Annotated in this window: 830 protein-coding genes, 9 pseudogenes, 3 riboswitches and 2 other annotated features (2 of these 844 running past the window's edge); of the genes and pseudogenes, 309 read left to right on the top strand and 530 right to left on the bottom strand. The window is 42.8% G+C overall.

Translation table 11 applies throughout. From position 1 onward, the window contains the following. Positions 1-1661 carry the 3' portion of a thiamine pyrophosphate-dependent enzyme gene (locus MHH46_RS17985; protein ID WP_076128294.1) on the top strand. It extends 646 nt beyond the left edge of the window, so only the last 1661 of its 2307 coding nucleotides appear in the window; its start codon lies off the left edge, out of view; its stop codon occupies positions 1659-1661. A gap of 304 nt (positions 1662-1965) precedes the next feature. On the opposite strand, the gene MHH46_RS17980 is transcribed toward MHH46_RS17985, so the two are convergent. The 5 genes from MHH46_RS17980 to MHH46_RS17960 form a co-directional block, all read right to left on the bottom strand. Beyond that, positions 1966-2784 (bottom strand): ABC transporter permease, encoded by an 819-nt coding sequence (locus MHH46_RS17980; protein WP_076194696.1) that lies wholly within the window; start codon positions 2782-2784, stop codon positions 1966-1968. After that, on the bottom strand, positions 2781-3800 hold the full coding sequence (locus MHH46_RS17975; protein WP_217696558.1) for an ABC transporter ATP-binding protein: 1020 nt from the start codon (positions 3798-3800) through the stop codon (positions 2781-2783). Before MHH46_RS17975 ends, MHH46_RS17980 begins: the two co-directional genes overlap by 4 nt. A 21-nt stretch (positions 3801-3821) precedes the next feature. Beyond that, complete coding sequence (locus MHH46_RS17970) at positions 3822-4619, bottom strand: ABC transporter permease (RefSeq protein ID WP_076194698.1); 798 nt, start codon at positions 4617-4619, stop codon at positions 3822-3824. 24 nt (positions 4620-4643) lie between these two features. Continuing rightward, positions 4644-5681, bottom strand: a complete 1038-nt coding sequence (locus MHH46_RS17965) for a metalloregulator ArsR/SmtB family transcription factor (RefSeq protein ID WP_081387969.1) — start codon at positions 5679-5681, stop codon at positions 4644-4646. Between the two features lie 503 nt (positions 5682-6184). Beyond that, positions 6185-6703, bottom strand: a complete 519-nt coding sequence (locus tag MHH46_RS17960) for a molybdenum cofactor biosynthesis protein B (RefSeq protein WP_076128304.1) — start codon at positions 6701-6703, stop codon at positions 6185-6187. A gap of 165 nt (positions 6704-6868) precedes the next feature. On the opposite strand from MHH46_RS17960, the gene MHH46_RS17955 reads away from it, so the two are divergent. The 5 genes from MHH46_RS17955 (at position 6869) to MHH46_RS17935 (ending at position 10761) form a co-directional block, all read left to right on the top strand. Continuing rightward, the gene (locus MHH46_RS17955; RefSeq protein WP_076194703.1) at positions 6869-7888 is read left to right on the top strand and encodes a GTP-binding protein; all 1020 of its coding nucleotides are present in this window, start codon (positions 6869-6871) and stop codon (positions 7886-7888) included. A gap of 91 nt (positions 7889-7979) precedes the next feature. Then, complete coding sequence (locus MHH46_RS17950) at positions 7980-8327, top strand: four-helix bundle copper-binding protein (RefSeq protein ID WP_036688030.1); 348 nt, start codon at positions 7980-7982, stop codon at positions 8325-8327. Positions 8328-8579: 252 nt separating this feature from the next. Continuing rightward, positions 8580-9524, top strand: a complete 945-nt coding sequence (locus tag MHH46_RS17945; protein ID WP_076194706.1) for an ATP-binding cassette domain-containing protein — start codon at positions 8580-8582, stop codon at positions 9522-9524. Positions 9525-9538: 14 nt separating this feature from the next. Further along, positions 9539-10252 carry a hypothetical protein gene (locus MHH46_RS17940; RefSeq protein ID WP_076194708.1) on the top strand — a complete coding sequence of 238 codons (714 nt, stop codon included), beginning with the start codon at positions 9539-9541 and terminating at the stop codon, positions 10250-10252. 44 nt (positions 10253-10296) lie between these two features. Further along, a complete protein-coding gene (locus MHH46_RS17935) occupies positions 10297-10761 on the top strand; it encodes a hypothetical protein (RefSeq protein ID WP_038571625.1) in 465 nt (154 codons plus the stop codon). On the opposite strand, the gene MHH46_RS17930 is transcribed toward MHH46_RS17935, so the two are convergent. The 3 genes from MHH46_RS17930 to MHH46_RS17920 form a co-directional block, all read right to left on the bottom strand. Beyond that, positions 10753-11991 (bottom strand): winged helix-turn-helix domain-containing protein, encoded by a 1239-nt coding sequence (locus tag MHH46_RS17930; protein ID WP_076194710.1) that lies wholly within the window; start codon positions 11989-11991, stop codon positions 10753-10755. The two genes, MHH46_RS17935 and MHH46_RS17930, sit on opposite strands and share 9 nt — an antisense overlap. Before the next feature lie 108 nt (positions 11992-12099). Continuing rightward, a complete protein-coding gene (locus MHH46_RS17925) occupies positions 12100-14187 on the bottom strand; it encodes an ABC transporter ATP-binding protein (protein ID WP_076194713.1) in 2088 nt (695 codons plus the stop codon). Between the two features lie 58 nt (positions 14188-14245). Continuing rightward, positions 14246-15994 (bottom strand): ABC transporter ATP-binding protein, encoded by a 1749-nt coding sequence (locus MHH46_RS17920; RefSeq protein ID WP_076194716.1) that lies wholly within the window; start codon positions 15992-15994, stop codon positions 14246-14248. 493 nt (positions 15995-16487) lie between these two features. Between MHH46_RS17920 and MHH46_RS17915 the strand changes: the two genes are divergently transcribed. Continuing rightward, a complete protein-coding gene (locus MHH46_RS17915) occupies positions 16488-16805 on the top strand; it encodes a HesB/YadR/YfhF family protein (RefSeq protein WP_036688019.1) in 318 nt (105 codons plus the stop codon). Positions 16806-16917: 112 nt separating this feature from the next. Here the strand turns inward: MHH46_RS17915 and MHH46_RS17910 are convergent, their stop codons facing one another. After that, positions 16918-17433: an ADP-heptose synthase gene (locus MHH46_RS17910; RefSeq protein WP_076194718.1), complete on the bottom strand. Its 516-nt coding sequence runs from the start codon at positions 17431-17433 to the stop codon at positions 16918-16920. 122 nt (positions 17434-17555) lie between these two features. On the opposite strand from MHH46_RS17910, the gene MHH46_RS17905 reads away from it, so the two are divergent. The 3 genes from MHH46_RS17905 (at position 17556) to MHH46_RS17895 (ending at position 20941) form a co-directional block, all read left to right on the top strand. Continuing rightward, positions 17556-19304 carry an ABC transporter ATP-binding protein gene (locus MHH46_RS17905; protein WP_076194721.1) on the top strand — a complete coding sequence of 583 codons (1749 nt, stop codon included), beginning with the start codon at positions 17556-17558 and terminating at the stop codon, positions 19302-19304. Positions 19305-19494: 190 nt separating this feature from the next. Continuing rightward, complete coding sequence (locus MHH46_RS17900; protein ID WP_076128340.1) at positions 19495-20013, top strand: sigma-70 family RNA polymerase sigma factor; 519 nt, start codon at positions 19495-19497, stop codon at positions 20011-20013. Next, on the top strand, positions 20006-20941 hold the full coding sequence (locus MHH46_RS17895; RefSeq protein ID WP_076128342.1) for a DUF4179 domain-containing protein: 936 nt from the start codon (positions 20006-20008) through the stop codon (positions 20939-20941). The genes MHH46_RS17900 and MHH46_RS17895 overlap by 8 nt, the downstream gene beginning before the upstream one ends. Before the next feature lie 70 nt (positions 20942-21011). Here the strand turns inward: MHH46_RS17895 and MHH46_RS17890 are convergent, their stop codons facing one another. Further along, on the bottom strand, positions 21012-21455 hold the full coding sequence (locus MHH46_RS17890) for a DUF441 domain-containing protein (RefSeq protein ID WP_036688009.1): 444 nt from the start codon (positions 21453-21455) through the stop codon (positions 21012-21014). A gap of 1 nt (position 21456) precedes the next feature. Then, positions 21457-22461, bottom strand: coding sequence for a YpdA family putative bacillithiol disulfide reductase (locus MHH46_RS17885; protein ID WP_036688007.1), 1005 nt, complete (start codon positions 22459-22461; stop codon positions 21457-21459). Between the two features lie 179 nt (positions 22462-22640). Here MHH46_RS17885 and MHH46_RS17880 point away from each other — a divergent pair, with 179 nt between their 5' ends. The 4 genes from MHH46_RS17880 (at position 22641) to rsgA (ending at position 26118) form a co-directional block, all read left to right on the top strand. After that, a complete protein-coding gene (locus tag MHH46_RS17880) occupies positions 22641-23237 on the top strand; it encodes a metalloregulator ArsR/SmtB family transcription factor (protein ID WP_036688006.1) in 597 nt (198 codons plus the stop codon). 120 nt (positions 23238-23357) lie between these two features. Further along, entirely contained in the window at positions 23358-23813 is a 456-nt protein-coding gene (locus MHH46_RS17875) for a DUF3939 domain-containing protein (RefSeq protein ID WP_036688004.1), read from the top strand. Positions 23814-23973: 160 nt separating this feature from the next. After that, positions 23974-24645, top strand: coding sequence for an HAD family hydrolase (locus MHH46_RS17870; protein ID WP_076194722.1), 672 nt, complete (start codon positions 23974-23976; stop codon positions 24643-24645). Between the two features lie 381 nt (positions 24646-25026). Further along, positions 25027-26118, top strand: a complete 1092-nt coding sequence (gene rsgA, locus MHH46_RS17865) for a ribosome small subunit-dependent GTPase A (RefSeq protein ID WP_076194724.1) — start codon at positions 25027-25029, stop codon at positions 26116-26118. A 103-nt stretch (positions 26119-26221) separates the two neighbouring features. Here the strand turns inward: rsgA and MHH46_RS17860 are convergent, their stop codons facing one another. After that, positions 26222-26848: an FMN-dependent NADH-azoreductase gene (locus MHH46_RS17860; protein ID WP_076128352.1), complete on the bottom strand. Its 627-nt coding sequence runs from the start codon at positions 26846-26848 to the stop codon at positions 26222-26224. Between the two features lie 211 nt (positions 26849-27059). Between MHH46_RS17860 and MHH46_RS17855 the strand changes: the two genes are divergently transcribed. Further along, entirely contained in the window at positions 27060-27197 is a 138-nt protein-coding gene (locus MHH46_RS17855) for a hypothetical protein (RefSeq protein WP_179086332.1), read from the top strand. A 1818-nt stretch (positions 27198-29015) separates the two neighbouring features. On the opposite strand, the gene MHH46_RS17850 is transcribed toward MHH46_RS17855, so the two are convergent. Beyond that, positions 29016-29255, bottom strand: a complete 240-nt coding sequence (locus tag MHH46_RS17850) for a hypothetical protein (RefSeq protein ID WP_036687997.1) — start codon at positions 29253-29255, stop codon at positions 29016-29018. Between the two features lie 469 nt (positions 29256-29724). Between MHH46_RS17850 and MHH46_RS17845 the strand changes: the two genes are divergently transcribed. Further along, positions 29725-30078, top strand: a complete 354-nt coding sequence (locus tag MHH46_RS17845) for a hypothetical protein (RefSeq protein ID WP_139331022.1) — start codon at positions 29725-29727, stop codon at positions 30076-30078. Here MHH46_RS17845 and MHH46_RS17840 read toward each other — a convergent pair. After that, positions 30065-31768, bottom strand: coding sequence for an alpha-amylase family glycosyl hydrolase (locus tag MHH46_RS17840; protein ID WP_076190178.1), 1704 nt, complete (start codon positions 31766-31768; stop codon positions 30065-30067). The genes MHH46_RS17845 and MHH46_RS17840 overlap by 14 nt on opposite strands. A 271-nt stretch (positions 31769-32039) precedes the next feature. Here MHH46_RS17840 and MHH46_RS17835 point away from each other — a divergent pair, with 271 nt between their 5' ends. From MHH46_RS17835 to MHH46_RS17805, 7 genes are all read left to right on the top strand, one after another. Beyond that, positions 32040-33062: an ABC transporter substrate-binding protein gene (locus tag MHH46_RS17835; RefSeq protein ID WP_076190179.1), complete on the top strand. Its 1023-nt coding sequence runs from the start codon at positions 32040-32042 to the stop codon at positions 33060-33062. Between the two features lie 50 nt (positions 33063-33112). Next, on the top strand, positions 33113-33889 hold the full coding sequence (locus tag MHH46_RS17830) for an ABC transporter ATP-binding protein (RefSeq protein ID WP_076142119.1): 777 nt from the start codon (positions 33113-33115) through the stop codon (positions 33887-33889). Continuing rightward, positions 33889-34725, top strand: coding sequence for an ABC transporter permease (locus MHH46_RS17825; protein WP_076128364.1), 837 nt, complete (start codon positions 33889-33891; stop codon positions 34723-34725). Before MHH46_RS17830 ends, MHH46_RS17825 begins: the two co-directional genes overlap by 1 nt. Positions 34726-34818: 93 nt before the next feature. Beyond that, entirely contained in the window at positions 34819-35805 is a 987-nt protein-coding gene (locus tag MHH46_RS17820) for an aromatic acid exporter family protein (protein ID WP_076190180.1), read from the top strand. Between the two features lie 164 nt (positions 35806-35969). Further along, complete coding sequence (locus MHH46_RS17815) at positions 35970-36992, top strand: HD-GYP domain-containing protein (protein WP_051491532.1); 1023 nt, start codon at positions 35970-35972, stop codon at positions 36990-36992. 226 nt (positions 36993-37218) lie between these two features. Continuing rightward, positions 37219-37776, top strand: coding sequence for an outer spore coat protein CotE (locus tag MHH46_RS17810; RefSeq protein WP_036687755.1), 558 nt, complete (start codon positions 37219-37221; stop codon positions 37774-37776). Between the two features lie 468 nt (positions 37777-38244). Further along, positions 38245-39237 carry a putative amidoligase domain-containing protein gene (locus tag MHH46_RS17805; RefSeq protein WP_256717174.1) on the top strand — a complete coding sequence of 331 codons (993 nt, stop codon included), beginning with the start codon at positions 38245-38247 and terminating at the stop codon, positions 39235-39237. Positions 39238-39251: 14 nt separating this feature from the next. Here MHH46_RS17805 and MHH46_RS17800 read toward each other — a convergent pair whose 3' ends face one another. Further along, complete coding sequence (locus MHH46_RS17800) at positions 39252-40049, bottom strand: GNAT family N-acetyltransferase (protein ID WP_076190182.1); 798 nt, start codon at positions 40047-40049, stop codon at positions 39252-39254. Positions 40050-40256: 207 nt separating this feature from the next. On the opposite strand from MHH46_RS17800, the gene mutS reads away from it, so the two are divergent. From mutS to glnA, 13 genes are all read left to right on the top strand, one after another. Next, entirely contained in the window at positions 40257-42986 is a 2730-nt protein-coding gene (gene mutS / locus MHH46_RS17795; protein WP_076184448.1) for a DNA mismatch repair protein MutS, read from the top strand. Between the two features lie 42 nt (positions 42987-43028). Continuing rightward, positions 43029-45014, top strand: coding sequence for a DNA mismatch repair endonuclease MutL (gene mutL / locus MHH46_RS17790; RefSeq protein ID WP_076190183.1), 1986 nt, complete (start codon positions 43029-43031; stop codon positions 45012-45014). 11 nt (positions 45015-45025) lie between these two features. Next, a complete protein-coding gene (locus MHH46_RS17785; RefSeq protein WP_305953964.1) occupies positions 45026-45838 on the top strand; it encodes a class I SAM-dependent methyltransferase in 813 nt (270 codons plus the stop codon). Beyond that, on the top strand, positions 45828-46808 hold the full coding sequence (gene miaA / locus MHH46_RS17780; RefSeq protein ID WP_175619957.1) for a tRNA (adenosine(37)-N6)-dimethylallyltransferase MiaA: 981 nt from the start codon (positions 45828-45830) through the stop codon (positions 46806-46808). The genes MHH46_RS17785 and miaA overlap by 11 nt, the downstream gene beginning before the upstream one ends. A gap of 19 nt (positions 46809-46827) precedes the next feature. Beyond that, positions 46828-47067 carry an RNA chaperone Hfq gene (gene hfq / locus MHH46_RS17775; protein WP_036687741.1) on the top strand — a complete coding sequence of 80 codons (240 nt, stop codon included), beginning with the start codon at positions 46828-46830 and terminating at the stop codon, positions 47065-47067. A 139-nt stretch (positions 47068-47206) separates the two neighbouring features. Beyond that, positions 47207-49765 (top strand): transglycosylase domain-containing protein, encoded by a 2559-nt coding sequence (locus tag MHH46_RS17770; RefSeq protein WP_076190184.1) that lies wholly within the window; start codon positions 47207-47209, stop codon positions 49763-49765. 186 nt (positions 49766-49951) lie between these two features. After that, on the top strand, positions 49952-50506 hold the full coding sequence (locus MHH46_RS17765) for a DUF402 domain-containing protein (RefSeq protein WP_076190185.1): 555 nt from the start codon (positions 49952-49954) through the stop codon (positions 50504-50506). A gap of 2 nt (positions 50507-50508) precedes the next feature. Continuing rightward, entirely contained in the window at positions 50509-51165 is a 657-nt protein-coding gene (locus MHH46_RS17760; RefSeq protein ID WP_076128385.1) for a YdcF family protein, read from the top strand. A gap of 317 nt (positions 51166-51482) precedes the next feature. After that, the gene (locus tag MHH46_RS17755) at positions 51483-52457 is read left to right on the top strand and encodes an AAA family ATPase (RefSeq protein WP_076098759.1); all 975 of its coding nucleotides are present in this window, start codon (positions 51483-51485) and stop codon (positions 52455-52457) included. Positions 52458-52711: 254 nt separating this feature from the next. Continuing rightward, on the top strand, positions 52712-54001 hold the full coding sequence (gene hflX, locus MHH46_RS17750) for a GTPase HflX (RefSeq protein WP_076128387.1): 1290 nt from the start codon (positions 52712-52714) through the stop codon (positions 53999-54001). 133 nt (positions 54002-54134) lie between these two features. Further along, complete coding sequence (locus MHH46_RS17745; RefSeq protein ID WP_036687732.1) at positions 54135-55409, top strand: methionine gamma-lyase family protein; 1275 nt, start codon at positions 54135-54137, stop codon at positions 55407-55409. A 62-nt stretch (positions 55410-55471) separates the two neighbouring features. Then, positions 55472-55882, top strand: coding sequence for a MerR family transcriptional regulator (locus MHH46_RS17740; protein ID WP_019910684.1), 411 nt, complete (start codon positions 55472-55474; stop codon positions 55880-55882). A gap of 33 nt (positions 55883-55915) precedes the next feature. Further along, positions 55916-57244 (top strand): type I glutamate--ammonia ligase, encoded by a 1329-nt coding sequence (gene glnA / locus MHH46_RS17735; RefSeq protein ID WP_036687730.1) that lies wholly within the window; start codon positions 55916-55918, stop codon positions 57242-57244. Positions 57245-57358: 114 nt separating this feature from the next. Here glnA and MHH46_RS17730 read toward each other — a convergent pair. Beyond that, positions 57359-57802 (bottom strand): annotated as a pseudogene (locus MHH46_RS17730) (site-specific integrase); the annotation flags it as partial. A 14-nt stretch (positions 57803-57816) separates the two neighbouring features. After that, a pseudogene (locus tag MHH46_RS17725) lies at positions 57817-57996 on the bottom strand (YHYH domain-containing protein); the annotation flags it as partial. Positions 57997-58182: 186 nt separating this feature from the next. On the opposite strand from MHH46_RS17725, the gene MHH46_RS17720 reads away from it, so the two are divergent. The 6 genes from MHH46_RS17720 (at position 58183) to MHH46_RS17695 (ending at position 63372) form a co-directional block, all read left to right on the top strand. Beyond that, positions 58183-58950 (top strand): nucleotidyltransferase domain-containing protein, encoded by a 768-nt coding sequence (locus MHH46_RS17720; protein WP_076128393.1) that lies wholly within the window; start codon positions 58183-58185, stop codon positions 58948-58950. Between the two features lie 284 nt (positions 58951-59234). Beyond that, positions 59235-60017: an SDR family oxidoreductase gene (locus MHH46_RS17715; RefSeq protein ID WP_076190186.1), complete on the top strand. Its 783-nt coding sequence runs from the start codon at positions 59235-59237 to the stop codon at positions 60015-60017. Between the two features lie 728 nt (positions 60018-60745). After that, the gene (locus MHH46_RS17710) at positions 60746-61435 is read left to right on the top strand and encodes a hypothetical protein (protein ID WP_076128397.1); all 690 of its coding nucleotides are present in this window, start codon (positions 60746-60748) and stop codon (positions 61433-61435) included. A gap of 426 nt (positions 61436-61861) precedes the next feature. Next, the gene (locus MHH46_RS17705) at positions 61862-62065 is read left to right on the top strand and encodes a DUF5316 domain-containing protein (protein ID WP_076190187.1); all 204 of its coding nucleotides are present in this window, start codon (positions 61862-61864) and stop codon (positions 62063-62065) included. 32 nt (positions 62066-62097) lie between these two features. Further along, the gene (locus tag MHH46_RS17700; RefSeq protein WP_076128399.1) at positions 62098-62589 is read left to right on the top strand and encodes a cupin domain-containing protein; all 492 of its coding nucleotides are present in this window, start codon (positions 62098-62100) and stop codon (positions 62587-62589) included. Continuing rightward, positions 62590-63372 (top strand): MBL fold metallo-hydrolase, encoded by a 783-nt coding sequence (locus MHH46_RS17695; RefSeq protein ID WP_076128401.1) that lies wholly within the window; start codon positions 62590-62592, stop codon positions 63370-63372. A 105-nt stretch (positions 63373-63477) separates the two neighbouring features. Here MHH46_RS17695 and MHH46_RS17690 read toward each other — a convergent pair whose 3' ends face one another. From MHH46_RS17690 to lexA, 4 genes are all read right to left on the bottom strand, one after another. After that, positions 63478-64056: a hypothetical protein gene (locus MHH46_RS17690; RefSeq protein ID WP_076128403.1), complete on the bottom strand. Its 579-nt coding sequence runs from the start codon at positions 64054-64056 to the stop codon at positions 63478-63480. A gap of 222 nt (positions 64057-64278) precedes the next feature. Continuing rightward, positions 64279-64659, bottom strand: a complete 381-nt coding sequence (locus MHH46_RS17685; protein ID WP_139329870.1) for a hypothetical protein — start codon at positions 64657-64659, stop codon at positions 64279-64281. Positions 64660-64809: 150 nt separating this feature from the next. Beyond that, a complete protein-coding gene (locus MHH46_RS17680; protein WP_076128407.1) occupies positions 64810-65148 on the bottom strand; it encodes a L,D-transpeptidase in 339 nt (112 codons plus the stop codon). Between the two features lie 178 nt (positions 65149-65326). Beyond that, a complete protein-coding gene (gene lexA / locus MHH46_RS17675) occupies positions 65327-65953 on the bottom strand; it encodes a transcriptional repressor LexA (RefSeq protein WP_036687720.1) in 627 nt (208 codons plus the stop codon). Between the two features lie 251 nt (positions 65954-66204). On the opposite strand from lexA, the gene MHH46_RS17670 reads away from it, so the two are divergent. The 18 genes from MHH46_RS17670 (at position 66205) to MHH46_RS17585 (ending at position 84194) form a co-directional block, all read left to right on the top strand. Further along, positions 66205-66618: a LysM peptidoglycan-binding domain-containing protein gene (locus MHH46_RS17670; protein ID WP_076128409.1), complete on the top strand. Its 414-nt coding sequence runs from the start codon at positions 66205-66207 to the stop codon at positions 66616-66618. 109 nt (positions 66619-66727) lie between these two features. Then, on the top strand, positions 66728-66937 hold the full coding sequence (locus MHH46_RS17665) for a DUF896 domain-containing protein (RefSeq protein WP_036687717.1): 210 nt from the start codon (positions 66728-66730) through the stop codon (positions 66935-66937). Between the two features lie 49 nt (positions 66938-66986). Further along, complete coding sequence (locus MHH46_RS17660) at positions 66987-67508, top strand: hypothetical protein (RefSeq protein ID WP_076128411.1); 522 nt, start codon at positions 66987-66989, stop codon at positions 67506-67508. A 34-nt stretch (positions 67509-67542) separates the two neighbouring features. Then, entirely contained in the window at positions 67543-68328 is a 786-nt protein-coding gene (locus MHH46_RS17655) for an HAD family hydrolase (RefSeq protein ID WP_036687714.1), read from the top strand. 262 nt (positions 68329-68590) lie between these two features. Continuing rightward, a complete protein-coding gene (locus MHH46_RS17650) occupies positions 68591-69016 on the top strand; it encodes a FixH family protein (protein ID WP_038571571.1) in 426 nt (141 codons plus the stop codon). 179 nt (positions 69017-69195) lie between these two features. After that, positions 69196-72573, top strand: coding sequence for a methionine synthase (gene metH, locus MHH46_RS17645; protein ID WP_370511261.1), 3378 nt, complete (start codon positions 69196-69198; stop codon positions 72571-72573). A gap of 143 nt (positions 72574-72716) precedes the next feature. Then, complete coding sequence (rnz, locus tag MHH46_RS17640) at positions 72717-73655, top strand: ribonuclease Z (protein WP_076190188.1); 939 nt, start codon at positions 72717-72719, stop codon at positions 73653-73655. Between the two features lie 293 nt (positions 73656-73948). Then, on the top strand, positions 73949-74737 hold the full coding sequence (locus MHH46_RS17635; protein ID WP_076128417.1) for a TIGR01457 family HAD-type hydrolase: 789 nt from the start codon (positions 73949-73951) through the stop codon (positions 74735-74737). 46 nt (positions 74738-74783) lie between these two features. Next, entirely contained in the window at positions 74784-75599 is an 816-nt protein-coding gene (locus MHH46_RS17630) for an Fpg/Nei family DNA glycosylase (RefSeq protein ID WP_076128419.1), read from the top strand. Beyond that, positions 75589-76452, top strand: coding sequence for a deoxyribonuclease IV (locus tag MHH46_RS17625; protein ID WP_076128421.1), 864 nt, complete (start codon positions 75589-75591; stop codon positions 76450-76452). The genes MHH46_RS17630 and MHH46_RS17625 overlap by 11 nt, the downstream gene beginning before the upstream one ends. Then, positions 76449-76793 (top strand): cyclic-phosphate processing receiver domain-containing protein, encoded by a 345-nt coding sequence (locus MHH46_RS17620; protein ID WP_076128423.1) that lies wholly within the window; start codon positions 76449-76451, stop codon positions 76791-76793. Before MHH46_RS17625 ends, MHH46_RS17620 begins: the two co-directional genes overlap by 4 nt. Next, on the top strand, positions 76790-77113 hold the full coding sequence (locus tag MHH46_RS17615) for a co-chaperone YbbN (protein ID WP_076128425.1): 324 nt from the start codon (positions 76790-76792) through the stop codon (positions 77111-77113). Before MHH46_RS17620 ends, MHH46_RS17615 begins: the two co-directional genes overlap by 4 nt. Continuing rightward, a complete protein-coding gene (locus tag MHH46_RS17610) occupies positions 77110-77895 on the top strand; it encodes an ABC transporter ATP-binding protein (protein ID WP_282579836.1) in 786 nt (261 codons plus the stop codon). Before MHH46_RS17615 ends, MHH46_RS17610 begins: the two co-directional genes overlap by 4 nt. 47 nt (positions 77896-77942) lie before the next feature. Further along, a complete protein-coding gene (locus MHH46_RS17605; protein WP_076128443.1) occupies positions 77943-78959 on the top strand; it encodes an SAM-dependent methyltransferase in 1017 nt (338 codons plus the stop codon). A gap of 123 nt (positions 78960-79082) precedes the next feature. After that, the gene (locus MHH46_RS17600) at positions 79083-80576 is read left to right on the top strand and encodes a serine/threonine-protein kinase (RefSeq protein WP_175618920.1); all 1494 of its coding nucleotides are present in this window, start codon (positions 79083-79085) and stop codon (positions 80574-80576) included. A gap of 114 nt (positions 80577-80690) precedes the next feature. Then, on the top strand, positions 80691-82244 hold the full coding sequence (locus tag MHH46_RS17595; RefSeq protein WP_036687697.1) for an ABC-F family ATP-binding cassette domain-containing protein: 1554 nt from the start codon (positions 80691-80693) through the stop codon (positions 82242-82244). 73 nt (positions 82245-82317) lie between these two features. Then, positions 82318-83358 carry a ThiF family adenylyltransferase gene (locus tag MHH46_RS17590; RefSeq protein WP_076128429.1) on the top strand — a complete coding sequence of 347 codons (1041 nt, stop codon included), beginning with the start codon at positions 82318-82320 and terminating at the stop codon, positions 83356-83358. Between the two features lie 116 nt (positions 83359-83474). Beyond that, positions 83475-84194: a response regulator transcription factor gene (locus MHH46_RS17585; RefSeq protein ID WP_076128431.1), complete on the top strand. Its 720-nt coding sequence runs from the start codon at positions 83475-83477 to the stop codon at positions 84192-84194. Positions 84195-84239: 45 nt separating this feature from the next. Here MHH46_RS17585 and MHH46_RS17580 read toward each other — a convergent pair whose 3' ends face one another. After that, positions 84240-84740, bottom strand: a complete 501-nt coding sequence (locus MHH46_RS17580; protein WP_076128433.1) for a C40 family peptidase — start codon at positions 84738-84740, stop codon at positions 84240-84242. 294 nt (positions 84741-85034) lie between these two features. Beyond that, positions 85035-85676 (bottom strand): thiamine diphosphokinase, encoded by a 642-nt coding sequence (locus MHH46_RS17575; RefSeq protein ID WP_036687693.1) that lies wholly within the window; start codon positions 85674-85676, stop codon positions 85035-85037. Between the two features lie 165 nt (positions 85677-85841). Between MHH46_RS17575 and MHH46_RS17570 the strand changes: the two genes are divergently transcribed. Then, positions 85842-86306 carry a low molecular weight protein-tyrosine-phosphatase gene (locus MHH46_RS17570; protein ID WP_076184504.1) on the top strand — a complete coding sequence of 155 codons (465 nt, stop codon included), beginning with the start codon at positions 85842-85844 and terminating at the stop codon, positions 86304-86306. A gap of 137 nt (positions 86307-86443) precedes the next feature. Here MHH46_RS17570 and MHH46_RS17565 read toward each other — a convergent pair whose 3' ends face one another. Continuing rightward, entirely contained in the window at positions 86444-87175 is a 732-nt protein-coding gene (locus MHH46_RS17565; RefSeq protein WP_076190189.1) for an esterase family protein, read from the bottom strand. A gap of 265 nt (positions 87176-87440) precedes the next feature. Here MHH46_RS17565 and pdhA point away from each other — a divergent pair, with 265 nt between their 5' ends. The 9 genes from pdhA (at position 87441) to MHH46_RS17520 (ending at position 99326) form a co-directional block, all read left to right on the top strand. After that, positions 87441-88508 (top strand): pyruvate dehydrogenase (acetyl-transferring) E1 component subunit alpha, encoded by a 1068-nt coding sequence (gene pdhA / locus MHH46_RS17560; protein WP_076190190.1) that lies wholly within the window; start codon positions 87441-87443, stop codon positions 88506-88508. 15 nt (positions 88509-88523) lie between these two features. Further along, positions 88524-89501 carry an alpha-ketoacid dehydrogenase subunit beta gene (locus MHH46_RS17555; protein WP_038571553.1) on the top strand — a complete coding sequence of 326 codons (978 nt, stop codon included), beginning with the start codon at positions 88524-88526 and terminating at the stop codon, positions 89499-89501. Positions 89502-89607: 106 nt separating this feature from the next. Next, positions 89608-91254, top strand: coding sequence for a 2-oxo acid dehydrogenase subunit E2 (locus MHH46_RS17550; protein WP_076184428.1), 1647 nt, complete (start codon positions 89608-89610; stop codon positions 91252-91254). A gap of 2 nt (positions 91255-91256) precedes the next feature. Then, positions 91257-92669, top strand: a complete 1413-nt coding sequence (gene lpdA / locus MHH46_RS17545) for a dihydrolipoyl dehydrogenase (protein ID WP_036687684.1) — start codon at positions 91257-91259, stop codon at positions 92667-92669. A gap of 152 nt (positions 92670-92821) precedes the next feature. After that, entirely contained in the window at positions 92822-93796 is a 975-nt protein-coding gene (locus MHH46_RS17540; RefSeq protein WP_076130025.1) for a S66 peptidase family protein, read from the top strand. Between the two features lie 141 nt (positions 93797-93937). Continuing rightward, the gene (locus MHH46_RS17535; protein ID WP_076190191.1) at positions 93938-94918 is read left to right on the top strand and encodes a thymidylate synthase; all 981 of its coding nucleotides are present in this window, start codon (positions 93938-93940) and stop codon (positions 94916-94918) included. Positions 94919-94999: 81 nt separating this feature from the next. Then, positions 95000-95491 carry a dihydrofolate reductase gene (locus tag MHH46_RS17530; RefSeq protein ID WP_076130027.1) on the top strand — a complete coding sequence of 164 codons (492 nt, stop codon included), beginning with the start codon at positions 95000-95002 and terminating at the stop codon, positions 95489-95491. A gap of 235 nt (positions 95492-95726) precedes the next feature. Beyond that, positions 95727-97214: a glutamate synthase subunit beta gene (locus MHH46_RS17525; RefSeq protein ID WP_076130028.1), complete on the top strand. Its 1488-nt coding sequence runs from the start codon at positions 95727-95729 to the stop codon at positions 97212-97214. Positions 97215-97613: 399 nt separating this feature from the next. Further along, positions 97614-99326, top strand: coding sequence for a proline--tRNA ligase (locus MHH46_RS17520; RefSeq protein WP_076130029.1), 1713 nt, complete (start codon positions 97614-97616; stop codon positions 99324-99326). 15 nt (positions 99327-99341) lie between these two features. Here MHH46_RS17520 and MHH46_RS17515 read toward each other — a convergent pair whose 3' ends face one another. Beyond that, positions 99342-100205 (bottom strand): pentapeptide repeat-containing protein, encoded by an 864-nt coding sequence (locus tag MHH46_RS17515; RefSeq protein WP_076130030.1) that lies wholly within the window; start codon positions 100203-100205, stop codon positions 99342-99344. A gap of 164 nt (positions 100206-100369) precedes the next feature. Here MHH46_RS17515 and MHH46_RS17510 point away from each other — a divergent pair, with 164 nt between their 5' ends. The 13 genes from MHH46_RS17510 to MHH46_RS17450 all read left to right on the top strand — a co-directional run bounded on the left by MHH46_RS17510 (position 100370) and on the right by MHH46_RS17450 (position 116034). Beyond that, positions 100370-102625 carry a type IA DNA topoisomerase gene (locus MHH46_RS17510; protein ID WP_076130057.1) on the top strand — a complete coding sequence of 752 codons (2256 nt, stop codon included), beginning with the start codon at positions 100370-100372 and terminating at the stop codon, positions 102623-102625. 510 nt (positions 102626-103135) lie between these two features. Then, entirely contained in the window at positions 103136-103624 is a 489-nt protein-coding gene (locus tag MHH46_RS17505) for a YfbM family protein (RefSeq protein ID WP_076190192.1), read from the top strand. A 158-nt stretch (positions 103625-103782) separates the two neighbouring features. Continuing rightward, positions 103783-104238, top strand: coding sequence for a DinB family protein (locus MHH46_RS17500; protein WP_076190193.1), 456 nt, complete (start codon positions 103783-103785; stop codon positions 104236-104238). Between the two features lie 524 nt (positions 104239-104762). Next, positions 104763-105755: a helix-turn-helix transcriptional regulator gene (locus MHH46_RS17495; RefSeq protein ID WP_076190194.1), complete on the top strand. Its 993-nt coding sequence runs from the start codon at positions 104763-104765 to the stop codon at positions 105753-105755. 196 nt (positions 105756-105951) lie between these two features. Beyond that, positions 105952-106186 (top strand) — a binding site (T-box leader). Positions 106187-106316: 130 nt separating this feature from the next. Then, complete coding sequence (locus MHH46_RS17490) at positions 106317-107183, top strand: GNAT family N-acetyltransferase (RefSeq protein ID WP_076190195.1); 867 nt, start codon at positions 106317-106319, stop codon at positions 107181-107183. A 200-nt stretch (positions 107184-107383) separates the two neighbouring features. Beyond that, positions 107384-107950: a MarR family winged helix-turn-helix transcriptional regulator gene (locus MHH46_RS17485; RefSeq protein WP_036687664.1), complete on the top strand. Its 567-nt coding sequence runs from the start codon at positions 107384-107386 to the stop codon at positions 107948-107950. Positions 107951-108059: 109 nt separating this feature from the next. Continuing rightward, positions 108060-108569 (top strand): hypothetical protein, encoded by a 510-nt coding sequence (locus tag MHH46_RS17480; RefSeq protein ID WP_076190196.1) that lies wholly within the window; start codon positions 108060-108062, stop codon positions 108567-108569. Beyond that, positions 108566-109432: an SDR family oxidoreductase gene (locus tag MHH46_RS17475; protein ID WP_076190197.1), complete on the top strand. Its 867-nt coding sequence runs from the start codon at positions 108566-108568 to the stop codon at positions 109430-109432. The genes MHH46_RS17480 and MHH46_RS17475 overlap by 4 nt, the downstream gene beginning before the upstream one ends. A gap of 549 nt (positions 109433-109981) precedes the next feature. Further along, positions 109982-112123, top strand: a complete 2142-nt coding sequence (locus tag MHH46_RS17470; protein ID WP_076190198.1) for a peptide ABC transporter substrate-binding protein — start codon at positions 109982-109984, stop codon at positions 112121-112123. Positions 112124-112198: 75 nt separating this feature from the next. Further along, a complete protein-coding gene (locus MHH46_RS17465; protein ID WP_036687660.1) occupies positions 112199-113161 on the top strand; it encodes an ABC transporter permease in 963 nt (320 codons plus the stop codon). Between the two features lie 36 nt (positions 113162-113197). Then, positions 113198-114100, top strand: coding sequence for an ABC transporter permease (locus tag MHH46_RS17460; protein WP_081387748.1), 903 nt, complete (start codon positions 113198-113200; stop codon positions 114098-114100). Position 114101: 1 nt separating this feature from the next. Beyond that, positions 114102-115088 carry an ABC transporter ATP-binding protein gene (locus MHH46_RS17455; RefSeq protein ID WP_036687658.1) on the top strand — a complete coding sequence of 329 codons (987 nt, stop codon included), beginning with the start codon at positions 114102-114104 and terminating at the stop codon, positions 115086-115088. Beyond that, positions 115078-116034: an ABC transporter ATP-binding protein gene (locus MHH46_RS17450; RefSeq protein ID WP_076184417.1), complete on the top strand. Its 957-nt coding sequence runs from the start codon at positions 115078-115080 to the stop codon at positions 116032-116034. Before MHH46_RS17455 ends, MHH46_RS17450 begins: the two co-directional genes overlap by 11 nt. Positions 116035-116176: 142 nt before the next feature. Here the strand turns inward: MHH46_RS17450 and MHH46_RS17445 are convergent, their stop codons facing one another. The 3 genes from MHH46_RS17445 to MHH46_RS17435 form a co-directional block, all read right to left on the bottom strand. Next, positions 116177-116884 (bottom strand): DsbA family protein, encoded by a 708-nt coding sequence (locus MHH46_RS17445; RefSeq protein WP_036687653.1) that lies wholly within the window; start codon positions 116882-116884, stop codon positions 116177-116179. 109 nt (positions 116885-116993) lie between these two features. Then, positions 116994-117740 carry an HAD family hydrolase gene (locus MHH46_RS17440; RefSeq protein WP_076098782.1) on the bottom strand — a complete coding sequence of 249 codons (747 nt, stop codon included), beginning with the start codon at positions 117738-117740 and terminating at the stop codon, positions 116994-116996. A gap of 36 nt (positions 117741-117776) precedes the next feature. Beyond that, the gene (locus tag MHH46_RS17435) at positions 117777-118694 is read right to left on the bottom strand and encodes a helix-turn-helix transcriptional regulator (RefSeq protein ID WP_036687649.1); all 918 of its coding nucleotides are present in this window, start codon (positions 118692-118694) and stop codon (positions 117777-117779) included. 178 nt (positions 118695-118872) lie between these two features. On the opposite strand from MHH46_RS17435, the gene MHH46_RS17430 reads away from it, so the two are divergent. From MHH46_RS17430 to MHH46_RS17405, 6 genes are all read left to right on the top strand, one after another. After that, positions 118873-120009, top strand: a complete 1137-nt coding sequence (locus tag MHH46_RS17430; RefSeq protein WP_341004285.1) for an MFS transporter — start codon at positions 118873-118875, stop codon at positions 120007-120009. 90 nt (positions 120010-120099) lie between these two features. Continuing rightward, positions 120100-120825: a phosphonate ABC transporter ATP-binding protein gene (locus tag MHH46_RS17425; RefSeq protein WP_036687647.1), complete on the top strand. Its 726-nt coding sequence runs from the start codon at positions 120100-120102 to the stop codon at positions 120823-120825. Between the two features lie 34 nt (positions 120826-120859). Beyond that, entirely contained in the window at positions 120860-122140 is a 1281-nt protein-coding gene (locus MHH46_RS17420; protein WP_254847685.1) for a hypothetical protein, read from the top strand. Next, entirely contained in the window at positions 122133-122831 is a 699-nt protein-coding gene (locus tag MHH46_RS17415) for a response regulator transcription factor (RefSeq protein WP_036687642.1), read from the top strand. Before MHH46_RS17420 ends, MHH46_RS17415 begins: the two co-directional genes overlap by 8 nt. After that, positions 122828-124294, top strand: a complete 1467-nt coding sequence (locus MHH46_RS17410) for a HAMP domain-containing sensor histidine kinase (RefSeq protein WP_051491526.1) — start codon at positions 122828-122830, stop codon at positions 124292-124294. The genes MHH46_RS17415 and MHH46_RS17410 overlap by 4 nt, the downstream gene beginning before the upstream one ends. Positions 124295-124300: 6 nt before the next feature. Next, positions 124301-125359, top strand: coding sequence for a GNAT family N-acetyltransferase (locus MHH46_RS17405; protein ID WP_081387749.1), 1059 nt, complete (start codon positions 124301-124303; stop codon positions 125357-125359). A gap of 100 nt (positions 125360-125459) precedes the next feature. On the opposite strand, the gene MHH46_RS17400 is transcribed toward MHH46_RS17405, so the two are convergent. Then, on the bottom strand, positions 125460-126683 hold the full coding sequence (locus MHH46_RS17400; RefSeq protein ID WP_076130041.1) for a glucose-1-phosphate adenylyltransferase: 1224 nt from the start codon (positions 126681-126683) through the stop codon (positions 125460-125462). A gap of 216 nt (positions 126684-126899) precedes the next feature. Here MHH46_RS17400 and glgB point away from each other — a divergent pair, with 216 nt between their 5' ends. The 6 genes from glgB (at position 126900) to MHH46_RS17370 (ending at position 134633) form a co-directional block, all read left to right on the top strand. Continuing rightward, on the top strand, positions 126900-128837 hold the full coding sequence (gene glgB, locus MHH46_RS17395) for a 1,4-alpha-glucan branching protein GlgB (RefSeq protein ID WP_076190199.1): 1938 nt from the start codon (positions 126900-126902) through the stop codon (positions 128835-128837). 47 nt (positions 128838-128884) lie between these two features. Then, positions 128885-130309, top strand: a complete 1425-nt coding sequence (gene glgA / locus MHH46_RS17390; RefSeq protein ID WP_036687636.1) for a glycogen synthase GlgA — start codon at positions 128885-128887, stop codon at positions 130307-130309. Positions 130310-130635: 326 nt separating this feature from the next. After that, complete coding sequence (locus MHH46_RS17385; protein WP_036687634.1) at positions 130636-131454, top strand: transporter substrate-binding domain-containing protein; 819 nt, start codon at positions 130636-130638, stop codon at positions 131452-131454. Between the two features lie 112 nt (positions 131455-131566). Next, positions 131567-132232, top strand: a complete 666-nt coding sequence (locus tag MHH46_RS17380) for an amino acid ABC transporter permease (protein ID WP_232061382.1) — start codon at positions 131567-131569, stop codon at positions 132230-132232. Next, complete coding sequence (locus tag MHH46_RS17375; RefSeq protein ID WP_076130044.1) at positions 132219-132941, top strand: amino acid ABC transporter ATP-binding protein; 723 nt, start codon at positions 132219-132221, stop codon at positions 132939-132941. The genes MHH46_RS17380 and MHH46_RS17375 overlap by 14 nt, the downstream gene beginning before the upstream one ends. Positions 132942-133103: 162 nt before the next feature. Beyond that, positions 133104-134633 carry a Ppx/GppA phosphatase family protein gene (locus MHH46_RS17370; protein ID WP_076190200.1) on the top strand — a complete coding sequence of 510 codons (1530 nt, stop codon included), beginning with the start codon at positions 133104-133106 and terminating at the stop codon, positions 134631-134633. Here the strand turns inward: MHH46_RS17370 and ppk1 are convergent. Continuing rightward, a complete protein-coding gene (gene ppk1 / locus MHH46_RS17365) occupies positions 134581-136695 on the bottom strand; it encodes a polyphosphate kinase 1 (protein ID WP_076190201.1) in 2115 nt (704 codons plus the stop codon). The two genes, MHH46_RS17370 and ppk1, sit on opposite strands and share 53 nt — an antisense overlap. A gap of 400 nt (positions 136696-137095) precedes the next feature. On the opposite strand from ppk1, the gene MHH46_RS17360 reads away from it, so the two are divergent. Further along, a complete protein-coding gene (locus MHH46_RS17360; RefSeq protein WP_076130047.1) occupies positions 137096-137752 on the top strand; it encodes a 3D domain-containing protein in 657 nt (218 codons plus the stop codon). 88 nt (positions 137753-137840) lie between these two features. Here MHH46_RS17360 and MHH46_RS17355 read toward each other — a convergent pair whose 3' ends face one another. After that, positions 137841-138722 carry a polysaccharide deacetylase family protein gene (locus MHH46_RS17355; protein ID WP_076184412.1) on the bottom strand — a complete coding sequence of 294 codons (882 nt, stop codon included), beginning with the start codon at positions 138720-138722 and terminating at the stop codon, positions 137841-137843. Between the two features lie 187 nt (positions 138723-138909). On the opposite strand from MHH46_RS17355, the gene MHH46_RS17350 reads away from it, so the two are divergent. The 8 genes from MHH46_RS17350 (at position 138910) to glp (ending at position 145243) form a co-directional block, all read left to right on the top strand. Further along, positions 138910-139944 carry an NADH:flavin oxidoreductase/NADH oxidase gene (locus tag MHH46_RS17350; protein WP_076190202.1) on the top strand — a complete coding sequence of 345 codons (1035 nt, stop codon included), beginning with the start codon at positions 138910-138912 and terminating at the stop codon, positions 139942-139944. Between the two features lie 87 nt (positions 139945-140031). Next, positions 140032-140736, top strand: coding sequence for a dihydroorotate dehydrogenase electron transfer subunit (locus tag MHH46_RS17345; RefSeq protein ID WP_076190203.1), 705 nt, complete (start codon positions 140032-140034; stop codon positions 140734-140736). Continuing rightward, positions 140729-141661 carry a dihydroorotate dehydrogenase gene (locus tag MHH46_RS17340; protein ID WP_076098788.1) on the top strand — a complete coding sequence of 311 codons (933 nt, stop codon included), beginning with the start codon at positions 140729-140731 and terminating at the stop codon, positions 141659-141661. Before MHH46_RS17345 ends, MHH46_RS17340 begins: the two co-directional genes overlap by 8 nt. A 24-nt stretch (positions 141662-141685) precedes the next feature. Further along, positions 141686-142024: a hypothetical protein gene (locus tag MHH46_RS17335; RefSeq protein ID WP_076190204.1), complete on the top strand. Its 339-nt coding sequence runs from the start codon at positions 141686-141688 to the stop codon at positions 142022-142024. A gap of 70 nt (positions 142025-142094) precedes the next feature. Beyond that, the gene (locus tag MHH46_RS17330) at positions 142095-142763 is read left to right on the top strand and encodes a PspA/IM30 family protein (RefSeq protein WP_076190205.1); all 669 of its coding nucleotides are present in this window, start codon (positions 142095-142097) and stop codon (positions 142761-142763) included. A 123-nt stretch (positions 142764-142886) separates the two neighbouring features. Next, entirely contained in the window at positions 142887-143291 is a 405-nt protein-coding gene (locus tag MHH46_RS17325; RefSeq protein ID WP_036687618.1) for a DUF350 domain-containing protein, read from the top strand. A 14-nt stretch (positions 143292-143305) separates the two neighbouring features. Next, positions 143306-143812, top strand: coding sequence for a DUF4178 domain-containing protein (locus MHH46_RS17320; RefSeq protein WP_076190206.1), 507 nt, complete (start codon positions 143306-143308; stop codon positions 143810-143812). A gap of 168 nt (positions 143813-143980) precedes the next feature. Then, positions 143981-145243, top strand: a complete 1263-nt coding sequence (gene glp / locus MHH46_RS17315) for a gephyrin-like molybdotransferase Glp (RefSeq protein ID WP_076190207.1) — start codon at positions 143981-143983, stop codon at positions 145241-145243. A gap of 670 nt (positions 145244-145913) precedes the next feature. Here the strand turns inward: glp and xerS are convergent. Continuing rightward, entirely contained in the window at positions 145914-146996 is a 1083-nt protein-coding gene (gene xerS, locus MHH46_RS17310) for a tyrosine recombinase XerS (protein WP_076190208.1), read from the bottom strand. Positions 146997-148027: 1031 nt separating this feature from the next. Here xerS and MHH46_RS17305 point away from each other — a divergent pair. The 10 genes from MHH46_RS17305 to MHH46_RS17260 all read left to right on the top strand — a co-directional run bounded on the left by MHH46_RS17305 (position 148028) and on the right by MHH46_RS17260 (position 156862). Further along, a complete protein-coding gene (locus tag MHH46_RS17305) occupies positions 148028-148603 on the top strand; it encodes a hypothetical protein (protein WP_076190209.1) in 576 nt (191 codons plus the stop codon). 770 nt (positions 148604-149373) lie between these two features. Next, complete coding sequence (locus tag MHH46_RS17300; RefSeq protein WP_076190210.1) at positions 149374-150489, top strand: site-specific integrase; 1116 nt, start codon at positions 149374-149376, stop codon at positions 150487-150489. 120 nt (positions 150490-150609) lie between these two features. After that, on the top strand, positions 150610-151119 hold the full coding sequence (locus tag MHH46_RS17295) for a GNAT family N-acetyltransferase (RefSeq protein WP_076190211.1): 510 nt from the start codon (positions 150610-150612) through the stop codon (positions 151117-151119). 363 nt (positions 151120-151482) lie between these two features. Beyond that, positions 151483-151584 carry a sporulation protein YjcZ gene (locus MHH46_RS17290; RefSeq protein WP_197069683.1) on the top strand — a complete coding sequence of 34 codons (102 nt, stop codon included), beginning with the start codon at positions 151483-151485 and terminating at the stop codon, positions 151582-151584. 183 nt (positions 151585-151767) lie between these two features. Further along, positions 151768-152391 carry a TetR/AcrR family transcriptional regulator gene (locus MHH46_RS17285; protein ID WP_076190212.1) on the top strand — a complete coding sequence of 208 codons (624 nt, stop codon included), beginning with the start codon at positions 151768-151770 and terminating at the stop codon, positions 152389-152391. Between the two features lie 61 nt (positions 152392-152452). Beyond that, positions 152453-153304, top strand: coding sequence for a hypothetical protein (locus tag MHH46_RS17280; protein ID WP_081387750.1), 852 nt, complete (start codon positions 152453-152455; stop codon positions 153302-153304). Between the two features lie 31 nt (positions 153305-153335). Continuing rightward, entirely contained in the window at positions 153336-153815 is a 480-nt protein-coding gene (locus tag MHH46_RS17275) for a flavodoxin domain-containing protein (RefSeq protein ID WP_076190213.1), read from the top strand. Positions 153816-154056: 241 nt separating this feature from the next. Next, the gene (locus MHH46_RS17270; RefSeq protein ID WP_076190214.1) at positions 154057-154929 is read left to right on the top strand and encodes an AraC family transcriptional regulator; all 873 of its coding nucleotides are present in this window, start codon (positions 154057-154059) and stop codon (positions 154927-154929) included. Between the two features lie 54 nt (positions 154930-154983). Next, positions 154984-155943, top strand: coding sequence for a phosphotransferase enzyme family protein (locus MHH46_RS17265; protein WP_081387773.1), 960 nt, complete (start codon positions 154984-154986; stop codon positions 155941-155943). Between the two features lie 178 nt (positions 155944-156121). Next, a complete protein-coding gene (locus MHH46_RS17260) occupies positions 156122-156862 on the top strand; it encodes a class I SAM-dependent methyltransferase (RefSeq protein ID WP_081387751.1) in 741 nt (246 codons plus the stop codon). Positions 156863-157033: 171 nt separating this feature from the next. Here the strand turns inward: MHH46_RS17260 and map are convergent, their stop codons facing one another. Together map and MHH46_RS17250 are read right to left on the bottom strand one after the other, a co-directional pair. Further along, positions 157034-157780: a type I methionyl aminopeptidase gene (map, locus tag MHH46_RS17255; protein ID WP_076184402.1), complete on the bottom strand. Its 747-nt coding sequence runs from the start codon at positions 157778-157780 to the stop codon at positions 157034-157036. A gap of 7 nt (positions 157781-157787) precedes the next feature. After that, positions 157788-158333, bottom strand: coding sequence for a TetR/AcrR family transcriptional regulator (locus tag MHH46_RS17250; protein WP_339168078.1), 546 nt, complete (start codon positions 158331-158333; stop codon positions 157788-157790). Positions 158334-158912: 579 nt separating this feature from the next. Between MHH46_RS17250 and MHH46_RS17245 the strand changes: the two genes are divergently transcribed. The 4 genes from MHH46_RS17245 (at position 158913) to MHH46_RS17230 (ending at position 162600) form a co-directional block, all read left to right on the top strand. Continuing rightward, complete coding sequence (locus MHH46_RS17245) at positions 158913-159725, top strand: hypothetical protein (RefSeq protein WP_076190217.1); 813 nt, start codon at positions 158913-158915, stop codon at positions 159723-159725. Positions 159726-160263: 538 nt separating this feature from the next. After that, a complete protein-coding gene (locus MHH46_RS17240) occupies positions 160264-161226 on the top strand; it encodes a YafY family protein (protein WP_076190218.1) in 963 nt (320 codons plus the stop codon). A 107-nt stretch (positions 161227-161333) separates the two neighbouring features. After that, complete coding sequence (locus MHH46_RS17235) at positions 161334-161960, top strand: type 1 glutamine amidotransferase family protein (RefSeq protein WP_076126738.1); 627 nt, start codon at positions 161334-161336, stop codon at positions 161958-161960. Between the two features lie 229 nt (positions 161961-162189). Beyond that, positions 162190-162600: a DUF3889 domain-containing protein gene (locus MHH46_RS17230; RefSeq protein ID WP_405132501.1), complete on the top strand. Its 411-nt coding sequence runs from the start codon at positions 162190-162192 to the stop codon at positions 162598-162600. A gap of 355 nt (positions 162601-162955) precedes the next feature. Here MHH46_RS17230 and MHH46_RS17225 read toward each other — a convergent pair whose 3' ends face one another. Further along, positions 162956-163891, bottom strand: coding sequence for a Gfo/Idh/MocA family protein (locus MHH46_RS17225; RefSeq protein WP_076190219.1), 936 nt, complete (start codon positions 163889-163891; stop codon positions 162956-162958). Between the two features lie 111 nt (positions 163892-164002). Between MHH46_RS17225 and MHH46_RS17220 the strand changes: the two genes are divergently transcribed. After that, on the top strand, positions 164003-164959 hold the full coding sequence (locus MHH46_RS17220) for a YafY family protein (RefSeq protein ID WP_076190220.1): 957 nt from the start codon (positions 164003-164005) through the stop codon (positions 164957-164959). Between the two features lie 163 nt (positions 164960-165122). Here MHH46_RS17220 and MHH46_RS17215 read toward each other — a convergent pair whose 3' ends face one another. Beyond that, a complete protein-coding gene (locus tag MHH46_RS17215; RefSeq protein WP_076126732.1) occupies positions 165123-166367 on the bottom strand; it encodes an MFS transporter in 1245 nt (414 codons plus the stop codon). A 143-nt stretch (positions 166368-166510) separates the two neighbouring features. On the opposite strand from MHH46_RS17215, the gene MHH46_RS17210 reads away from it, so the two are divergent. The 3 genes from MHH46_RS17210 (at position 166511) to MHH46_RS17200 (ending at position 169910) form a co-directional block, all read left to right on the top strand. Then, on the top strand, positions 166511-168283 hold the full coding sequence (locus MHH46_RS17210; protein ID WP_076190221.1) for an ABC transporter substrate-binding protein: 1773 nt from the start codon (positions 166511-166513) through the stop codon (positions 168281-168283). 255 nt (positions 168284-168538) lie between these two features. Beyond that, entirely contained in the window at positions 168539-169462 is a 924-nt protein-coding gene (locus MHH46_RS17205) for a ketopantoate reductase family protein (RefSeq protein WP_076190222.1), read from the top strand. 34 nt (positions 169463-169496) lie between these two features. Continuing rightward, entirely contained in the window at positions 169497-169910 is a 414-nt protein-coding gene (locus tag MHH46_RS17200) for a VOC family protein (RefSeq protein WP_076190223.1), read from the top strand. 127 nt (positions 169911-170037) lie between these two features. Here MHH46_RS17200 and MHH46_RS17195 read toward each other — a convergent pair whose 3' ends face one another. Then, complete coding sequence (locus MHH46_RS17195) at positions 170038-170598, bottom strand: TetR/AcrR family transcriptional regulator (protein ID WP_076190224.1); 561 nt, start codon at positions 170596-170598, stop codon at positions 170038-170040. 153 nt (positions 170599-170751) lie between these two features. Here MHH46_RS17195 and MHH46_RS17190 point away from each other — a divergent pair, with 153 nt between their 5' ends. Then, a complete protein-coding gene (locus MHH46_RS17190) occupies positions 170752-171432 on the top strand; it encodes an SDR family oxidoreductase (protein WP_076184391.1) in 681 nt (226 codons plus the stop codon). Positions 171433-171544: 112 nt separating this feature from the next. Here MHH46_RS17190 and MHH46_RS17185 read toward each other — a convergent pair whose 3' ends face one another. Then, complete coding sequence (locus tag MHH46_RS17185; protein WP_076190225.1) at positions 171545-171937, bottom strand: hypothetical protein; 393 nt, start codon at positions 171935-171937, stop codon at positions 171545-171547. Positions 171938-172123: 186 nt separating this feature from the next. On the opposite strand from MHH46_RS17185, the gene MHH46_RS17180 reads away from it, so the two are divergent. Next, complete coding sequence (locus tag MHH46_RS17180) at positions 172124-172996, top strand: N-acetyltransferase (RefSeq protein ID WP_081387774.1); 873 nt, start codon at positions 172124-172126, stop codon at positions 172994-172996. Between the two features lie 121 nt (positions 172997-173117). Here MHH46_RS17180 and MHH46_RS17175 read toward each other — a convergent pair whose 3' ends face one another. After that, a complete protein-coding gene (locus MHH46_RS17175; RefSeq protein WP_169744777.1) occupies positions 173118-173285 on the bottom strand; it encodes a hypothetical protein in 168 nt (55 codons plus the stop codon). A gap of 220 nt (positions 173286-173505) precedes the next feature. Continuing rightward, positions 173506-173964, bottom strand: coding sequence for an Hsp20/alpha crystallin family protein (locus MHH46_RS17170; protein WP_076126722.1), 459 nt, complete (start codon positions 173962-173964; stop codon positions 173506-173508). A gap of 114 nt (positions 173965-174078) precedes the next feature. Here MHH46_RS17170 and MHH46_RS17165 point away from each other — a divergent pair, with 114 nt between their 5' ends. From MHH46_RS17165 to MHH46_RS17145, 5 genes are read left to right on the top strand one after another with little or no spacing between them, the layout of a single operon-like run. Beyond that, a complete protein-coding gene (locus MHH46_RS17165) occupies positions 174079-174303 on the top strand; it encodes a spore germination protein (protein ID WP_036687577.1) in 225 nt (74 codons plus the stop codon). A 13-nt stretch (positions 174304-174316) separates the two neighbouring features. Further along, positions 174317-174553, top strand: coding sequence for a spore germination protein GerPB (locus tag MHH46_RS17160; RefSeq protein WP_076190226.1), 237 nt, complete (start codon positions 174317-174319; stop codon positions 174551-174553). A 42-nt stretch (positions 174554-174595) separates the two neighbouring features. Further along, complete coding sequence (gerPC, locus tag MHH46_RS17155; protein ID WP_076126719.1) at positions 174596-175210, top strand: spore germination protein GerPC; 615 nt, start codon at positions 174596-174598, stop codon at positions 175208-175210. Then, positions 175188-175364 (top strand): spore gernimation protein GerPD, encoded by a 177-nt coding sequence (locus MHH46_RS17150; RefSeq protein ID WP_143762710.1) that lies wholly within the window; start codon positions 175188-175190, stop codon positions 175362-175364. Before gerPC ends, MHH46_RS17150 begins: the two co-directional genes overlap by 23 nt. A gap of 3 nt (positions 175365-175367) precedes the next feature. Further along, positions 175368-175751 (top strand): hypothetical protein, encoded by a 384-nt coding sequence (locus MHH46_RS17145; RefSeq protein WP_076126717.1) that lies wholly within the window; start codon positions 175368-175370, stop codon positions 175749-175751. A 6-nt stretch (positions 175752-175757) separates the two neighbouring features. Here MHH46_RS17145 and MHH46_RS17140 read toward each other — a convergent pair whose 3' ends face one another. The 3 genes from MHH46_RS17140 to MHH46_RS17130 form a co-directional block, all read right to left on the bottom strand. Beyond that, entirely contained in the window at positions 175758-177071 is a 1314-nt protein-coding gene (locus tag MHH46_RS17140) for a PQQ-binding-like beta-propeller repeat protein (RefSeq protein WP_076190227.1), read from the bottom strand. A gap of 189 nt (positions 177072-177260) precedes the next feature. Then, positions 177261-178217 carry an alpha/beta hydrolase gene (locus MHH46_RS17135; protein WP_076190228.1) on the bottom strand — a complete coding sequence of 319 codons (957 nt, stop codon included), beginning with the start codon at positions 178215-178217 and terminating at the stop codon, positions 177261-177263. A gap of 198 nt (positions 178218-178415) precedes the next feature. Beyond that, the gene (locus tag MHH46_RS17130; protein WP_076190229.1) at positions 178416-179738 is read right to left on the bottom strand and encodes an APC family permease; all 1323 of its coding nucleotides are present in this window, start codon (positions 179736-179738) and stop codon (positions 178416-178418) included. 128 nt (positions 179739-179866) lie between these two features. Between MHH46_RS17130 and MHH46_RS17125 the strand changes: the two genes are divergently transcribed. The 3 genes from MHH46_RS17125 to MHH46_RS17115 all read left to right on the top strand — a co-directional run bounded on the left by MHH46_RS17125 (position 179867) and on the right by MHH46_RS17115 (position 182786). Beyond that, positions 179867-180769, top strand: a complete 903-nt coding sequence (locus MHH46_RS17125) for a LysR family transcriptional regulator (protein ID WP_076133707.1) — start codon at positions 179867-179869, stop codon at positions 180767-180769. Positions 180770-180797: 28 nt separating this feature from the next. After that, a complete protein-coding gene (locus MHH46_RS17120; protein ID WP_076106781.1) occupies positions 180798-181703 on the top strand; it encodes a tyrosine-type recombinase/integrase in 906 nt (301 codons plus the stop codon). Between the two features lie 111 nt (positions 181704-181814). Next, a complete protein-coding gene (locus MHH46_RS17115; RefSeq protein ID WP_248548697.1) occupies positions 181815-182786 on the top strand; it encodes a glycoside hydrolase family 113 in 972 nt (323 codons plus the stop codon). Between the two features lie 191 nt (positions 182787-182977). On the opposite strand, the gene MHH46_RS17110 is transcribed toward MHH46_RS17115, so the two are convergent. Next, positions 182978-183901 carry an L-lactate dehydrogenase gene (locus tag MHH46_RS17110; RefSeq protein ID WP_036687562.1) on the bottom strand — a complete coding sequence of 308 codons (924 nt, stop codon included), beginning with the start codon at positions 183899-183901 and terminating at the stop codon, positions 182978-182980. A gap of 172 nt (positions 183902-184073) precedes the next feature. Here MHH46_RS17110 and MHH46_RS17105 point away from each other — a divergent pair, with 172 nt between their 5' ends. The 15 genes from MHH46_RS17105 (at position 184074) to murB (ending at position 200283) form a co-directional block, all read left to right on the top strand. Continuing rightward, entirely contained in the window at positions 184074-185456 is a 1383-nt protein-coding gene (locus tag MHH46_RS17105; protein ID WP_076190230.1) for an amino acid permease, read from the top strand. A gap of 30 nt (positions 185457-185486) precedes the next feature. After that, entirely contained in the window at positions 185487-186776 is a 1290-nt protein-coding gene (locus tag MHH46_RS17100) for a hypothetical protein (protein ID WP_081387753.1), read from the top strand. Between the two features lie 223 nt (positions 186777-186999). Next, on the top strand, positions 187000-187176 hold the full coding sequence (locus tag MHH46_RS17095) for a hypothetical protein (RefSeq protein ID WP_169744776.1): 177 nt from the start codon (positions 187000-187002) through the stop codon (positions 187174-187176). A 194-nt stretch (positions 187177-187370) separates the two neighbouring features. Further along, positions 187371-187763, top strand: a complete 393-nt coding sequence (locus MHH46_RS17090; RefSeq protein WP_076190442.1) for a DUF2500 domain-containing protein — start codon at positions 187371-187373, stop codon at positions 187761-187763. Between the two features lie 737 nt (positions 187764-188500). Further along, positions 188501-188932, top strand: coding sequence for a cell wall hydrolase (locus MHH46_RS17085; RefSeq protein WP_076126705.1), 432 nt, complete (start codon positions 188501-188503; stop codon positions 188930-188932). A gap of 144 nt (positions 188933-189076) precedes the next feature. Further along, positions 189077-189541, top strand: coding sequence for a spore coat protein GerQ (gene gerQ, locus MHH46_RS17080; RefSeq protein WP_036687556.1), 465 nt, complete (start codon positions 189077-189079; stop codon positions 189539-189541). A gap of 314 nt (positions 189542-189855) precedes the next feature. After that, entirely contained in the window at positions 189856-191172 is a 1317-nt protein-coding gene (locus MHH46_RS17075; protein WP_036687555.1) for a hemolysin family protein, read from the top strand. Positions 191173-191370: 198 nt separating this feature from the next. Further along, the gene (locus tag MHH46_RS17070) at positions 191371-192087 is read left to right on the top strand and encodes a DsbA family protein (RefSeq protein ID WP_076190444.1); all 717 of its coding nucleotides are present in this window, start codon (positions 191371-191373) and stop codon (positions 192085-192087) included. Further along, positions 192084-192548 carry a disulfide oxidoreductase gene (locus MHH46_RS17065; RefSeq protein WP_076126701.1) on the top strand — a complete coding sequence of 155 codons (465 nt, stop codon included), beginning with the start codon at positions 192084-192086 and terminating at the stop codon, positions 192546-192548. Before MHH46_RS17070 ends, MHH46_RS17065 begins: the two co-directional genes overlap by 4 nt. A 194-nt stretch (positions 192549-192742) precedes the next feature. Beyond that, positions 192743-192902, top strand: a riboswitch (cyclic di-AMP (ydaO/yuaA leader). Between the two features lie 124 nt (positions 192903-193026). Continuing rightward, positions 193027-194844, top strand: coding sequence for an APC family permease (locus tag MHH46_RS17060; protein WP_076190231.1), 1818 nt, complete (start codon positions 193027-193029; stop codon positions 194842-194844). Positions 194845-195047: 203 nt separating this feature from the next. Then, positions 195048-196055, top strand: a complete 1008-nt coding sequence (locus tag MHH46_RS17055; protein WP_081387755.1) for an iron-hydroxamate ABC transporter substrate-binding protein — start codon at positions 195048-195050, stop codon at positions 196053-196055. Between the two features lie 220 nt (positions 196056-196275). Further along, positions 196276-197331, top strand: coding sequence for an iron ABC transporter permease (locus MHH46_RS17050; protein WP_076126697.1), 1056 nt, complete (start codon positions 196276-196278; stop codon positions 197329-197331). After that, complete coding sequence (locus tag MHH46_RS17045; protein WP_076126695.1) at positions 197331-198365, top strand: iron ABC transporter permease; 1035 nt, start codon at positions 197331-197333, stop codon at positions 198363-198365. Before MHH46_RS17050 ends, MHH46_RS17045 begins: the two co-directional genes overlap by 1 nt. Before the next feature lie 55 nt (positions 198366-198420). Beyond that, complete coding sequence (locus tag MHH46_RS17040) at positions 198421-199221, top strand: ABC transporter ATP-binding protein (protein ID WP_036687549.1); 801 nt, start codon at positions 198421-198423, stop codon at positions 199219-199221. Between the two features lie 150 nt (positions 199222-199371). After that, positions 199372-200283: a UDP-N-acetylmuramate dehydrogenase gene (gene murB / locus MHH46_RS17035; protein WP_036687548.1), complete on the top strand. Its 912-nt coding sequence runs from the start codon at positions 199372-199374 to the stop codon at positions 200281-200283. 64 nt (positions 200284-200347) lie between these two features. Here murB and MHH46_RS17030 read toward each other — a convergent pair whose 3' ends face one another. Continuing rightward, positions 200348-200683, bottom strand: coding sequence for a hypothetical protein (locus MHH46_RS17030; RefSeq protein ID WP_036687547.1), 336 nt, complete (start codon positions 200681-200683; stop codon positions 200348-200350). Between the two features lie 312 nt (positions 200684-200995). Then, positions 200996-201039: riboswitch (PreQ1 riboswitch) on the top strand. Positions 201040-201202: 163 nt separating this feature from the next. Here MHH46_RS17030 and queF point away from each other — a divergent pair. The 15 genes from queF to MHH46_RS16955 all read left to right on the top strand — a co-directional run bounded on the left by queF (position 201203) and on the right by MHH46_RS16955 (position 216443). After that, entirely contained in the window at positions 201203-201676 is a 474-nt protein-coding gene (gene queF, locus MHH46_RS17025; RefSeq protein WP_036687775.1) for a preQ(1) synthase, read from the top strand. Positions 201677-201705: 29 nt separating this feature from the next. Continuing rightward, the gene (gene queC / locus MHH46_RS17020) at positions 201706-202368 is read left to right on the top strand and encodes a 7-cyano-7-deazaguanine synthase QueC (RefSeq protein WP_076138738.1); all 663 of its coding nucleotides are present in this window, start codon (positions 201706-201708) and stop codon (positions 202366-202368) included. Further along, entirely contained in the window at positions 202368-202850 is a 483-nt protein-coding gene (locus MHH46_RS17015) for a 6-carboxytetrahydropterin synthase (RefSeq protein ID WP_036687544.1), read from the top strand. The genes queC and MHH46_RS17015 overlap by 1 nt, the downstream gene beginning before the upstream one ends. Beyond that, a complete protein-coding gene (queE, locus tag MHH46_RS17010; RefSeq protein ID WP_076190232.1) occupies positions 202843-203565 on the top strand; it encodes a 7-carboxy-7-deazaguanine synthase QueE in 723 nt (240 codons plus the stop codon). Before MHH46_RS17015 ends, queE begins: the two co-directional genes overlap by 8 nt. Positions 203566-203700: 135 nt before the next feature. Next, complete coding sequence (locus tag MHH46_RS17005; RefSeq protein WP_076190233.1) at positions 203701-204222, top strand: cysteine hydrolase family protein; 522 nt, start codon at positions 203701-203703, stop codon at positions 204220-204222. Continuing rightward, positions 204223-205041 (top strand): VanW family protein, encoded by an 819-nt coding sequence (locus tag MHH46_RS17000; protein WP_076190234.1) that lies wholly within the window; start codon positions 204223-204225, stop codon positions 205039-205041. Positions 205042-205122: 81 nt separating this feature from the next. Further along, positions 205123-206259 carry a zinc-dependent alcohol dehydrogenase gene (locus tag MHH46_RS16995; RefSeq protein WP_076190235.1) on the top strand — a complete coding sequence of 379 codons (1137 nt, stop codon included), beginning with the start codon at positions 205123-205125 and terminating at the stop codon, positions 206257-206259. Positions 206260-206401: 142 nt separating this feature from the next. Continuing rightward, positions 206402-207316 carry a DMT family transporter gene (locus MHH46_RS16990; protein ID WP_179086258.1) on the top strand — a complete coding sequence of 305 codons (915 nt, stop codon included), beginning with the start codon at positions 206402-206404 and terminating at the stop codon, positions 207314-207316. Positions 207317-207348: 32 nt separating this feature from the next. Further along, positions 207349-208194, top strand: a complete 846-nt coding sequence (locus MHH46_RS16985) for a class I SAM-dependent methyltransferase (RefSeq protein WP_076126683.1) — start codon at positions 207349-207351, stop codon at positions 208192-208194. 225 nt (positions 208195-208419) lie between these two features. Beyond that, positions 208420-209919, top strand: a complete 1500-nt coding sequence (locus MHH46_RS16980) for a sugar ABC transporter ATP-binding protein (RefSeq protein ID WP_076126682.1) — start codon at positions 208420-208422, stop codon at positions 209917-209919. Between the two features lie 32 nt (positions 209920-209951). Next, the gene (locus tag MHH46_RS16975) at positions 209952-210944 is read left to right on the top strand and encodes an ABC transporter permease (RefSeq protein WP_076126680.1); all 993 of its coding nucleotides are present in this window, start codon (positions 209952-209954) and stop codon (positions 210942-210944) included. 60 nt (positions 210945-211004) lie between these two features. Next, on the top strand, positions 211005-211985 hold the full coding sequence (locus tag MHH46_RS16970) for an ABC transporter substrate-binding protein (RefSeq protein WP_076126678.1): 981 nt from the start codon (positions 211005-211007) through the stop codon (positions 211983-211985). A gap of 80 nt (positions 211986-212065) precedes the next feature. After that, entirely contained in the window at positions 212066-213676 is a 1611-nt protein-coding gene (locus MHH46_RS16965; RefSeq protein WP_076126677.1) for a response regulator, read from the top strand. After that, positions 213673-215457 (top strand): sensor histidine kinase, encoded by a 1785-nt coding sequence (locus MHH46_RS16960; RefSeq protein ID WP_076126675.1) that lies wholly within the window; start codon positions 213673-213675, stop codon positions 215455-215457. Before MHH46_RS16965 ends, MHH46_RS16960 begins: the two co-directional genes overlap by 4 nt. After that, positions 215454-216443, top strand: coding sequence for a substrate-binding domain-containing protein (locus tag MHH46_RS16955; RefSeq protein WP_076126673.1), 990 nt, complete (start codon positions 215454-215456; stop codon positions 216441-216443). Before MHH46_RS16960 ends, MHH46_RS16955 begins: the two co-directional genes overlap by 4 nt. Positions 216444-216497: 54 nt before the next feature. Here MHH46_RS16955 and MHH46_RS16950 read toward each other — a convergent pair whose 3' ends face one another. After that, positions 216498-217388, bottom strand: a complete 891-nt coding sequence (locus tag MHH46_RS16950) for a LysR family transcriptional regulator (RefSeq protein WP_076126672.1) — start codon at positions 217386-217388, stop codon at positions 216498-216500. 328 nt (positions 217389-217716) lie between these two features. On the opposite strand from MHH46_RS16950, the gene MHH46_RS16945 reads away from it, so the two are divergent. The 10 genes from MHH46_RS16945 (at position 217717) to MHH46_RS16900 (ending at position 226532) form a co-directional block, all read left to right on the top strand. Then, the gene (locus MHH46_RS16945) at positions 217717-218652 is read left to right on the top strand and encodes a phosphate ABC transporter substrate-binding protein PstS family protein (protein WP_076126671.1); all 936 of its coding nucleotides are present in this window, start codon (positions 217717-217719) and stop codon (positions 218650-218652) included. A 90-nt stretch (positions 218653-218742) separates the two neighbouring features. Beyond that, positions 218743-219645 (top strand): phosphate ABC transporter permease subunit PstC, encoded by a 903-nt coding sequence (pstC, locus tag MHH46_RS16940; RefSeq protein WP_036687519.1) that lies wholly within the window; start codon positions 218743-218745, stop codon positions 219643-219645. Continuing rightward, on the top strand, positions 219642-220538 hold the full coding sequence (pstA, locus tag MHH46_RS16935; RefSeq protein ID WP_036687518.1) for a phosphate ABC transporter permease PstA: 897 nt from the start codon (positions 219642-219644) through the stop codon (positions 220536-220538). The genes pstC and pstA overlap by 4 nt, the downstream gene beginning before the upstream one ends. A 38-nt stretch (positions 220539-220576) precedes the next feature. Then, positions 220577-221353, top strand: a complete 777-nt coding sequence (gene pstB, locus MHH46_RS16930) for a phosphate ABC transporter ATP-binding protein PstB (RefSeq protein ID WP_036687516.1) — start codon at positions 220577-220579, stop codon at positions 221351-221353. A gap of 223 nt (positions 221354-221576) precedes the next feature. Then, a complete protein-coding gene (locus MHH46_RS16925) occupies positions 221577-222179 on the top strand; it encodes a nitroreductase (RefSeq protein WP_076099095.1) in 603 nt (200 codons plus the stop codon). Positions 222180-223705: 1526 nt separating this feature from the next. After that, on the top strand, positions 223706-223909 hold the full coding sequence (locus tag MHH46_RS16920) for a helix-turn-helix transcriptional regulator (RefSeq protein WP_036676881.1): 204 nt from the start codon (positions 223706-223708) through the stop codon (positions 223907-223909). A gap of 2 nt (positions 223910-223911) precedes the next feature. Beyond that, on the top strand, positions 223912-224379 hold the full coding sequence (locus tag MHH46_RS16915) for a DUF6773 family protein (RefSeq protein ID WP_076126667.1): 468 nt from the start codon (positions 223912-223914) through the stop codon (positions 224377-224379). 140 nt (positions 224380-224519) lie between these two features. Further along, positions 224520-225236, top strand: coding sequence for an MBL fold metallo-hydrolase (locus tag MHH46_RS16910; protein ID WP_076190236.1), 717 nt, complete (start codon positions 224520-224522; stop codon positions 225234-225236). Continuing rightward, complete coding sequence (locus tag MHH46_RS16905; RefSeq protein WP_076190237.1) at positions 225237-225809, top strand: TetR/AcrR family transcriptional regulator; 573 nt, start codon at positions 225237-225239, stop codon at positions 225807-225809. Between the two features lie 30 nt (positions 225810-225839). Next, positions 225840-226532: a hypothetical protein gene (locus MHH46_RS16900; RefSeq protein ID WP_076190238.1), complete on the top strand. Its 693-nt coding sequence runs from the start codon at positions 225840-225842 to the stop codon at positions 226530-226532. A gap of 74 nt (positions 226533-226606) precedes the next feature. On the opposite strand, the gene MHH46_RS16895 is transcribed toward MHH46_RS16900, so the two are convergent. From MHH46_RS16895 to MHH46_RS16885, 3 genes are all read right to left on the bottom strand, one after another. Further along, positions 226607-226789 (bottom strand): hypothetical protein, encoded by a 183-nt coding sequence (locus MHH46_RS16895; protein ID WP_076126661.1) that lies wholly within the window; start codon positions 226787-226789, stop codon positions 226607-226609. A 227-nt stretch (positions 226790-227016) separates the two neighbouring features. Then, positions 227017-228246, bottom strand: coding sequence for an aminopeptidase (locus MHH46_RS16890; RefSeq protein ID WP_076126659.1), 1230 nt, complete (start codon positions 228244-228246; stop codon positions 227017-227019). Between the two features lie 44 nt (positions 228247-228290). Continuing rightward, positions 228291-229523 carry an aminopeptidase gene (locus MHH46_RS16885; protein ID WP_076126657.1) on the bottom strand — a complete coding sequence of 411 codons (1233 nt, stop codon included), beginning with the start codon at positions 229521-229523 and terminating at the stop codon, positions 228291-228293. 177 nt (positions 229524-229700) lie between these two features. On the opposite strand from MHH46_RS16885, the gene MHH46_RS16880 reads away from it, so the two are divergent. Then, on the top strand, positions 229701-229979 hold the full coding sequence (locus MHH46_RS16880; RefSeq protein WP_076126655.1) for a hypothetical protein: 279 nt from the start codon (positions 229701-229703) through the stop codon (positions 229977-229979). A gap of 54 nt (positions 229980-230033) precedes the next feature. Here the strand turns inward: MHH46_RS16880 and MHH46_RS16875 are convergent, their stop codons facing one another. Then, positions 230034-231350, bottom strand: a complete 1317-nt coding sequence (locus MHH46_RS16875) for a TrkH family potassium uptake protein (protein ID WP_076190448.1) — start codon at positions 231348-231350, stop codon at positions 230034-230036. A gap of 191 nt (positions 231351-231541) precedes the next feature. On the opposite strand from MHH46_RS16875, the gene MHH46_RS16870 reads away from it, so the two are divergent. The 3 genes from MHH46_RS16870 to MHH46_RS16860 are packed head-to-tail and all read left to right on the top strand — an operon-like array spanning position 231542 to position 232907. Continuing rightward, entirely contained in the window at positions 231542-231895 is a 354-nt protein-coding gene (locus MHH46_RS16870) for a VOC family protein (protein WP_076190451.1), read from the top strand. Between the two features lie 25 nt (positions 231896-231920). After that, entirely contained in the window at positions 231921-232349 is a 429-nt protein-coding gene (locus tag MHH46_RS16865; RefSeq protein ID WP_076184843.1) for a GNAT family N-acetyltransferase, read from the top strand. A 24-nt stretch (positions 232350-232373) separates the two neighbouring features. Further along, positions 232374-232907, top strand: coding sequence for a GNAT family N-acetyltransferase (locus tag MHH46_RS16860; protein WP_081387757.1), 534 nt, complete (start codon positions 232374-232376; stop codon positions 232905-232907). A 50-nt stretch (positions 232908-232957) separates the two neighbouring features. On the opposite strand, the gene MHH46_RS16855 is transcribed toward MHH46_RS16860, so the two are convergent. Further along, entirely contained in the window at positions 232958-234268 is a 1311-nt protein-coding gene (locus tag MHH46_RS16855) for a hemolysin family protein (RefSeq protein WP_076126650.1), read from the bottom strand. Positions 234269-234382: 114 nt separating this feature from the next. Here MHH46_RS16855 and MHH46_RS16850 point away from each other — a divergent pair, with 114 nt between their 5' ends. The 8 genes from MHH46_RS16850 to MHH46_RS16815 all read left to right on the top strand — a co-directional run bounded on the left by MHH46_RS16850 (position 234383) and on the right by MHH46_RS16815 (position 245882). Beyond that, on the top strand, positions 234383-235150 hold the full coding sequence (locus MHH46_RS16850) for a DUF1836 domain-containing protein (RefSeq protein WP_076190239.1): 768 nt from the start codon (positions 234383-234385) through the stop codon (positions 235148-235150). Between the two features lie 90 nt (positions 235151-235240). After that, the gene (locus tag MHH46_RS16845; RefSeq protein ID WP_076190456.1) at positions 235241-236443 is read left to right on the top strand and encodes an MFS transporter; all 1203 of its coding nucleotides are present in this window, start codon (positions 235241-235243) and stop codon (positions 236441-236443) included. A 185-nt stretch (positions 236444-236628) separates the two neighbouring features. Next, the gene (locus tag MHH46_RS16840) at positions 236629-238185 is read left to right on the top strand and encodes a TerB N-terminal domain-containing protein (protein WP_076190240.1); all 1557 of its coding nucleotides are present in this window, start codon (positions 236629-236631) and stop codon (positions 238183-238185) included. Positions 238186-238200: 15 nt separating this feature from the next. Continuing rightward, positions 238201-239520, top strand: a complete 1320-nt coding sequence (locus tag MHH46_RS16835; protein WP_076184846.1) for an ATP-binding protein — start codon at positions 238201-238203, stop codon at positions 239518-239520. After that, a complete protein-coding gene (locus MHH46_RS16830) occupies positions 239517-241715 on the top strand; it encodes a DEAD/DEAH box helicase (RefSeq protein ID WP_076190241.1) in 2199 nt (732 codons plus the stop codon). The genes MHH46_RS16835 and MHH46_RS16830 overlap by 4 nt, the downstream gene beginning before the upstream one ends. A 172-nt stretch (positions 241716-241887) precedes the next feature. Then, positions 241888-243558, top strand: coding sequence for a spore germination protein (locus MHH46_RS16825; protein ID WP_076126801.1), 1671 nt, complete (start codon positions 241888-241890; stop codon positions 243556-243558). Positions 243559-243595: 37 nt separating this feature from the next. Next, a complete protein-coding gene (locus MHH46_RS16820; RefSeq protein WP_076184847.1) occupies positions 243596-244699 on the top strand; it encodes a GerAB/ArcD/ProY family transporter in 1104 nt (367 codons plus the stop codon). Further along, positions 244692-245882, top strand: coding sequence for a Ger(x)C family spore germination protein (locus tag MHH46_RS16815; protein ID WP_076126641.1), 1191 nt, complete (start codon positions 244692-244694; stop codon positions 245880-245882). Before MHH46_RS16820 ends, MHH46_RS16815 begins: the two co-directional genes overlap by 8 nt. Positions 245883-245957: 75 nt before the next feature. Here MHH46_RS16815 and MHH46_RS16810 read toward each other — a convergent pair whose 3' ends face one another. Next, entirely contained in the window at positions 245958-246266 is a 309-nt protein-coding gene (locus MHH46_RS16810; protein WP_036676925.1) for a DUF4190 domain-containing protein, read from the bottom strand. Positions 246267-246290: 24 nt separating this feature from the next. Beyond that, complete coding sequence (locus MHH46_RS16805) at positions 246291-246977, bottom strand: GNAT family N-acetyltransferase (protein WP_175620034.1); 687 nt, start codon at positions 246975-246977, stop codon at positions 246291-246293. Between the two features lie 281 nt (positions 246978-247258). Between MHH46_RS16805 and MHH46_RS16800 the strand changes: the two genes are divergently transcribed. Both MHH46_RS16800 and MHH46_RS16795 read left to right on the top strand, forming a co-directional pair. After that, positions 247259-248479, top strand: coding sequence for an MFS transporter (locus tag MHH46_RS16800; RefSeq protein WP_076190242.1), 1221 nt, complete (start codon positions 247259-247261; stop codon positions 248477-248479). Between the two features lie 39 nt (positions 248480-248518). After that, positions 248519-249049 carry a GrpB family protein gene (locus MHH46_RS16795; RefSeq protein ID WP_370510713.1) on the top strand — a complete coding sequence of 177 codons (531 nt, stop codon included), beginning with the start codon at positions 248519-248521 and terminating at the stop codon, positions 249047-249049. A 10-nt stretch (positions 249050-249059) separates the two neighbouring features. On the opposite strand, the gene MHH46_RS16790 is transcribed toward MHH46_RS16795, so the two are convergent. Beyond that, positions 249060-249923, bottom strand: a complete 864-nt coding sequence (locus tag MHH46_RS16790; RefSeq protein ID WP_076190243.1) for an AraC family transcriptional regulator — start codon at positions 249921-249923, stop codon at positions 249060-249062. A gap of 257 nt (positions 249924-250180) precedes the next feature. On the opposite strand from MHH46_RS16790, the gene MHH46_RS16785 reads away from it, so the two are divergent. The 12 genes from MHH46_RS16785 (at position 250181) to MHH46_RS16730 (ending at position 260867) form a co-directional block, all read left to right on the top strand. Then, positions 250181-251479, top strand: a complete 1299-nt coding sequence (locus tag MHH46_RS16785; RefSeq protein ID WP_076190244.1) for an alpha-glucosidase/alpha-galactosidase — start codon at positions 250181-250183, stop codon at positions 251477-251479. Between the two features lie 180 nt (positions 251480-251659). Beyond that, the gene (locus tag MHH46_RS16780; protein WP_076126632.1) at positions 251660-252337 is read left to right on the top strand and encodes a succinylglutamate desuccinylase/aspartoacylase family protein; all 678 of its coding nucleotides are present in this window, start codon (positions 251660-251662) and stop codon (positions 252335-252337) included. Positions 252338-252493: 156 nt separating this feature from the next. Continuing rightward, entirely contained in the window at positions 252494-252874 is a 381-nt protein-coding gene (locus MHH46_RS16775; protein WP_076126630.1) for a GntR family transcriptional regulator, read from the top strand. Beyond that, positions 252871-253740, top strand: coding sequence for an ABC transporter ATP-binding protein (locus MHH46_RS16770; RefSeq protein ID WP_076190245.1), 870 nt, complete (start codon positions 252871-252873; stop codon positions 253738-253740). The genes MHH46_RS16775 and MHH46_RS16770 overlap by 4 nt, the downstream gene beginning before the upstream one ends. Continuing rightward, positions 253733-254368: an ABC-2 transporter permease gene (locus MHH46_RS16765; protein ID WP_076126627.1), complete on the top strand. Its 636-nt coding sequence runs from the start codon at positions 253733-253735 to the stop codon at positions 254366-254368. The genes MHH46_RS16770 and MHH46_RS16765 overlap by 8 nt, the downstream gene beginning before the upstream one ends. 17 nt (positions 254369-254385) lie before the next feature. Further along, positions 254386-255024: an ABC-2 transporter permease gene (locus MHH46_RS16760; RefSeq protein ID WP_076190246.1), complete on the top strand. Its 639-nt coding sequence runs from the start codon at positions 254386-254388 to the stop codon at positions 255022-255024. An 81-nt stretch (positions 255025-255105) separates the two neighbouring features. Further along, a complete protein-coding gene (locus MHH46_RS16755) occupies positions 255106-256200 on the top strand; it encodes a HAMP domain-containing sensor histidine kinase (protein WP_036676951.1) in 1095 nt (364 codons plus the stop codon). Positions 256201-256389: 189 nt separating this feature from the next. Beyond that, the gene (locus tag MHH46_RS16750; protein WP_248548678.1) at positions 256390-256806 is read left to right on the top strand and encodes a MarR family winged helix-turn-helix transcriptional regulator; all 417 of its coding nucleotides are present in this window, start codon (positions 256390-256392) and stop codon (positions 256804-256806) included. 62 nt (positions 256807-256868) lie between these two features. After that, entirely contained in the window at positions 256869-257081 is a 213-nt protein-coding gene (locus MHH46_RS16745; protein WP_036676956.1) for a DUF896 domain-containing protein, read from the top strand. Positions 257082-257359: 278 nt separating this feature from the next. Next, positions 257360-258298, top strand: a complete 939-nt coding sequence (locus MHH46_RS16740) for an alpha/beta fold hydrolase (protein WP_076190247.1) — start codon at positions 257360-257362, stop codon at positions 258296-258298. 148 nt (positions 258299-258446) lie between these two features. Further along, positions 258447-260324 carry an asparagine synthase (glutamine-hydrolyzing) gene (gene asnB, locus MHH46_RS16735; RefSeq protein ID WP_076190248.1) on the top strand — a complete coding sequence of 626 codons (1878 nt, stop codon included), beginning with the start codon at positions 258447-258449 and terminating at the stop codon, positions 260322-260324. Positions 260325-260339: 15 nt separating this feature from the next. Further along, positions 260340-260867, top strand: coding sequence for a putative immunity protein (locus tag MHH46_RS16730; RefSeq protein WP_076190249.1), 528 nt, complete (start codon positions 260340-260342; stop codon positions 260865-260867). Positions 260868-261962: 1095 nt separating this feature from the next. Here the strand turns inward: MHH46_RS16730 and MHH46_RS16725 are convergent. The 3 genes from MHH46_RS16725 to MHH46_RS16715 all read right to left on the bottom strand — a co-directional run bounded on the left by MHH46_RS16725 (position 261963) and on the right by MHH46_RS16715 (position 265746). Then, positions 261963-263234: a cell wall metabolism sensor histidine kinase WalK gene (locus MHH46_RS16725; RefSeq protein ID WP_076126610.1), complete on the bottom strand. Its 1272-nt coding sequence runs from the start codon at positions 263232-263234 to the stop codon at positions 261963-261965. Between the two features lie 19 nt (positions 263235-263253). Beyond that, entirely contained in the window at positions 263254-264999 is a 1746-nt protein-coding gene (locus MHH46_RS16720; RefSeq protein ID WP_076126608.1) for a DUF885 family protein, read from the bottom strand. 69 nt (positions 265000-265068) lie between these two features. Next, the gene (locus MHH46_RS16715) at positions 265069-265746 is read right to left on the bottom strand and encodes a response regulator transcription factor (RefSeq protein ID WP_076126794.1); all 678 of its coding nucleotides are present in this window, start codon (positions 265744-265746) and stop codon (positions 265069-265071) included. Positions 265747-267025: 1279 nt separating this feature from the next. On the opposite strand from MHH46_RS16715, the gene MHH46_RS16710 reads away from it, so the two are divergent. After that, a complete protein-coding gene (locus MHH46_RS16710; RefSeq protein WP_076126607.1) occupies positions 267026-267427 on the top strand; it encodes a hypothetical protein in 402 nt (133 codons plus the stop codon). Positions 267428-269202: 1775 nt separating this feature from the next. Next, entirely contained in the window at positions 269203-270222 is a 1020-nt protein-coding gene (locus MHH46_RS16705; RefSeq protein ID WP_305953679.1) for a hypothetical protein, read from the top strand. A 791-nt stretch (positions 270223-271013) separates the two neighbouring features. Here MHH46_RS16705 and MHH46_RS16700 read toward each other — a convergent pair. Then, positions 271014-271460: a hypothetical protein gene (locus MHH46_RS16700; RefSeq protein WP_076126604.1), complete on the bottom strand. Its 447-nt coding sequence runs from the start codon at positions 271458-271460 to the stop codon at positions 271014-271016. Positions 271461-271691: 231 nt separating this feature from the next. On the opposite strand from MHH46_RS16700, the gene MHH46_RS16695 reads away from it, so the two are divergent. Both MHH46_RS16695 and MHH46_RS16690 read left to right on the top strand, forming a co-directional pair. Then, positions 271692-272012 carry a hypothetical protein gene (locus tag MHH46_RS16695; protein WP_143762384.1) on the top strand — a complete coding sequence of 107 codons (321 nt, stop codon included), beginning with the start codon at positions 271692-271694 and terminating at the stop codon, positions 272010-272012. 68 nt (positions 272013-272080) lie between these two features. Continuing rightward, positions 272081-272353: a hypothetical protein gene (locus MHH46_RS16690; protein WP_179088131.1), complete on the top strand. Its 273-nt coding sequence runs from the start codon at positions 272081-272083 to the stop codon at positions 272351-272353. A 117-nt stretch (positions 272354-272470) separates the two neighbouring features. Here MHH46_RS16690 and MHH46_RS16685 read toward each other — a convergent pair whose 3' ends face one another. Then, positions 272471-272704: a transcriptional regulator gene (locus MHH46_RS16685; RefSeq protein WP_076106729.1), complete on the bottom strand. Its 234-nt coding sequence runs from the start codon at positions 272702-272704 to the stop codon at positions 272471-272473. Positions 272705-273112: 408 nt separating this feature from the next. Then, positions 273113-273664: a TetR/AcrR family transcriptional regulator gene (locus tag MHH46_RS16680; RefSeq protein ID WP_076190250.1), complete on the bottom strand. Its 552-nt coding sequence runs from the start codon at positions 273662-273664 to the stop codon at positions 273113-273115. Positions 273665-273812: 148 nt separating this feature from the next. On the opposite strand from MHH46_RS16680, the gene MHH46_RS16675 reads away from it, so the two are divergent. The 4 genes from MHH46_RS16675 (at position 273813) to MHH46_RS16660 (ending at position 276312) form a co-directional block, all read left to right on the top strand. Further along, positions 273813-274736 carry a ketopantoate reductase family protein gene (locus tag MHH46_RS16675; RefSeq protein WP_076126600.1) on the top strand — a complete coding sequence of 308 codons (924 nt, stop codon included), beginning with the start codon at positions 273813-273815 and terminating at the stop codon, positions 274734-274736. A gap of 134 nt (positions 274737-274870) precedes the next feature. Beyond that, complete coding sequence (locus MHH46_RS16670; RefSeq protein WP_076190251.1) at positions 274871-275440, top strand: MFS transporter; 570 nt, start codon at positions 274871-274873, stop codon at positions 275438-275440. A gap of 292 nt (positions 275441-275732) precedes the next feature. After that, positions 275733-275972 carry a helix-turn-helix transcriptional regulator gene (locus MHH46_RS16665; protein ID WP_036677000.1) on the top strand — a complete coding sequence of 80 codons (240 nt, stop codon included), beginning with the start codon at positions 275733-275735 and terminating at the stop codon, positions 275970-275972. After that, positions 275962-276312 carry a DUF2178 domain-containing protein gene (locus MHH46_RS16660; protein WP_076190252.1) on the top strand — a complete coding sequence of 117 codons (351 nt, stop codon included), beginning with the start codon at positions 275962-275964 and terminating at the stop codon, positions 276310-276312. The genes MHH46_RS16665 and MHH46_RS16660 overlap by 11 nt, the downstream gene beginning before the upstream one ends. Positions 276313-276528: 216 nt before the next feature. Here the strand turns inward: MHH46_RS16660 and MHH46_RS16655 are convergent, their stop codons facing one another. Beyond that, positions 276529-278001 carry a serine hydrolase gene (locus MHH46_RS16655; RefSeq protein ID WP_076190253.1) on the bottom strand — a complete coding sequence of 491 codons (1473 nt, stop codon included), beginning with the start codon at positions 277999-278001 and terminating at the stop codon, positions 276529-276531. Positions 278002-278367: 366 nt separating this feature from the next. Next, positions 278368-279861: an SMI1/KNR4 family protein gene (locus MHH46_RS16650; RefSeq protein WP_076184870.1), complete on the bottom strand. Its 1494-nt coding sequence runs from the start codon at positions 279859-279861 to the stop codon at positions 278368-278370. A gap of 346 nt (positions 279862-280207) precedes the next feature. Between MHH46_RS16650 and MHH46_RS16645 the strand changes: the two genes are divergently transcribed. Next, positions 280208-280525: a hypothetical protein gene (locus MHH46_RS16645; RefSeq protein ID WP_076302981.1), complete on the top strand. Its 318-nt coding sequence runs from the start codon at positions 280208-280210 to the stop codon at positions 280523-280525. 20 nt (positions 280526-280545) lie between these two features. Here the strand turns inward: MHH46_RS16645 and MHH46_RS16640 are convergent, their stop codons facing one another. The 3 genes from MHH46_RS16640 to MHH46_RS16630 all read right to left on the bottom strand — a co-directional run bounded on the left by MHH46_RS16640 (position 280546) and on the right by MHH46_RS16630 (position 282468). After that, the gene (locus MHH46_RS16640) at positions 280546-280734 is read right to left on the bottom strand and encodes an alpha/beta fold hydrolase (RefSeq protein ID WP_053781983.1); all 189 of its coding nucleotides are present in this window, start codon (positions 280732-280734) and stop codon (positions 280546-280548) included. A 226-nt stretch (positions 280735-280960) separates the two neighbouring features. Continuing rightward, positions 280961-281599 carry a YdeI family protein gene (locus tag MHH46_RS16635; RefSeq protein WP_405132500.1) on the bottom strand — a complete coding sequence of 213 codons (639 nt, stop codon included), beginning with the start codon at positions 281597-281599 and terminating at the stop codon, positions 280961-280963. Next, positions 281527-282468: an alpha/beta fold hydrolase gene (locus tag MHH46_RS16630; protein WP_076179403.1), complete on the bottom strand. Its 942-nt coding sequence runs from the start codon at positions 282466-282468 to the stop codon at positions 281527-281529. The genes MHH46_RS16635 and MHH46_RS16630 overlap by 73 nt, the downstream gene beginning before the upstream one ends. A gap of 99 nt (positions 282469-282567) precedes the next feature. Here MHH46_RS16630 and MHH46_RS16625 point away from each other — a divergent pair, with 99 nt between their 5' ends. Next, positions 282568-283479: a YafY family protein gene (locus MHH46_RS16625; RefSeq protein ID WP_076126589.1), complete on the top strand. Its 912-nt coding sequence runs from the start codon at positions 282568-282570 to the stop codon at positions 283477-283479. A gap of 419 nt (positions 283480-283898) precedes the next feature. On the opposite strand, the gene MHH46_RS16620 is transcribed toward MHH46_RS16625, so the two are convergent. The 33 genes from MHH46_RS16620 to MHH46_RS16460 form a co-directional block, all read right to left on the bottom strand. Then, entirely contained in the window at positions 283899-284027 is a 129-nt protein-coding gene (locus MHH46_RS16620) for a hypothetical protein (RefSeq protein ID WP_256717167.1), read from the bottom strand. Next, entirely contained in the window at positions 284024-284881 is an 858-nt protein-coding gene (locus MHH46_RS16615; protein WP_076190254.1) for an ABC transporter ATP-binding protein, read from the bottom strand. Before MHH46_RS16615 ends, MHH46_RS16620 begins: the two co-directional genes overlap by 4 nt. A 9-nt stretch (positions 284882-284890) precedes the next feature. After that, complete coding sequence (locus tag MHH46_RS16610) at positions 284891-285904, bottom strand: iron ABC transporter permease (protein ID WP_076190255.1); 1014 nt, start codon at positions 285902-285904, stop codon at positions 284891-284893. After that, positions 285901-286926, bottom strand: coding sequence for an iron ABC transporter permease (locus MHH46_RS16605; protein WP_076190256.1), 1026 nt, complete (start codon positions 286924-286926; stop codon positions 285901-285903). Before MHH46_RS16605 ends, MHH46_RS16610 begins: the two co-directional genes overlap by 4 nt. Positions 286927-287000: 74 nt before the next feature. Next, positions 287001-288956 carry an AraC family transcriptional regulator gene (locus tag MHH46_RS16600; RefSeq protein ID WP_076126581.1) on the bottom strand — a complete coding sequence of 652 codons (1956 nt, stop codon included), beginning with the start codon at positions 288954-288956 and terminating at the stop codon, positions 287001-287003. Between the two features lie 261 nt (positions 288957-289217). Then, positions 289218-289493, bottom strand: a complete 276-nt coding sequence (locus MHH46_RS16595; RefSeq protein ID WP_076126580.1) for a hypothetical protein — start codon at positions 289491-289493, stop codon at positions 289218-289220. 59 nt (positions 289494-289552) lie between these two features. Continuing rightward, positions 289553-290104, bottom strand: coding sequence for an NADAR family protein (locus tag MHH46_RS16590; protein ID WP_076190257.1), 552 nt, complete (start codon positions 290102-290104; stop codon positions 289553-289555). Between the two features lie 2 nt (positions 290105-290106). Then, on the bottom strand, positions 290107-290994 hold the full coding sequence (locus MHH46_RS16585; RefSeq protein ID WP_076190258.1) for an NrtR DNA-binding winged helix domain-containing protein: 888 nt from the start codon (positions 290992-290994) through the stop codon (positions 290107-290109). A 26-nt stretch (positions 290995-291020) separates the two neighbouring features. Further along, positions 291021-292031, bottom strand: coding sequence for an AAA family ATPase (locus MHH46_RS16580; protein WP_076179408.1), 1011 nt, complete (start codon positions 292029-292031; stop codon positions 291021-291023). Continuing rightward, a complete protein-coding gene (pnuC, locus tag MHH46_RS16575) occupies positions 292028-292708 on the bottom strand; it encodes a nicotinamide riboside transporter PnuC (protein WP_076179409.1) in 681 nt (226 codons plus the stop codon). The genes MHH46_RS16580 and pnuC overlap by 4 nt, the downstream gene beginning before the upstream one ends. 227 nt (positions 292709-292935) lie before the next feature. Continuing rightward, complete coding sequence (locus MHH46_RS16570) at positions 292936-293070, bottom strand: hypothetical protein (protein WP_256717169.1); 135 nt, start codon at positions 293068-293070, stop codon at positions 292936-292938. A 33-nt stretch (positions 293071-293103) separates the two neighbouring features. Further along, positions 293104-293313 (bottom strand): hypothetical protein, encoded by a 210-nt coding sequence (locus MHH46_RS16565; RefSeq protein ID WP_341171580.1) that lies wholly within the window; start codon positions 293311-293313, stop codon positions 293104-293106. Continuing rightward, complete coding sequence (locus MHH46_RS16560; RefSeq protein WP_076190259.1) at positions 293310-294959, bottom strand: DUF6138 family protein; 1650 nt, start codon at positions 294957-294959, stop codon at positions 293310-293312. The genes MHH46_RS16565 and MHH46_RS16560 overlap by 4 nt, the downstream gene beginning before the upstream one ends. Positions 294960-295003: 44 nt before the next feature. Then, positions 295004-295930, bottom strand: a complete 927-nt coding sequence (locus MHH46_RS16555) for an ADP-ribosylglycohydrolase family protein (protein ID WP_076190260.1) — start codon at positions 295928-295930, stop codon at positions 295004-295006. 305 nt (positions 295931-296235) lie between these two features. Next, on the bottom strand, positions 296236-297177 hold the full coding sequence (locus MHH46_RS16550) for an alpha/beta hydrolase (RefSeq protein ID WP_076190261.1): 942 nt from the start codon (positions 297175-297177) through the stop codon (positions 296236-296238). Positions 297178-297237: 60 nt separating this feature from the next. After that, positions 297238-298290 carry an LLM class flavin-dependent oxidoreductase gene (locus MHH46_RS16545; protein ID WP_076190262.1) on the bottom strand — a complete coding sequence of 351 codons (1053 nt, stop codon included), beginning with the start codon at positions 298288-298290 and terminating at the stop codon, positions 297238-297240. 63 nt (positions 298291-298353) lie between these two features. After that, positions 298354-299223 (bottom strand): NAD(P)-dependent oxidoreductase, encoded by an 870-nt coding sequence (locus MHH46_RS16540; protein WP_076190263.1) that lies wholly within the window; start codon positions 299221-299223, stop codon positions 298354-298356. 158 nt (positions 299224-299381) lie between these two features. Further along, positions 299382-299966: a TetR/AcrR family transcriptional regulator gene (locus tag MHH46_RS16535; protein WP_249267693.1), complete on the bottom strand. Its 585-nt coding sequence runs from the start codon at positions 299964-299966 to the stop codon at positions 299382-299384. A 190-nt stretch (positions 299967-300156) separates the two neighbouring features. Further along, complete coding sequence (locus MHH46_RS16530) at positions 300157-300915, bottom strand: ABC transporter permease (RefSeq protein ID WP_076190264.1); 759 nt, start codon at positions 300913-300915, stop codon at positions 300157-300159. Next, complete coding sequence (locus MHH46_RS16525; RefSeq protein ID WP_076190265.1) at positions 300912-301685, bottom strand: ABC transporter permease; 774 nt, start codon at positions 301683-301685, stop codon at positions 300912-300914. Before MHH46_RS16525 ends, MHH46_RS16530 begins: the two co-directional genes overlap by 4 nt. Further along, positions 301682-302395, bottom strand: a complete 714-nt coding sequence (locus tag MHH46_RS16520; protein WP_076126561.1) for an ABC transporter ATP-binding protein — start codon at positions 302393-302395, stop codon at positions 301682-301684. Before MHH46_RS16520 ends, MHH46_RS16525 begins: the two co-directional genes overlap by 4 nt. 92 nt (positions 302396-302487) lie before the next feature. Next, on the bottom strand, positions 302488-303495 hold the full coding sequence (locus MHH46_RS16515; protein WP_076190266.1) for a sensor histidine kinase KdpD: 1008 nt from the start codon (positions 303493-303495) through the stop codon (positions 302488-302490). After that, positions 303492-304169 carry a response regulator transcription factor gene (locus MHH46_RS16510; RefSeq protein WP_076190267.1) on the bottom strand — a complete coding sequence of 226 codons (678 nt, stop codon included), beginning with the start codon at positions 304167-304169 and terminating at the stop codon, positions 303492-303494. Before MHH46_RS16510 ends, MHH46_RS16515 begins: the two co-directional genes overlap by 4 nt. 207 nt (positions 304170-304376) lie before the next feature. Continuing rightward, positions 304377-311174, bottom strand: coding sequence for a stalk domain-containing protein (locus MHH46_RS16505; protein ID WP_076190268.1), 6798 nt, complete (start codon positions 311172-311174; stop codon positions 304377-304379). 108 nt (positions 311175-311282) lie between these two features. Continuing rightward, the gene (locus MHH46_RS16500) at positions 311283-312224 is read right to left on the bottom strand and encodes a hypothetical protein (protein WP_076190269.1); all 942 of its coding nucleotides are present in this window, start codon (positions 312222-312224) and stop codon (positions 311283-311285) included. A 341-nt stretch (positions 312225-312565) separates the two neighbouring features. Next, positions 312566-318172 (bottom strand): hypothetical protein, encoded by a 5607-nt coding sequence (locus tag MHH46_RS16495; protein ID WP_076190270.1) that lies wholly within the window; start codon positions 318170-318172, stop codon positions 312566-312568. Between the two features lie 296 nt (positions 318173-318468). Further along, positions 318469-319677, bottom strand: coding sequence for an SGNH/GDSL hydrolase family protein (locus tag MHH46_RS16490; RefSeq protein WP_076190271.1), 1209 nt, complete (start codon positions 319675-319677; stop codon positions 318469-318471). 17 nt (positions 319678-319694) lie between these two features. Then, the gene (locus MHH46_RS16485) at positions 319695-321926 is read right to left on the bottom strand and encodes an FAD-dependent oxidoreductase (RefSeq protein WP_076190272.1); all 2232 of its coding nucleotides are present in this window, start codon (positions 321924-321926) and stop codon (positions 319695-319697) included. 84 nt (positions 321927-322010) lie between these two features. Then, positions 322011-323630, bottom strand: coding sequence for a response regulator (locus MHH46_RS16480; protein WP_256717170.1), 1620 nt, complete (start codon positions 323628-323630; stop codon positions 322011-322013). Positions 323631-323632: 2 nt separating this feature from the next. Then, on the bottom strand, positions 323633-325300 hold the full coding sequence (locus MHH46_RS16475; protein ID WP_405132499.1) for a histidine kinase: 1668 nt from the start codon (positions 325298-325300) through the stop codon (positions 323633-323635). 262 nt (positions 325301-325562) lie between these two features. Further along, positions 325563-327149: an extracellular solute-binding protein gene (locus MHH46_RS16470; protein WP_076190275.1), complete on the bottom strand. Its 1587-nt coding sequence runs from the start codon at positions 327147-327149 to the stop codon at positions 325563-325565. A 66-nt stretch (positions 327150-327215) separates the two neighbouring features. Continuing rightward, positions 327216-328085 carry a carbohydrate ABC transporter permease gene (locus MHH46_RS16465; RefSeq protein ID WP_036677077.1) on the bottom strand — a complete coding sequence of 290 codons (870 nt, stop codon included), beginning with the start codon at positions 328083-328085 and terminating at the stop codon, positions 327216-327218. A 13-nt stretch (positions 328086-328098) separates the two neighbouring features. Beyond that, on the bottom strand, positions 328099-329046 hold the full coding sequence (locus MHH46_RS16460) for a sugar ABC transporter permease (RefSeq protein WP_036677080.1): 948 nt from the start codon (positions 329044-329046) through the stop codon (positions 328099-328101). Between the two features lie 265 nt (positions 329047-329311). Between MHH46_RS16460 and MHH46_RS16455 the strand changes: the two genes are divergently transcribed. Further along, on the top strand, positions 329312-329440 hold the full coding sequence (locus MHH46_RS16455; protein WP_405132498.1) for a hypothetical protein: 129 nt from the start codon (positions 329312-329314) through the stop codon (positions 329438-329440). A 67-nt stretch (positions 329441-329507) separates the two neighbouring features. On the opposite strand, the gene MHH46_RS16450 is transcribed toward MHH46_RS16455, so the two are convergent. Together MHH46_RS16450 and MHH46_RS16445 are read right to left on the bottom strand one after the other, a co-directional pair. Further along, the gene (locus MHH46_RS16450) at positions 329508-330089 is read right to left on the bottom strand and encodes a TetR/AcrR family transcriptional regulator (protein WP_076126541.1); all 582 of its coding nucleotides are present in this window, start codon (positions 330087-330089) and stop codon (positions 329508-329510) included. 91 nt (positions 330090-330180) lie between these two features. Then, a complete protein-coding gene (locus tag MHH46_RS16445) occupies positions 330181-331191 on the bottom strand; it encodes a fumarylacetoacetate hydrolase family protein (protein WP_076190276.1) in 1011 nt (336 codons plus the stop codon). Positions 331192-331356: 165 nt separating this feature from the next. On the opposite strand from MHH46_RS16445, the gene MHH46_RS16440 reads away from it, so the two are divergent. Next, the gene (locus tag MHH46_RS16440) at positions 331357-332379 is read left to right on the top strand and encodes an MBL fold metallo-hydrolase (RefSeq protein ID WP_076190277.1); all 1023 of its coding nucleotides are present in this window, start codon (positions 331357-331359) and stop codon (positions 332377-332379) included. 202 nt (positions 332380-332581) lie between these two features. On the opposite strand, the gene MHH46_RS16435 is transcribed toward MHH46_RS16440, so the two are convergent. From MHH46_RS16435 to MHH46_RS16420, 4 genes are all read right to left on the bottom strand, one after another. Beyond that, positions 332582-333406 (bottom strand): hypothetical protein, encoded by an 825-nt coding sequence (locus MHH46_RS16435; protein WP_076190278.1) that lies wholly within the window; start codon positions 333404-333406, stop codon positions 332582-332584. A gap of 85 nt (positions 333407-333491) precedes the next feature. After that, positions 333492-334085, bottom strand: coding sequence for an RNA polymerase sigma factor (locus MHH46_RS16430; protein ID WP_076190279.1), 594 nt, complete (start codon positions 334083-334085; stop codon positions 333492-333494). Positions 334086-334309: 224 nt separating this feature from the next. Further along, on the bottom strand, positions 334310-335185 hold the full coding sequence (locus MHH46_RS16425) for a stalk domain-containing protein (protein WP_076190280.1): 876 nt from the start codon (positions 335183-335185) through the stop codon (positions 334310-334312). Between the two features lie 397 nt (positions 335186-335582). Further along, positions 335583-336464, bottom strand: a complete 882-nt coding sequence (locus MHH46_RS16420) for an AraC family transcriptional regulator (RefSeq protein WP_076126531.1) — start codon at positions 336462-336464, stop codon at positions 335583-335585. Between the two features lie 117 nt (positions 336465-336581). Between MHH46_RS16420 and MHH46_RS16415 the strand changes: the two genes are divergently transcribed. The 3 genes from MHH46_RS16415 to MHH46_RS16405 all read left to right on the top strand — a co-directional run bounded on the left by MHH46_RS16415 (position 336582) and on the right by MHH46_RS16405 (position 341191). Next, positions 336582-337271 carry a hypothetical protein gene (locus tag MHH46_RS16415; RefSeq protein ID WP_179086260.1) on the top strand — a complete coding sequence of 230 codons (690 nt, stop codon included), beginning with the start codon at positions 336582-336584 and terminating at the stop codon, positions 337269-337271. Positions 337272-337310: 39 nt separating this feature from the next. Next, a complete protein-coding gene (locus MHH46_RS16410; RefSeq protein WP_081387760.1) occupies positions 337311-338591 on the top strand; it encodes a DUF5054 domain-containing protein in 1281 nt (426 codons plus the stop codon). Between the two features lie 152 nt (positions 338592-338743). After that, the gene (locus tag MHH46_RS16405; protein ID WP_076190281.1) at positions 338744-341191 is read left to right on the top strand and encodes a hypothetical protein; all 2448 of its coding nucleotides are present in this window, start codon (positions 338744-338746) and stop codon (positions 341189-341191) included. 445 nt (positions 341192-341636) lie between these two features. Here the strand turns inward: MHH46_RS16405 and cydC are convergent, their stop codons facing one another. The 5 genes from cydC to MHH46_RS16380 form a co-directional block, all read right to left on the bottom strand. Further along, positions 341637-343364, bottom strand: a complete 1728-nt coding sequence (gene cydC / locus MHH46_RS16400; RefSeq protein WP_076190282.1) for a thiol reductant ABC exporter subunit CydC — start codon at positions 343362-343364, stop codon at positions 341637-341639. Further along, positions 343361-345205, bottom strand: a complete 1845-nt coding sequence (gene cydD, locus MHH46_RS16395; RefSeq protein WP_076190283.1) for a thiol reductant ABC exporter subunit CydD — start codon at positions 345203-345205, stop codon at positions 343361-343363. Before cydD ends, cydC begins: the two co-directional genes overlap by 4 nt. Positions 345206-345273: 68 nt before the next feature. Beyond that, positions 345274-346290, bottom strand: a complete 1017-nt coding sequence (locus tag MHH46_RS16390; protein WP_076190284.1) for a cytochrome d ubiquinol oxidase subunit II — start codon at positions 346288-346290, stop codon at positions 345274-345276. Further along, on the bottom strand, positions 346287-347651 hold the full coding sequence (locus tag MHH46_RS16385) for a cytochrome ubiquinol oxidase subunit I (protein ID WP_076190285.1): 1365 nt from the start codon (positions 347649-347651) through the stop codon (positions 346287-346289). Before MHH46_RS16385 ends, MHH46_RS16390 begins: the two co-directional genes overlap by 4 nt. A gap of 551 nt (positions 347652-348202) precedes the next feature. Then, a complete protein-coding gene (locus tag MHH46_RS16380; protein WP_076190286.1) occupies positions 348203-350050 on the bottom strand; it encodes a hypothetical protein in 1848 nt (615 codons plus the stop codon). Between the two features lie 80 nt (positions 350051-350130). Between MHH46_RS16380 and MHH46_RS16375 the strand changes: the two genes are divergently transcribed. After that, positions 350131-350766, top strand: a complete 636-nt coding sequence (locus tag MHH46_RS16375) for a TetR/AcrR family transcriptional regulator (protein WP_218642199.1) — start codon at positions 350131-350133, stop codon at positions 350764-350766. An 82-nt stretch (positions 350767-350848) separates the two neighbouring features. On the opposite strand, the gene MHH46_RS16370 is transcribed toward MHH46_RS16375, so the two are convergent. The 8 genes from MHH46_RS16370 to nikB form a co-directional block, all read right to left on the bottom strand. Beyond that, entirely contained in the window at positions 350849-351838 is a 990-nt protein-coding gene (locus MHH46_RS16370) for an alpha/beta fold hydrolase (RefSeq protein WP_076190287.1), read from the bottom strand. Positions 351839-352094: 256 nt separating this feature from the next. Further along, positions 352095-352844, bottom strand: coding sequence for a class I SAM-dependent methyltransferase (locus MHH46_RS16365; protein ID WP_076190288.1), 750 nt, complete (start codon positions 352842-352844; stop codon positions 352095-352097). A 7-nt stretch (positions 352845-352851) separates the two neighbouring features. Continuing rightward, the gene (locus MHH46_RS16360) at positions 352852-353604 is read right to left on the bottom strand and encodes a class I SAM-dependent methyltransferase (protein WP_076184908.1); all 753 of its coding nucleotides are present in this window, start codon (positions 353602-353604) and stop codon (positions 352852-352854) included. Next, positions 353604-355226: a nickel ABC transporter substrate-binding protein gene (locus MHH46_RS16355; RefSeq protein WP_405132497.1), complete on the bottom strand. Its 1623-nt coding sequence runs from the start codon at positions 355224-355226 to the stop codon at positions 353604-353606. Before MHH46_RS16355 ends, MHH46_RS16360 begins: the two co-directional genes overlap by 1 nt. Before the next feature lie 69 nt (positions 355227-355295). Further along, positions 355296-356144, bottom strand: coding sequence for an ATP-binding cassette domain-containing protein (locus MHH46_RS16350; protein WP_076190290.1), 849 nt, complete (start codon positions 356142-356144; stop codon positions 355296-355298). A gap of 37 nt (positions 356145-356181) precedes the next feature. Continuing rightward, positions 356182-356967 (bottom strand): ABC transporter ATP-binding protein, encoded by a 786-nt coding sequence (locus MHH46_RS16345; RefSeq protein WP_076126508.1) that lies wholly within the window; start codon positions 356965-356967, stop codon positions 356182-356184. Continuing rightward, positions 356964-357809, bottom strand: coding sequence for a nickel transporter permease (gene nikC / locus MHH46_RS16340; protein ID WP_076184910.1), 846 nt, complete (start codon positions 357807-357809; stop codon positions 356964-356966). The genes MHH46_RS16345 and nikC overlap by 4 nt, the downstream gene beginning before the upstream one ends. Positions 357810-357832: 23 nt before the next feature. Beyond that, the gene (nikB, locus tag MHH46_RS16335; protein ID WP_256717171.1) at positions 357833-358777 is read right to left on the bottom strand and encodes a nickel ABC transporter permease; all 945 of its coding nucleotides are present in this window, start codon (positions 358775-358777) and stop codon (positions 357833-357835) included. A gap of 233 nt (positions 358778-359010) precedes the next feature. Between nikB and MHH46_RS16330 the strand changes: the two genes are divergently transcribed. Continuing rightward, the gene (locus tag MHH46_RS16330; RefSeq protein WP_081387761.1) at positions 359011-359691 is read left to right on the top strand and encodes a hypothetical protein; all 681 of its coding nucleotides are present in this window, start codon (positions 359011-359013) and stop codon (positions 359689-359691) included. A 137-nt stretch (positions 359692-359828) separates the two neighbouring features. Here MHH46_RS16330 and MHH46_RS16325 read toward each other — a convergent pair whose 3' ends face one another. The 9 genes and pseudogenes from MHH46_RS16325 to MHH46_RS16285 all read right to left on the bottom strand — a co-directional run bounded on the left by MHH46_RS16325 (position 359829) and on the right by MHH46_RS16285 (position 372062). Beyond that, entirely contained in the window at positions 359829-363125 is a 3297-nt protein-coding gene (locus MHH46_RS16325) for a chitinase N-terminal domain-containing protein (protein ID WP_076190291.1), read from the bottom strand. 273 nt (positions 363126-363398) lie between these two features. Continuing rightward, positions 363399-365318: an AraC family transcriptional regulator gene (locus MHH46_RS16320; RefSeq protein ID WP_076190292.1), complete on the bottom strand. Its 1920-nt coding sequence runs from the start codon at positions 365316-365318 to the stop codon at positions 363399-363401. Between the two features lie 133 nt (positions 365319-365451). After that, complete coding sequence (locus tag MHH46_RS16315; RefSeq protein ID WP_076190293.1) at positions 365452-366399, bottom strand: ABC transporter substrate-binding protein; 948 nt, start codon at positions 366397-366399, stop codon at positions 365452-365454. A gap of 25 nt (positions 366400-366424) precedes the next feature. Further along, positions 366425-367475 (bottom strand): annotated as a pseudogene (locus MHH46_RS16310) (NAD(P)/FAD-dependent oxidoreductase). Positions 367476-367500: 25 nt separating this feature from the next. Next, positions 367501-368811, bottom strand: a complete 1311-nt coding sequence (locus MHH46_RS16305; RefSeq protein ID WP_076190294.1) for an NtaA/DmoA family FMN-dependent monooxygenase — start codon at positions 368809-368811, stop codon at positions 367501-367503. Positions 368812-369019: 208 nt separating this feature from the next. Further along, on the bottom strand, positions 369020-369817 hold the full coding sequence (locus MHH46_RS16300) for an AraC family transcriptional regulator (RefSeq protein ID WP_256716470.1): 798 nt from the start codon (positions 369815-369817) through the stop codon (positions 369020-369022). 155 nt (positions 369818-369972) lie between these two features. Next, positions 369973-370257 (bottom strand): HesB/YadR/YfhF family protein, encoded by a 285-nt coding sequence (locus MHH46_RS16295; protein WP_076099150.1) that lies wholly within the window; start codon positions 370255-370257, stop codon positions 369973-369975. Positions 370258-370280: 23 nt separating this feature from the next. After that, positions 370281-370640 carry an iron-sulfur cluster assembly accessory protein gene (locus MHH46_RS16290; RefSeq protein WP_076184918.1) on the bottom strand — a complete coding sequence of 120 codons (360 nt, stop codon included), beginning with the start codon at positions 370638-370640 and terminating at the stop codon, positions 370281-370283. A gap of 18 nt (positions 370641-370658) precedes the next feature. Continuing rightward, on the bottom strand, positions 370659-372062 hold the full coding sequence (locus MHH46_RS16285) for an MFS transporter (RefSeq protein ID WP_076184920.1): 1404 nt from the start codon (positions 372060-372062) through the stop codon (positions 370659-370661). Positions 372063-372228: 166 nt separating this feature from the next. Between MHH46_RS16285 and MHH46_RS16280 the strand changes: the two genes are divergently transcribed. Then, complete coding sequence (locus MHH46_RS16280; RefSeq protein WP_076130513.1) at positions 372229-372879, top strand: metalloregulator ArsR/SmtB family transcription factor; 651 nt, start codon at positions 372229-372231, stop codon at positions 372877-372879. 195 nt (positions 372880-373074) lie between these two features. On the opposite strand, the gene MHH46_RS16275 is transcribed toward MHH46_RS16280, so the two are convergent. From MHH46_RS16275 to MHH46_RS16260, 4 genes are all read right to left on the bottom strand, one after another. Next, positions 373075-373590: a nuclear transport factor 2 family protein gene (locus tag MHH46_RS16275; RefSeq protein WP_076130512.1), complete on the bottom strand. Its 516-nt coding sequence runs from the start codon at positions 373588-373590 to the stop codon at positions 373075-373077. Between the two features lie 65 nt (positions 373591-373655). Beyond that, positions 373656-374666, bottom strand: coding sequence for an LLM class flavin-dependent oxidoreductase (locus MHH46_RS16270; protein ID WP_076190296.1), 1011 nt, complete (start codon positions 374664-374666; stop codon positions 373656-373658). A 241-nt stretch (positions 374667-374907) separates the two neighbouring features. Continuing rightward, positions 374908-375048: a hypothetical protein gene (locus tag MHH46_RS16265; RefSeq protein ID WP_179086262.1), complete on the bottom strand. Its 141-nt coding sequence runs from the start codon at positions 375046-375048 to the stop codon at positions 374908-374910. A 207-nt stretch (positions 375049-375255) separates the two neighbouring features. After that, positions 375256-375891: a TetR/AcrR family transcriptional regulator gene (locus MHH46_RS16260; protein WP_076184924.1), complete on the bottom strand. Its 636-nt coding sequence runs from the start codon at positions 375889-375891 to the stop codon at positions 375256-375258. 563 nt (positions 375892-376454) lie between these two features. Here MHH46_RS16260 and MHH46_RS16255 point away from each other — a divergent pair. Next, positions 376455-376982 (top strand): DUF1036 domain-containing protein, encoded by a 528-nt coding sequence (locus tag MHH46_RS16255; protein ID WP_076130509.1) that lies wholly within the window; start codon positions 376455-376457, stop codon positions 376980-376982. A gap of 134 nt (positions 376983-377116) precedes the next feature. Here MHH46_RS16255 and MHH46_RS16250 read toward each other — a convergent pair whose 3' ends face one another. Together MHH46_RS16250 and MHH46_RS16245 are read right to left on the bottom strand one after the other, a co-directional pair. After that, entirely contained in the window at positions 377117-377266 is a 150-nt protein-coding gene (locus tag MHH46_RS16250; RefSeq protein ID WP_179088133.1) for a hypothetical protein, read from the bottom strand. Positions 377267-377380: 114 nt separating this feature from the next. Next, positions 377381-378646: a YncE family protein gene (locus MHH46_RS16245; protein WP_076190297.1), complete on the bottom strand. Its 1266-nt coding sequence runs from the start codon at positions 378644-378646 to the stop codon at positions 377381-377383. Positions 378647-379089: 443 nt separating this feature from the next. Here MHH46_RS16245 and MHH46_RS16240 point away from each other — a divergent pair, with 443 nt between their 5' ends. Beyond that, positions 379090-379902 carry a class I SAM-dependent methyltransferase gene (locus MHH46_RS16240; RefSeq protein ID WP_076130506.1) on the top strand — a complete coding sequence of 271 codons (813 nt, stop codon included), beginning with the start codon at positions 379090-379092 and terminating at the stop codon, positions 379900-379902. A 92-nt stretch (positions 379903-379994) separates the two neighbouring features. Here the strand turns inward: MHH46_RS16240 and MHH46_RS16235 are convergent, their stop codons facing one another. From MHH46_RS16235 to MHH46_RS16160, 16 genes are all read right to left on the bottom strand, one after another. Further along, positions 379995-380186, bottom strand: a complete 192-nt coding sequence (locus tag MHH46_RS16235; protein ID WP_076130505.1) for a hypothetical protein — start codon at positions 380184-380186, stop codon at positions 379995-379997. Between the two features lie 128 nt (positions 380187-380314). Continuing rightward, a complete protein-coding gene (locus MHH46_RS16230) occupies positions 380315-380578 on the bottom strand; it encodes a hypothetical protein (protein WP_076190298.1) in 264 nt (87 codons plus the stop codon). A 154-nt stretch (positions 380579-380732) separates the two neighbouring features. Beyond that, positions 380733-381320: a DUF1349 domain-containing protein gene (locus MHH46_RS16225; protein WP_076130504.1), complete on the bottom strand. Its 588-nt coding sequence runs from the start codon at positions 381318-381320 to the stop codon at positions 380733-380735. 137 nt (positions 381321-381457) lie between these two features. Further along, on the bottom strand, positions 381458-382468 hold the full coding sequence (locus tag MHH46_RS16220) for a phosphotransferase enzyme family protein (RefSeq protein WP_076190299.1): 1011 nt from the start codon (positions 382466-382468) through the stop codon (positions 381458-381460). Between the two features lie 161 nt (positions 382469-382629). Continuing rightward, positions 382630-384459 carry a fibronectin type III domain-containing protein gene (locus tag MHH46_RS16215; protein ID WP_076190300.1) on the bottom strand — a complete coding sequence of 610 codons (1830 nt, stop codon included), beginning with the start codon at positions 384457-384459 and terminating at the stop codon, positions 382630-382632. Positions 384460-384512: 53 nt separating this feature from the next. Then, positions 384513-386639 carry an exosporium glycoprotein BclB-related protein gene (locus tag MHH46_RS16210; protein ID WP_076190301.1) on the bottom strand — a complete coding sequence of 709 codons (2127 nt, stop codon included), beginning with the start codon at positions 386637-386639 and terminating at the stop codon, positions 384513-384515. Positions 386640-386658: 19 nt separating this feature from the next. Then, positions 386659-388476: a glycosyltransferase gene (locus MHH46_RS16205; protein WP_081387762.1), complete on the bottom strand. Its 1818-nt coding sequence runs from the start codon at positions 388474-388476 to the stop codon at positions 386659-386661. A gap of 545 nt (positions 388477-389021) precedes the next feature. Further along, positions 389022-389741: a trehalose operon repressor gene (treR, locus tag MHH46_RS16200; protein WP_036677129.1), complete on the bottom strand. Its 720-nt coding sequence runs from the start codon at positions 389739-389741 to the stop codon at positions 389022-389024. A gap of 164 nt (positions 389742-389905) precedes the next feature. Next, the gene (gene treP, locus MHH46_RS16195; protein ID WP_076130501.1) at positions 389906-391876 is read right to left on the bottom strand and encodes a PTS system trehalose-specific EIIBC component; all 1971 of its coding nucleotides are present in this window, start codon (positions 391874-391876) and stop codon (positions 389906-389908) included. Between the two features lie 50 nt (positions 391877-391926). Next, the gene (gene treC, locus MHH46_RS16190; RefSeq protein WP_256717172.1) at positions 391927-393630 is read right to left on the bottom strand and encodes an alpha,alpha-phosphotrehalase; all 1704 of its coding nucleotides are present in this window, start codon (positions 393628-393630) and stop codon (positions 391927-391929) included. A 386-nt stretch (positions 393631-394016) separates the two neighbouring features. After that, positions 394017-395204 (bottom strand): phosphopentomutase, encoded by a 1188-nt coding sequence (gene deoB / locus MHH46_RS16185; RefSeq protein ID WP_076190302.1) that lies wholly within the window; start codon positions 395202-395204, stop codon positions 394017-394019. A gap of 20 nt (positions 395205-395224) precedes the next feature. Beyond that, positions 395225-396406, bottom strand: a complete 1182-nt coding sequence (locus MHH46_RS16180; protein WP_036677141.1) for a NupC/NupG family nucleoside CNT transporter — start codon at positions 396404-396406, stop codon at positions 395225-395227. A gap of 15 nt (positions 396407-396421) precedes the next feature. Then, positions 396422-397726 (bottom strand): purine/pyrimidine permease, encoded by a 1305-nt coding sequence (locus MHH46_RS16175; RefSeq protein WP_076190303.1) that lies wholly within the window; start codon positions 397724-397726, stop codon positions 396422-396424. A 47-nt stretch (positions 397727-397773) separates the two neighbouring features. Next, a complete protein-coding gene (gene deoD, locus MHH46_RS16170) occupies positions 397774-398481 on the bottom strand; it encodes a purine-nucleoside phosphorylase (RefSeq protein ID WP_076130497.1) in 708 nt (235 codons plus the stop codon). A 161-nt stretch (positions 398482-398642) separates the two neighbouring features. Further along, complete coding sequence (locus MHH46_RS16165; RefSeq protein WP_076184941.1) at positions 398643-400076, bottom strand: helix-turn-helix domain-containing protein; 1434 nt, start codon at positions 400074-400076, stop codon at positions 398643-398645. Between the two features lie 119 nt (positions 400077-400195). Beyond that, positions 400196-400747 (bottom strand): biotin transporter BioY, encoded by a 552-nt coding sequence (locus MHH46_RS16160; RefSeq protein ID WP_076190304.1) that lies wholly within the window; start codon positions 400745-400747, stop codon positions 400196-400198. Positions 400748-400994: 247 nt separating this feature from the next. Between MHH46_RS16160 and MHH46_RS16155 the strand changes: the two genes are divergently transcribed. Next, entirely contained in the window at positions 400995-401972 is a 978-nt protein-coding gene (locus tag MHH46_RS16155; protein ID WP_076190305.1) for a biotin--[acetyl-CoA-carboxylase] ligase, read from the top strand. A gap of 129 nt (positions 401973-402101) precedes the next feature. On the opposite strand, the gene MHH46_RS16150 is transcribed toward MHH46_RS16155, so the two are convergent. The 4 genes from MHH46_RS16150 to MHH46_RS16135 all read right to left on the bottom strand — a co-directional run bounded on the left by MHH46_RS16150 (position 402102) and on the right by MHH46_RS16135 (position 406408). Then, the gene (locus MHH46_RS16150; protein ID WP_076130493.1) at positions 402102-403454 is read right to left on the bottom strand and encodes an MATE family efflux transporter; all 1353 of its coding nucleotides are present in this window, start codon (positions 403452-403454) and stop codon (positions 402102-402104) included. Positions 403455-403688: 234 nt separating this feature from the next. Further along, positions 403689-404372 (bottom strand): MarR family winged helix-turn-helix transcriptional regulator, encoded by a 684-nt coding sequence (locus MHH46_RS16145; protein WP_076190306.1) that lies wholly within the window; start codon positions 404370-404372, stop codon positions 403689-403691. A 296-nt stretch (positions 404373-404668) separates the two neighbouring features. After that, positions 404669-405451, bottom strand: a complete 783-nt coding sequence (locus MHH46_RS16140) for an ABC transporter ATP-binding protein (protein WP_076130491.1) — start codon at positions 405449-405451, stop codon at positions 404669-404671. 114 nt (positions 405452-405565) lie between these two features. Then, on the bottom strand, positions 405566-406408 hold the full coding sequence (locus tag MHH46_RS16135) for a helix-turn-helix transcriptional regulator (RefSeq protein ID WP_076190307.1): 843 nt from the start codon (positions 406406-406408) through the stop codon (positions 405566-405568). A 149-nt stretch (positions 406409-406557) separates the two neighbouring features. Here MHH46_RS16135 and MHH46_RS16130 point away from each other — a divergent pair, with 149 nt between their 5' ends. After that, complete coding sequence (locus tag MHH46_RS16130; protein WP_076190308.1) at positions 406558-408267, top strand: glycoside hydrolase family 2 protein; 1710 nt, start codon at positions 406558-406560, stop codon at positions 408265-408267. Between the two features lie 221 nt (positions 408268-408488). Here the strand turns inward: MHH46_RS16130 and MHH46_RS16125 are convergent, their stop codons facing one another. The 3 genes from MHH46_RS16125 to MHH46_RS16115 form a co-directional block, all read right to left on the bottom strand. Next, on the bottom strand, positions 408489-409061 hold the full coding sequence (locus MHH46_RS16125; RefSeq protein ID WP_076130488.1) for a TetR/AcrR family transcriptional regulator: 573 nt from the start codon (positions 409059-409061) through the stop codon (positions 408489-408491). A 284-nt stretch (positions 409062-409345) separates the two neighbouring features. Further along, positions 409346-410098, bottom strand: coding sequence for an SDR family oxidoreductase (locus MHH46_RS16120; RefSeq protein ID WP_076190309.1), 753 nt, complete (start codon positions 410096-410098; stop codon positions 409346-409348). Between the two features lie 232 nt (positions 410099-410330). Next, the gene (locus tag MHH46_RS16115; RefSeq protein WP_143762712.1) at positions 410331-411332 is read right to left on the bottom strand and encodes an NADP-dependent oxidoreductase; all 1002 of its coding nucleotides are present in this window, start codon (positions 411330-411332) and stop codon (positions 410331-410333) included. Between the two features lie 184 nt (positions 411333-411516). On the opposite strand from MHH46_RS16115, the gene MHH46_RS16110 reads away from it, so the two are divergent. Further along, complete coding sequence (locus tag MHH46_RS16110; protein WP_076190311.1) at positions 411517-412065, top strand: TetR/AcrR family transcriptional regulator; 549 nt, start codon at positions 411517-411519, stop codon at positions 412063-412065. A gap of 98 nt (positions 412066-412163) precedes the next feature. Here MHH46_RS16110 and MHH46_RS16105 read toward each other — a convergent pair whose 3' ends face one another. From MHH46_RS16105 to MHH46_RS16075, 7 genes are all read right to left on the bottom strand, one after another. Further along, positions 412164-413492 carry an amidohydrolase family protein gene (locus tag MHH46_RS16105; protein ID WP_076190312.1) on the bottom strand — a complete coding sequence of 443 codons (1329 nt, stop codon included), beginning with the start codon at positions 413490-413492 and terminating at the stop codon, positions 412164-412166. Positions 413493-413664: 172 nt separating this feature from the next. After that, a complete protein-coding gene (locus MHH46_RS16100; RefSeq protein ID WP_076190313.1) occupies positions 413665-414273 on the bottom strand; it encodes a TetR/AcrR family transcriptional regulator in 609 nt (202 codons plus the stop codon). Positions 414274-414365: 92 nt separating this feature from the next. Next, positions 414366-416981 carry a phosphoenolpyruvate synthase gene (ppsA, locus tag MHH46_RS16095; RefSeq protein WP_076190314.1) on the bottom strand — a complete coding sequence of 872 codons (2616 nt, stop codon included), beginning with the start codon at positions 416979-416981 and terminating at the stop codon, positions 414366-414368. 285 nt (positions 416982-417266) lie between these two features. After that, the gene (locus tag MHH46_RS16090; RefSeq protein WP_076190315.1) at positions 417267-419918 is read right to left on the bottom strand and encodes an endo-beta-N-acetylglucosaminidase; all 2652 of its coding nucleotides are present in this window, start codon (positions 419916-419918) and stop codon (positions 417267-417269) included. A 227-nt stretch (positions 419919-420145) separates the two neighbouring features. Then, the gene (locus tag MHH46_RS16085; RefSeq protein WP_076130612.1) at positions 420146-421069 is read right to left on the bottom strand and encodes a phosphotransferase family protein; all 924 of its coding nucleotides are present in this window, start codon (positions 421067-421069) and stop codon (positions 420146-420148) included. 71 nt (positions 421070-421140) lie between these two features. Next, a complete protein-coding gene (locus tag MHH46_RS16080; protein WP_179086265.1) occupies positions 421141-422160 on the bottom strand; it encodes a phosphotransferase enzyme family protein in 1020 nt (339 codons plus the stop codon). A 154-nt stretch (positions 422161-422314) separates the two neighbouring features. Continuing rightward, positions 422315-423229 carry a transcriptional regulator gene (locus MHH46_RS16075; RefSeq protein ID WP_076130610.1) on the bottom strand — a complete coding sequence of 305 codons (915 nt, stop codon included), beginning with the start codon at positions 423227-423229 and terminating at the stop codon, positions 422315-422317. A 174-nt stretch (positions 423230-423403) separates the two neighbouring features. On the opposite strand from MHH46_RS16075, the gene MHH46_RS16070 reads away from it, so the two are divergent. After that, entirely contained in the window at positions 423404-424900 is a 1497-nt protein-coding gene (locus tag MHH46_RS16070; RefSeq protein ID WP_076190317.1) for a glycoside hydrolase family 43 protein, read from the top strand. A 116-nt stretch (positions 424901-425016) separates the two neighbouring features. Here the strand turns inward: MHH46_RS16070 and MHH46_RS16065 are convergent, their stop codons facing one another. Both MHH46_RS16065 and MHH46_RS16060 read right to left on the bottom strand, forming a co-directional pair. Then, the gene (locus MHH46_RS16065; RefSeq protein WP_076130608.1) at positions 425017-425868 is read right to left on the bottom strand and encodes an aldo/keto reductase; all 852 of its coding nucleotides are present in this window, start codon (positions 425866-425868) and stop codon (positions 425017-425019) included. Between the two features lie 36 nt (positions 425869-425904). Next, entirely contained in the window at positions 425905-426870 is a 966-nt protein-coding gene (locus MHH46_RS16060; RefSeq protein ID WP_076190318.1) for an aldo/keto reductase, read from the bottom strand. A gap of 325 nt (positions 426871-427195) precedes the next feature. On the opposite strand from MHH46_RS16060, the gene MHH46_RS16055 reads away from it, so the two are divergent. The 4 genes from MHH46_RS16055 (at position 427196) to MHH46_RS16040 (ending at position 432553) form a co-directional block, all read left to right on the top strand. Then, positions 427196-427870 carry a response regulator transcription factor gene (locus MHH46_RS16055; protein WP_076184972.1) on the top strand — a complete coding sequence of 225 codons (675 nt, stop codon included), beginning with the start codon at positions 427196-427198 and terminating at the stop codon, positions 427868-427870. After that, the gene (locus MHH46_RS16050) at positions 427867-428922 is read left to right on the top strand and encodes a HAMP domain-containing sensor histidine kinase (RefSeq protein ID WP_081386330.1); all 1056 of its coding nucleotides are present in this window, start codon (positions 427867-427869) and stop codon (positions 428920-428922) included. Before MHH46_RS16055 ends, MHH46_RS16050 begins: the two co-directional genes overlap by 4 nt. A gap of 119 nt (positions 428923-429041) precedes the next feature. Beyond that, positions 429042-430793 (top strand): ABC transporter ATP-binding protein, encoded by a 1752-nt coding sequence (locus MHH46_RS16045; RefSeq protein ID WP_076190319.1) that lies wholly within the window; start codon positions 429042-429044, stop codon positions 430791-430793. Continuing rightward, entirely contained in the window at positions 430793-432553 is a 1761-nt protein-coding gene (locus MHH46_RS16040; protein WP_036677200.1) for an ABC transporter ATP-binding protein, read from the top strand. The genes MHH46_RS16045 and MHH46_RS16040 overlap by 1 nt, the downstream gene beginning before the upstream one ends. 102 nt (positions 432554-432655) lie before the next feature. On the opposite strand, the gene MHH46_RS16035 is transcribed toward MHH46_RS16040, so the two are convergent. The 11 genes from MHH46_RS16035 to MHH46_RS15985 all read right to left on the bottom strand — a co-directional run bounded on the left by MHH46_RS16035 (position 432656) and on the right by MHH46_RS15985 (position 449346). Then, the gene (locus tag MHH46_RS16035) at positions 432656-434218 is read right to left on the bottom strand and encodes an ABC transporter substrate-binding protein (protein WP_076130604.1); all 1563 of its coding nucleotides are present in this window, start codon (positions 434216-434218) and stop codon (positions 432656-432658) included. Between the two features lie 90 nt (positions 434219-434308). Continuing rightward, positions 434309-435244 carry a carbohydrate ABC transporter permease gene (locus tag MHH46_RS16030; RefSeq protein ID WP_081383287.1) on the bottom strand — a complete coding sequence of 312 codons (936 nt, stop codon included), beginning with the start codon at positions 435242-435244 and terminating at the stop codon, positions 434309-434311. A 13-nt stretch (positions 435245-435257) separates the two neighbouring features. Further along, positions 435258-436163 carry a sugar ABC transporter permease gene (locus MHH46_RS16025; protein ID WP_305953568.1) on the bottom strand — a complete coding sequence of 302 codons (906 nt, stop codon included), beginning with the start codon at positions 436161-436163 and terminating at the stop codon, positions 435258-435260. A gap of 175 nt (positions 436164-436338) precedes the next feature. Beyond that, positions 436339-439689, bottom strand: a complete 3351-nt coding sequence (locus tag MHH46_RS16020; protein WP_076190320.1) for a glycoside hydrolase family 9 protein — start codon at positions 439687-439689, stop codon at positions 436339-436341. A gap of 227 nt (positions 439690-439916) precedes the next feature. Further along, on the bottom strand, positions 439917-441659 hold the full coding sequence (locus MHH46_RS16015) for an extracellular solute-binding protein (protein WP_076190321.1): 1743 nt from the start codon (positions 441657-441659) through the stop codon (positions 439917-439919). Then, on the bottom strand, positions 441656-443332 hold the full coding sequence (locus MHH46_RS16010; RefSeq protein ID WP_081387763.1) for a response regulator: 1677 nt from the start codon (positions 443330-443332) through the stop codon (positions 441656-441658). Before MHH46_RS16010 ends, MHH46_RS16015 begins: the two co-directional genes overlap by 4 nt. Then, complete coding sequence (locus tag MHH46_RS16005) at positions 443248-444990, bottom strand: histidine kinase (RefSeq protein WP_076190323.1); 1743 nt, start codon at positions 444988-444990, stop codon at positions 443248-443250. The genes MHH46_RS16010 and MHH46_RS16005 overlap by 85 nt, the downstream gene beginning before the upstream one ends. Positions 444991-445131: 141 nt before the next feature. Continuing rightward, positions 445132-446343, bottom strand: coding sequence for an FAD-dependent monooxygenase (locus MHH46_RS16000; protein WP_076190324.1), 1212 nt, complete (start codon positions 446341-446343; stop codon positions 445132-445134). Between the two features lie 5 nt (positions 446344-446348). Continuing rightward, entirely contained in the window at positions 446349-447536 is a 1188-nt protein-coding gene (locus tag MHH46_RS15995; protein ID WP_254848961.1) for an MFS transporter, read from the bottom strand. A gap of 73 nt (positions 447537-447609) precedes the next feature. Then, on the bottom strand, positions 447610-448173 hold the full coding sequence (locus tag MHH46_RS15990) for a TetR/AcrR family transcriptional regulator (protein ID WP_076190325.1): 564 nt from the start codon (positions 448171-448173) through the stop codon (positions 447610-447612). A 594-nt stretch (positions 448174-448767) separates the two neighbouring features. After that, positions 448768-449346, bottom strand: a complete 579-nt coding sequence (locus MHH46_RS15985; protein ID WP_076190326.1) for a TetR/AcrR family transcriptional regulator — start codon at positions 449344-449346, stop codon at positions 448768-448770. A 161-nt stretch (positions 449347-449507) separates the two neighbouring features. Here MHH46_RS15985 and MHH46_RS15980 point away from each other — a divergent pair, with 161 nt between their 5' ends. Beyond that, a complete protein-coding gene (locus MHH46_RS15980; protein WP_076190327.1) occupies positions 449508-450404 on the top strand; it encodes a ketopantoate reductase family protein in 897 nt (298 codons plus the stop codon). A 68-nt stretch (positions 450405-450472) separates the two neighbouring features. Then, a complete protein-coding gene (locus tag MHH46_RS15975) occupies positions 450473-453214 on the top strand; it encodes a hypothetical protein (RefSeq protein ID WP_076190328.1) in 2742 nt (913 codons plus the stop codon). 117 nt (positions 453215-453331) lie between these two features. On the opposite strand, the gene MHH46_RS15970 is transcribed toward MHH46_RS15975, so the two are convergent. The 5 genes from MHH46_RS15970 to MHH46_RS15950 all read right to left on the bottom strand — a co-directional run bounded on the left by MHH46_RS15970 (position 453332) and on the right by MHH46_RS15950 (position 464372). Further along, entirely contained in the window at positions 453332-453472 is a 141-nt protein-coding gene (locus MHH46_RS15970; protein WP_179086266.1) for a hypothetical protein, read from the bottom strand. 30 nt (positions 453473-453502) lie between these two features. Beyond that, positions 453503-458428: an S-layer homology domain-containing protein gene (locus MHH46_RS15965; protein WP_076190329.1), complete on the bottom strand. Its 4926-nt coding sequence runs from the start codon at positions 458426-458428 to the stop codon at positions 453503-453505. A gap of 25 nt (positions 458429-458453) precedes the next feature. Further along, positions 458454-459551: a hypothetical protein gene (locus tag MHH46_RS15960; RefSeq protein ID WP_076190330.1), complete on the bottom strand. Its 1098-nt coding sequence runs from the start codon at positions 459549-459551 to the stop codon at positions 458454-458456. Positions 459552-459968: 417 nt separating this feature from the next. Next, positions 459969-462134 carry a GH92 family glycosyl hydrolase gene (locus MHH46_RS15955; RefSeq protein ID WP_076190331.1) on the bottom strand — a complete coding sequence of 722 codons (2166 nt, stop codon included), beginning with the start codon at positions 462132-462134 and terminating at the stop codon, positions 459969-459971. Positions 462135-462197: 63 nt separating this feature from the next. Next, on the bottom strand, positions 462198-464372 hold the full coding sequence (locus MHH46_RS15950) for an alpha-amylase family protein (RefSeq protein WP_076190332.1): 2175 nt from the start codon (positions 464370-464372) through the stop codon (positions 462198-462200). A 40-nt stretch (positions 464373-464412) separates the two neighbouring features. Here MHH46_RS15950 and MHH46_RS15945 point away from each other — a divergent pair, with 40 nt between their 5' ends. Genes MHH46_RS15945 through MHH46_RS15935 form a run of 3 tightly spaced genes read left to right on the top strand, consistent with a single transcriptional unit; the run spans position 464413 to position 467685 of the window. Beyond that, entirely contained in the window at positions 464413-464625 is a 213-nt protein-coding gene (locus tag MHH46_RS15945) for a hypothetical protein (protein ID WP_405132622.1), read from the top strand. A 17-nt stretch (positions 464626-464642) separates the two neighbouring features. Further along, on the top strand, positions 464643-465926 hold the full coding sequence (locus MHH46_RS15940) for a response regulator (RefSeq protein ID WP_076125525.1): 1284 nt from the start codon (positions 464643-464645) through the stop codon (positions 465924-465926). Then, positions 465919-467685: a histidine kinase gene (locus MHH46_RS15935; RefSeq protein WP_405132621.1), complete on the top strand. Its 1767-nt coding sequence runs from the start codon at positions 465919-465921 to the stop codon at positions 467683-467685. The genes MHH46_RS15940 and MHH46_RS15935 overlap by 8 nt, the downstream gene beginning before the upstream one ends. Before the next feature lie 370 nt (positions 467686-468055). Here the strand turns inward: MHH46_RS15935 and MHH46_RS15930 are convergent, their stop codons facing one another. From MHH46_RS15930 to MHH46_RS15815, 24 genes are all read right to left on the bottom strand, one after another. Further along, positions 468056-469096: a cache domain-containing protein gene (locus MHH46_RS15930; protein WP_076125529.1), complete on the bottom strand. Its 1041-nt coding sequence runs from the start codon at positions 469094-469096 to the stop codon at positions 468056-468058. Positions 469097-469156: 60 nt separating this feature from the next. Continuing rightward, positions 469157-471619: a family 78 glycoside hydrolase catalytic domain gene (locus MHH46_RS15925; RefSeq protein ID WP_076125530.1), complete on the bottom strand. Its 2463-nt coding sequence runs from the start codon at positions 471617-471619 to the stop codon at positions 469157-469159. Between the two features lie 101 nt (positions 471620-471720). Further along, entirely contained in the window at positions 471721-473151 is a 1431-nt protein-coding gene (locus tag MHH46_RS15920; RefSeq protein ID WP_081387768.1) for an ABC transporter substrate-binding protein, read from the bottom strand. A 142-nt stretch (positions 473152-473293) separates the two neighbouring features. After that, the gene (locus tag MHH46_RS15915; protein ID WP_051490964.1) at positions 473294-474178 is read right to left on the bottom strand and encodes a carbohydrate ABC transporter permease; all 885 of its coding nucleotides are present in this window, start codon (positions 474176-474178) and stop codon (positions 473294-473296) included. A gap of 5 nt (positions 474179-474183) precedes the next feature. Further along, complete coding sequence (locus MHH46_RS15910; RefSeq protein WP_218642200.1) at positions 474184-475116, bottom strand: carbohydrate ABC transporter permease; 933 nt, start codon at positions 475114-475116, stop codon at positions 474184-474186. Positions 475117-475326: 210 nt separating this feature from the next. Next, positions 475327-477432, bottom strand: a complete 2106-nt coding sequence (locus MHH46_RS15905) for a hypothetical protein (protein ID WP_076190333.1) — start codon at positions 477430-477432, stop codon at positions 475327-475329. After that, complete coding sequence (locus MHH46_RS15900; protein WP_076190334.1) at positions 477425-480073, bottom strand: glycoside hydrolase family 2 protein; 2649 nt, start codon at positions 480071-480073, stop codon at positions 477425-477427. The genes MHH46_RS15905 and MHH46_RS15900 overlap by 8 nt, the downstream gene beginning before the upstream one ends. Positions 480074-480913: 840 nt before the next feature. Further along, entirely contained in the window at positions 480914-483721 is a 2808-nt protein-coding gene (locus MHH46_RS15895) for a glycoside hydrolase family 2 TIM barrel-domain containing protein (RefSeq protein ID WP_076190335.1), read from the bottom strand. Positions 483722-483731: 10 nt separating this feature from the next. After that, positions 483732-485336, bottom strand: coding sequence for a response regulator (locus MHH46_RS15890; protein WP_076190336.1), 1605 nt, complete (start codon positions 485334-485336; stop codon positions 483732-483734). Continuing rightward, positions 485336-487126, bottom strand: coding sequence for a sensor histidine kinase (locus tag MHH46_RS15885; RefSeq protein WP_076190337.1), 1791 nt, complete (start codon positions 487124-487126; stop codon positions 485336-485338). Before MHH46_RS15885 ends, MHH46_RS15890 begins: the two co-directional genes overlap by 1 nt. A gap of 102 nt (positions 487127-487228) precedes the next feature. Further along, a complete protein-coding gene (locus tag MHH46_RS15880) occupies positions 487229-488914 on the bottom strand; it encodes a hypothetical protein (protein ID WP_076190338.1) in 1686 nt (561 codons plus the stop codon). Positions 488915-488944: 30 nt separating this feature from the next. Beyond that, positions 488945-489841 carry a carbohydrate ABC transporter permease gene (locus tag MHH46_RS15875; protein ID WP_036677267.1) on the bottom strand — a complete coding sequence of 299 codons (897 nt, stop codon included), beginning with the start codon at positions 489839-489841 and terminating at the stop codon, positions 488945-488947. Positions 489842-489847: 6 nt separating this feature from the next. Continuing rightward, positions 489848-490741, bottom strand: coding sequence for a sugar ABC transporter permease (locus MHH46_RS15870; protein ID WP_081387769.1), 894 nt, complete (start codon positions 490739-490741; stop codon positions 489848-489850). Between the two features lie 207 nt (positions 490742-490948). Beyond that, a complete protein-coding gene (locus tag MHH46_RS15865; RefSeq protein WP_076125544.1) occupies positions 490949-492295 on the bottom strand; it encodes an LLM class flavin-dependent oxidoreductase in 1347 nt (448 codons plus the stop codon). 75 nt (positions 492296-492370) lie between these two features. After that, positions 492371-492850: a DinB family protein gene (locus MHH46_RS15860; RefSeq protein WP_076190340.1), complete on the bottom strand. Its 480-nt coding sequence runs from the start codon at positions 492848-492850 to the stop codon at positions 492371-492373. Beyond that, positions 492850-494022: an N-methyl-L-tryptophan oxidase gene (gene solA, locus MHH46_RS15855; protein WP_076190341.1), complete on the bottom strand. Its 1173-nt coding sequence runs from the start codon at positions 494020-494022 to the stop codon at positions 492850-492852. The genes MHH46_RS15860 and solA overlap by 1 nt, the downstream gene beginning before the upstream one ends. Then, on the bottom strand, positions 494019-495200 hold the full coding sequence (locus MHH46_RS15850; RefSeq protein WP_076190342.1) for an amidohydrolase: 1182 nt from the start codon (positions 495198-495200) through the stop codon (positions 494019-494021). The genes solA and MHH46_RS15850 overlap by 4 nt, the downstream gene beginning before the upstream one ends. Before the next feature lie 53 nt (positions 495201-495253). Next, positions 495254-496270 (bottom strand): LLM class flavin-dependent oxidoreductase, encoded by a 1017-nt coding sequence (locus MHH46_RS15845; RefSeq protein ID WP_076125550.1) that lies wholly within the window; start codon positions 496268-496270, stop codon positions 495254-495256. A gap of 11 nt (positions 496271-496281) precedes the next feature. Next, positions 496282-497034 (bottom strand): amino acid ABC transporter ATP-binding protein, encoded by a 753-nt coding sequence (locus MHH46_RS15840; protein ID WP_076125552.1) that lies wholly within the window; start codon positions 497032-497034, stop codon positions 496282-496284. Continuing rightward, a complete protein-coding gene (locus MHH46_RS15835) occupies positions 497031-497741 on the bottom strand; it encodes an amino acid ABC transporter permease (protein ID WP_076125553.1) in 711 nt (236 codons plus the stop codon). The genes MHH46_RS15840 and MHH46_RS15835 overlap by 4 nt, the downstream gene beginning before the upstream one ends. Beyond that, a complete protein-coding gene (locus MHH46_RS15830; RefSeq protein WP_076190343.1) occupies positions 497738-498523 on the bottom strand; it encodes an amino acid ABC transporter permease in 786 nt (261 codons plus the stop codon). Before MHH46_RS15830 ends, MHH46_RS15835 begins: the two co-directional genes overlap by 4 nt. Positions 498524-498558: 35 nt before the next feature. Beyond that, positions 498559-499416 carry a transporter substrate-binding domain-containing protein gene (locus MHH46_RS15825; protein ID WP_076190344.1) on the bottom strand — a complete coding sequence of 286 codons (858 nt, stop codon included), beginning with the start codon at positions 499414-499416 and terminating at the stop codon, positions 498559-498561. A gap of 13 nt (positions 499417-499429) precedes the next feature. Then, positions 499430-499936 carry a GNAT family N-acetyltransferase gene (locus MHH46_RS15820; RefSeq protein ID WP_076133225.1) on the bottom strand — a complete coding sequence of 169 codons (507 nt, stop codon included), beginning with the start codon at positions 499934-499936 and terminating at the stop codon, positions 499430-499432. 119 nt (positions 499937-500055) lie between these two features. Beyond that, entirely contained in the window at positions 500056-500949 is an 894-nt protein-coding gene (locus MHH46_RS15815; protein ID WP_076190345.1) for a LysR family transcriptional regulator, read from the bottom strand. 294 nt (positions 500950-501243) lie between these two features. Here MHH46_RS15815 and MHH46_RS15810 point away from each other — a divergent pair, with 294 nt between their 5' ends. Then, positions 501244-501783 (top strand): GNAT family N-acetyltransferase, encoded by a 540-nt coding sequence (locus tag MHH46_RS15810; protein ID WP_076190346.1) that lies wholly within the window; start codon positions 501244-501246, stop codon positions 501781-501783. Positions 501784-501887: 104 nt separating this feature from the next. Here MHH46_RS15810 and MHH46_RS15805 read toward each other — a convergent pair whose 3' ends face one another. From MHH46_RS15805 to MHH46_RS15770, 8 genes are all read right to left on the bottom strand, one after another. Further along, positions 501888-503825, bottom strand: a complete 1938-nt coding sequence (locus MHH46_RS15805) for a hypothetical protein (RefSeq protein ID WP_076190347.1) — start codon at positions 503823-503825, stop codon at positions 501888-501890. A gap of 213 nt (positions 503826-504038) precedes the next feature. After that, positions 504039-505055 carry a sugar kinase gene (locus MHH46_RS15800; protein ID WP_076190348.1) on the bottom strand — a complete coding sequence of 339 codons (1017 nt, stop codon included), beginning with the start codon at positions 505053-505055 and terminating at the stop codon, positions 504039-504041. After that, positions 505048-505803 (bottom strand): 2-dehydro-3-deoxy-phosphogluconate aldolase, encoded by a 756-nt coding sequence (locus tag MHH46_RS15795; RefSeq protein ID WP_076190349.1) that lies wholly within the window; start codon positions 505801-505803, stop codon positions 505048-505050. Before MHH46_RS15795 ends, MHH46_RS15800 begins: the two co-directional genes overlap by 8 nt. Next, positions 505796-506848 carry a DgaE family pyridoxal phosphate-dependent ammonia lyase gene (locus MHH46_RS15790; protein WP_376747833.1) on the bottom strand — a complete coding sequence of 351 codons (1053 nt, stop codon included), beginning with the start codon at positions 506846-506848 and terminating at the stop codon, positions 505796-505798. The genes MHH46_RS15795 and MHH46_RS15790 overlap by 8 nt, the downstream gene beginning before the upstream one ends. A gap of 13 nt (positions 506849-506861) precedes the next feature. Then, entirely contained in the window at positions 506862-507995 is a 1134-nt protein-coding gene (locus MHH46_RS15785; RefSeq protein WP_076190351.1) for an amidohydrolase/deacetylase family metallohydrolase, read from the bottom strand. Between the two features lie 144 nt (positions 507996-508139). Next, positions 508140-509033, bottom strand: coding sequence for a sugar phosphate isomerase/epimerase (locus MHH46_RS15780; protein WP_036677301.1), 894 nt, complete (start codon positions 509031-509033; stop codon positions 508140-508142). Between the two features lie 24 nt (positions 509034-509057). After that, positions 509058-509915, bottom strand: coding sequence for a sugar phosphate isomerase/epimerase (locus tag MHH46_RS15775; RefSeq protein WP_076125572.1), 858 nt, complete (start codon positions 509913-509915; stop codon positions 509058-509060). Next, positions 509912-510970: a Gfo/Idh/MocA family protein gene (locus MHH46_RS15770; protein WP_076125574.1), complete on the bottom strand. Its 1059-nt coding sequence runs from the start codon at positions 510968-510970 to the stop codon at positions 509912-509914. Before MHH46_RS15770 ends, MHH46_RS15775 begins: the two co-directional genes overlap by 4 nt. A gap of 123 nt (positions 510971-511093) precedes the next feature. Here MHH46_RS15770 and MHH46_RS15765 point away from each other — a divergent pair, with 123 nt between their 5' ends. Further along, positions 511094-511963 carry an AraC family transcriptional regulator gene (locus MHH46_RS15765; protein ID WP_036677307.1) on the top strand — a complete coding sequence of 290 codons (870 nt, stop codon included), beginning with the start codon at positions 511094-511096 and terminating at the stop codon, positions 511961-511963. Positions 511964-512033: 70 nt separating this feature from the next. Here MHH46_RS15765 and MHH46_RS15760 read toward each other — a convergent pair whose 3' ends face one another. Continuing rightward, entirely contained in the window at positions 512034-512537 is a 504-nt protein-coding gene (locus MHH46_RS15760; protein ID WP_036677310.1) for a DUF1572 family protein, read from the bottom strand. A 252-nt stretch (positions 512538-512789) separates the two neighbouring features. Here MHH46_RS15760 and MHH46_RS15755 point away from each other — a divergent pair, with 252 nt between their 5' ends. From MHH46_RS15755 to MHH46_RS15740, 4 genes are all read left to right on the top strand, one after another. After that, positions 512790-514874 (top strand): subtype B tannase, encoded by a 2085-nt coding sequence (locus MHH46_RS15755; protein ID WP_218642201.1) that lies wholly within the window; start codon positions 512790-512792, stop codon positions 514872-514874. 165 nt (positions 514875-515039) lie between these two features. After that, the gene (locus MHH46_RS15750) at positions 515040-515732 is read left to right on the top strand and encodes a response regulator transcription factor (RefSeq protein WP_076184620.1); all 693 of its coding nucleotides are present in this window, start codon (positions 515040-515042) and stop codon (positions 515730-515732) included. After that, entirely contained in the window at positions 515729-516976 is a 1248-nt protein-coding gene (locus tag MHH46_RS15745; RefSeq protein ID WP_076190352.1) for a cell wall metabolism sensor histidine kinase WalK, read from the top strand. The genes MHH46_RS15750 and MHH46_RS15745 overlap by 4 nt, the downstream gene beginning before the upstream one ends. A 142-nt stretch (positions 516977-517118) precedes the next feature. Next, the gene (locus MHH46_RS15740; RefSeq protein WP_076125581.1) at positions 517119-517688 is read left to right on the top strand and encodes a hypothetical protein; all 570 of its coding nucleotides are present in this window, start codon (positions 517119-517121) and stop codon (positions 517686-517688) included. A gap of 23 nt (positions 517689-517711) precedes the next feature. On the opposite strand, the gene MHH46_RS15735 is transcribed toward MHH46_RS15740, so the two are convergent. Then, positions 517712-518701 carry a zinc-binding dehydrogenase gene (locus tag MHH46_RS15735; protein WP_076190477.1) on the bottom strand — a complete coding sequence of 330 codons (990 nt, stop codon included), beginning with the start codon at positions 518699-518701 and terminating at the stop codon, positions 517712-517714. 131 nt (positions 518702-518832) lie between these two features. Here MHH46_RS15735 and MHH46_RS15730 point away from each other — a divergent pair, with 131 nt between their 5' ends. Beyond that, positions 518833-519687, top strand: a complete 855-nt coding sequence (locus tag MHH46_RS15730; RefSeq protein WP_076190480.1) for a LysR family transcriptional regulator — start codon at positions 518833-518835, stop codon at positions 519685-519687. Positions 519688-519791: 104 nt separating this feature from the next. On the opposite strand, the gene MHH46_RS15725 is transcribed toward MHH46_RS15730, so the two are convergent. The 3 genes from MHH46_RS15725 to MHH46_RS15715 form a co-directional block, all read right to left on the bottom strand. After that, positions 519792-520619 carry an SUMF1/EgtB/PvdO family nonheme iron enzyme gene (locus tag MHH46_RS15725; RefSeq protein ID WP_076125583.1) on the bottom strand — a complete coding sequence of 276 codons (828 nt, stop codon included), beginning with the start codon at positions 520617-520619 and terminating at the stop codon, positions 519792-519794. Between the two features lie 153 nt (positions 520620-520772). Beyond that, entirely contained in the window at positions 520773-521408 is a 636-nt protein-coding gene (locus MHH46_RS15720) for a glycoside hydrolase family 11 protein (protein ID WP_076190353.1), read from the bottom strand. Between the two features lie 252 nt (positions 521409-521660). Next, entirely contained in the window at positions 521661-522542 is an 882-nt protein-coding gene (locus MHH46_RS15715) for an alpha/beta fold hydrolase (protein ID WP_076190482.1), read from the bottom strand. A 157-nt stretch (positions 522543-522699) separates the two neighbouring features. Here MHH46_RS15715 and MHH46_RS15710 point away from each other — a divergent pair, with 157 nt between their 5' ends. Continuing rightward, on the top strand, positions 522700-523413 hold the full coding sequence (locus MHH46_RS15710; protein WP_076125585.1) for a MerR family DNA-binding transcriptional regulator: 714 nt from the start codon (positions 522700-522702) through the stop codon (positions 523411-523413). A gap of 47 nt (positions 523414-523460) precedes the next feature. On the opposite strand, the gene MHH46_RS15705 is transcribed toward MHH46_RS15710, so the two are convergent. From MHH46_RS15705 to MHH46_RS15685, 5 genes are all read right to left on the bottom strand, one after another. Further along, the gene (locus MHH46_RS15705; protein WP_076190354.1) at positions 523461-524270 is read right to left on the bottom strand and encodes a GNAT family N-acetyltransferase; all 810 of its coding nucleotides are present in this window, start codon (positions 524268-524270) and stop codon (positions 523461-523463) included. A 47-nt stretch (positions 524271-524317) separates the two neighbouring features. Further along, positions 524318-524558, bottom strand: a binding site (T-box leader). Between the two features lie 103 nt (positions 524559-524661). Beyond that, positions 524662-525111 carry a DUF1569 domain-containing protein gene (locus MHH46_RS15700; RefSeq protein WP_076125859.1) on the bottom strand — a complete coding sequence of 150 codons (450 nt, stop codon included), beginning with the start codon at positions 525109-525111 and terminating at the stop codon, positions 524662-524664. Positions 525112-525361: 250 nt separating this feature from the next. Beyond that, positions 525362-526243 (bottom strand): aminoglycoside phosphotransferase family protein, encoded by an 882-nt coding sequence (locus tag MHH46_RS15695; protein WP_076190355.1) that lies wholly within the window; start codon positions 526241-526243, stop codon positions 525362-525364. Between the two features lie 98 nt (positions 526244-526341). Next, positions 526342-526953 (bottom strand): hypothetical protein, encoded by a 612-nt coding sequence (locus tag MHH46_RS15690; protein ID WP_076184613.1) that lies wholly within the window; start codon positions 526951-526953, stop codon positions 526342-526344. A gap of 300 nt (positions 526954-527253) precedes the next feature. Beyond that, the gene (locus MHH46_RS15685; protein WP_076190357.1) at positions 527254-527601 is read right to left on the bottom strand and encodes a VOC family protein; all 348 of its coding nucleotides are present in this window, start codon (positions 527599-527601) and stop codon (positions 527254-527256) included. A gap of 821 nt (positions 527602-528422) precedes the next feature. Between MHH46_RS15685 and MHH46_RS15680 the strand changes: the two genes are divergently transcribed. After that, positions 528423-531482 carry an ATP-binding protein gene (locus MHH46_RS15680; protein ID WP_305954150.1) on the top strand — a complete coding sequence of 1020 codons (3060 nt, stop codon included), beginning with the start codon at positions 528423-528425 and terminating at the stop codon, positions 531480-531482. Between the two features lie 45 nt (positions 531483-531527). Here MHH46_RS15680 and MHH46_RS15675 read toward each other — a convergent pair whose 3' ends face one another. The 5 genes from MHH46_RS15675 to MHH46_RS15655 form a co-directional block, all read right to left on the bottom strand. Next, positions 531528-532322: an SDR family NAD(P)-dependent oxidoreductase gene (locus MHH46_RS15675; protein ID WP_076125594.1), complete on the bottom strand. Its 795-nt coding sequence runs from the start codon at positions 532320-532322 to the stop codon at positions 531528-531530. Between the two features lie 166 nt (positions 532323-532488). Further along, complete coding sequence (locus tag MHH46_RS15670; protein WP_076190359.1) at positions 532489-533514, bottom strand: AraC family transcriptional regulator; 1026 nt, start codon at positions 533512-533514, stop codon at positions 532489-532491. Positions 533515-533532: 18 nt separating this feature from the next. After that, a complete protein-coding gene (locus MHH46_RS15665; protein ID WP_076190360.1) occupies positions 533533-534480 on the bottom strand; it encodes an LLM class flavin-dependent oxidoreductase in 948 nt (315 codons plus the stop codon). Then, positions 534461-534823: a hypothetical protein gene (locus tag MHH46_RS15660; RefSeq protein WP_076184608.1), complete on the bottom strand. Its 363-nt coding sequence runs from the start codon at positions 534821-534823 to the stop codon at positions 534461-534463. Before MHH46_RS15660 ends, MHH46_RS15665 begins: the two co-directional genes overlap by 20 nt. 37 nt (positions 534824-534860) lie before the next feature. Then, positions 534861-535310 carry an OsmC family protein gene (locus MHH46_RS15655; protein ID WP_038571065.1) on the bottom strand — a complete coding sequence of 150 codons (450 nt, stop codon included), beginning with the start codon at positions 535308-535310 and terminating at the stop codon, positions 534861-534863. Between the two features lie 151 nt (positions 535311-535461). Between MHH46_RS15655 and MHH46_RS15650 the strand changes: the two genes are divergently transcribed. Continuing rightward, complete coding sequence (locus MHH46_RS15650; protein ID WP_076190361.1) at positions 535462-535947, top strand: nucleoside deaminase; 486 nt, start codon at positions 535462-535464, stop codon at positions 535945-535947. A gap of 123 nt (positions 535948-536070) precedes the next feature. On the opposite strand, the gene MHH46_RS15645 is transcribed toward MHH46_RS15650, so the two are convergent. Continuing rightward, the gene (locus MHH46_RS15645) at positions 536071-536970 is read right to left on the bottom strand and encodes a glycerophosphodiester phosphodiesterase (RefSeq protein ID WP_052097044.1); all 900 of its coding nucleotides are present in this window, start codon (positions 536968-536970) and stop codon (positions 536071-536073) included. Between the two features lie 327 nt (positions 536971-537297). On the opposite strand from MHH46_RS15645, the gene MHH46_RS15640 reads away from it, so the two are divergent. After that, entirely contained in the window at positions 537298-538272 is a 975-nt protein-coding gene (locus MHH46_RS15640; protein ID WP_076190362.1) for a glycoside hydrolase family 43 protein, read from the top strand. Positions 538273-538321: 49 nt separating this feature from the next. Further along, positions 538322-539464: a glycosyl hydrolase family 8 gene (locus MHH46_RS15635; protein WP_076190363.1), complete on the top strand. Its 1143-nt coding sequence runs from the start codon at positions 538322-538324 to the stop codon at positions 539462-539464. 82 nt (positions 539465-539546) lie between these two features. Here the strand turns inward: MHH46_RS15635 and araA are convergent, their stop codons facing one another. Genes araA through MHH46_RS15620 form a run of 3 tightly spaced genes read right to left on the bottom strand, consistent with a single transcriptional unit; the run spans position 539547 to position 543323 of the window. After that, complete coding sequence (gene araA / locus MHH46_RS15630) at positions 539547-540971, bottom strand: L-arabinose isomerase (protein WP_038571054.1); 1425 nt, start codon at positions 540969-540971, stop codon at positions 539547-539549. 32 nt (positions 540972-541003) lie between these two features. Then, positions 541004-541699 carry an L-ribulose-5-phosphate 4-epimerase gene (locus MHH46_RS15625; RefSeq protein ID WP_036677359.1) on the bottom strand — a complete coding sequence of 232 codons (696 nt, stop codon included), beginning with the start codon at positions 541697-541699 and terminating at the stop codon, positions 541004-541006. A gap of 16 nt (positions 541700-541715) precedes the next feature. Next, positions 541716-543323 carry a xylulokinase gene (locus MHH46_RS15620; protein WP_076190364.1) on the bottom strand — a complete coding sequence of 536 codons (1608 nt, stop codon included), beginning with the start codon at positions 543321-543323 and terminating at the stop codon, positions 541716-541718. A 307-nt stretch (positions 543324-543630) separates the two neighbouring features. Here MHH46_RS15620 and MHH46_RS15615 point away from each other — a divergent pair, with 307 nt between their 5' ends. After that, positions 543631-544713: a GntR family transcriptional regulator gene (locus tag MHH46_RS15615; protein ID WP_076125610.1), complete on the top strand. Its 1083-nt coding sequence runs from the start codon at positions 543631-543633 to the stop codon at positions 544711-544713. A 99-nt stretch (positions 544714-544812) separates the two neighbouring features. On the opposite strand, the gene MHH46_RS15610 is transcribed toward MHH46_RS15615, so the two are convergent. From MHH46_RS15610 to MHH46_RS15580, 7 genes and pseudogenes are all read right to left on the bottom strand, one after another. Then, positions 544813-545823 carry a helix-turn-helix transcriptional regulator gene (locus MHH46_RS15610; protein ID WP_076190365.1) on the bottom strand — a complete coding sequence of 337 codons (1011 nt, stop codon included), beginning with the start codon at positions 545821-545823 and terminating at the stop codon, positions 544813-544815. Positions 545824-545933: 110 nt separating this feature from the next. Further along, positions 545934-546528 (bottom strand): annotated as a pseudogene (locus MHH46_RS15605) (chloramphenicol phosphotransferase CPT family protein). 68 nt (positions 546529-546596) lie between these two features. After that, complete coding sequence (locus MHH46_RS15600) at positions 546597-547586, bottom strand: ABC transporter substrate-binding protein (RefSeq protein WP_076141218.1); 990 nt, start codon at positions 547584-547586, stop codon at positions 546597-546599. Between the two features lie 130 nt (positions 547587-547716). Further along, positions 547717-548691: an AraC family transcriptional regulator gene (locus MHH46_RS15595; RefSeq protein WP_076125617.1), complete on the bottom strand. Its 975-nt coding sequence runs from the start codon at positions 548689-548691 to the stop codon at positions 547717-547719. Positions 548692-548867: 176 nt separating this feature from the next. Beyond that, positions 548868-549773 (bottom strand): hypothetical protein, encoded by a 906-nt coding sequence (locus tag MHH46_RS15590; RefSeq protein WP_249267687.1) that lies wholly within the window; start codon positions 549771-549773, stop codon positions 548868-548870. Further along, positions 549770-550426: an RNA polymerase sigma factor gene (locus MHH46_RS15585; protein ID WP_249267686.1), complete on the bottom strand. Its 657-nt coding sequence runs from the start codon at positions 550424-550426 to the stop codon at positions 549770-549772. Before MHH46_RS15585 ends, MHH46_RS15590 begins: the two co-directional genes overlap by 4 nt. Positions 550427-550500: 74 nt before the next feature. After that, positions 550501-551202 carry a hypothetical protein gene (locus tag MHH46_RS15580; RefSeq protein ID WP_076190366.1) on the bottom strand — a complete coding sequence of 234 codons (702 nt, stop codon included), beginning with the start codon at positions 551200-551202 and terminating at the stop codon, positions 550501-550503. Positions 551203-551351: 149 nt separating this feature from the next. Between MHH46_RS15580 and MHH46_RS15575 the strand changes: the two genes are divergently transcribed. After that, complete coding sequence (locus MHH46_RS15575) at positions 551352-552131, top strand: GNAT family N-acetyltransferase (protein WP_076125864.1); 780 nt, start codon at positions 551352-551354, stop codon at positions 552129-552131. 69 nt (positions 552132-552200) lie between these two features. Here MHH46_RS15575 and dhaK read toward each other — a convergent pair whose 3' ends face one another. Together dhaK and MHH46_RS15565 are read right to left on the bottom strand one after the other, a co-directional pair. Further along, a complete protein-coding gene (gene dhaK, locus MHH46_RS15570) occupies positions 552201-553961 on the bottom strand; it encodes a dihydroxyacetone kinase subunit DhaK (protein ID WP_076190367.1) in 1761 nt (586 codons plus the stop codon). Between the two features lies 1 nt (position 553962). Continuing rightward, positions 553963-555099 (bottom strand): glycerol dehydrogenase, encoded by a 1137-nt coding sequence (locus tag MHH46_RS15565; protein WP_076099237.1) that lies wholly within the window; start codon positions 555097-555099, stop codon positions 553963-553965. Between the two features lie 203 nt (positions 555100-555302). Between MHH46_RS15565 and MHH46_RS15560 the strand changes: the two genes are divergently transcribed. Then, positions 555303-556361, top strand: coding sequence for a PocR ligand-binding domain-containing protein (locus MHH46_RS15560; RefSeq protein ID WP_076190368.1), 1059 nt, complete (start codon positions 555303-555305; stop codon positions 556359-556361). Positions 556362-556385: 24 nt separating this feature from the next. Here MHH46_RS15560 and MHH46_RS15555 read toward each other — a convergent pair whose 3' ends face one another. The 3 genes from MHH46_RS15555 to MHH46_RS15545 form a co-directional block, all read right to left on the bottom strand. Continuing rightward, on the bottom strand, positions 556386-557312 hold the full coding sequence (locus MHH46_RS15555) for a VanZ family protein (RefSeq protein WP_076190369.1): 927 nt from the start codon (positions 557310-557312) through the stop codon (positions 556386-556388). Between the two features lie 158 nt (positions 557313-557470). After that, positions 557471-559429 (bottom strand): RICIN domain-containing protein, encoded by a 1959-nt coding sequence (locus MHH46_RS15550; RefSeq protein ID WP_076190370.1) that lies wholly within the window; start codon positions 559427-559429, stop codon positions 557471-557473. Between the two features lie 208 nt (positions 559430-559637). Continuing rightward, positions 559638-560063: a MerR family transcriptional regulator gene (locus MHH46_RS15545; protein WP_076190371.1), complete on the bottom strand. Its 426-nt coding sequence runs from the start codon at positions 560061-560063 to the stop codon at positions 559638-559640. 169 nt (positions 560064-560232) lie between these two features. Here MHH46_RS15545 and MHH46_RS15540 point away from each other — a divergent pair, with 169 nt between their 5' ends. Both MHH46_RS15540 and MHH46_RS15535 read left to right on the top strand, forming a co-directional pair. Continuing rightward, positions 560233-560553, top strand: a complete 321-nt coding sequence (locus MHH46_RS15540; RefSeq protein WP_076190372.1) for a carboxymuconolactone decarboxylase family protein — start codon at positions 560233-560235, stop codon at positions 560551-560553. 21 nt (positions 560554-560574) lie between these two features. After that, entirely contained in the window at positions 560575-560970 is a 396-nt protein-coding gene (locus tag MHH46_RS15535; RefSeq protein WP_076184592.1) for a cupin domain-containing protein, read from the top strand. Positions 560971-561038: 68 nt separating this feature from the next. Here MHH46_RS15535 and MHH46_RS15530 read toward each other — a convergent pair whose 3' ends face one another. The 25 genes from MHH46_RS15530 to MHH46_RS15410 all read right to left on the bottom strand — a co-directional run bounded on the left by MHH46_RS15530 (position 561039) and on the right by MHH46_RS15410 (position 593267). Beyond that, complete coding sequence (locus MHH46_RS15530) at positions 561039-564203, bottom strand: ATP-binding cassette domain-containing protein (protein ID WP_076190373.1); 3165 nt, start codon at positions 564201-564203, stop codon at positions 561039-561041. 103 nt (positions 564204-564306) lie between these two features. Then, complete coding sequence (locus MHH46_RS15525; protein WP_076184590.1) at positions 564307-564723, bottom strand: SRPBCC domain-containing protein; 417 nt, start codon at positions 564721-564723, stop codon at positions 564307-564309. A gap of 2 nt (positions 564724-564725) precedes the next feature. Next, entirely contained in the window at positions 564726-565046 is a 321-nt protein-coding gene (locus MHH46_RS15520; protein WP_038571021.1) for a helix-turn-helix transcriptional regulator, read from the bottom strand. A 216-nt stretch (positions 565047-565262) separates the two neighbouring features. After that, positions 565263-566768 (bottom strand): glycoside hydrolase family 1 protein, encoded by a 1506-nt coding sequence (locus tag MHH46_RS15515; protein WP_076105687.1) that lies wholly within the window; start codon positions 566766-566768, stop codon positions 565263-565265. A 41-nt stretch (positions 566769-566809) separates the two neighbouring features. Continuing rightward, a complete protein-coding gene (gene celB, locus MHH46_RS15510) occupies positions 566810-568123 on the bottom strand; it encodes a PTS cellobiose transporter subunit IIC (RefSeq protein ID WP_076133308.1) in 1314 nt (437 codons plus the stop codon). Between the two features lie 51 nt (positions 568124-568174). Continuing rightward, on the bottom strand, positions 568175-568498 hold the full coding sequence (locus MHH46_RS15505) for a PTS lactose/cellobiose transporter subunit IIA (RefSeq protein ID WP_076105685.1): 324 nt from the start codon (positions 568496-568498) through the stop codon (positions 568175-568177). A 41-nt stretch (positions 568499-568539) separates the two neighbouring features. Further along, positions 568540-568857 (bottom strand): PTS sugar transporter subunit IIB, encoded by a 318-nt coding sequence (locus tag MHH46_RS15500; protein ID WP_076190374.1) that lies wholly within the window; start codon positions 568855-568857, stop codon positions 568540-568542. A 135-nt stretch (positions 568858-568992) separates the two neighbouring features. Beyond that, positions 568993-570915: a BglG family transcription antiterminator gene (locus MHH46_RS15495; protein WP_256716024.1), complete on the bottom strand. Its 1923-nt coding sequence runs from the start codon at positions 570913-570915 to the stop codon at positions 568993-568995. A gap of 221 nt (positions 570916-571136) precedes the next feature. Further along, the gene (locus MHH46_RS15490) at positions 571137-572027 is read right to left on the bottom strand and encodes a hypothetical protein (protein WP_036677862.1); all 891 of its coding nucleotides are present in this window, start codon (positions 572025-572027) and stop codon (positions 571137-571139) included. Positions 572028-572240: 213 nt separating this feature from the next. After that, complete coding sequence (locus MHH46_RS15485) at positions 572241-573161, bottom strand: metal ABC transporter substrate-binding protein (RefSeq protein WP_076099247.1); 921 nt, start codon at positions 573159-573161, stop codon at positions 572241-572243. Then, a complete protein-coding gene (locus MHH46_RS15480; protein WP_036677866.1) occupies positions 573158-574000 on the bottom strand; it encodes a metal ABC transporter permease in 843 nt (280 codons plus the stop codon). Before MHH46_RS15480 ends, MHH46_RS15485 begins: the two co-directional genes overlap by 4 nt. After that, positions 573993-574736, bottom strand: a complete 744-nt coding sequence (locus MHH46_RS15475) for a metal ABC transporter ATP-binding protein (protein WP_305953683.1) — start codon at positions 574734-574736, stop codon at positions 573993-573995. The genes MHH46_RS15480 and MHH46_RS15475 overlap by 8 nt, the downstream gene beginning before the upstream one ends. Before the next feature lie 238 nt (positions 574737-574974). Further along, positions 574975-576777: an alpha-L-fucosidase gene (locus MHH46_RS15470; RefSeq protein WP_076190377.1), complete on the bottom strand. Its 1803-nt coding sequence runs from the start codon at positions 576775-576777 to the stop codon at positions 574975-574977. Beyond that, complete coding sequence (locus MHH46_RS15465) at positions 576771-577937, bottom strand: glycoside hydrolase family 88 protein (protein ID WP_076190378.1); 1167 nt, start codon at positions 577935-577937, stop codon at positions 576771-576773. Before MHH46_RS15465 ends, MHH46_RS15470 begins: the two co-directional genes overlap by 7 nt. Before the next feature lie 47 nt (positions 577938-577984). Beyond that, entirely contained in the window at positions 577985-579016 is a 1032-nt protein-coding gene (locus MHH46_RS15460) for a glycoside hydrolase family protein (protein WP_179086267.1), read from the bottom strand. Positions 579017-579032: 16 nt separating this feature from the next. Beyond that, on the bottom strand, positions 579033-580232 hold the full coding sequence (locus tag MHH46_RS15455) for a glucuronate isomerase (RefSeq protein WP_076190379.1): 1200 nt from the start codon (positions 580230-580232) through the stop codon (positions 579033-579035). 59 nt (positions 580233-580291) lie between these two features. Then, complete coding sequence (locus MHH46_RS15450) at positions 580292-581854, bottom strand: extracellular solute-binding protein (protein ID WP_076190380.1); 1563 nt, start codon at positions 581852-581854, stop codon at positions 580292-580294. A 210-nt stretch (positions 581855-582064) separates the two neighbouring features. Beyond that, a complete protein-coding gene (locus MHH46_RS15445; protein ID WP_076190381.1) occupies positions 582065-583891 on the bottom strand; it encodes a sensor histidine kinase in 1827 nt (608 codons plus the stop codon). Beyond that, a complete protein-coding gene (locus MHH46_RS15440; RefSeq protein ID WP_076125647.1) occupies positions 583891-584916 on the bottom strand; it encodes a response regulator in 1026 nt (341 codons plus the stop codon). The genes MHH46_RS15445 and MHH46_RS15440 overlap by 1 nt, the downstream gene beginning before the upstream one ends. Before the next feature lie 171 nt (positions 584917-585087). Continuing rightward, complete coding sequence (locus tag MHH46_RS15435) at positions 585088-585951, bottom strand: carbohydrate ABC transporter permease (RefSeq protein ID WP_076125649.1); 864 nt, start codon at positions 585949-585951, stop codon at positions 585088-585090. 18 nt (positions 585952-585969) lie between these two features. Beyond that, a complete protein-coding gene (locus MHH46_RS15430) occupies positions 585970-586863 on the bottom strand; it encodes a sugar ABC transporter permease (RefSeq protein WP_076190487.1) in 894 nt (297 codons plus the stop codon). Positions 586864-587042: 179 nt separating this feature from the next. After that, a complete protein-coding gene (locus MHH46_RS15425) occupies positions 587043-589403 on the bottom strand; it encodes a glycosyl hydrolase family 95 catalytic domain-containing protein (RefSeq protein WP_081387770.1) in 2361 nt (786 codons plus the stop codon). A gap of 170 nt (positions 589404-589573) precedes the next feature. Beyond that, the gene (locus MHH46_RS15420) at positions 589574-591388 is read right to left on the bottom strand and encodes a hypothetical protein (protein ID WP_076303766.1); all 1815 of its coding nucleotides are present in this window, start codon (positions 591386-591388) and stop codon (positions 589574-589576) included. 289 nt (positions 591389-591677) lie between these two features. Then, on the bottom strand, positions 591678-592661 hold the full coding sequence (locus MHH46_RS15415) for an aldo/keto reductase (RefSeq protein WP_076190383.1): 984 nt from the start codon (positions 592659-592661) through the stop codon (positions 591678-591680). 15 nt (positions 592662-592676) lie between these two features. Continuing rightward, positions 592677-593267 carry an SDR family oxidoreductase gene (locus MHH46_RS15410; protein WP_076190384.1) on the bottom strand — a complete coding sequence of 197 codons (591 nt, stop codon included), beginning with the start codon at positions 593265-593267 and terminating at the stop codon, positions 592677-592679. Positions 593268-593423: 156 nt separating this feature from the next. Here MHH46_RS15410 and MHH46_RS15405 point away from each other — a divergent pair, with 156 nt between their 5' ends. After that, a complete protein-coding gene (locus MHH46_RS15405) occupies positions 593424-594332 on the top strand; it encodes an AraC family transcriptional regulator (protein WP_076190385.1) in 909 nt (302 codons plus the stop codon). 512 nt (positions 594333-594844) lie between these two features. Here the strand turns inward: MHH46_RS15405 and MHH46_RS15400 are convergent. Further along, positions 594845-596341 (bottom strand): glycoside hydrolase family 43 protein, encoded by a 1497-nt coding sequence (locus MHH46_RS15400; RefSeq protein ID WP_076125667.1) that lies wholly within the window; start codon positions 596339-596341, stop codon positions 594845-594847. A 143-nt stretch (positions 596342-596484) separates the two neighbouring features. Here MHH46_RS15400 and MHH46_RS15395 point away from each other — a divergent pair, with 143 nt between their 5' ends. Beyond that, positions 596485-597348 carry an AraC family transcriptional regulator gene (locus MHH46_RS15395; RefSeq protein WP_076125669.1) on the top strand — a complete coding sequence of 288 codons (864 nt, stop codon included), beginning with the start codon at positions 596485-596487 and terminating at the stop codon, positions 597346-597348. A 460-nt stretch (positions 597349-597808) separates the two neighbouring features. Here the strand turns inward: MHH46_RS15395 and MHH46_RS15390 are convergent, their stop codons facing one another. Next, complete coding sequence (locus MHH46_RS15390; RefSeq protein WP_076125870.1) at positions 597809-598789, bottom strand: aldo/keto reductase; 981 nt, start codon at positions 598787-598789, stop codon at positions 597809-597811. Positions 598790-599141: 352 nt separating this feature from the next. Here MHH46_RS15390 and MHH46_RS15385 point away from each other — a divergent pair, with 352 nt between their 5' ends. Next, the gene (locus tag MHH46_RS15385; RefSeq protein ID WP_081383280.1) at positions 599142-600272 is read left to right on the top strand and encodes a DUF563 domain-containing protein; all 1131 of its coding nucleotides are present in this window, start codon (positions 599142-599144) and stop codon (positions 600270-600272) included. Positions 600273-600348: 76 nt separating this feature from the next. Here MHH46_RS15385 and MHH46_RS15380 read toward each other — a convergent pair whose 3' ends face one another. Beyond that, entirely contained in the window at positions 600349-600576 is a 228-nt protein-coding gene (locus MHH46_RS15380) for a dihydrofolate reductase family protein (protein ID WP_051490997.1), read from the bottom strand. Positions 600577-600696: 120 nt separating this feature from the next. On the opposite strand from MHH46_RS15380, the pseudogene MHH46_RS15375 reads away from it, so the two are divergent. Then, positions 600697-600918, top strand: a pseudogene (locus MHH46_RS15375) (TetR-like C-terminal domain-containing protein); the annotation flags it as partial. 318 nt (positions 600919-601236) lie between these two features. On the opposite strand, the gene MHH46_RS15370 reads toward MHH46_RS15375, so the two are convergent. From MHH46_RS15370 to MHH46_RS15320, 11 genes and pseudogenes are all read right to left on the bottom strand, one after another. After that, positions 601237-603096 (bottom strand): ABC transporter ATP-binding protein, encoded by a 1860-nt coding sequence (locus tag MHH46_RS15370; RefSeq protein WP_076125678.1) that lies wholly within the window; start codon positions 603094-603096, stop codon positions 601237-601239. Then, the gene (locus MHH46_RS15365) at positions 603083-604822 is read right to left on the bottom strand and encodes an ABC transporter ATP-binding protein (protein ID WP_076125680.1); all 1740 of its coding nucleotides are present in this window, start codon (positions 604820-604822) and stop codon (positions 603083-603085) included. Before MHH46_RS15365 ends, MHH46_RS15370 begins: the two co-directional genes overlap by 14 nt. A gap of 18 nt (positions 604823-604840) precedes the next feature. After that, positions 604841-605326 (bottom strand): nitroreductase, encoded by a 486-nt coding sequence (locus MHH46_RS15360; RefSeq protein WP_076125682.1) that lies wholly within the window; start codon positions 605324-605326, stop codon positions 604841-604843. Next, a complete protein-coding gene (locus tag MHH46_RS15355) occupies positions 605313-605705 on the bottom strand; it encodes a hypothetical protein (RefSeq protein ID WP_076125684.1) in 393 nt (130 codons plus the stop codon). The genes MHH46_RS15360 and MHH46_RS15355 overlap by 14 nt, the downstream gene beginning before the upstream one ends. A gap of 201 nt (positions 605706-605906) precedes the next feature. Next, positions 605907-607511, bottom strand: coding sequence for a response regulator (locus tag MHH46_RS15350; protein WP_076125686.1), 1605 nt, complete (start codon positions 607509-607511; stop codon positions 605907-605909). Further along, on the bottom strand, positions 607501-609267 hold the full coding sequence (locus tag MHH46_RS15345; protein ID WP_076190387.1) for a sensor histidine kinase: 1767 nt from the start codon (positions 609265-609267) through the stop codon (positions 607501-607503). Before MHH46_RS15345 ends, MHH46_RS15350 begins: the two co-directional genes overlap by 11 nt. Positions 609268-609370: 103 nt before the next feature. Further along, positions 609371-610210 carry a carbohydrate ABC transporter permease gene (locus MHH46_RS15340; protein ID WP_076190388.1) on the bottom strand — a complete coding sequence of 280 codons (840 nt, stop codon included), beginning with the start codon at positions 610208-610210 and terminating at the stop codon, positions 609371-609373. Then, positions 610210-611109 carry a carbohydrate ABC transporter permease gene (locus tag MHH46_RS15335; protein ID WP_076125692.1) on the bottom strand — a complete coding sequence of 300 codons (900 nt, stop codon included), beginning with the start codon at positions 611107-611109 and terminating at the stop codon, positions 610210-610212. The genes MHH46_RS15340 and MHH46_RS15335 overlap by 1 nt, the downstream gene beginning before the upstream one ends. 57 nt (positions 611110-611166) lie before the next feature. After that, the gene (locus MHH46_RS15330) at positions 611167-612522 is read right to left on the bottom strand and encodes an ABC transporter substrate-binding protein (protein WP_076125694.1); all 1356 of its coding nucleotides are present in this window, start codon (positions 612520-612522) and stop codon (positions 611167-611169) included. Between the two features lie 218 nt (positions 612523-612740). Beyond that, positions 612741-613070, bottom strand: coding sequence for a 2-keto-3-deoxygluconate kinase (locus tag MHH46_RS15325; protein WP_254848956.1), 330 nt, complete (start codon positions 613068-613070; stop codon positions 612741-612743). A 113-nt stretch (positions 613071-613183) separates the two neighbouring features. Further along, positions 613184-613390: pseudogene (locus MHH46_RS15320) on the bottom strand (formylglycine-generating enzyme family protein); the annotation flags it as partial. Positions 613391-613544: 154 nt separating this feature from the next. Here MHH46_RS15320 and MHH46_RS15315 point away from each other — a divergent pair. Then, positions 613545-613991 (top strand): OsmC family protein, encoded by a 447-nt coding sequence (locus MHH46_RS15315; RefSeq protein WP_076125698.1) that lies wholly within the window; start codon positions 613545-613547, stop codon positions 613989-613991. Between the two features lie 134 nt (positions 613992-614125). After that, positions 614126-616018, top strand: coding sequence for a squalene--hopene cyclase (gene shc, locus MHH46_RS15310; protein WP_076125700.1), 1893 nt, complete (start codon positions 614126-614128; stop codon positions 616016-616018). Between the two features lie 1236 nt (positions 616019-617254). Here the strand turns inward: shc and spoVB are convergent. Beyond that, positions 617255-618811, bottom strand: a complete 1557-nt coding sequence (gene spoVB / locus MHH46_RS15305; protein ID WP_076190389.1) for a stage V sporulation protein B — start codon at positions 618809-618811, stop codon at positions 617255-617257. Positions 618812-619287: 476 nt separating this feature from the next. Here spoVB and MHH46_RS15300 point away from each other — a divergent pair, with 476 nt between their 5' ends. From MHH46_RS15300 to MHH46_RS15280, 5 genes are all read left to right on the top strand, one after another. Further along, entirely contained in the window at positions 619288-622767 is a 3480-nt protein-coding gene (locus MHH46_RS15300; protein WP_076190390.1) for a glycoside hydrolase family 2, read from the top strand. A gap of 493 nt (positions 622768-623260) precedes the next feature. Further along, complete coding sequence (locus MHH46_RS15295; RefSeq protein WP_076190391.1) at positions 623261-623947, top strand: response regulator transcription factor; 687 nt, start codon at positions 623261-623263, stop codon at positions 623945-623947. A gap of 49 nt (positions 623948-623996) precedes the next feature. Then, on the top strand, positions 623997-624923 hold the full coding sequence (locus tag MHH46_RS15290; protein ID WP_405132620.1) for a sensor histidine kinase: 927 nt from the start codon (positions 623997-623999) through the stop codon (positions 624921-624923). Positions 624924-625005: 82 nt separating this feature from the next. Beyond that, positions 625006-625692 (top strand): ABC transporter ATP-binding protein, encoded by a 687-nt coding sequence (locus tag MHH46_RS15285; RefSeq protein ID WP_076125710.1) that lies wholly within the window; start codon positions 625006-625008, stop codon positions 625690-625692. After that, positions 625689-628277 carry an ABC transporter permease gene (locus MHH46_RS15280; protein WP_076190393.1) on the top strand — a complete coding sequence of 863 codons (2589 nt, stop codon included), beginning with the start codon at positions 625689-625691 and terminating at the stop codon, positions 628275-628277. The genes MHH46_RS15285 and MHH46_RS15280 overlap by 4 nt, the downstream gene beginning before the upstream one ends. A 229-nt stretch (positions 628278-628506) precedes the next feature. Here the strand turns inward: MHH46_RS15280 and MHH46_RS15275 are convergent, their stop codons facing one another. The 8 genes from MHH46_RS15275 to MHH46_RS15240 all read right to left on the bottom strand — a co-directional run bounded on the left by MHH46_RS15275 (position 628507) and on the right by MHH46_RS15240 (position 639698). Beyond that, positions 628507-631296 (bottom strand): glycoside hydrolase family 3 C-terminal domain-containing protein, encoded by a 2790-nt coding sequence (locus MHH46_RS15275; protein WP_076190394.1) that lies wholly within the window; start codon positions 631294-631296, stop codon positions 628507-628509. A gap of 180 nt (positions 631297-631476) precedes the next feature. Further along, complete coding sequence (locus MHH46_RS15270) at positions 631477-632958, bottom strand: Lsa family ABC-F type ribosomal protection protein (RefSeq protein WP_076125716.1); 1482 nt, start codon at positions 632956-632958, stop codon at positions 631477-631479. A gap of 301 nt (positions 632959-633259) precedes the next feature. Further along, entirely contained in the window at positions 633260-634168 is a 909-nt protein-coding gene (locus MHH46_RS15265; protein WP_076190395.1) for an NAD(P)/FAD-dependent oxidoreductase, read from the bottom strand. 280 nt (positions 634169-634448) lie between these two features. Beyond that, positions 634449-634961 (bottom strand): DinB family protein, encoded by a 513-nt coding sequence (locus MHH46_RS15260; RefSeq protein ID WP_076125721.1) that lies wholly within the window; start codon positions 634959-634961, stop codon positions 634449-634451. A gap of 413 nt (positions 634962-635374) precedes the next feature. Further along, positions 635375-635920: a CueP family metal-binding protein gene (locus MHH46_RS15255; protein WP_076190396.1), complete on the bottom strand. Its 546-nt coding sequence runs from the start codon at positions 635918-635920 to the stop codon at positions 635375-635377. Positions 635921-636132: 212 nt separating this feature from the next. Further along, positions 636133-636999 carry an SDR family oxidoreductase gene (locus MHH46_RS15250; protein ID WP_076184560.1) on the bottom strand — a complete coding sequence of 289 codons (867 nt, stop codon included), beginning with the start codon at positions 636997-636999 and terminating at the stop codon, positions 636133-636135. 195 nt (positions 637000-637194) lie between these two features. Next, the gene (locus MHH46_RS15245; protein ID WP_076190397.1) at positions 637195-638946 is read right to left on the bottom strand and encodes a sensor histidine kinase KdpD; all 1752 of its coding nucleotides are present in this window, start codon (positions 638944-638946) and stop codon (positions 637195-637197) included. Beyond that, positions 638943-639698: a response regulator transcription factor gene (locus MHH46_RS15240; RefSeq protein ID WP_076125728.1), complete on the bottom strand. Its 756-nt coding sequence runs from the start codon at positions 639696-639698 to the stop codon at positions 638943-638945. The genes MHH46_RS15245 and MHH46_RS15240 overlap by 4 nt, the downstream gene beginning before the upstream one ends. Before the next feature lie 191 nt (positions 639699-639889). On the opposite strand from MHH46_RS15240, the gene MHH46_RS15235 reads away from it, so the two are divergent. Together MHH46_RS15235 and MHH46_RS15230 are read left to right on the top strand one after the other, a co-directional pair. Continuing rightward, positions 639890-640921, top strand: a complete 1032-nt coding sequence (locus tag MHH46_RS15235; protein WP_076190398.1) for a M23 family metallopeptidase — start codon at positions 639890-639892, stop codon at positions 640919-640921. Between the two features lie 200 nt (positions 640922-641121). Further along, a complete protein-coding gene (locus MHH46_RS15230; protein ID WP_076190399.1) occupies positions 641122-641997 on the top strand; it encodes a deoxyribonuclease IV in 876 nt (291 codons plus the stop codon). Positions 641998-642041: 44 nt separating this feature from the next. Here the strand turns inward: MHH46_RS15230 and MHH46_RS15225 are convergent, their stop codons facing one another. From MHH46_RS15225 to MHH46_RS15180, 10 genes are all read right to left on the bottom strand, one after another. Next, the gene (locus tag MHH46_RS15225; protein WP_076190400.1) at positions 642042-642365 is read right to left on the bottom strand and encodes a hypothetical protein; all 324 of its coding nucleotides are present in this window, start codon (positions 642363-642365) and stop codon (positions 642042-642044) included. Between the two features lie 84 nt (positions 642366-642449). After that, positions 642450-643670, bottom strand: coding sequence for an enhanced intracellular survival protein Eis (eis, locus tag MHH46_RS15220; protein WP_076190401.1), 1221 nt, complete (start codon positions 643668-643670; stop codon positions 642450-642452). A 94-nt stretch (positions 643671-643764) separates the two neighbouring features. Continuing rightward, positions 643765-645132, bottom strand: a complete 1368-nt coding sequence (gene nhaC, locus MHH46_RS15215) for a Na+/H+ antiporter NhaC (protein WP_076190402.1) — start codon at positions 645130-645132, stop codon at positions 643765-643767. A 223-nt stretch (positions 645133-645355) separates the two neighbouring features. After that, a complete protein-coding gene (locus tag MHH46_RS15210) occupies positions 645356-645982 on the bottom strand; it encodes an HAD family hydrolase (RefSeq protein WP_076190403.1) in 627 nt (208 codons plus the stop codon). A gap of 58 nt (positions 645983-646040) precedes the next feature. Further along, a complete protein-coding gene (locus tag MHH46_RS15205; protein WP_076190404.1) occupies positions 646041-647522 on the bottom strand; it encodes a DUF4179 domain-containing protein in 1482 nt (493 codons plus the stop codon). A gap of 17 nt (positions 647523-647539) precedes the next feature. Continuing rightward, a complete protein-coding gene (locus MHH46_RS15200; RefSeq protein ID WP_076190492.1) occupies positions 647540-648037 on the bottom strand; it encodes an RNA polymerase sigma factor in 498 nt (165 codons plus the stop codon). A 166-nt stretch (positions 648038-648203) separates the two neighbouring features. After that, positions 648204-650588 (bottom strand): polyprenyl synthetase family protein, encoded by a 2385-nt coding sequence (locus tag MHH46_RS15195; protein ID WP_076190405.1) that lies wholly within the window; start codon positions 650586-650588, stop codon positions 648204-648206. 76 nt (positions 650589-650664) lie between these two features. Beyond that, entirely contained in the window at positions 650665-651435 is a 771-nt protein-coding gene (locus tag MHH46_RS15190; protein ID WP_076184551.1) for a flavodoxin family protein, read from the bottom strand. A gap of 165 nt (positions 651436-651600) precedes the next feature. Then, on the bottom strand, positions 651601-652167 hold the full coding sequence (cysC, locus tag MHH46_RS15185; RefSeq protein ID WP_076190406.1) for an adenylyl-sulfate kinase: 567 nt from the start codon (positions 652165-652167) through the stop codon (positions 651601-651603). 35 nt (positions 652168-652202) lie between these two features. Next, complete coding sequence (locus MHH46_RS15180) at positions 652203-653282, bottom strand: saccharopine dehydrogenase family protein (protein WP_076125756.1); 1080 nt, start codon at positions 653280-653282, stop codon at positions 652203-652205. A gap of 128 nt (positions 653283-653410) precedes the next feature. Here MHH46_RS15180 and MHH46_RS15175 point away from each other — a divergent pair, with 128 nt between their 5' ends. After that, positions 653411-654496 (top strand): helix-turn-helix transcriptional regulator, encoded by a 1086-nt coding sequence (locus MHH46_RS15175; RefSeq protein WP_076190407.1) that lies wholly within the window; start codon positions 653411-653413, stop codon positions 654494-654496. A 79-nt stretch (positions 654497-654575) separates the two neighbouring features. Here MHH46_RS15175 and MHH46_RS15170 read toward each other — a convergent pair whose 3' ends face one another. Further along, positions 654576-656099, bottom strand: coding sequence for an MDR family MFS transporter (locus MHH46_RS15170; RefSeq protein WP_076125763.1), 1524 nt, complete (start codon positions 656097-656099; stop codon positions 654576-654578). A gap of 276 nt (positions 656100-656375) precedes the next feature. Between MHH46_RS15170 and MHH46_RS15165 the strand changes: the two genes are divergently transcribed. After that, a complete protein-coding gene (locus tag MHH46_RS15165) occupies positions 656376-656798 on the top strand; it encodes a MarR family winged helix-turn-helix transcriptional regulator (RefSeq protein ID WP_248548335.1) in 423 nt (140 codons plus the stop codon). An 80-nt stretch (positions 656799-656878) separates the two neighbouring features. On the opposite strand, the gene MHH46_RS15160 is transcribed toward MHH46_RS15165, so the two are convergent. The 6 genes from MHH46_RS15160 to MHH46_RS15135 form a co-directional block, all read right to left on the bottom strand. Then, the gene (locus MHH46_RS15160) at positions 656879-657220 is read right to left on the bottom strand and encodes a DUF1801 domain-containing protein (protein WP_076125767.1); all 342 of its coding nucleotides are present in this window, start codon (positions 657218-657220) and stop codon (positions 656879-656881) included. A 292-nt stretch (positions 657221-657512) separates the two neighbouring features. Continuing rightward, positions 657513-661025, bottom strand: a complete 3513-nt coding sequence (locus MHH46_RS15155; RefSeq protein ID WP_076190409.1) for a discoidin domain-containing protein — start codon at positions 661023-661025, stop codon at positions 657513-657515. Positions 661026-661315: 290 nt separating this feature from the next. Further along, positions 661316-661675 (bottom strand): multidrug efflux SMR transporter, encoded by a 360-nt coding sequence (locus tag MHH46_RS15150; protein WP_076125771.1) that lies wholly within the window; start codon positions 661673-661675, stop codon positions 661316-661318. A 17-nt stretch (positions 661676-661692) separates the two neighbouring features. Next, positions 661693-662019, bottom strand: a complete 327-nt coding sequence (locus MHH46_RS15145) for a multidrug efflux SMR transporter (RefSeq protein WP_036677974.1) — start codon at positions 662017-662019, stop codon at positions 661693-661695. Positions 662020-662032: 13 nt separating this feature from the next. After that, positions 662033-662566: a TetR/AcrR family transcriptional regulator gene (locus MHH46_RS15140; protein WP_143762713.1), complete on the bottom strand. Its 534-nt coding sequence runs from the start codon at positions 662564-662566 to the stop codon at positions 662033-662035. Between the two features lie 117 nt (positions 662567-662683). Then, entirely contained in the window at positions 662684-663160 is a 477-nt protein-coding gene (locus MHH46_RS15135; RefSeq protein WP_076184542.1) for a GNAT family N-acetyltransferase, read from the bottom strand. Positions 663161-663283: 123 nt separating this feature from the next. On the opposite strand from MHH46_RS15135, the gene MHH46_RS15130 reads away from it, so the two are divergent. The 3 genes from MHH46_RS15130 to MHH46_RS15120 all read left to right on the top strand — a co-directional run bounded on the left by MHH46_RS15130 (position 663284) and on the right by MHH46_RS15120 (position 666232). Next, entirely contained in the window at positions 663284-664951 is a 1668-nt protein-coding gene (locus MHH46_RS15130; protein WP_254848955.1) for a ribonuclease J, read from the top strand. 231 nt (positions 664952-665182) lie between these two features. Beyond that, on the top strand, positions 665183-666049 hold the full coding sequence (locus MHH46_RS15125; RefSeq protein WP_076190411.1) for a helix-turn-helix domain-containing protein: 867 nt from the start codon (positions 665183-665185) through the stop codon (positions 666047-666049). A gap of 54 nt (positions 666050-666103) precedes the next feature. Continuing rightward, positions 666104-666232, top strand: coding sequence for a hypothetical protein (locus tag MHH46_RS15120; protein WP_340034513.1), 129 nt, complete (start codon positions 666104-666106; stop codon positions 666230-666232). A gap of 92 nt (positions 666233-666324) precedes the next feature. Here MHH46_RS15120 and MHH46_RS15115 read toward each other — a convergent pair whose 3' ends face one another. Further along, complete coding sequence (locus tag MHH46_RS15115) at positions 666325-667881, bottom strand: ABC-F family ATP-binding cassette domain-containing protein (RefSeq protein ID WP_036677991.1); 1557 nt, start codon at positions 667879-667881, stop codon at positions 666325-666327. 231 nt (positions 667882-668112) lie between these two features. Between MHH46_RS15115 and MHH46_RS15110 the strand changes: the two genes are divergently transcribed. Beyond that, a complete protein-coding gene (locus tag MHH46_RS15110; RefSeq protein WP_076190412.1) occupies positions 668113-668697 on the top strand; it encodes an AAA family ATPase in 585 nt (194 codons plus the stop codon). A gap of 342 nt (positions 668698-669039) precedes the next feature. On the opposite strand, the gene MHH46_RS15105 is transcribed toward MHH46_RS15110, so the two are convergent. The 7 genes from MHH46_RS15105 to MHH46_RS15075 form a co-directional block, all read right to left on the bottom strand. Beyond that, on the bottom strand, positions 669040-669927 hold the full coding sequence (locus MHH46_RS15105) for an RsiV family protein (protein ID WP_076190413.1): 888 nt from the start codon (positions 669925-669927) through the stop codon (positions 669040-669042). A gap of 1 nt (position 669928) precedes the next feature. Then, entirely contained in the window at positions 669929-670435 is a 507-nt protein-coding gene (locus tag MHH46_RS15100) for an RNA polymerase sigma factor (RefSeq protein WP_076190414.1), read from the bottom strand. Between the two features lie 90 nt (positions 670436-670525). Beyond that, positions 670526-672412 carry an acyltransferase family protein gene (locus MHH46_RS15095; RefSeq protein WP_076190415.1) on the bottom strand — a complete coding sequence of 629 codons (1887 nt, stop codon included), beginning with the start codon at positions 672410-672412 and terminating at the stop codon, positions 670526-670528. A gap of 171 nt (positions 672413-672583) precedes the next feature. Continuing rightward, positions 672584-673654 (bottom strand): stalk domain-containing protein, encoded by a 1071-nt coding sequence (locus MHH46_RS15090; protein WP_076190416.1) that lies wholly within the window; start codon positions 673652-673654, stop codon positions 672584-672586. 72 nt (positions 673655-673726) lie between these two features. Then, complete coding sequence (locus tag MHH46_RS15085; RefSeq protein WP_076125878.1) at positions 673727-674188, bottom strand: NUDIX hydrolase; 462 nt, start codon at positions 674186-674188, stop codon at positions 673727-673729. Positions 674189-674224: 36 nt separating this feature from the next. Then, positions 674225-676024 carry a DUF2201 family putative metallopeptidase gene (locus tag MHH46_RS15080; protein WP_076190417.1) on the bottom strand — a complete coding sequence of 600 codons (1800 nt, stop codon included), beginning with the start codon at positions 676022-676024 and terminating at the stop codon, positions 674225-674227. 2 nt (positions 676025-676026) lie between these two features. After that, complete coding sequence (locus MHH46_RS15075) at positions 676027-677088, bottom strand: AAA family ATPase (RefSeq protein WP_076190418.1); 1062 nt, start codon at positions 677086-677088, stop codon at positions 676027-676029. A gap of 268 nt (positions 677089-677356) precedes the next feature. Here MHH46_RS15075 and MHH46_RS15070 point away from each other — a divergent pair, with 268 nt between their 5' ends. Continuing rightward, complete coding sequence (locus MHH46_RS15070) at positions 677357-677785, top strand: MarR family winged helix-turn-helix transcriptional regulator (protein WP_143762714.1); 429 nt, start codon at positions 677357-677359, stop codon at positions 677783-677785. A 29-nt stretch (positions 677786-677814) separates the two neighbouring features. Then, on the top strand, positions 677815-679449 hold the full coding sequence (locus MHH46_RS15065; RefSeq protein ID WP_076125795.1) for an MDR family MFS transporter: 1635 nt from the start codon (positions 677815-677817) through the stop codon (positions 679447-679449). 91 nt (positions 679450-679540) lie between these two features. On the opposite strand, the gene MHH46_RS15060 is transcribed toward MHH46_RS15065, so the two are convergent. Continuing rightward, entirely contained in the window at positions 679541-680092 is a 552-nt protein-coding gene (locus tag MHH46_RS15060) for a YdhK family protein (protein ID WP_076125797.1), read from the bottom strand. Between the two features lie 175 nt (positions 680093-680267). Here MHH46_RS15060 and sleB point away from each other — a divergent pair, with 175 nt between their 5' ends. Then, complete coding sequence (gene sleB / locus MHH46_RS15055; protein ID WP_076125799.1) at positions 680268-680909, top strand: spore cortex-lytic enzyme; 642 nt, start codon at positions 680268-680270, stop codon at positions 680907-680909. Between the two features lie 190 nt (positions 680910-681099). Here sleB and MHH46_RS15050 read toward each other — a convergent pair whose 3' ends face one another. Continuing rightward, positions 681100-681651 carry a GNAT family N-acetyltransferase gene (locus MHH46_RS15050; RefSeq protein ID WP_076125801.1) on the bottom strand — a complete coding sequence of 184 codons (552 nt, stop codon included), beginning with the start codon at positions 681649-681651 and terminating at the stop codon, positions 681100-681102. 325 nt (positions 681652-681976) lie between these two features. Here MHH46_RS15050 and MHH46_RS15045 point away from each other — a divergent pair. Beyond that, positions 681977-682617, top strand: a pseudogene (locus tag MHH46_RS15045) (DUF2935 domain-containing protein). 192 nt (positions 682618-682809) lie between these two features. Here the strand turns inward: MHH46_RS15045 and MHH46_RS15040 are convergent. From MHH46_RS15040 to MHH46_RS15005, 8 genes are all read right to left on the bottom strand, one after another. Beyond that, positions 682810-683076, bottom strand: coding sequence for a CD3324 family protein (locus MHH46_RS15040; RefSeq protein ID WP_038570858.1), 267 nt, complete (start codon positions 683074-683076; stop codon positions 682810-682812). Between the two features lie 187 nt (positions 683077-683263). Then, the gene (locus MHH46_RS15035; protein ID WP_076190419.1) at positions 683264-684658 is read right to left on the bottom strand and encodes a protoporphyrinogen oxidase; all 1395 of its coding nucleotides are present in this window, start codon (positions 684656-684658) and stop codon (positions 683264-683266) included. Between the two features lie 143 nt (positions 684659-684801). Next, complete coding sequence (locus MHH46_RS15030) at positions 684802-687405, bottom strand: ABC transporter permease (RefSeq protein ID WP_076190420.1); 2604 nt, start codon at positions 687403-687405, stop codon at positions 684802-684804. Beyond that, complete coding sequence (locus MHH46_RS15025) at positions 687402-688085, bottom strand: ABC transporter ATP-binding protein (protein WP_076125806.1); 684 nt, start codon at positions 688083-688085, stop codon at positions 687402-687404. Before MHH46_RS15025 ends, MHH46_RS15030 begins: the two co-directional genes overlap by 4 nt. A 95-nt stretch (positions 688086-688180) precedes the next feature. Beyond that, positions 688181-689182: a sensor histidine kinase KdpD gene (locus tag MHH46_RS15020; protein ID WP_076125808.1), complete on the bottom strand. Its 1002-nt coding sequence runs from the start codon at positions 689180-689182 to the stop codon at positions 688181-688183. Further along, entirely contained in the window at positions 689183-689866 is a 684-nt protein-coding gene (locus MHH46_RS15015) for a response regulator transcription factor (protein WP_076125811.1), read from the bottom strand. A gap of 35 nt (positions 689867-689901) precedes the next feature. Then, complete coding sequence (locus MHH46_RS15010) at positions 689902-690744, bottom strand: GNAT family N-acetyltransferase (protein ID WP_405132619.1); 843 nt, start codon at positions 690742-690744, stop codon at positions 689902-689904. A 169-nt stretch (positions 690745-690913) separates the two neighbouring features. Further along, a complete protein-coding gene (locus MHH46_RS15005) occupies positions 690914-691681 on the bottom strand; it encodes an SDR family NAD(P)-dependent oxidoreductase (protein ID WP_076190422.1) in 768 nt (255 codons plus the stop codon). Positions 691682-691938: 257 nt separating this feature from the next. Between MHH46_RS15005 and MHH46_RS15000 the strand changes: the two genes are divergently transcribed. Further along, positions 691939-692547 (top strand): TetR/AcrR family transcriptional regulator, encoded by a 609-nt coding sequence (locus MHH46_RS15000; RefSeq protein WP_076190423.1) that lies wholly within the window; start codon positions 691939-691941, stop codon positions 692545-692547. A gap of 99 nt (positions 692548-692646) precedes the next feature. Here the strand turns inward: MHH46_RS15000 and MHH46_RS14995 are convergent, their stop codons facing one another. The 4 genes from MHH46_RS14995 to MHH46_RS14980 all read right to left on the bottom strand — a co-directional run bounded on the left by MHH46_RS14995 (position 692647) and on the right by MHH46_RS14980 (position 694593). Beyond that, the gene (locus MHH46_RS14995) at positions 692647-692964 is read right to left on the bottom strand and encodes an iron-sulfur cluster biosynthesis family protein (protein ID WP_076125818.1); all 318 of its coding nucleotides are present in this window, start codon (positions 692962-692964) and stop codon (positions 692647-692649) included. A gap of 121 nt (positions 692965-693085) precedes the next feature. Then, a complete protein-coding gene (locus MHH46_RS14990; protein WP_076125820.1) occupies positions 693086-693544 on the bottom strand; it encodes a DMT family transporter in 459 nt (152 codons plus the stop codon). Positions 693545-693575: 31 nt separating this feature from the next. Then, complete coding sequence (locus MHH46_RS14985; RefSeq protein WP_076190424.1) at positions 693576-694001, bottom strand: DMT family transporter; 426 nt, start codon at positions 693999-694001, stop codon at positions 693576-693578. 190 nt (positions 694002-694191) lie between these two features. After that, positions 694192-694593: an NUDIX domain-containing protein gene (locus MHH46_RS14980; protein WP_076125824.1), complete on the bottom strand. Its 402-nt coding sequence runs from the start codon at positions 694591-694593 to the stop codon at positions 694192-694194. A gap of 367 nt (positions 694594-694960) precedes the next feature. On the opposite strand from MHH46_RS14980, the gene MHH46_RS14975 reads away from it, so the two are divergent. Beyond that, positions 694961-695761: a polysaccharide deacetylase family protein gene (locus tag MHH46_RS14975; protein ID WP_076125834.1), complete on the top strand. Its 801-nt coding sequence runs from the start codon at positions 694961-694963 to the stop codon at positions 695759-695761. 74 nt (positions 695762-695835) lie between these two features. Here MHH46_RS14975 and MHH46_RS14970 read toward each other — a convergent pair whose 3' ends face one another. The 16 genes from MHH46_RS14970 to MHH46_RS14895 all read right to left on the bottom strand — a co-directional run bounded on the left by MHH46_RS14970 (position 695836) and on the right by MHH46_RS14895 (position 716306). After that, positions 695836-696978, bottom strand: a complete 1143-nt coding sequence (locus MHH46_RS14970; protein WP_076190425.1) for a copper amine oxidase N-terminal domain-containing protein — start codon at positions 696976-696978, stop codon at positions 695836-695838. Between the two features lie 68 nt (positions 696979-697046). Beyond that, entirely contained in the window at positions 697047-698207 is a 1161-nt protein-coding gene (locus MHH46_RS14965; RefSeq protein WP_076190426.1) for a DHHA1 domain-containing protein, read from the bottom strand. A gap of 129 nt (positions 698208-698336) precedes the next feature. After that, the gene (locus MHH46_RS14960; protein ID WP_076190427.1) at positions 698337-698564 is read right to left on the bottom strand and encodes a hypothetical protein; all 228 of its coding nucleotides are present in this window, start codon (positions 698562-698564) and stop codon (positions 698337-698339) included. Between the two features lie 89 nt (positions 698565-698653). Beyond that, on the bottom strand, positions 698654-700279 hold the full coding sequence (locus tag MHH46_RS14955; RefSeq protein WP_076125839.1) for a DUF4179 domain-containing protein: 1626 nt from the start codon (positions 700277-700279) through the stop codon (positions 698654-698656). Beyond that, positions 700257-700847, bottom strand: a complete 591-nt coding sequence (locus tag MHH46_RS14950) for an RNA polymerase sigma factor (protein WP_076125840.1) — start codon at positions 700845-700847, stop codon at positions 700257-700259. Before MHH46_RS14950 ends, MHH46_RS14955 begins: the two co-directional genes overlap by 23 nt. A gap of 169 nt (positions 700848-701016) precedes the next feature. Next, positions 701017-702306: an amidase gene (locus MHH46_RS14945; RefSeq protein WP_076190428.1), complete on the bottom strand. Its 1290-nt coding sequence runs from the start codon at positions 702304-702306 to the stop codon at positions 701017-701019. Positions 702307-702401: 95 nt separating this feature from the next. Then, complete coding sequence (locus tag MHH46_RS14940) at positions 702402-703967, bottom strand: ABC-F family ATP-binding cassette domain-containing protein (protein WP_076190429.1); 1566 nt, start codon at positions 703965-703967, stop codon at positions 702402-702404. A gap of 445 nt (positions 703968-704412) precedes the next feature. Then, positions 704413-705723 carry a voltage-gated chloride channel family protein gene (locus MHH46_RS14935; RefSeq protein ID WP_076125845.1) on the bottom strand — a complete coding sequence of 437 codons (1311 nt, stop codon included), beginning with the start codon at positions 705721-705723 and terminating at the stop codon, positions 704413-704415. Positions 705724-705790: 67 nt separating this feature from the next. Beyond that, positions 705791-705853: riboswitch (Fluoride riboswitch) on the bottom strand. A gap of 7 nt (positions 705854-705860) precedes the next feature. Then, the gene (locus MHH46_RS14930) at positions 705861-706583 is read right to left on the bottom strand and encodes a YebC/PmpR family DNA-binding transcriptional regulator (protein WP_036678376.1); all 723 of its coding nucleotides are present in this window, start codon (positions 706581-706583) and stop codon (positions 705861-705863) included. 163 nt (positions 706584-706746) lie between these two features. Then, the gene (locus MHH46_RS14925; protein WP_076190430.1) at positions 706747-707874 is read right to left on the bottom strand and encodes a 5-methyltetrahydropteroyltriglutamate--homocysteine S-methyltransferase; all 1128 of its coding nucleotides are present in this window, start codon (positions 707872-707874) and stop codon (positions 706747-706749) included. Positions 707875-708013: 139 nt separating this feature from the next. Beyond that, positions 708014-709129, bottom strand: a complete 1116-nt coding sequence (locus MHH46_RS14920; protein WP_076125848.1) for a 5-methyltetrahydropteroyltriglutamate--homocysteine S-methyltransferase — start codon at positions 709127-709129, stop codon at positions 708014-708016. Positions 709130-709145: 16 nt separating this feature from the next. Then, positions 709146-710078: a LysR family transcriptional regulator gene (locus MHH46_RS14915; RefSeq protein ID WP_076105621.1), complete on the bottom strand. Its 933-nt coding sequence runs from the start codon at positions 710076-710078 to the stop codon at positions 709146-709148. Positions 710079-710198: 120 nt separating this feature from the next. After that, on the bottom strand, positions 710199-711326 hold the full coding sequence (locus MHH46_RS14910) for a phosphodiester glycosidase family protein (protein ID WP_076125850.1): 1128 nt from the start codon (positions 711324-711326) through the stop codon (positions 710199-710201). 174 nt (positions 711327-711500) lie between these two features. After that, positions 711501-713027, bottom strand: coding sequence for a TPM domain-containing protein (locus tag MHH46_RS14905; RefSeq protein WP_076125852.1), 1527 nt, complete (start codon positions 713025-713027; stop codon positions 711501-711503). Positions 713028-714238: 1211 nt separating this feature from the next. Further along, positions 714239-715171: a cysteine synthase A gene (gene cysK / locus MHH46_RS14900; protein WP_076129370.1), complete on the bottom strand. Its 933-nt coding sequence runs from the start codon at positions 715169-715171 to the stop codon at positions 714239-714241. 112 nt (positions 715172-715283) lie between these two features. After that, complete coding sequence (locus MHH46_RS14895; protein ID WP_076194230.1) at positions 715284-716306, bottom strand: LacI family DNA-binding transcriptional regulator; 1023 nt, start codon at positions 716304-716306, stop codon at positions 715284-715286. A gap of 315 nt (positions 716307-716621) precedes the next feature. On the opposite strand from MHH46_RS14895, the gene MHH46_RS14890 reads away from it, so the two are divergent. Beyond that, a complete protein-coding gene (locus MHH46_RS14890) occupies positions 716622-717674 on the top strand; it encodes a 2,3-butanediol dehydrogenase (RefSeq protein WP_076129368.1) in 1053 nt (350 codons plus the stop codon). 688 nt (positions 717675-718362) lie between these two features. Here the strand turns inward: MHH46_RS14890 and MHH46_RS14885 are convergent. Then, positions 718363-718959: a GNAT family N-acetyltransferase gene (locus MHH46_RS14885; RefSeq protein WP_076194234.1), complete on the bottom strand. Its 597-nt coding sequence runs from the start codon at positions 718957-718959 to the stop codon at positions 718363-718365. Further along, on the bottom strand, positions 718956-719636 hold the full coding sequence (locus MHH46_RS14880; RefSeq protein WP_076185867.1) for an HAD family hydrolase: 681 nt from the start codon (positions 719634-719636) through the stop codon (positions 718956-718958). Before MHH46_RS14880 ends, MHH46_RS14885 begins: the two co-directional genes overlap by 4 nt. 129 nt (positions 719637-719765) lie before the next feature. On the opposite strand from MHH46_RS14880, the gene MHH46_RS14875 reads away from it, so the two are divergent. Continuing rightward, positions 719766-720260, top strand: coding sequence for a DUF6803 family protein (locus MHH46_RS14875; protein WP_076194236.1), 495 nt, complete (start codon positions 719766-719768; stop codon positions 720258-720260). 77 nt (positions 720261-720337) lie between these two features. Here MHH46_RS14875 and MHH46_RS14870 read toward each other — a convergent pair whose 3' ends face one another. Then, the gene (locus MHH46_RS14870; RefSeq protein WP_076194239.1) at positions 720338-721786 is read right to left on the bottom strand and encodes an MDR family MFS transporter; all 1449 of its coding nucleotides are present in this window, start codon (positions 721784-721786) and stop codon (positions 720338-720340) included. 153 nt (positions 721787-721939) lie between these two features. Between MHH46_RS14870 and MHH46_RS14865 the strand changes: the two genes are divergently transcribed. Next, positions 721940-722488 (top strand): PadR family transcriptional regulator, encoded by a 549-nt coding sequence (locus tag MHH46_RS14865; RefSeq protein WP_076185873.1) that lies wholly within the window; start codon positions 721940-721942, stop codon positions 722486-722488. Positions 722489-722548: 60 nt separating this feature from the next. Here MHH46_RS14865 and MHH46_RS14860 read toward each other — a convergent pair whose 3' ends face one another. The 4 genes from MHH46_RS14860 to msrA all read right to left on the bottom strand — a co-directional run bounded on the left by MHH46_RS14860 (position 722549) and on the right by msrA (position 726620). After that, the gene (locus MHH46_RS14860) at positions 722549-723946 is read right to left on the bottom strand and encodes a cell wall metabolism sensor histidine kinase WalK (protein ID WP_076194242.1); all 1398 of its coding nucleotides are present in this window, start codon (positions 723944-723946) and stop codon (positions 722549-722551) included. Next, a complete protein-coding gene (locus MHH46_RS14855; RefSeq protein WP_179086327.1) occupies positions 723943-724650 on the bottom strand; it encodes a response regulator transcription factor in 708 nt (235 codons plus the stop codon). Before MHH46_RS14855 ends, MHH46_RS14860 begins: the two co-directional genes overlap by 4 nt. Positions 724651-724747: 97 nt before the next feature. Then, positions 724748-725938: an ArsR family transcriptional regulator gene (locus tag MHH46_RS14850; protein ID WP_076194245.1), complete on the bottom strand. Its 1191-nt coding sequence runs from the start codon at positions 725936-725938 to the stop codon at positions 724748-724750. A gap of 169 nt (positions 725939-726107) precedes the next feature. Beyond that, positions 726108-726620, bottom strand: coding sequence for a peptide-methionine (S)-S-oxide reductase MsrA (msrA, locus tag MHH46_RS14845; protein ID WP_076194248.1), 513 nt, complete (start codon positions 726618-726620; stop codon positions 726108-726110). 161 nt (positions 726621-726781) lie between these two features. Here msrA and MHH46_RS14840 point away from each other — a divergent pair, with 161 nt between their 5' ends. Further along, positions 726782-727690, top strand: coding sequence for an aldo/keto reductase (locus MHH46_RS14840; RefSeq protein WP_076194250.1), 909 nt, complete (start codon positions 726782-726784; stop codon positions 727688-727690). 336 nt (positions 727691-728026) lie between these two features. Here the strand turns inward: MHH46_RS14840 and MHH46_RS14835 are convergent, their stop codons facing one another. The 22 genes from MHH46_RS14835 to MHH46_RS14730 form a co-directional block, all read right to left on the bottom strand. Continuing rightward, positions 728027-728719 carry a class I SAM-dependent methyltransferase gene (locus tag MHH46_RS14835; protein ID WP_076194252.1) on the bottom strand — a complete coding sequence of 231 codons (693 nt, stop codon included), beginning with the start codon at positions 728717-728719 and terminating at the stop codon, positions 728027-728029. Positions 728720-728827: 108 nt separating this feature from the next. After that, positions 728828-729226, bottom strand: coding sequence for an Rrf2 family transcriptional regulator (locus MHH46_RS14830; RefSeq protein ID WP_036678138.1), 399 nt, complete (start codon positions 729224-729226; stop codon positions 728828-728830). A gap of 89 nt (positions 729227-729315) precedes the next feature. Then, positions 729316-729498: a hypothetical protein gene (locus MHH46_RS14825; RefSeq protein WP_076194255.1), complete on the bottom strand. Its 183-nt coding sequence runs from the start codon at positions 729496-729498 to the stop codon at positions 729316-729318. 19 nt (positions 729499-729517) lie between these two features. Beyond that, complete coding sequence (locus tag MHH46_RS14820; protein ID WP_256717244.1) at positions 729518-730600, bottom strand: CHAP domain-containing protein; 1083 nt, start codon at positions 730598-730600, stop codon at positions 729518-729520. 76 nt (positions 730601-730676) lie between these two features. Continuing rightward, positions 730677-731366, bottom strand: coding sequence for a hypothetical protein (locus MHH46_RS14815; RefSeq protein WP_076194257.1), 690 nt, complete (start codon positions 731364-731366; stop codon positions 730677-730679). A 1-nt stretch (position 731367) separates the two neighbouring features. Continuing rightward, positions 731368-732756: a serine hydrolase gene (locus MHH46_RS14810; protein ID WP_076194260.1), complete on the bottom strand. Its 1389-nt coding sequence runs from the start codon at positions 732754-732756 to the stop codon at positions 731368-731370. A gap of 117 nt (positions 732757-732873) precedes the next feature. Next, positions 732874-733110, bottom strand: a complete 237-nt coding sequence (locus tag MHH46_RS14805) for a DUF3977 family protein (protein ID WP_076194262.1) — start codon at positions 733108-733110, stop codon at positions 732874-732876. 30 nt (positions 733111-733140) lie between these two features. Beyond that, a complete protein-coding gene (locus tag MHH46_RS14800; protein ID WP_076129354.1) occupies positions 733141-733656 on the bottom strand; it encodes a GNAT family N-acetyltransferase in 516 nt (171 codons plus the stop codon). A 150-nt stretch (positions 733657-733806) separates the two neighbouring features. Continuing rightward, positions 733807-734463, bottom strand: coding sequence for a CatB-related O-acetyltransferase (locus MHH46_RS14795; protein WP_076129353.1), 657 nt, complete (start codon positions 734461-734463; stop codon positions 733807-733809). A 184-nt stretch (positions 734464-734647) separates the two neighbouring features. Next, complete coding sequence (locus MHH46_RS14790) at positions 734648-735424, bottom strand: DUF817 domain-containing protein (protein WP_076194264.1); 777 nt, start codon at positions 735422-735424, stop codon at positions 734648-734650. Between the two features lie 2 nt (positions 735425-735426). Continuing rightward, positions 735427-735642 (bottom strand): helix-turn-helix transcriptional regulator, encoded by a 216-nt coding sequence (locus MHH46_RS14785; RefSeq protein WP_076129351.1) that lies wholly within the window; start codon positions 735640-735642, stop codon positions 735427-735429. Positions 735643-735652: 10 nt separating this feature from the next. Next, the gene (locus MHH46_RS14780) at positions 735653-736135 is read right to left on the bottom strand and encodes a DUF2975 domain-containing protein (protein ID WP_038570783.1); all 483 of its coding nucleotides are present in this window, start codon (positions 736133-736135) and stop codon (positions 735653-735655) included. Between the two features lie 208 nt (positions 736136-736343). Next, the gene (locus tag MHH46_RS14775; protein WP_076194266.1) at positions 736344-737558 is read right to left on the bottom strand and encodes a hypothetical protein; all 1215 of its coding nucleotides are present in this window, start codon (positions 737556-737558) and stop codon (positions 736344-736346) included. Between the two features lie 24 nt (positions 737559-737582). Continuing rightward, positions 737583-738428, bottom strand: coding sequence for a hypothetical protein (locus MHH46_RS14770; RefSeq protein WP_076194268.1), 846 nt, complete (start codon positions 738426-738428; stop codon positions 737583-737585). Further along, the gene (locus MHH46_RS14765; protein WP_076194270.1) at positions 738425-739111 is read right to left on the bottom strand and encodes an ABC transporter ATP-binding protein; all 687 of its coding nucleotides are present in this window, start codon (positions 739109-739111) and stop codon (positions 738425-738427) included. Before MHH46_RS14765 ends, MHH46_RS14770 begins: the two co-directional genes overlap by 4 nt. Then, complete coding sequence (locus tag MHH46_RS14760) at positions 739108-739524, bottom strand: GntR family transcriptional regulator (protein ID WP_076129346.1); 417 nt, start codon at positions 739522-739524, stop codon at positions 739108-739110. The genes MHH46_RS14765 and MHH46_RS14760 overlap by 4 nt, the downstream gene beginning before the upstream one ends. A 138-nt stretch (positions 739525-739662) precedes the next feature. Continuing rightward, entirely contained in the window at positions 739663-741171 is a 1509-nt protein-coding gene (locus MHH46_RS14755) for a malate:quinone oxidoreductase (protein ID WP_076129345.1), read from the bottom strand. Positions 741172-741387: 216 nt separating this feature from the next. Beyond that, positions 741388-742428 (bottom strand): hypothetical protein, encoded by a 1041-nt coding sequence (locus tag MHH46_RS14750; protein ID WP_076194272.1) that lies wholly within the window; start codon positions 742426-742428, stop codon positions 741388-741390. Positions 742429-742664: 236 nt separating this feature from the next. Beyond that, complete coding sequence (locus MHH46_RS14745; protein ID WP_076194274.1) at positions 742665-743666, bottom strand: Gfo/Idh/MocA family protein; 1002 nt, start codon at positions 743664-743666, stop codon at positions 742665-742667. 30 nt (positions 743667-743696) lie between these two features. Next, positions 743697-744785 (bottom strand): Gfo/Idh/MocA family protein, encoded by a 1089-nt coding sequence (locus MHH46_RS14740; RefSeq protein WP_076129342.1) that lies wholly within the window; start codon positions 744783-744785, stop codon positions 743697-743699. 32 nt (positions 744786-744817) lie between these two features. Further along, complete coding sequence (locus MHH46_RS14735; RefSeq protein WP_076129341.1) at positions 744818-745579, bottom strand: sugar phosphate isomerase/epimerase; 762 nt, start codon at positions 745577-745579, stop codon at positions 744818-744820. Between the two features lie 25 nt (positions 745580-745604). Then, on the bottom strand, positions 745605-746768 hold the full coding sequence (locus tag MHH46_RS14730; protein WP_076129340.1) for a Gfo/Idh/MocA family protein: 1164 nt from the start codon (positions 746766-746768) through the stop codon (positions 745605-745607). 157 nt (positions 746769-746925) lie between these two features. Between MHH46_RS14730 and MHH46_RS14725 the strand changes: the two genes are divergently transcribed. The 4 genes from MHH46_RS14725 to MHH46_RS14710 are packed head-to-tail and all read left to right on the top strand — an operon-like array spanning position 746926 to position 750067. Then, positions 746926-747759, top strand: a complete 834-nt coding sequence (locus tag MHH46_RS14725) for an AraC family transcriptional regulator (protein ID WP_076129339.1) — start codon at positions 746926-746928, stop codon at positions 747757-747759. Positions 747760-747788: 29 nt separating this feature from the next. Then, on the top strand, positions 747789-748265 hold the full coding sequence (locus tag MHH46_RS14720) for a GNAT family N-acetyltransferase (protein ID WP_076129380.1): 477 nt from the start codon (positions 747789-747791) through the stop codon (positions 748263-748265). A 34-nt stretch (positions 748266-748299) separates the two neighbouring features. Then, positions 748300-749154 carry an SDR family oxidoreductase gene (locus tag MHH46_RS14715; protein ID WP_076194276.1) on the top strand — a complete coding sequence of 285 codons (855 nt, stop codon included), beginning with the start codon at positions 748300-748302 and terminating at the stop codon, positions 749152-749154. A gap of 22 nt (positions 749155-749176) precedes the next feature. After that, complete coding sequence (locus tag MHH46_RS14710; protein ID WP_036678189.1) at positions 749177-750067, top strand: LysR family transcriptional regulator; 891 nt, start codon at positions 749177-749179, stop codon at positions 750065-750067. Positions 750068-750091: 24 nt separating this feature from the next. On the opposite strand, the gene MHH46_RS14705 is transcribed toward MHH46_RS14710, so the two are convergent. From MHH46_RS14705 to MHH46_RS14665, 9 genes are all read right to left on the bottom strand, one after another. Continuing rightward, positions 750092-750775 carry an ABC transporter ATP-binding protein gene (locus MHH46_RS14705; RefSeq protein WP_076129337.1) on the bottom strand — a complete coding sequence of 228 codons (684 nt, stop codon included), beginning with the start codon at positions 750773-750775 and terminating at the stop codon, positions 750092-750094. Beyond that, positions 750772-751836, bottom strand: coding sequence for an ABC transporter permease (locus tag MHH46_RS14700; RefSeq protein ID WP_340034474.1), 1065 nt, complete (start codon positions 751834-751836; stop codon positions 750772-750774). The genes MHH46_RS14705 and MHH46_RS14700 overlap by 4 nt, the downstream gene beginning before the upstream one ends. 123 nt (positions 751837-751959) lie before the next feature. Next, positions 751960-753336, bottom strand: a complete 1377-nt coding sequence (locus MHH46_RS14695) for a cell wall metabolism sensor histidine kinase WalK (protein ID WP_076194281.1) — start codon at positions 753334-753336, stop codon at positions 751960-751962. After that, positions 753333-754010, bottom strand: a complete 678-nt coding sequence (locus MHH46_RS14690; protein WP_076129334.1) for a response regulator transcription factor — start codon at positions 754008-754010, stop codon at positions 753333-753335. The genes MHH46_RS14695 and MHH46_RS14690 overlap by 4 nt, the downstream gene beginning before the upstream one ends. A 71-nt stretch (positions 754011-754081) precedes the next feature. Beyond that, a complete protein-coding gene (locus MHH46_RS14685) occupies positions 754082-754888 on the bottom strand; it encodes an NmrA family NAD(P)-binding protein (RefSeq protein WP_076194283.1) in 807 nt (268 codons plus the stop codon). A 17-nt stretch (positions 754889-754905) separates the two neighbouring features. After that, positions 754906-755355: a MarR family winged helix-turn-helix transcriptional regulator gene (locus tag MHH46_RS14680; protein WP_076129332.1), complete on the bottom strand. Its 450-nt coding sequence runs from the start codon at positions 755353-755355 to the stop codon at positions 754906-754908. 139 nt (positions 755356-755494) lie between these two features. Further along, entirely contained in the window at positions 755495-756688 is a 1194-nt protein-coding gene (locus MHH46_RS14675; RefSeq protein WP_076194285.1) for a metallophosphoesterase, read from the bottom strand. Between the two features lie 152 nt (positions 756689-756840). Further along, a complete protein-coding gene (locus MHH46_RS14670; RefSeq protein WP_051491008.1) occupies positions 756841-757251 on the bottom strand; it encodes a bacteriohemerythrin in 411 nt (136 codons plus the stop codon). Positions 757252-757386: 135 nt separating this feature from the next. Beyond that, positions 757387-758256 (bottom strand): cation diffusion facilitator family transporter, encoded by an 870-nt coding sequence (locus tag MHH46_RS14665; protein WP_076129330.1) that lies wholly within the window; start codon positions 758254-758256, stop codon positions 757387-757389. A 222-nt stretch (positions 758257-758478) separates the two neighbouring features. Between MHH46_RS14665 and MHH46_RS14660 the strand changes: the two genes are divergently transcribed. Further along, complete coding sequence (locus MHH46_RS14660; RefSeq protein WP_405132618.1) at positions 758479-759864, top strand: PQQ-binding-like beta-propeller repeat protein; 1386 nt, start codon at positions 758479-758481, stop codon at positions 759862-759864. A gap of 37 nt (positions 759865-759901) precedes the next feature. Here MHH46_RS14660 and MHH46_RS14655 read toward each other — a convergent pair whose 3' ends face one another. Continuing rightward, entirely contained in the window at positions 759902-760405 is a 504-nt protein-coding gene (locus MHH46_RS14655) for a ferritin (RefSeq protein WP_076129328.1), read from the bottom strand. A gap of 127 nt (positions 760406-760532) precedes the next feature. On the opposite strand from MHH46_RS14655, the gene nagZ reads away from it, so the two are divergent. Beyond that, entirely contained in the window at positions 760533-761831 is a 1299-nt protein-coding gene (nagZ, locus tag MHH46_RS14650) for a beta-N-acetylhexosaminidase (protein WP_076194290.1), read from the top strand. Positions 761832-761850: 19 nt separating this feature from the next. Here the strand turns inward: nagZ and MHH46_RS14645 are convergent, their stop codons facing one another. The 12 genes and pseudogenes from MHH46_RS14645 to MHH46_RS14590 all read right to left on the bottom strand — a co-directional run bounded on the left by MHH46_RS14645 (position 761851) and on the right by MHH46_RS14590 (position 778310). Next, positions 761851-762939, bottom strand: coding sequence for an efflux RND transporter periplasmic adaptor subunit (locus tag MHH46_RS14645; RefSeq protein ID WP_076194292.1), 1089 nt, complete (start codon positions 762937-762939; stop codon positions 761851-761853). A 30-nt stretch (positions 762940-762969) separates the two neighbouring features. Beyond that, positions 762970-764358: an ABC transporter permease gene (locus MHH46_RS14640; protein WP_175623537.1), complete on the bottom strand. Its 1389-nt coding sequence runs from the start codon at positions 764356-764358 to the stop codon at positions 762970-762972. Continuing rightward, the gene (locus MHH46_RS14635) at positions 764348-765067 is read right to left on the bottom strand and encodes an ABC transporter ATP-binding protein (RefSeq protein WP_076129325.1); all 720 of its coding nucleotides are present in this window, start codon (positions 765065-765067) and stop codon (positions 764348-764350) included. The genes MHH46_RS14640 and MHH46_RS14635 overlap by 11 nt, the downstream gene beginning before the upstream one ends. A gap of 39 nt (positions 765068-765106) precedes the next feature. Then, positions 765107-767704 (bottom strand): hypothetical protein, encoded by a 2598-nt coding sequence (locus tag MHH46_RS14630; RefSeq protein ID WP_081387951.1) that lies wholly within the window; start codon positions 767702-767704, stop codon positions 765107-765109. A gap of 132 nt (positions 767705-767836) precedes the next feature. Continuing rightward, positions 767837-769165, bottom strand: coding sequence for a hypothetical protein (locus tag MHH46_RS14625; RefSeq protein ID WP_076194294.1), 1329 nt, complete (start codon positions 769163-769165; stop codon positions 767837-767839). Then, entirely contained in the window at positions 769162-770250 is a 1089-nt protein-coding gene (locus tag MHH46_RS14620) for a DUF58 domain-containing protein (RefSeq protein ID WP_076194297.1), read from the bottom strand. The genes MHH46_RS14625 and MHH46_RS14620 overlap by 4 nt, the downstream gene beginning before the upstream one ends. Positions 770251-770253: 3 nt before the next feature. Continuing rightward, on the bottom strand, positions 770254-771231 hold the full coding sequence (locus MHH46_RS14615; protein WP_076194299.1) for a MoxR family ATPase: 978 nt from the start codon (positions 771229-771231) through the stop codon (positions 770254-770256). Between the two features lie 132 nt (positions 771232-771363). After that, positions 771364-772452, bottom strand: coding sequence for a GerAB/ArcD/ProY family transporter (locus tag MHH46_RS14610; protein ID WP_076194301.1), 1089 nt, complete (start codon positions 772450-772452; stop codon positions 771364-771366). A 21-nt stretch (positions 772453-772473) separates the two neighbouring features. Beyond that, the gene (locus MHH46_RS14605; protein ID WP_076185953.1) at positions 772474-773625 is read right to left on the bottom strand and encodes a Ger(x)C family spore germination protein; all 1152 of its coding nucleotides are present in this window, start codon (positions 773623-773625) and stop codon (positions 772474-772476) included. Next, entirely contained in the window at positions 773622-775064 is a 1443-nt protein-coding gene (locus tag MHH46_RS14600; protein ID WP_076194303.1) for a spore germination protein, read from the bottom strand. The genes MHH46_RS14605 and MHH46_RS14600 overlap by 4 nt, the downstream gene beginning before the upstream one ends. Positions 775065-775263: 199 nt before the next feature. After that, positions 775264-776442, bottom strand: a pseudogene (locus MHH46_RS14595) (right-handed parallel beta-helix repeat-containing protein); the annotation flags it as partial. A 1007-nt stretch (positions 776443-777449) separates the two neighbouring features. Further along, on the bottom strand, positions 777450-778310 hold the full coding sequence (locus MHH46_RS14590; protein WP_076129318.1) for a DUF421 domain-containing protein: 861 nt from the start codon (positions 778308-778310) through the stop codon (positions 777450-777452). Between the two features lie 208 nt (positions 778311-778518). Here MHH46_RS14590 and MHH46_RS14585 point away from each other — a divergent pair, with 208 nt between their 5' ends. Further along, positions 778519-778725 carry a DUF1657 domain-containing protein gene (locus MHH46_RS14585; protein ID WP_036678243.1) on the top strand — a complete coding sequence of 69 codons (207 nt, stop codon included), beginning with the start codon at positions 778519-778521 and terminating at the stop codon, positions 778723-778725. 37 nt (positions 778726-778762) lie between these two features. Here the strand turns inward: MHH46_RS14585 and MHH46_RS14580 are convergent, their stop codons facing one another. From MHH46_RS14580 to MHH46_RS14540, 9 genes are all read right to left on the bottom strand, one after another. Further along, the gene (locus tag MHH46_RS14580) at positions 778763-780556 is read right to left on the bottom strand and encodes a sensor histidine kinase (protein WP_076194305.1); all 1794 of its coding nucleotides are present in this window, start codon (positions 780554-780556) and stop codon (positions 778763-778765) included. Positions 780557-780572: 16 nt separating this feature from the next. Beyond that, positions 780573-782153, bottom strand: coding sequence for a response regulator (locus MHH46_RS14575; RefSeq protein WP_076194307.1), 1581 nt, complete (start codon positions 782151-782153; stop codon positions 780573-780575). A gap of 171 nt (positions 782154-782324) precedes the next feature. After that, the gene (locus MHH46_RS14570; protein ID WP_175618981.1) at positions 782325-784010 is read right to left on the bottom strand and encodes an extracellular solute-binding protein; all 1686 of its coding nucleotides are present in this window, start codon (positions 784008-784010) and stop codon (positions 782325-782327) included. Between the two features lie 72 nt (positions 784011-784082). Beyond that, on the bottom strand, positions 784083-784979 hold the full coding sequence (locus MHH46_RS14565; RefSeq protein ID WP_036678249.1) for a carbohydrate ABC transporter permease: 897 nt from the start codon (positions 784977-784979) through the stop codon (positions 784083-784085). 29 nt (positions 784980-785008) lie between these two features. Further along, complete coding sequence (locus MHH46_RS14560; RefSeq protein WP_076129315.1) at positions 785009-785977, bottom strand: sugar ABC transporter permease; 969 nt, start codon at positions 785975-785977, stop codon at positions 785009-785011. Between the two features lie 244 nt (positions 785978-786221). Beyond that, the gene (locus MHH46_RS14555; RefSeq protein ID WP_076194309.1) at positions 786222-787442 is read right to left on the bottom strand and encodes an FAD-dependent oxidoreductase; all 1221 of its coding nucleotides are present in this window, start codon (positions 787440-787442) and stop codon (positions 786222-786224) included. 84 nt (positions 787443-787526) lie between these two features. Beyond that, positions 787527-788087 (bottom strand): YeeE/YedE thiosulfate transporter family protein, encoded by a 561-nt coding sequence (locus tag MHH46_RS14550; protein ID WP_232061338.1) that lies wholly within the window; start codon positions 788085-788087, stop codon positions 787527-787529. A 22-nt stretch (positions 788088-788109) separates the two neighbouring features. Then, the gene (locus MHH46_RS14545) at positions 788110-788337 is read right to left on the bottom strand and encodes a sulfurtransferase TusA family protein (RefSeq protein WP_076129313.1); all 228 of its coding nucleotides are present in this window, start codon (positions 788335-788337) and stop codon (positions 788110-788112) included. Between the two features lie 66 nt (positions 788338-788403). Continuing rightward, positions 788404-789093, bottom strand: coding sequence for a YeeE/YedE thiosulfate transporter family protein (locus tag MHH46_RS14540; protein ID WP_076129312.1), 690 nt, complete (start codon positions 789091-789093; stop codon positions 788404-788406). A gap of 173 nt (positions 789094-789266) precedes the next feature. Here MHH46_RS14540 and MHH46_RS14535 point away from each other — a divergent pair, with 173 nt between their 5' ends. Next, the gene (locus tag MHH46_RS14535; protein WP_076129311.1) at positions 789267-790151 is read left to right on the top strand and encodes a LysR family transcriptional regulator; all 885 of its coding nucleotides are present in this window, start codon (positions 789267-789269) and stop codon (positions 790149-790151) included. A 2-nt stretch (positions 790152-790153) separates the two neighbouring features. On the opposite strand, the gene MHH46_RS14530 is transcribed toward MHH46_RS14535, so the two are convergent. From MHH46_RS14530 to MHH46_RS14495, 8 genes and pseudogenes are all read right to left on the bottom strand, one after another. Beyond that, a complete protein-coding gene (locus tag MHH46_RS14530; RefSeq protein ID WP_076129310.1) occupies positions 790154-790369 on the bottom strand; it encodes a sulfurtransferase TusA family protein in 216 nt (71 codons plus the stop codon). A 14-nt stretch (positions 790370-790383) separates the two neighbouring features. Continuing rightward, positions 790384-790710: pseudogene (locus MHH46_RS14525) on the bottom strand (PhzF family phenazine biosynthesis protein); the annotation flags it as partial. 43 nt (positions 790711-790753) lie between these two features. Continuing rightward, complete coding sequence (locus MHH46_RS14520; protein ID WP_076194311.1) at positions 790754-791485, bottom strand: DUF5071 domain-containing protein; 732 nt, start codon at positions 791483-791485, stop codon at positions 790754-790756. Between the two features lie 44 nt (positions 791486-791529). Then, positions 791530-791970 (bottom strand): hypothetical protein, encoded by a 441-nt coding sequence (locus MHH46_RS14515; protein WP_179086328.1) that lies wholly within the window; start codon positions 791968-791970, stop codon positions 791530-791532. 332 nt (positions 791971-792302) lie between these two features. After that, positions 792303-792806 (bottom strand): GNAT family N-acetyltransferase, encoded by a 504-nt coding sequence (locus MHH46_RS14510; RefSeq protein WP_076194313.1) that lies wholly within the window; start codon positions 792804-792806, stop codon positions 792303-792305. Between the two features lie 10 nt (positions 792807-792816). Next, positions 792817-793332 (bottom strand): TlpA disulfide reductase family protein, encoded by a 516-nt coding sequence (locus MHH46_RS14505; RefSeq protein ID WP_076194316.1) that lies wholly within the window; start codon positions 793330-793332, stop codon positions 792817-792819. 15 nt (positions 793333-793347) lie between these two features. Further along, positions 793348-793875: a ClbS/DfsB family four-helix bundle protein gene (locus tag MHH46_RS14500; protein ID WP_076194318.1), complete on the bottom strand. Its 528-nt coding sequence runs from the start codon at positions 793873-793875 to the stop codon at positions 793348-793350. Positions 793876-793996: 121 nt separating this feature from the next. Beyond that, positions 793997-794863, bottom strand: a complete 867-nt coding sequence (locus MHH46_RS14495; RefSeq protein WP_076194360.1) for a S66 peptidase family protein — start codon at positions 794861-794863, stop codon at positions 793997-793999. Between the two features lie 170 nt (positions 794864-795033). On the opposite strand from MHH46_RS14495, the gene MHH46_RS14490 reads away from it, so the two are divergent. Then, positions 795034-795528 carry a hypothetical protein gene (locus tag MHH46_RS14490; RefSeq protein WP_076129305.1) on the top strand — a complete coding sequence of 165 codons (495 nt, stop codon included), beginning with the start codon at positions 795034-795036 and terminating at the stop codon, positions 795526-795528. A gap of 62 nt (positions 795529-795590) precedes the next feature. Here MHH46_RS14490 and MHH46_RS14485 read toward each other — a convergent pair whose 3' ends face one another. Genes MHH46_RS14485 through MHH46_RS14475 form a run of 3 tightly spaced genes read right to left on the bottom strand, consistent with a single transcriptional unit; the run spans position 795591 to position 798043 of the window. Continuing rightward, positions 795591-796064, bottom strand: a complete 474-nt coding sequence (locus tag MHH46_RS14485) for a GNAT family N-acetyltransferase (protein ID WP_076194362.1) — start codon at positions 796062-796064, stop codon at positions 795591-795593. Positions 796065-796105: 41 nt separating this feature from the next. Continuing rightward, positions 796106-797137: a Gfo/Idh/MocA family protein gene (locus tag MHH46_RS14480; RefSeq protein WP_076194320.1), complete on the bottom strand. Its 1032-nt coding sequence runs from the start codon at positions 797135-797137 to the stop codon at positions 796106-796108. Positions 797138-797155: 18 nt separating this feature from the next. Continuing rightward, positions 797156-798043 carry a sugar phosphate isomerase/epimerase gene (locus tag MHH46_RS14475; protein ID WP_076129303.1) on the bottom strand — a complete coding sequence of 296 codons (888 nt, stop codon included), beginning with the start codon at positions 798041-798043 and terminating at the stop codon, positions 797156-797158. A 124-nt stretch (positions 798044-798167) separates the two neighbouring features. Between MHH46_RS14475 and MHH46_RS14470 the strand changes: the two genes are divergently transcribed. Further along, on the top strand, positions 798168-799052 hold the full coding sequence (locus tag MHH46_RS14470; RefSeq protein ID WP_076185982.1) for an AraC family transcriptional regulator: 885 nt from the start codon (positions 798168-798170) through the stop codon (positions 799050-799052). A 28-nt stretch (positions 799053-799080) separates the two neighbouring features. Continuing rightward, positions 799081-799902, top strand: a complete 822-nt coding sequence (locus tag MHH46_RS14465; protein ID WP_076194322.1) for a DUF2785 domain-containing protein — start codon at positions 799081-799083, stop codon at positions 799900-799902. A gap of 89 nt (positions 799903-799991) precedes the next feature. Here the strand turns inward: MHH46_RS14465 and MHH46_RS14460 are convergent, their stop codons facing one another. The 7 genes from MHH46_RS14460 to MHH46_RS14430 form a co-directional block, all read right to left on the bottom strand. Continuing rightward, the gene (locus tag MHH46_RS14460; protein ID WP_076185986.1) at positions 799992-800786 is read right to left on the bottom strand and encodes a hypothetical protein; all 795 of its coding nucleotides are present in this window, start codon (positions 800784-800786) and stop codon (positions 799992-799994) included. Positions 800787-800861: 75 nt separating this feature from the next. Beyond that, the gene (locus MHH46_RS14455) at positions 800862-801965 is read right to left on the bottom strand and encodes a Gfo/Idh/MocA family protein (RefSeq protein WP_076194324.1); all 1104 of its coding nucleotides are present in this window, start codon (positions 801963-801965) and stop codon (positions 800862-800864) included. Between the two features lie 20 nt (positions 801966-801985). Beyond that, positions 801986-802708 carry a ThuA domain-containing protein gene (locus tag MHH46_RS14450; RefSeq protein ID WP_076194326.1) on the bottom strand — a complete coding sequence of 241 codons (723 nt, stop codon included), beginning with the start codon at positions 802706-802708 and terminating at the stop codon, positions 801986-801988. A gap of 25 nt (positions 802709-802733) precedes the next feature. Next, a complete protein-coding gene (locus MHH46_RS14445; protein ID WP_076194328.1) occupies positions 802734-803894 on the bottom strand; it encodes a Gfo/Idh/MocA family protein in 1161 nt (386 codons plus the stop codon). A 10-nt stretch (positions 803895-803904) separates the two neighbouring features. Further along, the gene (locus MHH46_RS14440; RefSeq protein WP_076194330.1) at positions 803905-804948 is read right to left on the bottom strand and encodes a LacI family DNA-binding transcriptional regulator; all 1044 of its coding nucleotides are present in this window, start codon (positions 804946-804948) and stop codon (positions 803905-803907) included. A gap of 189 nt (positions 804949-805137) precedes the next feature. Further along, entirely contained in the window at positions 805138-805887 is a 750-nt protein-coding gene (locus tag MHH46_RS14435; protein WP_076194333.1) for a sulfite exporter TauE/SafE family protein, read from the bottom strand. Between the two features lie 359 nt (positions 805888-806246). Beyond that, positions 806247-807122 carry a LysR family transcriptional regulator gene (locus tag MHH46_RS14430; protein WP_076185996.1) on the bottom strand — a complete coding sequence of 292 codons (876 nt, stop codon included), beginning with the start codon at positions 807120-807122 and terminating at the stop codon, positions 806247-806249. A 127-nt stretch (positions 807123-807249) separates the two neighbouring features. Here MHH46_RS14430 and MHH46_RS14425 point away from each other — a divergent pair, with 127 nt between their 5' ends. Continuing rightward, positions 807250-808143 carry a DMT family transporter gene (locus MHH46_RS14425; protein ID WP_076129293.1) on the top strand — a complete coding sequence of 298 codons (894 nt, stop codon included), beginning with the start codon at positions 807250-807252 and terminating at the stop codon, positions 808141-808143. A gap of 71 nt (positions 808144-808214) precedes the next feature. On the opposite strand, the gene MHH46_RS14420 is transcribed toward MHH46_RS14425, so the two are convergent. From MHH46_RS14420 to MHH46_RS14395, 6 genes are all read right to left on the bottom strand, one after another. Next, positions 808215-809714 (bottom strand): MDR family MFS transporter, encoded by a 1500-nt coding sequence (locus tag MHH46_RS14420; protein ID WP_076194336.1) that lies wholly within the window; start codon positions 809712-809714, stop codon positions 808215-808217. A gap of 247 nt (positions 809715-809961) precedes the next feature. After that, positions 809962-810702, bottom strand: a complete 741-nt coding sequence (locus MHH46_RS14415) for a copper amine oxidase N-terminal domain-containing protein (RefSeq protein ID WP_076194338.1) — start codon at positions 810700-810702, stop codon at positions 809962-809964. Positions 810703-810832: 130 nt separating this feature from the next. Beyond that, positions 810833-811552 (bottom strand): M15 family metallopeptidase, encoded by a 720-nt coding sequence (locus MHH46_RS14410; RefSeq protein WP_248548183.1) that lies wholly within the window; start codon positions 811550-811552, stop codon positions 810833-810835. Between the two features lie 59 nt (positions 811553-811611). Further along, positions 811612-812523 carry a hypothetical protein gene (locus tag MHH46_RS14405; protein WP_076194340.1) on the bottom strand — a complete coding sequence of 304 codons (912 nt, stop codon included), beginning with the start codon at positions 812521-812523 and terminating at the stop codon, positions 811612-811614. Between the two features lie 59 nt (positions 812524-812582). Next, positions 812583-813908: an FtsW/RodA/SpoVE family cell cycle protein gene (locus tag MHH46_RS14400; protein WP_076194343.1), complete on the bottom strand. Its 1326-nt coding sequence runs from the start codon at positions 813906-813908 to the stop codon at positions 812583-812585. Then, positions 813905-814237: a PadR family transcriptional regulator gene (locus tag MHH46_RS14395; RefSeq protein ID WP_076186012.1), complete on the bottom strand. Its 333-nt coding sequence runs from the start codon at positions 814235-814237 to the stop codon at positions 813905-813907. Before MHH46_RS14395 ends, MHH46_RS14400 begins: the two co-directional genes overlap by 4 nt. A gap of 81 nt (positions 814238-814318) precedes the next feature. Here MHH46_RS14395 and MHH46_RS14390 point away from each other — a divergent pair, with 81 nt between their 5' ends. The 3 genes from MHH46_RS14390 to MHH46_RS14380 all read left to right on the top strand — a co-directional run bounded on the left by MHH46_RS14390 (position 814319) and on the right by MHH46_RS14380 (position 816250). After that, on the top strand, positions 814319-815104 hold the full coding sequence (locus MHH46_RS14390; protein WP_405132617.1) for a hypothetical protein: 786 nt from the start codon (positions 814319-814321) through the stop codon (positions 815102-815104). A gap of 154 nt (positions 815105-815258) precedes the next feature. After that, positions 815259-815753, top strand: coding sequence for a hypothetical protein (locus tag MHH46_RS14385; RefSeq protein ID WP_076130924.1), 495 nt, complete (start codon positions 815259-815261; stop codon positions 815751-815753). 74 nt (positions 815754-815827) lie between these two features. Beyond that, on the top strand, positions 815828-816250 hold the full coding sequence (locus tag MHH46_RS14380; RefSeq protein WP_076130926.1) for an SDR family NAD(P)-dependent oxidoreductase: 423 nt from the start codon (positions 815828-815830) through the stop codon (positions 816248-816250). A gap of 194 nt (positions 816251-816444) precedes the next feature. On the opposite strand, the gene MHH46_RS14375 is transcribed toward MHH46_RS14380, so the two are convergent. Together MHH46_RS14375 and MHH46_RS14370 are read right to left on the bottom strand one after the other, a co-directional pair. Next, on the bottom strand, positions 816445-817899 hold the full coding sequence (locus MHH46_RS14375) for a DHA2 family efflux MFS transporter permease subunit (protein WP_076194367.1): 1455 nt from the start codon (positions 817897-817899) through the stop codon (positions 816445-816447). A 50-nt stretch (positions 817900-817949) separates the two neighbouring features. Next, on the bottom strand, positions 817950-818519 hold the full coding sequence (locus MHH46_RS14370) for a TetR/AcrR family transcriptional regulator (protein WP_076186025.1): 570 nt from the start codon (positions 818517-818519) through the stop codon (positions 817950-817952). A 1557-nt stretch (positions 818520-820076) separates the two neighbouring features. On the opposite strand from MHH46_RS14370, the gene MHH46_RS14365 reads away from it, so the two are divergent. Then, a complete protein-coding gene (locus MHH46_RS14365; protein ID WP_076126204.1) occupies positions 820077-820511 on the top strand; it encodes a DUF4395 domain-containing protein in 435 nt (144 codons plus the stop codon). Positions 820512-820522: 11 nt separating this feature from the next. Here MHH46_RS14365 and MHH46_RS14360 read toward each other — a convergent pair whose 3' ends face one another. The 16 genes from MHH46_RS14360 to mraY all read right to left on the bottom strand — a co-directional run bounded on the left by MHH46_RS14360 (position 820523) and on the right by mraY (position 833836). Next, a complete protein-coding gene (locus MHH46_RS14360) occupies positions 820523-821056 on the bottom strand; it encodes a hypothetical protein (RefSeq protein WP_076190055.1) in 534 nt (177 codons plus the stop codon). A gap of 64 nt (positions 821057-821120) precedes the next feature. After that, positions 821121-821561, bottom strand: a complete 441-nt coding sequence (locus MHH46_RS14355) for an NUDIX domain-containing protein (RefSeq protein WP_076190054.1) — start codon at positions 821559-821561, stop codon at positions 821121-821123. A gap of 26 nt (positions 821562-821587) precedes the next feature. Further along, on the bottom strand, positions 821588-822463 hold the full coding sequence (locus tag MHH46_RS14350) for a serine/threonine protein kinase (protein ID WP_076190053.1): 876 nt from the start codon (positions 822461-822463) through the stop codon (positions 821588-821590). A gap of 46 nt (positions 822464-822509) precedes the next feature. After that, a complete protein-coding gene (locus MHH46_RS14345; protein WP_076190052.1) occupies positions 822510-822779 on the bottom strand; it encodes a PQ-loop domain-containing transporter in 270 nt (89 codons plus the stop codon). Positions 822780-822858: 79 nt separating this feature from the next. After that, positions 822859-823848 (bottom strand): ROK family protein, encoded by a 990-nt coding sequence (locus MHH46_RS14340; RefSeq protein ID WP_076190051.1) that lies wholly within the window; start codon positions 823846-823848, stop codon positions 822859-822861. Positions 823849-823884: 36 nt separating this feature from the next. Next, positions 823885-825384 (bottom strand): PLP-dependent aminotransferase family protein, encoded by a 1500-nt coding sequence (locus MHH46_RS14335; RefSeq protein ID WP_076190050.1) that lies wholly within the window; start codon positions 825382-825384, stop codon positions 823885-823887. Positions 825385-825415: 31 nt separating this feature from the next. Beyond that, positions 825416-825727 (bottom strand): AzlD domain-containing protein, encoded by a 312-nt coding sequence (locus MHH46_RS14330; RefSeq protein ID WP_076190049.1) that lies wholly within the window; start codon positions 825725-825727, stop codon positions 825416-825418. After that, positions 825724-826440, bottom strand: a complete 717-nt coding sequence (locus MHH46_RS14325) for an AzlC family ABC transporter permease (RefSeq protein ID WP_076190048.1) — start codon at positions 826438-826440, stop codon at positions 825724-825726. Before MHH46_RS14325 ends, MHH46_RS14330 begins: the two co-directional genes overlap by 4 nt. Before the next feature lie 148 nt (positions 826441-826588). Then, positions 826589-827692 (bottom strand): PRK06851 family protein, encoded by a 1104-nt coding sequence (locus tag MHH46_RS14320; RefSeq protein ID WP_076190047.1) that lies wholly within the window; start codon positions 827690-827692, stop codon positions 826589-826591. 135 nt (positions 827693-827827) lie between these two features. Then, on the bottom strand, positions 827828-829360 hold the full coding sequence (locus tag MHH46_RS14315; RefSeq protein WP_076190046.1) for a M56 family metallopeptidase: 1533 nt from the start codon (positions 829358-829360) through the stop codon (positions 827828-827830). Positions 829361-829371: 11 nt separating this feature from the next. Beyond that, complete coding sequence (locus tag MHH46_RS14310) at positions 829372-829731, bottom strand: BlaI/MecI/CopY family transcriptional regulator (RefSeq protein WP_076126183.1); 360 nt, start codon at positions 829729-829731, stop codon at positions 829372-829374. A 201-nt stretch (positions 829732-829932) separates the two neighbouring features. Then, complete coding sequence (locus MHH46_RS14305) at positions 829933-830373, bottom strand: NUDIX hydrolase (protein WP_076126240.1); 441 nt, start codon at positions 830371-830373, stop codon at positions 829933-829935. A 67-nt stretch (positions 830374-830440) separates the two neighbouring features. Next, positions 830441-831061 (bottom strand): thermonuclease family protein, encoded by a 621-nt coding sequence (locus tag MHH46_RS14300; protein WP_076126181.1) that lies wholly within the window; start codon positions 831059-831061, stop codon positions 830441-830443. 152 nt (positions 831062-831213) lie between these two features. Beyond that, complete coding sequence (locus MHH46_RS14295) at positions 831214-832383, bottom strand: MFS transporter (protein WP_076190045.1); 1170 nt, start codon at positions 832381-832383, stop codon at positions 831214-831216. Positions 832384-832464: 81 nt separating this feature from the next. Beyond that, a complete protein-coding gene (locus MHH46_RS14290; protein WP_076190171.1) occupies positions 832465-832776 on the bottom strand; it encodes a helix-turn-helix transcriptional regulator in 312 nt (103 codons plus the stop codon). A 106-nt stretch (positions 832777-832882) separates the two neighbouring features. Further along, a complete protein-coding gene (gene mraY / locus MHH46_RS14285; RefSeq protein WP_076190044.1) occupies positions 832883-833836 on the bottom strand; it encodes a phospho-N-acetylmuramoyl-pentapeptide-transferase in 954 nt (317 codons plus the stop codon). A gap of 296 nt (positions 833837-834132) precedes the next feature. On the opposite strand from mraY, the gene MHH46_RS14280 reads away from it, so the two are divergent. Both MHH46_RS14280 and MHH46_RS14275 read left to right on the top strand, forming a co-directional pair. After that, positions 834133-834753, top strand: coding sequence for a TetR/AcrR family transcriptional regulator (locus MHH46_RS14280; RefSeq protein WP_076126175.1), 621 nt, complete (start codon positions 834133-834135; stop codon positions 834751-834753). Positions 834754-834896: 143 nt separating this feature from the next. Then, entirely contained in the window at positions 834897-837104 is a 2208-nt protein-coding gene (locus tag MHH46_RS14275) for an MMPL family transporter (RefSeq protein ID WP_405132616.1), read from the top strand. Between the two features lie 112 nt (positions 837105-837216). Here the strand turns inward: MHH46_RS14275 and MHH46_RS14270 are convergent, their stop codons facing one another. The 6 genes from MHH46_RS14270 to MHH46_RS14245 form a co-directional block, all read right to left on the bottom strand. Further along, positions 837217-838350, bottom strand: coding sequence for a GNAT family N-acetyltransferase (locus MHH46_RS14270; protein WP_256717158.1), 1134 nt, complete (start codon positions 838348-838350; stop codon positions 837217-837219). Positions 838351-838387: 37 nt separating this feature from the next. Then, entirely contained in the window at positions 838388-839017 is a 630-nt protein-coding gene (locus tag MHH46_RS14265; protein WP_076190042.1) for a hypothetical protein, read from the bottom strand. Positions 839018-839131: 114 nt separating this feature from the next. After that, a complete protein-coding gene (locus MHH46_RS14260) occupies positions 839132-839917 on the bottom strand; it encodes an ABC transporter permease (protein ID WP_076190041.1) in 786 nt (261 codons plus the stop codon). 6 nt (positions 839918-839923) lie between these two features. Then, complete coding sequence (locus tag MHH46_RS14255; RefSeq protein WP_051491475.1) at positions 839924-840673, bottom strand: ABC-2 family transporter protein; 750 nt, start codon at positions 840671-840673, stop codon at positions 839924-839926. Between the two features lie 127 nt (positions 840674-840800). After that, positions 840801-841856, bottom strand: coding sequence for an ATP-binding cassette domain-containing protein (locus MHH46_RS14250; protein ID WP_076126169.1), 1056 nt, complete (start codon positions 841854-841856; stop codon positions 840801-840803). A 78-nt stretch (positions 841857-841934) separates the two neighbouring features. Beyond that, positions 841935-842717 carry a GTP cyclohydrolase II gene (locus MHH46_RS14245; protein ID WP_076183786.1) on the bottom strand — a complete coding sequence of 261 codons (783 nt, stop codon included), beginning with the start codon at positions 842715-842717 and terminating at the stop codon, positions 841935-841937. 194 nt (positions 842718-842911) lie between these two features. Here MHH46_RS14245 and MHH46_RS14240 point away from each other — a divergent pair, with 194 nt between their 5' ends. Next, positions 842912-843238, top strand: coding sequence for a helix-turn-helix domain-containing protein (locus MHH46_RS14240; RefSeq protein WP_036686688.1), 327 nt, complete (start codon positions 842912-842914; stop codon positions 843236-843238). A gap of 77 nt (positions 843239-843315) precedes the next feature. Here the strand turns inward: MHH46_RS14240 and MHH46_RS14235 are convergent, their stop codons facing one another. The 12 genes from MHH46_RS14235 to MHH46_RS14180 form a co-directional block, all read right to left on the bottom strand. Further along, a complete protein-coding gene (locus tag MHH46_RS14235) occupies positions 843316-844200 on the bottom strand; it encodes an ABC transporter permease (RefSeq protein ID WP_076126165.1) in 885 nt (294 codons plus the stop codon). Beyond that, positions 844197-845189 carry an ABC transporter ATP-binding protein gene (locus tag MHH46_RS14230; RefSeq protein WP_076126163.1) on the bottom strand — a complete coding sequence of 331 codons (993 nt, stop codon included), beginning with the start codon at positions 845187-845189 and terminating at the stop codon, positions 844197-844199. The genes MHH46_RS14235 and MHH46_RS14230 overlap by 4 nt, the downstream gene beginning before the upstream one ends. Next, entirely contained in the window at positions 845189-846274 is a 1086-nt protein-coding gene (locus tag MHH46_RS14225; protein WP_076126161.1) for a DUF4179 domain-containing protein, read from the bottom strand. The genes MHH46_RS14230 and MHH46_RS14225 overlap by 1 nt, the downstream gene beginning before the upstream one ends. 44 nt (positions 846275-846318) lie before the next feature. Then, positions 846319-846837 (bottom strand): sigma-70 family RNA polymerase sigma factor, encoded by a 519-nt coding sequence (locus MHH46_RS14220; RefSeq protein ID WP_076126160.1) that lies wholly within the window; start codon positions 846835-846837, stop codon positions 846319-846321. Between the two features lie 119 nt (positions 846838-846956). Next, positions 846957-847274, bottom strand: coding sequence for a hypothetical protein (locus tag MHH46_RS14215; protein WP_036686678.1), 318 nt, complete (start codon positions 847272-847274; stop codon positions 846957-846959). A 143-nt stretch (positions 847275-847417) separates the two neighbouring features. Next, positions 847418-848872 (bottom strand): N-acetylglucosamine-specific PTS transporter subunit IIBC, encoded by a 1455-nt coding sequence (gene nagE / locus MHH46_RS14210; protein ID WP_036686675.1) that lies wholly within the window; start codon positions 848870-848872, stop codon positions 847418-847420. Between the two features lie 47 nt (positions 848873-848919). Further along, on the bottom strand, positions 848920-849426 hold the full coding sequence (locus tag MHH46_RS14205; RefSeq protein ID WP_076126158.1) for a PTS glucose transporter subunit IIA: 507 nt from the start codon (positions 849424-849426) through the stop codon (positions 848920-848922). A 22-nt stretch (positions 849427-849448) separates the two neighbouring features. Continuing rightward, positions 849449-850321 carry a PRD domain-containing protein gene (locus MHH46_RS14200; protein ID WP_076126156.1) on the bottom strand — a complete coding sequence of 291 codons (873 nt, stop codon included), beginning with the start codon at positions 850319-850321 and terminating at the stop codon, positions 849449-849451. Between the two features lie 213 nt (positions 850322-850534). Further along, positions 850535-850918: a DivIVA domain-containing protein gene (locus tag MHH46_RS14195; RefSeq protein ID WP_036686669.1), complete on the bottom strand. Its 384-nt coding sequence runs from the start codon at positions 850916-850918 to the stop codon at positions 850535-850537. Between the two features lie 93 nt (positions 850919-851011). Further along, the gene (locus MHH46_RS14190; protein ID WP_036686667.1) at positions 851012-851371 is read right to left on the bottom strand and encodes a helix-turn-helix transcriptional regulator; all 360 of its coding nucleotides are present in this window, start codon (positions 851369-851371) and stop codon (positions 851012-851014) included. A gap of 624 nt (positions 851372-851995) precedes the next feature. Next, on the bottom strand, positions 851996-852172 hold the full coding sequence (locus tag MHH46_RS14185; RefSeq protein WP_179086250.1) for a hypothetical protein: 177 nt from the start codon (positions 852170-852172) through the stop codon (positions 851996-851998). Between the two features lie 410 nt (positions 852173-852582). Continuing rightward, positions 852583-852942 (bottom strand): GNAT family N-acetyltransferase, encoded by a 360-nt coding sequence (locus tag MHH46_RS14180; RefSeq protein WP_256715774.1) that lies wholly within the window; start codon positions 852940-852942, stop codon positions 852583-852585. Positions 852943-853193: 251 nt separating this feature from the next. Between MHH46_RS14180 and MHH46_RS14175 the strand changes: the two genes are divergently transcribed. Next, positions 853194-854084 carry a GNAT family N-acetyltransferase gene (locus MHH46_RS14175; protein WP_076126155.1) on the top strand — a complete coding sequence of 297 codons (891 nt, stop codon included), beginning with the start codon at positions 853194-853196 and terminating at the stop codon, positions 854082-854084. A 35-nt stretch (positions 854085-854119) separates the two neighbouring features. Here MHH46_RS14175 and MHH46_RS14170 read toward each other — a convergent pair whose 3' ends face one another. From MHH46_RS14170 to aroC, 8 genes are all read right to left on the bottom strand, one after another. Next, positions 854120-855058, bottom strand: a complete 939-nt coding sequence (locus MHH46_RS14170) for an N-acetyltransferase (protein ID WP_076126153.1) — start codon at positions 855056-855058, stop codon at positions 854120-854122. A gap of 102 nt (positions 855059-855160) precedes the next feature. After that, on the bottom strand, positions 855161-855613 hold the full coding sequence (locus MHH46_RS14165) for a hypothetical protein (RefSeq protein WP_175619023.1): 453 nt from the start codon (positions 855611-855613) through the stop codon (positions 855161-855163). Beyond that, the gene (locus tag MHH46_RS14160) at positions 855597-855806 is read right to left on the bottom strand and encodes a hypothetical protein (protein WP_076126149.1); all 210 of its coding nucleotides are present in this window, start codon (positions 855804-855806) and stop codon (positions 855597-855599) included. The genes MHH46_RS14165 and MHH46_RS14160 overlap by 17 nt, the downstream gene beginning before the upstream one ends. A gap of 7 nt (positions 855807-855813) precedes the next feature. Continuing rightward, positions 855814-856047 carry a hypothetical protein gene (locus MHH46_RS14155; RefSeq protein WP_076126148.1) on the bottom strand — a complete coding sequence of 78 codons (234 nt, stop codon included), beginning with the start codon at positions 856045-856047 and terminating at the stop codon, positions 855814-855816. Then, positions 856022-856474: a hypothetical protein gene (locus MHH46_RS14150; RefSeq protein ID WP_076126146.1), complete on the bottom strand. Its 453-nt coding sequence runs from the start codon at positions 856472-856474 to the stop codon at positions 856022-856024. The genes MHH46_RS14155 and MHH46_RS14150 overlap by 26 nt, the downstream gene beginning before the upstream one ends. 322 nt (positions 856475-856796) lie before the next feature. Further along, complete coding sequence (locus MHH46_RS14145; RefSeq protein ID WP_076126143.1) at positions 856797-856991, bottom strand: hypothetical protein; 195 nt, start codon at positions 856989-856991, stop codon at positions 856797-856799. Positions 856992-857024: 33 nt separating this feature from the next. Next, a complete protein-coding gene (locus MHH46_RS14140; RefSeq protein WP_076126141.1) occupies positions 857025-857882 on the bottom strand; it encodes an NAD(P)-dependent oxidoreductase in 858 nt (285 codons plus the stop codon). Between the two features lie 161 nt (positions 857883-858043). After that, positions 858044-859099, bottom strand: coding sequence for a chorismate synthase (gene aroC / locus MHH46_RS14135; RefSeq protein WP_076126139.1), 1056 nt, complete (start codon positions 859097-859099; stop codon positions 858044-858046). A gap of 71 nt (positions 859100-859170) precedes the next feature. Here aroC and MHH46_RS14130 point away from each other — a divergent pair, with 71 nt between their 5' ends. Next, positions 859171-860103, top strand: a complete 933-nt coding sequence (locus MHH46_RS14130) for a LysR family transcriptional regulator (protein WP_076126137.1) — start codon at positions 859171-859173, stop codon at positions 860101-860103. A gap of 830 nt (positions 860104-860933) precedes the next feature. Here MHH46_RS14130 and MHH46_RS14125 read toward each other — a convergent pair. Both MHH46_RS14125 and hrpB read right to left on the bottom strand, forming a co-directional pair. After that, the gene (locus tag MHH46_RS14125) at positions 860934-861518 is read right to left on the bottom strand and encodes a general stress protein (protein ID WP_076126136.1); all 585 of its coding nucleotides are present in this window, start codon (positions 861516-861518) and stop codon (positions 860934-860936) included. A gap of 98 nt (positions 861519-861616) precedes the next feature. Then, the gene (hrpB, locus tag MHH46_RS14120; protein WP_076126134.1) at positions 861617-864109 is read right to left on the bottom strand and encodes an ATP-dependent helicase HrpB; all 2493 of its coding nucleotides are present in this window, start codon (positions 864107-864109) and stop codon (positions 861617-861619) included. A 139-nt stretch (positions 864110-864248) separates the two neighbouring features. Between hrpB and MHH46_RS14115 the strand changes: the two genes are divergently transcribed. Further along, positions 864249-864671 (top strand): GNAT family N-acetyltransferase, encoded by a 423-nt coding sequence (locus tag MHH46_RS14115; protein ID WP_076126132.1) that lies wholly within the window; start codon positions 864249-864251, stop codon positions 864669-864671. 138 nt (positions 864672-864809) lie between these two features. Here the strand turns inward: MHH46_RS14115 and MHH46_RS14110 are convergent, their stop codons facing one another. The 3 genes from MHH46_RS14110 to MHH46_RS14100 form a co-directional block, all read right to left on the bottom strand. Continuing rightward, positions 864810-865208, bottom strand: coding sequence for a DnaJ family domain-containing protein (locus tag MHH46_RS14110; RefSeq protein WP_076126130.1), 399 nt, complete (start codon positions 865206-865208; stop codon positions 864810-864812). Positions 865209-866302: 1094 nt separating this feature from the next. Continuing rightward, on the bottom strand, positions 866303-866452 hold the full coding sequence (locus MHH46_RS14105) for a hypothetical protein (RefSeq protein WP_175617296.1): 150 nt from the start codon (positions 866450-866452) through the stop codon (positions 866303-866305). Between the two features lie 416 nt (positions 866453-866868). Continuing rightward, positions 866869-867018, bottom strand: coding sequence for a hypothetical protein (locus MHH46_RS14100; protein WP_179086249.1), 150 nt, complete (start codon positions 867016-867018; stop codon positions 866869-866871). A gap of 860 nt (positions 867019-867878) precedes the next feature. On the opposite strand from MHH46_RS14100, the gene MHH46_RS14095 reads away from it, so the two are divergent. Further along, a complete protein-coding gene (locus tag MHH46_RS14095; protein WP_076126128.1) occupies positions 867879-868355 on the top strand; it encodes an SRPBCC family protein in 477 nt (158 codons plus the stop codon). Here MHH46_RS14095 and MHH46_RS14090 read toward each other — a convergent pair. The 4 genes from MHH46_RS14090 to MHH46_RS14075 all read right to left on the bottom strand — a co-directional run bounded on the left by MHH46_RS14090 (position 868347) and on the right by MHH46_RS14075 (position 872724). Next, the gene (locus MHH46_RS14090; RefSeq protein WP_036686506.1) at positions 868347-869156 is read right to left on the bottom strand and encodes an SDR family NAD(P)-dependent oxidoreductase; all 810 of its coding nucleotides are present in this window, start codon (positions 869154-869156) and stop codon (positions 868347-868349) included. The two genes, MHH46_RS14095 and MHH46_RS14090, sit on opposite strands and share 9 nt — an antisense overlap. A 212-nt stretch (positions 869157-869368) precedes the next feature. After that, a complete protein-coding gene (locus MHH46_RS14085) occupies positions 869369-870235 on the bottom strand; it encodes a transglutaminase family protein (protein WP_076183745.1) in 867 nt (288 codons plus the stop codon). Beyond that, positions 870232-871185, bottom strand: a complete 954-nt coding sequence (locus tag MHH46_RS14080) for an alpha-E domain-containing protein (RefSeq protein ID WP_076190040.1) — start codon at positions 871183-871185, stop codon at positions 870232-870234. The genes MHH46_RS14085 and MHH46_RS14080 overlap by 4 nt, the downstream gene beginning before the upstream one ends. A 75-nt stretch (positions 871186-871260) precedes the next feature. Further along, entirely contained in the window at positions 871261-872724 is a 1464-nt protein-coding gene (locus MHH46_RS14075; protein ID WP_036686502.1) for a circularly permuted type 2 ATP-grasp protein, read from the bottom strand. 354 nt (positions 872725-873078) lie between these two features. Between MHH46_RS14075 and MHH46_RS14070 the strand changes: the two genes are divergently transcribed. Beyond that, entirely contained in the window at positions 873079-873957 is an 879-nt protein-coding gene (locus MHH46_RS14070; protein WP_076190039.1) for a DUF1835 domain-containing protein, read from the top strand. A gap of 124 nt (positions 873958-874081) precedes the next feature. Here MHH46_RS14070 and ftsY read toward each other — a convergent pair whose 3' ends face one another. The 12 genes from ftsY to MHH46_RS14010 form a co-directional block, all read right to left on the bottom strand. Then, on the bottom strand, positions 874082-875089 hold the full coding sequence (ftsY, locus tag MHH46_RS14065; protein ID WP_076183732.1) for a signal recognition particle-docking protein FtsY: 1008 nt from the start codon (positions 875087-875089) through the stop codon (positions 874082-874084). A 36-nt stretch (positions 875090-875125) separates the two neighbouring features. Beyond that, positions 875126-878695: a chromosome segregation protein SMC gene (smc, locus tag MHH46_RS14060; protein ID WP_076190038.1), complete on the bottom strand. Its 3570-nt coding sequence runs from the start codon at positions 878693-878695 to the stop codon at positions 875126-875128. 197 nt (positions 878696-878892) lie between these two features. Next, positions 878893-879597: a ribonuclease III gene (gene rnc / locus MHH46_RS14055; RefSeq protein ID WP_038570606.1), complete on the bottom strand. Its 705-nt coding sequence runs from the start codon at positions 879595-879597 to the stop codon at positions 878893-878895. 15 nt (positions 879598-879612) lie between these two features. After that, on the bottom strand, positions 879613-880848 hold the full coding sequence (gene fabF, locus MHH46_RS14050; protein WP_076101782.1) for a beta-ketoacyl-ACP synthase II: 1236 nt from the start codon (positions 880846-880848) through the stop codon (positions 879613-879615). A 218-nt stretch (positions 880849-881066) separates the two neighbouring features. Beyond that, on the bottom strand, positions 881067-881300 hold the full coding sequence (locus MHH46_RS14045; RefSeq protein ID WP_036686493.1) for an acyl carrier protein: 234 nt from the start codon (positions 881298-881300) through the stop codon (positions 881067-881069). 125 nt (positions 881301-881425) lie between these two features. Beyond that, positions 881426-882175 carry a 3-oxoacyl-[acyl-carrier-protein] reductase gene (gene fabG / locus MHH46_RS14040; protein ID WP_036686492.1) on the bottom strand — a complete coding sequence of 250 codons (750 nt, stop codon included), beginning with the start codon at positions 882173-882175 and terminating at the stop codon, positions 881426-881428. 54 nt (positions 882176-882229) lie between these two features. Then, on the bottom strand, positions 882230-883153 hold the full coding sequence (fabD, locus tag MHH46_RS14035; protein ID WP_076190037.1) for an ACP S-malonyltransferase: 924 nt from the start codon (positions 883151-883153) through the stop codon (positions 882230-882232). Between the two features lie 21 nt (positions 883154-883174). Further along, the gene (locus MHH46_RS14030; RefSeq protein WP_139329841.1) at positions 883175-884164 is read right to left on the bottom strand and encodes a beta-ketoacyl-ACP synthase III; all 990 of its coding nucleotides are present in this window, start codon (positions 884162-884164) and stop codon (positions 883175-883177) included. Positions 884165-884172: 8 nt separating this feature from the next. Next, entirely contained in the window at positions 884173-885162 is a 990-nt protein-coding gene (plsX, locus tag MHH46_RS14025) for a phosphate acyltransferase PlsX (protein ID WP_038570599.1), read from the bottom strand. Then, positions 885146-885742, bottom strand: a complete 597-nt coding sequence (gene fapR / locus MHH46_RS14020) for a transcription factor FapR (RefSeq protein ID WP_036686484.1) — start codon at positions 885740-885742, stop codon at positions 885146-885148. The genes plsX and fapR overlap by 17 nt, the downstream gene beginning before the upstream one ends. A 358-nt stretch (positions 885743-886100) precedes the next feature. Next, positions 886101-886274, bottom strand: coding sequence for a 50S ribosomal protein L32 (rpmF, locus tag MHH46_RS14015; protein WP_019911234.1), 174 nt, complete (start codon positions 886272-886274; stop codon positions 886101-886103). A 69-nt stretch (positions 886275-886343) separates the two neighbouring features. Then, positions 886344-886856 carry a DUF177 domain-containing protein gene (locus tag MHH46_RS14010; protein WP_076190036.1) on the bottom strand — a complete coding sequence of 171 codons (513 nt, stop codon included), beginning with the start codon at positions 886854-886856 and terminating at the stop codon, positions 886344-886346. Positions 886857-887065: 209 nt separating this feature from the next. Here MHH46_RS14010 and MHH46_RS14005 point away from each other — a divergent pair, with 209 nt between their 5' ends. After that, on the top strand, positions 887066-888304 hold the full coding sequence (locus tag MHH46_RS14005) for a nucleotidyltransferase (RefSeq protein WP_076190035.1): 1239 nt from the start codon (positions 887066-887068) through the stop codon (positions 888302-888304). On the opposite strand, the gene MHH46_RS14000 is transcribed toward MHH46_RS14005, so the two are convergent. Next, entirely contained in the window at positions 888294-889331 is a 1038-nt protein-coding gene (locus tag MHH46_RS14000) for a SepM family pheromone-processing serine protease (RefSeq protein ID WP_076190034.1), read from the bottom strand. The genes MHH46_RS14005 and MHH46_RS14000 overlap by 11 nt on opposite strands. Positions 889332-889483: 152 nt before the next feature. Between MHH46_RS14000 and MHH46_RS13995 the strand changes: the two genes are divergently transcribed. Continuing rightward, positions 889484-890710 (top strand): nucleoside recognition domain-containing protein, encoded by a 1227-nt coding sequence (locus tag MHH46_RS13995; RefSeq protein ID WP_076126112.1) that lies wholly within the window; start codon positions 889484-889486, stop codon positions 890708-890710. Here MHH46_RS13995 and coaD read toward each other — a convergent pair. The 3 genes from coaD to MHH46_RS13980 form a co-directional block, all read right to left on the bottom strand. Continuing rightward, positions 890688-891200, bottom strand: a complete 513-nt coding sequence (coaD, locus tag MHH46_RS13990; protein ID WP_076126111.1) for a pantetheine-phosphate adenylyltransferase — start codon at positions 891198-891200, stop codon at positions 890688-890690. The genes MHH46_RS13995 and coaD overlap by 23 nt on opposite strands. Next, positions 891184-891792, bottom strand: a complete 609-nt coding sequence (gene rsmD, locus MHH46_RS13985) for a 16S rRNA (guanine(966)-N(2))-methyltransferase RsmD (protein ID WP_076190033.1) — start codon at positions 891790-891792, stop codon at positions 891184-891186. The genes coaD and rsmD overlap by 17 nt, the downstream gene beginning before the upstream one ends. A 410-nt stretch (positions 891793-892202) precedes the next feature. Further along, positions 892203-892442, bottom strand: a complete 240-nt coding sequence (locus tag MHH46_RS13980; RefSeq protein ID WP_076190032.1) for a hypothetical protein — start codon at positions 892440-892442, stop codon at positions 892203-892205. A gap of 241 nt (positions 892443-892683) precedes the next feature. On the opposite strand from MHH46_RS13980, the gene MHH46_RS13975 reads away from it, so the two are divergent. Further along, positions 892684-892917 carry a helix-turn-helix domain-containing protein gene (locus MHH46_RS13975; RefSeq protein WP_076190031.1) on the top strand — a complete coding sequence of 78 codons (234 nt, stop codon included), beginning with the start codon at positions 892684-892686 and terminating at the stop codon, positions 892915-892917. A 211-nt stretch (positions 892918-893128) separates the two neighbouring features. Here MHH46_RS13975 and MHH46_RS13970 read toward each other — a convergent pair whose 3' ends face one another. From MHH46_RS13970 to MHH46_RS13955, 4 genes are read right to left on the bottom strand one after another with little or no spacing between them, the layout of a single operon-like run. After that, positions 893129-893527 (bottom strand): LytTR family transcriptional regulator DNA-binding domain-containing protein, encoded by a 399-nt coding sequence (locus MHH46_RS13970; RefSeq protein ID WP_076190169.1) that lies wholly within the window; start codon positions 893525-893527, stop codon positions 893129-893131. A 17-nt stretch (positions 893528-893544) separates the two neighbouring features. Then, positions 893545-893688 (bottom strand): cyclic lactone autoinducer peptide, encoded by a 144-nt coding sequence (locus tag MHH46_RS13965; protein ID WP_081387725.1) that lies wholly within the window; start codon positions 893686-893688, stop codon positions 893545-893547. Next, on the bottom strand, positions 893685-894212 hold the full coding sequence (locus MHH46_RS13960; RefSeq protein WP_076190030.1) for an accessory gene regulator ArgB-like protein: 528 nt from the start codon (positions 894210-894212) through the stop codon (positions 893685-893687). Before MHH46_RS13960 ends, MHH46_RS13965 begins: the two co-directional genes overlap by 4 nt. Continuing rightward, entirely contained in the window at positions 894209-894745 is a 537-nt protein-coding gene (locus MHH46_RS13955) for a hypothetical protein (protein ID WP_405132615.1), read from the bottom strand. The genes MHH46_RS13960 and MHH46_RS13955 overlap by 4 nt, the downstream gene beginning before the upstream one ends. Before the next feature lie 862 nt (positions 894746-895607). On the opposite strand from MHH46_RS13955, the gene MHH46_RS13950 reads away from it, so the two are divergent. After that, positions 895608-895832 (top strand): helix-turn-helix transcriptional regulator, encoded by a 225-nt coding sequence (locus MHH46_RS13950; RefSeq protein WP_076190027.1) that lies wholly within the window; start codon positions 895608-895610, stop codon positions 895830-895832. A 43-nt stretch (positions 895833-895875) separates the two neighbouring features. On the opposite strand, the gene MHH46_RS13945 is transcribed toward MHH46_RS13950, so the two are convergent. Together MHH46_RS13945 and MHH46_RS13940 are read right to left on the bottom strand one after the other, a co-directional pair. Beyond that, positions 895876-896211 carry a YolD-like family protein gene (locus MHH46_RS13945; RefSeq protein WP_076190026.1) on the bottom strand — a complete coding sequence of 112 codons (336 nt, stop codon included), beginning with the start codon at positions 896209-896211 and terminating at the stop codon, positions 895876-895878. Positions 896212-896222: 11 nt separating this feature from the next. Beyond that, complete coding sequence (locus tag MHH46_RS13940; RefSeq protein ID WP_076190025.1) at positions 896223-896426, bottom strand: hypothetical protein; 204 nt, start codon at positions 896424-896426, stop codon at positions 896223-896225. A 492-nt stretch (positions 896427-896918) separates the two neighbouring features. On the opposite strand from MHH46_RS13940, the gene MHH46_RS13935 reads away from it, so the two are divergent. From MHH46_RS13935 to MHH46_RS13920, 4 genes are all read left to right on the top strand, one after another. Further along, entirely contained in the window at positions 896919-897140 is a 222-nt protein-coding gene (locus MHH46_RS13935) for a hypothetical protein (RefSeq protein WP_076190024.1), read from the top strand. Next, positions 897137-897526 carry a TIR domain-containing protein gene (locus MHH46_RS13930; RefSeq protein ID WP_179086247.1) on the top strand — a complete coding sequence of 130 codons (390 nt, stop codon included), beginning with the start codon at positions 897137-897139 and terminating at the stop codon, positions 897524-897526. Before MHH46_RS13935 ends, MHH46_RS13930 begins: the two co-directional genes overlap by 4 nt. Before the next feature lie 276 nt (positions 897527-897802). Beyond that, the gene (locus MHH46_RS13925) at positions 897803-897982 is read left to right on the top strand and encodes a hypothetical protein (protein WP_076190022.1); all 180 of its coding nucleotides are present in this window, start codon (positions 897803-897805) and stop codon (positions 897980-897982) included. Between the two features lie 197 nt (positions 897983-898179). Then, the gene (locus tag MHH46_RS13920; RefSeq protein WP_076190021.1) at positions 898180-898644 is read left to right on the top strand and encodes a hypothetical protein; all 465 of its coding nucleotides are present in this window, start codon (positions 898180-898182) and stop codon (positions 898642-898644) included. A gap of 89 nt (positions 898645-898733) precedes the next feature. On the opposite strand, the gene MHH46_RS13915 is transcribed toward MHH46_RS13920, so the two are convergent. From MHH46_RS13915 to MHH46_RS13795, 25 genes are all read right to left on the bottom strand, one after another. Next, a complete protein-coding gene (locus MHH46_RS13915) occupies positions 898734-898976 on the bottom strand; it encodes a hypothetical protein (protein WP_076190020.1) in 243 nt (80 codons plus the stop codon). 208 nt (positions 898977-899184) lie between these two features. After that, the gene (locus tag MHH46_RS13910; protein ID WP_076190019.1) at positions 899185-899655 is read right to left on the bottom strand and encodes a MerR family transcriptional regulator; all 471 of its coding nucleotides are present in this window, start codon (positions 899653-899655) and stop codon (positions 899185-899187) included. Between the two features lie 173 nt (positions 899656-899828). Continuing rightward, the gene (locus MHH46_RS13905; protein ID WP_076190018.1) at positions 899829-900173 is read right to left on the bottom strand and encodes a YolD-like family protein; all 345 of its coding nucleotides are present in this window, start codon (positions 900171-900173) and stop codon (positions 899829-899831) included. Continuing rightward, positions 900154-900399 carry a LexA family transcriptional regulator gene (locus MHH46_RS13900; protein WP_076190017.1) on the bottom strand — a complete coding sequence of 82 codons (246 nt, stop codon included), beginning with the start codon at positions 900397-900399 and terminating at the stop codon, positions 900154-900156. Before MHH46_RS13900 ends, MHH46_RS13905 begins: the two co-directional genes overlap by 20 nt. After that, the gene (locus MHH46_RS13895) at positions 900396-900593 is read right to left on the bottom strand and encodes a hypothetical protein (protein WP_076190016.1); all 198 of its coding nucleotides are present in this window, start codon (positions 900591-900593) and stop codon (positions 900396-900398) included. The genes MHH46_RS13900 and MHH46_RS13895 overlap by 4 nt, the downstream gene beginning before the upstream one ends. Before the next feature lie 293 nt (positions 900594-900886). Next, complete coding sequence (locus MHH46_RS13890; RefSeq protein WP_076190015.1) at positions 900887-901498, bottom strand: hypothetical protein; 612 nt, start codon at positions 901496-901498, stop codon at positions 900887-900889. 758 nt (positions 901499-902256) lie between these two features. Next, entirely contained in the window at positions 902257-902793 is a 537-nt protein-coding gene (locus MHH46_RS13885) for a general stress protein (RefSeq protein WP_076190012.1), read from the bottom strand. Positions 902794-903027: 234 nt separating this feature from the next. Then, the gene (locus MHH46_RS13880) at positions 903028-903363 is read right to left on the bottom strand and encodes a hypothetical protein (protein WP_076190011.1); all 336 of its coding nucleotides are present in this window, start codon (positions 903361-903363) and stop codon (positions 903028-903030) included. A gap of 14 nt (positions 903364-903377) precedes the next feature. Beyond that, on the bottom strand, positions 903378-905252 hold the full coding sequence (locus MHH46_RS13875) for a DEAD/DEAH box helicase (protein WP_076190010.1): 1875 nt from the start codon (positions 905250-905252) through the stop codon (positions 903378-903380). Between the two features lie 296 nt (positions 905253-905548). Further along, positions 905549-905671, bottom strand: coding sequence for a sporulation protein YjcZ (locus MHH46_RS13870; protein ID WP_218640949.1), 123 nt, complete (start codon positions 905669-905671; stop codon positions 905549-905551). Positions 905672-905802: 131 nt separating this feature from the next. Then, positions 905803-906504, bottom strand: a complete 702-nt coding sequence (locus MHH46_RS13865) for a M15 family metallopeptidase (RefSeq protein ID WP_076190009.1) — start codon at positions 906502-906504, stop codon at positions 905803-905805. Further along, on the bottom strand, positions 906504-906962 hold the full coding sequence (locus MHH46_RS13860) for a phage holin family protein (RefSeq protein ID WP_076190008.1): 459 nt from the start codon (positions 906960-906962) through the stop codon (positions 906504-906506). Before MHH46_RS13860 ends, MHH46_RS13865 begins: the two co-directional genes overlap by 1 nt. A 17-nt stretch (positions 906963-906979) precedes the next feature. Next, complete coding sequence (locus tag MHH46_RS13855; RefSeq protein WP_076190007.1) at positions 906980-907192, bottom strand: hypothetical protein; 213 nt, start codon at positions 907190-907192, stop codon at positions 906980-906982. Positions 907193-907242: 50 nt separating this feature from the next. After that, positions 907243-908007, bottom strand: coding sequence for a phage antirepressor KilAC domain-containing protein (locus tag MHH46_RS13850; protein ID WP_081387723.1), 765 nt, complete (start codon positions 908005-908007; stop codon positions 907243-907245). 252 nt (positions 908008-908259) lie between these two features. Beyond that, complete coding sequence (locus MHH46_RS13845; RefSeq protein WP_076190006.1) at positions 908260-908793, bottom strand: hypothetical protein; 534 nt, start codon at positions 908791-908793, stop codon at positions 908260-908262. 68 nt (positions 908794-908861) lie between these two features. Continuing rightward, the gene (locus MHH46_RS13840) at positions 908862-911048 is read right to left on the bottom strand and encodes a phage tail protein (RefSeq protein WP_256717157.1); all 2187 of its coding nucleotides are present in this window, start codon (positions 911046-911048) and stop codon (positions 908862-908864) included. Positions 911049-911135: 87 nt separating this feature from the next. Further along, positions 911136-911243 carry a CD1375 family protein gene (locus MHH46_RS13835; protein ID WP_341121365.1) on the bottom strand — a complete coding sequence of 36 codons (108 nt, stop codon included), beginning with the start codon at positions 911241-911243 and terminating at the stop codon, positions 911136-911138. A gap of 1 nt (position 911244) precedes the next feature. Beyond that, positions 911245-911835 carry a hypothetical protein gene (locus MHH46_RS13830; protein ID WP_076190005.1) on the bottom strand — a complete coding sequence of 197 codons (591 nt, stop codon included), beginning with the start codon at positions 911833-911835 and terminating at the stop codon, positions 911245-911247. Positions 911836-911849: 14 nt separating this feature from the next. Then, the gene (locus tag MHH46_RS13825; RefSeq protein WP_076190004.1) at positions 911850-915020 is read right to left on the bottom strand and encodes a hypothetical protein; all 3171 of its coding nucleotides are present in this window, start codon (positions 915018-915020) and stop codon (positions 911850-911852) included. Positions 915021-915036: 16 nt separating this feature from the next. Further along, entirely contained in the window at positions 915037-915840 is an 804-nt protein-coding gene (locus MHH46_RS13820; RefSeq protein ID WP_076190003.1) for a phage tail domain-containing protein, read from the bottom strand. Continuing rightward, positions 915841-921048, bottom strand: a complete 5208-nt coding sequence (locus MHH46_RS13815; protein WP_179086246.1) for a phage tail tape measure protein — start codon at positions 921046-921048, stop codon at positions 915841-915843. 95 nt (positions 921049-921143) lie between these two features. Then, positions 921144-921491: a hypothetical protein gene (locus MHH46_RS13810; RefSeq protein WP_143762702.1), complete on the bottom strand. Its 348-nt coding sequence runs from the start codon at positions 921489-921491 to the stop codon at positions 921144-921146. Further along, the gene (locus MHH46_RS13805) at positions 921421-921753 is read right to left on the bottom strand and encodes a hypothetical protein (protein WP_256717156.1); all 333 of its coding nucleotides are present in this window, start codon (positions 921751-921753) and stop codon (positions 921421-921423) included. The genes MHH46_RS13810 and MHH46_RS13805 overlap by 71 nt, the downstream gene beginning before the upstream one ends. A gap of 70 nt (positions 921754-921823) precedes the next feature. After that, a complete protein-coding gene (locus MHH46_RS13800; RefSeq protein WP_076138798.1) occupies positions 921824-922606 on the bottom strand; it encodes a hypothetical protein in 783 nt (260 codons plus the stop codon). A gap of 42 nt (positions 922607-922648) precedes the next feature. Then, positions 922649-922746 carry the 3' portion of a hypothetical protein gene (locus MHH46_RS13795; protein WP_076190000.1) on the bottom strand. The gene runs 91 nt beyond the window's last position, so only the last 98 of its 189 coding nucleotides appear in the window; its start codon lies off the right edge, out of view; it ends in the stop codon at positions 922649-922651.

Raw genomic sequence — 922746 nt, 5'->3', positions numbered from 1 at the left:
ATACTTTAGACCGCAATAATCCGGTAACGGTTGGTCCTTATATGAACGAACCTGACTATATTAACAACCGCTATCAGCAGTCCGTAGCTATGTACAATGCGGGTGAAGTTTTTGAAGAAATTGCGAAGGAATTTGCTGAGTTAACCGGACGTCATTATCCAATGATCGAGGAATATCGGATGGAAGATGCTGAAGTAGCCGTATTCTTGATGAATTCTGCCTCTGAGATTATTAAGGATGTTGTGGATCAGCTTCGGTTGCAAGGGATCAAAGCCGGTGCAATCTCGCCGAATATGATCCGTCCTTTCCCGCAGAAGCAAATTGCTGAAGCACTGAAAAATGTTAAAGCAATCACCGTTGGTGACCGCGCAGATTCTGTAGGCGGACATGGTGGTAACATGGTCAATGAAATCAAGGCAGCGCTGTTCACATATGGCAACACTACGACTAAAGTAATTAGCCGTATCTATGGTTTGGGTGGTAAGGACTTCTACGCAGAAGATGGTCATGCCTTTTTCCAATTAGCAATAGATGCTGTTGCTGCAGATCGAGTAGACATACCATTTGATTATTATGGCCACAATCCGGGTACACCAGATAAAGCTCCGCAACGTCTTCTGAAGCCAATGGACTTTGACTCACTGAAGACAGGCTTAATCACTGTGAAACAGGATGAAGCAACAGGCAAATTAAGCGTACGGATTCCGCCACTGCGCAGCTTAACGAAGAAACCTAAACGGCTCTCCCCAGGGCATGGTGCGTGTCCAGGTTGCGGGATTTTCTCAGGACTGGAGACTTTCTTCAAAGGGATTGAAGGGGATATCGTCGCACTTTATCATACAGGCTGTGCCATGGTAACGACTACGGGGTATCCGTATTCCTCCCATAAATCAACGTTTATCCATAATCTTTTCCAAAATGGAGCGGCTACCTTGTCCGGTGTCGTAGAGATGTTCTGGGAACGCAAACGTCGCGGTGAGCTGGATGGACTAGGGCTTAAAGAGGACTTTACGTTTGTTATGGTAACCGGAGATGGCGGTATGGACATCGGGATGGGACCGGCAATTGGAGCTGCACTGCGTGGTCACAAAATGATTATTGTAGAGTACGATAACGAGGGTTACATGAATACTGGAGCACAGCAGTCCTATTCGACACCACTGGGTCACCGTACTTCAACCTCCAGTATCGGCAAGCAGCAGCAAGGTAAAGTTACTCAGCATAAAGATACAGCACAAATTATGGCGGCTACTAACATTCCTTATGTCTTCACGGGTTCGGAGGCTTATCCGCAGGATCTGGTGAAAAAAGCGGCAAAAGCACAGTGGTACGCACAAAACGAAGGTTTGGTGTATGGTAAAATCCTGATCGCATGTCCGCTAAACTGGATGTCTGATGATAAGGAAGGCACGAACATCGTATCATTAGCTGTTGAGTCTTGCTTCTTCCCGTTATATGAAGTAGAGCATGGTTCTACGAATATCACATATAATCCTGAAGATAAGGGCAAACGTGTTGAGCTCTCAGCATGGCTGAAGACAATGGGTAAAACTCGTCATTTGTTGAAACCTGAGAATGAGCCAGCTTTACACAGCTTCGAAGAAGAAGTTGAGCGCCGTTGGAATCGTCTCAAGGCAAAACACGAACATCCTGACTTATAAGCTGTGTCTATCTCCAGTATATAAAATATGAAAAAACCCGGCAGATTTGTCTGCCGGGTTTTTTTGTGATTAGGGAGCATTTGCGCGTAAGAAGCAGCTTTCGGATACCACTGACCTTAAACACAGCTTTCTTTCCCGTTTGGAATTCTAACGGACTCCATAGCAGTTATCGGCCCTAAAACTCCCAAAATGAACCCTTTTTGAAGGAATAGTGTCACTGGAGTCCGCGAAACTTCTGAAAAAGCTAAAAACCAGCAAATAACGTCTCTTAGGTCCTATGTGTTAAAGACTTGGTCATTTACAGTTAGAATAAAGTCCAGTTTCCTTTTACTCTTGCATGTTGTTCTGCTCTAACCAGAAGATAGCGGGTACAAATGACAAGACAAGCACTACCTACGATTAAAGCGCCGAGAGCCCACCACCAGCTAATACCGATATTATCGTATAACGCCCCGCGCACAAGAACCAGACTATATGTGAGTGGAAACAGAAGGGATAAACCCGTTGCCCATGCTGGGAATACTGCTGGTGGAATACGAACCCCGCCAAACAGCTCCATTGGTGCTTGAAAGATGTAATAGAGTAGCCCTGAATCCCTTGAGAAGAGAGATATCGCACACAGCAAAGCTCCCCATATAACCGCTGATATCATGATAAGTATTAATACAGGTAATAAGGCGCCCCAGTTAACAGTCGTTACGTCCGCAAGAAAAATGAAAGTCAGAATGGAGAAGCAAGCGAACATCCATATTCCGTGAAATAGTGAATATACGGAACGTCCATACAGGAAGGCCATTTTTGACGCTGGCGTTAGGAACACTACCTCAAGTGTGCCCCCTTTGCGTTCTTGTTCGAATAACCATGCGGCTTGCACAACCGTCCAGTATAACTGAAAGACGAGATATCCGCTCAGCAGAAAAAGGGGAATCCGTCCATCTGGTATTACTTTTGAGAGTGCTGATCCTGCTCCGGTTCTAAAGGGCTGCATAGTAAAGTAGGTGGTTAAAAAGGTGAGCGCCGGCCAGAGTAGAAGTGAAAAAAACACTGCGCGTCCCTTAACTCTATTTCGATGCTGCTTAGTGATCTCCGCGCTAAGGGTAAACCATAAGCTATGTAAGTTCATGATACCCTTCCTTCCGAAAGGAGGATAATCGCATCCTCCAAAGTAGGTTTTTCGGATGCGAAGCTTTTAATGCTAAGCCCCTGCTCAGTAGTCCATGGCAGCAGCTCTGTAATGATTCTATCAGCCGAAGGTGTTTTTACAGAAATGCGCTGCAGTCCATCATTTTGAAGTTCTAGTTTTTCTGTTGCGCAGACACCCATTAATTCCGCAGGCTGAGTAAATGTTCGTAGATGCTCTAGTAGCTTGGGACGAAGTGATTCATGCCAGCCTGTAACCTCTAAATGAGCAGTTTGCGAGCCTGCAACCTGATGGACAATCCGCTCAGGTTTGTCACAGAGCAGAAGCTCGCCTCGATTCAGTACATAAACTCGGTCACAAAGTTCTTCGACCTCCTGTAAATAATGGCTGGTCAGAAGGATACCCTTTCCACTGTCCAGTGCAAGCTTTCTTATCGTACTGCGAAGCTGCCTGGCAATAGGGGCATCAAGACCAAGTGTGGGTTCATCTAGAAATAAGTATTGTGGATCGTTGATAAGTCCGCGGGCGATTTGCAGCCGTTGCTTCATCCCTTTAGAATATTGTTCAACGGGTTGGTCAGCAGCTTGGGTCAAACCTACTTCCTCCAGAAGACGTCCTGCTTCTCTAGCGATGTGAGGGCTGTTCATTCCATAGAGTTTACCGAAGTATTGAAGATTCTCTCTACCAGTGAGCCGCCAGTACAACATTCGTTCTCCTCCGGCGATCATATTTACTTTTTGCTGAATGGCCTGTCGATTTTTGTGTAGTGACATTCCATCGACTTCAATCCTGCCGGAGGTTGGCTCTAGGAGAGTAGAAAGCATACGTATTGTAGTGGTTTTTCCAGCGCCATTTAGACCGAGAAGACCTACGATTTCCCCCGCAGCGATATCTAAAGATAGTGATTTCACTGCTGTCACTGATCTTTTTTCCGAACGGAACCAGCTCAGTTTATGTTTGCTCTCGTAAATCTTAGTAACTTCATGCATATTAATCAATGGTTTCACCCCTCCAAGGTTTTAGAATCGTTCGAATAACCCGCGCTCTATGCGCCGGTTTGTCCATTGACCAACCGTTATGTATACAACACTAAGCAGTATGATTGGCCATATGTCAGGTAATCGTATTGCTTCTCCAGTTAGCAGCGAGCCTCGAAGGAGTTGTAGCGCATTGGTCAATGGGAAAATCTCACCTATAGCCTGCAAGTAGTCAGGCAAGTATTGCCTTGGAAACTGAAATCCACACAGTAGAGCAGTTAGCGTAAATAGAGTATTTTGCACAATGAAGGTGTCCCTTGTATAAAGCATAATGCTTCCTAGCACCAGCGCCATCGCATAACACGATAGTAAAAATAGCAAAATTCCCACGAGGACAGATATGAAGTGAACAGAGGGGAGTCGAAGTCCTGCCAAAAGGCCAAAGAAGAGAACCACCAGCAATTCCGCCCCACTTCGATACAACTGCTGGACAGCGTTTCCTAGAAAATAACCGCTCCGGCTTGAAGGGGAGAGCAACAGTGCCTCAAGTGTACCTTCCCTCCATTCGGTAATAAGTGCCCTGGATACATTCATCATCATACTGACGGAAAATATACTGAGCATACCTCCAATAATTACATAGGTCAGATAGTCCTCACTGCCACTATAGATAGCAAATTTTGAATCTATATCCCCTTTGATTAGATACACATAAGAAAAATAAGAGATGATGACTAGATAAACTCCATCAATAATGTGCCCGAATGTAAAGGTCCAGGGAAAGGCTCTAAGATTAGATTTTTGGTTTCTTTTTAGGGTTGCGATAACGATATGCCACATATGTACTCACACCTTTCATTAACCTCATTGTTCAAGGTACTGCCTTTGCAGGATGAGCAGATTATCAAAGACTTCTTTGTTCACTGAATAAAATAAATAATTCCCTTTTCGCTGTGATTGGGTAAATCCTACTTCACTTAGTTGTTTTAGCTGTTTAGAGACCGCAGCTTCAGAAATACCCAATATTGGCGCAAGCTGCTTGGTACAATGCGGCCCTTTCCACAGCAGTTTCAGAATTCGCATCCGCGTATCATCACTTAAAGCTTTGAGTTGGCGCAACAGGTCACTCGGCGGTCCCTCACTAAAGGCAAGACCGGGAACATCCACCGTGAGAGGCAAAAATAAAGTGTCTTCGAACCAGCCAACAAGCAGATGCGGAAATATGAATGTAGAAGGAAAAACGTACACTTGTCCAAGCTGGTCATAAGGAAAGTAATACGTTACAGCCTTTTGTACTGTCAGAGTCCCGTTCTCTGAGAGGAGGCGTGGGTGGAGCGTATTTAGTGCCTTTTCCGGGGAACGACTGGCTAAGTCTTGAAACTGAGCGGCTGAGATGTTCATAAATGGTTCAATATAGTCCCATTCCTGCCCGAAATAATCATGTTCGTATGTAATTAATGTTGAGATTAACAGCTTGCGAACACTAGCCAGATTGTTTATCAGGTACTTCACGTTTCCACTCAACTTCATCAGCGAACGTTTGCTTTCCGATTCATTCAGCCATTCGACTATGGTACTTAGTGCAATTTCTTGATTCATAAATAGATACACTAGCTCTGCATCCGGAAGTTTTTTGAGTAGGGTGATTCCTTGATTGCAAGAAATAGGGATACCCATACGGTCCGGTAAATCTAGCAGAGCGATCCAACGTTCTGACAACTGCCCAAGTGTGTGGATGTTCTCCTGTAGAGCAAGAGGCATTCTTTTCTTGAGCTCCAAAGCCCATTGTAATCTTGTTGGATGGTGTTCTGGTTGATGGAAGACATGCAGACTGCATAATAACTCATGAAAAGGACTGACGACCGTTTTGATCTTTCGATTTAAAGTTTGGAGTGAGCTCATCTCTTTCCTTTCCGATTAACTGTTTGGTTAATCAAAAACCACTTTCGCGTAAAGTGTTCAAAATTATAGGGGGAATGGTCAGGATTGTCAAATCTTTTATGCAGAAAAAAGCGAGAGCACATCTCCATGTGTTGGACATGGATGTTTCTCTCACTTATAGGATTCTTTTAATAGAGTTATGAAGTAGAGTTTTATCTTCTGCCTCTAGGCATCATGGAGTTATCGCACATGATATCTTTAACAGAATAGGTGTAGCAATGGCGAGGAACTGGGACACAGTGATGGCGTCTAACGATTTCTACCGGGTGAATAACATTCACAACTTGAGGGTGGTAATAATCTTGATAAACCACCTTAGGTGGGTCAGTGACAGTTTGGGCCGGACATTTTGGACATTCTTCTGACATTTCCTTCAGCTCCTTTGTGTGTGAACTTACCGTATTATACGCACAGAACAAAGGTATGCTTGGTTATTTGTCTAGTTTATAAAAAAATGGGTGGGATTATTGTTTGTATATCTCTCGCATTACATGACGAAGCTCCGGGATAATTAGCCGTTCCATAGCCAATTTAACGGCTCCAGTGGAGCCGGGCATAGAAAAAATAGCTGTGTTGCCAATCGTACCTGCAATTGCTCGACTAAGGATTGCCGCCGAACCTATATCTTCTGTGTAGCTTAACATTCGAAAAATCTCACCGAAGCCCGGCAGCGTTTTATCCAGCAAGGATGAAACTGCTTCGTAGGTGGTATCACGGGGAGAAATTCCTGTTCCACCCGTGAGCAGTACGGCTTCAACTCCAGTGTGATCAGCGTTTTTATAGAGTAGTTCACGAATGTCTTGATAGTTGTCTTTGATAATGGTACGGCCTATAACTTCATAACCGGCAGCCTCAAGCATGGATTGGATTAAAGCTCCACCGGTATCTGTTTCAGTAGTTCTGGTGTCTGAGACGGTAATGATATAGCAGGACACGGACTGTGGTGCTTCCTTCCGATGTTCTTCAACGGATGACAATGAGATCAGCTCCTAAATTAGAGATGTTCTCATGATAGGGTATGGGGGAAGCAAAGACAAGTTTCGTTATCCAGCGCTAATCTTTTGAGGTTATAGGGATGCCGCTTGCGTGCTTTGGCATCATGTAGTAAACTCGCTACCATACCCGTAATTTTCAAGGAGCGATGAATCATGGAACAGGTTGTACCTGTGTATATATTGTCAGGATTTCTGGGAAGCGGCAAAACTACCCTGCTGCAGCGCCTGCTGGAACATTGGAAAGATCAGGGCTTACGCCCGGCAGTAGTGATGAATGAGCTGGGTGAAGTGAATCTGGATGGGCTGCTGGTTGAGCAAACCGTTCCTATGGCAGAGCTGCTCGGCGGCTGTATCTGCTGTTCTATTCGAGGGGATCTCAGCACAGAGCTAACAACTCTTATCAAGAAGGAATCACCTGATGTTGTTGTTATTGAGGCCACAGGTGCGGCGAACCCGCTGGAAATTGTAGATGGCGTAACCGAAACTTCACTGTATCAAAAAGTAGAGCTGAAAAGCTTGATCACCGTCGTTGACGCCGCGCATCTGCTCGAATTGTACCGTGCACAGCAGGGCGCAACCTATCGACTGATGCAGGAGCAAATTCGCTGCGCCTCTGTTTTGATTCTGAATAAAACTGACCGTGTCACAGTAGATGAAGCGGAAGAGATCACAACCGTTCTGCGAAAATGGAATTCTTATGCACCGATTATGCCAGCGGAGCGTTGTGAGATCGACACAGAGGAGCTTCTGCGTAGCGCAGGTGGAGTTCTTACGGATACACAGCTTGAAGAGAGCGATAGCGAAAGCCATGTGCATGAGGAAGCTCTGCAATCTTCAGGAGGCACACATGCTTCCCACGATCACGTGATGGCATACACACATTACTTCAAACGACCTGTCAACAGCGAGACCTTTGAACAGTTCGTCAAGGAGCTTCCGCGTGATGTTTACAGGGCTAAAGGCATTGTGACCTTTAATGACACCTCCAGTCGTTTTCTTTTTCAATATGCTTACCGTGAAGCTGATTTTATGAAAATCACACCTCAAGGCGAAGTGCCAGACGTAGCTGTATTTATCGGGGAACATTTCTCATCCAGTGAGTTACGCACGAAGCTGCTGGAGATGGAAGGACGTATTTTAGTTCGGCCTGGAACGATCAAAAGAAGCCTGTAATCCGTTCTGCTTCAGAAGAAGCTGTGGTTCATTCCTAATCTTGTAGGTTAATAGTAAGGCATACCATTAAAAATGCAGGAGGTTGAAGGCTATGACCCGAATTCAATATCAGGAGTGCATTGACGCTTGTCTCGAAAGTATGAATGCCTGTAACTACAGCTATGTCTCAAGCCTAAAAGAATATGATCTTGCATCTCTTCGTGAGAGCATGCGACTCGATCGTGAATGTGCGGATATTTGTTCTTATGCCATTCAAGCAATGACCCGTCAAAGTCCGTTTGTATCTGGAATTCTAAAACTATGTGCAGAAATATGTGAAGCATGCGCGGATGAGAGCAGCAAGCATATACATAATCACTGCCAAGAATGTATTAATGCCTGCCGTAAAGCTGCAGAGGCATGCCGTTTGATTAGCGATGCTGTTGAGGTATACGCGTAAGATCGTATAACTTAACTCTCATATATGAACTGATAGCCAGATTGTTGCTGTAGAAATATAGCAATAGTCTGGTTTTTTATATCCAGGTCTGTTTGATTCATGCTATTGGTAGAAAAAAAGAGGAGAAATACTGGATTGAAAGTAAATTTTAGAAAGGGCTGCTATGGCAGTTCTTTCTTTTTTTTGATTCCTAGAAGAGGAAATTCGTAGGGAACCGGAGAATTAACAGTAGATATGAAGGGAGAATGTTAAGTGGCGAACTTAGTAGATCGTAACTTTGCCGGCGGTAGTATAGGTGTTGCTACTTCCCTAATTGAATTAGAGCAGATCAGTAAACAGTATGGACGCCGACCCGTATTGGAGGATGTATCGTTCACTATTGAAAAGGGAACTGTAACAGCTCTGATCGGACGAAACGGATCCGGCAAAAGTACCCTGTTGTCAATCTTAGCTGGACTTGTCCACATTTCCTCAGGAAAGCTGAGTTGTAAGGATCCAAATCTGAGAATTGGTTATGCACCTGAGATGTTTCCAGGGTTGAAGTTGACCCCAGAACAGTACTTGCGAAGTATGGGTCAGATTAGCGGCCTTGCGCCAGTCCTGATCGAACAGGAGCTAACAACGTTATTTCAACTTTTTAAACTGGAGCACTTTCGCAAGCAGTCGATGCTAAATTTCTCCAAAGGAATGCTGCAAAAAATTAATTTGATTCAAAGCTTGTTGGGAAGTCCCTCGTTGCTGCTTCTTGATGAACCTATGTCGGGCCTTGATCTCCCCTCAATGAATAAGTTATCTGATCTTCTCATCGTTTTGAGAAATAAGGGGACTGCTATAGTCTTCTCTGTACATGAACCCCAATGGATTGAATTGCTAGCGGATCAGGTTCATGTGATACATGAAGGGAAAATTGTAAAGTCAATTCAGGGGTCAGAGAAGCTAAACATAAAACCCTCTACATACATACTATTGTCTAATCTGTCGATTCAGAAACTGCAGCAATTGAAGGAAATGGCAGGTTTCATTTCAATAAATACGTTTAAGGATAGTTGTAACATAGAACGTACGGCGTTGACAGTAACAAGTTCAGAATCAGATACTTTTTTGCGGGTTATCTTGGAGTCGGGTGGTTCAATACAATCGGTAGAACCTCGCGGAGGATCGCATGACTTAGAAAAATGGATGAATCCTAGGAGTTGAACAGGGGGTCTTACGTGTATCCGTTTATCGTTTACATGCTGCGAAGTTATACTCGATCTCAGCGTTATTTCGGCCCGTTAGCAGGGATTGTGATTGCAGTCTTGATATTGTATTCTTATAAGCCCAATCCAGTTATGAATAGCTATGCCGCTACAGCAGTAATGCTCTTTATAAGCTGCGCTTGGATGAGTCTTAGTTTTTTGAATCATGAGCACGCTGTTCATCGGCAGATTGCAGTTGTTCACATGCGAAGTGCGGCTAAACATAGTGCAGGTGGTATCTTAACGCTTGCATTTCTAACGCTGCTGCTAGATCTATTGATTGTCCTTTATCCTTGGGTAACGGGTCATTTTGCAGAATCACCCGGGGTATATCGGTTAATTCTCGCGCTCATAGGACATGGATTATTGGGTATGCTTGGTGTGGCTATTGCCCTATTCTTTCAATCTTCTTGGGTTCAAAAAGGCAGTCATGCGACAGGTATGTTGTTAGCTATCGTTATACTATCACTGGGCGGAGCACAAATCAGCGAAAGTTTGCCTGGTATATTTCATTTTTTGATCTGGTTGTTGCCGCCAGTAACTCCTGTAATGGAGGCCATGATGAAAGCTGATACATTGTCATTAGCGGAGTTGTTAGGTTCCTTTGCACAAGCATTAGTATATATAACACTGCTTATCGGTTTTTATTTGTACAGATCAAGACAGAGGGATTACAACAAAACATAACTTGTATAGATAAAAGGAACAAGGATACAGAAGTGGGGGAAAAGATGAAGGATACATATGTACCTGAGAGTGAACAATCAAAAGAGTTATTCGCCTATTTTGGACTGGCAGTTTATTATGGACAGGCCCTCGAGCAGCAGCTTACCAACTTGCTATTGCTTACTAAGCTATCACAAGGAAAAACGCCAACAGAAGCAGATCTGACAGACCTTTATCAGCGAAAACTCAGCAATTCACTCGGCCAACTCATCAAAGAAATCCAACATCATTTTCCTTTCTCGGAGCAAGAAACCGCTCAGTTGGAGGAAGTGTGGAAACAACGTAATTACATCGTTCATGATTACTTTAAAGAGCGTATACAGGAAACCTTTACGCCTGCCGGAAGGGCTAAAATGATTCGGGAGCTGAAACGTTTTAAAAATAAAGCAAGTAGACTTGAAGTTAAACTGCAAGGCTACTGCACAGAGATGTTCACGAAACTTGGATTAGAGGAGGAAAACTTATTGTAATAATCCTTCTAATCCGCAAGCTGTTACAACCTCTGGTCTAAAATGAACCGAAGAAGCTCTAACACAGCGAGAGAGTGCAGTTAAAGCTTCGCCTAATGCCGGAATCATCTCCGGTGTTAGGCTTTCTCCAGGTTCCCACCACCAATTGTTAATATTCAATGTTTGGCTCTTCTTATCCATCACCGGTTCAAATCTGCCAACAAAACGATCATTATATAATATAGGCAGTACATAGTAACCATATTCTCGTTCTATTGCCGGCTTATAGACCTCCCAGCGGTAATGAAATCCGAATAATTGCCGAACCAGCTCACGTTCCCACAACAAATTATCCAGCGGAGCCAAAACGGCCGCAAATGAATCACGTGGTTGAAGCCCAATCTCTTCAGATTCTTGCAGTATCACAGACTCCAAGGTTGGAGCATCTATACTGCGGATATAAAGCGGAACCTTAATCCCCTCGACCCAAACTTTTCTGAGACTATCCTTCTCCAGCAATCTCTGAATCGCCGCCGCACGCTCTTTGCTCTTCAGTCCGGATATGCCCAGCCATCCGTCTCCAGATTTATTCCATAACAAGCCGATACTTCCTATTCTACGTAACACATACCAATCATGAAATTGTTCTTCCGTGACATTTGGATCGGCTGAACTCAGCAGCTCTGAGGGTAACAAACGTTCAGCGAAATCATAATATCGCCGGGTATGTACACGATGGTGGACAACAATCTCTCCCCAAAAGTACATGCTTTCCATTGCAGCTCGTGATAATCTTGTCGGAGCCCAAGCCCAATCTACTTTTTCCTTTCCGTCTAAATCCAGAGAGGAGAGGGGGCCACGCTTCTGAAGCTCTTCACGAACCTGTGCTACAGCGACCATTACAGGCTCATTAGCCTGATGGTGGGAGGCAGCAGCTGTTCTTCTCCGCTTAAAATAAGGCCAATCCTCTGTACAATAAATTGACATGTTCTTGTCCCAGCCATCAACGAGCAGTCTGTCTTCATACAGAAGCTCTTGGACCAGTTCTGGCGTAAATCCCGGAATCCGTGCCTGGAGGACCAGCTCATGATTATGGCCAGCGATATTAAGGGGGTCATATTGGATGCAGCCTACGTGACGAACATAGTCATAAATACTAAGTTTTCCAGAAGGGATAGCTCCAGCAGTTAACTTTTGATGAGATAGCAGAAAAAGCCTGGCTTGTTTCTTAGTCAAATTATAAGTAAGCATCGTTTGCTCCTCCAAGGTTATGTATTAATTTCCATAATACAGAACATCTGTTCTAAGATCAAGCAGGAAAAAACCCTGAATCACAATGAAGTGACTCAGGGTTGTAAATTACATTTTCTCAAGAGAGGGTTGCAAGTTTCCGAGTGCTGGACGGTTGCTTGCGCCAGCGTTATCGTCAGAGCTGTTAGCAGCAGCACCTACTTGCAGCTGGTACATACGGAAGTATCTTCCGCCAAGCGCCATCAGTTCATCATGGCTGCCGCGTTCTACGATCTCTCCGTGATGCAGGACTAGAATCTGATCTGCACTGCGAATCGTGGATAAGCGGTGAGCGATGATGAAAGTGGTGCGTCCTTTTTTGAGAACTTCCAGCGCATCCTGAATGACGCTTTCCGTTTCTGTATCGATGTTGGAGGTAGCTTCATCTAGAATGAGAATAGCTGGGTCAAAGGAGAGAGCTCTCGCAAAAGAAATCAATTGCCGCTGACCCGCAGATAAAGTACTTCCTTTTTCGATGACAGGTTCATCAAATCCTTGTGGAAGATGAGCGAGTAACTTATCCGCACCAACCTCACGCAAAGCACGTTCTACCCGTTCACGGGAAATTCGTTCATCCCCTAGGCTGACGTTCGAAGCAATGGTGCCCGTGAAGAGGTACGGATCCTGCAGCACGATGCCCATGTGATTCCGCAGCCACTGCTTCGGAATATCCGTAACCTTTTGACCGTCAATCGTAATATCGCCTTTTTGTGGATCATAGAACCGGAACAGCAGATTGATGATTGAGCTTTTGCCGGAACCCGTATGACCTACAAGAGCGACAGTTTCACCCGGGCGTGCTTCAAAGGAGATATCGCGCAGGACGTAGTCTTTTTTATAAGCAAAAGATACATTCTTAAATTCCACTTTCCCTTTGTAGCGTGGCATGGAGCCGTCCGTAACATTCTCTCCAGGTTCATCCATAAGCGTAAACACACGTCCCGCAGATACCATAGAAGTATCCAGGTTCGCCAACTGGTTCACCATACCTGTGATAGGCTGGAACAAACGTCCGAGCACATCGACAAAGGCATACAGAACGCCTAAGGATACAAAGGTTGAACCAGTAATACTGCCATGTCCGAAATACCAAAGCACCATCACAAAAGAGAGACTGCGAAGTGAGTTCACCAGATTGTGGGACGTGAAAGCATTCAGATTTAACATTTTATTCTGATATTTCAAGTAATCATCGTTCAGGTTCTCAAATTCTGCACTAAGCTGCTTCTGACGGCGGAATATCCGGACGATTGACATCCCCTGAATCGATTCATTAATAATGGCGTTAATTTCACTTAGACGTGAGCGAATGATCGTATTGTATTTGGTCGCAATTTTGCGATAGAGCACGATCCACAGCACAAGAATAGGTACAATGAACAAGCTGATCAGACCCAGACGGACATCAAGTAAGAACAGAGCGATATACACGCCAGTTATATTGATAATACCGGTGCTGAAATTGGAGAGGACCGCAATGAATAGATCCTTAATCGCCTCGGTATCATTTGTAACCCGCGACACTACCTTACCAGCAGGCAAATTGTCAAAAAAATGAACGGGTAGTCGCTGGATATGCGCGTATACATCTGTCCGCAGCTTCCGGATTACCTGATTCGCCGAAGATTGCAGCCAGTAGGTTTTTCCGAATTCAGCAAAGATGGAGATTACAAGAAAAATAGCATACATTCCGACCAACTGATAGATCCCAGGAAGCTCGGGTTTGTAAAAAGCGAACAGCTCATCGGCCGACAGCTTAACCGCGGGATAGATAACTTCGTTATCACCACGGGTGATATGCATCTCTCCATCGATGAACTTTCGTTCACCGTCAGGCTGTGTTACAGCTTCGTTAATAAAATAGAAACTTTTCCCTGCTTGAAGAACACGAATTTCTTGGCCTTTAGTTTCACCGGGCTCAAAGCGATCGCCGCGTTTGTATAAACTATTGTTATATTCAGCCGCCTTATCGGGAGACGTGGTGCTGAAATAGGGCTTCTCGATGGCCAGCATGTGATTGTCGATCATGCTTTTGGCTATAAATGGACCTGCCAGCTCTGCCGCTACCCCGATTGAAAGCAGCAGAAGGGCTGCGATAAAGGTTTTCTTTGCGGTCAATGCATATTCCAGCAGGCGTTTGCCTGTACTTTGTGTCAACCGTGACACCTCCTAAAATGTTTTGCGTAGTCGTAGCTCGTTTATTTATGGTTGTAGTTTAATCATTCGATAAGTTATTTTCGACTTGCTGCCGATCATATTGCTCACGGTACCAGCCATTCAAATCCAATAGTTCCTGATGTGTACCTCGCTCAACGATTTGTCCGTTATCCAGTACAACAATCATATCGGCATGTTGGACGGCGGAGAGACGGTGAGTAGAGATTAATGTGGTTTTTCCGGCACGTTCATTCCGGATGTTGTCGATAATCTGAGCTTCCGTACGAGCGTCAACGGCTGATAAGGCATCGTCCAGAATAAGAATATCTGGATTAGCGATAAAAGCTCTGGACAGAGAGACACGTTGCTTTTGTCCACCGGAGAGGGAAACACCACGTTCACCCACCAGAGTATCCAGACCATCGGGCAATGTGCCCAGGTCGTTCTGGAAAGCGGCAGCTGTAATGGCTTGCATAATCGTATCGTCATCGGCGTTGTCTAGACCAAACTGAATGTTTTGCCGAACGGATTTGGAGAAAAGGATTTGCTCTTGTGGAACATAACCCATCCAGCTATGCAGCTGATCCAGGGAAATCTGTTGAATAGGCACACCAGAGATAAGGATTTCTCCATTACCTGTCGGATATTCGCGGAGCAATTGTTTGAGCAGTGTTGATTTCCCGCTTCCTGTACGCCCGACTACACCTAATGTCTGCCCTTGGTTCAGGGTTAAGTTTACATGGGTTAGATTGTCTATCGTCGAAGAAGGATAACGGAAAGTCACATCGTTAAGCTCGATTCGAGTAGGGTGGGGAACTTGTACGGGATGGGCAGCATTTTGAACATCGGGTTTGGAGTTTAACGTCTCGTCGATACGTTCGAGGGAAGCTCCACCACGCTGCATAATGTTGATCAATTCTCCAATAGCGAACATCGGCCATACAATCATACCGAGGTACATATTAAAGGAGACTAGATCACCCAGTGTGATCTGATTGCGGAATACAAGGTAAATCCCATAAGTAAGACCAATAATGTAGCTGAGTCCGACACAGAAGCGGATGGTTGGTTCGAAGAAAGCATCGACACGAGCTACGGCCATATTTTTGTTGTAAACATCTTCAGTAATATCCGAGAAACGTTTTTCATCAAGACGCTCTTGGACATAAGCACGGATTACGCGCACACCAGAGACAGATTCGAGCACTTGGTCATTCATATCTCCGAACGCATCCTGCGCTAAGCTGTACCGATCATGAATAGCTTTACCATAAAAAATCATAGCTATTGCAATTAGAGGTAATGGTAATACTGCTGCAAGGGTCAGCTTCCAACTTACGAGAAAGCCCATCGCAAACAGCACAACCGTAAGGTAGATTGTAGAATCCACCAGTGTAAGCATCCCGAATCCTACGGTAGCTGAGACGGCTCTGATATCATTGGTTGCCCGGGCCATGAGGTCACCAGTTCTATTTTTTTCGAAGAACGAAGGTGTCATAGTCATAAGATGATTCATAAATCGGGAGCGCAGCAGGCGCTCAACAAGGTTGGAACCTCCGAAAAGTTTGTGCATCCATATGTAGGTAATCCAATAAATAACTAGCAGCAAAATGAAGATCATGCCGATATATTTGGCAAGCGAAGCTGTAGTAATCGAACCGCGTACTATGTCGTCAATGGCATTGCCTAGCAGACGTGGAGGGAGTAATTCAAGAACGCCCACACCTATGAGTAATATGAGTCCAATCAGGTAACGCCTTTTTTCTCGGCGAAAAAACCAGCCGAGATCGCGAAGAACAGAGAACAAGTAAATCCCTTCCTTTCAGGTTGTAATGATTGCTTGTGATGCTGATAAAAGCGCAAGTGATTATCTCTTCAGCAAACAAAAAAGGCATATCATCCGAAAACGGACGATATGCCTGTAATTTACAGCTATCATGCGCACGGTGCGTTACAGCACCAAGCATGTGAGAGACCTTCAAGAACTAAAGTTATACGGTCCATAAGACTCGCAAAAACTTCAGGATGGCTTAATCACTTGGGCTGCTTCGGTATTCGGTTGAGTAAAAATTCCAACAATAGTAAAATAATATGGCTGTAACTTCGTAAACACCGCGCTCACCCCTTTCATTAATTTGGTAATAACTAGAAGACGTTTAGTTATGTTCAGAGTTTATCATCCGGTTCGCGAATTTGTCAAACTTAATTTTAAATGGATTGGGAAATCATTAATTGCATAAAGTTGTTTGAATATCGACTTATTTTCGTTATGATTAGAATATACAAAGGAGCTGAGAGAAATGAACATGGAAATTAGTCAAGCAGCGGCAGCTTGGTTTAAGAGAGAATTGGACCTTAAGAATGGAGACTATATTCGTTTATTTCCCCGTTATAGCTCGGGAGGTGGACTTCACCCCGGTTTTTCGCTGGGCATTGCTACAGAAGCACCTGGGCGTCCAGCTATTCAGGTCAAACAGGATGATATTGTGTTCTACATGGAGGAGCAGGACTTGTGGTATATGGAAGGTTATGACCTATCTATCGTATACTCTGAGTCAGAGGATGACATTGAATATAAGTACGAACCAAAGCCGGTATCCGGCGAAGTGCAGGTATAGTTGTCTTAATGATTGTTTATTTTAATCAGGAAAAGCCCTTGCCAAAAGGCAGGGGCTTTTCAAATGCTGTCTTTAAAATGAGGGTATTCCAGTTGGAGATACATAGGTGTTATCAGTGCAAATTGCGAGAGGTTTCTTCCTCCAGAGCGAAGTCGAAGTCGTCAATATCGTACACCTGAACTGGAACTCCACCCTCGATGATCCGTTGAATCAATTCAAATTGATCCGTTAGGATAGGTACTTTCTCACGTTGTGAGGACAGCAGAAGCTCTGTTTCGATGGGATCGAAGATCTCACCGTAGGCAGCGGTATCCATACTGTTAATGATGGTGATTTTGGATTGCCCGCCAAGGAGAATACCTGAGCTTTTCGCCCAAGGCACAGCTAAACAGCGGTTGATCTTCTTCGCGTTGAGCGGTTCTTCAAAATAAGCAATGAGCTCACTTATCTTCAACTTAACATGCTTGTCGTCGTCCGGACGGTTCATCAACGGATCATCGCTGTCTCGCAGTTCGTATAGTTCCATCACGGTAGTATAAGGCACTATATATTCTACAGGGCTGCTCGATACGAGAAGCTGGCCGTAAATCGCCATCATGACGGCTTCCGTCACAAATTGTCTAGACATCGTTATCCTCCTGAAGTTCGGTACTGCAATTGTACTTATGATCTAAAATTATAAAAACACTGTAGAGAGCAAAAGTCAACTGTACTTAGCAACTCACTAAAGAGAAGGGACAGAATATTCCTGTGAAGCAATGGAAATCATATTTTACTTTTGTACGACCTTATATGAAATTGATTGTGTTTACGCTGTTTATCGGCATGATCAAATTCAGTATTCCGCTAACACTGCCAATGATTCTGAAATACGTGGTCGATGACCTCCTAATGAACCCGAGCATGGGGATTGAGGAACGGGTATCACATTTGATGCTTATTTTGGGTGGTGCCTTAATTTTATTTGTTATCGTAAGAGGGCCCGTAGAGTATTATCGCCAATACTTTGCTCAGCTTATCACAAGTAAAGTGTTGTTCGATATGCGAAATAAGCTTTACAGTCATTTACAGCGGCTGTCACTGCGGTATTATCAGAATACCAAGGTGGGAGAAGCCATCTCCAGATTTATTAACGATGTTGAGCAGACCAAAAATTTGGTCGAAGTCGGCATGATGAATGTATGGCTCGACACGTTTACACTAGTTTTTGCTTTGGGATTTATGTTTTATTTAAATCCGGTGCTGGCGCTCGTGTCTATCTCGGTATTACCTTTTTACGCAATTGCAGTTAACAAATTGTATAAGCGGCTTAAGCTGTTAACGAAAGATCGTTCCCAAGCTCTGGCTGGCATTCAAGGTTATCTCCATGAACGGATTCAAGGGATATCAATCATCCGCAGCTTTACGATGGAAAAAGTGGATCAGAAGCAGTTTGAGGACATCAACGGTAACTTTCTTAAAAAAGCGATGGCGCAAACCCGCTGGAATGCTATGACCTTCGCAATTATTAATACATTAACGGATATAGCACCTCTTTTGGTCATCGGATATGGTGGTTATCAGGTCATTCATGGCAATTTGACAGTAGGTACCTTTGTAGCTTTCTTTGGCTATCTGGACCGGATGTATTCCCCGCTACGGAGATTGATTAATTCCTCGACGGTGCTTACGCAAGCCTCTGCTTCTCTTGAACGGGTGCTTGAGCTGCTGAATGAGCCTTATGATATTGTAGACAAGCCGGGAGCAAAAGTGCTAAAGGATTCACGTGGTGAGATTGCTTTTGAGAATGTATGGTTTAAATATAACGAAGAGAATGATTGGGTCTTAAAAGATATTAATCTGAGTATTCAGCCCGGACAGACCATTGCGTTCGTCGGAATGAGCGGTGGAGGAAAGTCCTCCCTTATAAGCTTGATCCCGAGATTCTATGACATCAGTAAAGGCAGCCTCCAAATGGATGGTTATGATATACAGGAATTAACACAGGAAAGCTTGCGTAGGTCTGTCGGCATGGTCCTGCAAGATAATTTCTTATTCAGCGGATCTGTGCGTGAGAATATTTTGTTCGGTAATCCTAATGCCACGGAAGAAGAGGTCATTTCAGCAGCAAAAGCTGCCAATGCGCATGATTTTATTGAGCAGCTGCCAATGGGTTATGAGACAGAAGTGGGAGAACGTGGTGTTAAGCTATCCGGAGGACAGAAGCAGCGGGTTGCTATCGCAAGGGTATTTCTCAAGGATCCGAAGGTTCTTATATTAGACGAAGCTACTTCGGCGCTGGATCTGGAATCGGAGCATTTAATTCAACAAGCGCTGCAGTCTCTTTCTTCGGAACGTACTACACTAATTGTAGCGCATAGACTGTCAACGATTACACATGCGGATCAGATTGTCGTACTTGAGAATGGTGAAATTACTGAACGGGGTACGCATGAACAGCTGATGGCGATAGAGGGTAGTTATGCGCGATTATTTAACGTACAGCATTTAGACGCTTAATATTTTTTTGGAAAAATACTTGAACACGTTAGTGGTCCTCTCGAAAGAGAAGGCCACTTTTTTTGAATTCCAATCAGGGTGGCGGCACACAGTAACTTATACTATGGCAAAAATTCTAAACGGAATCTGAGTCTTTTCGGAGATCATGTGCGTCTAAAGCTTATAAACATCATGAAAGGAAGTGAGGAACGTGAATAAAACCACGCTTGAGGAAAAGGCGATAGCAGGTGATGAAGACAGCTTTACTGCGCTTATTGACGGCATGCAGGAGCGTTTATACCGAATGGCCTACTCCTATGTGCGGAATCAAGAGGATGCGCTGGAGATTGTGCAGGAGACCGTCTTCAAAGCCTATATCTCCATTCATAAATTGAAGCAACCGCAATATTTTAAAACTTGGCTCACCAAGATCGCTGTCAACTGTGCGCTGGACTTTATCCGTAAATCTAAAAAAATCGTGTATATAGATCAAGAGCTGGGAGGCAGCTATGCTCCGAAATCTAGGGAAGAAGTTATGGACTTGCATGAAGCGCTCAGCGGCCTTGATGAAAAATCAAGAATGGTGATTGTGATGAGATATTTGGAGGACTTGCCCATAAAGGAAATTGCAGAAGTTCTCGATATGCCCCTGAGCAGTGTCAAAACCGTTATTTATAGAGGTTTGGAAAAATTAAAAATAAGTATGGAGGAGAGTGAGTACTTTGGATAAGCAACTAGAACGTCTACAGCAAGCCTATAATGAGATTGAAATTCCTAAAGAACTATCATTCGCTTCTCGTAAAGGAATTGAAAGAGGGAAAATCTATAAACAGAAAAATAGTTCTTCAAAACGTGCCTTGAAATGGACAGGATCAGTAGCTGCGGCTGTATTGATTTCTTTTACGGTGGGTGTAAATACGGTTCCTGCTTTTGCGAGTAGTATGGATCAAATACCGGTTCTAGGTAAGCTGGTCAGTGTTCTGCAATTTACGGAAGGAAGTGCAGGTGGTGGAACCATTCAGGATGGAGTAGATGTGAACTTTATTTCGGTGAAACAATTGAAGAATAGCGATCAATTGATTTTGAATTTTGCAAATCCAGATGAAACACAACAGTTAGCAAGCTCATATAACGTAAAGTTTACGGAAAATCCGGCAACAATGACGATTACAGTAAGTGGGGCGAGAAAATTCTCAGCAGTCAAAGATCTGGAGACATTAAAACAAAGCCGATATGTCCAGGATGCTTATCCACTAATTACGCTAGATGATTCGGCTATTCGGTTCAATGTTACGCTTACGGACTCGGTTGCTTATGAGGTAAAGGAATATAAAGAGCCAGCACAGGTAGTGATTACGTTAAAAGAGAAAGGAGACGAAGTAAAAGGGGGCTCTGTATATTCGTTAAGAACGGTCTCACAGCCTTCTGGTGAGGCGCTGGGTATGGCTGAAGAAATGTTATATGGGTTAGAGGATGTGCGGATGTTAAAGGATGAGAAGGGCTTATATCTCGTGGAAGCAGGATATTTTAATACAGAAGAAGAGGCTTTGAAGCAGTTGCAGAAAATTAAGACAGAGTATGGCGTTGAAGATTTATTAGTCGTTGAAAAAAGAGCGGTGCAGCAAATTCCGCAGTCCATTTCTCAGGTGGAGGAATAGTGATGTAGTGGCTTCTATAAAAGGCACAATAAAAAAGACCGCCAAAAGCGGTCTTTTTTGTGCTGTTCTATTACATTTTGCCGATCATAAGTGATAAAATGCCGGCTGCGATCAGCGGTCCGACCGGAACGCCTTTAAATAACGCAACCCCAATCACCGTGCCAATCAGCAGACCTGCAACAACTGTGGGTTGGTTGGTCATGAGCGTAGCACCGCGGCCTCCAAGAAAAGCGACGAGAATGCCAATAGCGATAGCAAGTAAGGACTTCCAGTGCAAGAAGGATTGACCGACTGTCTGCAGCGATATTTTGCCGCTGGCTAATGGGGTCATGACCCCGATGGTCAGGATGATAATCCCGATGGTTAAACCGTATTTTTCTAGCCAAGGAAAAGTTTGCTGTAAGCCAAGTACTCTTAGCAGTAATAGGACGACCATTGCTATTGTTACAGGGGAATTGCTGCTGATAATTCCAAGCGCTGCAAGTCCAAGCAAAAGCAAAGAGGTCATGTCCATCTTAATGTTTCAACTCCTTAGGATTAGAACTTTCTTTTGACACAATGTGATCTGCAATAAGCTTACCATGCCCTCTTCCGGTCTCAATAAACACTTCGTTAGCATTGCGGCCGGAGGCGATTACTCCAGCAACATACAACCCTGGAACATTACTTTCCATGGTAGAGGTGTTAAAAGCAGGCTTATCCATGTCGTCATCCATGATCACACCCGCTGAAGTGAGGAGGGTACGGCTCGGACGGAAGCCAGTCAAGGCAAGAACGAAATCATTATCCAATGCTTTCTTGTCCCCCTTATGATCCGTAACAATTACTGAGCTTGCAGTAATTTCAGTGACACGCGAGCCTAAGTGCAGAGTGATTTTCCCTTTTTGCACCATGCCTTCAAAGATTGGCCGAACCCAAGGTTTAATATTCTCTGAGATGCTTTCACCACGATATACCATATCTACCGTAGCTCCTACACGCATAAGCTCCAGTGCTGCATCTACTGCGGAATTACTGCCGCCAATTACAGTTACCTTCATTCCCGTGTAAGGATGGGCTTCACCGAAATAATGAGTAACTTTAGGTAGTTCTTCACCTGGAATGCCAATCATATTCGGCTGATCAAAATAACCTGTTGCTATAACTACATTTGCAGTGATACGTTTCTGATGCTCACCACGCATATTTGACGTATGTACGGCAAAGGTTCCATCTTCAAGCGGTTCAATGGATAATGCTTCTTCATAAGCGGCGATCTCTAGACCATATTGCTCGGCGGCTCGGCGATAATAGACAAGCGCTTCATGACGGTAAGGCTTGTCGTTGGTCGAAGTGAAAGGAACATCCCCGATTTCTAATAACTGAGCCGTACTGAAAAATTGCATATTTGTTGGATACAAATAAATGGAGTGCACAATAAAGCTTTTTTCAATGATAAGGCTGGACAGACCTTGGCGTTGGCATTCAATAGCTGCCGAGAGGCCGCAAGGACCTGCACCGATAATAATGACATCTTTCATAAAGCGGGTTACCTCCTGATTGTTACTATCTTTTCTTTAAATCCTACCCTAAATTCATGAATTTTTCCATAAGAGCAGATTGAGTATAATAACCATTGCAAGAACAATGTTGATTATTATATAATTAGATATATATCTAATGTATCAATGTATTGTGAAATTCTAGGAGCGTGAACCCAGTGCAGTTGGAGAAAATCGTGAGTTATCATAAAGCTTTAGCTGATCCAACGCGTCTTCGCTTATTGTTGCTTCTGTCCCAAGGAGAAATGCACGGGCAAGCGCTGGCTGAGAAGTTGAATTTATCGCAGCCTACAGTCACTCATCATGCGGCTAAATTACGTGAAGCGGCCCTAATAAAGGAAAGACGCGACAAAAATACAGTTTACTTTAAGTTGAATCCGGAGTTTATCAATAATGGGGCTGAAGCTTCACTGCAATTTATTTTTTCGAAAGGAGCTGAGAATATGGAAGAGCAATTGCCTGAGAATAGTCTTCAGGATACTGTAATTCGTAATTTTTTCTCTAAAGATGGCCGGCTGCGGCAAATTCCCGCACAATACAAGAAGAAATTGATAGCGCTTCAATACATGGTTGAGAAGCTGGAGCCAGGTGTTGTTTATACGGAAAAGGAAATCAATGAGTTTATTAAGCAGTTTCATGAAGATTTTGCCACTATTCGTCGTGAATTCATCATGCATCAGTTTATGTATCGTGAGAAGGACAAGTATGAACTAAATCCTCGAGAAGTATGGACTCGGTGGGAATATGTCAAATAATGATCTTTTAAATATTAACATTCTGTGTCGATTTGAAATGTACTGATTAATTATTCGAATTTCGAATAAAATGGAATTGTAAGCGTTATCTGAGACATATTTAGAAAGGAGACTTTCGTTATGTTATTTAAACGCACAAAAAAGCAACCCAAATCAGATCATGTAACCGTCACATTACCTCAAGTGAAACAGGCGATTCGAAAGTTCGAAGAAGATATGCCTGGACCTATTAATAGAACAGCATTAATCTTAGAGGACAAAAGAATCGATATGAGTCGTCTGAAACGTTATTTGGGTGGAATACCCGAACGGAATTTCTATATGTCTCGAGAGACCTATGAAATTTTCGAGGAAGAAGACAAGTTAGTACCGTATTATCTTGATTTAGTTCAGGCTGCTGTAGACAGTTATATTAGTGATACAGGCAAGCTACCACTGCTTGAAGACACCTGGTTGCCAGAGGTTCATTATCGGTTGTTATCTACAGAAAGTTATCTAAAAGAAACACCTCCTTTTCCGTTGTATATTACGGATGAAGAAATGATGCTGACCCATCGGGCAGAGCATTTCGAGTAAAGGAATGACGCAGATATGAATCTTCACAAAGACTGTTCAGTAAAAGGGAAGCCACAAATCCTTTTTGTTGAATAGTCTTTTCTTTGTCTCTAAAGGCATAGTACAATTACATTCTGTAGGTTAGGTTTGAAAATTAACAGCATGTAAGGGGAATTGCTTGATGAAGGAAGTACAAGCTATTTTATTTGATCTGGACAATACTTTAATGGATCGCGACTATACATTTCGCAGCTTTAGCACTCAGTTCGTGCAGGATTTTCTTGGGCATCTTGAACCTGCGGAAGCGCAGGCCGTGATCGAGGATATGATCCACAGAGACGCTGATGGCTACCGTGATAAAGACGGATTTTTCTTAGAACTTAGTGAGATCCTGCCTTGGGAAAAGCCTGTGACGGCTGAACATATCCGAGCGTATTATGATGCGAGCTACATCAATCATGGTGCAGCCATGGAGCATGCTTTGGAGGTTCTGGAGTATTGCGTGGAGCGTGGATATACTTTGGGGCTGGTCACCAACGGTAAAAAAGAAATCCAGAACACCAAAATTGATATTCTCGGCCTGCGAGAGTACTTCAAGGCTATTGTTATATCTGGAGAAGTTGGCATTGCGAAGCCTGATCCTGCGATTTATCAATTAGCTTTAGACAGGTTGGGTGCCTCTGCGGATCAAACCTTGTTTATAGGGGATCATCCGATAAATGATATCTGGGGTGCAGGTAAGGCTGGCCTTGAAGGGATATGGCTGCAAAGGAAACATCCTTGGGACGATCAGTTGGACATCCAACCTTGGAAAATGATCCGTGAGCTGAAAGAATTAAAGGCTATTTTGTAATCTGGAAAATTTGGGGTTGACATTTTACTGCTGCACCAATTATGATAACAGCATCTTAAATTTCGGAAGGAGACGATGTTTTATGACAGTTTTAAATGTAATGAACTCAACTGTTGTGGATACGTGTCTTCCGGGAACAGCTGCTGCCGAATAATTGATTCGTGCAGTTTAGCAGGTAAGCTCAATTACGCTTATTAGAGCCACCGGGAACCGTATAGGGTCCGGTGGCTTTTTTGCGTGTGTAGAAAGATTGGATTTGGTGTAATAAATCCACATGTCTATATACCGCCGCCGGAGTCTTTATTTCCGGCGGCTTTTTGTGTTCTCGGAAAACGCCAAGGGGCAAGAAAAAACATAAACATATCTTTTAGGAGGAAATGAATGAATAGCATAAAGCAATATGGTTGGAATGAAAACTGGAGTACAAAATGGAATGAAAAGTGGAGTCATGCAGAGGATAAACAATTTATTCCCGGGAGAATCGTTGGTGACTTTGGCAGTAAGTACAAGGTGTTAACTGATGTAGGAGAGACGTGGGGAGAGCTTGCCGGGAAGCTGAGACACACATTTGTAGCCTCGGGTGATTTTCCTGCCATTGGAGACTGGGTAGCATTGGCGATGCAAGATGGCGGCGAGCATGGAATCATACATGGCGTATTGCCTCGGCAGAGTGTGATCTCACGCAAGGTCGCAGGAAATACACAAGATGAGCAAATTGTTGCCTCCAATGTAGACACATTATTTCTGGTCAGCGCGTTGAATGATGACTTTAATGTTCGCCGGATGGAGAGATATCTGATCATGGCTTGGAATAGTGGGGCAAATCCAGTTATTCTACTCACTAAAGCGGATCTTTGTCCTGATGCAGACAGTAAAATCGCTGAAATGGAGAGCGCGGCTCCCGGAGTATCAGTACATGCTGTTAGTGCAATACAAGATGAAGGACGCGAGAAGCTGCTGCCTTACATTGGTGAGGGTCAAACAGTAGCTCTTACGGGCTCTTCCGGTTGTGGGAAGTCGACAATGATCAACTGGCTATGCGGGAAGAACCTTCAGATTACGCAGGATGTTAGAGAAGGGGATAGCCGCGGACGTCATACTACTACCCACCGTGAACTGTTTGTTTTGCCGGATGGGGGGATTATCGTAGATACACCGGGGATGCGGGAGCTGCAGCTCTGGGAAGATGAAGGTGGTCTTGATCTAGCGTTTAGTGATATCAGCGGTCTAGCTTCTAAGTGCCGGTTTAGTAACTGTAGACATGAACGCGAAGAGGGCTGTGCTGTACTGGAAGCAGTCCAAACAGGTGAACTGGAAGAGAAGAGACTATTCAACTACCGAAAAACACAACGAGAAGTATTGTACCAAAATAATAAAGAAGCCAAGCTTAAGAGAAAAAGCGCAGCTTCCACTAAAGTGAGTTCATCCAGAACCAGAGGATACGGATGGCGTAAAGAGCTGGATGAATATTAAAAAGAATTGATATAACGGCATAGACATTGAAAAAGGGCGCCCCTTAGCTTTTGACAGCTAAGGGGCGCCCCTCATTATTGAATTGAATCTAAACGGTTATGGTTTAGAAGGATGCAGCAGTTTCCTTAGCCAGTTGCAATCCGTTTTCAATGATTTCAGCGGATTGTGCTGGAAGTTGGTTGTGGCCTTCGATGATTACTTGTGTAATATCTTTAATTCCCCACAGGTTAAGGTTACCAACGATGAAGTTTACTGCCATTTCAGCACTTGCAGCAGGACCTTCAGAGTAGATACCGCCTCTTGCATTCAGAACGATTGCTTTTTTACCTGTCAAAAGACCAACTGGACCTTCAGCAGTGTAAGAGAATGTTTTACCAGCTTGGCAAAGGTAATCTACATAAGTGTGCAATACAGCAGGTACAGTCATGTTCCACAGTGGGAAACCGAATACTACCTTATCTGCAGCGATGAACTGATTAAGATATTTATTAACGATAGCGGCACCAGCTGCTTCCTCAGGTGTTGCTTCGTATCCTTGAGCGGCTTTATACATACCAGTGATCAGGGTATTGTCGTAGTATGGAAGTTGCTCTGCGAACAGATCAAGCTCAGTGATTTCATCTTCTGGGTGGTTGAGTTTGTAGCTCTCCAAGAATTCATTGTAAAGCTTAACACTTACGGATTGTTCTGCTGGACGGTTGTTTGCTTTAATAAATAGAACTTTAGACATTATGATTTCTCCCTTGCATGTGTGTATTTAATATTAACTATATTTAATATAGCATGTAATCTTTTGTTTGTAAATTATTTTTTTGTTCTTGAAATTTGTTTGCGCTTAAGGAGTTTGAAAAAATGAAAAAAAGGTTAATAGGTGATACAAAGAACAGGAAATAATTTCCTGCCTCTATAAGTTCCAGAATGATCTAAAAGGAGCGATTGACATGTCCATCGATCGGTTTATCATTAAAAAATTGGACAACTGTCACGAAGAGCATACGCGTCAGAATTTAGTGAAGCTATTTAGACTTCGAATCCAGAAAGCTGAAAAAGCAGAGCAGAAGAATTACAAGATCAGCTGATAATTGCTTAGCTCTTCCTAATAGTAGATTTTTCGCTGAATGAGACAGAGTCCTTGGGTTAAAAAAGTCCGTAAATATAGCAGAGCAGTGATCCTCCCGTTAAGGGGGGATCACTGCTCTGCGTTTTTTAGTCCTGGCAGATTGCTTCAGCATAAAGGGGCAGCAAATGAAAGCCAACCTACGACAAACGTCACTTTTGGCAGGTGACATAGTAGGGTCAGGCCACCCACTACATCTAATCTGCTAACCAATGCAAAGTCATTTGTTGAGTAACATACCAAGTCAACTGCTAAGTTACACACTGAGTCAGTCACACGCCGAGTTAACGGCTAAGTTACTAACTGAGTCACATAACTAGTAACGTGTAGGTCACTAACTGAGTCACACATTAAGTCAACCGCTAAACGACTTACTAAGGCACACAACAAATTCTCCCGCTGAGTTACCCACTGAGTCACACACCAAGTTAACGGCTAAGTCACCTCACTGACTAACACAACTAATCACCCGCCGAGTAACCCACTGAGCTACACACAAAGTAACACCAAGTCACCCGCTGATTAACCCACTGAGCTACACACCAAGTTAACGGCTAAGTCAGACAACAAATCACTCGCTAAGTGACCTTCCAAGTATCCTCAGCGGCCAACGGACTCAGATGACGCTATATGCGAATTTTCAGTTATTAGAGCAGAGTTTCGGACCCCAGTGAAGCTATTCAGCTTTTTGAGGTCGATAATTAGTGTTTTTCGCGCCAATAGTGACTCTGGGGTCCGATAGAATTACAAATGAGCCCAAAATTTATGTTTAAGGTCAGCTGAGTCCGATAGAATTGTACTATGAGTTCGAAAGTATTGGCTATGAGTTCAAAAGCAGCGACTAAAGCTCCGACAGTAGCAACTATGTACACGATAATAGCAACTAAAGCAAACTGAGTTTCGAATTTAGATTACTGCGGACTCAGATGACGCTATATGCGAATTTATGAGCATTAGAGCAGAGTTTCGGACCCCAGCGCAGCTATTCAGCTTTTTGAGGTCGATAATTAGTGTTTTTCGCGCCAATAGTGACTCTGGGGTCCGATAGAATTACAAATGAGCCCAAAAGTTACGATTAAGGTCATCTGAGTCCGAAAGCAGTGGCTATGAGTTCAAAAGCAGCGACTAAAGCTACAACAGTAGCAACTATGTACACGATAGTAACAACTATGTACGCGACAGTAGCAACTATGTACACGACAATAGCAACTATGTAAACGACAATAGCAACTAAAGCAAACTCAGTTTCGAATTTAGATTACCGCGGACTCAGATGACGCTATATGCGAATTTATGAACATTAGAGCAGAGTTTCGGACTCCAGCGCAGCTATTTAGCTTTTTGAGGACGATAATTAGTGTTTTTCGAGCCAATAGTGACCCTGGGGTCCGTTAGAATTCCAAATGAGCCCAAAAGTTACGATTAAGGTCATCTGAGTCCGATAGCAGCCGACTATGGGGATGGCCGGCAAGCAGAAATCCAAACGTGCCATGAAATAGCACAAAATCAGTACAAAGTAGCACCAAGCAGAACCTAGCAGAACCAAGCAGAACCTAGCAGAACCAAGCAGAACCAGCGAACCAAGGTCCCTGACTTTGAGAGTTGAAGCTATATATGCCTATGTATGCGCAAATAGTATCTAAATCAAACGGAGTGTCATTTTGGATCAAGTTTAGCTTCAAAAAGACAACGAGTCCAAGCAGCACCTCTTGGCTACTTAGGACGTTCCTTATTAGAAAGCTGAGGACAGCAATGTTGTGACAAAAAAACTACCCCTCCATTAATAGAGGGATAGCGCCAATGAATCATTTTCACTGTAACTGTGCAATATAGCTTCAGAGCCTTTAATTTCGATACTAATCAGAGAATTGAGGCATTTCTGGAGGGCACTTTTGCCCTTTTGAATTTTGAGCTCCAGCGTACTGTTAAGTAATCTAAGTACTTTTTGAGTGGGCTGTTTATTTTCTGTTGTGAAATACACAGGTACAAGTTTGTTCTGAAATGTGATGAGCATTCTCATTTTGAAATCACCTCGCTACAAGTATTTCATGTTAATGATCATACCCCTTGTTTCTTAATTTTACCTTAAAATTAGCTTATGATAACATAAAGATTGCTAGTTTAATATACATTTATATGTAATACAGGAAGGATACAATAATGTGAATGAGAAAGAACGAACGGATTTAACGGATTTAACGGAATTTTTATTTCCAGATCGGGTAACCGACCAAGTAGTTTTAAATGAATTGTTAAATACTGCGTCTACAGCAGAAAGGATAGGTAGATTCAAATATAGAGAGAAGGAGAAAACTAAAGATCTGTGTTTACAAATACATAAGGATAAAATACTAGCCTACTGCAATAATACACCGGACTCTCCTCCGTGTGTGCTGAAGAACAGAGAGGAAACAGAGAGCTTTTGTCTCGAGTTGTTCGAATGTGAGAGAGCAATGGAGCCCTTTGCTCACGGGATTCCGGCGTTACTAATGTCAAAAAAAAGGTTCGAGGAGCTGAAAAAAGGCTCTGATTCCTCTACGGTTCACAGACTCTCAGAGTGTTTAGCTGCAGAGACAGGAGATGATGTCCATTCCAACCATCTTGCACAAGTGATGAAATGCTTCGACGCAGAGGGAGAATTGCGACTCTGTATTTCTAGTGAAAATGGCTGGAAGTTTCAGTATGCTAGCTTCATAAGCGATCATTCAAGTGGCTGGTTGCTGCGAATGAGCAGCGATCCTTCCCAAGACTGGATTGTAGCTCTTCCTATATCGAAAGCACAATTATGTGGTTCTGTGGCAGAGTGGGTGTTTCATTCCTCCTCTTTTCCTAGTCCACAATAACCGTTGAATAGGGAGGAAGAGTAAGCTGATCTGAATTTAAGGTCACTTTGTCAGCAGTTGTCTTTTGGATCTTGGTGTAAGAGATACCCTCAACATTTGGATGAAGCGTAATGATTTGTTCATCTCCAGTTAGGTTATGAACAACGAGGACTTGATCCTCTGTTGTTATACGTTCGTAGGCCATTACCCCTGCATTGCCAGAAGTGTAGTCTCGAATTCCGCCATCACGGAGCGCAGGGACTTCGTTTCTTAACGCAATGAGTTCGCGGTATCTTTTAAGCAGTGAGCTGCTGTCGTTAGTCTGGCTTTCGACATTAATGCTAACATCATCAGCGTTATTGCTGCCGACCTCCCAAGTAGTCTGCCCCTCACCCTGATCCGCTGTCATCCATCTCATGGGCTCACGAATTCCTTCATCTGGTTTTACACCAAGCATTCCTATTTCTTCACCATAATAAATAAAAGGATTTCCAGGCAAGGTTAACAGCAGGGCTGCTGCCATTTTTGCATGATCCAGATTGCTGTCTAATTGACTCATGACTCTGTTTTGATCATGGTTTGTCAAAAAAATTGCATCGGTAAAATGGCTATCAGATATTTTGGAGTACAAATTATACGTACGTTCCAGCGTAAAGGCAGTCCCGCTGTCTTTTTCAGTTTTCACGGAATTAATAAGGGTCTCGGCTAACCCAAAGTTAAAGCTAGAGTCGAAAGCTTGATCCAAATAAGCCCCTACGGTGACTGCAGAATTCTCCCATACTTCGCCGACAATATAAGCTTGAGGATTCACTTCATTCATCGCTTTGCGGAAATCCTGCCACCAAGATACATTTTTATTGGTTGTGGCTTGGCTTTTGTCGCTTAGAAGGTCTTCGTATATATGTTTAGCAGCGTCTAAACGGAATCCATCAACCCCTTGTTCCAGCCAAAACTTGCCGATATCTTTCATTTCATTACGAACTTCCGTTTGATCAAAATTTAGATCAGGCATGCCTTCCCAAAAGCCACCTAGATAATGACTACCCAGTAAAGAGTGCCATGCACTGCCACTACCAGCGGCACTAGCTCCATTGGCAGGGCGTCCTTGATCTTCAGCCCATATGTACCAGTCGCGATATTTACTGTCCTTATTTTTAGCGGAATCTACGAACCAAGGATGTTCTATGGAGGTATGATTCACGACCAAATCCATAATTACTTTAATCCCACGTTTATGTGCCTCCGTAACGAGCTCTTGTAAATCCTCCATCGTCCCATAATCTGGATTGATTGCACGATAATCTGTCACATCGTAACCATGATAGCTTGGTGAAGGGTTGATAGGCATAAGCCAAATCCCACCGATCCCCAGATCGTCTGTGGTGTCAGGATTTCCGTCATTTAAGTAATCTAATTTCTTGGTAATCCCTTTGAGGTCACCGATGCCATCCCCGTCAGAGTCATAGAATGAACGAACAAAAATCTCATAATAAACCGTTGAGGGCTGTTCGTCAGTGGTAATCGTTTTTGCAGCGGGAGGTGTTGTAGTATTCTGAGCTGTATTTGCTTTTGGCGATGGAGAAGGGGAGGCAGAGGAAGGAATATTGTTATTATTTCCTGAACAACCGGATAGCAGAACGGCAGTTAAGCTAAGAGTCAAAAGTCCGTTTATTGTGTGTTTTTTGGCGATAGATGTTGCTCGTTTATCCATATAAAATAACCCCTTCTGCTGCAATTTTCCTATAAAGGAAATGGTAAGCGCTTTAATTCTTATGGTACTGTAATCAAATCCTCAGGTAAAACGTTTGCACAGATATAAAAACAGCAAATCCAGTGATATTTATCCATAAAATCAATAAAAACCGCTGATATCATGGATATTCTTTTAATTCCCCACGATATTCGGGATTTTAACCTTTCAGTAGGCATGTGCATATGCTTTAAGCAAGGGCGAAGGACCCGGTAAGAAAGGAGAATGAAGAATGAAGATTCGGAAAAAGCTGTCATTGTCGCTCATGATCATTACTTTATGCTTTTCAGTACTTGCCGGTTGCGGCGGAAAGTCAGAGACGGTAAAGGTGAAGATTGGGGAGGTTACCCGCTCTGTCTTTTATGCACCCGAGTATGTTGCCTTGACTCAAGGTTTCTTCAAAGATGAAGGGCTGGATGTAGAACTGCAGACGATTCCCGGTGGAGATAAAACCATGACTGCATTGCTCTCAGGAGCTATTGATGTGGCGTTGGTTGGTTCAGAAACCTCCATTTACGTGTATCAGCAGGGCTCGGATGATCCGATCATTAATTTTGCACAGCTGACTCAAAGGGATGGAACATTCCTGTTCGCCCGGAAGGCTGATGGAGATTTTAATTGGGATAAAGTGAAGGGCTCTACCTTCCTTGGTCAAAGAAAAGGCGGAATGCCACAAATGGCAGGCGCGTTTACTTTATCTAAAAAGGGAATTGATCCTGCGAAGGATATTACCTTGATCCAAAATATCGATTTTGCTAATATTGCCGGTGCATTTGCTTCAGGTACTGGGGATTATGTGCAGCTGTTTGAGCCGCAGGCCTCTATCTTCGAACGAGAAGACCGGGGAGCTGTAGTGGCATCGTTTGGGGTGGAGAGCGGTTATTTACCTTATACGGTATTCATGTCAAAAAACAGCTACATTAGGAAAAATGGAGATACCGTGCAAAAGTTCACTAATGCCATCCAGCGTGCTCAGCTTTGGGTGAAGGAACATAGTCCTGAAGAAATTACGGATGCCATAATAACTTATTTTGATAAAACGGATCGTGACATTGTGATTTCTGCTGTAAAACGTTACAAGGAGCAGGACACCTACGCCATTAATCCGGTTGTTGATAATGAGGAATGGAATAATCTACTAGATGTTATGGACAACGCAGGTGAACTTAAAGAACGTGTTCCAGCAGAAAAAATCGTGAACAATACTTTTGCTGAAAAAGCTGAAAAGACCATAAAGAGCAGTGGCTCTAAATAAGAGAGATAAGATCCTAAATGGATTTTGTTAACTATAAGGAGGGGATGACCTTGCTTCCAGTAGTGCAATTAAAGGGAGTAACGCATGCCTATCTCGGCGATCGGGAAGCTTCACTGGCCGTTGAGGATCTAAATCTTAATGTCGAGCAAGGAGAATTCGTCAGCTTAGTAGGCCCAAGTGGCTGTGGTAAGACGACTCTCCTATCGATTATTGCCGGACTGCTGCAGCCCTCTGAGGGAGAAGTATTCGTAAATGGCCAACCCATTCTAGGCCCTTCACCTGAGGTTGGATATATGCTGCAGCAGGATTATCTTTTTCCTTGGCGGAGTATTCTTGACAATGCCGTGCTTGGACTGGAGCTTACCGGAAGCTTAAACGAAGAAAGTCATAAACGGACTTTGGAGCTGCTGCGCGAGATGGGATTAGAAGGGAAAGAACAGGCCTATCCTTCTCAGCTATCCGGAGGGATGCGGCAACGGGTGGCTCTTGTACGAACATTAGCTACCAATCCAGGACTGCTGCTGTTAGACGAGCCGTTCTCGGCACTTGATTATCAGATCAAACTTCAGCTGGAAGATTTAGTCTCAGAGACCTTACGCAGCCGGGGAACCACGGCTATTTTGGTCACGCATGATCTGTCAGAAGCGATTGCGGTCAGCAGTAGGGTTATTTTATTGCAGCGAAATCCAGGGAAGATTCGTAAAGTTTTTCCTGTTCCGGAGCTAATCCGCTCAGCCCCACCGCTGTATGCGCGTGATCAGCCAGGGTTTGCGGAGCTTTTTCATGAAGTATGGACAGAGATGGAGATCGCAGGGAGGGAAAGCTAATGAAACGAACAGAGCAAGCGGGTGTCTTAGCTTCCCGTGAACTGTGGCTGCAGCAAATGCATGTGGATTTCAAAAAAACTAAACAGCGCCGGCGTAATCAGGTTATTGCTGTAAGAAGCAGTCTGTTGCTGCTGTTCTTTGTGTTGTGGGAAGCGGGAGCAAGAATGGGCTGGATTGATGAGTTATTGTTCAGCTACCCGACAAAAATCTTCAAACAGATTTGGCAGGATATGATCAGTGGAAGCTTGTGGCCTCATTTGGGGATGACGGTAGGAGAGACTGCGGTAGGCTTTGTTCTGGGAACCTTGTTAGGAACGCTGCTGGCAGTGATTATTTGGTGGTCTCCGTTTTTATCAGCGGTGCTTGATCCGTTTATGGTTGTCTTTAACAGTATGCCGAAGGTGGCCTTGGGGCCGATTTTTATCGTAATGTTCGGGGCGGGTTTCACCGCTATCGTTGTGACAACCTTATCGATTACGGTGATTATTACTACACTTGTTGTTTACAATAGCTTTTGCAGTGTGGATCCTAATCTGGTGAAGGTGGTCCGCTCTTTTGGAGCTTCTAAAGTTCAGGTGTTTTTTAAAGTGATTCTTCCGGCATCTTTTCCAACGGTGGTCTCTACCCTAAAGGTGAATGTGGGAATGTCATGGGTCGGGGTTATCGTAGGAGAGTTTCTAGTAGCAAAATCCGGTCTTGGGTACCTGATCATATATGGATTCCAGGTGTTTAATTTCACGCTTGTGATGTCCAGTCTGCTGATTATTGCAGCCGTAGCAACGGCAATGTATCAACTGGTAGTGTATCTGGAGAAGCGCTTGTTATACCGTCGGTAAGTCTAATGTAACGTTGTGTCCATTCACAAAATCTTGTAACATGTCTATATCTTTACCTATTAACGGTTAGTGCTTTTAAGGAGAGATAGGGTTATGGGATTTCGTGTGATTAAAACAGCTGCTGCGACGTTAATGTCCGTTCTTCTCGCGTCTGCAGTAGGCATACCCAATGCACAAAGTGCAGGGCTTTTAGCCATTCTGGGTGTGGAGGTTACCTTGAAAAGGAGTTTCCGGACGATAACGGCGCGTTTTTTGGCCTCGCTCGTGGGACTCTTTTTTGGGTGTATTTTATTTTGGATATTAGGGTTTCATTACTGGGTACTTGGACTGTACGTTCTTGTTGGCTTTCCAATGATTGTGAAGTCCGGCTACAAGGAAGGGATTGTCACTAGCTCTGTTATTGTGTTTCGTGTGTTTGGACAAGCTGAGTTATCGCTACATGTGTTGTTGCAGCAAGTAGAGCTACTGGCCATAGGTCTCGGTTCAGCGGGGGTGGTCAACTTAATTTACATGCCACAGACTGGGGGAGTTATTTATGGAATCCGCAAGGAAGTGGATCGATACTTTTCAGTTATTTTTACTCAGATGGCCCGTACTTTGCGTGAGCCTGCGTATATGTGGGATGGCAAAGAATTAATTGAAGCGGATAATGCAGTGCAGCGGGGACTGACAGCAGCTACTCGCGAGATGGAGAATCATGTAATTCATCCTGATGAAGCTTGGAATGTCTATTTCTATATGCGTAAGGAGCAGCTGGAATCGATACAAAGCATGATGCAGCTGATTTCTCAAGTATATCGCCATTTACCGCATGGAGAGATGGTAGCTGAATTGTTCGACCAGCTTAGCGGAGATGTTTTGGCTGAAGAATATACAGGCCGCACGGAACATTTGCTGGAAGAGCTTGAACATGAGTTTGAAAGCATGGATTTGCCAGAGACACGTGAGGAATTTGAAGTGCGATCAGCGATTCTGCAGCTTTGCAGAGAATTGGCACTGTATTTAAAAATTGCGAAACGCCATAAAATACCGGTCAGCTATAAGCCTGAGAAACGTTTACTCACCCGGAAAAAAGCTTAAAATTAGGCTTTAATAAAGTGAAGTATTAACATTCGCCCCTGAAATCACGATAAAATATGTATGAACTAAAAGTTGATCTTCGAAAGAGATTAACAATTATAGGGTGAGTTCAAATTCAAGCAGGAAATTCATATACGGATTTTCCGCATTGGCAGGTGAGGCGTATGGACAAAGATATGGAATCATTTATCGGAAAACAACTTGTAGCTAACCTCTTTAATGACAAAGGAGTATTTGTTTTACCCGCATTGACTTTATTGAGTGCTGAACATATTAGATTAATTCGTCAACATAAGATCACTCTGGAATCTCATGACGTCGTCCAGCTGGATAGCGCGGAATTTTTCCAGCTTGCAATTGATGATTGTACAGCTGCGATTGAGAATATTTTTGAACAGATTCGTCATAACAAAAATAAAAGAATTCCTATGCTGGAAGTTAGAAATGAAGTGATTCCGTTTATCCAGCAGGTAAGCGAAAAGAATGACTTCTACGGAGTATTGGCTGCTTTGCAGACCAAAGATGATTATACATACAGACATAATGTAGCTGTGGGCATAATATCTACCCTGCTAGGCAAATGGCTGAAGCTAAAGTCTGAGGATTTGAGCATGTTGACCATTGCAGCGACTCTTCACGATATCGGCAAAATGAGAATCCCGGATGACATATTAACCAAGCCCGGTCCATTATCCGACGAAGAGTTTCAGCTGATGAAAAAGCATACGACCTTTGGGTATGAGATGATCAGGGATACGGTAGGCACAAACCATACCCAAGCGCTAGTAGCCTTACAGCATCATGAAAGAATGGACGGCAGTGGTTATCCATTTGGTGTGCTTGGGAACCGGATTACTGATTTCAGTAAAATCGTTGCTGTGGCTGATGTGTTTCACGCGATGACCTCCGACCGATTTTATCGTAAAGCGGCTCCTTTATACGAAGTATTACTGCAAATGGAGGAGAGCGTGTTCGGTAAGCTCGACCCTTATATTTGCAGAGTATTTATTAATAAGTTAATGCAGTCAATGCTAGGGAACGAAGTGGAATTGACAGATGGGCGAAAAGGAAAAATTGTTATGATTCTTGCTACAGACCCTTTGCGGCCACTGGTGAATATTGATGAGGATTTTATTGACTTAAGCAAACATAGATCACTTGGAATTGTGCGGGTAATCCCGCAATAGCTGGTGTTTTAAGGTTTTATGAGGGGGTAGGAATGGCTCCGGAACAGGTTGGACCATTTTTGGAATCTACTCATATATGTACAAAATTTGAAATAAAATGAACTATGAGTCTCCTGAAAAAGCCTTCTTGAGGGCTTACTCAAATTTATTTATAGTCTAACAATCAACAAATGCCTAGAACCTGCATACACTTGATAGTGAATGATTGTATGGAGGAGGTTCAAAGATGTCATTAAGCCATAAACGTCAAACAAGGGAGATCATTACGAAGGCAATTTGCGGCAAAGGTCGTAAGTTCTCTACAGCAACCCATACCGTGACTCCGCCACATCATCCGACTAGTATTTTGGGGGCTTGGATTATCAACCACCAATACGAAGCGGTTGCCGCCGGGAACGGAATCGAAGTAATTGGTACTTATGATGTAAACATCTGGTACTCGTACGACAAGAACAAGCAGACCGAGGTAGCAAAGGAAACAGTCTCTTATGTGGAGCTCATTCCGCTTTCCTACCTGGACACGAGACACCGCACTTCAACAGTTGAGGTCTCTGCGGAGGCAACGCAGGAACCCAACTGTGTAGAGGCGGGCGTATCGCCAGGCGGAGGCAGTGTGACACTTCGCGTAGAGCGCGAATTCGAAGTGGAGTTGGTGGCTGAGACCAAAGTCCGTGTGTATGTCACTGAGCAAAGTGATGATCCAGAAGACAAGGATTATGATTTTGAAGGTGATAGCTTCGATTACGATGATCTGGACCCTGACAATCTGGATGATGAGCTGTAAGGAAGGATACGCCGCCGTTAACTGAGTATCAATGGGTTATGGTCCATTATATGTAGGGAGTGCGGCGGCGTAGAGGGCGAATGCCCTCCTTTTTTTTATTTATTTTTAGGATGAAAAAAGGTTCACGCTCGGATGGAGGCGCTAAAGAGTATGAATGAAGGTCTTAAGGTGTATTCAGAATTGTCTGTGGCAGAGAGAGAGTCCAGATTGCTTAGAAGCGGGGTTGAAGCAACGCTGACGCCCTCTGGAAAACGGTTTGTCGATACATATGCTTCACATGCTACTGAGAAGGGCCACAGGCAGTGTTATAAGATATTGGTTTATCATTTGACTGTCCTCCACATCTCTTTGCTTGGAGCAGGTCTTGGAATGCGTGCGGCCGCCGATAATTACAGCGAAGCTGTGAGGATTGCTAATGCCGAGAGCAATACCACGGGAGGCCGAGTGCGGGGAGAGCTTCGCGGGGTGATGAAATTGCTCCAGCGGATTGCTGTCCGCACGCTGTATAGCTTGGGGCTGGATAGCGGTGAGGTCCTGCTGAGGGCAATGGGGAACCGGAGGTATGTGGTGGAGGGGGTCACTCCACTAGTAAAGACCTCCGGGCAACGATTGCCCGAGCCTTATCGGTCCGCAGCGTTAGCGCTGGAACGAAAGCTGGCTCTGGAGCAGCCGGGCCGCAGCGGCCTGCTGATGGGCATGGACCCGGAGTTTATCATCCTCCGGGAATCCACCGGCCGCGTCGTGCCTGCGTCGCGGTACCTGCCCACGGACGGCGTCGCTGGCTGCGACGCCGGACCTCCGGGAACGCGCGGCGCGTTCCCGGTCGCCGAGCTGCGCCCTCAGCCGCGCGGGGAACCGCGCGCACTGCTGGCGCAGCTGATGTCCGCCGCGGCGCTGGCGGACCGGCTCATCGCCGACCGCTCGCTGCGCTGGCGGGCGGGAGGCATGCCGCTGACGGGCTGGGCCCTCGGCGGCCATCTGCACTTCAGCGGCGTGACGCTGACGGCGCCGCTGCTGCGCGCGCTCGATAACTATCTCGCGCTGCCCATGCTTCTGCTCGAAGACGTCCGCGCAGGGGCGCGTCGTCCCCGATACGGCGTGCTCGGCGATTTCCGGACTCAGCCGCATGGCGGCTTCGAGTACCGGACCTTGCCGAGCTTCCTGGTATCCCCGGTCATCGCTAAAGGCGCGGTCTATCTGGCTCACCTAATCGTGAGCCATTATGAGGACCTGACACAACGCCCGCTCGACCGGGAAGACCTGCATATCGCCTACTACAGCGGCGATAAATCTCCGCTGCGCGCCGCAATCCCCCCATTGCTGGCGCAGCTGCGTTCCCTAGGCGGCTACGAGATTGCCGCCCCCTATATCGAGCCTTTATTCGAATATATTGCCGCTGAACGGACGTGGGATGAATCACGGGATATACGTGAGTTATGGTGCAGCAAAGTAAAAGTGTGATTTTACTATTTGGTCTACATGTTAACAATGGTCCATGAACCGATATCTTGAAAACCAAGTCGTTTATAAATAACTCCGGCATGTGGGTTGTCATAAAAGAGGCACAATGACTTTCCTTCATGGAGCAGGTCTGCACATAGCTGTGCCATTACGCGCGAAGCAAGGCCTTGCTCTCTGAATGCTTGATGTGTGGCAACCCCTACAATCATCGCTGACATGGAATTTTCCGCTGAAGTTGAAGCGGTGACAATGACCTTATCTTCCCGTTCTATATAATAGGTGCGGCCGGTGTTGCTTTCCAGCGTTTTACGCAGGCTGGTTCTTGAACCATTCCGGCTGCTTTCAAATTCTTCAATGGTATCCGTGAGTGCGCAAATCGCTTCTACATCCTGAACCGTAGCTTTTTTAATAGGCTCAGCTGAAGAGAAGGACTCACTTATTTTATTGTTCATTTCTTTTAATTCAGCAAAATACAGCTGTTTTACTTGTTTGAAATTAATTTCACCGTCAAAAGCCTTCACCACCTCTGAGGCTCCGGAGATCATATGTATGTCATTATCCTTTCGGATAATCTCAGCGAACCCCTCGACATCAAAAGGGCCATCTGCATAAGGAAGGTAACTTCTATAGAAGCGCAGCAGAGCGGCTTTTATCCGCCCGTCGGCTGGGTCAATCTCTCCCCATAAATCCATGAAATCCTGCTCAAACCCAAAATTCTCCACATCGCCAATGATAAATAAATTAAGCGCCGGCTCTTTCCACAGCAATGCCATCAGCAGCTCTTGATCATCCTTCGTTAGCTTTCGTATCATATTGTATTCTCCTTTGATTTTTATATGGGCTGACGCTCTGTGTTAAGATTTTACAATATTTAAAAGCAGAAGAATATACCTCAAGTAAGTGTTTGTCTGATAAGTATTCTAGTCTTTCGTTGTACTAATGTGAGGTTTCAGGGTAACTTTGTCCATCAATTTTCTGTTATAATGGGGGACAGCATTAAATAGGCATGGAGGTTGACCATGGCACAATATACGCCGATGATAGAGCAATATTTAAAGGTAAAGGAAGGGGCTAAGGATGCCTTCCTATTTTTTAGACTGGGCGATTTCTATGAAATGTTCTTTGAAGATGCCATTTTGGCTTCCAAGGAGCTTGAGATTACGTTGACAGGCCGCGAAGGCGGGGGCGAGGAGAAAATCCCTATGTGTGGAGTGCCTTACCACGCCGCCGAGGGATATATTCAACGCCTGATAGAAAAAGGATATAAAGTCGCCATTTGTGAGCAGTTAGAGGATGCTTCAGTCACTAAAGGCATGGTGAAGCGGGATATTGTACGCGTCGTGACACCAGGAACCGTGATGGATGGAAAAATCATTGCTGACAAGAGCAATAACTACCTCGTTTGCGTCACCGAAAGTGACGGAATGATGGCATTAGCTGCCTGCGATTTAACAACTGGTGAGCTGTATGTTACTTCGGTATTATCTGGAGCCGAATGGCTGCGTGATGAGATTGGCATTTATGAACCGGCTGAGATCATCGGAGACGCTGCACTTTTGGAGATCCTGCGAAGCGAAACGCCGCTGTTAGCCAAACCTGTAGTTTACACCCCTTGGGAGAAACGCGAGGAGGAGCTGGCACGTCGTCAGTTCGGTGAAGCGGCATGGGTACGTCTAGAGAAGGAACGTGGACAATGTCTGGCGCTTCTGATCTCTTATCTGAATGAGACCCAGCGACGTTCGTTAGGGCAGCTTAGTCAGATTTCTCCTTATGAACCAGGCAATTATATGATTCTAGATCCATTTACACGCCGGAATCTTGAACTAACCGAGACGGTTCGCGAACGCTCCAAAAAAGGATCCCTGCTCTGGCTGCTGGATCGAACGGAAACGTCGATGGGCGCCCGTCTGTTGCGTCGCAGAATTGATAAGCCGCTATTGCAGCGAGCTCCGATCGAACGGCGCCTAGAGGCTGTCGATTATTTGTACAATCAGTTTATCGTTCGCGAGGACCTGCGTTTAGCGCTTAAAGAAATTTATGATTTGGAGCGTTTGGTGGGTCGTATTGCTTTTGGCAGTGCCAATGGCCGTGATATGAATGCTCTGAAATTATCGCTGGCACAAATTCCTGCATTGAAGGATTTATGTATGACCTCCGGTTCAGCTACTTTACGAGAGATCGGTGCAAGTATGGATGAATGCGCTGAGCTGCGAGAGGATATTGACCGCGCAATCGTCGAGGATGCCCCGGTGTCTGTGCGCGACGGTGGAATTATCCGTTCCGGTTATCATGAACGTTTGGACGAGCTTAGGGAAGCTAGCAGTAACGGTAAACGTTGGATCGCTGAACTGGAAGCTAAGGAAAGACAGGCCACTGGCATTAAGTCACTGAAGATCGGCTATAACAAAATCTTCGGGTATTTCATAGAGATCACCAAATCCAATCTGGCTGCACTGCCGGAAGGAAGATATGAACGTAAGCAGACGCTTGCCAACGCAGAGCGTTTTGTCACTCCTGAGCTTAAGGAGAAGGAAGCACTCATCCTTGAAGCTCAGGATAAAATGACGGATTTGGAATACAGCCTCTTTACCGAACTGCGTGATCGCATCAGCGGGCAAATTCCCCGCCTGCAAAATCTTGCGGAAAAGGTTGCCGAGATTGATGTGTATCAATGCTTGGCGGCAGTTAGTGCCGAACATCGTTTTGTGAAGCCAGTCCTTTCGGATGGTTATGATCTTCGGCTTGAAGGGGGCCGTCATCCCGTTGTGGAGGCGGTGCTTAAAGATTCTGCTTTTATTGCAAATGGAAGCACGCTGAGTAAGGAAGAAGGTAATATTCTTCTAATTACAGGTCCTAATATGGCGGGAAAAAGTACTTACATGCGTCAGGTGGCGCTGATCTGCATCATGGCTCAGATTGGATGTTTTGTACCAGCAAACAGTGCTGAAGTTCCGCTTATAGACCGGATTTTCACTCGTATTGGAGCAGCTGATGATTTGATCGGTGGACAAAGTACATTTATGGTGGAAATGGCTGATATCCAGGTTATGACAGAGAAAGCAACAGCTCGTAGCTTGATTATTATTGATGAGCTGGGAAGAGGTACCTCGACCAGTGAAGGTATGGCCATCGCTCAGGCGGTTATTGAATATGTACATGATGTTATTTCTTGCAAAGCTCTAGTTTCGACGCATTTTCATGAATTGGCTCATTTGGAAGGAAGTCTTAAAGGACTGCGGAATTACTCTATGGCTGTTCAAGAGAGCGGTGATAAAGTTAACTTCCTGCGCAAGCTAGTTCCTGGAGCGGCTGACAGCAGCTATGGCATCTATTGTGCACGTCTTGCGGGTCTTCCTGAAGGGATTATTGACCGAGCTTATGGTCTCTTGCAGAGCATTGAGCAGGCAGCCCATCCTGGTGGTTCTGAACTTCATTACGGGGGAAGCCTCGAAAGACAGGCGGCTGTAAGAGAAGTTGCTAGCGCATCCTCGATAGCGCAAGCCGTAAGTGTCATCACTGAGGCACCTGTAGAAAATGAGGTTGTTCAGTTGTCTATCTTTGGTGAGGAAGAACCACGCAAGAATCGCAAAGGTAGTGCACATCAAGTTGCGGTAACCGAAATCCAAGAGAATCCTGCGCTAAAAGAGTTCATTTCTTCTGTGCGTGACGCTGATCTTATGAATATGACGCCGCTGCAGGCGATGAGTCTGTTGAACGAGCTGAAGATGAAGGTTAAGGATCTGCAATAAAGATTTTATAATAATTGATTGCCTAAATAAGAGGTGAATGAAATGGCCAAAATTCATATATTGGACGAGCATATTGCCAACCAGATAGCTGCGGGTGAAGTAGTAGAGCGGCCAGCTTCTGTTGTAAAGGAGCTTGTCGAGAATGCAATTGACGCTGGCAGTACAAGAATTGAGGTATCGGTAGAAGAGGGGGGCTTGCAGAGCATCCGCGTTAAAGATAATGGCTCCGGGATTGATCCTGAAGATTGCGAGACCGCCTTTTACCGTCATGCTACAAGTAAAATTCTGAATGGCCGCGATCTATTTCAAATCACAAGCTTAGGCTTCCGCGGAGAGGCACTTCCCAGTATTGCCGCGGTCTCCAAGGTATCGCTTCTAACTGCAACTGCCGATGACGGCAAAGGGCGGCTAGTAGACATTGAGGGTGGCAATCTCATGCGAAATGAGGACGCTCCATCCGGCCGGGGAAGTGATCTTGCCGTTCGTGAATTGTTTTTTAATACGCCGGCAAGGCTGAAATATATGAAGAGTATTCAGACGGAGCTGGGACATATCTCAGATGCCATGTACCGCATGGCGCTGGCTCATCCGGGGATCTCTTTTACCTTGCATCATAATGGCAATCAGCTGCTGCATACGCTCGGAAATGGTGATCTGCTGCAGGTCATCGCAGCTGTTTACGGAACCAATGCCGCCAAAGCAATGCTGCCGATTACGGCAGAAGACTTGGATTACCGGATTTCCGGATATATTAGTCGTCCAGAATGGACACGTTCCAATCGAAATGCAATCACTACTATTGTCGGTGGACGTTATATTCGCAGTAATGGACTGAACGCAGCCATCATGCGTGCTTATCACACCTTGCTTCCGATTAACCGTTATCCGTTATTAGTTCTTGAACTGGATATGCACCCCTCTTTGGTAGATGTCAATGTACATCCAGCAAAACTCGAGGTTAGATTCAGTAAAGAGAATGAGCTTTACACCTTTGTTGAGCAGGAGATCCGCAAAATACTGCTGGGGCAAAGTCTGATTCCACGTCCAAGCAAGGAAACAATCGGACCCAAGGGCAGCAGCTCCTTTATCCAGGAGCAATTTGCTTTTTCCAAAGGAGCTGTTCCGCCGTCATCTTCGAATGGTGATGAGAAGGATACAGCCCCTACGGGATCTGCCAGCTTCTTAAGTGGACTACAGTCATCGAACCTTGACCGTAATTCCCGTGATTTTAGCAAGGAAGGTCAGGCAGATCATCAGGTGGCTCGCGAGGTAGCTCCAGCTTACGGGTCAGGCTATCCGTCTTCATCTTCGCAGGGGCGCCAAACTAATGCGAATACTAGTTATTCCAATAGCTATCGCCCGCAAGAAACGTCAATGGCGCAGAAGCAGCTCCCTTCGGTTGAGAAGCTATGGGCTCCACCACAACAAGAAGAGCCTGGACTTCCAGCCTTTCCTGAGCTTAATTATATAGGCCAGCATCATGGGACCTATATCATAGCCCAGAATGATGGAGGACTCTATTTAATCGATCAGCATGCGGCACATGAACGTATTAATTACGAATACTTCTATGAGAAATTTGGTCGGCCGGAGGATGCCTCACAGGAGCTGTTACTGCCGATTACACTGGAGTTCACGCCTTCTGAAAGTCGTCAGCTTAGTGAACGTCTACATTGGTTTCAGCAGGCCGGGGTATACCTTGAGCACTTTGGCGGACAGACCTTTCTTGTTCGTTCTTTGCCCTATTGGTTTCCTGAAGGGGATGAGAAGGCGGTCGTTGAAGAAATGGCGGAGTGGGTCTTAAGCGAGCGTATGATTGATCTTGCGAAGCTACGAGAAAAGTCATCGATTCTGTGTTCATGTAAAGCCTCGATTAAGGCCAACCATAAACTAACAGAACAGGAAGTGGAGGCTCTGTTGTCCCGACTGGCAGAGTGCAAACAACCGTATACTTGCCCACATGGACGGCCGATTGTGATCTCTTTTTCATCCTATGATTTAGAGAAATTGTTCAAGCGGGTTATGTAATTATACATTTTTTGAAATTTGTTAAGAGCAAGACTGGAGGCACCATGATTATAACTACGGGGTATAGCCCGATAATGGAAATAGTAGAACGCGCGCAAAGCCTTGCGGAGAGAACGGGTTGTAGTTATGCTCCACGTGAGAAGCTCTCCATTACAAGGATGGTTGAACATTACGGAGATGAGGATATTCTGATTCTATCTCAGGACGCTGTTCGACTACACCGCTTAGGAATGGAGCCTATGGAGTTTCATCCGAGCATGGGCTTCGTTCGCGCTAAACGAATTCTAAAGGGTGAGATCGAGCCGATGCTTGTTGCGGCTCGAATGCTTCCCGGAGATAGCGTATTGGATTGTACAGCTGGATTAGGAGCTGACTCCTTACTGTTTGCTGTACATGGTGGTGAGTCCTCAGAGGTTACCGCTTTGGAGAGCTCATTACCGCTGTACGCACTGCTCAGTGAAGGGATGTCTCATTACACCTCTGGGCAAGTAAAGGTCAATGAGGCTTTACGCAGAGTTAATGTCGTGCATAGTGAACATTTGGATTATTTACGGTCTCAACCAGATCGAAGTGTGGATATTGTTTACTTTGATCCTATGTTTCGCGTGCCTCTGACGGGTTCTGCCTCGATTTCCCCGCTGCGGCAATTCGCTAACCGTGCAGCCTTATCGACAGAGAGTGTAGCCGAAGCGGTTAGGGTCGCCCGTAAGACTGTTCTTTTAAAAGAAAAGGCTTTGAGTGGCGAATTTGAACGTCTAGGGTTTACTGAGCTGCTCCGAAGCAACTCCAAAACATCGTACGGGGTGATACACATTGACAACTAAAGAAAGGCATAAGGTTCTAGTGCTGTTAGGACCAACTGCCGTAGGCAAAACCCGGTTAAGTCTGGAGCTGGCAGCGGCTTATAACGCTGAGATTATTTCCGGCGATTCGATGCAGGTTTATCGTGGTATGGATATTGGTACAGCTAAGATTACACCCGCCGAAATGAACGGCATTCCCCATCACCTGATCGATATTCATGATCCGCAGGATGCGTATTCTGCCGCTGAATTTCAAGAGCAGGGCACTAGACTCATCGAGGAGATAAGCGCTAGAGGGAAGCTTCCCTTTATCGTAGGGGGGACTGGACTGTATATTGAGTCTTTATGTTACGGCTTTCAGTTCTCGGAAGCAGTGGCTGATGAAGCTTTCCGTAAAGAGCAGGATCAATTTGCGGAAGAACATGGAGCGCTTGCACTGCATGCCAGACTCGAGGCGGTTGATCCAGTCAGCGCAGCCAAACTTCATCCTAACGACCGTCGCAGAATTATCCGTGCACTGGAAATTCAACACCAGACAAACACTACACTTTCCGCTTCTCATGCTGCTCAAAAGAAGGAATCTCCCTATGACTTATGTCTCATAGGTTTGACAATGGACCGGAAAATACTATATAAACGTATTGAGGACCGAATTGATAGCATGCTGGCGGATGGTCTCGTTGCTGAGGTGAAGGGACTGCTGGATAACGGTTACAGCAGAAGCCTTGTGTCCATGCAGGGATTGGGTTACAAGGAAATTGCCGCTTACCTGGCGGGAGAGCTGACGCTGGAAGAAGCTGTGATACTGCTTAAACGCGATACTCGCCGATTCGCCAAAAGACAGTTGTCATGGTTTCGCCACATGAAGGAAATCGAGTGGATCGATGTCGAAGGTGAACAAAACTTTTCTGAGAATTTCTCAAAAATACGTGGTATAATAGCAGGAAAGTTTCTCTCAGGTCTTGAATATACTTCTGAACAATCTAATTGAACCATTGGGGGTACGTCATATGAACAAGTCCATTAACATCCAAGATACATTCTTGAACCAACTACGCAAAGAAAATATCCCTGCTACGGTATATCTGACCAACGGTTTTCAAATCCGGGGAATAATTAAAGCATTCGACAATTTTACAATCGTCATTGACAGTGATGGACGCCAGCAAATGGTGTATAAACACGCAATTTCCACGTTCACACCACAACGTAGTGTATCACTGATGCAAGACAGCAGTAGTGAAGAATAACATTTATCAAAAATGAATTGAAACCTTTCTTGTTTATAAATCGTTTGAATAGAGTGTGAGAGAGCAACCTGTGAAGGTTGTTCTTTTCATTCATGGCAGACCATTTATGTTTATTTCCGAAAGGGAGTCAGGAGGCATTATGTCTAGAGACGATACATCCAGGACGAATCACAATAGAGATAGAGGATCGTCCAGTTCCAAATCAAAACCAAAATCAAAACCAAAAAAGAAAAAGAAATTTTTGACGAAGAAGCGTGTGCTGTGGAGCTTGTTCTTCGCTACGGCATTGGCCATTTTCTGTGCATTAGGTGGATATCTGTTCATTATGCTAAATGGTCAAAAGCTTCTGCTTGAGAACCAGGATAAGCTAACAGTGAATGAAACGACTAAGGTATATGACCGCAATGCTAATTTAATCGGCGAATTATCACTGGAGAAAAGTGATCCAGTAGAGTATGAAGAAATTCCACCGTTATTGGTTAACGCTTTTGTAGCCACAGAGGATAAACGTTTCTTCGAACATTCTGGTGTGGATTTATGGTCGATTGGCCGGGCAGCAGTAAAGGATATAGCCGCACGAAGTATGGTAGAGGGCGGTAGTACCATTACTCAACAGCTCGCCAAAAACATCTTCCTGACACGGGACAAGACGTTTTTCCGTAAAGCAACTGAGGTGTCGATTGCCGTAGCCCTGGAGAATCAGAAATCTAAAGAAGAGATTATTACCATGTATCTGAACCGGATTAACTTCGGGGGTACAATTTACGGAATTAAAGCAGCATCAGTAAGATATTTTGGTAAAAGTGATTTGAGTCAGCTTAAGGTTTGGGAAATCGCGACATTGGCGGCCATGCCAAAAGGCCCGTCTCGTTACAACCCGCTGCGTAACCCTGATCTTTCGAAGGAACGCCGGGCAGTAGTGCTTCAGCTTATGTATGAGCAAGGGTACATTACGGAGCAGGAAAGAGACGAAGCAAAAGCCGTAGATTATAACTATAAGCCGCCAGAAAAGAAACAGCGTTATCAAGCATTTATTGATTTTGCAGTAGATGAGGCGGAAGAAAAATTTGGATTGTCAGAAGATGATCTGAATATCGGCGGATACAAAATTTACACTACCATGGATAAGCATGCTCAAGAAACGGTTGAAGATGCTTTTGCAGATAGTGATAATTTTGAAAAGAGTGTAGATGAAGAGCTGGTACAAGGCTCAATGACGATTGTGAATCAGGAGAATGGCAGCATTGTCGCACTCCTTGGCGGACGGAATTATGAGAAAAAAGGCTACAGTCGTGTAACTGGCAGCCGTCGTTCTCCAGGTTCTGCTTTCAAACCAATTGTCTCTTATGCTCCAGCGCTGGAAACTGGGAAATTCACCATGAATTCAACGCTAAGCAACGAGAAGCAATGTTTCGCGAACTATTGTCCAACCAACCTGCACGGATATTCTAAGAGCATCAACATGAGTGATGCCATTCAGAAATCAGAGAATATTCCGGCTGTTTGGCTGCTCAATGAAATTGGTGTGAATACCGGATTTAAATTTGCCAAGAAACTAGGCATTGGATTGGAAGATGAGGATAAGAACCTATCGCTGGCTCTTGGAGGCATGAGCAAAGGGACCAATACGCTGGAAATGGCGCAAGCCTACAGCGCTTTTGCAAATGGCGGCGAACTAAGAGAGGCTTATTCCATTAAATCCATCTCTGATAGCAGTGGTGAGACGGTCTACAAAGCGAATACAACGCCTGAGCGAGTGATGAGTAAGGAAACAGCTTATCAAATGACTGAGATGATGCAGAAGGTCGTGGAGAGCGGTACGGGTAGAAAAGCTAGGATTGACCGTCCTGTTGCCGGTAAGACCGGTACGACGCAAAGTGGATATTCTGGAATCAGCTCGAACCGTGATGTATGGTTTGTAGGCTATACGCCAGAATGGACTGCAGCAGTCTGGATGGGTTACGACAAGCCAAGTAAAAAGCATCTGCTTAAGAACAGCAGTCCGCTTGCCGCTGCTTTCTGGGGTAAGGTCATGGAGGAAGCACTGAAGGATGTTCCTAAGAAATCCTTCCCGCAGCTCGATAACGAGATTGCTCCTGAGCCTACTGAAACACCAGAAACAGCTCAGACCGTTACTGGACTATCAGCAGCATATGATCCTTCTACGATGACTGTAAATCTCAATTGGGAGGCAGTTCCTGTTGCCGGCGTTGAGTATCGTATTTATCGTAGAGAGACATCGGAAGCTGAATTTGGCTCACTGTTAAATACAGTGACTACCAGCGCAGGCGATTTTAGTGCACTGCCTGGTTTGGTTTACGAGTATTATGTAACTTCTTATGACCCTGCGCTAAAAGTGGAGAGCGAGCCCTCCAATGTGGTTAGTGTATCCGTGCAGGATGAAATGCCGACCCCTGAACCCACCATAGATCCTAATCTTCCGACCCCGACCCCAGAGGACGGTGGCAACAACGGAGAGAATGGAAATGGTGGCAATAACGGAGGCGGCAATGAGGGAGGCGGAAATGACGGCGGTACTACAATCCCTGAAATCACCCCGCCACCGCCAACACCAATGCCGACCCCAACTCCAGAACCCACTATCGGTGGAGAGGGTTCCGGCGATGAGAGTGGGAATGTATCCACAAACCCTGATCCAGAGACAGGTTTTGTGAACGGGGATTCTTCCACTCAATAAAACGAATTTGAATTTCGAACAATAGCTTTATCCATGGCAGTCCAGCTTTGCTTTATTTATAGAGCGAAGCTGGACTGCCGTTTTTATTAGGTTTAGAAGAAAAATTTCTTGTATTTTGCGGGATATTTTGAGTGTATCCTCTAAATGTGTTAAGCTGAATAGACCATACTGGAGAGGGTAATTTCTATGAAACGTAAATTCGGAGACCGGGCCAACTGGCGCCGGATTACGCGTCGCCATTTTGCCTGCCGCTATGTGGAGAGCCGGGAATTCAGCGGATATATTACGCTTTATACCATCTACGGGCTGAAAGAACCACTGTGGAAGAGCTATGGACGACATACATATCGTATTGCAGATAAAGGTTATTCCTGGCTGCAATATTTTCCGAAAGATAGTCACTATATTGTGACGGCTATGTTCGACGAAAAACAAAATATTGTTCAATGGTACATAGACACCTGTAAAGTGCAAGGCGTTACTGACCAAGGTGTGCCTTGGTTTGACGATTTGTATCTGGACGTGGTAGTACTTTGGAACGGCGAGGTGTTTTTGCTCGATGAGGATGAACTGGAGGAAGCACTGGAGAGGCAAGACATCTCAGAAAACGATTATAAGCTAGCCTGGGAGACTGCCCATACTATTTTACGTGGCATCGATGCTCATGCTTTCCCTTATTTCTCACTCTCTTTGAAACATCGTGCCGAATTATTTCATCATGGAGAATTCAGGAGGAAATAAAGATGGAATGGTACGTTTATGGAAGAGACTCTTCCCCGATTCGGATTGTTCGCAAAAAACGCCGAATTTGGTCTAAACGAACGTTGCTTATTGCTTTAATGGTTATTGTTGTAGTTGGTTTGTTGTGGTGTGCGTACGCATTGAGGAATATCAATAAAGCTGCAACGACAGATCCTATGCTCAAAGCCGATACAGGGATCATTCTTGGCATGTCGATGTGGGGAGATGAACCTAGCCCGGGATTGAAGGAACGATTGGATTACGGGCTTAAGCTTTACCAAGAGGGGATGTTCCCGCATTTCATAGTTTCTGGAGGTTTGGATAAACCTGATCTTAAATATACCGAAGGTCAAGGCATGCGCAATTATTTAGTAGCTCATGGAGTTCCGGATAGCGCCATTTCTGTTGAAAATAAAGCTACCAGCACTTACGAGAATCTTCTGTATAGCAAAGCAATTATGACAAGTGAGGGATTATCCTCAGCAATTATTATTACGCATACATATCATGGATGGCGTTCACACGAAATCGCGGACGAGCTCGGTTATGTGAATTCTGAACTAGGGCTTACTGAATCCACTGTTCTGTCGATGACAAGGCATAAGTCGCGTGAAATTCTAGCCTATACGAAATGGAAAATCCAGCAGTTGTTCCTGTAATTGTTCCCAAATATCAGAATCTTCTAATAATGCTTCCTATTCCGGAAGAGACTTGATTAGAAAAGCCAGCCCCCAAATGGACTAAACTCTAAATGGGGGCTATTTGTTATTTGTAGATCAAAAATAATGGGGTTGTGAAATGATAAAAAAATAAATGTCTGCTTATGACTTTTATGCATTTCGGTCATTCTATCCTCGTGTACCATCGTAGAAGATGCGAGAGATAGCAGGGAATCCAATGTCGAAACCCCATTCTTTAAAACAAGTGCATGATGTCATTCAGTTATTGCATATAATGCTCTAACGAGGTGATTACAATGGGTGAAGAAAATTTAAGAAAGATAACCATTAATGATTCCAGAATGAATATAACTTTCAAAAATCAAGACCCAACAAATATTACGAATGAAACATTGGAGAGCGCGCTGGCTCAAAATAATCATTTAGAATCTACAAAAGAAATCCTGCAAGAGCTTCATGAGCTTATCGGTCTTGAAAAGGTGAAGGATCTCATATATGAAATTCATGCGCTTATCCAAGTGGAAAAAATGAGACAAGAACTGGGGTTAAATGTAGTTAATCAGGTTTATCATATGTTGTTTAAAGGCAACCCCGGGACTGGAAAGACAACTGTAGCAAGAATCGTTGCCAAGCTGTTAAAGAATATGGGCATATTAAGTAAAGGTCAATTAATCGAAGTAGAGAGAGCGGATTTAGTGGGGGAATACATAGGGCATACAGCTCAAAAGACCAGAGACCTTGTTAAGAAGGCTATGGGTGGCGTATTATTCATTGACGAGGCTTATAGCTTGGCTAGAGGCGGAGATAAGGATTTTGGAAAAGAGGCAATCGACTGTCTTGTAAAGGTTATGGAGGACAGGAATGATGATCTCATCATTATCTTAGCGGGTTATCCAAATGAAATGGAGATGTTCATGGAGGCTAATACCGGGCTTCCCTCACGATTTCCAATTCAACTCGATTTTCAGGACTACACAACAGATGAACTGATATTGATTGCACATAAAATGGCTGCTGAAAGAGACTATATAATTACTCCAGAAACAAACGGGAAACTAAAAGAGTTAATCCTTAATGAGAAAATTATTGAAGAAAACTTTAGTAATGCCCGGTATGTACGCAATATCCTCGAACAGGCAATCCGCCATCAAGCGGTTAGATTAATAAGCAGGCATGTCAAAATATCTAAACAATCTTTGATGGAGATCTTACCGAGAGACCTTGTTCTTCCGGTCGATGATTATTCAAAAGGGGAGAGTATAATTTCTTAAATAAATTGACACCAGCTAAGTTTATACGTGCTTAGTCGGTTTATCTTTTATAAAAGATTGAAGATTATCATAATGAAAATGCGGACAGAATGGTGAGCCGTTCCATTATCAGCCTATATTACCAATGAAACTTATGATAAAATGTTTTGAAGCGCTGTGAATGAACAGGTTCAGCTGTATAACATCAGCAAGAAGTGAAAAACTGATTAAATGGTACACAAAGATTCTATTACCGTCATAAGGAGCATGAATAAATGGCAATAACTACGCATGATACAGAAACGGATATTCAAGATCGGGCGATATTGGTCACTCTCGTCACAGATAAAATTAAACGTACCGGTATTGACCCAGAGCTTTCTCTGCAGGAATTAGTACAATTAGCAGAAACAGCAGGTGTTGAAGTCCTGGATGTGTTGCGTCAGAATAAGGAAACACCGGATTCAAAATGGTTTATCGGGAAAGGTAAAGTAGAAGAGCTTCGCATGGCCGCTGATGGTCTTGGAGCTAATACGGCTATTTTTGATCAGGAATTATCTGGAGCGCAGGTACGGAACCTTGAAGAGTCTCTGGATCTGAAAATTATTGATCGGACGCAGCTCATTTTGGATATTTTTGCTGGGCGGGCCAAAACACGAGAGGGTATTATTCAAGTAGAGCTGGCACAGCTGTCCTATCTTTTGCCGCGGTTATCCGGTCAAGGCAAAAACTTATCCAGATTAGGCGGGGGTATAGGAACCAGAGGGCCAGGTGAAAGTAAGCTTGAGACCGATCGCCGTCATATTCGCGGTCGGATTACGGAGTTGAAACGCCAGTTGGATGAGGTAGTTAAAACCCGTGAATTGCACCGTGAACGCCGCCGTAAGGCAGGGGCAGTGCAGGTTGCTCTAGTCGGCTACACGAATGCTGGTAAATCGACGCTGCTTAAGCAGCTTACGGATGCGGATGTTTATATTGAGAATCAATTGTTTGCTACGCTTGACCCTACTTCACGTGTGCTTCAACTAACGGGTGGCAAAGAGGTAGTGCTTACGGATACTGTAGGCTTCATTCAGAATCTTCCGCATGATCTTGTAGCATCTTTCCGCGCAACGCTGGAGGAAGTCAATGAGGCCAATCTGGTGTTGCATGTAGTGGATGCCTCATCTCCAATGCGTGAGGAGCAGATGGAGATTGTGCAAACTATTTTGCAGGACTTAGGGGCAGCTAGCAAACCGCAAATAGTACTTTTTAATAAAATCGATCTATGTGAGCCTGAGCAACTGGAAATGCTGCCAACAGGCACAGGGTTTTTGAAAATCAGTGCGTTTAACCCGGAGGATTTAACCCGGATTATTGAAATTATCTCTGATGAGTTGGCTGGAGATACGCTGAATTTTCGCATTCCTGGAGACCGAGGCGATATTTCTTCCCTGCTTTACAGAGTAGGTGAGGTTCTGGAAACCACCTATGATGAGAACGATGTTATCTATAACGTCCGTCTTAATAAAGAGGATTATGATAAATGGGGTTACATGCTTGCTGATTTTGTGGACCAGCCGTAATCTTCTTTGTTCCCCTAAAGTGGAAATGCTTGTTGTATAGGTATAAAATAATAGCTAATGACAGAAAGCGTCAGGCAACTGTCGCTTTCTGTCATTATGATGGCAAGTAAATGTAAGGAGCGAATAAGAACTAATGGCAGTTTTTGCAGAAGATATTTTAGGAGCGGCAGAGTCCGCAGAAGTTGAAATCGAAGGTGCAGTCAAAGCTCTTGATCGAATTGTCGATAAGAATCAATGGAAGGTTATTGAAGCGTTTCAACGTCATCAGGTCAGTGATTATCATTTTGCGGGTTCAACGGGGTATGCTTACAACGACCGTGGACGCGAAGTGCTGGATCTTGTCTATGCTGACGTTTTTGGTGCGGAATCAGCTTTGGTGCGCCCGCATTTTGCTTCAGGAACACATACCATTTCAACAGCCCTCTTTGGTGTGCTGCGACCAGGAGACGAGCTTTTATACATCACAGGTCGTCCGTACGATACCTTACACAAGGTGATTGGCCAAGCAGGAGATGGGACAGGCTCACTCGCAGACTTCGGAATTACATATCGGGAAGTTGCCCTTACAGCAGAGGGTAAGATTGATTGGGAAGAGGTAACTCTCTCTATCAATGAGAAAACTAAAGTAATTGGAATCCAAAGATCGCGTGGTTATGATTGGCGTGCTTCCTTCACAGTAGCCGAAATAGGTGACATGACAGCGAGAGTGAAGTCATTGAAACCGGATGTTATTGTGTTCGTTGATAATTGCTATGGTGAGTTTACTGAAGAGCTTGAGCCTCCACAGGTTGGTGTGGATCTAGTAGCGGGTTCATTAATTAAAAATCCTGGTGGTGGAATTGCTGAGACGGGTGGATACATCTGTGGGCGCAGAGATCTAGTAGAGCTTACAGCGTACCGTCTTACAGCTCCTGGTATCGGTGGCGAGGTAGGCGCAATGTTAGGAACTACCCGCGGGTTATACCAAGGCCTATTCATGGCTCCGCATACAGTTGGACAAGCCCTTAAAGGCAGTATTTTTGCGGCAGCTGTATTTCAGCGCTGCGGGTTTGAGACGAAACCAGCGTGGAATGAACCTCGTACAGATTTGATTCAGGCGGTTTCCTTTGATGGACCGGATCACTTGATTGCCTTCGTGCAGGGAATTCAACGTGCTGCGGCGGTAGACAGCCATGTAGTTCCAGAACCATGGGATATGCCGGGATATGAACATCCTGTCATCATGGCGGCAGGTACGTTTATACAAGGTGGTAGCTTAGAGTTATCGGCAGATGCGCCTATCCGTGCGCCTTATATTGGCTATATGCAAGGGGGATTAACCTACTCCCATGTCAAATATGGCGTTTTGATGGCACTCCAAAGTATGCGTGATCGAAAATTACTGTCAGAAAATCTTACACACCATTGACACGCTGTATTAGGAAATGTACAATGAGATCAGAAAAAGATCATTGGAAGGTTGGATGAGTCATGGGTGATGAAATCCGCAGAAATATGGCATTATTTCCTATTGGAATTGTAATGAAGTTAACTGATTTATCTGCAAGACAAATTCGTTATTATGAACAGCATAGTCTAATCGTACCTGCACGTACCTCTGGGAATCAACGTTTGTTCTCTTTTAATGATGTTGAGCGCCTATTAGAAATTAAGGCCTTGATTGAAAAGGGTGTTAACATTGCTGGCATCAAGCAAGTAATGAACCCAGTCTCGAAGGAATCCGAAGAAGCTACTGTGATTACCCCTGACACAGAGGTTAGACGTAGAGAGCTATCAGATTCGCAGCTTCACCGTTTGCTGAAGCAAGAACTAGTTTCCGGTAAAAGACCGGGACAGGTATCGCTTATTCAAGGTGAGTTATCCCGGTTTTTTAATAAATAATAATATACAGAGTTTTGAAAGGGAGAGGATCACGTGAGCTTTTCTAAAGAGGATATTTTACGCATTGCCAAGGAAGAGAATGTTCGTTTCATTCGTCTGCAATTTACAGATCTGTTAGGTACTATCAAGAATGTAGAGATTCCGGTTAGCCAATTGGAAAAAGCACTCGACAACAAAATGATGTTTGATGGTTCCTCCATCGAAGGTTATGTACGGATTGAAGAATCCGATATGTATCTCTTCCCAGACCTTGATACTTGGGTAATCTTCCCTTGGGTGACTGATAGCCGTGTTGCACGTCTGATTTGTGACGTGTATATGCCGGATGGTACTCCATTTGCTGGAGACCCACGTGGTATCCTGAAGCGTTGTCTGAAGGAAGCCGAAGAAATGGGCTTTACAGCGATGAATGTTGGACCTGAACCTGAATTCTTCTTGTTCAAAACAGACGAAAGAGGTAACCCAACTACAGAATTGAATGACCAAGGTGGTTATTTCGACTTAGCTCCTACAGACTTAGGGGAAAACTGCCGTCGTGAAATCGTATTGACCCTTGAAGAAATGGGCTTTGAAATCGAAGCTTCCCACCATGAAGTGGCTTCCGGCCAGCATGAAATTGATTTCAAATATGCAGACGCGATCACTTCTGCTGACCAAATTCAAACCTTTAAGCTCGTTGTGAAGACGGTTGCCCGTCAACATGGCTTGCATGCAACTTTTATGCCTAAACCATTGTTTGGTATTAACGGATCTGGTATGCACGCTCACCAATCCTTGTTTAATGGCAAAGAAAACATGTTCTACGATGAAAGTGACAAGCTAGGTCTGAGCAAAACTGCACGTTATTATATGGCTGGTATTTTGAAGCATGCTCGTGCTTTTGCAGCGATTACTAACCCAACAGTGAACTCTTACAAACGCCTTGTTCCTGGTTATGAAGCACCTTGTTACGTAGCTTGGTCTGCAAGTAACCGTAGCCCGATGATTCGTATCCCAGCTTCGAGAGGGCTTAGCACACGTGTTGAAGTTCGTAACCCGGACCCGGCAGCTAACCCATACCTCGCACTTGCTGTTATGTTGAAAGCAGGGCTAGACGGAATTAAGCGTAAGCTTGATCTTCCAGCTCCAATTGACCGTAACATCTATGTGATGTCTGAGGAAGAGCGTATTGAAGAAGGCATCCCAAGCTTGCCATCCGATTTGAAAGAAGCGCTAAGCGAAATGATCCGCAGCCATGTAATTACCGAAGCTCTCGGCGAACATGCGCTGGCTCACTTCTACGAACTGAAAGAAATCGAATGGGATATCTACCGGACACAAGTTCATGAGTGGGAAAGAAACCAATACATGACACTTTACTAGTTACATCAACCCTTGGCGCTCTAAGCGTTGAGGGTTTTTTTCTGTGGGGGTAAGGATAGGAGATATTGCACAGGTATATGAACGCCCCCGTAATGCCCCCAAAAAATGTAGTGATCATTCGAGGATACTTCTCATATGAGCTTCAAATTTATCCATGCTGCTTTCATTTATTTTCTTTGAAATATGTGTGTATATGTTCGCTGTGATTCTCATACTACCGTGACCTAAACGTTCTTGTACATACTTCATATCGTTACCAGCCTCAAGTAAAAGAACAGCATGAGTGTGACGAAGAGAATGAATCGGCATCGCCGGGAGACCAATACGTTTCAAAATTCGCGAAAAAGAATTGAATAAAGAAGACTTTGGCATGAAGTTTCCATCATCTCTATAGGAACCCTTCCAAGCTAATTTATTTTGGTTCTGATATTTAATGTGTTGCTTTAGATCGCTAATGATAGATTGACTAATTTTTATCGTTCGTTGCGAATTAAACGTTTTTGTATCTCCGAATAGAGTTGCTTCATCCTCAGCTGAAAAATCTAACGTCTTACAAATGTGGCAGCCGGTTTAGAATCTGAACCTCCACCGTTGTGGTAATGGTATTCTCCGTTTTCCAGTCCCCACTTTGCGCAATTTGTGCGGCAATAATGACCCCCATTTGCATCTGTGCGTCCTGGATGTGCCTCAGCAAGTACAGGCATCAATAATAAGACAAGTGACATGAAGATTGGAACAATAATTCTTTTCATAAAAAATAAATACCCCAATGTTTGATTCTTGGAGTAGTCTATCAGAATACATTTTCACTTATCCCTTATTAAGCTAACGGGGCAGGATAGTTGAATGATTTCGCGAATAACTTAAGTCATGACGAATTTACGAAGTTCGCAAAAAGGCGTTAGCCGAAAGAAGTTCTTAGTTTAGGAGGAGTCTATATGATATTAGAAAAAGTTATAAATAGAATTGAAATACAAAGTGAATATAAGGATTTTGTTGATAAGTATATAGATAATATACTTACCGAATTCAAAGGTAAGATTCATAGCATTTATATGTGTGGCTCGATTCCAAAAGGAACTGCTAAACCTTTTAAGTCAGATGCAGACTTTACTATTGTATGTGTAAATCCCAAAGATATTGATTACGAAAGATTGTCAAATATTAAAGACAGGCTTTTGGAAGAATATCCAATAGTAACTAAGATTGATACGATAATTTGCTCGATTGACGATGTATTAAGTAAACCAAATGAGTGGGGTTTTTGGGTAAAGATAATTTGTGTTTGCATATATGGTCATGACGTTGGTGAAAAAGTACCACCGATAAATATTTCTCCAGAGTTCATTTTAGACTTAAATACAGAGACCAAGGAGGAAGTAGATCGTATACATAGGTTACTTTCTAATGCTAATGATAACACAATGAAAACTAGATATATTAAAGGTTACTCTAAGAGATTAATTCGTGCATTATACTCTTTGGTTTTAGAAGATACAGGTGTATGGCAAGATGACATTATTAAGATGAAGAATGCCATATTAAACTATTGTGACATTGACTCCGCTTTAGTTGATTATCTGTATGCTTGTTACTTGGATAGTAATGTACTTGTTGAAAAGTTTCTGGGAATTGCAGATGAAGTATATAGCTATTTTGAGAACGCCTTAAATACAATGGCTGCTTCCAGAACTTCCTTCGGCTAACACCATATTGACGCTCCGGGTCACTCTGAGAAGCGAGTGACCACATCCAGCCCCCTAAGCCCGTCGGGACGTCACTGCGTTAGGTGTTCGGCAAGTCTCACAACTATAAGCAGCGACTCTAATTAAAACATAAGACTATTGAGCTAACGGGAACTTTAGTTGAATAATACACATTAATGAGCAGGCGCTACGGTAGCCTGCTGTTTTCATTGAAGTAACGGGCAGATTTGCACAATAGTCACCGCAGTTTAATGCGACTTCAAAATAAAAAGGAGAAAAGACCCATGAATACTACACTTGGCAGATTAACAGGTCGAATCGCAATAGTAACAGGTGCAAGTCGCAGCACAGGAATCGGTGCTGCAGTGTGCAAAGAGTTGGCCTATCCAGGCGCTGATGTATTTTTTACACACTGGGTTAGTTACGATCAACAGATGCCCTGGGGTAGCAATAACGAGGAGCAAAAGCAACTTTGTGAGGAAATACGTTCCATGGGCGTTCGTTGCGAACACCTAATGATGGATCTTTCTGTACCTGAAAGCTTTGTGGATTTATTAAATAACGTTGAGCAGAAGCTAGGAGAACCTTCCATTCTTGTTAACAATGCTTGTTATTCGGTTAACGATGACTTAACCACGATTACCCCAGAGTCTTTGGATGCACACTACGCAATTAATGTTAGGGCGGTAACTATGCTTAGTGTGGAATTCGCTAGACGGTTTACGCAATCGGCAGGTGGTCGAGTTATTAATATGACATCGGGCCAATCACTAGGCCCTATGGCTGGTGAAATCTCTTATGCCACAACGAAAGGGGCAATAGATGCTTTCACACGAACTTTTGCAGCAGAGGTGGGTCCGAAAGGCATCACCGTAAATGCGATAAATCCTGGACCCACAGACACCGGCTGGATGACTCCTGACCTACGACAGCAGTTATCTAAGCAATTTGTAACAGGTAGAGTAGGATTGCCTAAGGATGCAGCTCGTCTGGTTGCATTCTTAGCCACCGATGATGGGGAGTGGATTACCGGCCAAGTTTTACATTCCACGGGTGGATTCAACTAACGGAGAACGATAGCTCAATGAGACACCTAGCTAATACGATGTGAAAATCGCCTCGTCAGTGATAATGCTGACGAGGCATTATAATTTGATGGGTCTTATATCAAATTCAGCCAGTCCTGGTGGCAGTGATTCGAAGTCGACTTCTTCGAGGGCTTCTGGTTAAATAATTATTAGTAACGGTTCATATATGTCAATCAACGCACCTATACGTTCGCTGATACCAATAAAAGTACCAATAGCTACAATACTTCCGCACCTTCCACCAAATCCGCTATCGTGATTGTCACAGATATGCACGGACTGGCACAATCTGAGTTACAGATCATTAAGAATGGCGATTTACAGAACCCCCCCGCGGTTGGCTGTGAGTCGCTATTTAATTTTTTTCTGAAAATGTGTTAATTAAAGTGTTTTGTGGAATTTGTTTTACTTAATTGTTTTATCGTCTACCTTGCTCTTGCTCAGTCCAATTAACCTTAAAAAACCGAGAAGAACTAAGATCTCATGGGTCACTTTATGGAATCTGGTGGCATTAATTAAGATAGTTGGTGCCCGAATCGTCCGGGAACAATTTGAATTTCGAGCACAACTCCATAGCTGTAAATAAGAACGAGTCGATTGTTTGAAATTTTTCAATCCGTAGCAATAAAATTGAGAAAAGGTTTGAAGAATAAGAGGACACGTCACTCATGTGGGTAATAACTAATATAGTAATAAGGAGGTGCGTAATGAAAAAAATATTATTAACTACAGTTACTAGTATTCTTCTGTCTTCCTCAATTCTCGGTGCATGTAGTAACAATAAAACAACAGACGAGGCAAAACCTACAGCGTCAAGTGCAGCGACAATGCCAGTTGTTGAAGCTACAAGCACTCCTGAACCTTCTGCTACTCCTTCTATGGAGGCGCAGGAGTCCGCCAGTCCGGAGGCCACTGATCCTCTAACATCCGATCGGCCAAAGACCAAAGCATTTGGTGAACAGGAGGGAGGGGTCTCAGGGCAAGAAGGTACACTTGGGAAAGGTGATGGATATTCCCTGTATGTTTTTCAGGGTTTCACACTAGACTCACAGTCTGGTCGTTTATCATTAACTGAGGATCCAACCTATTATGCCGAAATTAAACACTTACCTGCCGATTACGATCTCACAGCTTTGAAGCAGCAGGGACAAACCGAGCTTTCTGCAATTGGCAAAGCCAACGACCATAGCGGGGAACTAATTGAACATCCTCTAGGTTTTGCTGAACTATATCTGCAGGCAACCGGTGATAAAGGGATAGAAGATTATATGGTCTGGAAGAATCAGGCGGGGGAAGCTTTTCTTTTTCGGATACACAATCCTAAGGGGGATTCGTCGAATAAGTTTGCACCTTGGGTGATGGTTTCACTGGCAACACTTGAACTTGAAAGGAATTAAGTGTGATCAGAGCCGAAGGAGTTGTGCGGAGTAGAAGGGGTGTGCCATAACCATAATCAAAAAAATGGTTGTTGGCACACTTCTTCTTCTTTTTGGTACCTTACTTCATTCGAACGCCAATTTTCGTTTGCTGAGGTTGCAAATTTCGCGTATGAGCCTGCTATAGGATCCAGCAGACCTTATACGAAGCTTTACCCTACATTTGGGATAATAAAGGACTCCATAGTCGCAATTGGCAATAAAAAGACCTAATATGAGCTTCTTTTTTAGGAATAACGTCACTGGAGTCCGAAACCATGCTCCAAAGGCTGAAAATTAGCAAATAGCGTCATCTGGGTCCGAAAGTCAGGGCACGTAGTAGAGGGATTTAATGTTAAAATATCTTATATATAGATAACTAATTCTTTCCTGGGAAGGAGTAAGTTCATGCAAATTTTTATTTACATAGGATTGGGCTTCTTTATAATTTCAGGTATATGTGTTGGAGCCTTCACGACAGGTACACAACAAAGAGGTAACTTTTATTCGGAATCTAAGCAAGACCGTAAAGCTAAAAAAAAAGTAGCGAATTGGTCCGCTTTAGGTGGTCTTATTTCATTAGCTGTAGCTGGGATTCTTTATTTGTTGTAAATGAACGCACAACATAAGGAGGAGTGTTGCAGATGGTGAAGATTTTTAATGAAAATACGGTCTCTTTTACACAAAAACAGTCCCCGATCCCAGAGTTTGCTTGGCATACGAGTGAAAGGTTAGCTGAAATGGTGGGCTCCAAGCATTTAGTTTTTGATATCAGATCTTTAGATCCTGATAAATATTCTTTTCCTTATCATTTTCATAGAAATGCTGAAGAAATATTTGTGATTTTAACGGGAAAAGCGATGTTAAGAACACCCGAGGGTTTTACGGAGGTTACTGAAGGGGATGTAATATTTTTTGAAATGGGACCGGAAGGGGCGCACCAGCTTTATAATCATTCCGATGCACCATGCAGGTATCTGGATCTCCGAACGAATCAGGGAATAGATGTTTGCGAATATCCAGACTCAGGCAAAATCAACATTTTGCCCTATCAAGAAATCTATCAAGCAGATGAACAGGCGGATTATTGTAAGGGAGAAGAGCATGTAAGGGGAAAATGGAATGGGGGAGCGTAATTGAGTAAAGATCGTTGGTTTACAGTAACGGAAATTGATCCGACCACCTATGCAATCAGTGAATATGGACATTGGGAAAAGGTGCATTCTTTTTTACTCTTGGGGCAAAAACAAGCCGCGTTAATTGATACGGGATTAGGTATTGATAATATAAAAAGAATAACGGATCAGTTAACGGATTTACCTATCGCTGTCATAACTACGCATGTGCATGCAGATCATATTGGCAGTCATGGGCAATTCGAGACAATCTATGTTCATAAAGCGGATGAGGATTGGCTGATTAACGGAATAAAAGGCTTGTCCCTTGCCCAGATTCGAAAAGATATGAGCCGGGACATCACCCTTCCTGTTCCTGAAACCTTTGATCCTAACACCTACATACCTTTTCAAGGGAAGCCAACAGCTCTTTTACAAGAAGGGGATGTGCTCGACATAGGCGGGCGTAAAATAGAAATATACCATACACCAGGTCATTCGCCAGGTCATATCAGCCTTTTTGATCATGCCAACGGATATCTGTTTACAGGTGATTTATTGTATGACGTTACGCCAATCTATGCCTTTTACCCTTCGACTAGTCCGGTTGATTTAGTGGCATCCTTAGAAAAGATTACGGAAATTCCAGGAGTTACCCAAGTATTCGGTTCTCATAATACACTGGGTTTAGATCCATCTATTTTACAAGAGGTCAAAAAGGCGGTTCGTGAGTTACGTGAGCAAAAGGTAGTAGCACATGGTACGGGCATTCACCAGTTTGATGGGTTTAGTGTGCAATTTTAGATTTTTCTATGTCGAAAACAAATGAGGGTATGGCGATATGGTGTCTACATCAAAGGCTTTTGCGAAAAATAATTCACACATCTTATTGCGCAAAAAACAACTTAATTATTCAGATACGATTGACCTGAACAGTGCATGCAATTGTTGTACTTGGGAGTAAGCTTCCTTGTACTGGTTGTCGGATTGTTGAATAGGCAATAAACCCGGCAAGAAGGAGATACAATACACAGGCGTTTCTTTGCTGTTCATATATATTTTAAGCGTAAGCTCTTCTATCACATTAGCTTCTTCATCGGTGTCCTTAAGGACATTAATATCTGCACTTGTTGCAGTAGTTTTGCTGTTTTGATGTCTTTTGGATACTTTTGAAAGGGTAAGTGCGTTAACCACAATCTCGGATCCCATTACATTATCAAATGAGTATAGCTTTGCTACTGCTTTTTTGTTACTCTTCGGATTTTTGGTGCCAATTGCTAATTTTTTATTAGGCTCGTTAAGTGCGATCAAGTGAGATTGATTGGGGGGAATGAATGTTTTGGTGAAGCTGATGTTAAAAGATGAGGTCGCATTAACTAGCTTAGAAATTTCAGATGAAGCAGATAGCGTTTTCAATTTTATAATGGCGGCACTTAGAATTAAAACAACTCCTAAAATAGCAAATAAGTACATCAAGATAATCAGCATATAATCACACCTCCTAGTTATCTCATTAGACTCAAATTGTTGCTTATTGAAAGATATGCCTGAATGATCTCCACTAGTATCTTTTAAAAGGGAAATTCGTGGAATTATAGGATCGACTTCACGATTAACCCAAAAAAAGCACCCAGAGAAACCTTCCGATTCTGCAAATGATGCAAAATTTGGGGTTGCTGCAAGAGTGCTTTTTAAGGTGATTATGTAAACCTATAGAAAATTGAAGGCAGTGATATGATCGGTATAAACAATCAGCTGTTTGTATTCGATCGGAGTCCCATAACTAGCATAAGGTCTTACAGTAACGTCATTGAGGACAACAAAGTTATAGCTGAAATTTTTATCAGGGTGTTCTGCTCCCAAATAAGATATGTATTCGTCTACAATTACATCATCCATCAAAGATTTTAAATCAAATACATCCTCTTTGTTGGAGACGGTTGGAGAGACGATTCCCTGAATGCTGCCAAAAGAGGTGAGCAAATTCACTTTTTTTCCACTAGCTTGTTCATCATTTAAAAGTAAACCGGACAGCTTACCCAGTGCATCGACTTTAAAATCGACGAGGGTTCTAATTTTTGAATTATTCAAACTAAACACATCCTTTTCAATTTGCAATCCTGTTAACAATATTCGACATATAATCACCAAACTCCTAGTATGCTAATGAAAAAATACTTACTTATGTAATGACCCCCATTTTTTAATGTGATTTGGGGGTTGCCGAGCCTCCATTCGAATTTAATTTCTTATCGTTACTCGTGTGCCTATAGGGACAATAGCAGCGAGTGCTAACACATCCTCGTTGTACATCCGGATGCAGCCGTGGGACACCTCTTTCCCAATGGAGGAAGGGTCATTGTTTCCATGAATTCCGTAGTGTGGTTTAGACAGTCCCATCCAAAACACACCGAAGGGACCCCCTGGGTCGGGTTGTTTGTTAATAATAGTGAATTCACCCACTGGGGATTGGGTTAACATCTTACCGATGCCGACAGGGAAACCTCTAATCACAATATCATTGTCCAGAAGATATAACATTCGTTGGGTCAGATCTACAATAATTCGGTAGTTGGGCATTATACGCAACACTCCTTTCTAATTAGGATATGAGCAGAACGCCTAAAGGGTTATTCATAGAAAATGGCCATTTTAGCCATTGGGAACAAATGTTCGTAAGTGGTTGGAAAAGCAAAAAAACGTAGAAAAAAGGCTGTTCCGCATATGCGGACCAGCCTTTTATGTTAGAAGTGCATACTTAGTGGATATCTCGAAACAATCCGATGACTCTTCCGAGAATAGTTACGCGATTAAGGCGAAGCGGCTCATAAGCTGGATTCTCCGGCTGAAGCCGTATATGATCACGTTCCTTGTAAAAGGTCTTAACGGTTGCTTCATCTTCTTCGGTCATGGCTACAACGATATCTCCGTTGTCCGCTGTTTGTTGTTGGCGAACAATCACATAGTCACCATTCATAATGCCTGCGTCCACCATACTATCACCCATGACAGACAGCATAAATACTTTGTTGTCACCTACATAGTGAGTAGGAAGTGGGAAGTAGTCTTCGATATTCTCTGTAGCAGTGATAGGTACCCCGGCGGTAACTTTACCTACGACAGGAATCCGTGAGATGGTCTGCGCGAATTGGTGAACATTCTCTGAATCCTCTTGGCCTAGTAATTCTATTGCACGTGGCTTCGTTGGATCTCGACGAATAAGTCCCTTCTTCTCAAGCCGGTCCAAATGACCGTGAACTGTGGAGCTGGAAGCAAGGCCAACAGCTTCTCCAATTTCCCGGACGGAAGGTGGATAACCCTTGCTGCGGACTTCGCTTCGTATAAATTCCAGGATCGCCAGCTGGCGACTTGAAATCTTTGACATTGGAATCAACCCCATATAGTAATGTTTGGGAAAATTATAACATAGAACTACCGTTCGCACAAACATAAGTTCTAACTATTATAAATATTAATCTGCTAGAGTTAAAAAATGGTAGACAAATGATAATAAAATGAACCGCTTGAGTCTCTCGAAAAAAAGAGAACAATTGTTCTGAAATAGTATTGAACAAAACACATGTTCGTGTTATTATAAATTCGAAAGTAAGAACAAGTGTTTGGAGGATGATGATTATGCTAAAATACAGTACATACCGCAGCATCTACGATAAGGCCCCAGTGGTTGAATCTATAGGACATAATGACGTTGCCCGTAATTCCGCTAAGGTGAAAGAGATAACGGAACGTTTGCTTGGAGGGATGATTTCGTTGTTCCGTCAAGATTTCTTTATTAAGTTAATATTGATTTTCGTGCTAGTATTATCTGGCCTAACAGTAGTGGGAAATGTATTTGCAGGATCGACGACTATAATGAAGGAAGAGAAGCGGATTGTGGTTGAACGTGGAGATACACTATGGAGTATTGCCCTTAAGAATAAACCAGCTGATATGAAGACAGTTGTTTATATAGAAGGAATTAAACGTTCAAGTGGGATTAAGAGTAGTCAAATTAACGCTGGAGACATACTTACTTTACCTATTTATTAATTTTCTGAGAACATAATAGAATGACCAGTAGAGCTTGCAGGGAGTAGACCTTGACAAGCTCTTTTTCTCATGGCAGAGTTAGAATTAATTTATAGGGGGAGGGAAAGTATTGAATATTGATGAGTTGGTCGCGCGAATTAACGAATTGGCACGCAAACAGAAGAGCGTAGGCCTTAATCAAGAGGAAGTGGCGGAACGCGCCAAGCTTCGTGAAATTTACCTGGGGAATATCCGCAATAACTTCCGAGCACAATTAAATACTATTGAAGTGGTAGATAACGATGAGCATGAACAAGGTAACAAGGGGCTTAAACATTAGCTCGCTGTTCCTTTTCATAGATATTTCAGGATGACTAGGGGGAACGCACATGGCCCGTTCTTGGGAAAGAATGGTTCAACGCAACACACAGCAAATCAACAAGCAAAGAAAGAAGCAAGGCAAGGATACGATTTATGCCTCTAAATCTCCTACCCAGAATGCCGAAGTCTTTAAAGGTCGCAACATTGCATTTCCGGTAGTGTTAGTGATACTTGGCACTATGTTTTGGGTAGTTGGTTCTATTGATCAGGCCAAAGGTAATGGCATGCTGGCTAATTGGCTGGGAGTAGTACTGTACTATTTGCTGGCAGCGCTATTGTTCTTCCGTCGTCCGTACTTGAAGGTGGAAAAAGCAAGACTGTCCACTATTAAATTCAATCGCGAACGCGGACTTCCAGCTGCAGATATTGAGAAAATCACCCTTTCGCGTGGAGCTGTAGTCATTAAGCATAAAGGGAAACGTACGAAATGGATTTTCACAAAACTTATGAATCGCTATGATACTAATGCGATGAGTACACGATTAGAAGCATTTGCTAAAGCTCACAACATTGAAGTAGTTCACGAATAGAACTAGACCAGTTAAAGGGAGAGGGAGACCTGTAATGCCAATTTCTGCTGTACTATTTGACCTTGATGATACATTGCTGTGGGATGATCGGAGCGTCGAAGAAGCATTTCGTTCTGCTTGTGAAGCCGCCGGGGATACGATCGATCCACAAGAACTAGAAGTTGCAGTTCGTAAGGAAGCAAGTAGCTTATATGAATCTTATGAGACGTTCCCATTTACAAAGATGATCGGAATTAATCCATATGAAGCACTCTGGGCTAACTTTACGGCAGGTGAACAGCCAGAATTCCGTCAATTGGAGCAGCTTGCACCGGTATATCGTAAAGAGTCTTGGCGTCGCGGACTTGCAGCGTTAGGGGTGGAAGACGAAGCACTAGCTGAGACCTTGGCAACTAAATTCGCAGCAGAGCGCAGAAAACGTCCATACATCTATGAAGAAACAATGCATGTACTGGAGCAGTTACGGGGTCAAGTGAAGCTTCTGCTACTTACGAACGGCTGTCCTGCACTGCAACAAGAGAAACTAGATGGTGTGCCCGAGTTAATTCCTTTCTTTGATCATATTGTGATTTCCGGAAGCTTTGGTAAAGGCAAACCGGATAAGGAAATTTTCCTGCATGCTTTAGAGCTTCTTGATGTAACGCCTGAGCAAGCGGTTATGGTCGGCGATAAGCTGACAACGGATATCCGTGGGGGGCTGGCAGCAGGGTTGACCACGGTCTGGATTAATAGAAAAGGTAGAGCACCTAGTCTTGATATTCATCCGGATCATGAAATCAATCACCTTGAGGAACTTCTTCCACTAGTTCAATCCTTGTAAGATATACAGAGCTATTAGCTCCAATATAAAGACTTTATAAAAGCAGCGAGTTTCTGAGATCCTAAGAAACTCGCTGCTTTTCTGTACATACATACTAACATAAGGATTTCATTAGATTTTTAAGTAAATGATTTAAGTCACAAGACTAATGCGGAATTGATGCAAAATACTGAAAAACCAATAATAATGTGTATAATAGATGGAGATGTATAACATGAATTGGTAGATTTTTATTATTCGATAATGATTGGGAGGGCTCCAAATGATGAGATCGAAGAAATTAGTCGCTGTATTATTAGGTGCAACACTTCTAGTACTAGGTGGATGTTCTTCAAATGGAACCAAGCATTCAGAAATACATAACATGAATATGAACATGTCTATGGAACCTATCAAAGTCGAACTACAATGGAGTCCTGAAGAAGTTGTTGTAAATCAAAAGGTAACCTTTGAAGCTGTGGTGACCCAAGATAACGAGGCAGTAGATGATGCAAAAGAGGTTCTGTTCGAAATTGTGAATAAAAATGATGAGGGACAGAAAATAGAGCTTAAGGGAAAGCTAATTGGTAAAGGAGTCTATCAAGCAGAAGGGACCCTTGAAAAGGAAGGACAATATAATGTCACTTCACATGTGACAGCCCGGACACAGCACTCTATGCCTAGCAAAGAGCTGTCTGTGAAACCATGATTCAAAGGTTCGCAAAGGTTACTGAGCAATAACAGATAAAGCAGAGTGGAAAGGAAGGCTTTTCGAAATCCCTTTATTCTGCTAAACTTACTCTAATGTTTTACTGGGGGGACTATTAGTTGGCTAAATATACACTTGAGGAAAGCTTACAACAAAGGATTTTGATCCTTGATGGCGCAATGGGCACGATGATCCAACAGGTGCCTCTTACTGGAGAAGATTTTGGAGGCGATGAGCTGGACGGCTGTAATGAAATGCTGGTATTAACACGTCCAGAAGTCATTCAGACGATTCATGAGCAGTACCTCGAAGCAGGGGCTGATCTCATTGAGACTAACACATTTGGTGCAACCTCTGTTGTGCTAGCTGAATATGATATTCCTCAGCGGGCACGTGAGATCAATCTAGCGGCAGCAGAGTTGGCTCGCAGAGCAGTAGACAAATATGACACACCTGACCGTCCGCGATACGTCGTGGGGGCTATGGGTCCAACAACAAAAACGCTCTCAGTAACTGGAGGCGTTACTTTCCAAGAGTTAGTTGATAGCTATGAGGAACAAGCAGTGGCATTGATCGACGGTAAAGTAGATGTTTTGCTGCTGGAGACCTCTCAAGATACACTTAACGTTAAAGCTGGAAGTATTGGTATTCGTAATGCTTTTGAAAAGACTGGCATCACGTTGCCGGTTATGATTTCCGGAACAATTGAACCAATGGGTACTACATTGGCGGGTCAGAATATTGAAGCATTTTATATCTCATTAGAACATCTGAAGCCTATCTCTATGGGCCTCAACTGTGCGACTGGTCCTGAGTTCATGCGGGATCACATTCGTTCGCTTTCGGAGATCTCCTCCGCAGCCGTGAGCTGTTATCCAAACGCAGGATTGCCGGATGAGAACGGACATTATCATGAATCTCCAGATTCTTTAGCTCGCAAGATTGCAGCCTTTGCCGAAAAAGGCTGGCTGAACATTGCGGGGGGGTGCTGTGGAACGACACCAGAGCATATCCGTGCGATGAAGGAAGCACTTTCTGAATATCCTCCACGCCCGCTGACAGGTAATCATCCGCCTGCACTTTCAGGCATCGAGCCTATCTATATTGAGAACGACAACCGTCCATACATGGTTGGTGAACGTACGAATGTACTTGGCTCTCGTAAATTTAAACGTCTTATCGTCGAAGGTAAATATGAGGAAGCCTCAGAAATTGCCCGTGCTCAGGTGAAGAGTGGGGCACAGGTTATTGACGTGTGTGTACAAGACCCTGACCGTGATGAGATTGAAGATATTAAGCTTTTCTTAGAACTGGTTGTGAAAAAGGTTAAAGTACCCCTGATGATCGATACTACCGATCCTAAGGTTATCGATTTGGCTTTGCAGTACTGTCAAGGTAAGGCGATAATTAACTCCATTAACCTTGAAGATGGTGAAGAAAAATTCGAGCTGGTGACGCCGATCATTCATAAATATGGTGCAGCTATTGTTGTGGGTACCATCGATGAGACGGGACAAGCCATTAAGGCGACAGATAAACTGGAAGTGGCTAAACGCTCCTATGACTTGCTAGTGAATAAGTACGGTTTAGCAGGAGAAGATCTTATTTTTGACACGTTGGTGTTCCCTGTAGGAACCGGAGATGAACAATATATCGGTTCAGCAAAAGAAACGATTGACGGCATTCGTTTGATCAAGGAAGCACTTCCAGGTGTTCATACGATCTTGGGCATTAGCAACGTCTCCTTTGGATTGCCGGAAGCGGGACGTGAAGTGTTGAACTCCGTATTCCTTTATGAATGTACAAAAGCTGGGTTGGATTATGCGATCGTAAATACAGAAAAAGTGGAGCGGTATGCTTCCATTCCTGCTGAAGAACGTCATCTTGCTGAGGAACTGATTTATAATACGAATGATGAGACGCTTTCTGCTTTTGTAGCTGCTTTCCGTGGTAAAAAAGTAGAGAAAAAAGAGAAGATTTCCAACCTGTCACTTGAAGAACGTTTAGCTTCCTATGTGGTTGAAGGTACGAAGGAAGGACTCATTCCTGACCTTAATGAAGCATTGACTAAATCTGGTCCGCTGGAGATCATCAATGGACCGCTGATGGCAGGGATGTCGGAAGTCGGCCGGTTATTTAATAATAATGAATTGATCGTTGCTGAGGTGCTGCAAAGCGCTGAAGTGATGAAGGCTTCTGTCAATCATCTAGAGCAGTTTATGCAGAAGGATGAGACAGCGGTTAAAGGAAAAATTATGCTGGCAACCGTAAAAGGGGACGTGCATGATATTGGTAAGAATCTAGTGGAGATCATCCTCTCCAATAATGGTTATCAGATCATTAATTTGGGTATAAAAGTACCACCAGAGACCATTATCGAAGCCTTCCGTCGAGAAAAAGCTGATGCGATAGGATTGTCCGGGTTGCTTGTGAAATCTGCTCAGCAGATGGTCCTCACCGCTCAGGATCTACGTACAGCAGGGATCGATGTTCCGATTATGGTTGGCGGCGCAGCTTTGACCCGTAAATTTACGAAGACCCGTATTCGTCCAGAATATGACGGTCTAGTATTGTATGCTAAGGACGCTATGGACGGGCTGGATATTGCCAATCGGCTTATGAACCCTGAAGAACGGGAGAAGATTGCCGAGGAAATTCGTGTGGAGGCAGAAGCAGCGGTTGCGGTGGCGCCTAAGCAAGAACTGCCGAAACTAACCAGAGCAGTGCGTTCCAAAATATCTCCAGATGCACCTGTATTTGTTCCACCGGATTTAGAACGCCACGTACTGCGTAACTATCCATTGGGGCATATTATCCCCTATGTGAATATGCAAATGCTGCTGGGTCATCATTTGGGGTTACGGGGTTCTGTAGAAGCCCAATTAGCTGCTGGAGATCAGCGGACTGTTGAACTGAAGGGTACCGTAGACGATATTCTCCATCAAGCGATGCTAGAGGGTACCATTACTCCACATGCTATGTATCAATTCTTCCCTGCACAATCGCAAGGGAATGATATTATAGTGTATAATCCACAGAATACGTCCGAGATCCTGCATACCTTTACTTTCCCGAGACAAGGGGTAGAGCCTCATCTGTGCTTGGCGGACTTTTTGAAACCTGTTGACAGTGGTATTATGGACTATGTTGGATTCCTAGTTGTAACAGCAGGTCACGGTGTACGTGAATTGTCTACTCAGCTGAAAGAAAGCGGAGATTATCTGCGTTCACACGCCTTGCAGTCGGTTGCACTTGAAGTGGCAGAAGGACTGGCGGAACGCGTCCATCATATGATGCGCGATACTTGGGGTTTCCCGGATCCGGCGGATATGACGATGAAGCAAAGACATGGGGCAAGATACCAAGGAATCCGTGTTTCATTTGGTTATCCTGCATGCCCGGATTTAGAAGATCAAGGTCCACTGTTTAAGTTGTTATCTCCGGAGGATATCGGTGTTCACCTTACAGAAGGCTTTATGATGGAGCCCGAAGCTTCCGTTTCGGCTATGGTATTTGCCCATCCAGAAGCGCAGTATTTTAATGTAGAGAAGCTGTAATTCTTTCATTTATATACCTGGTCTGTAGGGGATTGTATCCCTTTCAGCGGAACCTCCCGTAACTGGGGGGTTTTTTGCTGGAAGAAGGTCGTTTAGAATTGAAAAGAGATGGTTGAGCCAATAAGCAGAAGGGAGGAAAAAGAATGGATTTATATTTTTTAGGTACTAATGCAGGTGTGCCAACGCTACAACGCAATGTAACGTCCGTTACATTAAGACTGCTGGAAGAACGTCGCAGTATTTGGATGTTCGATTGTGGGGAAGGTACACAACATCAGGTTCTTCGTTCACCGATTCGGCTAGGAAAGCTGGAAAAGCTATTCATTACCCACTTGCATGGTGATCACCTATTTGGTCTTCCAGGTCTATTATCAAGTCGTGGTTATCAGGGAGGGACAGCGCCGTTAACGGTGTACGGACCCCCTGGATTAAAAGCTTACTTAGAGATCTCCTTAGCTGTGAGCCAATCCCGAATTCCTTATAAGATTGAGATTGTTGAGCATACAGGAGGAATTATATTCGAGGATGATAGCTTTAAAGTTGAGGCTGCATTACTTGAGCACCGGATTGACAGCTATGGCTACCGGGTAACGGAAAAGGATAGTCCCGGAAGCCTCAATACGGAATTGCTTAAGAGTTATGGTTTAAAACCGGGACCGATTTATGGGAAATTAAAAAAAGGTGAAGATGTTGTTACGGATGAAGGTGTACGAATCTGTGCTGCTGATGTTGTCAGGGAACCCAAACGAGGACGTATTGTTACTATCCTTGGAGATACAAGACCTTGTTCGGGAGCCTTAGAACTCTCTCTTAATGCAGAGCTTATCGTTCATGAAGCAACCTTCGCCCATGATCTGGCTGACATGGCGTATCAATATCATCATAGTACAGCCCGTCAGGCTGCAGAGTTAGCAAAAGAAGCCAAAGCAGGACAGCTGTTGCTGACTCATTTCAGTTCTCGTTACAGCTCGCATGAAGAGTTAATTCCTTTGCTTGAGGAAGCTGAACTCCTATTCCCAGAGACATTATTAGCTGAGGAATTTAATGCATATCCGGTACCTCGCAGACTAAATGGGCAATAGGGGGAATGATTATTTTCCGGGAAAGCGCAGGAAATGACAGTGCTATGCTAAAAAATGCTGGATGGGACGGTTGTTCGATTTCATTCGACGAAGTGTGTTAGATTTAAAGTAATCACGGAGTAAAAGACGAACGAATGGCTGGACATATTGCCGAAAATCAGTAGGTGATATCTTCCACCTAAAGGGATTGAGTTTTTCTGTAAATCCAAGCAGGGCAAAGGCTACAAGTTTGTTAATACTATTATTTATTTATTATATTAATTAAATTTATTGTGGAAACTGAGGGGTTAGTGATGGAACAAATTGAAGGATTATTGATTGATCTAGATGGTACATTGTACCATGGGCATAAAATGATTCCCGGTGCTGATCTGCTGATAAAAGCTCTTCGTGAAGCGGATATCCCTTTTTTATTTGTTACTAATAACTCATCGCGTACGGCAGCTAACGTTGCTGCCCACTTAAGTGGAATGGGAATTGAGGCGAAAGCTGAGGAGGTATGTACCTCTTCTATGGCAGCCGCACGTTACATAGCTGAGGAATCACCTGGGGCTACAGTGGCGATACTTGGAGAAGAGGGACTGCGTATGGCTTGCATTGAGGCAGGGCTCCAAATCGTCACAGAATCCCCTGATTATGTGGTGCAAGGTATCGATCGTTCTTTTAATTATGCTTCGTTAGCTCAAGCTTCGCGTTGGATTTTGAGCGGGGCAAAGTTTGTGCTCACCAATCCAGATTTAATGTTACCATCAGATGATGGGGTTATGCCGGGTGCGGGTACGATTGGTGCTGCAATTGAGGCTGCAAGTGGAGTGAAGCCAGTAGTGATCGGTAAACCTGAATCCCACCTGATCAAATATGCGACAGATCTTCTGAACATTCAACCTGAACATGCTGCTGTTGTTGGGGATAATATGCGTACGGATATCGCTGCGGGTGTTAATGCGGGCTGTCGTACAATCCTTGTTCTTACCGGTTTAACCACTACAGAGAATCTGGAGCACTATAAAAGCATCACAGGGATCACTCCCGATGAAATATGTGCCGATTTAGCTGAACTTAAAATGTTTCTCGGTGTATAATAGCTAGGGTCTTATTTACTTCACCAACTTAGAGGGGACGATGAGTATGCCAGAATTGCCGGAAATGGAGAATTATAGACAGCTGCTTAGCCAGCGTATTATAAATGTTCCGATAACTAATGTAATTGTGAACAGAGAAAAAACAATTAACATGGAAACAGAAGCTTTCATTAATGCCTTGATCGGTGCGCGTGTTGTTTTTGTAGAGCGGCGCGCCAAGTATATTTTGTTTCATCTCCATGATGGACGAAGATTACTATTGCATTTAATGCTGGGTGGATTGCTTTTTTATGGTTCAGAAGAAGAACGGCCGGATCGTAATACGCAAGTAGAAATCGCATTTGGTGATCAGATCCTTTATTTTATGGGCCTGCGGTTAGGGTTCTTACATTTAGTATCCGTGAAGGAAAGCGAAGCAACGATGGGTAAGCTTGGACCTGAGCTGCTGGATCGACGGATGACGCCGGAACGTTTTGCAGGAATATTAAAAGGGCGGCGTGGTGCGTTAAAAAGTCTGTTAGTGAATCAGCATGTAATGGCGGGTATTGGAAATTGTTATGCGGATGAGATTGCTTTTGACGCAGGGCTTCTGCCTTCAGTTTTAGTGCAGAATTTATCACCGGAAGCCATTTCCCGCCTGTATCAAAGCATTCAAAAAGTATTGACTGATGCGACAGAGATTGGCGGATACATGGAAATGCCTTTTAAGACCGGTGATACGGTTACGGGTTCTTATAATGACCAATGTAAAGTCTATGACCGTGAGGGTGAACCCTGCCTACGCGATGGGGGAACGATTATCAAAACAGAGCTGTCTGGACGCAAAGTATTTTATTGCCCAGACTGTCAGCATGAAGCCTAAACCCAAAATAGGGGCTCATGTCAGCATTCGTGGTGGATATGGGAGAGCTGCCCGATTTGCTTGGGAGAGCGGTGCAACAAGTTTTCAATATTTTCCGAAAAATCCGCGCAGTCTGAAGTTAAAGACGGTTGATATTCGAGATACAAGGGATTGTGCACTCTTTTGCCAAGAAAAAGGGATCACCTCTATCGCCCACACCCCTTATGCAATCAATATGGCTGCGAATAGGGATGACGCTACCCCTCGAAAGGTGTATGTAGACTCCCTACTTAATGATCTGGAAATTGCTGAAGCCTGCGGTTCCTTAGGTATTGTTGTTCATTTTGGACATTTTGCTGGAATGGAGCCGTTACAAGGCTATCAAAATATTATACAATGTATGAATGAGACGCTGGAGTCCTGGGAAGGTAACGCCAAGCTGCTAATCGAGAATCAAGCGGGCAACCATGGTACTGAAGGGATTACACTTGAAGAATTGGTGAAGGTTCGTGAGCTTAGCCAGTTTCCCGAGAAGATTGGATTTTGTCTGGATACCTGTCATGCTTTTGCAGCGGGAATTTGGAATCCTGAGCATACGGAAGACTTGCTTGAACGAGGAAACCAGCTTGGATTTTGGCCGCATCTTGTAGCTGTTCATCTAAATGATTCTAAGTTTCCCTTTGATTCGAGACGGGACCGGCATGCTGGAATAGGAAAAGGTTATATCGGCGAAGAGGGTCTTAAGCGCTTAATAACTTCTGATCCATTACGTAAAAAATCTGTTGTTTTGGAAACTGAAAAGGGTCCAGATGGCAGTCATCGGAATGAAATAGCTACTGTTCGCAGTTGGTTTGAAGCGGGGGCTAGAAAGTGATTCATATCTATATGGACGATCTCCGTAAAGGTCCGCTTGGATTTGCTTTAGCCAGGACAACAGAAGAATGTCTTCTGATGCTGCGTGAGTGTGAGGTTGGTATTTTATCGTTAGATTATGATATGGGACCGGATGATTATTCTGGTGGGGAAGTGGCCAGACGGATTGTTCTGGAAGGACTGTACCCCCGTGAAATCTATCTACACACCTCCAGTGTTTTAGGGAGAAAAGAAATGTATGAAATCTTATACGCGGCTAAACCTGAGGGGATGATCTTGTTTAATGGTCCCCTAAGTTCTGATAAGCTTTATGATATCGCTGGGGAGACGGATCTGAAATGAAGGAAATGAATGAAGCGGATTTACTGGAGATACTCACGAGACCTGGAGAACCGCTGGTAGTATTTTTGCATACTCCGCTGTGTGGTACCTGTAAGGCTACAGAACGCATGTTGGAAGTAGCGGCACATCTATTGCCTGCTGAACTCCAAATGGTTGCCGGAAATGTGAACATGTTGCCTAATCTGGTCCAACAATACCGGATTACCAGTGTCCCTGCTCTACTTGTGGCTTCTGCTGACCGGATAGAGAATCCGCATATTTATTATTCAATGGTTTCAGTTGAGCGGATTCTGGAATACATAAGGAGTGTTATATCATGATCATTTCATTACAACATTTATCTCTGCGCAGAGAAGAAAGCCTAATCTTGGACGATGTATCGTTAGAAGTGAAGGAAGGCGAAAACTGGGTCATTTTGGGACGAAATGGTTCGGGCAAAACAACAATTTTGGAGATTATGACAGGTTATTTATTCCCTAGCAAAGGAACTGTTGAGGTATTGGGGAATAAATATGGTCAATGTGATTTACGCGAGGTGCGTAAAGAGATTGGTTATATTGGTCCTTCCTTAATGGAGAAAATGTCTTTAAATGATCCGGTGTGGGAGGTTGTAGCTACAGGAGCTTACGCTTATTTGCGTTTCTACGAGAGCATTCCACACGAAGTGAAGGAGAAGGCAATCCGCTTGCTAGAGGATATGAATCTGGGCAATATGGCACTTCATCCTTTTGGAACCTTGTCACAGGGAGAGCGAAAAAAAGCAATGCTGGCAAGATGTCTTATGGCTGACCCCAAACTACTGATTATGGACGAGCCTTGTGCAGGTCTTGATCTGTACGAAAGAGAAAAAATGCTGGCTGAAGTAGACAAGCTGAGACAACGTAATGTCTCCGTTGTATATGTAACTCATCATGTGGAAGAAATTGTCCCGCTTTTTACACATGTTGCTTTAATTCGCGACGGTAAGCTAGCTGGTTCCGGACCGAAAGAAGAAGTATTAACCAAAGAAATGATCTTGGCCACCTATGATATTCCTGTTGATGTAGAATGGGATAGCGGTCGTCCCTGGATTAAAATTAGACCTGGAGGCAAAACGATTTGAACGAATTAAGACATGATAACGAAGAGCAGACCACTGCTCCGGAAGAAATGGTGTACTCCCGATATATTTGTACAGCTAATCACGGCTTTGCGCCATATGCTCAGGAAGAGCTTCGGCGCTTGTTCGGCGCAGTGAAGAGTACGCTGCTGCTGCCGGGAGAAATCTTTCTAGCCACCTTGCAGTCTGAACCCGAGGAAGTATCACGATTGCTCACACAGAATCTGCCCATTTTCCTTCGTCATATACAGCCTGTGCAGTTTCAGGATGAAGGAACCATGGATGCGCTGCAGCGTTTGGCTGTTTATTTAAGCCGCCGCAGTGAACTAGAGGGGGAGAAAGTATCCTTAAATGTTCGTAAAGGGGATCCTTCCTTCTGGCAGGAAAGTCCGGGCGAACTTCGTGAATGGCTGCAGGAGCAATTGCAGAGCTTGGGTGCAGAATTTACAGTACAAGATCCGGCATGGGTCATTTCTGTCTACGCAGACGGGAATGCCTTATATGCAGGAGTGTCCAGACCAGAAGAGAATCTATCCGGTTGGAATGGCGGTGCAATCCGTTTCCGCAAGGAAGACGGACAAATCTCACGTGCTAAGTTCAAGCTGATGGAAGCGGAGAAGGAGTTCGGTATTCCTTTTTACAGCTTCCGTAATGCGCTTGATATCGGTGCCTCTCCAGGGGGCTGGACTTCTTTCTTGCTGGAACGTGGAATGAAGGTAACAGCGGTTGACCCTGCTTTGATGCATGAATCGCTGCGTAATTACCCGGGTCTGAAGATCCTGCGCAAAAATGCCGGAGAAGTGAAATTCCGCGATAATGAATTTGATCTGCTTGTATGTGATATGAGCTGGAGTCCTAAGCTGATGGCGAAGCTTGTAACCGGGCTGCTGCACAGCCTGTCCCCAGGCGGAACAGCGATTGTGACCGTAAAGCTGATGCATAAGAAACCTCTAGCGATGATCAAAGAGATCATCGCAATGTTTGAGGGCGAACGTATGCAGATTCAACGGGCCAAGCAGCTGTTTCATAATCGTGACGAAATAACACTTTATATGATTAAATACTAAGTTAGATCCTAATTTAAAATCTTAAGGGAAAGCATCCCGTTATTAACGTTATCGTAATCTGCGGTAACAACGTTAATGGCGGAAGCTTTCTCTTTTTTTTATGTGAAAAAGGGGGAAGTTCAGGTGGATTTTGCATCGAAGCTTGGGGTAGGGCAGATAATGGACGCCAGATACAGAATTATTGATCAGATTGGAACAGGTGGAATGAGTATTGTTTATCTTGCGGAGGATCTGCGTTTAAAGGGGAAACGTTGGGCTGTAAAAGAAAGTGTAAGCTCAGATGAGATGCCTTCAGACATTAAAGCTGAAGCGGAGATGCTAATGTGTCTGGATCACCCGCGGCTTCCACGTATTGTTGATTACTATCTTTCGGATCAAGAAGGGTATTCTTATTTAGTTATGGATTATATTGAAGGGATAACTTTAAGTCAGCTGATGAAGGATAATCCCGGACCTTTACCTTGTGAGTTCATCCTACAAATAGCTAAACAGCTTTTAGAAGTTCTGCAATATTTGCATGGTCATCATCCGCCCATTGTTTATCGTGATTTAAAGCCCTCCAATCTTATGTTAACTAAGCAAAAAGAATTGATGTTAATCGACTTCGGAATCGCTCGAAATTATAGAAAAGGAATCGATGAAGATACGGTGAAGCTTGGTACAGTAGGATTTGCGGCTCCTGAGCAGTATGGGAATGGGCAGAGTCAGCCGGTTTCTGATTTATATGGTCTTGGTGCATTACTTTTGTATATGGCTACCGGAGGCTTATGCAGCCACTGGGAGTCTGGAATGGAAAATAAGTTGCGTGACCATGTTCCCGGAGCTTTTATTCCTATAATTAGACGTTTATTACGGCCTCATCCGGAGGAAAGATATCAGGAGGCAACAGCTGTTATTCAAGCGCTGGTTCGTGTGGAAAATGATATGGATGAAGGTAATCCTTTAGCAGTGTCTGTGCCCCTAGCGGTTGATAAACGGAAGGCTATAGTGATCGCCTTACTTGGAGTAAGGCCGGGACTTGGAACAACACATACTTCATTTGCGATTAGCAGTTATTTGGGACAGATCGGTTCAACAGCTTGGGTTGATCTATCTCCAGATTCATCTGTTTATGATCGCATGCACAGTATGCTTGACGCGCAGAGCGCTTCAGTTCCTGCTAAGAGCCCTGAGCTTGCATTTTCCTGGAGGAAGGTTCATTACTGGAAGCGACCTCTCCATGGGAATGTAGCAGAGCTTATGAGAGGGGGTTATCAATTTGTTGTCTTAGATCTGGGAACGGGTGGATTTGATGGAGCGCTGGAAGAAATCAAGCATAGCGATATTCCCATTCTGATTGCTTCTGGCGCCGATTGGCGATTGGAGGAAACTTTATTATGGATTAAACGGAGTGGGCTGCAGCCTGAACGGGAATGGAGAGTGGGGTTACCACTTGCTGAATACCAATCTGTTGAAGTATTGCGAAATTCTTTAGGTATAAATAGAGTTTATAATCTACCGTGTCAGCAAGATCCATTTTTACAAAAAGGGAAGTTGGCAGATGTAATTGCTGAGCTGTTAGGGGACATTAAGGGCGAGCGAAACGTTGGAAAACGCCGTGGTTTTTTCTTAAGATAGGCTATTGGGACTAACATTTAATTCAGTGTTCCGCTAAAGTATGATAAAATATATATTTATACGTGATTTGATTTACGCATTATTTAAGTATAGACAGGAGCTTGCGGAGAATTTATGAGTTTACTTACTGTAGAAGACGTTTCCCACAATTTTGGGGATCGGACATTGTTCAAGAACGTGTCTTTCCGGTTGTTACCAGGAGAACATGTTGGAATTGTTGGAGCAAATGGCGTTGGTAAATCGACGCTAATGAATATTTTGACAGGAAAGCTTTTGAAGGATAATGGTAAAGTAGAGTGGACCCCTCGGGTGCGTTACGGTTATTTGGACCAACATACGATTCTTACACCGGGCAAAACGATTCGCGATGTTCTAAAGGACGCTTTTTTGCCATTGCTTGAGTTGGAGCAGGAAATGCTGAAGATCACAGAGCAGATGGGTGATGCTTCGCCTGAGGAACTAGAAGTACTACTGGAGCAGATGGGAGACATTCAGGAACAACTGGATATCGGAGATTTCTATCTGATTGATGTAAAAGTAGAGGAAATGGCCAATGGTTTAGGCCTGTCCGTGATTGGGCTAGATCGTGATGTTGCTTCTCTCAGCGGTGGTCAAAGAACCAAAGTGCTGCTGGCGAAGCTGCTACTGGAGAAACCCAATGTACTATTGCTTGATGAGCCTACCAACTATTTGGATGTTGAGCATATCGATTGGCTGACCAACTATTTGAAACAGTACCCATATGCATTTATATTGATTTCCCATGACACTGAGTTTATGAATAAAGTCGTTAATGTCGTTTATCACTTAGAGTTCGGTAAATTGACCCGTTACACGGCGAACTATGAGAAATTCCTCGATATGGCGGAGATGAACAAAAACCAGCATATCGATGCCTATGAGAAGCAACAAGATTTTATCAAAAAACAAGAGGACTTCATCCAGCGGAATAAAGCGCGTGCTTCAACTTCAGGCCGGGCAAAAAGCCGTGAGAAGCAGCTTGATCGTATGGACCGAATTGATCGTCCTGAAGAAGCTGCTAAGCCGACCTTTAAGTTTAAAGAGAGCCGGGCAAGCGGGAAAACTGTCTTCGAGGGAATTGATTTCGAGATCGGTTATGATCGTCCGCTGCTGCCACAGCTAAATATGGTCATTGAACGTGGAGAGAAGATTGCTATTGTTGGCTGCAATGGTGTGGGTAAATCGACACTGCTGAAGACAATTCTGGGAGTGATCCCAACATACAGCGGCAAAACCTATCTTGGGGATTATCTGAACCCTGCATATTTCCAACAAGAAGTGAAAGCAGCTAGTCTTACACCCATTGAGGATGTCTGGAATGAATTCTCCAGTTTAACTCAGAACGAAGTTCGTGGACATCTGGCACGCTGTGGCCTAAAAAATGAACATATTACACGTCCGCTTAGTATGCTGAGTGGTGGGGAGCAAGCGAAAGTGCGACTTTGTAAGCTTTTGATGCGCGAAAGCAACTGGGTACTGTTCGATGAACCTACCAATCACCTTGACGTTATCGCTAAAGCAGAGTTGAAGCGCGCTTTGCAAGAATATAAAGGCACAGTCCTGCTTGTATCTCATGAACCTGATTTTTATGAAGATTGGGTTACGAAAATTTGGGATGTTGAGCAGTGGTCAGCTGTACAAGTATAGAATAATCATAAATCCGGAGAATAGCAGACATCCTGCTGTTCTCCGCTTTTTGGATATGGGGAGGAGATAATGCATGTTTCATAACGCTGGGCGAGAAGATCGATACTCACGGCAGATACGTTTCACGCCATTTGGTACTGAAGGACAGCAGGGTCTCGCAAAATCAAAAGTGCTTGTAGTTGGTGCGGGTGCGTTAGGTACAGGGATTGCAGAGACATTAGTCCGCTGTGGGGTTGGGCATGTTCTCATCGTTGACCGCGATTATGTAGAGTGGAGTAACCTGCAGCGCCAACAGCTGTATACCGAGATGGATGCGCAGGAGCGAGCTCCAAAAGCCATTGCAGCCCAGAACAGACTGCAGCAGATTAATTCTGAGGTTGTCATAGAAGCGCATGTTATGGATGTGCGGAAGGAAGAGCTGGAAGGACTCATCTCAGGGGTGGACCTGATTATGGATGGGACTGATAATTTCGATACACGTCTCATCATTAATGATATTGCCCAAAAGAATAATATCCCTTGGATTTATGGAGCTTGTGTAGGAAGCTATGGAATTACATATACGATTTTGCCTGGAGAAACGCCATGTCTTCATTGTCTTTTAGGTACAGTTCCACTAGGGGGAGATACCTGTGATACAGCGGGTATTCTTCCCCAGGCCGTGCAATTGGTTACTGCAAATGCTACAGCTGAGGCGTTAAAGCTTCTCGGTAACCGTAAGGACCAATTAAGGAATAAACTGCTGACTTTCGATGTATGGCGTAATGAACATCAAGAAATTGGCGTGAAAAGTGCTAAAAAGGAGAATTGTCCTTCTTGTGGGACTCATCCGATCTACCCTTATCTAACAGCCTTAAATACGGAACGAAGTGATGTGCTTTGTGGCAGGGATACCGTACAGATCCGCCCTGCCCGGCCGCAGAAACTTAACTTGCAGGAAACAGCCAGTCGTCTGTCTCGTTTAGGAGACGGTGAGGTAGAGAGCAATCCTTATCTGATTTCCTTTAAGGAAGGTCCTTACCGGATGGTGATCTTCGCAGATGGCCGGGCATTGATCCATGGAACGAAGGATATTGCCGCTGCCCGTAGCTTTTATCATCGATATTTTGGATAAAAAGCATAATAAACAGATCTTCAGGCCATTTCATAGGAATGGTCTCTTTGTTTTCCGGGGATTCTATATCTATTAATGGGATGCTGATGCATGTCTGATGGATACGGGGGATCTTCGTGAGTGAGCAAATGATATGGTACATGTCTGCGGGAAACGGAAGAGGAGAGGAAGAACTAGACGCTATTGCGAAAGTGTTTAATGATATCGGTCTGCAAATAACAAAAAGCGAAGATCCCGAAGATCTTCGCTTATCCATTTCTGAAGTAGAACCGGTATTACTGCTTGCTGATTTAGGCGAGGTGGGAACATGGGAAGGATGGAAAATCATTTCCGCAGTAAGAGATGAGGGAATGATTCTTCCGGTCATGGTGATTTCCGAAGAATTATCTGGTAACGGAGCAGTTGCGGCCTTTTTAGCCGGAGGGAATGATTTCATGACAAAACCACTACATACCGGTGAATTTAAATGTAGAATTCTAAATTTATTAACCCTCACGGGTCGGCGTCGAAATTTAAAACATCTGTTAAAGGTAGATGGTTTAATGCTCGATCCCAGCCGCAGGCTGGTCACCCGTGAAGGGATCGAGCTTAAGATGACGCATAAAGAATTCGATCTTCTATATTATCTCGCTGCGAATCGAGGGATTATATGTTCCCGCGAGGAAATACTCAAACAAGTATGGGGATATCAATTCCATGCAGATACCAATGTTGTAGATGTATACATCAGGCATATCCGCTTAAAAATTGATAAAGGGTACCGGAACAAGTTGATTCATACTGTTCGCGGAACAGGATATGTAATGAGGGTGCCCGAAGGCAGCACCACATCCTGAGACTAATTCTCTTTTATAGAAAAGACTCTACTATAGAGCTGTTGTTTACAGTACGCGGCGAGCCTTTAGATAAGTCTTTTTCCATGTACCAGAATTAAGATCAGAAACCGTAACACCTGGTTTACCATAAGTGTGCAGAATTTTACCGTTCCCAGCGTAAACAGCTACGTGAGTTACATTTTTACCAGTTGCTCTGCTGCCGCTGGAGAAGAATACAAGATCGCCGACACGAAGGTTAGCTTTGGATACAGCAGTTCCTACTTTTGATTGAGCCGCAGCTGTGCGGGGTAATGATACATTATATTTATTAAAGATATGTTTCATAAAGGAAGAGCAGTCAAAAACCTTAGTAGTAGAAGTAGAGGCTCCGAATTTGTATGGAGTTCCCATAAAGTTTTTTCCGAAATTGACGACGCTTTGTCCTTTGGACACCGTAGCGGCTTCAACTTTAGTTGCACCTACACCAGTTGCCATCATTGTTCCTAAGCCCATTGTAGTAACCATTCCTATAACAATCGCTTTTTTTATCCATTGTTGTTTATTCATGTTGTAAGTACCTCCAAAGTTAGTATATCAATCTGTCTTGCTTGGCTTGTCTTGCTTGCCTGATTCGTAGTATAGCAGGTTATCTATGTCATAAAATTTGGTAGAGCAGCAATAAAGTGAGGCTGGGCCTGGGTTGTAAGCGTTTTATTAAAAATTCATTAAAAGTTACAAAAAATTAATAACTTGATATTTTGAGCAATAAAATAAGCCGCAAACCCCTTGATATATAAAGGATTTAACGGCTTTTTAATTTTGAAACAAAAGTTACAAGGATGTTTCTATATCACTATGTATTTAGTCTTTGCTCTGGATAATCAGCAATAATCCACTACGTATTCTAACTGTTCCAGTGGAGGAAATCAGTTTGTTGCTTACACCTAGAGATTGCCCTAGCTTTAAAGTAGCATCATTCAAAGGATATTGAAATCCTTCTAATGTAATCCCTGTTACTTCAGGAGTTAATGGAAGCAAAGATACATAGGTGTAGCCCAAATCTTCAATGACTGTTTGGGATCCGGTAAGTGTCACATAGTTATTAGAATCCATCACGTAGCAATTGATTTGCCGTTGCAGAGCCCTTGTCATCATTTGAATGCTGGCTAAGGAGTGATCAATTCGAGTGCCTGTAACTCCTAATAGTAAAATAGAATCAGGTTGCTGATTCATTGCAATATCGAGTGCCATCTCACTGTCGGTTAAATCCTTGTTCACGGCGTCACAAGTGATTGTTTTTTTACTTTTGGATTGAATATCCTGAAAAGCCTCAGGCGATACAGAATCAAAATCACCTACCGCAATATCGGGTATATATCCATGTGAGATGAGGAATAATGCACCCCGGTCCGCACCGATAATAAAATCTTCTTCATCTAATAGAGCGAAATAATCCGGAGATAGTTCTCCACCGGCAAAAATAACAACTCGTTTGGATGGCATAACATCCATTCCTCCTCTAAAACTCTAGTTGGTTATCCTGTCCCAGTATAATGCAGATCGAAAAGTTGCACAATTGACCAAGACAACGCTAAAATGATAGTGTGCGATTTTTTATGTGCATAAATTCATATTTACTAATGTTTTAACAATTGGGAGGTGAATGAAATCGTAAACGTGCTATTTGTCTGTCTGGGTAATATTTGTCGCTCACCAATGGCGGAGGCCGTTCTGCGCCATAAGATTGATGAACGAGAGCTTTCACATAAGATTCTGGTTGACTCTGCAGGAACTGGAGATTGGCATATAGGTAAGGAACCGCATGAAGGGACTAGACGTATACTTGATCAAAACAAGATTAGCTATGCAAATATGGCAGCGCGTTTGGTCAGTAGCGAGGATTTTCAGAAGTTTGATTATATCGTCTGCATGGACAAGTCTAATGGAGAGAATGTTCGAAAGGTTCCTGGTGGAGAAGAGGCTAAGCTTTTGTTCTTCATGGATTTATTGCCTGAGGAAGAATTGAGAGAAGTACCAGACCCTTATTTTACAGGTAATTTTGAACAGGTATATGATTTGATCAATGCAGGCTGTGACGTGTTGCTAGAAATGGTGATAAGAGAAAAGCTGTAACCCGGTTGGGTTCCAGCCTCTCTGATTAGTATTAAAGTAAATTAAGGAAATTTGCTGGATTAAACTGTAAGCGTAAACACGGCTGAAATCTACATACGTTCTTTAGATGTTCATTTTTTGCTTCTATCAATAAGGCATTATGTGTTTAAAAAATAGAGTAGAGATTCAGGGAGTTCCTTTTGCCAAAAACCCCAGAGATGACGACCGTCTTTCTCCCGGTAGGATACGGTAGCTCCACGTGCTTCAAGCAATGCTTTTGTTTCTCTGTTCATCTGAACAAAATCATAGGTCCCTGTATCAGTCTGGTAATCTGTTTCCTGCAGTCCAACGACCATATTAATGTTGAGCCAGGAGAGATCTTCTTCTTTAGCCAGCATGGCTTGTGATTCGGGATAGAATGCACCGGATAGGCTGATGATACGTGTGAAGATAGCTGGATAAGCAAGAGCGAGATGGAGGGAGACGCTGCCTCCAAGGGAATCACCGGCTAAGATTCGTTCGTCGGGTGTACGGCGTACGGGATAATTTTTTTCAATGAAGGGAATAATCTCTTCGGAAAAGCAAGATAGGTACTCGTTGAATCGGCTGCCGAACGGAGCGTATTCTTGAGTCCGAACAGCGACGTTAACTTCTACACCAACGATAATGAAGGGCTCGACATCTTCTTCTATAATAAGTTGTCCAGCAAGTGTAGCAATGCGTCCAAAGTTGAAAAATTCTTCTCCGTCTTGGCAGTACACCACGGGGTAACTCAGAACTTCATTGTAGCCTGGGGGCAGATAGATACGTAATTTACGTTCCTCCTGCAGATGTTCACTCCAAAGCGTTTCTTTTACAATTGTGCGTTTCAGAAAAACAGAATCGCTCATCGTTGTCACGTCACCTTTCTTGTCGAATTTTGCAATACACACAGGGTTACGCTAAAATTATTAAATGTGTAACTGTGTTATTAATCATTTACTTGTTGGAAAAGTGTTAAACTGTTATATAAAATTTCCTCACCTGTTATACATACAAAATTTGAAGGAATATAAATTTTATAAGTATTTCTTTGACGAAAGTAACTAAACAGGTGTATAATAATATTATAACAGAGGCAGCTGATATTCAAATTTTTTTATTGAGGTGAAGATAATGAGTAAAGTTCCTTATGAAGTGTATACAGAGGACGTCGAGGCTCTATCGGTACTTTCCCCGGATGGAGAAATTATCAATAAGGATAAGATGCCCGATTTAACCGACGATCAACTGAAAGAAATTATGTATCGTATGGTATTTACCCGTACTTGGGATGATCGTGCAGTAAACCTTGGCCGTCAAGGTCGCCTTGGTTTCTACGCACCGGTATCCGGTCAAGAAGCTACCATGATTGGTAGTGAGTTCTCTTTGGAGAAAGAAGACTTCTTATGCCCAGGCTACCGTGATATTCCGCAGCTAGTATGGCACGGACTTCCATTGTACCAAGCTTTCTTATATTCCCGCGGTCACCAACATGGTGGAGCTATTCCTGACGGGGTTAATGTATTGATGCCACAAATTATCATCGGTGCGCAAATCCTGCACGCTACTGGTATTGCTATGGGCTTCAAATTGAAAAAACAAAAGAATGTTGCAATTACTTACACTGGTGATGGCGGTTCTTCAGAAGGTGACTTCTACGAAGGCTTGAACTTTGCTGGTCGTTTTAAACTGCCTGTAATCTTCTTTGTTCAAAACAACGGTTATGCGATTACGACTCCGTTCGCTAAACAAACGGCTTCCAAATCGATCGCTCACAAAGCGGTTGCAGCTGGTATTCCAGGGATTAAGGTTGACGGTATGGACATCTTTGCAGTAATCAGTGCTGTACGTGATGCTGCAGAACGTGCACGTAACGGCGAAGGTGCTACATTGATCGAAGCTGTAACTTACCGTTTCCGTCCACACTCCCTTTCTGACGATGCAAGTAAATATCGTTCGAAAGAAGAAGAAGGACAATGGAGTGAAAAGGATCCAATCGCCCGTCTTGCCAAGTATTTGGAGAAGAAAGGTCTTTGGACTGAAGAAGATACACTGCGCGTGAAAGATGAAGCGAAAGCTACTGTTAACGAGCAGATCAAAAAAGCTGAACAAACCGAAAAAATGACAATACCTGGCTTGATCGACAGCATGTTCGAAGTAACACCTAAACATCTGGAAGAGCAAAAAGCCGATTTTGAATAAGGGGGATATCAGGCAATGGCACAAATGAATATGAAAGAAGCGATTCGCGACGCGATGCGCGTTGAACTGAATCGTGACCCTAACGTTCTTATCTTCGGAGAGGATGTTGGTAATGTAGGCGGCGTTTTCCGTGTAACTGAAGGTCTGCAAAAGGAATTTGGCGAAGATCGTATTTTTGATACACCACTAGCTGAGTCCGCTATCGGCGGTCTGGCATTTGGTCTTGGTGTACAAGGCTTCCGTCCGATTGCTGAAATTCAATTCGTAGGTTTTATCTTTGAAGCACTGGATCAAATCGTTGTTCAAGCAGCGCGTTTGCGCTGGCGTTCTGGCGGTAAATATAACGCTCCAGTAGTATTCCGTACTCCTTTTGGTGGCGGAGTTAAGGCTGCTGAGCTTCACACTGACTCACTCGAAGGTTTGATCGCACAAAGCCCAGGGATTAAAGTTGTAATTCCTTCAAACCCATATGATGCTAAGGGACTTCTAATCGCGTCTATTCGCGACAATGACCCTGTATTCTTCATGGAGCACTTGAACCTTTATCATGCATTCCGTGCTGAAGTGCCAGAAGGTGAATATACAGTTGAACTTGGTAAAGCGAACGTAGTACGTGAAGGTTCTGACGTTTCGATCATTACTTACGGGCTGATGGTACATACAGCTACCAAAGCAGCCGAGCAACTCGAAAAAGAAGGCGTTAATGTTGAAATTATCGACCTTCGTACTGTAAGTCCAATCGACATCGATACTATTGTAGCGTCTGTGAAGAAGACTAACCGTGCTATCGTGGTGCAAGAAGCACAAAAGAGTGCGGGTGTAGCTGCTGAAGTTATCGCACAAATCAATGAAAAAGCACTACTGCACTTGGAAGCACCTGTGCTTCGTATCGCAGGTCCTGATACTGTGTATCCATTCGCACAAATAGAAGATACATGGCTTCCAAACCCTGCACGTATTATTGCAGGCGTGAAGAAAGTTTTGGAATTCTAAATATTTTTACGAGAAACAGTTGTCATCCATATGGATGACAACGTTGTTTCATCTTATAAAGTTTAAATCATAAGGTTAGTCCCAATTTCACGAGGAGGTTTTCAAAGTGGCAAAGTTTGAATACCGATTTCCTGAACTAGGTGAAGGTCTGCATGAAGGTGAAATCATCAAAATGCATATCAAAGCCGGTGACAAGGTAACGGATGATGATATCGTAATGGAAGTTCAAAATGACAAGGCGGTAGTTGAGGTGCCTTGCCCAGTAAACGGTACTGTATTGGAAGTTCTGACAAAAGACGGTCAAGTATGCCGTGTCGGTGAAGTAGTGGCTATTATCGAAGCAGAAGGTGACGTGCCTGATCAAGAGGGTGCTGCTACTGAAGCTCCTGCTGCTCAAGCGCCAGCTGCACCAGCTGCTCCAGCATCTAACAAAGCATCGAATTTTGAATATCGCTTCCCTGAGCTGGGTGAAGGTCTGCATGAAGGTGAAATCATCAAAATGCATATCAAAGCCGGTGACAAGGTAACGGATGATGACATCATCATGGAAGTTCAAAATGACAAGGCGGTAGTTGAGGTTCCATGTCCAGTGAATGGTACTGTATTGGAAGTTCTGACTAAAGATGGCCAAGTTTGCCGCGTAGGCGAAGTTGTAGCTATTATCGCTGCTGAAGGCGACGTTCCTGAACAAGAAGGTCATGCATCTGCTGAAGCCGATGCAGCAAAAGGAAGTGCAAACACTACTTCTTCCCCTGCAGCAACAAGCCCTGCTGATGCTAAAGAAGGCGGATCTGCAAGTGTAACACCAGCTCCTGACCGCGATGTTTTGGCTACACCAAGCGTTCGCAAATTTGCTCGTGAGCAAAAAGTGGATATTTCCAAAGTGAACGGAACTGGTAAAGGTGGTAAAATCACTCGTGAAGACGTAGAAGCCTTCTTGAAAGGTGGTTCTACACCAGCAGCTCCTGCAGCAGCAGCGTCGTCTGAAGCTCCTAAGGCTGCTAAGACCGAAGCTAAAGCAGCACCTGCAGCAGCTAGCGGTAACGTTAGTCTTGAAGAAGAACGTGTACCATTCAAGGGTATTCGTAAGGCGATCTCCAACGCAATGGTTAAATCGGCTTACACTGCTCCACACGTAACCATCATGGATGAAGTAGATGTTACTGAACTGGTAGCATTCCGTACACGTATGAAACCTATTGCTGAGAAAAAAGGCGTTAAGGTTACTTACCTTCCATTCATCGTTAAGGCACTTGTTGCAGCTTCCCGTCAATTCCCAGCACTCAATGCTATGATTGATGAAGAAGCAGGCGAAATTGTCTACAAGAAATACTACAATATCGGTATCGCTACTGATACACCAAACGGTTTGATCGTTCCAGTTATCAAAGACGCTGACCGTAAGAGCATTTGGATGATTGCTAGCAGCATCACTGACTTGGCCGTTCGTGGCCGTGACGGTAAATTGTCTGCTAACGAAATGAAGGGCAGCACGATCTCCATCAGTAACATCGGTTCTGCTGGCGGTATGTTCTTTACTCCAATCATCAACTTCCCTGAAGTGGCTATCCTCGGAACTGGCCGTATCAGTGAAAAAGCAGTTGTGAAAAATGGTGAAATCGTAGTTGCTCCAGTAATGGCGTTGTCACTCAGCTTTGACCACCGTATTATCGATGGTGCGACTGCTCAAAACTTTATGAACTACATTAAATCGCTGCTCAATAATCCTGAGCTGCTGGTTATGGAGGTATAATTATGGTAGTAGGAGACGCTTCACTAGATATTGATACATTGGTCATCGGTGCAGGTCCTGGTGGGTATGTGGCGGCAATTCGTGCCGCCCAGCTCGGCCAAAAAGTCCTCATCGTGGATAAATCGGAACTCGGCGGTGTATGTTTGAACCGTGGATGTATTCCTTCTAAAGCCTTGATCGCTGCTGCGCATCAATTTGAATCCGCACAGCATGGTGAAGTTTTCGGCGTTACAGCTGAGAATGTTAAAGTGGATTTTGCCAAAACTCAAGAATTCAAGAACAGCGTAGTTAAAAAAATGACTAGCGGCGTGACTAGCTTGATGAAGGGCAACAAAATTGAAGTATTTAACGGTGAGTGCATGTTTATCAGCGACACAGAAGCACGTGTGTTCAATGATCATGAATCTCCACGTTACCGCTTCAAACACTGCATCATTGCTACAGGTTCCCGTCCAATTGAACTTAAACCTTTCCCATTCGGCGGACGTATTCTGTCTTCGACTGAAGCTCTGGAACTTCCAGAAATTCCGAAGAGCATGATCGTAATCGGTGGTGGATACATCGGTGCCGAGCTTGGTCAAATGTACTCTAAATTTGGCACTAAAGTAACAATCATCGAAGGTTTGGATACTGTACTTCCAGGCTTCGATAAAGATATGACTCGTCTTGTTGCGAAAAACATGGCTAAAACTGGCATCGAAATCGTAACTAACGCTAAAGCTGAAAGTGCTGTTCAGAACGACAAAGAAGTAACCGTGAAATACTCTGTTGGTGGCGAGTCCAAAGAAGTTACAGCAGATTACTTGCTTGTAACTGTAGGTCGTCGTCCTAACACTGACGGTGAACTTGGTCTGGATCTGATCGGTCTTGAGCTCGACGAGCGCGGATTGATCAAAGTTGATCACCAAGGACGCACAAGCATTCCTACCATCTTCGCTATCGGCGACGTTGTTCCAGGTCTTGCTTTGGCTCACAAGGCTTCTTACGAAGGTAAAATCGCTGCTGAAGCAATTGCAGGACTTACATCTGTTGTTGACTACAAAGTCATCCCAGCTGTTGTATTTACAGATCCTGAGTGTTCAAGCGTTGGTTTGACTGAAAAAGAAGCAAAAGACAAAGGCTACAAAGTGAAAAGCGGCAAATTCCCATTCGCAGGAAATGGTCGCGCAGTATCTTTGAACAGCCCAGAAGGCTTCATCAAAATTGTTGCTAACTCCGAGAACAATTTGGTACTGGGAGCTCAAATCGTTGGTATCGAAGCTTCTAACTTGATCGCTGAACTTGGTTTGGCAATCGAAATGGGCGCAACGCTTGAAGATATCGCTTTGACTATTCATGCGCATCCAACCCTTGGCGAAATCGTCATGGAAGCTGCTGAATTGGTTGAAGGTCACCCAATTCATGTAATGAAATAATTTTTCTCCAAAAATTGCTCTAGCAGGCAACAGAAAGGCGGACGCAAATGCGTTCCGCCTTTTTTTGTGTTTTCCACTTTTTTGAAAAGAGATATACTGGGAGGAAGAGCAATTACTTAATCTGTATTTTATAAATATAGGGAGGTTCAATGATGAGAGCTGATAAATTAAAGCCTGGAGATGAGCTGCGTATTATCTCTCCTTCCAGAAGTTTGTCATTAATCGATGCTCAGCAAAGAAAAATCGCTAAAGAGCAGCTTGAACGGTTAGGTTTTCGGATATCCATTTCAACAAATTCTTTTGAGATGGATGATTTTGTTTCCTCTTCTATTGATTCAAGAATTGAGGATTTGCACGAAGCCTTTTTAGACCCCAAAGTGAAAGGAATATTAACGACCATTGGGGGCTTCAATAGTAACCAGCTGCTGCGTTATATCGATTATTCAATCATTGCAGAGAATCCAAAGCGTTTATGTGGTTATTCGGATATTACTGCACTAAGTAATGCGATTTATGCTCAAACAGGATTAGTTACATACTCCGGACCGCATTTTTCCACATTTGCGATGCTCCACGATAATGAATATACTATCGAATATTTCCGCAAGCTGATGATGGACAATAAAGAAATTCTAGTGCAGCCTTCCAGGCATTGGAGTGATGATGAGTGGTATCTGGATCAGGAAAACCGGATATTTATTAAAAATGAAGGTCCGTTCATTATCAATGATGGGGAAGCGAGAGGAACGATTATTGGTGGCAATTTATGCACTTTAAATCTTTTACAGGGAACAGAGTATATGCCAAGTTTAAAAAATTCTATCTTGTTCATTGAGGATGATTATGAGTCAGCACCTGCAACCTTTGATCGAGATCTGCAATCCCTAATTCATCAGCCTGAGTTTGAAGAGGTCAAAGGGTTGGTGATCGGCAGGTTCCAAAAAGAATCGCGTATGTCAAAGAAGCTGCTGACCACAATTATCCGCTCAAAAGAAGAATTATCCGATATTCCTGTGATTGCAGACGTGGACTTTGGACATACATCGCCGATGATTACCTTTCCTGTGGGTGGACAAGCAAGCCTTCGGGCTTATGGGGCAAGAGTGGAGCTTAGGATAGCGGAGTAGAGATACAATTGCTGAATCAATCCTTTATAATTGAATAGGTAACCCGATTATTAAATATATTTAAAAATTATCTTACCTTCTACAAAAATCGGATTTTTCAGATATAATATATGAGGTGAAATATTACGGAGGTGCAATACTTTGACGAATGAGTTAGAACAAACCTATTTGAATTTTTTACAATATATTTTGGATCATGGTGTGAAAAAAGAAGATCGTACAGGAACTGGTACAATTAGTGTATTTGGTTATCAGATGCGATTTGATTTATCAAAAGGCTTCCCGCTGTTTACAACAAAACGTACACCGTTTCGCTTAATTGCAAGTGAGTTATTGTGGTTTATTAAAGGCGATACCAACATTCGTTATTTATTGAAAAATAATAATCATATTTGGGATGAATGGGCTTTTAAAAGATGGGTTGAATCGGACGAATATGCAGGCACGGATATGACAGACTTCGGGAATCGTTGTTTAGTTGATGAAGATTTTAATCAATTATATCAAGCAGAGATGAAATCATTCTGTGATCGTGTCTTAGAAGATGATGCGTTTGCTGCGAAATATGGCGAGCTAGGAAACGTTTACGGTAAGCAATGGCGGAATTGGACATCTTCAACTGGCGAATCAATTGACCAATTACAAGACGTTATTCATCAGATCAAAACAAATCCTGATTCTCGGCGTTTAATTGTCAGCGCATGGAACCCGGAAGATGTTATAAATGCTGGGACGAAAGGAAGCAAAGCAGCGTTACCGCCCTGCCACGTTATGTTCCAGTTCTACGTTGCAAATGGTAAACTAAGCTGTCACTTGCTGCAACGCAGTGCGGACTCTTTTCTCGGGGCAAACTTCAATATTCCATCTTACTCCTTACTTACACATTTAATCGCATACGAATGTGGGCTAGAAGTAGGCGAGTTTGTATACAGCATTAGTGATGCGCATATCTATTCAAACCATGTTGAGCAAGTGAAAGAGCAATTATCAAGAGAATTAAGAGCATTGCCTACACTGGTTATTAATTCACAGAAGAAATCAATTTTTGATATTGAACTGGAAGATCTGGTCATTGAGGGGTACAATCCGCATCCTTCGATAAAAGCGCCGATCGCAGTATAACGTAATTGTAAATGAAGATTCGCAAATATAATTTTTGGCAATATAGTTTTTTACTTTAGTATGGAGGAAGGAGAGAACTTCATGAGTATTAGCTTAATATGGGCAATGGGTGCCAATCATGTCATAGGAAAAGATAACGATATGCCTTGGCATTTGCCGCTGGATTTTGCTTATTTCAAAGCAGAAACATTGGGCAAAAGAATGCTAATGGGCCGCAAAACATGGGATTCGCTCGGAGGCAAGCCCTTGAAGGGCAGAACGAGCCTAATTCTAACTAGGGATACTGATTATTCAGCTGAAGGTGCAGAGGTTCTACACACGCTTGAAGAGGCTCTCAGCGAGGGTAGAAAAGAAGATGAGCTGATGGTAATCGGTGGTGCGGAAATTTACCGGTTGATGTTGCCGTATGCTGACAAGTTGATGTTGACGCAGATCGAACAGGATTTTGAAGGAGATACCCGGTTTCCTGAGATTGACTGGAGGATGTGGAAAGAGGTCTCCAATATCAAGGGAATTCGTGATGAGAAGAATCCGTATGATTACCGTTTCCTTGTTTATGAACGTACGGAATAGCAATAAAACGTTTTCTCTGACATAACATGTGAAATAGTACAAATAATCAGTAGATTTATCCATTACTGTGCAAAAGTGATGAATGTTACTATAATTAAAATTAGAAATGATTATGTATAGGTATAGAATAGAATGTGCAGGTACTTCATTGCGTTGCTGACAACCATACGAAGCCGCAATATGCTACAATGTACTATACTTCAACACGAAGAGAACGGATGGGGGAAACGTAAACATGTCTACACCTACAGGTTTTATGGAGTATAAACGGCAGCTCCCAGGTGATCGGGATCCTGAGCAGCGGGTAAAGGACTGGGAAGAATTCCACCATCATTTATCCGAGGACGAGCTTCGGACACAGGGCGCACGTTGTATGGATTGCGGAACCCCCTATTGCCATACAGGTATTGATATGGCTGGCGGGACCTCAGGTTGTCCAGTACACAATTTAATTCCGGAATGGAATAACTTGGTGTATCGTGGACTCTGGAAAGAAGCACTGGAACGTCTGCATAAGACAAACAACTTTCCTGAATTCACAGGCAGTATTTGTCCCGCTCCCTGTGAAGGCTCTTGCACAGTGGGCCTGATCGGACAGCCGGTAACCATCAAAACAATTGAACTTGCGATCGTTGATAAGGGTTTTGAAGAGGGCTGGGTTGTACCTAATCCTCCGGAGAAACGGACTGGCAAAAAAATTGCAATCGTAGGCTCTGGACCTGCTGGACTTGCCGCAGCAGCACAGCTTAACAAGGCTGGACATTCTGTAACTGTATTTGAGCGCAGTGACCGCATTGGCGGACTGCTGACATATGGAATACCTACTATGAAGCTTGATAAAAAAGTTGTACAACGTCGTGTAGATTTGCTGGCTGCTGAAGGGATTAACTTCGTAGTGAACACTGAGATTGGTAAAGACATTCCGGCTCAGCAGCTTGTTGATGAGTATGATGCGGTCGTTCTGTGTGGTGGAGCTACTAAAGCACGCCGTTTCAACATTGAAGGCAGTGAGCTTAAGGGCGTTATGTATGCCATGGATTATTTAAATGGCACGATCAAGAGTTACTTGAATTCCAATCTGGAGGATGGTAACTATGTATCCGCTGAAGGTAAAGATGTAATCGTCTTGGGTGGCGGGGATACAGGATCTGACTGTGTTGCCACAGCGCTTCGTCATGGCTGCGGCAGTATCACTCAATTTGGTACACATGAAAAAGCGCCTCTGCAACGGGATCCGATTGCTAATCCTTGGCCACAATTTCCGAATGTGTACAGCTTGGATTATGCGCAAGAAGAAGCGAAAGCTATTTTTGGCGATGATCCGCGTGAATTCTCTATCATGACCACTAAATTTGTTGGGGATGAAGAGGGGAACTTGAAGGAGCTTCATACGGTGCAGATCCGCCGGATCGTGGATGAGACAGGTCGTAAAATCTACCAGCCCGTTCCTGGAACGGAAGCTGTATATCCTGCTCAACTCGCTCTCATCGCTATTGGTTTCGATGGACCGGAGCAAGATATTGTTGAGGAGCTTAACCTGGAGACTGATCGTCGTACCAATGTGAAAGCACGTTACGGCAAATTCAATACGAACGTGGATAAAGTGTTTGCTGCTGGCGATATGCGTCGTGGTCAAAGCTTGGTGGTCTGGGCCATCAATGAAGGTCGCGAAGCTGCACGTGAAGTGGATAAATACCTGATGGGCTCAAGCGTTCTTGTCTAGGCATTAATTCAAGAAGCCGTTTCAAAAGCAGTTTACCTGCTGGAGAAGCGGCTTTTTTTGGAGCTGACGCTTGACGGAAATATTATTTTCATATAGATTTAATACAATATTTAAATGACAAAAGCATTGACCAAGGACTTACGATCCTAGTAGCGTTAGAACAGAGAGGGAACTCACCGGCTGAAAGGTTCCTCAAATACGTGTGGATGGTATCCTGCCTGGGTAGCTGCAGCGTATAACCGCTGCCGGAATCGGCCGTTATTCGATCGAGGATCGCCAAATCAAGTGTAGACTATGTACGGGCTGGCGGTTAAATAAGGGTGGTATCACGACACATTCGTCCCTGACGAATGTGTCTTTTTGCGTTTAGAGCGTTCATTTTTTAGGGAGGGTACAAATATGCGTCAAAGTAATCTTTTATTAACAACTCTGCGTGAGGCACCTTCAGAGGCGGAGACAAGCAGTCATCAGCTACTGCTGCGTGCGGGATATATCCGCCAATTAGCAGCGGGTGTGTATACTTATTTACCGCTTGGCAGACGAGTTTTACGGAAAATAGAAGCGATTGTGCGGCATGAGATGGATGTCTCTGGGGCTCAGGAGGTATTGATGCCATCTATGCAGCCTGCGGAGCTCTGGAAAGAATCAGGCCGGTATGAGGTATACGGTAAGGAGCTGATGACGCTGCGGGATCGTCATGAGCGGGAATTCATACTAGGTCCTACACATGAGGAAGTAGTAACCACACTCGTACGGAATGAGATCAGCTCCTATCGAAAGCTTCCTATTACCGTATATCAGATTCAGACCAAGTTCCGAGATGAACGCCGACCACGTTTTGGACTGCTGAGAGGCAGAGAGTTTTTGATGAAGGATGCTTACTCTTTTGACACAAACCTGGAAGGTCTAGATAAATCATATATCCAAATGTTCGAGGCTTATCACCGGATATTTGAGCGATGTGGATTGAAATTCCGTGCTGTCCATGCGGATTCCGGTGCGATTGGAGGCGAGGGCGGCAGTCATGAATTTATGGCGCTGGCTGATATTGGGGAGGATACGATTGCTGCATGCACCGTTTGTGATTATGCGGCCAATCTGGAACAGGCAGAGTCCGTGCGGCCTGTAAAAAATGAAGTTGTCATACAAGTACCGGAGATAGAGAAATTCCTCACTCCTGATTTGCGCACAATTGAGCAACTAGAGCAGGAGCTAGATATCCGGCCAGACCAGATTATCAAAACATTAATCTATGAAGGTGACGGACAGATTTTTGCTGTACTGGTCCGGGGTGATCATGAAGTCAATGAAATAAAGGTAAGTAAATATTTAGGAACGAATGAGATTAAGCTTGCTGACTACGAGTCTGTGAAATCCTTAGCGGGCGTTGAAAGTGGATTTGTAGGACCTGTAGGCTTAACGCTTACTGTCCTAGCAGATGCGGCAGTAGCTGATATGACTCAAGGGATTACAGGGGCGGGAGAAAAAGATTATCACTTCCGTAATGTCGTACCCGGCAGAGATTTTTCGCCTTGGCATGTGGGGGATTTTCGGAATGTAGCAGAAGGTGAAGTTTGTCCGCATTGTTTGGAGGGTATTTTGCATTTTCATCAAGGGATTGAAGTGGGTCATGTCTTCAAATTAGGTACTAAATACAGTGAAAAGCTAGGCGCTTCTTACTTAGATTCTTCAGGCAAAAGTCAACCTATGATTATGGGCTGTTACGGAATTGGTATCTCACGGCTTTTATCCGCTATTGCTGAACAGCATCATGATGAGGATGGATTAATGTGGCCAGCAGCATTGGCACCTTATCAGGTTCATATCTTGATAATGTCCGTCAAGGATAGTGAGCAGCGGACGGTTGCCGAAGGTCTCTATGATCAACTAACCAAGCTTGGCATAGAGACGCTGATTGATGATAGGGATGAACGCGCTGGCGTGAAATTTAAAGATTCAAGCTTGATCGGGATACCTCTATCAATAGTTGTGGGCAAGGAAGCATCACAGGGAAGAGTAGAGTATCTGAACCGAAACACAGCGGGGAAAGAAGTCTTAGAAATTATGGAAGCTGTGTCTCGGATCAAACAATTCTATTCACCGCTGATATAAATGATCTTTTTTCATTTAATGGGAATGCCAATGATCAGGGCAGGAGAGTGTTGCTGGTAATTTTGTGAGAGTATTGCCTTTTGCCGCATTGATCTGTGCCTGAGTGAGAAAGAGAGCTTCTGCTAAATTAGCACCTCTGAGGTCAGTATCGCGAAAGTCTGCCCCAATAAGGTCTGCACCTCTGAGATCAGCGTCCCTAAGGTCTGCGGCTATTAAATAGGCTCCTCTCAAATTGGCGCCTCTGAGATCGGCTCCTTTGAGCTTAGCTCCCATAAGGTCGGCACCTCGACTGAAATTCTTCGCTGATTTTTTTAGTTTACGGCGAGCCTCAGTTCGTACAAGCTCACTGACCTGCAACAGTAACATATTGATTTTTGCTCGATGAGCGGCAACATCCACTTTTGCAAGTGCTTCAGGATTAAGTAAAGTGAGCTGTTCCGTTTCATCGAGAGCTGTTTGCAGCTCCGTATGGATTGTACGGGTTATTTCTAAGTTTAAAGATTCATGTAAATACCAGAGCAGCTCGTGCAAATGCCACATGATCGGAAATACCTCGAACATTTGCTTCGCAGTTTTCGGATTTTTCCTCCAGTCTTCTCCAGCATAAGTGACTTGAGAAATCTTTTGCCCAGCTCCAAAACAGTCATAGACCGTGCAACCACGGTAGCCTAATTCTCTTAGCTCTGTATGTACACCACAGCGAAAGTCCGACTGTAGATTGTGACATGGCTGTCCAGCGTCTTTGTCTCTAGCGAAATCTATGGAAGCAGCAAAAGGCAATGCGGCACAACACAAGCCAAAGCACTGCTCACAATCCGCCTTCAGGGCAGAGAGCCTTCGATCAGAAAAAGGTTCAGTAAATCTGTGATTCTCATACAAGGTTTGTTTCCCTCCGATATATGAATACGCTTATACCAACTTATTTTAAATCAAACGAAAGATTATGAAAAGTCCGGTCGATTAAAAAAAACTGAGGTTAATGTTATAATAGAGTACTGGACCTATTTTGGACTTAAGAACGAGAAGGTAAGGAGCGAATGTTTTTGAAGACACTTATTATTGCGGAGAAACCGGACATGGGGCGGAATATCGCCGCCGCAATAGAACCAAAGGCTAAAAATTACCGTTCCTATCTTGAAGGGGAGCAGTACATTATTACATGGGCAATAGGGCATCTAATCGGATTGGCTGAGCCGGATGCATATGATGTGAAATACAAAAAATGGAATATTAATGATCTTCCCATTATTCCGGACCCATTCAAGCTAGTTCCTAATGCGCGCACCATTGATCAGCTGAAGGTAATCGGAGAGCTGGCTAAACGAAGCGATCTGCTAGTAAATTCTTGTGATGCCGGGCGAGAAGGCCAGCATATATTTTCGCTCATTCAGCGGCATTTGAAGCTTGAACATCCTGTGAAGCGGCTGTGGATTTCCGATTTGACACCAGAGACAATCCGCAAAGGCTTTCAAGAGCTAAAGGATGGGGCGGAGTACGAGAATCTAACCAAAGCAGCAAAAGCGCGCAGTGAAGCCGATTGGTTAATCGGTATGAACGGATCACGTGCATTTACTACGAAACATAATGTGCTGCTGTCGGTGGGGAGAGTTCAGACCCCAGTACTTGCACTTATTTATGATCGCCAGAAGACGATTGAGGCGTTCTCATCCCTTAAGTTTTTTGAGGTGGAGGGCCATTTTACACAAAATGAAATGACCTATAAAGGCATGTGGCAGGGTGACCGGCTGACTGATGGTGAGAAGGCGGAGGCGCTGGCTGCCAAGGTCAAAGGAAAACCGGGACGTATTGAATCTTATGAGGTTAAGGAAACGAAAGAGTACCCGAATAAACTGTATGATTTAACGCTGTTGCAGCGGGAGGCGAATGGGAAGTACGCTTTTTCCGCTAAAAAAACACTCGATATCGCACAAGCCTTATATGAAAAGCATAAGGTGATATCCTATCCGCGGACGAATTCTAACTATGTTACAGAACAAAATATTCCGGAGATGCATAAGACTTTATCTGCGCTCCAAGGGACGGCTTATGATGAATGGGTGAAGGGCGCGAATCGTAATCTCGTTCATAAAGGAAACAAATTTATCTGCAATCCCTCCAAGGTAGAGGATCACCATGCGATTTTACCTACATATCGGAAAGCAACAGGGCTTAGTGCGGATGAGGGAAAGCTGTATGATTTGATTGTGCGGCGCTTTTTGTCACAGTTCTATCCGGCTGCGGAATATAAAGTGCATACGGTTATGACTGATGTAGAGGACGAAAAGTTCAAAACTACTGTTAAGGAATTATTAAGTCTCGGTTGGAAGGTCATTTACGCGGACCAGAAAAAAGATAAAGCGAAGTCGTCCAAGGGAAAAAACAAGGATGATGAGGAAGACGAAGAGATTGAAGTGAATGAACCGTTCGCAATCGCTCCGGCAGATGAGGTGATCTGTAGTGACGCAATCGTTAAAGAGAAAGATACACAGCCGCCAAAACACTATACGGAAGGCACGCTGCTTAGAGCGATGGAAAGTGCCGGAAAGCAGATTGAAGACGAAGAGCTTCGGGATGCTATGAAGGATTCAGGGCTGGGTACTCCAGCCACACGAGCAGCAACCATTGAACGGCTTAAGAATGTCGGATACATTGAAATGCAAGGCAAAAAAATCGCCATCACGCAAAAAGGACGAACGGCTATTGAACTGATACGTGGAGCGGGCATCGAGCTGTTGACTTCACCTGAAATGACCGGCCAGTGGGAACGTCGCTTGAACGAAATATCAAGAGGAACGGCGTCGGACGGACAATTTATGGAGAATGTAAAAAGATTTGCCTGCATGATCGTGGACAAGGTTCGTGTGCAGTCTCGGGCGTCCAAAACTTCTTTTGAAGGGGAAACTCCTTCTGTGAATACAGGGGCTAAAGGTCGGAGTGGTGGAGGTACATCTCGTAAAACCAGCGATAAACCTGCCGCGCCAAGAAAACGTAAACCAGCTAACGAAGAAGAATCAGCAAATTCAGGTCCGAAAATTATCGGAAACTGCCCGCGTCCTGGCTGTGGCGGGATGATTTTTATGGGTAAAAAAGGCTACGGCTGCTCTCATTACAAAGAAGGCTGCAAGTTCGTGATCTGGAAAGAGAACCACGGGCGTACCCTTACAGATACACAAGTAAAGGCATTGATTGAAAAGGGCCGTACGGGTAAGCTGAAGCTTGCGAGCGAAGACGGCACCCCGCTGGAAGGCAAACTTGTGCTTAATAATATGGATACGGGTCAATTAACAGTGGAGTCATAGTCTGACTGGAAGTTTATATGGAACACGGGTGATTACATCACATTTGCATGTACGAAGCCGCTAGCGGACACAGATGACCCAAAACGCGGGAATACGTCCTTTTTGGACTGCTATCGGACCGCATAGTCGTTATTGGCATGAAAAGGGCTATATATGCACCGCTTGCGGGAGAATAGCAGCACTGGAGTCCGCAAACTTGCTCCAACGGCAATAAATTCGCCAATAGCTTCAGCTGGGTCCGTAGTCAAGACTATTAGTCGGACTCGCCGTATATGGGATATGGTTTCGGTGACAGCTGTGCTTGACCATATCTTTTCCACATAAAATTCATTAGTTAAAGAGTGTAGGACATACCTATCTTAAACGGGATGTAGTAACTTGTGCGCACAAGATATTATGATTACGTAGGGGGCTGATCTTCACTCTTTTTCTATCTTGCGGGATAAATCCAGAGGTTACATTTTGATAGGGCAGTATAGTCACTACTAGAATGGAAAGAAGGATGACAACATGGGAATACGTGGATATTACTTTGCTATGGATGACAACCTAGTGCAACAAATTGTTACAGGCGACATTGCATTGAATAGCTTGAAAATAGACGATTATCCCGGACTGGACATTGATAGATCCTGGGAGGCGATTCACTACTTGCTTTGTGGAGTTATTTCCGATGGAGATGCCCCTCTTAGTTATGTTGTTCCGCTGACATCAGACAAAGGCATCGATTTTGGCTCATTCGGGGCGTTTTCCTTACGTGCCAAGCAAGTTGCAGAAGCGCATCAGGTTATTTCTGAGCTGGATGAAGCGCAGCTCCGCTTGCGGTATGATTTCCCGGCCATGGTTAAGGAAGAAGTATATCCTCTTGAACCTGATATTGTTTCAGACGAGGATAAGGATGCGTTCTTTGCCTACCTGCTACAGCATTTTAACGAAATCCGGCGTTTCTACAGCCAAACTGTAGCCGAGGGCAAAGGTCTCATCTTTTATATTTTCTGATTCTAACCAAAAGACGACACACGTCTCCTGATTCCATTGAGCGCGATAAAAAATAGAACCTTTGACTGATGAAGATTATGATGATTTGTGAAATAAATGACCAATTACGGGAAACGGTAGGTTCAATTAATCAATGAGACGAAGAGGGGGAAACGAAAATGAAGACGATCAAGTGTATGATGGACCACCTGTACTGGGCGGACGCACAAATCTTAGAAGCGCTCGAGGAGAGTGAGATGAAGAACAAGGACCTTCTGAAGCTGGTTCGGCATGTTGCGGTTGCGGAACGAGTCTGGCTGTCCCGATTGCAGGGCAAGGGTAGTGCGCAATATTCGTTGTGGGAGGAAGCAGAGGACCTGACGGCGATCCGAACGATGTTCGAAGAAAACGCCGAGCAATATCGTGTGTATATCGAAGGGCTCGAGGAATCTGATTTGGACGTGAGGGTCGATTATGCGAACCAGAACGGAGTCCCGTTCCAAACGTCCGTCCGGGATATCTTGTCGCAGGTCATTTTACATGGGCAATATCACCGGGGACAGATCAACCGGGCACTTCGGATGGAATTGGCAGAACCTGTCCAAGTCGATTACATCACGTTCGCCAGACTCTAACAGGGCCTAATCATCACCATTACCCGGAATGAGATGGGCATTGAACTCCTCCAAAATGATTTAGTTTACTCATGCAGGCTCATGAATTCGTAGGATTTTACCTTTAGCTAAATGTGAGATAAGAAGGAAATTGAAGAGGCGGTGGCTTGGAACAACTGTAAGGGCATGTGATTTTCACTCCCATGTCTCAACGGGTCCGAGCCCTTTTGTTTAATGCCTCCCGATACTCCATGCTTCTTGTCCATCCTGCGAATGCATGACACGCTTAAGCTGCTTGCGGAAATAACTTTGACAGAACGATAGGGTTATACACCGACCACTAAATGCAAAGAGGAAATCTGAGATTCAATATGTATTCCTTAACGATACAAACGAAATAGTGGTACCGTTTCATGATGAGATTCCGAAATAGTAGGACCAAAACGTTTGAATTGTCATCTCTTTTCCGCAAGTAGAATCAAGCAATGCAAATTCCATTACTCTACAATGACTATAGAGTGGTTGAAACGAGGTGAACAGACCAATTGTACGAGTGGCACAAGCAAATCCAAATAATCGTTAATGAAATTGACGAGTGTATTAAGAATCGTAACAGTGAAGCAATAACGCTACGATTTCTTTCTCACAAGTTAGGTTATTCCGAATTTCATACTACGAGAAAATTTAAGGAAATATCGGGAATGCAATTTAGGGATTATCTACGGCATAGAAAATTAGCCTTTGCACTAAAAGAGGTTCGGGATAGTGAAAAGAGCATTTTGGATATTGCTTTTGATTATGGTTTTTCATCACATGAAGCTTTTACCAGGGCTTTCAAGGGAACATATGGTGTAACTCCAAGTGAATACCGGAAAAAGCCTCTGCCTGTCGCCCTTCGTACAAAAATAAACTCTTTCGACCGCTACTTTTTCGGATTTGGAGAGATTGGTATGATGAAATCTACAGATGATCTTAACATTTATTTTGTAACCATTCCCACTCACAAATTTTTGCACATTAAAAACTATGAGAGTAATGGGTATTGGGATTTTTGGCAAAAGCAAAATCTTATTACAGGACAGGACTGCGAAACAATTTGCGGCTTACTCGATAGTATCAAGGGCAAATTGGATGACGATGGCGGGAGTGAATCTAACGGTGGCAGCGGTCAGATTATGGCTTACATTAATGACCCGGATGGCAGACTCTGCGATTGGGGTATTCCACGTACAGAGTGTTTTGGTGTACGTCTTCCTTTTGATTATAAAGGTGAAGTACCTCCACAAATGCTTATGATTGATGTTCTCGAAGCCGAGTATATTGTTTTTGAACATGGACCATTCAATTATGAGCAGGAAAATCGTAGTGTAGAGGAAAAGATGGAAAGGGCAATGGCAACTTTTAATTTTGCAGACACTGGTTACTGCTTTGATACTTCCCCTGGGAGAATCATTTACGTTTATCACGATCCGGAGCGGTTTTTGAAGTATATCAGGCCAGTAGTGAAGTTGACCTCTAAGCTAATCGAAACAGATTAAGCAGGTAAGTAAAAGGTTGGTGCTATGTGCTGATGAAGAAAATAAGCAGACCGGAGTGTAGTCTCCGCATTCATATCGTCGCATGATTAGTTAGATTATCTGCTTTAGAAGCAATATAAGTTTAAAGGTCCTTATTGTTGTTTGAATTATTGACAGAAAATTCCTATTGTCTTATATTAAACTTAATTAATAATTACCAAATGCGATGAAGAGGACAAGTAGATCTGGAAAAGCCGTTCAGAGAACTGCCGGTTGGTGCGAGGCAGCGGATATCCGAATCCAAAAATCACCTCAGAGCAGTCCCCCGAATTATAGTAGATGGGACCGGGATTCTACCGTTACAAAGAAGCATCGTTGTTGGACGATGGCAAAGAGGGCGTTTATTATAAACGTCAATCAGGGTGGTAACGCGGAGCAACTCCGTCCCTAATGGGATGGGGTTTTTTGCGTCTTCATAAATTAATTATTAAATTGGCAGGCGAAAAATGAACAAACCGTAAGAAGAACGATTAGTTCGAAAAATCCGGAAAAACGTTGACCAGATGAAAGGGGGATATTGCAATGCAATTCAAGTTGTATACGGATGTGTATGAGTTTTACAATGATACCTATGGTATGTTGATGCGTCATGAAGCACAAAATTTGATTCCTCTTGGCAATATCATAATTGGACATGAAGGAAAAGACAAAACAGACTGGCGTGACCCTGTAAATTGGCTTATGGTAACGATTTCAGATGCTAGGGGCATACAACTTACCGCCATAATGACACCGCCACACAATATTACGCTTTATGCAACAGACAACATAATTAACCCAGAAGCTATAAACTGTCTGGTAGATGGGCTGAAAGACCGTGAAATTCCAGGTGTGATGACCGAAAAAACCTTGGCAGAGTATTTTGCCAAAGAATATACTTTGCGCAAGGGAACAACCTTTAAAACAATCATGACCCAACGTATATATGAACTTACGGCAGTAAACCCAGACATTCAAAAGGTTGGTATCGTTCGATTACTAGATAAAAAAGATATTCACTTTTTCCCTTACTGGGCTGAAGCATTTTATGCAGCGGGGAGTTATGGTAAAACAGAAATGTCCATCCCGCAAGATGCAGACCCTTACCTCTACCGAATAGCATCGAAAAAACTATATATTTTAGAGGACAACGGGATACCCGTTTCTATGGCAGGATATACAAGGGAGATGCAGACGGCTATTGGCGTGGCATTTGTATATACCCCTCCATATGAGCGCGGAAAGGGTTACGCAACTTCAATTGTGGCGCAAATAAGCCAACTTGCATTGGATAAAGGGTTTACTAGATGCGTCTTATATACCGACTTAGCAAATCCCACATCTAATAGCATTTATCAAAAGATAGGCTATATGCCAATCTGTGATTCGCTTCAGTTAAAATTTGAATAGTAGAATGATGCGGACAGAACTTCTACTACTTTTGAAAATAAGAGCAGAATATTCACTACGGATTGAAGATCTTGAAGGTCGATTGATCAAGCTTTGGGAGAAATATAGAGTTACAACCCAATGCAACTGTTTAACTCCGGGGTTGACGAGGTATAAAAAAATGAGTTGACATAAAAGTAGTTAGGGACCATACTACATATATGAACAACAATAATAAAAAAATAAACGACATTGAGGCTATTCCCTCGCTTGTACAATCCAAGCGTCAGATTGATCGCTATAACCTAGACATAGACGCACAGGCTATACTCGTCGCGTCTAGGCTAATGGCAGCGGGAGCCATGCTTGGACACGCCTCGGAGATTCATTTCTCTAGATTCGGTTTATCAACAGGGCGTTATCGTTTATTGGCAGATCTTGAAGATAACGAAGGAGAAGAGTTGCCTTCGCAATTAGCGGAGCATCTAGGAGTTACACGTGCTACAGTGACTGGTCTTATCGACATTCTTGAACGAGATGGGCTAGTATCTCGGCGATTAAGCTCAGACGATGGCCGTCAGAAATCAGTTGTTTTAACGGAAGAAGGAGCGAAGAAGCTCCGTGAAATGGCTCCTGAGCATTTCGCTCGGCTGGAAGCAATGGTGGGGTTGCTCAACATCGAAGAACGGAGCGTATTTCTCGACTTGCTAGGTCGAGTTACACAAGGCATTTCAGCACTTACGGGCGAATTAGGCTCGAAACCAAAGGGAAACATCAGTAATGAGTAGAATTGGGCTAGTGAAGCTAGCCTATTTTTACTCTTATATAGTTAGGTGCCTAATTATAATTCGCTGAAATCAATCGTTGAACTATTTCAAAGAAGAAGGGAGCAAGTAAATGAACCAGATAAAATACCCGAATCAGACAGATGATGTTTACAGCATCAAGGCTGTTGGTTCCAAGAAAAAGACTTTTGTACTATGGCGTGAAGTTGTAATGGCCTATGCTGCTCCTGCCATTATGGCAGGTATCGGGGGATTGGTTACTGTAGATAGTGGGCTTCAAATAGCGGCATTGACCACTATTGGCGGTGCATCGGCCTTGATGGCCTTGATGATTGGCCTTTTGTTGCGCAGCCGAGTGGGCCATTTGCGATGGGTCATCGGTGCACCTCACTTGGTTGTAGTAGGGGTATTCGCAATGGCCGGGTCCACATTTGGACTATACGCTGCATGGGTGACATCTGTTTTTGTAGAATTTATGATTCCGAGTAATCACTTGGCCTGGGTAAATCGTGTCTGGATCGATTTCCCGTTGTCTGGATTCATAGCGAGCACGATAGTGACATGGCGGTGGCGACTTGCCGTCACAACTAATTTTTCGTCCAAAAGGAGAAGAAAAAAATGATTGTTATTATGGGAGCAACAGGTACGATTGGAAGTGCGCTTTTGGAACGTTTGGTTGATCTTGGTGTACCTGTCAGGGCGCTGAGCAGAGAGCCAGAGAAGTTGCGTGATCAAATCGGAGAAAAAAGCCGATCAATTATCGAGGTCGCTTTTGTGGATGCTTCTGACCCTACATCGGTGCGCCGCGCGTTTACAGGTGCTAGCCAGCTCTTCCTTGCCATGTCCAACAGTCCAAGACAAATCGAATTGGAAACCTCAATCATTCAGATTGCCACCGAATCTGGAATCAAACATATCGTAAAAATATCCAGTCCAGCCTTTGAGCAGAGCGCTCCAGTGGCAGTGGCGGGCTGGCATCAAGAAATTGAGAACACGTTGAGGGAATCGGGTATCACCCATACCGTATTGCGCCCTTATGCGTTCATGCAAAATTTAATGCGCTTTGCACCAACGATCACAACCCAAAATGTTTTCTTCGGCTCTATGGGCGTTTCACCGTGTAACTTTATTGACTGTCGTGATATTGCAGACGTTGCCGCAGAAGTTCTGATCAACGACAAGATATCAGGCCATATATATACGCTTACTGGTTCGGAGATTTTCAGTTATCCCCAGATTGCGAGTCGACTATCTGCCCTGCTTAATCGGCCGATAAGTTACATCAACATGGACCCTCAAGTACTACTCCGTAATCTTATTGAGCATGGGAATCTGCCTCCTTGGCTCGCGAACCACGTTGTGGAAATTCAAACCATGTCTAGGATGGTGCCAGAAAGTCCAAATGACACTGTGAAGCGTTTACTCGGCAGAGACCCACGCACACTAGACGCCTTTCTACATGAGTGTGTAGATAATTTCCGGTAGAGGCGGAGTCCACCTATTCTGATATTTGTATCGATAACAGTATTTTATTCCGATTCCCATATCTAAATGGTTCAGAGTGTATCCCAAAGGTCATAAAATGACTGCCGGGATGCACTCTTTTTATTATGTCCTAAGGAACTCAACTCATAGAACTAGTTCTTCTATAGCATTTATATCAGCATTACAAGAAATAAGCTAAAATTCGTCAATAAGTTAGTGTTATTTACGAAATAACACTAAAAAAGCTAATAAAAAATTAACGAAAAATTCATATTATAAGATTAAGTTATATTAATAATAACTAGTTATGCTAACTAACGTAACATTTTTTCTTGACAATCTTTGTGGAAAATTTTAGAATGTAAGCGATTACTCTTAGTTTCCTGAGTGATATTCAAAAGAAGATATTCGTAAGTTCACCAACAAACATCGGAGTTTAAATTTAGGGGGGCAAAGCATGAAAAGGTGAAGGATAACATCATAGATAACAAGATAATAAAATGTTAGTTTTTTTGTTTCATGACTATGTATGAGGGGGTTCACTTGAGGATGAAAAAAAAGAACGCGTTCTTAGCTCTACTTCTGTCATTTTCTTTGTTATCTGTGACTGCTTGCAGTAATTCCTCTAATAGTGCCAATGAGAACGGTAAAAATGCTGCAGGTAATAGCAATACTTCGGTAAAAGCAACCAGTGATGTGGGTCAAACGGCAGTTAAGAATGAGGGCGCTTCTGATCTTGAAATTAAAGCGGGAAGTTCGGTAACCGTTTTCAATCCAAAGATCCCGACGCTCGATCCTACACAATGGCAAGGACAAATTCTGGTAGGGCAAGGAACTTTGCTCGAAGGGCTTTATGGCTACAATCAGGATAATGAAATCGTTCCGAAAATTGCGACAGGTTATACCGTTTCCGATGACAAAAAAACTTGGACATTTACCCTCCGTAAAGATGCCAAATGGTCAAACGGCGATCCAGTAACCGCCCATGATTTTTATTTTTCTTATATGTATCAATTGGATCCAGCTAACACAACCGCACAACTTTGGCTAAGCGTACTTAATTTTGTGAAGAACGGATATGCATACCATGCCGGATCTGTAAGTAAAGAAGAAGTTGGTCTAAAAGTAGTTGATGATTACACGCTGGAAATTACGACCACGCTGCCTCACGCTATTCTGGGGGATATGGTTCTTTCCGGGTCGATGCCTATGAATCCTAAAGCGGTCGAAGCGAACCCTGGTAAGTGGTTTGAACCGGGGAATTTTGTGAGCAACGGCCCTTACATGGTTAAATCTTTTACACCTAACGGTGAACTCGTCATGGTGAGCAATCCGAATTATATAGGCGCAGCCGGCCAGCTTAATCACGGCAATGTAGAGACCATCCATGTTCTTCCGGCGACAACCGTGCCGGTGGAGGATTATATGTCCGGCCATGCAGATGTCGTTCTAATCCAAAGCGCGTCTGATTTACAATACGTGAAGAAAACGGAGGAGCTAAAGTCCCAGCTGTATACTGCAGCGACTTATGCGATCAAATATTTGCTCTGGAGCAACCCGACAACGGAATCTCCATATGACAAAAAAGAGGTGCGCCAGGCTATCGCCAAAGCGATCCAGCGTAAACCGATCGTAGAATCGGTGCTGAACGGCATGGGCGGGGCGACCAATATCTTTGCTTCACCAGGTTGGCCAACGGAAAAACTGGAGCAAGGACTTCCGGAAGATCTCGAGGCAGCCAAACAATTATTGAAGGATGCTGGTTATGAAGGCGGTAAAGGTCTGCCAACCCTATCGTTGTATGTTGGGGTCAAGCAAGTAGATGCTCAGGGTGAACAAATCGCTTTGGCGTTAGGTCAATTACTGCAACAAAATCTTGGTATTAAAACAGAGCTAGTTCAGCTCAATGAGGCGCAGTTTAACGCTTATCAGTACAGCGGACCTCAGGGCGATGCAAAACCAGGCTTTATTCTGGCGTCGGGCGCAACCAACTGGAGTGAACCAGGAAGTTTGGACATGGGTTCAACGCAGCAACTATATTCCATAGGAACACTGGATGCCCCGCTAGAAGCTACGAAACAATTCGTGGATTGGACCAAGGAAACTTATTATAAACCGGCCATTGAAAAATATGGGGATCCGGATAATAAGAACGCCGGTGTGGAATGGAGCGACTGGGCAGCATTAGAAAAAGCTGCTAAAGAGGATATCGCCTTTTTGGATAAATGGACAGCAGAGCAGCCTGCAGATTGGCAGCCTTATTTGAAACAACCGGGGCTTCCAACGGCCGCTGAACAATGGCAACAGATTGTAGACCTTTGGAAAAATGCTAAAAATAACGATGAAAAACATGCCGCCTTTGTAACCGCTTGGACCTTCGTAGCACCAAACGCGCCAGGTGGCAAGTTGAATCAAAATGCACTTGATGTACAGGTATATTACAACAGTTATCAATCTGATACCTTAAGAGATTTGAGAATGTGGCAAGCGCAATTCGTAAATGCGCTGACCGTCGAAGACGCTGCTCCTATCGCGGCTAAGGTAGTTAATAACCTGCTCGAAGAAGCTTATGCTGTTCCGTTGTATTATCAACAGCAATACTTCTTGGTAAAACCCGGAATTACAGGAGTGCAATCAAATCCTTGGGCATGGGGCAACTTCTATGGGCTGCATCTTTTATCTGTAGAATAATCCTAAATGGGTTGAATAATTACCAATCGCGGGCGCCAATTATGGTGCCCGTGAATCGGTAAAGGAGGGTCGGATTTGACCATATTGAAATTTATTTCAAAGCGCATTTTACAAATTATTATCACTTTAATCTTGGTCATTTCAGTTAGCTATACCATGATGTATTATTCACCTGGCGGTTTCATGAATACGAATACCATGGCTACGGCACTGGCTCCGCTGCAAGGGCAAAACCCTGTTCTCTATCAACAAGTCATGGACCAGTTTCAAAGCCGGTATGGTTTGAATTTACCGCTGTGGCAACAAATCATGAAGTATATATGGCATCAATTAACCTTCGATTTCGGTAATTCGATGCAGAATCCGTCTTTGCAAATTGCGACTCAACTGAAGCAGGCTTTGCCGATCAGTACACTTTTGGCCTTTGGATCTGTTGTTCTTTCGGTAATTATCGGGGTTCCGCTTGGCATTATTGCAGCACTCAAACGTAACACTTGGATTGATTATGTGGTAAGCACCATCTCATTGACGGGTCAGGCCATTCCGGCATTTGTTCTCGCGGTGATTATGGTTTTGTTATTTGGTGTTGTGTTTCAAGGAATTCTGCCTGTAACGGGATGGGGTCACTGGAGGCAAGCAATTTTGCCGATTATTTGTTTATCTGCGGCGAATGTCGGTGTTGTTGCCAGATATATGCGGGGCAGTCTGATCGAAACCATGAGGTCGGATTTTATGCGAACCGCAAAAGCTAAGGGTGTCAAATATTGGCCGATGATTTTTAAGCATGGTGTCAAAAACTCGCTGACTGCGATGATAACCGTCATCGGACCTCAATTTGCTTTTACCGTGATGGGCACGATCTGGGTGGAGCAAATTTTCGCCATTCCAGCGCTTGGTCAGGTGATGCAGACGGCATTTACCAGTTTCGACTATCCGCTCGCCATCACATCTGTATTTCTGCTGGGATCCATGATTATGATTATGAATTTACTCGTTGACATTATTTATGCCTTTATTGATCCGCGTGTCAGATTATAAGCGGCACAGACTATACGAACCTAGGAGGGGGAGCAATTGGCTGGCACAGTTGCAGCAACTCAATCGGATGTAGCTTTGAAGAGAAAAAAGAATCTTCAGAGATCCCAGTTTTATCAAGGTTGGAAGCGATTTAAAAGACATCGTCTTGCCGTTATTGGTTTGGTCTGGGTTATCCTTTTTTTGATCGCGGGGATCATTGGACCTTGGGTGGCCCCATATGACTATCGCACGGGAGATTTTTTGGCTATCAATCAAGGGCCGACCTGGCAGCATATTTTTGGTACGGATAATGTGGGGCATGACATGTTCAGCCAGATTCTGTTCAGTGTTCGAAGCGCTCTGATTATTGCTTTTGGCGCGACTTTGGTCAGCTTCATTATCGGGATCATATTGGGCTTGTGGGCCGGATTGCGCGGCGGAATCGCCGATATGATTATTATGCGTGCTGTGGATTTTATGATGACCTTGCCGGGATTTTTGTTCGCCTTGATATTAGTCATTATGCTGGGACGTGGGTATTTATCTTTGATTCTAGCAATTGGAATTCCGGGTTGGGCGGGGTATGCACGCTTGATCCGAAGTCTGGTCCTAAGTATGCGGGACGGGGAGATGGTGGAAGCGGCAAGAGCGTTAGGCGCATCTCAGGCGCATATTGCCAGACAGTATATGTTACCGAATGTTATCGGCAGTATGGGTGTCTCTCTCGCCTTCGGGATTCCCGGTGATCTCATCCAGATTGCAGGCTTAAGTATTTTTGGCATGGGGCTTCGGCCGCCAATCCCTTCATTTGGGAGTATGATTGCTCAAGCCAGTGAGAATATTCTCGGCTTTCCATGGCTGCTGTATTTTCCGGCAGGTATCTTTGCAATAACCTTGCTTTCGTTTCTGTTTGTAGCAGACGGTCTCCAGGAAGCATTCAGTCCGAAAGGAGGCAATTAATATGGGTGAACCGCTACTTTCTATTGATGACCTTCATGTGAAGTTCTCCCGCAGTGAAGATGAAGTTTATGCCGTAAACGGCGTCAGTTTTTCGATCAATGAAAATGAATCCTTGGGGATTGTTGGTGAAAGTGGCTCCGGTAAGTCCGTTACATTGATGTCATCAATTGGGCTCATCCGTGAAAATGGAAAAATAACATCGGGGACAGCTCAGTTTAATGGTAAGGACTTACTTAAAATGCGTCCCAAACAATTAGAAGATATTCGTGGACGTGACATCGGCGTTGTTTTTCAAGATCCGATGACCAGCTTGAACCCGATCATGCGTATCGGGGATCAAATAATGGAAGCCATGCTAACACATCAATATGCAAACCGGAAGGAAGCTTTTGACCGCACCATTCAGCTCTTGCATGAAATGGGGATTCCGGATCCTAAATCACGATTTAAAAGTTATCCTCACGAATTTTCCGGTGGTATGCGCCAACGTATCATGATTGCTATTGCTTTGGCATGTGAACCGCAATTATTGATTGCCGATGAGCCAACAACCGCGCTTGATGTCACTGTGCAGATGCAGATTCTTGCACTATTGCAGGAATTGCGCAGAAAACATGGGATGAGCGTAGTGATGGTAACGCATGATTTTGGCCTTGCGACCAACTTTTGTGACAAAATCATTGTGATGTACGGGGGCCAAATCATGGAGAAAGCCACTACGGACAAGTTCATAAGTGAGGCGGCGCATCCCTATTCACTTGGATTGAAACGCTCCATTATCGAAGTGGGCCACAAGGGAAAAGAAATAATGCCTATTCCAAAGACGGCAAAGACACTTACACAGACATTGACCGGCTGTCCATTTGCCGATCGTTGCTTCTATACAACTGAACGGTGTCAGAATGAAGTTCCCAAGCTTCGTGATTTTAGCACCGATCATCAGATCGCCTGCCATCATGCTGAGGAGGTCGCTTCCTATGCCCAATAATCCGCTCTTGCGCGTAGAAAATGTCTCGAAAACTTTTCGGGTACAAGGAAAAAAGCTGCATGCCATCGAGAATGTTTCTTTTACCCTGGAAGCGGGGAAAACACTGGGGCTTGTTGGGGAAAGTGGCTCAGGAAAATCAACCTTAGGGCGAATGGTTCTGCGTCTACTCGAATCTGACAAAGGAAAAATATTTTTTGAGGACGTGGAGCTCTCAAAGGCAAATAAAGAGAAGCTGCGGGCGATGCGCCGGGATATGCAAATTATTTTCCAGGATCCCAAGGCGAGCCTCAGTCCGAGAATGACGGTAGGAGACGCTATTGAAGATGCAATGGCTATCCACAAAATCGGAACTAAAGTAAGCCGGCATGAGCGTGTGATCGAACTACTTGAGCGGGTCGGTTTGCCTTCTGAAGTCCAATACGCTTATCCGCATGAACTGTCAGGTGGACAATTGCAGCGGGTTGGGATTGCTAGAGCGTTGTCACTGAATCCCAAATTGCTCATTTGCGATGAACCGGTGTCCGCATTGGATGTATCTATTCAGGTTCAAGTCATTCAACTACTAAAGGATTTGCAGAAGGAGTTTAACCTGACTTATATCTTTATTTCGCATAATTTGGCAGTAGTGGAGTATTTGAGTGATGATATCGCGGTTCTTTATTTAGGAGAGGTAGTTGAGCAGGCTCCGGCGGATGAATTGTTCAAGAAACCTACGCATCCTTACACGCAGGTCCTGCTAAATTCGATTTTGAAGATTCCGGATAGTGTGGAGCAGAAGCAGCAGATGGTATCGATTCAAGGCGAGGTGCCATCACCGCTTAATCCACCAAGTGGCTGCACTTTTCATCCGCGGTGTTCTTATGCCTCGGATGTATGTATGGCTGTCAAGCCTGAACGGAAAATCGTGTCAGAAGGCCATAGTGCCGTGTGTCATTTGGTAGAATAAAAAGTGGCTTAATTAAGTAATCAGCAGATGACTTCTGTATATCACAGGAGTCATCTTTTTTAATTCATACACACAAAAAAGCCCTGTAAGAAGGTCACTTTTTTCAAAGGGAACAGCTTATAGGGCGCAGTTTAAAGACTGATTACTGCTTGTCAATCGCTGCTGCTAACCCTTCATACGAAGAATCCTGAAGCAGCACTCCGTTCACCATAAATTTAGGAGTACCGTTCACTCCGTAGGAACCAGCGATCTTAAAGTCTTCTTTTACATCGAACATGTAGGTATGATTCTTGAGATCTGTTTCAAATTGGGCGTAATCAATGCCCTCGATGTTATTCTTAACGAATTTTAAAATGAATTTCTGAGTGGCCCAAATTTCGCTCTCATCGCCTTGATTAGCGTACAGCTTATGAAGGTATTCCCAGAACTTCTCGTTGCTTTGCTTATAGATGGCTTCGCCGGCGCTAGCAGCAAGATAAGAGTCCCGGTCCAAAAATGCAAAGTTCATGAAGAAAAGTTCCACTTTTCCGGTATCTACGTAGTCTTTAATAAAAGTATCCAGATACTTTTCAGTCCACATTTTGCAGGCGGGACATTTGAAATCTGCGAATTCGATAACTTTAACTTTGGCATCAGGACTTCCAAGATGAGGTTGCTTCTCATATTTCAGCCCATCAACAACAATGCTTCCCTTTACGTCGGTGTAGTTGGGTAGATCTGCTGTATCATCAGTCTTATTGCTTAAGATGAAAACAATTACAGCGAGAAGGATTACAACAACGACACCTAATATCATGGGAAGCAAAGGTCTTTTGGTCTGAGATTGTTTAGCTGACACTTTCTTATTCATATCTCACCTCCTAGACAATATAGGAATACTATAAAAATAGTATAATCATCCAGTTGGTAGTGTAGATATGTCATTTGTAACAATGCTACGTAACGTTGCAGCTAGATTATTAGTTTTTGAATTTAGCGGCTGAGCGAATGACAGGGGGCACCTCGTGGATGGACGAAATAGTCATCACGGCTTGCTGCATCTCTTGCTCCAGCTCGATAAGGTTATAGCTCCATTCATTTTGCTGCTTCAGGTAAATACTGTTGATGCCTGCGGTAACTGCGGGAAGTACATCTGTACGTAACGAGTTGCCAATCATCCAGGTACGTTTGCGGTCAAAGCTTTGGGTAGCCAAAATATTTTCAAGCGCCTCAACATTTTTATGCTTCCGAATATAGATACGATCGTCAAAATAAGCATCCAGCTTCATTTGTTCAATTTTACGTTGCTGAATGGTGTCGTCCCCGCCAGTATACAAGAATAAATGGTGACCCTCTTGCTTCAGCGTATCGAGTGTTTCAACCATGCCAGGGTAAGCTTCAATTTCTTGGTCATAAACGCTTAGGCCGAGCTTGTGTAATTGCTGCTCTTGAAAGCGATCTGTCGGACGGTTATATTTGGCGCAGAAATAACGGTAGGTGGCGATTAAGGATTTGGGAAAGTTGTCGCTGGCCAGGCCACTTGTGTTGACGGTATCAACATCAATTTCTATTTGCTTGCTGCGTAATTCACTGGTGCTTGGGCCAAATTCATTAAACCAATCAGTCATGAGCTCGAAATATTGCCCTAAAATTAAATCGAAATATTTGTTGCAATGAACCAGCGTATCATCTAGATCGAAAATTACTTGTTGAGTTGTGTATTTCATATCTCTCACTCCTTGGATCTGTATCTGTATAGTGTTCTATAGGTGAATATAAGATTCTAGAAACATTTGAAGCTCAGAAGCGCCGTCTGGACGGATACTGAAGCGCTCGTCTTGTTCCCCGCGAAGATGGATACGGAGTAAACCAGCTACGCGTAGGATCATTAGGTGATGCATAAGCATTTCTCTGGATTGATTTAGATCGGACTGCATCTCCCATAGAGATTTGGGTTCATGGGCGACATACCGAAGCAATCGGAGTCTGGTTGGATCTGACAGCGCCTTGGTCATGCGCAATAGCACCATCGGTGGTTCATTTTCATCTTCCAATGGCACATCTACAGGATACTGTACAATCACCATAGTTTTGTAGAAGCAGTAGGTGTTAATTGGTCGATTATGAACGGTAGGCAATAATACTATAGTCTTAAGATCCCGTATATCCTCGAAAACTACACCACCGGATGCATATTCAATTAAAGAAATAGGGTCCATTTTGCTTTCCAGCATTTTTTTCTCAGAGGCATCTTCAATTAATAACGGTAAAATCTTGTGTTCTACATGACGAAAATATTGCTCATACCAGAGTCTAAGAAGCGGACTATAGCTGCTCTTGATCCGGGAAGCTTCATCTATGGTGAAATCATGAATTAACGGTGCGATCTGCTGATAACACTCTTCTATAGAAGCTGAATCCAGATCATCCAGGAAATGCAGCACTGATGTTGCGGGCCCTCGGCTGTAAACCCAAGCATATAACACATCATAATCTGTAAATGGCCACTCGGCAGCTTGCATGAGAGCTGTTACTTTATGAGGAGTAATGCGATCTTCCACATCACTAACCCAGTGGGGACCGAGGTCTAAATTGGAGATCCATTTTCTGGTTACATATATCATAAAACTGTCCAACAGTTCATAAACCGGCGATACGTCGATTTTTAATTCGTAATCCATGTAACATGCACCCCCAGAAATCCGTAACTTCTACATATTATCTCTTGTTTTGAAGAGGGTTGTCCACTATAATGTTTGGTGTTTGCCAATTGGCGTTAGATCACATCATTGTTTTTATTATAGGGGGATATCATCCGTGTCAGACCGGCTTAAAGTATCTATACGAAGTAATAGCAAAATGACTTTCATGATTCTTATTACCGCTACTATAGCCGCAGGGCTTAGCCAAGGGCTGTTGCTGCCCATTCTATCCATTCTTTTGGAGCAAAAAGGAGTGTCCTCGTCACTGAACGGACTGAATGCTGCCGCCCTATACATAGGATCATTTGGGATGACCTTGATTGCTGAACGTGTTCTTGGAGCGGTTGGATTTAAAAAATTGATAGCTGGTGGGATTAGTTTAGTCTTAGTAAGCTTGCTCATGTTTCCCTTTTTTACAGGGATCAAGGTATGGTTTGTATTGCGTCTGCTTGTGGGTGTGGGCGATGCTGCGATTAATTACGGGGCCCAGCTTTGGGTTCTGCTTATGACACCTGCCGAGCATCGCGGACGTAATCTTTCACTATATGGCATGTCCTATGGTCTGGGTTTTAGCTTAGGACCACTTGGGATAAGTCTGCTGCGTTATGGACAGGCCGTGCCTTTTATTGTTCTCGCATTTCTATTTTTGTTAGTCTTAATCCTTGTGACTACAATTCTGCCGGATTCCCGGCCAGATAAAGCGGAGAGTGGTGAAAGCCAGGTTCGCCGTTTCGGTCGTTGTTACAGCTTAGCCTGGTTCGCTTTAATTCCAGCCCTTTTATATGGCTTTATGGAAGCCAGCTTAAATAGCAGCTTTCCGGTATATGGTCTGCGTATCGGTTACAGCACAGATCAAATTGCAGCGTTATTGCCTTTTGCGGGGATTGGAGGACTGCTTCTGCAGTTTCCATTAGGTCTGTGGAGCGACCGGTTTGGCCGCAAGCGGGTACTGATTATTGCCGGGATCGGAGGCGGGATCGCCTTTGCGATGTTGCCGCTGGCAGGTGATCATTTTACATTGACAATGGTGCTTCTGATGATCGCAGGAGGACTAGTAGGTTCCTTTTTCTCTTTAGGTCTAAGTCTGGCTGCGGATATTTTACCAAGACATCTACTGCCTGCTGCCAATGTGGTTGCTTCTTTCCATTTTAGTATTGGCAGTATTATCGGCCCCGGCATTGGTGGTTTGTTGCTGCAAGTGGGCTTAAGCGGCGGTATTTTCGCCCTGATGGGTGGTTTATATATCGTGTTCGGCTTGCTGGGGTTATTATTCTCGCCACAACCTAGAAATTGAGGTAAGATAAGAACGAGTGCTCGCATGGAAATTGAACTCACATTCAGAGTACACTATAGATTATAGATGAAGACAGGGAGAGGCTGAACTATGATCACAGTTGAACACTTAGCCAAGGCAGTTGGGGAAGACAAAAATCCGGTCCTGCAGGATATAGGATTTCAATTAGAGCCGGGTGAACTCGTAGCCATACTTGGAGCGAGTGGGAGCGGTAAGACCACTTTATTACGCTGTTTAGCGCTGCGAGAGAAGTGGGACAGAGGGAATTTTAGAGTGGACGGTACGGATATTATGGCGAGTGCCTTTTCCGGAAAAAGAAAAATTCGACGGGAGTGGGCTTACCTGGAGCAGAATGCAGAGCTCAATCCTAACCGCACAGCGCTGAAAAACGTGCTGATCGGCCAGTCCGCACAGACGCCAATGTGGCGTATGGTTACAGGGATGGTTCGTTCAGATGATTATATGGGTGCGATGGATGAATTAGATGCCCTTGGACTTCTAGACAAAGCGAAGATGAAGACTAGCCAGCTAAGCGGTGGAGAACGTCAGCGTGTAGCGATTGCTAGAGCATTAACTCATGGTGCCAAAGTAATTCTAGCGGATGAACCGGTTACGGGTCTGGACCCCAAATCCGCAGAAAGTGTATTGGAAACTTTGCGCAGACTGTGTAAAGAGACGGGTCTTACCGTAGTGACGGTGCTGCCTATTGAACTGGCTGAACGTTTCGCTTCACGTATATGGGTACTAGAAGATGGACGAATTAAGCATGATATAAAGGGACGTAGATTAACGTCTCAGGAACGCGCAAATTTGTAAAGTTCGGACACGGATAAGGAAAAGAGTGATGAGGTTGAGTATAAAAAGTCTTAGGTGCCTGGCAGCTGCAACACTGTCGTTATCCGTACTTTCGGGTTGTACTTTCATCAGTGATCCTGTTTCGAAGATGAAAGCTCCGCAGCTGTCTGCTGACAAAGCAACACTTATGGCTGCTATTAATTCACATATTCCAGCGGGTACGGAGTTGATCCGCCCGGTTAATGATGAGAGCTCAATTTTCACAGAGGATCTCAATAACGATGGAATTATGGAGTCGTTGGTGTTCTATAGAACGCCAAGCGAAGCTGTAGAGATTCACGGGATGATCTTAGAGAAGCAAGGAGATGCCTGGGTCAAAAAGCTTGTTTTTGATGGGGATGGAACTATGCTGGAGTCCGTCGATCTGAAAGATATGACAGGTGACGGGAAGCTGAATATCATTACAGGTTATTCACGCGGGGAAGAAAAAGGCCTCGTCGTGTATAGCTATTCCAGCGGATCATTGGAAGAAGTGCTTTCACTTCCTTACACCAAATATATGCTTGATGATCTTAACAAGGATGGAATTGAAGACATCACCGTTGTTTATTTTAAAAGAAATGAATTTGCAACCATTTCGATCTATCAGTACAATGATGGCTTTAAGGTGCTCGATAAGATCGAGGATATCGATCCGTATTTTTCTAATTATTACAATATTGTCGCAGGAAAGATTGCTAAGGATAAAGAAGGAATCGTATTAGACGCTTCGGTGGATTTCCAATCCGCCTACAGCTTAATGGTTCTTATGGAGCATAACAAGCTGCGTGTGGTTTTGCCAGGTGATACGAGGACTTACAAAGATCGTCTGATTGCAAGCGAAGATATCGATCATGATGGCATTATTGAAGTTGGATTGCTTGAAGCGCCAAAAGGATGGGAGTATTTCGACCCCGCAGATATTCCTTATTTCACCTCCTATTATAAATGGGATGGAAAAGATGGTCTAACCTTTGCAGTCCAGCTATATCGTGATCCATCGGATCGCTTTACTATTAATTTTGATCCAGAGCTGCATGGAAAGGTAAGTATTGATACGAAATCTGTTCTGGATAAAAACCTTAAGTTCATCATGACTGATACCGGAGAGACTTTTGCTGAGGTTTCCTTCTTTTCTCCTTCGGAATGGGATAAGGCTAAGAATGAAGGCTGGGAGCTGCTTGGACGGGATTTAGATAAAGTCATCGGCTACCGTGGTGAGCTAGAACAAAGTACAACTAAAGAAGGAAGCAATAAGATTGCCTCCCCTATTGAAAGGAAGGGAATAGATGAGTAAAGTTCTGATATTGGAAGATGAAGAGTCCATTCGCAGTTTCATAGTCATTAATTTGAAGCGTAATGGTTTCGAAGTGCTGGAGGCTGCTGACGGGAATGAAGCATTGCATAAATTAACCACTATACCTGATATTGATATTGCGTTATTGGATGTTATGGTTCCCGGCATTGATGGATTTGAAGTTTGTAGACGGATTAGGGAGACTAATGAACGCTTGGGAATTATTTTTCTTACCGCCAAGGTTCAGGAGCAGGATAAAGTTTACGCTTTGTCCGTAGGTGCAGATGATCATGTTAGTAAGCCATTTAGCCCAACGGAGCTAATTGCGCGTATTCAATCTTTGCTGCGCCGTGTAAATGTGCATCGTGAACAGTCGGCCAAGGTTTCTTTTCATTCGGGGCCTTTCAGCTTGGATCTTATTACCAAACAATTCAAACGTGATAATGTAGCCATTGAACTGACGCCCACGGAGTTCTCTCTGATTCAATTCTTTCTTGAAAAAGAAAACACTCCACTTAGCCGCGATCTTCTGTTGGATCATGTGTGGGGCAAGGAGTATATGGGTGATCCCAAAATTGTAGATGTAAATATCCGGCGCTTACGCCAGAAGATTGAGAACAATCCTTCGGAGCCGGAATTTTTGCAGACTGTATGGGGGCACGGATATAGATGGAAAGGCCAAGGACAATGATTAAGAAGGGGATGCGCAGACAGATTGTTCTGCACTACATTCTTGTAGTTTTTTTGGCGCTTCTCCTCGTAGAAGTTATCTTCCTGCTGGCCATCAGAACATATTATTATGACAGTGTATACAGCAAGATTAAAAATCACATTTCTGTTTCAGAGTCGTTTTTTCAAAAGAACATGATACCCAGCGATAATAGCATCTATCTGCTACAAGAAGTACTGGAGAGGTTCTCATTGAGCAAGACGGAGCTGGAAATCTTATCGCTAAATGGGGATATCATCACTAGTTCCACTGGCTTTCAGCCGGATCGGACCATTACGACCAGTGATGTACCAGAAGCCGTTGGCGGCAGCGTTGGGCGCTGGGTAGGGCGTCAGGCAGGCACGAATGAGAGCGTGATGGCGGTTTCCAAAATGCTGCAGATTCATGGACAGGATAAGTATGTCCTAAGGTATATTACTTCACTAGAAGAAATCAATAATGATTTGCTTAATCTAACTTTATTGTCCACTGCTATTGCTGCAGCTGTTATGGCTGTAGTTGTTGGGTTTAGCTTCGGACTGGCCAACTCGATTGTGAAGCCGCTGAATAATATTACGGCAGTTTCAGCTCAGATGGCGAAGGGGAGATTCAACGTACGGATTAAGGGAGACTATAAATTTGAGATTGGTGATTTGGCTTCAACGCTGAATTATATGGCTCAGGAAATTGTACGCAGTAATCAGATTAAGGATGATTTTATCTCGTCCATTTCTCACGAGCTGCGGACACCTCTTACAAGTATCAAGGGCTGGAGCGAAACCTTGGTTTCCGGTGGGTATGATCCGGAGGAGACAAAACTTGGAGTCAGCATCATCTCCAAAGAAAGTGAACGTCTGATTGGGCTGGTGGAGGAAATTCTCGACTTTTCTAAGCTGCAGCAGAACCAAATGAAGCTGTCGATTGGGGTTGTAGATGTAAAGGTGCTGCTACAAGAGACCATACTGAATGTTTGGGCTAAAGCGGAAAAGAAACGAATTCATCTGCTGCTGGAATGTGAAGACGCGATCTTTGTTAAAGGGGATGCCAATCGATTAAAACAGGTATTCTTGAACTTGGTAGACAATGCAGTAAAATTCTCACATGAAGATTCCAGTATTGAATTGTCAGCAAAGAGGCTGTCTGCTACAGAAACAGCGATTATGGTACGAGACAGCGGGATAGGGATTAGTGAAGCGCATATCTCCAGAGTTAAGGACCGTTTCTTTCAAGTGGATGCACTTAATGGAGGAACAGGCTTGGGGTTAGCGATCTCACAGCAGATTGTAGAACTTCATAATGGGACACTTGATATGGCAAGTGAGCTTGGAAAGGGAACGGAAGTAACCGTCATCTTGCCTCTTACTGAACCACAGCCGGAAGTTAACTCAGATGAGGTAACTCAAATTACAGCTACCTTTCCTGAATTAGATGATTGGGAGACGTGACCTGAGATGGGGATAACGAAGAATTCGATCCGTATAGTTCGTGGAGAGCCTGATCGGGTTAACGACATCTTGAGGCTGTTGCAAGAAGCGGCAGGATGGATGGAGCGTAACGGGATTAACCAATGGACACCCGGACAATTTAATGAGACCGATATTGCAGGATATTTCGCTGACAGACATGTTTATTTAGCCCTTGACGATGGGGCTGTAGTTGGCATGTTCACGTTGCAATTCAGTGATCCACAGTACTGGGGCCGTAAAAATGATGAGTCCTACGCTTATTTGCACCGATTGGCTGTGAAAGACTCCCACCGCGGCCGAGGACTTGGACAGCAAATGCTTAAATATGCAGTAGTTCTAGCCAAAGATCTAGGCTGTAAGAGTCTTAGGTTTGACACTGTGGCACATAACATTAAGCTTAATCGTTATTATCAGAGCATGGGTTTTCACTACATGGGCACTAACGATATGGGAAATGGTCGTTTAGTGAACTTATATGAACATTTTGAGGAAGGTGCTGAGTCAGACCGTCTGATCCTAAGGTTTATATCGGAATCTGATTTTGAACACTTAAAGCGCTGGAGTGTTTCTCCAGAGTATCTGAAGCAGTGGGCAGGACCTTCGTTAACTTATCCTTTAGATGATGAGCAGCTTGTTAAATACTTAAAGGATGCTAATCATCCAGGCTTATCCGATCGCCTTATCTTCTGTGCAATTCAAGAAGCTACGCAGCAGGTAGTGGGCCATATTAGCTTTTCAGTCATTGACCGGGTTAATCGTTCTGCACGTATCGGCAGGGTAGTGGTAGATCCTGAGTTTCAAGGTAAAGGCATTGGCAAACGTATGATGCAAGAAATGCTTCGAATCGGATTTGATGGTCTGGACCTGCATCGTCTGTCTCTGGGTGCTTTCGATTTCAATACGGCTGCCCTGAAAGCTTATGAAGCTGTTGGCTTTAAGCGGGAGGGTGTTCAACGTGAGTCTGCTTTATTCGGTGAGCAATATGTAGATTGTGTGGAAATGAGCATATTAGACAGAGAATGGACGGCTAGCCGTAATTCATAAAATCACTAATTCTTTACAACCGAAGGGGCTGTTGCTCTGGTCATGATCGACCAGGACAACAGCCCCTTTTTATATAAAGTATTTTTCTATATAATGGTTGTTATGAAGGAAGAACTTCACGCAAACGTCCTGTCTTCTCATACACATCCTGAAACAGACGGGAAGGTTGGTTTCGGACCGCCGGCTTGGCAGCCACAGTCTCATGTGGTCCAACGACAACGATATTATTTATGCTTCCCTTGATGACTGCTCCATCCTTAATGATTGCCCCTTCACCAATAATGGCATTCTCAATCAGCACTCCACGGCCAATGCGAACTCCAGGCATAATAACACTTTGTTTGATCTGGCTCATCTTACCGATTTCTACCCCATTAAAGACTACAGAACGTTGTAGACTACCTTCTTGGGAGCAGGATTCATTCACGAGAGAGTCCGTTGCTGGGTTCTGTACACGTGGTTTATGAACTGCAAGCTTAGTCCGGCGAACCCGACTATACATAGGCCAATGAGTCTTGTCTAACTTCATGCCATTGTCTTTTTGCAGAAGGTCCATATGTGCTTCCCAGAGACTGCCGACTGTACCTACATCTCTCCAGTAACCCTTGAAACGGTAAGCGAATAAATCATCGTTCTGATCCAGCATGGTAGGAATTACGTCTTTACCAAAGTCATGACTGGAATTAGGATTAGCTGCATCCCGCAACAAGTGCTCCTTCAGATAAGCCCACTCGAACAGGTAGATACCCATTGAAGCAAGATTACTTTTTGGTACTTTAGGTTTTTCCGCAAATTCGGAAATTTTCAGATCATCGTTTACGTTCATTACTCCAAAACGACTAGCCTCATCCCAAGGAACCTCCATTACGGAGATGGTTGCTTTTGCTCCTTTTTCAATATGATAATTCAGCATCTTACGGTAATTCATATGGTAAATATGGTCACCGGATAGAATGAGCACATGTTCTGGGTTGCGGCTATCAATAAAGTCAATGTTTTTATAAATCGCATCAGCAGTCCCTGTATAACTGTCTCTGCCTTCAACACCTGAAGGAAGCAGTGTGACACCTTTATCCTTTTGACTAACTAAGCCCCAAGGCTCACCTTCACCGATATGATTATGCAAAGAGTCAGCTTCGTATTGTGTCAGAACACCTACTGTATCAATGTTCGAATTTACACAGTTACTTAGCGGGAAATCAATAATTTTATACTGTCCACCGAAAGGGACTGCAGGCTTAGCCATACTGGAAGTCAAGGGAGCCAATCTGCGGCCTTCCCCTCCTGCCAATAACATGGCGATACAATCTTTTTTGTTGTTCATTTGTTATCCCTCCCATTATTTTGTCAATGCTTGTAATATAAACTTACGACAAGCGCTTGAAACGACATAGGTGAAATATATTGCTTTGTAAACAGAAAAATTACAATTAATATTTCTTTATCAGAAAATCTTTTCTTTTAACATCAAAACATTTTCAAAATGGTAATATTCGGGTAAGGTAATAGGTACAAGCACATTGAAAAAGGTGGTGTAGAATTGGCTGAAAAAGCAAAAATCGAGACCCTTCCGTCAGCTGCTGATATCTATCTGTTCCATGAGGGCACCAATTATCGCAGCTATTCTATGCTGGGTGCACACACTGCCGCTGAAGAAGGCGTTACCGGTGTGCGCTTTACCGTGTGGGCTCCTCATGCGACATATGTAGGACTAGCTGGTGATCATAATGATTGGGACGGAACACAGGGCGTGGACTCGTTATATAAGATACCCGATTCAGGATTTTGGAGTCGTTTTTTTCCGGGAATACAGCCGGGAACTTTTTACAAATACAGGATTCTTGCCTCAGATGGATCAAGTTTCCTTAAAGCGGATCCTTTTGCTTTCAAAGCTGAGGTTCGACCGGCAACGGCTTCGGTAGTAACAGAACTGGATGGCTACCGCTGGGGAGATGCAGCATGGCGTAGGAAAAGCAAAGCTCCATATCAACAGCCAATGAACATTTATGAAATGCACTTCGGTACCTGGCGTCAAAAAGAGGATGGTGAGTTCTATACCTACCGGGAAATGAGCGAGCTGTTAATTCCTTATTTGGTGGAGATGAACTATACACACGTGGAATTTATGCCGTTGGCAGAACATCCATATGATCTATCCTGGGGTTATCAAGGGACGGGGTATTTTGCGGCAACCAGCCGTTATGGCGAACCCCATGAGTTGATGTATTTGATCGATCAGCTGCATCAGGCAGGTATCGGTGTGATTTTAGATTGGGTTCCAGCTCACTTTGCCAAAGACGCACACGGATTACGTATGTTTGATGGAGCGCCACTTTATGAATATGCCGATCCAATGTTAGCTGAAAAACCAGGCTGGGGGACACTTTCGTTTGATTTCAGTAAGCCGGAGATTTCTTCATTTCTTATTTCTAATGCGCTGTTTTGGTTCGAGTATTATCATATCGACGGAATGCGTGTAGATGCGGTTACGAGTATGCTTCGACTAGATTTCGAAAAGCGGGATCATCAATATCGGCGGAATGTTAATGGTGGATTGGAGAATCTGGAGGCCATCAAATTTATCCAGAATCTGAACAAGGCTATCTTTCATTATTTCCCAAAAGCATTGATGATGGCGGAGGAGTCCAGTGCTTGGCCAGGGGTTACTGCACCAGTGCATGAAGGGGGCCTTGGCTTCAATTACAAATGGAATATGGGTTGGATGAATGATACGCTAGGCTACATAGAACATGATTTTGGTGGGCGCCCTTATCATCATAATTTACTTACGTTCCCAATATGTTATGCTTATGCCGAAAATTACGCATTGCCGCTATCGCATGATGAGGTTGTTCACGGCAAGAAGTCTTTGTTAGACAAAATGCCGGGTACTTATGAACAAAAGTTCGCAGGCCTCAGGCAGCTGCTGGGATATCAGATCTCTCATCCCGGTAAAAAGCTTCTGTTTATGGGTGGGGAATTCGGTCAGTTTATCGAGTGGAAGGATCAGGAGCAGCTGGACTGGCTGCTGTTGGATTATGAGAGCCATCGTCGTATGCTTGCCTACACGGCTGCACTTAATAAACTGTATCGCTCCGAAAAAGCGTTGTGGGAGCTGGATCATTCTCAAGAGGGTTATCAGTGGATTGATGCGGATGACAATGATCAAAGTGTGATTTCGTATATACGCCGAGGGAAGAAACCAGGAGATACGCTGCTTATAGTCATCAATTTTCAACCGGTAGAACGGCACAATTATCGTATAGGCGTGCCACGGGCCGGGACTTATGAAGAGCTCTTTAGCTCAGAAAATGTAGAGTATGGTGGCTCCGGATTGCACAATGTCCCTCAAAAGAGCGTTAAGCTGGAATGGCACAATCAGGTGAACAGCATAGAGCTGACTCTTCCGCCCCTTAGCTTTCTGGTGTTTAAAAAAACGTCACGAATGGGTAAGAATAAAGAGGCAAAAGAGTTATAGATCTAAGTACGAATAGAGAATCCGTACAGTTTAAGGGGGAAATAATCATGAAGGTTTTATTTGCCGCAGCTGAAGCCCATCCTTTTGTCAAAACGGGTGGTTTGGCCGATGTCATTGGAGCATTACCTAAAGCGCTGAAGGCTGCCGGGGTAGATGTACGAGTGATTTTGCCTAAATATCGTGGGATTCCTGACAAGTTCACCGCTCAAATGGAGCATTTAACGGAAGTGTATGTTCCAATTGGCTGGCGAAAACAATACTGTGGAATTGAACGCATTATCTATGAGGGTATCCCCGTTTATTTTATCGACAACGAGTATTATTTTGGCCGTGATGGAATTTATGGTTATATGGACGATGGTGAACGGTTTGCGTTCTATAATCGTGCAGTGCTGGAGTGTCTGCCAGCCATTGATTTCCAGCCTGATGTACTGCATTGCCATGATTGGCACGCGGCCGTAATTCCAATGCTGCTACAGGGGCATTATCGCCACAATCCATTTTACAGTGAAATGCGGAGTGTATTTACAATACATAACCTGTTGTATCAGGGAGTGTTTCCTTATGAGGTACTTGGAGAGCTGTTAGGTCTGGATAGCAGCTATTTTGGTAGTGTGGAGTACTATGGTAATGTGAATTTCTTAAAAGGCGGGATTGTATTCAGTGATCGGGTCACGACCGTCAGTCCGACTTATTCAGAAGAAATTCGCACACCTTATTATGGTTACGGTTTGGATGGTTTGTTGAACGCACGGTCAGATGTTTTAAGTGGGATTGTGAATGGCATTGATACTAAAAGTTATAATCCAGCGACAGATTCGAGCCTTGTTACCCGTTATCGTTCTAATTTGACCAAGAAGACGGAGAACAAAGTAGCCTTGCAGGAAGAGCTGGGATTACCTGTGGATGCTAATATCCCAATGGTAGCCATGGTCACGCGTCTCGTGGACTCCAAAGGTTTAGATCTGCTTACCCGAGTGCTGGATGAGTTGCTATATCACGATGATATTCAATTTGTGCTGCTTGGAACAGGTGATGAATCCTACGAGCGTTGGTTCAAGGAAGCGGCATGGCGGTATCCGACCAAGCTGTCTTCACAGATCTTATTTAATGATGCACTCTCACGAAAAATATATGCTGCCAGCGATATCTTCCTTATGCCGTCTAAGTTTGAGCCCTGTGGCATCAGTCAGCTGCTCGCTTTACGGTATGGTAGCATACCCGTTGTCCGTGAGACAGGTGGCCTAAATGATACTGTGCACGCTTATAATGAAGAAACCGGTGAAGGCAATGGCTTTACGTTCAGCAATTATAATGCACACGATATGATGTTTACGCTGCGCCGGGCGCTTTCTTTTTACAAGCAGCCTGAACATTGGAAAAAGATCACAAAAAATGCTTTCGCGGGAGATTATAGCTGGAATGTATCCGCTCAGCAGTACATGGATATCTACGATGATATAACCAGATAAAGTTTAACGAATTCTGTAATGGGTTAATAAGGGATTGCACCTGGGAGTATGGTAAATACTCTGGGAGCAGTCCTTTTTTTATGAAATTAGGAATAAACAGTCGAATGATTTAGCCAGTATAGGGGATAGTAAAAATGTATAAATTTAGCTTCAACGTGAATAAAAGTGATTTTTTAGCTGCGTATTATAGAATTCCCCTCATAGAAATCCATTAAAAGGAAGTTATTGTCACAATTATGCCTTTGCATATTCATGCGTTCTGATTTATAATAAGTCAGTCATTGGGTCAACTTAGATTTTTTCATATGAATAGGGGAGATATAGAAATGAACAAATGGGGTAAACTTAGTTTAGGAATGGTATTAGCGGTAGGTCTGCTTTCAGGCTGCGGTCAAAATAAAAATGATAATGATACCGCTGCTAGTGGTAATGCAAATTCCGGTGCAGTTACTAAAAAGCTGATTATGGGAACAAGTGCAGATTTTCCTCCGTACGAATTCCATAAAGTAGTGGACGGAAAAGATACCATCGTAGGTTTTGATATCGACATCGCTAAGGAAATTGCTGCCGACATGGGCGCTGAGCTTGAAGTTAAGGATCTGCCTTTTGATTCACTGCTTAACGAATTGTCCAGTGGACGCGTAGATATGGTGATTTCCGGTCTTAGCCCGACTGAAGAACGCAAAAAAGCGGTTGAACTTTCAGATATTTATTACAAAGCAGAACAAGCTATTGTAGTACGCGAAGCAGATAAAGATAAATACGCTACTATGGACGCGGTGAAGGGTACCAAAATTGGTGTACAGACAGGCTCTATTCAAGAAGAAATCGCCAAAGAGATTGAAGGCGCAAAGATCACTTCTCTTGGTAAAATCTCCGAGATCGTTCTGCAATTGCAATCTAACCGTATCGATACAGCAATTATTGAAGGACCTGTAGCCAAATCTTTTGTTAAGAATTTAGCGGGTCTTGTAATTACCGATGCTAAGCCTGAAGTAGAAGATGATGGATACGCAATTGGGATTAAAAAAGGCAATACAGAGCTTCTGGATAAAGTAAATGCTACACTTAAACGTCTAGAATCAGAAGGTAAGATTGATGAATATGTAGCGGCTGCCAGCGAGCTTGCTGAAAGCACGAAGTAAGGAATGGAATGTATATTGCTCTTTAGGTCTGCTGAAGTAAAATGTATGTGTATTACAGAAAATAGCGGAACTTTGCTATTTTCTATTTTTTTGGAGATAGGAGGATAAGATATTGGATATTACTTTATTTAGAATGGCTTATGATTATCGTGATCTTTTCTTGACTGGACTACAATATACCTTGCTACTTGCTGTTCTTGGTGTATTATTTGGCTTCATTCTTGGGATTATCGTCTCTCTACTACGGATGTCAAAATGGAGAGTGTTACGTTTCTTAGCCACAGCTTGGGTTGAATTTTTGCGGGGCACTCCAATGCTTGTGCAATTGTTTCTCATCCATTACGGGCTGGCGACATTTGGGATTGAGTTTACTCCGATTCAGTCCGGGGCGATTACACTCTCCATTAACAGTTCTGCTTATCTGGCAGAAATTTTTCGTGCCGGGATTCAGGGTGTCGATCGTGGACAAACGGAGGCCGCACGTTCACTTGGAATGAAACAAGGGATGACCATGCGTCATATTGTACTTCCTCAGGCACTTAAAAGTGTTCTTCCGGCAATCGGTAATGAGTTCATTACCATTATCAAGGAATCATCGATTATTTCATTTATCGGAGTAACGGATTTGATGTTTCAAGCTCGTACAGTTACAACGATTTCGTATGATGGCATGACACCACTCGTGATTGCTGCATTTATGTATTTTGTTCTAACATTTACGCTTTCCAAGATCCTAGGTAGACTCGAAAGGAGGCTGAATACCGATGATCGCCGTTAAGAACCTGCAGAAGCATTACGGAAAGCTGGAGATTCTCAAAGGAATCGATTTGGAGATTAAAAAGGGTGAGGTTGTCGTTGTAATCGGGCCCAGTGGTTCGGGAAAAAGTACCTTTCTGCGCTGCTTGAATTTATTGGAGCAGCCTACAGGTGGCGAGATCACTTTTGAAGGGGAATCGATCACCTCAAAGAAGCATGATATCAATGCAACGCGTGAGAAGATGGGGATGGTTTTTCAGCAGTTCAACCTTTTTCCGCACAAAACCGTTCTGCAAAACATTACGCTCGCACCGATTAAAGTAAGAAAACAGCAGCAGGCTGTGGCCGATAAATTCGCAATGGAGCTCCTCAAGACTGTAGGCCTTGAAGATAAAAAGGATGTTTATCCAGCTCAATTGTCCGGTGGACAAAAGCAGCGGATCGCGATTGCTCGTGCATTAGCCATGCAGCCGCATGTGATGCTTTTTGATGAGCCTACCTCAGCGCTTGATCCGGAAATGGTAGGAGAGGTACTTGAGGTTATGAAAAAGCTTGCCGAAGACGGAATGACAATGGTTATTGTTACACATGAGATGGGCTTTGCCCGTGAAGTGGGTGACCGCATACTGTTTATGGATGGCGGGTTCATCGTTGAACAGGGTACTCCTGAACAAGTATTTGGTAATCCTACACATGCTCGGACTAAGGATTTTTTAAGTAAAGTATTATAAAGAATTCGTCAAAACGGCCCTGGACAAGTATCCGGTGGCCGTTTTGTTATAGGGTCCTGAGGGTAATGTGGGAATATATCGCTGGGGGCTGAGTTCATTTATTTATGTAAACCATGTATAATAGATGGTCAGTCAATCAACAGGAAAAGGAGTACATACATAATGAGAGATGATCTACGCCGGATAGGCATTATTGATATTGGTTCGAACTCCATTCGTCTTGTAATTTATGATACAACGCGCGAAGGAGGCTATAAGATCATCAAGGAGTGTAAGTACTCCGCTCGCCTTAGTGAGAAGATTACGAAGGAGAATAGACTGGAACAAAAGGACATGGAAACGATTGTTCCGGTCTTGCGGCAGTTTAAGGAAATCTGCAATGCTTTTGCAGTGGAAACCATTCGTGCGGGTGCAACGGCAGCCATTCGTAATGCGGCTAACTCAAGTGAAATAATAAGCTTTTTGTCACAATCCTCTTCCATTCCGATTGAGGTGATCAGTGGCCACCAGGAGGCATATTATGGCTTCTTGGGTGTTATTAATGCCTTTAATGTAGAGGATGGTTATGTCATTGATATTGGTGGCGGGAGTACTGAAATCACTCTTTTTTGTGAGCGGCGTTATCAACACAGCATTTCTTTCCCGTTCGGGGCAGTAAATACCAACCTAATGTTCGGTCAAGGTGGGAATTGGAGCGATGAGCAGATTCACAAGCTGCAGACCTTTGTCCTGGGCAGACTGGTTGAGCATGATTGGCTAAATGCCAAAGCTGGACTTCCTTTATTCGGTTTAGGAGGGACGGTTCGTTCCTTAGGGAAGCTGGATCAGAAGTCACGAGCATACTCATTGCCTAACTCCCATGGCTATACGATGACCAGTGAGACGATCGAGCACTTTATGAACACCCTACCTTCAATGCCTTACGAAAAACGTAAGGATTTAGATGGATTATCTAAGAGTCGGGCGGATATCATTGTATCCGGGTTGATTATTTTCCATACGGTGTATCAGTATATTGGGGCGAGTGAGGCGGTAATCAGCGGGGAAGGGCTCAGAGAAGGCTTGCTGCATGATCTGCTGGAGCCGGAGCAGCCAGTGCGTGATAGTGCATTGGAATATAGCTTAAACACGATCATTCGCTTTGATATTCATACTTCTAAACGGTATTTAGATCATATCAACAAGCTAGCACTCAGCCTGTTTGACGCATTTAAAGATGAATCGAATAGAGCAGAGCACGAGATGTTAATTTACGTGTCCATCATGCTGCATCGTACGGGAACGAATATTAACTATTACCAATCTAAAAGACATACTTTGTATTGGTTGATGAATTCACCGATTCGTGGACTTACCCACCGTCAGCTTATTCTTTGCGCTATGATTGCCTCATACAGCACAAAAAGCCGGAAGCAGAAATTGTCCCAACAACATAAGGACATTTTGCTGCCATCCGACGAAGAGTGGATTCATAAGCTCGGATCGCTTGTCCAGCTTAGCATTGCGCTGGACAGCACGGAGATTGGAATTGTAAGCGGCCTGAAGGCCAATCTGCACGGCAATACGCTTCATCTGGACTTAGAGGGCGCATCGTCACTGCTAATTGGCCTAGAGGACATTGAGAACGCGATAAAAGCATTTAAGAATGCTTGGGCGGTGAAGGTAAAACTCGGCTTCCCTTCCAACGTGTAACATCCATCGCAGCAAACTGGCTCCGGAAAGGGGCCTTTTTGTCGTCTGGTTGTTCGTAATATCCATTAGCCTGCAAGAAGCTGGCTTTAACATTATCTTTTAGAGACAACTCTAGAATTTTGACGATCTGTTTACGGATGCCGCTGTCTCTGACAGGACACATCAGCTCAATCCGGCGGGTTAGGTTTCTAGTCATCCAGTCGGCACTGGATAAATACACCTCAGGTTTGCCGCCATTTTCGAAATAATAGATCCGGGAGTGCTCCAGAAAACGGTCTACAATACTGCGTACGGTAATGTTTTCGCTTAAGCCCTCTATTCCCGGACGTAGGCAGCAAACCCCTCGCACGATTAAGTCAATGGAGACACCGGCTTGGGCTGCGCTATATAAATCGTCTATTACTTGCTGATTAGAGAGCGAGTTCATCTTGGCGATTATGCGAGCGGGTCTGTCTGCCCGTGCATGTTCAGCTTCACGCATCATTAGCTTTTGCAGGGATAAGCTCATATTCGTCGGCGCAACAATGAAGGAATGCCAGTCAAAATTAGCCGAATATCCAGTCATTTGATTAAACAGCTCAGAAGCGTCCAGTCCGATATCGCTTTGGGCGGTGAATAGACTGAGATCTGTGTAGGCCTTGGCTGTACTGTCATTATAGTTTCCTGTGCCTACATGCACGTAACGGCGCAGTTCAGGGCCTTCCTGGCGGACAATCAAGGTCACTTTGGCATGCGTTTTGAGTCCGATCAGACCATAAACGACATGACAGCCTGATTTTTCAAGCTGGCGTGCCCAAGCGATGTTCCGTTCCTCATCAAATCGAGCTTTTAACTCTACAACCACTGTAACTTGCTTACCAGACTCCGCAGCATTGGCTAGTGCAGTAATAAGTGGAGAATTTCCACTGACACGGTATAAGGTCATTTTAATCGCCATCACTTGCTCATCCTCTGAAGCTTGAATGATAAAGTCTGTCATTGCATCAAAAGACTCGTAAGGGTGGTAGACTAATACATCCCGTTCACGCAGCACCTCGAAGAAATCCTCATTTTCTTGAAATTCAGCAGGATAAACCGGCTCAATAGGTGGATAGTTCATGTAACCAAAACCTTTTAAGCTTCCGGCAAAATTACGAAGAAAGCCTAGATCAAGCGGACCTTCAATTTCAAATACGAAGTCCTCCAGCTCAAATTCCGCTTGCAGCTGCTCAAGAGCATAGGGATGGATACCTTTTTGTACTTCCAAACGGGCTGGCACCCCGCGACGACGCTTGCGCAGCTCTTTTTCGATCTCTTCCAGCAGATCCTCTGCACCTTCCTCATCGATCGTAAGATCTGAGTTACGAGTCAAACGAAACTCACTAACCGCAACAGGTTCGTAACCGCTGAATAAGGTTTGAATGTGATGGCGAATCACATCTTCAATAAATACAAATTGTCTTTTCTTACTATTAGAGCGGTGGGGAAGAGGGATACATCTTGGCAGATTCGAAGGAATTTGCAGGATAGCAAAATAAGGCTCCTCTTCAAGACCATTCTTACGAGTAAGAACAACAGCTAGGTAGATAAACTGGCTGTGCACGAGTGGAAACGGCCGGCTCTGATCAACAGCCATTGGCGTAAGTACAGGATAGATGATATCCCGGTAATACTGTTCTATGGACTGCTCTTGGGCATGGGTAAGATCCTCATAATCCACGAATACGATGCCTTCTTTATGCAAACTCCGCGAAATATCACGGAACGTCCGGTATTGATCGGCAATGATTTTGGTTACGCGTTTGATGAGGCGTTTATACAGCCCGGAAGGGGTGTAGCCTGTGAAATCTTTTTTAGTATAGCCCGCCCGGATCTGATCCTGAATTCCCGCCACACGAACGCTTATGAATTCATCCAGATTGCTCGAGACGATCGCCAGAAATCTGGCACGTTCCATTAAAGGGTTATCAGGGTCCTGCGCCTCCTTGAGTACGCGGCGGTTAAATTCGATCCAGCTCAAATCCCTATTGAGGTAAGCAGTGGCTGGACTGCTCTGATTGTTTTTAATCTCTTCTGTATTCATGGGACCTCCAAATATGCTTCGATGTCTATATCTCAAATCTATTTATCATATTCTATCATTTTACTATTGGATGAGGCACGAAATGTTAAATCTATGTAAAATCTCAAAGAATATTATTTAATTATCTTATATAATAGGATGTGATTGTCGCTTTTTAGTTAACATAATCAAAATTACGTTAACTTCTTAATGGACAAAAGACAATAATTAAACATGTTATTTCAGAATGGTAACAATTACATACGCATAGGTTACAAAATTGTGATATATTAAGTCCTGTCAGTTTTACAAATGACAACAATACATCAGGACATCACACAAGATGTACATAAGTACAGGAAATGTACACGAGCGTATACGGAAGTCATACCGCTTACGCCCATCTAAAGAGGAGGCATTTATGAAGAACAAGTTCAGAACCATTAAAACCCTTGCTGCAGTTATGGGAATTAGTGCATTGCTGCACACCGCTCCTGCTTTTGCAGACAGCGTTCATATTGCAAAGGAAGGCAATACTTTCTATACTCTATCTCAGCAATACAATGTCGGTGTTAATGATTTAATGAAAGCTAATCCAAACGTTGCTGCTCTTAATATTTACGATGGACTTAAAATAACGATCCCAAGTAAAATGCAAGCAGAGTCTGTGGCTACGACAGAAACTCCAGTGCTTACACCAAGCCTGAATGTTACTCCAGAATCAAAAACAGTTGAAGCATGGGGCAAGTCCTTTAACTACGAGAAATCGATACAAGTTAAGGCTTCTGCTTATTCCTCAGCGGCTAGTGAGAATGGAGGCTGGGGTGCCGTTGATTATTTCGGGAACCCACTCAAGCTAGGAACCATCGCAGTTGATCCAAGTGTAATTCCTCTCGGAACAAAAGTATTGGTTACCGGACATTCACACGCAGGATTGCCTAAAGAAGCTTTTCTGGCTACTGCAACCGATATGGGAAGTGCCATTAAAGGTAACCGGATCGATATCTTTATCCCAGGCAGCCAAAGCTTTGTAGCCGATTTTGGTTATCAATATGTACAATTATACATTGTTAAATAGCTAGATAAAAATATAGAGATATGAAATGGTTTTAAATAGGTTAAACAAGAAACGGAGGGAGTCCTTAGCGGCTGCCTCCGTTTCTTGTTTATTTATTTTTAGAGACCTGCAGCAATTGAGGAACGGTAACGAAGGAATAGCCACGTTTACGCATAATCGTGATAACCTCAGGTAAAGCCTGAATCGTTCCGCGAAGATCACTACCCGGCCCACCTCCACCATGCTGAAGGATAATTGCTCCTTTTCCAGCATTAGCTAAGATGTTATTTCTAACTTGAGTTTTGGAAAGTCCCTTCCAGTCCAACGAATCCACATTCCAATTTACAAGCTTATAACCATGATTTTTTGCCCATCTCAACTGTTGCTCAGAGATATCTCCATAGGGTGGACGAATCAAGCGTGGTTTATATCCGGCTAAGGTTTGAATAATGTTCTCGGTCTCAATGATCTGTGATCTGAAATCATGCATCTTTAGCTTCACAAACTGAGGATGATCATAAGAGTGATTTCCAATAGCATGTCCTTCTCTAATCATCCTCTTCACTAGAGCGGGATGTTTCTCAGCTCGGCTTCCCACCACGAAGAAGGTAGCTTTGACATGATATTTCTTAAGAACATCTAGCAATTGGGGTGTAAACCTTGGGTCAGGCACATCATCAAAAGTTAAGGCGATGACTTTATTCCGAGGACCGCTGGTCTTAAAGGTCTCGGGATATTTGTGTAATAGCTGACTCAGAGACAAGCCCTTAGTGTTCTTATTGTTGCTGCTCGTTGAATTATTTGTAGTAGAAGTTCCCGCAGATATCGCCTTGTCTTCGTCAGTGGTTTGCGTGCTTTTAATTTGATCCTGTGAGGATTTCTGACTCTGAGCTGGGGCTGAAGCAACCTCTGCTGAAGAGGTTGGAAATAGCAGGACAATGATTGATCCTAATACTACTAGCAGTTTCTGGACTCTCCGTTGATCATACATCCCCATATGCCTCCTTTACTACCTGATCATCACCATATTCTTCATTGTTATCTCCATTGAAGGATGAATTTATGCCGTTTCTTCAAGGGCTCTGGTAAAGATTTCTTGCACACCCTAATGCGTGTATACTAAATAGAACGGGATATTCCCGGGCCAATTATAGACAGGTGGAAGGATGGGGACAAGGATGTCAGAATTGTTTGCACCTTATGAATTGAAGGGTTTAACGCTGAAAAATCGTATTGTTATGCCGCCTATGTGCCAGTATTCGGTGGATAAAGAGGATGGCATTCCCAATGATTGGCATTTTGTTCATTATGTAAGCCGTGCTATTGGAGGTACTGGTCTAATTATTGTTGAGATGACTGGAGTCCATCCGGACGGTAGAATAACGAACCGGGATACAGGGATTTGGAGTGATACACATATAGAGGCTTATCGTAAGCTCACAGATAGTGTACATGCCTATGGGGCAAAAATAGCCATTCAACTAGGTCATGCTGGACGTAAAGCAGTCGATGCTGAACCGCCGGTTGCCCCTTCTGCAATTCCATTTGATGCTCGTTCTAAGCAGCCACAGGCGCTTTCTAAGGAAGGCATCCTTGAGATGATAGAAGCCTTTCGTGCTGCCGCTCGTAGAGCTGTGGAGGCAGGATTTGATACTGTGGAGATTCATGGTGCGCATGGCTACTTAATTCACCAGTTTCATTCACCTCTGACCAACATCAGATTGGATGAATATGGACAAGATCCAGCACTTTTTGGAGTACAAGTAGTTACAGCAATCCGAGAAGTAGTGCCAGTAGATATGCCCTTGATCATGAGGGTTTCCGCGAAAGAATATGTTGATGGTGGATATGATGCTGACTATGCCCTGGCGTTTTGCCGCCGATATAAGGATGCTGGAGTGGATATGTTCCATGTGTCTTCAGGTGGTGAAGGTCCCATTGGCTCTAATGGTGGACCTAATGCGGGCCCAGCCTACCAAGCAGATCTGGCAGAATATATTCGCAGTGGATTACAAGTGCCAGTAATTGCGGTAGGACGGCTTGAAGCCTATTCTGAGGCACAGTCCATCATTGCAGAAAAAAGGGCGGAGCTTGTAGCTATTGGCCGTGGGATGTTAAGTAATCCTTATTGGGCTTTACATGCTGAAGAAGCGCTTGGTGGCGTACATGATGTACCTAAACCTTATGAACGTGGGATTTGGAAAAGAGGCTAGACCATTTTCGGTGTGAAGTTTGTCACAGATTTTATGCTCCTTCTAAGGCAATCTTAATAAAGATAAAATTTGAAGGAGCTTGATAACGTGGGGACGGTTCTAAGTAACGAACGGCTGACAGATGGTGTGTATCACCTTAAGGTAGAGACGAATAGTGGCGGAGCAATGGGTCAATTCTACATGTTACGGGCATGGGGAGCTTACCCCATCCTATCCAGACCCTTAAGTATACATGAAGTACACGAGGATAGTGTTGAATTTCTGTATCACGTAGTTGGGGAAGGTACGGAGATATTCTCACGACTGGGTTCAGGTGATTCGGTAGAGCTTGAGGGCCCTTTTGGAAATGGATTTCCACAGGTCGAAGGGAAGGTTGCACTCATCGGCGGTGGGATCGGAATTGCACCGCTTTATTATTGTGCGAAGCAGCATCCGGGGAGTGATATTTTTTTGGGCTTTAGCCGTGAAGCTTACCGGACAGAAGCGTTTCGCCCACTTGCAAGTGAGCTTGTAGTCGATGTTGGCGGTTTAATTTTGGATAGTGTGGATTTCAGCCAATATGATCATGTCTTTGTCTGCGGCCCACACCCTATGCTTAAAGCTGCTCAACGTAAAGGCATTGCTGCTGAAGAAGCAGGCAGTAGAACGAAAGTATACCTTTCTCTAGAGAACCGAATGGCTTGTGGGATTGGAGCCTGTCTGGTCTGCAGTGTATCCTGCCGTGATGGTCAAAAGAAGGCCTGTGCAGACGGACCTGTGTTTCTTTCTGAGGAGGTGCTTTTCCATGACTAAGTTGAACACAACAATTGCTGGCGTTCATTTTAAAAATCCAATTATAATGGCCTCTGGAACGTTTGGTTTTGGCCGTGAATATGGCAAGCTGTATGATGTGTCTCTGCTGGGCGGAATCTCTGGCAAGGGGTTAACCCTCAATCCGAAAGCGGGGAATCCCGGCACTCGTGTATACGAGACAGCTTCTGGTATGCTGAATAGTGTGGGACTCGAGAATCCGGGTGTAGCTGCATTTTTAGATAAAGAATGCCCTTATTGGGAAACACTCGACACCGCTCGTTTGGTCAACCTGGGTGGAGGCACACTTGAAGATTATGTTCTTGGAGCTGAGATGATTCAGCGGGATGCAGATGCTCGTGCGAGTGCAGGTAAGACAGCAGTAGACATGATTGAATTGAATATTTCTTGTCCAAATGTTAAAGAGGGCGGCATTGCGTTTGGGATCCAAACTTCAGAAGCTCAAAAAGTAGTACAGGCTGTTAGACGCGCAACTAAACTGCCCCTCGCTGTAAAGCTGTCGCCGGGAGCCGAAAATATCGTTGAAATGGCACAAATGTGTCAGGAGGAGGGTGCAGACGCTGTCTCGCTCATCAACACTATCTCAGGAATGAAGATTGATGTTCGCCGTAGAAGCAGTGTATTCAATAACTTATATGCTGGATTGTCTGGACCTGCGATTAAGCCTGTCGCTCTGCGTATGGTGCATCAAGTCGCACAAAACGTAACGATTCCCGTGATCGGAATGGGTGGCATCACTTCAGCAACGGATATCATCGAGTTTATTATGGCAGGTGCTGCAGTTATCCAAGTGGGAACTTATAATTTCATGAACTTGCGTGCAGGTAGTCAGCTAGTTGCAGAGCTTGAGCAATTTATGGTTGAAGAAAATATTCAATCACTAGAGGAAATACGGGGCATTATATAAAGTGAAGTAGTGAGGGGAATACTAATGACTACTAACCAGATTGATCCTGAGGATATTGAGCTGAAGGCGACGGCTGTCGGATGTGATCTCTTGCTCTTAATTAGTGGAGGTGTTCGGCATATTGGTGCGACGAGTACTGCTTATCTGGAGGGGGAGCAGGTTAAAGTACTGACTTCAGCGGTTCCTCATCATAAAGAGTACACGATAAGCGAGCCCATTGCGATCAGAGTAGCTGAAGCGCTGAACAAGACGGTCACAGTAGTGATGGGGATTCATTACGACAATCTCACGAAAGAAGGTATTATGGAAGTCGTGGAAATTGTGAATTTAAAAGTAAATCAATATTTAGCGCAACAAATATGAAACGGTAGTGGCAATTCTACGTAAAAGATAGCATGTGAGGAATTAAATTATCTTTTGGAGGAATGAAACCATGTCTATATTTAAAAGATTGCGCGATTTAACCATGTCTAATGTGAACGCGATTATTGACAAAGCAGAAGACCCGATTAAAATGACAGATCAATACATTCGTGATATGACCGAAGATTTAGAAGATGCAGAAAAAGCTGTAGCGGCGCAAATCGCCATTGAGAAGAAATTCAAACAGCTGTATGAAGAACAAGAAGCGCTTGTTAACAAACGTACCCAACAGGCTCATGCAGCAGCTCAAGTGGGTAATGTTGACCTTGCTCGCCGCGCTCTGGAAGAGAAAAATGCTGCTGAAGCTAAACTGGTAGAATACAAAGCCAGCTTTGATCAGAACAAAGCCTCTGCGGATAACCTTCGTGGCAAGCTTGAAGAGATGCGCAAACAGCTTACCCAAATGAAGAACAAACGTGAGACATTGGTTGCACGTTATAACGCTGCCAAAGCTCAAACCGAGATCAACAAAGCAATGAGCGGATTTAGTTCCGATTCAGCGTCTGCAGGACTCAAACGTATGGAAGATAAAATGCTGCAAGCAGAAGCTCAGGCTGAAGCCAGCAATGAGATGAGTTCAGGCAATAAATCTCTGGATGATGAATTCGAGAAGCTGAACAAAGATCAAGCGGTTGAAGATGAACTGGCGGCTCTGATGAAACAATACGAGAAGCAATAACATTTGATCTTTAGCCGGTTCACGGCTGGTGTTCACAGGCGAAGGGGAGACAGAAATTCGTTTCTTCTTCGCTTTATCTATGCTTATGAAAGGCATGCAAAATGATTAAGCGGGGGCTATAGAATGGATCTCCATATTCTGGTGTCCATGGTCGTGTGGACGGTGAGCGGCGCTGTGTTGCTGTTTGTACTGATGTATATAGATTCACTTTTTACTCGTTATAACGATATAGAAGAGTTAAAGGCTGGAAATATGGCGGTGACTACACGGTTTGTAATGAAGCTTTTAGCTCAGGCCTTCATTTTATCTTCATCGATAGCGGCTTCTAATAGTTTGTTAGATGCGTTGCTGATTTCGTTGGTATCATTTTTGCTTTTATTAATTTTAGAAAGAACGGTTCGACTTCTACTAGCAAATTGGGGGAAGCTGGATCTGGATCATGGTACACAGCTTGGTAAAATCGGATATGGCCTGCTATCAGGTTCACTGCAAATTACGGGTGCTTTAATTATTACTGCCTTTATGTAGGAGGAACGATCAAGTTGAGTATGTGGAAACGTATAGGTAACCTTTTCTCTAAGCCAGCGCCTCAGGAAGTTCAAAAAAATATGCTTAATTTGTCTCCCGGAGACATTTGTGAAGTATCACTTGTCACCTATGAAGTTACTGGCCGGACACATAATCGGGGCCGTAATGCTGTTGTTCTGACCCTTAGAGATGGAAGCCAGATAGCTTATCTTCATATAGAAGAGCGGGAACAGCTGCAATATGGATTGTACAGACCAATCGATGGGCGGTTAGATAATCCTGCTGAGGTTCCAGCAACGCTTGAGCTCGATGGCTATACATTTTTCCTGGAGGAAGAATATGAAGGTTTTGTTGCTGTTGCAGGTCAAACTCCATTTATGAACGGTGGAGAGCAGCATGTGTGGCAATATCAATCAGATGATTCACGTCTACTGCGTGTAGAGTGGCAACATGGACGGTTTATGCTTTATGAAGGGGAGAAAATAATCCCTGGGGATGTAAAGGTAATTAGAGCATCCTAGACTAGTAGAGAAGTAACGGATTACTATACCGGAAAAAATATTGTAGAAAAGGCTGCTGCCCATAAACATGGATGGTGGCCTTTTGTGTTTATAATTTTACTTCAAGAGGTCTCATGTTAAAATAATACCTATTACTGCAAACATCGACGATTCAGAGCGGAGGTCTTTATGAAGGATAATAAATTTCAGCGTGAAGCACTGCAAGTAAAAGAAGCTCAGGCCAAAATAATCAAATATGCCAATCCGCTAGAATCAGAAGACGTATCGCTGGATGAGTGTTGTGGACGTTATTTGGCTGAAAAAGTGATTGCTCCACACCCATTTCCTGCGTTTAATCGTTCGAGTATGGATGGATATGCGATTATCGCGGGGGATACCCATAACTGTGTTAATGGACAAGTGGTATGGTTAGAAATTGTGGATAATATTCCGTGTGGCGCAGTGCCTGCGGTAGATATAACTCCGGGAACAGCCGCAAGAATTATGACGGGTGCACAAGTACCGGTAGGGGCAGATGCTGTGGTGATGCTGGAGGTCACGGAGAGACGTGAAGAGGAAGGAAAGACTTACGTTGGTATTCGAAAAAAACTAGAAGCAAACAGCAATATCACACCTCAAGGTTTCGAATTAAGCCAAGGTGATCTTGTATTGCCTACAGGAAGGTTAATCTCTGCGGGGGATATAGCTGTTCTTGCAGCGTTTGGATTACATACCGTGAAAGTCTATCGTCGTCCCAAGGTAGCCATCTTTGCCACAGGAACAGAGCTGCTGGAAGTGCATGAGCCGCTGGAGCCTGGCAAAATCCGCAATAGTAACTCCCCTATGCTAGAAGCTCTAGTCAAAGAAACAGGGGGGGTTCCAGTAATGTTAGGCGCTATTGTGGATGATCTGGAGCTGGCTAGAAGTAAAGTACAGATGGCGCTGGAAACTTATGATTTTGTGATTACAACGGGTGGCGTTTCTGTGGGCGATTATGATATCATGGGCGACTTGGTTCGCGAACAAAGTGGTAATATGTTGTTCAACAAAGTGACGATGCGTCCGGGAAGCGTAACTACTGCTGCGGTTAGAGGGGGTAAGCTGCTGTTAGCTTTATCAGGAAATCCGGGGGCTTGTTTCGTTGGGTTTCAACTGTTTGCACGACCTGTGATTTCACTGATGCAAAGTTCTTCTAAGCCTTTTTTACCGGAATGGAGCGCTACACTCGGCACAGATTATAAAAGAGTGAATAATTTTACTAGATTTGTGCGAGCTCGGTTAGAAATTAATGACGGCAGCCTGTTTGCTTATCCGGCACTCATTGATGAATCTTCCGTAACGGTCACGATCAAGGATAGCGACTGTTTGATAGTTGTACCCCCAGAAGAAAAGGGGCTATCTGCCGGAGATAAGGTAACAGTGATCAAGCTGCCAGGAGAGATTCGGGGCTAGATGTGGAGGGTACTCTGGCCATCGATGATTAAAAGGTATTTGATATCCACGCACGCACAGAAATCGCCATATAATTGCTGGGTCAACGTTATTATTGCCAACATTTCAACATATGAAAAATTCACAATAGATAAACAAAAAACAGTTTTCGCGCTAACCCAATAGTCGCTTACAACCGGTTTAAAGGGAGATTTTACCCCAGAAACTAGAATAAGAAAACCCACTTGCGTACCGTAAGTGGGTTTTTAGTGCAACAATAAAAGGGTTAGGGGTGCCCGCCGGTTGTACTCAAATTTGAAAAAAAGCGAGAATGAAATGCCCGGGTAGGCAACACTATCATAGCAATTCTCCTATCGGAAGAGTCGCTGCTCTGCTGGTTGGAGTTATTAGCCTGCACCACTGCCGAGATTAATCCCCCGCGGATGCTTAAGGACTCAGATGATCTTATTTGTTTATTTATCACCTTTTAAGCGGGGTTTCGGACCTCAGCGTCGCTATTTCATAGAATGGAGCTCATATTTACGTATTTCAGGCCAATAGCGACCTTGGGGGTCCGTTAGCCACCCAAATGTGAGATAATCCTGCATTTAAGGTCCGCTGAGACCGATAACAACTCTGCACTAGCGAAGAGCGGCTACTCATCCGAAGTATAAGCTCCCCTTGGTGATGATTAATTATCGGTACGCCGCTCGATCGCCTCGGACATCGTTTTATCCGTTAGATGAGCGTAGATCTCAGTTGTTTCGGTGGATGCGTGCCCGAGCTGTTCCTTCGTTTTATAAATATCATTTTGCAGATAATAATCTGTTGCAAAAGAATGACGCAGCTTATGAACCGTAAGATACGGTTTACCAAAGCGTTTAGCGTACTTAATAATCATTTCTTGAATCGCACGTTTGGTCATACGTTTGCCTTCTTGACGCCCGTTAGGGAGAGAGATAAACAAGGCTTTTTCTCTCTTGGGTGTTTTGTAGCGAGATTGGCGCAGACTAAGATAAAGAGCTAGATCATCTTTAGCTTGCTCTCGAAAATAGACAGGTGTCTTGAACGTTTCGTCATTATTCCCTTTGCGGGTGACATATAGCAGCTTGTTGTTAACATCCAAATCGTCTACGTTTAGATTGACTACCTCAGACACACGCAGGCCAGAGTTCAGAATTAAGCTGGCAATACAGGCGTCGCGCTCATGATTTAATTGAAACGAATAATAAGCCTGTTTGTTACCTTCCACATCCCGTCCATAACCTTCATAAATGTACCCCACAAACTCCAGTAATTCCTCATCTTCCAAAATCTTACCCTTTAACTTAGCGGCAGTATCCTTTGGCTTATGTGTTCGTTTGACCTCAACCTTAGCCATAATGTTGCGTTTAAGCAATGGATAAAAGTTCTCATCCTCGGCGATTTGACTTAAATAATGAAATAAGGAGCGTAATGCAGATAACTTACGGGATACAGTAACTCGAGTGTTCGTTCCCTCGGCGCGAGTAGTTAGATGCAACCGATATCCGACAATACTGTCCATATGTAGGGTTTCCAATTCTAGAAGTGTGATCTCGGTATTTGAGCCGGCTTGAGATAAGCCCTCTGCACGCAACCAGCCGAAAAAAGATTCATAATCCCGGATATACTCCAGCAGTGTGGAAGGGGAGAGATCAGGGCGTTTATAATCAATAAACTGCTGAACGAACCAGGGCATGAGGGGTAGCTTTTGATCAAGTTTTTTACGGTCATCGTTCTTTTGAACGCTCATGTGATTCACCTTTTTCCATAGATTGCATAAAATCTCTTCCTTCTATCTTAACATGTTTTGTCCCAGATTGGACTTCGAATGAATGGGAAACTAGGTCCGAGCCTTGCTCCTGATGCCGCTAAGCTTTATGATGTGAAGTAAAAATCATATGGGCTATTTTTAGCCTTCTGAAAAAGCCTTGAAAACACTGAGAAAGCTTACTGTTAAAGGGTTAGTGACGAAATTGTATTTACTGACTTGTACTGATAAATGACTGGAAATAAGTCGTTTTGACTGCTTTTTGTGACCTGTTTGTGATTTCTAAACCGAGTCAAAGCATGTGACAATGTTTACCCTAAAAGGGAAAACAGAAACTCATATATAATTCACCGTTCAAATCACGGATTTTCTGTAAATAGGATTAATACTAATGAACTCTTGAACCGTTAGGGGATGTAGCCACCGGAAAATTTCCGATTGTCGGGATTCACGATAATTGACAGACATCTACCGTTTTGGGAACCCCAAAGCAAGTAAAGGGGGGATGTTGAACATACATTGTCTAACCTGTCCGTCAAATTTGACGGAGCGCTATGGTGATACGAAATAACTAACATTACGCAAAATTTTGCTGAACGATGGGGTGTATTGAACTTATGTAACAGCAAAGGGGGACGAAATTTCATCCTCCCTACAAAAGTTGGTCAGGTGTTTCTTTTATGTTTATAACAGTAAAATTGTATAATTAAGGATAATGTTACTGTTAGCTAGTTGTTTTCTATCAATTACACAAGTGTAAATGATTCAAATAACTAATAAAATAATTAATTAGGGGATTTTAATGTAAAACAATATCCACGTAAATTACAATATAAGGTAAATGATGTGTGGAAAAATATTAAAAATTGTCGATTGAAAACAAAAATTGTAGAAGATATGATACTTATAAACAGATTAGTAATTATAGTAATAAGATACTATAAACAAATAAGGGTAATAATGGTATAATAACAATGTAATCCAAATTAATATATCTCTGGGAGGCGATTTATTTGATTAAACTACTAGAACTAGGCTTAGCAACATCTCTTCTGTTGACTCCTGCTGCTTCTGCAACAAGTTTTGGAGATTCAACGACGACGCAAAATTCTACAGTATCTACAGTAACTCCAGTGTCTGAAGTTTCTACAGTATCTCCATTCTCTGAAAATACTGATGTAATTCATTTTGGTGAATATACTTTTGAAAATAATATTATTGAAGGGCCAGGTACGAGGTTACAGGTTGGAAATGGGATTGAACCACCATTAGTTTCACTTTTCTCAGAGGCGTATAAGATAATCCCTGTTTCTCATACAGGTGGAGCTTTTAATGATTCATTTACTTGTACAGCTTCTGATGGTGTTAACTTAAATATTTGGATGAAGAATAAGAGCAGTAATCCAGTTCAATTTCAAATAAAATTGAATGGTAGCGTGTTTACAGATGTTAAGATTGCTGCTGGTGAGCAGAAAACAATCTCATTTAAGGATATGTTAGGTGGCGGAATAACTGATACTTTTGGAGTATATATCTACAGTACCACTGGACATGCGCTTAATGTTGATGTAAGTGCAAGACAATTCTAAAGATTTAATCTATAGAACATAAATATTTAATGCCCTGCCAGTCGAACATTTTGGTAGGGCATTTTTGTGTTGCAATTTAAAATATGATTGGAGATGGTAACAATTAACATATCTTCATGCAACTAAAGTGATCACTACCCACATAGAAGTCTGAAATATGAGAGTAATCAAACAAATCGTAGCTTAGAATTGATGTGAGAGGAATAGTTAAACTCAACATAACCATAATCAACTTGAGGACAGCCAATGCAGTTGGATGGCTACGGAATACTACTTGCGTCTTGTGCAAGTTTTATGACGGTGTACTTGACCTTGCACTTTAGTTATTGTTCATAGTTCAAGTTAAAATCAGGATGCTAATACCAACTCTATTATATTTCCAGCACTGGCAAGCAGTACTGTCAAAATAATAGACCTGCCGCACCATCCTCTTGCCTACGGCAATTCACCTTCACGGCTCGTTATGGATTGCTTACACTTTCATAATTGGATGGGGTAGGAAATCAGGAAAACGGGGCTAAATCATGGATAAACCTTATATATAAAGAAACTCCACAATTTGGCGCAAATATCACTTCAATACTACTCGTAATTGGTCGAAGATACTTAGTGCATGAAGAAGTTTTTGATAAGTGGCTAAGAGAAGGAAAGTGATTAATATGATTAATAATACATATAGTTAACATTATATAGGAGTCAAAATCATGTGATATAATATAAGATAGTCACATGCTTTGACTCCTATTCTATTAGAGTGGGAGAGTGTTGAAATGGCAGTTCCTAAATACGATGAAAAAACCAAGACTTGGAGATTTATATTTGATTATCAGGATGAAACTGGTGAAAGAAAACAAATAAGAAGAAAGGGGTTTAAGTCTAAGCGTGAAGCTGATGAAAAAATGCTTGAACTCAAAAACGAGGTCAACGCTGGACAATACTCTTCTCCAAACACATTAACTGTTGCTAATTTCTTTGAGGATTGGTTCAAGACTGATAGAATTCTACAGGTTAATGAGACAACTTATTATCATAATTATTTGGCTTTTAAAAATCATATTAAACCTAAACTCGGTAACATAAGACTTCAGAAACTTACCCCAATGCAATGTCAAAAATTCGTTACAGGTATGCATGAAGAGGGTTATGCAAGAAATTCAATTGATAGAGTCGTAACAGTTGTAAAGAAGGCACTAGACAAAGCCATAATGTATAAAATTATCAAAGACAATCCAATGCGAAAAGTAACACTTCCCAAGTATGTGAAACTCGAAATGAAAATATGGACTCTTGAACAAACTATGGAATTTTTAAAAGTAGCAAAAGATTATAGATTTTATTGTGCTTATGCACTAGCTCTATATTGCGGACTTAGAAAAGGTGAAATATGTGCACTAAGATGGCAGGATATCGACTTTGAGAAAAAAGAGCTTGCAGTCAATCAGACATTGGTTAACTTCGGAAAGACCATTAAACAAGGCGCAAAAACATCGTCTGGTGTCCGTAGAGTATCTATACCAAACGCACTTATTGAGATCCTAAAGGAACAGCGAAAAAAGTATTTAGAATTTAAGTTGCGGCTAGGATCAAGATTCATTGATATGGATTTGATTATTTTTAATTATAAAAATGGGAAGAATATCTTTCCAGACGCTCTTACTACAGCATATAAAAAAGATTTGATAAAAGCCAATATGCCACACATCCCGTTCCATAGCTTACGTCATACCCATGCTACGATTCTGATAAAGGAAAACATTAATGTGAAGATCCTTTCAGAACGAATGGGACATTCTAAAGTCGGCATAACGTTGGATACTTACAGTCATGTGATCCCATCTATGCAGCAAGAAGTTGCAGACACGTTAGACAGGGTAATGAGTCTTTAGTAAAAAAAATGTGACCTATTTGTGATTTTGACCTGATGGAGAAGAGAAAACCCTTGGTACTAAAGGGATTTTTGGTTGAAACATGATGTGAAGTAAACATAAATGTCAGAGGTGCACATAATGAAACTTGAAATTGAGCTGGTTCCCAAAGAACGTAAGCATACTATAAGCAGATTAATGCAGTTCTACCTATATGATTTCACCAGTTATTTAGAATTTGATGTCAATCAAGACGGGGTATTTCCGGCCTATCCGGGACTAGAAGCTTATTGGAGTAGCGGAAATAATAAATTCGCATATTTGTTTAAGGTGGACGGGCATATTGCTGGTTTTGCTTTGGTGGACAGGTTATTGCGTAATCCTGAAGGCCAGTTTTATATGACTGAGTTTTTTGTGATGCAAAAATACCGCCGAAGTGGTGTAGGTACATGGGCTGCGCATAAGCTCTTTGATATGTACTCTGGGGAATGGAAGGTTTCACAAGTCCGTGCGAATACACCTGCTCGTGATTTCTGGCATAAAGTGATCGGGGACTATACCCATGGAGAGTTTCAAGAGCGCTTTAATCCACAGCAAGGCAACCCCAGCCAATACTTCAACACATTAACTATTAATAGGATTAAGAAATAAAAACCGTTATATTGCTGGTTTCTTTTAGCTATGGAGCTTGTTACTAACGGCAAATGGATTGAAAAAGGGGCTAAGCGAGTGAGCGCTAGACAGTAGAGAATGACAAAGAGAGCGTCAAGACGGAAGGTCAGGAAATTGTGATTTTTTATAAAACTGGCTAGCTATTAAGAACATATACGAATTGTGATGTAGGGAGCATCTTATGCTCTCTATTGAAGTTAACATAACATTAATTATGTTAACCTATTAAACCATTCACCATAAAAAAGGTCGTTGGTTTATTTTTTGTGTTCAAAATACCCAGTCAGTGAGGGCAATATTGCATATCTTATGATGTACTCAATTACAAAGGAGGAGTCAACAATGGGCGAATTTGCAGGAGGATACGGTGGTTTCACTTCCACAGGAGCTATTCTGGTTCTGTTTATCCTGTTGGTTATCATTACTAAAACCCTCTGTCTGTAATCCTTTAACTTCACAAATTAAAGGTTCCGTCAGTCTAAATGACTGGCGGATTTTTTATGTCCGATATGTACATTGGGGGAGGAGAATACATGTGACTAAGGAGATTGACATAAAATAATTCAAAATATATATTGAACAATGTTCAAATATTAAACGGTGTTCAATCCACAAGGAGACGAATTTATGACTAAAGAACAACGAAAAGTACGTGAGCGTGAAGAAATGAGAAATCTGATCCTGCAAAATGCAGCTTTATTGATTGCCGAAGAGGGAATAGAGAAGCTGTCTATCCGAAAAATCGCTGAGAAAATCGAATATTCACCGGGAATTATTTATCATTATTTTAAAGGCAAAGAAGAGATTATCGAGAACTATTTGCAACAAAAATATACGGATATGCTTTCTGAGCTTCAGTCTGTGCAACAAGAGGTACAGCAGGAATTACCTCCAGATACACTTTTAAAACGATCATTGGAGAAGTTCATCAGGATGTCTCTTTCTATGGGTGTAGAATACCGGAATGTCATGCTAAACGATGCACCGGCTGTTCTTAGTTACACGGCTGTTCTATTTAGAGGAGCTGCACAGGAACGTAAAGCGATTGGGATGCTCTGCCAGGGTCTGCTCAGATTTGAAGCACAAAAAAACCGTGGAAAAGCTTTCGTAGAACTCACAGCTCAGGTGATATGGAGTGCAGCATTCGGTTTAATTATGCGTTTGCTTGTCGAAAAGGATCTGCCTGATGATCAGGTCGAAGCTCTGATTTCATGTCATTTGGATTCAATGGTTGCTATTGCTTCCAGGTGAAATCTAAATATTTTTATGAAGGGATGGGGCGGTTGTTATAAAACATATAAGGAAAGTCGTAGTGCTGTCGGTGATGATTTCGGTTATTGCAGTGTTTGCAACAGCGGTTGGGTTGTTTTCAGATGGGATAAGTGATAGAACAAAATATACTTTCACGTCAATATGGGGCGAGGATGTAAAGCTTCAGGGGTCAGGAGTGTACAGCCATGATTCTGTCTCTGCGGCGGCACAAGCTAAAGCACAGGATGGAGTTACATTATTTCTTGCCATACCTTTACTGCTCAACTCGCTCATCATGACAATTAAAGGCTCGATAAAGGGGAGGATGCTCCTTACGGGCACTCTGGGGTACTTTTTATATACTTACGCATCCTACAGCTTTCTGACGATGTACAATTCATTGTTTTTAGTTTATGTGCTGTTGTTTTCCTTAAGTTTTTTCGCATTCATCCTAGCCTTATTTTCCTTTGATAAAGAATCCATACATACTTACTTTAAAAACAGTTTACCTTCTAAAGGAATCGGCTTTTCCCTAATGGTTATTGCTTTTATGATTTTATTGCTCTGGTTAGGGAAAATACTGAATTCACTACTGGGGGGAACACCGCCACAAGGGCTAGAGCACTATAGTACATTGGTAATTCAAGTTTTGGATCTTGCGATCTTAGTCCCATTAGCAATTGTAACGGGGATTATGGTCATTCGTAGACAACCTTTTGGGTACCTACTGGCAACTGTCGTTGTTTTTAAAGGAGTTACATTACTGCTAGCAATTACGGCAATGCTGGTGGCAATGATCTATAGCGGTGTGGCTGTGTCTATAGCCGAGTGTGTAATTTTTCCGACGATGACTGTAGCTATTGCTGCTTGTATGGTTATTTTGTTAAAGCATGTACGTGAACCCTTAAGATAATAAGTGACCAGCGCGGCAGGGAGTGATTAGAATGAAGACAATAATTATGTATACCTCGAAATATGGGTGTGCGGAAAAAGCGGCTTATTTATTAAAATCTCAACTGTGCGAAGAAACCGAAGTAGTTAATTTGATGCATGTTAAAGAGCTGACACTAGAACGATATGATACGGTCATCTTGGGAGGATCTATTTATTATGGAAAAATCCAAAAACAAATGACTGATTTTACAACAAAATATCAAAATGAACTAGGGAAAAAACGAGTAGGATTGTTTGTTTGTGCAGGAGCAACAGGTGAACAGGCCTCACAAGAATTGAAATCTGCGTTTCCAGAAGTGTTATATGACCAATCGGTGACGAAAGAAGTTTTTGGAGATGAAATCTATGAAGAGAAGCTAACTTTGCTAGACCGGTTTGTACTGCGGATGGTAAAAGGAAAAAATAAGAACGTAAATGGGTTGTCAAAAGAGACGATCGAGCGTTTTGCTCTTGCTATGAAAAGGTTGTGAAAGTGAGTGGACGATCGAGCTTCTGAACGCACTTCGGATTATAGTTAACATAATTATTATTATGTTAACTATAATTTTGACAATCAAAAAAAGTAGTCCTTCTTGTGAGAAGAGAGTAACTTCCTCGTATTGAGTCTCTGTTCATCGAAACATGAAAAAACCCTACAGAATCGTGCAGATAAAGTCGGGAAGATAAAAACCATCTCTGATAACCTTATAATTAACGAGGGGAGGCAACGTCATGGATACGCTGGTACAACTGAACAAAGCAATAAGCTATATTGAGGAGAACCTAACAAATCCCATTGATTATCAGGAGGTTGTGAAAATAGCCTGCTGTTCGGAATATCATTTTACTCGTATGTTCTCCTTCCTAGCAGGCATTACTCTGTCGGAATACATCCGGCGTCGACGTCTAACTTTGGCAGCACTCGAGCTTTCACAAAGTAATATCAAAATTATCGATGCTGCTCTGAAGTATGGTTATAATTCGCCGGATTCCTTTTCTAGGGCTTTCCATAGCATACATGGGGTTAGTCCTTCGGAAGCTCGGGTCCATGGACATTCCCTTAAGGCGTTCCCTCGGATGTCGTTTCAGCTGACTATCAAAGGAGGAAATGAAATGAATTATCGTATTGAAAAAAAAGAATCTTTTCGCATCGTGGGTATAAAAAAACGGGTTCCAATCATTTTCCAAGGGGTTAATCCGGAGATTGCATCGATGTATGAAGGGTTGACGCCGGAAATGATTGATGAGATGAAGAGATTTTCTGATGTTGAGCCCTCAGGATTTATAAGCGCCTCTACAAATTTCTCTGAAGGACGTATGGAGGAAAAAGGAGAGTTCGATCATTATATTGGCGTTGCCACTACGAAAGACGCATGGAATGGCTTGGATCAGCTGGAAGTGGAGGCCTCTATGTGGGCTGTATTCACAGTCGTCGGCTCTTTTCCGAGTGCGCTACAAGAGATCTGGGGGCGAATATATTCGGAATGGGCTCTGTCATCGGGATATGAGCTAATTAAAGGGCCTGAAATTCTATGGAATGAGCACAAAGATATCACATCGCCAAATTTTAAAAGTGAAATATGGGTGCCTATCACTAAGAAATAAAAGAGTTTGGTTGGACTATTGAAACTGAGCGCTGAATATCCTTTCACAACGAGGCTGCCGCGAAAAACATTCCGGCAGCTTCGTCAAGCTATAGGCAGGATATTTCGAAAATGTTGTAGAAGTACAACCTATCGTGTTAATGACAGAACGGGAAAATCATATTTACTCCGCATTCATGAACCTTTTATAGAGGACATGAAAGGTCTGCAACATACATACAGCGGCATTCTTGGAGAATTGCAAATGCTTGAGAAGCTGGGAAGCTGGAGCACCAACGAAATACAGACTCCCGTAAGAAACAATGAGGGTGAACTTATTACGATCAGTGAATACGAAGGTGAACTGCTAAACTGCTCCGTCCTCACCTGGTTGGATGGAAGAGACATGAATATGAATGATGTTAACAATCTTGAACTGGTAAAAGAACTGGGATCTCAAATAGCAGAACTGCATACTTTTTTTCGGCAGTACGAACATTCAGGTATGGAGATTCGCCCGAGTCAAGGCAAAGCTTATAATGAACGGATGATCCGTGTGATTCATTCGGGTGTGAAAAACAATTTATTTACGCCTTCTGATGCTAATGTCATTGAACAAACGCTGCAATTGATCAACTCCCGGTTAGATGACCATGGCGGAGAGGCTGGCCCGGACCTTATTCATGGGGATTTGTGTATGGGTAATATCATCATCACAACCGAAGGAAAGGTGCGTTTTATCGATTTTGGCTTTTTCGGAAAAGGTTATGCTTTACTTGATGTAGCCATGGGAGCTATGATGCTACCAACCGATCGAAGAGATACTTTCCTAAAGGGTTATTACAGAGAGTGTGAAAATACAGCGAAAGATCTACAGCAGTTGGAAGGTTTAATGTTGGTCGCTATTATTGGGTATTACGTCTTCCAGATAGAGAATGTACATGTTCATGACTGGATGCGTGAAAGAATGCCCAAATTATGCGCTGAGTATTGTCGCCCCTTCCTCAATGGTGAAAGTATATTTTATAAAATATGAAATGGAACGTTCAGGGTTGAACTAACTAGGACTGGTATGTTTGATGAAAATTGATTATAACCGTTTATCACCAAACGTGTTATCAAAAAAATAGTAAAATAATACTGTTAAGCGCGATGGCTGTCGATTAGCATTTATTTCGATTATATTCTAACAAGGAATGAAAGGGGGAATGGTGTTGATTGAACATAGCAATCTTGAAGAATTTCAAGATCCGGTAAATTACGATCTTGAATTTAACGGTGAAATGGACAAATATCAGTTCTATCTTGAGCTTGCCAGATCGAGTCCTGGGGAAGTGTTAGAACTTGCTTGTGGTACAGGCTTAACAACGATCCCCCTCTCGAAAGCCGGTATAACAATGACCGGTGTAGATATCTCTTCAGCGATGATTGCGTATGCGCGGTTGAAGGCGAAAGGGCTGACTGTTACTTTTATGGAAGGTGATGCCCGTACCTTCGAATCGGACAAGCGATTTTCGATGATTTATTTGACTGGTAATGCTTTTCAGGCATTTTTAAGTGATCAAGATCAAAGCGATTTGCTCACGACCGTTCACAAACATTTACAACCTCATGGAATCTTTGCATTTGAGACCCGAAATCCGGAGGGAACGGATTTATCCGATCAAGAGGAGACAGAATGGGGATCATTTATTGATAAGGATGGAAATAACGTCAAGGTATCAGGCACCCAATGTTACGATGCTGGCCAGCATATCATGCATTGGGTCACGATGCGTGATTGGGGGTATAAGCGAACGACCTCCCGAATTGCTTGTCGGTTCACGGATCCGAATACGCTACATTCTTTATTAACTCGTCACGGCTTTTGCGTCGAACATCAATATGCTGACTGGGATAAAACGCCGTTTTCTCTGTCATCTTCATCTATCATTAGTGTTTGTAGGAAATGTTAGGAGAAACGTAATGCATTGCGATAGACCCCCCCTCAGATTGAGGGGGATTTTGTTGTTTCTAAGTTTAGCATCCTTTTCGCATTAAGAATTCAATCGGTCCGCGGGCCATTCGTTTTCTGCTCAGTAAATAAAAAAGAAGTCGACCCTCTCGTTGGTCGGCTTCTAATTGTTCTATTGCGCGGTCAGGATTTGTGGTCCTTCAGCGGTGATGGCGATCGTATGCTCGTATTGGGCGGCGAGCTTGCGGTCCAGCGTCCGGGCGGTCCAGCCGTCCTGATCAATTGTCATGTTGTAGGTGCCTTCAGTGATCATGGGCTCGATCGTGAATACCATGCCTTCCTTGATGCGGGGGCCTTTGCCGGGCTTGCCGACATGCATATAGGTCGGCTCCTCGTGAAGGTCACGACCGATGCCATGAGCGAGAAGGTCGCGCACGACACCGAAGTTGTTCGATTCGGCATGCCGCTGGATTGCGCTCGTCACGTCTCCGAGCCGATTGCCGGGCTGTGCCTGCGCGATGCCGAGGTCAAGGCACTCCTTCGTGATGCGCATCAGCTTCTCAGCCGTCGGTGAGATCTTCCCGACCGCATAGCTCCAGGCTGAATCGCCGAGCCAGCCGTCGAGCTCCGCTACCGTGTCGATCGTCACGATATCGCCTTCCTCAAGTGGCTTATTTGTAGGGAAGCCATGTGCAATTACGTCGTTGACGGAGGCACAGGTCGCATATTGATAGCCATTGTAGCCCTTCGTATAGGGTTTGGCGCCGTGCTTCAAAATAATATCTTCGAATATGCGCTCAATCTCGTTCGTTGTGATGCCCGGTTTGATGAGCGGGGCAATTGTGCGATGGCATTCGGCCACAACCTGGCATGCCTTGCGGATGGCTTCGATTTCATACTTGCTTTTTAAGATAACCATGTTTGTATTAGGACTCCTTTGTAATGGCTTGCATCGCGAGTTGGGCGATTCGATCGACGTCCAGCTCGGAAGTGTTCGCATAGTAGTGCAGACCGCAGCAGCTGACCAACACGGCAAGCATAAGGTCGACGCTGTCGTCTTCGCGCTGGATGATCGATTGGAGTGGAACATACAGTCTTTCCGTGAATCGTCTTTTGGCAGGATGCCGATCCTTCTCTGGCAAGCCTGTAAAATGTTCCGCTGCCATTTTGTAGACGAGATATGCGCGGGCATCAGACTGCCACAACCGGAGTAACGTCTTGCAATACGTTAACAACTGCCTGTCGTCAGGGGTGTCCCGGCTGATGTTCGCCCATTGAGTCAGGGTTTGCTCACATCGCTCGAAGCCGCTGCTCAGCACATCTTCTATTAGTAAATGCCGGTTGGGGTAATAATGGTATACCGTGCCATAACCGAGACCAGCCTCGCGGGCGACGTCGCGAATATCAAAGCTTCCGCCCGTACGGAAGTAGGTGCGCGCGGCGAAGTCCAGGATTTGTTCCCTGCGCTGCATGCGTATGAGCTCATTTTGTTCTTTGGTACGGGGGCACATGGGCGCGTTAACCTCCTTTTTTATAGACCTGCAAATTTGTCAATATAAAGAGTGTAACGTATGAGGCGGAGAAATGCAATTATCTGTTGGCGTTCGATGAAAACAACAAGGACACCATCGTTGCGTCCTTAAAACGAAAGAAGAAGAAGCTCGAAGAAGAAAATAAAAAGTTGCGAGAACAACTTAAGTTTTCCTATGCGGATGTCTATCAAAGGATTCGAGGGAATGAATGTTAACTTATTCACTTACGGGCAGCTTAGTTTAAGATCAGACTCGGTGAACCGTATCATAAATAGGGGCAAGTTTAACCTTTGAAACCAGTGAGCTAGGATCAATTTCGTTTCGAGTTAATGTAAATAATAGCCGTTATTTTAAAATATGCGACAAGAATTGCATTTAAGGAAACATTATTGTATGATTTTGGTGTGTTAAAAATTGGAAAATTTAATCGTCATTGTGTGGACAGTACGGAAACTACTTCAGCAGTTAATTATGGCGTAACCAAAGTTTCTTATACTCATTAACTAAGGAGAAGTAGCCTTGCGTAAGAGAAAATATGTTAGCATAGCCTCAATTACATTGATTGTGATGATGGTCGTTCTATTCTTCAGTATGAAAAATGTTCTTTTCGACGGCTCTTCTAACAAATCAGAGGAACAGGCCGCCACAACAACCCGTGAGATGATTAACGAGACAGAGAAACCAGCTGGCACAATAACGAATAAGGGAACCAATGAAAAGAAGAGCGTAACCGCGATGGAGGCACTGCGCCTTGGGTACTCAGAGGCGAAGAAGCTGACGGAAGAAGAGCCATTACTTATTAACATAACAAGCACGGATGACACTTCTGTTTCCCAGGAACGAACCGATGGTTCGGATGGAACAAGAGATGCTTGGAATCTCGAATTTGGCAGCAAGAAAGGGAATGTTTTTATTTATATCAAGATCGATAATGGAATGGCCATTAAGACTGATGTGAAAAAGCACGATAAGAATTTACTTGTAAAAGGACAGTATGCGATATCTGATATTCAAATTGATTCTTCCGATGCAGTTAAACAAGCTGTTGAGAGACTGGGGATGAAACCAGGAAATCCTGCTATAGCAGATGACTGGATCAAGGGGTATCATTTTACTATCAGCGGGTATAATACTGATCCTAACTCCTCCAAAACACGTCTGCTGCTAAGAGTTATGGGTATCTCACCGAATTCTCCTAATCGTGAGAATGATAGTTTGAGAATGAGCGCTTTCTTTGATGTCAAAACAGGCGAATTGATGAGCGCTACCGAGATGACAGGCTTCGACAAGGAAGGGAATACCATGTGGAAGAATAGTGAGCTTAAATACTGATGACGGCATAAATAAATGAAGAAGGAAGATATTTTCATAAAAATACAACATATTACCAAATAAAGAGTTATTATTGATGGAACTTACCGTGCGTTACTGCTCATGAGCAGACGCATGGTAAGTTTGTTTTTGTGTAAAGGCGTTATTAACTGTCTACTTGGTAAAGGCTATACGCATCACTCAAGTTTATTGAAACTGGAAATATCCATTCTTCCAGGTGATGTATATGCTGTGTATATTCTTTAGTCCCCTGAACGGCGGTTAGGGCAATTGGAACCTAGCGGATCAAAGAAAGAGCATTCTGCAAAGGATGGCCCAAAAACTTACCGTTACAAACAGCGCGGTGAACTGTATCACAAGTTGTGGTAAAGTAGATTGTTGGGTTGAGCTAAGAGCAGCAATGTTAAAAATTGCAGATTGTTGTTTATAGATTGCTAAGTGAGGATTGAAAGGCTGAAAGATTGATGAATAAAGGGATGCAGGCGATTCGCAAAGCAAATAATTTAGTGCGATCCTAATAAAAGATGAGGTATATGTAATGCCAAAAAACGATAATATGCTGGCAATCCTATGGATGCTGAATTCGGGTGTTAAAATGACCGCAAAACAAATATCCGAAAAGTTAGAAATAAATATAAGGACAGTCTATCGGTATATTGATGCGCTAAGTGCCAGTGGAGTGCCTATAATATCGGACACTGGTCATAATGGCGGGTATAGCTTACTGAATAATTTTATCAGAGCACCTCTGCTATTTGATATTGAAGAAAAAAAAGCACTTCTTCATGCTGCTGTTTTTGCAAAAGAAGCGGGATACCCTTTGAGTGAGGCTTTAGGTAATGCGACATCCAAATTGAAAATGTATTCGAATCAGGAACAGGAAAGTGTTCTCAGCCATCATTTAGCCGGATTTGAAGTTATAAACCGTAGGGGAGACCCTTCTATTCAGCCAGTATTGGCGGAATTGGAGCAAGCTGTAGCAAACGAATTCTCTGTAGAAATTGATTATCACACACGCCGTGATGATCAACCCAAGACTAGGGTGATAGATCCCTATGGAATGGTGTACTGGAACAATAAATGGTATATTGTTGCATTTTGCCACCTGAGAAATGAGATCCGCAGCTTTCGGGTAGAACGGATTTTACAAATCAAGCGGACTCAAAACATATTTAAACGTTCCGAAGCTTTTTTGGCTCGGGAATTTTTTTTGCGAAATCTATTACCTGATTTAGTCGGCAAGGACGGGTTAATTGCTTTAATTATCGAAGGTAGGTCAGAGGCGTTGGATGACTTATGCCTGCATTGGTTTTTGGGGCATCATCTGAAAGAGCGTACATCAAATCAAGCAATCTTTTTACTTGAGGAAAAATCAATTCATACCTATGTTCCTAATTTTCTCTTATCCTACGGGAAATCCATTCAAGTAATCGAACCACAGAGTTTGAAGGAAAAACTTGTTGGTGTTGTGTCGGAGTTAATGGAATATTATCAACTTTAAAAACTTCACTGACAGCGGATGTCAGTGAAGTCATTTTATAATGATGATAATCATTGATTACCTGGTTGGTATCACTTGATGAATTGTAAAATAGGGAGAACTTGCAAATGAATAATACGGTATATCTTTATGTGTTTGACACAATGGCAGACTGGGAAATAGGTTACTTAACTGCCGAACTGAACTCGGGAAGATATTATAAAAAGGGGCTGGCCCCATCAAAAATAGTTACCGTGGGAATTGATAAGACTCCAGTAACTACAATGGGCGGATTAAAAATATTACCTGACATCAAATTGGATGATTGCAGTATTGAAAGATCCGATCTATTGATTTTACCCGGTGGAGATACATGGACAGAAACCATTCACCACCCCCTCTTAAAAATCGCTGAAAGGTGTTTAAGGGAAGGTATATGGGTTGCAGCGATTTGTGGTGCTACAATGGGACTTGCCCAGACAGGATTGCTGAATTCACGTGGGCATACAAGCAATGATCTGGAATACCTTAAAATGATCTGTCCCACTTATACAGGAGAAAAGTATTACAAAATGGAGTCTGCTGTAACTGATGGAAAACTGATCACCGCATCTGGAATAGCTCCGTTGGAATTTTCTGCACACATCTTGAAAGCTTTGGATGTGTTTTCTCCAAAAACATTAGACGCTTGGTATAGCCTTTATAAGACTAGTGATTCTAAATATTACTATGAGTTGATGAATTCAATACAATAAAAGATATGAACACCCAACGACTTTACATCTATTACCCCATATATAACAGTGTGTTATATATGGGTAAGGACAAGATGCCGTATGAGTAACAATGCGATTTAAAATATTCGTTCCACAGAAATCCTAACGGAGTACGATAGTTAAGCATAAAGGGTTCCACATATTAGTCATGACTAATATGTGGAACCCTTTATTATATCTGACTTTCCTAAATCTAGATCTTGATAAATTGAAAAATAAAGTTGTAGACTGCACGCTGGCGTTAAGTTGTCTAAGAATACATTTGGATAAAGTGGGAGATATTACTGAAAACTTCTCCAGATGGGCGGTTATTATGAAAAAAATACTGATATCATTTTTGGCGATACTTATTTTTTCCACTGTTACAGTAGAGGCTGCGCCTGAATACGCAAAATGGGGCAAAATTGCAGTAGAGGAAACACAAAAACGATACAATGCAGTCATAATTGATTATAAGCACATTGGTCGTACTGAACTAACACCTAAAAAGTCTGAAGAGAAATTCAAACTATGGATTAGAAGCAAAGCAGGTAACGAGTTTGGAGTTTTTGTATCGATCCAATTTGACCCGCTAACTGATACAATCCAATCGATTCAGTTTTCCGAAACTAATCGTTAGATTTAATAAATCTCGCGATTACGCTAATGGGGCACGATAGCACAATGACAACAGGCTGCCGAGATCATAGGCAGCCTGTTCAGCTAACTTATCCTCTAATTGAACTATCTTAATCCCAAGGATGAAATCCCTCCAAAATGCTGTGAAATAACAGCTTTTTATGAACAAAAACTAAGCATAGCGTACCAAAAAGAACTGAATTTACTACTTTATTCTACAATTTCAACATATGAAAAATTCACAATAGAAAACTCAAAACCTATTCCTCTCCCTAGCTACTATCCACTAATTCTACAAATTCTACACCCATACAAACAAAAACCATGAAAAAGGATATATACACCAACCCTTATGTTTAAACAAGCTTTTTTTCTATTTTTATTGCTAATTCCATAGCTTGTAAGGCATAGTCTAACTCGATTATTGATGTAGAACCCTCCTCTAAGCATTGGAGAGCATGCGTAATACTCTTTTCAAAAGGATTAGCTTGTTCTAACAAAAGTTGCTGTTTACCTGCTGAGGTATATTCAATTAATGATCCTTCAACCGTGCCATTCATGTCGTCACTTTCTTGATAGACTAGCTTTCCTTGTTCAAAATAAGCCTCATACCCTACGGAAAAAGGATAACCAGCTGGCATTTGTGAGGATACAACGATCTCTGCGGAGACATTCGTTTTCTGAAAATGGGTACGCACTAAAGCTTGTTCACTTCGTCCACCATCGGTTCCCCACACAAAGTATTCTGCTAACGATCCAAGCAGCCACGTTACAAAATCAAGTTCGTGAATCATCAGATTTGTGGAGATAGAATGAAGTCCGAGATCCCCCCAGAGAGGAGACGTTTCTCTTTTTAAGGTGAAGGCTAAAAGCTTTCCATATTTCTCATTAGAAGTGGTTTCGTATAAATATTTGTACGCAGGATCAAATTTAATAAATTGGTTCACGAGAATTCGTCTGCCATACAATTGTTCTGCTTCCTTCATCGCAAAGGCATCTTCAATGGTAAAGCATACGGGGGTTTCACAGAATACATGTTTTCCATGCTTAAGCGCCTCAACGGCATATTGCCTATGTAAAGTCACGGGCAGACAGATATCGATCACATCAATCGTGGTATCAAGCATGATATCCTCTATATTTGTGGTAATCTCAACGCCTAACGTTTGTTTTAAATTTTGCAGCTTAGCTTTATTTCTACCATAAACAATAACTTTGTCTACACGCTCATTTTTCGTCAATAATTCTGCATGATAAGCTCCGAACCCTGTTCCTAATACGGCAATTTTCATATGTTTCAGCTCCCTTTTTGTAATGAACTAATCATAACCTGTTATTGTTGACAACATCATGGCAAGAATTTTGAAGTATACTAGATAAAAAAGAAAAGCTCGGAGGTTCTCATGCGCTTGCATCGTTTGATTGCTATTTTATTATTAGTGGAATCGAGAGGGAAAATGAAGGCTAATGAACTAGCTCAAGCCTTGGAGACCTCTGTACGTTCAATCTATAGAGATATTGATGTGCTAGCTGAAGCTGGAATTCCTTTGTTGTCTATGTCGGGGCCCAATGGTGGCATCTCCTTAATGGAGGGATACACAGTTAACCTGAAGCAGTTACATGGTGAAGATGTAATCAATCTATATTTAACAGGTATGGGCATCTATTCTGGGGGCCATTCTGAATCGGGTCTTAAGCTGAAGACGACGCTGTTGAAATTACAAAAAACATTGCCCGCATCCTACCAACCTGACATTCAGAAAGCGCAAAAACGCTTTTTTTTCGATGACACACCTTGGTGGACAGAACGAATAGAAATTCCCTGTCTGGAATCTATTCGGACAGCCGTTTGGCGATCTCAGAAACTACAGATTGCGTACCAAAAGGTTAGCGGAGAAATATCATGCAGGAAATTACAGCCCTATGGTCTTGTGGTGAAAAAAGAGGAATGGTATCTTATAGCCTACTGTGAAGAAGCTAAGCACATCCGCACATTTAAATGTGAGCGAATTGCCTCTACGCAGCTTGTGGAAGAAGAGTACTCTATACCTATGGATTTTTCATTAGAAGAGCACTGGAAGCAGCAGGGACAGGTTTTTAAGCAAGCTTGTAAAGAGGAAGAGGTCTATCCTGTTGTGATTAGAGCCGATAAGAGAACAAGGTCTTCTTTATCTCAGCTAGAGGTCATGGAAATGAGAGAAGAAGGGGATGCATTCATTTTAAAGGTGAATATGTTTGGTTATGAAAGTGCATGTGCTAATATCTGGAGCATAATAGGACATTCCGAAATCATTGAGCCCTTAGAGCTAAGGCAATATGTGAAAGGCCAGTTGAGTTTTCTGCAGGGAATATATGATTAACCGTTTTTTCTATGTAAAAGAGACCGTAGCTATTGCATATTCTGCAAAGATACGGTCCCGATTTTCTGATAAATGAATTAATTCATATAGTTAGTTAACATAATAATGATTATGTAAACTAATATGAGTATGATCCAGTAAATGACGTATTTAATTGGATAAGTTATCCTTTTATTGCTCTAGTTTCAACACCAAGTGTTAATTTCTCTCTGGCAACAAGTCTTTTGTGCGCTACGAGAAGAAAAGGAAGACCAAAAGCTGTTGTTAAAGCCAACGGTACGAAGATCGCAAGGCCATTCTGAGCGCCATAATGGTCTAACAACACCCCGCCGAAGATAGGTGCCATAACACTCCCTAAATTATTAAAGCCAATCGTACCAAAGTACGTCCCTTTCATTTCAGGTTTGGCAATCCGATCGATCAACATATCCATCATCGTAAAGAGTAAGACTTCCCCTATAGTGAACAGAACTACACTGATCATTAATAGAGCCACACCACCTGCAAGCCCCACTAAGAGAAGACTAAGTGCAACGCAGATATTCCCAAGGATTAAAGGGACAATCGGCGGGAATTTACTTGCCGTTCGTACAATGGGATACTGCACTACTAACACGGTTATAGCATTCAGTGACAACATATAGGAGAATAATTGCCCACCATTGGTGAAATGCGTATTCATCGCTAAATATTGAGCCATTGTTGAGCCGAAGTGACCGTATCCTAATACACAAAAGATGGTACCCAGGAGTACAGGTAGGAACACACGGTCTTTACCGGTGATTGTCAAAGCTTCGAGTAAACGTGGTGCTTGAGCTTGTGTACGGGCGGGCATGCTTGAACGATGTGCCTTAAATTGCATGAATAATACAATTCCATATGCAACATATACGATTCCTGCGATTAGAAAAGGAAAAGTTGATTCCGCAGAGCCAAGCTGTAGCCCAATGATTGGACCAAATACTACACCAAGATTAATTGCTGCATATCTAAGATTAAAGACAAGCAGCTTACTCTCGGGTGGTGTAATATCGGACAAAAGTGCCCGTGAAGTAGGCTCGAATACAGATCGACATAAGCCGTTCAAGGTGTTCACCAGGAAAAATACCCATAGATGTTGAGCCACTGAGAATCCGAAGAAGACGGCTGCCCAGCCAAATACCGAGATTAACATGACGATTTTACGACCAACAATATCAGAAATATAACCGCCATAAAAACTGGCCAATACGCCTGCCAGCGAGCTAACCGCGACCGTAATCCCTGTTTGTGTCGGGGAAGCTCCGAGAACTTGGGTTAGATAGATGGATAAGAACGGGATGCTCATCGAGGTCACCAGACGTCCGAACATGGTGCCGATGATAATTGTCCAGGCTAGTGGGTGAATGTGCCTTAGATGCTGATTCATAATGATTACGATCTCCTAGTCTTATTGCTCTAATATTGTTGCTGCATATTCCTTGTTGATTTATGTATAATTATAATGATAAAAGGGGGAAGGAAAAGTGTAAGAATTACATTGACCATTTCACCTTTAAAGGAGTGAACCATTTGGACCAGATAAGTAATCATTTTTTATGTTTAGCAGCAGGCGTTACTAGTTCGTTCAAAGTGAATGAACCTGTTCCTGTGACGATAGATTTATTGGCTTCGATCCTGATTTGCACTCCACGTAATGTTAAATTCGTGCTGCGGAAACTGGAAGAGCAGGAATATATTCAATGGCAGCCGGGGAGAGGCAGGGGGCATATCTCTCAACTTACTTTTTTAAAAAGTATTGATGAGGTATTCGAGGATAGCTTTCAGGAGTTAGTCAGTAAAGGGAAGATAAAAGAAGCTATCGAATTGATGAGCAGCGATCAGGTGACCGGACCCTTAAAGGAACGATTATTAACGATGTTAAATAAACAGATGGGTTTCCGTAGTGAAGCAGAGTCAACCTCAGGGCTGGACGTCCTGCGGATTACCCGTAACCGGCATATGGAAGTGCTGGACCCTGCTTATGTATACACCGCTTTTGAATCCTATTTGCTGGGTCAAATCTATAGCACACTAGTTACTTATGACGCAACGACCGATACCTTTCTTCCTGGTTTGGCCCATATGTGGGAAGCTAATGAGGAGCATACAAGTTATATTTTTTACCTCCGCAAGGGGGTACGCTTTCATCACGGAAGAATCATGACCTCGAGAGATGTAAAAGAGACGCTGCAACGGCTTATCGACTTGAACAGCCCAGCGGTTAGCCTTTATAAGGATATCGAACGAGTAGAGGTTGAAGGAGATCATCGAATCCGGTTTGTGTTGTCACGTCCAAATCTCTTTTTTCTGCATCTGTTCAGTTGTATTCACATGTCCATTCTTCCTTATGATATAGACATCACTAGTGAAGTAAGCGGTACAGGTCCCTACCGTTTATTGGATCTGAATGAGGATGTTTTGGTGCTCGCAGCTTTTGATTTTTATTTTGGAATTCGGCCGCTCCTGGATCGTGTTGAGATTTGGTATTTGCCAAAAGAGGCTTCTAATGAACGCCAATACCAGCTGCCAGATCCTGAACATGGGGAACTTTTACCTGATATCATCAGCAATCACAGTATAGATTACCCAGCCTTAGGCTGCAGATATATTCTGTTTAATTTTCATAGAGAGGGAATTCATCAGCAGCTATGGTTTCGCCAAGTGATCCGTATCCTTTACAGTCGAACGGCTTTAATAAAAGAATTGGGTGGCAATCGTATCACCCCAGCAGATAGCTTTTTGCCATGGGAGAGCAGTAAGAGAGAGCTTCTAGATCCAACTTTGGAACATGCCCGAGCGCTTTTAGCGGAAAACGGGTATCAGGGAGAAGTCATTACTTTAGCAACTAAGGATAAAAAAGAAGAACGAGAAGAAGCGTTATGGCTCCAAACACGCGCTGCCTCCGTAGGTTTGCAAATTGAGTTATATTTTTTCAATGAATTTAAGGCAGATTATATACAGACAACAGCCGAGATCCAGCTTGCTGAAGAGGTTTTAGAAGATGATTGGCAATGGGGAATGATTAACTACTTTAATAATAAATCTAATTATTTATTTTCTTTGCTTAGAGAGGACCAGATTTCATTGTTTTCGAAGGTATTAGGTCCTTTCACAGAATCTCCAAAGGATGAACGGGTGAAACTGCTGAATCAAGCGGAGGGAATTCTACGAGACAATTATTGGGTGCTGCATGGCTGTCATATGAATAAAAAAGCTCAGCTAAATCAAAGCCTGTTTGGTCTGCACACCGGTTCCTTCGGGTTTCTGGACATCTCTAAGTTATGGATTAAAACTAGGCTTTAAGGTTTTCTTTTGTTATACTTTCCAGGGAGGCTGTATCGATAGAATCGAATGGCGCTCTAGATGGATCAGATTTATGAATAGTAATTTATTTGTAGCCATGGAGGTGAACTCGTTGGATTTTGCTCAGATCCGTATGGACCGAGACAAAAGAACGGTCGATACTTGACTCTTTTTTTGCCATTCGGACCTGTTTAGCGGATAAGCTAAGCGGTCTTTTTATTTGTTAAAAATAAGGTGAAAAAAGGGGAGACTTACATGCGTTTTCTATTCGTGGGTGCAGGAGCTATTGGTGGTTATTTTGGAGGGCGTCTGGTTCAAAAAGGGGAAGATGTAACTTTTCTAGTCCGTTCTACTAAACAAAAGCAGTTAGAAGATGAGGGTCTGGCAATAAAAAGTGTGCATGGTGACTTTCAGACTCCCGTTCGGACGATTACATATGGGGAGAAGGCAGAGCCTTTTGACTGTATTATTATTGCAGTGAAGGCCTATCATTTGCCTCAGGTGATGATGGATCTTACCCCTTTCGTCGGTGAACAGACTATGATTCTCCCGCTCCTTAATGGGTATAAACATTTTGGTATTTTGCAGCAGCATTTTGGAGCAGAAAAGGTACTGGGTGGTCTTTGTTATATCGAGACAACGTTAGGTTCTAATGGAGCTATCATACAAAGTAGTTCTTTTCATAGTATTGTGTTTGGTGAATGGGCGGGTGGGGAGTCAGAACGAACGCAGAAACTTCTCAGTCATTTGGATAAAGCAGGATTCACTGTGAAACTAAGCTCTGATATTCAGCACGAAGTGTGGCAGAAATATATATTCGTAGCTAGTTTAAGCGGGATTACAACTTTAATGGATAGCTCGGTTGGACCCATTTTAGCCTCATCTACAGCGCGTACTATTTATGAGCAGCTTCTGAATGAGATCGTGAGTATAGCGCAAAGTGCAGGTATGCCTGTTGGAGCAGATATGGTGACTGCTACGATGCAAAAGATGGATTCGGTGCTACCCGAATTTACTTCCTCTATGCATAGGGATATGCTAAAACATCTGCCAGTGGAAGCTGAGCATCTGCATGGTGCACTTTTGGCGATGGCTGTATCTGGTCAAGTTGTGTATCCTATTCTCGAAACCGTATATGCCCGTTTGAAAATATACGAAAACGTGAATGATATGAGATGATCTGTATAAAATTACTTTAAGGAGCTGGACGATTATGAAGGAACTGAATCAAAAGATAATGACATTTCTAATGTTCGAAGGAAAGGCTGAAGAAGCTATGAATTTCTATACTTCTTTATTTGATCACTCCGAAATCATCAGTATTAAACGTTATGGAGCAAATGAAGCAGGCCCTGAAGGGAGTGTCATGCAGGCTACTTTTTCATTACATGGACAAGTCTTTATGTGTATAGATAGCTACGTGAAGCATGGATTCAGCTTTACTCCAGCGGTATCCTTATATGTGAATTGTGAAAGTGAAGCCGAAATTGACCGCGTCTATGCAGCATTATCCCAGGGTGGACAGGTGCTCATGCCACTAGGCGAATATCCATTCAGTTCGAAATTTGGCTGGGTAGCGGATCAATTTGGTGTGTCATGGCAATTAAATCTTTCGGGGAATGTGTAATCGATTGATGTGTTGCACGGTCAGATAATATTCTGTATCACAAGGGGCCGAGTTCGTCTGTAAATGACGAGTTCGGCCCCTTAGTGTTCAGGCAGCGGAAAGGTCTGAGGAATCTTCTGATTTTAAATTACGATTGCAGCCCACGTAAGACTAATGATGAAATTCTCTCGGCGACTTCTTGTTGATTTATAGTATTATTCCCTGTTACCCATTGATAGACACCTTCATGGATCATTTGTGCGATGATCGGTACATAAAAGCTTTTCCCGTGATCTGGGTAGATATCTCCTAAAGCGTTAGATAAGTGAACCTTCAGCTCATTTATAATCTTCTCTTTCAATTGAGGGACAACCATCCCTATATAACTGCTGCGGCATTGTATGTTTGGTTGCTGATAGAAATCGAATACCGATAATACGAGTTGAGTGATGCCTTCTTGATCGAATTTAATTTCACCTTCAGTATGTTTTACAATAGCAGCGGATGCCGAATCACCCATAATATAATCCAATAATTCATATTTATCATTAAAGTGCGCATAGAACGTGGCTCGATTAACTTTAGCTCCCTTTGTTATATCGACGATTGTTATTTTCTCAAAATCCTTCAGGGAAACAAACCGTAAAAAGGAGTCAATTAAAGACTGTTTAGTCTGTGTCAGCCGAATATTGTTTACTTTAGTAGCCATTACTTCACTCCTACCCAACAATTTAGCAATCTTGTTGCTATAGCAACATTTGCAGGTTGATTGTTGATTGATACATTAAATTAGTAGCTGTATATTAGCAATTAAAGCAACAGCTGTTACTTTAATATATCATAGAAAAGGAGTTCATCAAAAATGAGAAATATTGTTATCGTGGGTGCAGGGCCTGGGTTAGGATTGTCTCTAGCTAAAAAATTCGGAGTTAATGGATTTAGGGTGGCTGTCATTTCACGCAATCCCGAGAAATTATCAATGATCATTAGTGAACTTAAGAAACTTAATATTGAAGCACAATCTTTTGTAGCGGATGTGACAGATTTAGCAGCTCTAAAACAAGTCTTTCAAGCGATAATAAAAGAGTTTGGTTCAATCGATGTACTAGAGTTCAGTCCGTATGCAGGGTGGGATAAATTCACTCATGTGCTGGAAACTACACCTCAAAGTGTGTTGGAACAAATAAACAGTTACTTGCTGCCCGCCGTTCTTTCGGTTAATGAAGTATTACCCAATATGATCCATAGAGGATCAGGAGCCATTCTTTTTACCACTGGTATTTCTGCTATGTTCCCTTTGCCTTTTGTAGGAAATGGCGGCATTGTTATGTCTGGTATACGAAATTATGCTACTGCTTTACACAATGAGTTAATAGATAAAGGAGTATTTGTCGGCCATCTTTCCATAGGGACAATGATACAAGCAGGAACAGCTGGTGATCCTGATGTTATTGCAGAGACTTGGTATAGCTTATATGAAAAGCAAGATAACTTTGAGGAAGTATTCCCTCTAGGATTGGATCCGACCCATCTTCCAAATTAAAAAACGAAATCTTATTTGATTAGCAAGTCGCCTTAATGGCGGCTTGTTATCCTATTAGAAGACATATCTCTCATCAGAGTGAAGCAGGATTGAAGGTCAGATGTGAATGGATTTAATTACATTGCTGAACAACGGTTGTGCGTTCATTAGTAATCGTGACTTTGGAATGACCTGATAAATATTCGGTATAACCGCACACGGTTTGTTCTTTCGACTGTCCGTTAGAGTTGGTATATCGAAGATATATAGCACCTTCACCATTTAAACTCAATTTTGGTTTGAATTTTTTCTTTTGTCCTGCTTTTATTGGACTTGTATACAATTTCTTTGAATCCGCACCAATTAATCCTACTTCGATAGAGTTAATATCAACATCAGATTGATTATCTACGATGACTGAGAAGCTTTTAAACGGACTCAGAAGATTTGATATCGTCCCAACACCAAGAGCAACTCCACAAGTAATCAGAAATATCGTAATCCCTATAAAAAATCGTTTTCTCATCCTTCAGTCCCCCTATATAAGTAAGACAGGGGTTACTTAAAAAATGTTACAACAAGGAGAAGTTAGTTATAAAAATTCATTACCAAATCAAGCGTGGACTTGCATGTTATTATAAATATATTCCATATTAATGATTTGAAAAGGGGTTTTGTATTGACTACTATCCGTCATTTTGAACAAGGTGACATGCCATTACTTGGTGAACTTTATAACACAGTATCTTCAAAGGGGAATGTTGTTTTTTGGTGGGTTGGCACAGAGGAAAATTGGGAAAATGTATATTGCGCTTTCGAGGACGGTAAAATGGTGGCCAAAGGTCAAGTGAGCATCATCAATATTGTTCCGCCCGGCCGTTCCAAGGATAGCAGACATTCGATCTACCTGAACTTAAAAACAATACCAGAACGTGAAGGCGATTATGATTTATTAGAAAAAGTTTATCAGTCACTCTTATTAAGAGCACTCGAATTAAAAGAAACGTTATCAAAGGATTATAAAACCACTCTATGTGTAGGGAACGATTCGGCAGAAGTCTTGAATACTCAATTTTTCGAAAAAGTGAAGGGCTTCTCTCATTATAATAGCTTATTTAAGATGAAACACAATCTAAGTGATGGCTTGTCTGAACCCACTCTGGCTAAGGAACTTGAATTCGCAACCTGGAATATGGAGACGCCTGAAGAAGACGAGCATTATTTGGAATTAGAAGCTGAGATTTGGCCGGAAACTCCGCTAGGGAAAGAACGGTTAGCTGAATTTAAACAAAATCCGCTCTGGACATCACTTGTTGTTCGAGAAGGGGAGAAGGTTGCGGGTAGCTTAATGGTCTGGCAGGAAGAGAAGGGTGGCTACATCGAAAATGTATTTGTACTTGAGCCATGGAGAAGATCCGGAATTGCTAAGTACATGCTTTTTCAAGCATTGAGCTATTTTAGAACCCACGGACTGGAAGAGGCATCTCTGATGGTGCTTACGGAAAATGATTCTGCATTACAGCTATATGAATCTGTCGGTTTCATTCTAACGAATGAGGAAAGACGCTATCGGATTGAACTATAAAAGTTTTTGTAAGTGAAGGATTACCAAGCAAAGTGCGATAGCTTTTTTGTCGAGCTTAGTTTCGAGGTTAAGGTCGCACTTTATTTGGTAACCCGTTCTGTGAATTATCTGCTAAATGCTTTCATGCCTTTTGCTTCCCATCACATTTCTTACATACATTAAGCTTTTCACCTGAAATGCCTTTCCCGAAGTACAACAGCTTAATACGTGTGCTGCCACAGATCGGACATGTTCCTCTAGCCCGGGATGGAATGCGCCAAAGTGCTTTGCCGCGTTTGTTTTTAGACATAATTTGCCCCCACCTTTACTCTGGATACTCCATCTTATGACCAAGAAGAACTTAAAGTTCGAAGAGCGAAAAGAATAGAAAATCGGATGAAAAAGGGGCAAAAAACACCCTCAAAAAACTGCGTATAACTTAAATTATACGCTGTTTTGATTTTAAGACGTTTTTTTAGGGGGAATGGGGCACTTGGACGAGTAAAACAGGTGGATTTTAAAGGAATATTTTATAAATAACGGATGTCGATATCTTTGAATCTTCCCGCTGACATTTTAGGCATTCTGAATTGCAGGGAACCTTGTTTATAAGTGCCTCTGCTCTGATCTGGAATGACGGGAACTGGCAACTGAATAATCTCGCTATGATCTTTTCCTAAACCTGTTAATTTAATTTGTGTGCGATTGATTTGTGCCCATATACTTTCGGGGTGAATTCCGTTCGGAATACGAATTTTGGTAATCAGGTGATTATGAGTGTCGATATGCTCAAAACTTAAACTTGTGGTTTCGTTCATAAATGAAGAGGAGGTCGCTGCAGTTGCTTCACGGATTACTTTTTCGACATACCCGTCAATTTGGTTAGGATCCAACTTCCACTGCTCTTCAAGAGCTTTCAAGGATAACTTTTTCTTAAAAAAGGGATCTTCATTCATCCAATCTAAAGGGTTCGTCTTATTGGGACTCATAGCTCTGCGCCTCCTACGGTTTTTATCCATTGTATGGGCGTTTGACTTATTCAGTGACATCTGGGCGAATATCTACATAGAATAGCTTATCATTCCGAAAGGAGGAGTGGTTTGGTGGTTTCAATCATCGGCAATATTAAAATCAATAGCGTAGGCCCCAGCTCCACAGTCTTAGTAGGAAATACGGCATCCGTTATCCTGAGCAGCAACTCTAAAATTTATGCCGGTGCCAACTCCTTCTCCATAGGTGACTCCATAGGTACGAATATAACGAATAATGCGGCCAGCAGTACAAATACGATGGATTCAGATGTGGTGGATCAAGTATCACCTCCTTAAGGGTGGGGTTTAAATGAACATTACGGTATATCAATGCATATCGATCTATAATCTAAAAATCGGCACTATCTCTAATTCCTCGGTACTTCAGATTGGTACATCGGGACGAATCAATACTTTGTCTCATAATTATGAGACCTCTAGAGCTCCATCATCGGCTCCAACGACTCCAGCGACTCCAGCGGAAAAAATGGCTTCACCCCTTGTATCCTTACCGCCAGCGGCAGAACTATATGCACATCTGAATTAGGCTCTTTGTCCCCGCATACAATAAACCATAGGAGGGGGTTGTATGCATCCGTATTACGCTCAGCAGGTTTTTAATACACTCAGATTGCAAGCGGAGAAGATTCAACAGTTAGAGAAGCAGCTTCGCGATTTGCAAGGCGATGTAGACAGCATAAAGAACAATAAATCTGCAAGTATAGGACCTATCAATTATCATTTTGAACAATTAAAAATCGAAAAGCTGGAAGGCACTTTAAATATAGGCATTACACCGAATGAGGGAAACAATCTGGATGAAGCGATGATCAACGGTAAACCTATTGGGGAGCGGGAGGATGGTACAACTGCCTTATCGGATCAGATTCGCCCACAGATTTTGAAGTATGTGCAAGAAGAGGTTCCCTCGCAATTTTCACGTTTAGAAAAAGAGAAGAATTTAAGCATTGATGAGCAATATATCCAAATGGTGACTCAGGATCTGCTGAATCAAATGGATGGACGGATTAACGAGTATGTAAACCAACTCCCTGCCACAGAAGAAGGGCGTGGATACACTGATGAGGAATGCGCTTCTATTGTAGAGCAAATCAAACGAGATATCGTTATGGCAGTAGAGCGGCATTTGGAAATAAATATAACCGGAAGGCGGGAGACGAATGAAGATAACGGTGATCAATAGAGATATTAGTGTCAATGCAGTGAAAGTCGTTTCGATCTCAGGTTCATCAGTATTTTTAGTAGGGGATACTCAATCCATTCATTGCTCCTCGGCGTTTGACAGCGTAATAGAATATACTCAGAGCGCTCCAGATCAAGTCAAAAAAAGCAGTTAACCTATGCACACCTCACGCATACAAGATGTTTATATCAATAATCTGTCCGACAGTTCTATTTTTATTTGTGGATCTGTAGACCGGGTTCAATCTAAATTCCTGGGAAGCAAGGAGAATTATCTTTTTAACATAAGGGAGATTAATAATCACCCGAAAGATACTACACTCATAGACATCCCTATCCCTGTATGGACAAAGCAAGGGAATGAAGCGGATGAATTTGTGATATTAAAGGATTCCGCAGAATCAATGATTAATATACAATATATAAAAATTCTGTCGATTGGGTCTGGCACGACCTTCCAGATTGGAAACAGCGGGTCAGTTCATCTGGAGAGTCGAACCAGTGAGTTTAAACGAGAAGTGGCTGCAAAAGATGAGGAGTAACAACAACTATTTTAATTCTTTTGGCAGGGAAATCGCGAATATATCATGCTCCGTCTGGATGTAGAGAATACCATTCGCACTAAATAGTGTGCCGTATTGTTGTGCTCCGGTCTTTACTTTGCCAAGCGCTTTGCCTGTTTCTGCATTTATGATATAGAAGTAGCCATTCTCATAGCCAGTGTAAATCCCCTTACCGATCAATTGAACACTAAGCGCTGGACTGTCCGGTCCGTTGAAGCTTATAATGCGATTATCGTTCATTTGAACGCCAGTGATCTGTGCACCCTTTTGGAAAAAAGCCATGTTATTTACTGGTCCAGCCACCCAATTTCCGTACTCCTGATAACTTTTGGGTTCACTCGTTGTTTCTTGACCTAAGGTAAAGCGGTATAGTGGATGACCACCCCATTGGTCTAAACCTCCATCGACTGTATATAGATACGAGCCTTGAAGTGATGTGAAATAATTACCGAGTCTACTGACATCTTCGAGCGGTTTATAGTTCTTTTTGGTCTTCGCTTTTCCAGTTTTAACATCAACATGTACCAGGGTCAACTGATAGCCTTTAAGAGGCACGTTAGAGGCATCATTTGCAGCATTGGCTTGTTCGCGGAGTAATAATTCACCATCCCGGTAAGCAACAAAGCTATAAAATCCCTGAATTCTCCATAACTTCTTGCCTGTAGCCGGATCGAGACCGAAAAACTGTGTGCGTCTATTATCAACGGTACTGGATACTACCAATACCCCGTTATAAAGGCCGTCGATACTTCCTACATACATAGGGATGTCTTTATTCTCCCAGATCTTTTTACCAGTGACCGGATGATAAGCTGCAATTCCACCATGCTCGTTCCGGAAGTATATCACTCCGTTAACTAACTCCGCGAAAGCACCGATCTCGATCGGATCTTTGGCAGCCTTAACCTTCCAAAGCAATTTCCCCGTTTGAGCATTAACTTTTACAAGATAACCCTCATAAGTGATAAAGAAAACCGAGTTATTCGTTATAATCTCAGGATTTGTTCCGTTTTTGTAGGACCATTTAACTTTGCCTGTAGTGAGATCGGCGGCCTTTAGTGTCCCGCCTGATGAATAATAGAATAATCCATTTGCAATAGGAGCCAGTTGGCTATAAATTCCTTGACCATCTGCCTTGTCGTGCCATAAGGGTTTAATTGTGGTGATAGAGTCGACGGTTGTTGAAGAGGAGGCAGGAGTTGTTACTGCTGCTTGAGCACTAGACAAATATATACCAGCTCCAGATACGAGCAAGGAGGAAGATATAACGGTCTTTAGGATAAACGGTACATATTTCACGATTTTAGCTCCTTATACATCATTTATAATATATTGACGCAGAGAATGGATATTTGTTTCTCAATTGTAAAAATACACTTGTTAACATAATAAATATTATGTTAACAATAAAAGGCGAATCAGTTTCGCACAAGAATTCTTGTGGGAACCAATTCGCCTAGTAAAGGAATATGTCAATAGTTGATTTGTTTAGAAACCTTCACGAAGCCATGTTGTCGCTAACTTGATAGCTCCTTTTTTAGCATGAGTCTCGGCTAAAGGATTCAGCATGACAAAATCATGAATGATGCCTTGGAAGCGGACAGCCGTAACATTCACGCCAGCTTCCCGCAATTTGGCGGCATAAGCTTCACCCTCATCCCGTAGCACATCTGCTTCACCAGTAATGACCAGTGCATCTGGTAAATCCCGTAGCTGTTCTAGGCTAGCCCGAAGAGGGGAGGCCGTGATTTGATTACGTTCCTCAGGGTCAGTAGTATATTGATCCCAGAACCATTTCATGCCGTCCCGCTGCAAGAAATAGCCTTCGGCGAACTCATGATAGGATTCAGTATCAAACGAGGCATCCGTTACCGGATAGAATAGTAGTTGTTTCGCTATCTTCGGCCCACTCCGTTCTTTAGCCATTAGAGTAATAGCAGCGGCCATATTCCCACCTACACTGTCTCCGGCTATAGAAAGCTTGCTAGTATCTAATCCGTGCTCGCTTCCTTTTTCAGCTGTCCACTGGAGTACTGCATAGATTTCTTCAATAGCTGTAGGATATTTAGCTTCTGGGGAGAGGCTGTAATTTGGGAAAACAATTGTGGCCTCCGCTCCGACAGCTAGTTCACGGATCAGGCGATCATGGGTATGAGCATTCCCAAACACCCAGCCTGCGCCATGGATGTACAGGATAACAGGCAGCGACGCTGATGAGGAGCTTGGGGGACGAACGATTCTTATGGAAACATCACCGTTAGGTCCACCTGGCACCATTAGATCTTCAATATCAACTTCAGGTTTATATATCTCACTGGATTGTACGCTATCTACCGTTTCACGGCCTTTTTCTGGCCCAAGGTCAGGTAGAAAGGGAGGTTTCGCATTATCATCGGCAAATTTTTGAGCAGCTGGCTCAAGAATAATCTTAGTTTTGTTTGGCATGATTTATCGTCTCCTTTGACTGGTCATAGTCTAGTATACCCTCTTCATTCCATAACCATCTAAGCAGCTGCTGAAACGAATGCCCGTTTAGGACTAGTTAGAGATTTGACGCTATTTGCACATTTATCGCCTATTGAGCACGGTTTCGGACACCAGTACAACTATTCCTTAAGGAGAAGTTCAAACGCAGTTAGAGCCTTACAACACCTTTTGTTGTTCCTTATGCATTTCAGGACCAATCTCTTCAGTGACACGTATCCTCTGTTTACGCTTATTACGGATAATCCAAACGAATACCAAAGTAATGAGTAGCGGATAGCCTATCGCCCAGCCCGTAAAAGGAAACACAGCAGCTGTTGCTAAAAAAGAAATCCAGCTTATCATCACACCTAAGCGACTTCCTTTGAGCAGACGTATTCCTGCAGCACAACCTCCGATATAAGTCAGGATAAAAGTAGCATTCGGAAACTGGATCAGAGTGGTGATGGAGAGGGACCCGCTGCCATACAGCGTCATCACCGATACAAAACAGAGCAGAAGAAAAGCTATGCCACCGATAGGGGTATGATACTGTTTGGATATTTTACCCATCCATTTCGGCGCAGAGCCTTGGCGGGATAAAGCATAAGCCACACGTGAGGCAGCTCCTGCATAGGCAATAATTGTGGCTGTACAGATGAACAGACCGGTAAGTCCGGCAATAAATCCTCCCCAGCGCCCAAGAGGCTGACTAATAATCCAGACGAGTGAAGTGCTTGATCCACCTTTGAGGTAGCTTTGTGTACCAACAGTTGCTAGTGCGGAGAGAAAATATAGAATCCCTACTATAATAGCGGCGATAGTTACTCCTTTAACGGCGGCACGCTGTGGGTCCTTGAACTCCTCAGATAGGTGTGAGACAGCCTCCCAGCCAATAAAACACCAGAATAAGATTGCAGCAGCCTGGCCAATGCTCATCCATCCATGTGGGATAAAGGGAGTGAAGTGTTCGACTTCCATACGGGGCAGTGCAGTAGCAAAGGAGAAGACCAGCACAGCAACAATCGCTATAACTACCGCTATTTGTACCTTTCCAGCTACCTGCATACCAATCCAGTTCGTAATCAGGCCAATGACCAACATAATAGCGGCAATAGTAATTCTTGCAGATTCGTCCCAGCCCATAGCGGCGGTCATATAACCAGCTCCAGTCAGTGCAGCAACAGGTGCGCCAATCGGAACGGACATCAGAAAGAACCATCCTACCAGTGAGCCAGCTTTTGGACCAAAAGCAAGCGTTACAAAATGGGACACGCCTCCAGCGTTAGGGAATTTAGCAGAGAGCAGACCCATTGATAAGGCCATCGGCAAAATCAGCAACGACATAAATCCCCACGCCAGTAATGAAGCGGGACCCGCCATTTCTGCAGCTAAACCAGGAACAATTAAGACCCCAGAACCCAACACAGCCCCGATGTAAAGGGCAATAGCCTGAGGCATGCCAATGTTTTTTTGTAAAGTGTTTGAACCGGATTCCTTCATGTTTTTTTATCCTGCTTTCCTTGTCTTTTGTTCTAGAGTAGCAGATAATAGATCCATTGGAAAAACAGAATTTTTGAATAGTATCCATTCGATATTCCGATGGTTCATTTTCATTTAGGGGGAAATTCATGGAGTCACGTCATCTTTTTACCTTTTTAGTGGTAGTGGAGACGGGCAGTTTTACTAGAGCAGCACAGAAGCTTGATTATGCACAGTCCAGTATTACTGCACAAATCCAAGCACTAGAGTCTGAAATTGGTCAGCCATTATTTGATCGGATCAGTAAAAAGATTATCCTAACCGACGCAGGGCGTCGGTTGCTCCCGTTCGCTCAAGAAATATCCAGAATGCACACTTTAGCAGAGGACGCGTTACGTTCGGATAGTGAACTTACGGGTTCTTTACGGATTGGGGCTCCTGAATCTCTAGCTGCTTTTCGCTTACCAGGTATTATTAAGGAGTTTCGCGCTAAATATCCGAAGGTGCAAATTCTTCTGAAGCCTGGAGCTTGCTGGGAACTATCAGATTTTGTCCGTTCGGGTGAACTGGATTTAGCGTTCTTGTTGCAACCTGAGACGGAAGATAAAGATTTAAATATAGAAACATTAGTACATGAGCCGATGACGCTGATCGCAGCGCCAGATCATCCCTTATTAAATCTTGCTGAGGTAGAACCCCTTCATTTAAAAGGAGTGACCATACTTCATACCGAAACGGGCTGTTCCTACCGGACTTTATTTGAACGGCATTTGAACAGTTACGGTGTTTTTCCTGACCCCACGTTAGAGTTTTGGAGCATCGAGGCGATAAAGCAATGTGTGATGGCTGATCTTGGCATTGCCTTTCTTCCATTAATTACTGTGAAAAATGAACTCTCCGAAGGCAAACTTGCCAGGTTGAATTGGAATGATGAATCACAGCGTGTGGCGACGCAGATCGCCTATCATCATAAGAAATGGAAATCGCCCGTACTGACGGAGTTCTTACTTGCGATACAAAAACATGCTGAGCAATGGAGAAGTCTAATATAGATCAACGTTAACAAGGAGGCTCTAAGGCATGAATGAGTGGTGTGAAGACTACGAAGAAGGGCTGGAGGCCTTTCTCATCTGGATGAAGGATGCCGGGTACACTCCCTATACGCAAAAATCCTATTTAGTAGATGTGAAACAATTTTTAGACAGCCTGAATGGTAAAAAGCTTGAGACGGTGAAGAAGCTGCATGTCATTTCTTTTTTGACCTCTGTCCGCGAACGTGGAGTGAGTGATGCGACCCGTAACCGGAAGCATGCTGCGATTAACTGTTTTTTCAAGGCATTGATCGAGCTGGAATTACTTCAGAACAACCCGGCAGCCGGGATTAAGAAATCCAAAACGGAGATCAATCGTGAGCCGGTCTACTTAGATGAAAGTGATCTGGGTCGGTTTTTATCTTCTATAGATGGTAAATACAAAAAGCGCAATTTAGCAGTTTTTTTGTTGATGTCCTATATGGGGCTTCGGGTGGGGGAAGTCCACACACTGAATTTGAGTGATTATAATGTAGAAAGACATTCTCTCCGTGTGTTTGGGAAGGGGCGTAAATGGCGTAATGTGCCGGTTCCCGAGGATGTAGTGCCTTTTCTGGACTCTGCGTTAGCAGAAAGGTTAGATCCTTGGCGCAGTAAAGAGGAAGCGATGTTCATTTCACAAAAAGGACGCAGGTTGTCGATCCGCGGCATTCAGCAAATTGCAGCAGATACCTTTGATCGTTTCCAAAGGGATGTGCCAGCAGCACAGCGACGTCCGTATTCAAGTCATAAGCTCCGACATTCCTTTGCAACCATGCTGCTGAGAAAAGGGGCAGATCTGCGCACTGTACAGGAACTGCTTGGTCACTCCTCGATCCAGACTACAACCGTATACACACATATTACCAGTCGTGAGAAGGAAGAGGCTATGTCTAAATTGCAAATCCAGCTGTGATAGAAAAGAAAGAAACCTCCTCAGAAAATTGATAACAAAAATAACTTGTTATTATAACGGTATTGATTTATTCTAACAGTTATTAAGAGTTTTTTATAGGAGGTCCTAATCGTGAAGGATGTATTTCTAAAAGGGATGACTTATGGCTGGGGATCAAAACGAGGTGAATACCGTACAGAATATGCAGAAGATTCGATGAGAAAGCTGGCGGAGACAGGAAGTGAATGGATCGCCTTATCTTTTTGGACATGGCAAGACACAGTGCATTCAACAGAAATTCATTATGATTACGGTTACACGGTGACAGATCGTGATCTCGCACATGCGGTACAACTGGCAAAACAGCTTGGTCTTAAAGTTTGTCTTAAACCGGTTGTGAATTCGAGGGATGGCATTTGGAGAGCTAGGATTGGATTTCCGGAAGAGGGAGAGATTTATTGGGCAGCATGGTTCCGTTCTTATACAAATTTCATTAAACACTATGCAGAGTTGGCGGAAGATCTTGAATGTGAGATGTTCTGTATCGGCTGCGAAATGGTAGGCACAGAGTCTAGAACTGCGGAATGGAGACAATTGATTCAAGAGGTCACCAATCTTTATACAGGGCCGATCATTTATAATGCCAATCATGGCAAAGAAGAAGGAATCGAATGGCTGGATGAGGTGGATTTTATCGGAACCAGCGCTTATTATCCGGTAGCTTCCGTGCCGGGAGATTCTTATGAGAATATGCTGGCTGGTTGGGAGCGGCAGAAACCGCGGCTTAAGTCACTGTCTGAGCGATTTGGCAAGCCTCTCGTATTCATCGAGATTGGATGCCGAAGTGCTCATGGATGTGCCACCATGCCATGGGACTTTACATACACAGACTTACCGTATTCAGAAGATGAACAAGCCAACTTCTATCGGTCAGCGCTGGAAGCATTCTGGAATGAACCTTGGTTTGCCGGTTACTTCTGGTGGGACTGGAGCACGAAATTATATGCCTTGGAAGAGGCTTCCATTGACCGTGGTTTTGATATTTATGGCAAAAAAGCCGAACAAGTTCTCAAAGAATATTACAAGCAACCTATCACTAAATAAATTGATAAAAAAGATCCGGAATTTCAGGTGAGCCTGGCCTGCTAAAGGATCTTTTTGTCATTGGCAGGCTAAGTTAATTCGTGTTATATTAAAAACCGTCCTTTTCATAGTGGAGGCAACGCTCCACATATAAAAAGGACGGTTTCTTGTGTCTTTTGTAGTCAAAAAGGGCTGTTTCCAGCCATATTCGCTTACAATTCTAGCTTAGCTATTTCTGCTTTTAGCTTCTCAGCGGATTTCTGGAATAAAGCCTGTTCGGTTTCATTGAGTGGGAGGTCCAGTACCTGTCGAACACCCGAGCGATCTACTACGCAAGGCGCACCGAGATAGACATCCGAAACCCCGTTATAGTTATTTAATAAAGTAGAAACATTCAACACGGCGCCTTCATTATGAAGAATGGAGACTACAATTCGGTCCAGTGCAAGAGCTATTGCATAAGAGGTTGAGCCTTTGGCATCAATAATTTCATAGGCTGCATTCTTGGTATCTTGGAAGATTTCTTCGCGTTCTGCTTCGTCAAAACCAAGATCAATCCCAGCTACATTCGCAAGACTCCAAACCGGAAGCTCTGAATCTCCATGTTCACCGATGATCTGTCCGTGAATACTGCGAGGATCGATTTCTTTGTGAAGACCGATCAAATAACGAAAACGAGCACTATCAAGTACCGTACCAGAACCAATTACACGTCTGCGGTCAAACCCACTTATTTTCAAAGTCGCGTAAGACAGAATATCTACAGGGTTAGTTGCAATAAGTAGAATGGCATGTTGGTTATACTTTGTTATTTTTTCAATGATATCTTTAAAAATCGAAATATTTTTACGAAGCAGATCTATCCGGGTTTCTCCCGGTTTTTGTGATGCACCGGCAGTGACTATAATGATATCTGCTTCACGGCAGTCTTCATAAGTACCAGCCCATAACTTCACACCGCCGACAAAAGGCATGCCGTGATTCATATCCAGTGCTTCGCCAAGTGCTTTCTGATGATTAACGTCAATAAGTACGAGTTCGGGCATACGTCTACGTAACAATAATGTATAGGCTGTAGTTGTACCAACTGCTCCAGTACCGATAACTACGACCCGATTGGGTTTTGGGGGGGCCATGTCTCCATCTCCTTAATATTTCAAATTTTTGGTTTCAATCTTGTCCATCATAATCGTTAACGGTAGTGTTTTCAAGCTGATCTTATTTAATGCATTACCCTAATTAAGGCCATACTAAAATGTGATTTTTATTTCATTATCTTAGCAAGACTAGACAGGAGAGAATGTACGGATGGATTTATTTCGTAAAAAGGCTCTACACATACCCACAATTTCTGAGGGGACGCAGTTAAACAAGACGTTGGGTGCCCTGGATCTAACAATGCTTGGGGTAGGAGCCATTATCGGCACAGGTATTTTTGTAATGACAGGAGTTGCCGCAGCAGAACATGCAGGTCCTGGTCTTATAATTTCTTTTTTACTAGCGGCGTTTGCCTGTGTGCTCTCGGCATTATGTTATTCGGAATTTGCTTCGACCATTCCTGTTTCCGGGAGTGCTTATGCTTATAGTTATGTAGCCTTTGGAGAACTATTAGCTTGGATCTTAGGCTGGGATCTTGTCTTGGAATACGGAGTTGCCGCAGCGGCTGTAAGCAGTGGCTGGTCAGGGTATTTTCAGGGGTTATTAGAGGGCTTTGGGATACATCTCCCAACCGCACTATCGGGGGCTTATAATGCACAAGCGGGTACAATAATAAATCTGCCTGCAGTAATTATCATTTTGTTGATTTCCTATTTACTGACTCGGGGAACCAAGGAAACGGCACGCTTTAACGCAATCATGGTTTTTATCAAAATAGCAGTGGTGCTTCTATTTATCGTAACAGGATTTTTCTATGTGAAGCCAGAGAACTGGACTCCGTTTCTCCCTTTTGGGTACCATGGCGTGATCAATGGCGCGGCCACAGTGTTTTTTGCCTACATAGGTTTTGATGCGCTAGCAACCGCTGCTGAAGAGGTGAAAAGACCCCAACGCGATTTGCCGATTGGAATTATTTCATCCCTTGCTATCTGTACTGTCTTGTACGTTCTTGTCTCACTCGTATTAACGGGTATTGTTCCATATACTGATCTCAATGTTAGTGATCCTGTATCTTATGCGCTTCGCTTTGTAAATCAGGATATGATTGCCGGTCTGATCTCTGTTGGAGCCATTGCGGGAATGACTACGGTACTGCTCGTGATGTTATTCGGTCAAACTCGGCTGTTATTTGCCATCTCACGTGATGGCCTGCTGCCCATAAGTTTATCTAAGATTAATGCTAAAACACAGGTACCTGTACGAAGCACATGGATGGTAGGTATCTTAATAGCTGTGTTAACGGGTTTCATCCCACTGGACCGGTTGGCAAATCTGACAAGCATAGGAACATTGTTTGCCTTTTTTGTAGTGTCTTTAGGGGTAATCGCGCTTAGATATATTCATCCGGATTTAAAAAGAGGGTTCAGAGTTCCTTGGGTACCTTTCATTCCGCTGTTAAGTGCGGCAACTTGTGGTATTTTGATGTATAATCTAGGAAGTGAGACTTGGATTGGTTTTCTAATTTGGACAGTTGTTGGACTTCTAATCTATGCACTATATGGCTATCGTAATAGTAATTTGAATCATAAATAAGATTCAATCCATCCGAGAGGAGAGAGGTTATTGGCATTTAAGATTGCTGGATTGAAGGGAATAAGATTAATACTGATGCTGATTTTGATAGCGTGGGTGGTCACGGCTTGTTCATCTCCTCCCCCGGAACCTACTCAGCAGCCCCAGCCGACAGAGGCACCTGAAGAAGGTCAGACGATAACCCTGATTACTCCAGACGCCAATCATATTGACAATGATAGCGCTCCGAAATATCAAATTCAGACTCGTCTTACAGATTTTCAGCTGCTTAGTGAAAGTGAGGGTCTGGCCTGGGGGGTTACCAAAAACGAACTCCGGTTGTACTTGACCCGGGATAACGGAGCAACTTGGGCTAATATTTCACCAGCACCAAATGTGCAGTTCCTCTCCAATCCTGTGTATGGGAAGGGGATTTTCTTCACGGATCCATCTCATGGTTGGATTATAAGAAGTGCTTTTGGCTCGACAGAAACGATTGTGCTGCGAACCACAGATGGTGGCCAAAGCTGGAAAATCTCATCTTTAGGAGATGTGAATACAGTATCCTCTGTATATTTCAACTCACCCAGAAAGGGTTGGCTGATGACCTCATGGAACGCTTCTTCCAACAAAGAGAACAAGGCACTTTTTTCAACGACAGACGGTGGGGCCACTTGGGAAGAAGTGATGCAGAATGAGCAATACAATCCGAATTTCCCAAATGATTCGATACCGTTTGCCGGGGTCACCACTGGAATGATTTTTCGCAATAGTACACATGGATTTGTGACACTACAGACAGGTGCTCTTCCCAAAATCTTTATGACAAAAGATGGCGGTAAGAGCTGGAGCCTCGGGCCAGCTTTTCTAGTTAACGAACGTTTAGAAGATTGTGACCGAGTAATTACTGGCAAACCGGAGTTCTTCGATGCTAGTAAGTCTACTGGTTGGATGTCTGTTGGCTGTCAAAAGGATAAAGAAAAAACGATCACTTACCATGGATATTTTACAGCTAACGGCGGCGCTAATTGGAAATTCGCATCCTTTGGATTGAACGCACAAGCTGGTGTTAATCGTCTAATTGCTCCGACTTTTTTGAATTCACAGATCGGTTGGACCATACTCGGCGACACCCTTTACCATACGATTGATCAAGGAGCGACCTGGTTACCTCTTAAAGAGAGCAGTGTACTGCGATCTAAGCTTTTGGAATATCCGGAGATTGTAAAGCTACAGTTTTTTTCCACTGAGGTGGGGTGGCTTTTGATTGAGAAAAAAGAGGACAAGCGCTCGATACTGTTACAGACTACGAATGGTGGTATCAGCTGGCGTGTAATGTAATAAGGAATAAGAACCTGCCTGATGGTAGGTTCTTTTGTTGTTAGCAGAGTGGGGGTTTATTGTTGTTTGTGAATGATTGAATATAAGGAAAAAACTTATTTAAAATTTTCTTTATAAATGTGAAAAAAATCACATGACATTTAAAGAATCCTGTGATATATTTAACACATAGAAAACAAGTTCAAATTTTCACAAACTCAGACATCGAATAGGAGAGATTACAATGAAAACATTCGAAACAGATTATATGACAAGAAACCTTTTGCAACTTTGCTACAACTGTGATGACGCTCATCTTTGTGAAACTGAAGAACAATGCAGAGCTTGCTGGGCTGAGAATGGAATGTTAGACGATCAGACGGACGAAACTAAGAAATTGCTAGACCTAGTTCATGCTTAATTTAATAACTGAAAACTCTGTATAGAGACCACTCGAATTCTTGATTTCTAAGAAAACGAAGTGGTCTTTTTTGCATCTAGTCTCACTTATTTAATGCTTTCTGGACTAGATGAGGCATATACATGTACAGAAGTACCCAGAACGCAGCAATTAGGCTGAATAACAAGAGGAAGAAGGGGGAAACTGTCATGGGAATGGGCCCGGATCTTTCATGGATGTTTGATTTTGCCGGAACGGTGATGCCGATCTTTATCGTTGTTATGATTGGTATTCTTGCTATATCAGCAGGCAGGGGCTTGCTTCAATGGGGCAGGAACAATGGCTCCCCCATACTAACAATCCCTGCGCATATCGTTAGCAAACGGACTGAAGTACGACAGCAGCAGCTTCAGGAAGAGAATGGCTCAACTCGTACTAGTACAACTTACTATTTAACGTACGAGCTGGAGGGCGGTAGTCGCATGGAATTTAAAGTAGATGGCCATGAATATGGCTTGAGTGCTGAAGGCGATAGAGGAATGCTTACTTATCAAGGAACCAGATATCATGGATTCCAACGACAGGCACAATACTCAACTGCGGAGTAGTCATATGTATTAAATCAAAACAGCGATCCTCATGCTCATGGTGGATCGCTGTTTTGCGTTTTGGTTATGTACCATTCAAGCTCATTGATCCTGTAGCTCTCAAAGCTCACTGACCTCGTAGTTCTCAAAGCTCACTGTAGGTGCGATCATCTATTAAGTGTCAGATCTTCATTACCCTCTCACCTTGCGGACCCAGATGACGTTATTTGCAAATTCACAGTCTTTTGAGCCTAGTTTCGGACTCCAATGCAGCTATTCATTAGAAAGAGGCTTATAATCGGTGCTTTGCGGGCCAATAGGGGCTTTGGGGTCCGTTAGAATCCGAAAAGTGGATTAATATCGCGAATAAGGTCAGCTGTGTCCGATAGCGCCTTCTGAGCGGGTGCTGACGTTGACGCAGTTGCTAACAAGAAAATCGATCTAACGTGGACATTGTTGCAACAAGGACATCGATGCTGACGTTGATAATTGTTGCTAACATCGACACCGATTCTACGCTAACATCGACGTCGACTCTGATGCTGCCACCGACCCCGACTCAGACGCTGCAGAGCAAATGTAATTGGACAAACGCAGCTTAGAGTGTCGTTAATGGGAATTTGCTGAGTGGTTAAAAGGAAAGATCCCTACTCTAAAAAATAGGCGGGAACTGTCACCTCTTAGGCGAATGCACATACTATACAGCATGCAGTTAAGAACGAGGTTGCTACAAGAAGTGACCCCAAGGAGGAGACAGCGTGGCCGTCATCAAAACGAACTCGGAAGATGTGAAGGTGCTGGCGCGGTTGATGAGAGCGGAAGCTGAGGAAGATGGAGATCTCGGCATGCTCATGGTCGGCAATGTTGGCGTCAACCGGATTCTTGGCAATTGCTTGGACTTTAATAACATTCGGAATGTGAATGATATGGTCTATCAAAGTCCTGGAGGTTTCGAAGCGCCGCAGAAGGGATACTTCTACCAGCGAGCCAGAGAAGCAGATATCCGTCTAGCCAAACGTGTAATTGCTGGTGAAAGAACCTGGCCAGCTACCAATGCTTTGTGGTTCTTCAGACCCGCAGGTGATTGTCCTGCAACCTGGTATAACCAACAAAACACAGGCCGCTTTAAAGCCCATTGCTTCTTTACTCCGACCGGAGAAGATTGCCCGACTGTATTTATCGGCAATTAGCATGGTAACTGTGCAAAGAGAATTACTCAATAAAATGAGTAATTCTCACAGAAAGTTAGTGTGATTTCAATTGTGCCCAAATGTAAGTTTCATTAGTGTCCAAAGGAGCTCATGCTCTGATAAACATTTAGGAGGTTTCAGTAAATGATCGTTCAACCTTACCGCCCCGTAACTTATACCATCGGTAGTGTCTCTTCTTCAGGTATGCCAATGTCTTCCGGAATGCCGATGTCATCAGGAATGCAAGGCATGGGCAGCATGCCACCCCAAGTAAGCAGTGGCAGTCCAATGACTCCAGGGGGAGTAGTAGTTCAAAATCCACCACAAACGTTCGAACAATCCTACATTGAGAATATTTTCCGCCTGAATTTAGGAAAAGTAGGTACGTTTTATTTTACTTATGAGAACAATAAAGACTGGAATGCCAAAGTTTACAAGGGTGTGCTGGAAGCGGCAGGCCGTGACCACATTATTATCAGTGACCCTGCGACTGGCCAACGCACCGTCTTACTTATGATTTATTTTGATTATGCTACCTTCGATGAGCCCCTTACTTACCAATACCCAGGTGTAATTGGCAATCCTCCAACGATGAGAAATTGTCGCTAAATTTAACCCATCTTCGATGAGAAGAACTCCAACGCCAAACGGTTAGGAGTTCTTTTTATTTGTGATGAATTTATGGAACAATCTTGATAATCATCGCCCATTTTTTTTCAAAAGGACACGCATGCTTGCGGTTTGCCCCAATATATTAATATAATAAAGTATATATTCAAAAACGTGATTCTAGACTGGAGATGAAACCATTGGGAAATTGATACTGAAAGGAACAACCGGCAAGCATTTTGCCAATACTCTGAAAAAACGAAGGAGGTGGGCCTATCCATCCATGTACGGAAAATGGTGGATAGGAGTATAAATTGAGCGACCCTTTACCCGGTATATTACATGTTGGTCTTATTATTTTGTTGGTATTGTTAAACGGATTTTTTGTTTCAGTCGAATATGCAATGGTGAAAGTACGAAGTGGTAGAATTGATACCCTGATTGAAGAAGGTAGTAAAAAAGCTTTTAATGCAAAAAGCATTGTCAGCAACCTGGATGGCTATCTCTCAGCCTGTCAGCTCGGCATTACATTGGCTTCGCTTGCATTAGGGTGGCTGGGTCAACCAGCTATAGCTAATCTTATCGGGCCTTTATTAGGAAGCATAGGTTTAGGAGAAACTGCTGTTAATGTTGTATCTTTGGTTATTGCTCTTATGTTCATTACTATCTTGCATATCGTATTAGGTGAGCTTGCACCTAAGACCATTGCTGTTAACAAGGCTGAATCTGTCCTTTTACTAACAGCAGGACCGATGAATGTATTTTACAAAATCATGTATCCAGTGATATGGATCGTTAATGGGCTGGCGCGTGGTTTACTGCAAATTTTCCGATTAGCCCCGGCTTCAGAGCTGGGAACGGCGCATACGGAAGAAGAAATTCGTATTATCATGCAGGAAAGTAACAAAAGCGGCTTTATCGATAATACTGAAATGGCGTTAGTTGACAATATTTTTGAATTTGTGGATACCATGGCTCGGGAGATCATGATTCCGCGGACAGAGATGATCTGTCTGAATAATCATGTTTCTGCTGAGGAGAACCTTGAGATTGCCTATGATGGCATGAGGACACGTTATCCCGTCTGTGACGGTGATAAGGATCATATTTTAGGCTTCATCCATATAAAGGACTTAATTAAGGATCGTCCACAAAGTTATCAGAAATTAATTCGTCCAATATTGACCGTGCCGGAATCCATTCAGATTAGTGCTTTGCTGAAAGTTATGCAGCGTGCGAAGACACAAATCGCCATATTGATCGATGAGTATGGGGGTACTTCAGGAATGGTGACACTGGAAGATATCATGGAGGAAATTGTTGGAGAAATTCAGGATGAATTTGATGAGGAACGTCCCGGTGTTGAGAAGCTTGGCGAGGATGAACACTCCATTGACGGTTTGATGCTTATTGAAGAGATTAATGATCTTTTAGGTCTTCATATGGAGACTGAGGATTACGATACGATAGGCGGCTGGCTGTATTCTAAATTGGAGGTTAATCCACCTCAAAAAGGGCAATCCGTAGAATTTGATGATCATCTATTTATTGTAGAAGAGACTGAGAATAAGCGAATTTCTCGAATTAAGCTATTGCGGTTACAGTTATTGAATGAAGAAGCTGGAGCTTGATGGAATTTTATATTTTTAAAATAAAGAGCAGCGTTTCTCCTTTTGGAGTCACGCTGTTTTTTTTGACCATACTGTTTGCCAAAAAGAGATTAATAATTATATAATTTTAAATGTATATGATAAAAACTACATTAGTCCCTAGAGGACAGAAAGGAATTCTCCTTGAGTAAACCTAAAAAAAGTCCAAATGTTCCCCAGTTGAGCAAACAAGAGAAACGACGGGTAGAACAGGAGCAACAGAAGCAGAAAACGAGAATTTTAGTTATTAGTTCAATAGCTGTAGTAGTTATCATTTTTGTTGGATTGTTTATGTTAGCTTCGAAAGATGCAGCAAAGAATGTCTCTACAGGAGAACCGGTAGAATTCAATTACAGTGAGCTACCTAGGATTGGTAATGAGGATGCACCTGTTAAGCTTGTTGAATTTGGTGATTTCAAATGTCCAGCTTGTTCCCAATTTGCTGGCTCCATGAAACCGAAAATTGTTCAAGATTTTGTCAACGAGGGAAAAGCAGCTCTTTACTTTGTAAATATGGCTTTCGTTGGTCCTGACTCTGAGACAGCTTCACTAGCTGCATTGTCTGTATACCATCAGAATAAGGATGAATTCTGGAAGTTCTATGATGCTGTGTATGCGCAGCAAGGGGATGAGAGCGTGGAATGGGCCACTGAGGATTTCTTGGTAAGCCTTGCTGAAAAAGAGAAATTAGCGATCGATTACGATCTGTTGCGTAAAGACATCCAAGAGAAAACTTATGTAAATGAGCTGAAGAAAGACATTCAGTTGGCAACTGACGCAGGCGTGACAACTACGCCTTCGCTCTACATTAATGGAGTAAAAACGGCTGAACCTTTCGATATTGAAGCGATTACATCTGAAATTAACACCGCCGCAAAAGCAGTGGAGGCAAAGTGACAAAATTCCTATCTTTTTGCAAGCGTAACTGCCTCTATCTGGCCTGGTTCGTCTCTTTGGTTGCTGTAGCTGGTAGCTTGTATTTAAGTGAAGTCTTGAAGTATGAACCTTGTAAGCTTTGCTGGTTTCAGCGGATTTTTATGTATCCGCAGTTATTTTTGTTGGGAATTGCCACTTTCCGTGGAGATAAGCGCATCATTCCTTATGTGCTTCCATTAAGTTTGATTGGTGGCAGTATCTCAATCTATCATTATGCGGAACAGAAGATTCCAGCGTTAAGTAAAGTTCTACCTTGTACAGTTGGTGTTCCTTGTAATAAAGATTACTTGAACTACTTCGGATTTATAACGATTCCTTTGTTAGCTTTAATAGCGTTTGCTCTAATAAGTCTCCTTCTTTGGTATGGACGTAGGGAAGAAGAAGTGATTGAAGTAGATGCTGAGGAGAGCTTAGGATTTTAGTTTTTACTTTGGAAGGTACAAAAAAGCTGAAAAGGTATTAAAATCACGGGCTAGAGGGATAATTGAAGATAATGAAAGAGAGCATCCAATAAGACGCTATATTTGAGCTTATTGGATGTTTTTTCATTCTTTTTTCATTTTTTTCAACGCTTTACTGTAGGCACTTTGTAGACTAATATTAGACCTTGTGAGAAGTTGAATATGCGCTGAATTTTCTTAGGAAAAACGGGGGAACCAAACTTGGCATTCATGCCAATGGGGTGAATCGGAACCGGGTCGAACAGACCTCTACCGTAGGGCTATAACCACAGCCCGAATCCGCCAGCTAACCTCGTAAGCAAGGTGGGAAAATGACCATGCATAAGCATGCGGATCATTTCCGTATGCTTATTTTTGTGTCTGCATTTATGAAATCCACCGATGAAAACAGCGCACGGAAATTCCGTTTCAGCTCCCAAAGAAAGGAACTGTATCCACCATGGTAAGCAAGGTAAAACGACTATTGATCGGACGTCCGATGAAGTCGAATGAACTCGATCATGAAAAGTTATCCAAGGTTAAAGCACTGGCTGTCCTGTCTTCTGATGCGCTCTCGTCTGTAGCCTACGGAACGGAACAAATTCTGATTGTACTGGTGGCTGCCGGGTTTACTGCCATCTGGTACTCCCTGCCAATTGCATTAGCCGTATTGGGCCTGCTGGCCATCCTGATTTTATCCTATCGGCAGACGATTTTTGCTTATCCGCAAGGAGGCGGAGCTTATATCGTAGCCAAGAATAATCTTGGTATTCCGACAGGGCTGCTCGCTGGGGGTTCATTATTGGTGGATTACATTCTTACCGTAGCGGTTAGTGCCTCGGCAGGGACGGATGCGATCACATCGGCTTTTCCAAGTCTTCATAATCATACTGTTCTCATCGCTGTATCTGTTATCGTTCTATTAACAATCATTAATCTTCGCGGAGTGACTGAATCGGCTTCATTTATCGCAATTCCAGTGTATTTGTTTGTGGTTTCGATTGTTGTTCTGATTATCTCCGGTATCGTTAAATATGCAATGGGTGGCGCTCATGCGAATGTTCCTGAAATAGGAAGCGCCGTATCTAATGTAAGTTTGTTTCTACTATTAAAAGCGTTTAGCTCTGGTTGTTCAGCCCTAACGGGGGTTGAGGCCGTATCTAATGCGATCCCAAACTTTAAGGCACCGGCTGAGAAAAATGCAGCCAAGACGCTAATGATCATGGGACTTATCCTTGGCTTTATGTTTACCGGAATCACTGTGCTGGCGTATTGGTATGGGATTGTGCCAGATGAAAAGGCTACGGTTGTCTCTCAGATCGCTGAATCGACCTTTGGCCGTGGCGGATTGTACTTTTTCATTCAAGGGATTACAGCAGTGATTTTGTTCTTGGCAGCTAATACAGCATATTCAGCGTTTCCGCTGCTCGCCTTTATGTTTGCAAAAGATAAATATCTGCCACATGCATTTATGGTCCGTGGTGACCGCCTGGGCTTCTCAAACGGCATTATTTTTCTAGGAGTTATGTCTATCATACTTGTGACTGCATTCCATGGGAATACGGAAGGTTTGATTCCATTATATGCGGTTGGCGTGTTCATTCCTTTTACCTTATCCCAACTGGGGATGATGGTGCATTGGATCAAAACAAGACCCGCTGGATGGGTGAAAAGATTTGTAGTAAATACCATCGGTATGCTGACTACATTGACGATTACGCTTATATTTATCATTACTAAATTCTCGAGCGTATGGATGGCATTCATTTTCTTACCTGCTGTAATGTTCGTGTTCCACCGTATTCATAAGCATTATTTGAACACTGCGGATCAACTGCGTATATGTCCGGCTACTGATAAACCTGTAATTAAAGGAAGTACTGTAGTTGTTCCTGTTGCAGGGGTTACACGTGCTGTATTACATTCCATCAGCTATGCGAAGTCTCTAACAGATAATGTTGTTGCTGTGTATGTAGGCTTTGATGAAGAAGACATTCATAAGATGGAGCAACGGTGGGAGGAATGGAATCCAGGTGTACGCCTGATTGTTCTTCGTTCCAGATATCGTAGTATCATTCGTCCGTTAGTGAAGTTTATCGATACGGTAGAGTGGAAGACCGCTGCGACGGATCACATCACGATTCTGATTCCACAGTTTATTACCAAACATTGGTGGCAAGCCGTGCTTCATAATCAGACCAGCTTTTTAATCCGCTCGTATCTAATGAATCAAAAGGACGTTGTAGTAGCGACTGTCCCGTATCATTTAAATAAATAAGTAGAAGATTAAAGATGAGGTTATATCCGGAACGTTCGGAATATAACCTCTTTTGTATTTTATATGAAGGAAATTGTTGCAAATCCACAGAATTTGAAATTTATATGTTGACACAGAGAATGAGAATCAATATCATTTAAAAGTGAAGCAGAGGTAAAGGTCACCTTTGAATATCAAAGCAGTTACATATAGGAGGGTTTTTAATGTTTTGGCTTAACAGAAAAAGATCAGGAAGCATGAAAGTGACGATGAGCGGACTAATAGTGATGACGCTAATACTTTCCGCTTGTGGTAATAATAATGCTGAAAGCTCATCAAATGCAGGAACAGCGCCTACAACAGCGCCTACAGCAGAATCTACAGAGGCACCTGCTGCACCTAAGACGTTAACAGATGCAATGGGTCATAAAGTAACGATTCCGGCTAATCCACAGCGCGTTCTGGGTTCATATTTGGAAGACTCTTTGGTAACTCTGGGTGTAACTCCAGTAGCTCAATGGTCAGTTACAAATGGCGTTCAGGATTATCTGGCCACTGAATTGAAGGATGTTCCTACAATTAGTTACGACCTTCCGTTAGAGGCTGTAACCAGCTTTGCTCCGGATCTTATTATCATCCCATCGGAGTCTTCTGTTCAGAACGGGGTTTACGATCAGTTGAATAAGATTGCACCCACTTATGTAATTGGGGATGAACTAAATCAAGATTGGCGCAAATCGTTGCTCAAGATGGGTGAGATTTTGAACAAAACCCCTGAAGCAGAAAAAGCCATTAAAGATTATGATGTTAAAGCAGCGGCTGCGAAAGAACAGCTTGCAGGAGCTATTGGACAAGAGTCCGCGGCTATTTTATGGTTGGTGCAAAAAAACTTCTATATTGTAGACGAAACCCGCAGCAGTGGAGCTGTATTATATACAGACCTTGGCGTAACGCTGCCTAACTTAGTAACAGAGATCCCAGTAGGAACAAGAGCAACTTGGAATCCGATCTCACTAGAGAAGCTTTCTGAGCTGACCGCAGATCATATTTTCCTTGTAAATAGTGATAAGACTGAAGGTTCGGAGATCCTAGATAGTGCAATCTGGAAGGGCATCCCAGCTGTAAAAGCTGGAAATGTGCATGAAATGAGCTCAACAAGCAGCTGGCTTTACAGTGGGGCGAACGCTGGCAGCAAAATCATTGACGATGTGCTAAAAAGTCTTGTGAAATAAAAGTCGTAATTCACCATGAATGAGACTGATCATTTCGGTGGGGAAGGGCGTGCAGATCAAGTATCTCGGGATACAAAGATCTGCACCATTTTTTTATAAACCAATCCCATAGTACGGAAAAATCGTTCCTGCAATTGTACAACATAAATATTTTTGCGATAATGAGAATGATTGTTGTTATCATATAAACCATTGTAACTATTGAATAAGGAGACGACTCATGGTTTCACCCTCAGATTTCGCAAATCGTATTAAAAATGAACCCAAAAAAGCTCTACATACCCGACCGGCAGCTGCCATTGGTATTCTTATTTTTGGACTTGCTGCTATTGCCTTCGGATTGGCACTTTCGGTCTCAGTGGGTGCGGCAGATATCAAGTTAGCTACGGTATGGGAAGCTATATTTCATTTCAATCCAGATTTACAAAAACATCAGGTGATTAGAGAACTGCGATTTCCACGTGCTATTGCTGGCGCCTTAGTCGGTGCTTGCTTCGCAGTAGCAGGGGCTATCATGCAGGGGATGACAAGAAACCCGCTTGCGGATTCAGGGCTGTTAGGTTTGAATGCAGGAGCAGGGGTAGCGCTGGCCATAGTATTTGCTTTTGCACCCTCACTCTCATTCACATCACTAATGTTGTATTGCTTTATCGGTGCCGCTGTGGCCTCTTTTATCGTATTCGGAATCGGTTCGCTTTCTTTTAATGGCCTGACCCCCTTGCGATTGATATTAGCAGGTTCGGCAGTTAGTGCTTTATTGGTTGCTATTAGTCAGGGAGTAGCTATTCTTTTCAACTTATCTCAGGACATAGCCTTCTGGTTAGCTGGTGGGATGGGGGGAGCTAGCTGGACTCAGATCAAGATTATATTCCCTTGGGTGGCCGTAGCCTTAATTGCAGCGATGATGTTATCACGATCCGTCACATTGCTCAGCTTAGGAAGAGAAGTAGCGGTTGGTCTGGGGCAGCGGACAAGGTTAGTTCAATTGGCATGTATGATTGTTGTGGTTATCTTAGCTGGAAGTGCGGTTTCAACGGTTGGCCCGATTGCTTTTATAGGACTAATTATTCCACATGTTACTCGTTATTTCGTTGGAGTGGACTACCGCTGGATTATCCCTTGCTCCGCAGTTCTAGGGAGCTTATTGATTATCTTTGCAGATATTGCCGCAAGAATGATAAATGCACCGTATGAGACACCGCTAGGAGCTTTAATTGCCATCATCGGCGTACCGTTCTTTATTTATTTAGCGAGTAAGCGGAAGGGGGAGCTGTAATGCCCAAATTAACCCTTACTCCAGATGAAAAAGAACGCCGCACACGCGCCCTAACGGTGTTATCACTCCTTGCTATACTGATCGTCGTTGTGTTTATAGTCAGTATGAATACAGGGTTTATGCGTCTATCCCCACTAGAGGTATTACATACACTCATGGGTGATGGAACACATCAGCAAAAGCTTATTTTATTTGATTTCAGATTACCCCGCATCGTAATTTCATTGTTAGTTGGAGCGGGCTTTGCAGTATCGGGCTGTATTCTACAAAGTCTCGCACGTAATGCACTCGCTGAACCGGCTACGCTGGGCATAAGTGCTGGTGCAGGTTTTGCGGTAATCATTTTTATCTCGTTTTTTCCGGCTACAACAGCAGCTCCGGTATTTGTCTTGCCTCTCCTAGCACTTGGTGGGGCTGGCCTGACCGCAGCTTTAATCTATATTCTTGCCTACCGGAAGGCAGATGGTCTGTCTCCTACAAGGCTGATCCTTATCGGGATTGCGGTCGCTGCAGGAATCAATGCTTGCCAGCTTGTATTGGCACTTAGGCTTGATCCTAATAATTATCAATTTGTAGCTACTTGGATCGCCGGGAAAATATGGGGTGGGGATTGGAGATTCGTCCTTGCTTTGCTGCCTTGGATCGCGATTCTGTTACCGTTCGCCTTCTATAAAGCCCGGGTTCTAAATGTATTGAATCTAGGGGACCATACTTCATTAGGTCTAGGAATGCGTGTGGAGAAGGAACGTATTCTCCTTCTGGTAACAGCCGTAGCGCTTGCCGGCTCCTGCGTCGCGGTAAGTGGAGGTATTGGCTTCGTCGGCCTGATAGCACCACACCTGGCTCGCAGGCTCGTGGGACCCCGCCATCAGGTGTTATTACCTGCTAGTGCTTTGACAGGGGCGCTTCTTATGATTACCGCTGATACCATCGGCAGATGGGTGCTGCAACCTGCGGAAGTTCCGACTGGCATTGTGGTTGCGATTATTGGCGCACCTTACTTTTTATATTTACTCGCCAAGTCGAAAGCGTAAATTAGTTCATACTTAGGAGCATAGCTCCATAAAACTTTTAAGGGAGTTGTAGATCATGTCAGAACGTTTGAATACAGAAGAATTAAGTATTGGGTATGCTGAGGCTACTATAGTTAAGGGATTGAACTTGTCTATCCCTACGGGGAAAATCACCGCACTAGTGGGCGCTAACGGCTCCGGTAAATCTACAATCCTCAAAACGATGGCCCGGATTATGAAGCCGAAGAGTGGCACCGTAATGCTGGACGGCAAATCGATCCATAACTTTTCAACTAAAGAGGTTGCTCGTCAGCTAGCGATTCTACCGCAGAACCCAACGGCTCCTGACGGTCTGACGGTATCTGAGCTGGTCAGCTACGGTCGTTTCCCTCATCAAAAGGGATTTGGCACGATGACCGCAGAGGATCGCAACATCATCTCCAACGCCATCTCTGTTACGGGCATGGAATCTTTTCATGATCGCCCTATTGACCGTCTCTCTGGTGGACAACGTCAACGCGCTTGGATCGCTATGGCGTTGGCTCAAGAAACAGATATTTTATTCCTTGACGAGCCTACAACGTTTCTAGATATGGCGCATCAGCTCGAAGTTCTTCAACTTTTGCAAAAGCTGAATGAGGAAGAAGGCCGTACCATTATCATGGTCGTGCATGATTTGAATCATGCTACTCGTTATGCGCAGCATATGGTAGCGATTAAGTCCGGTACTGTAGTTAGCGAAGGCTCACCTACTGAGGTTATGACACCAGATGTATTGCGGGAAGTGTTTGGAATTGAAGCGGATATCGTTCCGGATCCACGTACGGGTGTGCCACTGTGTCTTCCTTACGAGCTTGCTGCCTATAAAGCTGTGTAATTATCATCTAAAATCATACAACGAACAGGCTCCCGTCATTGACAAGGGAGCCTGTTCGTTGTTACAGTTGTGGTTGCCTACAATTTCATAATAACTCTTTAAAATAGATCAAGGACCATCATTTATACATGGTTAAAGGAGCATGAAAACATGAATATTGACAAAATTCAAGATGACCTAGAGCAGCTAATGACTGCAGGAAAAGTGAAAAGTCATGAGAATTTAAAAGATCACGTGTACACTAAAATGGGCGGAAAAGCTGATATTTTGGCTGCACCAGCTACTTATGATGAAATTCAAAAGATTGTTACATATGCAGAACAAAATGGGATAACCCTTACGGTACTTGGGAATGGCTCCAATGTGATTATCCGTGATGGAGGGGTACGTGGAATCGTTCTGCAAACGGCAGGACTGACCGAAATGGGAATTCGCGACAATCTCTTATATGCGCAATGTGGTGCCAAAATAATTGATGTTTCCAGATATGCGCTTGATAAGGAGCTTACGGGTCTTGAGTTCGCCTGTGGCATTCCAGGAACAGTTGGTGGAGCGCTCTATATGAACGCAGGTGCTTATGGCGGTGAGATCAAAGATGTCCTGCATAGTGCACTAGCTATAAATAAGAACGGGCAATTGGTAACTCTGCAAGGAGATGAGCTGCAATGGGGATACAGAAAAAGTGTATTCGCAAGCGGTGAGTATATTGTACTTGAGGCCAAATTTGCTATGACTTCCGGTGATGTTTTAACGATCAAGGCAAAAATGGATGAACTAACATATTTACGTGAATCGAAGCAACCGCTTGAGTATCCATCCTGTGGGAGTGTATTTAAGCGGCCTCCAGGCCGTTTTGCAGGACAGTTAATTCAAGAGAGCGGCTTACAGGGTACAAGAATCGGCGGTGCTGAGGTATCCAAGAAGCATGCGGGATTTATTGTGAATGCAGATAATGCAACAGCCAGTGATTACATCGGGCTAATCCACCATGTAAGAGCGACTGTGAAGGATAAATTCGGTGTAGAGCTTGAAACTGAAGTGGAGATCATTGGAGAAGAATAAATGATAAGCAAAAAGAGCCCGCAGATCGCTGTGGGCTCTTTTTGCTTATCATAATCATGTTCGTTTAATCTACTGAAAGGGTGTAATTAGCTCTGTCCGTAGTTATTTCTGCCTTGCGGTCGGCTAAGTCTACGATTTGAAGACCTTCAACAGCTAAATCATAAGTGGATTGTGGCAGGGATACCAGTTCACCATCGGCGTTAAGTGTGCTGCCGAAACCTCTTAATATCAGTGCACTTCCAAGATATTCATCAATTACGTCATCTGCACTCCGGAAATCTACGGACTCTAAATTGAAATGAACTTTATCCAAATCACGAAGTTCTTTCTTTTCAATAGCGATTGTTTCATTCAAATGATTGTTAAGCCAATCCATAAGCTGCTGTATACTTTGTTCCATAAAATGCTCCCACCCTTAGCTCGAAGATTATTATGAATAAGTTACCCCTTTCTTAGGATTTGAATCCTTTTTTTTGCCACATCTTAATTAACCATATGAATAGTTCATGTAATTAAAAAGAAATCCGCGATCAAATTGCCGTGGTTTTTGAGCTTCCTAATCTCTACATACGCAGGTCTATCCACGTTAATCTGGAGTTATTTGCTGATCTATATAAGGTAACAGTAAAGAGTAGAACTTGTCAGGAGCGGGCTACCCATGGTATAGTTCAAGACGCAATATGCTTTAAGAAGAAGTCTGCGCTAAAGTTGTGCAGGAGAGGTTCGCGAACTCCCTCTATAAAAAACTAAGAATATATTAAACAGTACAAGCGGTTGCTGTCCTTTATCCGGACGTTGCTTCCGTTTCTTCTTAGTGGAGCCAAGTTTTCGAAATCTCGTTCTTCTTTCCATTACCGGCCAAGGCCGAAGGAAAAGAGAGGGGTTTTTTGTCGTGTCAGAAGGAAGATTGAAAGAGGAAATGCAAGAAGTTACTTTGCTTGGTAATCAGGGAACACAGTACAAGTTTGGTTATGATCCAGACATTCTGGAGGTGTTTGATAACAAACATCCCGGGCGTGATTATTTTGTTAAATTCAACTGCCCTGAGTTCACTAGCTTGTGTCCTGTAACGGGTCAGCCGGATTTTGCCACGCTGTATATTTCGTATATTCCTGAACAAAAAATGGTGGAATCCAAATCATTAAAGCTGTATCTGTTTAGCTTCCGCAACCATGGTGATTTCCATGAGGACTGTGTCAACATTATTATGAATGATCTGATCTCACTGATGGATCCGCGTTACATTGAGGTATGGGGCAAGTTCACTCCGCGCGGAGGCATTTCAATTGATCCTTATTGCAACTATGGAAGACCGGGTACGAAGTATGAGGCGATGGCGGAACACCGCTTAATCAATCACGACCTCTATCCAGAAAAAGTGGACAACCGCTAAATTCCAACTTGTGATAAGGAGAGATTCATATGAACAAAAAAGCACTCGTCGTATTCAGCGGCGGACAAGATAGCACCACTTGCCTGGTTTGGGCATTGCAGCAGTATGAGGAAGTGCAGGTAGTTACTTTCAACTATAATCAACGTCATGCGGCTGAAATCGAAGTTGCAACAGAGATAGCAGCTAAGTTTAATGTAAAACAGCATATTCTTGATCTGGGGCTGCTCAATCAGCTGGCACCCAATGCACTTACCCGTCAGGATATAGATATCGTGGCTGGTGAAGGAGATGAGCTTCCAAGTACTTTCGTTGATGGACGGAATTTGTTGTTTTTATCTTTTGCCGCAATATTAGCTAAACAACTGGGGTACTCCCATATCGTCACTGGGGTTTGCCAAACGGACTTTAGCGGTTATCCGGACTGCCGTGATGTTTTTGTGAAATCATTGAATGTTACGCTGAACTTATCTATGGACTATGAGTTTGCGATCCACACTCCCCTAATGTGGCTGGATAAAAAAGAAACGTGGAAAATGGCCGATGAACTTGGGTATTTTGATTATGTTCGCGAACACACACTGACCTGTTACAACGGTATTATTGGCAGTGGCTGCGGTACTTGTCCAGCCTGTCTATTGCGTCAGCGTGGTCTTGAGCAATATGAGGCGGAGAGAATGGAGGCCGGTTCTTAATGCTTAACGAGGTTTCAGTCTGCAAAATATTTACGTTCGATGCGGCACACCAGTTAGTGGGACACAAAGGGAAATGCAGCAACCTGCACGGACATACTTATAAGCTCGAAGTAGTGCTTAAGGGCAAACCTATGGCCGCGGAAGGCCACTCGGATGAAGGCTTCGTCATTGATTTCAGCGATATCAAAATGACAGTACAACAAAGCCTTGTAGATCGTTTAGATCACGCTTTTCTTGCCATGGGAAATGAACCTGTGTTAGAGACGTTAACGAATACGGGCTCCAAAGTAGCCTTGTTGTCTTTCCGCACCACAGTAGAGAATATGTCTTCATATATTGCCTACAAGCTTAAGCAAGCAGGGTTGCCTTTGTACTCGGTAAAGCTATGGGAGACTCCAACCTCTTGGGCAGAGGTGCTGGCTGAAGATGTTCCGGATGAAGGGCCATCCTACCGTTTGTATGGAGGCTGTGACTGTGAGTAAGATTCCTGTAATTGAAATGTTCGGTCCAACTATTCAAGGCGAAGGTGCGGTAATTGGAGTGAAGACGATGTTTGTCCGCACCTATGGCTGCGATTATCGCTGCGGCTGGTGTGACTCCGCTTTTACTTGGGATGGTACGGCTAAGAATAAGGTTCGCATGATGGAAGCAGAGGAAATCATAAATGAATTATTGGCGTTAGCTGGAGATAATTTCGACTGTGTTACGATTTCAGGCGGTAATCCTGCCTTGATTGGTGAAGGAATGGGTACCTTCATCAATCTGCTTCATGAGCGTGGAATAAAAGCAGCGATAGAAACTCAGGGGAGTAAATGGCAGGATTGGTTCAATGACGTGGATGTGCTGACAATTAGTCCTAAACCCCCAAGCTCAGGAATGACAACGAATTGGGAAATGCTAGATAACATCATGAGTAAGATGGAGAAACTGGGTCGTTCTACGCATAGCTTGAAGGTCGTAGTGTTTGATGATAATGATTTTGATTATGCGAAAAACGTTCACCAGCGATATCCGAATGTGCAGCTCTTTCTGCAGCCTGGTAATGATGATGTCACGGAAGAGGGCAACATTTCTGCTCGGCTTCTGGGAAGGCTGGAGTGGTTGTTTAATAAAGTAATCGTGGATTCGGGTATGAACAAGGTTCGTGTACTTCCACAGCTGCATGCATTGATCTGGCATAATAAGCGTGGCAAATAAATGTTTGATGAAATCGTCCGGGTATCTGCTTACAGATACTCGGTTTTTAGTTTTAACATTTGTAACTTCTAGTAGGTAGATAGTCTGTCCCAGTTTCTGGTATGATTTTAAAAAAAGCTCTTGGAGGTTATTCATTTGGAACAATCAACAGCATTATTAATTATCGATGTTCAAGAAGCCATGTTCTCCTATGATCTAAAGCTGTACGATGAAGAGGGTGTGATGGACAGGATTGTCTCCCTTCAGCAAAAAGCTCGATTAGCAGGTACTCCTATTGTGTATATTCAACATACCGAAGATGAGGAGTATACAAAAGGTACACCCACTTGGCAGATCAGTCACCGCATCACACCGCAGGAAGGCGAAGTTATCGTTGAGAAGCCTACTTGGGATGCTTTTCACCGAACGGAACTGCAAGATGAACTCCAGAAGCTCGGGATTACGAATCTGGTGATCTGTGGGATGCAAAGTGAATTCTGTCTGGATACGACGATAAGACGCGCATACAGCATGGGATATAAAAGTGTACTGGTCTCAGACGCTCATAGCACCTTTGATAATGGGGTTCTGAGTAGTAGGGAGATCGTTAAGCATCATAATGCGATAATTGGAGGTAGATTCGCCCAGTTACGAGCTGAAAGCGAGGTTCAGTTCTAGATGAATACACCCCAGGCTGCCATGAAGCCTATTCAGCGTTCTCGCCTTAGATTGTTTGCTGGCAAACGATATTTTATTTGGAAAAGATATTTGAAATGGTGCACTGGACGAAGCAAAATAGCGAAGCAGCGTACGGATGAAACTTTAACTTATGCAGCTATGACTCATGCTACCCCGTTATTAAGAAGTCTTCGGAATGTAGATATGGTGCTTCAATACAATAAAATAACTAACTTACGGCTGGCAATTGCGAAGCTGGATGGACTTGTTGTGCAGCCGGGGGAGACTTTTTCCTACTGGAGAAGTATTGGTAAGCCCACTAAGCGAAAAGGGTATCTGGAGGGTATGGTGCTGCATTATGGTGGTTTTCATTCCGGGGTTGGAGGAGGCTTATGCCAGTTGTCTAATCTGATCTATTGGATGGCACTGCATACGCCACTTACCGTTATGGAACGACATCGTCACAGTTATGATGTATTTCCAGATGAACAACGTACACAACCTTTTGGAAGCGGGGCGACCTGTTCTTATAACTATTTGGATCTTCAATTAAAAAATAACACCGCTCAAACGTATCAACTAAAGCTCTGGCTGGACGATAGCCATTTACACGGGGAGTGGAGATGCAATGAGCAGGCGCTTTATGATTATGAAGTATACGAAAGTGATCATAGGATTAGTCTAGAGCCTTGGGGCGGATATATACGCAGTAACAAGATCAGTCGAAAAGTATATACACGCTCTGGAGATCTAATTGGAGATGAAGCTGTAACTGATAATTACGCACTAATGATGTATTCCCCGCTTCTTCATGGATAAGAGGGTAGGACTTAGGGATATAACATAGAAAGGCATGAAAATTATATCTCTAGACCATCTCCAAAGGAGCGGATTAACAGCATGAAAGCACTAACCTACCAAGGGAAGAAAAAAGTGAAAGTTAAAGAAGTAGCTGATCCGACGCTTGAGAAAAAAGATGACATCCTTGTTCGGATTACCACTACGGCGATTTGTGGCTCGGATCTGCACATTTATAACGGGGAAATACCAGGTATGCATGATGATTATGTTATTGGTCATGAGCCGATGGGGATTGTTGAGGAAGTGGGTCCTGACGTAACTAAAGTCAAAAAAGGTGACCGAGTCATCATCCCCTTTAATGTCGCCTGTGGGCAGTGTTTTTTCTGCCAGCATGAGATGGAGAGCCAATGCGACAATGCTAATGACGCCAAGGACACAGGCGGTTATCTTGGTTATTCCGATACTTATGGCGGTTTTGCAGGCGGACAAGCTGAATTGCTACGGGTACCTTATGGTAACTTTGGCCCTTTTGTAGTTCCGGAGGATGCAGAAATGGAAGATGAGAAAATTCTTTTCATATCTGATATTGTGCCTACTGCTTGGTGGGGAGTAGAAAGCGGCGGAGTGAAGCCAGGGGATACAGTCATTGTTCTCGGCTGCGGTCCTGTTGGACTGCTTACTCAGAAGTTTGCCTGGATCAAAGGTGCCTCAAGAGTCATTGCGGTTGATCATATTGGCTATCGTCTGCAGCATGCGAAGCTGACCAATAATGTTGAAGTTTATAATTTCGAAGAGATCAAGGACATTGAGGCTCATTTGAAGGAGATCACTCGTGGGGGCGCAGATGTGGTTATTGACTGTGTGGGTCTAGATGCCAAAATATCTGCCTTGGAGAAAGTGGAAACGGTTCTGAAGCTGCAAGGAGGCTCGCTCAGTGCATTCAGAATGGCCGCAGATATCGTACGTAAATTCGGAACCATCCAGCTTGTAGGAGTCTATGGACTTAATTACAATATGTTCCCGCTGGGTCAGCTATTTGAACGGAACATTTCATTAAAGATGGGACAAGCGCCGGTGATTCACTATATGCCGTTGCTGTATAAGATGATTAAAGAAAATAAATTTGATCCTACAGATATCATTACGCATCGCCTTCCAATTAGTAAAGCGGAGCATGGCTATGACGTTTTTAGTGAGAAAAAAGAGGATTGCATCAAGGTTGTTCTGAAGCCGTAGCCTTTTAAGAAGCATGAGCTTTCGTCAGAAATGACATTGCTTGTGCTTTTTTTAGTGAAATCTTATGAAAATAGATGCATTTTTTCACGGTCTGCGTTAAATTAACATAAGTGACTTAAGATATTGAAAGGACGCGTAACATGTGAAACTTAAAAAACCGCCACTTCCGATTCCACTATTAATGTTGATAGGGATTGTGGCCATCTCTTTTTCCGCCATTTTTATTAAATGGTCTGATGCACCTGCATCTATACAAGGCATGTACAGATTATTATTTACCTCACTGCTGATGCTGCCTTTTGCAAGACCCTATAGTGGAGCTGCTTTTGCTCTTCGTAAAAAAGACTGGCTAATGCTCATCCTCTCAGGCGCAATGCTTGCGCTGCACTTTTTGCTATGGATGGGATCATTAAAGTATACTTCGGTAGCTAGTTCAACAATGATCATGGCGCTGGAGCCTGTATTCATTATGCTGGGTGTTTATTTTTTGTATAAGGAAAAGACAGCTCTGTCCGCTATTCTAGGGCTTGGCATTGCGATTGGCGGTGTCGTGTTTATCGGCTGGGGTGATATTGGAATCTCTGCAGATAATCTAAAAGGTGATCTATTATCGGTCGGAGGCACTGTCGCGGTAGCTGTACATATGCTGATCGGTCAAAAGCTAGTGGTGCGTATGCCCTCTTACTTATATAGCTTGATTGTCTTCTTATCAGCCGCTGGCGTGTTTGCCGTATACAATCTGTTCATGGGGATTTCCTTTTTTAATTATCCGGACAAGGAATGGGGAATCTTTGTATTGTTAGCAGTGGTGCCAACGGTGTTTGGCCATATTTTGTTTAATTGGTTACTACAATATGTATCCGCGACTACGGTTTCAATGAACATTTTAGGAGAACCAGTGGGTGCCAGTATCTTAGCGTATTTACTCTTGGGTGAACAGCTAACAACCTTACAATGGGCAGGTGGGCTGCTCGTTATGATTGGCCTCGCAGTATATTTGTACGCGGAAAGAAGGAAAACTATCCGGATGGCTGATGCCATTCAGAATGCTTCATAACAGATATTTTACACATAAAGGGGTAGCAATGGATGGAAGAGCAGAATCAATATTCAAATAATCAGGCAGAAAAAAACGCTGTGCCAACAAGCGAAGAGCTTTGGAACGAAGATACTTATACCGCTTGGGTAACTCGGTTTGGTACACCGTCAGAAGCAGCTGCAAAATTAATAAAGGAACCAAGTGCAAAGCTTCACCCGCTCCTTTCTTTTTTTGGAGAGGTGAAGGGGAAGAAAATGATGAATTTAATGGGCTCAAACGGGATGAAGGCCGTGGCACTCTCATTACTAGGTGCGGAAGTAACGGTTGCTGACTTCTCGGAAGCCAATGCGCGATATGCGGCTGATCTTGCCCAAGAAGCAGGGGTACCACTAACCTATATCGTCTCAGATATTCTTAAGCTGCCAGAAGACGTCCTTGATGGTTCATATGACATCGTCTTTGCAGAGTTAGGAATTGTTCATTACTTTACCAACCTTACACTATTCATGGAAACAGCTCGCCGATTGCTTTCTCCTGGAGGCGTATTTGTACTCCGCGATTTTCATCCGGTAACGACCAAGCTTATTTCCTCGAAGGGATCTACTGCGAAGGTACGCAAACACAAAGTAAACGGAGATTATTTTGACTCATCATTGGAAGAGAAGAAGGTATCCTATTCCAAGTATTTGCCTTCCACAGGTAAACCAGCAGGTGAACAAGAGCATAGTGTTGTGTATTGGCGCCGCTGGACACTCGGAGAAATTGTAACCGCAGCAGCTAATAGCGGACTAGTGATCCGCCAATTAGTTGAAGAACCTAATCTATCCTCCGACGTGTATGATAAGGGAATTCCTAAGACCTTCACATTGGTGGCTGGAAATGGCGCAAGCCTTTAGGAGGGTTCGCTGACATGTGATTTTTAGGGTATAACATTTGTGCTGAACTGAGGTGCTCTCGGTTCAGCTTTTTTTGTATGTAAAACATAAAATTTTAAACTTTTTTACGGAGATTATTCCATTACAATGGCAACTTATAGGGAATACAATGATTTTACATTCCGGATTGAAAGCGATCACTTTAAGGGTTAAGGCATTCTCAAAGAATTTGAGGTGGATATCAAAATGAACGAAGTGTTGCTTCGTATGGAGGGAATCAACAAGTTTTTCCCAGGTGTTCATGCTTTGAATGAATGTCAATTTGAGCTGAAGCGTGGGGAAGTTCATGCGTTAGTAGGAGAAAATGGCGCTGGCAAGTCTACCCTTATGAAGATTGCGACAGGTGTCTATTCCAAGGATGCTGGTCAAATGTGGTACAAGGGAAATGAAGTGGAGATTGTTAATACCCGTGAAGCACAGGAGCTTGGAATTAGTATCATCCATCAGGAATTGAATTTAATGCCTCATCTTACGGTCGCCCAGAACATTTACATTGGACGAGAGCCGCGAAAAGGTCTGAAATGGTTCGTTGATGATGTGGAGATGAACCGAAAAGTTCAGGTACTGTTTGATCAAATGAATCTGAAGCTGGATCCCAGAGTTTTGGTATCAGACCTGACCGTTGCTAATCAGCAAATGGTTGAAATCGCTAAAGCCTTGTCTTTCCAAGCCGAGGTATTGATCATGGATGAACCAACCGCCGCGTTAACAGATACAGAAATTAACGAGTTATTTCGAATGATTGAGCAGCTACGAGATAAAGGTGTGGGAATTATTTATATCTCTCACCGCATGGATGAATTGAAGCGAATTACAGACCGCATTACAGTTATGCGTGATGGTTGTTATGTAGATACCGTTCGTACCGATTCAATAACGATTGATCAGATCATCAGCATGATGGTTGGACGTGAATTATATCAAACGTCGAAACCAACGATTGCGAAACAGACTCAGCAAGTTGTCTTAGAAGTTCGGAAGCTTTCTAGAGGGCATGCGTTCAAGGATATTAGCTTTCATCTGTATAAAGGTGAGATTTTGGGCTTCGCTGGTTTAATGGGAGCTGGACGTACCGAGGTTGTACGTGCCGTATTCGGTGCCGATCCCATCGATGAGGGTGAAATTATGCTCCATGGAAAATCGGTTCGGATACGTCAGCCACATCAAGCGGTACAGCATGGTATTGGGTATTTGTCCGAAGACCGCAAACGTTTCGGATTGCTTGTGGATATGGATATCAGCATGAATAATGCGATTGCCTCCTTTTATAAATTCCGTAATTCATTTGGCTGGATGAAGGAGCGGGAGATGCGAAGCTCAGCGGAGCAGCATGTTGAAGCGCTAGCCACCAAAACTCCAAGTGTAGATCAAAAGGTTAAGTTTCTGTCCGGAGGTAATCAGCAGAAAGTGGTCATCGGCAAGTGGTTGACTAGAGACTGTGATGTACTCATCTTCGATGAGCCTACACGAGGTATTGATGTAGGCGCGAAAAGTGAAATTTATAAGCTGCTGGATCAGCTTGCGAGTCAAGGGAAGGCGATCATTATCATTTCTTCAGATCTTCCTGAGATTCTAAGAATGAGCCACCGGATTATCATTATGTGTGAAGGGCGTATAACAGGAGAACTCCCCGCAGAAGAAGCATCGCAGGAGGCGATTATGAAATATGCGACGAAACGTTCATAACTGTTCAAGAGTTAACCGGAGGTGTCAGGACTATGAAGATCGCGGATAAAGAGATTAGTCAGCCAGCGGGTATGAAGCAATCGGGAGGGCAATCCGGATTCAAACAAAAAATATTGGCATTTGCCAGTCTGATCATATTGGTCATCGTATTCTCTTTATCCTCCAGCAACTTTTTTCAATTCTCAAATCTTGTCGGAATTCTAGTTTCTACAGCTGTAATCGGAGTATTAGCGCTTGGAGCTACCTTTGTTATTATTACGGGCGGCATCGACCTTGCTCTGGGTACTGTAATGACATTCTCATCTGTTATGGTTGGAGTCATTATTACCTTCTGGGGTCTGCCCGTCCCGTTAGGCATTGTAGGTGGGATTCTGGCTGGAGCACTGTGCGGCTTTATCAGCGGTTTGATGGTGGCGAAGATGAACATTCCACCCTTCATCGCCACTCTGGCGATTATGATGGTCACCAAAGGCTTGTCGCTTGTCATCACCGGAGCCAAACCTATTTATTTCAACGATGATCCGATCTTCGCCAAGATCGCCATGGGTAAAATGATCCCCGGTATACCCAACACCATCGTTATCTTCTTATTACTCGGTATGATCGCAAGCATAATCTTGTCTAAGACGATTATTGGGCGTTACAACTTCGCGCTTGGCAGTAATGAAGAAGCTACTCGCTTATCAGGTGTGAACACAGTCAAATGGAAGATTATTATCTATTCCATTACAGGGATTTTTAGTGGAATCGCAGGTATTCTGATGGCATCACGTTTGAATTCAGCTCAGCCATCACTGGGCACTGGCTATGAACTAGAGGCTATTGCGGCAGTGGTCATTGGCGGAACTTCCTTAAGTGGAGGTGTAGGTTCTATTCTAGGCACGATTATTGGCGCACTGATTATGAGTGTGCTGACGAATGGCTTGCAGATTATGTCCGTGGCTCAGGAATGGCGGACGGTCATTGTCGGTGTTGTAATCATCATTGCGGTTTACGCTGATATTCTACGCCGCCGTAAGCAATAAACTTGGTATGATCTCCATCCGGAGTGATATACAAAGCAAATGACGAGGGGGAAGATTCAAATGAAACTGCGTCGTAGAGGGTTTATTATGCTTGTCAGTCTATTGTTAGTCACTACTTTGCTGAGTGCATGTAACAACAATGATAGTAACAAAAGTGCATCCGGTTCAGACAAACCATACATTCCAGTCATATCAAAAGGGTTCCAGCATCAATTCTGGCAAGCGGTAAAGCAAGGAGCGGAGAAAGCTGCTAAGGAATTTGATGTTGAGATTACCTTTGAAGGTCCAGAAAATGAGAGTCAGGTGGATAAACAAATTGAGATGCTGCAGACCGCTCTCGACAAGAAGCCAGCTGCAATTGCGCTTGCCGCACTGGACAGCAAAGCTGCGATTCCTTATCTAGAAAAGGCAAAGGAAAATAAGATTCCGGTCATCGGCTTTGACTCTGGTGTAGACAGTGATATCCCTGTAGCAACGGCAGCGACTAACAATAAAGCAGCAGCGGCGTTGGCCGCAGATAAAATGGCTGAACTGATTGGCAAGAAAGGTAAAGTGGGTCTTGTCATACATGACCAAACAAGCAGCACGGGGCAACAGCGTCGCGATGGCTTCTTAGAACAAATGAAAGAAAAATATCCGGATATTCAAGTGTTAGAGCCGCAATATGGGGGTGGAGATCAGTTAAAGTCCACAGACCTTGCGAAAGCGATGATGCAGGCAAATCCGGATCTGAAAGGAATCTATGGCTCTAATGAAGGCTCTGCTGTAGGTGTGGCTAATGCAGTAAATGAATTGCAAATGAATGGTAAGATCGTAGTCGTCGGCTTTGACTCTGGCAAGCAGTTGATGGATGCTATCCGCAGTGGTGTTGTGGCTGGTGCTGTTACACAAGACCCCATTGGTATTGGCTATCAAGCTGTGAAGGCAGCTGTGCAAGCGATTAAAGGGGAAGCGGTTGAAAAGAACATCGACACGGGGTTCCACTGGTATGATAAAAACAATATGGATTCCGATGAGATCAAACCTCTACTATACGAATAGAGTTTAATAATAGAGGTTGCCTCCCGCAGGCGGCCTCTATTATGCTTATGCTGATAAGTTCAAAGTTGTGGAGGTGTTGGATGTATAAGATAATTCTGGTTGATGATGAAGATGAGGTTCGTGAAGGGATCAAACATAAGATCTCATGGAGTAAATATGGGTTTGAGCTGGTTGGTGATTTTGATAATGGCAGAGATGCACTGGAAGCAATCGAGCAGCATCGTCCTGACGTAATTATTACTGATATTTGTATGCCTTTTATGGATGGACTGGGATTGGCCAGAGCTGTGATGGATAGGTACCGGGATATGAAGGTCATTATCGTCACTGGATATGAAGACTTCGAATATGCGAAGCAGGCCATAACACTGAAGGTGACTGAGTACTTATTAAAACCGATTAATGCACGTGAGTTTGCTGAATTTCTAAGTAAGATGAAGCAGGATTTAGATGAAGAGCATCTACAAAAAGCGAATTTAGTTAAGCTTCGTATGCAACTTAATCAGAGTCTTCCATTGCTGCGGGAACGATTCTTGGAGCAGCTGGTAACTACTCGAATGAAAAGCGAAGAAATCGAGAATAAATTGAGTTATTTTCATATTCCGTTGCAGGGTCAAGTGTACCTTGCGCTCGTTATAGATATAGAACTGGAGAAACGAAGCCAGGACCTAGCTTTTGATGCAGAGCTACTGCGTTTCGGTGCCTTTAACATTGTTCAAGAGCAGCTGGAGAAAGAGCAAGAGGGAGTGGTATTCCAGACGAGAGATGGAAAAATCGCTGCGATATTATCCGGCAATTTAGAGACGGTAGAAGTAGCAACGCAGCATCTTGCAGAGCAAGTCCAGGGTAGCTTAAATAAATATTTGAAGCTGTCATCCACCATAGGCATCGGTAGAAAATATAATACTTTGCAACAAATTCCACAATCCTTCCAAGAAGCGATCTCCTCCATAGAATATCGTTACCTTTTAGGCATAGATAAAGTTATCTCCATACAGGATCTTGAGTTTGGGAAGGGATTGGATCAGGCGCATTTCACCTCATGGGAAAAGCAATTTATATCCGCTTTAAAGACAGGTAAAGCTTCTGCTGTATCGGAAATTCTGTTGAAGTGGTTTCAGGAGCTTAAAAGTAATACCTCCTCTATAGAAGGCTGCCGTAGCAGCATCTATCAGCTGCTGGTTTCTTTGATGAACTATGTGGTCGACATCGGCTTCCCAAATACAGTAGTTGTTTCGCATAATATGTTTGCAGAGGTTGCTACGCTTAAGACGTTAGATGAAGCAAGGCATTATCTGGAGAGGACTTGCCATGCGCTGATACTTAAACTATCGGAACAGAGAACAACGGTTCGGACTTCTCAGATGCAAGCCGCAGAAGCTTATATTCGCGAGAATTATTGTAATGACAGCTTTTCACTCAATGAGCTGTGCAGCCATATTTTTATGAGCATCAGTTATTTCAGTGCAACTTTTAAACAGCATACCGGTGAAACATTTATAGAGTATCTGACTCGACTCCGTTTGGAAAAAGCAAAAGAACTCCTTACGGTCACACAGTTGAAGACATATGATATCGCTGCCAGAGTTGGTTATGCTGATCCACAGTATTTTAGTGTTATTTTCAAACGTAATGTAGGAAGCACACCGAAGGAATATCGACACCGGCAGAAGGAGAATCTCTCTCTATGAGATCACAGCGCTTTTTCCGCAGCCGAAGTATTCATACTAATATTGCAATCTCCTTTTCACTTCTTATCCTCTGCACAACTATTGTCCTGAGTTATACTTCCTATCGCCTGTCCTCAGCCGCGGTCAAGGGCAATTCTGTAGCCTATACTTCACAATTAATAGAACAAGTAAAACTAAATATCGAGAATTACATTGGTAATATGGAGAGCATAGCTGCTCTGGTGTTAACTAGCAGTGATTTAGAGAAATATATAAAAGGCTCGAAATTAGATGAAGAAGAGGCGCTTAAGAATAAACTGCTTGCCAGTCATTATCTCCGGTCAGTCGTTCAGTCCCGCTCGGATATTTCCTCTATATTATATGCAGGCTCAGATGGCATGACCGTTTCGGATCGACAGCATGCTGTTATGAAACCGCTTCCTGAACTAATAGCTCAAGATTGGTATCAAAAAGCTATGAATCAACTTGACGTTGCAGTTTCTTCCTCTCATGTGCAGCACATCTTTCAAGATGAATACCGGTGGGTAGTCTCGATCAGCCGAAAACTCTCGAATGCGAATGCTATGACGGAAGCGGATCAACAAGGTGTACTGCTCGTAGATCTCAATTACAGTGTAATTAATAATCTATGTAAACAAATCGAACTGGGAAAACGAGGTTATGTTTTTATCGTCGATCCCGCAGGTAGCCTTGTCTATCATCCACAACAGCAGTTGATCTACTCCCAGCTCAAGTTCGAACAATTAGAGACGGTCCTTGGGATCAAGAGTGGATCTGTTACGGTTAACACGGGGAATGATCAGAAACTGTACACTGTGGACACTACCAGCTTTGGCTGGAAAATAGTTGGAGTCACTTATCCGGATGATTTGGTCGCGAACAAGCAACGTATGCAAGGAACCGCCGCCTTATGGGGAGCAATTAGTTTGATTTTTGCTATGGCTATATCGATATTTCTCTCTTACGCACTGACCAAACCGCTGAAGAATTTGGAGCTGAATATGAAAAAAGCGGAACGTGGAGAGTTCGACATACGCGTGGAGATTGAGAGCACGAATGAAATCGGCAAGCTTGCTCGTACGTTTAATCTCATGATGATGAAGATTAAAGAGTTAATGGGACAGATCGTTCTGGAGCAAGAGATGAAACGTGTGAGTGAACTGAAGGCACTGCAAGCGCAGATTAAACCTCACTTTTTGTACAATACACTTGATTCGATTATTTGGATGGCAGAGACAGGAAAGATGGAGGAAGTGGTTGAGATGACTTCATCTCTATCCAAGCTGCTTCGTTCAACAATTGGTGAGGGTGAGGAATTGATTCCGCTGGCCAAAGAATTAGAGCATATTCGGCACTATTTAACGATTCAGAACATGCGTTATCGTAATAAATTCACTTATTCCATAGAGGTACAAGAAGATATCCTAACCTGCAGCATTTTAAAAATGGTACTTCAGCCTTTGGTTGAAAATGCGATCTATCACGGCATAAAACATAATCCTGAGCAAGGGCACATTCTGATCCGAGCAAGACAAGAACAGAACGATATTATCGTACAGGTCATTGATGACGGTATTGGGATGGATGAAGAGCAAATGGGTAAGGTACTGCTGCAAAAATCAGATTTCAAGACTGGCAGCGGTGTAGGTGTCGCGAATGTGAACCATCGTATCCAGCTGTATTTCGGTGTGAAATACGGTTTGTCTTTTGCAAGCGAGATGGAGGAAGGAACGACGGCCACTTTACGAATACCTGTGATTTATGAGGAGGAGAGTCAATGAGCGCTTTACGGTCAAAAATTGGCCTGTATACTCTGCTGCTGCTCTTCATTGTTACTTTGGGTTCATTAGCCTATCGTATGTTTACAAATGAGCTTGACGCAAAGGTTAGGACCATTATTTATGTGCCCAAGACTATCGATAGCAGTATTGAATTCTGGGAAGTGATGAAACAAGGTGTGGCAACAGCGGCTAAGGAGTTCGACGCAGAGGTTCGCACGGTTGGAACGGATACAGAGCTTGATGTAGATCAACAGATAGAACTGCTGGAGCAAGCAATTAAGGAGAAGCCTGACGCCATTATTTTATCTGCTACAGATTATTATCGCCTCATTCCAATCGCGGAAAAGATCAAATCAGCTGGCATTACACTTATTACTGTAGATTCGGGCTTGAGCGGTGGTGTATCAGAGAGTTTTATTGCTACAGATAATTATGAAGCAGGACGTAAGGCAGGGCAGGAGTTAAGAAAATATATCGATCCAGAGGATAAAGTCGCTATCGTTAACTTTGTACAAGGCTCTGCCACCGCAATAGAGAGGGAAAGAGGGGCTCGTGATGCCCTTTTAGAGAATGGAGTTCATGATGTGCAGCCTACATTATACAGTGATGGTTCCGTGCGAAAAGCGTACCAGTTAACTGTTGATTTACTAAAGGACGAGCCAAATCTAAAGGGGATAATAGGTCTTAATGAACCTTCTACACTAGGTGCTGGGCAGGCGATTATGGATATGGGATTTCAGGACAAAGTGAAATTATTTGGGTTCGACAATTCTAGCAATGAGGTGAAGCTCCTCGAAAAAGGGATCTTGCTTGGCACGGTAATGCAGAAGCCTTTTAATATGGGGTACTTAGCTGTGAAGACGGCGATTGAAGCTGTTGAGGGTGAGAAAGTGGAACGGATAATAGATACAGGCTCCGTGATCATCACGAAGGAGAATATGTATTTAAGTGAAAATGAGAAATTAATGTTTCCTTTTATAGATTAAATGAACAAGGAAGCTTCTAAAACCGTTTGCGGCTTTAGAAGCTTCCTTGTTTTTTTAAAGATCAAGAGTCGTTACTATATCAACAAAGGATTGCTGCAACGGTGTTAAAATATGATCTTTACGCCAGCCGAGCACAAACCCGCCGCTTTCAGGCAGAATCCCTGGCAGGTTAGCATAGCTAAGCTTGCCTAGCTCAATCTCAGCTTTAACCGCCGCTTTAGAACATATACCAACACAATCACTCCCGCTAACTAACTGCTTAATCACTTCTGGAGAATTCAACTCGGATCGGTTCCATAAACGGATTTGATTGAATTGTGCCCATTGATCGGCATACCCTCGTAAACAAGATCCTTGCTCATGCTGAATCCACGGCTCATTGGCAATTAGTTCAGGTGTTAATTTCTCTAGGCCTTCAAATGGATGACCAGGTGCAAAAATTAGGACAGGTTCATCACGGACAATAAGCTGAAAATCAAAAGATTCGTCCTGCCAATCCGCAGTATGTAAAATGGCCATCTGAATATCCCGACTACGGAGACGCTCACGTAACAAAGCATCGCTTTGAACAGTCAAAGAGTTGTTAATCCCCGGATAGAGTTTCATGAATTGGATTAACACATTAGGTAAAATATAAGTTGCAGGAATAAAACTGGCTTCCAGCTCTAATATTCCTTTTGAGGGGGAAGAAAATTGTTTAACTGTGCGCTCAGCTTCTGCTGTGAGAGAGACGATTTTGAGGGCGTATTGATAAAGGGCTCGTCCAGCGTCCGTAAGCAGCACTCTTCCGCTTCGGTAAAGAAATAGAGGGGTTCCGAGCTCAGCCTCCAGATTCTTCATATGAAAAGATACAGTAGGTTGTTTAAGGCCTAATTCTGCGGCTACATCGGTTACTTTTTTATATTTTTCAATTAGAACTACGATGTTCAATTTCATAATATTCATGACTTTCCTCCACATAATGCTAAGTTGGATTATAAATTATATCTCCATTATAGATTATATCTATACAGATATACACTTTATATTGGTATTTTTTTCGTTCCCTTTACAAAGATAAGAAGTTTCTCTAACGAACGAGCTCTAGAATAAGAAGAGTCAGAGGGGCCAAGAAGTCCCGGACAACATATAACATATGCGTTTGATGAACTTTTACAGTAACCATGCATATGGGGGCCAAGCTCCACAACACCATGTTAAAGCTTTCGAAGCCAGTTTGGTATGAACTGATCAGGGAGCCATGCTAACAAACCATTTAGGAGGAGACAAAACAATGCAATTCAAAAAATCATGGATCATGACTTTGGCTTTAACAAGCGTACTGGCACTATCGGCTTGCGGTAACGGCGGGGCTAACAACACAGGAGGAAACGCTGCAGCAACTAACGAAGGAAGCGGCGGCGCTGAAATAAGTGGTTCGATTCTGGCTTCAGGTTCAACAGCATTACAACCCTTGGTTGAGCTGGTAGCAGAGAATTTCATGGATAAAAACACTGGCGTGGACATTCAAGTTCAAGGCGGTGGCAGTGGTACTGGTCTTACTCAAGTAGCTGAGAAACAAGTAGATATCGGAAACTCTGACGTATTCGCAGAAGAAAAATTAAAAGATGCTGATGCGGAAAAAGCAGCAGCACTCGTAGATCATCAAGTAGCAGTAGTAGCGATCGCAGCAGTATCTCATCCTGATGCTGGTGTGGATAGCTTGACTAAACAACAACTGGTGGACATTTTCACTGGTAAAATCACTAACTGGTCTGAAGTCGGCGGAGCGGATCAAAAAATCCAAATCATCAACCGTCCAGGCAGCTCCGGTACTCGTGCTACCTTTGAAAGCTTTGCACTTGGAACCAAAACAGAAGATATCCCAGGTTCGATTCAAGAAGATTCCTCCGGTACGGTTAAGAAAATGATCGGTGAAACTCCAGGGGCAATCGGATACCTTGCTCTTTCTTACCTGGATGATTCCATTAAAACACTTAGTCTTGACGGTGTAGAAGCATCTGTTGACAATGTTGTTTCGGGTAAATACCCAGTATGGGCTTACGAGCATATGTACACAAATGGTGAACCTAATGCAACAGTAAAAGCATTCCTCGACTTTTTCTTAACTGACGAAGTGCAAACAGGTGAAGTTGTTGAACTTGGATACATCCCAGCTGTTAAAATGCAAGTTGTTCGCGACGTTGCAGGAACTGTTACCGCTAAGTAATTTAATTCTAGGCAAGGTTATTGATTAGAATCTCAAGTGATTAGAGGCGGATACATCTGCCTCTCTTTTCACTTTAGAAAGAGGGAGCAATTGAGGGTGAAACTAAAGAACTCACGATTCGAAAAACATCATATTGAAGATTTTGTTGGACGTACTTATATGTCCTTCTGTGTATTACTGTTGATAACAATCATTGTATCGATGGTATATTTTGTAGCGTCTAAAGGAATTTCAACCTTCACAAGTGGCAATGCTACAGTTTCTGAATTTCTCTTCGGTACAAAGTGGTCGCCTGAAGCGGATACGCCTTCCTTCGGAGCTTTTCCATTTATCTCGGGCTCCTTCCTGGTTACTTTGCTTGCCGCATTGATTGCTAGTCCACTTAGCTTATGCGCTGCGTTATTTATGACTGAGATTGTTCCAGGGTGGGGCAAAAAATTACTTCAACCTGTTATTGAGCTTTTGGCAGGGATTCCTTCGGTAGTATATGGTTTCATCGGATTAAGTGTAATTGTACCGTTTCTACGCAACAACCTGCCGGGCCAAGGCATCGGGGTAGCTGCAGGCGCGCTTGTGCTCTCGGTAATGATTCTTCCGACGATTACAAGCGTGGCTGCAGACGCGCTGGCTTCATTGCCGCAAAACTTAAAAGAATCTTCCTATGCGCTTGGTGCCACCCGGTGGCAGACGATTTCGCGGGTGATTATTCCAACAACCTTTCCTGCCATAATGACAGGGATTGTATTGGGAATGGCTCGTGCTTTCGGTGAAGCACTCGCTGTACAAATGGTTATCGGGAACGCGCCATTCGTACCAAAATCACTCTTTGAGTCAGCTTCTACCTTGACCAGTGTGATCACACTCGGTATGGGGAACACGACCATGGGCTCACCTCACAATAATGCACTGTGGAGTATGGCACTGGTTCTTATGCTGATGACTTTCGTATTTGTCTTCTTTGTGAGAATGCTTGAAAGGAGAAATAAAATTTGAAGCCGAGAACCGTAAATAAAATTGCCACCAGTCTTATTGTATTTTTCGCGATGCTCATCGTTGCCATTCTACTTGGACTTTTGGGATATATCCTCTTTAGAGGCTTAAGCCATATCAGTTGGGATTTTCTTTTCTCCGCACCGCAAAAGATTCGTGCAGGTGGAGGGATCGGACCGCAGCTATTTAACTCCTTATTCCTGTTGGTACTGACACTTATTATTACAGTTCCGCTTGGACTGGGTGCCGGTATTTATATGGCGGAATACGCTCGTCCCGGTAAGATTACCGGCTTTATTCGCTTGATTGTTGAAGTATTGTCATCTTTCCCTTCCATCGTAGTCGGCTTGTTTGGTCTATTGCTGATTGTTAACTATTTCAATCTGGGCTTCTCCTTAATCTCCGGTGCGCTGGCATTGACGGTCTTTAATCTGCCGCTGATGGTGCGGATTACAGAGCAAGCTTTCCGTAGTGTTCCAAAACAACAAAAAGAGGCCGGTTTTGCACTAGGATTGTCAAAGTGGAAAATTGTTACCTCGGTGTTGTTTCCGGTAGCATTACCTACAATTATTACAGGTACTATCTTGTCCGCTGGCCGTGTCTTTGGGGAAGCAGCTGCGTTGATGTTCACAGCAGGGATGAGTAGTCCAAGATTAGATTTCACTAACTGGAATCCACTTAGTGCGAATTCACCACTGAATCCCTTCCGTCCAGCGGAAACGCTGGCTGTCCACATTTGGAAGGTCAACAGTGAAGGTCTAGCTCCAGATGCTGCACAAATTGCTGCGGGAGCTTCGGCGGTGCTTGTAATTATGGTGTTAATCTTCAATCTGGCAGCACGTTATTTCGGAAGATTTATTTATCGTAAGCTTACAGCTTCAAAAAGAATGAACTAATCATACAAATTAAAGTAGAGATGTAGGAGGAGTAATCGATGGGAACGTCGGCAACAGCAGTGCGTGAATCTTTTCAAACCGAAGACCTGAGTATTTTTTACGGAACATATGAGGCAGTAAAGGGGATAAGCCTTCCATTTGCTGAAAATACGGTTACTGCACTGATCGGCCCCTCCGGCTGCGGTAAATCAACCTTTCTTCGTTCTTTGAACCGGATGAATGACGAAATTTCTGGCTCAAAAACAAAAGGAAGCATCTGGATTGATGGAGTGGATATTAATGCTCCGGGTACGGATGTGATTAAGCTGCGTCAGAAGATCGGGATGGTATGGCAAAAGCCAAATCCGTTCTATAAATCGATTTACGATAACATCGCTTTTGGACCTAAGTATCATGGCATTAAAGGTAAAAAGGCTCTTGATGAGATTGTTGAGAGCAGTCTTCGCAAAGCAGCATTGTGGGATGAGGTAAAGGATCGTTTAAAAGATTCAGCGCTTGCACTTTCCGGTGGACAACAGCAGCGTCTTTGTATTGCTAGAGCGTTGTCGGTTAACCCGCAAATCCTACTCTTGGACGAACCAGCATCAGCTCTAGACCCGGTCTCCACAGGTAAAGTAGAGGAGCTAATCAAGGAGTTAAAAGAAGAGCTTCGCATCGTTATTGTGACACATAATATGCAGCAGGCAGCTCGGATCTCTGATTATACCGCATACTTTTATCTAGGCTCCCTTGTCGAATATGATAAGACGGATAAAGTCTTTACCAATCCAGAGAATCAAATGACGCAAGAATATATCATGGGCCGATTCGGCTGAAGCTGTGAACATCGTTCCTTCAGGAACGGTGTTTTTTTTGTGAATTCAAAAGTTAATATGCAGAGAAACAATAACATCCGAAAGTTTCTGCGAAGTATATCGGTTGTTTTTATATGAAATTAACTGTGATTCGAAAGGTTACCTGTTATTTGCAAAAGGCAGAAAGATGCTGTATTATTTGTGATAATGATTATCATTATTACTATAATAGGGAGTGGATCTTATGACGCAATCTCAACAGACTCAACAGAATAGTGTGGCCGAAATAATAAAAGAACGACGCTCGATTAAGCTTTTTAAAAAAGATCCACTTCCACAAGGCCTTTTAGAGGAATTATTAAATGTAGCGGTATGGGCACCGAATCATGGTGTGCGTGAGCCGTGGAGATTTATTGCTTTTCAAGGGGAAGGTTCGAAATTCCTAGCTGAATCTGCATTTGCTTTTGTAAAACGTGCTATAGCTGATCCAGAAGTGGCTGCTAAACGTAAAGAATATATCTCGAATATTCCATTAACAGTAATCGTAGTAATGCCTGAAGATCCTCGGCAGAGAGAGTGGGACGAGGATTTTGCAGCAGCGTCCGCACTTGTACAGAACTTCCAGCTCGCAGCTTGGGAGCAAGGTGTAGGGACAATTTGGAAGACTGATCCATACATCAACAACCCTGAATTCCGCACTAAAATTGGTGTGAAGCCCGGCGAAAAAATTGTAGCCATGATCCATGCCGGATATCCGGAGACTGTACCTGACAGCCGTCCACGCACAGACGCTTCGGAGCTGCTGAAGATCGTAGACTTCTATCCAGAGAATGGCGTAGTGGAATAAGGAAAGTCGAAGGCATTCGTATATTAAAAGCGGCGAAAGATCAAAAATATCGAAAAAGCGTCGAAAGATCAAAAAGATCGAAAGATCAAAAACGTCGATAGATCATTAGCATCGAAAGATCAAAAGTATCGAAAGATCATAAGCGTCGAATTATCAAAAGTATCCTTAGGGATGCTTTTTTTTGTTGCTTAGACTAGCGAAAGTAGGGGGAGGGCTACTGGGTGCTGATCACGTTTCGTTGCTGGTTCCTCTGCTGATGTGGCTCAACCTTCTACTTACTTCCTAATGATCTCCTACTGACCTCCTGCGGGCTTCCTACTGATCTCCGTATCGGACTGTATTGCAGCTATTTGAGCTTTTTGAGTCATTTTGCCGATCTATCGGACCGCATAGCTCTTATTACCATGTAACTGTGCAGAATTGGTGTGGTTATGAGTAAATAGCTGCAACTGGGTCCGATAGCACGTCAATTAGCTACAAATCTACGAAATAAGGACTCCTCAGTCCGATGCAACGGCGAATAAGTGAACTAACTCCAAACTAACCCAAACTAACTAAAGACCCTCAGTATGTTACGGACTGTATAGCAGCTATTTGAGCTTTTTGAGTCACTTTGCCGATCTATCGGACCACATAGCTCTTATTAGCATGTAACGGCGCAGAATCAGTGTGGTTTTGAGTAAATAGCTGCAACTGAGTCCGATAGCTCGCCTAAAACGTTTGAAATGGTGAAATAAGATCAACTGAGTCCGAACCATCGGCAAAAGTGTGTTCACAAGCATGGGGGATAGTTCAAATCGCGCAAGAACCCAAAGTAACCTAAGAACCAAACCAATGATGTCCAGTTACCGAATTAACCCAAGTAAGCAAAGAAGCTCAAGTCACAAAAGTAGTCAAAAAAGTAAAAAGAGCCAAGATAACCTCAAGAATCTGATGAAGCTAATGAAGCTATTGAAGCTCAAGTAGGCTCAAGTAGGCGTATAACCCAAACTAACTAAAGACCCTCAGTATGTTACGGACCGTATAACAGCTAATTGAGCTTTTTGAGTCATTTTGCAGATGTATCGGACCGCATAGCTCTTATTACCTTGTAACAGCGCAGAATTGGTGTGGTTATGAGTAAATAGCTGCAACTGAGTCCGATAACCCGCAGAAAACAATCGAATTTGCATAATAAGGTCATCTGAGTCCGAACCATTGGCAAAAGTGTGCTTACATACTAGCAAAGGCGGCGAGTTAGGCATCGCAACTGACTGGCTATGGACTCAGTTACAATCACTCTTCACCATTTGATCCAACGGTGGGGAGAAAGTATTTCCTGACGGAGAGGGAATGGAAAATGAAGTCTGGATCCTAATATGAAACGTTGATCTTAATAAGAAACGTCGATCCTAATATGACACGTCGATCCTAAAGTCAAACGTTGATCCCACTAATTAAATGCAATATATAATGTACATAATGACCGATATAGATTACAATGGTGGAAAATGGAATGCATGACAAACATTAAAAGGGGTTATGGAGTGGGAGAGAACAAAAACATCAAGTTGAAGCTGGCTAGGATCCAAAAGAATCTTTCCCAAGAACAGTTAGCGGAAGTTGTAGGGGTTACACGGCAGACGATCGGCTTGATTGAAGCTGGTAACTATAACCCGACGATTAAGCTGTGCATAGCCATCTGCAAGGCGTTGGATACGTCATTAAACGATATTTTTTGGGAGGATTAGTTGTGAAAGGGCCAAAGATTAAAGATGAACGAATTATCACAGAAATTCAGAAGTTTAGTACGCACGGATTGTTGATTGTGTTAGTGGGATTTATGATTAGCCTTTTGGTAAAAGTATTTATCCTGGAGTGGGACATCAAATATTGGGTTGATACTTTTGGGATTATGCTGTTAGGTTGCTTGTATGTTACCGTTCGTTGTGTCAAAGATGGGATATACCTGCTGCCAAGTAAGGAAGGAGAACTCAAACGGTTTAAGAAGATTCATTTAATATCGGGAGTTATCAGCACGATTATTTGGGCCACGCTAACATTTTTGCTTGATTTTAGAGAAGCGGGAGAAGTGGATATTAGAAAAAATATATCGAGTACTCTCGTGGGGGCGGTTGTATTTTTCATAGGGGTCACTTGGGCGATGTGGTACATAATTAATAAATCCAACAAAAATGCTGACAAGAACATTGAGAATTAAATATTAAGTATTAAGTATTAAGTATTAAGTATTAAATATTAAGTATTAAATATTAAATATTAAAGATAACTACCTCTTGAAAAACTAATGTCATTAGTTTATATTTAAGCTAATACCATTAGTTTATCGGAGGGGTAAGGATGAGAGTAACACGTGAAGGTCATTTATTGCAGTTGACTTGGATGCCTAATTTTTTTCCAGTGAATTGTTACATTATTGAGGAAAACGATGGATTGACTTTAATAGATGCCGCTATGCCATTTAGTCTAAAAGGAATTATGGAGACCGAAGCGAAGCTAAATAAGAAGCTTACACGCATAATCTTAACGCATGCGCATGATGATCATATTGGGGCACTGGATGGACTGAAAAAGCAACGTCCAGAGGCTCAGGTGTACATCTCTGAGCGAGATTCGGCATTACTTCGTGGAGATCGTTCACTTCGGGAAGGAGAACCTCAGACCCCTATTAAGGGAGGTGTGCCGAAGAAGATAGCTACCAAGCCAGACGTCCTTCTCCACGAAGGGGATACCATTGGCTCATTATCAGCGATTCACACTCCAGGACATACCCCCGGCTCTATGTCTTTCCTTGATTCACGCAGCGGTGCTGTAATCGTGGGGGATGCTCTTCAGACCTTCCGGGGAACTGCGGTGGCTGGAACCATCATCCCCCTGTTTCCTTTTCCAGCAATGGCTACATGGAATAAAGCACAAGCTCTGAATAGTGCGATTAAGCTTCTAGAGTTCTCTCCAGTTTTACTTGCTGTTGGTCACGGCAACTTACTTAAAGCGCCAAAGCAGGAGATGGAGAAAGCCATACGTAAGGCACAAATGATTCAGGATAGGAGTAATTAAATGTCACCTAGAGCAGGATTAGATCGTCACACGCTAGTGATTAGAGCAGCAGAAATTGCCGATGCTGAAGGCATAGAAGCTGTTACCTTGGCTGCACTAGCAGCTAAACTAGGTGTTCGTTCCCCGTCACTATATAACCATATAAATGGCCTGCAGGATTTGCGGACTGGGCTCGCCATTTACGGTTTAGAGTTATTATTTACATGCATGTCGAACGCAGCTGAGGGATTAAATGGAGATGCTGCTGTACACGCGATGGGCCGAGCATATGTGGATTTTGCTAGGAGTAGACCAGGTTTGTATGAGACTACACTACGAGCCCCTGAACAGGAGAACACGGAGCTTGAAGCGGCTGGTGAGCATATTTTGCAGTTTATAATTCAGGTGATGAAGAGTTATCAATTAGGTGAAGAAGGAGAACTTCATGCCGTAAGGGGATTACGGAGTATCCTACATGGATTCGCCTCTTTGGAGCAAAAGGGTGGATTTGGTATGGCGCTCGATACTAACGAGAGTCTAACCCGCTTGATTAGCACTTTTATAACCGGAATTGGAAATATGAAATCAGATTAAATTAGATTAGATCTAGGAGATGATGAACAAATGGGTCAGGAATATGAACAAGGTAGTGTCACCACTTATGGGGAAACAGCAGAGATTATTGCGAAATTGGGGATTTTACCGCTTGCTGCGCTGATTCCCGGGCACCCGTCTTTAAACGGCTTGACTAAGCCCGAGAATTGGCATACTGGGACAGATTTAGATCCGTGGTCATGGCGTGCGCAGTTTCCAGGTGAGGGCCTTGCAGGATACGGAAAGTTTATTAAGAAAAAGGCTATTTTGGTCTCAAGGGAGTGGTTCCCGGCATTTGTAGCAGCAGTAGGCAGTACCAAATCTATTGAAGAGCGGTATAAGGATGGGTTGGCTAGTAAAGAAGCTGTGACCTTACTGCAGATTGTTCGTGAACATGAAGGCATTGATACACGTAAACTTCGGGCAGAGGCTGATATGAAGGCAAAAGAAAAGAAAACAGCCTTCGATAACGCGGTTACTGAGCTGCAAGGATCGTTAGATATGGTGATCTCAGGCATCAAGCAACGCCTGAATGATGAAGGTGAAGTAAATGGCTGGAGCAGCACCTCGTTCGAGACGGTCAGTCACTGGATGTCAGATAACGGTCTATCCGCTTTTGAAGGGGATAGAGAAGAGGCCAGAGCTTGGATACAAACGAAGATGAACGGGGTATGGTCGCCAACAGCAATAGCTTGGACAAACAAAGCATTCTCATGGAATTAATAAAAACGGTTAATCACTGCTCCATAGAGAGTGATTAACCGTAAGCGTTTTCCAATAAAATTATATCCATCACATTAAGGTTCCAACATAGGCGCCAAGTAAGCAATCAGGAAATACAAGAATCCAAAAAGCAGCATAACATAGGCAGTGTATTTAATAGCATTAGATGCAACAATTCTTGAATCTACCGGTGGTTGAATTTCTAGCTGTTCTTCTTCGAGGCTGTCAACTTCTTTGGATACTGGGTCTCTCAACATGATAATCCCCTCCTTGGAAATTCAATCCTTAACTGTATTGTGACATATTTGTGAACGTAAATCAACAATAGTGTGAACAAATATTGAACTTTTATTCAAATTTGGGCATTTTACCACCTGAAATGTTGCTGTTAAAACAAAAACAACCCGCTTACTCTCTAATTAGAGAGCTAAGCGGGTTGTTTGAAGTTGGTTCTATCTAGGATCTAACGGGTGTTGTTTATGCCTTAAGCCCAATCCCCATTACGGAAGATAGGTACTGTTGTTCCATCATCGTTAATTCCGTCAATATTCATTTCAGGTGAGCCCATCATAAAGTCAACATGGGTATGGCTTTGATTCATTCCTTTTTCCAACAGCTGTTCTTTAGTCATCGTAATTCCTTCTTGAATTGTGAAGGCATAAGCTGCCCCTAAAGCCAAATGACAGGAGGCATTCTCATCATACAATGTAGTGTAATAAAGAATACCGCTCTCAGAAATCGGAGAGTGGAAAGGCACCAAAGCAACTTCACCAAGATAGGAAGAGCCTTCATCCAGTGCGATTAGTGATGCCAGAGTTTCTGCGCCTTCTTCAGCAGTAAAATCAATCACTTTACCGTTCTCAAAGGTCAGCGTGAAGTTATTGATTAGATTGCCGCCGTAGCTAAGTGGCTTAGTGCTGCTCACTTTACCATTAATACCAGACTTCAGAGGGGCAGTAAACACTTCTTCCGTTGGAATGTTGGCTAGGAAAGGGACGCCCTTACCGTTCACAGCTCCTGCCTGACACCAGATGTGTCCTTCCGGCAACTCAATAGTTAAATCTGTACCAGGTGCTGTATAGTGCAGCTTGCGAAACTTACTTTCATTCAAGGAAGCGCAACGAGTTTTGAGTCCATCTAAATGGCGGCTCCATGCTTCAATAGGATCTTCCTGATCCGCACGTGTGGCTTTAAAGATGGCGTCCCATAATAGTTCAACCTGCTGCTCTGATGGAGCGTCAGGAAACACTTTTGCTGCCCAAGAGGCTGATGGGAAGGCAAGGCCGCTCCAGCTCGCATGATTCCCCATTAAGTACTCACGATAAGGTGCTAGGGTCTGCCCAGAGATACGTTGATTATCGGCAATTCTTCCCGGTTCAACGCCTTTTAAAAGATCTGGGTCAGCGGAGATAATGGTTAGAAATGCGGCTCCCTTTTTAGCAAGATCCTCTAATTCATCGGCTTGCCACTGCGGCGGCTCCAGGAAGGAATCGGATGGAGCAAGATCATAACGTGTACGTAATACAACTTCATCACTATAATTTACCTTTACAAGTCTCGCGCCGGCTTCATAGGCTTTACGAACCACAAGTCGCACAAGCTCTGCGGATACAATATCTGCATTCACAACGAGTGTCTGACCCGGTTGAATATTAACGCCAATCTTCACGGCCAGCAATGCGTAATTCTCCAGCTTTTGCTTGAAATCCAACATAGTTTCTATTCCTCCCAATATCCTGTATCTCTTGTGTGCTTAAATTAGAACGCCCAGTTTCCATTCAGGAAGACAGGTTCTTCAGTTCCATCAGCAGTTATCCCGTAAATGTTCATCTCAGCTGACCCGATCATGAAATCCACATGGGTTACACTATTGTTGAGGCCATGCTCAATTAACTGCTCTGGATTCATGTCTTTACCGCCTTCTAAACAGAAGGCATAAGCCATACCTATAGCAAGGTGATTAGAAGCATTTTCGTCAAACAATGTGTTGTAATAAAGAATGTTGGATTCAGAAATAGGGGATTTATGAGGAACCAAGGCAACCTCCCCTAAGTATTTCGCTCCTTCATCCATGCTAATGAGGTGCTCTAGCGCTTCTTGACCTTGCTCAGCAGTAACACTTATAATACGGCCGTTCTCAAAGCTAATAGAGAAGCCATCGATGATGTTGCCGCCATGACTAAGTGGCTTTGTACTTCTTACAGTGCCATTAACACCAGTCTTTAGTGGTGCAGTGAAGACTTCTTCGGTAGGCATATTGGCTACAAAAGAATGACCTTTTGCATTAATGCTGTCTCCTTGTGCCCAGATATGGCCTTCAGGAAGCTCGATGCTAAGGTCAGTGCCAGGTGCTATGTAATGCAGCTTTTTATATTTTTTTGCATTGAGTACATTCGCTTTTTGCTCCAAGGTGTCAAGATGCTCCTGCCATGCAGCTACTGGATCTTCACGGTCAAGACGCACGGTGTGGAAAATGGCTTCCCAGAGTTTATCTACACGTTCTTCGGCTGGAACCTCAGGGAATACTTTATCCGCCCAAGCTTGACAAGGAACAGCTACAATACTCCAGCTCACTTTGTCGGACATTTGCATTTCACGATATTTGGTGAGGGCAGCTCCGCGAACTTTTTGGAAATTGGAGATACGTACTGGATCAATACCTTTAAGTGCATCAGGATCTTCAGCGATCACGTTAAGGATAGCCGCACCTTTTTCGGCGAACTCAGTCATTTCACCTGCGTACCAAGTAGGAGGCTGAGTGAATACCTCTGGCGCAGCGTGTTCAAACTGTTGGCGTGTAATGCTTGCATCACTCCAGTTCACCTTAACTAAACTTGCTCCGATAGCATATGCCTTAGCGGTAATTAGACGTACGAAATCAGCGGCAAGAATCGGTGCATTCACCACTAGAATTTGCCCGGGTTGAATATTAACACCTATTTGTACAGCTAAATCTGCATATTTACTAAGCTTAGCCTGAAAATCAGTCATTGTAATTTCCTCCATTTACTAATAGTTTAGTACTTTACAAGCATTGTACTAAATTATTAACCGCCGGATGAAAAAAGTCAATTACGTGGAATTTACAGTGCAAAGAGAAGGAATTACATTCATTTCAATGATATACTGAAAGGGTAGCTGATTTGATGATAGGAAGGAAGATAGTGGATGAATTTAGAGATCGTAAGTGCTGAAATGAGCCGTAAAGAAGATAAAAGTTATGTAGGGAGGACTGTATTCACTCTCGAAAATCATAAGGCTCCATATGAAATTACTTTCTTCAGTACAAGAGGAACGGAATGGGATTACAGTCTAAGCTTTGCGGGTGAGCCTGGGAGCGAGGAACAGTTCTTAGAAACGGATGCATTGCTGGAGAATAACGATGATGTGTACAATCAGTTGCTGGATGCTGCACTTGATCAACAAGAAATCGTGGAAGAACAATAATATTATTGATATGACGCCAGCGGCATTATCTGGTAGCCGCTGGCCATATCATGATTATCCAATCGTTATCTTACCTTCTGGGTAACGGTACAGTTCTTTACTGCCTTTTGGTTTCAAAGCATAAGCAAGTGTAAGTGGTCCGGTCCGGCCCATAAACATCAGGATAATCACTAGAACCTTTCCTGCCGTAGTCAGTTCCGGAGTAAGGCCCATAGATAAGCCTGAGGTTCCAAAAGCAGATACTGCTTCAAAAAGTACAGTTAGAAATTCAGCGCTCTCGGTTAAGGATAATAACATCGTAGCGATGACAAGCAGCATAAGAGACATTAATGTGATAGTAAGGGCTCTATATACATTTTCTTTAGCGATCCGGTGGCGGAACATTACAATATCTTCTTTCCCCCGTAATCGCGCAGCTACTGCAGTAACCAGTACGGCGAATGTAGTGATCTTGATTCCTCCACCCGTCGACCCAGGTGCAGCTCCGATAAACATCAATAGAATCATCAGAAATTGCGTGGATTGCCGTAAAAGTGGAACTTCAATGGTGGTGACACCACCAGATCGCGGAGTTACCGCTTGTAAAAAGGTCGCCCAAAACTTTCCGCTTGCACTCAAGGGCTTCAGCGTAGAATTAAACTCCAGTAAAAAAAACAGCCCCGCACCAATAACAATCAATATAAGAGAAGTCCAAAGAACAACCTTTGAATGAAGAGTGAGTCTTCTACGTTTAGGAAAGTCCATAAGATCAGACAGAACGATAAAACCAATCCCTCCAAGAAATATGAGGCTCATTGAGGTGAAGTTAACAATGGGATCATTTACAAAACGAGTAAGTCCGCTAAACGGCCCATGAATATCACCGAAGAGATCAAAGCCTGCATTATTAAAGATAGATATACTGTGAAAAATCCCATAATATGCTGCTTTCCCAAAGGGCATATCCATCATAAACCTTCCAGCAAACAACACGGCCCCCGACAGCTGAATAACAAGAGAATAGATCAGCACTCTACGGATTAAGAGTACAATTCCCTGCATCGAATTTTGGTTCATGGATTCTTGCAAAAGGATTCGCTCTTTCAAGGATATCCGTTTATTAAGGACCAAGGTAATCAAAGTAGCCATCGTTACAAAGCCTAATCCTCCGATTTGAAATAAAATGAGTAGAACAACTTGTCCGAAGGTAGTTAGCTGAGTTCCCGTATCAATGACTGCAAGACCTGTAACACATGTGGCTGAAGTCGCCATAAACAAGGCATCGATAAAGGATATTTGTCCGGATGTTGAGGAGACCGGGAGACTAAGCAGAAAAGTCCCGGTAGTGATAAGGATTAAGAATCCTAATGATAAAACTTTGGGCGGGGTCATTTTAAAACCACCGAAGTTCAGGTTAGCCAATGTAATTCTCCTGACGTACGTGATATTGGAGTAATGCTCACAGAATTATAACACAACTTACCAGTCCTTCCCTAAATGGAGGGAGGTAATTGACATATTTTATCGAATTATTCTAGAATAACACCCTATCCGTCAACTTTAAAGAGGAGGCTTTCTTAATGATGACAAGTCCGATTCTGAATCAGATTGGTGCTGTTTTTATTCCGGTAAGGGATATTGAGAAATCAAAACAATGGTATTGCCAATTGCTTGGACTCCCATTAGATGGAGAGGTATTATTCGGTCATTTATATGTAGTCCCTATGCAGGGACCGGGCATCGTTTTGGACAGTAAGATTTACACCGCTGAATCTGTTCTAAACATCCCTTCGTTTCATCTTAACACCGAGGATATTGATGCTGCTTATGATTATGTAAAGGCCAACGGAGGAGAGATTCTCACGGATATTGAGCATGATCATTGGTTTAATTTTAAAGATCCCGATGGAAATGTGATTATGGTCTGTCGTTGTTAATCGTTGTATAGAAGGGAGTAGACGAATGATAAGAGAAGCAGTGCCCGAAGACGCTACCTTCATTGAAGAACTTTATCGGATTTTGCTGCCTGAGCATCCAGCTATTCATGTATCTCCTGAGCGGCTGAAGCAGATAGCAGATCATCCGGAGAGTTTTCTATATGTGTGCGAAGAACAAGAAACAATTGTCGGGTCGTTACATCTTCATTTTTGTATGGATGCTTTGTGTGACGATAGGCCCTTTGCTGTCATAGAAAGAGTCATTGTGGCTGAAAAAGTACGAGGAAAAGGGTATGGCGCAATGCTAATGAGACATGCCGAGAATGTAGCAATCTCCAAGGGAGCCCTTAAGATTATGTTATCAAGTGCTGCAAAGAGAGAAGAAGCGCATCGTTTCTACGAAATTCTTGGTTATGATAGCAGCTCCAGCAAGGTATTCAAGAAGTACTTATAGTTCTTTACGATTGGAAGTGATGATATGATGGTTACACTTAGAGAACTGGTGCCGGAGGATGCAGGTGAATTGCTTAGACTTCAGCATCAGTTAGACCAAGAGTCCAAATTTATGTTATTGGAACCGGATGAAAGACAAGCTAGTCTTTGTCAAGTCAAAGAAATGCTTGAAAGCTTTCTGGCAGCAGAAACTTCAATTCTTATAGGGGCAGAGGTTGACGATCATTTGGCAGGTTACTTGTCTGTTAGAGGTGGAAGTGTCAGACGTAATAGACATAGCGCGTACATAGTGATTGGGATTCAGAAACAATATCAGGGGAATGGGATTGGGGCTGGCCTGTTCCGTGAGATGGACATCTGGGCTATGAACAATGGGATTGTTCGTCTTGAGTTATCCGTCATGACACATAATCAAGCTGCTTTGGGGCTGTATACCAAGAGCGGGTTTGATATCGAAGGGACGAAGCGGAAATCTCTTATTGTCGATGGTAAGTGGGTGGATGAGTATTACATGAGCAAAATTCTCCAAAAAGAAAAAAGGATAGAGTGTCAGATTTAATCTGATGACCCTATCCTTTTTTTTATGAATAAAGGTTATGATTTCGTGATTTATGATGATTCAGTGTTGCTTGATTGTTCGATAACAACTTCAACCTTGCGGACACGGTATCTGTTCATCTCGCGGATGGTCAATGTTACATGGTCACGAACAATACTTTTGCCAATGGCTGGATCTGCGATATGACTGTATACCCAGCCTCCAACTGTGGTCACTTCTTCATCTTCGAAATCAAGCCCTGTAAGATCCTTGACCTCTAACAGAGATACCTTACCATCGAACAGATAGTTAGTATCGCTTATTTTTTCGACTTCTCTGCGTTCATCACCGTCAAACTCGTCACGGATTTCACCAACGATTTCTTCCAAAATATCTTCAATCGTGATGAGACCGGATGTTCCACCATATTCATCAAGCAGCAAGGCAATATGCACACGCTCCAACTGCATACGAGTTAGAAGATTCTTGACCGGTGTCACCTCAGATACTGTCAGTACGGGTTGAATTAAGCTATGAAAATCAAAATCAGGATTGTTATCATACTGCAAATAGAGCTGTTTCGTGTTGATCATTCCGATAATATTATCCTTGCTGCCTTGTGCCACAGGGAAACGAGTATATTGCTCCTTGCGGATAATTTCGAAATTTTCTTTCAACGAATGATTGGTGAAAAGACATACCATATCGGTTCGCGGAACCATGATTTCTTTGGCGAGCATCTCATCAAAAGTAAAGATTCGGTTAACATAGCCATATTCGGCTTTATTGATTTTCCCGCTTTCGTAACTCTCGGACAGGATCAAACGAATCTCATCTTCACTATGCGCGTCTCCATGCTCACTAGCTGGTTTCATCCCAAAAAGACGAACAAGCATATTAGCGGAACCGTTCATGAACCAAATGAGAGGGTACAAAATTCTGTAGAACCAAATAATCAGCGGTGAAGTAATTTGACCGATTTTTTCCGGAATGTTTATAGCTGCCGTCTTCGGAGCAAGTTCTCCGACAACGACGTGCAAGAATGTTGCAATGATGAATGCGAGTAAAAACGCAAGAGGGTGACTCACACTAGAACTGATATTGGCCCAGTCGAAAATAGGAAGCAATAACTGTTCGAATGCAGGCTCTGCCAGTGCACCAATACCCAGCGCAGTGATGGTAATCCCGAGCTGACAAGCGGATAAATAGCCATCGAGATTAGCGGATACCTTCTGTACTGCCAAGGCATTCTTCTTTCCGTCAAGCACCATTTGACTGATCTGGCTACCTCTAAGTCTCACCAATGCAAATTCTGTTGCTACAAAAAAAGCGGTTAAAATAATCAAAATAACCACCAACGTCAAACTAAGTCCTATACCCATATAATCTTTACCATCCCTTTCGTTCTTAAAATAGGTTATACTCATTATTATGAGTTCTTATGAACTATTCTACGAACTTTTCAGTAAAATATCAAATGGTGGAGGGAAACAGATATGGAATCATTTGCATTGACTCGTGTGGAGATGTCCAGTCTACTGCTCTCATTGACCGGATTGTCAGACCGGAAACCGCTGAATATCCTCCAAGAGGCATGGGCAAAGTTTCACCGTGAAGAATTACAAAAGGGGACTTCGTTGCCCGCTTTTTTATCAACCAATGTTCCACCCATATTACAAAAGATCATTAAAGGCGGCCATGTAAAAGGCTTTTCACTTGGTGAAATTGCTTCATTGGGCCATCTTATAGAGTATTCCACATTGACCGTCACAGCTATGCAAAATTGGGTCAAGCGCGACTTCAAGGAATATCTCGGTTCGCCTAAAGAAGGAAAGAAATATTCGGTTAATCAGGCGGCGCTTTTGTTTATTATCGATGATCTCAAATCTGCTCTTAACTTTGAAAGTATCCGCCAACTGTTCCAGCTAATGTTCCTAAAGCCGGATCGCGATGATGATGATCTAATTGAACCGGCCAAGCTGTATTACGCCTATGCAGGGCTTTTTGAGGAGATCAAAAGCAATCCATCGATTCAGACGCAATGTAAAGTAGATCAAGTGTTGCACAAGGAGTTCTCTTGGAAAGATGATACCTCATTAAAAAGCTCTATAGATCGTGTAATTAACCGGCTGACACATTTATCGAGAGCGCAGAGAGAATCCGTTCGTAATATGCTGCTTATCGCCACAATCTCTGTGCAGACCTGTTATTTTCAATCGCTGGCTAGGCAATACTTTAATGCTGCTTTATTTCTTGATTTTTGAGCACTTCAATTTTAAAATGTATAAGTGAAACAATCAAAAGTAAGTTTATTGGTTAACAGGTTGAAATAAGGGGGCTTCGAAGTGAATCAAATGACACTGCTGCGGAATCCGAAACAAAGGAAATTACTCTTCAGCGCTGGCTTGAGCTGGATGTTCGATGCGATGGACGTCGGAATGATTTCTTTTGTTGTAGCAGCTTTAGCTAAGGATTGGAATCTGGGACCGGAGCAGATCGGTATATTGACTAGTATTAATTCCGTCGGTATGGCAGTAGGTGCTGCAGCGGCAGGGATATTAGCAGACCGCTTTGGCCGTAAACCGATATTGCTGTGGACACTCCTTATTTTCTCGGCGGCAAGCGGATTATCTGCATTTGCAACAGGCTTTGCGATCCTCTGTGTGCTTCGTTTTATCGCGGGGTTTGGACTTGGCGGTGAGCTGCCTGTCGCTTCTACCTTGGTCTCAGAGAGCATGCCTGCTCAGGAGAGAGGCCGTGCGGTTGTGCTTTTGGAGAGCTTTTGGGCAGTCGGTTGGATTGCATCTGCATTAATCGCGTTCTTCATTATCCCTGATTATGGCTGGCGTATAGCTTTCGGAATTGGGGCTGTACCTGCACTCTACGCTTTATATCTAAGACGGGCGATTGATGATTCACCGAAATTTGCTGAGATTAAAAAGGCACCCGTTTCCTTAAAGAAACGAATCGCTACCGTATGGTCGCCAGAATATCGCCGTTCTACAATTATGTTGTGGATTTTATGGTTTACGGTGGTGTTCTCGTATTATGGCATGTTTCTATGGCTGCCTACAGTTATGGTACTTAAAGGCTTCAGCTTGGTCAAAAGCTTCGAGTATGTGCTTATTATGACGCTCGCTCAGCTGCCTGGATATTTTACTGCCGCTTACTTTATTGAAAAGTTCGGACGTAAATTTGTCCTAGTCATCTATATGCTGTTCACTGCAGTTAGCGCCGCATGGTTCGGAAATGCGACTACTGAAGGCATGCTGATGGCTGCAGGAATTTGTTTATCCTTCTTCAATCTTGGCGCTTGGGGTGGCATGTATGCTTATACGCCAGAGCTGTACCCAACGGCTATTCGTTCCACAGGCGCTGGTTTAGCAACTTCCTTTGGCCGGATTGGGGGCATTATCGCACCTTTGCTGGTAGGGGTTCTAGTAGGTAAATCTATGGAGATTGGCTCGATCTTTATGCTATTTTTTGTAACGATTATTATCGGTGCATTAGCGGTATTGTTCCTTGGCAAAGAAACAAAGGGAACCGAGCTTCTCTAAAGTGTGATTCTGCATTACATACTTGATGTTAATCTATCAACAATGCTAAAATATCAAGAAGAAACGATGTTATCGTCCTGTATGGATGACCACTATTCACGTAAGAACAAAACGGTTCCTTCACAGTTGTGAACAGGACCGTTTTTTTACATTAATCCTTATTTATAAGGACGGAGCGATCGCACATGAGTAATGATAGGAAGCAGCCGCATTTCACAGAATTAGTCTGGGAAAGTACGGAACAAAATGTACCGATTCCGCCGCGAAATTCCCCTGAACCTGCGCTGCCTAAGTCATCTTCTAAGAATAATGGCAAAACAAATTCAACCCCTGAACCTTCATTACAGCTGCAGCTTTGGGATACAGAGATGGAAACGCCGGAGCCTGTGACTACCACCGAAGGGCAGTTCGTAACAAGAGCGAAGGAATTAGTTGAAAAAACTGAGGACTCAGCGCTTTTTGTTCCTTTTAAGAGTTACTGGCCTACATATGGCCATATGACAGGCACGCAAAGCAGATGGTATTTTTATTGGCGGAATGAAGTTAGACAAGGCAGATATCTGAAAACAGATCTTTCTTATATTTTTGTGCATGTATATGAGCTTATTAATGGCGTGGGGTGGACTGACCCTAATGATGGCTATAGGCAGCTAAATCTGATCTGGGAAGCTTACCGGGAAAGTTATAAACGTTTGGATCAATATCTTGGCGGCTGGATCGCGGACTTCTCTTTTGTACATCATTTGGATGTCCCGCTTTCTATCATTGTGGCTCGTTCACGTGGTCTTGCAGGAGATCTGGCGGAGCTTGAATTAATGAGAGGCCTGACGGCAGCGCCTGAGCAGCTAACCTTCGCAGTATTAACGGCAATGTCGGACTATGATATTAGTAAATCCAAGTTCTACATCGGAGAAGGCAAAGAAGCTCTTGAACAATACATTCCGCAGGTCGTGGCGTTAATTAATGCTTATGTCACCCGGAAACACGGCTCCAATCTAGTGGAAATGTTTCCGCCTGGACCAGCGGTGATGCGGGAGCGTTATTTATTCCGAAGTGCCGTATATGATATTTCATTATATGGCTATTCTGTTCTTATACCGGTTGTACGTATTAGTAAATCTCCACCACTTCGCAGTCTGATTACAAGGCTATTTCGTCTGACTGAGAATAAACTCCGGGAACTGATGGGCTACCGCGGACGACTTAAAGGTATTAATGTAGATGCCGATATGGACGATTTGATCACTCGTTTTCTAAAGCGTGAGTATCTTAAAGAGACGCAGGAAGACAAAGGGCCGACAGTCGTCATAGATCCGGAGAAGCTAGAACGCCTGCAAAGTGATTCTGAAATTGTACGGACGATGCTTACGGTTGAGAATATGGACGAGCAAGATTACGAGGCTAGCGAGCTCGAAGCAACTATCGGTAAAATCGATCCAATACAAGATAGTAAGGAAGAATTGTTGCCTGTAGAGGTGATTGAAGAAGCTCAAGCGGTTAGCATAGGATCGGAGGCAGAACAGTTTGCCAATGCTTTAAGTCCACTACAACGGGAAGCACTGCTTGCTCTTTTGGATGAGGATGGAAGTCAAGCTTTACTGAAGCTGGCTGCTGCTAATGGCACGATGTCAGAGCTTCTAATTGATGAGATTAATGAAATCGCAATGGACATTCTTGGTGATCTGATCATTGAGGGGGAAGACATTGTTGAGGAATATATCTCTATGCTGCGCAATATTTAATGAGGTGAACTTTGGATGAGTGAATTAAAAATACCTAAACGAATGACAACTGCGCTAGTCAATTCGTTGACGGCTGGCGTTGTTCCGCGTATCGGACTAGAGCACATAGCCGTTGGCCGTCGGCCGGAGATTGAAGCCATATTAAGAGATATGGAGAACATTGCAGAGGGTGGAGCAGCTTTTAAGCTGATTACAGGCAAATTCGGTAGCGGCAAAAGCTTTCTGCTTCAGATGATCCGTAATTACGCGATGGATCGGGATTTTGTAGTAGCAGATGCTGACCTGTCCCCTGAGCGTAGGTTAGTAGGAACTAAAGGACAAGGCCTAGCGACTTACCGGGAGCTAATGAGCCATTTATCGACCCGCACACGTCCAGATGGTGGAGCGTTGGAGATCATCCTGCAGAAATGGATTATTACGCTACAGCAGTCCGTGATGCAGGAGAAGGAATATGGGCCTGATCACCCTCAGCTTGGTGAAGAAGTAGAGAAGCGAATTTACGCTGTAGCCTCTGAAATGCGTGGTTTGGTACATGGTTTTGATTTTGCCAAAGTACTCGCCTCTTATTGGAATGCACACAAGCTGGCCGATGATGACCAGAAACAGGATTCGCTTCGCTGGTTGCGTGGAGAATTTGCAACTCGGACAGAAGCCCGCAAAGCGCTTGGAGTTGGCGTGATTATTGATGATGATAATTGGTATGACTATATGAAGCTTTGGGCGGAATTTACTGCGGCTATTGGCTATAAAGGTCTGCTGCTGTTTATTGATGAAGGTGTCAATCTTTATAAAATTACGAACAGTATTTCCCGTCAGAGCAACTATGAAAAGCTGCTTACCATGTTCAATGATACGATGCAGGGGAAGGCAGAGAACTTAGGGATTTTTATAGGGGGAACTCCGCAATTTGTGGAAGATGGACGGCGTGGTTTATTTAGTTATGAGGCACTGCGATCGCGATTGGTTGCTGGCCGGTACGTGGCGGCGGGTCTGAACAATTATACTGGACCTATCATTGCACTGGACATGTTATCACACGAGGAAATTCTGGTACTGCTGCAAAAGCTTAAAGAGATTCACGCCCTACATTACGGTTATGAAGCACGTTTATCACAGGAACAATTGGTTCATTTTATGGAGGAAGCGGTTGGAAGATTAGGGGCTGAGGAACTCTTGACTCCACGGGAGGTAGTACGTGATTTCATGGATCTGCTGCATACGCTCCACCAGCATCCGGAGATTACTTTTGAACAGCTAGTGGGCGAAAAAACGGCTAAGCCAGCTGAGACTGAGCAAAATGAACTGGATGGGTTTCTGGCGGAGTTTGAATTATGAGCGATAATCCGTTCTATAGGCTGGCTCCCTTCATTAAAGAGTTTATTTATAAGAACCGCTGGGAGACTTTGCGTGAGGCACAGGTGGATGCCTGCCGGGTGCTTTTTGATACCCCGCATCATCTGCTGATTGCCTCAGGTACCGCTTCAGGTAAGACAGAGGCAGCTTTTTTCCCAGCGCTTACTGAGCTGTATGAACGTCCTTCCGGTTCGGTTGGCATTTTGTATATCGCCCCTCTGAAAGCTTTGATCAACGATCAATTTACACGTTTGAATGATTTGCTTCGTGAAGGCAACATTCCGGTGTGGCACTGGCATGGAGATGTACCACAAACCGATAAAACAAAACTGGTGCAGAATCCTTCAGGCGTGCTGCAAATCACCCCTGAATCGCTTGAAGGATTGTTGATGAACCGCCCGAATGCTATTCCAGCGTTGTTCCATGATCTACGTTTTATTGTCATTGACGAGGTGCATGCCTTTATGGGAGCTGACCGGGGGATCCAAGTGTTAAGCCAGCTGGAGAGAATCTCACGAATGGCGGGATGTCATCCTCGCAGAATCGGTCTATCAGCTACGCTGAGTGACTACGCTTCTGTCACAGAGTGGCTGGCGGCGGGCACACGGGAGAGCGTTGAAGTGTCCGCTCCACAAGGCGGGCGTAAGCTCCGTTTAAGTGTGGAGCATTTCTCTTTCCCGGATGCACGGGATGAGGTGCAGGCGGAGCATTTAGAACGTGCGAAGCAGTCTTATTACGATTTTATTTATGATCATACGCATCTGAAGAAGGCGTTGATCTTCACCAACAGCCGCTCAGATGCGGAGACGGCGACCCTAGAGATGCGGAGGACGGCCGCGAAGCGTGGTGAACGGGATGTATTTCACGTTCACCATGGCAGCATCTCCGCGATGCTGCGTGAAGAGACGGAAGCCGCGCTGCGGCAAGGCACCGGACCGGCTGTTGCCGCAGCGACGTTGACGCTGGAGCTGGGTATTGATCTGGGCGAGCTGGAGCGAGTGCTACAGGTCGGCGCTCCCTATAGCTGCGCAAGCTTTGTGCAGCGGTTAGGCCGCTCGGGCAGGCGTGGAGACGCTGCATCCGAGATGATCTTTGTCACGCCCGAGGAAGAGGACGAGGAAGCTCAGCTTCCGGCGCGGATGCCGTGGACACTGCTTCGAGCGATAGCGGTAATTGAGCTATATGTGCGCGAGAAATGGGTGGAACCCCTGGTCGTGCGTCAGCTGCCAGTTGGACTGCTGTACCATCAGACGATGAGCATTTTGAAAAGTATGGGTGAGGCAGAACCGGATGATTTAAAAGAAGCGGTTCTGAGTTTGCCTTCGTTTAAAACCATAGATCCTACTGATTATGATATTTTCATGACCTATATGTTAGGCATGGGACAAATTGAGAAGATGGACGAAGGCAGCTTGATCATCGGGATGGCGGGAGAGAAGATCGTGAATAACTTCCGCTTCTACGCGGTCTTCAAAGATGATGAAGAGCATGTGGTCTATAACGGGACTGAGGAAATCGGATCGATCACAACGGTTCCACCACCAGGCTACTGTTTTACTCTGGCAGGTAAGCTTTGGAAGGTAGAAGAGGTGGATAATCGCCATAAAGCCGTTTATGTGAAAACCTCACGCGGCAAAGTAGATACGTTGTGGCTTGGTGCGGGTGGGGATGTACATACACGCATCATGACCAAAATCCGTGAAATCTTAGGAGCCACTTCATTGTATCCTTATTTAGCTCCGAGTGCGGCTGCACGGCTCGAACGAGCCCGTCGTTTAGCGAAGGAAAGTGGAATGCTTGTGCGGTCCGTTATGCCGGCAGGTGGAGATTCCATGTTCATTCTGCCCTGGGCGGGTAGTCGGCAATTCCGCACGCTGGAGCGCCTTCTGAAGAACAATCTGAAGAGCCCTCTGGGACTGCGTTCTATCGTTCCCATGGAACCTTATTATATGGTCGTTGCGGGTAAAACAGATGCAGAAACGCTGGAAGCAGAGATCATTGCCGAAAGTATGGCTGCCACAGATCCATTATCATTGTTATCCCCAGATGAAGCACCCTATCTCGGAAAATACGATGAGTTCATCCCGCATGAGCTGCTGCGCAAAGCTTTTTCCTTGGATGGATTAGATGTTCCGGGTCTGATTGAAGTTTTAAAGCAGTGGCAGCAACCTAATTAACCTTAAGCAGTACCCATTGAAAATACTCTAAATTGCAGACGTCCGCTTATGCGGGCGTTTTGTTATGTCCGGACCAATGCTGATATATGAACTTTCCTTAAGTTTCAAATGTTGCATAAGAATAGGGTGGAAGGAGAATAGTACTAACAGATTCCTATAGAGGATGATTGCGATGTGGCCTAAAATAGTCTCTTATATTCCGGACTGGACAATTTTTATGCAGGCGGCGATTACGCTGCTCTTTCCCGTAGGGATTTTTTATCTTTACAGGCATTTGTATTTTTATGTTGGAAGCGGACGCTCCAAGGAAACAGAGGCCAAATCACAGGATGCGGAACTGAAGAAGAATGACAATCGGGAAGTAAATCCGCAGCCTCCTGTGTCTACTGCTTTTACCCAGGACTATGATGCCGATCTGACAGCGATAAAAACGGCATTGGGGGAGAACAGTGATGTACATTTTCGTGAATTCTCAGTTAAAGGTATACAGGCACGTGCCGCATTGGTCTATGTAGAGGGGATGCAGCACGAGGAGCTAATCAATCAGCAGGTGCTGCAGAATCTGATGTATGCCGGCGAAACGCAGGCTTCAGAAGGAATATACAACTACTTGAAACAGAATATGCTCCCCTTAGCTCAGCTTAGTGAAGCCAAGGATTTAGACCAACTGCAGGAGTTTGTCCTATTCGGATACACTGCGCTGATTGTCGAAGGCATGCGTGAGATGTTGCTGGTGGGTTCTCCGCATGGATCCGTGCGCGCGATTACTGAGCCGACCTCGGAGGCTTTACTGCGTGGGCCTCGGATTGGCTTTACTGAGGTGCTTAGTGAGAATACCTCTATGCTGCGGCGCCAAGGGCTTAATAAGAATCTGGAAATGAAAATGGTTGAAGTAGGCAGCGAAATCAAGAAGAACCTGGTTATCGCTTATATGAAAAACATTGTAAATCCTGATCTGCTCCAGGAAGTGAAGGAACGTATCTCCAAAATTGATATGGACTTTATTCTGGAATCCGGCTATGTGGAACAGTTGATCGAGGATGATTATTTAAGCCCGTTTCAGCAGACACAGAATACGGAAAGACCCGATCGGGTAATTGCATCCTTGTTAGAGGGAAGAGTCGCGATTTTGCTGGATGGCACACCGTTTGCACTCGTTGTTCCAGTGACGTTCAGTATGCTTTTGCAGTCTCCTGAGGATTATTATGAGCGCTGGATTCCGGGTACACTTTTGCGGATACTCCGGTTTTGCGCATCATTTCTGGCTCTGTTGGCTCCGGCGCTGTATATTTCCTTTATCTCTTTTCATCCGGGACTGATTCCTACACAACTGGCGATCTCCATTATCGAAACACGCCAAGGTGTACCCTTTCCTGCATTAATTGAAGTGTTGATTCTGGAAATTTCCATTGAAATTTTGCGTGAAGCTGGAATTCGGCTGCCGAAGCCCATAGGTCCGGCAATGGGGATTGTCGGAGGTCTAATCATTGGAGATGCCGCGGTACAGGCTGGTATTGTAAGTCCTTTTTTGGTAATTGTTGTAGCTGTGACAGCGATCTCTTCGTTTTCCATACCGATGTACAGTGCGGGGATTACTCTTCGGATCTTACGATTCGCAGGCATGTTATTTGCGGCGGTCCTGGGCATGTTCGGAACCATCCTTTTCTTCCTGCTTATTTGCAGCCATCTGACTCGGCTTTCAAGCTTTGGAGTTCCTTACGTCACCCCTATTTCCCCTTTCCGCTTAAGTGACTGGAAGGATTTGTTCGTTCGTGCACCGTTATCGATCATGAAGCGAAGACCGGAGATGCTGAAGACCCAGAAGAAAAAGCGCAGGTCCTAGAGAATGTATTCTTAGCAGGAGCAGAGGGGAGACCACAGTGTTTAAACGAACTGATGATAAGATCACAACCTCGCAGGCTTCCATAATCTTGACCAATTCAATGCTAGGTGCGGGAATTTTGACTTTGCCCAGAAATGTTGTTAAGGCTGTGCAGACTCCCGATGCCTGGATTTCAGTAGTGCTGGGAGGTATCGTCGTATCTTTGGTCATATTGGTTATGGTGAAGCTTAGCCAGCAATTTCCAGGGAAGACTGTCTTTCAGTATTCTAAAAGAATTGTTGGGAATTTTCCAGGCAGTGTAATGAGTACAATATTGATTCTTTACTTTATTGTGATTGCGGGTTTCGAAATCCGCGTTCTGGCGGAAGTAACATTGTTCTTTCTTCTGGAAGGGACACCGATCTGGGCGATTGTGATGCCGTTCATCTGGGTGGGCACTTATTTGGTGTATGGCGGGATTAATTCCATGGCCCGCGTGTTTCAGATTGTATTTCCGATCAGTATTTTTATTCTGATTATTTGTTATATCTTAAGTACCAGAATATTTGATATCCAGCATTTGCGTCCTTTTCTGAGTGAAGGCATGATGCCGGTGATCCGAGGCATGAAGTCTAGCATCCTGATTTTTACCGGTTGTGAGGTTGTGATGACAATGACGGCCTTTATGGAGCATCCGCAGCAAGCGGTCAAAGGAATGATGGTCGGTTTAAGTATCCCGCTGGTATTGTATTTGGTTACTGTTGTGATGGTTATCGGCGGCCTATCCATCAATTCTGTAATCACCAGCACCTGGCCTACGATAGATTTGGTACGGAGCTTTGAAATATCAGGGTTCTTTTTTGAACGATTTGAATTTCCGTTGCTCGTCATTTGGCTGATGCAGATGTTCTGTAATTTTTGCAGCTTTTTCTTTAATGCATCACTTGGCATCTCCCAGGTATTCCACCTAAAGATCCATCCGGTTATGTTCGCTTTAATGCCCATCATCTTCATCTGTACGATGATCCCTCAGCGCATCAATGATGTCTTTAGTCTTGGTGATGCGATTGGCTATATGGGTGTGCTGATCTTTATAATGCTGCCACTGTTATTGTCGATTGTATTAATCATTAGGAAGAAAGGACTCAAGCAGAATGTTTAGACAGCGGGTTATTCGCCTACTATTGGTATTCGTGATTCTGCTTACGCAGTCTGGCTGCTGGAGCAGTAAGGAGATTGAAGACTTGAGTGTTTATACGGGATTGGCGCTTGACAAGGGGGAGCCGAAAGGAGTCGAACGGGAGTTTGAGGAACTCGGAGGAAGCTATTTTAAGAAAAATAAATTGACGGCTACGGTACAAATTGTGCCTGAAAAAATACTCGGAAACTCTGGCAAAGATGGCGCAACACCACAAACTCATTATCACAACATTTCTGAGACAGGGGATTCTCTGCTTGAGATATTCCGCCAAATCTCAATACGTAAGAACCGTCCGATTATAGGTCATCACCTCAAGGTTGTTGTCATATCTGAGAAACTGGTGCAACAGGAGAAGATCAGACGGCTAATGGACTTTTTACTGCGAGATAATGATATCCGCCCTAGCTGTCTTATATTTCTTAGCCAAGGGCCTGCATCCGACACACTTAAAACAACTTCGGAGGAGATTCCTTCTTTTCGTCTTGCAGACATGATTCATAACCACTTCAGAACCAGTAAAGTTATGAAGGGCATAACGTTGTCTAATCTAGATGCACTTATGTACTCCAGGCAAAGCTTTGTTTTACAGAACGTTGTGGAGGCACAAGGTGAGGTGGAATTTTCCGGAGCAGGTATTATCAAGGGAGACACAGGACAGTGGATTGGCAATATTGATCAACAGGATGTGGAGAGTATTGCCTGGATCAAAGGGGACATAAAAGGTGGGAGCATTAAAGCCTATAATCAGTTGAATGAAGCGATTACTTATGAAATTAAATCAGTTAAGAGCAAGATTACGCTGAAGGAGACTGCGGATGAGAAGTTCTCTATTCATGTAGCCATTGAGTCTGATGGACGTCTTATTGAGAATTGGGATGATAATGAGCATTCCGCGGAAGTTGCCTATTTCAAAGAATTGGAGAAGATATTCGAGGAAAAATTAACCGAAAAAATCAATGCTCTTATTCACAAAATGCATTCTACCTACAAAGTGGATATAGCAGGGTTCGGAAATTGGTTTAGCATAGAAAAACCGCAGGTTTGGAAAAAGATCAAGGATCATTGGGACGAGGAATTTATTCGGATGCCATTGACCTTTGATGTTAAGCTTAAAATCACCGATTTTGGTTCCACGACTGAATGAAGGGTTCACTTGATAGCGTGTTAACTCGAAAAGGATCTCAGCAGCCGATGATGGCTATTGAGATCCTTTTCGTGGTTAGTAAGTAGAAGCTGCAAAAACAAACACAACGACGAATAATATAATAATTGCGTACATCAGCGTGCCCACAATTCCACATACCAGGCCTGCAATCGCTAGGCCTTTGCCTTGTTCATAACGATTACGGATTTCCTTCAGCGATAAGGCGGATAGAATAATCGCAATAATTCCTAACAGAAAACCAATATAAGGCACAACAATAGAGAGGATTCCCAAGACAAAACCAGCGATTGATTTACCATTCGTCGGTGCCGGAGGGGGTGGAGGCTGATAATAGTTCAAATTGTCGTTTGGTGGATAGCTCATTAAAATCACCTCCAATAGAAATTGTTATTGAATGTAGTTAATCCAGTGCTCTAGCTGCACACAAGGGACAAGCCCAATAGATTCAGCTAGACGAATGGACGCTTGATTTCTTTCAAGGACGTGATAGCGTGGAATAAAGCCTCGTTCTAACGTTTCTTGTATGGCTGTGCGAACTACCATTTTCGCGTATCCGTATCTTTGAAATGCTTCTAAAGTATGAACAGCGCCGATTTCCCAAATCTGCTCTTCATTTCGGAACGCTAGGCAGGTACTAACCGGATTGTCGCCCTGAAAGATTGAAACGGAAAACGCTCCTTTTTGGAAATATTCCTCAATTTCTTCCTTATTGTAATGGTTAGCAGCCCAAAGTGGAAGTAGTCTGTCGTCAAATGAATGATTGATTGACACCTCTTTGTCCTTACTATACCTTAACCCCTCAGTTGTGCTGTAAGAGAAAAACCCCCGAGTTTTTTCTAAAGAAAAATGCGCAGACAGTGCCTCTTGGTACTTCACATCCTGTAGTTTAAAAACAAGCTTCGCCTGTGCTGGGAGCAGTGGTAGTAAAGCTGGAAATATATCGGGGCAGCTGTAATCCAAAAATACGATGTAATCCGCTTGAGGATATACCCTATGATCATATGCGTATGCTGTGGCTGGAAGAAGTAATACAATACCCCACTGATCACCATGCTCAACTAGATGTGTTTCCATGACTTCGTGGAAGGAGTTTAACATTTTTAACAAGCTTACATTCTTTAAGGGATTCGTTTGTAATTTGTTTATGATTCGTTCGTTCTGGTGCACGTTCATCCACTCCTAGCTCAGATTTATATATTTTACTATAAATAGTACTTATGCAGATATTTATATTTTTCCCTTTACTAATCATTAATCTATTGAAGAAGGAAGGTTGACATTGACTGTTATAATATATTAGGGAAAATAAAGCTCGCTGTTTGAAGCAGCATACGTGAACGGAGGCACATAATTTCATGACACAATCTATCACAGGCGCTGCTGTTCGTGTAGGAGAAGGTCTATCTAAGCAATTCATCCTAATTCTAGCCATTGCATCAGGACTAAGCGTGGCAAATATGTATTATAATCAGCCGCTCCTAGCTGAGATAGGACGCACATTTAATGCTTCCTCTAACGCAGTGGGATATGTATCGATGCTTACTCAAATCGGCTACGCGCTGGGAATGTTATTTTTTGTTCCACTAGGTGACATTCGTGAACGCAGAACACTGATATCAGGACTTCTTATTGCTGTATCACTGTCACTAATTGGTTTCGCTACCGCACAAAACCTCACTTGGATGTATATCGCCAGCTTTGCTATCGGCATAACTACGGTGGTGCCGCAGGTCATCATTCCTCTCTCGGCTGAGTTAGCTTTACCGGAGGAGCGGGGGAAGGTTATAGGCACAGTAATGAGCGGATTGTTTTTTGGTATTTTGCTAGCAAGAACAATATCCGGAATTATAGGGGATATGTTCGGCTGGAGAGCGATGTACTGGATTGCCGCAGTAGTCATGTTATTGTTATCCCTTATTCTTTATCGGCTAATCCCGGCAACGAAACCAGACAATAATTCCTCGTACTCAGATCTGCTGAAATCAATGGGACAACTGATTCGCAGATATTCGACGCTTCGTGAGTCATCTTTAATTGGGGCTTGCATGTTTGGCGGCTTTAGTGTGTTCTGGACTTCTCTAGCTTTCTTTCTGGAAGGAGAACCTTATCACTACAGTAGCTCTATTACAGGATTGTTTGGTCTTATTGGTGTAGCAGGTGCTGCTGGTGCTCCATTTATCGGGAGGTTAGCAGACAGAATTGCTCCCAAAAAGATTGTAGGAATCCTACTGTTAATTACATTAATTGCTTACGGATTTTTTGGTTTAGCCGGATTTACGATCTGGAGTTTGATTGCTGGAGTTATTATTCTGGATCTTGGGGTACAGGGGTCACAGGTCAGTAACCAAACACGGATATATGCACTTGAACCAGCGGCTCGCAGTCGTATTAATACTGTTTTTATGGTCAGCACTTTTACAGGTGGAGCGATTGGATCCACGCTGGGAAGTTTTGCATGGCAGCATTGGGGCTGGAGTGGTGTCTGCTTAATGGGGGGAACGCTAGTTGTAGCCGCTTTATGCATATGGATCGTCTATAGAGTGATCGAGAAAGAGGATTTACCAGAGACTAGCTAGAAACGTATTACAGTACCTTTTATTATACCCGGGAGGTGTTTGATCATCGCTGAGAAGACGAAAGTTATAGAGGTTGTCCCGTATAACCCAGAGTGGAAGGCAGAATTCAATAGATTAAAAGAACAGCTCTTATCTTATGTCGGAGATCTTATTATTTCTATCGAGCATGTGGGCAGTACTTCGATTGAAGGGCTAGCTGCTAAACCTATCATCGACCTTGATCTTGTGATGGACAGCTACGATGTACTCCCACAAATCATAGAACGTTTACAACAGCATGGATATGAACACCAAGGGAACTTGGGAATAGAGGGAAGAGAAGCGTTTCAAAGACTTCAGGATGATGGATTTATGAAATATCATCTGTATGTATGTCCTAAGGATGGAAAAGGCTACTTGGAGCATATCGCTTTCAGAGACTATCTGCGATCGAATACAGCAGCGCGTCAAGCGTATGCAGAGGTCAAACAACGCTTGGCAGAACAACATCGTTATGACATTGATGCTTATTGTGAAGGAAAGACAACGTTTGTTAGCTCAATTTTATCTAAAGCCATGAAAGAAACGTAAGATACATCAATCACTTGCCCGTTCGAAGATGATTTCGAAATTCACTGGGAGACATGCCGCTCCACTTACGGAACTGCTTGGAGAAGTATAACGCGTCATTGAAACCGACCGAGGAAGAGATCTGGTCGATGGTCAGCGTGCCTCCTAGCAGTTTTTTTGCTTTATCCATACGAACCTTTAATAAATATTGTTTGGGAGACATGCCGATCTTTTGTTTAAAGACTTTAGAGAGGTGCGCCCTATGATAGCCTAGAGACGATGCCATATGGTCGATACTGATCTGTTGATGAAACTGCAGAGAAATCCAACGGATCGCTTGATCGATCTGGCGGTCGATAACATCCGGTAATTCTATCGATTGAGAGGGAAGCGAACTTATGTTCGCAACACCGAATTTGTGCACTAGCAGCCGCAGCCAACCCGAAGCTTCTAAGCTCTCCAGTCGAGGATAAGCAGATTGCTGAAAGGATAAACGAATATGTTCATATATTTTATGTATCTCTATTAGTTTATCTAAGTGGATTATTGGCTTGTCCCTTGTAATTCCCACTTCGTGTAGTAGCTGTTCAACCGCTTCCCCTTGTAAGGCCACCCATACATATGTCCACGGACGATCCATGTCTGCCTGATAGCTAAATAACGCCCCCGGAAAAATAACAAAGGTATCCCCCTTACTACATCCCTGCGAATTACTGCCACTTTGAAAAACTCCTTCCCCATCAATTACTGTATGAATGAGATAGTAATCATGAACAGAGGGGCCCATTTTATGGCCAGGAACGGGTTTGCCTTCTCCGCTGAATAATACAGATAGGTCATGATCATCGGGAGCCAGATTAAACCCTGCTGTAAAATGATAATGCTCTGAAGCCATTTACTTAGAACCTCCCCAAGATTGCTTTTATAATACATTTAGATTATAGGATTGAATATACAAATGCAACAAACGTCCATATATCTCTTGTATTTCTCCATACTCATTGGGACCGCTCTCATTTATAGTGATTAGTGAAGAGAGCAGACGGTTATGATCTGACATCTTAGTGTTTATAAGGGAATTATAGTTTACTCTACTCCATAAAACTGCGATGTTAATACCGTTCACCTCACCTATAAGGAGGAAAATTTCACATGTCTAAAATTACATTTATCGGAGCGGGTAGCACCGTATTTGCCAAAAACGTGTTGGGAGATTGTATGAGAACGCCAGCCCTGCAAGGATTTGAACTTGCCCTGTATGATATTGATCTACAACGCCTGAAAGATTCCGAGAATATGCTAAATAATATAAAAGAGAGCAGCGGCAGCACTTGTGTTGTGAAATCCTATACGGATCGTAAAGAAGCTTTGCGTGGAGCTAAATATGTCATTAATGCAATCCAAGTGGGAGGTTACGATCCTTGCACCATCACAGATTTTGAAATTCCGAAGAAATATGGCTTGCGGCAAACGATTGCGGACACAGTTGGCATAGGTGGGATTTTCCGTAACCTGCGTACTATTCCAGTGATGCTGGACTTTGCTGCGGATGTACGGGAGGTTTGTCCGGACGCACTCTTTATGAACTATACGAATCCTATGGCAGTTCTGACCAATGTGATGAATACCTATGGCGGTGTAAAGACGGTGGGATTATGTCATAGTGTGCAGCATTGTATTCCGGGCTTGTTCGAGCATCTGGGTATGAATCAGACAGGTGTTCAGGCTAAGATCGCTGGGATTAACCATATGGCTTGGTTATTGGAGGTTACTAAAGACGGCGAGGATTTGTATCCGGAAATTAAACGCCGTGCCGCTGAGAAGCAACAAGAACATCACGGAGACATGGTCCGTTATGAAATGATGCTTAAATTCGGTTACTACATTACGGAATCTTCGGAACATAATGCAGAGTATCATCCTTATTTTATCAAACGTAATTACCCAGAGCTTATCGAACGGTTTCAAATTCCACTCGACGAGTATCCACGCCGCTGTGTAGATCAAATTGAACGTTGGCAACAAATGCGTGAAGAATTGGTTAATAACAAAGAACTTAAACATGAACGTTCGCATGAATATGCGTCTTATATTATGGAAGCTATCGAAACTAATGTGCCTTTCAAAATAGGTGGCAATGTTATGAATACAGGTCTTATCACTAATTTGCCAAAAGAAGCATGTGTAGAGGTCCCTTGTTTAGTAGATAGAAGCGGAGTAACTCCGACCTACGTGGGAGATCTGCCTCCACAGTGCGCCGCACTGAATCGTACAAACATTAATACACAGTTGTTAACGATCGAAGCAGCGATTACCCATAAGAAAGAGCATATCTATCACGCCGCAATGCTCGATCCACATACAGCAGCTGAATTGTCGATGGATGACATTACAAATATGTGCGACGAGCTGATCACAGCCCATGGAGACTGGCTCCCGGCGTATAAATAAATTAACTAGTTAGGACTAAGGAAGCCTGAGAAATCAGGCTTTTTTTGATTGTATTTCTACGAAAACCGAATGCTATCTTTAAAAAAGACCACGTCGTTTCTTCTTGCTTATCTGTCTAGGACAACTGGGGGACATCGGAATACACATATATGGATTATCTAAATGTGGAGGTGATCCTTTATGATCGTTGAAAGCTATACCTTAGCATCGTCCACAGCTTATGCTACTCCTTATTATGTGATTAGAGGTGAGCTTCCTGGTCCTGTCTTTATGGTGGTGTCGGGGATACATGGGAATGAGACAGGAAGTATTCGTGCCGCACAGATCATTGTAGAACATTTTAACCAGAGAAGGTTGTATATACACCGGGGCACGATCATTGTAGTACCTCTAATGAATCAAAAAGCTTACCGCAAACGGATCAGAGGTGTACCCGATTTAAATCGCACCTTTCCACGTTCTAGCAAAACAGCGGCAAAACATCCATTAGCTTCAGCTTTGCTACAGCTAGTACTAAGATATCGTCCCACCTGGTTTCTGGATCTTCATGAAGCAAATGGGTTGTCACAAAAAAATCCGAAGCGACTTGGCCAGTCGATCATCGTCACTCCGGGAAGCCGAGGAACAGGTACAGCAAAACGTGTCATCAAAGGCATTAATCGAACGATTCCCAAAACCGCTTATCATTTTAATATCCGTTTACGGGAGCGCCCCGGCTCCTCAAGGGCAGCCGTTACCCGTATATTAGGGGCTAAAGCATTTACTGTGGAAACCTGCTGGAGCCTTGATCGTGAGCTACGGATTCGCTATCAGATAGATATTGTTAGCCGTTTTTTAAAAAGTGCGGGATTATTGTGATAGAGAAAATATCTGATAACTGTGTAAGCTGGTTCTTAGATCCTAGGAATCAGCTTTTTTGCCGATACAAGAAAGGTAATTGACAACAATGGGTATAGTGTATATATTACATATATACATTGATAACACATAAACTAGGAGTGAGGGCACGATTACATGAACATATTGATATCCAACACTTCCGGTGAACCCATCTATGCACAGATTGTCAGCCAGATCCGCCAGATGATTCTGCAAGGAGAGTTAGTGTCTGGCACCCCATTACCTTCTATCCGGCTATTAGCCAAAGAGCTGCAGATTAGCGTAATTACAACGAAACGAGCCTATGAAGAACTGGAGAGAGAAGGGCTTATCAATTCAATTGTGGGGAAAGGTTCCTTTGTTTCTGGTGCAGATCAGGAGTTTATTCGGGAACAACGGCTACGGATTATGGAGAACAAAATGAAGGAGATTATCGACGAGAGTAAAATGCTGGGGATTAATTTTGCTGAGTTTAGTGAGATGTTGAAATTGCTTTATGAGGAGGAGACAGAATGAAAGAAGTCATTCAATTGGACCAAATATCTAAAAAATATGGCCATTTTAGCCTATGCGAACTTACGTTCGGTATTAAAGAAGGGTATATCACGGGGCTAATTGGACCGAATGGGGCAGGGAAAACAACATTAATAAAAATGATGATGGGGATGGTGTTTCCTGATCATGGCAGCGTCAAGATTTTTGACCAAGAGATGTCTATCCATGAAGCAGAGAATAAGGATCGGATTGGCTATGTCTCCGATGAAAATTACTTTTACGATCAATTAACCATCGATCAGATGAGTAAGATTATTGCTCCTTTCTATAGTCGTTGGGATCAAGAAACGTATAGGAAATACATAGAGATGTTCAAGCTTTCCCCGCGGAAAAAGATTAAGGAGCTCTCCAAAGGAATGAAAATGAAGTATTCGCTCGCCATTGCCTTATCACATGGTGCAGATCTGCTTATTATGGATGAACCTACTGCAGGACTTGATCCTATATTCCGAAGAGAGTTGCTTGATTTGCTTAGTGAGCATATCCAGGATGAGAAGAAGTCTATTCTTTTTTCAACGCATAATACGACTGATTTGGACCGGATCGCGGACTATATTGTTTTTGTGAACGAAGGGCACCTAGTATTTAATGAAATGAAAGAATCTCTAGCCAACAAATATATGCTGGTAAAAGGCAATAAAGAGTTGCTTGATCGGGATGTACGAAAATGGTTCATCGGGCTTAGAGAGACGGAAGTTGGTTTCGAGGGGCTTCTGAACAATCGCTCTGAGGGGGAACACTTCTTTAGAGATCATGCCATATGCGAAACACCTACCCTGGAAGAAATCATGTATTTTACGGTAAAGGGAAACGCTTTGTATGTTTAATCTCTTGTTGCTGATTCGAAAAGATTTTATTCTCCTGCGGAATTTTATCCCTATATTTCTCTTGAGTATCTTGTTCATCGCATATGTTCAACTGGATAACTCCAGCATGTTTGCTACTTTTCAATCTTTACTGTTGCTCGTATACTCCTGTTCTATGGATGCACAGAATAACAACACAAAGTTTGTGATAGGGTTACCAGTAAGACGGCAAGAGATTATCTTGGCTAAATACTTATCACTTATTCCTTATTGTTTCATCGGTTTGGTTTGCTCTTTAGCTTTGTTACTAATTTCCTTTTCATTTGGATATTCCATTAGCTCGTTTTATTGGATAGGGGTATCTTTAACGTTACTTATGATTCCTTTGGCTGCGTCTATTTATCTGCCGATTCATTATTGGCTTGGTTCCAAAAACTATTACTTCAATATCCTTTTTAATGTAGTAATAACGATTACCACCCTGAACACTGGATCTTCACTCTCAAATTCATCCTTTTTCTTAACAATTACCGACATAAAGCTGCAGGATCATCTGTTGTCGATTGGTTTGATAGGGATTGTTTATCTCTCCATATTGTACTGCTCTTATAGGATTTCACTACGATTGTTTAGCAAGGAAGAGTTATAAGCTAAGGAGGACGTAAAGTGTATAAATCATTTTTTTTAATTCAAAAAGACTTCATTCTTCTGCGTAAATTTCTGATGCTGCTAATCCCTTTTTTTATTTGGATAGCTTACTCGAACTATCATAGCTTCAGTTTATTTACGGTAATGCCACCCATGCTGTTATTGATAAGCTCCTGCTCAATGGATACTCAGCAGATGACGCAACGGTTTCTCGTTAATCTCCCTGTAAGGAGACAAGAGCTTGTCCGTGCCAAATATTTTTCGATCCTTCCGTATGCGCTTGTTGGGCTGGCAGCCACGTCCTTTACCTATCTCCTGATTATTGTAACAGGTAAAGCTGTAACCCCTCATTTTTGGCAAGAGGTTGGTATTACGTTATCCATTTTCCCTCTCCTTGCGATGCTTTATTTACCGATTCATTACTGGTTAGGGGCAAAGGGAGCGCAAGTGGTTAATCTTGTTTTTATGATGATTGTAATGTTTGGACCGAATGTGTTTAGCTTTTTGATCCAGTGGATACCTGATGTGAACAGATGGCTGAGTTTTGGAGTGAAAGGTACAGTCATTCCCTTTATAATCCTAGGGCTGGCTTATGTATTCTTGCTTAGCTGTTCATATATCATTTCTCTGCGGATTTTTGTGCGGAAAGATCTTTGATTCGAAGGATTTGAGATTTTGAATGAATTCATATACCATTGTCACTACAAAGATAAATAGTAGGGGAAGGGTATACAACCAATGCCTAAAATGATCTATAGCTTTCGCACAAAAATGATTATGCTGCTGATGGCCAGTATGCTTGTATCCGGTGGAATTACCTTTTCAATCTATAAAATTCTGCAGAGATATTATCGATCAGAGGTCTTATTAGAAAATCCATTGACTAAAGTTCGCTACTTGATGCGGGATATCGGTGATGTTAATGCGTTTTTGATTATCTTCATTCCTTTGGCCATCTTATTCTTTTTTATATTTACTAAACCATATGCAAATTATTTCAAGGAAATCTCGAAAGGGATCCATCAGCTGGCGTCGGGTGATTTCTCGGAGCGGGTAGATATCCCATCTAAAGATGAATTCGGCCTTATTGGCCATGATATCAATCTGGCTATTGACCATCTTCAGGAAGCTATTGAGCGGGGCGACTTTGCGGAGAGCAGTAAAGATCAACTTGTATTAAATCTGGCACATGATCTGCGTACACCACTTACCTCCGTTATAGGTTATTTGGATTTTATCCTTAAGGACAATGAATTAACGCCAGAACAGACCAGACATTATACAACGATCGCTTATACTAAATCTCAACGTTTGGAAAAATTAATTGATGAGCTATTTGAAATCACAAGAATGAACTATGGTAAGCTTACGCTTGAAAAAACCTCGATCGACCTGAGTGAGCTTCTTTTGCAGTTAAATGAAGAGTTATATCCCGTTTTTGAGAAAAATGGTCTTACTTCCCGCTTGGATGTAACCCAACCTCTGAAGATAGAGGGTGACGGTGAGCTGCTGGCGCGTGTATTTGAGAATCTCCTCACCAACGCAGCGCGATATGGAAGCGACGGTCAATTTATTGATATTCATGGGTATTTAGAGGAAAATGAAGTCGTTATTGAGATCATTAACTATGGAGATTGTATTGATCCGGAAGAGCTCCCGCGTATTTTTGATATGTTCTACACCGGGGATCGAGCGCGAACGCATCCCACAGGGAGTACGGGACTGGGCTTATTTATCACTAAAAACATTGTGGAACAACATGCTGGAACAGTTTCTGCACAAAGCAGTGTAGTGCGGACGATGTTTGAAGTACGGCTTCCACAAAATAATTGAGAACGAAGTCAAGTGTCGACTAAGCAGGAGTAAAACCGAGATCTATGTGATCTTGTGGTTTTACTCCTTTTTTAATGGTTTGGTCAGCAGACAGGATGAACGTTACCGGACATTTATTTGAAATTTTTAATAAATCGTGATATTATTAGCTTGCTAAGTAATTTGTAAGGCAGTACGGAGGAAATATCTGTGATAGAAGATGAGATAAGGGAACTACTGGATAGAATATCAGCGGAAATGCGTAGAGATTATGCAGAACTGCTTAGAGAACTTAATCTTCATGTGGGTCAAGAACAGTTATTATGCCGGTTATGGAGAACAGATGGAATGACACAAATACAGCTAAGTGAACGCTTGAATTGTGAGCCTCCAACCATAACAAATATGGTGAAATCTCTTGAAAATCATGGGTTTGTTGTTCGAAAAAGAGATTCTGAAGATGGCAGAGTTAGCCGAGTGTATCTAACCCCAGCCGGACGTAATCTCTGCGAACCTGTGGAACAGATCTGGAACAAACAGCTGGATAAATTACTAGCCGGAATTATACCTGAAGAACGTTTATTATTAAGAAGACTTATGAAACAAATGGCCGATAATTTAGCTTGAATCTGGAACTAATCGCCATAACCGTTAGTAAGCTAATTAAAACTAAGAAAAGAGGAACATAGATGATTACAAGTTTGACTCGCATCAATGAATTAGCTAAGAAAGAACGTGAAGTAGGCTTGACACAAGGCGAATGGGTTGAACAGATCGCATTGCGTGAAGACTATCTGCGTGAAATTCGTGGACAAGTTCGTAACAGTCTTTCTGGAGTGACAATTTTAGATCCGGATGGAAATGACGTAACCCCTGAGAAGCTTCGTGCAGCGCGTAAATAATCAATGAACTAATAAGTGGAAACTACACCTTTAGATAACGTTAGATTAGCCTATGGCTGATCGACGGATATCTAGAGGTGTTTTTTGTTATATAAATCTTAACAGAAGCTTAATTCGTTATCATTAGGAGCTGTTGAAAGTTAAGAATCAATTAAACTTGCGTTACACAGGATCTAAGACTGGATTGTTAGAATGAAATAGACAAAAGATAAGGGATAACATGAAGGGGTGCAGAAGTTGGAGAAACTAAAAGAAACATCAAGGAAGGAAATGAAAGTATGAAAAAAACATTATTAATTTTACTTAAAGTAATAGTCGCTATAGTCATACTCCTAGCACTTTTTCTGGTCATCGTTTTTACAGTCAATGTGATCAGCAATAAAGTGGAGAAAGGAAAAATAGAACCCTATGGTCAGCTTGTACCTGTCGACGGGAAAAAGATGAATGTTACCATACAAGGGCAAGGCAAGGAAACAGTCGTGTTACTCCCAGGGTTTGGAACCGCATCACCCGTAATTGATTTCAAACCACTTGTAGATGAACTGACTCCTTTCTATAAAGTTGTAGTAGTTGAACCGTTTGGTTATGGACTAAGCGATGTCACCACAAAAGAACGAACGGTCGACAATATCGTGAGTGAGCTTCATGAAGCTTTACAAGAATTAAAGATAGATCGTTATATTCTGATGGGACATTCTATAGCGGGAATTTACGGACTGGACTATGTGAACAAATACGAAAACGAAGTTAGTGCATTCGTAGGCATAGACAGCAGCGTACCCACACAAGGGGGCAACGATGAAGAATTTCCATCAGGAACCTATAAGCTGCTTAAAAACTCAGGATTTATGAGATTGCTGGTAAAGCTCAATCCAGCCCAAATCGTTACACCAAGTGATGATGAGGAAACTAAAGAACAAAATAGAATGATTTCACTTAAAAACATGATGAATCCTAATATCATCAGCGAAGCAGAGCATTTTAAAAGTAATTTCAAAGTCACGGAAACATTAAATTTCCCTAAAGATCTTCCTGTTATTTTCTTCCTAGTGAAAGAAAATACGGATGTTCCAGGCTGGGAATCCCTGCATAAAGAACAGATTAAAGACTCCTTACACGGGAAATTGATGTTGCTTGATGGGGAGCATTATTTGCACCATACCCGATCCAAAGATATCGTCGAGAACTTTAGAAGCTTTATGGGAGAGATAAAGTAAGAATGAATGAGAAAAGCCTGCTAATTCAGGCTTTTCTTTTTTTCGTATTTTCAAATAAGTGAATCCTTTAGAAAAAAATGATAAATTTATCAAAGCAATTATGGGCACTCTATATCCTAATCTTTATTATAGGAAGGACTACCATAGTATGTGCGGAATAGCAGGAATATTAAAATATAATGGACAGCCACCACAGGAAGAAACCTTAAAACAAATGACAGGGGTTATGAATCACCGAGGCCCCAATCATGAGGGAGTATGGCTCGATTCTCACATTGGACTTGGTTTTCGCAGATTGTCTGTAATTGATATACGTGATGGTAATCAACCGATGACGAATGAAGATCGTACTCTTTGGATTGTTTTTAATGGTGAAATCTATAATTATAAAACACTACGAGATCAGTTAAAGCTAAAAGGACATCACTTTCAGACGCAATCAGATACAGAGGTCATTGTGCATTTATTTGAGGAATACGGCAAGGACTGTGTCCATCATTTACGTGGAATGTTTAGTTTTGCGATTTGGGATCTTAGGGAACAATCTCTTTTTGCTGCTAGAGATCATTTCGGAATCAAACCTTTTTATTATTACAAAGACGAAAATAATCTTTTATTTGCTTCGGAAATTAAAAGCATACTTGCAGTGCAAGGGGTACCCAGAAAGCTTCAATATCAAAGTTTATTCAGCTACTTAACTTTTCAGTATGTCCCGCATCCTGATACGATGTTTGAACACATTCATAAATTAGGACCTGCGGAGCGATTATTTGTTAACTCGGATGGTGAAATGAAGATCGAGAAATATTGGGAACCCCATTTTCAACCGGTAGAACGATCTTTAGCAGACTATGCTGAAGAAATTCAGTGGAAATTGAAAGAGTCTGTAAACCTTCATTTACAAAGTGATGTGGATAGAGGATGTTTTTTGTCCAGTGGAATTGACTCCACCGCAATAGCTGCAATGATGAGAGCAGAAGAATCAACAAAAACCTTTTCGATTGGATTTGAAGGGCTGAACAATGAAACAATCATTGCAAATCAAACGGCAGCCAAACTGGGGACAGATCATTATTTTCACATTTTATCGCAAAAAGACTTTTTTGAAAGTATCCCGAAAACGGTCTGGCATCTAGATGAGCCTGTTGCAGACCCTTCCGCTATTGCACTCTATCATCTAAACCAGCTTGCAAAAGAACATGTAACGGTTGTCCTATCAGGGGAAGGCGCTGACGAATTATTCGGAGGGTATAGAATCTATAGAGAGCCAAATGCATTAAGACCGATAACCTGGATGCCTAACTTCATAAAGGATTCGTTACGAAAATCATTATCCGTATATCCCTATCATTTTTATGGGAAAAATTATTTACTTCGAGGTCTGACACCTTTAGAAGAGCGTTTTTTCGGAAATGCTAATATTTTTAACAAAAGCGGTAAAATGAACTTGCTCCACGAATCGGTACACGCTCAGAATAGCTTTTTACATCCCACGGATATCGTTAAGCCTTTTTATGATAAGACAGCTCACCTAGACCCTACGACAAGAATGCAGTTTATTGATATGAATTTTTGGTTACCTGGAGACATTTTATCAAAAGCAGATAAGCTGTCCATGGCACATTCATTAGAATTAAGAGTCCCGTTTTTAGATAAAGAGGTTTTCGAGACGGCTAGTAAAATACCTGTGTCCAATCGGATTGGGCAAAAAACAACAAAACTTGCTTTGCGTAAAGCTATGGAAGGAATCGTTCCGGAAGCTATTGTGAATCGACCGAAACTAGGATTTCCCGTACCCATTCGTGATTGGCTCAAAACTCCAATTTCAAATATAATGTTCGAACAAATACGCTATAGTGGCATTGAAGAAATATTCAATATGAATATCATCGAAGAAATGTTTACCCAGCATCGGAGTAATAAAGGCGACTATTCGCGTAGAATCTGGCTAATTTACATTTTTTCAGTATGGTACACTCTTTTTATAAAAGAAGACCTGAAGCAATTAAATAGTGCCGTGTTGTAATGGGGGAGTGATTCGTTGAATATTGAGGAATATGCATGGAATAAACATGAACAGCAATTAAGAGAAACTAACATGTTTACTTATACTAGTCCAAAGATAAAGATTATAGATAACCATGAATTAAGAAATCTACTTGAAGTCATGCTTGAAAATCTGCCACAGAAGTTTCTGGCCAAATGGGCTTTGAAAGTAGCAGTTGAGCACCTGGATCATCTGGACCAACAGCTTGTAAATGACCCGCGTGTTGATTTAGGTATAGAAACGCTAGAAAAGCGTATAACTGGTGAGATTAGAGCCTTTGATTTAAGAAAAGTTGGATTCATAGTCAATGAATTGGCCAAAGAGTCCACAACCGAGGCTAGTAAGTATGCTGCCCGTTCTTTTGCACAAGCCATTGCAACTGGACATATGCGAGGACACGCTATGGTTTGCAGTGACTATGCAGTAAAACTGGTGAATTACATATCAGATCATTCTTCAGTTGCAGAGGCAGCTACTAAAGAACGTGAGAGACAATTAAGGTTAGCTGAAGAGTTACTTTGAAATTGAAGGTTTAATGATGAACATGTATGAGGATGATTCTAAAAGTTAAATAATAGAAATAATTAACTTTTTATATAATTGAGAGTTATGTAATCTAATGCAAACAATAATGCGTGACTTGATGAGCTTTAAAGCTTAATACTCGTTTTAGATAATACGATTACTAAATAAGAATCAATTGCTTAGGAAAGGGCAGTTATTTTGAACAGTTTTGAACATTGCCAAGATATCAGTTATGGATAGCTAATTAGTAATATTATGGAACTAATTGGTTGCTTCCAATAATTTAATAAACTACTTCCTCACAAAACCCGTATTTTGTACATATGTCACTAAGATGCGTTCTACTTAGATTATACATAGTTCTATATGAATCTCTTGGCTCGGCTCGCTACCAGATTCGACCAGCGCTAGTATTACCATAACAATAGCGTTTAAACTTCTTCTAAGAGTAATGTTGGGGCCATTGCTGAATGACATAAATATCCGAATTAGATATTCGCCAAATCGTCAATAGTACCATGTTCTTGTCCATTTTCGGCAATCGGTACAAGTTCTTGTCCTAAGCAAAGGACAAGAACTTGTACCGATAAAACAAAAAAGCCGCGCCTAGCGCGGAATCCAATAGGTCTATGTTCTTGTCCTCTTACAATAGATTATGGTCACAATCTAGGGGTTTATATTATTTGATCTATTTATCACTTCCTCTTCCGAATTCCGAGCAATAACCACATCATTAATTAGAGCCTTGCGATTTCGACTGGCCATATCAATTGCTCAGAGTTTCATCAACCACTTATAGGACGACACACAAATGCATTCAAAAAAACCGTTGAGCTGATTCAACGGTTTTTTTGAAATTCGTACAAGGCATCACATCCAAGTTAAACATTGAGCGATAATCACTCTTTGTTTATATGCGCTAATAACCGGTAGCGAAGCCAGATAATCTTCTTCGCTTATTGCACAGTATGTACTAGTTTCCCTTTTTAGAAAATAATGGATAATAAAGAACTTTGCTGCGTTCTATAGATATCCCCAAACCCAAAAGTCCCGACAACAATTGTAAGTCTCTTTTGAAGAGTACTATTATTTTTAACTAATCACCGGAAAACGAATCATAACTGTCGTACCACACCCTACCCCGCTGCTAATGTGGACAGTACCTTGATGTTGATCGACGATCCAACGTGCGATCGATAGCCCTAGACCTGCTCCATGATCCCCTCTACTTCTAGAGGAATCTCCCTTATAAAAGCGATTAAATACGAGTGGTAATTCATGTTCCGAAATACCCACTCCGTTATCCTTGACGGTTACAAGAACTGATTTCCCCTGCCTAAGACACTCAAGATCGATTTGCCCATCCACCTGCGTAAATTTAATGGCATTGTCCAACAAAATCATGAACAACTGTATGAGACGATTCTCATCTCCATTCATGAGCAATTCCGAGCCTTCGACATGAAGCTGTACCCGCAACTGCTTGTAATCCATTATTGGCTCCATTTTTTTGGCGATCTCTTTAATGATCACGTCAATACGAACAGGTGTGCATGAGATAACCTCCTCATGTGAATCACCTCTTGCCAGAAGAAGTAGGCCGTCTACCATGTTGCTCATTCTTTTGGTTTCTTTCAGAATGGCTGAAATTGGAGCGCTTTCTTCCTCGATCGTATGATCGGGATGGCGTAACAATATTTGTGTTTGCCCTCGGACGACCGAGAGCGGACTTCTCAACTCGTGAGAGGCATCTGCAACGAATTGCTGCTGCTTATCCCAAGCCTTCTGAATTGGTATGAGCGCCCGTCTAGCCAAAGCGTAACCTGCGATGATAGATAATAACGCGCCGACACCGATTCCAATACTAATACACCATAATAACCGGTTCAAATAATACACCTCGGCGGAAATTTCCGTAAATATCTGAATTGTTTTCAAAGGAATGTTCGACAGTTTCTCGACTATTGGCAATTTACCCTGATAGGGTCTGCTCACGAATCGATAGGTTTTCTTACCCACGAGTATCGACTCGGGCCGCATGTGGTTTTGTTTTTCCCGAAGCATCGAACTCAATTCGATATATGGTACTTTATAATATACGCTTTGAATCAATGCATCGTTGGAATCCCAATAAAATGACATCATAAAACGTTCCGGTTCCTTCGAATCAATGTTAAGTACTTGCTCCCCGTTACTTAGAGAAATTTGTTGCATGTGGTCAATATTAAACACCAGATGACGGTCAATATCGGAATAGATCCGATAATGTGCCAACCCATATAATCCTCCCCCCAGTGTGACGAGCAAGCAAAATACAACCGTGCTGTTCCATATCGTCATTCGTACTAACGTGCGTTTAATCATACCGGGGTTTGCTCTCCTTTTATTTGGCGGATTTGATGTATTGATTCACTTGCTGTTCCAATATTGGAAATGGCATATTCCCGTTTCGAAGAAGAACGGAATGAAATGCCTTGATATCGAAGCGATCCCCGAGTTCGCTTTCCGCCTTCTCCCGAAGGGATTGGAATTGCTCCGATCCGATCGCATAGTTTTCGTTAAGTCCAGGATAGGCAATGACACTGTCGATCAAAGCATCGTTCCCCGTTCCGGTAACCCTAACCAGATACTCATTAGCTTGTTCTCTTGTCCACTTCAGCCCATGGATACCCGTATCTATCACGGTACCCATGGAATTGCCCAGCAAACGGTTTAGTACCATATTCCGATCAAGCAACCCCTTCTCCGCGCATAAGCTTTCCATATAGACCGCCCATCCCTCTACGTATCCAGCCGTCATCGTTATTTTGCGGATTAATGGAATGGATGGTTGATCATATTGAATCGAGAATTGAAAGTGATGTCCTGGAATACCCTCATGCAAGGCAAGCAATTTAACTATTTCTTCGGAGGTCGGATTTTCGAGTGGAATGACAAATCTCCCGCTCCTATCACCATTTATAGATAAGGGGATATACATTCCACCAGCCGATGCGAAAAGAGCCGAATACGCCCGCACATCCACGGGATGGTCCGGGATAAGCTCCTCTTCAAACCAATCGGACAAGTAGGGCGTGGCATCCGACAAACTACTGTTTAACGCTTGCAGCAATTTATCTCCAGTTAGGAATCTGGCTGCAGATGTAGTTTGTGCGTGACCCGAAGCCCCGCTTCTTAGCTCCTTCTCGATCTCTTCTACCTTGCGTTTAGCGATCTCGTGAATTTTCTGAGGACTAAGGTCAGTACCCGTAGTAAGTTTGAGCCTTGCAGAATAATATTCGCTGCCGCCCGGCTGATTCCAGATTCCTTGGTTCACGGATGCTTGCTTCATAAGATCATTCTTGATCACATCGGCAAGTTTGCCGTAAGAAGCCAGTACATGATCGGTTAGGGTTTGCGCTAACGTTTTTTTCAGCGTTTCCTCTTCGGAGGGATCGAGTTTTAACTCGGTTAATTTCTCTGCATACAAACTGTACAGAATCGTTTCTTCCGGTTTCGTATTCTGCAATTTGCTGTAACTCGTAAGCATTTCCTTAAGAAATTCAGAAGCAGGGACAATACCTTTCTCCCGTCTGTCTTGAATTCTATTAATGACATGTGCGACTTTATCTGAAAAACCGTTCAGCGCAACGATATAATTCTTTGCATCTGCTTGGCTGCGAATCGGATAGTTGTTCGCGAAATACGGCGGAAAATTGGTTAGGGAAAGGTAGTCATTCGTGTTCAAATCCCAATATTTATATACCTGCTGCGCCGCGCTTAGGTCCCATTTTAGGATATCGTAGGTGAGTTTGTCTTCCGGGGAAAGCATAGCAGCATCATAGTTATTCAATTTTTTTAACAAGTCATTTCTCTTATCGTTTAATAATTCGTAATCGGCATCCGACAGGTCCGTAAGCTTAGTGGGATCCCATCGGATTCCCTCCACATTTTTCACGTCAAAATAAAGCTGTGTCTCAGGGTCATTCTTAAGCGTATCTACCGCCATCTTCTGAATCAATCCGTCTAAACTCTCTGGCTGATGTTGGGTCTGCCCAAACAAACCGCCTGCAATCAGCAATACGAGAAGTACCACAGCTAATAAAATAGTCAATCGGGTGTTCTTAAACATCTGTCTTACAAGGTTCATTCATCAATCTCTCCTTTATAGAGTATAAGAAGAATATATAAGATGAACCTTTGATTTCCCTTTGAAAAACTACTTGTTTATTCTGAGTATGTAGCCCAAACCTCTTACGGTTTGGATATATTGATCGGCATGCCATGAAGACAGCTTCTTTCGAAGATAATGGACATAGAGCTCGACGATGCCAATCCCCGCTTCCGAATCCAGTCCCCAAATTCGGTTATAGATTTGCTCTTTCGTCACGATCTGCTCTTTATTCATGAGCAGGTACTCAAGCAGCTCACATTCCTTTTCTGTTAAAGTCAGCTCTTCTCCTGCGACCGTTATTGCTCGATTTCGAACTTGAATAGCAATCGGGCCGTAGCTAATCTGCTCTTCTTGATTAACCTTGCCATAACGGCGCAACAGCACTTTAGCTCTGACAATCAGCTCTGGAATTTCGAATGGCTTCACCACATAATCGTCCGCTCCGATCGTTAACCCCTTTACCCGGTCGTTCAATCCGTCTTTTGCCGTCAGACAAAGAATCGGGGTATCCACTCTTTGCTTCCTCAGCTCTTGGATGAACGTAAATCCATCAACCTTAGGCAGCATAATATCCAAAATAATTAAATCGAACTCGCCGTACAATGCGTGATGCAAGCCCTCTTCTCCGTTATGACACTCCGTAACCTTATGCCCTTCATCCTGCATAACTCTTGCAATTGTGTGCGATATTCCAATATCGTCCTCTACGATCAACAGCTTCATAAGTCCCTCCATGAATGAACAAATATGGGGTTAGACATCTCAGTTCCTCCTAAATAGTACCATATTGCCTGCCCGTCAGCTTAAGAACAATGGCATCTTTTAACTTTCTGCAGTAGATGAAATCATATCGGGAATGTAGCAAAGTTCGTGTCAACCATTAAAAAAGAACCCTTAAAGTACTTTGGGTTCTTTTTATTAAACTATTTATTTGAAGTATTTACTAATGAACCCTTCCAGCTGGAGTTTTGCCCCTGTCAGATAGTAGTTATGTATTTCTTTCAACTCAGCATTATTGGGCTTGAGGTTTTTTAACCTGGATACAAACTTAGTATAGTTGGGCACTACAGTATTGTTTAAAGATAGGAAGAATGTTTTTCTTGTTGAATTGTTTGGGCCTCAATTTTGATGTAACGCAGTTATAGCTTTCTCTTCATTGTTTACTAGCGGCTTCAACTGATATGGATAAGGTCTGATGGTGTATAATTACTTATTGATTATTGTACATGATTATGTATTTTAATGGTTTTCAAATCGGCAATAGTACCAAGTCCTTGTCCTTCGACATTGTCGCACAAGAACTTGGTCCCATTGCCGAAAGTTCCTCCTTCTAATGAAACAGCAACCGGTCAAAGAACGGTTGCTGTTTCATTCGTTAACTACAAATATTTTTTGATTTTGAATTTATCTGTCATGTTTTTTTATAAACGAATCCATGTACTCCTTAGGTCACTTATACTTTTTAAAGTCTGAATCAGCACTATTCTATTTCTTGTATAAAACATCCACTTTAATTTTTGTCATTGATTCTACTAGCTTAAAAGCAATTTTGAATTTAGATTTTGTTAACTCAAGAACTTCTATCCATCTAATATTAGATTTTTGCGTTAACCTTGACTCTGAATAATTTAAACAGTTGCAGAAAAATAGTATAGAGAAACTCGCAACCACTGATCGTGAATCCATAATAGAATATTTTTACTAATCCCCTTCTCCTTGTTCTGTCTAATTATAGATTGGAGTATTCTTTCACTTAACTTTGAATTGCACTGGTCATCATTTCAAAACCTGAACTTCCTCCATTTAAAGCTGCATCATTACTTCTTGTACTTATACTATAAAAATGATCTTTCTCTAAAAGATACTTCCTCCATATAATTCAACTTGAAATGTTATTTCAATCACAGGGCTAAGGTATATTTTATAAAAATTGGATAATAGATCATACGTATTGTCTCTCCCCTTAATATACTGTCTTATCTTGTGTAAGGAGGTAAGTTCAATGTCATGTAAATGCAGAAAAACAACCAAAAGTAAAACAGTTCGCCTAAAAAAAATCAATCTTTCTGAAATTAGAGTCCCAAGAAAAAGAAAGGTTCGATCTACAGAACTGAGTGAGACTTTTGATTTTTCAGGAAATTGTGGTCAGCTCTTGATTTTAGCTAGAACTAATGGACTTTCTGCTGAGTTTAACACAATTCGTAACGTAGGAAATTGTGCATTCACACTACTCGCGGTAGATCGTAATGGAAATGTAATTCAAAATTCGGAGTACACGCTACAACCAGGCAATGTACTAGCTAGGTATGTTTTTGGTCCTAACGCATTTCCTCCACATCAGATTTTATTCCGTTGTCAATCTGGTACAGGTGGAAGATGTATACTAAGGACTTCTTTTTGTTAAGGTGAGTTACGTATAATCTAGACTAAAACTACGAGGTGATAACATATGTCATGTAATTGTTCTAAGAAAGTTAAGAGAATTACAAGTACTCGTACAAATGGTAAACGAAAACGAGCTCCCATTACTCGCGCACCAAAGTTATCCAGAGTTAGATCGACTATAAGTGAAAATACAGTGGACCTGATAGGTGCTTGTGGTGGAAACTTCACTCTTGTGAAAAGATTTGGGGGGCCTGCACCAAAATTAAAAGCCATTTCAAATATTGGTAGCTGTACATTTACACTGGTTGCAGATGATGGAAGGTTTATTATTCCTGGATCAGAGATCTCTTTAAATCCTGGTGGCACACTAGCGACTTATCAAGTTCCTGCCACTGCACAAACTGTATCTTTTAGATGCTCTGGTTCAGGAGGAACTTGTCGTCTTCGAATGACACCGTGCTAATTCAAGTGATTTAATTTTATTAATGGCAGATTAAAGGAGAGTCACAAATATTCACGCTTAACTTGCTAAGTAGTAACAACAATAACATTTACCTCATCTAGAAAGAGGTCACTTAAAAAGTCCTACGCCCCCCAAAAGAGACAATTTCTCATTTTTATGAGGAATGTCTCTTTTTTTTCTTTTTTAAAGTATCCAATTAAAGGCTGGTGGTTTTGATGCTCCCTGAGCAGCAGAGTTTCTATATTGAGCCCGTTTGCAAAGCTTAACCATATTTTGATTCCTAACGATCACCTGCTGCGTCAAATGAACGAATTATTTTAGCTTTGTATATTAAGAATTGAACAAAACTATTGCCACGATAACGGGCGAACCGTAGTTGATCCGGTGCGGATGTTTAAATATCTGCTGCTCAAATCCAATTTTGGCTTATCGGAAATGGAACTGGTGGGACCTACTATTTGCTTAAGGGCTACAGGTGGGCTAGGTTTGATGATTACGAATCAAATGTATATTTAACAAATATTCTTTACTTATTTCGAACACTTGACTCTTGATCCTAAAACCTAAACCAGTTGTATCAAACTCCACAATTACATAATCGAGATCTAATACATAACATTCTTTATACTCATGTTCCGATGACTGAAATATTTTTTTGAAATCTTTATTATATGGGGCTTAAAATAGTTGATTAAAACAACTTCAGCAACAGCAATATTTTATTTATCAGATTTTTGTAGAAATCGAGTATATATCTTTTCGATTCAACAAAATCATGGATGTAAATTTCCAAGATGTCAGCCAAATATCGATATCCCAACTTCTTTCACTATATATCTTCTGTACAGTTTCATGATGGTGGTTTAAATGATCGAAAACATTACGTGTACGTAGTGCCTCGTACCAAAAGTAAGACCAATATGCTGAAATATTGACTTCACAAGATGTAATCAGGCATCCTTTCCACTCTAACCCCTTATTTTATTCCCTTTTCCGTGCCTTAGGCATCCTCGTCTCCAGCATTCAAGCTTTGCATCGGTTCGGCCTCTCTTGACGTATATGAAGGTTTTTTCAGTTAAATGGCCGGCTATTAGCACGTTTAGAACTATGTCGCTCATATAAGCAGTATTTCGACAAATCGCTCACAGCTTAAATTAAAGAGGAGATAATGGCTGGACAGATATAACTGTCGTCAATCTTTATTAACCAATTTCACCATTATCACATAAATGCAATGATTAGTGCCCATTCCTTTTGTGCGCATGGTTAATATACTATCTTATTCTAATGAGATTAGGTGATGAATAGTGGCCTCTTTTGCTGAAGCTCTTGTGATCAAGAATAACATTTCGAAAACAGTACTTAAGAACCGGAGAATTCATGGGATCGGAGTCGGATACTATGATCCCAAACATCCTAAAAAGGGCGCAGCCGTGATCCTCTATGCTAATGCGGTCAGCAGCACGACGCTAGGCTTTGGTTCGAAGCTCTCCTCACAAATTAGAGGCAAGACTGTAAAAGTCCCGATACGAGTAGTGAAAACCCAAAAAATCCGCAGCAACGCAAGTTACATGGACCGGATTCGTCCGGTAATCGCAGGATACAGTATCGGTACCACAGGCGGATCAGGAACCGTAGGCTTAATTGTAAGCAGGGGCAATCAACAGTATTTATTCAGCAATAACCATGTGCTCACCAACCCGACCAACTCCCGCAATCGCGCAGAAACACTGCAGCCCGGCGGATCGGATGAAAGCAGGACACCAAGGAACCGTGTCGGGTATTTATCGCAGTTTATTACCCTGACTACCAGCGGTTCAAACCGGGTTGATGCAGCCTTGTCCCGTCCGCTAAGCAACAGCATTGTCAGCCCACAGTATGCAACGATAGGCACTATTCCCGGTCATGTCACCTCCTACCGTGTAGGCGAACGCTTCAAAAAAGTAGGACGGACATCTGGACTGACCAGAGGAAAAGTAGATTCGGTAAATACGGATGTACAAGTAGATTATGGTTCGGATATCGGCGTGCTTACCTTCCTCAATCAATCAATTATTCTGAGCAATACACCTATATCACTTCCCGGCGACTCGGGCTCAGTCTGGCTGAGAAGTTCAGATAACTATGCGGCCGCTGTAAATTATGCCGGAACAACGGATGGAAAGACTTCGGTTGCCTTTCCCATCGATTGGGCATTAAGTGCACTCCGAGTCCGTGTGGCACGTCCAGCGGGTCAGAGTGCGGGCCGAATCAAGATAGTCGATACGCATAACGGCAATGCTGCCTATACCCGGCGCCTCACAGCGAAAGAACTATCCAGGCTTAAGATAATCCAAGCAAAGTCGAGATAAGAACATGCCCGCGTAACGACATCTTCCTGTCACGTTCAATAAGTTGGATGAACGTTACGTAAAGTCATTTTTTTTTTTTTTTTTTTCATAAGATAGATTATCCTACGAAAAAGTAGGCGAGCACCAAATGACAATAAATCTCAATCGCTTAGAAGCAAAGCCAAACGTAAAGGCAAGGTACTGTTCCTTTTACACGGGACAGTATCTTTTCATTTTTTCTGATTGAGCCATTTATTCCTTATATTACAGAACCATTAAACGCGTATTGTACTCATCCAACACTTCCACTCGTGTTGGTGGCACTCACAAATTTTTGTCGGATTCGATGAGATCAATTTTTATAATTTCACACTAACGCTTATAAATGGAACAAATAGTAGATCTAAGTTGAGAAACACTTTGGCATCAAAAAAGGAGCCCCCAAATTCAAATTTGATAAACCATGCATAAAAAGTTACCCGAAAAAGTGAGTGAGTTAGGTAAGGTGATTAAACCGTCACTTGGCTAATAAAAGATGAATTCAAAGGCCGGGAAAAGAGTATAAAATGCGAACTCTGATAATACAACCTAGAGGACTAGAAATCAAAACAAGCAACCTACATAAAAATCAACTGTAGGTTGCTTGTTTTTTTATATGAAATAACTTGATTTACGAGAATACATATTATCACTAGCCGAAATCTTTAATGGAGTTTGAAGCTAGAAACTAACATCACATGTTACTACTTTCTCTTTTTGTAATCAGTGGTTAAATCGAAGTGTTACTCCCTCTAAAGATATTGATGACAACATTAATTCTTAGGAATATGAACAGGTACCCAGTACGTATCATAGCCTCTATAATACTGATAGGGGCCTTCAGCGCGCCAGCAAGCCGGATGCCAAGGTGCTGAAGAACACCATACGGGCTTAGGTTGTGTAACAGGAGGTGGCGGTGGGGTAACAGGCAATACTGGACCGATATATTGCAACCCAACTATATCTTGGTTACTTACTTGAGTAAAACTCATTGTACCATCGGGATTGATAATATTCATTGAGATTGTACCTGATCCAATATCAGCTCCAGGTGCTGGCACCGTGAAACTTACAAGTTGCCAAGTTACTAATCCAAACCCAGGAATTGAAGATTTATAGTAGTGCCCCACTCTACCTTGTGTAATTTGGTCACTAATAACTTGAGGAGCTATAAAGGGAAATACTGTAGTTCCATCTGGTGTAGTTAAATTTCTAGACAAGTTTATCATCCTTTCGACTTTTAAATTATAGAATTAGTTATATGCCCATATACATATTTCGGTAACAAAAACGATGGGAGTTCACTCAAATTACACAATTAATTGAGGCTCAAAATCAAATTTTGCGGTTGAAAATTAAAACGGAGTAAAACCGAGGATAGAAATGGAAAAACATCTGCAAATCTTGTAATGTTGTAAGTCCAACCAAACAACACGAAAAGGCTATGACAGATGCCCATCCAGTATATTAACGAACTGCTTGGATTACCAGAACTACAACATCATAGCGTTGTCTCGATCCATGAAACAGAAGTACATTTGGAAGCCTCACTGGTAGCCTACAAACAGGCCTGTCCTCTATGCCACTCCGAAGAAGTTATAAAGCGAGATGGCCGTAATACGTCGAGCAAGATTCGTCATTTCAGCATCTTTGGTAAAAAGTGTTTTTTGCACGCTTGGCCTGTTCGCGGTGCAATATTGGTTTTGTTTGGTCTTATTCGTGTGTTGGCTCCAAGGAACAATACAGTCTTGTTTTTCGTTTGCAGTCCGTAAACTAGGCACTGGTCTCCACGGCAACACATCGTGCCAGAATGCAAGAAGCATCATTTGCTCAAGCAAGCATGGCATCAAGCGAAAGACCAGACGGAACTGATACTTTGCAATTAAAAAGGAACACACTTACAACACCGGTATTCACGATATTCGAGGCGAAACCAAACTCGACCTGCTTTTGGGAAGAAAGCTGGATGCGCTACACGCGTATGCCGAGCAGCATCATGGATTTTAAATTCTTCAATCCCAAGGCTGTCGTCATGGATCTGGCTCAAGCTGTTCCGCCAATTGTGATTCTCGTCATCCTCATCATGAGTAATCTAAACTGCCCGTTATTTTAACAAAGGCAGCCGATCATTTGACCGGCTGCCTTCTTATTTTGATAGAGCTATCGTTTCCCATTATCTTAGCTTAATGGATCACATTCGTAGTCTTAATGCAACCTACCACTTATTCCATTAATCTCCCTTTACTTCATTATCATTCGGAATTAATTCATACAAGGCACGAACATCACAACCGATGGAATCGGCGATCGATATGGCAATTTTGAGTGGCATCACTCTTTTGTTTTCAATAAAGTCGTAAACTCGTTCCGGTTTAAAAAGCAAGTCTTTTGCCAGCCATTCCGCTGACTTCCCGGATTCCATCAATCGTTCATTCAGTAAGCAACGTCCTAGTTCAAATTTCAAGAAGTGATGACCTCCCGCATAAGATAATACTTAACCTTAAGCGTTGTCCATTGCCAGCATGAATATACTTCATTAAGGGTCCTATAACGATGAAGTTCCCCATGTTTCCCGTTAGTTCAATCTGTGGTTTTCCTATTATCAGCCCAATTTTCCTGTTCACAATTGAGATTAATGATGCATAATAGCACTGTGTAGAAAATCTGCTAAATCCTCATTGCTATATTGATTAATGATGTTCATATCTCTCACTCCGTACATATATAAGCAATAACGCCCCATCTCTTGGTCTATAACATCGTCCACCTTAAGAGTAAGTTAGGTCAGTTTTTATGGAGTATATTGTGTAAACAAGCTTATGCGCGCTTTTTTATTGTTATAGAACATATGGATTTGGTTTGAATGACAGACTCATTCTTTAAAATAGGGCGTAATCCCTCTTGAATATAGGTTCTCCACTAACTTGAAAAATTCTTCTGACGATAAATCCTTTTGACGCTGAAGCCAAAGACGAAACAAAGAAAGAGCAGTTGTCAGGTAAAACTCAATGAAGTATGGCGTTAGTGATTGGTTTTGCGGAACGTTTAATTCTAATTGATCCAAAGCGATTTCTTTTTTTAAGCGTTTTAAAAAACGGGCACTTCCATAATCACCCAAAAGGGCGTTGAGAACCAGGAGATGTTCTTTTTTGTCCAGACAATAGAGTGTATCTTGAACCGTATCCATCGATAGCTCTTTATTCGCCAATTCTTTTTTAATGTCATTTAATAAGTCATTTTCAACAGAGTCTAACAATTCGTAAATGTCAGTAAAGTATTGATAAAAGGTGCTGCGGTTATACCCTGACTTATTGGAAATTTCCTGAACCGAAATTTTCTCAATCGGCTTTTGGCTATATAACTCACAAAAAACTTCTACAAATTTTTGTCTCGTTTTCTCCGTTATTTGGGGTTGCTTTTTCATGTGTCCCTCCTACTAGTGAATAAGAATATCATCCGACAAATCATAAAAAACTGATGGTTGATCAAGGAATAATGAAGATTTATAATCACATCATACAACACGTTGTCGGATAATCCAAAGGGAATATTAATAAGTAGGGGTGGTTTATATGTCAGCAAAACAAGATAGAATTTTAATTTTTGGTGCAGGTGTCATCGGGAGCATGTACGCAATTAAGCTTATTGAAGCAGGGTTTGACGTTAGCCTGTTTGCACATTCGAATAGATATAAATCATTAAGAGAAAATGGCCTGCAGTATATAGAAAAAGGTACAGTTAGATCGATACAAGTGAATGTCATGGATACGCTCGAAAATGACGATGTATACGATTTTATTTTCGTTACCGTTCGTTATGATCGGTCCGAAGCAGCGTTGTTAGCGCTAAAAGATAATCAAAGCAAAAATATAGTTACGATGACTAGTAATTCAAATGGATTTTCTTCGTGGCTGGATATCGTAGGGGATAGACTTTTACCAGCTTTTCCCGGCTTCGGCGGACAGATTAAAGATGGGGTATTGCATGCTCGATTTCTACCAAAGTTTATAGCGGCAACTGCATTTGGAGAAATTAATGGTGTAGCGACAGAACGCATAGAAAACCTCGCAAAACTATTTAAAACAGCAAAGCTTCCCTACGTTATTAAAAAGGATATGCAAGCGTATCTAATCACACATTCCGTATCAGATATTGCCATGTTGAGTTTTTTGCATTCTGAGAATAAGATTATTGACAAAAAAACAGCCAGAACCAGAAAGACGGCACGCAAAATAACAGTCACTTTAAAAGCGTATCTTAGGGAAATACAAAAAGCGGGCGTTTTAATTGATCCTCCAATACTTAAAATGGTGCTTAAATTTCCAAACTTATTTTTGGATCTCTTCTTTATGACATGGCTACGAACTAAGATGGTTAGGGATATGATGTTGCCGGATTATGCGAATAATGCTAACAATGAGATTGTACAGCTGAGTAATGATTTAATGAAATTTTTAAGTCAACATGATATCAAATCGGAAATACATGTTCCGTAATTTTTTGTTAAAATAGTATGGTGTTTTTTAATTTATTTTCATTAAATCCTTCAATCAGGCATTAATCTGAATATGAAAATCTAAATATATAGTTTTTTCGTAGCATCCTTGAATAAACTACCGGGAAATGATAATTGAACAGCGGCAGTCCAAGACTTTATTTATCAAGTCTTGGACTGTCGCTGCTTTATTATCCGGGACAGTCGGCTGATAAACGCATTTCAGTATTCAAAGTTTTACTCACACCTGGGGTGATTCCTATCTTGGTTGTGGTTCTTGCCTGGATGCTGGCTCATAATATTTTGTATACCTATATCTCTCCTTTCCTGGATGATATGGGGCTTGAACCCTATCTCGGACAGGTTCTGCTTGTTTTTGCAATTATGGCACTGGTGGGAATCTGGGTGATTGGGATTTTCATTGATCGTTGGTTGCGTCCGTTGGTTCTCATCAGTCTTACCGGATTTGCTCTGATATCTCTTGTACTAGGACTTTGGAGTGAGCATGGTACTATTATCTTCATTTCTGTTGCGCTGTGGGGGCTGACATTCGGTGGTGCGGCAACATTGTTGCAGACAGCACTTGCTCAGGCTGCGGGGAAGCAAGGTGTGGATATCGTGATGCCTATCAATACCTTCTTGCTCTGTTTGTTGCCTGGTGTGCTTAAAGGCATGGATTTCGTCCATCCCAGATCCGTTAAGTAATCCGATTGCCATCCGTCTGCTATTGACTGTGAATTGTTCTTGCACGATCGTGGCAATCATTCATCGATTTGCACCACTGAAAATCATAAAATGCACCACCAAAAACCATAAATTACATTAGATCGATATGTGAACCAGGCGGAATCATGAATTTCGTCAGGTTTTTTCTGCATTCTGGCTTTTGTTAAATCAAAGTAGTCCAGGTAAACATAAATATATTATGTAACGAAGTATAAGTAAACTTTACATTTGTTAAAAATCAGTTTATAATTTGATTCAAGAGGTGATGGTCATGAAGAAAGATTTCGGTGATTCGATATCCAATAAGGTTTATGAATATCGTGTACTTGCCAGAATGTCTCAGCAAGAATTAGCAGAGAAAGTCGGGGTTTCCAAACAAACCATTTTCGTAATGGAAAAAGGGAATTATGTGCCGACTCTGCTATTGGCTTTTCGAATTGCCGATTTTTTTAATGTTGATGTTAACGATGTTTTTACTTATTTGAAAGGAAATGATCAAAATGAAAATTAAGTCTATTTCTGATATCCATAACGCAATTTTCCACCCTTTAAAGTCCTGGGCTGAGCAATCTACGGAAAATTGGAATATTCTCATTGGAGTAGGTTTTTTACTGCTCATGGGTAGTGCGATTTTCACCTATGTATTTTATAAGAAGATTGGGCAAGACGATGAACGGACAAATAAAATCTTTTTGAAAAGCAGTTACTTTATGCTGTTGACAATTATTCTATGTGACATGATTTTTCCTAAAGAGTATATGTGGAACATCTTTTTCTTGTTCAAATATGCGTTAGCGTTTTTAGCTGGTGGAATTTACATGGCCATCCAGTATAAAAAGGATTTGTCGTAAGGAAGGGTCAGAGCGAGGACCAGCTAAGGATGGGGATTAGACAATGCTGATAAATATGCTAACTAAGTGGTATGGAAGTTCAATAGGTGCAATCGGGTTGTAAAATAAATTGCTAAAATCAAAAATATCCTTTTATGTTCCTTCTCCCCTCTGCTTCTAGCGGCAATGGTTACATGTTCTAGTCCTTTGATCGCGACAAGAACATGTATTCATAAATCAAAAAAAACTGCGCTCTGCCCCACCTCTTATGAGACTATTATACCGTTGAGTGTATACAAACCATGTAATGCTTGCTGTTAATAATGCTGAAGAAATCAAGGCTGTAAGAACACTATATGTTTGCCAAATAAGTATCGTTGGCCAATCTAATGCACAGCACATTATACACAGGGCAATCGTAGCCATCAGCAAAATAGCTGTTACGATTATTCGCTTTTTTGTCATTGGCTGCCGCTCATTCGTCTTCCTTCTGCGTAATCCTAAGAGAAAGAACAGAACGGCCAATAGGCAAAAAATAATTGTGGTAGACGATAAAATGATGTCCAAAAGCTGTGTGCCGCTTATTTCATATGACTGCGTTAGATTGCCGTCTAATATCTCTTTAACTTTTAGTACCATGCTTCTATTGATATTTGCGCCATTGGTCAGCAAGCAGACGGCTGTTCGTTCATTTGGCAGTATGATCACTTCGGTTCCAAAATTGGGATTTCCCCCTGGGTGCTCTATAATCGTTTGGTTGGCGTTTACCGTCCAGCCCGCCGCATAATACATTTCGTTGACAGCCAGAACAGACATATCACCCTGATGTGATTTTTCGATAACCGTATGGAATATTTCGGGTATGTCCTTCACAATACCCATCTGTATGCCCATCCAACGCGCCATATCTTTTGTACAAGAAATGATGTAGCCTGCGGGTTTATTCCCGGAAAAATCCGGCGCGTTATATGGAGTTGTCATAAAAAAGGAAGAACGGTAGCCCTGTGCCAACTGTCCGGTGGCTTGAGCATCTTCTTTATAAACGTACGTCTGGTGAAGACCTAACGGCTGAAATACCTGTTCCCTCATAAAGTCTTCATAGCTTTGTCCCGACACAATCTCAATAACCAAACCCAATACGTCATAATTAACGGTCCCATAGTTGTACTGTTCACCGGGAGGGAACGCCAACTCAGCATCTACCAGCATTTCCACAGTCTTTTGCAGCAAATCTGGTGTATTGCCTTGTGGAATATTTTGAGAATGCTTACCATTTGTTAGGCCGCTAGTATGGTGAAGAAAGTTATTGAGTGTAAGGCTTTGCATATCAACAGGTTTTCCTTGATACTTTAACGTAAACCAAGGTAAATATTTTTGGACAGTGTCAGTCATTGACAGCAGCCCTTGTTCCTCCAACAGCAGAATACCCATGCCGGTAAAGGCTTTACTGACCGAGGCCAGTTCATATAGTGTGTTCTCACTTGCAGACAACCCACTTTCACGGTCTGCATACCCGGAAGAAAAGTAGAAAATTTCATCATCAGCTAGTATCGAGATTGACATTCCCGGCACACCTGATATACGACGGGCATCATCCAGCAACGCGTGTATTGCCGCAGATTGCGTATCTGACAACGCCGCATAACTTTGTGTTGCGAATCCTGAGAATACGATAAGTATCGCTATTACACAAACAATAGTCTTTTTCATAAGCTCTCCATTTCGAGTAAATTATGCGAGGATAATATAAACAACCTGTAGTACGCCTTATCCGCCTAATGCGTCGCTCCAATATACTTAATGCTAGACGTTCAATAATTAGATTACAATTGTAAACTTCACAGACCCATGTATATTATTTCTTGTTTCGCAAAAAAGGCCCCTCTGATTACTTAGCGGAAAGGTCAATGGTTTAAATCTTATGTCTACAATTTTTCTGCTTCATCATTACTATTTTATTAGGTATCAGCGTTGGTCTAACGGCAAAAAGAAAGGAGACTAACCAAAATGGCTAGTCTCCTTTCTTTTATAAAAATTTCACCCTATAATGATAAAGCTCAGTGTAGGCAAGCTTCATTAATCTTTCCATGTTACTTGCCATCCATATGACTGAAGTTTAAAGTATTTATTAAACTCCGCGACTACGGACTTCGCATTCTCTTTCGATGTTGCATGAAATATAGTTATATCGACTATATTACAGTCTGAAATTTCCTCCAAACCTTTAAGTCTTGATGCATCTACTCCAATCTGCTTTAGACTCATACAATTTTTGAGTATTGTTAAATCTCCAACCGGATAAGTGAACTGCTTTAATTTCTTCAATTCTCCTATAACCTCTATATGTGATTCATCTATTGCACAGCTATCTGTCTCAAAAACCGTTAGATTCTTTAAAGCTTTTAAGAATGATAAATGTGGTATTGTCACTTGTTTGAGCTCTAGTTTTATTAACTTACTAAGGTTTGAAATATAAAGCAGGTCGCCAACCTCCATTTCTTCTAAACTTAGTTCCTTCAAATTTTTTATAGTTCCTATTAATCCCCTATCAATTGAGTTCATTCTACATAATCTCAAACTCTTTAATTTCTTTATATCTTTCAGTGTATGTATATCTTTTAATGGAAGTCCTATTAATGTTAGCTTCCTTAACCCATCTAAAGAAACTAAGTACTTCAAATCAGACTCTTTAAAAGCTTCTGATCCTATCACAAGTTCTGCTAAAGAGGCCAAGCGTTGAAGTACATCAAAATTAGTAATTTCATCCGCATGTATAATAAGTTCTTTAAGATTAACCATATGGGTTAAAATATCCAAAGATATTGCTCCGTATTTTTGAGCTTGATCAGCTCTAATAAATACCATTCTCTTTTTTTTCAATGTTTTTGAAGATACAAAACCACTTTCAACATCGTCTTTAAAATACTCTTCCCAAAATCCGCTTACAGGGATAAGGCTGTTCTCTTCGATATTCAAATTAGTCAGAGCCAAAATATCATCTAACAAACTTCCACTTTCACGGGATAATATGATTACATCTTCTTCTTCACGAATACCAATACTACTATTTCTGAGACTCGAATCGATAAATTCAAAGAAATGTCCCAAACTTTCTGCAATAACATAGGAAAAATGAGAATTATGATCTATCGTGATAATTTGCCCATAAACGCCCTTTTCTCCGGGGTCTAAATCTATTGCCAAAAATGAGCCACCACCATCTTCAGCAAAAGGAATCCAGCCTTCTCTGTAGTTCCCATCTTTTATTACATCTGATTTGCTGGATATAATATCGTACGCTGATTCCAAAAGGGACTTCCAGTTGCTTACTATCGATTCAATGTTCATCCAACCAAGACCAGCCATAATGCCAAAAATCTGCTCTCCTTCTCCATTAAAATTCATGTATAGCTTTCTGAAATCTTCTGGAAATTTGCAGTTCATCATGCTCTCGAAAAGATTTATTTCTGATTCCTCAACTGCTGGATTCAGTAATTCCTCTACATTTGGTATATGCGATTTTAATGTCTCGATAAGTAAACACTCTTCTTTTTTATTAGCTAATGACATATAGTGGCCCCCATTCTACAGAGTCATAATAGTTTCAGTAAACATTCTTGGTTGATCATCAATCATTTTGTTATGATTCATCTTCAACAGTTCTATCAATAATTAATTCTATCTTAAATATGGAGCATCTATCTCCCGATTTAGCAATATCGTATCATGAATTTGTAAATATTGTTGTATTAAGTCATATGAAAAAAACTAAGAGTCATCTTAGGGGTTAATTTTATCTCTATATAAACTTCATTCACAACTAATTTTCACCCTATTTAATGGTACGGTTCAGCGTAACATCTATAGAACGCAGACACCTACACAAACACCTGCACCATTGTCTCCACAAGCCGCGTTGGATACGATTAATGCTTACTACGTTCAGCAAGCTGGCGATGCGCCTGACCACTCAATATTTGACACTACTGGAGTAACAGATGTTACTCCGTCGAACTTAACCTATGTTGATTATGCATTGAGCGTGGACGAGACATCTCCATGGACAGTACTTGAAATTCAAGAGATTGTTAATGAAGTTCATTCAGGACTCGTATTGACAGCGATCGGCACGGGGCTTTCCCATGCCGTTTTGAATTCCATTTTTATTCCCGTTCTTACCTTTGAGCTTAACTTAATGACCTTGCCTGTTTGGGTGTCCTTATTGTTTTTCTAAGTTTTGCTTGCTAAGCGACTCTATTCAGCATCATTCTGCTCTTCCAGCCATCTCAAAATCGCTTGGTTTGTTTCTTCCGGCTTTTCTTGCTGGATCCAATGACCGCAATCCAGATTGACCACTTCTGCATTAGGCACGAACTTTGTCAGGTTTTCAGACCTCTGGACCGTATCCCGGTCACCATAGATCATGAGGGTCGGCTGTACCATGAAAATGAAGGGGGTTGCGATTTTGGATGAGCTGTTTCATCCCTTCTTCATTTAGCGATTTGATTTATGCCTCGCATTTAAAACGTTCTGACTTTTGATGAGAATTAAACCCTAATTGATTGAGAAATACAGTAGCTCCTCTCTCCTATAGATCAGGGAAACAATAGACCCAGATTTATGCAGTACCAAAAATCCTTTTAACCATTCTTTTGTTATTTATATTTCCTTATTCTGTAATATATTTTTTGCAATGTTGAAATTTTAGCCCTTCTTCAGATGAAGCGATCAATATTCCAAGCCTTCTTAATCGTGTTTCTTCTTTCTTGGCGCTCATTACCCACCAGATTGAATCTCTTTTATAGGATGGTGATAAATTAGTGAAGAATAGCCAGGCTGTTTGATTTGCCTTGATTTGTTCTTCATATTCTTTGGCAAGTTCCACGTTTCTTTGTTCAGAGGAATAGCCTTGTGCATCGGTTCTGTTGTTAAAGACGTGCATTCCTTCTGGTCTCATCTTTCCAAACTGTATTAGTGCTTTTACCTTCTTTACGTTCACAGCACTCCATACACTATTTACTTTGCGCGGAGTAAAGCGAATCTTATAGCTTTGTTTATCAATGGTTTTTCGTATACCGTCAATCCACCCAAAACAAAGAGCGGCATCTACTGATGCAGACCAAGTAAGGCTTGCACGACCTGTACTTATCCCAAAATAGCCCACCCAAATTTCACTAGCTTCAGCATGATGTTCTTCTAACCAATCGTTAAACTCTTCTTGGTTGTTGAAAAAAACTACATCTCCCATTGTTCCAGCCATTTTAAAATCGCTTGGTTTGTTTCTTCCGGCTTTTCTTCCTGGATCCAATGACCGCAATCCAGATTGACCACTTCCACATTGGGCACGAACTTTGTCAGGTTTTCAGACTTCGCAACCACATCCCGGTCGCCGTAGATCATGAGGGTCGGCTGCTGGATGATTGGGTTCACTTTCGCCAATAAGCGCCAGTTGCGGTCAAGGTTCCTGTACCAATTTATGCTGCCCGTGAACCCTGATGTTTCAAAAGCGGAGACGTAAACAGCCAGCTCGCTTTCGCTCAATACGGGCTCACCGAGCGGTGTTTCTGCTCTGGCGAGATTGATCAACGCCATACCTGGCTCAGGTGCTCTGAGAGGCTCGTTCTTCCGGTACAGGTTGCGAAGGAACCTGTATGTATTGTCTTCGAATACGGCGTCCGCGACGCCTGGCTGTCGATTGAAGTGGACGAAATAGAAATCGCCGCCAAGTATTTCTTCCATGAACTCGATCCAGGGTTTTTCTCCGCGCTCTTGGTAAGGCAAGCTCAGATTTATCACTTTATTGACGCGGTTTGGATGCAACAAGGTCAGTCCCCAAACGACGAATGCACCCCAGTCATGACCGACAAAGGTAGCGTCCTCGTATCCATAGTGATCGAGAAGCGCGATGAGATCACCCGACAAGTGTTCAATGTCATAGTCTGTTACTTCGGTCGGACGGGATGAGTTGCCGTAACCCCGCTGGTTGGGGACGATGACATGGTAGCCCGCTGCGGCAAGTGCGTCCATCTGATGGCGCCAAGAAAAGGCATGCTCTGGCCAGCCGTGGCAGAGTACAATAGGTTTTCCTGCGTTTTCTCGGCCTGCTTCAAACACTTCGAGTTCCACACCGTTGGCTGAAATAAGGGTGGGCTTGGGAAAATCGATTGGATTAAACATTGAATTAAAACCTCCTTCTTGTGATACTTGTAGTATAATGAATAAAAGGTGACATCTAGGTGTCACCTTTCTGAAATCATGTAAAAAAAGAGGGCAATTATGGACAAAGTGGAGAGACTCATTTCGATTATCATGATATTGCTGAAAAAAGAGGTTGTTTCTACAACGGAATTCTCACAACTATTCAATGTCTCCAAAAGAACGATCCTTCGCGATATGGAAACATTGAGCTTATCGAACATCCCGATCTACTCTGTCAATGGGGTCAAAGGGGGCTACGGCATAATGGATGAATACAAGGTTGATAAACGCCTTTTAAGCAGCTCCGATTTACAGAATATATTAACTGCGCTCGGCGGATTGGAACAAATCCTCCGTACTGAAGAAGTTGAAAGAACGATAAAAAAAATAGAGGCAATGGTTAGTCCATTGTCTCTAAATCGTTCCATTCAACTGTCGTTTTATGATTGGGAAGGTCGGTCCGAGATTCTTGAAACCTTAAAGACATATCAAGAATCCATTTCAAAAAAGAGGCTGGTTTCGTTTGATTATACAGATAAGGACGGGGCTGTAACGAATAGAATGGTCGAGCCCTATGAGCTGCATTTTAGCGAATCGAGTTGGTACTTGAAAGGATTCTGTTTACATCGACAGGGATATCGAACTTTCAAGTTATCTCGGATCGATCATATTACTATGGATGAACGCGCGTTTCATCCTAGAGACGATTGGTCAGAGCAAGTACACGAAGCAAATTATCTACCTGAATTCGTCACGATTAAGGCCTGGATATCGCCTAGCATAAAAGATCAAATCATCGAAAGGTATGGTCGAAGAAGTATTGAAGACCATAATTCTGGATTTTTATTAGCAACCATTTATGTCCCACAAAATCGTATGGGATTTCAACTTTTAGCAAGCTTCGGCACTCATCTAAAAGTTGTAGAGCCCAAAACCTATGTTGAAGACTTTCGAAATTATTTATATCAAATGATGGAGAACTATTCCTGATATATTTAGCATTAAAGCTTCAACCTTCAACTCAACTTTTCACCCTATTTATGGTACGGTTCAGCCCGATTTGTCTTCACCGTGGGATACATCTGTTCCAAGATTTCAGCCACGTTTAGATTCTATTGTGATTGTGCGCCTGAGTCTGAACCAGCTAATCTTCTCAACTGCTGTGTTGCGGTCCCCATCTGCAGTTTCCGGGCAATCTGCTTGTTGCGCATTCCTCTGATACCTTCAATAGTCCTCCTTGCTTCATTTAGAGTTATATATACTGGTTCTCTCAAATTAATCACGTAATCTAGTGCTCTGAATAATAAAAAAAGCCCGCAAGCTAGTTACCTGCGGCTTTGAATTTAGGATATGTTGTTATTTATTATTATCTCTCCCCTCTGCAACAAGCCTAGCCCACTTTCATGGAGTTAGTTGCTTGTGGAAGCTACACCAAAGGCTATACTCGTTGAATCGTGGCTATCATGACACCGGCAAATCCAATGCCTAACTGCACCAGTATTTCCGTGGGCACGCAGGACACGCCATGCGGTTTTCAAGTGGCAATCGCCTCCTTCTGTTCCTTAGCTTTTGGGAATCCTTGATCCACACCTTGTTCTCTACGATTATCACGCAAGAGCTCGTACGTCACATACACCGGTCGCCCTGTTCGTGGTTCCAGCATAATCTCGGCATCAATGGCAAATACCTCACGCAGCGTCCGTACCGTCATTACACGCTCTGGCGAACCATGCTCCACCACCTGACCCTCACGAATCGCCACCATATAGTCGGAGAAGCGTGCTGCCAGATTCAGGTCATGCAGCACCATCACAATCGTCACCTGTTGACTGCGATTTAGTTCATAGAGCAGTTCCAGCACTTCAAGCTGATGCGCCAGGTCCAGATAGGTGGTGGGTTCATCCAGCAGGATCAGATCGGTTTGCTGGGCGAGCGCCATCGCAATCCATACGCGCTGACGCTGACCGCCAGATAGCGTATCGACCTCACGATGCTCAAACGCTGTAAGCTGTGTAACCGATAGGGCCCAGGCTACTACTTGCTTATCCTCTTTGGAGAGCTTGCCGAAGCCCCGTTGATGTGGAAAACGCCCATAGGCGATTAATTGACCGACCGTCAAACCGCTCGGTGCGGTCGGCGTCTGCGGCAGAATCGCCATCTGCTTGGCCACTTCCTTGGTGGACAGCGTACGGATATCGGCGCCATTCAGATAAACCGTACCATTATTCGTCTTGAGCAACCGACCGACTGCCTTTAGTACGGTTGATTTGCCGCATCCATTGGGACCAATAATCGAGGTAATCTGTCCACGCGGAATCTGCAAGTTCAGTTCTTTTACGATAAGCGTGTCATTATAGGCAATATCGATTTGTTGCGCTGTAATACTTTCCATGACGTCCTCCTAATTGGCCTTCGATAGTAAATAAAGAAAGTACGGAACACTGATGACCGTAATGACGATTCCCGTCGGCACATCTCCCCCCAAGCTAACCGTGCGCGTAATCGTGTCAGCCAGCACCACGACTAATCCTCCGGTCAGGCTGGCAGCCGGAACGAGCAATTTGTGATCGGGCCCGACCAGTTTTCTTGCCACATGCGGAGCGATCAAGCCAACGAAAAAGAAGCTTCCGCCCACGGCCACACTGCCAGAGGATAAAGCAACCGCAGCGATCGACAACCCCAAAAACTGCCGCTTCACGGCAAGACCCAGCCCTTCTGCCGTCTGATTGCCCAGATGGAGGGTGTTAAGTATGCGAGACTTGTAGAAAATATAGCCGAGTAAAATCAAGACCCATGGTGCCAGTACGGAAATATAACGCCAATCAGCGCCCCATAAGCTTCCCGCCAGCCAATGCAGCATGAAATCCATCTGCGAATCATTCAGCTTGAGAGTCAGGAAGGTGGTCAGCGCTTCATACCCGCTTCCGAGTGCGACCCCGGTTAAGATCAAACCGATTGATGAAATATCTCGCCCACGGCGATACGACAATAAGAAGATCAATCCCGCCGCCAATAATCCGCCAACAAAGGCCAGTAGTGGTAGGGCAATAAAGGAGCCCTTTCCTGTCGATGCGATGAATACGACGAAGAACAGGACAAACAAACCCGATCCCGAACTAATCCCCAGCGTCCCTGGACTAGCCATGTCATTACGCAGCAAACTCTGCATCACGACCCCAGCCGCTCCCATTCCCAGACCTACCAAGATCGACAGTGTGATTCGTGGCAGGCGAAAATCGAACACGATCAGATTTTGCTTATCTGTACCGTTTCCGAGGAGAACATTCAGCACTTCTAGCGGTGAAAGATTCATTTTGCCAGAATTCATGCTAATGACAGCAAACATAAGGATGAGCACCATAAGCACTATATTGACGATAATGCCCCTTTGCACCGTATAACGCTGCTTGATCATTCAGATTCCCTCCTTTGCTTGCGAGCCAGGAAGAGAAAGTAAGGCACACCAATGATAGAAAATATAATACCAATCGGTGTTTCGAACGGCTTATTGATCAAGCGGCCAGCCAGATCGGCCGACACGGTCAGCAACGCACCATATAGTGCAACTGCCGGAATAATGTAACGATAGTCGACACCGACCATGTATCGCACAATATGTGGGGTAATCAGACCAACAAACCCGATCGGACCAACTAAGACAACAGCCAATCCAGTCAGCACGAGCACGATAATCGTCGATAAACCTTTGACCAGTCCGCTACGAATACCGAGTCCACTTGCCACATCATCCCCCAAACTGAGCATTGTAACAGAAGGAGATAGCGCCAGCGCCAGCAGTACACCACCAACAAATAGCGGTGAGATGATCAGCAATTCCCCCCACTTAACCCCCGCTGTACTGCCTGCCGTCCAGAATGCTAATGCTCGACCCAGATTATAATTGATCGCTAAATACTGACTGAGTGCGCCAAATAGCATAGAGATGGACAGTCCTGCCAGTACCAGCCGCTGAGGCGTCATCCCGCGCTTGCCCAGTGACGCGATGAAGTAAGTGATCCCGGTCGCGAGTGCTGCTCCCAGACAAGCAAACAGCATCATATGCCCATACGAATAACCCGGCAGAAAGGCCAGGCAAAGAGCAATCGCGAATGCTGCCCCAGAGCTGATGCCCATCAGCCCAGAGTCAGCCAGCGGATTTCGCGTCGTTCCCTGCATAATAGCCCCACATACCGCAAGGCTGCATCCGACGATCAGATCGGCTACGGTACGCGGAAGACGTAGGGTTTGTATAATTTGATGCTCAGTGAGCGTTGGATCAAATCGGAAAATAGCCTCCCATGCAGTCGCTAACCTCATGTCGGCGGCGCCGAAGCTAATCGACGCCGCCGACATGAGAACCGTTAATCCAAGCCCTACCACCATGTACATGGTGAAATTCACCGCCCCACGGCGTTTTTGTTCAGGCTTGTTTTTCATTACGCTTTCCTTTCCTTACCTACTGATAGTCATATTTACAAATTGGAGTACTTCTTTTTACCTCGTCAAAATCCTTATCTAGCCATAGCCAGCAATTGATTTACAATATGATCAATCAATGCACTGGAAGTCATTATATCCGTGGACCAAGATAGCGATGTACCCACCGATATGATCCGATTATGTTGCACAGCAGGTAGCGATTTCCAGACAGCATTATCAGTAGGGACTTCCGTATCTCCTATAGCGATTAGATAATCCCCTATGTAAGCAGCCAAGACCTCCATAGAGATATCTCCCCAATATTTATCTGTGTCAATAATATCAGTTTGAACTTTTGAAGGTGCCTTCATTTTAAGTCCATTATAAACAAGCTCGCCAACCGCATGCTTGGCTCCAGCGATGTAGTTACTTTTATCACTGAATTCCCCCATAGTAATCGTCACGTCTGAAAGACCTGCATTCTGAAGGGCTAGCTTCGCTTCTTCGATTTTTCCGGCATAAGCACTCAGAACAGCCTTAGCCTCTTCCTGCTTGTTCAAAACATCACCAATAAAATGTATCCGCTCTTCTGTAGTCATATCACCATAAGGGACATAAATTGTCGGGGCAATTTTGGATAAATCTTCATAATTTTCATCGCCCCATGCTAAAATGATCAGATCAGGCTCAAGAGTCATGACATCTTCCGGCTCCATAGCTATTTTAATAGAGTCTGTAATCTGGTTAGCAAAAACAGCCTCTTTCCCGTCCCTTGCCGCTCTCGCCACCCCTAAAGGAGTTACACCGAGGGCCACCACATCACCAACCAAATAATCGACTACAACACGCTGAGGGTTGTTCGGTACCTTAACGTCACCCTTTACTGTGGATATCGTTCTCGTCTGCGAGACTGCTTCTGAAGCTTCCGGTTGTGTCGTCTGTTGTGTCTGCGCAGGGTTTGAATTCACCGTTCCCCCGTTATTCGATGGCGTTCCCGACGCACATGCCGACAATAACAGCATCAAGCTCATCGTCGCCGCCAAGATCATTTCTTTACTTCTTACTTTTCCAAACATGGTTGATTCCCCTTCTCTATAAGACTGGACTAGACCCGCTAGTTCCCTCTCATAGTAAAGAAAATGAGAATCATTATCAATACCATCAACCTGCATAGATAGTGCGTTTATTTTCCGATAATCACTTGGCGTCATCTTGTAATACTTCTTAAACATCCGAAACAAATTTTTCTCATCTGCAAAACCAGATCCTGTTGCGATCTCTTTAATGGTTGCTTCTGTATGTTTCAAGTCATGGCAGGCAGCTTCAATCCTTCTCTGAATGAGGTACTCCTGTAAGCTCATGCCTTCCTTTTTTTTGAACAGCCGCGTCAATTGCCCGCCACTGATCCCAAACATATCAGCAATTTCTTGGAACATAATCGGCTGCATGTAATGTTTATCGAGATATATCTTGGCAGAACAGGCTGGATCTGGCTGGAGATACCGAATTTCACCACTCTCAAAATCTCTGTACACCCCATGTATCAATTGATATAGAAAACTTTTGGCCTGCAGCTGATCCATCGCTTTGCCGCGGTTCCAGCCATTCATCATCTGTTGAAACCAATCGAGTAGCAAGATAGGATTACTTGGTGTATAACCATACTGTTGAACAAATGGATTTACTTCCTCGAGTAATTGCTGCAGGTGCCTCTTGAAAAAAAGAGGTAATTCTGCTTTATAAAATACCATAAAGGTCTTCACATTCTCCCCTTTAGGCGAAATACTGAGCAGGCTCCCCTTCCCTCCGTGAACTAAACCAAAGCGTTCCATTCCAAATGTGGTTTCATTCAGTTGAATTTGTGCTTCTCCTCCACATGCATAGATAAACATGCTACTAGGCATTTTATACTGCTCCAACGGGTATTGGGACGCTACATTCTGAAAACGTACATCTATTAATGTAATGATCGAACGTGTCCAAATGTGGGCCATCGTATCGATCATCTCCGGTGTAAATACCTGACTTGCTGCTGCTTCGTCTTGCATCTATCTGCGCTCCTTCATCTCACCTTTTGCAATTTATATATCACCTATCAATTCAATTGATATTGATTATCAATATCATAATTAATGAGGTAAGTATATCATCATTAAGTGACATTGGGGACAAGTTCTTGCCCTAAACAAAAGACAAGAACTTGTACCGATAAAAAAAGCCGCGGACAGCGCGGCATCCAGTGAGACTATGTTCTTGTCCTCTGAGCGAAGAATTGTTTCTATAATCTCAGTAGAAGATATTATTTACAGCTAAATATTCCGAAGCAGTGAAAGATTTAGTTCCGCTCTCCCTAAGTAGCCGCTGCAGATAACGGGGCGGTTAATGATTTCATACATTTTTTTAAGATCCGAAATGTACTCTTGGCTCCAAGTTTCAAAAGAATCGAATTCCGCCTTAGAAATTTGATGGTACTCCGGGGAGTCGGTTACCCCCGTAAGGACCTCATATGCATAAATATTATCGCCAAACTTTCCTACTGATTGGTATCTTCCTGTTTTCAGGCAGATATAATCGGTATATTTCACGGTTATCCCTCATCCTGTCATTGATTTCCTCAAGTCCATTAATTTAATCTTGTATAAATCTAACTCCGCAGCAACTCGTCCCGCGCTTCCGTCAGTGCGAACCCCAGCAGATTTCTGCCCCGCCATTTCATGGGATTCTCCGCATCCGGATTGGACTGGCCCATGCCGATCCCCCAAATACGGTCCCGCGGGCTAGCCTCGACGAGGATGCGGTTCTTCGTCGAGTTAAGATAATCGTTAAGCTTCGGATTCTGCGAAAATTTGGCCAAGCTGGCTCTTTTGACGATGCTGTAACATTCCTTATCCCAAATATCTTTGTCAAAGTTTTGGACCGCACGTCCAAAAGCCTTCATCTCCTTTGGATGCTTAGCTTTAAGGATGGACTCCAGCATTTCGTCATCGCCGAACAACCTTGCCTTCTCGGCCATCATAAACTGCTCGGCGCATGAGTACTGCGTTCCCTCTACCGTGAACGGGCACATCCACCATTGGCTGAAGCAGCTTTTATCAACGCTCCCGTCCTTAGGCGGTGTATGTCCCCAAAAAAACACGAATTTGAACTTTTTTCCCTCGTTATATGCTTTTCTTAAATCATCGATATTGTAAATCATCGTTAACCCTCCAAATTTCTCCGATATAAGCGGGATGGTCTATGCCCCGCATTTTCGGTATAATGATCGGTCTCCACTACAAGATCGGCTACTTTACGCCGGAAAGCCGCCTTCAACAGCTCTTTATCCATAATTACCTCATAAACCTGCTGCAGTTCCGTCAAGGTAAAAAGCTTCGGCATCAAGTGCAGTGCAATATCGGTGTAATTCACTTTTCCCCGTAACCGATCAATAGCGCATGCTATGATCTTCGCATGGTCGAAGGCCAATCCGTCATTCGATACGATCTCATAATCCGTGCCAGTCGATGTAGTCTTCGCTGTCATAGTCCTCGCCACGACTGCCGAAAGTTCTTCTTTTTCACTGCTTAGTTTGAGTTCGTACTCCAGCGTCTTGATGTATCCGTCCACAATCAGTTCTTTTTGCTCCCGCAGCGGCCGATAGGATACCTTGAACCAGGCGGCGTCTGCTGCATCATCTCCTGCCTTAAGCTCCAACTTGTCGCTATTGATCAGAGCCATATAGCTGCAGCTTATTACCCAGGTTCGTGGGTCGCGCCCGATATCACTGAACGTATACAACTGCTCCAGATAAACGTCTTCTACGCCAGTTTCCTCGCATAGTTCCCTTACTGCTGCCTGCTCAGTCGTCTCATTCGGTCGGACAAAACCGCCAGGTAGCGCCCATTTGCCCAGGAAGGGGTGAGCCCCCCGGCGAATTAATAGGACGCGTAGCTCTTTTTCCGGTAGTTTGCGATAACTGTCAGCCTCTTCTTCCGTCACAGTGAAGATAACCATATCCGTTGTCACTGAAGGACGCTCGTAATCGCCTGCCTTGTATTGCTTCAAAAATTCAGATTCCGTAAGTCCATCCTTATCCAACAAATCCAAGTAGGTATGCCTCCTTTATATTTGATTTAACCGTTCAGCTCTCCGAAATAGTTCCCGTAGGGCTCGAACTTTGCCAACACTTCATCTACCTTGCGTATACGTTCCTCCAGGCTCCCCCGCAGCGTAATATAGGGGATCCGCCGCTCCTTCAAATCCGCGATAATCTGTTTATGAAAGACATGCCGCTTCTGATCCCCGCTGCGGTCCCACGTATCGTCGTAAGGAATATCGTCAGCGCATAAGAAGAACAGATCATAACGTTGCGCGTTCTCCAGAGCGATCCGGGTTAACAGCTCGGGGGCCCGGCCGTGGTAATCTAGGGCGAACATATACGTCGTGATCGCATTGGTATCGACGAACAGAACCCGGTTCGCCGCAAGCATTGCCTGTTCTTCGCGCTCGATATGACCCACCGCGATTTCATCGAACGCTTCCAAGCCGATTCGGCGGTCCACCTGATGTTCGGTCCAATAATCGCGTCCGTATTCGCTTGCGAACGTTGTGCAATATCGCTGTGCCAGTGCTTCGGTGATCGTCGACTTACCCGTTGACATCGCTCCAACGAATACCAATTTCGTGATCAAATCCCGGTACACGATATCACTTACGAACTCCCTGTGCTGATATGGATTGGAACGGACCATCGTCGCTGAGATCGGGACCCGCTCTCGGGCTTCATCCACCCGCCGGTCTATTGCACCCAAAGCGAGACTCATATGTTTGCCGTAGAATTCGCTCGAGTAAAAATGCGTTACTTGCTCTCCGTTCAGCAAACCGAGTATATACTGTTCTTCCCGAACCTCATGCTCCCTGTCATCCGAATACCCATCCGGACCATCCCAAGCTTCGATTACCCGGACTTCCGGATAGAGCCTGCGAATCCAATTTGCCCGGACATGAAGCGGGATCGGAGTGACTGTCGTTTCGTAAATGACTAGGATCAATTCATCGACCTCTTGTAGCGCCGTTTCAATCATGAACTGATGGCCTTTATGCAGCGGGGCAAACTTCCCCAGTGTTAGTCCAAGCGTGTTCATGCCGCCACCTCCTTCGCCCCTTTATTCCAAATATAGTACCCGTAAACTGCGTTGACCAGATACGCGCTCCACATCACGATCATCAGTAGGCCTTCCCCGCTGCCCTCCAGCATGCGAATCGCCCACAGCAGCACCGTAAAGAGATTTAGCACGATATAGACCAGCCATTGTTCCTTGAATCTTCTAACCATTAAGAAGGTCGCCACAACAGACAGCACCGTTGTAGTGGCATCAATGTAAGGCGAATTCTGTCCCGGAATGAACGAAAGCCCAAATCCGAGCACTAAACAGCCGATTACACAGACCATCCCAACGAGGAGCAGTCTTCTAAGATCCATCTGACGCATGGTCAGTCTACCGTCTTTTTGGCGATTATTTTTCCACATGTAGAAGCCAATGACATTCATTGGAACAAAGAATAGCAGATTCAGCATAACCTCTCCAAACAAACCGTTAATATAGGCCAAATAAGCATAACCGATGGTATTGTACATGCCGAAAACATAGCTCATCAGGTTGCCCTTCGCTGCAAGCACCACGCATAACACCCCAGTAATAAATACCGTGAATCCGAATAAAGAGTCCTTTGTAATCACTGTAAACCCGACAGCAATTGAGGTAAACAGCACCAACCACGTAATTTCGAACAGATTCCAGTTAGCCGCCACCTTTTTCATCTTGCATCCCTCCGCTTTTTCCACTCATTCATAGAGCGAAAAAATTAGTTGTACTTAGTATCATTATGTTAATAACATATTGTTACTATCAAAAATAACAGAAAATTCTGCGAAGGGCAAGCAAATTCTTCCTATTTCCACAGACAGGTACTTATTTAAGGCTTCTCAACAGAACTAACTTTAAATTTGTAAAAATAAAAAGAAACCCCTATTAAAAGGGATTTCCTCTAATCTTGTTCAACTAACGCACCAATAGGTGGACTGTTTTTAAGGTTTACTATTCCGTCTTTATACTCGAATAAATAATCACCCTCTTTTTCTAAGAGAACAGGTAAATATTGGGCTACCATTTCAGTAAACACGAAATCATCCCCACAATTAAATTGTGTACTTCATTACATAAACCCGTCTTCGGGTTCACCAACATCAAATCCTAATACTTTTGTCGCTTCCAATTTAAATCTCTCTATCCAAGAACTCCAATCACTATTACTCATCTGTGCATAAAATGATAAACCACTTGGCTCCACTGACGCCACAATAAAAACATCATCATCTTCCTGCCCGAACCAATAGGGAATTCCATTTTTATATATCGTAATCAACTTATAAGAGTCAGTAGCTCCGATAGAATAACTCTAAGTTCAAGTTCCGTCTGCTCTGACTTCACGGATTTTTCTAGCTTTGCACGGCTTCCGAATATCCGGTATATAACCTGCTCCCGTTCATATATTTCTTTAGGCGACAGCTCTTGAAGCAGCGCTTCTGCAAGCTCGACCCGATCGATCACGAAGTTTTTGACAGATCTTGCTTCCTCATTTCCTGCTAGCAGAATGTCGACTAGAACTGGCATAAGCTCAGCCTCCACACCGTGCGTATCAATAAAGGTCTCCGCATAACTATCCTGTATCATTTGGTGCTCCGAATCTACCATCTCCATATAACGAGAGACGAGTGAGAAATATTCCTTGCTATATAATCCTAATCCGAGTACAGCATAGGTACCAGGCATGACCGACTTTTCACCCGGTTCCGTGTCCTTGTACCACGCATAGGGCTCCATTGCGATATCCGCATACGCAGCCAGCTTAGGAAAAAGAGACGGATAGGCTAGTGCACCAGCAAAAAACTGATGAAGACCTGATTTAGCCATTTTTTTTAGAGGAAGATAGTTCCTTTGTTTGCTTTTCAGCTTCAGGTGATATTCCTTCGGGAATCCCTGCTGCAGCAATTGGGTAATGTGATCCAATGCTTCTCCATAAGCTGCTTCCTCCTCGTTCAAAATCCGGACTTCAATGCTCTGTGTTACATCATTATTATCAACTTCAACATGGGTCCCTTTATATACTGGAGTGAATTTCCCGCTTCCCCCCAGGATATACTCCGCTGCGTGTTTTGAACCAAGTTGGACAGCTAGTTTCAAATATTGTTCCCGGATGTCCGGTTTCGTTTTTCCAATTTGCAGAGCGGCATATACAAAAAAGGAAAGTTGATCTGCATTCGGATCCATAAGCGCCATATCCTCTTTAGGTATCCAATCCATTCTAAAGCTGCCTGTACGCACAAAATAGCGTGGAAGAAAAATATTTTGAATCCAATTATCCATAGCCAAAGTATACTGGCCAGTCCATTCGTCTAAGCGTCGCCTATTACTTCTGAGCTTGTCGGATAAATGCTCAATTAATGGGCCAACCGCATTTTCTTCTTGCTTCATAAGATCAGGGTTCATCAAGTGATGAGAAAAGAAAAACTGGTCATCAACACTCGGCAATACGGGAAGATCAGACATGATTTTGGATGTTATAAACTTCTGTAATGATTTGCGGAGTTCGTTCAGCTTCTCTTCGTTAACCAGATGCACGCAAAGTGTTAAGTCTTCGTCCTCCATTTCAAAGGAAAGTACGATCTGGAATCGGTAATCAAAAAAACGAGGACCTAACTTCTCTGATAAAAAAAGCTCCTCCACTCTCTTGCATAATGCCGGGTAAAGTTCAGATCTAATTAATTCATCCGTGAGTTCGGCGATATAAGGACCTGCTTCGATTTCATAAGAGCTGTCCGTCCAATCGAACGGTTCTTCAACATCAATATGTATTTTTCCGTCACGCCAAGCTACCTGAAGATAATCCTTTATCCCTGCCTGGAGCGGACGATTTCCTATGAATTCATTTATTCTTATAGTCTCTTTGTTGTATATGGTTATCATCTCGCTCCACACATCGTCTAAAAACCTCTGTACTGCTGCGTTCATTCCCACTCCTCCTCATTGTTAATGCTAATAGAACTTAGTACACCTCATGCAGTTTGAAGACGGAGAAGCAGTTGATCAACCAGATCTGCCTCTCGCAGCTGGTTGATCCAGCGCTGAGGGATATGCTCATAGCCATATCGGATTCCGGCAAGACCACCTGTGATACAGGCCGTTGTATCCGTGTCGTTGCCTAAGGCAACTGCTCGTTTGACGGCATCTTCGTAGGAAGTGCAGGTTTGGAGGATCATACACGCACTGAACAAGGAATCCACAACATAACCAGATCCTTCGCCATAGAATACTTTATCTGGCTGAATGTTCTCTTCGAGCTCCCGTTCATGCTCAGGCATCTGCTGGTAGATCGTTCGAAGCTTGCTAAGAGCAGTTCGGTAGCACAGATTGAAGTCTTGCTCTTGCAACAGTTCACGTGCAATTAACACATAGAAGGCACAACATACCTGATTACAGATATGTGCATGAGTTACAAGGCATTGAGTATGTGCATCCTGAACGAGTTGTTTATCTGTTCCTTTGTGCCACAAGGCAAGTGGTAGCACGCGCATTAGCGCCCCATTCCCTTTCCCATCAGGAACTGTATTGCCACTCTCGTAAGGGGACATTCCTTGGTAATAAGTAGACAACGTACGACTGGTTTGTATTCCAACATCAAAAACTTGTTGGGCTACTGCCCATCTACCTTCATGATACCAGTCGACCAATTTGTCAGCAAAATCAGTTAGCTCCAGCGTACCTTTATCAATCAGACTCTCCAGCAGACATAGTGCCTGCGCACCATCATCCGACCAGGTGCCGGCTGGAACATCTCGGTAGGTGGGCTGAAAGCCCACAGGAGGAGTAAACTCAATCTGCTCCAGAGGTGGGAGCTGCTCCACTGATCTGAATTCATAGGGGACACCAAGAGCATCTCCAATCAATAAGCCGTAAAGCCCACCCTTAATCTTATCCCACATGTTGTATTCTCCTTATCACTAGATATAATTTGGATCAAGCTGTCTACAAATATATAAGCCTACCCTATCAATATTTAAACTGTTTTGCATCATGTAAATAAAAATTGAAGAAATAAGCTTCCAATGAACAATACGATAGTAATCTAAGCCTTTTTGAAATCAATAATATATAACAAAAGATGAGGCTGTTTTTAAAATCAACAACCTCATCTTTTTTATGAATACTTCCCGAATAATTACGTGTCTCTACTTAAATAACCAATCAACTTTTTCTGCGTATTCGCAGTTTATTTTAGTCCCTATAATTAGCTAGGATGAAGTGCCCGGGCCATCGCATCCATATAGCCCTGAACAGCGCGCTGACTCACTTCTGTTTCTGGAGCGAAAATTTCGAAAAGGTGAAAACAACCGGGATACAGGTGGAATTCAACATCTACACCTGCTTGTGCAAGTCGTGCCACATACTCCATTGTCTCGTCTCGGAATAGATCGAGCTGACCTATACAAGTATAGGCTGGCGGCAAACCTGCCAAGTTCTCCTCTCTCGAGGGTACTGCATAAGTAGATTCTCCTCTGACATCGCTCTCCTCGCCCAGGTACATGTTCCAAGCTGCTATGTTGTCTGTTCGGTTCCAGATTGCGCCTGCTTCCGTAATCTCATGACTGGACGGTGTGATGTTTCGGTTGTCAAGCATCGGGTATAATGGCATTTGGAAAATAAGAGACGGTCCTCCTTTATCACGCGCCATCAGCGCGAGTGCTGCTGTCAGTCCGCCGCCACCGCTAGCACCGGCAATTGCAACCCGATCCACATCAATGCCAAGCAAGGCTGCCTCCTCCGTCATCCATACCAATCCAGCATAACAATCTTCGATCGCCGCCGGATAAGGGTGCTCGGGAGCAAGCCTATAATCAACCGATACGACTATACATTCAGCTGTCTGAACAAAACGTTCGCATAATTCGTCGTCCATATCCGGATGTCCTAACACGTATCCTCCCCCGTGAATCCATAGCATGGCAGGTAACAAGTCATTCGTTCGCCCGGCAGGCTCATAAATTTTCACCAGCATCTCGCCTCCATCCCTCGGGATTTTGCGCCTGGTTGTGTTTACATGCTCTGATCCTTCCACGGATGCAGCTGACACTAAGCTCCTGCTCCACTCTAAATTCTTCTCCAATTCAAATCCAGGAAATTGTGAATAAACCTCTCTTAATTCTGGTAGTATACGTGGTTCAACACTCATAATAATCCCTCCAAATAAAATAATGAATTCGTTCGTTTACGTCTTATTCATAGATAATCCTTATCCCATTTGAGCTTCCCACTTGGCAATTTCCTCTCGTACTCGCGGCGCAACCTCTGTACCGAGCAGTTCTATAGCCCGCATAACCAACTCATGCGGCATCGTACTTAAGGGAACATACATCATGAATCGTGTAATCCCTACATGCTTACGCAGATGGATTATTTTTTGGGCGACTGTTTCCGGATCCCCTACATACAACGCACCATCAAAGCGTCGGGCAGCATCATAGCTGGAACGATCGTAGTACGCCCACCCCCGTTCTTTGCCGAGCTTATTCATACCGTACTGGGTAGACGGAAAAAAGAGTTCTGCCGCCTGTTCCGTATCTTCTGCAACAAATCCGATGGAATGTGAACCTACCTGAAGCCGCGATACATCATGTCCGGCATGAGCTGCCGCCTTTTTATACAGTTGTACAAGCGGTGCAAAATTGGTTGGGTTTCCACCGATAATCGCCAGGACTAATGGCAGGCCCAGAAGTCCTGCACGCACGGCAGACTCCTGGGTACCGCCACTACCAATCCATATGGGTAAAGAGTGCTGAACAGGGCGCGGGTATACACCCAGATTATTTATCGCTGATCGATGTCCTCCACTCCATGTAACTTTCTCAGATTCCCGTATTTTCAGAAGCAGCTCGATGTTTTCATTAAATAAATCCTCATAGTCATGCAAGTCATACCCAAAAAGCGGAAAGGATTCAACAAAGGAACCCCGGCCCGCTATAATCTCGGCACGTCCATTGGATAAGCCGTCAAGCGTGGCAAAATCCTGAAACACACGGACAGGATCAGCTGATGAAAGAACCGTCACAGCACTCGTCAATCGAATCCGCTTTGTTAGGGGGGCTGCAGCAGACAACACCACTGCTGGTGATGAAGCTGCATAATCTTCACGATGATGCTCACCTATGCCAAACACATCAAGTCCTACCTGATCCGCAAGGACGATTTCTTCGACGACTTCTCGTAATCGCTGTGCGTGACTCATCACAACTCCGGTCTCAGTATCAGGCTTTGTTTCTATGAACGAAGTAACACCTATTTCCATAGTTAATCTCTCCTTATATTTTCTCTTGCAATTCGCCCGACATCATCGGTGCAACCCAATTTTTTAAGAAGAATGCTCAAGACAACGGATTAAAGCCGTCCAATCCAACTCACCATAACCATTGGCAATTCCTTCAGACAAGTGATGGTGGATAAGCTGACCTAAAGGTAGAGGAGTTTGAACGGACTTCGCTGCCTCAATAGCCAATGCAACATCTTTTAACCCAAGCTTCATTTTAAAACCGGCCGGTTCAAAGCGTTGTTCGCTCATGATCGCTCCATAGTTCTGATATATTGGAGATTGAAAAAGAGCATTCACGACATTCATAAATTGGGACGAATCAATACCGTGCTTTTCTACCATTAGCTGCACTTCCGACAAAGCTTCCAGCATTGAAGCAATTAGAAAGTTAACGCCAATTTTCACAACGTTCCCTTCTTCGCCGTGATCCCCAATCTCTACTATCTCTTGACCCAATGCTGTTAAAACGGGAAGTACCCGTTGTCTTGCTTGTTCCGGACCAGCTAAAATAATACGCAATTTAGCTTCTTTAGCGGCATCTGGGCGCCCCATCACCGTGGCAGACACAAAGTGTTGCTTTCGCTCCGCATGCGAGACGGATAATTTTCGAGCCAGATCTACGCTGATTGTACTGGCAGAGATGTGAATTCCATTTTCCGACAATCCATTCAGAACACCATCTGGTCCCTCGACGACCTCCTTCAAAGCAGCATCATCAGAAAGCATGGTAATTACAAGATTGCTTTCTTTCACTGCCTCTAGCGGTGTTTTGGCATATCGTGCTCCCTGTTTCATTAAGGGTTCAACTTTTTTAGGGGTCCGATTAAAGATGACTAATTCATAACCCGCTTTCAACAGATTTTGGGCCATTGGGAGCCCCATATTTCCAAGCCCAATAAACGATACTTTCATTAGACACCTCTCCTTATTTTGAGGGATTTCTCAATAATGGAATGATCGTTCCATAATAATTAAAAAAAATATAGTCTAACACATACTCCTTAATTAGCACCTTCAAAATATGGGAAATATGATAACGGAACGATCGTTCCGAAATAATTAAAAAAAAATTAGATTCCTGCTATTACAAAGCTAATCATCTCTTTTGCACGTTCCGGATTCTGATCTGCTTTGGCCATAATATTAATGCTTTGATGTAAATTCAACAATAAATAAGACAACGCTTTGATATCAGTCGTTTTATCAATTTCTCCCCGTTGCTGGCCCTTTTCTAAAAGGTCACAAAAAGCTTGCTCTAATTCCAAAAAACTAGTCTTTATCAACTCATTAATTTTTTCATCTGGCGACTCCAATGTTGTAGCTACATTCGTAACAAAACACCCGCCCGGCAGGCTGGTATCGTATGCTGAAGCAATATGATACTCAAAAAATTGAAGAATTCCATCTCTAACACTAGATGCATGTTCAAGAATAGCCTGCTTATTGAAATTCCCCTTTTTATAATGCTCAAGGGCATCTGTATACAAGGTTTGCTTGTCGGAAAACGTATCGTAAAGGCTGGATCGGCTAATGCCCATCACCTCTAGTAAATCCGGTATGCTAGCCGCTTCGTATCCTTTTTTCCAAAACAACAGCATAGCTTGATGCAGCGCTTGATCTTTGTTAAATTCTTTTGTCCTAGCGATAAGTAACACCTCCCGTCATTGAAATATAACATATCTGAACTGATCAGTCCAGATTTATAAAATAAACGGACACTCATATTGGTGTCCGTTCTCAAGAGCAAATACTTAGTCATTGAATTGCTCATAAACATCTTTTATCCAAACATCAATGTTTGTTGCATATTATTCTAGTTTAATGATCAAATCAGCTAGTTCAGAGTTAGGCATCTCGTTTACGGTAAAATATAATAGCTGCTGTAATAAAGATCAGTGTCCATAACAGGGAAATACCTGTCCCTTCCATTGGTGTAAGGACATTTATTTCATCGGAGGAAGGCGGCATATACATATAATATCCTGCTGTATCTGGAAAAAAATATTTAGTATTGTGTAGAAAATCTTTCGACAATGGACTGACAATGAAGTAATAGCCAAGCAGTACCACTAAAGCAGGAGTAGTTCGTCTTAATAAAGCACCTATAGCTGCACTGAGAAGTGTGGTTAAAGTTAGATAGCCTGTTGCACCTGCTAATGATTTTATCATTTCGTCTATTTCAATCACTACTGCTGTGTCTTTCATCATGATAAAGGTATATAGTACACCTGATGCAGTAGTAAAAGACGCCGCAGGAATGGTTATAATGGTCAAGGCCAAATACTTCGTGGATAATTGAAACCCTCGCCAAGGTATCGTAGTTAAAGTAGTTCGAATCTGTCCCCCTGTATACTCTGAACAAGTAGCTAAGATGCCAAGAATAATGAACCCTGCTTGTAGATATCCCATAGAAGAAAGTCCTGTATTCAGTATAATTTGCGTTCCTGCTGCCCCTTGTAGATCAACAGAAGTAAAAGCGGCGGATAAACCTAAATTAAGAATGAATGTAACCAAAAGAGTGAGCCCTATCAATGGTAATGTAACTAATTTATCCAGTTCAGCACCCAGGATTTGTGTTATCTTTCTACTAGATGAGACACTCATGCTGCAACGTCCCTCCTATGGAATACAATAGCTGCAACAATGAGAACAACGACTACCCAGGCAAACATGACTAAACCGCCTGTGAAGGGGGTGTGAAACCTGTCGAATAAACTGCCTGTGGACGTGTTGTCCGTAAACATAAACATTTCAGCGCCAGCCCTATCTGGTAAGTAAAACGCCAACTTTGTAACCCTATACAACAGGACACTAAATGATACAACGGATGAATTTATTATGAGCACAGCAAGCGGGAGGATGCCATTCTTAGTTAGAAAAGTAATTCCAAGTGCTAAAAGAGCAGTGAATGTCCAGTAACAAATGGCACCGATAAGTCTGGACCATTCAAATGCAGGGGCATATTCACCAAGAATAAGATGCGTTGCAGACACAGTTGTCATAATAGCAACAATACAAAGCAGTATGCTGATCAAAGTCACAGCGCCTGCTTTTGCCAGCAAAAAATGAAGACGGGATGAAACAACAGTTAAACTCGTTGTAATCTGTTGTCCTCCACCAGATTCACTGCTCTCTGTCAAATACTCACTGCTGACAGCAAGCACACCAAGAATAATAACGCCTTGCACACCAAGAGCTAACCCGATATAGCCAACTTCCGATAGCCGCGTGCTAACTCCAGCTATAATCTCCTCTTTTTGTGCTATGCTGTCCAAGGCAGAAATAAGCGCTGGGGCAAACGCTCCAATGAGAAAAGCAAGCCAAATACCCGGTAAGGAGAACAATTTAGATAGTTCCGCGTTGAATGCTCTCATACAACTTCACCCGCATTTTCAGATGTCAGGGCAAAAAAGGCTTCCTCCAGCGTGGAATAGTTACCTATTACTTCTTTCAATGTTCCATCTGCAACGATGGTTCCATGCTTAATAATCACCACATCATCAACCGTCTCTGCAAGCTCTCCCATTAGATGACTGGATAACAACACCGTATTTCCAGACTCAGCACGTTCACGTAAAAATGTCCGAATCCACCGAATTCCTTCTGGGTCGAGCCCATTTACGGGTTCATCTAAAATCAATACTTTTGGATCACCGAGTAGCGCAGCTGCTATTCCAAGTCTCCTCCCCATACCAAGAGAATACTTCCCAACTCTTTTTCCGGCTGCATTAGTAAGACCTACTATTTCCAGAACTTCCTCGACACGTGAGTTAGACAATCCTGCGGCACGAGCAATCCAACGCAAGTGTGCCCGTCCTGTTCGCATACGATGAGCTCCAAATCCATCAAGTGCGGCACCTACTGTGGATACAGGATTATGTAATTCTGCGAATGGCTTTCCATTGATTAGTGCACTCCCTGAGGTAGCACGATCTAATCCAAGCAGGATGCGAAGTGTAGAGCTTTTACCTGCTCCATTTGGACCTAGAAAACCAGTTACTCTGCCAGGTCTAGCTTTAAAACTGATACCTGATAAGATTTTCCCAGTTCCGCGATGTTTGACTAAGTTATTAATTGTAAGCAACCATAACACTTCCTTTCTGTTATGGTTCTAATTATAAAGAAGCAAAGTTACATCTCGGTTATCCTGCTGTTTACTTCTGGTTTAACTTTAGGTTAAGCTCTACCAATAGCCACTGTTGTGCCGTTTTCATTTGATGTAAAGTCAGCTTTAAGCTTCATTTTATTCAACATATAATTTGAAGTCGATAAACCTATCCCCGCCCCACGCTCATAGGAAGAGTTATCCATCCCCGGACCTCTGTCTGCAACAATGATCTGTTCTTTTTCTACATCAACCACAATGTTTACATATTTGCCCTCTGCTGCATGGCGGAGAATATTCTGAAATAAATTATCCAGAACACGTGTCATCCATTTAGGATCTGCTTCCCAATAAAAAGTCTTCTCTGTCGGTAAATCAACCTCGATCCGGATTTCTTTTTCTTCAAATACAGGATACCACGCAGCAACAGATGCTCTTACTAAACGTCCAATATCTGTTGAAGTGGGCTCAAAAGGATGTTTTCCTGATGTAAGCAATGTATAGGAAAGTAAATCATCCATTAGATCTCCGACTCTAGTAATCGTATGGTTCATCTCTGATAATGAGTTTTGTCCTTCTAGACTCATTGATTCTTTATTTAATCGGGTGACATGTCCTCTCAAAATGGTAAGCGGCGTTCGTAAGTCGTGAGATAAATTCGCGATGAGTCGATGTCGTAACAATTCCTCTTCATGTTCTCGCTTGCGACTGTCTTCAAGCTGTTGAATCATCCAATTAAAGGAACTTCCTAACTGGTCTATTTCATCCATACGATCACTTTGAACAGCTATTGGTTTAGGAAATGAGTTATGATTAGCTGAAAATGACATGACTTCCTGTAAGCAGGTGAGACGTTTACAAAGTCTCAAGAAGAAAATCCAAGAGATTACCACAAATGCGACAATAATAAAACCAAACACAAGAAGTACAATGTAAAAATAATTTAACTTATTCAGCTCTTCTTCATTAAAAGGAGACGCAATGAACGCAGATAAGAAAATAAGTACGATCGGAGGTAAAAAGATAAATAGAAAATGTCCTTTTAGAAAACGACGAAATAGTGATTTAGTCTGTCTCATAGTTTCACCCGATAGCCTATTCCCTTCAATGTTTCAATAATCTCTGGGGAGTCTGGATGGCGTTCCAGCTTTTGACGCAGTCGATGAATATGTACCATTAATGTTTTATCACCTGTGATATAAGCCTCTTCCCAGATGGCTTCATAGATTTGTTCTTTTGGTAAAACTTGATTAGGGTGGCGTAAGAAGTACATCAAAATATGATGTTGTTTCCCTGTCAATATAATTTCTTCTCCTGTGTGTTTGTCAAATACCGTTTGGATTTCCGGATCTACTTCAATATAATTCCCTAATGAAATGCGTTCGGAATGTGTTCCGCCCTTTCGACGGATTAATACTTCTAATCTAGCAATTAGTTCATCCGTATGGAATGGTTTCGTTAAATAGTCATCAGCAAATTGTAACCCTTCTACCTTATCATCTATCGATGTTCGAGCAGTTAACAGCAAAATAGGAACAGCAGGAGCTGCCTTTTTTAATCGTTTCCCCACAGTAAATCCGTCTAAACCGGGTAACATGATATCCAAAATAACGATTTCATGCTGATTTACTTCTTTTTCAGCTCCTTCACCAGAAAGCAGCCACTGTACTGAAAATCCTCGTTGTTCCAATTCTTCCTTTACCCAACTGCCTATCTTCTCATTATCTTCAATATATAACACGTTTCTTTTCAAGTAACTTCCCTCTTTCTAAACCGAGTTCACTATTAGACAGATTAACACAATCTAAAGAATTGTTTCCAGTTAAGACAATTTTATTGTTCGTTAATAGAGGACTTTCACCGCCAAGTTATCGTCTATGCCGGGCGCACACTAGAAAACCCTCTAACATGGCAGTGCATGTTAGAGGGTTTCGAGCGTAGCTGCTAATTTTAGGAAATACTACTTCGTGATACTAATGGATTTCGAAGTATTATCGAAGAATATATTTGCACCAAAATACTCAGCAATGAAACGTAATGGGAGCATAGTACGACCGTTTACAAGTTCAGCTGCTACATCCATTCCTGGTGCAAGTTCACCGATCTTAATCGACAAAGTCTGACCTTTCAAAGTAATCATTACGGTTTTCGTAACGTTATCCCAGCTTACGTTTGCTCCTAAGCTCTCGGCAACGAAGCGCAGTGGGACTAACGTTCTGCCTTTAACTACCGTTGAAGCAACGTCCATACTCATTTCGATTCCGTTTAATTTATATCCTGTCTTTCCTAAAGTGAATTCCAATTTCACAGGTTCAGGCTTGGCTGTAATGAAGATATAACCTAGTCCTTTTGCCGTGAAAGTAAATTTACCTGTCTCACGCTCATAGTTGCCGCCTAAACGCTCCATGTTACCGTTCAATTGAAGCATAACACCGCATAACATGTTAAGCTCGTTTGTCGACAACTTCTCTTTTGACAGATCGAAGGTTACGGGTATAAGCCCTGTATAATCCGTTACTTCCCGGCCATCCACGAAGATCTTTAATTCATATCCCCGCCCTATAGCTCCGCCTCTTTCATCTACAGGTTTAATGACAACCTTCATCCACTTTCCTGTATTCAATTGCTTCAACAATTCAGCGGACAATTTAACAGATACGGTGTTATTCGTAACGATTAGCGGTTTGTCGGCATTAATAATCGCACCGATCGTATCGCTTTGAATCTCAAGCTCATCTTTTCCGGCTGACATCGTCAATGCAATGGAATTGCCCTTCTTCAGCTGCTCTTTGATTGTAGCATCAATACGCTCCGCTACTGATAACTCTGGCGAAGGAGTCGGCGTACTGCTGTGGCCATTTGAATTGCCGCCATTGTTATTGCCATTATTGCCACCACTGTTATTTGCAGTAATTACAATAGTTAACTCTATCGTATCCATGCCAGCATGATTGGAAGCCGTAATATTGAATTTGTAAGTTCCCGCTTCAGTAGGCACGCCTGAAATAATACCCGTAGCTCCTTCTAAATTCAGCCCAGCAGGTAAATAATTATCACTCACTTTCCAGGTAATCGGTTTGTCGCCGTAAACCGCTAATGTTACCGTATACGGTTGTCCAACGTTGCCGCTTGGCAGATTCTTAGTGATAATCTCCGGAGCTGTATCCACTGGCTTATCTTCTTTAATCTCGATGCTCAATTCTCGCTCATCTTTACCAAAATCATTCGTTGCTGCAACCGTGAATTCGTAATATCCTGCCTCTGGAGGCGTACCCGAGATAACGCCTGTTGCTTCATCTAGTTTCAAATCTACTGGCAAATCTCCTCCCTGGACCTTCCAAGAAATCGGTTCACTGCCATATACCGCTAGTGTTACTGTATACGGTTGTCCAACTTTGCCATTTGGTAAATTCTTAGTGATAATCTCCGGAGCTGTATCAACTGAGACATCTTCAGTGATCACTATATTGAACTGTTTTGTGTCACTGCCAACGTCATTGTTTGCTTGAACTTTGAACTTAAATTGACCCCATTGATCCGGTGTACCAGAGATAACACCAACATCTTCATCCAAGCTCAATCCTGATGGTAATTGCCCCTCTACAACGGCCCATTTGATCGGCTTATCGCCATCAGTGGTAAGAACTGCCGAATAAGGTTGTCCTACCTTGCCATCCGCAAGCGAATTCGTCATTATCGTTGGTGCCGTACCTGCGTCTTCAGCCCATTTCGCATATAATTCAATATCCCTTGTAACAGGATCAGCATCGAAATTCCAAGCATCGTTTAATCCTTTATCTTGATACCAACCGCCGAAAACAGTTTTATCTTTTGTCGGCGCTGTTGGCTCGGTAATTGTACCGCCCATGTCAGCGAACTTCACCGCAACTTCACTGCCCCCATTGGAATCAAAAGTTACCGCATAAGGGTTGTGCGCGCCGATGGAATGCGTTCTAGCGCTAAGTGAATTGCCGAAGAAGTCTGTTCTCTCCGTCATATGAGGCAGAGCATTCGCCCGATCCACATATGGGCTTACAATCTCGGCACCTGCACCATAGGCCAGGTTATTACCATCCGCAAGACGGAACCCGTTCATCGCATCGTAATCAAGCTTGGCATCCACTGTCCCACTGTTGGTAATCCAATGTTCAGGTGCAGATTTATAATCTTTTAATATAGAATTCAGTTCCTCTTCCGTTACATAGCGGTTGTCTGTTGCTGTTACGCCCGCACCTAGATATCCGCCTCCACCTGCGTTCATGCTGCCAAAAAGATTAGCCGGATACACAATGTTGTTCGTAAACCGTCCGGCTGCAAATGGAGCTGATGTTCCCCCGCCTTTCAGACCAACCTGGTTGTTTGCCCCAGTGTAGGCAAATATATTATTTTGGAAATAAATGTGCAAGTTGGAGGCTGTCGGGTCAAATACTAACGAACTGCTATTCTTCAATGGTGTGACGATGACATTGTTATAGTATAAGCCACTTAATTCCTCGCTCGTTGAAGAACCTCCTGCAAGCAATATTAGACTGTTAAAGCTCTTGTTAAAATCGGGGCTGCGGCCGTCGTTCACGCTAATATTATAGCGAACGATATTGCCCTTGGCAGCATTCATCTGTAAGTACCAACCACCATAGTTATTTCGGCTGTAATTGTATTCATACACATTATCCTGACAATAGTTGTCAATGTCCCAAGCCATACCGTCATTACTTGCATGATAAGGGTTATCCACAGCTTCATTATAGCGGAAGATGGTGCCTTTACTTGCCATAATCCACGCAGCCGCATAGTTTTGCGAACCTAGATATGTTGGTGTTGTATTATTTGGCCCCCAGTTCGTAACCAGATTGCCACTCTTATCGCTTAAATAGCTATAACCGTTGTCTGTGACCACATTTCGTTCCACAAGGGAGTTGTTCCCGCCGGACATGACAATGCCATCTCCAACCGAACTAGAAACCCAGTTGTTTCTAAACACAGCGTTGGATGCCCAAGGATAGCTAGAATTACTCCAAGTAATGCCTGTGTTATTAGTCCCAGGATTGCTTGGCCCGTAGGCATTATTGCGAATACCTTCGTTATCACAACGAAGGGTTTTGTTGCCTTCAACCAATATATCCACATAACCATTAATAATGATGCCGCCGGATACCTTACTTGCCCCATTTGCTTGGTGCAGCCCATTAACATCATGAACATAGTTATCTCGAATGACGATTCCTTGCATACGAGCATCAGCATAATCTTGAATATTAAACTGACCTTGTCCCAGCTTCGAAATCCTTGACATTACAGCGATACCGGAGCGGCCGTCACCTGCCGCATTGCCGATGTTCGTTACTTCAATTCCACTGACTACCCAATAGTTTACGTCATATAACTCAATGGTACCGTTTAAGGATATGCCTGATGGGCTCGACGCTGTTCCTCCACCATTAATTACCGGGCGTTGGTTAGGGTCGGTCGTATTATATTTTGTAAGCGTAATCGGATTTCCTTCCTCACCATTGCCGCGCAGTCTGATTTGTTCGTTCCATACGCTATTCGCATCCAGATAAATAGTTGAACCTGGCATAAATACATATTCATTAATCTTGGAGATTGATTTCCATGCCGTAGCTGGTGTGCGTCCATCTGCATGATCGTCACCGTTATTGGAGAGATAATAATCACGGACTTCAAGGGGTACAATGTTCAACTCGAAGGTGATTTCGGCAGGATACAGATCAAGTCTAACGGTATATTTTCCCGGCACGATATTATTTCTTGTGAATGATTCTTTGTTAATCTTCAATACATTACCGCTAACCGTATAATCCACATCCCGCAGCAGAGTTACAGCGCCGATCTTCACTCCAGCCAGATCCGTTAAATCAGGATTTACGGTGATATTATAGTCATCCAGACCAATAACATATGTGCTGTCTTCCAAGTGACTATACTCTTTAGGCAAGAGCTTTAGCGTAATAGAAGCTGTTCCGGTTTGGGCTGCTATTCCACTATCGATAACATATACGTCATCGATAAAATGCCTGTTCTGTATATCCTTAACCGTTCCAGGCTTGTTGCCCCAGTTCGTAGCAAGCTGCAATGCATCGATCTTGGAAATATTGTTCTTAACTGGAGTATCAAAATTTCCGCCAGCTGTTGTTTGCCTTTGAATGTCTTGTCCATCGATTTTATAGGTTGTTCCTGTTGATGTAACGAACCATTGAAATTTATGCCAACCTTCGCTTCGCTGGACATCTACAGGATAGAATCTCCCGGATGAACCAGGCCTGACTGCGTAATTGGTCAGATTTTCCGCCCAGTCACCATCTCCATTGCCATAATTTATTGCGATATGTTCATTGGACGATGGGGTTAAGCCAAAGACAGCGTGGTCATTGGAAGCCGCTCTGCCATCATCATAGTACCAAGCAGTAACGATTGTTGTCTTACCGGTTGCAGGGGCATAATTATAGGTACCTGGAACAGTCGCCACCTGACCGGCGCCGCTTGATGTCGCGGCCTTTCCTCCGGTACGAGACATCACATCGCTGTGAACATATCCGTTCGCACCATTTGAAAATTTCTTCTCCCCTTCAAATCCATCGTAAAACTTAGTGTCAGCCTTATTGAAGTAATCAACGCTCACATGTACAGTAACTTCTTCGTTCCCTGTCGGAATATAACCTTTCTTAACCGTCACGAATCCGGCATCATCAACTTCAATCTTATCCTTGTCTTGATCCGCCGGACTGAAGCTGATGTTATCAGCAACGAACACATCAGCTGTGTCAACCATTAACCGCGTTCTATCTCCTGCCCGTAATGTATCGTTCTGGCGAATTAGCGCAATGTTCGCTGAATATTGTGCACTCTCCCCTGACTCATCAGAGTCTAAGAATCGTGACGTTGCGTTGCCGTTTGCTTTTATTTTAAATGTATCATTTAAAGTCGGGGACAAAGCCGCATCATTGCTTGTTGCTGCAATCGGGCTTCCATTAACCACTCCATTACTGAAGAGTTGAACCGAATAGGCAGATGCGTTAGCGACGCGATCCCATGTAGCGTATGTGCCGTTCCATCTGGCATTTGCCGGTGTAGGCAATTTCTCGATTTTCAATATTCCGGATGCTGCAACTTCTTCACTGATATCTCCCGCATTATTTATGACAATAGCTGTAACAGTGTAGTTGCCCACTCCGAGTGCCCTTGCATAGGGCAGAACATGATGCCTTTCATGATTGTTAGGCTGGTCGGGTCCCCCATTTTTCGATAAATAATAACCCACAGGTCCACCGTCTTTGAACAGTGTTACTAGAGTATCGCCGTAATTGGAAGCACCACTATAAATACCCGTGTCCGAGTCAAGCGTTGGATTAATTGGTGCATTCACCTGCGTATTGGTGGTTATCAACAACGGTACAGCATGGGATTTCACCACAACTCCCTCTGCCGAGGAAACCTCGCAATAATAAAAATTGCCTTGTTGTGAAGCTGCGTCCACATTGGAAAGTGTTAATACTGCCTTGTCAGCTCCGCTGACTTTTGTCCCGCTCAAGCCAGTCTCGTCATCAGATACATACCATTGATAAGCAGTAGCAGCGGCTGATGCCGTAATGCTAAATGTTGCTGTCTCACCTTGTTTCACTTCTGCCGCTGTTGGCTGAGTGCTTATTTCTAAATTTGGCAATCCGCCGGGAGGTACCAAATTCACTGTTAATGTTCTGGTTCCTGTTGTTGTAGCCACATCTTTTACAACATAAAAATCGTCGATTAGATGTTTATTTTTAATATAAGCTTTGTTCCCTGTCTGGCTATTCCATCCTCCCGCTATTTTAGGCTGAATGGTTGTACCGCTCTTCATAGCTCTGTAAATATCACTTTGCGCTGAATCGGATATTAATGTTCCGTCTATTTGTAACGTCGCACCATTTGGTGTAATAAGCCACTCGAATTTATGCCAGCCTGTGGAACGTAAAGCCCCGCTATCTTTCCAACGGTTACCTGCTGTACCCGCTGATGATGGTGCATAAGCCCAAGTATATTTCGTTGGGTTATGAATAACATCTGCCTCTGAACTTTGATAGAATGTCCCGGCAAAGGTGGCATTTTTGCCATCTACAATAGCAAATTGCGTTCTATCCGTCGCAGTCTTCTCCTCATTAGGATACGGGTCAAAATACCATGCCGTCATCTTATAATTGCTGCCAGCCGGCAATGCCACATCTTGAGCTACCTTTTCATTATTCGTATCATCCGAAGGTGTAATCGCTTTCAATCCAGAACGGGACTGTGCATCGGACAGCGTGAATGACGAGCCTAATTTGCTCATAGATGTCATCGGACCATTGTTGTTCTCGAAGTCCTCCATGAATAACACTTCTGAGTCAGGGTAATAACCCGCCCTGGCCGTGATTGTCACCGGGACGCCCGGAGCATCTGGCGACGCAAATGTATAACCGTTAGATAACGTAATGTTCCCCTGATTATTAACAGTTAAAAGTTGCGAATTGCTGGAATCATAACTTACCTCGTCAATAACCGGTCCTTTAACCAGACTGCTTAAAGGTGAACCTTTATACGTAAGATTTACCCTACCTGTTTGACCTGCCGCTTGTGTCAATTCTAGTACAACGGAGTCAAAAGATTCGCTCCCTCCCGCAGCTGACACTTCGGATGAAGGTGCCAAGCCGAACAGAGCAGGGAATGCCAACGTTGTAGCTGTAACTATCGACAAAGCTTTTTGCATCCATTTCCATCGTATCATTCCAAAATTTCCTCCCTTTGAAATTAATAAATTTATACTTTATAAAAAATCTGTATCTATGGAAGTCTCAATAGACATAGATTTTTATAAACTTAAAAACTAACTATTCTAGTTCACTACAAACTCACTGAATCGATTACCGTTATACACGATCTTCAATTCATTCGTATTTGCAATTAACGCGCGCAAGTCAGACTCCGCCGATCCGTATAGAATGGAATCTTTCACTTCTTCCAGTTTAAGCTTGGTGATTTCCGGTTTTGTGGTTAATGTAGCAACGACATCCTCACCCATATATTTACCGATTACTGTCTCACCTACAGAAGCAGCAGCTAAAGACTCCCAGAACTTAAGAGACTCGGTATCTTCTTTGGATATATCTAAACGATTTAGCACTTTCTCTTCTTTGACTTGTCCCGCTGTCGCTAACGCAGCCGTTAATTTATCAGCTACACGAATATAATCCGCACTTTTTGATGCATACTCAACTTGTAACTGGGCGTCGCTCATTTTCGTTTTCTTTACCTGGGTTTCTATCAAATCCGGCCAACGGGCGCCACTTAAATATTGCATGTATTGATATAAATCAAACTGAGGCAACCCATAGTAAGTCTCTCCTGAATCATCCATCTTAGCTCGCTTAACATTTTCTTCTTGCATGTCGGATTTAAGCTCATCAAAGCTTTGGTAAGGGGCGATTCCTCGCTTGTGTGCAATAAATTGCTCCTGCTTGGACATTAGCAATGCTGTCATCGCAGAATTTTTGGCGTATTCAGAGGGGGTTTCATGATTTTTGCCGTATTGATGTGTCCAGAAGCCCTCATCTACTTGGGCCCCATAAGTTCTGAAGAAATAGTCTACCGTTATAGCTCTCTGCTCTTTGACAAAAGATTGAAATTCTTCCTCTGTTACGGCGTATCCATCTACTGTAAATATCCAATTTTCAGGCAGTTCCACCTTTTTGTTAGTTAAGCCCAACATGAGTAAAGCAAGAACAATCAGAGCGGTAAACAAGATAATCACTGTTGGTTTTCGTCTTGTAATCCCCATGACAGCCTCCTCTCCAATATTCAACCTAGCTTTGCATGAAAGCCATGACAGTGAAATTCTTCTCCGTTGCAGGAGAAGTTCCCAAATTTAAATGGTTAGACATTATTGTAAGTTTAGCCACCCCCTAATGTAAGCGCTTATTTAGACTGAATTAGAACAAATTTGACATGTTCAAATTACCACGTTTGGTTGAAAACGCCCTGCTAATCTAGCATGAGCAGTATTATGTAGATATCACCCAGTTGAGAGCCTTGAAAGATTAGCTTTTTGTATAGCTCTATACTAAATTCCAGGAAATAAAAAAGCCGAATGGATTGTTCTCATCCACTCAGCTCATAAGTTTATTTTACAATAATCTGTATCGTATCACTTTCCGTTGTTCCACTTCCATTCATAAACTCACCGCGATAGTGATAGATGCCAGGAGATTTCCCTGAAATTTGTGTAGTGGCCGATTGAGCACTTGGTGTTTGTGAAGATAAAGATTGCGTTTCAATAAGTTCGCCATTTTCATATAATCGATACTGTGTTGCGTTCGTGCCCCACCACATATTAGCAGTAATGTTATAGTCCCCATCTTGATCCCAGTTGTCACTAGACAAAACAGGTTTGCCGGGCTTCGCCTCAGCCACGGTGACGGTGTGTGGATCACATGAAGTCGTTCCATACAAATTCGATAACTCACATGTATACACATAGGTTCCATTCGGCTTTCCTTGAATAGGAATAATGGAAGTCTGGGCGGCTGGCGAAACATCGGCCAGTGACTTCGTTTGGATCAATTGACCATTCTCGTATAACTTATACAGTGAGCCATTGTTTCCCCACCACATATTCATTGTAACCTCATAATTGCCATCATTTATACCTGTCGCAACACCGCTATTATTCGAAAGTATCGGTTTACCTGGCACCCCATTTGCAAGCAATTCCGGGCTAACGGAATGCCGTTCGAACTTGACTGCATCAGCCCTCGTATAAATCATATCGACAGGTAGAGTTGGCGGATCTACCGTTGTCGGAGTAACCCTGGTTAGACGAACGTACTCGCTGCCGTCTCCAGTAAAGTCGAACGTTCCTAGATTAACCCAACCTGATGAGCCGACGGTTGCATCAATATACGTAACTTCGGTAACCGACTGATGCTTCACTTCCACTTTGACATAGTTATCGTTTGCCGTCGTATGGACGAGCTTGTAAATGGAGACCGTATATTTCCCCTCTGGGAACTGGCCTTTCCACGTCGCTGATGAACCTTGAACGGTAGAATAACGGGACTTAACCCCAATTTTGTATCCAGCTAAATTGCTTTGGCTCCAAGATCCTTCTGTCGTGTATAACCCAGTCGTATTCGTGCTGTCGACAATAACCGTTAAGTCCCTGATCGCAATTGTCATAGAAGGTGTTGTTAAGGTCACCCCGTCAATCGTTACAGTGGCCCATACCTCAATATGATCCGTTTCTCCGTCGAGACTTAGAAGGGTCAACATACCGCTACTGTCCACTTCAGCCAGATCGGTTCGATCAACGAAATACTGCACATTTGCCTGTGATAGATCACCAATCAGACCGTTATCCAAATAGCCGGTTACGCTTAGTTGTGCGGTTTGAGTCATTTGCAGTTCACCCCGATCCGACAGGATCACCACAGACTCCAATTGCGGCATACTGTTTGGATCCACCCACATCATCGCATCGGCAACTACCCGTGACTTGTTGGCCTTATTGGTTAATTCGACATATCCGCTATCGCCTGCTGCAAAAGGATAATCTCCCAGGTGCACCCAAGTCCCATTGGCCGTTGTCTCATCAACGGTAACCGTCTCGGAGCCTCCACTATAATAAACGGTAAATGAGGCATTCGTTGCCCAATTTTCACTTGTAGCGGTTATTTGCGGAAGCTTGTAATACACACTGTAAGTAACACTTTCCGGCAGCTCAGGCCGCCATTTAATTCTGCTTGTCGCTGTGCCGGCAGTCGATTTGGCGTACACATAGTTATCATAGTAATAGTCGTTAGCCGTTGTATCCCGTATCCAGACGCCTTCTGTCTCTGCCTCCGTATTATCCACAATGATCGATGAACTCTCCTGCCAATCCGGTTGAACTGGAGTTTCTTGTACTTGATCAGGCAAATAGAGTGTCCGCTTGCGGGTCTGTTTCCCATCCGATTCCACATAATAAGTGAAGGTTTGGGATAAATCGTTTACCCGTATCGACCATTCCATCGGATAGATCGTATCTGGAATGGTTGTATACGTTACTCCGCCATCCAAGGAATAATGGATCGTCGCTGGTTTTGTCGTTTTTGCCTGCACATAAGCATCATAGGCCGTTTCGTCGGGCTTGACGATCAGCATACCTTTAACCGCATCTATTGGACTGTGGATATCGAAGAAATAGCTTGCATCCGATGTATCAGCAGTTCTGACCTGGTGCAGCGGCACATCAATGTTGAGTCCTTCTACAATGATAGCGGTTATTCCCTTGCTTGAAACCGTGGCTTGAATGATTCCGCCACTCATAACCGCTTGCTCTGGTATGCCATTGTCGCGGATGATGGTTACGGTATAATCTTGTGCCGGGTTGAACCCAATGATTTGCGCATTCAATTCGATCGGAGTCTGGACTTCAGCTGACGATTCGTTACTTAACCCGATGTAGAATTTATTCCCGCTCTCTCCCGTTATCCAGTTCAATTGAGGATGGTTGGTCTTGATAATCCCCTTGGGCATCCAGAGCCAAACGTCGGAATTACCGTAAAAATTCCCTGGTTTATTTCCATAGAGGTGATATTTGAACCATAAAAAATTAGTTTCAAAAACAGAAGGAAATGTAATACTACCATTCGATTTCAACGTTTGTTCGCTGATCAAATAATCCATCGTTTGCCCGAGCTGTCCCGGGATATGGTGATAATAGATGGATGTAGCCCCGCTTGGGCCTTCCAGAGGAAACTCTGGCTCAAGTTGGCTAACGGCGAAGCCCTTATAGTAATAACCTGGATAACTAGAATATCGTCCAATAACTGCATTATGAGCAATATCCTGCAGCAGTTTATCACCTGTATAGAGCGACAATCTCAGCATGAATGGAGCTTCCTGAGCATTCATCCGATAATAGCCAGTTGTACTTCCCGCTTCAAACGTCAATCCATTGGGAGAAACAAGCCAACTATCCGCTTGTACGCCTCCGGCTACATCTTCTGGGAGCTTGATCCGAGGATATTGATATTTACCACTTTCCGGCCAATGGAACGACTCCGCGTAATTATACGTCTCAGGCTGCGGAATCGTAACGCTACCTTCAGGAACCGGACGAGCAACGAACATCGTTGCATACCGTTTGGCTTCCTTATAAGCAGCATTCAAGTATTTGGGATCCTGAGTTTCCTCGTAAAGCTCCAAGATCTCCATCCACAGCTTGCTAGAATAATAAATGAACTCATTTTTACTAACATTAACAGATGCAGGCGTATCAATATGCTGCATGATATAGCTGTCGGCTGCATCCTTGGCAGCCTGTAAATACTGCGTATCTCCCGTCATACGATACATCATCAGGGGCTGAATAACAGGACCCCGGTCTTTCTGGTCAGGATCACGTACGAGGTACTCTTCTTGTGCCAGCGCCCCAATTCCTGCCGAAGTACCCATCATCTGATTGACAGCGGTTACGCTTGAAAAATCAAACGGCAAGGTTGCCATTTTCCATAACGACGGCACACCGTATACTGGCTTTTGCGTCGGCGACCAGCCTATACCATTTCGCGATAAGCCATACTGGACGGACGGCAATGCTCTCGTATCGTAGAGCTGGTCATCCCCAGTCAAATAGTAAGCCCCCAAAAGAACCGCATTCGAGCTTGTTCGAACGCTATCCTCGTTTTCGATGTCAATAAAGCCCTTGGCACGGCTCCACCACCCGCTGGGTGACGGGACATAATCAACAGAGTCATCCCCTTGCGGCTCTATCTTAAGTAAATCGATCATATTGAACATCGCGTCAGTAAGCGACTGATCTGATACATTTTCCCGGTATGCAGAATAACCGTACTCTTTGCGAAGAATATCCGCGTAGGACTCATACAATTTGCTTTTTTGAGCGATTAGTCCCATATGAAATTGATAAGTGCTTTCTGCGTTCATTTGCGAATAGGTCCCTAATTGAGGAGCATACAAGATTGGCTGCACGCTGCCTTCGTTGTTGACAAGGCTCATGCCAAGCCTTTGCTTCGTAACGCCTCCCGTCGGTTCAAATTCAACCGGAAGCTCATCCGACGGTACAAATACCCCATATGTCAATGGATTCCCCGAACCGTCATTCTTCTCAATTAGACTCATCGGAGCGCTTAGTTCCCTTAAGCTTGTTGATTCCACTGAACCTACCATTTTGGCGTGTGATCTAAAACCATTTAACACTTCATTGACGTCTGAGATTTGCTCTGTTGTGAAGGACTGATAACCGATTACATAATTGCCATCCTTGCGAGGTGTAAAGGCGAAGGAAACATCAGGTTTGTCCCCTGACATGGACCAGTTCACTTGTAAATCGTAATCGCTTTCATGTGAAGAATCGGTTAATATCGCCGTGTGGCTGTCTGGGAAATTGATCTCGTCGAATGTAATCCAGCGTTTGTTCATCGTATCGTAATAATTGGTTCGACTCCCCGCATTCCCATCCAATAAGACCCATTGTTCTTCAAGTCTTTCCGCCACATTATTGACAGGCACCCAGTTCCCCGTATCCGTATCCTTGTAGAACATATCACGAACGATGGTTTTGCCTTCATCCCAAGCAGCTTCATAAAAAGTAGCCTTATAGCTGGCATTCTCGATGCTACCTTTTTTCGTGTAACTGAGATTCGCCAATGTACGACTGCGCAGCGGAGGCAACGGCGGAGCTTGCTGCCGTATATTCCCTTCAAATTTGACCGCATCGGCCCGCGTAATGATTTTTCCGGTCGTAGGTTGTGTTCGAGTCAGTCTGACAAATTCGCTATCATCACCACTGAAATAATAGGACCCCAAATCAACCCATCCGGCCGATGGCCCCGACGAGGGTCTCAGATCCATAAACATGACATCCGTAATCCCATTGTGAACAATTTCGATTTTAACATTACTGTCTGCTTTATCCGCCCAATCAAGCTTGTTGAATGAAATTTTCGCTGTCCCTGCTTCTAATCGCGGATTCCATGTGATGCTTCTTCCTACTGCATCGGTAAATTTGGAACTGGAATTATTATATCCCTTCACTCCCGTACTTGTAGTCCAATCAGGAGCGGAGAACCCGTTATTTGCGTTATCTACATCAGTGGTGACGACATCATCAATCGTGATGCTTCCATCATCAATGATGATCGTCTTATGAGGCTCTTTTTGCTGAATATTCCCTTCGAACTTGACCGCATCTGCACGAGTAAGTATCGTGCTGGTTGTGCTGGTAGACCGAGTTAATCTAACGAATTCGTTACCAACTCCGGAAAAATAGTACTCTCCCAAATCAACCCATCCCACAGAAGCGCCAAATGAAGGTCTCAAATCCATAAAGAGAACATCCGTCGTTCCATTGTGGACGATTTCAATTTTTACATTGCTATCCGCTTTATCTTCCCAGTTAAGCTTGTATAACGAAATTCTCGCCGTTCCTGCTTCCAATCGTGGATTCCATGATATCGTTCTGCCTGCTGTACTCGTATATTTGGAGCTGGAGTTATCATACCCCTTCACCCCTGTACTTGTGGTCCAATTTGGAGCCGAATATCCGTTGTTCTCGTTACCCACATCAGGTGTCACAACATCATTGATCGTGATGCTCCCGTCATCGATGATAATCGTCTTATACGGTAAGGTCTCTGCATAAGCGGTCCTTATTCCGTCTAGGCTGAAAGGAACTAATATCGTCACGATGAAAACGATTAAGAAAAACAGCTTCCTTTTTATCATACAACTCACAGCCTCCCTTAAGTTGATAACGCTTTCAAAATAATAAAACCCTCCTTTGTTCGAAGATCATAAAGAAGCAATCAGCCGTATTCTTCTGGCTAATCCCGCTCCGTCGTTTTTATCATAGCATGTCACATAACTGTGAAATTTCTTTGATTTCAAGAATTTCTTATAAGATTTTAAGCAAGAAGAAACGACTTTGTCTTCCTTTAAAAAAGAGACCTACATCATAACTGGCCGCTCAACTGCAGTCAGTATGATATAGGTCTTTCAATTGGAGAAAACCTTATGATTAATTATAATGGCGGCTGCACCAATAACAACTTCCCAAGCTGGATCACCGTTTGATCATACCAATCTGGATGCTGTCGAACATGCTCAATACTTCGTTCATTGCCGCATGCCTCAAATACAGCCGCTTTGTCTGTCTTTTCGGTATCGACTTCGAAGCGCACCGTATGTTTCCCGTTTGGGAGCTCCGGCAAGAATACATACTGATTACGATTATGATCGTTGTGTAGTGTGAATCGATCGACAATAAAGGGTTCCCCATCATCCACCGACACCTTCAATCTGCCAGAATCAGGCCCCCCGATATCGAATAACCCGATATGAGTTCCCTCGAACTGCACCGTAATAGCCTCTCCAGGATCGACTGCTCGCCACAGGCCGGGGAACAACCAATTGTACTCGCGTACTAAAGCACAATCATCGGGAGTCATGTAAGACCATCCTGCGGAAAAATCGGTAAGACTATCCAATGACAGCATGCTCGCATATTCCCAAGGATTAGCCGGGACCAACGGATTCTGAGGTAAGTGATGTACTGACCTTCCTGGATGATCCTGAAGTTCTCTAATTTTCTCAAATGACCGGGTGATCGTATCCGTGTAAATCTGATGTCCTTCGGGAATAGTCGGATGGATCGAATCATGTGTAAAAACAACGGCTCCGGAAATGGACACGTCTTCCCTTGAGGTGAAAACGAGTTTTCCCTCCGACACCAAGTGACTGACCGCTACGCCCAGATGAATCGAAGGAATACCGTAATAGTCGGCCACTTCCTCTTGCATTAGAGCCCCCTTCTGGTATTCTCCAGACTGAAATAAGGCCACATCCCGCTCCTTCAGCGTATAAACGAACAGGATATCAGTAAACCGGCTCCGCTTGCGGATCTGACGGACAATCCCTTCGATCCGCGCCTTGGATTCGGGATCTCCGCCATCATTACCGACAAATTCAACAAATACTAGATCAGGTCGATGACGCAGTACATCTGTCTCCAAACGGGCACAGCCCAAATCCGATCCTGTCCCATCAATGCCTGCATTCACAGAGCGGATATCCGCCTTAGGATATTGCTTACGAAGCCAATCCGCCGTCATAACCCTGTAGCCTTCAGAACGTGTATTACTGCCGCCGAAATAGACGATTGTTACGGTATCCCCATTTTCCAATTTTTGAATTATATTGGGGAGCCCTTTACGAGGGAATAATTCCTTCATCGTGACTTCACCTGTCCTCATTTATCGATTTTAGGAGCAAACAATTTTACAGCAAACACTTCAAAATAAGGCGAACCATAAGTTGCGCAGAAATTAATCCGGATTCGGGTTACACCGTTCGCATCTATCTTATGTTTATTCAACGTGAGATAATTTCCATGAGTTATGATTGTCCTCTCGGTTCCGTCTTCTAAGGTCAAGGTCATATCATAATCTTGGATAAGGGACTCAATCGGGTCGTTGAAATGCTCCAAATCCAGCTGCGAATTAAAAACAAGATGGATTTCGTCCAGATTTTTGGGGCTTGCAAAACAGAATTCCAACCATTCCTGTCCTTCCGAATGTTCAGAAATCCAGCCGTTCGGTTGGCCATAAGGTCTGGAGTAGCCATTGACAACATTCTCAGGACTATACATATTCTGAGCTGGCATCAGGTCCTTAAAGCAAATGCTCTTATTGAATTTCTTCAGCCTGGACGGCTCTTCCGGCCTATAGTGGAAGCTGACCGCTCCTGTCAATTTCTCTTCATTACCGTATATGGCAAGGCTCGCCGTGCCCTCCAATATGATGTAGATTTTGTCGTCAGCCGGTTTCTTGCAGTCCAAGTCTAGCGTAATCCAGTCGTCATGACCGGCTGTAATAACCAAGTGGTAGTCTCTCAACTCGCTGGTTGGAATGTAGTTTTCCTTCCATTCCCCGCCAAAAAGCTTCACATGTAGAGTTTCCGAATGCTTGGAGCTATTTTTAATTTTGAACCGTACGCTTTCAGCCACGGATGTCTGAATCGGCAAGACCAAACATAACCCTTTCTCCAAGGAAATCTCTTCGGTTGGATGAAGATTGTCATAGCTGCGCTGAGACGAGGCACGAATAGTTAATCCGTCAGCGAAGTAAGGATCCAATTCCTCTTGAAGGCCTACAATGGTTTGTCCGTCTCGAAGCAATAGCGTCTGCAGCTCCCCCATATGAGCTTCGACTATGGCCGCGGGGTCTACCTCATATTTCGAGCACAACGAAGCAGCCGTTCCAACCGCCTGCCCCATACAACCGCAGGTTGCCATAACCCTTGTAGATCCGAAAGCCACATGGGTAGCACTTATATTGCGACCAGCGAACATGAGATTAGGAATATTTCGTGAATATAAACTGCGGAAAGGGATATTGTACAATCCAGGCACGAAATTCCAAGCTGTAGCCGGTCCCTCATCGTAGATGCCCTTATTAGCATGTAAATCCATATACCATCCACCGACGGATACAGCATCTTCGAAATGCGACTTTGCTGTGAGATCGTTCTGAGACAACATGTGATCCCCAATAAACCGCCTCGACTCCCGCTTTCCCGGGATCGGGCATACATAATCCAAAATGAGATTGTCTACATCATCAAATTCACCGCTATTTTTGAGATAATCCCAAATCCCGTATACCAATTTCCGCAGCTCCAACGCGATATCTTCATTATTTTTGATAATATCCATATGTCCGCCGTATTCCAGCCACCACAATCCGCCAAGCCCGTTGATTTTTCTTGGAAAAGCCCGATGGTTTAAGCCTTTTCTGATACTATCGAAAAAGGCCAACTTCGTAATATCATACGCAAAGCCAGGTCTTTTGTATGGAACGGAATATCCTACGTCACGGGCTTGAAACAGGATCGTATCGCCCATGGTGTAATGGTCCGCCACTTCAGGAGCCAATTCTTCCTTGTATTCATGTTTCGCTTCTCTCCCCCATCGGAAGAGAGCACCTGCCTGATATCCGACAACTCCATCTCCAGAGCAATCGATATAGGTTCGGCTTTCAAAACGGAATTTCCTTTCGGAAGCCAATTGAAGGCCTTCCACCCATTTAATTCTGCCGTCCTCCATGCCCGTCTCATGCACGCATGTATTCAGAAATAGAGAAATGTTAGGCTCAGCATAGACCATATCCAACAAGACCGTATCCGAAAGCGAAAGCATCAGCTTCTTGTTGTATAACGGATTATAGTGGAAAATCTTCAACTTGAGTTCTTCCACCAACCCTCCTTCGCGTGCATAATAGGATGGACTGTTTCCGAGATATGCCGACCCGTTGATATGAACCCTGACCTCGCTGCTCGCATTTCCCCCAAGAACCGGTCGATCATTAATAAGTGACACTTGCAGCCCTTGGCGTGCGGCAGCAATGGCAGCGCATATCCCAGCAATACCTCCGCCGACGACGGTTACATCTCCTTTAATAAGCTCCATTTTGATAACCTCCATGATTAGATCCTTCTATCATGGTAATCCTTTTGCTCCCTTTTTTTTTACATGATTTCGCGAAAAAATCACACATTTTTTGCAACCTTAATTGGATTCATACCGTGTCATTTTTATCCGATATTGCTTAGGAGTATCACCCGTATATTCTTTAAATAATTTGCAAAAATAACCTTCATTCACAATTCCTACTTCCTCACACAATTCCAATATAGAATAATCCTGAACATTTAACAGCTCGAGAGCTAATTGGATTTTTTTACGATTGATGTAGCTGATAACGCCTTCATTCATTGTTTTTTTGAATAAGCTGCTAAAATACGATGGAGCTAAATTCACTTCCTCGGCAATCGCCTCGAGCGTTAATCGCTGTTTCAGATTTTTCTCTATAAACCGCATAGCACTCATGATTTCTATACGATGCAAAAGTTGGCCAGCGTGCACATATTCAAAGGTAAAGTCGCCAATATAGGCAAGCTGCTCCCGAAAAGCTAAAAATTCTATGGGAAACTCTGCTACTTCCGTGGCCAACTTGTTCCCCGATTTAAACTTCACAATAATGTCTCTGTACAAGTCTCTTAACATAGGCGCCATAATGGACTTATGGATTTTATGGTCCGTAACAAATTGGTTCAGATCAGCAAATGCTTTCTCCAGCTCTTCCTTGGAAACCTTTCTTTTCACCCCAGCAAGAAAATCAGCCAATTTCTGCTGAAATTCTTCTTTTCTGTCATTATGGTAATGGAACCGATGCATGGGTGTTTTTACTACTTTCTCTGTATGATAATAGAAATCATCACTCACATTTTGTGCTTCCGTGTAAGCTTGTTTGATGGATTCCCAGCCTCGGTGTGGACCTCCAAAAGCGACGGATACCCTTTGATTCAAATATTGATGCAAATGGGAGACGATCTGCCCCCCCAATGTCTGGCAATCATATTCCGTTTCCAGATCACTACGATTATTTTCCCAGGATAGAAAGCCAATAAACCGATTATCGGATAGATCCGCAGCTACACCACTGCCACCATTCATCACCGTTTCTTCGATTATATTTGTAATCGCATACCTCAATATGTTCTGATCAGACGCTGAATAATCATTTCGGAAACTTTCATACATATTCATTTCGACAATAAAGCAGCGATAGTTGGCTTGAAAGAAATGAAACTGCATACGATTGGCAAAATCTGATGCCCGATGAGAAGGGATTTCGCCTCTGATAAGCTCGTTAAAAAATTGCTTGCGGACTCTATATTTATTTTCAAGCACGGATACGTTTAAAGATTGAAATTCCGCTTCTTTTTTCTTAACTTCATTTAAAATCCCGGCTGCCTTATCTAAAGCTCGATCCAAATCCGCATCTCTGAGCGGAACCTTAACAATGTACTCCAATACGTTGGCTTGAATAGCTCTCTGGGCGTATTCAAAGGATGAATAAGCGGTCAAAAGAATGAATTGGGTATGGGGAAGCTTTGGCTTTAGCTGCTCAATCATGGAAATCCCATCCATTCGCGGCATGACGATATCAGATATTACGATATCCGGCTTAAGCTTTACGATCTCCTCTATCCCCTTCAGCCCATTATTCGCTTTTCCCACTAAATGAAATCGCTTATCCCTAAGGGAGCGCTCGTGAAAAAACAATTCCAATCTCTGAATGATTAGATCTTCATCGTCAACAATGAAGCAGGTGTAGTCTCTCATCATCATGCATCTCCTTTAAACAAGCCTGCTGGGAATAAGGCGCGAACCCGGGTTATTTCCTTAGGTATGCTTATGATTTGGAGCCCGAACTGTTCTCCGTAGTGAAGTCTGATTCGGTCATGAATATTATTTAACCCGATTCTTTTCCTTTTCAATTCCACATCCCCCGGTTCTGAAATTAAAATATGCTTTATTTTATCAGTTGGAATTCCCTCGCCCTGATCAACTACTTCTATGATGACGTTGCCACCCTCCCTGTACGCGTGAATAGTAATAGGGCCTTCGATCCCCCCTCCGTTATAACCATGGAAGATACTATTCTCCACAAGGGGCTGCAACAGCATTCGAAAAACCGGAAAATCTATTAGCCCTGCTTCGATATTTTCGATTAAGTGGAAGTTTCGGTTATAGCGGATGTTCTGGATCGCGATATAGTCTGATACATTTTGCAATTCCTGACGCAGTGATACCTTCTCCGAAGCGTCGGCTATCCCATATTCCAATATTGAAATGAGAGACTCGATCACCACATCTACTTTCTCTATTTGTCCGAGTCGTATGACATTACTGATAGAACCAAGCGTGTTATACAGAAAATGAGGGTTTATTTGAGACTGCAGCACTTGAATTTCCAGCTTTCGTTCAAGTTCGTTATGAAGCTCTGCTCCCCGAATCAGTTCCACAATTTGCTGCAGCATACGATCGAATGCTCGGGAGAGATCTCCAAACTCATCATTTCGGTTAATCGATATTGTAGTTGTGAGGGAGCCTTGCTCCACCCGCTTCATTTTTGTTTTGAGTGCATAGAGCGGGTTCCTTATATATTTGGCAATAAAGAAGGAAACGAACAGACTTAAGAGAAAACCAGCAGCTAGAAGCTCGATATAATAGGTTTCCAATCTGGATAAAGCAGCTTTCAAGCGTGATTCATCGTTGATTGAGATGATGGTCCAGTTGAATTTTTCAGTCGGTTTTTTTAGAAGGGAAACTTGAATCCCCTCCTTGGTGTGCAGTTGAAGGTTTGTTTCTGTAGTATCCAGAATTTCTTCTGCTGACGTTTCACCGATTGAAAAAGTATGATCTTGAACATTCAGGGGGCCTTTATTTTCCGAAAATCCGGCAATGATTTTTCCCGATGCGGTGATTAGAGCCAGATTCATTTGTTCTTTTTTATTAATCTTGAACAAGGTATCTTCAATGGCATTTAGATCTAAATCTACTGCAATGGCCATAGGAAACGGAGCACTGTTCAGATATCGGACCATCGTAACTGTCCAGCCGGAATATTTAGATTTGTAAGGATCACTGACAAATGTAATCCTTCTATTCTTGTCAGCTGCATCAAACAATGGTTCTCTTTCAGCTAAAGGTTCATCAAATATTCGGGTAGGTGTACTTCCGCCTAGAATAGATAAATCGTTTTTGATCAAATAAATATTACTGACGTAATTACTGTTGAGTTCATAGAGCTCTCTTAATTGCTTTTTAATCACGTCCGGATTGTCAATGTTGGCTTTCACCGATGACTCGACCGAGAACAGCATCGTCTGGAAGGAGGAAAAATTAACTGTGAAATACTGATCAATCTTATCAAGTATTTGGTTGGTGTAATAAATGTCAGAGGTTCTTATTTCCTTTTGGACATAACGATAAGACAATTGGCTTATCAAGATTATGCAGCTTAATACAAATGCAAACACGATAAAAAAAAGTTTTAAAGGCAAGCTGATTCTTCTTCGCATCGATCATCTTCCTTTTAAATCTGTAATATACAAATAATAGCATATGATAAGAAGAAACGCCTTCGGCGTCCTTTTTAAGGACGATAAGCGTTTCTTCGAAAAATAGAAGGATAAAGTATAAAGTAAAACTTATACTTTCTTATATTTCAATAAAGAGAGGGGCTAATTATAGCCGCTCTCTTCGTTTGATTTACTTGATTAAGCCTGCTTCTTTAAATTGCTTGATTACTGAATCTTTATACTTCTGCATGTCAAACTTAGTTTCCAATGTATTAAGGAAATTGTCCCAGTTCGAAAGAGGCTCTTTGCCAGTCATAAATTTGACCAAGCTTTCATTAATGTAGCGTTGGCGGTCAGCAGCCAATGAATCGTTCGGGTCTTCAGTCAATAAATTCCCGGGCAACGTAGCCGCCACGTATTTCTGATTGTTCTCAAAAGCTTCTGCCGTCTTAGGATTCTGGAAGCTGAAGTACTCAGCATCATCACCACGACGCGGCATTCTATAATGATCGACCCATAAGTACTTTTCTTTCATTTCCTTTGATAATTCGGAGGTTTTATTTTTGATCTTGCCGTCTACCAAATCCCAATGAATCCCTTTAATTCCGTATGCAAAATTCGGATATGCGTCTTTGTCGGTAAAGAGATAATTCAGCATGGACAAGATCCGAATGATTTTGTCCTTATCCGCTTTCTTGGATATGGCCCATGAATTGCCTTGGAACGATTTTCTCTCTACAATTTGATCACCATAAGGACCTGTCATTGGAGGAATGACGATCCATTCCGGCACCTCTCCACTGATTTCTTTCATTTTTTGCTGATAATCTGGTTCCAGCCTGCGGGCATCTCTTATCATAAAGCCAACTTTACCCTTAAATAACTTTTGGTCCAATAAATCGGGAGTATTCATCGTCACCCAGTCTGGATCTACAACTTTAGCTTCCATCATTTTATTGATATAAGCGAGTGCTTCTTTCATTTTTGGGTCGGTAAACAGGAACACTGGTTCATTGTCTTTCACATCAATGGCTGAGGGAGGATTGACTCCAAACATCCACATCAAACTATCGAAGCCATAGGTTTGCAGATTGCCTTCTTTATTCATACCGCCTATGAATCCGTACGTATCATTTTTACCATTGCCGTCCGGGTCTTTCTCTGTAAAGGCTTTCATAACTTCAAATAGCTCGTCAGGTGTTGTTGGCACTTCCATATTCAGCTTTTTCAGCCAATCATTACGGATAAAGAAGCTTCGACTAATACCGTTTACGTTATCATAACCTGGAACCCCAATGGTTTTTCCCTGATAGGACATCGCCTCCCAGGAGTCGTTGCTAAAACGTTTCTGCAGTTCAGGGAATTGATCCAGATACGGTGTCAAATCTGCAAGAACGCCTTGGTCATAATATTGCGCGAGATCAGCCCGGCTCTTTAAAAAGATCAAATCTGGAATATCTCCGCCAGCAATGAGCGTATTTAATTTAGTCGTTGCTTGCCCTGATTGAGGAATCATCATTTCCAAGTCGATATTTACTGCTTTCTCCAACATTTGGCGTTGGATATCTTCTTCACGGGGAGGAATCGGAGCAGCAGCATTGAAAGTTCCTTGGTTAAACATCGAAATTTTCAATTTGGTTTCAAAGGGACTAGACTGGCCTTGTGAATTACCCGAAGCTGTCGATGTAACCTCTTTTTGTTCCCCACAGCCTGACAATACTGTTCCCACACCGACCATTGCTGTCAGAATAGCAAATGTAATCGCTTTACGTTGCATAATGACCTCTCCTTTGCTTCTATATTATCACGGTTTCCCCGTAACAACTCAGGTTGGAATATCTTTTTAACCTTTAACCGATCCCAAGAGCACACCTTTGGTAAAATGCTTTTGCATAAATGGGTAAACGATCAAAATCGGAACTGTAGTTACGACAACTGCTGCCATTTGTATAGCGAACGTACTAACAGCTCCGGTATTGGCAAGCGAATCAGCACTTTGTGTTGCGACGTTAAGCAGGATGTTGCGCAAGATCACTTGAAGCGGCATTAAGTTGGAATCATTGATATAAACAATAGCATCGAAGTAACTGTTCCAATGCCCGACTGCGTAAAATAAAGAAATTGTGGAAAGGACGGGCAAGGACAGAGGTAAAATGATCCGCCATAACGACTGAAGTTCACTTGCACCGTCTACCCTCGCTGATTCCTCGATTTCAGCAGGCAATTGCTCGAAAAAGCCTTTAATGATCACCAGATTAAATGCACTAATGAGATTTGGAATAATCAGTACCCACGGACTGTTTAGCAATCCCAGAGAGCGGACTAGTAAATAAGTCGGAATTAATCCTCCCCCAAACATCATGGTAAAGACAATGAATAGTAAAAATGGGCTGCGACCCGGCAAATATTTTTTGGATAACGGATATGCCGCGATTACCGTAAAGAACACATTGAGAGCAGTGCCTACAATCGTTCGAAACAATGTGATTTTATACGCCTGCCCAATACCATGAGAAATGAATACTTCTTTATAGGCTAGAAAGGTAAAGGTTTCTGGTATAATAACAATTCCTCTTCTTAGCACTTCCGATTCTGGCGTTACTGAAACAGCAACCACATATAGAAAGGGTAGTAAGCAAAGTAGAGCTAGCAAAATAAGAATAAAATAAACGAATGCTTGCCAGACCTTTTCTCCGATTGTCAAATTGATCATTTTGATAACCACCTCACCAAATTTGCCCATCGAATTTTTTGGCGAGCTTATTCGCTGCCAACACTAAAACAAATCCGATGACCGCTTTAAATAATCCCACAGCAGTAGCCAAGCCAATCTTAAGTCGCTCGAGCCCTTCACGGTATACCCATGTGTCGATAATGTCGATCTTCTCCTGATTAAAGCTGTTGGCAAACATGAATATTTGGTCAAAACCAGCATCCAGAATATGGCTTAATTTAAGGATCAGCATCAGAATCATCACGCCTCGAATGCCGGGAAGTGTTACATGCCATAGCTGTCTCCACTTGGAAGCGCCATCAATTCTAGCCGCTTCATATAAGCTTGGATCGATTCCTGCTAATGCTGCAAGGTACAATATCGCTCCCCATCCAATATCCTTCCATATTTCAGATAAGATGATCAGCAGTCTGCCCCAGGCAGGTTCCGTTAGGAATGAGATGGGTTCAACTCCAGTTTCCTTCAAGATCATGTTAAAAAGACCATCCCCTGGGGCTAATAATGCCACCATCATTCCATAAACAATGACCCATGATAGAAAGTGGGGTAAATAAGTGATCGTTTGTACGATTTTCTTAAACCATTGGGTATAAACTTCATTGAGCAGCAAAGCAAGTATGATAGGAGCTGAGAAACCGAACAACAGCTTATACAGGGATATGATAATCGTATTTCTCATGATGTCCCAGAAATAAACGCCGTTCATAAAATCTGTGAAATTTCTAAATCCCACCCATGGGCTATCCCATAGTCCCAAAGCTAGGTTATAGTTTTTAAAGGCAATAATGATTCCCGCCATAGGAATGTATTTGAATACGGCAAAGTAAACTAATGCCGGGAACAAGAGAGCGTACATCACTTTATACTTTTTTATCGTCCTTATCCATGAGTTCCGCTTTTTGGGGAGGGGAATGGCGTCCGCTGCCAATTTTGCTTGCATATCATCACCTCGTCTTTATTTGTATTTGTATAATAGCATCCCCCTACTGGATAAATTTCTGTAATTTCAAGAATTTCTTATAAGATATTAAGTAAGTACAGCCCTGGATAATTCCAATGCAATAGGCATGATTGTCTTGATTTAAAGCTGTACAATAACTCTGGCTCGAAAGTTTGAGTATAGACCAAATACAATCCTGAGGACCCAAACAAAAAAAGCCCTAGAAAAAATTGGGCTTAATTTAATGAGTCATGTTTTTTATATAATGCATCCACGTATTTTATTTTCCATTACTAAAAACTACATTCATGAGCAAAAAAAGGTATCCTCCATCGTGGAAGGGTTACCTTTTACTTCTCCAATGTTCCATCTGCAACGATTGTTCCATGCTTAATAATTACCACATCATCAACCCTCGCTGCATGCTCTTCCATTAGATGAATGGGATAAATCAATAATGCTTATGACTGGGCTAAAATTCCTTTAACAAACAATGAGACACTATGCTTGTAGAACTCTTCCTCGGTGACGAATTGGGATTGATATTGCCGGTGAATCAGCTCGCTCATCTGAAATCCGTAGCACATCGAGAGAAAAGACATTGCGACAAGACGCTCATCCTGTCTGGCGATAACTTTTTTCTTCTGCAATCGTTCAAAATATTCAACCAGCAAGGAGTGAAGCTTCGCCGGCGGATCCGCGAGCACTCTGTCTAATTCGGGAAGCATTCCTTTGTCGCGGATGCCAATCAAAATGATGTCCGCATTTTTATGGAAAAACAAACGGTACTGCTGACTTACATTCAGCAGATCGACTTCCGGATTATCGGTCGCTTCCTCTTTTAACAGCTTCTCAAATTGCGGAATATCCGAATGTCTTTCAATGATGGCTTCCAATATGCCTTGCTTGCTTCCAAATTGCCGAAAAATCGTAGATTCATTGACTTTAGCTTCCGTTGCAATGGCTTTGGTGCTTACTCCCCGATAGCCATTCTTTTTGATGAGCTGTGTCGCGGCTTCAATGATTCTGTCTGAAGTTTGCATTGTAGTTCTCCTTTTGCATATGTTAATCCTATTCTACTACAAGTTCTGCATATGCAGCAGGGTCGGGGTTCATCATTTTGATAAACGTTTTTTAAGGCAAATCGCTTCTTTTTTCCCAGCGGCTTGGTTCCGTAATCTTGACATGATCAGGCACCAATTGCGTGAGCGTGCCTAATTTATCAAATGTAATCTGGATTCGGTCAGAGGGCAACAGCCATTCTTCGGTCTCGATTGCGCAGCAATCCGGTATCGTCCCCATTCCAATAATCGTGCCCGGGAGCGGCGTGAAAACTTTGAGAACCTCCTCCATCACTTTTGCAGGGTGTGCAGAATACTCGGATGTGCTCCCCTTCCAGTGCAGTCTCTCCCCGATGCATACATTCACATCCAGTACCAGCGGATTGTCGATTTCATCCGGCGTAACCAGAAATGGCCCTATGCCTTTGCTGCGATCAAAATCTTTGCAGCGCGTCGGTCCGGTCAGCCCCTGGAAATCCGGCCATTGCACATCGCGGACAGTACTGTCATTAAAAATAACATAACCTGCAATGCAGTTCTCCATCCCTGTAACAAAGGCCAGCTCCGGCTCAATATCCAGGTAGGAAGAGTACGAAGGCCAATGAATCGTATCTCCATCGCCAATTAATGCATTATGGTTACATTTGTAATAACTGAAAGTTACTTTATTCGGATCTTGCTGGAATTTTTCAGCGATTTTTTGTTTAAGCTCTTCTCTTTCCGGCCCTGTATATTCTCTTTGCAGCAGATTTACGCCAGCATTTCTCAGATGTCTTGGCGTCAGCCCGAAATCGATAAGCGCAGCCGGATTTGGAACTGGCGGCAGCAGTTTTACCGCTACAATCGGGCAGATTTCATTTTCATTAAATTGATGCGACTGTTCGACAGCATATTGCATCAACTCCTTAGCGGCATCATAACTTGCCGGCAAATAATGAAGATAGCTGTCCATACTTTCAAGACTGTCAACGAATGTTCCCTGCTTTTTCATGATTGCGGTAAAAGACACGACAAATTTCTCGTTAATTACAAGCCCAAACAAAGGTTCCTGGGATATTTTGGTTTGAAAGGTTACTAGCTTCATGTTGCAGCGCCTCCATACATGTAGTGTGATGTTGTTCTGTTACTATCATATCGTACAGCATAAATGCATGCAAGTACATGCTTGCATTTATGTTTTCCGTTCTCTATAATAAAGCCATAGTCAGTATGCCTTATCCTAAAAACATATACGTAAAGGAGAATTTTTATGAAGTATGGACGTATTATCCAAAAACCTCGCGTTAAATTTTTTGAAGTCGCAGATGGCGTCTTTGCTGGTATTTCGCCGTATCGCGGGATCAGTTGGGCCAATGCCGGATTCATCAACAAGGGTGACGGGTTGGTGTATGACACGTTTTTCGATTTGTTCCATGCGCGGGAAATGCGGGAGGCTTTTATGGAAGTAAGCAATGGCGGCTCTCCCGCATATGTGGTGAACTCGCACTATAACAGCGACCATGCCTGGGGAAACAAAGTGTTTGAAGATGCTTGTATTATTATGCACAAGGAAGCCTCCAGAGAGCGTCTCACCGAAAATATCGCTTGGATGGACAGCGTCATCAGAAGAGGAAAAAATTCTTCGGAATCGACTCCGGGCGAACGGTTTTTTGCAGCGGAATTTGAAGGATTTGACCTGGAAGGCGTAGAATGGGTGCTCCCGAATATTGAGATAAAGGACGATATCAACATCCGTCTTGGTGATACAGAAGTTATGATTCACAACGTAGCTCCAGCCCACTCTGATAGTGACTTACTGTTGTGGATGCCAAAAGAAAAAGTGCTGTTCGCTGGCGATGTCGTGTTTAACGGATGTACGGCATACAGCGAAGAGGGAACCCTCAATTGGGTTAAAGTGCTTGATCGCATTATTGATGAAATTAAACCCGAAATCGTTGTTCCAGGGCATGGCGCCATTTGCGGCTTGGATTTCGTGAAGGAGCAGAGAGACTACCTCTTGAACCTGATCAGCGAGTTCAACAAGCATTACAATGACGAAATCGATTCCTTGTCCCTGACCAAGCAAATGGATATTTCCCGCTTCCTTCATTGGATTCAGCCAGAACGCTTGTATGTTACAGTGGATATCCTATTGAAAAGCAAACGAGGGTTACCACCCCATCCAGTTTGGAATGAGGTGCCTGCTAAGCTGGAAGACATGAAAGCTTTTTTGGCTGGAAAATATGACAATCAGATCAAGCCATGGGACCCTATGAGTGTTTGGCAAGAATAGCAATTTACAGCTAACCTATGAAAAACAAAAAAACGGCCCTGTCGCAAATGATGCGAACAGCGGCCGTTCTTTTGCATTGTTCCACGGAATTAAAATCGGTGCTTAGAAACGATTATGATAAAAAATGAAGAAGGACTATGGTTTACTAGAGGGGAATCCCCCCAATTGGATGGGAGAAGATTCCCGTTGTTTTTAATATTTATTATTCCAAATAGCCTTTTGCAATTTTCATCAAAGTTTCTTTGCTTACTTTATTTATGTCTCCACGTAAAGTATAGGCGTATTTCACCTTTTTGTCTGGGCTCTCGTATACCCATTTCAGCTCGTGCGTCTGCGAAGGAGCAAATTCTGTATGCAGCATTTCTACTCCCTTCACTTGAACCTTCTCCTGCTTAAATTCAACCTTCTCGTCAATATACATTGTAGGATCGCTCTTTCCACTCAGATTAGTGATATTAACCCCGATTTTATCTTCGCCATTTTGATACGTAGCAAAGAGAAGGAAAAACTGATCTGTCATTTCAACCGGCATCATGGCATATCCCTGATTGGATTCTTCCGCCTGCCTTCTCAGCTTTTCTGCCATTTTCTTTTTTTCTTCCGAAGAAGGAGGATTCACTTCCTGAGCATTTTTAAAGATTACGTCCGCCTTTTGGAATGTATAATTTCCATTGACTTTGTCTGCGATCTTAATGGATTTATCCGTAATCTTATCTCTCAATTGAGAAAGATCTTGGAAGATAGTCACCTTCGTTCCAAGAATTGTTTCATGATTCGGATTATTGGCAACCATATAGAACAGCCCAGCTTCCCCGTTCTTTAGCACCTTATCCTTAAGTTCATAAAATGCCTTGTAACGCTCTATCTCATCTTTCGATTCTGTTTTTCCGTAATCTTTCGTCGATTTAGTCTCATATACGACTTCGCCATCCTTATTCGTCAAAGAATGATATTGAACTGCCGCATAACCTGTGGAGGCCATTAACATCATCCCTACACACGCAGTCAAAACAACTTTATATTTCATAAAAAACCTCTCCTTTTCTTTTGGCTTAGCATGTAATATTCTCATTACTTTTCCTGTCAAGTCGGCGTCGGGAATGCTCGGGTCATCAAACAGTCTTTTCAAATCCCGATCCCTGTCCATATTCATACACTCCCACTCCCTTCACTTGAGCATAATACTTTCGAAATTTTGCAGATGCACGTTCGTACTTTTTACGAAGGCTGGCACTGTTTTTGCCGAGAATCAATCCGATCTCCTGGTAGCTTTTATCCTCGACACAACGTAAGATTAACAAATTACGCTCTTCCGCCGATAATTTTGCCATGGCCTGATGTACGGATTCATCAAAATAGTTGGCTTCAATATGCAAATCGACTTCATTATTTTCTTTCTCATCTTGGTAAAAGAAAGGCAAATATTTCGCCAACTTTCGCTTACGGATGATGTCGATACATTGATGGTAGGCAATCTTGTATACCCAGGCGCCAAAATCCATCTGATATTGGGTATATTTTTTCAAGGTGCTGAAGGTCTTCAAAAATACCTCCTGTGCGTTTTCCTCGGCTTCGGCATAATTGCCCAGCATGTGATAACAGTAGAGAAAAATCGGTTTTTGATAAATCTCCATGATTTTCTCGAATTGTTCTGTGTTCCCATCCAACACATCTACAATGATCTGATTTAACTCCGTATCATTCAAGCTGTCTCCCCCCCTTTCACTCTATACAACGAAGAGCTCAACCTAAAATGTGACTGCAATAAAAATCTCAAGAATAAATCTTCTTTATTAACCCCTCGTTTTTTAGCATCTCCCCTGGCACATATTGCTTTTCAAACTTTAATATTAATAAACATAACAAAGAAGCCCTTCTTGTGAGGGCTTTCTTTGTTTTTCTTACTCAAATATCAGGAGCCTATGAATAATTATTGAGGTTGAAAATCTGAGAACCCTGAGATTAGTACCCTCAACCCCTTGCTGACGCTATCGACCTTCCATACACCATTCGTAAATACGAGAGTGATCGTACGATCCTCGGCATATTGATCTTCTCCTGTTAGACCATTTGCCAATATAACCGATTGCGCAAGCGTGGCTAAAGTCTTGTTAATGTATACTGGCGACGAGGCAGGCGATTCATAGGTACTAGCTGTATTCAAGCCTTTATTTTGAACGATAGACTTAATTAATTTATCGGTAAAGTACGGTTTGAAGTAGGAACTAATATTTTTATTTGAAGAGATATCAGCTGCTTGATTTAATTTATCGGAGAGTTGTTTTAACCGTGGATCCATAATTTTCTGCTTATCAGAGATTTGAATAGGTTGTTGCTCCATGTTGACTACGAGTTCCTTACCCCCCAATGTTATGGTCGCCTGCTTAGACTGTTGGTTCCATAAGACATTTGCACCTAGCGATTGACCGACAAAGCGTAGCGGAACATAGGTTGTTCCTTTAATGACCTGCGTGGCAGTATCTATATCAATATATTCCCGGTGCGGAATATCCGGGTTATCTGTAGTCGGTGGTGATTCAATAATTGCGCGTTTGAAATTTGCAGCAAGCCAGAGGGTCGAGTCTCCATTTTTAATCTTTACTTCTTTCTCCGTTTGAAACCATTCCACACTTGCGCCTAAATTTTCTGAAACAGCTCGTAACGGAATGAGAACTCGACCGTTGTTAATTTGGCCGTTATTTATGATCGTAGGTTTGGATGTATCCGCTGCAAAGCTATGCACCGGTATTACTGGAAGCACAAGTAAAGCTGAGGCAAATAAGGAAATCATCAATTTTTTCTTCATAATAAAACCTCCCATAATAGATTTATCTTAATAATAGAAGTTTTCCTTTCTTATTTTGTTTGAGTTGTTTGAATACCCAAATTGTTATAAGTTTATCCAATATTTATACACTATTACATGCAACGAATCTAGAGAAACTTCCATACTATTAATGAGCTGTAGCGTAAGCGATGCTGTATCTCAGAATCGCGTCCGTAGAAACATCAACAAATTGCCGAAAGCTTTAAGCGCTTTATTTGACTTGAAAGATTTAAGTACATCCAATGCGCTAGTTGAGAAGCACTGTCCGGGCCGGCGTTCGAGAATAAACCTGTTCATCAAGTCCTGCCGATCAATCTTTAAGTTCACATGACCACTCCGTTATATGACGAGTGTTTTCAAAATTTCAATACCAAATTCATCGCTGCATATTCTGCTTTCTCCAGGCCTTCGGTGTCACCCCTATCATTTTTTTAAATACTGTAGCAAAATGCTGACTTGTCTTAAATCCAAGTTCCATGGCAATATCCGTGATGGACATCTTCGATTCCTTCAGCATCTGGCTTGCACAATCTATACGAACTCGTTCCATATACACTATAGGCGATTGTCCATTCGTCTCTCGGAACACACGATAGAAATGCGATTCACTCAACCCGAACTCCTTTGCAAGCTGTTCAATTGAATAACGAGCAGATGGATTCTGCTGAAGTCTGTCCTTCAGCTGCTGCGTGTAGGTATGCATGTTTGGGGAATGCACAACAAGCTGCGAATGATGAAATAGATGCAGCAAAATTTCCATGACATAATGCCGAAGTTGAAATTCCAGCAGTACCGTACTCTGGTTCTGTAGAAGCTGCTTCAATTGTTTGAAATAGACGACAACGTCCTTGCTGACCAATTGAATGCGTGGACAGTTCTGCATCCAATTAACGAAGATCTGACGCTCCTCCTCTTGAAGCCCGAACCATTCCTTGTTTCGGGCTGGGTCGCGAATAATCATCCACCAAATGGTGGATGGACCAATATAATCAAATTTGGCACGGTGCCGCTCCCCCGGACTTGTATGTATAACTTGCTGGGCATTCGTATGGTATGTTTCGTCTCCGATCTCCCAGTCGACAGCCCCCTGATCAACATAGACGAATTCGTATGCATCCTCATGCACATGATTCGTTAAAGGCATCGCTTTGCTAAAATGGTCATACCCCATTAACAATAAATCCTTTACTCGAGCCGAGTTGCCATTCTCTCCCTCTATGACATATACCCACCGTTCATTTTTGATATGATTCGCCACAATCTATACTCCACCTCTGCATGATTTGTTTCTGATCCTATTCAATATAAATCGAAAAGTCAAATGAGATAAATTGCTATACACTGAAATCGTGATTATGAGGAAGGAGCGATGAACTTGAATCAGAGCGCAACACACATTCACGTTATATTCAAAACACACTTGGATATTGGCTACACGGATTTCGCGAAAAATGTGACGGACCGATATATGGGGCAACTTTTTCCAAGTGCGATTCAAACAGCGAAATATTTTGCCGAGAACCCGGAGAAAGGTTCCTTTATCTGGACAACGGGCTCATGGTTAATCCATCATCTATTAAAGCACGGTTCCGACGAAGTAAGACAACAAGTCGAAGAAGCGATTGCAAAGGATTATTTAAGATGGCATGGTCTTCCTTTCACCACATATACCGAGTTATATGATCGCGAATTGCTTGACTATGGCATTCAAATGGCGACGCGATTTGGCAAGCGTACGATCGCAGCCAAAATGACGGACGTTCCCGGTCATACACGCTCGTTAATCACGCATATGGCAAAGGCTGGTCTAAAGTATTTGCACTTAGGCGTTAACCCTTCCAGCTATGTTCCTCACGTTCCTGAAATGTTCTTATGGCGAAATACGGACGGATCTGAAATTGTTGTCCACTACAGCAAAGATTACGGCACAACCTTTGACATCGAAAGTTTGAACGATATCCTTTACTTCGCGCATACCCATGATAATCATGGCCCTTCTACGGTGCAGCAGATTGAAGCTGAGTTCGCCAAGCTGCGAGAAGCTTATCCGCAGGCAGTGATATAAGCTTCCACATTAGACCAGTATGCCGAAAAGGTATGGGCTATTCGTAATACCTTAACTGTCGTAGAAGAAGAAATCGGCGACAGCTGGATTCACGGTTCTTCCACCGACCCTTACAAATTAGCATGTTACCGAGAATTGCTACGCTTGAAGAGTAAGTGGCTGCAAGAAGGGGCGTTAACAGACAGCGATGAAGAATATCGCAATTTCTGTGATGAGTTAATTATGATTCCTGAGCATACGTGGGGTGTAGATATCAAAAGATATCTTGCAGATTATATCCACTATGGTAAAGATGACTTCCAAGAAGCGCGCAAACGCGATAAGGTCGATATCAACTTAAACCCGCTGGAATATCGGTTCTACGAAATGAACTCCCGCGCTGAAATGATTGAAATGTTTGGTGAGGAAGCCGATGCCAAGCTGAATGCACGTTCCTTTAGTCTTATAGAGAAGTCTTGGCAGGAACAGCGTGAATACTTGAAACAAGCAATCCAAGCACTTCAACCTGAACGACAAGAGAAAGCCGAAGTTGCCCTGCTCGCGTTGAAACCATCTCGTAGCACTCTAACGGATGCAACTATCTTATCAAGTGACCAGCCTTATGTATTAGGAGATTTTGAGGTTGTGTTTGAGGATAGTGGCGCAATTGTCGGACTGAAAGATGCTCGCGGTCGGGCATGGGCCGGTCCAAAAAATCAAATTGGTTTATTCTCCTACGAAACTTATTCGCAGGCCGATTATGACCGATGGTATCGTGAATATCATCTCAGATGGAGACATACGCATGTGTGGGCAACCGGAGATTTTGGGAAACCAGGGATGGACTTAACCCACGAGTGGATAGCACATGAAGTTATGACACCAAGGCTTCAGTCTTTGCAGGCTGTCTTTTGTGAAGAGCAAGATGTCGTGCTTGCAAACCTACGTATGCCGAGAGCGGCATGTGAGCGTATGGGCGCTCCACGGGAATTAACGCTTGAGTATGTCTTTAAAAAACATACGCATACAGTGGAATGCAAGCTGCAGTGGTTTGACAAAGATGCCTATCGCCTTCCTGAAGCTTCTTGGATGAGCTTTAATCCGATCGTGAACAATCCAAATCAATGGAAGCTGGACAAAATCGGACAACTCATCTCACCTTTGGATGTCGTTCAAGGTGGAAATCTCAACATGCATGCGGTTCAGCAAGGGATGTACTATGCAGCAGCAGATGGAAAAGTGCAAATCGATACGTTGGATGCTGCACTTATCTGTCCTGAAAGCCACGCTTGCTTCAGTTTGATCATACTTTTGCTCCGCTTACCGGAGGTATGCATGTGAATTTGCATAACAATGTATGGGGAACGAACTTCCAAGCATGGTATGAAGAAGATGCTTTGTTCCGCTTCAAGCTGTATTTTCAATCTCATATATAATTTCCCTTCGTTTATATCTCGATTCGATAATCCTGTAATTCCGAAAGGAGAACTACGATGAATCAGCACAAACCTTGGACAATTTACGTCATTCAACATTCCCATACCGATGTCGGCTATACCGAGCGTCAAGAAAAAATTCGTCAATATCATGTCAATTATATTCGGCAGGCTCTGCAAATTGTACGTGATATTGAGAGCGGCGCCAGACCTGACTTAAAAGGCTATAAGTGGGTATGTGAAACCTATTGGCCTGTTGAATCCTTCCTATTGAAAGCCACAGACATAGAAAAAGAAGAACTCGCTCATGCGGTGAAGAAAGGTTATATCGGTCTCTCCGGCACCTATCTCAATTTCGGTGAGCAATTAAATCAAGAGATACTCTCTATCATGATTAAGCGGATAACAGATTATGGACAATCGATTCAATTCCCGGTACGTTCTGCGATGACGGCAGACATTACAGGCTTTGGTTGGGGATACAGTCAAGTGCTGGCGGATGCAGGTATCGAGAATTTGATTACATGTATTCATACGCATCATTCCATGTTTCCACTGTGGAAGAAGCAGATTCCGTTCTGGTGGGAAACGCCGAAAGGAGATCGTATTCTCACCTGGAGCGGTGAGCATTACATGTTCGGCAATGATCTTGGATTGACCCCAGGCATTGGCGGATCTTATACGATTCGCGATGATCATGATGTCCGAAACGGTGTATCCTTTGTAGTGGCCGAAGCACGTTTTGATCGTTATTTACAGCAATTGGTTGCTGATGGTTACACGTTCCCGTTCGTACCGGTGATGGTGTCCGGACTTCCTACCGACAACGGCTCGCCGAACGCAGCGTTGATGGATTTTGTGAATCCATGGAATGAGAAGCATGGCGAACGCATCCGGATTCAACCGGCGACCTTGGACGATTTCTTTGCAGATTTGAGAGCTTATGCAGAGGAGCATCCCGAGGAAATCGAGACCTTCCGTGGGGACTGGCCAGATTGGTGGACAGATGGCTCGGCGACGACGCCGATGCATGTACAGATTTTCCGTGAAGCACAACGTGTCTATACAAAGGTGAAGCTTTTAGATCCCGCATGCGAGATCGTCTCCAAAGAACGTCTTGAAGCAATGGAATATGAGCTAGCGCTATTCGCTGAGCATACATGGGGTTATCATTCCTCGGTCACCGAACCTTGGAATCCGTTCGTTCAAGAGCTTGGCTGCAGGAAAGAAGCCTATGCGGCCAATGCCAGCTCACTCGCTCATACCGCTTTATACGACATCCTTGAGGCTCGCGGTGACGCTTTGCTTCGTCCTAATTGTCCAATGAAATTTGAGTTATATAATCCTAATGATTTTGCGCAAACTGATTATGCTGAACTCATTATGGAAGGCTGGAATATATCGGAATTGAAGAACGGTTTTGAAGTCATGGATGAATCGACGGGCACTGAATATGAGGTGCAAATGGTTACAGGGCACCGCGGTGTCATCCTTACCATTCCGGTAACGCTTCAGCCAAAGCAGCAGGTACAATTGACGATCAAGTCTCTTATCAATCACAAACCTGTAACTGCGTATCGAACAGATTATGTAGGCTCGGATCGTATGTTGGATATCATCCCGCCAGTCGCACCGAAGCTTCACGTTACGCCGAAATATATGGAATCGCAATACGTAAGACTTGAATGGGAGATCGGTGCTGGCATCACGAAATGGATCGACAAGACCGTGAATCAGAACCTGCTTCGTGCAGATCGGAATCACCATGCATTTTCTCCTGTTTATAATGTGACTCGGGCAGCTAACGAATTTGGTATGTATGATGTTCGGCGCAAGATGGGACGCAATCGTAGAGGCCCTGATGCAATTACTTCTGTGGGAACACTGGTTAATGTTGATATTGTTGAAAAAGGCGCACTATACGCTAAAGTTCGTCTGACATACAGCGTCAATGGCTGCAGTCATTATTCCTTACTTGTCACCTTATACAGTGATCGTGCGCGAATTGATGTTGCCGTACGCATGCATAAGGAAAGTGTATGGGACCCAGAAAATCTATACATTTCTCTTCCGTTCGGAAGTGCTCCCTCTTCACCGCAGCAAGAACTATGGATTGAAAAAACCGGTGCGTCAGTACGACCGCGTATCGACCAACTCCCGGGTTCCCTTGCCGATTTCTACTGTGTTGATGAGGGTGTGGCCTATATCAGTGAAGGACGAGGGATTGCGATTGCCATGCCGGACACGCCGCTGATTCAAATCGGTTCATTAGACTATGAGGATCGTCTTCTGAGCGGCCATCCGGAGCTTGCCCATGATCCAGCCCACCTGTACTCATGGCCCATGAATAATTATTGGGAGACAAACTTTAAGGCGACACTGGGAGGATTCTATGAATTCCGATATTATGTTACTTGGGGTGAGGAACTTCATACCCCAGAATCTGCAATGAAGGCGTGCAGGAGCATGAACGCGGGTATCCTGTCTTGGAGAACAAATTTATAAGCAATAATCATTGAAAATAATCTCCCTACAAGATGTCTCTTCTCCCTTAACATAGTAAACTAAAAAGTTGATCTGCAAAATAGATCAACTTTTTAGTGTCACGTAAATTGAGGGCTTCTCCGAGATTAAACCTCCCCATCGTTCAACATGCCATCATTAATGGATATAATGGATATTTTACTGTTTAATTTTATATATTTCTTCTTCCAGACGTTCCAATTTACGTGTGCTAATACAAATTGAGCCGGTTTAGCGTTTTTCTCTGAAGCGATTTTTATTACCAGTTTTTGAAGAACTGCTCATCGTTTAAGACAAACGTGGATTATAGTCTAGGCGAGAATCGCAAAACAGGCTAAAGAACTGCTCCCGATATTACACCGGAAGTTATTCTTTAGCCTGTTGCTTGGTAAGATTGATCGAATGCTCAGAGGAGCTCTTGCTTTTTTTACACTCCAACTTCTCCGATCATTTGCTGTTCGATTTGTTTCATCTCATAAAAATAGCCTTTTTGCCCCATCAACTCCGAATAGGACCCCGTTTCGACTACCCTGCCTTGGTCCATGACCACAATCTGGTCCATCTCTTCCAATCCGGTTAGCCGATGACAAATCAGGAGAAGCGTATCATTAGCCGCCTGTGCGTAGAGATGCTTCAAAACATGATGCTCTGTCACATAATCCAGCGATGAAGTGGGTTCGTCCAGAAGCCATACCCGTCCTTTGCGGAGCATCGCTCGCGCCAGAGCCAACCTCTGCTTCTCGCCGTCTGACAGATTCTCCCCTTTTTCATACACCATATCGGTCAACGATGTATCGGGCAGCTGCATTTTTGCTAGCACATCCAACAATTGTTCGTCTGCATGTTCTTCTCCATTCAGCAGCAGGTTGTCCCGGATCGTTCCCCGGAAGAAATGACTTTGCTGAAACACTACAGTAGCCGTTTGCCAAATGCTCGTTTCATCCAGTTCCTTCACCGAAATGCCGTTTAACCGTATATCACCGGCCGTTGGTGTTCGCAGCTTGAGCAGCAATTCGATAATCGTTGATTTTCCTGATCCACTCGGCCCGACAATCGCCGTTTTGGAACCAGGTAAAATCTGCAGGGATACATCCCTGAGCGCCGGTCTCCATTCCCCTTCATATTGAAACGTAACATCGGATAGCTCCATCGTAACGGCATGATCAACAGACAATGTGCCACTTGGCTGCGAAGACTGCTCATCAAAGGTCTGAACTGTTTCCGTCAGTCGTTTGGCTGCGTGTTCGCTATCCTCTTTATACGCGGGTAATGTGGCCATAGCCGCCGCTTCTTCAAATACGGTTTGTGATGCCATAACCAGCATGGCAAGAAATACGCCTGCAAGCGCTCCTTCCATAATTAAATAGGCGCCAAGCGTAAGCACTCCCCAGGAAACGAAAAACGTAACAAAAGTGTGCATCGATTGCCCGCGCAGCAGTTGCCCGGCTGCTCGTTGCTGCTCAGCTGCCAATACAGTGGAAGCATGCTGGAGATGTTCCTCCCGCTGTGCCAATTGACCATATACTTTTAAATCCCGGAAACCGTACAACACTTCGGTAACTTCCGTGGACAGCTGCGCCCTCTGCTCACGAACGCGTCCATGTATTCTCCGCTGCCCGAGTAACACAATTCCCGGTACAACGAATGCCGTTACCAGCATACCTATTACAAACAAAACGGCAATCCAGATCGAAAAGGTAGAAGTAAACAGCACCGTAGCCAAAAACACCATGACGACCATGATCGGAGGATAAGCGACTCGCAAAAAATAATTTTGCAAACTTTCCACATCCCCAACGATCCGCGCAAGCAGATCCCCGCTTCGATTTTTGTTCAATATACCAGGCGTTAAAGGAATAAGCTTGGCAAAAAAGGATGTACGTAAACGGCTAAGCATGGAGAATGTCGCCCGGTGAGAATACAAGCGTTCTCCATAACGACTCGCCGCCCGAAGCAGACCCAGCAGTTTGACCATGGAGGTGAGTACAATTAAAGTATAAAGCGGTGGCGCAAATACCGTTTGCGAAATCAGATATCCGCTCGCAGAAAAGAGTGCCACACCGGCTATGCCGGCGATAAATCCACCCAAAATCGAAAGAATGATATCCTTGCGCTCCTGAATCATCGCCTTTGACAGAACAGCCAGTTCATTCATGAGGATATCCCCCCTTTCCGCTCTACATCAATCATCTCGGCATACTGAGGCAGGCGCTCCAGAAGCTCGTCATGTCGTCCCGAGTCCACCAACACTCCATTGTCCATAAACAAAATCTTGTCGGCTTGTTGAATCGTATATAATCGGTGAGCTACCGTAATCATTGTAGCCGTTTTTGCCAGTTTGGCTATGGAGCGTTGCAGTACCCGCTCGGTGTGCAAATCCAGTCCAACTGTGGGTTCATCAAACAAAATGATAGCAGGACGCTTCAAAAAAGCGCGTGCTAAGGCAAGCCGTTGCTTTTCCCCACCAGACAGTCCCCGGCCTCCTTCACCAACAAAGGTATCAAATCCATGCTCTAATTGGGCTGTAAGCGCAGCGAGTCCTGCTTCTTCCCCCGCCCGCTCAATTTCTGCTCTGGAGATGCTCCCACGAGCACCAATCGCAATATTTTCAGAAAATGTGCCTGCAAAAATATACGGATGCTGTGTAATGTAGCTAACATGTTCGAACCATTCGGTTTCATCGTATTGCGAGAGTGGACTTCCATTCACCAGAAGCGTTCCCGATTCTGGTTTCAGCAGACCGGCAATGAGATGTAGCAAAGTCGTTTTGCCGGAACCGCTTTTGCCAACAATGGCAATGTGTTCTCCTGGACTAAGCTGGATCCGCCCCGTCTTAAGCTCGAAAGAATCTGGAGCATACTGAAACCGGAGTTGGTCAATTACGATGGACGGCGGTATTAAAAGGTCTCCAGAATGGGTGAGTTCCAATTTGCTTATTCTGTCGGTCCTATCACCGACCTTATCCATGCTGTCGATCTCGTCGATTCCATCGGTTGTTAATGCTCCTTCAATGCCATTAGCGTCCCTGCTCCCCCCTGCCGTTTCCTCAAGCATCTGTTCCACCTTACGAACCGCACCCATACTTGTCCGGCCACTGTGAAAGGCCGTTCCCGTATTCTTTAACAGGTTGTAAAACTCGGGAACGAGCAGCAAAACGAGAAAGGCGGTGTGGAACGTCATAGCTTTGAAAACGAGCAACTGGATGGCCAGTTCAAGAGCGACAATGCCAATGCTAAGCATTACGATCGATTCCAGCATGAAGGTATTCGTAAACGCAATCTTCAAAATGCCCATTGTGGCATCACGATAACCCAAGCTACTGCGCTCGATCTCCTGTTGCTGACGGTAAGCCCGTCCAAATATTTTCAATGTCACCAGTCCTTGAAGAGAATCCAGAAACGTCCCTGAGAACTCAGCCAGTTGCGCATATTTTTCTTCGGATTTGTTCTTCGTTTTCAGCCCTACCAAAATCATGAATAGCGGGATGAACGGAGCAGTAAACAATAGAATGAAACCTGTGTTGGCATGTTGGATAAATGTAACGACCAAAATCAGAACCGGGATGATAGCAGCTTCCATCATACGCGGCATGTATTGACTGAAATAACTATCGGCCTCATCCACAGCATCCAGAGCAATACTGACCTTTCCTCCCGTCTGTCCACGAAGGGTTGAAGGCATGGAGGCATGAGTCAAGTTTTGCAGCACGGCAGCGCGCATATTTGTCTTAGCAGTGGCAGCCATATGTAAGCCAACTATACCGTTTCCATAAGACAACAGTGTGCGTACAGCCATAACAGTTAGAAGTATGCCGAGCAACAGGATAACCGATGAAAATGAAGCTTTCTCGACAAAAATCCGTTGGACTGCTTCAGCAAGCAGTCCAGCCTGACTCACAATAGCTATACCGAGCGCGAGCGAAATGATTGCGAGGAGAGCCCTGTTTTTCCTTTGTGAAGACATTTGTTGAGAAATCAGACTGGATTTCCTCTTCACAGATCACACCTCCCTTATCTATAGGCTTGTAGGGAAACCTCAAACATGCCGTAATGGATTAAACAGCTTTATTTTTTCCCTTTTACATAATCCGCATCAAACAGGAAGAGTTTGAAGACCAGAATAAGGGATGGGATCAACAGGCATAGACCGCCGATAAACACAATTACTAACGCTAAACCCATTGCCGGTGAAGTTGCACTGCTCTGAATCGTGATATACGGATCAAGAATATAAGGGTATTGCCCAATCCCATAAGCGAAAAAGGCACAGAAAAACTGCAACATGACGCATATTAAAGCTAATCCGTAACGGCGTCCGTTATATAACAGCCACATCGCGATCATAAAGAAAGCAACGGAAAGTGCCAGCAACCACCATAAATCCATCATATTTTGAAAATGGCGCTCATTGTGTTGACCCAAATAGATAAATGCTGTCAGTGCGAGGATTATCGTCGGTGTGCTCCAAAACAGGGCGTAGTTGCGCATCAGCTTCAACGCGGAATGATCCTCCGCCCGAGAAGCGTAAAATGTCAGAAATGAGCCGCTAATGAACAAAACGGACACGATTGCCAGTCCAACGATACTCCACGATAACGGATTGGTAAACAGCGCCCAGTAATCCAGAGAAACCGTCTCCCCCTGCTTCACGATAAAGCCGCCTTCAGACAAAGTTAGCGCCACTGACAACGATGCTGGAATAAGCAAACCTGTAGCTCCGTACAAAAAAAGATATACTATGTTTTTCTTGGAACCGTAATTTTCAAAAGCATAGAATGAACCGCGAATCGCAAGAAGAATCACTGCAATGCTTCCCGGAACAAGTAACGCGGAGCCATAATAATAGGCTGTGTCCGGAAAAAATCCGACGATGCCAATATAGAAAAAGATAAAAAATACATTTGTAATCTCCCATACGGGTGATAAATATCGGGAAATCAGACGATTAATGAGATGATCCTGCTTCGTTAAACGTGCATAAAAGGCGAAGAAGCCCGCTCCGAAATCAATGGAAGCTATAATTAAATAGCCGTACAAAAACAGCCAGAGCACCGAGATGCCAATCAATTCGTAACTCATCATTCAGTGCCCCCCTTTTCCGCAGATTGATTAGGATGATCCTTCATCCATTTCTCCATCTCAGCTTCTGCCGGATTATTGTTGAACAAGCGTCTTAGCACGATTACACACATACTGCCGAGTACGATGTACAAGAGCAATAAGGCGAAGAATATAATTCTTACATTCGGTGAAGACGTGGCCGCCTCCTCAACACGCATATATCCACGGATAATCCACGGCTGTCGGCCAACCTCTGCATAAAACCATCCCAGCTCAACAGCCAGAAAAGCGAGAGGGGCGCTCAGTGCGATGATGCGAAGCATCCATTTGTTAAGCTCATTACGCTTTTTCCAGAACACAAACAGAAAATATAGAAACGAAATCGCGAGCAGAGTAAATCCGATTCCGACCATTAAATCAAACAGATAATGAACGAGAAGCGGTGGCCATTCTTCCTTGGGGAATTCCTCGAGCCCCGTCACCTCTGCATTAAAGTCTCCAAAGGCCAGGAAGCTGAGCAGCTTCGGCAGATGAAGAGCCCCTAGAACTTTATGCTCTGCATTCAGCCATCCCAATAGCACCAAATCCACACTGCTGCTCGTCTCAAAATGCCACTCTGCCGCTGCAAGCTTCTCTGGCTGATGCTCGGCCAAAAACTTGGCGGACACATCACCGGCTAACGTGTTCAGCAAACCGAATAGTAAAACGACTGCCATCATTAGATTTAAAGATTTTTTGTGGTATGCGGACACACCTTTTCTCAGCATCGCGAAGGCTGCAATCCCGGCTAACAAGGCAGCTCCAGTCAAATAGGCCGAGCTTAATACATGGAACACTTTGGAGAACGTCGCCGTATTCAGCATCGCTTGCACCGGGTTAATCGCTGTGAATTGGCCTGCTTCCATGACAAAGCCCTCAGGCTGGTTCATGAATCCGTTCACCGTCGTAATAAAAACGGCAGACATGCCTGCCCCGGCGACAATCGGTATCGTCAGCAGCCAATGGATATACGGATTTTTGAAGCGATCCCACGTATACAAATAAATGCCCAAGAAGATAGCTTCAAAAAAGAACGCGAACACCTCCATGAATAACGGAAGTGCAATGACATTCCCAGCCAGTTTCATAAAATTCGGCCATACCAGGGCCAGCTGTAGTGAAATCGCTGTACCGGTCACGACACCAACCGCCACAGAAATGACAAATCCTCGAGACCACCGCTTTGCCATAAGTGTATAATGGGGGTCCTTCTTCCGAATCCCGATAAACTCTGCTATAGCGATCATTAGCGGTATACCGACGCCAATCGTCGCAAAAATAACGTGGAACCCGAGAGTCAAGCCTGTCACCAGCCTGCTCCATAGCACCGTATCAATTGCCATTCTTTAATGCTCCCTTCAAAACACTGTTCATTTTTCTATGATTAGGCCTGCTAACTGTTGGCTGCATTCAATATCAGGTTTAGCAAGGTTCAGCGACATCGTTGCCTGTTCGTTTTAGTATGACGTTCATCGTTCTTTGCTATGTAAAAAGAGAAAAAATTCACAAAGCAAGAGTTGGCGAGCCCGATTTACCTGATACTGAGCAGTCAAAATTATAATGTGACCTAATGATTAAAATCATCTTATCTTAAATTGCAAGTAATTCAATCACAGATATCTCTTAATCCCTAAACGTTCAAGAAAGGGTCAAATCTTTCTGACAACTCAGTGAATAACACAAAAAGTACCCGAAGGAGCTATTGATTGATTAGTGCATATGTGATGTCACAAGTTCCCTCCTACTTCGATGCTGGCAAAAAAACGATATTTTCTCATTTTGAGCCGTAATATATCCCCTTTTTTGCAACAAAAAAACACTGACTCAAATCATCAGTGTTTTTTGAATTAAAGCTAATTTCATCTTTGTCATGACAAATCTTGAACTGCTACTATCATTTAGTACGACCGTAGAAAAAAGAATACCCATCTGATTTCCCAAGCTTAGTCGTCTCCGTTCCGTCCACTTGCTTGACCGCTTTCAGCAACGATACAATTTGCGTATGCATTAGCTTTGCATCAAATTTGTCCATCTCTCTGTTGTCACTATCCACGAGCAGATAGTCGGGCATTGGAATGAAACCAATCACCGGTATCCCTGCTTCAAATAAGGGCTGACTCTCTCCAAACTCAAACTTGTTATGTCCACGCAATAATACAGTACGTGTGCTATCTGTCTTTTCAATAGCCTTCAGCCAAATGCCTGCCATCATTTCATTGCCTGCATAGGTATATTCTGTACTTATTTGTCCAGTTGGACCATAATGACCCGTATCATCGTCCTTCCACTCCATGCTACCTAAATGCTCGACCGTAATTCCAGCTACAGCTTTTAAATGGCCATTCTTGCCATCCCACAGCTCTCGATGCCCCTCCATCCAGGTGGAAGTTGCCTGAGAGGACCCTTTGAACTCCGGTAATCTAAAATGCCCTGTCACAAAAGCAAATATCATCGTACGTTCCGGCTGCTCCTGCTGTAAGTAACGAATCATAGACAGCATGCCCACAGCGCCATTCTCCTCCACCACATTTATCCCATCCGTATGAGTATTTACGATAATTGCTTCGTCTTTATTCTTACCGTCAATTTTCACATAAAAGGATTCTGTTGGGGCATCTTTTTGTATTTCCGCTTCTAAAATAACCGTACCTTCTTTATGCTCCTGAGCTGCGCTGATCACCTTTTTCCCTTCCGTTTCATTAACCCAAATCGCAGGGATTCCAGCATAATCGGTGGTAAAAGGCACATATTGCTCTTCAACCTTATCGTCAGATACCCCTTTCCAGACTAAAACAACAGCTTTTACGCCCTTTTCTTTCGCTTGCTCCAATTTAGCTTCTTTTAAAGCTGTAGTGAGGACCAGATCGCCTTCATTTGGGGCAATTTGGTTGTCCATTGGTGATGAATCCCGCATATTCATAACGATCCCACTTGGAAAATTTCTGAAATTCTCAATTTCAATGACAGCAATTTTTCCGCTGGCCTGGCCATATTCACCACGCTTCGTATACACCAGCTCCCCAGTTACACCTTTTTCGTCAGTTTCCCCGGAATAGGGAAAAGCTGAAGAGACATGAATTTCTTGCTGATCAATCATTAAAGTACTGTTCTTTTCTTCCCATCGGTCAAAAGTATAGCGATCACGATAAACTTGCAGCCCCATATCCGATACCTGCTGCTTCAGCCAAGCAATAAACTGATTGTGACCCTCAGAGCCGGTTGTACGGCTTCCAAAAGAATTCATTACTTCAATATCTTTGAGCATCACTGCTGCAGAATCCAATTTGCGTTCATCGATCGTCACTGTCGTATCAGCAGCTAATGCTACAGGTGTTGTAATAGGTTTTGCATAGATTCCAATACCCCAAAGTGCAGTAACGATAAGTGCAGCAATGCTGAATAACACTTTACGAACCACTAGAAACGGAGTAACTCTTCTGCTTACCTTTTGCCCCAAGAGTCCTCTCCATATGCCCGCTATGATCAGCAAGAGGATAGAAAGCGCAAGCAGCCAAAAATTTCTTGTGATTAAAAATAACCCTTCTGCCACCATCGCACTAATAAATACTACATGTAACTTCTCACGCTTCTTTAATAGTAAAAAAGAGATGCCTAATTCTGCTAACAAAAAGATAATGGTCATGATCGAGATTACCGTTTCTTTGCCAATGAATACCGTAGCACATAGTGCTAGGATCAAAAGCAGCACCACTGACAATCGTCTATATAAGATTTCTAACATGACGCCCTCCCATTTTAACTAACGATTATTTTGACATTACATTTGTAATGCCTTATGGTTTTAGCATATTGAAAATACTCATGAAAAACAATGAAACGAACATCAGAATGTACAAATGGAGGGGAAATGTCATCTCAAATCATGAATTATACAGTCCAAATACCTCTAAGCATCGTTCCAATAAAGAAACCAACCGTTTGACAAGAGAAGCCATCTGTACGGCATTAGTCTTCTTGATCCAGGAACAGCCTTTTGACAAAATCACCATCACCGATATTGTGAAGCGCGCAGGGGTTTCTCGAACAGCCTATTACAACAACTATTCCTCCAAGCAAGAGATCCTGGTGGATTTGGTCGATTCGCTTATTTTCGAAATTAATCAAAGACTCTTACCTTACACCAATGAATTAACAGGCAAAGCTAAAGAACCTCAAAAATTTATCAAAGTGCTTTTTGAAGTTATTTTTCAGCAGCGGAACATCTACAAAGCACTTCAGAGTGCAAAGTTTGATCATGTAATTCTGGATTGCTTGAATGAAATGATGCTTTCTACTGCTCATGACAAAAGCGACGAGAATGTGTACCGAATATACTTTAAAGCGGGGGCCCTCTATAATGTTCTCCTTAAATGGATACAATCAGACTTTGCAAAATCCATAGACGAAATGACCAAAATTTGTCTTGAGGTATACCATACTCCAATGTCCCAGGAATAAGGTTTAAAAATCGTGTTTATAAATGAAAAAACAAAGAAACCACGGAACCAAGTTCGGCTCCGCAGTTTAATTATCAACCCTACTATTGAATTTGAATTTGTTTCATGTACTCTTTGAATGCCTCAGCGATTTCTTTGTATTTTGTATGATGCAGATAGTGGGACCCCTCCATTGGGATCATTTTGCCCTGTGCGGATTGTTTGACTTGCTCCTCATGCAGCGGAATCCACTGTTTATTGTGCTCGTTATTCGATTGAACGAAGAGAAGCAGCGGCAAGTCATTTGGCATTGTGATTTTTTCTCCATTTTTGAAATTGGAACCGAGGTGGCCCAGTTCATTCATCAACGTTGGATTGGTCGCGACTTGATTCGAAATCAAACGCATCTGTTCTTTGGTATGCTCATCGAACGCAAGCGATTCATAGGGATCTCCGCTCACTTTTTGGACCAATCTCATTAGACCTGATTTTTGAAGAAATTTCATGGCGTTCAAAGGTAATTTGACATCCATTCCGGGTTGATTGGGAACGCTGCTATCGATGCCGACAAAAGCAAGAACTTCATCCGGATATGTGTTCACATAGGTCGCTCCGTAAAGTCCCGCGATGGAATGTCCCATTAGAATGTAACGGTCTAAACCCAGTTGCTGCACTGCTTCGTGAACCTCACTTACTATATTCTCAGTCGTTCTCTCCTTCTCGGTTTCATCGCTCAAACCATAACCGAAAGGCTCGACCACCACGACTTTATAATTAGGGGTAATTTCATCGATCAGCAATTTGAAATCAAGTGCAGGCGTCGGGGTTCCTTGTCCCGGTAGGAGTACAACAGTTTGTTCTCCACTGCCTTGAATAAGCACATTCATCTTTTTCCCATCCACATTGACATACTGGCCATACGATTCGATTTTCTTTTTCTCTACCCCGTCGCTGATTGCATCAACGATAAAAACGATGCCCATGAACAGCACGAGCGCCCCTACAATACCTCCGATTATTTTTAACCATAGGTTCCGTTTCTTGTGGCTCTTAGTCCCTGTTGTTTTTATTTCCACCTTATTTGCCACGTTCATCTCTTCCCTTCCTTGTCCCTGTATCTGAAGTGCCGCCTTGACGACATATTCAAAGTGTAATCAATCAAGATGTACTCTTCGTGACGACAATATGAACGGAATATGAACAAGCCCAAAAAAAAGAAGTTTTAGATTAACATCAAATCGGAAATGAAATAATGTTCTTGTCCTTTACTCAAAAAGCAGCGATTCTCATTAGAGATCGCTGCTTTTTATTGTATACTTCATTTAATATGTGTAGGTTCTCACTATTCTATTATTTCTCAGCACAAATCATGAATATCGGTGTTGACCGGTTTAAGACTTGCTGTTTCTCATCCAGAATTTTTGCGTTCAAATTCTCTTCAGCAAAAATATTAACGAAGCCTTCTTTTTTGAGAGTCCGTATATCCCACTCGGGACGCCTTTCTCTGGTCAGCGGCAATACAAGACTCAGACGGTCTGTCTCCTCTATGTCCTTATGATGCGGGAGTTCACCAAAGCCCTTATCTACATAGTTTTGCTGATCCTCTACTCGCTTTTGCTGCATCTCTTCATCCCAGAGATGGCGATTCCAGTTGGCATCAAAAACCAGCAGCCGTCCCCCAGGCTTAAGTACTCTTCTCCACTCTTTGTAGGCTGACTGCGGATCGGTAAGGCTCCAGGTGACATTGCGGCACACGATCAGATCGAAGCTCTCCGCAGCAAAGTCAAGCTTGTGCGAATCCATCTTGCGGAAAGTAACGGTTACACCTTCACGAATGGAGTGGGCAAGTGCTTCTTCCAGCATATTGTCGGTGCAATCGATCGCAGTAACCAGATGCCCGGCACTCGAAAGAATCACAGAGAAGAAGCCAGGACCGCAGCCAATATCTAGGACATGCAGTCTTTCCTTCTGCGGTGCATTAGTGAGAATAAGCTTCAGCCAGGCTTCCCGCTGGAATCCGTTGAGTTCCTTCTGAATGCCTTCGCTGTACAGCTCGGCTTCGCCTTCCCAATACATTTCCACCTCTTGTTGTATACCCATTTATCATTCACTCCTTCTTGGCAAGTATCATGAACCGGTTTACATTCTGGTAACCGTATTTCAAATAATCTAGCGGCATCGCACGGGCAGGGATAAAGTTCCGGTGAACATCAATGGTTCGGAACCCGGCCTGTTTCAGCGCTGTCTCGTCAGCTTCAGGCCGTAATACATTAACATATGGCAACTCGCTTAGCAGGCTTTTATCTTGACTGCTTCGCTGGCGGATTCTTTGTTCTGTGAGTAGAATCAGTGTCCAGGACAAGGCATACCAAAGTCTATGGAATACAGTCTTGCTCTCTTTATACAAATAGTTGCCGTCAAAAATAATCAGGGTCCCGCCCGGTTTTAGAATCCGGTACCATTCAGCATAAGCCCTCTGTGGATCAGGAAGCGTCCATACTACATCCCTGCAGACCACTGCCTCAAAGCTATTCTCTAGCTCCATATGCAAATCGGCAGCATCAGCGACATAAGCTGGAACTTTATATCCATAACTCTCAAAATTTCGTGAAGCTCTATCGATCATTCCCTGAGAGGTATCCACCGCTGTAGGCAGATGACCCATCTGTGATAAGAGTATGGAGAAAAAGCCAGGCCCTGTTCCCACATCCAGCACCTTTTGCTGGGGAGTTGTTCCCAACCCTTTAATAAGCAGTTGTTTCCAGAGGTTTATGGTTTTTTTGCTGCGGAATTGAGTCTGTATGACTTTGTCATAACTCTCCGAGCTTGATGTCCAGTATTTCGAAATCTCTTTTAACATCATTTTTCTCCTATGTCGAGTAGATTCCAGAAGACCGGCATAAAGGTGGAGTACCCCGGTTTAAATCCAGTCACTCTATTATTTACTGCTAAGATATCGTCAGGGAAATAAATAGCTGCAAACATAGCCTCCTGATACAATTTGGAGAAAATGGAGTCATATGCGGTCTGACGTTCCTGAATATCGGTTGTTCCTACTGCTGTGTCAATCAGTGATTCTAGTCCAGGATCAGACCATACGACAGCAGATGCGTCAGCTGTTTTATGAAATAGGGACAGCAAGAATGCATGCGGATTATAAGCATCATCATAAGTCCGGTACATGATTAGATCATAAGCTTTGCTTGTCCATAAGGCATCATAATAAGCATTCGGCTCAAGAACCTGAAGATTCACTCTAATGCCAATCTCCTTTAACTCAGACTGAACCAGTTCACTGATGGACTTCCATTCGGGATATTCAGCCTGCTGCAGCACGAAATTAAGCTCAAGCTGCGCTCCGTCCTTCTGTACAATTCCATCTCCGTCCGAATCCGTGTAACCGGCAGCTGCTAGCAGTTTCTTCGCTTCCAGCGGATCGAAGCCGTACCAAGTATTATTGGACTCCGTCACATAAGGAACTGTCAGCGGGAACAGGCCTTGAGCTTCACTACCGATACCGTCCATAAGATCTTCGACAATGCTTTTTTTATTAATTGCCAAATTGATAGCTTTGCGCACATTCAGATCTTGAAGTGCGGGCGTTTTGTAGTTAAAGATCATGAAATGAGAGTTTGTTCCTTGTGCTTTTTGCAAAGTTAGTGAAGAATCCGCTTCAATCACTGGCACGCTTTCGACTGGAATCTTTCCCATTTGTCCCCCTGCAATGTCAATGTCTCCAGCTTGCAGCGCTAGTACTCTGGACTGTGGATCTGGGATTACCTTCAAAATAATTTTCGACAGCTTCGGCATTTCTCCCCAATAATTCGGATTTCTGACGAGTATGGCTTCCTGATCTGTTTTGTAGCTCTCTGCCATCCATGCGCCAGTTCCAATCGCTTTGATGAATTTACCCGTAATATCTCCTGCGGGTTCCACAGCGGAAGGGCTGATAATTCGGACCGGTCTTGCAAAGGATAACTCGGTTAAGAAGGGATAATACGCTTTGTTGAATGTCATTGTGATCGTATGTTCGTCCACAACAACAAGGGATTGCATCGCAGTTGCTACATTTAACGAATTGGCTGGATCCTTAATCCAGCGTTCGAAGGAGAATTTAACTGCGTCGGCATTAAACTCCGTACCGTCAGAGAATTTGACGTCATGGCGAAGATGGAACGTATATACTTTCCCATCTTCTGAAATATCCCAAGACTCCGCAAGCGACGGCAGTATTTCGCCTTTTTCACCATACTCCACTAACCCCTCATATATCATCGCGTGCACATTCATCGAACCATCATAGGCACCGGCATCCAATCGGTCTATACCGGCATCAGACGATATAGCAACAGTGACTGTCTTGTCCTGAGCTTCAGATCCTTGTGCAGCTTCATTATTGGCGGTATTATTGGCTCTAGCCGTAGAATTGCTGTTATTACTGTTGCTGCAACCTGATATCAACACAACTATTACAAGAAGCATAAAGAATAACGATTTTGTTAATAGGTTTTTTGTCTTAGGGTTCGTTCTCATTCTTGGTACATCCTTTCTCTACTTAACATCATAGGAATGGCTGGGTTGCCACTCCTCTCCCAGTCTCTTCTTTCTTAAGAGGGGGTCCTGCACAGGTACCGAGGAGAGCAATGTTTTTGTATAAGGGTGGTCTGCTTGCTGCAACATGGTTGCACCCGATTGCTTCTCTACAATTTCCCCTTGACACATCACAGCCACACTGTCGCAAAAACGATTTACAACTGACAAGTCATGTGTAATGAATACATAGGATAATCCCAGCTCATGCTTCAACTCCTGCAGCAGATCCATCATTTGCTTTCGCAGGGTGACATCGAGACTTGAGAAAGGTTCATCGCAGATAATCAGCTCCGGCCGCAAGGCGATTGCGCGCGCAATTCCGACCCTTTGCTGCTGTCCGCCGCTGAGTTCATGCGGATAGCGGTGAATATGCTGCCGTTCAAGTCCCACAAGCTCAAGTGTGTCTGTTACGGTGGCCCTGCGGGCTCCAGCCTTCCTCTCTCCATAGTTTCGAAGAGGCTCCCCGATAATCTGCTCTACCGTAAACAACGGATTAAATGAAGCCAGACTGTTCTGAAACACCATCTGCATCTTCCTGCGGATCATGCGCATTTCGCTAAAGGTCCAATCCGTATAATCCTCGTTCCGGTACATAACTCTTCCGGAGGAGGGTTTCTCCAGTCCCAGCAGAAGTCTGGCCAAAGTGCTCTTACCACAGCCACTTTCCCCCACTAAACCAAGGGTCTCACCGCTCTCCAGACTGAGAGACAGGTTGTTGACGGCATGAACACTTCTGGCATTACGTGTGAACCACCCCCTTTCCAACTCATATTTCTTGTTCAGGCTTACCGCTTCCAATAACTTCAAGATCACCACGTCCCTGAAAAATGTAATATTACCGTTGTTATCTGCACTCCATTAAGTATTTAGTATAGGGATGCACGGGATTAGAAAAGAGTTCAAACACATTGCCTGATTCCACAATCTTCCCGGACTTCATCACATATACATAATCTGCAAGCTCCGCAACAACGCCAAGATCATGGGTAATTAATAGAATGCCGACATTGTTTGTCCATCTGATTCGGTCCAGCTCTTTAAGAATCTGGGCTTGAATGGTTACATCCAATGCCGTTGTAGGCTCATCTGCAATTAGCAATTGTGCTCCGGATACCAGGGCGATGGCGATCATTACTCTTTGACACATACCACCGCTAATTTGAAAAGGATATTTATTGAAAAGCAATTTAGGCTCGCTGAGCCCTGCTTGCTCCATCTGCCTCATGGCAAGCAGCTTTGCTTCTTTTCCCGATATACGCTTGTGCAGTTTAATCGTCTCCATGATCTGCCTGCCAATAGTAAGTACCGGATTCAGCGCGTTCATAGGATCTTGAAAGATAACAGCCATTTCTGTTCCCCGAAGTTTCTGTAACTGACGGCTGGAGCACTCACGTAGATTGTTACCCTTAAGCCAGATTTCTCCACTCTCAACTATGCCTGGAGAATCTACTAATCCTAATATGGACATTGCCGTAACACTTTTACCGCTGCCGCTCTCACCTACAAGTGCGACAATCTGCCGGGATTTCACCTCGATACTGACATCATCAACCGCTGTAACTTTATAACTGCCTGTGTGAAAGCAGGTGCGTAAATGACTGACCTTCAGCAGTGGAGACTCTGCCATCATATTCTGGCCCCCCACTTTACTACAGAATTGAAAGCACGCTCTGGTTGTCGCAAGCCTTCTCCCAACAGATTAAAGCCCAGAACCGCCAGCATGATCATCATTCCCGGAAATAGCATCAACCGCGGCTCCGTTTGAATATAGGCACGGCTGTCGTTCAGCATTACTCCCCATTCCGGTGTAGGCGGCTGAGCTCCCAAACCCAGAAAGGACAAACCCGCAATGGAGAGCATAATCGTACCCACTTCCATAGAAGCAAGAACCAGAATAGGCCGGGCTGCGTTCAGCAGAATATGCCTGAAAATAATTTGTAAATGAGAAGTGCCTGACGCTTTGGCCGCTGTAATATATTCACTTTCCTTGATTTGAAGGACCATACTGCGTATCACTCTGGCATACCCCGTCCACCAGACAGCAGCAAATGCGATTAGCAGATTCTTCATACTGGGACCTAGCATGGCTGTAATAGCAAGGGATAGGATTAAGCTGGGAAAGGCAAGCAATATATCTATGATCCGCATAATCAAATGATCGATCTTGCCGCCAGCGTAACCAGCCAGTAAACCAACAGGGATGCTAATCGCAAAAACAACGATCAACACCATAAACGAATCATTCAGGGAGGTTCGGGTCCCATAGATTAATCGGGATAAGACACAACGTCCCAGATGATCCGTACCGAGCGGGTATTGCCAGGAAGGTGTAGCCAGTTTGAGTTCCATGTGAATCTGCAGCGGATCGGAAGGTGAGAGCCATGGGGCAAAGAGTCCAACGGATATGAACAAAAGTACTATGCCCGCTCCTAACCTTGCTCCCTTATTCTTAAATAAGCTAATACGAAATATGACAATCCGCTCCTTCTAAATCGTCACCGCAGCCTGATTCGCGGATCCAGCAGCAGATGTAATAAATCCACTGTCAAGTTAATCAGGACAACGACAACAGCCATCCATAATACGTAACCCTGAATGACAATATAGTCTTTCGCAAAAATCGCCTCAATGGCATACTTACCAATTCCCGGCCAAGAAAATATAGTTTCAACAATAACGGAACCGCCTAATAGCCCCGCTATGTTAACCCCAAGGAGGGTAAGACTCGGAAGAAGCGCATTACGAAGTGCATGCCGAATGATTATTCTCCATTCCTGCAGCCCCTTAGCTCTAGCTGCTGTGATGTAACGCTTGCCCAAAACGTCTAGGAGACTGGAACGAATCAAGCGGATGTAGACTCCTGCCATACCAAATCCTAGTGTGAGGGCAGGTAGAATGACACTGGATACCCCATCCATTCCCATCACAGGAAATAGCTTAAACTTCACCGCACCATAATAAATCAGAAGCAGACTTAGCCAGTATCCTGGCATTGAAACACTGAGCATTGCACATACTCTTCCCAGTCGATCAAGCATTCTACCCGGATATAATGCAGACCCCACTCCTATCGGCAGGGCAATAAGAATAGCGGACAATACGGAACAGGCACTGAGCAGTAAAGTTGCCGGAAAACGACTCATCAGCTCTGTGAACACTGGACGACCGCTGCTGTAAGATAAGCCAAAATCGAGATGGGATACCCGGTTCAACCAGTGAAAATATTGCTTATGTACAGGACCATCCAGACCAAGTGTATGTCTGGTCGCCTCAATAGCTTCCTGCGTAGGTTTGATGCCGTCAGCACGCAGCATGATCTCCGCTGGATCACCTGGTGTTAAATGCATCAGCGCAAAGGTAATGCAAGAGATGCCGAGCAGCACGGGGATGAGCTGCAATAAGCGTTGCAACAAGTATCGATTGATGGCATTCAACTCCAAAATATTAATCGTAATAATTACGATTATAGCATAATCTTTTTAAATTAATAGTCTTAAATTGATTTATTTTATGTAGGACATAAAAAAATCAACCCCTATTAAATGAGTTGATCTTTAAACATTTGGTCTCTGCACAGTCGCAACTATTTTTCACAATAATATTGTCAAATCCTTAGGAATCATGTCATTATAAGTAGGTTCATATTAAAAATAACAATAAAGGAAGTGTGTATTTGAGTCGGTTCAATCTAGTCCTCATCTATGTTTTATCCATCATGATAGCTTTTCTTTTAGGGATTTACGTGGCCCCTAGCGTTGAAACACGCTTGAATGGGCAGACTGTGGCAAGTAATCCCGTTATCGAAGAAATACCGCCTAGTACCGTAGATAAAGCTGCTATTGCTGCTGAATCCAACACTACTGGATCCAATCCTACTGAATCTTCACCTTCACCTTCCCCGGAAGCCGTTGTCTTGGAAGATATGCCTTCGGACGATGATACTGGACCCGTTGGTGATGACTCTGAAGATCTGTCAGTAGCAGATACCCCATCCGGGCAAGGGATTGGTGCGCCATTAGAATTCAAGTATAGTACGAACTCTGCCGATGCTGTTAAGCTAACCTGGGAAGCTGACAACTTAACTGGAAAAAGGATCAATTATTACACTGCCCACATCAGCACGTTTAATCCAGTAGGCGATCCTTCCAATGATCAGCTGAACGGCAAGAGCAGCTTTTCACTTAAATATGTGGGGCCGGTTGAGCCCAATGATACTTTATTTATTTTCAGTGATTTTACATATCAGAATACAATACATACGATTATTATTGACCAGCTCACACTTCAATATGATGATGGTACTATCGAGACCTTCGACTATGGTTACGAAACTACCGATGATAGCGGCCTATAATCCACATGATTTGCAGCCCTGGTGCGAACAAGGGCTTTTTGCGAGGCACAATTGAACTAATGGTAATGTAAAAAACGAAGAGCGGCCTGGAATCCGGCGCTCTTCGTTTTTTACTTTTATTGTTACTGTCAGTCTGTTTAGCGGATGACCGTTACCTTGATCGTATCACTGGCAGTCACTCCCGCCGCGTTGACCAGCTCCGCCCGATATTCGTACACACCGGCAGTGCGTCCGCTGATAGTGGTTGCTGCACTTTGTGCCGAAGGCGTATGGGCATTCAGCGGCTGCGAGTCGATGAGCTCCCCGTTCTCATACAGGCGGTATTCTGTAGCGTTAGTCCCCCACCACAGATTCATCGACACCTTATAGGTGCCATCTCCGTCCCAGTTATCTTCGGATAGTATCGGCTTGCCCGGCGCGGAGTTACTTATGGTGACCGTAAGCGGATCGCTCTTGGTCGTGCCATATTTGTTGATTAACTCCGCAGTGTAAACATAAGTGCCGTTCACCTTACCATGAAGCTCTGTACTTGCCGTCTGGGCAGCCGGCGATACATCTTTCAGTGTCTTGGAATCAATCAGTGTGCCGTTCTCATAGAGTTTGTAACTCGTGCCGTTATTACCCCACCATAGGTTCATGGTGACTGTATAGTTACCATCACTAAGTCCATTAGCATAGCTGCTGTTGGAGGATAGCACAGCTTGTCCTGGCTTACCAGTCGCAATCACCTGGCCGCCAATAACCTGGAACGTATTGCTCTTTTCAGTCGTATTGCCGGCCGCGTCATGCACGATGTATTTCACGGTGTGGGGGCCGGCGCCTAAATCGGCGGCGCTCAGGGTCTGGCCTTCGGCAATCGGTCTTCCATCTAATAGAAGCTGTTTCGAGGTGACACCTGACAATACATCGTCAGCAGTCAATTCAAAGGAAAGCTGTGCTCCTTCTTCTACATCTCTCACCTCATGACCGGATTCTTTCAGTTCGGCAACCGGTGGAGCCGTATCAATATTGAGGTTCAGCGTCTTTAGATCTTCCACTTTGCCTTTTGCCGGCACAGCATGGTATGTCAATGTATGCCGCCCATCATCCTTCAGGTCCACAGGTGTACTGTACTCAGCTTCCTTGTTGCCGTTCAGCGAGTAATAAACATTAGCTGTATCTGTATTCGCCTTCAGGGTAACGGTGACCGGCTGGTTAAACCAGCCGGAAGCATTAGGCTCGGCAGAAAGCGTCGCCGTTGTTACCGGAGCCCCCTCTTCTGCTGCTGCGGCGAAGTCATCGAGGCTTCTCGGCTTGAGCTGGTAGATGCCTTTAAAAATTGCGGAAACACCTGTAATATTAAGTTTCTGTCCTTCTGTATAAGGGAAGTTATCCTTAGTAATGCCTGTCCGGGCATCCACGCGCACATGATTGCTTGTCCCGTCGGCATTGACGGCGTCGAATTCAAAGGAGCCGCTTGGCGTAGCGTTGATAATGTTCGCCACGGTCACACCGTTCAGTTGAACCAATTGGCCTTGGTTGGCATCATTCACCATACTCGCCGCAATCGGCTGCGGCAGTGTCGCCGTGCCCGTCTTCGCAATTTGCACTGCTTCTGTCAGCTCCAGCTCTGTGTTGTACAATGCGGTGGACGCTGTTACCTTGACCTTATCGCCAACGTGGAAGCCGCTCTGACTCTGAAAGACATAAACCCCACCCGTTCCATCTTGGAGATAGAAGGACTGTCCGCCGAAGATACCCGGCTCAGTCGTCACGGTCCCCTCCACCGTTACCAGTGATCCGGCTGCCTTAGCCCGGGAGTCGCTGATAGAGATTGTAGCCGGAATGGGATCTTCCTCAGCCGGAAGCGGTTCAGCAGGAACATTGCCCAGCGTCACCGATTCAGTCTTGAGGTTTGTACTGTTCTGGCGGAGGCGCAGATTGGATGCAGCTGTGGTGCCCGGCTTGATCTGGATCGTCAGATCCTTATAGGCATGACCGTTCAGATCAGCTGTCAGATTGAATGAGGAGCTATAGCCGTAGCTGCTTGGCCAGGTACCGTCGCTGTTCTGAATCTTGGCGATTTGGGCGCCGCTGCTTACCTGGTAGACACCTACCTGGAAGCCGGATACACTTGTGCCTGCAGGAAGATTATCTGCACTCACCCGAATCTGAAAATTCTGTGCATTTGGCAGCACAGCCTGGTGCGTGAAGTTATAAACCGCACTTGCAGTGGCTGCCGGTCCGCCGTAGGAGCCTGCTTTGAAGGTGCTGCGATCATACCATTTGTAGCCAGCATTAGGTTGAGCCCAAGGCTCCGGCTGCGGCTCAGTGGACAGCGCCGGCTCCTCGAATGGCAGCAGTGTTGTCGGCTGATCTAGCGTCAGGCCATTCACCTGGGTGAAATCCGTATAGCTCTCCTGCTCGGCGAGCCAGTTCACGGTGTTAACCAGCAGTGTGGCATCGTCCACTTCCTTGAAGCCATCGTAAGTTGTTTTCTTGGCGCCGGTATCTTCGCGCAGGTATTTCGGTGTTGCATCCTCTACAGGAGATGAGTCACCGATGAAGGCTGCCTTGCCGGCGCCTTTTTTAGCAACTGCCACATAGGGACCTTCTGCCACACCGCCGCCGTTATAGACCCCCTGGTCTACGGCATTGGCCCAGGCAGCATTGGTTTGCGGCAGGTAGACGATACCTTTCGCACGGGTTGGGTCTAGAATGGCCAGCGTGGAACCGGCATGCATAGCTACCGCTGATACGTCCGTTGTAATGCCGAAGGCTTGATCGGGAGCCACGACGTTGGTTGCGTTAATGTCGCCAAGCGCATTGTAGCGGAAACGGACACCGAACTCGTCCGCCAGCCAGTCAGAGCTAACCACACCCTGCATGGCTGCAGAAGCGACCTCATCGGCATTCATGCCTTTGGCTGGATTGTCCCATGCTCCACGGCGGTAGCCGTTGAAAGCTTCTGAACCATCCCAGCGGTTTTTGTTGCGGTCGGCGTTATAATGGTCGCCGATGAAGAAAATACTGCCGCCATCCTCCACATATTCCGCCATCGCAAGCTGCTCGCTTGCTTTGTAGGGCACGTTGGATTCGGCGACGATGTAGACATCATAATCGGAAAGATCACTCAAAGTAATTGGAGTCGTCTTGCGGAGTTCTTTGACATAATAGCCTTCCTGGGCAAGGGCATTCCCAAAGTCTGAAAAAGCGCCGTCAATCACCCAATCGGCTGCTCCCGCAGTCTGCTCATGGGTGTTGTCGAACAGGATCTTCTGGCCTGCATGCTCATTGACGACTTTGGCCTCAATGTACGGTGCAGGATCGTTTGGTCCTTCTGCGAATACCGCCGAACCGGCTCCGAACGTGAACAGCTGAAGTGGTACGGCCACCGCCACAGCTAGAGTGCTGTTCATCAGCCTCTTTTTCCAAACTGAATTCTTCTCCTTCATACCCTTCCTCCTCAAGATATAGTCCGGTGAGTAATTACCATAAATACCCACCTGCTAGACATCTACTATCCTATCTCAAAACAATTAAAAAAAAGATAGATTTATGTAAACTGCTGTAAAAATTATACTTTTGGCCTATAAAACGGGTCGAATATAGAAAGGGTATTATGAAAAAAGTCACAGTTGCTGAGGCTTATGATGAAGGATTGGACTATCGGGATATTAGCAAAAAAAAACGAAACGGATAAATGCTCCGTTTCGCTCTCTCCTAATTTACTGATAACCAAGTAACAAATTCACAATCGTATCAAGCTGAAGCTCTAATGAAAAAGGATCTTCCATTACGAATTCATCATGATAATTATCACCATACAAATAAACTTTTCCATTTTTCACTGCAGGGATGCCTTTCCATATGTTACTTTCCATTGCTTTATTGGTAGCATCCGCATCGCCATTATAAACAAAAACATAATCACCTAAATATTCTGGAAGCACTTCTAATGAAATCGATTCAAATCCCTCCGCCATATTTTTTGCACTTTCTGTTGGAGGCAGCTGAAGCATATTGTATATAGTGGAAGAACCATAGTTTCCTCCCTTTGCCGCTAAGACGTATACCGCCTTTTGTGAAAACTGAACAATCGAAACGGTTTCCCCTTCCTTGATAACCCCGGCAAGTTTAGACTTTGCTTCAGCTACTTTCTGTTCATATTCCGTAATCCATTCTTCTGCTTCTTTTTCTTTTCCGAATATTTTGCTTACACTCCTAAATTTATCAAGCGGCCCTGCTGTTTTTAACCCCTCCCAATAAGGCAGAAAAACAGTGGTCCCAATTTTCTCATATTGTTCTATGTTCTCATCGATCGAACCGATAATTAAGTCCGGATCTAGCATCGTTAATTTTTCCAGATTTAAAGGGAAATCCCCTAAATCCTCAATTTTCTCGATCGTTTCTTTGGGTATGTCCGCTTTTTCCATCCAGCCTTCATCCAGCATAAACGTTCTTGCTCCGATGGGTACAATTCCTAATTTCAATAAATGCCCCATATATTGGTCAGCCGCCACTCTTTTCGGCTCTGCTGGTACTTCCACATCTCCCTTAGGCGTTGATACTATTCGAGTGTTCGTACTTTCTTTTGATGTTGCTTGATTTACGGTTCCATTTCCATTACTTTGTTCCTTCGTAGCAGTACCCGTCCCACTTGAGCAAGCACCTAATAATAGAGAACCGCAAAGCAGTAAAGCGGCCGTCGTCTGAGATTTTGTCATTTTAAACATATGTAATTCCCCTTTTTCCGTATTATGATAATGATTATCATTATTAATATACTGTTGAACGATGGGTTCAAAAATAGAGGATGTGGGGAAGTTTAATGGACTTTCAGCAACTATTGGCCGCTGTGACTCTTTTGTTCTAAAATGTGCAGGGGATACACCTTTTCTTTTCTTGAAAATTCGGCTGAAATAATATACGTCTTTATAACCAACGCTTGCTGATATTTCCCCGACCGAAGCATCTGTTGTCATTAAAAGCTCTGTTGCAAGTTCAAGCCGAAACCGAATTAAGTAATCAATCGGACTCATGCCTGTGTACTCTTTAAACAAGGATGACAAATGATAAGCACTGAAATTAAATACTTCCGCAAGAGAATCTAATGTAATTGGCTCCGCATAGTACTCCTGAATGTAGGTGATTACTTGGACTGCAACACTGGTCTGTTTCACCTCAGTCTCTTTTCTATGTAATTCTTTTAAAACCTGATGAATGAATTGATAAAAAAGTGATTTTACGTTGAGTCTCTCTTCTTGCTCGTTCCATTTTTGATACATCAATTGCATTTTGTTATAAAGTAAAATGGGTGCATCAGGGGAAAAACAATATTGTGATTGGAACAGATCCTCCTCTTGAATCCATGCACGGTAATAAATGATATAGTAAACAAAATTCTTACTTGTCGGAACAATATTAAGTATCGCCCCTTTCCCGCTATGCAGGACTTGAAAACCTGTAAAAGAAAATTCAGAGTGATCTAACTGAACTTGAGCGCTCCCTTGTACCGAAAGTAAAAATATACTGGCAGGAATCTTGTACTTATGAAGAATTTCGCCTTGAACCCTTTCAATATGGCGCACATCCAATAACTTGACCGTCGCTTGGTCCCAAAGCAATATTTCATTGCTTTTGTACATAATGACTACCCCTCCGTTATCTGTCTAATCCTCATCATAAATGATAACCATTATCAATAATAGTCAATATATTTATCTTAATAACAAAAATCCGATTGCCCTAAAAGGTGCAATCGGATTTTTTAATATAAATTTATTGTTCAGACGCCAATTGCAGAAAATGATCTGCAGCCAAACGGACAGCCAGGATACTTGCGCTATTAAGTGAGTTATCAAAGATAAGAACATGATTGTTTTTCACTGCTTCCAGTGAGTTCCACACGTTCGAAGTTTCCTTGTCCTTGATGGCTGCCTTTGCGATATCCATATCATGCTGGATAATAATATAATCAGGATTCATGCTGTATATCCCTTCCAGAGAAAGGGCCCCTCCCTCTTCAGGATATCCCTTCGGTGGCAACAACCCGAAGCCTACAGTTTGATTGTAGTACATCGTGTTTTTAGAGCCTTGAGCATTAAAATTAGCTTTTCCGTCGACCCGTAGTAAAGCAAAGGTTTTATTCTCAAGACTACTTAGCTGTTCTTTTGTTTTTGCAATCATTTCTTGGGTTTCCTTAATGGCTTGTTCCGCTAATGTCTCTTTACCAACAATCTGAGCACACAGCATCGTCGTTTTTTCCCAGGTATCGGTGTAGTCAATTAAGATGACTGGTGCAATCTTATTCAACTCTTCATAATTGCTATCAACAGAACCCTTGAAGGTTACAATCACATCAGGCTTTGCTTCCATGATCATTTCCAGATTCGCATTGCTGCTGCCCAAATCAATGATTTCAGCAGTTCCAGCGTAAGGCTGTAAAGTAGCAAAATCCTTCATCGCTTCCGCTGCGTTAGTTGATGCGACTGGAGGCGTATCAAGAGCAAAAAAGTAATCTAAATACAAGGGATGCAGAACCGCTATACGCCCAGGTCGTGTCTTGAGCACCACTCCATTGTCGCTGGCATCCGCAATTGTTCTTGGCCATCCTGCTTCTTCGATCTTGCCAACTTCTGGTGTAGGCGTGACTGAAGTTTCGGAACACCCAGCCAGTAATCCTACTAGTATAATTAAGGATGTAATCCATCCATATAGTCTTTTCATTTGGCTCCCCCTTGAGTTGTTATCATTACTGTCTGTATAAATGCTTCATTAAATCACGGTTTTTCTGCGTGAACAGGTCATTATGTGAAGACACCATCCCGGACGAATTTGCCTCCGGTGTGATGTATTGTTTGGCTTGGTTTACCGCATTGGCAGCATCCTGGAATGCCCCCGCGATCAGGTGCAGTTTCCCCTCATGATGTAGAACATCCCCTGCCGCATAAATACCCGGCACGGATGTCCCGCTCATTACTGATCCTGAAATCCGGTGTTCCCACAGATCCATTTTAATTTCACTGTTCACCAGCAGTTCTTTGTCGCGCTCATAACCGTGATTAATGATGACCTCATCGACAGACAGCTCAAATCCCTCTCCGTTGTCATTACTTTTTTAGCAGTACAGTCCCTATTCTTTCGTGATCCGGTGTGGCAATCAACTTTTCGATTGAAGTATTTAACAAGCACTCTACGCCATTGTTTGCCAAGCGTGAAATATCGGCTTCATGCCCCTTTAAGTTCTCTTTCCGGTACGTCAGAAACACCTTTTTGGCAATCGGAGCCAGTTCATTCGCCCAGTCTACAGCAGAATGGCCGCCTCCCGATATTAGGACAGTCTTCTCTTTAAAGCGGGCAAGTGACTTCACCGTATAATGCAAATTTGTGATTTCGAATCTTTCGGCACCCTTGATTTCGAGCTTGACAGGCTTCAAAATGCCTCCTCCAATGGCCAATATGACAGTTTTAGTGAAATGCTTCCGGTTTGCGGCTGTGTGTAAAATAAAGTAACCTGCTTCATCTTGCGAGATGGATGTGACCTTTTCATTAAAGGCAACCTCCGGTTGGAAAGTCATCCCTTGACCAACCATTTGTTCAATAAGCTGCGAGCCAAGAATAGGCTGTAAGCCTCCCACGTCCCAGATCATCTTTTCCGGATAGACATGCACTTTGCCGCCAAGCACAGGTTGGAATTCTATAATTTTGGTTTTCATTTCACGGAGTCCGCTATAAAATGCAGCAAATAATCCAGCCGGATCGCCGCCAATAATCGTAACATCAAACAATTCCTCTTCATGCATCGTTCAATCGCCTCATTTCTCTTTTTTAAATCCCTAAATGCTCACGGAAAGTGCTACCCGTATATTCGCTCCGGAATAAGTCTCTTTCAACCAGCTGCGGTACCAACTTCTCAAAAAACAGCTCCATAGATTGTTCCGAACCGCCTGGCAGGGCGATGAAGCCATCTATAGCCCCCGCTTCAAACCGTTCAATAATATCGTTCAGCACATCCTCGACTGTCCCGACAGATACCCAATGTGCAGATCCGACAACCTCCGGCCTGTCCAAGATTTCTTTCACTGTAGGCTGATTTTTAATAATATACCGCCGTAACAACTCAGCATGAGTCCGGCTGCGGACGGCCTGACTGGAATCGGGTAACATATCGGCAGTTACTCGCTTATCTAAGGGATAACCGCTTAAATCAAGACCCAGCACCGATTTAAGCGAAGCATGTCTGCGTTCAAGGCTTAAATTCGCATGTGCAGCCTTATGTAATTCAAGTGCTTCTTCGCGCGTATCGGCCAGGAAAAAATATAAGCCCGGCAAAACTTTGATAGCATCCGGATCACGGCCCTGCTCAGCCGCTCTTCTTCTCAGATCATTCCTTAGTTCCACTCCCGATTCGATATCCGGCATTGCGGCAAAAATAGCATCAGCTACAGATGAGGCGAAATTCCGTCCAATATCCGAAGCCCCAGCTTGGAATAGCGGCGGCGTTCCTGACTTGTGAGCAGGCAAAGTAAGCGGCCCTTTTACACTGAAAAATTCCCCGGAATGATTAATGGCAGTCACTTTATCCTTATCCGAAAACATACCTGTCTGACGGTCGATAACAATCGCTTCATTCGGAAAACTCTCCCAAAGCTTGCATACAACATCCGTGAACTCCATAGCCATGGCATATCTCTCTTCCGGTGACGGCATGGGTGAGGCGCTGAAATTATCGGCGCCTTCAATAGAAGTGACAATATTCCAGCCGGCGCGTCCATTGCTCAGCCAGTGTAAGGACTGCAGCTGCCTTGCAACAACATACGGCGGATTAAAAGTAGTGGAAATCGTCGTTACCAGTCCGATCCGCTCGGTTTCACGAGCTATCGCTGCAAAAAACAATGCAGGGTCTGGGCTGCCGAAATTTGAGGAATCTCCTAACATCTGTGGGCTAACATACAGATAATCAGCTCTGAAAAGAAAATCGAGCTTTGAATTCTCAGCCATTTTTGCCAAATCAATATAGTAATCAATAGACTCCATCTTTTCAACTCTGCTATCCAGGTGCCGCCAGCCGTCTCCTTTCATCCAGGTTGCATTTAAGGACAGGCCAATACATAATTGTCTGGGTCTTTTTTCTGTCATATCTACCAGCCTTTCATTTATAAATCAATTTACTGATAATGATTCTCAGTCACAAAGGTGAGTTTATCAAAAATTTAAATAAATTCAAATGTACAAATCTCAAATCCAGCATGCATCATTATTTAATCTAAATAAAAAAAGTCTGCACTTCTGGCTTATCACCAGTAGCTGCAGACGTAGTTCAAGTACAAGAAGCTCATTATGTACATTATTTATAGGCAGAGGGAGAAACACCGAATTTCTTTTTGAATAATCGGCTGAAATATAGTGGATTGTCATAACCGACACGGTCAGCAATCTCGCGGATAGGAAAATTACCTGCTTTGAGTAATTCACAGGCCCGTTCCAAACGATAATTAACGACATAGTCGATGGGTCGTAGTCCCGTATATTTATGAAAGAGGTAAGAGAAGCGGTTGGCACTCATTGCATGCAGTTCCGCTAACTCACCGAGTGTAAGTGAATTCATATAATGAAGTTTAATATACGCAAGGGCTTCGTCTACCATTCTTTGATTCGGAGAACGATCGTTCTCTCTGTAACTGCACGCAATCAGAACCTGGTGCATCAGGCTTAAGAACAACTCCTTGATACGCAGCTTCCCAATTTCTCCGGATGGATGGGCATTCTGATGGAGCATAATTAGTAATTCAATAATTTTTAGATTCGCTCCCGGCTCCAGCTTGAAATGAGAGTCAAATTCGTGAGTACTATTCATTTCTTCCGGCATATCCAATTTATAAAAAAGGGAGTAATACTCGAGCTCAGATTGTCCTATAACCTGCGAATCTAACTGCATGCCCGGAGCAGCATGAAAAACTGATCCTGGCCGTAATTCATATACCGTTCCATTCACACGAATTCTGGCTCCCCCGCGAATGATAAATAGAAATCCATGCTTAACGGTGGTGAATTCACTTAATAAGCTTTTGGGCTGGATGACTAAGCGGCTTCTATCTTCTATTTCATAGACACCTTTAGTAAATGCCTTTGCTAATTTGTCCAAATTTATCAATGCTCTGCACCTGCTTCCTAGCACCATGCTTCTTATAAAAATCAGATCCAATTCTGATATTTATTTAAAACAGTATAGACAATAGTATGCGAAATTGCTAGAAGTGTAGTAGATATTCTACTGTAAATTGCAACCCAAGAAGATGCTCAGGAGATTTTGGTTGAAAATATGCCGTTTTCATTACAATCAATTTGAAGAAGTTCATCCTGTAAAATCCAAACATCAGTTTTTTCAACAAAGAAATGAAATCCGCCAATGGATTGAACCCATGCGGGATCGATCGGTGTAGCACTTGCATTAATTCCAACAGTGAAAGCATCAGAGCCTCCACCGGCATATTTTGCATAAATTCTTACATATTGCCCCTCTTCCAAACCCCATTCATTCTTAAATGAATCCAATGCTTTTTCGGATACTGCAAATGATATCATTCCTCTTCTCTCCTTCCTGCTGTTTAATCACATTTTTTTATTTCGCCACGATAATTGGCCATTCTGAAACTGGCTCCGCATCCACATGAAGCTTTTGCATTAGGGTTATTCATAGTGAATCCGCCTACCATTCCACTCTCTTCATAGTCAATTTCAAGACCGTCAATATATGGAATACTATTCGGGTGAACCAATATACTAAAATCTTGTTTATTTAATATAATATCCTCTTCTGCTTGCTGCTCATCCACGACTAGGGTATAGGATAGTCCACTGCATCCTCCTTCATCAACACCCACTCTTAGAAATGGATTTCGGATATTCGCACTTGATAAGATTTCGGCGATTTTTTCTGATGCTTTGTCACTGACCTCGATGAACATTGTGAACTCCTCCTTCGTTTATTTGTTTTTCAAACCTAAAGATTGGATACCCGTTCCTATTTGTTCAGCTACTGGTGAGATCCGAGTGCTCGCAAATAAACTCATTACAATCAACAAGAGATGGAAACCCATTGCTACAATTAATCCGGATTGGAGTGACATTCCGCCAGCCTGACAAACCACAAGGATGGAACCGCCGATCCCGATAACTACACCGGGTGTAAAAGAATCCGCAAATTGCAGATTAGCCGAGGTGTTGCCGACACCTCCTTCTCCTGTCTGAGAAAACGCCACAACACCGCTAATCGGATGCGCCAATCCAATACCGATTCCAGCGATGATCTGTCCAATAACTGCTACGGTAACGGTCACAACGGGTATCCAAAATACGATAGTAATCCCTATGGCAAGCAGCAATACACCCAGAATAATTCGCGTATGCCGTCCACGGCCCTGATCTGCTGAATCCCACCGTCCTTGCAGATACGCTATGACGCACCAACTCAACGCAGCACTCGCTACAATCAATCCGGCCTGAGAAGGCGTTATTCCTTTCACATCGATTAGAGCCAATACCAAGAAATTCTGTGTGCTGGTATAGGCAGCGAAGAACAGCCCACGTGTTGCCAGAATAGCTGGCATGCCTCTTCTAAGCGTAAGAGTTCCCTTCGGTAGCAGTTTGCGGAGCGGAAATATCATAAGTACTAAGCCGATAATGACTAAAACAAATCCCATAATGCTCGGAAGCATGCTTAGACCAACTAAGAAAATCCCTGTACCCATCGTTAACAGTAACGCATTCCAAGTTGATGAAGCTCCGATATCCCCTTGCGTCTTCGGTGTTTTTAATTTCGTGAACGCAGGTAAACTAAGCAGTGCTGAAATCATCAGGATCGGTAATATTCCCCAGAAAACAAACCGCCAGGACCACTGATCTGCGATAAGACCTGCAACGTATGGACCGAGCATGGACGGAAGAACATAGGCCGTACCAAATGCTCCGAGTATTTTGGCGCGTAATTCATCCGGGTAGCTTAAGGATATTGCTGTGTACACACAAGTCATCATAGCTCCGGCACCCAGACCCTGCATGGCCCGTGATCCTATCATGGTATACATATCGCCTGATGTTGCGGCAGCAATCAACCCAACGATAAACAAAAGAAGTGCGATAGTGAACGGTACTGCAGGTCCTCTTCTATCTATGATTCGACCGACGACCAGAGTTCCGATAATCTGCGCAAGCAGATACGTACTGAATATCCAGCCAAACAGGCTAAGGCCGTTCAAATCTCCAGCAATTGAAGGAGCAATGGTGGTTACGGACAGGCCTTCGAATCCAACGGCCATCACTGACAGAATAATACCTATGGATAGTGCAAAATAACGTGGGCTGAAAATACTTTGATGATTAGACGACATGAAATGTGACCTCCAAGAAAATTGGTATGTATACATCGTATCCGGACACTTAGTAAACATTTTTGTTTATAATGTCTAAGCTACAGTTCAGCTTTGACTTTGTCAACAATTTTGTTTAAAATGTAGTCTGTGATGTAGATTTAGTTGCTTCAAAAGGAGGTGCACCTTGAGCCGAAATCAAACCAAAAAGGATGTCTCAACCAAGACCCGAAGAGCGATCATTGATCTGTTAAAGCAGCAAGGGGGAATGGATGTTATGGCACTCTCCTCGCAGTTTTCGCTATCTGGAATGGCTATTCGTCAACATTTGAATGCGCTGAAAGAAGAAGGGCTGGTTACTAATAAAGAAGAGTCCCGTCCCATGGGGCGACCCACCAAGCTATGGATCTTAACACCCGCGGCCGATCGGTTTTTTCCAAGCGGATATTCGGATTTATCCGTCAGTCTGATCCATTCCATGAAAGAAGCTTTCGGAAACGAGGGGCTGGACAAGCTGCTGGCTGTTCGAAATAAGAATATGCAAGAACAATATCTTCAGCATCTTGGTGATACAGCAGACGTTAGAGTGAAGCTGGAGAAACTAGCTGAGATTCGAACAAGTGAAGGGTATATGGCCGAGGTTAAGGAGCAGGATGATGGCAGTCTTTTATTCATTGAGAAACATTGCCCGATCTGTGAAGCTGCTGCTGTATGTACCGGGTTATGCAAAAATGAGTTACATCTATTTAAAACTGTTCTAGGTAATAATGTTCATATTGAACGGGGGGAGTACATATTAGCGGGAGGAAGAAACTGTGTTTATACGGTTAGACTCTGACAATTGCTGTGGCACTTTCCAAACCCTTTCCATGTCACACATGAGCATCCAATGACTAGCGATATGAACCATTATCATAATATTCATTACAAATAAATAACAACCCACAGCCGAGATTTATAATAAATATGATCTTGGCTGTGGGTTGTTATATTTTAGCTTTTACCCTCTAATGGTTTATAACGCAGGAATACTTCAATCAATCCAAGGCTTACGAACCCAACCATCTGTCCATTCAGACGCTTGAGTTATAGCACCGCTTAATTTTTTGAAGTACCACTTTCCATTTACCTTAACGAAATGATCAACATAGTTCCCGGTCATTACTACTGCGTCTTCTTGGGATCTATCATTTTTATTAATAATGGTAGCAAGACAGTTCAAATAAAACTTTCCAATAGCACTATTCCCATCAGAAGCTATTACGATTTCTGGTGACGTTATATAATGTACGACCCATACAATATCCTTAGAAGCTGCAACGAAATGCTTCTTTATCTCATCATGGCCTGTTGCCTCGCCACCAATACCAGTAACTAACCAATGTCCATCTGGTATGAATAATGAGGCGATTCCATCCGGGTCATAATGGTTATCACAATAACGTGCGTACTGATACTTTAACTGTTTGATTGCTTCAATATCTTCTAACCGAGCTATTCTTTGTTCTAAGCTTAGATTATCGTTTAATGATTCATTTAAATTCAACATTTTCGACTTCCCCTTCAATGATAAATTTGATAGTTGTGCTCCGTTTTTCTAATCCTTAATAAAAATTATAATTCTTTCAAATTAAAAGCTCGCGCCAGCAGTTCAATAGATTTAACTCTATTATTAGCTCCTGAGATATTTGGCAGAATAGTTACTTCGTTCACTCCATATTTTTTTGCAAGATTCTCAATTTGTTCCTTAACATGATTTACATCACCAACTACAACGCGATTGCGATTACGATGAATAGTTTCTTTCTCAAATGAACTGTATGAATAGATCTTTGCAGTTTCAATTGAAGGGTAAGAATTTGGAGTTTGTGCAGACTCAGCTTTCAAAAGCCATAAATCAAATGCTTTTGCGAGCTCTTCTGCCTCTTCATTTGTTTCTGCGATTACAGCAAATACAGCAATCATTACATGAGGTTCTTTAAACAATTTGGATGGTTTAAAGTTTTCTCGATAGTGATTTATTGCTCTTATCCCTTCTCCATAAGGATTAATAAAATGAGCAAACGTATATGCAGCGCCATTATCAGCAGCTATTTTGGCACTTCCTCCTCCCCCACCCAAGACCCACATTTCTGGAGTTGTAGAAATATCAGGCGTAGTGAACAAATCTTTGAAACGATGTTCTTCTGGAAAATCATTCGTTAAGAAACTTTTTAGATCCATAACTTGTTGCTCATAGGAAAGTGGTCTAGTTTTCTCTTCATTAAGTGCGTGAGTGACTAATCTATTTGCTCCGGGAGCTCTTCCTATACCTAAGTCAATACGATTAGGGTACAGAGCCTCTAGCATCCGGAAGTTTTCAGCCACTTTATACGAGCTATAATGAGGAAGCATCACTCCTCCAGAACCGATTCTTATGTGATTTGTTGAAGCCGCAAGATGCATCATGAGCAGTTCAGGAGTACTTCCTGCTAAGGACTGCATTTGGTGATGCTCTGATACCCAAAATCTCTTATATCCAAGTTGATCCGCTCTTTTTGCCAACTCTGTTGTCTGAATCAATGCTTCTTGTGCATCGTAATTTTCGTCCACTGGCGAATAGTCCAATATGTTTATTGAAATCATGTTTCTCATAGGGCTCCTTTTATAAGGGAATATTTATTATCTTCGTATTGAACAATTAGTTGGCGTATTTATTTTGAAAACACCCATATATTTGCATGCGCATGCATATAAAAGGTTAATATGATTATCCTGTTATTTATGTTTACTAGTTTTCTAAATTAGAAATTTTTGCTTTACTTCGAGATTTTAATCCATAGTTCCGCCCTTACACCACCCTATTCATTTTTTTCGCCACGGGTACCTAACCTTCGATAAAAAATAGTTTCTCCCAAGCAATATCTCCTTCATTCCCATCCATCACCTTCTTCACCCAATGCGGTTCCACAATAAATTCCCGACCCTTGGCAACAAGAGTAATCCCACTGTTTAGGATGTCTAGCATTCTTCTGGACTATGAATAAAACCTACTGCCACTAGGGGAAGACGATCACCGTGTAAAGTACTCAAACGCTCAGTAAATAGTTTTTCATCCTAAGGTCTCCATAAAGACCCCCGGTTGGCGTTGCCCAGAGAACAAATAACCATTTCTAGAACATGTTCTAAATTTAAAGCAAAAATCCATAGTTGTCAAATAACTATTTCCAAAAATTTATTCGTACAAAGCTCTATACGCCTCTGTAACTATACTATTCAAATAAATCCTTAAGATTTTTTGAACATTCTTTTGTAGGTCATAGCTCCCATCTGTCAGGCACCACTCGAAGATGAGTCCTTTAACTAAAGTGCAAATATCATTAGCAGCTTCATGTATATCTACATCTGGCGATATAAATTCCTGTTCTTGCCCATGTTTTATGGCAATGATCGACTTTTCAAAAAATGGAACCTTGTGGATTTCTTCTGGGGAATGTTTATCACGTGTATTTAAGCTTTTATTTTTAGTGGAATAGTAATTTGATAAAAATTCAATCCCCATCTCCATACAATAAGAAATGTAAATATGATAAATTTGAGCGATGTTCTTTTTCACATCATCATCAAACAGAATCTCGTTTTCATCCATGTACTTTTCGTACCCGTATGCTAAATAATAGGTCAAAAGATCATCTTTGTTTTTAAAATGATGATAAAACGTACCTGTAGATACGTTGGCTTCTTTGCATACATTACGAACCGTTAAATAGTCGTATTCATATTCTTTCAGCATCCTGATGGCTGCATTATGTATATTTTCTTTGACTTGTTGCGATTTTAACTGACGTTCAGTTAGTACCTTTTTCTTCATTGTAAAACTCCCTCCCTGATCAAACCAATACATTCAGAATTCTTATATCAGCCATTTTACTTGATACTCTTAATGTTGTACATGTCATTGGAAATAAGTCAGCCTTGGAACAGGTCTGCGGAGTTCGACCAGAAATCTAAGTAAAGTTTTGCCTAGTGTGTATACCAGTTCACGCATTTCTTCACTATAGTCACTGTTGATATTTCATCGACACATAGGGGAGCGTCTGTATGAAAAATGCTTGGATTAATTTAACTATTAGTCAGAGCAAATACTCATTACAACCCTGCAGGTGTTATGTTTCTAATATATACATCCACATATGTTTTTTTGACTCGGACCAAACAGAACAGATCTACGTCCTCTGACGAATTAATAAGTTCGATCGATAAAATAGGATGACATAGATAAAGGACGGCACGCGAGAGGTCTCTTCTTAATTTATCTACCCTGGCTCTTCATATGAGCAACCCAATCGATTCGAAATTATTTTCTTAATGTCCATTCCTTTCTTCTATTAAACTGCATACTTTATTCTATCAAAAATAAAGGAGCTGAATGCAATGGGACTTAGTTTTCGTAATAGTACCAGTGTAACCATATATGTTGCCTTTGCATATTACTCCTCTGCAAGCTGTAATAAGGGCTCTATCCCCTTAATACCTTGGCCCAGCTGGTATGAAGCGGTAGGTTGGTACACAATTAATCCAGGTCAAACGGTAGAGGTATTGAATGGGGCAGTCAACAATCGTGAGATATATTACTATGCCGAATCTGCAGATAGGCGTCTTGTATGGTCAGGTGTTAACTATCTTACTCTACCGCAAAATGCTTTCAAACTTTGTGGTGGCGCAGGTTACTGTGCTGCTCCGCTTTGTAGAAGGCTTGGATTGAGAAAAATCAGTATTGGTAACTACAGAAATTACACGGTTAATATTGTATCCACTAGTATTCAAAGTCAATCTAAGTTTTTAAATGTCAACACGGCAGTTCCTGGTAAAAGGAAAAATGTTGGCCGGAGTACCTCTCCTATTAAAGGTCTTCGAGTAGTACAACCTGCTGCAGGCAGGAAATCTATCTCGAAACATTAGGTGGAAAAAAGTAGAACAGTCTTGGACTTTCGTATTCAGTCCAAGACTGTTTCAACTTCTCTCATATACAAAACTTCAAGATACAAACCCCCAGCCTCTTCCTTACCGGAAGAAGGTTGAGTTACTGATTATCACTAAAGATAAGGGTTCCTTGTTAACCCTGCTGCCGGTATTATGCGTTCTTCTGCTGCTGTCCCGCTGCTACCCTCTTTCTTTTGTAGTACAATCGTGAATTCACCTATGCCCGGAACGTAGATACGTGCTGCAGAATGCTCTTTGTCCATACTCGACAATAGGATCATAATTTCTTCTGGATGTTATTTTCATCGTATGAATCACCCCCTGCGGTAAGATGAAGAACAGAATTTAGAGTGTACTAAATTCTTTGTCCTTGCTTCCTACGGATTGACACCGACTGAGAACGGACGTGCACCTACAGGAATAACACTAATCACAGTCTGGGTAACCCCATCAATGACCGATACCGTGTTATCATCCTGATTGGTGATATAGATGCGGTTGGTCAATGGATTAACTCCTGCACCATTAGGATTATTCCCGACCGGAATGGTAGTAATCACCGTATTCGTTAATCCGCCAATCACCGACACATTGTCGTCATCCCGGTTTGGCACATAGATGGCATTGGTTGATATGTTCACTCCCAATTCAGCCGGAGTCGTTCCTACAGGCAAGTTAGTTATCACAGTATTGGTGGCTCCATCAATGACTGAAACGGTGTTACTGGTAAAGTTCGAGACATAAATCCGGTTCGTTAAGGGATCAACGCCCACCCGAAATGGATTAACCTGAACGGGAATCTGCGTAATAACCATATTCGTAGACCCGTCAATGACGGTAACAATATCCGAGTTGAATTCAGCTACATAAATAGTATTGGTTAAGGAATTCACGCCGATCCCCGTTGGAAAAGGAGAACCGCCGGCGGGAATAATGGTAGTCACCACTGTGTTGGTTAATCCGTCAATGACAGTAACACTATTATCATTAAAGTTAGCAACATAGATAGCATTGGTAGCAGTATTGACCGCGACAGCACCTGCTCCATCCCCGGCAGGAATGGTAGCCAGCACCGTATTGGTCGCTCCGTCGATAACGGATACGTTGTCGCTGTTCAAATTAGCAACATAAATACGATTAGTTAACGGGTTTATGGCTACTCCCGCAGGATTCACACCTACAGGGATGACTACTATCACCGCACCTGTTGCCCCGTTGATCACAGAAACATCATTGCTATTGAAATTGGAAACATAAATGCGGTTAACGGAGCCTGTGGCTCCCCCATTTTCAGTTCCCAGCAGCTCAGATGATACAAGCCGGTGGGCGGTAACCAGCTCCCCGTCTGTATTTTTGCCCCACATGGAAATTTCCGTCTGTAATTCTGCAAGACCTTCCGTTGTAAAGACAAACTCATAGGCATCCAGATTGGCAAAGTAATTTCTTGTAATCACCTCGTCTGGAGAAATAGTAACAAGCTCGCTTACATACAAGGTCCTTGTGAGGGTTAAATTGTACCCTTGGATCAGAATTGCGGACTGATTTAACGCATCCCGGTTATCAATCTTGACCGTCACCTGTTCAGTAGGTCTGAAACCGCTCACAGCGCTATTATCAATAGGTCCTGATGATAGAATGGCCATTCTAGTGAATCCTCCCTTAATTAAAGATTTAATATAAACTACCAGTCTCTCTTTAATGTATGTAAGAACTGTAGTCGGGATTGGACTATACAATAGCTAGAATTAAATTATAGCTTGACTGCCTATTTATCTAGGAAAGGTGTGTGCGAGTCCAGTTGCATGCCTAGAGCAGCATGAAAAACTGATCCTTCTCGTAAATTAAAATATCGTAACATTCATACTTATTCTGGCTCCCCCTGCGAGAGATAAACAGAAATTCATGCTTTATTTCACAATTGGAAATTTTGTGGGAAATTTTGGATGGATATGTTCATGGGAAAATGGTAGATTATTCTATGGTTAATCCCTCAGCTTGTTCGTGTTCGATATATGTTATTGGGATTACGCGCAAGTCGGGAGATATGTTTAGGCTTATATAATCTATATTTGGGGCGGGTGTCTGCATGGACAAAAATTCTGGTTATAGAACAAACGTTATAGGCGCTGGTGAGGTTGGCGTCGCCATCTCGGTCGATATGGATACGAATACTATTCATGAAACAAACAGCTTATTTTGGGATACAAAAGGAAATGAAGTTTTAGGAGCTACTGCACTTCCTCTTTATGGAGCATTTGTATCGGAAGAACAATGCCAACTTTTTGGTGATGTCTCAGGGAAAAAGTTGCTGGAGATAGGCTGTGGAAGCGGTCAATCTTTGCAATATCTGGGGGAACGCAATGCATCTGAACTATGGGGTACGGATATAGCAGAGAACCAAATCGAAAAGACTAGGCAACTTTTGACGGAGCACGGTCTTTCAGCAAAATTGATCTGCTCACCCATGGAAGAAGAATGTGGCCTGCCAGAGGATTATTTTGACTTTGTATATTCGGTTTATGCCATAGGCTGGACAACTGACCTTGAGGGTACTTTTAGCCGGATTGCTTCTTACCTTAAAAAAGATGGATCATTTATTTTCAGCTGGTCTCACCCTATACACAAATGTGTTGTTGCAGAAAATGATATGCTTGTTTTTAAAAAATGTTATTTCGATGAATCTTGGTATTCAGTATCTCTTGATGAAAGTACGCTAACTTTATCGGATCGTAAATTATCAACTTATGTGAATGCGCTATCTAAAGCTGGATTTGTTATTGAGCAAATGATTGAGCAATCTGATGATGAACTTATGCAGTCGCGGGACGATAAAAGCGATTTTGCAAAAAAAGCAAAGATGCTTCCTGTAACTTTTGTAATTAAAGCAAGAAAACTCTAGCATCTGATACCTATTGAACAACCTTACAACGTAAAAATTATTTTTCTAAGCCGATCCAGAAAAGGATCGGCTTATTTGATAGCTTTTTAAGATCAATCTTGTCTGTTCTCAACAGATTTCATGCGGTTTTGATCATCTGGCACTCGGTCATTACTGAATTCCTGGCCTGCTTCTGCTTCACCATGACCGGAAGCACTTCGGGCAAAATTTGTGAACTGCCTCTTCTGCTCATCCAGCTTGTGTTTACTTTTAAGAAGCTCCTGCGGATCTTGATTTGTCATCATTATCACCTCGCAAAATAGATTCATGCTGTTTATTCGCACTACATAAGTTTTCCATAATAGGGCGGTGCTTATGCAAGATAAAAAAACTCCTGCTCACCATAAGCAGAAGTTTCTAAATGAAGTTCTAGTTAACGAAAAATATCAATTATTTTATGCAAAACAAGGTATTCCAAAACAACAATTCCACCGCAAATGAGTATAAAAAACTGAAGTCTTGCCGTATTCATTCTATCCTTCCAATACTCTCCCCGGAATAATGAAATGATGTTAGGTGTAAAAGTATGCCTAATCGATTCGTTATAATCATCATTATCCACGAAGAACACGCGAAACAAAAATATATATACTGGAATATTTAAGAACAGTAATAAAATGATCATCACAAGACTCATTGTCCTCGCCTCCCAAGATCCAATTATCCTAATTTTACCACATGGGTAACTGTAGAAATCGGAAACTGATGACAACTTTATACCGCTCATAAAAAAAGACCTTCCTTTTAGGAAGGCTCTATTGAGTAATGTTCACTTTCAGCTGCGTAAACGACTATTTATGCTCCAACCACTTACACTCTGTAATTTCCATTTCGGTGAAAACACCTTTAAATGAAGAATTCTCTGGGCTACAAGCATATAAGCCAAAATTTATTTCCTCATTCCCTTCAAACAAATGAAAAATACGCATCTGTTCAAATGTAGTCCCGTCCAAAGAGCTTTCAATACAGAAATCACTTTCGCGTCGACTTAGTCTATAATACATAGTTTTAATGTTTGCATCGATATCAGTTGTTGCCCAATCTGAATATCCGTGATTTGTAACCACACTTCCAAGTCTTTGGAATTCCTCATTTTCATATTCTACCGATGCCTTGAACCAATTATCACTGTCCTGATAGATGACTATCCCACACTGCTCGTATCTATGTGTACTATCATAATCTGTTCTTACTATAAATGAAAAATACTTCTCAGCAGTTTTCATTAACAGTGCAGGTGAATTATCATTTCTAAAACCATAATAGGTTCGTTGCCAAAAATCTGTATTCGGCATCGTTACAAATTCAATCCTGTTTTCTGTAATAGAATAATCATTGATTGGATTTATCCAAAAAAGCTGTTCTTTATCAAAGTTCATTGCTCTACTCCTCACTTTTTATAAAGTTTTGTCAACCATTTTCATTGCTAAGATTCCAAATACAATTTAAATAGTTTTCAGCAGTTCATCCTAATAATACCATTTGAAAAATATAACGCACATCATTTTCTAATCTTTTATTTTGAAGTATCCAGAGAATTAAATAAAAAGGTTGTCCCGTTTACATACGCTCTCAAAATCGCTTGAGCATATGGCTGCTCTTCAATCAAACCCTCGGTCTCTAGCGGATTCTCTGCATGAAAGCTATAGGCTTCGATTATTGCCATGACTAAGAAGCACTCTAGCTTCATTATATATTCATTTTCCAGCTTCCTGATTCTCTGATATCCTTCGACGAAATAAGCTCTCTGTGTTGGGTATAATCCCATAATAGCCTGAGCTATATCGTAAAGATGATAGCCGAAGCCACACCTGCCAAAATCGATAGGATAAGGTTCATTATCCCGAAAAATGACATTTCCATTATGTAAGTCCGCGTGGATCATCCCATAATTTTGTTCATGTCTTGTGAACGTTTCGAGACATGTTGCCACTTTAGTGGCGGCTGCGGAATATAACTTAAAACCCTCATCCGATATGAAATGTTTGCGATGTAGACTTAGGTGATCCCAGTCCCGTTTAAAGCTCAGTGCACCCCAAGAAGGACGAGTAAAGCCGCTGGAAGGACTAAAATCAGAGCTGGCCTCATGAAGCTTTGCCATCAATGATCCTGTTTTACGGATGCCCTCCTCCGTTAGTTCGCTTTTGTCTACATGCTTTCCCTCGACCCATCGCATTAAGCTCGAATAAAACCGTTGTCCGTCACACACCGATGTTTCCGTAATAAAGGCACCTTCACGATTGATTACAGCTTCGGGCAAGAGGAGGCCCTTGCTCTTCAAAGCGAACAACCACTCAATTTCTGAAATGGTTCCTTCGCGTTGTTTGTTATCCGGGTGAATGCGGAGCAAGAACTGTTCCCCCACATCGTTTACAATGCGGAAGGTGACATGTTCGGATACTTGAATGAAGTGAATGGAGTTCCAGTCTATTTCATATTCCTGTAAAGCATGAAACGCCGCTTGTTTTACTTGCCTCAGAGTTCGGTGTCGGTTCTCCTCAGTATTGATCCGAAAGCCATTATTCATTGCTTATCTCCTTTGTCTACCATACTTCCATCATTTTAACAGTCTAGACGGATAGCTGTAATGATAAAGAATGAATATGAAAAGAGTTTTCTCTTTTTGACTCACCTATAAAAATAGGGAATTCATTGCCACTTAGGCATGAAATTCCCTACTCTTCAAATCTAATAAGATTCTTCTACAAGCGAAATTGCAACAGGTTCTATGACATTAGTATAAGTGCCATCACCAAGCTGGGCTAACCCATTATACCCCCAGGTCAACAAGGTCCCCTCCTCACTAACCGCACCGCCGCTCATATAACCTGCACTAATAGCGACGATACGATTTCCAATGGTGAGCTTAGAAGCAAGGGAACGCTCCGATTCAGCGCTACCGCCGAGCTGGCTCTCATTGTTCGCTCCCCATATCCATACGTTTCCATCGCTTTTCAGAGCCATGCTATGCAAGGCACCAGCGGATACACTGATAACTGAACCAAGATCCAAGGCTTGAACGGGAGTATAATGATCTTCGGTTGTCCCATCCCCCAAGATTCCCTTAACGTTCGTTCCCCAGCTCCATACGGTTCCGTCTTTTTTCACTGCCATGCTGTGATAAAAGCCGGCAGATACAGAAGTAACGCTGTTTAACTCAGCAACCTGCACGGGAGTTGAGCGGTCGCTCTTTGTGTTATCACCGAGCTGACCGTAAGCATTGAATCCCCATGCATAAACCTGACCATCATGGCTAACCGCTAGATTATGAAAGGCTCCGGCTGAGATCGATGCGATTGAGTCCAAACCTGCAACCTGCACTGGTAATGCACTATCCTCGGTGGTTCCATCTCCAAGCTGACCATATGTGTTAAGTCCCCATGCCCACACCGTTCCATCGGACAATAACGCTAACGAATGCTGCTCACCTGCTTGAACAGCTATGACATTCACCAATCCAGGCACTTGCTGCGGCACAAGCTGGGGCTCCGACGTACCATTACCCAGCTGGCCCACGCTATTGCTTCCCCATGTCCAAACCGTTCCGTCCGTCGAGAGTGCGATGGAATGGTCTTGTCCAACGGATGTGGCGCTTATCTCCGGCAAGCCAACAATTCGCACAGGCTTATTACGAGCAATAGTTGTGCTATCACCGAGCTGCCCCTTCCTATTATTGCCCCAAGCCCATACGGTACCATCCGGCTGTACAGTCAATGTATGAAAGGAATTCCCGTTGCCCATGCTCATAATGGGACCAACATTACTTACAACATCAAGTGTACTAACCTTCAACTCGTTACTAATTGCTGATTTGTTCCCTGTTTCGTCTATAGCTTGTACTAAAAAGGTATACTCCTGTCCAGCCTTCAAGTCGACGGCCGTGTAGACCGTTGTGCTAACCGTTACTTCTGCCAACAGATCAGAGTCCTTATATAGAACATATTCCGCAACTCCGACATTATCCTCGGATGAACTCCATGCCAAGCTAATGCTATCTGATGTGCGACTGTAAAGAGTTAACTCGGGCGTACTCGGTGATTCTTGATCGGCTGGAGGGAGTTCCTCTTCCTTCGTTGTTGGTGGGTACGCTTCCGCTGGAAGCGTACTTGCGGTTAAAGGTTGACTTGTTTTTGACACGGGTCCGGATATGTTTACGGCTTGGACCGTGAATGTATAGCTCCGGTCGGAAACCAATCCCTTCACCGTATACTCCGTTAATTCGCCTGAATCGAAGGTATAGACCACATCGCTTACGCTACGATTGGTAGACTCCATTAGATTTACCTTATAACTCACATCCGTGTTAGAGGTTCCCCCTACGGCATCCCAGGTAAGGCGAATGCTTGAGGAGGTTGAATCGCTGACTGCCAGATTCGCTGGTGCAGCCAATAGCTTTACTTGTTCAAAAGAGCGTCCTTTTGCAGCTCCTACAGACGGGAATTGAATGACGGATGGAAATATAAGAACTAACACCAACATTAAACTCAATTTTTTTATCGAAAATAGCTTCCTTGCCATTTTTAATCACTTCCTATCAAATAAAATGGATGGTTCCTACCTTAAATCTTGAATTACTTAATCTCAATTCCGGCGCTCGCATAACCTGTTACAGTATTTATCAAGCTTAGACCGGAAGCCGTCGAAGAGAACACTAACATTAAGCGATCGCCAGCCTGAACAGCCGTATTTATGCCTTTGACTGATCCGTCACTAGTAGATCCAATAGAAATTATTCCTGTCAAACTAGGCGCCAAAGATACTGCTGAACCAATAACAGGTGTAAAACTGTTGCTATTACTATCCGCTTTATATATTTCTGCTTGAACGTTTACGGTCGTACCTATTAAAGAAAAAGCTAAAGTTGGGCTGAAAAAAGCATATATTGAAGTGATCGTACCATTACGTGGAACGATAAACGCTTGGTTGTATGGATCTTTTGTAGGATCAGAACCATTACTTTTGGTTAAATCTATTGTTCCACCTACTATACTAGCTCCTGAGTACGAACTGCCAAATCCAAGCATCGCAACTGTCCCTTTTAATCCCCCGGCGATTGTTGTTACAGTAATTGGTGATCCGGAAGAGAATGGAATTATAGTTGATGCGCCAGATGCCCCGGTAGCTCCGGTTATCCCTTGAATCCCTTGTACACCCGTAGCTCCGGTTGCGCCAGTTACTCCTTGAATTCCTATTGCCCCTATGGCTCCGGTTGCTCCAGTTACCCCAGTTACGCCTTGAACTCCTTGTGCGCCTGTATCCCCAGTTACGCCTTGAATTCCCTGAACTCCTTGGGCCCCGGTAGCTCCGGTAGCTCCGGTTTCACCTTTAGAGACGAGCAAGGTAAAGTCGTTATTTATATCAGAAGGTACTCCAGATGGGTTGTTTATAGTAACGATGTAGATACTTCCTAAATAAGTAACGACTTGTCCTGCATGATAGGAAATCGCTGAACTAAACGGAGTAATGCTATCAAGACCAATGCCAGTTGCACCAGTCGATCCGGTAGCACCGGTTATCCCTTGGATACCCTGTGCACCTGTTACGCCAGTTGACCCCATCGCTCCATTAGCGCCTGTTACACCGTTAGCACCCGTAGCACCGGTCGCCCCATTTGCTCCAGTAGCCCCGACAGCACCCGTAGCACCAGTTACGCCAGTCGCTCCGATTGCGCCAGTAGCCCCTTCAGCACCAGTTGCTCCGATTGCACCAGTAGCCCCGGTTACGCCGGTAGCACCCGTATCTCCTTTTTCCCCTTTCGGACTAGTCTGACCTACAGCCCCTAATCCCAACACTTCAACGAACGATGCCATTCCTCCATTATGAATGAGCGTCACCAAAGCCCCCGTAGGAAACACGCCCTTGCCATTGTCCCCGAACAGAACAGATTTGCTATTGATTTCGAACTTCTCCGTCTGACCGCTGCTGCTTAAGAGTTCGATCGAATTTTTGGACATCGAGACGACAGAGCCATGGATAATCCGATCGGATACCTTACTCGCAAATATTTCTGTCTTAGACAAGATAGCTGCAAACTCGGCGCGAGTAGCCGTCTGCTTAGGCTTGAAAGTATTATTAGGGAAGCCAGATATGACATTGCGGTTAACTGCGGCATTAATGTAGCCTGCTGCCCAGTCCGATGCATCTGATGCATCTAAGAAACCTATGTCGCTATCCTTAAACTCGATGGCCTCGGATTCTTTGCCTGCGGCACGAATAATTAGACGTGTTATCCACTCTCGACTTGCTTGCTCTTTTCCCCAGATGACGGTGTTGGGTCTCACTTCCTCGCTTGGAATCACGAGGCCGATGTCAATCGCTTGCTGAATCCAAACAGTAGCCCAAGAATCTACGGTGAAGGGCAGGCTGCCGCTAGTAGCCTTAGGCTGCTCATATCCCATGAACCTGAGTACCATAACAACCGCTTCCTGATTCGTGACTGGTCGGTTAGGGCTAAAGTATCCGGAACCGTCTCCTTCGATTACCCCAAGCGCGGAAGCTTTAGTGATATACTGATATGCCCATGAGGTAGAATCGACATCACTGTAAGCTGCTGCACTTGCCCGGGGTAGAATACTGCTATAAGCAGGGCTCAAGGGAGCAATCAACTGACTCATCAGAATAAATGCCATTGAGCTCTTGTAAGCTAACTGCTTGCCACTTTTCTTGCCACTTGCTTTCGTCCTCTTCAATCTTGCCATTACTAAATCCCCCTCAAATTTATAAAGTTATGTATTGCTTCAAATAATCGCGATTAGCCATGACGCTCGGATAATCTGGTACATAGCTACCAGCTATCTCGTTGTGACAGTGAGCTTGTTCGTATTGTCCTAAGCGATCGTAACAGACGCATAATTGCAAATGCGGCAGCCACGCCCATGCCGGAAAGTCTACTCTAGCGTTAGGCTCAGTCGGCTTTGGTACTTCCGTGGCTAGCTTGTACCAAAAAGCAGCATTCTCGAACCGTTGTTCGATTAGCTCGTAAGACCCTAATTGACAACAGGCTTCGGCTCGGGGAGGCGACAAGGTAAAAGCTTGAAGTACTTTAAGCTTGGCTTCTTGAAAGAGACCTAATTGTGACAACGCATCTCCGGCACGCCGACTCGCAAGTAGCTTGTCCTCCATCCAGCCATTCGGCATGGCAATGAAGGCATCGTATTGCTCTATCGATCGCTGCCATTGGCCGTGATCGTATAACTCGTTGGCATAATAAAATACATCCCGCGGAGTGAACCTCATTTGCGCTTCCAACATCCCCTCATAGATGAGAAGATTACGCGAGGACTGCGTATGCTTTCGATCATGTGTTATGCCTAACTCGGCATAGAACACATTGCCTGCGACCTCAAGGTACTCATGAACGACTCCAATCCAACGGAATTCACAACTTCGTCTTACCAGACGATTACGTCTCAAGCTCGAAGTTACACTTCCGTCTTTATCACGGTCGAGATAATAATGCATCGATACAGCATCGATATCCCATGGTAGTTCGGATACGATGGACTGGAGAGCCTCTGCATCCTCTGAATGCAGATAATCGTCCGCATCCAACCACAGCAGGTACTCTTGAGTAGCGAGACTGAAGGCATAATTTCTTGCCTTGGAGAAATCGTTCACCCATTCGAAATCATAAACCCGCGCTCCATAAGATGCCGCGAGCTCTTTGGTCCCATCACTCGAACCTGTATCCACAATAATGATCTCATCGACAAGCTCCCTCACGCTGGATAAACAACGCCCTAAGGTATGCTCTTCGTTTTTTACAATCATGCATAGGCTGACAGTGACTTTCCTTGTGCCGCTATACAAGGAAGAAGTTAAATCGAATCCCCACTTGCTTATGGCCATAGCACGATTCAAGATTAATCGGTTATTGTACCAATCAGGATCATTGGGATCTACTGAAGGAGGTTCCTTCCGGAAGACTACGCATCCTTCGGCTATGTAAATATCCAGGTTCATAGATAACGTGCGATAACACAGATCGTCATCCTCGTAAGATTCGACCTCAAATCGCTCATCAAAGTACCCAATCTGCTCAAAGTAGCGACGGGGTATCATCATTAGTAAACTGACAAGTCTAGGAACCCGGGTCCAAGACTTTGATTTTCCGTTGGCAAGCATCGATGACGACTGATAGAGTTGCTCCATGTTCTGATATACAATCGGAATCCGTTGAGCGCCGCTAACATCATTCATCCTCGGACCCACGATTGCAGCATTCGAATGATGGTCCAGACAGCCAGACAACTCTTCTAACCATCCCTCGTTTACCATAATCTGATCGCGGATGAATACAAGACGTTCTCCCGAAGATGACAACGCGCCCAGATTGAATGCTGCTGCAACCCCTTTGCTCCGGCTATGAATGACATGAACGCCGCATTCATACGCAAGGTAATTCGACACTTCGGCAGATTCGTTATCCGAGACGACAATCAGCTCATAGGACATAGGCGTATATTTCTTAATCCGATCCAGACATTGTACGGTCAGGTTAAAGTGCTGAGCCAACAATATAATGCTAATATTCAATCGTTTTTCCTCCTATATTCGACATTTTCCCTAAATCTACCATTCTATTAGCGTTGCATTCAAGACAACCAAAGTTGCTATTAGCCCGTTTCACAAATCATGATAAGCTCAAAAAGGCAGCCGGGAATCTAAGATTTTCCACCCATTTATTCTGACTTGCAACGTTTACCGTATTTGTTACGACTAGCTATGAAGGTATCGCTGTTTCCATATTCCAACAATATATATGTATAAAGAACATTTAAATAGTGTGGGTTGTCATCACTTTTGTCATATGACAATATGGTATTTAATGGTTTTTACATAAAAAAACTGCCTCTGAGGGCAGCTTTTTTTCTTAATATATCGTTTTTGCGAATGGAGCGAATGAACCTCTAAAGCGCTCTTGTATCGAAAATTTGCACAGTATTGGCTATATAACTCCAACACACCTGATAGTGATTGAAAGGGATAGAGATTTCATATTTCACAATCGGATTGTATTTTTTTTACAGGGAACTCTCATAAAAAAAGGATATCCCAAACTGGGACACCCTCGGATCAGCTTATCGCCTCACCCTTCGAGCAAAATCCACGAACTGGAATTTATCCAGCCGGTGTCTAGACTCGGTATATTGGTAAAGCACCGTGTTCTCCAAATACACATAGTTTCGTACTACTACAATATGCGTAAAATTCTTCAAATCGAGCAGTCTATGATCCTCCTCGGTAGAAGGCTCAACGGATATCAGCTTCTTCGCATAACTGATCTTAAGACCCAATTCCAGCTCCAGATATTCATAGATTGAGCCTTCCGCGATTTCCTCACTCAGAAAGGAAACAATATCCGCACGAAAATAATCCTTATCCAAAATGATCCGTTCACCTTCAATCTCTCTGGCACGAACAACCTTCCAAATCAGAGTTTCAGGTGGAATCTGCAGATGTCTGGCGATTGCGGAGCCTGCCGGCTCTTGTATCGTCCGCTCTACCAGTGTCCGCGAGGCAGTACCCAGGGTATCGGCCATCTCTTTAAATGAAATCAAACCGGTAACAGGGAAATCCATTCGGGTCATGTCAAGCACAAAGGAGCCTCTGCCCTTAATTTTGTGAATATATCCTTCACGGAAAAGTAGATTCAGCGCTTTGCGCACGGTCTCTCGTGAAGTAGCGTAAGCTTCGGCGAGTTCACTTTCGGAAGGCAGCTTGGTTCCCGGCAGCAGTTGTCCAGAATGGATTTGGTTGCTGTATTCATTATAAATTTGCAAATATTTATTTTCTCTCAATTTTGATCACCGCCCTTTATTGTATCACGTCATGCCTTTGGAAGCATCGATTCAATTGGAGGGAAATTTATAGCGTTGAACATATAAATTCTTATATTTATAGAAAAACAGCCCCCAAGGGGCTGTCTTTCTAAAGTATAAAGTCTTTGCCAATATAGCCTTTATCAACCCTTGAGATGAATAGTCAAGATGCTTGTTTGTTTGGCCGTAGCTGGTCCGGTCTTCTCCTCGATCTTCTCGACCATCTCCTGACCTGCAGGAATGATGATTGGAGTAATCACCGGGTAACCTGCTGCGCGGATAGCTTCCATATCAAATTCTAGTAGAAGCTCTCCTGCTTGCACCTTATCACCAATATTCTTCAGGCTGGTAAAACCGCTACCTTTAAGCGCCACCGTGTTAATTCCAACGTGGATTAATACCTGAACACCGCTGGCATGCTCCAGTATAAGCGCATGTTTGCTCTTAATCACATGGGCTACTGTAGCATCAAAGGGAGCATATACTTTCCCCTCAGAAGGTTCGATTGCAATTCCCTCACCCATTTGCTTTTCAGCAAAGGCAGGATCGGGCACCTGTTCCAGCGATACAGCAGTTCCACTAAGTGGTGAGACAAGCTCTAGAATATTAACTGATTCCTGTGACCCTTGAACTGAATGACGGCTGCTCAATTCCTCTGGTTCGCTCGTAGTACTAGAAGCCTCTGTAGCTGTGTTCTTTTCGGAACGACCCACTACAGAACGTCCGTACAATACTGTGGCGGCAAATGGCACAACGAGAACAATAACCATGCCAATAAAGAAAACGCCCCACTGATTCGGGAAAATCGAAAGGAAACCGGGAATTCCCCCTACGCCAATGGATGAAGCTCGAACCTGGTTAACGGTAAGGAGCATACCGGCAATTGCTGAGCCGATCATCCCGAAGATGAAAGGATAGCGATAGCGGATATTCACCCCAAAGATTGCCGGTTCAGTCACGCCGAGGAATGCAGAGACGGAAGATGTAGCCGCCAACCCTTTTGCCTTTTGTTCTCTAACAACGAACATCATCGCCAGTGCCGCAGCGCCTTGCGCAATATTGGAGAGCGCCAGCATCGGCCAGAGGAAGGTGCCTCCCTCACTGCCGATGAGCTGAACATCGACTGCCAAGAAAGTATGATGCATCCCAGTGATGACCAGAAGTGCATAGAATCCACCATAGATCAAACCACCAAGGAGCGCAAAATGATCAAATACATAGATCAAACCCGAGGTGATAGCATTGGCAATGGCGAACGTAACGGGTCCGATAATGGTGAAGGCCAGAAAACCTGTAACCAGCAGGGTCACTGGAGCAACGACCAGTAGTTTAATGGAATCAAGCACCCGGCGGTTGAGGAACTTCTCCAGTCTAGCCAGAATATAGGCCGAAACCAGTACAGGCAATACTTGCCCCTGATAACCGATCTTCTCCAAATGCCAGCCGAACAAATTCCAGGTCGGAACGGTTCCCTCAGTTGAAGCACTTGCATAACTGTAGGCACTTAATAGATCCGGATGTACGAGAATGAGACCCAGCACGATTCCGAGCAGAGGACTGCCCCCGAAACGTGTAACAGCTGCCCAACCGATAAGGGCTGGTAAAAAGGTGAAGGCTGTGCTGGCAATCGTGTTAATAATCGCAGCAATGTCTTTCCATGCAGGATAGACATCTACCAATGACTTACTATCAAAAAAGATACCAGGTCCGGTCAAAATATTATTAATCCCAAGCAGCAAACCTGCGGTTACGATGGCCGGAAGAATCGGAATAAAAATATCAGCCAGTGTTTTGATCGCCCGCTGCAATGGATTCTGTTTCCGTGCTGCCGCTGATTTCACGTCATCCTTGGAAGAGCGGGCACCACCAGTGATTTGAATCATTTCATCGTATACTTTATCTACAGTTCCTGGTCCGATAACGATCTGGAACTGCCCTTGCGTAGAGAATTGTCCTTTTACGAGTTCGTTACGGTCCAGGGCTTCCGAATCCACCTTGCTCTCGTCATACAGCGAGAATCTCAGCCGGGTTACACAATGCGTCGCAACCTCAATATTCTCCTTGCCCCCAACCGCCCGTACAATATCTTCAACATTTTTGCGGTCTATAGCCATATCTTCACTCCTTACAAAATTGATGTGTGCTCCTTCTCAAGTACACCTCGTTAGCGGACTAACCACATGTAGGAAGCATAAGGACTAAGCTGAAGCTCTTGTGTTAATGATGGTGCATCTGCTGTATTCCCAATCAGAAGCTCGTCCTTACCACTTGGCGACAATTCAGTCCAGTGATTGTCTTTAAAGCGGAAAGAGATTTCTTTATTGCTGAAGTTCGAGACCAAAACAAGTGTCTCTCCATCTCCTGTTCTGGCGTAAGCGAAGACTTCAGGATGACCTTCATCGAGTCTCTTGAAAATACCTTCTATGAATACTCCATACTCCTTGCGAAGTGCAATTAGTTTGCGGTAATGGTGGAAGATGGAATCAGGGTTTTCCAGTTCCTTCTGCACATTGATGTCTGGATACCGCTCATCTACCTTCAACCATGGAGTACCAGTGGTAAATCCGGCATTCCGGCTGTCATCCCACTGCATCGGCGTACGTGAATTGTCCCGCGAACGCTCCTGTAGAATGCTGAGGGCAACTTCCGGGCTTTTCCCCTGTTCACACAGAATGCGGTACATATTTAGTGACTCAATGTCGCGGAACTCATCGATGCTTTTCCATACCGGATTCGGCATACCGATTTCTTCCCCTTGATATACATAAGGTGTTCCCTGAAGGCCATGCAGAGTTGTCGCGAGCAGCTTGGCGCTTTCCACACGGTAGACCTTATCATCAGTGAATCTGGAAAGAGCACGCGGTTGATCATGATTGTTAAAAAATAGTGCGTTCCAGCCTCCGCCTTTCTGCATTCCGGTCTGCCATTGCGCGAACAACCGTTTCATTGCCTCGAAATCATAAGGCATCAGTTCCCACTTCTGTCCATTCGGATAGTCGACTTTTAAATGATGAAAATTGAAGGTCATGGAAAATTCCCGCTCTTCAGGACTTGAGTACCGGATACAATGCTCCAGTGTAGTTGAGGACATCTCTCCTACAGTCACCATCTCAAACGGACCAAACACCTCTTCATACATTACTTTGATGTATGCATGGACCTGTGGACCGTCAGTATAGAATTTACGTCCATCCCCCGGTGGAACACTCCCGTCATCGTTAGGGAAGCGCTGATCTTTGGAGATTAAATTAATTACATCCATGCGGAAGCCGTCGACACCCTTTTTAGCCCAGAATAACATCATATCATTCACTGCTCTACGTACCTTCTCATTCTCCCAGTTCAGATCCGCTTGGGTTTTATCGAAGAGAGTAAGATAATATTGTCCCGACGCTTCGTCGAACTGCCAGGCAGGCCCACCGAACTTCGACTGCCAGTTGTTGGGTAAGCCGCCGTCCGGAGCCGGGTCCTTCCAGATATAGTAATCACGGAAAGGGTTGTTCCTGCTTGAAATGGACTGTTTGAACCACTCATGTTCAGTCGAGGTATGGTTAACCACGATATCGATCATTAGCTTCATTTCGCGTCTATGCAGTTCCTGTATTAGCTCGTCAAAATCCTCCATCGTACCGAAATCCGGGTTGATATTTTCATAATCTGCTACATCGTAACCGTTATCATGTTGCGGCGAAACATAAACCGGCTGTAACCAAACAATATCGATTCCAAGCTTCTGCAAATAATCTAATTTCTCAATAAGTCCTTTAATATCTCCTGTTCCGTTGCCTGTAGTGTCCTTAAAGCTTTTCGGGTACACCTGATACACCGTGGAGCGGCGCCACCATTCCGAATACTGGGACTGACTCAAGTTGAACACCTCCAAAAAGAATTCCTTTATTTCAACCATTAAACCTGTATATACAAGTTCAAACACTTCACACAGTTTAAACCTGTATATACAGGTTGTCAATACTATTACTATCGAAGGAGTGGCATGAGTAGAAACTAGATTATTTATAACGTTGTATTAGAATGCGATTCATCGAAAAAAGGGTTAACGACAGGTGGCTCTAAAATTAACCCCTTTAATAATTGATTATTACCCTAGTATTTGATCCGTAATAACAAAAAAAGCCGCTTTCTCGGCAGCTTTTTAGATACAAAGATATGTAGATAAAAAAACAAACAGGATACCTTTTACTAATACAAGTTAGGTATCCTGTTTCTATTCAAAGTGTCTATTCAAATTATAGTTTATTTAAGCTCCTGTAGGAGGCTCTTACCAAATTGGGGCATGGTCACAACAAAGTTATCAGCAACTGTTGCTCCAATATCCGAAAAAGTCCTCGATATAGGCAGCTCCCCTTGTCGATTGAAACTCTTACTGTAGAGGAGTAAAGGAACATATTCACGGGTGTGATCCGTGCCCGCATGAATGGGATCATTCCCATGGTCTGCCGTAATTATAAGAAGATCATCTTCACATAGCTCCGCTAGAACTTCATGTAATCGATCATCAAATTCTTCTAGCGCTTTCCCATACCCGATCGGATCTCTACGATGGCCATAAAGTGCATCAAAATCGACAAGATTCAAGAAACTAAGTCCTGTAAAATCAGTATGAAGGGTCTCCATGAGTTTATCCATGCCATCCATGTTAGACACTGTTCTGAAAGACTTGGTGACACCTTCCCCATCGTATATATCTGAGATCTTGCCAATCGCTAGTACATCGAACCCGGCATCCTTGAGCTCATTCATCACGGTTCTTCCATACGGCTTCAAGGCATAATCATGACGGTTCGATGTTCTTTTGTAATTTCCGGGCTGCCCGAGGAATGGTCTAGCAATCACTCTTCCTAGCATGTACTCCTCACGTAAAGTAATCTCTCTGGCAATCTCACAGATTTGATACAGTTCTTCCAAAGGAATAACCTCTTCATGAGCCGCAATCTGAATCACGGAATCTGCAGAAGTATAGACAATGAGTGCACCTGTGTTCATATGCTCTTGTCCAAGCTCATCGAGAATAGCTGTACCACTAGCGGGTTTATTCCCAATCACCTTTCGTCCTGTTCTTTCTTCTAATTCATTAATTAATTCATAAGGAAACCCTTCAGGAAACACTTTGAAAGGAACATCAATTCGTAGGCCCATGATCTCCCAGTGACCTGTCATCGTATCCTTTCCATTAGAAGCTTCCTGCATTTTGGTCCAATAAGCTAAAGGGTGCTCTACGTTGGGAACTCCGGGTATTGGGTCAATATGACTTAACCCTAGCTTGGATAACGCAGGAACATGTAGCCCATTCATTTTTTCTGCAATATGCCGTAATGTATGTGATCCTGCATCCCCAAACTTGTCAGCATCTGGAGCTTCACCAATGCCTACAGAATCCATAACGATGACGAAAATCCGCTTAAACCGGGGTGTTTGTTTCATGTTAATACTCCTTGCATCAACTAGAATATGATACCGATAATCAAAGCTGATAAAACGCTTACAAGTGTGGCGCCAAATAACAGCTTTAATCCAAATCGTGCGACGATATTCCCTTGCTTTTCATTCAATCCCTTCACTGCACCCACAATGGTACCAATCGACCCAAAGTTAGCAAATGAGATTAGAAAAACGGAGACAATGGCTGTAGTACGGCCACTTAAACCTTCTTGAATCTTAACAAAGTCAAGCATAGCAACGAATTCATTCGCAACAAGCTTTGTCGCCATAATACTACCGGCCTCAACAGCTTCATGCCATGGCACACCGATAAGAAAGGCGATGGGTGCAAAGACGTAGCCTAACACTCCTTGGAACGAGATTCCGAATATGCCACTGAAGACTCCGTTAATTAAAGCAATGATTCCTACAAAACCAACTAACATTACCCCAACTACTATGGCTACTTTAAAGCCATCCATAATATATTCGCCCAGCATTTCAAAAAACGTTTGTTTTTCTTCTACCTGAACTTCAACAATATCTTCTTCAGGTGTAACTTCATACGGATTAATGATGGATGAAATGATAAATCCGCCAAATAGGTTTAATATCAATGCAGCTACTACATACCGAGGTTCTAGCATCGTCATATAGGAACCAACGATTGACATGGATACCGTAGACATTGCAGACGCACATAATGTATACAAGCGATGTTTTGGCAATAGTCCAAGCTGGTTTTTCACCGAAATAAATACTTCATTTTGTCCGACAATTGCGGCTGCAACTGCATTATAAGATTCCAATTTACCCATGCCATTTATTTTACTTAGCACCAAACCAATATACTTTATAATGAATGGCAGTATTTTGTAATGTTGCAAAATCCCTATCAATGCTGACATAAAAACAATGGGCATCAAAACATAAAGGAAAAATGTATGCGCCCCTTCATTTGCAATGCCGCCAAACACAAAGTCAGTACCTTCATTGGCGTATCCAAGTAATTTTGCAAAACTATCAGCAAACCCTTTAATCAAAAATTCTCCAATGCTCGTTTTTAGGATAATTAATCCCAAACCTATCTGAATAGCAATCATTACAATGATTGGACGATATTTAATCTTTTTCTTATTGTTACTTCCTAGCCATGCCAGTAATAGAACAATAACCAGACCAGCAATAGAAATTAGATAATGCATTTTTAGCCCTCCAAATTATCGGTTAATTTTCTTGGAATCCTCATATCGAAATGCATCTTTCCACATTAACCCTTGTTCCAAAATAATCGCTAACAGGCTTCCGCATATTAATCCATTATTTAAAATGGCTATCACGATCGGAGATAAATGGGCCGTAGCTGATGCAGGAATAAACATTAAACCTACACCCACTAAAAGGGAAAGCCCACTGACAATAAATGTTCGCTCTTCATGAATAACCTTTTTCAATTCCTTTAGCGCTAGTCCGACCATCTTCACAAAAATGACGAAGGTAACAGAATAGCCTATGGGAGCTGGAATGGCAGATATGAAATTCGTCATAGGCGGAAACAAGGATATTGAGATCACTAAGCTGCAGCCTATTAAAAATGATTTGCGCTCCCTCATCCCTGTTTGCTCAACATATCCCGCCGCTCCCGAAATAGGGACTGAGCCGACCGCTCCTAAACCACCACTAATAAGATGCGTAATTCCAGAAGTAAACCCGGCGCGCAAATAACGACGATGATCCCCTTGCTTTGGTTTCATAACGGTCTCCATCAAACGGATGGATGCCACTGCATTGGTTATTAATAATAGGGTTAGTAAAAATGCAGTAGTAATTGTCCCGGCATCGAATCGGGGTGTTCCAAATGGGAATATTTCCGGCAGCTTAAATAGAGTATCCGCACGAGAAACCGCCGGCATACTACCGCAGATTATAAATAATAGGCAGCCTATCACTATACTGAGAATTATTGAAAACTGGCTTAGTAATACAAAGCGGCTGTTGCCTAACCAAAAGGTAATGCAGACCACGATCACACTAAGGATGAATACTTTAACATCTAACATGGTGTGGGCTATGGTAATCCCCATCATCCCTTTCATAAAAGATCCGCTTAATTGAAAGATCAATAAAAGTAAATAAATAAAGGTGATGGTTGGAGTAAAAAGACGAGCGATTTTATCCATTAGCTTAAATGCTGAAATTAGGATAAACAACACTCCGCTAATGATCATCGCTCCACTTAAAGCCTGTAAAGCGCCGTTGTTAGAGGAATAGAGTCCCCCCACTAAACTCGCGTAAATGGTAAAAATGCTCCACCATAACCCTGCTGGACCTTCATGAATAGGGAATTTATGACCCATCAGGCCTTGTAAAAATCCAGCTATTGCTAAAGTAATCATGGTGCTCTGAATGAGTCCAGAAGTCTCTATGGGTGTTAAGTTATATAAATCTGCGATAGCAATGGGTGCTGCAATTGCACCAGCGATCATAAAAATCATCCACTGCAATCCTGACAGTATTACCTTCATTTCTTTCTCACTCTCTTTTCTAACAACACTGCACTCTTATCAATAAATCAGCCTTCAACGACTGTGTTAAGAGCTACTTCGACCATTTCATAAAAGGATTGTTCACTTTCTTTATGAGTTAGGTGCTCCTGTCTTAACAATTGACTGCCGACGGTCAAAATCGATAACGCTTTTACACCATATTTAGCGGCTAAAGTGTATAGGGCGGTACTTTCCATTTCTACAGCTAATACACCGAAATCCATGAACTTATGAAGCCGATCTAAATTTTCACGATAGAATTCATCAGAATTATAGATGTTACCAACAAACACCTTTGCATTTTTAGCTTGTGCTTGTTGATATGCTTTCATTAGCAATGAGAAATCTGCCGTTGGTGCAAAATTACAGCCATGAAAGATCTTTTCCGTCATATTACTGTCTGAAGATACTGCTTGGGCTAATATAATATCGCGGATATTGATATCTTCCTGCATCGCGCCACATGTACCAATGCGAATCAATTTCTTAACTTCATAATCGACGATCAATTCTGTTGCATAGATACTCATCGATGGATTTCCCATCCCTGTCCCCTGAACCGACACAGGCACACCCTTGTATAATCCAGTGTATCCATACATCCCTCTTACTTCGTTATAACAATAAGCCTCCTCTAAAAAGTGTTCTGCCACAAACTTTGCACGTAAAGGATCTCCTGGGAGCAAAACGAGCTCTGCTATTTCTCCCTTATTTGCACCTAAATGCCTACTCATAGTTCTTCCTCCAACTTTTAATAGTAAACTGAGGTTTACCGAAATCGCTTTCCACTTGCCTTCAAGTAAAATCAGTTTCGAAACTAGATTGATCATAAGGTTTTTTAACATTACAAACTAGACCAAAAACTTACGGAGCTTACGGAAAATAATTGGTCAAATTATAAAAGCAGTTCTTTACGAATGTTGTCTAAATCTCTTTTAGAGGGGATCGTGGAAATAATAACAACAGGCACTGTCGTTAATGCAACCGGGATATTACTAATGACAAGATCGATATTATTTTGCTGCATGATCTCGTCGGTCAAGCCTTTCATTATGGAAGTATTAAGGATCAACTGATCCCCAATCTCCTTCTTTATCAAATCTGCTATGTAATGACGAATTGAAAATTCTTCCCCGATCACTAAAAAGGCCCTCTTACTTTTATAACGTAAACTCGAGCGGACAATTAAGGTTAGCTTTGTTAAATGAAAATGATTAAACAAAACGGAAGGGTAAGTTTTATTCCACGTTTGCATACAGGTTTGCAATTCTTGATAAATCTGTTGGCATTCCTTTTGAACATATGTTGTTAAATGACTTGTTGAAATCATCATCCATTCAGGAATGGCATTTTCGATTAATAGCTTGTCAAAGAAACCGTAAATCTCCAAAATAAACCGTTCTTGCATATCTAAGTTCGGGTATACCTTTGCTAATAACATTAGAAGTAGATTCCCCATTTGATATTCTTCTTTATCCTTGTGTAATTCGACTTCTTTCATCGGAGTGATCTCTGACCCTTCATAATAATGATATTGGCTGAGACTAACCATGGATTGCATAAAGAATATTTCACTGTTTGGAAATTCAAGGGACAGCTTGTCCTCAAGACGTTTTGCAATAGTTTTCACTGGGAAATAAAACATCCCCTTTTCCCAAGGGTAAGCATTTTCGTCGATTTTCACACATTTTCCTTTAGCCACTCTTTCTATAACAATGGCCAACAAAAACGATAATCTCCTTTTGGAATTGATAAAATATACAATGTTATTCTCATTTTCTATATTTGTGATTAACTGATTAATATAAGCAAAATCAACATTCGCAAAGGGCCAGCCTGTAAACTCATACGCATCACAATATAACTTCCAATAAAAATATCGAATATTCATTTCATTCCCTTTGATCATGGGGGTAGAAAAACTAATGCGTAGCTTATAAGCTTTTAGATCATCATTATTTAATTGCACAATCAATTTCTTCAAAGACGAGGTACTCATAAACATGGCTTCGGAGAGCTCTTCCACTGACAGTCGACCCACATTCGTAAACAAAAAATCCATCAGCCGATAAAAGATGGTTTGTCTGAACATAGAAGAAATCACTTCACTAATCGTACTTCGCCCATCACGTTGAAGAACTATTCCCTTTCCTCTAGAAACCTCAATGGTTACAGTAGATGGTAATTGCTTGCTGATTTCCTCCACCATCTTCCGGATGGTCTTATCAGAGATCCCTAAACTTTTTTCGATTTCCGCTAAGGTAAACCATCTATATTCTGTATCAAGCAGCGTTAATAGTTGACTAGCTAAATTAAATCCCTTATCCATTTTTCCACACCCACTTCAATTTCGTTTTAATTTTTATAGTATAAACAAATTCGCAACCATAACCCTATTATTTTTCAATAAAAAAACCCGGGTTTTATTTACCCGAGTTTCACATCATATTATATTTGTGTTTTTTCTTCTATAGGGCTTATTGCTTTCAACTGCATCGTTATGACGGCTGCAATAACGGCTTTGATGATGTCTCCCGGAAGAAAGGCCAACGATCCGACAAGACCAGCCCAGATCGAAGTATTGGTTATCAATGCCATGACAGGGGCACCAATCAGACTCACTAGTAATACACCGAAGATTATGTTGATAGCTACCAGCTTCCAAGTTCGAACCTTCGGCCAGATTTTTTCGGAATACCAGCCAATAAGGCCGGCCGCGATTGGAAAACTAAATATGTATCCTGCAGAAGGTCCAACTAACACCGCGATTCCGCCGCGACCGCCAGTCAGTACAGGCAGCCCAATGGCTACTAGTATGATGAAAATAATGAGACTGAGGGCGCCCATCCGTTTCCCCAGAAAACATCCAGCCAACATGACGCCAAGCGTCTGGGCAGTGATCGGAACGGGGATGAAGCCGAGGGGGATGGGCGGTATCATCCCCAACACCGCGATAAGTGCTGCGAATAATGCAGCATAAATTAGTTCTTTTGTCTTCAAAAAAATGACCTCCATTGGATATCAATGATTGTATTCTGGTTAGTAAATACGTCCAGTAAGCTGAATTATAATGGAGATATTCTTTATTGTAAACCATAAATTAATATATGGTTTACAATAGAATAAAATACCATGCTTGAGTTTTTCCTATTGTTATATAGAATTAGAGTATTCAGTCGCAATCGTTGGATGTTAATCTATTCAATGGGTTTTGGTCGGAGAGTTATACTTTTGGAGGTTTAAGTTCATGACAGTAAAAGAACATATTCTTGCCTTGCTCGACAGTAATAAGGGTGAATATTTTTCCGGCGAGGAAATAGCCGTTCAGTTATCCGTGACGCGCAGCGCGGTCTGGAAAGCCATAAAATCTTTACAGACAGACGGTTATTCCATACAAGCTGTAACCAATAAAGGATATTCCATGTCACCACAAACGGATATCTTATCAGCCAGTGCAATTTCAAAGTACCTAGATACTCAGGGGCAAAAGTTACGTGTTGAAGTCTTTAAGACCATATCTTCCACGAATGAAGCCGTAAAAAACCTTGCCTCAAATGGAGAAGCTGAAGGTAAAGTGATTCTTTCGGAAGAACAAACAGCTGGTCGCGGGCGAATGGGTCGGAAATTTTTTTCTCCACCTGGAACGGGTATCTATATGAGCATCCTGCTGCGTCCCAAGCTGTCCGCAACAGACTCAGCTTTATTGACCACTTGCGCCGCAGTAGCTGTAGCCCTTTCTATCGAGAGCGTATCCGGTAAAGAAACGCAGATTAAATGGGTAAATGACGTTTTTATGGAAGGTAAAAAAGTATGCGGGATCCTTACCGAAGCATCCGTGTCACTGGAAAACGGCTGGCTTGATTATGCTGTCCTCGGCATCGGTATCAATGTAGTCCTCCCTTCCGAAGGCTTTCCCAATGATCTTACCGAGATTGCGACAACTGTAATTTCCGAAAACAATCCTTATGGTGATCTCCGCAACCGTCTCGTTGCAGAAGTACTAAACCATTTCATGAGATATTATGAACATTTAACGGACAGATTGTTTCTTTCCGAATACAAAAAAAGGTTAATTTCACTTGGCGAACCTGTGACCGTGATAAAGGATAATGAACAACGTAAAGCAACAGCCATTGATATCGATGACGATTGCCATCTGAAAGTCAGATATGAGAATGGTGACGAGGAATATCTTTCAAGTGGAGAAGTCAGTATTAAAATTTAACTGGAGCTTCGCCTCCAAAGCAGCTAGTGCTGCCTCATGGCAGGCTGCTTCATCATACGAGCCAAAAAAACCTTGCTGATCCAAGGTTTTTTTAGATGAACTTAAAATATCAACTTAAAGCTTAGGATTCTACTGTACTAAAGTATCTAAATCAGGCTGCAATTTGTTCCGCAGAACATACAGCATGATGGCACCCACAAGGAACGCAACAGCATCTGAAATGACGAGCGACCAGACTACTCCGTGGAAACCGTTCATTCGATTAGCGATATACAATACTGGAATCAGAGTAACACCTTGAATAATTGACATAATAAAGGCGGCGGTTCCTTGTGCTGTCGCTTGGAAGATCCCCGTAAACAACGCGGTCGTTCCTGAAATGAACAGGGATAAGAACGTTACATGAAGAATATAGCTGCCCAGTTCAATTAATTGCGGGTCATTCGTAAATAAACCGATTAAGTGGTCGGAAATCAGATATACAATAATGCCGAACACGGCTGCTAATGCCACAGTCACTTTGATTGTGAATGTAATGGTATGCTTCATGCGTAATTTATTGGCTGTAAAAGAGAAGGCAATCAGCGGCACGACTCCCTCACATAAGCCCATCAGAATAACCTCTGGAAATTGTAATAATCGTGATGAAATTCCGAAGGCCGCAATGGCCTGCTCCCCATATTCAACCAGAAAACGGTTAAAGATAAGTGACATTGCACCCATGAAGAGACTCATAACAAAAACGGGTACTCCAATTTTAAATACATTGCTGAGAATGTCTTTGGAAGCTTTGAACCATTTTACAGAGATGGTTAAGAATTGGCTCTTATATCCCATGTGGAAGGCGTAGAATGCACTTGCAACCAAGTTAGAAATGACTGTAGCAGATGCAACCCCGATCACGTCCCAATGGAAGACGAAAATGACTAGCGCATCGAGAATAATATTCACAACAACACTGAGAAGCATGCCGATCATCGAAGTGATCGCTGCCCCCTCCGAGCGCACGATATTCTCCAGCGTGAAGAATAGAACGACGAAAGGTGAACCAATAAGCATAATCGTGACATAGTCCTTCGTGAACCCGAAGGAGTCAGGCGTCGCTCCCAAGCCATGAACGATAGAATCGATCAACGGGATGCCGGCAGCCATCAAAATAAGACCGAGAGCTAAACTGCTGTAAAAGGCGAATGAAGACACATGCTTTACATCATCATATTTTTTCTCTCCCAGCAAACGGGAGATGAATGCACTGCTACCGATACCAATCAAGTTACCTAGCGCCATAATGGCGGCGAATAACGGTAAAGTTAGTGCGAGTGCGGTTAACATCGCAGTATTGCCCAGTGTACCAAGGAAATAGGCATTCAAAATGGAGTATATGACACTCATCGACATGCCTAGCATCATCGGTACTGCGAAGTGAGCTACGGCTTTTGCGACAGGTGCTTTTTCAAAGTAATGGAGGTTTTCTGCATCCATAAGGTTCACCACTATCTTTCTTTATTTTGTTTTTTGAAATTACTTAGAATTCTAACTATCGGTCCAATATGATCCGTGACGCAGCAACAAGCAAACCTGTACCCTAACGACGAGTTTTCAGATTTGGCGTACGAAATTTGACTATTCTTCAGTTTCACATTACGCTGCCTTTGCCGTTCATCTTTCTCTGGTGGAAAGGCAGCGCCTCAGCTACTGTTTGCTAAAAGACTTTAATTACTTATCGTCTGGGCCATGTGACTTGTCAGGTGACGAATTACTGTCATCGCTGGAAGGCCAGCCGAATCCGCGCATGTCACCACGCCCTTCTCCGCTAAATCCAGGGAACCTTCCGCTAAAGCGTTCGTCCCTAGAATTTCCCCACATTCTGTGCATTTGTCCGCGCATAGCCATCATTTTTTCAAATTCCTCTGTTCCCATACGCGCCTTGGCAGCTTCCATCCACATAGCCATCAAATCACGTTCTCCGTCCGATCCAAGTTCTTCCTCCAAAGCTGTAATGACGCGAGTTAGGTAATCCCCGAAAGCTATCTGCTCTTCTGGCGATAAGCGAGAAAATATGTTGCCGCTGTCTATCTCTTGTTTCTCTTCCTCTTGTCCTTTTTGCGTTAGGTAAATCAACATGATACGTTTGTCTGTTTCTGAGGGTTTACGGGTGATGTATTCTGCTTTCTCCAGTTTACCAAGCAATTCATTGAGGGATGATACACGGATGTCCAACATATAGGATAAGTCTTTGGTGCTGATACCGTCTTTCATCCGAAGAAACGCTAATATCCTCCCTTGCCCACGTGATGCGTCGGCCATAGGACCAACCGCGGCATGAGACTTCAAGTGTTGCCTTTGCAACAGCCATTGCAGTTTCGCGAGTTTTTCGTACAATTCAGTATTCATGTCCATAATGAATCCTCCATTAAGTTTTTACGGTACCTGTTTAACTTTATAACGGTACCTGTTGATTTGTATTATAACGGTACCTGTTAGATATGTCAAAATGTTTTTTTACAGGTACCGTTAATATGTTGTTTGACTGTTTATGGACGTGGCTTATAAGCTTGCAAACAAATACAAAACCCGCGCATTGCGCGGGTTATTTTAAAATTATATTGTGATTAGTTTTCATTTTTTATATCTGCAAGCAATCCTTCAAACCACTTCAGAGCGGTTTGCTCGCCTATTCGATGTGCCTTGATATTCTACTTATCACCGGCAAGTGTAAGCCACTTGCGGTTATGATGTTCCTGTACTTCAACGGGGGTATCGAAGAAATCACTCAAAACATCTGACTGCAAGCAGTTTACTGTCTCGTCACCTTTGTAGATTTCACCGTTCTTTACCAGCAGCGTGTGCGTGAAGCATGGTGTTATCTCCTCGATATGATGGGTTACATACAGCAAGGTTGGTCCACCAGGTTGCTTTGTTATCTTCTCGATCATCTGCAGCAGCTGTTCACGTGCAAAAATATCTAGTCCCGTGCACGGCTCATCAAGGATTAGTAGATCTGGATTGGCCATTAGTGCGCGTGCAATGAGGACTTTCTGACGCTGTCCTTGCGACAAGGTATCATATGTACGACCAGCCAAAGAAGAGCAGTCTAGAAACTCCATTAACTCCTCGGCTTGCTTTTGATCCTCTTCATTCGTCTTATCATACAGACCAATGGTCGCAAATTTTCCGCTTAGGACGATGTTCAGGGCAGTCTGATGGCCGTACAGCTTCTGCTGCAAGGAGGTGCTTACCCAACCGATTCGTTTGCGTAGCTCTCTCAAGTCCACATCGCCGAAGCGATGGTCCAGCACCTCGACTTGTCCTGTTGTCGGCCAGATATAGCCGTTCACTACATTTAGCATCGTCGTTTTTCCTGAACCGTTCAAACCGACGATACACCAGTGTTGTCCTTGCTTCACTTCCCAATTCATATCGCGTAAGATCATTGTCGTATCACGTTGCCATGATACATTTTTGAGTGATATAATCATGCGCAATTTTCCCTCCTTAAACATGCTTCAATGAGTTCAATATTATCATGGTACAGTCCTTCCCGTAAAAAAAACATAACCTCAAGATTTTTTTACCAGCGGTTCTACGGACAATTAATCTTTGATTCTCTGTTTGTTTCGGTATACTGTCGGAGGGATCCCGTTAAGCTGTTTAAAAATCTTACTGAAATGATATTCTTCGTAGTACCCGCATAATTTGGCGATTTCCTTAACTGGATAATCGGTAAAAACCAGATAACGACAAGCTTGCTGGTTCTGTAAGTGCATATGGTATTCCTTCGGCCCCATCCCCGTAAATTTCAGAAACATCTTCCGCAAGTAAGATGGCGAAATGCCGTATTTCTCCGCTAATTTCTCGATCCGGTGATGATCCTTATAGTCGTTCTCGAGTGTTTTCTTGATCAGTTCGAAGGCGGCAAAAGCTCCAGACTCCATCAGATTCCAGTCCGGTTGTACGGTCTGGTGCAGCTTATGCAGCAGGATCTGCATTTTAGCCCGGGATACAGCTATGCCATCGGTTAGTCCGGGTAGCCAGTCCTGGTGAATCCCCCAGACCAGCTGGCTAATTTCCTCAGCCTGCTGTTGGTTATATTGGCTTAAGAAGGGAAGTCTCAGTTTTACGATTGGCTTGACTTCCTTCCATACCGCATCATAACTAAGCTCTGCACAATCGAAGAGCAGCATCGTTATGCGAAGTGGAGCATCCATCTGCGAGCGCATGGACAGTTTAAGGCCTGGTTTTAAATAGATTAGCATTCCAGCCTCTACTTTGTGCTCAACATTGGTCAGGAAAACCCCTTTACCTTCATGAATCCAGTACAAGCTGTGCACATTTACCATGTTACGGATGTCCTCCCAGCCGGGATAAGTAGCTTTGTCGAGTACAAAATGGATATGCACTGTGAGGTCATTCAGCTTGTAATCATTTTCTTCCAATTAATATCCCCTCCTGCTGCTAAAAGAGCGATTTAAACAAGACGGTAACGTTTTTTTCTATTCAATGCTTAAACTCCAAATGTTACTATCCATATTATCAAGATGTCTGAAATTCACAATACATTACAGGAAAAAAAGGAGGAACACACTTGTTAAGGACTTTTAGCGAGTATCAAATTCGGAGAACTGCGCTGTTGGATGGGCCTTGGGATTTCATGAAGGATCCGTTAAATACGGGTGTTCAAGAAAAATGGTTTGAGCGATTTCCACATTCTTGGCAGTCTCTTTATGTGCCCTCGTGCTGGAATAATGAACTGGGAATGTACGATTATGAAGGTGTCGGTTGGTATCGTAAAAAAATACAGATTGTGAATTCGCAGCATGTCAGACTCATCTTTCATGCCGTGCTGGGCCACGCCGATGTCTATTTGGACGGGCAGCACCTTGGGTATCACTATGGAGGATTTACACCTTTTGAATTTATTGTTCCTTCCTTAGGGGCAGGAGAACATGAGATTATCGTCCGGACGGACAGCACCTTGGACCGACTTACGATTCCTACGGAGCAGGTGGATTGGTTTCATTATGGGGGAATCATACGGTCGGTGGAGCTGCAATATTTGCCTGAACTTTACATCGAACAACTGAAGATTGATTATGAACTGCATGGACCAGATGCCGATGTCACTGTTCAGGTGAGGCTCCATTCCTTCTTTAAGGAGCAGCACACTACAAAGATCACATTCTCCGAAAGCGGACATGAATTGCACTCGGAAGAAGTACAGATTGAAACTGGCCAGACCCTCAGTCATACGTTCAAGTTGCTTATGCCTGAAGTACGTTTGTGGAACGTAGGTCTTCCAGAACTGTATACCTTTCAACTGCGGACAGAGGAAGACGACAAGATTGAACGGATCGGTTTTCGCTATATTGAAACAAAGGATCATCGGATTCTAATTAACGGTTCACCCGTTTATCTTAAGGGGGTGAATAGACATGAAGAGCATCCTGAGTGGGGTTTCGCCTTCCCTCCGAAGCTGATGCACAAGGAGCTCAGTATCATTTTGGAGTTAGGTTGCAATTCCGTCCGGGGTTCTCATTATCCCCAAAGCCCATATTGGCTTGATCTACTCGATGAGCAAGGGATTGTATACTGGAGCGAAATTCCGATATGGGGAGCCTTTCTGCCGAACGAAACAGTAAGTGAGCCGCTCTTCCAGGAGCGTGCACTGACTATGATTGAAGAAATGATCAGCTTGCATATGCATCACCCAAGTGTGATCTTTTGGTCCGTTCATAATGAGATTGATACCCGGACGCAAGAAGCATATGCTTTCACACAAGCTCTAGTCGGATTGGTGAAGAAACTCGACAGTACTAGGCTTGTCACCTACGCTACGATGCATCCACTCGAAGATATTCTACTTCCTTTATTCGATGTTATCGGTATTAATAAATATTTTGGTTGGTACGAAGGCGATACAGCCAGCTTTAAAGACATGCTGGAACAGTTCCATGTGCGTGCGGAGCAGATGGGAGCCGGTGACAAGGTAGTGCTCATGACCGAATTCGGTGGTGCTGGACTATTTGGGGATGTGGGCTGGGAGCAGAGATTGTTCAGCGAGGATTATCAGGCAGATATTGTAACTGAAGCACTGGCGATCTTCAAAAATGATTCGAAAATTGGCGGGACTTACATCTGGCAGTTTGCAGACATCCGCGGCGATCTGAAGAGCAGCAGCAAGAACTTTCGCGACCGTGCCCGCGGCTTCAACAACAAGGGTCTGGTTAATGAATACCGCAAACCTAAACAATCCTTCCGTGAAGTGCGCCGTATCTATCGATCTTGGACAGATTAATATCCACATTGACTAAGAAGCCCATCGTCAACATGGTTTTTTTTAGTGTCTGCATTCTTAGTTCCTTACAGCTGGTGTCGGACGCGATATTTATATAGTTAAGCTGGGCGTATTAAGTCGGTTCTATTCTTCGCGTACTCGGGTAGCAGTAAGTTGATTGTCTATTTTCGGCATTCGATACAAGTGCTTGTCCTCTTACACTGCAGATAGATAAAGGAGTTTTAATCTAGAGTGATCAGTATGGTATGAATAATACTTGTTAATTTCCCATGGTCCGTTGCCGTTTTTACCATTGTACGTAGTCCTAACCAGGCATTCATTAAATAATGGGAAATAGCCTCGGGCTCCAGTGAAATTCTAAGTTCACCTCTTTGCTGGCCAGTCTGAACGAGGTCATATAACAACTTCTCCGTTTTTGAATAGCTATTCTCAACAAAGGATGCAACCTCCGGATCCAGTACTCCCAACTCCACACCCGAATTAACTATGAAACATCCTTGAGGTTCTCCTTCGCTCCTCATCGAAGATTCTAGAAATTGTCGAATGATCTCCTTTACGGGTTCTTGTTTCTCAACCAAGAATCTCATTTTTTTGTTTTGAGTAGATTCGTACCGTTGGAGTGCCGTCAAATATAAGGCGTGCTTATCACCAAATGTATCATAGATACTTCTTCTGTGAATTCCCATACAGTCTACCAAATCTTGCATTGAAGTTTTCTCGTAACCTTGCATCCAAAATAGTTTTATCGCTTTATCTAGTACTTCATTAATTTCAAATTCTTTGCTTCTTGCCATTGTAATCACCTCAAGCAATCATTATACATTTAAGTAAACGATCCGCAAACTAATATATAAAACGTAAATAAAATCAAGCAAGATGCTTGATTTTATTCATAACATGATAACTTAACTGATGCTTACCGAAGAATTCTTACTTTGTCTGCTTATAAACAATCCAGATTCCAATCTTTTTCCAGCGTATGCAAAAAAGTTGTACCCCACGTTTAAGAATAGGGAAGCCAGTTCTTTTTGCTCCAGTTTCTTCAACGATCATTTTAGTGACTAATATCTAATTCGATTTAAAACTCAGATATAATTGGATAGATTTGATCTCTCAGATTGAAGTCATAGTTCTGGTCAACAATTCCTATCATATCATTGCTATCATAAAGCTCTACCATGAAACTCGCCATTTGTTTGGCAGTGTGGTATTTAGGCATGTTTGCTTTGTAATCAAATTCTTCAGCATCTATAGATTTCTTCACAAATTCCGTTTCAGTTATTGCTGGTGCTAAAACCTTTGCTTTTAATTTCGCGCCTTTAAGCTCTAGTTCCTTTGCAAGCCCTTCGGTGAAGGCACTAACATAATATTTAGATGCAGAATAAGCAACGCTCCCAACAGCAATGGCATATCCGAGTGCGGAGGATACGTTAATTAACTGAGTTCCTTCTACATCAGCATAATCTCGCACAAATAGTGTAGAAAGGATCGTCAAGGATTCGATGTTAACACGTAACATAATTTCAACTTTATCTAAATTCTGTTCTACCACAAAAGAAGCTTCACCAAGTCCTGCATTATTAATCCAGGTTTCTATTTGGTATTCCTTCAAAGTGTTATACAGTGTGTAAGCCTGCTCTGTAACAGACAGATCACTTGAACGAACAATAACATCTACACTAGGATCAATATTCTGAATTGTTGATTTAAGTTCTTCTAATTTATCTAATCTTCTAGCTACCAAAATTAAATTTTTACCGCGTGCAGCAAAAGCTAATGCTGTTTCATACCCAATTCCTGAGCTTGCTCCTGTAATCACTGTATATTTCATATTATTCTCTCCCTTTTAAGTTTTTTGATCATTTAACAACATTTCAATAGAGTTTTGTTCACGATTAAACTTGTATCTCATTCATCCCTCCCTTAATAAATTTCTTCAAAATATTCAAGAACGATCATTCTAGTTGAGGTAAAAAAACTACACTATTAAATCTAATTTGCATCAGTATATCAATTCTAGAATGATCAGTAAAGAATTTTTTGACAACAATTGAGCCCCCTCCTTAAAATCTGATAATAACTTTCCCTTTAGGATGACCTTCAGCAACAAAATTCAGTGCTTCGTTAATATCTTCTATATGGAATTCTGTAGGGTCCACTGCTGGTACAATCCCATTATCTTCAATAATCTTCGTAATTTTCTTTAATTGTTCGCCATCACTGCGAACAAAAATGAAATGATATTGAATCTTCTTTTTCTTCGCTTTATGATCATACTTAGCCCCGGCGATGGTGAAGAGCTTTTGTTTCCAGCCAGAGAAGCCCAAATCTTCTGCAAAACGTTTGTTAGGACCGGTCCGCAGAGAAAGAAGGCGGCCTCCTGCTTTAATAATTGAAAGCTCATGATCAAATTCGCTGGGTCCCAAGGTATCTATCACATAATCAACATCACTAAGCTGTTCCCAATAGTTCGTAGTCGTATAATCAATATATTGGTCTGCACCAGCGGCCATTGTCCGTTCACGTGCTTCTGGATTTCCACTGATAATGACCTTGAGCCCCATGCTTTTGGCGATAGGAATGGCCATTTGGCCAAACGAACCAGACCCTCCAGGGATAAACACGCTTTCGCCAGCTTTAGCATTTAATTCTTCATTTAATCCTTGATAAGCTGTTAATCCTGTTAATGGCGCAGCAGCACCAGTCACAAAATTCAGATTGGCAGGTAGGTACCCGATGGCATCTGCATTAATTGCCGCGTATTCCGCAAAGGCACCGATTTTTTGTAGTGGCAGACGTGAATAAATTGCATCGCCAACTTTGAAACCTTGCACCTTCTTACCCACTTTTTCAATAACACCCGTCAGCTCGTTACCAAGTACTAATGGGAATTCATAATCCTGAATCAGCTTTACACTTCCGGTACCAATAAGCAATTCCAAATGATTAACTGCTGCTGCTTTCACCTGAACCAAGACTTCGTTATCACTTATTTCTGGGATTGGAATATCGTTCACTTTTACTATGAACTTTTTTGAATATTTGGTGATCTGTGCTGCTTTCATAATTAATGACCTCCTATGCGTTAAAAAAAGTAACATTTATTTGGTTTTGTAACTTACACAACAAGCATAAAACAATAAGTTACAAAAATCAACAATTGTTACTGAATATTTTATATGTTAGAATACTCGCAAGTGCATTAACGATAAAAGGGAATTTATTGAAGAAAGAAGGGTTAGCAGTACGGTGGCTAAAATCACTCAAGAGCTCATTATTGAAACAGCGGAGGCATTAATTAAACGCACGGAAAAATCCGAAGTGACACTCTCACAAATTGCGGATGAATTAAGTATCACCCATGCAGCGCTCTATAAGCACTTTAAAAATAAGCAAGAGCTCTGGGCAGCCGTATCTAAGAGCTGGTTCAACCGGATGATTTCAGAACAAATTAAATTAGATATGACTAATTTAACTAAACCGCAAGAATTGCTTCACGATTGGCTATGGGCATTTGTTAACGCAAAAAAACGCGCTTATAACGAGAATCCCAAGATGTTTGCCTTGAATACTCAATACGTGGATAGCAATCCACTGGTATTACGCGATGTTCTCTGGGATTCCTACCAAATCATTGACGGCCTCATGGACTATCACGATCCTCACTTGGAACGGGCTGAGGCGATTCTCTCTGCGTTTGCAGTATTTAGCCTCCCATCCTTCAAAGAATCCTGGAATTTACCTGACTACCAAGACAGGTTTGAACGCATCTGGAGTTTAATTAATAAGGGTCTTTGAATTCAAAGTTTTAGGGTATCTTACGGCTACAAATTCTAATTCGTAGAGTTCATGAATTGCTGAAATATGCTTAGCTTCTACGATCATTTATCTCACTCCTAAATACTCCAAACCGTATCCAGCAGCTCGTCCACTGCTTGAATTCTGTTCACAGAGGGTGTTTGTATTAAATTCCCTCTGACCATAACCATAGCTACATCAGACAAAGCTTTTATGTTCTCCAATGGGTTTTGCTCCATCATGATTAAATCCGCATATTTGCCAACATCTATAGAACCTGTCAGGTGATCGATTCCCAAAATCTCTGCATTTGATTTGGTTACTAGTTCAATAACCTGACTTGCGTTCAGCTTTGTTTGTCGCATGAAATGATCAAGCTCACGCCAAAGATCATAGTGGGTTACATAAGACATAGCGGCATCCGTGCCCACACCAATTTTGATATCATGTTCTATAGCCTGCTGTAGCCCTTTTAACATTGAGTCATACACAAGCCGGGCATTTTCCTTAATGGTTGTATTCAACTTTGTCAGGCTCGGATCTAATTTCGCACTGGGATAAGCTGCTTGTAAAGTAGGGATCACAGCGGTGTAGCCCTTTAAGGCTCTGGGATTATTTTTGTACAGCCTGATCATTTCCTCATCCATCTCCGCGCCGTGTTCAATAGTATCCACCCCACCCTTTAACGCAACTCTTACACCTTCGGTACTTTCTGCATGTGCCGCCACACGCATCCCAATTTTGTGAGCTTCCTCGCAAATCGCAGCCACCTCTTCTTCCGTCATTTGCAAGCGGCCTGCTTCTCCGACCCTTTTGGCATCGGTAACCCCGCCAGTTACACATATTTTGATTAGGTCCACTCCGTTTTTTACATTGATTCTTACATTTCTTCTCCCTTCCCATGGTGAATCACCGACCAAAGCCAAATAAGGTGCACCGTGGCCATCCGTTACGCTCAGGAAATACCCGGACACCAAAAGATTAGGTCCAATAAATTGATTTGCCTTAATCTCATCCCTCAAAAGAACATCAGTATAAAAAAATTCACCTACGCTACGCATCGTTGTTACTCCGGAATGCAGTGCGGTTAGGGCATTTTTTTTCATCCATTTCTTCAACACGTTTCTGCCCAGTCTCGTATCCAAAATATGATGAAACGCAAAATTCAGCAGCCCTTCACTGGCAGATAGCGTAAATGGCTTCCCATCGGCAAAAAGATGAACATGCGCGTTGATGAGACCGGGCATCACATATTTCCCCGAACAATCGATCGTTTGGTAATGGGTCGGGACAGTTACAGCGCTTGCTTTCCCGATCTCTTGAATCAATCCGTTTTCCTGAATCAAAATAGTCATATGGGTATCTGTGCCTTTTATTGCATCTCCATATATAACATTGCAGTCCTTAAACGCATAACCTATCTTCATCGTAGCTTCCCCCGTTTCATGATTACACCTTTCAATAGTGAATTAAATATTCATTATTGAATTAAAAAAATAGGGACCCTCGTAGATGCTTAATGTGCATATCCACTTAGTTGTCCCTCATTGCAGCGTTGTGAGCCAGTTTCATCCCACACCTAAATTCGGCGCATTTACGTTATTCGTTTAAGCTTTTTAGTCCAGCCAGCCAGTATAAGCTTAATGCCTCAAAAATCCGTTTCCGGCTATCGGCGCTCATCTCGTGCTTTAATAAATCCAGAATCATATTGATGACATTGTTCGCGATGATCTTCAGCAGAATCATATTTTCTTCGGTTCCGATTTCGTATCTTTTATAATGATCCTTAATATAGGGCCTTTTAGTTTCGATCATCAGATCGATCAGCTCGTTTTTGGCATTGCTATATACGGTCCCTTTATTCTTTTCAAAAATAATAACAATCTGCCTGCTGTACTTGGTTAATATAGTTATTTGCTCTTGAACGATAGCTGATTTTTTCTCATTATTAACATCATCAAAAAAAGTCTGGTTATCGATGCGAATATTTTCCACTAACATATTCTTCAAATAGTCCACTAAAGACGGCGGAACAACCGAATAGAACAACTCTTTTTTATTTTTAAAATAAGTATAAATATTTCCAACAGAAATTTGAATTTCATCGGCAATATCATTCATTTTGGCATCAGAGAAGCCTTTTTGGAAAAATACCTTTAAAGCGGCGGATTCAATTTCCTGTTTCACTTCATCTTTTTTAGACTGCATATTGCCCCTCACTTTTAATAATGAACTGATAATTCACTATTAAAAATAATTCAAAAGCTTGAATTTGTCAAACCACATTCGTGAATCAGCCATTACAATATCTCGATATAGCCTTCTGTTCCATGCACACGAATTCGTTGCCCGTCTTTTATCAATTTGGTAGCATTCTCCACGCCGACAACTGCTGGCAAGCCATATTCACGCGCAATAACTGCCCCATGGGTCATGAGTCCACCAACTTCAGTAACTAGGCCTTTTACAGATACAAACAATGGAGTCCAGCTAGGGTCAGTAAATAAGGTAACTAATATATCTCCGTTTTCTAGATCAGCATCCTCCATGTTTAAGATGACACGCGCACGTCCCTCTATAACACCGGCAGAAACCGCTAAACCTACAATAGCTTCAGTTGGGAGGTTTTCTCGTTTATACTTACCCGCAATGATTTCACCTTCAGACGTAATAACACGTGGTGGAGTTAGTTTTTCAAATAATTTGTACTCTTCTTTGCGTTTGCTGATGATCTGGTAATCCAATTTATTTGTGCTTACAACTTCGCATAGTTCTCCAAAAGTGAGATAGTATATATCTTCTTTTTCAGGAATAACTCCCGATTGTATTAGTTGTTCAGCTTCTTTCAGTAAAGCTTGTTTATAAACGAAATAGCGATTAACCATGCCGTATTTTGGGTATTCTCTAAACCCGCTGAAATTCCGGATGAGATCAATCATTCGTTTTGTTTCATTCGCTTTTTGTTCACCATCGGGTAATTGCTTCAATCGATCTAATAGCTCTTGTTCTTTTTTCAAAGCTTCCTGTCGACCTTGCTCAAATTTCCGATGGCCAGCATTAGGTTTAAAGTTTTTGATATTACTGAGAATCATGGGGACAAGTGTAGTTGGCTTTTCGCTCCAACGAGTTCTTGTAAGATCGATTTCTCCGGTACATCGCATTCCGTATTTACTGAGATAGTCATAGAAAGCGTCTTGGGTTTCCTGCCCACCCTCAAAGCTAACCAGTTCATTTAAGAAATTTTCATCTTTAACCTGCTGTAAGTAATCAATGACTTCCGGATAAGGCCGAATCACATCAGCGAGATTGAGTAGCGCCAGACCCATTTCTGAAGTTATATTGCCTTGTACAGATTGAGAAAGCGTATCCGCTGCGTTTTTTTCACCCAACCACTCATTTATTTTTTCATTGATCCACGCTGAAGCATCCATAGCCGCCATAATCACACGCATACTTTGTGGGTTGAATAGAATCTTCTTTAATTGCTGCATATCTTCCAGAATAAAATCAAACAACTCCGCCCCTGATTTGGTTTGAATGATTTGTTGCAACTCTTCTATCGAGGCTTGGTTGCTCTTAATGAGGTCAGAAACGATTGTCGGATCATTTTCGAGTTGTACTTGAGAATCACTAGGTGGCAGGCTTGTATTGCTTTTACTCGGAGTAGAAGCTTTTTCATTATCTGCCGAGAATTTTATAAAATCTTCTCGCTCTACGATGGTTATGAGTGCGTCTTTTATGAGGGGATCAGATTTACCTAAGGCTTCTATGATCATTTCTCTGCTGCCAGATGAAGCAAGACTTGGTGTGACATCAACAAACAATCTTCCGCCAGCTGTACGCATAGGTGCAGGAGTCGTTAACAGGTAAAAGGCCAATCCCAGCGGTTTCATGGGATCTGTCATCATTTGTTGATGACCAACAGATACATAAACGTGGTTTTCTTGATCATTCGCTTCTGGGATGGGGAATAAAGTCGTGATTGGCCGACTCTGGACGATATAAAATGTATCCTCGGTCAAACACCATTCGATATCTTGTGGGCAACCAAAATAAGCTTCAATCTGTCTGCCTATCCTTGCTAATTGTAAAATTTGTTGTTCAGTAAGTGTTTGAGTCTCTTGCTGATCGATTTCGATCTGCCGGGTCTCTGTTCCGCCTTCTTTTAGTCCGTAAATAGCCAATTTTTTGGTTGCTATTCTCTTATCGACAATTTTCTCTTGCTTTACTTTATAACCATCGGCAGATACCAAGCCAGAGACCAGAGCTTCGCCAAGTCCAAAACTGGCATCGATGGATAGCAGTTTCCGGTTAGAAGTAATCGGATCAACGGTAAATAAAATCCCTGAAGCCTGTGGAAAAACCATCCTTTGAACGATAACGGATAAATAAACTTGACTGTGGTCAAATCCATTTTGCATACGGTAGATTACGGCACGATCCGTAAATAGAGAAGCCCAACATTTGCTGATATGCTGAAGGATTACTTCTTTGCCGATGATATTTAAATAGGTATCTTGTTGACCTGCAAAAGAGGCATGTGGTAAATCTTCAGCGGTCGCACTAGAACGCACTGCATAAGCATGTTCATCACCCAGCTGGGTGAGATAGTGAGAAACTGCCTTCACAACATCGGAAGGAATTTCTGCTTCCACAATGATTTGCCGAATCTTCCTACTGATTTCACCGATTCGATCCCGATCTTCTACTTTTAGCATAGTTAGTTGATCCAACAAAGCATGATACGTTTGGTTCTGTTCGAGGGCTTGGTGATATCCTACTGTTGTAATACAGAATCCTTCTGGTACTTGTATTCCTTCTATTTGTGATAGTTTCCCTAAATTTAACCCTTTTCCGCCAACGAGCAAAAGCTGTGTATTGTCCACTTCCTGAAAACCGAGAACTAAAGAACGCATTTATTATCGCTCCTAACTATTAAATTGAGAAAAAAATTGACAAGAATTTAACGGCATGATAATATAAATATATAAGATGCATTTTTTATGCCTAACTATAGAATTTCAGTCGTGAGTTGATTATATCATCGTGTCTTTTCATATGCAATATATAAGAATCTGATGAGATAAATCAGGTTCTTTTTTTGATTTCAGCTATCATTAGTGTTAAAACAAATAAACCGTAGCCCCTCAAGTGGCCTACGGTTTATTTGCTTTAATATTAGAATGACGTAATAGGGTATATTATAATCCCTTCACTTCAAACTCATAGATCCGCGCTGCCGTATCGGCTCCCTGCGTAGGTTTGAGAATCAATAATTTTACATAGCGGGCTTTTACTAACGCAATTGAATCAGTCGACTCGGCAGCCGAGTTTCCTTGGACGTTGACGACATCCGTCCAGTTCGTTCCGTCGCTGCTGACCTGAATCGTATAATCACTGGTATTAAAACCGGACCACTCTCCTCCGCTCTCAGCATGCTTGATGACAAAAGCGCTGAGTTGATGTTCGGCGCCGAGGTCGACCTGAAGCCAATGGGGCAGATTGCCAATTGCGCACCATTTACTGTTATCCGTCACTTTACCATCTACGGCGTTAGGTGCCCCTTCCTTTTCCCCGCAGGCATGATCGGCTGTTGCAGTTTTACCAAGTGCCAGATTTTTCACTGCTCCAGCTTCCTTACTCACTGTGATAAGCGCTTTTTTCGTAATTGTGTCTTGGCCCGAGCTGTTAGTTGCAGTCAGCGTCACACTATAAACGCCTTCCTGAGCGAACGTCACAACTGGGTTCTTTGATGTGCTGACCGCGGGGCTTCCGCTTTCGAAGGTCCATGACCATCCTTCTGTCACTTCAGTCGACAGGTCGGTGAAGTTTACGCTCTCGCCTGGAGCGACTAAGGTTTGATCAGTTTTGAACTCCGCAGTCGGCTTTGGATAATCCGGCCAGCTGATCTTCACGCTAGAGGATTGACCTTGCTCGTATCTTCCATTGACGGCAACAACCTTCAATACTGTGATAGTTTCTTTGTCTATTCTTCGCATCTCAGGAACGTAAAACACATGATTTGGTGTTGCACCTATGAACATCTCACTGCCATCTGGAAGTACTCGATAGATTTCGTATTGCTTGACCTGTTGGTCAAGCTGTTTCCACTGTAATCTGGCATCTCCATAAATACCATTGCGAAAGTCAGTTTGAGTGACCTTAAGATCGCGAACCGCGGGTAGTGGTTTGATCGGGTCATTAGCATTTTGAATGGAGAGCTGGCCAATTTGAATGTTGTAATTATTAATCGCATTCTTAGAATCAAAATACAATGACAACGCTACGATCCGTTTCCCTTTGTATGGGGTCAAATTCAATGTTTCAGTTGTCCAGTCTGGCGATGTCTTATCCTTCACATTAAGGAAGATATATTGATTGGGCTGATCTGCGAATGCAAGACCAACCTTCAGGCTTGGCTTATTTTGTGTTTTGTACGTAATAGACAGCTTTGTGCTTGCTTCGATCTTAAGGTCGGTCTTGTAGAGCTTCAAATGTGTCGCATTGTTAGGGTTCAGCACGCCTGATACCTTCAACGAACTGCCGCCGTAATAGGCATCGGACCAATCGAGCACTGGTGAAAGCGGGGTACCTTTGCTGTCTGCAATCCAGCGCCAGGAGGGAAGAATATCCTGCAGACTCCGGTTGTTCCAGCCTTTATCCCGCACCTGCTTCCCTCTTACAAAATATTTCTGTCCGCTTCCCGTGTTGAAGTTGGTGGTGAAAGGCAGCTCATTGATTGGTGATGATTCGATCACATCGTTAGCGATACCTTTCCAGGCTTGATCACTCGAGGTGTTACTCGGATTCCCGTTTGGACCCACCCAGAATTTATTCTCGCGTACGAAGAAATCTTCCATACTCTCTGCGCTGTTAAAAGCCCAATCGGGGCGGTAAATACCAAGGGAAGTAACGGCAGGATCTTTATCCGGAAACAACAGATTCCAGTTCACCTTTGTATCGTAACCCTTGGCTTCGACATCGATGCCTGCATACAAGTCATATGGACTTCTGCCCAAGCTTCTAGCCTTCTCTGCCGAGCTTTTAAGATCCTTCCACCAAAAGTTCAGGAACATATTGTCTGTAATTTGCTTTTTATTGTCTTGCAGGAACATCGCATTCTTGTCGTTAAGTGCATTTTGCCAACTGATACTGCCCTCATTGGTCATGGAATCATACCATACGATGTGCATAGAATTTGACTTGTGTGATTCCAGATAACTTAGGAAAGCTTTCATTTGCTGTGCGTCGGCCGGCGTTCCGCCCTCAGTCTCCTGGTTAATAAACCAGCCGTCAAATCCGTAATGGCTCGCAACCTGGATCAACTTGTCAGCAGCAGGAAAGGAGCCGTCACTATTCTGCTGAAGCATCTGCTTGACCCATTCATACTTCCCGCCATATACGGTTGGTGGAAAGAACACCGTTCCGATGATCGGCACGCCATTTTTATGAGCCGCGTCGATCGTATCAGCGCTTGGAGGTACGATGATCCCTTCGCCCGCGGAACCACCCCAATAGACCAGCTTGTCAACATATTGCCAATAGGTAAATGTGTTAGCTTCGAATTTGCTTGAACCCTGCGATGGAACTCCGCTTGTTCCCGGGTTCAGTGCTGATAAAGCCATGACTTTTGGCGCTTTGGTTGCATGAGCGTTGACTCCATCTGCTACAAAACGGTCCTGCAGCGGGACTGTGCTCCGGTTAAATGCCGCATCCGGGTCGGATGCCGGACTCCACTGAAGCAATTGCTCCGGAAACCAATAGGATGAATAAGGCTGTTTCGCGAACGCAGTTGTGGATAAGGCTGCGCACATCACAAGTAAGAATATAAAACCTGCCCCAATCTTTTTCATGCCATACTCCTCCAATCGATTAATTAAATGATTGCGCTTACATTTTATCAAGTTGGACAAAGCTATAGATAGTGGATTAATGGCAAGTTCAGGTGCATTTATTACAGGTCGTCAGCCTAGGCTATAATCCCAGTGGGGAATTTGCTCCTAGAAATTTGATATTTATATACAAAAAGCCGCAATTATGCGGCTATTAAATGTATAGGATAAGGTAAAGCGTTCAGTTATTACGCTTTTAGGTTTAAAAGAAAATGCCGTGTGTCCTGATAAGCATCTGTCCAGCCCATCTTAGCATAGAATCGAAGTCCATCGAGTCCCTTAAAATAATAGGCACCGATTAGCCGCTCCTCAAAATTCGGGGTCACTATTCTAGCTTTCTTTTGATAATTTTGATATGTGTTAATGACATCACACCAAGGCATATGCTTGTCGAGAATCGCAAGGTCTATGAGAGAATCGCCATACATGCAATTTCCATCAATAATGCCGGTTATCCGTGTTCCGTTGGACAACATATTCCACTGTTGAAAATCTCCGTGTATAAAGCTTCTATTAGATTCATTATAGGGTACATAGGTCATCAAACGACTATAGATTTCTTCGTATACGTCTCTTTCCAAGCAAGACGTGCGGAAGAGTTCATGCCAATTCTCCCAGAATGTCCCCGTCTGATCTTCCGCATTTACGGTAATGACGAAGTCTTTCCAAGATGAATAGGAACCATTGCCGTCAGGTCCGATCCAACCATAACCGTTAGTTCCCCCAATATCCGCTTCGGCCATTCTTGTTAAAATGCCGATAATTTCTGGCATCAGACGGGTTTGTTCCTCTGCTGTACAATCGGATAGATTGCGACCTTCCATTCGCTCCATGATCAAATAGGTTAACTGATTAGTCCTCCCTAACCCCAAACATTTTGGGAAAGGGATACCTTGGTCGAGTAGCAAATTAGATACAAATTGTTCGGTCTCATATGCTCGTTCCAAATCGCTGAATTTCACAACATAGTCTTTTCCTTCTAAAATAAAAGAAAACACGTTGCTTATATTGCCGCCAGACAACGGTGTAATCTCAGCCGCTCCCTGTCCAAGATGATTCCACAGTACTTTTTCAATTTCACTCATGGTCAATTCCGGTTTTTCGTAAGCCATATTTACTCCAACTCCTGCTTATTTGAGTCTACATATGAATTTATCCGCAGCATATCAAAAACACCCTCATCCTAAATATCTCGTTTCTCATACTCAAAGGGTACATCACATGAGTAAATTTCATGGAAAAATCCTACATATGGGATATCGTCTTCTAGACATTTTATACGATATGACAGCTCTTCATCGCATTCCGAGTCTTCACCATTGTTCCGCATTACCTCGAATGCATCAACGATGTTTTCCATGAGGGTTACTTGGATAAACAATGGCAATGTGTCTAACATCGAATCTTCGATCCTGGTCTCGGATCTGTAGCCATCAAGGACTATTTTAAAATAATCATCCATAAACTGTTTGCGTTTATCAGTGTCTTGTTCAAATTGTATCCAGCCCACTCCAAGTGTCCAGAGATTTGCCAGGTCATACATATACCAACAAAAGCAGGAGTTATCGAAATCAAAAACAGTTATTTGCCCTGTATCAAAATCGATCATATAATTCCCATCGCAGTAATCAAAATGAACCATCCCAAAAGACTCGTGATTCCTGTCCATCCCTTCTAAGGTTGTTAAGAGATCTACCAGTTTCTCCTTCAAAAGAGATAACGAGTTAGGTATTAGCTTATCTATATAATCGGCATTGTATTTATCAAAAAAATCATACCGAGAATGGACAGGTGTATAACCCTTCGACAATTGATGCATTTTCCCAAGAACTTTGCCACAGTTATAATAGTATTCCGTAATAGGAACGCCTTCCCGATACTGATAATTATTTTCCGCGAGCATCCCCCCCTTGGCCTTTTCAAACAAGCAGACAAAAAAGGTATGATTATTAAGAGTTATCGTTTCCAGCAGATTCCCCTTCTGGGAGTTGACCACATTCGAAACACTGCCGCCATGCTCGTACAAATACCTGATATATTCCACTTCACCCAAAATATCTTCTCGGCTTCTGTCACTTAAAAAGGCAATTCTGATTATTTTTGCTTCAGAATCAGCTTTATCACAGTTATATGCGACATTCCGTCCTCCTTCATGTGCATTGATAAGCCTGATTTCATAACCTTCCAATCCGTACAATTCCATCACTAATGGAAGTAAGTGTGTATCAGCGATTTTAATAACCTCGTTATAATTCAGAATATCTCTCCTCTCAACTTCTTCAATATATGGATAGTTTACCAGTTCCAGCAGATAAACAGGATGGAGAAAACAACTATAACTGAACTATCCTGCTTCATTAGGTCATCGTTCCTAGGTACACACGAATTAAAATATCTTGGTCATGGTTACCGAATCCAGCCCCATAAAGTGTCAAACCACCAACATTAACAGCCTTCTCGTCAACTGCGAACCGAAGCGTCCAGAATTGTTCCCGTAGCAAAATATCTGCGACAGTAATGTCCGACATCCTTTCTTCATCAATAAATGTGCCCGAAGTGTCAATGCGGATCGTCTTCAATAACCCGTATTGATTTACATTCCGATGCCACCAATCCGGAGTATATATGCCTCGTGCCGCTCTTCCAAAGTCTGCCGGACTGGTCCAAGTTCCAAGCTTCACACCGTTAAAAAAGAACTCAATATCCGAAGGCCAATGATCTTTCAAGCCTGGCGCTTCAGAAGCAATTTCCATTGAAATCTCGATGGCCTCGGGCATTTGACCGGGAAGTAAGTAGTTAGGCGTTTTGTACTCTACGTAACCTCTCCCAAACCACAAAATGCCGGCGTTGACCCGCTCGGGATCGAGAAAATAGCGGGGATCGTCCCAAACCCCAATCTCTTTCTCTTGTGTCCCAAGACCACATGTAGGATGGACATCAAACGAGGTATAATGACCGACTGAAATGGTCTGCTCTCTGATCCTCGGGGTTTGTGTGGCAGTGGGGAGTTCGATTTCAACTCTTTTTTGTTTAAGGAAACACATTTTGTGCGTTCCTCCGTTTAGGCGTATCCTGTGACTTCCTGTAAGTCCAGCTTGTTCGAGCTTTCGGATATGCATAGTAACTATGGAAGGACTAAGCTCTAACTTAGCCGCGATCTCCTTCACATTCATTTCATTATCTGCAATGAGGCTCATAATCCTCCATCTGACTTCGCTTGCCAGCGCTTCATATAACGCCATGAATTTTGCTTCGCCGTTTGCTTTGATCATCATCATAATCACCTGACCTGTGCTTATTGAAATTACATATATATTAATTTAATAAATATAACGTATATCTTCAACCCCGATTCATTGAAAAATTATAAGCAATAGTGTTTAATTTTCTTAGTAGTTGAATATATTGAATTCTTATTTATATGAATTTATTAATGAGGTGGAGAAATGAAATACAATAATCCGGTCATCAAAGGGTTTTATCCTGATCCCAGCGCATGTAAAGTTGAAGACACTTATTATTTGGTCTGCAGTTCCTTTCAGTATTTTCCCGGTGTTCCGATTTTTGAAAGCAAAGATTTAATTAATTGGACCCAAATCGGTCATTGCTTAACCCGAAAGAACCAGATTCAACTGGATACTGTGGACAGCTCCGGTGGTGTATTCGCCCCCACCCTGCGGTACAATAATGGACGATTCTACATGACGACCACTAATGACACTCTGCGCCAGAACTTCTATGTCTGGACTGACAATATTTACGGCGAATGGTCTGATCCGATTAATGTAGATCAAGGCGGTATTGATCCGGATTTGTATTTTGAAGACGGCAAAACGTATTTCATGAGTAATGGGACAGACGATTACGGAGTTAATGGTATAGTCCAATGTGAAATTGAAATTGAAACTGGGCAGAAGCTGTCGTCAAGCCGTTCAATCTGGCAAGGATCCGGTGGGCGTTATTTGGAGAGTCCTCATTTATACAAAATTAATGGACAATACTATCTACTAGCTGCTGAGGGTGGAACCGAATATGGGCATATGGTTACTTATGCAAGGGGCAATTCTCCTACTGGTCCATTCGAAGCCTACCCGCATAACCCCGTATTGACTAATCGAAATTTAGGCGGTTACGAGCTTCAGGGAGTTGGACATGGAGATTTGGTACAAGACCATGAGGGGGATTGGTGGCTGTTACATCTTGGATTCCGGCAGACTGGCCAGTATCTTACCTATCACCATTTGGGGCGCGAGGTTTTTCTAACTCCGATTACCTTTGGCGAGGATGGATGGTTTACAGCAGGTCATGAAGGTACCACACTTATAAGTTTCGAGACTGATCGTATTGCGGACACAGTCATTCAGCAGGAGAAAAGAGTCTTTACGTTCGAGAACACAGATTGGAATTTAGACTGGTGTTACCTGCGTCACCCGGTTACAGAAAATTATCGGTTAGAAGCTGATAAAATAAAGCTTAAAGGAACTGCAGTTACGTTAGATATCCCGGCTACTCCGACATTTATTGGTATTCGTCAAAAAGATTTTAACGCAATTATTTCGTGCCAAGTCAGCCTTACGAATGGTGAAGCCGGAATTACACTTTACATGGACGAAAATCACCATTATGATTTGGCCTTGCGTAAACATCCAGAGGGTTATGAGATTATCGAACGGCTGAATATCGGAGATATCAAATCCATTGAAAAAACAAAAAATATAGGTCAGTGCAACCATGCTTCATTAGTTGTCAAAAGCAGTCCAACGCATTATCAATTTTATATCCAGGTAGACGGTATTGAGATCTTACTCGGAGCTGCGCAAACCAAATATCTATCCTCTGAAATAGCCGGAGGATTCACAGGTGTGCTTATTGGTTTGTACGCCACTGGAGAAGATCAAGATTATAATGCGATATTCACAAGCTTTAGCTGCCTTTATTCTTAAACCTTCAAATTAAAATGAACTGTTCAAGGCTAAGGGTCTTATAAATAAAAGAGGGGTTAACCCCTTAATTATGGTTAACCCCTCTTTTATCAAAACCAACAAGATCCTAAGAAAAATTAGATATCCAGCTTCCTTGTACTTAACGCTTTTACCATTACAGGATCTCTATGTGAAAAGAACAAGCTCTCTTTTGTGTCTAACAGCGCAATTTGTTCTATATCCTCTGAGTTTAATTCAAAGTCAAAGATATTAAAGTTTTCAATTATTCTTTCTTTCCGGACAGACTTTGGAATCACAACAACTCCTCTTTGCGTCAACCAGCGTAAAACCACTTGGGCAACAGATTTATTATATTTTTGGGCTATTGATACTAAAACTTCGTTCTGAAACATGTTGTTTTTACCTTCAGCAAATGGACCCCATGATTCAATCTGAACATTGTTTTCTTTCATGAATGCAGCACTTTCAATTTGTTGGCAGAAGGGATGTGTCTCAACTTGATTAACTGCAGGAGTTACTTCATTATGAATAATCAAATCAATCAGACGATCGTTCTGGAAGTTACTTACGCCAATCGCTCTTATTTTTCCTTCACGGTACAATTCCTCCAGCGCCCGCCAAGAACCATGCACATCACCAAATGGCTGATGAATTAAATACAAATCCAAATAATCAAGTTGCAATCTTGAAAGGGATTTTTCAAATGCTTCCTTTGTACGTTCGTATCCTGTATCTTGAACCCATAATTTCGTAGTAATAAATAGATCCTCTCTTGGTACTCCACTCCGTTTGAGGGCTCTTCCCACCGCTTCTTCGTTTAGGTATGAGGCTGCGGTATCTATCAGTCGATAACCTGACATGATCGCATCGTAAACAGCTTGTTCACATTCAGCTGCATCTTGAATTTGAAAAACCCCAAAACCAAGTATCGGCATTTCAACACCATTGTTCAAAATAACTTTTTGCATAAAAAATCCTCCTATTAGTTGATGATATAGCTCTATTTAAAAGTGTGAACTATCAATATCCATTTTAGACAAAGCTTCATTTAGACTATCTACATCTTCCTTTGTTAATTTGAGATCAGCTCCATATAGGTTTTCTTCTAATCTGTTTAATTTTGTAGTGCCTGGAATTGGAATGATATATGGTTTTTGAGCTAATTCCCACGCGAGTACGACTTGAGCTGGTGCTGCATTTTTACTTTTTGCAACTTGAGTAATTAAATCTAATAACACTTGATTATGATCAATCACATCAGGTTTGAATCTTCCCATGAAACTTCGATAGTCACCTTCATCATATTTGGTTTCCTTGGTATATTTACCACTTAAGAAACCATTTCCTAATGGACTGTAAGCGATAAAAGCAATTCCTAATTCTTCACAAAGTTCAAACAACTCTTTTTCCGGTTCACGCCACATCATGGAGTACTGATTTTGGGTTGCAGTAATCGAACATACAGCATGTGCTCGTTTCATATAATCAATCGGTGCATTTGAGACACCCCATGTTTTAATCTTCCCTTCAGCTATTAAATCTTTCATTGTTTCAGCGACAGCTTCAGGTTCGACATTTGGATCCACTCGGTGCTGATAATATAAATCAATGCAATTGACCTTCAACCTTTTTAATGAACCTTCTATTTGTTCACGAATAGAATCTGGTGTGCTATTCAAAATAAGTTGAGGTTGACCGTCTACAGCTTCTTGTCCTAAAATTCCGAATTTAGTTGCAATCACAACTTGATCTCTTTGTGGTGCAAGGGCTTCGCCTACTAATTCCTCATTGGAATCTCCATAAAAAGCAGCAGTATCAAAGAAATTACATCCTAGTTCAACTGCTCTGCGAATTAATTTAACCATTTCATTACGATCTGCTGGCTTTCCATAGGCATGATCCATTCCCATACAGCCAAACCCTATTGCCGAAACTTCCAAGCCACTATTTCCTAATTTACGCATTTGCATCTGTGATCTTCCTTTCGCATGAAGTTCAGTCAAAGTTCAAGGCTCGACGTAGTCTGCATTATTTTCAGCACGTTAATCCAGCTAAATTAGTTTGGGTACTATTTTAGTATGCAACAATTTTTCACAAAACAGATATCATAATAGTATTAAATCATTGCCTATTCCTCTCATTTCATTGAATCCTCCCTATGTATGAGTCACTTTATATCGACTACAAGGATTTCAAACCAAATCTTAAGATTAGATAAATATTGATTCTGCTCCCTTTAAAACAAATTCCCCACAGGTAATAATGGATACAAACCTACTATTGGAGTGAACAGTAATGATTAACATACTCGTTGTTGAAGATGATAAGCATGTAAGAAGACTTCTTGAAGCTGTTCTGAAACGCGAAGGATATGATGTTGTAACTGCTGAAGACGGAGTTAAAGCTTTGGAGGTCCTTGATTCACAGCATATTGATCTAATCATTCTGGATATCATGATGCCTAATATGGATGGTTATGAATTCGCCAAGGAAGTAAGAGATGCCGATAGCTTGGTCCCCATTCTTATGGCTACAGCAAAACAGCTGCCTGAAGATAAGAAAAAGGGGTTCCGGATTGGAACTGATGATTATATGACCAAACCCATTGATACCGAAGAAATGCTGCTCAGAATCCAAGCGCTGCTTCGCCGTTCACAAATCGCAAGTGCCCGCAAATTAGTAGTGGGTAAAGTGATCCTTGATTATGACGCATTGACAGTAACCCGGGAGGACGAGAGACAAACGCTACCGCAAAAAGAATTCTATTTGTTGTATAAGTTATTGTCTTATCCTGAACGGATTTTCACGCGCATCCAGCTTATGGACGAGATATGGGGCATGGAAAGTGAAAGTACGGATACAACCGTTAATGTGCATATCAATCGCCTGCGGAAACGGGTTGACGCTTATCCAGAGTTTGAACTGGTTTCCGTCAGAGGTCTTGGATACAAGGCGGTGCGAAGCCAGTGAGCAAAATAAGTAACAAGCTCAGCAACAGAATCAGCCTTCCCATCTATTTTTCTCTTATCATATTTTTCATCTTTCTTATTACCGTTGTGATTACAGGACTACTCTTCTTTCTCGCACAGGTTTTTGGTTTGTTGAACGAAGAGCTTGCCCAGGATGGATTCGTACTACCCATAATGGTATTAATCGCTTGTACAATTATCGGTACCACGATATCAGCCATCACAAGCCGGAAAATGGTAAAATCCATCCGGTTATTTATTGAGGCCACAGAGCGTCTTGCCAGCGGTGACTTCTCCATGCGGCTCCAGCTCAAAAGCCCGCCAGAGTTTGAAATTTTATCAGAGAATTTTAACCGGATGGCTGAAGAGCTTGGGGGTATCGAAATTCTGCGAACCGATTTTGTGAATAATTTTTCCCATGAATTCAAAACACCGATTGTATCTATTAAAGGGTTTGCCGAAGTCTTAAAGAACGATGATCTTACCAAAGAAGAACGGAATGAATATCTAGATATTGTCATTGAGGAATCGACCAGACTTGCCTCCCTTGCTTCGAATGTACTGGAGCTGACGCAGGTTGAGACGCAAAAGATTCTGACAAACAAAATGCGGTTTAATGTTGGGGAACAAATTCGCCAGTCTGTGCTTTTACTGGCTGCCAAATTTGAGAAGAAGCACCTGAAGCTGAATGTTAATATTCAGGATTATGAACTCTCCGGCAATAAAGAGCTTTTAAATCAGGTTTGGTTAAATTTATTGGATAACGCGATCAAATTCACTCCTGAACATGGCGAAATTGAAGTTAACATGAAGAAAAACGAAGATAACCTGTTGATTCTAGTTCGTGACTGCGGAAGCGGTATTCATCCTGAGGCTCTTCCCAAGATATTCGATAAATTTTATCAGCAGGATACTTCCCACTCTACTGCAGGCAATGGACTTGGATTAGCAATTGTTAAAAAAATCATTCATCTACACCATGGAACCATTTCTTGCGAAAGCATTCCATTACAAGGAACCACATTTACAGTTACGATTCCGATTGGAATGTAGTACGAGCCCTGGAGAACCTCATCGTTCTTTCAGGGTTTTTTTATTTTTCAGAAAAGTTAACTTTCAGTTTATCTTCTTTCGTTATCATTTAAGCAACGCCACATAAAGGAGTCAGATGTATGGTAACTATACTTAAGTACTTAAAACCGAAGGAATGGGCCCTAATCGGTATCAGCATCCTATTCATTGTCACACAGGTATGGCTGGATCTGGAATTGCCCGGTTATATGAGCGAGATTACTCGTCTTGTACAGATACCAGGGAGTGGAATGAGCGAAATCATTGCAGCCGGAGGCTGGATGTTGCTCTGTGCCCTTGGCAGCTTAGCCACATCAATTATAGTGGCAGGGATCGCCGCTAAAATTGCCGCCAACTTCTCTTCAAGATTACGCTCCAAATTGTTTGATAAGGTACAGTCTTTCTCTATGGAAGAAATCAACAACTTCTCTACAGCTAGTTTAATTACCCGTTCAACAAATGACATTACACAAGTGCAAATGCTGATTGTCATCGGTCTGCAACTGCTGGTGAAGGCTCCCATCCTTGCCGTTTGGGCAATGCTCAAAATTACAGGCAAGAGTTGGCAGTGGTCGCTTGCTACCGGTGTCGCCATTGGGGTATTGATTCTTATTGTCGGCATAGTGATCGTGCTAGTGCTTCCGAAATTCCAAAAATTGCAGCAACTGACTGATAATCTTAATCGTGTTGCAAGAGAGAATCTTACCGGCCTTCGTGTCATTCGTGCGTATAATGCGGAAAGCTACCAGGAAGATAAATTTAGTGTAGCCAACAGCGAGCTTACCCGAACGAATTTATTCGCCAATAATGTACTGTCCATGATGATGCCAAGTATTTCTCTGATTATGAGCGGTTTAAGTCTCGCAATATATTGGATTGGTGCTATTTTGATTCAAAATGCCAATGGTACGGCGAAGATGGGCTTATTTTCAGATATGATTGTCTTCTCATCCTATGCGATGCAGGTGGTTATGGCATTCATGATGCTGATCATGATTTTTATCCTGATGCCTCGTGCCCATGTATCCGCTAAAAGAATCAATGAAGTGCTGGATACTAAGCCAAGCTTAGAGAACGGATCACTTACTTCCTCCAGGGCAAATCGGTTGGGTGAGGTCGAATTCAAAAATGTCAGCTTTAAATATCCGGATGCAGAAGAATACGTTATTGAAGATATCAGCTTTACGGTGAAAAAAGGAGAAACTGTAGCCTTCATCGGTTCAACCGGATGCGGAAAAAGTACCGTCGTGAACCTGATTCCTCGCTTTTATGATGCTACAGCAGGTGAAGTGTTGGTGGATGGAATTAATGTTAACCAATATGAGCAAACTGCACTGCGCAATAAAATGGGATATGTATCTCAGAAAGCGATTTTGTTTGGCGGCACGGTGAGCTCTAATGTTGCTTTTGGCGATAATGGCAGTGATCTGTCCTCTGATGTTGTTGATGCCATTTACACCTCTCAAGCTTCAGATTTTGTTGAAAAGATGGAAGGAAGCTACGAGGCTCATGTCTCTCAAGGCGGTACGAACTTGTCTGGCGGTCAAAAACAACGTCTTTCCATTGCCCGAGCCATTGCCCGTCGTCCTGAAATATTAATCTTCGACGATTCCTTCTCAGCGCTTGATTATAAGACGGATCGCAAATTGCGAAGTGAATTGAAGAAAAAATCCAGCGGTACAACGATACTAATCGTTGCCCAACGGATCGGTACAATCAAAGATGCAGACAAAATCATTGTACTGGAAGCCGGACGAATGGCAGGCATGGGAACACATGATGAATTGATGCAGACCTGTGATGTCTACCAAGAGATTGCTTACTCACAACTTTCAAAGGAGGAGCTAGCTTAATGAACAAAAGCAAAGAGCAACTCAACACGTGGAGCAAACTTCTCCACTATTGCAGAAAATATATCCCTGTAGTTCTTATAGCTATTATTAGTGCAGCAATCGGTACGGTTCTGACTCTGCTTGGACCGGATAAGCTTTCGGAGATGACAGACTTGATCACGGCCGGCCTCGTCACCGGAATTGATATGGAAGCAGTAACTTCTATCGGCCTTTTCCTTGTATTTATCTATATCCTTAGCGCTGTGTTATCTTTGGTACAAGGATTAATTATGTCCGCAGTTACGCAAAAGGTCTCCAAAAACTTAAGAGCCGATCTCTCACGCAAAATGAACAAACTTCCGATCTCTTATTATAATAATTCTACAACCGGTGACATCCTGTCCCGGGTTACCAACGATGTGGATACGATCGGGCAAGCTTTAAACCAAAGCGTAGGCACATTGGTAACTGCCCTTGCCCTCTTTACGGGATCCATCATCATGATGTTCAAAACAAATGTAATCATGACTATTACGGCGGTAGTTGCAACTATCATTGGCTTTGGCCTCATAGCGGCAATTATGAAAAAATCCCAAAAGTATTTTCAAAGTCAGCAAGAATACTTAGGGAAAATCAATGGCCATGTGGAGGAAGTATATACAGGACATACTGTAGTGAAAGCCTACAATGGTGAATCACAAATGCGCAATACATTTGAATCCCTGAATATGAATCTCAAAGATAGTGCATTTAAAGCGCAGTTCCTCTCCGGTCTTATGATGCCGATTATGATGTTTATAGGCAATCTAGGTTTTGTGGCCGTTTGTGTAGTTGGTGCTGTACTTGCTATGAACGGAACGATATCCTTTGGGGTCATTGTAGCCTTTATACTGTATGTCCGTTACTTTACACAACCGCTCTCTCAGATTGCTCAAGCCGCACAAAGTCTGCAATCGGCTTCCGCGGCAAGCAAACGTGTCTTTGAGTTCCTCGATGCTGACGAAATGGACAATGAAAGTCATAAAGAAAGACATCTTAAAACTGCTGTGGGCAAAGTTGATTTTGAACATGTGCAATTTGCTTATGAAAATTCAGATAAACTTGTGATTAAAGATTTTTCTGCAGAGATTAAGCCTGGGCAAAAAATTGCTATAGTCGGCCCTACCGGCGCAGGTAAAACTACACTGATAAATCTTCTAATACGGTTTAATGAATTAAAGGGCGGAGAGATTTATATTGATGATACCCCCATCAGCAGCTTAACAAGAGAAAACATCCATGATCTATTCTGTATGGTCTTGCAGGACACCTGGCTTTTTGAGGGCACTATCAGGGAAAATCTGGTGTACAACAAAACAGGTGTAACCGATAAAGAAGTTGAAGATGCTTGTAAGTCGGTAGGCTTGCATCATTTCATTCAGACCTTAAGTGCCGGTTACAATACCATACTAAATGACAAGGTTAATTTATCCACCGGCCAAAAGCAACAGCTTACCATCGCCCGCGCGATGCTCAAGAATGCTCCAATGCTCATCCTCGATGAAGCTACAAGCTCAGTCGATACAAGAACAGAGCTCTTGATTCAGCAGGCAATGGATAAGCTTATGGAAGGAAGAACCTCCTTTGTTATTGCGCATAGACTCTCAACCATTAAGAACGCCGATGTGATTCTGGTTCTGAAGGAAGGCGATATCCTGGAAAGCGGCAGCCACGAAGAACTACTTGCCAAAAATGGTTTCTATGCGGAGCTTTATAATAGCCAATTCGACCAAGCCTCTTAAGGCCTAGTTGACACTGTGAATTATATAGCGAAAGTCAAAAAGACCTACTCATTGTTCTTATCCAGAACAATGAGTAGGTCCTTTATTTGCTATGAACACATATCATCTACTGGCAAGGAATTCATCAAGCTGTTTTTGCTTTTCAGCAATGACTTTATCTAGGCCGGCCGATTTTTGGGCGGCGATAAATTTCGGCAATTCTTTGTCCAGATCAACCGAGCCGGTCTCAAGCATCTTTTGATATTCTCTTAGAACGTTTGCTAGTGCTCCGACTTCGGATTTGACTGGCTCGCTGTCAAAGGTGAAGCCCAGTGCCGGCGATGATTTAGCGCCTTCGTTAAACTTTTTGAACTGCTCCCACTTGTCTGGAGCTTCCGAACTCCAGACATAGTTCAGGAATTGATTTCCCAGCTCCCAAGCGACGCCCGGTGCGTACTGTCCTGACTTCTCCGTCTGCGTCATAACATTACCATTAAGTGTAAAGTGTGTACCTTCAATACCGAAGTTAAGCAGATTAATAATTTCTTGATCTGTATGAAGCAGGTTTATCAGCATCATGGCGCGTTCCGGGTTCTTAGACGTTGATGAGATGGCTAACATGGCGCCGGTAGTCTCCGATGTGGCGACCGTTTTACCTGTTAAAGTAATTTGTGCAAGCTTGCCATCAAGTCCTGTCGCGGATGCGATTTCTTCTGCTTTGCCTGGCTTAAGAGGCTCTACAGTGGAAAATACATTGCCCGTCTTATAAGCATCAAGGGATGACGTTTGGGAAGTGGCCGCATCTTTGTTAAGATACCCCTTCTGGAAGAAATCACGGGTTACTTTTAATGCATTTAAGTATTGTGGATACTCTTCGGCCGGTTTGACTGTCGCTTCCGTGCCATTCTTATCGATAGCGCCAGGTATCGTCGTATCACCTAAAAAATCCAATTCCACAAAGGAGTGAGAGGCGAACGTGCCACCCGTTGTATACAGCGGATACATGGTTGGCTTCTTCTCTTTAACGATCTTATAAACGGCATCTAAATCTTCGATCTTTTGCACTTTACTCATGTCAATGCCGAGTTCATCGGCAATGTCCTTCCGGTAAACAATGCCCCCTGACGATGCCAATTCTTTATTCGTAGGGACTGCATAATTTTTGCCGCCGATTTTGGAGCCATCGAGAAAAGCTGGATCCAAGCTATCCTTAATGCCCTGGCCATACTGATCGAGCAAGGGACCGAGATCTAAGTAAGCACCTTTGGCAACGTTCTTTGCATACCCGTTCCATGAGGCTGTAAATAGAATGTCTACGGGCTCTCGAGAAGCGATGATGAGGTTAGTCTTATCATCCCATGCTCCCCAATCGATTGGTGCGATATCTACCGTCGCGTTGATTTTTTCGGTCAAGATCTTGTTCAGCGCTTCCTCGACGATAGCCTCGTCCGCCTGTGGAGCTCCTTCGTAGACCAGCTTTATTTTATAAGGCTCCAGCTTCGAGGGCTCATTGGATGTGTTATCGGTGGTTGAGTTCGCTGATGAGCTCGGTGCGGCGCTTTCTTTTCCGGCATTATCTGGTGTAGCGTTGTTCGAGTTGTTTGAATTGCCGCAAGCCGTAGTGGCTAATGCTGAAATAAGCATCAGTGTGAGAAGCAGTGAAGCCTTGCTTTTCGTATCCTTCATTTTCAAGTAATCCCCCCATAAAATAAAATGATATGCTAAACCATATACTGGTTTTAGCCGTTTCCGTGCCCACGTAAGTGATCGGCAATCTTAGCCTTTAACGGAGCCTACTGTCAGGCCTCTGATAAAGTATTTCTGGAAGAACGGGTAAGCAAATACGATAGGTCCAACACCTACAACCACCATCGCCATACGCACGGTTTCACTTGGGAAGTTGATCATTCCGCCAGCTCGGGTAATTTCAGCCATCGCGTTCGGGTTACTGGATAAGTACTGGATGTTGACCATCATCTTGTAAAGAAAGTACTGCACGGATATATTGTGGTTGTCTGTAATAAACATTAGGCTTAGGAACCAGTCGTTCCAGTATGTCAGTGTTTGGAACAGTGCAACGGTTGCCAGAACCGGCAGAGATAATGGCAATACAATTCGGATAAATATCCGTAGCTCCCCTGCCCCATCTATTTTTGCTGACTCCAGCACAGCTTCAGGTACGGTCTCCTTAAAGAAAGTGCGCATGATCAGTACCCAGAATGCGGACATGATCAGCGGCATGATCAGTGCCCAAAGTGTATCTTTTAATTCCAGCATCTGTACGTATACCAAGTACCAAGGGACTAAGCCGCCGGAAATCAGCATCGTTAGAAAAACAAAAAATGTAAAATACTTTGCCTGCGGAAAATTATTCCGTGAAATGGGGTACGCATACAGAGCTATTATGATGACACTTAGTATCGTACCTATCACCGTGACGGTTAGTGAGATTCCATAGGAATGAACGATTTGACTGATATCTTTCATTAGGAATCGATAGGCCGCCAGATTGAAATTTTCGGGCATAAATCGATATCCGTGTGTCATAACGGACTGCTCATCGGAGAACGATACCGAAAGAATCAGCAAAAGCGGTAGGATACAGAGCGCCGAATAGATGACAAAGAAGATGTTGATGAGGGTTGACGCCCATCCCGACAGCTGATTCTTTGGATTGGACCCAGATAAGGATTTACTCATTGTATTGGTCATAAGGGCTCCTCTCTTAGAACAGCGCGTTCTCGCGGTTAAAGCGGCGAACGACCCAATTAGATACAAAAACCAAGATGAAACCAACGACTGATTGGAACAGGCCTGCTGCTGAGGAAAGTCCGATATCCCCAACGGTCAGGAAGGTGCGGTAGACATAGGTATCGATAACGTTTGTCACAGGGAACAATGCCCCCGATTCACGTGGCACTTGGAAGAATAGACCAAAGTCGGCATTGAAGATCCGGCCAACCTGCAGCAAAGTCATAATCGTGAGGACAGGCATGATCAAGGGAATCGTGATTTTCTTGATCTGCTGCCACTTGTTTGCCCCATCAATTGTCGCGGCTTCGTAGTACTCCTCGTCGATACCAATGATTGCTGCCATGTACACAACCGTGTAGTACCCCATGTTTTTCCACGTGTTAATGATCGGCAAAACGATCGGCCACACTTCTTTCGTGAAGTACCAGCGTACGGAATCAAGACCAAGCGCCGGCAGCAACGTGCCGTTGAAGTATCCTCGCTCGTCGCTCATGAACCCATACACTAAGTACGAGATGACGATCATCGACAGGAAGTATGGCAGGAACATGATCGTTTGGTGTAGCTTCGAGAGGAAGCGGTTCTTCATCTCGTTAAGCATCAAGGCGAACCCTAGAGGAAGCGCCATGTTCAATACAATAAACAGCGAATTATAAAGCAATGTGTTGCGAATGATGATGTACGAATCCTTCGAGGCAAACAGATATTCGAAATTCTTCATCCCTGTCCATGGGCTTCCCAGGATTCCGTCCTGGTAATTGATTGTTTTAAAAGCAATAACGATCCCGAACAAAGGGATGTAGTTATTTATTACAAGCAGAACGATTCCCGGCAGCATCATTGCGTAGAACATCCAGTAAGTACGAAGATTCTTCACGATGGAAAAATTACGTACAGTACGTATTGGTTTCCTATTTGTAGGAAGCGGCATAGCTTTCAATAGAGTTGTTGCACTCCTTTCACTGTCTTACACACTCCCCACACCGTTGTTTAGGCGGTAATGGGGAGTTCAGGTTTTCACTATTGAGCCGTAACGTCAATTGTGACGTTACTTATTGAGGTTCTGTTCCCCACTGAAGAGCGCCTGCGATATAGCCAGTTGTATGGCTCCAATCGGTGTAAGTCGAATCGGTCGGATCGAAGGAGTAATCTCCCGTCTGCGTATAGTTCGTCCAATCGGTCTTGTTCATGCGGATCTGAAGCTCAATGCTGGCTCCAGCTGCCAAACTTCCGGCTCCGCTCGTAAAGCCGATTTCCAGATAATGATCAGCTCCTGTCAAAGGAGCCGGCAACTTGACGAAGGCGCCAGTTACGTTGCTACTGCCGACAGTGGACCAATCGCACCAGAAATTCTGGTCCTTCTCCCCATCGATCGTGTAATAATAATGAAGCTTCACGTCGGACAGATTGATGGCCGTGGTACCGGTGTTCTTCAGCTTTATCCGAGGGCTCAACGAATTGCTCGTTGCCGTAACAGGAGAATTGTACTGCTGCACTTTGATAGAACCACTTTCGGCAGTGGGGGTATCGACCACGGAGACCTCAAGATTCGCACTTGCTCCTGCGCTAAAGTTGAACGTCAGCGTCGTTGTTCCCACCGGTTGGGCAGCCAGATATGCCTTCTGAATCGTCACTGTCGTGCCTGATACGGTGTAGTCCGTACCAGCAACTAGGGCAGTCGTGCCATTATTAATGCCGATGAGTGTGTTATCGTTCAGCGTCAAGGTCACCGGAATGTCGGTCTGATTCGCGGTTTGCTTGTCAAAGGCAGCGGTCATCGGACTGATCGCCGAGTTAATAACCGACGAATCGTTCACAGCAACGGATAGCGTAGCAGATGAACCGGCGTTAAACAGGAAAGTGAGGTTCGCCTTGCCGATTGGCTGCTGCGCGAGATAGCTCTTGTGTAGAGTGACCGTGTTGCCCGAAACGGTATAGTCCGTGTCCACAACGAGAGATGTCGTACCGTTCTTAATGTCGGTGAGCGTGTTGCCGTTCAACGTTAGAGTCACCGGAATATCAGCTTGATTTGCTGTTTTCTTATCAAAGGCAGCAGTCGTTGGACTAATGGTCGAGTTACTGCTATTTCCGGTTGCGAATGCGGCAATGAATACCAACCCTGAATTCCAATAAACGGTATGTTCATTTGTAGTCCATTCTTGGAAGTTATCGGTATAGTTTTTGGCTGCAAATCTTGATATCTGGTTTCCTACGGTTATGTCGTTGGAGTATTTATTCGGTCCTCCGACAAGATATCCCTTAGGTACACCAGGTAATCCATCTGTTCTATACATGATGCTGAACGGATATTTCACGCTGTTATCGCCGTAACCTGATACAAAAGATACGCCCACCGGGTTCTGGCCAAGAATCCAGTCTAACTGACTATTGTTAATCTCATTAATGATAGCGCGGTTGCTCTCAAAAGTTCCCAGTAACTTCGTACCGATGATCATTTCCATCGGTGTGTCCGCAACCTGCATGGTGATTCCCCAATAGTAGTTACCATCTTTTATGATGCTTTTCCAAGGGCTATCGTTATATCTGCTCACTTTGTCATTGAACCATTGCTGGAATTTATCCGAATACCAGCTTAAGACTCCGGAGTCCGGATTAGCGGCTTTCAGATAACTGAAGAAGCCTGTATTCCAGGTGTTTGCCCAACCACTGGCGAAATCAAGGGTATCCTCAAAAAATATTCCCATATCGGTGTAATTCGCCAGGAAATAATCATTGTATTCGGCATCGCCGGTCGATCGGTACAGGGAGCCTGCAGCCCACAGACGATTCGAAGCGTCATCCGTCACATCGTAAGGCCATCTGCCCGTGTTAGGCGTCCGAATATTTTCCGGATGTGCTTCCAGGTACCCCCATGCGTCTATTGCCGCATCCAAGCAACTTTGGGCAAAAGCCGGATCAATATTCTGATAAATTAAGTAGGCATGTGCCAATACACCGGCTGCGGTAGCTGTATCGGCGGTCGTTTTGATATCAGTCCGCGAGCTTACCGTATCCTTATCGATAATTTCTCTGTCTACCATATTGTCATCATCCTGAAAGGTCACTCGAGCATAGAAACCGCCAGTTGCAGCATCCTGCATTTTGAGCATCCATTCCAGTTCCCACCTTGCCTCATCCAGGATGTCGGGAATGCCGTTTCCGCTCTCAGGAATATTAAATTGATTGTCTGTAAATTTCTCCGGCATCATTTCATAGGCCCAGAAGAGATCCGACAAGGCTTTGGCTCCTGCGTTAACGTACTTGCCTTTATCACCCGCATCGTACCATCCCTTGGAAACATCTTTTTTGATGGAAGGGTTAGACATTAAAGGCACTGCGGTGTCAGGGGTAAAATCTGTTCTTTGATAATTTTGAGTGTATGGGCTGGTAATATTAATCCCGGTTCTCTGGTAATAGAAGTATCTTGTTACGTCATTTAAAAAGGGTTCATAGATTTCGTTAGCTTCGCCGATAGTGAACTTGGGCGAATTCTGAAGACCCTGCACTGAAACATAATATTTTCCCGGAATCGTTAAATTTGTGAAATCGGCGGTAAAAATACGCTCCCCGCTATCGATAGCATCATAATTTTTGGTGAGTACAAGCGTTCCGGAGTAAGCTGTCGAATTATTTGTGGCGTTAATAATGTTAAACGTAGTACCTGCATCGACCGTGAGCACATCCTCAAAACCGGTTACAAGCGCTTGCTTTACTCCATCTACGGGATACCCTAATTGATTGACCTTGATGGGGGCGTACTCTTTCTCCTTATCGGGAGACGTAACCCTAATGTCATTAAGCCACACTTTTAAAGGTTGAAAACCATTATTCTTGATGGATAATGCATCTATGGAAGATACATCAATTCCTTGGGAGACCTGAATTAGATCCTTTAACGGGATCTTCACATGGGTCCAACTTGTAGTAATGTTGACGTAGTTGTTAATGTTTACTGTAGTGGTAATTTCATTGCCGGCAGCTCTTTCGAATACCCGGTCTTTGAAGCCCAGTAAAAAGGACTCTCCGCCCGCATTTCCTTTGATATTAAACTCAAGGAATCCATTTGGATGATAAGAGGTAAAGTCATATGCTTTCCAGCCGGCAACCGTAATTAAAGCGTTGTACCAGGAAGGACTGGTAGGCGTCTTCGCATTCAACAATAATGAAGGCAATCCATTGTACATTGCTGTAGAATCAATGGGAAGCTTGCTGTTCTCCGTCTCCAATCCAAACCCGCTATCTCCTGCCCAACCGTCGGATATATTACTGAATATTTGGTAATCTAGTAAGTCTCTCCACCCTGCAGGCGCTTCGGGGGTTGCCGCATTAGTCTTGATCGGATTTGAAAAAAAGATAGCCACAAACATAGTTAATGCCAGAAACACGCTTACTTTTTTCCTCATTACCTCTCCTCCTAAAAAGTTTTGTGAGCATAAACTGCTTCGCTCCGCTTCATACAAAAATCAGTTCGAAAGTTTACACTTAGTTAGTGAGAGTTACTCTATGATTAACTTCGTATACCATCACCTCTTTTTTTGAAAACGCTTTCTAATAAAATCATTTTAATTCACGAAGTTAATCCTGTTATATAGAAGAAATAAAGGAACATAGAAGAAAACAAGCCACAATATTATGGCTTGTTTTCCATGTACCAATTATTTACTTCTCTCGTGATTACGTCGCCGCCATTCTTGTAAAATTGGGCTACGAACTCATCAAAGTAGGAGATCGGCTTCTCGCCATAAATGATGCTCAGATAACTCTCCGTTGCGAGTTTCTGCAGGAACACTCCGTGTTTCTCCATCCCGTCCGTTAAAGGTCCGTGGTATCGGTTTGGGATTTCGAGTCCCTGCTCGGCAATCGCCACCCCAGCCGCCGTAAGCTGAGCCGAATTCAAACCTTTAATGGCTTGTTCGATCGGCGTCGTCACTATGGCTTCCGAATTTTCAGATAATTTTCTGATTGCATCCGCATTCATATAAGGCAAGGCTGGAGCGCCACCTGTCAGCGGATAGAGCATCCAGCGCATATCCATTGAAGACCCGTCCGCAAGCGGCCACTTATCATTCGGCACGCCTTCAGTGGCGAAATTGACAGTAATGACCTTGTCGTTCATGATCACATAATCGTAACCTTCGTGAAACCCTTGTGCGAATCGGGGATCGAAGTACGGGTCATCCGGGCCGAAATTTTTGGCAAGCAACTTGTTATAATAAGCGAACCAGGCTTCCATATTCGTGAAATCCTTGCTGAACACCGTGTAGATACCGTACAACGGCTTTTGTGCCTTGCCCTTTAACCCATCTGGTCCGGCAGGAAGGGGGTAAGCCTGCCAAGCCGCTTCGGGATCGACCTTCACTGTATCGCCGAGCGGCCAGGCTCCCATCCAAAACGGGCCGAACATGACACCGGCCATTCCGTTAACCGCCAGTTCGGACGCTTGGCTCGGGTCCTGCATGCCTGCATCCCTGTCCATATAGCCCTTCGCCATCCAGGATGCCATCGTTTCCAGGTATTTCTTAGCATCCGGGTGTACGGCGCCAAAGATCAAGCTGCCCTTCTCGTCTTCATTCCAGAACAGTTTGATGTCAGACGTGCTAATCATCTGCCTTGAAAAAGCTCCGGAAATCGCATCTGTCTGCCCCATCCAGCTCCAGGGACCTTCCTTCAGCGGAACCGATAGACCAACTTCGTCATCTTCGCCATTCCCATTAGGATCTTGTTCAGAAAATGCCTTCAGCACGTTCTCCAACTCACTTATCGTCGTAGGCGGGTTCAGCGACAGTTTCTCAAGCCAATCCTTACGGATCCACATGACCGTTCCCTCATCTCCTGCACTAAAACGGGGAAGTCCATATATCTTGCCGTCTTTGGTCACTTCTGCCATGGTATAAGCGTACTTCTCCAGCGCTTCTTTTAGCTTAGGATGAGCATACTTCTCGATGGCATCATCCAGCGGAAGCAACTTGTCGGCTTTGAGCAGATACTTCAGGATGTCTCCTTCAGCGCTAAGGGTGTCCGGCAGCTTGCCATTCACAGCCAGCGCGAGCCGAATTTTGGTATCTGCATCTTCGAACTTGCTGACAATCCAATCAAACTTCGTGACGATTCCCAGATTATCTTCCATCCAGCGGGTATGCACGTTGTCTGTAAGGCTTTCATCTGGCTTGAATGCGTTAGGCCGATTCTCGTCTACGATTCCTGTTGTGATCGTTATAGGCGGATCGTATTTAAAGTCCCATACCGGCTTCTTTTCCCCATTGGATATACTGTTCTGTGCCGTTTTCCCTGTGCTACTTAAACAGCCGGAAACTAGCAGCACTCCGCTCAGAACTGCCCATAGAAAGATGGCCTTTCTTTTTTGCTTCTTCACCGGCCCAATCCCTCCATTCCCGATCGGTATCTGTCCCTGAATTCCTGGGGCGTCACCTGATAATAGTCACGGAATTTCCGAATAAACCAGTTAGTATTGGGATAGCCAATGCTTTCACCAATATGGTAGATTTTATTATTTGTATGCTTGAGCATCTCGCAGGCTTTGAGCATACGCTGCTCGTAAATATATTGGGATACGGTAGTGCCTGTGCACTGCTTAAAGATTTTTGACAGATGGTTAGGATGTACGAAGACGCGTTTGGCCAGCAAAGTAAGTGACAAGTCCTTGTCCAGCTCCTTCTGGATGTAGAGTTGCGTCTTCCGGACGATCACCTGGCTGTGGTCCTCGGTCTCCTCCCCTAGCTTATCGCGAAGTGTGCGTAGTAAGTCGAGCGCCCAGCTTTCCAGCTGCGACGCGTGCAGCATTGCTTTTCCTTTAACGAAAGCCGATTGCTCAGGAGTGAGCATTTGGGCCAGCGTCCTGCCACTGCGATTCGCGATATACTGGAAGGCATTGGAGAGAAAGAAAAAGACGTCGCGCATGAGGTAAGGTGAACCCGTATGCATAAGCGGTGACACGAACGCTCGGATCTTAGCTTCCGCCGCTTCCCATTGCTCCGTTTCCAAAAGATGTGTCAGCAGAGGCGTTTCATAGAGCTTGCGCATAAGACGCGCTTCCTCTTCATTCCGCTCTGGCACCTGTCCACCCGAAAAACTGTCACTATCCAATCGTGATTTAGCTGTCATATAACTAGCTTGCAGTTCTTCCGGGAATAGACAGTCGGTTTCCCCTACAGAAATTTCACCTTTAAGCAAACGCTGTACTTCTTGCTTTAATCGCTCTATCCGCTCAAGCACCCATTCCGGATCAGGTGGTGCTCCTGATAGGTCGTATACCAGAGCGAGCAGGTTTCCTTCATCATCCGCTGCCGACCAGCAGTCATAGCGGTCCATCAGCAATTCTTCCAGCATGTTTGTTACCGCGAACCTGATCAGTGACTGCGAATAGAGATCTTGTCCGTCGAAAGGGGAACCCAACCGGACAAGGCACATTGAGACGTGACCTGGTATCGGAAGAGGCAGGTCAAACAGCTTTAACTTCTCTGCAAGAACCTTGCCATTCAGATTTCCGCTGAGTACTTTGAGCAACAACCCTGCTTTCAGTTCTGCACTATTGTCTCGGTAGATACGGAAGCCCTGTTCGATTGATCGCTCCTGCTCAAGCTGTTTAATGATCCGGCCCATTGCCGTAAGTAACTGCTCGTCCTTCGCGGGCTTCATCAGGTAATCGAGCGCTTGCAGCTCAATCGCTTTTCGGGCGTAATCGAAGTCCGCATAACCTGTGAGCAGCAGGCACTTCAGCCCTGGAATACGAAGCCTGGCCTGTTCGATCAGTTCCAGGCCGTTCATGCGCGGCATACGGATATCCGTCATAAGGATATCAATGGGGAAGGAGTCTATCAGAGCAAGTGCCTCGCTCGCGCTGTATGCCTTCCAAACGCGGGAGATACCAAGTGTCGCCCATGGAATCGTATCTGCCAGACTGTCCGCATAATGTTTCTCGTCATCAACTACAAGCAGGCTATTCAATGCTCTTCCTCCTTCGTTTCTTCTTTCATCCCCTGTCTCCAAATCAGCCTCACGTTTAGACCACCCAGTCTGGACGGGCAAAACTCAATTTGAGCGTCTGAACCGAAGTTGCCTTGCAGTCTTTGATATACGTTCCAAAGACCGCAGCCTGCATATTCGCTGGCCGGAATATGAAGCTCCATTTGCAGTTGGTCCATCCGTTCTTTATTTAATCCTTTTCCGTTATCCTCCACTTCCAAGTGCAATTGGTCTTCATTGACGTAAACTCTAATTTCAACCCGGCCTGGATATTCGACGTTCTCAAGTCCATGCACGATCGCATTCTCCACGATTGGTTGGATAAGAAGCCGGGGAATTCGCAGCTCCGCCAACTCTTCAGGCAGTTCGATGCTGTAGGACAGCGTCTCATTGCGAAGCCGAAGAATCTCGAGGTGAATGCGCACGAACGCCAGTTCTTCACCCAGGCTGACTCCTTGATTATCCATTCGCGTCGTATACCGGTAATAGTCGGCCAAATGATACGCCATGTCTATAACAGCCCGATTCTTTCCCATCTTGGTCATATTAATGATGAAACCCAAACAATTGTACAGAAAATGAGGATGGATCTGGGCTTGTAGCTGTTTTAGCGTGGCATCACGCGCAAGGATACGCGATTGTAGGACATTCTCGATGAGATCTTGGATCTGCGTCGCCATCTCGTTAAAGTTCTGCATCAGGAACGTGAATTCATTGTTTGATTTCTTCGGTAGCCGGTACGCGTAATCGCCTTCCTTAATCCTCTGCACCGCACGCACAAGTTGGAAGATAGGTCGATGTACGTTCCAGTACAAAGCAGACGCGGCGGTAATACAGGATAGGAGCAAAATAATCGAAGAAGCTCCAAATAATAACCTCTGTTGCTTGATAGGTCCGATAATCTGGTTAAGTGGAACAGAATCGACGAGATGCCACTCAAGAATATTGGAATAATAATAGGTAATCAGATAAGGCCTGCCGTCGAAGGAATGAATTAAAAAACTTGAATTCCGGCTATTGATCCTGTCGCCTAATTCCGCGATAATTTGGTCCATCTTGGACCCATCTGCGGATCGGCTGGCGATGATGGCATGTCCTTCTTTGTAAAAAAACGGGTTGTCAGAGTGACCAGATTTGTAGGTATCAAGCAAATTTTCAAAGCTCCACTTGTAGAGGTTAATGCGAACGGCAACATCCAGATCGTCCGGACGGGCTGGTTTGTAACCCGTAGTGACATAAGTTCGAGTAAAACCGGAGCCAATCTCCAAATCTTCGCTGTAGCTCCACCCTAGCGAAAATCGGCTATCAAACTCTTTAAGGTCATATTCATAGGAGGGGGAAGAAGAAATACTATCGTCTCGTTGCGGGAAATAGACGGTCACGTCATTGCGCCAGTTGCCCGATGCGCTGGCCAGCGACAGCTTCTCTTGGATCAGCAGCCTTGTCTTCATTAGGGAATAATCGCTCATATTGAGGTTGTAAAGGTATTCCAGCACGTTCGTGTCAACGAGCATAGGTGCGGAGACTAAGTCGAACTTCTCAATGCTGGCATCCAGTTGTGCCACGAAGAGCTCCATCCGGTTCAGGCTGGCTTTGATAAGCTCCTCCTGTATGACGTTGATGCTCTTAGAGGTAGAATAATAGTACAGCGCCACGACCGGAGTTAGCAGAATCAGCAACAACACTAACATTTTCTGAAAAATATTAAATTTGATCCGCATGGGATTTCCATCCTTTTTTGTAATTACACCTCAACCTGTATTTTACAATGGATAGAAAGCGTTTTCTATACAAATTCTTTGCGTTTCAGCAAATTAAAATAACCTCATTCCCAATGAACTCTACTTAGGAATGAGGCTGCGTTAAAATTTGAAGGCATTATCAACCGTTATTTTAGGACTCCCCAAAAAGAATCTCCGCATTAAATATCTTGCGATCCTGCTATTTCCCATCAGTTTCATGCAGGCTAGCGAGAATTTTTTAACCCCTTTAGGGGATTTAACGGCCATGCTGATTATCAACTGTTGAGCAAAATGCACAAAACGAATTTCCCGATTACGAATGGGCTGCAAACGATCTAAACACTTGTATTCATGATTTGGCTCTAATTTTGATGCAACAATAAGTTCAGCAGCGACCAGCGCTGTTTCAAAAGCCAAGGACAATCCGATAGCTCCGAGTGGTGAGGAACAATGTGCAGAATCACCGATTAGAATACAACCCTTATTATGCCAATTGTCCACCATGAAAGTCTCTGATTGGATAGAAACAAACGATTTGAAATCAATGATCTTTTCAATGTCTTCTTTAAGCTCAGGAAAGGCCTTTATGAATTCAAGCTTTAATGGTTCGATGCCTTTGCTTTTTATGGAATTCCATTGGTCTTTCCTCATTGTAAAACCTATCTGCACACAATCAGAGGAATAAGGAAGCCCTATGAAGTTACTAAAATCAGACAATCTGAAAAGGAGTTTTTGATTTAGCTTGAACTCATTAGTCGATATTTTGCACCAGATTAAATCAAAATCTTCTTTTTTATACTTAAAAGAAAAATCGCTTGTCTTCCTAACCGTCGACATCCGTCCATCCGCTCCGACTACTAAAGAAGCATGGATCGCAGTCATTTGTCCATCTACTAAGGCGTTTACTCCGACTGTTCGATTTGCACTTTTAATAGTTGAAGTGACCTTTGCGTTAAAAATGAGCTCGAAATTACTAAAATCCTTTGCCAGATCATAAAGAAAAGTTAACAGGACGGATTGTTTTATTTTAATTGCGTAAGGTGCCTCCGGCATTTCTTTTTCATAATCAATTTGAGTGATATATTTCTTATTATTCCATATTTCAGCATTAAATAATTTTATATGCTCATACTTTTCAAGACGCTGCTCCAGATTCAACTCTTTCATGAGCCTTACAAATCGAGGCTGAAGAACTTCTCCTCTGAACTTGCGATTAAAGCTTGTTTGACTTTCCAGTACGGTAACTCTAATTCCGTTTTTGGCTAACAGCAGCCCTAGAAAGAGACCAGAAGGTCCACCACCAACAATGCAAATCTCCGTTTCTTTATTCATTCCTATCACTCTGTGGGTAAAGTAGCAGCCCGTTCATTTTTCACTACTGGAACCCTAGCCGATAATCTAAGAAAAAGAGAGATTAAAAAACCTAATAAAAGAATAGAACCTAATATAGTAAAGGATAACGAATAATTTTCTGTTTTTAGTAATTTCAAAGCTAATATCGGGCCTGTGCTAGCGCCTAGGAATAGAATAAATGCATTGAATGAAATCGCAGACCCTCTTGCATTTCCCCCTAATTGACTGACGATTGAGATGATAACGGGAGTTACCAGCGCGATACCAGCCACAAATACAACGCTCATTAGGACAAGAAGTGGCAGGTTCGTACTAAAACCTAGAGCAAGCAACCCAATTGCAGCTAAAGCTAAGCCTCCCCTTAGAACAGCGGCCATTCCAAGTTTTTGAGCAATTCTTCCGGAAAAGGGTGATAAAAGCATCCCCGCGATTCCAAATGCACGAATATAAAGGATATCCTGTGAGGAAAGACCAAACTTAGCTGAGCTTAAATAACTTCCCAAAACGGTGTACATGCCAACTAAAGTTAATAGAAGCATAAAGGTTATCGCAAAAGCCAAAAGCAATTGTGATTGTTTTAGCAGAATTGTCATTTGTTTAAACTTCCGCAGAACATTTTCTTTCGGTCTTAGCATTTCATCTTTAGGAAGGAACCTCATTACTATCACTGAAGTAATACCATACACAATTCCCAAAATAAAGAAAATAGCACGCCAGCCAAGAGCTTCGTTAACAATCCCACTAAAAACCTGGCCTACTATACCTGCCATTAACAGTCCTGAGCTTATAAATCCGACGGCTGTTAGTCTTTTATGAGGCGGGAACATCTCCCCTGCATACACTAGCGCAATAGGTGCAAAAGCAGCAGCCACTAGGCCTTGCACTCCTCTGAGCATAATAAGCCCGTAAAAACTATCCACAAATCCTAATGCAAGCGTAACTACGGTTAACCCAATAATGCTGGCTACTAAAAATACTTTACGTCCATATCTGTCTGAAAAAGGTCCATACAAAAGACAGCCCAGAGCATAACAAAGAGAAAATGAACTCCCAATCCAAGCCGCCTCACTCGAGCTAATCTGAAAGGCATGTGAAAATACTTCGGATAATGGAATTGTAATATACATGCTAGTTAAAATAACTAATCCACACCAAAATAAAATAATCGTCATTAATGAATAGTTCTTATTGTAATTCTGAACGTCTATCGTCTGATTCATAAAGTAAATATCCCCCGGTTTACTATTAATTTGCAATATTGATGCCTTCCAAGACATGGATCAACAAATCGTTTATGTAATCCGCATCCGGAATTTGTTTATAGATGAGAATTTGAAAGTATATGGGACCATAAAGCAGATCTAAAGTTATATCCAGGTTGATTGCTGGTTTCAATTCTCCCATATCTATGGCTGCTTGGAGTAATTGTTTGGCTTCATTTCTTTTTGTCATTAAAAACAATACGTAAAAATCTTTCGCGATTTCTTCGCTCTCTGTAACTATAGTTAAAGTGGATTTCCCGATTTTGCTATTGAGGATACGAGCTAAAGCTTCAAGCTGTTGTTTGAAGTTATCCTGAATGGATTTATTACTATCAAATTCAAACTCTGATTCTACGGTCATTAGAAAAGCGTCCAGTACAAGACGCGCTTTATTTTCCCACCATCTATAGATGGTTGTTTTGCCTACTCCAGCTTGTGCTGCAATCGCCTCAATCGTTAAAGATGAATAACTGTTGGATTCTAACATTTCAAGTGTTGCAGTAAGAATCTCTTTTTTACTTCGAGGTTCTTTGTTTTTCACGTTCATATTCATTTCACCTCCTAGATGTTATTTAAGTTATTAAAAGGATGTAATTATAGTACGATACGTATCGTTTCATTTGTTACACTATCTTATATCATTTTCATAAAATTTAAAATAGTTAATTTGAAAATTATTATTTTCTGGATTTAGGCATGCGGTAGATGACGAAACATAACTTGCGCATACAAAAATTAACGCTTCGGAATGGTCCGAAGCGTTAGTTTTCGTGGATATTTGCAATTAAGGATTCGATGACTGATTAAATATGTGCGATATGTACAATATGATCCTTTTTATTTAAATTTTCACATATAAATCATGGATATCAAAGCTAAGTTAATCATTGTTTTTTCTTTGTTCTTTTTCTCTTGATTTTATCAACTATAAACATAATAAAAATAATAACAAAAATAATTACGATAATTATACCTACTGGTGATTCGAAAAAAATGAGCATGAAATATAGTAATACCGTCTCCCAAAATGACCAGTCAAAATCAACCATAGGTTCCACCTTTCTAATAATCTTGGCGAAGTGATTAAATTTTAATGTTCGTGGGATTTGTCCCGAGAGTAATACTTGTAAGCGCTCCTATTCTATCTTATCAAGAGTCCCAGGCCACTCATTACATAAGGACGAACAATGTCCACAAGTAAATCGGTCTGATCAGCCTCCCCCTCAATTAACCAAGAAAATGCAGCGCCATAGATCGCTGAACCTGTCATTGCTGAAATGATCTTTGTATGTTGGCGGTCTGCAATATCGTATTTATCCCCTCTCAGAAATATGTTTTCAATGATTTGCTGCAGCATATTTTTCACTTTCTCATCCACCACCTTAGCAATGGATTTGGAATCCATTCTGCATTTCTGATAAAAATCAACGATGTACTGATGAGTCAACAAGATCAGCTGGTTACATATTTCATCTGAAAACTCCCGTGCATTTATTACTTGTTCAGGAATCATTTGATGAAAAGACTGTTCTGTAAATTCATTGAGTAAAGCATATTTATCTTCATAATGAGCATAAAAAGTAGCCCGGTTTATCGTAGCTTTCTGTGAGATATCTTTTATTGTCATTGAATCAAATCCTTTAGTCTGTAAAAGATTTCTGAAAGCTTCTCTTATTAACAGGCGAGTCCGTATTACTCTCGGATCTTCTTGATGTACCATCTGAATATCCCCTTTCTAAAACATCAATTATCGGAATTTGTTGTCTATGCAACTCTTTTCTTACACTGACGGTTGTAAGCATAAACTTGCCATACTATTATCTTATCAAACAGATGTTGCTTAAACAATCAGTGACTAGTTAGTCGGAAGGAATGATAATAGTGAACATAAAACAAAATAGACTTCTAATTTTTGGGGCTGGTGTGATTGGCAGTTTATACGCTCTTAGATTTGCACAATCGGGGTTTGACGTCACTTTACTGGCTCGGGGAAAAAGGCTGGATGAACTTAAGCGGAAGGGTTTGAGATACAACGACAACGGAAGGATAAAGCAACTATCCATTAAGACGGTCGAAAAGCTTGCAGATGATGACATCTATGATTTTATCTTTGTTCCTGTACGATATGATCAGGCAGAATCTGCCCTGTCTGCGATCAAAAATAATCAGAGCAAAACAATAATTACACTGACCAACACTATTGGTTATAATTCCTGGCTAGAGATCGTAGGTGATCGGTTACTTCCAGGTTTCCCTGGTGCAGGTGGAGACATTAAAGAGGATATTTTATACGCTCAATTTGGTTCCAAAACTTATTTTGGTGAAATAAATGGACAAACGACCGAAAGAGTTAAGGAGCTTGCTTTGATATTCGAAACAGCTGAAATGCATTATGAAATACAAAAAGATATTCAAGCATTTCATGTTTCACATGCTGCACTCGCAGCAGTCAACAAGCATTTTTATACGAATGAAGGAATGGTAGATATTGAGACAGCAATAAGTGAAAGCATTCTTAGCAAAGTAGCTACAGATATCAAACAAAATCTTCACTTGGTAGAGCAAGCTGGAATCCCTGTAATCCCGGCCGAAACGAAGTCAATGGGAGAATTGATGGAAGAAGAGATTATATCCCGGTATCGGCAGATGCTGAGTGATGAATTTATCATTGATGTTAAGTTTGGAAACCAAGCTATCAGCAGAAAAGCAGAAATAATGTTATTGGATGAAAAGTTTCATGAGAAGTTTTCGTTTTTGTCCAAGCAAATTTTTCCATAAAAGTTATCAAATGAGTTCATAGCCCATATTACTTAATACTAAAACAACGTAAATATGGAGGTGTTAGATTGCCACTGAATCAAGATCAGCAGATCTTTCAACAAAGTACAACAACTCAAAACTGGGGAAATATTCAGGGACAGACCTTAGTTGCGGGCCAGGGTAGCTTGAGAAGAGGAATGAACTATAAGTTAGGCGCACAGGCTATGGCACAAATCAATAATTTATTAAATAAATGGGCTGAATTAAAAATATTGGGGAGTGCCGAAGTTTCACTTCTTCTCCAAGTACAGATACAAACGCCCCTGGATCTATTCGACGAAGCCGGGCTAGCCGGTCGACTTCAAGCCGTTCTTAAAGCGGCGGTAGCGGCTGGATTAAGCATGAATATGACCGTTAAAGAGTTATTGAAAATCCTGAAGAATAAACCGTCAGGAAATGGTTTATCCGGTGAATTGATTGAGCTATTGTTAGAAGAATCAGAGCTCGAAGGTTATTTGTATGCCCAATTTGCGGTTGGTTTTATGGCGTATGCCAATTTTGTTATGCTTGGTAATTTACATAAGACAGCTACTCTAGGGGAATCTGGATTCCAATTTGTCTATGAGGCGGGAATGGGATTTATTGCGGGGGGTGGCTATAGAGGTGGCATCAATTTTAAATTCCCCGATCCTGCAAAACTGGTCAATCGTTATGGGAACGGCTTAATTGAGGGCATTGTTAATAAAGCTATTGACACACAGCAGGAACAAGCATTAATGCTCGGTACTATGCTGAGGATAGGAGTGAAATCAGCCTATGAGGTCAGTAGACAATTAAATGAAGGTACCGGGAGCAATACCGAAAAACTAGCGCAAACCGTTCTTACATTTATTGGGGGGCAATTCCAATCGTTGTTCTTCTTGACTATGAATGTGTTCTTTAAGGAAGAGATCCTTCGTTTACTTGGCCTTGCTTCTTTACCAGCTGAACAAACCACAGAAGTCATTCAAACCCTGAAAGGTTTTAATTCTTTTCAGTTAGTGCCGGATAACCATGAAATCTTTGTTCGTTTAGATTCATTATCAGCATTAATCCAAAACGAGCAGCTTAAGAAGGAGTTTGTCCGAAGTATTTCTGCTTTGTGGGTATCAGCTTTGTTGCTCCCCCTTGCAGTGCAAGCTGCAGATAAAGCAACCATGCCTACTTTTACGGCACAATTGTCTTACCAACCTCCTCCCGCTGTCAAAAGTGCAATTAATACAGATTTGAACCGTCCGTCTGACACAAATTTGAACCAGGGGGATCTTCTTTCATTTCTACTTGATAAACCTTTGACGATTGCCATTCAACATGTAGATAGCGTTCGGGAGATAGCAGCAATTCTGAAACCTGCCGTTTCAGGAACTGCCCAAGAAGCAATGAAGTTCTTATTTAGTCCCTCATTTCCTTTGACTACAGGGGAAAACTCTTTTAGATCAACACTTGGAGCCATAAACCAAGCTTTCGATCATTATGTGGATACGGAAATAAGTGCTAGAAAAACTGCAATCTCGAACACTTTGGCTGGCGAGGAAGAGATTAAGATACTGTTTGAGCAAGCCCTGATTCCCTGCATACAACTGACTTCTGATGTTCTGATTCCAGAGATCGTTAATGGATTTCAAAATTTTGACATAAAAACTATGCAAGAAGCATTATCCAGCGTATTACTCACAATGCTTGGAAGAAGCGTTATTCATGTCATGGACGGAATTCAGACTTCAGTTAATGAACAAATCGAGGGTCTTCTTCGCGAAGCTGCAGGTCAGGCTGCAAATGTTCTTGGACCACTTGGAGCTCAAGATATTTTAAAGAAACCGTTGGAGGCAGCTGTTAAAATTATTGCGGAAATGGTAGCGCCTTTGACACCTGAAGCACAAGAACAGCTTTTTGAAAATGCTCTAAACATATTTACTCCAATAAAAGGTAACGCCGTGGACTTCGCCAACCATTTGCAAAGCGATCCGATGTGGATGCCTCAAATGGCTGAAATAGAAGCAATAGCCAAAATATTGATAAATCATTTAACTGATCATATGATTCAATTCGCTCTAAAACTGATTCCAGCGTTGTTTCAAGCCTTGATCGATGAACTACTCGCCATAATCGAACACTGGCTAAATGAAATAGCCAAGATATTAAATACTATTACCGATTTCATAACTAAGCTGATGCAAGAAAAACTAATGAAAGAACTGATTGAACCGGTAATGGAAATCGCTGAAAAAGCCGCTGACGTATTAACGTTTAACATTTTTTCTCTAATCGGTGCCGGTAAAGTAAAAGATGAATTTTTCAAAGGGTTAAGAGGAGCAGTCGAAGCTATAATTCAAGAAGCAATCATCCCTCCTGTTGTTATGACAGTGAAAGAAATCAAGTTCAATCCTCGTAAGCTCGTGGATCTTTGCCGAGACGTTTCTGACTTTACTTTTACAAAATTTTCTGAGATTTTTAACGATTATATTTTTGGGGAGATCCAGAATCAACTTGAAAAAGGTTTAAATATGAAAAATTTCAAATTGGATATTAAAGTGCCGGTTTCTTTTTCGATTGACTTACCATGGCCTTTAGGGTCACAATCCTTTTCTCATACGTTTAGACTTACAGATGTCCTCATTCCGTCATCAATCGTTTTGGACATTGTAATGAATTTAATACGTAACAATCTAAAATTAGGAGGAACATCTGAGTATCTTTTCCAAATGGTTGTAGCAACTATCGATAATTTAAAAAAAGTAGATCAATATAAATTGGATATGGCAGATGCTTTGAAAAAGTATAGTAATTAAAGGAATATTCAAGATTCCAGTTCCCTTATAATGCAGTTTATAACTCAAAAAAGGCAACCAGTCATCCCTGTTTTTTCGGCGACTGGTTGCCTGAATTTGTGATTTTTTGTCCCTGTTCTATTCCTTAACGACTACGGTCATTTCTTTGCTACGTGTGATCCCGCTGCTGTTCGCCAGCTCAGCCAGATTCATCGTGATTTTGAAACTGCCGTCACCATCCCAATTATCATTTCCGAAAGCAAAAAGAGCTGGAGCCAAGTGAACTTGGCTCCAGCTCTTTTGTGGTGCTTACAATTCCATTACTCTGTAAATTAAAGCAGCGGCTTCCGCACGTGTGGTCAGGCTCAGTGGTCTGAAGGTACCGTCGGTATAACCGTTGACAATTCCTGTCTCCCGCAGGTACTCAACCGCATCCATCGCGTAAGAACCGATTTGATTCTCATCGGCAAAAGTTGCTGCCTTGCCGGAGATATCCGACTGGAGAGCAGTTAAGCTCAGAGCGCGAAACAGAATAACAGCCATTTCTTGGCGGGAAATAGGTTCTTTTGCGGCAAATACGCCTTCGCTACGTCCGTTAACAAGCTTTAGCGCCTGAGCTGTTGAGACAGCTTGGTAATACCAAGCATTTGAACTCACATCTTTGAAAGTACTGCTACTCTCGGCTTGAAGTTCTAGCGCTGATACTAACAGTTGAACAAATTCCGCTCTTGTAATTTGCCGGGCAGGCTCGAATTTGCCCCCGCCTGTGCCATGAATAAGATCACGGGAAGCCAAAGTTTCCAAGATGACTGTGGAGCCTGAATCAACATCGGAGAAGTGGATATTTGCATTAGCTGCAGCATAGAGTCCAAAATCCCTTGTTGTAAACGTTGTTTTGCCTGTTCCTGATACGTATTTGGAGTTTTTGACCACTTCGGCCACTCCCTCACCGGTAACAGAGTAGACGATGGCTTGATGTGGGACTTCATCAGGGTTTAATTCATATCCAAATGATACCTTCATTGCCGCAGAAGGGCTTAATGTTTCTTTGGACTTACCGTCTACCGTCATTGAGATCCGGAACAAAGCATGCGTTTTCCATTTCTCTTGTAAGGCAACTGGAAGGGTTGACGCATCAACAAAATGGATAGATAGCTCCAACTGCCGGGCACCCTCTGGAATATTCTCACCTAAAGTGTTAATTGGAAGTGTTATTGTGGCAGCACCTGCTTTTACAGTTAGGGAAGTAACATTATCTTTTAGTTCGGGAATGGGCACTTGAAAAGCCACACCACTGGCAGTCGCATCCTCTTCAGCAAGCTCAAGTACTAAAGCTCCATCTTGCACTCCCTTCATCGCTTTTTGGAGTTCTCCTGTGGGAAGCTGTGCAATTTTCATTCCTTCAGCACCGGGTGATCCCTGAATGCGAATACGGCCCGCTGAAATTATATTCACTGGATTAACTATTTTTCCTCCACTACTCTCATTTGTGTTGCCACTATTATTGCTGCCGGACGAATTGCCGGGCGTATCTGTTCCCCCACCTTCTTCACTCCGCACTACATTCAAAGTGTATGTCTTAGTTGTTATGCCGTTCGCAGCGGTAACTTTAACATCGATTCTGTTATCTCCTACCTTAAGCTCACTTCCGCCTGTTACCGTCAATTTGGCTTCTGCATCAGAAGGTGTCCCAGTTACAGCCACCGCTGTCTTGGAAAAGGGCACATTTATTGTATAGGTCAGTTTCTTACGGTCAAACCCAGGGATGTCTGTACCGTCCATACTCAAAACGCTCAAATCGGCATTATCACTCAGTGGGGTCTCTTCTTCACCTTCTACGTTCATAAACTGGAAGGTGCGGAAAAGTGAGGCGTCCTTCGCAGCGCCAATGCCTGATCCCCATTCAATATATCCTTTTCGACCCGCGCCATCATTATCGTTAACCAGCATGGAGAAGCTTAAGATATCGCTCGCCGCTGGACGGATCGGGCTTATTTCGCTCCAAGGTAGTGCCAGTGCATATGATGTAACCTTGGTCGCCTCATCTCTGGTCACACTTAAAGTTCCCTTAGTCAACACTCCGGTAGCTGCACCTTTCATAGACAGCCAACGATATATTTGCGGCCCCTCTGGGGTTTGCGAGATTCCGTATTCATACCAGGATTGACTATCGCCCGGTACACCGGGAGCAAGACTGAACTGAATACTGTCATTTTGCCAAATATTAATCCCGGCGGCATTATGGCTGAATACATCATCGCGGATATCGGCGGTCAAATAAATGTGTTCTTCATCCCAGCGTAGTTGCGCTGTTCCACTAAGATCATCCGCACCCTTATATCCGTTGAGCAAAGGGGTTCCGTCCGCAAGATCAATCAGAGCTGGACTTCGTGTATCGGACTGATGCTGTATCCGGTTAATATCTATGTTTTGCTTGAGGTGAACTGTCTCATAACCTTCAAGGTCAACTGTCAACTCAAGAGGATATTTAACCCCTTCAGAGAATCCCGGCAGTGGAATTGAATAAGTAAATCCACTATTTGGGGCAATTTCAGACAATTGCGATTCACTACCGCTGATCTGACCAGTCTCTTCCCCTAGGGTCCAGGAAATCTTTTTAATTCTCAGAGGATCCACACTGGAACTGTTCGTAAATTGAAGTTGTAGCGACATGCCGCCGTTATTACCATCTGTAATATGAGGAGCAATTTTTAAACCTTGAAAATATAGTCGCAGATCATCTACAGGGGCTTCTGGAAGCGTAGCAGGATCAAGTCCGGGTCCATTATAAGCTCCAATATTCGGTGGAGTTGCTGCTGAAACGGGATTGCCCCAGTAGTCCCGCCCACCGTTGTCTGCAATGACAGCACCGGCCCCAAGTGCAGGAGACCCCTCTCTCAGCTTGTAACCGTCCACTGTATTCCAGCCCATTCCGGCGGTGCCCTGAGCAACTAAGAGTGGATTTGCTGTGATAGGATTGGTATTTTCCGGCTCGCTTACTGGATGGTTGCCATATAATAGATTATGGTCGAAGCTACCGTTCACCCCTGGCAGATTATAACCTCCTTGACCAAGGTTGTAGACCAGATTGTTCCTAAAAGAATATGGAGCGTTAATATTTCCTGCGTCATCCCATTCATGATCGATAATTTTGGTGTTTTGCCCAGCTCCGATATAGATAGTATTGTTATAGATTTGTGTATCTGGCGTAACCCCGCCTGCAAAATTAAACGTATGCGTTAGATCATTCTGGCTGATGTTGTATCTGACTACATTGTTAGAGGAGCCTGTCAGCACGCCTGGAGTCAAACGGGCATCGACAAAAAGCATGAATCCGCCTTTGTTGCCATGGCTGTAATTATATTGAACCACACTGTCCATCGTATCGATATCCAGATTGAAGCCTTGACCATCTCCCTCTGGTTTGTTCGTGTTAAAAGACTCATTGAACTGGACGATATTATTCTTGCCGCGAGTCGGCCAAATTGCGGCAGATCCGTTAAACTCGCCTTCTTCGGAATAATTTCCGCCTTCCTCCGCTATGTTATGCTCAATCACCGCTCCATCCGCACCGAAGGTGAGAATACCGTCGCTGTCGGCTTGTTTGACATAATTTCCACGGATCGTAACATTGACCGTAGCATAGTCTGCTCCGTTAAAACGCTGATCCCATACCACAATACCGGTCCGGCCTATCCGTTCCACTGTATTGCCCTCGATCCATACCCCATCGAACTTGTCCGTGCCCGTCGTTCCGCCCACATATACGGAGATACCTCCAAACGCATGTGGGCCACCTTCGGCTCCGGAAACCGTTGGATAACGGAAACTGCTTGATACATCATGGACATAGTTATCCTGAATGCGGATATTACTTAATGTTCCTCCATTAGCATTCTCCACCATAATACCTTCCCGGTAAACACTTCCCCTCTCGGAAGCATAATTAGTGACCTCAAGATCCCGAATCACCCAGTTCGAAGCGTTACGTAGGTATACAGCTGCTCCGGCCATGCCTCCACCGTTGATAATCGGTTTGCTTCCACTCCCATAGGCAGATATTGTAATCGGTTCTTCATCTGTGCCGCTGCCCTTAGGATATAATTGTTCGTTCCAGATTCCACCCTTCTTTAACAAAATACGATCCCCAGCTTCAAAGGTAGTCTGATTCACTACAGAGAAGGTCTTCCAGGCAGTCTCCGGTGTTTTTCCATCGTTGTTGTCGCTGCCTGCAAATGAATCCACATAATATTCTCCGTCTCCACCGCTGCTCCCTCCATCTCCAGGCAAGCGGTTGGATAAAGTGACCGATCCTAGTTGCATCAGCCAGGGTGCGGAATCACCGCTAAGCTCGATTTTTAAATAATGAATGCCGGAAGGTATCCCTTGTGCCGGAGTATAATTCGTCCCAGTCCAAGCCGCATCACCAGTGGCCTGTGGAGGTTCATGAACAACAGAAAGTTCTGTCCAAGTGGATGCATCCGCCGAACCATAGAACTTGATAGTCCCACTAGACCCGGCAAAGGAATGCATGCGGGCTGTGAAATGTTGCAGATTATGCAAATGGTACACGAGTGATTCTGCTGAGTCTGCTGTTCTCACCGCACGAGAATGATCTCCACCAAAAAAAGCGGGATTACTTGTATCTAAAGACCAATTTGTACTGTGTGCATAAAGCTGTGCAATGTCGTCAAGCTCATCAACAATCGTTTGTGGTGCAAGCGACAGATTGGAGAGTGTAAGGTGCCCAAGCTGCATCAGCCAGGTATCGAGGTCACCACTGACTTCAATTTTGAGATAATTGACACCATCCGGCAGCGCCCCCGAGGGTGTATATATTGTTCCGTACCAGCCAGAACCGGTTGCGGTGGGACTGTCGTTGATGGCTGGAAGCTCCGTCCAGATATCTGCATCTGGCGATCCGTAGAACTTGATAACAGCCGTGGAACCAGAGAAATAATACGCTTGAAGCGTAAACGACTGAACTCCAGTCAAAGGGTAAATGGCATAGCCAGTCTCCGTGGAGGTTCTGACCAGCCGGGCTGCATCTCCTTCGAAAAACTGAGGATTACTACTGTCAATTAGCCAGTTCTCGGACCTGTGTTCCGCTGCCGGTAGGGTTGAGAAATCATCGGCATTCGTCTCTTCAGCATGGGCAGAAACGCCCATTACGGGAAGCAGCGCTGTGAAGATCAGCACCATTATAAGCAGTGATTTTGCGAGTTTTTTGAACATTATTGTATTATTCCCCCTTGAACATTTATTGGATGGTTTGGTTTGCGAGATCTTCAGCCATCGGGTAATTCCATTCCACGACAGCTTCGGACAGCTTTTCGTCCACAATGGATCTATACTTCTGCTGCGCCAAATTCAGTGCGATGGCATCCTTCACATGATCGAACGGCTGAATAGCTGCATCATCTGCCGACAGGCAGTAAAGTAGGTGAATAGCCCCATTTTCAGTAAACAAACCGCTAAACTCTCCCGGCGCCAGTTGCTCTGCGGTAAGCAATACCTTTGGATTTTCCAAAGCTGCTGTTCGCCGTGAAGCACTTGTTATTTTCACCTCGCCAACGTTTACGCCAAACTCTTTTGCCTGGTCTTGGAAGCCTGTGCCTGAAGAATCTGTTGCTGCTGTCGCTGTTGCTATTGCATGGAGCTTTTCCATTCTTTCTAAGGCTTTTTGCTGATCTTTGTACTCTGTTTCTGGGCCAAAGGGAAGCGTTGCCCATTCCAGACGAATCGTTCCCGGCAGAGAATATTTCGCAATTAGATTTGCTGCATATTCCAATTTCACCTGTTCGTCTGAAATCACGATACTTCCGTTACTGCGCATTGCCTCAATCGTGGCATCCTCAAGGTTGCTCATGTAATAACTGAAATAGGCCTGCGCCTCCAGATGAAGAGGACCATACACCACCTCCTTATTCGCTGCTGCCTGACTCCGCCGATTATTCTCGCGCTCCATCTCCTTGAGAAAACCTTCAAAACTGATATCCGTTACGACTCCTGCTTCTTGAGCAAGCTGTAGCTCCATCCGCTTCGTCAAAAGCTGAGTTTGAGCTGTATTGATCCATTTCTGCATTGGATTTTCGCCGGAATAGTAGGCAGACCAGAAGTCTTTTGAATAGTCGGCGTTGTAAGTTTGTTTAAAATAATCAACAATCAGTGCCCGATTCATTTGAAGATGCCAGTTGAACTCCGCTGCTGTGGCCTCCTGCCCGTTAAGGGTCAGAAGCATTTCTTCTGCTTGTGGAGCTTGCAACTTCTTCGCACCAATCAGCAGCAGGCTTCCTGCTAACAGAGCGGTCAGAATAACGATTAGCTGATTTCTTTTGGAATGAAGTTTTAGAGTCATAAGTTATTTCCTCCTCTCTCATCCTCGATGTTAAGCGCTTTCATTCTCTTCGATATTAGACATGTTTACGTTGAAATAACAGGCGGGAAAGCTGCGAAATGGTTTGCCATTTCACGATTTGACCGTAAAGCCCAGTTTTCGCCCTATAAAAAAATGCTGTCGGAGAATAGAGAAGTTACGTATTCGAACGTGGAATGTTGTACAATGTGCAGGAATTCAGCGCGTTTGTCGGGAGTGAGCAGCAGCTTGTTGTATATCAAGCATGATTTCCATGCAATTACGGGATCGGAGTGATTTATAGAAAAGTCGATTTGCATTCATCACTGATTCAGTGTGTTCCTCAATTTTTTTTGATTGTAAAATCATCTAATAAAAACAAAGGCAGTCCGGAATTTTCCAGACTGCCTTGCATTGTTCTTAAGACTGATCTGTGCCCGAAAACATACAGAAATTCAAGACTCCACCTTTGACAATCTCATCATGTGACAGAGAGTGGTGCTGCCATAGCGATCCGTTCCAGTGGACGGATTTACTGTACACATTGGCGGGGCTGTTGTTCTCTGCTTCAATGATCCATTGCTGCCCATTTTCAAGCTGAATAGTTACCTTATCAAAAAGCGGGCTGCCGAGCACATATTCAGGAATTCCAGGACTTAAAGGGTACAGGCCGATGGCGCTCCAAATAAACCAAGCACCCATGCTGCCGTTATCTTCGTCGCCGGGTAAACCATCCATCTGGCTGCTGAACAGTTCGGCCATGGTTTTGCGGACCCAATATTGCGTTTTGGACAGCACACCCAGTCTGGCAAATATATAAGGAATGTGGAAGCTCGGCTGATTGCTGATGGCAAACTGCCCCAGATCGGCGGAGGCCATTTCCGACATTTCGTGTATTTCCAAACCATAGGATCCCACTTTAAATACCGGTTCCTCGGTCATCAACTGATCCAGACGCTGGACAAAAGCCTCTTCACCACCCATCAGCCCGGCTAGTCCCGGGAAGTCGTGGGGCACTGCCCAGCTCCCCTGCCAAGCCCCGCCTTCACAAAACGGATTACCCCACTCCAGAGGATCAAATACTTCCTGCCAAGTACCGTCCTCATTGCGACCTCTCATAAACCCAACTGTCAGATCAAACAGCAGCTTATAATTCTGTGCCCGAGCCATAAAACGCTCATAATCATCCATTTTGCCAAGTGTTTTGGCCATCTGCGCAATACAGAAATCTCCGTATACATAATCCAACGTGTTGCTTACACTTTCATGGAAACGGTCATGCGGCAGATAACCATGCTGCAAGTACAATTCAAGGCCCCTTCTGCCCAGCTTCTCGTCCACTGATGGACGATCTGCATGCTTCAGAAGACCTTCATACAGTACCTCTGTATCAAATCCGCCGATGCCCTTAACCACGGCATCCGCAGCTGCGGCATCAATCAGTGTGCCGGGCATGGCACTGCGCTCCCCTGGTGACAGCCACTTTGGCAGCCAGCCGCTCTCCTTGTATGCCAATGTCCACGCCTGCATAATCTCACCCAATAAAGATGGGAATAGGATACTGTATAAAGGAAGGCTGGTTCGGTATACATCCCACAGCCCGATATCCGAATACATCGGACCCTGGCAGATGCTGCCGTTAAAGGGGCTGTAATGGATCTGCTCGTTCTGCTCATTATATTCATGCCACGTTCTTGGGAACAGGCAGATTCGGTACATGCAGCTGTAAAAGGTGCGGAGGTTCTCTTCATCTGCGCTTTCAGCAACAATGCGCCCCAACCGTTCTTCCCAGCTTGCCTTTGCTCTATTCAAGATCTCTCCGAAGCTGTCTTCCCCAATCTCTCGGTTCAGATTAAGCAGCGCCTGCTCTCCGCTAATAAAGGAAGTCCCGCACTTCACTCCCACTATGCCAGATTCCGGTGCAGCTATTCCTACGTAAGCGCCCAGTCGTTCGCCAGTCCCTTCATGGGTCTCCAGTGGCTGATAATCTCCGTTAAAGATTCCCGACTCCTCCATGTGAAAATCCCTATCGAACTGGAACACGAAATACATCGCGAAATTATCGGGCACCCCGGCGGTATGGCCTCTTGTGTAGCCGGTGATTCTACGTTTATCCGGCTGGAAGGTGAGATGTGACTCACCTTTCAGAGGTGCTATAATAAGCCTGTTCTGCTGCCTCTCAGCGAAAGTTATTCTTATCGCTGCACAACGTTCGGTTGGAGTCAGCTCCAGCCGGGTGCGGTAACGTTGAAGAAACACATCGAAATAGTGAGGGGACACTTGCATCTCTTCCGTTTTGAAGGAAGAAGAACGTGAACCGGGACTGAGCAGAAGTGGACCTGTCTGTGGCAACAGGGTCAGATGCCCATAATCTCCGATCCACGGGCTGGGCTGATGGGTCAGCCGGATACCCTCTAGGTGGCGATGGCGCGGGTGGAAGAACCAGGTTCCACCTGCTTCATAGGTTTGCGGGCACCAAGCCGCCATACCAAATGGCAGCGCTGTAAGTGGCAGCGTATTGCCATGTGAATACCGGAAATCTGACTCCGTCCCCTGCAATGGATTAACATAATCTAACGAACGCATATAGATACACTCCTTTAGCCAGTTTTCACCGGCTCTATATTCTCCGTTCTTTACTGATACCGGTTAAGATAATCGGAATACTTGAACATCTCCAGCTTCTACCCGCACAGTCAGTTTTGTAGTTGTGGGTTTCAATAGATTCATTGGTTGAATTTCAGCGCTGCCATCATCAAACCACGGTTCGACAGAAGTATAAACAATACCCAGCGTAACGTCAGCCTTAACCGCCATATCCCCTTCATTATGAACAAAAAGAAATGCCCCTCGGTCCTGCTCACCTTCCCACTCGGAGAGATCCGCGCGGACACCGCCGCTTGCTTGTACATACGGCTGCAGCTTTAGTTCCTTCTGTAATAGATCCCGCACCAGCTGAAGCGTTCCGGGATGTCCATCCTGCCAGTAGGCAGCCGCAAGCAAGGTACCAAACCATACGGCACGCCCGTTGCCATAAGCGGCGGTAGTCAACACAGGCATGCGGTCCTCGGCAAATTCAGCCAGTACCTTCACATGGCTTTCCAGCTCGATATCCGATTTGTAATAGGATCCGTGCGCCGTATCGTCTGCTGCCGATTCCTCCGCCTTGCTGTGCTCCATAACATTCCGCAACGGAATCGCTGTCCGTGATTCGAACGCAACCTGATGATAGCTGTGATCCAGGTTCTCAGCGGAATGAATCCAAGTCTCACGGACCCCGAACACCTGGTCAAATCCATAACCGGGCACCGTATAGCTGTGGCAGCCATTCTCTGCCTGAAGTGCACCGAACGAGCATTCCGAAATCAAGATCCCGCCCTTTTCCACCCACTGGCGTAGGATGTCACACAGTTTGCGGTTCAAATATAGAGGATAAGGCATCCACAAGCAGTGGTATTGCTCCAGTGTCTTCTCGTTAACATCCGTCTCATGCAGAAATTCAACTTTATAATTGAGCTCATGCAGTAGTTTATGGGCGCCTTGTAAGGAATCGTTGTAGGTGTCCAGATGATCATGTGCCGCAAAGTTAGCAACCTGGTTCTGCGGACTGAACAGAATGGCAATCCCGTCTCCGCGCCGTTTTGCATGCATCAGCTCTTGCTTATTGTTTTGCACCAGCTTATTTAGATGAGCCATATCCTTGTACCATGGGGTTGGACTTCCGTCCAAATATACACTGCCCCATGCAGGGGCCTCCTGTCCCAATATCTCTGGTCTGTACTGCCAGAACAAATATCCCGTGATGCCACGAGCGAGCGGGGTCAGAATATGCCGTTTCATTTCCCGCAGGTCCGGCTGACGCGGCTTCATTGCAGTATTGCCTGGCAAAGCATGAATCTCCGAATTGATAATGGGTTTACCTTTGGCGGCAGAGATCAGTAGATCAGCAGACCAGGCCGAGGACCCAAGGCTATTGCCTGTCAAGTCACAGGGCTCAGCCAGCTTGAAGTCGTCCGAACCCGCTGTAATCATATTAAAGATAGGGGCGGGCACAGTGTGGGCCATAACAGGATGCAAAAGATCCAGTGACTTCACTATATCTACCCGGCTCCGCAGCTCATCCGTTAAAGTACCGGACATGAACAGGCGCCAGTCCACCAGATCATTAAATACGCCTTGTCCACGCGGTGCCTCTACTTCCTCCCAGCTCCCGTAAGTCCGCTGCCATGATTCATTGAGGGCTTCCAAAGTAACATATTTATTTTTTAGCCGTTCTTGGAACACCCACAGCGATTGCTCGCAATAACACACCTGGTTGTCAAAAGACAGCTTGCGCTTGATTCCTGTGGTTAGTTCAGGCTCATTCCATAAATCCCAGACCCAGAGCGCCGGATGATCCTTAAAAGTCTTCACCGTCTCCGCCAGAAACTTTGCCTTTTCTTCGGCGGCAGCTGCATGATGATAACAGGGCCCCGGCGCTCCGCCGATCTGGCGGCAGTTAATCGCCCTTGGTTCCAGAATGGAACCGTCCGCTGTAACCATTTTGGAATCAGGATATTTTTTATAGAACCAGGCCGGCGCCACATCGAAAATTACATTCAAAATGACCTTCAAACCATTCCTCTGCGCAATATCCATTAGCTCCTGAATATCATCGAAATGATAGGTCCCTTCTTTGGACACACTCGCGCGCCATTGTACCCAATATTTCACACAATTGAAGCCCTGTCCGGCAATATTGCTTAGGTCTTGTTCCCATTGATCACGGAAGGGGGTCGGGGAACGGTAATATTGAAACCCAAATGGAATAAATGAATCTTGCATCTAGTGTACTCCTCCTACAACGTTCAATTTCGATCTCTCTATGTTTATAAAAGCGCTTACTGCTCTTTTACGCTTAAAGTCTATCACAGTGGATTTTGCAAAAGTTAGGATGGAATCCTATGAAACGGTTTGCGAAGCTGTTGAAATGTTTGATCCTTACGCTACGTGGCAGTCACTGCGCAGAGTCACCGGGGAATATACTGCGAAATCGTTTGCGATCCTGACAACCTCAGAAATTATACCTCCTCTTTAAGAGGTTTCATGTTTATAATGGCTGTAAGACATATTAGAAACTACTTCGAGGTGAAGCCAATGTTGAAAGCGCTTGTAGTGGATGACGAATATCTGGTCCGCATGGGCATCACTCAGACCATAGACTGGGCAGAATACAACGTCGAGATCATAGGAGAAGCCAGCAATGGCGAGGAAGGATTGGAGCTTGCCCTACAGCACCGTCCAGATGTGATCATTACCGATATTCGTATGCCGTATATGAACGGTCTTGAGCTCATCGAAAAAATACGGGAACAGGACATGCTCGTAGGGATTGTCGTGCTCAGCGGTTATGACGAATTTCAATATGCGCAGGCTGCTTTGCGTTATGGCGCCTCCACCTATTTGCTAAAGCCCATTAATATAGAAGAACTTGCAAATACAGTTCGAAGCGTCGGGGATGAAATCCTTGGCAAAAAGCAACTCTCCAAGCGGTATTCACAGCTTAATGAGGAAATGGCCTCGATCTCCAAGCAGTTCTGGCAGGATTTGCTGCATGACCAACTGCATGACGAAGAGTTTATTTCAAATAAGATAAAATTACTGGAACTGCAATTGGAACCTGGAAAAGCTATCCTACCGCTGTCCATTACCTTTCCTCCTGATAACGGCCTTCAAGGAAATACTGTAGGCAAAGCGCTGGAGGATGCAGCGGCGACTATTCTGGAAGCGCATTCTTTTGAGCAACTGTGTCTATTCCGGGACAGCCATCTGGAGTGGGTTATGATCCTTCGGACCGGGGAACCAGAGCTGGCCGGAGATTCTGCACGAAAATTGGGCAAACAACTATCTGAATGGAGCCAACAGCACTTCGGCCAGGCCTTAAGCGTCGGCATAGGTAAACCTGCGGGAGAATGGAACGGGATCGTAGATTCATACCGGCAGGCTGTACTTGCTGCGCAGCGTGCCCTTTCTGGCATAGAACGTGTGCTGTATGCTGAAGAAGAGGCTGGAGCTCGGTGCCGGCGCGAAATCAGGGACGCACTCGCTTTTATCCGGGAGCGCTATGCCGGAAACATTACCGTTGAGATGGTTGCTGCGGCGGTCTTCGTCAGTCCAACCCATTTGATGCATCTGTTCCGTAAAGATCTGAACAAAACCTTTTACGAATGTCTGACGGAATACCGTATCGAGGAGGCCAAACGTATGCTGCGCAATCCGAAGTATCGGGTGTACGAGGTTGGCAATCAGGTCGGCTTCACCGACTCCAAATACTTTAGCCAGATCTTCAAAAAAATGACGGGCATCCCGCCGAGTGAATATGCAAAAACCTATGGGTAAGCGGAGACTAGCCAACCGGTTGGATTCCTGGATGAGGCGGTTCAAGATCAAAAGCCGGATTGTTGTTGTTCTGTTAGCAGGACTGTCTCTGCATCTGGTGCTGATGCTCGTTATTTTCAATTTTTATTCCTATACCTACCTGCAAAAGGATCTGTACCGCCATGTCGTTCAGACTCAGCGCCAAATTGGGCTTAGCGTGGAGCTCATGGTCGATGACATTCAAATGTTGTTTCTGCGGTTTCTGGTGAACAGTGATATTTACCAAATCATCAATAATGATTCCCTGCCGTCAGCTGATAAGGAATCGCGAATCGGAGCTATCATCGACGGTATGCTGGCCCAGAACGACCTGGTGGGTAACGTGATTATCAGCACCAACGATAATATGCTTTATTCTTACCAGTCTAAGGAGCAGATGCTGGAGGTGCCTGAAGCCCTGTTCATCAAACGCATTCAGGAGAGCAGCATGCCTGTTGTCGGTGAGATCAAACGGGATGGAGAAGGCAATGCGTATATTCCATTCGGCCAGCAGTTCCGCAATTTCAATACTGGACAAAATATCGGGGTCGTGATCATTTATGTCAGGGAGGCTGCTTTGGCGGACCTGTATTCCTCCAGCTTCACTGGCATCGGCTACTCCTTCCTGACTTCCGACAATCGGATTATTTCTCACCCCGACAAACGGCTCTTGGGCAATTTTTTGGAGGAAAACGCCCCTCTTCGTCCAGGTAAAAAAGAAGGCTATCGTACCTGGTCAGATAACGAAAATTCCTACATCATTGCTACTTATCCTTTGAATCCCCGGTTGGAGACACTTGGGGTCAGCTGGGAATTCACCAGCGTGATTTCCAATCACAAACTGCTCTCGGGAATCGCCAAAGGCAATCAAAATGCGCTTCTGTTCGCCAGCGTTACCTTTATTGTGCTGCTAATTTTTTCCTTCTATCTGGCAGCCAAAATCACCCGTCCACTGCTGAACTTGAAGAAGAAGCTGAGCCTGTTTGGCAAAAAAGATCTGGCCGCTGTTTATGAACAGCGCGGTCAGGTTGATGAGATTTTTCAGCTTGAGAACAGCTACTATCAGATGGTGGAGCGGATCAGCCAATTAATGCTGGAGAAAGATGAGGAGAAAGAAAAGCAACGGAAAGCTGAACTGACCGCACTTCAATCACAGATCAATCCCCATTTTCTCTACAACACACTGGATGCAATTGCCTGGATTGCCCGACTGAAGAAGCAGCCCGATATCGAACGGCTGATTTCTTCATTGGCTACCTTTTTTCGAATCAGCCTGCATAAAGGCGACAAGTTCGTGACCGTGGACGAAGAAATCCGCTTGGTGCAGAGTTTTGTGACAGTTGAGCAAATGAGGTTTCCGGATAAGTTCGAGATTGAATACGAGATTGAGGAATCGCTGCGCAAGGTTCGCATTCTGAAGCTGATTCTTCAGCCTATTGCAGAGAATGCGATCAAACACGGCATCAGCGAGAAACGCGGGATGGGCCGAATCTGGATTAAAGGCGAATTAGTGGCAGATGAGATTCGCTTCACAGTGACTGATGACGGGGTGGGATTTTCCAACGGTGCGACGCTTAGCCAAGCCAAGGAAGATGTGTTGTTTCAGAGCGGGTATGGACTAAGAAATGTGGACGAACGAATTAAACTGGAATATGGCCCTCAATATGGTTTAAGTATCTCCAGCACACCGGGGCAAGGCACCACAGTTACGATCAACTTGAAGAAGGAACTGCCCAATTAGCGAATTTAGTTTATAAATGCGGACATAACAAAGAAATCGATCCTTTTTGAGTGGGTAGGCGGGACTTCTACTTTGCTTAAAAAGACGATTTCTTGTTTTATTCTGAGTAGTGGCAAATTAAAGATACTTTCGAGAATTATAGGTGCTTTAGTTGTATTTAATACAGCTAAAGCACCCTTTTTTTGCAGCGAGCAGAAGTTTAAGTGTATTTGGTACATCTATACGTTCCAATTCTGTTGGCAGCAACTAACTTTCCGAATAATAAGTGTACTGAATACAACTATATCTTACTTCATCCGTTTATTGCCCACGCTAGATGTATGAAATACACTTCGGTTAGCGATTTTCATGATTCAGACTCCATCTTATCTTAGTCTTTCATTGTTGAATTAATCTTCAGGTACAACTGCTTCAGTGGATTAACTATACTGCCGCTAAGCACTGAGATCAGCAGCCAGAACACTATGAACACTACGAGGTTCAGGGCGAGCATTAAATACTTAAACGTTCGCAGCTCTGCATTCATGCCATCTGCTGAGATATAGGTGACAATCCGCTCTGCCGATTCCGGTAGTGGATAGAGCAAAATCAGGCCGTCAGCCGTTTCCCGCTCCAGCAGATCTGCATCACCTCTGCCTGTACTATTTTGATCGATACCCTGTGTCACAGGCTCAGCCAAGGTAGCTTTTTCCGAAGTAACTAGTGCTGCTTTGATCTCCTGCAGGCGCTCCTTCGGGACATCGGCAGCACTCAATAGCTTCCCGTTTCCGGTCAGTAGGTATACTTCATTTCCCCCGTAGATTGTATTCTCGCCAGATAGGTAGAAGCTGTAAAGCTTGTCAATCTCCACTTCGAGCGAGAGCAGACCGAGGACGTCTCCCATCGAACCCTTAATTTTTACTTCAAGCAACAGACGGTCGCGCAGATCCGAAGGTGCATTCATTAGATGCTCCCGGTTCAGCACCGTCCAGCGCAAAGCCTGCTCTCGGTTATTTAGAAATTGTTCCATCCCTGGTTCTTTTTTGATCTCTGCAAAGGGCAGCAACCCGGAAACATTGCTTGAGGAGTAAGTTCCCCCTGCTTCTCCCCAAATGTAAATGCCGAGAATGTCACTACTGGAAGAACGTATGCCCTCAAGTATCGGAGAGATTGCCCCGTCATATGTTGGTTTTTTCAGCGCATTCTGCACCACCTGGTTGTTGGATATAAGCTTCGAGGTCTCCTCCAGCCAGTTCATGAACAGAAGTGTATTCTTATGCTGCTGGCCAGTGTACTGAACGGATAGCTGCCGCAGCATGTCAAGGCTTCTATGCTCCATAGTACGGTACAGAATGAAGCTCGAAGCGACAATATAGACAGTAATGAACAACACCAGGACTAGGCGGATATTGCGGCCGAACGATCTGAACATATGACTTTCCCATCCCCCTCCGGTGTATGAATCATGAAAACAAAATCAACTGAAATCAGACTAACAGCTAAGGTGACTAATGTCGATCTCCTTGTAAAAGGAACCCTCATCTGTCTCATGCACTTCATGATTAGGCAGAATTATTGTAATTGCCGATCCGGTTTGCCAGGAAGCTTTCATGTGGAAGATCTCCTGTCCTGTTACTGAACGGATCTCCCATTTGATGTTTATTGGGCCGATACTTGTATTTACGGTTCCGCTGGCCTGCCGCAGTTCTCCATAGTGGGGCTTTATAGTTATTCCCTCTATTCCCTGTTGGACACCCAATATCCCTCTGGTGAACTCAGTGATCGGCAGTGCGCTCCATGCGTGGCAGTCACTTCTGGTGCCGGTTGAATCTATTTCTGGAAGTGTAGTGAGATTAAGCTCCAACTGCTTCAACCACCGTGTCCATAGTCCGAACGAGCGGTCATACATTCCGCATTTCTCTAGCGCGCGGAATAGATAGTAGCTCATCGGCAACGAAAGCTTAGCCAGTGATGTGTCTGTTAACGTTGACTCCAGCAGTGCCGCCCCTTCTACAACATCCACTGTGCCCGCTAAAACCGCCCAGACCTGCGTGTGCTGGCTATGCTGCGTTCCCGCAGTTGCCTCCGGACTGTCGCGGAACAGCAGACTGTTCGTTAGCCGGCAGCAATCCATTACCGCAGCGTTGACCGCCGCTTTGCGTTGACGCAGTTCACCAGCAATCTGTGTCCAACCGCTGGCTGCAAGCAATTCAGCCGCTTGCTCCAGCGCGGCCGCATACATCAGGCTCAGTACGGTTGCGGGTGCATCATCCGTACAATCCGGTGCGCCGAGCGGCCATTCCTCCACCCAATCGAAGTAATTCCAATATTGGCGGGGCGTTCTGTCCACCAGACCCTCCGGAGTCAGATGTTGATCGAACCAGTCCAGCACAGATAACAGCGCTAACCGGTACTGATTCACCAAGGCCATATCCCCGAAGGATCTGTAGTGGTCATGAATCATTCCGATCCAATATAGGGAGAAGGAAGGAATGACCTGCGGCAGCACAGAGGGATAGCGACTTTGCAGCATCCCGTTTGGTAGCTGAGAGGCCTTATAATCTTCCATAGCTCTCCGCGCTAACCGGTCGTCCCCTGATAATAGGTACGTAAACTCCATCATCAGTTTGGTATCCATGGTATACTGCAGCTGTTCATAATACGGAGTATCCTCGTAGGTCTCATGCATGCAGCGCTGAAGTGTTCGTACACTGAGCTCCCATAGTTGGTTATATTGTTCATCGGAGCAGTGAAAGTTTCCTTCCGGCTGCAGTGGATATCCGGTCTCCCTATAGCTAAAGCTGGAAATCGTTAGAGGCTCGACACCAGCCTGCACTTCCAGCCGTACATAGCGGAAAGTACGGAACCAGAACGGTTCGTAGATTTCCATCCGCGCAGAGATGCCGTAACCTGCCGGGTGATAGCTATCGTAGCCCCCTCTTAATACATGTTCCTTCGTATTATCGCGGACAGCTTTGCGGCGAATCTCATCATCCCCCGTTTCTTCTTCATAACACTCAGCGCATAGTAGGGTAATCCGGCTACCTTTGCCTCCAAGAAGTCTAAGCTGCAAATACCCTGTGGTTAGCTCGCCAGCATCCAACTCCAACCAAAAATGTTGCCCTGCTTCTATTGTTATTCCAGCGGAAGGCAGTACTGCGTTGGGTGAAGCGCCGCCATCTCCATTTCGCAGCTCCAGACTATGCCCTTCCTCAAAAAAGGCTTGCCCTACCCCGCTACTGCTGCGCATTAGCTTCAGAAAAAATTGCTCCCGCTCATACAACAGCGGAATCGGACGTCGGGCCAGCTGCCAAGGGGTTAATTGGCCATATTCATCCCGCACCGGTTGCACAATTCCGGTAGCAAGCCAGGCACTGTCATCATATTCGGGCAGTGTCCAATCCAGCAGCGCTGCGTCACCCTCCACCTCTTCCAGTCCACCCATCCAGCGTATGATCGGAAACTGCTGGAGCTTATAGCTGCGATCCTTAATACTTTTCCATGAGCTATCCGTATTTAGCTCCTGTACTAGCTGCCCGCCTTGTGTAACTGCCGCTTCCACAAGCAGCCCGCCTTTTTGCGAGCGCCAGACGGACAAAGGTCCGTCTTCACCCAGTTCAAAGGGCGTAGTCCCTGCATAATGAACGACCATAACAGCAAGCACATTTAAACCTGGTTGTAGAACATTGTCCAGACTGAATTCTTCATAATACTGTATATGACCATGTCCTTTACAAGGACCGGCCCATAAGCGCTGCCCATTGACGAACAGCCTGTAGCGGCTGTCTGCGGTAATGGCCAAATCCAGGGTGCAGGTCTTTCCGATACCAGCTGGCAGTTCGAACACTCTGCGAAAGTACGCACGCTCGTGCTGCTGTTCCCTATCCGCTGATCCTTGCTCCTCCTGCGGCCAGATCCAGCGTGCTCCCCAGTCTCCCCATTCTTTTGCTGCCATGTTATGCATATCTCCTTTATCTCATTTAAGTAGTTAAGGCAATCTACGCAGAAACGGCATCGCCGCCCTTCAGAAGGACGACGTCGCCGTTGGTCTGCGTTTTATTTAACCTTATCGAGATAATCACGTTGGAATTCTTCGGCAGCCCTATCCAAGATCTGTTGCGGATCTGCGTTCTTGTCCGTCAGTACGGTTTGCAGTACGATATCCAGCTTTTGGTACAATTCCTGTGCGTTGACTGGTTCTTCCGCCCGCATGCCTTTGCTGCCATTGTCCATATAATCACGGAACAAATCCAGATTGACGTTGTTGTATTTGTCGAGAATCTTTTGTTCTTCTCCAATCCGTTTCTCATCAGTCCAAATCCGCAGCCCGTAAGGCCCTACGATCAGCCCTTGATCGCTCAGTGTCTTCTTCTCAATATCCCAACCGGTCAGTGCCTCTTCAGAGGACTCTGGTGTAAATCCGTAGGTTTTTAGCCATTTGAATCCGGCATCAATCTGCTCAGCTGTTACATTAGGCGAGAACATATATAGGCCGCCACCGAGCAGGGTTACAGGTTTCCCGATCGGTCCTACTGGAAGCGCGGACATTGCCACATTGTCCTTGGACATCTTAGTCTGTTGCTGGATGACCGGTGACCAGTCATTCGTGCCGAAGCTCATAGCGACCTGATCGGTTCCGAACAAGCGGAACATATCGTTCGTAACATCGACCAGATTGTTGTCGGGCAGTACATCATATTTCCATTTTAAGTCCTTCACATATTGCAGGGCCGCTGCTGCTTCCGGCGAATTGAACACCGCCTGCCATTTCCCGTCTACCTGTTTTTCAAATTCTGCTCCGTATGCCCAGGCAATGTTCATGAACATCCAACCGCCTTGACCACTTTTTGTAGGCAAGAACATTCCGGCTTTACCGGTCTTTTGTTTAATAATCTGCGCAGTTTCTGCTAGCTCTTCATATGTTTTAGGAAATTTAGGAATCCCCTTGTCGTCCAGCAGTCCAGCCTCCTTGAAAAGATTCATATTGTAGAGCATACCGATGACGTATCCGTCCTTCGGAATCCCATAATACTTGTCGTCCTTGGTAACCATTTTCAGCAGATCTGGATTGATCGCCTTGTCGTAGCCATATTTTTTCATCGTATCCGTTATGTCAGCCGCGTAATTTGCCTTGATGATTTTGCTTGTTTCTGTAAAAAAGGTTTCGTATACCGTCGGAAGCTGGCCGCTGGCCGCTTTTGGCAGGAATGAGCTGACGTCATACCCCCATTCATCTTTGTCCACAATAATTTCCGGATAATTGGCTTTCATCTTCGCCATGACCTGCTCATACTGGGCGATTTTGGCTTCCTCATTCGGCTTTGGCCAGTTACTGACCTTGATCGTCACCTGTTGATTGCCCGCTGTCTCCGTCTTTCCTCCGGCATTCTTCTCATTGGAGCCGCCTCCACAGCCAGCCAGTCCGGCAGAAAAAAGCAGCGTAAGTGCCAGTGTAGCTGTCAGGTTCTTGGTGTGTCCTTTTTTCAATGTAATTCCCCCTAGTCTTATTGTTAAAGCATTCTTCGCAACATGTAAAACGCTTTCTTTTTGAATCTGAAATCATCTTAACATGCACCTTCTGCAGCACCCTACGGGGCAAAACTGTGAAATGGTTTGTGATCGGGTGATGTTACCCTTTAATACTGCCGCCGAAGGATTGCCCGTTCATAATGTACTTTTGGAAAAAAATAAACAGGATAATCGGCGGCAGAATCGCAAAAGTCAACGCAATAAACTGTATGTCCTGCGGCAATGTCGCCTTCAGATTGTAAATAGCCACAATGACCGACCAGGTCGATTTATCCTTCAGCACCATAAAGGGCCAGAAGAAGTCCTGCCAGACACTGTTCATCGTAAGGATTGTAATTGTAGCCATAACTGGTCCGCTGAGCGGGAGAATGACTCGAATAAAAATACCGATGGTGCTCGCTCCGTCAATTTTGGCTGCTTCCAGCAGCGCTTGTGGGATGGTATCGAAAAAGTTTTTGAAGATCAGAATTACCACCGGATTCACAGCAGCCATAAACCACATCGGCCAGTAAGTATTGGTCAGGTTCAAGTGCAACAGCGGAAAATCAATCAGATTCTTAAACAGCGGCACCATGCCCACTGTATTCGGCACCATCATGGTCCACACGATCAGTGCAAACAGCAGGGCACTGCCCCGCGGCTTCAGCTTGGAGAAGAAATACCCGGCCAGTCCGTTAAAAGTAAGGCAGAACAGTACAGAACCTGCGGCCAGATAAGCCGTATTCAGATAATAACTGAGGAAGTTAAACTCCTGCCAGGTCTCCCATAGCTTGCCAACATTGAACGAGCGGGGGATCAGGGTGGGCGGGATTGCATAAAACTCTTTGATGTCCTTCAGACTTGAGACCATAATCCAGACCGGAGGCAAAATACAGACAGCGGCCAGCACAATCATCAGAATGAACATGCACCAATACAGCAGGCGCACCCAAGGTGATCTGTATTCTATATTGCCGATAATGCCATATGCTTCTTTAGTTTTCATAGCTTCTACTCCCTGTTCAATTTCTTATCCAGCCGGAAATAAATAATGGTAAGCACCATCAGGACTAGAAAAGTAATAACCCCGAGCGCCATTGAATGGCCTGCTTCAAAACTCCGGAACGCATAATAATAGCTTTGCAGCATCAAGGTCATTGAGGCATTGTTCGGTCCACCCTCAGTCATTACTAGGGGTTCATTGAAGATCTGGAATACACCGCTGATCTGCAAAATCATCATCAGTCCGATCATGCTAGAGATTTGCGGAATGGTGATACTTTTGAATCTCCGCCATACATTCGCACCGTCAATAGAGGCTGCTTCGTACAGATCATGATTAATACTCTGTAGACTTGCCAGATAAAGCAGCACTGTTCCCCCGAAATTTCGCCAGGTAATCGTGAAGATAATCAGCATTATCGTCATTTGCGGATCCTGAAGCCATTGCTGCACCGGAAATCCCATGGCACCCAGCATAATATTCAGCACGCCACCCTTTCCGGGCTCAAACAAAAACATCCATAACATCGAAGCGGCAATGCCGGGAACCATACTCGGAAAAAAGACCGAAAAGCGAAAAAATGACTTCCCATGTCTCAATTCATTAATCACGACAGCGACAATAATGGGTACGGCAAAACCGATCAGTAGTGACCAGAACACATACACAAAAGAGTTGGTCAATGTCTGTTGAAACGCCGAGTTCTGTATAACATCCTTGTAATTCTGCAGTCCGGCGAAACTTACGGCATTATAACCCTCAGTATTGAAAAAAGAGAGCACAATGCCCTTCACGAGCGGCTGCCAGGAAAAAAAGAAAAAGGCAAACAGTGTGGGTACAATTAATATCCAGGATGACCAATCTTTGAATAAACGCCGTACAGGATAACCTTTCTTTTTCTCTGTCATTAAAGGATTTAGTTCACTGGTTTTTCCAATCATGCTCCTGTCCTTCCTTCCTCCCGGAATCAAGCTTTAATCCGGTCAGGCGTTGTATAGTTGTTATACCTAAATGATAGCGCTTCCTACTGAGCGCCGAAATCCGGTAACCCTGCGAAAGCGTTTGTAAAGCTACTTATTTGTTGGCAAAAAAAAGCAGTGCACGCACCGGAATGGCCGCACACCGCTTATGTTCATGTTATAGTGAATCGTTTAGGCCTCACTTAACCCTGCGCTGATGCAGAGGACGGCCGCTTCCGCCCGAAACGCTTCGCTCGCCGGATTGGGCTGCTCCTCCAAAATACGAAGCACCGACTGAGGCTCTACGCCGGGCTGTGGCACACGGGAGGGAGAAACTACGCTCCACTTCTGCTCACCCTTGAGCCTGTATGACAGCTCATAAAGATAAAAGCCCGCATGTTGTCCGTCAGTGAGCTGGCTTACGCCATCCTGCCACGAGCAGAGTTCAAGCGGATGCTGTTTGTTCGGCAATACACCGGACGCCAGTGTGATGCGCTCATTTCGAACTACCTGCTGCTTCTGTTCCCAAGCCTGCTGATCTAGGATTCCCAGATCCAGGCGGTATTCCATTCCCGGCTCTCCATAAAGAGTCCAAGCCACAGGGCTACCCACCGCTACGAACTTAGGTGCTTCCAGAAAAACGGGTTGATGAGTTGGGACAAAACGTTCGGTCTGCTCCCACTCTCCCGCAGCCGGACTGCGTCTGCGATAATGCACCGTGCCCGTGAATTCGAGCTCCTGTTCCTGTAGCAGAGCTATTAGACATAGAGTAGCTTGCTCGTAAAGATCCGTGCAGTTGTTATGGCCGAAGCGGTATCCGATCTCATGGCGAAGCGGTATCCCGTGACTCCGAACCAAAGCCGCGAAGGAAAAGCTGAAGCGGCTAAGGGTAAAGGCATCATGCGTGCCATGGTTAATCAGCAGCTTTGTGCCACTCGCTTTAAGACCCTCCAGAAAAAATTCGGATTCCAGTCCGGTCGTTTCCTTTAGACTTGCAGAGTCAATAGTTCCCGTCAGAGTCTGTAGCAGAGTCTCGATTCCCGTGCTGCCGTTCTGTGGATGCTGCCAATCTTTCTTCCAGATTTCCCGGTAACCGGTGTCTACTTCCGCCACATGCCAGATCAGTGGGCAAGCTCCTTCGGCAAACTCACGGGTAAGCCCGTTCAGAATCAACGGCGGTGCATAACACAGTGTGTAGCGCACCCGGTAGGGTAAGCAAAGCGGATTGCCTCCAGCCAGCAGCGCAGTTAAGCCGCCGCGCGAACCACCTACAGCCACTACCTGCTCTGCATCACCGCCATAACTTTCTTGACCTCTGGTAATTGCCGCCCCAATACCAGCATAGATGGAGCCTTGCAAGGAACGGCTGCCGATATATCCTCCTCCGTTCCACAGAATGCCGACAACGCCTTTGCCGGTGCTGGCCAGAGTCTTGCCGATGATTTCCAGAAATGAGGGACCTACCGTGCTTAAGGTATTCTCATTGGCATCATAATAACCATTGAACAACAGTGGATATCCCTTAACCTTTGCCGCACTCCAGAAGGGCGGCAGAATATAGGAAGCAAGGCTATGCTGGTCATTCTCTATAACTAGCAGACTGCCGCTGATGAGCTGAAATACAGGCGCATTGCTTAAAAGTGCAGCATTGTCTGTGGATGCATTGCGGAAAACCACCGGAAATCCGAAGGTCTTAAGGATGCGGTCGCTCAGGGAAACTGCAACTAGATCATCTACAGCATAGAGACTGTAGCGGTCACCGATATAATGCTCGAATTGCGGAGTTTTAAGATTCTTATTCCCCTCGTTGCCTCCGAAAAGCTGATGATCTTCCGTATTGTATACATAAGGGCTATCTGGGTCGCTATTGTAGAGCCGCGCATGCTCGGAAACAACCTTTTCCCCGGCTTCGTCCATCCGCAATGTCCCTATGCCATCTGTTCCTCCATAATGGAAGCCGCCTTTTCCCTCAGCAACGCTATTATCCCAGTGAGACACTACAGGAAGCATATTGGTCAGCAAAGGACTGACTAATACAAATACCCCCTCCCCTTTCTCGGAGATCTCTTCTGCTGCTTCAGCTTCAACAGTGTCTTCATGGAGGGTTGACCAATTCGCTTTCTGATAAGCTACTTCGCCGCCTCGCAAGCAAGCAAGCAGCAGTGGAGCGTTGTGCAGCCTTAAGTAATCAGCCACTGCTCTGCTAACAGGTATAGCGACAGGTGTAGATCCCTCGGCTTGAATAAACCGACTTAGCGGAACATATGCCTCCGGTACAAAACACAATGTTTTACTCACGATTTTTTTCTCCTCCAACCTGTATCATTCTGCTCTGTGCTGTTAGGAACGACATGAATCTAATTTCTGGCAAGCCATCTGTGATCCTATAATTTTCCCCAGACAGGAATCCTCCTGAGAGTTTAGGAGTGCAAGTAACCGTTACTGTTTTGGTCTCACCCGGAAAGAGGGTATGGAACTGCTCATCCGCTTCCATCCAGTAGCGGTCTCCCTTTTCCTCTGCATGGATATGCAGCAAAACTTCACTACCGGTATTTTGGACTGTGAAACGGGCCTGCTGGCTCTTCTCCTGAGCACCCGTCGGCTGCCATAAACTATCCTGACGCACCTCAAGATTGCCTCCTGTAAGTGCAAGCGCGGGAGCATATGGATGCTTTTTATTGGTAGAGAATACATATAAATTCTGCTGTGGTGCTTCATCGCCCTCCTGGTAGGACAATCTGACGAAATATAAAGCATCCTCATGCTCTGGCACGTTGAAATTCAGCACCCCAGCGCCGACAGCCTGATCTTTGTTTCCCTCTGCCTCAAATGATTGCTGATAGATGCACCGTCCGACTGCATCGAAGACTTCCGCGTCGACTTCTACCCTGCGTCCATTTCCTCCATGCACATATACATCTCCCTGAAATCCGGTGCTTGGTGTAAGCAGTAGACTGCGGTAGTCCAGCGAAACATGTAGCGGACGGAAGGCAGATTTCACCCAATGGTAGGCCATCTTCGTTTCACCGTAATAATCGACAAGGTTAGTGCAGGACACATTCGGCCACGGCTCGTTGAATTGCCAGACAATGCTGCCGCTGTTTCGGAACTTACGGCGGCGGTTAGCCTCCAGCACGAACCGGATTCCTTCCGCCTGTATCCACTGGCTGCAGGCAGAGAACTGCTCCAAATCTGTCATGCTGCCGAACATTTCTTCTTCACGGCTCAGCGTATCCCACCACTCCCCGTGATGTCTCCATATCGCGTTGTTCTCCATAGAAACCGGTCGCCGGTTGGTCTCACTCAGAAATTTCTCCAGACTTTTGAGAGAACTCAGACCGTCCACCCCAAATTCGCTGTGCAGCAGATTATCGTTGCTGCCATATAACTCGTAGTGATAAGGGTTTCCCATATACTTCCAGTAACCGTGCACATCATGCCCCTGACCTTTTGCATCCGTAATATATTCTACCGGGCCGGAAGCTGAGGTCGGTAGGAAGAGTCGCTGCGGATCATACTGTTCTACCAGTTCTTTCAACATCGCCAGATTGGAATCGCTGCTGTCGGAAGGCTTATTTGGCTCACTCATTAATTCATTGCCGCCGCTCCATACCGTTAGCGATACATGATTGCGTTTGTCACAGAGCGCTGTGCAGGCAGTCTTGTGAAGCAGCTCCAAAAACTCCGGCTGCTTCGAAGGGATATTGTCAATACCTGAACTGGACTGAATGAACTCCTGCCAGACCATAATGCCGTTTACATCACATAAGTCGTAAAAAGCCTTTTTCTCAATGATTCCACCGCCCCATACCCGAACGAGATTAATATGAGCTGCTTTCATCAGACGAATCATCAGTTGATATTGTTCAACCGTTACATTCCCGTAGAGATGGTCCAGAGGGGTCATATTTACCCCTTTCATATAGATCTTGCTTCCGTTAATCACCACTGTATATGGTAGGGCGTTGTCTGGACTGTCTACATTGTGGATATAATCGAGCTTGCGAATGCCCGTTTGAAAAGTCTGGGTATCCAATTCCGTTCCAGCTTCATCCAGTAGCTTTAGTTCAAGATTGTACAGTGGCTGCTTTCCATAACCGTTTGGGTACCATAGCTCAGGTTCGGGTATTTCCAGCTCCGCGTTCAGAAGCTCTCCAGCTCGAACTGGTCGCGATTGAACCAGCAGCAGATCCCCCTCCGGATCAGTACAGGTGATGCTCGCTGTCAGTGTCCCATCATCTTCAGAGCCAGCCATTCGCTTGATTCCTGCTTGAATGGTGATTCGACCAGACGAGATCTGATTTCTATCGTTCTCGCCAAACTCCGCATCTGTAGTGATCGACACATCATCCCAAGAGCACTGTTGATGTACCCTCAATACCACATCATCCCAGATTCCGACATTGACCAACCGGGTAGAGAAATCCCATTTATAATTAAAACGGCTCTTCTGCGTGAAGGTAGCCGAGGTTTTGCCGATTTGCCCCATTTCATCTGGCGCCTGTTTCAACAGCACTGAAATTTCAAGGCTTTCCCGCCCGGAGAGCAGGTCTGTAACATCAAATACAGCCGGCTCGAACATACCTTTATGTTCACCCAGCAGTAAATGATCAGCGTATACCGAGGCTTCATAGTCCAGTCCCTGAAAGACCAGTTCAACTCTGGCTGCTCTCAGCTCAGGCTGCTTCAAGGTCGTACGGTAAACCCACCAGCGGTTCTCCACCCATTCACAACTCAGGCTATTTAACTCTTGATAAGGGTTGGTAATCCAGCCCTGTCTGAAGAGATCATAGTGAACTCCACCCGGCACAGTGGCAGGCATCCAGTCCGTAACCCCCATCAATTCCTGTCCCAGCTCCATACTGGTGCCCTTTAGCGGAACCCAGGGCCAATACCCTTTGACTTCCCACTTCAAATCGTTCAATCGAATTTCATTCATGTCTTCTCCCGTTCCCCCAAACCCTGCTAAATTTGGCGCTGTTCCTGACGATGAGCGGCTCTGGCGCCATTCGTTAATGCGCTTACAACTTTAGGTGTGCAGCTTCATTACCAATGATAGCACCGGGTTAATGTTTTCAAAGGTCTCCAACCCTGTGAAATCGTTTGTAAAACTGCTCAGTTGCTGATAAACACAAACAACCCCTCTAGGCTGGAGTGAGGGTTATCAGCAATCATCTATAGAGGTGACTTTTAAAGGCTTGTTTTGTTTCGGAGCCTCTGACTCCCGTGCTTTACCAATACGTGTAATACGTCGAACGCGAAAAAAGGAGTTCCCTTCAGCCGCGAAAGGCTGCTTGGTGAACTCCTTTACTTTTTGTTCGATAGAAGTTTTAAGAACTATTGCAACAATGTAGCACCACCTATCGGACATAGATGACGCTAAAAGCAGTATTATTGTACTTTTGGTGGGCTAACGGTCCCCATAGCCACTATCTGTATGAAATACAACACATATGGACCTCTTTTTAAGCAATAGCGTCACTGGAGTCCGAAATGTTGTTCAAAAGGCTGAAAATTAGCAAATAGTGTCATCTGGGTCCGAAACCCTCAGAGACTCAGATAACGATGACACTGTTGAAGCTGGCGGCTACCTATAAACTAAAAGCAGCAAAAAACTAAGAGCAGCGAATCTCTCTTTATTATGAGAAACGCTGCTCTAGAGTTTTTTACGATGAAACCTTCTGTCTTACTCAATAAAAAAGTAGTTTTTAGTATAGCGCCCTTGGACTGTTCATCCATATGAAATGCGATAAGTAGCTCAGTAATCGCCTGCCTCTACCTATTGGATCAGCTCAAGAAGCTCCGCAACATTCGCCTTGTACTGTGGTTTGAAATCATCTGATTTCATATAACCCGCAAGGCTGGATAAGAACTGTCTGCCTTCCGGCGTATCGCTAACCTTATCAGCATCCAATGCGCATATCAGCAGGTTGCCTGCTCCTACACTGCATTCCACTAGGAAACTCAGCTTATGATTGCGTTCAAAATTATCGATAGTCTGCACTACGGGATTCCAGTTGCGGTCTGCCGCATCCATGATGAGCGATTTCGAATTCTCAACAATACTCCACCAAGGATAAGTAGAATATTCCTCGCTCGGGAACTCACGCAGCGCCGGGTGGTTGTTATCAATCAACAGCCCCATAGTACCAATGGGTACTGGCCGGTTCATGCTCTCTGAGATCGAGCGGAACATTGGATAACACCAGAAATCTGTGCAGTAATAACCTTCAACAGCATTTTTGAGAGATTCCGGTTTCGGCATAAGCAGTACATTCTCACCTTGCTCCAGCAATGCAAGCGCATCATCAGATAGCTTGTCGAAGACATGGACACCCTCCAGTATATTGCTACTCTTCACTGGATAAATCCACAGGTCATAGCTCTTACGGATATCTGTTCCCTGTATGGAGAGGGACAATACGATAGTACTCATCCGGTCAACTACAGGTAGTTTTATTGCCAGATCGCAGATATCGATATAATTCGTTCCTGCAGGTACGTCCACCTCGGTTGAACCTGAGGCGAGTATACCGTTATCCTCGGTAAGCTCCCAATGCAGTTCAAATGTACTCGGCATACCACTGCGGAAACAGCTCAGTTCGACATGGGCATCGAACGTTTCACCAGAGACATAGTTATACTTGGGGAATCTTGCCAGCAGAACGGCGTCATTACAAAAAGTTCGCCAGTCCTCAGCACTTATCATTCCTTTGGAATCCATAAAGGCGTCGAGGACACCCACCAGCGCTGTTCCCTGGCCACTGAAATCCTGCAAATCAAGCAATTGGAAGCCCGCAAGCCGCCGGGAGCGGAATGCCGCCTCGAGTTCCTCTTTGTAGCAAGCTACTGCCAGTTGCCCCGAGCATTCGAAATATTTGGCAGCCAAATGACCCAGCCCTTTACTTTCCAGTCGTTCACGGAAAATTATGAAATTCTCAGCTTTGAGCGGACCGTTGTATTTATCGATTTCCTCATAATTAGGATAGGTAGCATACTGTCCGATCTCATGCGAGATTACCGGAATGTGCGGTATCCATTCTGCGGAAGCGTCTCCAGCCTTCACCGTCTTGGCTTCCGTACCATACTGGATCTGGATCTCTCCGCCAGCGGCAGCTTCCATCCCCTCTCCGTTGAAGAGATCCTGAGGGACGATCTGATCGTCATAGTCTTTCATCGTGCCTGGCAGATCAATCTGGACATGACCTAATGGAGCATCACACATCGCATAGGAGCCTCTGAACAGCCGATCTCTGGAGAAGCGCACGCCGCTGAAGAAATCGTCATGTTCCAGAATTTCTGGCACCCATTGGTGGTTATTGGACCCCTGTGTATAGAGAATCCGGTTATCAAATGCTTTATAGTCCTTTAGGAAGGAATCAATCTTGGCTTTGCTGCCCCACAGCTCGTTGCCAAGCGACATCATCACGAAGGAGGGGTGATTGCCAAAAGCCTGAAGAATGGCATAGCCTTCGCTGATCAGATAGTCCTGCTCTGCCTGATTATGGCCCTCGTCGGTTTCTTCCGTGATTGTTCCCCAGAAGGGAAGCTCTGGTTGCATGTAGATACCGAGCATATCCGCTGCGGTGAAAGCAGCTTCCGGCGGACAGCAGGTATGAAAGCGATAATGATTGATGCCGTAAGACTTGGAGATGCCCAGGATTCTTACCCATTCCTCGACGTCAGTCGGGGCATAACCGGTAAGCGGGAAGATCAGGCCGTCATGTTTGCCGCGGAGGAAGGTTTTTTCTCCGTTGATTGTAAACTTATCGCCCTCTGCCCGGAATTCCTTCAATCCAAAAACGAGCTCCTGTCGGTCCGTTATATATCCATCGCTGTCTTTCAAAACAAGGTTTATGTTATAAAGATTGGGAGCGCCTTCACTCCAGAGCAGCGCGTCTTGACCTAGCTCATAGTTGACGGAAAAACTACCCGGTGAGACTGGGTACTCCCGCTCGTCCACAGCATGTGTATTGTCGCTGTTGAAGCTCTGAGCAGACACTGTAAGTATAGATTCATTCCTGCTGTCCAAGGTTGCCGTGATTCGGACTGAGCGGGCTGAGAGATCCGGATCGAGCCGGATGCCGCTGAGCCGTGACTCACCATAGAACTGAAGCTCCATACGTCCAGTAATCCCGTTCCAGTTGGTTTGGGTATCCTGCGACGTTAAATGTCCACCTTTGGTTGGGTAACCAGTATTGTCCACGCGGATGGTGAGCGTATGATTCCCAGGTTGAAGCTGCGGCAACTCATATATATGTGGGGTATTTAGACTGTTACGGCTGCCTATTTCCTGATTGTCCAGCCATAGAGTCGTCAGTCTCGTGCGTTCCAAATATAGGAAGCAGACTTTGCCGGCTAGTTCTTCCGGAATGACGACCTCTTTTGAATACCAGACTTGCCCTTCAAACAAATACTCATCCGTTAATGCGCTTACTAAAACATCCTCGTTCTTCGGACCTTTGCGTGCGTAGGACGTTGTTCCGGGCAGTGTGATAACATCTGTAAAAGGCAATGCCAGCAGTCCTTGTTTTCCCTCATCCAATTGCAACTTCCATTCGCCTTCCAGGCTGATCTTTGTCTGCAAAATATCACTCCTAATAATGATAATCTCTGAACTCCTGAGGTGTAGTGCCGGTTGTTTTCTTAAAAAGGAAGGCAAAATAAGCCGCGGTCTGAAAGCCCACCTGCTCGGCAACCTCGTAAACCTTAATATTGGGGTCACGAAGCAGTTCCTTGGCTTTGTTCATACGCGCTTCCTGCACGAAGTCGGAAATCGTCCGGCCCATTTCTTTCTTGAAGAGAACACTTAAATAGCTGTGATTCAAGTGGAACTGCTCAGCAAGCTGCTTAACAGTCATGTTCTCATGCAGATGCTCCTCCAGTTGGCGGGCGACCCGCTGGATAAGGTTATGCTGCTGAGCGACCTGCTCTCTTTGATTAAGCTTAGCATATTGCGCCAAATATTCCAGTACGACCTTCCTGACTTCATCTACGCCTGTACAGTCGATCAGCCGCTGCCACATGAGGATGTTCATCTCTGTTTCCTTCTCATGTACACGCTTCAGTTTTCTGGCTAGTTCGCTAAGCAAACCCATTCCGAAAGCCTGCACATAGGAAAAGGATACAGGCTCTCGTGCAAGTAACCCTTCGAAAGCATGATTGAAATAAGCGGAAGCTTTATCGCTCTCTCCTCTGTCCAGTAGCTTAACGATTTCCGGAATGTATTCTTCACGCAACCTGAAATCATGATATTCATTCATCAAGTTCCGGTCGAAATAGAGGATTTGTCCGTAGCCGGCCAGCCTGGCACCGCTCATCATATGCCTTACTTCCTTATACAGCAACGGTATTTCCGTCCAGAACAAACACTCTCTGCTGATTCCGACCGAGACGGAGGCTTTATACTGCTCTCTTAGGATATCTTGGATAAACGCAAGCTGCTTCTCAAGTCTTGCCCGCACCAATGGCGTTGCGTTCAGCACAATGACGGCCAGTTCATCCGCTCCTGTCTTCCCTATATAGGTACCGGAGAAACCAGATAGACCAGTCTTAACGCAGTTCAATAGCCCTTCGCTAAGCAGGATCCGATCCTTGGCATCATGCGGATTATCTAGGAACCTGCGGTCATATCCGAACAGGAATAATGTTGCCTGCCATTCCCCATTAGGCAGATCCAGCAGGCGCCGCCAGGATTCGAGCAGCTCTTCACTGTGGATCCAGCCTTCAACCATATCTTTGACGAAACGTTCCTGCAGCACCTCATAGCTCTCTGTAACTTTCTCCCTAAGTATAGTGGTTTCCTGTTCAATCTGTTTTTTCTTCTCAACTACTTCTCTGAACGCAGCCAGTTTCATTTCGAGTTCTTCCGTCTTGATGGGCTTCAGAACGTAAGCCTTAGCTCCCAGATGTATAGCCTCCTGCACAAATTCAAACTCGTCATATCCACTGATCATCACAGTCTGTAAAGACTGGAGTGTCGGATAATCCGCTCTGCATCTGGCGAGCAGTTCGATCCCTGTCATACCGGGCATCGAGACGTCAGCGATCAGCACATCCACAGGAGTTTCTCCTAGAATCGTTAGTGCTTCTTCACCAGATAATGCAGTTAACGGTTCCTCATACCCCAGAGCTTTCCAGCCAATATGACGAAGAAGCCCTTGAATCTGCATAGGCTCGTCGTCGACAATTAATGCCCGCATTAAGCTCCATCCCCCTTTTTTATCTCAGGACTTTCCTTGCAAACAGGGATATCAATGGTTACACAAGTCCATTCGTCTTCTACACTTTTAATCTCAAAGCGGCCCTCTGTGCCAAAATACAATGCAAGACGTTCACGGATATTGTTCATCCCGAATCCGTTTTGCGTACCCGTGTAGCTGCCGGCACGGATCTGTTCCAGCTTTTCACTGCCAATCCCTTTTCCATTATCAAAAATCTGAAACTGCACCGTATTCTCCACTCGTTTGATCGTAATTTGTATAAAAGCATGAGTTCTAGTTGTGATGCCCCCGTGCAGATAACAGTTCTCGACCGTTGGCTGTAGGATCAGCTTAATGCTGTACAGGTCAAGAACGTCCGGCTCTACCAGCCACTCTACGGATACCTGACCGGGATAACGCAGCTGCTGAATTTCGATATACGCTTTCAGATGCTCAATTTCGTCACGGATCAGCGTCACATTAACCCGGTTATTGAGTGCCAGCCGATAGAATGTCGTCAGCGCATCTATGGTTCGGATTTGCAATTCGTCCTGCTGATCTAATGCCCGCCAACGGATCAGGCTTAACGAATTATAAATAAAATGAGGGTTAATCTGTGCCTGCAACGCCCTGAATGATTGCTCCCGCTCTTTGAGCATGGCCTCTGTATGTTCTTCGACCAGTTTTCTCAAACGGCCAGACATGGAATTGAACAATACCTCAAGCTCCCCCAGCTCATCGTTGTCACGGTTTCTCACTGTAACTTCGAAATAGCCCTGTGAGATATCTGTCATCCTGGTGCCCAGCTTGCGGATCCGCCAAATCACATTTTTAAGTACAATCATGATTAGAAAGATGGACAGCAGCAGGAAAAATGCAATACCTGCTCCGATATAGTACATAATCCGCGTAGACTGCTCCTCCAGTCGGTCAAGATGCACAAGTGCGGCAACCGTCCAGCCAGACTTAATCTCCTGAGTGATCAGCATCATCCCGCTTTTTGTTGCTGAGGTTTCCAACGAGTTGTTCCAGTACTGACCTAAGGAGGATGAGGATAACCGGCTGCCAATTTCAGAGGGCTCCGAGGATGCAATAATGCGTTCGTTGTCGTCAACGATATACAATTCTCCGGCCCCTTCAAAAGGATGTTCGAACGATTCCATGAAGACACCGTTATAGTTCAGTAACAGGTACACAATCCCGTAAACATCTCCATACGCGTTCAGAATTTTATGGGATACCACTAGCTTAGTCCTGTCGTCAGCTGCATTAGTCCATACCAGATTGTCTGTTGTGCGAAGCATTTTCGTATACCAATCCCGCTCTCGAATTCCCGAAAGGCTCCGTTCTTCCGGCTTCCACAGAAGCCCTCCATCTTGCACTAGTGTATCGTTGGTATGATAGATTCGGAAATTCTCAATACCTGGCAAGTATTTGCTGGTGAGCAGAAAGGATCGGTCCACATAATTGACCGTACCCAATTGTTCATCGATATCCGCATAGTCCCTGGCTAATCTAGAGATCAGCTCACCATCCGTAGCCGTTCGGGTAGCCAGCAGATCATAGCTTTGCTTCCTGAATTCAATACTCTGCGCACTTTGCCGAACGGCTTCCCTGATCGTAAGCATATAATTGGCCCGCACCGTATGAAGCATCATGTACCCTGCACCTGCAGCCAGCAGTACGGTGGGGAGAAATACAATGAGTCCGTAGAATAATACAATTTTACTCCTCAGGTTCATGGAACGGGTCATACGGATGATCCATTTCTCTATTTGTTGTTTAATCATAGATTCCCCCCATGAAGTGCAAAGGGAGCCCCCTCCAAGTGAGAGGTGCTCCATTAATTTTTTATCGTTTACGATCCGCGACTGAAAGAGCGGCACGGTTGTCTATTGCAAGGCTGTTACTTCCTCCTTGTACGTATCCAGCCACTCCTGCTTGACTTCACTCCAGTGCCCACGCTTCTCTAGTGCTGCTTGGAAATCGCTCCAATTCTTTTCGAATTGCCCCTCGTCTTTGGCCATTAAAAGCTTGGCTCGATATTCCTTGCGGATATTTTCGATCTCCGGTGAATATTTCTCCCATGCGCCGCCCTGTTTCATCTGGAATAGATCATAAGGCTCTGCCACGCGGATCGTTCCCATTTTGCCGATAGCTTCTGTGAACTTAATGGTCTTAGCAGCTCCGGCTTTCCCTGCATCCTCTGTGTTCCACCATGGGTACCATTCATTGCTGTAAGAGGCAGTCATGTAAAGCTCAGGGGTGACTTTAGCTTTTTGTGCGGTGTCTCCGGAATTGCGGCTCGTCTTGTAGGTTTCGTCTGTGAATTTCCATTTGCCCAACGGTTGATCAATCCAATCCCAGTATAATCCCGCCGGTCCTTCATTAATGACCTGCTGCTGCTCGGGTTTTGGTTGCAAGGTATAATCGAAGAATTTCAGAATAGCTTCCAGATTTTTAGTTTTTTCACTAACATAGACATCATAGCCTGGATTCGGATTGGTAACCTGATTAATTCCGACTTTCTCTACACCATCCACTTTAGGAAAAGGGATTGCTTCGTAAAACCACCCTGGTTCTGTTGGGCCGTCCAATGTCTCCCAGGCTGAGGCAGGAATGTTCCAGAAGCTGCCGACATTGAAGGCAATACGACCCGATTTGTTCTTTTCTGTATACTGTTCTCTTTTGCTGGTGACGACCTCTGGATCGATCAACTTCTCCTGGTACATCTTGTTCATCCATTGATAAGCTGCTTTATAATTGGGATCGTCGTAAGCGAATACAAAATCATCGCCGCGTTTGTCAACGCCATTACCTGCTGTAGTCACCCCGAATGCGGTCAAAATCGCGTTTTCATCGCTCCAGCCCAGATTATCACTAGTGTCCATTAGGAATGATAGAGGAATAAGCGATTTGCCGGAAGCATCCTTCTCTTCTGCAGCTTTCCGAAGGAAGGTCTCAACTCCTTCTAACGTTGCTAAGTCCTCTTTGGTCATACCTGTTTTCTCCAGCACATCACTTCTGACAATCCAGGCTTGAGATGCCCAGCCTGGCCACGGATCTTCCGGGTTTTGGTCAAACCAGGTAGGAATGGACCAGATATGACCCTCATTATCCTTCATAAGTTCCAGATACTGCTTTGGAATAGACGCCAGTCCTGGATATTTGTCAGGCATGTCGAAATACTGCTCTAGCGGCATAAGCTGTTTCGACCGGTTCATCGCGCTTTTGACCGTTTCGTTTCGGCTGAAGATAGCTGCATCTTCAAAGCCGCCTGTGTTTATCTTCAAATTAAGTGCAGTCATTGCGTCGCCTTGAGTGGTTTCCAGCTTCACATTTACTCCAGGCTCCTGTTCACGCCAATATTTCTGGACCAAACTATCATTATTGATGGTTGCCGTCCATCCAAGCCAGAGATTAAAGGAAGTCGAGCCACTGGCGGGCAGGTTACTTGACGTTTCATTGTCGCTTCCAGGCTTGTTCGCAGTATTCTCACCTGATCCGGAGCATCCGGCAATAGACATCAGTAAGGTTGCTGCAGCCAAAGCGGCTAGACCCGTTTTTTTGAATATCATTGATTTTTCCCCCTGTTCTATTATTGAAAATCAGCCTTTTACTGACCCTACAAGAACTCCTTTCACAAAATATTTCTGCAGGAACGGATACACGCACAGGATGGGGATTGCACTCACCATAACGACTGCCATCTTAATCGACATCAGTGTAATATTCTGCATTTGTGAGCTTCTCGCCAAAGCTTCCTGGTTGGTATTCGAGCCAAGGACAGCGGATAAATCCTGAGCAGCGAGCAATTGCTGCAGGAAGGTCTGCACCGGAATCAGGTTCTGCTTCGTGACGAAGAAAGCACCGGCGAACCAGTCATTCCAGTGTCCCACTGCGGTAAACAATCCAAGTGCGGCAAGCATAGGTTGAGAGAGTGGAATAATAATCTGAATCAGAGTACGAACAGGACCGGCTCCATCTAGTTCAGCGGATTCTACCAGAGCTTCAGGGATTCCCTGTATAAACTTCAGCATGACAAACATGTTCCAGACCGAGAACAGCCCGGGAAAAATATACACCCAGAACGTGTTGATAAGCCCGAGATTATTAAGCTGAATATAGAAAGGAACCAGTCCTCCACTGAATAGCATGGTTAAAAGAATATAGCCTAGAATCGTGCTTCTTAATGGAAGGCCGCGGTAGGACAAGCCAAAGGCCACCAGAAGTGTGACGATAAGTCCTGCGAATGTGCCAATGACTGTCCTAGCGATTGTAATTAGATAAGACTGGCGGATAATCTCATTTCCTAATACAATCTCATAATTAATTAATGTGAAATTTTTGGGCCATAGATACACGCCACCTTTGGCCGCACTTGCACCGTCATTCAGTGAGATGGCCAGCATGTATAGGAATGGATATAGTACAGACAAGCACAGACCGGCCAGTACTATGACGATGACGTATTGAGCTATTTTTTCACCTCTGCTGAGCTTCATATGCCATCACCATAATCCTTCACCATTTATTTTTCTGGATAACTGATTAGTCGAAACAACCAATATCAAGCTGATCACTGAGGATAACAATCCCACTGCGGTCGCCATTCCAAAATATCCCTGCTGCAATCCGTTGCGGATGATATACGTATCCAGTACATCCGCGACCCCTTGATTAGCAGAATTCATCAGCGGATAAATCTGATCCATCCCTACTGAAATCAGGCTAGGGATACTCAGAATTAGCACAATCGATATTGTCGGTAGAATACCCGGGAAGGTGATATGCCGAATCTGGGCTAGCTTTCCTGCACCCTCTACTTTGGAGGACTCATACAATTGCGGATCAATCGTTGTGATCGCAGCCAAATAGAGAATCGTGTTCCAGCCGGTCTCTTTCCACAAGCCGCTTAATATAACCATGGGCCGGAACCACTCCGTGGAACCCAGAAAAAATACAGGATCACCGCCTGCCTTCTCGATGAACTGATTGACCAGCCCACCATCCAAAGTCAGAAAAGACTGCAGGATGTAAGCGACTACAATCCATGAGAAAAAATGTGGCAAATAGCTGACCGATTGCACGAATCGCTTAAATACAGGCCGGGTTACCTCGTTAATCACCAGTGCCAGTAGAATCGGTGCCGGGAATCCGAAGATGAACTTAAGCACAGATATATATAACGTATTTTTGACGACAGTTAAAAACTGGGGATCTTGCAGGAAAGAAAAGTTGTCTAATCCCACCCATGTGCTGTTCCAGATCGAGGTGCCAATCTGAAAGTCGCGGAAGGCGACCTGAATCCCTGCCATCGGAATATAGCTGAACAAAAATAGCAACAGCACTCCCGGAAGAATCATTAAGTATTGCCATCGGTACTTGTAGAACTTAGCGTACAATTTACATCCCTCCTTGATATTTCTATCATAAGGTGCAGCGGGAACCCTGCCTATATAACAGTGATTGGTTATCTATTGCTCTGATTGGTTCTTTAAAGCGCTTACGTTGTTAGACAAGCTCCGCTCGCACGCAAATAAACGCAGCCTTAAACGGCTGCGTTACATTTTTTATGACGAAAGCTAATTATTCGATTCAAATTATTATTGTTAATGTACGGCTTTTTGCCCTACCGGTTGTGAAGCCTTGGAATAGCGGTTCTCTGGCAATGGAATACCGAGATTTCCACGCAGGGTGCTACTTTCGTATTCAGTGCGGAACAGGCCCCGCTCTTGCAGAATCGGCACTACCCGATCGACGAATTCCTCCAGTCCATTAGGAACAGCAGCTGCGATCATAAATCCGTCTGCTCCTCCACCCTCAAACCAGGTTTGAATCTGATCAGCCACTTGCTCAGGTGTGCCAATAAAGCTGCTGCGCGGGGTAGCGGATTGTAAGGCGACCTGTCTTAGTGTTAAGCCTCTCTCCTTCGCGTCCTTTTTGATTTTATCCGTGCCGCTCTGAAAACTATTGCGCCCCAACTCGCCAAGCTCAGGGAACGGTTCATCCAGCGGATATTGCGAGAAATCATGATGCTCGAAGAATCTGCCCAAATAGTTCAGTGCATTCTCAATCGTCACGAGACCAGCAACCTCCTGATATTTACGCTCTGCTTCCTCTGATGTGTCGCCAATGATTGGTGCAATACCAGGAAAGATCAGCACCTCATTCGGATCCCGGCCAAATGAAGCTACCCGTGTCTTAACATCGCTATAGAATGCCTGGGCATCTTCTAGCGTTTCGTGGCCAGTGAAGATAGCATCCGCTTCCTTTGAGGCGTAATTTTTACCAACTTCTGAGGAACCTGCCTGAAACACGACTGGCTGCCCCTGCTTCGAACGAGCAATATTGAGCGGTCCTTTCACGGAGAAGAACTCTCCTTGATGGTCCAGGGTATGCATTTTTTGCGGATCAAAGAATACACCTGTTTCTTTGTCTCGAACAAACGCATCATCCTCCCAGGAATCCCATAATCCGCGGGTCACCTGCAAATATTCGGTAGCAATACGGTAACGCTTGCCATGGTCAGGATGCTCTGTTTTGCTGTAATTCGAGGCAGAGCCTTCCAGCGGTGAAGTCACCACATTCCAGCCGGCCCGGCCACCGCTGATTACATCCAGTGAGCCGAATTGACGCGCGACGGTAAACGGTTCACTGTAGGAGGTGGACAGGGTACCAACCAGACCGATGTTGGTGCTGACGGCGGCGAGTGCGCTAAGAATGGTCAGCGGTTCAAACCGGTTAAGGAAATGCGGAATGGACTTTTCATTAATGTACAAACCGTCTGCGATGAAGATCAGATCCAGCTTGCCTTCTTCTGCCTTCTGTACCCACGCTTTGTATAATTCAAAGTTTACACTTGCATCCGGCTTAGCATCAGGATGGCGCCACATCGACGTACTGCCTCCTACTCCATGCAGCAGTGCGCCTAGCTTCAGTTGTTTTGGTTTGGTCATGTTCATTCCTCCTAAAAGTTTTGTGAGCATACGATTCCCAGGTTTTACTTCATGCAAAACTAACTATGAAAGTATTCATTGCACGAACGATGCATTGGCTGCGCCCTGCTTGATTCGCTCAATCTGGCCAAGATGTCTCTCTACATGTGCGGTGAAGCTATGGACGATATCGGAAATTTTAACGTTTTCCCCCTTGAAGTTAACCCCGCTTTTCTCCCAATCCTCTGCGCTGAGTCGTTCAAACAATAGACTGTTATAATAAAGCAGGCTGCGGAACAACTCCAGACTATCGGAAGCACTACCACTATTGGCGTACTGGCCGCTGACCCAAGTGTCCTGATTGAAGACTGGCAGCTGCGCAGTTGTAGCAGCGAGAATATCACGGATACGGAACGAAACCACAATGCTGTGATCAGCTAGATGGGCTAACACCTCAGTAATACTCCAACTCGTTGGTGCTGCCTTCCATTTCAGCTGTTCCTCTGATAACCCTGCGGTTGCATGCACCAGTTGGTTGTGCGTACTTAAAAAATTGCTAATTTGAACTTTGCTCATTAAATCCCCTCCAAAATTAGGCCTGCTTGCGAATGATCAGGTGTAAAACGTGATAACGCAAAAGGTTGAATGTTGTGGTTGGTAGCTCCACTTGTCGCCAAATCAGCAAGTATTTCACCTACAACACTAGAAAATTTAAAACCATGCCCTGAGAACCCTCCGGCTACCAGCACATTGGAGTGGAGCGGATGGCGGTCAATAATGAAATCTTCATCAGGTGTATGCTCATATTTGCATACAGATCCTTTAAGTAATCGGCCAGCTGCACCCGGCATGTAAGTCTCCAGTACTCTTCGGAGGTCTTGCTCATCGCTGGTTTCACTGCCAAAGGGAGCAAGTAGTGTGCCTGGTTTCCATTCCAGCCCCGTATCGTGCCGGCCGATCTTCAGACCGGCTCCAGCAATGCTGGGAAAGCCATAATAGCCACCTTCCTCAGCTCCTAGCGTGAAGCCAGGGAAGTTACCGGCTGCAAAAGCAGGTGAGCTCTCAAACCAGCCCACAACTTTGCGGATCGCCTTGATTGGCAAATGCACAAAAGGCGCTAACGCACCAAACCAGGCTCCGGCACTAAGGATAGCTGACGCTCCGTGATAATCGCCGTTTGTTGTATGAACTGTTACACTGCTTTCGCGGGCGGTGATGTTTACTACCGAAGTGTTCGTCAACAGTTCCGCACCCTGTCCAAGGGCAAGCTGGCGGTAGGCGGAGATACAGCGCTCGCTGTACAAATACCCGGCATCTGGTTCATACATTGCTGCGAATGTTTCCGGAATGTTCAATCCCGGCCAGCGCCGCCGGATCTCTCCGGCATCCAGATGCTGGACCTGCACCTTCCGTTTCTTTGCTTCCGCGAGACGACCGCTGAAGGAATACACTGCACTATCTGCGAGATTCAAAACGCCCGAGCGGACAAGCAGTTCTATTCCGCTCAACTGCTCGGCTTCTTGCCATAAATGATCTGCCCGCAGAGCCAAATTAATGTAGGCGGGATCACCACTGTAAGCATGCCGGATCAGCCGCGTTTCCCCGTGATGGCTTCCCTGTGTATGTGGAGGATCAAAGGCATCAATTAGCAGCGTCTTCACTCCGCGCTTCGCAAGATAGTAACCGGCACTCATGCCCATCGAGCCTGCGCCGACGATAATTACATCGTAACTGTTATGTTCAGCTATAATTCTGCACCTCCTTCGGGACTGTACTGCACTAGGGATCGTACAGCTACATCCGCAAGGAAACGTGCTGCCACAGGGAGTGCACGTTCATCCAGATTGAAGGCCGGATGATGCCATTCCTGGCTTCCTTCAGTACCTACAAAAACGAACAGTCCGGGTACCACGCGCTGATAGAAGGCGAAATCCTCTCCAGCCAGAGAAAGCTCTGGCTGAATCGCTCGGTAGCCAAGAGCTTCGACCGATTCAACTCCAAGCGCTGCTAGGGAGGGATCGTTGATAACCGGAGGTGGCCCTTCTATCCAGCGAACGGTAGCTTCTGCTCCAAGAGCCGCTGCTACACCGACCGCCACTTCTTGAAACCGCTCCAGCACTTTGCTGCGCACCGTTTCATCAAAGGTGCGGATCGTCCCTTCAAGCACCGCTTTTTCGGGGATAATGTTCCATGAATTGCCGCTGTGAATCTGCGTCACACTGACCACCGCACTCTGCAGCGGACTGACATTGCGACTTACAATGGACTGGAATGCCGTCACAATATGCGAAGCCGCTACAATCGGGTCTATGCCAGCTTCCGGAACGGCAGCATGAGAACTACCACCCTGCACTTCAATCACAAACCCGTCAGCTGCTGCCATTAAAGGACCACCCTTAATACCGATGGTTCCGACTGGCAGGTCTGGCTTGTTATGCAGCCCGATCACTGCCCGGACGTCTTCTAGTGCCCCGCTAGCAATGATTCGCTGTGCACCCTGCGCCTTCTCCTCCGCTGGTTGGAATAACAGGCGCACCGTTCCCTGTAATTGCTGCTCTCGCTGTTTCAATTGATAGGCGGCACCAATCAAGGCAGCCGTATGGAAATCATGCCCGCAGGCATGCATTTTGCCGGGATATAATGAAGCGAAGGATACTCCGCTTTCCTCCTGGATTGGCAAGGCATCAATATCTGCGCGCAGTCCGATGACCGAACCGGGCTTTTTGCCGCCAATCTCTGCGATCACGCCGGTAGACAGACCGTATTCTACGATCCTGACTCCTGCCCGCTCCAGCAAGGAAATAATATATTCTGTTGTGCCATATTCTTCATTGGACAGTTCCGGGTGCCGGTGCAGATGACGGCGTATCCCGATTAATTCTTCTTCAAGCGCTTCCGCACTCAACTCTTTAGCTTTACTTGTCATATACAGTCACCCTCCTTTACACGATTTCCTGTGTGATACCGAGCCCGCCCGCTTTATGCCTCTGCAGCCACTTCAGCGATTGCTTCGCTCAGTAGCTCAAAGGATCGGAGCCGTTTGTCAAAGGGCTGTACATTCGTCGTTATGATGAACTCCTCGACACCGGACGCCTCTGAAAGTTCCAACAACTGTTCACGGACAGATGATTTTGTTCCCTTGGTAATCTCCGGTTCCAGCTCTTCAATCGTGTAGGCTTCATTGCTCTGGCGGGCAAATTCCTCCGCCTGTTCCAAGGTCCCTACTGTCAGCTTCTTCCCGCTCGCCAGTTGAATCCGGATCAGCTTATGCGCACCTGCCAGTTCTTTCGCTCCCTCCTCAGTCTCAGCCACCACTAACGCTAAAGCGATAATCGCTTGCGGTTGTCTGCCCTGTGAAGAAGCGAAACCGCTGCGGTAAGCACGAATGGCATCCAGCGCTACCGCCTTATCGCTGTTAATAAACAGGGAGAATACGTACGGTAACCCCAGTTCAGCGGCAATTTCCGCGCTGCTTACACTCGCGCCAAGGACATACAACTCAGGAGGAATACCAGGAAGGGGACCTGCCTTCAACCCTGCCAGCGGATGGTTTTCTTCGAGGCGGTTATGTACATATTTTTCCAGCTCGATGATTTTATCCGTCAGGTCTGGGGTTTCAGCTTTTCCCTGCTGTAGTGCCTGTGTGCTACGTGGGAGTCCACCGGGAGCACGTCCCACACCGAGATCCACTCGTCCAGGAGCCAGTGTGGACAGCACATTGAAGTTCTCCGCTACCTTATATGGGCTGTAATGCTGGAGCATGATGCCACCGGAGCCAATGCGGATTCGCTCTGTTTTAGCCAGAAGATGTGAGATAAGTACTTCCGGGGAAGAGCCGGCTACCTGCTCGGAGTCATGATGCTCCGAAACCCAGAACCGGTGGAATCCAAGCTCTTCGGACAATTGTGCCAGCTTGATCGTATGCTGGAATGCTTCCTCCGGCGTTTCTCCCGGATAGATCGGACTTTGATCAAGTACGCTGATTGTAATAGCCATTATTTTTCCTCCTATATGGAATAGTTAAATTCAGGTGTGATCCGCTTCAGGAACTGCTTCGTTCTTTCTTCGCGCGGATGGTTAAACAGCTCTGCCGGAGTTCCTTCTTCAACAATGACGCCTCCGTCCATAAAAACCACATGATTCGCCACATCGCGAGCAAAGCCCATTTCATGAGTCACCACAATCATTGTGATGCCTTCCTTGGCAATTTTACGGATGACGGCCAGCACCTCACCCACTAACTCTGGGTCCAACGCCGATGTGGGTTCGTCGAACAATATAACCTCCGGCTCGAGCGCCAAGGCACGGGCAATGCCAACCCGCTGCTGCTGGCCTCCGGACAGCTGACTTGGATAGGCGTCCAGCTTGCTGCCAAGACCAACCTTTTCAAGCAGGGCAATACTCCGATTTTTCGCTTCGTCCTTCGGAAGCTTTTTGACAATCAGCAGTCCCTCCATCACGTTTTCCAGCGCGGTTTTATGGCGGAATAAATTGTACTGCTGGAACACCATTGCCGTTTTTTGCCGGAGCAGATGAATCTCCTTTTTGCGGGGATGTTTGCAGTTCACTTTGAAATCGCCGATGGCGATCTCTCCGCTGCTTGGCTTCTCCAGATAATTTACACAGCGTAAAAGAGTCGTTTTTCCTGAGCCGCTGGGACCGAGAATGACGACAACTTCACCCTTCGTCACCGTTAAATCTATATTATTGAGCACCTGATTCCGACCAAATGACTTCGAAATTTGCGCAAGCTTGATCATGCTACTCCACCTCGATTGTACAGATTAATTCTTTTTTCAATCAGCGACGTCACGCGTTCGATTAGGAACGTAAGTCCCCAGAAAATCAGTGCTGCCGCCAGATAAGCCTCAAAAAACTTCCAGTTCGTTGAAGCTACAATTTGCGCCTTAGCATTGATATCCACCACCGAAACGGTAAAAGCAAGGGTAGATCCATGCAGCATACCAATTACCGAATTTGACAGATTAGGCAGACTCGCCGCCAGCGCCTGAGGAAAAACAATCCGCCGCAGTGCCTGGGGCGTGGTCATTCCGATAGAATGGGCCGCTTCCAGCTGACCGCGATCCACAGCAAGCAGACCGGAACGGACAACCTCGGACATATAGGCTCCCGCTGTAATCGAGAACGAAATATAGGCAAAACCGATCATCGGAATGGCTACCGACCTGAAGCTCCAGCCGAACTGCACTGCCAGACCATCGATTAACACGGGAAGTCCAAAATAGATAAGCAAAAGATGCGTCAGCATGGGTGTCCCGCGGATGAACGTAACATAACCGACAGCCAGCGGATACAGCAGCGGAATTCTGTATATCCGGATCAACGCTACAGCCACACCAATCACAAATCCAATGAGTACTGAGACAGCAGTAATAGATAAGGTCACAGGAATTGCACTTAAAATTTGCACCAGAGCAGTCCAGATAAAAGATGGGTCCAGCTTCATAATCCGCTACCTCCTTTACCCGGTCCAAGTTCAGCAATGATGCGGCGGTAGGACCAGCTTTTGTTGATTTTGAACGTTTGTTTCTCCGGTGTATTCCGTTTCTCATGCCGCAGCAGCCGGCGTTCTGCTATAAGCAGCAGTTTCTCGATTGTAAAGCTAATGACCAGATAGATTAGCACAAGCGCGATATACGTTTCAATAAAGTGCTGAGTTAAGCTTCCTAGCGTCTGTGCTTTACCTGACATTTCCATCACCCCAAGAGTAAAGGCCAATGACGTATCTTTCAGTAGAGCAATCACCAGATTGGAGAATACCGGAACTGCGATTCCGAGCGCCTGCGGCAGCACGATTCGCGTAAAGGCTTGAAACCCCGTCATCCCTGTAGCATAAGCAGCCTCTACCTGCCCCTTATCCACCGCCATTACAGAAGCCCGGATCATTTCGGACATGTATGCCCCCGTATGCAGCCCGTAAGTAAGAATCACAAAAACAAGCACCGGAGTCCGGGTCATATCGACATGAACCAGCTTCATAATTTCGGGCAGACCATAATAAAACAAGAAGAGCTGGATAAGAATCGGAGTTCCCCGAAAAAAAGAAATATAGATTTCGGAGATGGTTTTTAACACAGGCACTTTATAAAGTCTTGGCAGAGCTACGAGAAAGCCGACAAGAATTCCTGTCAGTAGAGAACAGGCGACAATCAGAAGCGTGGTGCTTAAAGTCCCTAGTAACTTAGGCAAAAACGAAAATACAAAGCTGATATCAAACTGTGCGCCCATATATCCCCCCCCCCTTCCCGTGCTCACCGGCTCAATCATTTCACCGAATCCGCTGTAACATCCGCACCCAACCATTCCGTACTAAGCTTGCCTAGTGTGCCGTCTGTCTTCAGCTCTTTAATCGCACTGTCAATCGCATCTGACAGCTTTTGTGAATCGGCATCATCCTTACGGAAAACATAGAGAATGTCCGCGGAGGATAGCTCGTCGCCCGTAGCTTTTAGCTGACTCTGCGGATCAATGATCGGCAGGACAAAATCTGCAGCCAGCGTAGCGTCCACACGCCCAGTACTAATCTGTGCGACGGTATCATTCGCTGCACCATTCTGATACACGATATCAATCGCATTGTCATTCTCTTTATTGTAGTTCTCGAGTATTTGTGCTTGTGCACTCGTTGCACCTACAAGCACCTTTTTCCCTTTGAGATCATCAAGCGATTGGATTGAATTATTATCCTTTGCCACTACAATGCGGTTTCTCCAGTGGGCATAGGCTTCTTTGTTAAAAGAGTATTTCAGCTCCCGTTCCGGATTTTTCTCCATGACATGGGCGACCAAATCGATTTTTTTGGTTTCCAGGCTCAGCAGCAGATTGCTGAAATCCATGGTTTGAAATTCGAATTCATATTCTGGCAGCTGCTTATCGATTTCTTTGAGCAGTTCCACATCAAATCCGGTGAGTTTACCATTCTCATCTATGAAGCAGACTTTCGGAAAAGCAGTACCCGTGCCCACAATGATCTTAGTTACCTTTGCCGAATCCTTTGCCGGTGCCGCAGCTTCTGCTGCATTTCCATTCTGATTGCTGCTAGCGCTGTTACTGTTGTTTCCGCAGCCGGCAATCGCCAGTGTCAATACCGATGCAAATACTAGTAAAATGGACTTTTTCATTGTTTTATCCCCTTTAAATGAACTGTGGTTTGTCTGTAAGTGTTTTTTTCATCAGATACATAATGCCGTCACCGTTCTGCTGATCCAGTTCTAAAAACCGTTCGTACCCCCGGCGTTCATACATTTGAACCAACCACGGATGTTTCTTCGCCGTTGCCAGCGTGACTGCAGCCGAACCTAACTGACCAGCAATAATGTTCTCTTCCACCCAATCCAAAAGTTTTCCACCATAACCTCTGTTACTGTAATCTGGATGGGCAGCAAACCATTTGATAAAAGGCAATGGGCTAATCTTCTTAATCTCTTCTTCTTTTGAAAGGGTTATGGTCGCAACTATCGTTCCGTCAACTTCAAGCACATAACACTCATTCGTAGCTATATTGTCTTCAATAAGCGCCAAGTCGGCTGTGGCCGCCGGCCAATGCAGTCCGAGTTCACGAATCAGCTGATAGGCACGATATGTAACATCTAGCAATTGCTCCGCATCCTTCAGTTCTGCCAGCCTGTATACCTCACTCATCACATGCCCTCCAGCCTTTCGAAAATTAACTTTATAATCCCTATCGAAATAGTCGTGATTATATGCAATTAACTTTATCACTGCATGTGTCCATGCGCTAATAGAGTTTTTTAATACATCTATACAATTAGTCGATCTCCCACTTTACCAATCCCCAGTTCTAGCAGAGTTTTGATGAATTCTGCGTTCTCTCCATTTAGCGAAATCAGGCTGGTTCGTAAGGAGATGCCTTCCGTCTCCGCAATATCCACCCGGATCAGCGACCCAACCGCCACTTCCTCCTGCACACTGAGGGCGGGAAGGAAACAGATGCCTGCTTTTTTCAATACCAGCTTTTTGGCTGTCTCCAGGTTATCTACCTGATATTCAATCTTCGGTGGCTGTTCCATACTCTCAAATACACGATGCAGCCGCATCCAATCCAAAGATCCGCATTCAAAAAAAACCAACGTCTCCTGGCGGATATCCTCCAGTGATGCCCGCTGTGCTTCAGCAAAGCGGTGTCCCTCATGTACATACAGTGAGATGGGGTCCTCGCAGAAAGGAAAGGTTTGAATTGCAGGATTTACTACCTTACGGATAAAAGCCAAATCAACCTCTTTTGATTTCAACTTTTCAGTCAATACTTCCGTAGAAGCTGTCATCAGCTTGATTGTGATATGAGGATATCTGCGCTTTAAATGAAGCATCAGATGGGGCATTAAATAATTGGAAACCGAGACCGTACTGCCGATTCTCAGTTCATTTGGAATGTGCCCCTTAGCCTGAACCTGATATTTTCCGTTCTGATAAATCTGGAGAATCTGCTGGGCATAGGGTAGAAACTGTTTACCTTTATCCGTCAGGTTAATCTGCTTCCCCAACCGATCAAACACTTTGCAATCCAGTTCCCTTTCTAGCGATTGGATCCGGGCCGTTACTGTCGGCTGTGAGATATATAGGACTTCGGCCGCCTTATTGAAGCTTCCATAATGATTGATGTAGACAAAGGCCTCAATATTTTCAATGTTCATCCCTAATCCCCCTATGCTTTTATTAATTTTACTATTCCGATGAAAAAACAATGAATTATAGTGATGCTTTCCTATAGATTTTGTTTATATCTTAGTCATCGCCCTATTTTTTGTCAACAATTAATTCCGTGTAAATCAATCGGATTTTGAATCAAACGTTATGTTTATTTCATATAGAACTTTTCTATTCCTATATCAGAATTATAAAACCCCTATTATTCCACTGGGAATTATCATATATAATAATTTCATTCGAATGAACATTACATTTGTCTGAAAGGGGATAGCGAAAACATGTCACAAAAGATCATTATCCGTGAAGCTGAGAATAAAGATAGTAATGATATCGCCGAAGTGCTGTTAGATGCATACCATCAATATTCGGAGATCATGCCTGAGCCGTTGTGGCTGGAGTATCGAAAATCGCTTCTTGATTCCGTTCATGGTGATACTCCGCTCGTACGGATCATCGCTGAAATCGACAAGAAAATCGTTGGTAGCGCACTCTTGTTCAGCTCCTCGGAAACGGCTTACGGGAAACCGGAGCTCGGGATTCACTCCCCGATCCTACGTCTGCTAGCCGTATCTCCATCCGCTCGTGGTCTCGGCGTTGCAACCCTTCTGATTCGCGATGCTGCACGGAGATCACTACAGTTGGGTGCCACCACCTTGAACCTGCACACCTCGGAAATGATGTCTTCAGCCATCAAACTGTACCAGCGCTTAGGCTTTAATCGTGCATATGAGACCGATCTTATGAACGGTAACACTCTAGTACAAGGCTTCCGGCTAGACCTGCTGTCCTCCGTCCGTTCTACAGCGGGACAAATATAGAATTCGAGAATTCTTAAATATTTGTCTTTTAAATATAAAAAGAAGCCTCGGAAAGCTTCCCCAATGATCTTGTGTGATCGTTACGGTGAACTCCCGAGGCTTATTTATTTTTCTTTTTTATAAGTGATTTCTTTAAAACTCACAGTGATTTCCCCCGTATTATCGGCATCGCCCATTCGAAGATCTGTAGTAACGGTAGCACGGGAAGGGATGGACGAAAAGCTTGCCCCCTTCTGCTTCTTTTTTACATCATAGAGATAATAAGAAACATCCTTAACATTAAGCCCTACATTATCCTTGTGTATAAGTTCTACAGTATAGGATTTTATCACGGCTACATTAGCGTCCATCCACCCCACAACTTCAATAGCTGTATCTTCATGGTTGCCTTCAGTCTTAATGGAGCCGATGGAAAGACCATCCTGATTATAAAAATTAATTTTTTGTGCAGCTATTTTCAGATAATCGATATCGATGTCAAGAATTCGGTTTTCGTTGACTTCTGCTGTATCCATCCAGGCAATCGTGCCCGCCGGGTTCCACTTTATTTTCTCAGAAGGTACATATTGCTCTTGTGGTAACGGTACAGTACGAAGAGAAACTCCTTTATTATCGTAAAAGGTTAATTCGCCGCTCTCATCATCATGTACAAATCTTTTAAAAGTTGGTGAGAGGAACAGGGATGGCGCCCCGGTCGTCGAATGTGGGATTACGCGATATTTCAGAAGATGAACATCGTCCTTTCCTGTTTTCAGATCAAAGATCCATACATTGCCGAGATAACTCTGCATAAACAATTTTTGCTCATCAGCTTTCCATTGAAATTTATAAATGTAATCATAATCATATGAAAGCGGCCAGAAGTTTTCCCGAAGTCGTTCAATCTTTCCTGTAAGAACATTATATGAGGACAAATGATATTGCCCAGCTTTTTTCGTCACATCCGATTCCAGAAATAATAGATGATCCTCATCCAGCGGGATTAGCATATTATAGTTGCTCATAAAAGCATTATTCCAGCGATTATTGGAATCGTTGAGCTCGTCGCTCCATTTCACCTTTACCTCATCCGAAGCAGGATCATGGGCTAACAAAGCGTTGACAGCATTATGGTCGCCATAGAAAAGATGAATGGTATGATAAGCGATCCCTTGCAGTTCAACTACTTCTCCACCGTTTAATAGATAGTTATTTTCGGATAGGCCAATCGGTTTGGCCACCAGATCTCCAATAGAGTTCCGTTCTGTATTAAACTCCAAACCATTAAATTTTGCTTCCGAGAACAGAATCTTTTTTAACTCGGCAGTTGATTCGTTAGTAAGTGTGTAGCCTGTATCCGTTTCGTTCACATTCATTAACATGCCCTGCTCGCTTGTCTCGTTAATCCATAAATGAAAGGCATATTTATTATTATCTGAAATTAGAACGATATCGTAGTTAGGCGTTGCGGTATTTAAATTCCCTGGTATTTGTTCAGCGGTACGGATGGCTCGGACGAAAATATCTATGGTTTCATGATCTGTGTATTCATCCTTTATGTTAGCATTCACCGAACCATGTGCTAGAGCGTTTGCTAATGTGATTCGCTTGATGGTCTCATCTAATTTTAGATTATCTGATTCTACTTGTTGTTCATTTGATTGAAATAAGGTAAGCAAAGCAGTCTTATCCGTTTCAGATAACTTGTAATGCCCATTTACTCCTGATTTGGTGAAAAGACCATTATTATTGCCCATAATCCAGAATGAGAATTTTTCGTTTTCTTTATTCTTCAATTCAACAATAGCCTCATAATCAGGTGCTGCAATATCAAGCTTCGCGTTGTCATACTCAGCAGTATGTATAGCTTTATTGAAACGTTCTATTAGCTTTTGGTCCGTTATGGTTATTAATCCGCCGCTATCATTATGGATTGTCATGGAGTCCACAGAACTCAAATCGATTAGCGTTTGATTCCCTTTATCTTTATTCCCTGTATTGACACATCCAACAAAGATCATTGAAATAACTGCTAAAAGGGCTAGTAGATTTAACTTTTTCATATAGGCTCTCCCTTCTTATTCTCTCTTCTTTGACGCCGGATAGAGGATAAAGTTGCAAAAAATGAGATTTTACACCTATTTAAAAAGATCTAAATAAGCCAAATCTAGCCTGTAACCAATGGATCTGATTCTTGGCCTGAACAAAAGTACAGTGTTTATAGCGATAAAAAAAGCCACCGCACAGGCCTGTTCTCCTGTAAGGCAGCTTCTTCTTTATCTCAATATATCTTTTACAGCACCCGTCAGTACACCAATAACTTCTTGCTCGGAGGCCAGCGGAGAGTCTCCTTCTACTGTGTGGGCTAGCATTCCGGCCGCGGCCGCAAAGGCTACAGTATGCTGAGGATCAAAACCTTCCAGCTCACCATGAATTATACCACTGGCATATGCATCTCCAGCCCCGACTCTATCAAGCACCGGAAAGGTTAAGGTCTCGGAATAAGCGAAGCAACCGGCTTTGAAGATATAACCGCGCAACGAATGGCGGTTATCATCATGAATGGACCGATGCGTTCCTGCTACCGTACTTAGACTGTAGCGTGAAGCTACTGTGGGAATCAGCTCCTGAAGTTGTTCTTCTCTTGAAGTTCCTTCGGGCTTCATACCAAGGATTAGCTTTGCGTCTTTTTCATTCATCAGCACGATGTCGGCCAAATGCAGCATGTCTTCGTAATGGGAGCGTGCCAGCTCATAGCCTCTCTCCCCCCAGAGCGATGGGCGGTAATTGCAGTCAAAAATGACTAGGCCACCGTGTTGCTTAACCGTTTCCGCATAAGTTTTCATCGCTTTCCGCACATCATCGTTCATTGCCAGTGTTATCCCGCAGAAATGAACAGCATCCGCGAGGTCTGCCAGCTCTGAGAATGGATAAGTACCCGGAGGAGCAGTATTGAAGCTGCTCTCCGGGCGACCGGAATAAGTCACTCGGGAGGGGCGAGCCCCGAATCCGTTTTCAAGAAAGTACATCCCTATACTTGAGCCCCCACGCTGGATATGCTCCGGCTGGATGCCCAGTCGCCGAAGATAGGCTGTTGCTGCGTCACCAATAGGATTCGCAGGCAGTCTGGACACCAAAGTCCCCCGATGTCCGTATCGGGACAGTGCGGACAGTACATTGACTCCGGTGCCGGAGAACGAATACTTCAGCAGGTTACCTTGAGATAACAGTTCAAAGCCTGGGACCTGTAGCCGCATCATTATTTCACCAAAAGCGGCGATATGTTTAGGCATATTGATCCGCCAGCTTTTTCATCGTCCGATACAGCTGTTGTATGTCCGCCACTCTCGTTGCTCCGCTCTGCGGATCGATGATCGATGTATAGACATGGGGAATCACCTGCGGCACTCCTGCTTCCAATATAATGGACAAGATCTCTTCAAAGTTGTCCAGATCGATACCGCCGGTCGGCTCCAGCGCAAAACCCTCTTCCGCACAGGCTTTGGCCACAGCGATTAGCTCCGCTTTACGGCTCAGCCCCTGCATCGGAAAATACTTTAAAGCATTTCCGCCCATATCCCGAACCAATGCAATGGCCGCATTTACGGGAATTACAGCGGGTACAGATTGTGCCGCACTGGCCGGGCCGGTGGAGATATTCACAAAACCAGGTTGTCCCGTTGGTGCGATCATACTGTTAATCCAACTTTCTTTCGCTCCAAGGTTGGCACGGGTCGCACCAACTGCTGGGAATACCTGATTAATGTGGCTGCCAGCATAGGATTTGACAATCTCTGCAACAACAGCAGCTTGCCGATTATCACCCGCACCTAGTCCTATTGATACCGCACCGTCAATTTCCCGCCCATATGCCTCCATCGCCTGCACAGCTTCTTCTACCGTTGCATAGTCTTTGGACAATACACCGACCAGTACATAACCTTCGGCAGCAGCAAATACCTCTTTGGCATTTTCTATATCCTTAGCCAATACGTTTAAGGCCACCCGACCTTTATAGAACCGCTTGTTAATTTCAGACATTGCTTGCCCCTCCTGTCAATTCCCTTATCCTCGCTGTAATCATTTCTATGTCATCACCCATTAGCGGACGCGGGTCAATATCAAAATAACCTTGCCTTACCCCATAGTCTCTAGTGTAAATAGCCACTTCACCTTGTTGAAGCTGCTGGGATAGCTCAAGTGCTGTTATTGCGCACTGATTCGGGTCCACATGGATGCGTCCACGGTAAATCGCCCGGCCTGCTTCATCCTGCACGATAGTTACCCGAATTCCGGGAAGCCCGTCGAGCGGCATCAGCAATTGGAGCGTAGCTTTTTCCTTTTCGCTTGTATCCTGTTTGTGAGCATATTCATCCAACGCTTGCATCAGGCCGAAGGATGTTTCCTTACCAACCTTCATGCTGCGGCCAATGCCGTGAAGCTGCACTTTCAGCCATTCAATATAAAGACGTTTTCCCGCCACAAGTCCGGATGTTGGACCTTCTATGGCTTTGGAGCCACTATAAATGACCAGATCGGATATTTGCACGTATTTCTGCAGATCCTCTTCCGCTGCAGCATCTACAATAAGCGGGACGTTATGAGTTTGGGCCACAGCCCAAGCTTCCTCTACAGAGATCATATTCTTCTGAACGGCATGATGAGATTTGACATACAAGATAGCCGCAGTCTGCTCCGAGATCGCAGCAGCCAAATGCTCCGCCCGTCCTTCATTGGCATAACCTGCTTCCACTACTTTACCGCCGCCGAGATAAACCATGGTTTCCACTGGTGCACCGTATTGTACGTTATGACCTTTTAGCATTACAATTTCATTTCTAACAATGCTATCCTGATGGAGCCGCAGACTTGTACGAATATTACCGCGGGTTACCAGCGCCGCCACGGATAAAGCAATTCCACTGGAAGCCGAGTTCACGATCACCGCTGCTTCAGAACTTGTATGACGTGCAACATAATCCCCCGCTTTATCCACCAAATCGGCGATTTCCACATAACTCTGTCCGCCTTGACGCATAGCTTCCATCACCGTATCGGTCGGTGCCGATACCCCGAGGATGCTCATCCGGCCGCTTGCATTAATAACTCTTTTCAGGCCGTATTTCGCATTCCATGTATTTGTCACCTATGATCACTCCTATAGCTTGAATGGTTTGCTGCGCTACCCGGCGTTCCCCCTCAGAATCTACCAGCTCAATCTTCTTATCCGTCACACGAAAAAGGGTCAGATTCGCCTTGTTGTTGATCCGAATCTCCCCAAGTTCCGGGCGTCCCAGCCACTGAGCTGCTCTACTCGTCACCCGTGCAATTGTTTCTTCTAGGGAATATCCCAGTGCAAGGAATTTGTTCAACAGATTCGCCATGGAGTAAACTGGACCATTCATACGGTTGCCTCTGTATATGTCTGTGCTGATCGTATCCGGATCAATACCGTTTTGTTTGGCCGCCTCGGCCACAGCGAACGAGAAGCTAGCTGTACCATGTCCCACATCCAAGTGAACCCCACGCTCAATTGCATCTATCAGCACCTGGAGCGGTCGATTCTCCTTATCGAACAAATTGTTGCTTTTACCATTTAGATAATGGGTTATCACGTCGTTGCGTTGAAGTAGCGGTAAAACCTCACGGATATCCGGCGGTGCGGAGCCTATATGTACCATCAGTGGCAGCCCGGTCTTTTCCGAAAGCTCCAGTGCATGTTGAAGCGGTTGAATGCCATTGTCACCCACTACGCTTTTGCTGATTCTGGCCTTCAAGCCTACGATAAATTCAGGATAAGCAACTACCGCCTGAAGCACCTTTTCATGATCAATCCACTCTAATTGGGACAACTCGTCAATTCGCATCAGGCCAATCTTTGAAATGTTAAGAAAAGCAAGCAGTTGCGTTGCTGACTTTTTCCCCGCCTCTGCCAGCTCACCAATACGCTCCGCTCCGCAGCTACCTGCGTCCACGAGGGTAGTCACGCCACATTTGATTCCGATTTCATCGATCTCGTCTCCATACGGATTCAATTCTGCAAACGCATGTACATGCAAGTCGATCCAGCCGCTAGAGACATACGCCCCATTGGCTTCCACGACCTTGAAACCATGGTCTTCGGCGGTGCCTCCGGGAACAATCTGGACTACGTTGCCATCAGCTATGACAATGTCCACTTCCGCTCCATTCAGGACTTTCGCCCGGCGGAGGAGCAAACGTTCTGCTGTCATCGTCACACCTTCTTTCCAAATTCAGAACATTACCGTCCTAGGTCTTTCCCGCACAATCTATAACACAAACAGTCCCAATGGATGTAGGATCTTTTTTCACAGGGACTGTTTGAATGAACTATTTATTCTTTATCACTACCGTGTTCAGACCCGAAACCCCTTTAAAAAATTCACAGCCTGGCGGATATCTTCCTCCGGATTAGTGCCAACTTCCCGTTCTATGGTCAGGAATCCTGTATAACCGATGTCGTTCAGTGCTTGCAGATAGTTGTTCCAATCAACAGAACCCGCTCCGAGCGGAACTTCACGGAATGCCGAGCCGGTCTCGGCCATTTCAGCGATTTTCTCATGGTCTAATGCTGGTGCTTCATAACCATATTGACCGTAAACATCGCGTGGATCGATATCGGCAAGCTTGAGACCATCTTTAGCATGGGTGTGTACAATGTAGTCTTTTAGAGTATGAACACCTTGCACCGGATCATCACCAGTCACCATGACCATATTGGCCGGATCAAAATTAACGGAAACCCCTCTGGAACCCAGACCGTCGAGGAACGTCTTCAGACGTGCAGCGGGTTCTGGCCCAGTCTCAATCGCAAAATAAGAATTCATCTCATGTGCATATCTGCTAAGTTCCTCACAGGCAATGTGCATGGTTTCATAGATTTTACTGGCTGGATTAGAGGGAACAATACCGATATGTGTAGTTACGATATCTGTACCTAGCTCCTTGGCCAGCTCCATAATGCGCTTGGACTTTTCAATTTTGGCACGGTTCTGGGCAGGGTCCTGAAAGCCATGTCCGCCTAAATCTCCAACGAGGGCAGAGATTTCTAAACCCAGCGATGCAATGTAATCCTTCCATTCACGGCGTGCTGACTGAGAGAGAGTAGCGGGATCAAATTCGCCTTGTACCGCATAAATCTGAACTCCATCTGCCCCAGCTTCTTTTGCCTTGCGCAATCCCTCTTTCACTCCAACCTGAAAGCTGTCTACGATAACACCGATTTTATTAGTGATAATTGGTTTAACCATGGCATAATCCTCCAGTATAATGAATTAGATTTGGTTCCAAACCCGCTTGATGTATTCCAGCCCCAGTCTTGTTCCCTTACGGCACTCTTCCATTCCCTCAAATTCTACAGAGATATATCCATCGTAACCGCTTTCCTTAACGATTCGAATTACACTCGGCATATCGATGTCTCCTTGACCAACGATGGCACCTCTCAACCAGTTCCCACCGGAGGATTGGAACCAACCTTCGCCAGGCTGGCGGTCTTGCGGACGAATATAGAAATCTTTGAAATGCACCATTGAAGCAAGCTTGATGTTGTTAGGTACAGCTATTAGCGGGTTCTCATCTGCGCACAGGAAGTTCCCAATGTCGAGTGTTGTACGGAAGTTGTCTCTACCCACCGCATGAACCAGCGCCTGTACACGATCGCTGTGCTGAATAAAGTATCCATGATTCTCCACACTGGTCGTAATGCCTAAACCTGCGGCATAATCGGCAATTTCTCGGCAGGCTTCAGCCAAACGTGGAAGCTCTTCCAAAAAATGCGTGATGGATAGATCGTTTGAGGAGGCTACATCATGCCGCATCCGCTGAATGCCTAATGCCGCGCACACGTCTACTTCCCGCTTTACCCGCTCGACTTCCCGCTGCATTTCCGCTGTCTCCAGCCCGGCAAAGTTCGCCCCGATAGCATAATTGGATAACTCTAGTCCACGACCCGCTGCTGTTCGTACAATCTGATCTATTAGCTCAGGATTTTCAACCAGATTAATACCTAAGGGTACAATCTCCGCATGTTCTGCGCCCAGATCGGCGATCGTCTCAATGACTCCTTCAAGCGTGAGCTCACCCGTTGAAAAAGCCGAATGCAAACTGTAAGTGCTGATTCCTAACTTCATAGTTTCACCTCTTCACCTTTGGCTGCGGATTCATAGATCGCGCCGAGTATCTTCATAATTGTAACGCCGTCTTGCACAGGACTAATCGGTGTAGAGCCGGTACTGATGTTGCTCGCAAAATGATTAATTTCATTCTGGAATGCACTGTTGAACTCAAACCCCTTATTATCGGTCTGCGGATAGGTATTGACGATCGTATCCGCCTGTTCTTTAACGATGACTATCTCAGGATCAATTTCAAAACCACCCTTGTCACCGTACAGGCGTACTGAACGCTCGTCTTCTTTGGCATGCAGTGTAAAGCTGACATCGACCATTAGCGAAGCTCCATTCTCAAAGCGAATCAGTGCATTCGCTAAATCTTCCACCGTATTGTTCGCTGCGTCGTAATCGGCGGCTTTATAGAATGAGAGATTCTTAATATTAGAACGATTGCCGAGCTTCCGGTAGGTATTAGCACTTACCGATACTGGATTCGGACGGCCCATCAAGTACCAGCATAGATCAATCACATGGACACCAATATCGATCAGCGGTCCGCCGCCGGAGCGTTCAATATCACTGAACCAGCCGCCGGGATTGCCTAGTCTCCGGAACGTCGTTGCTTTTGCATAATAGATTTCGCCGAATTCTCCTTGTTCCACCAACGTCTGAAGGAGCTGGGCATTGGAGTCATAACGTCGTACAAAGCCTACTTGCAAAATCTTGCCGCTCTTTTCCACTGCTTGCTGGACCTGAAGCGCTTCTTCAACCGTACGGCAAAGCGGCTTTTCCACAAGCACATGCTTGCCTGCCTCAAGCGCCGCGATGCTGATCTCGGCATGAGAGTTGTTCCATGTGCAGATGCTGACTGCATCTATTTCGGAATTGGCCAGTAATTCACGATAATCCGTGTATACCTTCTCGACATTATATTCTGTAGCAACTTCGCGTGCACGCTCTTCATTCAGATCACATACCGCATATATGGTTGTCTGCGGATTATTCCGATAAGCACTTAAGTGCATGCCGGAGATAGAGCCCGTACCTATTACGCCAATTTTGATCTTATCCATTAACACTCGCTCCTTTATTTTGCATAGGTTATGATTCGTATTATAATGATTTCAACCCTAAACACCATGCAGAGCCTTGCGGTTTCATTTGTACAATTGTGCTATAGGAGGTGCAGTCTATAAATGTTGGACTATGATAAACATCTACAGGAACCCATGGACATGCCGGATCCCGAGTTTCCGATTAAAGTACATACCCAGCGTTTCAACCAAGAAGGAGTTATGTTGTTCCCACATCATTGGCATGAGCATCTTGAGTTTATATTTATTGAGAGTGGTGAGGCTGTTTTTGAGTGCGGACGAACACCGATCAACGTTCGGGCTGGCGATTTAGTTGCTGTGAACAGCAACGAGCTGCATTATGGGGTAAGCGCTTCTTCTGATTTATTGTATTATGCGATTATTGCAGATACTTCTTTGCTGCATAGTGCGGTAAGCGACGCTGCCGAAACCAAGTTCATCGCCCCGATTCAGCGGAACCAGCTGCTGTTACGTAACCATATCCGGGGGGATCAGCATATTACTGACTGTGCTTTGGCGATTATTCGGGAACTGGAACGTCGCGAATTTGGTTACGAGCTGGCCGTCAAGTCCGAGCTATACCGCCTGTTAACGCTGTTGTTGCGCAGACATATCGTCACCGTACTCTCACAAGCTGAGCAAGAGAGGCGTATTCAGACCGTTGAACGCTTCGCACCTGTTTTGCGTTATATCGATACCCATTACCAGGAACCGATTCAAGTTGACGAACTTGCGGCGCTAACGGGGCTAAGCCGCTTCCATTTCAGCCGTCTCTTTAAGGAACTAACTGGGCATACGATATCGGAATATGTAAATGCTGTCCGTTTAGACCGTGCAGATTATTTGCTCCGCCATACCCAGCTAACGATTTCTGAAATCGCTACCACTACCGGCTTCAGCGATATCTACTATTTCAGCCGCACCTTCAAAAAGCATAAAAAAGTAACCCCTAGCAGTGTGAGGGGATTCTAGTTAGAGTGAACAAAGGACTGCCTCTTGGCAGTCCTTTGTTAGTGTATGCAACGTTCCTCTAGTTAAACTATTATTGCCATACAAGCTGTCCCTTTCTTATTTTTGCTGCATAGATGATTTGGCCTGTATGATAATGGACTTCTCTCACCATCGCTATCATGAGATTAAGAGCAGTGGTCTCGTTATTTACTTGGCTATATGTAAGGGGTGGCAAATTAAGAAAGGGTTGTGACATCAATAACTCCGGGTTAGATTGGAGCCGTTCAAGATATTGGATAATAATATCAAAAGCATCCCTGGTCATGGTTATAGCTTGTTCTTTAGTCATTTCTAGACCTCTTTCAAACTCCCTCTCTCTATCTCTTGTATCAGGAATATCTAAAAGAATGGTTTCAATTCGTGAGTGTACTGCTCCGCTAATATGAGCAACCAAATTTGCAATACTGTTACTTTCCACGGTTGGGGACCATGTAATATCCTCTTGGGTACATTGCTCGATTGCTTGGAGCGTCCATTTCTTTTCCGATCTAAATTTAACCAACATACTTTCAATTAACTCAATGGCGATATCCATTGCTAACCTCCTATTGATATAACCTATGTAAATTTTACCAAACTCATCTCTACTGTCAAATGAAATCCAGTACCAATGCTATTTTTATGCCACAATGTTTTGTTACATTCTTATCCGAGCTCCTGAGTAGAGTTAATTGATAACGTTTGTTGGCCTTAAAAGAAGGAGTTGGTATATGACACTGGATCATTCAGATTAGTACAAAAGAGACTGATGAGATTATCTACTATTTTTAGAAAAAGGAGATACGAAATGAAACTTAAAAAATGGATTGCCCCTATCCTCACATGTTCTCTGATGAGCCTCTCTTTCGCTACAGGATCTGCAAGTGCAGCAACTAACAGCGAGTATAGCTTGAAATTCAATGCGACTAACTATACTACAAAGACCATAACGGTGGATGGTCAATCCGTCACTTATCGGGCATATGAGAATATCGTTTATGTAAAGAACCCTGTAGATATTAATTATGAAACTATGAACGTCTATGTCCCTGAGGAATACTTCCAGGGTAAGTCGATCGGTAGTTACACCGCCGATACCGCACCTATCTTCTTCCCAAACCAGGTTGGCGGGTATATGCCTGCTCAGCCAGGTAGTACTGAAACAGGTAAAGGAATGGGTATGGGGGCAGGTCCACAGAACGGCGCTCCGAAAACAAACAAGGAATCCGCAGCAGCCCCAGGCGCCGATACAGGAACGGAATTGAATAAACCCGCTGCGGGTAAAGACGAAAACGCAGGAACACCTTCATCTGAATCTCCCAGTGCTATCGCAGTTGCCCTGTCCAAAGGTTATGTGGTCGCATCTCCAGGCGCTCGCGGTAGAACTACAAAGGACGAAAAAGGTGTTTACACTGGTAAGGCACCCGCAGCTATCGTAGATCTGAAGGCGGCTGTCCGCTACCTTCGCTTTAACGACGACATTATGCCTGGTGACGCCGAGAAGATCATCTCTAACGGCACAAGTGCTGGCGGCGCGCTCTCCGCATTACTGGGTGCTACCGGCAACAATGCGGAATATGAGCCTTATTTGGAAGCGATCGGAGCAGCTGATGAGCGTGACGACGTTTTTGCCGTTTCGGCCTACACGCCGATTACGAATCTAGATAACGCAGATGCAGCTTATGAGTGGCAATTCAACGGAATTAACACTTATGAAAAACTTGATTTCTCCGGAAATACGGATTTTAACATGGAAAGAAAGTTGGTAGAAGGAACATTGACGGAGGATCAGATTCAGGTATCTAACGAACTGGAAGCTATGTTCCCTGAATACGTCAATAGTCTAGGACTTACGAATACTGACGGAACAGCTTTGAAGATGGATGCGGACGGCAATGGCACCTTTAAAGATTACATCAAAGCTTTTGTGATCGCTTCAGCGCAAAAAGCGTTAAAATCGGGTACAGATCTGTCCGACAAAACCTGGATCACCATTGAAAATGGCACTGTTACGGATATCGACTATGATCAATATCTTGCATACTTGGGCAGAATGAAACTGCCTGGAGCCTTTGACGGTTTAGACCTGAGCAATGGTGAAAACGATCTATTCGGCACAGCGAATGTCGCTGCACAGCATTTTACTCAGTTCGGTTTGGAGCATGATACAGCGGGGGGAACACTTGCTGACCAGAATCTAGTGAAAATGATGAATCCAATGAACTATATCAGCACTGAGGGAACAACCACTACAAATAATTGGCGGATTCGGATGGGAACCAAGGATAGTGATACCTCCCTCGCTGTTTCTACTATATTGGCAACAGAACTTGAGAACAAAGGTTCAAACGTTGACTTTGCAATGGCTTGGGATATTCCACACAGCGGAGATTACGATCTGGATGAGCTTTTTGCTTGGGCGGACAAGGTTAGTGCTACTTCGCCAAAAGCATCCGCAACTGCCATTCCTTCCAAATCATCATTGTTGGTGAATGGTAACAAGATATCTGTTAACGCGTACAATATCGACGGCAGCAACTATTTTAAATTACGGGACATTGCTATGGTTGTAAACAACACTACACAACAGTTTGAAGTGACATCGGATGAAAATACGAATACTTTAAACATTACATCTGACAAAACGTACACTCCGACGGGCATTGAACTTTCAGCATCTGTAGATACTAGTTCAAAGACCGGTGTTATGACAGCCACTAAGATAACTTTGAACGGACAAGAGATTTCAGTAACGGGCTATAATATCGGCGGTAGTGAGTATTTTAAGCTGAGGGATATTGCAAAATCACTTGATTTTAATTTGGAATGGGATGCTGGAACGCACACCATAAGTATAGATACTTCTAACATCTATAAGGACAGCAATAAATAATAGAACAGTAACTTATTCTGGTTACAAGAGGCCGATCCTTCAATCGGTCTCTTTCCATTCCATGTAGAATGCGATTATTTCCCTCACCAACATGCAGTCTTCCTTGCTCCTTTTAGACAATTTACATACAATAAGGACCAAGATATCGGAATAAAGGTGGTAGCTATGCAGGGTAAAGTGAACATACTAATTTGTGATGACAATATAGCTGTGCATGAGAGCATATCTGCTTATTTACAGGCGGAAAATATGGAATATGAATCCGTATACAATGGTGAGGAAGTTCTTTACAAATTGGAAGATCAGCATTTTGATCTCATAATTCTAGATATTATGCTGCCTGGACTTTTTGGGACAGAGGTCTGTCGTAAGATTCGCTTGACTAGTAACGTCCCGATTATAATGCTGAGCGCAAAAGGTGAGGAAACTGACCGCATATTAGGCTTGGAAATTGGTGCAGATGACTATATTACAAAACCGTTCTCCCCCCGGGAGGTCGTCACAAGAGTAAAAACCATTTTAAAACGCACTCATTACACCTTTCCAAGTGAAGACGCCATCCTGACGCTGGGAGAAATGAAGATTGACCGAAATGCTTTTAATATCAAAATTAATGGATCACGAATGGAATTTACACCTAAAGAGATCGAATTGCTTATCTATTTTACAATTAATAAAAACAAGGTGCTTTCAAGAGAACAAATCTTAAATAAGGTCTGGGGTTATGATTATTTCGGTGATACTAGAGCCGTTGATAATCTCATAAAAAGAATGAGAAAAAAACTGCCTGAAAAGAATTTGGGATTTGAAATCAAATCTGTTTATGGGATGGGCTACAAAATGGAGACTTCCACATGAAAAAAGTAACTTCCAACAAAAAAGTGATATATCTGGCCATCCTCTTTTGTTTCATTTTAGGACAACTTGGAGGAACCTTGATTATTAAACAGCTTTTTTTGAATTATAAATTAAAAGATATGCTGCCTCAGGCCTCTGCTATAGCTGCTGAAATGGCACAAAATGAGATGAGCATTCGAGGTTTTAAACCGTATCTTATGAAGGTGTATGATTTAGAGGGGAATGACCTTTCACCTGGTGACGAAAATAAGCATCTTTTTTTCAATGTTACATCGGAAGAATTCAAGGATGCCCTTATAGATTATATTCCCGAAGTAATTAAGTACAATAAATTCGCTGCGATTAAAAATATTAATGGGTTTCCGAGTAAATCCATTGTCGTAGGTGCACCTATTATTCAGGATAAACAAGCGGTCGGAGTCGTCTTTTTATTAGAACCTGGCAGTGAATTTCAGGCGGTATTGAATGGCTTCTATTACGTTTTTACAGGTACCCTTCTGTTAGGCACACTAATAATCAGCTTCTTTATATCCTCCTATCTAAAGGAGATGAAGCAGCTTGAAAAGACTCGTCGGGATTATATAGCGAATATTAGCCATGAGCTGAAATCTCCCATTGCCTCTATCAGAGCTTTAACGGAGACGCTGGCAGATGGAATGATTCAAGATGAAGAAAAAACAAATAAATACTATGGAATTATTTTATCCGAATGTGCGCGCTTGCAACGATTGATTTATGATGTACTGGAATTATCAAGAATGCAAAATAAAAAAGAAACTTGGAATAAAGAAAAAATAGATACTCAGGAATTAGTCATGCTTATTGAGTCTAAATACTCTTTCTTGTCCGATGAAATGGGCATTGTATTTGAGATTACAGATAACGCCAGAAACCTTCCAGATGTTTTTTCTAATAAAGATAAAGTGTTGCAATTAGTCAATATTTTGATGGATAACGCCATGAAATACGTTCAGGAGGATGGGAAAATAACTTTTGATGCTATTGTGCATTCGAGGGTTGTAACTGTGCAGATATCAGACAATGGACCCGGCATTGCAAAAGAGCACCTCCCTTATATCTTTGAAAGATTTTACAAAAGCGAACAGTCCCATAATGAAAAAGGAAGTGGTCTTGGGCTTGCTATCGCCGAGGAAATTGTAAATGGTCTGGGAGAAAAAATATCGGTTACAAGCAAACCGGGAAAAGGAACGGCTTTTCAATTTACCATTAGACGGTTCAAATAATAACTCTCTCATTTAACACCAAGAAGGTCAGGTAAGGGTATTTCCCTCTACTGACCTTCTTATATTTTATTAATTGTGTAAAAGAAACTATCTTCCATCTTATGGGTATAATTAACATAAAGCTCTATAGGAGGGAAAATCATTGAGAAAAATAAGGAAGCTGATTCTTTTAGGATTTTGCATCATGATTTTACCGGGAACCGTGATTTATGCTGCAGCTGGCTCATCTGAAGTATCATTATATTTGAATAATGTGCTTCAAAAACAGCCCGCAATATTGTCCGAAGGTTCGATTTCCTTGACGACTGAACAGTTGTCTAAAGATTTATTTGCACTATTCGCCTTGGATGAATCAGGTAAAACCGTTCGAATCTACAAGCCTAATATAAACATGGTTATGCTCGATAATAACGGAGAGATTTTTGGTAAAGTAAAAAGCCCGTCACGTTTTGCATTTTCGACTCTATTACAGGTGGATCATTTAAAAACAGAAATTTCAGATATTAAGGTTGTGATCACCGATCCTGCGGATAAAACAGAAACCATTGATGCTCAACAAATTAAGAACAGCGAAGAAAACTTTTGGTTCAAAACCAATGAGTATACATATTCCTTTACTACAAAGGGCACCTACACTATTCAAGTATTTTTTAAAGATGTGGCTTCGAAAAAGTGGTTTCCTGTCTCCGAAATTGATATATTTGGCATTTGAATTCCAGTTATAAGGGACTCCGCTCATTCTATTCTTATCGCGATATTACCAAATTGTTCTCCCTGCTGCATTCGGTGAAAGGCTTGAACTGTGTCTTGTAAAGGATACACTCGATCAATGATAGGTCGAATCGAATGGTGTTCCATAAACTGAAGCATATCCGCAAACTCTTCACTACTTCCCATTGAACTACCTATGATACTAATTTGCGTGAAAAATATGGCTCGCGTCGGGATTTCGATTCGATCTCCTGAGCTTGCACCAAACGTAACAATACGTCCATTGGGTTTAATAATATCAAAGTAATGTGGGAACGTCGCAGGCCCAATGCTGTCGAGGATGAGATGAACGGTGTCTCCTTTCATGCTTTCCTTCCAGTTGCTATGACTGTCGAACGCATGATCAGCTCCATGAGCGAGTGCAGCTTGTCTTTTCGTTTCACTGCGTGAAGTGACACTGATACGTGCACCCACCGCTGAAGCCATCATCATGGCATAAGTCGCAACCCCACCACCAATGCCAGGTATAAGAACATGTTCACCTTTCTTTAAGCGGCCTCTAGTGAATAGCGCCCGATAGGCTGCTAAGGCAGATAAGGGCAGCACGCCGGCTTCTTCCCATGACAGGTAAGCTGGCTTGCTGATGGCATTTTGCGCAGGAATGATGATTGACTCAGCGAATGTGCCTTCTGAAGGTCCCCCAACAATGGCTGGAACGTTTGGAACATTATCGGTATGTTCCCATCCGATGCACGGATTAATGATGACATCTTCACCTACATTATGATCAAGCACACCTTCACCTATTGCTTCAATTCTCCCCGCACCATCAGAACCGATAATCAAAGGAACATCCTGTTTTGTTCTGGCATCCATGATAAACAAGTCCCTGTGGTTTAGCCCTGCAGCCTTTAACCTAACCTTCACTTCTCCAATCCCCGGTCTTTTATCCATAATCTCTTTATAGTTCAAGCCCTTCAGGCCACCTTCTCCAGCATGTATAATGGCTTTCATCATCTAAGCCCCTTCCTCAAGTTGTTATTAATGAATCTATAATAAATTTTACATAGTGGGTGTAATCCAGTAAAATGATCAAAACTGAAGGTGACTATCATAAATCATCATACCAAGAAGGTGCAAAGGAAATGGAAAGTGGAGATTTGAGAATATTTCAAGCGGTTGCTCGCGAGGGTAGCATAACGAAGGCTGCTCAAGTCTTGAATTATGTCCAATCAAATGTGACGAACCGGATTCAGTATCTAGAAGCTCAGCTGAAAATCCCCCTATTTCGTCGATCCAATCGAGGGATGACGTTAACGCCGGCAGGTGAGAACTTACTGGCCTATACAGACAAAATATTATTACTAATGGACGAGGCTGTGATAACCACACAATACTCTGAGCACCCTGCTGGTCCGCTCCGTTTAGGTTCCATCGAAACAACAGCGGCTACTCATCTAACGCCTCTGCTAACCGAATATCACTTACGATATCCCGATGTTAATCTATCGCTTATAACGGGAGAAACGCATAAACTCTTACAAAAGGTGCTTGATTACCAACTAGATGGAGCCTTTGTTTATGGGCCCATTGACCAGCCTGATATAGAACATGTTGTTGCTTTCGAAGAGGAGCTGGTGCTTATCTCACAACCAGGTAAGAGCGATATGCGCGAATTGCTTACAAAGCCAATGTTGTTTTTCGACGTCGGATGTACACATCGCGCCAAAGCTGAGAGTTTCCTAAATGAAAGTGGGATGAGCTCTTATAAGATTATGGAATACGGAACGTTAGATGTAATTCTAAGTGGGGTTACCGCTGGACTCGGCGTGTCTATGCTGCCCCAATCTTCGATTTCCAAGGCTGAAGAGGCGGGAGTAATTACTTCCCACCGTCTGCCTGAAGGATATCGAGATTTGCAGGTATGGTTTGTGTATCGCCGGAACGCGGTTTTTTCTAGTGCGTTTTCAAAACTAATCCAAATGATCGAAGAAATATAGCAAACATACATATTGGGGTTTGGTTATATTCGAGCGCAAAGCTTGTTTATTAATCAAACCCTTTTCAGCTTTTTCCGATTATACTTGGTATGTCTTGTTCCCCTCTACTCACCACGAATTACTCGAAAACCTTGATCAGGACCCATACCATTCGCTTCGAACTTTCCCCGAAAAGAAATCTCGTTGTTGCTGATACCGCCGATCCACCCGCCACCCTTTACAACCCGGAAAGAACCGCTCTTACTATCTATATCTCCGTACCAGTTCCAACACCATTCCCTTACATTCCCTGACATATCGTAAAGACCTAGCTCATTAGGTTTTTTGCCACCGATAGATTTTGTTTTGTTGTGGTTGTTTTCTATGATCGGCCAGTTCCAATCTCCTGATAAGTATTTGTCTCCAGCATTTTGCCAATACCATGCTACTTCATCTGCTTTATTGCTTCCACTGTAGGTGTAACTTTTGCTCAACTGTCCTCCACTTGCAGCATATTCCCACTCTGCTTCAGTAGGCAATCGGTAACCATTAGCTCCTGCATTGAGCGTTACTGTCCATTTTAAATTATCGTTATCACTCTTATTATTCGGATCTTTTTTATTTTTATCTATATTGTAATAGGGTTTGAACCCCTCTTTTATACTTCTTTTATTACAGTAATCTATTACGTCATACCAATTAACCATTTCTACTGGCAAGTTGTCGCCTTTGAATGCTGAAGGGTTGCTTCCCATTATTTCAACCCACTCTTTCTGAGTCACTTCATATTGGCCGATATAGAAATTTGATATAGTTGTACTTTTGTAGTTGGAATTTGTGTTAATGAAAGTCCCGCCTTTGACTAATACATAAGTATCCTTATGTTCAGGCTTTTCTTGCGAACAAGCGCTGATAACAACTACTATTAAAAGAGAAATTAATAGTTTTCTCATGGATATATCTCCTTTCCAACCACTGGTATGTAGTTAAGTATCATTTGTTGAATGATCTAAGGCTGCCGGCTGTGGACCGACAACCTTAGCAATGATAGTGATTAATAGTTATTTTAATAATCTGGAGATGCCTGAGCTGGTCCGATGCTCAAGTTACCATACTGTTACGTTTGAGCTCCCGCTACTTTGATATCCTTCTGTCGCTAACACCTGATAAGACCAACTGCTGCCCAGATTCATTCCGTAACTTTTCCAAGCATTAACGTGGTTGGCAAAAGTGATCGCAACATTGCTTCCAGTTGCTCGCTTGGATTGTCTTACACTCCAAAACTGTGTGAAGGTTGCCGTACCATCAATAGAAGGGGCGTTCGTTCTCGTAGTCGTATATATATCATATGTGCCTCCATCACTGGTCACGGTACCTTTATAAGTTCCAGTAGGTCTATAAGTGCCCCAGCTATCAACGACGTAATATTCTATGAGGGAGTTTCTCGTCCACCCATAAAGAGTTAAATACCCATTGCCGGATGGTGCCCAGACGCCTGCATTGTAGTTTATTGTTCTAGATGGAGATCCAGTATTCCAACCTTTACCAACAACAAAGTTACCAGTATTTGACCATGTAACACTGTAATTCCCACCAGATCCATTAGTAGCATTTACTGTCCCGCCACCATCGGTCCAATTTTGCCAATAGTCTGTCGCTGCACTTGAGGTTGCTGCAAACAAGCTGAAACTCATTGTAGCTGCCATAATTACAGTCACGATTTTCTTGTTAAATTTAAACATAATCTACCTCCTGAAATTTTTTGTCACTACATACCTACATACTGCTTGTCTGTATTTCTAGTAGTCGAAGCAATTCCTTGTTGGGGCAGATTCGCAACACCACTTCCTTCCATATATATTAATGTAAGCGATTACATATGGAATCTTATCATAGATCGTTTACTATTTAATCTCTTCAAATTAAAGATTTTACCCTAAAAAGTATTGTTCTTTTGGGATACCTTATTCACTGGATTTTTGTATCTGCCACAATTACAATCCAGTATTTTTTAGTAACACGTTCATAAACCAAGGCTTAATCAGTGGTAAGACTACTGCTGGTTGCATAGCTTTTGTATGGTCCATCTCGGCTCCCGTAAGGATTTCAACATCCCAACCTAAATCAGCCAGCGTCTCCTTATTTCTTTTTAACAACCCGACGATGTCAACGGTAACGTTCCCGAAATTTTCACCGTAAACGATCGTATCATTTCCACCTGCAAAAGCTAGTTTAGGGAGACTAAGCAAATGTTGAATACTGCGATCATCAAAGGCTGTAAGGCTCTGATATAGAGTGACAAATTGTGCTGTAACACGGGTATCTATGGTAACCTTTATATTGTCCCAATCCATTTCGTTTGGACTCTCCGGTCCTGCTGGGCTTTCCACAGGATCATTTTGGTTACTCAAAGCTTGTGTATGTGTTTTATGGGTCACAACCCTCATTTCTTGATAGGGGCCATTATAGGGTGGAAAACCTCCCATTACCAAACTCTCCAAGCGATCTGTTCTTATAGCCATTTGCAATCCAATCAACGCAAGCCAGGAATAACCGTAGTAACTAAAGCTTGTAACATTCATTTCATCCGCAATGTGGAGAAGATCCTTCACAATATGATCTGCTGTTAGATTTTCCTCTGGATATTGAAATAGATGACCTTCATAATCGAAATAAAGCACTTGAAACGTATCCGCAAGTCCTTCAACAAAATGTTTGCCTAATTCGGGATTTACTCCCCACAGCTTTAAGTTTTCTGCTTCCTGATTGTACACAGATTTTTTAGCAATGGGTAACATGAGGGTTGGACAATCTGGAAGTCCTGCCATACCTACTTCTATTTCTGATTGATTTGCTAATTGTATTATCTTTTTCAATGAACTCACTCCTTTATGTTCTATAAAAGTATCATATAACATTCATGCAATCTTTCGGTTTATCCCTCTACCTCCCTTGATATATCTACCTAAATTCGATTTAATATTGTTGTAGCACTTGAATGTTCAACTTTAATGTTTTGGGGTGATGATGTTTATGGAAGAGATATATACACCTACACTGATAGCTAAGCAATTAAATGTGAGTACCACTACTTTAAGGAGATACGAAGATCAAGGTTTAATTCCAGATGTACCAAGGACCGCCAGCAACCGCAGATGTTACACTTCCATCCATGTGCAAGCTTTTATTACCATTCGGGCATTATTGCAGGGATATGAAATTCCGGTTGTGTACGATGTGATGAGGAAGATAAAAGGCCAGCAGATGGAGTCTGCTCTTTGGGCAATCAATCAAGAGCAACATAATACCCAAGTGGAAAAAGAAAGGTTAGAGGAAGTCTTACGCATGTTTCGGGATGTTGATTTATCTAAATACAAAGATTTAACTGTATCAGATTCAATGACGATTGGTGAAGTTGCACAAATGGCAGGAGTTAATCCATCAGCTATTCGGCATTGGGAACAAGAAGGGCTAATCTCTTCGAATAGGAACAAAGATAATGGCTACAGAGTCTTCACTTTAACGGAATTAAGAAAAATTATTCTTATCAGCAGTTTAAGGAAAACTGTTTATTATATCGAGAATATGAAACAGCTTTTGAATGAAATAGAAACACATAACTACAAAAAAGTGGAGATATCCTTTCAGCTTGCCTTACAAAAATTGAATTCTCAATTAATGAAGCAATTTTTCGCGATAGCTGAACTTACAAACTATGTGAAATTGTATAAAAGTAATGCCGAGTAACATATTGATCATAGAAAATGGACTACCTTGCGGTAGCCCTTTTGTGCCTATTTGAACTTGATGTCAACAATCTTCCCGCTTTCCACAAAACCAATATTTCGATAAACCTTATTCGAGTCAGGATTCTTTAAATCAGCATAAAGCATGGGCACTAAATTCTCCGATAAAAGAACGGAACATAACTCTGCTACTAGTGCACTTGCATAACCCTTTTTCCGGCAAGACGGTGGTGTGTATACCGCATTTAATCTGGAATATCTTGCCGACCTATGTGCAATGTACGCCATCGATACAGGTTTATCGTCTACAAACCATATATACAAGTCCCCTGTCTCAATCATCCTCTTGGCATCTAGAATTTTAGCTTCTGGGTTCACCCTAACCCCATAAGCCCCCTCTGAGAAACCCGCCAAAAACTCTGCTACAATGGCCAGGTTTTTTCTCGTTGCTTGTTGCATTGTACCCTTTACGTTCAACGGTTTCTTTGGATCTGTACAGAAATAAGATTCTATAGTCATCGTGGTCTCATATTGAAGATGATTTGCCTGAGAATACAGCTGTGCAAAACGTTCTGTTGTTTTTGGTTCTCCAGATACTCCCGGTAATGTAGTCTCTTTAAGAAATTCTATAAGTTCTTCGTAGAGAACGGCCTTCTTATCCTCGACAATATCCTTAGAACTCCAAAGCCATGCGTTATGTCCCGTTGACTGGGCATAAATCATTGTTTCATCAGAATCTTTTAAGCAAGTAGAACTCTTCGACTCGCAAATAAGGTGAATCAGGTTGTATTGAACCTCATCAGCAATAAACATATCCTGGCTAAGTATTCGATCGGAGACATTGATTTTTTGAAACATTGTTACTCCTCCTTATTTATTTATAAGAACGCAAAAAACTCCGTCCCATTAGGGACGGAGTAGATTCCGCGTTACCACCCTGATTGGTGTATTTATGAATACACCCTCTCTGCTGCCATCGTCCAACAACGATGCTTCTTTGTAACGGCAGAATCCCGGGCCCGCCTACTATGATTTCGGGAGCCAGCTCTGAGGCGATTGTTCGATTCGGGTGTCCTCTGCCTCGCACCAACCGGCAGTTCTCTGATCGACATATCCGGATTTACTTGTCCTCTTCGTCGCATTTGATTGCAATGTAATTAGATACAATATAAAGTAATAGGGATTTTATGTCAATAAAAAATATGTAAGTTGGCGACGTTAAACAATTATTATTCACTGCGAAAAAATACTAAACACCAAATTGTCTTAAATGATGGTCTAGATGTTTATAAATCCCTTTACCCCATTGCTCCGGAGTGAATTTCCCGAAAAAAGGATGTGGATGGGATGAACAATTCTCCGGACCGTTACTTTGAAAAGTTATAATCTTTTGTTTCAGTATTTCTTTTTCTTTTCCAAAATCTCTATCATCTAAAATAAGTATGGTCGGAATTGTTGACATATTATGTGGTACTGGCTTGTCATTGTAAAAAATAGATTTCACAAACCCTCCTATTAATATTCCTAGCCAACTTCTAGGAGGAAAGGAGTTTCCATTTGCGATGTCTTGAAATGCTGAACAGTGAGCCAACATTTGAGAAACATTCATTTTTCCCCACTGTGGGTTTGAATTTGGACTTAAATTCTCGATACGGCTCAGTATTTCCGCTGTATGTAATTTGTTATATATATTTTCCATAAACACACTTCCATTACGTTTTTTGGGTTTTCGATTTTTTCATTATTAGGTCTGATGATCCATATATCACGATAAGCTATTGTATTCATGATTGCATCATAATAATTTTACAGTATACTGCCGATCAAATATTCGCCATTTCCATTATTCTATCCTTTATTCACTATCATGTCCTTTAATGTAATAAAGCTATCCATCATGCAGGTAGCTCCTCGTCTTAAACTGTCTTTAAATATCGTTTCCCGTTAGTTCAACAATCTACGGATTTCTGCAATACAGAAATACTTTCCTTTAGGAACACCCTATTCTTTTCAATCCCTCTATTTTTACACCAGACAACAGCACCAAAAGCATCGTAAAAATCATAAAAGGGTAGTATTGTTTCCAAATCCATTAGAGGACGAATTGTTGAATATCCCTCTTTATACGAAATTCTACTTTGAGGATTCACTTCCCAAACATATCGGTTAATTTTTGTGAAATCAATTTCAGAGGATCCACTCCGTGCACTCTCAAAATCAATAATTCCAACAACCATATTATTATTTGTTAGTATATTACCTTGTCGAAAATCCATATGAACAACACACGGGCCATCAGGAGGAGGTAAAACTGAGAAAGCACCCTCAAAGTAATTAATACATTTTTCGAAAAGTCCTCTCTCAAGGACTTGCTTGCAAGGTTCTATAAATTTTTCAAAGCTATTTCTTATATAAAGTCTCCAATTGTTCTGATTAAAAAATTGAAAACCGTCTAATCCTTCCACACCATATCCCGGCATTTTAACTTCATGCAGCTTTGCGTGAAGTACCCCAATTTGAAATGCTAATTCATCGTCAATAGCACCTGTACATGGTATACCTTTAATCTCAGATAAAAGTAATGCACCAGAAATTAAGTCATCCCCACTCCAGAAGTCTAACACCTTTGGAACCGGTAATACCTCCCTCAACAGTTCAAGCATACGATATTCGCGATATACTTTATCCCTGTTATAAGGGATCTTCGCATACACCGTTTCTCCATTAGTAAGATTCAGCTTGTATACTTGTGAACTAAAGGACTCAGGAACATTATCTATACTTAATACATTAAGGTTAAATCTTTTTATGATTGTTTCTACTAAGTTCAACTCGCACCTCACATGTTATGAATGAATAGTAATTAGTTCAGCTATCTTATTCTTAATTTTATTGAACTATCCTAACCATTAGTGCAATAAAATTACACTTAGCCCTTTTTCCTTCTTGCTCTCAGGTAAATGACCGAAATCACTACTAGTCCTATTGCAATTACAATATACAAATCAATATCCTGCTCAAACATTAACCACATCTTATATTCTAGGTGTACTTGCTGTTTGGGTCGAAGTCCTTCACCGAATAGTTCTGTTGCTTGGTTAAGGTTATTCATTTCAATTGTTGAACTGCATGGACTACTGCTTGATTCGCCATCCACTTCGCTAATGTATATTAAGTATTTATTACCTTCCTTGAAATCAAAACCCCAAGTGTAGTCTGTTCTCACAATAATTTGAGAGTCAACTTCAGTTTTCCAACTTCGTTCAACATCCACTAATATATATCTGATTTTCTCTTTTGGCCCCGTAAATCCTTCTTGTTTCAAATCGACCTTTATTTGTTTTACTTCACCGTAAATAGCTCCGCCGTAGACCTCTAGGGCTTCTTGGGGACTTCCTAACTCGACACAGGATAAAGCTTTAGCATCTTGTCCATTTGCAATAAAGAATGCGAAAGTGAATAAACATATTAACGTGATTAAACGAAGTTTCAATTTACCACCTACTCTTATGATTTTATTACATAACTTCTTTATTGACATAAGTTATAGGTAAAATGTTGCACTAATTTTCCAATTCCTTCAATGAAATAGGGAGTACACCTCGACGGTATGCTCCCTATTTGGGTTGACAATAGTATTTCGTTGGCCGTGGATGCAGCGCAAGCGCCGCACCTCAGAATATAAAAGTTAAAGTTCTTCCTGGGAGCTGAAAACTTTGAAGAAATATTCCCCACGGATTTGACAACTTTATTCCCTAATACATTTACAATTAGATGTTGAACTGAGCGTTTTTATTAAACTAACGCACCTGTTAGCTCAATAGCAATGATGTGCAACTCCTTACTTCTCCCAAAGCTCGATCAGTCGACCTTCTGGGTCTTCAATCCAAATAAACTTTCCAAATTCACTAATCTCTATTTTCTTTGCAAGAGGTACACCAATCTGTTCAAAATGCTTAATCGTCTCATTTAGATCATACACTTGGAAATTTAACATCACTTGTTGTTCTATTGGAAAATAACTGTCATCCTCGGTAAAGAAAGAAAAAATAGTCTCATTTCCCACTTGAGGTTTTATCACAGTCCCATTCCAATTCTCAATGTCAAGCTTCAACACCTCACTGTACCACTTTTTTGTAGCTTCAAGATTTTTAGTTCTCCAGAATATTCCTCCGAAACCTTTAATCATCGTATCTACACTCCTGTCTGCATTGAATTTTCTAATAATATACCCTTTAGGATTAAGGAGAATCCACCGTTAACCTCCTTTCAATACATCGAATGGTAGTGCCAACGGGTATTCAATATCACATTCAACAATAAACGAGAAGCCAAGCATATAACAAATGGCATTAGAAGCAGGAGTGAAGTCTATCGGACCCTATAGTCGCTATTAACCATAATCCGGCTCATTTGAGAACCTATCGGACTCTATAGTCGCTATTGGCTCGAAAAGCCCTCATATCGCGCATGTTTGGAACAAATAACGCCTCTGGGGTCCGAAACACTTCTCAAAAGCCAAAATTCAGCCAAATAGCTGCATCTGAGTCCGATCGCTCATGGTGAAGAGAGAGTGTAGGGAATACAAAACGCACAACAAGCAGCATAGTCGCACATCCGGAATCACAGACGCCAAACCAGCAGCATAGTCACACATTAGGTAACACAGACGCCAAACCAGCAGCCAAATAGCACATCCGGTAATCCAGACGCCCAACAGAGAAGCACCAATCAAGTATCCGAGTGTTCGTGTGTTCGTGTGTTCGTGTGTTCGAGTACGCAAATGTTCAAGGAGATACATCATGCTTCTTCCATGTGGAGAACATTCCTCTTAGCCCCACGCAGTGTCCGTTGCTCATTACTTCTCCTTCTTATGTAAATAATCTTCATTTTAGATTCTAGATTAGAATTATTTGCTATAATGTTCTCATGAAAAATAAAACTATCCTAAACAAATTAGCTATCATTCTACTTTTTATAAGCATTCTCTTTGGCCTACGCTGCATTTGGTTGAGTCTATTTAAGGTTTCCGACACTGTACCTGTGATTAACAATGGGGTACTGGATTTACGCGGCCAGGATCTGGAGCAGGCTAACTTATTCAGGCTGGATGGTGAATGGAGCTTCTATCCTTCGCAATTCGTTTCATCGAAGACTTCTACTCTACCAAAGCTATCCCACTCGCTTCAAGTTCCTGGAAATTGGAGCCATGTTATGGGAAGCGATCAGAATTCTTCTTATGGTTATGGTACGTATCGTCTGCGAATTTTGGTAGACCCGCTTCAGCAACCTGTCTCTTTCTGGATCAAACAAATTTATTCCGCTTCCAGTGTGGAGATTAACGGCACTCCTATTCTCAATAATGGGGTAATAGCTCTTGATGCCGATACATATGTACCCAAAACCACCTCATATACAACAGCTTATTTTTCAAAAAACACCACAGTGATAGATGTATTTATTCACGTAGCTAACTTTGATCACCCCTATAAGGGCGGTATAAAAGGTCCTATTTTCTTTGGTTCTCAGGAACTCATTGACCGGACATACTTTTACACTGTCGGATTTCAAATGCTTACAGCAATTATCTTACTACTGCATGGGCTTTATGCCTGTATTCTGTACTTATTTAATCCTAAAGAACGTGCTCTGTTTCTTGTAGGGTTAATGACCTTATCTGTAGCTGTAATCCTTTTAGCTCGAAATGACAACTTAGTGCTTTCATTACTGCCGATTAATTATACTTGGTCCTTAAAAATCCGTTTGATCGCCTTCTTATGGCAAAACCTTTTTATTCTGCTTGTTTTCAGGAAATTCACCTCAGGTGCCAAAGTCAACAAGTGGTTACGTGCTTACACATGGTGTCTTTTCCTTTATACCTTGTTTATATTTATTGTCCCTGCTTATTTAGTCAGCACATCCATTCATTTGGGAATCATTCAAGTGTTCCAGTATATTCCCTTCATTTGGTTGCTCTATAGCTTAGGGCGCTTATTGTTCAAAAAGCAAGATGATAAAGATGTTGTTTTTCTGCTGTTATCAGGTGCGGCGATCGTTTCTAATTTGTTATGGAATTTGTGGGATAGTAACGGACACTATTCAATTGTCTATTATCCTTTGGATATTATCGCAGCCATCGTGGGCTTCTCAGCTTATTGGTTTAAAAAGTATTTTCAAAATGCTAAAGAGAACATGGAACTAAATGAGCAGCTGAAAAAAGCAGACAAACTTAAGGACCAGTTTCTCGCTAATACCTCACATGAGCTGCGTACACCGCTTCACGGAATCATGAATATCGCGCAAAATATTGTCACAAAAGAAAAGGACAGACTTTTCGAAAGCAGCCGTCAAGATATGGAACTGCTGATTACAATCAGCCGCCGTATGTCTCATATGCTTGGTGATCTACTGGATGTGGTCCGTCTTCAAGAGCATCGTGTTATTTTACAACAGGAACCTATTTCGGTTCAATCGGTAGTTCCCGGTGTGATTAGTATGCTTCAATATATGATTGAAGGTAAGCCAGTCCAGCTATCTATGGATATCCCGGAAGCTATGCCGCCAGTTCTTGCGGACGAGAAAAGACTGGTGCAGGTTTTATTAAATCTGGTGCACAACGCGCTCAAATACACCGAAGCAGGACTTGTAGCTGTTAAGGCTGAGGAACAGGACGGACAGGTTCTTATCTATGTGACAGATACCGGAGTAGGCATGACTGAAGAGACTATGGCACGGATATTTCTACCCTATGAGCAAGGCCCTCACGGAATAAATGACGGGCGTGGAATTGGGCTGGGATTAAGCATATGCCGGCAGCTGGTAGAACTGCATGGGAGCAGCCTAAGCATTCAATCTGAGCTTGGTAAAGGTTCAACTTTTAGTTTCACACTCTCTCTTGCCGATTCTTACAGCGAACAGATAATAAGACAGACGGAACCTACAGTTTCGTATATGGCAGATGAGATTCATAGACAGATGGCTGAGTGGGGAATTTCCGAACACCAGCCAAGTAATCACTCTGAAAAAATTCCGCCGCTTTTTACAGAGATGAAGGTAAATATTCTGGTGGTAGATGATGATCCTGTCAATCTGAATGTACTAAAGGGTATTCTTGAAACCGAACCTTATATCATAACTACCGTGAACTCAGCCCATGAAGCATTGGAATTGTTGGATAAAAGGAACTGGGACTTACTTATTGGCGATGTTATGATGCCACAGATGTCGGGATACGAATTAACACAGAAGGTTCGTACTCGTTACTCCTTATATGAGCTCCCGATTCTACTGCTTACTGCCCGTAGTCAGCCTGAGGATATTTATACTGGATTTTTGTCCGGTGCCAATGATTATGTCACAAAACCTGTAGATGCAGTGGAGCTTAAATACCGTATTCGGGCTTTAACTGCGATGAAGCTATCCTTCAATGAACGGGTGCGGATAGAAGCAGCCTATCTACAAGCACAGATACAACCGCATTTTTTATTCAATACGTTGAACTCTATTGCCGCACTCAGTGATTTGGATACTAAAAAAATGCAGGAGCTCATTGGCGCGTTTACTTCTTTCTTAAGAATCAGTTTTGACTTTTTAAATATCGGAGAGCTCGTGAGCCTCTCCCATGAACTGGAATTGGTAGAATCTTATCTGTATATTGAACAGACTCGATTTGCAGAAAGGATATCTGTTGTCTGGAAGGTAGATCCGAATATTGACATCCTAATTCCTCCTCTATCCATCCAACCGTTGGTAGAAAATGCTGTTAAGCACGGTATACTTAAGCGCCAACAGGGTGGAACTGTTCAAATACGTATTATCCGTCTGCACAAGACTGTAAAGATTGAAGTGGAGGATGATGGGCAAGGCATGGATTCCGGGACCCTCTCTTTACTGCTGAAGCCATTGATGGAAGGCAAAGGTGGCATCGGGCTGGCCAACACCCATAGGAGGTTAAGTCAATTATATGGTCAAGGTCTCTCGATCCAGAGTAAGCCTGGAGAAGGCACCTTGGTATCCTTTGTTGTACCAGAGGACAGTGATAACTTTTCAAGCAAAAAAGCCGCTCCATAAGGAGCGGCTTTTTTGTATCGTTATCTCTTTCCTTTTAGAGTAAGCTTAAAAAATAGTCGGCACCATTCCCCCATCCATGCGAATTGGAGAACCTTTAAATGCAGAGGCATAAGGACTGCATACAAATGCTGCTAGTCTGCCTATTTCAAAAGGTTTAATAAATCGTTGTATTTCAGATTGAGGAAGATTTGTAGTCATGAATTTTCTTTCTTTTTCTGAAAAAGTCATATCTTCATTGGAGTATATCCCATCAATAATTTGATGCACATTTTCAGAAAGTGTTGGTCCTGGCATGATTGTATTGACTGTAACTTCAGTTCCTATCGTTAACTTAGATAAGCTTTTTGACAATGATAATAACATTGATTTGGTCATTGCATATTGAGGCATTTGGCCTGAAGGCATAATGGCTTCTTCACTAGCAATAAAGAGAATGCGGCCATAATCTTTTTGTAACATTTTAGGTAAATAGAATTTTGTTAATCCATTCGCAGCAAGGACATTAGTACGGAAGTATTTTTCGAATATTTCGTCGTCAACGTCCTCATATTTCATAATTTCATAGATACCCATATTATTAACTAAAATATCTATATTAGGGTATTTTTCGAATAAGGCTTCTCTTTGTTCAATATTCACAATATCCGCTGTAGCATTTTGTGGAGAGGTAGCCGGGAAATTTGACTTTATTTCATTTACAGTTTGTTCTACCTGATCATAATTCCGTCCATTAATTAGTACATTAACTCCTTCTTTAGCAAGTTCAAAGGCGATTGCTTTGCCAATACCTTTTGTTGATCCTGTAATTAAAGCTGTTTTATTATTTAATCCCATATCCATATTACATTTCTCCTTTTATCACGGCGTGCTGAGTAGTTGTCATTTTAAGAACAGTCCTGTGTGCCGGCTAGGATTATATTATCGTACCGGGGTTGTTCAGTAACTAGCGGATTGCGCCAAAGTTCTTGTTTAACACGCCAATGATAAATCTCTGAAAATACTGTCTTTATGAAGAGGGTATCGAGTTTAAACCTAAATGTTCAGTACGCCAATTTGAAGGAGTATCACCTTCCCAAAGACGGAAGGCACGGTAGAACGAGTTCTGGTCTTCATATCCAATCAAGAAAGCCACTTCTTTAATATCAAGCGATGGATCTGCCAGATACTCTCGTGCTTGCTCATGTCTAGCTTGTGTCAGCAATTGCTTGAAGCTTGTGTTTTCTTCAGTAAGCCTGCGTTGCAACGTACGGTCACTCATACTTAATGCCTTCGCAACAGCATAAATGTCAGGGCGTCCTCCGCTGAAGCTGCGTTTCATGATCCATTTGACCCTCTCGGTTATAGAGCGAGTGCCCTTCTGTTCAGCAAGCGTCCGGTCCAAAACGGGAGTCAGAATCTCCAGCAGCTCTTCGTTGTACGAGATAAAAGGCCGATCCAAATCATTTCGACGCAACGTCAAACGATTATATTGAGCACCTATCTGAATTCGGCAGCCGAAATAAGCTTCAAGAATCTTTACATTTCCTATAGGCTGTGAAAACTCGACAAGCTGTGCTGTCAAAGGTAGGCCTGTGCCTCGCCGCCCAAGCTCTAGAAGAAATGCCAAAGTGAGGCCTAGTAGCAGCGGTGGACCAAAATGCCCGGGATGCTGCCATTCCAATTCGATTGTACATAGCTCGCCTTCTTCGGTAAAACGCAAGCTTTCAGGAGGGCACATTTGTTTGTATCGTACCATTCGCTTAAGAGCATCGCGATAGTCCTTAGCATGGTATGTTGCTAAGACCGTAGGCGGATATTGTGTAGTTTCAAAGACGGTTGCAAGCTTAATGATTCCTTCGGCTGGATCCCCAATGAGATCGGAATATGCCTGCCAGACTGCGAAATATTGGGCGGTGGTGACTTCTGACTCTGTGATCTGGCTAAGTGGAAGATTTGCTTTGCTGGCTACATCTTGTGCAGTTATTCCTAATTGACTTAATCCAGCCCAAAATCCTGGTGGGATTTTAATTTGATCAGAGGTATGAGACTTCATACATATGGACCTCCTTTATTAAGAACTCCAGCACGCTTGGGCAAGCAGTTCGAACGAATGTAACCGTTTCTCATAATCTGGAATCATGGTAACGATAATGAATTCATTAACTCCATACAAAAGAGATAACCGTTCCAACTTACCTTTAACACTTTCCGGAGTACCTACCAGCAGCTTGCGTTCCAAGGGCTCCGACTTCGCTTCGGCAGAACCTTCTTGTTGGAATAATGCCGTACCAGATGAGGCCAATCGCTCTGCCTCTTCCTCAGTCTCGGCGCAAATGACGCCAACAGCAACCATGGCCTGCGGTTCAGGAGAAAGTGAAGAAGGAGTAAAGGTTTCACGGTAAGCCTGCAAAACCTCCTCCCCTGCTACATCGCTCATGAACTGGCCGAACACATAACCTGCTCCAAACTCGGCAGCATATGCCGCGCTTTTCTTGTTTGTACCCAGCAGCCATAGCTCTGGAGATACGGGAGGGACCGGACGGGCGGTTATTGAACGTCCTTCATAGGAATAGTTACCCTGCAATAATTCAGTGACGCCTTTAAGCAGTTCTGGCATTTTCCAAACATTTTCGAGAAAATTTCCACTCAGTGCTAAACTTACTTCAGCAGTACCGCCGGGAGCTCTGCCTAATCCAAGGTCGATGCGTCCCGGGTACAAACTGGCCAGCAAATGAAATGCTTCCACCACCTTTAGCGGCTTATAATGTGGCAGCAATAAAGCGCCTGAGCCAAGGCGAATGTGTGCTGTTTTCGCTCCAATATGCGATAAAAGCACCTCCGTAGAGGTACATGCTAATCCCGGCATATCATGATGTTCAGCAACCCAATAACGAGTATATCCCAGTCTTTCTGCTGTCTGAGCCAGCTTCACTGCTTGTCCCAATGCGGTACTAGCATCCACCGTATTAAAAACAGGTACAAGATCTAATACACTAAGCTTAATGGATGTTGTTGTCATGGTTAAGTCCTACTCGAGGGTTTCGGTAAAATTCGATCATATCGATAAAAATAAGCTTGTAATCAACTGCAACCGCGGCCAGATCATACATTCGGCCATGGCCGTCTTCTTTGGAGGCAAAAACAACATCGTGCCGCAGCTTATCCATAATCATTTTGCCGATGAACTGATGCTCGTATTCCGCGTACTTCTTTTTGAAAGCTTCATTAAATTCCCACAGCTCTTGGTAAGACCGCTCTAGCATTGCGTTTACCAAAGTCAGCTCGTTGCCCTCTTTTTGTACAGCCACGTAATAATTTCCGCGCTCATCCTTGATCAAATCCTTATATAACTCAACGTTCAAAGTTAACATCTCCTCTCTGATTACCTAGGACTCAATTTTATAGGCTTGCAGTCAGCACCGTTGGCTCTGTCGTGATTTCTACATTTCCTGCAACGGCTCTGGAAATCATGCAGGAGCCTTCTGCTTTATGGGCAATTCGGATGGTTTTATCGATATCGTCCTGTGACGCATCTTTGGTAAGGGTGATTAGGGGTGAATGTTTGATGGCTTCATATGTAAAAATGTTATTCGTTACATCGACCGTCGCCTCTGAGGTTAACGTCAGCTCTGAAGTCGTAAGCCCTGCCCGCTCCAGCATTGCTGCAAGTGTAATGAGATAACAGGTTGCTGCTGCTCCCAAAAGCATCTCATCCGGATTCGTTCCTACTCCGGGTCCTCCCATTTCCTTCGGAATGGAAATTTGAGTCTTAAGCTGTCCAGCTTCAATAGTTCCGTCACTGTTACGGCCACCGTTCCATACGGCGTTCAATATAAATGGGTGCTTCATTTTTATATATCCTCCCTAGCTTGATATTGCATGATATATTTTTCATCGAATACTTTACATGCTAACATAGAAGAATGTGGTGAACAAACAGGCTCAGGCCTACTATTCATGAAACTTATCTATAAATTAAAATTCAGGAGGTTCTACCATCATGATAAACGACACGGATATCAAACATCTTAAGCGTTGTATTGAACTTGCCCAAATTGCACTCGAAGCTGGGGACGAACCCTTTGGTTCCGTCCTTGTATCAGCAAGTGGCGAAGTGCTGGCGGAAGACCGCAACCATGTAGGTAGCGGTGACCATACTCAGCATCCCGAATTCGCTTTAGCCCGCTGGGCAGCTCAGAATATGACACTGGAAGAACGTAAGCAGGCAACAGTGTATACCTCCGGAGAACATTGCCCTATGTGTGCAGCGGCACACGGTTGGGTTCATTTAGGACGAATTGTATATGCCAGTTCCTCGAAGCAATTATCGGCGTGGTTAAATGATATGGGAATTGCAGCATCACCCGTCCGTAATTTAAGTATTCAAGAGGTTATTCACGATGCGTTCGTAGATGGTCCTGTACCCGATCTTGCAGAACAAGTACGGGAGCTTCATCTACAATTTCACGAGAAAAGACTTCATTAGTATGACGAAACAAAAATAATTGATTTTTCCGTAAAAAAAGAACCTTTGGATAAAGGTTCTTAGGCTGTCGAGAAAGTCTCGACAGCTTTATTTATGCCCAGAAAAGGGTGATTTCACATCCCTTTACCTTTTATTATTCTTAATTACTTCGCTAAAGCGGTCAGGAAAATTTGTATGTACACCATCTACACCCCAAATTACGGCTTTATCCATATTCACTTGATAATTCACAGTATATGGAAACACCTTTAGCCCTGAATTTTTTGCCTGCGCGACATATGCCGCATTTATTTTTTGAAAGTTAGGACTTATGCCTACAGCATAAGTTTTTAATCTATTCACATAGGATTCTGATATTTTATAAACAGGGAAATCATACCATACAATTTGATAAAGAGGGACTGCTGGATTTATGGAATGGAATCTACGTAAACTCGCTTCACTAAATGAATGAATAGCAACATGAGCCGACAGATCATAATTTAAGATTTCTTCATTTAACAATGCCTCGATGTTCGAATTCGACGTGGGATCTTTAATCTCAATCATATAGTCCACTTCTTTTCCGAACCTTTCAAATACCTCTTTTAGTGTCGGAATACGTAAATCTACATATTTATCTCTAGCGAACATGGGATATTGTTCATTAAACCATGAACCCGCGTCTAATTTTGAGATCTGCTCTAAAGTAAAATCCTTTACATACCCTTTAGCATTCGTGGTACGATTTACGGTCCCATCGTGAATAACAACAGGAACATGATCTTTTGTTAACTGAATGTCTAACTCGATATAATCGGTCTTCATATCAATGGCTAGCTCAAATGCAGGTATTGTATTCTCAGGAGCGTATCCTGAAGCACCACGGTGAGCGATGGTATATACTTTATCCGCAGGCATAATAATTTCCTTTACTTTTATGCGAATCCAGGGGGAATAAGCATACAAAGAGGTGAACAATAAGATTAATAAAAGCACATGTATACCTATAAAGTAGATTCTGGAATTTTGAATTTTTTGCATTAAGCTGACCTCATCTTTTTAAAAATATAATGTAGAATACTTGGTGTCTTTCGCTCTAACATTCATTCTTGTGTAAAATTATGATTTATATTCCCTTATGTTAATCTCACCTCATTGTATTTGTAAGGACAAAGTTTGGAGATTTCTATTGTACCAGATTATCTAGAGAAAATATTGCGAGGCAGCATAAATGGGAAAGGGTCTGCAAGGTCAAGAAAGCAACATCTAAACTTTGTGGGGTATAAACTATAGTTGCTATATATACAGAGTCCTAAAGTTCTTATACCATTAACTTTGTAAGCGATTAACTTTATAGGAGGAAATGACTTGACAAAGCCAGTGCAACCCAATGAACCTCTCGTAACTCATATTTATACTGCGGACCCTTCTGCTCATGTATTTGAAGGCAAGATTTATATTTATCCCTCTCATGACCTGGATCACGATATGATCTCTAATGACAACGGTGACCAATATAATATGGAGGATTACCATGTTCTGTCTATTGATGGAGATGGCTCCCCTTGTATCGACCACGGTGAAGTGCTTCATGTGAAGGATGTCCCATGGGCTAAACAGCAAATGTGGGCTCCGGATGCAGCATACAAAAACAATACCTACTATTTGTTTTTCCCAGCCCGAGACCATGACGATATTTTCCGAATTGGGGTTGCAACCTCAGCGTCACCTTCGGGACCCTTTACACCTGAACCGAACTACATTCCTGGCAGTTATAGCATTGATCCCGCTGTTTTCGTTGATGATGATGGCAAATCATATATATACTTTGGGGGTCTTTGGGGCGGTCAACTTGAAAAATGGCAAACCGGCTCATTTGTTGCGGATGCAGAGGGACCGGCTGAAACAGCACCTGCTCTAGGACCTATCGTAGCGGAGCTGAGCGAGGACATGCTGAGCTTTGAAGGTGAGCCTAGAGAAATATCCATCGTCGATACGAACGGAAATCCGATTCTTGCTGGAGATGAAGAGAGAAGATATTTTGAAGGTCCTTGGGTTCATAAATATAACGGTTATTATTATCTTTCTTATTCCACGGGTACTACCCATAATATTGTATACGCTATCAGTAAAGATCCGCTTGGGCCTTTTGTATATCAAGGAAAAATACTTACACCCGTCCTGGGCTGGACAACACACCATTCTATTGTTCAGTTTAAAGAGAAATGGTATTTATTTTATCATGATAGTTCTTTATCTGGTGGTGCTGACAACAAGCGTTCTGTAAAATATACGGAGCTGAAATACAACGATGATGGCACCATTCAAACCATCCATCCTTAGTTTTTATTGAAATGGAGTGCATGCTGTAGTGCATAGGAGGGGAAATATCATGCCAATAACACAACAAGGTGCTTTTTATACGGGGAAATATCGCAATTTATTTAAGGAGCTCGGCTTTTCTGAAGATGAAATCAACGCTAAACTCGAAGAAACTTGGAGTGATTTGTTTTACGGAGATCCGAACGTACGAATCTACTATCCGCTGGACGAGGATAAAAGCTATATTCTGGATACAGGTAATCTGGATGTTAGGTCTGAAGGAATGTCCTACGGGATGATGATGGCTGTTCAAATGAATAAAAAAGATGAGTTTGATCGTTTATGGAACTTCTCTAAGACGTTTATGCAGCACAAAGAAGGCCGTTATGCCGATTACTTTGCTTGGCACTGCAAGCCTGACGGTACAAGAATTTCTCAAGGACCCGCACCGGACGGGGAAGAGTTTTTCGCCATGGCTTTGTTTTTTGCCTCAAAACGTTGGGGGAACGGTCCGGCACCTTATAATTATTCCGAGCAGGCTCGAATAATATTGCGTGCTTGTGTACATAAAACTGAAACAGGCGCTGGTGACTCAATGTGGGACGCGGAAACGAAACTGATTAAATTCGTACCGGAATCCACCTTCAGTGATCCATCTTACCATCTCCCCCATTTCTATGATTTGTTCGCTTTGTGGGCTGATGCAGGTGACCACATGTTTTGGCGAGAAGCGGCGGAAGCCAGCCGCTCATATCTACACACTACATGTAATCCTATAACTGGTCTCGCTCCCGAATATGCTAATTTTAACGGCACCCCGGCAGAACCCCAGCCTCATGGTGATTTCAGTCATTTTTTCAGTGATGCTTACCGGGTTGCGGCTAATATCGGTTTGGACTGGGCATGGTTCCAAAAGGACAGCTGGCAGGTCGATCAATGTAACCGGATTCAAGCTTTTTTTAGGAATATCGAAGTTTCCAATTACCGGAGGTATACCATTGAGGGACAGGCATTCGACGAACCGGCGCTGCATCCGGTAGGCCTTTTGGCGACCAACGCTATGGCTTCGCTTGCTTCTGATGGCCCGGAGGCAGAGCATTTTGTCCGTTTGTTTTGGGATACACCTTTGCGAACTGGACAACGTCGTTATTATGATAACTGTCTGTACTTCTTTAGTTTACTGGCCCTAAGTGGAAACTATCGCATTTATTGAAGTAAATCGAACAAAACAATAGGACTCCATTCCTCAAAAAGCCGAGGAATGGAGTCCTATTAATCGTAATAAAGCTTTGCTATTATTTAATAACTACATATTCCAAGTTAACAAGTTTTGCGTAAGCAATAATTTGGTCTGTTGTAAGAGTTAATGAAACAACGGTGTGGTGACCGCCACCATTTTCGATCCAAGCTTTTACCCCGTCTTGGAAGTTTGGTTTAACATTCCAAAGCACACGAGCTACTGGAAGGTTTGGAGCTGGAACAGTTGGTTCAAAAGCAGTCACTTCATTGATCAAAAGTTTGTAATGCGTACCGAAGTCAGCCATGGAAACCACTACACCGTCTCCTGCTTTGCCGTCAAATACTAAACGGGCTGGATCGTCTTTACCACCAATACCTAGTGGAGACACGATGATTTTTGGTTTGTTGCTTGCCAAAGTTGGATCTACTTCAAGCATATGGGATTGAAGAATAGATTCTTGTCCAACTGTCAATTCATAAGTGTAATCTTCCATAAAGCCAGTCGATTGGTTATGGCTCATCACTTTAAGCAAGCGGTCGAGAGCTGCAGTCTTCCAGTCTCCTTCTCCAGCAAAACCATATCCTTGTGCCATCAAACGTTGAACAGCAAGTCCTGGAAGTTGTTTCATTCCATGTAAATCTTCGAAGTTTGAGGTGAAGGCATTGTAGCCACCTTGATCAAGGAAACGTTTGATAGCAATTTCATAGCTTGCTTGAACTCTTACGCTAGCTTCCCAAGCTTCTTTGCTGTTAGTGCCATAGTCGAATTCATACAGCTCTGCATATTCAGCAAACAAACCATCGATTTCCTCTTCTTTAACTTCATTAATGACTTGAACCAGGTCACCAATACCAAAGTAGTCAACCGTCCAGCCAAATTGAATTTGGGCTTCAACTTTATCTCCTTCAGTTACACCAACGTTACGCATGTTGTCACCAAAACGAGCAACTTTGATATTGAAGCTTTCGTTATAAGCAACGGCTACGTCCATCCATTCTGCAATTTGCTTTTGAACTTCAGGGCGTTCCCAATAGCCTACAACCACTTTGTTTTGTTTGTTCAAACGGGCGTTAATAAAACCATATTCACGGTCACCATGAGCTGCTTGGTTTAAGTTCATGAAGTCCATATCAATTGTTGCCCATGGAATACTTTCATTATATTGCGTAGCTAGATGAAGCAAAGGTTTTTGCAGCATTTTTGTTCCGCGGATCCACATTTTTGCAGGTGAGAAAGTATGCATCCAAGTGATGACACCGGCAACTTCGTCACGGTAGTTAACTTCTTTCATAATGTTGGTGATTTTATCTGCGCTGACAGCCAAATCCTGCAATACTAGTGGGTAAGGCAAAACTCCGCTTTTATTCAAAGCATCTGTCATCGTTTGTGCGTGCGCTTTAACTTCAGCCAATGCTTCTTCCCCATAAAGATGTTGCGAACCTACGACAAACCAAAATTCTTTTGCTACTGCTGTTGACATATTCATCCTCTTTTCATAATTTTGTGGTTTGATTATTTTTGACCGTAATAAGCGTCTTTCCCATGTTTGCGCAAGTAATGTTTATCTAGAATACGTTGTGGCAATTCTTCCGCAAAATGGTTCAACTCTCTAGCAAATAAATTCATTTTCGATACTTCATCCAACACTACGCTGTTCATTACAGCGGATTTTGCATTTTTCCCCCAAGTAAAGGGTCCGTGGCCTTTAAGCAAAACACCGGGAACCGCCATAATATCTATCCCGCGTTGTTCAAAGGTTTCGATGATTACATTACCTGTTTCCGCTTCGTAACCCCGATCGATTTCCTCTTGCGTCAAGAAACGCGCACAAGGAATGGAGCCATAGAATGTATCAGCGTGCGTAGTTCCCATTACAGGAACGTCAAGTCCTGCTTGTGCCCAGATAGTCGCCCAAGTGGAATGTGTATGCACGATTCCGCCAATTTCGGAGTAATGTTTATAAAGTACTGCGTGAGTAGGTGTATCGGAGGAAGGTCTCATCTCCCCTTCAACCACATTGCCATCCAGATCAACAACTACCATATCGCTGGCTTTCATTGTTTCATAATCTACACCACTAGGTTTGATTACGAATAATCCACTTTCGCGATCAATTGCACTCACATTTCCCCATGTATACTTGATTAGTCCATGTTTCGGCAATTCCAGATTGGCTTGAAAAACCTCTTCTTTAAGTTGTTCTAACATCTTGGTCCCTCCATTTTCAGACTAAATTATCAACAGCGGATTGCTCAATCGCCAGACCTTTTTTATAACGTTCGATAAAGGTTTCAAAACCTTTAATGTCGGTTGCATCGGGATGAATTTCTTCTCCCTTTACATCTTTGAACACTTTTTGATCGAGGAAGTCTTCCAAGCTTTCTTCCTGATTTTTGTTCATCATGTAGGAGGCAAGAATAGCCATTCCCCATGCGCCGCCTTCTCCAGCTGTCGACATTACGGAAACAGGAACATTCAGTGAAGCTGCCATCATTCTTTGGCCAACAACCGGAGTCTTAAATATACCGCCGTGTCCTAAAATACTATCTATGGCTACATTCTCTTCTTTCGTCAAAATGTCCATTCCAATTTTCAAAGCACCAAAGGCGCTGAACAAATGTGTACGCATAAAGTTAGCCAGATTAAATTTGCTCTCAGGCGAACGTACAAATAACGGACGACCTTCTTCTAACCCCGTAATGTTCTCACCCGAGAAATAACCGTAACTGAGCAATCCACCGGCATCTGGGTCTGCTTCCAAAGCTTTATTCAGCAGTACGCTGTACAATTTGTCAGCTTCGGCTTTTTGCCCCATCGCTTCATAGAATTCACGGAATAATCCGAGCCAGGCATTAAGGTCACTTGAACAGTTATTAGCATGAACCATACCTACTGGACTTCCGTCTGGCGTAGTCACCATATCGATTTCCGGATAAACCTTGGAAAGCTCTTTTTCCAATACGATCATGGCAAAAACAGAGGTTCCTACGGAGACATTCCCGGTACGTTTTCTTACACTATTGGTAGCAACCATACCGGTTCCTGCATCCCCTTCTGGAGGACTAAGCGGAATCCCAGCTTGTAATTGCAATGATGGATCCAGAATTTTGGCTCCTGCTTCGGTTAATAGACCTGCTTGCTCACCGGCAACATACACCTTAGGAAGAAGGTCGCTGGTCTTCAGCGAATAACCTTTGCCAGCAATAAGCTCATCAAACTGTTGTATCATAGATTCATTATAATTTCCTATGGATTCATCAATCGGGAACATACCTGAAGCATCTCCAACACCAAGTGCTTTGTTGCCGGTCAATAACCAATGAATGTATCCTGCTAACGTTGTAACAAACCGAATCTGCGGCACATGTTCTTCTTTGTTTAAGATCGCCTGATAAAGATGAGCAATACTCCAACGTTCAGGAATATTGAATTTAAATACATCTGTCAGTTCTTTGGCTGCCTTACCCGTTGTTGCATTACGCCAAGTCCGGAACGGAACGAGCAATTGATCCTGTTCGTCAAAAGCCATATATCCATGCATCATTGCAGAAAACCCGATTGAACCAACGGTTTGGAGGGTGATTCCGTAATTTTGTTGAACTTCTTGCTTCATCTCACGATAAGCATCTTGTAGACCTTTGATAATATCTTCTAGGCTGTACGTCCAAAAGCCGTCTTTCAACTGATTTTCCCATTCATAACTTCCAGAAGCGATCGTTTGAAAACTATGATCAATAAGTACTGCTTTAATACGCGTGGATCCAAATTCAATCCCTAGCGAAGTTTCTCCCTTATTGATTGCTTCTTCGATGCTTAATCGATTCGATATCACGTTGGTCACCTCTCTGACAGCGCTTTTTTAATATAAAAGAATTCGCTTTCTTAATTGACAGCTTTAGTATAAATTTTTGTACGTACATTTGTCAATAAAATAGTTATATATACATACAAATATGGAGAAGATAATAATTTAACTCCGGACTTAGTTTGTTTATGATGATCTAAAGGTACGAAATATTTACATTTTTCATAAAAAAAGAGCCCCTTTATATTTAATTCGTAGTCATGCTATAATTTGTACATACAACTTAACGAAATGTACGAATTATAAAGCGAACAAGTATGGAAAGAGGAATTACATGAAACCAAAGTATCAAGTGATTATAGAGGATATAAAAAGCAAGATCCTTTCAGGAGATTACAATGTAGGCGAACAAATTCCTACGGAGTCTGCCTTGCAGTCCTTGTACGAGGTTAGCAGACAGACTGTTAGAAAAGCCATTTTAGAGCTATCCAACGAAGGATTCCTCCGCAGCGAAAAAGGTTCTGGCACGTATGTCAGCAACCAATATCGCACAAAGACCGGCGGGAGTTCCCATAAGAAGACGATCGGTGTAATTACGACTTATATCTCTGACTACATCTTCCCTTCTATTATCCGGGGGATTGAAAGCCGAATGAATGAGGATAACTATTCACTACTATTGGCTAGTACCAATAACGATGTTGCGCAAGAAAAAAAAGCTCTCGAAATGATGTTGTCCTACGGCGTAGATGGTTTAATTATTGAACCTACGAAAAGTAATCTGTATAATCCCAATATTGCGTATTATCTGTCGTTTAAGGAGCAAGATATTCCACTCATTATGATTAATGCTTTTTATGAGGAAATAGAGCTCCCCTTCCTTTGTCTTGACGATGTGCAGTCCAGTTATCTGGCAACAAAAGAATTGATCTCCAAAGGCCACTCTCAAATTGGACTTATCGCAAAAATGGATGATTTACAGGGCAAATATCGAATGAAGGGTTATATCAAAGCCCTCGAAGAAGCTAAATTGCGGTTTTATCCAGAGCAAATATTTTCGTTCAACACCGAGACCAAACAAACCTTAGCTACGAACTTGAAGGATTTCCTAAATAAAAATAGAGATACCCTCTCTGCGATTGTCTGCTACAACGACGAGGTTGGTCTGGAAGTGGTCAATGCTTGCAGACAGCTAGACATTTCTATACCAGAGGAATTATCAATTATTGGCCAGGACAACTCCTATATTGCCCAAAATGCGAACATCAAACTGACCACTTTAACACATCCCCAAGAAACTATGGGCCGTGATGCAGCGGATTGGGTCATTAAAAAATTACAAGGAAAAAAGGATCTTCCCAACAATACTTATTATCAACCTGTGTTAATTGAAGGAGAAACAGTAGTCGAGAGATAGAATAAATTCTGAGGGATTTTGCGTTTCTCTTCATATGTAAATGTAATAACCCACCAGTCGTGACTGGTGGGTTATTTGCAACTGTTATCTCCGTATTCTTTAAAGGTTCGATTCGTGTTTTGAAGTCAACAGTACAGAAGAAGCAAACTGTTTCACAAGCTTGCCGGGATTAATCCCGTATTTCTCCCGAAACACCTCTGAGAAGTGACTTGAGTTGGAATAACCTACAGCACAGGATGTCTCATTAACGTTCAAATTACCTTGCTGCAATAGGTGTAGAGCCTTCTCCAACCTTATATCCCGCAAATAGCCAAATACAGTTGTTCCGAACATTTCTTTAAAGCCTGATTTTAATTTGTTATCATTCATTCCAATCAATCGGGAGAGCTCCAACAGGCTTGGCGGATCTATCATCCGTTGCAACATGATGTCCCGGGCTTCACTAATTTTTGTCATGTCGCTTTTCGACAGCTTTGTTGTCCCAGAAGTACCTTCTGTTAGAATCGATTGAAAGCCCAACGACAAAAGCTCTAATGTACTACATTCGATCTCCAGATTTTTGGTGCTGCGGTTTTGAAGAGCTGCCAGCATTCGCTCAAGCACGATAGCAGTAGACGGCTGCATCGTTTCCTGAAAAACACGAAAAGATGCTTGGCCAAGAATGCGGTCAAAATCAGCGGATCTCCCACCCCCGCCTTCTTCCATGAAGTGATGAAAAGTCGAAACAGGAATACCTATGCCTAACATCAGATAAGATTCATTCCCCTGAAACTCAAATTGAGAGCCAACTTCATTCATGAGTTGTAGCGTACAGCTTCCCGGAACAAACTCATACTGGACACCATCAACAGAGACTTCTCTTTTCCCTTGCAAACAATAATTAAGCTCAACCATTGCTGTTTTGGTTACGAGAGGCACGCTGTAATCCTGGCGAAAGGTAAAATCGGATACCACCACATTGATATCAAAGCGTGGGACGAATCGACGAACGAACCCTTCTCCCCTTTGCGAATGTAGTGCCATGTGCTCTGTACGATCTCTATTCTGCCGCGGCAGCTCAAGCCCATCGAAAAAAAGATTGAAATTGTGATGAAAATCTATTCCAGTCATTGCTACCGCTCTCCGATCAAGTTTTCATAATAGTGAGAACCATTCTCATCATTATAAAGGATCCTCTCTTTTTTGACCCGCTTGAATATGGTGTTATCTGGATACGCCATCTAGGAAACACTAACATTTCTTTTACTTAATTTCTTAAATACCGAGTATTCCTTATTGGACTTAATAAAACTTAATATCTTTTCGGCACATTCTATTGAATTTCATCTCTTCCGTATTTACTTCGAGGTCATATTCATCAAAGCAATATACTTTGCTAAACTGTGAAGCTGCTAGTCCAATCTTTCTATCTCCTCTTGTTTGCTCTCTTCTTATGAGTTCTTCTTTCGAGCATATTACACCTATAAATAACGTAGGCTGATCGAAAAATTGCTCAAGAAACACATTAAACCTCTTATCATTGTCGATTACGGTATCTACTATTACATTAAAACCCATTTCTATTAACAATTTAATTGTCGAGCGGTACACTGAGAATATGGAATCATCTAATATTTGGGAAACGACTTGATGATCTATTTCTCTTGGAGGTTCATCTGGAAATTTATTATTAATAAAATCATTGTAATTATTAAAAAAATCATCAATTGATAAATGATAAAAAGGAATCTCTTTCTGTTTTATCAGTTCAGTCGATATGGAGGTCTTTCCGGAACTTGAAGTTCCATTTAGAAAAACTAATATCCCTTGCTTCAATTTAATCATCCCTTCAAATAATAATCATTGCAACTCAGAGAATATTCGAGAAAAGATTAAATTATCCTTTACTGTTTGATATGTTCCTTGATTTGTTCGGCTATTTGCTCCAACAATGCTTCTTTTCCTAAAGCAAAGAAAGCCTCATTATAATTTTGTCTGCTTGTTATACGATATATATTATTCGATTTTACAGCTTTCAGATTGCTCCAGACCTTGCTTTGGTCAAGAACATTCTGGTCATTATCGGATAATAAAATGATATGGTCTGGATTAAAGGTGGACAGTGCTTCTAGACTTGTCACTTTCCCTCCCCATGGATCTGGCTCCGGTGTACCTGGCGCGATGGGTAATCCTAGATCATTAAAAATCATATCCGCAATACCTGTGCGGGAATAGATGCGTATTTCTTTCTCTGTAGCTTCGATTACCGCAAACGTCTCTTCCTTGGTTATCTCAGTGATTTGATCATGTAGTAGTAGAGCACGTTGATCATAGGCCTTCAGCCACGTTTCCATTTCCGCTTTCTTATCAAGCACCTCCGCAACAAATGCAAATCGCTCTCTAAAAGCGTTAAAACCATAAGGCACCCTCACTGTTGGAGCAATCATATTTAGTTGATCATAGATTTTTTCTTGGGTAGGTCCTGCCAGTATCAAATCAGGGCTTGCTGCAATGATCGCTTCTAAGTTGACTTCCGTCTGAAACCATCCAGCGGGAGTTACATCAGGCAGTTCTTTTTTGAGAATAGGAGTGATTTCTAATGAATTAGCCATATCTGTATTCCCAGTAATAACAGGTTTATATCCAAGCACCAGAAGTTCTTCCGTTGAGCCGGATACATCGGCAATTCTAACCGGGTTCACCGGTATTACAATATCCCCTTTAGCATCCTTGAGGGTACGTGTTTCGGTCGAATTAGTAGCGACGGGTTCTGAATTTACCGCAGGTTGAGAATTTTCTACTTTAGCCTCCTGACCTGAATTCCCACACCCGTACAGCATCACCATCATGATTAAGGCGATTCCCACAAAAGAGATCTGTTTTAAACTGAACATTTTTTCCAACCCTCTCCAATCTACTGATAATCATTCTCACTTCTAGCAAGTCCGATCATACACTCTGCTGATAGGACAGAACTACCGGCAGAGGGATTGAATAACGGTTTGGCGGATATTTATTTAATTTTTATCGTTTTTTAATTACTTCTGAAGGATTAATTCCATACTGCTTCCGAAAAGCTTCGGCAAAATGACTAAAGTTGTTGTAACCTACCATCGTCGCTGTTTGGCTGACACTAATCTCCCCGGTACTTATGATTTCCCATGCTTTTTCTAAACGTTTGTTCCGTAAATATGCAAATACAGTTGTTCCGTACTCTTCCTTAAAACCAACTTTTAATTTGTATTCGTTAATGCCTGCCAGCTTGGACAATTCGATTAGCGAAGGTGGGTTTGCCATGTGGTCAAGGATGATATCCCTGGCTTTTCGAATGTTTTCTCGGTCACTACGTGATAAATGCAAACTCCGTTTAGTATGTTTCTGCTCAAAAAGAAATGCGTCAAAATATACAGATAGGAGTTCTAATGCCTTCCCCTCTACGTACAACCGGCGCATGGAGGTATGATATGGACAGTCTCTCAATTGCACCAATAATCGGGTGGTTTCTGGAAGAATAGGCATACGGAACATTCGAAAAGCACGTGAATCTAACAGCCCGGATAAGCTGCGAGCATGTGAAGAGCCTTGATCCGCCATCCATGAATCGAATAGTGTAACCGGTACACCTATGGACAATAAACGGATAGGTTCAGCACTGCGATAGTGAAATTCCGCTTGGAAATCCTGCATGAACTGCAATGAACAACTATCGGGCATTAACTCATGGCTGGTATCTGTTACATGAACTTCCCCGCTTCCCTGCAGACAAAAGCTTAACTCAATCATCGCCGCTTCGGATTGAACCCGAACTAGGCGATCATCAGCAAAACGGTAATCACTATCAACAATTTCGATCCCGGAGGGTGTGATCACTCTATCGACGTATCCTTGTGTACTGGATTGTGCAAAATGTTTCCTCTCTGTAGTGCCCCTCATAGACGGAGCCTCAAACAAAGCATCGAAATACCCGTTATAGATGTTATGAATAGATGAACTTGTCATTCTGTTATACACTCAGCAGGTAAGCTGCACTCCGTAATCCCAATATTATGTTTTATCATGAGCAGATCACCTTTTCTCTTCTATTAAATGATAACGATTATCATTTAGATCATTATATGCGAGATATTAGATAACCTGCAATGTACAGTTTTTAAGGATCTCTTATCTCCGCCTTCTCAGTAAAGCGGTAGCACTTCTTGTGTCAGCCCTGAAAAGAGGTCGCTGGTTTGATCAAAAAAGGCATCAGGCAAATAATAATAAGCATCACCCATAGACACCACCTTTAATTCGGGAATGATATACATGGCGATATAAGTCCCGTCTTTGAGGTTGAACTGTAATTGATATGATTTTCCTTGGGATTGCGCCGCTGCAAGAGCTTCATATTCCTTAATGCTTAGCTCTGTTTTTTTTGCGCTGTACAAACCTTCGATAATGGACTCAACAATAGGATGATCAGTGATAGTCTTTTGCACGTCATTCCCCACATGATTCAGAATATAGATATCTTTTGCATGCTCCTTCAGATTAGCCAGATCTAGATACTCCTTCGCGCTCATTGCAGAATCGTCTACCTTCGCCACAATTTCAGCTAGATAATAATATTGCTCATCCTTAACTGCAATACGAAAATGGGATGGGTATGTTGGGATTTCATACAGCTTTCCACCCATAGCGAACGTAGCGGCATAATCTTTTTCCGCATTCTTATCCCCGTCATTCTTTCCGGGCTCTTGGTTGAGATCAAACTCTAATGCACCAAGCGATTTGTCAGGCTCCATACCTGTGAACTTAAACTGAGCGCCATCTGCTACGAATGCATAACGGTATCCATTGTAATTCAGAATTTTGCGAACCCCTGTGGGAGACGAGACTGGTGTCTGCTGTGATATTTGTGGTGAATTAGGCAACGGAGTCTGCGGAAATTTATAAACGGCCACACCTAACACCAATGCAGCACAAGCTGCGAGTGAGCCCCACTTTACATAAGCTTTTTTATTAGTGCGTCTCGCGGAGTTGGCTTTTTCTATCAGATTTTCGTCTATGTAACCGATTGTTTTGAAGAGCTCTTTATTATTCAAAGGAAATAACCCTCTTTCTGAAGATATATTTGGAGTTTTTTGCGTGTTCTGAAAAGAATTGATTTGGTTTTACTTTCACTGATTGAGAAGCGTGCGGCAATATCGGCCAAAGAATCAGAATACCAGTAACGCCTCAAAAAAACATTCCGCTGATCTTCCTTAATGTTGTGTAGAAATTTGCTTATAGATTCGGCTATTTGTGCTTCCTCGTATTGGGTTTCAACGTTGTCTGAAGAGGATAAACAATCGTTTAATTCATTAAGAATCGTATCGAATTTTTTATTCCGTTTTTTAGCCATGTAATAATCGTATTTGTTCAAAGCAATATTTCGTGTGATTCTCCCCAGAAAAGAGGACAGCTTTGCAGGAGACTTCGGCGGTATTGCTTCCCATGCACCAAGAAAGGTATCGTTAACACATTCTTCCGAATCTTCAGCATTAGACAAAATGTTATGAGCGATCCGAGTACAATAATTTCTATATTTTTTCGATGTTTCTTCTACTGCCCTTTCATTACGTGCAAAATACAATTGTATGATTTCACTATCTTCCACTCCATCACTTCCGTTCGATTTGATTAAGCATTCACTTATAAAGTAGGAAAAGAAGTGTTTAGGTTGCATAAAAATATAATTTTCTATAAGCTTCGGCATTCAACGCTGATAATATGACATAAAAATACAAATAACCCCTCATCCTAAGGGATAAGGGGAAGTTATGATATCATCTAATTTTTAATTAATTCTACTTCCTTCATTGGAGCCTTTGTCTTACGGAGCATCATCCAGATCCCCCCCAGACAAAATAAAACACTACATCCCATGCCAAACAACGCGCTGGCGTTTAATGCCTGAGGTGAGCCTTTCATTGTAAGCACAGCCATTTGAGTGACAACAATGGAGACTAAGGCATCAGTAAAGCTAATCATTTTTAATGTTGATATAATGGGATTTTTGAGATGACGGTTAACAATATTTCCATGAATGGCAAAACCAAGTTTTGTAAAAGCGATCAGTGCTACCAGATATACAATGTAACCTTCATAAACCAAAGCGTCTCCGACTAGATAAATCCGCAAGCAGACCAACAGATAAGAAACCCCTAGAAGACAAAGAAAAACACCGCCACGCTTATAAACATAAAGCTCCATGGAATACCTTTGCTGTGCTGAACTGACTTTTTTAGCTAATGTATATTTATGAAGCACCTGTCCTTTGGCTATACACAGGATCAGATAATAAAGTGCATTTGTGATGAACCATCCGGACAATAGATATAACCCAAGAATTAACTTGCCTATACCAATAAAAGCATTGATGACTAGGGAAGCAGCGTTGAACATGGCGGTTCGATCTTGCGGATTTCCGAAGTACCGAACTAAGATTGCCTTAATATATATCATCCTTTCAAGAAAACCTTCATATCTCATTTTATGTTTCTAAGGGGACAATAGTATCATACTTGGCTCAACCCAGCAATAAAGCAAACAAAGTTCTGATTTATGATATATTAGAAAAGGTTGTGCTAATTCAGCAAGAGGAAATAGCAACAGCAATTGTTAATGGAGGCAGGTCGTATATGTATAGAAAATTAACAGCAGCAGAGTTGGATGTTATTTTAAGCTCGATTAATAAGGAACAGCATTTTTTATATTATTCATACCTTACTTTTCGCAGACAAAACACAGTGCATTACGGTCAGTATTCTGACCAGGGCGAGTTGCTTGGAGTATTAGCCTTTTTAAGTGGCCTTCCGTTTAATGCTTTTTCTGTATATCCAGTTCAGCAATCCTTTTGTCTCAGCTCAATGTTGGCGTTCATGAAAGATGAATTACATCTACATAACCATGCGGTAGGTAGCTTTATTATTAACGAACAAGAGCTGCAGGTCTTTGCTTCTCAGCTTGAGTTCTACAGCCCTCCCAAAAAATTGCTTCTTATGAAACATATTCATGAAGATGTTCTACCAACAGCGGACAAGCATGTTATGCACTTAGGACCTGCTCATTTCCAGCGAATTGAAGCAAAGATGAACGAGCTGCAAACCATGGCTTTTTCAAAAGAAGAATTACAGAATCCGTTCTATGGTGTGATGGCACAAGACGAGCTGATTGCTGTAGGAGGATACCATATATATAGTGAGGATTACGTTGAACTAGGAAATATCGGAACAGATGTAGCCTGGAGAAGAAATGGTTATGGAAAAAAAGTCTGTGCAGAGCTAACACGCCAAGGACATGCCATTTCAGCTAACGTATATTTGAATGTTTTTGAGGAGAATGTAGGAGCCATTTCTCTATATCAATCGCTGGGATATGAACTCATTTGCCAACAATACATCGTTGAATTTATGATTTAAATTAAAAACGTACTGCAGCTAATGCAGTACGTTTTTTTTAATTTTAGGTGATACGCCAGTTAACCTTGTTTATTTCATTGCTTTTGCCAGCTCTGTGAAAATAACCCCAAGCGCATGAGCACCCGCATCTGGATAACCGATGCTGCGTTCCCCTACTGTACCGGCTCTTCCCATACGGGCAACGATTTCTATAGTATTTTTAGAACCTTGGACAGCTGCTTCCGCTGCTTTATTTGCCGCCACTTTAATATCGTCGCCTTGTTCTGCACTTTGGGTCCAGGCATCTGCGAACGGTACAAGCGCATCAATCAATGTCTTGTCTCCGACGACAGCCCCTCTGCCAAAAGATCTTTCACCCGTATCTTGAATCCCTTTGACAACAGCCTGCATCATATCAGCAAACTCCTGAATGGTCAGCTCTTCCTTCTGCTGAACATTTTTGCTCGCTGCGCGGAAGCCTGATCCCCAGATCGGTCCGGATGCTCCGCCGCAATATTCCATAATGACCATGGAGCAGGCGTCAAGGAACTCACCGATATTAGTGAGATGATGAGCTAAAATATCTTCCCACTCGACTTTCAGCTGTTTAAAGCCCTTAGCTACACTCATCCCGAAATCGCCGTCTCCAGCGTGGGAGTCAAGCTCACAGAACGGAACTTCATTCTCGATAATAACCTGGCTCATTTGATCGAGCAGATAGACGATATTTTGCAAAGTAAACCGATTGTTCTTAATCACCGCTGCAGCAGCATCCGTATTATTCTTAAAGGATACATTGCTGTCTGCTTTCTCTTCTTGGATTACTTCAGTATATTTCACAGGCTCAAAAGGGCCTTTAATCGACAAGGCTGGTGTATCACAAGGCGCAGATAACCATTTCTTCAGTGTCTCATCCAGCTTCATTATCGTCACCGATGCACCTGCCATGTCAATGCTGGTCATGTAGTTACCAACAAACACTTTAAACACTTGCTTATTCTTAGCGGTTAATTCGCGGATGACAGAATTGTTCAGCAAATATAACTCTTGCAGCGGGGTGCCGCCAAAACCATTAATTAATATGGCTACTTCCTCCTGCTTCTGATCATTCATTTGGAAGTTGTCTAGCAAAGAGGTTACCATTCGCTGTGCTAATTCATCTGCGGGTACTATTTTCTCCCTGCGTATTCCAGGTTCTCCATGGATGCCAACCCCGTATTCCATCTCGTTCTCTTCAATATGAAATGTCGGAGTACCTTTGGCAGGCACGGTACAAGAGGTATAGGCGAAGCCTATGCTGCGCACATGATCAATTGCATGTTGCGCCGCTTCTTTCACCTCCGCTAAGGATAATCCAGCTTCTGCTGCTGCTCCGGCTACCTTATGAACAAGCACTGTTCCGGCTACGCCTCTTCTTCCGACTGTATAAAGGCTGTCTTCAACGGCAATGTCGTCGTCTACTTTGACATAATCCACTTCGATACCGTCTTCAGTTGCTAGATGGGCCGCATTTTTAAAGTTCATGATGTCACCGCTATAATTCTTGATAATAAGCAGCGAACCTTTGGTGCTTGCTGTGCGGCGAATCGCTTGATAAACCTGAATTTGGGATGGAGAAGCAAACACATCACCGCATACAGCTGCATCCAGCATCCCGGTTCCTACAAACCCGGCATGAGCCGGCTCATGTCCGCTTCCGCCACCACTGATCAGGGTAACTTTACTTTGATTGATCTCTTTCTTAGAAATCACTTTGAATTTAGGATCGAAATCCAGCTCGGGATGCGCCAAGACAAGCCCGTTACACATTTCCCTAACCAGAGTCTCCGGCTTGTTTATTATTTTTTTCATCTTAAAGCTCCTTACTTGATTTATATTGACGGCCTAATTGATCGGCTGCCATAATTGCTGATGCAACCGCATCCTCCGTAATTGGGAACGGCATCGAATGGATAGATTCCTCAGCAATGCAAGCTTTTTTAGCAACCTCAAGCAGTTCCTCATAGGTTACATGCTCAACACCAATATCCGCTAAGCATACTGGGAGGCCAATCGAAAGACAGAAGTCCAACACTTCTTTTAATTCAGTCCGGTCTGCATTTTCAAGAACCAATTGAGCAATCGTGCTGAAGGCAACCTTTTCACCATGATAATAATGATGAGTTCCTTCCAAAGCAGTTAACCCATTATGAATCGCATGAATCGCTGCCAAACCACCACTTTCAAACCCAAGACCCGATAAAAGAATATTCGTCTCAATTATATTCTCCAAAGCTGGGGTTACGATATTCAGATCGCAAGCTTGCTTCGCCTTGAATCCATTCTCAAGCAATGTCTCATAGCAGAGCTTCGCAAGTCCCAACGCTGTTACTGTTCCTTTAGCTTCACCGCAAACCCCTTCACGAACTCCGCAAGGTAAACCTGCATTCACATTGGAGTAAGAATTTGCAGTAGCTCTTGCTTCAAAATAGGTTGAAAGTGCATCTCCCATACCTGCCACAAGAAATCTTGTAGGTGCATTGGCAATAACTGTGGTATCAATCATGACTACACTCGGGCTTTGCTTGAAATAAGCATAATCATCGAATTCACCTTCCGGAGTATAGAGCACCGCTGAGTGGCTTGTCGGAGCATCAGTTGCTGCTATCGTTGGAACGATAATCAGCGCTTCTCCTTCAGCTACACATTTTGCCGTATCAATCGCCTTACCTCCACCCAAGCCAATCGTACATGCACATTGATGTTCTTTGGCTAGCGCTTGTAATCTGGCGACTTCTTGTCTTGAGCATTCCCCGTGGAAGCCGCTTTCAACAAGAGTTATATTAAATTTCTGTTTAGTTGACTCCAGTTTGTCTTTCACACGTGTTACATCATCTGGATGGGCAATTAACAAAGCAGAATCACCAAATGTTTTTACGAAGTAACCTAAGTTCAATAATTCATTCTCACCTTGTACATATTTCGTCGGACTGATAAATGCTCTTCTCATTTTTCGTTCCTCCTCAGTTGTTTATAGTTATCATTATAGATTGCTCTAATTTAAGAAACATGAAACAATAAAAGCTTATTAAAGCGTTTTCTTATCGTATTTTTTTGTCATAATCGTGAAAAATCGAACTTTCATGTCATTGTGTTGAATTATTCTGTATAATGTTCATTAAGATTCTATAACTTACATAGGAGAATTTTGTGATGTCAAAATCCCGGTTCAATCTAGAAGAAATTATTGATTTGAAGAAATGGGAAAAGCTCCAGGATTCCTTATCTCTTGTAACCAAAATGGCTATTCTTACTGTTGATTACAAGGGTGTTCCTGTGACCAAGCACAGCTATTGCCAGCCATTCTGTCAAGGTGTGCGCCAGGACTCCCATCTCTCTCAATATTGTCAAAAATGTGATGCCCGCGCTGGGATTGAAGCGGTTCGCCAGAACAAACCGTTTATTTATTTATGTCATTTCAATATTATAGATATCGCGATTCCCATCATTATAGATAATCAATATCTAGGTGCAATTATGGCCGGACAGCTCAAGCTTCGTGAACCTGACGTGCCACAACTGGAGCAAATTGTCTCTCGCCCGCCGAATATGGAGACGAACATGAAATTTAAAGCACTCAAAGAGGATTACCAGGCACTGCCTGTTTTATCCTACGATGAAGTAACAAAGTGTGTTGAGCTGCTGCTGCAGTTAAGTACCTATATCGTGGAGGAAGCCATTCAAAAGCATACTACTGTGGATTTGTACAAAAAGGTTCTGACCACCAATATAGAAGACCCCACTTCTGCTGAAGCAATGGACGAGTCAGACCGTACGTACCGAAAAATCCAATCCATACAGCAGGAGTTATCCGGGGCCTTGATCGAGACCAAATTAAAGAATGGTGTACAAAAGTTCGTCTCAGTAAATTCTGTGCTTCAGCCTGCTTTTAATTACATTTATGCTCACAAAAATGAGAATTTCAGCCTCAAAGAGATGGCTAAACTTTGTCATATCAGCCCCAGTTATTTCAGCCGTATTTTCACTAAAGAAACTGGAGAGAATTTCTCCATCTTCATTGCCAGACTCAAGATTGAATGGGCTAAGCAACTGCTGGAATCCACGGATTCCCCGATCAATCAAGTCAGTGATGATTTGGGCTTTTGCGACACGGGCTATTTCATTAAAACCTTCAAAAAATACGAGAACCTCACCCCGGCTGTATATCGGAATATGTATATGAGGCGATCAGCAAAAGAAACCCTCCGTTAATAAAATTAACGAAGGGTTAGTTCCTCATTCCCACCAATGCTTCATTTCACTAAATCCTACATCCCATAACTTCACATTCCCTTTAAGGATAAAGGTTATTTCTTTTACGGTAACTAATGCCGTATTGTTGAGTTCAGCTTGGGAACTATATTGTTCACTGGATTGAAGGATCATGTTACCATCAGCTATAATCATTAGTTCACTGCTAGAATTTTCATTTTGCGGGAATCCAAAGCTGAAATATAACCATACCTCTTTTTTATCACCCAAAGTATAGGTGTATTTTTTAATATCTTCACCTTCACTGCTGTACAAATTCATTTTTGGTATTATATTTTTACCTGCGATAGTAAAACTGGGAAGATTATGCGTGGTAGGCATGCTTCCCGTAAGCTTTTCCAACGTTTGTAATCCCTGCACAGGTCTTTCTCTTTTCTTCAGAGTTAAATCAATGATCTCAGAGATTCCCATGATTCCAACCAATAGCACAACAACAGATAATGCCGAAGTAAAAAGTGATCTCCTGGTGATTTCCGGGGAAAATCCAATCTTATATGCACAAAATCCGATCATTGCCCCTAACGTATTGGAGATGACATCGGCTACATCAAAGGAACCCAAAAAAGTTAAAGCTTGAAGACTTTCCAGCACAAAAATTGTTAAGATAAACAAACAAATAAACTTCTTAAAATGTGTACGATACAGCAAAGGGAATAATACGCCAAAAGGAATAAAAGCAGCGATGTTCCCAAAGTCATAAACCCAAGAAAAGGATAGGTCAAAGAGATCAGGAAAAAGAAGCGGAACACTTTCTGGAATCAACATAAACGTATATTCATACTGGCTTGTTGCATGCTCTACTCTATTGAAAGCAAAAAACAAAAAATATAAGATCAACAGTGTATACAAAATAGTTCCTATAATAAGAATCTTTCGTAATTTCACTCCCATAATAACTTCACAATTCCCTCCATATGTCGATGGAAATAGTATATCTCTCCAAAGTGACATTCCCGTGACACTGAAGGTGACGATTTAGTCATTCAAAGCTTATATCGACAAAAAGTCATCACCCTTAATTTAAGGTCGATGACTTTTGGTTACATAAATTATCTATTCGAGACTAGTTTCCAGTGCTGGCCAGCAGAACCTGTATTATTTGTTTGAATAATATTTGCCCCCTCTGTCGTCGAACCCTGATCTACTGCCAGAGCTTTTCCACTGTTACGATTAATAATATTGTAAAAATCACCTGAGGACTCCAAAGTCCACTGCTGGTCATTCGATCCGTTATCATTCCATTGTACACTTTGAGCACCGTTAGCTAATGAACCTCCTAAAATGCCCAGGTTTTTACGACTATTAGTATTGACCAGCTTCGTATAACCATCAGCTGTGCTGACTACAAACCAATTTTGGTCATGGGATGAAATTCCGCTGGTCCACTGAACCGCCTTCCCTCCATCCGCCATCGAACCTTGATAGATACCCAACACTTTACCACTGTTCTCATTAACTAATCGATAACTGTCCACCATAATATGTCCTTCATCTGGAACCAACTCCCACAGCTGATCAGTGCTGCCTGCATCAGTCTGCTGTATAACTTGGGTACCCTCTTCAGTAGAACCCTGCGCTATACCTAACGTCTGACCACTGTTACGGTTAACAATCTTGTAGTAGTTACCAGAGGCTTGTAAAGTCCACTGCTGGTCATCGGAATGGTTTTCAGTCCATAATACGGCTTTAGCTCCTTCTGTTGTTGATCCTTCTAATATTCCGGCGACCTTTCCACTCTTTGCATTCACAATGGATTTGTAACCGTTAGGAGCATAACCACTTTCCGCTGTGGAAATGAGCCAATATTGATCCAAAGAATTAGTCCCGCTGCTCCATTGGACGAGCGGATTGCCATTCGCAGTTCCACCTTCCAATACACCTAAAGCCTTCCCACTCTTCACATTAATTAATTTGTAGTAACCTACGGACATATCACCATATTTCACCGTGTTTTTCCCACTAAAAAATCCGGCTTGAGGGATAAATAAGCGGCCATTGCTAAGCGGCAGTAGTTGGCGGTTATACCCTGCATCTACGGGCGGATTATATGGAACCCAGCTTCCGGATGCATCCAATCTAGAAGAGTTGATCAGCACTTCTTTTTTTCCTGCAACGTTTAATACGAGTCTCCCATCTCCCAAAGCAGAAATATAGGGACTTCCTCCGTACCCTACAAGAGATCCTACTTCAGTTGGATTCCAGCTCTCAGGATCTGCTGAAATTTTCAAATAATTGGGCACGCCCGGGTATCCGACCATCTCATAGGTCATTGCGTAATTACCATTGCCCAGCTTAGCGATTGTAGGCATTCCTGGACGTAATTTACTGTCTGCAAATGCCACATCAACTACCACAGGTCCCCAGTTCGTACCCTCCAACGTAGTCTGATGAACTAACTTCTGGGCATGGGCAGGATCACGTTCATCTGAATAATAAACAATGAGTTTGTTGTTGTGAACCAAAAAGAAAGGCTCCCAAATGGGATCATAACCAATATCGTTTCGTCCACCTTCAGCAATAGTGCTTACATATGTCCATGTTCTACCTAAATCATTGCTTTTATATAATTCCAACTTGGTAGCTGCTTTGTTGCTTGGCACAGAATTTCCTGCAAGAAGCATAGTACCTGCAGGCATGTTACCTATAGATTGGGGGAGTTCAAACAATTCAGGGCAATTTAACATTCCCCAACCGTTTTGAGTATCCTCCACTTCTCCAACCTGATTCCAAGTGACACCATTGTCAACGCTTTCATAAATAGGGAAAACAGGGGTGGTATTAGAGGTTTGTTCAAATGTAGCATACATTTTATTATTGTTGATGCCACTATATTTAAGCTGGATTGCCCTAGGTGATAAAGCCCCATAGGATGGTGAATCTGCTGGTGGTACATATAAGACATTAGGACCGAAAGCGTTTACAATATTGCCGTCAAAGCTAATCCCTGTGCCAACCACTGTCACTAAAACCAACAAAAAAGACAAAAACTTCCTCAGTTCTCTTCTCAAAAGTAATTTCTCCTTTACTCTGGTTTTTTTAAACGAATACAGCTTCAATATAATTAATAAACGGATAAATGAGAATGTAATATCTCGACCGGATCATGCAATATGATTACACAAATAGACTCTCATCTTCGATTTCAAGTTTTGAAATTAGAAGAGGCAGATGAACAACCTTTGATAATCAAAAGTTGTTCATCTGCCTCTTAACTTGTTAGGAATCTACTTTTTCTTCTTGATGTGATTTCTTTTCATTGTGATAAAGGACGAATTCGTATTTATTCCCCGTTAGTTGATCATTATAAAATACAATTTTACGGTTCAGTATATCCAAGTTTTGTTGCAATGCCTTAATTTCTTGTTCCACTTGTTGCTTACGCTGTTCAAGTAAATTTTTCCGTTCAGGAATTGTCTCGTCCCCCATAGCCCGCCACTCGGTATATTGCTTCAATTCTGCCATCGTCATTCCTGAATCTTTTAAATGAAGCAAAAATTGAACCCAACCTATATCCTGATCTGTATATTCACGTAAATTATTGTCACTTCGATGTGGAGTAAGTAAGCCTTCCAATTCATAATATCTGAGCGTGCTCTTGTTAACACCGACGATTTCTGCAAATTCTCCAATGGAATAAGGCATGATCCCCACCTCCATTTCTAATTTTGTTTCTATTCAAAGGATATACTTAAATTAATAAAAAACCAAATGTCGGAGTATCAATCCATTTTTATGGCTTGCCTTAAAGTGTACTTTAAGGTCTATACTTCATTTTAAAGCAGTTAATCATCGATGAAAGGGATGTTCTTATATGGCTGAAAAACAAACAGCAGGACGAGACTTGTTAGGAGAATTCGCTCCGAAATTTGCTGAACTGAACGATGATATCTTATTCGGTGAAGTGTGGTCAAGAGAGGAAGAATTATCTGCACGTGACCGCAGCATGATTACAGTTTCAGCATTAATATCAGGAGGAAACTTTGAACAATTAACTCCACATCTGCATAAAGCAAAGGCAAACGGAATCACAAAAGATGAAGTAGCGGAAATCATCACGCACCTTTCGTTTTATGTAGGGTGGCCTAAAGCATGGTCGGCATTTAATATTGCCAAAGAAATTTATAAAAATTAAACGAAAGAGGTTTTTTTTATTATGGCTAATGAGCAACTAAGCAACAGTACTATCTTTCCACTCGGACAAAAGGTTGAAGCTAATTTTATAGGTGATGCATACTTGCAGATGATTTATACTGATGCGACACCTTTGAATGCGCCTATTGGGAACGTAACCTTTGCCCCGGGAGCTCGCAATAACTGGCACTTCCATAAAATCGGACAAGTATTATTAGTTACCGGTGGTGAGGGTTGGTATCAAGAAAAAGGCAAACCCGCTCAATTCCTCCAAAGCGGGGATGTTGTGAATATTCCAGCGAACGTAAAACATTGGCATGGTGCTACAAAAGACAGTTGGTTTGTCCACTTAGCCATTTCACCCGGAGAAACAGAATGGTTAGAACCTGTTGATGATGAGCTTTATAATCAATTATAAAAAAACGCATCGAGTCTATAGACTCGATGCGTTTCTTTTCTATATCGTCTTTTTGAGAAAACTAAACTTTATTGCTCAAGAAATTGGTAAACTGCCATCATCTCTTGTTTATTCAACTCACGAATACGATTGAAAATTGGAATATCAGCAACAGCTTCAATATTTAAGCTTTCAGAAATAACGTCACTTACTTTACCCGTTAGCCAAGTTTGAACATCTATACCTTCAACGACTTCCTTACGCCCTTCATCATTGATTCCACTGGCATAACAACTCACACAGGGAATCGTTAATTTATATACGCCATCATGAAGTCCATCTTCCGAAATAACTTTTTTCCCTTTACAGAATGGACAGGGATGGCTTGCTTTAACCTTATTAATTAAGGTGACGATTTTTTTGTAACCAAACGCTTCATAGACATAAGTCAGCTTTTTATATTTTCCATTAGTGAAATACTTATCTATGATATTTTCTCTTGTTTCGTGGATATTGGCAAAATCACAGATCGTAATCCGGTTTTTCCTGCTGATGGTTTCGATACTGCCGCTAATGCTGTCCCAGAATGGCATGGCATTTTGTAACACCATTTCATATTGCGCAAAACTTCCTAACTCTAGTTCAAGCATTTTTAGAGCGACTTGTGTTTCCCTAGGTAATAGAGAGACCTCTTCTGTCAAAACCATATCGCCGCCCACGATGGCTTTCATTTTTTCTAGTACCTGTAATTCGCCAACAGTGCTAATAACTTGATCAAGGGGCATCCCGATAATCTCACGAATATCAGTGTCGCCGTATTTAAGCTTTTTATGATGATTTAATACCGTTCCTTGACAAATTGGACAGGTAATCATTTTTTTGGATGCTTTAATATGCTCTTTAATAATCGATTTCGAGATAACCATATAGTTCCCGATAATGGTATTAAAGCCATCCCAAGTTCTCGAGGCTTTAGCTGCTTTATCATAGAAGGACTTTTCCCAATACCCGTATAAAAAGGTGTGTTTTTCAGCTTCTGTCATCTCATTATAACTTTTGCTAATATCCTGTCCGAGCTCATTCTTTAACTCATCAAAGATGAATTTTATTTTTGGTAATTGATAGAATTTCAGAATCTCCATCGCATCTGGATGTAATGAACCGTCCCAAAAGGGTACGTTCTTGTCCTGAAGAACAATATCAAAGTCAAATTCTTCAATCACACGGCGGCCCTTACAGCTTGGACAATGATTGTCTGATTGATAGAAATCAAAGCTTTTTGTATCTTTATTAGTGGGATGCGCTGCCACAATATGGTTGATCAAGCCACCCATTTCATAAAGGAAAGTAAACTGACTATACAAGTGTCGTTCCAGATCAATGGCGATGACAGGCGCAATCGTATCCGATTCATATTCACCATAAATCAGGCGGGCCATGGAGGATAAGCTTTTTAAGATGCCACCTTTATAGATGTTCTCTGCATTTTTAAAATAGGGGATCTGACCTTCTTTTAAATAGTCAATTCCATTTTGTAGCTGGAGTGTTGAAGAAATGTGCGCAGGTGCCACACTATCAGCAGGATTTTGTTGACGATAATAATCATCATGACTGAGAACATCAAGATGCTCCACAGGTGCAAGCTGTCTTTTGCCAAAATCAACGATAAAATCAGAGTTCTCTAACATATAGGAATTATGTTCAATCATGATTATGGAGACATATTCATCCTGCAGAATGTCCCTAATGCTGTCAATGAATTGATTTAAAATATTTTGTGATAAACCTTTGGAAGGCTCGTCAAAAATAAAAAGTGTATGTGGATTTCTTGAGCCCGCAAACAGCTCAGAAACTAAATGGACACATTGAAATTCACCCGTGGATAAGGACTGTGTTTTTCGCTCCAACGTCAAATAACCAAGTCCAAGCTTGATCAATAAGCTTAGTCTTTTATGAGCAATGTCCTCATTTGGCAGTTCAACAATAATATCTTCAATCGAGCGCTCAAAAATATCATCAATATCCTCACTGTACTTTGTGAGTTTCCTTTTAATATCAAGAAAAGTGGCAACGGTCGAGCGACTGGTAATCGACTGATTTCGATCTTGCCCTACGATCACCAGCTTATCTTTGGAATAACGCTTTAGAAAATCTTTGACCATACATTCATTAACCAGTGTAGATTTACCACATCCGGACTCACCTGTAAAAGTTACCAGTCTATTTTGAGGAATCTGAATTTCGGCCATTTGAATATTACGACAATAAAGATCATGAAATTGATAATATTCTGCAGGTGCTGCCTGATTTAGTTCTCTATTGATGGGCTCAGGACGTGGTGATTCCTCAACTATTTTCCCGCCGTATTTGCCACTGCCAGGTCCAAAGAACAAGTGTTTATCCGCTGTGTCCAGCACCGTGTCAGAATGGTCAATGAGCCAAATTTGATTTTTATATCCCAATTGTTTAATCTCCGCTAAAATCTTCAATAGCGTTTGGTGATCGAGACCCACGGAGATTTCATCAATGATAATCACGGTATTTTCACTTGTTGCCATGAATTCTGCCAGGTAAAGTCGTGTTAATTCTCCGCCTGATAATGTACCCATAATACGATTTAATGTTAAATAACCAATATTCATATTGATTATATTTTTCAGAATTTGTTGTTTACCTTCACTTATTTTTAGAATATCTGCCTGTGATAAAATGGTCTCTATACTTAAGTCGTTTAGATCAGAAATACTCTTTGCTTGATCCAATAATTCAATTTTATATTGTTCAGCTGCTTGATTATAGCGTTTCCCCTGACACTTTTTACACTCGACATTTTTTGTAGTTCCACGCCCCTTACAATCAGGACACCAACCCAACTCATTATTAAATGAAAAAACCTCTGGAGAGAGATTATATTGTTCAGCAAGAGTGACACGGATTTCAGTAAACACACCTGTATGTGTGCCAATGGTTGACCGAGGATTTGAAGATATGGATGATCTACCAAGAAAAAGAACAAGTGGCATTGCTTCCATTTTGATCGCACTGAAATTAGTCTCCATAATATTGGGGAATAAATACTGGTATTCAGCTTTTGGCAGTAAGGAAACGAGACGTTTTTTTGATTCTTCCCCAATCGTTTGACAAAAAGTTGTTTTACCAGATCCAGACAAACCAGCAATTCCTAACGACTCATCAACTGGCAGTACCGTTTCTAATCTGTTAATATTGTTCGCAATTAATTGATTTATTTTCATAGTAAGCTCATCTCATCTCCATTCTCTTCATCTAGTATTGCCATGATTTATTCCATTAAAAAGGGCACTTTCCTTATTCCAGAAAAGCGCCCTATTCTTGAAATTACAATTCTGCTAATGCCTTTTCGAGCTGACCACCCATATTTGTCCAAGCATATTTAGCACCTTCGATAGCTCCTTGGCGGGCTTTCGTCTCCTCACTAAATCCTGATTGATCTAGATGGAGGTTAACCTTCCCCTCTGAATCTTGACTCACAGTCCAAGTAACAGTAGTACTTTCTCCCGCACTATTCCAAGTATAAGATAACGTATGCGGCTCATCCACGACGAGTACTTCGCTATCTACAATTCCATCCCACCATTCATTTGGCTCAGCACGGAATTGAAATTTATGACCAACGACGGGTTTAAAATCATTACTCCAGATCCATTTCGCAAGCGTATCCGAATCCGTTAAAGCATTCCATACCTTCTCGATCGAACTTGTAAATTGAAAATCTAATGATACATCTGGTTTCATAGTTATTCCTCCAATATAAGTTTTAATTTATCAATTCTTTGTTTCCAGAATCCTTCATAAAAAGATACCCAATCTTGAATTTCTTTCAAAGGATTGGCATTCAACCGATACCTCGTCTCTCTGCCAACCTTCCGAGCAATTACGAGACCAGCATCTTTAAGTATATTTAAATGCTTCGAAACGGCTGTACGACCCATTTCAAAATGAATCGTTATCTCATACAGAGGTAATTCATCAACATCAGCCAGAATTTGAAGAAGTTTTCGTCTTGTTGGATCCGCAACAGCGTCATAAACATCCCTCACTTGACTATTGTCGCTCACAACCACCCCCACCTTTTCCGTAATATTTCCTGTAATGTCACCTAGTATCCATCATTATTACCTAATAGGACACCATTTGGTGTCTAATTGATTATAAGACACCAAATGGTCACATGTCAACAATTCAGTAAAAAAAGCATTACCAAAAGCAAGTCCAGCTTAGGACTGCTTTTGATAATGCCTCCAGATAAATCATTTCGTTTTACGATTTAATAATTAATCTAATTGTTCTCCATTAGTAGCGATAACATTTTTGTACCAATAAAATGATTTTTTCTTCGAACGTTTAAACGACCCGTTTCCTTTATCATCCAGATCGACGTGAATAAAGCCATAACGCTTTTTCATTTCACCCGTTCCAGCAGAGACAATGTCTATGCAGCCCCAAGGTGTGTAACCTATCAGATCCACATGATCAATTTCGATAGCGTTTTTTATTTCTTTGATATGATTTTTTAAGTAGTCGATACGTTCATCATCATTGATACTACCATCTTCTTCAACCTTATCTATGTTGCCCATTCCATTTTCAACAATAAACAGAGGTTTTTGATAACGATCATATAGCTCATTTAATACAAAACGCAGACCTTTTGCATCGATTGGCCAACCCCATGGTGTTGCTTTAAGATACGGGTTAGGCGAACCTTGTTGTCCACCAGTTGTTGTTGTGTTAGGTGAAAAACGATCAAATACAGTTGTACGGTAATAAGAAAACGCTAGAAAATCGGAAGTATACTGTCTTAGGATCTCTTCATCACCAAACTCTGTTTTTAACTCGAAATTATATTCATCAAAAATGGCTTGGGCATAATTTGGATAATAGCCTCGTAAAATTACATCTGAGAAAATTAACGCTTTTCTTCTGAATTCATAGGCCCCAAATACATCATCTGGATGACATGTTGCTGGATAGATCCCTGATAATGCCAACATAGCTCCCATCTTAAAGTCAGGATTAATCGTTCGTGCCAGTTTATTAGCTAAAGCCGAAGCAACCATAAGATGATGGATAGATTGTAATTTGTCACCTGCATCAGCGAGGGGAGTTTCGCCTTGATTAGAATGGGTTCCTTCCTTAATATTATTTGAAGCTAACCCCAAAGTCCAATAGCCTCCAAGCACATTCACTTCATTAATAGTGACCCAATATTTCACTTTGTTTTTCCAACGCACAAATATAGTTTCGGCGAATCTTAAATAGAAATCAATTAGCTTACGGTTGGTCCAGCCACCATACTTATCAGCCAGATTAAGAGGCATATCAAAATGCAATAATGTTACCAGAGGTTCAATGCCGTATTTCAGCAATTCATCTATAACATTGTCATAAAACTCCAGTCCCTTTTCATTAGCTATTTCATCATCACCATTTGGAAAAATTCGCGTCCAAGAAATGGATAATCGATAAACTTTAAATCCCATCTCCGCAAATAAAGCAATATCTTCCTTGTAATGATGGTAGAAATCCGTCGCATTATGACTTGGGTAATAATATCCTTCTTTTAAAATGCCTTTAGCTCCGATTGGTATGCAGGCACCTTGTCCAATTACTCCTTCGCGGCCATCGGGAAATTGATAAAATATTTTGCGCGGAGAATCTTTTGTGCCATCAGTCATCAGATCAGAAACGGCTAATCCTCGACCTCCTTCATTGTAACCACCTTCATATTGATTAGCTGCAGTTGCACCACCCCACAAAAATCCCTGTGGAAATCCCATGCTGTTACCTCCTTCTTTTTACTCAATCTAATATTTTGCTACTAAGCTAAAACGCTTTCAGTTTCATTACTACGGTTATCCTGTTCTTCTTTATATTTCTGGTTATCTAAAACTTTGAAGAACGGGAAGTAGATAAGAATCGCTACCACGAAATTAACCAGCTGCAAGACAATTCCCGAGATACTTTGCGTTACCAAATATCCTGAAATAAATATCGGTGTTGTTGGAGGTGGCAATGCTCCGATTGGTTTGGCCACGATTCCTAAAGACATGGATAGATATGCGAGCAGAACAGTAACGATTGGAGTGATGAGAAACGGAACTAACATAATCGGATTCAATACAATCGGTAGTCCGAATAGAACGGGTTCATTAATGTTGAATAAGCTTGGTCCAATACCTATTCGTCCTATTTGCTTCATCTGCTTACTTTTGGAGAACAGGAACATTAAAACAACTAGACTTAGCGTGGTACCTGCGCCACCTATCCAGATAAAGAATTTGAATTCTGCAGTAGCGATATTCTCAAGAGGCATGCCTGCAGAGAGTGCAGAGGCATTGGCTGCTGACAGCTGAAGCCAGACGGGCAACATAATGGTGCTGCCAATAATAGAAGAACCGTGCAGACCTACAGCCCACAATAAATTGGCAAGTAAGAAAACAATAATAGTTCCTACTAAGCTTGTCCCAACAGCAGTTAAAGGTTCTTGGAGAAGTTGTGCCACAATTTTGTGAACGCTCTCAAAAGAGGTGAAGTTCTCAACGAGCAAACGAATCGCGACAACGCTCATGACTGCTACAAACCCCGGAATTAGTGCTGTAAAAGATCTCGCAACTGTTGGCGGAACTCCGTCCGGCATTTTGATAACAATATCCTTTTGGACAATCTTGCGGAATATTTCTGTTGTCAAAACGGCAATGATCAATCCTACGAACAATCCTTGGCTAGTGAAATAAACAACATTCACCGCTGTGGTAGTCACATTATCTACCGTAAAGGTTGAATTAGGTGTGATAATAAAGAACGAACATAAGGCTACTATCCCAGACGATAGCGGATCGACTTTATAACTCTCTGCTAAGCGGTATGCCACGCCAATAGTAGCAATTAAAGCAATTAGGTTAAATGTGCCACCGTAGGGATACAACAAGGCAGTTTTGATACCTGGATGAGCAGTTAAATAATCTAAATAGGCTGGAATGGGCAGATAAGCTAGTATTAAGAATACTGAACCAATAATTATAAATGGGATAGTCAAGACCATCGCATCACGGAGTGCAGATAAGTGCCTTTGTGCAGCTATTTTCCCCGCAACAGGCATTACCTTTTCTTCTAAGAAGTCCGTTATTTTCATATGTGCTACACTTTCCTTTCTTGAAAGGGGTATTTTGCAGCGTTAGTTTATTTATTTCGCACGCTTATATAGTTCAATCATTTCTGTAACAAGCAGAGAAATGGTTTCTACACTCATTAGTTGATCTTCAGCATGAACAAGAATCAGTGAGAATTGAAGTTGTTCTCCATTCGCTTCTCTTTTGATTAATGATTTATGCATTTTATGGCCTTCTCTAAAAAATTGCTTTGATTCTTCTAACTTTTCTTCCGCTCCTTTAAAATCCCCCTCTTTTGCTGCATAAAGCGCCTCCATTACTGAGCTTTTAGCTGCGCCAACGTTGCTTATGATGTTAAATGCCACAGTATAGTATTCCTCTTTCACTTCATCTACCATTACTTACCGCTCCCTTCGTCTCTCTCTATTTGCTTAATCGCTTATTTGCTCTCAATTATCTTTAATGCTTGTTCTAGTACTTTTTCGCCGTTCATCATACCATAATGCAGCATATCAATCGCTTCAATCGGAATGTTTTTACCGGCCAGTTTAGCTTCTAATTGTTTTTTCATAAATTTCACTTGAGGACCTAATAGGATGACGTCTACGTTTTTTTCTTGCAACGTAATTTCAATTTCAGTAACTGGTTTCGCGAAAATATTAGCTTGTATTCCTTTTTCCTCAGCGGTCTTTTGCATTTTAGTTACTAATAAACTTGTACTCATCCCTGCATTACACGCTAACATAATTGTATTCATTATTGTTCTCCCCCTTAAATACTGTTGTATTTACTAACAACCTCAGTTTATCGCTAAACAGCTTTATTTTTAAGCGAACCTTTTTCCAAAAACAATAGGAAACGTTTGCAGTGTAAAAAGCAGATTCTCGTTATTTCATTTCAGTAACTCTAAGATTTCTTCCGCAGAATCTTTAACAAGAATTTGCTCAACGATCTCTTTATCTTCAATAAGCGAACCAAGTTTCTTATACATACTATCTAGATCGCCACTATTTCCTTCTTTTATATTTAACAGACATATTAACTGCACCATCTGCTTATCATTCCAACGAATAGGCCGCTTTAACGTACATAACGTCCAAAAGGTTTCTTTCGTTACGGGAGTAGTTGGATGAGGAATGGCCACCAGATTACCAAAGCTTGTTGGAGCCAGCACCTCCCTTTCTAATACTAAAGATTCATAATGGTCGGGAACAAGACCTTGCTTAATCAGCTCACTACTTAAAAAATGAATAACACTTTCCTTTGTTGTTAATTCTTTTTTCACAAATATCCGGAACGGATCAAGATAAATATGAGCTTCTCCCGGCTGTTCTGAAGAAGATAAGAGATTCCTGATCTGATCCAGATCCGTATCGTCTAGAAAGGTTTTTACTACATGAACAGGTATTCCTATATTTTCCTTGATAGGAATTGTACTGATGACTAAATCAATCGAGGATAGATCGGTTTCCGCTAATTTATAATAGCTAATTGTATTTACAACATGAATCTTGTTTTCGAATAGATTGATTAAACGGTAGTAGAGTAATTTTGCACTTCCGACACCTGAGGCACATACAAGAATAACTCTTTTGACCTTTTTATTTTTACTTTTCATTCTTTCTAAAGCAACTCCAATGTGTAAAGCAATAAAAGCCACCTCATGTTCCCCAACTTCTAAATCTAAAAAGTTGTTAATACACTTGCTGGCTATAAGAGCTCCTTCAAAGGCCGCCGGAAAATTTATTTTGATTTCTTTTAACAAAGGATTTCGAATATTCATTTTATATCTGATTCTGTTCATCGCAGGCCTGATATGAAGGGTCAGAGCTTGAATGAATTCAACGTCACCATTAAAATCCCAATTGGATTCGTTTTTTAATCTATTCAGTATACATCTTACAATGGTTCCCACTTCATCCAGCTTACTGTACTCTGACAAACTTTCTTTTGGAAGCAACTTCGTACCCACCAAATGGATAATAACATAGTTGATCTCCGAATCAGGAAACTCTAGTCCGGTAAAGTCTTCTATTTCTTTAACAATTTCTTGGCTCACGATTTTTTCAAAAGGATAATCTTCTTTTAGATGTACTGAAGGATTATCAATTAGAAAGCCCTCTTCAATTCTCTTGCAAGCTATAATTAAATGGATGGCAAGGTTATCTAAAGAAATATCAGATATTTCGATTTTGTAGTTGTTTACTTTATCAACGATTATTTCTTTTACTTTTTTGTATGTATCTTTATCAAATAAACTAGAGCTCACGTGAGTTGGATCGAGTTCTTCTTCTCTTTTGTATAAATAATTGGACAAACATATTCGTTTCATAAATTCATCCCCCTCTATATACAAGCCGTAATGGGGGCGGTTTACTATACTCAGGTTGTAATTTTCTAGTATTTTACGCACTTCTTTTAAATCATTTTGTATTGTGGATTTAGAAACAAACATCTCATCTTCAATCGTCGCTAATTTGATATAGTTATTTTTCAATAAAAAACGGTTCAACAAATAAAAGACCCTATTGTCTTGTTCAGAAAAGTCAATCGTAGTATAACTGATCTTATCACTTGTTAAATCACCAAATTCCTGATGAAATAGATTTATATCAGTAATTTTTGCTGCGAAGCCCTTCCCACGAATTAACTCTATTTTTAGTCCTACTATGGCGGATATATTTTGTAACTCTTTCAAATCATTACGGATCGTTCGATCGCTAACATTCAGTTCTTTAGCAATCCATGCAGCTGTGACAGGTTGATTAGAATTAATTAAGTATAAAAGTATTTCTTTTTGCCGTTTTGAAAACAATTGTATCCCTCTTTCTTATCCAGAGTATGAATATGAGCTAATATTAACTGAAGCATACATTTACATACATTTGCTCATTTTTTTATATCGGTTACAATATCACTTCCTAAGAAAATTTGATAGTGTTCTTACAGTAACATACGAAACAGGCGTCCTCATTTAAGAAGACACCTGTTTAAATTTCAGCTTCGTTTGACGAGTCATGGCAAGAAATTTGCGGGTTAACTCAACTTCTGCTGCAGTATAATTGCTAGCTCTTCTGCTGAATCCCACACAATAGGACGAATATCCTTAAGCTGTACAAAAAGTTTATCCGCCTCAATACTGTTTACGGTCCATAGTACGGGTATGTTTAAACCAAGTGCATATCCCGCTGAAAAATACACCTCTGGGGATTGCCCCGTTAAATCTGCGATAATCAGTTTGCTTTCTGCGATTTGATCCAACTCGTATTTTTCGCCGTTTTGAGTTTTCGTATGTGTTAATAAGCGCGGCAGGAAACCACACTGTTCTATTTTGGGCAATAACTTCTCCAGCCATGTTGTAGACAAATTTTCTTCATCCGACACGAGCACGAGACAAGGTTTTAGTTTTTTACCTCCAGCGCTTTCCGCAGCTTCATTCCAGCCGGTTTCAGTAAGCTTAAAGGTCATGCCTTCCCTAATTAGAAGCTGATCACTTATCAACTTGTCTATGATGTATACCAGCTCTTGCAGATTGGGAGAATACGTCAAGTTATAGCTGCTAGAGAGGGGTTGAATGACAACCGCTTCCCCCGGGCCTTCAGAATGTCTATATAAATATTGCAGTAGACGGTTTCCTTTATCTTCAATGCTGACAGGTATTTTTGGTGAATTTACAATGGACTCTAAATCATCAGCAGATATAGTGATCTTTTCATCACAATCAGTCAGCTCACGTATGTAAGCAGATACTACATGAAGCATGTCGCGTTTCTTTTGATGCGGGAGCGAATTAATGGGTTCGTAGCTGTCTCTACGTAGACTATAAAACCCGCCTGGTGAACAAGAACAGCCTATATATCTATCGTTATCGCCTTCTGGTTCAATGGAAACAATCTCATCACAGAACAAACAGTGTTTCTTAATCATGACAACTCTTCACCTCTTATTAAGTGTTAGCCTCTACCTTACCAAGATTTTTTTGAAAAGTAGACAAGAAGATATTTCCTGTAGCAGGTTATCCCAAGGCGTAAACGTATTATTTCGAGGCTCGAATGTAGATTTTATTCAATAAAAAACCGACATAAGAATCAGCTGTAAACTGAACCTTCTGTCGGTTGATATAAGCTTGGAGCCAGGCATTTAGGATTGTGATAAACCTTCTATAACTTTATCAATATTCCATTTGATCATCTTAATGTATGTGTCGCCCTCTTCGCCTTTCTTAGCTAAAGAATCGGTGAAAATCTTAGAGTGTATCGGTACTCCCGTTTCATTTGCGATAGTTTCCATTGTTTTTGGATTTACGCTAGTTTCCAGAAATAATGCAGGCACTTGATTTTCATCAATGATCTTAATTATGTTTTTCATTTGTTCAGGCGTTCCTTGACTATCCGTATTGATCTCCCAGATAAAAGCTGATTCAAATCCGTAAGCTTTGGAAAAATATTTGAATGCTCCTTCGCTGGTAACAAGGATACGTTTCTCTTGTGGAATTTTTTCGACTGCTTCTTTTGCATATTGATCCAATTCATTCAGTTTCTTAACATATTCCGATTGATTATTAAGATAAAATTCTTTGTTGTCGGGATCCTTTTCGATTACACGTTTTGTGATGATATCTACATATTTTATTGAATTCTGAATATCCAGCCAGGCATGAGGATCTACCTGTGTTTCTTTTCCTTTTTCTGTTAGGTACATCGGAGATACTTCATCTGAGACTGCAAAAGCAACATCCTTTTTATTAGTCACATCTAGAAGATCTTGAAACCACCCCTTACCTGTTTCTAGGTTCAAACCGTTATAAAACACTAAATCTGCGCTAGAAACCTTACTTGTATCCTTGGGTAATGGATCGTACATATGCGGATCTGTTCCGATGGGTACCATACTGTAAACTTCAGCTTTCTCCCCTACAATGTTTTCGGTCATATCAGCGATAATGGAGTATGTTGCAACAATCTGCAGCTTATCATGGTCTGCATCTCCTTCACTAACCTTTGAGCATGCGGTAAGAAGTACGATAAACATTGTCAAAGAGAGTATTTTTATGGTCTTCATCCTTGTTTCAACCCTTTCCTGAAAAAATTATTTTTGGGTGAGATTATAAATGAAATTCCGAACATGCTTACGCCGACCAGAACAATCGTGGCACTTGTAGGTAAATTGAATTTAAAGCTTACAATTACACCTATAATCCCTGATACAGCGCCAATTGTAGAAGCCAGGATAATCATGTGGAACAGCTTATTCGTCCAGAGATAGGATGTAGCAGCCGGAATAACCAGCATTGCAATCACAAGCACAATTCCTACTTGAGATAACGAAGATACGGTAACCACAGATAGGAGCATCATCAATAAATAATGATAGAACCCTGTTTTTAACCCATAGGCTTTGGAAACAACCGGATCAAACGAACTCATTAAAAGCTCTTTATACAGCAATGAAATGATGGCAATAACAACAATCATAATAATAAAGGATTGCATTAACTCCGACTGTGGGACGGCCAGAATATTACCAAACAGAATGTGAGTTAGATCAAGCCCGCTTTTGGCAAAAGTAATTAGGACGATACCTAGCGCAAAAAATGAGCTGAGAATAATGCCGATAGAGGTGTCACTTTTAATATTGCTGCGACTTGTAATAAATTGAATGAGAACCGCTGCTAATAGTCCAAATAGTGAAGCTCCAAGAAGAATGTTGATGCCTAAGATATAAGATAATGCCACCCCGGGTAACACCGCATGTGATAACGCATCTCCCATTAATGACATCTTTCTAAGTACAATAAAGCTTCCTAAAACCCCTGATACAATTCCAAGAATGATAGCAGATAATCCCGCGTTAAGTGCATATATCGGAATGTTTAATACTCCTGAGAAATAATCAATCATGATCTGTCACCCCCATCCCTTTGATCACCAGATTACCTAAGGAGGCACCATAGGCGCTGAGGATATTCTCTGGCGTAAAGGTGTCTTTAACGTCACCAAAAGCAATTAATTTCTTATTGAGAATGATGACTTTGTCAAAATATTCTTCGACCTCATGCAAATCGTGATGAACGATGAGTATGGTTTTCCCTTCTTCGCGAAGTTGTTTTAGCAGCTTTACAATGATTTTCTCACTGACTAAATCTATGCCTACAAAAGGTTCATCTAAAAAAAATACATTTGCTTGTTGTGCAAGTGCCCTGGCGATAAAAACTCTTTGGAGTTGTCCCCCGGACAGATTGCTGATTTGTTTATTCGCAAGATCACTTATATCCACCATCGCCATACATTCCTCGACTCTTTGCCGCTCTGTTTTTCCGGGACGCTGGAAGATTCGCAAATTTGGGTAAGTTCCAGTCAGCACTGTATCCCTTACCGTGATTGGAAAAGAAAGATCAATGTCATTCTTTTGCGGCACATATGCGATCTTCCGTTTGTACTCAGAAATATCTTTTCCCTCCACCATAACTGATCCTGTTCTCTTCTTTATCACCTCTAACAATGACTTGATGAATGTAGATTTTCCCGCACCATTTGGTCCGATAATTCCGATTGTATACCCAAAGGGGATATCAATATTTACATTTTCTAGTGCAGAATTACCGAAATAATCTACGTTTAGGTTTCTGATTTCAATCATAAAAAAACTCCTTATCTCTGTTAAGTTCATATGTAGCACTGTTCTGTTCATCCTGTTAATTTATTTCCCAATAGAAACAATGATTCCTTTGATCCAATTTGTTTCCTTAGGTAAACTTTTATTCTTATATACAATATATTTACCCGAGGGCAATATGTCAACAACATTCCTTAAATCAACAAAAAAAAGAACCCAAGTGATTTGAGTTCTTTTGCATTATTTCAATATAAAAATCTCATAGTTGCAGTAGTTTTAAACATCTAGGCTGCATCAAATAACCTCCTGTAATACCCTCTGCCTGCAATTGAATCGTATATTCTCCTGCCGTGGGGAAATACAGCTCACCTACTTGAAAGCTTTGAAAATTACTAACCCCATCAGTAGAATGAACTTTAGCTTGTAAAATTTGATCCGCTGCCTTGATGAGGTAGACTCCGCCACCACCATTCTCTCCTTCTTCGCTGCGATATTCGATACTAACCTGAAATCTTACCGGACCTAATGTCCGGACATGCCAAATTGCGGTATCCTCTCTATCCTTCCAGTCCAACAGATTATCATGGTCTTTTTTTCCTGTATCGTAACGGAGGGTTGGACCAACGATCTCACTTTCAAATACCCCTAATTCTTGTAAGGTATCTTCTCCAAATTCCAATAATCGGATTGGATTACCTTCTACAGGTTCTGCACAGACAATTGCGATGACCAGCGGCATGTTGTTAGAATTTTCGGCAAAGTTCGGTAAGCTGGGGAGTTCGACTTCCAGATCCTGCTCAGATAGCTTTGTGAAAATCAGCTCCTCCCCTCCATCTAAAGCAAATACCTTTTGAACAGCGGTCTTCAGACCGGGGACGATTAGCTTATTTCTCTTCTTAAGATCGAAAACATGCAGATATAATGTGTTTCCTTTCAAAGTGCATCTGCCCCATGACGGTTTGGCTGTGGGCGATTCTCCAGCACCGTAAATGCTATCCCCATTGGTATTTAACCAATCTCCTACATCAAGCAAAATGGATTCGGATACCGGATCCCATTCCCCTGTTGCTGTTGGGCCGATATTGATTACCAGATTTCCATTTTTACTTACAACATCGATGATCTGGCGGATGATAGTTACAGGGGATTTCCAATGGTGATCGGATCTCTTATACCCCCATGAGTCGTTTAACGTAATAATATTCTCCCAGTACTTACCAAGGTTACGAGTCGTAAGTTGATTATCAGATGTATTTGAATAATCTCCAAGTGGTGCTTTCCATACTCTGCTATTGACCAAACATTCTGGCTGAATTGCATGAACCGCCGCCAAAAACGCTTCTCCTTGCTCACGGGTCAGTTTGCCTCCGCAATCAAACCAAATTAAACCAACTTTGCCGTAGTCCGTCAGCAGCTCACGGACTTGAGGGATTGATTTGCTGTGCAAATATCGTTCAAAGCGTGTGCGTTTATCGGTATCATTTATCCACGTTTGAACGTCATCGTAAGCGCCGATATTCAGTGGATAATCCCAGGTATTCCCTTGAGAGTCTGGATCATGCCAATCCATCGCATGAGAGTAGTAAATTCCGAGTACCATTTTTTCCGCACGACATGCCTCCATTAGTTCCCGAAGGGGATCACGGCCCAATGAGGTGTGCTTGACGATCGAATATTCGGATACACTTGAGTCATACATCGCGAAGCCGTCGTGATGTTTAGCTGTAAAGATGATATATTTTAGGCCAGCACGCTTGGCAGTCCGTACCCACTTCATTGCATCAAAAGCTGATGGATTGAACGCTGCGGCCATTTCCTCATATTCAGCCACTGGGATCTTCGCGCGTAGCATAATATGCTCACTGTAAGAAGCTTGTATTTCTTTTCCCTTCCATTCACCCGCAGGCAGGGCATAAGGGCCCCAGTGAATAAACAAGCCGAGCCTGGCTTCCTGCCACCATTCCATACGCCGAGCCTGCTCGTTATCTATCGGAGTTTCGACCGACTGTATACTATACGGATCATCGAGAAGGTTTTCTGTTGTTTTTCCGTTCCTTACCATAACTGAAGAACGGCTCCGCGGAGTTTAGATACAGCCTCGACGAAGAAATAATCGCCATAGATCAGTGGCGTATCAATGTGCACACCCCCTGGAAGATTGGATGTTCCAGAAAGAATCAAACCCTCCTCTTCCGGAATGTCCCAAGTCCCATAATTCTCATAAAGTGAGCGAACGATTTGTTCTGCGGCTCGCAGGTAAAAAGAGGCTTCCGCCTGTGGTACGATCTTTGCCAGCTCAATCAAGCCACATGCCGCACATGCACCAGCAGAGGTATCACGCGGCTTTTCGCCTGCATCAGGTGCCCTGAAATCCCAGTGAGGTACATGATCCTCCGGAAGATTAGCTAAGAAGAAGTGCGCAGCTCTTTTAGCTCCCGTTAGAAACTTATTCTCTCCGGTATAGTGAAAAGACAAAGTAAGACCGTAAATCATCCATGCGCTGCCCCGTGCCCAAGCGGATTCTTCCGCATAACCTTGGCCGGCCATAGCGCCGATTTTTTCGCCTGATTCCGGGTTGAACTCCAGAATATGATAACTTGATCCATCCGGACGTAAAAAATGCTCAACTACCGTTTCCGCATGCGCAGCGGCGATATGCCGGAAACGCGGATCCTCTGTAACTTCCGATGCCCAGTATAGTAAGGGCAGATTCATTACAGTATCAATGATGGACCATCCCGCCCGGTTTATCTTCTCCGTGTCATGCCAGGCTCTGATAAATGACCCTTTCAGGTTAAAGCGGCTGGCCAGTTGAGCAGCAGCCATCAACCCGCGCTGCTTGGAGCGTTCATTACCAGTCACTCGGTAATTGGCCAAAGCTGAGAGTGTCCATATAAAACCAGCATCATGATGTACGGTAAGGGCATAAAGAGGTTCATCCAATTTCTCTTCAATTTGCTCGGCGATTTCTTGCAGCGCCGGATGATTACCTTCTGCGGCAATTTGCCACAAAATACCCGGCCAGAACCCTGCTGTCCACCACGATGGACGCATGTTGTCGTATACTCCGCTCACGGAAGCATGCGGAAAACTAACACCAATTCGCTTACTAGTCTTTTCCACTTTATTTACAATTTGTTGCCAAGCGCCATCCGCCCATTCCAGAGTAGACTCCGAAATTACCAGTCCGCGAGTTTGTTGAGTTGGTATTACTTCACTCATTTTAGTTCCTCCTGTAAACACTGATGATATTTATGAAATTTAATTTCTTAAAGCGTTGTCCGTAGTGGAATGACCATATTCCAAGTGTGCTTCGCATTTCGAAACCCTCCCGGTCCATCTGCTACTGCAGCGAATAAATGGGTAGGGACCCCTTCCTGAAATAATAGGAACGGACGTTCAAAGCTTCCCATCCACTGCTCTGTGCCGTCCTCCCAGAGTACCCGCCGGGAATACGATTGCGTTGAATCAGCCAGCTGCCAGTCGGTTCCATCCGTAGATGATGCAAATATCCCACCGTGCTTTTCTCCACATATCCGGCCATCCATATCCTTGGCGATCATTTGGTACCTGTCCGTGGTCCGCCAGATAAATGGATCTTCAATATGAGACCGCTCTGCTGGAAACAGCGGTGCGTTGTTAATTACTTTATATGGCCCTTCGTCCTTAGATGAACCGGCAATGCCAAGCGTCATCTGTCCATAGGAATTGCCCTCATATTTGCGGGCTTTATATACCAATAGCAAGGAGCCATCTTCGCGGATACAAGGAGCCGGATTGGATGTGAGAAAGCTGTCGAACCTGCCCGGACGTGTAGGCAGAATAGGTGCGTCCATCCTTATCCATGGTCCGAATACACTGTCGGCTATAGCTAAGCCAACACGTTTGTTGGCACGAGCGGCAATCACCCGATAGTCGTCAAGTTCCACTGTTTCATTAGGCTGCGGCTCAGCGAATGGATGAGAGGAACCCATATAATACAACAGATACTTATCACCATAACGAAGGATATGCGGATTATGGGTGCTTCGTCCGTCCCAGTATTCCGCTCCCCTTGCGGGTAGTACGGTTTCTTCGTACGTATAGGGTCCTTCCGCGTTATCGGCAGACGCGCGGACAATTTCTGAGCGGAGTAACCATCCCGGATGCATCGGCAGCCACTTCGGCCAACGGGATGCAAATAAATGAAAACGCCCATCCTCGCCACGCACAGCTGATCCGCACCACACCCACCAATCCTCCATGCGGAACCCTCCGTTCAAAGGAGCAGGCAACATTCGGTCCATCAATGAAAAAGTCATTTTCTCCCTCCACGGCTTATTGCTTTACATCTGTTAGTCCATAACGTTTAGCAGCACTGCCATGTAGCCATTCCGCCGCAATATTCAGCGCCTCCTCCCGGCTGATCCAGCCTTCCGCTATTTGAATTTCCAAAAAGCGCGCAAGTATTTTTTTAACGATCAGCAGCTTGCCATATGTCCATTCGATACAGCGCGCATCCGAGACAATGAGCGAACACTTGAGCGGGGCGAGTGCCTCCAACCGATACTGCATGCTCTGCAAATAGGTACTCGGTCTGAAGTTATACCACCACATCCCACCTACATGAACGTTAGGGAAATTCCATGCAGCCTGCACAATATCCAGGTTATTTAATTCTGAAGCCACCACCAGCTCAAACGGAATGGAATACCGTTCAAACAAACCATACAGTTTAACAATCCGTAGCGGATCGTTAACTGGCGCAGCCGATGTATTACACCATCTCCGTTCGACGCCGAGAAACAGCTGCAAGAACATTCCTCTTACTTGCAGTTCCGAACAGATATGATGAAGGAGCAGCATCATGATTTCATCCGGTCCAGTTACGCTACTAAGATTGTAAACATCATGAGCATTGGCTTCAAAGGCTGGCAACGTAGTCATGATTCCCGGACAGCCCATCGTCTGATATGAGTGCAACTGCTCGCTAATAAACTTTTTCGCTTGAGTATAAGCCGCTTCCCGGCTGGGATCAGAGGCATCTGCAATATTCTTTGCCAGCTCAGGCAGCCAGGAGTCAATTCGAGGAATCAGTAGAGCATTTTCTCTCATGTGTGCAAAGTTGGCATGCTCCGGACGGTTTACAATAAACCGCTGCACATGCAGACGGTCAGCTACGTTTTGCGCCCAGCCGGGATCGTTACTTTGCTGTTTAACCGTTATATCCGCTTTGAACACCGACTCTGAATCAGTGATGGAGATACCGTACAAATCTTTCATGATTGCTGTAAAAGCACGATTCATCATCGTATTACGGGAAGCGTGGTAAGCTCTAACAAAAGAGTCAGTCCGCATCTCTTTCGAAAGTTGGTCCGCATCCGCCGGATATCCTGCTGACTGAAGCTCTTGGTTCAACCAGAAATAATCGGCTATTTCCCAGAAGTCAGCCGCGTTTAGCTTATCGCCGACGAGATGGGTATGTGTATCGATTACAGGCAGACGCATGATTTCATCACACAGAGCAGTTTGACTCATTGTTCTCCCTCCTAACTGGCAGGAAGCCCTTCGAATGAAGAGGCTTCCTGTGAATCTATCTATTTCCGGCTTTGCTGATTAAGGATTCCCTCATTATTTTTGTAGCGTTCTGTTGCTTCTTTTAAGATTTCTTCGCCGCCCTTTTGCTTATATTCCTCGATGACTTTTGGGAAATCGCTAATCGGTTCTTTGCCATAAATCATTTTGACCATATGGTCTATGATCAGTTTTGGTGCCTGATCGGGACGTTTGGAGGCAAGATCAGGGAACTTGCTGAAAGACTCCAGATCAGGTACAAATCCGATGCCCCCTAAGCCTTCTTTACTCAGAGTTTCATCCAATGCTTTCAAAACATCTTTACCACCCGTAAGCAGCTCAGTTCGTTCGCGGTTGATTGTTCCGTCCCCTACCCAGCGCAGCTGTGTGCGGAATTTCTCTTCATCTTGGGCAGCCTTGTTCTCTGGCAGCTTATAATCAACTTTTCCGTCTTTTACCGTGTAATTCTCGCCTTCAATCCCAAAGCTATAGAAATTACTGGCTTCCGGGGTCTGCATCCATTCAAACATTTGGATAATCCGGGCAGCCTTTTCTTTACTGACTTTATTGTTGATATACAGTGAGGTATTGACCGAACTATACAAGCCGTATCCTTTTTGTCCATGGTCACCGGTTGGCGACGAGATAATATCCACTTTCGCTTCCGGATTGGACGCGGCGATCTGGGTCCGGAAATCCAGGAGATTCTGCGCATTAGCTGTCCAGATCCCTGCATTGCCTGCAGCAATATTTTCACCATACTGTGCCGTTTGGATTGTCGCAAAATCCTTCTGAATGAGGCCTTCGTCATACATCGTCTTGTATACGTTCAGTGCTTTTTCCATATTCTCGGAATTATAAAATTTGGGTACGATCTCTCCATTATCCTCTGTAAACTGATAGCCAAGCGCGTCATATGCACCAAATGCGATATCTGCATACTTGAAGTTCTCACGCATCTGATAAGGAGCGCTCACACCGAGTTTCTTAAAAGCGCGCAGCACATTCAAGAAATCCTCAATCGTCACAGGTACCGGAAGGCCTGTTTTCTCCAATAAATCAGTTCGGATAAAAGTGGCACGTCGAGACGGATTGCTGAGCCAAGTCGGAATGCCATATATTTTTCCGTCGTAGCTGACTTCATCCCATGCTTCCTGCGGGACAACCTTCATCAGGTTGGGCGCATTCTCCTTCAGCAGATCATCCAGCGGCATAAAAACACCAGCCTGAACCGACCCAGCCATCGATTTATCCGTAGCCCCTCCGACATTTTGAACCACATCCGGGATATCACCGCCGGCAAACATAACAGCCATTTTGGAATCAAAGTCCTTCAAAGGAATTAACTTAATGTCTAAATCGACATTCGCCCGTTTCTCTAACTCCTTGACCCACTTATCGGTGTTAATGTCTTTAGAACTTTCCGTGTAAGCGTTTCCGCTTGTGTTTAACGAAATACTAAATTTAAGCGGTTTTGATTCGCCTGCTGCATCGACGTTACCGTCCGATGTTTCATTGCTTCCGCATCCTGCGACGAGACTTGAGACAAGCGCCGTGGATAGGATCAGACTAACCCATTTTTTCATCTGGATAATCCCCCTTATTAGTATAAAAAGGTATTTGGTTTACCTGTACCCATCATAAAGCTGTATCAACAGCACTCCCATTGGGTGGATTATTGTGGGATGTGTTTTTTTGTGATCGGTTATCGTTTTAAAAAAAAGGCCATCCCCAAAAGTCCGCGGCTCGGACCTCAGGACAGCCTTTTGATCCTCGTTCTCTTCGGCGAGTAACGCCTATGCGTTAAGCACTTGATGTTCCTTCCTTCCGGAAATCGGCATTCTCATGATCATGCGTGTTCCGCATTCTGGACTGCTTTCTACGTCAACGCCGAATTCTTCTCCGAAGACAAGCTGAATCCGGCGATGAACATTTTGCACACCGATGCCGCCTGGGCTTCCTCTCCCTTCCTCCACATCGGCGAGTCGATTTTCGCTCAGTTTGAGGCGAAGTTCTTCAAGCCGCTCCGGGGTCATCCCGCTGCCATTATCCGTAATGCTGACCCAGAAGATATCGCCATCCTCTCCAGCATCAATCGTAATTGTGTGATAATCTTCAACACCATAACGAAAGGCGTGCTGGAACACATTTTCCACAAGTGGCTGTAAGGTCAAGCGAACCATTTTGCGCAGAAGCATTTCAGGCTTTATCCGCACATCGATTTCAAACGGCCTTCCGATCCGGTGATTGATAATGACCATATAATGGATGACATGCTTCAGCTCATTTGCTACGGTTATCTCTTCAAGATTGGTGCGCACCGAATAATGCAGCATGTAGGACAGGGCTCCGACGATTTCTGATATTTCATCTGAATCCTGAATTACTGCATAGCAGACCACCGTTTCGAGCGTATTGTATAAAAAATGAGGGTTGATCTGCAGCTGTAAGGATTGGAATTCGGCCTTCTGCCGCTCAGCTTCCATTTCCTTGTTCTTCAGTTCTGACTGATACACGGTGTCCACAAGCTCTGACAGGCGGGTTACCATCAGATTGTAACGAACGATAAGCCCAGTGACCTCATCCTGGCTTTTCGGAAGGGAGATTAATTCCCAATTTCCTTTTTCGGTCTGGCTCATTCCTTTCATCAGTATACGGATGGGTGTAGTAACGGACTTACCAAATCGACTTGCCAGAAACAGCGCTATCATAAATGTCAAAATCGCGACAACAATAATATAATTCCGGATGGTAATTAGCGGCTTTTGCAGCTGAGTGTCTGGGATGGATACAACCAGATGCCAACCGGAATATTCCGCATTACGGCTGATATAAGATTTTTCCACGCCCTCTGCCGAACTGCGGAACATCGCCTCTCCTGCTTGCTCAATTTGCTTGCCAAGACTATCGGGAATCAACGTCCCTACTTTGTTTTGATCGTTATGATATTGAATCCTGCCTTCGCCATCTACAATAAAAAAATAGCTTTCGGGACCAAGATCGATTCCTTTCCATAACGTAGAGAGCTCCTCTGCTTTGACTTCGATGCCTACAAATCCTTTCATCTCTGGTGACTGAAGACCGCGAATGCTGCGGATTAAGGTCAACATCGGCGTTTGATCCCCACGGATACTGTAATTGATTACATTCAACTGTCCACTGACATCTGTATGTTCTTTGAAATACCGGATCTGTCTAGCGGTGTCTTCCTGTGTAAAAGATGGCGCTGAACCGCCATTATAATAATAAAGCGCATTCCCGGAATACCCGATAATATATAGGGCTTCAATCTCGGGATTGCGAATCCATACAGGTTCAACAATAGCATCGCGAATATCGGTCGTGTAGCGGTAATTTTCATATTCCTCACGATCTGCTGATAGATCAATATATCTTTTAACTCTCAAATCCGTTAGTAGCGCCACGGTCGACCGTTGATAGGATGAAATATAGAGATTGGTATGATGAACTGCATTATTTACGATCTGAATCATTTGGTTTTCAGTGCTTGACTGCAATTGCTTGGCAGAAATGCTGTAAAAGGAAATCCCCAGCGCTGACAGGGAAAGTAAGATGACAATGGTAAAATAAAATAGCAGCTTCCGGCTGAGGGTTGCTCTCATTATTCAATGCCAAACGAAGCACGGTATTCCGAAGGTGACACACCCACGAGATTTTTAAATGTCTTCGTAAAATGAGGATAATCCTCGTAACCTACATGAATCGAGATGTCACTGATTGTCATGGTGGGTACGGCAAGAAGTCTGCGCGCTTCCTCCATTCGTCTCCGGATCCGATAGTGTACGAAGGTTTCCCCCGTCATTTTTTTGAATAATGCGCTGAAGTAGGTGCGGGCAAGTCCCACCCGTTTGGCTACTTCTTCTAACGACACATCCTCAGCCAGATGTTTATCAATGAAAGCTTTTGCTTCTTCAACCGGGTCCTTATAGTTGCCTTTGCGAGTAAGCTGCAGCTCCGCAAGTATACCGTTTATTATCGCGACAAATGCTAACATCGTTTCTTTTTTCGTATTGGCGGCTTTCACATCTCCACAGCACCGGGACGGAGGCTTCCAGCCTCGGCGTTCCAAGCGATCTACGATCATTTGCAGACAATCATTCAGCACTGCATCCATGCTAAAGACGTTCAATCCTTCAAATAAACCCGATGTTTCTCTTTCATCAAGCAGACGGTTTGTCTCATCACGTTGCAGCAGCCAGATGTGTTGTTCCAGCTGTTCGGCCCAATCCACGTATTTATGAACAGGAATAATGCTGCCTGTCATGCCGGATATCAGTTCTCTCAGCATATCATGCACATCCTGCTGGAGAACCGGCTTCAGTAAATACCGTTTAACGCCATAGGCCATTGCTCGTTGTGCATATTGAAAGTCATTGTACCCGGAAATGACTGCCACCTGGACATGACTGTAATCACGGTGAATTCGTTCACATAAATCAAGGCCATCCATCCGCTTCATGCGCAAATCTGTCAGCACTAAATGCGGTTCTACCTTTTGGATCGTTTCTAAGGCTGCTTCGCCGTCGTCGGCTGTATAAATCGCGGTGAATGAGACCGGATAACGCTGGACCATCTTCACCAATCCTTTTTGAATGACAGGCTCATCTTCTACAATCAATACTCGCACTTGTATCAAATCCCTTCCGGAATGGAATCAGAATCAGTTGTCTTGTGGTATGAAATTGATTTGAAGTTGCGACATTTGGCAACGCTTCCATTTTTGAGTTTGGATTATATCTTACCATATTTTGATAAGCAGATGGCTGTTTCTTTTAAAGGATGATGCAAGCTGATTGATTTAAGACTTAATAGATCCGATTAACATCCCTTTGATAAAATACTTTTGCAGAAACGGATACACGATAATAATCGGTATGACGGAGACGACAATAACTGCCATTTGCACACCTGCCGGAGATACCTCATTTACGTTTTCTAATAAGCTGCCCGCTTGCCCAAGGTCGTTACTCAGTACGATTTCCCGAAGCCGCAGCTGAAGTGGATAAAGCGCTCGTGTATTGATAAAATACAACGCCGATGAATAAGAATTCCAATGGGATACCGCGTAGAACAAGCCCATAGTTGCCATAACAGGTTTGGACAAAGGAAGGATGACGCTCCACATCGTGCGCAGCTCTCCCGCTCCATCCATTCGCGCGCTGTCTATCAGCTCAGTAGGCAGGGCTGAGAAAAAAGAACGCATGATGAACAGGTTATATGCACTGATGGCCGATGGGATGATTAATACCCATAAAGAGTCGATCAAGTGCAAGTTTTTGATGACCATATAGTTCGGTATGAGCGGAGCGTGAAATATCATCGTAATTAGGATTAAAATCAGAACTCCTTTGCGCATCGAATATTCGGATCTGGATAAAGGATAGGCCAGTGATGCAGTTAAAATCAGATTAATAAGCGTTCCGACAACGGTAATAAATATACTTACCATGAAAGCTCTCCAGATGGAGGTATCCCCAAGAATAACTTGATAATTCATAAGCGTCCAATCTACAGGGAATAGCTTAACCTCGCCTGCATTAATGGCATGAGTGCTGCTAAATGATTTGGCGAGCACATGCAGCAGAGGGAAGACCATCAAGCACCCGACCAGCATCAGAAATATATAGTTGAAAACGTCAAACAGGCGACCTTTATTTTTCATTTACTCTTCGACTCCTTTCTAGTAAAGTCCATCCCCTGATGCTTTTTTACTAAGCGTATTCCCGATCATGACTAGCAACAGTCCGACGACCGATTTAAAGAGGCCTATAGCTGTTGTATAGCTGTATTGCTGATCAATAAGACCCACTCGGTATATATAAGTATCGAGAATATCTCCATTGGTCTCATTAAGCGAATTGATAAATACAAACACTCGCTCAAAGCCAAAATCAAGGAAGTTACCGATATGAAGCAGGAACATAATCATGATAGTGGGCAAGATCGTCGGGATCGTTATAGATAAGGTTTGTTTCCAACGATTTGCTCCGTCAATCCGAGCCGCTTCGTACAGCTCAGGATTCACAGCAGCGAGTGCGGCTAAATAAACAATAGTTCCCCATCCACTGTCTTTCCATATGCCTGTTCCAACCAGGATGGTACGAATATACGAGTCCTCGCCCAGAAAATAAACGGAGTCGAGCCCAAAAGTATTTAAGATCTGGTTCACGATACCTGTCGTTGGGGACAAAATGCCAATCATAATCCCCCCAATAATGACCCATGAGAGAAAATGGGGCAAATAAACGACGGTCTGCAAAATCCGTTTATAGAAAGCTTTTCTCACTTCATTAAGAAGGAGGGCGAATATTATGGGAACCGGAAACGCAAAGACCATATCATATAGGCCGATCAGGATAGTATTTTCAAGAATTCTCAAAAACTCTGGATAGGTGAACATCCGCCGGAACTGATCAAGGCCAACCCACGGACTGCCTGTAAAACCTTTGAATATGTTGTAGTTTTGAAAGGCCATGATGGAACCCGCCAAGGGTAAGTATTTAAATACGATAAAAAAAATAATGCCTGGAAGTGAAATGAGATATAGCGCCTTATATTTGCGCAAATTGGTCATTCGTCTTTGGAATGGGGAAAGATCTGGCCTGCTCGCTGGCAATGCGGCTGGCACTTGTTGTGGCATAATTATCGCTCCTTTGGTTGCAGTTTGGATTTTGTTGTATGGCTAATGTTAATCCAATATCCAGGTCTTCAAAATGGAGATTTTTCGGCTTGCCTGTGTTTTATTACGATTGACTATTGTGCACGAATCTTGCGGGACTTCCCTGCAACTGAAGAAAAAGTATATTCAAATCCCTGACCATCGCTAATAAGAGATTGTTCTGGCAGATCGAGCGGAACGGCAGACCAAATTCGATATTCAGCGGTAACCGTAGAGTGAATCGTCGCTTCATCCAGCTTTCCTTGGCTCCAAGAAAGATCAACGGTAAAACCACCTCTTGCTCTCATCCCCCTTATGCTGCCTGAAGACCACTCCTTAGGAAGGGCAGGTAATAGTCGAAGTTCTGCTCGGTGGGATTGCAGCAGCATTTCTGCTACCCCTGCTGCTCCACCAAAATTGCCGTCTATTTGAAAGGGTGGATGGCAGTCTAAAAGATTCGAATACGTGGAGGAGGCTAACAGTTTAATTAAATGCTCATAGGCTTCCGCACCCATACCGAGACGGGCATAAAAGTTGACGATCCATGCCCTGCTCCAGCCGGTATGACCTCCACCTCCGTCAAGGCGGCGTTCAAGCGTTCGCCGGGCTGCTGCGGCAAGCTCAGGGGTGTGCCTCATGTCAATCTGTTCCCCCGGATGTAATGCGAACAACTGAGAAATATGCCGGTGACCTGCGTCTTGCTCTTCGTAGTCAAACAGCCATTCCTTAATCTGTCCATGACTGCCCACACTCGGCTGTGGAATGTGTTCAAGCGTCTCATGTAGTTCAGAGATAAACATTGTATCTTCTTCTCCAATAATTAATGCCGCTTCCGAACAGGCGGATAGCAATGTATATGCGATTTGCAAATCCATGGATGGTCCCATACAGAGGCTGCCGCTGCTTCCGTCCGAAAGAAGGAAGCGGTTTTCCGGGGAGACTGAAGGCCCAGTAATTCGTAAGCCACCTTCCTCTACCATGTAATCAAGCAGAAAAATCGCTGCTTCCTTCATCACTGGATAGGCCCTTTCCTTGAGAAAAGAAAGATTCAGTCCAAACCGGTAGTGTTCCCACAAATGAAGGCATAACCAAGCAGCACCCATTGGCCAGACCGTGCAGGTAATTAGGATGCCTTCTGGTCGGGTTTCCGCCCATAAGTTAGTGTTATGATGAGCAACAAAACCGCGACAGCCATACATTTCTTTTGCCGTTTCTTGACCGTTCAACTGCATCCGTTCGATCAGATCAAACAGCGGTTCATGGCATTCAGCCATATTTAGGACTTCGGCAGGCCAGTAATTCATCTGGAGGTTAATATTAATTGTATATTTTGATTCCCATGGCGGGGTAAAGCTATCATTCCATATGCCTTGCAGATTAGCAGGCAACGTACCTGGTCGAGAACTGGAAAGCAGTAAGTAGCGCCCATACTGTACATATAGTGCAACTAGTCCCGGATCACCAGACTCATTGGGATTGCTTCTTTCATCTTTTGCTTGCTGTAACCGCTGTAATCGCTTATCGGTAGGAAGCTCAGCGTACAGGTCTCCACCCCTAGTTAAATCGATTGAAAATCGAGCAAACCGGGACTTGTATTCCTCCTTATGCTGCTTTATTAGAGTTGCAAAAGACTGAGCCGTAGCTTGATCCAATTGCTCTAGACAGGCTTTTTCAGGTTGATCTACGCGGAAGGTACTCTGCGCTGCCAGCATAAGGGTGACGGAGTCTGCCCCCTCAATAGAGATGAAATCCCCGATGAGCCTCTGGCGGCCTCCTTGTTGAACTGCCCTTAGTGCTGTGCAAAAGCGAACGCCATCCGCTCCGCATTCCCCATTCATTAAAACTGTGTTTGCAGGACCAGTGCTACAGCCGGTATCGAACGGACGACGCATAAGATTCGCAGCCAACGTGATCTTGCCAAGTCTGTCAGCTGTCAGTCGGACTACCAATACACCGTCCGGTTCACTTATAAAATATTGCCTGTAATAGCGAACCCCGCCACAACGGTACGATACCGTAACGACTGCTTGCTCTAAGTCGAGCTCCCGCTCGTATTCTTCAATAACCTCACTAGAATCCAGAAACTTTAAAATCAAATCTCCAAGTGGCTGGTACGGCTGCTCATATTTTGGTGAAGCAGTCATAGCCATTCTTGCCAAATGTTCTGCCTCCGCCTGCCTGCCGTCTTTCAACATTTGCCGAATCTCTGTTAAATATGGCTGAGCTGCAGGATTAGCTGCGCGTCCAGGGCAGCCGTACCAAATTGAATCTTCGTTAAGCTGGATTTTATCTTGGCCGATCATACCGGACACCATTGCCCCGAGGCGCCCATTTCCTATGGGAAGAGCCTCATTCCAATTTGACGCCGGGCTTGTATACCATAATCGAAGACGTTCTGATTCCTGCTTGGTTGCCGGTAATGCCACCTCTTGTTTCGCTCGTCTTCTTTCACTCAACTCTTGTTCACCTGGCCTTTCCTATTTTCAGGTCATATCATTCGTCAGTAACTCCACTTCCTATGCTACTCTTGATCCTGATGTCTCTCCATGGCATAGATTGTTAGGGGTTGTGTTTTTTTATGATCCACACTAAAAAGGATGCGGAAAATTCCGCACCCTACTGTAAATTATTTTTTTATATTACTGAGCGCATTTCGACCTAAACGTTCCATCAGTTGCTGCTTGTAGAGACTATTAATGACGACATGTTGACCGCAACTGCACCAATATCCATCTTCACGGGGCCGGGAATCATAATCGTTAGGAACCAGTCCGGGTACCTTGCTACCAACATGGCCAATGGCGTAATTTTGAGCGGTTGGTGGCCGCTGTAAAGTGAGCTCTCCGTGTGTATTCCAAGTAACATAATTCGCACCTGCCCAACCATGTCCGCTGCCTAACCACGCCCTATCCCGAATAGAGATGGGAGCTTTGATATTATCGAACAGGCCTCCGACTGACCAGCGATGATGAGGTTCACTGGTGTTATAATTTTTAACAGCTTCTCCATCCAGAAATACATTCGGCCCCGGTACCCAGCTATCGACGGTGAACGCATGCCGCGCCGTCTCTGTATAAATACGTTGAGCGAGATTTAGCTGGCCCATCTGATGTATGACATAACGGCGACCCCCAGTAACCACACTGATCATATCGTACATTTGACAGTCCTGAACCGTAATCCATTTGGAATAACGCTTCATTTGAACGAGAGAATAGGACAGATGGTAACCTCTCACCTCTCGAACCCAGCCATTCTTCACACTGTTGAACACGACGAAACGTTCAGCATGTTTTTCGTCCGCATAATAAGGATCTGTTGTATCGTTATCCATCTTAATATCTATAATGCTTGGGTCAAAATCGGACTCTACCCTCATTTTCTCTACCCCCACCTGCTGAATGCGGGCATGATCTGTATATTTATAGATCTCTCCGCCGCCCCACTGACGTTCGATAGCATTCGCCAATGGGGCATCGACCGTAATCGTATTACCTACAATAGCAGTGATGACTCGGTCAAAATCCAGATTGAACGGTGACCATTGGGTTACGGTTCCACCCGGGCGCTTATATATGTTATCCATACCAATTTCGTGAATCCAGTTTTTATTACCTATTCTGCGGACTATGATCTGATCGCCTACATTGTAAGCACCCCCGTCTTCTACATGGAAAGAACGCGAGCCTGAGGGCACATACAAATCTGAAATCATCTGCTTCGAGTTGCTGTCCAGCATAAGATCTGCATTTTCACCAATTTCAATTAGATTTCGCAGTTTCGCTCCGGTACCATAGAGAATAGTGCCCTCTTTGTCCTGACCTTCACCGCGAAGGACGATCCCACTTGCTTTAATGAACAACGTGCCTCCGACTTCATATCTGCCTTTTTTCAAAAGGACTGCCCCGCGGAATCCATTCTTATCGAGCGGGAGCTTAGCCAACTGGTCAATTGCCACCTGAATACGGTCCGTCGCGTCTCCGTCCAAGGGTAGAACGGTCGACTTAACGGGAATATTCGGGATCTCAACACCACCACCCCTATAACCCGCATTAGAAAAGTCCAAGATCCGATTACCTCGATAATCACCGATATACATCATCATTCCATCGTTACCAAGGAAAGCGATTGTGCTCTGTCCCGCGGGGATGCTCTTTGGATCCAGCACGGTAAAATAATATGAGTCATACTGAGGAGCTTTTCCGTCCTGCTTGAGGGTCATTCGCAGTTCATAAGTACCCAGTAGATCAGCCGTGCCTAACGGTGTCCATTCCATTAACGAGTCTTTAACCATAGGAGTCTCAGGCAACTCAGTCACCAGTTTCGTTCTATCAAAAATCAATTCACCGGCAACCCTTCCGTTAACACACGGTGTGAAGTAAACCGTCGGGTACACCTGACTTGGATTGAGGATGGCTGGTTGGCCAATTTCAGTATTCATGTGCGTATGCTTCAATGTGGAATTAATAATAAAGAGTTCATCTCCTTTTCTATATTCACTCTCACATATCGGATACATATTACCTTGGCTTAAGAAGAATTAACATGTCATTTTTATCGATTGGAATGTGTTTTCTTATTCACCTATTTATGCAAACCCTTGCACCCGCATGGTGCTGAGCAACGATTAAGCCAAACTAAAGACAAGTTTCTAAAGGCACTAAATGGTAGATGAAAGTTTAGCTTAGGTAAAAAAAAGGCGCGATCCCCAAGGGTATCACGCTTTTTATCTAGCTTAGATTTCCTATAACTGGGTGTGGCACATAAGGCTCTTCCAGACTCGCTATTTCACTTGGCTCCAGCTTCACTGATACCGCTGCAACGGCGTCCTCCAGATGATTTGCTTTGGTTGCACCAATGATAGTCGATGTTACTTGCTCTTTTTGCAGAACCCAAGCAAGCGCTACTTGGGCACGTGGAATCCCGCGCTTTGCCGCAATTTCGGCAACTACCTCAACAACCTTGCGGTCAGCCTCAGCCATTTTTGCATAAAATGCCTTTCCGACTTCGTCTATCTCTGAACGAGCTGTTTGTTCATTCCAATCACGGGTTAGTAGACCTTTAGCAAGCGGACTCCATGGGATCACACCGATTCCTTCTTCCCGGCAAAGAGGCAACATTTCCCGTTCTTCTTCCCTGTAGAGTAGATTCAAGTAATTTTGCATAGAGACAAATTTAGTCCAACCGTTACGCTCAGCAACATGCTGTGCCTGCAAGAACTGCCAAGCATACATAGAGGACGCTCCAATATATCTAACTTTACCTGCCTTTACTACGTCATGAAGGGCCTCCATGGTCTCTTCGATAGGAGTGTCATTATCCCAACGATGGATCTGGTATAGGTCCACATAATCTGTGCCAAGCCGTTTTAGACTGTTGTCTATTTCGGTCATAATTGCTTTGCGTGAAAGTCCTGCTCCATTTGGTCCCTGATGCATCCGGAAAAACACCTTTGTAGCAATGACTACCTCATCGCGGCGAGCGAATTCTTTTAAGGCACGTCCGACAATTTCTTCGCTTGTTCCGTCAGAGTATACATTAGCCGTATCAAAGAAGTTGATGCCAAGCTCCAGTGCTCTTTTAATAAAGGGTCTGCTCTGCTCCTCATTTAGCGACCACGGAGCCATTCCACGTTCAGGTACTCCGTAACTCATACAACCAAGACAAATTCTAGATACATCCAAACCAGTACGACCAAGTTTTGTATATTCCATTAGTATGTGTCTCCTTTAGATTTTGGGTTTGTTTACTCCTAAACTGCGGCGAATTTCCATATCTGGTGACTCGGCCAATTTAACAACTAATGCAGCCACACTTTTTCGCGACACTTCTCTCCCTTTAAAAGGTTCACCTTTCTGAGTTGTTTCGTAGTCTATCTCGTCTTTATAGGTAAACCATCCAGGTCTCAGAATTGTATAGTTAAGATTTGAAGCTTCAATAATTTCTGCAGATTTACGATATGGATCCAATATACTGCTGTACTTCTCTCCTGGAACTTCATCGTAAATGCCCATTGAGCTGATAAAAATCAAACGTTTAAGACCAGTGGTGTTCATTGCTTCAACGATAGTCTTAGACATTTTCTCCAAATTACCTGCCAGATTAGCATAAACAACATCTTGCCCGATCATCGCTTCTTTTAATTGCTCACTATCCAACACATCTCCTTCAACTACTCGAGCACGGCTGGATGTTATATGGCTTAATCTGTCCGAGTTACGGAGATAAAGTGTTAACCGGGCATCGGTTTCGTTCAAAAACAAATCAATCGCATGTCGTGCAATTCCGCCGTTAGCGCCTAAGATCAAAACATTGCTCAATTTTAAAACTCCTTTCTTAGTTCTAATTATGCGATAAATGAAGTGAACGCCGTTATCTCAATTATCTTAAATGATTGCCTATTCCTCTCACTATCACTAACACAAAAGATGTTTTTACTTTATAATTGAATAAGAACAAAACATTAGGAGGAGCACATGTCTAAAGAATTACTAGAGCGGAAAGAAGAACTCGCCAGATTGATTGAACATCATTCGAGCCAGGATGGAGTATATGAGACCGCTATCCCCTCATTATTTGTGATTCGTAACTCCAATGTGACCGAGCCAGTATACAGAGTATACAAACCTTCTTTATGTTTCATTGCGCAGGGAACAAAGGAGATCTTATTGGCCAAGGAGCGTTTTGAGTATGGTCCCGCAAATTATCTAATATCATCAATGAATTTACCCGTTATCGGTCAGATTATAAAAGCTTCTCCCAACGCACCCTATTTAAGCTTTAAGCTAGAATTCACGCAGAGTCAGATTTTGAAAGTACTAAATGATTCCGAATTTAAACTCGCTCCGAAAGAAAATGCTAAGCGAGCTATGTATGTCGGGCAGATAGAGTTATCACTATTGGATGCGATCCTGAGATTGGTACGTTTGCTGGATGATCCCAAGGACATTCCGTTTTTGGCTCCGATTTATACTGATGAAATTCTATACCGGCTTCTGCAGGGACCCTATGGAGTTACACTCGCTCAAATTGCGATGGAAGGTAGCAGCACCTACCGCATTCGGGAGGCCATCGAACAGATTATCGAGAACTGTGATAAACCTTTGCGGATTGAAGAGCTTGCTGAAACAGCCAATATGAGTATTTCTTCGTTCCATAGACACTTCAAAGAGGTAACTGCCATGAGTCCTATTCAGTTTCAAAAGCATCTGCGCTTACAGGAAGCTCGCCGCCTTTTATTATCTGAATCAGCGGATGCAGCGGATGTCGCGTTCCGTGTTGGCTATGAAAGTGCATCACAATTCAGCCGCGAATATTCTCGGATGTTTGGTTCACCCCCTAGAGCAGACATCAAGCGTTTGAAGGAAAATATGCTCATAGGATAAAAGCGAACGTGTTCTTCATTCACAATATGGAACTATCCGCTAAAGACCAACATGTATAGGTAACCTTTGCGCACACGCTGATTCTATCGGGCTGGTCCTATCAGGCTTATCCTATCAGGCTTATCCTATCTGCTGGTCACTATCGGACCCAGGGGACCTTAAACGCAGTATTATCTCACATTTGGGATGCTAAAGGACCGCATAGCCGCTATTGGCTCAAAAAACACTCAATAAGAATCTATTTCGAAGTAATAGCTGCATTGGGGTCCGAAACTATGCTTAAAAAGTGATAAATACGCAAATAACGTCCTCTGAGTCCTTAAGCCTAAGAGGTTGATAAATACAAGCTGAGGCAGACAACCAACGACGACAAAAAAACAACGATATCCAAACAACAACAACAACAACCAAAAAACACAAAGCAGCGATTCATCCATACTTGGAGAATCGCTGCTTTGTATTTTTCACAAGCTAACACTGCTTTTTCTGACGATCACGTAGCCGACCGCCTTTTATTTCTTTTGATAGCTAAACCAATCATAATAAGCAGTTGTTCCATAAGGAGAGTAGTTATACATGCCGAAGAATACTCCAGTAAATCCGCCTGCGACTTCAGTAGATATCAAGTGTGTCTCGGCTTCGCCAAGCAGATGCCATATTTGATCCACACCTCGATAGTAAAATATATATTTTTCAGGTAATACCTGGATTCTCAATTCTACCCCTGTTCCTTCGAAAGCCGAAGAATATGCCACATCACTAATGCTCCCTACCTGTCTGCGCAGCGTAATAACATTTTCACCTTCCATCTGCGTTAGTCCAATTGCGTAGTGATACTTCTGATCCATAAAAACTACAAGACCAGCTTCGTCACCCTCAAGAGGGCGAAATTCCATTTTGGTGGTAATTTCACAATTCAAATGCCGCTGTCTACAGCCAATAAAAGCAGGCGTACCCTTCTCATTTAATCTCACATCTGATCCACGTAAAGCTAGCCACCCTCCCCGTTCCTGCAATGACCAATCCACCTTATTAGCATTACGTATGAAATTCCAGCTCATTCTTAGGTCAGATTGATCAAAATCGTCGGTTTCAGGCTCTTCTTCCCACGGCATTGGTGAAGGCAGGTCAGCTTCCATTTCTAAACCAACCACTCCGTTATCACCAATCATTGGCCACCCCTCTTCCGTCCACTGAACAGGAGCCAAATATGTCTCTCTGCCAAGATGATGATGGTAAGGATAACCTACTGGTCGAATCCCCAGAAATACCGCCCACCAGCTACCATCCTGTGCTTCAACTAAATCGGCATGCCCTGTAGCTTGAATGGGGTAATCTGAACTTCGATGTGTCAAAATGGGATTGTGAGGAGACGATTCATAAGGCCCATATGGCGATCTACTTCTTGCAATAGTCTCCATATGTCCATATTCTGTCCCACCTTCCGCACACATCAAATAGTAGTAATCGTTTATTTTGTAAAGATGTGGACCCTCAGGGAATTTCCCTCCGCTGCCAGTCCAGATCAAGCGTGTATCGCTAAGCTTTTGACCCGTTTCAATATCAATCTCACATTGGTAGATCCCCATCCCTTGCTCGGAGCCTGTGCTTGTGAAATAAACCTTTCCATCGTCAAAAAACAAGGAGGGATCAATGCCTTCTTGCTCCACATAAAGTGGATTCGACCATTCGCCTGCCGGGTCATCCGCCCAAACGTAGAAATGACCTCCGCTATCCTGATTTGTCGTAACCATATAAAAACGACCGTTATAATAACGAAGAGTCGGCGCCCAAACACCTCCGGACACCACGGATTCATCAAATTGAAGCTGATTCTCACGAGTCAAACAGTACCCAAGCTGCTTCCAATGCACCAAATCCTTGCTGTGCCAAATGGGTATTCCCGGAGAATAGGCAAATGAACTGTTTACCAGATAATAATCCTCGTCTACTCTGCAAATGCTTGGATCTGGATAAAACCCCGGGATAATCGGATTGTTATATTTCATGTAGTATTCTCCTTCTCTATCTTAATCACTGAAACCTATGTCAAGGATTATACTGCTTCAACTGGATAGAACGCCTTGATTATTCGGTCCTAAAATAGCATGATATAGACATTCATCTAGACAAGCTTTTGGAGGGTAACGAGTTGAGTGAATTTTATTTAAAATGGTTTACATCTGATCGTCAATTTCCATTTTTTATTCAATACGGCTATCACGACGAAGACACCGATCTACATAGACATGCGGACTTTTCAGAGCTCGTAATTGTATTGAGTGGCACAGCTACACATATTGTTAATACTGAGGAGTCTTTTATCAAAAAGGGAAATGTGTTTGTAATTAATGGTTCGACCCCGCATGCTTTTAAAGATCCTCAGGATTTCAAGATCTGCAATGTTATGTTTCAGCCTGAATTGCTATCGACAGCTGGGGCAGATTTGCGGACATCCAACGGCTTTCAAGCCTTATTTGTGTTGGAACCCCTGTATCGTCATAAACATTCCTACACAAGCAAACTCAGCTTGCCGATTCCTAACCTGGAGTATGTCTCTTTTCTCATTGCGGGTATGATTGAAGAATATCACAACAAGCTACAGGGTTATCAGACCATGCTGGGCTCCAAGTTTATGGAACTGGTCGTCTATTTGTCCAGACATTATGACCCACAGGAAAAAGGGATTCAGGGGAACCATCTGATGCATTTGGCGAATGCACTCTCATATATGGAAGATCGTTATCTTGAGCCGTTAACACTGGATCAGATCGCCAAACATTCGGACATATCAGTCAGACACTTAAACCGGATCTTTCGCTCCTACTATCAGACAACCCCGATCGCTTATCTTCATCGTTTACGTCTGGAACGGGCTTGCGGGTTATTAAAGCATTCTAATCTCAGTATCACCCAAATCTCACATGAATGCGGGTTTAGTGATAGTAATTATTTTACTCGCCAATTCACTAAAATCTATGGGATGTCACCCAAGGTCTATAGGAACAAGCTTTGAGGGTAAAAAAAGAACACCAGGCAGCGATTCTCCTATTATTGGAAAATTACTCCCTGGTGTTTTTGAATTAATACGCATTACCTGATCAGATTATGGGCAAGTGAATATAAACAGACTAATGGTCGCTAATCGCTTATAGCAAACCTTGGACTTGAAGCGATCGGAAGTTCCTCTCCGCATTCTTCTAGCTCTACGTCTTAATCGAATCTGGAAAATAACTGCATTCTATACACTTATTCCGTACGCAGAAAGAACCTTCATACTTTAACTGCACTTTATACAACTAAAAACAACCAAACCTACCTAATGGGTAGAAAATCAAGGAAATAGATGTACGAAGTACACTTATATCCCCGAGCTGAGTGATTTGAAGGAATATAGCTGTACAAAATACAGTTAAACGTTGGTAAACAACGCTGACTTCGGCTCTACGGGATTATCCTCCCCCATTGATTTTTTATTAATTAAAACCAACGATGGAATGTGGTACATAAGGCTCCTCTAAAAACGCAATTTCTTCAGAGGTTAAAGTAATGGATAACGCACCTACGGCATCTTCGAGATGCGATGTTTTTGTAGCCCCGATGATAGGTGCTGTAACTGGTTCTTTTTGAAGCAACCAAGCAAGAGCGATATGAATCCGTTGAACACCGTGTTTTTCGGCGATTGTCGCAACTCGCTCCACGACTAATTGATCGGTATCGGCAGTTCCATCATATTTAGATTTTTGAATCTGATCAGTTTCTGAACGATGAGTTGATACCGCCCAGTCTCGCGTAAGTCTTCCTGATGCAAGGGGACTATAGGGAATAACACCAATATTCTCTTCCTTACAAAGCGGCAACATCTCTCGTTCTTCCTCACGATAGATAAGATTGAGATGATTTTGCATAGATACAAATCGGGTCCAACCGTTTTTCTCCGCTACATATAACGCTTTTTGAAACTGCCAAGCATACATTGCTGAGGCACCTATGTATCTTGCCTTACCAGCCTTCACTACATCATGAAGAGCTTCCATCGTTTCTTCTATAGGTGTGTGATAATCCCAGCGATGAATCTGATATAGATCTACATAATCTGTTCCCAATCTCTTGAGACTCTTATCAATCTCACTCATAATTGCTTTCCGGGATAATCCTGCTCCGTTCGGACCTTCATGCATACGGTTAAAGACCTTAGTTGCTAAAACAATCTCGTCTCGATTGGCATAATCCTTAAGCGCTCGTCCAACGATTTCTTCACTCGTTCCATCGGAGTATACATTCGCTGTATCAAAAAAATTAATACCCAGGTCAAGCGCTTTTTTTATGATAACACGGCTCTGCTTCTCATCAAGCACCCATTGATGGATCCAACGTTCGGCAACGCCAAAGCTCATACAACCTAAACACAGTTGGGATACATCCAGCCCCGTTTTTCCAAGTTTTGTATACTTCATTTATCTCGAATCCACACTTTCCAATTAAATTGTAATATCCTATTGCCCTGTCTTAAAGGGTTACATATTAATTCATAAAACAGCTCCAACGCATACCGATGAAAAGGAACTGCGGAATAGTTAACACTTCCGGCAGTACATTGCACCTAATCGATGATTTAAACGGCGTTTGAATAAACTGAATTTATATTCAATCCTGGTCCATGTCAAGCCTATTAATCAAGTAATAACAGCATTTGAATCAAATCTTGTTCATCCGCCTCTTTCCGTGTAAGTCTGTGTCCGAAGATTGTTCATTTCATAAAATAGCTTAATAAGGTTTCTGCGCTTCTACTTGGGAATATGAGGTGACATGATGTTATTTTCTGCACAAGGGGTACCACCCCAAGGATATTACCAAAGCATCTGGGACTTTACTTCCCACAACGAAAACAGTACAAAGGAAGCGGGGAATGTCGTTCCTTTTGACTTCGGACGGGCGGCTGAGTTCAGAGCGCCTAAAAGCATTGAAACGAGCATTGCTCCAGCACTAACACCTTATTGTTTAAAGCCCTTTGGCGGATACGTTGCCACCATTTCCAGAGGGAAGGTATGGGGAGAATCTGGTGCTGTTCTAACACCAGAAGGGAAATTGATCTTTGATCTTTCCCAAGAATATGACGCCAAGCAATATAGGATGCTTGAAGCAGATGAGCACCCAGTGTTTCACCGGTGGAATGATCCGCAGCTTCAACATTTTGCCGGGACCGCGGCGGTGTTAACCTTTTGCGGAGCCCATAACTATTTTCATTGGATGTATGATGTGCTTCCTAGATTAGCGATGCTTCAATCGAGCGGAATCACTTACTCCACTATTATCATGAATCCAAATCCGTATGGACCCTTTGTGGAACAAACGTGGGCCATGCTTGGGATATCCGAGTCATTGGTGATCCGGACGAATTCAGAAGTATATGTTCAGGCTGACCGGCTACTTGTCCCTTCCTTAATGATGAATTCACATTATCCTCCTTGGACCACGGATACACTGCGAAGATTTTTGTTGCCGCATAGAGAAACAACACTAGTCACTCCAGAACGTTTTTATATCTCACGAAAAAAAGCAAGCTCAAGACGGTTGGTTAATGAAGATGATGTCATCCGCTGCCTTGAGAATTTTAATATCGTACCGATTTGTCTAGAGGACTGGACGGTTGCCCAGCAAATCCAATTATTCGCCTCAGCGAAAGTAATCGTAGGTCCACATGGTGCTGGACTCGCTAATCTGGCTTTTTGCCAGCCTGGAACACAGGTCATTGAAATTTTCCATGCCCAGCATGTTGTTCCAACCTATTGGATGATCAGCAACCATAATAATCTCGAATATTATATGGTGTACGGGCAAGGTGTACCCGATCCTGCGATTCGTTTTCCAGGACTGGAGGACATCTATGTGAACGTAGATCGTCTGAAACAAACGATGCATCTGGCAGGCTTGGAATGAGAAGAATGCTTACTACTTTCTCGAATTCAAAAAGCGCAAAGCATATTTTGCTTTGCGCTTTTTAAGAAACATAGATTTAATCACGCCGTGTTACATACTTCAACCATAGCCCATCATCCGCAAGTTTTTCTACACTCTTCAAGCTAAAATTTGCTGGGGGCTGTTGTTTCATAGATGCATCCATTTCAAATAAGGTCACAGAATTAGAGGCACCATCTGCGATGGGAACTATAACCAGGCTCAACTCATCAATTAAATCTTCATTCAGGAAAGACCCGTTTAAAATGCCCCCACCCTCCAGCATCAATTCATCGATTGAGAATAATTGATTACTTCAATGATATGATCCTCTGTTCTATTGTGACTTCCTTCTGAAATTCAAAACTCAAGATGCGCTTAAAAAGGCTGTTATTGTAAAGGTGCTCCTTATTTCCGAAATCGTTTCTTAAGCTTTCTTCTCGATGAGTTTAGACATGAAGTAACTACCACCGAAGGCATAAACGAAGGGTTACATGAAGAGGTTATTATTAGTTTTGTTGCATCGGCTTATGCAGGGGTAGTGGAATGGTGGTTCAAGAATGAAAGACCTGTGACCTATCAAGTCTTGGCTGAACAACTCGGAACGTTATTAGAGAGGAATTTATAAAAAAAAGCGGCGATTCTCCTATAATAGGTGAATCGCCGCTCTTTTTTATCGGGCATTAATTACGGCAATAGATTACACATCTTTTTAAGGACTTCGGACCCAGATGACGTTATTTGGTAGTTTTCAGCTCTTGAAACAGGGTTTGGGACCTCAAGGACGTTATTCCTTAGAAAGTGACTTATATTTTGTGTTTTTCATGCCAATAGCTGCAGTGGGGTCCTTTAATCTTCTGAAAATCAGAAAATCTTGCCTTTAAGGTCAGAGGAGTCCGATAAAAGCATCTACTTACAAATGTTATCAGTTCAAGTAAAGATTCTTTTAAATCGCTCGTTTGAACTGGGTATTGTACAGCTCGTAATAAACACCTTGCAGCGCAAGAAGCTCTTTATGACTGCCTTGCTCGGCAATTCCGCCACCCTGAATAACGAGTATACGATCAGCATCCTGGATGGTACTAAGCCTATGGGCGATCACAAAGCTTGTTCGTCCTTTCATTAGCTTTTCCATCGCCTGTTGAATATGCATTTCCGTACGCGTATCCACACTGCTGGTTGCCTCATCTAGGATCAAAATAGCTGGATCAGCTAGAATGGCGCGGGCAATCGTTAAAAGCTGACGCTGGCCGTGGCTCAAATTACTGCCTTCCGCATGGAGAATAGTCTCATATCCATGCGGCAGTCTATTGATAAAGGCATCTGCATTGGCCAATCTTGCCGCTTCCTCTACCTCTTGGTCAGTCGCATCAAGACGGCCAAAGCGAATATTTTCCCGAATCGTTCCCGAGAATACATGCGCGTCTTGCAATACCATTCCCAATTGACTACGAAGTGCATTTTTATCCAGCTCTCCAATATCGCGGCCATCAATGAATATGGAGCCGCCGCTCAAATCATAGAATCTGATCAGCAAGTTGACAATGGTCGTTTTTCCAGCACCCGTTGGGCCGACAAGCGCAATTTTCTCTCCGGGTTTTGCTTCAAACGTAACCCCACTCAGAATTGGTGAATCCGGCTTGTAAGCAAATGAAACGTCCTTGAAAACAACGTTCCCTTTTAACCTTGGCAGATCGTCACTTTGTTCATCACCGTCACCGTATTCGGATGGCATATCCATAACTTCAAACACACGCTCCGCACCAGCAATTGCCGACTGAATTAGATTGTACTGGTTAGCAAGATCGGAGATCGGTCGTCCGAACTGTTTGGAATACGTAAGGAAGCTAACGATTACGCCAACCGTAGCCATATTATGAAAAGCCATCCAGCCACCCACCCCGGCAATGATCGCAAATCCAAGGTTATTAATCATGTTCATAACCGGTCCCACTAATCCGGAAACAATTTGTGCCTTAATGCCGACTTTATTCAACTCTCCACTGATTTTGCGGAACCGTTTCACTTCTGTCTCTTCCCTGCTGTATTGTTTGACTACTTTTTGTCCGCTGATGGTTTCTTCGATAAATCCACCCAACTCACCTAGATGGCGTTGCTGATTTTTAAAATAAGTTCGACTTAAACCTATGATTTTACGGCTGGACAATAACACAAGAGGGATCGTTATCAGTGAAACTACGGTCAACGGAACGTTCATCATTAACATGATCACTAGTGAACCGCTTAGGGTGATCAAACTGTTTAATAACTGGGTCACACTCTGATTAAGTGTACTGGATACGCTCTCTATGTCGTTGGTTGCCCGGCTCATTAGTTCTCCGTTAGCTTGCGTGTCAAAAAACTTAATCGGTAGCTGTTGATATTTGCTGAACAGATCACGACGCAGCTCAAACACGGTATTCTGTGAGACGGATGTCATAACATAGGCTTGCACCCAAGCAACCACACTGCTTAGACCATAAATACCTATTAGGAGTAGACAAAAGCGAATAAGACCCTGATAATCGTGAGGAATTACGGCAGTATCAATCGCTTTACCGATTAGATAAGGCCCGATCAACGAAAGGATTGCATTCAACACTGTAAATACATACACAATGATTAACCCGAACCGCTGGCGGTTCAAATACATCCAGATGCGTTTGAGTGTTCCCGCTTGATTCTTAGCGCGTACGATCGGCACAGCTCCGCCGCGTCCAGGGCCAGATCCCGGTCCAGATCCAGGTCCGAATCCGCCTGATCGATTAAAAGGAGTGGTGTTCATGCCATTATTAAGCTTTGACATAAGGCACCTCCTCTCCCTTCATCTGTGATCTCCAGATATCTCTGTATATTTCACTGCTGTTCATAAGTCCATCATGTGTACCTTGTACAGCAATTCGGCCGTTTTCTAATACCAGAATACGATCAGCATCAATTACAGAGGTGACACGCTGAGCTATCAAAATATTCGTGCTGCTGCGCAGCCGTGTTTTTAACATCTGCCGGATTCGTGACTCTGTCGCTGCATCGAGCGCACTAGTGCTGTCATCCATAATGAGGATTGTTGGCTGAATTAAAAGTGCCCGTGCAATCGAAAGCCGCTGCTTTTGCCCACCGGACAGGTTAATGCCACGCTGGCCGAGCTCTGTATCGTAACCCTGTGGAAGTTCTAAAATGAAACTGTGAGCTTCAGCGGCTATTGCTGCTTCTTCCACTTCCTCATCTGTGGCATCCGGTCTGCCGTATCGGATATTATCGCGGATAGTACCGCTGAACAGAATAGCCTGCTGCATAACATATCCGATTCTGCTACGCAAATCTTCCAGAGCAATCATACGAGTGTCGGAGCCATCAATTGTAATGGATCCAGAGGACACTTCGTAAAACCGGGGAATGAGGCTGACCAATGATGATTTACCAGTACCGGTGGCACCAAGAATGGCCACTGTTTCTCCTGGCTCCGCAGTGAAATTAATATCGTCTAACACTAGATTTTCATCCGAAGGATCATAAGCAAAAGATACATTGTCAAATACAATCCGACCGTTGTGTATGGCATCTTTTTTAGCGTTGGCAACTTCTTTAATCTCACTAATGGTGGAAAATACTTCATTCTCCCGATCGGCAGAAACCTTGGCTCGTGAGAAGAAGGTCAACATATTGCTTAACATCAGCATTGACATCAACAATTGGGTTATATAGTTAATAAAAGCGATCAGCTGACCAACTGGCAGCCCACCGTTCCAGCTTTGCACTCCCCCAAACCATAGTACAGCAACAATACTGGCATTTAGTACAAGCATCATTAGCGGCATATTTAATGACATTAACCGTACCGCTTTTATCGCAATTTCTGTATAATCCTTGTTAGCTGTATTAAAGCGTTTCTGTTCATGGTTAGCGCGGACGAATGCTTTGACTACACGAATGCCTGATAAATTTTCCTGCAACACTGTGTTCACACCGTCTAATTTGACCTGCATTTTCTGAAACAAAGGAAAAGAAAGTCGGATTAACCCATACAAAATTAAACTCAAGAGTGGCACGGCAACGGCTAGGATGAGGGTCAGCATAGGACTTATCCGAATCGCCATCACCAAGCTTCCGACTAATAGCAAGGGAGATCGAATACTCCGCAAAATCATTTGCACAAAGGTTTGCAGCTGTACCACATCATTTGTTAATCGTGTAATCAGTGAGCCCGTCTTCAATTGATCCAGGTTCTTATTAGAAAATTTCTGAATATGTTCAAACAAGCTAATCCGCAAATCATTTCCGAAGTTTTGAGAAGCAATACTCGAAAAAATAGTGCAGCCCACCCCACCAATTAGACCGATAAATGCTACACCAAGCATGATCAGTCCGGTCGAGAAAATATGAGACAAGTCTTTTGTCATGACACCCTTATCCACAATGCTCGCCATGAGCGTGGGCTGCAGTAAATCCATAGTCACTTCGACCAGCATCAGCAATGGTGCCAACACACACCACACCCAATATGGCCTCAAATAATGCTTAAGCTTCCACATTCCGCCACCTTCAATTGTTTAAGATAAATACGTGATTTTAGAACTAATCGGTGTTCTGGGTTTCGCATTCGGCAATTCCTCCGGATACCCCATTCCAAATATCCCAATAACATCGTAATTTTCTTGAACACTAAGAATCTCACGATTATGAGGCAAAGCCCCCAGCGAAGCCCAATACGTACCTACACCTGCTTCATGTGCAGCTAATAAGAAATTTTGTACGAAACAAGCAGCAGCCATAACATTCTCATCGCGTTCAAACGCAGTTGCGGCAGGCTTAGACAGAACTGCAAAAACAACAGGTGCGTTGCCAAAATCCGTCTTATGCTTTAATTTCGCTCTAGTATTGGGTCCGATGAAAAGAAGCTCCCAAGGTTCGGTCATACGATGATTAGGAGCGTAACTTGCAGCCTCCAGCCATGAATGTAACTCCTCTTCACGAATTGGAGTCTGTTTGAATTGTTTTGTACTTCTACGGGTTTTAATGAGCTCAGTTATTTTCATCTTTTTCTTTACTCTCCTCTTTATTAACTTTTGATGTTGTATCTTCTGGAGCGATCTCATGAATCTGAAAGATTTGTTTAAACTCTTCAATGATCGCTTCCGTTGCTTTTAATTCACCGCTAACCACTTGTTTAATCGATTCAAGCTCAGGCTGATTTAACTGCCGCTGTAATGTAGCCCGGTTAACCATAAGCTTATCTAAAAAAGCGATGGCTCTGCCACGGCGAAAAGTTTGAGCACTTTTAGGATGTGGATCCATTGATTCTGTCATCCCATGTTTCATAAAGCCACGATCTCTGTGTTCGCCACGTCCCTCACGATCTCTGTGCTCTCCATGTTCCCTATGACCGCCACGTTTGCCGACATGTCCTTCACGCATTTTATTTCCTCCTTTTGCGGTGTATACATTTGTATACGCGCTCTTCATGTATACAAATGTATACGATAGAAACCATTTCTGTCAAGATCATTTTTCCATTTTGTAACATCATTATTGCTTACTTTATATCTAAAAAAACAATAAAAAACCCGCATAAAGTGCGGGCTTAAAGAGGAAAATTAGCAAATTCAACGGAGAGATTTATAGGAAAAAGCTATTTTTCTTATACTCCTGAACGGATACTCCCATTACTTTTTTAAAACAGTTACTGAAGTAAAATGGATCTTTAATGCCGACCTTTTCAGCAATTTGATAAGCTTTCCAATCCGTTTCATTCAGAAGCTTCACCGCTTTTTCCATTCTGCACTTGAGAAGATAATCCGTAAAGCTAATCCCTGTGTCCTGCTTAAAGATCCGGCTAAAGTAACTGGAATTCATGTGGAATTTATTCGATACATAGGATAAAGACATCTCCGGAATGTGCATCTCCTGTTGAATAAAATCTTTAACTTCATGGATAATATTATTAGTTTTTTTGCTTCGTGCCCGGGTTACTTGAGAGGTTACCTTCTCTGTGAGTTCAAGTAATGTCTGTTGCATGTCTGGCAGGCTATCGAGCTCAAAAATCCTTTTATATGGCGAAATATCGAAAGAAAGATTATTATCTAGTATAACTCCCATTTCAGCGAGTGAATTGATTAATGTGGAGACAAATTGGGCGGAAACCAGCCTAGCTCGTTCCACAGAAAAAGCCTCGGACTTCTCCAAATCCTGAAACATTTTCTCAATGGATTGCACAGCCTTGTCTAAGACACCAGCTTTTACAAAAAACAAAATTTCCTCAATTTCAATCGTCTTAACTTCCCAGGATCGGCCCCCGAAATGAATTTCATCATTAAAAAAATAGATAGCGTTACTGCCCTTTAACTTACCATATCTAACTGCCTCCAGCGCCTCTTTATAGGATTCTTTGATCCTATTGAAATCCGTACAGGTACTACCTACGCCAATGTAAGCTTTACATCCTAGCTTTTCATGGAGCGATTGGGCCAGCCACTCTCCAATCTTCGTAAGATTCTGATTATCTTTTCTATTAAGAAGGACAATCCGTTGACTGTTATCAAAAAAAACTTCGATTCCCTCATACTCTTCAAGCGCGTAATCAATAAACCTCTTACAACGCAAAGACTGCAGGATTCGTTGTTCCTCCCCTTCTTCTAAGGGAATTTGAAGTTCAATAAGCATGATTGAAAACAAGCTGTTCGCTGATTCAGGAAAAAAGTAATGGAATCGGCTATCCAACTGATCGGGGTCCCAGAGGCCTGATAGCAAATCATTTAGAAATTTTTCTTTTAGTTGAACGGCGTTTTCATTTAACTGTCGGTTCAGCTCCTGATATTCGTTCCACCGCTCTGTCTCTTCCCGGATTTTTCCATGAAGATCTACCGCAACTCTTCGTACCTCCTCGGCTTGGAGCGGCTTCAAGATAAAATTTTGCACTCCAATGTCCAGGCTTCTTTTTGCATATTCGAATTCGGGATGTGCAGTGATGATCACAATTTTGACTAGCGGATACCTTTCTTTTATCAACCGGCTTAATTCCAGTCCATCCATAAAAGGCATACTGATATCTGTAAATACTACATCCGGTTTCATGGTTTCGATCAGATCTAACGCTTCGCTTCCATTCGAGGCCTCACCTACGAATCTGTAACCAACTGCTTGCCAATCTATAATGATGGGAACAATTTTTCTCGCATTAATTTCATCATCCACAATAATGGCTCTGAGCAGTTCAAGCTCCATGACTATTCCCCTCCTCAAGCGGTAGTTCCAATTCAATCCGAGTTCCTTCTCCCGGTGCACTGACCAAACTACAATTCATGTCCGCCCCATAGTACAGCTTCAAACGCATCAAAGTACCGCGCAACCCAAAACTGGACTCATTTTGCCCATAGGGCTCAGCTTGCATTTCCCGACGTTTGTCTTCATTCATCCCCACACCATCATCTTCCACGACTAGCTTCAGTCGATTCCCCTGAATACGGGCAAGGATGCGAATCTTACCACACTCCCCTAAAGGGCGAATACCATGATAAAGCGCATTTTCTACAAGCGGCTGAAGCGTCAATTTGGGTATCCGAACATACTCAGCTTCTTCCGACACCTCAATTTCACTGATGAAAATTTCTGGATAGCGAATATTTTGTATACTCAGATAACTTTTAGTGATCTCTACTTCTTCTCTTAACGTTACTACATCACTGCCCTTACTAAGACTCTGACGATAGAAGGCTGCAAGCTCAGAAATAATCTGGTACGCCTCATTATTATTTCCTGACAAAGTTAAATAGCCAGCTGATTCTAACGTGTTATATAAAAAATGTGGTTTAATTTGCTGCTGCAAAATATCCAATTCGAGTTTCCGAATCAATTTCTGTTCTTCTTTCTCCCGCTTCAGCGCTTGCTCAATGGTCATAATCATATTGTTATACCTATCTTTCAACTGGTTCAGCTCATCCGTTCTCGCCTCGTACCGAACCAAACTGAACTCTCCAATCTCCACTTTTTTCATGGATCGCAGCATATGTAAAATAGGTGTAGTAATGAATCTAGAAATCCAGACGGAACCTAAAAATATAGAAATGAAATTAAACAACATAATCATTAACAGCATCAGATTAAATTGACGATAGGGGCTTTCCCATTCCCCCAAAGGCTGAGCGCTAGTAAACCTCCAACCACGATCCATTGAAACCAGAGAAGAGATCAGATAATTATGATCTTTGATCTTTACGATTTTGCTACTGCCGAGCGGCACATCAAGCATAGAAGAGTTTGTATAAGTCGATAATTCAGGCCGTGTAAAATCAAGGAGTGTCTCATATCCAGTTTCGATCATTAAATCAGGTTTATTATCGTTGATCGAACGTTCATAGCTTTTTTTCAGCTCCTGAACTGTAATGTTCACGACTAATACTCCTATTTTCTTAGAAGTGTTCATGTCGTTTACGATGCGAATCAGAGAAATATATTGTGGATCCTGCTGGGGTTCCTTCGTCTCAAAATTGAAGATACCTCCGGCATTTTTCCTCCAAATTGCTTTTCCGTCTAAGGCGACCGCCTCGGAGTACCATTCCGCTGACTCGATCCCATCTGTTCTGATCGGTTTTGCAGACTGCAAATCAATCGCAAACTTACGTCCTGCATTATCGAATAGATAGACAGAAGAGATAGAGGGCTCTGCGAGCATAAAATCTGACAGAGCCACCTCTAGCTTGTAAGTTAAAATTCCGATGTCGTTACCCGCCAGATCACTGCCCAAAATTTCCTGAACCGTATTGTTCGACACGATCATCTTGGAATAATTATTCGTGCTGTCAAGAAGTGATTCGATTCCGGAATTCATGGCGTTTAAGGTTTGAAGCGATACCTCACCTACCTTTTCCTCGGTGAATTTCTCATTGATTCGTTGGTACATAATACCGCTTGCAATCATGGAAACCACTAATAAGGCCAAGTAGTAAAAAACGATTTGTGATCGGATACGTGCAAACCTCATCGGTAACCTCCTGGCCGACATTAAGCGAATACGGACTTTTATTTATAGCTTCTTCAATACGACACTAGTATAGCATTTTTCGAAAGATTCCTATCCCATTGCTTTAACCCTTAACTGCCCCGGCAATAATGTTTTTTTGGACTTGATTACTTAGGAACAAGTAGATAATGATCATGGGTAGTGTAGCCACAACCATTCCTGCGAACATAGGTCCAAATTCTGTGGCATAGGCACTTTTAAACGAATTGATGGCGACGGTAATTGTTGCTAAGTCAGGATCATTAATGAATGTATTGGCAAACATCAGTTCGTTCCAAGCGGATAAAAAAGTAAAGATGGAAGTGGTTACGATAGCCGGCTTTACAAGCGGAAGCATAATACGGAAAAAAACCTGATAAATATTGCAGCCGTCTACAACGCTGGCTTCTTCCAACTCCCCTGGCAGCGCTCTAAAGAAACCAATCATGATAAAGATTGTAGTAGGAAGTGCACTAACGGTATAAGGAATGATTAAGGCCCAAGGCGTATTCAGCAAGCTTGTCATTTTTAACATCTGAAAGACAGGTAGCAGCGTAGCATGAACGGGGATCATCAATCCCAGCATGAAGAAAGTAAGCACCACATTATTAAGCTTCCACTTCATTCTTGCGACAGCAAAAGAAACCATTGCCGATAACAGAGCAGAAATAATGACAGTTACCGTTGTATACATAAGGCTGTTCAAAAAGTTACGTGCGATATTCGCCTTAAAAAGTGCGTAGTCGTAGTTCGCCCACCGCCACTCATTAGGCAAGCCCATCACATTTGAGCCTGTAATTTCTATGTTTGTTTTAAAGGAGGAAAATACAAGCCACACGAGCGGATACAGTTGAATAACTGCGAAGATTAGAAACGCAATCTGCAAAACAACCTTTGGCCAGCGGCGGTTATGTGTTGTTGTCATTAGCTCTCCTCCTTATCATCGTAGGTTCTGATCAATTTTTGTAGAACTAAGTAGAAAAAGAGACATTCCACAACCATAAACACGGCCATCGCGCTGCCGTACCCATACATATTGCGATTAAAAATCGACGAATACATCAATGTACTTGGAACACTAGTTTCCGGTGTAGGGTAGCCATTGGTCATAATGAAGACTAAATCGAAAAACTTCAATGATCCCAAAACAGCAAATATGACGCATACCTTCAGGATCGGTGAAATAAGTGGAATAGTGATAGAGAAGGCGGTTCTTATACTTGATGCTCCGTCAATTTTCGCAGCCTCGTACAAATCTTCAGGAATCCCTTTGATGGCAGCGTACATTAGAAGCATATGGTAGCCGATATATTGCCAAACGATTGGAATCATAACACTTATTAGTGCAGTTCCGCTTTCCGTTAACCAATCATGTGTCCAGGAGGACAAGCCTAGTTGATTGAGTATCGTATTCAGCAAGCCATATTCAGGCTGATAGATTTTCAGAAACATAACCCCGATGACAGAGGAGGATACCAAGACTGGAATGAAATACAAAGTACGATACAGCTTTTCACCCCACACCCCTCTGGCAAGAACCAGAGCGAGCACCAGAGCTATCGGAAGTTGCATGAAAACAGAAAGAACTGCCAGATACAACGTATTAAGTATCGAATGATTAAAATCCATGCCGTACGTATCTGCAAAAAATAAATCCTTATAAGAAGCTAAACCAATAAATTTAGCCGGTTGTATCCCATCCCAGTCCAGCAGACTGTAATACATAGACTGAAGGATCGGGAAAAAACCAACAAGAATGTATAAAATCAAAGCAGGAACAACAAATACGGCGATAGCCTTTTTGTTTCCGAATACTTGATGCATGCTTCACTCCACCTTAAATCGATCAGGCGGCGAACAATTCTCGCCGCCTGACGCAGATTATTGTCCTTGATTAACCTTGCTCTGTAGTTCTTTCGTGTAGTCTTCAGGTGTTGTTTTTCCGGCGACGAATTTCATCAGCGAACCGAACATAGATTCAGTGTCATTACCATTCAGCATTTGATCCCACCAGTAGGAGAAACCAGTTGCTGATGAGGACAATTCACCAATTTGCAGAGCCAGTGGATTCATTTGAGAAGTGTCACCTACATCAACTTTCCATGCTGAGGAGCCTGAACCAGCCAGAAATACTTCTTTAGACATGGTCTCAATAAAGAACTTGTATACTTCCCATATTCTTTCCTTGTTTTTCAGATCGGCATTGAGCACGAATGTTTCACCCGAACCTCCGAACCACTCGTCGGCATTTCCTTTCCCCCCTGGAATGGTTGGAAATTTAATCGGTACCACTTTACCTTTGACCAGAGAGTTATCATCTTCAATCTGTCCGTTGACCCAAGCGCCCATGAACATCATAGCTGCTTTGCCTGATAGGAACATATTTGTCGCGTCATCATAAGAAGTTCCAACAAAATGTTTGCCGAAGGAGTCCGCATCAATCAATTGTTTGTATTTCGCAGCAGCTTCTGTGAATTCAGCTGTGTCGAATGATCCTGTTTTCGTTAAAGCGGCATTTACAGCATCCACGCCTGCCATCCGGATGGCTAGAATCGCGTTCCATTGCATTGCTGGCCATCTGTCTTTAGCCCCAAGTGCAATCGGCTGAATGCCTTTTGCTTTTAGTGCTTCAATCGCAGCAACAAGCTCATCCCATGTTTCCGGAATTTTCGCTCCTGCTTGCTCAAATAGTTCTTTATTGACGTACATTTGAGCAGTAGCTATATTGATCGGCAGACCGTAAAGCTTGCTATCGAAGATGAAATTGTCTGTCGTACCTGGTACAATTTGGTCCAGCGTTCCATCTTTTGCGAGATCATCAATGGACAAAATCCGGTTCCCCGCTATAAATGGCTCAGAGAATCCGCCACCCCAGGTGTAAAAAATGTCGGGCAGCTCATTGGCGGCTGAAGCCGCTTTCACTTTTGTTTTATAAGATTCGCCCCCAACACCCACATGCTCGATTTCTATATTAGGGAATTTAGCCTTGGTTGCCTCAAGTGCTTTATAAAAACCAACAAACCCGCCGTCTTTAGAATTTGGATCCGCGAATTGGGACCACATAGTAATCTTGAGCTTCTCTTCCGCCGCAGAGGTTTTTCCCGTTTTGCCTGCGTTTACATTAGCCTCAGAATTCACGTTATTCCCGTTGTTCCCACCACAAGCAGTGATAAGCATGGACATAGCCATCAACACTGTTAGAGTTAGGTTAATCCTTTTTTTGTTGACTTTTTTCATTCTTTTTCGCCCCCCATTTTTATATTGCTTACAGGACTAATTATATAAATCAATTTATCGAGTGAACATGAAAGCGTTTTACTTAATGATGTATTCTCTTTACATTAGACATTTTTCTTTATTTGCTACACATAAAGAAGACCTCTGATTTCTTCAGAAGTCTTTTTTTCATTCATATCAAAACCTAGGGCATGAACACCTCTATATAGCTGAGTGGCTTAGGTTCTATCTTCTCTATTATCAGAAGTTATCTCATGAATCTGAAACATATTTATGAACTCATCGATGATCGCTTCCGTAGCTTTTAGTTCACCACTAATGACTTGTTTTGTCGTTTCAATCTCTGACTCTTTTAGCTGCTGCTGCAACGCCGAACGATTAATCATTAGCTTGTCCAAAAATGCGATAGCCCTAGCACGACGAAAGGTCTGAGCGCTTTTGTGAGGATGCTCCGAACCCTCCTTGACTCCATTTATATTCATTTCTCCATGCTCTCCGTATTCTCGATGCTCGTTATAACCGTGCTTATCTATGTGCCCTTCGCACATAATTATTCCCTCCTCTAATTCCACTTACAAATCCATAACTCATTAATAAGACCGGGCAAGATGGAAGCCGTCTGACTCCTTATCCCAAGTAATGTATATACCATCTTCACCTATATATTCACAACCGGCTTTAGATCTCCATGTGATGAGTTATTAATTATAGCATTGTATAGATCCTCAGTTACAGGATAGGGTGCAAGAAGAAACGGTTTGATTTCTGCTTTCCATCTACGCTTTATCCGATCGTCTCTTAATTCTATTTCTCCCCCTAAAATTTGCAACCTAGGATAGTCCAAATAGCTCTCAATTTCGGTCGACACTCTAGTTGCCTCCTAACTATTATTTTAATCATGTATTGACGGGTATACAGAATAGAACTATAATCTATACAATTCCTAGAAACATACTATGAATTACAAAAAATAAGAAACATTAAATCATCCTTAGTTTGTCCACAAGAAGGAGTGTAAACACATGCCAAATGTTCAAACTTTCAAAGCAACTGCTCATTTGCAAGACGGCGTAAAGGTCGTTACTAATGCAAGACAATTCGAGCTGGTCATCGATGAACCGACAAGTCTAGGGGGCACGGATACAGGAATGAATCCTGTTGAAGCTTTGCTCGCTTCTTTGGGTGCCTGCCAATCCATTGTAGCTCGGGTCTACGCCTCTAAATTTGAGGTGGAGCTTGAAGATTTCAGAGTAGATGTGGAAGGTGACTTGGATCTCGACGGATTCTTCAACCGCTCTGAAGTACGTCCTGGCTATTCCGATATTCGGTATACATTCTACATAAAGACTCCATCCCCTGCTGAGAAGGTCGAACAGTTCGTACAATTTCTGGAGAGCAAATGCCCTGTAGGTGACACCATTGCTGCTCCGGTTAATCTCAAGCTAAATCGTATTGTGATTGAAAATTAACCGTTTTATAATGCTAAGAGGGAATGTAAAAAGGGCTGCAAAGTTGCTTAAAAGCGACTAAGCAGCTCTTTTTCATGTCCTGTTCTCCGACTTCATATAATGTTAAAAATGATGCCTTCGGAGGAACCCAAAACATGACGGATATACTAAGTAAAGTAGATGAAGAAATCGAACGTTTGTCAACGTTCTTGCTACAACAGCAGAAGGATGACGGCTCATGGCATTTTTGTTTTGAGAACGGGATTGTGATCGATGCTTATATGATCATTCTCTTTAGAGTGTTGAACCTACAGAATGAAACGCTCATTCGGCAGCTACATGATCGCATTCTTGATGCACAACAGCGAGAGGGTTGCTGGCAGTTATATAAGGACGAAGAAGCTGGGAACTTATCCACATCAGTCGAAGCTTATTATGCCCTGCTCTATTCTGGATACAGTAAGATAACAGACGAGCCAATACTGCGGGCTAAGCGTTATATACTGTCTAAAGGTGGTTTAGGCAAAGTCACAAGTATCTTAACTAGAGTCATACTCGCCGCAACGGGTCAAAGCAAGTGGCCTTTAGCAATTTCTTCGATTCCACTGGAGGTGCTTTTGTTTCCCTCTTACTTCCCTATTAACTATTTCGAATTCTCTGGCTACTCTAGGGTACACCTCACTCCTATGCTCATTATGGCCGATCGGCGATTTTCGATCACTACAGCCAATGCTCCTGATCTGTCAGATCTTATAGAGACACGATTGGATACAGATGAATCGCCTACCCGTGGATATCAGGAAATGCAGGATGTTATTCAAATGGGTTTGAGCAGATTACTCGGGAGTCCACACTACATACATGAAGCTGCCAAAAACAAAGCGGAACAATATATGCTCCAGCGAATCGAATCCGACGGTACCTTTTACAGCTATGCCAGCAGTACGATTCTTATGGTTTTTGCCCTGCTTGCTCTCAATTATGATCGGCAGCATCCAATAATTACACAGGCCATTCAAGGTCTCACCGCACTGCAATGCCAATCAAATCGTAATACTACAATTCAAAACTCTCCATCTACAATATGGGATACAGCGTTAATCTCCTATGCTTTACAAGAGGCTCAAATTCCGGTTGATCACAAAGGAATAAAACACGCTGCAACTTATCTTCTGGATAAACAGCATCATAAACCTGCTGATTGGAGCATCCATAATCCGGATATAGTTCCCGGTGGATGGGGATTCTCTGAGTCTAATACAATCAATCCGGACGTAGATGATACAACGGCAGCCTTGCGAGCCATCCGAAGCTTATCAACCATTCACCCTTCATATCTGGAATCATGGAATCGCGGACTGAGTTGGGTCCTATCGATGCAAAATAACGACGGCGGTTGGCCGGCATTCGAAAAAAACACCAATAAAGAAATGCTCACTTGGCTCGCTATCGATGGTGCTAAATCTGCAGCCATTGATCCTTCGGAAGCAGATCTTACCGGACGAACTTTGGAGTTTCTCGGAAACTTCGCTGGTTTAAATACACAACACGAGTTCATTAAAAGGGGTACAAAATGGCTGATTCAACATCAGGAGAAGGATGGTTCGTGGTACGGAAGATGGGGTGTTTGTTATATTTATGGCACTTGGGCATCATTAACAGGCCTGCAGGCTGTTGGGCTCCCTATAAATCATGATACATTGCAAAAAGGAGTGAAGTGGCTTCTAAGCATTCAGAACTCGGACGGCGGTTGGGGGGAGTCTTGTCACAGCGACCGGCTACTACAATATGTTCCTTTAGGAGAAAGCACACCTTCACAAACCGCCTGGGCACTTGATGCGATTATCGCCGTTCAGCCAGAGCCAACAGCTGCGGTGGAAAAAGGAATTCAAAGACTAATCACGTCTATTCATGAAGAGGATTGGAAAACTTCTTATCCCACTGGCGCTGGTCTCCCCGGTAATTTCTATTCCAATTATCATAGTTATCGGTATATCTGGCCACTACTCACACTGAGTCATTACAGAAAAAAATACGGTCAAGGTTAGTACTCGGTAATACTCGGTAATACTCGGTAATACTCGGTAATACTCGGTAATAACTAGCGTTGTCCTGCTCCACTTTTTAACTGTCTCGTAAAAGCTTGAATCGCACCATTTGCCGTCCTTTACGACAAACTCTCCTTATCAGTACTTACTTAATAGTATACATCTCCATTACAGTCAGTCCGTAAACGGGTACGAACCAGTAACGCAACCAAATCATTCATTAAATGCCATGGGATTGGTATATCAGCTCCCCTACCCTCTCCAATAACTTGCTCCAGTACGTATTCATCTGTTCAAACTATACTACATGTTTTCTTTCCATAAAGACCGCCTACTATTTCTTTTAGTAAAAAACAGCAGAGCAGCGATCATCCGTTATAGGAGAATTGTTGCTTTGCTGTTATGAACCGGGGGTAGAATGCTTTTGTCCGTTGTACCTACCTCTAAATCACCCAGTCTTGATCAAGTTTAGAGCTTTTCGGACTCAGAAGACGCTATTTGCTTGTTTTTAGGATTTTTAGTTAGGTTACGGACTCCAGTGCAACTATTCCTCAAAAAGAGAGCCATTTTTGGTTTTTTTCATGGTAATAACTGCGATGGGGTCCGATAAAATTCCAAATGTAAGCTAAATCTGCTCTTAAGGTCAGCTGTGTCCGATAGAAAATACGTGTGCGAAAAATGTTACCTAATCAATCCAATTTGCTATTTGGAGCAGCCCTATAGAAATCACTTAGATTACTTATGAGATAGATTCCATTTTTGCATGGAGTCAATTGAGCGTAGTTAACACATAGTCAATCAGGCGCAATCTCCGATAATCAAGGATCGCTGCCTGATATTTTGGATCACTGGCGTTTTGCCTGAGCAAATTATGACTGTAACTTCTGATATCCCCACTCCGTATATTTGTAGCGCAAGATTTTAACGCAATCTGATGAAATAACTGCATTTTATACACTTAATCCATATTGCTAGGGAATAACTCCGACTTTAACTGCATTCTATACAATTAAAATCAAGAGACATCACCTAATAGGCTTTAACTCGTGAGAATAGATGTAAGAAATACAGCTATTTTCAATGTGTAACTATTTTGAACGATTATAGCTGCACAAAATACAGTTAAACACCTCGCTGCTCCCCATCCATTACCTTCATCCGCCCCCATACTGGTACAAAGAGGGTTGCATCATTACTCAATTTACTTTTTGGAGCATGCTACCGAAATATCTCCTTTCAAGAAACAGGTGTAATCGTTGGTGGTTTCGGTGCCCTTTCCCACGCATGGGTTACCTGCAATGTTGCTGCATAGGTGATTAACGAAACAAGCAACGCTCCGAACAGTTGAATAATCTGCCCCAGGTCCAATCGCTCCAGAATTCCGTGAGCCGCCAACCCGCTAAGCGCCATGACAATTCCTCCTGCTCCAACCTTGAATACAATACGAAAGTCAAAATAAAATCCGATCGTTCCTGCCACAGATAAAAAATTCAACAGTGTCAGCAGCAAGAGCCCCAGTCCGAATCCCATGGCCACCCCTTCGATTCCAATATTAGAACCTAGAACAAAGATCGCAATCACTTCAAAGACATTCGTAAGAATATGATTCCACATAACCGTTGATGCTTTCCCCAAACCAAGCAAAATTGCTTGCAGTGGCGCTCCGAAATAATAAAGAAAAAATAAGGGTGCAATTAACCTTAGCAGCTCGCCCGCTTCTGGCGAATGATAGATCATAGTTGTTAAGGGTACAGCCCATAAGTACAGTATGATTGTACATGGGAAACCTACTATAAGCGCGGATCGCATAGCCATATCCATCCGATTATGCATAAGCTTGCTATTGTTGCTCACACTTGCTTCGCTGATCGCCGGAATTAATGCAGTCGACAACGATTGTGTGAAGAAGCTGGGGAGAAACAACATGGGAAGAGCATAACCCGCCAGAAGTCCGAATTGCTTGGTCGCCATCTCAACACCTACACCAAACAGTACTAGACTTTTCGTAATCAGCAGTGGTAGAAAGGCATGATAGAGCGAATGAATAAAACCGCTGCCTGTCATCGGTAAGCCGATGCGCAGCAAATCTCTCAACGTACTGTCTCCTTTAAGTGAAATTCTTGACGTATGTGGTGGAGAGGTTTTGACCTTACCTCGATTTGCCCATTTGAAAACAGCAAACAAATAGAGCAAACCAAAACCTTCCCCAACAACGGATGCAGCCATTGCACCAGCAGCCGCATAGGCAATACCGTAGGGCAACAAAACGTTGACAACACCGATAATGACAATGATTTGCGCCAGATTCTCAATAATATCGGAAAAGGCAAGTGGGTTCATGTTCTGTTTTCCACGAAAATAACCTTTCAGTACAGCAGACATCGCAATAATTGGAATGATCGGCGTAATAGCAACCATAGCATAATACGCCCGCTGATCGGCCAAAAAAATCGATGCGATCCATTTGGAGCCAAATAGAGCCACTAAAGTTAATATAATACTCAACGTACCCGTAATGCTTAAGGATACTGTGAGAATACGCTTTACTCGCGCTTCATCCTGCTTAACCTCAGCTTCCGATACAAGCTTTGAAATCGCAACAGGAAGCCCCAGCTCTGTCAGCGTAATAAATAAGGGAAGCAGTGGATGAGCAATCATAAGCAGCCCTACTCCCTCTGCTCCCAAAAAACGTGCCAGCAAGACTCCGTTCAAAAAACCAAGCCCTTTTGTGAAAAATGACGACACGGTTAATATGAACGTGCCACGAATAAAACTTTGTTTACGCATCCCCATTTATACGCATCTCCACCTATGGTTTGTCCTGTCCTTCTTTCTAACTTATTCGAACAAACACAAGTACATGCAGACAAGTATTTGTAAAGTATTAAATCAGCGATAAGCCCAACACATCTTAGCCGGTGTACCAGGCAATTTCCCTCACTTCACTTTCATTAGCTTCTGTAGCGAAATCATTTTTCATAGACCAGAGATACTTCTCTGCATCATTTATTAGTACTGTTTTTGTATAAATTTCATCCTCCGCAATAAAAGATATATTAAGAAATAAATAGATAATTTACCAATAGCATGTTATCATTTTGAATGCGATTTCAATAGCGTTGTTATAACAGTTTTTTTACTCTTCTTCGTGAATGTCTTTTTGCAAAATCTTTGATATGATAAAAAAGAGTACAAAAGTCTTTACGGAAATCATTCACATCGTTAATAACCACTTCTAAATTTTCCAAAGATAAAGGAGAACTTCTTTCATGAGTCAGAAAACAAGATTAAATAATGACTGGTTATTCAGCAAACAGCCGCTTAAGTCCACTTTAGAATCGGTGATAGCAGCTGATTCGGAGTGGATCGACGTAACCTTACCCCATGACTGGCTAATTTTTGATACACATAATCTATATGAAAGCGGAGAAGGCTGGTACCGTAAAAGCATAGTTATAGATGAGAAAGTGCCAAATAGTCGTGTCTCGCTTCGTTTTGAAGGCGTATACATGGACTCCACTCTCTATGTGAACGGCCATATCGCAGGCGTCTGGAAAAATGGATACTCGACTTTTGAAATAGATATCACGCCATACATTATTGAAGGTATCAACGAAATCTATGTTCAAGTGGTTCATGAGTCTCCTAATTCACGCTGGTATTCCGGTGCGGGCATCTATCGCAGTGTATGGCTGAAGACGTATTCAGGGACACATATTGTGCCTGATGGTATTTATATCTCTACTCACAAAAAAGAGGATTCCTGGAATGTTGAGGTAGATACCGAAGTCTTGTGCAATGATCTATTGCAAAGCGAAAAGCACTACATAATTCGTCATAGTATACTGGACGCTTCAGGTATCTGTATCTCTCATGCAGAAAATGAAAGTCCAGTACAAGTCGGGTCTGCTGTATCCAGCTCTGCCCTCTTATCCGTCAATAATCCAATGCTCTGGGATATTAACCAGCCTTACTGCTATTCCCTAAAAACGGAGCTGCTGGAGAATGATCAGGTAATTGAAGAAGAAATCCAAACCTTCGGATTCCGTACGATGGAGTTTGACAGCCAACAAGGTTTCTTTTTGAATGGCCGAAAGGTGAAGATTCATGGCGTATGCCAACATCATGATTTGGGATGTTTGGGGGCTGCGGTGAATAAGGCAGCTCTAAAAAGACAGATTATCCTCCTGCAGGAGATGGGCGTAAACGCTATTCGTACGGCCCACAATATGCCAGCCGTTGAACTGATGGAATTAGCGGATGAGATGGGCGTGCTCATAGTTTCCGAAGCATTCGATATGTGGGAACGCAGTAAAACTCCTTTTGACTACGCCAGATTTTATCCGGATTGGTGGAAACAAGATATTGCCAGCTGGGTACGCCGGGATAGAAATCGCCCCTCCATGCTCATGTGGAGTATCGGAAATGAAATATACGACACCCATGCCGATGAACGCGGCCAAGAGTTAACCATAGAATTACGTGATCTGGTGCAGGTTCATGACCCTAAAGGAAATGCAGTGGTTACTATCGGTTCCAACTATATGCCATGGGAGAATGCACAGAAATGCGCAGATCTAGTGAAGTTCGCAGGGTATAACTATGCCGAAAAATACTATGACCAGCATCATGAGGAACATCCCGACTGGATTATTTATGGTAGTGAAACTTCGTCTACTGTACAGAGCAGAGGCATCTACCACTTCCCTTATGCTCAGTCTGTATTGTCTGACGATGATGAACAATGCTCAGCCTTAGGGAACAGTTCTACTAGCTGGGGTGCCAAAAACACAGAAGCTTGCATTATCGCAGATCGTGATGCGACCTACTCGCCTGGACAATTTATTTGGACTGGATTTGACTATATTGGGGAGCCGACCCCGTACTTCACTAAAAACTCGTATTTCGGTCAACTGGATACCGCGGGATTCAAAAAGGATTCCTATTATATTTATCAAGCAGAATGGACGGATTACAAGGTCGCCCCGATGATTCATATTTTTCCGTACTGGGATTTCTCTAAAGGGCAGCTTATTGATGTGCGAGTATGCTCCAACGCACCACAAATCGAATTGTTCTTTAATGATCAATCCATGGGCACGGTTAACATTGACCATAAACATGGTAAAAAGCTGCTTGGGGAATGGCAGCTCCCCTATAGCGATGGTACTCTGCGAGCAGTCGCTTATGATGAACACGGAGTGCAGATCGCTGAAGATACGGTAACTTCTTTCGGAGATTCGGCCACTGTGGTCATGAATCCTGATAAAACTCAGTTGACTGCTGACGGATCGGACTTGGTATTTGTTGAGATCTCGACTCTCGATCAAGAAGGACGTCCCGTGGAGAATGCCAATAATCGTATTAAAATCTCTGTAGAAGGGCCGGGGCGTCTTGTTGGTTTGGATAATGGTGACAGCACTGACTACGATTCATATAAAGGAACAAGTCGCCGGATGTTCAGCGGCAAATTGCTTGCGGTCATTGCCTCTTCATTGGAGTCAGGTACAATCGTTGTACGTGCATCTTCCCATGGCTTACAGTCTGCTGAGCTTACACTGACTTCCGAAGCACGAGAGCTAGATCATTCTAAGGACGAAGAGCTTATACTTTATCAGCATTCGTCACAATCACTATCGGATGTGAGCGAGTTATCCCAAAACTATTTATCAGATGAAATTCCCGTTCGCAAGCTGGAAATCATATGCCCGCAAGGAAATCAACTAACGAAGGACACCCGTTCACTTCCGGTTCGTGTGCAAATTCATCCAGAGAACGCAACCTATCAGGAAATTGAATGGCGAGTTACGAATGCTGCCGGTATTGACGCTAATATAGCCGTTCTTGAGGCAAATGGGCATGAAGCAGTAATTTCGGCTTTGGGAGACGGAAACGTCTATGTACGGTGTGCAACGAAAAACGGTGCAGATCAAGTGCGCCTGTATTCGCTTATGGAATTCCATATTCGAGATATGGGAGCTGCCTTTTTGAATCCTTATGAGTTTGTTTCCGCTGGTTATCATAGCAATACGAGCCGGAACTTAACAAATGGGAATGAACGCGGAGTGGCTACTGCAAGAGAAGGAGAAAGCTGGATCTGTTTTGACAACATCGATTTCGGTGATTATGGAGCTACTGAACTTACCCTTCCTATCTTCGCGCTAGATAACGATAAATATACGATTGATATATGGAAAGGTACACCGGATGCTCCAAACGCAGCTCTGCTGACACAGGTAACCTATCAAAAACCATCCATATGGAATGTATATCAAGAGGAGACCTACCCATTACCTGAGCGAATAAAAGGTGTCACCACCCTTTGTTTTGTTCTTCATAAAAAGATTCATCTCAAGGGCTTTCAGTTTAACAAGCCTTTAAAAGCGTACGAACAACTTAACGTTCTAGAATACAATCAGATTTATGGGGATTCCTTTACGCTGGCAGATGGACAAATCAAAAATATTGGTAACAACGTCTCTCTCATCTTTAAAGATATGGACTTCGGTCATACTGGAAGCACTAAACTAACCTTATGCGGGCATTCGCCTATCGATAAAAATACTCTGCATATTCTATTTAGCGGACCAGAGGGTGAAAAGAGACAGCTTGTGGAGTTTACACAGTCAAGTGATTATTGCGAATTAGAATTTGTATTGGAGCGCATAACCGGTCCGCAAACCGTCACCTTTATATTTCTACCGGGGAGCCAGTTTGATTTTAAGTGGTTCCAGTTCCAAGCAGAGTAAGGTATTTTCAACTTTAAACTAGATGGATAGCTTTATTACAGAACAAATCCCCTGCGCATTTGTCACGGTTCAATAAGGATGTTTTCGGCTTTTGAGATTTGCCGTAGGATTATCAAGTCCTACGGCTTTTTTCTTGTTTTAAACCTTTTATCAGACATTGCTTTTGAAATTCATCCTTAATTTGCAGACTCTTTTCTTTCGAGAGATTTCTTCCTGTTACATTTAGCTTCATACTATTTAACCCTATTACATTTTAGCGTTCATATTTCTGCCTTTAATATAAGTTTACACACCCTTTATTTTTTGTTTATACCTCGGACTGTATGTTTCTGTCAAAAGAAATATAATAGATCTAAGGAGGTGTTATGCATAGATTATATAACGACAAAGGAATCAGCGAAAAAATGGGAAATACTTGCCTTGTTCCAATTGACGCTAAAAACCCGGCTAACGGACGATATAGTTGCAGTAAAGTAAAGGACGGTGCAAATAAATGAACCAGATATTTTTGGTTGAGGACGATAAGGCAATCGCTAAAAACCTTGTGCTTCTGCTCCGCTCAGAGGGATTTACAGTCTCTCATGTCCCTACGCGGAGTGAAGCCCTTACCGCGCTTGCCGGAAATAAATTTGACTTGGCGTTGATTGATATTTCTTTGCCTGATGGAAATGGCTTTGCGGTTTGCACGGAAATCAAAAAAACGCAAGATATTCCCATAATCTTTCTGACGGCTTCTGGCGATGAGTCAAGTGTTGTTACCGGGCTGAACATGGGCGCGGACGACTATATCACTAAGCCTTTTCGTCCGCGTGAATTGATTGCACGAATTGGAGCCGCCTTGCGAAAAAGTGGGCGTTCCATATCTGATTTTAAAATTCACGGGCTTCATGTCGATATGGCAAGTGGCATTGTGGAGAAAAACGGTAGCGAAGTCTTTCTTTCAGCATTAGAATACCGCTTGTTGCTGATGTTTATTAGCAATTCGAAAAGTATTATCACGAGAGGCAGGCTGCTTGACGAATTGTGGGACGCTGCAGGCGAGTTTGTCAATGACAATACACTGACCGTGTACATCAAACGTTTGCGGGAGAAGATAGAGAACGATCCAGCAAGTCCGCAAATTATTCTGACTGTTCGTGGGACGGGATATAGATTGGGGAACGAGTATGCTTCGGAATAGAGAGTTTCGACATTTTGTCATTTTGTTCTCCTTAATTGCCACCTCCGCTGTGACGCTGGGATTTGCAATCAATATGACGGCGGGAATCCTTACCACTACCTCTACCGCCGCTTTTGGCATAGCGTTTTTCGTGTTTACCAAAGCCCGATACATAAGCATTGCACGGATTTCACATCAAATCGACCTTGTGCTTCATAATGCTGACCTTCTGTACATTGAAGAGTCGGACGAGGGCGAGCTTTCTATTCTGCACAGCGAGATAACAAAAATGCTACTGCGCATTCGGGAGCAAAACGATGCGCTGAAAAAAGAAAAAGAACATCTTGCCGATTCGCTGGCCGACATAGCCCACCAACTCCGAACCCCACTCACATCAGCCAACCTCATTCTGTCTTTGTTAGAGAATAGCCCTAATGAAAACGAACGGAAAGCATTTATACGAGAAACAGAAGAATTGCTTGTGCGGATGGATTGGCTGATTACTTCTCTACTAAAATTATCTCGCTTGGACGCGGGCATTGTGGTATTCCAAAACGAGCAGATAGATGTAGATAGCTTGATACGCTCCGCCCTTCGCCCGTTCCTAATCCCAATAGAACTGCGCTATATTGATTTGCAAATAGACGTGCCGAAAGTAGTACTTATTCAAGGCGATCCAGGTTGGATTTCGCAAGCAATTCAAAACATCCTCAAAAATTGTATAGAAAGTGCAGGCGAGCACGGGAGGATTGAGATTGATTGTACGGATAACCGGTTATTTACCGAGATTGCCATCCACGACAGCGGTGCGGGTTTTCAGAAAGAAGATTTGCACTGCTTGTTTGACAGGTTTTATCGCGGGAAAAACCCAAACGCTACAGGATACGGGATTGGATTGGCTCTCTGCAAGATGATTATAACGCGGCAAGGAGGAACGATTACCGCAAAAAACCACCCGCAAGGCGGCGCAATCTTTACCATTCGTTTCTCAAAGTGACAGATCTCTCACCTGAAAGTCACAGAGAAGTAAGTTGAAGGTTCTATTATATGGGTAACCCATCAGAAAGGAGACTCACATAATGGAGTTTTTAAAAATTGAAAATTTATGCAAAGTCTACGGTAAGGGAAATAATCAAGTTACTGCGCTTGACCATGTTTCACTTACAATTGAAAAGGGAGGATTCACCGCAATCATCGGTTCGTCCGGCTCGGGCAAATCTACATTGCTTCACAGCGTCGGGGGCGTAGACGTACCGACAAGCGGAAAGGTATATTTGAACGGGCAAGATGTATATAGCCAAAGCAATGAAAAACTCGCCATCTTCCGCAGACGGCAAGTTGGACTGATTTACCAATTTCACAACCTCATTCCCACTCTGAATGTAGTGGAAAATATCACTTTGCCTATCCTTATGGACAAGCGCAAGGTCAACGAGGAAAGGCTAAATGACCTGCTCGAAATGCTTGGGTTGCAAGATCGAAAAACGCATTTACCCAATCAGCTTTCAGGTGGTCAGCAACAGCGTGTTTCCATAGGACGCGCTTTGATGAATGCCCCGGCGGTCATGCTTGCCGACGAACCCACGGGCAGCTTAGATAGCCGAAATGGACATGAAATCATCAAGCTGCTCAAAGAAAGCAATAAAAAATATGGGCAGACCCTGATCCTCGTCACCCATGACGAAAATATTGCCCTGCAAGCAGACCGTATTATCGGTATAACAGACGGCAAAGTAACGCGGGATGAACAGGTGGTTCGGCCATGAATATTTTTAACAAAGTCACACTGCAAAGTATGAAAAAAAGCCGTTCCCGAACGATTGTCACGGTGATCGGAGTTGTTCTGTCCGCCGCCATGATTACGGCTGTCGCTACCTTTGGCACTTCCCTGTTAAATTATCTGGTAAACGGTTCTATTGCGAAATACGGCGGTTGGCACGTTGAGTTTTTGGATGTTGATTCCTCTTTCGTGCAAGAGAGAACCCATGACAGTAAAGTTGCAAACAGCGCAGCATTTGAAAATATCGGTTATGCAACGCTTGAAGGCGGGAAAAGCCCTGAAAAGCCCTATCTTTTCATCGCCGGATTCAGTGAGGAAGCCTTTGATACCTTACCCACAAGCCTGATTTCCGGCAGGCTTCCTGAAAATAGCAAGGAGATTCTCGTCCCGTCTCACGTTACTGCAAAGGGCGGTGTTAGATTTAAGTTGGGCGACACACTTTCACTTTCTGTTGGAAGCCGATTGAATGGAAACAAGAATCTCGGCCAACACGACCCTTATCAGACCGGGGGTGAATCGGGAGAGGACAAAGAAACCCTTGTTCCAAAATCAGAGAGAACCTACAAGGTTGTAGGTATCTGCGAAAGACCCAGTTTTGAGGAACATTCTGCACCGGGATACACCTTGATAACGAAAGCAGATCCTAAAGACCAAGCGGATAACTTCAGTATATTTGTCACACTGAAAAATCCGCACGGTGTAACGGCTTACGCAAGCAGTACAGTCGGAGCAGGAGCTTATGTCTTTAACGATGATGTACTGCGCTTCATGGGCGCTTCGGACAATAAACTGTTCAACACGCTTCTGTACTCAGTTGGCGGCATTTTGGTTGCCATAATAATGATAGGCTCGATTTTTCTGATTTATAACTCGTTCAACATCTCGCTGAACGAACGCACACGCCAGTTCGGGATTCTCGCATCGGTGGGTGCAACGGCAAGGCAACTGCGAAATTCTGTGCTATTTGAGGGACTTTGCATTGGTGCAGTCGGCATACCTATTGGCATTATGGTCGGCATAGGCAGTATCGGACTTGTAATTCCTATGGTTGCCGAGAATTTCGGGAAAACTTTCCACAGCACCGTGCCTTTAACCCTATCGTTGTCTGTCCCCGCAATTGTCGCAGCTACAGCAGTCAGTTTAGTTACCATTTTGATTTCAGCCTATATCCCGGCCAGAAAAGCTGCAAATACTCCCGTGATGGAGAATATTCGTCAGACCAACGAGGTTAAAACCGAATCGAAAGCGGTAAAAACATCAAAATTTGCACAGCGTATTTACGGTTTGGAGGGTACACTTGCGTTAAAAAACTTTAAAAGAAACAAAAAACGTTATCGCAGCATTGTGTTATCGCTCACTTTAAGCGTCGTGCTGTTTGTATCGGGAAGTGCTTTTGGAACAACTCTAAAACGACTTTCAGAACAGTTGATAATGGATATGGACTATGACATTCTTTTTACCACTCAGGTGACGGACGACAGCGAAATGATCCCGCTTTACAACAAACTTAAAACCTCTGACGGGGTTTATGAAAGCTCGTACCAAATCGTTTATATGTATACATCCGTAATTAAGGCAAGCGATTTTTCAGACCGTTACCGGGAATACGCGGGGTATACTACGCCGGACGAAACGGTTCAACTACCCATGGACATCCAGTTTATTGAGGACAGCAAATATCTGAGTTTTATCAAAGAATTGGGTTTGTCTGCAGATGAATATACCGGGCAGGACGCGAAGATGATTGCCGTTGCCAAAAAGCGGATTGATAATAATGAAAGGCCAAGCGAAGTGTTTAATATGTTTGCAAATCATTCCATGACATTTAGTGTCGCCCCCCAAACAAATGACAAGCAAATGATGGAACAGGGGCAAAGCATAAACATTACGTTTGTCGATACGTACCCGGTGGATCCGCCTCCAAGGCAATCTTTAGAGCAGCGGCCATACGTTTTTATGGTGGTAGCTCCCTATTCACTCAAAGAGAACTTTAAAAGCCCGGATACCCATGCGGAAATGGGCCTGGCCTTTCTTTCAAATAATCCCTCGCAATCGGTGGCTGAAATGGAAGCGATCATTCAGGATACGGGAATGATGTCTGCTTATACCCTTTACAATGTCCATACAATAGTTGAACAATACCGCAGTTTAATATTTGTTATTGATGTGTTCACCTATGTTTTTGTTATTATGATTTCCCTGATTGCGGTTGCAAATGTATTCAATACTATTTCCACAAATATCAGACTGCGCAGGCGGGAACTTGCCATGCTCCGCTCGTTGGGGATGTCCGACCGCGATTTCAATAAGATGATGAGTTTTGAGTGTTTCTTTTATGGGATGAGGACGTTGCTGTTCGGAATTCCAATAGCGGGAATCATCTCGTGGCTGATTTATGAAGGGTTAGTGGCCGTAGAAAGGATAGATAACTTTAATTTTGTATTCCCGTGGGGCAGTATGGCAATTAGCGTGTTTGGCGTAATCTTTATCGTGTTTATTACAATGTTGTATGTCATTAGCAAGATAAAAAAAGAAAATATCATTGACGCGCTTCGGGATGATTTGGCTTGATTTTAATACCGATATTAAGATCAGGTTTTACTGCAAAATTGTGGACATACGGCTTTCTATGTATTCAAATTTAAACTTCACCAAAAAGTAAATCCTCCAATATAGATTATTTACAATTCAACAGTAATCGTTCGGCTGTGTGCCTAAACAATTATGTTTATCGTAAACATCCTTATTGGAGGATTTGCATTAGCGCAGGGTTTTTCCTTTAACTTATATTTAGAGCTACTTAGTCAACTTTATTAAATTCGATCCAGTCGATCTGTAAACCTGGTTTAATGAATTCCAGTTTCATTTCATAAAGACCTGCTTCGAGTTCTACTTTCACAAGCTTTTGTCTAATCCATTGACCTTCTGTCCCGTTGGTTTGAATGGTTGTCATCAATTGATCATTCAAATTAACATTGCATGCACTTTGAGCCAGCTCAGGTTCTGTTGACATGATATGCACGAGGATCCGATATTGTCCAGCTTGGCCAACTTCAAAGAAAGTCGATCCTTCAACGGCTGGCTTAACCTGTGGATTTTGAGATAAGGATTGTACTTGTTCTGCAGTAAGTGAAGGATTAGCCTTAAAGGACTCAACTGTTTCAACAATTTGCTGTTTTCTCGAGAATACTGGAGCATGTATGATGAACTCACAAATATTCATTGCAGAACGTTGCAGCTCTCCTCTAGTCAAAGATCCATTTTCCAAGGATTCAATGGTGTTGTCATTCCATCCATTAATTTCGGCGCCATAGTTAGCTACAACCATGTACAGGTCATTTTGTGCACGGACCATCCAATTTGTAAATTTCCGGTCTGCAGCTCCACCATTAACGACATCATTCATGATAGCCCACCAGTCTGTCATGACAATACCTTTGAAGCCCCATTCTCCGCGGAGAATTGTAGTGTTCAAATCGTAATTTGAAGCGGCCCAATGTCCATTAACAGGGTTATAGGAGGTCATAATTGAATTCGCTCCACCCTGCTTCACTGCAATTTCAAAACCTTTCAAATAAATCTCGCGAAGCGCACGTTCCGACACAACAGCGTCCACTTTACTGCGATGTTTCTCCTGATTATTGCAGGCAAAATGCTTCAGCGTGGCATTAGAGCCACCTTTCATAATCCCACGTGTACATGCAGCCGCAAACACCCCAGAGATCAAAGGATCTTCAGAAAAATACTCAAAGTTGCGGCCATTAAGCGGGCTGCGACGAATATTTAGACCTGGTCCAAGCAAGGTGTCTATGTTGTTTCGTACCAACTCTTGTCCTTCTAACACATACAGCTCTTCGACTAATTCGGCATTCCAAGTAGCTGCAAGAAGCGTTCCGATCGCAACCTGAGTCGCTTTTGCTCCACTATCCATACGAATTCCTGAAGGACCATCTGCCGTACATGCAACAGGGATTCCTAAGTTATATAGACTATCACTTACTCCTCCAAATGCAGAAGCTGTACCCGGTGTAACCAATGGGCTGCTCATACCTTCACCCCGTACAATGGCAGCCAAATCATCGTCACTAAGCTGGGCAATAAAAGCTTCCATACTAACTTTTTGTTCAAATACATCTCTTAATTTATGCCCTTGATTGCCTGTCTGGGAGATCGTTGTTGGTAGATTGCTCTCGATCCGTTCTGCTAACGAAATCTTGCGTGTTGGAACCTCTGCATAAACAAGTTCATATGAACCGTCTGATTTTTGAACACCAGGTTGCATTCTTGTAAAGCTTTGCGTGGGTGCAAGAGCTTCTTGTAACTGTTCCACAACTTGAAGAGTTTCCACGACATAGCCGCTATTCCCTTCAACCTTGACTTCCTCCACTTTTTTAACACTCGTTCCCACAAATATGCGGTACGTGCCTTCTTCTAGCACATAAGCGGAAGCATGCCCTGACACACCAGCATCATCATAGGAAGCCATTGAATGAACAGGGAAACTCACGGTAAGACGTTGAGCTTCGCCTGGCTGAAGGACTTCTGTTTTTGCGAAGGCTGCCAAAGCTTTAGCAGGCTGTCCCAATTTTCCTTGTGGAGCTTCATAATAGACCTGAACAACCTCTTTTCCAGCAAAGGTAGTTCCTGTATTAGTTACGGTTACGCCGACTTCAACATTAAGTTCGCCAGCTTTGTAAATAAGTTTAGCTTCTTCTGACTCGAGCTTAAACGTGGTATACGATATTCCATAACCAAATTCATATTGAACCTTTTCTGGGCAAAATGTCTCGAAATAACGATAACCAACATAGATATCTTCCTGATAAAGGTTTGTAAATTCATTACCGTAGTTGTGTGTTGACGGGTAATCGTTGATGGAATATGCGATCGTGTCTGTTAATTTTCCGCTTGGAGTTACTTCTCCAGCCAGCACGTCCGCAATTGCATTACCACCTTCCATTCCCCCCTGCCAAGAGTAGATGACAGACGAAATCGGATTTTTATAGCTTTCATCGTTCAGCCAGCTCATATCAATAATATTAGAGACGTTCAGTACAACAATCGTTTGCTCAAAATATGTAGTTACCTGCTTCAGCATCGCTTTTTCATCAGCTGTTAGTTGGTAGCTTCCTGAACCATCGACATTATCCTGATCTTCTCCTGCTGTACGTCCGATTACAATGATTGCTTTGTTCGATTTACTTCTAGCCTCAGCTACCAATTCGTCGGATAAAAGCATTTCCTTCTGGTTCCATGGCTCTGCAGCCCAAACGCCGCCACCATTATCAAATGGATTTTGCTCAATCCACTTCTCATATAATGCTGCCAAATCTTCGTTGACCGTAAGGTTCTTTTTACTGCGAAGACCGCCCAGCAGGTTGGTCGTATAAGTAACATGAACACTACCGCCCGAACCAGTACCACTGCGATAATAATTCACTTGAGTTCTGCCAAAAACAGCAACATTATCACTTTCACCAAGCGGAAGCACCTGATGATCATTCTTCAACAGTACCGCACCTTCTGCTGCTACCGTCCGGCTAAATTCTGCAAAACCTTCTAATGGAATTCCCACACTCTGTGTACTCAACTTGTTTCCTCCTGTTGTTCAATTCTATAGGTTGTTTCTTTAGGCATCAATTACATATCATAAAGTTTAACTATACCATTATAGTACATTGGATAACTGTAATATATATAATAATTATCTTTATTAATATAATAATATTGGTCTGTTAGAGTTGGAAATTTTCAATCGATGTTAAAAATATCAGCTAAGTTCAATGATCTTCGTGGCAACATTATGGCAAAATTCGCGATCATGCTCCACAAAAACGAGTGTTGGTGTATATTCAAGCAATAGCTCCTCAATTTGCATACGTGAAATAACATCAATAAAATTAAGCGGTTCATCCCAAATATACAAATGAGCTTTTTCACTAAGACTTTTGGCGATCAGGACTTTTTTCTTTTGGCCGCCACTGTAAGTGGATATATCCTTATCAAATTGAATTCTGGAGAAATCAAGCTTTCGCAGAATAGATTTAAAAAGACTTTCATCTATCCCATTCTCTCTAGCATAATCTGTTAAATCGCCCCGTAGATCTGAAGTGTCTTGTGATACGTAGGAAATGATAAGCTGGCTATCCTTAGTGAAGGTGCCGGTATAATCTATCTCCTCACCGCAGATCAATTTGATGATACTTGATTTGCCGGAACCATTTTTACCCGAGAGTGCAATTCTCTCCCCCTGCTCAATGGTAAAGCTTACTTCTGAACATACCCTTTTCTCTCCGTAAAAAACCGAAACATTGTCCAGCTCCGCAAGATGACGTTTATGATAAGCAAGCTGCGTAATCTCTAAGTTCTCAGAATTTTCGATGTTTTTAAGAAGCTTAGACTTTTCGTTGATGGCAGATTGCTGTCTCTGCTCGATGGCTTTAGAGCGTTTCATCATTTTAGCGGCCTTGTGTCCAACATAACCTTTATCTAACTTAGACCCAGAATTTCTAGTTCCATTTTTAGTTTTTTCCACCTCATGTGACCAGTTACCTGTTCGTTTAGATGAGGCTGACAAGCGTTTGATATCTCTTCTAAGTTTTTCGTCTTCCGCTATCTCAAAGTTATCTTGTCTGACTTTATTCTCCCACCAGCTAGAAAAATTGCCCTTTTGAATCTCTATATTGGTTTTGTTGATTGACAAGATGTGGTCCACACAATTATCAAGAAAGGATCTGTCGTGAGAGACCAGAATATATCCACTTTTCGTATTGAGGTAATCACTGACAAGTTTTCTTGCCGTCATATCCAAATGATTTGTAGGTTCATCAATCAACAGGAAGCTATTTTCCTTAATGAATAATGTGGCTAACAGCACTTTCGTTTGCTCTCCGTTAGACAATGAGTCAAAGGGACGATATAACACATCCTCAGAAACCTTTAGCAAAGAAAGCTCTCGCATTAACTTCCAATGAATATAATCCGGAAAAATCTCGCTGATCACATCTATGGTGTTAAGCTCCTTGTTATTCACCTGAAAAGGGAAATATTCAAAGCTGACATGAGCAGAAATATTTCCGCTGTATTCATGCTTTCCAAGCAATAAGCTAAGAAATGTAGTCTTTCCTCGACCATTTCTCCCTGTAAAACCTAATTTCCAATCGGTATCGATTTGAAAGTTTACGTTCTCAAATATGTTATCGTAGCTGCCTTCATAGGCAAAGGTTAGATTTGTGACATTTATTAATGACATAAAATAATCCTCCTGTATTTTAACAAAATAAAAGCCACAAGAAAGTTACTTTCTTGTGACTCAAATAAATACAGCAAATCCAGCCCCAAATGGAGTTAGATATGGATATATTTTCGAGTGAAAAGAAGTAGTAACTTTCTTGCATACAAAGAATAAAACAAACGAAATAAACCATTGTTGTTGTTTTATTCATCATGGGACGCAAGAATAATTACTACACTATACTTTTCAACTCCGATCATTAATTTGTAATTATGTTATCATGCATACTTATTATTTTCAACTTCCTACCCATAATTCGTTAAAAAAGTTCAAATTCTTCTTCTGTAAGATCCATATTTACACTCATAGCTGTCCGACTCCCGTCAGCCGCGGCAAACACTAACTGAGAAGGCATAAAATAAGAAACATCTCCAGCCGAATATAATCCTGGAATCGAGGTTCTCCCCGACCCATCCGTGCTAAACCCACCAGAATCATTCCGCTCTACAGTCAAATGATCTACGATTGATGCCGTTTGGATCAAATTCGGAGAAATAAACCCTCCCGTTCTTAAGATCTCAGTACCATCTGCAAAGCGAACCGCCTGAAGTTGCCCGTCATGACCCATAAAAGAGGAAACTGTTTGTTCATTGACTACAACTCCCTTAGCCTCAAGACTTTTTTTCTGTTCATCTGAAAGGAATGTCTTGCCGTTCGTGCAGATAACCAAATCTTTACTCCAATTGAGCAGCATTTTTGCCATATGAAAAACATGTGGATTTTCGCAAACAACGACAAGGGGTTGATCTCGTAATTCCCAGCCGTCACAATACGGGCAATTAAACAGACTTTTTCCGTATAATGGTCGTAGGCCCTCTATCTCAGGAAGGACCTCCTTTAACCCGGTCGCCAAAATCAATCTGCGAGCTTCAATGTGACGACCAAACGAATCATGTACCGCAAATCCAGAATCATTTTTGTTAATCGAAATAATCTCAGTCTGGATATGCTCAACTGACGGATAACGTAGTACCTCCTCATACGCAATGCGACGAAACTCGGCTGGTGTAACCCCGTCTCTTGTAATAAAACCATGTGATGCATGGGTAACAACATTCCTTGGCTGATTATTATCAATTAAAGCTACTTTTCTTCTTGCCCTACCAAGAACAAGGGCTGCGTTCAAGCCTGCGGGTCCACCACCAACAATAATGCAATCGTAAATCATATGAATCATCTCCTATATGCAGATATTAAAGACTCTTTTTGTCTATTATTAAACCAAAAAAAATATTTGCCACATCATAGACTTAATGAATCTATAATATCTCCAAATTAGCTAAAGTGTCAACCCAAACTTTCCGATCCTCCGTGAGTTTTATTTAGTGTAATACTAGAAAAAAGTAAATAAGCCCATTACCGTATGTTTGGAGGTAACTTAATACTCCAATATATCAGGTAAGAGCTATATGTTGAACTTACTTGGCAGTGCAGGGCTTCCTCACTTATCAACCTTCACCGTTTGCTAATTCTAAATCATCAGCCGAGGGTCCGTAAAGACCAGGTACCGGCACGTCAAGCAGCCGCAGATAAACTCCAAGCTGCGCCCGGTGGTGAACCATATGATTCAATCCGATGGTACGAAGCGCAGCTGCCCGTGTCTGACGACGGATGATCTGCTCCCCGTTCCGCAAGGTCCACTCCGCGCCGAGCATCTCCACATTGCTTGCAGTAATTAATTCCTCAATCTCACGAGCTTTCAGGTCGAACTCTTGTAGAACCGCGTCGGGACTCTCCAGTGCTTCTCGTCGATATGCCACAGATGCCAAATCAAACTCCGAGTAAAGTAGAATTGCGGATTGCCAGCTCAGAAGATTAACGAGGTGTGTGGCCAGCCCACCCAGGCTCATTGACTTAGAGTGTGGTTTCCATGTCATATTCTCTTGAGGCAGCTTCTCCAGTATCCGACGTGTACCAGCCAGCTCTTGCAAAACATCCCCAATGATCAGCTCTTTAACCATTCATCTCTCTCCTCTCTTCTGTAAAGCAATTTCTTTTGATCATTCGTGTGATACTTTTGATTTCTTTTCCCAAACACTTTCTAACTCTCCGCTAGATCGGACCGAGGTGCACTTATTTCGTAGATTTATAGCATTTCACCAGGTTATCGGACCCAGATGCAGTTATTTCCCTAAATACACTCCAATTCTGTGCCATTACAAGCCAATAAGAGCTATGCAGTCCGATAAGCTTGAAAAATGCAGCGAAAATCTAAAATAGCTGCAATGGAGTCCGATACGATGGACATTTGGCGAAAGTCCAATACAGAATACATCAGAAGAAAGATCAAATTGGATTATGAATAACGAATTCGACATCGCTTAAGAAACATCCTTCTGAGCATTCGCTTTCCAAGTCTTCTCCCTACAACTTTTTAGATACTTTCTGCCAATTGCATAGTTGTAACACATGTATTATCACTCTTAAAAGTGGAAAGCACAGATTTTGCTGTTTTTCCGTCCTGCTCAATGGTTACGTTATATTGTTTGTCCCGGGGCAACCAAAGATCAATAAATCCGTTAGATAGCGATTTCATTTCTTGATCCACAATCACATTGCCTTCGCTGTCTTCGATATATACTTTAAACTCATCATCCGTTAATTCCCCTTGGCAGCCAGTCAAGCTATGTGTTGCGCAAGGATGCGTATTCTCCACATATGGAGCTATAGAAACAAAAAACTCATCTTTAGGCAAGTCGTAAGTTTTCTCTTTATTGTTACTATCGGTTACAATAAGTTGCTCAGAAGTGATAGACGCGGACAGGTTTTCCAGACTGCTTGAACTATATTCTTGCACTAATTGCTTAATGTCGGTTGTATCTTGTGCTGAAGGCGTATCCTTATCGATACCTCCCAATAACAAATACGCACCTAATGCAACAACCGCCACTCCCGATACCACCAAGATATTTCTTTTCATTTGTAATCATCTCCTTCGCTTATTCGCCAGATTATGTACTCACTCAAAGTATCTTCCATTTCTTTTAGTATAACTAGTTAAACTAAACTAACACAATTATGAACAAGGCAAAATAGTGAAAAGTTATGTATTTGATTCATCCTCTATCAACACAAAAAAAGGCCTCCTCACTGGTTTTTCAACCTCGAGGAAGCCTTTTATCTTTTATATTATTATGCTTGTAAATTACCGACCATAACACGAATGACATCCGCAAGAGGAGTAGCTGAACGTTTCAGCAGTTTCTCTAAATCGCTACTTTCAATATTAAGCCAACCTTCACGAATCCCACGTTGTATAGCTACAACTATTGGAAGCGCAGCTTCTGGGACACCCACCTCCGACATGGTCTTGGCATAAGCCTCGTCGTCAACCTGGATTACTTTGATTTCTTTACCGATTACACTGCCTATGATCTCAGTCAATTCCTCTTGTGTTAAAGGGTTGCCAGACAATTCATACACTGTGTTCTCATGTCCGTCACCTGTCAGAACATTTGCTGCAGCTTCTGCATAATCTCCGCGTGTAGCCCAGCCAACTTTACCATTCCCTGCTGAAGTCACCCATGGGGCACCTGCTAGAGCACCTTGAATGGAGCCGATCTCATTCTCCAAATACCAGTTATTACGGAGGAAGCTGTAAGGAATGCCTGTTGCGCGAATAGCTTCTTCGGTGATGCGGTGAACTTCAGCAAGAAATAGCTCACTCTTGTCTGCTTGTCCTACACTTGTGTAGGCAATGAAGCCGACGCCTGCTTTTTCCGCAGCAGCAACAGCTGCTTTATGTTGACGAATCCGGGTTTCATTATCACCATCTGCAGATACAATTAATAATCGATCCACACCGGCAAATGCTGATTCCAGCGTCTCAGGTTGATCAAAATCACCATGACGGACTTCCACTCCACGTGCCTGAAGATCACTTGCTTTTTCTGGGTTCCGCACACTAACTACAAGATCACCTGCAGGTACAGTTTTAAGTAAAGCTTCTATCACCAATGATCCGAATTGACCTGTTGCTCCTGTTATTGCTATTTTCATTTTTACTTCCTCCTCAAATTAGGATGATAAATTTATTTTAACCACTACCTGTAACTATTGTAGTTACAATCAGATTGGATGTCAACTTATTTATGATCCCAACTCTGGCTGGATAATAAACAGGAGAATTAAAAAATTATATTCAGAACAAAAAAACCACCGTCATTTCCGTTAGGAAAAACGCTGGTTCTATGATTAGCTCCAACTCAACTTAATAATGGTTCCTTGTCCAGGGCTACTCTCAACAGCAATCCTGCCCTCCATACATTCGATTAATCCCTTGGAGATCGCCATGCCAAGGCCGGATCCGTTGGAGCTAGATACGGTGTCCGTTCCTCGATAATAACGTTCAAATAATCGGTTAAGTGTGACTTCATCCATTCCATCGCCATCATCGGAAAATTGAATAGTAAATCCACTGTCCAAATCATTCATAGTAAGCGAAACCGTTAAAATCGTATCCGAGGGGTTATGAAGTAAAGCATTCGCAGTCAAATTGTTCACAACCCGCTCTAGCCATGGAGTATACAATCGGGCTCTCACTTCGTTTGGTGCCGGCACAAATATAATTCGCTGCTTCCCGTATTCGGGATTTGCAGCAGCTTGATCAAGGGTTTGATGTAACCAAGAGTTCAATTCCACTTCCATCAGCTCTGGTGGCTTGATCCCTGTTTTTAGCCGATAGGTCATGGCAAGATCACTGATCAGCATGTCCATATGGGCTGATTTATCCAGCATCGTCCTTGTAAACTTGCGAACTTCCTCTTTCGACCAATCATACGAAGGCTCCGCCAGTAAATGGGCATAACCAGTTATAGAAGATAAAGGAGTTTTTAAATCATGTGTAACACCTGCGATCCATTCTTCCCTCAAATTCTCTGTTTGTTGCCGCAACGTCTGATCTCTTTGCAAATTAGCAGATAATTTCTCTATGGAGACCATTACATCAGAAAAAACCCGGTATCTCCGCCTCCATTTACCTACGTGTGTTCGACTACGACGATTTCCTTTACGGTCCAAAGGCTCTGTATATATGGCATTTCCAATAGAATCGAGCCATACAAGCATATGCAGCATTGGCGCTCCAAACCTATGAGCTTGCCATAAAGATAGCAATATAAATGCAAGCAATAAAGCCGCGAGCATTGCTAATGAGCCTTTAATGACAATTTTAACCTCTTCAGGTACCCATACCTTTTGTCCTGTATCTGCACCCTTTACGTTCGGTTGTCCAACGATCCATGTTTGGCCCGTTTGTTTATCAAAAGAAGATCGGACATGATAGCCGTAACGTTCACTGTAGAGAGTGCGTAGTGCTAGCTCTGGCACTGAGTACTTGGTGGGAATCATCTTTGGCCTATTATAGGAGAGCAGCTCCGTACCCGATGAATCGATGAGTTGAACAAAAGCCTGTGATGATTTAATTTCTCTTTCAATCGAATCAGGCAGAACCAGATCTCCATCTACTGCATCAAATGTACCATCGCTCATTTTTTTTAACAGAGGATCTAGTATATTTGGCGCGCCATAAAGAAGTGTGAATTGTCTCCCATTTTTCTCTTGAATCCATACAGCCAGAGTATACGGAAAAGGCTGAGTCCCTGTCCAATAGGCGACTACTTCACCCGGTCCATATTGAATTGGGACATCTTTTGGAGTGTTGTAGGCACTTTCAACTTTTCCATTTTCATCGATATTTTGCAGCCAGCCCTTATTCTTCTTCACTTGCTCCAGCAAGCTCGGGGAAAATTGAATGCCCTTCTCATCGATTTTGGAGGATTCAACCAGTTGCTCTAAGCCAACATTAGCAAAATCACGCGTAATACTGATATCGAGAAAACGCAACAGCATCCAAGTAAACGTTACTGCTGCAATAGCGAGAACAACCATTCCCGTAATTGCTAGCTGTAGAACGAACCTTAACGTTAACCGACGTTTGATATTCATGGCATGGACAACTCCTGGCGGTCTACCTTCACCAGCTTATAACCAAGACCCCTAACGTTAACAATAAATTTTGGATCGGACGGGTCTGCTTCGATACGTTCTCTAATTCGATGAATATGAACCATAACCGTATTATCATCGCTCAGTGCTTCATCGCCCCATACTTTCTCATATAACTCACTTTTGCTGAAAATCTGATTGGGATGTTTGCATAAGAAGACCAGCAGTTGAAATACAAGTGCCGGACAAGCAACAGACTGACCCTCTACCAGGAGTTCTCCCGCTGTCTCATCTAGCTTAAACCTTCCGTAATCATATACATTTGCAGATTTATGGGGGACTATTTCTACACTCTTGCCAGTAGCCTGTTGGTTAGCAGAAGCAAAATATCTCCGCAGTTGTGCTCTTATACGAGCCACCACTTCAAGCGGGTTAAAGGGTTTGGTAATATAATCATCTCCGCCTATAGCAAATCCCGTTAATTTATCGAAATCAGACGTTCGAGCAGTCAGAAAAAGAATAGGGGCATCCGTCGTCTGACGGATAAAAGGGCAGATTTCGATACCACTTCGTCCGGGCAGCATTACATCCAGCACAATTAAATCATATTTTTTGGATTCACAGGCACTTACTGCTTCTTCACCTGTTTGCACTGTATCTATATTGGCGTAGCCTTCCTTACGCAGCACTGTCTCCATAATGTCTAAAAGCGATACCTCATCATCAACCAATAAAATTGAAGCCTCATTCATATAAATTTTCCCTTTCACAATAGACGTTTTTAACATCATAGCATGATTTTTTTGGCTAGCAATCTTACTAATCTTAACGGAAGCTTAATTCGTATTCATTAAACAGCTAGTAAATTATGTAAGTGTTAATATAGAATTTCAGAAGAGCTAAGGATAGACTGCTACAATCGTAATACTGGGAGGCGACATATATGAACAAAAAACCTAAAAAAATCATTCATAAAGTTATTTTGAATACAAGAACTGCCTTGGCTGTAGGGTCATTGTCTTTATTAATGGCTGCCTGTGGAGGAGAGAATGCAGATGTGCCGACTACTGAAAAGGCGGAGCAGACAACAAGCCCGGCCACAGCTGCCATTCTGAGCGGATTTGCTCCAGATGAACTATCAAAGATTCTACTGGACGGGAAGTACAAGGAGTTGTATGCCCGCTTTAATCAGCCTTTAAAAGATGAAATAAGTGAAGCAGAATTAACAGAGACAGGAAAAGAATTCACTAAGGGTATCCATACATTGGAAAAGGCATCGACCATGCAGCTTAATGGATTTGATCGACGCACATGGGTTAGTGATGCTGGCAATAAGGGGCTTGTCGGGATGTTTGATCCGAATGGGACGATTACATTAATTCAAGTTCAAGAGCTTACCCCTTCTCCTGAAACCGACAATGTACTAAGCAAACATGAATACGCACTGCCGTTTGAGGGAGATTGGTATGTATTTTGGGGTGGTGAAAATGTGCTTGTGAATTATCATTATGAGTTAGAAATCCAGCGGTACGCTTACGATTTTATCCAAACCAAAGATAACTATTCCTATACAGGAGATCCACTAAAAAATGAAAGCTATTATGCCTTTGGCAAAAACATTCTCGCTCCAGCGGACGGCACCGTTGTATCGGTTGTGAATGACATTAAAGACAATGAGCCAGTTGGGGTCATGAATCCGAATCAAGCTACCGGAAATATCGTTGTCATTGATCATGGCGGTGAATATAGTCATTTGGCGCATCTCAAACATGGGTCAGTTACTGTAAAACCGGGGGATAAAGTCGAAAAAGGTGAAGTTATTGGCTTAACAGGTAATTCTGGTAATACGAGCGAGGCCCATCTACACTTCCAAATCTCAGATGGAGCTGATCTATTCACTTCCCGGGCAATCAGAGTTAAATGGGAGCAAAATTTAAAACCAATTCAAGGTGAGACTATTTCCGCTGCTAATTAGCGCTAAATTCCGGGTCGCTAAGGTTGTCTCTCATAAATAATAAATCAGATGAGACAACCTTGATCTTCCCTAAAAAACATCCTACTTTCTTGTAATACCAATACATATAATCCGGGTAATTCACAAATAATAATAGACATATAGGATATATAGTAACTAAATATGGCTCTCTTTTCAGAGGAAAGGAAGTGTCAACCCCGATGTCTTTACTCCTAGGCTCTCATGTGTCTATGACCGGAACAAAAATGCTCCTTCGAGCTAGTGAAGAGGCAGCCTCTTATGGAGCGACCACCTTCCTTTTTTATACCGGAGCCCCACAAAATACACGCCGCAAACCCATTGAAGCTTTGAATATTGAAGCAGGACATGCTCATATGAGAGATAACGGTATTTCTAATATTATTGTACACGCTCCATTTATTGTTAACTTAGGAAATACACTTTCGGCACAGGTCTTTGAGCATAGTATAGAGTTTCTTCAATCAGAAATCATAAGAACAGAAGCTTTGGGTTCAACCCAAATCGTCCTACATCCTGGCTCCCATGTTGGTGCTGGCTCTCAAGCTGGAATCTCTCGGATCGTGGAAGGCTTAAACGAAGTGCTAACAGATAAACGAAATGTTCAGGTTTCATTAGAAACTATGGCTGGAAAAGGTAGTGAATGTGGAGTCTCTTTTGAAGAACTCGCAGCTATTATTGATGGAGTGACCCATAATGAGCGTCTATCAATTTGTTTGGATACTTGCCATATCCATGATGCCGGTTATAACGTAAAAGAAGATTTTGATGGCATATTGGATAAATTTGATCGATTGATCGGAATAGAGCGCTTAAAAGTCATTCACATCAATGATTCAAAGAATATTATGGGCTCACATAAAGACAGGCACGAAAATATAGGGTACGGATATATCGGCCTTCAGGCGCTAAGATATGTGGTCCACCATCCTCAACTAACAACTATCCCCAAACTCCTAGAGACTCCCTCCATCGGTGAAAAGAAATATGTAAACGCACCCTATAAGCATGAGATTTCCTTGTTAAGGGGAGAAACAAATGAGCTGGTAAAAAAATAAAAACCGCCAATTACGCGGTTTTTCATCTGTGCAGCCATGATCGACTATCCTTTTGTGGAATCAATTGTAGTAGGTGCGGTTCCATTTACCAGGAGTTTTTTTAACGAGTTTTTCTTTGCTGTTAATTCTTTGGAAAGATCAGCTTGCAGTCGATTCATGTTCTTAATTTCATCGTTAAGCTTTTTGATTCGCGTCATTTTACTGCTCAAATCTGTGTGAGACTTGCTAAATTTCATATCCTGTTCTAATTGATTAATTTTGAATTTGGATTTTTCTTTTTTGTTCTTCACGTTTTTGAGCTTGCTCTCTACCTCTATGATTTCTTGTTCTAACCTTTGGATCATTGGTTTGGTGAAATTAATCGCCATTCTTACACCCCATATCATTTAGTGTTGCCGAGAATCAATTCTACTATAAAAGAACAAAAAAGCACACTCATTAGAGTATGCTTTTTAAAAATAATCAGAGAAATAAGGATGTTCTGGCCTGATTAACCCTTCCAGGAATTGAACTGTAGCTTCATCTGCCTGGATCCGACCGATCCTAGCCAAATAGGTAGGTCGCTTATAGCCCATTAACATCGTGGTTAAAGTAGGAATGTCAATCAACAAGGAAGGGTTAGTCCCTCCTGCGTGCAAAACACCTGTTCCATCTTTATCCACATTAAGCGTAAATGTACCCCGGTTCCATTCCAGCATCGGATCACTCAAGGTGAAGATAAGGCAACCATCTTTATCCTGTTTTTTAAACGGATACTGTTCGATAAATAATTGCACATCCACTATCCGGGCCATAAAATAAGGAGCAATGGTTTCCTTGATGTCACCATCATCTAAAACGAAGGAAAGCGGCTCCCCTTTATAAATATCCCCTTTGACAAGAGTAATCATCGAAAAATGTGCACTTATAAAGTTCCATAATCCCACGCGAGCTTCTTCGTTAATATATACCATTTCTTTGATGTAAAAGATCTCCTCAGCAACCCAATACAACAAATACCCTGCGGGCAAATCTTCATTGTTATAGTAGATGCCCACTGTCATTTCATCCAGATCCCAGCGTAAATATTCTTCCCAAGCCAACTTATTTCGAAGCATAGCTCCATGATGCTGCATGGAGAACTGATCATATATCTCCTTGATATCTGGATGTTCAATAGTTACCCGCTCCACGTTCCCAGGAACTTTTTTAGTTTTCGGCAGCTGGGTATCCGGAACTTCAAATGAGATTTTATCGGTAATGATCTCCCAGCCTTTCCGCCTATAATACGGAATAGAATACGGAAATAGATAAGAAATTGATTGCTTGCGGCCCCTCATTTTAGTTAATGCATGCAACATCAGCTTATTCATTAAACCTAAATTAGCATATTCGGGATAGGTTCCAACACCCGTCAGGCCACCCATCTCATAAATTCGCCCAAAAATATTTACTTGAAATGGGTATACTGCTAACTGTGAAATCAATTTATCACCATCAAACCAACCGACCACATCAGCATACTTTAGAACTGGCAGCTTCGCTTGGGTGATTTCACGATTTTCCCAACCAAAGATTTGTAAATCACGATTCGTCACTTGAAATACATAACGCAATAAATTATTAAATTGCTCTGCATGTTTAGTCTCGACATTTGCTAACCTGATTCTGTCCTGTAACTTATTGCGACTCACTAGCAATACCCCCGCTGAATTCCCCAGATATAAATCAGAAATCACTCTTATTATTCTTTATATCCGTTCAATAAATACATTCTTTCAGAGAAGGTTAGCCTAGCGAATTCTTTTGCAGCTGCGGGATCAAAGCATACGCAAACGTAATGAATGGGCTTAACCACAGAAGGGTGGCATAAGGTATATATTCAATTACCGGCACACCTAGTGTAGCAGCGAAAAAAGCACCGCTAACTCCCCAAGGAATTAAAGGATTAACAAGGGTTCCACAATCCTCTAACGTACGGGATAGTGTCTTTGCTGGAATGCCTCGGCGATTATATTCATCTTTGAACATTTGACCAGGCAACAAAATAGAAAGATACTGTTCACCAGTCATCCCATTAACCGCAATGGATGATGCGCCGCTCATAAGCACGATACTGCTTTTACGTTTGAGGGGTTGAATGATTTTGCGAAAAAAAGCCTCTATGACACCACAATGTTGTATTAGCCCGCCTAATGATAAAGCAATCAAGATAAGTGAAACGGAACTCATCATTGATTGCATTCCACCTCGGTTAACGATAGAAGCAACGGTTTCATTGGCAATAGTACTTTCGTATCCATTCTGCATCACACTGAACCAGACACCGATTTCTGCCTGCTGCTGAATAATAGCGGTCACCAGAAGACCAGTAACAATGCCAACCATCAGTGTAGGAAGGATTGGGATTCGTTTGATTGAGCAAATAATAACGGCAAGTGGTGAGATCAACGTTAACCAGTGGATATGAAATCCATCTTGTAGAGCAAACTTAATCCCCTGAATCGACGATAAATCAATCGCATCGGCTTTTGGTGCGAACAAGAAAAAGACAGTAGTTATAATAAGCGCTGGAATCGTTGTGTACATCATATTACGAATATGTGTGAACAAGGATATACCTACCACTGCAGGTGCAAAATTCGTCGTATCGGATAAGGGTGACATTTTATCACCAAAACAAGCTCCGCAAATGATCGCTCCAGCAGCAAGTGTGGGAGAAATCCCTGTCGTCAAAGCAATACCCATCAAAGCTACGCCGATCGTGCTAACGGTGGTGAATGAGCTTCCAGTAAACATAGAGACGACAATTGTGACATATAACGCGCTTACTGCAAAGTAGTTCGGATTAATATAATCCATACCATAAAATAAAAGTGTAGGCACCGTACCACTCATCATCCATACAGCGATCAATATTCCGATCAACATGAGGATAAGAATGGGCATTATAGCTGTTTGGATGCCTTTAATGATAGCTGCCTCAATATCTTTCCATGACACGCCAAATAAACCCAATAAGACTGCTGTGCCAACTGTGGTTGCGAGAAGAGGGATATGAGGTTCTGCTTTCAATAGGAAAATAGATACAAAAAGAAGTGCAAAAATAAAAGCGATAATAATCATACTTTTTGAAAAACTAAGCTGACGGTCCATAACGATAGTGCTCCTTAACATTGTGATTGGGATAAAATTCGGAGATTGCGGTGCTTCCTTACTTTTAAGCTTTTAAGCTTTTAGGCTTTTGGGCAATGAAGCACAGAGGTAATATTAACGATAAGATAGAGAAGAGTCAATGTTAAGAACATACAATGAAGGTTTTTCCATTAAAAAAACAGAGGGCAAAATGCCGCTCTGCTATATATTCACCCTATTCACTTTACAATTGCAGCTTTAAAATATCCTGCGGAGTTTCAAATTTATATTTCGCGGGAATATGCTCATGCTGCTTGCATCCCCATAAAGCTAATCCAAAATCGACACCAGCATCTCGTGCACATTCATAATCATAAATCGTGTCCCCTATGTAAATAGATGATTCAGGGTTTGCTTTTGATACTCTAATAAATTCTAGCAAGGGGTCTGGATGTGGCTTATGCTTTGCTGTATCTTCTGCGATAACGGTATATGATAAATATTTAGTTAAGCCAAATGGAACGAAATCGTCATTTAGCTCATCTCTTGTCTTGGAAGTAACAATTCCTTGAACGATCTCTTTTGACTGTAATGAACTCATTACATCTACAATTCCGTCAAAGATGTTAATAGTATCATAGAAATCTTTCATGAAAACATTCCATCTCTCATTGCCCTCATGAATATCTTCGATCCCAAGTTGTGGTAATGAAGCTGAACCGGGAATACCTAACACAAAATAGAGCTCTGACAATTCATACTCTCTGTTATGATCCACCTTTAACATCTTTAGCAGAGAACTCAGAACAGCGATTTCTGTATCAATTAGGGTTCCATCCACATCAAAGATTACAGTGTTATATTTACGCATAACTACCTCCTATAGGATTACAACAAATACAAGATTATTAATCGTTAAGCTTAATCTATTACTTAGAAAATAACTCTACGGCTTGCGTATCCATAATCGGATTAATATATTTCTCTAGCGTAATCGTTAGGGGTTGAGGATAATCTTTCGCTCCCTTTCCAAAAGTATAACGCATTTCATCCACGGCTGTACCATCCTTTGAAGTCATGTAGCCACCGAAGTTTCCTGCCGAAGTTGTTTTGATTGCTCTTTTATGCACATTTCCTTCCGCATCAGTAAAAGTCTCAGCAAGTCTAGTGTAGTATTTTAAATATTCGGCATCAGTAATTGTATGCCGCAACAAGATCTCTCCTTCATCTGCATAATTCTCTTGCGTTGGAACAACAAGCTCAAGGCCACTTCCCGGTGCTTCAATGATTTGCTGCTTATTGAGATCGACAACAATTTTCATTTTATTCTTTTCCACTGCCGAGATACCAAAGGTTTTTAATGAAACGGTGTCTGGCTGACGGTTTAGACTGCTCTGGCTGTTCCTGAACACCAGTGTAAACTTGGTGTTGTCCGAATAGACTTCAGAATTGTCAGAGTTGATGTTGTCGGGGTAAAATAATTTTTCGGTAGCTCCCCCATTTGTACTAATCAGAACTGGATTAATCAATTGGAAAATTTGTTTATCATTGTTCGGATCATACTCCAAATCTACATAGGTACTAAGCGGTGTATATTGCACTAGATTCACTTTAATCTTTTGCCCGTCAACTGTCAGCGTTTTATCCGTTTTTAGAATTCTTTCCTGTGCTTTGAGCATATCAGGATTAAGTTCGAAAGCAACATCCAGATTAGTCCGGTACTTATTACTACTGGATTGTAGCGCCTTATCTGAAGTTTCAGTGAGAATGACATTATAGTTTACTTCCTTTGGATATTTAACCGTTGGTGAAAGACTAGTAGTGTATATAAAATCCTTAGACTGGCCTGGTTGAATTCGGTTATCGCTGGCAAGCATACTTAGTGCAGCACCTTTATGTAGATTCGACTCCTGTATGCCTTCATATTGAAGCGCAAAATTCGCATGTATAACTTCTTTGTCTGTATTGTTCTGAACACTGTATAGAATATACACCTTCCTTCCATCTGTTACTGCACCAGTTACATCCACTCGGTACCCCTTGTTTTCCGCGCTCTGACCCACCGGCATCACGAGATTCTCTTCCAGAGCACTAGCAAGCGCTGGTTCTAACCTTGAAAATGAACGATAAGCTGCAAAATCATCTGTATTTTTAGGGCTGGCGGTTTGAACTGAAGGTTCAGCCACTTCCTTGGCCGGTAACCCGATTGAAGAGTATGTAAATAAAAGGGCTGCGGCTGCAGCTGCGATCACTCCCAAACCTGCGGTATAAACGCGGCGTTTCTCACGTTTTTTTCCTTCCCTAATTCCCTTTCGCATCGCGTTATAAATTTTCATTTCCTGTAAAGTTTCAGTATTCTGATTCATTTCATCAACATTTTTCTGCAAAATACGATCTTCTTTATCTGTCACTCCGTTCACCTCCCATATCACTTCAGCACATTACGAAGCTGTTTAAGTCCCTCGCGTAACCAGGTTTTGATTGTACCTTCAGGTTTTTTTAGCACTTTTGCGATTTCGATTGTAGTCATGTCATTGTAATATTTAAGAAGTACCACATGCCGATATTTGGGCTTTAATCGGTTCAGAGCACGTTCCAGATCAATCCGGTCGTTACTTTTCATTTCCTGAGTTGCAACCTCTGCCAGCTTCTCCGTAGGAATCACTCGTTTTTTTCGTCGTAGTTCATCCATACAGCAATTGATCGTAATTCGAATCAACCAAGGTGTAAATGACTGTTCATCTTTAAGCTTCTTACGTTTCATCCAGGCTCGACATGAAGCCTCTTGTACAACTTCTAACGCGTCCGCTTCTGTCCGTAGATAACTATAAGCGACAGTGTACATTTTCCGATGATCCACATACAGGCGTTTAAAGAAAACTTCCTCATCCATTCGGGCAAAATCAACCATTCTGACCTCGTCCATCGTCCTATCCACCACTCACCACACCCCCTCTTTTTTTGTCAGTGTCGGTATTAGGATAAAGTCATCGTTCTGATGTTCTTATAAGTAAGACGGAGTTGAACGTAAAAACGATTGATTTTTTTCATAAAAAAGTGCTGGCAAAGATGCCAACACTCCATTTTCATATTTATCGATCACGATTAACCATATAATTCAATAGATGTTTTAAAAAATTGATATTGCGGGGGATCTCTTTTAGCGCCTCCATGGCAAGACAATAGTGCTCCCACATCTCTTTTCTAGCGCCTTCTGAACCCAGAATGGAGACAAACGTTGCATTGTTATTCTCAACATCCTGCCCTGTGGGCTTACCCAGTAATTGTAAATCCCCTTCCAAGTCGAGTAAATCATCTTTAATCTGAAAAGCAATCCCCGCATGATAAGCAAATTTCTTCAAAGCTTCAATTTCTGTCTCCTTAACCTGTGCGAGAATCGCTGGCATAACTAGTGAAGCTTCGAACGCAATGCCCGTCTTATAGAAACAAATCATATTTAATTGCTCTAGCGTCAATGCTTTCCCTTTAGAATTCAAATCCATCGCTTGCCCCATGCAGGTATCTTCCGCCTTTTGAGCTGAATATTGCATTAAAGCAATTACGGATTTAGCATCGAATGTAGAAAGGGATGCCTGTTCCTCAATCGACTTCTGAATTAGAAAGAGTCCTGTCAATTCCGCCGTTGCGCTATTATACACCTCATGTAGAGTTGAACGGCCTCTTCGAGTGGGGGCATTATCCTGAGAGGGCAGATCATCGAAAATTAAGGATGCAGTATGCATATATTCCAAAGACCTCAAAAGCGGCACAATTGCCGCGCTGTCTAATCCGTATTCGTTCACCCCCATAACCCAAGTCAGAATAGGTCGTATTCGCTTGCCATCACCCTCTAAACTATAATTGGCTGCATCAATTAACATTTCTTTCATAGCTGGTGTCCCAACAGGTTTATTAATCGGCAATTGATTGTTGATTTCACCACGAACCTTTTGAATCGTATTGTGAAAATCCACCTTTTCCTGCTTGTTGTTTTTTAAATTCGTAAGCATTTGATCTCTTAGTAGTTTGTCAAAAAAATCCACATCATCAGCTTTCAACACCATTTGCTGCACGAGACGATTAAATTCGGGTTGACCCGAAGCAAAGATCTCCATAATCTCTTTATACTTTTCAGTACCCACACGTTCTTTACAACGCTTCAAACCGTTAATTGCTCGATCTAGAATCACTTCACGGGTTTTGGCATCGGAGTGATATACGGAATGGATTAGATGAGAGATGACGGTCCAGTATAATTCAAAAGGGTTTATCAAATCTGAACGTTGATCACGGTATTTCAGAAAATAGGTATACGGCGTTACCGCTCCCTCTTTCATATCGTCAAACATATCTGCAAAATCATCAGCCAGTTGATTGTAAAGACCATAATAAAAAGTGCGTTGATCAAATCCATCATCTGTAGGTGCACTAATAACGGATCGGACAATTAAACGGGAAGAAGAGGATTTTAAGATAATGGGGATATAAAGCTCTTCATTGGTGTAATTAGCGTTGGAAAGTTCCTTAACACGGTCCAGCTCCTGAGATTGAAAAAACACAAAGGATTGCTCGAAAAATATGTTCTGCATTTCTGGACGTTGATAGCTTTTAATATATTCGAAAGCTTCACTAAGCTCCGAATGTACGTATCGAATGAATTCCATGTTCTCTCCGGACCATTCTCCAAGCTCAGGCACAGATCTAGTAAGGATAGCGTCGCGTATCATGAGGGAAAATTGCTCTTTTTCTTGAACCGTTAAGACACTGGAATCGAGAAGATCATCAATAAAAGGGTAAGTCAGCCCATAAGAATAACCAAGTCTAATGGCTTCACTAAGCTTCTTAGAACGTTCCAAAGGTGGGGTACTCTCCCCCATTTCCTCCATTACATGCAGAATGACCCCGATAATGATCTTAATTAACTTACGCTGCGCTTGTTCGGCATTCATTTCCTGCGGAATATGGGTTGATACGTTCTTTAGCTTGTCGATCACCCAGATGGTGGCGGTCTCGACGCCTTCTTTCTGCGCCCAGCGATATACTCCTGCCAAACTCATAAATTCCGATTGATCTCTTATCGTTGTTGAATCGTCTGGGATCAATTGAGATCTAATGTCAGCAACCATTCGCTGAATCCTGTTTTGTGTATCAGTAGAATCCAAGGCTTTGCCCAGATCCCTCATATATAAATAGGACACGCTGCGATCTAAATAATCATCCAATTTACCATTAAGATTCAGCCAGCCTATATACCTATGATAATCCTGCGAATCAGGTTTCCTTTTCCCTCTAGAGAAAAATGACAACCATGAGCGGCGATGAATATGATGTTTTTTCCATAATTGAATATCTTCAGTGAGAGTAGATACATAAGTTTTTTCTTTGAACTGCATGTACAGTGAAACAAAATACTGAGCCGCCCTCTGCTCAGCTAGCGAATAGGCTGAATCGGCATGATCGGTTACATTCACATTCATAGGTGGATTACCTCAACTTCTCTTTTGGTTAATTGTCGGTCATGTTCATATCTTATACGGAGAAGTGTCTTTATGGTTACGAATTCTTCGCCATACGTTTCCCAATAAAGTCAAAGATCAGACCCGCTGTCCTTTTTATAGGACCCAATGAAACAGGATAATAATAACCCGACTCAAACCAGCCTTGTTCTTTGTAATAACGATAATCCTTGGAATGATCATCAAGCATTGTTTTTATACTTGTACGTGACATTCGAAACAGCATTAATCTGAGAAAAGAAGGAACTGGAGTCTTGGGCGACATAAGGTCCTTATAGAATCTTTCGGAGGCTTTCTTTATTTCTCTCGTCATTTTTTTCTGCGCAACTTCTGTTCTTGGCTCCAAAGTAGTCAAGACACAGCCTTTTGTAACTTGAAATCCGAAATTCTCGCCCATATTACTAAGGTATTTCACAATTTTGCTGCCTCCAAAGATCCCCTGATTGACAATAGCCGTGAAGGTTTTCCCGAAGAATCGAGGTCTATGAAATACAAAAGCAAGCCGGTCCAAGAGGTTCTTCATCGGTGCCGATACATGAAATGCATAATTAGGCGTGGCGAAAATAATTCCGTCAGAATGGATCATTTTCTCCATCAATACATCGCGATCATCCTTTAGTGGACAATATTCCTCACCTTTATTGAAACATATCTTGCAGCCCCGGCAATATTCAAGCCGATAATCTTTTAAAAAGACATACTCAAATTCAATATCACCATATGCTTTTAAATTATTGCCAAATTCACAAACCGCTTCAAAGGTCGCATGCTTTTGTTGATTCCCAATAAATGCAGTAACTTTTTTCATTTGAACCCCTCCATATATGCATATTTTGAATAAGACCTATCAATATGAATGAATATTATTTTATTCATTCATATTGTAGCACCTTGATCCCTTTTCTGCGATATAATTCCATTTGAGAATGCAAAAAAAGAAGCCCGACTTGACCAGGCTTCTATTAACTTCCCTCTATATCTTTTTAGCGTAATTATGTGTAACAAAATCAACTAGCAGATTCACACTGCTCTCCATATCGTAAATCTCTGTGTTAACTGTCAATTCGGCATGTTCAGGGGCTTCATAAATAGCATCAATACCTGTAAACTCACGAATTTCACCTTTTCTAGCTTTCTTATACAGCCCTTTAGGATCACGTTGTTCGCAGGTTTCTAATGAACATTGCACATAAACCTCTGCAAACTCGCCAGACTGAAAACGATATCTAATCGCTTCTCTAGCAGCTGAAGAAGGTGAAATCATCGGGACAAGCACTATAAAGCCTAGTTCCAAAAACATAGATGCTACTTCGGCTGCGCGACGCATGTTTTCTTTACGATCCTCTTCTGAAAAGCCTAAATCAATATTCAAACCTTTCCTTAGCTGGTCGCCGTCGATCACAGCACATCGGATGCCTTGCTTAAACAATTCTTTTTCAGCTTGTTGTGCTAGTGTACTTTTTCCTGAACCTGATAATCCTGTGAACCAAAACACGCCCGCTTTATGACCGTTCAACAGCTCCCAATCTTTTCTATTCATTCTAAGACGCCCCTTTCTATATGATTAATATTATACTAGTTTACCGCAGTCTTGAGAGAAATGGCTGATCCTAATTCCTTCTGTATATACGCTATATCAGTCATCTGCTCAATATGGTAAACTCCACCTGGGGGTGGTGAATCATATAGATGTTTTGCTACTGCCGCTGTTACTTTTGCCGTAATGATAGATTGATTCTTTCCTTGTAATAAAAAATCCGCATGAAGTAATTTACCTTCTGAATTTCTTCCATGTGCTTCAACCTTAATAGCGAACCCATCATCCCCCAAATGCAGCCGCCCCATAACACGAACAATTGAATTCTTCAGCCAGCCTATTTGCAGTAAGCGAACGGCTCCAGTTCTTTTCGTTATTGCCAGTATTTTAGTAACTAGAGCTGAATCAAGACAAAATCGTGTAGAGATAGACGATGATTTCAGTGTTCTGCTAAGTGTCTGTTGATCTGAGAATGGAAAACGGTAAGCATATCGGTTACCCATCTCATCACCAAAATGATACAACCTTCTGTCTGTAAAGCTCTCCACCTCAACCTGGCGATTATCCTGCTTCACTTCGAACTTAGCTGCTAAACTGTCAACTGTCCATTCTAACGCCGCTTTGCCATGAGAATCACCTAATCCGAGCATAATCGCAATTTCTATCTCCTCAATCTGATCCATCTGCCGCTCTGCTTCAAGGGCCAGGAGATTAGTGATGCCGGGAGCAAGTCCTACACTTAAGACAGCACTTGACCCATTGTCTTCAGCTTCTCTCTTGTATTTCTCAATTTCATTCAAAAACAAACCGTTCGCAGATACATCCACATAATGAATACCGCTTCGAAACACAGCTCTTATAAAATCCGTATCCGTTTGATCTAAGCACATAATGATTAATTTCACTCGTTCTAACTTATCAGTAGGTAAAGGTTTATTAATATCCAACTGCATCGGCTTAATTTTCCCATCAGTTGCTTGACTGAATTGCTTTGCTTTTACAAGACTTCGCCCTGCAGCATATACTTTTCCAGGATATTTTTTCTCTAAGATTTCACAAATGGTACGCCCTACATGGCCATATCCACCGACGACTACAATATCTTCTTTTCTCTGCATTTTATCACCGCATCCTATATAATAGAAATAATTAAGAACCATTCTCAATTATACGGATATGGTTTACATTCACTATCCCATAAATGTGGGATACCTGTTTTTATACTCCATGACTAGAGGGCTGACCTATGAAAACCATAAGACAACTTAATCATATTAAACAACAAATCATAAGGTTAGGTACTGTTTCTGAATCTTCACATAGCTACCGTACTTCATTACTGTCGATTTTACGCGAGGCTGTACCCTTTGATGCTGCCTGCTGTACCCATGTTGATCCACAGACACTACTCTCGACAGGTGCGGTTACAGAAGATAACGTGGAATCCATTCATCATCACTTGTTCCAGATCGAATACGGTGAAGACGATATTAATCCCTATGAGCAAATGGTTCATAGTAAAGTGCATGTAGCTACTTTATATGAAGCAACCGAAGGGCAGCCAGATTTGAGTGCCCGCTATCAAAAAGTACTGTCTCCGGCAGGATTTGAGGATGAATTACGCGCTGTACTTGTTCATGGAGATGCGTGTTGGGGGTATCTGACACTTTACAGAAAGTCGGGTCAGCCTGTATTTTCACAGGAAGATTGTGTACGGATAGCCTTAATGCTTCCTGAGATTGCCGCAAGAATGCGGGCTTTCAGTCTTGAGTTGCCTGAGAGAAATCAGACTTGGCTGGAAGAAGATTACGGTTCCGGAATTGCCGTCCTTTCTGATCAACTAGTGCTCCTCTCCTCCAACCCTACAGCAGACCGCTGGTTAGAGAAACTTCGTTCATTAGAAAAAATTGATCACCATATCCTGCCACGACCAATTCGGGCGGTGAGCACACAAGCAATCAATAGTCCCTCTGAATCTTCGGGGATGGCAAAGTCCTGTATCCGGATGTCAGACGGACCTTATCTAGTGATCCGGGCTAGCCGGCTTCATGCATACGACGGTCAGACGCAAATTGCCATTTCATTCGAGCCTGCACGTCCAGCAGATATGCTTCCTATCATTGCAGAAGCGTATGATCTGACGAAACGGGAACAGCATTTACTTGAAGGAGTAATTCGCGGATTATCTACTAAAGAATTGGCTGCTGAATTACATATTTCTGCTTACACGGTTCAGGATCATTTAAAATCCATTTTTGCTAAAGCAGGTGTCAGTAGCCGTAGAGAGCTTATCTGGCATTTACATTCTCGTTATAGCATTTCAGAGAAATAGGATCGCCGAGCTTCTTATCAAAAAAGCCCAAGCCTTTATTAACAAAGGACTTGGGCTTTAATTTTTATCTTTTATTTCCTTAATGCGATGCCGTAAATTCTTCCAGCTCAGAAGCAGGGTCAAACTTCTCCCTGCTCATCACAAATGCTGCCATTAGAGCTATAACTGATGGAATAATCGCCCAAGCAAAGGTATGAACAAGAGAAGAAGATAATCCTTCGGTGATTTTATCAAGAACCTCAGAGGGAATTTTGGCCCGTGTGTCGGGAGTCAAAATTGTACTTGGATCACTTAGATTAACACCTTCTGGCGCCGCGCCTCCCTTACTGAACATGGAAGCTAGTTTATTCGAAAAAATGTGACTTTGAATAATACCAAATACCGTAATGCCAAGTGTCATTCCCAGCTCCCGTGTGAAGCTAAGTGTCGAACTTGCAGAACCCCGTTGTCTTGCTGTAAATCCATGAATCGCTGCATTGCTTAGAACAGAAAATGATGAACCTATGCCAAGACCCACCAGAAACATAAAAATAGTGACCATAAACCGGGAGGAGTCTGGTGTTAGTGTGGTAAGTAGAGCCATACCTGCTACAAGGAGTACTAACGTAGAAATCATGATCGTGCGATAATTAAATTTAGAGAGCAAGAATCCTCCGCCAGCAGCAGTGATAACAGAACCAATCATCATCGGAAGTAGAACAAGCCCCGAATTTGTGGCAGACCCGCCAAGAACCCCTTGAATATAAATTGGAATGTACACCGAGGCTGTAATAAATGCCGCTCCGCTAAATATCGCCATAACATTACTCGTAGAATAGAGACGATTCTTGAACATGCCAAAGGTAATGATTGGCTCTTCTGCACGACGTTCGATAACAATAAAACCAATTAAAAACACAACAAAAGCCATAAACAATCCCAGAATCATTGTCGAGTCCCAAGCATATTTCTTACCCCCGAGCTCAATCGCAAACATGAGACAAAGGATTGAAGCTACAAGTGTAAAAGCCCCAAGATAATCAATTTTTTCTTTGGAATGCTCAACAGATTCTTTGTAGAAGAAAGCGATCATAAAGAATGCAATAACACCAATGGGTAAATTGATATAAAAGACCCAAGACCAATGAATATAATCCGCTATATAAGCGCCAATAAGAGGACCAAAAATACTGGAAATACCATAGGCAGCACCGAATAACCCACCGATTTTCCCCCGTTTTTCTGGGGCCACTACATCGAACATAATCGTGAATGCAATAGGAACGAGTGCCCCTCCACCAATACCCTGAATTGCCCGATAAATACTAAGCTGAACAATAGAATTTGCCGTACCACATAAAGCTGAACCAATCATAAAAACAATAATACCGAAAATAAAAAATCGCTTACGTCCATACATATCCGATAATTTACCGAAAATCGGCATACCCGCCATCTCAGCTATCATATAAGCGGACGTAACCCACATCAATTTGTCAAAGCCGCCAAGGTCACCTACAATGGTTCCCATTGCGGTTGCAAGTATAGTATTATCCATTGATGCCATAAGTGTAGCCAACAATAGAGCTACTATAATAACCCCAACTTTATTTTTCTTTTCCATGCTCCTTTTTCTCCTCCACTTTTCCCAAATGTTTAGTTCTACTCTAATTGTTAAAGGATTGTGCACAGGCTTCATTCCAAACCACGTGATGTTATACCCTTTGCAAATTAGTGAATAATTCGATAAAATCAAGACAATTAATTAGGTGTTCATCAAGCATCTTGTTTATTAATTATCTTGACTATCAAGATATAAACATTTTAAAAGGAGGGTCCTCTTTTGTCAAGAGATCGACACAATCAAGTTACAATTCAGCAGGAAGACTTAACTTTACGCATGCGGGGCCTAGGCAGCCGAACGGTTTTGTATCAGCAAAAAGTAGCAACTTCTCTAGGGTTATACAATAACGATTTTCTATCTATAGATATCCTTCATGAAAAAGGTCCTATCACCGCCGGCGAGCTATCCAAATTAACTGGACTTACTACAGGCAGCATTACCACATTAATTGATCGACTTGAAAAAAACGGCTTTGTTCGCAGAGAACATGATCCCAATGACCGTCGTAAGGTGATCATTGTTCCTTTATATGAGAATAACGAGGTTGGAAATGCCTACCTTCCTTTGCACACTAAGATGGTTAAACTGGCGTCTTCCTTTACTGAGCAGGAGCTTGAGCTTATAACAACATTTTTAGGCAAAGCAAGTACCATCCTGGAAGAGCAGATTCACTATCTCAGCACTACAACGAGTAACTAAGACTGTATAATCGTCAAAAAGGACGATATCCCATGAAGTCAAATGACTTTGAGATATCGTCCTTTTAATATAAGTATGGATCAAAGAGAAGCTGAAGCTTGAGCAACTAAAGAGACCAATTGTGCAGAATCAAATGTGTCTCCTTTTCGAAGCTTCAGGGTTTTCCTTTCAGGTGGTCCCTCAAATACTCCCTCTGGAAGCGTTAGCTCGGTTGTATTAAAGATTACAAAGCTGACTGCGTCTTTTGATGTCGAGATGGCCGCAGCGTATTTTCCATTTTTCAAAAAATGAGGTTTCTTATACTGAATACGTTCCTGCACATCCGGTATAGCCTGATGAACAACCTCACGTAGTGAGGTGGACAACTCCACCTGCCATGATTCTTTTAGCGCTTCAATAAAATCGATTACTTCCTGATTCATTTTTCATCTCTCCCTTTAAGTAATTAAATGGTTTGCCTGAATAAGCGCAGTAAGTTGTTTAACAAAATCAGGAGGTCCTTTGAGATCCGACGCATCTGCTATGACGAACATAAGATGATGAAATCAACACATCTGCAAAAGAATTTCAAAAATTTAATAGTTTAAATTCCCCTTATATTAATTTCTTGTTCATGTAGTCATTATCCTTCTGGCAATTTAGAGATATCCAGCTCGTTACAAGCTAAAAAGGGAAAAGCTCCTAAGAGCTTCTCCCTTAACCTCGTACATAAAATTAATGAATCGTTAGATTAAAACCGCTCTGAATATAATTCAGATTCGGATAAGCAATGTTGGAGGTTGTCAGGTTATTAAAGGTTGCAGCACCATTGCCTGTATAGGTGTAAATAGCTGCACCTTTATGTGGACCTGAGAACCGTGAAGTTGTTATTCCATCAAGTCCTGTACCGTTAATATTGATGTTGTTGAACACGATGTTCTCGAATCCACCACCATATCCAAATTGAATCGCATCACGCTGGGTATTAATGATGTCTATGTTATTAAATGTAACGTTCTTGATAGCATCATTTGATGCTTCAAGATCAATTGCGCCACGTTCACCCCCATAAAGATCTTTACTCGTACCACTGTTAATAATGCTTGTGTCTGAGAAAACTACACCCGTATTATTCTGGAAATGATAACCTGGAAAAACGGTATTCATACGTATGCCGGAACCACCAACTGTATCAATGATATAGTTATGATCAGCCTTATGACCACTTCCTCCAAAGAAAGCAATCGCTGCCGCACGCCAGTTATTCTCAATGGTGTTATACGAGAAGGTATTATTCACACCAGCAGGTGCACCATTTGTGTTACTGGTCCATACTGCAAGACCATCGTCACCATTATTTCGCACACTGCTATTGCGTACAATTGAATTGCTAGTTCCTTGCGAGAAGTTGATGCCGTCTGCAAGATTGTTCCGAATCCGACTGTTTTCAACTACCAGCCCGGTAGCATAAATCGCTGGTGTATGAGCGTAGTCGCCTACCCACATTCCGCATTCAAAATGCTCTACCCAGACATCATGGATAATAGAGTTGGTTCCAAAGTTATCCATAAAACCTTTGTAAATTGCATTTTGTCCATAACGTGAGCGCAAATTAGAATTCATATATACATTACTGAAATCTAGCTTACCTGAAATACGGAGTGAAATACCACCGCCCGCAGCATTAGGATTGGTGAACTGAATATTGGTGTGCCAGAGACCAGCACCAGTAATAGTGAGGTTATTGATCATATTACTAGCAGAACCAATCTCCCACATACTGCTAAGATTAAAGGTTCCTGCTGGAATATAAATAGACTTTCCGCTTGCCACGGCTGCATTTACAGTAGCTTTAAAAGCTGCCAGATCATCTTGTCCGTCGTTTGCCACAGCACCGTAATCTGTTACAGATACGGAGTTAGCTGGGCGGGCAATTGCTGTTGGAACAGATTCAATTTCAAGGAAATCCACACCATATTCCAAGCTATCTCCATTGTTCTTCTGGATTCGAATCTTGTCTCCAGGTTGGAGGGGTGTATCCATCTTCCAGTGAACTTCATCAAAACGGAATAGTGGACGTCCTGCACTAGGTGTATCGCCAGGCATATCACCTGAGAAATACTGCCAGCTGTAGTATGAGGTTAAGGAAACTGTTTTTACTTTCGCTCCATTCACATACACATCCAGTGAACCATTCAATCCCATCCCATCTGCAGAGTCAGGCATTGTAAATCTCATCGTTACACCTGCGCCGCCTTGACCCTGTCTGACCGTCCATTCTAAGTTCGAACCATTCGAAGGAAGAGCTATATAACGCTGGCCAGAAGCTTCAGAAGCGATTAATGCTTGATCAAAGGTTGGCGCCGATTTCAATGTTGCGCCACCCCCGAGAGCAGCATCCTCGGTATCATATCGGCTATACGGCATGCTTGCACCACGCGCAGCATAGACAACGAGATTAGAAACACTTACATTATTCGCTTGCTTGGCAGCTATCTCATTAGCATCCACTTCAACAGTAGTGGTGACTGTGTAGTTACCATTAATCGCTGTCCAAGTCCCTGGAATCGCAACATTAACTGATGCCCCCGCTGCTAAGGCACCGTTATAAGATCCATTATAGGTTTGAATAGTGGAACCCGCAGAGTTTTTAAGAACAACGCTTATACCATGTGAACCACTTGCAGAGGCAATGGTTCCTTGATTCTTAAGATTTACATTAAACGCTACATTGTTATTAGCAACAGGATTACTTGGTGTCCATGTAACAGTTCCCACTAAGTCAGAGCTGGACACTGGAGCGATAATAAGTGACGCTGGGTTCGTGTAGCTGTTATTCGCTTCATTTTGTTCGATAACTAGGTTGTCTTCATCAACTTTGGCACTAACTGAATACGTTGCGGCAGGCTTAACTCCTGCGGTAAGTGTCATCGATGCTGTTGTCGATGCTCCAGTTGCTAGTACACCTACCGGAGCTGAGCCTACAAGCTCATTATTTAAATAGAAATTAACAGTAGTAGCTGGAGAGCTGGCATTGCCGATATTCTTTACGATTGCGTTCAGCGTAATCGCATTAGACTCAACCGGATTCGTTGGTGACCAGGACATGCCAGTAATCACCAAATCCGGATTCGGAGCTGGAGTACCGTATACTTCAAATTCGGCGATCTGTCCAGCTGGAGCACCCGAGTTGGCAGTAATATTAAGCTGTAGACGTTTGACAGTTGCGGTAACAGGAATGGTTACTGTATTTCCTGAAGCTGGATTAAACGAATACGATTGTGCTGACACCAGATTCCCAAATGTCGTTGTGTTCTGATTGTGACCGAGCACTTGAATCGTTTGGGTACGTGCTCCCCATGCAGCGGATGGATTTAACTTTAGAACGATGGAGGAAACGTTGTAGTTTGACCCCAGGTCAAGTATCAATGAACTAGGATTACTGCCACCTTCCCAGTATGTGTTGGTGTTGTTGTCATTAGCATTTGCTGCCACAAATGATTGCGTATTAGAGGATGCGGTAATCGATTTGCCAACCGCGATATTACTGCCCGCAACAGGTGTGGCCGTTGGCGTTTGTGTCGCTGTTGGCGTTGGTGTGGCTGTTGGCGTTGGTGTGACTGTTGGCGTTGGTGTGGCTGTTGGCGTTGGTGTGACTGTAGACGTCGGTGTGGCTGTTGGCGTTGGTGTAACTGTTGGCGTTGGTGTGGCTGTTGGCGTCGGTGTTGGTGTACTAGCTCCATAAATTTCGAACTCAGATACTTGCGCTGCCGGCCAACCCGTATTGCCTGTTACATTCAGGCGTACATAACGAGTGCTGGTTGCTGAAAAATCAATCTTAACGGTGTTCCCTCCTGCTGAAGGATTGAACACATAATCAGCTGAACCAACAATGTCAGTGAATGTAGATCCATTTGTGCTGCCTTGAACGGCGAGTGTTTGCGTACGCGTCTCCCAGCCCGTTGGCAGCTTCAATACGATTTGGTCAATACTTGTCTCTGTACCGAGATCTACTTGGATCCATTGCGGAAATGCATTATTGCTGCTTTCCCAATACGTCTCTTGATTGCTGTCTTTCACATTGTTTGGACTATACGTTTGTGATTGACCACTAGCCGTCACAGTTTTGCCCAGCGTCAAATTCGCGCCACCAGAGGCACTAACAAATGTGAACGGACCCGCTGCCAGGTATAAACTTGAAATCAACAGGGTTACTACAAGCGACCAAACGACATACTTGTTGCGCATTATAATCCTCCTCTTAATGTAGATACTCACTAACGTGTCGCCTTATCGGAGTGCTTAAATGATAGCGTTTACAATCAAATTCATCTCAGAGCACATTAAATAACAACCGATCCTCCTTTCAATGTGAGACACTCTCATTATAGAGAAGAAGCGGATCAAGCTATAAGATGTAATTCTACGGAAAAGATATGTGATACCAATATCGCGGAACTACCCTAAATATGGAATCTATTAACATCACGTCCATCAAATAAAGGCCTGATTTCTCAGGCCCTAGTTTTTTATGAAGATTAACTTGTGGTTTTAAGTTCTTTTTCATTAGCTGAATCTGGAGAGTTTAATAAAACCACACCTCCAACTATTAATACTATGCCTGCAAGTGTAAGCATACTAAATGGATCCCCCCATATTACGATACCAACGATGGCGGTTAGAACTGTACCTACACCTGCCCAAATCGCATAAGCTAGGCTTAAAGGTAAAACTTTGAGACTTATGGACAAACTATAAAATGCGATAATAAAACCAATAATAACACCTATAGTAGGCAATATTTGTGTGAACCCTTCTGACATTTTCAGCATAGTTGTACCTATTACTTCGCTTATAATAGCTACCCCAAGTACCCAAAAACCCTTATTCTTGTTCATAACATTTCCTCCAAGCTCTAATGAGATCCACCAGAAAGTTTCATAATGACTACTCCACCAATGATAAGAATCAGGCCGAGTAGTTTTTTCAGATTGAAGTTTTCTTTATAAATGATGACTCCAATTAACGCAGTTAAAGCCGTACCTACCCCCGACCAAATAGCATAAGCCGTCCCTAGTGGAATCGTTGAAAGCGCTAAAGAAAGACAATAAAAGGCTGAACCCATGCCGAGTACGACTCCTATTGAAGGTAAAATCTTTTTAAACCCGTTAGAAACCTTAAGCATGGAGCTACCAAATACCTCGCAGATAATCGCTGTTGCCAGTAACACATATGAATTCAACAATAGCCCCTCCTTACTCCGTCATGTTTATTAATTCTTGAATTACTTTATCTTGTAAATCCTTATCTAAAGCTCCTAATCCGAACATTTCTGAATACCATAAACCGTCCGCTGCCAGCCTGACAATTGTGGAACGTACAGGATCTATTCCATCGTTCTCTATATTGTTTTGCCATACTGAGTATTGATCTTGAAATTTCTTAAGGATATCCGGGTTCGTAAAAAGAGCAGCCGAAAGCGCGGTGCTAATCTCTTGCTCTTCCTTAAGATCGTCGTCAATCGCCTGAACAAACGCTCGTCCCCACTTCCCCGTTTCTCTAGATGCATTCGCTACTCTTTCTTGAACATTACTGAAAAAATCACTTGTTAACTCTTCCACCATACTTTTTATTAAAGCTTCCTTATTCGGAAAATGGTGCAGCAGTCCACCTTTACTGACCCCCGCTTCTTTGGCAACGGCTTCAAGCGTAAGCTTCTCCACCCCATTATTTTTAACTACTATAGAAGCTGCTAATAAAATACTACTTCGTTTTGAATTACTGTTCACGATAATCACCTCTGTTATTTACTATACCGTCTGGACGGTTTTATTGTCAAATAAAAAATCATTACCTTAGATCAAAAAAAGCCTGGTAATCCAGGCCTCCAACATTTTTAAAGCAATTCACATTAAATTTTTAATATACCAAGCATCACAAGCGAAATGCTCCGACCCCGCAAGCGGTTCATCCAAAAGCTCAAATCCATTTTTCATATAGAAACGGTTAGCTGCGTGCATGTTTTGAAGTGTCTCCAAATAACATTGGTTGTAATGAAGCTTAGCAAAGTCCAACGCTGTATTTAAAAGTTCTTTGGCTATCCCGTTACCTCTAATCGACTGAGATAAATACATTTTTTGCAACTCACATATCTTGTCATCATTCCCGAAAGGAGCAATGCCACACCCCCCTAATACTTCCCCTCCCTCTTCGACAACCCAATAAGCCCGATTCTCACTATGATTATAATCATCTGATAAATGATGCAGGCTGTCATCCTCCCAGGCTAGACCCGAGCGATTCCCGCCAAACTCAATTAGGCAGTCCCTAATGACCTTTTCAATGGAGCTATTATCTTTCATTTGTAATAGTCGGATATTCATGAGTAACGTTCTCCTATCTTTCGATTAGCTTTCTTCAGTTATTATATTGTATCAAGCTTCAGAATGGATAATTATAATGGGATTCAAACATAATATAGAGAAATTTATTTAGGAGGGGCTTCAATGAAAATGGCAGCTAAGCAACTCTCGATTGCAGCATTAGGCGGGGTTCATGAAATTGGTAAAAATATGTATATCCTACAATACGCAGATGATATTGTTGTCATTGATTGCGGCTCTAAATTCCCAGATGAAAGTCTCTTAGGGATTGACCTAATTATTCCTGATGTTTCGTATTTATTAAATAATATTGATAAGGTACAAGCGTTGGTGGTGACTCACGGACATGAGGATCATATCGGCGGGATTCCTTACCTGCTTAAACAGTTGAATATCCCAATATATGCTTCCCGTTTAACCTTAGGATTAATCGAAAATAAACTTAGGGAACATGGAATTTTACGACAAACGAAACTCCATTGTATTAATTCAGAATCCACGTTAACCCTGGGAGCCATTACTACAACATTTTTTAATACAAATCATAGTATTCCAGATTGCCTTGGCGTAGTATTCGATACACCTGAAGGTACCGTAGTTCATACAGGAGACTTCAAATTTGACATGACGCCTGTCAACAAGCAGTATCCAGATATACATAAAATGGCCGATATTGGGAAAAACGGTGTAAAGATCTTGCTGTCAGAAAGCACTAATGCTGAGCGTCCTGGCTTCACCCCTTCTGAAAAGCTTGTTGGCGCTCACATAAAGGAAGCCTTTTTAAAAGCAGACCGTAGAATTTTTATTTCTACCTTCGCCTCAAATGTACATCGTCTACAGCAGATCATTGATGCTTCTCATTTAACTGAACGTAAATTGACCTTACTCGGCAGAAGTATGGTAAATGTAGTCAGAGTGGCCCAAGAACTCGGTTATTTGAACATTCCGGACGATATGCTGATCGAACCTGCAGAAGCTGCTAAGCTCCCTCCGGCACAGGTAACTGTTTTATGTACAGGCAGTCAAGGAGAGCCCATGGCCGCACTATCCCGCTTAGCGAACTCAAGCCATCGATTGATGGAGATCCAGGCTGGGGACACGGTGCTGCTCGCAGCCAATCCCATCCCGGGAAATGAACGGAATGTTTCAAGGATTGTCGATAATTTATATATGCTGGGTGCTAAAGTCATCTATGGTTCACGCAGTGAGCTTCACGTCTCCGGGCATGGCAGCCAAGAGGAGCTTAAGCTAATGCTGACTCTAATGAAACCTGAATACTTTATTCCGATTCATGGTGAATACCGTATGCTGCATCATCACAGCTTGTTAGCGGAGGCGGTAGGCGTCAAACCGGAAAATATCTTTATTCTAAAAAATGGAGACATCGTTGAGTCATCGTCTGGTGTTGTCCGCCAATCCGGTCGAGTGACTGCTGGGCAAATTCTAGTAGATGGCCTTGGGATCGGAGATATTGGAAATGTTGTGCTTCGCGATCGTCGCCAGCTGTCAGCAGACGGCATTCTGATTACAGTGATTACACTGAGCCAAACCGATGGACGTCTATTAAACGAGCCAGACACTATCTCCAGGGGATTCGTTTATGTCCGTAACTCCGATAATTTAATGGACGAGATCAACCAGCATGTAACATCGACCCTTAAAAAAATGAACGAAACGGATCTCGGCCAATGGAATATCATCAAGCAGACCATCAAAGAATCATTAAGTAAGTTCCTATACGAAAAAACGAAACGGCGGCCAATGATTCTTCCAATCATCATTGAGGTTTAATGTAGGAATGCAATCGAATAGATATTGGCGAATTCTTACTCCATTATGAGTAAGAATTCGCCTTTTTTGTGTTTTATAGTTTTATACTCTCCTTTTATATCTTCTGCTGATAGTATTAGGTTCAGATGCAAATCTCTACATACTGAAGTACAACTAAGCAAGAATTATCAAAATCCCTTTAAATAGGTGAGGTATATTAATACCAGGGAGGTGATTAGGCTGTATTACAAGATGATTCACAATAGTATTGAATTTATTGAGAACCATTTGGAAGAAGAATTGAATCTGGACGGAATTGCGAAAGTGGCTGGATTCTCCAAATATCATTTCCACCGGCTCTTTCAGAAATATGTCGGCAAAAGTGTAGCTGAATACATTCGTTCCCGTAGGTTGAGTTCTGCTGCCCAACTGCTGCTCTATTCCGAAGAACGCATTCTAGATATTGCACTGCTTTATGGTTTTGATAGTCAAGAGGCTTTTACAAGAGCTTTTAAAGGACTTTATGCTCTCCCCCCAGCCCAATACAGGTCGCAGATAAAACTATTGATTCAGGAAAGAGAGGAATTTACCATGTCCGAAATTAAAGGTTGGTTCATCACCGGAACATCCCCCAGCAAATATAAGGCATCATTAGATATGCAGATTTACCATAAGGGAAGGAACTCTGTATCACTGGAATGCGCAGAAACTGAACCACCTGAAGAGAACGAATTTGGTACTCTAATGCAGCAGTTTGATGCAAAAAATTATCTTGGGAAGCGGATGCGGTTTGCCGGCTTTATCCGGACCGAAGAAGTCAGCGACTGGTGCGGCTTATGGATGCGTATTGATGACAAGCTCCAGAATATGCTGGGTTTTGACAACATGCAGTACAGAAGTATTAAAGGAACTGCTTCCTGGAATTTTTACGCTTGTGTGCTGGATATCCCGGCAGAGGCGGATTGTATCAACATTGGTATTCTCCTATCGGGATCAGGAAAGATTTGGCTAGATGACTGCACATTTGAAGAAGTAGGCCTGGACGTTCCCGTCACTGATTCCCGTGCACGGACAGAAGAATTTCCGACGGAACCACAGAATCTGAAGTTTGAAGCCTAAAGTCTTCTTATCGGACGGAAAGTTTTGAGGAGTGATCTATTCTTTGTGTTAATTATGAAAATCATTAAGGCGGCCATCAATTTTTTACGGATTTGTTATCTGGGAATCTGCATTGAAAGTGGAATCACTCCACATGATGATCTTGATTTCTACTCATACGCCAATTTTAATCGCCACAATTAATGCAGATAGTGCCTCGGAATAAAAAACAGGATACCCTTCGGAGTATCGAAGTAAGGTATCCTGTTTAAGATTCGTTAATTGAACTCGTATACTTAGAATACTTTCGTTGTCCAATCTTCGCAATTCCAGATATCGGTTACGATGTCCTGATAAAAATCGGGTTCGTGAGAAATCATAAGAATGCTTCCTTTGTATGCTTTTAGAGCGCGTTTCAGTTCATCTTTGGCATCGATATCCAAGTGGTTCGTTGGCTCATCTAATACAAGAATATTAGTTTCGCTATTAATCAGCTTACATAGACGAACTTTAGCCTTTTCCCCACCACTTAGTACAGCAATCTTACTCTCAATATGCTTCGTGGTTAATCCGCATTTAGCTAGAGCAGCACGTACTTCGAATTGTGACAGAGACGGGAATGTATCCCAGATTTCCTCAATACAAGTCTTGTAATTGCCTTCCTTCATCTCTTGCTCAAAATAGCCAATCTCCTGATGGTATCCACGTTCTACCGAACCGGACAAAGCAGAGATTTCACCTAAAATGCTGCGCAGCAAAGTTGTTTTACCAATTCCGTTTGCCCCAACCAACGCGATCTTCTGTCCACGCTCCATCAACAAATTAAGCGGTCTGGACAATGGAGAGTCGTAGCCGATAACCAATTCTTTTGCTTCGAAAATCATCTTGCCGGCAGTTTTACCTTCTTTAAAGTTAAACTGTGGTTTCGGTTTCTCCTTGGCAATCTCGATGATCTCCATCTTGTCGAGCTTCTTCTGTCTGGACATCGCCATGTTACGGGTAGCCACGCTGGCTTTGTTACGAGCTACGAAATCCTTCAGCTCTGCTATTTCTTGCTTTTGGCGATTATAAGCAGATTCAAGCTGTTGTTTTCTCATTTCGTAGACTTGTTGGAATTGCTCATAATCACCCACATAACGGGTCAGCTTTTGATTTTCCATATGGTAGATCAGGTTGATAACACTATTCAAGAATGGCATATCATGTGAGATCAGAATAAAAGCATTATCATACTCTTGAAGGTAACGTCTCAGCCATTCAATATGCTGCTCATCCAGATAGTTCGTAGGCTCATCGAGGAGCAAAATATCTGGTTTTTCAAGCAATAGCTTAGCAAGCAAGATTTTGGTGCGTTGACCACCACTAAGATCGGCTACATCGCGATCCAATCCAATGTCAGTAATCCCTAGTCCACGCGCGGTTTCTTGTACTTTCGCATCGATCATGTAAAAGTCTTGATTTGTAAGTGTATCTTGGATGGTACCTACTTCTTCAAGCAGCTTTTCCAGCTCTTCAGGTGAAACATCACCCATTCTGCCATACATATCGTTCATCTCTTGCTCAAGATCGAACAGGTACTGAAAGGCACTTCTGAGTACGTCTTGAATCGTCATTCCTTTGGTCAGCACTGCATGCTGATCGAGGTAGCCAACACGCACCCGCTTGGACCATTCGACTTTACCTTCATCAGGTTGCAGTTTGCCTGTAACAATATTCATAAAAGTGGATTTTCCTTCGCCGTTAGCGCCGAATAATCCGATATGCTCGCCTTTTAGGAGACGGAATGAAACATCCTTAAAGATCGCACGATCTCCAAAGCCATGACTTAATCCTTCAACATTTAATATGCTCATTTATGGACACCTTTTTCTTATTTTTCTCGCTATATTATAAGCAGGATTAGCTAAAAACTCAATGGAGAAGCAAAAAAATATCATTTTATGGGCTAATCCGCGAGCAATTTTAGTTTTGTGGACCGTCACTTGCCGAGAATGGGATTACGCTGGCGATTGCTCGTCATCTTTTATATGATAGTATGCATAGATACACATTGGAGTTGACTTGAGAACTAAGGAGAATTAGAAATGAATAAACTTGTATTTTTTCTTGGTCCAGCTGGAGCAGGCAAAACAACGTTAGCTAAAGCGATTGCTTCGCGGCGCAAAATACCTTTTTTCGATATGGATATCTTACTACGGCCTGCTGCTGACGCGATAATGACTTTACACGGACTGGATCCGGCAGATAGAGACTCAGCAGAGTACAAAAGGTTATGCCGCGATTTAGGTTATCGAATCACTATGGATGCTGCGCTGGATAATATAGGCTTGGACGTCGATGCTTTTGTAGTTGGTCCCTTTACCAAAGAGGCGGCCAATCCTGACTGGATCAGCCATGAGTTAGCTCGGATCGGGCGTTCCCTTCATGATGTTGAGGTCAAGGTTGTCTTGGTAGGGTTAGCCAACGAGGAATTGTACCTTGAACGAATTCAAGACAGACAATCACCACTAGATGAATGGAAGTTCCAGCATTGGAATGAATTCCGCACTTCTCTTGGCAACCGTACGGTAGAATGGCCGCTCCCGGCTGAAAATATTGCGTTGATCGACAATTCTAACCCGGATATTAATGCTACTGTTGCGGCAGTAGAACAATTTATATACGGCTAAACTTTCGGACCCAGATGACGTTATTTCCACTTTTATCACCTTTTGTGCAGAGTTTCGGACCCCAGTGCAGCTATTCGTTAGAAAAGTGCGCTTGGGGGATGGTTTTCGTGCCAATAGCGACGATACGGTCCGATAGAATTGCAAAAGTGCGATAATGCTGCGTTTAGGGTCAGCTGAGTCCGATAGCTGCTGCGTCACCCGTAAAATAACGAGAGCAAACGATGTTTGAGGTTTGGACAAAAAGCCTTGGCTAAACTTTCGGACCTAGATGACATTATTTCCACATTTAGCACCTTTTGCGCAGAGTTTCGGACCGCAGATGACGTTATTCCCAAAATTCTTTTATTGAATATACTTCTGACTGACCAAATCATCAGCAAGCACCGCGGTTGGTATCACAAATTCAACGGAGCCCATATAACCCGGTGCGACATCGTATTTGTTAAACACAATCACAAGCTTATCTTCGGTGTTGATATAAAAGCTCTGATCCTTCGTAATGGAGGTAAACTGATCCGTTGGTACATCATCGCCATACTCAGGGATCCAGTAAACTTTCTCAGAGTCTGCTTTCATTTGGGCAATCATCTGTTCTTTAATATTTTCGCTGATGCGTTCAATGTATTGATCATCTTTAAATAGCATTGGCAATGTAATAAGGATCTGGTTCTCTTTGTCTATCGTATCAAAAGTAACTTCCATTGAAGATGAACCAGCGGTTTCCTCAACATATCTGCCAATGGAGAAAATGCGACCATTATCCGTTTTCACTTCATAACCTACATCCAGCCCCAAATGGCCCCCACCTTGTTCCTTCAACGCTTCGATCTCCGCTTGGAACTTTTCGTATAGTGCTTTATTCTCACTTAAATATTTGCTGTTCAATCCAAGCTCCAGTTCTTTGTTTTCCATATCCGTAACGGCTGGAACCTTGATATTTGCATCGTAGTTCTCTTCTTCTACAACGTATTCTTTAATAGTTAGTACTTTTATTATCCGATCTACGCCTGGAATGGAAGATAATGCACTAGCTACGGTTGTACTGGTGTTTATGGCTACTAGAAAAATAACTGCGGCCGCACCAACACTAGCCACCCACTTAGTTGTCGTGTGTTTTTTTCTATTGGCTTTAAGTGACTGCTTTATAGAACGGTTTACAATCAAATCAAGTTCATCCGGAATGGGAATATCGGTATACTCTTTATGTAATTCTTGTATTCTTTCGTCCATCTTACTTTATCTCCTTTAAGGCTTCATCATTCAGCTTCACTCGCAATAACTGAAGGGCCTGATACAGCCTTGTCTTTATTGTATTGGTGTTCTCGTTAAGAACTTCAGCCACTTCATTAATCTTCATATCCTCAAAATATCTAAGCACGATCACACTTCGGTATTTCGCCGGCAGCTCTTCCAGTGTTCTTATCAAATCCATATCTGTATAGCTATCCTCAACAGCCGGACTATAGGTTTCTATTATCTCTGGCTCCATCGTCTGAACCTTCTTGTTTCTGCGCAAAAGGTCTAAGGAAGTATTCACGACAATCCTGTAAAACCAGCTTTTCACGGCATCGTGATCCTTTAGCAAATCCATTCGTGTCATCGCTTTATAAATAGAATCCTGCACAATGTCGAGGGCATCCTCTTTGTTTTTCACATAACTGTAAGCAAGCCGGTATACATTTTCTTTGTTTTCTTTGATACATCGCGTCAATATTTTCTCGGTTTTCCTATTCAACATGGTCGATTATCCTTCTCTGTTTGTGATCTGGTGTTGTAACAGGAGTAAGACGTTTGGTGAGTATAAAAAAGTTTGGAGATTCCAAATAAATTATTTATTTTCTTTTTCCAAAGCTTTAATTAGAATTGATGCATAATACTTGGCACCCTCACGTTTCAAATGAACACCATCTTTGTAGAAGTAGTCGTCTTTTCCTTCACTAGCTGAGTACCAGTCTACTATGGTCGTATTCCTGAATTCACTGGAAACTTTTGAAAGGGTGGAATTCACAGTCTGCTCCCACTTTCTCGGCACACGTGTATTGACCAAAATAATCTGCTCCGCATCGCTTAACGAGTTTAGTAGTTTACGTAATTGCTTGGAGTTAAAAGCTCCATTCGTTCCCAGCTCTATGATCATCCGCTCCCCTAACCGTCCTTGTGCTCTAAGCTGATCAACTACCTCCTGTGCCTGCATCATCTGTCTGCCGACCTTTCCATCGATGACAATACCAGGGAGACTTTCTACTAAAAACGGTGCTGCATCCAAAATGACAGAATCACCAATGGCCGTAATATTCTTTCCGGTTTGATTTTTCCCGGTTACCGCTATGTTTCCTTCTGGTTCAACTTGTTGCTCTTCAGTGTCAGGTTTTTGCTTCTCAACATCAGTCGTATTTTTTTCTACAGGTGGTGCCAATGAATTGTGATCTATTGGATCTTGCGCTGTTCTCTCTTGCTGTACATTCTGCTTCTCTTGCTGTACATTCTGCTTATCTGCAACTTCGATTGGAAGTGTGTCAGATTCAGCGTTGGATAAATATCCATTGCAGGCAATCGGAATAAGAATCAAAAAGATCATGGTCATAAGAAAGACCGGGCGGTAGCTGCGGCGTTGTTTCGCACTCCTATGGTTCCAAATATCTCTTAATGATCCCCGCCGGAGCGGCTCCTCCACATATTTGTATGATAAGGCTGCCAGTAGAAAACATCCTGCTAACTGAAGGATAATTCGAAGCACGCCGCTCTCATCTGGATTCCCATTAGGGCTGGTAAGAATAATTACGGGATAATGCCAAAGATATAAGCTATATGAACGTACACCTATCCATCGCAAGGGTTTACAGCCCATTTTCCGTCCAAGAGAACTGGCAGGATGAGCAAGCACGGCAATCACTACTGCAGTAATGATAGAGATGATCAAAAATCCACCCCGATATAGTGATTCATCAAACTCGTTAACCCGGTAAACTAGCACCATTAATACCAGCAGTCCCAGAGCACCAATGATATCAAACATATAACGAGATCTTTCTGTGACTGTATTTTTAAGTTTCTGACTAGGCCATGCAACAGCAAGCGCCGCTCCAATTAGAAGTGCAAATATGCGAGTATCTGTTCCATAATAGACCCTGCTTGGATCTGTGCCCGGTACATAGAACATAGCCATGGCTAAAGCTGAGACAGCAGCACAAGCCAGAATCCAGGCAATAAGTTTACCTCGACGAGGTATGATCTTTAGTCCTAATACGAGCAGCAGCGGCCATAGAATATAAAACTGTTCTTCAATAGAAAGTGACCATAAATGTCCGATCGGAGAAGGAGGTCCAAAACTTTCGAAGTACGAAACATCATGAAATATTAACCACCAGTTATTAACGTAAAATAGTGATGACATGAAATCTCCTGTCAGCCCATTTAATCTCGTGGGATCTATGATTAAGAGCCATATGGTGACAACGATCAGCATGACTATCGTCGCCGGCAGCAACCTCCGTGCTCTACGTATCCAAAAGTCCAGAAGGTCCAATCTTCGATGACGCTCCCATTGGTTAATGATTTGGTCTGTGATGAGATAACCCGAGATCACAAAAAAGATTCCCACTCCCAGCAGTCCACCCCCAGCCCATTTCAAATTCAAATGATAGGCTATGACAGCGAGTACGGAAAAAGCTCTTAGTCCATCAATACCAGGCATATAACGCTTGTTGTCATTCATTCTGTTTCAGTCCTTACCCTTAATTTGTTGTTCATAGGCAGGACGCAGGAGCAGCTCAAAAAGTTCTTTAAACTGGCTAATCTGTTATCAAAAGTAAAAAAACACCCGCGCAAGAATTACCCTGCGGGATGTTTTTAATAAATCAAACTACTTTCACAAACTTCTAAATGGTTATTTCTGAACTTCAACCTGAAGAATTTCTGATACGAATCGAACAGGTTCATAGGTTTTGTTATCTTGCAGAACAGGTGCGGCACCTAAAGCTTTAGGAGTCATTTTTGCGAAGAAGTATGAATCTTTGTTAAGCGTAACACTTGTCCACTGTGCTCCTTTCATCAACTCAGCGGTTTTGGTAGACTGATTCCATTTCAATTCATAGTTTAGTTGACTGGCCACATCACGAAGCGATACCATGAGCACGCCTTTCTTATTCGTGAAAGTAGCTACTTTTTTCAAATCAAGCTTAGTTGTATCCGTTGAACTATGATTTAAGCTGAACCGAAACTCTGGTGAACCTACATAACCTGGCGCAATGCTGTATTTAGGGAATACGATTACTAAGTTACCTTTATCGATATAGAACGACTGCTCAGTTGAAGTTCCTGTGTACTCTTCTAAGAAATATTTATCTGAATCCTTTTTAATCGCTGCCAGAATGTCTGCATCGAGCTTCTCTTTGTAGTTAGCGCCCAGTAGATCCGTTAGCGCAACAGGTTCTGCCTCAGCTATATTTTTCACATTATAAGTATCGATCCGCGGCATGCTTGTTCCACCTTCAGAACCTTCAGTAGTAACAGTCAAGGAGATAACGCCTGCTGGAGAACCTGTTCCATCTGATTTCAGATCATAAGTAATATAAAGAGTATAAGGATGAAATTCCATTTGATCAGCCTGTGCTTTTTTGCCCATTTCTGCGGCGTCTTCCTCCCACTGTGCCAGATCCTTTTCAGCATGAGAGAGGATAATATCGTTCAGTTCATCTTGATAATGAGTATCCAGCATTCCTGTTAGCTGTGGTACTTTTAAATCTGCAATCAGGTATTTACTTGTTGTGTTAAGTACTTTTTCTTGCACTTTTATGCCAGCAAGGACTGGTGCTTTCGACGGTAAAGCCGCAGAAACATTAGCTGTTACTTGTGTGGAAACCATAGCATGAACCGGTAAAGAAGCTGCACTCACTCCCATAATGGCTACACATCCAACTGCACTCATTTTAAATAGATTTTTTGTTCTTTTGTTCATATCTCGTCATCCTCCATCTCTATTTATAAGTGCCTTCCGATGACACTCATTAGCTAGGACGCAGGAGGACCTCTAAAAAGTTTGCTGGTTTTCTAATTTAAATATAATTTCCTCAACTTCTGTACCCCGTAACTCTACGTAAAAAGGCTGCACCTCATCATTTAGACAATACTCCAGCCGCAGTCTGAGGTTTTTCCATGTGACCATTTCCAATGCTTGTTCTATCGAGAAAAACCCAACTTCTAAGCTCTCGGAACTAGTAGCAGGTTCGCCGCCGATGGCTTTCCCTAGAAATAGGTTAGTACAAATAGATCGATCAACATTTTGAAAAACTCCGCAGAACTTATTAATCTCTATATCAATGCCCGATTCTTCTTTGGCTTCCCTGATTGCTGCTTCTATAAGGGACTCCTCCTCTTCAACCTGTCCGCCTGGCATCTCCCATCCTCTACGTGGACCTTTTATTAATAAGATTTCTTCTTGATCATTGAATACAACTGTAGCTGCTGAAAGAATATGTTTGGGGGGATTCATATCCATTGTTACCTCGCTCTAAATTTATTCTAAGCCCTAATTAATTCTGAATACAGGTCCTTTGGGTGAGAAAGGCAAGTCATTTCCCTTGGGCAAGATATAAGCATGGTCTCTTTTAAGGGTCAGCTTGTCACAATAACCATCTGTAATAATTAGAAGTGGTCCTTTTTTCGGAAAATCCTCAGCTTGTTGAATCAAATCAATAGCTGGTTGTAAGATCGTTCCCCCTCTTCCCTTCACTTGTACCCGATCCGCGATAGCCTCCGGGGGCATGTAACCTGCATCATAAGGACAAGCATCACAAAAGATAATCCGTGCAAAAGGAACATCACGAGCCTGCGCATAACTTGAAATGGCCCCTAATGCTTTGGCCAGAAGCTTTTTATCCATTGAGCCTGAGGTATCTAAAATAACTCCAAAAGTGCGGCCATTATCTGCAGCACCGCTATGAACCCACTGTGGTCGAGGGATTTCAGGTGTAGAAGATTGACGTCTGCTAATTCGTGAATAAGATCTGGTCTTCTCAAGCGGTGAAAAATAATGATCAAACCACCGAGCAAGCTCTACATCCCATTTAATAGGTGGCTGGCCTAGCGCTCTAATCTCTTCAACTAGGCCTGATGGCAAAAGACCGCGGCTTTGCTCTTCATGATACATCAGTCCTTGTTGCATAGCATTTTTACAGAAATCATCTAACGTCTGTCCTTCTCTCGCATCCCAAAAACTTGATGAACCGTTATCTAAAATGTCACCAAGTCCATTCCCTCTCAAGGTCGCCAGTTTCTTATAAGTGCGGATATCTCCGACCATACGATCATAAATCGTTTCAGCAGATAAACCTTTAAGCTCAGGATCTAATAAGAGTCCAATTCGCGGATACTCCCCTACACTCATTTCTACTAGCCATAGATTTATTACGTAGTCACAAGCCACATTCCAAAGATAATGATCCCGGCCAAGACATCGCTCGTGATGCTGAAGCCCCGCGTGCAGAAGCTCATGCGCCATCACGAAAATACACTCCTCATCGTTTAGTCCGGCTGCAGGGTTCATAAATATTTTGCGCTCAATAACGTCAATGGCAGCTATGGAAATATCAAATCGCCGACATATCGCTGGATCTTCTATAATCTCAAAGCCGGCGGCAAGCGCACCTAATAAAGGATATCTGTCCATAAACCATCGTTTTGCACGTTGTGGAGCGGTTAATGAAAGTGTAGGGTCACTAATAGTATTAGCATGGCCTCCAGCAACACTTACTGCATTCGTCACAGCATTAGATAACCCATAAGCAAAATAGGCTTCCCAATCCGGTGCTTTTCCCCAGTATCTTTTGGTGGTTTCTCTAACATTCATATCCAGTTTTGAAACACCCGCAGTCCCAAAATATCTGGAGGTGTCCGGAATTCCTTTTATCATAAACTGCTCGTAAAGCTGTTGTTCATCTTTAATTGTAAGATCAATTCGCGACTCCATATCTGCGGGTACTTTCCCAAGCTTCAAGTCATTTAAAAACTTTGCTATGTACACATCACATGCAACGTTCCACGCCACTTGATTCTCTTTAATCTTTAAATGTCCAAGACCTAAATGAAGATAACAATGTGCCAAAACGTACATCCATTCAGCAACCTCGCCACGCCGTTTAGGATGAGTGTAAATATAACCGTTATTAGTGACAATTGCCCAGCCGTCTTCAGGATAGGGACTATTTTCATTATGAATAATCGAAGTTCGAACAGATAACGGCGCAAAAATAGGATGATCCGCGATTAACGAACATGCTTCATTAAAATTTTTCAAAGCGGGATTATCTGGAGTTGTTTTTTTAGCCATATTTACCCCCGCTCTTTTATTGCAAGACGTGGTAAATCACGTACAATTTCAACCATTAACCAATCTGGAATATTATCACTTTGCTCCTGCTTAGCAACTACTAGCTGTGCAATTTCAAAGCTAATGACGGACAGGTCTTTAATCAGCTTTTTAACAGTGTGTGCAAATTGGCGATGTCCATCTCGTACGTTATCTTTAATCGGAGGGAGTTCTTTGATAATCTGGGCACGCAAGGATTGCGCCAGGAAATACAGGAGATCCCGATCTTCTGGAGCCGTTGGAAATGAGGATTTACCATCTATAATTTGATTAAGTTCATATTTTCCAGTTAGATTTTTATAAAAAGCCCTGAATTGTGTGGCGTGAGCAGGTGTCAGTGAACCATTCGCTAAAATCCCCACGGTATCCGCATTTATATCATCGCCAAACTCATGTAGTGCATCACTAAGCATATGCCAAGAGCGTGGCGTGGAGAAAGGCTCTTCAGTCTTTGGAGGTGCACTCCACAAATGATCGGGACGCAATTCCAGATATTCAATAACCATAGGATGAATGTTATGCTCATATGCCCAAGAGATCCAATTCTGAAACGATACATTTAACTGTATATGGAACATCCGATTGATAAGCGCGGAGGACATAGGTTTAACAATTGCACTATCTTGTGCACGGTTACCAGCTCCTATTACTATAGAGCCCTCAGGTAGGTGATAATCGCCTATGCGGCGTTCGTGGATGAGGCTATAAAAAGCTTTTTGCACTTCTTGAGAACAGGCATTAAGCTCGTCCAGGAACAAACAATAAGGTTCATCCCGAGCAATCATTTTTGGAGGACAGAATTGGCTCTTACCGTTAACGATTTGCGGGACTCCAATGATGTCTTCAGGTGCTAATTGAGAACCTAATAGAGACACACAAGGAAGACCCACCTGATCAGCAAAAGCTTCTACTAGCGAAGATTTCCCAATACCAGGCGCCCCCCAGATAAAAACAGGGCGAATCACAGAAACGTTTAGAAGTACTTGCATAAGTTGAATAGGTGTTACAGGAGTTGCTAGATTCAAATAAATGCTCCTTTTTTAATGTATTGATAATAACGATAACTATACACAGTATAACAAATAATTCATTAGCTCAGGAACGAACTTCAACAACAATATTATCAACCCACTCTATTTCATTCGAAAAAACAAACCTTTTCTTGACGAGATATAAAAAAGGATGATATATTGTTTCACGCTTTAATAATTAAGTAGTTAATCATTTAGTTGTTATCTAAAATTTAATGGAATTACTTATTCCGCCCTATTTCATAACTTTAGGAGGCGTGATTTGGCTAATAATGAAGATTTTCTTCAGATATCTACTATGTTCAAATCCTTTTTAAAAGGAATCTCTCAAGATTGGAACAAACAAGACTACCCCCTAAATATTACACAGTTCAAAACCCTCAGGACTTTATCTAAGAACGGTCCACAAAACGTATCACAGATTGCTGCAGCTCTTGGTATTACCTCAGCAGCAATTACAGGCGTAACAGACCAATTAATCGCTGAAGATTACGTAAATAAGGAACGCGCCAAGGATGATCGAAGAGTGGTACACATCACCATTACGCAGAAAGGAGAAGCAACGATTAAAGATGTGCAGGAACGCCATCAAGAACTTATGGAATCTTACTTTAAGATACTGCCCGATGAAGATATTGAGCATTTAAGAAGAATTTTCGCAGTTATAATTTCTGATTTAGACAAGAGATAAAATTTAAAAAGTGGCGGGGAAACAATCGAATGGAACATTTATCCAGCAAACGAAAACTTAGTATTATGATAGCTATTATGGCTGCAATGCTGTTCGCAGCGATTAATCAGACAATTACAAGTACTGCTATGCCGCGTATAATCGCAATTCTTGATGGCATGGATTACTATACTTGGACTATTAACATTTATTTATTAACATCAACAATAGCAACCGTTCTTGTCGGTAAGTTATCTGATATGTTCGGACGTAAACCCTTTCTATTAGCAGGTATTCTATTATTTATGGTTGGGGCTTTTCTGACAGGAACATCTTCCGATGTTTATCAATTTATCATTTATCGTGGGATACAAGGGGTAGGTGCAGGTATTATTCAATCCACCGCATTTACTGCCGTAGGTGACTTATTCCCTCCGCGTGAACGTGGTAAATGGATGGGGTTGATGATGGCCGTATTCGGTTTCTCCAGTGTGCTTGGACCAACGCTTGGAGGCTTTTTGATCGACAATATGGATTGGCATTGGCTGTTCTGGATCTTCCTACCGCTTGGTGTAGTGGCCTTCGTGATGATTCTTACCTTATTTCCTAAAGGCAAACGCGGAGAGTCAACCAGCATCGACTATTTAGGTTCCTTGTTAATGACAACTACCATCGTTCCTCTACTGCTTGCCTTCACCTGGGCAGGTACAGAATATGATTGGGGTTCTTCGCAAATTCTCGGCCTGTTGGCGGGAACAGTCGTTTCGGCACTTCTCTTTATTTTTGTCGAATCCAAAGCTAAAAATCCAATACTCCCGCTTCATCTATTTAAGAATAGTGTAGTTACCATATCTAATATTATTGGTTTTATTATGAACTTCGGTATGATGGGAGCTATGATCTATCTTTCCTTCTTCGTACAAGGTGTTCTGGGGATCTCCGCGACATATGCAGGGTATGTTACTATGCCAATGTCGATCGTTATGGTTGTAGCCAGTGCCCTTACCGGTCAAAAGATGGCGAAAAAAGGGAAGTATAAACGTTACGCATTAATTGGAATACCCATTATGATTGCCGGTATGACAATTATGGTATTTATGAATAATGTACCGATGGCTGTCCTAAGTATGATTGTGTTTGGTCTTGGGTTAGGATTGGGGATGCCAGTATTCTCACTAGCTACTCAAAATGCGGTTTCACACACAGAACTAGGTGTAGTAACGGCCTCCTCACAATTATTCCGTAATTTAGGCGGTACGATCGGTATCGCAGTCATGGGTACCGTTATGTCCAATAGTCTTACTAAAAACTTGAAGGAAGCTCTGCAATCGTCATCAGCACCGGATTTCACACAGATAGATCCAAAACTTGCTGAGCAAATGCTCTCCTTCGCTAATCCACAGGCATTAATGAACAAACCATTGCTTGAACAGACTCAAGCTAGTCTGCCAGCCGATGTACAGCCTGTCTTCTTACAAATGATTGAGGGTATCCGTGATGCTTTAGGACAGACATTGTCATCCGTGTTCTTAACCGGAACCATTGTGCTTGTTGTAGCTTTCGTGCTTGTCTTCTTCCTGAAGGAGCTTCCACTTCGTACTTCTAACCAAATGCCAGTTCCTGAAGAAGCTGAACAGGACCTGTCAAACATGAAATCTTCAAAACTTGCAGTGGATAAAACCTAACCGCAAATTATTTTGAAGCTGACTATAAAACAACAAAAACTGCAACGTACTCATGCGTAACTGAGTAAGTTGCAGTTTTTGTGTTGATCTATTATTTTACAGGTGAAAGCTCATCTTCTGTTACCCACTTATGATTTTTCACTTCATCTCCACCCGTAGTAGGTTTGTAATTAATCATATAGACAGTGGTTTTTTCTGCTGAGTTAATCTGAGCCGTTGCACCCTTCATATCCTTCATATGATCAGCTTCCATAATAACCTCTGAGCCTGGTTGATAGGATATATCCTTTGCTTCTTTTATTTCTTCATGAATAATCCACTTATGATTTGTAACCGGTTGACCTCCTGTAGTAGGTCTATAGGAAACATTATATGCTGTCGTCTCATAAGCTCCCACAATTGTCGCAATGGCTCCCTTCATCCCTTCCATATGGTCAGTTTGGATCACAGCTTCACTTCCTACTTTGTAAGTAGGATTCTCCGCTACCCTCAGATCTTTTGGAACTTCACCTGAACTTGAATGTGAGTTATGTTCCATTTGTGTATCGTTAGAAGACATCTGATTGCCATAGCTATTGTCATTACTACAAGCACTTAAGCTGAAAGCAGCTGCGACGACTAGTAGAAATAATTGCTTTTTCATATAAAAGACCTCCGAAATTTTATCTGCCTATAAGTATTATTTTACCCATTTCAGAAAATCACAAACGGAACTAAGGATTTACAGTTTGTAAAACAGTAATTTATTTTCCATTAAATGAGTGTTGTCTCAATGATTAAACTATATTTATAATGTTTTCTGAAAGGAGGCTACTATAATGAAGACTAAAATATTCACTTTGTTGCTTCTTTTGGGTCTGGTGAGCATGGCTACTATGATCGGTTCTGCTAATGCAGCTCCGCTATTAACCATAGGAAGTTCTTCAGGAGATGTATGGGATCTACAATATAGATTAAAAACCCTTGATTTCTATACTGAGCCCTTAGATGGGGTATACGGATCACAAACGAAAGCAGCGGTTGCTAAATTTCAAAAGGCCTATGGCATAAGCGCTGATGGAATTTCGGGGACAAAAACTTGGAATATTTTAAAAAAACACACACTTAATATTAATGAAATGGATATTTTGGCTAAAGTTATCTACAGTGAGTCTCGCGGTGAGCCTTATGTTGGACAAGTTGCAGTGGGTGCAGTAGTCATGAATCGTATACAATCTAGTCAATTTCCTGACAATATTAAAGAAGTTGTATTCCAAAAAGGAGCTTTCACAGCCGTATCTGACGGCCAGTATTGGCTTACACCAAATCAGACAGCTTATTTAGCTGCTCTTGATGCTGTTCGAGGTTGGGACCCCACAAACCATTCAATCTATTATTTCAATCCCGATACAGCAACTAGTGCATGGATTTGGTCACGTCCGCAAAACTTAAAAATTGGTAAGCATATATTTGCGAGTTAATTACATCAAATAGCTAAGATCAACAAAAGCCGATCTAACTACGATAGTTAGATCGGCTTTTATTATTAAACCTATTCGGTTGTGTTAGCATCCATTTCAAGCACTAAAGCCACCAAATATTGCAGTGAATTGTACTTATAAGCTTTTGCTTTTAGGAATGAATTCTTAAACATAACTTCGAAATCCCCTTTTATGGATTCGATAATTCTGATTGGTTATTGAATGTAAAAATCATCTTTAATTCATCATCATATGACTTCCCGCATTCCTCTAAATAACTATCCCCAGTGTATTCTTTTAAAGTTTTCCTCCAAAAATGCTGTGCTCTCCTATTTGTATCCGTGGGATTCGTTTGTAGCTCCCAGTTACCCAAATGAAGCTTAAAGACTTCCTTAGCCGCATATTCAGCGAGCCCCTTACCACGGAAAGGCCGTAGAATAAAAAATTCATTCAAATAGAATTCACAAGCAGACGGAGTATATGGTGGTGTAGCAACTAATGCAAACCCTATTGGAATATCATTTTCTTTTATTAAATAAGGATACAAAATGCCAGCTTTCTCCCACCAAATGTCGAAGACTTTATTCTGTTCCTGCAGTGACTGTGTCTCGTCCTCCTCGAATACCCCGTATCGATTAGGAATCGTCCCCCATATTTCTGATAGATCGTGTAAGTATAGTGGGTAAAGGTTGTTAATAATAAACTTCGAGGCACTGTCAGTTAAGGTGATTGTGATATTCATGTCGTTCCCTCCTTACCTTCTGTCGAATTCCTGAATATATTTATGGAGATCACTCAAATATTATGGTTACTGGAACAAGCTTAATCTCCATCATACCTCCACAATTTCTTGTCTATTGTCACTTCTTTTTTAGTATAATTACGACCTCGCTCTAGATATATGCCATATTCGATTAGAATTAATTTTTATATAATGTCACCATTTATATTTGATAATTAAGTTAAGCGTACCTACTGTACTTCTATATACTCGTCTTAACTTTTGCGGATATAGTACAAACCTCACGCAGATTATAATTGTATGAAAATGGGGGGTGTACTCAGATATGCCGGATCCTTTTGTTTCGAGACCTCTAGATGAAATAAGATTCTGGTCACGAATCATCAAAGAACACTCTTTTTTTCTTAAACCTTGGGTTTCGTTGTGAAGACACGCAACTAATTAATGAAGCAAACCATTTCTATGCCACATTCGAAGCCATAGAGAATAAATCACTCGGATTCACTGTGGATTCTGATCCAGTAGTAATATGGAAGTTTAATGAGGAAGTTCATAGTGCAGCATCACATATCTGGGCGTTTAAAAGGAAAATACTAGGTCTAATTCTACAATGTAAGCTTCCAGGCGGAACGAACTTCCCCTTATTAGTGGATCATGTCAGTAGGGAAGCCAACTATTTTCGAAATCGACTGTAAGAACTGAATCAGGGTAGGTTAGATCTTTTATCAGACGCAATTATTAATGAAAACCAAACCCCTGCTCAGTCAGCAACTTGACGAGAATAAAGTCTCAGTTAAATCTCTCCGTGACTTTAAGAAAACGGCACGTGATCTTATTGAGGAATGCCGAATAAAGAGCATCATCCATCCATTGCTTGCGGATCATGTATTCCGAGAAGCAGAACGATTCCTGTATATAATTGATGCATTTGAAGCCTCTTTGAATATGAATAAACAAATCGTATAGCATTACATGAAATCTATTTAAAAGCGATTAATGTTGCAATTAGAAGCAATGACAATGATGAAAGAAGCACTAAACAAAACAAAGGTTTCTAGTACAGCTATTAATGCCGCAAATAAAAAGATGGATGAATTATAATTAAATTCCAAAAACCACGTCAGAGTTTCCTCTAACGTGGTTTTTTTGGATGATAAGCTATTTTTTTGAATAAACAATTTTCTTAATACTATCCCTAGATAGGCAATATTCATCTGAAAGCTGGTCAACCGTTGCACCCACAGCAAACCTTAGACAGATTTCGATGTTTCTAGATCTTAAGTATTTTCTGCTCCCTGACTTTTCGCCCCATTTTACATGTGATTCTTCAGGCTTAGGGATATAAACCATACCCCCGTTGATATATTTCTGAATTTCCTCTAATAATTCTTTTGGGAAAATCGTATCTGCATTTACATATTTCATAATCGCTCTGCTCCTTAAACTTTTTATGAGTTTGAAGGTAGCAAAGTCTATTCTTTAAACAACCCATGCACACTGCACTAGCGGTAAAATCAATTTTTCGCTCTATACAAACAACCGCCGTTGTTTATAAGTCTAGACTTTGCATAGAGCTGATCGCTAATCTTCTCACGATTGTACACCCTCCTTTTTAATGTGTAATTACTTGTTTCAGAATACGCTCTGCTGTTTTTTCTCCATTCGCAATACAATCTGGAATGCCTACACCATAATAGGAGCATCCAGCAAGGATAACATTAGGATACCTGTCTGTCATCTTCTTCTCTAAGGATACTACAATTTGATGATGAAGTTTATGGTAGTTTGGCATTACATCATGCCATTTGGTCACATCGTAGGTAGCTGGCTGTCCTGTTATCCCGAGACTGGTCTGTATATCTTTCAAAGCCACCTTCAATAGTTCCTCTTCAGATAGCTTGATCAACGAATCATAATGAGGGTTTGAGCTTTTATAAAAGAGTCTGACAAGCAGACGCTGTTGTCCTGACGTATGCTCCCACTTGCGACTTGTCCACGTACACGCATTACATAGAACATCATCGCTGTTGGCAGTGATGAACCCTGTGCCATTCGCAGGCAGCTGACTGTCGGGGATATCAAATCCTAAATATACACTAATCATAGAACTATTATATAACTGATTGAAATCTTCATTTAGTTTTTCGTCTTGAAGTAGCGCTTGTGCAGTAGAATGCATCGTTCCAAGTACGACAACATCGGAGTCTATGATTCGTCCATCTGCCAAAGTTACCTGGTACTGCTCTCCACGCTTCTCAATTCTTTCGGCACGAATCCCTTTGATGATCTCCGAATTAGAAAGATGTTCTTCCATAGAGTCGATCAAGGCAGATACACCTCCCTTGAATGACATGAACTTCTTATCACCATTCCCTTGAAATTTGGCTTTATTTGCGGATAAGCCTTGAATAATACTGCCATATTCATTCTTATAATCAATCAAATAAGGCAGCGTTGAGGCAATTGTAAGTTCGCTTAGCTTCCCGGAATATACACCTGAAAGAACCGGTGAAATTTGCTTCTCGACAAGTTCTTTTCCAAAAAAAGCTTCTAGAAAATCACCCACGGAATCGTTTTTCGTAAACTTATTATTGGGAGTGTAGAAATCTTTGAGTGCTTCAACCTTTCCTTCAGCTGAGATCAGTTCTGTTGTAGCAAGCGACTCCATACTGAGCGGAATGCCAAAGACTGCATCTTTAGGAATTTGCTTCAGTTTACCTTCTGTATAAATAAAGGATATTCCTGTCGCGTTATATACAACCTCATTTTGAATACCCAACTCTTCAATCAGAGGTGCAACATTCGTTTTGCGAGTGACAATAGAATCTGCCCCAGACTCCATAATGAAGTCTTCTTGTTTTAGTGTTCTGATTTTGCCGCCCAGTCTATCGCTGGCTTCAACCAAAATGATTTTTACATCTAGCTTGTTATGCTCTATAGATTTCTGTAAATAGTAAGCGGTAGACAATCCAGTAATTCCCCCGCCAATCACGACAACTGTTCTCAATTCGTTGACACCTACCTCGTGGTTATAATCTGTTCAATTCAATTGTGTACATTATATCATAGGAATTTATAAGAATTTACATACCAACGTGTCAGATATGACACAAAAAAGCCGCGTTAAACGCGGCAATGATGGGCTAATAGTTATATATTTTCCTGTTTCAATGCATCGATAATGTTCTCTTTTTTCACTTTTGAGCTTGAATATAACATAGCTGCGCTAACGATGATAAACACTGCCAATATGACACACAAGATACTCATCCACGGAAGTGTGAATCCATAAGAGAAGCTGCTCATCATTGATCTATAGATCAAGTACATAATAACTATACTAATCGGAAGCCCATATAGTAGTGACTTTATTCCATAAAAAACACTTTCGTAATTAATCATTTTATTAAAACCATTTGGCGTCATGCCCACAGACTTCAGCATCGCAAACTCTCTTTTACGAAGAGATATGCTAGTTGATATCGTATTAAAAATATTCGCAATTGATATTAAAGTAATCAAAGCAATAAAACCATAGGTGAAAATAGACATTAACATGATCATCTGCTCACTATTTTGTCTATTTTGATACACATTTTGAACATAGATATTCCGCTCTTTCATTTCCTCTATGGCTTGTTGTGTCGCTAATGGGTTTGTGCTGTTCAAGTTAAGCCGGCTTTGAATATCTTTGCTCATCGCATCATTTGTTAGTTTATCGAAGACTTGTTCAGAGACGATGATGTTTATTCCACCAACCATTGCTGAATGTACTCCCATTGGACGTTTATCAGTTAGAGCGACAATTTTTACTGGTGATAAATCCGTCTCTTTTTTGGTATCCCAATCCGTATAAATAAGCTCAAGCTTTTGGCCGACTTCAGAGTGAAAAGCTTTGGTCTCAACAATTTTTTTAGCTTTCTCATCCTCAAAGGTAACCGTATCATTCACAATAGCAGTCATCTGATCAAGCTTCGTTAGTTGTTCATAATTTATACCGACCGTTTCTGCATAGGTTTTCAAACTCTGTTCATTTAGTGCATAGATCTGAATATAGTAAGGATATTTCCCGTTCTTTAGAACACTCTTATCCGCCTGCACAATCTCTTGCAATTCTTTTGCCATATTTTTCTCATCAATCCATGAACTCACACTGAGTTCCTTAGTCACATTATATTCCGTTATATTAGGTAATTTGGATATCGAGTTCGTCAACCGGTCCACTTTTTGAGCGTCCTCAGTCCCCATATATACTTGGATATCATAGTTCAAACCATCCTGTGAGAGTTCTACCGATCTTCTCATATTAGAAGTGAACGCTGATACAGATAAAAATAAAACAATACTAATGACAATTGAGAACACGGTTGCTTGGTACCTGCGTTTATTTCTTTTTAAATTCTTCAAACCAATTTCTGCTTCAATACCAAACAATCTGCGCACGAACTTGGATGTTTTCACCGCTTTACCTGAGAGCTTAACATCGGTTGTTTGTCTGATCGCATCAATTGCCGAGATCTTTGAAGCCTTTCTGGCTGGAAGATAGGTGGATATAAAAATTGTCAGTATTGAAACTAAACAAGCGGTTAGTAGAGACAGAGGTGTAACAATCAACGTTAATCTCTCAGTTATCCCTAATACATCTTTAATCATCGAATTGATAAACATAAAAGTGATCCCGATGCCTGCTATACCGCAAATGATCCCAATTGGAATACTAATTAAACCGATAATCATTCCTTCAAAAAACACTGAATTCTGCTTTTGCCACTTTGTAGCCCCTACACTGGAGAGCATCCCTAAATGACGTGCACGCTCCGAGACAGAGATTGCAAAAGCATTATAGATTAAAGAAACGGAACCAATGATAATCACAACCATAATAATTACTGACAATAAAAGAAGTGTGTTACGTAAGCCATCGTTATTCGTCACACCATAATAGCGGAGCAGACTATTATTGTAAGAGATCGACTCGATCTTATTTTCTTTTGCCAATTCCTCTGCATGCTTGTATATGGAGCTGTCCACCTTTTTTAATACAACCGTCGCTGTGGTTTTTTCAGCTGCTCCAATCATGCTTTCATCCACATAACTTATGGCAGTATAACCCGGAGACCATGTTGGTTCCCAAGTAGGACGTTTTATCACTCCCACAATCGTATAGTTCATTGATTTTTTATGAATAATCTTTTCAAGCAGGGTATCCTCTTCAGTCCGTAATCGTTCATTCTGAGATAGGGGTTGGCCACTATTTTCATCATCGCTAGTGACACGTTCACCCACATCAAGCGTTAAAGTTTCACCAATCTTGTAAGAGACTTTTGCATTCTTTGCAATCTCCTCAGAAATGACTACTTCGTGGTTTGTCTTCGGGAGTCTACCTTCCAGCAGTTCAATCGGGAATTGTTTAAAACCAGCTGCATTATATTCCTTGATATACCAATAGGGTTTATTCTCATTCTTCCCACCCTCTAAAGGGGCGTAGCCACGATCGTTGGAGATCACTAGGGCTTTTGTCGCATCATCTGTTTCTATCGCTTTGAGCTGAGCTTTAGTAACATTTCTATATTGGACATGCCATTCTCCATTTGTAGAGATACTTTGCTTCTTCATTAATTCCATAAAAGAAAAACCTAACGTCGCCACAGCCGTTACCATAGCTACTGAAATGATAACTCCAATGATAGTTACCAATGTTCTTCGCTTATTCTGTTTCAAATGTCTTATAGTTAATTTGTTTACGATATTCACGGACGAATCACCTCATCTTTAGCGATCCTTCCATCTTCAATAGTAATAACCCGATCTGCTTGCAAGGCAATACGTTCATCGTGAGTAATCACAATCAGTGTTTGATTATACGTTTTATTAAACATTTTTAATAATTCAATAATTTCACTGCTATTCTTGCTGTCAAGATTACCAGTTGGCTCATCTGCCAGCATAATTGCAGGGTTACTAATTAATGCTCTGCCTATGGATACCCGCTGCTGCTGTCCGCCTGATAGCTGATTCGGCAGATGGTTTAAACGATTTTCCAAATTTAACGCCTTCACGGTATCTGCAAATTGCTTCTTATCCACTTTATGCTGATCGAGCAGCAACGGAAGTGTGATATTCTCTTCAACCGTCAGCACCGGTATGAGATTATAGAACTGATAAATAAGACCAATTTGTCTGCGTCTAAAGATCGCCAGCTGTGTTTCATTCAAATCATAAATATCCGTGTTATCTACAAATACTTTACCACTTGTCGGTCTATCCACCCCACCTAATAAATGCAGAATCGTTGATTTTCCTGAGCCGGATGGTCCAATAATCGCTACGAATTCACCTTTTTTAATTGAAAAAGATACATCATCCAGAGCCTTTACTGCGGTCTCGCCTTTACCATATGTTTTAGACAGATGTTCAATCTTTAAAATATCCATTGTTAGACCCCCATTTGTTGATGAGATCAGTATATCTGTCTACAATGACTCTTCAGTGACTCTTAAGTGACATTCTAGTCACTAAGCCATAAGTGTTAAATCACTTGCTTGTAAAATTTGATCCGAAATTGTGTCCCCTTTCCTACTTCACTCACCACATCAATCGTGCCGTTTTGTTCAGTGATAATACTTTGCGCCAAGGCAAGTCCGATTCCAACGCTGTCTTCGTTTGCATTTGTACCCTTGTAGAATCGTTTGAAAATATAGGGGATCTCTGCCTTAGGAATTCCTTTGCCATTATCAGTAATGACAATTTCCGTGAACAGCGTGTTTTCTGCAAAAGAAATCGTAATCTCTCCCCCAGCAGGTGTATGCTCTACACAGTTTTTCAGAATATTAATCATCGCCTCAGTTGTCCAATTGTAATCGCCTATGAATGAGGTAGCGTCTTCACCTTCGATTAGGATCCGTTGCTCCTTTATATCCATTGGAATCAGTATGGGCTCCATAGATTTCTGAACAAGCTTCTTTACTTTTATTGAATCTTTTTTAAATTGAATGGTTCCGGCATCGATCTTTGAGAACTTTAATAATGAAGAAACCAGCCAGCCAATCCGATCGAGCTGAAGGCTGATTTTCCGCGTAAATTCTATTCTTTTCTCAACGTCCAGATCAGGATCGCTTAATAAATCTGCCATCACGGTCATGGAGGTAAGTGGTGTTTTGAGCTGATGGGAGATGTCGGAGATCGCATTGGTAAGCTTTATTTTATCCTCTTGCAAAAGCAAACGCTGCTCCGATAACATCAACGTCACCTTATAAATATCATTTTTCAGGATACTAAGCTCGCCTTCCTGATTATCACGAACATCGAGCGAATAATTACCGCTGCTAATTTGACGTAGATACCCTGAAAGCTTCTCAATTTCGCGGTATCTCCAGCGGGTAAATAATAAACAACAACCTATAAGCAGAACTGAAGTTACCGCCGTGATCCCCATCGCTGCTGATGAAATAAATGCCGTTCCTATAATCGCCAGAAGGCTGATCGTAGTCATCGTTAGTAATAACCATCTAAATTCTCTGTTTCGTAACATCTAATCACCAACCTTATACCCTAAACCGCGTACTGTTTTGATCAGTGTGGGTTCTTGCGGGTTATCCTCTAACTTTTCCCTTAAGCGTTTAATATACACAGACAATGTATTATCATTTACAAATTCTCCGGCGACATCCCAAATCCGCTCTAACAGCTGATTTCTGGAAAGGACTTGTCCCACATGATTAGCAAATATCAGAAGCAGACGATATTCTAATGCTGTTAGCAGAACTTCATCGCCGTTCTTATAAACTTTTCCTTCAAGCGTATTAATCCGTATATTCTCTAGTTCAAAATTAGATGGAGTTTGAGCCTGCTTGTTATATCTCCTTAACACCGATTTAATGCGTGATAACAGCTCGCGAATCCGAAATGGCTTAGTTATGTAATCGTCTGCTCCCATATCAAGTCCCATCACTACATTAACTTCGTCATCAATCGCAGTTAAAAAGATGACCGGAATATCGCTCCGCTCCTTCACGATCTTACACAGATCATATCCGCTGCCATCCGGTAGAGAGAGATCAAAAATGCAAAGTGTTACTTCAGATAACCGCTCCGCCAACACCCTCCTAGCAGAGGTTGCATCATAACATAAAATAGTTTCAAAATGATCCTGCTGCAAGGAATATTCAAGTCCTGAAGCAATCGTTCTATCATCCTCTACGAGCAATATTCTCATCAATGTTCATCCTAACCTAATAATTTGCGAAACCGTCATATTGAAAAAGCACTACACTTATATTGATGAATTTGCTGAAATCCTAAACGGAGCGCTAGCTTTCGGGAAGCTTCATTATCTAATGAACAGTCCCAGTAAGGTGTAAAACCATTTGTAAGTATATCCTCCGCTACTAAGGCCGCTAAATGAGTCCCCACTCCTCTATTCTGATACTTGGAGAGAGTTTCAATTCCGATAGCATGTGTATCCTCCGTAACGAAACTAGAATAACATACACCCATAATCTCAGTTCCCTCAACAGCAGCATATCCATAGCCTTTTGCCCTAAAGTCTTCTTTCGATGACCAGAATAAATCAATATTATCATGTACAAATTCTATATTCTTTAGATCTAAGTCCTCCCAGTCCAGCATTTTAAGATTTATAATTCTAATCGCATTATTAAGGGACTCAACGGGCTTGTGGAATAACTTGAACACCATTTGTTCAAAAGGATATAGCTTCCTAGAAGGAAACATCAATGCCAGATTCCATTCATTGTGTTGACCTGAGACTTCAAAATACTCCAGCCCAAGCTTTTTCATCCTCGGTGCAATATGACTGGATATATAACTATCTAAGCTCTTAATAAATAACTCATTGGTGTGATCGCCTATAATATAAAATCCTTGCATCCCCTTACTCCATACCAACGCGCTTTTTGGTGTTACAAGTTGATCTACAAAAATCCAGCCCGGATTATTTCCCTCGATAATGGAGAGAATTTCAGGATGAATAGGAGCACCTGTAAGTAACGGTTTCACTTCATTAAAATCCTGTTGAGATAATTCATGCATATGAACACTCCTCGCCAACAATTTATCTAAATCACTGATCAATACTTAAAAAGATTAAATCCCCTTTGTATATTCTATAAGATAATTCAGCAAATTGCTTATTATAAAATCCGATCCGGGTATCCTAAATAAAAAAGAATTGGACCCAATGCTTGACGCACAGGCCCAATCCTTTATTTGGAGTATCCTTAATGATCGAAATCAGCTTGCATTATTGACCTATCATACCACCGTCGACTGTATATAGAGAACCCGTTACGAATGAAGCCTCATCCGACAGAAGGAAGTTCATCACAGCGGCAACCTCTTGCGGTTCTCCGTAGCGTCCCATAGGTGTTGCAGCTTCGTTAGCTGCCTTGTATTCTTCTGCGCTTCCAAAATTATTTTCAATTTTACGCATCATTTGTGTATTGATCGTTCCTGGGAGTACCGCATTTACACGAATACCAAGTGGTGCAAGCTCATTTGCAGCTACGCGAGTCAGACCAATTACAGCATGCTTAGACATAATGTAAGGGGCCATACCTGGTGCACCCATGAGTCCTGCCAGAGAAGAAGTGTTCAGAATAGCACCTGATTTTTGTTTTTTCATCACAGGAATTACATAATGTAGTCCAAGAAATACACCACGTACATTGACGTTATATACAAGATCAAGTGCTTTAACGTTAAGCTCTTCGATTTGACCTGCTGGACCTTCAATTCCGGCATTGTTTGCAAAATAATCAATGGTTCCAAATTTTTCTACCGCTTTATTAACATAATTCTGAACGTCTTCTTCATTAGAGACATCCGCAGCTACAGCTAAAGAGTTAGTTTCATTTAAGCCTAAATCATGGATGACATTTTTTATCGCTTCTTCATTCAGATCGACAAGTACAAGATTCAGTTTACGATCAGACAATCGACGGGCAAGCTCTTTACCGATTCCACCTGCAGCTCCAGTAATTACAGCAGTTTTTACATATGATTCACTCATTGTATGTTCGCATCCTTTGTTATGAATTGGCTATATATTATAGTCTTAGGAGATGGGATAACCTATCTCTATTACTAGAGTACACCCCATTAGTTAACCTGTTCAATAATCAGAATTTTAAGTAATGTCGCCTAACCAACATACTTGCTCTACGTGTTTACTTATGTCTAAATCTTGAACATTAGCTGATCTTTTGTTACTTTTAAAGTAAGAACTATAAATGAACGATAAAAAGATCATAGCTGGAGGTAGTTTTTTTGATACAGGAAGAACATGAAGACAGAAGAACCAGAAGAACACGCCAAGCTCTGAAATCTGCATTCGTTGAGCTAATATTGGAAAATAGCTATGATTCAGTTACGATATTGGACGTGACTAATCGAGCGGATTACAATCGAGGGACTTTTTATAAACATTTTGAGAGTAAAGAGGCTTTGCTTAAGGAAATACATGATGAATTTCTACAGGGTATAGGAGAGGCGCTATTAGACCCTTATGAGGGATTGGAACGTATTGAGGCAACGGAGGTCTTCCCTTCCATTCTGCAGCTGTTCGAATATATTGAGGGGCATAAAGCGGAGTTTTTAGCCTTATCCGCAGTGGAACGAGGGAAAATGACTGTTGAACTGTTCGACCGTTTACGGGAATCCATGCGTGAGGATATGCGAATTGAGATAGAAGCTGATGCTGCTCCTGTGGATTATGAAATTATGTTAAGTTACCAAATGTCTGCTACAGTAGGTGTCATTATGCACTGGGCTGAAGTCAATTTCAAATATTCGGCGAGCTATATGGCAGAACAGTTAATTACACTGGTGAACAGCAAAATAGACCATATAGCTTTTATGAAAAAATCTAATGGGTAAGAAATGAATTGCAAGTGCCATATATAGGAACGAAATTTAAAAAACCAGCGCATTGAGAGATGATCTCAAATGCTCTGGTTTTTAGTAGCAGTGCTCTACTCAGCGAATATCTTTTACTCGAATATTGCTTCCTAACAGGCCCGAATCACTACTTAATCTGAATGACGGGTAATTCTCATCTGCTTCAAGTCGCATCTGTTCATCAAATAAAGATTCCTGTTGACGGTCCACAAAAAAAGTAAAGGGCTCTTTCTGAACTTCAATATCTGTAGCATGGGGTTCACTAATAATCTGAATTACGATCACGCCATTACAACCACAGCCCTCTGTATCGAAGAACAATTTAAAATAACCTGGTCGTTCACCAAGGTTTTCATTTAACTTTTCTGTAGTTAGAGAGTTCAATTGTATGAACATTGGATGATCTGCTCCTTATTTATAATTGAGTTACTACTTTCCCAAAGTATAGATTGATTTGCTTTCACTCTCGTGTGACTGCCATCACTTCTATTTTGACAAACATGAGTCTGAGGATAAATTAAGCCGACTTTTGAGTCTCCCGGGCACCCCCTAGCTTAAACACTAGAATACCGCCAACAATCACGAGTACTCCGACCAACTGCTTCCAGGTGAATGGAACCTTTTCAAGCCCTAACCAGCCGAGGGAATCCCACAATAAAGCAAACCCAAGCTGAGAGATTAATACGATCGAGATCGCATAGGTTGGCCCAAGACGTTTGGTGCCTTGCACGAGACAGATTACTACACCCACCCCGATCAATCCGCTGATCCAGTACCAAGGCTCCATATTTCGCAAAGTAAATATTCGGCCGCCTTCAAAGATAAGACTCATGATAAAGGAAGCCAGAAAACCCAACCCTAATACTAACGTCGTTGTGGCCCAAGATCCAACCTTTTGATTAACCTTCGTATTAAAAATATTTTGTAAACTAACGAATGAACCCGCGACAAGCGCTAATATTAACCCTAAAATCATAACGTAACTCCTCCAGTTGTTGATTGTATTCTCAGAATTTCAAAATCACTACTCCAGCAATCATCAACCCTATTCCAATAAACTGTGGGAGTCTCATTTGTCGTTTTTCCATCCCAAACCAGCCTTTAATATCAATTAAGAAGGTCAAGCATAGCTGTGCAATGAGCAATGTCGATATAGTAAAAGTAACGCCAATCTGTTGAATGGCAGTGACTTCACTGAAAATAACGACTGCGGCAAAAGATCCGCCAATTAGATATAATGGTTTTACTTCTTTTAATCCTTGCCATTTCCCATCTCTAACAAATAAAAGGATTAGTAACGACATGATAAATCCTGTTAACTGTGTAATTGTCGCAGCTTGCCAAGTCCCAATATCTTGACTAATTCGAGCATTAGATACTCCTTGCAGAGTGATACAAGCCCCCGCTAAAAACGCAAATATAATTCCTCTCATTTCTCTCTCTCCTCAACTTCGATCTCTTACATATTAAAAAGCAATTCAGGCCTTTAAAAAAGGACATCTGTCCTAAACCAAAATAAACGATGTTGTTGCCCCTATAAGCCTTTCGTATATTTTCAAAAAAAAGACCGCCTCAAGCCATCTCTTAGGCTTAAAACGGGCTTTCAGAACTTTAAATTGTGAATTAGGAAAGTAATTTATGCTCATGCAATTGATCGAAAATGATCTGTGTAACGACTGAAACACGATTTCGATCCTTATAAGATAACCAGGATAACTCTTCAATTTCCGACGCAGGACTAAGTGTACCTTCAAAATCCGCGATATAACATGTCATTTTAACTATGACGCCTTCAGCTTTACCGTGAGCTTCCGCTTCAAAGGTTCCAAAATAGGAGATGGTTTCTGGTTTAATACGAACAGAGATCTCTTCCTCGATTTCGCGCACGAGCGTCTCCTCGTCTGTTTCTCCAGCTTCTCTTTTTCCTCCAGGCAAATAATAGGTATCTTTCCCTTTGGAACGCGCACACAAAACTTGTCCATTCTGAATATGAATCCATGCAATTTTATCAATGATTGTAGTCATACAGTTCTCCCCATATTTTTTTCTAATAATTATATCATACAGCCAAGACCATCTATTTATACAACGTCTATATTTGATTTTTGTATGTGCAGCTTAGGTCAACCACATATTTCGTTATGAACAGCTCTGCAAATAGAATTGGTGGGCTCAGCAGGTTAGTGATAAAATATAAAAGTGAGTTTCTTTTGTCTTTTACATAGAGTAGCTTTACAACGTAGAGAAAGTCAGGCAGATAGCATCTCTCCTTAAGTGTATATTTTTCACTGAAAACTCTTTCCTTTTCAAACGTGGAATCTGATTATAACGTTAATTGTTTATAATTGGAAGAAGTACTTTCAAGCTCACCAAATTATAGGAGTGTGAATTCATGAAACTTCAATTCAACTTATTCCCAGGCGGATTATCAAAGGCGCTCACTATGAGCTATGATGACGGCCAGAAACACGATATCCGCTTGGCTGGTATTTTTGATCAATATGGAATTAAAGGGACCTTCCATTTAAATAGTGCAATGATCAATGCACCTGGGTTCTTATCGCCCGCTGATGTTAAGCATTCGCTCAGGAATCATGAAGTGTCCGCCCATTCCGTTACTCACCCACATCTAGAGCGTCTTCCTTTACCGATGGTAATTGAAGAGCTGTTCGAAGACCGTAAACGATTGGAAAAGCTGGTGGATTATCCAGTGCGAGGCATGTCCTACCCCTACGGTACATACTCTCAGGAGATAATTGCACCACTTCAGTCCGTTGGAATTGAATACAGCCGCACTGTTCACTCTACCAAACAGTTTGATATGCCTCTTAATTTCATGGAATGGCATCCAACCTGCCACCATATTGAAGATCTGCATCAGGTTTGGGAGCGATTCACCATGGAAGGACCCTCCCAGAAACTAAGACTCTGCTATGTTTGGGGCCATAGCTATGAGTTCGCACAGCAGAACAATTGGGAGCTAATCGAAACTTTTTGCCAACAAGCAGGTGGACATTCAGATATTTGGTACGCTACTAATATTGAGATTTATGATTATGTCACTGCCCTGTATTCACTGAAATTAAGTGCCGACAAAACGATTATCCGCAACAATTCTGCCATAGATGTTTGGGTATCTATAAATGATCAACCCGTTCAGATTAAGGGTGGAAGTATGATGACAACGAAATAATCATAAATACATAAAAAAGAGCGATGTTCAACATCGCTCTTTTTTTGTACTAATTATATTGATGTGATTCCGAATTATTTCGCTTGAAGTGTATATGTCACTGTTTTTGCTTTTTCTTCAAGGATTGGCGTATAGGTGAATGTCAGTACATTCCCCTTACGGCTTTTCATCCCTAACATTCTGCTCAGAATGTATTGATCTCTGCCATCATTTACTTTATCCCATTCTTTACGATCCTCACTAGTAATCAGTTGTTCACTGAGATTGACGATTTCTCCTGTACTGCTGTAGACAATATATAATTGAGTTGTATCTAATAAGCGAACGAGTGCCACATCCTCCGCGGCGTACTCCACTATGAAATCACCGGTTGCCCCGGTTAATTTCTCCATCTCAAACAACTTGCCCAAACCGCCATCCTTAGTAATATACTGAACGTTCTTCCCATCGGTCATATACACCTGAGTGGAAGGCACTTGAGGCGCGTGTGGATAAGCCGGAATCATATATTGATAATCCATTTGCTTAATTATTGTACCTGCTTGAACTAGTACCTGATAGCTGCTGTTGAAATCATAAAACATTGCATAATGATTGTCCGTTAATTGAAGTAAGTCCGTGCCATTTCCAAGTTTTTTAATCTCAAATCCATGATTGTAAGCTGACTCCTTAAGGGGTAGTTGGCCAATAATTACTGGTTTCCCAGCTGCCGTAGCCCGGTAATATAAATTTGCGTTTTTTTGAGATATCCAATAGGATCTACCTTCTACAGAAGCAGCAACAAATCTAGGTTCATCTACGATTTGGATAACCCCATCCGTTTTATTAAACGCGGTTTTACCCCCAAGTACACTGACTGCAGAGACCAAGGGCATGTACAACGAACCTTTTATGATACGCGGAGATTTTGTTAATGCCATCGCTGCCCCGTTCACTTTTGACGTTGCAGCACCCGCGGTGAAGATGACTTCACGCTCTGGACGTACCAGCTTGGCCATTTTGGACTTTTGATCCCACGATAACGTATAACCCATAGCATCTGCAAGTGATTTCAAGGGTACAAAAGTTGTATTCTCCGCGATCACTTGTTTACTGCTGATTCCAATTTCTTTATAGTTGAATTGAATTTGCTTGTCTGCTTGCGCAGATACCGCTCCATACCCAGTACTTAAAATCAAAACTGCAAAGATCCCTAGTGTTACCTTCCATTTATTCATTTCTATCCGTCTCCTTCGACCTTATAATCATATGTAATTAGACGGAAGATAATGGAAAAAGTTTCTTCTCACCCTCTAGCAAACTCATAAAATGCCAAAGCATCCTCCCAAGTTGGGAATCCTGCTTGCGCCAGTTTATCGCTGCCCCCGCCTTTACCATTATAGCTGCCTAGATGAGCTTTGAAAAAAGCTCCACAGGAAATCTCCGTGCTCCCGTTCTGCGCAAACACAACCTTATTCTCCGCAGAAGTAGCTAATAATACAGGAAGATCACATTTCGAAGTCAGCTTATTAGCTAAGCTCTGTAGATCTTTTAGCGATTTATCTTCAAATACTTGTGCGATCATCTTTCCCGCTTGCTCATTTAAAAGCTCTTGCACAACATAGTCGTCATTTTTTTCTTTAAGCAGGTAAATTTCAGCTTGCAGCAGCTTTTGTTCATTTTCCCATTTTTCAATTCGATCAATAATCTCATCTTTGCCTGTGTTGAATTTGGAAGACAGTGTTCCAAGGATTTGCTGACTAGTATTAAATTCCTCTAAAGCACGATATCCACATTTAAAATAAATCCGCGTGTTCGCTTTTATTTTCTCAGCTTTTAAAAGCTTAATCATTCCAATTTCACCCGTTGAGGACACATGTGTCCCCCCACAAGCGTTGTATTCAACATCTTTGATCTCAACAATCCGGATGTTCTCTGTCACTTTTGGCTGTTTAACCAATTTAAGCTGTGCAGCCTCTTCCCCTGTTACGAAATAACTGAGAATATTGTGATTTAAGTAAATCTGCCGATTAACTTCTCTCTCTATGGAGTACAGTTGATCAGCAGACAGTTCTGAAACTTCTATATCAATAGTGCAATAGTCCTCACCTAAATGAAAGCTTAAGGTCATAAAGTTATGTTTTTCTAGACAAACCGCTGAGAGCAAATGCTGGCCACTATGCTGCTGCATATGGTCAAATCTTCTATTCCAATCAATCTGACAAGTTACCGATTCCTCATTAGGTAAACGTTCCAGCTTATGCAGTACAAGCTCTTCCTCACTGATTACATCAAGCACAGGAATTCCCTGAATAGATCCAAGATCACAGGGTTGTCCACCACCATGCGGATAAAAAGCCGTCTCCTCCAAAAGAACATAAAGCCCATCTTCTCGTTCTATGGTTTCAGTCACACGGGTTGGCCAATCAGTCTGGTATGTAGAATTGTAGTATAGTTTGTTGGTCATAAATGGTTTCCTCTCTTTTTTACGTTATCGACATATTAAGTTTATAGTATCATAACGGATAGTTTGAATCTTATTATTTCAAAATAACCAGCTCCACGCAAAAACTGCGTAGAACTGGTATTAGGGTAATTAACAAGAACAAGTAGCATCTTTTAAATTTCTAATGGCAATTGCATTTAGTCGAAGCGCTTCTACTATTGAGTCTCTTACTGCTAACAATTCAAATCTTTCACGACTGCCAATAGGCAACCTGCAAAGAATGGCTTCAATTCTTTTAAGACTTTCTTTCAGAACCACTCTTTGCTTACGCAATGCGTTCAAAGCTCTTTGAATTTTTCTCTTCTCTGCAGCAGTCATAAACTACCACCTCTTTTCGATTGTGATAGTATATGAGATGCTTATTCCCCCTTATTTGCTTGTACAATCCGGAAACCAAATAACTATATTTACTCTTTTTTGCTAGCTTCCATGATAGGAACGGACCAGTCTACATTAGCATACATTCGATTGTTTATCGTGCGCACTAATTGAAGCTGCTCGGGAATTTGTGTAAGGCCATCGGCACGGAATTGGAAATATTTCTTTTGATTATTTGACTGAGACTCGATAAATTCAATATAACCATCTTTCCATCCTACCCCTTTAGTAGTAAAAGCTCCTTGTTCAGTGAGTTTGTACTCCTTGCCATCTAGTGTCTTAAATATCCATTCACTATTTAAAAACTCATTTCTCAATCTTCCTCTAAAATGTAATACACCTTCCTTCGCTGATACATTGTTATCGGGAGATGACTCCACTGTAAAATCATTTAACATCAGTTCATCCCCGTCAAATGCAAAGGGAATCGGCTGTTCTTTCAACTTGGCAGGCTCAAATTGCACACTAGAACCATCCTTCTCTGGGATGAAATATCCATCCAATACGAAAGTATAAGGCGTATCCTGAGGTAAATATTTAAACGTATAGCTCCAGTGCATAAGTCCCTTTGTTGCCCCGGGAAGGTTAGAGTAGGACATCACGCTATTCTTATTAGGAAACTTTCTAGCATTAACACTGTGAATCTCTTCGCCTGCTGTATCCTCAAAATGGAATTTCAAGCCCTGTTGCTTCCATAGTTCGCCAGGAGAACGGGTCAATGCCTCTTCACTCAATTGCGTATCAAACTCAAAACGAACACCTTGCACCATATGAGTTAATTTTTTCAAGGTCACAGTTAAACCGTCCGGGGAGGTGTAGCTACCCGTTAGTGGCATGGAGGTTGTTTGTTTATTCGCTTCTGTCATATCCATAGAAAAATTGAAATTCCAATCGCCTTTAAGAGTAGGGATGTTCTTGCGTTCACTTCCCAATTCAGTAATATGACCTTCGACCGTAATTCGATCAGTTTGCAGAGGTTCAGTGAAATTAGCGATCAAATAGTAAAAGTCACTGGTAAATCCTATATCGTATAACTCCCCAACAACCTTCCCTTGATCATCCTTAATCGCAATACTGTTCCCATCATTAAGGGCCAACCGCTTTTTATCATGCTTTCCATCTGGTCCAAACAACTGTAACGCAACAATTACCCGTGTAGGATCTGCCACTGCTTCATCTATTTTGATTGTGTAGCCCTTATCCTTCACCTTAATATTAGGATGCTCTACCAACCCAAATTCTTGTGCTCGTAGAAGGCCAATGTCCATGTTGTTTTTTACAAAAAGAGAACGTAAAGTCTCTGCCAGTGTAGGAACGGAATATAAGATCACGGCACTTAGCACAACCAGTAACAACGCCGCACCCATAAATAATCTCAGCAACTTATTGCGCTTCGGATGCTTGCGATTCCTTTGTGTTGGAGTAAATTCCTCAAGCTCTACTTGTTCCAAAGAAGCCATTACTTGAGCAGTAAATGAATCTGGTAAGCGCTCTTCATACATAGCCTGCGACCATTCAGCTTGTTCCTCAAGCTCTGCTTCGTAGATCATATTACAATGCGTACAAGTTGCCATATGTTCAGCTACGGCTTGATCTCGTAAGATAGATTTGCTTAAAATATATTCTTCGATCTCATAGGAATTTAAGCACCTCATCGGTCTTCACCTCCTGGAGTGTAATTAGCTGCTTCAAACGCTGTTTAGCCCGGTATAAATCATTTTGAATCTTGCTTAATGGAACATCTAGAACCATACACATTTCTTCATAGCTTAAATCATTGGTATAACGAAGCAGTAAAGCCGTACGATAATTAGACGGGAGCTTCTGCATCAGGTGAAGCAGCTCTGTGCGATGCTCCGATCGCATTAATTCTTCTTCTGGATTATCCGAAAGAGAATGTTCGGCATTGTCGTCCGGCAAACTCGCTGTCGGTCGGTCTTTTTTCCACAAATCCTTCAGTAAATTAGTCGCGATAGCATATAGCCACGCCGCAAAATTCTTATCCAAATCATGTGAGGCCAGCTTACGGTAAGCTTTAATAAACGTCTCCTGCGTTATGTCTTGTGCATCTTGATGATTGGCTCCCATTCCTCGCAAAAGCCCATAAATTTTATTCTTATATCGATTTACAAGATACGAATAGTCTTCTTTATGCCCATCGAGAACATTTTGGATCCATAGCCTCTCATCCTCTTTTTCAACTTTCGGTACATGTCCCTTCACCTTGAAGCCTCCTTGAAGCACGATACTATATAGACGATCCCTATTAAAAAAACTCTCACTTTATACAAAAAAAAGTAGATCTTCAAATAAAACGAAGACCTACTGTGTAATCTACCGATTACGTTTTAGAACAAAATACAATAATTGATCCATTTCTAAAGCCATAGAATCACTGAAGCGCTAAAGAAACCACTTTACTCCAATAAATTAACTCTTCATCCCTGCCATATGCCCCGATACATTGAAATCCTAATGGCATGTTATTTATAGAGGCAGCTGGAATACTCACCGCAGGCGCTCCAGCATATGACCAAATGGCCGTCATTCCGGTCCATCCGGTTCGTGAACCCCACAGCGGAGCTGTTCCTGCCTGAGCTGGCGAAACCCACAAATTAATCCCCTGTGACTTCTGCACATCTAATAGATCGGTTCTGAGCTTGATTTGTCCGCTACGATATCCTTCCAGTTCTTCCTCAGTGATGGTTCGTCCAGATAAAATAGCCTGCCGTACGGTATCCTCATAAAGATCTTTATAAATATCAAATAGTGAATGATGGACTTGCGCCATTTCTCCGTGAACAAACCGCACCATGGCATCTCCGTAGATAAAGCTATCTTCCCACGGCATCGCAACTGTTTTTATGCTGAACCCTGCTTCCTCAAGCTTCTTAAGCTGCTTCTGAAAGGTTATCTTGGTGTCATCCTCCAATAATGTCATGTATACACCTTCGGGTATCCCTAGCACAGGTTTATGAGCTTCATTAAATGGTTTCCATTCTGTTATTAGCTCCGCGGCGAGAAAGTCCATACCCTCCATATCCTGAGTGAAAAATCCAAACGTATCAAAAGATGGCGACATCAATTGGACACCATCTATAGGGATACGCCCATAACTAGGTTTAAAGCCGACCACTCCGCAAAATGAAGCAGGTGCCATAACAGAACGCAAGGTTTGTGTACCTATCGCAAATGGACAGATACCCGCGGCAACCGCAGCAGCAGAGCCTGCACTAGAGCCGCCAGGCGTATGATTTAGCTGATGAGGATTGCGGGTTGTGATAGGTCCGGCATAAGCAAATTCCTCCGTCACTGTTTTGCCGGTGAACCAAACCCCTTTTTGCCGAAGCTTTTGAATAAAACTGCCCTCAGACTTCGTCAATGCTTGTGGGGGAAGGTTCGACCCTGCACGGGTAGGCAACCCGTCTAAGTGAATTAAGTCTTTGATCCCAACAGGTATTCCATATAGCGATGGGTTAGGAAATTCCGAATACTTCTCTCTTACCCTAGCCACTTCATTTTTTATTCTATCTGCTCGGTTCTCCTCTGGCACAAAAGCACGCACGTGTGGTTCTACTTTATTGTAAAGATCTAAATACTGCGTAAGATATCTATCCATGGTCACATCTGAGGTCTTATTGCCCTGAGCAAACTGAGCTAACGAAGATTTATTAATGTACATGTCTGATTGGAGCCCTCCTTAATATTCACTTAAACCAGGAAGCCATTTGAAGACGATTGTATTAATTTGGAACAGCTTCATGTTACTAGTTAACCTTATCTATGGCTATACTTTAGTTCTCTATTTCTATTTTCATCCACAATATTGATTACACGATCCACCCACCCTTGATAAAATTGCTCCTCATGAGAAACTAGAATCACTGTACCTTTAAATTGGATTAAAGCATTCTGTAAAGCATCTTTTGTTTCGGCATCTAAGTGATTAGTGGGCTCATCTAAGATTAAGAAATTACATGCTGTAAGTAATAAAAGACATAGCTTAACTTTGGATTGTTCGCCACCGCTGAGTGAACGGATAGGCTGTGTAACGTGACTATCTTTTACAACACATAATGATAAATGACGACGTATTTCCTTAATAGTCAATTTTGGATAAAACGATGCGACGATTTCAATGGGTGTCATGCTATCGTTTTCCCAAATTAAATCTTGCTCGTAGTAACCAATAGAGACTTGTTCGGCAAAGCGGAATGCTCCGGCAACACAGGGGATCTGACCAACTAATGTTTTCAGCAATGTTGATTTTCCGATGCCGTTAAAGCCTGCTATGACTATCTTTTGTCCTCCTCGAATGGAAAATGTTAATTTTGGCAGCAGCGGCTTATCGTAACCAACCACAAGATGGTCTACTCTAAGCGCAACTTGTGCAGTAACAGGAAGCTCTTGAAAACGGATAGATGCTTTAGTGACAAACGTCGGTGCAGCGATTCTCTCCATACGATCCAGCTGCTTCTGACGGCCACGGGCAATTCTAGAATTAACACCAGCACCATTTTTCCGGATATATTGCTCAGTGGCTTCAATTTTTTTCTGCTGTGCATGGTACTGCCGGATATGGCTTTCGCGAAAATGCTCCTTCTGTCTCAAAAAATCAGCATATTTGCCATGATATTTTTTAATCGTTTCCCCTTCAATATCGCAAATGCTTGTTGATATTTTATCGAGAAAAGTGTAGTTATGAGAGACCACAATGAAGGCTTGATCGAACGCTATCAGATATTCAGCAAGCCAGTTAATATGCGTGGTGTCGAGATAATTGGTGGGCTCGTCGAGCAATAACACATCAGGTTGTTCAAGCAACAGCTTTGCCAATATAACTTTGGTTCGCTGCCCCCCACTAAGCTGATCAATAGGACGGTCCATCCCCATTGCATTTAGTCCTAGCCCCGTAACCACTTTACTGATATTGCTCTCGATAGAATAATAGTCGAGCGCCTCAAGTCGTTCCTGAAGGTCTGCTGCCTTCTGCAAAAGCACTTCATTGCCAGAAACAGCACATTCCGCATAAAGTGCATTCATCTTTTCTTCCATTTCGTATAATTCAGTGAACGCTCTCCTTAAATAACTTTGAACGGTACTTGACCCATCAATAACCGCGTATTGATCAAGATGACCTATTTTGATATTGGGCTGCCATTTAATCGTTCCACCATCAGGAATCACCTCGCCCGTCAGAATACCAATCAATGTGCTTTTCCCTGTTCCATTCTGACCCACTACACCTACATGCTCCCCTTTGTAGACTTCCAAAAAAACCTGTTTATACAGCACTTTATCTCCAAAAGCATGTGATACATTAGAAACCTCAAGTAAACTCATTTGCTTTCCTCTTTTCTATAATTGTTTTTAAGCACAAAAAAAGCAGAAGACACCGCGCCCTTGGGCGCAAGCCTTCTGCTTATTAGTGCACGAATAGACGGCACAAATAGATAATTGTCAGTTTGGAAACTGAACATTATAAACACAAAAGGCTGTAGACGAAAATTGTCTACAGCCTCTTAATCATTAACATCGGAAGATGGCGTAATCAAATAAGCATGAATAATCACACTAAAATGACCTAGCTAGCTTTCGATGATATAAAAAGCGATTCGCTTTTTGATTAAGCTCCGGACAACGTTTCATCGTTTGTATCCGATTGTTCGGAGCAGCTTCTGGTATATAATTTTTCAGTTTCCACATGAATCATGTTGAACCATCCCTTCGTTTGGCTACATTTTAAATCGTGTATCCGCACTTGTCAACCACCATCCGAGAGGTGCTGTTATTTTTTGCGGGCGCGTTTGACCGTACCGATCCTAGTCCCTTGAGGAATAGTAATGAACTGGCTCTTCGATACACCAATAAGCTGTGAAGTATAAATACTACTATGTCCGGAGAATAAATAACTCACCACACAAGCGATAAACATGTATATGGCTCCTTCCGAACCAAACAGCTCGATCCCCATTAAGAAGCAAGCGATAGGCGTGCTAGTAGCTCCACAGAAGACAGCAATAAAACCGAGGGCAGCTAAAAAGGGTCCATACACATGTAATATTCCAGCCAAGACATTTCCTAGTGTGGCACCAATCGTAAATAACGGAGTAACCTCACCACCCTGAAATCCTGTTCCTAAGGTAAAGGCGGTAAAGATCAGCTTCCATAAAAAAGCGAACGGCGAGACATCTCCCTCAAAAGAATCCTTGATTAACGGAATTCCGAGGCCTAAGTAATCACGAGACCCTACAAGGAATACTAAGGCAATGATAATTAATCCACCTACGGCACCTTTTATCATTGGATTGCTTATCCTGGCGGTGAAGATTTTTTTTAGAAAATGAGTCAGTTCACTGAAAAGCATACTCACGAGACCAAAAATTACAGAGGCCAATACCACTTTTAGAATAATCATTAAACTTAAAGCTGGAAATTCGTTCACTACATAGTGTGTATGATGAACACCCCACAATCGAGTGGTGACCAGATCACCAACAAAACTAGCCACAAAACATGGAAGTAATGCCTGTTGGCTAATAAGTCCAATGGTTACTACCTCTAGACCAAATAAGGTTCCAGCCAGCGGTGTTCCGAAAATAGAACCAAAGCCTGCACTGATCCCGCACATTAACAGTATCTTACGATCCAGAGGACTGATTTTAATCAGCTTTCCGAACCATTCCGCAAGGCTTCCGCCCATTTGAACAGCTGTCCCTTCACGCCCAGCGGATCCACCAAATAAGTGGGTTACCAGTGTCCCGAACAATACTAAGGGTGCCATCCGTAATGGAATGGTCTCGTTACCATCCTGAATTTGTTCTATAATAAGGTTATTTCCTTTAGCGCTGTTTTTTCCGTAACGCATATATAGGAAACTAACAAATACTCCCCCAAGAGGCAACAAATAAAGTAGCCCTGGATGCTCTAAACGTACATCTGTTACGTAATCCAAGCTTTTTAGAAAAAAAGCAGAGGCGGTGCCGGATAAAATACCAACTACACTGCCGAGCACAATCCATTTGATAAATGTACTCCAAAGAGCAAAATAACTTCGCTTCTTAGTGATTTCAAACCATCGGGTAGACCATGGATTCATCTCGACAGCTCCTAAGGACAAAATAAATTAGTCTCAACAATAAAACAGACTCCTACCAGGGAAGCTCACACTGGTAGGAGTCATTAGTCTTAGAGAGACAGTTACGGCGAACTCCATCGCCCTTTATAAAACTTAAATTATTCTTCTTCTGAATCTACGTTATGATACACTTGTTGAACATCTTCCAGGTCTTCCAAAGCATCAATCAATTTCTCGAATTGAGCTTGAGCATCTTCTGGGAGTGCCACATAGTTTTGTGGAAGCATGTTTAACTCAGCAACAGTAAATTCAGTGATGCCTGCATTCTTGAATACTTCTTGCACTGCATTGAACTGATCAGGTTCTGCATAAACAATAACTGCATCATCCTCTTCCAGCACATCGCGTACATCAAGTTCTGCATCAAACATCATTTCAATTACTTCATCAGCAGTTTTACCTTCCACACCTATAACGGCCGTAGAGTCAAACATGTAAGCTACTGATCCGCTGACACCCATATTTCCGCCATTCTTACTGAAGGTTGAACGGATCAATGGAGCTGTCCGATTAACGTTATTTGTGAGCGCATCAACGATGATCATTGAACCGCTAGGTCCAAATCCTTCATAACGAAGCTCTTCATAATTTTCTTCAGCGCTACCTTTAGCCTTATCAAGCGCACGGTCAATGATCGCTTTTGGTACATTGTAAGTTTTTGCACGTTCTAATACAACTTTCAGGGCCCGGTTCGCTTCTGGATCGGGTTCGCCCTTCTTTGCTGCTACATAAATCTCAACACCAAACTTTGCATAAACACGACTTGTGTTTGCGTCTTTGGAAGCTTTCTTTTCTTTAATATTATTCCACTTACGACCCATATTGTTCCCGCTCTCTTTCAACATGAATTAAAAACAATTGTTACTTATTATACCCTTCTTCGATAGCTCTAGTAAAGTGCAGTAGTAGGTTAATCCTCTAAGCTGTCACAATACAGATAGAAAAGCCCCTGATTCAATCAGGAGCCTGCTAATTTTTTATAGATTACTGCCAAATTTCATCTGCAATCTCTTTAATAAACTGCAGTTTATCCCATTGCTGTTGATCTGTCAGATGGTTTCCTTCTTCCGTAGAGGCAAAACCACATTGTGGGCTCAGGCACAACTGATTGATATCCACATATTGCGCAGCTTCTTTAATCCGTCCAATGATTTCTTCTTTATTCTCAAGCTCACCTGACTTCGAACTGAACAAACCTAAAACTACTTGTTGATCTTTAATAAATCTAAGGGGTGCAAAGTCTCCGGCCCGATCCGTATCGAACTCCAGATAGAAACCATCTACATCCACCGTTCCAAATAACACTTCTGCGATAGGCTCGTATCCGCCGGATGCTGCCCAAGTGGACGCGTAGTTTCCACGGCATACATGCATCGTGATAACCATATCTGCTGGATGATCTTTAATCGCTTCGTTATTTACAAATGCGTATAACTTAGCGATTTCGTTAACATCTACACCCTCTTTTTGACGTGCTTCCCAATATCCTTTATCACAGAGCATACCCCATGTGCAGTCGTCCAATTGCAGATTACGGCAACCTGCCTCATAGAAATCACGAATAACTTCACGATAAGCTGCAGCAATATCAGCCACAAGTTCATCCTGCTTGTCGTAAACAGCTACAGTAGTCTTTTGATTGCGCTGAAGTTCAGCAAGGAACTGCGCTGGCGAAGGAATCGTTTGGCGCGCTACTACATCATTTCCCGCTATGCTAACCAATTGTCTGTAGTCAGCGATCATTGGATGGCTAGTCCCACGGATTTTACCGGATAATTCTGCAGTTTCCGCTCTGGTCTCTACACCATTAAACAGGTAGCCCACTGGGCTGACTTTCTTTGTTACCCCTTCAAGGCCCCACATAAAATCTAAATGCCACCAGGAGCGGCGGAACTCTCCATCCGTTACACCTTTTAATCCGACCGCTTTTTGTTTTTTCACAACTCTGGCAATCTCTGTATCTTCTACCTTGCGCAATTCATCAGCGGAGATTTCATTATTTTGATATTGGACACGAGCTCTCTTAATCGTTTCCGGACGTAAGAAGCTGCCAACGATATCTACTCTGAATGGCACTTCAGTTCTTTGTTTTCCTTTTTGGATGGTACTCATAGGGGTTCGTCCTCCTTCATTGTCTGTGCTTTTCTGTTGAATTCACTATAGCACTGTACAATCAGGACAGGGTAACTCCTAAAAACTATGGCCTACCATAAGCTTACGCTATAGCAGGCCACCAAATTAGCTTATTTAATTATAACCAGACCTCTCGGGCGGTTTCGATCACAAGGCGTATTTTATCCCACTGCTCTTCTTCAGTTAGAATATTTCCTTCCTCCGTAGAAGCAAATCCACACTGAGGGCTTAGGCACAGCTTCTCAATATCTACATATTGCGCGGCTTCTTCGATTCTTGCCTTAAGCTGCTCTTTACTCTCCAGACCCCCATGTTTAGTTGTTACTAATCCCAACACTACAAATTGGTCTTTAATAAATCGTAAGGGCTCGAAATCGCCAGCTCGTTCATTATCATATTCCAAGAAAAAGGCATCAACTTTTGTATTGGAAAAAAGCACCTCGGCAACAGGCTCATAACCGCCAGCAGCGAACCAAGTGGAGCGAAAATTACCTCGGCAAACGTGCAGCGCGATGGTCATATCATGCGGACGATTCGCAATACTCTCATTGATCAGCCTAACGTAATCCTTCGCTAACTGATCGGGATCTGTACCTCTACTGCGCAAATGTGCGCGATGTCGGCCACTGCTCAGCGTTCCCCAAGTTGTGTCGTCTAACTGAAGGTAACGGCAGCCTGCATCATAAAAGGCTTGAATCGCAGTTTGGTAAACCGCTATGATATCTTGAAATAAAGTTTCCTTATCAGGGTAAACTTCATTTCCATTAAACTCCTCCACAAAGTGAAATAGGGCAGGTGATGGAATCGTCATTTTGGGTATCCGGTCTCCCGCCATTTCCTTGAGCTTTATAAATTGCTGTAGCATGGGATGATCTTCAAAGGCAATCCGGTCAACAATTCGGAATGATTCTGCACGCTGAACCGTTTCGGCTCTTCCATTCCCTTGGTTTAAGTTAATCTTTTCAGTTCCTTTAATTCCGACAAAGAAATCAAGATGCCACCAGGAACGGCGAAACTCACCATCTGTTACTGCTAATAATCCTACTTCCTTTTCTAATTCCAGTAGTTTAGCAATCTCAATATTCTCTATTTCATAAAGCTCACTACCTGTAATTTCACCATTCTCATATTGGAGGCGGGCTGCTTTAATCTCTTCCGTACGCAAGAAGCTGCCGACGATATCATAGCGAAAGGGTGGAGCATTTCTCTGGGTGCCAGTTACGGGTCTAATCATACCGATCCTCCTACAGCTATAGTAAAAAATGATTTAGATCAAAATAACTTCCGGAAACCAAGTCATTTAAGATTTCTATATACTTGGATGCCATCACACTAGGTCTACGATCTTTATGCGCAATCCAACCAACCGTGAATACTTCATTACTCTCAAATGGAATCGTCTTCAGTCCATTACCGTTCAGATCGGATGCCATGATTCCTGTACCCACTGTATAACCGTCCGTGCCCATTAATAAATTGGTCAAGGTTGCCCGGTCATTCACTTTAATATTCTTCTCAATCTGAGAAAAACTTAACATTTCCTCCGAGAAGTGAAGTGAATTGTTCTCACCCTGTTCAAAAGTAATATACGGAAAAGGTAAAATATCGTCCTGCGAGATCCTTTCCTTCTGGGCAAGCGGATGTCCAGTTCTAACATAAAGATGTGGGTCAGTATTAAAGAGTGGCGTGAATTTCAGATTACCGTCACTGAACAGCTTATTCATATGCTTATAGTTGCTCTCGTTAATATAAAGAATCCCCAAATCGCTACGGAGAGTACGCACATCTTCGATGATGTCGTAGGTTTGCGTCTCTCTCAAGCTGAAGTTGTACTCTGAGACATCACTTTGCTTCATGAGACTCACAAAAGCATCTACCACAAAAGCATAATGCTGAGTCGAAATGGAAAAATAGATTGGGCTACGCTTTTTCCCAGTATAACGATTCTCCATAAGCTCTGTTTGTTCAATGATTTGACGGGCATATCCGAGAAATTCCATTCCTTCTACAGAAATGCTGATTCCACGGTTCGTCCTTTCAAAGATGGTAATCCCAAGTTCATTTTCAAGCTCTTTAATAGCGTTGGACAGGCTCGGTTGAGAAACAAAGAGTTTCTTTGCCGCCTCATTCATGGAGCCACTATTTGCAATTTCGATAGCGTAGCGGAGCTGCTGCAACGTCACTCCTATTCCCCCTGTTCCAGACCTATTCGTACTACATTCTGTTTCATACTAGCTGATATCGTAGCATAAATACACATCTCATTCCAAGATAATCCTTATTATGTGCCCAATAACGCGTACTTATTGTGTTCTCTTTTTCCCAGCATCAATCTTGGCAGGATCTAGTCCTTTCCAGATATTTGGCATATCAACCTGTTCTGGATGCTCAAAAACTAAAAAAGCTGTAGGCAAATACCGTTCACCATATTGGGATGAGGGTTTATTCATAATCTCATTATCTTTTACTAGTACCGTAGAAGATCCACCATCCAGATTAGCCGCTATCACAGCTCCATGCTTAAGCAAAATTTGCTGCACATCATAGAGATTTGCTCCAATACTATAAGTAGGCTGTCGTCCGTCAATTACCACAAAAATAATAGCGCCATCTGCCCGCTGACCCATTGCTGTTCTAGGTGCAATCCCCCAACCTTCTGCTGCATTCTTAATCAATCCTTTGCCATTGACGATTAGCCGCGGGCTAAAAGTAACTGCCTCCTGAACCCCCATTTTACTAATCTCATCTAGCGTATAATTCCCGGCAACCATTTTTCCTTGTTTATCAAGACCAACAATCTGTGTAGATTTTTTACCGCCAAGACCGTTGTAATATAACTTACCTTGTGAGACTACAATTCCTATGGGTTTAAACCCGTTACCTTTCCAGTTCGGATCAGCGAACCCACCACCGTTAACTCCAGCGATAGCGCCTGTACGCTTCACCATACTGGTTACTTTTTCACCTGAACCAATCTTATTAGGTATTCCTAGTCGGACTTTGGTTGGATCATTAACAATCATTACATATCCGGTATAGCCACTGCCTGAGACATTCTCAATCTCGACAAGCGGCTTCTCTACCACCTCAGGTTCGGGAGCGATCGTATGTGTATCTATTTCGTCCCCCATCTCTTCAAAGCGGGCGGTATATTCGGTTACCCGGTCCTTCAGTTGATCTTCACCTATAATATATTTAGCCATATAGCGATGTTGTGTTGTAATTAGCGTATCTGCGATTGTATAACGTAAGTTCTGAGCCGAGGGTGCAAAATAAAGCCATCCACCAGCAGCGATCATTAAGAATAAGCAGAATAAAAAAACTTTGGATAAGGTGCGAAAAAAACTTCGTTTCTTCCGCTTTTTTATTGGTTTCTTTACAGGTTTCTTATTGCGTGCATTGGAACGTTGAGGTAATGATGAAGTGCTCACTTCTGAGTATTCCTCCCTAAATATTACTAATTTGATAATATGTACAACTCGTCCTTATCATAGACGATGATTTTCGTTAAAAGTTTCTATTTGAGTAATAGTCATCATTTCAAAAACAAAAAAGAGCAGGTTTCCAATATCTTGGCTACCTGCTCATCTAAAGCTAAACAAAATCTAATGTCTTCCTACTCCACCGCCGCTGCTAGCGCTACCGCCGCCTGATGAGCCACCACCGCCGGAATAACCGCCACCACCTGATGAGCCTCTATCATCATCATCTGAGTAGCTGCGGCTGGATGAGCTTGAAGAATGTCTTCCTGCTCCTCCACCACTGCTGGAACCTCCACCACCATGGTTCTCGTTGCTTGAGGAATACCTTCCTGCACCGCCACCGTTAGTAGAGCCTCCGCCACCACTGTTTCCCCAGAAACTTGATTGCGAATTGTTTGTATTCCTATGGTGGTGATGATAATAACGTCTGTGCCAGCGTCTGCCATAACCGTAATCCGCTTGACCATGCCAAGGACCATAACGGCGTATATTCCTTTGGCTATATGGATTAAATGGCAAACCATACATTTCTATATATCTATTGCGTCGTGAAGCAGTAAATCCAAATAAGATAAGCGAACCAAAAATCGCTGAGAAAATTAGAAAAGCCTTGCTTTTACTAACCGCCTCACCTCCACTTGTAGCTGTAGTAGAGGAAGAACCAGAGTTCGTTGTAGTTCCAGGATTAACATTGTTTCCGTTGTTTCCAGTGACTCCTTGCGGATGATCCGCTCTAGCTAACAAGAAACTGTAGAACGAATTAACTGTCGTTGTAGCTCCCGTACCGTAATCTTTTTTCACAAATTGGGGTTCAAGCACGGTATTTAAAATATTACTAATAGCCTCATTGGTTAAAACCTTGTCGATATCCTTGCCTTGTAGAACATGATAGTTGTCTCCGCCTATGTCCAATACCAGCATAACATCCTTAGGACCCGCACCTACCGAAGCAAACTTCATATAGGTATAGTCCTGCAATGTTTTATCTCCAGCATTTTTTACGGTGACCACATAAATTCCACTTCCGGTTGTTGTTTTATATCTGTTGCTGGAATCGTTCAGATAGTCTTTAGTTACTTTTTTGAGCACACCCGCATTATCGGATACGTAATTTTTGGTGCCAACATTTTCTGCCCAAGTGCCGCCCATAGCTTGAATTAAAGCTCCATACGTCTTCCTAGCACCATTACTGTATGTTTTAGCTGCGAAATCCGGCTCAAGATATTGTGAAAGAATCTCTTTAATCTTACTGTTAGGCAATGATTCCTCTATACCTTTACCTTGTACCGCCCAATAATCATCATCTTTTATAGAAAGGAGCAGCAGCAGACCGTTATTTTTATCCGCAGCCCCCACACCCCAGCTATTGAAAAGCGATTTTGCATACTCTTCCATCGAAACCCCTTCAGTAGAATCGACAGTTACAAGCACAACTTGAGCTCCAGTAGCCTGATGTAATCGAATACCGTAGTTCACCATGTAATTCTCTGCTTTCTCGTCAATCACATTCGCAAAATCATTCACATAAAATGACCCTGTATGCTTAGGTACAGCAGTTTTGGCTAAACTTACGGCCGGCAAAAGCAATACACTTAACAATAAGGCAGCAAGTGTGGTATGTAACAGTATTTTTAGAGTTCTCGTGTTCATATGTACCTCCTGATCTATCATTATCTCTCTTATTTATCGGTTACGCGCGGTTAGCGGAATAGTTCCATTTTATTCTAAACTGGAAATTACACAACAGGAAAAAACGGTTAGAGTTTATGAGGCGGGTGATTTGAGGCGTGCGAGTCACTTCAGGGGCAATCATCGTGTTGTGTTGATGGATCAAACTCAAGAGCATTGGAGATTTGGAATTCCCTACTGGATAACATACTTTTCACTGATGCATCGGACTCAGGAGACGTTATTCTGTTTATTTGAGCGTTTGCGGCAGGCTATCGGACTCAGTTGCAGCTATTTACTTAAAACCACACCACTTTTCCGCAAATGTTGGCCAATAAGTGCTATACAGTCCGATAACGCAGCAAAATGAGCTGAAATGCTGAAATAGCTGCAATACGGTCCGTAACACCCTTTTCGCCGATTCATCGGACTCAGGAGACGTTATTCTGTTGATTTGAGCGTTTGCGGCAGGCTATCGGACTCAGTTGCAGGTATTTACTCAAAACCACACTGTTTATCCACAAATGTTGGCCAATAAGTGCTATACAGTCCGATAACGCAGCAAAATGAGCTGAAATGCTGAAATAGCTGCAATACGGTCCGTAACACACTGAACTCTCTTAGCTACTTGAAATAATGGGAGTTTTGGATCCTTCTTAAACTTCTTAGTTACTTGAGGTACATTAGAGTTTTGGAATCCCCTGCTGGATAACACACTTTTCGCCGATTCATCGGACTCAGGAGACGTTATTCTGTTTATTTGAGCGTTTGCGGCAGGCTATCGAACTCAGTTGCAGCTATTTACTCAAAACCACACTGTTTATCCACAAATGTTGGCCAATAAGTGCTATACAGTCCGATAACGCAGCAAAATGAGATTAAATGGCGAAATAGCTGCAATACGGTCCGTAACACACTGAACTCTCTTAGTTACTTGAAATAATGGGAGTTTTGGATCCTTCTTAAACTTCTTAGTTACTTGAGGTACATTGGAGGTTTGGAATCCCCCTTGAACTTCTTAGTTACGTGTAATAATGAGAGATTGGGATCCCCCTTAAACTACTAAGTTACTTGAGGTACCCGTTATCTGGAGATATACAGCCAATACTCCAACAACAAAAAGGCTCAGCCTATAGCTGAACCTTTTACTTGCTTTTTAAAGCCGATTAGTTGGATCTAGCGCTCATGTTCCGTTAAAAATCAAACAGCGTAGTGGTTAAGTAACGTTCACCGGTATCCGGCAGAATCACCACGATGGTCTTGTCCTTATTCTCAGGACGCTTAGCGATTTGTGTAGCTGCGTAAACAGCTGCTCCGGAGGAGATACCCACCAACAATCCTTCTGTTCTCGCAAGTGCACGTGATACGCTATAGGCATCATCATTTTTCACCTGAAAAATCTCATCCACCACTTCATTATCGTAATTCTCCGGAATAAAGTTTGCTCCAATGCCCTGAATCCCATGTCCCTTAGGACGGCCTCCTGATAAAACAGGAGAGTCAAACGGCTCGATGGCGACTATTTGGACTGCGGGGTTCTTTTCTTTCAACGCTTTCCCAACACCCGAGATAGTGCCTCCAGAACCAACACCCGCTATGAAAATATCAACATCTCCATCGGTATCCCGCCAAATCTCCTCTGCTGTAGTCGTTCTGTGTATTTCCGGGTTCGCAGGATTGCTGAATTGCTGAGGAATAAATGAATTTGGAATTTCCGCAGCTAATTGTTCTGCCTTTCTTACAGCTCCGCTCATTCCTTCAGTTCCCGGTGTTAACACAAGCTCAGCACCTAATGCCAGCATTAATTTACGGCGTTCAATACTAAATGTATCTGGTAGGACGATGATCAGTGAATACCCTAAGCTAGCAGCTGCAAAAGCAAGTCCTATCCCAGTGTTTCCACTAGTAGGCTCAATAATGACAGAATCTTTATTAATGAGACCTCTCTCTTCCGCATCTTTGATCATTGCATATCCAATACGATCTTTAACACTACCTGCAGGATTAAAAGATTCCAGCTTGGCAAGAACCCTTGCTTCTACGTTTTGGGTTTTACTATACTTTGAAATCTCTAATAACGGTGTATTTCCGATCAGATCGGTTAAGCTCTTATAAATATTAGCCATAATGATCCGCACCTCATTTCTTAATTTCCAATCAAATTACTCTGTATTAAGTCTAGCAGGATTTAAAGGATTTACAACCTATTCATTCTTAGTAGTCGCAAACTTAAGGTCTTTAATTCGTACTACGTCTAACCGAAACACTTGACTCTCGCACGATTAATCGCGGATCAAGCTGCACCCTTTGATACTCCCCGGTAATATTATCCTGAATACGTTGCAAAAGAAGCTGTGTGGCTAATCGTGCCACTTCATTCCCCATGATGGAAACTGAACTAATCTGAGGCGTTGTGATAGTTGTCCATGCGTTATTATCTACCCCAACCACCGCCACATCTTCTGGAACACGAACGCCTAATTCTTTAAACCGATTCACAATACCTATGGCCACCATGTCATTCACTGCATAAATAGCGTCTGGCATATGCGTCAGGCTGTAGAAATAGTCAGCGGCTTGTAGTCCAGTTTGCAAGGAAAAGTCTTCTCCAAAATAAACAAGCGAAATATCCACTTGATTTAAAGCTTGCTGATAAGCAAGATAACGATCTTCAATAAGATCTTTTTGTGCCCCTGCATATGCAATCCTAGTACGACCGATATTGATTAAATGCTCCATCACTAATTGTCCTTCAAAACGTGACAAACTAACGATGTCAGCTTTCACATTTTCTGTGATTCTTTTCCCGTAGTTAATGATAGAGACCGGAACACTCGATTTATTAATTAACTCTACCATGGTCTTTGGATAAGCAAGAGGCATGATAATGAGTCCATCTACATGTAATTTTTTGACCTCACGGATTGTTTCGAGCTCAGTCCGCGGGTTGCCAGAAGTATTAATCTGGATTACCCGATAGCTATGTTGTTTGGCGGCTTGTTCTACGGACCAGGCGATATCCGGAATAATTGCGTTGCGAATGTCAGGAACGGCCAGAGCAATCTGCTTCGTTTGGCGGATTTTGAGGCTTTGCGCAGAGGTATTTGGAGTGAAACCCATCTCCTCAATCACTTGCAGTACCAGCGCCTTGGTCTTGGAACTAATTCCCTCTGAATTATTAATGGCTCTTGAGACAGTAGCAATACCTACCCCCGCCCGTTTCGCTACATCCTCTATGGTTACTTTGTTTTTATTAGCCACTCTGATAGTCCCCTTATTTCCGGAATCGTTTTCGTATTTATCTCTATTCCACTCATCTAAAATCAAAATTCCAATGTATAGATTATAACATAATAGTACATAGAAGAATACTTATCTCAACGACTAATGTGAGCCTAAAGGCTTGATATAACTCTGTTTTAGTGAAATATTTCACTAATTTTCAATATTAATATTTTCATTATTTAAATTTGACAATATGAAAATTATGTGACATATTTGTTCTCGGAAACGTTTCCTCTTTTCCAGAAATAAAACACTATTTATTATCAATTATTAATCTAGGAGATGAATGATATGCAAGCATTAAGATGGCATAACGTCAAAGATCTACGGTTAGAAACGATTGAAGAACCAGCAGCCCTTGAAGGAAAAGTGAAAATCAAAATCGAATGGTGCGGAATTTGTGGCAGCGATCTTCACGAATATGTAGCAGGTCCTATTTTCATTCCCCAAGGAACAGATCATCCCCTTACTGGTGAAAAAGCTCCAGTCGTAATGGGACATGAATTCTCTGGACAAATCGTAGAAGTAGGTCAAGGCGTTAGCAAGTTTAATGTTGGTGATCGCGTCGTCGTCGAGCCTGTTTTTGCATGTGGTGAATGTGTGGCTTGTCGACAAGGTAAATATAATCTTTGTGAAAAAATGGGCTTCCTAGGTTTGGCTGGTGGTGGCGGTGGATTCTCAGAATACGTCGCAGCAGACCAACATATGGTGCACAAAATTCCAGACAGCTTATCCTATGAACAAGGTGCTCTCGTGGAACCTTCTGCCGTTGCTCTACACGCTGTTCGTTCCAGTCAACTGAAGGTTGGAGATAAAGCTGTAGTATTCGGTGCTGGCCCAATCGGTTTGCTGGTCATTGAAGCTTTGAAAGCATCCGGCGCAGCTGAAATCTATGTGGTAGAACTTTCCGAGGAACGTAAGAGTAAAGCTGAAGAGCTTGGTGGTATTGTAATCGATCCTAAACAATATGATGTGGTCGAAGAAATTCAAAAACGTACCGATGGTGGCGTAGATGTTGCGTTTGAAGTGACAGGTGTACCTCCCGTTCTAACCCAAGCCATTAATTCCACTAAATTGAGTGGACAAATCATGATCGTTAGTATTTTCGAAAAAGATGCTACGATTACTCCAAACAATATCGTACTTAAAGAACGCAACTTAACTGGTATCATTGGTTACCGTGATGTTTTCCCAGCTGTAATTAGCTTGATGGAACAAGGGTACTTCCCTGCTGAAAAACTTGTTACTAAGAGAATTAAACTGAATGAAGTGATTGATCACGGGTTTGAGGCTCTTTTGAAAGAAAAAAATCAAGTGAAAATCCTTGTAAGTCCTAAACAATAACCATAAGCAGCCTATTGGCTGAATCATAAAAGAAGGCGCTGCTCCAAGCAGCTCTTTCTAGAATTTGTAGCGGTTTCTGTTATTAAAAAACAACCAGGCAGCGATTCTCCGGGATTGGAGTATCACTGCCTGGTGTTTTTGATCTGTGGGGGGGTGTTTAAGCAAATTTATGGGCAAATCCTTATACGCTCTGGCTTAACTCGCTTAATCATCCGCTGATCCACCAAGTATATTCATCCTCACTAAGCAGGAGTTGCAAGTCTGATGCCTTGAAGAAATCCTTTCAGACAGAACGTAGCTTCCGGTGCATCCCCTCTTGTTATACTTCTAGCACCTAATTTAAAGGATTCGAATGAGATAATGGAGAGTGATATAGGGTAAATGTGAAATAACTGTATTCTGTACACTTATTCCGTGTGCAAAAGTAACTATTCTTGTTTTAATTGTATTCTGTACAATTAAAACCCTGAAAATCCACCTATAAGAAATTAAATGAGGAATATAGATGTACTAAATACAGTTATATCTATACCCCGACCAATTAAGGAATTATAGTTGTACAAAATACAATTAAACGCTCACTCTGCTTTAACAAATTGCTTCCGTCTCCACTCTGATTCATCAATTATAGATGAAGTGTAGCTCCCTATGGAACAGCCCCTAGCCCGTTTGTTTGCTTCATTTATACTTATGCGTATTTATCATTTATCAAATAATGCATATTCTCTTTTACAGCAGGCCATTCGGTATCCAATATGCTAAAGACCACATTATCATGAATCGATCCGTCAGACTTGATTCTATGCTTGCGCAGAACCCCTTCTTTAACCGCCCCTATTCGTTCTACTGCTTTTTGTGACCTCAAGTTGTTCGCGACCACTGTAAATTCTACGCGGATCAGCTTTAGTTCTTCAAAACAATAGTGTAGGAGCAGCGACTTGCCTTCTGTGTTCACACTAGTTCTCCAATAGTCTGGTGAGATCCAGGTACATCCAATTTCAGCGTTACGATGAACCAAATCCGGATGCATAATACGAGTGGTTCCGATAATTCGCTCCGTTGCTTTATCAATGATAGTAAAGGTAATTTGTGAACCGTTCTTTTGATTCGCTAAAGCTGTTGAGATTAATCCTTGCACCTGCTCGTCCGACGTTATTTTTCGCCAGGTAAATTCCCAGATGTCTGGATTTCTTAACACTCTCGCCAATCCTTCTGCATGACTTTCATCTATTGGAACCAGCTTAATCGATTTCCCGTCAAGTATTTCAGTATTCATAACACTCATTTGGTGCACCGTTCTCTCAATGAAATATGCTGAATGATATCTGCAATTTCTTCCACACGAAAGGCGATATGGTCTGCTCCGGCTTGTTCAAGCTCTTCCTTGGGACCATAACCAAAAGTCACTCCAATAGATTCGACACCACAGCCAATAGCACCGATGATATCATGCTTACGATCTCCTATCATTACCGCTTCCTCTGGATGTATGTCATTCTCATCAAGCACGTACTGAATAACCTCTTGCTTCTTAGAACGGGTACCGTCCAGATTACTTCCTCCGATATGTTTGAAATAATGATCGAGCTTATAATGCTCAAGAATCTGTGCTGCAAAAACAGTCGGTTTGGAGGTTGCTACATACAATGAGTATCCATTCGTTTTAAGTCCCTCCAGCAATTGGGGTATACCTTCAATCACCATATTCTCAAATAATCCCGTGGCACTGTAACGCTCCCGGTAAAAAGCAACCGCTTGAAGCGCTTGTTCCTCAGTGAAATGGTGCAGCTCGATAAATGAATCATATAACGGAGGACCTATGTAAGGAAGAAGCTCATCCAAATGCTCGATCTGTATATCAAATTTGTTCAAAGCGTATTCTACGCTTTTGGTGATGCCTTCTTTGGGGTCTGTTAAAGTACCATCTAAATCAAATAAAATGTTTTGTAATCCTCTTCCCACGGTTGTCTTGCTCCCCTCGACTGTTATTATTGCATATATTTATCATACCTTCGTTTCCACATACTTTCCACATACTTCTCGAATACGATAAGTAACTGAAGCTATTACATATTATCGGAGGAGTATCTTATGAACATGACGCATTACATGTCTTTGCTAGCGGACAACCAGCCTTGGAATTTGATTATATTCATGGCCATCCCCGTGATTTTTGCTGAGACGATTACCATTACAGAGTTTATTATTTTGTTCACCAAGAATCTAACAGGCCCACTACGATCCTTCAACAAAGTCTGCAGCATACTCGCAGGGATATATTTCACAGGTGTATTTCTCTACTTGTTCCCAACTGCGTTTATTCCTTTGTCTGTGAATGGGGAATGGCACACATGGGTTGATATCGTAGCCGTGGGCTTCTATTTAAGCGGAGTACTCTTCTTATTGCCACTGGCTATGTTAGATCTTGGTCTGATTGCCCGTAAACGATCGGAAGAGCATAAGATGAAGCTGCATTTTCTGCTTATTAGTGGATTCTTGGTCGTGGCGCATATCGCGATGATATTTGGGATGATTAATCCGGAAATTGTAGGGAGTATGGGTGGAATGGGCGATATGATGCATTAAAGTTTATTAACAAACGTAATCTAAGACAAAAAGCAGATCAAGGATAAAACCTTGATCTGCTTTTTGTATCGTACCGGTTATCCTGCGTTTTGTACAGTTACCACTGTACGCTTCTTGCGTAATAAAAACATCAGTGGAAATCCAAACAACACAATAATGGAACCTACCACAAAAACATCATTCACACCCATCGTGAACGATAGCAAACGTATCGAATCTGTATTACTTGCACCGGAGCTGATCAACTCTTTAGAGTGGAGTAAGGATCTACTCGACAGCAGGGAGGTGAATACTGCAATCCCAAGTGAGCTTAACACATTGCGAACCCAGTTGTTGATCGACGTAGCATGCCCAGACCATTCGACAGGAATTTCCTCCATTGAGGCTGTACTGCTTGGAACATTGGCTAGTCCAATGCCGAGATTACGAACGACCATCGCCCACATAATAAAGCTATAAGATATGTTCGTTTGCAGCCGACTAAGCATGAATAAACCGATGAATATAAATAAAATACCCGCAGAAATCAACTTCACAGGTCCGAACTTTGGATACAGCTTACCTACGATTGGACTCAGCAAGGCAAGGAGGATCGAGGACGGCAATAAAATCAGCCCTGTTTTAAGCGTTGTAGCCCCTTCTACCGTTTGTAAGAACAAAGGGGTTAAATAGGTTCCGGCATACATCGCAATCGTAACTAAACTATAGATACTAAGCATGGCGGTAAAACGGCGATTACGGAATACACGCAAATTCAGCAGAGGTACCTCCGCCTTCAGCTCGCGCAAAACAAACAAAACTAACAACACAACTCCCAAAAGGATTAACGATAAGGTTTTCCACGAAGTCCATCCCCAGCTATTGCCTTGGCTAAATGCAGTTAATAATGATAAACTACCGAGGACAACGGTAAGGAAACCAGGAATATCAAATGACTTCGGAATATTCATTCGATAATATGGAATTAACGTTAGGGTTAGAATAACAGCTATGATTCCAATAGGGATGTTAATTAAGAATAACCAATGCCAGCTGGCATATTGGAGCAGCCACCCGCTAAACGTTGGTCCTATGGCTGGCGCGACCATCGCGGATAACGACCAGAGGCTTACTGCAAAAGGTCTGCGTTCTCCCGGTATTACTTGAAATATGATGGTCATCGTACAAGCCATGATGAGACCGCTGCACGAACCCTGAAGCATCCGAAATACAATTAATGATGTTGGATTCCATGCCAAAGCACAAAGCAAAGAGAACATGGTGAATCCCATCAAGGCGAAAAGATAAAGCCTTTTATAGCTGAATCTTCCTCCGAGATATCCGGCGAGTGGTGCGGTTACTCCTGTCGCCAGCATAAAACCGGTGACCATCCATTGCATGGTGTTCAGACTCGTATTGAAATGATCCATTAAAAGAGGAACAGCAATGTTGATCGTCGTTGTACTTAAGACAGAGACGAAATTTCCGAAGAATATGGCAATCATGATCGGCCAAAAATGTATTTTGCTTGCTTGATTTTCTTCCATGCTTCCCCTCCTCATTATTTTTTATATGTCTACTTTTACATATATAAGGTGACTTGAATAATGTTATAATCGTATGATCAATATGTCAATGATGACATATCCCCGAAAAATTCAATGAAAACGGATTTATAATAACTGGAGGGCTTTATAGTAATGAATACACTGTCTTATGGACTTCTAGCTTTACTTAGCGCTAACTCATTGTCTGGATATGAATTAACTCAGAATATCAAGCCGCTCTGGCGTGCTGGACATAGTCAAATCTACCCTCTATTAATGAGCATGGAGCAGCAAGGTTATATCACCTTTAAGCTCATTGAACAGACCGATAAACCGGATAAAAAAGAATACTCCATTACGAAAGCAGGACTGGAACAATTGCGGCAATGGGTGGAAACTACTGCAGAGCCTCCGGTGCTGCGGGATGAGCTGCATTTTAAGCTGTATAGCTTATGGCTATCCAACCCGAAAGAAGCCAAGGACCTATTGCTAAAACGTGCAGAGTTTTGTAAAAGTGAGCTGGAGCGATACAAGGTTTTGCTCAAAGCAAACGAAGTCTTGCGTGATGAACGCGGTGAGACTCGTGAGTTAAAAGCCACCACTTTTGGACGTTATTTACTGATCCGCAAACGTGTGCTTGATATGGAGAGCTCTATACAATTCTGCGAATGGGCACTTGAAGAGCTTGAGTCGAATCAATAACATTATAAACAAGCAAAAAAGAGACCTCATTTTGTATCGGAAGTCTCTTTTTACTTACATTTATTCGGATTTAGATAAATTCAATAGTTGCACCTCGCAACGAGTACCCGCTCCAGGCTGACTCATCATTCGAATCTTGCCTCCATGCAATTCCACCAGCTTTTTAACAATGGAAAGTCCCAGACCTGAACCTCCGTATTGTCTTGAACGTGATTTCTCTACCCGGTAGAAACGTTCGAAGATATAGGGAAGCTCTTCCTCAGGAATACCTATTCCTGTATCTTCAACTATTAGAGTTGCAGCATCCGCTGCAAATTCCACATGAACAATAATCTCGCCTTCATCCGTATAACGAATTGCATTTTCCAGAAGGTTCATTATAATCTGTTCCATACGTTTTTGATCTCCACGGATCATATACGCATCTCCGCTAAGCTGAAGCTTCAGCTGTAACCCCTTCTCTTTTGCTTTCAGTTCAACTCTGCGCACGGCTTGTTCCGTTAGCTGACTGAGATCGATCCACTCTTGGGTAAGTGTAACCTTTCCTTCCTCCATCTTTGCCAGTTCAAATAAATCATCCACCAGATGCTGGAGCCGATGTGCTTCCTGATGAATGATATCCAAGTATAGATCCCTTTCCCCCTCGGTCTCGTAAAGCCCATCTTTTATAACCTTGGTGTACCCCTCCAAATATGTAATGGGCGTTCTCAGCTCATGTGAGATATTTGCCAGAAATTCCTGCCTTGTATCCCTGTATCGTTGCAGATCGACAGCCAGATCATTTATGGCCGCAGCCAAAAAACCAATCTCATCGGTACTACGTATAGAAAGTCTCGTTTCCAGCTCGCCAGCCGCGATTTTCCGGGTTGCCTTTTGCATCTTGATCAGAGGTCTAGACAAAATCATGGCGATCACACCAGTGATCCCTAAAGCCAATATAAAAGCCCCCATTCCTGCAATCAGCAGGAGGTTCCGGATGGAAGCCAAAGATTGCTTCATACTCTCTGTAGAGGACATTACATAAAGTGCAGACTGAGTTGTATCCCCCTCCATTATTGGTTTTCCAATGATAAAATAAGAATATCCAGCAGGATCTTTATACTCAAAATCAACACTTTTCCCAGCGAAAATCCTACTAACATCCGAAGCATGGATGAATGAACGATCCAAACGATCATGTACACCCGAGTGGAGTATCACATTGCCATCCTTTGAGATATTAAAGATACTGACATCCGAAAATTCTGCAAAGGTACTCATCATCTGCTCGTTTGAACTATCCTGCGATTCCGCCATTCCAATAAAATGTGAGGTGAGTTCCTCCGTCTCTTTTTGCATCTCGTTGTAATAAAAGTTTGTAAACATCCGCTCTATAGTAACTCCAAGGACAAGCAAAACAACTACAAAAACAGACATAATAACAAAACCAAGCTTAAGTCCGATGATGTTATTTTTCATACCTGATTACCGGGAGCATGAAATTTATAACCTAATCCCCACACCGTCTGAACCGGATTATAGGCTAGCCCTGCTTTATGTAGTTTCTCGCGGATATTCTTAATATGGGTGTCAATAACACGATTCTCCCCCTCATAATTATTCCCCCATAATCGCTCCACCAGTTCTTCTCTCGTAAAAACCCGGGTAGTATTTTGCGCCAAAGTGGCCAGTAGATCAAACTCCTTGAGTGTGAATTCAATGGATGTATCCTGAATATGTACCTCCCTAGCTTCTGGGTATATTTTAAAATTAGGGTATGTGAGCACCTTTTCCTGAGGTTGTTGAACAAAAGTAAGTGTTGAACGCCGCAGCAGAGAATAAATCCTAGCCACTAATTCTTCCGGCTCAAACGGTTTAGTAAGATAATCATCTGCACCTATACCGAGACCACGTACCTTATCCTTGGTTTCAGAACGTGCGGTTAGCATTAGAATTGGGATAGAGCTTGTCTCCCTCACCAGCTTGCAGACCTGCCAGCCATCCATATCCGGCATCATCACATCCAGCAAGATTAGGTCAAAGCTGTGTTGTTTCAACAGTTGAAGTGCCTCATGACCCGTTGACGCCTCTTTTGTAGACATCCCTTCTTTACTTAAATAAATCCGCAATAAATTCCGCATGTTCCATTCATCATCTACGATCAGTATCTGTAGCTTATTCAAGCCGTTCACCCTCTTTATGACCTAGTTCTTCTCATTATACAAAAAAACACAGAACAAGCCGACATCATCCCTAAATGATGCCAGCCTGTGATTATGGTTAGTGGCCGGAATGCAGATTGCCTCCTGCAGCAGGTGAGATTTCTAGCATGTCATCGATTTCACTTTGTGCTCGCTCATTTATTGTAAGGTTATCCCCAGTTATCCAAGCATGATTGTAAGGACCTTCTGCTGGTGAATCTTGAAATTTAGGCTGAAGCTCCATCATATACTCCATTACTGAATCTGGCAGCCCGTCTTTTTCCGTAAAAATAAGCGGCGCATGTTTCCCCAAATGGGAAAAAGGCGCAGCGGCGATAGCGAGCATCGTAGAATCCGTGGTTAACAAAGACAGGTTATGACCGGGTGTAGTGATTCCCCAGCCGAATCCGTTATTAGCATCCTTAAAACTTGCAAAAGCTATAGCGTTCTTAAAAACATCTTCTCCTGCTATACGGGTAACTGTTCCGTATTCTTTTAATTGCTTTTCTACATCTGCTGAGACAATGTCTTCTGGTCCTAGAATATAAATGGTTGCGCTACCTCCACGTTCTTTTAAAGCCTCGACCGTTGAGTTAGGAATTTCGTCTTTGGTTACAAAGAGAAGAGGTTCAGGCATATGTGCGATCCAATTCACTGCTGGCAACGTGTACTCAGGGCTATCCATAGAACCAATAATGACCGACTTTGGAAGTTCACCCGCTGCTTTGGCGTAATAAGTATCTATAGCCTGAGCCACTGCCGCTGGCTCATCCCCTTCTATCCGGTCTACTTTTAAATCAATGGCCTTAAATTGTTGTTCGACATTGGATGCCATAGGCCCAACAAGCACTACCTGAACCCCTTTATTGCCTTCAGCACCTATTGGATTCAGTCGCTTAAGTTCAGCAAGAGTAACCTCAGGAACCCCTTCTTTTGTGGTATACAGTACAGGCCCATTACTGGGATGATGAATCAAATCTGCACTAACTGCGGCGATCTGCCAATTACTCACATCCGTCAAAACTACACTTGAAGGTCTATTATTCTTTGTTTGCGCAGTCCATAAAGTCTGAGAAACTAACACTGCGGCTTGAATCGGATCTGAAGTGTTAATACGAGTAGTATTCTTCGTAGCTATCCATGGTTGCTCCACCGTTGCAGAACTAGCTTGCGAATTAACCTTAGATGGAACATTATTGCCTGATTGGCAGCTTGTTAACACTGTACTCAAAAGCAAACTAACGGCAACAAATGGTATGATTTTTTTCATCCTAAACCCTCCTGTGTGATGTTCTCGCTTGATTTAGAGTAGTTTAGTCTACAAATGTGTGGAAAGTATGTAGAATTTAAAATAAATAAAATTTGTATATAATGCAAAAAGAGCATCCCGTAAGCCATGAATGACTCAGGATGCTCTTGGTTTAAAGTTTTTTCAACACTTACCAGTGTTTAGCGATAAAAGTATCCCGACCGGATTGCTCCCGATCTTCTTTGTAGTGCTTGGGATTCTTATGATGATAATCCTGATGATACTCTTCTGCACGATAAAAAGTTGGCGCCGGAAGAATTTCCGTAACGACTGGACCGGAGAATCTGCCGCTGACCGCAACCTGTTCCTTCGAGGCAAGAGCTGCTAAACGCTGTTCTTCATTATAATAGAAGATCGCTGTCCGGTACTGAGTTCCTCGATCCTGGAATTGCCCACCATCATCGGTAGGGTCAATCTGAGGCCAATATAATTCAAGCAGCTTCTCGTATGAAAAAAGCGCTGGATCAAACGTAATCTGCACAACCTCGTAATGCCCCGTTGTTCCGGTTTTGACTTCTTCGTAGGTTGGATTCTCAGTTAACCCTCCCGCATATCCCGATACAATTCCTTGAATGCCTGGTAATTCCTCAAACGGTGTCACCATGCACCAAAAACATCCGCCTGCAAACATCGCTTGTTCCATATGATCCAATCTCTCCCTATCTATCTTCATCTAATAAATAATATATGCTATGACGATAAAGCCAAAAGATCATAAAGTCAATGGAAGTCCGAAGCACCATTAGAATTCAATTCTCCAAAACGTTATAATATAACAACAACAGAAGTAGAAAGGAATGCGCTATGAGAAAAAATCGTTTAGGACAATCTGATTTGTATGTTAGTGAGATAGGACTTGGCTGTATGTCTTTGGGTACGGATGAGGCGAAAGCCATTTCCATTGTTCATGAAGCACTCGATCAAGGAATCAATTTTGTTGATACAGCAGATCTTTATGATGAGGGCCGTAATGAAGAAATTATTGGCAAAGCCATTCGTCAACGTCGACAGGATGTAATCCTGACCACAAAAGTTGGCAACCGCAGAATTCCCGGCTTAGAAGGCTGGAGCTGGGACCCTTCAAAAGCCTATATTAAAAATGCAGTCAAAGATAGTCTTAAACGGCTGCAAACCGATTACATCGATCTATACCAGCTGCATGGCGGCACTATTGAAGATCCAATTGACGAAACGATTGAAGCTTTTGAAGAACTTAAGCAAGAGGGTCTTATCCGCTATTATGGGATCTCTTCTATTCGTCCTAATGTAATTAGAGAATATGTGAAAAAATCAAATATCGTAAGTGTTATGAGCCAATATAGCATTTTAGATCGACGTCCTGAGGAAGAAATCCTTCCTCTGCTAGCTAAGCATGGAATTAGCATGATCGCACGCGGGCCTTTAGCAGGGGGCATTCTATCAGAGCGTGGTCGCAGCAAAGCCGAGAAGAATTACTTAGATTACAGTAGTGAGGAACTTCTGAATTTGCATGATCAGCTTTCGCAGGAAACTAGTGACTCTCGCAATCTTGCACAAACAGCGCTTCATTATCCACTAGCTAATCCATCTGTAGCCGTTATTATTCCTGGGGCAAGCAGTCTGGAGCAATTAAAAAGCAATGTAATGGCTGCTGATGTAGCTCCACTCACTTCGGAGGAACTTGCAGACATTCAGCGGATAAGCAAAGCAAATCGTTACAAGCTTCATGTATAGATTAGTCACTTTCGTTAAAAACAATGAGGTGTCCATAGCCATACAATGGCTGTTGGGCACCCCCTCCTTTTTGAAGCTACCTGATCGCTGATCTAATCCTTAAACTTGGTTTAATTAAGTACTAATCACACTTATGAATCGCACTATAGGACACAGTTGACCTTATACGCTACTTTTTCCTATATTAAGGGTGCTCGCGGACTCCATAGCCGCTATGAGCATGATAATCACCATATATCACCCTCTATTTAAGGAATAGCAGCACTGGAGTCCGAAATCATGCTCCAACGCCAAAATATATACAAATAACGTCATCTGGGTCCGAAAGTATTCAAGTCACTCCGCGTGACACATCCAGCCTGCCATAATTCCAGTAGAATAAAATCGAGTGATTCTTGTGAAGCCTGATTCTTTCAATAACTCTTCAATTTGTTTTTCAGGAAGGAAAGAAATTTTTGTAATATTGCTACTTACATTATCAAACGCTTCGGGAGATTCATACCCTGCAACCCAAAAGCTTTTCCATACGTTTATTCTGTCGTGGAGTTCAGGATCATCCAAATCTCCATATGCACTTACGAGAACAAATGGAGCACCCGGTTTCAGATTATCCTTTATGGAGCGAAGCAATTTCAATTTTTCTTGAACATCATGGATGAAATGAAGGACCAAAATACAACTTGCCACATCGAACTTTGAGTCCTGCTGAGGAAGATCATCGATTGTCCCAGGAATCAGACTGACACGGCTCTCTAGGCCCAGTTCATCTATCTTTAATCTCGCAATCTTTAGCATATCTTCCGAAGGATCCACTCCAGTAAATGTCCAGTTTGGGTTAGATGGCCCCCATGCCGAAAATTCATTTCCTCCCCCCGCACCGACCACGAGCATAGATACAGGGATGTCACCTAACTCGAAGCGAAAATAAGATTGGATCATCGAAAATAATGAATCATAAGAGGGAATCGAAATATGAGTGGTTTTTTCATAGGTTGCCCTCTTGGCATTTAATTTTTGCTCTTCAGTCATTGTAATCATCCTCCATTGTTTTAAACTTCACATTTTAGTATCAAAACCCACATTAAAGTCATTGCGGATTTATATTGTCTCTAATAACCCCGAAAAAAGAACGGATCTTTACTCCGTCTTCATCGTTTTTGCCAAATCTGCAATTTTCGTGTTCTCTAAGTACTGCTCCATCTGTCGCTCAGCGTCAATCACAACCTGTTGAATCAGACATTCACTTCCGTGATCTAGACTGCATTCAAAAAAGGAAGCCGTTCCTTCGATTGCATGGATAATATCCAAAAAAGAGATTTCTTCCGACTTGCGTCTGAGACGATAACCACCATTAGCACCAGGTGCAGATTGAATCAATCCAGCCTTCACTAGCTTAGTCATCATTTTGGACAGATAGGTTTGGGAAACACCTAACTTCTCAGCAAGCAATTGAACACCCACCGGCTTATCAGACGCCACCGTCACCATATAGAGCATTGCATGAAGTGCATAATCTGTCGCTTGGGAATATTTCATTCAGCACCTCCATTAACGACTTTAGAAATCTATGATAACTCTAACATTGCTAAAAGGCAAGTATGTTCGCTTTTTAAAAGAGAAGAAGCTCAAGAATCTTTGTCCCAAGCTGGCTCATTTTTTGCTTCAAAAGTAACGATAAAAACCGGAGTTTTATATAGATGTTTTTGCTGTTGCAGCGTATTTTTTTCCAGAGCTTGTTCTGAAAATAATTCAAAATTAGGGTTAGACATTAATAAATACTCAGCCATAATATTCTTAACTGTGATCATCCGAATGAACTCCCCTCAACTAAATTGGAGTATACTCACCATTAAACTCAAATTCATAGTCATTAGCGATACGGATATAGCCATATACGCAATGCCAGCGATCTCTGTAGAAAACACTGGAATAATTCTGATTATCCCTATTTCCTTCAGCAACTAAGATCTCCTTGTCATCGCATGCTAAAACAATACCTGTATGATCGTGAGGGTCATTAGTTAGCAATTTTTCATAAATCACAATATCACCACGCTGAGGAGTAAACCCCTCTTGCCCGTCAAAATAAAAAAATGCGGTCTCAGGTAGTTGCGCCCACTCTAACCAAGCCCCTACGCCAGCTAATCGAAAATCAGCATTCGGATATCGAATCGGCAGCAGAAATCCAGCTTGCATACAGCAGTAATATACAAATGCTGCGCACCAATTGTTTTGTAATACTTTATAAATCGCTTGGTCAGGCCAATATTTACAGATTTCTCGATATCGTTCGTTTCCTGGTATTCCAACAATGTTTTCTTTTCCAAATGCTTCAGCAATAGTAGCTAACTTACCTCGTTTATCCGTAGGCTGGTGAACTTCAGCCCCGCTACTGTAATCTAACTCCTCCAAAAAATCCTCTGGAATCGTCATTTCACGAAGTACATTCCGAAGCCTATTCGTGTCCTGTTGTGTTACATTACATCCCCTATTCTGCAAGTGTAATTGTAGAACTTGAGCATCCTTTAGAATCTCTTCATAGGGACCCTGAACTTTATTTCTGTCCCCTTGATGGAAGATCGCCTTTAGAATTTGAGTCAGCTCTTCTTTGGTAAACATATTCAAGTCTCTTAATAAAGGCCTTACGGTATCAGCACTGTTGGGACCTGGAAATTCCTTGACTCCGGTTTTGAAGAAATAATAATTATGAAGCAGTCCTATAATGGCTGCCAATTCCTGATTTTGTTCTCTTTTCATGGCAAGCAATGAAGCGAAACTAGACACTCCGTACAGGTGAACACACGCTTCCTGTTTCCATTGTTCGCTACCTATAGACATGATCATTTCTTGAACAAGCACACGCACACTATCGAGGCGCTGGTTCACTTTTGTTATCAGTCGTTGAGTCACTGGAAACCTTCCCTTCTGTTACTACTCAGCTGTAATAATATTAAAGCAAATAACTCACATATTTATTTTTATCAATTCATTCCCTAAAGACTACCTTTTTCTGTCCATCCTTGACGAACTCCACACCAAAATAATCGGTATTACCGTCCGCCCCGAATTCAGCGATCCGAGCATCAGGCTTACTCTCAAAATAAATGTGATGTCTAATATTAGATCTTGGTAACAAGGTGATTTCTTGCGGCTGAACCTCTGCGAATGACCATATCCCTTGAGGATTACCGTACTCTCGAAAGATTGGACGGATCATAATGGTTTCATTTTGCCCGCCATAGTTGATTAGCCTGATTGTGCATTGAACTTCCACCATATCCTCTTGAGTACCATACATACAGTGCGAATCTTTTTCCAGAAAATCCACAACTTCAATTCCTTCATTGTTCATATTCACAAGATAATACAATCGTTCTGTTAGAAATGGATACAAATAATAAAAAATGATAAAAAAAAGAATAACCGTTCTGCCTACATATTTTTTATAGCGCTGCTTAAAGTGCATAATAGTTAAATTCCCACTGAAAATTAACAAAATGATCCCGAATATTGCTGAGTAATGTAAACCATGGTTTGTCGCAGGTTCGCTCCAAGGTGGAATTCCAATAGTTCTGAAGAGGTAATCCCCAAACATAGTCCCCTGATGTGTGATTCCCACAAAAACTAAAGAAAACAGCAAAAATAAAACAGCTATCCAACCTTTACCCTTGGTCATTTCATCCCTCCCAACCAATAACAGTTATGTCTTCTCTAACCTCCAAGGAAAGATTCCTATGCATATACAGTTCAATTTTTTTACCGCTAAAGCTCAAGGTGTAATCAACTACGTAAGGGGTTTCAATGTAATATACCGTGAGGATTAATTTGGAATCATCATATTGCCAGCTTGCAGATGTACAAACTTCCTGCTCACTAAGGGATAAGTCTTTAATAAATAAACTTTTTGCATGGGTAGGCCTTAAAAAATCGAACGGAAATTCATCTAAATGATCGTCGTAAAGTAAAGAAAAACTAAGGTGCTCATCTTCAAACTTCAGTGTTAATTCTTTGATTTTATGCTTATTATCTTCAAAGATATAAATTCCACTGTACGATCTATAATCTACTTTAACTATCCTGTTTACTAAGGAGGTAAATGTAGGAGGTTTTATAATGTTAGATGCAACCGTTGGCCAATCAAAGTTCAGTAATTTTGCATATATGATATCTAAAAAATCCTGTAACTTCTTCATCTCGGTAAAACTTGAAGTTGCAGCAATCACAATCTCTTGACTCGGATCAATGAAACACAATTGACCAAAAGCTCCATTCCCCATCTTACATCCATTCCTGCACATAAAGAACTGATAACCATATCCGTTTGACCAGTCAGCCTTATTTTGTCCCCAACGATTATCGCTTTGTTCATTTAGCGCCAGCTTTAAATAATCTTTCGAAACAATTCTACGACTATTGTAAACCCCTTGATTGAGGAGCATCTGGCCAAATTTCGCGATTCCATCTGTTGGTATGCTTAGTCCCATTCCACCAGCAACAATTCCTAACGGGCAAGTCTCCCATTCTGGTCTTTCTATGTCCAATGGCGTAAATAATCTTGGCATTAAAAAATCAACAAGATTTTCTCCAGTCGTCTTTTCGATAATAGCCGAAACCATATAAGTGGCGTGTGTATTGTAATTGTAATAACTTCCCGGTTCATCTTCTACGTCCAAAGCTAAAAAGGCACGAACCCAATCATTTTGCTTGGCTATCGCACCATAGATACTATTGTTATGTCCTGTATTCATGGAAAGAAGATGATGTATCGTCATCTTCTCTAAATTAGGTGAAATTGAGCTAGGAAGCTGATCCGGGAAAAAAGAAACCACTTTATCCGTTAATTCAAAATAACCGTTATCCCATGCTATGCCTGCTGCAATAGATGTAAAGCTCTTGCTTAGAGAAAATAAAACCTGGGGAACGTTTTTGCGGTACGGTTGACGATAAAACTCGGTAATAACTTCTCCCTTACGTAATAGCATAAAAGTATTAACCGGTAAATCAGATCGTTCAAGTTCTTCATAAAACTTAGACAGCGCTTGGGTCAAATTCTCTGGATTATCCATTTAAACCTCGCTTGTCGTTATATTTTTGAGTTTTCTAATAATCTCAGGTGGAGTGCTAAGTCTCGTGTCAGGTCTCCTCCATTTGTTCATTTAGACGGCAACCTTCTCATACTTAACCTAAAGACTTGTTATACCAAAAATAATCTTCAACGATTTACGACTCTTCTTACATATTTTCAAGCCTTGTTTTAAGTCTAGAATGATTACAGTTTTGCCAATCCAAATCCTTAAATATAATGAGCGGAACTTTACCGGTTTCACTATGCCTTTTTCTTCATATTCCGTTCCATCCTCTAACTCCGTTTCAGTTCTAATAAGCCATGTATTGCCGAGACCAAATTCGATATACTTCAGAATCTATCTCCCCCCGTACATGAGCTGCTTTTATTGCTCAATAGTTTTTATAAGATAAAGGCAGAGATCATCGTCCACACAAACATGTGCCCCAGGCTCAACAGGCTTATTATCGTACATGATTCCCCGCCCATCAGGGATAAAACCACGCTTTATATACATCCGTTGTGCGGTTCCATAGTCAGCGTATAATCCAAATCCAATACCAATAGTATTAGATATAGTAAAAGCATCTTTTTCAAGAGCTTCAATTAATACACTTCCTACCCCACGTTTCCTAAATGGCGGGATGACGTCAAAGTTTTGAATTTCAGGTATATTATTCTCTGCAAAATAAGGATATTCCGACCTGAATACCACATGTCCCCATCCAACAAACTCATTTTCACAAAAAGCTAAAAGTGTAACTCGCTTTTCATTTTGATTTTCTTGCCAACAACGTTGGACATAATCAAGAGGTTGGCTTACGTCATGCTCAGATAACCCCGTATGTATAATATCAATATCGTTTTGTGTCATTCGACGGATTTGTAAAGGTAAGGCCATAATATAATTTCCTCCTAACTTATTAAATGAGTCCATTCCTATATTAACATACTAATTAGGATTAATCTGGTAAAAAACAATTATTGTTAAACTAACCTGTCAGATAAAAGAACAGGCTGCCGAATATACCGGCAGCCTGTTCTGATTTTGTTATTTTTTTATTTCTTTAAGGTAAAAGTCATATAATTGATCAATAGATGAACTGGAAAAGATAGACGTGGCTTGTTCAATTTTCTCACGTTTCCAATCGAACCAGCGCATTTCCTTTAACTTTTCGATTTCTTGATCTGTAAACCGTTGCTTGATCACTTTAGCAGGATTGCCGCCTACTATCGTATACGGTGGGACATCCTTTACAACAACTGATCCTGCCGCAACAATAGCACCTTCGCCTATTTTCACGCCGGGCATAATCATTGCATTCATCCCAATCCAGGCATCACTAGCAATGTTTGTATCCCCTTTGGATTCGTAAGAGTTTGCAATCTGGTCTACAAAAGGATACACGGTAATCCATTCAGGATGATGATTGTGATTCCCACCCATGAGAATAATTACACCACTAGCAATACAAACATAATTTCCTATAATCAATTTATCTAAATGCCAACCATAATCTTCACTGGGATTAAACAACTTTCTTGATTGTTCATCACCCCAAAGGTATCTGACACACCCATCTTCAAAATCAAGATTATCGTAATAACCAGAGTAGTAAGAGTACTCTCCTACCTCTATCATTGGGTTGGTGACAATATCCTTTAAATACTTAGTTTCAGACCAGTGGCTGAACTGATGTTGTTTCATTTTCTTTCCCTCGCTTCTAAGTAATGTAATTCATTTATACTTAGAAGCTTGATGCAGTAGCGACATTCTTAAACCTTTTCAAACGACGAACCATCGTCCTCATCCTTTTCCTAATTGATGCCGTCATTGTAACAAACGAATGATTTATTCGTCAAATCAACCGTATTGTCCGAACTCAGCTCAATTATGAATTTATCGGATTACGGCTAGCCTTAACATGTTTAAGCTGGGCAACTATAATGACGCTAATGATCACTAGAAGGAACCACGAACTGATCTTACTGAAACTAACCAGTTGCCACGTTTGATATTGATCAGGATATTTCCATGCATTAAAAAATGTAGCGATATTTTCAGCTAACCAGATAAAAAATCCTACAATAAAAAAGGCCAGTGTCAAGGGCATTCGATAGGTAACCGTCCGTACCCTATAAGTGATCCATGTTTTCCAGAAGACAACAACCACAAGCGCTGTCAGCCACCAACGAAAATCAGGAATGAAATGATGTGTGAAAAAATTCAAATAGATGGCTCCTCCCAACAATCCCGCTGAAGCAAGCCCCGGCCAACCGGTCATATCCATTTTCAATCTTCGCCATATCTGGCACATAAAGCTTGCGACACTTGCATACATAAATCCACTATAGAGGGGTACACCAAACACCTTCGTAAACCCTGGCTCAGGGTATGCCCATGAACCCATCTTTACCTTATAGATTTCCAGCAATAAACCAATAACGTGGAACACACAGATTACTTTTATTTCATCCAGTGTCTCTAATCCAGTACGGTACATGAGGTACTGCACTGTAAGCAGTATTAGAAGAATGGCATCATAACGGTAAAGAAAAGGCATTTCTATTATGTTAGAAAGAGCTAAAGTCCCAAAAATCGCAACAGGAAATATACAACTCATCGCCTGATGATATCCGAAATGCAGTAATTGTGTTATTGACTTCATTCTTATGTTTCCTCATCATTTTTGTATTCTAATAGATCTCCAGGCTGACATTCCAAAGCCTTACAAATTGCCTCTAACGTTGATAATCGCACCGCTTTTGCTTTTCCATTTTTCAATATAGAAAGATTAGCCATTGTTATTCCAACTCTCTCCGAAAGCTCAGTAACACTCATTTTTCTTTTAGCCAGCATCACGTCGATATTAATTATAATCGCCATTGTTTTCACCTCAGACAGTTAAGTCATTTTCTGATTTTATATCAATAGCTTCTTTTAAAAGCTTTTGTAGAACTGCAGCAAAAACGGCAATCACCATGGAGGCAAAAATGATAATCAAGCCGATGACTATAATCCCTGGGGCATCATCTTTCTCCGCCATGAGGTAAAAGAGTGGCATACCAACTACATACAAGCAACTGATGATGATTGCACAATATTTTATTTTCTTTAAAACCTGTACAGACATTTCCGAGAAAGCATTGTTCTTGTCAATATAGCCTAACAGTTTAAAAGCTTGATACAGTGCAAAGTAAAAAGGTATCGCCGAGGCATACAAATCAATGGCAATGAGATATTTCAATAAACTATAATCCGGATACAGTTCTGCTGCGAAACTCGCTATTTCCGGCACCACAAATATGCACAAGGCAAGCACCGGGATACCAATAAGAATAACCGCTGCCCTTAAAAAAAGTGTTGATCCTCTTTCCATAATAAACACACCTCACAGATTTATTGTGAATTGAATTTATCATATTATTTATCGTTTTACAATATATTTTAATCGATATACAGTTATTATTGGTTGTTTTATAACTTTCGACTAAAAAGCCGAGCTAATTGACTTTTGAAGTCACTAGCTCGGCTTATTTCACCTTTTCATATCTCTTTATCTCTATTTTTCTATTCTACAAGTAATTCTAATACTGACCGAGATCGATAAAATTCAAATCCATGTTAGCTTCATCTTCAGCCTGATTTGCAGCTTCTGTTGATACTGCTTTTCCTTCGTATTCAAGGTTACCGCTTGTCAAATTGAATACATATAGACGATTACCTTTGAAGTACTTATTATCCATATTCTTATAACCCACAATATAGAGATAGTCTTGTTTAAAATCATAGGTAATGTTTTCACTTAAATCTATATTGGTATTCTTCAGAGTAGTCTCATATTCTTTACTCACGAGATCGTAAGAAATAACAGTAAATCCTATATTCTCCTTACCCGATACAGCTTTTTGCAGGAAATAAATTTTCTGTCCATACGCATTCATAATATTATTCAATAACATTTCATGCCCTTGGAACGCGAGCGGCGAGATTTGTCCTGTTGCAACATCTACTTGATATGCCTTTTTATGATTATCTTTACTAACCGTTAAAATCCATTGATCCGAGTGATCCAGATTTTGATTGGCTAACCTAACGAATTGATTATCCCCATTTGCTGCTTCAGATTTAGCTCCTGGTAATACGAGCGGCTCATTCGTAATCTCCTTTGTTGTTAGATTAACACGGATAATCTGCGGTTCAGTTACATAACCTTTGGCGCCGTGATTCAAAAACACCATTGCAACAAGCTCTTGATCAACAAGCTGTACATTTTGTACATAGATATCTGAAATATCATGATCCACATTGATATCGGATCTGATTTCCTGCGTATTATCCTTTTGCTTATTAAGCACAGAAATACTGAGTCTAGCATTTTTCTTCGCTGATGGATCATTTGATTGCTGCTTATCTACGGTCCAATTCACGTAAGCAAGCATATCCTGATTTTCATAGAACCCAGCTAAGTTCTTCTTCCCACGCATGAACTGACGATGCTGATCCCTCCATTTATCCAATTGTGTGTTCACTGGTCTTCGGTTTAAGCTTTGGCTGATCGTTAACTTTTCATCTGGATAATCTGTACCATTTGTAGTGATATTAGCTCGTTTGATGCCAAAAACACTATCCTTAGTCAGATAATTTCCGTATAAGGCTATACCTTCAACGAGGGAAGCATCCCCTTGAACCATCGTCAGCTTATAATTAGGTAGTGTCTCTTGTGAGGCCTGTACATAATACGTCCCGATTGTAACAACCGAGAACACTACAAGAACGGCGGTAACCATATATTTTCTCATTCCTTAACCTCCATACCCCTTCAATTATACCGATATTTTCTTACGCAATAGATATAAGCTGTACCAAAGCGAACCTCCAGCAATAATCACTATTAATCCGAGACAAGCACCTATGATCTCTCCGGGATAGAAGTAGCTATCATATCTGCTATAACCCATAAGATAGGGTATTGAGGCTAATCCAGCCAGAACCGCTAAGTATAATATGATAAAGCCGATCCCTTTCAGTCTGTAGCTCCGCTCCATTAGAATCGCTGTGAACAAGACGATCAAGACCGTAATGCCCAGTCCATAATATAGAACAAACTCAGAAAAGTAGGGCGGAACCAGAACTTTAAGCACAGTAGGATACTTCAAATAATCAAATACCGAGATGTTCCGATATAGTTCAGCAGGAAGAATCGACTGTGCTATCAAACGCTCCAGTGGCACAAGGACAATTTGCAGGGCAACAAGTCCAAATGCGAATAGCAAGATCGTAACCAGCTTGGCAAAATACAAATTCGCCCGATTGGATGGCAAGGTGAGCAGGCGATATACTATCGTATTTTTACCTCTCCAGTCACGGTACCAGATGAAGCAGCTATATATTAGCAACACTGTTATGCTCAAAAATATGGGTCCGAAATATAGAAGTCCATTATAGCGAGCATACATCATACTGTTTAGCTGAATATATCCAGTCACATTGTGATATTGCTCAAGCGTCCATTGATTCACTCTCATTGCCTCATTCGCAGAATCCAGCCAATGATTAGCACCGATGGTGACTGCTGCAAGCTGCAAGGCAACTGTCAGCACCATGAGTCCAATATATATTTTGGCAAATCGGTTCATTTCAAAATTCAATAGCTTCACAAAAGCTCTCATTTCATGTACACCTCTCTCATTACGTCCGTAATGGACTTACCTTCCTGCTCGCGAACTTCTTCACAGTAGAATTCACGTTCTACCTTCCCGTGCTGTAGCAAGACCGCTTTATCAATTAAATGCTCAATATCGTTAATTTCATGAGTTGTAATAATCACACCACGATCCTCGATCAATTCACTCGTGAACACATCAGTAATTTGCTCGCGGCTGAACATATCAATTCCCGAGAACGGCTCGTCCATTAGAATGTAATCACAATCCAAGGCAAGTCCCAGCAACAAATTCACCTTCGCAGCCATCCCTTTCGACAATGAGGATACGCGATCTGAAGAGCTCAGTCGGAAGAACTTAAGCATTTCCTTTGCACGTTCAGCGTTCCAATTCCGATAAAAGTCAGCCATAAAGCTCAAGCAATCAGCAATTCGCATATTGGAGGGCATCGTTAACGAATCTGGTATGAAAGTCATTTTCTCATACATCGCAGGCGTTAGTGATGCGTTATCGATTAAGACTTCCCCTTTGAATGGTGTCAGTCCCATGATAGACTTTAGCACTGTTGACTTCCCGGCACCATTGATTCCGATCAGGCAGGTAATCTCTCCCTTGGCAGCAGTGAAGCTAACGCCATTTAGTACCTTCTTGAATCCATAATTCTTTACCATCTGATTCACTTGGATCATCTTGTGTCACCACCCTCTGGAGATAACTTGCGCTCGGATGTATATTTTGTCTTTATGATCTCTACCAGTTCTTCAACTGGAATTTGAATATTCTGAATGGAGCTGATGAATATATCCACTGCACTTTCGATTAATTCAGCTCGAATCGAGTTTAGGATTTGCTGATCCTGTGTAATTCGGCTCGGGGAATTCCCTTCTGTTACGATCAAACCCTGTTCCTCCATTTCCTTATATGCCTTCTGCGCCGTGTTCGCATTAATCTTCATTACTGATGCCAGTTCACGCCGTGAAGGAATTTTGTCTCCCGCTCCGATTTGCCCTGTGGCGATCTGTTCCTTGAAATGACGCACAACTTGAATATATACCGGCTCACGAATATTAAAGCTGACGCCTGATTTCTGTTCTTCTGTCATACAACCAACTCCATATACTAAGTGTGTGTACTAAGTGGTTCATACATCTCATTTATGTACTATACGTGTAATACACTTTTGTGTCAATAGTTCAGATTTGAGCAAAAAAAAAACTGCCTCTCGGCAGCTCTTTTATTACTAAAACACCTTTTGATTAAAAACATGTTCTTTTCCACCTAAACCCAGTGTATCTGCTGTTGTAGTGTGAATTTTCTGAAGAAGCACGGGATTATCCATTAGTGACAAACCATAAGAAGGAATCATTTCTTTAATTTTGGGTTCCCATTCTTTTATATATTGAGGGAAACATTTGTTAAGCACTTCAAGCATCACGTGAACAGCCGTAGAAGCTCCAGGGGAAGCCCCTAACAATGCTGCGACCGAACCATCAGCGGCACTAATAACCTCCGTACCAAATTGAAGTGTGCCTTTGCCAGCTTCTGTATCTTTGATAACTTGCACACGCTGACCAGCTACAACAAGATCCCAATCTTCAATTTTGGCATTGGGGATAAACTCTTTCAGTTCTTCCAGACGTTTTTCTTTCGATAACAGCACTTGTTCGATCAGGTATTTTGTTAATGACATATTTTTAGCACCTGCCGACAGCATTGTTATGAGGTTATCCGGTTTCACAGAAGTTATTAAATCAAACATGGAGCCCGTTTTTAAGAATTTAGGTGAGAAGCCGGCAAATGGTCCAAATAGCAGTGATTTTTTATTGTCGATAAATCTTGTGTCTAAGTGCGGTACGGACATTGGAGGGGCTCCAACTTTAGCTTTGCCGTATACTTTGGCATGATGCTGCGCAATAACTTCCGGATTATTACACACCATAAAAATACCGCTTACTGGGAATCCACCAATATGTTTCCCTTCAGGAATACCGGATTTCTGCAGTAAGTGCAGGCTTCCTCCCCCGCCACCAATAAACACAAATTTCGCTGTATGTTGTTCAATGTTACCGCTGGCATTTCTGATTTTTAGATCCCATAAGCCAGCACTGTTGCGCTTCATACTATTGACACTATGTTTGTAGTGGAGATCGACGTTTTTACTCTTTAAATGCTCAAATAAGATACGCGTTAAAGCACCAAAGTTAACATCCGTTCCAGAGTCAATTTTTGTAGCCGCAATGGATTCGTTCGCAGGACGATTTTGTATAATAAGCGGAATCCATTCCATCAGTTTTTTAGAGTCAGCGGAAAATTCCATCCCTTGGAATAAAGGATTTTTTGAGAGCGCTTCAAATCTTTTCTTTAAAAAAGCTATATCCTTCTCCCCTTGCACCAAACTCATATGAGGTAACGGCATAATAAAGTCCTGGGGAGTATGTATCAGCTTGCGATTTACAAGATAAGACCAAAACTGCATCGAAAGCTGAAACTGTTCATTAATCTGAATAGCTTTGCTAATATCTATAGATCCGTCTGGCTTTTCAACAGTATAATTAAGCTCACAGAGCGCCGCATGCCCGGTTCCTGCATTATTCCATTCATTAGAGCTTTCTTCCCCTGCTTTTTCAAGCTTTTCAAATACTTTAATTTTCCATTCCGGTACTAATTCCTTCAAAAGTGTTCCTAAAGTCGCACTCATGATTCCGGCACCAATTAAAATGACGTCTGTATCAGTTGCACTTTTGCCCATTATTACCATCCTTATCCCCTGAATTTTGCAGAAAGGATGTGGGCGCTCCTTCTTAGGCGTCACACCTTTTCTGTATCAATTATAACCTTATCATGGTGTATTACAATTATTTATAAATTTAATATCTACTATTATATGAAAAAAATAAAATATTTAAAAGCTTGTAAAAAAGATAGAAATAAGTCCTCAAGATTTATGGAACAAAAAAAGGCTGCATCATGCCCTGTTCTCATTGTAGACAATTCCGTTTTGATAGCCCATCCCCACTATTGTTTTTTGAATTTCCTGATCTACTTTTCTTTTAAAAGTTGCAAACTCTAATGTGGTTAAGCCGATTGGAAGCTCTTGTTCTATAAATGAATCAAAATCGATCGCCGTTTTGAAAATACGAAGCTTGTGCAGAAAAGGTAATTGCTCCATTCCCGTCAAATGAGCCAATGTTTTGCAATTCATAATCGTTAGCTCTTCCAGTGCCTTCATCTGCTGATCAAAGTTAATCTCACGTAGCTGGATTTGATCTTCAATCACAAGCTTTTTTAACGCACGAAAAACCGAAATATTACTCAGGTCATGAAAGCCACGGACTCTACAAATTTCCAGGCTCTCGATTTCATTTTCTTCGATGTCCTGAATATGTTCTCTGCCTCCAAGTAAAATACGTAGGTCTTTCAATTTCTTTAGCCGATTAATAAAATGTAAGGGTTTGTTGCTGATGGAGTGCAGCGCGAGATAGGTAAGATCCTCCAGATCTCCAATAGCATCAAGGTTTTTAACCTTACCTATAACATGCAACTGTTCTAAACGGGAGAATTCTTTTAGGTATTCCAGATTAAGCATCTTTTTCTCCGAGCTAATATTTAAAATACTTAGAGACCGTAACGTATCTATACTCAGAATTTCCGGATTTTCAAGCTCATATATCCCCACGCTCAGACTATACAGGTTATTCAGCTTAGCCAATACGTTCGTGTTATGTGCCTGGTGAAGACAATTCAGCAGCAGCATTTTAACATTTGGAATCTGCAGGAGTGTCTCACAATCAAAGGATACAGAATAGTGGCCATAAAAACGCACTCCAAAATTTTCATCAAAACGCGCGCAAAGCTCATTTACTTCATCCAGAATCGAACCATAGGTCGATGGATCAGAGAACTGGACAATAACTTGGTTGCCGCTGTACAAGTCTTGCTGAATCTGAACTGGATCTAGTGAAATAGGATCATTGATCAGAATCCTTCTTTTCCATGTAACACTCATTTCTAATCCCTCCTACTTGCCGTTAATCATCAGTGTATATTTATTGTAAATCTACGAATTACTTACCCAAGAACATAATTACATAAATCAACCCCATGGACAAGCTACCAAGGAAGGTTACAGGTTATTTAGAGTTTCGTTGATTTAGGAGGATTGAGTACAAGTGTTTTACATTAAAATACAATAAGCTGTATCATTCGTAGATTAATCTACTTTTGATACAGCTTAATTATCATTTATTCAGCCTTCTGCGATGAACTATAAATCCCCGCCACCAACTCCAGCGCTTTTATCCCTTCAGCACCATCCAACCAAAACTTTTGACCCCTGGCGACATGTTCATAGAAGTCCTCAATCAGTCTCTTATGCCCGGTGCCCCAATAGGATTTACCTTCCGTGGCACTGAAACTAGGCTCGCACAGCAAGGTTTCCTTTCCATCCTTCCAAAGATACAAATGATCTCTGCGGAGGTTGATAGTACCCTTTTCAAAAACTAGCTCCAGCTCCACTGGAGAATTCTCCAGATAGGTATTTGTACCATAAAAAAGCCCTCTGACATTACTAGTGAAATCGATGCAGGCATGGGCGGTATCTTCTACCTCTATGACCCCATTTAGCACATCCGTGGTAATACTCCCTTTCACCGATGCCACCTCTCCACCAAACCACTGAAGTAAATCCAGTGTATGAATGGTTTGGTTAATTAGCAGACCTCCACCTTCCGTAGACCAGCGTCCTCTCCAGTTACTATCGCTATAATAACTTTCGCTACGGTGCCAGGTCACGATTCCTTTCATACAGAGCAGCTTCCCATATATTCCTGAGTCAATCACCTGCTTAATATACATCGAGGCATCATTATAACGGTTCTGAAACACCACACCAAGCTGACCTGTGCTTTGCTGTGCGGCTTCAAGTATTCGTCTGGCTGAAGGAAGATCTGCCGCCATAGGCTTTTCGGTAAGGACATGTTTTCCTGCTTGTAACAACTCCGTAGCCATCTCTGCATGTAAATAATGAGGCGTACAGAGATGTACAACATGAATACGGTCATCCTTTAAAATTTCTCTATAATCATTAGTGGCTTGGCAGTCATATTCATTAGACGTCTGCAATGCTTTATCAGCATCAATATCTGCAACCGCAAGTAGTCTCACACCATCGATGCCTGTTAATGTTTTTGCATGAAGAGGGAAAATGGCTCCGCATCCAATAATGGCTGCTCCAAGTTCTTTCATTTATATTACCCTCCGTTCATCATTCCATCGTTATCTGAGTATTGCTGGGGTTAGATTGATCGCTTGCTCTTGAGCCTTCAGACATAGCTCGGCAGCTTTGAACACATGGGTCTGTGTCATCGCCAGCTCTGTCCGATTCAGACAGTCAAGGATTAGCTCACCAAAGAAAGGAAAACCAACCTTTCCTGCTACATGCTCATAATGTTCCCCTTCCCCATTGACCCAGTACACATGATCCGGTGTATTTGAACGACTTATATCAGTATATTTACGCAGTTCAATGTATCCTTCAGTCCCCATAATCATCGTGCGCCCGTCTCCCCAAGTGCCCAGCCCATCAGGGGTAAACCAATCCACGCGAAAATATTGTGTTGCCCCATTGTCCCCTACAAGAGTAGCATCACCAAAATCCTCTAATTCGGGATAAGTCGGATGATTGTAATTGGCCACTTTACTATGAATAACCGAAGCATCCTGACAATCTGCATAATACAAAAATTGTTCTATTTGATGACTGCCTATGTCACATAGAATCCCACCATATTTCTCCCTTTGGAAAAACCATTCCGGCCGGTTAGGAGCATTTAGACGATGTGGCCCTAATCCAATGACTTGCAGGACACGGCCAATAGCGCCTTGTTGAATCAGCTGCCCCGCATAGATAGCGCTTTCAACGTGAAGGCGTTCACTATAGTAGACCATATATTTCTTATTGGTTGCAGCTGCCATTGCTCTAGCGGTTTCAAGCTGTTCCAGGGTCGTAAAGGGGGCTTTATCCGTAAAATAGTCCTTACCGTGAGCCATTACTCTATTGCCTAAAGGTCCTCGTTCAGATGGAATTGCGGCCGCTGCAATTAATTGTACTTCGGGATCTTCCAGAACTTCTTCCATTGATCCGGCAGCTTTGACACCGGGATATTTACTAATAAAATTTCTGACCTTTTCCTCGTCCGGATCATATACCCATTTCAGCTCTGCCCCTGCCTCAACCAGTCCGTTACACATCCCGTAAATATGACCGTGATCTAGGGCAATAGCGGCAATGATGAATTCCCCCGCCTTCACTACGGGTTTGGATTCATACGTTGGTGCATAGGTCATCCCATTTTTTCGATTCATAGAAACCCTCCTTCTATTAGTATTACTCCATTCTATAAGGTATTAAGAAGATACCGCAGACTGATCTCCAAGCTTTCAAAAGGATCACGGCGGCAAACATCCTGCTCCACTACGAACCATTCAACACCCGTTTCGCGACAGACATTGATAATTTCTTTATAGTCCATATTCCCTTCACCGATTTCAGCAAAGATCTGTTTTCTATTAACAATCGCCATATCTTTTAAATGCACTACCTGCATTCGACCTGCAACTTTGCGTATCCATTCGGCTGGACTCCCTCCGCCCGCTTGAACCCAATATAAATCCAGCTCAAAACCAACGGCAGGATCAGACTCAGTGAGCAGAATTTCCATGCCAGTCAATCCATCAAACCGTTCAAATTCAAAATCGTGATTATGATAAACAAATTGCAGATCATGTTGTTCTTTTAGTGTAACTGCAATGCCCGACATCAGCTTGGCGAATTCACGGTAACCTTCTTGCCCCGTACGGAATTTTTCCGGTAAACTTCCTAGTCCAATATTTTTGCAGTTCCACAGCTTATGTTCAGCGGCTAAAGCATCTAAATCGTTCACTAGCCGATCCCAAGACACATGGGTTGCACATATTGCCAGTCCTGCTTCATCTGCATACTCTTTTACGAGCTTCGGATCGATTGGCCCGATGCCTGAAATCTGAATAGCTTCATAACCCATAGCAGAGACCTTTTGAAAAGTGGATTTTAAATCCTCCGCAGTTTTAGTAAAATCACGTAATGTGTACATTTGAGCAGCAATGGTTGAACGATTCATAGGATCTTTCCTCTCTGATTAAAATTTAATGAGTTCCCTTAACATCAAAGGTTTGGGCGGCTGTGGTTTCTTTGTTGAAGTTAGAATTCTCCACCTTTTCCATGAGCTTCTCATAAAATAAATCTTCATCAATCGGTAACTCCACCCAATCGTCGGTCCAAGCCGATAAATACATCCCATTAGATAGCGTTAGACCGTGAATGCCTTCCTCACCCGGAGCTAACAATTTCTCATCGTGTAGAATGGCATTCGTAAAGTTCCGCAAAATTCCTTTATGCTGTTCCCCGCCACCCTCTTCTACAGGAATCTCACATTTCCAACATTCTGGACTGCCGAATCCTCCCGTAAACTCTGCATTGAATTGCGGCTCCGGCGTGCGTAGACGCCAAAAGGTTAATTTCCCGTCTTCCACTACGATTTTTCCATGATCACCAGTAATTTCGAAACGGTTAGTTCCCGGTGCTTCACCTGTTGTGGTGATAAAAAGCCCTGTCGCACCATTTTCATATTCCACATAAGCGGTTACATCGTCTTCAACCTCAATATTGCGGTATTTACCAAAATGACAAAACGCTCTGATCCGCTTAGGCATCATACCTGTCGTCCACTGCCATAAATCTAGTTGATGAGGATCTTGATTCAGCAGCACCCCACCACCTTCGCCTGCCCATGTAGCCCGCCAACCACCGGAGTTATAGTAACTTTGTGATCTGTACCAGTTGGTGATAATCCAATTTGTGCGGCGGATTTCGCCTAGTTCACCAGACTGAATGAGATCCCTAAGCTTTTGATACAAAGGATTCGTCCGCTGGTTATACATGATTCCGAATTTGCGATCAGACTTTGCTGCAGCTTCGTTCATCTGCTTAACAGCTTTGGTATAGACCCCAGCCGGTTTCTCAACCAATACATGATAGCCATATTGAAAAGCCTCGATAGCTAAAGTTGGATGATCATAATGTGGAGTACAGATTAATACTGCATCTATGAGATGAGACTCATATAACTCTTGGGGTGTTGCAAATTTCTGTACACTTTCCGGTAAATGCTCTTCTGCCCATTTCAAACGTTCTTCCCTTACATCACATACAGCTGCAAGCTCAGCATCTTTAATATGATTCAACAGACTTTGTGCATGTGCACTCCCCATATTCCCAATTCCAATAATGCCATACCGTACTTTATTCAATCAGATCACTTCCCTATTTGAGGTTATGTTATGAGAATATACTTAATTAATAGACATGAACATGAGCGAAACTAAGCATTATTTGCACAATAATAAGATGATTTAGTTAAATTAATTCGTTATAATAAGGATAATCAAGTCATAGAGGAGCTAGATGATGAATAATCCAGGTAACCTTACCGGCAGATTCCTCCAGAATCTTACCGTAAAAGTGACCCATGCCCAACTTAGAAGCGGATATAGCGGGTGGAATCGTACGTTGGAAACTCCAACCTTTAATCGGCTGTATTTTATTGACCGCGGTGAGGGAAAAGTTATCATTAACGGTGTTACTTATTATCCGAGAGCAGGTCAGCTAATGATCATGCCCGCAGGAAGCACTCAAACTACAGAGACGTCAATGAATGATCCCTATACACGCTATTTCTGCCATTTTGATGCTGATATTGGGGAGTGGCCCTTATTCCATTCGGCAAACAAACTGTTTATCTGTGATGCGCCCAACCCAGATTCCGTACGGGTTATTTTCACAGAAATGATCGAACAGTTTCAAAAAGATGATGTATTGTCCATTCTGCGTACTCAGGCGAACGTCCTCAATCTAATTGCTACTTGTCTTGAATCGAACGAGAATATCAAAACAGACTTTATGCAAGAATTTATACATACGGGGGATCAAGGAAAGCTCGCCTATGTGCTTCAATATATTGATGAGCGGCTGGATAAACCCATAGAAATAGAAGAGTTAGCAGAAATTGTCCACTTACATCCGAACTATTTCATCCCCTACTTCAAGAAATTTATAGGGGTTCCCCCCATGCATTATGTACAATTGAAAAGAATGGAGCATGCTAAAAGACAGCTTTCTTATAGCAATTTCAGCATTTCAGATATCGCGGAGCAAGTCAGTATGGAATTAGCCCATTTCTCTAAATATTTCAAAAAGACAATAGGAATCTCCCCTTCTGCCTATCGTAACAGCACTAAGTAAATTTATTAGGGAATGTCCTAATCTATGTGTTGAACTATAATAAAAAGGCTCTAACCTACAATTTTGAGGTGGTGAACGATATTCTTATCAGAACAGCATCTATAAGCGACATTCAAGAGATAGCAAGACTCTCAAGCCAGCTTGGATATCCTTTGAATATCGAACAATTAGGAGAAAGACTACAAGAAATCGGAACACACAAAGATCATACTGTATATGTAGCTGAATCAGATCACCAATTGGTAGGATGGATACATGCGACCGTTCGAATCTTACTTGAATCTCCTTCATTTATTGAAATCGGAGGTCTTGTTGTTGATCAGACTTGCCGCGGAGAAGGAATTGGCAGACAGCTTGTAGAAACCTGTGAACGATGGGCAATCCAAACAGGGTTTAGCAAAATTAGAGTACGTACCAATCAAACCAGAGAAGATGCTGTACAGTTCTATAATCATATAGGATTTTCGCCAAAAAAATCACAGCATGTACTTGATAAGGAACTTTAATCACACTCAGGACTTTTAGGGAGGCTCAATGGTTATGATAGAATTAACTTTGCATCCAGCATTAGAAGGGAAAATCGCTGTGATTACCGGAGGAGCCGGTGTATTATGCCGGGTTATGGCGCTAGAGTTAGGTCGGCAAGGAGCTAAAGTCGCGATTCTAAATCGCACCGCAGCTAAAGGAGATTTGGTTGCCGCTGAAATTACAGCCGCAGGCGGTCAAGCGATTTCACTCTCCTGTGATGTTACAGATCAACAGAGTGTTATGAGAGCCGCAGAAGCCGTTAAGAATCACTGGGGGCCTTGCGATCTATTAATTAACGGAGCTGGCGGAAATGATTCCTCAGCAAATACGACCCAAGAGATTTTCAAAAATGATGACCTGGAGAACCCGGACATATTTACTTTTTTTGACCTTAGTGTAGATGGATTTCGCAATGTGATGGACCTTAATCTGATTGGAACATTGATCCCAACCCAAGTTTTTGCCAAGCAGATGCTCGGCAGAACGGGCACATCTGTTATTAATATTTCATCCATGAGTGCACCTTCTCCAATGACCAAAGTACCTGCCTACAGCGCTGCCAAAGCAGGAATTAATAATCTCACCCAGTGGCTCTCCGTTCATTTCGCTGAGTCTGGTATACGTGTGAATGCCATTGCCCCTGGCTTTTTCCTTACTAAACAAAATGAGAAGCTGTTGGTTCGTGAAGATGGCGAACTTACAGACCGTTCCCAAAAAATCATCTCTCATACTCCAATGCGCCGCTTTGGAAAGCCGGAGGATCTGCTTGGCACACTACTCTGGTTAGCAGATGAAGCAATGTCCAGCTTTGTGACCGGAGTTACCGTCCCCGTTGACGGTGGATTCTTGGCTTATTCGGGAGTATAGACTAATCTAATGAGGGATTACAATGATTGTAGATCCATTACGCGTATTCGTTACTGTAGCTGAACTGAGTCATTTTTCCAAAGCAGGAGAAGCGCTGAATTTATCTCAACCCGGTGTCAGTCTGCATATCCGGAATCTTGAGAATGAGCTCGGTGCTAAACTCCTGCATCGTTCTTCTAAACAGGTTAGATTAACAGAAGCCGGCAGTATTCTTTATAAACACGCCAAACAAATATTGGCTCATTTCGATGAAGCAAGTCAGGAAATCCATATGCTTCAGGACGAAGTCACTGGGAGTATACATATCGGCGCTAGTTTTACTATAGGTGAATATATTTTGCCGGCAAGACTTGCTGATTTTGCCAATCAATATCCGCAGGTCAAGCTGCAAGTGACGATAGGCAATACTGAGGAGATTATTGGAGGCGTTAAATCCAACGAACTGGACATAGGGTTTATTGAAGGTGAGGTCCATGAGAATGATCTGAATGTCACTCCTTATATGAAAGACGAGATGATTATGGTCGCTCCTGCTACCCACCCTCTGTCAAAAGCGATTTCTGTGGAGCAGAGTATGTTGCAGGATCAGGTTTGGGTGCTTCGCGAACACGGCTCGGGTACACGAGCTTTCAGTGATCATTTCCTACAGGAGGAAGATATATCTGTTAAAAGATCCTATGTCTTCAACAGCTCTCAAGGTGTTAAAGAAGCTGTAGCCTCTGGCCTCGGAATCGCCATGCTCTCCAGATGGATTGTACGGAAGGAACTAGAAAGCGGTGAGATCAAAGAGCTGCCAATCAGACAACATCATCTGGAAAGGCAATTCTCAATCATCCGACATCAAGAATGTTCTTCTTCCTTAGCTACCGATGTCTTTATAAAAAAGCTACTTGTCTTTAGAAAAGACAAGTAGCTTTTTTTCTTCCACACTATGAAATTATACTTGATGTTCAACCAAATGCCCGTCTTCCAGATGCAGAACGCGGTCACACCATTCGAGCATCCGTTCATCATGAGTGACCATTACCGCTGCTTTACCTTCACTCTTCACCTCATCAGCGATCATGCGTACAACTTCTCTTCCGCGTTTGAAGTCCAGACTGGCTGTCGGTTCATCTGCAAAAAGAATCGCTGGTTTATTCATCCATGCTCTAGCGATAGCTACACGCTGCTTCTCCCCACCGGAGAGCTGTTCCGGATAATGATTACGCCGTTTCCAGATATCCAGCCGCTTCATCAAATCAGCAGCCCGTTCCTTCGCTTCCTTAGCACTCATTTTCGCCTGCTTGGCTACAAAAAGGAGTTGCTCCTCCACCTTCAAATAAGGCAACAACTGAGCGCTTTGGAACATAAAACCTATCTTCTCTAAACGGAGCTCCGTCAGCTCACTTTTACTTTTATCTGTAAGTGATTCCCCATCTATAAAAATTTCACCACTAGTAGGTGTTAGAAGTGCACCAGCCGCTGAAAGGAATGTACTTTTCCCTGTTCCCGAAGGTCCAAGGACAGCAACGAATTCCCCTTCATTAACGATCAGATTCAAATTGTTCAGCACAGACACCGTTGTATCGCCATCACCGTAGTTTTTGGTTACTTGCTTCATGATTAGTTTTGCACTCATGCTCCAGCCCTCCCAATAGCTTCTAATGCATCTACTTTTGCCACTTTAGCGACAGAAATTAGTGATCCTAAAAGAGACATCCCAACGAATAAACAGCTGGTTAAAAGAATGGTGGAAGGCTCCAGTTGGAATGGCATCGAATCAGGCAGGACCTTATTCATCCCAAAGGTAAGCAGTAAGCTAATGCAAAGACTTGATATAGCTAAAATCATGACCTGCCCTACCACGCTCCAAGCCAAGTAAGACATTTTAGTACCCATCGCCTTCAGAATACCAAACTGACTTGTTTTCTGAATCGTAATGACATAGAAGAATACCGCCAGAACAAACGCTGCGATCACAAACAGGAAAACAATCATCATTAGCAGTGAACCCTGCTCTGCCGAGTAGCCCGGAACATTGGATATAGCTACTTTTTGAGTAATGACCTCTACATCTTTTACATTCGTTGAAATCTTATTTACTTGATCAGCATTCGCATTAAGGGCAATCACATTAAACGGTACCGACGAAGAGGTTTCTTCTCCTTGGTTAACCCCCTGCTTCATAGCTTGCCAATCCTGATTGTTGATATAAACTACTGGGGTATGGCTGTAAGAGCTATCCTCAACAAAACCTGCGACAGTAAATTCCATCCCGGTTGCCTGATCACGAATGATACTGCCAAGTTTAATTCCTGACTGTTCCAGGTCACGATCAACAAGGACTTTACCGTTTGTCTCATTCGTAATCTTGTCACCTTCAACTACTTTAGGAGCTAATAACCCATTCATATCTACTGCAAAAAAAGTAATATCTGCTTTTACGTCTGCCTCGTTAGCAGTGACAGTGCTCATCTGCATTGCAAGTGAAGATGCATTATTGTCTCCAACTACTGCACGTACATTCTGGAGCTCCGCATCTGTTAACTGAGAACGTCTAAAGGTCTGATCCGCATCCCCTTGCACTACAAAATAATTCGCCGGCATGTTCTCTACTGCAGAGATATTTGCATAAGCTAATCCTCTGGCTAGTCCCGTGACGAAAAGTACAAGAAAGGAAACCAATAACATGATAACCATAATTAATAGGTATCTGGCTTTAGAATGTCGCATTTCCCTTAAGGCTAAAAACATATTACCACTCCTTCTAATCTGTATAGTCACAGTTTAGAAGATGAAAATGAACGGAGTATGAATAATGAATTACAAAAGCGGAAGTGTAACTGTAAAGGTAGTCCCTTCACCCAAAGTACTGGTTACTTCAATGGTTCCGTTATGCGCTTCTACGATTTTTTGAGAAATCGCAAGTCCAAGTCCGCTGCTATGGGTTTCATGTGTTCGTGCTCGATCTACTTTATAGAAACGATCAAAGATTAACGGTAACTCCTCGGCTGAAATGCCTTCACCCGTATCAGACACAGAAACAATACAGTTCTGTTCCACAAGCTTCGCGGAAATCATAATGGAACCCTCAGCAGGTGTGTATTTTATGGCGTTGGAGAGCAGGTTCATCCATACCTGGAACAATAGATTTGGATCACCTAGAACGCTGATATCTGCAAGATTCAAACGCACGGCCAGTTGTTTCTCTGTTAATCTCCATTCCATGATTTGTACGACCTGTCTTAGTTGTGCACGCAAGTCTGTCGACTTTTTCTGTATGGAATTAGGATCATAATCAAGCGAAGACAAGGTAAGCAGCTGTTTGCTTAGCAATGAAAGACGATGGCTTTCTTGGTCAATGATATTGAGATACTGTAACCGTTCATCCTCAGGTAAGGTTGAATCTTGTAACGCTTGGGCAAATCCCTGAATTGATGTTAATGGCGACTCAATTTCATGTGATACATTAGCGACAAATTCCTGACGTGCCCGATTTGTTCGTTCCAGCTCCCGGCTCATAATCATAAAATGGGAAGCTAACTGGCCAATCTCATCACGCCGCCACGTATTCAATTTGATATCGTATCTGCCTTTTGAGATCCGTTTAGTGGCCGTCGTCAAACGTGTAATAGGTCTAACTACATGCAGTACGCTAATCATTACAAAGCCTAAGCTAAACAACACGGTGAACCCAATGATCACAGCAAAAAAGACGCGCAGCTCACCGAATTGTACTTCAGCATCCGGACGCATAAACAAAGCATACGTCTCATTGTTTACTTTTACAGGAACACCAATTGAATTACGCAGTTGATTATCAAAAAATCCGGTAATAAATGCACTGTCCGGGAAATCCGCAACCCCATGATAAATTTGCCCATTCAGAACCTTCTCTAGTTGCTGCTCATCCAAATCTTCTTTTCTAAAGGGCTTACCGTAGAATCTTGATTCCCCTTCAGCATCTGTTAAATAGATTTTATAACCCAGCTTGGCTATACTCCGCAAATAATCCTCCATTGTCTCCGGATGTGATTCTGCGAATTGTTGAACCTCGATAGCCATTCCGGTAAGTTTGGCATCGTTCTGAGATTTAATCTGGGCTTGATAATAAATATTAGACACCAAAAATCCAAGAAGGCTACTCACCACAATTACTGAACAGAAGACAATACACATCCGGACATACAAGGATCTCATACGTTAACCATCTCCAATTTATAGCCAATGCCTCGAACGGTTCGGATCACAAAATCTTCCTGATAATCTACGAAGCGCTGACGCAAACGTTTGATATGTACATCGACTGTTCGCTCATCCCCTTCATAATCCATGCCCCATACCAGTTCAATTAACTCACTACGTGTATATAACCTGCCTGGATATTGTGCGAGTTGAGCCAGAAGCTCAAACTCTTTTACCGGTAGCAGCAGAACCTCATCACCATCGGTTATTTCATAATTTTTGCGGTCAATAACTAGAGAATTTAATCGAATCCGATCATCTGAAGCAATGGAATAGCGGCGAAATAACGCTTTGATCCGAAATAGCAACTCTTCAGGCTCAAAAGGTTTCGTTAGATAATCATCCGTCCCCCGCAAATAACCTTGCTCTTTATCACTCAGCTGCTGACGTGCTGTCAATAAAATGATCGGAATATCATACGTTTCTCTAATATGCTGACATAGCTCTAACCCATCTACATGTGGCATCATTACATCTACGACCGCTAAATCCGCAATACTGTCCTGCAATTTATGTATCGCATCTCGGCCATCACTGGCCTCCATCACCTGATATCCTTCCCTTGTTAGTACATGTTTTAATAATGTTCGAATATTCACATCGTCATCTGCTACTAAAATCTTCTTCATCATTTACACTCCCTGAATAATGGATGAACTCATAGTAACAACTTTATAACGATAGAACAACTAAAGTCAGATCAAACAAAAGGCTTGATACTCTCTCTAAGTGTGGTAACCGGCCGCTCCATCAGTCTCTCCAGATCTTTTGATGTAGAAGCAGTATCTATCTTCGCTAAAAACGAATAAATCCAATGCTGAATACTTGAATCCTGGCGAAACGTAATTTTTTTCCCTGATAACTCTGATAATACATCAACTAATTCGTTGAAGTCCCAAACGTTGGGTGCAGCTAGTTCGTAGACTTGGTTCATATGTCCATTCGTTGTAAGAACCTTTGCCGTAGCTAAAGCGAGGTCCTCACGAGTGACTGAATTAAACTGCCAGTTCCCTGGATAAGTGAGTAGCTCGCCGCTTTCCATCGCTTCCTTCAACCCAAGCACACCCACAAAATCTATGTACAAAGCGTTACGTAGAAACGTATAATCTATCCCTGATTCAAGAATCATCTGCTCAGTAAGTAAATGGACATGATAAGAAGGAATCGGACCTTTGGGTGGAAAGGCAAATCCAGTATAAAGCAGATGCTTCACATTGGCCTTTTTTGCTGCATGAATGACCTGAGCATGCTGATGTAATCTGATCTTATCATCGGTATGAGAGCTGGAGATTAAAAGTAACGTTGTGACCCCAGTAAAAGCTTCAATCAGCGTATCTAACTGGTCATAATCGCCAAAACGGACTTCGAACCCTTTTTCTAAAAAATTAACAGCTTTATCTGGCTGACGAACACAAGCAATAACTTGACTAGCCGGAACGTACTTCTCAAGCTTCTCCATAATTAAGCTGCCTAATTGACCTGTGGCTCCTGTAACCATAATCGACATACATAACACCCTTTCTGTTATTCGAATGTACTCAGTTTTTGTAATAAAAAGATAAGTTGATGAAGCTCCTGATCATTCAGATTCTTCATTCTCTCTGCGACAGCCTGACGATTCTCTGGAAGATGCTCCAGAAGTAATTGCTGGCCTTCAGTCGTAATCGAAATGACGCTTTTTCTGCCATCCTTGGTATCATTCGAACGGGTTATTAATCCATCTCGCTCCAATGGTGTTAACAGCATGCTTATATTAGCTTTGGTAACTCCAATAATGTGAGCCAATGTAGAAGGCAGAATCGCACCTCCCTGTTTAGAGATCTCCACCAAGATACGAATTCTTGCTCCGTTCAATCCTTTCGACTGCCAATATTTCTCAGAAACAGAAACTAAATTTGCAGTAGCTTCAACTAATGTAAAAAATGCTTTGGTATGCAATGGCTGATTCAGCACAAACTGTTGTAAATGATCCATATTCTATAATTCAGCTCCAATATAGTTAAGTCCTTAACTAATTTTAAACATACTACACTCCTCATGAGTTGTCAAAAAAAGAAGCTGCCTCACCTGGCAGATAAATCTGCTGATGAAACAGCCTCTATATAAACTCACTTTAGATTAACACCGTTTTTGTGGAAACAGGCTCTTCACTGTATTTTTTAGAACCCTCCAGCATAACCTCCAGCCTAATGATCTCCGACCGGCTTGCTAAACGAATTGGGGGTCCCCATGTTCCATAACCTGACGACACGACTACATGCAAATTCTCCTTACGAAGATATCCCCAGTCCAGCTCGAACAAACGTTTAGTGATCCAGTGATTAGGAGCAATCTGTCCTCGGTGTGTATGACCCGAGAGTAGAACGTCTACCCCAGCTTGAGCGGCTACGTCGAAGCCTGTAGGCTGATGATCCATCATAATCACAGGACGTGTAAGATCAAGTCCTTCGAGCAAGGTGCTTACACTTTGTCTGCCACCAGCTTCCATCGTCTCGGCTGTCTTGTCTTTTCGGCCTACAATATACGTTCCTGCGACTTCTTCAACCTCATCTTGCAGGACCTTGATCCCAATACTACTCATCAAATCGGTATATTCCTTAATTGATCCACCATAATATTCGTGATTGCCCAGTACTGCGTAGACACCATAACGAGCTTTTAACTGTTTAATCTGTTCACTCATACTATTGCGGATAAAAGGTTCAATGCTGTCATCCAAGACATCTCCAGCCAGCAAAATCACATCGGGTTGCATCGCGTTCATTTGTGCCACCATTTTTTTGAGATGACGATTGCCCACGATATTCCCTAAGTGCAGGTCTGAAGCAACCGCGATCGTTAATGGCGTGCTGGTGCCAATAGATTTATCAATAGGTATGGAATGTGTGCGGATCACGGTACTCCAGGCGTTGATTGAACCCCAGACCAGAAAGACTGCCAGTAATATCAGAATTGTCCCGCCCGCTTCTGCAATGTAATAGGTACGATTGATTCCTGACCATCCCAGTATCACATATAATAGGTCTGCCAAAGGTAACATAATGATTGCAAATTCCATACACGCTAAATAATACGATCCAATCACTTTAAAGAATCTGGCGATCGGTTTAACCGATTTTGGCCATGGGATCATTCCAATGACATACGCAAAAGCGATCAGCATAAATAATGTCCAGAATACTGCTGACGAAACACCTGAAAACCATTCATGAATAAGTAACCAGCCGTGATAGCCAATGTAGAAATTAACAAGACCCAGAATGAGCAGCATAGCAAATCCTGAAGCTAACATTCGTAATGTTTTCATCGTTTTTCTCCCCTTTACCTAACTACTTCTCTACTTCTTATCTCAAATCATAACACAAACCGTTAACCCAGTATAAACTGCAATGCGGTGTTCGGAAAACATCGGAACTAAAAAAAGAAAATGCCCATCGGCATCTTCTTTGGAGGTTTATCTTATATCGCTTTATCACGTGTGGCCATACATTGACCAATCAGCTTATCGCATTTATTGATGTGATTTATCAGCCAGTCTGTTAACGTTCGATTAAGCTTGATTGTTGAGAGTACGGATACTCCTTTTGTTTTGACCGTTTCTTCCAATTCGAGAACTGCCTTCACGAAATCAGCATGCGTCTGACGATGTTCAGCTAGTTCAGGGAAGTTGATCTCCTCCATCAGCTGCTCTTCATTACTGAAATGTTCAATCGTGTATTCTTTTAAGAATTTCAGTGTTTCCTCAATCTTTTCTTTCCCTTGCTGATTACTGCATGCTTCAAAGAATTCGTTCAATTTCGCTAACAACTGTCTGTGCTGGCAGTCAATTTTTTCTACACCGATATCATATGAATCTTTCCAAGCGATCATGAAATCACCATTCCGTTTCTTGAAAATTACATTTTAATTTTATTTTCCACCTTTCTCCACAAAAGAACTATTAACAACATCACAGGTGCTTATATTCAACCATTAGCTGTACATATGGCACCTACTGATAAATCTCTACTTCATCACGGGTTCGATATGTACAAGTACATTGGAAACTTGGTGCCGGTCTTTTAACTGTTCTTCAATTTCTTCCGTAATATCATGACTCTGCACTACACTTAGCTGAGAATCCACTAGCACAGTTGTGTCTACTAATACGTTATTCCCATGGATACGGGCTTTGATATCTTTTATGGATTGTACACCATCAATTTCTGCCACAGTTTCTTTCATATGTTCAAGCTCTTCCGCATCAAATCCGTCCGTCAGATCATGCGTAGCTTTGCTAAAGATATCCCATGCCGTCTTACAGATGATTAGTCCGACAATGATGGCTGTAAGCGGGTCAAGCCAAGGAACGCCCAAGGAGGAAGCCACAATTCCGATAAAAGCGCCCACGCTAACTATAGCATCTGATCGATTATCCAGTGCTACTGCCCGCATTGCGTTACTGTTAATGGCACGGGCCAGCCTAATATTATACATATAGACAGCCATCATAACTACAGCACAGCCCACTGCCGTCCACGCCGCTATGAGATCAGGACTTTCCAGTGCTGGTTGAATAAATTTGTTCACAGCTTGGTACAAAACTTGAAGCCCTACCGCAATCATAATGAATGAAGCAATTAATGAAGCCACGGTCTCCGCTCTAAAATGCCCGTAGCTGTGGTTCGAATCCGGCGGTCTTCTGGAAATCTTCAGGCCAATTAGTACCGCGATAGAAGCAATAATATCTGTACTGTTATTCAATCCATCTGCAAGCAACGCTTGAGATCCTGAGACCGTACCTATGAACAGCTTGATAGCTGATAAAAAGATATAAGCAACGATGCTTAGCCAAGCTCCTTTTTCGCCTTGTTTAATGTCGTTATAAGTTTCCAAAAAAAGAACCCCCAAAGAATAGTATTGTTCTATACTACACTTTGAGAATCGGGTGGGTCTAGAGAAACAGTGTTGCTACGGGGCGCAATAGTTCCCTCTGTCAAATAGAGTTGCAAGGTCGTAACTGTTTTGCAGGACGCAACATAGTTTGCCCCCGTTCAACTTTGCTTCCATTCTTCTGGAATAGTAACTTTTTGCTATTTTTATTGTCTAATTATAGTAATGACTAATTCAAAGGAGCGTGGAGTGATGATTCAGTCTTTGCCGAAGAAAATTGTTACATGTTTAGCTATAGGGAGTATTTTAATTCCAATAACAAACAGTGGATCAATGTCAGTCATTTCTGCAGAAAAAGCAATTGTAAGCCTAAGTAACACTTATTACAGTGAAGTCACAGCCCCGATCCTAAAACCTGTTTGGTCAGCACAACTCGCCATTTTAAAAAAAGACAGAATCACCGGACAGGACATTACAGCACTCGCGGAAAACGGGAAGATCTTTGCGTTGCAGCGCAATGAAAAATTAACCGCAATGAATGCGGCAACAGGCAAAAAAATATGGGAGTTCGGAAGTGGATTAGCGCCGCTATTCACGTACAGCAATGGATTTATCTACGGTCTAACCCAAAGCGGCTCCCTATATGCCGTTAATGAGGCAGGTAAAAAAGCATGGTCGGCTTCCATAACACTCCCCAAAGCTACAAATATACAGCGTTTAGGATCTACTATTTATGTTACTCAAGAGGAACAATTAGCAGCAGTTGACGCCGTAACCGGAAAGATCAAATGGAAGGCTGTAGAGAAAAGCAATAACTTTACAGGCTTATCAGAGGTCATGGAATCAGATGGGGTCGTTATTCGCAGCTATCTGTCTCAAGGGGCCTTAACAACTGCTGGACTCGCCGCTTATGACAGTCTGACAGGAAAAAAACTATGGGACCAGACCCGGCAGTGGATGCCGTTAGCAGTGAAGGATGGGCTCCTCTACTCTATCACGAATACATTTATGATGGATGATGACCCGGTAAATCGAAAAGTCAAAGTATCCGTGTTCAACATAAAGACAGGTGAATTAAAAGGAGAACGTTTATATAAATGGACAGATACCGAGAATAAAGATGGTGTGTACAGTTATAATGGGATGAATGGAAACGCGTTTTTGGATGGAAAGGACTTTTATATCTTTCAGGGCAGTAAGTTTGTGAAATATGATTTCTGGAATTATTCTGCAGAGGGTAAACCGGTGCAAACCTGGACCTCGATGGTTAAAGAAAAAGACTCTCCATTGAACCAAGTTTATCAACAAAGAATGTTATTTCAAAATCAAGATAAAGGTACTTTATCCGCACTTAAGCTAGGAACCGGCCAGCTTGTCGAACTCAATATTGGAGAGAATCCAGTGGTACAGACGGATCTGTTCGGAAACGTGGTTTATAGTGGACAATCTGACGGCCTATTTCACGCTTATGACATGTTAACTCTAAAGCCTATTTTCACTGTGAACACAGGCTCTCGTAACTTTGCCCCTTCCCTTAAAACTGGAGGGATGCTGATGATTCGGACGGATAATAAGCTGCTCGCGATTAAACTTCCTACATCTATAAAATAAAAAAGCCTGATTTCTCAGGCTTTTAGGCTTCAATAACTTATTCAGCCGGAGCTGTAAAAGTACGTGCAGCAAACTCGGCATCCAGCATGTAGAAGGCGTTGCTATCTTTTTCAATTCGTTTCAGTTTACTGATGATGTTGCTAAAAAGTGCTTCTTCTTCTACTTGCTCGTCTATAAACCATTTCAAGAAATAAATCGTCGCATGTTCACGCTCATCCAGAGCAAGGTCAGCCAAATGATAGAATCGTTTAGTGTTCTGCTGTTCATGCGCGAAGGCATGTTCAAAAGCATCTAACATCGAGTTATATTCGTTCTTCGGCTCTGGCAGTGCTTCTAGCGTAGCACGGTTATCCCGGTCGTTAAGGAATTTATAAATCTTCATGGCATGGAACCGTTCTTCTTCGGCTTGAATTAGAAAAAAGTTTGCAAATCCATCCAGACTTTCGCCGGAACAATAAGCAGCCATCGCTAGATAAACATGAGCGGAATAAAACTCGAAATTCATCTGTTCATTAAGTGCTTGTACTAATCCATCTTTCATTGGACCGTCACCTCATTATTCAAATTTAATATGTAAATATTTAAGTTTATCTTATCACCGTGCTTCTAAGTCAGCAAGGATTCCTCTCCCAATATCTAATTTAGCTAACGAAAGGACGACTATTCAGATGATTAGATTCACCCGTCACAGCCTAAAGCCTAAGATTTCCGGTACACTCTTCATTATTGCAGCTATGGTGTCACTGTTCCTCATTGCTGGCTGTTCTAATAGCAGCAGTAATTCACAGTCCGAAGCTACCGATTCACCGACCTCCCAATCCACACCTGCACCAACCACCAGCTTGGCTCCCACCCCCTCAGCAGTCAGCGATCCAATTGCTCTTCAGGTTGCTGAGATGACTTTGGAAGAAAAAATCGGACAAATGCTCCTAGTTGGAATTGATGGAACTGTCCTTGATGAGCAAGCTAAAAAGATGATTACCGAAGACAAAATAGGTGGAATCATCCTCTATAAGGACAATATTAAAAGCCTGAAAGGGATGATCAGTCTTATCAATTCTATGAAAAAGAGTAACACTGGCAACCCTGCCCCACTATTCATGAGTGTTGATCAGGAGGGTGGAAAAGTCAGCCGGATGCCTAAAGAATATGCTACATTCCCTTCTAACGGAACAGTGGGTGCAAGTAATGACGCTGCTGCTGCCGAGAAAATGGGAAAGCTGCTCGCAAGAGAAGTACGTTCAGCCGGATTTAATATGAACTTTGCTCCCGTTCTCGATATCAATAGCAATCCAGACAATCCAGTCATCGGAGACCGGTCGTTCGGCAATGCTGCTGACCAAGTCATTCAACTAGGGATTGCCGAAATGAAGGGAATTGAGAGCGAAGGCGTCGTTCCTGTTGTCAAGCATTTCCCAGGACACGGAGATACTTCTGTCGACTCCCATCTGGATCTGCCGATTGTGAACAAAACAGCCGGTCAGCTAGCTGACTTAGAATGGCTCCCCTTCCAAGCAGCCATTAAAGAGGGGACGGACGCCGTAATGGTCGCTCATATTTTGTTTCCAAAATTAGATCCAGACAAACCCGCATCCTTATCGCGTACCATTATTGGTGAACAGCTTCGAGATGAAATGGGCTACCAAGGAATCGTAATTACAGACGATCTAACCATGGGAGCCATTATGAAGAACTACGATCTGACTACAGCAACAGTAGATACTGTGAATGCAGGTAGTGATATTCTCCTTGTCGCTCACGGCTATGATAATGAAAAACGGGTCATGGACTCCCTCCTGCAAAACGTAAAAAACGGTAAGATTCAAGAAACACGGATTGATGAAAGCGTCTATCGGATCTTAGCCTTAAAAGCCAAATATAACCTTTCCGATGAGCAAATCCCGGTTCCTGATCTTACCGATCTTAATAAAGATATTAACGTTTGGCGTCAAACGATTGAGAAGTAAATCTAAGCGTTAGTCATTGTTACTGAAGAACAACAACATCTCCAACCTTCAACCCAGAGAGAACCTCTGTTTTGTCCGTAGTTTCCAGACCCACTTCGATGTCTTTTCGTTCATATTGCCCGTCCCCTTTATCCAGCATAACGTAGGAGAGGTCTCCTTCATGCATTACAGCTATGCTGGATACAACGGTGGCATTTTCTTTGCGAACTGTTTCAATTTCTCCGTTTAAGCTTAAGCCACCGATCAAATGCTCGTCAGGCTGCAGCGTGATAACCACTTCGAATTGAGGAACCGAACTGGCAGTAGCATTCTGACCTGAAGCTGTCTTTGCAAATTTCGCCACCTTCTTAACTTCTCCAGATAACTTCAAATCTTTTATAGCTGTCATTTTTACGTCCACCTTCATGCCTGTCTTTATACGGAAGACGTCTTGTTCACCTACAAGAGCAATGAATTCTAGCTTGTTCATATCTACTATTTTTCCGATATATTGATTATCTGTCACTGTTTGCGGAATTTCGCTTGCACTGTCAAATAAGAAAATGCCGGTTGCCGGAGCATAATAAAGTGCTGTTTTGAGTTTGGCTTTTTTCTCTGTTAATTCGCGTGCTTGTATTTCGGCATTGACCTGATTAAGCTCGTCCCCTAGCCGTGTTGCTTCTTGGGCTGTGAGTGCTTTAATCCGTTCTGCTTCAGTTGCACCAAGGGCTGCATTCTCCTCGTCTTGCTGGCTCACAAATGCATTCAGCTCTGCTTCCAGCTTTGCTTTACGGATGGTCGCCTCTTGTGTAGCAATCTCATTCTTCAAGGCTTCCTGATCGAGAGTAAACAGTAAATCACCTTTTTTGACCTGTCCACCGTTCTCAACCTTCCACTTTGTCACCTTTGAAGCATATGGAGCATAAACAAGCGTTTCTTTCTCATAATTAGAATTACCTTTAACCTGTATGGAATTGGTAATGGTCTCCTGTGTGACCTCAAAAGTTATGGCTTGTGGGGGTTCAACAGGCTCTAACTGCGCTTCAGGCTTATACATCTTACTATATAGAAAATAACCTGCTGCAATTATAATCAGTACCAATACAATCCACTTGATTCTCCTCTTCATCACTTTGGCTTCCTTTCAACTTAAAAATAGCTAATCCCGTTTAATCGCCGTGAGTGCATTCGTTCTGGATGCACTGATCGCCGGATAAATACCCGATAATACCCCTGTCATTACCGCAAATGCGATCCCAACCGGAAGAGTCATCAGAGGAATATAAATCACCAAAGGCTCGCCTCCACCCATTCCTGAAGAGTTACCGATGAGCTTATTAATTCCTAATACAATCAAGTATGAAAAGGCTATGCCGAGCAATCCGCCCAACATCCCGAGCAATGCCGCTTCTGTAATGAACATATTGCGGATCTGGCCCATATTGGCGCCTAACACTTTCATAATACCGATCTGCCGTCGTCGTTGATGAGTGGACATAGTCATCGCAACGATAATGGAGATCGAAGCAATAATCAGAATAAATACACCTATACCGAGAGCTGCTTTCTTGACCATGCTGAAGGTATCAGCGAGTGCCTCTTTTTGATACAAATTTGTGCTTGTTGTTAAGGTAAGTTTCTGAATAAGCTTCTCTAGTTCCACGATATTCTCAGTGCTGTCTACCTTTACAATCGCTGAGTTATAGACACCCTTTTGCCCAGCGGTTCCACTCGATAGCTTCATTTGTTCTACAAGCCGCTCGCCAGTCTCTAGTGACACATAGATCTTCTTGTCGTACATAGCCATATCCTCGCTCGTTCCACTCGGGTTGTCGAGGATTCCCACCACTTGAATCGGTGAGCTAACTAACATCCCTCCGGTTTGAGAGGCGGGATCAAAAGACTGTAATTGAACCTGTTGCTTGTACATATCTGTTGGAAGCATGCTTAAGCTGTTGTACTGTTCCATCAACTTATTGTTATATGGATCTGTACTCAGTTGTTCAAAAAGACGCTGCCGAGTTTCGTTATCAATCAGTCCAACGGTTGCACCATAGTTCAGTACAGCCATTCCTACCAAATCAGAAGCTCCGCCTTGTTTGAATTTCTTATCATATTTCGTTAACAAGCGTAGATCCGTTCCAATAAGCTGTACATCTGTTATTTTATTATCGATAGTCAACATCTGTATGTACCCTAGCTCTTGAAAGGGAGCTGCTGCAGTTACATGCCGCAAGCCTTTAATAATCTCCAGCTTTTGTGCTGTCAGCCTGCCGGGATCAAGCTTTTCATTGGCCGCAGACGATCCGCTGCCACCGCTGCCTCCTCCTTGGGAGGGTATACCTCCGTTGGGAGACACCGTAATTTCATCCATTTTGAAATTGCGGTTGATTTCCCGCTCCGTGTAGCTCTGTGCGGAGTCTCCTATACTTAATGCAACTATGATTGCAGCACATCCAATGGATATGCCAGCCATACAAAGACCTGTGACAACTTTCCGCCGTTTGACCTGTTCCCAAGCCAAGCGGGAAATATCACTAATCCTCAATGAGTATACCCCCTTCGAGTTCAGTATTCGAAGAAGTTTGGTTTTCAGTAATCATATATCCGTCCCGAAGCGTGAATATCCGCTGCATTTGCTCCGCGACTTTTAGCTCGTGAGTTACAACTATGAAGGTAGTCTTCATCTTCTTGTTCAGGTTAAGCAGGATATTGATAATTTCTTCTTCTGTCTTCGAATCTAGGTTTCCGGTTGGTTCATCTGCAAAGATAACAGATGGTTCCGTAATCAAGGAGCGTGCAATACTAACACGCTGCTGCTGTCCGCCAGACAGCTGGGAAGGGAACAAGTCGGCTTTATCAGGAATGCCGACTCCTTCCAACAATTCTAAAGCTTTTTGTTTACGTATAGAGGGTGCAACGGATTGAAAAACCAGCGGCAGCTCTACATTTTCACGGACTGTCATGCTAGTAATCAGCTCATAAGCTTGAAAGATAAACCCGATATTTTTTCTGCGAAATTCCGATAGCTTATTCTCACTCATCTTCACGATATCTTGATCGGCAATATAAATATGGCCTTCCGTAGGTTTCATTAGTCCTGCCATCAGATTGAGCATCGTTGACTTACCGGAACCCGAGCTCCCCAGCAGTGCTACCATCTCCCCCTCTTTCACAGAAAAGTCAATTTGATGAAGCACTGCTGTAGTTTCATTACCGTTTTTATAAGAATGCGTTACATTTTCCACTCGCAACATTGGAGCTGCTCCTCTTCGTACAATAATAGATATGAAATGCTATTTCTCAGTTACAACTGCTCTATCAATCTTGATGTTATAAGCTTGACTAGCCAGCTCGATCCGTTCGCCTTGGAATTCATCGTACAGCGTGATCCGGTAGGTTCCTCCTGACAAATTCTTATACATATTATTGCTAAAGCTTGCTGTATACGAGTTGTTGGTCCCTTCAAGAATATCGGTGCCAATGTTCAAGCTTCGTTCCTGAGATAGACCATATGGATCCGTCATTTTGAGGACCAGCTTATGCGTGAAGGTTCCCATATCATAGCTGCTGTCACGAAGAAGATTGTAATTCATAACTATATTTATAGAGTCACTGCCTTGTAGTGAGCGCCCTTCCGAACTTAGAACGGACATGGTATACGGATAAATAGCCACCTTCGTCAAGTTCTTCTCTGGTGGTGTGATGACCGGATTTAATGACAGTGAAGCCATATTAATAAATCCAGTGGATTCCTGACCGGGTTCCGTCAGCTTATTCCCAGTAATCCCTGGCCCAAGGAACAGGCTTACATCAGAAGCATTAACAGCCTTCGGAACCTTAGCCCAAAAGGTTATTAATTGCTTACCGCCTGGAGTAGCAGACGTATCCGGCTGATTGGCTGTAGCTTCGAATAGCTGACCATCTCCCGTTTTGTAATAAGCTTGGAGGCGAGCCATTTTGCTTTGTCTTTTCTCTTCACTGCTCAGAAGCAGCTCTGTGTATACGAGATTGGAGTTAAGTCCTTCATAAATAATGGTTTTGTTCTCTTGCACTTTTGCGTTCTTGCCTTTACCAGAGATAACATAACTTCCTCCAGTTTCAATAGAAGCTACAGCGTTCATCATGCTGTTCGTAGTAACTGACAGGAACGAGCTTTTCTCTTCTTTTACCATAGAATAAAGATTTAATTTTAATTTATCGAACTCTTGTGTATAAGGAATTTTGGCAAACACATAGATTTCAGCGTTTTTACCGGGCCCAATCGTTGAAGTTTCCTTATCCATAAACAATTCCGTTGAAGATGACATGTCCTCATTGTCTACCTGAACAGCTCCCTTTAATTCCGGCAGAGACAAGGCAACCGATTGGGTATTCGTAATATTTAATCTGGCAACAACGATATCATCGTCTTTCCATGGAAAACGCTGCAAGGAAACTAAACTATAAGTAAACGTCCCATATTCATTTGTTGCTCTATATTCCATACCTTTCTGTATCTCAGGACGCAAGGTATAGGAGATCGTAAAGTAAGCAACCGGAACCGTTAGTTTAGCTGTGTTGCTCGTAGCGACATTGGTTCCACCAGTGCTTCCAGTTGCTACACCTTCTCCAGTAGTTCCCGTTTCACTATTATCTGGAGCAGAAACAGCCTCAATCATCTGCAATTGCAGTGAATTCTGTTCTACCTCAAGGGGTACCTGTGCGGTAAGCGGGATGATTTTTTCCTCCAGCGGTTTTATGGTTAATCCGCTCAAGCCCTTAGAATTGATCGGAAAGGTTGTCCCCGTTGAGGATTTGACAGCAAGTTCATAAGAAGGTAACGTAACGGCTGTCTTTCCTGTATTCTTCACTCGCAGCTGAAAAGTCCAGAATCCCTTATTGTTCTCTGCGTATACGGTTGCGTTATTTAATTGGGTTTCAACCGTATTGTTATTGATGGTAATTTTCTTGATTACACCTTTGCCAACTACCAGATTTGGTGTAGTAGCCGCAGGCAGCTTGTACGAGGATTTGGCAATCTCCAGCTTCAGCGCCTCATCCTTTTGGGTGAATTGCAGTTTCATATTCTCCGTCTTCATATACGAAGGAATTTCTGTAAGATAATAAATGGTTTTTTTCTCTTGGGGCTGAATTTTATAACTAAGCTGAGAACGGTCAAGGGCTAATTCATACGAGCTTCCCCCTGCCGAGACCAAATATGCTGCGTAACCAGGATCACTTAATACTTTGCTGCCTTTATTGGTCAAGCTTATGCCCACCTTGGCATAAACCTTTCCGCTGTATTTGTAGAGCTCCAAGGATTCACTTTTAGCAATAACCGGAATGTCATTCATTGTAGTGCTTACATTTTTTCCGTTTACAGCGGTTGGCGAATAGTTGGCGGGTATATTAAAAGTTCCTACTTGCTTGAGATACCCCTTGGTTTTGGAATCCCAAACGTACATTGGAATCTTGATACCTTTTAACGAATTTACCTGGCCAACATTAACATAATATGTAACGCGCAAGCTTTCGTTAGAACCCACTTTTTTCTTAGTAGCGTCCGCACTTAGTGGATTCCCTGGAATAACAGAGCCGCCAGAGGTCATAACTCTCGAAAAATAATACAGTAGGCTAGCACTTTTGTTGCTGCCATTCGAATAGTTAATTGTATAAGTTAAAATATTGCCTCCAGGCTGTGACCAAATATTCACATCTTCCAGTGTAGCTTTGATATTAGCTCCTAAAGAAACGGAACCCAGATTACTAGGAGCTGTTACAGTTGCAGCAGCTACCGCCGATTTTGGCTGAACAGAACTAACTGCAGCAGCCGAAGCGGTATGCCCTGTCAACTGGCTTATGACAAAGGTGCTTAAGAGTAAAACAACATATGTACTGCTATGCTTTCTCATTGACTTCCCTCCACGAGTATTTTACTAGAATTATTATAGTGGTTAGCACAGATCCAATTGTATCCATGTTGTAACTCTTACAGATCTTTTGTAACCTATTTGTTCCAATTTGCATATATTCTGAAAATGATTCTATAATTTCAGTTGATTTTTCAAAGCTGCAATATCAGAAGCGGCAGGCTCATCTTCTCCGTATCTAACTTTTTCATATATTTCAATCAATTGATCTGCTGCTAAAGAATCATCATCACCCTTACGTTTATGCTTGCTACGATCTCCCCATAGCAAAACATCCCTTTTTGTTTCCTGCGGCGTAAGATAACTTTTCATTTCATAACCGTTATCGCGCTTTATATTAAGCCACCGCCGATAAAGCCAACGGACACGTTCCTGCTCGCCATTCATCTGATCCCAGCGATCCTTACGATGTTTTGAAGGAAGACGAGAGCTCCAGAAATCCTTTAACCCTCGAACGGTTTGTTCCCAAGTAAAGACGCTTTTCTCCTCGTCAAGATATGCTGTATTATTCTTAGGGGTATGTTCCCTACGTAACATCGATAACAATGCATCTATGACTTTCCGCCACTTTTCTCCAGCATTTCTGTACAACCAGCGAAGTGCATAATAGGCTGCAAACCCCAATAATACCGCCGCCAAAATATAAAACCCGTATTCTAGTATAATAGCTAGCCAGCCACGCTTTTGCTCGCCAACAGGTGGTAACATCGGAGTTGCTGGCGGCAATTCTGCTGGCGGAGGCTCTGGTTCTTTTGTGCCAGAAAATAACTGATTAATAAAATTGAAAAATGAGCGTAAGAGTCTCCATACCAATGATCCTATAGCTTTACCGACACCTGCCGCTAGTACAGCTGCAATAACTCCAATCACAATGACATATATACGATTATTCCGTTGTATCCCTTTGGGCAGCGTTTCATTCTCTTCAGTAAGTGCGCTGTATCGTATATAGCTGCTATTAGAAATAAGTAAAGTCAGTATTAAATACAGACTGCCACACCAGGTCAATAACGGCACACTTGGCTCCAATTCAGGAACTCTATGAAACGCTATAGTTGCCACAAAATAGATTATTATACCTATCCAAAACATTCTGAATCTATTATTTCTAGAGTCTACCGTCATCCCTAAGAATGTACATATAATTCCAGCCACACCTAAGGGAAGGCTTTCGATGGATAAACTCCCTGAAGCCACACCTAATAATGCCCCGAGGATTAAGGCGGCAAGTAATTGCTTCCATCTTACATTGCAAAAATTGCGCAAAAGAATGCCTGCTAAAGCTAGTATAGGCAGCGCAATCAACCATATTTGTTCATCTTGTTGGGGCAACAAATATATCTGAAATAGAACCCAAACCGGTAGAAATAGCAACAATTCAATAATAGACCACAACCAGAGTTTCACTGTTTCCCTTACATAGCCAGACAACGTAAGCTTCATGCGCTCTCTCTCCCTTGTTCCGGAATATCCAGCCATTCCACACCATTGCCTTGCTGCATTAGGAGATCCGTCGCCTTTTGCAATTCTGCTCCCCTATGGCAGCTTATGATTAGAAAATCTGTGTCACTAATTCCACTCTCAACCTGCAATTCCAATAGTCGACTCATAGGAAGTGTTCTATCCAGCTTCAGCCTTGCCAGGAGCTCTAACATATCTTCGAGCTGAGCCATCGGCTCTGCTTCAATTGGATCTCTTTCGCCAGCATCGTCCAATCTGCCATTACAGATTAATCCGGTCTCAATTCCATGCTGCATTGCGTATTCAGCTATAGTCGCTGCATATCTTATTCCTTGCTCGATTCGTTCCACATCAGTCACCGTTCTCCACATGGAATCACTGTCCTCTATATTCAGACAGATGACGAGCCGGGAATCAGCCGTGTAATCTTTTTTATGAACCTGCATAACACCAGTACGTGCTGTAGCCTTCCAGTTTACCAATCCCATAGAATCTCCTGAGCTATATTCACGAATGCCAGCAGTCAGAAAAGGGTCTTCAACGATCCATCTTTTCACAGGAAGCTCACCCAGCCAGCTATGAATGGGCAATGGAAGCTCGTCTAGATTCAGCAGAACGGGATAGATCAACAACTCTAACTCGAGTGGATATGATTTGTTTTTTCGAGTCAAACCAAATGGATCTCCCGTTGTCATAGTCACGGATTCCAAACGATATAAACCACGACGCTCACATGTCACTTGATGCCGTCTTTTAATATGACGATAAGATTTTAAATAGAATAAACTAATATGATTCTGAGAGATTTCTCCTGTACTAATCCCAAGATTATCCTGACTTCCAAATTCCAGACCTCTCGCAATACTAGACTCCAATCGGAGCCACGGCAAAGGAAGAAGCTTCGCATTAATGATCTCCTCGATCATCTCAATACGTTCTCCTTCATAAGCAGTCTTACTTGAAAAATAACGAGAATAACTAAGCGCTTTCAGACCATTCCGTTTATAAATGTCAGCAAGAAGTAACACCAACGCCACTGTAATGAAAATGAACCAAGGCAAAGCCATAGGTCATTCCACCTTTCCGCCTCTTAAGGACGTCACGGGTTCAGCAGGCACCTCAACTTCACGAAGCACTTGCAATACAATATCCGCGGCTTGTCCCTCTCTTGAGCCTAATCCCCGATGAAGCAGCAGACGATGTGCAAGCACGGAAACAGCCACGGCTTTGATATCATCCGGTGTTACATAGGATCTGCCTTGAATAAGTGCATATCCCTGAGCTGATCTAAGCAACGCGCCACTAGCACGTGGACTCGCACCCAGTTTTACTGCCGTAGATTTGCGTGTAGCTTCCGTTATCCGTACGATATAACCTAATAAATCATCACTGATACTTACCGATGCGGCTAAACGCTGTGCGGCTTGAATATCTTGTGCCGTTGCTACAGGAAAAGACTCTTCGAGCGGATTATTCTCACGAAAACGCTGCAAAATATGTATCCCTTCATCAAAGGTAGGATAACCCGTAGTAATCCGCATCAAAAATCGATCTAATTGAGCCTCAGGCAGTGGGAAGGTCCCTTGGTTGTCTATCGGATTCTGAGTAGCAATGACAAGAAACGGTGCTTCTAATCCGTGCGTTACCCCATCGATAGTAATTTGCCGTTCCTCCATACACTCCAGTAGGCTGGATTGGGTTCTAGGTGTTGCACGATTAATTTCGTCAGCCAGCAGTATATTGGCAAATACCGGACCTGGTCTGAACTGAAACTCTCCCGTCTTCTGATTGTAATAGTTGATCCCGCTTAAATCGGAAGGCAATAAATCCGGCGTAAATTGTATGCGCTTAAATGAACAATCCAATGATTTGGCAAGCACCTTTGCCAGCAAGGTTTTACCCGTACCAGGTACATCTTCCAGCAAGACATGTCCATTCGCAAGTAATGCGGTCAGCAGCAGGTCTACTCCCTCCTCTTTTCCTACAATGACTTTGGCAAGATTGGCCCTAATAGATTTGATAAGTTCAGCTACTTCTTGAAGATTCATGTGAATACACCATCCAATCTGAGGATAATTATGTAATAAGTGCTTTAATCATAACAGAAAGCGTACCCGATTTATAATTCACAAAAAAATGCACTGCCCATAATTAGACAGCACCCGTCTTCCATTCGATTTTCATTTCGCCGTCTTATGCCGATATCGAAAGAAAGCTACAATCCCGTAATAAATGGGTATGCTTTCAACGATTAGCCAAATGATCACAATGGCAAAGCTTTTGTAGTGTTCGTAATATCTGCCGACGTCGCGTGAATATAAGTACGCTATTGTCACTGAAGCCAGTGTTAAAAGGGGAACGTAAATTTTTTTACTATTAGTATTAAACAAACTTGCTACACATTTTGAAGCTATATAGATAAGGAAAGCGCTGTGAATAAACATCGAAGACGACCATATTCCAATCAAAAGCGGGTCTGTATTACCTAATAAATTATCTTCTTTCGAACTACGCACCATCTCAAGAAAAGGATATTGGAGTTGCTGGCCTAAATGTGGACCAAAACTCATCATTGTCAATAACCATCCTATTAAGACCGTAATTGAAACATAGAACTGCGCAAATACTAATCTTTTTATCATTTTCGCTTCAATTTTTAAATCAGGTGCAATGAACAAAAGGACAATCCATTCTCCAAACCATGACATGACCACAATAGAATCTTTCAGGGCGATTCCAGGATCATGATAATGAAAGAAAGCAGGTACCATATTAAAGTCCGCGTTTGGAAGGAATAAATTAAATAAAATGATCACGGTAATAAAGAAAATAATAAATAATCCATCGGCCATATATGTAATTGTTGCAAATCCTAGACTTGCCGTGTACATGATTACGAGACCAACGACACACTGGATAAATAGAGGTGGAGTTCCTCTTAAATAATTCGAGCCGAAAAATAGTACGAAATTCTCTATATCGAAAGAAACATAATAAACACACCAGCATAGTAGGAGCAGAATCATAAATTTATGTGGCCATTTGCCAATGATCTCTTTTCCAAAGTGAACCCAAGCTTGATTTGGTCGCAGCTTACCAACATAGATTGTAAACCACAATAATATCAATCCTAATAAGGAGCCAACGATTAATGCAATCCAGCCTTGATAAGAGGAAGTAGCAATAATAGCTGGTATCAAAAAAATGGTGGTTTGTGAGCTAAAAAAAATGGTGATAAACCGGAACAGCTGCCACTTTGTTGTACGCATAACTTCTCCTTCCTCAGTTCTTTATTTTGCTGTCCCAAAATCCACAATCCGAAAGTCCGTCTTCACCTTAATATCTGCCTCATGAGCGTAGTAATTATCCCAACGTTCTCTTAATTGCTTCCAAAGTTTCGGATCATTCCATTCCAGCAACATGCCGAGCTGTAGAACATCCGCACCTGCTTTTTGGGATAAATGTATAGCTTCGGTCAGATTAGCAGTTACTTTATCGCTTAGTTTCTCTGTAATGATATTACTGATCTCTTCTAGATTTCTTTTCTTAGGATCCCTTAAATAAATCACACTAGCTTTTCCCTTTAATTTCACTGTAAAAACTGGACCCTTATCCGTTATTTTTACTTTTTTCGAAGATTTGGTGCTAACAAATACAACACTTGCTGCACTTTCTCCACCATCCCAGGTAACAGAATAAACCGACAGCTTAAGCTTGCCTGCGGCCCATGCCAATGCCCTCCCCTCTTTAAGCTTTAGTATTCCCTTCATTTTCTCATTCTGAAACAACATTGCTCCTTGAATGCCTGCCCAATATTGTGGTTTACCTTCTTTTGTAGTTTCTTCTTTTTTGCCAAATGAAAGATTATTTATAGCAAATCCAACGCCCGAAGCCTCAGCGAATATGCAGTCCTTAATTGTAGTCGAAAACATGTATTTTTCTGTTCCAAAGCTCCTCAGTACATCAGAAGGCAATTGTTCATAGATAGGTGTTAATGTATTCATCTCTTTTGCACTGCCGGGACTAGCCATGACATAGGTTCCAAGGGGGAGACTTGGCTCTCTTCTAATCCATAATAGGAGTTCACCAATCCCTTGTTCTGCATAAGCTTTCCCTAAGACAATTATTTTCAATTGGGAAAGACTAAGTTGACGTGTCAGATCTTTCTGAACTAGTAACATGGCGTCTGCGATCGTATCTGCGGTCTTAGAAACTGTAGAATAACTATTCCCATCACCGCCACCACTTGAGGGCTGGCTTCCCGAGTTGAGACGATTGGGCAAAGGAGAGTTAATCGTAATTTCAACGGTGCCTGCTTCTTTGCCTACATCTATAAATAAGCCGTACACAAAGGTTAATTCGTCCAGTTCCACCTTTGAAGACCAACAGCCTGTTAAATTTAGGAGTAGAAGTATAACAACTCCTATCTTTAGAGTTCTCATTTTTGATTCTGTCTCCTTAGATTCCTGTTGCTATAAAGTTTGCTGCGTTTCTTCATATAGTTAGAGGGAAAGCGAGATAATGTGTCCTTCCAATCTTCTAACACCAAAGGGGCAACGGGTTGTAAATATGGTGAGCCTAACGGTCTAAGATTAGCTAAATGCCCGTAAATCAAAAAAGCTGTAATATATACCCCGAGCAAACCCATTGTTCCCCCCATAATCAATAAAGGGAAACGAAGTAAGCGAAAAGTCAGACCGAGCTCATAATGGGGAATAATGTAGGTGGCAATACCGGTAATGGAAACAACAATAACCATAGGAGCGGATACAATTCCCGCTTGCACCGCAGCCTGACCGATGACTATACCGCCAATAATTGAAACGGTCTGGCCTACAGGCTTTGGTATTCGGGTTCCAGCTTCTCTAAGGGCCTCGAAGGTAAGCTCCATAATCAAAGCCTCAGTCAATGCTGAGAAAGGAATGTTCTCTCTGGCAGATGCTATCGTAATTAACAGGTTTGAGGGTATGATCTGAGGATGAAAGGTTGTAATCGCAACATAAAGCGATGGAAGAATCATCGATAGGATGGAGAACACAAATCGAACGATTCGAATCCAGCTTGCGGCATAGAAGCTTTGATAATAATCCTCAGAGGATTGTAGCATTGTAAAAAAAGAGGTAGGTGCAATCATTGCAGTGGGTGTGCCATCCTGTAATATTCCGATCCGGCCTTCCATTAAAGAAGCTGCCACCGAGTCGGGGCGTTCTGTATATTGAAATACCGGAAATGGTGTCAAGTTCCCCTTCCGTAATTGTTCCGATATATAACTAATGCCCAATATGCCATCAATATCTATTTCATTTAGTTGCTTTTCAATTTCAGCAAGAACTTCTTTTTTATAAAGCCCTTCAATATATACAACATACACATCAGTTTTTGTATATTTACCAATCGTATAATGAATAGTCTTTAGATCCGGATGTTTAATTTTGTGTCGGAGCAGGGACAGATTTGTTTCAATATCTTCAATAAATGCTTCTTGTGGCCCAATCACCACAAGTTCATTTTGTGATTCCGTAACCGATCTTTTCTGATATTGCGTGATCTCAAAATAATAAACATAAGGAAGCTCTTCAAAATAAAGCACTACTTTTCCAGCAACAATCAAATCCACAGCCTTGTTTATGTCAAACTCCTTAAGATACGGGATGGGAAAAACAGCTCCTCGATCCAATCGTTCTAAAAAATCCGGCCATTTGTGCTCTGAATTTGCTTCATTTCTTAGCGGCAATGCAATATCTTTATGAAGACTCAGGGAATTTACGATGAATGGGATATAGATCAAGTCACAGGAATGCCCATGAAGGCGAATGTTTTGAAAAACTGCATCACTAGATCCTTCCAGTTGTTCTTTTATTGTTTCAATAATTCCAGACATCTGCAGACTACCCCCAAAATTGTGACTTGTTAATCTGGCTTAGTTTGCCAACGTGATGGAAGGTTTATACTTAAAACAAACCAAATAGGCACAAATCCGGTATAGTACCGGACTCATGCCCATCAAAATATCGAATAAAATGACCTATCTAATCCTACAGAGTCACTTTAATAAGGAGCTCAAACCCCTAGCTTTCAAATCACGGAAAAGTTGCACCAATATTAGTTCCGCTAGGTGTTCCAGATCCGGTTAGATCGCTACCCCCAGTTAATTTGAGGAAACTGCCCAGACTAAAAGAACCATCTGCATTTCGCACCACTGAAGGTGTAAGACTTACAAAATCAGCGGCACTGGCCACCAAACCCTTGGCATTGGTACTTGCATTACTTTTCCACCACACATTAGTACTTAGAATATCGGTTCCACTTGTTTTGTCACTCGATCCTCCAGCAAAAGACAAGTTGTTCGTAAATTGGTGAGTACCGGCATCAAAAGCAAAGTTACTCTGTCCGTTACTCCAAGAAGTATTATTTGTTAGTTGAATGGAACCTGGATTACTATTGTAAGTGAATCCGTGTTTTTTATTTTGAAATGCTATGCTATTCAGCACAATATGGTTTACTGCAATTTTTTCGCCACCTAGTTTAAATCCATTCCCATCACTGTTTGCCGTTGAATTTCCATCTGAGGTCTGTCCGTTCTTATAGGAGATACTATTCTTGATCGTCACCACTCCGATGGGGCCTGTTTCTGATTTACTGTAAAGATCCCAGCCGTCATCTGTATTCCATGCAGCTATACATTTATCGAATACGTTACCAGGACCTATGGTCAGCTTAGCAGCAAAACCATCAGCGTCTTCCCCGTTATCCGGATCATAATTATCATGAGAATACACTCCAATGATCTGATTATAGCTCGGCCATTGACTCATGCTGGTCAGTGATGAAGCATACCGGCTGATTTGCAGTCCCGAATCCCGATTATGGTGGGTTTCAACATTCTCAATAATGTTATAGTTCCCGCCAATAAAGATCCCATTGTCTCCTGAGCCTCTTATCTCTAATCCTTTTACCTTCCAGTAGTTACCGTATATCTGCAAACCACGTTGAGCTGGGTCAAATGGCTGGGCGTAAAAATCCAATATAGGCTTCTCAGTCCCATATGCAGCGATGTTCTTTCGTAAGTTAGAGCTTCCGCTATTATCTTGTCCAACAATTATTGTTGAAGAATACGTGTAAACCCCTCCACGCATATAGATGGTTTCCCCGGGGGCTACCTTCGTAATCGCTGAGGCCAGTGTGGTTGGACTACCAATTGTTCCTGCGTTGCTGTCCAGACCATTTGGAGCTACATAAATAGAGCCTGCAACTGGTGTTGCTGTTGGTGTTGCTGTTGGTGTTGCTGTTGGTGTTGCTGTTGGTGTTGCTGTTGGTGTGACGGTTGGAGCTACTGTCGCAGTGGGGGTTGCACTTGCTGTTGGAGTAGCCGTAGGAGCTACCGTTGGTGCAATTGTTGGAGCTATAGTAGGCGTTGGTGTCGGAGTGCCCGTTGTGATATCGGAGACATTGATATTGTCGAACTTCGCTGCTGTCTTATAAGCTACAAGTCCTATACCTCCTGCTGTCAAAATGTTATCGTGTGCATTTAGCTGTAAAACATCATTAACATACATTTTAAGCGAATCTCCACTAAGCTCTAGCCTAACTGTATAGGCAGTCCCTGTAGTTATAGGAAAATCAGTTTTACTAGCCAGTGTTGAACTTGAACCATTCACTTTTTTTCGTATTTCAAGCGTCCCACCATTACTGTTAGACAGAGATGCAGCATAATAGTTATTTCCGTCAACATAGCGCCCGCACACATAAGTTCGATTAGTCCCATTGAAATTATCAATCTTCACATCAGCTTGAACGCTGTAATCTGTCCACGTGTTGCTACCGGAGAACGAACGTCCTTCGTTTTGAGTGGATTGGTAATACACATGATTGCCACTTTCTTCAACTACAGACCAAGTTCCTGTTGTACTCGTCCAATTGTCGGCATTTCCATTCTCAAAATCATTACTGAAGATATTTGCTGCCTGAGCGGTAGGGTTACTCCATGCCAAATTTCCTAGAACCAGCGAAGTTGTAAGCGCAACCATAATTCCGAATGAAAATCTCCTTTTTAGTTTTACGTGAACATCTTCCTCCTTGTTTTCTAATTTAAATAAAAACCGAGGGCATTCCTCCAATCTTATGTCATCTATAACTCCAGCCTAATCTCAACTATAATTAATATTTCGAGGTTGTACAGCTACTTTATGCCCATATTATTACATTTATTTAAATTAATATACAAAAACACCCTCGATTTTACTCGAGAGTGCCTTTATCTTTATCATTAGCTTTGAATTAACGGTTTTAAAACCTTCAATGAAGCTTGCAATTGCTCCGAACATTGCTCATACATTTTTTTAGCTTTTTCATTATCTGTTGATAAACTGAACATTTCTAAATCAGCTTCACATTTTTTCAGCAAAGCATATAATTGAGGCTTATCCTGCGGCTGTGGGACTTTAAAGTTATCGGCATACAAATCAACAGTCAGCTCACCATAAGAATCAACTTGTCCAAGAAAAACATTCTCAACCGTAAAACCCATTTTCTCAAGAGCTCCATCCAGCCAGCTTCGCGTCAGGTTTAGGGTGTCTAATGGTTTGTCGAGCACTTTACCATCCATAATGACAACTTGCGACTCTTTCTCCGGGGCAACCTTTATACCCAATTGCTTAGGAGTTACCGGCTGATATTCACTCTTGAGTAAAACATTTATGGCTCCATCAGATTCCATAATCGCAAATTCCACTTCCGATATATTGAAAACGTCTTTTTTGCGTAATTCCTCCAGCAGTTCATCTGTGGTTAAACGTTCTTTTTTCATATGATCTTCGAGTATTTTTCCGTCCTTAATTAGTACGGTGGACTTGAAATCAATAAAGTCTCTTGCTTTTTTACTCTTCATCTGAAGGTATTCGATCCCTAAAGAACAAGCCACCCATACAATCAGTGCAATGAGCCCTAAATGCCATAACTTATCCGTATCCAAAGAAATGTAAGCGGCTAAGCTGCCGACGGTTATCCCCGTAATATACTCGAAGAACGAGAGCTGCGATACTTGTCTCTTTCCCAGTAATTTTGTTAAAAAGAAAAGTACAACCACAGCAAAGAGCGTTCGAACTACAACCTCCAACCACTCCGGCATTACAAATACCCTCCTTTTTGAATCAAAGCTTGTTTACTAACACTCATTATTTGTCAATAAAGCCGCATTCAATCCGGAATTTCACTACTTATTTATGGAAAATCATCTATTACTACAAGTATGAATTTTTTTCCTGCATAACGCTAGAAGCATTTGAGGACAATAGCATTCGTCATGCTAATAATCCAACACAGAGGAGAGAAACTCAATGACAGTAGCCTCACAAGTTAAAACATGTTTATCTTCTTTAAAAGGTGCTCAAGCCAGTCTTGAACAATTTGCACTAGAAACACAAAACGAGAGTGCAAAAACCTTGTTCACGAACGCAGCCGAGCAAACACAACAAATCGTAACTCAAGTAGAGAACAGGGTAACCGAATTGGAGTCCGAAGAGCCTCAATATAAAGGATTCTAATTAAAATTAAAGGGGTCTTAGGCTAGAAAAACTAGCTTTAAGACCCCTTTTCATCATGTACAACATTCGAACGAATGCCACGCTTGCCCTTATTAGCAGGAATTAGTATCTGAACAGAAGTGCCAATTCCAACACGGCTAAAAATGGTTACGCCGTACTCCGATCCATATTGCAGTTTAATCCGCTGATCCACATTACGGACCCCATAACCTGTATTCGTGTGGCCCTTTGGATCAAAAATTTGATCAATACGTTCCTGTCTCATGCCGATTCCATCATCAATGATACGGAACAGAATATTATTGCCCTCTTTACGCCCAACAATTCGTAAATGAATGTGATCACCACACCAGGCGTGCTTTAGCACGTTCTCAATAAATGGTTGTAGAATCAGTTTTATAGTCTCATAAGGCCAGATTTCTGTATCAAAATCAAACATAACTTCCAGACGATCACCGTATTTAATTTTCTGAATTTCTAAATAAGCGTTTGCCTGCTCAATTTCAGTCGGGACCGGAATCATGGTTCGTCCTTCATTAAGCGTCAGGCGATAAAACTTCGCTAATTCCAGCACCATCTGCTGCAGCTTCTCATTTTGACCAAACTTGGCTAATTGAATAATAGATGACAACGTATTATATAGAAAATGAGGATTGATTTGTGATTGCAGAATTTCAAGCTCTGCTTCCTTCTTCTGGAGCTGCGTCAAATATACCTCTTTAATCAACATATCGATATTTTCGCCCATATCATTTAATGCGGTTGCAATCTGAGAGAATTCATCCTTGCCTCGATAGGAAATACGCTTGTGAAGATCACCTTCCCGATAGGCATTCAGCACATATACGAACTTATTAATCCGAATTGAAAAATATCGGGATATAAATATGCCGACGAAACTAAAGACAACACAACAAATAAGACACATCAAAATAATAAACAGTCGTACCTTCACTGCATCCTGTTCAAGTATCGTAATTGGAACTAGCGCGTTTAATTGCCAAGCTTGGTTAGAAACCGTAACTGTTTCACTAATCGTCAGGTAATCCTTATTAAGTTCGGCTTCATTGGTATAGTGCTCTGGTAGTTCTCCCGATTGGTACATCGTTCTTCCGAACTCGTTTTTTAAAATTAGAATACTTCCTTTTCCTATCTTCGTATAATTCACACTATTGAACAGATCTGGAATGCCAACATTAATCCGCAGGAAGCCAATCTCCTTAGGTACAAGAGGATCATATGTATCTATTAATCTACGTAGCAACGAGATACGATTATTTTCTACATCGCGCTCAATCTGCCACCATTTCATAGTCTCCGCATATTTCTCGGTTGGAAAATCATAATACCAGGATTTCCCTTCAATCCGGTTCATATGATAAAGATGATAGAAGCTACTATTATCCAGATAGCCCTCTAGCGAATTCGAATAGATCTCAGGAATGGATTCATTCTTTAAAAATAGCGACATCCCAATCCTCATACCCGTTGATTGAATAGCTACGTCCAGCTTTGGAAGTACCTTCATAGACATCCGGTCATAATTCTCCCAGCCTTCTTCATAGCTTCGAAGATTCCGATAGAAATCATAATCACTATATAATTGTGTTGATATCCGGGTAACTTCCCCCATTTTGTAATCAATATTATCACGAATCTGCAACAACGTACCTTTAATATTCGAGCTTGTATGCTCGCGTAATGAATCATTGTACATAGAGTGAGAGACAAAACCGATCACAGATACTGGGATAATAATGAAAAAAATATACGTCAGCATTAATTTATACCCTATCGGCACATACTTATGTTTACTTCTTGGTTGTTTCATGCAACATCATCCCCCATCACTTCTCCCGCTTACGATATTCCATAGGTGTCATACCATAGGCTTCTTTGAATTGTCTGCTGAAGTAAGGAAGATAACGGTAACCTACCTGGCTCGCGATTTCATAGATTTTACACTTCGGATCTTTCAAAAGCTTGCCGGCTTGTTCCATTCGCAGCTGAATGAGTACTTCGCTGAACGTTTTCCCAGTCTCCTCCTTAAATAGATATCCCAAATAGTTGGGTGAGAAAGAGAACTGCTGTGCAATATCCTTTAACGTAAAATTCTCGCTCATCTTATCCTTCATCATTTGCATAATTTCTCTAATCAGTTTATTGTTCACTGACTCTGTTTTACTGCGTAGGTACTCGGATATTTCAAACGTTTTGAGTACAAGCCAAGAGCGTATATCACTGATCGTATCGAATTGAAGCAAAATATCTAAACTATGTAACTCCATACCTAAGATTTCAAATAAATCCTCACTAACCTCTTTCAACTGCTGATCCAGCTTCCATATAATATACATGGCTAGATTATGAATCGTGAATTTAGATCTTAAACTACTCACGGATTTAAACAGCTTATCGATCTCGTCATAAATAAGGACTAACTCATATTCTTTCATCGCTTTAAAAAGCGTATCCATACGGGTATCCAACGTACGGGCATCAATCATTCCAGGTTCGCTGCTAACCGTTTCATACATAATAAGTTTGCCTTTGCCGAGAAACATCTTTCCGTCAACGGCTTCCATAGCTTGCCGATAGGAGGTGTGAACCTGGTCCATAGCAAATGTAGGCTTCCCTACACCTACGGTCATAGTGACAGGAAATTTTGTGCGAATCGACTCATAAATTTCTTCAATAAACCTCTCCATCTCCTGTTCGTTAATCAACAACGCGATTCGATAAGAAGATACCTTATAGCAATGTGGCATACCGTGCTTCTGAGCAATAGTATTCACTTCATACAGAAAGTCCTTGGACATTAGATGTTTAGTTAGATTATCCTGTTCTTGAAACCAATTGAAATAATCCAGCTCCAAAACCGCCACACGTATAGGCCACTCCAGCTTATCCAGACCGTAAGACTTCATAAGCTTCAACATTCCAGCTTGAGTGTCCCCCTCCCATTCCCCTTCAAATAAGCGAATCAACAAATCATTTTTGGCCATAGGAATCATATGCTGATAAGCTTCTTCCACGTCACGCCGTTTACTTTCATCATCTAAATCCTGCTTTACTTTCTGTAGTGCAGCAATAAGTTCCTTGTCATCCATTGGCTTAAGGACATAGCTATATGCTTTTAGTGAAAGCGCCTGTTTCACATAGCTGAAATCCTGGTAACCGCTTACAAAAATCACACGTATATCGTTTTTTTTCTCTATGGCAATCCGAGCCAGCTCTAGACCCGACATATTCGGCATATTCACATCACTAACTATAATATCAATAACATGCTGTTCTAAAATATCGCATGCCGTAAACGCGTTATTCGCTGCCTCCACGACCTGCATACCCAGTTCATTCCAAGGAATGAATTGTCTCATGCCTTCAAGATCAAGCATCTCATCGTCTACTAATAATACGTTGTACATCAACACAATCCCCCTTTGAAATGTTTTAATCCAACCAGCTGAATTCTACTAACCAATCTTTTTCAGTATACCATTCATTCTCTTCCCTAACAGCTGATAAAACAATGAGTACAAGAAATGGGACGTAAAAACGAAGGCTTGCTAAATAGCAAACCTTCGTATTACAAATTATTATTTACCTAAAGCTTTCTTATTTTCTGTCCATACTTTTGTTACATAATCAAGGAATTTCTCATAGCCAACCTTGATAGAATCTTCATGTGCTTTATCAAGAATTGCTAATGCTTCTGCATCAGTCTTCGCATACATCGATTTTGCTCTTGCTGTTAACCAGATATCTCTGACACTTTGTCTGATAATCCCTTCTTCACTGTCTGGAGCCGGATCCCAATTCAGGAACTCCGTAAAGTCACCTTGCGAAGCCCAAGTTACTTCCATCTGCCAACGGTTACTAAAGTCAATCTTGTCAGCTGGAAGGGTTTGCAACATCATTTTCTTTGTATTATCCAAGAAAACAGTATTACCTACCCATACCAAGTCACCGGCTTTTCCGTTAATTTCGGACAGAGCTTCTGGCTCATTCAGATATTTATCTTTATTAAATTTAGGAGTAAGTCCATCTGCTTCAAATCCATCCCAATACCCTTCTGGTCCTGGAGGTCCCCAGTTAAGAACCATAGAACCTTCTGGTCCTGTCATCCAGTCAAGCATAGCGAATACAGCCTCTGGATTTTTAGCGTTTTTAGTGATTGTAGCAACGTTCCAACCTAACTGATTATACGTTCCTGGAGTAATCTTACTTTGATCCAAACCAGCTTTGTAAATCGGTTTAATAAACATATATCCAGCTTCCGGATCCGTCTTCTTCATCTCTTCATCAGCAGTGGCGAGCAATTTCATTGGATCAAAAGTCGCAATAACAGCAAACTTGCCATTCATCGCTTTCTCTCTAATTTGATCTTCTGTTTGAGTATTCGCATCCTGCGTCATTAGCTTCTCACGCATTAATTTAGCAGCAAATACAACTGACTCACGGAATCCTTCATCCTTGTATATCGAACCCATTTTGTCGCCATCAGGTACGGCGTATATTCTAGTATACGACAGATTACTCTCTTTAAAAGAGGAGAATAACTGGTCAATTCCGTTACCATCTCTCGCTAAACCCGTCTCGAACGGAATAACGTCAGGGAACTTCGCCTTAACAGCATTTAAATAAGCATACAAATCATCTGTCGTTTCTAGCTTAGGAGAACCAAGCTCTTTGTAAATCTTTTTATTAATAGCATAACCGGCGTTTCCGTTTGGTTGAGTTGTATAATAATTCGGCAGCTGATAGATCTTCCCATCAGGGGAACGAAGCAATTCCAAATGTCCAGCTGTTAAGTATTTCTTAAAGTTTGGATATTTATCAATATATTCATCCAAAGGAACTAGCATATCCGCTTGGCGAAGACGTTCTACGTCAGCACCTTTCTCGGTCCACACAATATCCGGCAGCTCGTTACCAACGATCATCGTTTGCAGCTTTTGAGCGTTATTACCACCAGAGCTAATTCCTGTGACATTGATCTTCAGATTATCTAAAATCCATTTAGAAGCAGCATCTTTGCCCCATTTCGGCATTTGATACCAGCCGTAATTTCCGTAGAATGAGATTTCAAGCGGTTCTTTCCCTAATTCATACAAATCAGCCGCAGGAGCTTCAGTTGCTGTGTTGACCGCTGTTCCTCCTTCTTTCTCTGGTTCAGCAGTTGCCGCCGGAGCGCTTGAATTGTTGCCACCACAACCCGCCACCAAAGTCGTTAATAGCAAGGTAGACATCATACCGAGAAGCATCTTTCTCTTAGTCTTCAATGTATTTTCCCCTTTCAATTTGTAATCTATGTTCAAAGCAATACGCTCTAAACCCAATCTCATTCTATCATCCTACTCTTTCAATGATCCGACCAAGACCCCTTTAACGAAGAATCTTTGTAGGAATGGATACACACATACAATCGGAATGGTTGCAACCATGATCGTAGCCATCGTTAATGACTTCGAGGTTATTTTCTTAGCCGAGTTAATATGAGCAATGGAGCTTGCATCTACATTAGACAGCTGTTCTGAAGCAATATTAGAGAACAATATCTGCCTTAAGATGGTCTGAATCGGCATTAACTCCTCTTTCGTAATGTAAATACTCGCTACGAACCACTCATTCCAGTGATTTACTGCTGTGAACAAAGATAATGTTGCTATAACTGGTCCTGACAAAGGAAGCACGATGCGGACAAAAGTCCCCCAATATCCGCAACCGTCAATCTTTGCTGACTCCTCTAAACCTTGTGGAAGACCTTGAAAGAAGGTCCGGAATATGATCATATTCCATACGCTGACCAGTGCAGGAATTATAAACACCCAAAATGAGTTGAAGAGACCTAAACTTCTGATAAGCATGTATGACGGAATGAGTCCCCCACCGAAATACATAGTAATGATACACATAATCATGTAGTATTTGCGACCCATCAGTTCACGCTTCGACATTCCATAAGCGAATATCGAAGTGGCCAGTATCGCTGTTACTGTACCGATTACTGTCCGCAATGTAGCAATGACGAATCCACCCATTAGACGAGAATCTTCAAAAACGATCTTATAATTCTCAAGCGTGAACTCACGGACCCAGAAAGTAACTCCACCTTTCGAAGTATCCATCCCCTCATTAAAGGAAATAACAAGTGAGTTCCAAAATGGATAAAAAGCGGAAAATGCCAGTAAGGTCAAAAATACATATATGAATCCTATAAATATTCGATCTCCTATATTAATACGTTTCATAGTTTGGTCCCCCTATATTGAGTAATTCATTACCACAAGCTGTTCCCTGCTCTTCTGGCAATGAAGTTGGCAAAGGTAAGTAATGTCACGCTGATCACGGCCTTGAACAATCCGATAGCAGTCGCATAGGAGTACCTGAAATTGTCTATACCGACACGTACAACATATACATCAACTGAATCTGACACTTCTCGTAGAGCTGGATTGGAAGCTAGGATCAAAATATCTTCGAATCCTGCATTCACCAGATTACCGATTGCCAAAATCATAAAGATGATTACAACTGGCATAATTGAAGGCAACGTTATCAAATATATCTGTTTAAACCGACTTGCACCATCCATCGAAGCCGCTTCGTATAAATGCGGATCAATACCAGCAATGGCAGCTAAGTACACGATTGAAGCAAATCCAATTTCTTTCCATACATTGGTTGTAACTAAAATGCCCCAGAAATATTCTGTCATGGAAAGGAAGTTGATCGGTTCATCAATGAATTTCAATTTCTCAAGCAGCATATTTATACTGCCGTTATCTACGGATAACATCGAGGTAACCATTGAGCCGATAACTACCCAAGATAAGAAGTGAGGCAAGTAAGTAACGGTCTGAATCACCCGTTTAAAGAACATCTTACGGACTTCGTTCAGCATTAACGCCAAAATAATCGGTGCAGGAAACCCAAAACAAAACTTCAGTAAGCTGATAATGATTGTATTTTTCATAACCACTTCAAATTCAGGAGCATTAAAGAAGTAAATAAAGTGCTTTAAGCCAACCCAGTCACTGCTAATAAAGCTATTCCCTAACTTGTAATCCTGGAATGCAATTAGAATCCCGTACATGGGGATATAGGCAAAAATAAAAACTAGAACAAGTGCTGGCAATACCATAAGCTGTAGATCTATTTGCTTAAAAAAGCGTCTGATCCCGCTAGTTCGTTGCTTGTTGAGATTCGGTCCGGATCTCTTGTCTGGTGCGACGCTTGCGTTCGCCATAGGTGAATCCTCCTTGTGATGATTTTGAAGATATGTACAGATAATTGATGTCCTTTCTCCCTCCGCTATAGTTGCAACATTTATAAAATAATCATAAGGTTTAAGCGCTTTCAAAAATATATGACAAAACAACTATTATTGATACTTTGACACTTTCTTGCATTAGCTCGTCTCATATTCCTTAAGCTTGATTAAAAAAAGACACATGCAGAGATAACATCTGCATGTGTCTTTGACTTTCTCCTTAATTAGCAAGAGTCCTCAGTATTTCTTCATTTATCTTTTCAGAAATTACTTTTTGGACCTTCCCATTATCCAGATAAACAATAGAAGGAAATGAATCTATCCCTAGCTTGGCAGCAAGTCCGGGTGACTTATATACATCTACCTTTGTGACCCTGACATCCGAATGGGATTGCTCAAATCCCTCAATTAAAGGCAATAACTCCCGACAGGATGGATCTGTGGCATTCCATAAATAAACAACAGATGCTTTGCCTTGATTCAGAATTTGATGCTCATACACCTCACATTCAGAGATATACTTCTCTGCACCATACCCTGCAATGGCACCATCGCCAACAGCGGTAGCAACTTGTTTTAGAAATTTATCGCACACATCTCCTGCTGCAAAGACCCCAGGTATATTCGTTTCCATTTTCTCATTAATAAGTACATATCCATTACGATTTAAGTCTACTACCCCTGATAAAACTTCTGTGTTCGGGGTGTATCCAATAAATAAGAAACATGAATCGACCTTAACGCTTTGCAGTTCATTAGATTTTAAATTTTTCAGGACGACGGAATTCAAACGTTCCTCACCTTCGAAAGAACTTACCACCGTATTCCACATGAATTTCATTTTAGGGTTTTCTAGTGCCTGCGTTTTGGCAATTTCATTACAATCCATTTTCCCATGATCATGCATGACAGATACGATCACTTTATCTGCAAACTTAGTCAGAAACATCCCTTCCTCAATAGCTGCATCACCACTGCCAACGACCATAACTGTTTTCCCCGTATTTGCCGTAGCGTCACAGGTTGCACAGAAGGAAATTCCTTTATCATATAAGAACATATCTTCATTAGCTGCACCTGTAATTCTTGGTTTTCCTCCACTGGCTATGATAATGACTTTACATTCATATCGAACCCGAAAGGTTTCCACTACTTTTATCTCTTCCGCTGCCGAGACAGATTTGACATCTGTCATTTTGAAATCAACACCAAATTTTTTGGCTTGTTTATGAAATAATCCCATAAGATCTGTTCCGGTCATTCCTTCAGGAAAACCAGGATAATTTTCTATTTCATTAGTATAAGTCGCAAGACCGCCTACCAGCGATTTTTCCAAAAGAAGTGTCTTCAATTTTGCTCGTCCACAATAGATCCCTGCTGTTAATCCAGCAGCCCCGCCACCAATAATGACGACATCATACTGTTCTGTCTTCTTTTCCATTTCAATTGACCCTCCTGTGTAGACTATGATTTCAATAAAATAGGCTGACTCTCGTCAGCACTATAAGCTCAGTCTATTTCACTTTTACATAAAGAATTTGGCCAATAATTTACTGCCTATAAATGCACCAACCAGCAGGAACAATCCAAAAATCCAGCCTGAAAGCGATAAAGAAGCTATAGCCGTAAATAATGCACCTATATTACATCCATTAGCCAATCTAGCTCCGTACCCCATGAGCAACCCACCAAGTACAGCCGCCACTACCTGCTTTTTGGACTTAATTTTCTTAAGCTTGAACTCGGAAGCAAACAATGTCGCTGCTAATGCACCTAAGATAATCCCTACATTTCGAATAGACCCACCATCATTCAAAAATCCGGAAGATAATGTTTTTTGAGCTTTCTCCGTACTAAAGTAAGCCCAGTTATCTACATTTCCTCCTACCAGTCGATACGCCCAAGCTCCCCAGTCCGCGAAGGCGCTGGTTACTCCCCATCCTTTTGAGAAAACAGCCAGATGTGCTGTAGCGAACACAGCGAGAAGTACAGCTCCAGTTACATAAGTAAACGGTTCTTTGAGCAATTGCTTGTAAAAGCGGTTAGACGATATCTTCAACCAGAATTCGTTCACCGTTTCATTCACCGTCCTTTCCTACTTAGCGATCCTATTTTACCTTCTCAATAACAACTTCCCACTCGCCATCATCGACCTCTTCGATTTCCACATTATGTCCCTGTTTTCTCGCCCATTCTGGTACGTTTTTCATTGCGCAGCTATGATCAATAGCAACAACTAGAACGTCTCCAACATTTAGTTCAGTCATTTTCTTTTCTGTTCTCATCAACGGTACCGGACAAGCTTCTCCCAGGCAATCAAGTGTAAATTCAGCCATCTTAAAAACCACCTTTTATATTTTTTAAAATTCCTAATAGTGAAAATATTCACGTAATAACTTAAACTAATCTGCGCTTCCCATCTTTTTCTCTTGCCATTTAACTGCAGCGATGTACAACAGAAGAATGATCAGGAACTGAACAACTAGCGCTCCAAGCCAACCAAAGACGTCTGGTAAAAATACAGTGGGTGCATCCTTTATAACGTTAGCTCTCCACCAACCCATATCATGTGATCCCCAAAGTGAACCAATGACAAAAAACACAAGTGACAACATCTGCATCGTGAATCCTTCACCTACACGCATCAATGTACCCGAAGCGCAACCCCCTGCAATAACCATGCCAATTCCGAATAATACTGCGCCAATTATCAAAGCAAAACTGATTTGACCCACATTGTCCATCCCAGGAATCGGTTTACCTTCCAGGAACGCTGGATACTTTATGGCTGTAAATCCGATCGTAGCGAGAGAAAATGCTATCAGTACAGCTCTTGTTACCGATGTGCTGCCTGTAATACATGGATCTCTAAGTGATGCAGTAAAACAGAAACGTGATCTTTGCAAAATAACGCCAAACGAAATACCGAAAAGCAGGTAGACAACCATTTTATCGTGGGAATGGTCTAGGAAAAAACCAAACCCAATAATGAGAACTGTGACCAGCAACGCGATGGGCAACTGACTCTTTTTAGGTTTTCTAGGAGCTCTGGTTCGGATTGATTTCGTTTCGGGACTTACGGTTTGCCCCATAGTCTAACACCTCCATCGTTTTATGTAATTGACTATGTGAAAATAGTAACATACTTATTTGCGCTGTGGTTATCTGCTTTCTTTATGCTGTATAAGTGTTACTAATGGCACAGATGGAGCGTAATCAAGTATGCTATAGTTTGCACTAACAGCGGGCAACAGGAGGAATAAGTATGAATATGGAAACGCTTAAATTATTTTTAGATATTGCTTCGTTAAAAAGTATATCTAAAGCCGCTCAGAAATCTCATATCACTCAATCCGCACTTAGTCAGCAGTTGAAATCTTGGGAGAATACCTTAGGTTCTGAGCTTTTTGTGAGAAGTAATAAAGGGGCTAGCCTAACAGAAGCAGGGATTATAGCGGAGAAGTATGCGGAGCAAATCTGTAAATTGTATGATGATATGGTCACAGAGATCAATCATTTACAGCCAACACAACATGAGCTGTCTATTTATGCGATTCCAGAAGTCTGTAATTATGCCCTGCCATGCACCTTATATGAGGTAAAAAAGCATTTTCCAAATTGCCATATCACTCTAAACGAAGGGGCATCGTCACTAGTAGAAGAACGTTTGCTTCTTGAAGAAGGTGATGTTGGCTTTATTTCCGGACCTTCCCCGAAATCTGAATTAAGCTCCAATATGGTGTTTTCTGATCAAGTTATGCTAGTGGCAAGCAGTACGACCGTTTGTCCTGATAAAATCACACTGAATGAGCTCCCTAAATATCCGTTAATCTGGTCCTCACAGCTTCATTGTGTGCAAAGGGCTTTAAATAACATATCTGCGAGTGAGCTTAAATTAAACATACTGTTTAATCTGGACTCCCTTGAGGCGGTAAAGCTTGCTGCAATTAGAGGACATGGTGTTGCCTTTCTGCCTTATATGTCCATAAAAAAAGAGTTGTATAGTAAACAACTCAAGATTATTCATATTGATCAGTTCCAAGTAAATAACGATGTCTACATGGTAAAAAAACATAATCAGCGTTGTGACAATGATACGAAACAATTAATTCGTTATATAGAAAAGACATTGATTGATACATTGTGTTGAACTTATATCTCAATCGTAATCTCCCATACCCCATTAATAACTTCTTGGATGGTACATTTCAAATTTGAACCACGACAGTAATCCGTGATGGAAACTTTTGCGCAGCTATGATCAGTAACCAGCATCACCTGTTCGCCATTTTGAATGGCTTTTTGATGTTTTTTTAACATCATTACTGGTACTGGACAGATTTCTCCCAGACAATCAATTTCAATCATGAAGTTACCATACTGAATTGAATGGGTAGCACCCCCACGTTTGTTTCGATCTTTATCGAGCCAGCCTCACCAAGGATCCCCTTTGTTTTTAAAGCAAATAAAGATGCCATTGTAGCATGTCCACAAAGATTGATCTCATGGGCTGGCGTAAAATACTTAAGCCTTAAATCAGCTACATCTGATGAGACTACAAAAACTGTTTCGTTAAAACCGACCTTATGAGCTATCGCTTGCATGTCACTTTCGCTCAAATGAGCCGCATCTAATACTACACCAGCTGGATTTCCTTTGTTGGGATAAGGAGAAAAAGCATCATAATGAAGTACTTTTATGTTGTTCATTGGTTAGTCTCCTTTCAATTTATTTCAATAAAGCTTGATAACTTCACGAAGTGAGAAACTCAGCAGTAAAAATTTCTATTTCTCTTAAAACTTCTTGGCGGTTAGATATCGCATTACATATATAAAAACGGTCTTTATTGTGCTCATAAAACTGTTTAATTACATTAGGCTGCTGATTTAAGAATTCTTTATGAAGAGCTTCACAATCAATTTCAAGATGAGTATCATGAAGTTCCTTGAGTTCAAATACAAGGACATCTTTTTTGTGCTGGATTATTTCACAGACCACATCTTTTGCGTATATACCGTGAGTTAATAAGATTCTTAATGCCGATAGGTCATTGGCTTTTTCCTGTGAAATCTTAATTAATTCTGCTTGTATCTGTTGGACTTGTTTCGTGTTCCAATGATCAATTAATTTTTCGAAAATCCAATACACCCATTCTTGATCATCGCTGTGTTGATTTAGTACATCTTTAACATATGGAATCATCGGATCCCCTATTTCAAGTAAAAAATCAGCTATTTCCCCCGCACCTGGCCAATTTAAATCTTGTATCCATTCAAGCAAACCCGGCAATATGCTTTTCACACGTGGATATCCTAAACGTATGACTGTTTCAGCCGCTCCATCCCAATAGTCTTTTGATATAGGTTGTACTAATAAATGCAAAGCTTCATCCTTTATATATTGTAGCTTATTAATTGCATCTTCCTTTTCCTCTTCGCGTGTGTGCCATGATAATTTTTTGATTAGACTAGATGCTTCTTCCACTAGATTCACCCTTTGAACTTGAATTTTTCACCACGCCGTTCTAGCTACAACACTGCTTTCTTCCGCTTCATTATCCAAATTATTAATAAGACGATAACCGATGTCCCCAATAAGAAATACATCCAAATCGTTTTTTTAACCAATTCATCATTGGGATAATGGCCTTTATTATAAGCTTTTACAAAGATATCCTCTTGGGTCTTAATAGCAATGTAATCTTTTGGATCGGTATTGATAATTGAGTAGTAGGGCGTACCTTTAGGATAAATATTCGAGAAATTTCCCCTGTACGTGCCTTCCTCATCGGAATATTTAGTTACATGCCCTATCTTCTTATCGATTTCTTCGAAGGGGATGAGTTCATCGTCTGATATTTCGTAGATGTCACCTGAATAAACAACAAACGAACCGGCCCAATCCGCGGAGACCGCATGTAATGGCAATAAAGCAATTATGGCTAGAATTACAATAATGAATTTCTTCATCTCAACCTCCTAGCTTTGGGATTCGATTGATTTATAGATTGTTTTGAAATCTTTTCCATTATTTAATCCATCAATAAGCTCCACTAAACCTGACAAAGATTCCAAACCATCTATTAATTTCTGAATGGGCGATCACATCGAAGTTAAATCCGTCTGGATCAATATCGTTCAAAAGTATCGTTGTTGTGACCTCTGAAAAATCTGGTTCTACATAAAAGGTTGAGGATTTATCATATAGACAACAATCAGCATCAGAAGAAAAAATGAAAGAAATGCGGTGATGATTATGAGTTTCTTTCTTTTTTTGATCATAGGGATTAACTCCTTACGGTTTAGATACAAAGTGATTTCCGATAAATGTATTTATGATCCTCATCCATATCCGTTGATTTCATATACCCCACACTGCGCCAAAACCTTTCATTTGCATCATTAGTCGGGGTTAACTCGATATACTTTGCACCGTCTGCATAAACATGTTTTTCGACCATTGAATAGGCAAATTCACCATACCCTAAATTCCGATACGTAGGTTCAATATAATACTCCATTAAAAAACACTTTCCACCCTCATCAAAATAAGTAACATACATTAAAAATCCAAGCACAGAACCGTCCTTATGTATAAGAAACAAATTTAAAGGATTTATATCTCTTGTTCTTAGCTCTTCAATGATCTCTCTATACTCGTCTGAATAAAAGTAATCCAGGTCAAAATCATCGCCCATAGATACGTGGAGAGATAATTCATTAATGTAACTATTAAAAAGTCCCCAAAATATATCCACATCCGATTGATCTTTTGCTGCAAAAACTTTTAAATGGGTCGTATTCATTTCAACCTCCTTAATCATAGTTTTTAATGAAAATCTTAAACGAGCTCTCAATTGCGTCAAAATCAGTCGAGCCAATAATTTGATCCATAACCTTGCCATCAGAGTTTATAAAAAACAACGCAGGAAAAGCTTGTTCACCAAATTGTTTATGGAGATCACCTGTTTCATCTAGGAGAACAGGATACTTTATGTTGTAATCCGCCACGTATTGTTTTACTTCAGAAAGATCATCTTGATAAAGCAAATTGATTCCGTATATGTTCACTCTATTTTTATATTTCTCATACAATGAGACAATCTTAGGAGCGTCGTCATTACAATATGGACACCATGAGGTGAAAAATACGAATACAGTCGGTTTCTCCGAAAAGTCCACTTGAATTTTGTTTCCATTCGCCAACTCTTTTAGTTCAATGTTCTCAGGACTCTTAATGGGTTTAGAAGAGTTGTTTACTACGACAAATATAATCGAGCTTAATGCAATCAAAAATATAAATGTACTTACAATAATAGATATCTTCTTCAAAAATCATCCGTCCTTTTATACTTCCTTAGTTACATTAAGCTTTTTCCATTTGCGAATCTTAGAACGAAAAGTCTTAAACGGTGCTACTGAATTAATATGAATCCATTTGACCATTGGCCATCTTGGATTGTTTCCTGTCCATTTCCGCACGCCTTGCGTAAAAAGTTCTTCATCACTTAAAGAATCAATCCAGTTCTGCCACTGATGTTCTGTCTCTTGAAATAAAGATCTTAACTCATCTAATGAGTAGGCAGCATATGTATGATAAAACGATTGATATAATCCGCCAAGTTGATTCCATTTATAATCTGGTGAAGGTGTAATAACGGTTAACCCTGCTTTTTCATCCTTATCCCATTTCATAACAAGATGCAACCAGCCCAATTGATAAGCAATGATTTCTGCTGGGGTACGATCAACCCCTTCCATACGATTGTCTCTTTGGGAGTTCTCAATGCCATCAAATTCATGATCAAGAGACTGATAGGAAATATGAATCGCATCTTTCAATTCTTCTTTTGATAGATAATCGTGTGTTGACATCATACCCCTCCTTTAAATCACTTTATTAAATTACTTTACAAATGTATTATGTACTCGCTCTGATTTCAATAAATATGCTCCATTTCCAAGTTCTCTGGCAAGAGGAATTTGATAAAGAATTTTACAAAGTGATTTTATCACCCACAACAATACACTTACTGTTACTGCCATGCCCAATCTCAGCTGTCTTTATGATAGGAATGGAGGCGGAATGGCTAATTTCCTTCACATACTCTTCTACTATCGGGAATTCATTAAAGTTCTCAAGTTCTGAAAACGAGCCTAGAATCAATCCAGCACAAGCATCAAAATATTTCAATTGCTGGAGCTGAGCAAAAAAGGAGACTATTTTGTTAGCTCTGCCACTTAAACTCTCCAACAATAATATTTTGTCACAAGGATCCGGAAAATAGCTTGTCCCTGCCAGCTTCAAAAAACAGCGAATATTTCCCCCGATTACTATCCCGCTCATCTGGTTACCACGAACCCAATGATACCGGAAATCGTAAAGATCGTTTTGACCCTCGAAGAATGTTCGATAAAAAGCCCTTTGCTGCTCCGCCCCATCAGAAGACACTAAATTCATCAACTGATAATGATACGATTTCGAATTATTTTGCGTAAATAAAGCGTTCAAAATAACTGACAAATCACTCATTCCAAAAAAGGGTTTGGGGGTCATTCGGATACTTTCATAGTCTATGTACTCTAAGATCTGATTGGCAGAATCCCTACCTGAAATATCGAATATCGCGCTAATTTCAGTATTTTTAAATAGTTGATTCAGCTCCACTGCTCTTTCCATGGGATTGCCGCTGAAATAACCCTCTTTTCTAAACAAAGTATTAGCCACCACTACATGGAGTCCAAATGAATGCAAAACTCTTTTTAATTCCTCTACTTTTGCTAGGTTTTCTACTCTCACACCATCTGAACAAGCAATCAGTCCTACTTTATTCCCGTGAGTAAATTTTAAGGTTGTGTTCATTTTAATAATCCTTTCGATGCTACTTTTTAGTTTAATCTCCTCAAATTTACGATCATATTTACACCATACCATATTTAGGGATTTGAATCATTTTCTTCTTGAAATTATGAAACCACAACATGGTAATATAAGTATAATAATGCAAGATCAAATACATTGGGGGTGTACTAATGCGTAAATCACCGTTGATATTAAGCATGATATTATTATCCCTGGCGTTAATTATGGGATGTAGTTCAGAAGTAGATGATGCTACTAAAGCCGCAGAGAAATATAAAAATGTAGAATATACCGTCAAGGCTTCTGAGGATTTAATGTCTGATGAATCCATTCTTGCGCGAAATGAAGAGATGAAACCGTATTTTACAGAATACTTTTCCGAAAAGGCTATAGCGAACCGAATTACAACTATCCCATTTAAAATCGCTGATAAACAAAAGCTTTCTTTAAAACCGGAAAACCTAAAATTCAACCTTTCCGAACAAAAAAAGGATATTGTCGAGTTAAAATATACGGTGGATCTTGTTTTATTGGATAAGGATGACAAAGAAAGTAAACGTGTACCTTTGGAAGGTATATTGACTCTCTTTGATGTGGACGGTAAATGGTTAGTGCAAGGGGATCGATTTGATACTGTAGCATTAATGAACTTGATTGATGGGTGAATTTGAATATCCTTCTTATCATAAAAAGCAGACTGCTCTAATGAGCAACCTGCTTTTTTGAATTACATTATTTTTTTGCTCATCCTATAATTGACCAACAAAACACCTTTTCGTTCTACACTTTGTTTCGCAATAACCTGGTACCCCAATCGTTCAAAAAAAGGTTTAGCAGTGATGCTTGCTTCGGTATCCATTTCATAAAGACCCTGTTCTTTTGCTTTCAATTCAAACTTATTCACCAATGCAGAGGCTACACCTTGCCCTTGGTAATCTTTGTGGACATATAATCGATCCAAATGTCCTTCTGCTGTCATATCAGAAAAGCCCACAATAATATTATCAATTTCGGCTACATAAGTGATATTTTGACGTAAAGAAGCCCTCCAAGTATTAAGCTTAAGGGCCTCTTCCTCTTTAGGTGCCCAAGCATCCAGCTGTTCCTGTGAGTAGTCTTGTTTGTTTACGGAATGAACTGTTTCGTAGAACAATGAGACAATTTGACTAAGATCCGATTCTCGGTAAGCTCTAATATTCATTTTGATCTCCTTGCTGGCGATTGTAGTAACAGAAGTCAATCTCAAAACTCCACTAGATCGATTTTCCGGCCAGATTCGGCACTTTCCAGCGCCCCGAACACCATTGCCATACTATACCGATTATCTCTACAATTCGTCTCTGCAGGACGTTGCTCTGCCAATGACAAGAACATCTCATCCAAACACCCGTGATGGAATGTTTTACTCATCTCAACGTTTTCACAATTTACACGCTTTACGTCACGAATGAACTTATCACTCTGATCTCCTGCAGTAACTACCTCAGCATATGGCAGCTCATGACCATCCCAGATTGCGGTTCCTTTCTCCCCGTTAACCCGCCAAGAAGCTTCCCATGACGTGGATGCACCTTCTGCACACCAAGATCCCTGATAGGTAAATATTGAACCGTCGGACATCTCGAAAATGCACACTGCCGAAGCATTCCCCTCATACCATGAACCGGGAGGATTAAACTCCTGACAGTATACGGACACAGGGTTCGCGCCACTAATAAACCGGGCCTGGTCGAAGGTATGAATCGCCATATCCAGCAGCAACGGACTTTTCATCACATCACGGAACCCCCCGAAATGAGCCCCAAGGAAAAAGCTTGCACCGATAAATCCTGTTCTTCCGATGGTTCCTGATTCTATGATTTTTCTTAAAGAACGAATACGAGGATCATAACGGCGGTTCTGCATCACAGCATGAGCGTTTCCAGTCCGTTCCGAGATCTCAACAATCTTATTACATTCCTCCATAGTCTCAGCTAAAGGTTTCTCACTAAACACATTACATCCAAGTTCCAATGCAGTGCTAGAAATATTGAAATGACTTCCTGGAACAGTAACGTCAAAGATGAGATTTGCTGCGGTCTCCTGTATCGCCTGCTTAATATCCGTAAACGTCAGACATGAAATCCCATGCTTCACGGCCATCGCCTCAGCTGACTCCAACCTTATATCTACTAGAGCAACGATCTTAGTATCTGGACGCAATAAAGCGTATTCAATCCATGCATTAGCCATTCCTCCGCAACCTGCAACTACTACCCGATACTGTGCTGTCATATTTCTCCCCCTGACTTATTAAAGCGGATTAGGCACAAAGCTGCCTCCGCGGCATTGTTTTAAATGATTCAAGGCATGTACTTGACCCATCATTTCCAGTTCATCCCGATAGACAGGATCATGCCAACCTTCAATATCAATGGTGCCTTTATAACCAGCCTGACGCAAAATGGAGATCACATCCGTCCAGTTCGTATCACCAAAACCCGGAGTACGGTGCCATACATAAGGTTTCGGGCCGTGGATTCCATATTCTTTTACAATATCCCAAGCGATGGTGGCATCCTTACCGTGTACATGGAAAATCTTATCTGTCCATTTGCGCAGCTGTGGGATCGGGTCAATCAACTGCACCATCTGATGGCAAGGCTCCCATTCGAGTCCCATATTGTCAGCAGGGACAGCGTTAAACATCTTTTCCCAGGCTATTGGATGATGAGCGATATTCCAGTCCCCAGAAGTCCAATTGCCATCCATGGAACAATTCTCAAAAGCAATTCTTACTCCGCGATCTGCTGCTCTTTTTGTCAGCTCACCAAATACCTCGGCAAACTTCGGAATCGATTCATCAATGGACACTCCTGGTAGTCGTCCCGTGAATCCTGATACCATATCAGTACCAAATACATGAGCATGATCAATAAGCCGTTCCCAGCTCGCTAATGCATCGGAATTGTCACCCGTATTCGTCAAAGGATTGCCAAAGATGCCAACCGATGAAATCACAAAATCATGTTTTGCCGCAAGTTCTTGCACACGCTTACCAGTTTCCACAAGATCTGTTTCACCTGTAGTCTGCCAGAAGGTTAAGCTAAAAGATTCGAAGCCATGACCTACGATTTGCGGAATCACTCTAACAGCATCTCCGCCTCCAACTAATGTGCCTATACGCATTGTATCCTTCATCTTGTGTACCACTCCAATATTGGTTTATAGTAAGTTCTATAACCCGAGTATATACTGCATTTGAGCTTAAAACTCTTATTATATTGTGTTTATATAGTCGTATATTGTGGGAGTTGAATAAATATTGAGCTATCCTAATGATCTTAAAGAATACCCTCAATTAGAAGGAAACACCTATCCGTTTCGATTGTTTTTTAATGAATGCAGACATGCGAAAATCGGCCAGAACATCCTTTTTCTACACTGGCATGAGCATTTCGAAATCATTATCATGCAAGCAGGCAGCGCCATTTTCCACATCGACAGCAAGCCCTACGAACTGCATCCCGGAGAGGTTTTGTTTGTTCCTTCTGGAGGTTTGCATGTTGGATATAGTCTGCGGGATGATCATGTCCGATTTATATCCGTCGTATTTCATAGTTCTTTATTTAAAGATTGGAAGCAAGATCCTCAACATGAACAATTCGTAGCTCCCTATTTGGAGAATCGATATCAGCTACCAGTTAAACCAGCAGCACTAGTTCCAACCTGTTCTACTTATTACTCTCTTCTGAACACTATCGTGGATGAAGTGCATCAGAAAGGTCCTGCATTTCAGTTGATCATCAAAAATCAACTTCATCTACTTTTTGTATTGCTCTCCCGTACCTTTTTGCCTGAGCAGGTTTCTGGCAGAACAAATGAACGTCAATCCTTCAATCGTGAGCGTTTTAAGCCATTGCTGGAGTACATGGAGAACCATTTTGATGAGAAAATGACTATTGAAAGCGCCGCGAGATCCGTTAATCTAAATCCATACCATTTCTGCAAAACCTTTAAGAAGCTCACCGGCCGAACCTTCATCGATTATGTTAATCTTTGCCGCGTAAATGAAGCAGAACGACTGTTGCTGGAGACAGATTTTACTGTAACGGAGATTGCTGGACGAGTGGGCTGCGACAATCCTAATTATTTTACCAAGCTGTTTAAGCAATATAAAGGAACTACACCATCCGGTATTAGAAAATAATTCACACTGGAAAATAGGAGATTATAAAATGAATTTAAAAGAAACGTTGATATGCATAAAAGAAAATGATTACCAAGCACCTTCCGATACCTTCCAGTTGGTACAAGAAATGATAAATAACATTGGTTCTTTAGATGCCCAACTACGGGATGAGCTAATTTATACAACTTTTTCTCATTGGATCCCAGGTAATTCTCTAACTACAAACGGACTGGAACAACTTATACCCGTTATCTTGGATAAAAACCATTTGCATTTTAAGCTTGGCGAAACCAATACAGACTCTGTCTTTACCAGATCTTTCTCTATGCTAGTTATCCCACTCCTCTTCATGAGGCATAAAGAATCACCATTTCTCTCAAGAGAGCAAATTCATCAGATAAAAGAGAAGGTATTTTGCAGTGTGCAAAATGAGCGGGATTACCGGGGGTATGACGAAGAAAAAGGCTGGGCTCATGCTATAGCCCATGCAGCAGATACTTTAGATGAATTGGCTCAATGCTCCGAACTGGATGAAAATGACCTCATAACTATCCTCGATTTGGTTTACGAAAAGATGACCATAACAGATCGAATATACTCCGATGGGGAAGATGAGCGAATGGTAAGATCCATAATGAGTGTTTTAGATAGAAAAATGCTTAGTCAGACTTATGTAGAGCAATGGATTCAAAGTTTTGGTGATGTGGAGAAAAATCCAGAATTTCTTCCTGCCTTTAAACAAAAAAATAATATAAAGAACTTTTTGAAAAGTTTATATTTTCGAGTTAAATATTACAAAGTACATGCCAATCTCTGTCCAACAATCGAGCATACATTATATAAAGTAGAAAAAGTATACTATTCCTAATTAAAAAAAGTGAGGGTTAGAGCACCCTCACTTTCCATCTACAGTTCAAATACGTGGAGCACTTGCTACCTGTTGACGGGTCTATTAGATTATTCAGTAATTGCTAGCTCCATCCTCCGCACACTCGCAAGCGCGGGAAAAGATTCCAGCACCATCCCTGTATTCCATAACTTAACCTGCTGTCCAACCTGTAAATCCTTAAAGCTGATGGTCTCTCCAGCTTCATTAAACATTTCAGATTTCGCATTGAATGTGAACCAGTAAGATGGATCTTCGTTACCAGGTTCAAGGATTAGAATCCGCTTCGCCTGTTTAGTATCGATATCAACGATTGTACCTACTACATGCGGATCACCTATTTCTGAAATATCATAGGTCAACATCTTTGGATCGATCCACTTTTCAATTTCAAGCTTAGCTGCTTCCGCATCATCTGACGGAATGGTAATAGTTACTTTATTACCAATCGTATCTACACCAGAGCCGTAGAGATTCAGCTTCTGGTATAGTTCTTGTTCATGCAACAATTCTTGAGCAGCTAATAACTCTTGCATCGTATATTTCACATCATGAAGTTCATAAGTACCTGCAGTGAAAGTCTGAGCAAGGCTTTGCTCAATCTCCGAGTTCAAACCTACAATATTAATATGAACCTTGTTATCTTGCAGATAAATATCTCCGTTAGGAATCTTCTGAGCTGATAAGAAAGTCTTAACCGCGCCTGGATCATCCATTGCGGGGTTCGTAGAAGCTAAAATTTGTGGTTCTGAACTAATTACAGGAGTTGGAACCGGCTCCTTATTCGCTTGTTGAGCCTCTGAACAGCCACTGATTAACAAAATAACAACGGGAATCCATATCCAACCAATAATTATCTTACGCATCCTATTAACACCTCCACTCTTCATCTTCTCAAACGAAGACCGGAAGTGATAGGTTGCAGATTCAGGAAGAATTCTCTAATCCAAAGTATAAGGAGCAAGACCGATTGGAAGTGCCGCAGGACGAGTGCAGGTGCTTTCCATTTCGTAGAATGAATGAGCATCAGAAGAATCATGGAAAGCCCACATTGCTTCTAATACGTGATAAGCCAGTTCTCCACTGGCACGATGCTCTCTACCCGTCCGAATGGCGTAAGCCATATCTGCTGGTCCAATCCCGCGGGTATTCTGATCATACCCTGACAACAACGGCTGTTCCGTCCACTCATTCTCACCCATAAGCCGGAGTTTCACGGGACCCCCAAAGTTATTCGGGTCTGGAACTTGAATCGTTCCTAGCGTTCCGTAGATTTCTATATGCGGCAGGTTGCTCCCGCCAAAGATATCAAAGCTTGTAATCAACGTTGCAATGGCACCATTTTCAAATCGTAAGGTTCCGGCTACGTGAGTTGGAATTTGAACAGGAATTTTATTCCCAAATTTCTTCTCGCTTGTAATCGTACGTTCTTCCAGCGCTTTCCCAGTCATTCCGCTAACCGTATGAATAGGACCCAACAGCTGCACCAAAGCCGTCAAATAGTAAGGACCCATATCGAACATTGGACCTCCACCAGCGGCATAATAAAATTCCGGATCTGGATGCCAATGCTCATGTCCACGGCCCAGCATAAACGAAGTAGCTGCAACAGGTTCGCCAATTACTCCTTCATCTATCAGCTTCAAAACCGTTTGAATTCCCGCTCCGAAGAATGTCTCCGGTGCACTGCCCACAAGTACTCCCTTTTCCCGCGCAGCTGACAGAACTTTGCGGCCTTCTTCTCTCGTCACAGCTAGAGGTTTCTCAACGTATACATGTTTACCTGCTTCAATAGCTTTTAGGCATACTTCCGCATGAACAGCTGGAATCGTTAAGTTGATTACGATTTCTATCTCTGGATCATTCAGTAATTGTTCTGTGGTATAGACGTTTGGAATATTGTATTTATCCGCTTGTTCTTGTGCTCTCACCAAATCTAAATCCGCACATGCAACTAGATCAAGGATCTCGAACTTTTGACAGTTCTCCATATAGATACTACTGATTTTACCGCATCCAATAATACCAACTTTGACTTTATCCATTCGCTGATCGCTCCCAGAATTTATTGACTGTCTGCCATTCCACTATAGCTATTCATAACCTCCGAAACATTGGATAATGCTTGCGCTTTACCTTCAGCTGCCCATATTAATCCTCTGCGCATCATTTCACGCACTTGCGGCTGATCTACAATGTCCGCATGATGCCCCAGTGAATTATAATAAACTCTGCCCAAGCCCCAACGTTTTGTCCAAGCTACTGGCATATCAACAGCCTTATTATACGAATGAGGCCCTTCAACTACTGGAAAACGAGTCGTAGCAAGAACTTCAACAGCTGGATCTACATGCAGATAATATTGCTCTGAGCAAACACTGAAATCTTCTAATCCTTCTACCAGAGGACTTGAGCTTTGACAAATCTCTACGGTATAGTTAACGCCGTCATTCCCAGGATGAGCTACCCATTGTCCACCCGTCATAAACTGCCAATCTACATTATTACGAAAAGAATCACACATCCCGCCATGGCAACCGGCAAGACCTGTTCCATGCTGTACAGCTGCGGAGACATGATTCACAAAATCCTGCTCGATTGTGCCCATTGTCCATACCGGCACGATCAAATCTAGTCCAAGAAGCTTATCTGCATCAGCAAAAGCCTCCAGTGTATTCGATACTTCAACTTCAAACTGTTCCTCTTGCAACATTTTAGCGAATATATCAGCGACCTGCTCAGGCTCATGACCCTCCCAACCGCCCCATACAATCAATGCTTTTCTCATCTTCAGCACTCCTTCTAAGGTTAGATTACATCTCGGATAAATCGACCCACCGGCGTTCATCAATAGAGCATTCTACAGCCTCTAACACCGCTTGGCATTTCACTCCATCATTGAAATTCGGTTCTGGCTGACGACCTTCTTCAATTGCGTTAGAAAGCTCCAGCATTTCGTGAATAAACGTATGTTCAAAACCAATCGTATGACCTGGTGGCCACCAAGCCTCTGCATACTCATGAGCAGGATCGGTCGCCAGCACACGGCGAAAACCTTGTACATCCTCTGCATCCGAGGTCAAATAAACTTCTAATTCATTCATACGTTCGAAGTCGAATTTCACACTGCCAAGACTCCCATTGATCTCAAAAGAATTGGTAGAGCGATGACCCGCTGCGAATCTTGTAGCTTCAAAGCTGCCCAGAGCACCATTATCAAAACGGGCTAAAAATAAGGTGGCATCGTCAACGGTAACCTTACCCTTGGGTGCATCCTTATCTCCTTTAGCGCTTAAACCAGTCATTTCAGCGGCGAGCGGACGCTCTTTTATGAAGGTCTCGCTCATGCCGATTACTTCCTTCATATCACCTACTAAGAAATGAGCCAAATCTATGAGATGCGCCCCCAGATCTCCATGCGAACCTGAACCGGCGATATCCTTCTGCAGTCTCCACACTAAAGGGAAATCCGGATCTATTATCCAATCCTGTAGAAACCAAGCCCGAAAATGATAAATCTTTCCCAGCCGCCCACTCTCTATGAGCTTCTTAGCCAGTCGAACTGCCGGAGAAAAGCGATAATTAAAACCAACCATATGTGTAACTCCCGCGTCTTCAGCAGCTTGCAGCATTTCACGGGAATCCGCCAAGGTCAGCGCAAGTGGTTTTTCACAAAAAATATGTTTACCTGCTTTGGCTGCTGCCAAAGCTATCTCCTTATGCGCGTTGCTGGGAGCATTAATATCTATAAGATCAATATCCTCTCGAGCGATCAGATCCTTCCAGTCCGTAACACAATCCGCCCAGCCTAACTGCGATGCAGCTTCTCCAAGCGCTTCACTATTACGTCCACAGATTACAGACATTTCCGGTTTAAGCGCTTTCGGGAAAAACATAGGCAAACTGCGATAAGCATTACTGTGGGCTTTACCCATAAATTTATAACCGATCATTCCAATGCGAAGCTGTTTCATCTTATTCCTCCTAAGTGTTGATAGATTTAGATGAAGCTCGTATAACTAGTTCTGTCGGTAATTTGATCTGTACGGCTGGTGCGGGTACTTCTGCCAGATTGTTTCCCAGCAATTCAATGATTTGGGCTGCGGCAAGTTCACCTAGTTCGTAAAAGGGAACCCTCACACTGCTTAATGCAGGTGTGGTAAGCTCCGCAGCTTCCGAATCATCATAACCCACAATAGCTGGCAGGCGATCCCTTGGTATTCCTAACTCCTGTAGTCCTTGCTGCAAACCTATGGCCATCCGATCATTGGCGGCCATAATCGCATCAATCTCATTCAGCAAAGGCAACATTTCTTTGGCAGCTATAATTCCGCTTTTCCGGCTGAAGTTACCTTCGAACAAAAGTGAAGAGTCTACAGAAAGATTCACCTCTGCCAAAGCGCGGGTATACCCCGTTAAACGATCTCGGCTGTTGGAATAAGATTCTGGCCCATTTAGAAAAGCAATCCTCTTAAACCCTTGTTCCAGTAAGTGTTTAGCCGCTTGCCAGCTTCCTTCGACATGATCGGCATCCACCTCGTGAAAAGCTTCCCCAGCAAAATGCTGATTAATCAGACAAAAAGGATGGTCTTCTTCCTTCAAACGGCGGAGTGAGGCTAGCTCACCTGGCTCTTCTTTAGCGCCAAGCACAATGCAAGCATCGATCTTCCGCATCTTAAACAACTCGTTATAATCCATTGGCGCTTCGGCATTCCGAAACAGCATTAACAGATCATAACCCTCTTCTCGCGCCTTGCTCCCTATTCCACTTAATATTTCCGAAAAATAATAAGTGGAGAACAAGCGGGCTTTCGGCAAATAAGGCATCACTACACCCAAGTTCCCGCTCCGTCTACGAGCAAAGCTCTGAGCAAGTGAACTAGGGGTATAGCCTAGCTTCAGTGCAGCTGCCAACACACGTTCCTTCGTTTCTTCCTTAATCGGACCAACATTGTTTAACACGCGAGATACTGTGGCTTCTGAGACACCTGCAAGCTCGGCAACCTCTTTACGGCTGGCGATATAAATTCCTCCTTCTCATAGGTTATGAACAGTGACATTTAGCCTCGTTCAATTCGCTATTCGAAAACGCATTCATTTAATGTACGCGCGTACATTTTCTCATGAACAAGGCTCTTCGTCAACCCTAAGATTGGATAAATTTAAAAGACGTTCATATACAGTAAGGGGGAAGAACGTCTTTCTTTTTCTTTTCAACTATCCGCGAGGCACTAGCATTAGGACACCAAGTAAAATGATAATCAGAAATAAGTAACTCTCAAATTTTTTAGCAGGAATACGTTTATTCACATATACCCCAAGGACCGTAGCTAAGAGAATTGCTGGAATAGAATATCCATAAAGAACAAGAGCATCCACCGTCCACAATCCCCCGATAGCATGACCCGTTACAACGAGTACACCCGAAATAAGAAAATGAGCTTGCAACGTACCCCGAAAACGATCCGGATTCCATTGTCGTAAAGTACCATAGATCACGACAGGGACACCATTAAAGTTATAAGCACCGCCAAGTACACCCGAAGCGAATCCGAAAGGATACACCCAGCCTTTTGCCTTAAGCAATGGATGATCGATCGTCTTAAATATTCTCTTCTTTATCACCGAATAAACTCCATAAACAATCAAAAATATACCAAGGCCAGTCATAATTACACTTGCCGGTGCTAAATAAAGTATGACTAGTCCTACAGGAATTCCTATCACTGTTGAGAGTGCTAATCGAATCAAAATAGGTCGTTCTATATGCCGCCACCCACTCACAACTGTAAGTGAGGCAACCGTGAGGCCTGCCAATCCAATCAAAGAAACTGAGGTATGTATAGGAATCGGGAGCAGTGCAAGCAGTGGCATGCTCACAATCGCTTCACCAAAACCAAACACGGTTCTCATTAAGGCACCTATAAATACTGCTACTACGACTAGTGTAATTATTGTAACGCTCAATCGCTTAATCCTCCTCCTAATCTTATCCATCCGTAATTGTGCATAAAGTCCTCACATTTCCAGAACATCTGAATACATTCCTTATTTCCACTCTTCTAATTATAACATATTAATTATTCTAAAACAGATATTAATAGAGGATTAACATGCAATTTAACGTCTCTTAAACCCTATATAACGCCGCCAAAACTATAAGATAATGGAGATATACATATATTTAACTAAAATCCTTTAAAATCGATTATAGCAGCTTGTGTGTAGTTCCTGTTTCCTGAAAAACTAGCTGAAGTACTAAACAAAAAAACTGATCCCTCTTAACTTTGATGAGGTATCAGTTTCTTATTTTTTGACGTATTTATTTAGGTGTTATCTTTCAGCCACACTTGCACATGCTTTAGAAATTTTTTGGTGACGGGAGAAGCGTATTTCATAGAGTGGACAGCAATTCCTAACGATCTGAAACTACGTTCCTCCAATTCTAGCATGGCCACATTATAATTTTGCCGGGTCAAGACAAGCTCTGGCAAAATACTAATGCCAAGGCCTTTCTCCACCATCGACATAATGGCATAGTCATCACCTGCTGAGAATTTAACATTAGGTTTAATACCCGCCTTATCCAGCACACGTCTAACATCATAATCCGAGCCTGCTTTCGGGATAATGAAATCCTCTTTAGCAATTTGCGATAAGGAAAGAAAGGGTTCTGCACTAAGCGGATTCTCTTTAGATACAATCCCTAACATCCGGTCTTTTTTTAAAGGAATTACGTCAAACTTCTCACGTGTAGGCAGTGAAATAAAACCGCAGTCGATCACTCCAGCCTCTATCCATTGCTCAACCTCCAAATAACCGCCTTCCATCAGCTTGATTTCTATATATGGGTATTCACTGCGAAATTGCTTAATCATCCCTGGCAGCCAATGCACTGACACACTGGTGAACGTACCGATGGTGATCGTGCCAATCTCTAGCCCGTGGATGTCCGCTACCTCCTGCTTCAATTTCTCGTTCCACTTCAAGATTTCACGGATAGGCTGCAGAACTTGTTCCCCGTTTACCGTCAATTTCACACCGGATCTATTTCTAATTAATAACGCGAACCCAAACTCCATTTCCAAGCTGCTAATGGTGTGACTAATTCCGGATTGCGTAAAACCCAGCATTTCTGCTGCTTTTGTTAAGCTGCCTAGCTCTACAACTTTCAGAAAAATCTCATATTTATTAATGCTCAACCTCTGTTCCCACCCTTATAATTACATAAGTTTTACTCATGTATCCTATGATAAACATTCAGTTACCTTATGTATAGAGCCGTATTATACTATATTGAGTTGAAAATGAAGAAGGATGGATGAAGAGATGAAACCGCTCAAAGCTGAGCTGCTGCTGTTAGTTGTAACATTATTTTGGGGCTCCTCCTACATATTTATGAAAATGGGGTTAGGTACGTTAGGCGAATTCAATCTGATTGCACTCCGCTTCGGACTTGCTTTTATATTAGCCGCTATGATATTCCACAAACGATTAAGACGAGTAGACATGAGAACATTAAAATATGGTGCTCTCCTCGGATTCCTCCTGCTAGGTGTATTCACATGTATAACCTTCGGACTTCAAACAACCACCACCTCAAATGCAGGATTTTTAGTTGCATTGACGGTTATTTTTGTACCGATCTTGGATCGAGTTATTTTCAAAAAAAGAGTTGCACCTCCGCAAGTGTTCGGCTCCATCCTCGCCATAGCCGGGATTGGACTTCTTACCTTAAATGCAACCTTAACTATTCAACCGGGTGACTTTCTGTGTATTCTTTCGGCAGTGTTCTATGCGGTACAGATCTTATTTACAGGCAAGGCGGTAAAAGAATGTGATTCCCTGAATATTGGAATCTTGCAGTTAGGATTTGCCGGAGGGTTGGCCTTAGTGTTGTCCGCAATCTTCGAGACACCTTCGCTCCCCTCTACTTTGCCAGGTTGGGCAGCAATTCTAGCGCTTGGTATCCTATGCAGTGCCTGTGGCTTCATCCTGCAACCTATTGCTCAAAAATATACTTCACCAACCCGCACCGGACTAATCTTCTCCCTTGAGCCGGTCTTCGCTGCGATGTTTGGTTATTGGTTCGCTGCTGAGAAGTTATCGATGCAAGGCTATGCTGGCGCAGCGCTTGTTCTGCTGGGAATCGTGGCTTCTGAGCTGCTTGGTAAAGCAAGTCTCCCCGCATCGTGGGCTCAGAAGAAACCAGAGCATTTATAACAATAAAGGCGTCGTTCAACTATACAAGCTGAACGACGCCTTTTCTATATTATCTATGTTTTTGGGTTCAATTAATGCCCCATCATCATCGCCGCATCTGCCTTCTGTCCCTCTCCAGAGGTAGGATCGCCAGCAGAAAGCTTAGGCTTGCGCAAAATAATACTCATCAATACACCTACCACTCCTATGCAACCAGACAGGAAGAACACATCATCAAAACCACTAACTGCGGCTGTCAAAGGATTACTTCCCGCTTTCAGTGCTCCCATATGAACAGCGATCTGACTAGTCAGGTAACCTGTCATTCCAGCTATAGCAAATGAAACAACGACTTGTTGAGCAGCAGCAGTAAGTGAAGTTACACTTCCCACCCATTCACGTGGAGCAGCATTCAAGACATGAGTATTCAAAGGCATCATCGTTAGACCCATCCCAAAGCCTAAGAAACCCAGGTATGTCATAATTAACGATAAATTTGTTGTAACACTAATTCCGGATAACAGGAACAAGGTGACCGTAATGATACTAAGTCCAACAAACGCCAGCGGACGAGCCCCGATCTTATCAAACAACCTGCCGCCAATCGGCATTCCGATTGCTGAAGCTAAAGCCTGCGGAAGTAGAATCAAACCGGTCTCCAGCGGGGTATAGCTTCGAATCTGCTGCAGGTAAAGGGGCACAAATAACATGGACCCAAACAAAGCAGCTTGCATAACCCAAGTTAAAATAATACCCCGAGTGAAATCCGACGAACGGAAAACTCGCAGTTGTAAAAGCGGATTTTTGTGAAGCAGCTCCACAATGACAAGAAGGATCAATGCAACCCCTCCAACAGATAAGCCAACAATAGCGGGAGTAGACGACCAGCTTGTTCCACCGCCTTCATTCACCCCATAAGCCAACATAGAGAAGGCAATTGGGGCAAGGATAATGCCTAGGATATCGAGTTTGCCTTTGCTCTTTTGTTCAGACTTCGGCAAATATTTAACACCAAGAATAATGCCAACAATTCCAATAGGTACATTAATCAGAAAGATCCAGTGCCAGCTTACGTACTCCACCAGCCAACCGGATAAGACTGGACCGAGTGCCGGTGCTAAGAGCATTGGAATACCAAGCATCCCCATAATAGAACCTCGACGTTCTACTGGAGCTAATTTAAAAACCATCGCCATCCCAATGGGAGCAACCATCCCCCCGCCAAGACCTTGAATGACTCGAAAAATAATGAGCTGAGATGAGCTTTGTGCAACCGAACATAACATAGAGCCAAGAATAAACATCGTAAGAGTTGCCAGAAAAACTTGTTTCGATCCAAAACGATCGGTCATCCAGCCCGCGAGTGGGATTACTGCCGCTAAAGCTAAAGTATAACCCGTAATCGCCCACTGAATCGTTTTGAGATCGGAAGCAAAATAATCAACCAGCTTGGGAACGGCCACATTCACAACAGTACCATCCAGAATAACCATAATCATACCGACAATAATAGCAAGAAGCGGGGGGATGATTGCTTTTAACGAAAAGGGTTGCTCTTCTGCAGAACTCATTCCGGTCAATGTTTTTGTCATCCAGTACTCCACTCATTTCTCTAATTTAATTAAATGCTTTATTTATTATTTCAAATTTTAATTTACATTCGATGAATCTGGAAGTCAACAAATAAAACCATTTTTTACATTAAAAACACATCGGGTTTACGATACCCTTCAGAAATTATCTGGGAAAGTATATTAGAACAGCAAAAAGACTATGCATAATCCCCTAAAATCTTCTCGCTTGGGAAATGTGCATAGTCATCATGGAATCATTTTCCGATTAGAGTGTCTCTCTAAATTCTATAATTTTGCCCGATGTGTTCAAAATAATTTCAAGTGGAATCTCTGTCTCTGCAAAATCCAATACACAGCGGATAGAAAATTGATCCTCGTTATAGCTACTTTTTGTAGATTTAATCCCATGATAATTCCCGGCTTTTATCGTAATTTGCTTCCAGTCTTTTAGTAATCCATTTGAGCTTGGCTTATTTACGACCACATCATAATGATATCGCTCCGATAATTCATTATATTTACCGCCGACCAGTAACCCCGCTATAACACTCGCTGTCACTTCAGGGGTATACACTTCAACTTGATTGGACTCCCCATCATATGAGGTTAATAAACCAATTGTCTTAAAAAAGGAGATTGGAACATAGATATGATCCTGTCTGAATTCGAAATCATCTTTAAAAACCAACTCTTGTGCATTATTGATGCTAACTAAATGTTCGTTAAGCTTCCATTTAATTATTTCATTTATCTTTGTTAGTGTTATAGTTTCTGAACTTTTTTGATATGTTGTTGTATATTTCAGTGCATTGGAAGCCTCTCTGAGCGGAATCATGACCGTGGAACCCTTGTTGTAGGCTGAATGGGGATCAGTTTCCAGTAGTTTACCATTCAAAATCACGCTAACCTGGCCGGAGTCTGCCCATACTGTTGGAGCGGCAAATCCACCAAATCCATTAGTTAAAAACAGAACACCTAACACAACTACCGCTGCCATTTTGATCATCGCTCGAAACCTCCCTTTAGTTATTACAAGTATTATGTGCGTTTCCAGCATGTGCTAATCCTAAGGATAATAAAGCCAAGAAAAAAAAGAAGCCGTTCAACATTATGTTGAGCCACTTCTTTAGAAATGATTATTCCACCTTGAAGTCAAAATACTGCTTAGGAAAAGGTTCTTTTATCAGCGTAAAATGCCACCATTCCTTACTATAAGGTTTAAAGCCTTGCTTCACCATAACCTCTTTGAGAATTGCGCGATTTGCTTTCTGAGTCTTTGTGATCAACGATGTATCATAAAAAGAGATCTCTCCGAAAAAATCAAACGGGCTGCCCATATCTACATCTACACCGGTCTCTTTATTGACGATCGTTAAATCGATGGTACTGCCTCGAGAATGTCCTGATTTTTTCGCTATAAATCCGAGTTTGAATAAATTACGTTTATCCAGTAGCGGGTAATATTGCTGCTTCATCTTAGTATCCGCGGAATTCTGTGACCATCTTACAAAATGATTCACCGCGGTCTGCGGACGATAAGCATCATAGATTTTTAGGATATATCCTTTTTTGGCTAAATCCTCACTTACTGCCTTCAAGGCTGTAGCTGCAGTCTGTGAAAAGATCGCTAAAGGCGCTTTATAACCATCAATCCGCTTCCCTACAAAATTATTGTCTCCGTAATAGCGAATTTCAAATTGGGCAGTAGGAATCACTTCATCCAAATAGACAAATCCTTGCGGCAGGCGGTTTTTCTTCTCCAGCTGCATTTGCTGCAGTACATTGTCTGTAGATGATCCAACGTAAGCTGCATCTGCGCTGCCCATAAAAATCGTGTTTGTCCATAACAACAGCACAAATGCGAAAACTATAATTTTTGTTCCTCTAAATCCGCTTCTCAATAGATCCCGCCTCTTCATTTCGAATTAACCGTTTGATTCAGAAATTTCTCCACTTCAGGTGTGAGTTTATTATTCGTGGAATCAAGTAACTGCAGTAGTTTTTCTAAAATCATTAGGATTCTGGTGTCGCCTTTGTTTCCTTTTAATGCATTCTCATACGCCTTCTTTACTTCAGGTTTGATTACTTGCTCATCATAGTCATAAGCTGGTGTGTTGCTTGATCCATATAATAAGCGTGAAGTTGCATTGAGCAGCTCTTTTTGAAGAACGGTTGACCGATTGGAAGCTGGGTATTTCGTCACAAAATCCTCCAGTGCAAGCGCCCTGTTCGTTAACTCTGTCCAACTAATCACAATAGCTGCATCAAAAACACTTGGTTGATTCGATTCAGTGGCCATGATATCTATATAAGCAGCGATGTCCTTCGTGACATACGGCTTAAAGCTTTTGAACCCCTCATAATGCATCACTGGATAGTACATGCCCTCACTAGTCTCCAGCTTATACCCCTTATCCCGTCCTTCAATTAACATATTGCGTACATTGGGATCTTTGATCGCATTAAGGAGTGTGCTGTATGTTAGATTTTTGCTTTTGGAAAAAGCATTATTTATCTCTTTCTGAACATTCTCCGGAAAAACCTTCTCAGAGTACACAGGTAAATATGCCTTCTGTGCATTTTCGAGCTGGAGTGTCATCTGAGTTGCTGTCCAGGTATCCACTTCTTTGATATGGTTAATCAAATAATTCCGTGCGTTAGCAAGAGATGCCGGTTTCTGTACATATTGTTGGAATTGGTTATAGACTTTTGCAGATTCTTTCACAGTTGCGGCAGCTACAGTATCAGTTGTATGTATACTCCCAAACCCTCCCATAGAGCCTAGGGCAAAGGCAATACTTAACAAGCCTGTTTTTTTCCATCCCATTAAAAGACCTCCCTTAAGTATTCATACTTAATAATTAGACATACGAGAGGATCCTGAATCTAACTCAGTACAGTATTATCCTGGACGGCTCCAATGTCCTTCCTACGATAAATGCCCATCAAAAGTCCAATAGCCGCATATTCAAACCACACATGACTCCCATAGCTCAGGAAAGGGAACGGGATAGAAGTCAACATCATTCCGCCGCTCAAAACAGCAAGACCATAGGTTAGTCTTATGGCTAGTAAAAATGCCAAACCCAACACTAAAGCTTGTCCATAGGGCTCACGAATCGCTCGTATCGTAGATAGAAGCTTGATAAAGAACCAGGAGATAACTGCAAGCAAAAGCAGCGCCCCCGCCCAACCAAAACAATGAATAAGATAGACAGGCAACATATCTGAGTAAACATACGGCAGCTTTTGTTCTACTGCTCCGAATCCGTGCCCCCACCAACCCGCTGAGCTAATAACTTCACGCATTACTTGATATATATAGCCATAACCTTCTGGATCTAAAGATGGATTTATTGCACTAATAATTCTGACCATCAGGTAGTCGCTATTGAAGATGAACATTAGTCCAACTATTACAAAGAACCCTAATAATACTACACTCTTTATCCAATCGCGAGTAATCCATACATATAATAGTAGTGAAGAGATTAGATACACTACAAGCTCTGGAAGAGAGTTTAAAGAGATAAGAAGCCATGCAGGTGCTAACAGAAGGCTTATGTCGAACAACCCACTTCGCCAAGTTTTCTTTTTAGCCGATTCCTTACGATTCACTAAAATCCCTGCTAACGCGACTATCAAAACATAAGGACGATAGGATGTCATATCAGGTAAGATCAAAAAAATCCTAGGACCATAATTTACTCCATTTATTGTTATCCCCCAGAATATACTCGACAGAATTCCTGCTATTGATGTTCCGTATAATACCCACGAGAAACTTCTCAGCTTTCTGAAATCAATGAAATACAATCCAAACATCAATACAATTCCAATAAGTATATTTATCGCTTGGCGTCTAAACGCATTATCCAAAAAAGCACCTTTAACAATATCACTGTAGCCTACATCCACAGAACTCATTCCGATCAGACTGATCGCGGATAATATAGCTACAACGCCAAACAATCCCCAAGGTACATGTGGTTTATGTATTAGATGAAGTTCTTTTCCTAACGTTTGCGGATTCCCCATTTGTGCGATCGCCCAAGCTATGGCTTCTTCCCGTGATACACCGTCTGATTCTTTTTCACAAATTAAATCTTCTAGATGACTAGCTAATTCTTGACGTATCTCTGGGTGAGTTTTTTTCGCTTTAATCTCTGCACACACTTCATCCAAAAATTGCTGTTGCCTCTCTTTCATCATACACCACCCTCTCCCAGAACGGAGTCAACTGCACCTTTAAACATAACCCATTCTGCTTTTTTCTCCTTGAGTTTCTCTTTACCTTCATCCAGAATTCTATAGTACTTACGCTTCCTTCCCTCTACCTCCATCCAGTAAGCCTCTACCCAGCGCTCACTTTCCATCGCATGCAGAATTGGATACAAGGTTCCTTCTTTTAATGAAAAAACACCCTGTGATCTCAGCTCCAGCTCTTTGATTAACTCATAACCATATAATGGCTTCTCCTGTAAAAGAGTCAGAATTAATGTACCCGTACTGCCCTTCAGCATCTCTTTACTTACTTTCAACGGCTAACACCTCCTAAATTCTAACTTTACAATTGGCGTGGGACCGGATTCCGCTCATTCTACGGGATATATACCGTTGATTTGCTTCGTGGGACCGGATTCGGCTCATTCTACGGGATTTATACCGTTGATCTGCTTCGTCGAGCCGGATTCGGTTCATTCTACGGGATATATACCGTTGATTTGCTTCCTCGGTCCGGATTCAGCTCATTCTACGGGATTTATACCGTTGATCTGCTTCATCGGTCCGGATACGGCTTATTCTACGGGATTTATACCGTTGATTTACTTCGTCGAGCCGGATTCGGCTCATTCTACGGGATTTATACCGTTGATCTGCTTCCTCGGTCCGGATACGGCTTATTCTACGGGATTTATACCGTTGATTTGCTTTCTCGAGCCGGATTCGGCTCATTCTACGGGATTTATACCGTTGATTTGCTACCTCGGACCGGAATCGGCTCATTCTACGGGATTTATACCGTTGATTTGCTACCTCGGACCGGAATCGGCTCATTCTACGGGATTTATACCGTTGATTTGCTACCTCGGACCGGAAACGGCTCATTCTACGGGATATATACCGTTGATTTGCTTCGTCGGACCGGATTCGGCTCATTCTACGGGATTTATACCGTTGATTTGCTTCGTCGAGCCGGATTCGGCTCATTCTACGGGATTTATACCGTTGATTTGCTTCTGCGGTCCGGATACGGCTTATTCTACGGGATTTATACCGTTGATTTGCTTCTGCGGTCCGGATTCGACTCATTCTACGGGATTTATACCGTTGATTTGCTTCCTCGGACCGGATTCAGCTCATTCTACGGGATTTATACCGTTGATTTACTTTTTTCCCATGACTAATATCTGTATATCATGAATATTAGTTATCCTTTTATACCTAGGACAACTATACATCGTAAATCTATGCATGTAAAGTTTCTATTAAGAATCCCTTACTCCCTCCTCATTCATGTATAATAATGGTAATACAAGCAGGATGTTGAGGAGATCAACGATGAGAAAAACAACAATAACAATCTTGAGTTTTACCGTTCTATTCATATTTGTTTTCGTTGGATATATGCTCCGTAACAATTCGATGAACTATTATGAGACGTGGAAGATAAATTGGGGCATATCGATCTCTAAACCTACAGAGTCAAAGGTGATATTTGAAAGTCCACCCAGTTTCCATGGGGATGGCGAAAGCTATTACGTATTAGATTATGACGAAAAGCAATTCAAAGAAATCAAAGACGCAGCATTTTGGCATCCCCTCAACGTTGAATCAATTGATCCCTTAAAAGAGAGAATATCAAGTTTCAAAGACTCTGTGATTGCCATTTATCCAAATGAAAAAGAAAAATACGAAAAATTATTTTGGTCTAACCCTATAGAACTCGAAGAAAGAGGATTGTATTATTATAAGAAAAAAGATGATGGTAGCTACTGTATCGTGATCCTTAACGTGGAGTTACAACGAGTATATATGATGGAATGGACACAATGAAAATTAATAAAGTGAGAATTAAATGACGATCGCTCCCCGGTATTCTGCCAGGGAGAGATCGTCATTTTCTCGGAATGTCTCTTAATTATTATAATCCTCATACTTGTAATCCTCATTCAACGAAATTTGCCGTAGAAGGTTTTTCTGAATCCGTATCTTATGAATTAGCATCACAAAACATCAAAGTAAAGTTAATTGAACCTGGTGCCATTCAGACAGACTTTGGTGGTAGATCGATGGAGTTCTTTTTTAATGAAGCATTAACGGAATATAAACCTTTTACTACTGCATTTTTGGGTAAATTGGGTGAGATGGAAAAACAACCTGCCTATGCTTCGCCTCCAGAACTTGTTGCGGAAACAATATATCAAGCCGCCACAGATGGGACAAGTCAATTCCGATATGTTGTTGGTGAAGATGCAAAAATGCTCATTCAAATGAAAGAAAATACGGCCGAAGAAGAATATCTGACTAATATATCCCAGCATTTTTCTTAAAAAGAAAGCTTTAAGTGGAGTCGCTTTTCGGTATTCTACCGAGGAGTGGTCCTCTTTCTTATTGCGAACAAAAAAATCCCCTTCGATCAACAGTGTTAGGTCCATGAGATCATGAACTTTTTTTCACTGTCTATCCTAAGGGGATTTTACAAACTAACCTATTCGAACACCTTTTCTTGCGTCAAATTTATTTATTAATGCATCGGGGTATTCATTTTATGATTAACAACTACTCTTTTTATGAAGAAAGCAAGAATTAGTCCTACAATCGCCATACTCATTCCGAAAATAAAAGCATTTTGTACACCGTTCGTGAACGCAGGTAACATATTAGCTGGATCTGCTGGGTTCTCCACAGTTTTCATGTAGCTTTTTGAACCCGCGGTCATAATGCTGACTGCTAATGCAGTACCAATGGCACCAGCAACCTGCTGCAGTGTATTCATAATAGCTGTACCATCTGGATAAAGTTCTAGTGGCAACTGGTTAATACCATTCGTCTGTGCCGGCATAAATACCATCGAAATACCAATCATAAGCGTACTGTGAAGTACGATTACGAACACAACCGTAGAAGCTACAGTAATACTGGAGAAGAACCACAAGGCTACTGCTGCAATAATCAGACCTGGAATCACGAGCCATTTCGGACCGTATTTATCAAACATACGACCCATAATTGGGGACATCAATCCGTTTATAATTCCGCCTGGAAGCAGCAACAGACCCGCTTTGAAAGCTGTATAACCTTGTCCTTGTTGAAGGTACATCGGAAGAATCAACATGGAGGACAGAATAACCATCATACAAATAAATACCATAGCTACACCAATAGCGAACATTGGATATTTAAAAGCACGCAGATTAATCATTGGCTCCTTCATCTTCATTTGACGAAGCCCAAACAATAACAGTGCTACTACACCTACGATGATTGCAGTGATCACTTTCGGACTTCCCCAGCCCGCTTCTTCACCGGCGCTGCTGAAACCAAACACAATACCGCCAAACCCGAGTGAAGATAACACAATGGAGAGGATATCAATCTTCGGTTTCGTCACCTTTGTTACATTCTGCATGAACAGAATCCCGAATATCAATGCAATCACTAAGAATGGCAATGACAACCAGAAGATCCAGTGCCAGCTGAGGCTTTCAATTAGCAGTCCAGCAATGGTAGGCCCAATCGCCGGAGCAACCATGATAACCAGACCGATCATCCCCATTGCTGCCCCCCGTTTTTCAGGAGCAATGATGATAAGGATTGTATTAAACATCAGTGGCAACAGAAGCGCTGTTCCCATAGCTTGAACCACTCTTGCTGTAAGTAAGAACTCAAAGTTAGGTGATACTGCCGCTAGGAATGTTCCTAGGATTGAAAAACATAAAGCCGCTATAAACAGCTGTCTCGTCGAAAACCATTGAAGCAGCATCCCCGAAATTGGTACTAGTATACCCAGTGTAAGCAGATAAGCTGTTGTCAACCATTGTGCTGTTGCTGGGGTAATTTGTAGGACATTCATAAGATCACTTAAGGCAACATTTAATGCCGTTTCACTGAACATTCCGATAAAACCTGCTAGTAATAAAGAGACAAGAATTGGAATAGTCTTAAACTTCTTGACCTCTTTTTGTTGGTTCCCTTGCATAGTTGCTTCCACCCTTAATCCTCCTGATAATCTTAACTATTTGTCTGTATCTAACCAAGTATTACTGGGATAAACTTTGCCGCCGCGAGAAGCGGTTGTTCCTCCCGAAAAGTCAGCGTCTGGAGAAGCGCCCCTTCAAATAAAGAGATTACCACTGAAGCCTTATCGGCCGCGGGCTTGTTCTCTACGCCCTCATCCAAAAGACGTTTCTTGATCACATCCTGCAAGTCCATAAACACAGATTTACATGCAGTCCGCAGCTCCTCACTAATACAGGATGTCTCCGCCGCCAACCAAAAACTAAACGGAACAATCCCTTCGTATGAGGATTCCACAGCATCTTTAGCCATTCCTAGAATGAAATCCTCCATTGCCTCAGACGCACTCTTGCTGTTCTCCATATGATGTCTAAGCTTCTGCGCGACAACTTCACTAGTCCGGTTAATACATGTTAAAGCCAGTTCTTCTTTACCGTGAGGAAAGTAGTAATAAAGAGACCCCTTCGGTGAATCGCTGTCTTTAATAATCTGATTCAGTCCTGTTGCATGATATCCCTGAGAAAAAAACAATTTCGAAGCTGTGTCCAAAATCGCCTCACGCGTATTCGGCTTGTTCGACAAGCTGACACTTCCTTTGCATTATAACAATTGGTCTACATAATAAAACCATATTTCAAAGAGATATGTCAACACATAAATTACTTAAATTCAAAGTAATTTTGGTGGAATATCGTGGGGGTTGGGTTGGGTTGGGTTGGGTTGGGTTGGGTTGGGTTGGGTTGGGTTGGGTTGGGTTGGGTTGGGTTGGGTTAGCTCCATCCTCCCTATCGGACTCAGATGCAGCTATTTGCGCTAAAACATGCTTTTGGGCTCATTTTCGGACCTGAGCGCCGCTATTCCCCTGAAACCGGACTTTTTTTATCCCTTTTTGTGCTCATAGCTGCATTGGGGGCCGATAATTACTCAAAAGGTTACTTTTCCAGCATATAAGGACTCTGGGGTCCGATAGCTCCTAACTTCGAACATCCTTCTACTTCACATTTACTTCTCATCGAGCTATTAGCTTCATTAGGTCGCACACATGCCTCACCCTATTTCCGCGCATGCATTTGTCCGTGTACTCCCTTGCTTCACACTTACTCCCATACTTTTGTTTTCCATGTACTACACTTGCTCTCAAGCTAACATTTCTATCGGACTCAGATGCAGCTATTTGCGCTAAATCATGTCCTTTCACAATTTTTCGGACCTCACCGTCGCTATTCCCCTCAAACCGGACTGTTTTCATCCCATTTTGTGCACATAGCTGCAATGGAGTCCGATAATTACTCAAAAGGTTACTTTTCCAGCATATAAGGACTCTGGGGTCCGATAGCTCCTAACTTCGTACATCCTTCTACTTCACATTTACTTCTCATCGAGCTATTAAGCTTCATTAGATCGCACACTTGCCTCACACTATTTCCGCGCTTGCATTTGTCCGTCTACTCCCTTGCTTCACACTTACTCCCACACTTTTGTTTTCCATGTACTACACTTGCTCTCAAGCTAACATTCCTATCGGACTCAGATGCAGCTATTTGCGCTAAATCATGTCCTTTCACAATTTTCCGGACCTCACCGTCGCTATTCCCCTCAAACCGGACTGTTTTCATCCCTTTTTGTGCTCATAGCTGCATTGGGGTCCGTTAATCTTTCAAAAGGTTACTTTTCCAGCAAATAAGGACTCTGGGGTCCGATGGAGTGAATGAGATGGGGTGAAGCAGATGAAGTGAAGCAGATGAAGTGAAGGAGATGGTGTGAACGAGAGAAGGCCCAATGTGCTGTGGAGAGGAGGTGAGGACGTAATGTGCTGGGTGGGTGGGATGCTATTAATGTCCATCTGTATTTTCTCAATAAATTACTACCTGCCTCCATCCAGCCCATCTGCTCCTTCTGTCCCCACTCGCCCCATTTGCTCCATCTGCCCCCTTCTAGCCCGTCTGCTTCATCCGCCCATCTGCTTCATCTGCCTCCATCCGCCCCATCTTCCCCATCCGCTTCCAGCCATCTCCATACATTCTCTCTCCCTCACTAAATTAAATCCCGACACCCCACGTCCGCTTGAAATTATCTACTTCCCATTCCCACAATCCCAGCGTATACTATAATTATTCCAATGAGAAAGGTGTGAATAAAATGCAAAACGTGCCCAAAGGAATTCCCCGGCCATTAGTAAAAACTAATCAGGCGTTTATCGTCATTTCTGTAATATTAACATGGCTAACAGGACAACACTGGATACTAGCGCTGCCCTTGTTTGCCGGATTGCTCGGTCTTTTGTTCGGTTATAATCCCATCATTAAGCTAGCTGCCAGGTTTCTGACAAAAGAGCGTTCCCACTATGTACTCGAAGACTGGTCACAACAACAGTTTAATCAAAGCATAGCTGTCTTCTGCCTCGCAGGGGGTCTCATCAGCTTCATCGTTGGCTGGACGATCGCAGCTTACATTTTCACAGCGCTCGTTGCGGTGGCCGCCACTGTGGCAATCCTAGGTTTTTGTATCGGATGTTTTATCCATTATCAATGGAGAATGTACAATTATAGACGTAAACAAAGCAGCACAAATTAAATTTGTTAATTTTAATCTCTCTCTTCTCCAACAACATCCCAGCGATGGCGAAATTTTAGTAACCGTGGATGCAGTGATGAAGGTGCAACTGGCAACAATAACCGAATCTTTACAATCCACTCTTCAAAAGAAGAATAAGACGCAAACTGATTCGCCACCTCAGGCGTTAAATACAGAAAAATCGGCGAAGGATAGATCTCCAAAAGATGCCGCAACGCTGAATCAAGCGGAGTATACTTCTTTCGCTTCCCTTCCAAACTCTCTACCGTGATAAAGCTACGCCCTTGCTCCCTTTTCCATTCATGCAGCCGGTCCTCTCGCTTATAATAAGCGCTCACCGGCTCTTTGGTCATCCGTCGCACCGTTTCCTCATGAAGTGGATATAACACCAGTTTGGTGAAACGCCGGTCAGTTGCAGTTTTCGCCGCCACTTCAAGCTCTTGGTCTGTTATATGTTCAAAAGAGTCGTAAAACACTAAAGTCCCTTTACGTTGCTCAACTGGTGGCTCATAGCCATAGGGTACATGCTGAATGTCTCTTTTCAATGAAATCCCTCCTGCTTGTTCTATTTATTAATCATATCATGTGACAACAGCAGGGCTATCATTCTTATCCTACAGCTGAAGATGAATGGTTAATGAAATCCTGAACTATTGATATCAAGGCTGGGTAAATCAAGGGATACGTCAGTTCTTTTGGTATCTCAGTAAATCCTCTGATTTCTGCCATCTCATAAGGAGGAAGTTCTGCGAACTGTTCCACATTTGCAAAATATAACTTACCATAATTTTCTGGAGCGTCGATACTAGTGACCCTATAAATAGCTATTGGAAAAAGTAAGAATTGTTCCGCACCCGTTTCTTCATATAATTCTCTGGCAGCAGCCTGCTCCGGGATTTCACCAACCTCTATATGCCCTCCGGCAAACTCCCACGTCGAACGGTTCTGATGTCTCGCTAAGATCCATTCTTCACCATGTTTAACCATAATAACAACGTACTTCAGCTCAACTTCTTTTTCCTTATCCAAATCATAAAAGTTTACCAGCAATTATATCCCTCGCCTTCCCTCCAGCCTCAAACATTTTTTGCCGCATCCCAAGCCAATTTAAATTCCGCTATATTCCGATACCGCTGCTCCCTCACCGCACTGACAGCCCGCAAAGCAACCTCGTAGAGGGCTTGGCTGGTTTCCCATTTTGCAAACGATCGATCGGATGCTCCTCCTAACAAAACAAATGCTGTGGCGCCCATATTAAATACATTCGTAACTTCATCAATCGGCGCATCCAAGCTAAACTCTTCCGGTGACTTAAATCTGGATGAACCCCAGAAGTTCTCTCCCAGATCATTTACAGTAGGCTTACGTCTATAATAATCAATATCACAAATTTTAGTTTCATCGTTTACAAAATCATATAGAATACTTCCATCATAAAAATCGACAGCCACATAACCCTGTAACTCCACATATTCATGAAACGAAAAGATTACATCTAATGAAGACAGACGTTTTTCAACGGATAATTGCTTATAACGAAAAAAAGGCGACTCCGGATGACTCAGCTTCGCTTCTCCCGCAAACAGCCAATGCGAATGTAAACATTCACCTGCAAACCAATCAAAGACTGCTACATACCCCGACTCAACTTCAAAATGTGACAGTAGCGTGATCAGCGCATCATATCTAAGTTCGTTATATAACGGAATAGCTTCAATTAAACGGTTAACAGCATCCTGAGGATTCCCGGCATAAGTCAAAGGTTTCCCCCCAGCAAATTTCACAAAATACTTCTTCCCCTCCTGCTCCACACCAAAAGAAAGATTTCCGGAGTCTTGCTGATCGAACACTTTAAACACTTTTCCCAGCTTAGTTAACCAAGCAAAATCACAGGCTTCCTGCAATTGAAAAATTACCGCATCGATTTCATATGTATAATATTTTTCGCGCAAATTAACCTCCTACATTCATTATCTAGATTATATCTATTTACTTCATTCATGGTCTTGTTCGATATTTAATCACTAGAATAATAACCAGCAATACAACACTTAAAGACATCGTATTCGTAATCAAAAAAGCTAATCCAACCCCCGTAACCGCCAAACTGATCGCATAAGCTTCCATTAAACTAATCCCGAGCAGCATAAGTAAATACGATTTGAGATTTAAATCGGCTACGGATTTTGATTTGAGGATTTGAACAATCTGCGGGATCCATCCCAAAGAAAGAATCACTCCACCTATTAATTGCATGATTGCAAACATAAGAGCACCTCCACGGTTTTATACAGTTGTATTCCGGGCGGCTCGATCTGGTTCCATTTCATGTAAAAAACAAATAACACTAAGCAAAGTTTAATTTCCCTGCATCTTGCAGCTTACTATACGCATAAGAGGCCGCACCTATAGTTCCTGCTCGACTCCCAAGCTCTGCTTGAACAATTTTACACTTACTGCTTGATAGCTTCAACGCATGCTGATGCACAGTCTCTCTTACAGGTTGGAGCAATTTATCTCCCGCCGCTGCCATTCCCCCACCTACAATAATAAGATCCGGGTTGAGGATATTCACAACATTCGCTAATCCAAACCCAAGTATAGTTCCAGTCTCCTGCATTACTTCCATAGAGAGAGCGTCTCCAAGTTCGTAAGCCTCAGATATCATTAACGCGGTAATTTGCTCATCTTGATCCTTAGTCCAAGTCTGAATAATACTTGTTCGACCTTCTTTCAGCTTTTCTTTAAAAGTATTCACCATGCCAATCGCGGACACATATCGCCCCAAACAACCGGAGCTTCCACATTTGCAGGGACGCCCGTTCCTGTACATATTCATATGCCCAATTTCACCCGCGCTATAAGACGTACCGTAGATCACTTTTCCGTCGTTTACAATACCCGACCCTAATCCCGTTCCCAAGGTAATCAGAACCAGATTGTTATACCCTCTTCCTGCACCTTGTTGCCATTCACCATAAAGATTAACCCTAACATCATTATCAATAAAAGTAGGAAAGTCATAGAATTTTTTCATCTCATCTACAACATGTACATGCTCCCAATCCGGAAAATTCGGTGAGAAAAAAGAAATTCCCGTTACTGGATCAAGTAATCCTGGCACTCCGATTCCCATTCCTTCTACCAAATCTAATGGAATATTCGCTTCATCCGTGATTAAACGTACTGCTTCTCTAATCCGTCCCAACACATGGGCCGGGCCCTTAGCAGCCTCTGTTGGTATAGATCTTTCTTTTACAGCTATAAAATCAGTATCGTAAATCCCTGCTTTAATATTGGTTCCGCCAAGATCAATCCCTAACATATACCGTTTCATAAAAACCTCCAGAATTAGGTATTCTATCGTTTTCGATTAAGTTCTAGTACTAACTGCCGCTTCCGTTTCAGCTAACATCAAGCGGTTCACACCCATCTTAATCTGATTCTCGGTGAGATTGGAATAACCAAGTAGAAAGACAGGACCTTGAGGTTTACTGCCCACAAAATAAGAAGACGCAGGATAGACCCGAACTCCATAGCGTAACGCCAATTCAGCTATACGATGCTCTTCGGCATTGGATTCCAGCTCAATTAATAAATGAAGACCCGCCTCTTCCCCATAATAGCGGACATGACTGCCAAATTCAGCATCCAAACTTTTTACTAGACAAGCCCTGCGGGCAGCATAAAGTTTCCCCATCTGCGTAACATGCCTTGCATAATGTCCATTCTGAATAAATTCCGCCAACGCTTCCTGATCCAAAACAGAAGACATACGATCTGTTATCCATTTGACCGCCAAAAAAGGTTGAATCAAAGTCGGAGGCAATACAACATAACCTATGCGCAGAGAAGGAAATAACACTTTACTAAAACTGCCTACATAAATTACTCTACCCTCAACATCTAGTCCAGCAAGTGATGATAGCTTCGGACCCTCGTACCTGTATTCACTGTCATAATCATCTTCAATAATAAAAGCTTGATTGGCTTTGGCCCATTCCAGTAACTGCACTCTTCGTTTCATCGACAGGGTCACCCCGAAAGGAAACTGATGCGAAGGAGTGACATAAGCTAGTTTTGGTTTTTTATGAGGATCTTCTTTGATGGTATCACAGCTTGCTTGGAGCTCATCTACACAGATACCCTCTAGGTCAACTCTGATGGGTGTAACCACCGCTCCAGCGAACGAAAAAATCTCCCGCACAACGTTATGTGATGGATCTTCAACAATAACTTGATCACCTTTTGAAACAAAAATTCTCGATAATATATCCAATGCCTGCGTCGCCCCGGATGTAATCACAATTTGTTCCGGAACCACGGGCATCGAACGAGTAGACCGTAATAAACGTGCAATCTCTTGGCGTAGTCCCAAAGAGCCCTCGACCGGGCCGTAACCCAAAGTATCAGGAGATGCACGACGACAGGCATTCATTAATGCTTTTTGCCACTGATCCATTGGAAAAGCGTCCCATGCAGGTACACCGTGCCGAAAATTACATAATACTGTGTTCAAGTCGTTTTCTATAATAGAAGTAGGATTGAGTGTTAGGAAATCAGGACCCTTCGTTATAAAATTGTAAGGGTTCTCAGAATCCTGGGGGTCTTTCTCCTCCACCGGCAGCCCCGTTATATAGGTTCCTGCCCCTTTTCTCATCTCCAGATAACCCTCTGCTTGAAGTAGCTCGTAGGATTGAAGAATTACACTTCTGGATACTTCCAGTTGATTAGCCAAAGTCCTTGATGGAGGCAGTGAATCCCCCCCACTTAAAGCTCCTGAATGGATAGCATTACGAACCTGCTCATAAATTTGACGGCTTAATGGAATGGGTCTTTGTTTATCGAGAGTAATCAGCAATTCATGCTTCATAAGATTTCCTACCCTTCTAATCCGGGTTTTCTTAATGGTTCATAGTAAGGATTTTTACAATTAGTGCTGCAGAAACAGCGCCTAAGATCACGAGTAACAGCGGGATTTTCCTAATTAATACCAGTATAACAGCGACTATACCCGAAGCGATACCTACAAGATTGTCATCTGCGTCCACCTGAAATATCCCAGGAACCGTTAAAGCACTAAGAACCGCGATAGGCAAATATTCCAACAAAGCTTGGACTTTGGAAGAGTCATTCGTATGCTTTGTCAGCAGCAAAGGTACAAAACGAAATGAAAATGTAAGGATTGCCATCCCGATAATGATCAGAATAGTCATACGGATACCTCCTTTTCTACTTCAGCTTGCTTTCGAAATAAGGAGCCTACTGCCATACCCATTAACATAGCTGCAAGTATCGAGGAGTTTCCAAGTACGGGATGTAGAAGCCATGAAGAACCCGCCGCTGCTAAACATATGGCCAAATTCCGAATGCTTCCCTTTAGTTGTGGCACTATTAGTGCTATCAGTAAGGCATATAATGAGGTGTTCAAAGCAGGTAAGTATATAGCCGGAATGTAGGATGCCAGCGATATTCCCGCAGCTGTTGCCAGCAAATTTGCTATATACGGAGGAATTTGTAGACCCAGCAAATATGGAAGTTTTATATTTTCTTTTGAATGATTGCGGGGGATCATACTAACAGCGTACACTTCTTCTGTTAAACTGAACCCAATCCAGACTTTGGACAGTGAATTGATTGTACGGTCAAGCTGACCCCCAAAAGATAGGCTTATAAACAAATATCTTAAATTAATGATCAACGTAAGCAGCAGGATCATTGGAGCGGCGGCACCAGCGGCAAGCATTTTCACGCCAATAAATTGGCTGGCTCCCGCAAATACGAGCGCTGACAATAAGAACACTTCCAGACTCCCCAGGCCTAATCCCTTACCGACCAATCCAAACGTAAAACAAGCAGGAATAAATCCTGCAACAATAGCTACAGAATCCTTAAGACCCGTTCTAAACATCACTTTCTGATCACTCATAAGTTTCTCTCTCCCTTATCGTTGTCCCTAGAGAGAGCATACTTGGATACAATTCTGGTGGAAATAACCGCATGGGTGCGTATGTACCATACCAATTTCTTGACATAGAAAAAAGACCGCCCGCTAAGAGAGCGATCTTTAATGAAGGTTAAACCTCCTGAGGACTTTCTACAATCCCGCTGATTTCTTGTTGAATTTGGGATTTAATCTGATCTACATGGTCAAAATCTGTAGCGTCGGCATAGATTGTCTTTAACTCATCCAAAAATACTTTGGCATCAGTCAGATGTTGAATGGATTGTTTCATGGTGCTGGAATATCGCTCTTTAATACTTGCGATGGCTTCGGCAAAAGCTTCATCCGTACCTGGCTGAATGCACCGTGAATACATATCAACAATCTCGTCGGTAGCACGATCAGGGAAATACTCATGCGGAGCTGTGCTGTCAAAAATAGCAAACCCAAGCTCGCGTACGATAATCATATCAAGGCTGTTCGGATCGAAACCACAGTGGTAAATCTCAACATTGACACCACGTTTTATTCCTTCAGCCGCCAATTTTTTTAAAAGTGTAGATTTACCGGAACCCGCGCGACCTTTTACAAGATATCTTTTTAGCCCTGCGGTTAAATTAGGTACAAAATCCACTGCACCCTTAGGCGTAGCTGCACCTAAAAAACGGTGATCCACCCGGCTTACTTTTTCGAAGTTCTGATCACCATACAGAAGTTGAATATACTCCTGAGTCAGCTCATCAGCGGCTTGGAAATTCATTGTCGCAATATAAATCGCTTCCCATTCGTCATGAATGCGGAGTGCTTCAGCAAAGCCTGAATAAGCGAGTTCATGCTCTTCCGTGTACTGATCAACTAAGCTGTCGATCTCAATACAACGCTGGCTTAACTGGAGCGTATCGACGGCCTGCTCCAAATTCACATGTATGATGGCCTCTTCAGGCAATTCTGGCTTAATGACCCGTGGAGCCGTACCATCTATAATTCCTACTTTTAATTCAGGAATAACCACTCCGTCGAGTGAATCATTATCTGACGCTGCGTGAATTAACCAGATCTCATAACCTTGTTGAGCCAGAAGATCTCCAATTTCTCGAATGATTCTAGTTTTCCCCGTACCGGGGCCTCCTTTTAAAACAAACAAACGTGTTAAACCTTGCAATGACGACTCATAGAGGTTAGAGAAGCCGTGAGCTGTGTTGCCGCCAGCAAAGAAATTCAGGATTGTTCCGTCCATAATCGCACACCTTTCCGGGCTGATGTCATATTTCATTGTTCATCTTATTAACGTTCTGCGGGAAGGGTGACGCTTTAGAAATCGAAGTTAAGCAGGAATCTAACATTTCTGTGACAACACACTCTTGGATTATTCTTAATTGTATTTGCTCAGTATCTCTTTCGCTTCCCTCTGCGTTATATTTCCTTGCTTGACTTGTTGCTCACAGTAAGGTTTAACCTTAGCAAGAAGCTCTTCCTTCGTGTCAAACGGGCCAAATGAGATAACCTCACCGTTGTCCGACGAAATGGTTTCACTGTAGACAGAAGTACTTATTTCAGTCGCATTAGAGGACAACATCATGTCGTCCTGACCATTCACGGTCTTTGAAATTTTTGTCCCGTTCTTAATATCAGCAAGATTTTTTTCATACCTAGCGATAACATCATCCACACGCTTCTGTGTCCATGTGAACCACCCATCTCCTGAGGTCCATGCTTTTCCTCCAATTATTTTTGGGAGTTCTATTTTTTCATCTTCGAGCCAAGCTTTGTATTCATCATAAGTCCACCATTCTACATCTGAAACGGGATATTTTGCTTCATACTCCACTTGGTTCATCCATGTCTTTCCTCCATTCGTTGAGTACTGAATATTATCATTGTCCCCACGAGTCAACACAGATGAATCTTGATTCGTGTTCAAGCCAACAGACTTCGCTGAACTGGTTGCAAAAACAGCCGTAGCACCAACAACTAAGACAATGGCTAGAACAGTCGCAGCGGTGGTCGTTTTTTTCATCTTCATAATCATCATAATCCTTTCTTCAATCGCATTTTTTGAAAAATGATTGCTTAAAGGGTTTAGCTTATTCTTTCGTTCTTCCATTGTTATAAGAGACATCGCATAAGCTCTTTTCGTTGTTTCGCCAAATGATCGCACAACCGTTTCATCACAGGAATGTTCAATATCACGATTAGCCAGCATATACATGACCCACACTAACGGGTTAAACCAATGAACACAGAGAACAGCTGTTAATATCAGCTTCGTTATCTGATCGAATCGTCGAATATGTACTAGTTCATGCATAAGAATGTATTGTATCTGCTCAATATTACTCCAGTCTGTATTTTTCGGCAGTAGGATTACTGGATGCTTAATTCCATAGGTTAGGGGTGAACGGATTAAATCCAATTGCCGGATCTGTATCGTGCGAGTCAACTTATGTTCATCTAGCCACTTCAAAGCAACGGGATGATCAACAGGCAAAGAAGCATGAAATTCTCTTCGACATTTCACATAAGTGATGATGAAGTACAATGCGGAAATAACCATACCCATTATCCAAATGACTAAGATAGACGAGATAGCAAAAGACAAATCGTTATTAATCGACTGAACCTCAGACGTCGAAGTCGAACCTACTAGATTCATGGTTAAGGTTAGTGGGGAGGACGGATTAACGAAAGTCACATTGTTCGAATTATTCAAAGGTAAACTATCAACCCATGTGTAAATACTAAATGGTGACGGCAAAGAAAAGGGAATCAGTAGTCTGTATACAACCACCCCCCATAACACCATAAAGGTTTTCTTAGGCAGCTTATTGATGACCAGCGATCGAATGACAATAATAGCCACGATCATCACCGCAGCAGTAAAACTCATATTCATAAAGGTGCTCATAGGCCATCACCTCATTCAACGTTATCGACGATTTGTTTGAGCTTCTCAATCTGTTGAGCAGATAATTTCTTACGCCCAAGTAAGGATGCAAATAACTTGTCGACAGAACCATTGAACACCTTGTCAATCAGCTCATCTGTCTCCATTTCTTGTACCTGCACCTTAGCAATTAACGCATGACACATAAAATTAGGTTCATAGCGCTCAATTGCACCTTTACCAATACACTTTTTGATAACAGTATAAGTTGTATTCATATTCCAACCAATCTCAGCCTTCAAAATATCAGAAATTTGTTTGGCAGACCTATCTCCTTCTTTCCATAACACTTCCATTACTTTAAGTTCCGAATCAAAAAGTTTAATAGTCATTTAAATCATCTCCTTACACTATTGCAATAGTTTGGGTCTTGGATACAGACTACTCCAATAGTTTGACGAAGTCAACACTGCTGCTATAGTTATTTTCAACAGGAAAATTCGTGGTTGTACTGAAACTTCCGAGGAAATGGCAAACTAAAGAAAGGGCTACCACTAGGCAGCCCTCTTTAATCTTTTGAATACCATCCGACATCACTTCACAAAACGATCCAAAAACCTCTTAATGACGGGAACATCTGGAGGAGACAGCTCGCTTGGCAATTCTGCATAATTAAAAAAACGCAATTCTTGCACTTCAATTCCATCTACTTTTAGCGCCCCATCAAAGTCTGTGCATAGATACGCAGCCACAACATTATATACTTCATCCCCGTGCGGGTATTTATAATAAAGATCTTTTCCAGAGAACATGTCGAACAATTCAAGACCTTTGGCTGTTAAGCCCGTTTCCTCAAAAAGCTCCCTCTTAGCGACCTCTTCTAAAGTCTCCCCAAGCTCCATCGAGCCACCTGGCAAACCCCAGCATCCGTTGTCCGTTCTACGTTGTAATAATAATTGATGATTGCTGCACAATAAAACACAGGCTCCTGCCATTATAAGCGGTCTGGTACCTACCAGCTTTCTTAACTCCATAATATAATCGCTCAAAAAACTACATCCTTTCTTCTAATAGGCTCAAATATCCTAAGCTAATTAAAATTTATTTCTTTTTCTGCACATGAAAACCATTGTCTTGCGCGTAATTTTCAATGCTCCAAATACCTATTCCCCGCTCTCGCGCCTTATCCTGAATCGCTCTAAATTGATCTACGTATTTTGTATTAGGTGCAAATACATAGGCTACACGTGCATAACCCTGCTCTAGCAGAATCTCATTGAACATTTTCCCATCTATATAGAGGTAACAAAGTAGGCGGCCATATTTGTCCCGCTCCGATACATCTAGTTCAATTTGTACATCTTTATCCGTAAGCATCTTTTTGGCGAAATCAGAAGCTTCTAACGAAAAGGGCTGTGGTTCGGGGATGTTCGGATTCACTGACTCTGGAGTATCGACCAGCAATAAACGAATGGTTTCCTTTTTGCCGCCTATAGTCAGCTTCATGGTGTCACCATCGACTACTCGTGTTACCTTTGCATCTATTAAACGTTTGTTGTCCTCTGTTGTATTGTCTGGCGTAGAACCCAATCCAGAACTGGAATCAGCCGTAATCGTTGGAACTGGCTCTAAAGTAATCTGCTCGGCTAAGTTGCAGGCAGTTGTTGTTCCAAGTAAGAGTGTGATAGCTAAAAAGCTTTTTACTAGATAAATCTTATTCATTGTTAACCTCTTTCTTATACACGTATGTAATTTCATGGGGTCTATTAAAAATAAATTAAAAAACTTAAAAACACAAGACTGTACTACTAATCATAGAAAACAGCGACAGCCATGTACCAGAAAAAAGATACTTGGCTATCGCTGTTTCGCCTTTACTCTACTTCCACCACGTTTAATTTGGAAATCTTTATTTTGATTATGATCGATAAGAAAGCAAGCAGGGAAAACATAATTCCGATCCAGATGAGTTGATGTATTCCTGCGTGAGAAATAAACCAACCACCGATAGCAGTCCCTATAGTAATTCCAAGGTTGGAAAATGAGATAAACAAGCTGTTACCGAATTCGGGAGCTTCTTTCGCTTCGGTCGTTAACCATGCTTGACTGACAATCAGTCCGCCGGAATGCACTGCCCCCCAAATGATTATGATAACAACCATCGGAAGGAAATAAGAACCTAGATAATATACGAATAAGTAAGTTACCGCATATAACAATGGAAACATGATAACGGTCTTTGTAATGCCTTTATGCAAAAGGCTTCCAAATAAAAAATTCCCAAAAATCATGATTATCCCAAAGGTCATCAACATGATACTAATCCCTGACCCGTTCATATGTGTTACCTGCCCAAGATATTCAGCAAAGTAACTGTACACAGAAAACATAGCTGCAAAGATAAAAATAACTGCCACAATATTTAACCACAATAGGGGTTTGCGTAAAATATCAAGTTGTTTACCATATGACATTTTTTCTTTAACTGGCATGGAAGGAAGCCAAGCTAGTATTCCTAAAAAGGCAATTATACTTACGACAGCTCCAAACAGAAAAGCGACTTCTAACGAAATTTTGTCCGCGAGATAAGAAGTCAAAGGCACACCAAAAGCAAACCCGACCGTTATTCCGGCGAAAATCTTTGTAACTGCTTTGGTGCTCTTTTCCGGAGGGACAAGTTGGGCAGCGGTAACAAGTGCAACTGAAAAAAACACGGGATGAAAAATAGCAGGGATAATACGGAAAATCAGCATTACTTCAAACATGGTCGTATACGCATAAACAATATTTGAAATTGCAAAAATAAGTACAGCAGTTAATAGAATTATTTTACGATTAATTCCAGAAGCCAATAAGGTCAGAAATGGACCTGAAATAGCAACAACTAAAGCAAATATACTTACAAGCCATCCAGACTGAGAAGTTGATATATTAAATTTTTGAGTTACCTGTGGCAGAACACCTATAATCCCCATTTCCGTTGTAATAATGCCAAATACGCCTAAAGCCAAAATAATAATAAGCAAAGGGTTAACCTTTTTCATTTTAAAATAATCCTCCATTTATATTCACATATTTAGATTTGTAGATATGTATTACCAAAAAAAAGCCCTTCCTCCTTTCTCCTATAGTTTCTCTTTAATATAATCGGAAAACTCTTGAATTGTCTTTTCATTTCGACGATAATACGTCCACTTCCCAATTCGCTCAGATTCCAGCAAACCAGCTTTTTGCATAGTCAATAGATAGCTCGAAATAACCGACTGTGCAAGCCCCGCTTTAGCTTGAATATCTCCCACGCAAATCCCAATTTGAAAATTTAGGCCTTGTTGTAAATAAGGCTTTTCATCAAAAAATTCCTCGGGAGTTTTTAGCCACATCATAATTTGACTACGAGTCTCGTTAGACAACGCTTTGAATATCAATAAAGGTTCCATGTGTTCCATTATATCTATTTTTATAGATTTGTAAATACAAAAGATGCCGATGTCTCGTTGTTGCAATAACATTATGTAGATTCATATTTCGTATCGAATTGTTCGTTTAGTGAATTAAATATTTCCAAATCAACCAGCACAGCAGTACGGATACCCACGAAATGAAACCGAAAATCATCACGATTTTGTTCTCACTCCATCCGTATTTTAAGCTGAAATGGTAATGGATCGGAGCCATCCGGAATAGCCGCAGCTTCGTCCGTTTGTAGTACCAAACTTGTAAAATGACCGACAACTGCTCCGCAAAATAAACGAAAAACAAAATCGGAATCAAAAGCTCAACCTTTTCAATGACAGCCAGAACGGAAAGGGAGCCACCGATCGCGAGTGATCCAGTATCGCCCATAAACGCTCTTGCTGGATAAATATTGTAAAGCAAAAGTCCTAGCAGACAACCGATCATAACAAGTGAAAATGTCTGCACTTCAGGTTTGTCCGAAATCATAAAAAAGAAAAAATACGACGGTATGGCAACATTGATCAGTAGCCCATCGAGACCATCTGTAAAATTGATGGCATTCGCGGAGCCGACCACAAACAGCAAAATGATAGTCACATAAAGGTATAAAGGCAACTGCAGATTTTGGCCTTTAAATAACTCGATATTACTCGTCAGGCCGAACGAATGGAACAACACATATAATATAATTCCAGTAAAAAGAAATTGAAGCACTAGTTTTGAGCGGCCGCTGATGCCGGATGGGTTTTGCCAAAAAGCCTTTTTGAAATCATCCAAAAATCCGACTGAACTAAACAACAAAAACGCAACGCATAAGAGTAACATTAGAGGCCCGGGTTGAAAATGCAGCGAAATCGCTATCCCGATAAGCAGGATCAACCCTGCCATTAGTGGTGTACCCCGTTTGGCCTGATGATCTGCTGGAAGCTCGGCACGAATTGGCTGCGTTAACCTCAGTCTATGCAGCGTCCAGATTAATAGAGGCGTAAACACCGCCACCAGAAGAAAAGACAGGCCGGAAACAGCCAGAATTCCATACATATAACGAACTCCCCTCTTTGAAAAAGATCATTTATAATACTCACAAAATATTTCTAGAGTTAATGAGGTCGTCTGTAATTATGTACTCTTTTCATCTGTTGATAAAGAGAAATTATTCTATTTTTATTTCCTGTTTTCTGCTGTGAAACTGCCGGGAATTTTCTATAAGCAGATCCCAAAGCGTAAACTTGCCCAATGAGAAAGTTTGCACTTTGGGCAAGTTTACATTAGTATATAGTCATTAATCCTAATCTTCACCACAATAACAGCCATATGGGAGGTGTATACATAAAATTATGATTAAACAAACGTTGAGAGATTTCAAAAAAGAAGCCACTGAAAAAGCGCTAGCTGAAGCGGCATTCGAACTTGCACTTGAACATGGGTTAGACGGTTTTGTTGTTGAAGATATCGTGCAAAAAGCTGGCTACTCCAGAAGAACTTTCGCAAACTATTTCACATGCAAGGAAGAGGCAGTTGCGATGGGAGCAGTTACCGTACGGAACACGAATGAGTATGAAGAATTGCTCACCAAAATTCCTGATAATGCCTCCCTGCTGGATACCTTATATCAACTAATTAAGATGCAACTTACATCTGAGCTTATAGGGAGGTTGCGTGAGCTTTCTTTACTTTCCCGAAAATTCCCAGCTCTCGAGCCCCATTATCTAAGAGCAATACATCTTACGCAAACTGGAGCACAAAAAACATTGTTGCACTTGTCAAATGGTAAGTATGACGAGGTCTATACTTATCTGCTTATAAATTCGGTTTACGGAACTGTACTTCCCTTAATTGACGGAAAACTTAATGTGCTGCTTCCGGGACAAACGACGAGCGACGATCCAAGTCCTGAAACGCTTACGTTCGATCAATTTTTGGAAACTATTTACGGATATTTACGCAACGGATTCTAATAGGCTAACAATCAGTTTTCATCAACGAGGGAGTGTAAAATAGATACATGTCAACATTATTATACAGAGTGGGAAAAACCGCTTATCGCAAACCTGGGTACTTCATTTTAGGTTGGATTTTAATTTTAGGAATTGTCATCTCTATGATCAGCATGAATGGTATTCATATCAGTTCAGAAATGAAGATTGAAGGCACAGAATCGCAAAAGATTTTGGATCAATTAGCAAAAGAACTTCCGGCTGCATCTGGTGGACAAGGAAGTGTCGTGTTCAAAGCACCTGAAAATGAGCGATTGGATACGCCAGAACGTTTGGCAGCGATCACTAAAGGTGTTAATGAGGTTTACGGTATAAACGAAGTGATTAATCCTGCGGATTACGCAGCGGAAGCAAGTAGTTCAACTACTGAAGCAACTCAGGCTGCCAGTATGGATCAGTCTGTAGCAGCCACAGCACCCCTTTCCTATGGTCCTCTGATGGCAGATGGCGTTCCAGTACCTGGAGTTATTCTTTCCGCAGACGGTAGCATTGCATTGTTCCAATTCCAGTTTACTATTGAGCAATCTGCTATCTCTCAAGATATTTTTGATTCTGTAATTGATACCGTCAAGAATGTCGAGAAAGATACTAACATTACTGTACTGCCGGGCGAGACACTTAAATCAGTATCTATCGGTGTAGGATCAGCTGAGATTGTCGGACTTGTCATTGCTGCAATTGTTTTGCTGGTGACGCTTGGCTCTGTCGTTGCAGCAGGTCTGCCCCTTATAACTGCACTGCTTGGAGTCGGCATCGGTGTAGGTGGAGCATTTTCTATTTCCAAATTCATTGAAATGCCTAGTGTCACTTCCGTCTTGGCGCTTATGATTGGATTAGCCGTCGGAATCGATTATGCTCTTTTCATTGTAAATCGCCAACGCCGGATGATTATTGATCAAGGATTAAGCGCACAAGAAGCTGCGGCTAGAGCTATTGGCACATCCGGCAGCGCCGTATTTTTCGCCGGTTTGACGGTTATTATTGCTCTCTGCGGTATGCTTGTAATCGGGCTTACTTTCTTATCAACGATGGCGTTAGTAGCAGCAGCTACCGTCCTCATCAACGTATTTGTTGCCTTAACCCTATTGCCGGCATTGCTCGGATTGGTGGGTGAACGCATCTGTTCGCCTAAAGCTCGCAAGAAAAACAAGGATCATCATAAAACGGGTAACCGCGGTATAGCTGATAGATGGGTTAAATTCGTCATCAAGTATCGTTGGGTCACTATTGTTGCCATCGTCGTGGTACTTGGCGTAGCAGCAACCCCTATAGCCAAAATGGAAATGGGCATTCCCGGAGCTGCCTCAGCGAATTTGGATACGGTAGCAAGACAAAGTTATGATGCTATATCCGAGGGTTTTGGAGAGGGCTTTAACGGACCGCTTATTTTGGTTGCAGAACCAAAGAATTCTTCCAATCCAGTCACTCCGGAGCTCCTAGGAAATCTTGTAAAAGAGCTCCAAGCTCAAAAGAATGTCGCGTTGGTCACTCCTCTGGGCATGACTAAGGATTTGGCTATCTTCAGTCTGATTCCAGAAACGGGTCCTAGCGATATAACAACCAAAAATCTGGTGAATGATTTACGGGCTACGGAATCTAGTATCGCTCAAAGTAATGATGTTAAACTCGGGGTTACCGGATTTACCGCTGTTAACATCGATATGTCGGCCAAACTGGCAGATGTATTTCCCATTTATGTAGGAATCATCATTCTCCTATCGCTCATTATTCTTCTGTTGGTATTTCGTTCGATTATCGTTCCTATCAAAGCTACGATCGGCTTTCTGCTTAGCATACTCGCTACCTTCGGGATCACCACAGCCGTGTTCCAATGGGGCTGGCTCCATTCTCTCTTTGGTTTCGACACCGGTGGCCCATTGCTAAGCTTTATGCCAATCATCGTTACGGGTATCCTATATGGGCTTGCGATGGACTATCAGGTTTTCCTTGTCAGTTCCATGCGTGAATCGTACGTTCATGGTCATGAGGGATCAGAGTCCGTTGTTCATGGATACAACCAGGTGAGTCGTGTCGTAGTAGGTGCTGCTATAATTATGATCTCCGTTTTTGCAGGGTTTATTTTTACGGATGATGTCATGATTAAACAAATCGGCTTTACACTGGCCGTAGGGATCTTAATCGATGCTTTCATTATTCGAATGGGATTAGTTCCTGCTGTAATGTCTATTTTCGGCAACAAAGCTTGGGCACTTCCAAAATGGCTCGACCGTATTCTGCCAAACCTAGATGTCGAAGGCGAGAAACTGATTGCTACACTCAATGCTAAAGACAAGTCTAATTCCATGAAATAGATACAATAATAAACAGCCTGAGTCCTGTATTCCTAGGGGTTCAGGCTGTTTTGTTTCTGTGGTAGGGTTCACTTCCCGCGAAGAGCAGATGGGCAAGGCTCTGGAAATTATCTCATTGAAGATTAAGGATTAAAGCGGGGCGCACACCGTAACAAGCTAAGTTGACATGTCCGTAACTGCGAATACTGCTACGAGTACCTACAAAATACGCACGTGAGGAAATCGCAGGTTGAGTTCTCAGCCACCACCATGAGCAGCCAAACTCTTCATCCTTCTCAAGGATATAATCAGCTTTGACTTTTTTATCATACACATACAATTTACATCCATCGTTCTTTTTCACTTTGGAGAATCCCGTTCCTATCGCCCTACGCTTCGCACGTAAAGTATCTTCTCCAAGTTTAAAGGTGAATTCATTCGCCTCCGAAACACTAAGCAGAAAAATCTTATCTTCCGTGTTTATACTTCCCTCTCCGTTATCTGTGCATTGTGTAGTCTTGATGAGCCTGTGCTCGGAGTCATTAAAAGCGGCATTATAAAACTCATCGTTCAACCACTTTCGCAAATCGGAGTCATGCCATGTAACGTCAACATATTCACCGTGATACCGCCTGCAGTCCAAAATATACTCGCTCAAAATGAACAGTTCTCTACCTGAATTTTGCAGCACCCGCCACTTTATCGGCATTTGGTCTGCTCCGTCCGCCATTTGCGGATAAGCGCCAAAAGTAATTAGTTCGCCGGGTTTCGCCCGCTCATACATGGAAGCAAGATTATCATTTTCATTACAAATCATAATTATAAATTCTGTAGTTCCTTTAACGATTTCAGCTTCCCTGCTAAATCCTAGTTTTTCATACAAGCGTATCGCTCTATCGTTGAACTTCGCCACTGTCAGCCGCTTTGGTTTTTCCTCGCATCTCTCATTAATATAGTTAAGGACTGTTGTGAAAAATAGAGTCCCATTCCCCTGTCCGGTTAACTCAGGCTTCATTCCTAAACCCACATCTATAAAATCCTGAGAATATGTATATTTATCATTTGGAACCTGTGCTGGACTTCCTACACAGAAGAATCCGATCAATTGTTTATCTGCATCAAGTACAGAAAAAAATGCTTCCTCTAGCATTTCACTTATAGCTTCAGGAGTTAGTTCATTATTGTAAAAATCATAGGGTGGATCATATTGCCAGCTTAAAATATCCCAAGCAGCATCAGCATTCAGCTTTTCCACGTAAAGTTCCAATTTCGCATCCCCCTTTGTTTTCAAAATCGATAAGTCCCTAAGAGTCTAGCTCTGCTAACTCCTGAAGGATTGTCTCTACATCACCATCAGGATTTAACGCTTTGATCATCTCTTTTGTAATGGCTGCCCCCTCATAAACTTGTGCAACAACCTCTAAAGGGAGTGTGAGTTCAAAATAACCTTCGGCAAATTCCACAAAATCCTCAGCTGTGCGGAAAATAGTCCCTAGCAAAAAGTCCGAACCATCTTCTACCTCCGCTGGAATCTCTACCTTCCCCTTCTGCCACGTCAAATCATTATTTTCACGCCAAAAACAAAAAGTAACATCATCCTTAGCTATCGCCTCATCTTCCAGTAAAGACAATAGCGAGGTTGGGACCTCTTCATAGATTCCTGGCCAAACTTCATGTTCGTCACGCGCATATGGACTTACTTCGGACTCATGATCAAAACCTTTAATTACCGTTCCTTGAGGTGTAAAAATAATAAACAAATTATCGCCTGAGCCATTATCGATCGATGCTAGAGAAACATTCTTATCAAATTTAGAATCAAAACTATGATAGCGAAGCCATTCCTCTGGACATAAGACAATATTTAGAGAAGCAAGTATTTTCATAAGTTTTTTTAAGTTTTCGGGTGCTGGTAAAATATCTAACACATTCATCTATGATTCCTCCCCATTGTAGATATAAATGATTTTAGCATATTCATGAATTCCGGGTGAAAAAAAAGACTACCCGAAGGTAGCCTTTCCAACTTAACAAAACACTAGCTTAACTTAAGACCCCGCACCTTTATATCTTCGTACGCCATAACTCCAGGCTAACAAACCAATCCCCAGGAATATAGCGCCTACTACAGGTGTCATCAGAGCAAGGCTGGTCATCTCCTCCCGCTGTAGAAAAAGCGCGGCTGGATACACTCCGACGAATGCAAATGGAATGATCCAAGTAAGCAATACCTGTATAGCACGATTGTAAATCGTTACCGGGTACCGGCCATAAGTCTGAATGTTGTACATTAACGGAAGAATGCCGGTAGGAGCATCCGAATAGAAAGACAATGAAGTCAACGTTGTGTAAATCCCCGTATAGATGGCGACCGCACTTAACGTTAGAACGATCAGAGCCGGTATCGTCCACCATTCAAAAGGAAGACCCAGATTGCTGCCACTGATGGCCATAATAATAATACCTATGAATGAGCCCATAAGTGCTGGTGGATCAACATTTTCCAAAAAGATCTGGAACAAATTATGAGCTGGGCGTGTCAAAATACGGTCCATCTCACCTTTAACGATGTAACGTTCACTAAATCCCCATAGATTCACAAAACAACTAAACACCCCAAATGGCACCATAAAGAATCCATAAACGAACACTACTTCATTCTGATTCCAGCCGCCCAGGCTATCTGTGTGCATAAAAATTACGAGAATAAAGATAAAGTTGGTAGCTTGAAAAAGTAAGTCTGAAATGACCTCTACCCAAAAGTCAGCGCGATAGGTGAGCCGGCTCTTCATATAGTTTTTGATATATTCAATTAATAATCCCAGGTAATACATGTTTCCTCAACCTCCCTGCACGAAGAGACGCTGCCGCGCCGCATGATATAACCAGACAATTGGAATCAGCAATACTAGGAACCAAATAATTTGTATCCCTAATACATTCCATATTCCAACCCCTTGCACCCGTCCCGTAAACACTGAACCTGGCAAGTAGGTAATCGCCTGAAACGGCAGCACCTCAAGTACGGAAGATAACCAGTTAGGAAACAGACTGATCGGTACGATTAAGCCGGAGAATAAGTCTACAATCACCCGCTTCATTCGCATCATGCCTTCATTATTTTCTACAAAAAATGCCGAGAGCCCTGTGATGATATTGATCTGTGAATTAATTAAAAAGCTGAAAAAGAGCATCACCAGGAACCCTGCCCAAGCAGATGGCGCTGTTGGCAATTGAACCGGGAACAGCAGCATCGCTATCGCCATGCCGGGAATCATAAATAAAAGGAAGCGGAACATTCCCTCTCCAAGACCTTGCATCATTTTGACTAAGACATAGTTATAGGGCCTTATAAACTGGATAGCGATACTTCCATCACGGATATCCGTAGAGATCTCGCGGTCTAGGTTATTAAAATAAAAGGCTCTAGCCATCCACGACACAGCAACATATGATGTCATTTGCGTTGCAGTAAAGCCACCCAATGAATCCCCATTGCCATAAATGGCCATCCAAGTGAAATAGTTAACCCCAATATTCAGTGAATAGATAAGAATACCTGAGTAGTAGTTAATCCGATAAGCAAGCATGGTAAGAAAACGGATGCGTATAAAATCTAAGTAAGCCCCGAATAGTAATTTACGGCTATTCTCCTGAGGACCGCCAGAAGATGAACTTCCTGAGGAGGAAGACATAGCTGTTGCAGGATTAAGCTTATCAGACATGTAAAGCCTCTCTTTCATCCTTCAGAGCGGCAGCCATTTCATCAGGCTTGTCTGCAGACCCGGATTGATAAATACTGCGAACAATATCGTCCGTATTGGTCTCTATGATTTTGATATCAGTAATGTCTGCTTTTCCCACTACTCTGCCTAATACATCCGATACATTTAGCTCTAGCGGTATCCAGACAGACGCCCCTAAATCGTTCTCCGCAGACCAAGTAACAGGCAATCCCTCAGTCCATAACTCAAGTTGCTGACGTTTCGTTGCATTTCCAAATTGAAATTGAACCTCACGTCCGGTTCCCCAACGCTGCTTCAGGTCTTCCAGTCCTCCGTCATAAATGATACGGCCATCATCAAGCATTATCACTCGGGAGCAAAGCGCCTCAATATCTTGCAGGTCATGTGTAGTCAGCAGTATGGTTGTCCCATGCTCGCGGTTCATATCTTTCAGGAATTCACGGATCTCTGACTTCACCACAATATCTAAGCCAATGGTCGGTTCATCCAGAAATACAATCGATGGATTATGAAGCAATGCTGCCACTAATTCACAACGCATCCGCTGACCTAGACTAAGCTTACGAACCGGACGATTCAGCAGTTCTTGCAGTTGCAGTCGTTCGACCAATTCATCCAGCCGTTTCTTGAAATCTTGTTCAGACACCCGGTAAACCTTGCGCAGGAGCTGGAACGACTCAATCACGCCAATGTCCCACCATAGCTGACTTCGTTGCCCGAATACCACACCGATATTTTTCACGAATTTCTCGCGCTCCAAATACGGAACATACCCACCTACTGTCAGGTTTCCGGAAGTCGGCACGAGAATACCTGTGAGCATTTTGATCGTGGTCGATTTCCCAGCACCGTTCTCGCCGATATATCCACAGATCTCACCTTCAGGAATGGAAAAGGAAATGTCCTTCACCGCAGTCACTTCCGTATATTCCCTTTTAAACAAATCAGCGAAGGCCCCTTTGAGACCCTCGCGGTTTTTTTGTACTTTGAATGTTTTGCGTAAGTCTTGTACTTGAATAGCAGTCATATTGTACCTCACTAAGCTTAGAGTTGGTTCCCAGTACCCCATTATAATAGAAGAAGCGCAAAAGCACTACTTCAATCTTTACTTAGCCAGTCTTTCATTTAGCGAATGGGTGTCCTTCACAGCTTCTAAATGCCCTGAGCGAGCGACTTTAGTCCGCAAATATTTCTCGTTAAAAGAAGATACATCTCCCCATAACGCTACTCTTTTCACGGCATTCATCCCTGCAGCCTTGAGCGCATCCAATTTCTTCGGATTATTCGTAATCAGCGTCACTGGTTTGTGACGTAAAGTTTGCAGAACACTGATTGCCTCTTCGTAGTTTCTTGAATCATCAGCAAATCCCAACTCTAAATTAGCCTCAACTGTATCGTATCCTTCTTCCTGTAAAAGATACGCTAAAGATTTGCTGAACAGGCCAATGCCTCTTCCTTCATGATTCGCGAGATAAAATAATGCCCCAGAGCCATGCTCAACAATCATTTTCATGGATTGATGCAGCTGGAAGCCGCAATCGCAACGTTTACTGCCAAAAATATCGCCAGTATGGCAGATGCTATGCATCCGGATCAATGCATCCTCAGATTCTTCGAAATCGCCATATACCAACACACTGGATTGTTGTCCTTCTGCTAAGTTCATGGATGGCAAACGTGAAATTAAAGCTGCCGTTGCTTTACTGCTATCCTCTTGAAGAAGCTCTGCATCCGTTGTATTCAGCCAGTTGTACCATTTAAAAACAACGGTCTCGCCGTCTAAATTCACCGGTAACGTGATCGGTCCAACCAATATATTTGTGGAATTTGCTAAAGGAATTCGCGTGATTTTATTCTGTAAAATAGAAGTGATTTCTGGTTTAATCATAATTACACCTTCCTCATTGTTCATCAATGCTTAGATAGAGCTAAGCATAAGGATAAAATATTAGTTAAATTATAAGTAACTATTTGTAAGTAAGTTTATCATTGTAATATAACTTCGTCAAGTTATAATATATCTTTAAATATTTATAATTACTTTATGTAAGTTTATGATATAATGAATGTCGAGGTGATATTATGAATGATTTCAACATGTGTCCTCGCTTTGAAAAAGCGGTAGACTTGCTAAGTAAACGTTGGGTCGCGCTTATTGTTTTCGTGCTTATGCCAGGGCCACGCCGTTTTGGTGAAATTGAGAGCTGTCTGTCCAATCTCAGTGGCAAGGTGTTATCTGACCGATTGAAGGAAATGGAAACCGAAGGCATTATAGAGCGAACTGTATATCCTGAAATGCCAGTACGTATTGAGTACTCTCTGACTCCAAAAGGCACAGCGCTTGCTCCTATACTTGGTGAAATTGGAAACTGGTCTACCGAATGGATTGAGCTTGGTATTAAGAAATGATTCCCGCTACACAACACAAAGAGCCCTAATTGTCCCGATCATGAGACAAGAGGGCTCTTTTTGGATTAACATCCCCTTTATAAGTCTTTTCGCTCGAAGCGAAGTAGACCTATAACAAAAGCTAACAGGGTATATCCAATCGCATAAAAAATAAACATATTTGACGGAACCGTATTAAAATCCAGCAATCCATTCATGCTGCCGAACAACCCCATCATTCCACTCATTTCATTAGCGCTGAACAGGACGGCGGTCATTTTCCGCTGTAAACCATCCACTGGCATAAGCAGTGCCATCATTCCTGACAGATTATTTAATGTGTCAAGGACATCGGGTTCTAATCTCAGCGATCCTCCGATCTTATCAATCATCCCACCTAACCAGCCAGCTCCATATAACATTGTCATAAAGACACCATTCCCCACTGCTGAGAAGAATCCAGAACCCAGCATAGAAATCGTAATTAGCAAAGGCACTACAGAGGAGAATAACAAAAATGATTTCAATAGGACTACGACGTCTCTAGGAACGGTGGCATGGATCTCAGTAATCCATAAAATAGAAATAAATAAAATCAAGGCATAACCGATCCCAAGCGTCACATATCCAAGCCAGCGGCCTGTGTACCATTTCCACCGCGGCAGCGGTCTTGGTAGTAAAGCCTGCATAACCCCTTGTTCCGCTTCACCTGCAATAGCTGAGAAGGAACTGAAGATCGCCAAAAAGGCGAGTACAAAAGCGCCAAAAAAGAATCCAAGTGATAATATAAAAGCACCATTTGTAAAATTAGCTAAGAGATGCTCGCCACTGCTAATATCTGTTCTGTTCGGTATTCCGCTTTGTCCGATCGTATTTGCCACAAACCAAAATCCTATAAGAAAGACAATGGTCATAAGCAATGTTAATACCATTACTCGTTTACGCAGCAATTCCTTCCAGGTCATTCCTATGATTATTCTCATTCGTGTTCACCTCTGTGACTTAGGCCGGATACAGCACTCATAAACCAGTCTTCCAGACGTTCTCGCTTCCGTGAGACTTCATATAAGGTCATGCCCTGTTCAATAATTAACGTGTTCAGCCAACCTACTTGCTCCTCATTCTCCAATTCCGCTTCCAGCCAAACTGTGCTACTCTCCAATGTAGCTGGGAATGAAGCTCCTTTTTCAGATTGAGCTCCGATATCCGCTGAAACTTTGATCTGAAGTTCAGTACTATCCTGTAACCAAGACAACAAAATAGGCGTAAAACCGCCCACTTTAAAATGCCAGCTTGTTCGCTTATTTAAGATCTCAGATACTTTCCCATGCCGCAGTATAACTCCGTTATTCAGCAGTGCCATACGGTCGCAGATGAGTTCAACATCCTCCAGTAGATGAGAGTTAAGAAATATTGTAACTCCCTTCTCTTTTAGCCTCTGCAAAATATTCCGAACTTCCTGACGTCCAATCGGGTCTAGCGCCGATGAGGGCTCATCCAGAAAAACGATGGCCGGATTGTTTACAAGAGCGCAAGCAAGCCCTAATCTCTGCTGCATCCCTTTGGAATAATGTTTCACACGATCCCGTCCACGGTTTCCAATTCCAACTTCCGCTAGAAGCTCTGGAATTCTTTTGTCGGCTACAGATCGATCTACACGGCACAGCTTGGCATGCAGTCTTACTACTTCTTCCCCCGTAAGCCATTCTTGATAGCGATATAATTCCGGTAAATATCCGATTTGGGACTTGGCTTCAAGTGAACCGATCTTATGACCAAATAGAGTAGCACTACCATTCGATGGACGAATGAGACCTACCAACATTTTGACAAAGGTACTTTTCCCCGCACCATTAGGGCCGAGGAAGCCAAAGGCTTCCCCTTTCCCAACAGTAATCGTTACATCACGGCAACCACGTCCGTTATCATATTCTTTGGTCAAAGACTTCGCTTCTATTGCAGCAGCCGTCATTATTCAATCAACTCCCCTAACTTCTCTAAGAATACAGCTTTATCTGCATACACGCTTCCTCCGTTGAAATCAAACAGTTGTCCGTTCTGTACCCAAACGGCCGAGTACACAATCCCTTGACTATATTCATTCTGATTCAGTAGAACCGTAGTATCTTTAATCTTTATTTGATCGGTATTCAGGCCTTTTACCAGTGGCAGAGGAATTTCACCCGATAAAATGCGGCTCTGCTTTAAGCTGGATTTCAGATAATCTGGCAGCAATGGAAAATCGATTATAGCTTCCAAAGCTTCATCAACCTTTATAGTTGGATCTACCGTAATTAAAGGAGTCTTCGTCTGTGTAAGATTAGCCCATTTATCATTATCAATCGAAAGATCATAATTCACGATCTCCGAAAGATCTAATTTAATTTCTTTCCCATCTATGGCTTCTGGAAGAAGCTGTTTTGCACCCAATCTTTTCATTGCTTTATTAACTGCTTCAATATTAAGCTTCAAGGTTATTTCTTGTGAATTGGTTATATATGCGCTCTTCACATTCTCGAGCAAAGTTCCGCTTGGAAGTGTAAAACCTAGAGTCTCTTCCACCTGATTTAGCGGAATAATCCCTTTATTTGAACCAAAGGAACTTGTAAACACACCAAATTTGTTCATAGCTTCATTCATGGATTGACTTTCATTTACCTGATAAAAAATATCCCGGATATCATTTTCATTCACAACTGTAACTTCTTCCATCCGAAATTGATTCAGCAGCGATGCCATAGCCGTATTTCCTACTGGAGTTCCAAGTATAACCGCAAAGATCGCGGCACCTGCCACTGCTACTCCCCATTTGCGCCGACGATTCATGCGAGGACGCTTGGATGGGCGATTAGCTGTTGGATTGTCATCCGTAGATTGAGGCTGGTCTATATGTGGATCTGTTTTGTCATCATCTTTCATAACATCCACAGACAACTGCTGACTCCACACAGACCATTTGGGACTTGCAGGCTCAGACGCTAACTTGTTTTGCAATTTGGCCCAGGCTTCATCTGTATGTTGTTTATTATGATCTTGATTTAGCGGTTGTTTAGTCATTAGTAATCCCTCCTAAATAATTTAGCTTCGCTTATCTCGTTTTTTTATTCCGTCTGAGACAGTGATTTTGCTGCATTTTGTCTTAACCTCTGGGTCGCACGGTGCAGTAATGTCCCTACTACGGTAGGTCTTAGACCAAGCTCGCCTGCTATTTCCGCATAACTGTAACCAGAGTATCTAAGCAGAAGCGCTTGTCTATCCCTGTCAGGCAGCTCGTTCAACCATTCATGAACATCCTCCTGATCCAGCTTACTGATTAAGACTTCCTCTCCTGAAGGAGGTGATTCCCCCACTTCGTATAACTGTTCTTGTTTATTTTGCAGCCGCCGTTCCCTTGCTTTTTTGTCCAGATAATCATATCCAATACGAGTAAGGACTCTATGAAGCCAGGCACCCAGCGCTGCTGGATCATCTGGGGGGTTACGATACAATCTCAGAAAAACTTCTTGTGCCAAATCATCTGCTGCCGACTCATCACGAACCAAAGCGGTCAGCTTACGTCTGACAATAGGATAATGTTCATAGAATATTGCTTTAAAAATTTCAGATTCCGGAATTTCCATCTTGTAAATCCTCCTTATCAGCTGCAGCTATAAGTAAGACGACTATCAATGTATTTTTGTATCAAGATTACGTAAAAAAAGACAGCCCCTAAATTAATAAGGAAACTGTCTTCTAGTGTTTACCTAATTCGAATGTAACGATTAAGAATCTTTTTAGATAAAATACTCCGTTCCAGCCTAAGCTCCCAGAGCTGCTCTTTCCACTGAAACTGTTGCTCTGAATGTTCATTCTCCCGTAACTTCTCAAACAGCTTCATAATCATTATGTTAATGGCATCAAACCTTGACCAAAGTTCTATTACACTTTCTTCTTGTATCTGAGGACTTTCCGCTGCTGCACTAAGATTCTTTAAGCGCTCAATGATGTCAGCCTGCCACTGCCCATCTTTAATCGCCTTGGCGTAATTTAAAAGATCCAAATAATCATCGACTGACATGTGTACCGACTCCTTTGCTTACTTATACCAAGTATTATACTAGGCATTATCTATAAAGCAACCCTTTATCTCTGGACACAGCAAAAAAACAGGACTGGTATGAGAACCAGCCCTGTTTAAGGATTTCAACATGATCAATTTAGTTATAAAAGCTTTTGAATATCATCTTTAATTTGCTCTGATTTTGGACCAAATACGATCTGCACAGCCCCTTGACCCAGTCTCATAACACCGGAAGCTCCGAGCTGTTTCAATGCGGAATCTTTAACGGCTTTTTCGTCATTAACAATCAGACGAAGGCGTGTGATACATGCATCGATATTGCGGATGTTTGATGGACCGCCGATGTTCTCAAGAATTTGAGCAGCTTTAGAAGACGATGAAGGCGTTCCATTACCTCCAGGTGGTGCTAACAGGCTTTCTTCATCATCATCTTCACGTCCAGGTGTTTTTAGCTTGAACAATGAGATAATAAAGCGGAATAGTACATAATACAAGACGAAGAATCCAAGACCCACAGGAATAAGTATCCATGCATTAGTAGACAGTTTCAGGTTTACAAGATAATCGATCAAACCTGCGGAGAAACCAAAACCAAGCTTAACATCTAAAATGTACATCAAGGCCATGGAGAATCCTGTTAATAAAGCATGAACTCCGTACAAGAGTGGTGCTACGAACATAAAGGAGAACTCAAGTGGTTCAGTGATCCCTGTTAAGAAAGAGGCAATTGCAGAACCGATGAAGATGGAAGCAACCATTTTACGTTTTTCCGGTTTAGCTGTATGAATAAATGCAAGTGCTGCCCCTGGAAGCGCAAACATCATAATTGGGAAGAATCCAGTCATAAACATCCCAGCAGTTTTATCTCCAGCGAAGAAGCGGTACAAGTCACCATGCACCAGTTCACCAGCCGCATTCGTAAAATCACCAATTTGGAACCAAGCAATCGTATTAAGCACGTGGTGAAGACCGAACGGAATCAGCAAGCGGTTAGCTGTACCGAAGATGAATGCTCCAACAGCCCCCAGTGACACAACCCAGTTCCCGAAGTCACTGATAACATCTTGTATCGGACTCCAGATCATACCCACAAATACAGCAAGAACCATCATAGAAGCTGCCGTAATGATTGGGACAAAACGTTTACCTGCAAAAAATCCGAGCCAATCAGGCATTTTTATATTGTGGTATCTCTTGTATAAGAACGCTGCCCAAGCACCAGCAAAAATACCACCAAGTACACCCATGTTCAATACAACATCATCATTGATGAAAGAGAATTGAAGCGGTACGATAAGCAGAATCTTAGTCAGTACCATATACGATATTACTGCTGACAAAGCTGCTACGGCGTCACCGGCAAATCCAATGGCAACCCCTACCGCGAAGATTAAGGCTAGGTTACCGAAGATTGCATTCGCTCCGGCGTTTAGAAATGGAGCAAAGTATTGATTCAGAAATCCACCAATGGTCGCTCCTAGCGGAATATCTTTTTCGTAGTTAAGCAAACCAAACCCTTGAAGAATAGCTGCCGCCGGCATGGTTGCAACAGGAAGCATTAACGACTTACCTAGTTTTTGTAGAAAAGCCAACATTTAAAATCATCCTTTCGGTTCAATAGTAGTAGTGCTCTATAAACCATTTACTTTGAAGCCACGGTAAGAATCAGATCCTGTCCTGCTGTAACCTGACCATAATGTCCGCTTACTTGAGGTGGATTCTCCTCTGTACTGGTCACGATTACAGGCGAAATTGTGTCACAACCTGCCGCGCGAATTACGTCCAGATCAAATTCGATTAGGGTTTGACCTGCTTTTACTTGATCTCCAGAGGTTATATGACTGACAAAACCGTTGCCCTTGAGGCTGACAGTATCGATTCCGATATGTAATAGCAATTGCATACCGGAGGAATGTTCCAGAATGACTGCATGACTCGATTTCACGATATGAGCAACCCTACCGTCAAAAGGCGCTTTCAAAATTCCTTCAGAGGGTTTTATTGCAATTCCGTTACCCATATGACCGCCAGCAAAGGTTTCATCCGGAACCTGTGCTAGTGGAACTGACTCCCCGCTGATTGGTGCCATGATTTCGATGGTATGTTCAGTATGTTTCTCTTCTTTTTTTGATTTCCATTTGGAAAACATATGCTCCACTCCTCTTAAGATGTTAATTTGATTTCACTAAAGTCTGAAATAACCGGTGCAAATGCATGGCTAGAAAACATAGTTCTTCTTCCGGAATTTCGACCTCAAGCGATCTTTGCATTACTTTACCGAGCTTTTTAGCCAGCTTGTATTCCTCTTTGTATTCTTTCTTAATATGTTTCACAAAGGGATTATCTATTAGTGATCCTTTTAAAATACGTTCCAGCGAAAAACGCAAGTGGATCATTAATCGGATATGATTCATACTGCCGTGCTCAAAAGTTATCTTTCGTTCTTGCTGAATCATGTCTAGAAGCTCATTGACAATATTAGAGGCCTTGACTAACTGACCAACCGATACATTATTGACTGCTGAATACACATGATAAGTAAGAAATCCAATCTCATCTTCGGGGATTTGCACTTGAAATTCAGCATTAATTTTCTCCGATGCCTTGTAAGCGATCTCAAATTCCTTCGGAAATGACATTTTGGTTTCTTGCAAAAACGGATTAATAATATCCATCCCGTTGCGCAGACGGTAGATGGTGAACTGTATGTGGCTCGGGAGTGCCAGATAAATCTTGTCGTTTAACTTGTCAGGAAATTGACTTTGGATATCTGCAATTATCTCATCAGTTATTTTCATTACCTTAGGATCTATATCTTCCAGCAAAACTTGATATTGGCTCCAGGCTTCGCGATCTTCTAGACGAAACAATTTCTCAATCCGAGCATCATTTCCTTCGATCACACCAGAACCCTTCACTGCAAATCCAATACCTTTGCCAATGATGACATATTCCTTCCCGTTTTTGCTTCCCTGAACCATTACAACGTTATTCCCAATTACACGCTGTACTTGAAATTGCTCGATCTCTCGCGACAAGCTCATCACTCCTCTCCCTAATTATCGTCAAATTGGAACAAAAAAAGCCAAGAATTGTCTAATGGAAATAAAGACAATTCTTGGCTCATGCCCTTAACGGTAACACGCCACTAAAATATAAATGATCATTTATGAACATATCATAATTCATGAACTGCTAACTCGTCAATGGTAAATTTAGAAATGTCAAGCGGAGCTCCGATTATCCCAAACAGCGCCTTATAAAAACTCTTCCACGCGAGGAAGCTTATCTTTAAGCTGGCGGACGTTAGTTTCAAGCCTCAGAATAACCTCTTCCAATTCTTTTGGATCAATGCCTCGGGAAACAGGAACCTGGATAACCTCTGTTTTTGTTTCTGCCTTTAATTCCCGCATTTCCAGCTGCTGCTCTTGCCATTTATCCATCAGATCAGCTATCGTCGCATAGAAACGTTCGTAATCTTTGATTACGCTGTCCAGAAATGTATCTACTTCCTCCGCATCGTAGCCACGCAGCTTCATGCTGAATTCTTTTTCATGTATGGTTAGAGCGTCTAATGTGATGCCAAGTTGACTGAACAGCTTCCGCTGTTTGTCTAACCGGCGTTTCATATGTTCATCCATCTTTTGCTACCTCCAAGTATATACTGCAATCATCCGGCAGTAACCATTATAACAGGGTGAGAGCATCCTGAAAATATTACTATAGTTGCAGTTCTAATAGTTGTCCACAACAGCTTTATTCAAAATGCCTAAGCAGCGGTCAAGATCCGTCTTTACCTGCTTTTTATATAATTTTGCTTTTTCTTCTCCATCTGAGGTGAAATGGTAAAGTACGATTTCTTGAAAATCCACTTTAGGGTCATTCCCTTTCAGCTGCTTGGTACGATATAAAATCCCTTGCTGCACCAGCTCATGCAGGGCGCGATAGATTTCACTCTGTGGAGGAGAATAACCATGGGCTTTGAAATCCCGACGTAAATCCTCCAGCATTTGATATCCGTAACCGCGGTGTTGTTCTACCATTGTTATAAGATACACTTTGATAAACGCTCGTTGAGCAATCATAAACGCCATATAAACCCTCCTCATGTTGTAAATGTTGTTGGCTAATCTTTCCTTCTATTACTCTAGTATAAGCACTATTTTCCAACTTTCACAACCTGAAATTTGATAGAGGGTTCACTTATTACGTTGTTTATAGAAATTTGGTGGGATATAGGATGATTTATGTGGATGTGGGTAGGGAGAGCATAGTTTATTTGTGGTTTTCTATTGTGAATTTTTCATATGGTGAAAGTACGGAATAAATGATTGTACATCGTTGATTTCGTAGAATGATCCTCGAAGAATTAGGTCCACATGCTTCGGCACGATACAAACTCTATCTGAACCCGCATGCTTCGGCACCCCCTCCCATTCTTTGTTTAATTTGATTCGTTTGGTTTGTTTGGTTTGATCCGTTTGGATTGATCAGTTTGGGATCAGTTGCTTGTTCGAGCTACTATCGGACCCAGTTGACCCTATTCGCTGCTTTTCCCCACTTTTGCTGTGCTATCGGACCTCATGGGCGCTATTGGCATAAAAAGTAACATATATACAGCTATTCTTGTGGAATAGCTGCACTGGTGTCCGAAACTACTCTGAAAAAGCTTAATATTTGCAAATAGCGTCTTCTGGGTCCGAAAGTTTCTGCGTGAACTAAACTCTATCTGGATCCACAGGTTTCTGCACGAAATAAACTCTATCTGAGCCCACATACTTCTGCGCAAACCAAACTCCATCTGGATCAATATACTTCAGCACGATACAAACTACATCTGAACCCGCATGCTTCTGCACGATACAAACTACATCTGAATCCACATGCTTCTGCATGATCCTCCTCCTATTCTTTGCTTAGTTTGTTCAATTTTGCTCGTTCGAGCTACTATCGGACCCCATTGACTCTATTCTCTGCTTTTCCCCACTTTTGGTGTGTTATCGGACCCCATGGACGCTATTGGCATAAAAAGTAACATATATACAGCTATTCTTGGGGAATAGCTGCACTAGAGTCCGATACTACTCTGAAAAAGCGAAAAATATGCAAATAACGTCTTCTGGGTCCGCAAGCTTCAATAGAACATCAATTCGAAAAGCAAAACGCAAAAAAGCGATCCTCCAGTTATTGAAGAATCGCTTTTTAGGTAACTAATAAGTTCCACTTTGCCAAGTTCATTTTCTAAACGTCCTTCTCAGCTATAATCCCTGCGCCACTCCGCTTTCCAAGTAACCTCTCCTAAGCACTATTTCATAGCGTTTTTCTCCACAAATTCATCTTTCGTCAATCCAAACAAAAGTAAATCTAAATACTGTCCATTTGTATAAATAACTTTACGGCGCACGCCTTCTTGAACACAACCCACTTTTCTAAGCATAGCTGCTGAGGGTTCGTTACCTTCGAGCGTACATTCGTTAAACTTGTTGAGTCTAAGTTCCAAAAAAGCATACTTCAACAGGATGTTGATAGCTCTTGTCCCATACCCCTTACCTCGATGATCTCTATCCACTTGCACGCCTATACTGAACGTACCATTTTTCTCGTCTATGCTATTAAGATTTACTCCACCCACATATTCCCTATTCAGATTTTCGATCGTAAACATTAGCCGCTGTGATGAGAATTCTGCAAATGTGAACGGATCTTAGTCTTATTTTCTCATCCTGCCAAAAATAATGACAGTAATCTATCTCTCTCATCTTATACCTCCGAGTCAATAATTTAGAGATTATGATAACACATCTACAGGATTATATTGGTATAGTATTTTTTAAATCAACTTTACGGTTAAAAAGCATAGTATTATATATTCATAAAATGCGAATTCCAAAATCATCTGAAATAGAGGTATATTCTATGAATGAATATCAATTGATTAGCGATTATAAACACATCGATAAATATAAGCTTAGCTTCAATTCTTTAGCCCATTCGATCTTTGGTATTGATTTTAAACCTTGGTATGAACAAGGGGGCTGGAATGACAAATATATTTGTTATTCCTTTATCGATGAAGATCACGTCATTGCGAATGCATCTATTAATAAAATGACTATTCTCATCAACAAAAAAGAATACAACGCCATCCAAATTGGGACGGTGATGACACATCCTGATTATCGTATGCAAGGTTTATCCCGAAAATTAATAGACCACATTATCGCTAAGTACGAACATGAATACGACTTTCTCTACTTATTTGCTAATGAGCGCGCTTTGGATTTTTATCCTAAATTCGGGTTTGAACGCATGCAAGAAAGCAGCTTTTCACTTAACGCTGCTCATCTTAGCAATCAGCCAACTACAACCTACTCTGTGCGGCCTTTATCTATAGGTAACCCCGTTGATTTTAGCATGATCAAAAATTTTGCAGTCAAAAGAACACCGGTATCCTCTGCGCTAAGTGTGATAAATAATGAACATCAGCTGCTGTTTTATTTTATTCTTCCTTTTCACGATTCCTTTTATTATATTGAAGAGGCTGACGTTATTGTGATCTTTAAACATGAGGATCATCAGCTTCATATTTTTGATATTATTAGTACAACAAGTTTTGATATCAATACAGTATTGAAAAGCATTATTTCTCCGGATACTGAAGTTATACATTTTTATTTCACACCAGATTATCCAATCGATCAAGTTAAGGCAGAATTAATTTCACAGAGTGAAGATACCTTATTTATACGTCCGCTATTAAAAGAACTCCCTCAACATTTCATGTTTCCTATTACCTCTCATGCCTAGTTAACAAAAAAAAGGCTGCCATCTGTCAGCCTTTCTTAGTCGTGCATAGGAATATACATACTCTGTATCTCTTGTACTCCAGGGACAAATCCTAGATTTAAATAAACAGACTCCGCATCATTACCTTCCATGACATATAATCTTAGGATCGGATACTTATCTTTCAGGAGATTAAGTCCTCTTTTCAACATCAGGGTAGCAATCCCTTTTCCTCTGTAAGCAGGTATTACACCAATACTGTAAACTGCTGCGTAATCATCTTGTAAACCCAAAAGACAATTCGCAATTAGCTGTCCTGATTTCTTATCATACACAAGCGTTGACGCTGTCAGTAATTCTTCATTTGTATAATTAGGTTCTTCACTTGGGATAAAATCTTCATAAGCGAATTTTTTTCTCCTTGTTGCCTCAAGACTTCCATCGAAGCTCGCAAAGTTACATTCGGCGATCTGCTCTTCAAGAATAAATCGTTTAGCGCCCATTCCATTATCTTCGATCTGAGGACTTTCAATCCTTAACTCTTCGTTCCATTCGACCTCAAAATAATCTGTAGGACGGTGCATCCAACGGCATCTGAACTCATCAGGCCAAAACCCCGCCCGCGCAAATAATTGAACCTGGTCTGGCAGAACCTCGAAGGTTTTTATCGGTTTTGTTCTATCCGACCAATAAATCAAAAGCTTTTTTAATAGCTTCAGCACCACAAATGTATCATTAAAAGGTGGAATAACAAAGAAATGATATATCCGGTTAGGCGACATCCTTACTCCACCTATTTTAGACTCGCCTTTATAAATCCAAAAAGCGTTTCTTTGGGCAGAATTGAACCTTTCTTCTTTAAAAAAACCGTTATATTGCATATTATAATAAATGGAACAATACAGTCCCCACTCTTCTGAGTCTGCCTTACGAATAGAATAATCATTATTTAAGTCATATGAAATCTCGTATTCAGACCATGCCATTAATTGCATTTACATTTCCTCCTCGCTAGTCCTATCACCTTCTGTATTCCATAGTATCACTTCTTAAAGTAAATGTTTGGTAATAAACTGTTATATTAATCTTTTGCCGATTTAAAGCAAATGCTTTTCTTTTATCTTAGAAACGGCTTGTACCCGGTTTTTAACCTCTAACTTTTGATAAGCTTGACGTGCCATCAGCATACGCGCGAGTGTGATTTGTTCGTATTCCCGGGCAACATTAGGTTTATCATTTGCACTAATATGCCTTTTCGTTAGCCATTCATCACCGCTACTTAACAGTCCTTGCGAGAACTGAATTCGAATATATGCGGCTTCCAGCAATCTTTCCCTGCCAGGAGAATGATATTGCTTAAGTTCCGCAATAGCTGTCTGCAAAACCTCCGCTGCATCTTCCACATGACCTATTGCTTTTAACATTTTAGCTTGCAAAATAACCCCTGGTACCCACATGCTCACATGCTTCGAGGAATTACACATAACAAGCACTTTGTCCAGTTGGACATTTGCATCTTTAAGATGATTCCTTTCATAGAAAAGATCCACCAAAAATACAAAACCATGACCTTGTAACGTTTACTATAGATGCAAATTTCTCTATGCCTTCCTTGTTTTGGTCCAATAGCTCAACGAACGTATCCACGCCTCCCTGATAAAATGCAACCGAAGCACGATACAGATCCAACCGCATTTGAATTACGGCTTGCTCTTTTTCCGGAATAATAAATTCCTCTTCCATGAAAAGTTCAACCTTTGTAAGAAGCGTTTGGCATCATCTGATCGTCCAGCGACAGCCATCGAACCCGCTTGAAAATAAAACAAATCAGGGTGCACAATCTATTTTTGATCGGCAACTTATCTAATAAATCTAGCAATGAAGATTCATCGCCATCTTTGATAATTGAATTGAAAGGCCTATCCATACATGATGCAGAAAACGTATAATCCTCTGCCTCAAAAGCATGCTGGATAGCTTCCAAGACCAGCCCTTCCTGAAAAAGAGCGGAAGGCAAGAATCAAACCCGCTACCCATCCATCTGTTTTTTGCTCGAACAAAAATAACTCTTCTTGTGTAAGATGCTCGCTCAAGGATTGAGATTGCAGCTCATCTTTTTCGTCAAATGTAAACCTCAGATCATCGTTACTTAATTCTAGAAGTTCCTGTTGTGCTCTTAGGCGGGATAAGGCGAGTGGCGGGAGGGTTCTACTCAATATTACAAGCTTCACATTAGCCGGAAGATGTCCGATGAAAAAGCCCATACTTTCATGAATCGATTGATTCGTAATCGCATGATAATCATCCATTATAAGTGTAATAGAGCCTGGAAGAGAATGCAGATCGTTTAATAAAAGAGGAATCGCAGTTTCTACTGAACCGTCACGAACAGACTGGATAAACAAATCCAAGCGATTTAAAAAGGGGCGAAAGATTCTCTCAATTGCAGCATGCAAATTTAACCAGAATCGTACAAGATGGTTATCTGCAAGCTATGCAACCTCATCGGAATGAGTACGAGCCCATTCGGCCGCAAGTGTCGTTTTTCCAAACCCAGCTGAGGCGGCAATAAGCGTCACTTTGGCACGATTTTCATCCATGAGTTTAGACATTAATCTTATGCGCTGAACATAATAAGGAGCCTGTTTTAACCATCTATTAAGTAATAACATAACATTCTAGCTTTCTGACATCCAATATCAAAAAAAAGACCGCCAATTGGCAGCCTTTTCTCTAATATATTCTTGAGCATAACCAAAAAGCTGAACCCACTGCGATAATGCCTGCCATAGATACAAACAGGACATACCCTTTCTTTGTTCTAGTAACGGTGTGTTTATCATAAAACTCTGGTTTTCGAACGATTCCAAACCATAGATCAGCAATTAAATTCACGACTACTAAAGAAAAATTCTTTAATTTACTCATGTTATCTCTCCTTGTACATGTTTGGATTCATCTCTAACCTTTCAAGCTCTGAGCAAAACCTGACCTCCATGAAGGGTAAGATGGACTCCATCCGTAATCCATTCGAGCTTTTGTATTGGACGCCCCCCGTTCCCAGCCTTCTCTGCCCATTTGCAAAGGAGGTCTAGGAGCTCCCAAGATTTCAGAAAAAACAGGCACCCAATCTATTCCTCGCGCAGGTTCATTGTCCACAATATTAACTGGTCCAGAAGGCCAGTTCAGAGCAAGCGCCGCCGCGTTAGCTGCATCCTCCACATGAAGGAATGACGTAACCGCTTCTGTTGCAGTCAGTCTCCCTTGTCGAATTTCTTCTGTCATTAATCCCGCAGCATCATACCAAGTCCCTTGGCCGTACAACATTCCGTACCGCAAAATCACATGATTAGGAATTTCTGCAACTGCCTTTTCAAGTGAGCGAATACCCTCGATGGTTCTCATCCGGGATTCAGAAGCATTAGTATCTAATGGAGTATTCTCCGTGGCAGGTCCCTCACCAGCTTCATAAGCCCAAGAGATACTTTGGGCAATAATCTGTTTAACCCCGGTTGCCAATGAAGCATCGACAATATTTCGTGTTCCTTCTATTCTTATCCTTGAATTATCTGCAAAATTCCGCTGACTTAATGAAGTCAGCTGATGAATTACCACTTCAGGTTGGGCTGCTTGAATAGCCGCAAATATAGACTCACGCTCATACACATCCGCGATTACCGCTTGTGCCCCTAAGCTCTCAAGGATTGTTTTGTTTTCTTCTTTATGGGTCAGACCGATAACCTCATGCTTCGCTTGTAGTAACTTAGGAAGCAATGACCGTCCAATCACACCTGCAGCACCTGCAACAAAGATTCTCATCTATTCCCTCCTTTTCGCTGTACTGTATCTTATGACATAGCTAGAGACAAAGCATAATTTGAATGATTATCCATATGATACCACATATGCAAAAAAGACTGCACCTCACAGCTTATTGCTAAGAGGTGCAGTCTTTGATTTGTTTCATTTTATAAAGTGTTTCATCCAAAAATAGCAGCTTGTCTTTTATAAAGATCTTCCAATACTAAGCAAGCCATTGCTTCAACAACCGGGACGATTCTCGGACAGATACATGGATCATGTCTGCCCTCCGTTTTAATCTCAACTTCTTCACCATTCGTGTTTATGGTCTGTTGAGTAACAGAAATCGAGGATGTAGGCTTTACACTTATTCGAAAAATAATCTCTTCTCCTGTGCTGATTCCGCCTATAATTCCACCGGAATGGTTACTAAGAAATCCATCCTTATTCATCGCGTCATTATGTTCACTTCCAAGCATAGAGGCCGCTTCGAATCCAGCTCCAAACTCTATTCCTTTTACAGCACCAATAGATAACATCGCTTTAGCTAACTCTGCATCCAATTTATCAAATACGGGTTCTCCAAGACCCGGAATAACCCCTCTAATCCGACACTCCACGATACCTCCGCAGCTGTCTCCAATCGAAGCTAAGTGTTCAATTTTTTTAATCATTTCAGCTCCAGCCTTAGCATCACAGGCGCGGACTGCATTTTGTTCAATAACATCTTCATCAAAGGTTTGACACTTAATCCCTCCGACCTCTTGCGTGTAGGCTAGTACCTCAACCCCTCTTCTTTCGAGCAGTTTCCGAGCGATCGCTCCGCCAGCTACTCTTGCCGCTGTTTCCCTGCCAGATGCCCGCCCACTGCCTCTATGATCGCGAATTCCGTATTTCTGCAAAAAAGTATAATCCGCATGGCCGGGTCTAAATGAATGCTGAATATCGTTATAGGCCTCCGGTTTCATATCTTTGTTGTACAGAACTACAAAGAGTGGAGTTCCGGTTGTTTTCCCTTCGAATATTCCTGATTGTATTTGCACCACATCATATTCCTTACGCGGTGAAGTTACAGAGGACTGGCCTGGTTTCCTTCTATCCATCTGTTTCTGAATATATGCTTCATCAATTTCAACATTAGGTGTAACTCCATCCACTATGACCCCAACCGCTGCACCATGTGACTCTCCAAAGGTAGTAATCTTAAATACTTCTCCAAATGTGTTACCTGCCATAATATTTAAACCTCCATTGCCGACTCTTTTATTATTAATATATCCAAATTATAATAAGATTGTTGCAATTAATGAAATCACATTTTCATCAGACTGTCATAGAGGTGATCTATATCAAATTCTTTAACCTTGAATGGTATCGCATTTTCTTATATACGGCTCGTTACAAAAATCTAACTAAAGCTGCAAATGAATTGCATATTACACAGCCATCCGTAAGTTATGCCATTAAACAAATGGAGGATTCTTTAGGCCTCAAATTATTTCATCGTTTATCTAAAGGTGTAGAGCTAACCGAGGAAGGACGGGCGTTATTGGAATATGTTGAGCCCTCTTTAGTCATGCTGGATTCTGCACAAAAGCATCTTCATAATCTAAAGCAATTAAACGAGGGAGAAGTTCGGATTGGAGCGAGTGATTCCCTTATAAAAAATCTTTTGCTTCCGCAATTGAACGCATTCCACAAACAATATCCCGGCATACGAATTCGGCTATCACACGGAAAAACGCATGAGATCACCAAACGTTTGAAAGAAGGCGAAATAGACTGTGCGCTCGTCCATATGCCTATTGACGATCCACAATTAAGTATTCAGACGCTTGCCACCCTTGAGGATTGTTTTGTAGTGGGACGAGCCTTTCAGGAACTGGCCGACCGTTTGCTTACGGCAAAAGAACTTGCAGAGTTACCTTTTATTTTATTATCCCCAGAAAGCAGCACCAGACTGTTTGTTGATCATTGGTTTGCTGGTAAGGGATTGTCCGTTAAACCAGATATAGAGCTGGGCAGCATCGATTTACTCTCTGAATTCGCAAGACTTGGTTACGGGGTAGCCTTTATTAGCCGTTCTTTTGTAATTGAGGAGATTCAAAAAGGAGAACTTTTCGAGTTGCAATTAGATGATCCCCCTCCACCCCGGAATATAGGCTTCGCAATCCATCGCGATATGAGGTTATCCGTGGCAGCTGATTCTTTCGTCCGCATGCTTCGCATCCTTGATTAAGATCGTGCAAGGTAGCAGCACATAAGGACACTCCGGAACGGGGCATGTGCTTAGCAACCATAAGGGCGCTGCGGAACGGGGCATGTGATTACCAACCATAAAGACGCTGCGGAACGGGGGGATTTCGTAGCTGCAAACCGGGGGCTTATGCTCAGTAGGATAAGGACACAGAGTCCGGGTGCGCTTACGTAGCAATACAAGGACACAGTGGAACGATAATAGTAAAAGGACTCTAGGGAACGGTGCATGTACGTAACAGCATTAAGACACAGCGGAACGATGCACCTCTAACAAAGGACACAGTGATCGGGTACGCATAGATAGCAGTACAAAGACAGCACGTGCGTAGTAGTATTAAGGACACTGCGTAACGGGGCACGTTCAGAGTTGCAATCCGATGCGAATACTCTGTAGCATAAGGACACGTGACCGGGTGCGCTTACGTAGCAATACAAGGACAGCACGTGCGTTGCAGCATAAGGACACTCCGAAACGATGCAGGAACGTAGTAGCAAAGGACACAGCGGACCTTAAACGCAATATTATCCGATATTTGGAGCCCTATCGGACCCCATTGCAGCTATTGGCATAAAAAACAGCAAATATGAGCCTCATTCTATAGAATAGCGTCCATGGAGTCCGAAATCCTGCTGCAAAGACCAAAAATTAGCCAATAGCGTCATCTGGGTCCGTACACCTCAGAAGAGGATGAGCAAAGGGGGATTCCGGGAGGCGCGATGGACTAAAAATACAAAAGGAGCGATTCTCCATTAAATCGGAGAATCGCTCCTTGTAACCTTTTACCGCTTTTAAAGCAGGTTATTATAATGTTATATTTTATCGCGGTTGTAGACTTCAGCCGTCCGATCCGCTCTGTTAGCCATCGAATTTCCTAGTCTAGTGTCTTCGTTATAGACGCCTTCGTAACGCTGAGTATTCAGCGAACGGTTACCGCGGAACACATCATGTGCTTGATAGCCGCGTCCATTATCATCGACTAGTACAAGGATTTTGCCGCTTTCCACATAACCTTCGTACTCTTTAGCCTCATCCTCAGGAATACCGAGTCCGATCAAGCCGCCGACTAATCCACCTGCGCCTGCACCAACTGCTGCACCTGTAAGGGTTGCAACTATAGGCCCTGCCGCCAGAATCGGTCCAATCCCCGGAATCGCCAATGCTCCGATCCCTGCTAATAGTCCGGCAACGCCGCCAACTACACCACCTGTAGCAGCGCCTGTTGCTACTCCTTCTGGAGCTTTTGTGCCTGTATCCTCTGAGATGTTTCTAAGCTCATCACGATCACGTGTGATTACTGATATTTCATCATTATTAAATCCTTGATTGTGAAGTCCTTCAATTGCTCTGGTTGCTTCTTGTTCTGTGTCGAAAATACCTACGATTTTTTTAGTCACTTGAAGCCCTCCTTAGTAATTGTCTTCGCTAGTAATTACCCTTTAAACGGGAGACCAAACATCTAAGGAAAAATTTCAAGAGCATATGTAACCATAAATTATTTTACAGGACGTGTACGATTAGTCGGAATAGCCTGTAATGGGTCATCTGGCCAATAGTGCTTCGGGTACCGTCCTTTCAGATCTTTTTTGACCTCAAAATAGGTTCCCCGCCAAAAACTTGCTAGATCAGAGGTTACCTGCACAGGTCGTCTAGCTGGTGACAAAAGATGCAGCAATACTGGCAATTTTCCCCCTCCAATTCGAGGTGTGTCCAGCTGTCCAAACATCTCTTGCAATCTTACTGCCAATACCGGGGCAGCAGGATTAGTATAATCTACAGGCACACGCGAGCCACTAGGAACAGATATATGTGTAGGTGCCTCCTTTTCCAGCATCTGCCGCTGATTCCAGTCTAACATCCCCTCAAGCGCTCGCGCTAACGGTACACGCTGAAGGTCGCGGAGGTTCCTCATACCTTGCAGATATGGCAAAAGCCATTCATCCAACGTAGCAATTAAAGCAACATCTGATACATCCGGCCAATCTGAACGTAAGGTATGCATAAACATCAAACGTTCGCGAAGCTGTATGGTTCCCTTCTCCCACGGTAGGATTTCAATGCCATCTGTAGCGATGACACTTAATAGTACATTTGCCATTTCTTCCGCGGAGGGTCTTTCATGTGAAGTTTCTTTTAAGACCAACGCGCCGAGCATTGTGCGACGACGTTTCTTCACACTTCCACTTTCTTTATCCCAATACACATCCGCTTCCTCGGTGATGCGGTCTGCATGATAGGAAAGCAGTTGTCCTTCTTCTATCTCAGCTGCCAGCATAATTGCGCCCTGTGTAGCGCGATCATCGATCGAAGCAGCTACGATATAAGATGACCGGGCCAGCGGTTGCCCTTCCCGCATGGCCGCCCCCCGACCGGAGGAGAGCAGAAACGCGCCATCGCCGCGTTTCTGCCCGATCCGGTCGGGATAGGCGAACGACAGAAGCAGCCCGCAGCGGCTGATGTCGTTCACGTTCTCGCCCGGCGCGGCTTGCAGCTGCGCCAGGAAATGGCGGCTCTCGCGCAGCACAGCGCGCAGAGCTGCCGGGTCCGCTCCGCCGCTATCAGCGGAGCGCTCGAACCGGAGCAGCGCCTCAACGCGGAGCGTGAGGTCGCAATCTAGGGCCGCGGGACCCTTGAAAAGGTCCCGCTCTTGCAGCAGCGCCGCCAGCCGACAGGCGAGCGGTGCTGCGCCAAGCTCTGCCGCGCGCAGTAGCATATGCGCGGCTCGCGGGTGCGCGCCAAGCGCGGCCATGCTGTGGCCGTGCGGCGTAATGGCGCCGCCGGCGTCCAGCGCGCCGAGCTGGTGCAGCAGCGCGGTGCCCTGCGCAAAAGGCGCAGCGGGCGGCGCGTCAAGCCAAGATAGCGCGGCAGGATCGCGCACGCCCCACAGCGCCAGCTCCAAAGCGAGCTGCGCAAGGTCAGTCTGCATAATCTCCGGCACATTGTCATCCGGAAGTCGATTATGCTCCTCCTGACTCCACAGCCTGTAGCACACGCCTGGGGCTGTCCGTCCGGCACGTCCCCGCCGTTGATCCGCGGAGGCTTTCGATACCGGGACTGTCGTTAGACTTGGCATTCCTGTGCGTGGTGAGAATACCTGTGTACGGCGCTGCCCTGTGTCAATTACCGTTCGCACGCCTTCAATCGTTAGACTTGTCTCAGCGATAGAAGTCGCAAGCACTACTTTTCGTTCACCTTGAACAGATGCAGCCACGGCTGCATCTTGGATATTTTGTGGCAGCTGGCCATATAGTGGGCGAATTACCGTCTGCTCTGCCAAGCTTCCATTTTCCAACTCACTTTGAGTTCTGCGTATTTCTCTTTCCCCCGGTAAAAAGACGAGAATATCTCCGGGTTGTTCAGCAAGCGCACGTCTCACAGCAGCTGCAGCAGTTTTTTCCAGTGGAAAATTCCCAGTAGTTGGCACATAGATTGTTTCTACAGGATAGGTTCTGCCCGGACAATTTACTACAGGCGCATCCCCTAGTAAAGCAGACACCCGCTCACTGTCCAAGGTAGCTGACATGATAAGAATCCTTAGATCCTCCCGCAGCACAGCCTGTGCTTCCAGTGCAAGGGCAAGTCCCAAATCCGCATGAAGACTGCGCTCATGGAACTCATCAAAAATAACTAAACCCACATCACCCAAAGAAGGATCGCTTTGCAGCATTCTCGTTAATACTCCTTCAGTGACTACAACAATCCGCGTATTTTTGCCTACTTTAGTGTCATTCCGCATCCGATAACCTACCGTCTGTCCAACACTTTCTCCAAGGCAGGATGCCATGTAAGTGGCGGCAGATCTAGCAGCAAGCCTTCTAGGCTCTAACATTAAAATGCTTCTACCCGCCATCCAGGGCTCGTCCAAAAACGCCGGAGGCGTTCCAGTTGTTTTGCCTGCACCCGGTTCAGCGATAAGTACTGCTGCCTGCGCAGTGTTAAGTATGTTTTTCAGGTCAGGAAGCACCTGTATAATCGGAAGTTGTTTCATTCTATCTCTCCATCGTCTATAATCATATGTTATAATTTTCCTTGAAGTTATCTTAGATCATCTTCATCATGTGTGAAAAAACCTTAAAGATCAAGACTTACCATTCATACCCTCTATAATATTAATAAGGAGACTTACTATGATATTCGTAACAAAAGCTACAATTTCAGATCTACCCATGCTCACCACAATAGACAGCAAGATCATTGGCAATGAAAGCCGCAAATCGAAGATTGAAAAATATATCAAGCATGAGCAGTGTTACGTAGCATCGCATAATGGAACGCTTGTAGGATTTGCTTGCTACGATACCACCTTTTTCGAATGTTGTTTTATTCAGCTGGTCATTGTGGATCCTGAGTTCAGACGCCTAGGCATAGCCAAAACACTCCTTAGCTACATCGAGGAACAATGCCCCACCCCCAAGCTTTTCACCTCCACCAATGAATCCAATACGATCATGCAGCAACTATGTCTTTCTCAAGGGTTTGTTAAAAGCGGAGTCATTGAGAATTTAGATGATGGCGATCCGGAATGGGTATATTTTAAACAAATTAGATGAGTATACATGTTCAGTTACACATAACAAGCAAAAAGGCAGCTCTTCTGTCTAAACCGACCAAGAGATGCCTTTTTATTTTACACTATTTATTTTGATGTCCAAATGAATGTAGGCATTTAGGCAGTAACTTAAGCAGCGTTATTCCTCATCCTTTATCATCTGTTCGTGTATTTGAGCACTGTATTGCATAAAAGCAGGGTTACTATCCAAGCCGCGTTCACGCAATAACTCCTGTAGACGAAGTCTTTTCATAGACAGTTTTGACCGCAAAGCCTTGCCCTCACTGGTTTCTGCACTTCCGCTATTATGACACGCCGCTAGCAATCCTTCCAACGTAACACATTCAGCTCGCAGAGAGATTTCCTCAGGCACCAGTCCGGAGTTCTTCATGATTTTAAAAGACATCCTCAATTCTTCCGGCACACCCGATAAATCCTCGAGCTCCAGCGGCTTGCCATGCCCAGGTAAATCTCGAAATTCCCCGTTACGCATAGACTCCTGAATCCGCTGCTCAGCTAACCAAGACATCATCCCCATATACGCAGCCTCCTTCACCAATGCCACACTATTAACTACCCTGCCTAAGCAAAAGTAGATTTTACGGAATTGCGTTAATTTTAGCATAAAAGACTTAGGATTTTCATCAAGGTGCCGGAATGCTTTCTCAGATCTTTCCTATGCTGTTAACTATAGGGATGGCGAGCTATTTACTCAAATGCCCCTTGCCCTCCTCGCACAGTTGAATAGCTCAGACTCTGTAACTATCGTACACAATGCATATTCTAAGCCCATAACCGCAATGTCAGCATACACTGGCCACCGTGTAACGTTTGGAACCAGGAGCTCTTGCTTGTATACTACATCCTTTATTACACATTCATTACCTCTTCGTCGCCATAGATCGTTCGGACCCAGCAGCCCTTATTTCACTAATTTAGTCCATTTCGCTGTACTATCGGACACAGTTGCAGCTATTCGCTCAAACACGCCCTACTTTTGTTCAAAATCACAGCAATAAGCGCTATGCGGTCCGATACTTCTAATAAACACACTAAAAACGCCAAATAGCTGCAATACAGTCCGCAACGCCGATGCATCTTCGCTACCATGTAACGTTCGGACTCAGATGACCTTATTTTATTAATTCAGGCTTATTCTCTCTGCTATCGGACACAGTTGCAGCTATTCACTCAAACACACCTTACTTTTGTTCAAAACCATGCCAATAAGCGCTATGTAGTCCAATACGTTCAATAAACACACCAAATACGCCAAATAGCTGCAATACAGTCCGCAACGCCGATGCATCCTCGCTACCATGTAACGTTCGGACTCAGATGATCTTATTTCACAAATTCAGGCTTATTCCCTCTGCTATCGGACTCAGTTGCAGCTATTCGCTCAAACACACCTTACTTTTGTTCAAAATCGCAGCGATAAGAGCTATGCGGTCCGATACTTCTAATAATCAAATCAAAAACTCCAAATAGCTGCAATACAGTCCGCAACACCGATGCATTAGCACACACTCGCCACCGTGAAACGTTCGGACTCAGATGATCTTATTTCACAAATTCAGGCTTATTCCCTCTGCTATCGGGCTCAGTTGCACCTATTCGCTCAAACACGCCCTACTTTTGTTCAAAATCGCGGCAATAAGCGCTATGCGGTCCGATATGTTCAAAATACAAACCAAAAACACCAAATAGCTGCAATACAGTCCGATCCATTAGCGAATCCAGGCCTCCGCAAACCGATCGGAACCAGTAGCTCTTGCTCATATACTACATCCTTTGTACCTTCATTACCTCTTCGTCGCCATAGATCGTTCGGACCCAGCAGCCCTTATTTCACTAATTTAGTCCATTTCGCTGTACTATCGGACTCAGTTGCAGCTATTCGCTCAAACACACCCTACTTTTGTTCAAAATCGCATCAATAAGCGCTATGCGGTCCGATACTTCTAATAAACACACCAAAAACACCAAATAGCTGCAATACAGTCCGATCCATTAGCGAATCCAGGCCTCCGCAAACCGATCGAAACCAGTAGCTCTTGCTCACATACTACATCCTTAGCACCTTCATTACATCTTCGTCGCCATAGATCGTTCGGACCCAGCAGCCCTTATTTCACTAATTTCGTCCTTTTTACTCTGCTATCGGACACAGTTGCAGCTATTCGCTCAAACACACCCTACTTTTGTTCAAAATCGCAGCGATAAGAGCTATGCAGTCCGATAGTTCTAATAAACACACGAAAAACGCCAAATAGCTGCAATACAGTCCGATCCATTAGCGAATCCATGCCTCCGCAAATCGATTGGACCCAGTAGCTCTTGCTCATATACTACATCCTTTGTACCTTCATTACATCTTCGTCGCCATAGATCGTTCGGACCCAGCAGCCCTTATTTCACTAATTTAGTCCATTTCGCTGTACTATCGGGCTCAGTTGCACCTATTCGCTCAAATACGCCCTACTTTTATTCAAAATCGCAGCAATAAGCGCTATGCGGTCCGATACTTCTAACAAACACACCAAAAACTCCAAATAGTTGCAATACAGTCCGCAACGCCGATGCATCCTCGCTACCATGTAACGTTCGGACTCAGATGACCTTAATTCACAAATTCAGGCTTATTCCCTCTGCTATCGGACACAGTTGCACCTATTCGCTCAAATACGCCCTACTTTTGTTCAAAATCGCGGCAATAAGCGCTATGCGGTCCGATACTTCTAATAAACACACCAAAAACGCCAAATAGCTGCAATACAGTCCGCAACGCCGATGCATCCTCGCCACCGTAGATGCTACTGTTTACTCCCGCTATTCATCATTCACTTATCCCTCTCTTCACTCCCTTTTCACCGTCATGCACACTTATCTCCTACATCACTCCCTTTTCCCCGTCATGCGTACTTATCACCTTCATCACTCCATTTTCACCCTCATCACGCACTTATCCCTATCTTCAATCCCTTTTCCCCGCCAACACTATCTCCGCGCCGTACGCAAATCGAGCTCGTGGACTTGCCTATGACCTTATTTCTCCCGCTATTTTATTGCCCTCTATACCCTATAAGTTACGCTTCAGCCACACAGCCGGATCGTGCAATTAACACAGGCGATTGCTATACTCTTTCTAATGAGCCTCAACTCAATAAAAAAAGGACTACCGCAGTAGTCCAAAGGAGAAATATAAATGTTAGCTAACATCCAAAAAGAAGATCAATATTATGTCGCTCGTTTCGAACGCCAGTTAAAGCATTCCGCAACTGAGATTTGGTCCTATTTGACCGAAAATGAGAAGCTTGCCTTATGGTTCTCTGAATTAAAAATCGAGGACCTGCGTGAAGGCGGACTTATAAAGTTTGATATGCAAAACGGAACGTTTGTGGATATGGAAATTACCGTGCTGCAGCATCAATCTATTTTTGAGTTTACTTGGGCTGAGGATCTTGTTCGTTTTGAGTTATACCCTAATTCAGAAGGCTGTTTACTCGTCTTGAACGAAACACTACAAACGCTTACCCCGCATACACCACGAGATCTCGCTGGCTGGCATGTTTGTCTAGAAGTGATCCAGCATCTTTTGGAAGGCACGACGCTGAAGTCACGGAAAGACGAATGGAATAAATGGTACGAGCAATACCGGGAAGCGATCTCGAAATTAGGATAACAAGGACTCCGCGCCGTCAATCACGATTTGCGCACCTGTAATATGGATAGATTCATCCGAAGCCAGAAAAGCAACGAGATCAGCGACATTATCCGGCTTGCCCGGTCCATCCGCCAAGGGTTGCGCTCCATCAGGAAATTCAATCGGAATGACGATTGCTTCTACATCCTCGCTCATTTCAGTGGTTTCATCTATATTCGTAGCAATAGCCCCAGGGCAGATCACATTCACACGAATCTTAAACTTAGCAAGCTCGAGAGCTGCCATTTTGGCAAAAGCCACCTGTCCAGCTTTGGTAGTGCTATAAGTAGACCACCCAAAGCTGGCAAATCTAGTGTTCCCATTAATGGAACTAGTAATAATAATACTGCCCTTCCCTTTATCTTTCAGATGAGGAATAGTATATTTCAGAGTCAAAAAAGTCCCCGTCAAGTTCACCGACATCGTACGCTCCCAGTCGCTCAAGCTTAGTTCTTCTATCGGACCCACTGCGCCATTAATTCCCGCGTTAGCGAATACTACATCCACGCCTCCGAATTGTTCCACCGTACAACGTACGGCTTCCTCCATCTTTTTCTCATCCGAAGTATCTACCTCTATGGCCAGCGCGCAATCTTTTCGAAGCTTATTAAGCTTTTCTGCCAAGGAAGAGGTTCTTTCAAGATTTAAATCGAACAATGCTACATTTGCACCTTCCCGCGCCAGCTTAATAGCGGTGGCACGGCCAATTCCCGAGCCCGCTCCGGTTATAATCGCTGTTTTTCCAATAAATCTTTGTTTCTTAGATATGTTTGGGCTCATATGTAATCTCTCCTCTAATGTCTGTAAGATAAGTACTATGGATCAAGATTACCCAAATAAACCTGTAATGGAATCATCTCGTTCATAAATCTTCAGAATTTAGGCACGCCGCACAAAAAAATCTCCCCATTCAATAAGATGAGCGGAGAGTTTGTTTCGAATATTTTGATTTTTTTGATTGTTTCGATGTTCGATGTTTCAATTATTTCAGTTCAGTTGTCCAGCTTGCGTACGTCCACTTTTACAGTCAGTGTTCCTGCTCCGCCGCGATATACCCCTTTTACAGGTACTATATCTTTATAATCCCGTCCATGACCCAGCTTGATATAACGCCAGTTCACTTCAACATTATTCGTCGGATCAAAACCAAGCCAGCCCGTACCCGGAATATGGGTCTCCACCCAAGCATGTGAAGCCTGCTCGAAATTAGCATTGCTGCTCTGTAGATCACCGACAAAATGATATCCACTAACATATCTTGAAGGCAGACCTACACTGCGGCAGACAGCGATCATAAGATGAGCATAATCCTGACAGACCCCCCGCTTGAGCTTGAGGGCTTTTTTTACCGTTGTATTTACGCTTGTTGCCTCAGGATCATAGGTGAACTGTTCATAAATCGTCGAAGATAACTTCAGAATCCATTCATACATATCCACAGCTTCACTAAAAGGGTACTGGGAGGCGAACTCCACTAATTCAGGAGTCACCTCGGTATAACGGGTCGGCAAAATAAACTCAATATAACGGTTCTGAAACTTTTCATCATTTAATAGTTTAACTTGCTCTTCAAGGCTGGTTCGCGGAAGATCGGTACCCTGGGCTTTATCCAGCGTTACTACAGTAGCTTTAGTATGAATGACCATTTCCGTATGTGGCTTATTAACCGAATAGGCATGCACCCGATTACCGAAGAAATCCTCATACGTTAATAGATTAGCTGCCGGAGATACTTCAACCTCATGGTGATAACAGGATTGCCGATAGTTGGTGCGTGGGGTAAGCCTGATTTCATTGACACTGTCCGTAACCGGCTCTGGATAACTGTATGTGGTGGTGTGATTGATTTGAATCTTCATACAGATACTCCTTCTCGCCGAAAAAAGGCGCCCTCCATCGTTTTGCCCAGTCTCTGGCAAGATATTACGAGTGATTGCAGCACATCTTCCACCAGCTCACCGGACATTTCCTCTTTCTCCATATAATCCAGCTCTGCCTTCAGCTTTCCTGCTTGACGGATGACCTTCTCATGACCTGAGCCTTTTTCTGAGGAATCTAATTCAAGTCTAGCTAAATGCTCTTCCAGCTGGTGAAAAGAAAAGCGGATCGAACGTGGAAATTTGGAATTTGCGATCAAAAAATCTAAAATGCTCTCCGGTGACATAGCATCTGCATAATAACGGCGAAACGCCTGATAACCACTTACCGATTTCAGCACAGCCTGTAACTGAATATAAATTGCATGAAGCTCTTTAAAACGGCAAGAGGCAATAACTGCCTGCAAAATACGCGTCGTATTCTCTGCACGTTCCAGAAAACGGCCGCTCTCTATAAAATGCCATTCATTTCCCCTAAGCATTACGGATTGTTCTGCTCCTAGAAACATAGCTGCACGTTCCTTCACTTGCTGGTAGAAATGATGTGGGCCACTCATAATATCAGCGACTGACCGCTCCCCAAGCCATAGATTAAAGCTGTTGACGATATCCCATAGCTCACTTGGAAGATGCTGACGCAGTGTGCGAAGATTATTTCTAGCATGATGTACGCAAGAGAATAATGAATTCGAATTGCCTAAATCGAGTGTAATAAAGGATAACACGTCCTGTTCAGAAAAGGTTTCGAACTGCTGCAAATATTCACTTCGAACTCCTAATGCATCGATAAGCCTCGACCATTTATGTCCTTCTTCTTGAAAATCCTCTTCCTGCTGGATATGATAATGTACATTGATTAGCCGCGCATGATTCTCTGCCCTTTCAATATATCGGCCGATCCAGAATAAAGCCTCCGCATTTCGATTCAGCATCTTTAGCCACTCCTTTATCCTCCAAATTGATGCTGCATATTTTTGATTCACAATCAAGGCTTACAAGATAATAGATCAAGCCATAACCCAAGTATCCTTTACGCCACCGCCTTGCGAGGAATTCACAACCAGTGAACCTTCTTTCATAGCCACTCGTGTTAATCCACCAGGTATGACATGCGGCTTCCGGTCTGCGCCCATTAATACAAAAGCCCGAAGATCGATATGCCGGGGTGCCATAGTGCCTCCCGACAATACGGGTGCTCTGGACAAGGACATAATTGGCTGTGCCACATAACGGTCCGGATCGGCAATAATTTTCATTCGGAACTCCGCTAATTCTTCTTTGGTCGCCTCACTTCCGATCAACATCCCATATCCTCCGGATAATGAGGTTTCTTTAACAACCATTTCGGATAGGTTCTCAAGAACATACAGGCGTTCATCAGGTCTGGACAACAAATACGTCGGCACATTACCAAGGATCGGCTCTTCATTCAGATAATAACGAATCATATCCGGTACATAGACATACATCGCTTTATCATCTGCAACACCGGTTCCCGGAGCATTAGCAATCGCTATGTTACCTGCCCTATATGCATTCATAAGTCCTGCCACACCCAGTAAAGAATCAGGTTGAAAGGCTAGCGGATCAATGTAATCATCATCCAACCGACGATACAGCACATCCACGCGACGCAGTCCGTTCATTTCTTTCAAATATATTTTGTGATCCTTTGTTACCAAATCTCGTCCTTCGACCAAATGTATACCCATCTGCTGTGCCAAAAAAGCATGTTCATAATATGCAGAATTGTATTCTCCAGGCGTTAGGAGTGCTATAACCGGATCTGACCTTCTTGAAGGAGATAGACTACGAAGCACGGATAAGAAGCGATTTAAGCTATGATCTACATCTCGGATGGAGCTGGCAAAGGACAATTCAGGAAACAATTGATTCATAAGGGTTCTGCCTTTAAAAAGATAGGAAAAGCCGGAGGGTGTTCGCAGGTTGTCTTCAAGTACATAATAATGTCCATCGTGGTGGCGGATCAGATCGATTCCTGAGGTGGTGATATAAGCTCCACCGGGCACTCGCAGACCTGACATTTCTGGCCGGAAGTAACAGTTGGAAATAATCATACGCCTAGGGACGATGCCATCTTTAACAATGTATTGCTCATGGTAAATGTCATGAATGAACAAATTCAAAGCTGTGATACGCTGAATAATTCCAGCTTCTAGCCTCTCCCACTCATTCTTAGGGATTATACGTGGAATCATATCGAAGGGGATCGTTCGCTCCATAGGATGATCCTGAGCCGGGTTGTAAAGCGTAAAGGTAATTCCTTCTTCCATCATCCTACGCTGCATTAAATTTTGCTTCCCTTGCAGCTCTTCGGAGCTCATTCCGGAAAACATGCGATTCACATGTCTGTAGTGCGGCCGGACATTCCTCTTATCAGCATACATTTCATCGAAAAAATGCTGTAATGGATACGGAGACAGACCTGGCAGAGGATCTAATTTGGACATGAGCCCGACTCCTTTCGATAGATGTAATCTTTATTAACAACTTATACTTCCATTTCAGAAAACACCCATGAAAATATTGGTTTATATTCTCATAATACGTAAATCCACTCGTTCATGTCAACATATATAACAGAGAAATGTGATTCCGGAGATATTTGTATTTTTTGGAATCGCTTCCTTTCTCTCTTATATAGGTTGCCGGAGATGAAATGTAGATTCATCATTGAATTGTATGCAGGAAGTGTGACAAGCATTACTGTTATGAATTTTTCATATAATGTATTTTTTATATAGTTGCCTGAGGATGTGGATTCATTGAGTATGGTATAATTTGTTGCGATGGGAGAGTGACTTATGGAGCACAAATATACTATGTCAATTGAGCAGGAAGAGACTAGGCGGAATCACATTTATCTGTTATTTGGCCTGTCTGAAGCGGGATCAATGAAGGTAGCCCTTAGTCATCTGGGTTGTCGTCATTTAATACGAGTACTTTCATTTAATGAGACGTTCTCTGCTGGACCGTTGCGTGGATTACATAATAATGAAGGCTATCATACCCGTGAGTTATGGTTTCAGGAACGATTTCCGGATCAGGGTTATCATTTAAACCCCCAACATAAACTGGCAGCCATGATTCAGACCTTAAAAGAAATTCCCGAGGACAAAAAAATCACTATTTGGTGCGGAGATAACTCCCATGATCAGACAGGTTTACGATTTGCACTTTCTATTCTTAGTGAGAGGACGCAACCTATTCATGTTATTGATTCAGTCAAGGCTTATAGGGAGATTGCCGCTTCATTTGAAATCGGCTTATATCCCAGAGCACTTAGTCAGCTCCCAAATGAAGCTCTGCAAAAAATTATAAAAATTACCGAAAATACATCCCCTATCACCTCCGCTCAAAGAAAACAGTATGAACTAGAATGGCAAAAAATCAGCAACACCGAGGATATGCTTAGAGTTTGGGCTGATGGCCAGCTTATGAATGTTCCCGAGAGTTACTATGACGAAGAAATTCTTTCTTTAATTCTGCAATTTCAACAGTATGAGGATCGAGATGGCTACGTAAATGCAGGTCTAGTTGTAGGCACAATTATAGGGCAATGGAATTTGTATCTCAGTACCTCATTCATAGAATATCGCTTCTGGAGGCTAATTAGTGAGGGAAAGCTGTTATTTAAAGGGATCCCTTACGCGATGCATTTATACTTTCTAAAAGTCGCTTAGCAGTTGCTACAAAATGACGGACAAACCCTTTATAAAAAAGAAAAGGAATGCCCTCCTAACTAAATATAGCTTCGAGGGCATTCCTTGTAAATATGACTTCTTTATGATTATATTGTGCTGTTGATTACACTTGCTCTTCCGATTCTTCTAACTCTTCTTCCTCGGCAATTAATCCGGCAAAAAGAGCATGTACGAACTGCTGCGAATCAAATGGCTGCAAGTCTTCCATTTTTTCTCCAAGACCTACAAACTTCACCGGCAAATTCATTTCCTGACGAATCGCTACAACGATTCCGCCTTTAGCCGTACCGTCCAGCTTCGTCAAGACCAAGCCAGTGACGCCACTCTTTTCACCAAATAACTTGGCTTGTGTAAGTGCATTTTGACCTGTCGTAGCATCTAGCACCATCAGTACCTCATGTGGAGCACTTGGGATTTCTCTTTGAATGACGCGGAAGATTTTGTTGAGCTCTTCCATCAGATTGCTTTTATTCTGCAGTCTGCCAGCAGTATCGCAGATTAAGATATCCACGTTGCGTTGCTTTGCCGCTTGGACCGCATCGTACATTACAGCCGCCGGGTCAGAGCCTGCTTGTTGTTTAATGACATCTACGCCTGCGCGTTGGCCCCAAACCTCAAGCTGCTCAATCGCTCCGGCACGGAACGTATCCCCTGCAGCCAAAAGAACTTTTTTACCTTCTTGTTTGTAACGATGAGCCAGCTTGCCGATGGTAGTCGTCTTGCCCACGCCATTGACCCCAACGAACAAAATAACCGTAATTCCATTCGGATTTTCCTTCAGGCTGTTATCATCATCTCCACGCAGCAGCTCCATAAGCTTACGGGACAAAATCGGCTTCAGCTCGGCAGCATCTTCAATCCGATTTTGCTTCACTTCGGCACGCAAATCCTCGACAAGGGTCATAACAGTGTTTACACCCACGTCTGCACCAATCAAAATCTCTTCCAGCTCTTCGTAGAACTCTTCATCTATCTTTTTGCGGCGGATGATAAGGTCGGAGACCTTCTCTACAAAACCTTTACGGGTTTTCTCTAATCCGTCGCGGAATTGTTTCGTTACACTTTCCGTTTTGCCGGAAATGCTTTCTTTTAATTTTCTAAAAAAGCTCATTTGGTTCCTCCTAAAAGTTTCTCTTCTTTGATGAATTTAAGCAATCTCAGCTTCTTCATCCTCTAAACGTACTGAAACGAGCTTGGAGACACCGCCCTCTTCCATCGTTACTCCGTATAACACGTCCGCCTCTTCCATCGTTCCTTTGCGGTGCGTAACGACGATGAACTGAGTTTGTTCAGAGAACTCGCGTAAATACTGTGCAAAACGAACAACGTTCGCTTCATCGAGCGCAGCCTCGACCTCATCCAATACGCAGAACGGAACTGGCTTCACTTGCAAAATAGCAAACAATAACGCCATCGCAGTTAGAGCGCGTTCACCGCCAGATAAAAGCTGCAGATTTTGCAATTTTTTACCCGGTGGTTGGGCTACGATATCTATACCTGTTTCCAGCATATGTTCCGGATCCAGAAGCATGAGATCCGCTCGCCCGCCGCCGAACAGCTTTGAGAACACGGTCCCGAACTGTTTGCGGATCGCATCAAAGGTCTGTTTGAAACGTTTGGACATTTCATCTTCCATCTCGCGGATTACTTGATACAAGGTAGTCTTAGCTTCGACTAGATCATCTTTTTGTCCACTGAGGAACGTATACCGTTCATGGACCCGCTGATATTCTTCGATCGCCCCTAAGTTAACCTCTCCTAGCGCAGAAATACTGCGCTTCAAACGCTGTACATCGGCTTGTGCGGCAGGTACATCTTCAGGCACTGGATATCTCTGTTTTGCTAATTCATAACTTAGCTCGTAGTCATCACTCAGCTTGCGGAGAATATTATCCAGCTCCACATCGAGTCGACCGACAGAAACTTCAGTGGCACGCAGCTTGTCCTCGACTACTTTAAGGGCCTGACGTTGATCTTTAGTCTTGCCTTCCTCAAGTTCCAGCTTACGGGTTAACGCTGTACGCTCAGCCCGGGCAAAATCCAAAGTTCCAGTCGTCTCTTCCTTCTTCAAGCGGTAACTGTTCAAATCTTCCTTCTGCTTCACAGCTTCCAAAGCATTGTTAGCCAGATCCTGTTCAATCGTATGTAACAGATTTCGATTCTGGCGCAGCTCCTTGTCCTGTGAACCTACATCTTGTCTTAGGCGACGTAACTGCTCCTCCAGGGAGAATATCTCCTGATCCAGCTTGCCTTCCGAGACTTTCATACTGGTCAACTTGCCTTGCAGCTCTTCCTTAGCTGATTCATTCGCTTTACGCGCTGATTCAGCGTTACGGATACCCTCATGGGCTTCCTTTTCTTCCTTTTCAAGGCGTTCAAGCTCAGCAGTGGCTTGCTTCCGCGTCTCTTCAAGCGCACGTACTTCATTCTCAAAGCCGCTGCGTTCCGCACCTGTGCTCTCCACTTGCTCCTGCACATGCCGAAGCTCATGCTCGAGCTGCTTCAAATCACCGGAGACTCTTTGCTCTTCCAGTCTTTTCTCATCGCCATCACGGCGCAGGTCCTCCAGCTTCACGCTAGCGTTCTCCTGCTCCTCACGAAGTCTGGCAATGCCTTGCTTCAGCTTCACTATTTGACGTTCGCTTTCTTCAATCTCACTGCTTAATTGATCCAGCTGACGTTTGCGGCTAAGCAAGCTATTGTTCTTCTTATGCTGGCTACCCCCGGTCATTGAACCGCCGGCATTAACTACATCGCCTTCCAGGGTAACTACCCGATAACGATATTGACATCTAGCGGCGATACGGTTCGCTTGCTCCAAGCTCTCCGCAATAACCACATTGCCGAGCAAACTGCCAATAATGCTAGTATATTTATCATCGTAACCAACGAGTTCGGAACCAATTCCAACAAATCCGACAGCATCACCCACCATACCACGGTCACTGCCAGAAATCTGGCGCGGCCGGATAACATCTAGCGGAAGAAAGGTAGCTCGTCCCAGCTGACGTTGCTTTAGAAATGATATCGCTTGGCGGGACACAGTCTCATTATCCATGACCACATGCTGAAGTGATGCGCCTAGAGCAGTCTCAATCGCCATTTCCAGCTTCTCCGGAACAGAGATCAGCTCCGCAACCGCACCATGCACACCGTTGAGCTGTCCTTTGCGCGCACCCTTGAGCACTTCTTTAACCCCAAGCATGAAGCCGTCGAAATCATCCTGCATCTCTTTCATGGTCTCATGACGAGAGACTTGCGCTTCCCGCTTCTGTTCCCATTTCCGAAGACCGGACTGTGTTTCTTCGATCAGCTTCTGACGTTTACTGAGCTGCTCACTTTCAGTGATATAAGCCCCGCGAAGATTGCTAAGCTCCTTCCCCAGCTGGGCAATCTTGTCCTTCAGCCCTTTCTGGTTGGCAGACAACTCTTCATGCCGGGCTGTCCATTTGCCGCTTTCTTCTTCACTGCGGCTCATACGACGTTCCAGATTCTCCTTTTGCTGATCCGCGTAACGAATTTCGTTACGTGCATTCGCCATAAGGTTCATTAGCTCCAAAAGAGCACTTTTGAGCTTTTCTTCCTGGCTCTGGCTAATCCCGTCTGCCACACCTTCAAGCCTTGTCTCTTCATCTTCGATCTGTTTCCGAAGATCCACAAGCTTAAGCCGCGATTGTTCAAGCTTAAGCTCCAGATCCACGACTTCACGCTGACGATCTGCAGAACGCTCGCCAACCGAACCTAACGTGAGCATTAACTGCTCACGATTACTTTCCAGATTGCGCTTGCGTTCCCTCAGCACTTCACCGTAACCTTCGCTCTTCTCAAATGCTTCGCTATAACGCAGCAATTGCTCTTGCTGCTTCTCGATCTGTGCTTCGATTGTGCGCAGTTCAGAGCGCCCGCTCTCCAGCTTGGCATCATGAGCCGAAACCACAGTAGACAGCTCCAGCTGCTCGTCCTTCAACGTTTCAAGCTTAGCGTTACCTTCCTGCCAAGCGGTATGAATGCCTTCAATCTGGTGTACGTATACTGAAATTTCCTGATGTTTTAATTGTTCGCGAAGTTCCTTAAAGCGGATAGCTTTCTCGGACTGATCCTTAAGTGGCCCAATCTGATCCTCAAGCTCACTGATCAAATCATGAATACGAAGCAGGTTCTGCTCGGTATCATCCAGCTTTCGACTTGCGTCTTTCTTGCGCGATTTATATTTTACAATACCTGATGCTTCTTCAAAGATGCCTCGCCGATCTTCGGAACGAGTACTTAGAATCTCTTCAATCCTACCCTGCCCGATAATCGAATAGGCTTCACGTCCGATACCGGTATCCATAAACAGCTCTGTGATATCCTTCAGACGGCAGGATTGCTTATTAATTAAATATTCACTATCTCCACTGCGGTGGACTCTCCGAGTCACTGTAACTTCGCTGAAATCCAGCGGAAGTGTGTGATCTTCATTATCAAGCGTAAGTGATACTTCGCCATAATTCACGGCTTTACGCGCATCACTTCCAGCAAAAATGATATCCTCCATCTTGCCGCCACGCAGTGATTTAGCACTCTGTTCGCCGAGTACCCAGCGTATGCCGTCAGAAATATTGCTTTTGCCGCTTCCGTTCGGGCCAACTACAGCCGTTATACCGCGCACAAACTCCATTTCTGTTTTGTCGGCAAATGATTTAAAACCAGCTAATTCTATCCGTTTCAAAAACATACTTGCCAATCACCTCTGACCCATTATACCATAGCGTTTGTACCCTAAAAAACCATTAAGATGTACCTTATCCTTTGTAAAGCGGAACATATAAGTTCTTATATTGTCGAAAAAGAGCAGCAACGGTCTGAGCTCCGCCTAAACGCCGGTATTCAGACCTTTGCTGCTCTCCTCCGCTTGTCCCCTTGATGCAAAACTCAGGCACCGTCCTCTTTCAGATGCAAAAGTGCTGCTGCTGCAGCCTGCTGCTCTGCTTCCTTCTTGGACCGGCCGCTTCCTTTACCAAGTGAACGGTTAGCCATATACACCTCTGAGACGAATTCACGCTCATGTGCAGGTCCCCGTTCTTCTATAATTCGATATTCCAATGTACCCATATTGTGCTGCTGAATTAGCTCTTGCAGTTCCGTCTTATAATCGGTCATCTGCATTTGCAATTTCCCATCCGTCTCCACGAGAGGAAATACGTGATTATCAAGAAAACTCCGCACTGTTTCCAGTCCTTGGTCGAGATAAAGCGCTCCCACGAAGGATTCGAATACATCAGCCAGCAGGGCCGGGCGAGTACGTCCGCCCGTAAGTTCTTCCCCTTTGCCCAATAGTACATAACGGCCAAAACCTAAACTCTCCGCAAACTTGACCAGTGAAGGCTCGCATACAATAGCGGCCCTCAGCTTGGTCAACTCTCCCTCAGGTCGGTCTGGCAATAGATTGTACAAATATTCAGAAACCGTTAACTCCAGAACTGCATCGCCAAGAAATTCGAGACGCTCATTGTCCTGATGCTGATTGAAACGGTGTTCATTCACATAGGATGCATGGGTAAAGGCCTGCTTCAGAAGCACAGAATCGTGAAATTGGATTTGAAGTTGCTGTTGTAACTGCTTCAGTTCTCCTTTCACCGCACTGTCCCCTTACTAATTATATTTTTTTAGAATAACTGTTGCGTTATGTCCCCCGAAGCCGAACGAATTCGACATTACAATATCAAGATCAGCTTTACGTGGCACATTTGGTACATAATCCAGATCACATTCCGGGTCTTGGTTGTCCAAATTAATCGTTGGCGCAATCATCCCTTTTTGCAAAGAAAGGCCACAGATAATAGCTTCTACTCCACCAGCAGCACCCAGAAGGTGACCTGTCATGGATTTCGTCGAACTAATTGCCACTTTATAGGCATGGTCACCCAATGCTTTTTTAACAGCAGCAGTTTCTGATCTATCTCCTACAGGCGTTGAAGTACCATGAGCATTGATGTAATCAATATCTTCAGGAGAGATACCAGCATCCCGGATTGCCATCTTCATGCAGCGAGCTGCACCATCTGGATCAGGCTCAGTCATATGATGAGCATCTGCGCTTAGACCATAACCGATAACCTCAGCATAGATCTTCGCTCCACGTTTCTCAGCATGTTCGAGTGATTCCAGAATAAGAATCCCGGCACCTTCACCCATAACAAAACCATCGCGATCCACATCAAACGGACGACTTGCCTTCTCAGGCTCATCATTGCGAGTGGACATTGCTCTCATTGCACAAAAACCAGCCATACCTGTTGGACGAATGGTCGCTTCGGAACCACCGCAGATCATTGCATCTGCGTCTCCACGTTGAATCAAGCGGAAGGATTCCCCAATGGAGTGACTTCCTGTAGCACAAGCAGTTACTGTCGTCGTATTAGGACCCTTTGCACCAAGGTTAATGGACAACTGCCCAGAACCCATGTTAGCAATCATCATCGGAATGAAGAACGGACTAACCCGCTTCGGTCCTTTTTCAAGCAACAAGTTATGATTGTCTTCCCAAGTTCCAAGACCACCAATACCTGATCCTACAGATACACCTATTCTTTCGGCATCAATATCTTCACCGATCTTAAGTCCGCTATCTCGCAATGCGTCCTCACCGGCAGCCACTGCAAATTGTACAAAACGGTCCATTTTGCGGGCTTCCTTACGACCAAAAAGTGCCTCTGGATCGAAATCTTTAACAGAGGATGCTATTTGCGTAGTATACTCACTGACATCAAAGGTCTCAACCTGTGATACACCGGATTTGCCGCTCATAAGATTATCCCAGAACGTCTCCAAATCTTTGCCCAATGATGTAACTACGCCCATCCCGGTAACAACCACTCTATGACTCAAACACAATCACCCCATCTATAGGTTGTATACATTATATTCAGAACTTATATACTTTCTGTTGCTACTATATGAACAGCGATAACCGCATCATTAACCATCCTGCGGTTCTGTTATATCCCTTATATAGTTGCTCAAGGCAACCTTTGATTCATCTTTAGTGCTCTATAAATGAGGAGAAGTCCCGCCCTAGCAGGAACGGGACTCTCAATCATATGACTCTAGGTATGAGATTGTATGTACTTCACAACTTCACCCACGGTCGTAATCGTCTCTGCATCTTCATCAGAGATTTCCATATCGAATTCATCTTCCAATTCCATAACCAATTCTACTACATCAAGAGAATCAGCACCTAAATCATCTTTGAAAGACGCTTCTAATGTTACCTCAGCTTCATCGGCACCTAAGCGGTCGATGACAATGCGTTTTACACGCTCTAATACATCGGACATCCGGTTCACCTCCTCTTTTGGTATTATACGAGATATGAGTTCAAAATACCATAGAGCGTCAAAAACGCTTTCTTTATCCCTCACATTTCAGCATTAAAACAGTGTAATTTCTCCTTGACGGAGAGTTACATATACATCCCGCCATCCACGTGTAGTGTCTGGCCGGTCATATACGCAGCGCCTTCAGAGGCCAGGAAGACTACAGCCATAGCAATCTCTTCAGGACGCCCCAGACGAGCAAGTGGAATGCCCTTCTCAAGCTCACTGCGCACTTCCTCAGAGAGCTCACGCGTCATATCTGTATCAATGAAGCCAGGAGCGATACAGTTCACCGTGATCCCCCGTGAGGAAAGCTCACGAGCCGATGCCTTCGTTAAACCGATGACACCTGCCTTAGCTGCGGAGTAATTAGCTTGTCCAGGATTTCCTGTTACACCTACTACGGAAGAAATATTGATAATGCGCCCGTAGCGTTGCTTCATCATAGGGCGTGTAGCTGCCTTTAGGCAGTTAAACACCCCTTTTAGATTCGTTTCGATCACTTGATCGAACTCTTCTTCTTTCATGCGCATAATCAGGTTGTCTCTGGTAATGCCGGCATTATTGACAACAATGTCAATACGTCCCCAGGTATTCAGAACCTCTTTGACAAGGTTCTCGGCCTGTTCACTATTGCCGACATCGCCACGAAGGGCAATACCCTCCGAGCCAAGCTCGACAATCCGAGCTACGGTTTCTTGTGCGGCTGCTTCACTGCCCGCATAGTTCACGGCCACCTTCACACCATGTTCCGCGAGAGCAAGTGCAATACTGCGGCCAATGCCGCGAGAGCCACCAGTTACAAGGGCCGTTTGACCCCGCAATGCTGAGAACATCATTTATTCCCCTTTCGATCATATTGCTATTGATAAACAATGTTTGAACGTATCTTACAAGACAGCTTGCACACTTTCAAGCGTGTTAATGTTGATTACTTTGACCGTTTTGTCTATTTTGCGGATCAGACCTGCCAGAACACTGCCAGAACCAATTTCCACAAAAGTATCCACACCATCAGCAATCAGCCATTCAATACTGTCTTGCCAGAGCACAGGGGAGTACACCTGGCGGACAAGCAGTTCACGGATTTCTTCAGGATCCGTTACAGGGGCTGCAGTAACATTGACAATAACAGGTACAGCCGGAGCATTAAAGGTAACACTCTTCAGCTCGTCTGCCAAGCGGTCTGCCGCAGCCTTCATCATCGAAGAGTGAAAAGGTCCACTTACTTCCAGCGGAATAGCCCGCTTTCCGCCTGCTTCCTTAACACGCTGCACAACACCGTTAACCCCGGCCTGTGAACCAGAAACAACAATCTGTCCCGGGCAGTTCACATTCGCCAGTTCTACCACGCCGCTCTCCTCGGATACGCTCCGGCATAATTCTGCCAGAGCATCCCGCTCCGCACCAAGCACTGCAGCCATAGCTCCCTGTCCACCTGGAACAGCTTCCTCCATAAAACGACCGCGTAAACGCACGAGTCTTACAGCATCTTCATAGGACAATACGCCTGCCGCAACCAGCGCGCTGTATTCTCCTAGGCTATGACCAGCTACATAATCCGGCTTCATCCCTTGATCACGTAATGCTTCCAGAAAAGCCACACTTGCTGTTAGCAGAGCTGGTTGTGTATTTACGGTCTGTTTCAAATCACTGTCAGGTCCTTCAAAAATCAGCTGGCTCAGTGGAAATCCGAGCACCTCGTCACCTTTTTCGAATACCGCGCGGCTGTGCGGAAGAGCTTCATATACATCTCTACCCATTCCAACTGCCTGTGCACCCTGACCGGGAAAGACAAATGCGATTTTACTCATAAGTAAGAACTCCTTCCTCTATTACCAGATCAATACGGACGCGCCCCAAGTCAAGCCACCGCCGAATCCAACCATCAGAACCGTGTCGCCTTCCTTCATGCGTCCTTCTTCCGCCGCTTCAACTAGAGCTAGAGGAATAGAAGCTGCTGATGTATTAGCATATTTATCAACATTGATTACACATTTCTCCGGTGGCAGGTCAAGCCGCTGCATAGCGGATTGAATGATACGAATATTCGCTTGATGCGGTACGAACAAATCAATATCTTCTTTACCTAATCCGGCTTTAGTAAGCACACGTTCTGTAGCTGAGCCCATAACACGAACGGCAAACTTAAACACTTCCCGGCCATTCATATAGATGAAATGTTTCTTGTCTTCAACCGTCTGCTGAGAAGCAGGCAAGCGCGAGCCCCCAGCTTCCAGCTTAAGCAAGTTTCCTCCAGAACCTTCAGCACCCAGATCGAAGGATTGGAAACCGCGTCCCTCTGGAACTTCACCGATGATTACTGCTCCTGCACCATCGCCAAACAGTACACAGGTGTTACGATCCGTATAATCAGTGATGCGGGATAAAGTGTCCGCACCAATTATGAGTGCATTATTGTACATTCCGTTCTGAATAAAGCCAACCGCAGTAGCTAGGCTGTATACAAAACCAGAGCAGGCTGCTGACAAGTCAAAGGCCGCAGCACCTTTTGCTCCAAGTTTATCCTGCAAAATGCAGGCTGTGGAAGGAAAGGAGCTATCAGGGGTTACCGTTGCAATAATAATAAGATCCAGATCTTCGGCTTTCATGCCTGCAGAATCCAAAGCTTTAAGTGCAGCTTCATAGGCTAAATCAGAAGTTGCCTCATGTGGTGCAGCGATATGTCTTTCACGGATCCCTGTCCGACTGACGATCCATTCATCGTTAGTCTCCACTATTTTTTCTAGATCACTGTTTGTTAAAATTTTCTCAGGTACATATTTACCCGTACCGATAATCCCAACCGGCCGCAATTGTTTCATTTCGTCACTCACTTCCCGCTAATTTCCTTGGATATACTTGGCACAAGATCGGCTTGCAGAGCAATCCGCGCTTGTCTTACTGCATTTTTAACCGCATTTCCGTCCGAAGATCCATGCCCCTTAACTACCAATCCGCTAAGACCAAGCAGCGGTGCACCGCCATGCTCTTTGTAATCCATCTTACCCTTCAGGGCTCTAAGCTCCGGCATCAGCATAGCCGCTCCAAGCTTAGTCTTCAGAGAACGGCTGAATTGCTCCTTCAGTAAAGAGAACAATGCACCCGCTGTACCCTCAAGCGACTTCAACAGGATATTACCAGCAAATCCATCGCAGACAAGCACATCGCAGTTTCCTGTCAGTACGTCGCGTGCCTCAACATTACCGATAAAATGAATGCCCGGCAAGTTCTCCAGCAGTGGATAGGCTTCTTTGGTCAGTTCGTTGCCTTTCCCAGGCTCCGTCCCTACATTTAGAAGTCCAACCCGCGGCTTAGCAATGCCATGCACTTTATTCCGATAAATGCTGCCCATCAGCGCATATTGCACCAGATGTTCAGGCTTCGCATCCATGTTAGCGCCAAGATCAAGCGCAAGCACGCCAACATCATCCAGCGTCGGAATCATAGGTGCCAGCGCCGGACGTTCAATCCCCTGCATACGGCCTACTACAAGTAACCCTGTAGTCATAAGCGCCCCCGTGTTACCTGACGAAATCATAGCATCTGCTTCGCCCTCACGCACCATACGTCCAGCTACAACCATGGATGAATCTTTTTTGCGGCGAACCGCCTTAACCGGCTCTTCATCAGAACCAATAACATCTCCTGCATGCCGCACACTCAGGTTGGACGGCTTGTCCTTCAGCAGTGGCTCTAGTCTGGCTTCGTCACCTACGAGCACAATCTGCGTATCTTTCCATTCCGCGGCCGCGGACAACGCCCCCTCGACATTACATTCAGGAGCGTTGTCCCCGCCCATGGCATCAATGGCGATCAGCACTACGGTTACCCCCTTCACTATACTCTTCATTAGCGGAACGATACACTATAAAGTGGCCTTGAAATACCAATTCTTCTCCGACATAGGTGAATACGTCCACCTCTGCTTTGCCGCCTCTGCCTGCAAGTGACCGCACTTGAGCTTTAGCAATGCACTTCTCACCAAGCAGAACCATACGAACAAATCGTATGTCGGCTGAAGCAGTCAAGGCAATTTCATCGTTAATTACAGCAACCGCAAGCGAATTGGCTTGAGCAAACACGTAGTGGCCACGGGCGATCCCATTTCTGGAAAAGACATGATCCTCACGAATTTCAAAGATCGAAATCCCGCTCTTATCGAGCTGTAAATCCACAATATCTCCGATCACTTCATCCGCAGGCAAAGAGCGCACCTGATCATAGGAATGCTCTGCCATTTGTTTCATTCTTTCACGCAGTTCTGGTATTCCCAGCTCCATCCGGTCTAACCGAATCGTCTGAATGCTCACCTTCAGCTGACGAGTCAACTCCCGATCAGTTACAAAAGGATTGCCTGCAATTATATGTAGCAGCTGTTGCTGACGTTCTTTCTTGGACATCCGCTCGATAGCGGCTCACCTCCTGGCACATGCCAAGCGTAAACGCCTTCGGCGCCCTAATAAGGACGGTAAGCGTTTAAGCGAGAAATATAAGACATAAAGTATAGGTGCATAACTTATACTTCCTTATATTTTAAAGAAAGCATCCGGCCGCTTGAATGGCCGCTGTTATATTAGGTCTAACAATCATAAATATTTTTTAGAACCAGGTACTAATATGTAGTATAAAGCATGCCGCACCAAAAATAAAGCATTGACTTCTGAGCGGAACATAAAGTATAGGTGCATACCCTATCTTTATTAGATTTGGACAAAAAAATAGTACCTCACCGAAGTGAAGTACTACTTATTTTTGAAACTATTGTTTGATGATTTCTCTTGCTTTGTAAGTTCCGCAAACTTTGCATACGTGGTGAGCTAGTTTCAACTCTCCGCATTGTTCACATTTCACCATGCCCGGCACAACCAACTTAAAGTGGGTGCGACGTTTGTCACGGCGTGTTTTAGACGTTCTACGTTGTGGTACTGCCATGTGTTCCACCTCCTCGTGATATTTCTGTCAGCCTGCTCCTCAGAGCAGGATGTGTTTTGTTGTAATGTTTCATTTGAAAAAGTCTTTCAACCCAGCGAGTCGAGGATCGATCACTGTGTTGTCGCAACTGCAGGTGCCTTCGTTCAAGTTCTGTCCGCATTTCTGACAAAGACCAAGACAGTCTGCCTTGCACAATACCGAATCCGGTAAGTGCAGTACGAAATTTTCTTCCACATACGGGATAAGATCCACAACCTCATCCTTGACGTAAATGAGATCCTCATCTTCGTCATCATCTGGAAGAACTGGCTGCTTAAGCCACTTGAAAGTCTCAGCAAAAGGAATGTTCAAATCACTTTTGACCTCCGTGAGACAACGTGAACATAACATGTCCACATCTCCACTCAGTTTCCCCACCACGTTCACACAATCGGTTCCCGCGGGCAGCGCTTTAAGGTCTACTGAGAGCGGAGCAACAGTTAGAATATCCTTGCGCCCTTTGACTACCTCGCTGACATCCACAACATCGTGAATATGTAACGGTTCGTCGGCAATCGCTAATTTGCGAAAGTGAATCTGCATACTTATCACTCCCAAACAAACAAAATTTATTATACCTAGTATTCTATACCTTTGTCAACCATTTTCCCTTTATATTGTTTCAGAAAATGCGGTGAATTATGATATAACTATTAGTGTAAATCAAAAGATCAGCTTGTGCTAACAGTATCTCTAGAAATCTACCCTACTAAACTCAATAAATATACCTTACTTATCGGAGGGAAGCCACAGTGACAACGGTTGGAATCATCGCAGAATACAATCCTTTACATAACGGACATGTGCATCACTTCACGGAAGCCAAAAGACTTTCCGGCGCAGAGCGCACCATCGTCGTCATGAGTGGTCCCTTTACCCAGCGCGGCGAGCCGGCGGCGGTAAGCAAGCAAGCCCGGACAGAGATGGCGCTGCATATGGGCGCCGACCTCGTCATTGAGCTGCCGGTGGCTTATGCCGTCCAGCCAGCCGAGTGGTTCGCGTTCGGAGCAGTTGCATTGCTGGAAGCGACCGGGGTCGTGGACAGCTTGTGCTTCGGCTCCGAAGCCGGCACTTTGGGCTCGCTGCTCCCCCTGGCCAGATATCTGGCTGAGGAAAGCAGCGAGCTTCAGAGCGAGATCCGCCGCCGCATGGCGCTCGGAACGAGCTTCCCCGCCGCGTACAGCGCAGCGGCGGCGGTGGCCTTTGAAGGGACTCTCCCGGAAACGGAGAGTCCCGGAGATGCAGGCGAGCTGCTGCGCCAGCCGAATAACAGCCTTGGACTGCATTATCTTATCGCCTTGCAGCGGCTGCACAGCAAGATAATGCCACTAACCGTTCCGCGCACAGCAGCAGGCTTCCATGACCCATTACAAGCCGACTCTTCTATTGCAAGTGCGACGGCCATCCGCAAGCTGCTGCAAGAAGGCGGATCTCCCGCTGCTTATATGCCGGATTATAGCGTGTCCATTTTGGAAAGAGAGCATGCAGCCGGAAGGGGCCCTCTGAGCTTGGAGAGCTTCAATATCCCGCTCCGCCATCTGCTGACCACCCATACTGCGGCCGAGTTACACGCGATCCATGATATGAATGAAGGCTTGGAGAACCGAATACTGCGGCTTTTGCCTGAGTTGGAGCAATTCTCTGTTTCAGGCCTGCTTCACGCCCTTAAGAGCAAGCGCTACACGCATACACGGTTACAGCGTCTGCTGCTACATGTTCTGTTAAATCATTCTAAAAAAGAAATGACCCCTTCCATACTAGCAGAGGGGCCCGGATATATTCGTATTCTTGGTTTTAGAGAAAGCGGACGAGCACTGCTTAAAGAAATGAAACAAAAAGCTACGTTGCCCATCGTCATGCGCCCGTCCCTTTGTTCCCATCCGCAGCTTGAGCGAGATCTTCAAGCCGCTTCCGCTTTCGCGGGAGCTTTTAAGGAACCCCGTAGAAATGATATGTACCGCGATTATTTGGAACCTCCGGTCATGGTTTGACCGGCAGTTCCACCATATACTTCAGCGCCTCATCCAGCGTAGATACAGGCACCAGCTTCATAGATGTGCCGATTTTATCAGCTTTTGCTTTGGCTTCGTCATAATTCTTAACAGGCACGAAAAAAATCTCCGCCCCTTCTCGGTCCGCAGCCACGATCTTGTGTTTCACTCCACCGATAGCACCAACTACACCCTCAGCGTTAATCGTACCCGTCCCTGCAACCCTATGGCCCTTAGTTAAATCTCCAGAAGTAAGGCGATTGTAAATTTCCATAGTGAACATTAGCCCTGCCGAAGGTCCGCCAACATTTGTATCTACAAAGCTGACAGCTTTCCCTGCTTCTTTTGGTTTTACTTTTTGAACGGCGGCAATAGTGACTCCAAAACCAGGTCGAACGGCAGCTCCCTCTTTATCCTTTATTTCAACCAACGTCACTTGTTCTTGTACTTCCTTGCCATTTCTTTGCAAAACAACAGCGACTTGATCTCCGATTTTTTTAGAGGAGAGCAGTTTAGACAGTGCTTCAGGATCGGGCACTTTTTGTCCCTCTACACTAATGATTTTGTCACCCGGCAGAAATTGTCCTTTATTACTTTCTACAGGAACCGAAAAGACGTAGAGATAATCCACTACATCCTCATATGGAATTCCCGCTGCATGATAAGCGGCCTGAACAGAATAAGACTGTGAGCTATTCATATAATAAACCTGCTCTGCAGCATATTCGTCTTCTGATTTATCCCCTAGCCGGGTTTCTTTTCGCACAACCTCTGAATTGGTATTAAAAGCAGAGGCGACCAATAAGGCCACATTAGCATAACTAGCAGACACCGTAGTCATCATAAACGTTCCTTCTTCAGCCGGATCGGCATTCTCTACCTTAATCATAGGGGCAACTTCAGATGCACTGCCTGGCTGATATACGATGTACGGGGTGTTCATAAAGACAAATACATACACGATTACTACAAACGTAAACAGATAAGCTGTGGCGCGGAAACCCGGCCGATGCTTCAGTTGCTTCACTGCTCTTCCCTTCTTTCCCGCGGCACTTTTAGGATATGAATGATTGAACTTCATTACCGCTTCGACTAGTGGTTTGGCATGATGGTTGTCTACTCTGCATAAATTGATAACACATCGTCCATGCCTTAAGTTATGAAGAGGTGATCTGAGAAATGAAAAATATTCAAATACGCCGACTAGCTACACGCTCCACACCATTTATACCCGGGATTATGGCAATCTTGACAGCCATTGCAATTATTATCTCACCGGAGAGCTCCTTTGAGGCTTCACTCCAAGGATTGAAGCTTTGGTGGACACTCGTATTCCCTGCCCTGCTCCCCTTCCTGATGCTGTCAGAGATGCTTACCGCCTCGGGTTTCGTGCATGGTTTCGGAGTGCTTCTGGAGCCATTGATGAAAAAGGTCTTTCGTCTGCCCGGTGCCAGCGGCTGGACCTTGGCACTCGGAATCACAGCCGGATTCCCCGGTGGAGCTGGAGGGGTCATGCAGCTACACAAGCAGAACAGCATTTCTGACAAGGAAGCCGCCCGACTTGCCGCACTTACACACTTCGCCAGCCCGGTAACCATGCTTATAGTAATTGGCATAGCTTTTCTACACAGTACTTCAGCAGGTTATTTCCTATTGGCCATCCACTGGATCTCTGGACTTCTAGCCAGCTACACCGATGCTCTATTAAAGGGGCGGTCAGCGAACACGAAACCAGTTGATAAGATCTCCACGGACACCAAACAGCCTTCTTTATATAGTCGCGTTCAGCTTGCAGCAACAGATGCCAGAGCAAAAGACGGACGCAGCTTCGGCAAGCTTCTCGGCGAGTCCGTCGCTAATGCCGTGCAAAGTCTGATGGTCGTGGGCGGTTACATGATTATGTTCGCTGTAGTCATCAATATCATCACTACTGTACTTCCCGCATTGCCAGCTGCTCTGCCAGCAAGCTTGCTGGAAATTCATTTAGGCGCCGACGCAATCAGCAAAGGGCTAGCAAGCATAGGAACAGGTCCCTCTAGTATGTTTGGGATAGCTTTGCTGTCTGCTGCACTGGGCTGGAGCGGACTCTGTGCGCAACTACAGGTGCTGACCATGCTCAAACAAGCCAGAGTCAGATTTCTACCCTACGCTACGGTTCGTCTGATGCATGGACTTTATGCTTTTCTGTTAACTTTATTGCTCTGGAAACCATTGCTGGTTATCCCTAAAGCTGCTTTACCAGCACTTGCAGACTCACGCCCGACTCCAAGCGGCACCATTAATGTAACGGACATATGGAGCTCTTTTCCACAGCTGCTAAGTCTGCAAGCCCTTCTGCTCATCATCCTGTTGGGATTATCTGCTGGAACGTATCTAGTAAGTACTATTCGCCATCGGCTCGGTTAAATTTACGCTTCATCGCTTGTTCAACCTCAGGCGTCACAAAATCAGTCACATTCCCGCCGAAGTGGGCGATTTCTTTAACAACGCTGGAACTTAAGTAGGAATATTTCGGATTAGTCATCATAAAAATCGTTTCTGCATCGGGATCCAGGCTATGGTTGATCGATGCGTTTTGCAGCTCATATTCAAAGTCAGTAACGGTACGGATACCCCGAACAATGACTTGAGCATCTTTTTGACGAACATAATTCACTAACAGATCACGGAAGCTGTCAATTTCCACATTGGGAATATCAGCGGTCGCCTGTCTTAATAGCTCTGTCCGTTCATCAACAGTAAACAGCGGGTTTTTACTCAAATTATTAAGCACCGTTACAATCAAACGGTCGAATTGCTTGGATGCGCGCCGAATAATATCCATATGTCCCATAGTCACGGGATCAAAGGTACCTGGATAAATGGCAACACGTTCTTTTCTAATTTGCTGACTCATTCTCTACCTCCTCACCAGCTTCACTTTCCTCTGCAGGATTAGTTTCATACTGGTAAATAGAAATTGTCGTTTCTCCGTATACGGCCTGACGCAGCCTATAAAATCCTGGAATGTCTTCAGGATAGGCATAACTTGATTCATGCTCCAGAACAATAATTGCGTCCTCTTGCAGCATTCCTTTTTCGACCATCATAAGCATAAGCTCATCCCCATGCTTCAAGCGATAGGGAGGATCTAAAAAGACCAAATCAAAAATTTTCCCCCGCTTCTCCAACGCACTTAGCGCTCTCCCAGCTTCATTACGGTACACCTGCGCTTGTTCTTCCAGCTTAGTAGCCTTCAGATTGGCGCGTATCGTGTCGATACTTTTAGGATCCATATCAACAAATACGCCACTTTCCATCCCTCTGCTTAAGGCTTCGATCCCCAAACCCCCAGTACCGGCGAACAAATCCAGCACCACTCCACCTTCGAAATATGGGCCTATCATGCTAAATACAGCTTCCTTCACCTTATCGGTCGTAGGCCTTGTCCCACTTCCCGGAACACTCTTCAGTGGCCTTCCTTTTGCACTTCCCGATACCACTCTCACTGTTATTCACCCGCTCTATATCTCTGTTTGTTATGCCCAAAAGGGCATAAGTCCACGCCTATCGTAACACATTTGCGCGATGAAATAAAAAATTTGTCTAGATATGAAATAAGAAGGCGAAACAGCTTATTCAGAGAAATAAGTCATCTTAATGTATAAGATTGGACTTCCAGGGACATCATGTAATTATCGACACCACAAATGTCGTAGACAACCGCGGAGCAGGCTTACGTTTCCCCATAAGCTCTTCGTCCGGTTTCTCCTCTCCCATGAAAGGGGCCCTCGAAAGAGGGCCCCGAATTTATGTTTATGAATCCTTATAAATAAAGGATTTCCTGATTGATATCATTCTTATTAACTAATTAAAAAGATCGACTGTTGACGAATTGTTGACGTTTTTTATTTCTACTTCATAATAACTCTCTTAAAGTCGATGCTTCAGTTACTCCACTTCTATAAGAAGTTTTTACTGCTTCCAGTACACTATTTAAAAAGTAGTTTTCCAATTCATTACGTAGGACTGGTTCTACTGATTGAAGAAGCATAACAAACTGTTGATAGTCATCATTCGTTTCACCTTTTAAAACTACCTCCGCGATCTCTTCGGTTCTCTTTTCAATAACTGGCTTTAAAAATTCTATGATATCCATTAAGTTCATCCTCTCAGATTTACATGCTGCATTTCTGGTGTTTTTTCTTTGTCAATAACTATTCGAAAAGAGAATCAAGTATAATAATTGTTATTTAATTGTGCTATGCTATTAGTGAAAATTGAATTTTTTAAAAGTAGGGGGTGTCTGCCAGGACGCGCCCTTTATCTTTTTTATGTAACTGTGATATAATACCATCGATATTCATCACCTCTCTTTGATAATAAAATAGGAGGTTGTTATGGCGCTTCTGATTCAAGGGAAGTGCCTACTGCGTACGCTCCGAGAATCTGCTCGACTAACACAAGCGGATTTGTCTAAAAATCTCAGAACGTTTTACGGAGTATCCATTTCAGTTAGTCACTTATCGCGTATCGAACGAAGCGAACGGCCAATGAACACAATACAAATGCGTGCCGTTTGCTTAGCTCTTAGATGTGAAGAAGCTGAACTCTATGAATGGATATTGCAGTAGGTCGGAGTGATTCATGCTCCTCCCGAACGAAGAAATAGCCCATAGCACGCAACCAAGTAAAAGGTCAATACTGTTTCATAGCGCGAATATACTTATATTAAAAACCAAATTGTGTATTTTGTATATTGCAAATGGCTGGACAGATTGCATATACGAACATGAGTTTTTAACTTTACATTTTATGAATATTGTGGTAATAAAAAAAGAGCCTTTAATAAAGACTCTCACTTGCCGTAATGATTATATTAGGATTGACTAACATCAAACTTTCTGCAACCTCTTTAAAGCGGTATCTTGCAATCATACAGCGTTTTGATTTACTCGTGAAATTTTTTTCGAAATACGCTATTTTTAAAGTTTTATCTAGCACTTCTATTTTTTCTAAATTCACACAATTACTTCTGTCAGCAATTCCAAATCTGTACCCACTGTTATTTAAAGTTTTATTCCAATATTTTAGAGTTCCTACTGTAAAATAAATTTCCTCTGCAGTATGGACAGCGACTTTATCTGAACTCATAGCAAAATCCAACATTAGTATACTATCAACATCTATATTGTTTAATCCAGATTCTCCCTCTGGATCACGAGTTACGGATAGTTTCAGCACACCTATCACCTACTTCTCTATTTTAGCAACTCCTCCGGCACTTCACCATTATACACGTACCAAGCACTTGCAGTGCTTACTGAAGATAAAGCTACTATTCCAAGTAGAGCAGCCACGTTCGTCAGTGCCATGCGCTTAACACTTGCCATCATATTTTTCATTTGATATCACCCCCTTTCATGCGAATTAATGAGATACTTTGCGCGAGGAATGCAGCGCCGATTACTGGAGAAACTATTAAAAAATTAGATGATACGATCACCAATGATACAATCTTTAAGACAGAATAGTAATTTTTAGGGATTCGGGATTGTTTCTCTATATTCGACGGCGCAAACAACCCCACAAGAATAAAGCTTACAATACCCAATGTTATGATCGTCCAATAATCAAAGTCAGCAAGGGAAATTGAAGTAATCAATACAGTAGAAAACAAAACACATTTCATTCCGGACCGCATATGATACCCACCAGACGCCTGTCGTAACAAAGGGAAAACAGCAAGTGCTATCGTTACCTCTGGTGTTTTTCCCGTTAATCTTGAAATTAGTAACGATAGGACGATTATCATTAACGCATTTATAATGATTGAGAGTGCATATTTCATGACAGTAATTGTAATAGGGCTATCAGGGACACCCTTCTTTATTCCTTGAGCGATTCTCAAGGAGAGAAAATCAATCATCTATCCTTCTCCTTTTTAACTGCGTAATAAGCAAAGAAGATAAATGTGATGGATACAGAGATAACATCAATTAATGTGTTGCCACTGTATAGAAGCCAGATCGTTAATAATAGTGCGCAGCCGATAAGTGTATATACATAAATCGCCTCACGTTTTAGCCTTAATTTCTCAAAATCAAATGTGAACCCTCCACCTAGCATATAAAAAACACGCGAACCGCCTATGCCTAATACACTGCTGATTGTTTGCAATAAATACCCTTTTTCAGGATGTAACGTCAATTCATTTACGGATAAATATCCAAAAGTCAATTGGACTAGAGCGACTTGCAGGAGTACGTAAGCAAAATAACCCATTACAGATATAACAGCAGACCAGACCAGCGGGATTCGCATCACAACTGTAAATAGCAAGACAAACAGTATAATATTGATAAAGGGTACAATTGCGGTTAACTGTAGGTCTTCTCTAAAAAAGAAACTCTGTAAATCCATTAACAAAATGATGAATAATGCTGGAAATATAATTTCCACTGGTTTTAATCTAAATAAAGCACAGATAATAAAATAGATAGCTATAAACTCTAATGTTGAAAAAAATACAAACCCCACTGGCTCCCACGACATAACAATGCACCACCTGACATAATTTTCATTCATTAGGTTAATTATATAACCCTACCAGGTATTGAGTATACTACTTATTTACTACGTAATAGGTCTATCAGGCGGCATTATCTTAATACCCTTTCACCAACCTACCTGAGCGTCTAAGCCAATCCATCTTAACCAGAAGTTCCATTTCCCAATTAGTATCATGAGTGGATCTAGCTTGGATAAGTTGATTATTAAGAGTATTGTAATCCCAACAATACTTTGCATTCTCATGGAGACAATGCTGCAACTCTATAGCTAGTTCCTCACTTAATGGTCCCTTCAAGTTCTCATGAAAAATTTCAGCTAATCTTTGGTGAGCTGCCAACATATCTATCACTCCTATACATGTGAGGGCGCGCTGTCCTCTTATGGCGGATTCCGCGACAACCACGCTTCACAGCGGTATTGTTTCGGCTCCTGTCCGCTGGAGCCATCATCAGGTGGTTAAACTTGCTCGATGTCCAATCGCGGCAACTTCTCAATCAAAGACCGCAACTCCAATTCCTGCCTTGAACTAGCACCGTCTTTCATTTGTCGAAGCGCCAACTCAATCAAGTAAAATATCCCTCGTATTTAACTTTTCCACCCCTTCATCCCTCCTGTGTATGCCCGCCAGCTAAGTTTATTTGACTTATTTAGTAAGTCGATGAATCAAGAATACCACGACCTATTTAGTAAGTCAACATCAAATTGACTTGTTTTATAAGTCGTGTTATTTTTAATGCAGGAGGGTTGTCCGATGTTGAAATCTAAGCTAAAGGTTATTGTGGACGAACGCGGTTTATCTATTAGAGAAGTTGCGCGCGGAACGGGGATAAACTTTGAGGTTGTAAGACGGGTCTACAATGACACAATGGAACGTTATCCCCGGGATGTGTTGGACAAGCTTTGCAAATACTTGAATGTAACTGTGCAAGATATCCTTGAATTTACTCCTGAAGACGAAGAAACCCCACCAGTATAATCACTGTTGGGGTTTAATTAATTTATGTGCAGGAAACATTTCCTTACGTGCTTACGCCGACAACATTATCTAATTTAATCCATTCCCAATCGTCATCATGATGGAACTTAATCTGTTTCAACTGCCAATCGACTCTCATGACTATTCCATGGATGGATCTGTCTTTATATTCACCAAACAATGTAATTGTAATCGGACTACAATCCTCTAAAGATTGAGCTAATACCTGTGAGATCTCCACTAATGCTTGGGGATCTAAATCAGGTTTTTCACGTGTCTCTTCATTCAACGCATCGTCTAGTATCCTTGCCTTATGTTCTGGCATAATCATACGACTGCCTTCCCATAGTCCATTTCCTTCTAGTTTTTTTCTAACCATGTAAAGCCCTCCTAGTGCATCGTCCAGTAATCAATATTACCGCCATCCATACCCCATTGTATCTCCTGTGATGCTATCTGACGCTTTTTAAAACGTGAGTCAGGACGTTCCCATCCTTCAATTATAACCGCCGTCTCAGGCGGCGTGTTTGGATTCCACTCAATATAATTTTCCTCAACCAGTTCTTTCAGAGCTGCCTTTATTGGTACTGGCATACGTCCGCTTAAACATTCCAGCTCAGGGAGACTTGGAGTAAATCTAGAACCAGTACCTGAGGACCCACCACCAACAGGATGGAAAGAAGTCGAGTTTTGAGTTACAAAAAGAGCCGTGTGTATATTCACGGCTCTTTTCTTTCATAGATCCAATCCTCAGACTCTCGTATATATATTTCTTTTGACTGGGGATTTTCCTTAACTCTCTATCGCTACATAACAGAGTTCTAAATGAAATTTTGTGCTTTGCTTGGGAATTGGTCGAGATGCATAGTTGTCACCCTCGCATTTAACTTTTATCGTGAAGTGCTCCCACAACGGTCATATGATAACACGATTTCACTAAAATGATCGCAAGTATTACTACTACTGGCAGTGTCTTTTTTATACTTTAGTCTTAGGATTTACTGATGTTCAGAAAATGATCAGTTGTTTGGAGTTAAATAAGAGAAAATTATGCATAAGGGAAAATTAATATCTGGAGGTAATAATTTGGAAATTGAAGATTTAACACTAGGCATTCGTATCCTTATAACTGCCGGTCCGAATGCTGGAAAGATTGGCATTGTAGTAGCGAAAGGAACACAAACTATTCTTCTTGACATTGGTGAGTCTTCTCTCATCGATGAGTTACCTGAACACTTAGAATCTGCTTCAGAAGATCCACTTCCTCTCAGTCAAGAAGTCGAAAACCAGAAAGGGAGTGTAAAGTGAATTATAATATTTTCATTAGCCATGCTTGGGAATACACTGAGCATTACAATATAATCGTTCAATTGCTTAATGAAGCTCAATCAAAGTGTGAATTTAACTGGAAAAATTACTCAGTACTAGAACACGACGGACTGATTGATCAGAATGCCCTGATTAGCAAAAAGAAGTTGAAGGAAATGATTGATGAACAAATCAAGCCAGCCTCAATCGTCATCATTCTATCAGAGATGTATGAAACTCACAGCGAATGGATTGATTACGAAATAGATACCGCAATCTCATACAATAAATATATTATTGGCATTAAACCATGGGGGCAAGAACAAGTGCCAACCAAAATTCAAAATAATGCTGACATTATAATTGGAATAAAAGCTCTGTTGTGAATGCTGTCAAAGCAAGATAGAGTTCCATTACTCCCGTTAGGTACTTACTTATCATTGAACTACCGGAATATCTAGAACCCGCACCTGAAGATACACTTATACCTGGGCGGGCAGAGTTTGAGGTTTGAGTTAAAAAGAGCTGAGCAGAATTACTCCTGTGGCGGCTCTTTTGATGTTCAGAAAATGATCAGTAGTTTGGGGTTTGATAAGGTTTGGGGTTTGATAAGAATAGTATATTAATATCCAGGGGCTTCAACCCACTAAAGGAGGAATAACATGACACTCAAATTAGACTTCGTCCTCAGATCACTCCGCGATTCTGGCGATTCTCCTTACGAGACAGCAATCAGGATCATTAAAAGTGAAATTCGCGGAAATACATCACCATTTGCGAAGGTAAGAAGCGTCAAGATCGTCTTGAATGCACTCGACTCACTTAACGATGAAATTAAATAAATCAAACGCCTGATGAGCATACCAAGCGCTTTGGACCTGCTACGGAGTAGGTCGAAACCTACCGGATGTATAATCTGGTATGGTCGCAGAATTCCGCTACGAGTTGACCGTGCATGGATGACCTTTACATAGATTACTCTTTGAAAAATTGATATGATAAAATCGACCTGCTTAATTTTCATCTTGGAGTGATGGTAATGATAAATTCTTTAGAGATAAATAAACCGTTAAAGTCGTATTTTTCTATACCTCAACATCTTTATTGTATGGATATCGCTTGTATAAAAGCCGTGGCTCAAGAAGAAGAACAGGAACCCGATTTAATGGGGCTTATTAATGCTCTATACATCCAAGGTTATTTAGATCTTGAACGTTTATTAAACTGCACATGGAAAGAAATATGTCAGGTGCCGAGGATTGGTATTAAAAAGCAAAGGCTTCTACTCAGTTTACTAGAACGAATTTCTGCAGATCCCAAGACAATAGAAAATCACAAGATCGCCCCAACGGCTACCATTGACAACAAAACGAACATCGGCGAAATAAAATCGGAGAAGATTATTAAGAAGTATAAAGATACGAGGTTACAAGAAGCCACTGAAAAAGAAGCCCGTATAAAGAAGATTAAGGATAGGCTCCGTGAAATGGGGATGATACATTAAACAAGCCCCGCCAGAGTAATTCACTGACGGGGCTTGTCCTTTTCCCGATAAATACGAACCGGAGTATAAAACGGGAGTTATTTATTTAATTAGTCAACATCGTCCATCAATGGACCATAATAGACAGGAATGAAAAAAGCTCTTTTCCCGTACATCTTCGCCCATTCAAGTTCGCCAGTCTTTTGATTCTTTCGGTAAGGGCGGAAAACACCCCAAGCCTGAAACTCGATGCTCCAAGTAAGTTCTTGTCCGTTAATAACCTTCTTGATGTACTTGCTCTGCTTTTTCTTGGGTTTCTCGGAACTGTTGTCAAATGGTATAATATTAGTCATTTTTGATGACCTCCCTGGCAATTGCCAATAAATTGTATCTTGCCGGGAGCTTGATCCATGTGATAATATTATTGTACGATGTTTTTATTAATATTATTTTTGTAGCCGGTTCACTACACACATGGACGCCGATTGTGTCAGTTATGAACCTCTACACAGCCGTTGGCTCCCTACAAGAGCGACGGCTACTTTTTTCTTCTGCCACGTTTTATCCCACCTTTACTTTTCTGTCTTCATTTGCAATTACACTATGAATGTCACGTGCAGTGATATCTCTCTTAAGTTCTTTAATAAATCTTCCGATCGGTATTATAAAATATATATCTTCTAATTCTTCATAACTTATACTCTTGACTCTTTCTTTTTTTTCAATAATAAATTCTCCGTTTTTAAATAATGCAATGTCGTCCTTGCCATATGCCTCTACCTCCTTCTCACCAGTTCTTAATAGATTAATTAATTGGCTTTGTGTTTCCGAGTTCAGTCCTCTGACTCTGAGTAATTGAAGTATCTTCAGGATGCATACATCGGAAAAAGAATATAATCTACGACTCCCTTTTCCAGAAGCTTGGGCAATTTCAGGAATGAAGAACCCTGTTCTTACCCAGGAATCCAAGGTGGCATATGGTATGCCCACCAGTTCCGATACAATAGGCGCAGCATATCCATGTACAGCCATTTCCATCCCTCCTCTGCAAGAATTTCAGATTAATATAATCTGATGTATAAATTATAAACAGAACGATATGCTGATGTCAACATACCTTGTAATAAAAGGTTCAAATCACAAAAAAAACACTATATATAGTAAAAAACACTGTTCGCCGTCACTTCTGAAGACGAACAGTGTTTTTATGTAATCACATCTACAATCTTTTCTATTTTAATCCACTCCCAATCATCATCTTGACGGAATTTAATCTGTCTAAGATACTGATCTACTCTCATAACTATTCCATAGATGGATCTGTCCTCATGTTCCCCAAACAATGTAATCGTGATCGAACTGCAATCCTCTAAAGATTGAGCTAATACCTGTGAGATTTCAGCTAATGCTTGGGGATCCAAATCAGGCTTTGATCGCACCTCTTCATTCAGCGAATCGTCCAGAATCCTATTTTTATGCTCAGGCATTATCATCCGACTTCCCTCCCAAAGTCCATTACCTTCAAGTTTCTTACGCTGTTGTGGTTTCATTGTCTTCGTCGACTCCCTTAATAACTCTCAACGCTCGTGGCAAGTTCTTACCTCTCTGTATGTACCCCTTAATCTCTAGGCGCTCCATGTGCGCATGTATTACCGCTGTAGATGACAACCCTACCTCCTTGGCAAGTTCACGTAACGTTGGTGGATAGTGATTGACTTTGATCATCTTAATCAACGCTTCAAGGACTTCTTTTTCTTTATCCGTTAATAGCTTCATGCAATTGCTCCTTTATCACTTGGCTGCCATGCTAATATGTTTCTCGCCAAAAACATCCTCGGCGCTCCTATATTTAAGCATGTTGCGCGAATCTTCCCGTCCTTTATGCCTTTAATATCAATTTTACGCTGAGTAATCTTGCCGACTTTATCTAAGTAAACAATTTCAACGGTTTGACCAATCTGCATTTGCATGTTGATAGCCTCCCAAAACAAGAACGTTTGTTTGTATTATAACCAAACATGTGTTCGTAAATCAATGTAAAAAAAATACCCCATCGAACATTATGTTTAATGGGGGGTTTATGTGTAAGTTCAAAATTCAAATCTACTCCAACAAAGCCTACGCTTGCTTTTAATAAAAATCCACCAACTTGCGTATACCATGCAGCTAACTCAAACCATTTAAAACAACTAAAAAAGAAGAAGTCCAGTGTTAACTAGACTTCTTCAAACAATTTTAAATTAAAATGTGTATTATATAAATATTAGTACCAAGTACCTGAACCGGAAGTATTAAACTCTATATAAGCTTGGTAAGGATAATAACTAAAATTGTCATGATAATCTTTCACACCTACCAAAAGAGTAGAAGTAACAGCATATGTTCTGCTAGCATCGATTTTTACGCCATCATAGTTTAGATTTGAAACCGTAGTAGTAGAGCTGGAACCGTACATATAAAATCCATTGATATCTCCAAATATGTAAGAAGACCCTCTAGTCTCCCTATTATAAGAAACATAAGCTCCTAAATTTCCTGAATGTCCAGAGAATTTGACATACTTTGATACTGAGCTTATCTCTACAGATCTAGGAGATATGTTAGCTACTTCTTCTCTTTCAACCGATGGATTTTGAGATCTTACCAAAGCGTTTTCCCACAGTGCTTGTGATTTTTTGTTGTGAGCATCAAGTTCGGTCAAAAATTGGTTTAACTCTGTTTCAGAATTAACATCTACTGTAAAAATAACATTTTCGTTTACTGCTTGAGCTTCACTCTCGACAGGTTCAGTAGCAGCATTTGCTGCAATAGGAATTGACAAGCTGAGACTAATAGCCATTGTACTCACGATAATTTTTTTTAGCCCTTTGTTCATAAAATGTTACCTCCCATTTTTATTATCTATCACTGCATAAAATGCAATAATAAAAGAAATAAAATTAATCGAAATAACACATGACAATAATGCAATTTCACTGCTACCATATGGAGGTAGAATTTTGAAATAAATGAATAGCATTAAATTTGCTAGCGGAAATGATAGTAATGATAAAATTATACTCGGCATTATTTTTTTCATATTTTCTCCTCCGTTGTAATCGTTATATAATATATACTATATTTTGTCAATAAATCCAGTGAAAAAATATCCAAATTCAAACAATTGTATGACACAATATCCAATAAATCATTAATGCCTATAAGAGTGTGATAGACTTAAATTTCCACTATTTTTAACCTTTACAATGGACAGGATTTTTTTTGACGAACAATTTTATAAATAGTTTATTAATTTAATTGCTCCCAAAAAATAAGAAACCGAAAACCTGATTTCGAAACACAAAAAAACAAACAGTTAAAGCTGATTGGTTATTTGTTATATTGCTTATGCCAAAACCATCCTAAACTCAAATTCATTTCTCATGTAATAAGCATCAGCAACTTTGACACTAACAGGACTCCATTTCTGGATTGGACCCTCACAATCAATTATACAGCCGGCCAGTTTACCACGGCGTTCAATTATATCCACTTGAGACTGTTTTAAGGCAACTGTTAGAAATTCAGAGTCTGTCTTTAGAACTTTATATGTATTGCTTATACACTCATCCCTAAAAGGTAAAATATTAGACCTCAGTTTTCAGAATTCCAATTTCTTAATCGTTTAAGGTCTTTATTTATGCATGATTTCTTCAATTTTCTTCTTTTACTTAATTTTTTTATATCAGAGACATTATCGTATGAAAGTTGGATGTAAAAATAGTTAATAAACTCTAAGATAGCAAAGAAATAAATGAATAAAGAAATTAATAACCCACCTATTGGCAAAGACGGATACCATTTAATTAAATCAAAACCAAATACAACTATTGTAGTCATAATCATAACTATGTCCAACGTTTTTGAATAACGTAATTGACGAACGACATTAATTGGAGTTATAGAGTTATTCTCATTTCGTAGTCTCTTAAGCTTTACATACCAATAAATCGTCCCTTGCAATAAAAGAAACTCAAGAATGATAAAAGATATCCAAAATGAATATAGTGAATATAATTGTAGATTGGGGAATTCGTAATTTAGTAGAAAACTAATCGGGACAAAACCAATTAAAGAAAATAATTCGCCAGAATATAAATAAGCCAACCTTTTTTCTAACCGTTTCTTCAAAACTAATTTCTCACCACGCTTTCAAGATTTAGAGGCCCATAAAAATAACATCAAACACTCTATCATTACACTCTTAAAAATAACCTACCCTACCTACGGTAGGGTAACGGAGTGTCAGAACATAATGAAATTATATATTTTTATCTGGAACATTATGTATATGCACTCTATATCACTGGTAAGGAAACTTACCTGAAACAAAAAAAGCCCCAGACAGGGGCAGATGCTTGTAGTCTATGCTGCAATAAGATTTACGATCTCTTGTAAACAATGGATATTATCCGTTTTGAGTAACAATTTAGCAATTTCATCAATACGGCTGTACACGGTAAATACACTTTCGTTTTCAATCATTTCGATTTTTTGAACAAGACCTTTACTGTTAAAGAAATAATTCGCGATAATCTTTTTACCTTCATCTAAAAAAACCACTTCTGCCATAGTTCCCTGCAGGTAAGAATCGAATTTAACGCTTAAGTAATCCGGGTCTTTAAGGTTTTCCAATAAATCTTGTGGCCACACAGAATTTTTGTAAATCAAGTCATATAACTCATTAGTAATACTAATCATTTGTGTTCACTCCTTCATAAGGATAATTGTATCATTTCAGCCAAATGCTTAACAAGGTCTTCTAGGTATTCCTGTGCCCTAAAGAAGTTATCTAAAGTCCATACATCCCTAGGGCCGAATTCTTCTTTTAATTGTTCGTTTAGATACCTCGTGACTAATCCGGCATTATCAAGCTTCGGATCATTTTTCAAGTAAAAATACTTAGAAGGTAGCGCCTTAGCAAACTCTCTCCCCTCCTTCTCAACCCCGAACTCACTAATAAGTTTAGCTGGAATGTTTGAATAAACATTGTCATGAAACTCCTTACGTACAAACATCCGATATTTTTTAGGAGACTTCAACAAAGGATTTTCATCCTTGGGTTTTTCTTGAGAAATAATAAACTTTCTAATATCTTCTTCGGTTGAATTAGGTAAAATACTTTTGAAGGATTCAATTTTTTCTTGTAACTCAGCTTCAAACTTCTCATTTTCCTCTGTTAATGTTGTTGTTAAATAGTACTCCGATTCAGTATCAAGTTCTCCTAATAGTTCCACACTTGCAATGCCTTTTTCATAAGTCCCACCTAATTCCCTGGTCAGATCCCTTTCTTTCTTCTCTTGTTCCCTCACCTTTTCAATCACTTCTTTAATTTTAAGTTCTTTCTGATACTCCCGCCACAAAGGTTCCAGTCCTAAGTCTCTATGAGCAATTACTATTCCGATATTGTCGGAGGGTTTCATTGTGCCGGGCTCATCGATATATCTTAATATTCGTCCGATAAATTGAGAGTAAGGCGCTAAAGATTTAAAAGGCCTGAAAATCGCCGCTACAGATAAGTATATATGGTCATAACCTTCCCCCAACATTGCAACATGCACAATTACATCACATCTATTATTCTCGACATCAGTTAATATCCTTTTTCTTACATCTTTATCAAGATCACTGTGAATTAATCTTGCTCTAAGCCCCTTTTCTTCATACATTTTTTCCAAGGCTTCTGCATGATCGATACTACATGCAACTGCAATGATCTTATGAGGTATGTTGGAACCTAATTTCTTCGCTCTTAATGCATTGATACTCTCATCAATGATTTGCTCGTTGCATTCACGTGATAAAGCAACACTTCGGGCTATGTAGTTATCATCTTTAATACCGAGGGAACGAACTTCATCAATCGTATATTTTTTAGTAAAATCATTGTCAATCGTCAAATAAACCTTCTCGGGTAATAGTTTAAAGTTTTCTAGTGACTTAACAATATTTTGTTGCATAGCTCTTCCTAAGCCATAATCAGTGATTATCTTTCCTTCAATAGGTTTTCTGTCCGTTCTAAAGGGGGTTCCCGTTACTTTGATTACTTTTGATTTATTGAAATAATTCAATGCATTTTGCCAAGTGTCGGCAGGTGAATGATGTGCTTCATCAATAATAATCATATCGAAAAAATCAGGATCAACTCGCTTTAAAAGAGAATTTCTAAAGCGAGTAGTTAATTTATGTATATTCAAAATTACGATGTTGCTATTTTCTAGTTCTTCTTGATTTATGTCGTTATCGTATTCATTTACGATAGGCAATTCCTTATACTCTTTCATCACTTTTCTTTTCAACCAAAAATTATCTGGTACAGATGGATCTAAGGACTCAATAACGTGATCTTTAATAACTAACTGTGGAGTAATTATCAAAACGCGACCTTGACATAATCCAAATGGAACTAACCCCATGACGCCAGTTTTTCCTGCGCCTGTCGGCAAAATGATTATTGCATCTCTACTTGAGCCCTCTTTATTGAAGTGATTAAAAGCATCAATATACGCCAGGATCTGTGGCTCTCTTAGATCGTCATTGTCTACAATTGCTGGCTTTGCCTTCATAAAATAATGTAAATCAAATTGCATCTTCTTAACCTCCGATGTATTTTATTGTTGGCTCTCTCCCTCTAAGAACATTCGCCAAAAAAGAAAATATTCCCTTTATTTTTGTAATTTTTTCAATAAAAATCCCAGCAGCCGAAACCAGTTGTCAAAAAAATGACCCTACCAACAGCCGGCAGGGTCTATATATATATTATAAGGGGGTTATGTGATTATTATAATCTTCTTAGCTTAGGACTGTATGAAGAGACGATAAATGTTTGCTTAATGTTCTAGTCACCAACAAGATCTAATGGGCACAATACAAAGCGTTTGAGAATTTAGATAAAGCATGAACAAAGGATAATGACCAGCAAGATATAAAGAACCAGAATCGCACCAGTGGATGTGAATCCAACATGGTGATGGCCAACGCCACCAACTCCTCCAACATTTCCACCCATTTATTTTTCCTCCTTTGCAAATGAATTAAGATAACTTATGTGGTTGTTTCGCCTCATGCTTGGGCATGTGTCACCAATTAAAAAGAAAAACCAGCTATAACAAGTGAGCATAATCCCAAACGCTTGGGGAATTACTTATTAGTAGTCAGTGTAGCCGTTTTGGTCACATTATCCCACGTTACATCAGCGCCTAGCGCTTTACCTATTGCAGCTAGAGGTACATATACTCTCCCTTCGATCAAAACGCTCCCGTCTGCTAGCTTACTGCCGTTCACTACTGTATTTGCCTTATCTACTCTCACGTCTTCACACTCCTTCAAGTATCGATCTATAACAGCAGATGCTTTCGCCATAGCGATCTCTGACGGCTTAGCACCCGCACGTAATTGTGAGGTTGTCAGCCCAAAAGTTATTTGAAAATGTGGTGCATCCTTAATCGAAACAAAATCACCGCCCCATTCAAAACCAAGAGCTTTAGCCTCCTGAACTACCTCCATCCAATCAGCTACCTTGTCACCATCACCGTCACGTTTTAAATCCCAAGATACCTGTTTGCCATCTGGCAGTAACAATCCGAAATCGATAGCTAGTCCATAGTTATGGTAACTGGTGCCTCCCTTGGCATTCGTGACTATGCTACCTGGCTTAGTACGTCCTTGAGCATACAATGCGTCCTGCTCGGCAATTGTGCGAAGCCCTTGGGTAATGACTATATTTACTCCCCGAATATAACAGCGCTCAATCAGCGCTACGGTAGCAGTCTTAACGACTAGCTGCAGCCCGGAGAGCCGCGCGGCGGACTTTGCCTTTACTTGATCTAGCGTCAGTGTCATTACTCTTCATCCCCTTGTCTGCTCGCTGCCCTTTTGACCTTTTTATCTAGCTCACTCCCTACCCACTTGAGCACTACTTCCAAGATCGGCAACGGAAGTGAATCTCCCCATCCTGCTCGAATTGAGTTTGCTGTCATGCTCTGCAAAACGTGGTACAAGGTCCCGATAGACAATGCTCCAAATATCGCTCCAGGCAACCCGAACACCATATCAAGCAGATGTCCACCCGCGGGAAGTAGCAACATGAAGAATGTCCGGAAGACTCCATCAATTCCATATTTACTGGCATATGTGTTATCCTTTTTGGCGGCTCGAATACCAGATAACCAATCCATGATAATAAAAAATAAAAGTGCGACCATGATGGTTACGACAGCGTCCGCCTCCCCGTATAAAAAATCAAATGTTGGAATAAGTACTGCGCCTACTGTTGACGCAGCAATTTGAGATTTTGTCATTACAATTCGCCCCCTTTCTATTGTTTTTCCGAATTTATTGCTGGTTCTAATTTTGTGTTTTCTTTTGGTTGCAATGCACCTAACATTTCACCGATTCTATGATCAACTTGCTGCAAAATCTCAAATTGTCGTCCTGGGTAAAATTCTAATACTGTTATAATCGCTTCAACTAATTCTTCAGCAGGTCTCGTTAGATCAAGTGCTAATTCAAGTTTTTTTATAATCACCAAAGGTTACGCCTCCTTTCAGGCAAAAATAATAACCATCCAGTTATGAATGGTTACGCAATGCCGTTTTTCTTTTCGTATATTTTAATCAGCCATTCCCTGCCCAGCTGAGTGAATCGCCGATGATACACAACTCTGCCGCTGTCCAGAACCTCTTGTTTAATCTCGACATAGCCACAATCGGAGTATTTGCTGTACAGTAGCCACGTCTCATTCTGCTTGAATTGAATGCCCCGATCTTCCAAATCTCTATTGAGTGCATTGGCAGACTTAAAGCCGATCTCCTTTGCAATCTCTGTGGCGGTGTAGGTCTTATTAACGTGCATCAAAATGGCATTTGTTCGTTCGGCCTGAACCCGCGCGGCACGTTCCTCTTTGAGCTTTGTCAGCAGTTCAATTCCGAAGTCGGGGTTGTTCAATATGTTGTCGATTACATTGTCTGTTGCGTATATTCCATGTTTCTGGATTGCTGGGAGCATATCTTCGTACAGCCAATCCTGAAAAGGGATAGCTTTCGGTTGAGCAGATTGTCCTAGAACGCGGTTGAGTGAGAGGCTGGAAATAAACTTTTCTCCAGCATTATTGAGCTTTCGGACATTTCGATTCAAAATGTCCGAATTCTTGATGTGATAAATCTGTTCCTCTTTGCAAAACTTCAGAACATGATTTGTTGCGGATTCTCCTTGGTATTCAAGTGCTATAGACACATCTTTCGCCCTAATAATGAAGTCGCCCTTGAATTCAATATTAACGTCTGCTTTTGTAAGAACTGCCACTTCGTGTTGCCCTTCAAAGAAAAAAATGCTACTTTCGCTCATCAATAGTTCCTCCGTTCAATTTTGGACATGAAAATAAGCCTCCGAGTTATCGAAGGCTTTCTACTATCAAGCTTATATGTGTTTTGGTACTTGTTCGCTACGGTTATGTCATTAATTAATTATAGCCCAAACAACTCAAATTGTTTACAAGTACGAATTTGACTTTTTAAGATACACAAATAAAGGCCCCTCCTTAGGAGAGACCTTCTTAGTTATAGAATAGCACTGCTTTAATACTTTCACACTACGGTCTTAAGGCTTTAATTGACCCTTTAGTTTCTCTATTTCTGCATTTGCTTGATCAATTAGTTTCTGTTGTTCTGCAATGTATGCCTTACTTTCTTTAATCCGTTGCTCAAGACTAGATATTACTAAAGCACTTTCTGGTGTTCCATTATCAGATTCTTTAGCGGCAATTAAATTAGCTTCTGAAGAAGCCAATTCACCTTTAGTTGTGATTTCTATGTTGCTTTCAAGGTTTGTAATAGTGGCTTTTAATGTACTGATTTTCACACTATTCTCTTCAGAAATACTTTCAGAAGATTCCGATAACATAATTATTTTCTTCCCTTCTACTTTGAGATTTACTCCAGACGCTTCAGCCACAGCACGAACAGGCGCATAAGCTGAGCCATTAATCACAACAGCATCAGCAAGTTTAGTGCCATTTTTTTCTACCGTGAATATACCCTGGACTTTTTGTCCAAGCAACCCGCTTGCTGCAAATGTTGGTACTGCTCCAAATAGTAAGGCCCCGACGATAACTCCAGATATAAATTTCTTCATAAAACTCACTCTCCTTGGTAAAGATTTCATATGTCTATTATCGCCATAAAGAGATAAAAGTTTCAATCTTATTTAGGAATATTGACTTGAGCAAGTAATGCACCTGTAGCACTCCATAACTTAAGATTCCGACTTGTAGTATCAAACGTCATATTTGATGCAGCAGAATTCAAGCTTGCTTTGGAATTTATAGTCGTTTCCAGATCTTGTATACTTGATATCTTCAGTCCGTATACATTAGCACTTGAAAAATCAACTGAACCAGCAAAGAACACCCGATCTTCAAAAGAGAGTATTTGAAGTGGTCCCTGAGCATATAGAAATGAAAGATATTCTTCAGCATACATCCCAGCTCTCTCTATTCCACTTGGCGACCAAAAACCAATACCTGAATATTTGTGTAAACCATCGTTTGAGATCGTTACACGCTTAACTCCATTGGAGTCATAAGATCTTAATCCTCCCGAACTCATCTCTACTCTTTCTCCGATCGCACTCGTTCTTAGAAGAGCACCTGTAATAATCCCTCCAACGATTTCCCCACCAGCATAAATTGTCCCTTCAAAACTTCCACCTTTAGCATTTATGGTTCCTTGGAATGTTCCATCAGCTGCATAAACACTGCCCGAGGAATTAACTACAAATTTGCCGTTTCCTACATTGATGGATGATCCCACAATAGCCCCGCCAGAAAAGTTAGAATTCGCTATTGAGGCATAGTTTGCCGTCAATTTATTAGCTACCAAGTTACCAACCATATCTACTCGAAAGGGCGCTTCATTAAAGTTTGAGTGTCCCGCTGCTATACCATTGGTATTGATTTGAGTGACGGCATTTCCAGTTCCGATCAACATTGATACAAAGCTACCAAACTGTCCAATTACAGTTTCAGCTAAAACGCCACGTGCTGTCACTGCTGATCGTACCGAATTCCATCCATCAGTTGAGATACCTAAACCTTTGGAAGTGAGTCTGACTTGTTCAAGGTGATTTGTCTTTTCTTGCGCCAATATTCCCCCGTCAGGTGGATATATCAATTCTGTTTTTGAGTTATTAATATCTGTAATGACTTGCTTTGCCACTGCTTCAAACAGTTCAGTTCGAATTCTGCCATTAGAATAAAGGTTGTCTACAAGCTTTTTGCTCTTATCCAAATCAGCAATAATATCATCCATGTCTTTAACTTCAACATTAGATAATACTGCCTGAGCATGCTTTTCCTTTGTATATGGGTATTCCGTCAATTCCATGATCCGAGATTTAAGGTTAACTAGCCCGATATCTGGATCATAGCAATAGGCGGTATCCCCGAGGTCTGGTTTCACCGCATTGCTTCTAATTTTGTACAAGTCTGCGCTATCCGCAGTGACTTCAAAGCTAGGAATCTCCTTCTCCCTCAATGTCTTTCTACCAGCTTCCAGCAGATCCGAAACTTCTTCAATATCTTGCTCTATTATTTCCCCATCGAAATACGGCACCGAATTACTCCCCCAGCTCGCAGCAAATGGAGAGATAAGATAATTAACTTGCAGAATTCCGTTAACAATTGCCCCTGGCACAGACTCCAGCAGTGTTCTCTCTTCGTTGGTGAGGATCGATGCAGGTTGACCTATCCAAGTTCTACCATCCTTCATTTGGCAAAATAGGCGTGTCACAAGCGAAGAAGCATCATCTTTAAATTGATCTGAAACAATGTTTTTCTGTATACGATATTGCATGCCTTCATCTTTACCAATTTGCTTCTTGAGGCGAATGACAAAGTTATCCGCCTCTATCTCGCATCCATACATTTCAATGACCTTGTTTAGTGCCTGAAGGCAGTTCCCTTGGCCGAAATCTTTAACATCGCAAAGATCAAATGCATCATCAATGGCAAATGTAAAACGTCCGCCGGTTGCGGCAGAGATGAGATTTGTAAGTTGCGAAATATGCACACCATACGCTTCAGCGATGTAGGAAACGTATGGGAACTTGAAATCGGTTAGCTTGAACATTACGTGTGTGCACATGATAGACGCTGTGAGTTTTCGATCTTCTCGAACCCGAGACCGGCTATTAATCACATAGAACTGACCGCGCTCATCTTTGACATGACCTTTGATCAATATTTTCTCTAAGTAGTCTCGTGAATTCATCGGGACCAAAAAAGACAACTCGTAATCTGAGTTTATACGGCGTTTTCTGGTAACATCATAGGATTTTACTAAAGACCCTATTGCCACCATATTCTTATCGTAAGATTCCAAGAAATCCAACTCTTAACCTCCTTATTAGCCAAGGAAAATTTTCCTTATCAAAAAAAATAGCCCCCGAAGCAGCTCCGAGGGCAAAATAAACGCCTGCTATGTGGCACTATCTAATAACTCTTGTACGCCACTCTTCCATCGTAGTGGAACATCGTCGATTGTCTTTAAATCCTTTTGGATCAAATCAAAATATACTTTAGCCACATTACTCACCTCCAATCAAACCAGCGATTTCAGCGAGTGCTAGTTGCATCTCTGTTTTATCAGCTTCTTGAGCTTCAGCAAGTTCCGTTAGAGCAAGCTTGAGTTCTGTATTCTCGGCACGTAGTTGTTCGAGCTCCGTCTGATCCCCGGGCTTCGTCAACTCCGCAATCTCTTCTGGTGTTAATCCCTCGATCCATAGGTTATCAGGCTGTGCAGGAGGTGTATAAACTGGCTCAGGACCTTGTTCCTCTCCCTCCGCCCATCGCTCCCGCCAATCGTGTAGCTCGTCGGCATAGTCGCTCTGTGCCTCTAGTACAGCGTCCTGATAAGCATCCCATGCTAATAGATCAAATCGCGGATGATACAACCCGTTCGGCAACGTAATGCCTACGAGATAGCCGATGATCTCTCTTGGCTGTTCTGGTTCTTTGGATACGTCCGCCTCATCTTCGATCTCCCTGTCTTCCGGCAGATCTGGCGCTTCTTCTGGCTCTGGCTGGGCATAAATAGGGACGACCCCAGTAAAGGAGTCGTCCACTGATACATCATCTATATACTGACCGTCCAGCTCTGTTCTAGGTATTAGTTTCAATTTTCATCCCTCCTTTATACTGTTGAAAAACTGAAATCTAAAACTAATAAACCGTTATAGAAAACTCCGCCTGAGGCTCCTAAACTTACTCTACCGCTTGTAGTGATATCCATAATACCTGTAGACATCGCAGTTCCGTTAGACGATGATGCAGTTACTACAGTCTGGATAGCAGGGCGATATCCTACAGGTAACATAAATAACAGAGTATCAGCCGCACTCACTCCACTACTAACGGTTCCTCTAACATGTACTATTCCAAAACTATCTTTGTAGAAACTAGCACTAGAGATAATTGAGGTGAATTGTACCCATCCATTAAGCAATGTAGGGTATAACCATGCAGGAGTGTCTTTCTCTGCTTTCTTGGCGGCTAACGCACTAACGGTTGAGCTTATCTCTGTCACTGCGTCGGTTAAATCATGCAACTGTCCCTTCTCAGTGGCTGCGTAAAAGCCAGTAACTCCCGGTACAGGGGATTTATCCAGTTTAATGTAAGAGACACTGTAAGAGGCGCTAGGATCGTAGTCTGCTGCTGGAATAGTAGCTAACTGTTTTCCGAAGGCTGAGACAAAATCAAGGACCGTCCATCTGTCGTCTTGTCTGCTATCCCTAAAAATACGCAGTATCTTATCCGCTCTGTATTTTAGGGTGTTTCCAATCAGCCCCGCGTTATTGAGGTGGTACTTATTCCCTGTTGATTCCCATACCGGGGTTGCACGCTCACGTGATACATACCCATTACCTACCTCTATAAAGTTATCTCCTTCAATTAGTGATAGGCTGCCATCCTCCTGCACTGTTTCAGTTACAGGAGTTGCTAGGCGGTATAGGAGTTGATAAGGTTTCCATCCTACATGTCCGTAGTTTTGGTCTGTAGGCAAGGTGCTCGTTCCTGTAGAGGTATCTCCCATTACAAATCGCCATGCTTTTGTACCACTGATATACGGAGTAGTAAACGTTGCCCCTGACACGCTACCCATTTGGTAACCGTTAAAATAAGCCTTTATCTCGTCAGTACTCGGGGTATAGGAGTCTCCCCAACCGGAGTCAGTAGAGGAAACAGTGACTGTTGTATTTCCGGATGCTGAGGTACGATAAACGTCTGCTGCTGCCGAAGATGGAACATCACTGAAAGTTTGAGTTAACACCTTCCCATCAAATTTCACTAACGCCGATATAGAAGAGTCCGAAAGTGTTGGCGCTATCCCCAATGCTCTTAGTCGTTTATAACCTGTATGTGTGCTGAGCACTGTCCAATCTTGCAGTCCTGACAGCGTGATCTCACGCCATAACTTCGTTACCTCATACCGTCCGTTAACCTCACGCAGTATATCCGGTTCACTGCCGTCATTTGGGTTAGCGTGTAACTCTACTCCACCAAAGGCAATAAGAGAGTCTTCACGTGGCTGGAACGGGGTGACCGTGCTGCCGATTTCGAGTTGAATATTGTCGTAGCGCTTCGTTTGGACTGCTGAGGTATTGTAGGAAGCATAGAGTAAGAACTGAACCTCCGTTTCCGCCCCAGTATTGAACGTTACAGACTTTAACCCTGTCCCACTTACTCCTGAGGATATTCCCGTTCCGTCACTGCCTTTTCGCACGGATATGACTGGTGCGTCTGTCCCTGAAATAATTGAAGCAACGTAAGATAACGTATAGCTCGTGTTAGGTAAAACAGGATATTTCTTTGTTGTTGCATATCGAAATCCATTTGCATCTGACGTTACTGAAACGCTATTAGAATCATTTTCAATATAACTTACGCCCGTTAAAGTGCTTGCAATACCACCGTTGTAGAGATTCCTACCATATCGCCGCACATAGAGTCCATCTACTCCATTAATACCTGGAGGTACATAAGGTAAGAGACGGTCTATAGCTTCGCCTGTGATTGTGGTTCCTATGGCGGCGTAATCTGCTGCGGATACGGCGTATAGGCGGACCTCATCAATATAAACTGTAGCTGCTACAGGTGGTACTTCCATTCCAGCAATAACGCGGAACCCACTACCCACCAATGTATTTGAGATAGGCACTTTAAGATATATTAATTGCCACTTCCCCGTAATTGATGTATCTGCATTTGCAGTGTACCTCGTTGTTACCGTGTTGTAGTCTCTCAACGTAACTCTAATCGTTCCGCTAGTATATGACTGGATATAAACCCAGCAAGCGAGGATATAATATTTAGTGCTATCTAGACTAACCGGAAAATCCCGAATTATATAAGCGGCTGCGGACGTGGATGTAAATTTAAAAGATGACACTCCGCTCTTTAGCATTTCAGTTGAAATTGAAGCCCCGCCGGACACAGACCATCCCGTTAAACTCTCTCCACTCCCAGCCCCACCAAGTAAATCTATCAACGTCCTACCCTGTACCTTTAATCCTTGTAGTCTAGCGTTCTTTGTTGCGTTTAAGATTTGCTGACCAGCTGATAGGATGACTGCTGTAGTAGCTTCGGTATCCATTCTCTTTCTGTCGTCTGCACTCATAAGCCCCGGTGCTGTAGTTGTTGCAACAGGAATAGGATCAGATCCACCAGTTAAATGACTGGATGCATGAGCGCCAGGAGCAGCGGTTCCTGTTGCTGTTACAATCATAGTCTTTGTAGCTGGGTTATTCGTTACTGTGATCCCTGTACCACCAGTAACTGTGAGCGTGTCTGACTTATCTCCAGCAGGGATATTATTGACCTGAGAAAATGCTTTCTGATTGACTTCCGCACCAGCCTGAATACCCGCCAGCTTGGTATGCTCCGCAACACTTGTATGCAGATCACTGTTGTTCATGTGTGTATTAGCTGCCTCCAGCGTAGTAGCCGGGGCTGTACGCCAGGATGACTTGCCGGTGATTGCTTTGATCATGTTGGACAGCCAGCCCAGCAGGGTTGTAATAGTTCCGGTGTCTCCTGTCGGAGCTGTGGTATCCGCAATAGTTCGGTTTCCTATCACGGTGTCTGTAGCAGATCCAGCCCCACCAGCTCCGGTCGTGATCCCCGCCAGCTTGGTCTTCTCGGCTAATGTGGTATGAAGATTCCCATTGGCGATATGCGCATTAAAGTCGCCCACAGCAACATCATGTGCATCCAAGGTCGTTTCAATATCAGCATAATTATCGTTGTGTTTATTCAAATTTGCCATATCAAGTTCTTTAGTTATCGTTCTACGGTTAAATGACATATTTATAGTCCCCCTCTCAATAGAGATATTTGTACCTAAAAATAAATGCGAGATTCAGCGATAACGAACTGCCACTTACTGTAAATAATGTATCCCCTGGTTTTAGTTTAAAGAAAACTGAATTACTTCTTGAATAAGCGTTTTGTCCATTGAGGAAAACTGTGCATTCATCTGGATCACAATTAATCTCCCACACATCTGAAGCACTGCTCGTGCCGTATAGTATGAGTGTGGATAGTCCATCGGAAAGACTGAAATTTGAGAACGCCCCACTAATTCGAATGATCGGGAAAGCCTTAACGGTGCCCTCATTCCGAACGACGACGTTCTGACCACTTGTACTGATCCACATTGCATAATCGCTGTACGAATACCCTTGCCCATATACCAATCCTTGTCCATATTCACGAACGGTTGTATCCTGGATTGATTCAGGATATGGATTGTTCATCTTGATGGGGATTGAAACCTCTCCATCAAAAATCAGCTTTGTGATATCCATCGTCCCTGCGTATCTACCTATAAATCTTTTTCCCGGGTGATCTTCAAAGGTAAATACAATATCTCCTTTTTGGATGTTAAAAAGAGCCGCTACAAGAGCGACTCTTCTTTGGTAATCTAATGTAGGATCATCGGCCATTATTATGCACTCAAGATTGAATGGTCTAGGGCCGTAGGTGCTACCGAAGTCTAACGCTCCGTCACGATCAGCCAGTTCAATTGTATTGTCCTTCGTTGGCGGCAAGACAGGGATATTATGAGATTTCAGCCCCAGCCCGATACTCGCAAACGAAACTCCATCCGCTGTTGCTGCAATCAATTATTTTGCCCCCATTCTTGATTGTGACCTACGTACAAAGTTATCTTTCTCAGTCCAAAACACCCTCGCTGTAGAATCATCCGCAATATAAATATCTCCCATATTGACTGCAACGTCGCTACGGATATCATGCCCGAGTCCAGATCCTCCTGACGCTGCTGGCATTGAAAATTGAGGTAAGGAGTAGTTTATTGAAGGCATTTTGAATTCCGGCATTTTAAAAAGATTGTCATGCTGCTGTTCAGTGTAAAATCTCTCACCAACCTTAGCCTTTACAATAACTTCTTGCCCTTTGAAATCACCTTTGACTTCACCACCGGTATGGAATGATTGCAATTTCCCGGTATCCTTTGTTATTCCATACAATTTACGCAATTCTTCATTTCTCGCCGTTAGCCTAGCCGCTTCTGTTGCATTTCCTGAAGATTTGGCGGCTGTCCAAGCATCCTTATTGGCGTTGTACTCGATTAAATCTAAATCCCTCTTAGAAGCACCACCTACTGATAAAGAGGTTGTAGATCCGCTCACAGTAGATGTTAGTGCAGTAATAGCGCTCATCTTTGATTGATAGTCTGCGATAAACTGATCCAACTGAGCTAATATCTCGGCATTCTTCTCGGATTCCTTCAGTACTTGGATGTTTTTCATCAATTCCGCGCGGTTGGCAGTATCGGAAGAAAAGTCCTCAAGTGCTTGGAGCAACTCATCGTAATGTGTTTTAGTAGCTTCGATGTCCTTGTCATAGGCTTCCTTCTTAGCGTCCTTTTCATCTTGAAGGGCTTGCTTCTGCTCTTCCAGGCTTCTCTTAGCTAAGGTGCGCTCATGATCGAGTTGCAACTTCTCAATGTCTTTTTGAACCTGTTTCCGTTCCGCGATTCCATCCGGTCCTACGGCTGAGGCAAGCAAAGCTAATCTAGCTTGTTTCTCTGCTAGTGCACTCTCGTAGTCTTGGTCTTCATTTAATTCCTGTTGCTTACTAAGTAAATCATCAATAGCTTGGATCTCAGCATCCTTCGCAGCAACATAAGCATCCCGCTCTGCCTCTATTGCTTTAATAGCAGCACTTTTAGATGATTCGATGCTCGTCTTATAGTTTTTGGCTAGCGTCTCAACGGTCTTGGTTTCGTCTTCGATCAGCTTCTGACGTAATGCATAGACTTGTTCGTCTGCTTCCATCCGTTGATCTGTACCAACACGATAAATAGCCTGAATTTTCAACCAGTCCTGCAATTCACTTTCGGTAGTAGTCTGACCCATAGCCTTTCTATAGTTCAAATCCTTTTGAAAGTCAGAATATTGTTGCTCAAGCAAGCTTTTCTTTTGCTCGTAAATCAGCTTTTCTAACGCAAGGCTCTGCTCGGCAGTTCGATTTTTATCTTTTGCCATGCGTTCATAGGCTTGTAGTTCCATTGTGATGATATTAATCTTACTTTTTCCAGCCATCTCCATCTTAGTGGCTTCTTTATCAATCCATGTCTGGGAATTTTGGTAACGAAGCTCATTGTATTTCACCGTCAGATCAAATACTTGTTTTTGAGCTTCCGCTTTTTGTTCTGTAGTTAAATAAGACTTCGACAACTCTTTATTATAAAAATTAAGTGATGTCTTCACCATTTCGACTTCTTGGAGATTTGCCTGTCTCATTTTTTCGATTTTCTTCTCAAGAATCGAAACATCTTCGTTGTACCTACTATCATTAAGTGCCTGAATGTCTCTAGTCCATTCTTTTAAGGCATCTTTATCTTCGGCAAGGTATTGCTTATGACGATTCTTAAGTCGCTCGTAACCAGAAATCTGTTGTTCTATGGACCAACCTTGCCGTTCTGCTACATACTGGAAGTTATCCATTTCCTCATCATATGCTTCCTTGCGTGCAGCAGCCGCTTCTTTTGCTGCCTTTTCTGCCTTTTCTGCATTTGATGATTTTGATTTATCCTTACTACCACTTTTATCTTTAGAATTTTTACTAGAAGATACACCAAAGGATGGATCTTGATACATACTGCTAAGTGCAGCTATTTTATCATCGTAAACTTTAGACGCTGTATCGTAATCATCAATAATGCTCTGAATTTCCGCTTCTGCTGCTGCTTGAGCAATACCCGCTTCTCTAAACTGTGATTTAAAGTATTTGAGATCGTCTCCAGTTTGAGTAACGTTATCTCCTGTGATAGCCTTACTACCATTTAACTGAGCCTTTAGCTGTGCCAAGCTCTTAATAGCATCTGCTTCAATTTGATAGGCAGATAATCTTTCGTCGGTAGCTACTTTTGTATTAAATGCTGACGATTTCTCAGAATTTAAGTCATCAATAGCTTTCTGGATTTTCATTTTCCGTAGATTGTTAACCGCATCCGTCTCAAATGCCCATCCATCTGCAGTTTTATAAATCGCTGATGCAAGTTCGGGATATTTGTTAATGAGATCCGTAGCGTTTGAAGCATTTAAGGACTGACCTTTTGCCAGTTCATCTAGTACTCCGTTTAGTTCCGAAACCGTTTGACTATTTCCTTTGACTGTTGATGCCCATTCTTCTTGCGCTTTTATGAGGGCTTTAACTTCATCAGATAGTTCTTCTGTTGATAAGGAGGCAGCGTCCGTTGAATCTGAGTAACTCTCCATTGAATCCGCTGAATCTGCTGCAGCTGTGGCCAATCTACTATTCGCTGCTACACTTGCCTCCGTGACACCATTAAGGGCATCAATGGCTGATTTACTTGCATGGATTTTTTGCTCTTCTTGGGACAGTTCTGTTCCCAAAGAAATCATCTCATTGCCCCACATTTCCCGTAGGGTTTGAACTGTTTTTCCTAATACCTTATCAACTAAACTCAGGTCGCTCTCTGAAGCGTTTTTAATAGCGAGGTCAGTATAGGCAATCTCCTGCTCTAACTCTGCTTTTCGCTTCGTGGCAGCATCCAAATTCGCTTGTTCGACGATTTTGATACTCTCAGAATATCGTGTCTTCCATTCTTCAATTTTTTGAATATCCAACTCTTTCGCATTACCAAGTTCATCCCATTGTGATACAAGACCAGGCATCGTGGCACTGAGTCGATCCATTACATTCGCCAGTTCTGATTTCGCAGCAGAAACTTCTTTGTCCGATTTAGTGTTATCGTCAACGATAGATTTCAGTTCGTCGTATCTAGCAACTAGTTCAGCTGTTTTTCGATTCTGTTGCAGAGTCTCATCATTCACTTGACTTTGTGTACCTTTATAATAAGCCCATGCGGTTGTCGCTGCGCCTACGACTAGAGTAATGGCTGTTAATGCCGCACCAATCGGCGTAGCAATAAAAGCCTTTTGGGAAATATTGGCGGCATCAGTAGCAACCTTCATCCCAAGCATCCCTTTAGCCGCGGCAGCGACTCCTGTAACCAAAGAAACCAGAGTTTGTCCAGTCAGAATCCTGGCTCCCGTGTTTAAAACCGTAATTGCTCCACCTAACAAAAGAATCGATGTGACAGTATTTTTGATGGGCCCTGGTAGATGGTTAAACCCATCCAGTAAGATTGTGGCTTGGCCTACAATTAACTTTAATCCCCCAAGTAACCCGCTATCACCAATAGATATAATCAGCTCATCCCAAGAAGCGCGTAATTGCTCAGATTGCTTTGTTAGTGTAGTCATTGTGAGGTTGTTTTCTCTTTGTGCTGATCCAAATGATTCCTCTGAAACCTTAGCCACATCCATAACCTTACTATAGTTATTCATTAATGCGATAAACCTTGATGCTTGATCTCCCCGAGCGATGGCTTGCGTAATCTCGCTACGTTCAACATCTGAGAGGTTATCCCACTGAGCTGCGATCTTACTAAGTAATTCTGGGAACTTCATCATATCGCCATTAGCTTGTTTCATCACTCCAACATACTTTTCTAGCTTGTCTACTGCTATAGGTCTACTGGAGAAACTAATAAAGGATTTTATAGCATTACCAGCTACAGAACCAGAAAAACCAGCTTGATTCAGTGTAGTCAAGTATCCGATGAGTTCGTCAATGTCCACTCCAGCGTTTTTAGCTGTAGCACCCACTCGGTTTATACCTTCTAAGAGCTTCTTAGATGTTGTTGGAAAGTTGTTGGAAACTTCATTGAGTTTATCAAGCAACTTTTCGGAGTCTTCAGCAGCCATCCCGTAGTTGAGAATTGCTCCTGTCATTAATTCTTGAGCCTGGGAAGCACTTTGAAAGGATTGTTCAACGTTTTTAGCCATCAGTGCTGTTCTGGCCAGTTGTTCAGTTTGCTTCTCGTCAAAGCCATTCTGAGCGATGAGCGTATAAACACTCGCGACTTCTCGCAGTGCATACCCATATTCCTTGGCGCTGGATATCATGGAATCTTTGACATACCCAACGTCCGCGGATTCGCCCATGACCCGCTGCACGTTAACTAGTTCATATTCAAAGTCTTTAAGGAGACTGATTGCCTCAGTGGCTCCTCTCGTAAAGGCATAGTACAAAGTTCCCGTCATAGCAAACTGTGCGGCTGTACCCGTAATTCCGTTGATCTGAGTCTGTGTCTGAGTCAACGAACGGCGAATACGTTGTTCTTCTTGTAATGCTTTTTCGCGAACCTGTGTTTCTTTACGTTCTCTAGCCTGCAATGCATTTAACCAAAACTTCTCGTAGTTCGCTGCATATTTCTGAGATTGTTGACTTTCTCTCTCAGCTAATTGCGCTATTTTTTGCCGGATCGCTTGTTCCTGCATTAATACACGTTCTCGTGTGCTATCTGTTCCTGTAGATGACGAACTTCCTGTTGTTAATTTGAGAGCACTAGCTGTGGCTTTATTCTGTAACGTTTCCATCCGTTTTTGATGTTCTCGCTCTTGTTGCTCAATAGCATCATATCTTTTTCTAATGATAGCTTCTTGTGCAGCCATTTTAGCATCAACTAATTTATTAGCTTGTTCCATCTGGCTCTTCTTTGTCTGTATCAGCTCGGTCTGAGCTGTTCGTTGTTTAACAAGAGCTTCCGACTCAGCCATGATTTTCTTTCGCCGCTCTTCAGAAGTGAGGGCAAGTTTATTAGAAGCCGTTGCTAACGCTGTATAGTTTTTAGTGGTTACCGTAATTTCCTGATTTAGCACTTTAAAGGTTTCTGCGTTCCCTTTTACGCCTTGGTCAATTGCCTTAAATGCTGGGATCATTTTAGATGTATCTAAACTTATTCGAGCACCAACTACATCTTTGTTGTCTGCCATTGCCATCCCCCTTGATTGTTAAGGAAAATTTTCCTTGCTACTGACACGTCTACATACAGAAAAAGAGGTCCCCGGCATCATGCGGAGACCTCTTTTTATTTTGGAAAGATACCTAAATCAGATAGGTACTTTGCTTTCTTCGGCTTTTTGGTGATTTCTCCACCGTGAAGAGCAATTTGGAACTCTTGATTCCTCTTTCTAATTCTTTTGAGAGCGTATATCTTAGGGAAAGTCATGTTTTCCCATTCGCTATCTGGAATACCTAGAGTTACACATAAGGCCCATGCATCAAGTAGTGTTTGTTCTCTTCCCTCTTCCGTCCCTTCGCTCTCGCTTTCTTCCTCAGCGTCCGGATCAGGAGGGAACGATTCCTCATAGAAATCGGGTAATGAGTTTTTCCAACTCCTCAATACCTTCGAAATCGACCTGATCATATTCTTCATCTGGCAGACCGCCTTCAAGAATAAGATCGAAAGATTCGCGATAGGCAGCTTCCGCCTTAGGCCAGTCCACAGCTTTCCCTAGATCGCTTTCGAGCCATGGTTCCCTCCCAATAGTTACAGAGAATTGATAGGGTATGTCCTTCATGATTTTTCGCACCTGTCGTATAGTTCCAATAGTTCCTATTTTCACATTCTTAACAAGTCCTTCAGCTAGTCTGACTTCTGAACCTATATTTAATGTTTCATCGATTTGCTTTTGCACTGTTATTCCTCCTCAAAATAGATAATCCCCCGCTATAACAGCGAGGGACAATCATTGTTTATTGATGCTTCTAGTCTACGAAGATAATCGTTGCTGCAATACCTTCTGGATTATCTGGAGTGACATCTGGTTCCAAAACCTCCAGATTAAGAGTGCTTGTGCTAGGTGTCTTACGTGCAGCACCAACATTCAGCGTACCACCACCCACAGCTTTGTATACCGTCAACTGCACCTGCACGGGTTGACCTGTTCGGTCATTTATCAATTCAAAACGGTGAACAAACTTAAATGGTTTAGGACGCCGTGTTCCTTTGAAGTTGCTGGATGTTCCTTGTTTGGACCATTTATAGGTCACAATCACATTTTTGTTCAAATTCCCTGTTGCAGATGTAATAACACCGTCCGCCGTAATTGCATATTGCCCAATGGTTGGTGTTGAAGCCACTCTTTCAAGCTTGCTTAGCGTTCCATCTACCGCTTTAAGATAGACCTCGTCACTATCCTTAACAAACGTACCACCAAAAGCTTCAATTCCTTCGATGGCATATCCAGTAGCACCGAGAATGCCCTCTTCGTTCTCATCGATTTCAACAGGACCTGTTTTTGTCTCTGCCCCTTGAGAAATCTCAGCAATTACAGCAGAATAACGCGGCAGCTCAATTGTAAGCACATCTTGCAAATCTTGTGCGGTCAAGTGAAATGCATAACCGGACTGTCCACCAAATACCTTCGTCCAGGAGAACTGCGGTGCGAACATAACACTGTTAATTTTTTCATCAATGTATCTTAGAGTCCCATCGTAATCTCTCATCCATATCTTACCGACTCCATCAAATACTAATGGTTCCTGCATTCGTATATCCCTCCTTGGGTAATAAAAAAGGAACTGATCAGTTTATTTGATCAGTTCCCATAGTTTTAAATCAATTTCTTGAATTCGTTTGTAATCGTTCGTTTCTTTATATCCTTCAATCGGTTGTGTACCTTGCTCCA

The organism is Paenibacillus sp. FSL H8-0175 (genome assembly GCF_045040615.1).
Taxonomy (GTDB): Bacteria; Bacillota; Bacilli; order Paenibacillales; family Paenibacillaceae; genus Paenibacillus_AQ; species Paenibacillus_AQ odorifer.
This window is presented reverse-complemented; position numbering and strand designations above follow the sequence as displayed.

Coding starts and splice junctions, on each gene's coding strand:
- MHH46_RS14620 (WP_076194297.1), bottom strand. CDS start 770,250: ATGGCTTTGCCTTGGTTCATTTTCATTACAGTGGCGTTGGTGTTACTT.
- MHH46_RS13925 (WP_076190022.1), top strand. CDS start 897,803: ATGACACTCAAATTAGACTTCGTCCTCAGATCACTCCGCGATTCTGGC.
- MHH46_RS14635 (WP_076129325.1), bottom strand. CDS start 765,067: ATGTTGCGAGTGGAAAATGTAACGCATTCTTATAAAAACGGTAATGAA.
- MHH46_RS14680 (WP_076129332.1), bottom strand. CDS start 755,355: ATGGATCATTTACAACAGTTTGTGCTGAATCAGCCATTGCATACCAAA.
- MHH46_RS15800 (WP_076190348.1), bottom strand. CDS start 505,055: ATGCCTAAACATATCGCCGCTTTTGGTGAAATAATGATGCGGCTACAG.
- MHH46_RS15105 (WP_076190413.1), bottom strand. CDS start 669,927: ATGGACGAAAGAATACAAGAATTACATAAAGAGTATACCGATATTCCC.
- MHH46_RS17335 (WP_076190204.1), top strand. CDS start 141,686: ATGACTACTAACCAGATTGATCCTGAGGATATTGAGCTGAAGGCGACG.
- MHH46_RS14850 (WP_076194245.1), bottom strand. CDS start 725,938: ATGAAAAAAATCATACCATTTGTTGCCGTTAGTTTGCTTTTGAGTACA.
- MHH46_RS16540 (WP_076190263.1), bottom strand. CDS start 299,223: ATGAAAGTATCGTTTATTGGGCTTGGAAATATGGGGCTCCCAATGGCC.
- MHH46_RS15815 (WP_076190345.1), bottom strand. CDS start 500,949: ATGAACATTGAAAATATTGAGGCCTTTGTCTACATCAATCATTATGGA.
- MHH46_RS14490 (WP_076129305.1), top strand. CDS start 795,034: ATGCGTAAATCACCGTTGATATTAAGCATGATATTATTATCCCTGGCG.
- MHH46_RS16065 (WP_076130608.1), bottom strand. CDS start 425,868: ATGCAAAAAGTTATTTTGAACAATGGTGTTGAAATGCCGATACTTGGT.
- MHH46_RS17745 (WP_036687732.1), top strand. CDS start 54,135: ATGGCAGTTTTTGCAGAAGATATTTTAGGAGCGGCAGAGTCCGCAGAA.
- MHH46_RS16530 (WP_076190264.1), bottom strand. CDS start 300,915: ATGAGTGTCTCATCTAGTAGAAAGATAACACAAATCCTGGGTGCTGAA.
- MHH46_RS17700 (WP_076128399.1), top strand. CDS start 62,098: ATGGTGAAGATTTTTAATGAAAATACGGTCTCTTTTACACAAAAACAG.
- MHH46_RS17595 (WP_036687697.1), top strand. CDS start 80,691: ATGAGTTTACTTACTGTAGAAGACGTTTCCCACAATTTTGGGGATCGG.
- MHH46_RS14275 (WP_405132616.1), top strand. CDS start 834,897: ATGATCAGCATGAATGGTATTCATATCAGTTCAGAAATGAAGATTGAA.
- MHH46_RS17235 (WP_076126738.1), top strand. CDS start 161,334: ATGAATAATACGGTATATCTTTATGTGTTTGACACAATGGCAGACTGG.
- MHH46_RS14265 (WP_076190042.1), bottom strand. CDS start 839,017: ATGAATGTGTTAGATATTTTACCAGCACCCGAAAACTTAAAAAAACTT.
- MHH46_RS16405 (WP_076190281.1), top strand. CDS start 338,744: ATGAATCAGCACAAACCTTGGACAATTTACGTCATTCAACATTCCCAT.
- MHH46_RS13920 (WP_076190021.1), top strand. CDS start 898,180: ATGATAAATTCTTTAGAGATAAATAAACCGTTAAAGTCGTATTTTTCT.
- MHH46_RS17820 (WP_076190180.1), top strand. CDS start 34,819: ATGGGATTTCGTGTGATTAAAACAGCTGCTGCGACGTTAATGTCCGTT.
- MHH46_RS15750 (WP_076184620.1), top strand. CDS start 515,040: ATGCAGGGTAAAGTGAACATACTAATTTGTGATGACAATATAGCTGTG.
- MHH46_RS16590 (WP_076190257.1), bottom strand. CDS start 290,104: ATGATTTACAATATCGATGATTTAAGAAAAGCATATAACGAGGGAAAA.
- MHH46_RS15765 (WP_036677307.1), top strand. CDS start 511,094: ATGTTGGACTATGATAAACATCTACAGGAACCCATGGACATGCCGGAT.
- MHH46_RS17660 (WP_076128411.1), top strand. CDS start 66,987: ATGGCCCGTTCTTGGGAAAGAATGGTTCAACGCAACACACAGCAAATC.
- MHH46_RS16355 (WP_405132497.1), bottom strand. CDS start 355,226: ATGCTTCTTGTAATAGTTGTGTTGATATCAGGTTGCAGCAACAGTAAT.
- MHH46_RS14930 (WP_036678376.1), bottom strand. CDS start 706,583: ATGGGTCGTAAGTGGAATAATATTAAAGAAAAGAAAGCTTCCAAAGAC.
- MHH46_RS15300 (WP_076190390.1), top strand. CDS start 619,288: ATGAGTCAGAAAACAAGATTAAATAATGACTGGTTATTCAGCAAACAG.
- fapR (WP_036686484.1), bottom strand. CDS start 885,742: ATGTCCAAGAAAGAACGTCAGCAACAGCTGCTACATATAATTGCAGGC.
- MHH46_RS14140 (WP_076126141.1), bottom strand. CDS start 857,882: ATGAGAATCTTTGTTGCAGGTGCTGCAGGTGTGATTGGACGGTCATTG.
- MHH46_RS15155 (WP_076190409.1), bottom strand. CDS start 661,025: ATGCGCAACAAGTATGTCGTTTGGTCGCTTGTAGTAACCCTGTTGATT.
- MHH46_RS17970 (WP_076194698.1), bottom strand. CDS start 4,619: ATGTGGCATATCGTTATCGCAACCCTAAAAAGAAACCAAAAATCTAAT.
- MHH46_RS16470 (WP_076190275.1), bottom strand. CDS start 327,149: ATGCAACGTAAAGCGATTACATTTGCTATTCTGACAGCAATGGTCGGT.
- MHH46_RS17605 (WP_076128443.1), top strand. CDS start 77,943: ATGGTGTACTCCCGATATATTTGTACAGCTAATCACGGCTTTGCGCCA.
- MHH46_RS15245 (WP_076190397.1), bottom strand. CDS start 638,946: ATGAATATCAAACGTCGGTTAACGTTAAGGTTCGTTCTACAGCTAGCA.
- MHH46_RS15230 (WP_076190399.1), top strand. CDS start 641,122: ATGTCTTTACTCCTAGGCTCTCATGTGTCTATGACCGGAACAAAAATG.
- MHH46_RS14500 (WP_076194318.1), bottom strand. CDS start 793,875: ATGTCAACACACGATTATCTATCAAAAGAAGAATTGAAAGATGCGATT.
- MHH46_RS14170 (WP_076126153.1), bottom strand. CDS start 855,058: ATGCAATTAATGGCATGGTCTGAATACGAGATTTCATATGACTTAAAT.
- MHH46_RS14385 (WP_076130924.1), top strand. CDS start 815,259: ATGAGAAAAACAACAATAACAATCTTGAGTTTTACCGTTCTATTCATA.
- MHH46_RS14415 (WP_076194338.1), bottom strand. CDS start 810,702: ATGATCAAAATGGCAGCGGTAGTTGTGTTAGGTGTTCTGTTTTTAACT.
- MHH46_RS17630 (WP_076128419.1), top strand. CDS start 74,784: ATGCCAGAATTGCCGGAAATGGAGAATTATAGACAGCTGCTTAGCCAG.
- MHH46_RS16115 (WP_143762712.1), bottom strand. CDS start 411,332: ATGAAAGCAGCACAGATCACCAAATATTCAAAAAAGTTCATAGTAAAA.
- MHH46_RS16725 (WP_076126610.1), bottom strand. CDS start 263,234: ATGATTAAACGCACGTTAGTACGAATGACGATATGGAACAGCACGGTT.
- MHH46_RS16505 (WP_076190268.1), bottom strand. CDS start 311,174: ATGATACGATGGAAATGGATGCAAAAAGCTTTGTCGATAGTTACAGCT.
- MHH46_RS15700 (WP_076125859.1), bottom strand. CDS start 525,111: ATGGAAAATATATATAACAAATTACATACAGCGGAAATACTGAGCCGT.
- MHH46_RS16360 (WP_076184908.1), bottom strand. CDS start 353,604: ATGTTAAAAGAGATTTCGAAATACTGGACATCAAGCTCGGAGAGTTAT.
- MHH46_RS14095 (WP_076126128.1), top strand. CDS start 867,879: ATGTTAGCTAACATCCAAAAAGAAGATCAATATTATGTCGCTCGTTTC.
- MHH46_RS16230 (WP_076190298.1), bottom strand. CDS start 380,578: ATGAGTCTTGTGATGATCATTTTATTACTGTTCTTAAATATTCCAGTA.
- MHH46_RS15445 (WP_076190381.1), bottom strand. CDS start 583,891: ATGAGAGCAACCCTCAGCCGGAAGCTGCTATTTTATTTTACCATTGTC.
- lpdA (WP_036687684.1), top strand. CDS start 91,257: ATGGTAGTAGGAGACGCTTCACTAGATATTGATACATTGGTCATCGGT.
- MHH46_RS13975 (WP_076190031.1), top strand. CDS start 892,684: ATGGCGCTTCTGATTCAAGGGAAGTGCCTACTGCGTACGCTCCGAGAA.
- MHH46_RS14420 (WP_076194336.1), bottom strand. CDS start 809,714: ATGACAAAAACATTGACCGGAATGAGTTCTGCAGAAGAGCAACCCTTT.
- MHH46_RS17435 (WP_036687649.1), bottom strand. CDS start 118,694: ATGGATTACGAATTAAAAATCGACGTATCGCCGGTTTATGAACTGTTG.
- MHH46_RS15530 (WP_076190373.1), bottom strand. CDS start 564,203: ATGAAAATAAATCAATTAATTGCGAACAATATTAACAGATTAGAAACG.
- MHH46_RS14105 (WP_175617296.1), bottom strand. CDS start 866,452: ATGAGCAAGAGCTACTGGTTCCGATCGGTTTGCGGAGGCCTGGATTCG.
- MHH46_RS15115 (WP_036677991.1), bottom strand. CDS start 667,881: ATGAGCATATTAAATGTTGAAGGATTAAGTCATGGCTTTGGAGATCGT.
- pdhA (WP_076190190.1), top strand. CDS start 87,441: ATGAGTAAAGTTCCTTATGAAGTGTATACAGAGGACGTCGAGGCTCTA.
- MHH46_RS14250 (WP_076126169.1), bottom strand. CDS start 841,856: ATGACTGCTATTCAAGTACAAGACTTACGCAAAACATTCAAAGTACAA.
- MHH46_RS17300 (WP_076190210.1), top strand. CDS start 149,374: ATGGCAGTTCCTAAATACGATGAAAAAACCAAGACTTGGAGATTTATA.
- MHH46_RS16560 (WP_076190259.1), bottom strand. CDS start 294,959: ATGAACGCAGCAGTACAGAGGTTTTTAGACGATGTGTGGAGCGAGATG.
- MHH46_RS15150 (WP_076125771.1), bottom strand. CDS start 661,675: ATGAACAAGAATAAGGGTTTTTGGGTACTTGGGGTAGCTATTATAAGC.
- MHH46_RS15615 (WP_076125610.1), top strand. CDS start 543,631: ATGAAACCAAAGTATCAAGTGATTATAGAGGATATAAAAAGCAAGATC.
- MHH46_RS15500 (WP_076190374.1), bottom strand. CDS start 568,857: ATGAATACAATTATGTTAGCGTGTAATGCAGGGATGAGTACAAGTTTA.
- MHH46_RS16835 (WP_076184846.1), top strand. CDS start 238,201: ATGAGTGAATTAAAAATACCTAAACGAATGACAACTGCGCTAGTCAAT.
- MHH46_RS14790 (WP_076194264.1), bottom strand. CDS start 735,424: ATGAAGTCAATAACACAATTACTGCATTTCGGATATCATCAGGCGATG.
- MHH46_RS14075 (WP_036686502.1), bottom strand. CDS start 872,724: ATGTCCAAATTAGATCCTCTGCCAGGTCTGTCTCCGTATCCATTACAG.
- MHH46_RS16900 (WP_076190238.1), top strand. CDS start 225,840: ATGGGTCAGGAATATGAACAAGGTAGTGTCACCACTTATGGGGAAACA.
- MHH46_RS16165 (WP_076184941.1), bottom strand. CDS start 400,076: ATGGATAAGGGATTTAATTTAGCTAGTCAACTATTAACGCTGCTTGAT.
- MHH46_RS16640 (WP_053781983.1), bottom strand. CDS start 280,734: ATGGTACAGCCGACCCTCATGATCTATGGTGACCGGGATACGGTCCAG.
- MHH46_RS16155 (WP_076190305.1), top strand. CDS start 400,995: ATGACAGTAAAAGAACATATTCTTGCCTTGCTCGACAGTAATAAGGGT.
- MHH46_RS16030 (WP_081383287.1), bottom strand. CDS start 435,244: ATGACCAATACAATGAGTAAATCCTTATCTGGGTCCAATCCAAAGAAT.
- MHH46_RS14945 (WP_076190428.1), bottom strand. CDS start 702,306: ATGTACATTAATAAATCTTCGTTAGCTCAGTTTGCTCAGGGCAATAAG.
- ftsY (WP_076183732.1), bottom strand. CDS start 875,089: ATGAGCTTTTTTAGAAAATTAAAAGAAAGCATTTCCGGCAAAACGGAA.
- MHH46_RS15945 (WP_405132622.1), top strand. CDS start 464,413: ATGTTTATAAAAGCGCTTACTGCTCTTTTACGCTTAAAGTCTATCACA.
- MHH46_RS16485 (WP_076190272.1), bottom strand. CDS start 321,926: ATGGAGGTTATCAAAATGGAGCTTATTAAAGGAGATGTAACCGTCGTC.
- MHH46_RS15795 (WP_076190349.1), bottom strand. CDS start 505,803: ATGTCTGAAATTAACAAGCGGTTCTATAAAGGTCGGGTGGCCTTAAAC.
- MHH46_RS15110 (WP_076190412.1), top strand. CDS start 668,113: ATGAATAAACTTGTATTTTTTCTTGGTCCAGCTGGAGCAGGCAAAACA.
- MHH46_RS16605 (WP_076190256.1), bottom strand. CDS start 286,926: ATGAAAAACAAGCCTGAACAAAAACGCCGTGGGGCGGTGAATTTCACC.
- MHH46_RS17740 (WP_019910684.1), top strand. CDS start 55,472: ATGGGTGATGAAATCCGCAGAAATATGGCATTATTTCCTATTGGAATT.
- MHH46_RS16465 (WP_036677077.1), bottom strand. CDS start 328,085: ATGATCAATTTGACAATCGGAGAAAAGGTCTGGCAAGCATTCGTTTAT.
- MHH46_RS14405 (WP_076194340.1), bottom strand. CDS start 812,523: ATGGGATGGAAAAAAACAGGCTTGTTAAGTATTGCCTTTGCCCTAGGC.
- MHH46_RS14795 (WP_076129353.1), bottom strand. CDS start 734,463: ATGAAACAACATCAGTTCAGCCACTGGTCTGAAACTAAGTATTTAAAG.
- MHH46_RS17935 (WP_038571625.1), top strand. CDS start 10,297: ATGAAGGATACATATGTACCTGAGAGTGAACAATCAAAAGAGTTATTC.
- MHH46_RS16225 (WP_076130504.1), bottom strand. CDS start 381,320: ATGAACTTTGATAAAGAACAGCTTTTTTGGATAAATCCAATCAATGAT.
- MHH46_RS15455 (WP_076190379.1), bottom strand. CDS start 580,232: ATGAGTCAAACTGCTCTGTGTGATGAAATCATGCGTCTGCCTGTAATC.
- MHH46_RS15350 (WP_076125686.1), bottom strand. CDS start 607,511: ATGGAGCTTGAACTGCTCAGAGCCATTATTGTGGATGATGAAATTAAT.
- cysK (WP_076129370.1), bottom strand. CDS start 715,171: ATGGCTAATATTTATAAGAGCTTAACCGATCTGATCGGAAATACACCG.
- MHH46_RS13890 (WP_076190015.1), bottom strand. CDS start 901,498: ATGAACAAAGGGCTAAAAAAAATTATCGTGAGTACAATGGCTATTAGT.
- MHH46_RS14905 (WP_076125852.1), bottom strand. CDS start 713,027: ATGAACACGAGAACTCTAAAAATACTGTTACATACCACACTTGCTGCC.
- MHH46_RS17845 (WP_139331022.1), top strand. CDS start 29,725: ATGTCAAAAAAAAGGTTCGAGGAGCTGAAAAAAGGCTCTGATTCCTCT.
- aroC (WP_076126139.1), bottom strand. CDS start 859,099: ATGGCAGGTAACACATTTGGAGAAGTATTTAAGATTACTACCTTTGGA.
- MHH46_RS15380 (WP_051490997.1), bottom strand. CDS start 600,576: ATGCTGGAGGGTGGGGGCATTTTAAACGGGTCTTTCCTGAATGAAGAT.
- MHH46_RS16610 (WP_076190255.1), bottom strand. CDS start 285,904: ATGATCAAGCAGCGTTATACGGTGCAAAGGGGCATTATCGTCAATATA.
- MHH46_RS16215 (WP_076190300.1), bottom strand. CDS start 384,459: ATGGCAAGGAAGCTATTTTCGATAAAAAAATTGAGTTTAATGTTGGTG.
- MHH46_RS16800 (WP_076190242.1), top strand. CDS start 247,259: ATGACACAATCTATCACAGGCGCTGCTGTTCGTGTAGGAGAAGGTCTA.
- MHH46_RS15065 (WP_076125795.1), top strand. CDS start 677,815: ATGGAACATTTATCCAGCAAACGAAAACTTAGTATTATGATAGCTATT.
- MHH46_RS15170 (WP_076125763.1), bottom strand. CDS start 656,099: ATGGAAAAGAAAAATAAAGTTGGGGTTATTATAGTAGCTCTATTGTTG.
- MHH46_RS14260 (WP_076190041.1), bottom strand. CDS start 839,917: ATGTATTACCTGGGATTATTAATTGAATATATCAAAAACTATATGAAG.
- MHH46_RS16175 (WP_076190303.1), bottom strand. CDS start 397,726: ATGAAGGTAATACTGTCAGGATTGCAGTGGATGATTTTTATGATCGCT.
- MHH46_RS14010 (WP_076190036.1), bottom strand. CDS start 886,856: ATGCAGATTCACTTTCGCAAATTAGCGATTGCCGACGAACCGTTACAT.
- MHH46_RS16150 (WP_076130493.1), bottom strand. CDS start 403,454: ATGGATGCAGAAAACCTCCATTACTTTGAAAAAGCACCTGTCGCAAAA.
- MHH46_RS14655 (WP_076129328.1), bottom strand. CDS start 760,405: ATGAAAGATGGATTAGTACAAGCACTTAATGAACAGATGAATTTCGAG.
- MHH46_RS15995 (WP_254848961.1), bottom strand. CDS start 447,536: ATGACGATTATTTTATTTTGGTGTGGATTAGTTATTTTAACTAGCATG.
- MHH46_RS17625 (WP_076128421.1), top strand. CDS start 75,589: ATGAAGCCTAAACCCAAAATAGGGGCTCATGTCAGCATTCGTGGTGGA.
- MHH46_RS16775 (WP_076126630.1), top strand. CDS start 252,494: ATGAACATATTGATATCCAACACTTCCGGTGAACCCATCTATGCACAG.
- MHH46_RS17575 (WP_036687693.1), bottom strand. CDS start 85,676: ATGCCATCCAAACGAGTTGTTATTTTTGCCGGTGGAGAACTATCTCCG.
- MHH46_RS15260 (WP_076125721.1), bottom strand. CDS start 634,961: ATGGTTAAAGAGCTGATCATTGGGGATGTTTTGCAAGAGCTGGCTGGT.
- MHH46_RS14565 (WP_036678249.1), bottom strand. CDS start 784,979: ATGAAACGTATTAATATAGGAGATCGAATATTTATAGGATTCATATAT.
- MHH46_RS17385 (WP_036687634.1), top strand. CDS start 130,636: ATGAACAAATGGGGTAAACTTAGTTTAGGAATGGTATTAGCGGTAGGT.
- MHH46_RS14625 (WP_076194294.1), bottom strand. CDS start 769,165: ATGAAGCTTACGTTGTCTGGCTATGTAAGGGAAACAGTGAAACTCTGG.
- MHH46_RS15575 (WP_076125864.1), top strand. CDS start 551,352: ATGTATAGAAAATTAACAGCAGCAGAGTTGGATGTTATTTTAAGCTCG.
- MHH46_RS17485 (WP_036687664.1), top strand. CDS start 107,384: ATGAACAACAATAATAAAAAAATAAACGACATTGAGGCTATTCCCTCG.
- MHH46_RS16625 (WP_076126589.1), top strand. CDS start 282,568: ATGGACAAAGTGGAGAGACTCATTTCGATTATCATGATATTGCTGAAA.
- MHH46_RS17290 (WP_197069683.1), top strand. CDS start 151,483: ATGGGCGAATTTGCAGGAGGATACGGTGGTTTCACTTCCACAGGAGCT.
- MHH46_RS14515 (WP_179086328.1), bottom strand. CDS start 791,970: ATGAAGAAATTCATTATTGTAATTCTAGCCATAATTGCTTTATTGCCA.
- MHH46_RS16765 (WP_076126627.1), top strand. CDS start 253,733: ATGTTTAATCTCTTGTTGCTGATTCGAAAAGATTTTATTCTCCTGCGG.
- MHH46_RS15910 (WP_218642200.1), bottom strand. CDS start 475,116: ATGATTGGAAAAACCAGTGAACTAAATCCTTTAATGACAGAGAAAAAG.
- MHH46_RS16715 (WP_076126794.1), bottom strand. CDS start 265,746: ATGAAGCTGTTGATCGTAGAGGACGATATTGGAATATCGCACACAATT.
- MHH46_RS16815 (WP_076126641.1), top strand. CDS start 244,692: ATGTTTAGACAGCGGGTTATTCGCCTACTATTGGTATTCGTGATTCTG.
- MHH46_RS17530 (WP_076130027.1), top strand. CDS start 95,000: ATGAGTATTAGCTTAATATGGGCAATGGGTGCCAATCATGTCATAGGA.
- MHH46_RS16870 (WP_076190451.1), top strand. CDS start 231,542: ATGACAAGTCCGATTCTGAATCAGATTGGTGCTGTTTTTATTCCGGTA.
- MHH46_RS17450 (WP_076184417.1), top strand. CDS start 115,078: ATGCCCAATAATCCGCTCTTGCGCGTAGAAAATGTCTCGAAAACTTTT.
- gerQ (WP_036687556.1), top strand. CDS start 189,077: ATGATCGTTCAACCTTACCGCCCCGTAACTTATACCATCGGTAGTGTC.
- MHH46_RS15400 (WP_076125667.1), bottom strand. CDS start 596,341: ATGAAATATAACAATCCGATTATCCCGGGGTTTTATCCAGATCCAAGC.
- MHH46_RS14670 (WP_051491008.1), bottom strand. CDS start 757,251: ATGATCGCTTGGAAAGATTCATATGATATCGGTGTAGAAAAAATTGAC.
- queC (WP_076138738.1), top strand. CDS start 201,706: ATGAACAAAAAAGCACTCGTCGTATTCAGCGGCGGACAAGATAGCACC.
- MHH46_RS16390 (WP_076190284.1), bottom strand. CDS start 346,290: ATGATGAGTTACGAATTGATTGGCATCTCGGTGCTCTGGCTGTTTTTG.
- MHH46_RS16770 (WP_076190245.1), top strand. CDS start 252,871: ATGAAAGAAGTCATTCAATTGGACCAAATATCTAAAAAATATGGCCAT.
- MHH46_RS15770 (WP_076125574.1), bottom strand. CDS start 510,970: ATGGATAAGATCAAAATTGGCGTAATAGGTACGGGCTCTATCTCCGGC.
- MHH46_RS14705 (WP_076129337.1), bottom strand. CDS start 750,775: ATGAGTGCAAAACTAATCATGAAGCAAGTAACCAAAAACTACGGTGAT.
- MHH46_RS15955 (WP_076190331.1), bottom strand. CDS start 462,134: ATGCGTTCGTTAGATTATGTTAATCCATTGCAGGGGACGGAGTCAGAT.
- MHH46_RS17250 (WP_339168078.1), bottom strand. CDS start 158,333: ATGCAGCGCAGGGAACAAATCCTGGACTTCGCCGCGCGCACCTACTTC.
- MHH46_RS16040 (WP_036677200.1), top strand. CDS start 430,793: ATGAACAAAAGCAAAGAGCAACTCAACACGTGGAGCAAACTTCTCCAC.
- MHH46_RS17330 (WP_076190205.1), top strand. CDS start 142,095: ATGTCTATATTTAAAAGATTGCGCGATTTAACCATGTCTAATGTGAAC.
- MHH46_RS14320 (WP_076190047.1), bottom strand. CDS start 827,692: ATGGACGGAACAATCCTGAATTTCTTTGCTGGCGGCAACACAGCTCAC.
- MHH46_RS17555 (WP_038571553.1), top strand. CDS start 88,524: ATGGCACAAATGAATATGAAAGAAGCGATTCGCGACGCGATGCGCGTT.
- cysC (WP_076190406.1), bottom strand. CDS start 652,167: ATGAATAGAAAAGATTGGGAGCTGTTGAACGGTCATAAAGCGGGCGTG.
- metH (WP_370511261.1), top strand. CDS start 69,196: ATGGGCACGATGATCCAACAGGTGCCTCTTACTGGAGAAGATTTTGGA.
- MHH46_RS14940 (WP_076190429.1), bottom strand. CDS start 703,967: ATGAGTTTACTTGAGGTTTCTAATGTATCACATGCTTTTGGAGATAAA.
- MHH46_RS17090 (WP_076190442.1), top strand. CDS start 187,371: ATGGGCCCGGATCTTTCATGGATGTTTGATTTTGCCGGAACGGTGATG.
- MHH46_RS17030 (WP_036687547.1), bottom strand. CDS start 200,683: ATGGAACAAAGTATACAGCAGCTTATGGATTGGCTTAACAATCATTTG.
- fabD (WP_076190037.1), bottom strand. CDS start 883,153: ATGAGTAAAATCGCATTTGTCTTTCCCGGTCAGGGTGCACAGGCAGTT.
- MHH46_RS14345 (WP_076190052.1), bottom strand. CDS start 822,779: ATGTTTGCAATCATGCAATTAATAGGTGGAGTGATTCTTTCTTTGGGA.
- MHH46_RS14890 (WP_076129368.1), top strand. CDS start 716,622: ATGCAAGCATTAAGATGGCATAACGTCAAAGATCTACGGTTAGAAACG.
- MHH46_RS16975 (WP_076126680.1), top strand. CDS start 209,952: ATGAAGATCGCGGATAAAGAGATTAGTCAGCCAGCGGGTATGAAGCAA.
- MHH46_RS15270 (WP_076125716.1), bottom strand. CDS start 632,958: ATGTCATTAATAAATGTCACAAATCTAACCTTTGCCTATGAAGGCAGC.
- MHH46_RS15835 (WP_076125553.1), bottom strand. CDS start 497,741: ATGAAGCTGGACCCATCTTTTATCTGGACTGCTCTGGTGCAAATTTTA.
- MHH46_RS14840 (WP_076194250.1), top strand. CDS start 726,782: ATGAGAAAAAATCGTTTAGGACAATCTGATTTGTATGTTAGTGAGATA.
- nagE (WP_036686675.1), bottom strand. CDS start 848,872: ATGTTGGCTTTTCTACAAAAACTAGGTAAGTCGTTAATGCTTCCTGTT.
- MHH46_RS13815 (WP_179086246.1), bottom strand. CDS start 921,048: ATGGCAGACAACAAAGATGTAGTTGGTGCTCGAATAAGTTTAGATACA.
- MHH46_RS13960 (WP_076190030.1), bottom strand. CDS start 894,212: ATGATTGATTTTCTCTCCTTGAGAATCGCTCAAGGAATAAAGAAGGGT.
- MHH46_RS16695 (WP_143762384.1), top strand. CDS start 271,692: ATGCCCATCCAGTATATTAACGAACTGCTTGGATTACCAGAACTACAA.
- MHH46_RS16290 (WP_076184918.1), bottom strand. CDS start 370,640: ATGTTCATCGAGGTCAGTGACAAAGCATCAGAAAAAATCGCCGAAATC.
- rsgA (WP_076194724.1), top strand. CDS start 25,027: ATGAATAGCATAAAGCAATATGGTTGGAATGAAAACTGGAGTACAAAA.
- smc (WP_076190038.1), bottom strand. CDS start 878,695: ATGTTTTTGAAACGGATAGAATTAGCTGGTTTTAAATCATTTGCCGAC.
- MHH46_RS14575 (WP_076194307.1), bottom strand. CDS start 782,153: ATGTACAACGTATTATTAGTAGACGATGAGATGCTTGATCTTGAAGGC.
- MHH46_RS14675 (WP_076194285.1), bottom strand. CDS start 756,688: ATGAAAACATTACGAATGTTAGCTTCAGGATTTGCTATGCTGCTCATT.
- MHH46_RS15580 (WP_076190366.1), bottom strand. CDS start 551,202: ATGAGATATGAAGGTTTTCTTGAAAGGATGATATATATTAAGGCAATC.
- MHH46_RS17050 (WP_076126697.1), top strand. CDS start 196,276: ATGGTTTCACCCTCAGATTTCGCAAATCGTATTAAAAATGAACCCAAA.
- MHH46_RS15675 (WP_076125594.1), bottom strand. CDS start 532,322: ATGGATATGGGATTAAATAATAAAACAGCTTTAATTACAGGATCAACA.
- MHH46_RS16515 (WP_076190266.1), bottom strand. CDS start 303,495: ATGAGACAGACTAAATCACTATTTCGTCGTTTTCTAAAAGGACATTTT.
- MHH46_RS14860 (WP_076194242.1), bottom strand. CDS start 723,946: ATGAAAAATAACATCATCGGACTTAAGCTTGGTTTTGTTATTATGTCT.
- MHH46_RS16480 (WP_256717170.1), bottom strand. CDS start 323,630: ATGAGAGACTACACCTGCTTCATTGTTGACGATGAAGATCTAATCATT.
- MHH46_RS16550 (WP_076190261.1), bottom strand. CDS start 297,177: ATGAGTGTTGAACCACGTATACTACCAGAATTAAGAGAGGTTTATTCA.
- MHH46_RS16145 (WP_076190306.1), bottom strand. CDS start 404,372: ATGGACATGAATACTGAATTGTACGAAAAACTCGCGAAACTGCAATGG.
- MHH46_RS13900 (WP_076190017.1), bottom strand. CDS start 900,399: ATGAAGCTATTAACGGATAAAGAAAAAGAAGTCCTTGAAGCGTTGATT.
- MHH46_RS16680 (WP_076190250.1), bottom strand. CDS start 273,664: ATGAAAAAGCAACCCCAAATAACGGAGAAAACGAGACAAAAATTTGTA.
- MHH46_RS14610 (WP_076194301.1), bottom strand. CDS start 772,452: ATGCGTACAACAAAGTGGCAGCTGTTCCGGTTTATCACCATTTTTTTT.
- MHH46_RS13875 (WP_076190010.1), bottom strand. CDS start 905,252: ATGCAATTTGATTTACATTATTTTATGAAGGCAAAGCCAGCAATTGTA.
- MHH46_RS16850 (WP_076190239.1), top strand. CDS start 234,383: ATGGAATCATTTGCATTGACTCGTGTGGAGATGTCCAGTCTACTGCTC.
- MHH46_RS15025 (WP_076125806.1), bottom strand. CDS start 688,085: ATGGATATTTTAAAGATTGAACATCTGTCTAAAACATATGGTAAAGGC.
- MHH46_RS17160 (WP_076190226.1), top strand. CDS start 174,317: ATGAACATTACGGTATATCAATGCATATCGATCTATAATCTAAAAATC.
- MHH46_RS14755 (WP_076129345.1), bottom strand. CDS start 741,171: ATGGGCAAAAGTGCAACTGATACAGACGTCATTTTAATTGGTGCCGGA.
- MHH46_RS15190 (WP_076184551.1), bottom strand. CDS start 651,435: ATGAAAAAAGTTACTGCATTTATTGGGAATCAACAAAAGCATGCGACC.
- MHH46_RS16385 (WP_076190285.1), bottom strand. CDS start 347,651: ATGGCAATTGATACGGTGCTATGGAGCAGGCTGGTGACAGGCTTGACT.
- MHH46_RS15925 (WP_076125530.1), bottom strand. CDS start 471,619: ATGGCAGCAAAAGAATGGGGAGACTGGGGAGCACGCTGGATCTGGCCG.
- MHH46_RS16690 (WP_179088131.1), top strand. CDS start 272,081: ATGGCATCAAGCGAAAGACCAGACGGAACTGATACTTTGCAATTAAAA.
- MHH46_RS15460 (WP_179086267.1), bottom strand. CDS start 579,016: ATGACTTTTTCATTGATGGACCGAATGTTGCCTGCTCCTTTGAACGGA.
- ppsA (WP_076190314.1), bottom strand. CDS start 416,981: ATGCGTTCTTTAGTTCTCGGTTTTCAGGAAGTGGACAATACACAGCTT.
- MHH46_RS15780 (WP_036677301.1), bottom strand. CDS start 509,033: ATGGTTAAACCAATTATCACTAATAAAATCGGTGTTATCGTAGACAGC.
- MHH46_RS17500 (WP_076190193.1), top strand. CDS start 103,783: ATGAAGACGATCAAGTGTATGATGGACCACCTGTACTGGGCGGACGCA.
- MHH46_RS16875 (WP_076190448.1), bottom strand. CDS start 231,350: ATGACCCCGCCCAAAGTTTTATCATTAGGATTCTTAATCCTTATCACT.
- MHH46_RS14115 (WP_076126132.1), top strand. CDS start 864,249: ATGATATTCGTAACAAAAGCTACAATTTCAGATCTACCCATGCTCACC.
- MHH46_RS17885 (WP_036688007.1), bottom strand. CDS start 22,461: ATGAAAGATGTCATTATTATCGGTGCAGGTCCTTGCGGCCTCTCGGCA.
- MHH46_RS15685 (WP_076190357.1), bottom strand. CDS start 527,601: ATGATTAAAGGTTTCGGAGGAATATTCTGGAGAACTAAAAATCTTGAA.
- MHH46_RS14335 (WP_076190050.1), bottom strand. CDS start 825,384: ATGAAGCATGAATTGCTGATTACTCTCGATAAACAAAGACCCATTCCA.
- MHH46_RS14935 (WP_076125845.1), bottom strand. CDS start 705,723: ATGAATCCATGGTCTACCCGATGGTTTGAAATCACTAAGAAGCGAAGT.
- MHH46_RS16790 (WP_076190243.1), bottom strand. CDS start 249,923: ATGGCTTCAGAGCATTATCATTTTACAGCAGGGTTTAATCTGGCTCCC.
- MHH46_RS14810 (WP_076194260.1), bottom strand. CDS start 732,756: ATGGATAATCCAGAGAATTTGACCCAAGCGCTGTCTAAGTTTTATGAA.
- hflX (WP_076128387.1), top strand. CDS start 52,712: ATGGCAATAACTACGCATGATACAGAAACGGATATTCAAGATCGGGCG.
- MHH46_RS15515 (WP_076105687.1), bottom strand. CDS start 566,768: ATGGGATTTCCACAGGGATTTTTGTGGGGTGGTGCAACTGCAGCTAAT.
- MHH46_RS16055 (WP_076184972.1), top strand. CDS start 427,196: ATGATTAACATACTCGTTGTTGAAGATGATAAGCATGTAAGAAGACTT.
- MHH46_RS13965 (WP_081387725.1), bottom strand. CDS start 893,688: ATGAAAAATATGATGGCAAGTGTTAAGCGCATGGCACTGACGAACGTG.
- MHH46_RS17680 (WP_076128407.1), bottom strand. CDS start 65,148: ATGCCCAACTACCGAATTATTGTAGATCTGACCCAACGAATGTTATAT.
- MHH46_RS17110 (WP_036687562.1), bottom strand. CDS start 183,901: ATGGCCCCCCCAAAACCCAATCGGGTCGTAGTTATCGGTACTGGAGCA.
- MHH46_RS17415 (WP_036687642.1), top strand. CDS start 122,133: ATGAGTAAAGTTCTGATATTGGAAGATGAAGAGTCCATTCGCAGTTTC.
- MHH46_RS16425 (WP_076190280.1), bottom strand. CDS start 335,185: ATGAAGAAAAAATTGATGATTTCCTTATTTGCCTCAGCTTTACTTGTG.
- MHH46_RS14225 (WP_076126161.1), bottom strand. CDS start 846,274: ATGACTAAACAACCGCTAAATCAAGATCATAATAAACAACATACAGAT.
- MHH46_RS17930 (WP_076194710.1), bottom strand. CDS start 11,991: ATGCTTACTTATAATTTGACTAAGAAACAAGCCAGGCTTTTTCTGCTA.
- MHH46_RS15335 (WP_076125692.1), bottom strand. CDS start 611,109: ATGCATCAAGTATTCGGAAACAAAAAGGCTATCGCCGTATTTGTTGTT.
- MHH46_RS16580 (WP_076179408.1), bottom strand. CDS start 292,031: ATGAACACGCTTGGACTAACACTGGGGAAGTTTGCCCCGCTGCATAAA.
- MHH46_RS15200 (WP_076190492.1), bottom strand. CDS start 648,037: ATGGACGAGGTCAGAATGGTTGATTTTGCCCGAATGGATGAGGAAGTT.
- MHH46_RS17355 (WP_076184412.1), bottom strand. CDS start 138,722: ATGTATGATCAACGGAGAGTCCAGAAACTGCTAGTAGTATTAGGATCA.
- xerS (WP_076190208.1), bottom strand. CDS start 146,996: ATGAGCGTTCAAAAGAACGATGACCGTAAAAAACTTGATCAAAAGCTA.
- MHH46_RS17840 (WP_076190178.1), bottom strand. CDS start 31,768: ATGGATAAACGAGCAACATCTATCGCCAAAAAACACACAATAAACGGA.
- MHH46_RS17105 (WP_076190230.1), top strand. CDS start 184,074: ATGGATTTATTTCGTAAAAAGGCTCTACACATACCCACAATTTCTGAG.
- MHH46_RS15565 (WP_076099237.1), bottom strand. CDS start 555,099: ATGAGAAGAGCATTTATCAGTCCGACGAAATATGTACAAGGTGAGAAT.
- MHH46_RS14195 (WP_036686669.1), bottom strand. CDS start 850,918: ATGGATGAACATATGAAACGCCGGTTAGACAAACAGCGGAAGCTGTTC.
- MHH46_RS15720 (WP_076190353.1), bottom strand. CDS start 521,408: ATGTTTAAATTTAACAAGAAAATCGTGACTGTAATTATGGCAGCTACA.
- MHH46_RS17710 (WP_076128397.1), top strand. CDS start 60,746: ATGAAAAAAATATTATTAACTACAGTTACTAGTATTCTTCTGTCTTCC.
- MHH46_RS13940 (WP_076190025.1), bottom strand. CDS start 896,426: ATGCCAGTACCAATAAAGGCAGCTCTGAAAGAACTGGTTGAGGAAAAT.
- MHH46_RS16500 (WP_076190269.1), bottom strand. CDS start 312,224: ATGGGGATTACAAGACGAAAACCAACAGTGATTATCTTGTTTACCGCT.
- MHH46_RS17705 (WP_076190187.1), top strand. CDS start 61,862: ATGCAAATTTTTATTTACATAGGATTGGGCTTCTTTATAATTTCAGGT.
- MHH46_RS17470 (WP_076190198.1), top strand. CDS start 109,982: ATGAAAAAAAAGAACGCGTTCTTAGCTCTACTTCTGTCATTTTCTTTG.
- MHH46_RS16745 (WP_036676956.1), top strand. CDS start 256,869: ATGATTACAAGTTTGACTCGCATCAATGAATTAGCTAAGAAAGAACGT.
- MHH46_RS14145 (WP_076126143.1), bottom strand. CDS start 856,991: ATGAGTAAATTAAAGAATTTTTCTTTAGTAGTCGTGAATTTAATTGCT.
- gerPC (WP_076126719.1), top strand. CDS start 174,596: ATGCATCCGTATTACGCTCAGCAGGTTTTTAATACACTCAGATTGCAA.
- MHH46_RS15785 (WP_076190351.1), bottom strand. CDS start 507,995: ATGACAGCAGAACGTTTGCTCCTCCGCCGGGCGAAAGTCCTGAATGGA.
- MHH46_RS16945 (WP_076126671.1), top strand. CDS start 217,717: ATGCAATTCAAAAAATCATGGATCATGACTTTGGCTTTAACAAGCGTA.
- MHH46_RS15090 (WP_076190416.1), bottom strand. CDS start 673,654: ATGAACAAAAGAACAAAAAATCTATTTAAAATGAGTGCAGTTGGATGT.
- MHH46_RS15295 (WP_076190391.1), top strand. CDS start 623,261: ATGAACCAGATATTTTTGGTTGAGGACGATAAGGCAATCGCTAAAAAC.
- MHH46_RS16020 (WP_076190320.1), bottom strand. CDS start 439,689: ATGAGGAAAAAAGTAAGCGTGTTTCTGGCATTAACTATGTTTGTGGCT.
- MHH46_RS16060 (WP_076190318.1), bottom strand. CDS start 426,870: ATGCAAATGCGTAAATTAGGAAATAGTGGCTTGGAAGTTTCGGCAATA.
- MHH46_RS15015 (WP_076125811.1), bottom strand. CDS start 689,866: ATGAGAATATTGCTCGTAGAGGATGATAGAACGATTGCTTCAGGACTT.
- MHH46_RS16865 (WP_076184843.1), top strand. CDS start 231,921: ATGATAAGAGAAGCAGTGCCCGAAGACGCTACCTTCATTGAAGAACTT.
- queF (WP_036687775.1), top strand. CDS start 201,203: ATGCAAGAAGTTACTTTGCTTGGTAATCAGGGAACACAGTACAAGTTT.
- MHH46_RS17850 (WP_036687997.1), bottom strand. CDS start 29,255: ATGAGAATGCTCATCACATTTCAGAACAAACTTGTACCTGTGTATTTC.
- MHH46_RS14775 (WP_076194266.1), bottom strand. CDS start 737,558: ATGAGAAAATATATGGTTACCGCCGTTCTTGTAGTGTTCTCGGTTGTT.
- hrpB (WP_076126134.1), bottom strand. CDS start 864,109: ATGAAACAACTTCCGATTATACAGGTGCTTCCTGACCTGAAAAACATA.
- MHH46_RS17360 (WP_076130047.1), top strand. CDS start 137,096: ATGAAGAACAAGTTCAGAACCATTAAAACCCTTGCTGCAGTTATGGGA.
- MHH46_RS17715 (WP_076190186.1), top strand. CDS start 59,235: ATGAATACTACACTTGGCAGATTAACAGGTCGAATCGCAATAGTAACA.
- MHH46_RS17000 (WP_076190234.1), top strand. CDS start 204,223: ATGAATACACCCCAGGCTGCCATGAAGCCTATTCAGCGTTCTCGCCTT.
- MHH46_RS15960 (WP_076190330.1), bottom strand. CDS start 459,551: ATGACTCTAAAACTTCATTCCAAAAGAAATCAGCTAATCGTTATTCTG.
- treP (WP_076130501.1), bottom strand. CDS start 391,876: ATGGCTATAGACCGCAAAAATGTTGAAGATATTGTACGGGCGGTTGGG.
- MHH46_RS15365 (WP_076125680.1), bottom strand. CDS start 604,822: ATGTGGAAGCTTAAGCATTATTTGAGGCCATATTGGGTGTGGTGTGTG.
- MHH46_RS17455 (WP_036687658.1), top strand. CDS start 114,102: ATGGGTGAACCGCTACTTTCTATTGATGACCTTCATGTGAAGTTCTCC.
- MHH46_RS16880 (WP_076126655.1), top strand. CDS start 229,701: ATGAATTTAGAGATCGTAAGTGCTGAAATGAGCCGTAAAGAAGATAAA.
- MHH46_RS16075 (WP_076130610.1), bottom strand. CDS start 423,229: ATGATCAAAGCAAACGGCGAAGCAAAATTCATGGCGTTATATGAAGCG.
- MHH46_RS13945 (WP_076190026.1), bottom strand. CDS start 896,211: ATGGTTAGAAAAAAACTAGAAGGAAATGGACTATGGGAAGGCAGTCGT.
- MHH46_RS17815 (WP_051491532.1), top strand. CDS start 35,970: ATGGACAAAGATATGGAATCATTTATCGGAAAACAACTTGTAGCTAAC.
- MHH46_RS14130 (WP_076126137.1), top strand. CDS start 859,171: ATGAAATCACATTTTCATCAGACTGTCATAGAGGTGATCTATATCAAA.
- MHH46_RS16555 (WP_076190260.1), bottom strand. CDS start 295,930: ATGTGGGATAAGATTAAGGGTGGGCTTTACGGCTTATTGATTGGAGAT.
- MHH46_RS14070 (WP_076190039.1), top strand. CDS start 873,079: ATGGAGCACAAATATACTATGTCAATTGAGCAGGAAGAGACTAGGCGG.
- nhaC (WP_076190402.1), bottom strand. CDS start 645,132: ATGGACCGTCAGCTTAGTTTTTCAAAAAGTATGATTATTATCGCTTTT.
- MHH46_RS17425 (WP_036687647.1), top strand. CDS start 120,100: ATGATCACAGTTGAACACTTAGCCAAGGCAGTTGGGGAAGACAAAAAT.
- MHH46_RS14045 (WP_036686493.1), bottom strand. CDS start 881,300: ATGTCCGATGTATTAGAGCGTGTAAAACGCATTGTCATCGACCGCTTA.
- MHH46_RS15415 (WP_076190383.1), bottom strand. CDS start 592,661: ATGGAATATACAAAACTTGGTCGTACTGGTTTGGATGTATCTAGAATT.
- MHH46_RS17480 (WP_076190196.1), top strand. CDS start 108,060: ATGAACCAGATAAAATACCCGAATCAGACAGATGATGTTTACAGCATC.
- MHH46_RS14110 (WP_076126130.1), bottom strand. CDS start 865,208: ATGGGGATGATGTCTTGGTTAGCTGAGCAGCGGATTCAGGAGTCTATG.
- MHH46_RS15545 (WP_076190371.1), bottom strand. CDS start 560,063: ATGCCTTATTCCATTGGAGAATTTGCAGAAATCGTCGGTGTTAACAAG.
- MHH46_RS16885 (WP_076126657.1), bottom strand. CDS start 229,523: ATGACTGATTTTCAGGCTAAGCTTAGTAAATATGCAGATTTAGCTGTA.
- MHH46_RS17175 (WP_169744777.1), bottom strand. CDS start 173,285: ATGTCTAAAAACAAACGCGGCAAAGCACTTTGGCGCATTCCATCCCGG.
- MHH46_RS14920 (WP_076125848.1), bottom strand. CDS start 709,129: ATGATTAGACCCGTAACTGGCACCCAGAGAAATGCTCCACCCTTTCGC.
- cydC (WP_076190282.1), bottom strand. CDS start 343,364: ATGAATGAACTGGCTGTTCTGTCAAAGGCGATGATTCAGGAGCGCAAG.
- MHH46_RS17340 (WP_076098788.1), top strand. CDS start 140,729: ATGACTAAGTTGAACACAACAATTGCTGGCGTTCATTTTAAAAATCCA.
- MHH46_RS15120 (WP_340034513.1), top strand. CDS start 666,104: ATGAAAATCATTAAGGCGGCCATCAATTTTTTACGGATTTGTTATCTG.
- MHH46_RS14450 (WP_076194326.1), bottom strand. CDS start 802,708: ATGAGAAAAGCATTGATTGTATGGGGCGGTTGGGAGGGTCATGAGCCT.
- MHH46_RS17220 (WP_076190220.1), top strand. CDS start 164,003: ATGCGCTTGCATCGTTTGATTGCTATTTTATTATTAGTGGAATCGAGA.
- MHH46_RS16435 (WP_076190278.1), bottom strand. CDS start 333,406: ATGAAATATAAAGTTGTTTTGACTGCGTGTGTAGGGATGATGTTAATG.
- MHH46_RS14760 (WP_076129346.1), bottom strand. CDS start 739,524: ATGACAGAAGAACAGAAATCAGGCGTCAGCTTTAATATTCGTGAGCCG.
- MHH46_RS15735 (WP_076190477.1), bottom strand. CDS start 518,701: ATGAAAGCCATTATACATGCTGGAGAAGGTGGCCTGAAGGGCTTGAAC.
- MHH46_RS14235 (WP_076126165.1), bottom strand. CDS start 844,200: ATGAGAATAATCATAGGAATGACCTGGAAGGAATTGCTGCGTAAACGA.
- MHH46_RS15850 (WP_076190342.1), bottom strand. CDS start 495,200: ATGACAAGTAAAGCTAAAGAGTTGAGTGCGGAAGCGCTTGAAGAAGAA.
- MHH46_RS16740 (WP_076190247.1), top strand. CDS start 257,360: ATGAAAAAAACATTATTAATTTTACTTAAAGTAATAGTCGCTATAGTC.
- MHH46_RS17350 (WP_076190202.1), top strand. CDS start 138,910: ATGTCAGAATTGTTTGCACCTTATGAATTGAAGGGTTTAACGCTGAAA.
- MHH46_RS15890 (WP_076190336.1), bottom strand. CDS start 485,336: ATGCGGGCATTAATTGTCGACGACGAGCCTATGCAGATTCAAGGGCTT.
- MHH46_RS15095 (WP_076190415.1), bottom strand. CDS start 672,412: ATGAATGACAACAAGCGTTATATGCCTGGTATTGATGGACTAAGAGCT.
- MHH46_RS14545 (WP_076129313.1), bottom strand. CDS start 788,337: ATGGCTGAATTTACACTTGATTGCCTGGGAGAAGCTTGTCCGGTACCG.
- MHH46_RS15370 (WP_076125678.1), bottom strand. CDS start 603,096: ATGTCAAAGCTTAATAATGGCATGAACACCACTCCTTTTAATCGATCA.
- pstB (WP_036687516.1), top strand. CDS start 220,577: ATGGGAACGTCGGCAACAGCAGTGCGTGAATCTTTTCAAACCGAAGAC.
- MHH46_RS15825 (WP_076190344.1), bottom strand. CDS start 499,416: ATGAAAAAGTCCATTTTACTAGTATTTGCATCGGTATTGACACTGGCG.
- MHH46_RS17610 (WP_282579836.1), top strand. CDS start 77,110: ATGATCATTTCATTACAACATTTATCTCTGCGCAGAGAAGAAAGCCTA.
- MHH46_RS17490 (WP_076190195.1), top strand. CDS start 106,317: ATGCAATTCAAGTTGTATACGGATGTGTATGAGTTTTACAATGATACC.
- MHH46_RS16380 (WP_076190286.1), bottom strand. CDS start 350,050: ATGTTAGAAATCTTATATAGACGATTGTCAGTGGTGCTGCTTTTGATC.
- MHH46_RS15845 (WP_076125550.1), bottom strand. CDS start 496,270: ATGGCTATTACAATCAGCGTACTTGATCAAAGTCCGATCTATCCGGGA.
- MHH46_RS14710 (WP_036678189.1), top strand. CDS start 749,177: ATGATTGTAGATCCATTACGCGTATTCGTTACTGTAGCTGAACTGAGT.
- MHH46_RS16255 (WP_076130509.1), top strand. CDS start 376,455: ATGGGACTTAGTTTTCGTAATAGTACCAGTGTAACCATATATGTTGCC.
- MHH46_RS17055 (WP_081387755.1), top strand. CDS start 195,048: ATGTTTTGGCTTAACAGAAAAAGATCAGGAAGCATGAAAGTGACGATG.
- MHH46_RS14300 (WP_076126181.1), bottom strand. CDS start 831,061: ATGAATAAGATTTATCTAGTAAAAAGCTTTTTAGCTATCACACTCTTA.
- MHH46_RS13995 (WP_076126112.1), top strand. CDS start 889,484: ATGAAAAATATTCAAATACGCCGACTAGCTACACGCTCCACACCATTT.
- MHH46_RS15560 (WP_076190368.1), top strand. CDS start 555,303: ATGTCAAAATCCCGGTTCAATCTAGAAGAAATTATTGATTTGAAGAAA.
- MHH46_RS16260 (WP_076184924.1), bottom strand. CDS start 375,891: ATGAAGAAAAAGGTACTAACTGAACGTCAGTTAAAATCGCAACAAGTC.
- MHH46_RS16250 (WP_179088133.1), bottom strand. CDS start 377,266: ATGGACAAAGAGCATTCTGCAGCACGTATCTACGTTCCGGGCATAGGT.
- MHH46_RS14535 (WP_076129311.1), top strand. CDS start 789,267: ATGAATATGGAAACGCTTAAATTATTTTTAGATATTGCTTCGTTAAAA.
- MHH46_RS15555 (WP_076190369.1), bottom strand. CDS start 557,312: ATGGGAGTGAAATTACGAAAGATTCTTATTATAGGAACTATTTTGTAT.
- MHH46_RS17375 (WP_076130044.1), top strand. CDS start 132,219: ATGATCGCCGTTAAGAACCTGCAGAAGCATTACGGAAAGCTGGAGATT.
- MHH46_RS14700 (WP_340034474.1), bottom strand. CDS start 751,836: ATGGTTATCATGTTATTGGTTTCCTTTCTTGTACTTTTCGTCACGGGA.
- MHH46_RS16910 (WP_076190236.1), top strand. CDS start 224,520: ATGAGAGTAACACGTGAAGGTCATTTATTGCAGTTGACTTGGATGCCT.
- MHH46_RS17875 (WP_036688004.1), top strand. CDS start 23,358: ATGTTATTTAAACGCACAAAAAAGCAACCCAAATCAGATCATGTAACC.
- MHH46_RS17670 (WP_076128409.1), top strand. CDS start 66,205: ATGCTAAAATACAGTACATACCGCAGCATCTACGATAAGGCCCCAGTG.
- MHH46_RS14175 (WP_076126155.1), top strand. CDS start 853,194: ATGAATGAATATCAATTGATTAGCGATTATAAACACATCGATAAATAT.
- MHH46_RS17180 (WP_081387774.1), top strand. CDS start 172,124: ATGCCATTACTTGGTGAACTTTATAACACAGTATCTTCAAAGGGGAAT.
- MHH46_RS17130 (WP_076190229.1), bottom strand. CDS start 179,738: ATGAAGGAATCCGGTTCAAACACTTTACAAAAAAACATTGGCATGCCT.
- MHH46_RS15805 (WP_076190347.1), bottom strand. CDS start 503,825: ATGAAAAAGTTAAATCTACTAGCCCTTTTAGCAGTTATTTCAATGATC.
- MHH46_RS16085 (WP_076130612.1), bottom strand. CDS start 421,069: ATGGCTTACGAAAAACCGGAATTGACCATGAGTGAAATTGAAAAAGTA.
- MHH46_RS16235 (WP_076130505.1), bottom strand. CDS start 380,186: ATGATGACAAATCAAGATCCGCAGGAGCTTCTTAAAAGTAAACACAAG.
- celB (WP_076133308.1), bottom strand. CDS start 568,123: ATGAAAATAACGGACTTCTTAGAAGAAAAGGTAATGCCTGTTGCGGGG.
- MHH46_RS14765 (WP_076194270.1), bottom strand. CDS start 739,111: ATGATCCAAGTGAATCAGATGGTAAAGAATTATGGATTCAAGAAGGTA.
- MHH46_RS17810 (WP_036687755.1), top strand. CDS start 37,219: ATGTCATTAAGCCATAAACGTCAAACAAGGGAGATCATTACGAAGGCA.
- MHH46_RS15020 (WP_076125808.1), bottom strand. CDS start 689,182: ATGTTACGAAACAGAGAATTTAGATGGTTATTACTAACGATGACTACG.
- MHH46_RS16825 (WP_076126801.1), top strand. CDS start 241,888: ATGTGGCCTAAAATAGTCTCTTATATTCCGGACTGGACAATTTTTATG.
- MHH46_RS15760 (WP_036677310.1), bottom strand. CDS start 512,537: ATGGATATCGCCATTGAGTTAATTGAAAGTATGTTGGTTAAATTTAGA.
- MHH46_RS15600 (WP_076141218.1), bottom strand. CDS start 547,586: ATGTTCAGTTTAAAACAGATCTCTTTTGTGGGAATCGCCTTAATCATG.
- coaD (WP_076126111.1), bottom strand. CDS start 891,200: ATGAGTCAGCAAATTAGAAAAGAACGTGTTGCCATTTATCCAGGTACC.
- MHH46_RS14875 (WP_076194236.1), top strand. CDS start 719,766: ATGAACATGACGCATTACATGTCTTTGCTAGCGGACAACCAGCCTTGG.
- murB (WP_036687548.1), top strand. CDS start 199,372: ATGAATATTGACAAAATTCAAGATGACCTAGAGCAGCTAATGACTGCA.
- MHH46_RS15670 (WP_076190359.1), bottom strand. CDS start 533,514: ATGAAGTCTCATACCTCTGATCAAATTAAAATCCCACCAGGATTTTGG.
- MHH46_RS17910 (WP_076194718.1), bottom strand. CDS start 17,433: ATGTCTAGACAATTTGTGACGGAAGCCGTCATGATGGCGATTTACGGC.
- glgA (WP_036687636.1), top strand. CDS start 128,885: ATGAAGGTTTTATTTGCCGCAGCTGAAGCCCATCCTTTTGTCAAAACG.
- MHH46_RS16660 (WP_076190252.1), top strand. CDS start 275,962: ATGAAAATTAAGTCTATTTCTGATATCCATAACGCAATTTTCCACCCT.
- MHH46_RS15005 (WP_076190422.1), bottom strand. CDS start 691,681: ATGAGTGAATCATATGTAAAAACTGCTGTAATTACTGGAGCTGCAGGT.
- MHH46_RS17040 (WP_036687549.1), top strand. CDS start 198,421: ATGTCAGAACGTTTGAATACAGAAGAATTAAGTATTGGGTATGCTGAG.
- MHH46_RS15990 (WP_076190325.1), bottom strand. CDS start 448,173: ATGAACGTGAAAAACAAAGAACCTCGAAGTAAAAAAGAGATTCTTACT.
- MHH46_RS15820 (WP_076133225.1), bottom strand. CDS start 499,936: ATGAGTGAGGTATACAGGCTGGCAGAACTGAAGGATGCGGAGCAATTG.
- MHH46_RS16665 (WP_036677000.1), top strand. CDS start 275,733: ATGAAGAAAGATTTCGGTGATTCGATATCCAATAAGGTTTATGAATAT.
- MHH46_RS16720 (WP_076126608.1), bottom strand. CDS start 264,999: ATGAACCTTGTAAGACAGATGTTTAAGAACACCCGATTGACTATTTTA.
- MHH46_RS13825 (WP_076190004.1), bottom strand. CDS start 915,020: ATGTCATTTAACCGTAGAACGATAACTAAAGAACTTGATATGGCAAAT.
- MHH46_RS15435 (WP_076125649.1), bottom strand. CDS start 585,951: ATGAAAAATAAAGGTCGCCTGTTTGACGTTTTCAACTATATATTTCTG.
- MHH46_RS16240 (WP_076130506.1), top strand. CDS start 379,090: ATGGACAAAAATTCTGGTTATAGAACAAACGTTATAGGCGCTGGTGAG.
- shc (WP_076125700.1), top strand. CDS start 614,126: ATGACGGATATACTAAGTAAAGTAGATGAAGAAATCGAACGTTTGTCA.
- MHH46_RS16890 (WP_076126659.1), bottom strand. CDS start 228,246: ATGTTGGATTTCAAGCAAAAGCTGGAGAATTACGCATTGCTGGCCGTG.
- MHH46_RS17205 (WP_076190222.1), top strand. CDS start 168,539: ATGCGTTTTCTATTCGTGGGTGCAGGAGCTATTGGTGGTTATTTTGGA.
- MHH46_RS14725 (WP_076129339.1), top strand. CDS start 746,926: ATGAATAATCCAGGTAACCTTACCGGCAGATTCCTCCAGAATCTTACC.
- MHH46_RS15885 (WP_076190337.1), bottom strand. CDS start 487,126: ATGATTAAACAACAAATAGAGAAATGGATCATCCGTATGACCCGTTCC.
- MHH46_RS15915 (WP_051490964.1), bottom strand. CDS start 474,178: ATGAAAACTAAAGAAGCATATGGCATTATCGGCAATATAGAATACAGA.
- MHH46_RS16245 (WP_076190297.1), bottom strand. CDS start 378,646: ATGGCCATTCTATCATCAGGACCTATTGATAATAGCGCTGTGAGCGGT.
- MHH46_RS14785 (WP_076129351.1), bottom strand. CDS start 735,642: ATGGCGATTATAATTAATATCGACGTGATGCTGGCTAAAAGAAAAATG.
- MHH46_RS13915 (WP_076190020.1), bottom strand. CDS start 898,976: ATGACTAATATTATACCATTTGACAACAGTTCCGAGAAACCCAAGAAA.
- MHH46_RS17520 (WP_076130029.1), top strand. CDS start 97,614: ATGCGTCAAAGTAATCTTTTATTAACAACTCTGCGTGAGGCACCTTCA.
- MHH46_RS15180 (WP_076125756.1), bottom strand. CDS start 653,282: ATGCAGAGAAAAGAAGATATTGTAGTCGTCGGTGGATATGGCCATGTA.
- MHH46_RS14870 (WP_076194239.1), bottom strand. CDS start 721,786: ATGGAAGAAAATCAAGCAAGCAAAATACATTTTTGGCCGATCATGATT.
- MHH46_RS14200 (WP_076126156.1), bottom strand. CDS start 850,321: ATGAGCTTGTCGCGAGAGATCGAGCAATTTCAAGTACAGCGTGTAATT.
- rnz (WP_076190188.1), top strand. CDS start 72,717: ATGGATTTATATTTTTTAGGTACTAATGCAGGTGTGCCAACGCTACAA.
- MHH46_RS17525 (WP_076130028.1), top strand. CDS start 95,727: ATGTCTACACCTACAGGTTTTATGGAGTATAAACGGCAGCTCCCAGGT.
- MHH46_RS14205 (WP_076126158.1), bottom strand. CDS start 849,426: ATGTTTTCCAAATGGAAATCAAAAAAAGAAGAGAAACATACTGAACAT.
- map (WP_076184402.1), bottom strand. CDS start 157,780: ATGGTTATCTTAAAAAGCAAGTATGAAATCGAAGCCATCCGCAAGGCA.
- MHH46_RS17650 (WP_038571571.1), top strand. CDS start 68,591: ATGATGAGATCGAAGAAATTAGTCGCTGTATTATTAGGTGCAACACTT.
- MHH46_RS15195 (WP_076190405.1), bottom strand. CDS start 650,588: ATGAATGTGAATGTAACCGATCATGCCGATTCAGCCTATTCGCTAGCT.
- MHH46_RS15730 (WP_076190480.1), top strand. CDS start 518,833: ATGGAAAGTGGAGATTTGAGAATATTTCAAGCGGTTGCTCGCGAGGGT.
- MHH46_RS17275 (WP_076190213.1), top strand. CDS start 153,336: ATGAAGACAATAATTATGTATACCTCGAAATATGGGTGTGCGGAAAAA.
- MHH46_RS14400 (WP_076194343.1), bottom strand. CDS start 813,908: ATGATGAAAGAGAGGCAACAGCAATTTTTGGATGAAGTGTGTGCAGAG.
- MHH46_RS16315 (WP_076190293.1), bottom strand. CDS start 366,399: ATGAAAAGACTATATGGATGGATTACATCCTTAATTATACTAGTAGGA.
- MHH46_RS16545 (WP_076190262.1), bottom strand. CDS start 298,290: ATGGAAATAGGTGTTACTTCGTTCATAGAAACAAAGCCTGATACTGAG.
- MHH46_RS17225 (WP_076190219.1), bottom strand. CDS start 163,891: ATGAAAATTGCCGTATTAGGAACAGGGTTCGGAGCTTATCATGCAGAA.
- MHH46_RS15490 (WP_036677862.1), bottom strand. CDS start 572,027: ATGATTAAGAAACACTGTTTGTTCTGTGATGAGATTGTTTCCATTGAA.
- MHH46_RS17445 (WP_036687653.1), bottom strand. CDS start 116,884: ATGAATAAGAAAGTGTCAGCTAAACAATCTCAGACCAAAAGACCTTTG.
- MHH46_RS16860 (WP_081387757.1), top strand. CDS start 232,374: ATGATGGTTACACTTAGAGAACTGGTGCCGGAGGATGCAGGTGAATTG.
- MHH46_RS15775 (WP_076125572.1), bottom strand. CDS start 509,915: ATGAAGTTAGGAATCAGCACTTACAGTTTGCATTCGGCTTTTTCAACG.
- MHH46_RS16615 (WP_076190254.1), bottom strand. CDS start 284,881: ATGGAAAGTATTACAGCGCAACAAATCGATATTGCCTATAATGACACG.
- MHH46_RS16830 (WP_076190241.1), top strand. CDS start 239,517: ATGAGCGATAATCCGTTCTATAGGCTGGCTCCCTTCATTAAAGAGTTT.
- MHH46_RS17120 (WP_076106781.1), top strand. CDS start 180,798: ATGAATGAGTGGTGTGAAGACTACGAAGAAGGGCTGGAGGCCTTTCTC.
- MHH46_RS15255 (WP_076190396.1), bottom strand. CDS start 635,920: ATGAAAAGAAATATCTTGGTGGTATCGGGAGTGGCGGTTGTTGCATTA.
- MHH46_RS17125 (WP_076133707.1), top strand. CDS start 179,867: ATGGAGTCACGTCATCTTTTTACCTTTTTAGTGGTAGTGGAGACGGGC.
- MHH46_RS14965 (WP_076190426.1), bottom strand. CDS start 698,207: ATGACCAACAAACTATACTACAATTCTACATACCAGACTGATTGGCCA.
- MHH46_RS15250 (WP_076184560.1), bottom strand. CDS start 636,999: ATGAAAATAGCAATAACAGGAGCAACAGGTCAATTCGGATCATTGGTG.
- MHH46_RS15810 (WP_076190346.1), top strand. CDS start 501,244: ATGTCACAAAAGATCATTATCCGTGAAGCTGAGAATAAAGATAGTAAT.
- MHH46_RS14245 (WP_076183786.1), bottom strand. CDS start 842,717: ATGATTAAACCAGAAATCACTTCTATTTTACAGAATAAAATCACGCGA.
- MHH46_RS14600 (WP_076194303.1), bottom strand. CDS start 775,064: ATGTCTGGAATTATTGAAACAATAAAAGAACAACTGGAAGGATCTAGT.
- MHH46_RS13860 (WP_076190008.1), bottom strand. CDS start 906,962: ATGACAAAATCTCAAATTGCTGCGTCAACAGTAGGCGCAGTACTTATT.
- MHH46_RS14560 (WP_076129315.1), bottom strand. CDS start 785,977: ATGGCGAACGCAAGCGTCGCACCAGACAAGAGATCCGGACCGAATCTC.
- MHH46_RS17950 (WP_036688030.1), top strand. CDS start 7,980: ATGACCCGAATTCAATATCAGGAGTGCATTGACGCTTGTCTCGAAAGT.
- MHH46_RS14990 (WP_076125820.1), bottom strand. CDS start 693,544: ATGATTTTAGGGTTAATATTAGCGCTTGTCGCGGGTTCATTCGTTAGT.
- MHH46_RS14685 (WP_076194283.1), bottom strand. CDS start 754,888: ATGTCGATTATGGTTACAGGAGCCACAGGTCAATTAGGCAGCTTAATT.
- MHH46_RS16005 (WP_076190323.1), bottom strand. CDS start 444,990: ATGCGGATCAAATTTAATATTTTTCAGAAAATGTTAGTGTTGTTGCTG.
- MHH46_RS15175 (WP_076190407.1), top strand. CDS start 653,411: ATGAAAACCATAAGACAACTTAATCATATTAAACAACAAATCATAAGG.
- hfq (WP_036687741.1), top strand. CDS start 46,828: ATGAACAAGTCCATTAACATCCAAGATACATTCTTGAACCAACTACGC.
- MHH46_RS15130 (WP_254848955.1), top strand. CDS start 663,284: ATGAAAATGGCAGCTAAGCAACTCTCGATTGCAGCATTAGGCGGGGTT.
- MHH46_RS14865 (WP_076185873.1), top strand. CDS start 721,940: ATGAATACACTGTCTTATGGACTTCTAGCTTTACTTAGCGCTAACTCA.
- MHH46_RS16210 (WP_076190301.1), bottom strand. CDS start 386,639: ATGGCAAGATTGAAGAGGACGAAAGCAAGTGGCAAGAAAAGTGGCAAG.
- MHH46_RS14615 (WP_076194299.1), bottom strand. CDS start 771,231: ATGAATCTTCAAGAAGTAGCTGAACTTATCAAATCTATTAGGGCCAAT.
- MHH46_RS14580 (WP_076194305.1), bottom strand. CDS start 780,556: ATGAAACAACCAAGAAGTAAACATAAGTATGTGCCGATAGGGTATAAA.
- MHH46_RS17045 (WP_076126695.1), top strand. CDS start 197,331: ATGCCCAAATTAACCCTTACTCCAGATGAAAAAGAACGCCGCACACGC.
- MHH46_RS17400 (WP_076130041.1), bottom strand. CDS start 126,683: ATGAACAACAAAAAAGATTGTATCGCCATGTTATTGGCAGGAGGGGAA.
- pnuC (WP_076179409.1), bottom strand. CDS start 292,708: ATGAAAAAGGTGGCGGCTAACTGGAATCTGTTCGAAATTACGTGGTTG.
- MHH46_RS15745 (WP_076190352.1), top strand. CDS start 515,729: ATGAAAAAAGTAACTTCCAACAAAAAAGTGATATATCTGGCCATCCTC.
- MHH46_RS16295 (WP_076099150.1), bottom strand. CDS start 370,257: ATGATATCATTTGCAGTATCCGAAAAAGCATTGGATTCATTTAAGAAT.
- MHH46_RS15330 (WP_076125694.1), bottom strand. CDS start 612,522: ATGAAAAAAGTCAACAAAAAAAGGATTAACCTAACTCTAACAGTGTTG.
- MHH46_RS14970 (WP_076190425.1), bottom strand. CDS start 696,978: ATGAATAAATGGAAGGTAACACTAGGGATCTTTGCAGTTTTGATTTTA.
- MHH46_RS16305 (WP_076190294.1), bottom strand. CDS start 368,811: ATGACAGAAAAAAGACCCAGACAATTATGTATTGGCCTGTCCTTAAAT.
- MHH46_RS15390 (WP_076125870.1), bottom strand. CDS start 598,789: ATGAAGTATACAAAACTTGGAAAAACGGGGCTGGATGTATCCCAACTG.
- lexA (WP_036687720.1), bottom strand. CDS start 65,953: ATGTCAAAGATTTCAAGTCGCCAGCTGGCGATCCTGGAATTTATACGA.
- MHH46_RS17955 (WP_076194703.1), top strand. CDS start 6,869: ATGGAACAGGTTGTACCTGTGTATATATTGTCAGGATTTCTGGGAAGC.
- MHH46_RS13810 (WP_143762702.1), bottom strand. CDS start 921,491: ATGAAGAATATGATCAGGTCGATTTCGAAGGTATTGAGGAGTTGGAAA.
- MHH46_RS17295 (WP_076190211.1), top strand. CDS start 150,610: ATGAAACTTGAAATTGAGCTGGTTCCCAAAGAACGTAAGCATACTATA.
- MHH46_RS14770 (WP_076194268.1), bottom strand. CDS start 738,428: ATGAGAGCTTTTGTGAAGCTATTGAATTTTGAAATGAACCGATTTGCC.
- MHH46_RS15645 (WP_052097044.1), bottom strand. CDS start 536,970: ATGCAAAAAATTCAAAATTCCAGAATCTACTTTATAGGTATACATGTG.
- MHH46_RS17755 (WP_076098759.1), top strand. CDS start 51,483: ATGGGTGAAGAAAATTTAAGAAAGATAACCATTAATGATTCCAGAATG.
- MHH46_RS17655 (WP_036687714.1), top strand. CDS start 67,543: ATGCCAATTTCTGCTGTACTATTTGACCTTGATGATACATTGCTGTGG.
- MHH46_RS15280 (WP_076190393.1), top strand. CDS start 625,689: ATGAATATTTTTAACAAAGTCACACTGCAAAGTATGAAAAAAAGCCGT.
- MHH46_RS15665 (WP_076190360.1), bottom strand. CDS start 534,480: ATGACAACAACATCCATTAAGCTTAGTGTATTAGATCTTGTACCTGTT.
- MHH46_RS17430 (WP_341004285.1), top strand. CDS start 118,873: ATGACTTTCATGATTCTTATTACCGCTACTATAGCCGCAGGGCTTAGC.
- MHH46_RS15040 (WP_038570858.1), bottom strand. CDS start 683,076: ATGAAATATGTAAATGCAGATACGATTTTCCCAAAAGAATTATTAGAG.
- MHH46_RS17870 (WP_076194722.1), top strand. CDS start 23,974: ATGAAGGAAGTACAAGCTATTTTATTTGATCTGGACAATACTTTAATG.
- MHH46_RS14465 (WP_076194322.1), top strand. CDS start 799,081: ATGAATTTAAAAGAAACGTTGATATGCATAAAAGAAAATGATTACCAA.
- MHH46_RS15450 (WP_076190380.1), bottom strand. CDS start 581,854: ATGAAAAAATGGGTTAGTCTGATCCTATCCACGGCGCTTGTCTCAAGT.
- MHH46_RS16090 (WP_076190315.1), bottom strand. CDS start 419,918: ATGAAAAAGATTGGGGCAGGTTTTATATTCTTACTTGTGATGTGCGCA.
- MHH46_RS14740 (WP_076129342.1), bottom strand. CDS start 744,785: ATGAATCGAAAAAATGGGATGACCTATGCACCAACGTATGAATCCAAA.
- MHH46_RS15340 (WP_076190388.1), bottom strand. CDS start 610,210: ATGACAACAACACATAACCGCCGCTGGCCAAAGGTTGTTTTGCAGATT.
- MHH46_RS16785 (WP_076190244.1), top strand. CDS start 250,181: ATGTCTAAAATTACATTTATCGGAGCGGGTAGCACCGTATTTGCCAAA.
- MHH46_RS14800 (WP_076129354.1), bottom strand. CDS start 733,656: ATGGCCTTACCTTTACAAATCCGTCGAATGACACAAAACGATATTGAT.
- MHH46_RS17190 (WP_076184391.1), top strand. CDS start 170,752: ATGAGAAATATTGTTATCGTGGGTGCAGGGCCTGGGTTAGGATTGTCT.
- MHH46_RS15865 (WP_076125544.1), bottom strand. CDS start 492,295: ATGACCAAACCAAAACAACTGAAGCTAGGCGCACTGCTGCATGGAGTA.
- MHH46_RS16045 (WP_076190319.1), top strand. CDS start 429,042: ATGGTAACTATACTTAAGTACTTAAAACCGAAGGAATGGGCCCTAATC.
- MHH46_RS16965 (WP_076126677.1), top strand. CDS start 212,066: ATGTATAAGATAATTCTGGTTGATGATGAAGATGAGGTTCGTGAAGGG.
- ppk1 (WP_076190201.1), bottom strand. CDS start 136,695: ATGAATACAGAAGAGATTAAAAACAATCAGAGCAGTCCAGCCACTGCT.
- MHH46_RS16600 (WP_076126581.1), bottom strand. CDS start 288,956: ATGCAAGACGAAGCAGCAGCAAGTCAGGTATTTACACCGGAGATGATC.
- MHH46_RS14980 (WP_076125824.1), bottom strand. CDS start 694,593: ATGACTACAATCATTGATAAAATTGCATGGATTCATATTCAGAATGGA.
- mutS (WP_076184448.1), top strand. CDS start 40,257: ATGGCACAATATACGCCGATGATAGAGCAATATTTAAAGGTAAAGGAA.
- MHH46_RS16985 (WP_076126683.1), top strand. CDS start 207,349: ATGGAAGAGCAGAATCAATATTCAAATAATCAGGCAGAAAAAAACGCT.
- MHH46_RS17590 (WP_076128429.1), top strand. CDS start 82,318: ATGTTTCATAACGCTGGGCGAGAAGATCGATACTCACGGCAGATACGT.
- MHH46_RS14240 (WP_036686688.1), top strand. CDS start 842,912: ATGAATGATTTCAACATGTGTCCTCGCTTTGAAAAAGCGGTAGACTTG.
- MHH46_RS14425 (WP_076129293.1), top strand. CDS start 807,250: ATGAAACCGCTCAAAGCTGAGCTGCTGCTGTTAGTTGTAACATTATTT.
- MHH46_RS13905 (WP_076190018.1), bottom strand. CDS start 900,173: ATGAAACCACAACAGCGTAAGAAACTTGAAGGTAATGGACTTTGGGAG.
- MHH46_RS15160 (WP_076125767.1), bottom strand. CDS start 657,220: ATGAATCAGGAAGTAATCGATTTTATTGAAGCGCTAAAAGAATCATGG.
- mraY (WP_076190044.1), bottom strand. CDS start 833,836: ATGTATGGAATTCTGGCTGTTTCCGGCCTGTCTTTTCTTCTGGTGGCG.
- MHH46_RS14925 (WP_076190430.1), bottom strand. CDS start 707,874: ATGAGTACCATCCAAAAAGGAAAACAAAGAACTGAAGTGCCATTCAGA.
- MHH46_RS17505 (WP_076190192.1), top strand. CDS start 103,136: ATGGGAATACGTGGATATTACTTTGCTATGGATGACAACCTAGTGCAA.
- MHH46_RS14780 (WP_038570783.1), bottom strand. CDS start 736,135: ATGGAAAGAGGATCAACACTTTTTTTAAGGGCAGCGGTTATTCTTATT.
- MHH46_RS17270 (WP_076190214.1), top strand. CDS start 154,057: ATGGATACGCTGGTACAACTGAACAAAGCAATAAGCTATATTGAGGAG.
- MHH46_RS15345 (WP_076190387.1), bottom strand. CDS start 609,267: ATGAGGTTTGCACGTATCCGATCACAAATCGTTTTTTACTACTTGGCC.
- MHH46_RS15050 (WP_076125801.1), bottom strand. CDS start 681,651: ATGAATATCACAATCACCTTAACTGACAGTGCCTCGAAGTTTATTATT.
- MHH46_RS15830 (WP_076190343.1), bottom strand. CDS start 498,523: ATGGGCGCACAGTTTGATATCAGCTTTGTATTTTCGTTTTTGCCTAAG.
- MHH46_RS16370 (WP_076190287.1), bottom strand. CDS start 351,838: ATGAACGTGGCAAATAAGGTGGAAATAAAAACAACAGGGACTAAGAGC.
- MHH46_RS17860 (WP_076128352.1), bottom strand. CDS start 26,848: ATGTCTAAAGTTCTATTTATTAAAGCAAACAACCGTCCAGCAGAACAA.
- MHH46_RS15420 (WP_076303766.1), bottom strand. CDS start 591,388: ATGAATACTGAAATTGGCCAACCAGCCATCCTCAATCCAAGTCAGGTG.
- MHH46_RS17195 (WP_076190224.1), bottom strand. CDS start 170,598: ATGGCTACTAAAGTAAACAATATTCGGCTGACACAGACTAAACAGTCT.
- MHH46_RS15125 (WP_076190411.1), top strand. CDS start 665,183: ATGATTCACAATAGTATTGAATTTATTGAGAACCATTTGGAAGAAGAA.
- MHH46_RS15355 (WP_076125684.1), bottom strand. CDS start 605,705: ATGCGTGAAGGACATGTCGGCAAACGTGGCGGTCATAGGGAACATGGA.
- MHH46_RS16490 (WP_076190271.1), bottom strand. CDS start 319,677: ATGAAGGAATTATTCCCTCGTAAAGGGCTCCCCAATATAATTCAAAAA.
- MHH46_RS14305 (WP_076126240.1), bottom strand. CDS start 830,373: ATGGAGTTAAGAAAGCTGGTAGGTACCAGACCGCTTATAATGGCAGGA.
- MHH46_RS16950 (WP_076126672.1), bottom strand. CDS start 217,388: ATGAATATTATGAAATTGAACATCGTAGTTCTAATTGAAAAATATAAA.
- MHH46_RS14255 (WP_051491475.1), bottom strand. CDS start 840,673: ATGCTTGCTTATCGGATTAACTACTACTCAGGTATTCTTATCTATTCA.
- MHH46_RS16285 (WP_076184920.1), bottom strand. CDS start 372,062: ATGTCGTCTAATCATCAAAGTATTTTCAGCCCACGTTATTTTGCACTA.
- MHH46_RS15985 (WP_076190326.1), bottom strand. CDS start 449,346: ATGGTACATCAAGAAGATCCGAGAGTAATACGGACTCGCCTGTTAATA.
- MHH46_RS14480 (WP_076194320.1), bottom strand. CDS start 797,137: ATGACAGCACAGTATCGGGTAGTAGTTGCAGGTTGCGGAGGAATGGCT.
- MHH46_RS14190 (WP_036686667.1), bottom strand. CDS start 851,371: ATGGCGTTTATGATTGCTCAACGAGCGTTTATCAAAGTGTATCTTATA.
- MHH46_RS15360 (WP_076125682.1), bottom strand. CDS start 605,326: ATGAAAATAACTGAGCTCATTAAAACCCGTAGAAGTACAAAACAATTC.
- MHH46_RS17635 (WP_076128417.1), top strand. CDS start 73,949: ATGGAACAAATTGAAGGATTATTGATTGATCTAGATGGTACATTGTAC.
- MHH46_RS17370 (WP_076190200.1), top strand. CDS start 133,104: ATGAGAGATGATCTACGCCGGATAGGCATTATTGATATTGGTTCGAAC.
- MHH46_RS13895 (WP_076190016.1), bottom strand. CDS start 900,593: ATGCAAATGCAGATTGGTCAAACCGTTGAAATTGTTTACTTAGATAAA.
- MHH46_RS17145 (WP_076126717.1), top strand. CDS start 175,368: ATGCACACCTCACGCATACAAGATGTTTATATCAATAATCTGTCCGAC.
- MHH46_RS14825 (WP_076194255.1), bottom strand. CDS start 729,498: ATGATCACAGTTAAGAATATTATGGCTGAGTATTTATTAATGTCTAAC.
- MHH46_RS17765 (WP_076190185.1), top strand. CDS start 49,952: ATGAAACGTAAATTCGGAGACCGGGCCAACTGGCGCCGGATTACGCGT.
- MHH46_RS14460 (WP_076185986.1), bottom strand. CDS start 800,786: ATGCGTAAGATAATTATTGGTTGGATATGGATTCCCGTTGTTATTTTG.
- MHH46_RS15485 (WP_076099247.1), bottom strand. CDS start 573,161: ATGAAGACCATAAAAATACTCTCTTTGACAATGTTTATCGTACTTCTT.
- MHH46_RS16345 (WP_076126508.1), bottom strand. CDS start 356,967: ATGATGGCAGAGTCTCCACTGCTGAAGGTCAGTCATTTACGCACCTGC.
- MHH46_RS17015 (WP_036687544.1), top strand. CDS start 202,368: ATGCTTAACGAGGTTTCAGTCTGCAAAATATTTACGTTCGATGCGGCA.
- MHH46_RS16325 (WP_076190291.1), bottom strand. CDS start 363,125: ATGAAGGAGAAGAATTCAGTTTGGAAAAAGAGGCTGATGAACAGCACT.
- MHH46_RS15265 (WP_076190395.1), bottom strand. CDS start 634,168: ATGATTTACGATTGCATTATTGTTGGTGGTGGACCCGCAGGCTTGAAC.
- MHH46_RS16955 (WP_076126673.1), top strand. CDS start 215,454: ATGAGCGCTTTACGGTCAAAAATTGGCCTGTATACTCTGCTGCTGCTC.
- MHH46_RS17770 (WP_076190184.1), top strand. CDS start 47,207: ATGTCTAGAGACGATACATCCAGGACGAATCACAATAGAGATAGAGGA.
- rpmF (WP_019911234.1), bottom strand. CDS start 886,274: ATGGCAGTACCACAACGTAGAACGTCTAAAACACGCCGTGACAAACGT.
- MHH46_RS14715 (WP_076194276.1), top strand. CDS start 748,300: ATGATAGAATTAACTTTGCATCCAGCATTAGAAGGGAAAATCGCTGTG.
- MHH46_RS16450 (WP_076126541.1), bottom strand. CDS start 330,089: ATGCAAACTTCAGACAGAATCATTGAAGCCGCGACACAGCTCATCAAA.
- MHH46_RS15705 (WP_076190354.1), bottom strand. CDS start 524,270: ATGTTTCAAAAAATCAATGTCTCCGATCGAATACTTAGCCAGGATATG.
- MHH46_RS15725 (WP_076125583.1), bottom strand. CDS start 520,619: ATGAGAAAACTATTAATTTCTCTTTTAATAGTAGTTGTTATCAGCGCT.
- MHH46_RS14985 (WP_076190424.1), bottom strand. CDS start 694,001: ATGAGAGGAATTATATTTGCGTTTTTAGCGGGGGCTTGTATCACTCTG.
- deoB (WP_076190302.1), bottom strand. CDS start 395,204: ATGAAACAAACACCCCGGTTTAAGCGGATTTTCGTCATCGTTATGGAT.
- MHH46_RS17200 (WP_076190223.1), top strand. CDS start 169,497: ATGAAGGAACTGAATCAAAAGATAATGACATTTCTAATGTTCGAAGGA.
- MHH46_RS14690 (WP_076129334.1), bottom strand. CDS start 754,010: ATGAAGAAGATTTTAGTAGCAGATGACGATGTGAATATTCGAACATTA.
- MHH46_RS14160 (WP_076126149.1), bottom strand. CDS start 855,806: ATGGAAGAGGAATTTATTATTCCGGAAAAAGAGCAAGCCGTAATTCAA.
- MHH46_RS15710 (WP_076125585.1), top strand. CDS start 522,700: ATGGAAGAGATATATACACCTACACTGATAGCTAAGCAATTAAATGTG.
- MHH46_RS16805 (WP_175620034.1), bottom strand. CDS start 246,977: ATGGAAACACATCTAGTTGAGCATGGTGATCAGTGGGGTATTGTATTA.
- MHH46_RS16220 (WP_076190299.1), bottom strand. CDS start 382,468: ATGAATAATGGCTTTCGGATCAATACTGAGGAGAACCGACACCGAACT.
- MHH46_RS14080 (WP_076190040.1), bottom strand. CDS start 871,185: ATGCTGAATCGAAATGCGGAGGCTTTATTCTGGATCGGCCGATATATT.
- MHH46_RS13910 (WP_076190019.1), bottom strand. CDS start 899,655: ATGGCTGTACATGGATATGCTGCGCCTATTGTATCGGAACTGGTGGGC.
- MHH46_RS13980 (WP_076190032.1), bottom strand. CDS start 892,442: ATGGATATCATAGAATTTTTAAAGCCAGTTATTGAAAAGAGAACCGAA.
- MHH46_RS16980 (WP_076126682.1), top strand. CDS start 208,420: ATGAACGAAGTGTTGCTTCGTATGGAGGGAATCAACAAGTTTTTCCCA.
- MHH46_RS16855 (WP_076126650.1), bottom strand. CDS start 234,268: ATGGGTATAGGACTTAGTTTGACGTTGGTGGTTATTTTGATTATTTTA.
- mutL (WP_076190183.1), top strand. CDS start 43,029: ATGGCCAAAATTCATATATTGGACGAGCATATTGCCAACCAGATAGCT.
- MHH46_RS14585 (WP_036678243.1), top strand. CDS start 778,519: ATGACAGTAGCCTCACAAGTTAAAACATGTTTATCTTCTTTAAAAGGT.
- MHH46_RS16035 (WP_076130604.1), bottom strand. CDS start 434,218: ATGAAGGATACGAAAAGCAAGGCTTCACTGCTTCTCACACTGATGCTT.
- MHH46_RS15285 (WP_076125710.1), top strand. CDS start 625,006: ATGGAGTTTTTAAAAATTGAAAATTTATGCAAAGTCTACGGTAAGGGA.
- MHH46_RS16105 (WP_076190312.1), bottom strand. CDS start 413,492: ATGAAGATAGGTTATGCGTTTAAGGACTGCAATGTTATATATGGAGAT.
- MHH46_RS15210 (WP_076190403.1), bottom strand. CDS start 645,982: ATGCGTAAATATAACACTGTAATCTTTGATGTGGATGGAACCCTAATT.
- MHH46_RS14180 (WP_256715774.1), bottom strand. CDS start 852,942: ATGTTTACGATCGAAAATCTGAATAGGGAATATGTGGGTGGAGTAAAT.
- MHH46_RS16140 (WP_076130491.1), bottom strand. CDS start 405,451: ATGATTATATCACTCAAAAATGTATCATGGCAACGTGATACGACAATG.
- MHH46_RS14645 (WP_076194292.1), bottom strand. CDS start 762,939: ATGAAGAGGAGAATCAAGTGGATTGTATTGGTACTGATTATAATTGCA.
- MHH46_RS17980 (WP_076194696.1), bottom strand. CDS start 2,784: ATGAACTTACATAGCTTATGGTTTACCCTTAGCGCGGAGATCACTAAG.
- MHH46_RS16710 (WP_076126607.1), top strand. CDS start 267,026: ATGTCATGTAAATGCAGAAAAACAACCAAAAGTAAAACAGTTCGCCTA.
- nagZ (WP_076194290.1), top strand. CDS start 760,533: ATGATTAGATTCACCCGTCACAGCCTAAAGCCTAAGATTTCCGGTACA.
- MHH46_RS14280 (WP_076126175.1), top strand. CDS start 834,133: ATGATTAAACAAACGTTGAGAGATTTCAAAAAAGAAGCCACTGAAAAA.
- MHH46_RS15880 (WP_076190338.1), bottom strand. CDS start 488,914: ATGATATTCAAAAAAACGGGTCTAGCCGCTTTGGCTGCAGCAACCTTA.
- MHH46_RS15935 (WP_405132621.1), top strand. CDS start 465,919: ATGGGTAAGCGGAGACTAGCCAACCGGTTGGATTCCTGGATGAGGCGG.
- MHH46_RS14605 (WP_076185953.1), bottom strand. CDS start 773,625: ATGAGAACTCTAAAGATAGGAGTTGTTATACTTCTACTCCTAAATTTA.
- MHH46_RS15900 (WP_076190334.1), bottom strand. CDS start 480,073: ATGAATGAAATTCGATTGAACGATTTGAAGTGGGAAGTCAAAGGGTAT.
- MHH46_RS15635 (WP_076190363.1), top strand. CDS start 538,322: ATGCCAATAACACAACAAGGTGCTTTTTATACGGGGAAATATCGCAAT.
- MHH46_RS16000 (WP_076190324.1), bottom strand. CDS start 446,343: ATGAATAAAGAAACGGAGATTTGCATTGTTGGTGGTGGACCTTCTGGT.
- MHH46_RS15950 (WP_076190332.1), bottom strand. CDS start 464,372: ATGCAAGATTCATTTATTCCATTTGGGTTTCAATATTACCGTTCCCCG.
- spoVB (WP_076190389.1), bottom strand. CDS start 618,811: ATGGGGATGCGTAAACAAAGTTTTATTCGTGGCACGTTCATATTAACC.
- MHH46_RS15655 (WP_038571065.1), bottom strand. CDS start 535,310: ATGAAGCACCCATTTATATTGAACGCCGTATGGAACGGTGGCCGTAAC.
- MHH46_RS16440 (WP_076190277.1), top strand. CDS start 331,357: ATGAAGTATGGACGTATTATCCAAAAACCTCGCGTTAAATTTTTTGAA.
- MHH46_RS16960 (WP_076126675.1), top strand. CDS start 213,673: ATGAGATCACAGCGCTTTTTCCGCAGCCGAAGTATTCATACTAATATT.
- MHH46_RS15610 (WP_076190365.1), bottom strand. CDS start 545,823: ATGACTGGAATAGATTTTCATCACAATTTCAATCTTTTTTTCGATGGG.
- MHH46_RS17540 (WP_076130025.1), top strand. CDS start 92,822: ATGAGAGCTGATAAATTAAAGCCTGGAGATGAGCTGCGTATTATCTCT.
- MHH46_RS17825 (WP_076128364.1), top strand. CDS start 33,889: ATGAAACGAACAGAGCAAGCGGGTGTCTTAGCTTCCCGTGAACTGTGG.
- MHH46_RS15755 (WP_218642201.1), top strand. CDS start 512,790: ATGAAACTTAAAAAATGGATTGCCCCTATCCTCACATGTTCTCTGATG.
- MHH46_RS15525 (WP_076184590.1), bottom strand. CDS start 564,723: ATGAAACCAGATGTATCATTAGATTTTCAATTTACAAGTTCGATCGAG.
- MHH46_RS14220 (WP_076126160.1), bottom strand. CDS start 846,837: ATGGAAATTCCGGAATCTGAAATTTTTAAAGCAATATTCTATGAACAT.
- MHH46_RS16840 (WP_076190240.1), top strand. CDS start 236,629: ATGAGTAATGATAGGAAGCAGCCGCATTTCACAGAATTAGTCTGGGAA.
- MHH46_RS15940 (WP_076125525.1), top strand. CDS start 464,643: ATGGCTGTAAGACATATTAGAAACTACTTCGAGGTGAAGCCAATGTTG.
- msrA (WP_076194248.1), bottom strand. CDS start 726,620: ATGGAACAAGCGATGTTTGCAGGCGGATGTTTTTGGTGCATGGTGACA.
- MHH46_RS14090 (WP_036686506.1), bottom strand. CDS start 869,156: ATGAGCCCAAACATATCTAAGAAACAAAGATTTATTGGAAAAACAGCG.
- MHH46_RS14495 (WP_076194360.1), bottom strand. CDS start 794,863: ATGAACACAACCTTAAAATTTACTCACGGGAATAAAGTAGGACTGATT.
- MHH46_RS15650 (WP_076190361.1), top strand. CDS start 535,462: ATGATAAACGACACGGATATCAAACATCTTAAGCGTTGTATTGAACTT.
- MHH46_RS14955 (WP_076125839.1), bottom strand. CDS start 700,279: ATGAGGTGCTTAAATTCCTATGAGATCGAAGAATATATTTTAAGCAAA.
- MHH46_RS17580 (WP_076128433.1), bottom strand. CDS start 84,740: ATGAATAAACAACAATGGATAAAAAAAGCGATTGTTATAGGAATGGTT.
- MHH46_RS14695 (WP_076194281.1), bottom strand. CDS start 753,336: ATGAGATCCTTGTATGTCCGGATGTGTATTGTCTTCTGTTCAGTAATT.
- MHH46_RS14960 (WP_076190427.1), bottom strand. CDS start 698,564: ATGACTGCTGCAGAGAAGAGAAAAATTCAAAGAGCTTTGAACGCATTG.
- MHH46_RS15465 (WP_076190378.1), bottom strand. CDS start 577,937: ATGAGTGAAGTAATACCAACTCAACAAACTCGCGGACTGGTAATTTCG.
- MHH46_RS15225 (WP_076190400.1), bottom strand. CDS start 642,365: ATGGCGATTAATTTCACCAAACCAATGATCCAAAGGTTAGAACAAGAA.
- MHH46_RS15315 (WP_076125698.1), top strand. CDS start 613,545: ATGCCAAATGTTCAAACTTTCAAAGCAACTGCTCATTTGCAAGACGGC.
- MHH46_RS14295 (WP_076190045.1), bottom strand. CDS start 832,383: ATGAAAAAGGTTAACCCTTTGCTTATTATTATTTTGGCTTTAGGCGTA.
- MHH46_RS17060 (WP_076190231.1), top strand. CDS start 193,027: ATGGTAAGCAAGGTAAAACGACTATTGATCGGACGTCCGATGAAGTCG.
- MHH46_RS13850 (WP_081387723.1), bottom strand. CDS start 908,007: ATGAGCGAAAGTAGCATTTTTTTCTTTGAAGGGCAACACGAAGTGGCA.
- MHH46_RS17855 (WP_179086332.1), top strand. CDS start 27,060: ATGTCCATCGATCGGTTTATCATTAAAAAATTGGACAACTGTCACGAA.
- MHH46_RS17410 (WP_051491526.1), top strand. CDS start 122,828: ATGATTAAGAAGGGGATGCGCAGACAGATTGTTCTGCACTACATTCTT.
- MHH46_RS17805 (WP_256717174.1), top strand. CDS start 38,245: ATGAAATTGCTCCAGCGGATTGCTGTCCGCACGCTGTATAGCTTGGGG.
- MHH46_RS14590 (WP_076129318.1), bottom strand. CDS start 778,310: ATGCCGGAGTGGTTGGAGGTTGTAGTTCGAACGCTCTTTGCTGTGGTT.
- MHH46_RS15965 (WP_076190329.1), bottom strand. CDS start 458,428: ATGTTCAAAAAACTCGCAAAATCACTGCTTATAATGGTGCTGATCTTC.
- MHH46_RS15405 (WP_076190385.1), top strand. CDS start 593,424: ATGTCTAAAGAATTACTAGAGCGGAAAGAAGAACTCGCCAGATTGATT.
- MHH46_RS17240 (WP_076190218.1), top strand. CDS start 160,264: ATGCCAAAAAACGATAATATGCTGGCAATCCTATGGATGCTGAATTCG.
- MHH46_RS15235 (WP_076190398.1), top strand. CDS start 639,890: ATGAACAAAAAACCTAAAAAAATCATTCATAAAGTTATTTTGAATACA.
- MHH46_RS14185 (WP_179086250.1), bottom strand. CDS start 852,172: ATGCAGAAGCATGTGGATTCAGATGTAGTTTGTATCGTGCAGAAGCAT.
- MHH46_RS14750 (WP_076194272.1), bottom strand. CDS start 742,428: ATGAGTGTTACATGGAAAAGAAGGATTCTGATCAATGATCCTATTTCA.
- MHH46_RS16630 (WP_076179403.1), bottom strand. CDS start 282,468: ATGTTTAATCCAATCGATTTTCCCAAGCCCACCCTTATTTCAGCCAAC.
- MHH46_RS14555 (WP_076194309.1), bottom strand. CDS start 787,442: ATGGAAAAGAAGACAGAACAGTATGATGTCGTCATTATTGGTGGCGGG.
- MHH46_RS14475 (WP_076129303.1), bottom strand. CDS start 798,043: ATGAAGGATACAATGCGTATAGGCACATTAGTTGGAGGCGGAGATGCT.
- MHH46_RS15585 (WP_249267686.1), bottom strand. CDS start 550,426: ATGCCGAAGCTTATAGAAAATTATATTTTTATGCAACCTAAACACTTC.
- MHH46_RS14290 (WP_076190171.1), bottom strand. CDS start 832,776: ATGGAACCTTTATTGATATTCAAAGCGTTGTCTAACGAGACTCGTAGT.
- MHH46_RS14340 (WP_076190051.1), bottom strand. CDS start 823,848: ATGAAACGGTATATGTTAGGGATTGATCTTGGCGGAACCAATATTAAA.
- MHH46_RS16755 (WP_036676951.1), top strand. CDS start 255,106: ATGCCTAAAATGATCTATAGCTTTCGCACAAAAATGATTATGCTGCTG.
- MHH46_RS16100 (WP_076190313.1), bottom strand. CDS start 414,273: ATGCAGTCTAAAAAAGATGAAGTGAAACAGGAAATTGAATCCGCCGCT.
- MHH46_RS17565 (WP_076190189.1), bottom strand. CDS start 87,175: ATGAGCGATTCTGTTTTTCTGAAACGCACAATTGTAAAAGAAACGCTT.
- MHH46_RS14540 (WP_076129312.1), bottom strand. CDS start 789,093: ATGGGGCAAACCGTAAGTCCCGAAACGAAATCAATCCGAACCAGAGCT.
- MHH46_RS16070 (WP_076190317.1), top strand. CDS start 423,404: ATGAAATACAATAATCCGGTCATCAAAGGGTTTTATCCTGATCCCAGC.
- MHH46_RS16525 (WP_076190265.1), bottom strand. CDS start 301,685: ATGAGAGCATTCAACGCGGAACTATCTAAATTGTTCTCCTTACCGGGT.
- MHH46_RS14835 (WP_076194252.1), bottom strand. CDS start 728,719: ATGACTGAAGAGCAAAAATTAAATGCCAAGAGGGCAACCTATGAAAAA.
- MHH46_RS16460 (WP_036677080.1), bottom strand. CDS start 329,046: ATGCAAGCAAAATTGGCAGCGGACGCCATTCCCCTCCCCAAAAAGCGG.
- MHH46_RS16845 (WP_076190456.1), top strand. CDS start 235,241: ATGACACTGCTGCGGAATCCGAAACAAAGGAAATTACTCTTCAGCGCT.
- MHH46_RS14310 (WP_076126183.1), bottom strand. CDS start 829,731: ATGACTATTAAACTTTTTGATTCGGAACTTAAAGTAATGGAAGTGTTA.
- MHH46_RS13865 (WP_076190009.1), bottom strand. CDS start 906,504: ATGACACTGACGCTAGATCAAGTAAAGGCAAAGTCCGCCGCGCGGCTC.
- MHH46_RS17720 (WP_076128393.1), top strand. CDS start 58,183: ATGATATTAGAAAAAGTTATAAATAGAATTGAAATACAAAGTGAATAT.
- MHH46_RS14815 (WP_076194257.1), bottom strand. CDS start 731,366: ATGACCAAGGGTAAAGGTTGGATAGCTGTTTTATTTTTGCTGTTTTCT.
- MHH46_RS15085 (WP_076125878.1), bottom strand. CDS start 674,188: ATGAATCCCCCCAAACATATTCTTTCAGCAGCTACAGTTGTATTCAAT.
- MHH46_RS17170 (WP_076126722.1), bottom strand. CDS start 173,964: ATGAGTCCCAATAAGACGAACCCTTTAGATTGGATGAATGAAGATCCC.
- MHH46_RS14445 (WP_076194328.1), bottom strand. CDS start 803,894: ATGAAACAGCTTCGCATTGGAATGATCGGTTATAAATTTATGGGTAAA.
- MHH46_RS17915 (WP_036688019.1), top strand. CDS start 16,488: ATGAACATGGAAATTAGTCAAGCAGCGGCAGCTTGGTTTAAGAGAGAA.
- MHH46_RS15595 (WP_076125617.1), bottom strand. CDS start 548,691: ATGACAAGTTCATCTATTCATAACATCTATAACGGGTATTTCGATGCT.
- MHH46_RS15165 (WP_248548335.1), top strand. CDS start 656,376: ATGCGGGGCCTAGGCAGCCGAACGGTTTTGTATCAGCAAAAAGTAGCA.
- MHH46_RS16270 (WP_076190296.1), bottom strand. CDS start 374,666: ATGATTTCAATAAACATATTGGACTATTCGCCAGTGGACGAAAATTAC.
- MHH46_RS15840 (WP_076125552.1), bottom strand. CDS start 497,034: ATGATCAAGCTTGCGCAAATTTCGAAGTCATTTGGTCGGAATCAGGTG.
- MHH46_RS15875 (WP_036677267.1), bottom strand. CDS start 489,841: ATGAAGCTCAGCAGAGGTGAAAAAATAGCTCAATACGTCATCGTCATA.
- MHH46_RS14455 (WP_076194324.1), bottom strand. CDS start 801,965: ATGGATAAAGTCAAAGTTGGTATTATTGGATGCGGTAAAATCAGTAGT.
- MHH46_RS17890 (WP_036688009.1), bottom strand. CDS start 21,455: ATGGACATGACCTCTTTGCTTTTGCTTGGACTTGCAGCGCTTGGAATT.
- MHH46_RS17095 (WP_169744776.1), top strand. CDS start 187,000: ATGAAAACATTCGAAACAGATTATATGACAAGAAACCTTTTGCAACTT.
- MHH46_RS15240 (WP_076125728.1), bottom strand. CDS start 639,698: ATGAATGAGGCTTCAATTTTATTGGTTGATGATGAGGTATCGCTTTTA.
- MHH46_RS16810 (WP_036676925.1), bottom strand. CDS start 246,266: ATGAGCTATCCACCAAACGACAATTTGAACTATTATCAGCCTCCACCC.
- MHH46_RS16655 (WP_076190253.1), bottom strand. CDS start 278,001: ATGAAAAAGACTATTGTTTGTGTAATAGCGATACTTATCGTATTCTCA.
- MHH46_RS14530 (WP_076129310.1), bottom strand. CDS start 790,369: ATGATTGAAATTGATTGTCTGGGAGAAATCTGTCCAGTACCAGTAATG.
- MHH46_RS16905 (WP_076190237.1), top strand. CDS start 225,237: ATGTCACCTAGAGCAGGATTAGATCGTCACACGCTAGTGATTAGAGCA.
- MHH46_RS17135 (WP_076190228.1), bottom strand. CDS start 178,217: ATGCCAAACAAAACTAAGATTATTCTTGAGCCAGCTGCTCAAAAATTT.
- MHH46_RS15625 (WP_036677359.1), bottom strand. CDS start 541,699: ATGTTAGAACAACTTAAAGAAGAGGTTTTTCAAGCCAATCTGGAATTG.
- MHH46_RS13880 (WP_076190011.1), bottom strand. CDS start 903,363: ATGATTAGTATTACTAATGAGTTATATGACTTGATTTACAAAAATTCT.
- MHH46_RS14365 (WP_076126204.1), top strand. CDS start 820,077: ATGCAAAACGTGCCCAAAGGAATTCCCCGGCCATTAGTAAAAACTAAT.
- MHH46_RS14630 (WP_081387951.1), bottom strand. CDS start 767,704: ATGAGAAAGCATAGCAGTACATATGTTGTTTTACTCTTAAGCACCTTT.
- MHH46_RS14885 (WP_076194234.1), bottom strand. CDS start 718,959: ATGAGTGTTATGAATACTGAAATACTTGACGGGAAATCGATTAAGCTG.
- MHH46_RS15480 (WP_036677866.1), bottom strand. CDS start 574,000: ATGATTGATTATTTCTCAGGAGTATTAAACATTCCGATATATGCACTT.
- MHH46_RS16780 (WP_076126632.1), top strand. CDS start 251,660: ATGATCGTTGAAAGCTATACCTTAGCATCGTCCACAGCTTATGCTACT.
- MHH46_RS16365 (WP_076190288.1), bottom strand. CDS start 352,844: ATGGGTATACAACAAGAGGTGGAAATGTATTGGGAAGGCGAAGCCGAG.
- fabG (WP_036686492.1), bottom strand. CDS start 882,175: ATGTTCTCAGCATTGCGGGGTCAAACGGCCCTTGTAACTGGTGGCTCT.
- MHH46_RS14995 (WP_076125818.1), bottom strand. CDS start 692,964: ATGTTCATACAATTGAACTCTCTAACTACAGAAAAGTTAAATGAAAAC.
- deoD (WP_076130497.1), bottom strand. CDS start 398,481: ATGAGTAGGCATTTAGGTGCAAATAAGGGAGAAATAGCAGAGCTCGTT.
- MHH46_RS15060 (WP_076125797.1), bottom strand. CDS start 680,092: ATGAAAAAGCAATTATTTCTACTAGTCGTCGCAGCTGCTTTCAGCTTA.
- MHH46_RS14975 (WP_076125834.1), top strand. CDS start 694,961: ATGAAACTTCAATTCAACTTATTCCCAGGCGGATTATCAAAGGCGCTC.
- MHH46_RS14215 (WP_036686678.1), bottom strand. CDS start 847,274: ATGTCAGTCGATGATTATTTGGATCTTTTAAATTACGCCAAGGCGATT.
- MHH46_RS13870 (WP_218640949.1), bottom strand. CDS start 905,671: ATGGGTGGAAATGTTGGAGGAGTTGGTGGCGTTGGCCATCACCATGTT.
- MHH46_RS15505 (WP_076105685.1), bottom strand. CDS start 568,498: ATGGTAGATGAAGTGAAAGAGGAATACTATACTGTGGCATTTAACATC.
- MHH46_RS17325 (WP_036687618.1), top strand. CDS start 142,887: ATGGATCTCCATATTCTGGTGTCCATGGTCGTGTGGACGGTGAGCGGC.
- MHH46_RS15080 (WP_076190417.1), bottom strand. CDS start 676,024: ATGGCTAAAAAAACAACTCCAGATAATCCCGCTTTGAAAAATTTTAAT.
- araA (WP_038571054.1), bottom strand. CDS start 540,971: ATGTCAACAGCAGTAGCAAAAGAATTTTGGTTTGTCGTAGGTTCGCAA.
- MHH46_RS15385 (WP_081383280.1), top strand. CDS start 599,142: ATGATGTTATTTTCTGCACAAGGGGTACCACCCCAAGGATATTACCAA.
- MHH46_RS17185 (WP_076190225.1), bottom strand. CDS start 171,937: ATGAGAAAACGATTTTTTATAGGGATTACGATATTTCTGATTACTTGT.
- MHH46_RS14315 (WP_076190046.1), bottom strand. CDS start 829,360: ATGAGCACCTTTATGAATATGAGTTTTACTGCTGCGGTGATGATCGTG.
- MHH46_RS17835 (WP_076190179.1), top strand. CDS start 32,040: ATGAAGATTCGGAAAAAGCTGTCATTGTCGCTCATGATCATTACTTTA.
- MHH46_RS16120 (WP_076190309.1), bottom strand. CDS start 410,098: ATGAAATATACAGTGATTACAGGAGCAAGCTCAGGAATTGGGTATGAA.
- MHH46_RS16080 (WP_179086265.1), bottom strand. CDS start 422,160: ATGGAATTGTACGGATTGGAAGGTTATGAAATCAGGCTTATCAATGCA.
- MHH46_RS16180 (WP_036677141.1), bottom strand. CDS start 396,406: ATGCATTATCTAATTTCTATTGCTGGTCTGGTTATTGTTCTATTACTG.
- MHH46_RS14330 (WP_076190049.1), bottom strand. CDS start 825,727: ATGACTATTCTGATCATTATCGGGATGGCAATCCTTACATTTTCATTT.
- MHH46_RS16895 (WP_076126661.1), bottom strand. CDS start 226,789: ATGTTGAGAGACCCAGTATCCAAAGAAGTTGACAGCCTCGAAGAAGAA.
- MHH46_RS16995 (WP_076190235.1), top strand. CDS start 205,123: ATGAAAGCACTAACCTACCAAGGGAAGAAAAAAGTGAAAGTTAAAGAA.
- MHH46_RS14030 (WP_139329841.1), bottom strand. CDS start 884,164: ATGAAACAATTGCGGCCGGTTGGGATTATCGGTACGGGTAAATATGTA.
- MHH46_RS17690 (WP_076128403.1), bottom strand. CDS start 64,056: ATGCTGATTATCTTGATGTACTTATTTGCTATTTTAGGAGTTGTTTTA.
- MHH46_RS14380 (WP_076130926.1), top strand. CDS start 815,828: ATGTCTCTTAATTATTATAATCCTCATACTTGTAATCCTCATTCAACG.
- sleB (WP_076125799.1), top strand. CDS start 680,268: ATGAAGACTAAAATATTCACTTTGTTGCTTCTTTTGGGTCTGGTGAGC.
- MHH46_RS14085 (WP_076183745.1), bottom strand. CDS start 870,235: ATGAAGATTCAAATCAATCACACCACCACATACAGTTATCCAGAGCCG.
- MHH46_RS16650 (WP_076184870.1), bottom strand. CDS start 279,861: ATGTCATTAGCTAATAAAAAAGAAGAGTGTTTACTTATCGAGACATTA.
- MHH46_RS16455 (WP_405132498.1), top strand. CDS start 329,312: ATGCATCCACGTATTTTATTTTCCATTACTAAAAACTACATTCATGAG.
- MHH46_RS17440 (WP_076098782.1), bottom strand. CDS start 117,740: ATGAAATACACAACTCAACAAGTAATTTTCGATCTAGATGATACGCTG.
- MHH46_RS14735 (WP_076129341.1), bottom strand. CDS start 745,579: ATGAATCGTTCAACCATTGCTGCTCAAATGTACACATTACGTGATTTT.
- MHH46_RS13845 (WP_076190006.1), bottom strand. CDS start 908,793: ATGAAGAAATTTATATCTGGAGTTATCGTCGGGGCCTTACTATTTGGA.
- MHH46_RS15930 (WP_076125529.1), bottom strand. CDS start 469,096: ATGTTCAGATCGTTCGGCCGCAATATCCGCCTAGTCCTGGTGTTGTTC.
- asnB (WP_076190248.1), top strand. CDS start 258,447: ATGTGCGGAATAGCAGGAATATTAAAATATAATGGACAGCCACCACAG.
- MHH46_RS14375 (WP_076194367.1), bottom strand. CDS start 817,899: ATGCAAGGGAACCAACAAAAAGAGGTCAAGAAGTTTAAGACTATTCCA.
- MHH46_RS16275 (WP_076130512.1), bottom strand. CDS start 373,590: ATGTTGAATTTAAATGAATCATTAAACGATAATCTAAGCTTAGAACAA.
- MHH46_RS14660 (WP_405132618.1), top strand. CDS start 758,479: ATGACTAATTCAAAGGAGCGTGGAGTGATGATTCAGTCTTTGCCGAAG.
- MHH46_RS14485 (WP_076194362.1), bottom strand. CDS start 796,064: ATGAATATTAGAGCTTACCGAGAATCGGATCTTAGTCAAATTGTCTCA.
- MHH46_RS15540 (WP_076190372.1), top strand. CDS start 560,233: ATGGCTGAAAAACAAACAGCAGGACGAGACTTGTTAGGAGAATTCGCT.
- MHH46_RS13800 (WP_076138798.1), bottom strand. CDS start 922,606: ATGCAGGAACCATTAGTATTTGATGGAGTCGGTAAGATATGGATGAGA.
- MHH46_RS17215 (WP_076126732.1), bottom strand. CDS start 166,367: ATGAATCAGCATCTAAGGCACATTCACCCACTAGCCTGGACAATTATC.
- MHH46_RS14745 (WP_076194274.1), bottom strand. CDS start 743,666: ATGAAAGAACTTGGAGCAGCCATTATTGGATGCGGAGCCATTTTCCCT.
- MHH46_RS15535 (WP_076184592.1), top strand. CDS start 560,575: ATGGCTAATGAGCAACTAAGCAACAGTACTATCTTTCCACTCGGACAA.
- MHH46_RS15860 (WP_076190340.1), bottom strand. CDS start 492,850: ATGAGCAAAGTTCAAATTAGCAATTTTTTAAGTACGCACAACCAACTG.
- MHH46_RS17150 (WP_143762710.1), top strand. CDS start 175,188: ATGAAGATAACGGTGATCAATAGAGATATTAGTGTCAATGCAGTGAAA.
- glp (WP_076190207.1), top strand. CDS start 143,981: ATGAAGGATAATAAATTTCAGCGTGAAGCACTGCAAGTAAAAGAAGCT.
- MHH46_RS16125 (WP_076130488.1), bottom strand. CDS start 409,061: ATGGCAAGAAGCAAAGAATTTGAAATTAATGAAGTACTAGATAAAGCG.
- MHH46_RS16970 (WP_076126678.1), top strand. CDS start 211,005: ATGAAACTGCGTCGTAGAGGGTTTATTATGCTTGTCAGTCTATTGTTA.
- MHH46_RS15790 (WP_376747833.1), bottom strand. CDS start 506,848: ATGAGCATCCTCGGGGTATCGGCACCGACCGATACGGTGATGGAAGCT.
- MHH46_RS17800 (WP_076190182.1), bottom strand. CDS start 40,049: ATGATACGAAAGCTAACGAAGGATGATCAAGAGCTGCTGATGGCATTG.
- MHH46_RS14830 (WP_036678138.1), bottom strand. CDS start 729,226: ATGAAATATTCCCAAGCGACAGATTATGCACTTCATGCAATGCTCTAT.
- MHH46_RS17285 (WP_076190212.1), top strand. CDS start 151,768: ATGACTAAAGAACAACGAAAAGTACGTGAGCGTGAAGAAATGAGAAAT.
- MHH46_RS17965 (WP_081387969.1), bottom strand. CDS start 5,681: ATGAGCTCACTCCAAACTTTAAATCGAAAGATCAAAACGGTCGTCAGT.
- MHH46_RS16495 (WP_076190270.1), bottom strand. CDS start 318,172: ATGATAAAAAGGAAGCTGTTTTTCTTAATCGTTTTCATCGTGACGATA.
- MHH46_RS14100 (WP_179086249.1), bottom strand. CDS start 867,018: ATGAGCAAGAGCTACTGGGTCCAATCGATTTGCGGAGGCATGGATTCG.
- MHH46_RS17760 (WP_076128385.1), top strand. CDS start 50,509: ATGGAATGGTACGTTTATGGAAGAGACTCTTCCCCGATTCGGATTGTT.
- MHH46_RS16375 (WP_218642199.1), top strand. CDS start 350,131: ATGAAAAACAATGAAACGAACATCAGAATGTACAAATGGAGGGGAAAT.
- dhaK (WP_076190367.1), bottom strand. CDS start 553,961: ATGAAAAAAATAATAAACAAGCCGGAGACTCTGGTTAGGGAAATGTGT.
- MHH46_RS17615 (WP_076128425.1), top strand. CDS start 76,790: ATGAAGGAAATGAATGAAGCGGATTTACTGGAGATACTCACGAGACCT.
- MHH46_RS15135 (WP_076184542.1), bottom strand. CDS start 663,160: ATGAATATCCGACTATTACAAATGAAAGATAATAGCTCCATTGAAAAG.
- MHH46_RS14230 (WP_076126163.1), bottom strand. CDS start 845,189: ATGACGGCTGCTGCAATAGAAGCGAAGTCTTTGACCAAAGAATATGAT.
- MHH46_RS15470 (WP_076190377.1), bottom strand. CDS start 576,777: ATGGTAAGGAACGGAAAAACAACAGAAAACCTTCTCGATGATCCGTAT.
- MHH46_RS16675 (WP_076126600.1), top strand. CDS start 273,813: ATGTCAGCAAAACAAGATAGAATTTTAATTTTTGGTGCAGGTGTCATC.
- MHH46_RS15430 (WP_076190487.1), bottom strand. CDS start 586,863: ATGACCAATTTGCGCAAATATAAGGCGCTATATCTCATTTCACTTCCA.
- MHH46_RS16445 (WP_076190276.1), bottom strand. CDS start 331,191: ATGAAGCTAGTAACCTTTCAAACCAAAATATCCCAGGAACCTTTGTTT.
- MHH46_RS17405 (WP_081387749.1), top strand. CDS start 124,301: ATGGGGATAACGAAGAATTCGATCCGTATAGTTCGTGGAGAGCCTGAT.
- MHH46_RS14510 (WP_076194313.1), bottom strand. CDS start 792,806: ATGAATACGACCCATTTAAAAGTTTTTGCAGCAAAAGATCAATCGGAT.
- MHH46_RS14325 (WP_076190048.1), bottom strand. CDS start 826,440: ATGAGTGATCAGAAAGTGATGTTTAGAACGGGTCTTAAGGATTCTGTA.
- MHH46_RS16265 (WP_179086262.1), bottom strand. CDS start 375,048: ATGCTAGACATCCTAAACAGTGGGATTACTCTTGTTGCCAAGGGTCGG.
- MHH46_RS16320 (WP_076190292.1), bottom strand. CDS start 365,318: ATGTACAAAAGCAATGAAATATTGCTTTGGGACCAAGCGACGGTCAAG.
- MHH46_RS15325 (WP_254848956.1), bottom strand. CDS start 613,070: ATGTGCGAAGGGCACATAGATAAGCACGGTTATAACGAGCATCGAGAA.
- MHH46_RS13950 (WP_076190027.1), top strand. CDS start 895,608: ATGTTGAAATCTAAGCTAAAGGTTATTGTGGACGAACGCGGTTTATCT.
- MHH46_RS15100 (WP_076190414.1), bottom strand. CDS start 670,435: ATGTTGAATAGGAAAACCGAGAAAATATTGACGCGATGTATCAAAGAA.
- MHH46_RS17475 (WP_076190197.1), top strand. CDS start 108,566: ATGATTGTTATTATGGGAGCAACAGGTACGATTGGAAGTGCGCTTTTG.
- MHH46_RS16925 (WP_076099095.1), top strand. CDS start 221,577: ATGACGCAATCTCAACAGACTCAACAGAATAGTGTGGCCGAAATAATA.
- MHH46_RS15690 (WP_076184613.1), bottom strand. CDS start 526,953: ATGTCAATAAAGAAGTTATGTAATAAAATCATAAGAGTAGGTGGTAAA.